The sequence below is a fragment of the Ensifer sp. Root558 genome (assembly GCF_001427045.1).
GTDB lineage: Bacteria > Pseudomonadota > Alphaproteobacteria > Rhizobiales > Rhizobiaceae > Ensifer > Ensifer adhaerens.
The window spans coordinates 1-709,711 of the sequence record NZ_LMGC01000023.1 but is presented as its reverse complement, the minus strand read 5'-3'; the positions used below and the strand labels follow the sequence as shown (position 1 = coordinate 709,711).

Genomic DNA, 709,711 nt, shown 5'->3' with positions numbered 1-709,711 from the left:
AGCTTCGCGTTTCCGCCGGTTGCTCCCACCGCGCCACTTGGCGTATTCAGAACCGCGGGGACTTTAGTCGCAGCTGGATGAAAGTTCAGTGGCAGGTCAGCTGTCAGCACGCGTGTCGTGGGGAAGAAGTGCCGGACCAACACGCCGTGTAACCGCGCCCTTGCTTCTTCACTGGGCACTCCCGGATAGGCATCGATGCTCACCTCAAGTCCGACCACCCGCGCTGGCGACGCGAAACCATACCCCTCCTGCAAGTCGTCCAAGAGGTCTCTGACCACTGCGAAATCCGGCTCCTGGACCCGCAGTCTGTATCGGGTAGCAGTCTTCCCGGGGCCAAGGTCCAGGGCTTCCGGATACTCTTTGCGACCGGTCAGCCTCTCGATCCGGTCATTGAGCTTCCAATACTGCGTGCGACGCACCAGTTCGAATTCGATATCGATCCAATCGACCACAGCGCTCCACTGGTAGGCATTGAGGTCAATCAGCGGTGTCAGGACTCTCCGGCCGGCCAAGCGCGCCTGCGACCGCCTGAGAGTCTCCTCGGCGTAGTGGAGATCCACCGGCTCATTACGGAGCTTGCTCCGATACATGGTGACGGTGTGGAGGTGCGGCATGGGCATTCCGACTGAAGGATTGTGGGAAGGCACCCATAAGTCGCGCCGTCTGAGTCGATCTACCTTCAGTCTAAAGAAGACCATCCGGTGTTGCTGAAATGCCACGACCATTCATTGAGGATGAATTTACGTCGCGGCAGGCAGTTTTCGCTATAACGAAGGTATTGGAACCGGAGGGGCATTGTGACCGCATCAGAACATGACCGTGATCTCCGCTCGAAAATGGCCCGGCTGGCCGCCGGACCTCGAGCAAAAGGAGAACAGAATGCCCAGTATCGAAAACGTCGGCGGAAGCAGCAGCTGCTACAGCTTTGACTATCCTGCAGCCATTGAAGCCAAGACCGGTCTCAGCGGGCTCGTCCTGCCTCGGCGGGAACTCTATCTCATGATGGCGCGAGACCTGGAGAGCGAGGCGCCGGAGCGAGCAGCCTTCTACCGAGAGATTGCCTCCTATTACCCGGACTGCGACTCTTATGGCCTCGAGGTCGATCGTGACGGCAACCGGTCGATCCTGGTCGACTACGATGACTGGGACGAACTCAGCGACGATGAACGAATGCTCCGGGGCAATCGCAATGCAGCGATCGCGGTCCTGAATCGGCTCCGCTTCCACCTCGAGATGATGGATGATGATCCCGGGAACAAGGAAGAAGTAGACACCATCCGTCGCACCCTGAAGGAGCTCATCGAGCCGCTGTCGTTCTGCTGATTTGAGTGAAGTGCGGTGGTTACATCACCGCACTTCTCGTATTCTTCGATATTCCTGCCGCATGGAAGGATGCCGGCAATTTCGCTGGCAACAACATCCATCGGGCGCCTGCCCGACCTTCCTTTGTGGCATCTATGGCGCCTTCCATTGTCACGCGGCGTAGCCGCCTTTCACGCTCTAAGGTCGCTTGGACCCAGCTAGGGGAGCTTAATGTTTACGACAGGCAGCCCCTATGTTCGCTCGATCAGAGAATGTGTTTTCGCCACTGCCAAGCCAGGATTTCGATCGAGATCTGGCTTCGTGGGAACACTCCACGAGGTTGTACATCCTGCCGATATCTCCGGACTCCATTCCCGGCCACGCGCTTGCCGGCCGGCGGCATGACGTCTCTAATCCGACCGTGTTGACAGTTTTCGAAAAAGCGGGAAATCCGGCAAAAGTGCCAACATAGGGGAAACTTCTGTCAACATAGCGCTCAGTAATTCGTCGTTTTGGGCGTGATAAGTTGACGATGTCACCTTGGAATGTTGGCATTTTGCGCCTGCTGAAGGGCGCGAAGTTGACGTTGTCAACTTGCATGTAAACATCTCGTTTCCCTCTTTGATTGTAATTGTCGTTATGGGAGGATCCGTTGCCGGCTGTCGGTGGCGCCAAAACGCATCCCCATCGACGCTCCACCGAATTCCTAGGACTTCGCAATCCCCGCGCATCGAGTTGCTGCGCGGATGCGACGGTTAACCCGTCGCCTGTGTGCGAGATTATCCACAAGATTCTGGTCGATAAGTATTTGCTTACACTGGGGGTCGTCTGATTATTCATGTGCTCTCTCATTCAGAGGAGCAAATCATGACGAAATACCCAATCGAGAAAGTAACTGCCCATATCAGGCGGAACCATCCCGGTTGCCCTGACTTCGCCATCAACTATTTCGCCGCCGAGATCGCCGGCAAGAACTGGAATGGCGCAAGCATCGGTAAGGCTGTCGGCATCACGATGCAAAATTACCTGCGCCACTTCCTGACAGACTACGACACCCTGCTACTGCAAGGGATGGATCGAAAAGCAGCACGCGACCGCGTCCAGCCTCGGATAAATGCAATGCTGCGGAGCTGGAGAAAAACAAAATCGGCAACCACGACTACCCATGACTGCAGTCGTCATGAGCACGGAGATAGGGATGACGGCTAATCATCGTAATTGGCAGCAGCTCGGCGACTTGTTGACGCAGCGGACGCAAGAGCTGGGGGTTACCAGCGAACAGCTGTATCACGCTGGGCTTCCTAGCCGAACCTATGTCACCAGCCTCCTAAGTGGACGTGCACGCCTGAAGTTCATGTACGTCAAAACACTAGCAGAGATGCTCGAAATCGACGAGGCTGAACTGTTTTGGACCGCGCTCGAGGGCGCTGTCGAAGCGGAAGACATCCCCTATCTCCGCCCATTCCTGCAAAGGCTGCAGATATCTCAGAGAGGGTTTCTTTAAACGGGGAAGCTGGCGCACCGATAGGATCGTCTGGCGCCAGCTTTGCTATCTTGCCAGCCCCCCGCGCGGGTGAAGGGTCCCTGGAAGTGCAGCCATTCCTCCTCATCCAGGAAGGTGGATCAATTTCTGAAATTTGAATCCGGCGTTCGAAGCGCGGACGACCCGCTAGATGAGGTAACCAAAGGCTTCAGGGATAACTGTCCCTAGTACATTGCCCGCAACTTCTCCACGCGACGCAGCGCTATAAAATAATCAGAGACATCAACTTGCGAGCACATCACATGCATAATGTAGCGATCCGCGACCACATTTCAGAATATGCCGCTGCCGCGGCCCTCGATCCCGATATGATCAATGGCGAGCCAGGGTCTATCAATCGCTTGCTGAGGCTAGTGTTGGACGGAACTGCAAAGCTGCCACTTGATCGCGTCGCCGAAACGGCGGGCATAATTTCGTGTGACCGACATGAACTCTTTCGCCTGGCCCTCGGCCAATTCTACAGCGATGGGGCAATCGCGATGTTCGAGAGCCTTGCAACGCCTCGGCTGTGCGCGGTGGAACAGGCTTGGCTCACAGCCATCCGGGACGCCGCAGGCGATGATCTGAAGCCGCCGAGCCGCATCGCGCGCCGTGTGATCAAGTCGCTTTTCTGCAGGGAAGAGTAGAACAGTCGGCCTCGGCTTTCTGGACCCTGTAAATCTTGGTCCGGCGATCGATCCCAAGGATTGCTGCCATTCCCCCCGCCCGGATCCAGTCAAGTTTCTCTGGCGCAAGGGCAAATCCTTCCGGGCGTTCCTTGTTTCGGAGCCGAAATTGGCAGGGTTATTTCGCGCATCTGATCGGCCGCGACCTTCGAATGCTACAAGCCGTTCGGCGAGACGATGGGGTTGCCGCTGAACTTGGACCACGGTGGTATTTAATTCTGCAGGCACGTTGAGCTGAATCGAAGGTGGGCATTCGCGCGTCTAGCGCCACTGCTTATGATTTCGGCCCAGTCGACCGTCCACTCGCATGTCCTGGGCGAGACCATCCAGTGAGGCGCGCCTTCATGAAGTTCATGGCAGCGGCGATTGAAATGCATGTGCGCCGCAAGCATCTAGGTTGCCCAGACTTCGTAGTTGCGTGATTTATCGGCGGAGGTCGAGAAGAAGGATTGGACGGTGCGGCGAAGCATGCAGCTTAAGGTCAATGCAATGACCGCGGCGTGGAAACAGCGGTCGAGCCGTAGCGCAATCCAACGAGCATATGGAATTTTCGCTTGCGAATGCCCAATTAATCTGGAATAGCTTCGGTCGAAGCGGCGCACGCCAATTGTGGAACCTTTGTTAACCACGCTGGTTTAGCAATGAAAGTAACCCAAATGGACACGTTGACTCGTGCGTCAAAAGCCAGTTAAGTGGCTTTATAAGAGACATGCTCGTATCTAAGTAAGCTCTTTGCATGCATCCAGGTGGAACTTACAGCCGTAAGCATTTGGAGGCCAACTGCAGGAATGACGGGTGTCGGAGAGATCGACGTAGTCGTGATCTGACATTACCGAGCCGGTGTGGGGTAGTGAGGCTTAGATATTTGAGTCAAAAATGGGCGCGAAAAGCGCCCATTTTCATTTCAGTTGATAAAGTTATTGGGAAAGATGTTGATATGATCACAGCTTTCCGCCGTTTGGTCGCCATCGTGGCAGTTTACAAAGGCTCTTCCCTTTAGGTTGCTGTTATTTTCCAACGAGAGGTTGAAGTGGCGCTCGCGGTCGTAGGGCAGCCCTAGCCTCAATTGGGAACTAATCGCGCATTTTGCGGTGTGCCCACCACCTTCCGTCACCGGCTTTGAATGAACTTCATGTCCATACTGGAAATGGTGCCCTTTCTCATCGACGAAATATTTGTCCTTGTAGTCGCCCCCACGTCGCTTCGGGAATTCTCGCGACCTCAGGTGCGTGACTAAGCGCGTCAATTCGCCAGTCAGGCCAAAAGCCCTCTCGCTTAAATTTAGGGCTATCGAGGACCAGATAGCGCCGGCCGTCTCGTCCTTGAAATTTTTGAAAGGAAGCAGCAGCGCCTTTTTGTTGCCCATGGGCTTGAGTATCTGCTCCACCGCATTCAAGCGCTTGATCCAAAACGTAAGAACGCGAGAGAACTCTATCCCTATTGCCCGCTCATCCGTTTGCAGGACACTTAATGGCAAGCCAAGTCCGTCAAGCGAATAACTTAAACGTTGTTCCGCAAGCAGCACGATTGCGAAATCCGGATTTTCGGCACTGGTCTTTACGCAAAACTCATCCGCCGTGAGATGGGGAGGGTTGGTAAAAAACTTAAAATCAGAGCCGTGCTTTTCCCTGATTTCCTTTGGGACCATAGCTACGTCGGAAACGCTGAAATGCTTCCGAAGAACCTGGTCATTTGCGAACAGGATGAAAGCAATTTTCATTGCCGCGCAAGCTTCATCACAATGTCAAAGGGGATCTCAATCCGTCGCAAATCGCTGTCACTTAGCCCCTTGAATACGTCAAAGAAGCTGTTCTTGGGCGCGGGGTTACCCACGTCTCTGTTATACAGCCGCTCTTCCGCCAAGCCATTTGCAGCCGCCCACTTCTTGATCCGCGCAGCGACTTCTTGTGCATTGTAGTCGGCACTCTGGCCATCAATAATTTGGTCGCGTGCCACCCCTCGCGCATTCGCGAACGGTGCGGCCGAACCATTTGGAACATCTTGGAAGCGAAGAGCTTTACCGTCGATATCGACGTAACGGCTTACGTTCGGAGCGAGGGGCTTAACGAACGCCGCCCAGATCGATGTTTTAATCTTTTCGCCCGCGTCCGGCGCGGTTAAGTCAGGCTTTTCGAATTCGGATGGGATAAAAGAAAAATTCTCACCAACCGGGATAAGCGCGATCTTCTGAGCCTGACGCGGATGTGTAACAACAACGACCTTGTTTGAAAGCTGGGTCGCGATGAACTGCCTAAGTTTTAGTGGCGCTATCGCAGGACGATAATCCCCTCGCTTCGTAGTCAGATCCATCCCAAGTTCGCTGAGGAGCAGCGGGTGGTGATTTTTGGACCAATGATCGGTTGTGGCCGTCTCGATCGCGGTCTCGAGTTCTTCTTTAGTCCAACTTCCCTCAGTCATATTCCCCACCGTCGCTAAATTGTGCCGTTTATCAATCTTATTTGCTGGCCAGTCAACTTGTGGGGTTTGATGGTGCGGCTACGCCAGTAGCAATTGTCAATCGCGATTCCACGATACATGATCCGTTTATCCGGCCGGTAAAGTGTTCCGGTTCCGATCGGTGGGTCTTCCGCAAGTAATTGATTTTTTTGATGAAAATGTGTTTGGCTGGGGAACCTGGATTCGAACCAGGACTAACGGAGTCAGAGTCCGTGGGTCTACCGTTAACCTATTCCCCAAAGCCGCCGTCGGAGCGAAGCCCGTCGGTGTGGTTGGCGGGCTTATAAACAAATCGACGGCTGATGCAAATACCTTTTGCAAAAAAAATCGCGGCTGAAGTGAGATCGCAGCCATCGAGGGGGACCGGAACAGGGGCCCAGGTGCTCAACCCGGTGTGTTTGCTGGGTTCGGGCGCCCGACGCCTTTGTTGTGCACAAGCCGGTTCTCAAAAAAAGTTTGGCGAATGGGGGTTGCGCTGGTACAGTCGCGCCAACGAAAAATCGAGAGAGCGCCTTGAGCGGCCCTAAGGCCTTGCGCGGCGCCATGGTTGAAACAAGTGAAAGACCCCGATCACGGCGATAAGCCGTCCGAATCCGGGGCGTCGGCAGCAGGCCGCAGTGATGGATCGAAGCTCGGTCCGCGCAACGGCAAGGGCAAGCGTAAACGACGCAAGTCGTCTGCTTCGCCGTCTGCAATTGCCAGCCAGTCCGGCGCAGCCGGTTTGGCAGGGCGTCCCGCAGGAGAGAACGAAACGGAGCCGGCGCGCAAGCGCAAGCGGCGGCGTCGTTCGAAATCAGCAAAACAGCAGGCGCAGGCCGGATCCGCGTCGCAAAGCAGCGGCGTTCAGGTCGTCGATGCGTCGCTTGGCGAACGCAAGGGCCACAAGCGCAGCAAGAAGGCCAAGCACCGCCGCGGGCTCCAGGGGCGCCCGCTGACGAGCGGCGAGCGCCAGCCGGCGCAGCAGCGTGGCGCCGATGGCGGCGGCAATGCGCGGCAGACTTCTGCCGCCGGCAGCGGTCAGGCGGGCGCACAGCCGCGTTCGGGCAATCGCGGCGAACAACCGCGTGCACCCTATATCGCTGCTAGCGAACCGCCCGCGCCGCTCTATGCCGCACTTGATCTCGGCACCAACAATTGCCGTCTGTTGATCGCTCAGCCGACCCGTCCCGGCCAGTTCCGGGTGGTCGACGCCTTCTCGCGCATCGTCCGTCTCGGCGAAGGGCTCGGTGCCAGCGGCCGGCTGTCGGACGAGGCGATGGAGCGTGCCGTCGAGGCGCTGAAGATCTGCGCGTCGAAGCTCGGCGCCCGTACCATCCGCCGAAGCCGCCTGATTGCGACAGAGGCTGCCCGCGCGGCTGAAAACGGTGAAAGCTTCCTTGAGCGGGTTGCGAGCGAAACCGGTCTCGATCTCGAGATCATCAACCGCGAAACCGAGGCACGGCTTGCCGTTTCCGGCTGCTCGTCGCTGGTGGATCGCGAGACGCGCTCGGTCGTGCTCTTCGATATCGGCGGCGGCTCGTCCGAGATCGCCGTCATCCGCATCGGTGATTCGCGCTCGAACCGGCTCGCCAACCACATCACCCACTGGACTTCGCTGCCGGTCGGCGTCGTGACGCTTTCGGAGCGCCATGGCGGCCAGCATGTGACGCCGGCAAGCTTCGAGGCGATGGTGCAGGAAGTGGAAGGCATGCTTTCCCGCTTCGACAGCCCGCCTGTCGAAGCTCTGGCGAACGGCACGTCGGGCAGCGGTTTCCACCTGATCGGCACGTCAGGCACGGTGACGACGCTTGCCGGCGTGCATCTCGACTTGCCGCGCTATGATCGCCGCCGCGTCGATGGCCTGTGGCTGACGGACGACGAAGTCTCGGCCATGCAGGCGCGGCTTCTCTCCTGGGATTTCGACGCGCGCGCCGCCAATCCCTGCATCGGCCCTGATCGCGCCGATCTGGTGCTTGCCGGCTGCGCCATCCTCGAAGCGATCCGCCGGCGCTGGCCGTCGACCCGCATGCGGGTTGCCGATCGTGGCCTGCGCGAAGGCCTGCTCACCGATATGATGGCGGACGACGGCGCCTGGCGCCGCTCGCGGCCGCGCCGCCACCAGCGCGGTTCCAATGCCTCCGGCAGCCACGAAGGAAACAAACCATGACGAAACCCCCCGTCGGCGCCAACCGTAGCGGCCGCAAGCTTGGCCAGAAGGTCAAGAAGGGCAAGCTCAAGGCATCCTCCCGCCGCTGGATCGAGCGCCACATCAACGACCCCTATGTGCAGCGGGCGCAGCTCGAGGGCTACCGCGCTCGCGCGGCGTTCAAGCTCCTGGAGATCGACGAGAAGCACAAGATCCTGAGCGGCGCGCGCCGCATCATCGACTTGGGCGCTGCCCCCGGCAGCTGGTCGCAGATTGCCGCCAAGGTCACCAACTCCACCGATACCGATCCGCGCGTTGCGGCGATCGACTTCCTCGAGGTCGACCCCCTTCCGGGCGTGCGCATTCTTCAGATGGACTTTCTCGATCCGGAAGCGCCGGGCAAGCTGATGGAAGCGATCGGCGGAACGCCTGATCTGGTGATCTCCGACATGGCGGCGCCGACGACCGGCCACCGCCAGACCGACCACCTGCGCACCATGCATCTGTGCGAGGTCGCGGCCTATTTCGCCGTCGACGTGCTGGCCAAGGGCGGGCACTTCCTGGCGAAGACCTTCCAGGGCGGCACCGAGCGCGAGCTGCTCAACATGCTCAAGCAGAATTTCCGTCAGGTCATCCATGTGAAGCCGGCCTCCTCGCGCGCCGAATCGGTCGAGATGTTCCTGCTTGCCAAGGATTTCAAGGGGCGCCAGCAGGCCGGCAGCGAAACGGAAACCGAAGACGAAGCGGCCAAATAACATGCTGCTTTACGTCACCGTCGGCAGCAACGATCTGACACGCGCCGGCGCGTTCTACGATGCGGTAATGCCGACCCTTGGCTACCGCCGGCAGCGCCAGGACGAGACCGAGATCGGCTATGGCGCTGAGGGCGATCGCATCCGCTTTTGGGTGGTGACGCCCTTCAACCGCGCGCCCGCCACCTATGGCAATGGCGTGAGCATCGCGCTTGCAGCTGAGACCCGCGCCGCCGTCGACGCTTTTCATGCCGCAGCCCTTGCCAATGGCGGCACGGACGAGGGTGCGCCGGGCCTACGCCCGTTTCACGCAAATTTTTATGGTGCCTGGGTTCGCGATCACGACGGCAACAAGATCGCCGCCGTCTGCGAGCAGCCGGAGTAACCTGTCGCACGGCGCCGAGCTTCCAACGATGTCCTGATGGCGCACGCAGGCGCCACGGGGCCAGGCCGGCTTGTGCCGATCGGCCGCACTCCTGATCGCCCTCCAAAACCCGGCCCCCCCCAAAGACGGCGCATCGTGGTTAATCGGCCATTAACCAGTTGAGTGCAACTCTGGTGTTACTATCTGGTCCATTAGGACCTCCTAAGGTTTTAAATTTCACCGAGCGCTGGCTGCCGATCGACGATTGGCGACGGGTCGAGCACGTGCCCGGTTGGCTGCATGTGGAAGTACCTGGATGTCGATGATTTCGCTTGCCGTTCGGCTCAGAAGCCGCGCGCATTTTTCCGTCAAGAGGAATGGTGCCGGCAAGCCGGGGGTGATCATCGGCACCAGCGCCGGCCGCAGGAACCAGGCGCGGCAGCGCGTGGGGATCCTGATCGCCGGCTTTGCCGTCGTCTTTCTCGTCGTCGGCGGGCGGCTGGTTCAATATGGCCTGTCGGCGCCGGCCGAAACCGCGTCGATCGGCGGCAGCGGCCATGTCATCGCCTCTCGCCCGGATATCGTCGACCGCAACGGCCATCTCTTGGCGACCGATCTCAACACGATGTCGCTCTATGCGGAGCCGCGCAAGATCGTCGACGCCGACGAGGTCGTCGAGAAGCTCGCGACCGTGATTCCCAATCTCGATTGGCGCGATACGCACCGCAAGCTCCAGTCCGGATCAGCATTCCAGTGGCTGCGACGCCAGCTCACGCCGAAGCAGCAGTCGGACATTCTGGCGCTCGGCATTCCCGGCATCGGCTTCCGCCCGGAAAAGCGCCGTTTCTATCCCGGCGGCGTCACCGCTTCGCACATCCTCGGTCACGTCAATGTCGACAACCAGGGGCTGGCCGGCATCGAGCGCTATCTCGACCAGCAGGGCTTTGCCGATCTGCGGGCCGCTGGCCTTACCAGCAACGCCTCGCTCGAGCCTGTGCGGCTGTCGATCGATCTGCGCGTCCAGAACATCGTGCGCGAAGTGGTCGCCAACGCGATGACCGACTATGAGGCCGAGGCGGCCGGCGCTGTGGTTCTCGATGCAGAGACCGGTGAGGTGCTCGCCATGGCCTCGGTACCCGACTACGATCCGAACGAACCCTCGCGAACCTTGCCTGGCGGCGGCGTCGACAAGGAGTACGAAAAGGGCTGGTTCAACCGGATGAGCAACGCCACGTTCGAGATGGGCTCGACCTTCAAGAGCTTCACGCTGGCGATGGGCCTCGACGCGGGCAAGGTCAACCTGAACTCGGTCGTCGACGCGTCGCGGCCGATCCGCATGGGCGGCTTCACCATCAAGGACTTCAAGGGCAAGAACCGTCCGCTATCGATCCCGGAGGTCTTCCAGTACTCCTCCAACATCGGCACCGCGGCAGTTGCCGACATGGTCGGGATCGAAGGTCACCAGCAGTTCCTGACGAAGATGGGCCTCCTGTCCCGCATGCAAACCGAAATGCCGGGGGTCGCCATCCCGACCCAGCCGCGCACGTGGAAGAAGATCAATTCGGTGACGATCTCCTTCGGTCACGGCGTGGCGACCACGCCGTTGCAGACGGCCGTCGCCGCCGCGGCGCTGATGAATGGCGGACACCTGATCCCGCCGACCTTCCTGCCGCGCTCACCGGAGGAAACGAAGTTCGTCTCGCAAAGGGTGATCAAGGAAACGACCAGCGCCGACATGCGCTTCCTCTACAACTGGAACGGCGTGAAGGGCTCCGGCAGGCGGGCGCAGGTGGAAGGCTTCCATGTCGGCGGCAAGACCGGCACGGCCGACAAGGTCATCAACGGCCGCTATGCCAAGGACATCAACTTCAACGCCTTCCTTGCGGCCTTCCCGATGGATAAGCCCAAATACATCGTGCTGTCGATCATCGACGCGCCGAAAACCGGAGAAAACGGCGGGCGGACGGCCGCGGCCAACGCCGCTCCGATGGTCAAGTCGATCATCGGTCGGTCAGCGCCGCTCCTCGGGGTGAAGCCCCGGTTTGGAGACCTGGGCGCCGAACAGTGGCTGGCCAACTACTAAGGCCGGCACCGTTGCTGGGAAGGCACCGTCGATCAGTCGGTGCCCAAGGGATCATTTCCCCGCAGCCGTCTCGACTTCGCGCGCCGGCAGCCGGTGTCCCGACACGGAGGAGCCGGCGTTCTTCGCCATAGTGAGGAACGGGATCGCCGCGATCAGGTTGGCGGCGGCGATGATCATGAAAGCGGTGTGGAAATCGTCGAGCTGCAGCGGGCCGCCGCTGAGCTTCGTCTCGATTTCGAGGATCGCGCCGGCGACCGCAACGCCGAGCGCCAGGCTGATCTGTTGCAGCACCGCGCTCATCGAGGTCGCCTTGCTGGCATCCGCATCGTCGATATCGGCAAAAGACAGCGCGTTGACGCTGGTGAAGAAGAACGAGCGCGCAAAGCCGGCGATCAGGAGGATGGTGATCAGCACCAGATAGGGCGTCTCCGGCGTGAAGAAGCCGTTGGCGAAGGTGGTGATCGCCGCAATGATCGCAGCGATGATCAGCGTGGTACGGAAGCCGGCAAAGGCCAGAACGCGCCGCGCGTAGAACTTGGTGGTAATCGCGCCGACCGCGCCGATGAAGGTGATGAGGCCGGACTGGAACGGGTTGAGGCCGAACCCCACCTGCAGCATCAGCGGCATCAGGAAGGGAACGGCGCCGACCGAGATGCGGAAGATCGTGCCGCCGATCGAAGCGGCGCGAAAGGCGTTGTCGCGGAAGAGCTTCAGGTCGAGGACCGGGGCCGGATGACGCCGCGCATGGCGGATGTAGAGCAGGGCCGAAACAAGGCCGATCGCTACCGAGGCGATGCCGACAACGGGGGGCAGGGCAGGCAGGCTGATCACCGACAGGCCGAAGACGATGCCGGAGGCAGCAATGCCGCCGAGCAGGAAGCCCAGCACGTCGACCGGCGGCGGATCGAGCGGCTCCATCTTCGGCAGGTAGATGCCCGACAGGATGTAGCCGGCGATGCCCACGGGCACGTTGATCAGGAAGATCCAGTGCCAGGAGAAGTAGGTGGTGATGAAGCCACCGAGGGGCGGTCCGGCAAGCGGACCCACGAGCGCGGGGATCGTCAACAGCGCCATGGCCGACACCAGTTCGCTGCGCGGCGTCCCGCGAACCAGCACGAGGCGAGCGACCGGCGTCATCATCGCGCCGCCCATTCCCTGCAGGAACCGGGAGAAGACGAAGGCGGGCAGGCTGTTCGAAATGGCGCAGAAGATCGATCCGGCAATGAAGACCAGGATCGCCGCGCGAAAGATCCTCTTGGCGCCGAAGCGGTCGGCCATCCAGCCGCTCAAGGGGATGAAGATCGCCAGCGCCACCATGTAAGCGGTCAGCGCCAACTTCAGCGTGATCGGCCCGACGCCGATGTCGCGGGCGATTGCCGGCAGCGACGTGGAAATCACGGTCGAGTCCATCTGCTCCATGAAAAGAGCGACGGCAAGGATCATCGGGACGATACGGTTCATGAAACGATGCTTCGGACGGTCAGCGATAAGCAGAAGCTAATAATACCGGCCATGGCTTTTGTCGGGGCAAAACCGGTGATTGCGGATCAAAAGCCTGTGATCCCGACTGGCCTTTGCTGTCAAGACGCTAGTTCTGGCCGAGTTGTCGCCGATGGATCCAACAGAAAGCGGAAACGAACCATGAGTGAAATGTCGATGAAGCGCAGGACCTTGATGGGAGCGGGAACGCTCGGCGTGCTCGCAGCGCCCTCGCTGATGACGGGCATTGCAGTCGCTCAGGAAAAATCGGAAAACACCGGCATGAAAGCCAGCCCTCCGACAAGAATGCTCAAGCTTGGCGCGTTCAAGATCGTTGTCGTCAATGACGGCACTCGCGTCAGCGACAAGCCGCACGAGACCTACGGCACCAACCAGCCGCAACAGGCGGTGGCCGAACTGCTGCAGCAGAACTTCCTGCCGACCGATGCGCTGCTCAACAGCTATTCGCCGGTTCTTGTCGATACCGGATCGGACCTCGTGCTCTTCGATACCGGCATGGGCGAGGGCGGTCGGGAGACCGGCGCTGGCCGCCTGCTCGACGGGATCCGCGCTGCCGGCTATTCGCCGGAGCAGGTCTCGGTTGTCGTGGTAACCCATATGCATGGCGATCACATCGGCGGCCTCATGGAGGCCGAAAAACCGGCCTTCGCCAATGCCCGCTATGTGATGGGCGAAGTCGAATACGCCTTCTGGAAAGATCCGGCGCGCGCCGGCACGCCAGCAGAAAACGGTCACAAGGCCGTGCTGGAAAAGGTCGTGCCGCTTGCGGAAAAGACCACCTTCATCGGCGACGGTGCCGCGGTCGTTCCGGGCATTTCGGCCATTGCCGCTTTCGGCCATTCGCCGGGGCACATGGTGTTCCGTCTCGATTCCGACGGCAAGGCGCTGATGCTGACGGCCGATGCCGCCAACCACTATGTGTTGTCGCTGCAGCGGCCGGACTGGGAAGTGCGCTTCGACATGGACAAGGCGAAGGCAGCAGAGACGCGCCGTCGCGTGTTCGACATGATCGCCAACGAACGGCTGCCCTTTATCGGCTACCACATGCCGTTTCCTGCGGTCGGTTTCGTCGAGAGGCAGGGCGAGGGTTACCGTTTCGTGCCCGCAAGCTATCAGCCCGATATCTGATTGGTTGCCGCGCCTCTTCGCGCGAAATTGCTGCTCTGCAACAAATATCGGCCGACGGCGGGACATTTCCCGGCTTTGGCTATTTTCATCCTGACATATCCGTGTTACGAGCCCTCGCCAACTTCCAAGACACGCTTTGAAGTCGCCCGGTGGACAAAACGCAGCCCGTCCCCGGGGATTTTCGCTATTTGAAGGGAATTGGCCATGGCGCGCATCATCGAAACGGCAACTGGTCTGGAGGCTCTGACCTTCGACGACGTCCTGCTCCTGCCCGGGCATTCCGAAGTCATGCCGGGTCAGACCAACATCGCGACCACCATTGCCCAGGACATCGACCTGAACCTGCCGATCCTGTCGTCTGCCATGGACACGGTGACTGAAGGGCGTCTCGCAATCGCCATGGCGCAGGCCGGCGGCATCGGCGTCATCCACCGCAACCTGACGCCGGCCGAGCAGGCCGAAGAGGTTCGCCAGGTCAAAAAGTTCGAAAGCGGCATGGTCGTCAATCCGGTGACCATCGGTCCCGACGCCAAGCTCGCCGATGCGCTCGGCCTGATGAAGCAGCATGGCATTTCCGGCATCCCGGTCGTTGAAAACGGCGGTGCCGGTGGCCAGAAGCAGGGCCGCCTCGTCGGTATCCTCACCAACCGCGACGTTCGTTTCGCCTCGGATCCGAACCAGAAGATCCACGAACTCATGACCCATGAGAACCTGGTCACGGTCAAGGAAAGCGTCGACCAGCAGGAAGCCAAGCGCCTGCTGCACGCCCATCGCATCGAAAAGCTGCTCGTGGTCGACGGCGACGGCCGTTGCGTCGGTCTCATCACCGTCAAGGATATCGAGAAGGCACAGGTGAACCCGAACGCCTCCAAGGATGCGCAGGGCCGCCTTCGTGCCGCCGCCGCCATCTCGGTCGGCGATGACGGCTTTGAGCGCGCCGAGCGACTGATCGATGCCGGCGTCGACCTGATCGTCGTCGACACCGCCCATGGTCACTCGCAGCGCGTTCTCGACGCGGTCGCCCGCGTCAAGAAGCTCTCGAACTCGGTTCGCATCATGGCCGGCAACGTCGCGACCGCCTCCGGCACCAAGGCGCTGATCGATGCCGGTGCGGATGCGGTCAAGGTCGGTATCGGCCCGGGCTCGATCTGCACCACGCGCATCGTCGCCGGTGTCGGCGTGCCGCAGCTCGCTGCGATCATGGGCGCCGTCGAAGCCGCCCAGGCGGCCGGCATTCCTGTCATCGCCGATGGCGGCATCAAGTTCTCTGGCGACCTTGCCAAGGCGATCGCCGCCGGTGCTTCGGCCGTCATGATCGGCTCGCTGCTTGCCGGCACCGATGAAAGCCCGGGCGAAGTGTTCCTCTACCAGGGCCGCTCCTTCAAGGCCTATCGCGGCATGGGCTCCGTTGGCGCCATGGCGCGCGGCTCGGCGGACCGCTACTTCCAGGCGGAAGTGCGCGACACGCTGAAGCTGGTTCCCGAGGGCATCGAAGGCCAGGTCCCCTACAAGGGTCCGGTCGCAGGCGTCCTGCACCAGCTCGCGGGCGGCCTCAAGGCCTCCATGGGTTATGTCGGCGGCCCGACGATCAAGGAATACCAGGAGCGCGCCCAGTTCGTGCGCATCTCCGGCGCGGGCCTGCGCGAAAGCCACGCCCATGACGTGACGATCACTCGCGAAAGCCCGAACTACCCGGGCGCGCACTGATTGCGATTGCATTCGAAGGGCGCCGCGCCATCGCGCGGCGCCCTTCGCTATTTCAGAGTAAGCGTGTTTGAGGGAGTAGCGTAATGACGGGTTTCGAGATTTTCTGGCCGATCGTGGCGCATGTCTTCCTCGTCTTCTGCCTCTATGCTCTTCTCTCCTTCCGCCGGATGGGCCTGGTGCGCGCCGGTAAGGCGAATGCCGGCCAGTTTCGCGAAAACCGTGACGAGCCGGGCGAAAGCCTGGTGGTGAAAAACAGCATCGCCAACCAGTTCGAGCTGCCGGTTCTCTTCTACGTCTGCTGCGTGCTGCTCTACATCACCGAGGCCGACAACATCGTCTCCCTCGCTCTTGCCTGGCTCTTCGTTGCCCTGCGCTATGTGCACGCCTTCGTGCATGTGACCAGCAATCGCCTGCGCTATCGCCGCCCGCTGTTCATGGGCGGTGTTGCAACGCTGTTTGCGATGTGGGTGTGGCTTGCCGTCTGGATGGCGATGAGCTGATCCGGATAGGCGCACCGCCATTCTGACGCAGATCTGAGACAGTCTGCGCCTTCATCTTCCCGTCTTGATGCGTATCAATTACCCGATGCCGCTTTTGCGCGTAGTCTCTCCGGCGTTGGGCAACAACGCATCGGAGGACGAGATGACCGCAACGATGAAAGCCGCCGTGGTGCGCGAATTCGGCAAGCCGCTGGTAATCGAGAATGTGCCGATACCGGAGCCGGGTCCCGGCCAGGTGCTGATCAAATACGAGGCGACGGGCGTCTGCCACACGGACCTGCACGCCGCCAACGGCGACTGGCCAGTCAAGCCGAAGCCGCCCTTCATCCCCGGACATGAAGGCGTCGGCTATGTCGCCAAGCTCGGCAGCGGCGTCGCGCGGCTGAAGGAAGGCGACCGCGTCGGCGTTCCGTGGCTGCACACCGCCTGCGGCGGCTGCACGCCTTGCCGCACCGGATGGGAAACGCTCTGCGGCAGCCAGCAGAACACCGGTTATTCCGTCAACGGCACGTTTGCGCAATACGGCCTCGCCGATCCTGACTTCGTCGGCCGCCTGCCGGCAAAGCTCGAATTCGGGCCCGCGGCCCCCATCCTTTGCGCCGGCGTCACCGTCTACAAGGGCTTGAAGGAAACCGAAGTGCGTCCGGGCGAATGGGCGCTGATCTCGGGCATCGGCGGACTCGGGCACATGGCGGTGCAATATGCCAAGGCCATGGGCATGCATGTCGCCGCCGTCGATATCTTCCCGGACAAGCTGGAGCTTGCCCGAAAACTTGGTGCCGACCTCGTCGTCGATGCGCGCGACAAGGATGCGGTCGAGCAGGTGCGAGATGCGACCGGGGGCGTGCATGGTGCCCTGGTGACGGCCGTCGCGCCCAAGGCGATGGAGCAGGCCTTCAACATGCTCCGCTCCAAGGGAACCATGGCGCTGGTCGGCCTGCCGCCCGGCCAGATGTGCCTGCCAATCTTCGATACGGTTCTGAAGCGCATCACCATCCGCGGCTCGATCGTCGGGACGCGGCAGGATCTGGAGGAATCGCTCGAGTTCGCCGGTGAAGGCAAGGTCGCCTCGCACTTCACCTGGGACAAGATCGAGAACATCAACGCCATCTTCAAGCGCATGGAGGAAGGCAAGATCGACGGTCGCATCGTGCTCGACCTCAACGGCTGATCGGCGTGCGTGGGAGCTTCGACCTGTGAGGGCGAAAGGAAACACGCGGCAGTAACGCAAGTTTGTATGTTCCAGACCGCCCGCCGACCTATTCTGTCGCGGGCGGTTCTGTCTGCCGCCGCGGGAGATAAGAACCGAAGGAGGCTGGCATGCAGGAACCGAAAATCACGCAGGCGATGATCGACGCCTATGACGAGTACACGCATCTGACCCTCGATCGCCGTCGCTTCATGGAAAAGCTCACCGGTCTCGCCGGTTCCGCGGCTGCGGCCGCGGCGATCGCGCCGCTGCTGGCGGCCAATGGTGCCAAGGCGGAGATCGTGGCTGCAAACGACACCCGCGTGACCGGCGAGGACATCACCTATCCCGGCGCTGCCGGCGATATGAAAGGCTATCTCGTTCGTCCGGCAGAGGTGAGCGGCAAGCTGCCGGCGGTCATCGTCATCCATGAGAACCGCGGGCTGAACCCGCATATCCGCGACGTCGCGCGGCGCATGGCGCTCGAAGGCTTCCTGGCGCTGGCGCCGGATTTCCTGTCGCCTGCGGGCGGCACGCCGACGGACGAGGACAAGGCGCGCGAGATGATCGGCGCGCTCGATGCGGCGGCAACGACCGCGAATGCGGCGGCGACCGTGGCGTTTCTGGAAGGACACGCGCAATCGACCGGCAAGGTCGGCGCCATCGGCTTCTGCTGGGGCGGCGGTCTCGTCAACCGGCTCGCGGTCGGATCCCCGGATTTGAAGGCCGGCGTCGCCTATTATGGCGCGCAGCCCAAGGCCGAAGACGTGCCGAAGATCAAGGCGGCGCTGCTGCTGCACTATGCAGGCCTCGACGAACGCATCAATGCCGGCATCGACGCCTATCAGAAGGCGCTGAAAGACAACGGCAAGGACGCGACGATCTATGTCTATGACGGCGTCAACCACGCCTTCAACAACGACACCTCGGCCGCGCGGTATGACAAGGCCGCGGCCGATCTCGCCTGGAGCCGGACGGTCGAGTTCCTGAAGGCCAAGCTCGCCTGAGCGCTGCTACGCTCAGGCCGCTGCCGCCTGGAGAATATCGTCGGCGCAGCCGCTGATCGCCGCTGCGAGCGCTTCCATGTCGCGCTCGCGCGGGCTGCTGCGCCGCCAGATAAGCCCGATCTCGCGCGCCGGTTCAGGCGCGGCGAAGGGTACGATGCGGATGGAGTTGCGCGCCGCCTCGGTCGCGATCGCGATCTCGGGGATGAGCGTCATGCCCATGCCGTTGGCGACCATCTGCAGGAGCGTCGTCATCGAGGTCGCGCCGAACGAGACGAGACGGCGCTTGCCGGCCGTGCTGCAGACGGCGAGCGCCTGATCGCGCAGGCAATGGCCCTCTTCGAGCAGGAGCAACTGTTCGACATCCACCTGGTCTTCAGTCAGCGGCGACATCAGGATGTTTCGCTCGTCGTCCGCCATTGCCATGTAGAAGCGGTCGGAAAAGAGCGGCTTCGTCGAAAGTCCGTCGGCCTCGATCGGCAAGGCGGCGACGACGGCGTCGAGCAGACCCTCGCCGAGATCGGCGACCAGTCTTGATGTCACCGATTCCTTCAGTTCGATCTCGATTGCCGGGTAGACCTGGCGCAGGTGCGGCACCAGCCGCGGCACGAGGTAGGGGGCAAGCGTCGGGATGACGCCGATGCGGATCCGCCCTTCGAGCGTGCCGGAACTGGCGCGCGCGCTCAACTCCAGCTGATCCACCTCAGAGAGGATGGCGCGGGTACGGGCCAAAACCTCTTCGCCCTTGCGGGTCAAGAAGACGCCGCTGCGGCTGCGCTCCACCAGCTTCACGCCCAAGTGGTTCTCCATTTCCATGATCTGGGCGGAGAGCGCCGGCTGGCTGACATGGACGAGTTCGGCCGCCTTGCCGAAGTGGCGAGCGGAGGCGAGCGCATCGAAATAGCGCATCTGTCTGAGTGTAAGCATGATAGGAAAATCTTATCGATCTTTAATTTTTATGCAATTGGAGATTATCGAGGCGCCGTGGGAAAAACCTCTTGCCAGAGCGTTCGGGCTTTGATCGCCGCGCAGATTGCGGCCGGCTGCCGTCGGTCCTGTGCGACCACCCGGACGCGAAACCCTTTGACAGGAGGACGCGATGTCTGATCGACCCATATTGACGACGAGTGCCGGAGCCCCGGTGCCGGACAACCAGAATTCGCTGACGGCCGGCCCGCGCGGCGGCGTCATGATGCAGGACTATCAGCTTATCGAGAAGCTGTCGCATCAAAACCGCGAGCGCATTCCCGAGCGCGCCGTTCACGCCAAGGGTTGGGGCGCCTATGGCACGCTGAAGATCACCGGCGACATCTCGAAATACACCAAGGCCAAGGTTTTGCAGCCCGGCGCCGAGACGCCGATGCTGGCGCGGTTCTCGACTGTTGCCGGTGAACTGGGTGCTGCCGACGCCGAACGCGACGTGCGCGGCTTCGCGCTGAAATTCTATACGCCCGAGGGCAATTGGGACCTCGTCGGCAACAACACGCCAATCTTCTTCGTTCGCGACGCCTACAAGTTCCCGGACTTCATCCACACCCAGAAGCGCCACCCGAAGACCAACCTGCGTTCGGCGACCGCGATGTGGGATTTCTGGTCGCTGTCGCCGGAAAGCCTGCATCAGGTCACGATCCTGATGTCCGATCGCGGATGTCCGGTGTCGCCGCTGCACATGAACGGCTACGGCTCGCACACCTTCTCGTTCTGGAACGACGCCGGCGAGCGCTATTGGGTCAAGTTCCACTTCAAGACCCAGCACGGCCACAAGCACTACACCAACGCCGAGGCGGCAGACGTGATCGGCCGGACGCGCGAAAGCTACCAGGAAGCGCTCTATGGGGCGATCGAAGAGGGCAACTATCCGCGTTGGACGCTGCAGGTGCAGATCATGCCCGAGCTCGAAGCCGAGAAGACGGCCTATGATCCCTTCGACGTCACCAAGGTCTGGCCGCATGCAGATTATCCGCCGATCGAGGTCGGCGTGCTGGAGCTCAATCGCAACCCGGAGAACTATTTCGCCGAGGTCGAGAATGCCGCCTTCTCGCCGTCCAACATCGTGCCCGGCATCGGCTTTTCGCCGGACAAGATGCTGCAGGCCCGGCTGTTCTCCTATGCCGACGCCCACCGCTACCGGCTCGGAACGCATTACGAGCACATTCCGGTCAACCGGCCGAAATGCCCGGTGCATCACTATCACCGCGATGGCCAGATGAACACGTTCGGCGGCATTCAGACCGGCAATCCGAGTGCCTATTACGAGCCGAATTCGTTCAACGGCCCGGTCGAGCAGCCCTCCGCGATGGAACCGCCGCTACGCATCAGCGGCGACATGGCCCGCTACGACCACCGCGAAGGCAACGACGACTACGTCCAGCCGCGTGCGCTCTTCAACCTCTTCGATGCCGGCCAGAAGGCGCGCCTGTTCTCCAACATCGCCGCGGCGATGGGCGGCGTGCCGGGGCCGATCGTCGAGCGCCAGCTTGCGCACTTCAAGCGCGTCCACCCGGACTATGAGGCCGGTGTGCGCGCCGCCCTTCACGCGGCCCACGGCTACGAAGCCGACGCCGTCGGCGCGGCAGCCGAATAGACTGGTATCGAGTTCGGCCGCGTGCTGATCTCTGGACAAAAAAAGGCCACGCACCGGCTTGGTGCGTGGCCTTTTCCGCTTTCTGCAGCTCTTACCAGCCCGGCAGCATATGGCTCTGCCGGAGGCGCGGATAACGCGGGAAGCCCTTGATGTCGGCCTCGAGGTCGTCGTTGGCGCTGATCGGCGTGATGTTGTCGAGGCAGGCGGTGATGTGGTTGCTGATCGCGTTCGAAAGCGAGGGCGAAAGGCCCGGACGCTTCATGATGCCGATCTGCACCGGCGCCAAGGCCGGGAAGCCGTCCGCAAGCGTCAGCACCTTCATGCCGGGACGAAGCGCCGATTCCGGCAGGACAGAGACGGCCATGCCGGCCAGCACAGCGGCGGCGACGACCGTCGACGACCAGCTGGTGAACAGGATCTGGTACTCCCGACCCGTCGCATCGAGTGCGGCACAGGCCGCCTGGCGCCACAGACAGTCGCGCCGGCCGACAGCAAGCGGGATCGGTGCGTTCTCGGGCAGCGGGTGGTTGATCGAGCTCACCCAGCAGAGCGGTTCGGTCCGCACCACGTCCGACGCGCGGGCACGCGGATTGTGCGTGACGAGCGCGATGTCGAGGTCGCCCTTGGCCATCTTCTCGGCGAGGTCCACGGAGGGCTCGCAGATGATGTAAAGCTCGACATTCGGATGCGTCTTGGCAAAACGCATGATGATCTCGGGCATGTAGCGGTCGGCGTAATCGTCTGGCGTGCCGATCCGGAGCGTGCCTTCGAGGCGATTGTCGTCGAAGGAAGCGATCGCCTCGTTGTTGAGGCGGATCATCCGGCGCGCGAAATTGAGCAGCCGGTCGCCTTCGACCGTGAGCCGGTTGCCGCGGCCGTCCTTCATGAACAGCGCCTTGCCGATGCGCTCTTCCAGGCGGCGCATCTGCATGGAAACGGCGGATTGGGTCTTGAAGACCCGGTCGGCCGCCTTGGTGAAGCTGCCCGTATCGGCGATCGCGACAAAGGTCTGGAGCTGATCGATATCAAGGGGTGCGGACATGGCCGTAATGCATCCATAAGATTGTTTGATGAATATCATTAAAAACATTCGTTGGACTGATCAATAAGGATTTGCGATCTATCGGAGGCAAATTCATCGATCCCCGGCCGGCAATTTCGCCAGCGAATCCCAAACTCTTTGGCCCGCCCCTGCGTTTGATCTCCCGCAGGGGATGGGCCTCTTCGTGCCTGAAAGGAGAAATTGTCATGCGCACGACACAGCACGCCCTCGATCTCGACCTCGTTGCCGGAACGCAGTCCTATGCCTCCCGCGCCGTCGGCGTGACAGGCATGCTAACGTCCGTATGGCAGCTCCTCCGAAATCGCTATGCGATCGGCCGTCTGAACGACCTGGATGACCGCCAGCTCCTCGACATGGGGCTGAAACGCGAAGATGTGCGCGAGGCGATTACCTCGCCCTTCTTCGACAATCCGGCGAGTTACCTGACACGCGCGTCGCGAAACCGGGCGAGCCTCTTCTACAAAGGGGCCCGCCACGACTGATCGTCCCCAATGGCGCATCCCGCCGCTTGAGATGTGCCAGTCGAGCATGATCCGCGAAAGCCTGCCGCCGCCGCGGGTCATGCTGCGAAATTCGGTGCCGCTGACCTCAACGGTCGCGCGCCCAAACGTTCCCCGCAGGGTAGAGCCAATAGACCCTGCCGCTTGGCCCGGTGCATGACCAAGACATGCACCGGGCCTTTTTCTTTCCGAAGCTGTTCGAAACAACGCGCTGACGCCCGCACTTGCAGGCGATTGCCGTCCGATGGAGGCGCGGGATGTGACGGGGAGGCTTGGCCTCAGCTCTTCGTGCCGGGGCCGGTCTTGTAAAGGTCGAACAGCGCCTCGACGTTCTTCTGGTATTCTTTCTGCATCTCCAGCCCGGTGTCGAACATGCTGTTCATGACCTGGGAGAATTGGGCCAGCGCCGGATTGTCGGCTGCCGGCTTCTGCGCGCCGGCGGCACCCGCCTGCATCATGTCCTGAAACGCCTTGACGAAGGGGTTGTCGGCAAAGACGTCGGCTGTCTTCGGCTTCTCTTCCTTCTTCGGGGCCATGCCGAAGAAGCCCTGCATCGCCTGGGTGAAGGGGTTGTCGAACGGGCTCGGCTGCGGTTCCGGCTTCTTGGCGAAACCGGCCGCTTCCATCCATTGCCGCATCGCGGTCGCCATCGGGTTGTTGGCAAAGGCATCGCTTGCGGCGGCAAATTGCCCGGTTGTCTGCTTGAACAGCCCGCCCATCAGCGTATCGGCCATCACAGGCAGCATCTGCTTGTAGATCTCCTGGCTGACGCCGGTGACCTGGGCCGCCTGCGCGGCGATCGCGCGCGACATTTCCTTCGAGCCGAACAGTTGCCCGAGAACGCCGTTGCCGTCGGCCATGCCCTGCGGCGTGAAGGCCTGGCTCATGTCTTCGAAGTATTTGGCGTAGTTGCCGCTGCCGAGCGCCGTCAGCAAGGCGCCGAAGTCGTAGGGGTTGGCGGTGTTGCGCTTGAAAGCCGCCGAGAAGGCCGGCAGCAGCGCCGCTGTCGCCTTCGTCATTTGCTCCTGGGCGATGCCGAACTGTTGCGCCATCAGCTCGATGGCCTTGCCGTTCTGCGCCTGCGCGAACATGTCGAAAAGCGGTGCCATCCCAGTTCCCCTTTATGGACGCGCGGCGCTCTAAGCGACGCATATCCTTGCACTATAACGGGAAATCAGGGACTGGGAACCGCTTTTTGAGAGGGCCGCGACGAGCACCGCGCCCCTGTCCGAGCCTTAATACTGGTACTCGGCAAAGACCGGGTCTACGGAGCCGTTCCAGCGGCCATTGTAGAGCGCCAAAAGGTCTTCCGCGAGCGTTGCCTTCTTGGCCAGCACCTCGTCGAGCGGCGCCAGGAACTGGCTTTCGTCGATACCATCGCCGTTCAGCCTGTTGCGGCGCTTCAGACCGCCGCGCGAAATGGAGATGACCTCGCGGGCAACGTCGTAAAGCGTGCCGGTGCGGAACTTGGCGGCAAGCGCCTGAGCCGGCACGGCGTTGCGCATGGCACTCACCTCTTCGAAGGTCCAGTCGCGCGTCAGTGCCTCGGCGGCGTCGAGTGCCTCGCGGTCGTAGAGCAGGCCGACCCAGAAGGCCGGCAGCGCGCAGATCCGCCGCCACGGGCCGCCATCGGCGCCGCGCATTTCGAGGAAGCGCTTCAGGCGCACGTCGGGGAACAGCGTCGAGAGATGGTTGGTCCAGTCGCCCATGTTCGGCTGCCAGTCGGCGACCTCGCCCTTGAGTGCGCCGCCCATGAACTGGCGGAAGGTGATGTGGGTGCAATCGTGGTAGTGGCCGTCGCGCACGACGAAGTACATCGGCACGTCGAGCGCCCACTCCACGTAGTCGGCAAAACCGAAATCGGGACGGAAGGCGGACGGCAGCAGGCCGGCGCGCTGGTTGTCGGTGTCGCGCCAGATGTCGCCGCGCCAGGAGAGAAGCCCGTTCGGCTTGCCGTCGGTAAAGGGCGAGCTTGCAAACAGCGCGGTCGAGAGCGGCTGCAGCTTCAAGGACACCTGCATCTTGCGGCGCATGTCCTCTTCCGAGGAGAAGTCCAGGTTCACCTGGATCGTGCAGGTGCGATACATCATGTCGAGGCCCTGGGTGCCGACCTTCGGCATGTAGCGGCTCATGATGCCGTAGCGCGATTTCGGCATGCGCGGGGTCTCATCAAAGGTCCACTTGGGGCTGCCGCCGATGCCGAGGAAGCGGATGCCGAGCGGCTCGGCGACTTCGCGCAGCACCGCCAGATGCTGGTTCGATTCCTTGCAGGTCTGGTGCAGGTTTTCGAGCGGCGCGCCGGAAAGTTCGAACTGTCCACCCGGTTCCAGCGAGATCGCGCCATTGCCCGACTGTTCGGCAAGGCCGATGATGTTGCCTTCGTCGATGATCGGTTCCCAGCCGCTTTTCGCCGCCATGCCGTTCAGAAGCGCCTGGATGCTGGCCTCGCCGAAATAGGGGACGGGGCTGTTGTCCGCCTTAAAGAAGGCGAACTTTTCGTGCTCCGTGCCGATCCGGAACCGCTCCTCCGGTTTCGAACCTTCTGCCAGGTAGGCGGTCAGGTCAGCGACAGAGGTTACCGGCGTCTGGTCGGTGGTATCTCGGGCCATGAGCGTCTTCTTTTGTTTGGGCGGCTCCCGCAGGTTAGCGGGAGTTGATGGAGGCTGCTTGAACCGTAATCAGGTGCGGTGCAAGTCAATTTCTTTCAAGATCTCATCAAAAAAAGTAGGACATTTGCTTGCTCTGGAGCAAGCACCGCGGAAATGGGTACTGGTGACCCAATCCTGCCTTGCCGGAGAGATCGTCCCCTTCTAGGGGAGCGAGCGGTGTCCGATTTGCCCGGGAACGACCGGCTATCGCCAGTCGCCGACAGTTGCCTGGATGACCGCCATGGCGGCGACGGCTGCCGTGTCGGCCCTGAGGATGCGGGGCCCGAGCGGAATGGCGGTGACGAAATCGAGGCTGTGCAGCAGCGTGCGCTCGGCTTCCGAGAAGCCGCCTTCCGGGCCGATCAACAGCGCGAGCTTCTTTTCCTTGATGCCGGCGAGGATCGGCGACGGATTCTGGCTGTCGCTGCCTTCGTCGCAGAAAATAATGCGCCGGTCGCTCTGCCAGGTGGCAAGCAGGTCTTCGAGCCGGCGCGGTTCCTCGACATGGGGAATGCCGAGTACGCCGCATTGTTCGGCCGCCTCGATGACGTTGGCGCGAACCCGCTCGATATTGCCAAGCTTGCCCTGCACATGTTGCGTCATGACCGGCTGCAAAGTGCCGGCGCCCATTTCGACGGCCTTCTGCGCGAGATAGTCGAGCCGCCCGACCTTGAGCGGGGCAAAGAGATAGACGAGATCGCAAGGCGCCGGCTGGGGGCGCGTCTGCTCGACGGGCGTCAGCACCAAGCGCTTCTTGCTGGCGAAGGAAAGCTCGGCCCGCCACTCGCCGTCGCGCCCGTTGAAGACGAGGATCGAGGCGCCTTCTTCGTAACGCAGCACGTTCACCAGGTAGTTGAACTGTTCCTTGGACGCTTCGTGCGCCGAGCCGGCACTCAAGGGGTGTTCGACGAACAGTCGCTGCATGCGAAAATTGGCGCGCATTGAGGAGGCCTTCAGGTGAAAATGCCGGAGAGGATGAAATAAAGTACGGCCGACAGGGCGGCAGAGGCCGGGACGGTGATAACCCAGGCGCCGATAATGGTGAGGAAATGCGAGCGACGGACGAGATGCCGGCGCCGCACCTCGGCAAAGTTGGTTTCCGCCGATTCCATGAAATCCGCCTGTCCCGTTTTTTGCCGGACATATTCGAGCCGCCGCTTGGAATTGCGGATGTACCATTCGCGGAAGAAGCCGACGCCGAAGACGGCGCCGACGGCCGTGTGCGTCGAGCTGATGGGCAGGCCGAGCGCCGATGCCAGCAGCACGGTGACCGCGGTGGCCAGTGCCACACAGAAAGCGCGCATCGGATTGAGCTTGGTGATCTCCTGGCCGACGACTCGGATGAGCTTCGGGCCGTAGAGCAGCAGACCGATCGAGATGCCGAGCGCGCCGATCGCAAGTTCCCACAGGGGCGCCGGTGATTTGTCCGTCGTGATGACGCCGTCGAGCGCCGAGACGATCGCAGCCAAGGGACCGATGGCGTTGGAGACGTCGTTGGCGCCGTGAGCGAAGGAAAGCAGTGCCGCCGCTACGATCAAAGGCAGGCGGAAGAGCCGGCGCAGCGACTGGTTGCGGTTTTCGAGCCCTTCCGATTGGCTGGCGATCCAGGGCTTTGCCTGCAGATAGACCGCAAAACCGGCGACGCCGCCGGCAGCAAGACCCACGGGCATGGTGATCGCGGCCACCTGAACCAGTGCGATCACCGCGAGATAGGCCATGAAGCAGCCGGCGGTGACGCCAAGGATGACCGGCATCCATCGCCTGGCCGCGGCGATCTTGTCCTCGCGGTAGATGATGAATTCCTTGAGGAAAGCGAGGAGGGCTGCGGCGATGGCGCCGCCGAGTAGCGGCGAGACCGACCAACTGAGCGTGATGCCGGCGAGCGACCACCATTGCACGCTCGAGAAGCCGGCCGCCGCGATGCCGGCGCCGACGATGCCGCCGATGATCGAGTGCGTGGTCGAGACCGGTGCCCCGGAATAGGTGGCGATGTTGATCCAGGCCGCCGCGGAAGCGAGTGCCGACATCATGATCCAGACGATTGCCTGTGGTCCAAGCACGTCTTCGCCATAGACGATGCCCGCCTCTATCGTCAGCGCGACCTGCCGGCCGGCAAGCAGCGCCCCGGCGATCTCGAATATCGCGGCGATGGCGAGCGCCGTCGCCATCGACATCGCCTTGGCGCCGACTGCGGCGCCAACGTTGTTGGTCACGTCGTTCGCGCCGATGTTCATGGCCATGTAGCCGGCAATGGCAGCCGCCGCGATGATGATCGGCGCGCTGGCGGAGCTCGTCACGAAGCTCGCGGCGAAGGCCATGCTCAAGAGCAGGAACAGCCCGGCGAGCGCAGGTGCCGCGAGGCTGCGCTTGACATGTTGCGACGCCTCTTCGGCAAGGCTGAGCTTGTCGAGGTCTTTGTCGATCGTTTGTTTTGCGAGGCGTATGCGCGGCTGTGCCACTACCTGGAACTCCATTGTCACGACGGCCACTAAGGCCACAGCGACACGCATTCAAGTGGATTTGATGGACATCCGTATGGCGCAGGCCGGGAACCCGCGTCTGGCGGCGTCGAATGCTCTTGGAATGCTTGAAAGGCTAGCCGTTCACAGCCTTCGGCATCGGGCTCGCTGCGCTCTCCATGCGTTCACCGAAGGCAAGGATGAGATCTTTCAGCGACGGTTCGGCAACCCGCGAGGCCGCTTCCTTGTAGTCGACCCATTCGAGCTGTCGGCGCCCTTCCTCGGGGAAGTGCTTGCAGAGATCGTCGACTTCCAACGCGTGCACCTGCACCTTGACCGAAATCTTCAGCCCGTGATCCATGCGCTTCTGGTAGAGATAGTAGCCGGCGGTCGCCTTCTGCACATGCCCCTTGACGCCGGCTTCCTCGTAGGCTTCGCGCTCGGCCACTTCATGGGCGCGCTTGCCCTGCATCGGCCATCCCTTGGGAATGACCCAGCGGCCGGTATCGCGGCTGGTGATCAGGAGGATTTCGAGGGCCTTGGTCTTCTTGCGGATCCGATAGCAGAGCGCGGCATACTGCATGCGCGCCGGTCGACGCAGCATCAATTGGACATCGGATGCGAGCCTGTTCAAGAAGTTCAAGGTCGTCTGTGCTCCTCTCGGCGAATCAGTGGCTTTAATTGCTTTGCCGGCCAGTATGGCAGCGTCCTGCAGCGTGTAAATGTCGCGGGTATTCGGCAGCCGGATATGCGGTTTGCTTTCCGCAGAACTGTGGTCCGGATACGACAGGATATGGTGTTTTCGCGGCATATTTGCAAACCGACCGACAGCCATACGTTGTCGTCGGATCACGATTGGTTTCGGGGTGGAACGGTTCGAGATCGCAAGGGCGATTGATTCCGACCGGAGAGGCGGCTGCAGGGTAGAGCCGGGGGTCGGGCGCGGGCCCGATCTGTCAGTTCGCGCGGTCGCGCTGCTGCATGCGCAGGCGGGCGATGCGGTTCCATTCTCCGGTGCGTTCCGCCTCGCGGGTGGCGGCGGCGACGAAGTCGATATGGCTCTGCGAGGCGGCTTTCGCCTTCGCCGGATCCCTTGCCATGATCGCCTCGTAGATCGCTTCGTGCTGCACAAGAAGCCGGTCGCGCGCCCCCGGCGCATCGAAGACCGAATTGCGATGGAAGAATATGCCCTGCTGGAGCAGCCGGTAGCAGGCGCGCAGCGTGTGCAGGAGAATGATGTTGTGGGCGCTCTCACCGATCGCCTGATGCAGCTCGATATCGGCTTCGAGTTCGGCGTCAAAATCGCCGGCGGCGTGCGCTCTGCGCATGCGCTCGATGATCCGTGTCAGGATGTCCCGGTCGTAATCCGTCGCGCGGGTGGCGGCGAGTTCCGCTGTCAGCCCCTCAAGCTCGCGCCGGTATTCGAGGTAATCCTGGGTTGCCTTGTGATGGCGCGCAATGAGGTCGATCAGCGGCCTGGAGAAGATCTGCCCGACGACGTCGGCGACGAAGGTGCCACCGCCGTGGCGGCTTTCGACCAGGCCACGCCCTTCGAGTTCCTTCAGCGCCTCGCGCAGGATCGGCCGCGACACGTCGAAGCGCTTGGAGAGTTCCCGCTCGCCGGGCAGACGGTCGCCGTCGCGCAATACGCCTTCGAGGATCAAAAGCTCGATCTGCTGCACGACCTCGTCCGCCGTGCGGCTATGGCTGATACGGGCGAAAAGGTCGATCTGGTCTTCGGTCACGTCTGGTCTCCAGATCACGCGGATTTCGGCCGGGTTTGCCCGAAATCGCGAATGTGGTCGGTTTGCATGCGGCAAGGGCGAAAGGAGCGTCGATGCTCAGCGCCGCAATCTAGGCAGGTCGCGCAAAGTGGTCAATTTGATTGTCCACTTGGGTGCGTCCGATTGGATGCGACTGACAAAAGTCAAACTGCGGCAATGCGTCCTTTGTTCTTTTGCTCTTTCCGTTGATAAGAAAGTTGTGATGAACGCGTGAGGGGGACAAGGCGCTTCATGGCAAAGGGTAGTTTTGCATTTCCGGTGGCGCCGATGCGCGCTTTGGCCTTGGGCGAGGTTCATTCGCGCCCCTATGCGCTGGTGACCACGCCGCGGGTGATCTTTCAGCTCGCCTTCCTGACAGATGGTGGCTCGATCGTCGATCACGCCGTGCTGTCGGAGCTTTCGCGGGCCCGCGGCATCGCGCCGCCCGGCCGTGACGCCAACCATCACGCGATGCCTTGGGGGCAGGGCACGCTGCGCTGGGAGCGTCATACCGAATTCTCCACCTATTTCTGGGACGCGCCGCCGCCGGAGAAATTCGGCGGCGATGTGCCGATCCATCCGTTCGGCGACGGCTTTTCGCCGCCCGGCTCTCTGATCTCCGGCATCCGCCTCGAGATCCGGCCGGATACGCCCGAGACCCGCGAGGCCATCGGCCTCTTCGATCCGACGAGCCTCTGTTACAGCGAGACCAAGAACGGCCAGGCGGTGATCGTCACCGACTTCCGCCAGAACGGTGACGGCCTGACGCAGATCCTGGTGATCGATCGCGGCATGACGGAAGCCGGTACCGGCGCACTCGTCCAGCGCTTGCTCGATATCGAAACCTACCGGACGCTGGCGATGATGGGCCTGCCGCTTGCGCAGTCGCTGTCGCCGGAAATCCGCCGGACGGAGGACGGGTTGACGGCGGTGACCCAGCGCATGAAGGAAAACGTGCGCGAGGAGGCCGACGACATGTTGGCCGAGATCACTCGGCTCGCGGCCGATCTCGAGGCCGGTGCCGCGCTCAGCCTCTATCGCTTCGGCGCCAGCCGCGCCTATTACGGCATCGTCCAGGAGCGCATCCGCACGCTCGCCGAAACGCCGGTGCCAGGCTACGAGACCATCGGCACCTTCCTCGAACGACGTTTGGCGCCGGCCATGCGCACCTGCCAGTCGGTCGAGGAGCGCCAGGCGAACCTGTCGCGCAAGCTCGCCCGCGCCACGGCGCTGCTTCGAAGCTGGGTCGACGTCGAGCTTGAACGGCAGAACAGCGCGCTTTTGAACTCGATGGACCGGCGCGCCAGGTTGCAGTTGCGCCTGCAGCAGACCGTCGAAGGCCTGTCGGTCGCCGCCATCTCCTATTACGTGGTCGGGCTGTTCGGCTATCTCGCCAAGGCGGTCAGCCACGAGCTGCCGATCGATCCCGGTCTCTTGACCGGGCTTGCCGTGCCCTTCGCCGTTGCCGGGGTCTGGCTGATCGTGCGCCGCATTCGCCGCCACCACGAGGACAGCGAGCATAAGTAAGCAATTCCAGCAAAAGTGTGCAGCGGTTTTGCGTCCGGAATTGCGGAAAACAAAGATGCCAGGCCGGTTCGCCTACTGCTCCCAATAGGGGATCGGTCCGTAGAGTTCGGCGAGATAGTCGATGAAGAGGCGCACCTTGGCCGGGAGGAACTGGCGGCTTGGGTAGACGGCCGAAAGCGTCAGCTGCTTCGAACCTTCCCATTGCGGTAGCACCTGCACCAGCTGGCCGCTGCGCAATTCCGGGCCGATATCCCAGGTGGAGCGCAGTGCAACGCCGGCGCCGGCGATGACGGCAGCGCGCACAATCTCCGAGGAGTTGGTGACGAGCGGCCCTTCCGGGTGCCAGACCAGCGCGCCCTCCGGCCCTTCGAGCTTCCAATTGTCGTTGTTATGCGCCGGCAGGCAGAGGTGGTTGGCGAGGTCGCCGATCTCTTTCGGTGCGCCGTTGCGGGCGATGTAGTCCGGCGAGGCGCAGAGCAGCCGGCGGACGGGGGCAAGCTTACGGGCGACGAGCGACGAATCCACCAGTTCGCCGATCCGAACCGCCATGTCGAAGCCTTCCGCGACGATGTCGGTGAATTCGTCCGTCAGCACGATGTGCAGTTTCAGATCCGGATGGTCCTTCATGAACTTGGTCAGATGCGGCGCGATGTGCATGCGGCCGAAGGAGGTGGGTGCCGATATCCGCAGCACCCCGAGCGCATGCGACGAGCGGCCCGACGCATAGGCTTCCGCCTCCTCGATGCCGGTCAGAATGCCGAGCACCCGGTCGTAGAAGCCCTGGCCGGCTTCCGTCAGCGAAATCTGGCGCGTCGTGCGTTGAAGGAGGCGCGTGCCGAGCCGGTCTTCGAGTCTCTTGATGCGCTTGGAGATCACAGCTGGGGAAAACCCCAGCGCCCGCCCCGCTGCCGACATACTGCCGGTGGAAACGACCCGTGCAAAAATCTCAAGATCGCCTAAATTCGTCATCAATCGTTGCCATTATTTCCAAAACGGAAAAGCTCAATAGCATTTGCGAGGCCTCTGTCCTAGTGGTAAAGAAAATGAACCAATCGATATGCGGCGGGAGGAGCTGATGGCGGAGACAATCGGTTTTCTGCAGCCGAAACCAGAGGTTATCGCCCGGCGCCGCGAGATTATCGCCGACCTCTCGGACCTGCTGCCCGAGGGCTGTCTGATCAGCGACGAGCGCGGACTGAAGCCGTTCGAGACCGATGCCTTCATCGCCTATCGCCGCATGCCCCTGGCGGTCGCCTTGCCGGAAACCACCGAACAGGTGGCCGCGCTCCTGAAATACTGCAGCCGCTACGGCGTTCCCGTCGTGCCGCGCGGGGCCGGTACCTCGCTTTCGGGCGGTGCCATCCCACAAGAGGATGCGGTCGTCATCGGCCTCTCGAAGATGTCGCGCATCCTCGATGTCGACCTTTTCAATCGCACCGCCACCGTTCAGGCGGGCGTTACCAACCTCAACATCTCCGAGGCGGTTTCCGCCGATGGCTTCTTTTATGCACCCGACCCGAGCTCGCAGCTCGCCTGCACGATCGGCGGCAACATCGGCATGAATTCCGGCGGTGCTCATTGCCTGAAATACGGCGTCACCACCAACAATCTGTTCGGCGTGAAGATGGTGCTGTTCGATGGCACCGTCGTCGATCTCGGCGGCAAGGCGCTGGATGCGGCGGGCTATGATCTGCTCGGCCTCGTCTGCGGCTCGGAAGGCCAGCTCGGTATCGTCACCGAGGCGACGGTGCGGTTGATCGCCAAACCGGAGGGAGCCCGCCCGGTGCTCTTCGGCTTTGCCTCCTCGGAGGCGGCCGGCGCCTGCGTCGCTGATGTCATCGGTTCCGGCATCATTCCCGTCGCGATCGAGTTCATGGACAAGCCGGCGATCGAGATCTGCGAAGCCTTCGCCCACGCCGGCTACCCGCTCGATGTCGAAGCGCTACTGATCGTCGAGGTCGAAGGCTCCGAGCCGGAGATGGATGCGATGCTCGCGAGCATCGTTGCGGTCGCGCGCCGTCACGGGGTCGCGACCATCAAGGAATGCCAGTCGGCCATGGAAGCGGCCGCGATCTGGAAAGGCCGGAAATCCGCCTTCGGCGCCACCGGCCGCATCGCCGACTATATCTGCATGGACGGCACCGTGCCGCTCAGCCAACTCTCCCATGTGCTTGCCCGCACCGGTGAGATCGTCGCGAGCTACGGCCTGCGCGTCGCCAATGTCTTCCACGCCGGCGACGGCAACATGCATCCGCTGATCCTCTACAACATCAACGACCCGGAGGATGCTGCGCGCGCCGAGGCTGCCGGGAACGATATCCTGAAGCTCTGCGTCGACGCGGGTGGCTGCCTCACCGGCGAGCATGGCGTCGGCATCGAAAAACGGGATCTCATGCTGCATCAGTACAACCAGATCGACCTCGACCAGCAGATGGCGGCGCGAGCTGCCTTCGATCCGCAATGGATCCTGAACCCGTCCAAGGTCTTCCCTCTTAAAGGGCGTCCCGCCGCATGATCGTGCATTTCGAACCGGCCAGCGAAGAGGGGATTGCGACCGTCGTTCGCGCCATGGCGGCGGACAAGGCGTCGCTCGCAGTGATCGGCGGCAACACGCGCTCCGGCCTCGGCAATCCTGTGCGCGCCGATCGGGTGCTGTCGACCCGCCGCCTTTCCGGCATCGTCAGCTACAATCCGGCCGAAATGACGATCACTGCGCTTGCGGGAACGCCACTGCGCGAGATCGGCGAGGCATTGGCCGAAAACCGGCAAATGCTCGCCTTCGAGCCGATGGATCACCGGCCGATCTTCGCCTCCTCGGGTGAGCCGACGATCGGCGGGGTCTTTGCCGCCAACGTATCCGGCCCCAGGCGCTATGTCGCCGGTGCCGCCCGCGACAGCCTGCTCGGTGTGCGTTTCGTCAACGGCGAGGGCGAGGCGATCAAGGCCGGCGGGCGTGTGATGAAGAACGTCACCGGTCTCGATCTGGTCAAGCTTTTGGCTGGCTCGCATGGCACGCTCGGCATCCTCACCGAAGTCACCTTCCGCGTCCTGCCGCTGCCGCCGGCGTCGGAGACCATCGTCGTCTCCGGGCTCAACGATGCCGAGGCGGCGGCGGTCATGGCCGAGGCAATGGCGCAGACAACTGAGGTTTCCGGCGCGGCGCATCTGCCCGAGAGCGTGCGCGGACGGTTCCTGGATGGCAACCTTCCGGATGGTGCAGTCACCGTGCTCAGGCTCGAAGGGCTGGAGGCATCCGTTGCGATCAGGGCTGAAAAGCTGACAAAGGCAGTCGGCCGCTTCGGCGCGGTGACGCGGCTTGATGCATCGCAAACAGCAAGGCTTTGGACGGAGATCCGCGACGTCAAACCCTATGCCGACGGTACCAGGAAGCCGCTCTGGCGCGCGTCCGTCGCCCCGTCGCTTGGCCATCAACTGGTAGCAGCACTGCGGCTGCAGACCGGCGTCGACGCTTTCTACGACTGGCAGGGCGGTCTCGTATGGTTGCGCATGGAGGCCGATCCCGAGGCGGAACTGGTGCGCCGTTACATCAAGGTTCTCGGCGGCGGCCACGCGACCCTCGTCAGGGCCGATGACAGCTACCGTCAGGCCGTTTCATCGTTTGAACCGCAACCCTTGCCCGTGGCACAGTTGAGCGAGCGCGTGCGCGCGAAGTTCGACCCGCACCGGATCTTCAATCCCGGCCGCATGGCCGCGATTTCCTGAGCGCATTCGCAAGGGAACAGGAGAGACAAGCATGAGCGATAAGGGTCCGCAGACACCGTTCTCCCGGGAGACCGATCGCTGGCTGGAGCCGGGCAAGATCAACGTGCAGGTGATCTATGTCCTTTATCTCGTCGGGTTTGCGGTGGGCATCACGCCGATCATCGGCGTCGTCATGGCCTATCTCAATCGTGGCAAGGGCGCGCCGTGGGTCCAGACGCACTATGTCTGGGCGATCCGGACCTTCTGGATATCGCTGCTGTTCCTGTTGATCTCGCTGTTGCTGACGGTGGTGCTTGTCGGCATCCTCGGCTTCATCGCCACCGCTGTCTGGATCGTCGTGCGCTGCGTCGTCGGCCTGCAAAGGGCCGCGCGCGAAGAGCCGATCACCAATCCCGAGGGCTGGATGGTTTAGGCCGGTATGCAACCGGAGACCGGCAAGGTCGAAGGAAGCTGAAAACAGAATGTTGCAATCGACCGCGGCGCGAAGCGCCCGGTTCCGCAGGACGAAGAGTGGAGTTCGCACTTGCAGACCAATTTTACCGCCGCGCAGCTCGCCGATCCGCACGTGGCCGAATCCGAGGCCATTCTGCGCAAGTGCGTGCATTGCGGCTTCTGCACCGCGACCTGTCCGACCTATGTTACGCTCGGCGACGAGCTCGATAGCCCGCGTGGGCGTATCTATCTCATCAAGGACATGCTGGAGAACGGCCGGGCGGCCGACAAGGAAACGGTCACCCATATCGACCGCTGTCTGTCGTGCCTCGCCTGCACCACTACCTGTCCCTCCGGCGTCGACTACATGCATCTCGTCGACCATGCCCGCGTGCATATCGAAAACACCTATCGCCGCCCGTTCAAGGACCGGCTGGCGCGTTCCGTGCTCGCAGCGGTGCTGCCCTATCCGCAGCGCTTCCGCCTGTCGCTGAAGGCAGCCGGCCTTGCCCGGCCGCTCGCCGGATTGATGAAGCGCGTCGCCTTCCTGAAAACTCTTGGCGTGATGCTCGATCTGGCGCCCGCCGTCGTGGCGGAGCCCTCGGCTTCGGCCACACCCGGCGTTCATGCGCCCAAGGACAAGCGTGTCGGCCGCGTTGCGCTGCTCAGCGGCTGCGCCCAGCCCGTGCTGAAGCCGGAGATCAACGAGGCGACGATCCGGCTTCTGACGCGATTTGGTGTGGAGGTGGTCGTTTCGGCCGGCGAGGGCTGCTGTGGCGCGCTGGTGCATCACATGGGCCGCGAGAACCAGGCGCTCGAAGCCGCGCGCCGCAACGTCGATGCGTGGCTCAAGGTTGCCGACGAAGGTGGACTCGACGCCATCGTCATCACCGCTTCGGGTTGCGGAACGACGATCAAGGACTACGGCCACATGCTCAGGCTCGATCCCGCCTATGCGGAAAAGGCCGCACGGGTCTCGGCGCTGGCCAAGGACATCACCGAGTATCTGGCGACCCTCGACCTGCCGGAACAGGAGGCGCGCGGCATGACGCTCGCTTACCATTCCGCCTGTTCGATGCAGCACGGCCAAAAGATCACGCTTGCGCCGAAGCAGCTTCTGAAGCGCGCCGGCTTCGTCGTGCGCGATCCGGCCGAGGGCCATCTCTGCTGCGGTTCGGCCGGTACCTACAACATCCTGCAGCCGGAAATCTCGGCCAAGCTGAAGGCGCGCAAGGTGAAGAACATCGAGGCGACGAAGCCGGATGCGATCGCGACCGGCAACATCGGCTGCATCACCCAGATCGCCAGCGGCACCAAAATCCCCATCCTGCATACGGTCGAATTGCTCGACTGGGCCTATGGCGGGGCAAAGCCTGAGGGGCTCTGAGGCAAAGCAAAAGGCCGGCCACCTTTCGGGAGCCGGCCTTTTTGGTGGGTGGAAGTTTCGGCGTCCTCAGCCGCCAAAGATCTGGCGGAAGATGTCGACGCCGCGATCGTCGAAATAGGTGTCGCCGGCCTTGCTGCCGGGGCCGATGACGATGACCTTCGTGCCGACGTCGGCGCGGTCGTAGAGATGCTCCACGTCCTCGTTCATCATGCGGATGCAGCCGGAAGACATGTTCTGGCCGATGGTCCAGGGCTGGTTGGTGCCGTGGATACGGAAGATCGTGTCGCGGCCGCCCTTGTAGAGATACATGGCGCGGGCGCCGAGCGGGTTGTCGATGCCGCCTTCCTGGGTGATCGGCAGGATGCGGCCCTTGGCGGCCTCGCGGCGGCGCATTTCGGCCGGCGGCGTCCAGGTCGGCCATTCGGCCTTGCGGCCAACCTTCACGACACCCGACCAGCCGAAGCCGTCCCGGCCGACGCCGATGCCGTAGCGCGTCGCGCGGTTCGGGCCGTCGATGTAGTAGAGAAACTTGTTGTTGGTATCGACGATGATCGTGCCGGGGGCTTCGTCGGTGCGGAAGCGAACCTTGGTGCGCCAGTATTGTTTTGCCGGCTTCTTCGGAGTGGCCACGAGTACAATGTCTGACGACTGGATCTTGGGGCCTGCTACGGGCGCCGGCGTGAAAGCCGAGGCGCTGGCGGCCACAAGAATAGTGCTGGTCGCAATCGCGATTGCGACCACTTTGCTGGCATGACGCTTCATTTACGATTCCCTCTAAACCCTCGTTGCAGGCAGGCTATGCAAAACGCATCGAAGTTCAAGCCCGCGATACATCCGGTAGATCAAACGTGATCACAAAACTTGCCTGTCCTTACGCTGCTGTTGCCTGAAAATCACGCATAGGCAACAGCAACACGGGTGAGGAGAGGGGAATATTCTATGCAGTGCTGCAATTAGATGACGATAACCTTCGTGCCCACTTTCACGCGCTCGTAAAGATCGACAACGTCTTCGTTGCGCATGCGGATGCAGCCGGAGGAAACGGCATAGCCGATCGTCCAGGGCGCGTTGGTGCCGTGGATGCGGTAGAGCGTCGAGCCGAGATACATGGCGCGTGCGCCGAGCGGATTTTCCGGGCCGCCGTCCATGCGCGCCGGCAGGTAATGGCCCTTGGCCGCCTCGCGGGTGATCATCTCCTGCGGCGGCGTCCAGCTCGGCCATTCCGCCTTGCGGGTGACCTTGTGGGCGCCGGCCCATTCGAAGCCCGGCTTGCCGACACCGACGCCATAGCGCCGTGCCTCACCGTTGCCGGTCACCAGATAGAGGAAGCGGTTGTTGGTATCGATGACGATCGTGCCCGGCTTTTCCTTGCTCTCATAGGCGACCGTCTGCGGCAGGTACTGCGGGTCGAATTTCGATTTCACCGGCCGCTGGGCGCGCATGGCATTGGCCGGCTGGATCAGCGGATTGACGGCGCGGCGCTTGACCTGAGGTTTCGCGACCTGTCCCTGCTGATAGAACTGTTTTCGGGTGGCCTGCGGAATCTGCTGCCGGTAGATAACCTGCCGCGTGCGCGCCTGCTGTCCGCCGAGCTGCATCACCCAGGGGGCGGTGAGGTCGGGACTGACGACGACGGGCGGCCTGTTCTGATACCGGTCCTGTGCTCCGGCCGGGCCAGCCACGAGGGTCAGAAGAGAGGCGGCTATAAGAAGAGACTTTTTCAACATCGGACGGACTCGCTACCTTTCGCCGAAAATCACTGAAGGGGGCGCAGTCTGCCGGTGAGCGGAATGCTCGAACGGACGGGTTGCGCCTTGGCAATGGGGGCAATCGTGTCATTTGGAGGGCGACCGAATGGTAAACGGTGCCTCGTTAAAAGCCGATGGCGCCGATAAAGCTTTGGGTAGGGTTATCCGCTGCTTTAGGAATCTGGTTTGCAAATGGTAAAGGCAGGAAAATGAGCAGGATGGAGCAAAGAGGGCGATGACGGCCAAGGGCATTGTGATCGGTGAGGACGGATTTTTGCGTTGCGCCTGGCAGGGCAATCTCGACGATTATCGTCGCTACCATGACGAGGAATGGGGGCGCCCGGTCACCGACGACCGCCGGCTTTTCGAGAAGATCTGCCTGGAAGGTTTCCAGTCCGGCCTGTCCTGGCTGACGATCCTGCGCAAGCGCGAGGCGTTTCGCGCCGCCTTCGCCGGTTTCGATTTCGACGCGGTCGCAAAGTTCGGCGACGCGGAAATCGGGCGTTGCCTTGCCGATACAGGCATCGTGCGTCATCGCGGCAAGATCGTCTCGACGATCAACAACGCGCGCCGCGCCCAGGAACTGAGGCAAGAGTTCGGTTCGCTGGCGGCCTATTTCTGGTCCTATGAGCCGCAGGCAGCCGAGCGTCCGCAGGTGGTGACCTATGAAGCGATCGTCGCCAATCCGACGACCCCGACCTCGACCCGCATTTCCAAGGATTTGAAGAAGCGCGGCTGGACCTTCGTCGGCCCGACGACGATCTACGCCTTCATGCAGGCCATGGGCCTCGTCAACGATCACATCGAAGGCTGCCACTGCCGCACGGTCGTCGAGGAGTTGCGTGGCAAGCTTGCAAGGCCCCAGGCCCGCGTCGCCTGATGAGTGCGCCCGTCGTCTGCCTGACGACGGGTGTTTGCCGGTGGCGTTGGGACTGCGGGTTCAGCCGCCGTTCTTGGCGAGCCACGCCTTCATCGTCCTGATCTCGCCTTCCTGCGCCTTGATGACCTCTTCGGCCAGCTTGCGCAGCGTTTCGTCCTTACCGTATTCGAGCTCCACCTTCGCCATGTCGATCGCGCCCTGATGGTGGGCGATCATGCCGCGCACGAAGTCGATGTCCGCCTTGCCGGTGTAGGTGATGTCCATGTCCTTGTGCATGCGGGCATTGGCTTCGGCGAAGGCTTTGCTCGAAGGCGAATTGTCGCCCTTCGGCATCGCGGTTTCGGTCGCTCCATGGTGCATGCTGCCGTGTCCGGACTCCTCTGCCAACGCAGGAAAGCCGAGGCAGGCGGAAAGCGCGAGGGCGGCGATCAGCGGTTTCAGCGACATGGTGTTTCCTTCCTTATCTGATGTCTCGTGCCAAGAGGCCGGCCGTGGCCGGCTCCTTGGCACTCCATCAATCTAGGGAAGGGCTGGCTGCGGATTCAACCCGTCCGTTCAGGCGTCAAGCGCAGGACGCTCGCGCGGAAAGGCGAAAATGCCCTGCAGCATGTTTTCGCCGGTGGACGCGTCGAGCGACGACCGGCCGACGCAGAAAAGCTGTGCCGCCTTCAAACTTGGCAAGCGCACGAGCGCCGTGAAGCAGAACGAAGACGGCGACGCGGTTGCCTGCTCGAGGATGTTGAGCACTGTCACGCGATCCCGGCTGTCATAGGCACGCACCAGATCGACGATGCCGCAGGAGCGGTTGGAAGCGCCAAGCAGGGCGGCGGTTCGCTCGCCCAGATGAAAGACGCCGCTGGCCAGATCGCAGCGCCATGTCTCCACGAAATAGTCGCTTTCATCGAGGTGGTCCATCCAGGCCGAATGCGCCTCGAGGTGCCCGGGTTGGATGGCTCCCGAGCCAGGTGTCATGAACCTCAACATGATGCCCTTCTTCTCGCCGCGCGGACGTGATGTCTCGTTACCGGAGACCGCCACTGCCGCAAGGCGCTTCGATGCGTTGTTTGCCATTGAAGTGTTTTCCCGATGCAGTCATTGCATCGAAAACTCGTTTGTAGGTACTCGGCCCTTGGCCGCGAAGATAGACGATCATCGGTGCAGCCGGAACGTCGTCGATCGGTCAGGCGATAAACTTTTAGTGATTGCATATCGTCTAATGCGCCTTGTGGTTGAGGTCAAGTCCTCCCCGACGCGTCGCGATGGTGCGTGTCGATCCCGATGACGCGAAGCTCACCCGTGCTAGGCTTTGACGCAAAGCGCCGGCGCATGGCCCGGGCGAACGCTTTGCGCGGTGCAAACCCTTGCCGCCCCCCACTTGATCCGATAGGGAAAGCAGCCAACAAGAGACAGTCCGGAATGCTCCCATGACCGAGAAACAGAAGAAACCGCAGAAGCTCAAGGCGCGTCTTCCGCGCGGCTTCGTCGATCGCTCCGCTGCCGATATCCGCGCGACGGACGAAATGATCGGCAAGATCCGGGCGGTCTACGAGCATTATGGTTTCGACCCGGTCGAAACACCGCTGTTCGAATACACCGATGCGCTCGGTAAGTTCCTGCCCGACAGCGACCGGCCGAACGAAGGCGTCTTCTCGCTGACCGATGACGACGACCAGTGGATGTCGCTGCGCTACGACCTGACGGCGCCGCTCGCCCGTCACGTCGCCGAGAACTTCAACGAGATCCAGCTGCCGTTCCGCACCTATCGCGCCGGCTACGTCTTCCGCAACGAGAAGCCTGGCCCGGGCCGCTTCCGCCAGTTCATGCAGTTCGATGCCGACACCGTCGGTGCCGCCGGCGTCCAGGCGGACGCCGAAATGTGCATGATGATGGCCGACACCATGGAAGCCCTTGGCATAGCGCGCGGCGACTACGTGATCCGCGTCAACAACCGCAAGGTGCTCGACGGCGTCATGGAGGCGATCGGTCTTGGCGGCGACGACAAGGTCAATGCCCGCCTGACGGTGCTGCGCGCCATCGACAAGCTCGACAAGTTCGGCCCCGAAGGCGTCAGGCTCCTGCTCGGCGAAGGCCGCAAGGACGAAAGCGGCGACTTCACCAAGGGTGCGGGCCTCAATGGCGAGCAGATCGACAAGGTCCTGTTCTTCGTCGGCATCCAGAATTATGCCGAAAGTGCCGACGAACTGGCAGTGCTCGTTTCAGGCACCGCCAAGGGCGGCGAAGGTGTCGAGGAACTCAACACCATCCGCAGCCTGGTCCTGAGCGCCGGCTACGAGGCTGACCGCATCAAGATCGACCCCTCGGTCGTGCGTGGTCTCGAATATTATACCGGCCCCGTCTTCGAGGCCGAGCTGCAGTTTGCCGTCACCAACGAGAAGGGCGAAAAGGTCGTCTTCGGTTCGGTCGGCGGTGGTGGTCGCTACGACGGTCTCGTGTCGCGTTTCATGGGGCAGCCGGTCCCGGCGACCGGTTTCTCGATCGGCGTTTCCCGCCTTATGACGGCGCTGAAGAACCTCGGCAAGCTCGGTGCATCTGACGTGCTCGCGCCTGTTGTCGTCTGCGTCATGGACCGCGACATCGAGGCGATGGGCCATTACCAGCGTTTCGTGCAGCAGCTCCGCCATGCCGGCATCCGCGCCGAAATGTACCAGGGCAACAAGAAGAACTTTGGCGATCAGCTGAAATATGCCGACCGCCGTGGCTCGCCGCTCGCCATCATCCAGGGTGGCGACGAGCGCGCCGCCGGTGTCGTGCAGATCAAGGATCTGATCGAGGGCAAGCGCCTGTCGGGTGAGATCGAGGACAACGCGGCCTGGCGCGAGGCGCGCGTGGCCCAGGTTTCCGTGCCGACGGCCGAACTGGTCGAAAAGGTGCGCGAGATGCTGGCGGCACAGGCCGAGGATCGGGCAAGGGGCTGACGACTATGGCCCTCATCAATCTGCCTGCCTTTGCCGATGCGCTGCTTGCCGACTTCGAAAGCCTCGGCGCGCTGCGTGTCGACACTCCGGTGATCCAGCCGGCCGAGCCTTTCCTCGCCATGGCCGGTGAGGATCTGCGCCGCCGCATCTTCATGACCGAGAGCGAGACCGGCGAGAGCCTGTGCCTGCGGCCGGAATTCACCATTCCCGTCTGTCTCCGCCATATCGAGGCGGTGACCGGAACGCCGAAGCGCTATGCCTATCTCGGCGAGGTCTTCCGCCAGCGCCGCGAAGGCGGCAACGAATTCTACCAGGCCGGCATCGAGGATCTTGGCGACACCGATACGGCGGCAGCCGATGCGCGCGCCGTCTCTGACGCGATGCGCATCGTCGCCAACCGGGTGCCGGGCCGGTCTCTCAGCGTGACGCTTGGCGACCAGGCCGTGTTTGAAGCCGTCGTCGGTGCCTGTGGCCTGCCGGCTGGCTGGCAGAAGCGGCTGATCCACGCCTTCGGCGACCAGAAGCACCTGCAGAAGCTTCTGACCGAGCTCGCCCATCCGCGCACGGTCGGCGTCTTCGGTCCTGAAGTCGTGCGGCTGTCGATGGACGGCCTGCTCGAAGACGAGGACCGTCTCGTCGCGCATGTCGCCGCAACGATGGAAGCGACCGGCTATTCGACCAACGCTAGCCGTTCGCCGCAGGATATTGCGCGCCGGCTGAAGGAGAAGATGGAACTGGCGAACACGCGGCTTGACCGCAGAACGCTGGATCAGGTCGCCGCGTTCCTGGCGCTCGACGTGCCGCTTGCCGATGCGCCGGCCGCACTCTTCGCTTTCGCGCAGAAATCCGGCCTCAAAATCGATGATGCGCTCGCCCGTTTCGATGCCCGCGTTGCCGCCCTTAGCAAGGCCGGTTCCGACATCGGCGCCATTCGTTATCGAGCGGCCTTTGGTCGTCCTCTCGACTATTATACCGGCCTGGTTTTCGAGGTTGAGCTTGCCGGAACGCATGCCGTCCTTGCCGGCGGCGGCCGCTTCGATCGGCTGCTGACTCTGCTCGGCGCCCGCGAGCATATCCCGGCCGTCGGCTTCTCGCTCTGGCTCGACCGCATCGAAAAGGCGATTGCCTCTGAAGGAGGCGCCCAATGACCATCACTATCGCCTTGCCGTCCAAGGGGCGGATGAAGGATGACGCTTCGGCGATCTTCGAACGCGCCGGCCTGAAGATCGTTGCCGTCGGCAACGACCGCTCCTATCGCGGCCGCGTCGAAGGTGCTGATGATGTGGAGATTGCGTTCCTTTCGGCGTCGGAAATCTCGCGAGAGCTCGGCAACGGCTCAATCGATTTCGGCGTAACCGGCGAAGACCTGGTGCGCGAGGGGCTTGCCAACGCCGATGCGCGCGTCGAGTTCTGCGCCCGTCTCGGCTTCGGTCATGCCGACGTCGTCGTCGCGGTGCCTGAGGTCTGGTACGACGTCGACACCATGGCCGACCTTGGCGACGTTGCCGCCGATTTCCGTGCCCGCCATGGTCGCCGTCTGGCGATCGCCACCAAGTACTGGCGGCTGACGCAGAACCATTTCTCGGGCAGCCACGGCATCCAGCTTTACCGCATCGTCGAAAGCCTCGGGGCGACCGAAGGCGCGCCGGCCTCTGGTTCCGCCGACATTATCGTCGACATCACCTCGACCGGTTCGACGTTGAAGGCAAACCACCTGAAGATACTCACCGATGGCGTGATCCTGCGTTCCGAAGCTTGCCTGGTTCGGGCGCGCAAGGCGGCTCACGAGGGCGATCCTGTGGTGGCACGGATTATCGCGGCCGTGCGTAGCGTCCTTTGACGCTGCGAACGGGGCATGCGCGGTCTTGACGATCCCGCCGGTTACAAAAATAAAGTAGGGCCCTCAAAAGGCGCGCCCTCCGCTCCTATGTAAGTCTGCGTGCGGCGTTTCTGCCGCCTCCCGCTGTTCCGTTCCAGGAGACCTTCATGGCCGATCTGTCCGCCTTTCCGATCACCAAGCGCTGGCCGGCGAAAAACCCTGATATCATCCAGCTCTATTCGCTGCCGACGCCGAACGGCGTGAAGGTTTCGATCGCGCTCGAAGAGCTGGGCCTGCCCTACGAACCGCACCGCATCGCCTTCGATACCAATGACCAGAAGTCGCCGGAGTTCGTCTCGCTCAACCCCAACGGCCGCATCCCGGCGATCATCGATCCCAACGGCCCGGATGGAAAGCCAATCGGGCTGTTCGAGTCCGGCGCGATCCTTATCTATCTCGCTAAAAAGACCGGCAAGCTGCTGCCTGCCGACGCGGCCGGCCGCTACGAAACGATCGCCTGGGTTATGTTCCAGATGGGCGGCGTCGGTCCGATGTTCGGCCAGTTCGGTCACTTCTTCAAGTTCGCCGCCGACAAGGTCGCCAACAATTCCTACCCCGTCGAGCGCTACCGTGACGAAGCCAAGCGGCTGCTCGGCGTGCTCGAAACCCGCCTTGACGGGCGGCAATGGCTGATGGGCGACGATTACACGATCGCTGACATCGCCACCTATCCCTGGGTCGAAGGTGCGCGCAGATTCTATGGCGGTGCCGAGGTCCTGGATTACAAGAGCTTCCCCAAGGTGATGGCCTGGGTCGAGCGCGGCCTGTCGCGCCCGGCGGCTCAAAAGGGCATGGACGTGCCGCGCAAGGAATAGCAAACGGCGTGGCCTGTGCCAGAGTTGACGAAGCTCGGGCGGAAGGCTAGGCCTTGTTGTACAGATGAATAAAGGCAGGTGGGAAGCGTGTCCGGAAGGCTTGTTGTTGTCGGTGGCGGTCAGGCCGCCTTTGCTCTAGTTGCGAAGCTCCGTGCGCTCAAGGACGAGCGGCCGATCACCATCGTCGCCTCCGAAGCAAGCCTGCCCTATCAGCGCCCGCCGCTCTCCAAAAAGTATCTCCTGCGCGAGATGAGCCTCGACCGCCTGCTCTACCGGCCGGAAGCCTGGTACGGCGAGCACGCTGTCGACGTGCGCCTCGAAACGACCGTGATCGGGCTTGACCGGGCCGGCAAACACGTGACGCTCAGCGATGGCACATCGCTCGACTATGAAGTGCTGGCCTTTGCGACCGGCGCCACGCCGCGCCGGCTGCCGGCCTCGGTCGGCGGCGATCTCGAGGGTGTCTTCGTCGTTCGCGACTTCAGGGATGCCGACAGCCTTGCCGAGGAGATGAAGCCCGGCCGTCGCGCGCTCGTCATCGGCGGTGGTTACATCGGTCTTGAAGCGGCAGCCGTCGCGCGCACCTGCGGCCTGGACGTCACGGTCATCGAAATGGCCGACCGCATCCTGCAGCGTGTTGCCTCCTCGGCGACGTCGGGGCTCGTGCGCGACATTCATCGTGGTCGCGGCGTCGATATTCGCGAGGGTACCGGTCTCAACCGCCTCGTCGGCGACAATGGCCGTGTCACCGCGGCGGAACTCTCCGATGGTTCCACCTTGCCGGTCGATGTCGTCATCGTCGGCATCGGCGTGACCGCCAATGATCGCCTGGCCCACGACGCCGGGCTCGAAACCGCAAACGGCATCGTCGTCGACGCGCATGGCCGCACCTCCGATCCGGCGGTCTTCGCGATGGGTGATTGCGCCGTTCTTCCCTTCGAGGATCTGCGCATCCGGCTGGAGTCGGTGCAGAATGCCGTCGATCAGGCCGAAGCGGTCGCGGCTATCCTTGCCGGCAGTGATGCCCCTTACGATCCCAAGCCCTGGTTCTGGTCGGACCAGTACGACGTCAAGCTGCAGATCGCCGGCTTCGGGCTCGGCCACGACGAAACCATCGTCAGGCCCGGCCAGCGCGAAGGCAGCGTGTCGGTCTGGTATTTCCGGCAGGGGCGCCTGGTGGCCGTCGATGCGATCAACGACGCCAAGGCCTATGTGACCGGCAAGAAGCTGCTGGAGAGCGGCATCAATCCTGACCGAGCCGTCATCGCCGATCCCCAATCCGACCTCAAGGCGCTGCTGTCGCAAGCATAGGCGGCGAACCACGCCAGGCGGCGCTTTTTGGCAGGCTGCAACTTGAAGGCGGCGTGGTTTCAAAATTCGTTAACGACGAAACTATTGTCTTGCTGGGCAATTGCCCGGCAGAGCCTCGATTTATCACTTCCTTAAATCACCTGACGCCAACACAGGCAGCTTAAGTGGAGGCGAGAGGTCTCGTTTCCCGACAGAATTTGATTTAGGCGATTGGCGATGTTCAAGGTTCTTACATGCCTGGTGGTAGAGCATAATCCCAGACTGGTCGTTTTGGCCGCACTTGTGTGCTTTCTCGCGAGTTACGGAGCAGTAACGCTGCTGCAGCGCGCCCGCGGCTCCTCGGGCAAGGCGAAAGCGATCTGGGCGACGGCCGCCGGCATCGCCAGCGGCTTCGGCATCTGGGCGACCCACTTCATCGCCATGCTCGCCTATGATCCCGGCGTCGTCCTCGGCTACCAGATGGATCTCACCGGCCTGTCGCTGGCCGTTGCCATCATCCTCACCACGACGGCCCTATTGATCGCGACCCATGTTCAGGACCGCCTCGGCTGGATTGCTGGCGGCTTCGTTCTCGGCGGCGGCGTCGCCTGCATGCATTTTCTTGGCATGGCGGCGCTCGACGTGCCGGGCAGCATCCGCTGGAATGCGGCACTGGTCGTCGCCTCCGTGGTCGTCGGCTCGCTGTTTGACATCGCCGCTCTGCGCACGATCGCCAGTGTCGGCAAGCCGCTGAAGGCGAAGATCCTTGCCACCCTGCTGATGACGCTCGGGATCGTCGCGTTGCATTTCACCGCCATGGGTGCGGTCACGATCGAGGCCGATCTGCTGACGCCGACCCATGCGGGCATGATCCAGCCGCATCTGCTTGCCTTCGTCATCGCCGGCACCGCCTTCTTCCTGCTGTCGATGGTGCTGATCGCCGCCGGCTTCGCCCATCATGCCGAGCTTTCCGCCGCTGCTGCCGAACGGGAATTCGCCCGCTTCGTGCGCAGCGTGAAGGACTACGCGATCTATATGCTCGACACCGACGGCCGCGTCGCCAGCTGGAACGCCGGCGCCGAGGCCAACAAGGGCTATAAGGGCGAGGAAATCGTCGGCAAGAATTTCGCCTGCTTCTACTCGCAGGAGGATCAGCGCGACGGCGTACCGCAGCGGGCGCTCGAGGTCGCACTGGCCGATGGTAAGTACGAGAACGAAGGCTGGCGCTATCGCAAGGACGGATCCCGGTTCTGGGCTCACGTGGTGCTCGACCCCTTCATGGACGACGACGGCAAGCACGCCGGCTTCATCAAGATCGTCAAGGACATCACCAAGGCGAAGCTTGACGCCGACCGTATCGCCGAAGTCAGCAACAATCTCGATGTCGCGCTCGAAAACATGTCGCAGGGCATCTGCCTGTTCGACAGCAGCGACCGGCTGTTGCTCTCCAACCGTCGCTGCCGAGAGATCTTCGGCTTCTCCGAGACACTCGCCGGCAAGGGGCTGACCTTCCGCGAAATCCTCGATATCGTCTTTGCCCGCATCTACACAGATCCGGAGATGGCCCGGACCAAGGCCGAGGAGCTCTACCAGAAGCACCGGATCGAAATGGTCGGCAATGGCGGCGGCGATATCGTCGAAAAGCTCGTCAACGGCCGCTCGATCCTGACCAAGCATCGCACGCTGCCCGATGGCGGCTGGGTGAGCACCTATGAGGACATCACCGAGCGGCTCGACACCGAGGAGCAGATTACCTTCCTTGCCCGCCACGACAGCCTCACGGGGCTGCCGAACCGGCTGCAGTTCAGCAGCTATCTCGAAGAGGAGCTGGACGCGGCCGCCTGGTTCAACCGCAAGGTCGCCGTCATCGGCATCGACCTCAACAAGTTCAAGGAAGTCAACGATCTGCACGGCCACGCCGCCGGAGACTTCGTGCTGGTGACGATCGCCCAGCGCATGAAGGGCCTTCTGCAGGAAGGCGAGTTCGTGGCACGCTTCGGCGGCGACGAGTTCGCGGCGGTCAAGCGCTTCGAGGAACTCTCCGAGCTTAACGACTTCCTGCGCCGGATCGAAAAGAGCCTGCATGAGGAAATGCGCTTTGGCGATTTCGAGCTCAAGTCCGGCGGCAGCATGGGTGTCGCGATCTATCCGCAGGATGCCGAGACGGCCGACACGCTGATCAACAATGCCGACCTTGCGATGTACCGGGCGAAGGCCGCCCTCAACCAGACCGTCTGCTTCTACGAGGTGTCGATGGATGAAGCTGCCCGCCAGCGGCGCGCGCTTGCCAACGATCTCTGGGACGCGGTCGAGAAGAAGCAGCTTGCCTTGCACTACCAGGTGCAGAAGTCTGTGATGAGCGGCGCCGTCATCGGCTACGAGGTGCTCCTGCGCTGGAGCCATCCGGAACGCGGCATGGTGCCTCCGAGCGAGTTCATCCCGCTTGCCGAGGAATGCGGCGCGATCCTGCCGATCGGCGAATGGGTGCTGCGCGAGGCCTGCCGCGAGGCGGCGGGCTGGGAGAGCAGTCACAAGATTGCCGTCAACCTTTCGCCGGTCCAGCTTGCCAACGGCGACATCGTCAGTCTGGTTCAGGACGTGCTTGCCGACACGGGTCTCGACCCGAACCGGCTGGAGCTCGAAATCACGGAATCGACGATCATCGACGACAAGGAGCGGGCGCTGCTGACGCTGCGCCAGATCAAGGAACTGGGCGTCACCATCGCGATCGACGACTTCGGGACCGGCTATTCGTCGCTCGAGACGCTGCGGTCCTTCCCCTTCGACAAGATCAAGCTCGACCGGAGCTTCATGTGGGAAGTGGAAGGCAGCCCGCAGGCCAAGGCGATCGTGCGCGCCATTCTTGCGCTCGGCCAGAGCCTGTCCGTGCCTGTCCTTGCCGAAGGCGTCGAAACGCAGAAGCAGCTCGATATCCTGCAAGCCGAGGGCTGCGACGAGGCGCAGGGCTATCTGCTTGGTCGCCCGGCGCCGATCACGGTGCTCTTCACGGGCAAGGACGACGCGGCGGCAGCCTGAGCCGTACGTCCGCGTCTCTGCCGCACACCTTCACCGCAATCGCCCATGGGGCGGTTGCGGCGGCCATATGTGATCGAGGGTTCTCTACACTCGGGCCCGTGCGCGGGCAGGGGCGGGCTTACTGGCGCAGCAGTGCGCGACCCGCGACTTCCACGAGAAAGCGTGGAAAGAAAAAGATGCCGGTGATCATGCCGGAATAGCGCTGTTCGAGGCCGGAGGATTCTCCGATGCAGAATAGCGGCTGCTTCTGGCCGGACTCCTCGAGCGCGATCGTCGTCGAAAAGCAGAAAGACGAGCAGCTCGTTGCCGCCTGTTCGAACAGTTCGAGCACGTGATTGCGATCGGCCGGATCGTAGCAGCGAACGAAGTTCAGAAGGCCGCACTCGCCGTCACGCAGGCCATGGATCGCGGCCGCCTTCTCGCCGAGCCGGAACAGGCCCGTCGACAGGTCGCCGGACCACCCCTCCGAGACGCAAAACTGCTCCATGAATTCATGATGCGGTAGGCCCGGATGCAGATGTCCCGAAGAGCCGAGGGGAGCGGAATTTGCTCTGGTGATCTTAAACACGGTCTACCCCAGCAGAGTTCCCGGAGCTGCCTTCGGCGCCCCAGGGAAACGCGTCCCAATGTGCAAACTGCGCCCGACATGACCAATACGAGAGCGCACGCCACGTGATGTGGGTGTTTTCTCAAGTAGAAAGGTCTATAGATAGTAGTGGATCTCGCCGGCGAACTTATTTCGAAGGAGAGTGTCGGCTTAATTTGCGATTAAATACTTTTATTCTTTAGGTATAGTCTCGAAGAATTTCCGGATGGGCAGCGAATACGAAAAAGCCCCGGCGATTGCCTGTCTGCCTTAAGTGTGCCGCCCAGTCTCCCCTCAATCTTCGCTCACTTGGGGCGCTGTTATAGTTCGTTTTTTTTCGACTTCAACGGTTTTTTGAAGCCTGACTACAACCGATGGGTTTTTTCCTGCCGACTGTTCGGCAGATGCTCTCCGGCGATGAGTGGCATTGATAAAAAACAAGAAAGGCGACCCGAAGGCCGCCTTTCCGATCCGGATGGATCCTTGCAATAAGGCTKTCGCCATTATCACATCATGTCCATGCCGCCCGTTCAGYGCGCTTGACGCGCTGAACCACTTTAAGTGCATGGGCGAAGCTTTATGGACGATGCTGCGATAAGGCTGTCGCCATTATCACATCATGTCCATGCCGCCCATGCCGCCCATGCCGCCAGGCATGCCAGCCGGGGCGTCCTTCTTCGGCAGTTCGGCGATCATGGCTTCCGTCGTGACGAGGAGGCCGGCAACCGAAGCAGCGTCCTGAAGGGCGGTGCGAACGACCTTGACCGGGTCGATGATGCCCATCGAGATCATGTCGCCGTATTCGCCGGTCTGGGCGTTGTAGCCGAAGTTGTCCTGGTCCTTGTCGAGGATCTTGCCGACAACGATGGAGGCTTCGTCACCAGCGTTCTCAGCGATCTGGCGGGCCGGAGCCTGCAGAGCGCGACGAACGATGTTGATGCCGGCTTCCTGGTCGTCGTTTGCACCCTTGACGGTGATCTTGACGGAAGAACGCAGCAGGGCAACGCCGCCGCCCGGTACGATGCCTTCCTGAACAGCAGCGCGCGTCGCGTTGAGAGCGTCGTCGATGCGGTCCTTCTTTTCCTTCACTTCGACTTCCGTCGAGCCGCCAACGCGGATCACGGCAACGCCGCCAGCGAGCTTGGCAAGACGTTCCTGCAGCTTCTCGCGGTCGTAGTCGGAGGTGGTGTCTTCGATCTGGGCCTTGATCTGGGCAACGCGGCCTTCGATGTCGGCCTTCTGGCCGGCGCCGTCGACGATCGTCGTGTTTTCCTTGGAGATCGAAACCTTCTTCGCACGGCCGAGCATGTCGAGCGTGACGTTTTCGAGCTTGATGCCGAGGTCTTCGGAGATCACGGTGCCGCCCGTCAGGATGGCGATGTCTTCGAGCATGGCCTTGCGGCGATCGCCGAAGCCCGGAGCCTTGACGGCAGCGATCTTCAGGCCGCCACGCAGCTTGTTGACGACGAGCGTTGCAAGAGCTTCGCCTTCGACGTCTTCAGCGATGATGAGGAGCGGCTTGCCGGTCTGAACGACAGCTTCGAGAACCGGGAGCATGGCCTGGAGGTTCGAGAGCTTCTTCTCGTGAAGGAGAACGAAGACGTCGTCGAGGTCAGCGACCATCTTTTCCGGGTTGGTGACGAAGTAGGGCGACAGGTAGCCGCGGTCGAACTGCATGCCTTCGACGACTTCGAGTTCCGTTTCGGCGGTCTTGGCTTCTTCAACCGTGATGACGCCTTCGTTGCCGACCTTCTGCATCGCTTCAGCGATGTCGAGGCCGATCTGACGCTCGCCGTTGGCCGAGATCGTGCCGACCTGTGCAACTTCTTCCGAAGTGTTGATCTTCTTGGCCTTGGCCTGGAGATCCTTGACGACTTCGGTGACAGCGAGGTCGATACCACGCTTCAGGTCCATCGGGTTCATGCCGGCAGCAACAGCCTTTGCGCCTTCGCGAACGATCGCCTGGGCAAGAACGGTTGCAGTCGTGGTGCCGTCGCCGGCGATGTCGTTGGTCTTCGAAGCAACTTCGCGGACCATCTGGGCGCCCATGTTTTCGAACTTGTCTTCGAGTTCGATTTCCTTGGCGACCGATACGCCGTCCTTGGTGATGCGCGGAGCGCCGAAGGACTTGTCGATGATGACGTTACGACCCTTCGGGCCGAGCGTGACCTTTACCGCGTCAGCGAGGATGTCGACGCCACGCAGCATCTTTTCGCGCGCGGTGCGGCCGAACTTGATTTCTTTTGCAGCCATTAGAGAAAACTCCCGGGCTCATTGCCCATTGGTTGTCATAAAAAGGGGTGGACGCCGGCTGATCAGCCGATGATGCCCATGATGTCGGCTTCCTTCATGATCAGAAGGTCTTCGCCGTTGATCTTGACTTCGGTGCCCGACCACTTGCCGAACAGAACGCGGTCGCCAGCCTTGACGTCGAGGGCAACGACCTTGCCGCTTTCGTCACGGGCGCCCGAACCGACGGCGACGATTTCGCCTTCCTGCGGCTTTTCCTTGGCGGTGTCCGGAATGATGATGCCGCCCTTGGTCTTCTCTTCAGACTCAACGCGGCGAACGACGACGCGGTCGTGCAGCGGGCGGAAGTTGGTGCTTGCCATTAGTCTAATCCCTCGATCAAATGACATTACGGATCGCTGATCGACCCGATGGATGGGTGTTAGCACTCTCATTTATCGAGTGCTAGCGATGCCGAGATAAGCTTGGGTATGGGGTGAGTCAAGGATCGGCGCCTAGATTTTTTGCTGACGGCAGTTGCCCTGGACGGGCGCAGCAGGCGCGGGCACAGGCAGCCTAGCCCCATTCTTGGCGAAATGTGGGCGATCGCGTCGATGAGTGGCATGGGCGGGATTTTGACGGTTGATAACCACGACAATGTGCTTCTACGCGGCGGGCCGCATCTGCAGTGCATTTTTCCTGGTTCTCGACACCGCCGGAATCCTTGGGAGGGTGCGCCTTTTTCGGGAGACGAGACTTGTAATCTCCTGTCTTCCTTGCCATGCAAGCCGGAAACCGTGTTTGCAGGAAGCCAGGATGGCCGCAAGGATCAACAGTTTTCGCGAAATCGCCAAGCGCTACGATGTCGTTTTATGTGACGTCTGGGGCGTGCTTCACAACGGCGTGCAGGCTTTCGCGTCCGCCTGTGAAGCATTGGCCGAGGCGCGCGCCGCCGGACTGACCGTCGTGCTCATCACCAATTCACCGCGCCCGAGCCCGATGGTGAAGGTGCAGATCCGCAGTCTCGGCGTGCCCGACGAAGCCTATGATCGGATCGTCACTTCGGGCGACGTGACCCGGGCGCTGATCGCTGCCGCCGACAAGAAGATCTTCTTCATCGGCGCCGAGCGCGACCTGCCCCTGCTCGAGGGGCTGGGGACGCAGATCGTTTCCTCGGAAGATGCCGAGACGGTCGTCTGCGCCGGCTTCTATGACGACGAGACCGAAACGCCCGAGCATTACCGCGCGACCCTGACGGGCCTTGCCAAGCGCAAGATCCCGTTCATCTGCGCCAACCCGGACCTCGTCGTCGAGCGTGGTCACCGGCTGATCCCCTGCGCCGGTGCGATTGCCAAGCTTTACGAAGAGCTGGGTGGCGAGGCGCGCATCGCCGGCAAACCCTATATCGCGATCTATCGCGCCGCCCTGGGCGAGGCGAAGGCCGCGCGCGGGGCGATTGACCTGACCCGTGTCATCGCCGTCGGCGACGGCATGCCGACGGACGTCAAGGGCGCGCAGGACGCGGGCCTGGATCTGCTCTATATCAGCGCCGGTATCCACGCCCAGGAATACATGAACGAAAGCCGGACCGACGAGGCGAAGCTTGCCGCCTTCCTCAAGAAGGAGGGCGCCTCGCCGAAATACTGGATGCCACGGCTCGCCTGACGGGAAGACGGAGATGACGGTTTTTCATCGCAACGAGACCCGTGATCCGCTTCCGGAGCACTTGCGCGGCGGTGTCGTCGCCATCGGCAATTTCGATGGCGTTCACCGCGGCCACCAGTCGGTCCTTAACCGGGCGCTGGAGGAGGCCAAGTCGCGCGGCGTGCCCGCGCTGGTCCTGACTTTCGAGCCGCATCCGCGAACCGTTTTTCGCCCGGACACTCCAGTCTTCCGGCTGACGCCGGCGCCGCTGAAGGCGCGCATCCTCGAAGGCATGGGCTTCGGCGCCGTCATCGAATATCCCTTCGACCGTACCTTCTCTCAGCTTTCCGCCTCGGATTTCATCCACCGCATCCTGCTTGAATGGCTGCATGCCTCGCATGTGGTGACCGGTTTCGACTTTCATTTCGGCAAGGGCCGCGAAGGCGGGCCCGCCTTTCTGATGGCGGCAGGCGGCGACAACGGGTTTGGTGTGACGCTGGTCGATGCCTTCCGTGATGAAAATGCATCCGTCATCTCGTCGAGCTATGTCCGCGCGCTGCTCGGCGAAGGCGATGTCGCCCAGGCCGCGGGCATGCTCGGCTACCGTTATCTCGTCGAAGCCGAGGTGATCGGCGGCAAGAAGCTCGGTCGCGAACTCGGTTTTCCCACCGCCAACATGCGGCTTGCACCCGAGGTGGAACTCCGACCCGGCATCTACGCCGTGCGCTTCCGTCGTCCCGACGGCTCGCTTTACGACGGGGTCGCCAGTTTCGGGCGCCGGCCGACGGTCGACAGCGACGGCGAACCGCTGCTCGAGACCTTCGTCTTCGACTTCTCCGGCGATCTCTATGGCGAAGTCTGCGCCGTGACTTTCTTCGGTCACCTGCGCGACGAATTGAAATTCGATGGCCTCGATCCGCTGGTGGCGCAGATCCGGCAGGACGAGGCCGAGGCCCGCGCGCTGCTTTCCGGCGTCACGCCACTCGGTGACATCGACCGCAAGCTCAACTTCGCCCGATAAAAGATTTCGGTCTTCGCGCGGCGGCGGACCTTTTCAAAAGGCCGAAAACGCCTTAAACAACCGGCCACCATGACCCGGCACCGTCGATTGATCATCGATCAGCGAATTATTGGCCCGGCCTTCCGCGTGCTGTGATCAGCCGGAAGGTCCGGGATTTCGGCGTTTCCGACGCCCCAGTCATCTCTCGATACCGAGCCCATTTCGTATGCGCGGCCGTTCGCGCGAAGAAGCGATTGCAAAAACCATGACCGACACCGCTGAAAAGATCGACTACTCCTCGACCCTCTATCTGCCGCAGACGGAATTTCCGATGCGCGCGGGCCTGCCGCAGAAGGAGCCGGAAACGGTGGCCCGCTGGCAGAAGATGGGCCTCTACAAGAAGCTGCGCGCATCGGCTGCCGGCCGCGACAAGTTCGTGCTGCACGACGGCCCGCCCTATGCCAACGGCAACATCCACATCGGCCACGCGCTGAACAAGATCCTCAAGGACGTCATCAACCGCTCGTTCCAGATGCGCGGTTTCGACGCCAACTACGTACCCGGCTGGGACTGCCACGGTCTGCCGATCGAGTGGAAGATCGAGGAGAAGTACCGCGAGAAGGGCCAGAACAAGGACGAGGTTCCGGTCAACGAGTTCCGTCGGGAATGCCGCGATTTCGCCGCCGGCTGGATCCAGGTCCAGGCCGAGGAGTTCAAGCGTCTCGGCATCGAGGGCGACTTCGACAATCCCTACACGACGATGAACTTCCACGCCGAAGCGCGCATCGCCGGCGAACTGATGAAGATCGCCAAGCTCGGCCAACTCTATCGCGGCTCGAAGCCTGTCATGTGGTCGGTCGTCGAGCGCACGGCGCTTGCCGAAGCCGAAGTCGAATACGCCGATGTCGAAAGCGACATGATCTGGGTGAAGTTCCCGGTCACCGAAGGTCCCGACAGCCTTGCCGGCACCTTCGTTGTGATCTGGACGACCACGCCCTGGACCATCCCCGGCAACCGCGCCATCGCCTACTCGTCGCGTTATGCCTATGGCCTCTACGAAGTGGCGACCGCCGAGAACGATTTCGGCCCCCAGCCGGGCGAGAAGCTGATCTTTGCCAAGCGCCTGGCCGATGAGTCTGCCGCCAAGGCGAAGCTCACCTTCAACTTCGTTCGCGACCTCGAGGCCGATGAACTGTCGTCCGTGACCTGCGCCCATCCGCTGCACGGTCTGGGCGGCGGCTACGCCTTCAAGGTGCCGTTGCTCGACGGCGACCACGTGACAGACGATGCCGGCACCGGCTTCGTGCACACGGCCCCGAGCCACGGCCGCGAGGACTTTGATGCCTGGATGGACAATGCCCGCGCGCTCGAAGCCCGCGGCATCTCCTCGGCGATCCCGTTCACGGTCGATGATGCCGGCTACTTCACCGCTGACGCCCATGGTTTCGGCCCGGACGCCGAAGGTGGCGCGGGCCGCGTCATCGACGACAAGGGCAAGAAGGGTGACGCCAACGATCGCGTCATCAAGGCGCTGATCGCCCGTCACGCGCTCTTCGCTCGCGGTCGCCTCAAGCATTCCTATCCGCATTCCTGGCGCTCGAAGAAGCCGGTGATCTTCCGCAACACGCCGCAATGGTTCGTCTACATGGACAAGGCCTTTGGTGATGGCACGACCCTGCGTTCGCGCGCGCTGTCCGCCATCGACGACACCCGCTTCGTTCCGGGCGCCGGCCAGAACCGCCTGCGTGCGATGATCGAAGGCCGTCCGGACTGGGTGCTCTCGCGCCAGCGCGCCTGGGGCGTGCCGATCGCGATCTTTGCCGACGATCAGGGCGAGATCCTGATCGACGAGGCCGTCAACGCTCGCATCCTCGACGCTTTCGAACAGGAAGGTGCCGATGCCTGGTTCACCGAAGGCGCCAAGGATCGCTTCCTCGGCAACGACCACGATCATGCCAAGTGGCATCAGGTCATGGACATCCTCGACGTGTGGTTCGACAGCGGTTCGACCCATACCTTCACGCTCGAAGACCGTCCGGACCTGAAGTGGCCGGCCGACGTCTATCTCGAAGGTTCGGACCAGCATCGCGGCTGGTTCCATTCCTCGCTGCTCGAAGCCTGCGCCACGCGCGGCCGCGCACCCTACAACGCCGTTGTCACCCATGGTTTCACCATGGATGAGAAGGGCGAGAAGATGTCGAAGTCCAAGGGCAACACCGTCACCCCGCAAGAGGTGATGAAGGATGCCGGCGCCGACATCCTGCGCCTGTGGGTGATGACGACGGATTATTGGGAAGATCAGCGCCTCGGCAAGACGATCATCCAGACAAACATCGACGCCTATCGCAAGCTGCGCAACACGATCCGCTGGATGCTCGGCACGCTCGCCCACGACAAGGGCGAGGAAATTGCCTATGCCGAGATGCCGGAACTCGAAAAGCTGATGCTGCATCGCCTGGCCGAACTCGACCAGGTCGTGCGCGAAGGCTACGACGCCTTCGACTTCAAGAAGATCGCCCGTTCGCTGATCGATTTCTCGAACGTCGAACTCTCGGCCTTCTATTTCGACGTTCGCAAGGATGCGCTCTACTGCGACGCGCCGTCGAGCCTGCGCCGCCGTGCGGCACTCGCCGTCATCCGCAAGCTCTTCGATTGCCTCGTGCTGTGGCTGGCGCCGATGCTGCCGTTTACGACCGAAGAGGCCTGGCTGTCGCGCAAGCCCGATGCGGTCTCGGTGCATCTCGAACAGTTCCCGGCGATCCCGGCGGAATGGAAGAACGATGCGCTCGAAGCCAAGTGGGAGAAGATCCGTGCGGTCCGCACCGTCGTCACCGGCGCGCTCGAGATCGAACGCAAGGACAAGCGCATCGGCTCGTCGCTGGAAGCCGCACCGGTCGTCCACGTGGCCGATCCGGAGCTGTTGAAGGCGCTGGAAGGCCAGGATTTCGCCGAGATCTGCATCACCTCGGGGATCACTGTCGAGACCACCGAAGGTCCGGCCGACGCGTTCCGGCTGGCTGACGTGGCCAAGGTCAGCGTCGTGCCGAAGCTTGCCGAGGGCCAGAAATGTGCTCGCTCCTGGCGGATCACGACCGATGTCGGTTCTGACGCACTCTACCCGGACGTGTCCGCCCGGGATGCCGCTGCCTTGCGCGAGCTTGGTTTCAAGGCTTAACGCATTGTTACCGGATGAATTGCACTCCTTGCGTTCATCCGGTAAAACCTGCCCGAAATTTGGCGGATTTCTCCGCCATGGGCGCTTGAGTGGCCGCGCTGACTGGTGGCCGGCTGGAAGGAATCTCATGGAAATGACGCGAGAGTTGCGAGTGTTTGCCAGCGTGGCCGCCATTTTGACGAGCGGCCTGGTGCTTACGGGCTGCATCGGCGGGCCGACCTACGGCACGGACAAGACGGCCGGCGAGCAGCTCATGGACGACCTCGGCAGCGTCGCCAGCTTCGGTCCGCCGAAGCGGGATCCGGTCAAGTACCAGCCGCGTCCTGGTCTCGTGCTGCCGCCGTCCACCCAGCAGGCGTCACTCGTCGAGCCGCAGAAGTCGCTCGCCAGCCGTGAGGGGAACCCGGAATGGGTCGAGTCTCCGGAAGAGGTGCGCAACCGCCTGCGTGAAGAGGCCGACGCCAACAAGAACAACCCGAACTACGTCTCCCCCCTTGCCAAGGCCAGCGCCAACGGCCGCCGCCTTTCGGCAAAGGAGCAGCAGGAGGCCTACCGCGAGGCCCGCAAGGTCGAGCAGGGCGCCTATTCCGACAAGCGCCGCTTCTTGAGCGATCCGCCGCTCGACTACCGCCGCCTGCCCGAGGGCACGGAGACCGACCTCGGCGAGCCGGAGAAGGACAAGGAGCGCCGCCGCAAGAAGGAAGCGCAGGTCAAGAATTCCGGCACCAAGTGGTATTGGCCCTTCTAAGACCAGTTCGCCGTTTCATTTGAAACGGCGAATGCCTCACCCTTTTGCATCCATGCAGCTCCGGACGAAAGCACTTCGCGCGTTTTCTGGAATTGCCTAAGCAGCGCCAGAGCCATGACCATCAGCATTCGCGACGCCCGCCCGGAAGATGCAGAGACGATCCTGCGCTTCATCACGGAACTTGCCATCTACGAAAAAGAGCCCGACGCCGTCGAGGCGACGGTCGGGATGCTCCAGGATTCGCTTTTCGGCCCGGGCGCCATCACCCGCGCCGTGATCTGCGAGAAGGACGGCAAGCCGGCCGGCTTTGCCATGTGGTTCTACAACTATTCCACCTGGCAGGCGCGCAAGGGGCTTTATCTCGAGGATCTATACGTCACGCCGGATTGCCGCGGTTCGGGCGCCGGCAAGATGCTCCTGAAGCACCTGGCAAGGATTGCCGTCGAGGAAGGCTGCGGCCGCTTCGAGTGGAGCGTTCTCGACTGGAACGAGCCGGCGATCCGGGTCTACGAGGCCGTGGGTGCCGAGCCGATGTCGGAATGGACGCGCTACCGTCTCTCGGGCGCAGCACTGACGAGCTTCGCAGCCGACTGAAGCAAGAATACGGACGTGCCTTCTCAGCGCTTGCTGGCGAAGAAATCCCTCAGGATCTCGGCAGATTCCCGCTCGGCGAGGCCGGAATAGACGTCGGGGGCGTGATGGCAGGTGGGCGAGCCGAAGAACCGTACGCCGCTGTCGACCGCACCGCCTTTCGGATCGTCCGCGCCGTAGTAAAGGCGGCGGATGCGCGCAAAGGAGATCGCCGCGGCGCACATCGTGCACGGCTCGAGCGTCACGTAGAGGTCGGCGCCAGCAAGCCGTTCGTCGTTGAGGACTGCGGAGGCTTCGCGGATCGCGACAATTTCGGCATGGGCCGTCACGTCGTTGAGCTCGCGGGTCCGATTGCCGGCGCTGGCGATGATCCGGCCGTCGAAAACCACCACGGCGCCGATCGGCACTTCGCCGCGTTCGGCAGCCTTGCGGGCCTCTTCAAGGGCCGCATCCATGAAGCGTGTCGTCTCAGCCATCGCTCAAACAATAATTTCTCTTAACCCACGGGCCGCGACCTGATAGGACAGCCGCAAAAGGCAGGCAACACAAATGACATCCAAAGACAAGCCCACGCGGCCTGGCGGCAAGTCCGCTGGCCGGGACAAGAAACCGCATTTCGCCGACAAGAAGGGCGCTGCGCCGAAAAAGGCTGCAGGAGCCAAGGCTTCCGGCCCGAAGTCTTTCGGTGCCAAGGGCCCCGGCAGGAGCTTCGACGCAAAGACGTCTGATCCCAAGGCCGGCGCTTCGCGTCCGGCCCGGGAGCGCCCGGCAGCGGCTGCAGCGGCCGCCGACGAGCCGCAGCGCATCTCGAAGATCCTGGCGCGCGCCGGCGTTGCCTCGCGTCGCGACGTCGAGCGCATGATCATGGAAGGCCGCATCAGGCTCAACGGTGTCATCCTCGACACGCCCGTGGTCAACGCGACGCTCGCCGATGCGATCGAGGTCGATGGCCAGCCGATCCGCGGTATCGAGCGCACGCGCCTCTGGCTCTATCACAAGCCGGCCGGTCTGGTGACCACCAATGCCGACCCGGAGGGCCGTCCGACCGTATTCGAGAACCTGCCGGACGAGCTGCCGCGGGTTCTGTCGATCGGCCGCCTCGACATCAACACCGAGGGCCTGCTGCTCCTCACCAATGATGGCGGCCTTGCCCGCGTGCTCGAACTGCCGTCGACCGGCTGGCTGCGCCGTTACCGCGTGCGCGCCCATGGCGAGATCGATCAGGAAGCGCTCGACAAGCTGAAGGACGGCATCGCCGTCGATGGCGTGCTGTACGGCGCCATCGAAGCGACGCTCGACCGCGTCCAGGGCTCGAACGTCTGGATCACGATGGGGCTTCGCGAAGGCAAGAACCGCGAAATCAAGAACGTGCTCGGCGCGCTCGGCCTCGACGTCAACCGCCTGATCCGCATCTCCTACGGCCCGTTCCAGCTCGGCGAACTGCCGGAAGGACACGTCCAGGAAATTCGCGGACGCACGCTGCGCGACCAATTGGGACCGCGCCTGATCGAGGACGCCAAGGCGAACTTCGACGCGCCGCTTTACAATGATCAGGCGGCGACCGTTGCCGGTGAGGCTGAAGACGACGCCGCCGACACGCGCAGGCCGGAGCGCAACAACCGCTGGGAAAAGCCGGAGGACAAGCGCGAGCGTGCCCTTTCTCGTCTGGACACCCGTCGTGACGACCGCCGCGACGGTGGTGGTCGTGGCAAGGATGGTGCCCGCGGCAAGGGTGGCCCGCGCGAAGACCGCGACGCCAAGTTCGAGGATCGGCCGAAGCGCGCGCCGGCTCAGCGCGCCCGCACGGCCAATGTCTGGATGGCGCCGGGCGCCCGCCCGCTCGCCGAAAAGAAGCCGAAGTCCGTTGATGGCGATGCCACCGAGAAGTCCGCCCGTCGCGAGCGTCCGGAAAGCGCGCCTAAGTCCAAGCGCTACGGCCGCAACAAGGATGGTCTGGCGACGAAGACGACCGGCAAGTTCGACCCGGACCGCAAGGGTGGCCCGCACAGAGACTTCGACCGCGCCGATCGTCCGGCCTCTGCCGCGCCGGTCAAGCGTCGCGACGACGAGGGCGAATGGATCAGTGCCAGCGAACCTGCCCGTCGCGGCAAGGACGAGGGCCGCGATGGCGGTTTCGGCCGGCGCAAGTCGGGCGACGCGGGTGACCGCAGGTCGCGCGATCACGGTGACCGTCCTGCGCGCCGTGACGGCGGCGACCGTCCCCGTTCTGAAGGCGGACCGCGCAGCTATTCCGACAAGCCGAGGGCGCCACGCGCCGACGGTGATCGTCCGCAGCGTCGCGAAGGCGGTGAGCGTTCGTTCAGTGACCGTCCGGCTCGCAGCGACGGCGGTGATCGCCGGTTCGACAAGCCGCGGGCTCCACGCGCTGACGGTGACCGTCCGCCGCGTCGCGAAGGTGGCGACCGTCCGTTTGGCGACAAGCCTCGCGGCAAGTCGTTCGGCGGCAAGCCCTCGGGCGGAAAATCCTTCGGTGAACGCTCCGGCGGTCCGCGCGGCGGTAAGCCTGGTGGCGGCAAGCCCGGCGGTGGACGCCCCGGCGGTCCTGGTCGCTCCGGCGGCGGGCGCCCGGCTGGCGGCGGCAAGCCGCGCGGCAGAGGAAACTAAGCGGTCGTGCGGATCGTCGGCGGAGAGTTTCGGGGTCGCAGCCTGGCGACCCCAAAGTCCAACGATATCCGGCCGACCACGGACCGGACGCGCGAAAGCCTGTTCAACATTCTGAGCCATTCCTATCCGGACGCGCTCGACGGCACGCGTGTGCTCGACCTTTTCGCGGGCACCGGCGCCGTCGGCTTCGAGGCGCTGTCGCGCGGATGCCGGCATGCGCTCTTTGTCGAGCAGGGCGTCGAGGGCAGGGGCCTGATCCAGACCAACGTCGAGACGCTCGGCCTGCAGGGCCGGGCCAAGGTCTTCCGGCGCGACGCCACGAGCCTTGGCGGCGTCGGTACGATGGAGCCGTTTCATCTCGTCTTCGCCGATCCGCCCTACGCCAAGGGGCTGGGCGAAAAGGCATTGGAGTCGGCTGCCATCGGCAACTGGCTGGTGCCCGGCGCCCTGGTGATCCTCGAAGAGCGGGCAGATGTCCAGCCGGCGCCGGTCGCAGTCTTCGAAAACCTTGACGTCAGGGTGTTCGGCGACACGCGCATGCATTTCTATCGGTTTCGCGGAGCCTGATGCCGTAATTTCGGTTGAGTTGCCGGGATAGGCTCAGCCGGACGACGCCATTTTCTCAACCCGCCCAGCGCGGAGGCATGCCGATGAAGCAGGATCTTTCGATGACGCATGGATCGGCTGGGGCCCCGGCGCGGCCCACCGTCGCGCTGGCGCTTGGCGGTGGCGGCGCCCGCGGTCTTGCGCATATCCATGTCATCGAGGCACTGGATGAACTCGGCATTCGGCCGGTCGCGATCGCGGGCTCGTCGATCGGCGCGATCATGGGCGCCGGCATGGCGGCGGGTTTGCGCGGCGAAGAGATCCGGGCCCATACGCTTTCCACCGTCGGCCACCGGCGCGAAGTGGTCAACCGCCTGTGGCAATTGCGGCCGTCGAGCCTTTCCGAAGCGATGGCGAGCGGCTTCCGTTTCGGCCAGTTCAATGTCGAGCGGGTGCTCAAGGCCTTCCTGCCCGAGGCCATCCCGCAGAAATTCTCCGACCTCGAAATCCCGCTGAAGGTAGTCGCCACCGACTATTACGGTCAGACGGAGAAGATCTGCGAGAAGGGCGACCTCCGCAAGGCCCTGGCTGCGTCTGCGGCGCTGCCGGCGATCTTCACGCCGGTCCGGATCGACGGGCGGGTCATGATCGACGGCGGCATCTACAATCCCATTCCCTTCGATCACCTGCGCGGCCTTGCCGATATCGTCATTGCGGTCGATGTCGTCGGCGGGCCGGATGGCGACGGCAAGGCGATCCCGAGCCGGATCGACAGCCTGTTCGGCGCGAGCCAGCTGATGATGCAGTCGATCATCGCCATGAAGCTGAAGGAGGGGGCGCCGGACATCCTGTTGCGTCCCGATGTCGGCCGCTACCGCGTGATGGATTTCCTGCGCGCCCAGGACGTGCTGAACGCAACGGCTGCGATCAAGGACGAACTGAAGCGCGCCCTCGAAGAGCGGATGACAGCGCCAAGGCTCACCTGAACCTTGGTGTTTGAAGCTTGGGGCCTGAACAACCTTGGCAATGACGGCGCGTGCCGTCGCAGCGTGAGCGGTTAGGCGCTTTCGCGCTCGTCCGCGGGAAGGCCCGGGAGGATCCGTTCGCCAGTCTCTTGCGAATGGTCGACCTCGCGCTTCGGCTTGACCAGCGGCTCCGGACGCACAGGCCGCGAGTGCAGCATGTCGCGGCCGGCGGTGATGCCCTCGGCCTCCTGTAGCACGAGGCGCGCCTCGTCGCGCTTGCGGATGTCGTCCATGATCGCGATCGCCTCGTCGTCGCCGACCCCCAGTGCCTCCAGTGTCTTGCGGCCGAAGAGCAGGCCGGACTCGAAGGTCTCGCGCAGTTCGTAGTCGACACCCTTGGCGCGCAGTTCCAGCGTGTGCAGACGATCGTAGGAGCGGGCGTAGATGCGGGCATTCGGATATTCGGATTGCACGAGATCGATGATGTGGTCGGTCGTTTCCTTCTTCTGGGTGCAGACGGCGACGATCTTGGCCCGTTCGATGCCCGCGGCGCGCAGCACGTCGAGACGGTTGCCGTCGCCGAAGTAAATCCGGAAGCCGAAGGTCGCGGCCTGGCGCACGCGCGCGGCGGAATGATCGATGATCGTCACATCGCGACCGCCGGCAAGCAGGATCTGGGCGGCGATCTGGCCGAAGCGGGAGAAGCCGATCATCAGCACATCGGCATTGGCGCCGTCGAAGTCTTCTTCGATCTCTTCGTCCATCTCGTCCTGCTCGCGCATCAATTTCGGCGCGAGCATTGAGGCAAGGGGCGTCAGCGCCATCGACAGGGTCACGATCGCGACCAGCAGCGAGGCGTTGCCGTCCGAGAAGACGCCGGCGCTTGCCGCCGCCGTGAACAGCACGAAGCCGAACTCGCCGCCCTGCGGCAAGAGCAGGCTGATGCGCACGGCGTCATTGTGATGTGATCCGGTGAAGCGGCAGAGCCAATAGAGAACCAGGCTCTTCAGTGCCATCAGCAGCGGCACGGCGATGATGATCAGCTGGTAGCGCTCGACGATGACGCCGAGCTCTAGCGACAGGCCGACCGCCATGAAGAACAGCGCCTGCAGGATACCGCGAAACGGCTCGATATCCGCCTCGAGTTCATGGCGGTAGGAGGACTCGGCCAGCAACACGCCTGCAAGGAAGGCACCCATGGCCATCGACAATCCGGCGAGCTGCATCATGGTCGCCGCCCCCATGACCACAAGCAGTGCGGCGGCGATCATGACATCGCGTGCGCCGGTGCGAGCGATGAGCTGGAACAGCGGGTTCACAAGGTAGCGCCCGGCAGCGAAGAGCACGACGATCGCAGTGGTGGCGATGGCGAAATCCTCGAGCGGCGGCGTGGTGTCCTCGGGCGCCTGTGCCGCCAGCAGCGGGATCAGCGCCAGAAGCGGCACGATCGCGAGATCCTGCAGCAGCAGGATCGAGAAGGCGCGTTGCCCGTAGCGCGTGTTGCGGTCGTTGCCCTCGTCGAGGATCTGCATGGCGAATGCCGTCGACGAGAGGGACAGTCCGAAGCCGGCGATGATGCTGCCGCCATGATCGAGGAGGCCGAGGGCATAGATGGCGTAGGAAAGCAGGATGCCTGTCAGCAGCACCTGCGCCGTGCCGAGGCCGAAGATGTCGCGCCGCATCTGCCAGAGGCGCGAAGGCTTGAGTTCGAGCCCGATGATGAAGAGCAGGAAGACGACGCCGAGTTCCGAGACGTGCAGGATCTGCTCGCCTTCGGTGATGCTTTGGGCGACAGGTCCGATCAGCACGCCGGCCGAAAGGTAGCCGAGGATCGTGCCGAGCCCGAGCCGCTTGAAGATGGGAGCGGCGATCACTGCGCCACCGAGCAGCATCAGGGCCTGGGAATAGATGATCGGTGTCGTTGCCATGCCTCAGGCTTTCACTGTTGCTGAACCCGGCCCCCAAGCGGAGCATTCGAGAGCGCTTCATTTGCGGTGTTTGAGCGGGAATCGGGTCGATGCCCTTGATGCCTGCTTCGCCGCACAATAAATGGGGCAGGAATGAAAGGCCACACCATGTCAGACACGATCGATTCTGCCGACCTCGAAAAACGCGCATCCGAACTCGTGGACCTCGCCCGCAAGGCCGGCGCCGATGCGGCGGACGCGGTGGTGGTGCGCGGGCGCTCCCGCTCCGTCTCCGTCCGCCTCGGCAAGGTCGAAGCGACGGAAGCCTCCGAAAGTGACGACTTTTCGCTCCGTGTTTTTGTCGGACGGCGTGTCGCCAGCGTTTCGGCCAATCCGGGTTTTGACCTGAAGCTGCTCGCGGAGCGCGCGGTTGCCATGGCCAAGGCTTCGCCGGAGGATCCCTTCGCCGCGCTGGCGGACGCCGACCGGCTGGCGAAGTCCTATCCGGACCTCGACCTTTTCGACGCCACGGCGGTTTCCACTGAAACCCTGACCGAGGCAGCGCTTGCCGCCGAAGAGGCGGCACTCGCGGTCTCGGGCGTTACCAATTCCAGCGGCGCTGGGGCATCGGCCGGCATGGGCGGGCTGGTACTTGTCACCTCGCATGGCTTTTCCGGCTCCTACATGGCCACCCGCTTTGGCCGCTCCGTCAGCGCGATTGCCGGCGAGGGCACCAAGATGGAGCGCGACTACGATTATGATAGCCGCCTCTTCTTTGCCGACCTGCGCGACGCCGACGAAATCGGCCGCCTGGCCGGCGAGCGCGCGGTCGCCCGCATCAATCCGCGCCAGGTGCCGACCGCCAAGAATGTCACCGTCGTCTTCGATCCACGCATAGCCCGCGGCTTCGTCGGCCATCTGGCCGGCGCAATCAATGGCGCGGCTGTCGCCCGCAAGACGAGTTTCCTGCGCGACATGATGGGCAAGCAGATCCTGAAGTCGGGTCTTTCCGTGACCGACGACCCGCTGATCGTGCGTGGCTCCTCTTCGCGTCCCTTTGACGGCGAAGGGGTCAGCGGCGAGAAACTGGCGATGGTCGAAGATGGTGTGCTGAACCACTGGTTCCTGTCCACATCGGCAGCGCTCGAACTCGGGCTTCAGACCAACGGCCGCGGCGTGCGCGGCGGTCCGACGGTCAATCCGTCCTCGACCAATCTGGCGCTCGAGCCGGGATCGATCTCGCGGGACGATCTCATCCGCGGGGTTGGCACCGGCTTCTACGTCACCGAACTGATCGGCCAGGGCGTCAATATGGTGACCGGCGAATACAGCCGCGGCGCCTCCGGCTTCTGGATCGAGAACGGCGAGCTGACCTTTGCCGTCTCTGAAGTCACGATCGCGTCCAATCTCAAAGACATGTTCATGGCGCTGACGCCGGCAGACGACATCGACCGCAAGTTCGGCGTCGCGGCGCCGACGCTCGCCATCGAGGGCATGACGCTCGCCGGCCTCTGACAAGGCCGCTGGAAAAGCAGGCGCGGGAAGCCCGCGCCGATCCCGCCTTCCGGACAAGGGAGAGGCGGGCTGACGGGGTTTTGAATGTCTGACACAGCACCACCGGGCGCGGACTGGAAGCCGGATCTCGACGTGATCCGTGCCGCGGCGGTTGTCGCCGGCGAAACCGCGCTCGGCTATTTCCGCAAGGCGCCCGACGTCCGCTGGAAGAACGAAGGCCGCTCGCCGGTAAGCGAGGCGGATCTTGCCGCAAACGATGTGCTGAAGACGCGCTTGCTTGCGGCCCGGCCCGATTACGGCTGGCTGTCGGAGGAGACGGACGACGATCTGAGCCGGCTGTCGCGCGAAACGGTCTTCGTCGTCGATCCGATCGACGGCACGCGGGCTTTCATCGCCGGCAAGGAACTCTGGTGCGTCAGCGTCGCCGTCGTGCATCGCGGCCAGCCCGTTGCCGGCGTGCTCTATGCCCCGGCGCTCGATGAACTCTTCGAGGCGGTCGCAGGCGGCAGTGCGCTGAAAAACGGTGCCCAAATCTCGGTGCGCGAGGCAAAACCCGGGGAAACACTGCATCTGGCGGCTGCCGAGGACACGATCGGCAAGCTTCCGGCGCCCTATCGCAGCGCCGTTACCCGTATCCCGCATGTGCCGTCGCTTGCCTATCGGCTGGCCATGGTTGCCGACGGGCGGATCGACGGCACGCTGGTGAAGAAGAACTCCCACGACTGGGACCTGGCTGCAGCAGATCTCATTCTAGCGAGCGCCGGCGGCGCGCTGGCCGATCTCGATGCGCAGCCGCTCTCATACAATCGATCCACTGTCGTTCACGGGGTTCTCTGCGCGGCGGCAAAGCCGCTCTTGCCGGGCCTGATCGCCGCATCGCGGTCCATGGAGCCCCATTGACCTTTGAGGCTGAATGCCTCAAATCAACGCCCACACCCAACAAGAATAAATGGAAGTCCGATGGCTCACGACACCGAGAAAAAACAACGTCTGCACCTCGTCTTCGGCGGCGAACTCACCACGCTGACTGACGTACATTTCCGCGACCTGGACAAGCTCGATATCGTCGGCATCTACCCGGACTACGAAAGCGCCCTGACTGCTTGGAAATCCAAGGCGCAGATGACCGTCGACAACGCTCACATGCGTTACTTCATCGTCCACATGCACCGTCTGCTCGACCCGGAAAACGGCTGATGCCGATGAGGTCGGGATGCGCGGTGTTTACCCGCATGCCAGTCGCCCTTAAGTCTCTCCGGGCCGGAACGGCCGGGGAAGGTGGCCTGTCATGAGCAGCTTTCGCGCGCGCCTGGCGCTGTCCAGCTACCGCTGGATCGGCTCGGCCATCTATCCTCTCGTCTGGTCCTACCTTGCCATTCGCGCGGCGAAGGGCAAGGAGGATCCGGCGCGCCGCCGTGAGCGCTACGGCCATGCCAGCGAGCCGCGGCCGCAGGGCCCCCTCGTCTGGTTCCACGCGGCAAGCGTCGGCGAAACCAACGCCGTCATCCCGATGATCAAGGAAATTAGGCGGCGCGGCATCCACGTCGTGCTGACGACCGGGACGATGACCTCGGCGCGTGTCGTGGCCGAGCGCCTGGGGTCGACGGTGATCCACCAGTATGTCCCGCTCGATTTCAAGCCGGCCGTCAGCCGTTTTCTCAACTACTGGGAGCCGGATCTGGCGATCATCGCCGAATCCGAGATCTGGCCGATGACCATCCTGGAACTCGGCCGCCGCCATATCCCGCAGGTTCTGGTCAATGGGCGTATGTCCGACCGGACCTTCGCGCGCTGGAAGCGTCGGCCGGCGCTCGCCGATGCGCTGTTCGAGAATCTCGCGCTCGTCATTGCCCAGTCCGATGTCGATGCGGAGCGCTTCCGCACGCTCGGTGCGCTGCCGGTCATGGTGTCGGGCAATCTCAAGGTCGACACCGACGCGCCGCCACACGATCCGCAGGCGCTGAAGGAGTATCGCCAGCAGATCGGCACGCGCAAGACCTGGGCGGCGATCTCGACCTTCGACGGCGAGGAGGCGGCCGCCGGTGTCGTGCACCGTGCGCTCAAGGAGCGAACCGGCCTTCTAACGATCATCGTTCCGCGCCATCCCGATCGCAGCGACGCCATCGAGGCGGCGCTGACGGCCAAGGGGCTGAAGGTCGCCCGGCGCACGCGCCGCGACGCGCTGACGCCGGACGTCGATATCTTCCTTGGCGACACGATCGGCGAAATGGGTCTCTATCTCCGCCTGACGGAGGTTGCCTTCGTCGGCCGTTCGCTGTTTGCCGAAGGCGGTCAGAACCCGCTGGAGCCGGCCATGCTCGGCTGTGCCATCCTGTCAGGCGGCAACGTCCAGAATTTTCGCGAGACCTACCAGACGCTGGCCAAGAACGGCAGCGCCAAGATCGTGCGCGATGTCGAGATGCTGGCCAAGGGCGTCAACTATCTGCTCGCCAACGACGACATGCGTCGCTCGATGATCGATGCCGGCCTCGAAACCGTGCAAGAGATGCGCGGCGCCCTGTCGGCGACGATGAAGGGACTTGAGCCCTATATCAATCCGCTCATCGTCAAGGCGCGTCTCAACCCGCCGACCGACAACTGATCCAGCAGGAGACGAAGCCTCGTCATGACCGCAGCCAAAGCCATAGCCGGCATCCTGTTCGACAAGGATGGAACCCTGCTCGACTACGCAAAGAGCTGGGTACCGGTGAACTACGAACTGGCGCGGATCGCGGCAAAGGGTGATGAGGCTCTGGCCCGCACGCTGCTTGCAGCCGGCGGCATGGACGCCGACACCGGCCACGTGCTGCCCGACAGCCTGCTTGCCGCAGGCAACACGGTCGAGATCGCGACCGGCTTCGTCGGCGCGGGCGCGCCCTTCACGGTTGCCGAACTGACGACCCTGCTTGACGGCCTGTTTGCGCGCTCGGCTGAATATGCCGTGCCGGTGACCGATCTCGGCGCTTTCTTCGCCGGGCTGCACGCCAAGGGCTACCGCCTCGGTGTCGCCTCGAGCGACAACGAGCGTTCGATCCGCGAAACGGCAAAGCGCTTCGGCTTCGAGGATTACCTGCACTATGTGGCGGGCTACGACAGCGGCTACGGCGTCAAGCCGGAGCCGGGCATGGTGCTTGGCTTTTGTGCTGCGACCGGCCTTGAGCCGCAGCAGGTCGTCGTCGTCGGTGACAACAATCACGACATGCACATGGGCCGCAGCGCCGGCGTCGGCATGACGGTCGCCGTCCTGACGGGTACCGGCTCGCGCCAGTCGCTTGCGGCGGCTTCCGACCATTGCCTCTCGGATATCACCGAACTCGAAGCTGTCCTCTAGATCGAGTTGCGGCAGCACTTGCCGCGATTGCCTTCAGTTTTGCATCGTGATCGGCCCGGTTCAGCGCCCCTGCCGTGGCCGTATTGGTCTCCATAGCTTGCGTTTTTTCCCGTTCTGACGTTTTTTGTCGCAATCCGCCGGTTTCGACCGGCGAACAAACCGTCCCTCCCGGAAACGGAAGGACCTGAGCGGCCGGGAGGCCACGGAACGAAGATGGTATCGGAAGCGCCGCCATTCTGGTGGACCAAGGCGGATTGGCGTGCGCGCGCGTTGTGGCCGTTCTCATGGGTTTACGGACGGATTGCCGGCATGCGCATGGATCGCGCGCAGCGCGCCTCCGTGCCGGTCCCGGTCATCTGCATCGGCAATTTCACCGTCGGCGGCGCCGGCAAGACGCCGACCTCCATCGCGCTTGCGCGCGTCATCCGCGAAAAGGGGCTGAAGCCCGGCTTCCTCAGCCGCGGTTATGGCGGCTCGCTCGACGTGACGACCGTCGTCGATCTGGAACATCACCGCGCCCGCGACGTCGGCGACGAACCATTGCTGTTGGCGAAGGAGGCCTTGACCGTCGTCTGCCGCCGCCGCGTCGATGGGGCTCGCCGGCTGGTGAAGGAAGGCGTCGACATCATCATCATGGACGACGGTTTCCAGAGCGCGCGGCTGGCCTTCGACTTCGCGCTTTTGGTGATCGATTCCCGCCGCGGCATCGGCAACGGCTATCTGGTGCCGGCGGGCCCGGTGCGGGCGCCACTGTCGAACCAGCTCCGCCACGCCACGGCCCTGCTCAAGATCGGTGACGGCATCGAGGCCGACGCCCTGATCCGTCGCGCCGCCCGCGCCGGCAAGCAGATCTACGAAGCCGACGTCATAAGGCGCGACGACGGATCGCTAAATGGCGTCAAGGTGCTTGCCTGGGCGGGCATTGCCGATCCGGAGAAGTTCTACCGCACCGTTCGGGAGACGGGCGCCGTCATCGAGGAAACCCGCAGTTTTCCCGACCACCACCATTTCTCCGAGGACGAAATCGCCGATCTGCTCGACCAGGCTGCAGCGCTCGGCTGCCAGCTCGTTACCACGGCCAAGGATCTGGTGCGCCTGGAGCCCGGCCACGGCCGCGCCGCCGAACTCGCCGCAGCGAGCAGGGTGATCGAGATCGATGTGCGCTTCGACGACCCGATGGCGCCGAAAAAGATCATCGAGACGGCGCTTGCCGCGGCGCGTGCCCGCAAGCTGCGCGAAGGCGCGGCTAAGTAACGGCGCCCTGTGGGTCGTGGCGCCGGAGTGCCGTCGTTGGTGTCCGGGCTTGATTAGCGGCGCTGGTTGGGCAGCGCGCCTGCGCGCTTTTCCGCCTCGAGCGAGGCTTCCGCGTCGACATAGGGCTCCTGCCGGGCGACGCTCCAGTAACGCAGTTCGTCGACGGGGATGATCTTGCCGGTCATCGCGCAGACCACGTGCGAACCCGCAAGCACGATCTGAAAGTCGCCGTCGAGATAACGGATCTTCGCTTCGCGCGAAGCGCTTCCTTCAAACCGGTTCATCATGCTCGGCGCCTGTTTCCGTCTTCGTTATTGGTTCTCTGGTCTAGCTCGCCGTCCGGAAAAATGCCAGTCGCATTTCGCCAGGCGTGAAGATCAGCTCCGGCCGAACAGCCGTTCGATATCGGAGAGCTTGAGTTCGATATAGGTCGGCCGGCCGTGATTGCACTGGCCCGAGCCGGGCGTCGCCTCCATTTGCCTCAAAAGCGCGTTCATCTCCTCGGTGCGCATGCGCCGTCCCGAGCGCACCGATCCGTGGCAGGCCATGGTCGCGGCGAGATATTCGAGCCGGCTCGTCAGCCCGCTTGCCGTATCCCATTCGGCAAGCTCGTCGGCGAGCTGGCGCACGAGACCGACGGCATCCATTTCGCCGAGCATGGCCGGCGTTTCGCGCACCGCAATCGCGCCCGGTCCGAAGCGCTCGATCGCGAGACCCAGGCGGGAGAACTCCTCCGCATGGGCCATCAACCGGTCGCAATCGTCTTCGGGCAGGTCGACGATCTCCGGGATCAGCAGCGCCTGGGCGGCGACCGGTCGCGAATGCAGCGCCGTACGCATCGCCTCGAACACCAGCCGCTCGTGCGCGGCATGCTGGTCGACGATGACGAGGCCGTCATCGGTCTGGGCGACGATGTAGTTTTCGTGCAGTTGGGCGCGCACGGCGCCGAGCGGGAACGATTGCGGCGGCGGCGGTTGCGGGGCCTCCGGCGCCGGCACGGGCATTTCTCGCTCGAACGGGGTGGCGACACGCGCGGAAGGGGCGGAAAATGCCGCAAAGCTTGCCTGCGGCTGCTCGCCGAGGTGGCGCAGCATCGCGTCGAATTGTGTCGGCCGGGAAGGCGACGTCTCGGCGCTCCAGGGCTGCGGGCGGTAATCGCCGGAGCGGAACGCCTGCATCATGCCGCGGGCGCCCGTCGTTGCGGCGCGGTCGCCGTCGCGCGTCAGCGCCTGACGGATCGCGCCGATGATCAGCCCGCGGATCAGGCCGGGGTCGCGGAAGCGCACGTCGGACTTTGCGGGATGCACGTTGACGTCGACGAGCGCCGGGTCGAGCGTGATCGACAGCACGGCGACCGGATAGCGGCCGCTCGGGATCGTCTCGGAATAGGCGGCACGGATCGCTGACAGCAGCAACTTGTCCTGCACCGGGCGGCCATTGACGAAGACATATTGCTGCAGCGAGTTGCCGCGATTGTAAGTCGGCACGCCGGCAAAGCCGGTCAGTTCGACGTCTTCCCGCGCCGCATCGATCTCGATCGCATTGTCGCGAAAATCCTTGCCGAGCACTTGCGCCATGCGCGCCAGCCGGTCGTCGCCGGTTGCCGGGAATTCGAGTGTCGAGCGGTCGCTGCCGGAGAGCACGAAACGGACCGCCGGAAACGCGATCGCCATGCGGCGCACCACTTCCGAAATGGCCGCCGCTTCCGCCTTCTCGGTCTTCATGAACTTCAGTCGGGCCGGGGTGGCGAAGAACAGATCGCGCACTTCGATGACGGTGCCGGTATTGGCGGGCGACGGGCGGACCGCCTCGGTTTTGCCGCCGGTAACCGCAATGACCGCGCCTTCGCTGGCGCCGGCCGTGCGCGTCGTGATCGACAGCCGGGCGACCGAGCCGATCGAAGGCAGGGCCTCGCCGCGAAAGCCGAGGGTGCGGATGTCGAAGAGGCTGTCGTCGAGCTTCGACGTGCAGTGCCTTCGGACCGCAAGTTCGAGGTCGCCAGGTGCCATGCCCGAGCCGTTGTCGGTGACCCGCAGCAGCGTCTTGCCGCCGCCGGCGGTCGCGATCTCGATGCGGGTCGCGCCGGCGTCGAGCGCATTCTCGATCAGCTCCTTGGCGGCGCTGGCCGGACGTTCGATCACTTCGCCGGCGGCGATTTGGTTGATGAGGGTTTCTGAAAGCTGCTTGATGGCCATGGCCCATTTTCCGGGATTCGCCGCGGAAACGGAAGAGGGGACGGTATCTCGTCCCCGGTCGCGAGCGCTTGGTGCCGACACCCTTGAAAAATGATCGAGGGTTTAATCGGCCCTTAACACTCTGCTGCGATTTTCCACAACAACCTGAATGATCACGGGTTTTGTCTTTTGAGCCTTGCGGCGTAGCTGGACGCCGCACTCCCGCCGCTCGAAGAGACGCCTGCCAAGGCCACCCCAGCATGTCCCGAAATGAAACCGCCGTTGCAGCGCCGCGCGTCATTATGAAGACGCGGCAGGCCGTTGTGGCACTTTGGATGGCCGCCTGTTCCCCCTGATCTGACGATCCAGGGACACATGCGGTAGGCGAGTGAGGACAGTGCGATGAGCGATGGGGCGCCGAACGGCGCGGACATCAACAGGGTCATTCTTGAGTCGAGTTGCGACGCACTCGGCATCGCTGTGCTTGTCTGCAGCCGGGACGATACCATTCTCTTTGCCAGCCGCACGATGCTGCAATTTTTCCCGGTCCCGGCGGAAGCCCTGATGCCGGGCGCGCGGCTCAGGGATTTCCTCGGTGCCGTCTATGACACCGGTGTCCGTCCGGGCACCGTCCCGGAAAACAGCCGCCGACGCACCAACCGCGAGGAATGGATTGCCGAGCACATGGCGCTGCATTGGCGCGAGCGCTACGAGAGCGTAGAGCGCGCCGGCCGCACCCGCTGGGTTTCGATGCGCAAGCGCCGCCTGTCGAGCGGCATGGGCATCCTGTCGATCAGCGACGTCTCTGACCAGAAGAAGCGCGACGAACAGCTTCAGACCGACCTGGAGCGGGTGGAGCTGACCGAGCAGATCCTCGACGCGCAGCCCAATCCCATCTGCGTCAAGGATCGCAATCTCAATTACATCGCAGTCAACAAGGCCTTCTGCCTGATCCATGACCTGGCGCAGGACGCCATCCTCGGCCGCTCAGCCTGGGACCTGGTCGAGAGCGACCTGGCGGAGCGCTTCGAACAGTCCGATCGCATGGTGCTTGAAACCGGCAAGCCGTTTTCGCAGGCCGAGCACATCGTGCGTGCCGACGGCAGCGACCTCTGGGTGCTGACCCGCAAGTACCGCGTCGGCATGCCCGGCCGCCATTTCGTCGTCACCTGCATGAACGACGTGACCGATATTGCCGTCTGGTATCCGGGCGGCGAGGAGCCCTCGGGCGAGGTCACCCTGCAGATCCGCGACTACAGCATTTTTGCCGCGGCGCAGAATTTCTACGATCCTTTCCGGGCGCTGAATGTCCAGCAGCTCGTCGAGGCGGGGTCGATGATCGAGACCTTGCCGGCGCGCGGCCTGCGGGTGCTTCTGGCGACCGACGACCGAGCGCTGGAGGAGCGGCTTGTCGCCCGGCTGCGCGGCTCCGGGCTCGACGCCTGCGCCGTTCGCGATGTCGACGAATTGCACGCCTTCTGCGCTGCTGTCGACGAGGCGGGGCTGAAACTCGACATCCTGCTGCTCGACGCGGCTTTCCCCGAGCGGCAGAAGATAGCTGCCGGCTGGCGCGACAGCCCGATCCTCCCGGTGTCCGCCGATCAGGACGGGGCGGCGGTGCTTGCGGAAGTCTTCCGTGTTTGTTCCGAGCGCGCGGGTGCCGCGCTGCAACCGGAATGGTCGCTGTCGTTCGAGGCCGAAGAGATCGCGCCGCCGCCGCCGGCTCCGCAGGTCGACGTGCTCGTTGCCGAGGACAATCAGATCAACCAGTTCGTCTTCACCCAGATCCTCGAGGGGCTCGGCGTTTCGCATCGGATCGCCGCCAACGGTCGCGAGGCCGTCGAACTCTGGCACGAACTGCAACCGGCCCTTGTGTTGATGGATGTGTCGATGCCGGTCATGAACGGCTTCGACGCAACCGTCGCAATCCGGTCGGCTGAAAAGGGACGCGCACAGAAAACTCCGATCATCGGGGTTACCGCCCAGGCCTTGGATATCGACCTGCAGCAATGCAAGGCATGCGGCATGGACGACCACATCATGAAGCCGGTGAGCCCCGATATGATCGAGGCGGTGTTGAGAAAATTCATGCCGGTGAAGGCAGTACGAACGGCAGGTTGAGTAAAAGGCGTGTCAACTCGCTAGAATTGGGGAGGCCAATGGCAAATCTTGGAGCGGCACGATATCGGATTGTTAACCGCCGATTGCGATCGTCTGCCCCGAATTGCCGCTAAAGTGTAGAGCCCCATCCGTATGCCTCGCATCCACCTCGTTGCCCAAGCCCCGGTCGTGTCGGAAAGACACAGCCGGTCTTCGTCGTGGCGCACGCTGGCGGCGGGCTCGATCGCACGCCATCCCTGCCAGATGAGTGGGGGACGGCGATGATGACAGCGGAAACTCCTTACCACCGTGTTGGCCGCGAGGCGCCTGCGGCCCGGGGTGATGTCGATCAACTGACGGGGCTCGGCAACGCCCGTTGCCTGCGCCAGTGTGTCCTTGATCTCGCCGAGGAGCGTGCCAGCGACCCGGCCCCGTTCACCATCGGCCTTGCCAATATCGATGGTTTCAAGCCGATCAATGACCTGTTCGGACCGGAAGCGGGCGACGAAATCCTCTGCCAGGTGGCCTATCGCCTGAAGGCCTGCGCGCCCGAGGGCGCCACGATCATCCGTTTCGACAGCGATGAATTTGCCTTCGTGTTGCCGCTGATCTTCGAGCGCAAGGGCGCCGAGAAGATCGGACAGATGCTGAAGGAGGTGCTGTCGGCCCCCTTTGATCTCGGCGACCGTCACGTTCGTCTGTCCGCCTCCTTCGGTTTCGCCGTTTATCCCTTTGCCGGAGAGGTATTCGAGGACCTCCTGAAAAGCGCCGATACCGCGCTTTATCGCTCGAAGCGCCGCGGCCGCGGGCAGATCACCGTCTACTCGCAGGAGATCGCCCAGGAGATGAAGCGCGCGACGCAGCTTGAGCAAGCGCTGCGCAACGCCATCATCGCCAACGAGGTTGACGTGCACTTCCAGCCGATCGTCGATCTGCGCAACGACGCGGTTGTCGGCTTCGAGGCCTTGGCGCGCTGGTGCGATGCCGATCTCGGCTATGTCTCGCCGGCGGTGTTCGTGCCGCTCGCCGAAGAGCGTGGTTTCATCGATTCGCTCGCCGAGGTCCTGCTGCGCAAGGCAGCCCATGCCGCGCTTTCCTGGCCGAAGGAGCTCTTCCTCTCCTTCAATCTCTCCTCGGCGCAGCTCACGGATCCGACCACCAGCCGGCGCCTGCTGTCGATCATCAGCCAGATCGGCCTCGACCCGCGGCGCCTGGAGCTGGAAATCACCGAAACGGCCGTCATGGCCGATGCGGATATCGCCCAGAAGATCGTTGCGGAACTGCGCGCCGCCGGCGTCCGCGTCTCGCTCGACGACTTCGGCACGGGCCAGTCGAGCCTTGGCCGGCTGCGCGACTTCTCCTTCGACAAGGTCAAGATCGACCGGGCCTTCGTCTCGCGCATTTCTGCCGATCGTGCCTCGGAGCATATCATCAAGGCGATCGTGTCGATGTGCGAGGGGCTTGAGCTCGAAGTCGTCGCCGAAGGCATCGAGGATTTTTCCGAAGCCCTGAAACTGAAGGCGCTCGGCTGCGGACTGGGGCAGGGCTACTTCTATGGAAAGCCCGCCGATGCGGTGGCGACGATGCGCTATCTTGCCGATCGCTACCGCGATCTTCCCGCCCAGGCCTGATCCGGGTTAGTCCTCGGCGCCGGACATCGCTGCGCGGTCGCGCCGCCCCTCATCCAGCAGCCAGTCACGCACCCTTTTGGCCTGCGCATTCAGTTCGCGCGATCGCGGCCAGACGACGTAGAAGGCAAGGCCCGTCTTCAGCACGTGTCCGGCGACCGGGACCAGCGCGCCCGAGCGGATCTGCGGATAGATCAAGTGTTCCCAGCCGAGCGCCACGCCTTCGCCGGATAGCACCGCCTGGATCACCAGGACATAGTCGTTGATCGAAAGCCGGCGCGCCTGTTTGGGATAGGCAAGACCGGCGCTCGCAAACCACTCGGTCCAGTCGCAGGCGCGTCGGACCGGCTCTTCCAGGTGGATGAGATTGTGGCGTGGCAGGTCGGCGGCCGTTTTCGGCAAGCCGTGCCGCTCGATATAGGCGGGTGTGGCGACCGCGTTGACCACCTCGTCGGCGAGCAGGGCGGCATGGTAACGCGGCCAATGGCTTGGGTCGCCGCCGCGGATGCCGAGCGGGATCGGCTCTTCCTCCAGATCGAGGTCGCGCACGCTGGTCTGGATCCGGAGATCGATTTCCGGCAGGTCCTCGCGCATGCGGTTGAGGCGCGGCAGCATCCACATCGAGGCAAAAGCGGTGGAGGCCGCGAGCGTCACGTTGGTCTCGCGGCCTTTGGCGCGAATGTCTTCGGCCGACTTCTGGATGCGCGACAGGCCGACGGAGACGTCGGCATGAAACTTCTCGCCCGCTTCCGTCAGCTCGACCGCGCGGTGCACGCGATGAAACAGCGGCACGCCCAGCTGTTCCTCAAGACCGCGCACGGCGTAGGAGACTGCAGCCTGGGTCATGCCGAGCTCGTTGGCAGCACGGGTGAAGTTCTGGTGGCGGCCGGCTGCCTCGAACACGATGAGGCTTGTGGCGGACGGGAGCAGGCGGCGCAGGTTTTCCATAAATGACGCTTATAGCATGGATCGAATTTTTCCAGCGTTACAGTGGAGTTTTTCGCCCATAGCATCATCTGAGATGATGGGAGGATATGGGCATGGATACGGCACTGGCAACGGACGCGGCGGTACCGAGACGGACACGCGGCACACGGCCGAACCGGCGCGAGGGCGCAGGACGCAGCCTCGGTGTTCCCTACATCACCAGAAACATTCCGACCTACGATATCCTCGGCGAGGAAAGCCTGCTTCGGATCGAAGCGATTGCCGATCGAATCCTTGCCGAAGTCGGCATCGAGTTTCGCGACGACCCGGTTTCTCTCGATCACTGGCGAAGGGCCGGCGCGAAGGTCGACGGCGTCCGGGTGACCTTCGAACCGGGCATGCTGAAGGAAATCGTCGCCTCGGCGCCGCACCAGTTTACCCAGCATGCCCGCAATCCGGCGCGCAATGTCGAGATCGGCGGCAACAACGTCGTCTTCTCGCCGGCCTATGGCTCGCCCTTCGTCATGGACCTCGACAAGGGCCGGCGCTACGGCACGATCGAGGACTTCCGCAACCTGATCAAGCTGGCGCAGTCGAGCCCCTGGCTGCACCATTCCGGCGGCACGATCTGCGAGCCGGTCGACGTGCCGGTCAACAAGCGCCACCTCGACATGGTCTACAGCCATATCAAATATTCCGACCGCGCCTTCATGGGTTCGATCACGGCGGAAGACCGTGCCGAAGATTCGATCGAGATGGCGCGCATTCTCTTTGGTCGCGATTTCGTCGATCGCAACTGCGTCATCCTCGGCAACGTCAACGTCAATTCGCCGCTCGTCTGGGACGGGACGATGACGAAGTCGCTACGCGCCTATGCGCGGGCAAACCAGGCCGCGGTCATTGTGCCCTTCATCCTTGGCGGCGCCATGGGGCCGGTCACCAATGCCGGCGCCATCGCCCAGTCCTATGCCGAGACGCTTGCCGGCTGTGCACTGACCCAGCTGGAGCGCAAGGGCGCCCCGGTCATTTTCGGCAATTTCCTGTCGTCCATGTCGCTGCGCTCGGGCTCGCCCACCTTCGGCACGCCGGAACCGGCGATCGGCAGCATGGTCGTCGGCCAGCTTGCGCGCCGGCTCGGCCTGCCGCTGCGCTGTGCCGGCAATTTCTCCAATTCGAAGCTGCCGGATGCACAGGCGATGCAGGAAGGCGCGATGTCGATGCTCTCGGCGGTGCATTGCGGCGCGAATTTCATCCTGCATTCCGCCGGCTTCGTCGATGGGCTGCTCGCCATGTCCTACGAGAAGTTCGTTATGGACACCGACTTCTGCGGCGCGCTGCATGCCTATCTTGCCGGCGTGGTCGTCGACGACAACACGCTGGCCATGGACGCCTTCCTGCAGGTCGGTCCCGGCAGCCATTTCCTCGGCTGCGACCACACCATGCGCAACTACCAGACCGCCTTCTGGGATTCGGCCCTTTCGGACAACGAGCCCTTCGAGAAATGGGTTGAGGAGGGCGAGACCGACATGGCGACGCGTGCCAACCGCGCCTGGAAGAAGACGCTTGCCGAATATGAAGCGCCGCCGCTGGATGTGGCGCGCGACGAGGCGCTGATCGATTATGTCACGCGCCGCAAGGAGAGCATGGCGGATGCTTGGTACTGACGAAGCCGGCATTCTCGGTCGCCTTTCAAGGAACAGGAAACGACATCGTCGAAAGATCCGCTGCTGCAGCCTTCCCGCCTGAGCCGACGACCTCGTCGTGTCGAGCTGGGATATCATCGCCGGGACGGTGAAGCCGGAGGGGCCGGTGCCGCTCTATGACGACAACGGCGCCTATAGCGGCATGATGGCGGCCGAGCTGATCGCGCGAGGCGGCGGCGAGCAGATCGTCTCGCCCGAGCGCATGTTCGCGCCCGAGGTCGGGGGCATGAACCATGTGCCCTATGCGACCGCCTTTGCCGAACACAATGTCCGGGTGACGATCAACACGCGGCTGAAATCCGTTCGGCGGGAGTGCAATGGCCTTGTTGCGACGCTCGGTTCCGATTTTTCGGACAAGGCAACGATCAAGGGGCGTGTCGCGCCACTGGTGGTCGAGGTGCCGATGGACGACCTCTGTCGTGAACTCGAGCTGCTTTCTCGGAAGCTGGGGGGCGTCGATTACAAGGCGCTGCTTCGCGGTGAGAACCCCACCCCGCAGAAAAACCTCGATGCCCGCTTCGACATGTTCCGGATCGGCGATGACGTCGCCAGCCGCAACATCCACGCGGGCATTTACGATGCCTACGCGACGGAGTGCTCGTCTGACGCAAAGCCAAGGCGGCGGTGCCTGGCACCGCCGCCCGTTGGAAGGCGTACTGAACAGCTTGGAATGCTACGACGTTACTGCTGCGGCTGTTCGGTACCCTGCTGCATCGGCTGCGCCGGTGCAGTAGTCGTGGTCGAAGAGGTCGTCGACGTGTCAACCGGCTGGTTGGCGTTCTGTTCGGCAACCTGCTGCGCCTTCGTCTTGAACTCCGGAGCCGACTTCAGCGTATCGGCGGTTTCGGTGGTCGTCAGCTTCAGCTTGTCCGTGTTGGGCTGCTCGGCGATCGTGATGCGATCAAACGGAACCGCTACGTCCTTTTCGCCGAGACCCAGGAAGCCGCCGACACCGATTACGGCCGCTTCCACGCCGCCATCCTTCTTCATGATCAGGTCGTTGATCTCGCCGATGCTTTCGTCACCGGCATTGTAGACGCTCTGGCCGATATAGGTGCTGGTTGCGATCTGGTCGCTTGCCTGCTCGGTCAGATAGGTGGCGTCCGATTGCGCCATATCAGCGGTCTTGGTTTCCGTGATCGGCGGCTTCGTTTCAGCCTGATCGGCCGGAGCCATGGCGTCCGGGGCGGGCTGCGCCGGCTGCATTGTCTGCGGCTGTTCCATCGGCTTGGTTGCGTCCTGCGCGAAAGCCACCGGGGCGACAGTAAGACCCGCGAAGAGCGCGCCGGCTGCGACGGTTGTTACGAGTTTCTTGATCATCTCAAACTGCCTTTCCTTGACGTTTCGATCAGGGCGCGGCCTGGCTTCTGCCGCCAGGTCGACCGCGCCGGTGATATGGTGTCAACGCCCGGGAGCCCGAACGGTTCCGGAAAAAATAGTCAAAGTTTCAGGTCGAAAGGTCCGTTGCCGGTGAACGTGACCCTCGTCCGCGATTTTCCAAGGATTGTCGGCAATCTCGCGCGGACATGTATTTTGGATTTCGAATATATGTATTTTAGTGATCAATTATGTACTTTGGGTCATTCATGAATTCTTGAGCGTTCTTGTCGATACTTGGCAGATGGCAGGAAATAGCGCGCAGCGTCGTCACCCTGTTATCCCGGGATGGTTTTCGATGTTTTTGCCGCGCCGCTTTCTTTCTGTTTCCTTGCTCTCCGTTCTGGCGATGGCCGGCCTCGTTCTGATCGAGCGCAATCTTTTTGGGCTGCGCTATTTTTCGGAACGGGTTCCTGGCGTCGAGCCCTACAATCTCTGGCATGCCTGGGTGGCGCTGAGCCTGTCACTCGCGGCGGTTCAGGGCTTTACCCGCGATGCCGCCTGGCTGGGCGCGCCGGAGCTGCGGCTGGCGTCCGGCCGCGAGCTTGGGCTTTGTGTCGCCGGCTGGATGCTCGCCGTGCTGATGGCGCTGGTGTTCGTTGCCGATCCCCTCGGTTTCAGCCTTCTGGCGCGTGAAGACGGCCTGGTCGAATGGGCCTCTGCCCTGCTGATCTTCATCGCCAGCGGTTTCTTTGCGTTTGCTGCCGTCGGGCAACTGCGCGTGGCCCGTTCAGGAATGGGACGTCGCGCCTGGATGGCCGCGGCTTTTGCAGCGCTTCTGGCGCTTTGCTTCTTCGTGGTCGGCATGGAGGAGATATCCTGGATGCAGCGCGTCTTCGGTATCGCCACGCCGGAGGGCCTGCTCGCGCTCAACAAGCAGCAGGAATTGAACCTGCACAACATCTCCACCGGCTTCTCGGAACTGCTCTACTACACCGGCAGCTTCTTCCTTTTGACGCTGGCGCCCTTCGTCTGGCTCTATCTGCGCAAGAGCATCAGCCTTGGTCGGCTCGATGCTTTTGCGCCGAGCGTGCTGGTGCTGGCGGCAAGCGCCCCGATGGCCGCCTTCAACAGCGACAACTGGAGCATGTTGCCGACGCAGATGATGGTGATGATGACCGTGATCATACTGCTGATGGTTGCCGATATCGCGCTGAGGGCAGGGCACTGGCGCGAGTTCATCGTGCTGACGGCAGGCGCCATTCTGATCGTCGCGATCCAGGAGCTGTTCATTCTCCAGGCTTCCACGCTCGTGCGCCTTTGGGACCCGACCGAGTACAAGGAGTTTTTCATTGCGCTCGGGCTCGCCATCTACGGCTTTGAAACCTGGTCGCGACTGCGTTCGCCGGCCGCAAGGCTTTCGCCGTTGGGCTCCCGTCCCCTGGCCGGATAAAAATACCCCGCCTGACGGGCGGGGTATTTGAAACGCGTCTGCCTCGAACTGCGTCCGAAGCCGTCAGTGGCTTTCGCGCAGCACTTCGCTGCCGCTGCCGCCGACGAGGAAGTCGAGGTCCGCACCCTTGTCTGCCTGCAGCACCGTGTCCTGGTAGAGCTTGTAGTAGCCGCGGGTCCATTTCTGCGGCGGCGCCTGCCAGGCGGCCATGCGCGTGGCAAACTCTTCCTCGCTGATCATCAGGTTGAGCTCGCCCTTCATCGCGTCGAGGCGGATGCGGTCGCCGGTCTTGACGATGGCGAGCGGCCCGCCGGCATTCGATTCCGGGCTGACATGCAGGACCACGGTGCCGAAGGCGGTACCGGACATGCGGGCGTCGGACACGCGCACCATGTCGCGCACGCCCTTTTCGACGAGGCGCCGCGGGATCGGCATGTTGCCGACCTCGGCCATTCCCGGATAGCCCTTGGGTCCGCAGCCCTTGAGCACGAGGATCGTGTCTTCGGTCACCGGCAGGTCCGGATCGTCAATCTTCGCCTTCAGCTCCTCGATCGTCTCGAAGACATAGGCCGGACCTTCATGGACGAGGAGATGCTCGCTTGCGGCCGACGGCTTGATGACGGCGCCGTTTGGGGCAAGGTTGCCCTTGAGCACGCGAATGCCGGCGGCAGCCCGCAGCGGATTGTCGAGGGGGCGGATGACGTCGTCGTTGTAGACTTCGGCATCCTCCCAGTATTTGCTGATCGGCACGCCGAAGACTGTCGGCGCGTCGGCATGCAGCAGATGCTGTATGCGGTTCATCACCGCCGGCAGGCCGCCGGCATAGGCGAGGTCTTCGATCAGATACTTGCCGGACGGCATGCAGTTGACGATGCACGGCACCTGGCTGCCGACGCGGTCGAAATCTTCAAGACAGAGATCAACGCCGGCGCGGCCGGCGATCGCCAGCATGTGCACGACGGCATTGGTCGAGCCGCCGACGGCGGCGTTGGCAATGATGCCGTTCTCGAAATTCTTCTTGGTCAGCACCTTCGACAGGCGCAGGTCTTCATGCACCATCTCGACGATGCGTTTGCCGGTCATGTGCGACAGCGCCATGCGGCGGGCGTCGACGGCCGGCAGCGCCGCATTGGTCGGCAGCGACAGGCCCATCGCCTCGACGATCGACGCCATGGTGGTGGCCGTGCCCATCGTCATGCACACACCCGGTGAGCGCGACATGCCGCTTTCTGCCGCCATGAATTCCTGCATGCTCATATCACCGGCGCGTACGGCCTCGGAGAACTTCCAGACATCCGTGCCGGAGCCGATGTCCTTGCCCTTCCACTTGCCGTTCAGCATCGGGCCGGAGGAGACGACGATCGTCGGCAGGTCGACCGACGCCGCACCCATCAACTGGCCGGGGGTTGTCTTGTCGCAGCCGCCGAGCAGCACCACGCCGTCGATGCCATAGGCGCGGATCGCCTCTTCGACATCCATGGCAAGCAGATTGCGAAAGAGCATCGCGGTCGGGCGCATCTGCGTCTCGCCGAGCGAAGACACCGGGAACTCGACCGGGAAACCGCCGGCCTCCCACACGCCACGCTTCACGCCCTCTGCCAGAATGCGCAGATGGCTGTTGCAGGGCGTGAGTTCCGACCAGGTGTTGCAAATGCCGATAATCGGGCGGCCGTCGAAAACGTGGTCCGGAAATCCCTGGTTCTTCATCCAGGAGCGATGGATAAACCCATCCTTGTCGGTGCCGCCGTACCAGTGACGGCTGCGCAGTTCTTTCTTCTTGTCGCTCATGCGAGCTTCCTCCTCACCATGCGATCAAACGCGTGGCTGAATTGTATGACTTTTTATTGGCGCTTCGCCAAGAGTTACTCGGCCAAGAATTTCCGGTCAGAGACGGAAAGACGGTTCGAACCGGCCCTTGACACTGACGCCGAGATCGAAGGCCTTGCCGGCATGCGGGTCCGCCGCACGCGTTGCCTCGTCCATGTCCTGCCAGGCGGATGTCACCAGCATGCGGTCGGCCTTCGCTCCGATGAAGGCGGTACAGCTCGGCTGGCTCGTCGGCACGGCGTAGCGCGCGATGCGCGCGCCGTCGGGGCGGTAGACATCGACCGTGCCGCTGCCCCAGCGGGCGTTCCAGATCAGGCCGTCGGCATCGCACACGGAGCCGTCGATACCGCCAGCTTCGCCACTGCCGTCGACGAGCAGGCTCGGTTCGCCTTTCGGCAGCCCGGTCGCGGCGTCGATATCGACGCGCATCAGGTGATTGATGTCGGTATCGACGAAATAGGCGACGGTTCCATCCGGCGAGAAGCAGATGCTGTTGGGAATGGTGATGGCGGCATAGAGCTTCGTCACCTTGCTGCCGGCGACGTGATAGATCGCGCCGGAGCCCTTTTCGGCGCTGCGGCCCATGGTGCCGATCCAGAGCGAACCGGACGCATGAACCCGGCCGTCGTTCGAGCGATTGATGGGTTCGTCCTCAAGCGTGGTCAGCAGGCTGAAGGCACCGGTCCGCGTATCCCGGATGAAGAGGCCCTGGTCGGAGGCGATCAGCTGCCGGGTCGGATCGATGACGGCGAGCACGCTGCCGAGGAAGGGTAGGGCGTGCACGGACTTGCGCCCGCTTTCGAGGTGCAGTTCATGCAGTTCCTGGCCCTTAATGTTGAACCACCAGGCAGTGCCGGTGGCCGGGTCATAGGTCGGACCTTCGCCGAGGATCGACGTCGCTTCGCAGAGAATGCTGCCGGAAAAGGGGATGGTGTCGCTCATCAGCGCGCTCCGTAGACGGCGTCGTAGGCCTTGATGGTGGCAACGGCGCGCTCGCGCACTTCAGCCGCGCTCATGCCGGGCTTGTAGAGGCTGGAACCAAGACCGAAGCTGCGGATGCCGGCCTTGGCATAGTCGCCGAAATTCGCGTCCGAAACGCCACCGACGGCAGCGATTTCCAGCTCTGGCGGCAGGATCGCGCGGATCGCGGTGATGCCGGACGGGCCGAGCACGCTTGCCGGGAAGAACTTGAGGCCGGTGGCGCCCGCCGCCGCGGCCGAAAGCGCCTCGGTCGGGGTGAGCACGCCTGGCATGGTCACCATGCCCTTTTTGGCGGCGAGAGAAATCACCGCCGGCTCGACATTGGGGCTCACCATCAGGCGGCCGCCGACATCGGCGAGTTGTTCCACCTGTGTCGTCGTCAGCACCGTGCCGGCGCCGATCAGGCATCCCTCGGGCGCCATCTTCACTGCCGTCTCGATCGAGCGGAACGGATCGGGCGAATTCAGCGGGATCTCGATCGCGGAGAAGCCGGTCTCGATCAGGGCACCAACGACGCCTGCGGTTTCCTCGGGCTTGAGGCCGCGCAGGATCGCGATCAGCGGGTACTTCATCGACGGAAAGGGAATGCGGGTCATGAGCGTGTCTTTCGTTCAGAGGGGCCAGATCGCCTGGGCGGCGGTCGAAAGGCCGGAGCGGACGGCCGTGTCGGCATCGACCACCTGAAGAGGGCAGTCGAGGCTTTCGAGCGCAGCCTGATAAAGCGTACCAAGGGATCCGGAGGCGACGAGGCAGATGCTGTCGATCGTCTTGGCTGAAGCCAACGCGCCGGCGATCTCCAGGCCGATCAGCGTGCCCGACAGCAATGCCTTGGCGTCGGTCGCGCTTGCGCCGTGCAGCAATTGGCCTGAGCGCGCGCCGAAGATCAGGCTGGTGGCGAGCGCCGGATTTGTGCGTGCCTCGGCCACCGCCGCCGCAAAGGCGGGATGATCGCCGGTAAACGCATGCGCGTCGGCGATCGAGTGGCTGAGGATCGAGTGCTTGGAGATCACGTCGAACAATTCGCCGGTCATGAAGGTGGAAAAGCCGCTGACGGCGCCGTCTTCGAGCCGCACCCATTTGCTGTGTGTGCCCGGCATGCAGACGAGATGTAGACCGCGACCGAGGTCGCTTGCCGCGCCGAGCAATTGCGTCTCCTCGCCGCGCATCACATCCGGGTGCCGCCGATCACGCTGCGCCAGACCCGGCAGGATACGGATGTCGCGATCGAGATCCGGCACTGCCACGGCATGGGAGGCGATATCGGCGAGCGCGGCCGGCGTATCGAGGTAGCCGGCCTCCACCCAACCCTGCTTGGCCCCGGCCATGCCGCAGATGATCGCCGGCAGGTGGCCTGGCGCATCGACGGCGGCCAGGTGCTTTTCGAGGATCGCATGGAACCCGGCCTTGTTGGCCGTGGTCATGCCTTCGCCGCTTCGGCGCTCGGCGAGCACCGAGCCGTCCTCGCCGATGATCCACAGCCGGAAACTCGTGGTTCCCCAGTCGACCGCGGCATAATAGGCTGCCGTCATCAAAGTGCGCCTCCATCGATGATCATTGTTTGCGCGGTCATGCCCGACGAGCACGCCGACGCGAGAAAAAGGCAAGGGCCGACGAGATCGTCGGCGGTGAGGCTGCGCTTCAGGCACTGCCGTTCCTGCATGCCGGCGATTGCCGCGTCGCTCAGCCACAGCCGTTTCTGGCGCTCGGTGACGATCATGCCGGGCAGGATCGCGTTGACGCGGATGTTGTCCTGGCCGAGCTTTCCGGCGAGCGATTTGGTCAGGCCGACGATCGCGGCTTTCGCCGTCGCATAGGCCGGGATTTCGGCCATGTTGAGCAGATAGGCGATCGACGAGAAATTGACAATCGACCCGCCGCCGGCTTCGCGCATATGCGGCGCAACCGCCTGGCTCATGAAGAAGAGGTGCCTGAGGTTGACCGCCTGGCTCTCGTCCCAGCTCTCTTCGGTCACGCTTTCCAGTGGCTCGCGATCGTCGCGCGCCGCATTGTTGACGAGCACGTGGAGCGCGCCGAGAGCGGCCGCCGCAGTCTGCGCGGCCTTTTTTACCGCTTCGATGTCGCGCAAATCGGCGGGAATATAGACCGGTGCCGTGCTTGCCTTGATGGCGAGCCTTTCGACGAGGTCGAGGCTTGCCCTCTCGTCGATATCGACGAAGGCCACCCGTGCACCCTGGTCGACGAAACCCTCGACAAGCGCTGCGCCAATGCCGGAACCGCCACCGGTGACCAGCACCGCGCGGTCTTTGAGATCATGAAATTGTGCCTTCGGCACCGGCATATTCCTGTATCCCCGATCAGTCCTATGGTGAAGATTTGTTCCATTATTTGGAACTTGATTTTATTATATGGAATTATCACGTCGAAGCGTCTACCTTGTCAAGGTCGCGCGCCCGATCGCGCGACTGCAATCGGAAACAAACAAGCGAGCGACGATGACGGATGAAGCGGCAGGCGGAGGGGACGAAGTGCGTGCGGAGGCTGGCACGGGCACGCTCGGCAAGGCAATCACCGTCCTGGAAGCGGTGGTCACCGCCGATGGCCCGCAGCGTTTTACCGATATTCTCGCCCGGTCCGGCCAGCCGCGCGGCACGTTGTACCGGCTGCTCAGCCATCTGGTCGAGGAAGGACTGCTGATCCAGCGCCGCGACCTCTCCTATGAGCCTGGCCTTCGGCTGCTGACGCTGGCCTATCGTTCCTGGTCCGCCAATCGCTTTCGCGACGTTGCCGAGCCTCACCTGCAGCGATTGCACGAACTGACCGGTGAGACCGTGCATCTCGGCATTCTGCGCGAGACCGAGATCGTCTATGTCGACAAGGTAGAAAGCCGCCAGACGGTGCGCATGAGTTCGCAGATCGGCAAGGCGTCGCCGGCCTATTGCACTGGCATCGGCAAGGCGGCCCTGTCCTTGCTTGGACAGCCGGAGTTGGAAGGTATTTTGGCCCGAACCGAGTTTCAGGCCTTCACGCCGCACACCCATCGCTCGGCCGCCACCTTGCTGGCGGAGATCGAGGAAATCCGGCGCGACGGCCACGCCTTCGACCGCGAGGAACATGAAACGGAGATCCGCTGCGTTGCAGCACCTATCCTCATTCCCGGCAGCGAACTTGCGGCCGGCCTGTCGGTGACCGGGCCCGCCTATCGGGTGACCATGGAACAATTGTCGGCCTGGGCGGCAGCGGTTCGGGCAGCGGCGCAAGCGGTTGGCGAGGACGCGGCGATCCGTCTTGGGCCCGGCCGTGGTGGACCTTGAATTCACTTTACGGTAAATTAGAAACATCGACTGGACGTGGCGCGTCTCGCTCGATAGCTTTAATATATCAGACTCAGGTTCGTGGATGGTCTTAGTCTGGTTCGTTTTTGGTATTGGTATAAATTTTTGACGTGATCTTCATGCGGCGTCAGCGGCCGGTTCCCGCATGGAACCGGATGTGGAAAAGGGCGGAAGATGATTGATTTCAGCGCGAATTTGTCGGCGTTGGCGCTTCCTGATGGGCGAACCATCCGTGGGCCGATTTGTTGCGAAGAGGATATCAGGCGCGTGATCGCCCAGGTTGCGGATTCCTACGGTTTCCGTGGTTTCCTGGTGCTTGCCATTCCGGAAACGGAGAGCAACAGCCTGTCCGTCAACGCCTTGATGACGAACTACCCGGCCGCCTTTCTCAAAGGCTATGACAGTGCCGGCTTGATCAATGGCAGCCCGGTGATCCAGCGGCTTCGGCGCAGCACCATCCCCTTTACCTACGACGCGCACCAGCTTGCGCGCCGCCGAGCCGACGGCAAGGGCGATGCGGCGGTCTGCGTCTTCGAGCAGGCGAACATGCCGCGCGGCCTCTATCTGCCGGTGCACGATGCGAGCGGCCACCGCGCCGCGATCGCCTTTGGCGGCGACCGTCCCGTGGTTTCCAATGACGAGCTTCAGGAGCTCAACCTTTGGGCCGGCGTGCTCTACAGCAAATACATGGAGGTGCGCGATCGCGACAAGCGCGGTGCGGGAAGCCTTTCACGCCGCGAGGTCGAGTGCCTGCGCTGGGCGGCCGCCGGCAAGACCACCAGTGAAATGGCGAAAATTCTGGCGCTGTCCGAATATACCGTCAACCACTACCTCAACCGGGCAACGCGCAAGCTGGATTCGGTCAATCGCGTTCAGACCGTCGCAAAGGCCGTGCGCGCCGGGTTGATCAACTGATCGCCGGCACGCGTCGCGCGCGAGCTGATGGCAATATCGGCCTTCACGAGGGGAAATACACAGACTTTTGGGTCGAAGCGGCAGGGATTTTCGATCATCTGTTGGCATTGGCAGGCGGCTCGGTCTATTTGATACGTGATGAATGCCATGGAACGCGCGAATGCAGGATACGATGACGACCGGGATGACTGACGCAGATCTGCCCCGGGGCGGCGATTTCGCGTCCGAGATCGCAAAGCTTGAGACCCAGTTCGATATCATCCGCTATATGCGGCGGATCACGCAGGTTTTTGGCTTCAAGACGTTTCTGATCTGCTCGATCCCCTCGATCGACGTGGAGCGCCTCGCCGCGAGCACCGTCATCTCCAACATGCCGGCCGAGCTGCTGAACAAGTATGACAGCCTGTCGATGCTGCGCTTCAGCACCGGCGTGCGCCGCCTGCGCGAGACGACGACGCCGTTCCAGGTGACGCTTGCAGCCTGGGAGGGAGAGGGCGGCAAACCGGAATCGGCGGCCGAATACATCGAGATGCTGCGCGAGAACGGTATCTTCCAGGCAAGCTACTTCCCGGTTCATGACGCCGAGGGCGGCCGCGGCGCTGTCATCCTGATGGGCCCGCTGGTCGAACTGCCGATGACCGTCACCATGGAACTGCAGATGATTGCAATCCATGTCTATAACCGCCTCGCCGAAATCGGCTCCGTGTGGAAGAGTAGCGGCGCAGCACTTTCGGAGCGCGAGATCCAGTGTTTGAGCTGGACGGCTGCCGGAAAGACCAGCGCCGAGATCGCCGGCATCCTCGGGCTCTCCGAGCATACGGTCAACCACTACCTCAACCACGTGACCAAGAAGCTCGACGCCGTCAACCGCACTCAGGCGGTCGTGAAGGCGATGAAGAAGGGCTACATCAGCTAGCCCCAAGTCGGCCCTGCGCCGCAAGCCTCTTCCTGAATGTCCTCGACCTGATGCGATCGAAAGAAGCTTGGGGAAGCCCGGCATGCTGTCGCCAAGGTTCCGTCATCTGGGCGATCTGCTCCATCCTTGGACGATTTGCAGACGGTTGCTCAGAAACTGGGCATATGCCATCGCCGGCCGATGAATGGCGGTCGAGATTATCTTTTTGAAATTGCTGCCTATTTCCGCCAGATCTGAAACTGGCACGCATCCTGCATTTCTATTGGCATGTCCAGAGGGGACTAAAAAGAAGACAGCGCCCAAGAAGGTCGCGACCGAAAGGGCCACTGCCCGCCTTGAAGGTGATCCCGGATGTACGGACACCGAGGCGGGTGGTGGCCCTTCCTTTTTCCGATATGTCGCATTGGCGAAGCGCCCCGCCTCGACTATCTAAGAGATAACAAAAGAATGAGAGGGCGCGATGCCGGAAGTCACGAAAGAAGTGGTGCTTGAAAAGTTGCGCACGGTGCGTGGCCCGGGCATGGAAGGCAATATCGTCGACCTCGGGCTCGTGTCTGATGTCTTCATCTCCGACGGCAAGGCCTATTTCTCGATCACCGTGCCGGCCGAACGCGCCAAGGAACTGGAGCCGATGCGGGCTGCAGCCGAGCGCGTGGTGCGTGACATTCCCGGGATCACCGCGGCAATGGTCGCTCTGACGGCCGATCGCAAGGCAGCCGCAGGCAGCGCGCCGGTGCAGCGCCCGCAGCCGCAGGCACCGTCCCATGCAGGCCACTCCCACGCCCCGCGTCCGGCTGGCGGACCGCCCGCCAAGGCGGGGATCCCCGGCGTCGGCGCGATTATCGCCGTCGCTTCGGGCAAGGGCGGTGTCGGCAAGTCGACCACGTCGGTCAATCTGGCGCTGGCACTCCAGGCAAACGGCCTGAAAGTCGGTCTGCTCGATGCCGATATCTACGGCCCCTCGATGCCGCGGCTGCTGAAGATTTCCGGCCGGCCGCAGCAGATCGAGGGCCGGCTCATCCGCCCGATGGAAAATTACGGCCTCAAGGTCATGTCCATGGGTTTCCTCGTCGATGAGGAAGTGGCGATGATCTGGCGCGGACCGATGATCCAGTCGGCGCTTCTGCAGATGTTGCGCGAGGTCGCCTGGGGCGATCTTGACGTGCTCGTCGTCGACATGCCGCCGGGCACGGGCGACGCCCAGCTCACCATGGCCCAGCAGGTGCCGCTTGCCGGTGCCGTCATCGTCTCGACGCCGCAGGACCTGGCGCTGATCGATGCGCGCAAGGGCCTTGCCATGTTCCGCAAGGTGGAAGTCCCGGTGCTCGGCATCGTCGAGAACATGAGCTACTTCGTCGCGCCCGACACCGGAAACCGCTACGACATCTTCGGGCACGGCGGCGCCCGCAAGGAGGCAGAACGCATCGGCGTACCCTTCCTCGGCGAGGTGCCGCTAACGATGGGAATTCGCGAGACGTCGGATGCAGGAACGCCGCTGGTCGCCTCCGACCCGGCAGGCGAGGTCGCGCGCGTCTACCGCGATATCGCGACAAAGGTCTGGGAACAGGTATCGGCCACGCAGCAGGACAAGAGCCGCGCCGCGCCGAACATCGTGTTCGAGTAGTTTGTCTCGAAGCGGTTCTGCCCGGCTGCCGGGCACGAATCGTTTTGCCCTTGATTCGGTTTTGATTTAAGCAAACATGCTATAGGGTGGCGCCGAACTGGCGGCGCATGCCCGCGTGCCGGATTGCAAGAGGGCATTGATTTTGCGTTTGCGTTGCGCCATATGCCTTGCCGCACTTGCGAAGGTGCCCAACTTGACGCCCTCTCGCCCGAGATCTTGGCCTCTCGCGATGACTGAGTTGAAGACTTTGTCCTGACTGGCGGAACGTCCCATCCGATGGATCTCTATTGTGGGTATTTTGTGGCGCACGACCTTTCGCCTCTTCCATTCGACCCTAAGGTTGGCATGACGAGGACGCTCGCATGATCACCGGCTATTGCGCCGATGGCACGGCCGTCGTCCTGACGCCCGCCGACCCGCCCGAGAGCTTGCGTTCGGACCTCATCTGGCTGGATCTGGTCGAGCCGAACAAGGCGGAAGATCTGATGATGGAAAAGCTGCTCGGCATTTCCATCCCGACGCGCGACGACCTCAAGGACATCGAGCCTTCGAGCCGTCTCTATATCGAGGAGAACGCCGTGTTCATGACGGCGTCACTGGTGTTTCGTTCGGACACGGAGATACCCGGCCTGACCGACATCGGCTTCATCCTGGCGGGTAGCCGGCTCGTCACCATCCGCTATGCCGAGCCCCGATCCTTCGCCCTCTTCAAGGCGTCGATGCACCGCTTCCCCGGAAATTGCCGAGACGGCGCGGTGGTTTTGACCCGGCTCCTGGAAACGATCGCCGACCGGACCGCCGAAATTCTCGAAGAGGCCGTGACCAAGATCGACGATCTGTCGATCGCCGTCTTCGGCGACAAGGCCGCCGGCAAGCGCCGCCCGCCGCATTTTCTCGAGGCGCGCCTGCGCGACGTTGCCGGGCATCATCGTCTGGTCGCCAAGACCCGCGACAGCCTCGCCTCGCTCTCGCGCCTGCTGACATTCGTCTACACCGTTCCGCAGGTGCAGGACGACAAGGAAACGCGCGAACTCTGCCGCTCGATTTCGCGCGACATCCAATCGCTGTCCGAACATGCCGGGTTCATTTCCGGCAACATTACCTTCCTGCTCGATGCATCGCTCGGCCTGATCAACGTCGAGCAGAACGCCATCATCAAGATCTTCTCGATCGCGTCGGTCGTGCTTCTGCCGCCGACGCTGGTCGCCTCTGTCTACGGCATGAACTTCCGCGTCATGCCCGAGCTGGAATGGCAATTCGGTTATCCCTGGGCGATCGCGGCGATGGTGATATCGGCCGTGATCCCCTTTTTCTTTTTCCGCTGGAAAGGCTGGCTTTGAACGCCAGTAGGTTTGCATGACCCAATCGCATGCCCCTTCCACTCATGAGCCGAAGGACCTGCGCCGTCTGCTGGTTCTCGGGCTTGGTTCGATCGGTGTCGTCTATGGCGATATCGGCACCAGCCCGCTCTATGCCTTTCGCGAAGCGTTGCGCCCGGTTTCCCATGACGGTGTGACCGATGCGGAGATCATCGGCCTGATCTCGCTGATGATCTGGACGCTGACGATCATCGTCACGATCAAATACGTGCTGTTTCTTCTGCGCGCTGACAACCAGGGGGAGGGCGGTACGCTGTCGCTGCTTGCCCTGTTGATGAAGTCCGCCAACGGCCACGCCGCCATCCTCTTCTTCATGGGCATTGCCGGCGCCGCGCTCTTTATCGGCGACGCGATGATCACGCCGGCGCTGTCGGTTCTTTCGGCGGTCGAAGGTCTGAAGCTGGTGACGCCGGCGCTGTCGGAATATGTCGTGCCGATCGCGGTGGTCATCCTGTTGATGCTCTTTGCGGTGCAGTCGAAGGGAACCGCGGCGGTCTCGAATTTCTTCGGTCCGATCACGCTCCTCTGGTTTCTGGTGATGGGCGGCATCGGTTTCGTGCACATCTCCGACGACTTATCGATCTTCAAGGCCTTCAATCCCTACTACGCCGTGAGCTTCATGCTCAGCGAAGGCTATGTCGGCATCATCGTGCTCGGCGCCGTCTTCCTGACGGTGACCGGTGCAGAGGCGCTCTACGCCGACCTTGGCCATTTCGGCCGCCGGCCGATCCAGTGGGCCTGGTTCCTGATCGTCTTTCCGGCATTGACCCTTAACTATCTCGGCCAGGGCGCCTTCGTCCTGAAGAACCCGGAAGCGATGTCCGACCCGTTCTTCCTGATGTTCCCGAAATGGGCACTGCTGCCAGTGGTCATTCTGGCGACGGCGGCAACCATCATCGCCAGCCAGGCGGTGATAACCGGTGCCTTCTCGCTGACGCGCCAGGCGATCCATCTCGGCTTCCTGCCGCGCATGGCGATCTTCCATACGTCCGAGACCCATACTGGCCAGATCTACCTGCCGAACGTCAACACGCTCCTGATGTTCGGCGTCATGGCGCTGGTCTTCGTCTTCGGTTCGTCCGAATCGCTGGCGACCGCCTACGGCATCTCGGTGACCGGCGCGATGGTGGTGACGACGGTGCTTTCCTTCGAGTTCCTGCGCATGCGCTGGAACTGGTCGGCGCTTGCGGCCGCCGCTGTGCTGTTGCCGCTCTTCGCGCTGGAGTTCATCTTCCTCGGCGCCAACATGCTGAAGATCCACGACGGCGGCTACGTTCCGGTGCTGATCGCCGCCACCTTCATCATCATCATGTGGACCTGGCGGCGCGGCACCGAAATCCTGCACGCCAAGACCCGCCACATCGACATTCCGCTGGCGAGCTTCATCAAGTCGATCGAGCGCAAGAGCGAACATGCGCCGGTGGCCGTGCCCGGAACCGCCGTGTTCCTGACGAGCGATCCGGAATCGACGCCGGCCGCACTGCTCCACAACATCAAGCACAACCACGTGCTGCACAATCAGAACTTCATCCTGACGATCCGCACGGCCAATACGCCGAAGGTGCCGAAGTCGGAACGGGTGAGCATGCAGCCGTTGTCGGACCGGTTCACATTGCTCGAAATGCGCTTCGGCTTCATGGAAACGCAGAACGTCTCGCAGGCGCTCGGTCTCTTCCGCAAGTCGGGCCTGAAGTTCGACATCATGTCGACGTCCTTCTATCTCGGCCGCCGCAAGCTCGTGCCCGATGCCGAGAGCGGCATGCCGCACTGGCAGGACCGGTTGTTCATCGCGCTTGCGAATGCGGCAATCGATCCGTCGGACTACTTCCGCCTGCCAACCAACCGCGTGGTCGAACTCGGCTCGCACGTGATCATCTGACGTTTGCCCGGTCCTTGGCCGGGCCGCGGGATGGGCCGGATATACAACGCAACGAAGCCGCCTTCCGATGGGGAGGCGGCTTCGTTGCGTTGTGGGGGCATCCACCTTTCAGCGATCGCGCATTAACCAAACATCAAGGTTAATGCTTCATTTTCAAAGCACGAACGGAGCGGTCCCGGCGAAGTGTCCGGCTGCTTGATTGTCTAATCTTCCCGCGCGGAATTCTCGACGCTGGCGCATAGCCGGCGCGGGCGAAGCCGTGCCGCCTGATAGCGTTGCGTGGAGTCGGTTGGTGCGTAAGAGTCGGAACCTGCGTCTAAAGTCTCGCCTGAACCCGTCCGCCTGGATGGCGCCCGCGATCATCGGCCTTGCGCTTTATCTCGGCTTTCCCTCGTCTGTGGCCTATGCCGACCTCGCGACCTTCCTGTCCGGCATCAACCGGGGCGGCGAGCGCTGGCGCATGTATATGACGCCGTCGCCGGCCGGCTCGATCCACGAAGCCGAAATGGTGTTTGCCGATCCGGTCACCACGGGCGCGCTTGACGGCGGCGCCGGCATCACCATGCCGGACGGCAGCCGCGTCGCGCTGACCGCGGAAACCAAACATTCGGGCACGCCCGACGAAGACCGCGTCAACCGTCAGGCCAAGAAGGGTCGCGTCGTTGCCGTGACCCCGGTAACGCCGCCCAAGGATTTCTCCGCCGGCTCCATCCTGCAGCGCACCAGCTCCCTGATGGAGCCAAGCCTGGGGGAGGGGGAGAAGATGGTCTTCGCCAAGTCCCGCATCGAAGGCAAGGAGATCGAGATCGCCACCGCCTTCTACCGGAAGACGCCGCCAAAGGCGGAGCCCGGCGTTTCGCCGATGCTGGCCAAGCTCGTTACCAACGATCGCCCCGACATTCTTGCGACTGCTTACGTCCGGCCCGAGCCGGACTACGCGCGTGAATCGCCCTTCGATTCGATCCTGCGCGAAGACAGGAACGCCGGTCGCTTCATTCCCGAGATTGCGCCGGACGACCACGCCTGGGCCGCCACCGCATTGCCGGGGTCGGTCTTCAGCAAGGAAGAGCAGACCTGCCTGGCTGAAGGCATCTACTTCGAAGCCCGTAGCGAGCCGCTCAAGGGTCAGGCCGCGGTCGCGCAAGTGATTCTCAATCGCGTGCGCAATCCCACCTATCCGAAGACCATCTGCGGCGTTGTTTATCAGAACAAGGCCTGGCGCAACCGTTGCCAGTTTTCCTTCGCCTGCGACATGATCCGCGACCTTATTTATTCCCGCTCGCACTGGAAGACCGCCAAGGAAGTTGCGATGGCCGTCACCGCCGGCAAGATCTGGCTGCCGGAAGTGGGCTCTGCCACCCATTACCACGCAACCTACGTCAATCCGCCGTGGGCGAAGACGATGAAGCGGGTCGGCAAGATCGGCATGCATATATTCTATCGCACCTATGGCGGCGGCTGGAGCTGATCCGCGCCCGACGCGATTCCGCCGCCTTTCCTGCGCACACGCGGAAGGGGGGATTCCCGCCGGTCTCCGGCCGGAATCCTGCCGCGACCTTGTCGAAGATCGATGAACGTGTGCTTAACCCATTGAATTTCATGGAAAACATTGTCCACGATCAAGCGACCTGCACGCCTTGACTATGCGGGTGCCTAAAACTATGTTGCGCGCGACTTCAAATGGGGCCGAAACGTGGCTTGTGCGAAGGCCTATTGTATGACCGAAATCGCGGTCTGAGACCCGATAAGGACGACAAGGGAGTAGCCACGTGGCGGAGAAACCTGAAGAAAGTCTGGAAGCGCGGCTGAAGCAGCTCGGCGACAAGATTGAGGCCAAGAGGCCCAATACGCCTGATGTAGCGGAAGCCAGGGCCGCCGAAAGCCGTAAAGGTTATGCGGCGGCGATGAAGCTCTCGAGCGAGTTCATCGCCGGCATCGTTGTCGGGGCGTTTCTGGGCTATCTTTTGGACCACTTTGCGGGTACAGGGCCGTGGGGATTGATTATCTTCCTGCTTCTCGGCTTCTGCGCTGGCGTGCTGAATGTGCTGCGCTCGGCCGGTATGGTGGCGACACCGGAAGCCGGAAGAGGCGGTTCTGGGAATGACAAGAAGGACGGCGACGCCCGCTGAGGCGTTGCCCCGAAGAAAACGGTTTCCGCTCTCGGGCGGGTAGAACGAAAGAGAAGCGCGGTGTCAAACGATCCGACCCACCAGTTCCTGGTCAATAAGATTGTCCCGATCGAAATTGGCGGAATGGACTTTTCCTTCACCAATGCGTCGCTGTTCATGGCTGCGACCGTGGGTGTTGCCGCAGGCTTTCTTTATCTGACGACGTCGCAGCGCGGTCTTATCCCGACCCGCATGCAGTCGGTCTCGGAAATGTCCTACGAATTCATCGCCTCGATGCTGCGCGAAGGTGCCGGCAGCGGCGGCATGAAGTTCTTCCCGATGGTGTTCTCGCTGTTCATGTTCATCCTGACGGCGAACCTGCTCGGCATGATGCCCTACTTCTTCACGGTCACCAGCCAGATCATCGTCACTTTCGCTCTGGCGCTGTTCGTCATCGGTACCGTCATTCTCTACGGTTTCTACAAGCACGGTCTCGGCTTCCTGAAGCTCTTCGTGCCGCATGGCGTTCCTGGCGTCCTTCTGCCGCTCGTCGTCGCGATCGAAGTCATCTCGTTCCTTTCCCGCCCCATCAGCCTCTCGGTCCGTCTTTTCGCCAACATGCTGGCCGGGCACATCACGCTGAAGGTCTTCGCAGGCTTCGTCACCTCGCTCAGCGCCCTCGGCGCGGTCGGCATCGGTGGCGCCATCCTGCCGCTCATCATGACCGTCGCCATTACCGGTCTTGAGTTCCTCGTCTGCTTCCTCCAGGCCTATGTCTTCGCGGTACTGACTTGCATGTACCTCAACGACGCTGTCCATCCCGGAAGCCACTAAGGAATAACAGTCGCTTGCTTCCGGCCGGATCTCCGCCGGAAGCGCAATCCTAAGCCGCAACACCATTCGAAGGAGTTCAAACATGGAAGCGGAAGCAGCAAAGTACATCGGCGCAGGTCTCGCTTGCCTCGGCATGGCCGGCACGGCTCTCGGCCTCGGCAACATCTTCGGCAGCTACCTCTCTGGCGCGCTGCGTAACCCGTCGGCTGCTGACGGCCAGTTCGGCCGCCTCGTATTCGGCTTCGCCGTTACGGAAGCTCTGGGCATCTTCTCGCTGCTCGTAGCCCTGCTCCTCCTCTTCGCCGTCTAATATCGGCTGGAGTTTCGGCCGCGACCCGTCAAAAGGTCGCGGCCGCGCATATTCTTGAGTGCACCTGGAGGTGAGCATGTTTGTGACCGCGGCTTATGCCCAGCAGTCAACCACCACTGAAGGCGCCGAAGCACACGATGCCGCTGCGGCCGGTGAGGTGCACACCGAAACGGGTGTGGCTCACGAAGGCGAGGCTGGCTCCGGCGTGTTCCCGCCCTTCGATACGACCCATTTCGCATCGCAGCTGCTTTGGCTCGCGATCACGTTCGGCCTCTTCTATCTCCTGATGTCGAAGGTCATCATTCCGCGCATCGGCGGAATTCTGGAAACCCGTCACGATCGGATCGCTCAGGATCTCGATGAAGCGTCCCGCCTCAAGGGCGAAGCCGACGCTGCCATCGCTTCCTACGAGCAGGACCTGGCAGCCGCCAAGTCCAAGGGTCACAAGATCGCCGACGACGCCCGCGAATCCGCAAAAGCCAAGGCCAATGCTGACCGCACCGCCGTCGAAGCCGACCTTGCCAAGAAGATCTCGGCTGCAGAAGACCGCATCGCCGACATCAAGGCAAAAGCACTGGCCGACGTCGGCGCCATCGCCGAGGAAACCGCAACGGCTGTCGTCAAGCAGCTGATCGGCGGAACCGTCACCAAGGCCGAGATCACCGCTGCCGTCAAGGCATCGGCTGGCAACTGAGGAGCACTGAACTATGCATCTTGATGCAACTTTCTATGCCTTCGTTGGCCTGATCCTGTTCTTCGTCCTGATTGCCTATCTCAAGGTTCCGGGCATGGTCGGCAAGGCGCTCGACGCCCGCGCCGAAAAGATCGGCAACGAGCTGACCGAAGCCAAGCGCCTGCGCGAAGAAGCACAGGGCCTCGTCGCTGAGTACCAGCGCAAGCGCAAGGATGCCGAAGCGGAAGCTGCCGGCATCGTCGCTGCCGCCCAGCGCGAAGCCGAAATGCTGACCGCGGAAGCCAAGCAGAAGACCGAGGAATACGTCGTTCGTCGCACGGCTCTTTCGGAACAGAAGATCAAGCAGGCCGAAAGCGACGCGATCAACGCGGTTCGTTCCGCTGCCGTCGATCTCGCGATCGCCGCTGCCGAGAAGGTCATTGCCGCCAAGGCGGACGCCGGCGCCCAGAGCGATCTGTTCAAGAAGGCACTTGGCGACGTCAAGGCACGCTTGAACTAAGCGCTCGGACATTCGATTGAAGAAAGCCCCGCTTCGTGCGGGGCTTTTTTTATGCCTGTCTGCAGAGAACGCGCTGGCCCGAACAATGGGTGGCGCCAGCCTCCGTCAGAGATTTGCGTAGGCGTTTCGCCACATCAGGTTCGGCCGCCGAAGTAGGACCAGTGTTCAAGGGCTAGCGTAGCGCACGTCAGCACGCGCGCCGCCGGTATGGCTTTTGACGCGAGAAAAGCTGTTGACGAGATATGTCGGAAGCGGAACCGAAAACGCCTGCGTAGCGCTGGTCAGGGATTGCGCAAAGGTTAGTCGTCCCGGCGCAGCGGCCGGAAGCTCATGCGGTGCAGCGGGCAGGGGCCGTGGGTCTCGATGGCGCGACGGTGGGTCACCGTCGCATAGCCGGCATGGAGCGCGAAGCCGTAGCCGGGATGTGCGAGATCGGCACGGGCCATCATGCGGTCGCGGGTGACCTTGGCGACGATCGAAGCGGCGGCGATCGACAGCGACCGCGCATCGCCCTTGACGACCGCCTTGGCGTGGCAGGTGAGGCCGGGCGGCACGTCACGGCCGTCGACGAGCACGAAGCGTGCGTTCGAGGGCAGGCCGGCCACGGCGCGCCGCATGGCTTCAAGGCTTGCCTTGCGGATGTCGGTGGCGTCGATCGTGCCGGCCGAAGCCGAGGCGATCGACACTTCGGACGTGGCGAGGATTTCTTCGAACAGTTTTTCGCGCGCCTGCGCCGTCAGCTTCTTGCTGTCGTCGAGGCCCGCGGGAATGGCGTCCGGATCGAGGATGACGGCGGCGGCGACCACCGGTCCCGCGAGCGGCCCACGCCCGGCCTCATCCGCTCCGGCGACCGGCCAGAAGCCATCGCCCTTGGCCGAAAGCTCGAAACTGAAACCGGGCGCTTCGATGATATCGGGAAAAAGGGGAGAATCGGACGATCTGCGAGACATAAGTCTAATTCGCATGATCGACCGATTCTCTTCAAGCCCCCAAGTCCGAGTGCGGCGGCGGACGGGGGATTACCGGGGCCCACGGCGGGTAAGGGGCACCGGAACTGCTATGCGATCTGAGGCGCCCGCTATCGGGTTCGCCTGGCGGTGCGGGGCGATCATCTCTCGCTGCGCGCCGATTACGAATTGCGGATGCTACCAGGCGATCGGAAAGCCTTCAAAGAAGCGAGAGCTGCACCCCCGTTCCGAGCGGCGGCACGAAGAGATCGTCGCGCAGCTGCCGGCGCGTCGGGTTGAAGCCGAGGCGCTTGACCGCCAAGTCGAAGCGGCGGCCAATCTGCCACGCATAGGGGCCGGCGCCCTTCATGCGTTTGCCGAATTCGGCGTCATAGTCCTTGCCGCCACGCATGGAGCGGATGAGCGACATGACGTGCCGGTAGCGGTCCGGATAATTGCGCAGCAGCCAGTCGCGAAAGAGCGGGCTGACCTCGAGCGGCAGCCGCAGCAGGACATAGCTTGCTTCCGTTGCTCCGGCTGTCCTTGCTCCTTCGAGCACGCGCTCGATCTCGTGGTCGTTCAGCGCCGGAATGATAGGGGAAACGAGAACACCGGCCGGGATGCCCGCTTCGGCAAGCATGCGTATCGCCTCCAGCCGCTTGCTCGGCGTAGAGGCCCGCGGCTCCATCGTGCGGGCGAGCTTCCGGTCGAGTGTCGTGACGGAGATGCCGACGCGAACCAGTCCCTTTTCCGCCATCGGCGCCAGGATATCGATATCGCGGGTGACCATCGCTGATTTGGTGACGATCATGACCGGATGGTTGGCGTCCCGCAGCACCTCGAGGATCTGGCGCATGATGCGCCACTCCTTCTCGATCGGCTGATAGGGGTCGGTGTTGGTGCCGATGGCGATCGGCCTCACCTTGTAGTCCTGCCGCGCCAGTTCGCGCTCCAGAAGTCGCGGTGCATCCGGCTTGGCAAACAGCTTCGCTTCGAAGTCGAGGCCGGCCGATAGGCCCATATACGCGTGCGTGGGGCGGGCGAAGCAATAGATGCAACCATGCTCGCAGCCGCGATAGGGATTGATCGAGCGGTCGAAGGAGATGTCGGGAGACTCGTTCCTCGTGATCACCGTGCGCGGCTTCTCGACCTGAACCTCGGTCTTGAACGGCGGCAGATCCTCCAGGCTTTCCCAACCGTCGTCGAACGTCTCGCGGCTGCGCGGTTCGAACCTGCCGGACATGTTGATCCCGGCGCCGCGCCCCCGGCGGCGATCGATGTCGATCCGGAGGCCCGTTGCGCTCATCATCGCTTCGGCCACATCTGCCGTGTTGGCGGGCGCAAGGGCACCCTGCCTGATCTGAGACAGCTCGGTCATTGGAATCTCCCCGGAATCAGATATTTGATCCCGTTTTGTTCTGATTATTTTCCTATCGCGAATGAGAGAACGATTCAAGAACAAAAAATTGGAATTTCGGTTTTGTCGATCAAGGCACCGCTTCGGTCGATGTCCTGGATGTAGCAATTGCCGTGCCGATGCGTTACGAGAAACCATGCTCACGATCATCATGGAAACCCGCGACAACGAAGCCGAACTGGCGCAGACGCTTGCTGTGTTGGTTGCCGGCGCCGTGGAGGGGCTGGTCAGCGATGTGATCATCCTCGATCATGGTTCGAAGGATGGTTCGTCCGATGTGGCCGATGCCGCTGGATGCCGTTTCTGCCGGGATTGGGATCTCGCCGATGTGGTGGGTTCGGCGCGTGGCGAATGGCTGATGTTGCTGGAGCCGGGCGCCCGCCCGATCGGCCGCTGGATCGATGAACTGGCCGAGTACGTGTCGATGAACAAGGCACCGGCCCGCTTCTCCGGTTCGAGACTGCATCGCAGGCCTTTCTTCCGCCGGCTGACCCGGCGGGGAAAGCCGCTGGAGACAGGCTTTCTCCTGCGCAAGAACGATGCTCTTGCGGCCGCCCGCGGCAATACGGGCCTGGATGCCATGACGAATGTCCGCTCTGTCCGCAAGCTCTCGACCGAACTTGTTCCGGCCTGGGTCGCCGTCGAAGCCAGGCGGTAACGCCGGTTCGTAGCGCGCAAAATTAAAGGTGCCAGTCCCGGGGGGACGGCACCTCCAAGCGGCTCTCAAATGACCTTGTTTGGTAGATTTCTATCCGGGCAGCATTCTGGCTACCCGTCGTATCCAACATTGCATTCCGCCTGGGGGACAGAGGCGGAAGGGTCTTGCGGCGCGAGGAATAGAACGTGCGGCGGTCGTTCCTCGCTGTGTCAACGCTTGGAGACTAACGAGAGGAGAAGCGACCGTCAGTTACTAAGGTAACAGGTCGGCCAAGCCGGAACGGTCCAAGCTCTTCAGCCACGTTTCAGATGCTCGTCGAGCCGCGGCATGATCTCCACGAAATTGCAGGGCATGTGCCGATAGTCGAGCTGTTGCTTGAGGATGCCGTCCCACGCATCACGGCAGGCACCGGGCGAACCCGGAAGGACGAAGATGAAGGTGGCGTTGGCAACGCCGCCAGTTGCCCGCGACTGGATCGTCGAGGTGCCGATCTTCTCGAAGGAGATACGGTGGAAGACTTCGGAGAACCCGTCCATGCGCTTCTCGAACAACGGTTCCAGCGCCTCAGGCGTCACGTCCCGCCCGGTGAAGCCCGTTCCACCTGTCGTGATCACCACGTCGATGTTGGGATCGAGCGTCCAGGCCTTTACCTGGTCGTAGATCTTCGTCTTGTCGTCGGAAACGATGGCGCGCGCCTCAAGCCGATGGCCGGCGTCACGCACCCGCGCTTCCAATGTGTCGCCCGACTTGTCGTCGGCGCGCGTGCGCGTGTCGGAGACCGTGAGGATGGCGATCCCGACAGGAATGAACGGACGCTTTTCGTCGATACCGGCCATGCTATTTCCCTTTGCCCACTGTCCTGCAGGCGAGAACGTACCACCCGGGGTAGGCCTCCGAAAGAGCGCGCGCTGTCGCAGCCGCGCGCACGTCGCTGTCGAAAAGGCCGAAGCATGTGGCGCCTGAGCCCGACATGCGCGTGAGCGCCGATCCGGCTTCGGTCAATGCCTTGCAGACCGTGCCGATCACGGGCTCAAGGCCCTCTGCCGGCAGCTGCAAATCGTTGCGCATCGTTGCGATCGCAGAAATCCACTCGGCCGCCGTGCCGGCTCTGTGAGGCGCAACGAGCGGCGGGTTCGTCTTGTTGGCGAGGGCCCGGAAGACAACCGGCGTCGAGACGGCGACGAGCGGATTGACCAGCACGACCGGCAGCGCGGGGAAATCCGCAAGCGGCGTAATGTCCTCGCCGATCCCCTTCGCGAGCAGTGGCGTGCCGGCAAGACACATCGGCACGTCCGCTCCGAGCTGCAGCGCGATGGCGCCGAGGCGGGAGGGTTCGATCGTCGCGCCCCAAAGATCGAGAAGCCCAAGAAGCGTCGCCGCCGCATCCGCGGATCCGCCGCCAATGCCCGAGGCGAGCGGCAGGTTCTTCTCGAGATGCAGGTGGACCGGCCCGGCCGTGTCGGGGTCAAGTGCCTGCAGTTCGGCGCGCAGCAGGTCCCGTGCCTTTAGAACCAGGTTGCCGCCCGCGCCGGCATCCATCGGCAGCGCGGCGGCAAACGCGCCCGAAACCGTGAAGCGATCCGCATCCGCCGGCGAGAGACCGATGCGATCGCCGCAATCGGCAAAAGTGACGAGACTTTCGAGAAGATGGTGGCCGTCGGCGCGCTGGCCGACGACGTGAAGGGCCAGATTGATCTTGGCGGGGGCTGCACGCGTCAGCGCGAAGCCCGCGATGTCACCTTCCGACATGGAACGGTCAGGACTTCTTGTCCGGCGCCGGTGCTTCCGGGGTCACCTTCTTCGGCGCGGTTTCCTTGGCATCGGCCGAGGCGGGGACCGCTTCCTTGAGCGGCGGCAAGCCGTTCTCGATCTTTGCCTTGATCTTCGGGATCTCTGCTTCCTCGGGCTTCAGTTCGAGCGTCTGCGTCCACTGGAACACGGCTTCGAGCTTGCGGCCGACGCGCCAGTAGGCGTCGCCAAGGTGATCGTTGATCGTCGGGTCGCCGGCCATCAGTTCGGCCGCCTTCTCCAGTTCCACGACTGCGTCGTCGAAGCGGTTCATGCGGAAATAGGCCCAGCCGAGGGAATCGACGATATAGCCGTCATCCGGCTTCAACTCGACGGCCTTGCGGATCATCTCCAGGCCTTCTTCGAGGTTGATGTTCATGTCGACCCAGGAATAGCCGAGATAGTTCAACACCTGCGGCTGGTCCGGATTGAGCTCCAGCGCCTTGCGGAAGTTCGGCTCGGCCTTGTCCCAGAGCTTCTGGCGCTCATAGGCGATGCCGCGTTGGAAGAACACCGTCCAGTCGCTGCGCTTCGGGACGGAGCCGATCTGTTCGACGGCGCGATCGTAGAGTTCGCCCATCTCCTTGTAGTCCTTGGCGTCGGAAAGCACGCTGCCATAGGCGAGATAGTTGCGGATGTTCTTCGGATCGACGTCGATGAGCGCCTTCAGGTGCTTCTTCGCCTCGTCGACCTTGCCGATGCTGGCGAGGCTGAGCCCGAGCTGTAGTTCCGAAACGCGCCGCATCGGCGAGGTCTCGGGAATGGCCTTGTAGAGTTCGATCGCCTCGTTCGGTTTCTTCAGGTTTTCGGCGATGCCGCCGAGCATGACCAGGATGTCGGCGCTGTCAGGGTCGAGCCGGCGCGCGGTCTGCAGGTAGAGCGAGACGATGTCCTCGGCGCCGTCGCGGTTGAGTGCCGCACCGATCGAGAAGAGCACGGCCGCAGCGCCCTGGGTGGCGTTCTTGACCTGCTGTTCCTGCGGAACACCATTCTCGATATCGGTCCTCAGCGCCTGCAGCGGCGTGTAGTTGTTGACCATGTTTTCGCCGACGGCGACGGTATCGAGCGCCTTCTGCTTGTTGCCTTCGCGCGCCTCGAAACGGGCAAGCGCTTCGACCGCGCGCATGAAGGTGTCGGGAGCGGCACTTCCGCCCTCGCGGTCGAGAATGGCATCGTTGAGCCTGGTGCGCGCCGTCTGCTTGTCACCCGCAGCAACCGCGATCGCGCCCGCATGATAGTTCTTGAACACGCGGAACCATTCAGGACCGTCAAGGCCGTTGATCTCGGCGAGTGCTTCCTTCGGCTTGCCCTGGCCGAATTTCGCCCAGGCCGAAAGCAGGCCGTTCATCAGCCGGTCGAGATCGTTCGGACCCTGGTAGTTCAGAAGCTTCTGTGCGTTGCGATACTCGCGCTTGCGGATCGCCTCGATCGCGCGAATGACCGTCGTGATGCGCTCGACGGCCGGGTCGGACTTCAACTGCTCGGCAATCTTCGCGCCTTCGTCGAACTGGCCCGCCATCAGAAGCGTGATCATCAGCCGCTGCTTGACGTCGTTGTTGTTCGGCTCGAACTGCAGCGCGATGCGGTAGAGTTCTGTGGCGGAAGCGAAGTCGCGGTCCGTATCGGCGGTGCGGGCAGCGAGAAACGCGCCGGAAAAGGTATTGACCGACTTGATGTCGAACGGCTCAGTTTCCTCGACGGCTGCGGTCTTCTCCTCGGCAAATGCCTGGTAGCCGCCGCTGACAGCAGCGAGAGCCAGCAGTGCTGCGCCGCTGAGGAGGCGGAGAATCGTCTTTTGCCGCATGTCAAACCTTTCGCGCCGATTGCTCGGCTTTCGCACCACTAAGGGTTGTTTTCGGAGTCAGCCACATATAGCCCAACGCAACTCTTGAGGAACAGAATGGCTTTTTTGGCGCAACGCGGCAAGAAAATCCTGTCGCTCGTTCTGACCTGCCCGGAGCCCGTCAGCTGACGCGATCGATGCAGAAGTCGATGACTTCGGTGAGCGCCGATTTCCAGGGAGACGCCGGCAGCGGCGCCAGCGCATCGCGGGCAATCGTGCCGTAATGCTGGGCGCGCGCGATGGTGTCGCTCAAGCCCCCATAGCGCTTGATCAGGCCGAGTGCCTTGTCGAGGTTCGCGTCGCTGCTGTCGCCGCCTTCGATCGCCTCGCGCCAGAAGGCACGGTCTTCCGCCGTTCCGCGGCGATAGGAGAGGATTACCGGAAGGGTGATCTTGCCCTCGCGGAAGTCGTCGCCGACATTCTTGCCGAGGTCGCTCGACGAGCCGCCATAGTCGAGCACGTCGTCGACGAGCTGGAAGGCGAGGCCGAGGTTCATCCCGTAGGATTTCAGCGCGTTGCGGTCCGATTTGCTGGTCTGGGCAACGATCGGCCCAACTTCGGCCGCGGCGGCAAAAAGGGCTGCGGTCTTGGCACGGATGACCTGGAGATAGTCGTCCTCGGTCGTTTCCATGTTCTTGGCGACGGAGAGCTGCAGCACTTCGCCTTCGGCAATGACCGAAGCTGCGGTCGACAGCACGTCGAGCGCGTCAAGCGAGCCGACATCGACCATCATGCGGAAGGCCTGGCCGAGCAGGAAGTCGCCGACCAGCACGCTTGCCTGGTTGCCCCAGATCGTGCGTGCGGTGGATTTGCCGCGGCGAAGGTCGCTTTCGTCAACGACGTCGTCATGGAGAAGCGTCGCGGTGTGCATGAATTCGACGCTGGTTGCGAGCTTGACGTGGGCGTCGCCCTCGTAGCCGAACATCGCAGCGGAGGCGAGCGTCAGCATCGGGCGCAGGCGCTTGCCGCCCGAAGAAATCAGGTGGTTGGCGACCTCGGGAATCATCTGAACGTCGGAGCCGGCCTTCGACAGGATAAGCTGGTTGACGCGCTCCATGTCCGCAGCGGTCAGATCAACGAGCGGCTTTACGGACGCCTGTTTGTTTTTGCTGTCTTCCAGCGGTATCACTACGCCCACACCGGGACTCCTGTTTTCATTGTCGCTTTCGACAATAGGAAGGGGTGTCCCGTGCGGCAAGAGGCGAATTGTCCCGCTTGCTGAAATAGGACAGGAAAAACCGCCGGATGAAGGAATTGATCCGTACCAACGATGCCGTCGTGCTCTCCTTTGCCGAGAGCCTGATGAAGGATGCCGGCATCGCAAGTCTCATCGCCGACCAGGGGATGAGCATTCTTGAGGGCTCGCTCGGACTCTTGCCCCGTCGCTTTCTGGTCGCCGAGGAAGACGCGGACGCGGCGCGCCGGATCCTGATCGATGCCGGGCTCGAGGCGGAGTTGCGCCCTTGAGCACGGAGCCGATGCCGGCTGCGACCGAAACCGTCGATGCATTTCACCGCGGCAAGTTCCATGTCGTCCAGCCACTCGGCCAGGGGCATCGCTCCGGCATGGACGCCATGCTGCTTGCGTCGCTCGTTGCATCGGATCGTCCCTGCCGGGTCGCCGATCTCGGTGCGGGCGCGGGTGCAGCCGGCATGGCCGTCGCCTCGCGGATCGACGATGCGGAAGTGGTGCTGGTGGAGCGCTCGCCCGTTATGGCGGAGTTTGCCCGCCGCAGCCTGGCGCTTGCCGAAAACGCCCGTTTTTCCTCGCGCGTCTCGGTCGTTGAGGCCGACGTTTCACTGACCGGCAAGGCGCGTGTCGCGACGGGTCTGGCGGATGACAGCTTCGATCATGTGATCATGAACCCACCCTTCAACGATGCCTCGGACCGCAAGACTCCGGATGCGCTCAAGGCCGAGGCCCATGCGATGAGCGACGGGCTGTTCGAGATCTGGGTGAAGACGGCGGGCGCGATCATGAAGCCCGGCGGGCAACTGTCGTTGATCGCTCGGCCGGAATCGATCGCCGAGATCATCGCCGCTTGCGGCCGCCGCTTTGGCGGCATCGAGATCACGGCGCTGCATCCGCGGGTCGGTGAAAACGCCGTGCGCATCCTGGTGACGGCGATCAAGCAGAGCCGCAAGCGGCTAGTCTTCCGCGCCCCGCTCGTCATGCACGAGGAGGGGCATCGCTTCGCAGACCATGTCGACGACCTCAACAATGGCCGCGCCGCCTATCGCCGCCGCTGATTTACCGTATGCGGCATTGCGTTCGCCGCATCAGTGCATACATGGCATGGAAGAGCCCCTGGCGGGCGATCCGGCGAAGCATTCCGCTTTTCGCCGATGAGACGCGGTCATGTCTATGATTTCCGGTCGTTCCGGCTCAAAATCATGGCATGTCCCAGCAGGCAGGAGTTGAAATGAAGGCGTTCCTGAGACGGTTGTTGCCCAAGCGTTTTCGCAAGGAAGGCGTGACGATCCCCGTCGTCCGGCTCCACGGCGCGATCATGGCCGGCGGCGGTCAGTTCCGGCCGGCGCTCAACCTGGCGACAGCGGCCCCGCTTCTCGAAAAGGCCTTCGCAATCAAGGAGGCGCCTGCTGTCGCGATCTCCGTCAATTCGCCTGGCGGCTCCCCTGTGCAGTCGCGATTGATCTACCAACGCATCCGCGATCTCGCCCAGGAGAAGAAAAAGCGTGTGCTGATCTTCGTCGAGGACGTCGCCGCATCCGGCGGCTATATGATCGCGCTTGCCGGCGACGAGATCATTGCCGACCCGACGTCGATCGTCGGCTCGATCGGCGTTGTCTCCGGCGGGTTCGGTTTTCCGGAACTCCTGAAGAAGATCGGCGTCGAGCGGCGTGTCTATACCGCTGGCGAAAACAAGGTGATGCTCGATCCGTTCCAGCCGGAAAAGGAAAACGACATCGCGTTCCTGAAGAACCTGCAGCTCGATATCCACGATACCTTCATCCAGATGGTCAAGGCCCGTCGCGGCCAGCTGCTCGCCGACGATCCGGATATCTTCTCCGGCCTTTTCTGGACCGGCCGGCGCGGGCTGGAGCTCGGCATCATCGATAGTCTCGGCGATCTGCGCGGCGAGGTGAAGAAGCGCTATGGCGACAAGGCGCGGCTCGAGCTCATCCAGCCGGTGCGCAGCCTTTTTGGCCGCCGGCAGAGCGGCGCGGCCATTGCCGGTGCTCTGGTCGAGCCAATGGCCGCTTCCGCAGCGGCGGGACTTGCCGAAGCCATCGAGGAAAGGGCATTGTGGGCGCGGTTCGGGCTTTGATGCCTGCCCGGCCTGAAATGTCCTTGGAGGGAAAATGCCGCAACTCATCCTGCTCCTGATCGCAGGTTTCGTCTTCTGGCTCGGCTATCGCAAGTTCGTGGCGGATGCCCAGAAGCTGACGCGCCAGCGCGAACAGGCTCGCCGCGAGGAGCAGACCGGGGCGCAGGGAACGTTGGTGCAGGACCCGGAAACCGGCGAATACAGGCTGAAGCGCGACGGCGAGTGAGGGCGGTCGGAACGCGTCGGTGTGGCTGCGGTCTATTTGCCCGCCCGCTGCCGTAGCGCTTGACCCCTGTCATCAGGCGTGGCACCTGTCCGGCACATTTTCTAGAAGAAATCCGGACGCGATCCATGACCACTCTGCCTGATCATATGAACCCGAAGCGCTCGTTTCAGGCTCTGATCCTGACACTCCACAATTACTGGGCCGATAAGGGTTGCGCCGTGCTGCAGCCCTACGACATGGAAGTGGGCGCCGGTACCTTCCATCCGGCAACGACCCTGCGCGCGCTGGGCCCGCGTCCCTGGCGTGCGGCTTACGTCCAGCCGTCGCGTCGCCCGACCGATGGCCGCTACGGCGAAAACCCGAACCGCCTGCAGCACTACTATCAGTATCAGGTAATCCTGAAGCCGAACCCGTCCAACCTGCAGGAACTCTATCTCGGCTCGCTCGAGGCGATCGGCCTCGACCCGCTGCTGCACGATATCCGCTTTGTCGAGGATGACTGGGAAAGCCCGACGCTCGGCGCTTGGGGTCTCGGCTGGGAGTGCTGGTGCGACGGCATGGAAGTGTCGCAGTTCACCTATTTCCAGCAGGTCTGCGGCATCGAGTGCTCGCCGGTTTCGGGGGAACTGACCTACGGTCTCGAACGCCTCGCCATGTATGTGCAGGGCGTCGACAACGTCTACGACCTGAACTTCAACGGTCGCGAGGGTGCCGAGAAGATCAGCTATGGCGATGTCTTCCTGCAGGCCGAACAGGAATATTCGCGCTACAATTTCGAATACGCCAACACGGCGATGCTGCATCAGCACTTCATCGATGCGGAAGCCGAGTGCCAGGCGTTGCTGGCTGCCGGAGCACCGGGCGACCACAGCAACAACCACCTGCACAAATGCGTCTTCCCAGCCTACGACCAGTGCATCAAGGCAAGCCATGTGTTCAACCTGCTCGATGCCCGCGGCGTGATCTCGGTCACCGAGCGCCAGAGCTACATCCTTAGGGTGCGCACGCTCGCCAAGGCCTGCGGCGAAGCCTTCCTGTTGACCGACGCCGGTGGCGCGAACCTCAACCGGGACGCCGCTTGAGCGTAGAACCGTCCGGCCTTGTCGTTCACATCAACGGCTGGCCGGGTACCGGTAAGCTGACGATCGCGCGCCATCTTGCTGAAAGGCTGGGCGCGCGGCTCGCCGACAATCACACGCTGATCAATCCGGCCGAGGCACTGTTTGCGCGCAGTGACCCGCTTTATCGCTCGCTTCGATCGGCGGTCCGCCAAAGCGTGTTCGAGCACCTGGAAAGGGCGGCAGCCGAACGGTCGTTCATCTTCACCGATGCGCTCTCGGACGATGCCACCGACACGCGTGCCTTCGAGGACTGCGCCGCACTCGCGCAAAAACGCGGCGCTCGCTTCGTTGCGGTCGTGATCGATTGCGACGTCGAGGAAAATCTCAAGCGCCTGACACGCGCCGGCCGGAGCAAGCTGCACAAGCTGACCGATCCGGAAGTTCTTCTGGGATTGCGGCGCGCGCACCGGCTGCTGCGCGGCAGAAGCGACCGATTGATTGAAATCGATGTGACGACGCTCGGCGCTGATGAGGCGGCAGCGGCGATCGCGGCGCGGATCGCTGAACCTTCGACTGTCAGATGACGAAGGTCGTGCCGGCGTCGTTCTTGCAGTACGGCTTCATTGTGGGATAGGCGCCGGTATAGACCTGACCGGAGTAGGTCTGAAGAGCGCGGCGAACACCGCTCGGCCGTTCCGGAGAATGCGCGCTCGCATAGGCAACGAAGAGCGCCGTAAAGGCGATCACGTTGATGAGAGTTGCGAGCGTTTTCATGGTCTTCACTTCGTTTCCGGGGTTGTTCGATGAACCGACTATCGCCCATCGCCGGTCCGGTCGCCGTTCCCGATGGAACAGGAAAGCCGGTCTTTTGACGTGAAAAGGCGTGGCATCGGGAAACACAGTGTTCACGGTGCAGCGGGAATTGGGGAGGAGCAGGTTTCTCTGGCCAAATGCTGCAGAAAGCGCTTTGAAGCTGAGAAGCGAATGCTAATCTCTGCGCGAGTTTTTGGAGGGTGCCCTATGATCGGTCTGGCAATCGCCGTCGTCGTGATTCTGTATCTGGTTTTCGTCTATAACGGTCTCGTCAAGGCGCGGCAGATCGCCGAGGAGGCGTGGTCCGGTATCGATGTGCAGTTGAAGCGCCGCGCCGATCTGATCCCGAACCTGATCGAAACCGTGAAGGGCTACGCCGCACACGAGAAGTCGACGTTCGAAGAGGTGATCGCCATGCGCAACCGCGCACAGGCGGTGCCAGCCGGCGACGTCGAGGGGCGGGCCCAGGCGGAAGGCGCGCTCTCCCAGGCGCTCGGCAAGCTCTTTGCGCTGGCGGAAGCTTATCCGGACCTCAAGGCCAACGAGAATTTCGCCGAGCTGCAGCGCTCGCTGGAAACGATCGAAGGCGAAATCCAGATGTCGCGCCGCTATTACAACGGTGCGGCCCGTGACTTGAACGTCAAGGTCGAGAGCTTCCCGTCCAACCTGATCGCCAACGCCTTCCGCTTCGTCAAAGCCGGCTATTTCGAGATCACCAACGAAGCCGACCGCGCGGTGCCGCAGGTCAAGTTCTGACAGCCACGCCTCCCGAACATTCCTCGCCGCGGGATCCCGCCGCGGCGCCATTCGCATCAAGAGACCTATTCGATGACCTCCGATAGCATGAAAAAACTGACCATCCTGCCGACCGACCACCCGCTCCGCGGTCATGTGCGCCCGCCGGGCTCGAAGTCGATCACCAACCGGGCGCTGCTTCTGGCCGGCCTTGCCAAGGGCACGAGCCGGCTGACGGGTGCCTTGAAGAGCGACGACACCCGCTACATGGCGGAAGCCTTGCGCGCGATGGGCGTCGAAGTCAGCGAGCCGGATGAAACGACCTTCGTCGTCACCAGCACGGGCAAGTTGCTCCCGCCGGCAGCTCCCTTGTTCCTCGGCAATGCCGGAACGGCGACACGCTTCCTGACGGCTGCTGCCGCGCTCGTCGATGGCACGGTCGTGGTCGATGGCGACCAGCACATGCGCAAGCGGCCGATCAAGCCCTTGGTCGAAGCACTCGGAACGCTCGGCGTCGAAGTCACCTCCGAAACCGGCTGCCCGCCGGTCACCGTCAAAGGCACCGGCGGCTTCCCGGCCGGTCGCGTCGTCATCGATGCCGGCCTGTCGAGCCAGTATGTCTCGGCCCTGCTGATGGCGGCCCCCGGCGCCAAGGGTCCTGTCAACATCGAGCTTGCCGGCGACGAGATCGGCGCGCGCGGTTACATCGACCTAACGGTTGCCGCCATGCGTGCCTTCGGCGCCGAAGTCGAGCAGCTGAGCCCCTCCGTCTGGCAGGTCGCGCCGACCGGCTACAAGGCAGCCGACTATGTCATCGAGCCGGATGCTTCGGCGGCGACCTATCTCTGGGCTGCGGAAGTCCTGACCGGCGGCGCCATCGATATCGGCGTTCCGGCGGACGCCTTCTCGCAGCCGGATGCCCGCGCCCATGCGGTGATCGCGAGCTTCCCGAACCTGCCCGCCGTCATCGACGGCTCGCAGATGCAGGACGCGATCCCGACGATCGCCGTGCTTGCCGCCTTCAACAACACGCCGGTGCGCTTCGTCGGTCTCGCCAACCTGCGCGTCAAGGAATGCGACCGCGTGCGCGCGCTGTCGCTCGGTCTGACCGCGATCCGGCCGGATCTGGCGCACGAGGAAGGCGACGACCTGATCGTCTCTTCCGATCCCACGCTTGCCGGCCAGACCTTGCCCGCCTCGATCGACACCTTCGCCGACCATCGCATCGCCATGAGCTTTGCGCTTGCCGGCCTGAAGATCCACGGCATCGCCATCGAAGATCCCGGCTGCGTTGCCAAAACGTACCCGGCCTATTGGGATGCACTCGCTTCGCTCGGCGTCGAATTCACCGGCGACCGGCCTTGATACCGTGCGGGATGTGCGGCCGTGTCTGCGGTTTCCGCGCGCATCCCGTTCTCACCCATAAGAACCGATCTCGTGTCTTGAACCTCAACCGGAAGAAAGCTTGATCCGCATGGTCCGTTTCGCTGCCGCATTTGCCGTTCTGGTGTTTTTGCTGGCAACGGCAGGCGTCGGTCGGGCGGAGGAGGTCTTCTCCGCCTATCGCTCCGTCATCGATGTCGCCAAGGACGGCACGATGACGGTGACCGAGACGATCACGGCGACGGTCGAGGGCAACAAGATCCGCCGAGGTATCTATCGCGATATGCCTTTGACCTTCACCGACGCGAAGGGCAAGCGCAGCAAGGTCGATTTCAAGCTGCTCTCGGTCGAGCGTGACGGTGAGGAGGAGCCCTATCGCACCGAGACGATCAACGGCGGCATCCGCATCTACACCGGTTCGGCCGAGGTCTTTCTGGAGCGGGGGGAGCATACCTTCCAGTTCACCTACGAGACTGGCCGGCAGATCCGCTTCTTTGACGATCACGACGAACTCTACTGGAACGTCACCGGTACGGAGTGGGATTTCCCGATCGACGAGGCGAGTGCGACCGTGACGCTGCCGGAAGGCGTAAGGGCCGAAGCGCTCGATTACTTCACTGGCGGCTATGGCGCGACCGGCAAGGATGCGCGCGCATCCAGGGACGGCAGCGAAATCTTCTTTGCCACCACCCGACGTCTCGATCCGCGCGAAGGGCTGACGATCGCCATCAAGATGCCGAAGGGCAGCATCGACAGGCCCACCTCCAGCCAGGAAAATGCCTGGTGGCTGCACGACCATCTGGCGCTCGTCATCGCCGGTGCCGGCCTTGCCGTCGTCCTGCTTTACTATAGCCAGGCCTGGCTCAGGGCCGGGCGTGACCCGGACCGCGGCGTCATGGTGCCGCGCTGGGATCCGCCGGAGGGCATCTCACCGGCGCTGGTCAATTACATCGACAACAGGGGCTTTTCCGGCGAGGGCTGGACCGCGTTGTCGGCGGCAGCACTCAATCTCGCGGTCAAGGGCCACGTGGTTCTCGAAGACCTGAAGAACGCCATCGTCATTGCCGCCACCGGCAAGAAACCCGACGAAAAGCTGCCGACCGGCGAGGCGGCCGTGATGAAGGCGGTCGATGCCGCTGGCGGCAAGCTCACCATCGACCCCGCCCATGGCACACGGGTGCAGGCGACCGGCGCCGATTTCCGCAACGCCATGGAGCGCGAGCATCGCGGCAAGTACTACCACGCCAACAGCGGTTACATCGTCGCCGGTGTCATCCTTTCGGTGTTGGCGGTTGCGGCCGTGTTCCTGTTCGGGGATCTCAGCGAGGACAGCCTGCCGCTGGTGATCGTTCCTGTTTTCATCGCCTTCTTCGTCTCGATCCTCGCCGTCTCCTTCGGCAAGTCGCTTCGCCGCGAAAGGAGCCTGATGAGTCGGATCATGTCGATCGTCGTGGTCGCCTTCATCGGCTTCGTCGCCTTCACCATCTTCTCGACCATCCTTGCGGCCGTCTTCTATTCGGCAGCCGAAACCGACGAACTGCCGCTGCTCTTCGTGATCGGCGCGATCGTGCTCGTCAACGTGCTGTTCTTCTTCCTGATGGGTGCGCCGACGCCGCTCGGAACGCGGATGATGGATGGCATCGACGGGCTCAGGCAATACATGACGCTCGCCGAGAAAGACCGGATGAACATGCAAGGCGCGCCCGAAATGTCGCCCCGGCATTTCGAGACGCTGCTCCCTTACGCCGTGGCGCTTGGCGTCGAGAAGCCCTGGACCGAGACCTTCGATCGTTGGCTGCTTGCCGCGGCGGCTGGGGCGGCTGCGGCCGCTGCATATCAGCCGGGCTGGTATCACGGTGACGGCTTCGGCTCGAGCACCTTCGGCGATCGCATCGGCGGTTTTGCCGGATCCATGGCCGACACGATGACGTCCTCCCTGCCGCCCCCACCCAAATCGTCATCGTCGGGCTTTTCTTCCGGCGGCGGCTTCTCCGGCGGCGGCGGTGGTGGCGGTGGTGGCGGCGGCTGGTAAATCCGCCTCGCACTTGCCCTTGGAAAACCAAATTCATCGCGGCGCTTGGTGACAATCTTGCCAGAGATTGCTAAGTCCGCCGCAACCGTCAGGAACAGAAAAAGTCACTCCCATGCCCGATCTTCTTATCGAACTCCGCTCCGAGGAAATTCCTGCCCGCCTGCAGCGCAAGGCGGCCGGTGACCTCAAGAAGCTGCTGACCGATGCCCTGGTCGAAGCGGGCCTGACCTATGAGGGGGCGCGCGAGTACTGGACACCGCGCCGGCTGACGCTTGACATCCGCGGCCTCAACGCCCGCTCCGCCGATGTTCGCGAAGAGCGCAAGGGTCCGCGCACCGACGCCAACGAGAAGGCGATCGAAGGCTTCCTGCGCGGCGCCGGCCTTTCCTCGATCAGCGAGGCGCACGTCCATAGTGACCCGAAGAAGGGCGACTTCTACGTCGCCCATATCGTCAAGCCGGGCCGTCCCGCCGAAGAGATGATCGCCGAGGCGATGCCGGATATCATCCGCAATTTCCCCTGGCCGAAGCCGATGCGCTCCGGCGTGGCCTCGGCCAAGCCTGGTTCGCTCCGCTGGGTCCGCCCGCTGCAGTCGATCGTCTGCACCTTCGGTTCGGAAACCGAGGAAACCCATGTGATCCCGTTTGAAGTCGACGGCATCGTCGCCTCGAACGTCACCTATGGTCACCGCTTCCACGCGCCGGAAGCGATCACGGTTCGCCGCTTTGCCGACTATGCCGAGAAGCTGGAAAAGGCGAAGGTCGTTCTCGATGGCGAGCGCCGCAAGGAAATGATCCTGGCCGACGCCCGCAATGTCGCCTTCGCCAACGGCCTTGAGCTCGTCGAAGACGAAGGCCTGCTCGAAGAAGTCTCCGGCCTCGTCGAATGGCCGCAGGTGCTCATGGGCAGCTTTGAGGAAGCCTATCTCGAGATCCCCTCGGAAATCATCCGGCTGACGATCAAGACCAACCAGAAGTGCTTCGTCACCCGCGCGCCGGGCGCCGACACGCTCTCCAACAAGTTCATCCTCGTCTCGAACATCGAGGCGAAGGACGGCGGCAAGGAGATCGTGCACGGCAACGGCAAGGTCGTGCGCGCCCGTCTTTCGGACGCAGCGCATTTCTGGCACCGCGACCAGGGTAACTTGCCGGATCTCGAAACGCTGGAAGCATCCGCCAAGAAGTTCGATCTCGATCTGAAGAAGCCGCTCGATCAGCGCATGGCCAAGCTCGACGCATTGAAGGTCACCTTCCATGCCAAACTCGGCACGGAAGGTGAACGCGTTGCGCGCATTCGGGCGCTCGCGGCCGAACTTGCCAAGGTGACCGGTGCGGATACGAAGCTCGTCGATCGCGCCGTCGTGCTGGCCAAGGCCGACCTGCGCACCGAAGCTGTCGGCGAGTTCCCCGAGCTTCAGGGCATCATGGGACACAAATACGCGCTGCTTCAGGGCGAACAGCCTGCGGTCGCCGACGCGATCGAAGACCATTACAAGCCGAATGGCCCCTCGGACCGCGCTCCGACCGATCCGGTGGCGGTCACCGTCGCGCTTGCCGACAAGCTCGACAAGTTGGTCGGCTTCTGGGCAATCGACGAAAAACCGACCGGTTCGAAGGATCCTTACGCGCTGCGCCGTGCCGCACTCGGCGTCATCCGCCTGATCCTGGAAGGCAAGGCGCGCCTGGCGCTGCTACCCGCTTTCGAAACGGCGCTCGTGGCCCTTCGCGCGCAGAAGCCGGAACTTTCGGCTGACATTTCCGCCGACCTGCTCTCCTTCTTCCATGACCGCCTCAAGGTCTACCTGCGCGATCTCGGCGCCCGCCACGATCTGATCGACGCGGTGCTGACGCCGGATTCGGATGATCTTCTGATGATCGCCCGCCGCGTCGAGGCGCTGACCGCCTTCATCACTGACGAGGAAGGCCGCAACCTCCTCGCCGGCACCAAGCGCGCGACGCAGATCCTGGCAGCCGAAGAGAAGAAGGGAACGACCGTCGCCGACGCCGTCGATGCCGGCCTCTTCCGTCTCGATGCCGAAAAGGCGCTGCACCAGGCCGTCGAAGCCGGTTCGGGCGAGGCGCGCGAGGCGATCGCCAAGGAGGACTTCCGTTCGGCCATGGAAGCACTGGCAAAGCTGCGCCAGCCGGTCGACCAGTTCTTCAACGACGTGCTGGTCAATGACGACGATGCTGCGATCCGGGCCAACCGCCTGGCGCTGCTGGGTCTCATCCGCTCGGCCACCGGCACGGTCGCCGACTTCTCGAAGATCGCCGGCTAAGGCACGGCTGCCTGCCGCCGGCTCGCTGGCGGCCTCGGCGGTCCCTCGCGCACAAACGTTCAAGCTGGTTGGGAGCCGGCGCCCTATATCCTGTCTCCATCATCATCATGGAGACAGCCGATGAATGTCGCGACGAAGACCTACAAGCCGATCAATTTCGCTGAGAAGCTCTCGCTCTTCAGCGATCAGTGGCAGCCGCGCGTCCTTGCTGAACTCAACGACTACCAGTTCAAGATCGTGCGCATCGAGGGCGACTTCATCTGGCACGATCACAAGGATACCGACGAGGCCTTCATCGTCATCGAGGGCACGCTGCGGATCGATTTTCGCGACGGGTCCGTGACGCTCGGTCCCGGCGAAATGTACGTCGTGCCGAAGGGCGTCGAACACAAGCCCTATGCGGAGCACGAGGTGAAGATGCTCTTGATCGAGCCGCGCGGCACGCTCAACACCGGGCATGAGGGTGGCGAACGCACCGCGCAAAACGACCGCTGGATCTGATCCCTTGTCCGGGCACTGCGATCGCGCTTGCTGACCGGCAGGGCGCCGGAGTAGAGAAAGGCATGCCCGCAAAAATTCTCGTCAGCGCCTGCCTCATGGGCCATGCCGTCCGCTACGACGGCCAGTCGAAGCCGCTCCTGCACCCGGCGATAGACCGCTGGCGCGCGGAAGGCCGTCTCGTGACCATCTGTCCGGAAATGTCGGCCGGCATGCCGGTGCCGCGTCCGCCGGCCGAGATCGCCGCCGGCGCTGTCGGCAAGGACGTGCTCGCCGGCAAGGCGAGGGTGGTGGAGATAGACGGCGGCGACGTCACCGAGGGGTTCATACAGGCTGCCGAAAACGCTCTTTCGCTTGCCAGGCAAGCCGACTGTCGCTTCGCGCTCCTGATCGATGGCAGCCCGTCCTGCGGGTCGGGTTTCGTCTATGACGGGAGCTTTTCCGGCGCGCGCCATCCGGGTGAAGGCGTAACGGCCGCCTTGCTCCTCGCCAACGGCGTCGAAGTCTATTCTGACAGACAGATAGAGGCGCTGGTCGCGCGGATCGATGAATTGGAAGGCTCGCAATAAAAAGATTGCGCCCCCGCTTCTCTCAGGGGCGCAATCTCTCGCTCTTACAGCGATACGCCCGTCAGCCTTTGAATGCAGGGGACGGCTGAGCGGGGCAGGGAACTTTCCCGATAGGCGATCAGTCTAGCCGAAGTTCGAGGGTGGACGGATCAAAATCCTGTGAGCTCTCGTCGGCCACGGGCGCAGCCACCATGGACGCGCCGATCGGGGTCACCGCGGCGGTCTTTGCGGTCTGATCGATGGAAAGAAACTCCGGCCTGGACGCCTGCGGGTTCTGGTCGTTTGCGATGTTCGAGACGGTCACCGTTGCAGCATCGTCGGTTTCGGCCGCGGCCGTCCTGATCATCTCGTGGGACGGCTTGCTGACGAACACCACCGGCGACCCGCCGAGCCAGGCCTCCGTGCGCACCATCTTCATCTCGCCGTTGATTTTCTTGAGCTCGATCGTCTCGTCGCCCGCCGCGATCGTCGGGACGACGTAGGTGACCTTCTTCCGCGACTGCAACGGCGGGCAATCGGCGCAGGAAACCGTGGAGACGCTGGCATTGTCGGTCGTGCCGGAGGCGATCGCTTCGATCGACGACGCCGCGGCGTTGCCAGCAGCAAGCCCAAGGACGGTGGTGATCAGCAACAGGCGCATCGTTTTTCTCCCGGATCGTTACCGGCGAGAATATGCGCGCTCCCTTACTTTCCCGTCAGGAGAATTGGTAAAAATAGAATGATCCGCGAATTGACCGGTTTCCGGTCAGGCCTTCTCGCGCGCGACCGCGCGCCAGCCGATATCGTGCCGGTAGAAGCCGTTGTCCCAGGAAACGGCCGACAGCGCCGCATAGGCCCTGTCCTTGGCCTCGCCGGCACTTGCCCCTGTCGCCGTAATGTTGAGCACACGGCCACCGGTTGCGACCAGGCCTCCGTCCTTCATCGCTGTGCCGGCGTGGAACACCTTGGTGGTGTCGGATGCTGCGGGGAGGGCGTCAATCGGGGTGTTCTTCGCGTAGCTGCCCGGATAGCCCTTGGAGGCCATCACGACGGTCAGCGCCGTCTCGTCGCGCCATTCCACAGTCATGCCGGCGAGCGTGCCGGTCGCCGCGGCATAGAGAAGCGGCAGAAGATCGCTCTTCATGCGCATCATCAGCACCTGGCATTCCGGGTCGCCGAAGCGGACGTTGTATTCGATGAGTTCCGGTCCTTTGGCGGTGATCATCAGCCCGGCAAAGAACACGCCGGAGAAGGGATGGCCGCTTTCCGCCATGCCGCGCATCGTCGGCTCGATGATTTCCTTCATCGTGCGCTCGATCATCTCTGACGTCATGACCGGGGCCGGCGAGTAGGCGCCCATGCCGCCGGTGTTCGGTCCGGTATCGCCGTCGCCGACGCGCTTGTGGTCCTGGGCCGACGCGAGCGCCAGCGCCGTCTTGCCGTCTGAGAGGCAGAAGAAGCTTGCCTCCTCGCCGTCGAGATAGGCTTCTACGACCACTTCGGCGCCGGCGGCGCCAAAGGCGCCGGCGAAACAGTCGTCGACGGCGGCGAGCGCCTCGTCGAGCGTCATGGCGACGGTGACACCCTTGCCGGCGGCGAGACCATCGGCCTTGATGACGATCGGTGCGCCCTGTTCACGCACATAGATCTTGGCGCTCTCCGCATCGGTGAAGCGGCCATAGGCGCCGGTCGGAATATCGTAGCGGGCGCAGAGATCCTTGGTGAAGCCCTTGGAGCCTTCAAGCTGGGCGGCCGCGGCAGAGGGGCCAAAGACGGCGATGCCGGCTGCGCGCAGCACGTCGGCGATGCCGGCGACCAGTGGACCCTCAGGTCCTACCACGACGAAATCGATCGCTTCCTTGCGGCAGAAGTCGGCGACCGCTGCATGGTCGTCCGTGTCGAGCGCGATGATTTCCGCTTCTTCGGCGATGCCGGGATTGCCCGGTGCGGCATAAAGCTTCGTCAGTTTCGGCGACTGCGCGATCTTCCATGCAAGGGCGTGTTCGCGCCCACCCGATCCGATCAGAAGAACCTTCATTGCAGCCCCCGATATCCCGAAAAATGTTGCGCTGCGGTTAGGACGGCAGGGCGGCAAGGTCAAGGGAAAACGGGAGTTCGGGTGGCGATTCTCGCAATCGCCACCATCTCAGGCGATGGCCTGGCGGCTCTGTTGCTCGTCCAGCGCTTCGTCGTGCGCATAACGCGCGGTGCGTGTCAGCGCCCAGATCGCCAGATCCTCGATCGGCAGCGGCTTGCTGATGAGGTAACCCTGGAACAGGTCGCAGCCGGCAGCCGTCAGCATGGAGAGTTTCTCCGGCGTGTCGATGCCTTCGCCGACGACCGCGACGTCCTTGGCGTGGCAGAGCGCGATCAGCGCCTTCAATACCGGCAGGGAATGCGACGCGGTGAGGTTCGACACCAGCGCCCGGTCGAGCTTGATGGTATCGGCGGTGTATTCGATGATCTGCTGCACGGACGTGTAGCCGGCGCCGAAATCGTCGATCGAAAGCCGGAAGCCGTTCTGGCGGAGCGCATCGATGTTGCGGCGAAGCTGGTCGCTGAACTTGACGGCGAAGGTTTCGGTAAGCTCGATCTCGATCGAGCGTGCCTCCAGCCCATGCCGTTCCAGGCAGTCGGCGAAGTGGTCGGCGATCGCCTTGGAATGTAGTTCGGCCGAGGAAATGTTGATGGCGAGCACTGTTTCGGGGCCGAACAGGGCCTTCAACTGGCCGCAGTCGGACATCGCCTTGTTGATCACCCACCAGTCGATCTTGGTGAAGAGCCCCGAGCTTTCGGCGATCGGCACGAATTCATCCGGCGTGACGTTGCCGAGCACCGGCGAGTACCAGCGCAGCAGCGCCTCGCAGCCGGTGACCCGGCCCTCGGTATCGACCATTGGCATGTAGACGAGGTGGAACTGTTCGTCCGGATCGAGCGAGCGCAGCTCGTCCTGGATCTGGCGCAGCCGCGTGCGCTTGTCGTGAAGCGCGCGCGAGTAGCGGGCGGAGCGGTTCTTGCCGCTGGTCTTGGCCTGATACATTGCCGCATCGGCATTCGCGATCAGTTCGGTGAGGTTGGTGGCGTCATCCGGGCAGATCGCAGCGCCGATGCTTGCGGTCACCGGATAACGCTTGTCGGAGACTTCGAAGCCGTCCTCGAACAGCGAGAGGATGGCGCCCGAAATTTCCCGGACCGTTCCGTCGCCCGGGCGCGAGCGCACCAGCACGGCGAATTCGTCGCCCGAAAGGCGCGCGAGGATCGCCGGCTTTTGGCCGCGGCGCTCGGTGATCACGTCGACCCGCTCGGCGATGCGGGCCGCCAAGGTTTTCAGGAGTTCGTCGCCGATCTCGTGACCATGCTTGTCGTTGACGAACTTGAAGTTGTCGATGTCGATGAAAAGCAGGCTGCACTTCTCGCCGGCCGCGATCGCCTCGCGAACGACGCCTGCGGCGAGTGCGTTGAAGTGGCCACGGTTGCTGATCCCGGTCAGCGTATCGGTCCAGGAGCTGCGTTGCACGAGCTTCAGCGATTGCACCGACTGGCGGTGCAGTTCGCGGATGTTTTCGGTGAGACGCCCGATCTCGCCCTTTTCTTCCATATCGCGGATTTCGTCGCGCGCACCCACCATCACGGCCATCACATTGGCGTCGAGAGTGGCGATCGGATCGGTGATGAAGCGGCGGATCAACATGATGATCAGCCAGATCGAGAACAGGCTCATGGCGACGGCGCCGAGCGCCAGCAGGATTTTCTGCCGCGCCATCAGCGCGTCGAAATGCTCGCTCGAAACGGTGAGCGTCGCATAGAGCGAAGGTCCGAGATGCACGCTTGCCGAAAGGTCGTCGGTGATGGCCTGCGGCCAGGGCTGCAGAACGATGTCGGATCCGTATTCCTTTTTCAGCGCCTGCTGCATGTCGAGGAAGCGGTCGGGCTGGATCGCGACCTGGACGAGCAGGGCGTTCGATTTCTTGCTCGGCAACGGCCGGGTAAAGGCAATGGGGTCGAGGAAGAAGGAATAGACGATGCGCGGTCTCTGGCCCGCTTCGTAGAGATAGGTCCAGTCAGCGAGCTTGTCTTCGCGGATCAGCCGGCGGGCGAGGTTGAGCTGTGCCTCGTCGATCTCGGCGAACGGATCCCAGCTGTTTTCAAAATAGTATTCGGACTTGAGTTCCGAACTCAGAAGCGCGAGCGAAACATAGCCCGTCGGATCGTCGAGCAGCGATTTGACGCTCTCCTGCAGCCGGACGCCGAGCGCATTGGCCCTGTAGCTCGCATCGGTTTCGGAAACGTACTGGCGCAGCGAATTGCCGTTCAGCAGCGCATTGAGAAAGCCCTTGCTGCGGCCGATCTCGTTCTGGAAGACGGCGGCCGCATGTTCAAGGCGCTGCGACAGCTTGGCATGCTCGAGCGCGCGAATGGAGCGGCTCTGCGTGACGTGGACCGAGACCGCCGCCAGCAGATAGCCGGCAAGCACCACGGGAAAGATCAGGATGAGCGCGCGTTTGCCGAGGTTCACTGGAAATTCGCCAATGTGCTGATGATACGCCGGCGCAGTTGCACCGACTCTGTGGACAGTTCCTGTTGATACTGGCTCTTGGCCAGAATGTCGGGCGAGGGGTAGATCGCCGGGTCGGAGCGAACCTCTTCCGGCAGGAGTGCGTGGGCCGCCCGGCTTGCCGTCGGCATGTTGAGCGCCAGCGCGTTGGCGGCGGCACTTCCCGGCGAACCGAGATAGTCGAGCAGCGCCAGCGCCCGATCCTTGTTTTGCGAATTGGCAACGACGGACATGCAGTCGAGCCAGGAGAGTGTGCCTTCCTTCGGAACCGCATAACGCCACACGCCAGGGGTGCCGGCCTTGGCGTTCAGCACGTGCTGGTCGCCGCTGTAGCCGAGCGCCATGTAGATGTCCTTGCTGACTGCAGGGTTCTGGATCGCGCTGATGATGTATTCGTAGGTGAGCACCGAAGGGGCCTGTTCCTTCATCAGCGTAAAGGCGGCCTTCAGCGTGCTGCTGTCGTTGGTATTGATCGATTGGCCGAGCAGCATCAACGGGGCGACGAAGGCCTCGTTGTGGTCGTCGTACATGGCCACATGCTTGGCAAGCGCAGCGGCAGGGCGCATCAGGTCCTGCCAGGAGGTCGGCGCTTCGGCTAAGACGTCGGAACGGTAGAGAATGCCCATCGTGCCCCAGAGATAGGGCAGGCCCCGGCCGGAGCAGCGCTTGCGCCAGCTCTCGTCATAGTCCCTGAGCGAGGCGACGTTGGTCTCGTCGATTTTTTCGAGAACGCCCTTGCGACCGAAGAGAGCGGCGCTGTTTTCGCCGGTTACCACCAGATCGACGCGGCTGTTCGGATCGGCCAGCACCTCGTCGCGGGTATCGCCGCTGTCGTAATAGACCTGGTGCACTGACACGCCTGTAATCGACGACCAGCGGTCGAGGATCTTCTGGTCGATATAGGATTCCCAGATGAGCAGGTTCAGGGTCTCGGCCGGTGCCGCCGTTGCAAAGAGCAACGTCGCCAGTAAGGCCGGAATCGCCGTTCGCCCCTGCATTGTGTACCCCTGCCCAAGCCCGTCAGACGACCGTAGCGCGCAAAAATTGATGAATGATTACGTAGGGCTGCGACGAGTGGCCGGGGTGCCGCGTGCCGTTTGCCGCGCAGACGAAAACCGGGCGCCGCATGGCGGCGCCCGGTCCGATTTTCTGTTTTTTCTGCCGGAGCGGCTACCGCGTCGGGAGCTTCGGCAGGAGGATCGTCAGGATGCCGAGCAGCGGCAGATAGGAGCAGATCGTGTAGACGAACTCGATGCCCTGCCGGTCGGCGAAGATGCCGAGTACGGCAGCGCCCATACCGCCGAAACCGAAGGCGAACCCGAAGAAGACGCCGGCAATCAGTCCGACGCGACCGGGAACCAGCTCCTGGGCGAAGACGACGATCGCCGAGAAGGCCGAGGAGAAGATCAGGCCGATGATGACGGAGAGCACGCCGGTCCAGAAGAGGTTCGCATAGGGCAGCATCAGCGCGAAGGGGATGACGCCGAGGATCGAGAACCAGATGACGAAGCGGGCGCCGTAGCGGTCGCCGATCGGGCCGCCGAGGAAGGTCCCGGCTGCGGCAGCGCCCAGGAACAGGAACAGCATCAACTGCGCCTGCTGTACGTCGATACCGAATTTCTCGATGACGAAGAAGGTGAAGTAGCTGGAGATGCTCGCCATGTAGACGTTCTTGGTGGCCGTCAAAAGCACGAGCACGGCAACAGCCCACATCACCCGGCCCTTCGGCAGAGGCAGCGCCCGGCTCGGCGCAGCGCGGCTCATGGTCGTGCGGCGATGGCGGACATACCAGGTGCTGACCCAGGAGAGCACGAAGAAGCCGATGATCGCGACGATCGAGAACCAGCTGAGGCTGCCCTGGCCGAAGGGGATGACGATGAAGGCGGCGAGCAGCGGACCCATGGCGCTGCCGGCATTGCCGCCCACCTGGAACAGCGACTGCGCCAGGCCATGGCGGCCGCCGGAGGCGAGGCGCGCGATGCGGGAGGACTCCGGATGGAAGATCGCCGAGCCGACGCCGATCAGGCTGGCAGCAACCAGAAGAACCCAGAAGTCATGGGCGTTGGCGAGCAGGATCAGGCCGCTGCAGGTCGACAGCATGGCGAGCGGCAGGGAATAGGGCAGGGCCCAGCGGTCGGTGATGATGCCGACGGCCGGCTGCAGCATCGATGCCGTCAGCTGGAAGGTAAAGGTCAGGAGGCCGATCTGCACGAAGTCGAGCGAGTAGTTCGCCTTCAGCAGGGGATAGAGTGCCGTCAGCAGCGACTGCATGATGTCGTTCAGCATATGGCAGAAGCTGACTGCCAGGATGACGGAGAAAGCCGTCTTCTCCGGGGAGATCCCGGAAGTTGAAGTCACGGTAGACATGGGTGATTCCTTGCCGTCTCGAAGGTTGTGTGCGGCGTGGCCTATCTCTACTGAGGTTGCCGTTGGCCTGCTTTTGTGATCTGGTCGATTTCTTTCGTGAGTGGGCCAAATGCCGATCCGCCGATATCCGCTGCCGCAGCTTCCCGATGACGATCACTTCCGGAACCTCGACTGGGTCGAGACGGGAAACGCCCCGGTGCTCGCGCTCGGACGGGATTACAATGCCGGCCTCCTCGTGCCTTTTCACAAACACACCCGGACCCAGCTGTGGTGGGCGCGCGGCGGCGTCGTGCTGATGCGCACCGAGCGCGGGCGGTGGATGGTGCCGCCCGGCCACGCTTTGTTGATCCCGGCGGGCGTGGAGCATTCGGCCGAGATGATCAGCGACGTGCGCATGCACTCGATCTATTTCGCGCCGGACCTTTTGCGAGCCGAGCGGCCGATGGTCATGGAAATCAACCCGCTGGCCGGCAGCCTCGTCGATGCGCTCGTCAGCGTAGAGAACGAGGCGATGTCGGAGCGGCGCGAACAACTGGTGACTGATCTGCTTTTGGAGGAAATCGGCCGGCTGCAGGAGCGCCCACTCGGCCTGCCGTTCCCGCGCGACGAAAAGCTTGCGGCGCTCTGCCGGCAATTCCTGCAGGCGCCGTCGGCGGCCGCAAGCATCGACCAGTGGGCCGACAGGCTGGGTCTCAGCCGCCGCTCGTTCACGCGGCTGTTTCGCAACGAGACGGGCGTCAGCTTCGTCACCTGGCGCCAGCAGGCCTGCATCTTCGCCTCGCTGCCGCTTCTGGCCGACGGCGAGCCGATCATCAATGTGGCGCTCGATGCCGGTTATGAGAACGTCGCGGCCTTTACGACGATGTTCCGCCGCATGCTCGGCAGCCCGCCGAGCGTCTATCTGAAGACCTATCTCGGCCAGTGACCGCGGGCAGCTACGGCGCTCATGGGAAACGAAAGCTGAATTGACCTGGTTAACGGAATCGTAGGAACAAGGGCCAATAACTCGCCCTGTGCCGTTCCTGCCCACTCCCTCCTTCGGCCCGACGGCACGGCCAATTTCGCCCCGGCGAATGAATCTTCCGGAGTTGTTTCTTGCGTATCCGTTCTCTTGTTTTCCTTTCTGGAACCCTTTTGCTGTCGGCAAATGCCGCCTCCGCCGGTGACGGCCAACATTTCTGGTCCGGTGACTGGTACCTGAAGGTCGGCGCCACCGGCTTTTACGGCCCGAAATACGAAGGCGCTTCCAAGCGCATGTTCCAGGCGGCCCCGCTGATCTCGCTCGGCAAGGCCGGCAGCACGGTCCGCTTCTCCTCGCGCAACGACAACATGTCCTATGCGCTGGTCGACCAGGGCAGCTTCCGCGCCGGTCTCGTCGGAAAGCTGATTTTCGAACGCGATGCCGGCACGTCCAGCGACCTCAAGGGACTTGATCCGGTCAAGTTCGGCGGTGAAGCCGGCGGCTTTGCCGAGGTCTACCCGACCGACTGGCTGCGTGTGCGCGCCGAAGTCCGCCAGGGTATCCGCAGTCACCACGGCGTCGTTGCCGATGTCGCGGCGGACGCCTTTGCCGATGTTAGCAGCAATGTCCGCATTTCCGGCGGCCCGCGCCTGTCGGCAGCCAGCAGCGGCTACTACACGGCCTATTACGGCGTGAATGATCGCGAGGCGACGGCCTCCGGTCTCAGCAACTATACCCCGCATGGCGGCGTCGGCTCGGCCGGTGTCGGTGCTGCGATCACTTGGCAGGCAACCGAAAAGCTCGAGACGAGCGCCTATGCCGAATACAAGCGCCTGCTTGGCCCGGCGGCCGATTCCAGCCTCGTTCGCGAACGCGGCAGCCGCAACCAGGTTCTCGTCGGTCTGTCGGCAACCTACCGCTTCGACTTCACGCTTCCCTGATCAGGCGTTTTCCTCCCGTGGTCGGCGGCGATCTCGCCGCTTGACCGGCCGGGCCTGCGGCGTCAAACAGGGATATGAACACAATCTCTGCCGATTCCGGCCGCGTTCAGGACGCGCCGTCCAACAACTGGGTCTATCGAGTGCTGCCGCGTGCGCTCTGGCCCTATGCGCAGCTTGCCCGCTGGGACCGTCCGATCGGCTGGCAATTGCTGCTGCTGCCTTGCCTCTGGTCCGTGGCCCTGGCGTCGGGTGTGTCGGCGAGTGCCGGTCAATTCTCCTTCGGCCGCTTCCTGTTCCATTGCTTCCTGTTCACTGTCGGCGCCATCGCCATGCGTGGTGCTGGCTGCACCTACAACGATATCGTCGATCACGACATCGACATGGAGGTTGCCCGTACCCGCTCGCGGCCGCTGCCGTCGGGGCGCGTCTCGCGCCTTCAGGCCAAGGTGTTCACGGTGCTGCAGGCACTTGTCGGCCTTGTCGTGCTGCTGCAGTTCAACACCTTCTCGATCGTGCTCGGCATCCTGTCCCTGGCGATCGTCGCGATCTATCCCTTCGCCAAGCGGTTTACCGACTGGCCGCAGTTCTTTCTGGGATTGGCGTTTTCCTGGGGCGCGCTGATGGGCTGGGCGACCGAATTCGGCACGTTGTCGGTTGCCGCCGTTCTGCTTTACGGCGCTGCCATCGCCTGGACGATCGGTTACGACACGATCTACGCTTACCAGGACAAGGAGGACGATGAACTGATCGGCGTGCGCTCGACGGCGCGGCGTTTCGGTGAAAACCCGCGCCCCTGGCTGATCGGCCTTTATGGCATCGCGACGCTGCTCGTCCTTCTGTCGTTCGTTGCAGCCGGCGCCGGTGCCGTCGCCTATGTCGGCCTCCTGATCGCAGCAGCGATGCTGACCTATCAGATCCTCGTCCTGAACATCCATGATCCTGCACAGTGCCTGGCGCTGTTCAAGTTCAACAGCATCGTCGGTCTGATCATCTTCGCCGGGCTGGTGCTGGCGCTTCTCCTGCGCCTGATATGAAAAATCCTCCGTTGCGGCGGAGGATCGTCTTCATTGCCCCATGGTCGGCCTGCCTGTTGCGGGCCGCAAAAATCTCAGGCCCAGCTGATGTCGCGGGCGGCCTTGCGCTTCCTCGCCTCGTGACGCGCACGGAAGCTGGACAGGACGGCGGCAACGACTGAGGCGATGTGCTTGCGCATCGGGTTTCTCCTTCTTTCGTGGTCTTGGCTATGCAGCCCATATGGCACGAAGAAGGCGACGCAACTGTTTCCGGGGGAACATTCGGTAAATCGTCGGGGGAGGCGGCGACGACCCAGTGCATGCGTGCACGAAGAAAATGTCCCGACAGATCTGACCTCGCCAAACGCGACAGCCGGCCGCAGGGAACGGCCGGCTGTCGCGCTGGAGGTAGGCTCTTCAATCAGCTGCGGGCGATGATCTCGCGCCCGTCGATCTTCATGTGTACGCCAAGCGTGCCGGTGGAGCGGCGCACGAGGAAGCGCGGGCGGCGCTCTGCGAAGAAGGAGTGGCGGCGGCGCGGCTTGACGGGCGCGGTGCGCACGTCGCCAAGGTGCTCTTCGAGCGGCCTTGCCACGCCATCCGCTTCGACCATGAGCATCGGAATGCGATAAGCTTCTGCCCAGGCGCGCCAGTCGGCTGCGATGTCGGACAGGTCGTGTGCGACGAGCAGCGGGACACAGAGGTCCGGGTCGTCGTGATGAAGTTCCAGCGTCACTGTAACGTCTCCGTCGCCGTGATCGATCGCGCGAGCCGCGACCCCCTTGAATGCGCGCGCCGGCAGTGCGATCGAAAGCGGCAGGCCGCTCGATGGTAGCACCTTGCGCAGAACTGCGCCACGCTCGTCCAGGCTGATCGTGACATTACCGGTGTGACCGCGCAAGGCGTAGCTCGCCTGCTGTGGAAAGCGCTGCGGATCAAGACGGAGCGTGTTTTCGACCCATGCGGGTTGAGAGAGTGTGTTGCGCATTTCAATCGCCCTTGTTTTTCCTTGAGAGCCGGTTTCCGGTCTTCTCGTCGGGACTTTTCGTCCTCTATGAGCGGGAGAATAGGCGGCGCCCTTTCCGAACGACTTAAAATTCGCGGTTAAGAAAACTTTGCGTTTCTCGATGGTTAGCAAAAGCCGACCGGTCAGGGTTTCCGTTTCGTCAACAGCGCGGCCGCATTCGTTCCGATCAGGCGCACCTTTGCCGTCGTTCGAACTGCCGGGAAAAGCCACACGCAAGCCAGTCCTGCAATCATGACGCGTCAGAATTCTGTTTCGGGGCTCGGGTCCAGCCTGTCCCCATGGGTAACCGACAAGGCGCCAGGGCATGGTATCGACCTATCTCGACTACAGTCGCATCACGCGGGACATGAGGAGCAGCCTCAACCGCATTGCCCAGCAGCCGCAGATCGCGCGCGAAGCGGAGTATTATAAAGAGAACATCGGCAGCGTGAAAACTGTCGAGGAGTTTCTGAACGACTATCGACTCTACTCATACGCGATGAAAGCGCATGGCCTGGAGGACATGACCTATGCCAAGGCCTTCATGCGCAAGGTGCTGGAAAGCGATCTTTCGGACGAAAGCAGCTTTGCCAACCGTCTCACCGATGAACGCTACCGCAACTTCGCGCAGGCCTTCAGCTTCAGCTCGTCGAAGCCGGTGGCTCAAACCAACGCACAGCAGGATGCGCTGATCGGTCTCTACAACGAGCGGATCGCCAGCCTCGACACGGCCATGCGCGGAGAGATGGCCTATTTTGGCGCGGCCATGGATCTCGTCACCGATGTCGACAAGTTCCTCGGCAACGAACGACTGCGTTCGTTTGCCTTCACCGTCTTCGATATTGACCCGAAGACGTTCAACTACACCGAGGTCCGCGACGCGCTGACCAGCGACCCTGCCGCTCTGACCGCAAGCCGCACGGCCGCTGTGACGAGGCGGGAAGAAGCGCTCAAGCTGCAGACTGACCTTCAGACGCGGCTCAAGTCCCTCGGGGAGATTAACAGGCTGACGTCCGAACTTGCGGAGGCGCCCGCTGCCGACAAGCCGGCGATTCAGGCCAAGATCGACGAGCACAACGCGATCGTCGCCGATCTCGATGCCAAGCTTCCGCCACGCGATCAGGCGCCCGCGCTGCTCGCATCGCTCGGCGAGGAATTGAACACGCTGAACGGGCGCATCCGCAATCTCGAAACCTACATCAAGTTGGCGGAAACCTTTAACTTCAACGCTGATGGCAGCGTGCCGGCCGGCGAAAAGGCGATAAGCGACGCAAAGAAGACGGAACTCAACAACATCTACGTCTTCAAGAAACCGGGCGAAACGCCGCTCGGCGGCGCGCGCCTGACCGGCGCCGGGGCACTGCTCAACAAGGAATATTACGAAGGCAAGATCGCCGGCGTCACCAGCATCTCCGAGCTGACCAGCGACAGCCGGCTGTTCAACTACCTCGTCACGGCCTTCGGCCTCAAAGCGTCGACGACCGTGCCGTCGACGATCGAAAACATCCTCACCAGCGACATCAACGACCCGAACAGCTACGTCAACACGCAGGGCGGCGAGTACAATGCCGCCTTTAAGGAAATGCACAAAGCCTTCAACTTCCGGCCCGACGGCACGCTGCAGCCCGGCAAGACGGCGCAGGACGCCGATCAGTTGAAGAAGACGTCCGACGGCTACATGGTCCGCTACAATGACAAGGGCGATGCCGAAGACGAAGCCTTGGTCAAGCGCTTCAAGCTGCTGGTCAATTCGATGGAGTCGGTCGACAAGCTGCTGGCCGACAATGGCGTACTGAAGTTCACGCTCAGCGCCTTCGGTCTCGAAGACGAGGGCCTGAGCAAGCGTGATCTGAAGCGCATTCTGACGAGCGATCTCAACGATCCCAGAAGCTACGTCAACACGCTGCGCGACGAACGCTACGTCAAGCTCGTGAAAGCGTTCAACTTCAATCCGGACGGGACTCTCGGCGCACCAAAACTCGCCCAGAGCGACGGCGACATCATGAATACGGCGCGGGCCTATATCGTCGCCAAGTCCCGCTTCGGCACGGACGACGAGAAGAAGATCGCGAAGGAAAAGGCCCAGGAAGAAGCCAAATATTACACCTCCGAGATCGCGAAGATCGAAACGCTGGATGCCTTCCTCAAGAACCGCCGGCTGGTCGACATGGTTCTCGTCGGCGCAGGCATCGATCCGGAGACGGTCAAGTCCGACTATCTCAGGAGTATGTTCACGTCGGATCTCGAAGATCCGAAGAGCTTCATCAACACCGACCCGAATGGGCTGAAGTATCGCGAGATCGTCTCGTCCTTCAACTTCGACAAGGACGGCAAGATCGTCAGGGGCGAGGCAGGGCAGATCCAGACCCGCCGCGGTCTCGTCACCACCGTTGATCTCTTCCTCAATCAGTCGCTCGAAGAGAAGGAGGGCGCCGATAACGGCGGCATTCGCCTGGCGCTCTATTTCAAGCGCAAGGCCTCGGACATCAACACGGCCTACGACATCCTGGCCGATCGCGCCCTGTTCGAGGTCATCAAGACCGCCTACAGCATGCCGGAGGGCTTGCAGAACGCCAAGATCGAGGCCCAGGCGGCCTTTATCGAGCGCACCGTCAACATCAAGGAACTGCAGCAGCCGGGTCAGCTTGAGAAGCTTCTGCAACGCTTCACGGCGCTCTACGACGTCGAGAACAACCAGGATGTATCGCCCGGTCTCGCGATTCTGACTGGCGGCGGCAGCGCTGGCGTCAGTGCCGAGACCTTGCTGTCGCTCTCGCAATTGCGCGCAGGCGGCCGCTGACGCACGCCGTCTGACGGTCAGCCCAAGCCTGTTGCTGCATCGCCGCGCGCCGCGCGAAACGGCGCGTCGTCAACCGTCGGCGCGCAGCACTTTATCGGGGTTCATGATGCCTGCGGGATCGAACGCGTGCTTGATGCGTTGCATCAGCTCGATTTCGATCGGCGCCCGGACCTCGGCGAGCTCGTCGCGCTTCAACTGGCCGATGCCGTGCTCGGCGGAGATCGAGCCGTTATACCCAAGCACGATGCCGTGGACGATGGCGTTGATTTCGCGCCAGCGGTCGAGGAAGGCCTGCTTGTCGGCGCCGACTGGCTGCGAAATGTTGTAGTGGATGTTGCCGTCGCCCATGTGGCCGAAGGAGCAGATGCGGGCGCCGGGGATCGCTTTCACGACGGCGGCATCCGCCTCCTTCATGAAGGCCGGAATGCTGGAGACGGGCACGGAGACATCGTGCTTGATCGAGCCGCCCTCGGGCTTTTGTGCCGGCGACATGCTCTCGCGCATGTGCCACAGCGCCTTCGCCTGTGTCTCGTTGGCGGCAATCACTGCATTCTCGACGAGGCCGGCCGCATATCCCTGCTCCAGCAGATCCTGTACCATCCGTTCCGCGCTTTCGGCGCTATCGGACGTCGAGATATCGATCAGCGCGTACCAGGGATGGACCGTTTCCATCGGATCACGAACGCCGGGGATGTGCTTGGTGGTGAATTCGACGCCGAGCCGCGGCATCAGCTCGAAGCCGGTCAACGCCGGCCCGCAAAGGCTGGACGCCTTTTCAAACAGAGCGAGCGCATGCTCGACGCTGCCGACTCCGGCAAAGGCGACCTGATGCCCGAGCGGCTTCGGGAAAAGCTTGAGCACGGCGCCGGTGATCACGCCGAGCGTGCCCTCGGCACCGATGAAGAGATCGCGCAGGTCGTAACCGGTATTGTCCTTCTTCAACCGGCGCAGCCCGTCCCAGATTTCGCCGGTCGGCAGCACCACTTCGAGGCCGAGGCAAAGCTGGCGCATACTGCCATAGGCAAGCACGGCGGTGCCGCCTGCATTGGTGGAGAGATTGCCGCCGATGCGGGCTGAACCTTCCGAGCCGAGCGACAGTGGGAACAGGCGATTGTGCTCGTCCGCCGCCTTCTGGATATCGGCGAGGATACAGCCGGCATCGGCGACGATGACATTGCCGACCGGATCGATGTCGCGAATGCGGTTCAGCCGTTCCAGCGAAAGAACGATGTCTGCCTTGCCCTCCCGCGGGATCTGCCCGGCGACATGGCCGGTGTTGCCGCCCTGCGGCACGATCGCCGTGCGGGTGGCGCTCGCGAGCTTCATGATGCGCGAGACCTCGTCGACGTTGGCCGGACGCAGGACCATCGGCGTCGTGCCGCGGTAAAGTCCGCGCGATTCGACGAGATAGCGCGCCTTGTCGGCTTCGTCCGTCAGCACGTTGGTGTTGCCGACGATCTCGGCGAAGGAAGCGATGAGTTCGGGAGAGGGAAGGGTGGTCATGGGCCTCACTTCGCATTGCGCCTGCGCGCGCTATCGGATCGGTCGATCTGAGGATCTGGTCCTCGGTTCCTGGTCGGCGGCGATCATAACCGCAATTGGTGCCGTTCGATGAGGGTGGGTGCGGAGAAGATGCCGCACACTATCTTACCCTCGTGGTGCCGCCGCCCGTTGTAACCGGTCGATGATGGCTTCCCCCAACCCGTCCGAAGGGATCGGCCCGAAGGCGATGGTCTCTGCGCCGCTGGCATCCGCCCGCTTCATATAGTCGAAGAGATTGGCGGCGGCTTCGCGCAGATTGCCAGTCGGGCTGAGATCGAGAACGACGGCCGCCTGCTCTTCGCCGGCGATCCGATTGCCGCCGAAACGGATCAAGGCTTCGCCGGCATGCACCTCGGCGGCATCGAGCCGGACGGCAGCGCCGGGCGCGTAGTGCGAGGCGAGCATGCCCGGCGCCTCGATCGTCGCTCCCGCCGTCTCCGGCCGGGTCACCGGACGACCAAGCAGGCGTTCGATCTCGGCGGCATCGAGGCCACCCGGCCGAAGCAACCGGATCTCGTCGCCGTCGACCTTGATGATCGTCGACTCAAGGCCGATTTGGGCCTGGCCGGCGTCGAGGATCAGCTTCAGTTTGTCGCCGAGATCGGCTTCCACATGGACCGCACTGGTCGGGCTGATTTTGCCCGACGTATTGGCACTGGGCGCGGCCAGTGGTCGCCCGAAGTGAGCGATTACCCGGCGCGAGAAACCGTCGGGCATGCGGATGCCGAGCGTGTCGAGGCCGGCGGACGCCAGCGCATGAACCGTGCTGTCGGCGCGCTGCCGAAGGATCAGCGTCAGCGGGCCGGGCCAGAAGGCTTCGGCCAGCTGCCTCGAAATCGGATCGAAATGCACATGGGCTTCGGCCATCGCCATGTCGGAAACATGCGAGATCAGCGGATTGAAGCGCGGGCGCCCCTTCATCTCGTAGATGCGACTGATCGCATCGGGATTGGTAGCGTCGGCGGCAAGGCCGTAGACGGTCTCGGTCGGAATGGCGACCGGCTCSCCTTCGCCAAGAACGGCGCAGGCGCGCGCGATCGCGCGGTCCGGTTCTCTATCCGTGTCGATGATCTCAGCCATGCCGTTTCCTTTCCGACGCTTCCTTAACGGACGCACCGGAAAAACAGAACGATTTTCTTTGAAGGAACCGGTTCGGCTCAGAGGCTGCGAATGATGCGACGCAACGCGTCATCCTTGGCGCCAAGCATCAGTACGTTTTTCAGCGCGACCTTGGGATCATCCGTGCGAAACAGCAGCCCGTTGTCACGAAAGTTGCGGTTGATGACCATTTGCCCGGCTTGGGCGCCCGGTTCGATGGCGACGGCGAAGTACATGCGTGAATAGCCGGGCTGGATACTCTCGAAAAAATGCGTCTCGTCGCCCAGGTTGCAGAAGAAGTTGGCGAAGTAGAAGGACCAGGTGATGTCCTTGGAGGGAGTAACCGGCGTACGCGCCGCCGTCACGTGACAGTAGCCGAGATGCGGCCGGCCGACGAGCGTGCGGTGGAAGATCATCTTCGGGAACTGGATCGAGTTGTGGAACCCGTTGATCCGCTTATGGGTCGTGTCGCCGGCGGTGCTGAGCTTCTTGCCCGTCCTGTCTGCGACTTCCTCATAGCTCAAATACCGGCGTTCGCTCGGCAACCATTGCCTGCGGTTGATCCGGCCCGTACGCAGGAATTCGGTATGAACCGCCACCTTCGGCGGGATTGTCGGCAGCTTCTCGGCTGTCGCGTCGTAGTATCTCAACTTTGCCATGATCGTCAGCGCGCCATCTGCCTGCCTGCAGGACCTCTCTCGTCCGCCGGCTAGGCTAGCGGCTCATGGTTAATGAATGATTTCGTCCTGGCTGCATCATTAGCGTTCTCTATCTGACGCGATGTCGCAAACGGGCGAAGCCCTCCCGCATCTGCGCCGACCGCGCCGCAAAAGTCGGCAATTGCCCAAGATGTGATCTATCTATATGTTTGCAATGTAAAAATTCTAAGACGGTGGCCTTTTGTGGCGGTTTTTTCCGTGTCGTCATTCTGGAATTGGATGTCGCTATCGGGCAGCTGCCAAGGTGACTTCCGCGATTACATATCCTTACTCAAGGTGCCGTCTTCGAAGGGAAGATGGAGAATTGGGAAGCCGGTCAAATCCCGGCGCTGCCCCCGCAACGGTGGTGGAGCGAAAGCCTCGGCAAAGGCCACTGGACGGTTCGTCCGGGAAGGCGCCGGGCAGGTCCGAAAGGACGGCTCCTGAGCCCGGAAACCAGCCTTGACGGACATAACCGTAACGGGTTGCGGCGGGCAGCCGGATCGGAGCCTCAAACGCATGGGCGTGCGCCCGTGCGGGTTCCTGTCCTGCCTCTCCGAAACATGGCGCATGAGGACAGGACATGGACACCAGAAACGATATGCTTCGAAAGCTGAAGGGCAGGCAGGACGGCTACAGCCTCGACCGGGCCTTTTACATCGATCCCGACTACTACAGGCAGGATCTGGAAAACATCTGGTACAAGGATTGGCTGTTTATCGGCCATGACTGCGAGATCCCGCGGGCCGGCAATTACTTCACCGTCCAGGTCGGCGACTACCCCGTTGTCATCACCCGCGACCGCCAGGGCGCCATCCGGGCTCTGCACAATTCCTGCCGCCACCGCGGCTCGCGCGTCTGCACGCAGGCGAAAGGCTCGTCGGCAAAGCTTGTCTGTCCCTATCACCAGTGGACCTACGAACTCGACGGCTCGCTGCTCTTTGCCCGGCAGATGGGAGAGGATTTCGACAAGGCCGCCCACAGTCTGAAGCCGATCCATTGCGAAACGGTCGGCGGCTACATCTTCATCAACCTGTCGGAAAAGCCGATGGATTTCACGGCGTTCCGCGACATGGCCTTGCCGTATCTCGCGCCGCATCGGCTCGGCGAAACCAAGGTCGCGTTCGAAAGCACCATCATCGAGAAGGGCAACTGGAAGCTCGTCTGGGAAAACAACCGCGAATGCTACCATTGCGCCGCCAATCATCCGGAACTCTGCCGCACCTATCCTGAGGCGCCGACGGCGACCGGGGTGCAGGGCGCCAAGGATGATCCTGTGATCGCCGAACATTGGGCGAAGTGCGAGGCCGAGGGCCTGCCGAGCGAATTTAAGATGTCGCCGACCGGTCAGTTCCGCGCCGCCCGCATGCCGCTTGTCGACAATGCCGAAAGCTACACCATGTCGGGCGCCCGCGCCGTCAGGCGGGCCCTGTCCGCCGACGTCTCCCAGAGCCAGATCGGCACGCTCTTGATGTTCCACTATCCCACCACCTGGAACCATGTGCTCGCCGACCACGCCATCACCTTCCGGGTGCTGCCGCTCGGGCCCGAACTGACGCAGGTGACGACGAAGTGGCTCGTCAACAAGGATGCGGTCGAAGGCGTCGACTACAATCTAGATGAACTGACGCATGTCTGGACCGAGACCAACGACCAGGACCGTCAGATCGTCGAGGAAAATGCCTTCGGCATCCGCTCACCGGCCTATGAGCCCGGTCCCTATTCGCCCGAGCACGAGGGTGGCGTGATGCAGTTCGTCGAGTGGTACTGCAAGTTCATGGAGCAGCGCCTTGCCGGCGACGCGGCTCCGCTTTCAAGGGTCGCCTGACATGCAGATGGCCTCTTCGTTTCACCATTTCGACGCGCTCCACGTCTGGATCGACCGGCAGCAGATGCTCGAATGCACATCGGCGGTTGTCGAGACCGCCGATGTCATGACCTTCACCTTCCGGGCCGAAAAGCCCGCCTGGTTTCGCTATCTGCCCGGGCAATTCGTGACCCTCGAACTGCCCGTCGCCGACGAGCCAGTGATGCGCACCTACACCCTGTCGTCGACGCCCTCGCGGCCGCTGTCGATCGCCGTGACCGTCAAGGCGCAGTCAGACAGCATCGGCACCCGCTGGATGTTCGAGCACCTGAAGCCCGGAATGAAACTCCGCGCCTTTGGCCCGCTCGGCGATTTCAGCTTCGTCCGCCATCCCGGCGACAAGTACCTGTTTATCTCGGCCGGCTCCGGCATCACGCCGATGATGTCGATGACGCGCTGGATGGCGGACTGCGTGCCGGAGACGGATGTGACCTTCATCTCCTGCGCGCGTCGGCCGGAGGACCTGCTGTTCCGTTCGGAGCTGGAGGTTCTGGCGACGCAGATGTCCGGGCTGAACCTCGGCTTCATCGTCGAGGGACATGAGGCACGCCACGGCTGGCACGGGCTTCGCGGCCGCATTGATGGCGCCAAGCTGCCGCTGCTTGCGCCCGATTTCATGGACCGCACCGTTTTCTGCTGCGGCCCCGAACCGTTCATGCGCGGCGTGCGCGAGATGCTGAAATCGGCCGGTTTCGACATGGGCCGCTACCACGAGGAGAGCTTCCAGCCGGCCGCCGCACCTGCGGCGGAAGAGATTGCCGTGCGCGCCGGCGCCGGTGACGAGGGCGAGGTCCAGGCCGCCAAGATCGCCTTCACCATGAGCGGCAAGGAGATCGAGGCCAAGCCCGGCCAGACGATCCTGCAGGCGGCGCGCGCCAACGGCGTGCGCATCGGCGCTGCCTGCGAAGGCGGCATCTGCGGCACCTGCCGGGTGATGAAGGTCTCAGGCGAGGTGGATATGAGCCACAATGGCGGCATTCTCGACGACGAGATCGATGAGGGCTACATCCTCGCCTGCTGCTCGCGACCGCTCGGAGACGTCCAGATCGAAGCTTGAAGGCTTTAATGATGTCGCGCAAAAGTGTGCAGCGGTTTTGCGACAAAGACATGCATAACAACAAGCGCTTAAAGCCTGTCGCGTGAATGCTTTTCACGCGACAGGCTTTAGGGCGCGTTGCAGGGGATCGGATTGGCGGAAATGCTTGCCGGGGCGTCGGTGCCGGCCCCCGTCTTGGAGCAGGCGCCCTGGGCGGCATCATTGCCGGCGATCGCCACCTGCAGGGCACGTTCCTGGCGGGCGAAATCGATCGAGCCGGTCACCAGCATGTCGACACCGCTGCCGGCGCCGCTCGTAGCGTCAGCGCGGCTCACGAGCAGCGGCTCGCTAAACATCGCAGTCGCCCTTGCGATCGCCTGCATGCCCGTTCCCCGCTCGGCTTGGGCGACGAGCATCAGCGGCAGTGGCTTTTCCGGCAGCAAGGCGCCCTGTGCCCAGATCGCTTTCAGCGCCGGCGGCGACATTGCCGCCACATTCACGTCGATGTCGTCAAGCGTTCCCGGCACGCGGTAGGGGCAGCGGCGCTTGCCGCAGTTGATGCCCGAGGAGAACTGCCACAGCGCGTAACTGTCCCAGTTGCCCATCGGGAAAACCTGGCGGATATCCGGTTTGTAACGGGCGTACCAGAGCGGCAGGCGCGACAGCAGCCGGTGTTTGGCCCGGTGCGCGGCGATGTATTTGGCGGTGATGTGGTTGGTATAGAGGATCGGGTAGCGCCCGGTCCGGGTCTTGATGTGCCCGGCGAAGATGGCGGCGTCCTCCAGCGACATGTACTTGTCCGGATCGATGCCCTCGAGATCGAGCACCATCAGCTCGTCGTCGCGCGGATCGGCGTAATCGAGGAAATGGTTCGCCTGGTCGACGGGATTGCCCGGGCGGGCAAGATGGTAGGCACCCCACAGCAGCCCGTGCGAACGGGCAATCATCCGGCGGGTCTGGTAGAGCTCGCGGCTGACGGCGTATTTGCGCCACATGGTCTTGCAGTGGTTGAAGGTGTCGCCGTTGTGGTCGCCGGTGCAGGAGAAGCTTTCGGGCAGGCCGTCGGAGGCCTTGGCGATGAAACCGGAAACGCGCTTGTCGCCAAGCATCGTTTCCCAGTCGATGCTGTTCATCTCATAGGCGTCGACGATGATGGCATTCGACTTGGTCTTCCAGGGCTCCATTTCACCGGCGCGTGCGATCGCCGCCGCGAAAGCCAGACCGATGAAGGTCGCGAGGCGCAGAATCATCCCTGTCGTGGAGATACACCGCTTTGCCATTCTCTGAGATTGCCGACAGTATCGTTAACGCATCGTAAATCCCAGCCCCCGAGCGGACTGTGCGGGAGCGACGCGCGAATGTATACCGACCTGTGGCTGTATATAAGAAATTGCTTTCATGTTCGCGATCTGACGATCAGCCGGGAAGGCGTTGGTCGACGATGCGGCAATGCCTTGCTGCAGCAACGGGTGCTGGCCGCGCCACCTGATCCCGCAGGAGGCGGAAGATGGAACAAAACCGGTGACTTATGCGTTATCGGTCGATTTCGGATTTCCCGGCTGAGGGACATCCCCGTATCGGCCTCGGTCCGGGTGAAATCATGGAAAGGTTGAAATGCCGCGGCAACCCGAAACCGGGCCGCGCAAAATGCGTTCGGTGATGGAGGGATTTTATGAAGAACGTGCTGAAGTCCGGGATGAGCCGGTGGTTTTCCGTGGCCGTTGCGGTGGCTGTGCTGGCGACGTCGGCCGCCCCGTCGCAGGCCTTCACGCCGACACCGCCGCGCCTTGAGCGGCAGAGCGATGCACAGAACGTCCAGTATCGCCGACCGGGCATGGAGCGTCGTGGCGGCTATTACTACTACAACGGCTACCGCGGTTATAACTACCGCCGCCCTGGCTATCGCTACTACAATGGCTGGTGGTATCCGATGGCAGCCTTCGGCACCGGAGTGATTATCGGTGGAGCGATCGCCCAGCCGCCGCGCTACACGCGTCCTGCCCCCGTCTATGGCAGCCGCCATGTGCAGTGGTGCTATGACCGCTACCGCTCATACCGGGCCTACGACAATACCTATCAGCCCTATGGCGGCCCGCGCCGCCAGTGCTATTCGCCCTATGGTTAAAGGGTAGGCAGGGCCGGGCGCTTCCGCTCCTGGCCCTTTTTCGCCTGGGATCACATGAGGCCGCCATAGCTGCGAGCGATGGGCCTGGCCGATGATCGCGCCGTGCCTGGTGAGAACTTGTCCTGCAGTGGCTAAAGTTCTTGGGCGAGCCCGATGAGCAGCCCCTCGGGACCGCGGATATAGCAAAGCCGATAGGCGTCCTTATACTGGACCACTTCGCCGACCAACTGCGCGCCGCGTTTGCGGAGCCGCTCAACCGTATCGTCGACGTCGTCGACCGCGAGCATGACGCGGAGGTAGCCAAGCGCATTGACCGGGGCAGTCCGGTGATCGGCGACGACCGGTGCTGCGAGGAAGCGGGAAAGCTCGAGCCTGCTGTGGCCATCCGGCGTACGCATCATGGCAATTTCGACATGCTGATCGCCGAGCCCGGTGACACGCCCGGCCCATTCCCCGTCGATCGTCGCCCGCCCTTCGAGCTCAAGGCCAAGTTCGCGAAAGAAATCGATCGTCTCTTCGAGGTCTTCGACGACGATGCCTATGTTGTCCATTCGCTTGAGCGCCATGTTTCCAATCTCCACGGTGTCGTTCCGGTCTACGGGGACGTCGCTCCAAACAACACCGAACGCCTGGGGAGAGTTCCGACCGGTGTCTCAGAGAATGCCGATCCGCCGGAGAATCCACCAGGCAAAGCCCATGGAGAGTGCGATGAACAACGCCGCATAGAGCGTGCCGGTGCCGTCGGCGAAGGGCAGCGCCCCGGTATTCATGCCGAAGAAGCCGGTGACGAGCGTCGGCGGCAGGAGGAAGGCGGTCATCAGCGACAGGATGTAAAGATGCCGATTGGTCTCCGAAGAGATCTTGCTGTCGATCTCTTCATGCAGCAGACGCGCGCGTTCCTGCAGGGCGAAGACGTCGCGGTCGACCGCTTCGAGCCGGTCGGAAAGCCGCTCGGCGGCGTCGATGAACCCGGGCGGTACCTCGTCCTCATCCGATGCGCCCGCCCGCCTGAGCAAGGCGAGGATCGTGCGAAGGTGCCGATGCAGCCGCACCACCGTGCGCCGCAGCGGCGCAAGCCCCGGCTGCTGCCGATGCCCAGCCTCGCCATACACATGGTCCTCGATGACGTTCAGATCCTCGGTCAGTTCCAGAACCAGCGAGATCAGCGTGCGCTGGAATTCGACGACGATCATCTCGAAGAGGTCGATCGGCCGTGCGCATTTCGTGCTCTTTTCCACCGCTGCCTTGACGCGGTCGATGCTGCGCAAAGGATGCAGGCGGGTGGTGATGATGATGCGGTCGCTGACGGCGAAATGCAGCCAGCCGATCGTCTTCGTCACCGCGTCGAAGGTGCGCTCGAAATCGACGAGCGTGCCGTGCACGATATCGTCCGAAACGGTGATGGCCGCCTGGGTATCGTGGCTCGTCAGCGTGGCGACTGCGAGCGGCGGCAGGTTGCCGATCCGCTCGATGAGCGCAGGCGTTCGCGCGTCCGAGAGCGCGAGGTGAACCCACACCCATCCTTCCCCGGATAGCAGGCTGTCGATCGAGGCGTCGGTGGCGATCCGCTGGCAGCGGCTTTCGCCCGGCAGGAAACGATAGGCCCAGACGATGCCGGGTATTTCAGGGGAAATCAGGTTCATCTGAACGCCTTGTCCAGGGTCCGCCGCCTGTTCCGATCCATCGTTGGCAACGGGAGGGAGGAACACGCAGCCATTCAAAGTGCTAAAGTGACAGTCGCGCGTCCAGCGACGACGCGCGGCACCATCTGTCTTGGCTTCTATGCGCCGTTGATGACAGTTTTGTTACGGGCGGCCGCAGCCCGATGTTCGGGAAGCCGACGGCAATTGACGTTGACGTTTACGTAAAAATCAATAGTGTTCGGCGCACGAGGCCGCGCCCGGCGCGACCTGGCTATCTGGGAGGATCATCATGTACAAGGCACCCGTCGACGAGATCGCATTCACGCTGAAGCACGTGGCAGGCATGGGCGATGCACTGCAATCGGGCGCGCTGGGTGATCTCGGTGAAGACCTGGTCGATGCCATCCTTTCGGAGGCCGGTCGGTTCGCGACGGAAGAGGTGGCGCCGCTTGGCGACATCGGCGACAAGCAGGGGTCGCGCCTCGTCGAAGGCAAGGTCGAGACCCCAAACGGTTGGCGCGATCTCTACCACAACTGGATCGCCGGCGGCTGGAACGGGCTGACGGCCCCGGAAGATTTCGGCGGCCAGAACCTGCCGCATATGCTGCACGTCGCCGCCATGGAAATGTGGAACGCCGGCTCCATGGCCTTCGCGCTTGGCCCGACGCTCACCATGGGCGCCGTCGAGGCGCTGGAAAAGCACGGTTCCGATGAGCTCAAGGCCACCTATCTGCCGAAGATGGTCTCCGGCGAATGGACCGGCACCATGAACTTGACCGAGCCGCATGCCGGCTCCGACCTCGGTGTGCTGAAGGCCCGCGCTGAGCGCCGCGACGACGGCACCTACCGCATCTTCGGCCAGAAGATCTTCATCACCTGGGGCGAACACGACTTCACCGACAACATCGTCCATCTGGTGCTGGCGCGCCTTCCGGACGCGCCGGCCGGCACCCGCGGCATCTCGCTGTTCCTCGTGCCGAAATTCCTGGTCAACGCGGACGGTTCGCTCGGCGAGCGCAACGATCTCTTCTGCCATTCGCTCGAACACAAGCTCGGTATCCATGGATCGCCGACCTGCACGATGATCTATGGCGACGGCAAGTTCGGCGCTGAAAAGGGCGCGATCGGCTATCTGATCGGCGAGGAGAACCGCGGCCTCGCCTGCATGTTCACGATGATGAACAACGCCCGTCTGGCCGTCGGCATGCAGGGCGTGGCCATTGCCGACGCCGCGACGCAGAAGGCGATCGCCTTTGCCAAGGAGCGCACCCAGGGTAAGGCGCCTGGCTGGACGGGGCAGGGCATGAGCCCGATCATCGAGCACCCGGATGTTGCCCGCATGCTCCTGACGATGAAGGCGCTGACGCAGGGCTCGCGCGCGATTTCCTACGCCTGCGCCCACGCCGTCGACATGGGGCATGCAGCCGAAGGCGAAAAGGCGAAGTTCTGGCAGGAACGCTCCAGCCTGCTGACGCCGATCGCCAAGTCCTTCTCGACCGACGCCGGCGTCGATGTCGCCTCGATGGGTATCCAGGTGCATGGTGGCATGGGCTTCATCGAGGAAACGGGTGCTGCCCGCTATCTGCGCGACGCCCGCATCGCGCCGATCTACGAGGGTACCAACGGCATCCAGGCGATCGACCTCGTCACCCGCAAGCTGCCGCTTTCCGATGGCGGCCACGTGCGTGGCTTCATTGCCGAGTTGCGCGAGATCGCCGCGGCAGTTCGCGCCTCGAACCGCGACGGTTTTGGCGAGACGGCTGCACGCCTCGATGCGGCGCTGGACGATCTTTCGGCCGCGACCGAGTGGCTGATTGCGGCTGTTGCCGGCGGCAAGCTCGCAGAAGCACTCGCCGGCGCCACCGCCTACCAGCGGCTCTTCGGCCTGGCGCTGACCGGCGCCTATCTCGCCAAGGGTGGTCTGGCGGACGTCAGCGATGGCAAGGACGATCAGCGCATTGCGCTCTGCCGCTTCACCGCCGAAAACCTGCTGGCCGAGACTGCCGCACTGAAAGACCGTGTCGTCAACGGTGCCGACAGCCTCGCCGTCGCTCGCGCTGTTCTGGCCTGAAAGGACCCATCATGACCGACCACGTGCTCATCGAACGGCCGGAAGCCCACCCCGGCGTCCAGGTGATCCGCTTCAACCGGCCGGAAAAGAAAAACGCCATCACGCGCGACATGTACGCGAAGATGACCAATGCGCTGACGGTCGCTTCTAGCGATCCGGCCGTGCGCGCCACCGCCTTTCTCGGCACCGATGGTTGCTTCTCCGCCGGCAACGACATGGCCGACTTCCTCGCCTTCGCCATGGGCGGTTCCATGGGCATAGAGGTGATCGAGTTCCTGAAGGCACTCGCGACCGCAACGAAGCCTGTCGTTTCGGGCGTCGACGGTCTCGCGATTGGCATCGGCACGACGATCCATCTGCATTGCGACCTGACGATTGCGTCCGAGCGCTCGGTCTTCAAGACGCCCTTCGTCGACCTGGCGCTGGTGCCGGAAGCGGCCTCCAGCCTGATCGCGCCGCGCATCATGGGTCACCAGCGGGCCTTCGCGCTGCTTGCCGCCGGCGAACCGCTCACCGCAGGCGAGGCCGTGGACGCGGGACTGATCTGGAAGATTGTCGGCGCGGACGCGGTCGAGCGCGAAACCCTGGCGCTTGCTGGCCGGCTCGCCAAGAAGCCGCCGGAGGCGCTTCGCATCGCCCGCGATCTCGTCCGTGGCGACCGCAGCGACGTGCTGGCGCGTATCGACGAAGAGGCGAAGCACTTCGCCGCGCAATTGAAGAGTGCCGAGGCGCGGGCCGCCTTCGAGGCCTTCATGCGCCGCTAAACCAGTTTGGATTTGTGATGGGTGAGACGGGTGCCTCTGTGCACCCGTTTTGCATTCGGGGGCAAGCTCTTACCCGGCCGGCGGTAAAGATCCCGTTGCCGCCGCCATCGCGAACTTGAATAGATCAATTTTAATTTGTTCTTAAATACCGGTCGCTAGCGTCCTGCGCGATAGGCCCATCCCTATTTTGGGATGGCCCCAGCCGCATGAAGCAGGGCTGGCCTCGCCTTCGGGCATGTTCAACGTTTTCCCGTCAGCCTCTGCGCGCCGTCTTCACGGACGGACGACGGATGCTGCGCGAAAATCATCAAGAGCTCATGTCCGGCGGCCGCCGCCGGCACCCATTGGGAGCCCACCTTGTCCAAGCGATCGAACCTCATGACGCGCATTCTCGTTGCCGCGTCCTGTGTCGTCGTCGGCGCTTTCGCCGGCTTTTCCGTTTACATCGACAGCCTGCAGCGCGACACGACCACCAAGGCCGTCGAGGAGAACATTGCCTCCTCCGGCACCCAGGCCGCGCAGAGCGTCGCCAAGTGGCTGAACGGCCGCGTCACGCTGACGGCGATGGTGGCTGATGCCACCGGCAACGTCGCGGATGACGGTGGGGTCCAGCCGATCCTGAAGAACGACGTTCTCACCAGCGAATTCATGTCGACCTATGTTGGCAACGAAAGCGGCAAGTTCATCACCTGGCCCGACAATCCGATGCCGGCAGGCTATGACCCGCGTCAGCGCCCCTGGTACCAGCAGGCCGTCAAGGCTGACGCTCGCGTGCTGACCGAACCCTATGTCGACGCGTCCAGCGGCGCGCTGATCATCAGCGCCGCCGTTCCGGTCAAGCGCGACGGCAAGCTCTATGGCGTTGCCGCCAGCGACTTCTCGCTCGATACCCTGGTGACGATGATCAAGGGCGTCGATGTCGGCGGTGAAGGCTTTGCCTTCCTCGCCAGCAAGGACGGCCAGATCCTGGTTCATCCCGATGCCAAGCTGGTCACCAAGTCGCTCGCCGATGCCTTCCCGATCGACACACCGGCAATCGGCTCCGGTATCATGAACACCGAGCTCGACGGCAAGCCGATGCTGGTGAGCTTCGTTCCGGTCCAGGGCCTGCCCTCGGTCGAATGGTATGTCGGCTTCGTCATCGACGCCGACGCCGCCTATTCGGCGATCGATCAGTTCCGCATTGCCGCGACCATCGCCACGATCCTTGCGGTCGGCGTGATGCTCGTCTTCCTCGCGACCTTCCTCAACCGCCTCGTCATCCGTCCTGTCACGGATATGACCAGCGCGATGGAGAAGCTCGCGTCGGGTAACCACAACGTTGCAATCCCCGGCGAAGAGCGGACCGACCAGATCGGCTCGATGGCCGCCGCCGTCGCCGTCTTCAAGGCCAATGCCGTCGAGCGCGCCCGCCTCGAAAGCGAGGCGGATGCGAACCGTTCGCTGTCGGAACGCGAGCGCCTGGAACGCGAGGCGCAGAAGGCGCGCGACGCTGCCGAAGTGCAGCAGGCTGTCGATGGTCTGGCAACCGGCCTCGGCCGTCTTGCTGACGGCGATCTGGCCTATCGCATCGACAATCCCCTGCACGACACGCTCTGCGCCGTCGGTGCCAATGCCCGCGGCATTGATGCCGGCGCGACGGAAATCCGCTCGGCCGCCGACGATCTCGCCCGCCGCACCGAGCAGCAGGCAGCCTCGGTCGAAGAGACCGCCGCAGCGCTTGAAGAGATCACCACGACGGTCAAGGACTCCGCCCGTCGGGCTGAAGAGGTCGGCGCGCTGGTCGCCCGCACGCGTGCCGGCGCTGAGAAGTCCGGCGAAGTCGTTGCCAACGCCGTAGATGCGATGCATGCGATCGAGAAGTCCTCGGGCGAGATCTCCAACATCATCGGCGTCATCGATGATATCGCCTTCCAGACCAACCTCCTTGCACTGAACGCCGGCGTCGAGGCGGCCCGTGCCGGTGAAGCCGGCAAGGGCTTTGCCGTCGTCGCGCAGGAAGTGCGTGAACTCGCCCAGCGCTCGGCCAATGCGGCCAAGGAGATCAAGGCACTGATCACCACCTCCGGCAACCAGGTCCGCAACGGCGTGACCTTGGTCGGCGACACCGGCAAGGCACTGGAGACGATCGTCGCCGAAGTCCAGGAGATCAACAAGCACGTGAGCGCGATCGTGACCGCGACGCGCGAGCAGTCGACGGGCCTCCAGGAGATCAACACGGCGGTCAACACCATGGATCAGGGCACGCAACAGAACGCGGCCATGGTCGAGGAACAGACGGCGGCAAGCCATGGTTTGGCGTCGGAAGCAGCCTCGCTCAACGCACTGCTGGCCCAGTTTAACCTCGGCGATACGCAGAGCGTATACGCGGCAGCGACCAGCCACCGCCGCCGGGCAGCCTAGTCCTCGCCGACATTTGAGAAGCAAAAGGCCCGGGAGACCGGGCCTTTTCTTTGCGCAGTGCATCAGGATTCTCGCTTTTCACTGCAGGATCGCGAGTCATCCCCTTGTTTCTTAAGCTTTGATAAAGCGCTCGCGCATACCGTTTCTTCGCCGCGAAATGACTTCGCCCGCACGTCGCCTCCAGCATTCATCATCGCGATGTGCCCCAGACACCTGTCCCAATGCTCAGCGTGCCCGTCACGCAATCGATGATTTGGCCGCGCACGACCGCAACGGCGGAGGCGCGAGGGGAGACATACGGTGATCCTAAAGACTGCAACGGCAAGAAACATGTTCGCCATCGTGATGACCGGCCTGTTGACCTCCATGGTCACCGCCGCCGTCGTCTTCTGGCTCTCCTATCAGCAATTGCGCGAGCGCAGCATCGCCGAAATGACCAATGCCGCATCCGCAAGCGCGCGCAGCGTCGAGACGAAGTTTGCCGAGGCAAAGACGCTCGCAAACAACATCCGCTCCGCGCTCTATGCGGTAAAGGGCACCGGCGAGCCGTCGCGCGCCGAAATCGAAACCCTGATGAAACGCTGGATCGTCGACAATCCGCTTGCCGTCGGCATGAGCACCGGCTGGGAGCCGAACGCCTTCGACGGCAAGGACGCCGAATTCGTCGGCAAGCCCGGCCATGACGCGACCGGCCGCTTCGTTCCCTATATCGCCCGCTCCGGCGACAAGGTGATCCACGAGGCGCTCGCCGATTATGACAAGCCGGGTCCCGGCGACTACTACCAGATCCCGAAGAAGACCGGCCTCGACATGGTCACCGAGCCTTATGTCTACCCGATCAACGGCAAGGACGTGCTGATGACCTCGATCATGGTGCCGCTGAAGAAGGACGGCGCCTTCATCGGTGTGGTCGGCGTCGACATGGCGCTCGGCGAACTCTCGACCGAACTCGCCAAACTGAAGCCCTTCGGCACCGGTTTCGTCTCATTGCTCAGCAAAGATGGCAGCATCATCAGCCATCCGGATGCCAAGGTCCTCGGCAAGGTGCTGAAAGACACGCCGCTCGCGGGTGAGGGGTGGGGTGACCTCCTGAGCCACACCGGCCAGGCCTTCGCGCTGAAGCACACGGATGGCAGCGGGCATCTGGCCGTCGCCGTACCGGTCAACCTGCTGCCCGACACCGAATGGTACGTCGTGGTCTCGGTGCCCGAAGCCACGGTCTTTGCCGGCCTTTCGCATCTCGCGATGATTTCGATCGCCGTCATTGCCGTTGCCGCCGCGATCATGATCATCGTCGGTTGGACACTGGCGAGCCGCTTCCGCAAGCGCGTCGCCAATGTCATCGGCGTCACCGGCCAGATCGCCGCTGGCGAGACCGACGTCGACCTGTCCGAGGCCGAGCGCAAGGATGAGATCGGGGATCTCGCCCGGTCGCTGCGTGTCCTGCGTGATGCGACGATCGCCAAGATGCAGCTCGAAAGCGAGGCGGATGCGAACCGCTCGCTATCGGAACGCGAACGTCTGGAACGCGAAGCGCAGAAGGCGCGCGATGCTGCCGAAGTGCAGCAGGCCGTCGATGGTCTGGCAACCGGTCTCGGCCGTCTTGCTGACGGCGATCTGGCCTATCGCATCGACAATCCCTTTGCCGATCGTCTCGATCGCCTGCGCGCCGACTTCAACAACTCGGTCGCCAAGCTGCACGACACGCTCTGCGCCGTCGGTGCCAATGCCCGCGGCATTGATGCCGGCGCGACGGAAATCCGCTCGGCCGCCGACGATCTCNTCGGTCGCCAAGCTGCACGACACGCTCTGCGCCGTCGGTGCCAATGCCCGCGGCATTGATGCCGGCGCGACGGAAATCCGCTCGGCCGCCGACGATCTCGCCCGCCGCACGGAGCAGCAGGCAGCCTCGGTCGAAGAGACCGCCGCGGCACTCGAGGAGATCACCACGACGGTCAAGGACTCGGCTCGCCGCGCCGAAGAGGTTGGTGCGCTGGTCGCCCGCACCCGTGCCGGCGCTGAGAAGTCCGGCGAAGTCGTTGCCAACGCCGTAGACGCGATGCATGCGATCGAGAAGTCCTCGGGCGAGATCTCCAATATCATCGGCGTCATCGACGATATCGCCTTCCAGACCAACTTGCTCGCGCTGAATGCCGGCGTCGAGGCGGCCCGTGCCGGTGAAGCCGGCAAGGGTTTTGCCGTTGTTGCTCAAGAAGTGCGTGAACTCGCCCAGCGCTCGGCACAGGCCGCCAAGGAGATCAAGGCGCTGATCACCACCTCGGGAAACCAGGTCCGCAACGGCGTGACCTTGGTCGGCGATACCGGCAAGGCACTGGAGACGATCGTTGCCGAAGTTCATGAGATCAACAAGCATGTGAGCGCGATCGTGACCGCGACGCGCGAACAGTCCACCGGTCTCCAGGAGATCAACACGGCCGTAAACACCATGGACCAGGGCACGCAACAGAACGCGGCCATGGTCGAGGAACAGACGGCGGCAAGCCATGGCCTGGCGTCGGAAGCAGCCTCGCTCAATGCGCTGCTCGCCCAGTTCAACCTCGGAGAAGGGCAGGGCTCTTACGCAGGTGGGGGTGGATACCGCCGCCGCGCGGCGTGACGACGGATCGGCGTCCGCGGGTCATGCTAAGACGAGTGCAAAAACAAGAGGATAGCACGCAAGCGTGAATCAGTCTGGCAGACGCTTCAAGTCGAACGATAACGAAGGCCCGGGAAACCGGGCCTTTCTCATTTCTCCAGCGTGACCACCGCCTCGACATGGGCCGACCAGAGGAACTGGTCGATCGGCGTCACCGAGGTGATGCGGTACCCGGCGGCAACGAGGATCGAGAGGTCGCGCGCAAGCGTCACTGGATTGCAGGAGACGGCGACGACCTTCTTGACGCCGGAGCGGGCGATCTCGTGACACTGCACGTCCGCGCCGGCGCGTGGCGGATCGAAGACGACCGCGTCGAAGACCTTCAGTTCCTGCGCCATGAGCGGGCGGCGGAAGAGATCACGCTTCTCGATGGTGACGGGCTTGAGCCCCTGCGTGTTGCGAGCCGCCAGATCAAGCGCCTTCAGCGCCTTGTCTTCGCCTTCGACCGCATGCACCCGCGCCTTGCGGGCGATGCGCAGCGCAAAGGTGCCGCAGCCGGCAAAGAGGTCGGCGACGCGCTTGGACTTGCCGAGATGGTCGAGCACCAGCTTCGCCATTGCCTCTTCGGCCTGCGCCGTCGCCTGGGTGAAGCTGCCGGGCGGCGGCGAGACGGAAACACCGCCGAAATCGATGACAGGCTTCACCGGCTCGACAATGATCTCGCCATTGAGGCTGACGCGGGCGATGCCGCGCTCACCGAGCACGGCTTCGACCGTGCGGCGGCGCTCGCGGTCGTCGAGCTTCTTGATGCCATCGACCGAGAGGTCGAGGCCGGAGAGCGTTTCGAGCACGGTGATGCGGAACGGCTCGGCATTGACGGCCATGGCCGCGCCGACTTTGGCAATGGTGGCGAGCTTCGAGACGATACCCGGGCTCGCGATCGGACATTCCGAGATCGCGACGATATGGTGGCTTTCCGCCTGGTTGAAGCCGAGAAGCAGATCCTTCTCGGTCTTGCGGGCGGTGAAGACCGCGCGGCGGCGCTGGCCGGGCTCGGCGGTGATGAGCGGCGCCACCTCGGGAGTAAGCCCTTTCGACTTCAGGGCGGCGATCACCAGATCGCGCTTGAAGCCGTGGTAGAGCGTGTCGGAGGCATGTTGCATCGTGCAGCCGCCGCAGGTGCCGTTGATGCCGTCCGGCCCGAAGTGCCGACAGTGCGGTTCGACGCGCTCGGGTGAGGCTTCTCTCACCGACATCAGCGTGCCGTGCGATTTGTTGACGGCGAGCGCGACGCTTTCGCCGGGCAGGGTGAAGGGTGCATAGATCGGCCCGTCAGGACCTTCGGCAATGCCGTCGCCCTGAGCGCCCAGCCGCTTGATGGTGACGGCTTCAGTGGTCATGGCTTCTTGCCTGCCAGCAGGTATTCGACATTGCCGTCGCCGCCGGCAATGGGGGAGGGGATAAGGCCGAGGCTTTGCCAGCCCATGTCCTCGACAAGCCAGCGCTCGAGTTCGGCGGCGACATCAGGTGCGCTGTCGGGATCCTTGAGCAGGCCCGCCTTGCTGATGGCGTCGCGGCCCGCCTCGAACTGAGGCTTCACCAGCAGGATGCAGTACGAACCGGGAAGCGCCATATCGAGTGCCGGCGGCAGCGCGAGCTTGAGCGAGATGAACGAGACGTCCGAGACGACGAAGGTGACTTCGCGGTCGTCGATGTCCTCCTCGGTCATCGCGCGTGCATTGAGGCCCTCAATGCTGGTGACGCGTTCGTCACCTTCGATGCGCGGATGGATCTGGCCATGGCCGACATCGATCGCGACCACATGCTCGGCTCCACGCTTCAACAGCACTTCGGTGAAGCCACCGGTCGAGGCGCCGATATCGAGACAGCTTTCGCCTGCAGGGTCGAGCCCGAAATGATCGAGTGCCGCGACCAGCTTCAGCGCGGCGCGCGAGACATAGTCCTGCGCCGGGTCATCGATGGTGATCGTCACGCTCTCGGCAAACATCGACGCTGCCTTGGTGACCGTGCGGCCGTCGACCTTGACGGTCCCGCGCTGGATTGCGTCACGGGCACGCGCGCGGCTTGCGACCAGCCCCGAGTTCAGCAGCAGCTGATCGAGGCGGACCCGGTTCTTGTGTTCTTCGTTCTGGCGATCTTCTGACATGTGTTTCTCATGGCGACTTGCCGCCGCAATGGCAAGCCCCCTGTGCTCGCAGCCATCGAGCCCTTCCTGCAATTCCGTCCGGAAAAGCAAAAACCCCGGGGACGAGCCGGGGTTTTTGCTTGAAGTCGCACGGAAGCCTCAGCCGGCAGCGCCGATGCCGATATCCTGCTTTTGGCCGAGTGCCTTGAAGACGGTCGAGACGATGCCGGCGCGGTCGAGGCCCGCGGCGGCATACATGGCCTCGGGCTTGGCCTGTTCCATCCAGACGTCGGGCATGACCATCGGACGAACCTTGAGGCCGCCGTCGAGCAGGCCGTCCTCGGCGAGGAACTGCAGCACGTGGCTGGCAAAGCCGCCGACGGCACCTTCCTCGATGGTGATCAGCACCTCGTGGTTGCGGGCAAGCTCGCGGATGAGGTCATGGTCCAGCGGCTTGGCAAAGCGCGCATCCGCGACCGTGGTCGAAAGCCCGGCGGCGTCGAGGTCTTCTGCGGCCAGCAGACAGTCGGCAAGGCGCGTTCCGAAGGAAAGCAGCGCCACCTTGGAGCCCTCCTTGACGATACGGCCCTTGCCGATCTCGAGGATCTGGCCCCGCTCCGGCATCTCGACGCCAACGCCTTCGCCGCGCGGATAACGGAACGAGATCGGGCCGGCGTCATAGGCAGCAGCCGTGCGCACCATGTGCTTCAGTTCCGCCTCGTCGGCAGCCGCCATCACCACGAAGCCGGGAAGGGTGGCGAGATAGGTCGTGTCGAACGAGCCCGCATGCGTCGGACCGTCGGCGCCGACGAAACCGGCACGGTCGATCGGGAAGCGCACCGGTAGGCCTTGGATCGCCACGTCGTGGACCACCTGGTCGTAGCCGCGCTGCAGGAAGGTCGAATAAAGCGCTGCGAACGGCTTGTAGCCTTCGGCGGCAAGGCCGGCGGCAAAGGTTACGGCGTGCTGCTCGGCAATGCCGACATCGAAGCAGCGCGACGGATGGACCTTGGCGAACTTGTCGAGCCCGGTGCCGGACGGCATGGCGGCGGTGACGGCGACGATCTTGTCGTCGAAGCCGGCTTCCTGCGTCAGCGCATCGGCGAAAACAGAGGTATAGGCGGGCGCGTTCGGCTTCGCCTTCGCCTGGGCGCCGGTGATGACGTCGAACTTGTTGACGCCGTGGTACTTGTCGGCGGCAGCTTCCGCCGGCGGATAGCCCTTGCCCTTCTGCGTCACCACATGGATCAGCACCGGACCTTTGGCGTTGTCGCGCACGTTGCGCAGCACCGGCAGCAGATGGTCGAAGGAATGCCCGTCGATCGGGCCGATATGGTAGAAGCCCATCTCTTCGAAGAGCGTGCCGCCGGTGACGTAGCCGCGGGCATGCTCGACCGCGCGGGTGATCGCCCGGTCGACGGTCTTGCCGAGATAGGCCGTCAGCTTCTTGCCGACTTCGCGGATGCCCATATAGGTGCGGCCGGAGGCAAGGCGCGCGAGATAGGCGCTCATCGCGCCGGTCGGCGGCGCGATCGACATGTCGTTGTCATTGAGGATGACGATCAGCCGCGCGTCGAGCGCACCGGCATTGTTCAGCGCCTCATAGGCCATGCCGGCCGAAAGCGCGCCATCACCGATGACGGCGATGACATTGCGGTTCTTGCCGTCGAGGTCGGCGGCGACCGCCATGCCGAGGCCGGCGGAAATCGAGGTCGAGGAGTGCGCGGCACCGAAGGGGTCGTATTCGCTCTCGGCGCGGCGGGTAAAGCCCGAGAGGCCGCCTTCCTGACGCAGCGTGCGGATGCGATCGCGGCGGCCGGTGAGGATCTTGTGCGGATAGCACTGGTGGCCGACATCGAAGATCAGCCGGTCATGCGGCGTGTTGAAGACCTTGTGGATGGCGATCGTCAGTTCGACGACGCCAAGGCCCGCGCCAAGGTGCCCGCCGGTACGCGACACCGCGTCGATCATTTCTGCCCGGACTTCTCCGGCAAGCTGCGGCAGATCCTTGTCGTCGACCTTCTTCAGATCGTCGGGATAGGTCACCTTGTCGAGCAAGGGAGTAGCCGGCATCGGATTGGTTGGCAGTTGTGTCACGCTGCATGCCTCATGCGCGCCCCAAAGGTCGGGCGCGCGATAGTTGGTGGGTACCGTCGAAGCGGCTCTTTAGACGCAATCGTTGCTGAATGCAAAATTAGGCGTTCCTGCGTCGTCAACCAAGAGACTAGCGCATGATTCTGTGAATCGAAATCGATTCAAGCGCCATGAGGCAATGTTGCGCGGTTTTCCGCATCCATCCTGTGCCACTTTAGGTCGCGGTCAGCCCTCGGGCAGCGGAACGAATTCCTCTTCGTCTCCGGGCACGATGTCGAAGCGTCCGCTGCGCCACTCTTCCTTGGCTTTCTCGATGCGCTCCTTCGAAGACGAAACGAAATTCCACCAGATGTGGCGGGACGACCCGAGCGCAGCACCCCCGAAGAGCATCACGTGACAACCCTGCGGTCCGGCCGTGACCGTGATCTCGTCGCCGGCACGGAAGACGAGCAGCTGGTTGTCTGCAAAATGATCGCCGGCAATGATCGCCTCGCCGGAGAGGATATAGAGCGCGCGCTCTTCCCATTGCGCCGCGAAGGGGGCGCTCTTGCCGGGTGCAATGTTGAGATCGACATAGATCGTGTCGGTGAAGACCGAGACCGGCGACTTCGAGCCCTCGAAGTTGCCGATCACCACCCGCGCCTTGATGCCGTCGTCGCTCATATGCGGCAGCATGCGTTCTTCGGTATGGCTGAAGATCGGGTCGATTTCTTCCTTGTGATCGGGCAGCGCCAGCCAGGTCTGCAGGCCCGAGATCGAACGGTCGTGGCCGCGCTGGTTCTCGGGCGAGCGCTCTGAATGCACGATGCCGCGGCCGGCCGTCATCAGGTTCACGTCGCCGGGACGGATGACCATCTCGGTGCCGAGGCTGTCGCGGTGCTTGATCTCGCCGTCGAAGAGATAGGTGACGGTCGAAAGACCGATATGCGGGTGCGGACGCACGTCGATCGCCTCGCCGGCGCGCAGCAGCGCCGGACCCATGCGATCGAAGAAGATGAAGGGGCCGACCAGGCGGCGCTTGGCTGTCGGCAAAGCGCGACGAACCTGCAGCCCGCCGATGTCGCTGGTGCGCGGAACGATCAGATGTTCGATGGCGTCGCAGGCGGGCTTGTCGCCGGCGAGCGGGTCGGGGCCTGGAAAGAAAGACATGGCGCGTGCTCCCGTTTTTGCTGTCGCTTCAAGTCCTAACGCCTATGACATCAGGCGGGTAGGGGCGAAGCAAGGACGCAGTGTTTCCGCGCGACGATCAATCCGATCTTGGCAATTCCGGGAAAAGCGTGAAGCGATTTTCCGCCCGGAATTGCGATGAAACGATCAGTCGGCGTCGAGCGGCTCCACGCCCTGCGGTCTGCCGGCGCGGTCGAGGCGGATCTTTTCGATGCGGTCCTCGGCGGCCTTCAACAGCGCCTCGCAATGCTTCTTCAGCGCTTCGCCGCGCTCGTAGATCTCGATCGACTTGTCGAGGGCGACATCGCCGCGCTCCAGCGCCGAAACGATCCGCTCCAGTTCCTCGACGGCCTGCTCGAAGGAGAGGGCGGAAACGTCCGGTTGCGTAGTGGTGTTCATGTCTACCCTCTCATCAGTCTCAAGATGTGCAGGCCGGCCGATTCGGCCAGGCCCTGAAGGTCATAGCCGCCTTCGAGCAGGCTGACCATGCGGTTGCCAGCGCTGCGATCGGCGATCTCGTGCAGACGCCCGGTCGCCCAGTCGAAATCCTCGGCGACGAGATTGATCTGCGCCAGCGGATCGCGGTGATGCGCGTCGAAGCCGGCGGAGATCAGGATGAAGTCCGGCCGGAAATTGGTGAGTGCTGAAAGCACGCGGCTGCGGAACGCCTCGCGGAAATGTTCACTGCCCATGTTCGGCGACAGCGGCGCGTTGACGACATTGCCCTTGATACCCGTCTCGTCCTTGGCGCCGGTGCCGGGATAGAGCGGCATCTGGTGCGTCGAGCAGAAGAGCACCGAGGGGTCGTCCCAGAAGATGTCCTGCGTGCCGTTGCCGTGGTGCACGTCCCAGTCGACGATCGCGACCCGCTCGGCGCCGTGGACCTTCTGGGCATAGCGGGCGGCGATCGCCACCGTGTTGAAAAGACAGAACCCCATCGCCTTGTTCTTCTCGGCGTGGTGTCCTGGCGGCCGCGCCGCGACGAAGGCGTTGTCGGTCTCGCCGGTAAAGACGGCGTCCACCGCTGCGGTCGCTCCGCCGATCCCGGTTAGCGCCGCGTCGAGGCTCAAGGGGCTGGCACAGGTGTCGGCCTCGAAATGGTTGAGGCCTTCCTCCGGAATGGCGCGCCTGACGGCAGCGAGATGCTCTTCCGGATGTGCGAGCAGGACGAGATCCTCACTCGCCTTCTTCGCCTCGATCCGCTTGAGATCGGAGAAGTTCGGATGTTCGAGCGCAAGGTTCAGCGCCTTCAGCCGGTCCGGCCGCTCGGGATGCCCTTCCGGAACCTCGTGTTCCAGAAAGACCGGGTTTTCATAGAGGAACGTGGTCATGCCCGGAACCTAGTGCGCCCACCCTGCAAGGTCCATGGCGAGCCGGTCGAAAGGCGCAATTTTCAACAGCGCGGATCGATGAGCAGCTTGCCGTCGCGGCTCGGATCCGCCTGATGCGCGAGCGCCGCGTCGAGCTTGCTTAGCGGATAGATTTCGGCGATGCGGCTGGAAAAGAGACCCGATCGCAAACCTTCGAAACTCTTGGCAAAGGCCGCTTCGATCACGGGTCGCCCGGCCGAATGCACCCAGGTCCGCAGCCACAGGAAGGAGAAGCGGATGTCCGGCCGCGCCTGGATCGCCGCCTGCGGCACCGGAACGCCGCTGAGCGCCCCATACTGGATGAAGGCGCCGCCCGGTTCGAGCGTGCGCAGAATAAGATCGCCGGCAAACGGACCGCCAACAGCGTCGATGATTGCGTCGAGGCGAAGCTGCGGCACGCGGCCCTCGTCGCCAAACACGATGTGGCCGGGGACCCCGGTTGCCAGCCGCTCGGCGCTGCGCGCGCTGCGGACGATCCCGGTGGCATCCGCGTCTTCGCCGGCCAGCAGCTTCATCAGCATGCCGCCGATCGCCGACCCTGCCGCGGTGACGCCGATACGGCGGCCACCGAGCGGGCCGAAATGTTGGCGCAGCGCCTCGACCAGTTGCAGCGCCGTCAGCGGATTGACGTAGCAGGTGGCCGCATCGGTCTCGCCGATGTCGTCGGGCAGGGCGAAACACCATTCGGCCGGCCGGATCAGATATTCCTGCCAGAGACCGCTGGCACCGATGGGCACCACGCGATCACCGGGTTTCAGCGACGTCACGCCAGGGCCGACGCGCGTCACCGTGCCGAAGCCTTCGAAGCCCGGCACGAAGGGCAGCGTGGTGCGGGCGCTATAGGCGCCAGTCACCGGGATGAGATCGGACGGGTTGATGGCGGCAAGCGACAGCGCAACCTCGACTTCGCCCGCCGCAGGCGCCACGCGCCCGGCGTCGACCATCGCAATCACTTGCCGGGGATCACCGAACTGGCTAACGAGGGTGGAGCGCATCGTCAGGGAGCCTCGCATGGACGGCAGGGAGCTGGAGAACGTCACGGAAATCCGGATTCCGTTTCGCGATATAGACATGCACGGCCACATGCACAATGCCGCCTATTATGCCCACGCCGAGGCCGCGCTTTCCAGCCTCTGGCGTCACCGTCCGCATGTGGTGAACGAGCCGAGCTATCTCGTGCGCCGCTCGGCCTGCGTCTATCACCGTGGTCTGCGCTACGACGAGCCGGCCCGTCTTACCGTCAACGTGGCGAAGGTCGGCGGCAGCTCGATCAGTTTTGTCGTCAAGGTCGAAGCACGCGGCCAACTCGCTGCCGAAGTCGAGGTCGTCTGGGTCGCGGTTGATCCGCAGCGACACACGCCGCTGCCGCTGCCGACGGCGACGCGCGAATGGCTGGCGGCCTATTCGGTCTAGCCAAAGCGATTCCGGGAAAAGCGCGCAGCCGTCACAATAGACGACGCTCCAGCTTTCATGGTGTTTTTGGCCCGTCCAGGCAAAAGGCGCCCCCCCCTCTGTCCGGCAGAGCAGAGGGGGCATCTATCTCGTTACCAGACCAGTGTCGCGTACTATGCGAAGCGGTTTTCCGTCCGGAATTGCGCCGCCTAAACCGCGCGAAACAGGGTGACGATGCCCATGCCGCCGCCGACGCCCATCATCGCCAGTCCTTCCGTGCCTTTCGGCGATGCCAGCATCTGCGAGAAAAGCCGGACGGTGAGGATCGCCCCCGAGGCGCCATACGGATGGCCGAGTGCGATGGCGCCGCCGTCGAGATTGACCCTTTCCGCGGCGATATCGAGTTGGTCGAGGCTGCCGAGCACCTGCGAAGCGAAGGCCTCGTTGAATTCGATGAAATCGACCTTTGCCGGATCGAGCGCGGATTGCCGTGCCTTCAGCTTCTGCATTGCCGGGACCGGGCCAAGCCCGAGCAGATTGGGATCGACGCCCGCGGTCGCCGCGTCGACGAATTCGAGTGCGAAGGAAACGCCAAGTCGTTGGGCCTCGGCAAGGTTCGTCACCAGCACCACCGCCGCGCCGTCGTTGATCGGGCAGGCATTGCCGGCCGTTACCGTCCCGCCCTCGACGAAGACCGGCTTCAGCCGTTGCAGCGTCTCCAGCGAAGCATTGGCACGAGGGCACTCATCGCGCGACATAAGGTCCATCGCTGTTTCGACCGGCACAATCTCGCGGGCGAAGCGGCCGGCAACGGCGGCCTCGACCGCGCGACGGTGGCTTTGAAGCGCAAAGGCGTCCTGGCGCTCACGGGAGATCTTGCAGGCGGTCGCGACGTTTTCGGCGGCGACGCCCATATCCGGATCACCGATCTCGTCTGGTGCCATGCGGGCGCGCTTGACCGGCGCGAGTTCGCCGCCGCGCTCCAGCGGCGGTCTCAGGCGGATATGCGCACGGCTGGCGCTCTCGGCGCCGCCGGCCAGGTAGAAACGGCCGGCGCCCGCCTGGATCATCCGTGCGGCAAGGGTGATCGCCTCCAGCCCGGAACCGCATTGGCGGTCGACGGTGACACCCGGCGTCGAGACCGGCAGGCCGGCTTCGAGGGCGGCGAGCCGGGCGAGATTGCCGGCGCTGTTGGCGGCGTTTCCGAGAAGAACGTCGTCGATCTCGCTCGCCTTTACACCGGTATCGCGGAGAATACGGGCGATCAGCGGTGCCGCCAGCTGCGACGGTTCGATATCGCGAAGCGTGCCGTTGACGCGGCCGATCGGTGTGCGGAGAGCGGCGATAATGACAGGTATGCGTGCCGGGTCAGTCGATGAGTTCGAGAGCATCGTTTCCATCCGCGATCCATTGTCTGAGCGTGCCCGCCGCCACCTTGCCCGACTGCGTCATCGGCATATTCAGGCAGAGCCAGATGCGGCGCGGATGCTTATAGCGCGGCAGGTGGGCGGCGAGATGACGCTCAAGCGCTTCTCGATCAAACATGCCGCCTTCCGGCTCGATGACGGCGACGAGTTCGCTGCCGAGATCCGGGTGGTCGAGCCCGAGGACGAGAGCGGCGTGCACGCCGGGATCTGCGGTCAGCGCGGCTTCCACTTCCTGCGGGTAGATGTTGTTGCCGCCCGAAAGCACCATGCCGCCGGACCGGCCGAGGAGGTGCAGGGTGCCGCACTCATCGAGGAAGCCGAGATCGCCGACCGTCGCCAGCGACCCGAGACGACGGAAGCCGGCACCATCGGTGGTGCCGACATACCCGTCGGATATGAGGGCGCTGTCGACGAAGATCGTGCCCGTCTCACGGGTTGGCATTTCGCCCCCCCTGTCGTCGCGAATGCTGAGCGTAACACCCGGGAAGGCACGGCCGACGGCGGTGGCCGAAGCGGTGTCGCCGTTGGTAGCAACACTGATGAAGCCCAGTTCCGAGGCGCCGTAATATTCGATGATATCGGCTTGAGGAAACGCGAGTGCCGCGCTGTCGCGATCGTTTTCGGTCAGCTTGGCGCCGGCGACGGTGATCTGGGTGACGGATGTTTGCGGCCGGTCGGCGGCTGCAGCGCAGAGCCGCCGCAGCATCGTCGGCACCAGCGCCAGTCGCTTGACCTCTTTCGCCTCGACGATGGACATCGCCCGGGAGGCCTCGAAATGCGCGGCCCCGATGAATTCGGCGCCGACGACAAGGGTTTCGGCAAGCGCATAAAGTGTCAGCCCGTGCGCGAGCGGACCGGGCGCAAAGGTGCGGGTGGCGCGGTCGATGCCGAAGAAGGGTTCGCCCGTGGCCAAGCTTCTGCGCCACGAACCGCGATCGCGGATGATCGCTTTCGGCGTTCCTGTCGTGCCCGAGGTGAAGACGATCAGGAATGGCTCGGTGTCGTCGCCGATTGCGAGCGGCTTTCGCTCGTTGCCTTCGGCCTCGCGAAAGGTTCGCGTCTCGCCGCTTGCGGGCGCATGGAGCGAGAGGTTGGCGCCATCGGCCGTGACAATGAGATCGGGCGAAAGGCGATCGTGCATCGTCTGGCGCGTCGCCTCCGGCAGATGCGGATCGATCAGCGCGACGCAGTTGCCGCCGCTGGTGGCGGCCAGGAAGGCAGCGGCGAAGAGCGGGTGATTGCCCGTCTCCAGTGCGATCAGGCGAGAGCGGTCGCCGAGCACGCTGCGGCGTTCGGCAATCCTAACCAAGTCTCCGAAACGTTCGGCAAGTGCGCCGGCGATGCGTGCGAGGTCACCAAAAGTGAAAACCCGGCCCTCGATTTGGAAGGCCGGGGCATGCGGATGGTCTTGCGCGTGGCGATGGATCGCGGCGGCAAACGGCATCGGCTCAGGCGCGGGCCGGCAACAGCGGATAGCCGGCGTAGACCGCGCGTGCGGCAAGCGTCGCGATCGCAGCCTTCAGCAGGTCGCCCGGAATGAAGGCGAGCGAGCCGGCTGCAACGGTCATGAGCGGGGTGCCGGTGACGGCGGAAACCCAGGGCATGCCGATCGCATAGAGCACGACGATGCCGCCGAGGACGGAGGCGAGGAAGAAGCCGATGAACTGGCGCGTTTCGGCCTGGCCTTCGCGCACGGTGCGCTCGGCGATCAGGCCGGTGACGAAGGTGGCAACGACCCAGCCGATGATGAAGCCGCCCGACGGGCCGGCAAAGACCGCAAGGCCGCCGCGGCCGCCCGAAAGCGCCGGCAGGCCGATGGCGACCAGCAGCAGGAACAGCAGGAAGGCGAGCGCGCCGCGCCTGGCGCCGAGAATGCAGCCGGCGAGCATGACGCCCATGGATTGCGCAGTGATCGGGACCGGAATGAAGCCGAGCGTGATCGGCGGAATGAAGCCGAGCACGACGACGATCGCGGCGAAGAGGGCGATGAGCACGAGATCTCTGGTATTCATGTAGTTCCGCTTCCCTGTTTTTTAGAATTCGCGAATTTATTGACGGCGAAATCCGCGCGCGTCAATCGCGGCAGCAATCGTGTCGGCATCTTTCAGCGTCAGGATGATCAGCGGCCCTATGATCGTCAACGGCCGGACGGGCAGTCCGCGGGCGTGATGGGCTTCGCGGATTGCCTGATAGCGCGCAAAGATATCCGGGACGAAGCGCAGTACGAGCCCGAGCGCCAGGCTGACATCGGCCCCCTTCAGCCAGCCCAGCCGTTCCAGCGGGCTCAAGAGGATGGTGATCTCGTCCATGAAGGCGCTGATCGTCGTCGTCGCCGTGACGGCGGCTGCAAACAGAACCAGCGCCATCAGCCGCAAGGTTAACGTGGCGACCTCGGCAACGGACAGGTAAAAGAGATTGACGGCCGCCAGAAAGAAGATCGTCAGGAAGACGAAGCCGACGCGCTTCAGCGCCTCCTTGGGCGTGAGGCCGGCGGAGAGATAAAGTGCGGCGGCCACGATGAAGGCGATCGCCTGAACCGCGAGCGAAGCGCTCAAAAAAAGGCCGATGCTCGACGCCACGAGTGCCATCAGCTTGACCCTGACCGGCAGCCGGTGGAGCAAGCTGCTGCCCTCGATGTGCAGGCTCGTCAGCATCCGGCGATCTCGTGATAGCGGCGGATCGCGTCTTGCGGGTTGCCGTCGAAGGCAAGACGGCCCTCATGGAAGAGCAATAGCCGTTCGACATTCTCGACGAGACCGAGATCATGGGTGATCACCACCGTATCCTCCGGCAGGTCGTCGATCGCCACGGCGACACGGCGGCGGTTCTTCAGGTCAAGCTGGTTCGTCGGCTCGTCGAGGATCAGGATCTTCGGATCGGTAACGACGACGCTCGCCATGGCGACGAGCTGCGTTTCTCCGCCCGAAAGCTCATGCACGCGCCGCCTTGCCAGGTGTTCGATGCCGAAGCGCGAAAGTGCTGCCTGCATGCGGCGGTCGACTTCTTCGCGCGAAAGCCCGCGGTTTTTCAGCCCGAAGGCGATGTCCTCGGCGACGATCGGCATGATCAGCTGGTTGTGCGGGTTCTGGAAGATGAAGCCGGCCTCGGAAAGCACGGCGCGGTCGTCTTTGATCGTATCGAGCCCGTTGACCGTAACGCCGCCGGAGGAAGGCTTCACCAGACCGTTGATCAGCCGGGCGAAGGTTGTCTTGCCGGAACCGTTGAGGCCGATGATGCCGATCCGTTTTTCGTTGAGCGTGAGCGTCAAGGGGTGCAAAGCCACCCGCTCGCCGAAGCGGACCGCGCAATCGGTAAAGCGGATGTCCATTCCGTTCCTCGCTGTCTCCGGCCCGCGCCGTTTTCGGGTTGCTCTATAGGCCAAGTGCGACAACAAGGGCAATGCAGTCCGCGGACCGATGCGGCATTTGAATTATGGGAATAAAAGCCTATTGTTATCGTCATGACGATTCGCCTTTCCAACAGCGACGCCCGTCGCATCTTCCTCGCCAAGCAGGGCCTTTCAGGCGCGCCCAACCGCGCGCTCGGCAAGGAAGGCCTCTTGAAGCTCATCCACGACATCGGCTTCGTGCAGGTAGACAGCATCGCCACGGTGGAGCGCGCCCATCACCAGATCCTGTTTTCCCGCAACCAGACCTATCGTCGAGAGCATCTGACGGCGCTGCTGGAGGACGATCGCGACCTCTTCGAGCATTGGACCCACGATGCCTCGATCATTCCAAGCAGCTTCTTCCGCTATTGGAAGCATCGCTTCAAATGGGAAGGTGAGACGATCGTCGAGCGGTGGAAGGCGTGGCGTGGCGAAGGCTTTGAAAAAGGCTGCGACGACACTTATCAACGTATTGCCGAAGGCGGCCCGGTGCTCGCCCGAGACTTGAAGGAAGCCGAACACCAGTCTGGCGGCTGGTGGAACTGGCATCCGTCGAAGACGGCGCTGGAAGTGCTGTGGCGCACGGGCAAGCTGGCGATCGCGCGGCGCGAGAATTTCCAGAAGGTCTACGATCTCACGGAAAGAGTGATCCCGCCGCACCACAACGAGGATGACGTCAGCCATCCGGAGTTCATCGACTGGGCTTGCCGCAGTGCGCTGGAGCGTCTCGGCTTTGCCACCCATGGCGAGATTGCCGCCTTCTGGGATCTGGTGTCGCCCGAGGAGGCCAAGACCTGGGTGGCGGAGCATCGCGACGAACTCGTGGAAGTGCAGATCGAAGCGATCGATGGTGGACGCCCGCGTGTCGCCTACGCCTTCGCTGGATTCCCGGACGCACTTGGCGATATCCCTGAGCCGCCGGGCCGGGTGCGGGTGCTGAGCCCCTTCGATCCGCTGCTGCGCGACCGCAATCGTACCGAGCGCCTGTTCGGGTTCTATTATCGCATCGAGATCTTCGTGCCCGAGGCCAAGCGCGAATATGGCTATTACGTCTTCCCGCTGATCGAGGGCGACCGGTTGATCGGCCGCATCGACATGAAGGCGGACCGCAAGCGCGGCAGCCTCGATGTCCGCAAGCTCTGGCTCGAAAAGGGCGTCCGCGCCTCGGCAGGGCGCCTGGAACGCATCGATGCCGAGCTCGATCGGGTTGCCCGCTTCGCCGGCGTCGAGCGGGTGGAACGGCTCGACGGCTGGAATACGTCGCTGTAGCGACTTGAGCTGCTGCATGCTTGCGTCGATCAGTGCGGATCGAGGAAACATGCGGCCTGTGATATTTTCCTTGGCTTGAACCCGCCGCCTTCCTAAATGGAGGCGATAGAAATTCCTGACGCGGGAGCGTGCCACTATGAACACCGATCTGATGAGCCTCTTCGATGCCGACGAGGCAACGGTCCGCAAGGTTCTCTCGGAAACGCTCGCCGGTGCCGACGACGGCGAACTGTTCCTCGAACATGCGCAGGCCGAGGTGCTTTCCTTCGACAACGGCCGGCTAAAGGGCGGCAGCTTCAATACCGACCAGGGTTTTGGCTTGCGCGCCGTTGCCGGCGAAGCGGTCGGCTACGCGCATTCCGGCGAACTTTCGCTTTCGGCGCTCCGCCGTGCTTCCGATGCGGTGGCGCAGGTGACGCGCGGTTATGCCGGTTCCTATGCCGCAGCCCCTCAGCGCACCAACAAGAAACTCTACGGCGACGAAAACCCGATCGGCGAACCGAGCTTCGAGGCGAAGGTCGCGCTGCTCCAGGAAATCGACGCCTATCTGCGCGCCAAGGATCCGAAGGTCCGTCAGGTGACGGCGACCATCGCCGCTAGCTGGCAGGTCGTCGACATCCTTCGCGCCGATGGCCACCGCGTCCATGACGTCCGGCCGATGACCCGCATCAACATCTCCGTCGTCACCGGCGAAGGCGATCGCCAGGAAAGCGGCTCCTTCGGCACCGGCGGGCGTCGCGGCTTCGGCGATTTCGTCACCGCGGAAAACTGGAAGCAGGGCGCCGACGAGGCGCTGCGCCAGGCACTCGTCAATCTCGAAGCGATCGATGCGCCCGCCGGCACCATGGACGTGGTGCTTGCCTCCGGCTGGCCGGGCGTCATGCTGCACGAAGCCGTCGGCCATGGCCTGGAAGGGGACTTCAACCGCAAGAAGACCTCGGCTTTTGCCGGCCTGCTGGGCCAGCAGGTGGCCGCCAAGGGCGTGACGGTCGTCGACGACGGCACCATCGAGGCCCGCCGCGGCTCGATTTCGATCGACGACGAGGGCACGCCGTCCGGCTACAACGTGCTGATCGAGGACGGCAAGCTCGTCGGCTACATGCAGGACCGGCAGAACGCCCGGCTGATGGGCATGCAGCCGACCGGCAACGGCCGTCGCCAGGGCTATGCCCATGTGCCGATGCCGCGCATGACCAATACCTACATGCTCTCCGGCGACAAAACGCCGGAGGAAATCATCGCCTCGGTCAAGAAGGGCATCTATGCCGTCTCCTTCGGCGGCGGCCAGGTGGACATCACCTCCGGCAAGTTCGTCTTCGGCTGCACCGAGGCCTACCTGATCGAAAACGGCAAGATCGGCGCGCCGGTGAAGGGCGCCATGTTGATCGGCAACGGTCCGGACGCGATGAAGCGTGTCACCATGGTCGGCAACGACACCAAGCTCGACACGGGCATCGGCAATTGCGGCAAGGCCGGCCAATGGGTACCGGTCGGCGTCGGCCAGCCGCATCTGCGCATGGATCAGATCACCGTCGGCGGCACGCAGGCGTAAGGTCCGATGGCGGTCTTCAAGCTGTCCTTTCTGTCGCCGAAGACCGCCACACCGACGCACGAACTGAGGTTTGATCGCGATGCCGCCGAGATCGCGCGGGCGTTGGGCCTGCGCAACGGCGTCTTCCTGGATCATGCCTGCTACCGTCTGGATCAAGACGACCTGACGCTGCTGGCGTCGGCCGTCGGGCTTGCCTTGCCAGAAACAGGCGAGGAAGCTGAGCTTCGGCGGCCGCATGCGTTCGATACCGTGCCCTATCTGGTGCACACCGGCTATGAGCTTCCGCTGATGCTGGAAGGGCGCAAGCCCTTCGCCTTCTTCAGCGACGATGCCGCGTCGCCCTGGCTTGCCGAAACCAAAGAGTTGTTCGCGCCGCACGTTGCCGACGGAACTTTGCTTGCGGACATGTTCGAGTTCTCGCGGATGTGCCCGACAACGACCGGTGGCGAGAAGGAGCAGAGGGTTCTCTACCTCACCTATGCGTTGCCGGGGGATGAGTGGCGTTTCGAGCGCTTCAGGCAACGCTGCCACCAGCTCTTTTGCAATTGGCGCCCATGGACGGCAGAAGACGAGCGCGAGGAGGGGCTGCTGCTTGGCTATAGCCAGGAGCAGTGCGACTGGTGGCTCGCCAACCGCTTCCGTAGAGCCGTCGTGCAAGAGTGACGAAGGCTCTGAGGCCGGCGGCCAATCAGCCGCGCGACGGCAGCATCATGCAGTCATAGGAGCGCTCTTTGAGGGCATCGCAGGCTGCCGCTGCCGCGTCGCGGCTCGAAAAGCCGACGAAGCGGGCACGATAGATCGCTTTGGCACCCTTACCGACGGCTTCCGTGTAGGGCGTGGCGCCCGCGAGCGGCGCACCGGCTTCCGAGCGCGCCTGCGCCAGCAGCATGCGCGCAGCCTCGGCTGATGGTGCCGCCGAAATCTGGATCTGCCAGCCGCCTGACGCAGCTGGAACTGCAGCCGTCGTTTCGATCTCGGCAAGCTCCGTCGGTCGTTCCGCGGGGATGGCGGACGTCGATGTCGCTGTAATCAGGGCAGCAACCGAATCCCGCTTGGCCCGCTGCGGTGCGGTGTAGGGCATCGGAACCTCGGATGTCGCGACCGCGGCTACTTCGACGGGGGCTTCAATCGTCTTGCCGCCGCGCTTGGATGCCACCAGCTGCCGTCCGCCCTTGGCTGCCTTGCCGACATGGCGATCGAGAAGGGCCGCCATCTTGGCGTCGCGGCTGCGCGCCGTCTTGCCGCCGAGAACGACGCCGACCACCCGGCGATTGCCGTCCTTGACGGCGCTGACGAGGTTGAAGCCGGAGGCATTGGTGTAGCCGGTCTTGATGCCGTCCATGCCGTCGTAGCGGTACATCAGGTTGTTGTGCCCCCGCACCTTGCGGCCGCGGAAATTGAAGCTTTCGGTCGCAAACAGCCGGTACTCCCTGGGGAAGTCGCGCATCAGCGCCACGGCGAGCGTCGACATTTCACGCGCCGTCGTCACCTGCTTGCTGGCAGGCAGGCCGGAGGCATTGATGAAGATGGTCTTGCTCATGCCGAGCTGACGCGCCTTGGCGGTCATCATGCGGGCGAAATTCGCCTCGGAGCCGCCGAGCTTCTCGGCCATCGCTGCCGCGGCATCGTTGCCCGAGCGCACGATCATGCCGAGGACCGCCTCGCGCACCGTGATCGTCATGCCGGACTTGAGGCCGAGCCGCATCGGCGGCTTGGCGGCCGCCGCCTTCGAAACCTTGATCTTGCTGTCCCAGGAAAGCTTGCCGCTCTTCAGCGCCTCGAAGGCCATATAGACCGTCATCATCTTGGTCAGGGAGGCAGGATGATTGAGGACATCGGCGTTTTCAGACGAGAGGACCTTGCCGGTGCGCGCATCGAGCACCAGCGAGGCGCTTCCGGCGACGGCTGTCGCCGTCCCGAGCGCCAGTGCGAAGGTCGCCAGCAGGAGGCAGCGCAAAGTTTTCATATCGATCCCCGTCGAGTAGCGCCCTCGGCAAGGCGCAAAGCTGTTTCGTTTTGTGACAAGATCCGTGTCTTTGCTGCAACTTTAGGGCGGAATGTGGCGAGCCGACCTTGTTTTCGAGGTTGTGGTAAATGGCCGATGAACGCTCTCCCCGTTCAACAAGGTTTAACGCCCTCGCCGTTAACTTTCCAGGCTGTTAGTCCGCGCCGGAACCTCGCGGGCCAGATTTGGGGGCGACCATCAAGGGCATGATCAGGACAATTGTTCGCCGCGCCGCAATTGCCGGTGGGCTGGAAGTCGCGGGGGGGCTGAGCCGCGCCGGGCTGATTGCCAGCGCGCGCGGGCAGGGGGCGATCTTTACCCTGCATCATGTCCGGCCGAAATCTGCCCGTGCCTTCGATCCCAATGCGCACCTGGAAATCACGCCGGAATTCCTCGATGTCGCGTTGAGGACGCTGAAGCGCGACGGCTATCGCTTCACCCCGCTCGAACACTTGCCGGAGGCGCTGGCCGCCAAAGGTGGGCCGGTCGCCTGCTTTACCCTTGATGACGGCTACCGGAACAATCTCGAGCGCGCGTTGCCGGTCTTCCAGCGCCATCAGGCGCCATTCACGGTGTTCGTTACCGGCGGGTTCGTCGATCGCACCCATACGCTTTGGTGGGAGACGCTTGCCGATATGCTCGCAACGAGCGAGAAGCTGCGCTTTGACTTCGGCCGTGGCGTAGAAACATTGCAGGCGTCGACCGCGGCCGAAAGGCATGCCGTCTTCAATCGCATTGCGGCGTTCATTCACGGCCATGATGAGGCAAAGGCGATCGCTTCCTTGAACGCTGCAGCCCTCGATGGCGGCATCGATCCGCAGGCGATTACCGAACGCCTCACACTGGACGAGGCCGGTTTGCGGCGCCTGATCGAAAGTCCTATCGCGAGCCTCGGCGCCCACACGATCAGCCACCGCGCGGTCGCGCGCCTGACGGATGCTGAGGCGCGGCGGGAGATCGAGGGATCGCTGCGGCGCGTCGAGGCGATCACCGGTCGGCCGCCCCAGACTTTCGCCTATCCCTATGGCGACGCGCCGGCGGTATCCGAGCGCGACCACCGCATCGTCGCCGATTTGGGTTTCACCCTGGCCGTCACCACCCAGCCCGGCACGCTCATCGCTCGCGCGCAAGCCAGCCTTTATGCGCTACCGCGCATTTCTCTGAACGGCCATTTCCAGCGCGCCCGCTACGTTTCGGCTCTGGCCTCCGGCATACCGTTCCGCCGGGCGGCCGGCTAGAAAAGGCGACTTGGGCAGCCGAGTGCTTCGACGTCAATTGAAGGCGAAAGCCATGAGAATGCTGTCCTGGTAGACACCGTCGTGTTTCCAGTCGCGAACACGACGGCCTTCGATCTGGAAGTCAAACTGCGCGTAGAGCGCCCGGGCAGCGGCGTTCTCATGAAGGACGGAAAGCTCGATGCGTTCCAATCCGCGTTCGCGAGCGCGTTGCATCGCCAGTTGCAGGCGGCGGCGTCCAATTCCCTTCCCACGTTACCGAGGAGCCCCATGCCCACGGTCCCGACATGCGCCGAACGGGTGAGGCATCCAGCCGGATATCGCACCAGCCGACCACGCGATCGTCGACTGCAACGATCTGGGCGCCCGGGCGCGATGCAGGACTGTCATGTATGCGGCATCCGTCGAAGGGTGGTGCGCTTAGCCGTGAAAGCCAGCGGCCTTCCTGGGCGACGTCATCGAGGCAGCGGTGACAACCGGCTATATCGTCGAGCGTCGCGTCACGAACATCGATCGTCATCAATAGGCACTCAACGAAAATGCCCGGCTCGGGCCGGGCAAAAGAAAAGATCCGCTCGGCCACCTGCATGGCCGAGCGTCGTGATTGCATCTGGCGCCTCTCTTGCGACGGACGCGCGGCTTATGGGTACATACGCACCTTTTCCCAGCCGCCTTCGGGTGCCTCGCGGCGAAACTCCATCCGGTCATGAAGCCGGAAGGGGCGGTCGTGCCAGAATTCGATCGACGTCGGGCAGATGCGGAAGCCTGACCAATAGCTTGGGCGCGGGATTTCGCCGAGCGCGTGGCGGGCCGTGTATTCGGCAACGGCCTTTTCCAGCGCGAAGCGGCCTTCGAGTGGCCGCGACTGCTTCGAGGCCCAGGCGCCGATGCGGCTGCCGCGCGGCCGGCTCTTGAAATACTCGTCGGCCTCCTCGTCGGTGACGATCTCGACCGGGCCGCGCACGCGCACCTGCCGACGCAGCGATTTCCAGTGAAAGCACATCGCCGCCTTGCGGGCGCCAAGGATCTCCTCACCCTTCTGGCTTTCGAAATTCGTGTAGAAAACGAAGCCGCGCTCGTCGAAACCCTTAAGCAGCACCATGCGGACATTCGGCAGTCCGTCGGCATCGACGGTTGCGAGCGCCACCGCATTCGGGTCGTTGATCTCGCTACCTTCCGCGTCCTTCAGCCATGTGCCAAACAGGGAAAAGGGTTCATTTGATTCGGTGAAGTCACCGCTTGTTAACTCATTCGCCGCCATATTGCGTTCCAATGCCGTGATGTCTGGCGCGGAAATACTTCGGGATGAGCCCGACCGGTGTTTCCGCATCGAAAATGTCGGAGCCTGTATGTTGACCTTGTCGAGAAACGTGCGGCTCCAGCGAGTCTGACAGGATTGCCGTGCAAGACATAGCAAAGTGGATCGACGCCAAGAAGGGGTATTCCTTCGCCTTGCTGCGTAGCGCGGCAATTTGCCTGCCGGTCCTGGCGCTGTCCGGCTGCATGGGGGCTGGCCTCGACCTTTTCGGCAGCGGAGTCGACCGCACGGTTTCGACGGGCACAGTTCCCGTTGCCAAGACCTCCGATGGCCTTTCCGATGCGGTGATGGTTCGCAACGCCGTGACATCGGCCGAGCTCAACAGCGGCGCCATCAATCCTATTCCCTGGGCCAATGCGACCTCCGGCAGTGCCGGTGTCATCAGCAGCATCCAGGAAGACCGCGCCAGCGGCATGCTCTGCCGCCGCTTCACCACGACGCGTCATTCCTACGAAGGCATCGCCAAGTTCGACGGCAGCACTTGCCAGGGCGGCGACGGCGCCTGGTATCTGACGAGCTTCGGCCCGCGCGCCTGAGGGAGCGTTCGACGCAAGCCGTTGAAATCGGTGATTAACCACGTTTTGGCAAATGCGCGCATGACGGCCGACGTTGCCGTCTCAACGGCCACATGAGGCCGCGTGGCTAACCACTATTTAGCAACTTCTCCGGATCATCGGTGTTCAGTGGACGGGCGACAATGGCGCCTGCAATCGGGGCAAAGGCGGGCATCAGGGAGAGGCCGCCGATCAGAGAAGATGGTAGAAACCATGCGTGATCCCTATGTGATCCTCGGGGTGCGGCGCAATGCCGGGCAGGATGAAATCAAGGCCGCCTGGCGTTCGCTGGCAAAGGCCGTGCATCCGGACCATAACCAGGACGATCCCAACGCCGCGGAGCGTTTTGCCGAAGCCGGCAAGGCCTATGAGCTGCTGCGCGACCCGAAGCTCAGAAGCCGCTACGACTATGCGCGCCGCGAAGCCGAGCTTCGTCGCATGGAGGCGATGAAGGCAAAGATGCGGCCTCAGGAAGAGGCGCCGGTCGACGCCGAGACCGCCGAGGACGCCATTTCACAGATTTTCGGCGCGGAGACCCGCAGCAAGTCGGCCCGCCCATCGCCGAAGCCGACGCCGAAACCATCGCCCAAGCCGGCTGCGGCAGCAAAGGAGCCGGAGCGCCCGGCCCAGGCTTCCGAAAGCAAGCCGGAACCAGCCCTCGAACCGCAGCAGGAAAACGCTCTCAAGACAGAGACTCCGCTGATGCAGCGTGCAGCAGCACCGGCCGCCGAGCTTGTGGCGGCGATCGTCCGGCGCATCCGGGGTCGCGCGGCAAAGACGGCCGAGAAGGTCCCGGATCTTCCCGTCGATCTCGCCGTCAGTATTGAGGACCTGATCAGCCGCCAGCGCCTCAGCGTCGAGCTTCCCGACGGCGAAAGCCTGAAGGTGCAGATCCCTCCGGGCGCCGTCGACGGTCAGAGCATTCGTCTGGCGGAGCAGGGCTATCGGGTGACCGGCATGACCCGTGGCGACGTCGTCGTCACGCTCAGGGTCGACCAGGGCGGGACGTTCCGCGCCCGCGGCCTCGATCTCATGACCACCTTGCCGATCGATCTGCAGGGCGCCGTGCTCGGCTGCGAACAGGTGCTCGAAACCCCGGTCGGGCAGGTTACGGTGGTCGTGCCGGCCTGGTCCGGCTCCGACAAGGTCCTCCGCCTTGCGGGCAGCGGGATGCCCGGTGCTTATGGTACGCATGGCGATCTGCTGGTCGAATTGCGGCTGGTCCTGCCCGAGGCGCCCGACGACAAGATCACCGATCTGATGAAGTCGCAGCGCGACGGCCTCTATCTGTGACAGGCCATTTGTGACAGTTCGCTGACACACTGAACCAATATTACGGGGACTAACAGTTCCTGATCTCAGCCGTGCTTGAACCACCCTTGCGGCTATGCCATAGGCAATTCTCGACATTTTGCCGCACCCGTTCTCGTGGGGCGTCTGTGACATTTTTGATCTTTGGCACCGGCGACGGCCGATGCTGGAATAGTATTGGGGACTTACCATGGCTCAGGCATCCGGTCTGATGAAGGGCAAGCGCGGCGTCATCATGGGCGTTGCAAACAACCGTTCCATCGCATGGGGCATTGCCAAGGCCATCCACGCGCAGGGTGGTGAAGTTGCGTTGACCTATCAGGGCGACGCTCTGAAAAAGCGCGTCGAGCCGCTGCTCGCGGAAATCGACGGCTTCATGGCCGGCCATTGCGACGTCAGCGACGAAGCCACCATCGACGCGGTCTTCGACGCGCTTGAGAAGAAGTGGGGCAAGATCGATTTCGTGGTGCATGCGATCGGCTTCTCCGACAAGGACGAACTGACCGGCCGCTACGTCGATACCTCGGCCGACAACTTCGCCAAGACGATGCAGATCTCGGTCTATTCCTTCACTTCGGTTGCCCGTCGCGCTGAAAAGCTGATGACGGACGGCGGATCGATGCTGACGCTGACCTATTACGGCGCCGAAAAGGTCATGCCGAACTACAACGTCATGGGTGTCGCCAAGGCTGCCCTGGAAGCAAGCGTCAAGTACCTCGCCGTTGACCTCGGCCCCAAGAACATCCGCGTCAACGCGATTTCTGCAGGCCCGATCAAGACGCTGGCCGCTTCGGGCATCGGCGACTTCCGCTATATCCTCAAGTGGAACGAGTACAACGCGCCGCTGCGCCGCACCGTCACCATCGAGGAAGTCGGCGACGTCGGCCTCTACATGCTTTCGGACCTGTCGCGCTCGGTTACCGGTGAAGTGCACCACGCCGACAGCGGCTACCATGTCGTCGGCATGAAGGCTGTGGACGCGCCCGATATCTCCGTGATCAAGGACTGACCGAACCGCCAAGGCGGATTCGGCAGCCTGCTGCCCGGAGACATGTTGTGCTGATCTATGTGATCCGTCACGGACAGACCGACTGGAACGCCGAAAGCCGGCTCCAGGGGCAAAAGGATATCCCTCTCAATGATTTCGGTCGCCAGCAGGCGACCGGCAACGGCGTGGCGCTTGGAGGCATCCTCGGCGCCGATGCCCGGCATTTCGACTTCGTCGCCAGTCCGCTCGGCCGCACGCGCGAGACCATGGAGCGTGTCCGGCGGGCCATGGGGCTCGATCCGGACGCCTACCGCACCGACGAGCGGCTCAAGGAAGTTTCCTTCGGCGATTGGGAAGGGCACACGCTGCCAGAACTCAAGCGCTCTGCGCCACAGAGGATCGCCGAGCGGCGCGCGGTGAAATGGGACTTCATTCCGCCCGGTGAGGATGCCGAGAGTTACGAAATTCTGTCCTGGCGCATAGCCGCCTGGCTCAGGGACGTGACGAAGCCGACGGTCTGCGTCAGCCACGGCGGCGTCATTCGCGTGCTCTTCAAGCTTTTCGGGGAAATGGAAGCCGAGGAGGCCGCGACCGCGGCGATCCCGCAGGACCGCCTTCTGCGCATCTCCGGCAATGCCATCGGCTGGGTCTGATAGCCTGAAGCGTAGGGCGTAGATTGGCGCAGCGACGCGCAAAGCGCTTCACATGGATGCCCGCGCGAGGGGCATCCGATAAAAGGTCATTTTCCAGAAATGTGAAAATCCGGTTCGGGCGAACCGCGCAGCGGCCTGTAGGAAAGGCCGCGCTTTCTATTGAACGATTTCGAGATCGTTGATGACCCGCTTGCCGTCCACTTCCGTGTAGAAGACGAGAACCTTTACGCCGGCCTTCAGGCCCTCGAAATTGAATTCCTCGGGCGCCTGATAGTTCTTGCCGTCGTCAAGCGACAGGCTCAGCCTTTCGGTATCAACACCCGTAATGGTAGCTTCAACGTCGGCGCTTTCGGCAAGGGCGGACAAGGGGGAGAGCAGCCCTGCGGTGGCCATGAGTGCGGCAATAACAAAACGCATTCTTCTTGCCCTCTTCAACGTTTCTGCGAACATCCTTGTCACTCCCCTTTGATCCCCGATTGTGGCAAAAATTGCCTTGCGGCGTGGCTTTTGGCCGGACGCCCCCGCTTTTTTGATGGTCTATCCGAACTCTGGAGACTGGACGGCGGTACCGTATTTTTCAAGCGGGCAGGGGCCGAACTCCGGGTATCGGCGGGGTGGTTTCCCCATGAATTATAGGGTTTGCCAAGGAATTGTGACGAAAGCCAATCTTAAGACTCGCTCGCTACCTTTGGTTGGGGATCGAGGGGAAGAGATTGAAGATCATTGATGTTCTGCGCCAGCGCATTCGGGCCGCCGCCAGATTTGCGAAACCCTCGCTCATTCCGGCGGCGATCGCGGGCCTCGTCGTGTTTACGGGCGGGCATGTCTATGAGCGGCAAAACCGTGAAAACTTCCAGAACGACCTCAGGATCGACGTCGAGAACGAACTGAACCTCATTGCCAACCGCCTGCAATCGGAGGTTAACACCAGCATTGCCGCGCTGAACGGTTTTGCCAACAGCATCGGCGTGCATCCGGCCATGACAACAGACGATTTCACCGTCATGGCGACGAAGCTCCTCCTGCAGAATCCGCAAATGGTGCGCGCCTCGGCAGCGCCCGGTGGCGTCGTGCGGATCGCCTTTCCGCGCGAGAGCCAGCAATGGTTCGTCGGCAGCGACTTCAACCGATTCGGCGCGACAAGACATGCCATCGAGCGCGCGTCCTCGACGGTTAGGCCGGTGATGATCGGCCCGATCCGGTTGCCAAGCGGTCGCAATGGTTTCGAGCTGTTCCTGCCAGTCTTTTCCAAGATCCAGGGACGCATGGAGCGTTGGGGCTACGTCGAGGCCATACTCGACGAGAAGGCGCTGTACCGCGCCGCGCGCCTGCGCGAGTCGGGCGGCGAGGCGCCGGAACTGGCGCGGGACCACCGCCATGTCGACGTTCACCTGGCGATCCGCGATATTTCCGAGCCGGACCGCATACAGGATGCGTTCTATGGCGACGACGCTCTTTTTCGCGCTGCGCCGGTCAACCGCCGGTTGGAGCTAGCAGGCGGCGTGTGGGAGCTGGCGGCCATGCCCGTCGGCGGATGGCAGCAGCTTCCCGAAAACAGCATCTTCATCCAATTGGCGATCGCCGTCGCCGTCACGGTGGTGGTTATCCCGATCCTCCTGGCTGGCGGCCTCGTCAACGAGCGACAGCGCAACATCGCCAAGCTGAAGGCGCGGGAAGGGGAGGTGATGACGCTGTCTCACCGCCTGAACCTCGCGCTCGACGCGTCGAAGATCGGTATCTGGGAAATCGACGTAGAGAGCCAGCAGCGTTCCTGGGACGACCGGATGTTCCACCTGCATGGACTGGAGGTGCATCTGGACGAGCCCACGTACGACGAGTGGCGCGCGACCGTGCATCCCGACGACATAGGTATTGCCGCCAATGCGCTGTTCCGTAGTCTCGATGACGGCCTCGAGTACCGATCGCAGTATCGTGTCATTCTGCACGACGGTACGGTGCGCCACATCCGCAATGTCGGATCCAGCCACCGCGGCGCCGATGGCCGCGCCAAGGTCACCGGTATCAGCTGGGATGTCAGCGACGATGTGCTGAAGAACGAGCGGCTGAGTGCGGCCAAGGCACAGGTCGACCAGCAGAACCTTGAGCTCGAGCAGGCGCTGAAGGGTCTCTACGAGCGTGAACAGGATCTAGAACTCCTGTCACGACGTCTCGACCTCGCTCTTGATTCCTATCGCTGCGGCATGTGGGAGGCCGATCTCGACAACAACGTCGCCTATTGGGACGAGCGCATGCATCAGCTCTACGGGCTGGTCTATACCGACGGCGCCACCAACGAGCAGACATGGCTTCAAGCGCTGCACCCCGATGACCGGCAGCCGGCGCTCAACGCGGTCAATCGCGCCATCGAAGCGGACGAAACCTATGTGCATCAGGTGCGGGTGATATTGTCGGCCGGAACGGTTCGCCACATCCGCTCGGTCGGCAAGCTGCACGTCGCCCCGGACGGTGCACGGAAATTCGTCGGCATGGCGCTCGATGTTACCGACGACGTGCTGATGACGGAACAGTTGCGCGCGGCCAAGGCCATGGCGGACGCAAAGAACGCCGAGCTGGAGCAGGCCCGGGTTCGCATCGAGCACAACGCACTGCATGACCCGCTGACAGGGCTCGGCAACCGCCGCATGCTCGACAAGGCGCTGGAGCGACTGACCCTGGACGCCGGCAGCGACCGTGAGGACATCGCCATCCTTCATATCGATCTCGACCGGTTCAAGCAGATCAACGACACCCTGGGTCACGCAGCCGGCGACGCCATGCTGATCCATGCCTCGGAGATCCTGCGGGCGAACACATCGTCGGGCGACATCATTGCCCGCATCGGTGGCGACGAGTTCGTTGTCGCCGTTACCGGCGAACAGGGCGAGGCGACGCTTGCTGCCCGTTGCGACCGGATCATTGCCGCGATGCGGCAGCCGGTCGACTACAACGGATTTCCCTGCCGTTTTGGTGTCAGCATCGGCGTGGCAGTCGGGCATGGCGCCGACATCGACGCGCGCAAGCTGCTTGTTAACGCCGATATCGCGCTCTATCGCGCCAAGGAGGCGGGCCGGAACCGCTACCAGTTCTTCACCGAGGTGCTGCAGGCGGAAGTGGTGACCGCCAAGCGCATTGCCGACGAGATTTTGGAAGGCATCGAGCGCGACGAATTCGAACCCTGGTATCAACCGCAGTTCGATGCGACGACGCTCGCGCTTTGCGGCGTCGAGGCACTGGTGCGCTGGAGGCATCCGCGCGAGGGCATATTGACGCCGGATCGTTTTCTCGGCATCGCCGACGAACTCAACGTGACGGCGATGCTCGACCGTCTCGTTCTGGAGAAATCTCTCACCGATCAGATGCGATGGGCAGCGGCCGGCATTCGGGTTCCCAAGATCTCGGTCAATGTTTCGGCCAAGCGGCTGCAGGACGACGACCTGCTGTCCTCGCTTGAAGGCATGAGCATCACGCCCGGACAGATCTGTTTCGAACTGGTGGAGTCGATCTTCCTCGACGAAAGCGACGATATCGTCGCCGCCAACATCGAGGGCATCAAGAAGCTCGGGATCGATATCGAACTCGACGATTTCGGCACCGGCCATACCTCGATCGTCAGCCTTTTGAAGATCAAGCCGAAGCGGTTGAAGATCGACCGCCAGCTCGTCGTTCCGGTTTTGAGCGCCCGCAGGGAGCAGGCGTTGGTGCGCTCGATTATCGAGATTGCCCGCTCGCTCAATATCGAGACCGTGGCCGAGGGCGTGGAAACCATGGCGCATGCCGAAATGCTCGGCATTCTGGGCTGTGATGTGCTGCAGGGCTACGCATTTGCCCGGCCGTTGAGCGCGGAGAAGTTTCTCGCCTTTGCAACCGAACGCGGCTTGCGCCTGGCGTCGTGATGAAGGAGGTCGCGTCGGGTCGCAAAAGCCTTTCCCCATCTCCGGCTTTCCACTAAGAGAAGGCATCCGCGTACAAAACGTACGGCCGTTGCTTGCTTAGGGTCGGTTGCCTTCATGTCGCATAACACTTTCGGTCATCTCTTCCGCGTTACCACCTGGGGCGAAAGCCACGGGCCGGCGCTCGGCTGCGTCATCGACGGCTGCCCGCCCGGCATCCGTTTCACGCTCGCCGAACTCCAGGTCTGGCTCGACAAGCGCAAACCCGGCCAGTCGCGCTTCGTGACACAGCGCCGCGAGGACGATCTGGTCAAGGTTCTCTCCGGCGTCATGTTCGACGAGGACGGCGAGACGATGATCTCGACCGGAACGCCGATCTCGATGCTGATCGAAAACACCGACCAGCGCTCGAAGGACTATTCCGAGATCGCCAAGCGCTATCGCCCGGGCCACGCCGATTACACCTACGATCTGAAATACGGCATCCGCGATTATCGCGGTGGCGGCCGTTCCTCGGCGCGCGAGACCGCGGCGCGCGTCGCTGCCGGTGGTGTCGCCCGCAAGGTCGTGCCGGGTCTCGTCGTGCGCGGCGCGCTCGTGCAGATCGGCAAACACAAGATCAACCGCGCCAACTGGGATTGGACCGAGGTCGACAACAACCCCTTCTTCGCACCGGATCCGGAGATCGTGCCGGTCTGGGAAGAATATCTCGATAGCATCCGCAAGTCCGGATCCTCGATCGGCGCCGTCGTCGAAGTGGTTGCCGAGGGCGTGCCCGCCGGCATCGGTGCGCCGATCTATGCCAAGCTTGACCAGGACATCGCCTCGAACCTGATGTCGATCAACGCCGTCAAGGGTGTCGAGATCGGCAACGGTTTCGGTGCGGCCGAAATCACCGGCGAGGAAAACGCCGACGAAATGCGCATCGGCGCTGACGGCAAGCCGGTCTTCCTGTCGAACCATGCTGGCGGTATTCTTGGTGGCATCGCCACCGGCGAGCCGGTGATCGCGCGTTTCGCCATCAAGCCGACCTCGTCGATCCTCACCGAGCGACGCTCGGTCGACAGCGACGGCAACGAGGTCGATGTGCGTACCAAGGGTCGCCACGATCCGTGCGTCGGCATCCGCGCCGTGCCGATCGGCGAGGCGATGCTTGCCTGCACGATCGCCGATCACTACCTGCGTGACCGCGGCCAGACCGGCCGCCTCAAGTAATTCGGCTTCAACCGGCCCAGACAATTCGGGAAGAACACCATGTCCTATGATCAGAAGCGTGTCGTCGATGCCATTCGCGCCTTCGAGGCCGGCGAAATCGTCGTCGTCACCGATGACGACGGCCGCGAGAACGAGGGCGACCTGATCGTCGCGGCGGTGCATTGCACGCCGGAAAAGATGGCCTTCATCGTGCGCCACACCTCGGGCATCGTCTGCACGCCGATGCCGCGCGAGGAGGCCAAGCGCCTGAACCTCAACGCCATGGTGGCGGAAAACGATTCCGCGCACACCACCGCCTTCACAGTCTCGGTCGACTTCAAGCACGGCACGACGACGGGCATTTCCGCCGACGACCGCACGCTGACGGTACGCAACCTCGCCAATCCCAATGTCGGGCCGACGGACTTCGTTCGCCCCGGCCACATTTTCCCGCTGGTCGCGCGCGAAGGCGGCGTTCTCATGCGCTCCGGCCATACGGAAGCTGCCGTCGACCTCTGCAGGCTCGCCAGCCTGCCGCCGATCGGCGTCATCTGCGAACTCGTCAATGACGACGGCACCGTCATGCGTGGGCCGCAGGTGGCGAGCTTCGCCGACACCCATGGCCTGAAGCAGGTTTCGGTCGCCGATCTCATCGCCTATCGTCAGCGCAAGGAAACGCTGATCGAGCATGGCGGCTCCTTCGATATCGAGACGCCCTATGGTCCGGCCAAGGGACATTCCTATTCTCTGCCCTGGGATCCGATGCAGCATCTCGCCGTCGTCTTTGGCGACATCCGTGACGGCGTCGATATCCCGGTTCGCCTGCATCTCGAAAATGTCGGCGCCGACGTCTTCGGCAGGGACTGCCAGATCGACCGCATCATGAAGCGCATTGCCGATGAGGGCAGGGGGGTCATCGTCTATCTGCGCGAAGGCTCGGTCGGCGTCGGCGTGTCGCAGACGGCGCGCAAGGGCAAGCACGAGCGCGAAGCGCACGACGAGGCGCAGGCGCGCGAAAACGAGTGGCTGGAAATCGGCCTCGGCGCGCAGATCCTGAAGGATCTCGGCATCAGCTCCATCAGGCTGCTCGCTTCGCGTGAACGCCACTATGTCGGCCTCGAAGGCTTCGGCATCAAGATCGTCGGGACCGACATCATCTAAAGACGCGTCGCTCTCGCATGCATCAGGCCCGGATCATCGATCCGGGCCTTGTCTTTTATGCTCGGCGGCAGCCAACAAAAAAGCCGCGCTCGAAGCGCGGCTCTTTGTTTGTCTTTGAATTTGTCGCCGTTCAGGGCAACGCGTCGTAGCCTTCGCCGAAGCCCTTGAGGTCGACAGGGATGCCGATGCCTTCTTCGGGCGACTGGAAGACGATGAAGGTCGCGGTCGCACCGGAACGGAAGGTCTTCAATAGTTCGTCCTCGAGCACCACTTCTGCGTAGCAGCCGTCGGAGAAGCAACGCACGAAATAGGCGCGGCCGATATCCTTGCCGTCGACGTTCAGGCCGAGGCCGTTCGGCAGAAGCACGCCGAGCGGAGCGAGTACGCGCAGGATCTTGGCCTTGCGATCCGCAGTCTTCAAAACGACCACCGACAGGCCAACTTCGGGCCGGTCTTCGGCGATGACGTTTTGCATCAGCGCGCACTGGTCAGCGGAGGCGCCCGGCGGCTGATCGCAGACGATCGACCATGCGCCATGGTTGGACTTGACCGTGCCGGGTGTTCCGGCGGGCTGCTGGGCCAGGCTTTGAGCCGGGAGAGCGAGAACGGCAAGGCCGAAGGCGGCGAAGGCCGACAGTCGGGAAAAGAGGGGCAGGCCCATGTAAACCTCAAAACGTCGAATCATCAGGGCTATTCTTGAAGCGCGCAGGAATAAATGAAAAGCCCTGCGGGGCACATTCCAGCGCCATATGGCGGAAATTGGGCGGGTTGGGCGCCCTATCCGGCGCGCCGCCGTCAAAGCGCTGTGCAATCGGATCGCCAAGCGCGCAGAAGAGCCCCTATAGGTGGTTTCGCCACGGGTTTCGAGGGGTGCCTGTGTGAAAAGCTGCGTTTGTGCAAAAATGCCGCATGGGGTTGATTGGTCAGATGTTGCGGCATCGGACAAACTGTGGTTTGAAGCGCAGCAGTATCGCAGGGATTCTGCGTTCCGGTTTGATCCTGATCAAGCGCATTGGGGAGACACATTGTGAAAAACAAGGCTTATGCAGTTCTGGCAGCGCTTGCCTGTCTGCTTTTTGCTTCGAGCGCCTTTGCTGACAAGCCTGTCGAATGGCAGACGAATTTTCAGACGGCCGCTACGGGCATCATGGAAGAAATCACGTGGTTTGAACATTATACCCTGTGGTTCATCATTCCGATTACTCTCTTCGTTCTCCTCCTTTTGATCATCGTTGTGATCAAGTTCCGCGAAAGCGCGAACCCGGTTCCGTCCAAGACCAGCCACAACACCGCGATCGAAGTCGTCTGGACCGTCGGTCCGGTCGTCATCCTTCTCTTCCTCGCCATTCCGTCCTTCCAGCTCCTGACCGCGCAGCTGACGCCGCCGGCCAATCCGGACCTGACGCTCAAGGCGACCGGCAACCAGTGGTACTGGTCCTACGAGTATGAAGTCGGCGAAAGCCCGCTCACCTTCGACAGCATCATGATGAAGGAAGAAGATCGCGCGACGCTCGGCAAGGAAGACAAGAAAGAATATCCGCGCCTGCTCGCCGTCGACAACGAAGTCGTCGTGCCGGTCGGCAAGACGGTTCGTGTTCTCGTCACCGCTGCTGACGTGATCCACGCTTTTGCAATGCCTGCCTTTGGCGTGAAGATCGACGCCGTTCCCGGTCGCCTGAACGAAACCTGGTTCAAGGCCGAGCGCGAAGGTCTCTACTACGGCCAGTGTTCCGAGCTCTGCGGTAAGGACCACGCTTACATGCCGATCGCCATCCGCGTGGTTTCGCAGGAAAAATACGACACCTGGCTCGCAGCCGCCGCAACGAATGTTGGCGATGCGAACAAGGCGCTCATGGCGTCCATCGACTCGGCCAAGACCGTCGACGTCGCCGCTAACGCCGCACAGTAATCGGAAGGGGAGCTCGACCCATGGCTGGAACAGCCGTTCATCACGACCAACGCCATGATCACTCCGATCATGGCCACGCAGACCATGCGCATAAGCCTTTGAGCTTCTTCCAGCGCTGGTTCCTGTCGACCAACCACAAGGACATCGGCACGCTCTACCTGATCTTCGCGATTTTCGCGGGCATCATCGGCGGCACGCTGTCCATCTTCATGCGCGCCGAGCTCCAGGAGCCAGGCATCCAGATCTTCCACGGCCTGGCGCAGATGGTTTACGGCTTCGAGGGCGATGCTGCCATCGATGGCGGCAAGCACATGTTCAACGTGTTCACGACCGCGCACGCGCTCATCATGATCTTCTTCATGGTCATGCCGGCGCTGATCGGTGGCTTCGCCAACTGGATGGTTCCGATCATGATCGGTGCGCCGGACATGGCGTTCCCGCGCATGAACAACATCTCCTTCTGGCTGATCATTCCTGCCTTCCTGCTCGTGCTGCTTTCGATGTTCGTCGAAGGCCCGGCTGGTGCCTACGGCGCAGGGGGAGGGTGGACGATCTATCCGCCATTCTCGACATCGGGCATGCCAGGACCGGCGATGGACTTCGTCATCCTCGGCCTGCACATTGCCGGCGCGTCCTCGATCCTCGGTGCGATCAACTTCATCACCACGATCCTGAACATGCGCGCTCCGGGCATGACGCTGCACAAGATGCCGCTCTTTGCCTGGTCGGTTCTGATCACCGCCTTCCTGCTTCTGCTCTCGCTGCCGGTTCTGGCAGGCGGCATCACCATGCTGCTCACCGACCGCAACTTCGGCACGGCCTTCTTCGCGCCTGAAGGCGGCGGCGACCCGATCCTGTTCCAGCACCTGTTCTGGTTCTTCGGTCACCCGGAAGTCTACATCCTGATCCTGCCGGGCTTCGGCATCGTCAGCCACATCGTTTCCACTTTCTCGCGCAAGCCGATCTTCGGCTACCTCGGCATGGCCTACGCCATGGTCGCGATCGGCGCCGTCGGCTTCATCGTGTGGGCACACCACATGTACACCGTCGGCATGTCGCTCGACACGCAGCGCTACTTCGTCTTCGCGACGATGGTCATCGCTGTTCCGACGGGCGTTAAGATCTTCTCGTGGATCGCGACGATGTGGGGTGGTTCGATCCGCTTCACGACCCCGATGGTCTGGGCGATCGGCTTCATCTTCCTGTTCACCGTCGGTGGCGTCACGGGCGTTCAGCTCGCCAACGCCGGCCTCGACCGCTCGCTGCACGACACCTACTACGTGGTTGCTCACTTCCACTACGTTCTGTCGCTCGGCGCCGTCTTCGCAATCTTTGCTGCCTGGTACTACTGGTTCCCGAAGATGACCGGCTACATGTACTCCGAGTTCGTCGGCAAGCTGCACTTCTGGGTCATGTTCATCGGCGTGAACCTGATCTTCTTCCCGCAGCACTTCCTCGGCCTCGCAGGCATGCCGCGCCGTTACATCGACTATCCGGATGCCTATGCCGGCTGGAACATGGTTTCGTCCTACGGCTCCTACATCGCAGCCGTCGGCGTCCTGATCTTCCTCTTCGGCGTCTTCGAAGCCTTCGCCAAGAAGCGCGTCGCTGGCGACAACCCGTGGGGCGAGGGCGCGAACACTCTGGAATGGCAGCTGTCTTCGCCGCCGCCGTTCCACCAGTGGGAACAGCTCCCGCGCATCAAGTGACGGGCAAAGAACAGAAGCCGCCGGTTCCGGCGGCTTCACCCCGCCGGGCAACCGGCGACACACGGCCCTTGCGGCCGGGACTTTTGCAGGGACAGGACATGACGGTCATCGACAATCACGAAGCAGTCGGCATGGAAGGCGTACCGCGCCTGTCCGAAGCCTCTGCGCGCGATTACTTCGAGCTTTTGAAGCCGCGTGTCATGTCCCTGGTCGTCTTCACGGCATTCGCCGGGCTGGTGCTGGCACCAGGACACATCAATCCTTTCATCGGTTTCATCGCCATCCTCTGCATCGCCGTCGGCGCTGGCGCCTCGGGCGCGCTGAACATGTGGTATGACGCCGACATCGACGCGGTCATGACCCGTACCGCCAAGCGCCCGATCCCGGCAGGCAAGATCCTGCCGCAGGAAGCGCTGGCATTCGGCCTGACGCTGTCTGCTTTTTCCGTGATCATCCTCGGGCTCGCCGTCAATTGGCTCGCAGCCGGGTTGCTCGCATTCACCATCTTCTTCTACGTGGTCATCTACACGATGTGGCTGAAGCGCTCGACGCCGCAGAACATCGTCATCGGCGGTGCTGCCGGCGCTTTCCCGCCGATGATCGGCTGGGCCTGCGTGACCGGCGCCGTGTCGGTGGAGAGCATCGTGCTTTTCCTGATCACCTTCCTATGGACCCCGGCGCATTTCTGGGCGCTCGCCCTCTTCAAGATGGGCGACTACGGCGCTGTCGGCGTACCGATGATGCCAAATGTCTGCGGCCAGGCGACCACCAAGAAGCAGATCGTCATCTACGCCGTTCTGACCGCACTTATCGGCATCTGTCCCACCTTGCTCGGTTTTGCGAGCATTGGTTACGGCGCAGTCGCAGCGGCCCTCGGCCTTGGCTTCGTATGGTACTCGATCGGCGTGCTGCGCATGCCGGAATCAGATGAGCGCATGCTGCCGGCCAAGAAGCTCTTTGCCTTCTCGATCATGTATCTGTTCGTGATCTTCTCCGCCCTGATGGCGGATCACCTGATCGTCAATATCTGGCTGAATGCCGGGAGTATTGCCTGATGGAAACCGTCAAGCTCACTGATGCCCAGAAGAAATCGCGCCGCGGCCGCAACATCGCGCTCGGCTTCGTGCTCTTCGGCCTCGTCGTCCTCTTCTACATCGTCACGCTGATCAAGTTCGGCAACGGCATGGTCAACTGAGGCGAAATGGCATGACGAAATCACCGCAGACCACAAGCTCGCAGCGCTCCAACCGCGTCGTCGTCGGCACTTGCCTCGCCTTCGTTGGCGGCATGGTGGGCATGGCCTATGCGGCTGTACCGCTTTACGACATGTTCTGCCGCGTCACCGGCTATAACGGCACGACGCAGCGCGTCGAGCAGGCGTCGGACGTCATCCTCGACGAGAAGGTCAAGGTCACCTTTGACGCGAACACTTCGGGCGGCCTGCCCTGGGAGTTCAAGCCGGTCCAGCGCGACATCGACATCCGCATCGGTGAAACGGTGCAGGTGATGTATAAGGCAAAGAACCTGTCGTCGAAGCCGACGACGGGCCAGGCGACCTTCAACGTCACGCCGATGCAGGCGGGCGCCTATTTCAACAAGGTCCAGTGCTTCTGCTTCACCGAGACGACCCTGCAGCCGGGAGAGGAGATGGAGATGCCGGTGGTATTCTTCGTCGATCCGGACATGGTCAAGGCGGTGGAGACCAAGGACATCAAGACGCTGACCCTTTCCTACACCTTCTATCCGCGCGAACCGTCGAAACCGGTCGCACAGGTGAAGACGGAACAGAACAAACTTTGACTGGAGGTCCTTTTCGGCTATGCCGGAAGGGCGACAAGAGAGAGACATATCGGGGATTACTGACATGGCCGGTGCGCATCAGAAGAATCACGACTACCACATCATCGACCCGAGCCCCTGGCCGCTGCTTGCTTCCATCGGCGCCTTTGTCATGGCGTTCGGCGGCATCTGCTACATGCGTTACCTGTCGGGTAGCTCGCTGAAGATCTTCGGCCTCGAGCTTGCCAACGTCTGGATCCTGCTCGCAGGCCTCATCATCGTGCTCTACACCATGTACGGCTGGTGGTCGGACACGGTGAAGGAAGCGCACGAGGGCCACCACACCCGCGTCGTTTCGCTGCATCTGCGCTACGGCATGCTCATGTTCATCGCTTCTGAAGTGATGTTCTTCGCGGCCTGGTTCTGGGCCTTCTTCGATGCGAGCCTGTTCCCGGGTGAAGCCATCCAGGCAACCCGCGCTACCTTCACCGGTGGCGTCTGGCCGCCGAAGGGCATCGAAGTGCTCGATCCGTGGCACTTGCCGCTCTACAACACCGTCATCCTGCTTTTGTCGGGCACGACGGTGACCTGGGCGCATCACGCGCTGCTGCACAATGACCGCAAGGGCCTGATCAACGGCCTGACGCTGACGGTCGTGCTCGGCGTGCTGTTCTCCTTCGTCCAGGCGTACGAATACGCCCACGCTCCCTTCGCCTTCAAGGACTCGATCTACGGCGCGACCTTCTTCATGGCGACCGGTTTCCACGGCTTCCACGTTCTGGTCGGCACGATCTTCCTGCTCGTCTGCCTGTTCCGCGCACTGCGTGGTGACTTCACACCGAAGCAGCACTTCGGCTTCGAAGCGGCCGCCTGGTACTGGCACTTCGTTGACGTCGTCTGGCTGTTCCTGTTCTTCTCCATCTACATCTGGGGAAGCTGGGGCGCGCCGATCGCGCACGGCTGATAGCGCGAGCATCTAAGTCAAGGAACAAGGCGGTTGCAGTCATGCAGCCGCCTTGTTCTTTTGGTGGTGTGCCCGCAGATCGGCTTGAGGGGAGACGGAAATGAGGTTGGCCTTGGTGGCTGCGACGCTAGTGGTATCCGGCGGTTTTCCCGCTGCGGCGGCCGATAGCGCGGACAGGGTTGTCGTGCACAAGGAGCGGCGGCTGTTGCAGCTCTTGCAAGGTGACCAGGTGATCCGTGAATACACGGTTGCCCTCGGCGGCAACCCCATCGGTCACAAGCGTCAGGAGGGAGACCAGCGGACGCCGGAAGGGCTCTATTCTCTCGACTGGCGCAATCCCGGCAGCGGTTACTACAAGTCCATCCACGTCTCTTATCCGGCGCTGGCCGATGTCTCTGCCGCTGCCGCGAACGGTGTCGATCCGGGCGGCATGATCATGATCCATGGCCAGCCCAATTATTTCGGCTGGCTGGCCTTTTTGACGCAGCGCTTCGATTGGACGAATGGCTGCATTGCCGTTACCAATGCCGAAATGGAAGAAATCTGGGCCATGGTTCCCAACAACACGCCAATCGAGATCAAGCCGTGAGTGAAGACAAGGCACATTTCCCGCCGGTTGACCCGGTGATGACCGGGATCAAGGGGCTTTGCCCGCGCTGCGGCCAGGGCAAGCTTTTCGACGGGTTTCTGAAGGTCAAGCCCGCCTGCGCAAGCTGTGATCTCGACTACAAGTTCGCCGATGCCGGCGACGGTCCCGTGGTCTTCGTGATCCTGATCGTCGGCTTCATTGTCGTCGGCGCGGCGCTCTGGGCGGAGGTCAACTTCAACCCGCCGCTCTGGCTGCATTTCATCTTGTGGATCCCGCTTGCGGTGATTTTCAGCCTCGGCCTGACGCGGATGCTGAAGGGTATCCTGATCAACCTGCAATATCGCAACAATGCGCGTCCCGGCGAGATCGACCGTGGCTGAGATCGCGACCAGCAAAAAGCGTGGCCTGATCGGCCGCATCGGCACGTTGCTGCTGCTCGTCGCGACATTTGCCATTCTTGTCTCTCTCGGTACCTGGCAGATGCAGCGGCTACACTGGAAGGAAAGCTTGCTTTCAGCCATGGCCGAGCGCAGGTCTGCGCCGCCGGCGACGCTTGCCGAGATCGAGAAGATCCTCGCTGATGGTGGCGACATCGACTACCGCACGGTTTCGGTGACCGGTGGGTTCGACCACACCAAGGAGCGGCATTTCTTCGCGACGTTCAATGGCCGCACCGGCTATTACGTCTTCACGCCGCTACGGCTGGACGACGACCGTTTTCTCTTCGTCAATCGCGGTTTCGTGCCTTTCGAGCAGAAGGATGCATCGACCCGGCTTGCCGGCGAGCTTCCCGCCTTCGTAGGCGTTCATGGTCTTGCAAGGCCGAAGCTTGACGGAAAGCCGTCGTCGCTCGTTCCCGACAACGACCTCGCCAAGAACATCTTCTACTGGAAGGATCTCGACACGATGGCGTCTTCGGTCGGCCTTCCCGCCGACAAGGTCGTGCCGCTGTTCGTCGATGCCGATGCGACGCCCAATCCGGGCGGTCTGCCGATTGGCGGTGTCACCCAGTTCGACCTGCCCAACAACCACCTGCAATATGCGCTGACCTGGTATGGGCTGGCAGCGGCTCTGGTGTTGGTCAGCGGCATCTATGCTATGCGGCGCGGGCGATAGTCTCGCGTTTGCCGTCATGCTAACCGTGTGGGACGAACGGCGGTGGGAGCAATTATGACGATCATTGCAAACACATTGATTGCTTTGACCGGCTTGCTGCATATCGGTTTTCTGGTGCTGGAAATGTTCCTGTGGACCGGGCCGAAGGGAAGGGCCGTGTTCCGCATGACGGCCGAGCAGGCCGAGGCGACACGGGTGCTCGCGGCCAACCAGGGGCTCTACAACGGCTTTCTTGCCGCCGGTCTGTTCTGGTCGTTGATCCAGGCGGAAGCCGCCTTTGCCTTTCAGCTGAAGGTGTTCTTCCTTGTGTGCGTGGTCGTTGCCGCTATATATGGCGCGTGGTCGGTCAAGCCGCGCATCCTCCTCATCCAGGGCGGCCCGGCGATCGCAGCGCTCGTTTTCCTACTAATGGCATCCTGATCCATGGCATCATCAGCGGCAGAAAAATCCCCGATCACCATCCGCCTTTGCGGCCCGCGCGGCTTTTGCGCCGGCGTCGACCGCGCGATCCAGATCGTCGTCCTGGCGCTGAAGGAATTCGGCGCACCGGTCTATGTCCGCCATGAGATCGTCCACAATCGCTACGTCGTCGAAGGCCTCGAAGCCAAGGGCGCAATCTTCGTTGAAGAGCTCGACGAGATCCCGCCGGAGCACCGCAAGCAACCGGTCGTCTTTTCGGCGCACGGCGTGCCGAAATCGGTGCCCGCCGACGCGGATGCCCGCAACCTTTTCTATCTCGACGCCACCTGTCCGCTGGTCTCGAAAGTCCACAAGCAGGCGATGCGCCACAACCGCCTCGGCCGCCATGTGGTCCTGATCGGCCATGCCGGCCATCCGGAAGTGATCGGCACTATGGGCCAATTGCCTGAAGGCACGGTATCGCTGGTCGAGACCGTCGAGGACGCCGACGTCTATCAGCCGCCGGACCCGGACAATCTTGGTTTCGTCACCCAGACGACACTGTCGGTCGACGACACCGCCGGCGTCATCAAGCGGCTGCACGAGCGCTTCCCGAACCTGACGGCGCCCGCCGCCGATTCGATTTGCTACGCCACCACCAATCGCCAGGAGGCGGTGAAGCAGGCAGCACCCGGCTGCGACCTGTTCCTGGTCGTCGGCGCGCCCAACTCGTCCAATTCCAAGCGGCTTGTCGAGGTGGCCCTTCGGGCCGGCGCGAAAAAATCAGTGCTGGTCCAGCGGGCGTCGGAAATCGACTGGGACGAAATCGGCGATATCTCTACGGTCGGCCTGTCGGCCGGCGCGTCTGCGCCGGAAGTAATCGTCAACGAGATCATCGAGGCGTTTCGCGAACGCTACGACGCTTCGGTGGAACTTGCCGATACGGTCGAGGAGAACGAGAACTTCCTCGTAAACCGCGAGATCCGCCACGTGCCGCTGACGGCTGCCGACATGGCCTTCGTCAACGGCGAATAAGCCGCATTCCCTGCCCGCATTTTCTTGAGAGTGGACACCCTTGGCCGTTTACACCGATATTACGGAAGATGATCTCGCCCGTTTTCTCACCGCTTATGACGTCGGCCAGCTGACCTCCTACAAGGGGATCGCCGAGGGTGTCGAGAACTCCAATTTCCTGCTGCACACGACCAAAGGCTCCTACATCCTCACGCTCTACGAAAAGCGCGTGAATGCCGGCGACCTGCCGTTCTTCCTGGGCCTCATGCATCATCTGGCCGAACGTGGGTTGTCCTGCCCGCTGCCGCTGCCGCGCGCCGATGGCGAGCTACTCGGTGAGCTCTCCGGCCGCCCTGCCGCCGTCATCTCCTTCCTCGAGGGCATGTGGCTGAGAAAGCCTGAAGCCAAGCACTGCCACGAAGTGGGCAAGGCGCTGGCGGCCATGCACGTCGCCGGCGAAGGCTTTGCGCTGAAGCGCACCAATGCGCTCTCCGTCGGCGGCTGGCGGCCGCTCTGGGTCAATTCCGAAGCGCGCGCCGATGAGGTTCAGGCAGGTCTCAAGGACGAGATATCGGCGGAGCTCGAACATCTGGAGCGCCATTGGCCGAAATCGCTGCCGGAAGGCGTCATCCACGCCGATCTCTTTCCGGACAACGTCTTCTTCCTCGGCGACCAGCTCTCCGGGCTGATCGACTTCTACTTCGCCTGCAACGACTATCTCGCCTATGACGTCGCCGTCTGCCTCAATTCCTGGTGCTTCGAGAAGAACGGCTCCTACAACATCACCAAGGGCATGGCGATGCTTTCGGGCTACGAGAGCGTGCGCAAGCTGACGCCCGCCGAGGTCGACGCCCTGCCGCTGCTTTGCCGCGGCTCGGCGCTGCGCTTCTTCCTGACGCGCCTCTACGACTGGCTGATGACGCCCGCGGGCGCGTTGGTGGTCAAGAAAGATCCGCTCGAATATCTGACGAAGATCCGGTTCCACCGGGCGATTACGTCCAGCGCCGAATATGGCCTGCGCCGGGACGGGGGTCAGGCATGAAACATGTCGATATCTTTACCGACGGTGCCTGCTCGGGCAATCCGGGGCCGGGCGGCTGGGGCGCTGTGCTGCGCTATGGCGAGGTGGAAAAGGAGCTGTCCGGCGGCGAGGCCGAGACCACCAACAACCGCATGGAGCTGCTGGCGGCAATCTCGGCGCTCGACGCCCTGAAGAGCGCCTGCGAGGTCGATCTCTACACCGACAGCAAATATGTGATGGACGGCATCTCCAAGTGGATCCACGGCTGGAAGAAGAACGGCTGGAAGACTGCGGACAAGAAGCCGGTGAAAAACGGCGAGCTCTGGCAGCGGCTCGACGAAGCCAATCGCCGCCACAAGGTGACATGGCACTGGGTCAAGGGCCATGCCGGTCATCCGGAAAACGAACGCGCCGACGAGCTCGCCCGCAAGGGCATGGAACCCTACAAGAAGGGGCGTCGTTCGGACTCACTTCTCGTGAAATGAAAAAAACGGGCCGTAGAGGCCCGTTTTTCATTTGCACTCGCTTCTGCGCTCAGAGCTGCTCGAGCATGGCGGCGGCGCCCGAAACGGTCGCCTGGCCAGGGCTTTCTTCGAGATTGAGCGACTTCACCACGCCGTCCTCGACGAGCATCGAATAGCGCTTGGAGCGCACACCGAGCGTGCCGGCCGACAGGTCGATGTCCATACCGAGCGCCTTGGTGAAGGCGGCGTTCCAGTCCGAGAGGAAGTGAATCTTGCCCATGCCGCCCGACGTGGTCGCCCAGGCACCCATCACATGCAGGTCGTTGACCGAGACCACGGCGATGTCGTCGACACCGCGGGCAAGGATCGCGTCGCGGTTTTCGAGATAGCCGGGCAGGTGGTTGAGCGAGCAGGTGGGCGTGAACGCGCCGGGAACGGCAAAGAGCACGACGCGCTTGCCGGCAAAGAGCTGATCGGTGGTGACCTCGACGGGACCGTCGGCGGTCTTTTCCTTGAAGGTTGCGGCTGGCAGCTTGTCTCCGACGGCAATGGTCACGGCGCTCTCCTTGCGTTGCTTGCGTCTCGGTTCTCCGCACTCGTCGGAGAACTCGGCGGACTATAGATGCGCCCTAATCAAAGGCAAGGGTCGTCTCCATGCTGCGGCCCTGGGCGCGCACAGTCAAAACGATCGGCTTGCCTTTGAGTTCCCTGTCCTTGCCCGTGAGCCTCACCGGAACGGCTGCGTTTAACGCCCTGTCGCCTGCAGGCAGGATCTCAGGCTTGCCGAACGAAATGCCTGAAGGTCCGGCGAGAAAGAGTTCCGGATCCTTGTCGTCGGCGGGCAGGCGAACCGACAGATGCATCAGCGCCTTGTCGGCATCGTAGCGGCTCGCCGTCACCGAGAAATCAGCCGACGGCGCCTCCGGCAACGCGGCAACGGCATCGTCGATCCGCGCGCCGTCGAGCGGATTGTCGAAGCCGCCTTGCTTGATGGCGAGCGTTAGCTCGCCCTGAATGGGGATGCAGATGTCCTCGCAGATGCCGAGGAACACGGAGGCGCGAATGGTAACGTCGCCGCTGCCGTGGACGCGCTTCAAGGTCAGCGGAAAGGCGACCGGCCTGTCATAGCCGATGTAGCGCACGACGCCGTCGTCGAACGTCTTGGGCACCGGGAAGCCGATCTTTTCCAGCTCCACGTCGCCTGCCGGGTCGAGCGTCACCTGCGGGGGAATGCCGCTTGCACCCGGCTCGCGCCAATAGGTCTTCCAGCCAGGGTTGAGCTTGACCTCCAGCGTCGCCGGGATCGTGCCATCCTCTTTGGGCTGGGCGGCGACCAGACGGATCATGCCGCCGGGGGAGGTGACCCACTCGCTGGTGGCCGCGTTGGCGCCGAAGGGGAGAAAAAAACAGCCGGCAAGGCTTGCCGCGCCGATGAACTGGGCCATTTTCTGGTGGGTGAAGCACTGGATCATACGGCAAGCAATATCGCTTTTGCCAAAACCGCTCCAGACGCTGCGACGGACGCAACGATCATAATTGCTTGATCGGACACGGCGAAGTGAACGCCGTGCGTGCAATAATTATGGGCCGCGACGCTGAGGCGCTTTTCATTTCGCGGCGAATTGATAGGCTGTTCGCATGATGGCTACTCCGATGGCGCAAAAGAGACGCGAGCGAGGCTTTCTTGACGGTCAGTTCCTGATCGCCATGCCCGGGATGTTTGACGCCAATTTCGCTCGCACGGTCATCTTCATCTGCGCCCATTCGGACGATGGCGCCATGGGCTTCATTCTCAACCGGCCTCAGCAACTGACCTTCCCCGACGTGCTGCTTCACCTCGATCTTCTCGATGAGGACGAGGCGATCCGACTCCCGCAGGTAACACGGGATTTCCAGATTCAGGCGGGCGGTCCGGTCGAGACCGGGCGCGGCTTCGTGCTGCATTCCGACGATTATCTGAGCGATTCCAGCATTCCCGTCAGCGACGATATCTGCCTGACGGCGACGCTCGACATCGTCCGCGCCATTTCGCGCGGGGAGGGGCCTGTGCGCGCGACAATGATGCTCGGCTACGCCGGGTGGGGACCGGGCCAGCTCGAATCGGAAATCACCCAGAATGGCTGGCTCACATGCCCGGCGCGCGATGAACTGATCTTCGACAAGGCGCTCGACGACAAATACGATCGGGCGCTGGCGCTGATGGGTGTTTCGGCCGCGATGCTCTCCATGGATGCCGGCCACGCCTGATTGGCGGCTGACCGACCTTTCCCAGATCCTTGATGCAGAAATGAAAAGCCCGTCGGATTGTAACCGACGGGCCTGGAGACGTTGGTCTGCGCGCTGAGCGGCGTCGCCTTGGCGATTACGCCCGCTTCATCAGTGGAAAGCGTTCCTTCAGCAGGCGCTGGATCGATTCCGAACCGATCGGCGGACCGAAGAGGAAGCTCTGCCCATAGTCGCAGCCCATCTGCGACAGCTGGATTGCGTCGTCCTCGGATTCGATGCCCTCGGCCACCACCTGCATGTCGAGCTCGCGCGCCATCGTGATGACGGAGCGCAAGAGGATGCCGCGCTTGTCGCTTGGGTCGCGCACCAGCGCCTTGTCGATCTTGATCGTGTCGAAGGGGAAGCGGGTGAGGTAGGAGAGCGACGAGTGGCCTGTGCCGAAGTCGTCGAGTGCCAGCTTGAGACCGGCTTCCTTCAGCTTTTCGAGTACGAGACGGGCCTGCTCCGGATTTTCCATTACCAGCGATTCAGTCAGCTCCATCTTCACCTTGCCCGGGTCGCAGCGGTTCTTGGTGAGAATGGCACGGACGTCGTCATAAAGCTCATTGTTGAGAAGCTGCGCGCTCGAAAGGTTGATCGAGACGAAGATCGGCAGATCGCCGGTCTGCAGCTGCCATTCCGTCAGGTCGCTGGTCGCCCGGTCGAAGGCGAACATGCCGAGCTGGTTGATGAGGTCGGAATTCTCGGCGATCGGGATGAACTCGGTCGGCGAGATGTTGCCACGCTTGGGGTGATCCCAGCGCATCAGGGCCTCGAAGCCGGCGATCTCGGCATCGTTCAATCGCACGATCGGCTGGTAGACGAGAGAAAGTTCCTTGCGCTCGATTGCCTTCTTGAGATCGGCTTCAAGCTGCATGCGGTCCGAGCCGGAGGTGCGGAAGGCCGGGCGGAAAGGCTCGACGCGGTTGCCGCCTTCCTTCTTGGCCCGGAACATCGCGAGCTCTGCGTCGTCGAGAAGGCCGGTCGCACTCTGTTCCTGGTCGAGCCAGGAGACGAGCCCGATCGATGCGGTCAGGTTGATTTCGCGGTTGCCGTAGTTGAGGGGCACCATGATCGCCTTGCTCACCGCATCGGCGAAATCGGCGACTTTGGCCGGATCGCGCTCGGACATCAGGATCAGGCCGAACTGGTCGCCACCGAGGCGAGCCAGCGTGTCCTGCGGGCGCAGCAGCCGGCGCAGGCGTCGCGTCAGCGCGATGAGGATGTTATCGCCGGCGGCAATGCCCAAGAGATCGTTGACCTGCTTGTAGCGGTCGATGTCGATCGCAAGCACCGTCGGGCGGACCGAGTTGCTGCCGTCGGCCATCAAGAGCATGGCCTGCAGCCGGTCGAGGAAGACCTGACGGTTCGGAAGCCCGGTCAGATTGTCGAGCAGGGCGTTGTGCAGCAGCCGTTCGACCGAGTTGCGCTGTTCGGTAATGTCGATGATCGTGCCGACGCAGCGGATGATTTCGCCGTTGGCACCAAGCACCGGCCGGGCACGGATCGAGAGCCAGTGATAGTGGCCGTCCTCGGCGCGTACGCGGAATTCATGGTTCAGCTTGCCGCGGCGGCGTTCCAGCAACACGTCGAGCGTGGCGCGGAAGCGGTCGCGATCGTCAGGGTGAAGCCGCGGAAGCCAGTTGCGCAAGGGGCCGTGCATGCTGCCGAGCGACAGGCCGAGCTGCGTCGAGATATCGGGCATCGTCACCACCCGGTCGCGGGCGACGTCCCAGTCCCAGACGGTGTCGCCGGAGCCGGTGAGCGCCAGCGACTGGCGCTCGAGATCGGAGAACAGGCCCTGCTGGTAGCCGCTGCCGGCGACCGCGTGCTGCATGACGGTAAAGCCGATCAACAGTACGATCAGCACGAGACCACCGCCGAGCGCCGGCTGCACGATGTCGTTGGCGAGCTGGCCGGTGACCGTCAGCCAGGCGCCGAAGAGCCAGACGAGGATCAGCAGCCAGGCGGGAACGAGAAGGATCGCGCGGTCGTAGCGGTTGAAGCCGAGATAGGCGATCAGGACGATGCCGACCGTGCCGGTCAGCGCGAAGGAGAGGCGGGCGATGCCGGATGCGATCGCTGGGTCGTAGACGGCGACGCCGAAGAGCAGGCCGAGGCCGAGGATCCAGGCGAGCGTCGCATAGCCGAGATGCTGGTGCCAGCGGTTGAGATTGAGGTAGGTGAACAGGAAGATCACGAGGCCGGCCGCAAGGAAGACCTCTGTGCCCGCGCGCCATATTCGCTCGTCCCCCGCCGTCACGCTGATGAGCTTCGACAAGAAGCCGAAGTCGACGCAGATATAGGCGAGAACGGCCCAGGCAAGGGCTGCCGTTGCCGGCAGCATCGAGGTTCCCTTGACGACGAAAAGGATGGTCAGGAACACCGCAAGCAGGCCGGCAATGCCGAGCACGATGCCGCGATAGAGCGTGAAGGCGTTGACCGTGTCCTTGTAGGAGTCCGGCTCCCAGAGATAGATCTGCGGCAGTTCCGGTGTTGCCAGTTCGGCGACGAAGGTGATGATGACGCCCGGCGCCAGCGTGATGCGGAAAACGTCCGCCTCGTCGCTCGGTTCGCGGCTGAGCGCGGAGCCTTCGCTTGGCGTGATCGAAAGAATGCGCTTGGAGCCGAGGTCCGGCCAGAAGAGCTTGGAATTCACCAGTCGGAAATGCGGTGCGACGATCACGCGGTCGAGCGGTTCGGCCGAAACGTTGGCGAGCGCGAACACAGCCCAGTCGCCCTGATGGTCCGCACTGTTGGAGCGCACTTCGATGCGGCGCACGATGCCGTCGGTTCCGGGTGCTGTCGAAACCTGAAAGGCTTCGTTGCGGCCGCTGTAGATTTCGGTCGTTGCCGTCAGGTCGAGCGCCGTGTCTTCGCGCGAAATCTTGACCGGCTCCAAAGCCTGGGCCGCGCCGCCGAGCGCACAGAAAATCGTCGTGAGCGTTATCAGAAACGCTGCCAGCTTGGAGGCTGACCAGGCGAAGGGCGAGCGGGCTAGAGGCATCAAAGGGGCATATTCCTGTTCGGTAGGGCATCGTCGGACAGGAGAGAAAAGAGCAGATGGTCTCGCCACTGGCCGTTGATTCTCAAGTACTGTCTTAAATAGCCTTCACGCTCAAAACCGGCCTTTTCAAGGAGCCGGATGCTTCTTGAGTTGTCCGGAATACAGGCTGCTTCAATACGGTGCAACTCAAGGGTCGAAAAGATGTAGGGGATCGCGAGCCTGAGGGCCGCAAACATGTGGCCTTTGCCCGCGTGGCGCGCGCCCATCCAGTAGCCGATCATGCAGTTTTGCCCGGCGCCGCGGCGAATGTGGCCGATCGTCAGTCCGCCGAGCAGGACCTCGCCTGGCTTGTGGAAAAGGAAGAGCGGTACCGCCTGGCCGGAGGCATATTCCTGCTCGTTGCGGACGACCCGGCCGCGGAAGGCGCTTTCGGTCATTTCGTCGGTGCGCCAGGTCGGCTCCCACGGCTCCAGGAAGGCGCGGCTGTCGCTTCTGAGCTGATACCACTGGCGATAATCGGAATAGCGGGGGAGGCGGAGCAGGTAATTCTGGTCGGCGATTTCGACCGTCTCCGGCTGCCGCGACAGGAACCGAAAAACCGATCGTGTCATAGCTGCCTCCGAGGCCGTTCCGTTTACGCGCGAGGACCTTGTACCATCCGCCCGACGGCACGTCTTTGCGCCGTCACAAATCGAAACGTTGCACAACTTTGCGCGCAAATCGAATCCGATTTTGCGAAAAGTCGCAAAGACTTCACCATTCGGACATGCGGTCATCATCCGTGGCGCGCCGGCTGGCCGAACGCAGTTTCCAGGCGACGCTTGAAAGCGCCTTCCGCGCGAAATTGCGCAATGTTTGGGAGGCCGGGATCGCTTCATCGTTTTGATGAAATGGAGCCCGGCCGTTCAGCCTTCGGCTTAGCTTGCGACGGCGTGCGGGACGGCGGCCTTGCCGGTCAGTGACGACAGGATGTCGCCCATCGGGGCAAGTTGTTCCAGCGGGCCGATCGCCGAAAGCGTCGGCGTGGTGTCGAAGAACAGCCGACCGGCAAGGTCGGTCAGGCGTTCGATGGTGATGCCGGAGAGGCGCTCCATCAGTTCTTCATTCGGGATCGGGCGACCGTAGAGCATCATCTGACGGGCGATCTGGCCGGCACGGGCCGCCGGGCTTTCCTGACCCATCAAAAGCTGTGCGCGGATCTGGGCACGGGCGCGCTCGATTTCCTGCTGCTCGATGTTCATCGAGGATTTGCGCAGTTCATCGACGATGACCGGCATCAGCTCCGGCAGGTTCTCGCCGCCGGTCGCAGCATGCACGCCGAAGATGCCGGTGTCGGAGAAACCCCAGTGGAAGGCATAGACCGAATAACAGAGGCCACGATGCTCGCGCACTTCCTGGAAGAGGCGCGAGGACATGCCGCCGCCGAGAATGTTGGCGAGGATCTGCGAGCAATAGAAGTCGCGCGCGTGGTAGGCCTTGCCTTCAAAGCCGAGCAGCACCTGCGCGTCCATCAGGTCGCGGGTTTCGCGGCTCTCGCCGCCGGTGTAGAGGGCAGTCTCGAGCACGGGCGTTGCGATCGGTGTGCGCGGCAATGACGAGAAGCGTTCTTCGACCTGGCGAACAAAGGATTCGTGTTCGACGGCGCCGGCGGCGACCACGAACATGCGGTCGGTCGTGTAGTTGCGGCCGAGATAGTGCCGGATCTGGTCGGCGGAGAACGACATGACCGTGTCCGGCGTGCCGAGGATCGGCCGGCCGACGGTCTGATTGCGATAGGCGGTCTCGGCGAAGCGGTCGAAGACGACATCGTCGGGTGTGTCGTCGGCAGCGCCGATCTCCTGCAGGATCACGTGCTTCTCGCGGCGCAGTTCTTCCTCGTCGAAGCTGGACTCGGTCAGAATGTCGGCGAGAATATCGACAGCAAGCGGCACGTGGTCCTTGAGAACCCTGGCATAATAGGAGGTCGTTTCGGTGGAGGTCGCAGCATTGACCTCTCCACCGACGTTTTCGATCTCTTCGGCAATCTGGCGGGCGGTGCGCCGCGCGGTGCCCTTGAAAGCCATGTGCTCCAGCAGATGGGCAATGCCATGTTCGCCGAGAGTTTCATTGCGCGAACCGGACTTGATCCACACGCCGAGCGCCACACTTTCGAGATGCGGCATGTGCTCGGTTACCACCGTCAACCCGGAAGGGAGCCGGGTGCACTCAACTTTCATCATACGTTTCTTCTCGTTCTTACCCCCGGAGACGGGTACGCTCGCCGATAAAGGCTTCGACGGTTTTCAGGTCCGGATCCAGGATATCGAAACGCTCCTCCCTGTTCATCAGGTCAGCAAGCCACGTCGGAAGCGCCGGGTCAATACCACTTGCCGATTTTACCGCGTCCGGGAATTTCGCCGGATGGGCGGTGGCAAGCGTCACCATGGGAGCGGATGCCTTCTCGTGTTTGGCGGCGACGAAGACGCCGACGGCGCTATGCGGATCGAGCAGATAGCCCGTGTCTGCAAGCGTCTTTGCGATCGTCTTGGCGACTTCTTTCTCCGAGGCGCGACCGGCGCGGAACTCCTTGCGGATCGCCTTCAGCGCCTTTTCGCGGATGGTGAAGGAACCGGACTGCTTCAGCCCGTCCATCGCCGAGCGGATTTCGCCCGGGTCGCGATCGTTCGCCTCGAACAGAAGCCGTTCGAAGTTCGACGAGATCTGGATGTCCATCGACGGTGCGGTGGTCGCCTTGACGTCGCGCATCTCGTAGCGGCCGGTCTTCAGCGTGCGGGCGAGAATGTCGTTTTCGTTGGTGGCGATGATCAGCTTATCGATCGGCAGGCCCATGCGCTTGGCGACGTAGCCGGCGAAGATATCGCCGAAGTTGCCGGTGGGGACCGTGAAAGAAATCTTGCGGTCTGGGCCGCCGAGCGCGACCGCCGTCGTGAAGTAATAGACGATCTGGGCCATGATGCGCGCCCAGTTGATCGAGTTGACACCCGAAAGCTTGACGCGGTCGCGGAAGGCGACGTCGTTGAACATCGCTTTGACGAGGTTCTGGCAGTCGTCGAAGTTGCCGTTGACTGCAATCGCATGGACGTTCGATGCGCTCGAGGTCGTCATCTGCCGCTGCTGCACCGGTGAGACTTTGCCGTGCGGGAAAAGAATGAAGATGTCGGTGCGCTCACGACCGGCAAAGGCGTCGATGGCGGCGCCCCCGGTGTCGCCCGAAGTCGCGCCGACGATGGTGGCGCGCTCGCCGCGTTCGGAAAGCACATAGTCCATCAGCCGGGCGAGCAGTTGCATCGCCACGTCCTTGAAGGCGAGCGTCGAGCCGTGGAAGAGCTCCATGACGAAGGCGTTAGGTCCGGTCTGCACCAGCGGCGCCACCGCCGGGTGGCGGAAGGTGGCATAGGCCTCGTCGATCATTTCGCGGAACTTGGCCGCCGGGATCTCGCCATTGATGAAGGGTTCGAGCACGGTAAAGGCAATGTCCTGGTAGGATTTGCCGCGCAGGCCGCGAATTTCCTTCTTGGAAAACTTCGGCCATTCCTTGGGGAGATAGAGACCGCCATCGCGCGCAAGACCGGCAAGCAGCGCGTCGCAGAAGCCGAGAGGAGCGGCTTCGCCGCGCGTCGAGATATACTTCACCATCGTTGTCCTTCGTCCCACCTCAAGGATTGCGGCGACCTTGGGAAACGTCGTCGCGACACGCTCGTCTTATTGCGTCAGTCCTTGACAAAGTCTGCATCTATTCTTGTCACCGACCCAATTTCCGGTCGCAAAACTAGCTTCGGAAAATTCGGAAGGGACGAACTGACCCAATCGATTTTTCAGTTTGTCGCTGCTATAGACGATGCCCGAAGGCCATGAAAGGTCTTCCGGCCGAGATTTCGGTCAAGGAGTTTCAACCGGTCCAGCAGAGGTTGTTCAACGTGTTTGGCAAAGTTTCCCGGCCTGTTCTCGCAATATCTTTTCTCGCAGTCCTAGCCGGCTGCAATAAGACGCAATCCGGTGGGGCGATCGACGCAGGCGGCAGTGCCGCTGCTCCGACGCCGGCCGTCGTTCAGGCCGCATGCCCGCAGGTCGTCATTCGTGACGGCACAAATGTGCATGCCAGCTACGCAAAGGGGGCCAAGAACGACCCGACGAAGCTCGTCTATCAGGCCTCCCTGGCAGACACCACGCGGCAATGCGTGCAGAGCGAGAGCGCGTTGACGATAACCGTCGTGGTCCAGGGCCGCGTCGTCAGCGGTCCTGCCGGTGGTCCCGGCAAGGTCACCATGCCGATCCGCGTGGCTGCAACCGACGAAGACAAGACGCTCTATTCGGAACTGACGCAGCATGCGGTGGAAATCCCCGCAACCGGTTCGGCCCAGTTCGTCTTCACCAAGGCCGACGTGACGCTGCCGGCCGGCGCCGGATCCAATGTCACCGTCTATGTGGGCTTCGACGAAGGCCCGCCGGCCAAGGGCAAGAAGAAGTAAGCAGCGGCCTATGCCGCAAAAAAAACGCCGGGGCTTGCCCCGGCGTTTTCATTTCCGTCGTGTGCGGCTTATTCAGCCGGAACGCTCTTGCCGCCTTCCCACTTGTAGAGCGAGAAAGCCTGCGAGGTCAGGTCGCCGGCTTCGCTGTAGGTCAGCTTGCCGAGAACCGTGTCGATGGCTTCGCCAGACTTGATCGCAGTTGCAACCGCGGTCGCGTCTTCGGCGGAGCCTGCCTTCTCGATGCCGGCCTTCAGCACCTGGACGGCAGCATAGGCGTTGAGCGTGAAGGCTTCGGCCGGGATGTTCTTCGCCTTCAGCGCTTCGACAGCCGGAGCCGAGGCGGGGTTGCTGGTCGCGTCGCTGGCATTGGTGTAGACCGTGCCGGTCGCAGCTTCGCCGCCGATTGCCCAGAACTCGGTGTTGGACAGGCCGTCGCCGCCGAAGATCTGCGCCTTCACGCCCTGGTCGTGCATCTGGCGTGCCAGCAGGCCACCTTCCGGATGGTAGCCGCCGAAGTAGACGACATCGACGTTTTCCGACTTCAGGCGGGTAACGATCGCGCTGAAGTCCTTGTCGCCCGGGTTCAGGCCTTCATAAACGACTTCGGTGATGCCGCCGGCATTGATCGCCTTCTTGAAGCCGTCAGCAAGGCCCTTGCCGTAAGGCGCCTTGTCGTGGAGGACGGCGATCTTCTTGTCCTTGAGGTTCTTGACCACATAGGCAGCGGCGACTTCGGCCTGCTGGTCATCGCGGCCGCAGGTGCGCAGCACGTTCCAGAGACCGCGGGTGGTGAGGTCAGGCGTGGTTGCCGTCGGCGTCACCATCAGGATGCCGTTTTCGGCAAGGATGTCCGAAGCCGCCATCGAGGTGCCCGACAGAACCGGGCCGACGACGTAGCGGATGCCTTCACCAGCAGCCTGGTTGGCAACCGAAACGGCCTGCTTCGGATCGCCGGCGTCGTCGAGCATCTTCAGCACGATCTTCTCGCCATTGATGCCGCCAGCCTTGTTGATCTCGTCTGCAGCCGTTTCCGCGCCGTTCTTCACCTGCTCGCCATAGGCCGCGACCGGGCCGGTGAGCGGCGTGATCACGCCAATGGTGATGTCGGCGAAGGCGAGCGGGCCAAAGGCGACGCTGGCCGCCAGGGTCAGGCCGGTCAACATTGAAAGACGCATTGTGTTTCCTCCTAAAAATACCCCGATGGGGCTTGCTTGGTACGGCCCTCGTGCGCGGCTCCTCGAAAACCGGGAAGATTTTCTAGGGGACGTGACGCCACTGCAATGTGTCATCATGTCCCTCGGCGTCTAATTGGACGTCTGCCGTGTTGGCCGAAGGCTTCTTTCCCGCTCCGGCCGAAAAGCCGGAGCGAAAGGGGCATGGCGGTGTGCGACCGCCTGCGGCCAATCAGGCCGTCATCGACTCCGACCATGCGGAAAGGGCCGCGATCACGCCCGGCAACGCCGTCATGCGCGAAATCACCGTTTCCGCACCCGCTTCGGTCAGCTGGTCGGCATGCGAGGGATGGGTGTGCGAACCGCCGGTGAAGCCGACGACGCGCATGCCTGCGGCACGTGCACCGTGAATGCCGTGCACGGAGTCCTCGATCACCAGCACCCGCGACGGGTCGACGCCCATCTGCTTGGCGCCGTGCAGGAAGATATCCGGCTTCGGCTTGACGCGGTCGGCGCCGAGGTCGCGCGCGGAATAGATGTGTCGGCCGAAATGGTCCTTGATGCCGACCTTGCCGAGCATCATGGCAAGCCGCGCCGAGGTCGAGTTGGAGCAGATGCAGTGCGGCAGCGTCAGTTGCGCCAGCATCGGCTTGACGCCGTCGATGATGTTGAGGTCGCGGGCAAGGCGCTCGTCGAGGATGACGTCGACCTTGCTGATGAGCTGGGCCGAAAGCGGGATGCTTGCTTCCTTCTCGATTTGCAGCAGCGTGTTGTGCCAGGTCATGCCGGCAAAACGCTCCGCCATTTCCTCGACGCTGATCGGGTAACCCGCTTCTGTCAACAGTGCTGCTTCGACTTCCGACGCGATGATTTCGGAATCGACGAGAACGCCGTCGCAATCAAAAATGATGAGATCGATACCGGTCATATGGAACAGTTCCCTGGGAGGAGAGGCGCCGCAGGCGGGGGGAGGAATGTTCGCGCGGCGCGGGGCTTTCGTACGGCAGAGCTTTTATACGATGGTAGGCCAAAGCTCAACCATTGGAAATTATCGAAACCGCCCGTGCGCTTGCTCGACAGCATTGTTTCGCGGCTCTATCAGTAGGCGATGGAAAAGCAGCAGGACGACACGCTCGCAAGTCGCATCAGCAAGGCCCTGGCCGAGCGGATCATCTCCGGCATGCTCATGCCCGGGGAGCGCTTGCGGCAGGATCATATCGCCGAGGAGTTCGGTGCGAGCCACGTTCCCGTTCGCGAAGCCTTTCGACGGCTGGAGGCCCAGGGCCTTGCCGTCAGCGAACCGCGCCGCGGCGTTCGCGTTGCCTCCTTCGACCTGAAGGAGGTGAGGGAGGTCGCCGAAATGCGCGCTGTTCTTGAGGTTCTGGCGCTTCGCCATGCCATCCCGCATCTGACGCCGGCGATCCTCGATCGGGCCGAGATGGCCACGGCCGCCGCCGATACTTCGCGCGACGTGCGCTCCTGGGAGGCGGCAAACCGCGCCTTCCATCGGCTGATCCTCGAACCCTGCGGCATGCCGCGGCTGCTGGCGGCGATCGATGATCTGCATGCAGCGAGCGCCCGCTTCCTGTTTTCCGCCTGGCGCACGAGCTGGGAGGCGCGCACCGATCACGATCACCGCGCGATCCTCGCCGCCTTGCGCGAAGGCCGAGGCGACGAGGCGGCAAAGATCCTCGAACGCCATGTGGGCTGGATCGGCAAGACGCCGGTCAGGACCGCCGCGGGCGAAACCCGCGAGGCCTTTTCCATCGTCGGCTAGAGTGGTTTTGCTGGCAGCCGCTACTGCGGAAACAGCTCGGAGAAAGCCTTCTCGCCATTGGCGGTGAAGCGGATGGCGCGGCTGTTCGCCTCGCGCTTGGCCCAGCCCTTGTCGATGAATAGCGTCAGCAACGCTTCGCCAAGCGAACCGGCCAGATGCGAGCGGCGCTCGCTCCAGTCGAGGCAAGTGCGGCAGATCGGGCGGCGGGATTTCTTGAGTGCTGAATAGTCGATGCCGAGCGCCTCGATCCGGTTCTGCCCGTCGGGCGTCAGCGCCAGGTCGTCGCCGGTGACTTCGATCTGCTTTTCGGCAATCAGGCTGTCATACATGCGCACGCCATAGTCGCCGGCCAGATGATTGTAGCAGACGCGCGCTTTTCTCAGCGCCGGATCCTTCGGCCCGCGGCGGTGCCGGTTCATGCCGCGGCTGGCGGCAAAGCCCATCAGGTTCTCGAGCATCAGCCCGACTTCGTCTTCTGCCAGCTGAAAATAACGGTGACGGCCTTGCTTGCGCTGGCTGAGCAGACCGCCGGCCTCGAGCTTGGACAGGTGGGAACTGGCGGTCTGCAGCGTGATGCCGGCATGTGTCGCAAGTTCGGTTGCGGTCAGCGCACGTCCGCCCATCAGCGCCGTCAACATGTTGGCGCGGGCGGGATCGCCGATCAGCGATCCGATGAGAGCGATATCTGGACCTTCCTTCATACTTCGATCGTAGTCGAAGCATCCGCGTCGAACAAGGAGGCATAGTCACTCCATCGAAGGCTTGGCGCCTTGCCCGACCACAAGGAGACGACGATGATCACCTGCTTCATCCGCTATGAAATCGATCCCTTCAAAAAGGAGGAGTTCGCCACCTATTCGCGCAACTGGGGCGAGGCGATCCCGCGCTGCGGCGCCGATCTTATCGGCTACTTCGGCCCGCATGAGGGGTCGGCGACAACGGCTTACGGCGCCTACAACATCGAGAGCCTCGCGGCCTACGAGGCCTATCGCGCCCGGCTTGCCGCCGATCCGCTCGGCCGGGAAAATTATGCCTTCTCCCGCCGCGAGCGGTTTATCCTGAAGGAGGATCGTATTTTCCTGAAGAACGTCTCGACGCCCATCGGAGCAAAGTGAAACATGATTGCCGTCATCTTCGAAGTCCTGCCGGCCGAGGGCCGGCGTGACGCCTATCTCGGCATTGCCGCCGACCTGCGCCCGCTGCTCGACGACATCGATGGCTTCATCTCGATCGAGCGGTTCCAGAGTCTGGCCAATCCCGACAAGGTGTTGTCCCTGTCTTTCTGGCGCGACGAGGAGGCGGTGAAGGCCTGGCGGAACGGCGCCGAACATCGTGCCGCCCAGGATGCGGGGCGTCACGGCGTCTTTGCCGATTACCGCCTGCGCATCGCCTCCGTGATCCGCGACTACGGGCTGAACGAGCGCCATGAGGCCCCCTCAGACAGCCGCGCCTTTCACGATGCCCGGTGAAACGGCGTCCGCGACGCTTGAACGGGGCGGCGGGAGGCGGGTGAACGCCCGTTCCCGCCTTTCCTGTCCACTCCAGAAGACCTCTCTAACATAGCGCGACTACGCACTTTTTCGAAACGGCCTTCAGGCTTTGGTAACCATCTTCGGTAACCATACGCTCCATGATCCGTTCCGAGTAAGCGTATTTGCGAGTTGTCCATGTCTTCAGTTGTTTCGCTTGCCGAAGTCTCCCGTTCCACCCGTCCGTTGGGCTGGCTCGACAGCATCATCAAGGGTGACTGCGTTGCCGCGCTCAATGCGCTTCCCGACAATTCGGTCGACGTCGTTTTCGCCGACCCGCCCTACAACCTTCAGCTCGGCGGCATGCTGACCCGTCCCGATCAGTCGGTGGTCGACGCCGTCGACGACGAATGGGACCAGTTCGCATCGTTCGAAGCTTACGACGCCTTCACCCGCGCCTGGTTGCTCGCCTGCCGCCGCGTGCTGAAGCCGACCGGCACCCTTTGGGTGATCGGCTCGTACCACAACATCTTCCGCGTCGGCGCCATCCTGCAGGATCTGCACTTCTGGATCCTCAACGACATCATCTGGCGCAAGACCAACCCGATGCCGAATTTCAAGGGCCGCCGGTTCCAGAACGCTCATGAGACGCTGATCTGGGCGACGCCGAACGCCAATGCCAAGGGCTACACCTTCAACTACGATGCGATGAAGGCGGCCAATGACGACGTGCAGATGCGCTCCGATTGGCTGTTCCCGATCTGCTCCGGTCACGAGCGCCTGAAAGGTGACGACGGCAAGAAGGTGCATCCGACCCAGAAGCCGGAAGCGCTGCTCGCCCGTATCATGATGGCTTCGACCAAGCCGGGCGACGTCATTCTCGATCCCTTCTTCGGTTCCGGCACGACCGGTGCCGTCGCCAAACGCCTCGGCCGCCACTTCGTCGGCATCGAGCGCGAGCAGGATTACATCGACGCGGCATCGGCACGCATCGACGCGGTCGAACCGCTCGGCAAGGCGATGCTCTCTGTCATGACCGGCAAGAAGGCTGAGCCGCGCGTCGCCTTCAACACGCTGATCGAAAGCGGGCTGATCAAGCCCGGCACGGTTCTGACGGACGCCAAGCGCCGCTACAGCGCGATCGTTCGTGCAGACGGCACGGTCGCCTCCGGCGGCGAGGCCGGTTCAATTCATCGCCTGGGCGCCAAGGTCCAGGGGCTTGATGCCTGCAACGGATGGACATTCTGGCACTTCGAAGAGGGGAACACCCTGAAGCCCATCGACGAACTCAGAAGCGTCATTCGAAATGATCTGGCAAAACTGAACTGATCAACCAGTTCCGCCGGATCCTTCGAAAAGCGCTCTAACCGGTTTTTGTACCTTCAGTCCCGGAAAGAGAGCTTTAAATGCCCGGAATCCTCAATGTGAGGATTCCGGGCATTTGTATGTTTGGGCCATCCGATGGAGCGTTTGAAGCGAGCTCTAGGGCCCTGAGGTCGATTGCCAATCTTCGCATCCGCTCATAGGGTTCGGACAGAGCAACCTTCATCCGAACAAGAGTGTTATCCGCATGGCCGTGCCCGATCGTCTCCAGCGCGCGAAGCAATGGGCGCGGCAAATCAAACGCGACGTCGTTGCGCTCTGGTTCGCCGCGCGAGATCGTCGAACGCCGTTTTCGGCGAAATTCGTTGCCGGCACTGTGGCGGCCTACGCACTTTCGCCGGTCGACCTGATCCCCGATTTCATTCCGATACTCGGCTACCTCGATGATCTTATTCTCGTTCCGCTCGGCATCCTCTTGGCCGTACGTCTGGTGCCGCCAGCGCTGATGGAAGAATTCCGAGAGCGGGCGGCGGCATTGGAAGGACGCCCGTCCAGCCGCAGCGGCCTCCTCGCGATCCTGAGTGTCTGGTTCGTGGCCGCAGTCATTGCGGCCTGGCTGGCATGGGGCTTCACCGCGGCCAGGCCCTGACAATGGGCGGCGGCGACCCGTGCCGCCGCCGCGCGTTGAATGGAGGATACGCCGCCTTTAGAGAGCCGGCGTTCCCTGTGGGCGCAAGTGGTAGAGGGTTCGGGCGCCCTTATCCTCGAAGCCGCAACTGGCGAGCACAGGCTCGAAGCGTGCTCTTTCGTCTTCCTGTAACTCGACGGTGGCGACCCTGATATCGGGATAGGCCGCGGGTATGCGCTGAAGCAGGGCGGCAACCAGGGCAATCAGCCCGCAAGACGGGGCATGGTGTTCGGTGATGTGGATCATCATTTCATCGCTCCAGACAAAGGCGTAGGCCTCGGCGACCACGAGGTCGTGATGTTCCAGCCACTGCATCAGCAGCCCGCCCTCATCCCAGTCAGCGATACGTTGGGCGACGGAGTCCGCGTCCCAGGTCGTGGAGCAGGTTTCTCCACTGCAGTCCGATATCCCCGCGCGTGTGAGGAAGTCCACGAACTTTGCGAGGAGATTTTCTGGGAGAGTCGCCTGGACGGCGTAAACGACGGCACCGTCCTTGGGTTTTGCGATTGCGGCCGGCCAGCGCTTGGGTGACGCCTGCCAGGTCCTGAACAGATCCCGAAGCGCGGTCGCGCCGGTCATTTCGACGACCTGCTGGTTGAGGGCGGTTTTTCGGGAGTGCCAGATGATGCCTTCTGAACCGGCCTCTACGGCTGCAAGCCGAAAGAGCCGCGCGAGAATTTCGGCGTCGTGCAGGTCGTGCGACGGCATGGCGTGCCAGCCTCGATCGGCCGCTCTCTTGTTGTCGCCTTCAGTCGGCGGCCGAAGGCTGAGCCAGCCCGCCAGTTTGGCATCGCGTCTGGCGACGACGAAACGGGTATCTGAAAACCGTTCTCCAAACTCTTCCGGAGGCACCTCGTCGCGAAAGCTGGCCTCGGTCGTCGCGTAGAGCTCGTCGATGAAGGCGTCCTTGGCGGCGCCGTCTCGAATTACTGAAAATTCTAAACTATTCATATATTGCCTCTGCGATTACGCAATCGCAGGTAGTAAATATGATTCGTGGCGGAATCGTGCCGCCACGAGCAGGAGCCATCGTCGATCGGCAGTTCAGCCTACGGATGAATGCCGTAGCCGGCGAGATCGGCCTTCAGCTTTTCCGGATCGACGAAATGCACCGCATGCCAGCCGGCAAGCCGCGCAGCTTCGACGTTGGGAATGCTGTCGTCGATGAAGAGGGTGGCCGATGGGTCGAGATCGAAGGTCCGCGTGTGCGTCTCATAGATGGCGATATCGGGCTTGATCAGCTTGACGTCGCCCGAAACGGTGACGCCGCGTGGCAGCGTCAGGAAGGGATAAAGGACCTGCGCCTCGCGGAACGTGTCGGAGGCGAAGTTGGTCAGCATCGTCACGTCGCGCCCTTCGGCGATCAGTCGCTCCAGGAGCGACACCGTCTCCACATAGGCGTGCGGCACCATCTCCTGCCAATATTTGCGGAAGGCGCGGATCTGTTCTTCACGCTCGGGAAAGTCCTTGATCAGCAGCGCTTCCGCCTCTTCCCAGGAACGGCCGCGGTCCTGCTCGATATTCCAGTCGTGGGTGCAGACATTGGCAAAGAACCACTCGCGCTCGGCCTCGTCGGGGATGATGCGGCTGTAGGGCAGGTTGGGGTCGTAGTGGATAAGCACCTTGCCGATGTCGAAGACGATGTGGCGGATATCGATGCTGCTCATGAACGTATTCCCTGCTTGAACTTTCGGAGTTGGAGCGGGACGGGTGGCCCCGTACCGTGCTAGCGTTCCGCCTTGAAGGCATGCGGGATCGCCTGGGCGATCGCCTTCTTCATCACCGTCGGCAGCGCCTGGGCACTCAGCGAGTGAACCGGCTCCCACCAGCCGTTGCCCTGCGTCCCGGCGCGCGCGACATTGGCGCGGTAGACCGAGAGACGCAACTCGAAATGCGTGAACACGTGGCTGATGGTGCCGCAATCTTCCCAGGCCGCTGCAAAGGGTTGGGAGGCAAGCGAGGTGTCGCCGTCCTGCCGCGATGTCCAGTCAGTGCCGGGCACTTCGGTCATGCCGCCAAGCAGGCCTGTCTCGGCCCGCTTGCGCAGATAGACCGCGTTGTCGGCGTCGATCGCGACGAAGGCGGCGCCGCGCCGAAGCGGTTTGTCCTTCTTCTGCGCCTTGCGCGGAAAGGTTTCCGGGTCTGCGACGGCAAGCGCGCGACAGTGGGCGCGGAAGGGACAGAGCGAGCAGGCGGGCCGTTTCGGCGTGCAGATCGTCGCGCCGAGATCCATCATCGCCTGGGCGAAATCACCCGGCCTGCTCTCAGGGGTGAGCGCGGCGACGCGGGCCCGCATCTCGGGCTTTGCCGCCGGCAGCGGCGTTTCGATTGCATAGAGGCGGGAAATCACCCGCTCGACATTGCCGTCGAGCACGGCGCTTCTGCGATTGAAGGCGATCGCCGCGATCGCGGCGGCGGTATAGTCGCCGATGCCGGGAAGGGACTTCAGCCCATCCTCCGTGTCGGGAAAGCGGCCGCCATGATCGTTCGCGACGGCCTCGGCGCATTTCTTCAGGTTGCGGGCGCGCGCATAATAGCCGAGCCCGGCCCATGCCTTCATCACGTCCTCATTCTCGGCGCGCGCAAGGTCCTCGACGGTCGGCCACAGTGACAGGAACTTTTCGAAATAGGCTTTTACCGCCTGCACCGTCGTCTGCTGCAGCATCACTTCGGAAAGCCAGACATGGTAGGGATCGGCGACGATGCCTCGGCGCGCCATCGGCGGCGAAACCCGCCAGGGCAGGTCGCGATGGTGCCTGTCGTACCATTCCAAAAGCAGGGGTGCGGCGTCCGCCGCCGGTATCGTATCGTGCATGATTTGCCGGGAGTTCCGTTTCCGGCCTATACTTGGCGAAGCGGAGCCGCGGCATCAAGGCTCAATCGACATTGCCTACAGAAAGTCCATACGTGAGCGAGCAGAAGACCCGGAAGGGCGTCGTCCAGATCAGCGAAGTCGCGAACGGCCTGATCGACCCGGTGCTCGCCAAGCGGGCAGGCATCAACACCATGCTGCTCGGCTCCTGGGACGAAATCGCCGGCGAGGACTTTGCCGATTGCACGCGGCCCGAAAAGATCGCCTGGCCGCGCCGGGCCTCCGAGATCATGGGCGAGGGCGGCCATCAGCCGGGCGTCCTGACGGTTGCCTGCGAGGGCGCGCGCGCCCTGTTTTTGACCCACGCTCAGGGCGAATTGATCCAGCGCATCAACGGCTTCTTCGGCTTCTATGCGATCGGGCAGCTGCGCATCGTTCAAAAGCCCGTCTCCCAGCAGCCGAAACACCGTGGCAAGCCCAAGCCGCTTTCGGGCGAACCCGCCCGGCGGCTCGAGGCCATGGTCGAAGGCATCGAAAGCGAGGAGCTGAAGGCCGCCTTGCGTCGGCTGGGGACCGCCGTGCTCAATCCCCGGCGCCGCTAAGGCACGGCGCGCAAAACTATGCAGCGGTTTTCGCGACTACGAGACGCGAAAACCAGAGGCTTAAAGCGCAAGCAGCGAATCGGAAAGATCGCGACGCGCTTTTGGGCGGCCATCGCTCGGTCACAATTCTTTGAATTCTGTTGACGCCGCGCCACTTGCCGCCCTGCGCGGGGCAAGATATCGAATCCGCACTGCAATTCCCTCCGAACACGGGTCAAATCATGTCCGCTTCCGCAATGAACCTTACCAAGCGCCTGCTCAGCGGTGCCGCCATCGCAACTGTCGCCCTGGTGCTTGCTGCCTGCAGCGACGAAAAGAAGGAAACGGCCTCCACCACACCGGCCGCGACCACCGAAGCCGCCAAGGCTGAAACCAAGCCGGCAACGGACGCGACCACGACTGCATCGACGACCGCGACCCCGGCCACCACCGAAGCCAAGCCCTCTGCCGGCACCGAAGTCGCCCAGACGACGGCTGCTCCCGTCAAGGTCGAGCTCCCCTCGTCGGAAGGGTCCGTCGACGTCGCCAAGCTGATGGAACCGGGCGCCCTGCCGGAAATGGCGATCGGCGACGCCAACGCGCCGGTGACGATCGTCGAATACATGTCGATGACCTGCCCGCACTGCGCCGCCTTCCACAACAACACCTTCGAGGCGATCAAGACCAAGTATGTCGACAGCGGCAAGGTCCGCTTCGTGCTGCGCGAATTCCCGTTCGATCCGCGCGCGGCGGCTGCCTTCATGCTGGCGCGCTGCGCTCCGGAAGGCCAGTACTTCCCGATGATCTCGATGCTGTTCAAGCAGCAGCAGCAGTGGGCCGCAGCCCAGAATGGTCGCGACGCTCTGCTGCAGATGTCCAAACTCGCTGGTTTTACACAGGAGAGCTTCGAGGCCTGCTTGACGAACCAAAAACTTCTGGATGATGTGAACACTGTTATGCAACGGGGCGCCAAGGAATTCGGGGTTCAGTCGACGCCGACCTTCTTTGTCAATGGCGAGCACTATTCGGGGGACATGTCGGTTGACGTTATGTCGGCCCTCATCGACAGCAAGCTCTGATCCTTCGCTTTTCCTGAAAACGGGCGACGGCAGCAGCTGTGCGCCCGTTTTTCTTGTCTGGGCTGATGGTAGAGGGGGGGACCTCGTAGCCCCAGCGTCCGCTCCATGAAGTTCAACAAGCTTCGCCTGCTCGGTTTCAAGTCCTTCGTCGAACCGACCGAATTCATCATCGAGCGCGGATTGACCGGTGTCGTCGGACCGAACGGTTGCGGCAAGTCGAACCTCGTCGAAGCCTTGCGCTGGGTGATGGGGGAGAACTCCTACAAGAACATGCGCGCTTCCGGCATGGACGACGTGATCTTTTCCGGATCCGGCAATCGTCCCGCGCGTAACACGGCCGAGGTCGGCCTCTATCTCGATAACAGCGACCGCACGGCACCCGCTGCCTTCAACGACAGCGACGAGATCCAGGTCAGCCGCCGCATCGAGCGCGAGCAGGGCTCGGTCTACCGCATCAACGGCAAGGAAGCGCGCGCCAAGGATGTACAGCTTCTCTTCGCCGACGCGTCGACTGGTGCACGCTCGCCGTCGATGGTCGGGCAGGGGCGCATCGGCGAACTGATCGCCGCCAAGCCGCAGGCCCGTCGCCAGCTCCTGGAAGAGGCGGCCGGCATCTCCGGCCTGCACTCTCGCCGCCACGAAGCGGAGCTGCGTCTGCGTGCCGCCGAGACCAATCTCGAGCGTCTCGACGACGTCACCTCGCAGCTCGAAAGCCAGATCGAGAGCCTCAAGCGCCAAGCGCGCCAGGCCAACCGCTTCAAAATGCTCTCGGCCGATATCCGCAAGCACGAGGCGATCCTGTTCCATATTCGCTGGGTACAGGCCAAGGAGGCGGAGGGCGAGGCGACGAGCCAGCTCAACCAGGTGACTGCGCTGGTCGCGGAAAAGGCGCAGCAGCAGATGCAGGCGGCCAAGGACCAGGCGATCGCCAGCCTGAAGCTGCCGGAGCTGCGCGAAAACGAAGCGAAGTTCGCCGCCGCCCTCCAGCGTCTGCAGATTGCCCGCTCACAGCTCGAAGAGGATGCCGGCCGCATCCTCAGGCGCCGCGACGAGTTGCAGCGCCGGCTGGCGCAGCTTGCCGAGGATATCGCCCGCGAGGAGCGCCTTGTCGCCGACAATGCCGGCATTCTTTCGCGTCTCGACGAAGAGGAAGCCGAACTCAGCGACATGCTCGCCGAGGCCGACGACCGTGCGACGGAAGCGCGTGAGCGCCTCGAAGACGCAAACGAAAAGCTCGCCGGCAGCGAGGCGCTATTGGCGCGTCTAACGGCGGAACGCGCCGAGGCACAGGCCGGCCGCAACCAGCTGGAGCGCACGCTGCGCGACCTGTCGGAGCGCCAGGCACGTCTTGCCCGCCAACTTGGCGACCAGTCGCGCGATCTCGACGAACTCGACCGCCAGATGGCGGCCCTTCCCGATCCGCACGAAAAGCAGGGTCAGGTCGAGGTCGCAGAAGCTGCGCTGGAAGAAGCCGAAAGCAATGTGCTCGCGATCGAGGAAAGCCTCGCTGACGCGCGGCGCATGGAGGTCGAGGCGCGTCAGCCCGTCGATCGGACGCGCGCGACGCTGAACGGCATCGAGACCGAGGCACGCACCATCCGGCGCATGCTGGAGGCGGTGGCCGGTGGCGCCTATCCCGCCGTCGTCGAGGAGATGAAGGTCGACCGGGGCTTCGAGACCGCATTGGGCGCGGCCCTTGGCGACGATCTCGACTCGCCGCTCGAAACCGACGCGCCGGCCCATTGGCGCGCGCCGGGGGATCATGTCGGGGACGACGGATTGCCGGAAGGCGTGAGCCCGCTGATTGCCCATGTGAAGGCGCCCGACGCGCTGACCCGCGCCCTGAAGCAGATCGGCATCGTCGCAAGCGAGGCGGAAGCCGAGCGGCTGCTGCCCCTGTTGAAACCCGGCCAGAGCCTTGTCACCAAGCAGGGCTCCGTCTGGCGCTGGGACGGCCACGTGACCGGCTCCGAGGCGCCAAGTGCTGCCGCATTGCGGCTGGCGCAGAAGAACCGGTTGGCCGAACTCGATACCGAGGCCGACGGCGCCGCTGAGGCGCTGCGCCTCGCGGAGGCCGAACTTGCCTCTGCGGGCAGTCGCATCCGCGCCGAGGACGAGCGGCTGCGGCTTGCCCGCGACGCGCAGCGCATGATCACCCGACAGCTCGGCGAAGCCCGCGACGCGCTCGCCGCAGCTGAACGCGCCTCGGGCGACCTTGCCCGCCGCCGCGCGGTGCTTGCCGAATCGCGCAGCCAGATCGAGGCGCAGGTCGAAGAGGTGGCCGAGCAGATCGAGACGGCCAACGACGCGCTCGCCGATGCGCCCGATCTCTCCGAACTGGAACTGACGCTGCGCACCCAGGCGGCCGATGTCGCAGCCGATCGTGCCGCCGTCGCCGAGGCCCGTGCTGCGCATGATGGCCTGGCGCGCGAGAACGAGGCGCGTCAGCGGCGCATCGCGGCGATTGCCAATGAACGACAGACCTGGAAGGCGCGCGCGGCGAGCGCCGATGAGCACATCGCGACCCTGCGCGACCGCGAGGCAGAAGCCCGCGACGAGGTCGAAGAGCTGATCGATGCGCCCGACGAGTTCGAGGACAAGCGCCGGGCGCTGATGAACGAGTTGCAGAAGGCGGAAGCGGCCCGACGCGAAGCGGCCGATCTGCTTGCCGAGGCTGAAAACCGTCAGCGCGAGGCGGACCGGTTGGCGGCAACCGCGCTCTCCGAACTGGCGGAATCGCGCGAAAAGCGCGGCCGCGCCGAAGAGCGGCTGGTCTCCGCCCGCGAACGCCGCGTCGAGATCGAGGCCCGCATTCAGGAAGCGCTCTCCTGCGCGCCGCACGAGGTCATGCGATTGACGGGGCTTGCCGTCGACGAGGCACTGCCGGACATGCGCAACATCGAGCGCGAACTCGAACGGCTGAAGATCGAGCGCGAGCGGCTTGGCGCCGTCAACCTGCGTGCCGAAGAAGAACAGAAGGAGCTTTCGGAAAAGCTCGCCCTGCTGCTCAGAGAGCGCGACGACGTCATCGAGGCGATCCGCAAGCTCAGGAGCGCCATCCAGAACCTGAACCGCGAGGGCCGCGAGCGCCTGATCGCCGCATTCGACGTCGTCAACGTACAGTTCCAACGGCTGTTCACCCACCTCTTCGGGGGTGGCACGGCCGAGCTGCAACTGATCGAGAGCGACGATCCACTGGAGGCCGGCCTTGAAATTCTCGCCCGCCCGCCGGGCAAGAAGCCACAGACCATGACGTTGCTTTCCGGCGGCGAGCAGGCGCTGACGGCGATGGCATTGATCTTCGCCGTGTTCCTGACCAATCCCGCGCCAATCTGCGTGCTGGACGAAGTGGATGCACCGCTCGACGACCACAATGTCGAGCGCTACTGCAACCTGATGGACGAAATGGCGGCGTCGACCGAGACACGCTTCATCATCATCACCCACAACCCGATCACCATGGCCCGCATGAACCGCCTGTTCGGCGTGACCATGGCCGAGCAGGGCGTATCCCAGCTCGTCTCCGTTGACCTGCAGACGGCGGAACGCCTGCGCGAAGTCGTCTGATTCACTCAAATTCGGCGATGAAACCGGATACCGGCCGCGATGGGTCGCGCGCTTCCCAGGTGTCGACGTAGGCGGCGAGGGGGACCTTGTTTGCTCGATAGGCTGCGTAAAGCGTTGCCGCCCCAGCCTTTTCCGGCGGCCGCCTGAACCACCTGCCGAAGGTGACGGCAGCGCCCGTCGTCCATCTCCACCCTTCGGCACTGCCGTTCTCGTTGGAGAGCCCGAGCCATGGCCCGACCCGCCGGTGCTCGCCGCCTTCGAACGAACTGCTGAAGAACCGGTCATCCGTATTCACGAGTGAGGCGACGAACGTATTTTCATCGCTGGAATCGATCGTGGCAAGGTGACCGCCGCAGCGCTCGACGATCGCCTTCGCTTCCTGCCAGCCGACTTGCTGCCCGTCATAGACCGCTGCATAGAGGTGTCTGGCAAAGGTGCCATAGGTCAGTGGTAGAGGCGAAAGACACCGCACCATGGCGATCACCGGTTCGTCCTCCAGTCCCTCGAGATCGGTGGCGTCATAGCGACGTGCGCTGGTAGCCGAGAGAATGTCCTGATCGATGCGGGCAAAGGTGAGACCCAGGCTCGCTCCGGTCTCCTGATCGAGAAATCCGGATTGCTTTAGCCCGCGGGCCGCCTGAAATGCCGTGACCGCCCTGCGTGTCTGGCCACCGAAGGCGCCGTCCGTCGCGCCCGTGTCAAAACCCTTACTCTGCAGGGCCTGTTGCGCGGCTGCGCGCTTGTCCTTGCTATCGAGCATCTTCTGTTCCTGTGCCATCGCAGCCAGGGATGATCTGAAGTCGTCGCTTTTGCCGAGCCGCTGAATGGATTGACGCGCCGCGTCGGCGTAGCTGCTCTCGCCATGTTTGGCGATGAAGCGCTTCCAGGTCCTGGCCGTGTCCACGCGCATCGCCTTGTTGAAGTCGAGCGCGGCGATATCGACGTTGTCAACTTTCAAGGGTCGAGGCGCTTCAAGCGTGGCGCTGCCGTCGAGGTAGAATTCCAGATCGAGAGAGGAGAGGATCTGCGGCGACTGTTTGCCGCCCGTTGCCGAGCGCACCTCACGGATCACGCGCTTGAAGGCGGTGCCGATTTCGATCCCTGGGCCGGAGAGGTTGGCTATCAGCGCCCGGGTGAAGGGCGAATGCCCGTCGGTTCCGTCAGCCGCCACCTGTCCGGGCGCCGCAGCAAAGGCAACGAGCGTGCCGGCGCCCTGTGTCTCGATCGGTGCCAGACCTCTGGTGGCGCCGCCGCGGCTTGTGCCCGCCACGTCACGATTGAGTCTGTCTGCGAGCGGATTGTTGCGGCAGGCGTCGAGGAAGATCAGGGAGATTTTCGCGCGTTGTTCCAGCGCGTTCATGATCTCCGACAGCGGCATGGTTTCTGCCGGAACGTCAAACTCGCTTTCGAGCCGTGCGTCGGTGCCGACGAGGAAGTTCTCGCCGCGCAACTGCATGCCGTGACCGGCGTAGTAGAACAAGGCGGTATCGTCAGGCCCGATCTTGCGCGAGAAGTTTGAAAGTGCGCCGGCAAGACCACGGCGATCGGCGTTGAGCACGAGGTTCGTTTCGAAGCCCTGGTCCTTGAGAAAGGTGTTGAAGGCTTCTGCATCGCGTGAAGCATTGGGCAGCGTTCCAGCAAGCACATAGTTGCTCATGCCGATGACAAGCGCCAGTCGTTTGCCATTGCCTTCGGCGGGGGCATTCCCTGTGGTGAAGGGCACGATCAGAGCGCAAAGAACCAGCCATAGCAGCTTCACACGCCAGTTCATGACCTTGCCTCCTGCTTATGATTGACTCAGCCGTGCAGGTGTTGAATTGCCCCAAGCGGTCACTCGAATTCGAGGATCAGACCGCCCGTTCCATCGGTTGGCCCCATATCGTCCCAGCTATCGACGTAGACGGATTTCGTGTCGGCTCTGCCGTTGCGATGGGCGTAGTACATGCCGATATCGTCGCCCTTCTTGCCTTCGTTCGGCATGTCCTGGAACCATTTCGTGTAGGTCAGGGGCGCGCCGGTGTCCCAGCGCCAGCCGCCTCTGGGCTCCTTGCCCTGTGGGTCCTGCGTCAGGCCGATCCAGGGGCCCATCTTGTAGCTGACATTGCCTGAGGGGTCGTAGCCGGTGTTGAAAAAGGTCTGATCGGCGTTGAAAAGCGATGCGACGAAGGCGTTCTCCTCTTGAGACGAAATCGACGCGAGGTGCGCGCCGCAACCGCCGGCGATCCCCCGCGCATAAACGGCCAAAATTATTCCCGTCCGCACTGCGACATAGAGGTGCCCTTCGAACACGCCATATACGGTTTCGAAGTGGCGCAGGCAGGTCAGCGCCCGCAGGACGGTTTGATCGGTTTCCAGACCCTCGAGGTTGGCAACATCATAGCGTCGGGCCTTCGGAGAGCTGTATATGCCCTCGGCTCTGTCGTTGACTTTGATGCCGAGGGCTTCTGCCGTGCGCTCTGTGATGAAGCCGCTTGCTGGCTGCTGGTTGGTGCTCTGGAACCGCTTGATCGCTTCGCGCGTCTGTCCACCAAAAACACCATCGGCCGTGCCCGCCGCAAATCCGCGCGAGGCGAGTGCCACCTGGACGTTTCGTCGCTTGTCCTTGTCCGGCAATAGCCGCGCTTCGACGGACTGAGGCAGATGCGACTGGTTGCGCACGGCGGCGGGTTCGATCTGCGCCAGCGCCTGGCGTCCGAGGTCGGCATATTCGCCGGTGCGGTGTTTTTCGACGAAGAAGTGCCAGATGCGCGCCGTTCCGATCTTCAGCGCCTTTTTGAAGTCCTTCTCTGCCTCAAGCGCTTCGGGATCCATGGCCGGCACAGTGAGTGCCGGCTGCACCGGCTGAACCGCCGCAGTCTGCGGCATGGCCGTCTGTACCGCCGGGGTTTGCACCGCCGGGGTCGTCTGGGGCGCTGCGGTTTCCGGCCCGAAGTAGAACTCTAGCGACAGGGATGACAGGATCTGCGGCTGCTGCTTGCCCTGCGTCTCCTTGCGCACGTCACGCACGACCCGCTTGAAGGCGGTGCCGACCTCGAGGCCGGCGCCCGAGAGATTGGCGATCAGCGCCCGCGTAAAGGGCGAATGCCCGTCGGTGCCGTCGGCGGCGACCTGTCCGGGGGCTGCGGCAAAGGCGACGAGCGTGCCGCCGCCCTGCGTTTCGATCGGCGCCAGCCCGCGGGTCGCCGCACCGCGGGTCGCACCTTCGACTTCGCGTGTCAGCCGCTCGGCGAGCGGATTGTTGCGGCAGGCATCGAGGAAGACCATCGAGATGCGGGCACGTTTTTCCATCGCGCCGATGATCTCGGACAGTGCCACGGTCTCGGCCGGCACGTCGAACTCGCTTTCGAGCTTGGCATCGGTGCCAACAAGGAAATTCTCGCCGTGCAACTGCATGCCGTGGCCGGCGTAGTAAAACAGGGCGGTATCGTCAGGCCCGATCTTGCGCGAGAAGTTTGAAAGTGCACCGGCAAGGCCGCGGCGATCGGCGTTGAGCACGAGGTTCGTTTCGAAGCCCTGGTCCTTGAGAAAAGTGTTGAAGGCTTCTGCATCGCGTGAAGCATTGGGCAGCGTTCCAGCGAGCACGTAGTTGCTCATGCCGACGACGAGCGCCAGCCGCTTGCCGTTTCCTTCGGCAAAGGCGTTTCCCATGGTGAAAAGGACCATGAGCGCCGCCGAAAGGAGCCAGGTTGTCAGATTTGCACGCCACCTCATGACCGACCCTCCGAGCCATCGAGACGGAAACGGATTGCCATGACGGGATATTCCTGGATGCACCCCCATCGCACATCTGTATATTAGATAATTGTTATGTTTCGGGCAATGTCGGATCGGGCCGCCTGGCGCAGCCTTTTCAGGAATTTCGGCTGCAATTTAAAGCCACCGACACGATTTGTGGGAGGTCAAGCGCGATGTGTAGCAATGTTACAGAAAATGATGCGCTGCAGCATAAATCTTCGCCGGGTGCATTTTCAGCCTGAAGCATATACTGTAAATCGTCATTAAAGACTGTTTCTGGGTGGAGAGCAGGCATGACGAAATGGGTTTACACCTTCGGTGGGGGCAAGGCCGAGGGACGTGCGGGTGATCGTGAGCGCTTGGGTGGCAAGGGCGCCAACCTTGCCGAGATGTGCAACCTCGGCCTGCCGGTTCCGCCGGGCCTGACGATCATCACCGATGCCTGCAACAGCTTCTTCGACAATGACAGGCAGATGCCGGATGGTCTGCGCGACCAGGTGCGCGAGGGGATCAGCCGGATGGAAGAGGTGACCGGCCGCGTCTTCGGCGACACCTCCCGTCCGCTGCTGCTTTCGGTTCGCTCAGGCGCGCGCGCGTCCATGCCCGGCATGATGGACACGGTTCTCAACCTCGGTCTCAACGATCAGTCGGTACATGCGCTTGGCCATGACGCCGGTGATGCCCGCTTTGCCTGGGACAGCTATCGTCGCTTCATCCAGATGTATGGCGACGTCGTCATGGGCGTCGACCACGACGTATTCGAGGAAATCCTCGAGGACGAAAAGGCGCGCCTCGGCCATGAGCAGGATACCGAGCTTTCGGCGGTGGAGTGGCAGAGCGTCATTGCCCGTTACAAGGAAGCGATCGAGGAAGCGCTGGGCGAACCCTTTCCGCAGGATCCGGAAGTGCAGCTCTGGGGCGCGATCGGCGCCGTGTTTTCGAGCTGGATGAACCCGCGGGCGATCACCTATCGCCACCTGCACGCCATCCCCGCCGCCTGGGGCACCGCCGTTAACGTCCAGGCGATGGTCTTCGGCAATCTCGGCAATTCGTCGGCGACTGGCGTTGCCTTCACCCGCAACCCCTCGACCGGCGAGAACGAGCTTTACGGCGAGTTTCTGGTCAATGCACAGGGCGAGGACGTCGTTGCCGGCATCCGCACGCCGCAGAACATTACCGAAGCGGCGCGCCTTGGCTCCGGCTCCGACAAGCCCTCGCTCGAAAAGCTGATGCCGGAAGCCTTCGCCGAGTTTCGCTCGATCTGCGATACGCTGGAACGCCACTATCGCGATATGCAGGATCTGGAATTCACCATCGAGCGCGGCACGCTCTGGATGCTGCAGACGCGCTCCGGCAAGCGCACCGCCAAGGCGGCGCTGAAGGTCGCGGTCGATATGGCGGAGGAGGGGCTGATCTCCGAACAGGAGGCCGTTGCCCGCATCGATCCCGCCTCGCTCGACCAGCTGCTGCACCCGACGATCGATCCGCATGCGCGCCGCGACATCATCGGCTCGGGCCTTCCGGCCTCGCCGGGGGCTGCGACGGGCGAGATCGTCTTTACCTCGGAGGAAGCGGTGCAGGCCGACAAGGAAGGCCGCAAGGTCATCCTCGTCCGCGTCGAGACCAGCCCTGAAGATATCCACGGCATGCATGCCGCCGAAGGCATTCTGACGACCCGCGGCGGCATGACCAGCCACGCCGCCGTGGTTGCCCGCGGCATGGGTACCCCTTGCGTTTCCGGCGCCGGCAGCATTCGTGTCGACCTTCGCAACGAAACGCTGACCGCCGGAGGCGTGACGCTCAGGAAGGGCGACGTCATCACCATCGACGGCTCGTCCGGCCAGGTGCTGAAGGGCGCGATCGCCATGCTGCAACCGGAACTTTCCGGGGACTTCGGCAAGATCATGGCCTGGGCGGACGCCACCCGCCGGATGACCGTCAGGACCAATGCCGAAACGCCGGCGGACGCGCGCGCCGCTCGCTCCTTCGGCGCCGAAGGCATCGGCCTCTGCCGCACGGAACACATGTTCTTCGAGGACGACCGCATCAATGTCATGCGCGAAATGATCCTCGCCAACGACGAAGAAGGTCGCCGTTCAGCGCTCGCCAAGCTTCTGCCGATGCAGCGCTCGGATTTCGCCGAGCTGTTCTCGATCATGCACGGCCTTCCGGTAACGATCCGCCTGCTCGACCCGCCTCTGCACGAGTTCCTGCCGAAGACCGACGAGGAGATCGCCGACGTTGCCGGCGCGCTCTCGCTCGATCCGTCGGAACTGCGCCAGCGCGTCGATGAACTGCACGAATTCAATCCGATGCTCGGCCACCGTGGTTGCCGGCTGGCCATCTCCTATCCGGAGATCGCCGAGATGCAGGCGCGTGCCATCTTCGAAGCCGCCGTTGAAGCGGCGCACGAGACCGGAGCGGCCGTCGTTCCCGAAATCATGGTGCCGCTTGTCGGCCTCAAGGCAGAGCTCGATTACGTCAAGGCGCGCATCGATGCGGTCGCCAAGGAGGTGATCGGTGAGGCGGGTATCGACATCGACTATCTCGTCGGTACCATGATCGAATTGCCGCGTGCAGCCCTGCGCGCCGGCGTCATCGCCGAAGCGGCCGACTTCTTCTCCTTCGGCACCAACGACCTGACGCAGACGACCTTCGGCATCTCGCGCGACGACGCCTCGCAGTTCCTGGCGACCTACCAGCAGAAGGGCATCATCGAGCAGGACCCCTTTGTCTCGCTCGATTTCGACGGCGTCGGCGAACTGATCCAGATCGCAGCCGAGCGTGGTCGTCGCACCAAGAACGGTCTGAAACTCGGTATCTGCGGCGAACACGGCGGCGACCCGGCCTCGATCCGCTTCTGCGAGGACGCCGGCCTCGACTACGTCTCCTGTTCACCCTTCCGCGTGCCGATCGCCCGGCTCGCCGCGGCCCAGGCCGCGATCAACGGCAAGGGGTAACGTCTATCGCCAACGCCGCCCAAGCGGCGTTGGCTCGGCATGATCCGCTTCACCTGGCCTGGACGATTACCGGTCGTGAGACGATGACCGGCCGGTCCCAGCCCCACATCATCATGTCGTTCTGGTAGCGGAAGGCGCGCGATTCGGCGCGGCGGTCGAGCTCGATCCGCTGCAGGCAGGTGGCAAACGCATCGGTGCCGCGGCGGAAGCCGTAGGACGCGCAGGTGTTGCCGTCGGCGATGCGCCGTTCCTCCGGCGTCATCGTCTGGCATGCCGTCAAGAGAAGCGCGGCTGCGATAAGGATGGACAGTCGTTTCATCATGGTTCTCGCGCCTCCTGGGCGCAACCGGGTCGTGTGAGGCCGTACCGGTCTGCGTCTCGCCGTGAGCAATCGAGCGGCACACCACTCAACGCCTCGAATCACAATCAATATAGGGACTTGTATCGAGAATCGAAACGAACGATGCCAATTCTGTGCCATGTCGCGGTTGTAGGCGAGGGCACCTCACACCCGTCGTTGACGTGTGTGTGTGTGAGCCTGTTCCGGAGGGGTGTCGGGGTGTGATCCCTGCGCGATGGTCCGATTGCGCGTAATCCGCTGCCAAAACGCATTCACCGTCGCTTGCTGCCTCGCCCAGGGATGTGGTTGGAGTTGTCCCTGTGAGAGGCCTGCAGTGCTACATGCGTTCGAGCACGCCGACAAAGGATTCGGCGAAGCGCTCGAGGTCGCGCGTGGTGTCGCTCGGATGTTCGATACGGACGGCTCGGCCTTGTTCGTCGAGGCAGGCAAACAGGATCGAAGCGTCGCCTCCGGCATCAGCCAGACGGAGCACGGCAATGCTGCGGCAGTCTTCGATCAGATCAGAAGCGGGCAGGGCAAACAGAAACTCACCGCCGACGTTGTCAGCAACCGTGCGGACGAAGCTGGTGAAATCGGCATTGTTGCCGGAGAAACCATCGAGGGAGAGTTCGAGCTCAAGGAGCCCCATGGGGATGCCGCCGTCTCCGGCCGGTAGGGCAGAGGGGGTGGCGATGGCCACGGCTGCTTGCGATGCGCCCATGTCGGTTCTCCGTCGATTGCCGAGCGCCCTCGATTGATGTTGCGCGCTGGCCGTTGCCTCCGATTGAAACTCCGCGTGCCCTTTGAATCCCGGGCGCGCGGGCACATTCCCATGTGTTGATAGGTGGTTAACGAGAATGGCGATTTTGCGGCGAACTGTAAGGTAGGCCCGGAGCGCGGTGGCGGACTGCCGCATTGCCTGTTCCCTCGGCACGGGGCATGGTCTAAGAATGCGGTCTGTTTCGCGGCAGGGAATTGATTCAACTATATGATGGTCCGGTACGAGCGCCCCTATTCCTTTGCCGCCCACTGGGCGCGCCGCTTCGCCCGTGTCTCGTTCCTGCTTTTTGCGCTCTCGCTGCTGGCGCACCGCTTCGGTCCGCTGACGACACCGCATTTCCTCGCCCTTGTCGGCCTCGCCGGCGCCTTTGCGCTGTTGGGCGTGCTGTTTGCCGTCGTCGGGTTGGCGCGCTTGTGGCAGGTTGCGGCGATTGGTGGCCTGGCGTCTGCTGCGGCGCTTGTCTACGCCGCGCCGACGCTCGGTTTTATCGGCTATGGCGTCGTCCAGTATCTCACCCGCCCGGAAATCTACGACGTCAGCACGGATACGGTGACGCCGCCGCCGTGGCTCAAGGTGCCGCAGGCGGAAGAGAGCTGGCTGAAGCGCAAGGCGGCGGTAACGCCTCAGGACCGTGAAGCGCAGATCCTCGCCTATCCGGCTCTGACCGGCCGGCGCTACGATGGCGCACTCGACCGCGTCTATCAGGGGGTGCGCAACGTCATCGAACAGAGCCGCGTCGGCATCACCGAAGAACTTGGTGTCGAGAACGCCCGCGCCGATCTGGAGGATCTGGCAGTACGGCCGAATGCGGGCGCGGATACGAACGCCGAACCGGAAAATGTACCCGTTCCGGCGGCGCGCCCGGAGATGGCTCTCGAAGGCGCGATTGCAGGGCGCCGCGCCAGCGATGTCGTGCTGCAGGGCGAGTGGCGCACGCTGATCGCGGGTTTTCGTTTCGATGTATTGATCCGGCTGCGCGAAGAGGCGGAGACCACCTTCGTCGACCTGCGCGTCGCCTCGCGTTACGGGCCTCATGATCTCGGCATGGGCGCCGCCTTCGCCGATCAATTCCTGCGGGCGCTCGATGCCGAGCTGTTGGGCATTGCCGGCGACTGATCGGCGGAGTGCCCGCCAGAAAACGTCATTCGTCTACGAGGGCTTTGCGACCACCCAAGTCGGCTGTCGGCTCGCCCGCTGGCCGTAGCCAGCCGCGATAACGCACGATCAGGCTGGTCGACGGGCTTGCGACCTCCACGTGGAAATGAAACAGGCCGTCACGATCCTCCTCGAACGTCCGGCCACCCGGCGCAAGCAGTAAAGGAAGCGGAAGGCCAAGAAAGGACCAGGCGCGAACCGAGAGATGCAGGCGGTTTTCGGCGGGCTCAAGCGCGCACAGGACACGGAACGGTCCGAAATCTTCCGCGAGCAGTGGTTCGTTCCGCCTCTCGGCCTTCCGTTGCGAGCTGCGCAGGACTTTCCCACCGAAGCGTCGGGTCCAGACTTCCCGACCATTGCTGCATGCGAAGTGGATTTCAACAGGGACGTCAGCGCCTGCACCGGGAAAGCCGAGCATGGAGGCGACGAGCCGAGCCCCTATCGAGCTGCCGCGCTCGATGACCGCACGTCCGCGAAAGGTGGCATGCCCCTCTGACAGGTGGTGCAGGGCGCGGATCGACGCGGGCAGGTGGTTCCATTGCCGGCCGAGGATCTGGCGGTAAAGGCTCTGTTTTTGGACCATGTCTTCCATCGTCATGCGATGAAGCGCCCACGCTCCTCAGGCGTCGGCACCATGCAGCTCTGGCGGCGGCCGGCGATGCGGTAGCGGTTTCTCGCCACGAGATCATAGAGCGGATCGCGAAGGGCAGCGGGCAGGATCCGGCAGATGTTGGCGAGCGACCACGGCAGACCCAGCCGCGCAAGCGTGCGGATCGATCCGTCGGATTTGATGCGGGCGATGCCGTCCTCGATCAGCATGTTGCTCTCAAAATGGAAGGTATCGAGCCCGTAGTGCCGGTAGAGCGCCTGGCCAAGCGGCGACTGTGCTGTCAAATAGCGATATTGCGCCCGTCGGTCGTGGCGAAGCAGAAAGCGCACCCAGCCGGAACAAAAGATGCATTCGCCGTCGAAGACGATCACCGGCTTGTCGTCGGCAAAGGCGGGCACCGAAGCATCATTGCGATAGCTGTAGGCCTCGCGCCGCATGATCAGCCCGCTCCGCCGGGCGCCAGCCGGTAGGCGCCGAGAAGCGAGGGCGGGCCATCGGTTTCGATCCGTCCCTGTTCGATCAGGTCTTCGAGATGGGCGAGCACCGAAAGTGCCGCCGCCCCATGCAGCCGCACGTCGGTGGACGCATAGATGACCTTGACCATGTCAGGGATATGGCTGTCGCCGGCGCGGATGCGTTCGAGCACGGCACGCTCGCGCATCTTGCGGTGGGCGCGCAGGCCGCGAAGGAAGGAGGCAGGCTCGATCACAGGTCCGCCATGGCCGGGCAGGTAGAGATGCTCGTCGCGGGAAAGCAGCTTTTCGAGCGAGGCCATGTAATCGGCCATGGCGCCATCGGGCGGCGCGACGATCGTCGTCGCCCAGGCCATGACGTGGTCGGCGGAAAAGAGAATGCCGGTGCCATCGAGCGCGAAGGCCATGTGGTTGGCCGTATGGCCGGGCGTGGCAAGCCCCGTCAGGCTCCAGCCGTCGCCCTCGATGCGCCCGCCGTCGGCAAGCCCGAGATCGGGGACGAACTCCATGTCGGAACTCTCGGCGAAAGGATTGCTCTCGCCCGCATGCAAGGGACGGGCGGAGCGATGCGGGCCTTCGCCGACGATCACCGCACCTGTGGCAGCCTTCAGCCGGCGCGCCAGCGGCGAGTGGTCGCGATGCGTGTGGCTGACGGCGATATGGGTGACCTCACGGCCGGCGAGCGCCGCCATCAGCGCCTGGAAATGCGCCTCGTCATCGGGGCCGGGATCGATGACGGCAACGGAACGTCTTCCGACGATATAGCTGTTGGTTCCGTGAAAGGTGAAAGGGCCGGGATTGTTGACCGTGATGCGCTGCACATCGTCCGCAACCATCACGGCCTCGCCATGGGCCGGCTTGAAATCGAGATCGAAGTCCGGGCCCTGCATGCGTCTCTTCCTGGATTTCACTTGTATTCGATCTCGATGAACGACATCGGCTCTTTGCCGGCATTGACGACGTTGTGCGCCATGCCCGCCTCACGGCGGTAGGCGGCACCCTTGGCGATATCGACCCGCCGGCTGCCCGCCTCTTCCTCGAGCAGGAACTGGCAGTCGGTCATCGGCACCACCACATAGCCGAGCCCGTGCACATGGTGACCGGTGTCGGCGCCGGGCTCGAAATCCCAACGGGTGATCCTGACGACCGTGTCGTCGACGAGTACGGTTGGAACGGCAGGGGGGCGGGCGCGAAACTGGCTCATGAAATTCTCCATCTGCCGGGACAATAGGAGGTGCGGTCAGCGAAGGGAAGGGTACATCCGGTACCCACGGCGAGCGCCCTTCGGCGTCGTCGCCAACAAATCCGCCGAAAATTCAACTTAGTGCCAACTTAGTGATTGTGACGGGCGGCGAGCTTTGATAATCAGGCGCTCGATTTGGCGGACGTATTGTCCCGTCAATCCGTTGGGGCGTCGCCAAGCGGTAAGGCACCGGTTTTTGGTACCGGCATTCCCAGGTTCGAATCCTGGCGCCCCAGCCACATTTTTCCAGGCAGTTGATCCATTGGGCGGGCGATCGCGCGCGCCGGATTTGCATGCACTCTTGTCAAGTCATCTTGCAACTGACACGCTAGTTTCGTTGATTCCAACATGTGTGAGGGAGAAGATGGCTCACAAATTCGAAATCTACAAAGACAAGGCTGGCGAGTTCCGTGTTCGCTTCAAGTACAACAGCGAAGTGATGTTCTCGACCGAGGGCTACAAGACCAAGGCCAGCGCGCAGAACGCCATCGACTCGATCAAGAAGAACGGTCCCGACGCGCCCGTCGAGGACAACAGCGCCGGCTGAGTTCGACGCAATCCCCTAGAAAAAACCCGCCGATTTTCACCGGCGGGTTTTTTGTTTGTTGGTTTAGCCTGCGGTTGCCGCCGGCTTGGTCTGGGCCGGGGCGCCGAGGAACTCTTCGCACCAGCTCGGGCCTTCGGCACGCTTGCGGTCGCCGGCAATGTGGATCGAGCGGATGACGTAGTCGGACGAGACGGTCAGTTGCACCGCGCAGCTCAGATACTCGGTGCGCGCCGAGGAAATGCGCTTGCCGCGCTTGCCGTCCTTGGTGGTTTCGTACTGCGCCGGGATCTTGCGGGTCTTGTAGCCGCCCTTCCAGCTATAGACCGTGGAGCTGCCGCTTTCGACGTCGGAGATCGGCGGACCGTACTGGGCGAAGAAGCCGCCGGCCGGCTGGCCGAGCCAACGGGCTTCGACTGCGTTCCTGGAAATCCCCGTCCCGGTCGTCGTGCAGCCGGCGAGCACGAGCGCGAGGCCCGCCACCGTCATCATGCGGAAGTTCATGTTTCTGCCCCTTTGGCTCTCGTTCTGAAATCGGCATGGCACGGAAGCCCGTATCCCCTGGCTTTCCGCGCTTTCCGTTGAGCCTCTAGCGCCAAAAGAGACGAAAGGAAATGCACGCAGCGGTTCCGGTTCCAGGAAATTATGAAGCGTTGCAGAAAGTCCCTATCACGCGCATCTCCGGGGCGCCGTTGGTGCTGACCAGGGCCATTTTGCGCCTACGTTTTCCACCGTCACGATTTTTTTGGAAAAGGCGCAATGTTTTTCGAGATAGGCGCTTGTGAAATCAAAATGCCTGTTCTATAGAGGCGCCGCTGGTCACGGAGTGTAGCGCAGTCTGGTAGCGCACCACGTTCGGGACGTGGGGGTCGCAAGTTCGAATCTTGCCACTCCGACCAGCCAAATCAACCGCTTAGCCGATCTTTCCCGAAATATGCGCCAAAGCGCGGATCGACTGCGGACTGCTTCAATCATCACTTCTATAATGCATTTGTATCTTGCGCCGCGTGACGCTGTGGTCTTTTCGGATGAGCGGGCGGATTACGTTCTTTTCTCACCGGCAAACGCCGCCTGGCTCAATCGAAACGGCTTTGCACTGTTCGCGTGGTTCAGTCGAAAAGGCTTGAAACGCTTTGCTCTCGCGCGGTTCGGGCAAGGGCTTCTCCGAGCAGCGGCGCGACGGTGACGCGGCGGATGTTGGCGGTCTGGCGTTGCGCTTCGGTGTCTTGAATGGAATCGGTCAGCACCAGTTCCCTGAGGTTGCTGGCGCCAATACGCTCGCAAGCCCCCTCGGAAAGCACGCCGTGGGTGATGTATGCCGAGACCTCTCTGGCGCCCGCTTCCAGCAAGGCGTCAGCCGCATTGATCAAGGTCCCGCCGCTATCGATGATGTCGTCGATCAAGAGGCAGGTCTTCCCGAAGACGTCACCAATGATGTTCATGACCTCCGACACGCCGGCGCGGGGGCGCCTCTTGTCGACGATCGCAAGATCGGTGCCAATGCGCTTGGCGATGCCGCGAGCCCGCGCCACGCCGCCGACGTCAGGCGAAACGATCATGAGATTCCCGACGTCGTAGCGCTCTTTGATGTCGCGGGTCGTCACCGGCGCCGAATAAAGGTTGTCGGTCGGGATATCGAAAAAGCCCTGAATCTGGTCTGTATGCAGATCGAGCGTCATAACGCGATTAACACCCGCGCCGGCGATCATGTTGGCGACCAGCTTCGCCGAAATCGGTGTGCGGCCGGTGGCGCGGCGGTCCTGACGGGCATAGCCGAAATAGGGGATGACGGCGGTGATCCGGCGCGCAGACGAACGGCGCAGCGCATCGGTCAGGATCAACAGTTCCATGAGGTTGCCGTCGGCAGGAGCACTGGTCGACTGGAGGATATAGACATCCTCGCCGCGCACGTTCTCGTGAAGTTGAACGTTGACTTCCTGGTCGGCGAAGCGCCCGACCGTACAGTCCGTGAGGGGAAGATTGAGATATCTGGCAATGGCTTCGGCAAGGGCGCGGTTGGAGTTACCGGTCACCAGCTTCATGAGCGCAATCCTGTTACAGGGAGCCTTTGAGGCAGCTTTAGAGCCTCGCTGGTGGATTCACAACCAGTGCTGCACACTTTTGTGACGCAACCGGTTTGGGGTTGTTTGAGATGGCTATTCGCGACGCTGCACTCCGGTGCCTTAATGTCTGCGCAAATGCCGTTCGTCGCCGCTTAAAAGCCGTTGGTCGAATAGAGGTGTATTCGCAACGGGGTTGCTCTGTCGGCATGCGGGCGAAGCCTCTAGGTTCCCGCCATTCAATCACGGACGACGGGGAACGGGAATGTCGATCAAGCATCTATCCATTGCGACGGTTCTGCTGGTGGCCGGCCATTCGGTGGCGGCGGCGCAGAGCTGCGAGAAGAATTTCAAGGCGAGCGGCGTTCCGCTGGTGACGCCTGTTTTCTATAAGACCTGGCAGGAGTTCCCGAAGCTGAAGCCCGAGACCGCTCTGCAGCGGATGGCGCGGGGCGTCGCGGCGGAAGGCTTTTCCGGGATCGAGATCAACAAGGCACTCGGAACCATCGAAGCTTACCAGGATACGGCAGGCTCCGGGCGGCTGCAGACATTGCGAGTCGTCGCCCGCAAGCGCGGTTCAGGCACGCGGGTTGATGCGATGTTTGATATTCAGGTGGGGCAGGTGGCCACCAAGCAGGTGGTGCAGGAAGGCCTTTGCAACATCATCCGGTCCGCGACCGAATAGGTGCCGCGCGCAGGTCTTTTACACGATCTGCGCGAGATTCTGCGGACAAACAACTATTATCTGCTCTGCCCACTTGACGCGGAAGCATGGTGTGCGAAGTCATTCGCCATGAAGAGAAGCACACCAGTGCATCCGCGTGTTTTCGGGTAAGAGATGACCTATTAATTTCATTGATACTTCCGTCGCATATTGCGCGACACCATGAGCGTGGCCCTCGCTTGGCGAGGGTCACGCCATTTCAAATGAAAGCAATCAAAGCGTCTACCGGTATGTGCGGTCGAGCGAGATCTTGCTTTTGGCCTGGACACTGCATGCGGCCCTGTGGCTGCGCGTTGCATTGCTGAAATTGACTTTAAATGATTGTTGCATGCTCGATCGACAGGCGCTTCGCGGAACTCGCGGGTGTCATGCTTTACTCGCTCGAAAAGAACGGTGGCATTCCAGATGCGCAGGTCTTTATCCTAGGTGACGGGCTGCGGGCGTCCGACAAGGAGATGCTGCAAGCCTGTGCCAAACGGAAGCTGTGCTTCATCGATGTCGAAGGCGACATTCTCTCAAAAATCTCAGGCCTGAAGACGACGAGCTACTGGAGCCGCGCTACCTACGCTCGACTGTATCTGCCGGAATTGCTAGCCGACCGGCACGACCGTCTGCTCTACCTGGACGCTGACACGCTGATCAAAAAGAGCCTGGCACCACTGGCCGATCTGTCGTTTGAAGGCAGGGCCGTTGCAGCCGTTCCCTATGATGACCCGACGCGTTTCAATCCGTCGCTCGGCCGAGAGGCGAACACACCCTACTTCAACGCGGGAGTCCTGCTGGTCGATATCGATGCCTGGAACGCGCAGGACTACACGGCTCGCATTGCCAGGCTGCTTCAGGCGCGTTCGTTCGATTTCTTGGATCAGGACGTACTGAACCTTACGACCGAAGGGAATTTCGTTCATCTCCCCGGCCACTGGAATGCGCAGAAGGGGTGGGAAGACTATTCTCAAGCTTCCATCGTGCACTTCACTCACGCCAAGCCGAACACGAAAGAATGCGAGCACCCGGAGAAGGCGACGTTTCTGGAGTACCGGAAACAAACGCCCTGGCGTTCGGCGCGACTAATCACAAATCGCGACCGGCGCATTCGCACGCTGCTGCTATCGATCAGAAAGAAGTGGCAGTGGCTCTCGGCGTTTGCTCGGTAGCTGCGCTTGACTTGTGTAGGGGCGGTGCGGTGCGGGCCGCATAGCACCGCCGCCCGCCATGCGCTCGGTCAGCCCCGCTTTTCCAGGCCGTTCAGCACGGATTGCGCGGCGGCCTGTGCCTCCAGCATCGACGTGAAGTTGCCTTGGGCGGGGTAGGTGACGCCGCGGAACTTGATGACGAAGCACCATTTGCCGTTGATGCGTTTCTCGACCTTTACGGTGGTTTCCGGTTGCTTGTCGGTGCTCACCCTGTCGTCTCCCTGATTCGGCATTCTTGCGCCAAGGCCGCCCAGATACGCCGAGGAGAGCGGTTCTGTCCACCGCAGGGTGCGCGACCGTCGATGCAAATGTTCCGGGCGAGGGGGTGAAGGCGAACGTCGCGTCCGCTTTCATTAGTCCATAGTCAGGCGGACTGTCCCACGGCGTTCGGAAACGGTGAAACAGCCCTATCGATCCTCATGATCGACGCGCCAAGTTACGAATGCGGCGTTGGATTGATAGTCGTGATCGCGCGAGGCTTGCGTCATGGTGAAGCGATTACCAGCGTTGTTTCATTTTGAAACAGCGCCTCTCCGGCTTGATAACGCCGCAACGGAACCTTGACCTCGGCGATCGCGGCGCCGACGCAGGCCGTTTATTGTTCACATGGAAACGACGTGTTCGCAGATTGGTGTCTTATCAGCGTGAACAATCGGGGCGATATTTCCATCAACACTTGTTTTTGCCCGAGAGGCTCAGATGTTGAAGGAACCAATTTTTAACTTTCGCGAGATCGCCATTTGGTCCGCTATTCTTGGCAGCGTCGTCGGCTACCAGCTTTGGCAGCACGCCGATCCTGCGCCGCTGACGATCACTCTTCCTGCGATCGAGCAGCAGCTTTGATGGATGCCTGCGGAGTTGCGCCTCCGGCAAGCTGTCGAAATGCGTCCACGGCGATCACCACTGGTTCTCAGCCGTCCATGCAAAATAAAAAGGGGCCGCTCCGGCCCCTTTTTGCTGCGTGCGATGTCGCTCACCCGTCGATGTCGTCGATGATCTCCACGGCCCTGCCGGCGGAGACGCGGCGAACTTCGGCTTCCTCGCGGCGACCGGCGAAAAGTTCGGTCGCCATCAGCTGGTCGGCAAGGTCGGCCGGCAGCGAGAGGATGACGCGGGCGTCTTCCGTGTGGATGCCGCCGAGCGCCGAGCGCTTGGCGGTGATCATGCCGCCCGCCACCGTGTTGTTGGTGTCCGGATCGATCAGGATGAACGCGCCGGTGGTGCGGTTCTGCTCGTAAGTGTCGAAGATCGCCTGCTCGTCGAAGGCAAGATGCACCTTGCCGATGGCGTTCATCGGCAGCTGATCGGCCTGGTTCCACTTACCGGTCTGGAGGTCAAGCTGGCTTGCCGGCTGCACCTGGACGCGCTGGCGTCGGCTGCCACTCTTCAGCCAGTAGCGCTTGCCGGGCTGGATGCCTTCGGCCTGCAGCGCGACGAGCTGGGCGTCGAAGGAAAGACCGGTCAGCGGCTGGCTGTCGATCGCGACGATCATGTCGCCGCGCGAGACGTCCACTTGGCGGTCGAGCACGAGCGTGATCGCGTCGCCGGCGACCGCTGCGTTGCGCACGAGATCGAAGGTGACGATCTTGGTGACGTTGGCAACCATGCCCGAGGGCAGGATGACAACACTGTCGCCGGGCTTCACCGAGCCGCCGGCAACCGTGCCCTGATAGCCGCGGAAGCTTTCGCCGGGCCGCGAGACGCGCTGCACCGGCAGGCGGAAACCAACGGTCTGGGCCGAACGGGTGGTTGCCAGCTCCAGTACCTCGATCAGCGTCGGGCCGTCATACCAGGGCATCGAGGCGCGGCCGTCGTAGACGACGTTCTCGCCCTTTAGCGCCGAGACCGGGATGGCGATGACCTGGCGCACGCCAAGCGACAGCGCCAGCTCGCGGAACTCGTGGCTGATCTCTTCGAAACGGGCGCGGTCGTAGTCGGTGAGATCGATCTTGTTGACCGCCAGCACGAACTGCTTGATGCCCATCAGTGTCGCGATCGTCGCATGCCGGCGGGTCTGTTCGAGCAGTCCGACGCGGGCGTCGACGAGCAGCACGGCGAGGTCGGCGGTCGAGGCGCCGGTCGCCATGTTGCGGGTATATTGCTCATGACCGGGCGTGTCGGCGACGATGAACGAGCGCTTGTCGGTCGAGAAGTAGCGATAGGCGACATCAATGGTGATGCCCTGTTCGCGCTCGGCCTGCAGCCCGTCGAGCAGCAGCGCGAAATCGGGAAGGCCAAGATCGTTCTGCTTGCCTTTGGAATCGCGCTGAAGCGTCGCTGCCTGGTCTTCCTTGACCGCCTTGGTGTCCCAGAGCAAGCGGCCGATCAGTGTCGACTTGCCGTCGTCGACCGAGCCGCAGGTGATGAGCCGAAGGGGACGGCTGTCACGGGTGGCGCGCGCCGGCTCCTGCGCCGGGAAAGCGAGAACTTCGCCAGCTGCAACGTGCTCGACGGCATTCGCGGTTGCGGGTGCGGTCATCAGAAATATCCTTCGCGCTTCTTCTTTTCCATCGAGCCGGATTGGTCACGGTCGATGGCGCGGCCCTGGCGTTCGGAAACGGTCGCGGTTTCGAGTTCGGAGATGATGTCGTCGAGCGTCGTCGCGGTCGAACGGATGGCGCCGGTCAGCGGGAAGCAGCCGAGCGTGCGGAAGCGGATGACTTCTTCGCGCTTGGTCTCGCCAGGCAAAAGTTCGAGGCGCGGGTCTTCGGCGAGGATCATCATGCCGTCGCGTTCGACGATCGGGCGCTTTTCAGAAAAGTAGAGCGGCACGATCGGAATGTCTTCGGCCTGGATGTAGCGCCAGATATCGACCTCGGTCCAGTTGGACAGCGGGAAGGCGCGCACGCTCTCGCCCTTGCGGATCATGCCGTTGTAGACGTTCCAGAGTTCCGGACGCTGGTTGCGCGGGTCCCAGCGGTGGTCGGGCGTGCGGAAGGAGTAGATGCGCTCCTTGGCGCGGCTCGCCTCTTCGTCGCGACGCGCGCCGCCGAAGGCAGCATCGAACTGGCCGGCGTCGAGCGCCTGGCGCAGCGCCTCGGTCTTCATGATGTCCGTATAGAGCGCCGAACCGTGGGTGAACGGCGTGACGTTCTCGGCGGCACCGCGCGGATTGACGTGCTCGATCAGGTCAAGGTCGTAGCGCTCGACGATCTCGTTGCGGAACGCGATCATCTCGGCGAATTTCCAGCCGGTGTTGACGTGCAGCAGCGGGAAGGGAACGCGGCCGGGATAGAAGGCCTTGCGTGCCAGATGCAAGAGAACCGAGGAATCCTTGCCGATCGAATAAAGCATGACCGGGCGCTCGAACTCGGCGGCCACTTCGCGGAAGATGTGGATCGCTTCGTTTTCCAGCGCCTTCAGATGCGGATCGAGCGGCGGCTTGGCACTCTGCGGATTATGCAGTTCCGTTTCCGGATGGATGTGGGGCATTTCAGTCTCCGGGAGGATTTGTCTTCGGACGAGCGCGCCAGCCTCAGGCGGCGCTGCTCGAATTGGGGATGATGGAGCTTGCGGCGGCCTCGGGAACATGCAGACCACATTCGCGCTTCTCGTCGTTCTCCCACCACCAGCGGCCGGCGCGCTCGGGCTCGCCGGGCTTGATGGCGCGGGTGCAGGGCTCACAGCCGATCGACGGATAGCCGCGGGCGTGCAGCGGGTTGACCGGAACGGCGTGCGTGGCGACGTAGCTGTTGATGGTCTCGATGTCCCAGTCGGCCAGCGGATTGATCTTGATCAGGCCGCGTTCGGCATCTGCCTCGGCAAAGGGCGTGGAGGCACGGTTGCCCGACTGGCCGCGGCGCAGCCCGGTAACCCAGAAGCTTGCTCCTTCGAGTGCGCGCGCAAGCGGCTTCAGCTTGCGCACGTCGCAACAGGCATGTCGCGCTTCGACGCTTTCATAGAAACCGTTGAGACCGTAGCGCGCCGCATAGGCATCGATGTCGGCCTTTTCCGGATGGTAGCGCTTGATCAGGATGTCGTAGGCTTCTTCCGTCTTGTCGATCAGCGCCGCGGTCTCATCGAAGAGACGACCGGTCTGAAGCGTGACGACATCGACGGCAAGCTTGTTCTTGCCGATCGCGGCGGTAATCACCTGATCCTCGATGCCGAGCGAGGTCGTGAAGACTGCCCGCCCTTCAAGGCTTGCAACGAGCGCCAGCCGCCCGGCGAGATCCAGGCTTTCGAGCCTCTCGTTCAGTGCCTTGGCGGTGGTTTCGAGGGATGACGTGGTCATGGCTGCGTCCTGTTCCAACTTGGGCGGAATATCGCAGCCGAACAGGACAATGGACAGAAATAGCGGTTTCTAATGCTGTTTGTTTGGAGCAAATCTGCCTCTCAGATCGAAAAGCAGCGAAAAACCGAATATAGACTATTAATTTACTAGATTTAATACTGTATGTGGCAAAAGCTAGAGACGCGAACCCTGCGGCTCGCGTCTCCTTGTTTTGCGGCCGAAGCCTGATCGTCAGAACTCCGCCCAGCCGTCCTCCTGTGGTCGCGCGCCGCCGCGATAGGCGCCGGCGAGCTTGCGGGTCAACGCACGTGCGGGCGAGGGGGCTGCACTTTCCGTGGCACCACTTGCCACGAGGCGTGGTCCTGCCGAAGAGCCGTTGCCGGTCCTGAAGCGCATCAGGAGGTCGTTGAGCGCGCCGGCCTCGCGGGCAAGGCTGTGGCTGGCGGCGGTCGATTGCTCCACCATCGCCGCATTCTGCTGCGTGCCCTGGTCGATGGCATTCACCGCCGTATTGATCTGCTGGATGCCGGCTGCCTGTTCGCGGGCGCTTTCGACGATCGCCGTCACGTGGTTGCTGATCTCCTTGACCTCGACGATGATGCTTTCGAGTGCCGCGCCGGTCTCTCGCACCAGGGTGACGCCGGATTTGACCTGCTGGCCGGATGTGGCGATCAGCACCTTGATCTCCTTGGCAGCCTGAGCCGAGCGCTGGGCAAGCTCGCGCACTTCCTGGGCGACGACGGCAAAACCCTTGCCCGCCTCACCGGCGCGAGCCGCCTCGACGCCGGCGTTGAGCGCCAAGAGGTTCGTCTGGAAGGCGATGTCGTCGATCACGCCGATGATGCTGGAGATCTCCCGCGACGAGGCTTCGATGCCGCTCATGGCGGTGACGGCATTGCCGACGATTTCGCCGGATTTCTCCGCAGCACCTCGGGTGCGGGTGACGAGCGTGCCCGCCTCTTCCGCGCGCCGGCTGGCATCGGCGACGGTGGTGGCGATCTGGTCGAGCGCGGCTGCGGTTTCCTCGACCGAGGCGGCCTGTTGTTCCGTGCGCTTGGAGAGGTCGCCGGCGGCGGAGCGGATTTCGCTGGCGCCGGCATTGATGCTGCGGGCATTCTCCCCGACCGAGCGCAGTGCCTCTTCGAGGTTGGTGACCGAGCTGTTGAAGTTGGTTCGCAGCGCGTCGAGCCGTTCGGCAAGCGGCGTGTCGATGCGGAAGGTCAGATCACCTTCGGCAAGGCGATCGAGACCAAAGCCGAGCGCGCTGACTGCCGCCTGGACCTCGGCCGCCTCTTTCGCCTTCTGTGCCTCGCGCTGTTCACGCTCGCGTTCAGACAGCGAACGACCGGCTTCGGCCTCTTGCTCCAGCCGCTCGCGTTCCAGCGCATTGTCTCGGAAGACGGCGACAGCGCCGGCCATCTGGCCGATTTCGTCGCGGCGACCTTCGCCGAAGATCAGTGCCTTGAGATTGCCGGCGGCAAGCTGGCGCATGGCTTCGCGCAGGCTCGTCAGCGGGCGCAGCAGGCCGGCAATGACGAACCAGACGGTCGCGCCAAGCATGAGCAGGGCGAAGCCGGCAATCACACTTTGCCAGAGTGTCAGGTTGTCCTTCTCGGCATTCGCCGCTTCGAGTTCGCCGTTAGCCTCGGAAAGCTGCAGCTTGATCAAGTCGCTGATTGGCGCGGCGAGGGGATCGACTGATGAGTAGAGCTTGGTATCGACAAAGCGTTCGAGTTCGGCCTTGTCCTGACGCTGCATGATCTGCACGAGATCGCGGATCGACGCATCACTTGCGATGCGCGCCCTGTCGAAAATCTCGGTCAGCGTCTTTTCCTCCGGCGTGAGTCGTGTGGCTTCGTAGGTGCGCCAGCGCGTATCGATGGTCGCAAGCGCCGTGTCGATCGCTTTTGCGCCGGCCGCCCAGTCTAGGGCGCCGCTGCGGACCTTATGGCTCGTGTCGACGATTTCGACCGCATACATGTCGGACACCGTCTTCAAGTGGTCGACCGGCAGCAACCGGTCGGCGACAATCGATTCAGTGCGTTTGGAGATGGAAGTCAGCGCACTGAAGGCCGTAACGATCATGACCAGCATGGCGACGGCGAGCAGGGACAGACAGACGAGCAGGCGTGCTTTGATTGTCATGAATAACGCTCCGCGGTTGCCCGCAAGGCAAATCATCCTCGGCCGATGGCCGCGGGCATGGCCGCAAAGGCATCGGTAAGCGAGCTCGCCTTGGCAGGGGAGTGATGTCGATGATGGGATGGAGCACGCGATATTGCGCGGCGAAACTGCCGTCATGGCATGTTCGCCCAGCGTTCACTCCGTCTCATATAGACATAACAACCGGAGATTAAGAATGGCTAAATTTTAAGCTGTTGATTAAAGTTCGCGCAACCCAAGATTATCGCAACCATAGGCGGTGGCTGTCTGCGATGCTCAAGAAGTGTTGAAGACCGCGTCCTTTCGCAAACCGCTCTTCGGGTTCAAGCTGCCACCTCTCCGAAACAGGCGAAGGAGCAGGGACATGTTGAATGCCATTTCACGCCGTGGCGTTGTCGCAATCATCCTGACGGGGCTTCTGGTTACCGGCGCCTATGCCCATCACGGATGGTCCTGGGCCGAGGCCGACCAGATCGAGCTCAAGGGCACCATCCGCGAGATCTCGATGGCGCCGCCGCATCCGACCTTACAGGTGGAGTCGTCCACGGATGGCATGTGGCACGTCGAACTCGGCAATCCCCGCCAGACGGAGCGCTCAGGCTTTGTCGAGGGATCGGCCAAGGCCGGTGACGAGATCATCGTTCTCGGCAACCGTTCGCTCGACCCGAACGAAAAGCGCATGAAGGCGGTGCGCATCACGGTCGCCGGCAAGACCTATGACATCTATCCGGAACGCATCCGGGCCGGTGGATGAGCGGCGCGGAACTCGTCGAGTGGATCGCCGGCTGGCCGGTGGGCGCGGCGCTCAGACGCTCGGCGATCCTCTATCTCGTGGTCAACGCGGCTCATATTCTCGCGATCGGCCTGCTCATCGGCGCGATCGTACCGCTTGATCTGAGGCTGCTCGGGCTTGTCGGTGATGCGCCCGTCGCGGTGCTTGGACCCTTTCTGGCGCAAGCGGCTGCGATCGGCCTGGCGATGGCGATCGTCACCGGCTTTTGCCTCTTCAGCGTCAGGCCTTCGGCCTATCTCGCCAATCCGGCGTTTCTGACCAAGCTCGCGCTGCTGGCAATCGGAACGCTCAATGCACTGTCGGTCCGCGTGGGTACGGCCTGGTCGGTCGCGCGCGCAGGGGGAGCCGTTGCGTTGCGCCTGCGTGCGCAGGCGCTTGCCTCCTTGGTCACATGGCTGGGTGCTCTGCTCGCCGGCCGCTGGATCGGCTTTCTCTGACGCTGATCCTATCGCTCGCCTGCCGTTCTCCACGCGGGAAGGGCAGGCTCCTGTTCGACCGTTCTTCCTCGCACGAATTGCAGCGTTGTCTCGGCCACGCGTTGGCCGAGATGACTTGCCGTCTCAAGATCGGATGGTGGCGGCGCCAGATCGGCGCCCTGGTCGACATAGGACTGGGCGCCGGCGCCCAGCCAGAAGCCAAGCCGGTTGAGATCGTCAGGTGATCCTTTGGTCGAGTGGTTGGCCGGTGGTAGGTCGAGGTTGATCCAGTGCATGCCATGCTGGGCAGCAAAGAGAGCAAGTTGCATCAGCGTCGCGAGTTTATCGCCCGAGGCGGTTCCCGAGTTGGTGAAACCGGCAGCAAACTTGTTTTTCCAAAGGTAGCCCTTGGCCATCACGGCACTGGAACTCGCTTCCTGAAATGACTTGAACGCGGCTGACTGGCCTCCGACATAGGTCGGCGTGCCGAAAATGATCGCCTCGGCCGAGCGGAGATCGTTCCACCGTGCCGGTACATCCTCAACCGCTAGGAGCAGACCTTGTGCGCCGTCGACGCGCTCGATACCGGCTTTAACAGCCTTGGCCTGGCGTGCCGTGTGCCCGTATCCGCTGTGGTAGATGACGGCAATGCATATGTTGCTCATGGTTTGGTCTCCTATGGTTTGGTGTTGGGCCTGCCGAGCGAGTAGAGGCACGCGCCTTCGGCGCGTGGCAGGTTAAGTTTGTTTGGAGCAGGGGCGATCAGCAGAGCTGTCGGCTCTGGTGCCTGTGCGCGGGGGCGCGATCGTTAGGGCGCGGTCACCCGTCACTCAATGAACGGCCGGAGCATCGAGATATGTCAGCGCTTCTGGGAGGTGTTTTAGCTTGTCCGGATTGCGCGTGACATAGATGACGGTGATTCTATCCCGCTCGATCTCGATCGCGGTGGTCTGCAGGACCCCGTCTTCGATGGTGATAAAACCGGGCAGCCCATTGATGAATTCGTAACGCACGAGCCGCGACATCGCCCGGGCAAAGATCAGCCTCAGCGAGGCGTGCAGCATTATCACTTCGTCTATTCCGACGATCGGCCGTCTTGGCGCCACTGTCTTGCCGCCGCCGTCGGCATAGACGATCGCGCCGGTCGCAAGCAGCGAACGGAGCTTGTGCAAATCGCCGCCACGGGAAGCGGCAAAGAAGGCGGCGGCGATTTCCATGCCCTGTTCCCGTGGCATCGCAAATCGGCGGCGGGTCTCGCGGACATTGACACGGGCACGACTGGCCAGTTGACGGCAGGTTGCTGCCTTGCGGCCGAGCGTCTCGCCGATTTCATCGAAGCTGACACCGAAGACGTCGTGCAGCAGGAAGGCCGCTCGTTCCAGCGGCGACAGGCGTTCCAGTGCCATCATCAGAGGCAGGGTAATGTCGTCGAGTTCGTCGCACTGCTCGACGACCGGTTCCGGCAGCCATGGCCCGAGGTAGGTTTCGCGCCGCCGCCGTGCCGACTTCAACTGGTTGAGGCAAAGGCGTGTCACGATCCGGCCCAGAAATGCCGATGGTTCTTTGACGGCCGCACGGTCGGCGTTCAGCCAGCGCAGGAATGCTTCCTGTACGACATCTTCGGCTTCGCTGACGGAGCCCAGCATGCGATAGGCGATGCGGATCAGTCGCGGGCGTACCGCGCCGAAGGTCGTTCTGACGTCTTCGTCGATCATCCCGGCCATCACGCGCCCCGCTGCGATATGGCGCGGCCGGCCCCGAAATGGCTAGCGCGCACACGAGGCCATGATGGCATCACCGCTGCGGCGGTCCCATGCGGATCGGGCTTCGCTGTCATCTTCGTCTCCTTCATCTCAAGCACTCGAGAAGACAAGACAAGATAACACCGGCGAATGTGACATGCGGCCGTCGATCGCCGGCAAAAAAGTTCGCCTTGCCGCGAACTATCTGTCGCTGACCTGCCAGCGCGGATTGATCCACGGTTCCTGGTTCGATCTGGCGAGGGGCTGCTTGCCGAGAATGTGGTCGGCCGCCTTCTCGCCGGTCATGATCGACGGGCTGTTCAAGTTGCCGTAGGTCACGTGCGGGAAGATCGAGCTGTCGGCGACACGAAGCCCTTCGACACCGATGACGCGGGTCTCCGGATCGACCACCGCCATCGGGTCGTCCTTGGCACCCATCCGGCAGGTGCCGCAGGGGTGGTAGGCGCTTTCCAGATGCTCGCGCAGGAACGCGTCGATCTGTTCGTCCGACTGGACTTTCTCGCCCGGCTGGATCTCCGGACCGCGATAGTGGTCGAAGGCTTTCTGGCCGAAGATCTCGCGGGTGAGGCGCACGCAGTGGCGGAACTTCTCCCAGTCCTCCGGGTGGCTCATATAGTTGAAGCGGATGACGGGGTCGGCCATCGGATCGGAGGAGCGCAGCGTGACGTTGCCGCGCGACTTCGAGAGGTTGTAGCCGACATGCACCTGGAAGCCGTGGGTGTTGGCGGCCGCCTTGCCGTCGTAGCTGATCGCCACCGGCAGGAAGTGGTACTGGATATCTGGCTGCTTGACGCCGGGGGCCGAGCGCAGGAAGGCGCAGGCCTCGAACTGGTTAGAGATGCCGAGGCCCTTCTTGAAGAACAGCCACTGCGCGCCGGCAACGCCCTGCCAGAACCAGGGCAGCCAGGAATAGAGCGACACGGGCTTGGTCGAAATCTGCTGGAAATAGAACTCCATATGGTCCTGCAGGTTTGCGCCGACGCCTGGTCGGTCAACCTTCACCTCGATGCCCATGTCCTTCAGGTGCTCGGCCGGGCCGATGCCCGAGAGCATCAAGAGCTTCGGCGAATTGAACGAGGAGGCCGAGACGACGACCTCACGGTTGGCCTTGACGACCTCGATCTTGCCGCCGCGCTCGATCTCGACCCCGCTCGCTCGGCCGTTCTCGATGATGATCCGACGGGCGAAGCAACGCACGAGCGACACGTTCTGCCGCTTCATCGCCGGCTTCAGATAGGCGTTTGCCGCCGACCAGCGCCGGCCCTGCCAGACGGTCTGCTCCATCAGCCCGAAGCCTTCCTGCTTCGAGCCGTTATAGTCATCGGTGAGTTCGAAACCGGCCTGCTGGCCGGCCTCGATAAAGGCATGGAACAGCGGATTGTGGACCGGGCCGCGTTTAACGTGCAGCGGTCCGTCGGTTCCGCGCCAGCCGGCTTCGCCGCCGTGGCTGTTTTCCATGCGCTTGAAATAGGGCAGCACATCCGCATAGGCCCAGCCGCGCGCGCCGAGTTCTTCCCAACGGTTGAAGTCTTCCGCATGGCCGCGCACATAGACGAGGCCGTTGATCGAGGAGGAGCCGCCGATCACCTTGCCGCGTGGCGCGGTGATGCGGCGGTTGTTGAGGTTCGGCTCAGGCTCAGACAGATAGCCCCAGTTGTAGCGCTTCATGCTCATCGGCCAGGCAAGCGCTGCTGGCATCTGGATGAACGGCCCCGCATCCGTTCCGCCATATTCCAGTACCAGGACGGTATTCTTGCCGTCTTCTGAGAGGCGATAGGCGAGCGCCGAGCCGGCGGAGCCGGAGCCGATGATGATGTAATCTGCCTGCATAAGCGTGGTCTTTCTTTTAATCGTTGCCCCTCGGCATGCCTCTCATCCGCAGTGACGGGATGCGCCGCTCATACGCACGGTGAGGGATCCGCCCCTCATCCGGCTGCCGCCACCTTCTCCCCGCAGGCGGGGAGAAGGAAAACGCGGATATGTCTTGCTCCCTCTCTGACGTCCCTATGCGTTGCCGCGTGTGGTCTGGCGAGCAGGCCTCGTCCCCTCTCCCCGCGAGCGGGGAGAGGGCTAGGGGGAGGGCCAAATCAACAATCTCAATACGGCGCCTGCACCGGTCCCATGCCGACATAGACGGTCTTCAGCTCGCTATAATGGTTGAGCGCCGCGACCGAATTCTCGCGGCCGAAGCCGGATTGCTTGGAGCCGCCGAAGGGGATTTCCACCGGGCAGAGATTGTAGGTGTTGATCCACAGCGTACCGGCCTCCAGCTGGTCGACGACGCGGTGGGCGCGCGTAATGTCGGCGGTGAAGACGCCGGCCGAAAGGCCGAATTCGGTGGCATTGGCGCGGGCGATCACCTCGGCCTCGTCGTCGAAGTCGAGCACGCACATGACAGGCCCGAAGATCTCCTCGCGGGCGATCGTCATCCCGTCGGTGACGTCGGCAAAGACGGTCGGCTGGATATAGGTGCCTTCGGCATTGACCGCATTCGGAATGCCGCCACCGGTCACCAGTCGCGCACCTTCGGCCTTGCCCTTCTCGATATAGGAGAAGACCTTGTCGCGCTGCGGCGCCGAGACCATCGGCCCGAGCTGCGTTGCCTCGTCCATCGGGTCGCCGATGACGATCGCCTCGGTGCGGGCTTTGAGCCGCGTCAGGAACTGTTCCTTGATGCCCTTGTGCACGAAGACGCGGGTGCCGTTCGAGCAGACCTGGCCGGTCGAATAGAAGTTGCCGAGCATGGCGCCGCCGATGGCGCTTTCGAGGTCGGCGTCGTCGAAGACGATCAGCGGCGACTTGCCGCCAAGCTCCATGGTGACGTGCTTGAGTTCGGCCGCTGCTGCACCCGCCACCTTCTTGCCGGTCGGGACCGAGCCTGTCAGCGATACCTTGGCGACGTCGGGATGGTTGACGAGCAGGGGCCCGGTGGTGCGATCGCCCTGGATGACATTGTAGAGGCCCTTCGGCAGGCCGGCTTCGACGAGAATTTCGGCGATCTTCAGGGCGCCGAGCGGCGTGTTTTCCGAGGGCTTGAAGACCATGGCGTTGCCGGCGGCGAGCGCCGGCGCGCCCTTCCAGCAGGCGATCTGCTGCGGATAGTTCCAGGCGCCGATCCCGACGCATACGCCAAGCGGCACGCGCTTGGTATAGGCAAAGTCGCCGCCAAGCGGGATGTAGTCGCCATTGAGCGCCGTGGCGATGACACCGCCGAAGAACTCGAAACTGTCGGCGCCGGAGGTCGGATCGGCGACGATCGTCTCCTGGATCGGCTTGCCGGTGTCGAGCGTTTCGAGCTGGGAGAGCTCGCGGTTGCGCTCGCGCATGATCTCGGCGGCGCGCTTAAGGACCCGGCCACGCGCCGTCGGGCTCATAGCCGCCCATTCCGGCTGGGCGCGCTTGGCAGCGGCAATCGCCTTTTCGACGATCGCCGGCGTTGCCGCATGCAGCCGGGCGATCACTTCGCCGGTCGCCGGGTAGATGCTCTCGATGACAGTGCCTTCGATGTCCTCGACATATTCGCCGTCGATGAAGTGCGAGGCTTGCGGTTGGGCTTTCATGTCATTCTCCCCGCGGATAGCGTTTGGATTCCTCGAGATTGTCGAGGTTCATATGGTTGCGCATGTAGCGCTCGGATGCCTTCTGCAGCGGCTGGTGATCCCAAGGGTAATAGGCGCCGTTCCGGAGCGCCTCGTAGACCACCCAGCGCCGGGCCTGGCTTTCACGCACGGCCGCATCGAAGGCCGCCATGTCCCAATGGGCGGCGCACATGTCCTGGAACGCCTGCAGGGTTGCCGCCTGTACCGGCGTTTCGGGCTTGGCAGCGAGGTTTGTCAGTTCCAGCGGATCCGCTTCGAGATCGTAGAGCTGGTCGGGATCGAGCGCACAGTGGATGTATTTCCATTTGCCTTCGCGGATGGCGACCAGCGGCGCGTAGGAGGCTTCCGCCGCATATTCCATCAGCACCGGCTCTGAGCGCTCCTCGCCGTTGATCATGGGCACCAGGCTGATGCCATCGGTCCAGGGCTTGACCTCGTCCAGGGAGATGCCGGCGAGATCGGCGAGCGTCGGCGTCACGTCGAGATTGGAGGTCGGCGCCAGATGCAGGCCGGGCGTCACACCCGGTCCGGCGACCATCAGCGGCACGCGGGCCGACCCCTCGAAGAAGTTCATCTTGAACCACAGGCCGCGCTCGCCAAGCATATCGCCGTGATCCGAGCAGAAGAGGATCAGCGTGTCGTCGAGCATGCGGGTGCGCGTCAACGTATCCAGAAGTTCGCCGACCTTTTCGTCAAGATAGGAAATGTTGGCGAAATAGGCGCGGCGCGAGCGGCGGATGTTGTCTTCCGTCAGGTCAAAATTGACGTAGTCGCAGGAATGCATGATGCGCTTGGAATGCGGATCCTGCCGGTCGTCCGGCAGCATGCCGACCTCGGGCAACAGATGCTCGCAATCCTCGTAGAGGTCCCAGAACTTCTTTCGCGCCACGTAAGGGTCGTGCGGGTGGGTGAACGAGACCGTCAGGCACCAGGGGCGGCGCTCCGCGTCATCGTTTTCGCGCGACAGCTGGTAGAGCTTCTGGTTGGCAAGGAAGGCGACCTCGTCGTCATATTCCATCTGGTTGGTGATCTCGGCGACGCCGGCGCCGGTGACCGAGCCGAGATTGTGGTACCACCAGTCGATGCGCTCGCCGGGTTTGCGATAGTCCGGCGTCCAGCCGAAATCGGCCGGGTAGATGTCGGTCGTCAGCCGTTCCTCGAAGCCGTGCAGTTGGTCCGGGCCGACGAAATGCATCTTGCCCGACAGCGCCGTGTAGTAGCCGGCGCGGCGCAGGTGGTGTGCATAGGTCGGGATCGACGACTGGTACTCGGCGGCGTTGTCGTAGACGCGGGTGCGGCTCGGCAGTTGCCCGGCCATGAACGAGGCGCGGGCAGGGGCGCAGAGCGGCGACGAGGTGTAATTGTTGCGGAACCGGGCCGAGCGGGCGGCGAGTGCCTTCAGGTGCGGCGCATGCAGGAACGCGGCCGGTCCGTCGGGAAAGAACTTTCCGTTCAGCTGGTCGACCATGATGATCAGGATGTTCGGTCTTGCGGTCATGCGGCCGTTCCCTGGTATGTGAGCCGATCGATGTGCGAGGTGACATAGTCTTCGGTAAGTGCGATCGAAGCTTCGATGCTGATCGGCGCGGAGCGCAGACTCTGGCGGATATAGAGCCCGTCGATCATCGCAGCTGCGCCTTCGGCAATGCGTTCCGCGTCATCATCGGCACAAAGCGTCTTGAGGCTTGCCAGCAGATTGGATCGCAGGCGCCGGGCATAGACGACGAGCAGCCGCCGCACCTCTTCCGAGCGCTGCGCTTCCGAGTAAAAGGCAAGCCAGGCGGCGATCGTATCGGGGGCGAACTGGCTTGCCTGGAAGGAGACGCGGATGAGCGCGCTCAGCCTTTCGCGCGGGCCTGCCACGGTGCGGAGCGCCGTCACCGTGTCGTCGCGCAATTGCCTTAGAAGGCTGCGGATGGTCTCGATCAGCAATTGTTCCTTGCTGCCGAAATAGTGGTGGGCAAGGGCAGGGGAAACGCCGGCGTGGCGGGCGATCTCGGACATGGTGACGGCAAGCGTGCCCTGGTCGCCGATCACGCGCAGCGCTGCGTCGACCAGCGCCTTGCGGCGCACCGGTTCCATCCCGACCTTCGGCATCCGTCTCTCCCTTGACGATGATCAGTCTATTTTTGATTGACTCATCAATCAATAAAAATCGACTGTGTTTTCACTTTCCTTTTGTGCAGAAATCCGGCTCAATCCCCGCGTTAGCGATCTCGCGTTGCAAAGGACTGGAGGTTGAGATGACCCACGCATTCGATCGAGCCGACAAGTCAGCGGTTGCCGGTAAATGGGGGTGGTTCGTCGCCCTCGGCGTGCTGTTGATCATGTGCGGCGGCCTTGCCTTCGGCAATCTGCTGATGGCGACGGTCGCGTCCGTCTATTATGTCGGGATCATCATGCTGGTCGGCGGGCTGTTCAACCTCGCCCACGCCTTTCAGGTAAAGGGCTGGGACAGCGTGCTCTACTGGGGCCTGAGCGGCGCCTGCTATACGATCGCCGGCCTTTTTGCCTTCATCAATCCCGTGCTCGCCTCGTCCTTCCTCACCTTTATCATGGCGATCGCCTTGATCGTCGCGGGTTGCTTCCGCATCTGGGTTGGCCTGAAGCTCAGGCCGCTGCAGGGCTGGGGCTGGGTTGCACTCGGCGGTCTGGTCACGCTTGTGGCCGGCCTGATCATCGCTGCCGGCTGGCCGGTCAACAGCCTCTGGATCCTCGGCCTGTTTCTCGCCGTCGACCTCGTCATGCAGGGCTTGTCGCTGATCGCCTTCGGCGTTCTGGCCAAGGGCTGAGTTTAGCGCGAGGTTCTGCTGCCGAGCAGCGCCTCGAGCAGCCGGAGCAGATCGCCGCGAAGATCAGCAAGACCGTTTGCAGCGAGCGCCTCAAGTCCGATCAGCGCGCCGTAGAGCGCGCTGGCGCCGCTGCGACTCTCACTTGACGAAAATCCGCAATGACCGAGCAGGTCGGCAATGTAGCCAAGGCGGCGTTCGTCGACGGACTTAAGGGTCATGGCGGCCATGGTGTCGAAGCGCGCCCATTCGCGGACCGCGCCGTCCGTCAGCAAGCCGCCATAGGGAAGGCTGCGTTCGTCGGTCGCGGCATGCACCAACAACCGCAATCGCTCCTGCGCCGTTACTTCCACGGCTTCGATTTCCGCGATGATCGCGTCTGTCGCTTCGCGCGCCCAATGGGCTAGCATCTTTGCCTTCAGATCCGGCACATCCTTGAAATGCCAGTAGAAGGAGCCCTTGCTCACCTTCAGGTCGCGGGCGATCGCCTCGGCCCGGATCGCCTGCACGCCGCCGGTCGTCAGTGCGCGGAAGGCGGCCTTGATCCAATCATCGCTCGTGAGGGTACTTTTTGTCGTCATAGCCTTCCATACGTCACCGTATTGACTGATGCAACCAGGTCGCGTACATACGCTGCCGTATGGTGAAGATTGGAGGCGAAGGCATGAGCAAATGGCTTCTGGCAGCGGGCATCCTGTCCCTGGCGACAACGGGCATTCATCTCTTTGCCGGCGGGCCGGAGGTGCATGTGCCTTTGCTTGCAAGCAGCCCCTCGGCGCTGCTTAAAACCTATGTCTCGCTTCTCTGGCACGCGACGAGCGCCATCCTCCTGATCAACAGTATCACCCTGCTGTTTGCCGCCGTGAACGGGCGTTACCGTGCGCCGCTGGCCGCTGCGGTGATCGTGCAATATCTCGCCTATGCGGTGCTCTTCATCGGCTACGGGCTTGCCCATCTCGGTTCTCTCTCGACCACGCCGCAATGGGCGGCCTTTCTCCTCATGGCCGCGCTCGCGGCGATCGGCGTGCGGTCGGGCAAAGGGTCTCCGTCAACCGTGACCGCTTGAGGCGGTCCGCCCACAGGCAAGCAAGGAACCCATCATGTTGGCGGCAATCGCGATCCTGCTTTTCCTCGTTCTTTCCGGTATCGCCGGGCTGCATGCCTACTGGGCGTTCGGCGGACTTTGGCCCTGTGACGACGAAGAAACGCTTGTCCGCACGGTGGTCGGCACGAAGCACCGGTCGGCGATGCCGCCGGTCTGGCTGACGCTGGTCGTCGTCGTACTCCTCTTTGCGGCGGCGCTCCTGCCATTGTCCGTGACGCCCGTCTTTGCAGGGCTTTTGCCGCCGATCCTCGGCCATGGCGGCCTTGCCGGGCTTGCCGCCATCTTCGTCGCCCGTGGCCTCCTGGCCTTCACCACCGCGTTCCACCAACGCCACGGCACGGAGCCCTTCGTGACGCTCGACCGTCGCATCTACGGTCCGCTCTGCCTGGTCATCGGTGCCGGATACCTGACATTGCTCGTTCTCGTCTGAACCATCCTGGCGCGACGGTCAGGATGGGGCAGACGCCGACCGATCGCAGGACTTGCTCATGAAACTACTGATTTCATTAGAGTGTTTGCATCTGATTGGCGCAGTTGCGGCTGTCACATAGCTTTCATCAAAGCTTCATAATGGGGAAAGACTTCGTTGACGCTTGCTGGCCATGCTGCCGGCGTTCGACCGTCCGTCCCATATTTCTGGAGCCCGGCATGTCCGCCGCCCCCGCCGAAATTCTCTCGTTGCGCCGGTTCGGCGACGACCAGATCGTAACGCTCGCCAAGTTGGTGATCGAAACCGCCTTCCAGCCGATCGCAGAAGCGGCGACCGGCACCGTCTTCGGCTACGAATCCCTGATGCGCGGCTTTCAGAAACTCGGCTTTGCCTCGCCGCTGGAGCTGCTCGACAAGGCGGAAGAAGAAGGGCAGCTGCTGGCGCTCGAACACATGATCAACAGTCGCGCCGTCGCCGGCTTTGCGACGCTGCCCGATCATTCCGCACGCACGCTGTTCCTCAACTTCGACTCACGCCTCGTTGGCGGTGAAGGCGACATCGTCGAACGCCTCGTCAACCACTTGAAGCGCGCCAATATCGCCCCGTCGTCACTCTGTTTCGAGCTTTCCGAGCGCTTCGATGGCGGCAAGATGCCGGATTTCTCGGCCCTCGTGCGTGATCTCCGGCTTGCCGGTTTCAAGCTGGCGATTGACGATTTCGGCGCCGGCTTCAACGGGCTGAAGCTGCTCTGCGACCAGCCGGTCGACTATGTGAAGATCGACAGACACTTCGTCTCGGGCATCGAGGCCGATGCCCGCAAGCGCCATCTCGTCCGCCACACGGTCAACACCGCCCATGTGCTCGGCACGCGGGTGATTGCCGAAGGTGTGGAGACGGAGGCGGAGTTTCTGACCTGTCGCGACCTCGGCTGCGATCTGGTGCAGGGTTATTACGTCGCCCGGCCGACGACGCATCTGAGCGAACTTCTGCCTGCCTATCCGCATCTCGACCAGAGCGTCGCCAGCCGGCGGTCCTCGTCGACGCTGGACGGCATCCTGATCCGCAAGCAGATCGAGCAACTGCCGACCGTTCGCGAAAGTGACGAACTCGATTCCGTCTTCGATCTCTTCCGGCGCAATCCGCGCCAGGGATTCTTCCCGGTCCTGAACGCCAATGGCGAGCCGCGCGGCATCCTGCACGAGTATCACGTCAAGGAGCTGATCTATCACCCTTTCGGCCGCGATCTCCTGAAGAACCGGATCTACCAGCGGCGGATTTCGCACTTCGCCAGCCCGGCGCCGATTGCCGATCTCGACACGCCGGCGGATGAAATGCTGAAAATCTTCGCCGGCATGGACGGCAGCGATTGCCTGATCCTGACGGAGAACATGCGCTACGCCGGCACGCTCTCGGCCTCGTCGCTCTTGAAGATTATCAACGAAAAACAATTGAAGATGGCGCAGGAGCAGAATCCGCTGACGGGTCTGCCCGGCAACCGCGCCATCCGCGACTATGTCCAGGACGCGATCCTCGACGGCGATCATGCGCGTTACTTCTGCTATTGCGATTTCGACGACTTCAAGCCCTTCAACGATACCTACGGTTTCCAGAAGGGCGATCTCGCGATCACGCTCTTTGCCGCCCTGCTGCGCCGCCATTTCATCGGCGAGGAGAAATTCCTCGGCCATGTCGGCGGCGACGACTTCTTCGTCGGTGTCAGCGGCTGTTCGGTCGAGGAGCTGGAAGCGGTGCTGAACCGCCTGCTCGACGATTTTCGCTCCGACGTAGGCCAGCTCTATTCGCCAGAGCATCAGGCGGAGGGCCGCATCAGCGGCTACGGCCGTGACGGCTCGGCGAAGGATTTTCCGCTGATGCGCTGCTCGATCGCCGTCCTTGGGCTGCCCGAAGGCTTTGTTTTCTCCGACGCCCAGGCCGTCAGCGCCCGCATCGCCGAGATCAAGTCGCGCGCCAAGGCGAGCGATACCGGTCTTGTCATGGATGCACTCGGCGGCTGAGCTGCGCTTTCGACGGCCGGTCGTTCGACAATCAGCCTTTTCGCCTCGCGTTTCCGGCGCTACCTATGCGCCTTGAGAATTCGCGAGGTAGTGCCATGTCTCTTCCATTGGAAATGCAATTCGTTGACCTTCCAGCCCCGGGCGGGCCTGAAAACATGGTGCTCGCGAAGGGGCCGTTGCCAGAGCTCAAGCCGGGCGACATCCTCGTTCGGGTGGAGGCGGCGGGCATCAACCGTCCCGACGTTTTGCAGCGCAAGGGCGACTATCCGCCGCCGCCGGGCGCAAGCCCGATCCTCGGCCTGGAAGTGGCGGGCGAAGTCGTGGCGCTCGGCGAGGGGGCTCAAGGGTTCCGGATCGGCGACAAGGTCTGTGCGCTCGCCAATGGCGGCGGCTATGCGGAATATACGGCGGTGCCCGCGACCCAGGTGCTCGCCTGGCCTAGGGGCTATGACGCCGTGAAGGCGGCCGCCCTGCCGGAAACTTTCTTCACCGTCTGGGCCAATGTCTTCGATATGGCCGGGCTGAAAGCGGGCGAAACCATCCTCATCCACGGCGGCTCCAGCGGCATCGGCACGACGGCGATCCAGCTCGCCAAGGCCTTCGGCGCCGAGGTCTTCGTCACTGCCGGCAGCACCGAGAAATGCCGCGCCTGCGAAGCGCTCGGCGCCAAGCGGGCGATCAACTATCGCGACGAGGATTTCAAGACGGTCGTTCTCGAAGAGACCGGCGGGCGTGGCGTCGATGTCATTCTCGACATGGTCGGCGCCCGCTATTTCGACCGCAACATCGGTTCGCTCGCCAAGGACGGCCGTCTGTCGATCATCGCCTTCCTCGGCGGCGCCAAGGTTGAAGGGGCGAACATCGCGCCGATCCTGACCAAGCGGCTGCATGTCATGGGCTCGGCCTTACGTCCGCGCACGGCGGCGGAAAAGCAGGCGATCCGCGACGGTCTGGTTGAGAAGGTCTGGCCGCTGCTGGAAGCGGGCAAGGTCGCGCCGGTCATCCATTCCGTCCTGCCCTTCAGCGCGGTCGCCGACGGCCATCGCCAGATGGAGCAGGGCGACCATGTCGGCAAGATCATCATGTCCCTGTGATCGGAACGATCGTCAGGCCTGTGATCGGCGGCGAAGAGGAAAACGATCTTCGACCATCGTCGCCCTTGTAATCGCTGATGGATCGCTTACCTTCAAATCATCAGCAACGAACAGAAAGGAAGGTGGTCCAATGTCTAATGAGATTTCGGTCTTGGTGAAGGGCATGGAAGAGGTGAAGGTGTCGAGGCAGCCCTCGGCATAATCCCCGCCTTCCTTCGGGTCTGAAAGCCCGGGCCAGTCATACGGCCAAAACTCATGGAAGGGTCGCCTCGCGCGGCCCTTTTCCATTTTTAGCACTTGGCTCAGCATCAAGCCTCGCCTAACCGGCCGATCCGACCGGCGCCGTTTCCTGGATCAGCAGCCAAGGGTTCGGTTCGTTGTCGACGAACTCGTCCCGGATATGCTTCAGCACTTTCCTTTGCCCGGCAAAGGGCACCATGCGGAGCGCTTCGTCAAAGCTCACCCAGCGAAACGCGCTGTGTTCGGCATTGAGCCGGACCGTGGCGCCCTTGGCTGCAAAGCCGACGAAGACGGGCAGCAGGCTGATGGCATTGCGGTCGGCCTCGTAAAACTGCTCGCAGATGTCGGCGGAATAGAAGCGGTCGGGCCGCAGGCCCGTTTCCTCCTCGACTTCGCGCAGGCCCGCCTGCCAGGCCGTTTCATTCGCTTCGATCGCGCCGGCGACTTGGCACCAGGTTCCCGCAAGTGTTCCGGTGCGCTTGAGAAGGAGAACCTCGAAGGTGCTCCCAGCCGGGCGGAGAACGACAACCGAAACAGCAAAGCTCCTGATCGGTATTTCATGCATGCGGGCGCGTCCTCCTGATTCGACCGGCGCACCATGCAATGCAAATCACCGGCGCTCAACCTAAGCGATGGCCCGTCAAGCCTGGACCATCATATGCCGATGCGTCCGATCGCCGGAACCTTGATGCCGGGATTGGCGAAGTCGAAACCGGCGACAAGGCCGAAGAAATGCAGCTCGAGGCCGCTGCGAACACCCGCCGAGATACCGGCCAGGCCATAGAGCGTCGCGTGCAGGTCGCGCCCGTCGGCATCGATCTGGAACAGCTTTCCCTCCGGCAGATAGTCGCGGCCGACTGCGTCCGGCGGCAGCACGGCGCCGAGTTCCGGTACGGTTCGCAGCACGTGGGCGACGAAGGTGTTGGAGTTCGGGCCGGGCCAGATCCGGTAGCCGCCAGGCGAAGCGTAAGGGTAGCTGGCGATCGCCGTCTCGATCTTCGGGATCAGCCGCGTGGCGTCAGCGCCGGTCACCGAGACGACCAGCCGCGGCTCATTCGAGTACCAGCGTGCATCCGCCGGATAGCCGTTCTTGCGGATCGGTTTGCCCCAGCCGACCTTGTCGTAGCGATCGTAGGTGGCAGCGCCCTCATTCTTGGTCACGATCCAGGCGTGGCTCGCGACAGCACCCTTCATGCCGCCCGTGGTCGCCGAGAACACGTAGATCGCCGCGTCCGCGCTTTCCGTTGCCTTCGGCAGGATCCCGGCCGAGGACCAATCGGCGTCGCGCCAGCTTTGCGGCCGGTCCTGCATGTACCACCAGCCGGCCGAGGCCAACGCCGGCAGCAGGTAAATGACGAGAAAAGCAGCGGCCAGCCTGCGGGCGAATTTCATGAAAACTCCGTTCCTTGCCGGTAAAATCCTGCTAAATGCACGGAGCAATTTCGGATATTTGAGGGCAAGGCATGTCAAATCCCGTTCTCGTCGAAGTTACCCGCGGAAACCTCGTCGAAAGCCGCCACCGCGGCGTGGTCATTGCCGTCGACGGCGACGGCCGGACCGTCTTCTCTCTGGGCGAAACCGACAGCGCCGTCTTCCCGCGCTCGGCCTGCAAGGCGATGCAGGCGCTGCCGCTGATGGAAAGCGGCGCGGCCGACGCCTACGGCTTCGGCAACCGGGAACTGGCGCTTGCTTGTTCGTCCCATTCCGGTGAGCCGGAACATGTGGAACTGGCCGCCAAGATGCTGGCCGCCGCAGGCCGCGATGTCTCGGCGCTCGAATGCGGCGCCCATTGGTCGTCCGACCAGAAGACCTTGATCGGCCAGGCCCGCAGCCTGGAAGCGCCGACGGCGCTGCACAACAATTGCTCCGGCAAACATTCCGGCTTCATCTGTGCCTGCTGCCATTCGGGCACGGAGGTGAAGGGTTATGTCGGCTACGACCATCCGCTGCAGCGCGAAATCCGCGGCGCTATGGAAAGCCTGACGGGTGCGATCCTTGCCAAGGACAATTGCGGCGTCGACGGCTGCTCGATCCCGACCTATGCGGTGCCGCTGAAGGGGCTCGCACACGGTTTCGCGAAGATGGCGACCGGCGTCGGCCTTGAAGCCGAGCGCGCCCGCGTCTCGCGGCGGCTGATCGAGGCCTGCATGGCCGAGCCCTTTTTCGTTGCTGGCACCAAGCGCGCCTGCACGCGGCTGATGAAGACGGCGCCCGGCCGCATCTTTGCCAAGACCGGGGCGGAAGGTGTGTTCTGCGCCGCCATTCCGGAAAAAGGCATCGCGATCGCTTTGAAGTGCGAAGATGGTACGACCCGGGCTGCCGAAGCCATGGTCGCGGCAACGCTTGCCCGCTTCTTCAGGGACGAGCCCGAGCTGCACGCGGCGCTGATGGCGCAGGCCAACCATTCCATGCACAACTGGAACGGCATCCATGTCGGCGACGTCAGAGTGACCGACGCTTTCGCCGCCTGAACTGTGGCGGGCCATCTCGGCCCGCTCACTTTCCCGACGTTCCGCTGTCGGCGCAGTGCGCCATCAAGCGCCGATGATCGCAATGTCCGTGCCGTCATAAGGGGCGAGCATGTCGTCGCTGATCTCGTTGGGAACGATGAAGCCCGAGAGCTCAGGGATCGCGGCCACGTGGTGCGGCGAGACCGCATCGAATTTTTCCACCGTTGCGAGCACGTAGGTTTCCGCGGCCTGGCCGAGGATCGCCCGCTTGACGGCCGCCTCCTCGAAGTCGCCGGTTGAAACACCGTGGGCCGGGTGAATGGCGGTGACGCCGAGGAAGAACAGGTCGGCTCGGATGCCGGCAATCGCTGCAAGCGCTGCTGCTCCCGTCGCGACCATCGAATGCTTGTAGAGCCGCCCGCCGATCAGGATAACCTCCGCTTCGTGGCGCTCGAGTTCGGCGGCGATCGTCGGGCTGTGGGTGACGACGGTCAGCCGCATGTCGCGCGGCATCGCCCGGGCAATCTCTGCATTGCTGGTGCCGCCATCGAGAAAGATTGTCTGACCGGCTTCGATCATCGCAGCCGCCTTTTGTCCGAGCCGGCGTTTGACGTCGCCGGCGATCTCCTGACGCGCCGCAAAGTTGGGCAGCGGCGGCACCAGAGGCAGCGCGCCGCCGTGCACGCGCTTCAGCAGTCCCTCCGCCGCCATTTCGCGCAGGTCGCGCCGGATCGTGTCCTCGGACAGGTTCAACTCGTCAGCCATGCGCTTGGCAACGACCTCGCCGTCTCGCGCCAGTCGCGCCGAAATCAAAGCCCGCCTCTGTATCGTCAGCATGAAATGTCTCCTTGACTCTTCACGATATTGCACGAAATATCACGATTATTCCAGAATAATCTGGATCGTTCATAGCATCTCGGGAGAGAAAAATGCTGATCTTGATCGCAGGCCCCTATCGTTCGGGAACCGGGGACGACCCGGCGAAAATGGCCGCCAACCTGAAGCGGCTGGAAGAGCCGTCCTATGCGCTGTTCAAGGCAGGCCACGTGCCGATGATCGGCGAGTGGATGGCGCTGCCGGTCTGGCATGCGGCTGGCGGCGCACGGATCGGCGACGATCTCTATGAGGAGATTTTTCATCCTGTGGCGGGCCGGTTGCTGGCGCTTTGCGAGGCGGTTCTGCGCCTGCCGGGCGACAGCAAGGGGGCCGATAACGACGTGCGCATTGCCCGCGAGCGCGGCATTCCCGTCTATTATCGCCTGGAGGACGTACCCGGCTGCAGCGAGCCGCTGGTCGCGTGAACGCGCAGGCCCGGCAGTTGTAGCCTGCCGGGCCCCCCTAAACGCGGACGGCAGCGATCTGCGGCGCCTTGCCACTTCTGCTTGTCAATCGGGGTGACTTCCTTTCTTCTGCAGCCGGTCTTTGCTTTGGAGCGACACGGCAGGAAGCGCGCGGTTCTCCGCTCGCATGCCGCTTCTATCCATGGAATTGACAGAGCCGGTTCGGTCCATCGACATCACGTCAACCGGTCCGCATGATCGCAGAGGAGAGCTCAAAGTGTTGAAACTGTTCTACGCCCCCGCAACCTGTTCACTGGCTTCGCATATCGCGCTGGAAGAAGCGGGCGCCGAATACGAGGCGCGCCGTGTCGATTTTTCGACAGCCGAGCAGACCAAACCCGACTATCTCGCGGTGAACCCGAAGGCGCGGGTCCCAGCGCTCGTGACCGACAGGGGCGTCATCACCGAAACGCCGGCGATCCTGACCTACATCGCGCAGGCCTTTCCAGCTGCGAAGCTCGCTCCGGCGAACGACGCCTTCGCCTTCGCGCAGTTGCAGTCGTTTCTGAATTACCTCTGCTCGACGGTGCATATTGCCCACGCCCACGGCCGCCGTGGCGCACGCTGGGCCGACGATCCGGCCGCGCATGAGGCGATGAAGGCCAAGGTCGCCTCCAACATGACCGCCTGCTACGAACTGATCGAAAGCAAGATGTTCGAAGGGCCGTTCGTTTTTGGCGACAGCTATTCGATCGCCGATCCCTATCTCTTCACCGTCGCCGGCTGGATCGAGCCGGACGGTGTGGATCCCGCGCGCTTCCCAAAAATCGTCGATCACCGCAACCGCATGACGGCACGTCCGGCCGTCGCCCGGGTGCTGGCGATGCTGAAGGTCTGACGCCTCGGCAGTTGCGGCTACATCAGGATGTAGTTCTTCGGCTGCGGCAGAGGCGGAAGGTTGGTCTCGCCCAGCGCCTCGCGCAGGTTGATTTCGATGGTCTCGGCAAGCGCAACGATCGGCAAGTCGTTCGGCAACACGCCGAACGGCTCCTCCAGTTCGTCGCCGAGCGCGTCGAGGCCGAAGAAGGTGTATGCGACAAGCGCGGTGACGAAGGGCGTCGCCCAGCCGAGCGCATCGGCAAAGCCGAAGGGCAGCAGAAAGCAGAAGAGATAGGCGGTGCGGTGCAGGAGCAGCGTATAGCCGAACGGCACGGGGGTGTTGCGGATCCGCTCGCAGGCCGCAAGCATGGCCGACATCTTGCCGAGCGTGCCATCCAGCTGCGCCCACTGAAAGTCGCTGATCGTGCCGGTTCCGTGCAGTCCGGCGAGAATGCCGCCCATTTCGCGCAGCAGAAAGTCCGGTCCGTTGCGGCTTGCCTTGTAGCCGGCAACGAGATCTGTCGGCAGCCGCGCTAGCGGTCTGCCGACATCGCTTCCCGGCCGCAGATGGCAGACCAGCGCGTGGCCAAAGGCGATCGTGATGTCGAGCAGGCGCTGCCGCTCGGTTCCGGCAAGGATCAGCGTCTGGCGGGCGAGGTCGCGTGCGGTGAAGATCAACTGTCCCCAGGCCTTCCGCGCCTCCCACCAGCGGTCGTAGCAGGCATTGTTGCGGAAGCCGAGAAACACGGAGAGCGCGATGCCGAGCAACGCGAAGGGGCCGCTGCTGACGCTCGGCACCAGGCCGGGATCGACGCGGTGCGCCCAGACGACGAAGGCGGAGAGCGCAAAGACGAACAGCACTTGCGGAAAGATCCGCTGGATGACCGAACCCCGGAGGATGAAGAAGAGTTTCAAAAGGGTGGGGCGGTTGCGAACGATCATGGAAATACCTGTCCGGCTGTTCGCTTAACCGGTATAGGCGCCGGCTTGGAAATGGAAGAGCCGTCCGTTCGGCGACGTCCCTCGCGTAACCAGGATTATTTTGCCTGGGATGTCGGGCTTCCTGTCTGCCGCGCGTCCTTGGCGTGTAACGCCGACAGGGAGACAATGATGATGCGCAAGGTGGTTGCAGGCATGCAGATGTCCATCGACGGTCTGATCGACGGGCCGGATGGCTATACGGACTGGGTCGATTCCTGGTCGGATACGTTCGACCTCCTGCCCGAGATCGACGCCTGCGTCCTCGGGAACGGCATGTATTCGGGCTACGAGCAGTATTGGAGCGCGATCAAGCGCGACCCGCATGCGCCGCTGGAGTTCACCGGCCAGTTGCCGACGCCCGAAGAAATCGAATATGCGGACTTTGCGCTTGGCACGCCGCATTATGTCCTCTCGAAAACCCGTTCCGACGTCGAATGGGAAAACGCCAGGATCGTGCGCGACGTCTCCGAAATCGAGACGCTCAGGCAGGCGCCGGGCCGCACTATCTATGTCGTCGGCGGCGCGCGCACGGTGTCGAGCCTGATGGACCACGGCCTGATCGACGAACTGCGTCTCACCATCCACCCGCTCGTGGTCGGCAAGGGCAAGGCGCTGTTCGACACAGTGGCGGAGCGCCATCATGTGCAGCTCGATAACGTGAAGCGACTGGATGGTGGCAAGGTCTGCCTGGTCTACAAGGTCGGCGGCGGAGCCTGACCTGGCTCGAGGAAGCTCGCGGCGAGCCGCCTTGGCGCCTTCTCGCGCCAGGCGGCAACCAGCCGCCCGGTTAGGCTTTGGTCGTCGATTTCCGAAAGCCGCACCAGCATAGCGGGCCAGCCCTTGTAGTGATCCGTTTGAAAGTAGAGCCCCGGGTCGAGCTCCAGCAGCATTTCCTTTTCTTCGAGCGCGCACATGACGACCAGCGTCTCGCCATCCTTCATGCGCACAAAACTCTTGTCTTTCACCAGCAGCGCCGGCGTACCGTAGGACGTGCCGATCGTCACTTCGGGCAGGCCTGCGGCCTCCGCCAGCCTGACGACACGGATGAAGTTGCGCTCGAGATCGTCGCTCATCCGGCCAGCATATCATAGTGCAGCTTCAAAGCCGCAGGTCCTAGAGGCGGCTGCCGGTGCACTCCGCCGTGCGTGGCCACGGCCAACCCGGGAAGGGCAGGTCACCGAGTTCGCGCCCATCCATCCGTTCGAGATCCGGATGCTGCAGCGGATCGCGCGCCCAGGCGAGCGGCGCATCGTCCTTTCGGTCGTCGGATGTTTTGAGCGGCGTCAGTTTCGAGAGAAGCCTAAACATGGCGGACCATCCTTTCGATGCTTGGATGATCCGCCTGTCCTGTCATCTTTTCAATTGAGAATGGCAGAGATCGTGTTTAGAAAAACTATATGAGAGATCTGAACACGGTACATTTGAACGGGCTGCGCGCCGTCGAGGCTGCCGGCAGGCTGGGATCGCTGGCCGCCGCGGCGGACGAATTGGGCGTGACCCCTGGCGCCGTCAGCCAGCAGATTGCCAAGGCGGAGGCCCAGCTCGGCCGCGTGTTGTTCGAGCGCACCCCGCGCGGCCTCCTGCCCACCGATTTCGGCGAGCGCTTCCTCGCGCGCATCAGCAACGCCTTTCACGAGCTGGCAGAGGCCGTGGCTTCAGCGCGCCGCCGCGACGAGTCGGTGCTGACCATCTCGGTCGCGCCGGTCTTTGCCGCCCGCTGGCTGGTCTATCGGCTCAACCGTTTTGCCGAACGCCATCCCGACATTCGCCTGCGCATCGACGCGACGACAAAGCTCGTCAATCTCGACACGTCGGATGTGGATGTCGGCATTCGCGTTGGTACGGGCGAGTGGCCGGGCGTGAAATCCGAGCCGCTGTTGCAGCAGGAGGTTTTTCCGGTCTGTTCGCCGGCCATGGCCGAAGGGCTTCGGAAGCCTGCAGATATTCTAAAACTGCCCGCTGTTATCGACGGCCATTCGATGTTCAGCTGGGAGGTGTGGCTCCGCGAAGTCGGGCTCTCGGGCGCGGAAGTGAACGTGCGCCACACATTCAACGAGGCGTCGCTGGTGCTCGACGCCGCGATCTCCGGGCAGGGGGTGATGCTCGCCTGGCAGACACTCGCCGGCTTTGCGATCGCGCAGGGCAGCCTTGTGGTACCGTTCGGCATCCGGGTGCCGACGGGCTTCGGCCACTACTTCGTCAGCGCGCCGTCACGGCGCGAAAGCAAGGCCGCCAAGGCGTTCAAGCGCTGGGTTCGTGATGAGGTGGAGGAGGGCATGCGCCTGCTCGACATCAAGGCGCCGCGCGTTCGCTTCGACGCGGCGACCATGGGCTGATCGCAGGGAGGCCCCCCTTATTGACCGCTCAGTCCGCCAGTTCTTTCAGGCGTTCTTCCATCATCGCCTTGAAGGCCGGGCGGGCATGGCAACGGGCAAGCCAGGCCGAAACCCGCGGATGCTTGTCGAACAGCTGCGTCTGGCTCATGGCGTAGCGGAAGACCTCCGCAAGATTGAGGTCGGCGACGGTGAAGCGATCGCCGACGAGATAGTCGCGTCCGTCGAGGTGGCTTTCCATGCGGGCAAAGACCTTGTCGAGCGACGTCACGCATCTGGCGATCATCGCCTTGCCTTCATCCGTGTTCTCGGCGCCGTAGTCGTAGGTCAGGATGATCTCTACGGTGTGCGGCTCAACCTCGGTCGCCGCCCACATCGTCCAGTTGCCGATCAAGCCTTCCTCGGCGATATCGGCAGGCGCCAGTGGGCCGCCATACTTGCGCGCGAGATAGAGATTGTTGGCAAGCGATTCCGTCAGCACCACGCCATCATCCTCGATCGCCGGGATCAGCCCCATCGGATTGACGGCGAGGAAGGCGAGCGACTTGGTGTTGATCGGCGCATCAGCAGCCAACGGATCGGCGACGCGGCGTGCCTGGATGACCGGTACCGATTGGAAATGGATGCCGAGTTCCCGCGCCATCCAGTAATTGCGCGATGCGCGCGAGCGATAAACCCCATAGATCGTCAGCATGCCGTGTTCCTCCCGTCCTGCGTTGTCGCCTGTCTTAGGCAAGCATCGGGAGTGACGGAAGCGGGCGGCGCTGATAGCACACATGAAATCTTTTGATGGTCCGTGCGGCGCTTTGCCGACTTGCGTTTGCGGTCGCAGATCTTTAGCTGTCGCCCGTCGATTTGGGGATGCATTTGGCAGGGCTTTTAGGGGATCGGTTGACGAACTTGGCGGCGCGCATGCTTTGCGCGCTGGTTCTCGTCGTTTCGGCCTTGATCCAGCAACCGGCCGCCGCCATGCCGCGGTCGCCGGATGCTATCGCCTACGTCCTCCCGGATGGCAGCCTTGCCGATCTTTGCCTCTCTGGCCACGACGATCCCGATGGAAAAGGTGGCACGAAGGGCCACGGCTGCCAGTCCTGCTGCTTGGTTGCGCCCGCCGACCTGCCGGCGCCTTACCCGATCGTCTTGCCGTCGCAAGCCCGCGCGCGCCCGCTTTCCGTTCCAGCCGGCGATTTCGGTTTCGTTCGCTCGGTGCTCTTAACCGGAGCGGGGCCAAGGGCGCCACCAACGGTTTTCTCCACCTGATACGCGCTTGAACGACAGCTGATTGGCCTTGCGGCGTCCATCTTCGACGCGCATTGCCGTGATCGGCGGTCGTCCCGATCACCAAGAGGCGAAGCCGTGCAAACGGTCCTTCCCGGAGAAAACCATGACAACCGCATCCTTCACCAATGCCGTGGACAGCTCCGCGGCCACAGAGCGCGGCATCTCGCTCTACCGTGCCATCTGGCGCTGGCACTTCTTTGCCGGCCTGCTCGTCATCCCCTTCATGATCAGCCTGGCGCTGACCGGGGGGCTTTATCTGTTCAACGACGAGATCGACGATACCGTCTTTGCCTACCGCAACGTCGTGGCAGCGGGCGCCGAACGGATGTCGCCCTCGGCGATCGTCGCGACGGCGGTGGAGTCCGTGCCGGGCAGCGTTGCCGTCTCCTATCGCACGCCGGCCGGCGTGGATCGCTCCGCACGCGTCACTGTCGGCATCGGCAAAGCGCGCATGCTGGTCTTCGTCGATCCCTACACCGGCTCGATCCTCGACCGGGTCGCGCCATCGGAGGAGTTCAACCAGGTGGTTGAGGACCTGCACAGCCTCGACTATTTCGGCAAGTCGGTCGAAACAATCATCGAGATCGTTGCGGGCTTTGCCATCCTGTTGGTCTTCACCGGCATCTATCTCTGGTGGCCGCGCCAGCAGACCGGCGGTGTGTTGACCGTGCGCGGCACGCCGGCACGCCGGGTGTTCTGGCGCGATCTCCATGCGGTGACCGGTATCGGCGCCGGCCTGCTGATCGTCTTTCTCGCCTTCTCCGGGCTTCTGTGGTCCGGCTATTGGGGTGCAACGGTCAACGGCAAGCTGACGGCGATGGGGCTCGGCTATCCGGCAGCGCTTTGGGATGAGGTCCCGACCTCCAGCAAGGTGTCGACCGACGTGTTGCCCAGGGCCAATTGGCTGATGGAAAACGCGCCGGTTCCGGCGTCCAGCGGTGGCGCCGACGAGCCGGTCGGGATCGATCGCGCCGTCGCGATCGCGGATGCTGAGGGCATGCTGCCCGGCTACGAGCTCGCGATCCCGCTCGACGAGACTGCCGTCTATACGGCCGCCATCTTTCCCGCCGACCTTGCGCGCGAGCGCACGATCCATATCGATCAATATTCCGGGAAGCCTCTCGTCGACATTTCCTTTGGCGATTACCCGGCGTTCGGAAAGGCCATCGAATGGAGCATCAACGTGCACAAGGGGCAGGAATGGGGGCGCGTCAACCAGCTCCTGATGCTGGCCGCCTGCATTTCCATCGTGCTCGTTTCCCTTTCCGCCGTCATCATGTGGTGGAAGCGGCGCCCGGCGGGACGCATCGGCGTGCCCCCGATGCCGCCGCGGCGCAGCGTCTATGTGGGCTTGTGGCTCATGGCCATTGTCTTCGGGCTGGCGTTTCCGTTGACGGGCATCTCGATCGTCGTCATGGTGATCGTCGATCAATTGCTGATGCGCGTTGCACCGGTGCGCCGACGGTTGTCCTGAACGGACATTAAGGGGTGGCGTCATCCACCCCTTCTATCGCCTCTTGCAACTTGACCGTTGCAACCTCTACACGATTTTTCTACAGTTATTTAGGAAGAGCTAACTCTTGCTCGTCTAACGTGAAGTGGGGAAAGATCGACCAGCGACGCGGCGAAGAGCGTCGGGAGGCCTTGCTTGGCGAAGAACACGTCCCGCAATCCGCGATATGCCGCTCTCAATGCCGGCGGCAACGCGGAAACGCGCCGCCTGATCGACGCCAGCAATCGGCTGGCCGAGGAGGTCGCGCGCATCTTTCCGAGCGAACCCGATATCGCCGATCGCCACTACTGGTTGGAGACCATTATCAACCACGTGCCGGACTACATCTACGCCAAGGATGTGGAGGGGCGGTTCCTGATCGCCAATCAGGTGACGGTTGCCGACAACGGGCTCGAAGCCATGAAGGATATCGTCGGCAAGACCGATTTCGATCTCCATCCGCCGCAGATGGCCAAGGCGATTGCCGACATCGAGCGTCGCGTCATCGAAACCGGCGAGCCGATCTTCGGCATCGAGGAACGGGCCATCGTCAGCAAGGGCCGCGATCGCTGGCTGATGACCTCCAAGGTGCCGCTGCGCAACAAGAGCGGCAAGATCGTCGGCATCGTCGGCGTTTCGCGTGACATTTCCGACCGCAAGGCGGCCGAGCGGCTGCTCGAAGGGCAGGCGCGCCTGCTTGAGATGATCGCCAACGGCCGGCCGCTCGACGCCTTCTTCCGCGACATGATCCTGTTGATCGAAGCCTTGATGCCGGGCATCAAGGGCTCGGTGCTGCTGCTGTCGCCCGATGGCCGCTATCTCTTCCACGGCGCAGCGCCAAGCCTCGACGAGGCCTATTGCGCGACCATCCACGGCGTCGAGATCGGCCCGCGCATGGGCTCCTGCGGCACGGCCGCCTGGCGCGGCGAGCAGGTGATCGTCTCGGATATTCAGGTCGATCCGCTCTGGGACGATTATCGCGAGCTGGTGCTTCCCTACGGCTTCCGCTCCTGTTGGTCGACCCCGATCCATTCGCGCGAGCGCAAGGTGCTCGGCACCTTCGCGCTCTATTCCGATGTCGTCGGCGTGCCCGACGACGGACAAAAGGAACTGATCGCCATGGCGGCGCATCTCGCCGGCATCGCGATCGAGCGCAAGCAGGCGGAAGATCGCATCAGCTTCATGGCGCACCACGACGCGCTGACCGGTCTGCCCAACCGCGCACAGTTCGAGGAACAGGTCGCCGAGGCGCTGGAAGCCCTGCGCGGCAGCGGCCAGTGGGCGGTGCTCGCCTTCCTCGATCTCGACAATTTCAAGCTGGTCAACGATACGCTCGGCCACGCCGCCGGCGACGAACTCTTGAAGGTCACGGCCTCGCGCATGCGCGCTTCGGTGCGCAAGTCCGACATGGTCGTGCGGGTCGGCGGCGATGAATTCATCCTGCTTTTGAACGGGCTTCCCTGCGAGCGCGATATCGTGCTGGCTCGGCTCGAGGATATCCGGCGAGCGATCGCCGCGCCGATGCAGATCGAGGGCCGCAGCCTGCAGGTCACCTGCAGCATGGGGGTCGCCTGTTTTCCCAATCAGGGCAAGACGGTCGGCGAACTGCTCGCCAATGCCGACATGGCGATGTACCGGGCCAAGGAGCTCGGCCGCAACAACCTGCAGGTCTTCACCGAAGAGATGGCCGCCAAGGCGCATGAGAAGCTCAAGCAGCAGGAGGAGCTGCGCCAGGCGCTCGCGCGGCAAGAGTTCTTCCTGCAGTTCCAGCCGCAGATGAATCTGGCGACTGGCCGCGTTTTCGCGGCCGAAGCGTTGCTGCGCTGGCGCCACCCCGAACGCGGCACGGTCTCGCCGGCGGCGTTCATTCCGCTCGCCGAGGAAACCGGGCTGATCGTGCCGATCGGCGACTGGGTGCTGCGCGCGGCCTGCCGCCAGGCCAGGGCCTGGCAGGATGAGGGCCTGCCGCCGCTGATCATCAGCGTCAACGTTTCGGCGCGCCAGTTCCGTGAGCGCAACTGGGCCGCCCATGTCGCGGCAATTCTCACAGAGACCGGGCTTGACCCGTTCCGCCTCGAACTGGAACTGACCGAGAGCCTGATCATGCAGGATGTCCCTGGCGCGATCGCCACCATGCACGAGCTGCAGGCGATCGGGGTGCACCTGGCGATCGATGATTTCGGCACCGGCTATTCGAGCTTGAGCGCGCTCAAACGCTTCCCGGTGCGCCGACTGAAGATCGACCGGTCCTTCGTCGCCGACATTCCGACGGATCTCGACGACAACGCGATCACCGCCGCGATCATTTCGCTTGCGCGGAACCTCGGCCTTCGTGTCATTGCCGAGGGTGTGGAAAACCAGGCCCAGGTGGAATTCCTGCGCCAGAGCGGTTGCGACGAAATCCAGGGCTACTTCTTCAGCCGGCCGCTCTCGGCTCCGGATTTCGAGGCGCTGATGCTGCAGCCGCGGTTCAGTATCCACAGCGTTTGAGCCCTGCCACCCTCGCGACGCAAGCTTCGTTCCAGCCGTAAATGCAAGCATCGCCCCAATCCGTGGGGGCTGTGCGTAGCACTTCGTTAAGCAAATTCATGCAGCACTCCTCATGCCGCACTCAAGCCCCCAGAGTTCGATGTCCTCTTCAGTCCTTTTCTCCCGTCGCCAGTTTCTTCGCTCGTCCGGCGTGGCGCTCGCCTCCGCCGGTCTTGCGAGCTGCACTTCGTCGATGAACACGGATGTCTTTCGCTATGAGACGGCGCCGGTGTTCCGCAATCCAGCGGTCGAGGGACGGTTTACCGATCCGCGCGCCGAAGGCATCTATGAAAGGCAGGATGGCCCAGGGCCAGTTCCAACCGGTCTTCCGCCGCAGGGCCTCTATGTCTCGGACATCTATGCCTCTGTGAGCGACAGTGGCTATCAGGTGCCGGAAATTCCCTATCGCCAGATCGACGCGCGCTTCTACCGCCAGGAGGTCAGCGATCCCTTCGGCGAGCAGCCGGGCACGATCGTCGTCGATACCGGTGACCGCTACCTCTATCTGATCCAGCCGGGTGGCCGGGCGCTGCGTTACGGCGTCGGCCTCGGTCGCGAGGGTTTTGCCTGGTCGGGTCGCGGCGTCATCCAGTGGAAACAGAAGTGGCCGCGCTGGACCCCGCCGGACAGCATGGTCGCCCGCCAGCCACAGCTAAAGCCCTATTCGGCCCAGAACGGCGGCATGGCCCCAGGCCTCAACAATCCGCTTGGTTCGCGCGCGCTCTACATCTTCCAGAACGGCCAGGACACGCTTTACCGTGTTCACGGCACGCCGGAATGGAAGTCGATCGGCAAGGCGGTCTCGTCGGGCTGCGTGCGCATGCTCAACCAGGATGTCATGGATCTCTACGATCGCGTCCGCGGCAAGGCGCCGATCCTCGTTATCTGATGACGGGCAGGGACGGATATCCGCCCCTCACGTTTCCGCACAGCACCCACCGCGTCGAGCGGAAGGCGGGTCGGTCAATCCTCGCCGGGGCCGGCATTGAGCTGCCGCGTCAACTGATGCAGCGTTTCGCGAATGTCTTCTGCTTGCTTCAGGCTGCATCCCGAGGCCTTGCTGATGCCGATCAGGATGCCGAAGGCCTCGTTTTTCAGGTGCTGGCCCTCGTCCGTCAGCCGCACGATCACCTGACGTTCGTCGCTCGGGTCGCGCTGGCGACCGACATAACCGGCTGCCTCCAGGCGCTTGAGAAGCGGCGACAACGTGCCTGAATCCAGACCGATCTCCTCGCCGATCCGCTTGACCGTCATCTCGTCCTGTTGCCAGAGCGCCAGGAGCACGAGATATTGGGGATAGGTGAGGCCGAAACGATCGAGCAGCGGCTTGTAGGCGCGGTTGAATGCATGGGCCGCAGAATAGACCGCAAAACACAGCTGCTTGCCGAGCGCGAGTGCTTCCTCGGGAATGTTGTCGCTATGTGCCGCCTTGTTCGCCATGCGCCATTGTCGCAAAAAGACGCTCGAAATGCAATTTGCAAAATTAATTTGCGTACAATTGAATTTTGCGCTATCTAAATCGCATTCACTCAGGAAACGCAAAGGAGACCCCGCCAATGCCCATTCTTTACCGCACCACTGCATCCGCAACCGGTGGCCGCGCCGGCCAGGCCAAAAGCGCCGACGGCGTGCTCGACGTCACGCTCACCGTTCCGAAGGAACTTGGCGGCGACGGCGCCCGCGGCACCAATCCCGAGCAGCTCTTTGCAGCCGGCTACTCGGCCTGCTTCCTCGGCGCGCTGAAATTCGTTGCCGGCAAGGAGAAGGTAAAGCTTCCGGAAGACACCACGGTGACGGGAACCGTCGGCATCGGTCCGCGCGAGGATGGTACCGGCTTCGGCATCGACGCTGCGCTCGAAATCTCTTCGCCGGGCGTCGACAAGGCCGTGCTCGAAGATCTCGTCCAGAAGGCGCATATCGTTTGCCCCTACAGCTATGCAACCAAGGGCAACATCGACGTCAAGCTGACCGTCGCCTGAGTTTCTCAGATTGAGTTCTCTCAGATCCCCTGTTGAAAGAAGCCCGGCGGTCTCCGTCGGGCTTCTTTTTTCAGGCATGCTGTGCCGGTCTACTGCAGAACCTCGATGACCCGCCTGCTCTGCGGATCAACCAGCACCCTTTGCTGGTTGACGACGACATAGCCGTAGGTCGGTTGCTGCGGGATCGGGTAGACCTCGACCGTGTCGGGCAAAGGGTCGCCCACGACGACAGTGCCGTCATAGGTCACGGATGGGCTGGTTTGCTGAAGGACGTAGGTTTTGACCTCGCCGGGAACGTCGTGGTCTGAGCCAGGGCGACGCCGGAAAAGGCAAGGCTTGCCACAAAACCGGCTAGGATGATTTTCTTCATGACAGTACCTCCTGTCCCTAGCCAACGGTCCGGCGACCGATTGGTTCCCCTGCCGCGGCGCGGGAACCTATGCTTCGACTGGGAGCTGCTGGAACCTATGCTCGGGCTGAGGAGTTGATGAGCAGGAGGTAAAATAGGATGATCGCCAGGCCGAAAACCAGAACCTACGCGCTTGCGCAGCGAGAGCTCGAATGCGCGACCGCATTGCGCGAGGAGTTCCAACTGCTGACGGATCTCGCCGAGCGGGTAGGGTGGCATTGGGACGAGATCGCCTTGGCTCTGCTGGAGTTGACGGACGAATACGCCGCCACGCAGCGGGCCGCCGTTGCGGTGAGGGGGCGCCGCTTGAGCGCTTCACCCTCCCCAACACACGGCATTGACAAGACACGGCATTGATCGGCACGGCGGGCCGTCGAGTCATTTCGCCGTGCCGTTCCGGCATCCCGCGCGGGCCTTAAGCCTTCTTCAGAAATTCGGTGCGCATCACCCGACCCTTGGTCTTTTCGACGCGGCACTCGACTTCATCGGGGGAGGATGCGCTTGACCATCGTCCCGCGCTTCAGCGTCGTCGAGGTTCCCTTGCCTTTCAGGTCTCTGATCAGGGTGACGTTGTCGCCGTCCTTGAGGATGGCGCCGATTGAATCCTTCACATCCATGCGGATGTTCCAGAAATGACGAAGCGCCCTGATTTGGTCAGGGCGCGTGGGAATGGATGGGCCGCGTCGGCCGGTCTTGGTTAGCGTCGGCTAAGGCTGCCGAGGATGCCGCGCACCAGGGCGCGGCCGACCTGGGTCGCGACTGTGCGGGCGACCGATTTCATCGCCGCTTCGACGACCGTCTCGCGCTGGTAGCCGGAGCTGCGCGGGCGCGCCTGCTTGCCGGCCGGTGCCGCCGGATCGTCGTCGCCAAAGCCCGGCAGCGTCCAGCGGCTGCCGCCGGTGCTCGCCTCGCTCGTCTGCTGCTCGGCCTGAGACTGTGCCTCGGCCTGTGCGTCGGCAGCCTTTTTGGCGCGCGCCGCCAGGATTTCGTAGGCCGATTCACGGTCGAAATCCTCATCGTAAAGCTCACGGACCGGGCTGACATCCATGACCTTCTTCCGTTCGGCCTCCGTCAGGGGACCGACGCGGGACTGCGGCGGTCGCACCAGCGTACGCTCGACCATCGAGGGCGCGCCCTTGCCTTCGAGTGTGGAGACCAGAGCCTCGCCGGTGCCGAGATTGGTGATCACCGTGGCGCAGTCGAAATCCGGGTTCGGGCGGAAGGTGTCGGCGGCAGTCTTCACCGCCTTCTGGTCGCGCGGCGTATAGGCGCGCAGCGCGTGCTGAACGCGGTTTCCGAGCTGACCGAGAACCGTGTCGGGCACGTCGAGCGGGTTCTGGGTGACGAAATAGACGCCAACGCCCTTGGAGCGGATGAGGCGCACGACCTGTTCAACGCGCTCGATCAGTGCCTTCGGCGCGTCGTTGAAGAGCAGATGCGCCTCGTCGAAGAAGAAGACCAGCTTCGGCTTGTCCGGGTCGCCCACTTCCGGCAGCTCCTCGAACAGTTCCGACAGCAGCCAGAGCAGGAAGGTGGCGTAGAGCCGCGGGTTCATCATCAGCTTGTCGGCGGCCAGCACCGAGATCGCGCCGCGGCCGTCATTGGTGGTGCGCATGATGTCGGAAATCTTCAGCGCCGGCTCGCCGAAGAAATGTTCGGCGCCCTGCTGTTCGAGGATCAGCAGCTCGCGCTGAAGCGAGCCGACCGAGGACTTGGAAATGAAACCGAACTGATTGGAAAGCGTGCTGGCATTGTCGCCCATGTAGTTGAGCAGCGCCTGCAGATCCTTGAGGTCGAGCAGCGGCAGTCCGCCCTCATCGGCGATCTTGAAGGCGATGTTGAGCACGCCTTCCTGCGCGTCGGTCGCGTTCATAAGCCGCGACAGGAGCAGCGGGCCCATCTCCGACATGGTGGTGCGAACGCGATGGCCCTTCTCGCCGTAGATATCCCAGAAGATGACCGGGAATTCCTGAAACTCGTAAGGATTGGTCGGCAGGCCGATCTGTTCGGCACGCTTCAGGATGAAATCCTTGGCCTCGCCGATCGCGCCGATGCCGGAGAGGTCGCCCTTGACGTCGGCGCAGAAGACCGGGACGCCAGCGTTGGAAAAGCCTTCGGCAAGCACCTGCAGGGTGATCGTCTTGCCGGTGCCGGTGGCGCCGGTGACCAGGCCGTGTCGATTGCCGAACTTGAGCTCCAGATACTCGCCCTTGTTGATCGAATCATCAGGCTTGCGGCTGGTGCCGATAAAGAGCTTGCCTTCTTCCAACATGTGGGCTTCATCTCCGTTTCATCAATGAAAGCGGGCGGTTCGCAGTGTCGCAGGGGCGCGCCGTCATCGAAATGTGCCTGGATTTCTGTTATAGGTGGTGCGGTTGCGCCCGGCAACAAGGCTGTGCCTATCCGCGACCGGAATGCGGCGATATCGATAGGTCGATAGTCACGGCTCACGGCTTGTTATTTGGTGGGCGATCATTTACCTTGACGTCAACGTCAAAAATCCAAAATGAGGGAGTTTCTCCATGAATGAACTGGTCACGCGCGTTGCTGAAAATGTCGGCATCGAGCCGGCAACCGCCGAAAAGGCTGTCGGCATGATCCTCGGCTTCCTGCAGCGCGAAGCCGCCGACGGTCCGGTTGCCCAGATGATTGAAGCGATCCCGGGCGCGTCCGAACTGATCGCTCAGTACAACGGCGAAGGCACGGGCGGCGGCGGCCTGCTCGGCGGTCTGATGTCGGCAATCGGTGGTGGCGGCGTCATGGCGCTCGGCCAGCAGCTGATGAGCCAGGGCCTCGGCATGGGTGAAATCACCGGACTTGCAAAGGAAACCATCGCGTTCGCCAAGGAGAAGGCCGGCGCAGACGTGGTCGACGAAGTCGTCGCTTCGGTTCCGGGTCTCAGCCAGTTCGTCTGATACCGGCGACCCGAACGTAAAAAAGCGAAGCCCACCGGCGTCTGCCGGTGGGTTTTTTGTTGCCTGCGGCCCCTGTCAGCGTTCCGGCCTGCTTTCCCGTAGCGTCCGTTCGAGTGTGGGCGTCAGCGCGATGCAAAGAACGGCACTGGCGCCGATAAAAGCCGCACCCGATGTCCATCCGTAGAACTCGATCGCGGTTCCGACCGCGACGGGGCCGACGAGTTGCCCGAGATTGCTGCCCTGCATCAGCAGGCCCATCGCCATCGGCGCAAGCGCCGGACGTGGCGACAGGAGCGGCACCGATGAGATCAGCGTCGCCGGAATGAGCCCGCCGATCGCGGAAAACAGGAGGCAGAGCGCCAGGATCAGATGTCCGCCTGAAGGGCTCAGGAAGATCCAAAGGCCGGACACGCCGGTCAGCAACGCGGCGCTTGCGACCAGCCTGCCGCGGGCGAAGCCGCGGGACAGAAGATGGCCGGCGGCCAGATTGCCGAAGACGTTCACCAGCGTGATGACGGCGCTCAACAGGCCAACGGTTCCAAGCGAGACCTGCAGGCGCTCGATCAGCAGGATCGGCAGAAAGCTGGAAAGCGTGAAGCTCATCAGGCTGTAGAGCGAAAACAGCGCGAAGAGCAGCACGGGCCCGCGGCTCGTCAGCGTTTCCGCGGCATCATCCCGGAAGCGGGTGGCGACACGGGGCGTTTGCCGGGATGGCGACACGGCCAGGAAAATGGAGGCGAGGCTCGCAAGCGTGAGCAGCCCGTTGCTCCACCAGATCGCCTGCCAACCGGTAAAGGCGGGCCCCGTCAGCATGGCGATCGCCATGCCCGCGGGCATGAAACAGCTCCAGAGGGCAAAGACGAGGTCGCGGCGCTCCTGCGTCACCAGACGCATGAGGATGGCGGGACCGGCGACGACGACAAGCAGAAAGCCGAAGCCCTCGATGATGCGCGACAGCAGAAGCAGCGTGAATGCTGGGCTCGCCGCGCCGGCAAAGGAACCGAACGCCAGCAGCGCCATGCCGATGCCAAGCAGGCGCCGGTCGCCGACAGCTGTGACGAACGCGCCGGCTGCCATGCCCCCGACGACGCCAACGACTGCGAAGACGGAGGTGATCCAGCCGAGGGCAGAAAGGTTGAGCCCAAGATCGGATTGAAGCAGCGGGCCTGCAATCAGCCCCTTGCCCACCTGCATCGCCGCGACCACGCCGGCCGCAACAACGGTCATCACGCCCGACCAATCGGTTCTTTCGCGAACAAAGGCTGCGGCCGTGGCCATCAGGCGATCTCCCCAACGCGGGTGCGTCCGGCAACCAGCGCTGCCGCCAGTTCCGCCACGTGGCGCCCCTGGAAGCGTGCGCCTTCCAGTTCGTTGGCGCTCGGCTGCCGGTCGCCGCCGTTGCCGTCATCGGCCAGCGTCGAGGCGCCGTAGGGTGATCCGCCGGTGATTTCGTCCATGCGCATCTGGCCTTTGAAGCTGTAGGGAAGGCCGGTGATCACCATTCCGAGATGCAGCAGTACGGTATGCGTGGCGAGTATCGTCGATTCCTGGCCGCCATGCTGGCTTCCGGTCGAGGTAAAAACGCTGCCGATACGCCCGACCAGGGCATCGCGTGCCCAGATCCCACCCGCCTGGTCGAGAAAGTTCTTCATCTGGGCGGCCATGTTGCCGAAGCGTGTCGGCGTGCCGATGATGATCGCGTCATAGTCGGGCAGTTCGGCGACGGTTGCCACCGGTGCATCGTGGTTGCGCTTGTAGCCGGCCTTGACGGCCACGGCTTCCGGGACGATTTCCGGCACGCGCTTGAGCGCGACGGTGGCGCCGGCGGTGCGCGCACCCTCGGCGACGGCGTTCGCCATAGTCTCGATGTGGCCGTAGGAGGAATAGTAGAGCACGAGCACCTTGGTCATTTCGGTTTCCTTTTTGTGGGCGGCATTGCCGTTCACAGAAAAGATGGGTGCTTTTCTCGATCTCTTGGAGTGATATAATTTTCATCAAGATGATCTATGGAATCGATCATGCTCGATGCCCTTACTCTCGATCAGATGCGGACCTTCGTGACCGTCGCCGAAAGCGGAAGCTTCCGCGCCGGCGCCGTCAGGCTCTCACGGGTGCAATCGGCCGTCAGCCACGCCATCGCCAACATGGAGGCCGAACTGGGGGTCGGCCTTTTCGACCGGTCCGGCCACCGGCCGGTCCTGACGGCGGAAGGGCATGCGCTGCTCGCCAATGCGCGCGACATCCTGTTGCGGGTGGACGCGATGCGCGCCCGGGCACGCGGGCTCGGCGAAGGCATCGAGCTTGAGCTTTCTCTGGTCGTCGATACGCTGTTTCCGATCGAGACCGTCGGCCTGGCGCTGAAGGAGATGCGCGGCGCCTATCCGGATGTGTCGATCCGGCTTGCGGTCCTGCCGCTCGGTGGGCCGCTCGACGGCCTGGTCGATCGCCGCTTCACGCTCGGCATCACTGTCGGCGAAGATTTCCGCGACCCGGCGATCGCCCGTCGGGCGCTTGCGACGGTCGAACTCGTCGCGGTCGTTGCCGCAAATCATCCCTTGGGGCTGCGCGCAGGGGGAGACGTGCTCGACAATGCCGAGCTTGCGGACCATCTGCAGATCGTCCTGTCGGATCAGTCGCAGCGCACGGTCGGGCGCGACTACGGCGTGCTCTCGCCGCAAACCTGCCGTGTCAGCAGCCAGGACACAAAGCATGCGATGATCCGCTCGGGCCTCGGCTGGGGTCGATTGCCGTTCTGGCAGGTGGAGCGCGACCTTGCGGAAGGCCGGCTCGTGCGCATGCCGACGGCCGCCCTTGGCCGCAACAGCCAGGTGGGGGCCGAAGCCTATCTCGTTCATCGGATCGACGAGCCGCTCGGGCCGGCCGCCCGCATCTTCAGCGAGGCTCTCGCCCGGATCTGCGCGGAGGGCTAGCGTCGGCCGTTGAGCGCGAAGGCAAGCGTGAAGACCACCAGCACGACGCCCACGCCGATCGGGCCAGCGATCGGGTTGATAAAGTTCATCAGCGCGCCGGTCGCGCCGGATCCAGCCGCGCTGCCGGCGGCATAGGCGAGCGAAAAGGCGGCACTGCCGGCAACCAGCATGCTGCCGCGATACTCTTCCCCGAGCATGGTGAGCGCCGCCGTATAGAGCGCGAAGCTCGCCGCGCCGATGAAGGCGAAGGTCAGAAGCAGAGCGATATCGGACGACAGCAACGGCACGAGCAGATAGCCGCTGGCAGCGATCGCGGCCGCCGAGATCGCCACCCGGCGGCGCGGCAGGCGGTCGAGAAGCACGCCGATGAAAGGCTGTGCCACAGCTGTCGGTATCGCCAGCGCCGTTACGCTCAGCGCGGCAAAGGCCTGGCTGTGGCCGGTCTTGACGAAATAGACCGGCATCGCCGAGATCGCGGCGATATCGGCAAATCCGAACATCAGCACCATGAGGATCAGCATCGGCGCCTTCCCGAAAAAGGCGAAGAGGTCCCGCGTCGAGGACGGCTCGGGCCGGGTGCGGGCGCCCATGGTCAGCAGCCCCGTGAGGAAGGCGACGAGTGCGATATAGATCGCCAAGAGGGCAAAGCCGAGACCGCCGCTGGTGCCGAGCAACGGGATCGCCAGCGGACCGGCCGCAAAGCCGCCGCACATGCCGGCGCCATAGAGGCCGGAGACGCGGCCGCGCAGCCGGTCCGGGCAGGCGGTGTTCAGCCACGCTTCACCAAGCATGAAGACCATGCTGACGAAGAAACCCAGGGCAAAGCGGGCGATAAACCAGATGACGAGTTCCGACGTCGAGGCAAGTGTCGCGAGACAGATGGAACAGCCGATGAGGCTGGCGATGATCAGCTTGTCGGCCGAGGCGAGCCGCGTCAGCCGCCCGAGAATAAGCGTCGCAACACCGAGACCGGCGGCAAAGCCCATGGCATTGAGGCCGATCATGCCGGCCGAAACGCCGCGGCTCTCAAGCGAAAGCGAGATCAGCGGATAGGTGAGACCCTGCGCCACCGAGAAGGCGGTGACACCGAGAACGACGGCGATAATCGCCGGCCAGTCGGGAGCAAAATCGCTCGCCTTTGCCTCGTGCAACGACATCGCCCCCTCCCTACGATCCGTGTCCTTGAGGCGATGTCCATATCGTATCCGCCGCCGGCAGGGAATTGGCCGGCGGCGAAATGATTGCGTTCGTTAAGCAGCCTTGTCCCAGACGGGGGCAAGGCCTTCCGGGTTGACGATGCGGCCGTCGGCACGCGCAAGGGCGTGGATTTCGGCCATTTCGCCGTCGCCGAGCGCAAAGTCGAAGATCGCGAAGTTTTCCTTCAGGCGATCGATCGTCGCGGTCTTTGAAAGGGTGATCACGTCCTTCTGCTGCACGAGCCAGCGCAGCGCTACTTGCGCGGCCGTCTTGCCGTGGCGGGCACCGATCTCCTTCAAGAGTGGATCGCTCGGCACCTTGCCGTTCGCCATCGCATAGTAGGCGGTGATCGACATGCCGTGCTTGCGGGCGGTCTGAAGCACTCTGGTCTGATCGAGATAGGGGTGGTACTCGACCTGGTTGGTGGCGATCGGCGCGTCGCTCAGCTTCACGGCCTCTTCCATCTGCGCCGTGTTGAAGTTGCTGACCCCGATGTGGCGAACCTTGCCGGCCTTGTGCACTTCGTTGAGAGCGCCGATGCGCTCGGCCATCGGCACGTCGCTGCCGCCCGGCCAGTGCAGGAGAAGCAGGTCGACCTGGTCGGTCCGCAGCTTCTTCAGGCTTTCGTCGACCGAGGCGAGGAAGTCGCGATGGGCATATTTGTCGACCCAGACCTTGGTGGTGAGGAAGATATCGGCGCGTGACACGCCGGAATTATGGATGGCCTCGCCGACTTCGGCCTCGTTGCCGTAGATCTGCGCCGTATCGACGTGATGGAATCCGAGCTTCAGGGCTTCCGGCAGAACGCGCAGCACATCGGCGCCGGGCATGCGGAAAGTGCCGAAGCCGAGCGCCGGAATGTTGGCGCCGTTGGAATTGACGGAATGCATCGTGGGTAACTCCTTGTACTGGGCATGTTATGCTTGATAAGCCCCCGGCCACCTGGCCGGGCGAAAAAGGAATGAGGCTATAGGTGGTCCTCGCAGACGGCGGTTCAAGCCGTTTGGTAGGCCGCCCCGGTGCGACGATCAAGGGCGCCGCTCAGGAGCGTGAGCAGCAGGGCTGCGGCGACGAGCAGGGCACCGATCACGGGCGTCATGCCAAGGCCGAGCGGCGAGGCGACGATGACGCCACCGAGCCAGGCGCCGACGGCGATGCCGAGGTTGAAGGCCGCGATGTTGAGCGCCGAGGCGACATCAACGGCGCCCGGACGATGTTGCTTGGCAAGCTGCACGACATAGAGCTGCAAGCCCGGCACATTGGCGAAGGACAGGAAGCCGAGGGCCGCAAGCGTGACCAGCGTCAGCACCGGCGAGGGGGCCGCGAAGGTGAAGAGCACGAGCACCGCCGCCTGCGCCAGGAACAGGCCGATCAGCGCCTTGACCGGGTCGCGGTTGGCGATCTTGCCGCCGGCAATGTTGCCGATGGCAATCGCGATGCCGTAGAGCACCAGGATCAGGCTGACGGCGCTTTCCGAAAAGCCGGTGATGTCCTGCAGGATCGGCGCCAGGAAGGTGAAGGCGACGAAGGTGCCGCCGTAGCCGAGCGCGGTCATGGCAAAGACGATCAGCAGGCGGCCGGAGCCGAGCACGCGCACCTGGTCGATGAGCTTTGCCGGCGGCGCCTTGGACAGCGTGTTCGGCAACAGGGCTGCGATCGCGACAAGAGCGACGACGCCGAGACCGGTGACGGCCCAGAAGGTGGCGCGCCAGCCGAAGGTCTGGCCGATCCAGGTGCCGAGCGGCACACCGGTGACGATCGCGACGGTCAGGCCCATGAACATCATGGCAATGGCCGAGGCGCGGCGGTCTTCCGGTACGAGGTCGGCGGCAATGGTCGAGCCGACCGAGAAGAACACGCCATGGGCAAAGGCAGAAATGACGCGGGCGACGAGCAGCGGTTCATAGCTCGGCGACAATGCTGCGGCGGCATTGCCGACGATGAACAGCGCCATCAGGCCGATCAGCAGCGGTTTGCGCTCGATCCGGCCGGTGAGCGCGGTGAGAACAGGCGCGCCGAAGGTGACGCCGAGCGCGTAGACGCTGACGATCAGGCCGGCGAGCGGCAGGGTGACATTGAGGTCGGTGGCAACCGTCGGCAGGAGGCCGACGATCACGAATTCCGTTGTTCCGATCGCATAGGCCGCGATCGTCAGCGCAAGTATGGCAATAGGCACGACGAGACCTTTCCCACCCGGCTGGGAGCACCGGGCGTGTGGTTGTTGTTGAAGTCGGGTGGAATATGAGCCTTTGCACTCATCACGATAATACGCATAATCAGACAAACGTTTGTGAATTGAGTTCAAAGGGAAGCGCATGGACAACCGAGCCGGTGAGATGGAGGTTTTTGTCGCCGTGTCAGAGACCCGCAGCTTCTCCGCTGCGGCGCGGCGCCTGAAACTGTCGCCGTCGGCCGTCAGCAAGCTGGTGACCCGCATCGAGGACCGGCTTGGCACGCGCCTGCTCGTGCGCTCGACCCGGACCTTGCAGCTGACCCCAGAAGGCGAAGTCTATTTCCAGCGGGCGCAACGGATCCTCGGAGATATCGCCGAGACCGAGCATGTCGTTGCCGCCGGCGGACGCATGGCGCCGCGTGGGCTCTTGCGTGTGAACGCCGCCGTCGGCTTCGGCGAGCGCTACATCATGCCGCTCGCGCCGGAGTTCCTGGCGCGATACCCGGAGGTCCAGCTCGACCTGACGCTGACCGACAGCATGATCGATGTCGTCGGCGAACGCACGGACGTGGCGATCCGCACCGGACCGCTGCGTGATTCATCCCTGAAGGCGCGCAAGCTGATGGAAACCCGGCCGGTGGTGATCGCCACGCCCGCCTATCTTGAAAAGTATGGGATCCCGCAAACCCCTGACGATCTCGACGGCCACAACTGCGTTCGCTTCAACTTCCGCCGCAGCGTCGACGAGTGGGCGTTTCGCGCGCCGGGCCAGTCTCAGATCGCGCACCGAACCGTCTCCGGCAATATGCAGGTATCGAGCGGTTCGATCGTCCGCCAGCTTTGCCTTGCCAGCGTCGGCATCGGGCGCATCGGTCGTTTCCATGTCGAGCCGGATTTCGAGGCTGGAACGCTGGTGCCGCTGCTCGAGGACTATCAGTCGGGCGAGATCGAGACGGTCTACGCCGTCTATGCCGGCCACGAGCATCTCGCTGCCCGTATCCGCGCCTTTATCGATTTTCTGGCGGAGCGCATGTAAGCGCCCGGCGGGCAGACGAACTCAGCCCGCCTTGACCGCCACGATGAAGAACCTCGGAAAACGCAACAGTACTTTGCCGTCGCTCGTTGCCGGATAGGCCGCGCGTATCCGGTCGGTGTAATCGGCGAGAAAGGCGCTCCGCCGGTCCTCGGGCAAGGTATCGAGATAAGGTCTGAGGCCGGTCCCCTTTACCCACTCGACGATCGCTTCGGCATTGGCGAGGCGATGATAGTAGATCGTATGCCAGACCTCGATGCGCGCTGCCCACGGAACCAGGCATTCGACATAGGTTGCCGGCGGCGGCATCGGGTTGCGGCGGATGGTCTTGCCGGCAAAGGCTTCAGCGAAAGCCGGGCTGCGCGCGGTCTCTTCCATCAGGAGGTGGCTCGGCTCTCCGAGGTTGTCCGGCATCTGCACCGCGAGCGTACCGCCGGAGGCAAGCGCCTTCATCAGCCTTTCGAAGATAGTGAGATGGTTCGGAAGCCACTGGAAGACGGCGTTGCCGTAAAACAGCGAGGCGCCGGCGGGAGGAACCCAGGCCGCAAGATCCGCCTTTTCGAAGGATACCCCGGGCAGCCGCTTGGCGGCGGCAAGGAGCATGTTCTCGTCGCTGTCGAGGCCGGAAAGCGTGGTCCAGGGAAACCGGTCGCGGATGAGCTCGGTCGAGTTCCCCGGGCCGCAGCCGAGGTCGAAGGCGAGGCCTTCTGGCAGGTCAGGCACTTGGGCGAGAAGGTCTCTGGCTGGTCGGGTGCGTTCGTCTTCGAACTTGAGATACTGCGCGGGCGACCAGACCATCAAAGAACTCCTTCAGATACCGAATTGCAGGCTTTCGAGAGAGGGCAGGATCAAGGCAGGCCCATGATCGCGGTATTCGTCCGGCATGTCTGCCCGATTGATCCACACGGTGCGGAAGCCGAATTTCGTCGCCCCGGCAATGTCCCAGCGGTTCGACGACTGGAACGAGACTGCGTGCGGGTAGAGCCGGTAGCTGGTGGTAACGAGATCGTAGACGGCGGGCGCCGTCTTGAACGCCTTCACCGCGTCGACCGAAAAGACGTCGTCGATGACGATATCGAGTGCGGCGTTGCGCACGGCCGACGCGAGCATGGCCGGCGAACCGTTGGAGAGGATGGCGATCCGCGCCCCGCGCTCCTTGAGACCTTTCAGAACGGCCGGCACTTCCGGATAGCAGTCGAGCGTCCAGTAGGCGTCCAGCAACCGCTTGCGCAGCTTCGGGTCGGCGGAGGGAAAGCGCGCGAAGGCAAAGTCGAGCGCCTGTTCGGTCAGCTTCCAGAAATCCTGGTAGCTGCCCATCAGCGAGCGCACCCAGGAATATTCGAGCTGCTTGGCGCGCCAGAGTTCGGAAAAAGCCTGTCCGTCCGGACCGATCTCCTCAGCGTGGCGCCTGACCGCCGCATGCACGTCGAAGAGCGTGCCGTAGGCGTCAAACACATAGGCCGCGTGGGACATCGTTTCCTCCCGTCAGTTGTCTTCGGTGCTGGCTGACATGGCGAACATGCCACATCAAAGCCTATCCGAAAACAAAGGCTTACAGCATCACGCCCGATCGGACAGCCCGCCGTCACCGTTCTTTACGCGGATCATGTCAAATATTTGTGCGTCGCACAACGGCTGGCCGCTCAAAGGCAGGTTTCCTGCCTTAGCCCTTGGCCGGTTTCCAGACTTTTGCCGGGAAGCGTAGCGCCTGCTTGGCGAGCTTGCCCTTGAACCCGAGCGCCGTGTCGCACAGGTTGACCACATGCCGGTTCGGCTTGGCTTCCGGGCGAAGCGCATGCAGGGCCGCGGCTGCCTCTTCCGGCGGCATGTAGCGTGCCAGAATGCCCAGCGTCAGCGCCGTCGCGCGGCCAATGCCCCGCAGGCAATGGACGAGCAGATGCGCGTCCTCGGGCAAGCGGTCGATGAAAGCGAATGCGGCGTCGATCGCCTGCGGACGCGCCGCATCCGGTTCGTCCGGATCGGTGGTGTCGCCGAAAAAGAGTTCCAGGTGATTTTCCGGCGGCAACTCGATCATCGACAAAAGCCGGCTGCCGGGTGCGCGCACGGAGATGAGATGCGTCGGCGCCCAAAGCGCACGATTGTGCCGCGCCTCGGTCTGCGAGCTGACGATGACACGGATCGGCCAGCCGGCCGGATGCGCCGGATTGGCGTTGAGGATGGGATGGTAAAGTTCATCCGCAGTAACGGCTGCCGCAAGCGCCATGGCAGGACCTCGCTCGTGATTCTTCAGCGCGGATTTTGCCCTGAAACCCGTCCGGGCTTAAGGGCAAAATCTTGGGGGAGGCGAAAAGCTGTGGCCGGAGCGGGATCAGCCCGGATGGATGTAGCGCTTCGACCAGCGCGACGGCACCAGAATGGTGGCCAGCGTGAGCCCGGCGCTAAGCGCGAAGGAAGCCCAAAGAGACGCCGGGCCGAAATGGCGCTGCAGGACGGCGCCGGCGACAGCGCCAGAGAACATGCCAAGCCAGGGCACGATCTGCATGAGCCATTGGCGGTTGGTGTTGCCGAGCAGCCAGCGGCCGAGACCGCGCCCGAAACGGGAAAGGGCACCAGTCACGTAGGTGAGCCCGATCGGCAGGCCCTCGATGTGCTCGACGGCGGCATTGACCAGGCCCATGGCAAGCACGATGCCGTAGAAATAAAAGGGCTTTGGCATCGAGGTTCCGAAGCCAGCGCAGAGCATCAGCACCAAACTGACCATCGAGAGGACGCCGACGACGCCGAGGCGTGCGGCCGCAATCACGCCGAGCGCGTTGCCGATGATGAACGCTCCAAGCGCGCCGACGAGCAGCAGGGCGCCGGTGAAGTCGCCGTCGCCGAGCGCGATCGCCGCCCGCGTCGTGTTGCCGCTCATGAAGGAGACGAAGTCACCGATGCTCAAGAGCCCGATCGCGTCGGTCATCCCGGCGAGAAACGAGATCGTCGCGGCGACGGCCAGCGCCGTGCCGGTGCGCTGCCGCTTGATCAGTCTTCGTCGTCTCGCAATGGTCATCTGCCTTGCCCCCGATTGGGGACAAGGCTAGCGCATGCGGATGGTGAGTCGGAATGGGCGGTCATCATATTGCCTACCGGCTGCGGCGTTCACGGCTTGCCGTGGCCGTCAGAAGCGGGTGATGACGCTGATTCCGAGATCGGTGGCGCGGTCCATGGCGACGAGGGCAGGGATCGCCTCTTCAAGAGAAATTTCCCGGCCGATCAGTTGCTGCGGCTTCAGCTTGCCGTCGGCGATCATCGCCAGCATGGCGTCGTAGCGCCAGGCCTGCATGCCGTGGCTGCCATAGATTTCGAGTTCGTGGCCGATCACCTGCGCCATCGGGATCTGTGGCGTCGCCTGGTCGCCGAGCATCAGGCCAACCTGGACGTGGCGGCCGCGCCGGCGCAAGTTCTTGATCGAGTTGAAGCAGGTCACGGGATTGCCGAGCGCGTCGATCGAGACATGGGCGCCACCGCCGGTGATATCCTTCACCGCCGCTGCCACGTCCTGCACGTCACGGCCATTGATGACAGCGACCGCGCCGAGTTTTTTGGCGAAGGCGAGCTTGTCTTCGGCGATGTCGATCGCGATCGGCTGGGCGCCGAGGGCCGCCGCGATCATGATTGCCGAGAGGCCGACGCCGCCGCAGCCATGCACCGCCACCCACTCGCCGCCCTTGACCTTGGCCTGGTCGGCGATGGCGCGGAACGACGTTGCGAAGCGGCAGCCGAGGCTCGCAGCCGTGGTGAAGTCCATGCTTTCAGGCAGATGCACGAGGTTCTGGTCGGCAAAGTCGAGCGCGACATATTCGGCAAACGAGCCCCAGTGGGTAAAGCCCGGCTGGAACTGCGCCTCGCAGACCTGCTGGTTTCCGGAGCGGCACTCGCCGCAACGGCCGCATCCGGAAACGAAGGGCACGGTCACCCGATCGCCGACCTTGTAGCGCATGACGCCGCGGCCGGTGGCGGTCACCACGCCCGCCAGCTCGTGGCCGGGCACATGCGGCAGGCGGATATCGGCGTCATGGCCCATCCAGCCGTGCCAGTCGGACCGGCAAAGCCCTGTTGCCTCGACCTTGATGACCACGCCGTTCTCCGTCGGTGTCGGATCGGGAAGGGTACGGATTTCCGGCATCTTCTCGAAGGCGTCGTAATACATGGCTTTCATCGGGTCGCTCCTTGCAATGTCTCAATGGGTGGGGCGCGGCCGTCGATGTGGCGTGCCATCAGAAATTCGTCGACCTCCCGGTCGCCGTCGAGCATGCCGCCGGGAACGTGCCCGATCTTGTAGAAACCCGCACGTTCATAAAAGCGGATCGCCGTCGGATTGTCGGCACGCACCACGAGTTCGAGCAGTCGGATGCCGGCCGAGCGCGCATGATCGGTCAGTTGCGCAAGCAGCTGTCGCGCCACGCCGGACCCGCGGGCCTCGTCGCACACATAGACCATGATGATCGTGCCCCGATGCGCCAGCCGGCTCGCACGCTCGCGCATCAGGCCCATGATGCCGACCGGCTCATCGCTGTCGAAGGCCACGAATACGGCGTTGGCGATCAGCCGCGCGCGCCATTCCTCAGCCGAAAGGCGCTCCCAGTCGGCCGCTGTCGAGGCGAAGGCCTGCGGCTCGCGGTTGAGCGCTTCCAGCCTGATGCGGCGGAAGATGTCCACGTCGTCTGCGTCGAGATGCTTGATGCGCACGGCTTTCCCTTTTCTTTGGCGCAGAGACTAAGCGAGAGGCCTTCGCGGTACCAGAACGGCCGCCATGACATTTTTTGATAGACCCATTCACCCCGATGCTGTTTTTTCGGGGTATGCGGAAAGACTAGAATAAAAACCTCAAGGAGACGCAGATGGCCGTCGATACATCCCCCCGCTCAGTGACCTGGACCTATGTCGATGGTGAATGGCTCTCGGGCAATCCGCCGCTGATCGGCCCGACCTCGCATGCGATGTGGCTGGGCTCGACGGTGTTCGACGGCGCCCGCGTTTTCGACGGCGTCGCTCCCGACCTCGACCTGCATTGCCAGCGCGTCAACCGCTCGGCCGCCGCACTTGGCCTGAAGCCGACGATGGCGGCGGAAGAGATCGAGGCGCTGACCTGGGAAGGCGCCAAGAAGTTCGACGGCAAGACGGCGCTTTATGTGAAGCCGATGTACTGGGCCGAGCACGGCGCGGCCGGTGTCGTCGCCATCGACCCGGAATCGACTCGTTTTGCGCTCTGCCTGTTCGAGGCGCCGATGGGCAACGGCCACGGCGGCTCGTCGCTGACGCTGTCGCCCTTCCGCCGTCCGACACTGGAATCGATGCCGACCGACGCCAAGGCCGGCTGCCTCTATCCCAACAACGCGCGCATCCTGACCGAGGCCCGTTCGCGCGGCTTCGATAATGCGCTGGTGCGCGACATGCTCGGCAACATCGCCGAGACCGGTTCTTCCAACGTCTTCCTGGTCAAGGACGGTGTCGTCTTTACGCCGGCCGCCAACCGCACCTTCCTTGCCGGCATCACCCGCTTCCGCGTCATGACGCTGCTGCGCGAAGCCGGTTTCGAAGTGGTCGAGGCGACGCTGACGATGGCGGACTTCGAAGCGGCTGACGAGATCTTCACGTCCGGCAACTACTCCAAGGTGCTGCCTGTGACGCGTCTCGAAAGCCGCGACCTGCAGGCCGGCCCGGTCGCCGCCAAGGCGCGCGATCTTTACATGGACTGGGCGCACGCGGCCCGCGACGTCTGACACCGCGCGTATGCAAAACCCCGGCGCACGGTCGTACCCGCTGCGCCGGGGCAAGATGGCCTTCGGTTCAGGCACTCAGCGCGAGCGGGGCGCGCGCGCACCGACCACGGCGCGCCTGTGGATCAGGTAGGCCTGGACGGAGAGGCCTGCGAGGAAGATCACCAGCCAGGCAAGCAGCGTCGTCTGCACGATCGGCGATTCCGGGCCGCTGGCAAGTGGCTGCGAGGCGGGCAGGCGCTTCAACGTCTCGGCGATCGCCGGCACGATCAGCAGGAAATAGCTGAACGAAAGGCCAAGCGTTGCCAGGTAGGGGCGCAGGCGGCCGAAAAATTCGAGCCTTTGTGCTGCAAGGCTTCCACCGATGACGAGCAGCGTGACGATCCCGAGCGCATGGCCCGCGTTGAAGCCGCCGGTGCTCGAAAGCCCCGCGGACGTCAGCACCGCCAGGATGATCGCGGCGAGGTAAAGCTTGCCGGAGCGCGTGCCGGGAACAATCGCACCATACCGGGCAAAGCCATAGAGGCCCGCCACGACGGGGGCGAGGCTGATGACGGTATGGATGATGCCGAGTGTGGAAAGCGGATTTGCCATGATCTTCCTCCTTCGTTGGACCGACTAGTTGGTCGGGAGAGATTTGAAAAAGAAACGCGATGATTTCACCTGCCATCGCGTCCGTTCGGTTTGATTTCTAGCGCTCGCAAATGTGGCCCGCCGTTCCCACGGGAACAACTGTCTTTTTCGACCGGTGTCGCTTCGAAGGGTCGGAGCTTCGGGGTCAGACATCGCTTGGCGCCTGAAGCTGTGCCAAGGCGGGCCGTGCGATCGCCGAAAACGTGGCTTGATCCGAGCCGGCGACGCGGGCCGCGAGCATTGCGCCGTGGACCGTCGCCATCAGCGCCTCGGCGGCCGCCTTGGGGCCGTGAGCGGTCCTCAGGGATCCCTTCGCTACGCCATCCTCGATCACGGCTCCGAGCCAGCCGGAAAGGTCGGCAAAATGACCGCGCACTTGCGCGACGACAATATCGGGAAGCGAAGGTATTTCCGAGGCCAGAAGGGCGCCGATACAGAAGGGCATGTCCCGTTTGGCGATACATTCTTCCCAGAAGCCGACATAGGCCTCGAGCCGGGCCGCCGGATCGCCGACAGCTGCTAGCAGTCCTTCAACGCTGCGGCGATTGTTCTTGCGGTAGCGGGCAAGCACGGCTGCGGCCAGGTCCGCCTTGGTCGGGAAGTGATGGTGGATGGTCGCCTTGCCGATGCCGACCACGGCCGAGATGTCCGCGTAGCTGAACGCGCTGTAGCCCCGCGACACCATCAGGCGTTCGGTTGCGTCCAGGATTCGTTCGGAAGTATCGCTCACCATTAGCAAAATCTATCAACCGGTCGGTCGAAGCTCAAGTGAGGAGCAGTCCACATATGCAGTGACCGGGGCCGACGTGGGCGGCAACTGGACGGCTTGCGCCGGGCCGCGCGCGCTATTTCTTCTTTGCCGGCACGCCCACCTTGACCGCGTCGGGTGCAAGCTCACCACCGAGCTCGACCGTCTTCTTCTGCTTGTCGAAGACGCAGATCTGTGTGATGGCGGCCTTGGAGCCCTTGGGCGTGCCGATCACCAGCGCCAGCCCGAAACTCTGCGAGCCGAAGGGGTCTACGACGACGCTGGGTTTTTGCAGCGAGGTGGCGGCGGCGAGGCACTTCTTCGAAACCTCTGCCCGGAATGTCTCCCACGCGTCGCCGGAAGAGGCTGCTGCACTGGACGCAGCAAAAGCGGCGATGGCGGAAAGGGCGAGGGCAGGGATGAGACGCTGCGGCATGGACTGTCCTTTATGCATGGTTGCAACGGTCGCGAAGCTGCAGCCAAACCGTGGCATGAATGTGCTTGAAAGTGTCATGCTTTCAAAATGATGTTGAAAGTATATTCCGTGGGTTGAGGAAAAATTGGCATTGCATCGGTTGCCTCCATGAGGGTCGGTGCCTATGTTCCCGCTCACGGATTTCCCGACGAAATTCCATGCCAAGAGGAGATGCCCACATGGCTTTCGAATTGCCGAACCTTCCCTATGACTACGATGCGCTGGCGCCCTACATGTCGCGCGAGACGATCGAGTACCACCACGACAAGCACCATCTGGCTTACGTGACCAACGGCAACAAGCTTGCTGAAGAGGCCGGCCTCTCCGACCTGTCGCTGGAGGAAGTCGTCAAGAAGTCCTACGGCACCAACCAGCCGCTGTTCAACAATGCCGGCCAGCACTACAACCACATCCACTTCTGGAAGTGGATGAAGAAGGGCGGCGGCGGCACCAGCCTGCCGGCCAAGCTCGACGCGGCCATCAAGTCCGACCTCGGCGGCTACGACAAGTTCCGCGCCGATTTCATCGCCGCCGGCACCGGCCAGTTCGGCTCGGGCTGGGCCTGGCTCTCGGTCAAGAACGGCAAGCTCGAAATCTCCAAGACCCCGAACGGCGAAAACCCGCTCGTTCACGGCGCCTCGCCGATCCTCGGCGTCGATGTCTGGGAACACTCCTACTATATCGACTACCGCAACGCCCGTCCGAAGTACCTCGAAGCCTTCGTCGACAGCCTGATCAACTGGGATTACGTGCTCGAAATGTACGAAGCGGCTTCCAAGTAAGCTGCCCGTCTTCGATGCATGACGTTTGGACCCGGCGCTTGCGCCGGGTCTTTTCGTTTGTGCTGGGTACCGATGAGGCCAGGCTCAGGTGGTCTTCCAGCCGCTGATCCAGAGTTCCCTGAGGCGGTTTCCCTCGCCTGGAAAATAGGCGCCGACCGCCTCGCAGTGCTCGACACGGTCGGCGCGAAAGTTGCGGATCGCCTGGCGCAACTCGCACCAGCCGACGATGTTGGCAGTTTCCGAATAGTAGATCAGCGCCACCGGCCGGATCGTGCGTTCTGTGGCGCGGCCGAGTTCGTCGCGATAGTCGAGTTCGAGCTTCTGCTCGTCGCGGATCGCCCGGCGTACCAGAGCGAGATCGATGCCGGCGGGCGAGGGGGCGATCGTTCCCCAGGCGTGCAGCGCCCGCGAACGAAAGGCCAGTCTCAGCGGCTCGGGCACGGCTGCAGTGATTTTCTGGTTGACGCGGCCGGCGGCTGCCTTCAGTTCCTCGTCGCCGGTTCGTGCCAGCAGCGCCAGAGCCAAGGCGATCGCTTCCGTTTCCTCGATCGAAAACATCAGCGGCGGCAGGTCGAAGCCGGGCCTAAGAATATAGCCGATGCCGCGGCCGCCTTCGATCGGCACGCGCATCGCCTGGAGTGCCGCGATATCGCGGTAGATCGAGCGCACCGTCACCTCCAGCGTCTCGGCCATTTGCGCGCCGGTCACGGGCTTTTTCGCAAGCCGGAGGATCTGGATGATCTCGAAAAGCCGTGCCGCCTTGCGCATCGAAAACCTCCCCCGTCGTCAACGCTCCTGACACTACCTTGTCAGTTGACCGGATTTATACCATCAGCCAACGGATTGAAAAAACAGCAATTCGTTTGAGAAGTGAAAACCCGGACGACGGACAACTGACATGACCTACACGGAAAACCTCTGGCTCTTCTTCACCCTTCTGTTCGGCATCATCATCGTGCCGGGTATGGACATGGTCTTCGTCCTGGCGAACTCGCTAACGGGAGGGCGGGCCTCCGGTCTGTCGGCGACGGCCGGCATCATGGCGGGCGGCGTGCTGCACACGCTCTATGCGGCACTCGGCGTCAGCGTCATCCTGCATCTGGTGCCCGGCCTCTTCAACGTGCTGCTCGTCGCGGGTGCAGCCTATATCGCCTGGATCGGCTTTTCCCTGGTCAAAAGCTCGATCACCATCGGCGGCATCGACGGCGCGGACGGGCTGTCGCGCTGGGCGAGTTTTCGCCAGGGCGCGCTGACGAGCCTGATGAACCCGAAGGCCTATCTCTTCATGCTGGCGGTCTATCCGCAGTTCCTCAAGCCGCAGTTCGGGCCGATCTGGTCGCAGGCCTTGGTCATGGCCGCGATGATTGCGGCGACGCAGCTCGCTGTCTATGGCGGCCTTGCCCTTGCTGCCGGCCGCGGCCGGGATTTTCTGGTCGGCAGCCCTGAGACGACCATGTGGATCGGCCGGGCCGCCGGGGCGGTGCTCGTTCTGGTCGCGGCTTTCACTGTGTGGCAGGGCTGGTCGGCACAGTGAAGCTGTCCCGGTTTCTGCAAAGTATAAACATGAATATTAAAGTCATGTTATTGGCGGGCCTGTTGAAATCCCGAAATTACGCCGGCCGACGGAAATTCCTTTGTCCTAACAAGCACATCAAAAAAATGTTACTTCCGTCGAATACTCAAGATGACATCATGCGGCCGCATTGGGCATGAAGGCCAGGCAGGCAGATTCGCCGAATAGATTTCATTGACCGGGAGATCCTGATGAAAATACGCGCACTCATGTTGGCTGCCGCTCTTGCGGGCCTGGGTGTTACTGCCGTGACTGCAGCCGACGAGCCGCAGGTGGTTCGCCAGCAGGCGATGAAGAAGGTGGGCGCTGCGACTGGCGCGCTTGCCGGCATCGCCAAGGGCGAGAAGCCCTATGACGCGGAGGTCGTGAAGGCATCGCTGACGACGATCAGCGAGAAGATGAAGACCTTCCCGGACCATTTCCCGGCCGGCTCGGAAGCGGGCCACGAGACCGAGGCGAGCCCGAAGATCTGGGAAAACCTGGATGACTTCAAGGCCAAGGCCGCCAAGCTCGGCACCGATGCCGAGGCGGTTCTGGCGCAGCTGCCCGCTGACCAGGCGGCCGTCGGCGCGGCCCTCGGGGGCATCGGCAAGGACTGCGGCAGCTGTCATGAGAGCTACCGCCTGAAGAAGAATTGACCGGCGGCAACGTCCTATCCGGCTGAAAGAGGAGGCACGCGACGTCCCGCCGCGTGCCTTCACTCGTATTGAGCACACTGTTTGCGGCAGGGCATGAGGGGAGACTATGGGTCGTCGGGCGAGAAAGCTGATATCGGGTCTTGTGGTGCTGGGCGTCGTCGGCGGTGCCGCGTTCTGGTGGCTGACGAAGCCGGCACCCTGGAGCGCCTCCCATTGGGAGGGCCTCGGAGAACCGGATCTTGCCAATGGCGAACAGGTCTTCTGGGCCGGCGGCTGCGTCAGCTGTCATGCCAACAAGGGCGCCGAAGGTGACGCGCGTCTGGTGCTTTCGGGTGGCGCGCCGCTGAAGAGCCCCTTCGGCACCTTCCACGCGCCGAACATCTCTCCGGACGAAACGGCCGGAATCGGCGCCTGGACGCTCGCCGAGTTCGGCAACGCCATGACCCGCGGCGTCGGGCGCAACGGCGAGCATCTCTATCCGTCGTTCCCCTACGGCTCCTATGCGCGCATGGCGGCCAAGGACGTCAACGACCTCTGGGGCTTCATGAAGACGCTGCCGAAGAGCACCGAGGTGGCGCCGCCGCACGAATTGCCATTCCCTTACAACATGCGGATAGCCTTGGGTGGCTGGAAGCTGCTGTTCCTGACCGACAAGCCACGCGCCGCGGTGGACGCCAACGACCCGAAGCTCGCCCGCGGGCAATATCTCGTCGAGGGGCTTGGCCACTGCGGCGAATGCCACACGCCGAGAAACGCGCTCGGAGGCTTCGAGCCGGATCAGTGGCTCGCAGGCGCGCCGAACCCGGAAGGCGAGGGCCGTATTCCTGATATCACGCCCGGCTCCAAGAGCATCGGCAGCTGGAGCGCCTCTGATATCGCCTCCTATCTGGAAACCGGCTTCACGCCGGAGTTCGATTCCGTCGGCGGTTCCATGGTGGAAGTGCAGAAGAACATGGCAAAACTGACGCCGGCCGACCGCGAGGCGATCGCCGCCTACCTGAAGGCGGTACCGGCGCTCTAACGCTTGATCTTCGTAGCAAGGCGCGCTCAACTCGGCTTCATAACGAGGAGGAGACTGAATGCGCCCACACGAAACCGCGCCCTACGACCAGTGGATCGAACGCAGCCCCGAGGAGATGGTGGCCCGCGCTGCGGACTTCTACGAAGAGGTCAACCGCCGCCGCACCACGCGTTACTTCAGCGATCGTCCGGTGCCGCGTGAGGTCATCGAAACCTGTCTGAAGGCGGCGGGCACGGCGCCGAGCGGCGCCAACCATCAGCCCTGGCATTTCACCGTGATCGAGAGCCCCCGGATCAAGGCCGAGGTGCGCCACGCGGCGGAAGAGGAGGAGCGTATCTTCTATCGGGACAAGGCGCCGCAGGAGTGGCTCGACGCGCTGGCGCCGCTCGGCACCGACGAAGACAAGCCCTTCCTTGAGACCGCTCCCTACCTGATCGTCGTCTTCTCGCAGAAGCGCGGTGGTCCCAATCCGGGCGATCTGAAAAAGAACTACTACATCAACGAAAGCGTCGGCATTGCCACCGGCATCCTGATCACGGCGCTGCATCATGCGGGCGTTGCGACACTGACCCATACGCCGGCGCCGATGAACTTCCTCAACGAGATTTGCGGTCGGCCGGACAGTGAAAAGCCGTTCCTGATTCTGGTGGCCGGCTATCCAGCCCCGGATGCGACCGTGCCGGTGGCCGGCAAGGTGAAGAAGCCGCTCGATCAGATCTCGAACTGGCTCTAGGCCTGTTGCCAAAAGTGGAGAGGCCGCTTTCTGCACCGAAATGGAAGGCGGCTTACCCGATGCTGCCGCTGTCGTCGGGCCGATGCTCCCGCCCGTAGAGTGCAAGAAATCCGTCGAGCTCCGGTGAGCCGAGACCGAGGCCATGCAGGATCTCGCCGGAAAAGCTGATCGGCGCGGTGCCGGCGGCGGTGACGACGTGGCCGCTGCGCATCGCCTGCGGCTGATCGCGATAGTGCGAAGCACCATGATAGCCGGTCAGCGCCGCAAGGCTTTCGGCGCTGTTGCCGGTGTGGTCGACGCGGTCGAGAAGGCCGCATGTTGCAAGGGCATGGACGCCGCCGCAAATGGCTGCGACCACCCGCTTGTTGCGATCGAAGGCACGGATCGTCGAGGAGAGATCGGGCGCCTCGTTCGTGTCCCAGATTGCGCCGCCGCAGATCACCAGCCCGTCGAAGCCGGCCGGGTCGAGGGCATCGACGGAGAGATGCGCCGAGACGTCGAGGCCGCCCATCGAGGTGACACGCGCGCCGTCGACGGTGGCAACCTCGATATCGACGCCGAGATGGGTGCGCGCCGCCGCCATCAACAGCGCACATTCCCAATCGGCGAAGCCTTCGCACAGGACGATTGCAAGACGCATCGGCAGCTCCTCAGCCCAGCTTCTGCATATAGCGCATGCCGGTCACCGGGCGAGGGACGAAGCGTTCGGATTCGTAGAAATGGTGTGCCTGGAAGTTGCCCGTGGCGGCGCTGACCGAAAGGAAGTCGCAGCCGGCCATCTTCGCCTGCTCACGCGCCTTGGCGACCAGGTGGCGGCCAATGCCTGTGCCGCGGCTTTCCGGGCGAACGAAGAGGTGATGCAGCTCCATGCCGCGTGCGCCTTCGGCGGCCCGGTAGATCGGCACGAGGATCGCGTAGCCGATCAGCCGGTTGCCGGCCTCGGCGACGAGCGCCGTAATCCACGGCGTACGGCCGAAAAGGTCACGCTCCAGCTGTTCGGGCGTGATCGGGGCGGCGTCGCCGTGATGGGCCGAAAGTTCGGCGATCATGTCGCGCAGTTCCGGCAGGTCGCGCTGCTTGGCGCAACGGATCGTCACCATCGGCGGGCGCGTCGCCGGTGTCGCATGAAGGGTGGGGATGGCGGTCTGTAGCATGTCTGGGCTCCTCGGGTTTTCTCGCCATCAGGAGCCGGAAAAACAAAAGCCGCCTGATGGCGGCCTTGTTGAATATGATCAGCAGGCCGCTCCTATCGGAACAGCCAAAAATACACGCGGCAAATGGGTGCGTTCTTGATCATGGGCGCTAGATTGTTTGTTTTCGTGATTTTGTCAACGGGGATTTTTCAAGGCGACTAATTAAGCTGCCGCCTCAGTGCTCGCTCTCGCACATAGAGTGGTCGGCGAGCGCCCGGATCACGTAGCAGTCGCCGACGGTGTGATTGCCGTCGCAGGCGACGATGCGTTCCAGTTCCTGCTCCAGCTTCCTCAATCGCGCGATCTTCTCGCGCACCGTTGCCAGGTGCTCGCTGGCGATGCGGTCGGCTTCGCCGCAAGGTCGCTCCGGATGCTGGCTGAGGGCGAGCAGGTCCTTGATCGAATCGATCGACAAGCCGAGGTCGCGCGCATGGCGGATAAAGGCCAGTCGCTCAAGTTCGCCTTTCTCGTACCGCCGCTGATTGCCTTCGGAGCGCTCGGGCGCTGCGATCAGTCCCATCTGCTCGTAGTAGCGGATCGTCGGGATTTTGACGCCGGTGCGCCGGGAGAGATCGCCGATGGAATACATGCTCGCCTCAAACCTATAGCTTCTGGAGCAATAGATAGTTGGGCGCGACCAAGTGTCAATGGTTGGGAAGGGGAGGGGCCGGTCTCGGCCCCTCCGAATGCTGGACGCTGCGAGGGCGGCTTGTCCTAGCCGCGGTCGTTTTCGAGGAACGAGAGCAGGGCTTCGTCGAAGAGATCGCTTTCTTCCAGCTGCGGCGTATGCCCGCTCTGTTCGAAGAGCCGCACCGTCAGGTTCGTGAAGTCCGCCCGGTACTCGTCCCAGCTGAAGGCCGGGGCGACGAGATAGTCCGAGCGGCCGAGCGCAAGCAGCACCGGCGCTGCCAGCCTGTTCAAACCCTTGCGGATATTGATATCGCGAAACACCTCGCCCCAGAGATGGTCGAATACCGCGTTGTTGGCAGTGACATCTCGCCAAAGAGTCGTTGCGTCGAAGTCCGGCTGATGCCAGCTCTTCGCGCCGAGCCGGATCAGCAGGGCTTTGAAACGTTCCTCAGGCCGCGCCGTGATATCGTCGCCAAGCTTGGCCATCTCCCGTGCGAAGATCGCTTTACGGGTCGGCGACACCGTTTCTTCCCAGATCCGGTCGGCGAGCGCCATATGACGAGCCGAATGGCTCGGACCGGTGCCGACCATGATCACGTGGCTGACGCGCTCCGGGTGTCGCTTGGCATATTCGAGGGCCATATAGCCATGGCCGGAGTGTCCGAGAATGGCGAAGCGTTCGAGCCCCAGATGCGCCCGCATTCGCTCGATATCATCGAGCACCGTCTCGAAGCCGATGTCGCCAGCGGCATAGTTGGTCCGCGCCGGTGCGAAGCCGCGGTGGTCGATGAAGATCAGCCGCAACTTCTCGCGAAGCGCTTGGGAGAAGGTGCGGGGGTAGTAGGCGGCGCTGCCGATGACGAGCAGCGGCGTGCCACTGCCTTCGATCCTATAGCCGAGGTCGAAGGGGCCGGCGCCAAGGCTGCCGGCTTCGGAAACAAATCCGTCTTTGGTGGTCATGAGGATGATCCTAGCGATGGCCGGTGAACGGTCATGTCCGTGTCAGGACGTTCAGGCGGCCGAAAAAAAAGCCATGCCAAAAACCGCCGAAGGGCGGCTGTGGCGTCGGTCGTTTTCTGCCGGCGAAAGTCGCTAACGGATCAGGCGCATGGATCTTGGTCCTCTTTGGAGGATCGCTGGATATCATCGATTGTCCGACCGAGACAAGCCGATCGGCGCAAACCGCCCTCTCAGGGGATGTCGTCGCCGCCGTTGGCGAGATCGGCGGTCGCCACGTCGCGCTGCTGCTCGACACCCATCGCGCGCTCGACAGCCTTGCGGATCTCTTCCTCGGCGGCCTGCCGCTGCTCGGGGGGCATCTCCTTGAGATCCGATTCGGTCAGGCCCATCGCCTTGAGGACCTGTTCGCGGATTTTCTCAACCAGGCTCTTCTTCGCTTCCTTCAGAAACTCGTCGCTGACCGAACCGTCCGAGGCCGCAGGGCCTTCTTTGGCGGAAATCGAAGCCGTGCTCTCGCCGTCGCGCGCCGCCGTCATCCACAGCGCGTTGGAAAGGGCGTTCGAGGTCGAAGGCGGCGCGATCGTCGGGGCCTGGCGCGGGCGCGCATCACCGCCGCTCTCCTCGATCGGCGCGATAGTGCCCGCCTGCTGGCGGCGCTGGGAGAAGTAGTAGTTCGAAATGCTGTTGTCGATCTTCATGGGAATCCCCCGGAATCTGTCGTCCGGGGGAAGCTGCTGTCGCGGGCTTGCGCGGAGCTTACTTTTGCAACCTTCTAGCGAGAATTAGGGATGCTTCGCGCGCGTCAAGGCAGAGTGTAGGCGATGATGTAGTCACCGGGCCTGGTGCCGACCGAGCCGTGGCCGCCGGCAACGATCAGCACATATTGCTTGTCGCCGACCGCATAGCTCATCGGCGTCGACTGGCCGCCGGCGGGAAGGCGCGCCTCCCAGAGCTGGCGTCCGGTCGTGAGGTCATAGGCGCGCAGATAATCGTCGACAGCGGCACCCAGGAAGGCGACGCCCCCCTTGGTGATCATCGGCCCGCCGATGCCCGGTACGCCGACCTTGAACGGCAGCGGCAACGGCGTCATGTCCTCGACGGTGCCGTTCTTGTGCTTGTAGGCGATCTTGCCGGTCCTGAGATCGGCTCCAGCGACGTAACCCCACGGCGGCGCCTGGCAGGGAATGCCGAGCGGTCCAAGGAAGGGGCCCATGAAGACGCCATAGGGCGCTCCATCGTTGCGATTGAGCCCTTGCTCCGATCCCTTCTCGTCCTGGCCCTTCGGCGGCACCTGGTCGCGGGGCACGAGCCGCGAGGTGAAGGCGAGATAGGTCGGCATGCCGAACATCACCTGCCGCTCCGGATCGATCGCGACGGAACCCCAGTTGAAGGTGCCGAAGTTGCCGGGATAGACGAGCGTGCCCTCGATCGACGGCGGCGTGTAGCGTCCCTCATATTTCAGCGAGCGGAACGCGATGCGGCAGGCAAGCTGGTCGAACAGCGTGACGCCCCACATGTCCTTTTCCTGTAGCGGTGCAGGCATGAAGGTGAGGCCGGAGACCGGCTGGGTCGGGGCGGTGAAGTCCTCGGGGATCGCGCCACCCGGCGCCTGCACCTCCTCGACCGGGATGATCGGTTCGCCGCTCCTGCGGTCGAGCACGTAGATGTCGCCCTGTTTCGTCGGTCCGACCAAAGCTGGCACGACGGTGCCGTCCTCCTTGGTGATGTCAAGCAGCGCCGGCTGCGCCGGCACGTCCATGTCCCAGAGGTCGTGATGTACGGTCTGGCGAACCCAGCGCACCGCGCCCGAATTGATGTCGAGCGCGACGATCGAGGAGGAATATTTCTCGACGTGTTCGCTGCGGCCCATGCCGAGCTGGTCGGGCACCTGGTTGCCCATGGGGATGTAGACGAGGCCGAGACCCTCGTCATAGCTGAAGACCGACCAGCTGTTCGGCGAGTTGGTGGTGTAGGTCTGGCCTTCGGGGAGCGGTGCCGTCACATCAGGGTTGCCGCTGTCCCAGTTCCAGATCAGAGCACCGGTGTTGATGTCGAACGCGCGGATGACGCCGGACTGTTCCTGGGTGGAATAGTTGTCGTTGACCGCACCGCCGATGATCAGCTTGCCGGCGACGGCAACCGGCGGCGACGTCGAATAATAGTAACCGGCCGGGTTGTATTTCATGCCCGTTTCGAGATGCAGGACGCCATTGTCGGCAAAGCTGGTGCAGACGGACCCCGTCGCCGCATCGAGCGCGATCAACCGCGCGTCGGAGGTCGGAAGGTACACCCGTTCGGCGCAGGGGCTGCCCGGGGCTGCAGCCGGGTCGGCCCAATAGGTAACGCCGCGGCAGGTCTGGTGCTGGCGGTCCGGGTTCATGCCCGAGTTGCTGTCATATTTCCATTTCTCTTCGCCGGTTGCCGCATCGAGCGCGATCGCCCAGTTGTGCGGTGTGCAGGCATAGAGCGTGTCTTTGATCTTGAGCGGCGTCACCTGATAGGTCGTCTCGCCCACGTCGTCGGGTCTCTTGATGTCGCCGGTCTGGTATTGCCAGGCAACCCTCAGCCCCCCGACATTCTCAGGCGTGATCTGATCGAGCGGCGAGTAGCGCTGGCCGAAGGCGGTGCGCCCGTACTGGTGCCATTCGTCCGGCGGTACCGAGCCGCCGAGCGGTGGATTTTCAGCGACGACATCGCTCGGCAGATCGCCGCGTATGTCGTGCGGGTCCTGCATGATTGCGTAGCCCGCGACACCAACCGATACCAGCACCGCAAATGCCAGCGGCCAGCCACTCACGGCATAACGCTCGCCCGTCGGGCTTTCGAAGCCGAGCGGCCGGCGCACGGCCGGCAACAGCAGCCAGAGCCCCAGAAGGACGATGACGCCGCCACGCGGGCCAAGCTGCCACCAGTCGAAACCGACCTCAGACACCGCCCAGCCGAGCGAGCCCAGGATCATGAACGCATAGAGCCAGATCGCCGCCGATTTCCGCATGAACAGCAGCACCGCCGTCAGCAGGAAGCCGATGCCGATTGCGAGGTAATAGGGGCTGCCGCCAAGCATCAGCAGCTTGGCGCCGCCGCCGCCAAGCGCGAGGCCGATGATTGCAAAGACGATGGCCGTCAGAACGAGCATGATGGGAACTCCCGCATCGAAGAACGGTGCAGTGGCACGGTTCTTTCCATTGCGGCGGTCCGTCGCCGGGACCGCGTGAGACAGGTGGCTTCGAAGCGGCGGTCGCAAGCCTGTCGCGGCCGCCCGGTCAGGGAAGGCGCAGAGCGCCTGTCCTGTTAGCACCTAACGCGCCGTCTCTGCCTTTCAATAGCCACATTCCGCAACGCGGAAATATTCGCAGGCCCGCAATAAAGTTGCGGTCAAGGCGACCGAACGTGGACGACCGGTGCGTTTAAGCGCCGCTGGCGGCGCGTTGGCTGAGGGCAGCCAGGTGCCCGTCCCCGCGTAAAAACAGCGGCATAGAACGATTTGATGAATCGGCCTGGCAGCAGAAGCGCAAGGCCGCGGAAATACGGCGCACCGGAATGCCGCATTCCCGAGACGGCTATGTGCCGCAGAAGGTGCGCTGGACTTCCTCTCCCGGGCTCGGCGGAGCCTGGTAGCGGGCAAACTGCGGCTGGTCGGTATAGGGGTTGGCGGTAACTTCGACCAGGGCCTCAAAGAGCGAGAAGTCCGCATCCTCGGTCGCGGCCGCGATCGCCTCTTCGATCCGGTGGTTACGCGGAATAAAGGCCGGGTTGACCGCCATCATGGCGGTCGCGCGTTCATCCGGCGTCGCCTTCTCGCGGCTGAGACGCTGACGCCACTCTTGCAGCCACGGCCCGATTGCCCCGGTAGAGGCAAAGGTCGAGGCGAGTGCGGCATCGGCGGCCGGGTCGCGGGCGCTGTCGCACAGCCGCCGGAAGGTGAGGGTGAAATCCGCTTCCCCCTGATGCATGGCCGTCAGCAGCGCCTGCAACAGGTCGAGATCTCCCTTTTCGCTCATGGCCAATCCGATCTTGCGCCGCATGCCATCCAGCCAGTGGCGCTGGAAGATCGCGCCGTACTCGCCGAGCGCATCATTGGCCAGTTCCACCGCAGTATCCTGGTTGTCGTCGAAGAGCGGCACCAGGGTTTCTGCCAGGCGCGCCAGGTTCCATTGCCCGATCGCCGGCTGGCTCGCATAGGCATAGCGACCGATCTGATCGATCGAGGAAAACACCTTCTTGGGATCATAGGCATCGAGGAAGGCGCAAGGGCCGAAGTCGATTGTCTCGCCCGAGATCGTCATGTTGTCGGTGTTCATCACGCCATGAATGAAGCCGACGTGCAGCCAGCGCGCGATCAGCTCCGCCTGGCGCGCGGTCACCGCCTTGTAGAAGGCAAGATAGGGCCGTTCAGCGTCCCTGACCTCAGGGTAGTGGCGATCGATCGCGTAGTCGGCAAGCACCTTCACCGACTCCATATCGCCGCGCGCCGCGAAAAATTGGAACGTGCCGACGCGCATATGGCTTGCCGCGACCCGCGTGACGATGGCGCCCGGCAGGATCTGTTCGCGATAGACCGGTTGCCCGGTGACGACGGCGGCAAGCGCCCGTGTCGTCGGAATGCCGAGCGCGTACATCGCCTCGCTGACGATGTACTCGCGCAAGACTGGACCGAGTGCCGCGCGCCCGTCGCCGCGCCGTGAGAAGGGGGTCTGGCCCGGTCCTTTGAGCTGGATGTCGCGCCGCTTCCCGTTGCGGTCGATCACCTCGCCAAGGAGGATCGCCCGGCCATCACCGAGTTGCGGCACGAAGGTGCCGAACTGGTGGCCGGCATAAGCCATGGCAAGCGGATCGGCACCGGCGGGAAGGCGGTTGCCCGAAAAGATCTCGGCGCCCTCGCGTTCGAGCGTCGCCACGTCGAGACCGAGCTCCTCGGCCAATGGCTTGTTGAGCTTGATCAGCCAGGGCTCCGCCACCGGAGTGGGCGCGACGCGCGCGAAGAACTGCTGCGGCAGGCGCGCGTAGCTGTTGTCGAAGGCAAAGGCTTCGGCATTTCCGGTCGGCGAGGCGGGAGCGTAATTCATGACAGGGCGGTCAACGGCCTTTGCCGGGATGTCCGGCTGCCGTCCTTTCCGTTCAAGTCTACACAAACACTGTGGCTTTCGCGAGGGTGGCGACGAGAAGGCGCCCTCCCGCAATTGCTTGCGAGAGGGCCGGGAGGGCGAGGCCCCGCGCCTCAGGCGCTAAGCGCCGTCGGTGGAAGGCAGGCCTCGCAGATTGCCGCGATGTGGCGATGGTCGGTGCCGCAGCAACCGCCAAGGATGCGCAATCGTGGCAAATGCGTCGTCAGTGTTCGATAACGCTGGCCGAGGTCGAGGGGATCCCCGGCATCCAGGATTTCGCTGTTGTCGAGCTCGGCATGGCTCATCCTGGAAGCGTTGGCTCGGATACCGGCGATGCGCTGCGCCCAGGCGCTCCCCGTATCGAGGCTGGTCTCGAAATGATCGGGGTGGGCACAGTTGATCATGTAGTAGTGCGGATAGCCGCCGGTCGCCGCATCAACGGTCTCGATCGCGGCCCGAAGGGTTCGGCCGTCTGGGAGCCGGCCGTCGGTTTCCACCGTGAAGGCAATCGAGCAGGGCATGCCATGGCTCTGGGCCGCCCGGGCAATGCCGGTCGCCTCGTCGATGCTGGTCAGCGTATAGGCGCCGACGATATCGGCGTCACTGGCGGCAAAGGCGGAGATCTGTGGTCCGTGATAATCCTCGGCCTCATCCGCGCTCATGCGGCCCAGGCGATAGCCGTCGCCGCGCGGCCCGATGGCGCCGCTAAGCACGATCGGCGCTTGCGGACGTTCGTACTCGGCGCGCAGTTCCGCCAGCATGTAGATGGCGTTCTGGTTGACCTCGGCCAGGGCCGCGGCGTCATAGCCGAGCTTCACGCCCCAATCGGCGCTGGCGCGCCAGGTGGGTGTGTCGAGCACGAAGCCGGTGCCGTGCTGCTGTGCAATTGCGAGATATCGCTTGTAGTAGTCGAGCAAGCGCCGGCGCCCGTCCGCCGTCGAAATGAGCACGAAGGCGGCAAAATGCGGGAGGGAGATGCCCTCATGAAAGATCAGCGTCGTTTCGATGCCACCGTCACTCAGGAACAGTCCACCCTTCAAGAGCGGCAGGCTGCGTCTGTATTTGGCCATATCGGTCTCCACCGGTTCAGTCTTGGCTGAAGGGCCCGCGGATGCCTCCAACACCGCAGAACCAAGTAAATTTCTGCCTTATGATCATCTTCTAAACTAGACGACTTGCGGTATACTATTGCTAATATACTAAATTAGTGTCGAAAAATCAGTGACTTACTGGCTTGCAGCCGCCGCTGCGCTAGGAGCTGGCCGCCGAGTAATTGCTGGAAACCGTACCAATGGTAGGGAGCAGCTAATGCGAAAGGGTGAGGAAACGCGCGCCAGAATCCTCGACGTCGCCGAGGCGGCGGTGCTTGCCAAGGGTTTCGGCGCGACTTCGATCGACGAGCTGATCGCCGAGACCGGCATCACCAAGAGCGGATTCTTCTACCATTTCCGCGACAAGAACGAACTCGCGCGGGCTCTGCTCGAGCGCTACATCGAGAACGACGAGCGCATCTACGACGAGATCTTCGGCCGCGCCCATCAATTGTCAGACGACCCGCTGCAGGCTTTTCTTCTGGGACTGAAGATGCTGTCGGAAATTCTCGCTGACCTGCCGAACGGTCATCCCGGCTGCCTGGTCGCGGTCATGTGCACGCAGGAGCGTGCTTTCGATCGCGAGATCCAGGAGATCAACCGGCAGGCGGCGCTGATGTGGCGTCGGCGTTTCGGCACGATGTTCGAGGCGATCATGCAAGTCTACCGGCCACGCGAGCCGCTCGACGTCGACCAGCTGGCCGATATGGTTTCGACCGTGCTTGAAGGCGGCATCATCCTGTCGAAGGCGCTGAAGCAGCCTGAAAGCCTGCCGCAGCAGCTGCTCGTACTCCGATCCTTCGTCCGGCTGCTGTTCCAGCCGGCAGCGTGAGCAATTCCAGGAAAAGCGCGGTTTTCCGTCCGGAATGGCGCCTTGCGGTGCGTCAGCCTTCCATCTCAAGCGCCAAGGCAGCAAGCTTGCGCACCGTGTTGAGGTTGCGCGCGGTGCCTGGTTTGGCGGCCGGCAGCTTGAACTTCGAACGGCCGGAGCCGTTCGGGAAGTGGATATAGATCTCAGCTCCGGCAACCTGGGCTTCTTCGCCATCGGGTGCCACGAGTTTGTCGAGCGCGTCTGATGGTGCCGGCTCGCGCAGGAAAACGACAAGCAGCAGATTGGGCTTGGCGTCCGGGAAGGGGGCCTGATCGGCGATCGCCTGCAATTGCGCGCCGGTCCTGATCATCACGCCTGGCGCCTTACCGAGCTTTTCCTGAAGTGCGCTGTCCAGCATTGCCGCCGCCTCTGCCGCCGGCAGATCGGAGCGGAACAGCACGTTGCCGCTCTGGATGTAGGTCTTGACGTCGGCAAAGCCGAGCCCCTCGCAGATCGCCTTGAGGTCGGCCATTGGAAGCGATCCCGTACCACCGACATTGACGGCTCGCAGCAGGGCGACGTGGACGGGCATGGTGGGACCTTTCACATCAGGTGGCAACGGGATGAGAAAAACCGCAAACAGGTTTCCTCATCCCGATCCGTTTACATCTTGCCGGCGACCTTGATGGCAAAGGCGTATTCGAAGGCGATCTCCTCGAGCCGCTGGAAGCGGCCCGAAGCGCCGCCATGGCCGGCGTCCATATTCGTCTTCAACAGGATCGGCGCGCTGCCCGTCGTCTTCTCGCGCAGCCGCGCGACCCACTTCGCCGGCTCCCAATAGGTGACGCGCGGATCGGTGAGACCGCCGAGTGCCAGGATCGCGGGATAGGACTTCGCCTCGACATTGTCGTAGGGCGAGTAGCCGGCGATGATGTCGTAGAACTCGCGGCTCTCGATCGGGTTGCCCCATTCCGGCCATTCCGGCGGGGTCAGGGGCAGGGTGTCGTCGAGCATGGTGTTGAGCACGTCGACGAAGGGTACGGCCGCGATAACGCCGGTGAACTTCTCCGGCGCCATATTGGCGATCGCGCCCATGAGCATGCCGCCGGCGGAGCCGCCTTCTGCGACGATCTTCGCGTAGGACGTGAACTTCCGTTGATTCAGATAGTCAGCGGCCGCTATGAAATCCTTGAAGGTATTGGTCTTCTTGGCCATCTTGCCGTCTTCGTACCAGGCAAAGCCGCGATCCTTGCCGCCGCGGATATGGGCGATGGCATAGACGAAGCCGCGATCGGCCAGCGACAGGCAATTGGTGTTGAAGCCGGCTGGAATGGTGATGCCATAGGCGCCATAGCCATAGAGCAGGCAGGGCGCCGAACCGTCGAGCGGCGTGTCCTTGCGGTAAAGCAGCGTCACCGGCACTTCGGTGCCATCCCAGGACGGCGCGAAGACGCGGCGGGTGACATAGTCGTCCGGGTTGTGGCCCGAAGGCACTTCCTGGGTTTTCAAGAGCGTGCGCGCGCGCGTCGCCATGTCGTAGTCGAAGAGCTGCGACGGCGTGGTCATCGACGAGTAGGAGAAGCGGATGACGTCGGTGTCGTATTCGGCAGCACCGGAAAGGCCGAGCGAATAGGCCTCTTCGGCAAAGGCGATCGCGTGCTCTTCGCCGGTCTTGCGGTCGCGGATGACGATCTCCGGCAGGCCTTCGCGGCGCTGCAGCCAGACGAGGTGGCGGGCATAGGCCATGTGGCTGAGGATCAGTGTGCCGGGCTTATGCGGCACCACCTCGCGCCAATTCTCCTTGCCCGGTGCCGTGACCGGCGCTTCGACGATCTTGAAGTCCTTGGCGCCGTCGGCATTGGTGAGGATGTAGAAGACGTCGCCGCCTTCGGTCATCGCGTATTCGAGCCCGGTGACGCGCTCGGCGACGAGCTTCGGCTCAGCCGTCAGATCCTTTGTCGAGAGCAGTCGGTATTCGCTCGTCTCGTGATCGTGGATGTCGATGTAGATGAAATCGTCGAGCAGCGAGCCGCCGACCGACATGAAGAAGCCGGGATCCGTCTCCTCGAAGACCAGCCGGTCGTCGGTCTGGGCGGTGCCGAGGATATGGTGGAAGATCTTCGACGGGCGGTGGTTGTCGTCGAGCACTGTGTAGAAGAAGCTCTTGCCATCGGGCGCCCAGGCGCCGCCGCCGCCGGTGTTCTCGATCACGTCTGCCAGGTCTTCGCCCGTTGCGAGGTCGCGCACCCGAAGCGTGAAATACTCCGAACCCTTGTCGTCATAGCCCCAGATGCCGAGGCTATGGTCGGTCGAATGGTCGAGCCCGCCAAGGCGGAAATAGGCCTTGCCTTCGGCTTCCTTGTCGCCGTCGAGCAGCAATTGCCGGATCGCCTCGTCCTTGTGGTCGCCGTCACGGGGAATGCGGAAGTAACGCGGCTGCTCGCCGCCGGTGACATAGGCATGGCCGTAGGCGAAGGGACCGTCCTTGACCGGGATCGAGCTGTCGTCCTCCTTGATCCGGCCGCGCATCTCGGCAAACAGCGTCTTCTGAAGAGCCTTAGTGTCATCCATCGCCGCGTTCATGTAGGCGTTTTCGGCCTCCAGATGCTTGCGGATATCAGGATCGAGGATCGAGGGATCCTTGAACATCGCCTGCCAATTGTCCGCGCGCAGCCAGGCATAGTCGTCGGTGCGGGTAATGCCGTGGCGCGTGTCGCTGACCGGCTTCTTTGCGGCGACGGGAGCTTTGGGGAGGTTGCTGAATACGGACAAGATACGTCTCCGGGATCAATGCGGCGGGAGACAATGAGATAGAGACCCTGTCGAAAGCGATCAAGCGCAATCGAGCTACGCGCGGATCACCGCGGCATCGGGTGGGCTGCTGCCCCTTCCATCGTGGTGGGTAGGGGCAGCGTGTTGCTACGATTTTTCGCCGACCTTTCGCCGGTACGCATCAACCGGCAATCCACCGACGCCCCAGTCTTCGAGCGCCACTTCGTCGATGACAACGAAGGTGGTGGCCGGATCCTTGTTGAGCACGGTGTAAAGCAGATCGGTGACGCCCTTGATCAGGGTTGCTTTCTGCTCGGGGGTTGCACCCTCGCGGGTTATCTTGATGTTTACGTAGGGCACAAGCTTCTCCTATTGCGCGGATGCGATGTCGTAATGGAAGACCTTGGCGATGATCTGCCAGCGGCCGTCAAGAAAGACCAGGGACAAAAAGTCGGTGAAGGCCTTCTCGCCGATGGCGCATTGCACCTTGGCAAATGCGGTTACGGGGCCTGCGAACTCAATGGAAAGAATACGGTCGATGCGCGCTTCGTCTCGGCTTTCGGGCGAGGGACGTTTTTCGACGATCGGAAAGTACCTGTTCATGTCGAGTTCGAGCAGGGTTCCGTCCGTTGCGGTGGCATAGAGCGCCTTCGGGTGGAAGACTTGCCTGAGAATGTCGGTGTCGCTGCGATAGAGCCCGTCGAAGTAGCGTTGCAGGACGTGGACGATGGCTGCGAACTGCGGATCCTTCGGTGACGCGCTCATGCCGCGACCAGGCCTTCCGCCCGCATTGCGCTGCGCACGGCAGGACGTGTGCCGATCCGTTGCATGTAGGCTGCGAGATGCGGCCATTGCGTGAGCGCGATCCCGGTGCCGCTGCTCCAGTTGACGACCGTGAAGAGATAGGCGTCGGCGACGGAGAAGACCTCCCCGAGCAGGTAAGGGCGCGCGTCCGCGAGCAGGCTTTCGACATGGGTCAAGCGTTTCGCCACCTGCAGCGTGGCTGCCTCCTTTGCATCGGGGGATGCGGTCGGGTCGAACAGCGGCGAGAAGGCCTTGTGCAGTTCCGATGAGATGAAGTTCAACTGTTCCTGAAGGCGGGTGCGCGCCAGCGTGCCGTTTTCAGGCGCAAGTTTCGCCGCCGGAAAGCGATCGGCGATGTACTGCACCACAGCAGCACCTTCGGTAACGACCTCGCCGCTTTCCAGCACCAGCGCCGGTACGTAGCCCTTGGGGTTGACCGCCTTGTAATCCGCACCGGTCTCGGTGCGATGAGTCTTGGTATCGACCCGGACGATCTCGAAATCGGCACCGGCCTCGTGCAGGCTGATATGGGGGGAAAGCGAACAGGCGCCGGGGGCGTAATAGAGCTTCATCATCTGGTTCCTTCTGAAATGATTGTCCGTTTGTCGAGGACGGCGGAACCTAAGCGGAAGCGGTAACCTTTGTATATCAGATAACCTTATGTTACCTCCCTTTCCGGTTTCCCCGCGGTAACTGGAAAGTTTTGCCCATGAGCTTGAAAATTCGGAAAAATCGGGCCGCGGCCTTGCCGCCGAACTGCCCGGTCGGCGAGTGCATGGTGCTACTCGGCGGCGCATGGACGCCGAACATCCTCTGGTCCTTGAGCGCCGGGCCGCGCCGCTTCAGTGAACTGAGGATCGACGTGCCCGGTATTTCGGCAAAGGTGCTGAGCACTCGGTTGAAGGAACTTGAGGAGAAGGGTGCTGTCGAGCGGCGGATCATGCCGACGTCGCCGCCTTCCGTGGAATACAGCCTCAGTGAGCTCGGCGCGGAGTTCATCCCGGCCATCCATGCCATCGTCGAGGTCGGCTATCGGCTGAAGCAGCGGCGAGGCGTCGAGGTCGTGCGCAAGGAAACGGCTGCCGCTCCGGTCCCGGTCACTACCAGCGCCCCTTCAGGCTCTGCACCGCATGCTCGATGAACGCGCGCACCTTCGGCGTTTGCGCCTGGCGGTCGGCAAAGCAGGCATAGAAATCGAAGGGCTCGTGGTCGGTGCTGGCCAATCCCTCCTGCGGCAGTTCGCCGAACAGCGGCACCACCAGCCCGCGTTCGATCAGCGGCGCTGCGATGAAGGCGCCGAGCCGGGTGATGCCGGCGCCGGCGATCGCCATCTCGGCGAGCGTGTCGATATCGTTGCTGACGATCGTCGCCTTCAGTTCCGGCTCGAAGCGCAGGCCGTCGCGGGTAAACGCCCAGCGAAAGATCCGGCCATGCCCCGCATAGCGGTAGACCAGGCAATCGTGGTGCACGAGATCTTCCGGTTGCTGCGGGCGGCCGCGTCGCTCCAGATAGGAGGGGGCTGCACAGATGATCATCGGCACGGAGGCAAGCTTGCGGGCAATCAGCCCCTGTTCGAGCTGCAGACCGAAGCGCACGCTGATGTCGATGCCTTCGCCGATATGATCGATCTCGCGGTCGGTGACGACGAGCTCGATCGAGACATCCGGATACCGGGCGGCGAAGGAGGGGACGAGCGGCGCCACCACATGACGACCGAAGGCGACGGATGAGGCGATCTTGAGCGGCCCACGCGGCTCGGTGCTGAGTGCCGAAACGGCTGCTGCTGCAAGCTCCAGCTCGTGTACGACGCCGCGCACCCTCTCGTAGTAAATCCGCCCGCTCTCGGTCAGGCCCAACTGGCGCGTGGTGCGGCTGAGCAGCCGGCTGCCGAGCGTTCGCTCCAGGCGGGCGATGTTCTGGCTCGCGGAAGCGGGTGTAATCCCGAGCTTTCGTGCCGCCGCGGCGATGCTGCCTTCCTCGACGCTCCTGACGAAACTCTCGACGCCGCGCAAAGTGTCCATAACCCAAACCATCGAATAGAAACATCTATTCGATGGTTTTGCCTGTTTCTGAACAAGGCTGCAATGGCCTACTTGGCTGCGACGCGATCCGTATAGTGCGGCCAGAAACGAGGGGGTGGTCCCCTCGATCAAACCAGGAGACTTCTGATGGGAGACACCCTATCGGCGCCGCGGCTCGCGCGCAGCCGCAAGCTGCCGCCGCGTGCGGCCCCCGTTGCCTTCGCCTTCTTCATGTCGGCGATCATGGCGTTTCTGATGTGCTGCGTCATCGTCGGCGTCAACACCGGCATCGACGCCGGCTACCCGGCCCGCGTGCTCGGTTCCTACGCGCTCGCCATGCCCGTCGCCTTCGTCTGCGTGCTCATGGTCCGCCCCGTGGTCGCGCGGCTGGTCGGCGTCGTCTGCCGCCTGCCGGGCTGACAAGACCCCGTCCCGGAAAACCGGGACGGGCGGCGTGCCCACGTCGTCATGGGATAAGGGGCGCTCTCGTCGTGAAATCCATTCAGTTGCAATTCAGCCGAGGGGTCGCATTCTGTTTTCTGCCGCAACGACTGGCGGTCTGATCAAGGGGCAAGGAGATGGGCATGTTGAACAAGCTGGTGCAGGCGGCCATTCTGGCCGGGGCGCTCTCCGCCGCACTTCCCGCTACCGCAAGCACATTTGTCGCCTGGGAAGTGTCCGGGGTCGACTGGAACGACGTGCTCAACGCGCGCGCCTGGCCATCCTCCTCCTCGGCGATCCGCGCCGGCTATCCCAACGGCACGAAACTGCAGATGACCGGCCGCTGCATGAACGGTGTCGATCTCAAGCGCATCGCCCGCTGGTCGGCTTCCGCCCAGCGCCAGGCCGTGCGGGCCACCTGGTGCCAGATCTGGCACGATCCGCAGCGCAGCGGAAACTGGCAGGAGGGCTGGGTTTACGGCAAGTTCATCCGGCCGGCGCGCTTCTGACACGTTTGGACGATGACGATAAAGCGTCGGCGTGGCTGGCAAACAACAGCCCTGGTCGCATACTCCCGTATAAAGCACAGCGTTGCTTTGTTTTATCGGGAGCAGAGGTATCGTGAACAATACCTATGGCAGACTTGCCTCTCATGTTTATAATTTAGACAAATATATTGGAAAGTCCTTCGGCGACATCGAGTATTATCGGCAGAGGCTCGACGGCTATCGTGGGCCGATCCTCGAACCAGCCGTCGGCAACGGCCGAGCGCTGATCCCGTTGCTGGAGGCCGGTTTCGATGTCTGCGGGTTTGATGCCTCGCAGGACATGCTCGACTATTGCCTCGCCCAATGCGCCGGCCGCGACTTGGCGCCGGCCCTGTCTCGCCAGACCTTCGAAACCTTCACCTATGCAAAGCGCTTCGATGCGATTGTCGTACCCGCCGGTTCGTTGCAGCTGATCGCCGATCATGCAGCGGCATCAGCCGTGCTGAAGCGCTTTTACGATCACCTGGCGCCGGATGGTCGGTTGATCTTCGATCTTTACCCGGGCGACATGGTTGCCGACCTGCAGCCGAATATCCGGAGCTGGCAAACGGAGACGGGCGACCTTTTGACCCTGACCAGCCAGCGTGTGAAGACCGACATCATCGGCCAGACGACCGTTTCCCACCTGCGCTACGACCTCTGGCAAGAAGGACGACTGGCGTCGAGCGAGCTTGAATTCTTCACCATGCGCTGGTGGGGCATTCAGGAAATGCTGCTGACGCTGCAGGCAGCCGGTTTCGAAGATCTCGTCGTTTCCGGCGACTATACCTTCGGCCGTGCTCCAAGGGACGGTGACCATGTCGTCACCTTCGAATGCCGACGCCCGGTATAGGTCGCGCGTCGAAGCAAACCGGACAAAAGAGCCACGCCCGGTCGCCCGGGCGTGGCTTCGGTTATCAGCGGCAACGGGCCGCGGCGTTGCCCTGATCGAGCTTGACGCCGTTGACGGTCAGCACCGAACCCGGCGACTGGGTGATCGTCCCGGCCGACCAGCCGTTGTCGAGCAGGCAATCCTTCGGCGTGTTGCTCACGCTGACATTGCCGGTGATGTCTTCGGTCGGGCCCGAGAAGTAGAGGCCCGCCTTGCCGGCTTTGTCGACGGTCATGTTCTTCAGCACGACGTCGCGCACCGGTCCTCCAAGGAACTCGAACTCGTTGCCGTAGATGAAGGCGCCATAGGTGCCGGCATTCGTTACCTTGACGTCCTCGAGCGAAATCCCGGAGACGGGATTGAAGAAGATGCCGGCGTTGCGGGTACCGTCGACGGTCAGTCCTTTGACGTTGACGTTGGTGGTCGTCGCATCGAGGTTCGGGCTCGAGACCAGCATCAGACCGTTGATGCCGCCAAAGAGCCGCATGTCGTTGATCGCGACGTTGGAGGTGCCCTGCAGCACAACGAGATCCATGTCCCGGTCCTGCTTGGCATTGTCGACCGTTACACGGTTGAGCCTGACATCCTTGCCGGCGACGAGCAGCACGCCTTCGCGGCGGGAGTTGCTGATCGTCACCTTGTCGAGCGTGACGTTCTGCGTGCCGGTGACCAGTTCGTAGTCTGTCCGTCCGACCTTCCTGAACTCGCCGCCGGCAAAGACCCCATAGGTGACCTTGTCGATGACAGTGTCGCGCACCGTCACGTTTCGGCTGCCGACGGAGCTGACGGCGGCATAGGGCGCCTTGTTGGGGTTGTAGATCGAGAATTCGCAGGTCGTGTTGTTCTCGCAAATGTAGAGGTCGTGGATGCGGCTGTCCTGAACCAGCGCGCCATTAACGCGCGTGAAGCGAATGCCGTCGTGGTTGGTGGCGCCAATGTCGACCTTGTCGACGGTGACATCTGCGGTATTCGTGGCCGAAATGCCGGCTAGGCCGCCGCGGACCGAAAGCGACGAGATGGTGCTGCCCGACGCCATGGCAATCACGTCCTGGGCCGGGTTGTAGCCGGTGATCGTGGTGGCCGCACCCTGATTGACGAAGGTTGCGGTCGCGCCGCTGCGCGCGCCGCTAACGGCAATTGCGCCGCCGCCGCCAAGGAGTGTCTGGCCGTTGCCGAGTGCGAGTGTGCGGTCGAGACCGAGGTTGCCGTCCGCGAGGATCAGCGCGTCGGCGCCGGCAGCCCCGATCAGGGCGTTGATGTCGGAGGCATTGCCGGAAGCCGAGGAAAGGGTTACCACCCGGCCGGCATTACGGCCGGTGCCGGCAAGCTGCGCGGCCTCGACATCGCCGGTGGCGCCCGCATGGGTGCGGATGCGGGTGGCGCGCTCGACACGCTGGGTCATCGGATCGAAAGCGTCGGCGGTCGAGCCGGTCGCGCCGAACGGGATGCGCAGCCGTGCCATGACGGCGCCCTTCAGCTTGTCCTCGTTGTCATAGGTGCCGGTCACGCCGAGCGAGACGGTCGATCCCTCGGAAAGGCCCGGCAGGTCGGCAAAGGTCAGTTCCGCACGCAGCTTGGCGCCGAACATGTCGCCGAGGTTGCGGCCGCCATACCAGTAGCTGCCGCCGAAAACCTTCAGCTGAACGTTGGAGTCTTCCGCAAAGACAGGCAGGCGCCCGCCGATTTCGGCGTCGATGCCGCGCCGCGCCCGTTCCTTGCCTTCCTGGAAGACGAGCACGTGGTCGCGCACATAGGCGGCATTGAAGGCGCTCAGCGTCTTGGCGCCGGTCAAAGGCAGATAGAAGTTGCTGCGCATTTCGAGGTCACCGCTGAGCGCCTCGAGGCCGAAGGACAGCTGGCTGAAGGCGTTGCCGTGGTCGCTCTTCAGATAGTCGTAGTAGCCGTAGCCGCCGATGACCCATTGGTCGTTGGCGCGGAAACGATAGCCCACGCCGACGGAGCCCTGGCGGACGGAATCGTTGGCAATGGCCCCGCGTGTATCGATGAAAATCGCATTGCCCGAATCGAGCACGAAGGGGAGGAAAAAGCCGCCGCCGGCAGCTGACCCGCCGCTGAAGAAGCCGCCTTCGATTTCCGCCTGCGGACGAAAATCCACCGCCAGCGCGGGGCTCGAAAGAAGGGTGCTGCTCGCCAGGGCAGCCGCAAGAAAACTCTTATTTTTCATATTATTAACTCCGCATGAATGCGACCTTGGGCGAGGCCGATTGGGCATGCGGTTAAAATATGTGAGTATAATACTCAAGTTTATTGATCGGTTGTCTGGGAACTATCCAGCGGCGTGTTGACGCAGGCCGCCCGCGCGGGAACGAGCGGCCATCGTCCGGGTTCGGTCAGGCCCTGAGAGCCTCGGCATTGTCCTTGGCGTAGGTTTCCAGGCTACGCGGCTCGTGGCCTGTCAATATCTTTACGTCGCCGGTAGGGTTTGCCACCCAGCCTTCGCGCACGGGATGGAAGATCGACGCGAGGAAGTGGGCGTAGTCCTCGGGCACCCCGGCGCCGACCAGCACGCCGACGAAGGTCTCGTCATCGACAGGCGTGTAGGCGATGGGCTTAACGGTCACGCGTGACAGGATCGCTGCCGCCTCGCCGTAGCTCAGCGCTTCCGGCCCGGTGAGGTTGAAGGCGCGGCCGTTGAAGGCTTCGCTGGTCAACGCTGCCACGATGCTTTCGGCAATGTCGCGTGTATCGATGAAGCTCGTCCTGCCTTCGGCCGCCGGAACCGCGATCGCGCCGTGGCGGATACCCTCGATCCAGTAGCTCTGGAAATTGTCGGAGAACCAGTTTGGCCGGAGGATGACGAAGGGTGTTCCGGTTTTCTCGAGCTGCAGCTCAAGTTGGCGATAGGGGATGTTATCGTCCGCATCGACGCCGATGACGGTCATCAGCACGACCTTGATGCCGCGCGCGGCAGCGGCGGCCATGATCGGTCCGACCAGCCCGACCGGGTCGAGATATCCCGCCGGTGTCAGAACGAACAGGCGGTCGACGCCGTCGAGCGCCGGGCCAAAGGTCGTGGCATCCTCGTAGTCGAAGGCGACGGCTTCCGCGCCATCAACGGCTGTCGCCTTTCGGGACGCAGCCCTGACCGTTTCGCCACGTGCGGCCAGCGCCCGTACCACCTTGCTGCCGATCGTCCCGTTCGATCCAAGAACCAGAATCTTGCCTGCCATCACCGTTCTCCTGAGTATCCAAATGAAACCATGTTGCGGATGGATACTGGATATTGGTCCGGGAAAATGCTGTAAAGGAGGCAGTTTTTGGTGACATGGTTTCCGCCCGGAAACCGCGATGGGGTGCCCGATGGAGTACGACGTCTATATCCAGACCTGTCCGACCCGCCTGGTGCTGGACAGGCTTGCCGACAAATGGGCCGTGCTGGTGCTTGGAAAGCTCGATGAACAGCCGGTGCGCTTCAACCAGTTGAAGCGCGAGATCGACGGCATCTCGCAGAAGGTGCTGTCGCAGACCCTGAAGAAGCTGGAGCGGGACGGGCTCGTCAGCCGCAGCGTCTTTGCGACGGTGCCGGTGACCGTGGAATATGCGATCACTCCGCTCGGTCGCACGCTGACATCGACGGTCGCGGCGCTGACGCGCTGGGCGGAGGAGAACATCGAGGCTGTGCTGCAAGCCCAGCAAAAATACGACCGCAGCGCCTGAGGCGGCTGCGGCCGGCAAGTTTGCCACTGGCGCAAAGGCGCCTGTGGCCTGGGAGAGAGGATCAGGCGACGAGCTTGAGGCCGATGCCCCAGGGGTCGACGAGGCTGTGGCCATTGCCGTTGCGGCTGACAGCGATTTCCAGCGTATCGAGCTTCGCGAGCGCCGCTGTGAGCTCGCCCGGCTCCTTGTACTGGATCGTATAATCCGAAAGTCCGGTCATGTGGCCTTCGCGCTTCGGCGCACCCCGCGAGTTCCAGATATTGGCGGCGACGTGATGGTGGTACTTGCCCGCGCCGAAGAAGCTCGCGCCGGGATAGCGTGCCATCAGCCCCAGGCCCAGCACGTCGCGGAAGAAAGCATCGGCCTGAGGAATATCGGACACCTGCAGATGGATATGGCCGATGGCCGTCCCGTCCGCCATGCCGCCCCAATTGTCCTTGGGTGCTTCGTCGTAGAGCGCCTGCAGATCGAGCGGCAGCGTATCCATGCCGACGGTCCCATCCGGCTTAAACGTCCATTCGCTCCGCGGTCGGTCGCGATAGACTTCGATGCCGTTGCCTTCCGGATCGGCGAGGTAAATCGCCTCGCTGACCAGGTGGTCGGACGCGCCCTGCAGCCTGATATTGTTGTGCGCGATATGGGCGAGCCAGCGGCCGAGTTCTTCGCGGCTCGGAACAAGAAAGGCGTTGTGGAAGAGGCCAGGCGCGTTGCGTGGCGCCCGCGCGGCGTTGCCTTCGGTCGTCAGCGTCAGCAGCGGGTGGCCATTGACGCCCAGCGTCTCGCCGCTCTTGCTCGCTTCGATCGGGCTCAGGCCCATGATCTTCTGATACCAGGCGGACACGGCCGGCAGATCCTGGACGACCAGATGCGCATGCTCGACATGCGCGGGCATGGCAAGCGCATGGTCGGTTGGCATGTCGAAAGTCTCCTGCGAGGTCATGTCTGTCTCCTTGGCATCGAAGCTACGGCCGGTTCGCCGTTTCAGTTTCATCGAAACTGTTGGGAATATGGGCCGCCTCGTTCGTTCACGGAAGCCTGTCAGTCACTTGATGTTGTGTTCGACGCGCGTTGACAGTGGTTGTCGTCGCCCTACCTCATTTCGAGTGGGGCCATGCGCGCGCAGCGCTTTCGATTTGATTTCAATCAAAGCCGAAGATGCCGTCGAGGCGCAATCTTGAGACGAGGGATTGGCCTGTGGCAACAGCCTGGCGATCCGCGTGGGCAACAGAAGGAGTACAGCATGTACAAGAAGATCATCGTCCCGATTGCCATGGATCAGCTCGAACACGGCGAGTCCGTGCTCGGCATTGCCGAAAAGCTGATCGATGAGGGGGGCGAGATTATCCTGCTGAACGTCGTCGAGGATCTGAACGCCTATGCGCAAGGCTACATGATCGTGGATTTCCCGCTGGAAATGGTCGAGGAATCCCGAAAGCAGGCGTTAAAGACGCTCGAGGCGCTCAAAACCAAGCATGGGATCAAGGGCCGCATCGAAATCCGCACCGGCGGGGCCGCCGGCACCATTAACGCCCTTGCCAGCGAAGAAAACGCCGATCTCGTCATCATCGCGTCCCATCGGCCGGGTCTCATCGACTACTTCATCGGATCGACGGCAAGCCGGGTCGTCAGCCATTGCCCCTGCGCCGTTCTCGTCGACCGGTAAGCCACGAACAACAAGAGCGCATGCGGCGCGAGACCTTCGCGCCGCCACCGCCAAGGAGTCTTCAGATGGACAAACATGGGCTTGACGACTTTCACGACCGCCTGACACGCCGCAAGGCGGAGCTGCAGGGGCGTCTGGTCAGGATCGAGCACGATCTCGATGAGCCGATGAACGCTGATGTCCCGGACCGGGTGACCGAGCGGGAAGGGGACGAGGTTCTCGAAGGCCTTGGCCTTGCGGGCCAGGAGGAGATCCGCGCGATCGATGCCGCGCTCGATCGGATCGCCGCCGGCACCTTCGGAACCTGCGTGCGCTGCGGCCTGCCGATTTCGGCGGCGCGCCTGCAGGCTGTGCCTCATGCGCCACTCTGTCAGGAGTGCGCGGCCGAGGTCGCCCGCGGCGGGCGTTGACGTCAGGCGGTCGGACCGCTCCCCAAATCCACTTTCAGTCGGGGAAGGAACCGCCCGGGGATCACGCTCGACGCGACGACCCCGTCATCGACCGCGCCCATGCGGCGATAAAAGTCGGCAGCGCCGGGATCCGCATCGATCGTCATGACTATTGCGCCGCGCTTGCGGGCGGCTGCGACGCACCAGTCGAAAAGCTGCCGGCCAATGCCTGCCGCCCGTGCTTCCGGCTCGATGAACAGCTTGTCCAGTTCGACCACCTGTCCGCTCCCGCGGACCTGCGCCAGGCCGAGGATGCGCTCGCCCTCCATGGCGACCTGAAGCTCCGAATCCATCCAGTCGTCGGCTGTGAGCGTCAAAGCCGCCCGGCATGCCTCAAGGAAGGCGGCGTCATAACCCCAAACGGCCTTTGATCGCACGCAGAGGTCGCTGAGCGCGGCCGCCTGATCCGGCTGAGGGCTACGCAAGACTGACATGATGATCCTCCCGATCGCATCCTTCGGCCGTTCATGTGGTCATCGCCGTGGCCTTCGGCAAGTCTCCCGTCAAACTTCTCAGACCGGTCATGCGATTGTTGTAATGCGTTGCAAAAGTTGATGCTTTTGCCACGTCCCTGCTTCTTTGCCGCGGCGCGGCCTTGTGGCAGGATGGTGGAAACGTTGCGGTGCGACGGGGCATGCGCGCCGCCGGAGAAGAAAAGGCTCGGGGAGAGGGAAGACGTGGAATTCGCAGGCGTCAAATGGAACTATGACCGTTCGGAACTGATTGCCGACGGCATCGTTCACGGCATCGGCCTGGCGGCTGCCTTGGTTGGCGTGACCGCGCTGATCTTCTACGCAACGGTGTGGAGCACGACCGGTCAACTCGCGGCCGCCGCCGTCTATGGCGCGGGGCTGCTCGCGACCCTCTCGATCTCGTTTCTTTACAACCTCTATCCGGTTTCACGCACCAAGTGGTTCCTGCGCCGCTTCGACCATTCCTCGATCTTCGTCTTGATCGCCGCGACCTATACGCCCTTCCTGCAGCGCGGCCTCGATGATCCCTTCCTGTTCGTGATGCTGATCGGCATCTGGGCGATCGCCGGCCTGGGCGTCGCCATCAAGTGCTTCTTCCCGGGCCGCTTCGACCGGCTGGCGATCCTGCTCTATCTCGCCATGGGATGGAGCGGCGTGCTCGCGGTCGGCCCGCTGCTGTCGGCGCTGACGGCAACGACGCTTGTGCTGATCCTGATCGGCGGCATCATCTATTCTGCCGGCGTGATCTTCCATGTGTGGGAAAAGCTGCGCTTCCAGAACGCCATCTGGCATGGCTTCGTCGTAACCGGAGCGGCGGTACACTATTCGGCCGTGCTGACCTGTTTCAGCGCCGCGTCCTGAGCGGCGATCAGTTTGGCGCTTCGCCGGCGGCCGCGGCGACCGGTGGATGCTGGCAACCTTCTGAAGGTCTCAACGCCTCTGCCATGCGCGAAATCACGCCATCGAAGCTGGTGAGCCGGGTCTTGCGGTACTGCAGGCGGAAATAGGCGGCGCTGCCGTCACAGAGCGCGATCGCGCGGGTGTAGAATACTTCGTCACCGCGCGCGCCCGAGAAACTCGCCCAGGCGGCCGTCACACGCGAATAGGAAATCCGCCAGTCACCCTCCCGCTCGTAGCCCATGCGGTCGTTGACGTCGGTCTCGAAGTCACCGTCCATGAGCGTGCTGCCAAAGACCGAAAGGGTCGCGCCGTTGTCGTTGGCGTGAAAACTCGCGCCATCGCCATTGTCGCCCCGGCTCTGCAGCTCGAAACCGGGAGGAATGTCGAGCACGTAGCCAAAGCGGGCGTTGGCGTAGGGAACCCAGTCTTCGGCCGCCGCCGCTGTGAGGGCGGAGGGAAGCAGCAATGCGAGTGCTGTCAGGATGCGTAGCATGCGGACCTCCTCTCGCTTGCTCGATCTATTGCTTCTAGCGCGGCTGGCGCCATGGGACCGTTCCCGGCGGAACAGCATCCCATGCCACTCCTTCCGCGCCCCGGTGTCAATCCTCGGTAAACGTCATCGCATGGCCGTTCAGGCAGTAGCGCAGCCCCGTCGGCGGCGGGCCGTCGGGAAAGACGTGGCCGAGATGCGCATCGCAATCGGCGCAGCGGATTTCCGTGCGCACCATGAAGTGGGAGCGGTCCTCGATCTCGCGGATCGCCTGATCGTCGACCGCAGCGAAGTAGCTCGGCCAACCGCAACCGGAATCGAACTTGGTGTCGGAGCGGAACAACGCCCGGCCGCAACAGACGCATTCGTAGGTGCCCGTCTGTTTGTTGTTGAGGAACGGACCAGTGAACGGACGCTCGGTGCCCTGCTGTCGCGTGATGCGATACTGCTCCGGCGAGAGCTGTGCCCGCCATTCCGCATCGGTTTTCACCACTTTCGGCGTCTTTACGGTCGTCATGAACGTCTCCTGTCGTTGCCGCGACTATATAGGAATGCAGGACCGCGCGCGCAAACATCACCAGGCCGCGTCCGCGTGAAGGGGCCTCAAGCGATTTCGCGGCGGATCACCGCCGGCCCGGCCCCGAGTCTGCGTTTGCTGTCATTGTAGAAGGCGATGAACTCGGCCGCCGGCAGCGCCTTGGAGAACAGCCAGCCCTGGCCGTACTGCACGCCGCGCTCGATGAGATAGTCGGCCTGTTCCTGCCGCTCGATCCCCTCGGCGACGATGTAGAGATCGAGCGATTTGGCGATGTCGATGATATGCGGCGTGATCGAGCTGGTGGCCGAATCGGTGCCGACAGTATCGATGAACGACTTGTCGATCTTCAGCGCATCGAGCGGTAGCTCCTGCAGGTATTGCAGGCTCGAATAGCCGGTGCCGAAGTCGTCGATGGCCACGGAGTGGCCACGCCGGCGCGCCTCCTCGATCGTCGCCCGGGCGGATTTGACGTCCATGAAGCCGCGTTCGGTTGCCTCCAGCCAGATCTGTTCTGTAAGCACGCCGGTGTTTCGAAGCGCCGTCTCGATCACCGGCAGGATGCGCCCGGATTTCAGGTCGTCGGCGGCGAGGTTGATCGCGATGTGCAGCGAGCGGTCGGCGACGAGCACGCTCTTCAATTCGGCGACCGTCGCATAGAGGACCTGATCGGTGATTTCCTCGATCAGTCCGTTTTCTTCCGCAAGAGGGATGAAGAGATCTGGCCGGACCATCTGCCCATCCGGTCGCCGCCATCGCACCAGGGCCTCCGCACCGACGCAGATGCCGGTCTTGAGCTCGATCAGCGGCTGGTAGTGGACGATGAACTCGCGCCGCTGCACGGCAATCGAAAGCTCGCCAAGCGGCGACAGACGACGCCGGGATAGCCAGACGACAAGCCCGACCATCAGCGCCGCGACCAGCGCTCCGCCTGGTAAGAGCAGCAGGCGTTCCCGATCCATGTCGCTTAGAATGGCGATGCTGGGCGCAGTGGCAACGGCGATCCAGTTTGCGTCCCGTGATGTTGCAAAAAGGTCGTCGGCGTTGCTGCCGGTCTTCGGAAGATCGGCGAGCCGTTCCGTCAGCGACGGGTCAGGATCGTTGAGGGTGCTGACCAGCACGCCGTTTTTGGTGGCGACTGCAAGCCGGGTGCCGGGCTCGGCGATCACGTCGACGAACCGGACCGGGTTGGTCAGCACCGTGTAGGAGCGATACCGGAACGCCGTCATGGGCGCGCCGGTGCTGATCGTCGGATACATCCGCGGGATGACTTCGACGCCGTTGCTCGCAAAGAAATCGGCAGGCGGCGAGCGGGTGAGCCGACGCGGCGGGTAACCCCACGAGGTGCATCTGAGCAACCCGTTCTCGAAGTAGCCGATATCCTCGATGGCGGTCGTGTTGACGACGAGGGAGCGCAAGGCTGCGATATGCGTGGCCATGCATGGCGGCATATCGAACCGGTCGGCCGTCTTCAGCGCCCGGGACGCTTCTCCGAGCGCGGCGTCTGCGCGCATGATGGCATAGTCGGCCAGGCGGGCGAGCCGGGCCTGTTCGCCGCGCACGGCGATCGACCAGGAAAGATAGTAGGCCGCAAGCATCGGCAGGATCGCGCCGAGGGCGGCCAGGATACTGGCGATGACGACTATGCGAGATCGTTCCAAGCGGGTCCCGCCCTATTCGAGATAGTGATGTTCTGTTCCGTGCCTGTCGTTATCGATACTGAAGCGGGCAACCGCTTCTGAGCCGTTGCAAGGTCTGCCGGCGGAGGCTTCTGGTCGGTTCGCTCTGAATTGAGAAAGTCTGCAAATACAACTATCACGTCTTGCAGTTCCGTTTCCAGAATGTTCGATCTATCCCCCGCCGCCCGATGAATATTTTGCTAACAGCATTTTAATTGTTGTTGGCGGACACCGCGTAAATCGCGCGAATCTGGTAATGCAAGGCTTCCGCTTCGGTTCGTCCGGCCGAGCTGACGGATATATAACGCCGATTTTATCCGGATAAGGCTTGAGACCCCAACACCCTTCTTTTATGTCGGGAGTCCGATCGATCATACGATGAAATAAAAGGAGCAGGCCAGGACGATGGATGTTGCGGCCCTGACATTTCTGGCCCTCGCACTGCCTTTCGTCGCGGCATTGCTCGCGCCGCTTCTGACACGTCTTCTCGGGCACAACGCCGCCTGGGTGCTTGCGCTGTTTCCCTTGGCGATCGTGCTGCACTTTATCCGTTTCTGGCCGGAAGTCGCCAAGGGCGAGGTGGTTACGGGCGGCTATGCCTGGATACCCTCGTTCAACGTCAGCTTTTCCTGGCTGATCGACGGCCTGTCGCTCACATTTGTCCTGCTGATTGCCGGCATCGGCGCGCTGATCGTGCTCTATTCCGGCGGCTATCTGAAAGGCCACCCGCAGCAGGGGCGGTTCTTTTCCTTCATCCTGATGTTCATGGGCTCGATGCTCGGGGTCGTCGTCTCCGACAGCTTCCTGATGCTCTTTGTATTCTGGGAACTGACCTCGATCACCTCGTTCCTGCTGATCGGCTTCGATCATTCGCGCGAGGCGGCAAGGCGCGCAGCCCTGCAGGCGCTGGTCGTAACCGGAGGCGGGGGCCTGTTCCTGCTTGCCGGACTGCTGATCATCTGGAATGTCAGCGGCGTCACCCAACTCTCGCTGCTGTCTGCCTTCGGGCCGGAGATGCGCGAAAGCCCGTTCTATCTGGCGGCGCTGCTCCTGGTACTTGGCGGCGCCTTTACCAAGTCGGCCCAGTTCCCCTTCCATTTCTGGCTGCCGAACGCGATGGAAGCCCCGACGCCCGTCTCGGCCTATCTGCATTCGGCGACCATGGTGAAGGCCGGTGTCTATCTCCTGATGCGGCTGAACCCGGTGCTCGGCGGCACACCTGAATGGCAGATCCTTTTGCCGCTCTTCGGCGGCGCCACACTCGTCATCGGCGCGGCGCTCGCCTGCCGCCAGACTGACCTGAAGTTGATGCTCGCCTACACGACGATGGCGTCCCTCGGCCTGCTGGTCATGCTGACAGGGCTTGGCGCACCCCACGCGATCGAAGCGGCGGTGCTCTATCTTGTCGCCCATTCGCTGTTCAAAGGCGCCCTGTTCATGGTCGCCGGCATCATCGACCACGAGACCGGCACGCGCGACGCGACGAGGCTCGGGGGACTTCGCTCCGCCATGCCGCTCACCTTCGTCATAGCGCTTGCCGCGGCATTCTCGATGGGCGGACTGTTTCCCTTCTTCGGCTTCATCGCCAAGGAGGAGATCTACTACGCACTCTCAGGCTTCGATCGCCGTTCCCTGGTCTTTGCCGCGATTGCGATCCTCGGCAATGCACTGATGTTCGCGGTGGCCTTTGCCGTCGCGCTCAAGCCGTTCGTCGGTGCAAAGATCGAGACGCCGAAGGCGGCCCACGAGGCTCCGATCTTGCTCTGGCTCGGGCCGGCGCTGCTTGCCGCCAAGGGGCTCTCCGCGGCGCTGCTTTCCGGACTGACGCATGAACTGGTATCGACGCCGATGGCGTCGGCGATCGCGGGCGAACCCCGTGCGGTCACGATTTCGGTCGTTCCTCACGTCGGCTTGCCCTTGATCATGTCGATCGTGACCGCAGTCATCGGCATCGGCTTTTATCTGAAGCTAGACCGTGTGCGTGCCTTCATGGCGACGATCCTTGCCGATATCGGCTGGGGTCCGGATCGTGGCTTCGACCAGTTCATCCGCGGGCTCGTTCGTTTCTCCGTCGCACTGACCCGCCGGCTGCAATCCGGGCGCCTCGAAGTCTACATGACCGCGACCTTCATCCTCATTGCCTTCGTGCTTTTGGTCGTGCCGATCGCCTATGGCGAGTTCCCGCGCCCGCCGCTCTTTGCCGCCGACGTGCCGCTGCATGAATTGGCGATCATGGCGATCGCGGTCATCGGCCTCATCGCGGTGGTGCTTGCTGCCGACCGGTTGACCGCCATCGTTTCGCTCGGCATCCAGGGCTTTGCCGTCGCGGTCATCTTCCTGCTCTATGGCGCGCCGGATCTGGCCTTCACCCAGTTCATGATCGAGACGCTTTCGGTCGTCGTCCTTGCGCTTGTGATGACGCGGCTCCGGTTGTCACCATCGGACCATCGTCCGCTTGCGCAAAAAATCCCGGATGTCGCGATCGCCCTTGCCTGCGGTCTCGGCTTCGGGCTGATGCTGTTGAAGGTGACGGGTGTACCCTTCGATGCGACGCTCACCGACTTCTTCAATCTCTACTCGAAGTCGATCGCCCACGGCGCCAATGTGGTGAACGTCATCATCGTCGATTTCCGCGGCACGGACACGCTGGGCGAGATCGCAGTGGTGATGGTCACGGGTCTTGCGATCCTGTCCTTGGTTCGCTTGAGGGCGGGTTCGCTTCGACGCGTCGCCGATAACGATCCGGATGCGGAGGAAGGCGCATGAAGTCGGTGATTTTCCGCGCCGTCGCGCCGTTCCTGACGAGCCTCATGGTGCTGTTTTCGATCTTCGTCCTGTTGCGCGGCCACAACGAGCCGGGCGGCGGTTTCATCGGCGGCTTGATCGCGGTGTCTGCGCTGGCGATCTACGGCATCGCCTGCGGTGTCGAGACGGTGCGCCGCGCGATCTATTTCCACCCGATGGCGATTGCCGGGGCAGGCCTCCTGGCCGCGACGGTCGCCGGCCTGATCTCGATCGCCGCCCGCGTTCCCTTCATGACCGGCCTGTGGGTCTATCCCTCGGTGCTCGGCCTGGAAGTACCGCTCTCGACGGTGATGCTGTTTGATTGCGGCGTTTATCTCGTGGTCGTCGGCGCGATCAGTTCGATTGCGCTTTCGCTCGAAGAGCGGGGAGGCGAATGATGGAAGCCTGGTTCGCTCTGCTCGTCGGCATCTTCTTCACGGTCGCCGTCTATCTGCTCCTGTCGAAGTATGTCATCCGGGTGCTGCTTGGCGTTGCCATCCTCGGAAATGCCGTCAACCTCCTGATCTTTACCGGTGGCAGGCTCACGCGTGGCATCCCGCCGGTCGTTCCCAGCCAAAAGGATGCGCTCGTCGGCCCCGCCGCCAACGCCCTGCCGCAGGCGCTGATCCTGACGGCGATCGTCATCTCCTTCTCCTTTTTCGCGTTCCTGCTGGTTCTTGCGTGGCGGGCATACGAGCAGCTGCAAACCGACAATACCGACGAGATGCGCGTTGCCGAGCCGAAGGACGAGCCGGCCGCGCCGCTTGGATACTGACCGACCCATGGCCGCTACAACCTCTCCCCCCGCAGATCTCTCCGCCGCGCTCGTGCTCGAGCCCGTCGCGTCTGCCGACTGGCTGGTCATCCTGCCAGTTGCCTGGTGCCTCGCAATCGGCGCGCTGCTCGTGATGCTGCGCCGGAAAATTGATTGGCATCCCTACATCGCGGTTGCCGGCCTGGCCGGGCTCGTCATCATCGACGCGCTCCTACTTCGCCATGTCCTTGCAAGCGGACCGGTAACGATGGTCATGGGGCGCTGGCTGCCGCCTTTCGGCATCGCCTTCACCGTCGACCTGACCGGCGCGCTCTTTGCTTTGACGGCCTCCGTCGTGGCGCTTGCCGGCGGCATCTATTCGCTCGCCGACATCAACGACAGCGGCCGGCGCTACGGCTTCTATCCGTTCCTGATGCTGCTGATGGCCGGCGTCTCCGGCGCCTTTCTGACCGGCGATATCTTCAATCTCTATGTCTGGTTCGAGGTGTTGCTGATCTCGTCCTTCGGCCTGATCGTGCTCGGCTCCGAACGCGAACAGATCGACGGAGCGGTGAAATACGGCTTCCTCAACCTGGTCGCGACGACCCTGTTCCTGATCACGACCGGCTATCTCTATGCGAGCTTCGGCACGCTCAACATGGCCGACATTGCCCGCAAGGCCGAGGGGCTCGCGGGTACGGCGCCGCTGATGACGCTGACGGCGCTGTTCGTGCTTGCCTTCGGCATGAAGGCTGCTGCCTTTCCGGTGAACTTCTGGCTGCCGGCGTCCTATCATACGCCGCGCGTGGTCGTGTCGGCGCTCTTTGCCGGTCTGCTTACCAAGGTCGGGATCTACGCCTTGATCCGCGTTACCGTCATGCTGCTGCCGGTCGAGCGCGAAGAACTGAGCTTCGTCATCGCCATTGCCGGCGCGCTGACGATGCTCGTCGGCGTTCTGGGCGCGTTGGCGCAGACGGATTTCCGCCGCATGCTCGGCTATCTCGTCGTCTCCGGCATCGGCTCGATCCTTGCGGGTGTCGCTGTCGGCGGCCCGGGCGGCATCGGCGGCGCGATCTTCTACGCGCTGCATTCGATGCTCGTCATGACCGCGCTTTATCTCGCGTCCGGTGTCGCGGCGAGGCTCGGCGGCAGCTTCTCGCTTGTCTCTCTGGCGGGCCTCTATCGCCGCCATGCCGGTTTCGCGGCGCTGACGCTCATGCTTGCCTTCGCCGTCTCCGGCCTGCCGCCGTTCTCCGGCTTCTGGCCCAAGGTGATGCTGGTCAAGGCGGCGCTCGATATCGGCGCCTGGTGGCTGGCGGCGGTCCTGCTTCTGACCGGCTTCCTGACGACCATCGTCACCGGCCGCTTCTTCCTGCTCGCCTATTGGCGTGATGCGGCCTCTGGTGAGGGCGGCGCTGCGTCTGCGACGATCGCGCCGACGGCACTTCTGCCGCTTGCAGCCTTGACTGTGCTGGCGCTCGCGATCGGTCTTTATCCGGAGCCGTTGCTTGCCATGGTTCAGAGTGCAGCGGCGGGCCTTTCCGAGCCGTCGGCCTACCTGGACTCGGTCTTCCCGGGAGGTGCCCCGTGACCAAGTTCCTGACCATCAATCTCGTGTTCACGGCGATCTGGGGCGCCATCAGCGCCAGCTTCTCGCCGGCCAACCTGATCCTCGGTTTTGCCGTCGGAGCACTGTCGCTCTTTCTCATCCGGCGCGAGCTTCAGCCGGTTGCCTACCCTGTGCGCCCGATCAAGCTTTTCCTGCTGACGGCGCTGTTCTTCAAGGAACTGGCAATTTCGGCGACCAAGGTCGCCTTGCTGGTCATTCAGCCGAAGATGGTGTTGAAGCCCGGCATCTTCGCCTATCCGCTGACGGTCAAGAGCGACTTCGAAATCGCGCTGCTGGCCAATCTCATCACGCTGACGCCGGGAACGCTGTCGGTCGACGTCTCCGACGACCGCCGCACGCTCTATGTTCATGCGCTCGACTGCGCCGATCCGGGTGGCCTCAGGCGCGATATCGCCAATGGCTTCGAGCGCCGGATCAAGGAGGCTTTCGAATGACCCTGTCGGCGCAGATTCTCGCCCTTGCCACCGGCTTTGCGTTTGTCGTCCTGTCCGCAGCGCTTCTGATAACGGTCTGGCGCATCATCCGCGGCCCGACATTGCCGGATCGGGTGCTCGGCCTCGATATGCTGGTGGCGATCGCCATCGGCCTCATCGCTGTCGTTGCCATCCGCACCGGCTTCAACCTTTACATCGACATAGCCATCGCGCTCGGCCTTGTCGGTTTCCTGGCAACGGTCGCCTTTGCCCGCTTCGTCCTCGCGCGCGGCCTGTCGCCGGAGAGGGCGGCTGTCGAAGGGGGCGGAGTGCAGGTCAAACGCGCGTCGGCGACGAGAGGCAAATCGACGCAGCGCAAGCGCAAGGGGGCGCGCCGATGAGCCCGGTCCTCGAGATTGCCGTCACCCTGCTGGTCGCCGTTCTGTTGGTTGTCGGCGCGATCTTTTCGCTGCTGGCGGCGATCGGCATCATCCGTTTCCCCGATCTCTATACGCGCATGCATGCGGCCTCCAAGGCCGGCACGATCGGATCGGGCCTGTTGCTTCTGGCCGCAGGCGTGCATTCTCTCGATCCAGCCATCTTGATTCGCGCGCTCGCAGGCTTCTTTTTCTTCGTTCTGACTGCGCCGATCTCGGCTCATCTCCTGGCAAAAGCCGCACATCAGGTAGGTTACAGGCTGACAAAGCTGTCTGTCATAGATCAGCTTCCGCAAAAGGAAGAGCCGCGTCGCGACTGATCGACGACAGTTCTGAAACTGTATTTCAGAACATTACGATCGAGTGTGGCCATTTTAGCAATTTGGAGATAAACTTGCTAAGTGTCGCTAAATTTATGTTTGGATTTTTCGCGCATCGATGTTAATCGAGTAAATGTAAAGTGTCGTCGTGGAAAATACTTTGATCTGAAATTCCAGCTTGAGTTGTGAATGCTGATTGTTGCTTTGAGAGTTCGGTCGTCACCGGTGACTCGGCAGCAGGTTTTGTAATCAAATTCCAGCTCTTGATATCGCGGCCGGTGTTTCTCCTTGCCGCGTTGATGGTCCATCCCAAGGCAGCCAAGGCTTCCTGACGGCTCTTGCAAGCGTTCCTCCCCCGAAACGCCGTTTCGGGTTGTGCTTAAGTCCGATAGGAGAAAGAAATGACTGAAACAGCGCTTGGCGCGAGCCATGAACTTCTGGTTGAGCTGACGGCGGAAATCGTTGCCGCTTACGTCAGCAATCATGTGGTTCCGGTCGCCGAGCTTTCCACGCTGATCGCAGATGTGCATTCGGCGCTGAACAACACGGCGGCTCCCGCGCCGGTCGTCATCCCCGTCGAAAAGCCGAAGCCGGCCGTATCGGTCCGCAAGTCCGTTCAGGACGACCAGATCACCTGCCTCGAATGCGGCGGCACCTTCAAGTCGCTGAAGCGCCACCTGATGACCCACCACAATCTGTCGCCGGAAGAATACCGCGAGAAGTGGGACCTGCCGACCGATTACCCGATGGTCGCGCCCGCCTATGCGGAAGCACGTTCGCGCCTCGCCAAGGAAATGGGTCTCGGCCAGCGCCGCAAGCGTCGCGGCAAGTAAGACTGGTCGTCCCGCGGGCCCAATTGCCCCGCGCATGACGGATATGGGCATGTTCACAAAGGCCGGACCAGAGTGTCCGGCCTTTGTGTTTCGATGGCAATGGAGAAGGTCGTGCGTCCGGCCCCGCGCTGTTCAAGCCGCCAGGCGAAGCTCCGCCTCGTTCTTGATGCGGCGGATCATCGAGCGCAGACCGTTGGCGCGCTGGGTCGACAGATGCTCGATCAGGCCGATCTTGCCGAAGGTGTCGATCGCATCGATCCGGGCGATGTCGGAGGCATGTTTGCCGGAGTAGATGGCAAGCACGATGGCGACGAGCCCGCGCACGATATGGGCGTCGGACTCGCCCTCGAAATTAAGGACGGGATCCTCGGGATTGCCGGCCGCATTGGTGACGAGCCAGACTTGGCTGGCACAACCCTGAACCTTGTTTTCCTGCGTGCGCTTGGCCTCGGGCATTTCCGGCAGCGCTTTGCCGAGCTCGATCACATAGCGATAGCGATCCTCCCATTCTTCAAGAAAGGCGAAATCGTCGATGATCTGGTCGAGCGTCGTCATGGTCCGGTCCATTCGTCGGGAGATTATAGGCTCGCGGGTCCTTGCCGCGAACACTTTCATTCCTGTTCTTGCCCGCCGCTTTCACGCGCTCGGGCTTTCAGCCTTCATATAGGCGATGGCAGAGCCATTGAGAACCGGCAAATATACGACGGATGCGGAGCACCTATCTCTTGGTCAGACCGAGATGCTTGTCGGGATACTGATTGAAAAGGTCACGTTGCCGCCAGCGCCCTCGATATTGCCGGTGGCGGCCGAAAGCGACTGGCCGGCGGTCCGGGCCTCATCCGCATCGCGGCCGGATCCCTTGGCGCGTAATTCCTGCTCCGCCTTGCGCAGCAGTTGCTTCACTTGTTCGGCAACGGATTTGAGTTCGGCTGCCACCTTCGCCAGGGGATCGGAGCCGCCGTCATCCCCGCCGAATTCGCGATAGGCACGCTCGGCAAAGCTTGTCCGTTCCGAAGAGGGCTCAGCCTCACCGCCGGCCACGGGGGCATCGGTTTGCGCGCTGGACGCATCTGCCTGCACGGTGCCGGCATCGGCAAGCACGGCTGCGGCCGAGGCGGATGCGACGCCGCTTGCCGCTCCCCCGCCGCCGGCGTCGGCCAGCTGCTGGGCGGCCGTGCCGAGCTGTTGTGCAAGCTGCTTGGCGAGCCTTGCAAGCGTTTCCGGGTCCGATGCGAAGAACCGGAGCATGCGGAGCTGCTCCTTGACTTCGTCGAGCTTCTTTTTAGCGGCAGCGGCGCGGTTCGCAGCACTTTCGTCATCGCGGCCAAGAAGCAGGGCGGTCGAGGCAGGGCTCTTGCTTTCGCCAACTGCGCCGGGGGCGGCGCCGGACGCCGCCGGGCGTGTCACGCTGGCGTTCGAGAAAAGCCCATAAATCTGCATTGTCTGCCTCCAGCCGTCGGTGCGGCGGACCTAAGCAGGCAGGGCTTGCGTGTGGCTGTGCGGCGAGAAAATCAGCGGTTGCGGGTGCAAAAAAGAAAACGCCGCGAGGGGATGGGATCCTCGCGGCGGCCGCAACGGGACGGCAAGTCAGGCAGTAAGTCAGGAATGTGCAGGATGCGGCGCGGTCACTGGATAACGGCAGCCTTGGGGTCGAGGCGCTTTTCCGGAACCGGGGTGCGCTTGAAGACGGGTTCGGCGTCGAGGGTGCTGACCTCGCTCGCCGGAGCTGCCACGTCGGCAGCCGGCGTGACCGTACCGGTCGTCACCTTGGCATCCGGCGTCGTGGCATCGGTTTCGGCAAACTGTGTGTCGAGGAATTCGTAGGCGATGCGGGCGCCTTCGCGGGCTCGGTGGCCGAGGGCAACGAAGGTTTCGGCACCCTTCTGGCAGACATCCGGCTTCTGGATGCAGATGGCGCTGATGTATTGGAACGCCTCATTGGCAGCAGAGAAGGTGTCGCCGAGTTCTACTTTCGGGGCGTGTTCGAGTTTCTGCGCGCTCGAAGGGTCGAGGAACGGCAGCAACACCAGTACCAGCGAAAACCAGAATGTCGCCTTGATGAGAAACCACATGTTCTGCCCATCCTTCGTTCGGCTGCCGCGGCCCGCCAGTCTTGTAGCCGGCTTTTGCACCTTCGACATCCCGCAGCGCCGTGGTATCCCCTGATACCCGTTCACGCCACCTTCTAATCCTTGGAGCCTGCCGGCGTTCTCTTGGTGCCCGGCCCCTTGTTGAGATCGACATTACGGCGGGAATCACAAGACGGCTTTTCGAAATCGAGCGGCATTTGCTTCAAATTTTAATGAAATGCCGGTGTCCGGCGATTTGCAGGGCATTTGTGTCGCATTTTAGCGTTCGCCGTTAAGGTTCGTGGCAGAGCCGGGCGCGGCAACCCCGAACGCAGCGGCAATCGCACGCCAAAAGCCGCGCCACAATCGTTAACACAGTGCAGAAAATGCACAGAAATCCGTTGCTTACGCCCCATTAACCACAAGAAATGAAGGTCGCCCGATTTGGCTCAAAACGGGATTTTTCGACCGTTTCGCACGGTTCCGGCACGGCCGCGTTTATTCTTTCATTAAGCCGGGGATGCGAGATTCCGACATGTCACGAGGCGGCTTGAGTCTCGATCCAAAGGGTCGTGAAAACAGAGAGCGTCGGCCTCGCAAGAACAACAAATGTAGCAGGGTAAAGCGTGAGCGTATTGCGTAACATGGCTGGCAGATGGACGTCCCGTGTGGACGAGGTCGCGGCCCTGTGGCTTCCCCGTCGTGAGGCGTCTTCGCCGGCCGATCTCCGCCATGCGAAGCGTTTGCGCACGCTGGCAGCGGTTTCCCTGACGGCCCTGCCGGTGGTGCCGCTTGCCCTGTCGCTCGCCATGCCCGTGTCTTCGGCTCTTCCTTTGGGCACCGCTCTTTGGGCCTCGGCCTCGCTGCTTGCGGCTGCCGGCGCGATTGTTCGCGGCCGCGCGCCGGAAGATGTGGCACCGCCATTGGAGCCGGTCGTTCCGGATCTGTCTGCCGCCTATGACCTCTTTGCGGGTCTGGTGACTGTGCATGATCTGCGCGGCAACGTGCTTTCCGTGCACGGCCGCGACGCGGCCGAGCATCTGACCCTGATGCGCGATCCAGCGGGCCGGGGTTTCATCGAGCAGATCCACATATCCGATCGCATCACCTTCCTGAGCGCGATCGACATTCTTCGCCAGGGCGGCGACCGGGCGACGGTCGACATCCGCATCGAGCGGCGCACGCTGCCGATCGAAGGCGAACAGTTTGTCTATATGTCCTGTGAGCTGGCGCCGCTGCGCGACGACAATGGCCGGCTGGTCGCGATCCTCGCTCAGTCGCGTGATGTCTCGCAAGAAGCGGGCCTGCGCGCCGAAGCTGCGGCCAGAACAGCCGAGGCGGTATCGGCAAACGATGCCAAGACGCGCTTCCTTGCCGCCGTCAGCCATGAACTGCGCACGCCGCTCAATGCCATTCTCGGCTTTTCCGACGTGCTTGCCGGCGAGTATTTCGGCAAGCTCGAGAACGATCGCCAGCGCGAATATGTGGGCCTGATCCATAAGTCCGGCGAGCACCTGCTTTCCGTCGTCAACACCATGCTCGACATGAGCAAGATCGAAGCCGGTCGCTACGAGCTGATGCCCGAGCCCTTCGGTGTGGCCGAAGCCGTTTCCGCCTGCGAGGCGATGTTGTCGCACCAGGCCACGGAAAAGGGCGTGAAGCTTGCAAGCCGCATCACCCGCGGCATCGGCGAGATCAACGCAGACCAGCGCGCCTTCCAGCAGATCCTCATCAATCTGGTCGGCAATGCCATCAAGTTCACCGATCAGGGCGGCGTCGTCACGATCGATGCGGAGGCCGACGGCGCGATGCTGAAGCTTTCCGTCAGCGATACCGGCATCGGGATTGCGGCCGACAAGCTGGCGCTGCTTGGTCAACCTTTTGTCCAGATCCAGAACGATTATACTCGCCGCTACGAAGGCACCGGCCTTGGCCTCTCGCTGGTCAAGGGTCTGGTTGCGTTGCACGGCGGAGAGCTTTCCATCCGTAGCCGCGAAGGCGAGGGTACCGTCATCGTCGTCACGCTGCCGCGTGATGGCTCCGGTATCGCCTGCGCGGAGCAGGAAGAAGCGCGTACGCCGGTGACGGTGGAATTTCCACCGCGCCTGAAGGATTGTGATGTCGCCCCGGCCGCCGAAGGGGGGCGGTTCGAGGGGAAAAGCTTGAACGAGGAACGGGGATATGGCACCGCGCAAGCGAAAACAGCCTGACCGGAAAAAGGTTGCGCGGCAAACGCCCGGCCTGGCCGTGCGCGGGCTGGTCCTTGCCGGACGGGGTGCTGGGCTTGCCGGTCGTCTGATGGCGCGCCATCCGTTGGTGTCTGGTGGCTCGGCCGCCTTCCTCGTCGTGTTCTCCTTCGTTGCGGCCAATGCCATGTGGTATCAGCACGGCACGCACCCGTCGCCGCTGTTGCGCACCCGCGTCCCGCTCGTCAGCGCCGAAACGGCGCAGCGAATCGCCATCGCCAAGGGCGAGGAGATCGAGCCGCGAAAGGTGACCACCTTCGTTATCGAGCGCGAGGGTGAGGCAAAGGCTGAAAACGTCGAGGATGTGATCGCGTCTGCCTCCGCGGACGTCGCGTCGGAAAAGCCGTCGCCCGAACGGGTCGCGAGCGTGCCGGATCCGGCGCAGTCGAAGCTTGTCTCCGAGATCCAGAAGGAATTGGGCCGGATCGGCCTTTATGACGGCGCGCCGGATGGACGGAGCGGTCCGCGCACGGCAGCCGCGATCCTGAGGTTCGAGGAGCGGGCGGGTCGCACGGGAACCGGCGCGGCGAGCGTCGAGCTGCTGCAGGCCTTGAAGTCTGCACCGGCTGAAAAGGCCGCCGCGGTTCCGGCTGGACGGCCGCTTTCCGAAACGAAGGGCGGGGGCGTGGAAATCGATCCGGTCGCTGCGGCCATCCGCTCGGCCGAGAAGGAAAGCACCTTCGTTCCGCGCGCGGAAATTCCGGTATCGAGCGAACTGGTGCTGAACATCCAGAAGGGTCTCAGCAACCTCGCCTATGCGGACGTGGCGGTCGACGGTGTTGCCGGAGAACAGACGCGGGCAGCCATTCGCCACTTCGAAAAGCACTACCGCCTGCCACAGACCGGCGAACCCAATCCCCAGGTGCTGAAGAAGCTCAAGGAAATCGGCGCGCTCTGACGCATTTAATGCACGCCACGCGCCTGTCGTCGCTCAGCTGTGGTTTGCCTCCTTCGCTCCGCGCGTGTATCAGCCTCCCATGCGCCTGAAGTCCCACATCTTCGTCTCGTCCCTGCTGCGTCGTGCGTTTTCGCTTGGCGGCTATGCCGCGGTGCTGCGCAAGGGAGCAGAGGACGCCGGCGCGATCTTCATTCGCCAGCGGACGCGTTTGGGCACCGAGACGCTCTTTGCCCCGGCGCCGCAGAATTTCTTCGCCGACGAGATTGATCTCGGCCGCAAGTTCGAAGTGCGGCTCAGCGACAGCGACGCCGAGCAGGTCGACGCGGCGCTTGCAAGCGAGATCCGCTTCGATCCGGATTGCTGGATCGTGGAGATCGAGCTGGACGACCGCGGCGATCTGTTCGAGGTCGTTGCCGAAGATGGAAAAGGCCGGCCCTGACGCCGTCTTGCCGAATGCGCCGACCTGCTTGACTCTCCACTTGGTGGAGGCCGTAGGACGCGTTTATGGACGATCAAATCTTTTCGATAGGCGAAGTTTCGAAGCTGAGCGGCGTACCGGTCAGGCGGCTTCGGTTTTACTCGGACAAGGGGTTGCTGCCACCGTCCACACGGACGGAGAGCGGTTACCGCATGTATTCCGGGGCCGACCTGGCGCGGCTGGACCTCGTTCTTGCCCTGCGTGAAGCGGGCGTGAGCCTCGCGGACATCCGCAAGATCCTGGCCAACCGAACCTCGTTTACCGACGTTCTGGCTTTGCGGCTTCGAACGCTCGAAACGGAAATCCGGTCAAAGCGCCGGATCGCCACGGCCTTGAGAATGGCTTTGAGGATCCATGAACCCTCCCCAACGGATCTCAGGAGATTGTGGACCGTGACCAGGATTTCAAAGACGGAATTTCGTGCCGCGCTCGAGCGTTTCTATGATGACGTCGCCGGCGGCGCGCCGATGGATGCGGCGTGGAAGACGAAAATGATGGATGCCGGTACGCCGGACCTGCCGGACGACCCGACAGCCGAACAGGTCGACGCCTGGGCGGAACTGATGGAGATGCTGTCGGACAAGGCCTATGCCGCCGAGATGCGCGCCCACATGTCGGACCTGTGGACGCAGGAGTTCGATCCCGCCGCCTACGCTCAAGCCGCCGATGCCACCTTTGCGCGGGTGAGAGCGGCGATCGACCATGGCCTGGGGCCCCAGTCGGCCCTCGGCAGAGAGATCGCTGCCGACTGGCTGGCGCAGTCGGCAAGGGCGATGAAGCGGGCTCCGGATCAGGTTTTCCTGGATTGGCAGCTCGAACAGTACCGCAAGCACCACGCCCGTTCGGCGCGTTACCAGGAATTGATGGCGGTGTTGCAGGGGCAGGCGCCGCAGGCTCCGACCGGTCGCGAGTGGAGCTGGATCATCGACGCGATGAAGCAGCTTTTCTAGGGCGGGGAGGTCGGCTCCATCGCTGAAGTTGCGAGACATGCCCGCGTGAACGGCAGCATGTGTCAGCTGCGGCGGCGGCCAAATAGTCGCTGCGGCTGGCCGTTGACGGACGTTGCTGCAACTTTGCGCGGGCCGACGTGGCGCGTGTCGTTTGCAGTATTTTCGGCAAAATAGGCTTCGTGCCTTGCCGCGGGCGCCGCGTCTTCGGCTTCCGCCTCGAGCCAGGCATCGAGCTGCGCGCGACAGGCGGTGCGGTCCATGGCGCCAATCAAGGCGCCGGCATGGCTGGTTTCGCCAAAGGGCTCGCGAAGATGTGGATAGAGGGCCTGAAGCACGAAGCCGGCATCGGCCACATCGACGTCGAGTGCGACCAGGCTCGTTGCCAGCAGCTGTCCGGAAATATCGAGCAGGATGCGCTCGACCTGCGCATCCCTGGTGCCGAGCGCCTGACCGAGGACACGCGAGAACAGGATGATTTCGCCGCTCCTCGCAAAACGCACGAGCAGAGCGGCATGTACGTCTGTCATCGTCGCGGACGACGGCGTCTGTGGAATATTTTGCGGACGGGCGCCAGCGAGCGCCTTGATCTCGCGGCGAAGCGCCTCTTCGCGCGCTGTACGCAATGAAGCGGCTTCGTCTTCCTGGCTCGCTTGCTCTGCTGCTGCCGCTTTCACGGCGCTGCTGCGCGCTGCCAGTCCCGGCGGGTTGTGATGTTCGACGAGCGCATCGACGACGAGCGGAGAGAGGTTCGGGCGGCGGCCAATGGCGGCGGCATGTTCCGGCCCGCGCTCACGGATGATCGTTATCAGCGTCCGGTCCGCGATCGCCTTCGAACGGGTCAGGAAAATTGCCGCGATGGCGATCGGCATACCGCCGATCAGCGCTGCGACTGTCTCTGGAACTTGCTGGCATTGCGAAAGGGCGGCTGCAGCCTGCCGGCGGGCTTCGTTGCTGGAACCAAGGAAGAGCGGCTCGAACAGTTCGGCAAATTGCTTCATGTCGGACTTGCGGGGAAAACGCAGGTTTTCGAAACCGGTGACGGTCGCCATCAGGACGACGTCCTTCAAGCGGCCAGTCTGTGGCCTTTCCAACTCACGAAAGCGATCCGTCACGATAATTCCCTGCACGCAAAACATGATCGCCATTGCCGGCGATCCGGAACGGCACACGTCGCAAAAATTAGAAGAAAAGCGTTAGCGTACTGTTAACTATGGATGTTGGAGCTTTATTCAGGCTTGCGGCACACCCAGGGCGGGCGGAGCGCCTACGGATCGCCGCGCCGGCACGGCAAATCTCGGGGACATCCGCGGCCGTAGCCATAAAAAATCCACATGCTGTCATGAGTTATCGCGGCGACGGTGAAGGGCCCGGACGCCCGCCGACGTTGGGGGCCGTGTGAAGAGGGGCCTCTCCATGGGAGATATGGAACTGTGAAGAAATTTATTCTGCGCGCAGCGGCGGTCTGCGCGCTCCTTGTGGCTCCGGCGATTGCGCAGGCTGCCGAGGGCTTTGCTACCGCCAACGTCAACATGCGCTCCGGTCCGAGCACGCGCTACCCGGCGGTGTCGATGATCCCGGTGGGCGAATCAGTCGAAATCCATGGCTGCCTTGCGGATCTGCCGTGGTGCGACGTGTCGTTCTACGGCGGCCGTGGCTGGGTTGCCGGCCGTTATGTCCAGGCCGACTATCGCCGCAACCGCGTCTATGTCGAACCGCGTTATTATCGCCCGCTCGGCATTCCGACGGTTGTCTTCCAGTTCGACAACTATTGGGACCGCAACTACCGCGGCCGCGATTTCTATCGTGAACGCGATCGCTGGCGCCGCGGACCGGATTGGGTCGATGACCGGCGTGATAGCCGCGATTGGGAGCGGCAGCGCGAGCGCGAGCGCCGTGACTGGGAGCGTGAGCGGCGCAGCAATCAGCGCGACTGGGAGCGCCGGCAGCGCGACGAGGACAAGTGGCGCGACGACGAATGGCGCCGTCAGCGGACAGAACGCGAGGATCGGCGTGATTGGGAACGCCGCGACGACGGCGTGCGCGTGCGGCAGGACGACGGCACCGTCTATGAGCGCGCCCGTCCGGCTCCGATGGTTCGCTGCCAGATCGACGATCCCTACTGCGAGAACTGATCCGCACACGGGGCGTCGGCGCGCCTTGTCTGATGGAAAAAAACGGGCGGCCCTGGTCGCCCGTTTTGCGTTTCGCGAACCTGCTTTCAACGGTTTTTGGCGGAACCAAACGCCAGCCGGCGCGTTGAGCCCGCGCAGACAAGGGAGCGTTGTAATGGTCGAAAAGAAACTGCAAGCGGTGGAAAAAGTTGCCGTGAGTGAAGCCGAATCGGACGCCCGCGCCGAGGTCGACGCACAGATCGCCGAGCTGCGCGCGGAAATCGCCCGCCTGACGGAAGCGGTCACGGCGATCGGAACGAGCACGAAAGCGGTTGTGCAGGGCGAGGCGGATCTTCTGGCTGAGCGCGTGCGCGAGCGTGTGCGCGACGAGCCTCTGTCGACCCTGGTTGCCGTTGCGGGCGTGTCGTTCCTGTTCGGTTTGATGTCCCGGCGCTAGCGGCGAGGCGGGTCTTCGCCCGGATTGCCGTTGTTACCTTGGATACATCGCCGGGGCCGTTTGACAGACATACTGAACGCAGGTTGGGGTTGCAGATCGTTTATTAGTAATCTGTTAACCAACCTGTGGCTCAATCGAAGTGGACCCGGTATCATCGGGTCGCGTCGTGAACCAGGACAGCAACATCCGGGCGACCGGAAGAAGGAGCAAACGAGAAAGGCGCGCCTGTCCAGGAAAGATCTGGGAAAATGCGCTGGCCCGAGAAGGGCAGGGTGAAATCTGTACGGTAGTTCATCCGTCTCAAGACTTTGTGGAGACGAGCATGGCAGACGTTATCAGAATTCAGGACCGCAAGGTTCGTATACCTCCGCACCGGCCTCCGGCCATTTCGGGTGGAGCGAAAGTGCTGCTGTTCACCGGCATCCGCTACGAGCGCCTCGATCGCGACCCGCAGCCGACAGCGCCAGACGGACGCCGCATCAAGAAGCAATGAGCCGCGGCACTCCTGCGTATTAGGCGACCGAAACGGTCGCGTTCAAGACACTGTCCTTGCCCGGTTCTGCGGGCTCATCCCCCATGCACTGCTGCGCCCGACGCGGCATCGAATCATCGCCGCGCATCTCGGCGTGGATTTTCTTAGCTTGCCCCTGTTGCTCGACGACCATAGCGGATGGTCTAGCGACGGAACGGTTCGCAGGTCGATTCCGCAAGGAAGTTCCGGACCTGCTCTTCAAAGCTGTCGACCGGCGCCATCGCTCTCAGCACGGCAAAGCCATCCTGTTCCTTCATCTCGACCATGATCGATTGTGCAAGCGCCTGTGGCGGAGATTTTCGCAACTCGACCAACTGGATTGGCGTTGCGACGACAAGGTCCAGTTTGCCGTTGACCGCCGTGTGGTCGTTCATGCTGAAGACCTCGTTCGAATTGCCGTCGAAGACGGCGAGCGACCAGAACGGCACGTTGCCGCTGGCGAGGAAACGCGCCGGTCCATCCGAGATCGAGAAGCTGCAGACCGCGGTTCTCAGATAAGGATCGTCATTGGCAAGGCCAGTCGGCCCTGGTGTGCTGGTCAGCGCAAAGAAACTGTCCATCTCCAAAAGCCCGAGGATGCGGGTATAGGCATCACGGCCGGTGAACTGCGGCAGCGCCAGCACGATGATGATGTGCAGCAGGGCGGCGCCGACCAGACCGAGAATTGTGGCGAAGAGCACGCTACGCATCGCCGCAACCCGTCTTGGTGATAACCGGCATGGCGAGATCGATCAGGCCGGACGAGCCGGCCGTCGGCGTATCGAGCAGCGTCAGCACCAGCCGGAACGTGCCCGAGTGGCGCACGGCCAGCCAGTTGTCGGGCTTCGCATTCGGCGACACATGGATGCTGAAGTTGCTGTTTTCGCCACGCAGAACGCTCCAGGAATTGAGCGCCGAGGGGAGGTCGGAGCCGGGCCTCAGTGGCAGGCCTTCGGCATTTGCGGCGTAAAGCGTCCAGAAGCGGGCCTGCGGTGTCAGCCCCGCAACATCATAGGAGCAGGCCGCCTGAAGCTTCTCGCCCTTGCTATCGACCTGGGCACTGAACATCAGCCCTTCGGCGCCGCCATAGAGCAATTCGCCGGCGCGCGCCCGATGTGCCTTGGCATAGGGGTCGGCATTGGCCGTCTGCGCCTCGGGAAAGGCGACCCAGGGGCCGATCGCGATCGAGCCGAAGCCGACGGTCGCTTTCAACGCCCATACCGCCGAGGCGATGCCGCCGCCGAAGGCGATGGCAAGGGTAAGCGCGACGAGGAAGGGGATTCGAAACAAGGGCGACTCTACCGGATATGGTCCTGCAGCGTAGCACCGCCGCGTTGACACCCTATGTCGCCGAAATCCGCGCCCGGCGCAACGGCGACCGCATCGCCGGTCCCGAACCCGACACCGCACTCGCGAAGCGGAAGAAGAGTGGACATGCCCGAAACGTCAGTTGCTGGCGGCATCGGGTGTCGCCTGTGCGGACCGTGATTCTTCATCCGCGCCGAGAGAGGCAAGCTTGCCGCCGGCCTTCTCGGGCGCCTTCAGTGCGGGGGCCTTTTCGAAGGTCTCGCCGATGCTGCGCAGCAGCCGGGTGACATCGGTCGAAAGCGAGCGCGGCCGCACCAGCGGCGGCAACGCGTTTTCGTCCGGCTTCGCGGTTGCCACCTGCGGCGGCTGCTTCGCCGGCGCCGTCGGCGCGGTGATCCCCGGGATCGTCCGGTGTTCGATGCCCTGTTCGGCGTAGTCCATCAGCCGCTTGAAGGTCATCGCCGGCAACGAGCCGCCGGTCATGTTGTTGGTCGAGGTGTAGTCGTCGTTGCCGAACCAGACCGCGGTCGTATAGTCGCCGGTGAAGCCCACGAACCAGGCGTCGCGATAGGCCTGTGTTGTGCCGGTTTTGCCGCCGACGACGATGCCGTTATCGAGCGCAGCCTTGCGCGCCGTACCGATGACCGGGATCTGCGTCAGCATGGAGTTCATCGACGTATTGGCGGTTTCGGAGAGGATGCGCCGCGCCGGCGGCTCGTCGCGTCCGAAATCGTAGAGAATGTCGCCGTCATAGTTGAGGACCTGGCTGATCCCGTGCCGGCGTGACTGCATGCCACCGGCCGGGAAGACCGCGTACGCCGTCGCCTGGTCGAGCACGGTTACTTCCGAGGTGCCGAGCGGCATGGTCTTGTCGGTGCGGATCGGCGTCTCGATGCCCATGTCCTTGGCCGTCTGGGCGATCAAGTCAGTGCCGAGCTTGTCCTTGGCGAGGCGCACGGGAATGGTGTTGATCGACTTGGCGATGGCCGTCAGGATGGTGATGCGGCCGGCATAGCTGCGGCCATAATTCTGTGGCGACCATCCGCGCCAGGTGATCGGCGCGTCGACGACAACCGTTTCCGGCGTCATGCCCTTTTCCATCGCTGCCGCGTAGGTATAGACCTTGAAGGAAGAGCCCGGTTGACGCAGAGCTCGTGTCGCACGGTTGAACTGGCTCTCGCCATAATCGCGGCCGCCGACCATGGCCCGCACGGCGCCGCCGTTTTCGACCATCACCAGCGCACCCTGCTTCACGCGGAAGCTCTCGCCATATTGGCGCAGGCTCGATTCCACTGAATCTTCAGCGGCATTCTGCAGGCCCATATCGATCGTGGTGCGCACGATCAGCGAGTGCTGCGCGAAGGGGCGGGCGATGCGCTGGACTTCGTCGAAAGCCCAGTCGAGGAAGAAGTCGGGCGCCTTCACCTGGGCGCGGTCGATGACCGTCGCCGGGTTGAGGCGTGCGGCGATCACCTGGCCTTCGGTCATCAGGCCGCCCTGGACGAGGTTGGTCAGAACCTCGTTGGCGCGTCCGCGTGCGGCCGGCAGGTTGACGTGCGGGGCGTAGCGGGCTGGCGCCTTGAAGAGGCCGGCAAGCATCGCCGACTCGGCAAGGCTCACGTCGGTGATCGACTTGCCGAAATAGAACTGCGCCGCGGCTGCCGCACCGAAGGTGCCGCCGCCCATATAGGCGCGGTCGAGATAGAGCCGGAGGATTTCCTTCTTCGACAGGTTGCATTCGAGCCAGACGGCGAGGAAAGCTTCCTTGATCTTGCGCTCGATCGTCCGCTCGTTCGACAGAAAGAGGTTCTTGGCGAGCTGCTGCGTCAGTGTCGAACCGCCCTGGACGACTCCACCGGCGCGTGCATTTTCGGTCATGGCGCGGGCAAGGCCGAGGAAGTCGATGCCCCAATGGTCGAAGAAGCGCCGGTCTTCGGTCGCCAGCACCGCCTTGATCAGATGATCGGGCAGCTCGTCGATCGGTACGGAATCTTCGTGGATGATGCCACGATGGCCGATCTCGTTGCCGTAACGATCGAGGAAGGTGACGGCGAAATCGCTCTGGGCACGCCAGTTGCCCTTGGTTTCCTCGAAGGCCGGAAGGGCGAGCGCCAGCATCAGCACCGAACCGACAGTGCCCCAGTTCATGCCTTCGCCGAGCACCTCGAAGACGGCTTTTTTCCAGCCCGTCGCGCGGAAGCGGCGGAAGAAGATGGTAGTGTCTTCCCACCATTGCCCCAGCTTGAAACCGGCATTCCAGACTGAGGAATCGATCCAGGAGTCGATCCTGAGAAAGATGTGCCGTTTCTTCGGCCGATTATCGTCTTTCCTCGGTTCCCGCACGGTCTCAACCACCTGAAGGCTCTACGGCATCATGCCGGCGCCATGTAATATTTGCACGGCGTCAAATTCCAATCTACTTGCATATCGCGCCGCCGGCCTTAAAAAACCGGCAATTTTCTGCGAAATTTCTGTATCGCGAGCGATTTGACGAAAGTGTGATGACGATGGGCGAAATGCCTTTCTGGAAGGCGAAAAGCCTTGAAGACATGACCGATACCGAGTGGGAAAGCCTCTGTGACGGCTGCGGCCTCTGTTGTCTCAACAAGCTCGAGGATTGGGACACCGGCGAGATCGCCTGGACCTCGATCCGCTGCACGCTTCTCGACGGCGAAAGCTGTCGCTGCAAGGACTATCCCAACCGCCAGGCGACCGTGCCCGACTGCATCCAGCTGACGCCGAAGGCCGTGCGCGAGATCACCTGGCTGCCGCCGACCTGCGGCTACCGGCTGGTGGCTGAAGGGCGCGATCTCTACTGGTGGCATCCGTTGATTTCGGCCGATCCGGAAACGGTTCACGCCGCGGGCATTTCCGTCCGCGGCCGCACCGTTGCGGAAGACGGCATCGACGTCGACGACTATGAGGATTATCTCGTCACCTGGCCGCTGGAAGTGGGGCAGGAAAACGTGGAGTGACAAGGGGTTAGTCGAGGCGGCGGAATCGTTTTGGCAGTGTGTCGCCCGCGACGCCTCTAATGGCTGCCGCCGTTCTTCTTGACGAGGCTCTTCGGCGCAACGTTGCGCCACGCCGTCTCCATCGACTGCCGCACGAGATCCTCGTCGGCCTGGACGAAATAGAGCGAGGTCCAGCCACGGTCGCCCCAGCCGCCGGGCACCGCGGCGCAGACGCCGGGTTCCATCTCCAGAAGCATGCGCTGCTGATCCGGTGTGAACTTGAAAACGGCGCGCCCGGCTTCCGGCAGGCTCATGAAAATACGCTTCCCAACGCGGAAATCTCGCGTTCCGAAATGCGCATTTTCCTCCGTTCCAGGCAGGCTCAGCGCGAGTCTTTCGATCTCTTCCGTCAGCATGAAGAAAGATTAACATGCTTTTGCCGAATGGCAAAAAGGCTGAAAATCACTACAAAAATTGCAAGGGGTGTCCTTGAAGCGCGGGCTCGAGAAGGGCGCTGGCGGAGCCTGATCGGGCTGCCTTTATGGCTTTTGCGGTCAGTGGTCGATCACCTGCGGCATAGGGCCGGAAACGCCGCGACCGGCGGTGGTAGGCTCACCGCCGGTTCGCTACGGAATGTCGAAAAACGCCTTAAACAGGCGCTGTCCGACGACAGTCTATGGATATGAAGGGCCGGTGACGCCTAGGCGCGCCACTCTGGCGGGCCTCATTCGGCCGGTGCGACCGGCTTCGGCGTTGCCTCGCTCGCGGCGCGCATCTCACGCCATTCGCTCTCGAAACGGTCGAGCAACGATTGCGGTACTTTGGACTGCTGAGATGCGGGCTGGTTGTTTGCGAGCGTCTGCATGCGATCCTCCCGGGTTCTGTGACGGTTTCATGATGTAAGGTGTGGCGGACAATTTCACATCGCAAAGGCTTTGTAAATCAGTGGCTTAAATCATTTAAACGATTGAAAAATCTTTAAATCGATTAATTTTTCGTTTATACACAGCACGCATCGCGTCCGGACGTCAACAGGTTTAAGTTGCAGCTACTTTTGAAGTAATTTGCGCGCATAGATTGCGGCAAAGGGCCAGCCGTTTCGCGGCTCTCTATTAAGAGAGAACGGTGCTGCGGCGTGATCGGTGCCGCCATGACGGATTGCGTCGACTGGTTCGAAGGACACGATGGCTGAGCCTTGTTCGGGAGCGGCGCCGACGGACCTGAATCAGTTTCTGAGATGTTTGATTCACGCTGCGAGCGACAGCCGCCAAAGGATTCAAAAGAATCGAGAAAATGCGTGCGCAGCCATGCCGCGCTTGATCGGGAACGGGCTCTTTCGCGTTAGCGCATGCCGGCGAAGAGATGCTAACGAAACATGCTTAACGAAAGCTGACCGTTGTCCGGCGTCGTCGGGCCGCCTTGGGTTTCGGGCCGTGTTCCTCGCGTGATTGCGTCGCTAAAACTGTCGCAGGAAGCGGCTATGGCTTGGCAAGAGAATGAGCAATGCGGGTTTCCACCAGGGAAGAATCGCCGCAATCTAAGGTCGGAATTCGGGGAAGGTAATGCGTTTCCCGGTAGTGCCTGCCGGTCCAAATGGCCGACATTCATTTGCCATTCAGCCTCGTTCGGTTATTGCTTCTGCCATGATGCTTCCCAAGTCGAAAGTGCGTTCATGTCTTCACCAGTGATCATAGCCGCGCTTGCTGCAGGCCTCGCCGGCTTCAGCCCGCCTGCGATCAGCGTGCCGTCGGATATTGTCGTTCGTGTGTCCGGCGATTGCAGCGCGGCTGCAGCGCAGGTCGTTGCCGACACTGGTGGCGAGTTGCTGTCGGCACAGCCGACGTCCGATGGCCAGTGCGTGATCACCGTGCTTGTTCCTGGCAATGGCGGTAGGCCGAAGAAGGTCACCGTCAAGGTGCCGATGTAGGCTATCCCTGCAGCGCCGCGTGCCGTATCTGGCGTACGAAGGTCGCTGTAGCACTTTGAATGGCTGCATGTTCTTATCCTTAAATCAGCCAGATTTGGCGAAGCATGCAGCAGGATGGCCGCGAGAGGAAGTAAAGACGGATGCGCATTCTGATTGTCGAGGACGACGCCAACCTGAACCGGCAGCTCGCCGAGGTGCTGAAGGAGGCCGGCTACGTCGTTGACCAGGCCTATGATGGCGAGGAGGGGCACTATCTCGGCGACGCCGAGCCCTATGATGCCGTGATCCTCGATATCGGCCTGCCGGAAATGGACGGCATCACCGTGCTTGAGAAATGGCGCGGCGACGGCAAGACCATGCCGGTCCTGATCCTGACGGCGCGTGATCGCTGGAGCGACAAGGTGGCTGGCATCGATGCCGGCGCCGACGACTATGTTGCCAAGCCCTTCCACGTCGAAGAAGTTCTTGCCCGCATCCGCGCCCTGATCCGGCGCGCCGCCGGCCATGCGAGCTCGGAGATCGTCTGCGGCCCGGTCCGCCTCGACACCAAGGGTTCCAAGGCAACGGTCGATGGCGTCGCATTGAAGCTGACGTCGCACGAGTTCCGGCTGCTCTCCTATCTCATGCACCACATGGGCCAGGTCGTTTCGCGCACAGAATTGGTCGAGCATATGTACGATCAGGATTTCGATCGCGATTCCAATACGATCGAAGTGTTCATCGGCCGGCTGCGCAAGAAGATCGGCAACGATCTGATCGAAACGGTGCGCGGTCTCGGATACCGAATGCAAGCGCCGGGCAATGGCAATTAGATCGCTCACCGCACGCGTTCTGGTGGTCTCCACCGTCTGGGCGGTGGTGGCTCTCGTCGTGATCGGCGTGGTGATTTCCGAGCTTTATCGCCAGGGCTCCGAGCGCGGTTTCAAAGACCTGCTGCGCGCCCAGCTCTTCAACGTCGTCAACTCGATCTCCGTCAACGAGAGGACGGTGCTGTCGGGCAGTCCGCAGCTTGGCGACCTCCGGTTTTCGCAGCCGCAGACCGGTTGGTACTGGATCGTCGATCCGATCGGCGAGTTCGATACGCCGCCCCTGATCTCGACCTCGCTCGGCAACGGCAAGCTACCGATCGCCAGCGTCGACGAGGTGCCGTTCGATACCGGCTATGTTCGCTTCTACACCACCAAGGATCCCTTCGGGAACGAGGTCGAGGTCTCCGAGACCGAGGTCGTTCTCGACATCCAGGGCCATACGGCGCGCTTTCGCGTGGCGGGCAACCGCGACGTGCTCGAGGCCGATATCAACCGCTTCACCCGCAACCTGACGATCGCGCTCTCCATCTTCGGTCTGGGAGGGCTCGGGGTCAACGCGCTCACCATTCTCTTCGGCCTGAGGCCGCTCGATGAGGTCCGGCGCTCGATGGAGAAGATCCGCGCCGGCGAAAGCGAACGGTTGGACGGCGCTTTCCCGCGTGAGATCCAGCCGCTCGCCAACGAGGTCAATGCCCTGATCGACAGCAACCGCCGCATCGTCGAGCGCGCCCGCATGCAGGTCGGCAATCTTGCCCATTCGCTGAAGACACCGATCGCGGTCCTGCTCAACGAGGCCCGGGTGCTCGAGGCATCGCATGGCGAGTTGGTGCGCACTCAGGTCGATGCAATGCAGACCCAGGTTCAATCCTATCTGAGCCGCGCCCGGATTGCGGCGCAGCGCGAGTCCGTGCTGGCGCGGACCGAAGCGCAGCCGGCGCTCGAACGCCTCGTGCGCGTCATGCGCAAGCTCAATCCGGAAAAGCAGGTCCATCTGTCGATCAACCCGCCGGGACTGGTTCTTGCCATGGAGCTGCAGGACGTCGAGGAGACCGTTGGCAACCTGCTCGAAAATGCCGCCCGCCACGCCCGTGGCGAGGTGTGGCTGAATGTCAGGCCGGCACCGAGCGAGGTTCATGCCAAGGAGCCCGGCCGGCAGTGGATCGTTCTCGACATCGACGACGACGGGCCGGGGCTCAATCCCGACCAGATCGCAGTGGCGATGAAGCGCGGCAAGCGGCTCGACGAAAGCAAGCCCGGAACCGGGCTCGGTCTTTCGATCGTCAGCGAGATCGTCCGGGAGTATCAGGGCACCATCACCCTGTCACGACGGGACGAGGGAGGGTTGCGTGCGGAACTGGTTTTGCCGGCGGCCGTTTAGAGGGTGATGAGGAAATGCGTGGTTCCGGCGTCGCTCGCTTGCGAATCCATCGTGATTTAGGGGTCACACCCGTGCTTGAAAATGTCACACCCGCAGGGCTCGCCGTTGCCTCGGCACGCGGGGAATGCCAAAAGAAAATCAAGGACTAGTCGTCATCGTGCTCGAATGGAACGAGCTTAAGAATGCGGCTTCGGATAGGATGATTGAGTGTCGCGGATCATGAGGAACCAGGCAGAAATGACACGGGCTATTGTCGTCGGCGGCAGGATCGTTGTGATCGCCTCGGCCGTCGCGCTTGCCGGATGCGGCACGACGGGCAGCAAGGGCGCGGCCGCCGGCCTCGGCTCGACGGCAACGCGTGGTGCCACCTCGACCAATTACATCGCGGCACTCCAGGGTGGGGTGATCGCGCGTCTCACCGATCTCGACATCGGGACATCCGACCGTCAGCGCGCTCTGGAAGCGGAATACCGCGCACTTGAAGCGGCCCCCGGTGGGCAGCCGGTGACCTGGGACGGGCGCGGCGTCAACGGTTCGGTCGTTGCAGCCGCTCCCTATCAGGTCGGGTCGCAGAACTGCCGCCAGTATAGCCACACGGTTACCGTCAAGGGACAGCCGAAGACGGCGCGGGGTGCTGCCTGCCGCAACCCGGACGGCAGCTGGACACCGCTGACCTAAGGCGTAGCCGGCCGGGCTCTCCCGGATGTGCTCAGGCGGATCGAGCCGCCGTTGCGGCGAAACGCCTCAAATCTCCGTCATAAGGGGTTTTCGAGTTGGAATGGCATGGGGGCCATAGTATTGAGCTTCCATGTTGTTCTGGATCCTCGTCGCCACTCTGACGGCGGCTGTCGCTGTCGTGCTCATCCTTCCGCTGCTGCGGGCGGGGGAAGCCCCGTCGTCTCCCCACAGCCATGATGTCGAGGTCTATCGCGACCAGCTCGAAGAGTTGAAGCGGGACCAGGATAGCGGCCTGATCGGCGGCGACGACGCCGAGCTTGCGCGCGCCGAAGTTGCGCGCCGGCTGCTGGCTGCTGGCGAGAGCGACAGTGAGGCGATTGCGGCTGCCGCGCCGCGCCGCGGTGTCAGCCGCCTGGCCCAGGCCTTCGTGCTTCTCTGTCTTCCGGCCGTCGGCCTCTGTCTTTACTTGCTGACGGGCAGCCCGGGCATGCCGGCGCAGCCGCTGGCCGCACGCCTGGCCGATCCCAATGGCGACATCAACATCCTGATTGCCAAGGCTGAGAATCATCTGGCGGTAAACCCGAATGATGGCGCCGGCTGGGACCTGCTTGCGCCGATCTACATGCGCAACGGCCGTGTCGAAGATGCGGTCGATGCCTATGACCGGGCGATCCGCCTGCTTGGCCCGACGCCGGCACGTCTCGGCGGCTATGCCGAGGCGATGGTCGTGCAGTCCGACGGCGTCGTGACGAGCAAGGCGCAGGACGCGCTGAAGCAGGCGCTGACGCTCGATCCCAATGACCCGCGCTCGGAATTCTATCTTGCCCTCGGCCTCAAGCAGGAAGGCAAGAAAGCGGAAGCGCTGACTGCCTTCAACCGACTGGTCGCGACATCACCCGCCGACGCGCCCTGGCTGCCGCTCGTCAAACAGCACGTGGCAGAACTGGGCGGCGCCGGCGCCACCAGCGCTGCAGCGCCCGGCAATCCGAGTGCCGATGACGTGGCCGCCGCCGAAAGCATGAGCGCCGGCGATCGCCAGGAAATGATCCGGGGCATGGTCGGCAGCCTCGAAAGCCGGCTGAAGGAAAATCCGGATAATCTTGAAGGCTGGGCGCGTCTGATCCGCTCCCATGTTGTCCTTGATCAACGAGACAAGGCACTGGCCGCGCTAAGGGAGGGCCTGAAAACCTTCCCGGCCGATGGCGACGGCGGCAAGCAGCTGCTGGCGCTGGCGCGTGAGCTCGGGATTGCCACCGACGGAGTAACGCAATGACGCGCAAACAAAAAAGACTGGCGATCATCGGCGGCGGTGTCGGCTTCCTGGTGCTTGCAGCCTTCCTCGTGATGTTCGCCTTCAGCCAGGCGATCGCCTATTTCTATGTGCCGAGCGACCTCGAAAAGGCCAACGTACCGCCGGGAACCCGCATCCGCCTCGGCGGTGTCGTCGAAACCGGCTCCGTCAAGCGCGGTGACGGTAAGACGGTGACCTTCACCGTCACCGATACGCTGAGCGGTGTGCCGGTCACCTATACCGGCATCCTGCCTGACCTGTTCCGCGAAGGGCAGGGTGTGGTGACGGAGGGAACCTTCGTTGCCGGAAGCTCGGTCTTCGTGGCCGATTCCGTTCTCGCCAAGCATGACGAGACCTATATGCCCAAGGATGTCGCCGACCGTTTGAAGGCGCAGGGCGTCGAGCTCAGCGGGAAGGAAACCATCAAATGATCATCGAGCTCGGACACTACGCTCTGGTTCTGGCGTTGGCGACGGCGGTCATTCAGGCCGCCTTACCGATCCTTGGCGCACGATTGAACGATCGCGGCCTGATGGAACTCGCATCCAGCGCCGCCGTCGCCTGCTTTCTGCTCGTCGCTTTCGCTTTTGCCGTCCTCACCTTCGCCTATGTGACCTCGGATTTCTCGGTCCGCAACGTCTGGGAAAACTCCCATTCGCTGAAGCCGCTGATCTACAAGATCTCGGGCGTCTGGGGGAACCATGAAGGCTCGATGCTGCTGTGGCTGTTGATCCTGACGTTCTTTTCGGCGCTGGTTGCCGCCTTTGGGCGCAACCTGCCGGAGACGTTGAAGGCAAACGTGCTTGCCGTCCAGGCCTGGATCGCGATGGCCTTCGCGCTCTTCATCCTGCTGACGTCCAATCCGTTCGCTCGGCTGATGCCCGCGCCGGGCGAGGGCAAGGACCTGAACCCGATCCTTCAGGACGTCGGCCTCGCCATTCATCCGCCACTGCTCTACCTCGGCTATGTCGGTTTTTCGGTCTGCTTCTCCTTTGCCATCGCGGCCTTGATCGAGGGCCGCATCGACGCCGCCTGGGCTCGCTGGGTCCGTCCCTGGACGCTTGCCGCCTGGACCTTTCTCACCGCCGGGATCTCCATGGGTTCGTACTGGGCCTATTACGAGCTCGGCTGGGGTGGCTGGTGGTTCTGGGATCCGGTCGAAAACGCCTCCTTCATGCCGTGGCTCGCGGGTACGGCGCTTTTGCATTCGGCGCTGGTCATGGAAAAGCGCGAGGCGCTGAAGATCTGGACCGTGCTACTTGCGATCATGACCTTCTCGCTGTCGCTGCTCGGCACCTTCCTCGTGCGTTCGGGTGTCCTGACTTCGGTCCACGCCTTCGCCACCGACCCGACGCGCGGCATCTTCATCCTCGCCATTCTCGTCTTCTTCATCGGCGGTGCGTTCACGCTCTTCGCCCTGCGCGCCTCGCACCTGAAAGCCGGCGGCATCTTCGCGCCGATCTCGCGTGAGGGTGCGCTGGTCTTCAACAACCTCATCCTGACGACGGCGACCGCGACGGTCCTGACCGGCACGCTCTATCCGCTGGTGCTCGAAGCGCTGACCGGCGACAAGATCTCCGTCGGGCCGCCCTTCTTCAACATGACCTTCGGCCTGTTGATGCTGCCACTGCTCTTTGCGGTGCCTTTCGGCCCGCTGCTTGCCTGGAAGCGCGGCGACCTTGCTGGCGTTTCGCAGCGGCTCTTCGCAGCGGTTGCCATCGGCCTGCTCTTCGGCGTCACCTATTATTACTTCATGAATGGCGGCCCGGTTCTGGCGCTCTTCGGCATTGCCCTTGGCGTCTACGTGATTGTCGGTTCGTTGACGGACCTGGCGCTGCGCTCCGGCCTCGGCAAGGTCGCAGGCAACGTCGTCTGGCGACGCTTCTCCGGCCTGCCGCGTTCGGCTTTCGGCACGGCGCTTGCGCATATCGGCCTCGGCGTCACCCTGATCGGCATCGTCGCCGTCACGGCCTTCGAGACCGAAACCGTGGTCGAGATGAAGCCCGGCATGACGGTGGATGCCGGTGGCTACACCCTGCGCTTCGACGGCATGCGCAATGGCAGCGGCCCGAACTATTCCGAGGAGTCCGGCCACTTCACCATCAGCCGCGGTGGCGCTGCGATTGACGACGTCTGGTCTTCGAAGCGTCTCTACCAGGCGCGCCGCATGCCGACGACCGAGGCGGGCATTCGCACCTTCGGCTTGAGCCAACTCTACGTCTCGCTCGGCGATCAGATCAGCGAAGGCGGCATCGTCGTGCGCATCTGGTGGAAGCCGATGATCCTGTGCATCTGGGGCGGTACCCTGTTCATGATGGCGGGTGGTTTCGTCTCCTTGAGCGACCGCCGCCTGCGCGTCGGCGCGCCGGCCAAGGCCAAGCGACCGAAGGCGGTGCCTGTGGGGGCTGCGGAATGAACCGTCTGCTCCTGGCACTCCTGCTGTTGCTCGCGCCTGTCGGCTCGGCCTTTGCCGTCAACCCGGATGAAGTGCTTGCCGATCCCGCGCTCGAAGCGCGGGCGCGGGCGATCTCGGCGGAGCTGCGCTGCATGGTCTGCCAGAACCAGTCGATCGACGATTCCAACGCCGAGCTTGCCAAGGACCTGCGCGTGCTTGTGCGCGAGCGGCTGGCGAACGGCGACAGCGACAAGGCCGTCATCGATTACGTCGTGTCCCGCTATGGCGAATTCGTACTGCTGAAGCCGCGCTTCGAGACGAAGACCCTGATCCTCTGGGGCATGCCGGCGACCCTGCTTCTCGTCGGGGCGATTACCCTCGTCATCGCCTCTCGCCGTCGCGGCGCCCAGCCAAAGGGGACGCCGCTTTCCGAGGACGAGAAGGAAAAGCTGAAGAAGCTGCTTCAGCCTTAATGCAGCGCTCGCCGAACGCGCATTCGTTGGATCGGCTTCAGCACTAATCTCTTGATATCGCTTGAGATCCCTGCCGGTGGCGGGCAATTCCGTTCGCGCCAACGCGCAGTCCCCGGCAGGCCTTTGGCCGAGCCCGGGCCAGCTCTTCACAACATTACCAAAAATTCATTTTCCGGACAGAACTCAGTAAGGTCCCATCCGTTACATCTTTCGTCATCGGCTGTTCCTCCAGTCAGCCAAAACGAATTCCGCCTTCCCTGAGGCGGCTTCGCAACCAGGTTTCGGTGCCGTCTCCGATGGCATCTAGGAAGAGAAAAGGCAAAACGGATGTTTACGACCAAATCCCTGCGTCCCTCCCTCAAGACCGTTCTGAAGACCTCGACCATCGCCGGCCTTGCCGCCGTCATGCTGACCTCGGGTCTGCCGGCAAGCATCTCGCAATCCTTTGCCGATCCGGTGAAGGTGGAAGCGCCGTCGGTGCCGAGCTTTGCCAATGTCGTTGATGCCGTTTCGCCGGCCGTCGTTTCGGTGCGCGTCCAGTCGCGCGTCAACCCGGTGGCCGAAGATGGCGGCGACTTCAGCTTCGATTTCAACGGTCGCGGTTTCGACGATCTGCCCGACGATCACCCCCTGAAGCGCTTCTTCAAGGAATTCGGTCCGCGCGGCGATGACCGTGCCGACCGCGGCCCCAACCGCCGTGGCCCGCATGGCGAAGGCCGCCTGCGTCCGACCGCTCAGGGCTCCGGCTTCTTCATCTCCGAAGACGGCTACCTCGTCACCAACAACCACGTCGTTTCCGACGGTTCGGCCTTCACGGTCATCCTCAACGACGGCACCGAACTCGATGCCAAGCTGGTCGGCAAGGATAGCCGCACGGATCTCGCCGTGCTCAAGGTCGATGACAAGCGCAAGTTCACCTATGTCGGCTGGGCCGATGACAGCAAGGTCCGCGTCGGTGACTGGGTCGTTGCCGTCGGCAACCCGTTCGGTCTCGGCGGCACGGTGACCTCCGGCATCGTTTCGGCGCGTGGCCGCGATATCGGCTCCGGCCCCTATGACGATTACCTGCAGGTTGATGCGGCGGTGAACCGCGGCAACTCGGGCGGTCCGACCTTCAACCTCTCCGGTGAAGTCGTCGGCATCAATACCGCGATCTTCTCGCCGAGGGGCGGCGGCAACGTCGGTATCGCCTTTGCCATCCCGTCGACCGTTGCCAAGGATGTCGTCACCGACCTGATCAAGGACGGCTCGGTTTCCCGCGGCTGGCTCGGCGTGCAGATCCAGCCCGTTACCAAGGACATCGCCGAATCGCTCGGCCTTTCGGAAGCAAGCGGCGCGCTCGTCGTCGAACCGCAGACCGGCTCGCCGGGTGAAAAGGCAGGCATCAAGAAGGGTGACGTCGTAACCGCGCTGAACGGCGACACGGTCAAGGATCCGCGTGACCTTGCCCGCAAGGTTGCGGCAATCCGCCCGGGCACCACGGTCGATCTGGCCCTGTGGCGCGACGGCAAGGCGGAAACCGTCAAACTCGAAATCGGCACGCTGCCCAAGGACGACAAGGACGCTGCCAAGAGCCAGGACGACCAGTCCGAAGAAGCCCAGCCGTCGAGCGAGCAGGCACTGGCCGACCTTGGCGTCTCTGTCGTGCCGTCTGATGATGGCAAGGGCGTCACCATCGCCTCGGTCGACGAAGACTCTGATGCCAGCGATCGCGGCCTGAAGCAGGGCGAAAAGATCGTCTCGGTGAACAATCAGGAGGTGAAGTCCGCCGACGACATCCTGAAGGTCATCAACACTGCCAAGAAGGACGGCCGTAGCAAGGCGCTCTTCCAGATCGAGGCCGACAACGGCAGCCGCTTCGTGGCCCTTCCGATCGACAAGGGCTGATCGCGGCAGTCAAATGATTGACCGGAGCGCCGCGATTTCCAAGTGATGTCGCGGCGCTCGCCGTTTGGAGCGGGATTTGAAAAGGTGTGTGCGGTTCTCCGCCCATCCCGCTTTCCCTCACGAGAGCACTCGCCAACCCGGTTGTCGAAAGTCGAAACCGGTTGAGACAGACAGGGGTCCGGGACTATGGTCGCGCGTATGAAGATTCTCATCATTGAAGACGATCTCGAGGCGGCAGCCTATCTGGCGAAAGCCTTCCGTGAGGCGGGCATCGTGTCCGATCACGCCAGCGATGGCGAGAGCGGCCTGTTCATGGCCAGCGAGAACAATTACGACGTTCTCGTGGTGGACCGCATGCTGCCGCGTCGAGACGGTCTCTCTGTCATCACCGAGCTTCGTCGCAAGGACATCCACACGCCGGTGCTGATCCTGTCGGCGCTCGGCCAGGTGGATGACCGGGTCACGGGTTTACGCGCCGGCGGCGACGATTATCTGCCGAAACCCTACGCCTTCAATGAATTGCTCGCCCGTGTCGAGGTGCTTGGGCGCCGCAAGGGCACGCCCGATCAGGACATGGTTTACCGCGTTGGCGATCTGGAACTCGACCGCCTTTCGCATTCCGTGCGCCGGCAGGGAAAGGAAATTCCCCTGCAGCCGCGCGAATTCCGCCTGCTCGAATATCTCATGAAGAACGCCGGCCAGGTCGTCACCCGCACCATGCTGCTGGAAAACGTCTGGGACTACCACTTCGACCCGCAGACCAACGTCATCGACGTGCATGTCTCGCGGTTGCGCTCGAAGATCGAGAAGGATTTCGATGTGCCGCTGCTGCGCACGGTGCGCGGTGCCGGCTACATGATCAAGGATGACCGGGCGTCCGCATGAGCAAGCTTCGCGTTCTCTTCAGAACGACCGCAGTCCGGCTTTCCGCCCTCTACCTCATTCTTTTTTCTCTCTGTGCTGCCTTTCTCGTCTTCTACGTCACCGGCATGTCGGAGCGGCTGCTGCAGCAGCAGACCCGTGACGCGGTCACCGCCGAGGTGGCGCAGATCGAGCAGGTCTATAGCCGCGCCGGCATGAACGGCCTGTTGCGCTCGCTCGAGCGGCGGGCACGCCAGCCGGGAGCCAATCTCTACGTGATTGCGGGACCGAGCGGCGAAATCCTCGCCGGCAACGTTGCCAGCCTGGAGCCGGGCCTGCTCGACAGCGAAGGCTGGACCGAACGTCCCTTCGCCTATCAGCGCTATACGGACGAGAGCAAGAAGGACACCCACGTAGCGCTTGCCCATGTGCTGGTGCTCGACAATGGTCTGCGCATTCTTGTTGGCCGCGACCTGCAGGAGCCGCAGAAGTTCCGCGCCCTTGTGCGCCAGGCTCTGATGGTGGCGCTCGGCGTCATGGGGCTTGGCGCCCTCGTCATCTGGTTCGGCATCGGCCGCAACGCCTTGAAGCGCATCGACCGCATGTCGGAGGCGAGCACCAAGATCATGGCCGGCGATCTGTCGCAGCGTCTGCCGATGAGCGGCTCCGGCGACGAGTTCGACCGGCTGTCGGAATCACTGAACGCAATGCTCAGCCGCATCGAGAAGCTGAACGAAGGGCTGCGGCAGGTCTCCGACAACATCGCTCACGATCTGAAGACGCCACTGACGCGGCTGCGCAACAAGGCGGAAGCCGCACTTTCCCGCAAGGGCACGAGCCAGCGCGGTGCGCTCGAGGAGATCATCGGCGAATCCGATCAGTTGATCCGCACCTTCAACGCGCTTCTGATGATTTCGCGCGTCGAGGCCGGCTCGTCCGTCGCCGAGATGAGCGACATCGACCTTTCGCAGATCGTCGCCGATTGCGTCGAGCTCTACGAACCGGTGGCCGAAGATGGCGGTCTGAAACTTGAAGCCGAAATCGCCCAGGATCTCGTGATTTCAGGCAACCGCGAACTGGTCGGCCAGGCCCTCGGCAACCTCATCGACAACGCGGTCAAGTATGCCGATGGCGCCGGGAACCCTCTGATCAAAGTCTCGCTCGAAAAGCGCGAGGGGAATGTGTTGCTGTCGGTTGCCGATCATGGATCGGGCATCCCCGCAGCGATGCGCGACGAGGTGATCAAGCGTTTCGTTCGCCTGGATGAGAGCCGGTCCAAGCCTGGCACCGGCCTTGGCCTGTCGCTGGTCGAGGCCGTCATGGAGATGCATCACGGCGCGCTGCATCTCGCCGACACGGTTCCTTCCGCCGAAGATGGCGCCAAGGGGCTGACGGTTCAGATGGTTTTCCCGATGACTGCAACCTGATAGACCGGTTTTGGGAGAACGAAGTGGAGTGAAGCAGCGCGCAGTTGTTCCGCGCCGTCCGCTCCGGCCAGAGGGAGACGGCATGCAGGAACAGGTGCAGCAGTGCTGGGCGATCGAGACGACGCCGATCCGTCCGGCGACACAAGCCGATGCCAAGACAGCGCTTTCGGTCTTGAAGGATATGGCCAAGGGTCATGAAAAGGTCGCAAGCCTGCTTGCGTCCGAAACGCAGTTCAAGACCTTCATCGTCTCGGCCTTTGCCCTTTCGCCTTTTCTTCGCGACACCGGCGACAGTCGCCCCGCCATTCTCGAAGAGCTTCTCTCGACCGATCTCACGGCTTTCCTGAGCGAGCGCGTGCGCGGAGCCCGCGATGCCTGGAAGCCGAATGAAGGCGGCGCGGCATTGCCGGATACCGAGATCATGGCGCGGCTCAGAAGGGCCAAGCGCGAACTTGCCTTCGCCGTCGCTCTCGCCGATCTCTCCCGCCATTTCGACGGGCGCGAGACCACCCGTTGGCTCAGCGAATTCGCCGGTGCGGCCGTGTCGGCGACGATCGATCACCTGCTCCTGAGCGCGCATGAGAGCGGCAAGTTGAAGGTCAAGGATGCCGCAAACCCGAGCGTCGGTTCCGGCGTCGTCGTGCTCGGCATGGGCAAGCTCGGCGCCTTCGAGCTCAACTATTCCTCCGATATCGACCTCGTTGTCTTCTACGATCCGCAATCCGGCATCATCGTCGATCGCGACGATGCCTCGGAAACTTTCGGCCGGCTGTTGCGCCGCCTGATCCGCATCCTGCAGGAGCGCAGCGGCGACGGATACGTCTTCCGGACCGACCTGCGCCTGCGCCCGGATCCGGGCTCGACGCCGCTGGCGATCCCGGTCGAAGCGGCGATGCTCTATTACGAGGGCAGGGGGCAGAACTGGGAGCGCGCCGCCTTCATCAAGGCGCGGCCGGTCGCCGGCGACATCGAGGCTGGCGAGCACTTCCTCAAGGATCTGGTCCCCTTCGTCTTCCGCAAGTATCTCGACTATGCGGCGATCGCCGACATTCATTCGATCAAGCGCCAGATCCATGCCCACAAGGGGCACGGCGAGATCGCGGTCAAGGGCCACAACATCAAGCTCGGCCGCGGCGGAATCCGCGAGATCGAGTTCTTCGTTCAGACCCAGCAGCTGATTGCCGGTGGCCGCATGCCGGACCTGCGCCAGCGAGCGACGGAGCCGATGCTGCGGGCGCTCGTCAAGGCCGGCTGGATCGACGAGGAGACGGCTGACGAACTCGTCGAAGCCTATTGGTTCCTGCGCGATGTCGAGCACCGGATCCAGATGGTGCGCGACGAGCAGACGCACGTCCTGCCCGAGACCGAAGCGGAACTGAAGCGCATCGCCTATATGCTCGGCTTCGAGGATACAGCCGCCTTTTCCAAGGCCCTCTCGCGCGTGCTGAAGACCGTCGAGCGTCGCTACGCTCAGCTTTTCGAACAGGAAGCCAAGCTCTCGACCGAGACCGGCAACCTCGTCTTCACTGGCCAGCGCGACGACCCGGACACGCTGGAGACGCTGAAGAAACTCGGCTTCCAGCGGCCGTCGGACATCTCCCACACGATCCGCACCTGGCACTATGGTCGCTACCGCGCGACACAGTCGGTGGAGGCGCGCGAGCGGCTGACAGAGCTGACGCCGGAGCTGCTGCGGGTTTTTGGCGAAAGCCGCCGCGCCGACGAAGCGCTGCTGCGTTTCGACAATTTCATCTCCGGCCTGCCTGCCGGCATTCAGCTGTTTTCTCTGCTCGGCAACAATCCGGGCCTCCTGTCGCTGATCGTCAATGTCATGTCGTCGGCCCCAAGGCTTGCCGAAATCATTGCCGCGCGCCCGCATGTCTTCGACGGCATGCTCGATCCCGGCCTGCTCGCCGAATTGCCGACGCGGGAGTATCTGGCGCCACGCATCGCCAACTTCGTCGGCGGTGCTCGCCATTATGAGGAGGTGCTCGATCGCCTGAGGATCATAGCCGCCGAGCAGCGTTTCCTGATCGGCATTCGGCTCCTGACCGGCGCGATCTCGGGCGCGCAAGCCGGCCGCGCCTTTACCGATCTTGCCGACCTCATCATCGCCGCGGCGGTAAAGGCGGTTGAGGATGAAGTTCGCTCCGTTCACGGCGATTTCCCTGGAGGCCGTATCGCCGTTGTCGGCATGGGCAAGCTCGGCAGCCACGAGCTGACTGCGGGATCCGACGTCGATCTGATCCTGCTCTACGATTACGACGAGACGGCAACCGAGTCCGACGGCGCCAAGCCGCTTGATCCGACGCGATACTTTACGCGGGTGACGCAGCGCCTGATCGCCGCACTTTCCGCGCCGACGGCGGAAGGCATCCTCTACGAGGTCGACATGCGGCTTCGTCCCTCCGGCAACAAGGGGCCGGTCGCAACCAGGATCAACGCCTTTGCTAAGTATCAGCGCGAAGAGGCCTGGACGTGGGAGCATCTGGCTCTGACCCGGGCGCGCTGCATCTGCGGCGATGACCGGCTGATGGCCGAGGCCAACGGGATCTTCGCCGAGATCCTCGAGCGCAAGCGCGATGTTTCCAAAGTCAGCGCCGACGTGATCTCCATGCGCGAGATGATCGATAGCGAGAAACCGCCGAGCGACATCTGGGACTTCAAGCTGATCCCGGGCGGTCTCGTCGATATCGAGTTCATCACCCAGTATCTGGCGCTCGTAGCGCCGGCCAAGGGCGTTCAGCCGCTGACATCAGGCACCAACACCGCCGACGCGTTGAAGCTGCTTGGTGATGCGCTGATGAACCCCAACGATCTCGATGTTGCGCTGGAAGCGCTGCATCTTTTCACCGAATTGTCCCAGATCGTGAGGCTCTGCATCGAGGGCGAGTTCGAGCCGAAGGAAGCGCCAGCGGGCCTGATCGATCTCGTCTGCCGGGCAGGGGACTACCCGGACCTGAAAACCTTGGAGGGGGACGTTCGCAGGCTCTCCAAAGCCGTGCGCCGTGTCTTCCAATCGGTCGTTTCAGTGTGAGGGAGGGCAGCGGGTAAACGGAAGGCGCGTGGAAGACCGCGCGCTGCTCCAGACCCGCTTTAACCGCGGTCCGGAATCCTGACCGAGATGATGGTCCCGACATTCTCGGTCGAGTGTATTCTCATGCTGCCGCCGTGCAGGCGGGTGAGTGAGCGCGAGATCGCGAGCCCGAGGCCGGATCCGCCCTTGCTCTTGGCGTACTGGCTCTGCACCTGTTCGAAGGGCTGACCGATCTTCTGCAATGCGTCGCGCGGAATGCCGATGCCGGAATCGGCGATCGTGAGCGTCACCGCGCCCGTCACCTTGCGTGCCCGAAGCGAAATCCGCCCGCCCTCATTGGTGAATTTGACCGCATTGGACAGAAGGTTGAGCAGCACCTGCTTCATTGCCCGCCGATCGGCGACCATGGTGAGGCCCGAGGAGATCTGCTGCACGACGTGAATGTTCTTCTGCTCCGCCGGTATGGTGGTGAAGCGCAGCGTCTCTTCGATCAACGGCGCAAGGTCGATCGTCTCGCGGCTGATGCGCATGTGCCCGGCCTCGATCTTCGACATGTCCAGGATGTCGTTGATGACGTTGAGCAGATGTTTGCCGCTTTCGTGGATGTCGCGTGAATACTCGTTGTACTTCTCCGAGCCGAGCGGCCCGAACATCTGGTTCTGCAGGATTTCCGAGAAGCCGAGGATGGCGTTGAGCGGCGTGCGCAGCTCATGTGACATGTTCGCGAGGAACTCGGACTTGGCGCGGTTGGCCGCCTCCGCACGGTCCTTCTCCGCCTGGTAGTTCGAATTGGCGACCGAGAGCTCGGTCTTCTGCCGCTCCAGCGTCATGCGCGAGGCCGAGAGGTCGCCGATCGTCGCCATCAGCCGCCGTTCGGATTCGCGCAGGCGCACCTGGTGCCGCTTCAGAAGCGTGATGTCGGTACCGACGGAGACAAGGCCGCCGTCGCGTGTGCGCCGCTCGTTGATCTGCAGCCAGCGCTCGTCGGCCAGCTGCACCTCGCTCGTCTGTGACTGGTTGCTGTGATCCGGGTCGGCGATCCGCCGCTCGACCACCGGCCGTGCTGCCGCCGTATGCACGGCTATGCGTTCGGTGCCGGGCACCAGGACGTGATCCGGAAGCTTGTAGGCCTCCTGGAAGTGGGTGTTGCACATGACGAGGCGGTCGTGCTTGTCCCAGAGCACGAAGGCCTCGGAGGTACATTCGATGGCGTCGGCGAGCCGCTGGTCGGCCTCCGCATAGCGCTGCGCAAGACGATGCTGTTCCGTCACGTCCATGGCGATGCCGATCAGATGCGCCCGGCCCGAGGCCGTGCGGATGATCTCGGCGCGGGCCCGTAGCCACACGTAGTGACCGTCCGCATGCCGCATGCGGAACACCTGGTCGATCTGGCGCGCGTCGCCACGCGCGATCGTGCGCGCCACGCTGTAGATGCCGTGATCATCCGGATGCATCAGCCTTGCGGCGTCACCGAAGGAGAGCACGCTGCTTTCGCCCGGCATGCCGAGCATTTCGTACATCGAGCGCGACCAGAACAGCCGACGGTTGGCAAGATCGAAATCCCAGAGGCCGCAACGGCCGCGCGAGAGCGCCGTCTCGACCCGCAGGTTCGATTCGGCAAAGACCGAATCGGCGTCGCGGGCACGCTTGGCCTGTATGTAATAGGCGTAGAGCACCATCAACAGGATCGCCGAGATACCTGCAAACAGGGTGACGTTCAGCGAAACCTCGTCTCGCCAGGTCGTTTCGAGCTGGGTGACCGGCGTTGCGGCCAGCACGACGCCAGCCGCATCGGGCAGCTGCGCCAGCGCCACGATGTGGTCGGCGCCTGCGATCGCCGTCTTCATGACGCTCGAATGTTCGCCGAAATATTGCAGCGTCGCGATGTCGGGCGCGGCCGCAGCGAGCGTGCGGCCGATGAGCGGTCCACCGCCTTCCGTGCTTGCAAAGATCCGCCCGTCCTTGCGCACCGCGAGGATGAACGTTCCGGGATCGAGCATGCCGGTCGGCAGAAACTGGCTGAAGCGTTGCTCCGCCTCGGCACGACGGCCCTCATCGAACAGCGCGACTCCGTCCGTCTGGAAGGCGGCGCCGGCGATCGCCGCCGCAAGACCGACGGTCTGGCGCGAACTTTCCTCCATGCGGGCGTGCTCGTCCATGATGCTGGACATGCGCGAAACCGCAACGATGATCAGGAATGCAATGATCAGGATCGGGATGGAGCGCTTGAGAACAGGCTCCGCGTTTGCCAGGCGGCGTGAAGCCGGCCCGGCAAAGATCTTCGCCTGCGAGATAAACTCCTGCTCCAGGCCGGTAACGCCTGGAAGCTTGAGTCGCAACCGCCCGTCGGCTGCGCTCGCTGGTCGCGCGTCCGCCATCTTTCCCAATTGTCTAAACCCTCTGATGATTCGGCGCGCCGCTCGCCCGAATCTGACTCAATGAATCACAGGGCGATTCGCCTTGTCCAGAGGCACTGGTAAAGATTTGTTAACCATTTCTTATCGTTGGAAAATAATAGGCCGGGCCACCTTGGTGGCCCGGCCCCAGGAAAATCAGGCGTTGGCGATGCTCAGGCCTTGAGCATGCGCTCGACGATGTCGCCGACATCGGCCGAAAGTTTCGACGCGCCGGCGATCTCTTTCAGCGCCTTGCGGGCATGCCCGGCACGTTTGTCCTCCAGCGAACGCCAGGAGCGCATGGAGGTCAGGATGCGGGCCGCAAGCTGCGGATTGCGCGGGTCGATGTCGAGGATCTGGCGCGCGAGGAACCGGTAGCCTTCGCCGTCGGCGCGGTTGAACCCGGTCGGGTTGGCGAAGGCATAGGTGCCTACCAGCGAGCGTACGCGGTTCGGATTGTTGCCGTTGAACAGTGGCTCGTTCATCAGCGCCTTGATGCGATCGAGCGTTCCAGCGCCCGGGATCGTCGCCTGCACGGCGAACCACTTGTCGATGACGAGCGCGTTGTCGGCGAAACGCTTGCGGAATGTTGCAAGCGCGTCTGTCGCCTCGGCCGAATCCGGGAAGCGGTGCGCCAGCAGCGCCAACGCATGGCTGAGATCGGTCATGTTGTTGGCGGCCGCAAAGGCCTTCGCGGCACGCTCGGGCCCTTCATCGGCCTGAACGAGGTAGGTGAGCGCGCTGTTGCGCAGTGCCCGCCTGCCGGCGCTTGCCGCATCCGGGCTGAACCCTCCGCTGGAGACGAGTTCGTCGGAGAGTTTGAGGAAGGTGTCGCGCCCGGCGGCCGCAACCGCTGTCAGGATCTGCTGGCGGGCCGCGTGGATCGCGTCCGGATCGTTGTTGGTGCCGATCTCGCGGGCGATATCGGATTCGCTCGGCAAGGCCAGCGCCTGCGAACGGAAGGCCGGCTCCAGGCTGTTGTCGGCGGCGGCCCGGATCAGGCCGTCGATCAGGGCCTTGTCCGAGGTGACCGGCTTGCCGGCGCGGACATTCGCCGTCGCCTCGACCAGATTGCCAAGCGCAATGGCATTGAGCGCCTGCCAGCGGGCGAAGAGGTCGCTTTCGTGATGCGCGATCAGCGCCAGATCGTCGGCATTCTGCTCGATATGCAGGTTGATCGGCGCGGAGAAGCTGCGGTTGAACGACGGAACCGGGCGCGAGGGGATGCCCGAGAAGACCACCGTCTGATTGCGCTCTGTCAGATGCAGGACATCGTCGGTCATGTCGGCGCCGGAAACGGCGGCAAGCGCGGCTTCGCTGCCGTCTTCGAGCAGCAGACCCATCTTCAGCGGAATGTGCATCGCTTCCTTGGCGCTCTGTCCGGGCGTCGGCGGCACGGTCTGTTCGAGCGACAGGGTGAAGGTCTGCTTGGTCGCGTCATAGGCGCCCGAAGCGGTGACCAGCGGCGTTCCGGCCTGGTGATACCAGAGCGCGAACTGGCGCAGATCCCGACCGCTTGCCGCCTCGAAGCAGGCGACGAAATCCTCGATCGTCACCGCCTGGCCGTCGTGCCGGTCGAAATAGAGATCCATACCCTTCTTGAACAGATCGCGGCCGAGGATGGTCGCGATCATGCGGGTGACTTCCGATCCCTTTTCGTAGACGGTCGTCGTGTAGAAGTTGTTGATTTCGCGGTATTTCGTCGGGCGCACCGGATGGGCGAGGGGACCTGCATCCTCCGGGAACTGTTCCGACTTCAGATGCCGCACTTCGGCGATGCGCTTGACCGCGCGCGAGCGCATGTCGGCGGAGAACTCGTGGTCGCGGTAGACCGTCAGGCCTTCCTTCAGGCAGAGCTGGAACCAGTCGCGGCAGGTGATGCGGTTGCCGGTCCAGTTGTGGAAGTATTCGTGCGCGATGATCGCCTCGATGTTGGCGTAGTCCGCATCGGTCGCCGTTTCCGGGTCCGCAAGCACGTATTTGTCGTTGAAGATGTTGAGGCCCTTGTTCTCCATGGCGCCCATGTTGAAGTCGGAGACGGCGACGATCATGAAGATGTCGAGGTCGTATTCGCGACCAAAGGCCTCTTCGTCCCACTTCATCGAGCGCTTGAGCGCATCCATGGCATAGGAGGCGCGAGGCTCCTTGCCGTGTTCGACATAGATCTTCAAGGCAACGTCGCGGCCGGACATCGTTGTGAACGTATCCTCGACCACGCCGAGGTCGCCGGCGACCAGCGCAAAGAGATAGCTCGGCTTCGGATGCGGATCGAACCAGGCGGCGAAGTGACGGCCGTCGCCCATGTCGGCGCCGCCGAGATAGTTGCCGTTCGAAAGCAGGAGGGGAGAGGACGCCTTGTCGGCGATGATGTTGACCGTGTAGACGGCAAGTACATCGGGACGATCGGGGAAATAGGTGATGCGGCGGAAGCCTTCGGCCTCGCACTGGGTGCTGTAGACGCCGTTGGTGCGGTAGAGCCCCATCAGCTGCGTATTGGTCTCGGGCGAAAGCAGGGTGGTGATGGTGATTTCGAACGGGGCGGTTTCGGGCAGGCCGCGGATCGTCAGCGTATCCTCGGCGACATCGTAGAGCGTCGTCGCAAGCTCTTCCTGGTCGAGCAGCAGGCCGGTCATGGTCAACTCGTCGCCATCAAGCACGAGCGGCGCGGCACTGTCGACACCTTCGCGGCGATGGAAGATCAGCCTGGCCTCGACCTTGGTCTCCTTCGGGTCGAGCTCGAAGGTCAGATCCACTCTCTCCAGAACGAAGTCGGTCGGCCGGTAGTCTTCCAGATGAATGATCTGGCCAGTATTTGTCCGCATGGTCAGTCCCGCTTGCACCGTTCTACTGGAGAATTTGTAGAGGGTGCCTGTGATGGTGAAAAGGCCAAGGGGCGAAAAGCTGGGCTGTGCCACACGATTGTGATGCCGGCGACCGCACTTCCGACAGAAAAGACATGGCGCCCGTTATTCTTCCCGCTCCCTTATCGGACCGATGTGTATCGAAGTGGGACTAACAAGACATGAATTGGAAAGGTTTTTTTCGGGGCAGCTAAAGAAAAGCCGGCCGCCCTACTGTCGAAGGTTAATCGATCAAGAAAAAACGTCATTCATCACGAAGTTTGATCCGACTTTCGAGAAAAGCGTCGCTAAGGTGGCCCGGTCCTGCAGCGGTGCTCTCCGCTGAAAAATCTCCAAACCAGCCCGCGTGCCAGCTGATCGCCGGTCAAGGCTGTTCGAAAAGTGCCCTCAATGGATGCGGAAGTCGAAAGCCCGATGAAGGGGATCCTGCTCAAGGTCCTTTCAGTCGTCATTTTCGTTTGCATGTCGACGCTGATCAAGGCGGCCGGAAACGAGATCGCCACCGGCCAGATCACCTTCTACCGCTCGGCCTTCGCCATGGTGCCGATCCTCGGCTATCTCGCCTTCCGCGGACAGCTGCGCGACGCCTTCAAGACCGAAGATTTTACCGGCCATATCGCTCGCGGCTTCGTCGGCATTCTCGCAATGAGCTTCGGTTTTTACGGCCTCGTACACCTGCCGCTGCCTGAAGCCATCGCCATCGGCTATGCCATGCCGCTGATCGCCGTCGCCTTCGCCGCGATTTTTCTAGGCGAGTCGGTGCGGCTCTACCGTTGGTCGGCCGTTGTCATCGGGCTGGTCGGCGTGATGATCATCACCTGGCCACGGCTGACCCTTTTTCGCGAAGGCGGCTTCGGTTCGCTGGAGGCACTGGGCGCTGCTGCCGTGCTGGTTTCGGCGGCCCTGGGCGCAGTTGCCATGGTGCTGGTGCGAAAACTCGTCAAGAATGAACGCACCCACACGATCGTGCTCTATTTCTCGCTGTCGGCCTCGGTCTTCTCTCTCGCGACCTTGCCCTTCGGCTGGCCGTCGATCTCGCGCGAGGCCTTCCTGTTGCTGATGGTCGCCGGTTTCTGTGGCGGTGTCGCCCAGATCCTTTTGACCGAAAGCTATCGCCATGCCGACATGTCGACCATCGCACCGTTCGAATACACTTCGATCGTGCTCGGCCTGATCATCGGCTACTTCCTGTTCGACGATATCCCGACGGCCGCCATGCTCGTCGGCACGGCTATCGTCGTCGGTGCAGGCATCTTCATCATTTTCCGTGAGCATCGGCTTGGCCTCGAGCGCCGGGGCGCTCGCAAGCATGTGACGCCGCAGGGCTGAGCCACGGCCTACGGCCGCGGGTTTTCCCAGGCAGGAACCGTATCGTCGTCGATCAGCGGTTCCTGTGCCGCCTGCTGGGCAGCCGGGCTCGTCACATCAGGGCCGGGCGTCGGCATGACGCTCGTTGCCTGGAAGTCGGTCTTGACGACGAGCCCCTTGTGCTGCTCGCGCCGCAGAATGCGCCAGGCTGCATAGCCGCCATAGAGCGCGAAGTAGACGGCAAGGACGAGAAACAGCGCCGCCGGGCCGAAACGATCCATGACCGGACCGACCATCAGCGGGCCGGAAATCGTGCCGAGCCCGTAGGTGATCATCAGGCCCGAGGATGTTTCGACATACTCGTTGGGTTTGGCGAGATCATTGGCATGGGCGACGTTCAGTGCGTAGATCGGGAACAGCACCGATCCGACGAAAGCGGCGATGATGTAGAGAACGGCGGGCTGGCTGCCGATCGATGCCGACATCACCAGGCACGAGATGACGCCGACGATGCCGCAGCCAACCATGACGATGCGCCGGTCGATCTTGTCGGAGAGACGTCCGATCGGGATTTGCGAGAGGGCGCTGCCGGTCAATAGCGAGGCGAGCAGTGTCGCGCCTTCCGCCGTCGAAAGTCCGATCTTCTGGGTGAAGACACCGCCGAGGTTCAGCCAGGCGCCGGAGAGCGCACCGGCGAGAAAACCGCCGACGACGGCGACCGGCGAGCGGCGGAAGAGGGCGGGGATATCGAACTTCGCCTGTGCCGGTGGCGCGGGCATGGGAGAGGAGGAGAGCGCCGTCGGCAATAGCGCCAGCGAGAACAGCACGCTGCAGAGCATGAACAGCGACGTGTTAGTCGGATCTCCGAGCGGCACCATGTACTGCCCGCCGATCGTGCCGACCATCGTCGTGATCAGGTAGAGCGAAAAGAGCAGGCCGCGGTTCTCGTTGGTGACGCGCTCATTGAGCCAGCTCTCGATGACGAGATAACTGCCGGAGATGGCAAAGCCGGCAATGGCACGGAAGACGATCCAGGCGCGCCAGTCGACGATGAGGCCGCAGAGCAGGATAGCTATGGAGAGCAGCGTGATCAGCGCGGTGAAGACGCGCACATGGCCGACACGCAGCACGAATTTCGGCGTGACGACGCAGGAAAGGGTGAAGCCGACCGTATAGCCGGTGGCGATCACCGAGACCGTCAGCGTCGACCAGTTCTCGGCGACGGAACGCACGGGGATCACATAGCTCTGCAGGCCGAAGCCGACCATCATGAGCAGGGTCGACACCATCAGGCTGAAGACGGAAGCGAGGCTGGCCAGCATCGGCGCTCCTGGAAACGTGGCGCTTCGTCATTTGTCCGATGACAAGCAAACGCAGATGGAGCGAGGAACGGTCTGGCAGGGCCGGATGAGCCTGACACTCCTTAGTCGGGACGAGTGTGGCTCTATCCAGTTTTTTACGCCCTGTCGATTGCGACAGGCGATGGCAAAAAGGCGGTGCTTATACCTGCGGGCAGCAGTCAGTTCGGCAGCAACGGGCTCACGGCCGTGCGATGGGCGCGGCGTGCATCCTTCTTGGTGCTGAGAACGGTATATTCGCGCGAGGCGCGCACGGCCGTACCGATGTCGGAGATCGAATCGAGCAGGACCTTGAGGCTGGCAATCGGCTTGGTCATGGGTTCGTTCCTTTCTTCGTGTCGGGTCAAACGATGCGTCACGCGATACGCAAAAGCCGCGTATCGCGTGGGGATCAGCGCTGGATGAAGTCGGCGAAAATCTGCGCCGGACGGGTGGTCCGGGCGAGGCCAATCGCGGTCATCTGCTCGTTGGCTGCCGTGCCAAAGCGGTTGAACGGCGTCCGGTAAGCAGCGCCAGTGTGGCGGAGCGTCTCAAAGCTGCTGTGGATCGGACGAAAGCGGGCAGTCATGGTTCAATTCCTTAAATTCCATTCCTCCCGTGCCGGTATATTGCGCTGCAACATAACGTTTTGCAATGCGTCAAAATGCGCCGCTGATATGCGCAAACCGCATGGCTTTCTTCATTCTTTGTTCATGAAACGGGCAAGCGGCCGGGAGCACGATCCGGGCAGGGCGCTTTCCTTAGGATCAGCCGTGAATGCGGGCCTTGAAGGCAAGCAGGTCCTGCCAGGCGAAGCGCTTGTTGATCGGCGCCGTCACCAGGTCTTGCGGATGCAGCGTGGCAAGGGTCGGCACGTTAATGCCGCCGATCGCAAGCTCGCGCCATTCGCCGCGAAGCTGGTGGATCGTGTCGTTGCCGCCGAAGAAGAAACGGGCGGTGAAATTGCCGAGCAGCAGCAGATGCTTAGGCTCTGCCAGCGCGATCTGGCGTTCGATGAAGGGTCGGCAGATATCGGCCTCGCGCGCCGTCGGCACGCGGTTACCCGGCGGGCGCCAGGGCACGACATTGCTCAAGAGCACGCTCTCGCGCGTAAGACCGATGCCCGCCATCATCCGGGTCAGCATCTCGCCGAGGCGGCCCGCAAAAGGCTGGCCGTCGCGATCGTCGTCGGCATAGGGCATCGGGCCGACGATCATGATGCCGCTTGCCGGATCACCCTCGGCAAAGACCAGATTGCGGGCGCTGTTCCTGAGATTACAGCCGGCAAAACCTTCCATCGCAACGCGGAGCTCGGCGAGCGACCGGGCCGATTCGGCGGCAAAGCGCGCCTCTTCGATCGCCTGCGCATCGGGGATGGCGACCGCAGGGGCGTTCGCGACTGGGGCAGGTGCGCGGGAAGGGGTGGGAGCAGCGGCCGCCGCTGTCTGGCGCGCCGTCGGTTGCGAAGCGGGTGCCTCCGTCCGGTTGCTGGTTGCCGCCACGCGGGCGTTGCCGCGTGCTGCCTTCATCGCCTCGAACTCGGCGAAACGGTCGACCGGTTCCTCTTCCAGCAGCCATTCGACGCCCGCATCGCCGTGGAAGGCGAGAAGGGCGGCAAGCTGCGCCGGAGAAAGGTCGTTGGCGGAAATCATGGCCGCCAACCTAGCCCATAAGCGGCCGGACCGGAACCGCTTTTCCGGCGCTCGACCCTCCTATCCAAGGTCATGCACATCCGGTTCGCGCGTCGGCTCAGGCCGCATTCGCGGTCCAGTGGGCGATGTCCTCGTGCTCGCCGATCAGCGCCAGGCCATGGGCGATCGACAGCAGTTCGCCGCCGCTCTCGATCCGGTCGGCATCGAAACGCCGCTCGAAGATGCCGCGTACGGCCGGAACGAAGGAGGTGCCGCCGGTCAAGAACACCTTGTCGATCGTCTCGGGTGCCGTTGCCGTCGACTGCAGCACATCATCCAGCGCGCCCTCGATGCGGGCGAGCTCCGGCGCGATCCAGCCTTCGAAATCGCTGCGGCGAACGGTGCGGCGCGACATTTCGCCGAGCGGGGCGAAATAGAACTCGGTCTCGTCCTCCTTCGACAGTTGCATCTTCGTGGCCGAGATCGCGTTGTAGAGCGGATAGCCCTCGTCATGCTCGATCAGGTCAACGAAGGCCTCGAGCTTTTCCGGCTCCAGGCTCTGGCGCACGAGCTTCTTCAGATCGGTGAAATCTTTCAGTGTCTTGAAGATCGAAAGCTGATTCCAGCGGCCGAAATTCGCGTAGTAGTTCGACGGCACTTCAAGCAGCTTGTCGAAGCTCTTGAACAGACTCCCCTTTCCGATCAGTGGCGAGACGACGTTGTCGATGATGCGGAAGTCGAAATGGTCGCCGGCGATGCCCACGCCCGAATGGCCGATCGGGGTTGCCGTCAGGCGCCCGGCCTTGGTCTCGAAGCGGATCAGCGAATAGTCGGTGGTGCCGCCGCCGAAGTCGGCGACGAGCACAGTTGCGTCCTGCTTCAGGTTCTGGGCGAAGTAGAAGGCCGCTGCCACCGGTTCGTAGACGTAGTGCACCTCCGGAAAGCCGAATTCGGAGAGGGCTGCGCCATAGCGCTCGAGCGCCAGCGCAGGGTCGGGGCTGGAGCCGGCAAAGTGCACCGGACGGCCGACGACGATGCGGCTGTACTGGTCCGCCCAGCCGTCACCGGCATAGTCGCGCAGCTTGGTCAGGAACACGCGCATCAGGTCTTCGAAGCTGTGGCGCTTGGCAAAGACCTGCGTGCCCTGGAAGAGGGGGCTTGCGGCAAAGGTCTTGATCGACTGCAGGAAACGACAGTCACCGGGATTGTCGATGAAGGCGCGGATTGCGGCCTGGCCCGCCTCGACCTTCAGCGCCTGGGCGCCAAGCTTGGCATCCTTCATGAAGGAGAGGGCAGTACGCATGGCATCGGTCGAGCCGGCGAGGCTGTCGAAGCGCATCGAGTGGGTCGTTTCGCCCGCGGCAACCGCCAGAACGGAATTGGTGGTGCCGAAATCAAAGCCGAGTGCCTTGACCATGAGTGTCTCCTTGCATCTGGCGTCGCTTCGCCGCCCGGAGTGGGGCCGGTGGCGCGCGACGCAACATGAATTCCGTGGGCCGCTTTCGGGGATCGATGGGCGGCCGGCTTCAAAGCCGAAAGACACGCCGTCCGGACGCCGAGAGGCGCCTTGCCGCGTGCCGATTGCGAATGGGGTGTGCCAGCGCGTACCGCTGGAAGGGTGCGGCGGCCTCGTCGCACGGCTCTTCGGCAAAAGCAAGGCCGCATGGGTCATAGCTTCGCTGCGCGACAAATTGATTTATTTACGTTTACGTACACGTCATATAGATATTTGCCTATACTCATGACCTCATGCGCAAAAGCGGGCATCGTCTGTCGCATCCCGGCTCGACAAGCCAAACTGCATTTGCCATGACGGAATGATATGCCCTGGGAACGGAGCCGGCAGAAGACCGGTGAGACTGGAGAGACGGTATGACCGAACAAGACCTGCCCGAACGCGAGAGCATGGAGTTCGACGTTGTGATCGTGGGTGCGGGGCCGGCGGGTCTTGCGGCGGCGATCCGGCTGAAGCAGGTCAATCCGGAGCTTTCGGTCGTCGTATTGGAAAAGGGCGCYGAAGTCGGTGCGCATATCCTGTCGGGCGCCGTCGTCGATCCCATCGGCATCGACCGCTTGCTGCCGGACTGGCGCGCCGACGCCGACCATCCGTTCAAGACCGAGGTGACGGACGATCATTTCCTGTTCTTGGGACCCGCCGGCTCGATCCGCCTGCCGAACTTCCTGATGCCGCCGCTGATGAACAATCACGGCAACTACATCGTATCGCTTGGGCTCGTCTGTCGCTGGCTGGCGACCAAGGCGGAGGAACTCGGCGTCGAGATCTATCCGGGTTTTGCCGCCACCGAAGTGCTCTACAACGACGAGGGTGCGGTCATCGGGGTTGCCACCGGCGACATGGGCATCGAGCGGAACGGCGAACCGGGCCCGAACTTCGCCCGCGGCATGGCGCTNACCGAAGTGCTCTACAACGACGAGGGTGCGGTCATCGGGGTTGCCACCGGCGACATGGGCATCGAGCGGAACGGCGAACCGGGCCCGAACTTCGCCCGCGGCATGGCGCTCTTGGGCAAATACACGCTGATCGGCGAGGGCGTGCGCGGTTCGCTTGCCAAGCAGCTGATCGCCAAGTTCGATCTCTCCAGGGACAGCGACGTCCAGAAGTTCGGCATCGGTCTGAAAGAGCTCTGGCAGGTCAAGCCCGAGAACCATCGCCCGGGTCTGGTGCAGCACTCCTTCGGCTGGCCGCTCGGCATGAAGACCGGCGGCGGCTCGTTCCTCTACCACCTCGAAGACAACATGGTCGCCGTCGGCTTCGTCGTGCACCTCAACTACAAGAACCCCTATCTCTTCCCCTTCGAGGAGTTCCAGCGCTTCAAGACGCATCCGGCGATCCGCGGCACGTTCGAGGGCGGCAAGCGGCTTTCCTATGGGNTACAAGAACCCCTATCTCTTCCCCTTCGAGGAGTTCCAGCGCTTCAAGACGCATCCGGCGATCCGCGGCACGTTCGAGGGCGGCAAGCGGCTTTCCTATGGCGCACGTGCGATCACCGAGGGCGGTTACCAGTCGGTACCGAAGTTGTCCTTCCCCGGTGGTGCGCTGATCGGCTGTTCGGCCGGTCTCGTCAACGTGCCGCGCATCAAGGGCAGCCACAATGCGGTACTTTCAGGCATTCTAGCGGCCGAGAAGCTGGCGGCGGCGATCGCCTCTGGCCGCGCCAATGACGAGCCGATCGAGATCGAACGCGGCTGGCGCGACAGCGCCATCGGCCAGGACCTGAAGCGGGTGAGGAACGTCAAGCCGCTGTGGTCGAAGTTCGGCACGGCGATCGGCGTTGGGCTCGGCGGTCTCGACATGTGGACCAACCAGCTGTTCGGCTTCTCCTTCTTCGGCACGCTGAAGCACGGAAAGACCGACGCGCAGTCGCTCGAACCCGCAGCGCAGCACCAGAAGATCGACTATCCGAAGCCGGATGGGGTCCTGACCTTCGACCGGCTGTCGTCGGTGTTCCTGTCGAACACCAACCACGAGGAAGACCAGCCGGTTCACTTGCAGGTGAAGGATATGGAGCTGCAGAAGCGCTCCGAGCATGACGTCTATGCCGGTCCGTCGACGCGCTACTGTCCGGCCGGCGTCTACGAATGGGTGGAGAAGGACGGGAAGGACGTCTTCGTCATCAACGCCCAGAACTGCGTGCACTGCAAGACCTGCGACATCAAGGACCCGAACCAGAACATCAACTGGGTGCCGCCGCAGGGTGGCGAAGGCCCGGTCTATCCGAACNCAGAACTGCGTGCACTGCAAGACCTGCGACATCAAGGACCCGAACCAGAACATCAACTGGGTGCCGCCGCAGGGTGGCGAAGGCCCGGTCTATCCGAACATGTGAGTTCGGGAGGCGGTCTTAGATCCGCGGCCATTGAGGTTTACAAAGGCGCCGGCGGCCATTGGCCACGGCGCCTTTGTCGTTTCATGCCTTCGCCCAGATGCGATCAACGAAATCGGCAATCAGCGGTGCGATCTCCGGCAGGTTTTCTTCCAGCGCGAAGTGGCCGGTATCGAACAGGTGGAGCTCGGCCTCAGGAAGGTCGGTGAGGAAGGCGCGAGCGCCCTTCTCTGTGAAGAAGGGATCGTTACGGCCCCAGGTGATCAGGGTCGGCGGCCGTTCGCGGCGCAGCCACTCTTGCCATTCGCCGTAGCGGGCAAGGTTGCTCTTGTAGTCGAAGGCAAGATCGATCTGCGGCTGGCGGCGATCCGGGCGATCGAGGAAGTGCTGATCCATGGTCCAGCCGTCAGGTGCGACCAGGTCCGGATCCTTCGTCCCGCCGACATATTGCGCACGGGTCATCTCCAAGGTCAGCAACTGTCGCACCTGCTCTTCAGCGCCTTCGTCCTCGGATTTGAGCGCAATGAAGTCGCGGGCAATGTCGGAAAGCCCCTCCAGATAGGCATTGCCGTTCTGGACGATCAGCCCGGCAATGCGCTCGGGCTTTCTGCTTGCAAGACGAAACCCGACGGGCGCGCCGAAATCGAAGGCGTAGAGGACGAAGCATTTCAGCGCGAGCGCATCCACGAACGCTTCCATGACATCCGCCAGCTTGTCGAAACTGTAGACGAAACTGCCGCCTTCGTTCGTCGAGGTCGGCGCGTCGCTATGCCCGAAGCCCGGATAGTCAGGCGCGATCAGACGGTAGTCGCTGCCAAGCGCGTCCATTAGCCGCCGGTACTGGTGGGAAGACGAGGGGAAGCCGTGCAGAAGCAGGATTGTCGGGAAATCGGCCGGCGCTCCGGTCGGCACGCTCTCGCGGTAGAAGACGCGGACGCCTCCGGCCTCGATGAACCGGTGGCGGATCGATGGAATGCTATGCCTGCTCATTTAACACTCCTATTGGTAATATTTATGCATTAGAATTGCGCCAGAAAGCCTAATGCGTCAATATCGAAATTATGCATTATGTGAGGCCTGCATGGATCTGGTTCCTTTCGTCGGAGAGCCCCTTGCTCTCGATCTCGTCAACACTCGCCCTTTGACCGCGAGCGGCCGTGTCGATCTCTTCGCGGCCGATGGCGGGCTCGCGCATTGGCTGGCGTTGGAGGGGCCTCGCATGTCGGATGTCGCGTTTGCCAGCATCGGTGCGGCCGACGCCGACGATCTCGCGCCAGTCCTTGCCGTCCGCTCGCATGCGGCGTCGGCCATCGCACATGTGATGGACAGGCAACCTGTTCCGGCCGCGGATATCGAGGGCCTTAACGCGGCAATGGAGGCAGCACCGGTCGTCCGCCGTCTCGATTGGACCGATCCGCCGCGGCTCGTCAGCGAAAGAACGGCGGAGCCCATGGTCCAGCTAGCCGGTTTCCTCGCCGAGGACGCTGCGGCGTTGCTTGCCGGCGGCGACGCCAGGCTGATCCGCAAATGCGAGGCGCAGGATTGTGTGATGCTGTTCGTCGGCAGCAATGCCCGGCGGCGTTGGTGCTCGGCGGCGCGCTGCGGAAACCGGGTGCGCGTGTCGCGCTATTACCAGCGCAGCAAAACGTCCTGACGACCACTTCAACGATGCGCAAATATTAGGAAAGGCACCCGTTGACGCAAATGGGAAAGTCCTTGCCGGAAAAGCCCGTTAGCTTTCATGATGTCATCGGCTTGAAGCCGACGGATCTGCAGGCCGTTCGGTCCCTGTTGTCTTGAGTTGGACCGAGCCCTGTGACGCTGTCGATCCCCGCGGTGAGATCGGCAGTGCGACGGGATGCACCGCCAAAACAAGGGAACGGAAATGAAGAAGCTTCTTGCAACGACTTGCCTGGCCGCGGGCCTCTTTGGCCTCGCCGGCGCAGCTTCGGCCGCCGAATGCGGCGACGTGACGATCGCCAACATGAACTGGCAGAGCGCCGAGGTGCTGGCGAGTGTCGACAAGATCATCCTGACGGAAGGCTACGGCTGCAATGCCGAATTGGTGGTCGGAGACACCGTGCCGACGATCACCTCGATGATCGAAAAGGGCCAGCCGGATGTCGCACCCGAAGGCTGGGTCGACCTGCTTCCGGATGTCGTCAATCGCGGCCTCGAGGAGGGCAAGCTCGTCGGCGCCGCCGTGGCGCTCTCCGATGGCGCCGTCCAGGGCTGGTGGGTGCCGAAATACATCGTCGATGCCAATCCCGACATCAAGACGATCGATGACGCCTTGAAGCATAAGGAACTATTCCCGGATCCGGAAGACGCAAGCAAGGGCGCCGTCTTCAACGGCCCGCAGGGCTGGGGCGGCACGGTCGTGACGACGCAGCTTTATAAAGCCTATGGCGGCGAAACGGCTGGCTTCACGCTGGTCGATACCGGTTCGGCCGCCGGCCTCGATGGCTCGATCGCCAAGGCCTATGAGCGCAAGCAGGGCTGGGTCGGCTACTACTGGGCGCCGACGGCCCTTCTCGGCAAGTACGAGATGGTGAAGCTTGAGCATGGTGTGGCCGCCGATCCGGCCGAATGGAAGCGCTGCAACACGGTTGCCGATTGCCCGGATCCCAAGAAGAACGACTGGCCGAAGGACAAGGTCCAGACGCTGGTGACCAAGGCCTTCGCCGATCGCGCCGGCCCGGCTATGGATTACCTCAACAAGCGCGCCTGGACCAACGACACGGTCAACAAGCTGATGGCCTGGATGACCGACAATCAGGCGAGCGGGGAGGAGGGCGCCAAGCACTTCCTGCAGGAAAACCCCGATATCTGGACCCCGTGGGTTTCGCCCGAGGTCGCCGAAAAGGTGAAGGCCGCGCTCTGATCGCGATGGTCATAACCAGCGGGCGGCGCAGTCATGTGCGCCGCCTCTTCGTTCGAGGTCCGGCAAAGGCAAAACAACAATCGCGGCCGGCGAAATCTGAAGGGGAAATGGAATGGACTGGTTGACCCAGTTTCCACACATGGATGACGAGAGCCTGAGAGCCTTGAAAAAGGCGATCGACGAGGGATTTCGCGGCTTCACGCGCGCCTATGGCGACGCGATCGAAGGCTTCTTCGAGCCCTTGCAATTCTTTCTCATCCAGTCGGAGCGCTTCATGACGAAGACGCCCTGGCCAATCATCCTGATCTTGATCGCTTTCATCGCCTGGGTGGCAAGCCGCAACTGGAAGATCGTCGCCGGCTGCATCGGCACGCTGCTTCTGATCGGCTACTTCGACATGTGGGACGACACGATGAAGACGGTCTCGATGATCTTCGTCTGCACCGTGCTGTCGATCGCCGTCGGCATTCCGATCGGCATCGTCATGTCCCGTTCGGATCGGTTTCAGAACATCGTCAATCCGATCCTCGACGTGATGCAGACCATGCCGAGCTTCGTCTATTTGATCCCGGTCGTGATGCTGCTCGGCATCGGCAAGGTGCCGGGGCTGATCGCCGTTGTCATCTACGCGATCCCGCCGATGATTCGCCTGACGAACCTTGGCATTCGCCTCGTCGACAAGGACGTGCTGGAGGCGGCCGATGCCTTCGGTTCGTCGGCGTGGCAGAAGCTCAAGAACGTCCAGATGCCGCTCGCCTTGCCGACGATCATGGCCGGCATCAACCAGACGATCATGATGGCGCTCGCCATGGTGGTCATCGCCTCGATGATCGGTGTTCAGGGCCTCGGCCAGCCGGTGCTGAAGGCGATTGCCAACCAGTACTTCACGCTCGGCATCTTCAACGGCCTTGCGATCGTCGGCATTGCCATCATCTTCGATCGCGTCAGCCAGGCCTACGGTCACCGGCTGCAGAAACACCGTGAAATCATTCACGGCTGAGCTTGTCGTCGAGACAGAAAAAGGCCCCGGAGCGAACACCTCCGGGGCCTTCCCATTTTAACGAGTTTTGCGTTCAGGCCTTGGACGAAAGAATGCCGGTCGAAAGCGCGACGCCGGTAGCGGTGACGACCGCGGCGAGGATCTCGAAGGGGCCGATCTGCTCGCCGAGCAGGACGGCGCCGCCGACCATCGCGAGAACCGGTGTCAGTGCCGTGAAGGCGGCCGCCTGGGTGCCGCCAAGGCTCTTTACGGCAAAGCCGTAGGCTACCATGGCGACGAGGCCGGACAGGATGCCCTGGCTGGTGACCTGCAAGGCGATCTCCTGGACCGGAACGCTGGCAAGGGTGGTTCCAAAGCAGGTGGCAAGTCCGAGATGGATGAGGAACGACCAGATGGCGATCAGGGCGCTTCCCTGCAGCGGGCTGAGGCCGGAGCGGCGGAAGGCATGGGTATAGATCGCCCAGAGGGTCGCCGCAGTCGGCAGCAGCGCATAGCCGCTCCAGCCGGTCGAGGCCGCACTTCCGAGGCTTCGCGTCAGGAGGATGGCGACGCCGGCAAGGATTGCGGCAAAGCCGAGCACGCGCATCCGGTCCGGCCGCTCGCCGAAGACCGTGATGCCGATGAGCGCGGTGGCAAGCGGCATCGAGCCACCGAGGAGAACGCCGACCGAAGAGGCCGGAACGGAGTGGATCGCAAAGGCGGAGACCTGGAAGAACAGGGCGCCCGAACCGGCGACCATCAGGACGAGCAACAGCAGCGGCAGCTTGCGCGGCAGAAGTCCGGTCTTCAGCCAGACCGGGGCAAGAAGGATCGCCGGCACGCCGTAGCGGATCAGCCCGAGGTCGATCGTGCCAAGCGCGGTGCCGGCCGAGTGGCGGGTCGCCAGTATCCAGCCCGCCCAGATGAGGACGGTTACGAAGGCGCCGGCATAGCCGGCGGCGACAGGCGTCGTATTGCCGCGATCGAGAGCGAGCGCAACCATTTGAATTTCCTTCCCGAATTGGATACCTGAGAGGCTTTTGGGTCTGGAAGGAGATTACGCCCTGATAGCGGGGCATGTCCTTGCGATTTGTGCCTGAAATAGACTATCGTCAGCAACAATGTGCCAATAACAACAACTGAAGTTCATAAAAATGCCAAGCCTCGATAAATTCGACCTCGCCATCCTTAGAATCCTTCAGCAGGACGCGCGCGCAACGAACGTCGAGATTGCCGAAAAGGTCAATCTTTCGCCGTCGCCCTGCCTGCGGCGCATCCGCAACCTGGAAAAATCCGGCATCCTGCGCGGCTACAGGGCCGACATCGATCGTAAGGAAGCCGGTCTCGGGCTGACGGTCTTCGTCGAAATCAAGGTTGGGCGCCATAGCCGCGAGAACGCACAGCAGCAGCAGGAGGCGCTGCTCGCCATCCCCGAGGTGGTCTCCTGCTTCCTGATCTCCGGCAATGCCGATTTCCTCGCCGAGGTCGTCGTCGAGGATCTGCCTGCCTATGAGAAACTCTTGACCGAGACGCTGTTGGCCTTGCCCGGCGTCACCGACATCCGGTCCAATTTCGCCATCCGCTCGATCAAGACAGGCGGGCCGCTGAAGTTGCCCGAACCGCGCTGATCGCTGCATTGCTGTGACACTCGGCTTCTGTTGTGCTGGTCGTGATGGAGCGGACGAACGACCGGCGCTCCCGTTAAGTTTCGGTAAGGTTCTGGAATTGGCCGCAATCGCGCTTATTTGATCGCGGTGAGCCGCATTGCCGCGGCAATGGAGCCGACGAGCCGTTCATGAAAATCAAGGCAATCTTCAATCGCGACGGCGGAACGTTCCGCACGACGGACATGGCCGCCTATGGCCAGAAGGTCGAAGACGTCTTCCAGGCCGCAGGCCACCAGATCGAGATTGCAGCGGTTTCCGGAAACGAGATGCAAGAGGCGTTGGAGCGGACCTGCCGTCGCGACGACCTCGACGCCATTCTTGCCGGCGGAGGTGACGGCACGATTTCGGCCGCCGCCGGCGTCGCCTGGAAGAACCGCATGCCGCTCGGCGTCGTTCCCGCCGGAACGATGAATCTTTTTGCCCGCACGCTGAAGCTGCCGCTCGATATCTGGAAAGTGCCGGAAGTGCTGGCGAATGGCGTGATTATCGACGGTGACATCGGCAGCGCCGATGGCCGTGCGTTCGTGCATCAATTCTCCATGGGGCTGCATGCGCGCATGGTGCGCTACCGCGAATCCTACAGCTTTCGCTCAAGAGCGGGAAAGATCGCCGCCAGCACCCGCGCCGCAATCGGAGTGATTCTCAATCCTCCGGATTTCGAGATCGAGTTCGATGTCGATGGTCACAAGGAGAGCCGTCATGTCTCGGCGGTCTCGGTTTCCAACAATCCGTTCGGCCGCGACACGCTGATGTATGCGGACGACGTGACCGCCGGCCATCTCGGCTTTTACACGGCGCCGCCGCTGAGTCCGCCGGGTGTCGCCAAGCTCGCGCTCGATGTAATGCGCGGCAAGTTTCGCGACAGTCCGCTGATTACCGCCATGAGCGGTCATGCCCTCGATCTGCATTTTCCGAAGGTCGAACGAAAGATCAACTGCGTCATCGACGGCGAACTTCTGCCCATGGGCCGCGACGTCGCGCTTCGCATTCACCCTGGCGAGCTCAAGCTGCTCGTCGGCGCGGATCGCGACGGATCGTCGATCCAGAAGTAGCCGAAACTGTAGCGATCCTCGAGCGTGCCGTGGAGATAGGGCAGGGCGAGTTGCTGCGGCTGCAAGTGCGTTTCCGGCACGCCGAAGGATTTGAGGACATCGACGAGTGGCGCCGGTGGCGCTGCATCGGCCTTGCCGTCGTTGGTCCAGACAACGAGAAGCGGCCCGGCCAGCTGACCGATCGCCGGGCTGCTGTTGTTGCCGGGCACGTAGACCTTGGCCCCGTGCAGGCGCGTTCGCAGATTGCCGGCCACCTGCTTGTTGGTGGCCAGAACCATCGCCGGTTCGTGTCCGTGCTGCTGAACGACGGTGTCGACGAGGGTGCTGTAGGGAATGCTCAGTCTCGAAACCTTGCCGAACCAAGGGCGCACGACTGCGCGGGTAGACACCACGACCAGCGTGGTCACGATGACGAAGCCGATAAAGAGGGCGACGGGCCGGACGCTACGTGTGGTGTCAACGCCGGACGCCTCGACCTTGAGGGCCAGATAGAGCGGCAGCAGGACGAGGAAGAGAACCAGCCACTTTTCCCGCATATGGGTGGCGCCGGTGACCAGCATGATGACGAGAACGGCGCCGAGACAGAGGACCAGCATGCGCCCGACGACCCGAGCCCAGAGGCTGTCGGCGCGCCAGATCGCCGGCAGGTCCTTGCGAAACACGAGGGCGAAGACGGCGAGGATGATCGCTGAGCCGCGAAGCGTCGAGGCAAAGAGCGCGACGATCGCCTTCAACGCCTTCGACACGAAACCGGCTTCCTGCCCCGTTCCCATTTCCTTGAAGGTATTGCTCGACGCGGCGCCGATATTTTGCAGGACCCAGGTGCCGTGCGGCAGGGCAATCAGCGCGCAGACTGCGATTGCGACAAGGATGCGCCAGTCGAAGAGCCGGGCGCGAAGTTTCGGTTCGGGCAGGATCGCGACGATCGCCGCGACCGGAACGATCACGAAGTTGTACTTTGAGATGACGCCGATCCCGACGGCGACGCCTGTAAGAGCGTAGGCAAAGAAGGTCGGTCGGCTCATCGTCCGCAGGAATGCGTACAGGAAGAGCGAAACGGCAAATAGCGCGGCGACCGTGTGCGAGAGGTCGCGCTGGGCAAGCAGGAAGATCGGCGGCAGAGCGAGGACGCCCATTGTCGTGATGGCTGCAAGGCGCCGGTCGCCGAGAACCTCGCGGGATGCAAGGCCGAAGAAGAGACAACAGAGGAACAATAGGCCGTTCTTGAGTACGGTCATCGTCGCCACTGACGGGCCGAACAGCGAGGTCAGCCCGTATTGCAGCCAATTGTAGAAAGGCGGTTGCGAGCCGTAGCCGAGCATCAGGAACTGCGAGACATAGGCCTGCTCGGATTCGTCGATCTCCAGCGAAGTCGAAGCGGAAAGCCTCAGTGCGATGCAAAGCAGGAAGTAGCCCGCAATCAGCGCAAGGATCAGGTTTGGCCGGCGGTTGACGGCCTCAAGCATCTGTCTGGTCCCGCACGAAGACCTGCCGGACGATATAGTTCGTCGTGCCGTCGTCGCTGAAATAGGTGCGCGCCATCATTTCCGCGAGAATGCCCGTGGTGATGAGCTGAACCGACGACAGGAACAACATCACGCCGACGATCAGCATCGGGCGGGTTCCGATATCGTTGCCGAGCACGAACTTGTCGAAGCCGAGATAGAGGAGGATCAGGGCGCTGAGCGCCCCCGTCGCAAGGCCGATCGAACCGAAGAAGTGTCCCGGGCGCGCCTTGTAACGCATGAAGAACAGCACCGACAAAAGATCGAGAATCACCCGGAAGGTTCTGGAGATCCCGTACTTGGATTGGCCATGCTGCCGTGCGTGGTGGGTGACCGGCATTTCGCCGATGCGGCTGCTCGGCACGACGCCTGCGACCCAGGCGGGGATGAAGCGATGCATTTCGCCCATCAGCTTCACCTGCTTGATGACGGACGCGCGATAGACCTTCAGGCTGCAGCCATAGTCATGAAGCCGGACGCCGGTGATCTTGCCGATCAGGCGATTGGCGCACCAGGACGGGATTTTTCGAAGGAGCAGGCCATCCTGCCGGTTCTTTCGCCAGCCGACGAGCAGGTCGAGCTGACGCTCCTCGATCGCTGTGACCATCTCGGGAATATCGGCCGGGTCGTTCTGCAGGTCGCCGTCGAGCGTGGCGATCAGGCGGCCGGTGGCGGCATCGATGCCCGCCTGCATCGCGGCCGTCTGTCCGAAGTTCTTTTGCAGTTCAACGATCTTGAGGTCGATGCCGGGATCGGAAAGGGCCTTTCTTGCATTCACAAGCGTTCGATCGGTGCTGCCGTCGTCGACGAGGATCAGTTCCCAAGGGGACGGAAAATTCGCCAGCGCATCGCGGACCCGCGTAATCAGCGGCTGAATGCTGTCTTCTTCGTTGAATACGGGAATGACGACGGATAGCTCTATGGGATGCATGGGAACCGCTCATACATACGGCGCTCACGCTGCCGCAAGAATTGGACTGCTTACATAATCGTTTTCTTGCACAGTTATCGGTGATAACCAACGTTCAATCTTGCCCTTCAACACGGGAAATCGAGGCCTGATGACATCGGATTGCGAGCCTGACCGGCGATCCTGGCTCGTCCGCAACCGGATGACATTGCTGTCGGCGGGCGCCATTGCGGCCTACGCGGCCTTCGTTGAGTGGTTCTGGGGCTGGTCGGCGCTCTTGCGCCAGTGGTCCGAAATCGGCGTTGGTGCCGCATCTGCGGCCCTCTTGCTGCTCATCGCGACCTACTTCATTCGCTGCTATCGCATCTACGATTACTTCCCGAGCGAAACGTCGGGGCGTTTCCTGCCGCTCTTTCGGGTCACCCAGGTCCACAATCTCCTGAACATCATGCTGCCGTTTCGGGCCGGCGAGACCAGCTTTCCTCTCCTGATGCGTTCGGAGTTTTCTGTCCCGCTCGCCAGGGGGACGGCCGCTCTTCTGGTCATGCGCCTGCTCGACCTGCATGCGCTCCTCGTCGTGGCCGTCGTCGGATTGGTCTTCGGCAGAGGGTCGATCGGGCTCTGGCTCGTCTGGTTTGCGGCGCTTGCCTCGCCGCTTCTCTTCTTTCTCTTGAAGGACCACGCAATCGCGCTGGCGCGCAGGCTCCTGCCGGCAAAGTTCGAGCCGGTCGTCGAGGAATTGGAGGCGGGCCTGCCGGGCACCGTGGCTGCGTTCCTGCGCGCCTGGGGCATGACCATCCTCAACTGGGCCGTCAAGGTAATCGTGCTCGCCTGGGTGCTGGCGTTCATGGGAGTTGCGCCGCTTGCGGCCTGTTTTGGCGGCGCGCTCGGAGGCGAGCTTTCTTCGGTGCTGCCGATGCATGCGCCGGCTGGCGTCGGCACCTATCCGGCAGCGATTGCGGCCGGTGCCGTTTCCTTCGGCGCCCCCGCCGGCCGGGCGGGCCTCGAACTGCTGGCGACGGCCGGCGTCAACGCGCATCTCCTGATCATCGTGTCCGCAGTCGCGGGCACGCTGTTGTCGATGGTTTTGGGGAAACGTCGCTAGAGCGCCGTGCCGTGGGGCAATGTCCTAGCGACGTTTTGACCTCTACTGGAACGAGGTCTCGTAGAAGCTTCTGAGCTTGCGCGAATGCAGCTTTTCCGGCGGCATCGCCGCGAGCTTCTGCAGCGCCAGGATGCCGATCTTCAGATGCTGGCTGACCTGCGTCTTGTAGAAGGCCGTTGCCATGCCCGGCAGCTTCAGTTCGCCATGCAGCGGCTTGTCGGAGACGCACAACAGCGTTCCATAGGGCACGCGGAAACGGAAGCCGTTGGCGGCGATCGTTGCCGATTCCATGTCGAGCGCGATGGCGCGCGCCTGCGACAGGCGCTTGACCGGGCCGCGCTGGTCGCGAAGCTCCCAGTTGCGGTTGTCGATGGTGGCGACGGTCCCGGTGCGCATGATCTGCTTGAGATCGTAGTCCCGATAACCGGTCACTTCGGCCACGGCATCCTGCAGCGCCACCTGCACTTCGGCGAGCGCCGGCAGCGGGATCCAGACCGGCAGGTCGTCGTCGAGCACGTGATCCTCGCGCATATAGGCATGGGCAAGCACGTAGTCGCCGAGCCGCTGGCTGTTGCGCAAGCCGGCGCAGTGGCCGAGCATCAGCCAGACGTGCGGGCGCAACACGGCGATATGGTCGGTGATCGTCTTGGCGTTGGACGGGCCGACACCGATGTTGACCATGGTGATGCCGCCGTGGCCCTTCTTCTTCAGGTGATAGGCCGGCATCTGCGGCAACCGCGGAAGGGTAAAGTCCGTCTCCGGCTTGTCGGCCCCGGCGGGCGTAATGATGTTTCCGGGCTCGACGAAGGCTGTGTAGCCGTTGCCGCCTTCCGCCATCTGCTGGCGGGCCCAAGCGCAGAATTCGTCTATATAGAACTGGTAGTTGGTGAAGAGCACGAAGTTCTGGAAATGATTGGCGCTCGTCGCCGTGTAGTGGCTGAGGCGCGCCAGCGAATAGTCGATGCGCTGCGCCGTGAACGGGGCAAGCGGCGACGGTTCGCCCGGACCTGGTTCGTAGGAACCGTTGGCGATCTCATCGTCCGTGGTCGTCAGATCAGGCGCGTCGAACAGGTCGCGCAAGGGGATGTCGATGGCATTGGCGGCCGATGCCTCGACATAGGCGCTTTCGCCGAAGGCGAAATGCAAGGGGATCGGGGTGGCCGATTCCGAGACCGTGATGCCGAGACCGTGGTTGCGCGTCAACAACCCGAGCTGTTCCTTCAGATAGTGCCGGAAGAGTTTTGGCCGCGTGATCGTCGTCGTATAGACGCCGGGCGCGCTGACATAACCATAGGAAAGACGGGAATCGACATGGCCGAAGCTGCTCGTCTCGATGCTGACCTGCGGGTAGCAGGCGCGATAACGGGTCAACGGCTTGCCGCCCTTGCCCAGCCCCTCGAACGCCTCGCAGAGGAACCGGGTATTGCGCTCGTAAAGCGCCTCGAGGCAATCGACTGCGGCCGCAGGATCATCGAAATACTGCGGCTCGAAAGGCTCGGGCGTTGCTGTGGAAAGGACGGAGTGTGAAGAGATTCGCTTGTTCATGTCGCATTATAGGCTGCGGCTTCTGACAAGCAAACGACAAGATGGCGGCACGCACAACCGCGGGGCGATTTGAGGCCCGTTGCTCAACGCGGGCCGGCGAGGATGATCGCACTGCCGATCAGCGCAACCGTCATGCCGGCAAGATCCCAGCGGTCCGGTCTGACGCCTTCCGCCAGCCAGAGCCAGATGAGCGATGCGGCGATATACACGCCGCCATAGGCCGCATAGGCGCGGCCGGCCGCGGGGCTGTCGATCAAGGTCAGCAGCCAGGCAAAGAGCGCCAGCGAGACGATTCCGGGAACAAGCCAGAGCGCAGACTTGTCGAGCTTCAGCCAGGCCCAGAAGGCAAAGCAGCCGGCAATTTCTGCAAGGGCGGCGAGGGCATAGATGAGATAGGCGGGCATCGGTTCGGGTCTGGTGGCCTTGGCTGAGACGAATCCTCTGGAAAACCAAGGATAGGAAAGCGGCTCGCCGATGCGCAAGCCGGTTAAAACAAAAGGGCGCAATGTGCGCCCCTTTCAGCTCGTAGTTCCGATCCGCAACGATCCGTCAGGTCATGGCCTGGCGCTGCAGGGTGACGAAGAGGACAAGGCCCGCGCCCTGCTTGCCGATGCCCGTGCCGCTGGCCTTGGAGTAGGCGAGCGCCCCGACCGGCGCCATCAGCAGGCTGGCGAGCGCCAGGACGCGCAGCGACAGAAAGGCTGAAGTCGAAAGTGCTGCCAGCATGTTCGTCTCTCCATCAGACCACGAAGTGATCGGCTTCAGTTGAGGCTCTGGAACTTAGCCTGCCTGGCTGCGTTAGAGCTTGGCCTGGCAGTACTGTGCCGTGTGGGCGGTGCAATCGGTCAGCGAACCGAGATAGGTGTTGCTGCGGCGACGTTCGGTGTCAGCGCTGACTGCAGCTGCAAGAGTGACAGCGAAAACGACCATCAGAAGGCTGATGATGGTGAGGCGCCGAGCGAGGATATCCATGGTTCTGTCCGTTGTTTGGAGGCAGGTTCAAATCGATTGAGTGTGTTTTCGCATACCCAAACTGAATTGATGCTGAGATGTCCGTTCATCTGGCGTTCATCTTCGGTTGTACGCCCACGGAGCCGAGAGCCGGCCGACCCCGGTGGCACTGTCCGTCGAAACGGAAGGCGTATGCTCGGGCCATTTCAAAAGGCCGGTTGAGGGCGCCGGCGAAAGGCCGCTCGGCAGATCCTTCGCGCCCATAAAAAAGGGCAGCCATCGGCTGCCCTTTCATCGTCGTAATCGTAGCGGCGATTTCTGCCGCGCCGGCTCTGTTAGAGACGGGTCCATGTCTGCGACTTGCACAGCACCTTCAGCACGCAGCCCTTCATCTTCAGCGAATTGCCGTTGACAGCGCCCGAGCCGCTATAGGTCTTGTCGGTGTCCGGATCGGTAATCTCGCCCGAGTAGCTGCCATCGGTGCCCGAAAGGTTGCCGATGCGCTTGCCGGCATGCTTGCCGGTCTTCAGCGTGATGCAAAAGGCGCCGCCGCAGGGGGCGATTTCCGCCGTGGCGCCGCTCGCCGTCTTCCAGTTGCCTAGGATCGGTTCCGCCGCCGCGGCGGTTCCGGCAATGCCGAGAGCCAGCGTCGCGGTGATGAGCAATGTACGTAGCATTCGTGTCCTCCAGATTGAGGCTGCCGGCGTGGTCCGCTCCGCCGGCAGCTCAAGATGTCCTCGTATGAAAAGGCAGTCTCCTCACCGCCGCGGGCAAGATAGCTTACGCGCACGTAAAGGTAAACCAGCCGAATCGCGGCCTTTGCCGCTTTTTCCTGGGCGGTTTTGAGCGCTTCTTGCGCAAGGAATTGCGCGGACTTTGCTGGCGCCGATCTTTTCGTGGTTAGCGTTTGGTTGAAATCGTCGATTGAATTTTTCGTAAATTTTGAGGCGAATGCGCCGGATTTCAAGCCTTCCGATGTTTAACAAAAACTCAAGTTTACCAAGCGTTTGAACTTTGTTTGTCGCAAATTAAGCATGCATTTTAAGCGCCCATTGAAGCCCGTCAGGCATAGTGAAGCCATAAGACGAGCGGAACGAAACGCTCCGAAAAACCACCGAGGACGACACCGCAAAAAAGACGGCGCGCTTCGGAAAGGCCCGCAAAGAGGCAAGGTCGAACAGGGACCAAAACAAGTGCTGATCTGGAGCATGGTCCGCCCCAAACGGGCGGGCTGCTTCGGAAAAACCAACCAGGCAAGACAGGGACACGACAATGGCACGCTTTGATATGCAGATTGCTTCGGATGCCGCGATGGGTGGTGACAACCAGGCGGAAGTCTTTTGCGACATGGGTCTGGCCTACGCGACCGGCCACGGTCGCCCGGTCGATCTCGTCGCCGCCCACAAGTGGCTGAACATCGCGGCGATCAAGGGTTGCGACCGCGCCGTCGATCTGCGCGCCGACCTGGCGATGACGATGAGTAAGCCGGACCTCGCAGCGGCGCTGCGCGCAGCTCGCGAATGGATGACGGTTCACTGATCGGACGGGCGGCGCCCGACGGCGCCGCAAGCTGGGCCTTGAGAAAAGGGGTCAGGCGAGTTTCTTCAGGACCGCGGGCATAGCCGCTTCGAGCAGGGCCATCTCCGTCTCCGGTCCGGTGCTGATCCGGATGCAGCGATTGAGCGGCGCCACCCCCGGCATTCTTATGAAGATGCCGTGGTCGCTCATCAAGGTATCGACGATCGCGCGGGCATAGACCGCGTCCCGGCCACAATCGACGGCCACGAAGTTGGTGGCTGAGACGAGCGGGGCAAGGCCATTTTGCGTGGCGATAGCAGCAATTCGCTGCCGCGACGCCGCAATCTTGGCCGTCACTTCCTTCAGATACACCTCGTCCGCAAGCGCTGCGATTGCCGCGGCGACGCCGATCCGGTTCATGCCGAAATGGTTGCGGATCTTGTCGAAAGCCTGGGCCGTGCCCGGCGTGGTGACCACATAGCCGACACGCGAACCCGCAAGCCCGTAGGCCTTCGAGAACGTGCGCGTGCGCACCACGTTCGGCATGTCGATCAGGGCGTCGATCGGTGGTAGCGCTTCGGCCGGTGCGGTTTCACAGTAGGCTTCATCCAGAATGAACAGCGTCGTTTCGGGCAGGCCCCTCGCGAACTCGACAATGCGTTCGGCCGACCACCAGCTTCCCATCGGATTGTCGGGATTGGCGAAATAGACGAGCGGCGCATTTTCCTGCTTCACGGCTGCCAGTAACCCATCGAGGTCTTCCCGGTCCCCCGCATAGGGCACTGTGACGAGCCGGCCGCCATGGCCGACGACGTGGTAATTGAAGGTGGGGTAAGCCCCGAGCGAGGTGACGACCGGCATGCCCGGCTCGATCACCATGCGGACGATCTGGCCGAGCAAGCCGTCGATGCCTTCGCCGATCGCGAGATTGGCCGGGTTGGTTCCGAGATGGGCTGCAAGCGCTTGTTTCAGATCGTGATTTTCCGGGTCAGCATATTTCCAGGTTCCGCTGGCTGCCTCTCTCATCGCTGAAAGCACGCTCTCCGCCGGACCGAAGCCGCTTTCATTGGCGCCGATGCGCGCCGCGATCGCGCGCCCGCGCTGGCGTTCGATCGCCTCCGGCCCGACAAAGGGGATGGTGGACGGTAGGGATTGGATGAGCGGCGTGAAGCGAGAGAATGCGGACATGCTGAAGATAAGGCCCCGTTCGGATGACGTACGGGGGAACTTATCGCATGCTTTGGCAATTCGGAATCGTTCCCGAAAGAAAAGCTGCGGGAATCTGCCGCCTTTCGTTTTGTGGCTGGCCTATCGCCGCGGCTTTGCGTTTTTGACTTGCCCGGTGAAGAACTCCTGCCGGATGATTTCGCGCAGCAAGGTCTGCTCGATAGGCTTGATGAACTGGACGCCGATGCGCTCGCCGTTGCGATAGACCTCTGCACAGCCGATCCGAAGCGAAGTGCCGACGATGTGCAGATAATAATGTTGCGGCAGACCGATATTGGTGTCGACGGCAAAGCTCGCGCCGCCGCGCGATATGTCGATCATCCGGCAGGACCGGACCGAGACGCTTCCGAGCCCCGGCTGCACGGCGGTCAGCGTGCCCGCATGGCCGATGTTGAAACGCTCGTAGCGCCGCTCGTAAAATGGCGAGGGGACGCAGGAATACATGGTCTGGTTCTGCATGCGTCTTTCTCCGCCAGTGCCGGGTCGCACGGCACGATCAACCTTTGACCGCATTCGTGGACCCCGGACAATTCATTTGTCCCACATCATATCGGTGGACGATTTCTACCGATGCTAGAATCAGTCTTGCAGAAGAAACTTGCAATCCCCTGAAATCGATCACTAAAAATCTAATGTCGGGGCTCGAAATCTAATGTCGGGGCTCGCTTGATTTGAGGAGATCAAAGTCCGCCGCTGGAAAACTGCATGCGGATCAGGCGTCTCAGGAAATCTGCCGAAAGCAGCATGTTGAAACGCACCCCGAGTTCCGCGCTCTCACGGTAAACCTCAGAGCAACCGATTTCTTCCTTGAAGCCCTCGATCTCGAGGAAGAAGTGCTTCGGCAGCGGGATCGTCGCATTGAAGTCGAGCATCGCGCCGGCAATAGAGATATGGCGCAGCAGGCACCGATACTTTGTCTTGGCTTTCAGGTGCTGCCCAATGACGAGGATCCTGCACGGCCGCTCGATGAAATAATGCTGGTGGGTCGTGGCGAGCTGGCCTGGCTTTACCTCGGCGACATGCATTTTCATCGACATGGCAAGCTCCGTATCAGCGCAGCCCTCGGCGGATCTGTGGTGTTCTTGGCGGACTCGCCGCGCCCCCCGTGATTGAGCTAAGCACGCCGCCTTGCTTAAACCTTGTGCCATCGGCAGGCGTCGTCGCTAAATTTGGCATGCGCGCACATTGAAAGCCCCAACCTCATACGTAATACTTTCATTAGACATGACCGGGGCGCCGACGGCCGCCTCCGAGGGTAATCGGGCGAGGCATCGTCTGTCGTTCACGCTGGGCAAGGCGGAAGACGATGATGGGTGCTGGAGGGAATAACATGGCCTTGGGGCTTGCGCGGCGGTGGCTGCCGCTTTCGATCGTCTGTGTGGCGCTGCTTGTGTCGATGCCATCAGGGGCATGGGCGGCAAAACGCGTCGCGCTGCTGATCGGCAATGAGAAATATGAAGCGACGTCGCCGCTCAACAACCCCGCCAACGACGTCGAACTGATGAAGGCTTCGTTCGAGGATGCCGGGTTCGATTCGGTGACGACGGTGCACGACGTCGGTCGCCAGGAGATGGTCAAGGCGCTGCGCGACTTCGAGGATCTCGCGACCGGTGCCGAAGTTGCGATCGTCTATTACTCAGGCCATGGCATGGAGATGAATGGCGAGAACTTCCTGCTTCCCGTCGACGCGCAACTGAAGACTGACAAGGATATCGAGGACGAGGCGATCGGCCTCGATCGAGTTCAGCGTTCGCTCGAAGGCGCGACCAAGCTCAAGCTGGTGATTCTCGACGCCTGTCGCAACAATCCTTTCGAGCAGAGCATGACGCGTTCGATCTCGACCAGGGCCGTTTCGCGCGGACTGGCGCGCGTCGAGCCCGAATCGGCCGATCTGCTCGTCGCCTTCGCCTCGAAGGCCGGCACGGTCGCGCTCGACGGGGAGGGCAAGAACAGCCCCTTCGCCACGGCACTCGCCAAGTATCTGACGGAACCGGGCGTCGATGTCCGCATCGCGCTTGGAAAGGTTCGCGACGAGGTGGTGTCGGTAACCAATCGCGGCCAGGAGCCTTTCGTCTACGGCTCGCTCGGCGGCGCCCAGATCTTTCTCAACATCAAAGAGGTGAACATCACCGTCACCAATAATGGCGGACAGTTGTCGCCCAACAGCCAATCCGAGGCGGCTGCCGACTGGCAGAACATCCGCGATCTCGCGGACAAGGACCTGTTGACCGCCTTCCTGGCCAAGCATGGTTCGGACCCGGTCTATAAGATGCTCGCGGAAAAGAAGCTGAAGCTCTTGAGCGAAGCCGAGCAGACATCGAGCGTGACGCCGGACGAGATTGCCTGGGACGCCTTGAAGCAGTCGACCGATGCGGCGGCGCTGACGCGCTTCATCGAGCGCTACCCTGACAGCAAGCACAAGGCGGAGGCCGAGCAGCAGATTGCAGCCCTCGAGCCGCAGAAGGGCCTCAACGTCTCGCCGACCGGCAAGGACACCCAGGCTTCGCGCGATTGCTATCTGCTTGCCGGCGAGCCGCAGTCGATGCCCGGTTTCCTCGGGGTCAATTTCCTGAAGCTCGACGCCGAAAGGGCGCTCACCGCCTGTGCCCAGGCCGTCAACGAAAACCCTGACGATATGATGCTCGTCAATATGTTGGGGCGCGCGCAGGACGCCGGGCGGAATTATGTCGAAGCGCGGCGCAACTACCGAAAGGCGGCCGACGGCGGTAACATGTATGCGTTGACCAATCTCGCCTGGTTCTCGGTCTACGGGACCGATGGGCCGGTGGACGTCGACGAGGGCAAGCGCATGTTCGACCAGGCGGCCCGCGCCGGCAATGCCTATGGGCAGGCCTCGCTCGGCTGGCTCTATCGCGAGGGCTATGACGGCATCGCGCAGGACTATGCGGAAGCCGCCCGGTGGTATGAACTGGCGGCCAATCAGGGCTATGCCAATGCCATGGCGACGATGGGCTGGTTCTATCGCGAAGGCCTTGGCCTGCCGAAAGACCTCCAACAATCGCTCGCCTGGTATAAGAAGGCCGCCGAAAGCGGCGACGCCAACGCGATGTCGTCGCTCGGTTGGGCCTATCAGAACGGACTGGGGACTGAGCAGAGCTACCCGGAAGCCAAGATCTGGTACGAGAAGGCGGCCAACGTGGGTGATTCCTATTCCATGGCGCTGCTCGGCTGGTTCTACGATATCGGCAATGGTGTCGCGCAGGACTATGTGCAGGCGCGCACCTGGTATGAGATGGCGGCCAACGCCGGCAGCGCCTATGCGATGGGCAACCTCAGTCGCCTCTATGATTACGGCCTCGGCACCAAGGCGGACGCGAAGGAGGCGGTTCGCTGGGCTGCAGCCAGCGTCGAGGGCGGCGATCCGGCGAAACTCGATGAACTGAAGAGCCAGCCCAACAATTTCACGCCCGCATTCCGCAAGGAAATGCAGAACCTGCTGAAGGACCGCGGGTATTATGGTGGTCCGGTCGACGGCGAGTTCGGCGCGGCGACCCAACAGGCGATCGAGCGCCTCGCGCGCAAATCGTAAGCAGCAGGCGATGCGCCGATGTGGAATCACATGGCTGCGTACGCTGATCTTGCCTGCGGAGATGAGGGCGAACACGACGCGGCACGACGGGGGTTGCCGATCGGCCCACATGAAAATGCGAGGATTTCCCGGAAACCGACAAAAAAATCTTGCATTGGCCGCTGAGTGACACTAGTCAGGCGCTAACGGAGAGGTGGCCGAGTGGTCGAAGGCGCTCCCCTGCTAAGGGAGTATACCGGAAACGGTATCGAGGGTTCGAATCCCTTCTTCTCCGCCATTGTCCCAAATAGCCCCATGTCCTTTGCGCCCCGCCCTTCGAGCGAGCATTTGGTTTCGGCTATCTCTCGACTGAATTTCATTTATTGTGGTTCGTGAGCCGTTGCGGCAGTCGTCGCCAGGGGCGCCCGTGCATTCTTGGTGCTGCGCGGTGCTGATCTTTGCATCGTTCAGAATCACCTGGTCGGGGCGTTTGCCGAATCTCTGCGTTGATTCTGCTGATTCCTCAGGCCGCCATCCTTTCTCCACCAAGCGCTTTCTTGGAGCGAATGCTGTTTTAGGCATTCACTGGACATCTGAAACGGGGTTCGCGTCCAGCTTTTCCCCTGTTTTGGGCGGGTTTCTGCCTCTTTCTGAAACAGGCGACCCCCACCTTCCTTATGCTAACCCCCCGTCGCTAAAGGGTTTTCTTAATGCTTTGTTAATTTTCTGCGGGGGTCTGCGGCGATTTTGTGTCGTTTCAGCAACAGGCCTCGGCGAAGGGCGATGCAAAGGACGTGAACTCGCTAGTTGGACGTTGCGCCGGTGATCCGGTCTTGTATTTTCAACTCCGGAAGCAAGGGCGGTTGATCGTCCGACTTCTTGAACGTTGGGGATGGGGCAGGGAAAGCTGTCCTTCAGCAAAATACCCAGACCCGTTTGAAACTTTTGACTGGAGGTCAGAAATGAACATCAAGAGCCTTCTTCTCGGCTCCGCTGCAGCTCTCGCAGCAGTTTCCGGCGCTCAGGCAGCCGACGCTATCGTCGCAGCAGAGCCGGAGCCCATGGAATACGTTCGCGTTTGCGACGCTTTCGGCACTGGCTACTTCTACATCCCGGGCACCGAAACCTGCCTCAAGATCGGCGGCTTCATCCGTGTTCAGGGTTCGTTCGGTGAAGACGCTGCTGACAGCCGTTACAACCAGGGCAACCTGGGCGGTCAGTCCACGTCGGACTGGGACGTTTTCTCCCGCGCTTACATCTCGTTTGACGCCAAGAGCGACACCGAGTACGGCACGCTCACCGGCTTCTTCGCTGCTGAGTTCAACGCTGACAACGACACCGACATCGGCGACAGCTTCATCGACGTTGACGAAGCCTACATCCAGCTCGGTGGCCTCAAGGCCGGCTTCTTCTACAACTGGTGGGATAAGGGCCTGAACGGCGAAACCGACTCGCTCGGCAACTTCACCGAATTCAACTCGATCGCCTACCTCTACGACGGCGGTTCGTTCCAGGCCGGTCTCTCGGTTGACGAACTCGAAGGCACCTCGACCAAGTCGAACGGTGTTGGCGTTTCCGGTATCGTTTCGGCTTCGCTCGGCGGCGTTTCCTTCGACCTGCTCGGCGGTTACGACTCTGAACTCGAAGAAGGCGCAATCCGCGCTCTGCTCTCGGCTGACCTCGGCCCGGGCGTCTTCCAGGTTGCTGGTATCTGGGCTTCGAACCCGAACGCTTACTGGGAAAAGTCTGAGTGGACCGTTGCTGCGTCGTACCGCTTCAACGCGACCGACAAGCTGGCCATCACCCCCGGCGTTCAGTACTTCGACAACCTGAGCCACGGCTCGCTCACCGACTTCAGCGGTGACGACGCATGGCGCGCTGGCGTCACGCTCGACTACAAGATCACCGAAGGTCTCGCGACCCGCGTGTCGGTTCAGTACGAAGATGCTGACGGCGAACAGGATCAGGTATTCGGCTTCGTCCGCCTGCAGCGCGACTTCTAAGATCGTCTGACCTCGGTCAGAAGAGAGAAACCCGGCTTTCGAGCCGGGTTTTTTCGTTTTGGTATGGCACCATGAATTTTGGTCCTGCACTTGCATCATCGTGCTTGAGGAGATCAGGGAGTAAAGACCGCGTCGGCGCGGCTTCCTTGGGTCAGCGCGAGCGCGCGAGGTCGTTTAGAAATGCGGTGATGGCGTCGCGTGGACCGTCCAGATGAAGCAGCGGCGCATGGCCCTGGCCAGGCGCGATGAAGGCGGTCATCGCATTATGTCGTCGGCGCATTTCGCGCACTGTCGTCTCTGAAAGAAGCCGCGAATGCTCGCCCCTGACGATCATCAGGGAGACTTGGCTCATGGCGTCAAAGGGTGTCCACAGATCGGGCAATGGTGTTTCGCGTGTCAATCCGCGCAGGGACTGCGCGATTGCTGGATCGAAATCGGGAACCGGGATGCCGTCCTCGTCGCGAAAAATCGCTTTGGCCATGTCCGACCAGTCGCCGTCGCTTAAGACTGGAAAGTCGCCGCCGTGCAGTGTCCTCAGGTAGCCGGGTGCCTTCGCCCAGCTTGGCGAAGCGGCGCTGGAGTTGAGGTAATCCCGGATCGCAAGCAGACCTTCAATTTCGATCACAGGCCCGATATCGTTGAGCACTGCGGCTGCAATCAACGAAGGGGCGCGATCGACGAGGTTGTGGAGGATCAGGCCACCTCGCGATGTGCCGATAAAGATTGCTTTTTCGACCGCAAAGTGAGCGCAGGCCGTTATCACATCGGTCGTTTCGACGGCCACCGTGTAGTGGCTCTTATCGGCGTCGCGTTCCGAGTTGCCGCGCCCCCGATAATCCAGTGCGATGACGGGAATGCCCCGTGACGTCGAAAGAAAGCTTGCGAGTTCGTGAAAGTCCCGGCTGTTGCGGGTGAGGCCTGGCAGGCAAATGATCGGTGTTGCCGCGGATGGCGAAGGGGGAGGGCCGTAGCTTCTTGCGTAGAGCAGCAGCCCATCGGAACTACGGAAGTTATGCTCGTGGAATATGCCTTGGCCCATGCTGCTCCCTCTCGGACAGCTAAAATCTATCCGTTTGAAGGTGAGGGGCAAGTTGTTCGGGCCGACATAGCTGTTCGGCGGCCCGAGCGTGGCTGGCGATATCCAACAGATGTGACTTTTCCCCTTGCGTTGGCAGCGTTCTGCTCAACAACTTTTTAGCTCAATAGGGCGAGCTACATTGGCGTCGCGGGCCGCCATAGGGCTGATAGCTGTTGTCCCAGGCCCTATAGGAACGATAGCGCGCATAGCACCAACGCTGGTGTGCATTGCCGCTGACGGCTCTTGGTCCGTTGTAGTATCTCGGGTTGTTGTAATATCGCGGTTGGCTCAACAGACCGCCGATGATCGCGCCTGCGGCCAGTCCGCCGATCACCGCCCCGACGTCGTTGTCGTCGTGGTCATAGTGGCGGCGATATCGATCCCGATAGTACCTGTCGCGGTAATACCCGCTGCGATTATAGTCGCGGTAGTCGCGATCCCGATAATAGCCATGTCGCCCGCGAAGTTCGCAATAGGGAACGGCGCAACTGGATCGGCTCTTGCGTTCTTCGCCGCGCTCGTAGGAGAATTGAACCTGTTGGACATTGGTCGTCGCGGAGACGATTGGCGGAGCGCTCGGGAACGCGCCGGCGGGCGGCACGCTGCTCAAGGCGCTCGCCAGCGAAAGGGCGACGATTGTCAAGGTCTTCATAACGTTCACCATTTCCTTCGGAAAAGTCTGGCTTTAGAAAGGAAATGGTTGAAGGCGCGGTTTGTGCCGTTGACGCTGATCACAATTATTTGATCGCGGCTGAGGCCGGCTATTGCCGTCCCATTCTCAGGTCTTCGACGATATCGGCTTTTTGCCCGAGCCTCGATTTGTAGACCTGATAGTTCTCCATCACCCGTTGGACATAGTTGCGCGTTTCCTGAAACGGAATGCGTTCGATCCAATCGACGACTTCGTCGATCGGCTTGCCGCGCGGGTCGCCGTAGCGGTCGAGCCATTCCGGAACGCGGCGCGGGCCGGCATTGTAGGCGATAAAGGTGAGGATGTAGGAGCCGCCGAAACTGCTGATCTGTTCGCCGAGATAGTGGGCGCCGAGCGTGGCGTTGTAGCCGGCGTCGCTCGTCAGCCGGTCCTGCGAGTAGGCAAGGCCGTAGCGGCTAGCGACGCCCTTGGCCGTTCCCGGCATCAACTGCAACAGACCGCGGGCGTTGGCGGTGGAGATGGCGCCCGGGTTGAAGGCGCTTTCCTGGCGCGCGATCGCATAGGCGAGTGCCTTGCCGGACCCGTCGATATTGGCGCTTGACGGGATCACGCCCACGGGAAACGCAAGCGCTGCAACATCGATTCCGCGGCCAAAGGCAATCTTGCCGACCTGGAGCGAGAGCTGGTGATTGCCGGTTTTTTCCGCTCGGGCGGAAAGCAGCGCCAGTTCGCCGGGGCTCGTCAGTTCGTCGGCAAGCGCCCGGTAGATGCTGTCGGCGCGCCAGGTGTGGCCTGTGCCTTCAAGCCGAGTGATGGCGCGCACCGCTTCGCGGTTTTCGAACCGTGATCGGTCCTCTGCCGTCGGGGCGGGGTAGGCGACGTTCAGCGTCTTGCGACCCAGCCGGGCGGCTGCGAGTTGCCCGTAGAATGTTCCGGGGTAGCGGGCTGCGTTTGCGAAATATTCGTTGGCGTCACCCGGTCCGCCGGCCTCGGCCGAGCGCCCAAGCCAGTACCAAGCGCGCGAAGCGGAGAGGGGACGGCTCGACACTTCCAGAATGCGGCGGAAGTGACGCGCTGCGGTCGCCGGGTCCTCCATGCCGCGCAGGGCATACCACCCGGCATGAAACTCGGCGTCGATAATATCGGTCGCCTCGGTCGCGAGATGGCCGGCGGCGATCCGATAGGCGCCTCGAAAATCGCCGCTGTCGAGCAGCCCGCGGCTGACGACGCGTTGCTCGACCCACCATTCGCCAGGGTTGACCAGGGCGCCCTTGTCCTTGGGCATGCGCGCAAGGAGCTTCGCTGCTTCCTCGTATTTCTTCTGTTTGCGCAGGTACTCGATCTGAATGAAGAGATAGGCTGCGTCCTTGCGCCAGGCGGGATCGACCGCTGCGATGAGGGCCGGCGCCTTGTCGCTGCCACGGCTGACCGCCGCCCAGGCGCGATAAAGCGATTGAGCTTTTCCAAGGTCGCCGAACCGTTCGGCCTGCTCGGCGCGGTTGCGATAGAGAAGCAGCACCATGCGGCGCTGATGATTGTCTGTGGTCAAGAGGCCGGAAAACTCGTCAAGGATCTTGGTCTCGATGTCCTTGTCGAGCGTGTCGCGTTGCCAGATCGCACGCAGGTTCTTGGCGGCTATGTCGGCTTTTCCGGTGGCGACGAGAGCACGCGCAAGAATGAGGGAGCCTTCCGTCGTTTCCGGCTGCGTGTTGCCGAAGGCGGCGAGTACATCGGCTGCCGGCGGGTTCTCTCGATAGAGCGCTCGCTCGGAGTTGGCGCGCAGCGATTTCAGCCCCGGCCATCCCTGCAATTCCCGTTGGGCATCGGCGATTTCAAAGGAAGGTACGCCCCGCTGGCCGGAAACGGCGATCGCCCAGGTCAATATGTGCCGGTCGAGCGTGCCTTCGGTCATCGCGTCGCGTACGGCAATCGCTGCGGCCGGCTGCTTGTTGGACAGAGCATCGAGCCCCGTCTTGAGATCGCTGCTGACGGGTCCGGCAGCCGTCGCTATGGCATTCGTGGTTTCGCTCGCGGCAATGGGGGCCGCCTTGTCCAAGAGCGCGGGCTTGCGTGTCGGAACCGGTATGCGGTCAAGGGTTTCTGCGTTGCCCGTTGGCGCTGCCAGAAGCACCGCGCCGATGATGGCGGCGACAGGCAGATATATTGACCCGCGCATCAAGAACCCCGTGTTCCCCGTGTCCAACATTCATCCGCCGCCAGATTGCCCGATGACAAGACGGGCGGCCAGTATCGATCGTAACAATTGCGCCAAACCCGCTCTCGCCCTGGTTGGGCGGTCGTGATTATGCAGGCCAAACATCAAGCTTTTGCATGAAAACCGGCGTGAAATGCCGTGTTACAACGCTTGCCGCAGCCACCTCACATGATTATGGTGCGGCAGTTTTTTAACCGTCGATTACGGCCAAAGCATGAGTGCAGACTTCGCTTTTACGCCGTCAGGAGTTGTGCATGTTCAAGGGTTCCATTCCCGCTCTCGTAACACCGTTCACCGCCACCGGCGCGGTGGATGCGGATGGTTTCGTCGCGCATGTGGAATGGCAGATAAAAGAAGGCAGCCATGGCTTGGTGCCCGTTGGCACCACCGGCGAGTCTCCGACCCTTTCACATGATGAGCACAAGAAGGTGGTCGAGCTCTGCATCGAAGCGGCTGCCAAGCGCGTGCCTGTTATCGCCGGCGCCGGCTCCAACAACACGACGGAAGCGATCGAGCTTGCACAGCACGCCGAAAAGGCTGGCGCGGATGCGATCCTCGTGGTTACGCCCTACTACAACAAGCCGACGCAGAAGGGCCTCTTCGCGCACTATGCCGCGATCGCCGAGAGCGTGAAGCTGCCGATCGTCATCTACAACATCCCCGGCCGCTCGGTCGTGGATATGAGTGTCGAGACCATGGCGGCGCTCAGCAAGGCTTACGCCAACATCATCGGCGTCAAGGATGCCACCGGCAAGATCGAGCGCGTCTCCGAGCAGCGCATGGCCTGTGGTCCGGAGTTCGTCCAGCTTTCGGGCGAAGACGCAACCGCGCTCGGCTTCAACGCCCATGGCGGCGTTGGTTGCATTTCGGTCACGGCAAACGTTGCGCCACGCCTTTGCGCCGAGTTCCAGCAAGCGACGCTTGCCGGCGATTATGCCAAGGCGCTTGCCTATCAGGACAAGTTGATGCCGTTGCACAAGGCGATCTTCATGGAGCCGGGTCTCTGCGGCGCCAAGTATGCGTTGAACCGCCTCGGCCGTATGAGCCGCACCGTGCGCTCGCCGCTGTTGCCGACGCTCGAGCCGGCAACCGAGTCTGCGATCGATGCAGCACTCAGACATGCAGGATTGACGAACTGATGGCACCCAAAGGAAGCCAGCGCACGGTCAACAAGGTTGTGGCGGAAAACCGTAAGGCCCGCTTCAACTACGAGATCGTCGACACCTACGAGGCCGGTCTGGTTTTGACCGGCACCGAGGTCAAGTCGTTGCGCGAAGGCAAGGCCAACATTGCCGAATCCTATGCGACGGACGAGGGCGGCGAGATCTGGCTGATCAACTCCTATCTGCCGGAATATCTGCAGGCGAACCGTTTCAATCATGAAACGCGGCGGCGGCGGAAACTGCTCCTGTCGAAGCGCGAGGTCAACCGGTTGCAGGGCGCCGTCAACCGCGAAGGCATGTCGCTGATCCCGCTGAAGATCTACTTCAACGATCGCGGCCGCGCCAAGTTGGAGCTGGCGCTCGGCAAGGGCAAGAAGCTGCACGACAAGCGGGAGAGCTCGAAAGAACGCGACTGGAACCGGCAGAAAAGCCGCCTGCTGAAGGACCGCGGCTAAGAAAAATCGCTTTGCGTTGCATCCGACAAAGACGGCCGATGCAACGCAGCTGTCGGCCACGGCGCGCTGAAAGCCCTGCCTGCAATTCTTGATATTTATTGAGAGAACTCAACGATCGACGCCGTTGACGCGGAGTGGTTCAAGCGGCGCTCGCGCAATCGCGATCACGCGCCTTGCGTTCGAATGAACGCCTCAGATCTCGACCGGATCGGCCACCGGCTCGGTGTTGTGTCGCGGGGTACGTTCGGACGGTTCGCGGCCGATTTCGGCACGCAGCGTCGCAAGATCGATAAAGTGGTCGGCCTGGCGGCGCAGGTCGTCGGCAATCATGGGCGGCTGCGTCGACATGGTCGAAACGACAGAAACCTTGCGCCCCCTGCGCTGCAGGGCTTCAACCAGCGTGGTGAAATCGCCATCGCCGGAGAAGATGACGAGGTGATCGACGGTTTCGGACTGTTCCATGGCATCGATCGCCAGTTCGATATCCATATTGCCCTTGATCTTGCGGCGGCCGAGCGAGTCGGTGAATTCCTTGGCCGGCTTCGTCACGACCTTGTAACCGTTATAGTCTAGCCAATCGATGAGCGGGCGGATTGAAGAGTATTCCTGATCCTCGATGAGGGCCGTGTAGTAGTAGGCGCGCAGCAGATAGCCGCGCTTCTGGAATGCTTTCAGGAGCTTACGATAGTCGATGTCGAAGCCGAGGCTTTTCGATGCCGCATAAAGATTCGCGCCGTCGATAAAGAGTGCGATTTTTTCGCGGGGGTCGAACATCGTCTTTCCTTTTTCAATCGCGGCGCATCAAAGGCCGCCTGCCGGCGGGTGCGCAAAAGTAAGTCGATTACATTAATAATTGCTGATATGGCAAATAATGTAGCTTATGTATTGCATTATTCCAGCCGCGCGCTCGCGAATATAGCTAGTTTTAGCAGTTGCTATAGATCGTCCACATCTCTGGGTCGCTTTTTCCATCAGGGGCTTTATTTATGGCCAGAAAATACAACCGTAATGTGTGAGCGACGTCTCCAACTCATTCGCATCTCATTTTATCACGAAGTGTGACGTTACGTGAGCGTCCCTTGAAGGAAAAACTTGAACTTGCCTTGTTTTGATTGTATCCGGGCGCTTAATTCCAGAAATCGGACCCGATGAGGCGCCGTCAGGCGACTGCTCCGGTTTCGTGTTGTCAATCCGTGCAGCGGCGATGCCGCCGCGCTTCGAGCCCAAAAGGACAGGCAATGGCCCGCGTCACCGTCGAAGATTGCATCGACAAGGTCGATAACCGTTTCGAACTCGTTCTGCTTGCCAGCCACCGCGCGCGCCTGATTTCTCAGGGCGCCGCCATCACCATCGATCGCGACAACGACAAAAACCCCGTCGTCGCGCTCCGCGAGATTGCAGACGAGACCCTGTCTCCCGGCGACCTCAAGGAAGACCTGATCCACTCGCTGCAGAAGCATGTCGAAGTGGACGAGCCCGAGCCCGATCCGGCTTCGCTGCTTCAGACCGATGCCGAGACGACGTTTACCGAAGTCGCCGAAGACGAAGATCAGCCGGAAGCCATCACCTTCGACCGCATGTCGGAAGAAGAGCTGCTTGCCGGTATCGAAGGTCTGGTGCCGCCGGAAAAGAGCGACGACTACTGAGATCCGTCGCGGAACGCCCGTTCCCACGTGTTTTCAAAGCAGTGCGCCACTCGTATGATTGGCGCACTTTTTTATTGATTTCTTCTAGAGCGAGAAAAGGAAACTGTTTGCGGTTTTCCGCCCGCATCCCGCTCTAAATTAGGAGAACGATCACGTTTATGATTTTAGGTCGATGGGACCTGAAATCATCATGATCTAGAGGATCGCCAGCGAATGATGCGCCAATACGAGCTCGTTGAGCGCGTGCAGAAGTACAAGCCCGACGTCAATGAAGCCTTGCTCAACAAGGCTTACGTCTATGCGATGCAGAAGCATGGCCAGCAGAAGCGGGCAAGCGGCGATCCCTACATATCCCATCCTCTGGAGGTGGCGGCGATCCTGACCGAGATGCGTCTCGACGAGTCGACCATCGCCGTTGCTCTTCTGCACGACACGATCGAGGACACGACGGCCACACGGCAGGAAATCGACGATCTCTTCGGCGAGGATATCGGCGCGCTCGTCGAAGGACTGACGAAGATCAAGAAGCTCGATCTCGTCACCAAGAAGGCCAAGCAGGCGGAGAACCTGCGCAAGCTGCTGCTCGCCATTTCGGACGATGTGCGGGTTTTGCTTGTGAAGCTCGCCGACCGGCTGCACAACATGCGCACGCTCGACCACATGTCGGCGGAAAAGCGCGCCCGCATCTCCGAAGAGACCATGGATATCTACGCGCCGCTCGCCGGCCGCATGGGTATGCAAGACATGCGTGAGGAGCTCGAAAACCTCTCGTTCCGCCATATCAATCCCGAGGCCTTCGAAACGGTCACCCGGCGACTGGAGGAATTGTCCGAGCGCAACGAGGGCCTGATCAAGAAGATCGAGGACGAGCTTCGCGAGCTGCTTCAGGCCGAGGGCCTGAAGGCAGCGCAGGTGAAGGGTCGGCAGAAGAAGCCCTATTCGGTCTTCCGCAAGATGCAGTCGAAGTCGCTGTCCTTCGAGCAGCTGTCCGACGTCTGGGGCTTCCGCATCATCGTCGACGATATCCCGTCCTGCTACCGGGCGCTCGGCATCGTCCATACGCGCTGGCGCGTCGTCCCGGGCCGCTTCAAGGATTACATCTCGACACCGAAGCAGAACGACTACCAGTCGATCCACACCACCATCGTCGGCCCTTCCCGCCAGCGCATCGAGCTACAGATCCGCACCCGACGCATGAACGACATCGCCGAATACGGTATCGCGGCGCACTCGCTCTACAAGGACAGGGAGGGCAAGGAGGGTGCGTCGGCAGATGCGGCCCTGTCGCCGACGTCGAACGCCTATTCCTGGCTCCGGCGCACGATCGAATCGCTCGCGGAAGGCGACAACCCGGAAGAGTTCCTGGAGCACACCAAGCTCGAACTTTTCCAGGATCAGGTATTCTGCTTCACGCCCAAGGGCCAGTTGATCGCACTGCCGCGCGGCGCGACGCCAATCGACTTTGCCTATGCCGTTCACACAAATATTGGCGACACCTGCGTCGGCGCCAAGATCAACGGCCGTATCATGCCGCTGGTCACCCGCCTCAATAATGGCGACGAAGTGGAGATCATCCGCTCGGGCATCCAGGTGCCGCCGCCGGCCTGGGAAGAAATCGTCGTTACCGGCAAGGCGCGCTCGGCGATCCGCCGCGCGACGCGTGCGGCCATCCGCAAGCAATATGCCGGCCTCGGCTATCGCATTCTTGAGCGCACCTTCGAGCGCGCCGGCAAGAGCTTTTCGCGCGAGGCGCTGAAGCCGGCGCTGCATCGGCTCGGTCAGAAGGAAGTCGAGGACGCCATCGCCTCCGTTGGCCGTGGCGAGCTTTCCTCGCTCGACGTGCTGCGTGCGGTCTTCCCGGATCATCAGGACGAGCGGGTCACGGTGAAGCCCAGTGCCGACGACGGCTGGTTCAATATGCGCAGTGCCGCCGGCATGGTGTTCAAGTTGCCGGGCCGCGGCAAGGATGCCAACGGTGTCGCCCAGGTCGAGGGGCCGGAGGCCCTGCCGATCCGCGGTCTCTCGGGCAATGCCGAGGTTCATTTCAGCCCGGCCGGGGCCATCCCGGGCGACCGCATCGTCGGCATCATGGAGAAGGACAAGGGGATCACCATCTACCCGATCCAGTCGCCGATCCTGCAGAAGTTCGATGACGAGCCGGAGCGCTGGATCGACGTGCGCTGGGATCTGGACGAGGCCAACAGCAGCCGCTTCATCGCCCGCATCGCGATCAGCGCCCTGAACGAGCCGGGGACGCTGGCCGAGGTGGCTCAGGCGATCGCCACCAGCGACGTCAACATCCGGACTTTGTCGATGGGGCGCGTGGCTGCGGACTTCAGCGAACTGCAGTTCGACCTCGAAGTCTGGGACCTGCGCCAGCTCAACCACCTGATCACGCAGCTCAAGGAATTGCCGAGCGTGTCCATGGTGAAGCGCCTGTTCGAATGAGCCGACTGGCCGCGCCTTGCGCAAATGCCTGCAAAACAGGCAGCCTGCGCGGGGCGAAATGGCAAGCCATGCCATCAGCGCATGGCTGCCGCTATTTCCTGTGTCTGGTGGAACAGGGACCTCTAAACTATCTTCTCGGTCGGGAGGTAAACAAAGAGGTTTGCCATGTTTAGTCAGTTGAAGAAGATCACCCGCGCTCTGCGCGTCCCCACTCAGGAAGAGCGCGAGCTCGCCTATCTCAATAACTCGGTCGACCGTATCGACCTCGAGTACCGCCAGCGCCAGATCGATCGCGGCCTGTTCCGTAACTACTAAGCCCGCTGCGTCCCGTCTTCTGGCGGGATGCCGAGCCATGCGTTCGGTGGATGGCTCGCCTGCGACATGCGCGCGGCGCCTGTGCGGGTTGCAAGCGACAGGCAGGACGCCTATCTTGCGGCCAGAAAACAGGCGGACGCGCGGTCTTGTGCCGGCTGACGGCTTCAAGACGCGGTCATGACGGCATATGTTATTCAGGCGCAGAAAACCGGTTACGATTTCCGAAAGGCTGCGGTCCCTCGTTTGGCCGCGCAAGGGTTTTGCACGCGGCCTGCGTTATGTGACGCTGCGTGTGTTGCGCCTTTCATCGACACCGCATTCGATTGCCGTCGGCGTGGCGGCGGGTGCCGCTTCGTCCTTCACGCCGTTTTTCGGTCTTCACATCCTTATAGCGGTTGCGCTCGCTTTCCTGTTCTCGGGCAATCTCGTGGCGGCGGCGATCACGACCGCGCTCGCCAATCCCGTCACGATCCCGATGATCCTGACGGCGTCCTACGAACTCGGGACGGCAATCCTCGGCGTCGAGAGCGCACACGCTGCGAGCTCGGCCGACGTCATGCGCATGGTCGAGCACCTCGACCTTCCGGCCCTTTGGGGTCCGGTGTTCAAGCCGATGCTGGTCGGCTCATTGCCGCTCGCGGCAGGCGGCGCCGTCCTTTCCTATATTGCGGCCTACCAGGCGGCCCGGCTCTTCCAAAAGCGCCGCCGGGCACGCACCAAAGAGCTCGGATCCTCTTCATGATCATAGGCATAGGCAGCGATCTGATCGATATCAGGCGGATCGAAAACTCGCTTTCCCGCTTCGGCGAGCGCTTCGTTCAGCGCTGTTTCACCGAAATCGAGATCGCCAAGTCCGAAGGGCGGAAGAACCGCGCGGCATCCTACGCCAAGCGCTTCGCCGCCAAGGAAGCCTGTTCCAAGGCGCTCGGCACAGGCCTCGCGCAGGGCGTCTTCTGGAAGGACATGGGGGTCATCAATTTGCCGGGCGGCAAGCCGACAATGAACCTGACCGGCGGTGCCGCCGCGCGTCTGGAGCAGATGTTGCCGCCGCATCATCGCGCCGCCATTCATCTGACGATTACCGATGATTTTCCACTGGCCCAGGCCTTCGTGATTATCGAGGCGCTGCCCGTTGCCCCGATTGAGGGAACGGTTTAGAGCATTCCGCTGGAAAAACCGGCCCTGACCGATTGAAGGGGCGGCGGTTTGCAGCATATGAGACCGGGATTGCGCGCAGTCCAAAGCCGGACCGAGAGTACGGACAAAAGTTGAGAGCAGGCCCGCGCGGGCGTTGCGATGATAAAGGAACACAGTAGCGTGGCAGAAAAGACAGAAGCGAAGCAGAGCGGCCTCTGGGAGAACGTGAAGGTCGTCATCCAGGCATTGCTCCTGGCCTTGGTCATCCGTACGGTTCTCTTTCAGCCCTTCACCATTCCGTCCGGCTCGATGATGCCGACGCTGCTGGTTGGCGACTACATCTTCGTCAACAAGTTCGCCTACGGCTTCTCCAAGTACTCGCTGCCGCTTTCGCCCGATCTGTTCTCCGGCCGCATCTTCGCAAGTGAGCCGAAGCGCGGCGATATCGTCGTCTTTCGCTTCCCGCCGAACCCGGATATCGACTACATCAAGCGCCTCGTCGGCCTGCCGGGCGACCGCATCCAGGTGCGCAACAGCACCCTCTACATCAACGACAAGCCGGTCGAGCGCACGCCGGATGGCGGCTTCCGCGCCGACGACCAGTACGACACCGGCGGCGACGTTCCGGTTTTCCGCGAAACGATGGACAATGGCGTCTCCTATGACACGCTTGACCAGTTCCCGGATGCGCGCGGCGACAATACCCGCGAATTCATCGTGCCCGCCGGCCATTACTTCATGATGGGCGACAACCGCGACAACTCGGCTGACAGCCGCTTCGACGTCGGCTTCGTGCCTGCCGAAAACCTCGTCGGCCGCGCCAGCATGATCTTCTTCTCGCTCGGTCACGACACCTCGTTCCGCGAAGTGTGGAAGTGGCCGACGAACCTGCGCTACGACCGTCTGTTCAAGGCGGTCGAATGATGAAGTCGCGGTCGCTGGGCGCGGAGGATCGGGTAAAGCTTGAGGCCGTGATCGGTTATCAGTTCACGGAGAAGGAGCGCCTTGATCGGGCGCTCACCCATTCCAGCGCGCGAAGCGCCAAGGGTTCCAACTATCAGCGCCTCGAATTCCTGGGTGACCGGGTGCTCGGGCTTTGCGTGGCGGAGCTTCTGTTCCAGACCTTTCGCGATGCCAATGAGGGCGAGCTTTCGGTCCGACTAAACCAGCTCGTCAGCGCCGAAAGCTGCGCCAAGGTCGCCGACGACCTGGAGTTGCACCAATTCATCCGCACAGGCTCGGACGTCAAGAAGATAACCGGCAAGGCGATGATGAATGTGCGGGCGGATGTGGTAGAGTCGCTGATCGCCGCCATCTATCTCGACGGCGGTCTCGAAGCTGCCCGCGGCTTCGTGCTGCGCCATTGGAAAGATCGCGCGGTGCGTGCCGATGGGGCGCGCCGCGATGCAAAGACCGAATTGCAGGAATGGGCGCATGCCAAGTTCGGCATCGCGCCGGCCTACCGGACGGATGAGCGCTCCGGCCCCGACCACGACCCCCGCTTCACGGTAACCGTCGAAGTTACGGGTGTCGCGCCGGAGACCGGAACGGACAGATCCAAGCGCGGAGCCGAGCAGGTGGCCGCGACGAAATTGTTGGAACGCGAAGGCGTGTGGCGGAAGAGTTCCGCCGGAAATTGACGGAAAACATGACGGACATGGAAAAAGATACGGCCGCCGAAGGCGCGCCGACCCACTCGGGCTTCGTGGCGATGATCGGAGCGACCAACGCAGGCAAGTCGACCCTGGTCAACCGCCTCGTCGGTGCCAAGGTTTCGATCGTCAGCCACAAGGTGCAGACGACGCGCGCGATCGTGCGTGGCATTGCCATTCATGACAACGCCCAGATCGTTTTCATGGACACGCCCGGCATCTTCAAGCCGCGCCGCCGGCTCGACCGCGCCATGGTCACGACCGCCTGGGGCGGCGCCAAGGATGCGGACGTGATCATGTTCCTGATCGACAGCGAACGCGGCCTGAAGGGTGATGCGGAAGCGATCCTCGAGGGGCTGAAGGAAGTGCACCAGCCGAAGATCCTGGTGCTGAACAAGATCGACCAGGTGCGTCCCGAAGACCTCTTGAAGCTGGCGGCTGCCGCCAACGAGACGATCAAGTTCGAGCGCACCTTCATGATCTCGGCGCTGAACGGCTCGGGCTGCACGGATCTGATGGATTACCTGGCTGAGACGCTGCCGGAAGGCCCCTGGTACTATCCGGAAGACCAGATCTCCGATCTGCCGATGCGCCAGCTTGCCGCTGAAATCACCCGCGAAAAGCTCTTCTTGCGGCTGCACCAGGAACTTCCCTATGCCTCGCATGTCGAAACCGAGAAGTGGGAAGAGCGCAAGGACGGCTCGGTGCGCATCGAGCAGGTGATCTATGTCGAGCGCGAGAGCCAGAAGAAGATCGCGCTTGGCAAGGGCGGCGATGCGATCAAGGCGATCTCGACCGCATCGCGCAAGGAGATCTCCGAGATCCTTGAGCAGCCGGTGCACCTGTTCCTGTTCGTCAAGGTACGCGAAAACTGGGGCGACGACCCCGAGCGCTTCCGCGAAATGGGTCTGGAATTTCCGCGATAAGGCCGCACGCACACCGTTTGGTGTGATGTTTTACGGCACCCGTTGAAACGGGTGCCGTATCAAACGCAGGCGGCCTCAGGCGCCCGCTATCAGCTTTCCTTTTGCATCGAGAACCGGTTCGCCGTCCTCCTTCGAGAACGGGCCCTTGTGCGTGTCCGGCAGGATGTCGAGCACCCGTTCGGATGGACGGCAGAGCCGCGTTCCGATCGGCGTCACCACGAAGGGGCGGTTGATGAGGATCGGGTGGGCCATCATTGCGTCGATCAGCCGTTCGTCGCTGACCGTGGGCTCGCCAAGCCCGAGTTCCGCATAGGGCGTGCCTTTCTCGCGGAGTGCGTCCCGCACCGTCAGGCCGGCATCGGCAATCATCTTTTCCAGCGCCTGCCGCGACGGCGGGGCCTGCAGATACTCGATCACCGTCGGCTCGATACCGGCGTTGCGGATCATCGCCAGCGTGTTGCGCGAGGTGCCGCAGGCGGGGTTGTGGTAGATCGTGACGTTCATACGCTTGCCTTCCGCGGTGTTGAGACCGCCGTTGCGGCCAGCTTCGACGGTTGCTCAAAGCCATAGGGTCGAAGCTTGCCGCAGGCAAGTCGGCCGCCTGTGTCAGTTCGTACCGGCGTCAGCGACCTGCCGCTTTGCGAGCGCCGGGCCGATCATCTCGATCCGGTTGGTCCAGATGTAGCCGGAGAACCCTGGCGGCACCATTTCCAGATCCTGCATCGTGTCGATGCCGGTGGTGAAATCGCCGCCGCCATAGGGACCGAGCAGGATGATCTCGCTCCCGGCCGCCTTCATCCGTGCAGCGAAACGGTCGGGCCAGCCCCAGAGAAGCGGCGCATAATTGCCGGGCACGATCACAAACGTGTTCTTGCACGCGTCCGGCATCAGGCCGCTCCAGCCGTAGCCGAGATAACGGGTCAGGCACGCCATCGTCGACGTCCGGTCGTAGCCTCGCATCCCTTGCAGGCGTTTCAGCGTCTCGCGGGTCGGCTCCTCGCCGCCATAGACGCCGAACACGGCCTCCCGCCATTGCGGTTGCGCGTCGACACGCGTTGCGAGTTCAGCGCCTTCCTCGGCGCGCCGGCTCTTGAAGTTGATCAGGAACTTGCGGTCGGGCAGGGCGGCCAGCACCTCCTCGAGCGTCGGCATCTGGCCGACGCCCTTGCCGCGGAACGGGAAGGTCTTGCCTCCGTCCGCCGTGTAGCCATAGCCGATGTCGAGAGACTTCAGCGCCGTCATCGGCGTTTCCTCGGTGACGCCCTTGGCCTCGGTCCGGCAATCGAGCGTCCAGTCGTGGAAGACGGCGAACTGTCTGTCGGGCGTCAGATGCACGTCGAGTTCGACGACATCTGCGCCGGCGTCGAAGGCGGCCTGCATCGAGGCGATCGTGTTTTCGAGATAGGGATGCTCCGGCGTCCTGATGATCGTTGCCGTACACGTGTCCCTGCCGACGTTGTCCTTCGGATAGGTTTGATGCATGCCCCGGTGGGCAAGCAGTTTTGCGGTGCCCGCCGGCGGCGCGACGAACAACGATGTGTTCAGCAACCACACGACCGCGACAAACAGCACGAAAATGGCAAGCGCTTTCTTCATCCTGATTCTCCTCTGGGAATCGGGATTGCCCGACATTGTGGCGCGACGATGTTGTTTTGCACGTATCGCGTGCGTGCGTGTCGCGGATTGCGAACAATGTGTCACCCGCGCGCGCGGTTGACCGTGGTCCGGGCCCCGTGAGAGGTAGCCGTCCAGACTTGCGATCCAGGAGAAAGAGATGCCGCAGCTCGTCGAGGGAAAATGGGTCAAGGGCGACGTTGCGGCGAGCGAGATGAAGGGCGGCGCGTTCCATCGCGAGCCGACGCGGTTTCATCGCTGGATCACGCCCGATGGCAGGCCGGGCCCGGAAGGGCAGGAGGCCTTGCCAGCCGAGGCCGGGCGCTTCCGCCTGTTCGTTTCCTATCTCTGCCCTTGGGCCTCGCGTACGATCGCCTTCCGCAATCTCAAGGGCTTGCAGGACATTGTCGGCTTGACCGTTTCCAATCCGGAACTGGGCGAAGATGGCTGGGTCTATGACGAGCCTGTCGATGCCGGCGCGCGCGTCGGCAAGATCCGCTTCCATCACGAGCTCTATGTGGCGAGCGATCCGACCTACACCGGTAAGGTCTCTGTTCCCGTGCTCTGGGACATGCGCGAAGGGCGGATCGTCAACAACGAGTCCGCCGATATCATCCGCATCTTGAACTCGGCCTTCGATGGGCTCACCGGCAACCGGCTCGACTTCTACCCCGAGGCGTTGCGTGCCGAGATCGACCGTTGGAACGGCCCGATTTACGAGCGTGTCAACAACGGCGTCTATCGATCCGGCTTCGCCAAGACCCAGGGCGCCTATGACGAGGCGGTGGCAAGCCTCTTTGGCATGCTCGACGAACTGGAGGCCCACCTTGCGGACAATCGTTACCTCGCCGGCGAGCACCTGACCGAGGCCGACATCCGCCTCTTCGTCACCCTCGTTCGCTTCGACGCGGCCTATCACGGGGCGTTCAAATGCAACATCCGCCGGATCGAGGATTATCCGGCGCTGTCGAATTACCTCCGCGAGATCTACCAGTGGCCAGGTATCCGCGAGAGCGTACGCATCGACCATATCAAGCGCGGCTACTATGGCATCGTCCACATCAACCCGACGCGCATCGTTCCGGCAGGCCCGCTGCTCGATTTTGACCGGCCCCATGACCGCGCGCGTCTACCCGGTCTAGGCGTCGCTGAAATCTAGGTTTGTTTCTCAGCATTTGCTAAGGAAACAAATTTATGAGGGGCCATAAAGAACCCATTGTCAATCGATCGAAGCTTCCTACCTTATTTTGAGTTCTGATGGATAGGAGCCCGATGGCGGCTGCCTGACGAATTCGCGGCGATGTGCCCGCCGGATACCCGTGAGGCTACGCCCGTGCCGGTTCTCGCCGCTTCCGGACGCGCTGGCGCCTGTTCCCGATGCGCCCCGCGCAACCACTCCTGAAGCCCCGAAAGAGCCGACCCTTCGCATCTCTCATGCACCAGGACACGTTCGGTAGCTCTGGTAGGGGTGGGATATGAATGCAGCATTGTTGACATTGCTTCGCCGTCTGGTGCGCAACGGTAACCTGACGGTTGTATTTTCTTCCGGTGAAAAAGTGATCCTGGGTGACGGCAGCGGAAAGCCGGCATCAATCCGCATCATCGATGCGGAGGCGGAGGCGGCGATCGTTCGTGATCCCGGTCTTCGTTTCGGTGAAATGTATATGGACGGGCGTGTCGTCATCGAGAAGGGCGACATCTTTGATGTGCTCTCGATCGTCAAGGAAAACGGCATCGAGAACGCGGCCAATGCCACCAACACGATGACCGGCCTGTGGCATGTGTTGCGTCAGCAATTGCTGAGCCGAATCCCGGTCAATCGTAACCGGCACAACGTCGCCCATCACTACGACCTTGATCGCAAGCTTTTCGACCTGTTCCTCGACGAGGACTGGCAATATTCCTGCGCCTATTTTCAACCGCAGGGCATATCGCTCGATGCCGCGCAGCTCGCCAAAAAACGGCATATCGCGGCAAAGCTCCTGCTGGAGCCGGGCCAGAAGGTGCTGGAGGTCGGCTCCGGCTGGGGCGGCATGGCCATGTATCTGGCCGAATCCTCGGGCGTTGAGGTCACCGGCATCACGCTCAGCGAAGAGCAGCTGAAGGTCTCGCGGGATCGTGCCGCCAGGCGTGGGCTCTCCGATCGGGTCCGCTTCGAACTGCAGGACTACCGCACTTTGCAGGGCCGGCAGTTCGACCGCATCGTCTCGGTCGGCATGTTCGAGCATGTCGGCATCGGCAACTACGGCAACTTTTTCGACAAGATGAACGCGCTGTTGAAGCCCGACGGCGTCATGCTGCTACATTCGATCGGCCAGATCTACAAGCCCTGGGCCACCAACCCGTGGATCGAGAAGTACATCTTCCCCGGCGGCTATATCCCGGCGATTTCGGAGGTCCTGCCTTCCGTCGAGCGCACGCGGCTGCTGGTGAAGGATGTCGAAATCCTGCCGATGCACTATGCCTGGACGTTGAAAGCCTGGCGCGAGCGTTTCGTCGCCCGGCGCGAAGAGGCGATCAAGCTCTATGACGAGCGGTTCTTCCGCATGTGGGAGTTCTATCTGGCTGCGTCTGAGACGGCCTTCCTCTACGACAAGCACTTCATCTTCCAGCTGCAGATCTCACCGTCTCTCGGTGCCGTCCCGGCCTCGCGCGGCTATATCGAGGAGAGGGAGCGGCAATTGATCGAGTTCGAAAAGCGCCGGCCGCCGCTCGAGCCAGTCAACACCTGGGACGTCGTGCCCGAGCAGGAGCATGTCGAGCCTGCCGCCATGGCGTGCTGAACCATCGGCCGTCCCGCCTGAAAGCGGGGCGGTCGATCCATCTTCTGTGGAGTTCCGGTTTTCCGCTGAAGGCCTTCACTTGGCCTTCAAGGTCTGCGCCTTTATGGTCGCCGATCAACAGCAAAGACGGAATTCCCATATGGCCAGCCCTGCAAAACCCATCGCCGCCATCATCGCCAGCGAAATCAAGGCGACACCTTCGCAGGTCGTTGCGGCGGTCGAGTTGCTCGACGAGGGCGCCACGGTGCCGTTCATCGCGCGTTACCGCAAGGAAGTGACGGGCGGGCTCGACGATACGCAGCTGCGTATGCTTTCGGAACGGCTGACCTATCTGCGCGAACTCGAGGCGCGCCGTGCATCGATCCTCGAATCGATCCGCGGCCAGGACAAGCTGACCGCCGAACTCGAAGCCAAGATCGCCGCCGTCGAAACCAAGGCCGAACTCGAGGACATCTATCTGCCCTATAAGCCAAAGCGCCGCACCAAGGCGGAAATCGCCCGCGAGCGTGGCCTCGGGCCTCTGGCAGAAGCGATCCTTGCTGATCGCTCCATAGCACCTGCCGACCGCGCCGCGGCCTTCCTGACTGCAGAGGTGGCCGATGTGAAGACGGCGCTCGATGGTGCGCGCGATATCATCGCCGAAGGCATGACGGAGAATGCCGATCTGCTCGGCCGCCTGCGCAACCACATGAAGGGGGCCGCCTTCCTGCGCGCCAAGGTCGTCGACGGCAAGCAGGAGGCCGGTGCCAAGTTCTCCGACTACTTCGATCATTCCGAGCGCTGGGCGACGACGCCAGGCCATCGCGCGCTGGCCATGCTGCGCGGCTGGAACGAAGAGGTGCTGTCCGTCGATATCGTCGTCGACCAGGACGATACCTCGCCGGTCAAGCCGGTCGAGCGCATGATCGCCGCCGCCTACAATGTCGGTGGCCACCTGCCGGGCGACAAGTGGCTTGCCGAGATAATCGGCTGGACCTGGCGCGTGAAGCTCTCCATGTCGCTGTCGCTCGATCTCATGCGCGAACTGCGTGAGCGCGCCGAGGAAGAGGCGATCCACGTCTTTGCCCGCAACCTCAAGGATCTGCTGCTGGCCGCACCTGCGGGATCGCGGGCGACCATGGGGCTTGATCCGGGCATCCGCACCGGCGTCAAGGTCGCCATCGTCGACGGCACCGGCAAGTTGCTCGAAACCACAACCGTCTACCCGTTTCCGCCGAAGAACGATGTCCGTGGCACCCAGGCGGAACTCGCTTCGCTCATTCGCAAGCACAAGGTGGAGCTGATCGCCATCGGCAACGGCACCGGCAGCCGCGAAACCGAAAAGCTCGTGACCGACATGCTCTCGCAGCTCCCGGCGCCGAAGCCGACCAAGGTCATCGTTTCCGAGGCCGGCGCCTCGGTTTACTCGGCTTCCGAAACCGCCGCCCTGGAATTCCCGGGTCTTGACGTTTCGCTGCGCGGTGCGGTCTCGATCGCCCGCCGCCTGCAGGATCCGTTGGCCGAACTCGTGAAGATCGAGCCGAAGTCGATCGGCGTCGGCCAGTACCAGCACGATGTCGACCAGTCGAAGCTCAGCCGTTCGCTGGATGCGGTGGTGGAAGACGCGGTGAATGCCGTCGGCGTCGACGTCAACACGGCTTCTGCGCCGCTGCTGGCGCGCGTTTCAGGCCTCGGCAAATCCTCCGCCGAGGCGATCGTCGCTCATCGCGATGCGACCGGCCCGTTTGCGAGCCGCAAGGAACTGTTGAACGTGCCACGGCTCGGCGCGCGCACCTTCGAGCAGTGCGCGGGCTTCCTGCGCATTCCCAACGGCAAAGAGCCGCTCGACGCCTCGTCGGTCCACCCGGAGGCCTATGGTGTCGCCAAGAAGATCGTTGCTGCCTGTGGTCGCGACGTACGTGCGCTGATGGGCGACAGCGTCGCGCTGAAGAGCCTCGATCCGAAGGTTTTCGTCGACGAGCGCTTCGGCTTGCCAACGGTCAAGGACATCCTTGCGGAACTGGAAAAGCCCGGTCGCGACCCGCGCCCGAGCTTCAAGACCGCGACCTTCGCCGACGGTATCGACGACATCAAGGACCTGAAGGTCGGCATGCAGCTCGAGGGCACCGTGACCAATGTCGCCGCCTTCGGCGCCTTCGTCGACATCGGCGTGCACCAGGACGGCCTCGTGCACGTGTCCCAGCTCGCGGACCGCTTCGTCAAGGATCCGCATGAGGTGGTAAAGGCCGGCGATGTGGTGACCGTTCGTGTCACGGAGGTCGATGTTCCGCGCAAGCGGATCGGCCTCACCATGCGCAAGGATGGTGGCGCCGAGACGGGCCGCGAGCCGCGGTCGGGCGCGCCGGGCGGCAACAACAATCGTGGTCCCGCCCCGCGCCAGCAGAAGCCGAAGCAACCGGCTCAGGGCGCCTTCGGTGCGGCGCTGATGGAAGCGATGAAGCGCAAATAGGGCAGGCCTTCGCCGCGGGCGCATCCGGCGCCTGCGGCCGCATGCTCTATAAATTAGCTAATTGTAATAATCCGGCCTTTCCACCATACTGACCGCAGGGCGGCGCGGACATATTGTGCCCATGCCGCAGCCGGCCGGCGACGGAAAGGTCAACGCAAACTCCTTCGCCGGGCGTCCGGTGAAAGGAGTTCGGTGATGGTGGGCAGTGCGATCCGCGGCCTGGCATTGGTCGCCCTCTTGGCGGCGGGCGTGGCGGCGCGTCCCGTTCCCGCGATCTCCCAGGCTCCGGTCAATTGTGCCGACCGGTCCGAAGTGATCGCGTTTCTGACGCGGCAATATCAAGAGAAGCAGGCGGCAACCGCGCTGATCAACCAGCAGGCGATCATGGAGATCTACGCTGCCGACAACGGCAGCTGGACGCTGATCGTCACCGACGTCAATGGGCGAAGCTGCGTCATCCTCGCCGGCAAGAGCTGGGAAACCCTGCCACCCTTGCCGATACCGAAAGCCTAGCTTCTTGGGGCTGAGCGGGCGCAGCCGCTCCTGTCAGAGCGACCGGCCGACGCTCGAATAGCTGAAGCCGTGCTTCACCACCTCGTCCTCGCGGTAAATGTTCCTGAGGTCGACGAGAATGGGTGTCTTCATCACGGTCTTGAGCCGGCGGAAATCAAGCGCCCGGAACTCGTTCCATTCGGTAACGATGACCAGCGCATCGGCTTCGTTGGCGGCCTCGTAGGGGTCGCCGGCGTAGTCGATCCCGTCGATCACCTTCTTCGCGTTTTCCATGCCCTCCGGATCATAGCCGATGACATGGGCGCCAGCGTCCTGCAGCGTCTGGACGACCACGATCGCCGGGCTGTCGCGCATGTCGTCGGTGTTGGGCTTGAAAGTGAGGCCGAGGATCGCGATCTTGCGGCCGCGCACGTCCCCGCCGGCCGCTGCGATGACCTTGCGGCCCATGGCCCGCTTGCGGTTGTCGTTGACGGCCACCGTCGTCTCGACCAGTCGCACCGGGCTGTCATAATCCTGCGCGGTCTTCACCAGCGCCAGGGTGTCCTTCGGGAAGCACGATCCGCCGTAACCTGGACCGGCATGCAGGAATTTCGAGCCAATTCGGCCATCGAGGCCGATGCCGCGGGCGACATCCTGGACATTGGCACCGACCCGCTCGCAGAGATCCGCCATCTCGTTGATGAAGGTGATCTTCATCGCGAGGAACGCATTGCCGGCATATTTGATCAGCTCGGACGTGCGGCGCGAGGTGAAGACCAGCGGCGACTGGTTGAGATAGAGCGGACGATAGACCTCGGTCATCACGTCCCGTGCCCGCGCGTCGTCGCCCGAAAGGCCGATGACGATGCGGTCGGGCCGCTTGAAGTCCTCGATCGCGGCACCCTCGCGCAGGAATTCCGGGTTGGAAACGACGGCGAAATCGGCGTCCGGATTGGTTTCGCGGATGATGCGCTCGACCTCGTCGCCGGTGCCGACCGGAACGGTCGATTTCGTCACGATCACGGTGAACCCCTTGAGGTTCTCGGCAATCTCGCGCGCAGCCGCATGCACATACGAAAGGTCGGCATGGCCGTCACCGCGCCGTGACGGCGTGCCGACCGCAATGAAGATGACATCGCTGTCGGCGACGGCGGCAACGAGATCAGTCGTGAAGGTAAGGCGGCCCGAAGCGACGTTGCTGGCCACCAACTGGTCGAGACCGGGTTCGAAGATCGGAATGCGCCCCTGCATCAAGGCGTCGATCTTGCTCTCATCCTTGTCGAGACAAACGACGTCGTGACCGAAGTCCGCAAAACACACGCCGGAAACAAGGCCAACATAGCCGGCGCCGATCATCGTGATTTTCATAGGCTCTTTCCCTTGTTGTGTTCCACAGCGAGCTCAGTTCATAGAACGTGCAATTGCGTATTTTTGCAATTGCTTATGCGCTCAGGTTCGCACCCATTTATGCTCGATTGCGCTTAAAGCAAGCCGTCCCGCCAGCAGAATAATCCGTGGGGAGTAGCTGGTGAGCGGCTCACCGGTTCGCGTTGTAGTAATCCTTGTACCAGGCAGCGAAGCGCGCCACGCCCTCTTCGACAGAAAGCGAGGGCTTGAAATTGGTCAGCGCTTCGAGAAGGTGGGGGGAGGCGTAGGTGCGGGGCACATCGCCCTGCTGCATCGGCAGCATGTTGCGCACCGCCGGCTTGCCGACCGCCTTCTCGACCGTTTCGACGAAGGTCATCAGTTCGACCGGCTGCCCGCCGCCGATGTTGACTACGCGGAAAGGCCCCTGGCGCGAGAGCGTGTCCTCGGCCTTTTCCTCCGCCACGCGGTTTTCTTCCGCCGGCGCCACATGGGAAAGCCGGAGAATGCCCTCGACCAGGTCGTCGATATAGGTGAAGTCGCGGCTCATGCGGCCTTCGCCATAGATATCGATCGGCTGTCCCTTGTGGATGGCATCGACGAACTTGAACAACGCCATGTCGGGCCGCCCCCAGGGGCCGTAGACCGTGAAGAAGCGGAAGGCAGTGGTCGGCACCTTGTAGAGATGGGCATAGCTGTGCGCCATCAGCTCCATCGACTTCTTGGTGGCGGCATAGAGCGTCATCGGCTCGTCGGCACGGTCGGTTTCGGCAAACGGGATTTTTTCGTTGGCGCCGTAGATCGAGGAGGTCGAGGCCAGCATCAGGTGCTTAGGGTTAAGCTCCCGCGCCAGTTCCAGCATGTTCCAGGAGCCGACCAGGTTGGAATCCACATAGGCCTTCGGGTTCTCGAGGCTGTAGCGCACACCCGCCTGGGCGGCGAGGTGGATGATGACTTCGGGTTCGGCGAGCTCGGCCGCCCGGCGCAGCGCGTCTCTGTCCTCAAGCATGCCGACGACGGGCTTGAAGCCGTTCGAGCGAGCGAGGATCGCGTGCCGATTCTCTTTCAGCGTAACGTCGTAATAGGGGGTCATCCCGTCGAAGCCGACAACGAAATGCCCTTCGTCGATCAGCCGCTTGGCGAGGTGAAAGCCGATGAAGCCTGCGGTGCCGGTGATGAGGTAGCGCACGACGATGTCCCCAATTTACGTATCGGCCGTTCATACGAAGAAAGCCGATCGATTGAAAGCCGAAACCATCGGTCTGGTTACCGGTCGAGGTCCTGTTGCAGGGCGGACAGCACCGACATCGCATGGCCGGCATACTGGCTGATCCAGCGATCATGGATCGCCTGGATCGGCAATGCGTTCAGATGGTTCCAGCGTTCACGCCCCTCGCGGCGGACGAGTACGAGCTCGGCCTGCTCAAGGACTTTCAGGTGCTGCATGACCGTACAGCGGTCGAGATTGCTGAAGCGCTCGCAGAGCATGCCGGTGGTCTGCGGCTCCTGGCGCATGGCGTCGAGCATCTGCCGGCGCAGCCCGTTGGCGAGCGCCTTGAATACCAGGTCGTCTTTCGAATCGGTTGACATGTTATGTTTCTATAACATACTCTTGTTGGCCCCGACAGGAGGAATACGCCATGCCCTTTGAATTTCGTGTGAACGGACGGATCGGCCGCCCTGTCGCCCAGGTATTTGATGCGGTCGTCAATCCGGACCAGCTCAGCCGCTACTTCGTGACGCTCGGCGGCATCAGCGGGCCGCTGGTGGCCGGCGCAACCGTGACCTGGTGGGGCGAGGTGCCGATCCAGGTGGAGGTGGTCGAGCCCAACGAGCGTATCGTCTTTTGCTGGGGCGCCATGGTCGCCGAGGGCGAAGATGCCTACCAGACCCGTGTGGAGATGCGCTTCCAGCCGCTGGAGGATGGCGCCACGATGGTGACGATCGCCGAAACCGGCTGGCGCGAGAACGCGCAGGGGCAGAAGAGCTCCTACGTCAACTGCGAGGGCTGGTCGCAGATGCTCGCCTGTATGAAGGCCTGGCTCGAATACGGCATCAACCTGCGCGACGGCTATTACCTCAGCGAACTCTCAGGCAAGCCGGCGCTCGAGCCGCAGGCCTAGCCGGCCGGTCGTCTGCAGTGCGGCGCCGACTTGAGCGACGGGCGTTAATGTGCCTGAATGCGCCGGGCGTCACTGAGGTGCGCTCGGCTGAGCATTCGGCGTCTCAATACATCGGAGGAAGGCCGCCATTGGCGGCGCTCGCCATAGGAATGCCGCCGGCCGGCTCTGTCATCGGCGGTTCGGCCTGCAGCACGACGACGCGCGAATCGACCGGTACGCGGCTGTAGAGGTCGATGATATCGGGATTGAAGAGACGGATGCAGCCGCTGGACACGGCCTTGCCGATCGACCAGGCCTCGGTCGTGCCGTGGATGCGAAACAGCGTGTCGCGGTTGCCCTGGAATAGATAGAGCGCGCGGGGGCCAAGCGGGTTGCGCACGCCCGGCTCCATGCCGCCGGCAAGCGGGCCGTAACGTTCCGGCTCGCGCGCCACCATCTCTTGCGTAGGCGTCCAGCGCGGCCATTCGGCCTTGCGCGCGATCCGCGCTTCACCTTCGAACTCAAGGCCGGCCTTGCCGACGCCGATGCCGTAGCGCATCGCCATGCCGCCATCCTGCACGAGGTAGAGGAAGCGGTTCTGGGTATCGATCACGATCGTGCCCGGCGGCTCATGCGTCTGGTAGGCGACCTGCTGGCGCAGATAGCGCTTGTCGACCTTGCTGATGTCGATGGCATCCAGTGGGAATTTCTCGTTCGGCAGCGGGCCGTACATCGCCACGTAGTATGGATCCGGTCCCTTCGGCTTGGCTGGCCCCGACGTGGTGACGCAGCTTGCGAGCGTCGAGGTGGCGAGAAGAAGGGCGAAGAGCTGCGCCAGGCGGCCGGCGCTGTTCCGGGACACACACATAATAAAGTTTTGATCCTGCTGATTGTCATTTTCGGGCGGGAGACACGGCTTTTGCCGCCCTTCCGTTCTAATGTCAAAGACGGCGTCGGGGCGGCGACAGCATGTCGCAAATGAGGCAACCATTAGGTGTGGCCGAAAGGCTACAGTCGGCAATGGTGTTTTGCTTCCGCAAGACAGCTTGATCCGCTTTCGACCACGGGTGTATGCCATAGCCATGCAATGGAGCGATCAGGCCATCATTCTCGGGATCCGGCGGCACGGCGAAAGCTCGGCCATCGTCGAGGTCATGAGCGAAACCCACGGCCGGCATCTCGGCATGGTGCGCTCGGGGCGTTCGCGCACGATGCAGCCGGTGCTGCAGCCGGGCAACTCGGTGGAGGTCACCTGGCGCGCCCGGCTCGACGAGCACATGGGCGAATTCCGGATCGAACCGGTGGAGCTGCGGGCCGCCCGGCTGATGGAAACGGCAACCTCGGTCTATGGTATCCAGGCGCTCGGCGCTCTCCTTAGGCTGCTTCCCGAGCGCGACCCGCATCCGCATCTCTATGAGGCGCTGGCCGTCATCGTCGACCATCTGGCCGATCCCGCCGACGCCGGCGAATTGTTCGTCCGTTTCGAACTCGCAGTCCTCAACGACCTCGGCTTCGGGCTCGATCTCACGGAATGCGTGGCGACGGGCGCCCGCACCGAGCTCGTTTACGTCTCGCCGAAATCGGGCAGGGCGGTCTGCCGGGAGGCCGGAGAGCGTTATGCCGACCGCATGTTGGCGTTGCCGGACTTCCTTTCGGCCGAAGCGCGAAGGGCTGCGGATCACGACAGCCTCGCCGCCGCCTTCCGCCTGACCGCCTTCTTCCTCCACCGCCATGTCTATGAGCCGCGCGGCCTCGACGTTTCTTCCGCCCGCGACGGTTTCGTCCATGCGGCGCTGAAGGCGCTGAAAGCGCAATCCTCAGCCGCCTGATTCCCAGGAGTTATCGATGTACCAAGAGCTTTATCCCGGCATGTCCGTATCCGGCGTCGGCGTGCTGTCGCTCGACCGCGTCGCCCGCGATGGCGGTCTCAAGGCAATGCAGGATCTTTTGAGCGGCGAGCTGCCGGCGCCGCCGATGTCGAAGACGCTGAAGTTCGGGTTGAGCGAAGTCGAGGAGGGTCGGGTGGTCTTCAAGGGGCTGCCGACCGAGGAACACCTCAATCCGCTTGGCACAGTGCATGGCGGATGGACGGCAACGATCATGGATTCGGCCCTCGGCTGCGCTGTCTTCACCACCGTCAAACCTGGGGAGGCCTATACGACGGTCGAGTTCAAGGTGAACCTCGTGCGGCCGCTGCTGCCCGATATGGGCGAGGTCTTCTGCGAGGGGCGCATCGTGCATCGTGGCCGCACCATCGCGACCTCCGAAGCCTGGCTGCGCGACCGCAACGGCAAGCTGCTCGCCCACGGCACCGAAACCTGCGCCATCTTCCCGATCGACAATCTCAGGCGTTAAAGCAATTCCAGGAAAAGTGCGAAGCGGTTTTCCGTCCGGAATTGCGTCACTTCAAGCTGAGCAATTCCAGGAAAAGTGCGAAGCGGTTTTCCGCCCGGAATTGCGTCGGTCAAGCAATGTCGGAAGCAAGAAACGCCGCGCAGAATGGCGCGGCGTTCCTTTTTGTAATCGCAGTCCTGATCAGCCGATGCGGCCGCCGCCCTGCTTCGTTACGGCGACGACAGCCGGGCGTACCGGCATGTCGTCCTGGAAGTCCGGCCAGCGGGTGGCCGGCGTCTCGTAAGTTGCAAGGCCGGCGTCGCCGGGGTGCTGGACGGCGAGGAAAAATGTGTCCGAGGTCGGGTTGAAGCAGGGGCCGCACATTTCGGCGCCGACCGGCACGCGGAAGAAGAGCTTCGACGTGCCGCGGGCGGCGCCGTCCGTGTCGATCGCCCAGATACCGTCGGTGCGGCCGGTGTCCTTCTCGTTGTTGCCGTCGGTCGATACCCAGAGGCGGCCATCGGTGTCGATGGCGCAATTGTCGGGCATGCCGAACCAGCCGTTCTTGGTGGTGGCGGTCGAGAACGAAGCGCCGACCTCGGCAACGCTCGGATCGCCGCACTTCAAGAGAACGTCCCAGCGGCTCTTCAGCGACGCGAAGTCGCCGTCGGTCTCGGTGATCTCGACGATGTGGCCGAAGGCGTTCTTGGCGCGCGGGTTGGCCGCGTCGACTTCTTCGGCCTTGCGCTTGGTGTTGTTGGTCAGCATCACGTAGACCTTGCCCGTCTTCGGGTTCGGCTGAACGTCTTCCGGACGGTCCATCTTGGTGGCACCGAGCGCGTCGGAGGCAAGACGGGTGTTGATCAGCACGTCCGCCTGCGAGGCAAAGCCGTTGGCTTCGGTCAGCGGGCCTTCGCCGTGCGTCAGCGGCATCCAGGTGACGGAGCCGTCTTCGTCGAACTTGGCGACATAGAGCGTGCCCTCGTCGAAGAGGTCCATGTTGGCGGCGCGATCGTCAGGGTTGAAAGTGCCCTTGGTCACGAACTTGTAGACATAGTCGTAGCGCTCGTCGTCGCCGGAATAGAGCACGACGCGGCCGTCCTTGTTGACGATCGATTCGCAGCCTTCGTGCTTGAAACGGCCGAGGGCTGTGCGCTTCTTCGGCACCGACGTCGGATCAAGCGCGTCGACCTCGACGATCCAGCCGAAGCGATTGGCTTCGTTCGGCTCTTTGGAGACGTCGAAACGGTCGTAGAAGGACGCCCATTCATACTGGCCGCCCGGTGCGCCCAGCCGCTTCAGCTGCTTGTATTCCGGATGGTTCTCGGCAATCTCGCCGCCGAAATAGCCGTTGAAGTTTTCTTCGGCCATCATGTAGGTGCCCCAGGCGGTGACGCCGCCGGCGCAGTTGTTGAGCGTGCCGAACACCTTTTTGCCGGTCGGGTCGGACGGCGTCTTCAGGCGGTCGTGACCGGCGGCCGGGCCGGTGATCTGCATCTCGGTGTTGACGGTGATGCGACGGTTGTTCTTGCCGTCGAGAACCGGCTGCCACTTGCCGTCGACCTTGCGGATCTCGATGATCGTGCCGCCATGTGCGGCCATCTCGATGTCGACCAGCTCCTTGCTGTATTCGCCGAGAACGACCTTCTCTTCCTCGACTTCCTTGCCGTCCTTCGTCACCTTTTCCTTCACGACGCTGGCGAAGGCCGGGAACATCAGTTCGGCATTGGTGTATTCGTGGTTGACGACGAGCAGGCCGTGGTCGGCGCTGCCGTCGAGCGGGATGAAGCCAACATAGTCGTTGTTGTAGCCGAACAGCTTTTCCTGGGCAGCGGCCGTCTGGTTCTTCGGGTCGAACTCCGGGCTGTCGGCGAAGATCTTGTCGCCCCAGCGAAGCAGGACGTCGGCATCGTAACCTTCGGCGACCTGGTGCTTTTCGTCGACGCCGGCTTCGATCTCGGTAAAGTCGAAGCGCGAACCGTCCTCGGCGCGTGCCTCTTCGGCGGTCAGGAGAGCGAGCGGGCTGACGGTGGTCGAGATCGCGGCAACTGCCAGCGAGCCGCCGATGAACGACCGGCGCGAGAAGCGGCGGTGGATGATGTCGCCCATTGTCGGATTGGCGGAACAGTTGTGGCCGACGTCTTCCAGCTCTTCCCTGCGTTCCGTCAGCGTCTTGAATTCGGTCTCTTCCGTCTGGCCGAGATGCTTGTCCATGATCGGGTCTCCTGGTTGAACGATGGAAACCACCGCGCAAGGCAGCGGTGTTCATCCGCCTGTACCAGCTGCCCCATGACAGTTCTGCGACATTTCCGTGAAGAGATTACAGCGCTCGGCCGTCTATAGATTTGGCGCTTGCATAAAAGTCTGTATGGTTGCGCGCGCCGGCGATTGCGACTGCCAGGGGAAAGTATGTTCGAACTTATTGCTTTAGCTGCCTTTATTCTGGCCCTGTCCGCCTATCTCGGCAACCGAAGGACGACCGAGCGTCTTGGTGCCGAACTCGCCGCCCTCAAGGCGGAGGTCGTGGCGCTGAGGGCCGCTCCGGGCGGAGGCGCCCCGGCTGAAACGGCGACCGAGGCGTTTGCGGCTGCGGACGAGTTGCCGGCCATGTCGGAGACGCCGGAGCCAGAGACGCTGGACGATGCCGCTGCCGCCTTCTCGGCCAGTGCGCGCGAGGGCGCGCGGATTTTCGGCGATGCGGAAGGAGCCGCGGCCAAAATCGAGGGCGAGGAGACGATCGCTGCCAGCACGGAAGCACCGCAGCCGGTCGCAACCGTACCCCGTCAGACCGAAAGCCTGGAAAGTCGCCTCGGCGCCCGTTGGGCCGTCTGGGTTGGCGGCATCGCGTTGGCGCTCGGCGGCGTCTTCATGGTCAAGTATTCAATCGATGCCGGGCTGTTGAGCCCGGCGGTTCGCCTGACGCTTGCTGCCTTGTTCGGCCTCCTGCTGATGGCGGCGGGCGAGGTCATCCGTCGGCGCGCGGTGCCCGTGATCGCCAACGAATTCCAGAACGCCATGATCCCCGGCATCCTGACGGCGGCCGGTGCCGTCACCCTCTTCGGGGTCGCCTATGCCGCCTATGGCATCTACGACTATATCGGCACGGGCACGGCCTTCGTTCTCCTGGCGGCGATTTCGCTCGCCACTGTTGGTCTGTCGCTGCTGCATGGGCAGGCGCTCGCTGGCCTCGGCCTGCTTGCCTCGCTGATCACGCCGGCGCTGGTTTCGAGCAACGAACCGCGCCCCTGGGTTCTTTTCGGCTTCCTCGCGATCGTTTGGCTCGCGACCCTGCTTGCATCGCGGCTGCGCCGATGGACCGTAGTGCCGACGCTTGCCAATGTTGGCATAGGGCTCTGGGGCCTTGCCTATGTCGCTGCGGCATCGCCCTTCGAAGCACGGCCGGTCGCTTTCGTCCTACTTGTGATGATCGCCGGCATCGGACTTATCTGGCCTGCCGCCATCGAACGGGAGCCAGTGGCAGAAGCGCGCGAAGTGCGTGATGCGACTGAAGGGTCCGAAATGCTGGAGCCGACCGAAGCGACAACCCGACCCCGGGCCGTCGTCGGGCCATGGGAACGCCTGTTCGTTCCACCGCACGCGGCAATCTCCATTTCGGCCGCGATCGTCGTCACCATGCTTGCGCTCCTCCTCATCAGCCCGGCAGTCTATGCGGTCCGCTTTCCGGTGGCGGAGTTTGCAGTTGTCGTTGCGGCGCTGGCGGCGTTGGGCGCCTGGCGGACAACGGCAGTCTATCCCGCCGTGCTTTCAGCGGTCGGCGCTGTTGCTGGCGTCTGGAGCCTGACGGCGCTGAGCGGCGTGCTCGCCTATCTCGATCCCTCGCTGGCCGACGCTCTTCCGGCAGTCGTCCTGCCCGGGCGCACCGCGATGATCACCGCAATGCTGCTTGCGACGCTGTTCGTCGCACTCGGCGGTTTCGTGCTGTCGCGCCGGCTCGTCGCCCATCCGCAATATTCGACACTCTGGGCGGGCATCGCCGCGGTCGTTCCGGTCGCGCTCGTCGCGATGTCGTTCCTGATGACCGGCAACTATTCCTTCGACCTGCCGCACGGCCTGTTCTCACTCGTCGCCGGGGCGGCGCTGTTGGCGCTTGCGGACTGGCTCTACCGCCGCGAAAGCGAGGCGATGGCGCGCGATACGGCGGCCGGCTTGCTGGTGGCCGGCTCCTTCACCTTTCTCGTGTTTGCCCTCCACGCCTGGACGGACGGGCTGGTCACGACGCTTGCGATCGCCGTGCTTGGAACGGCCTATGCGCTCGCCACGCGGATCCGCACCTGGCCGATCCTGCCGTGGATGACTGGTGCAGCTGCCGTCGTCGTACTCGGGCGCATCGCCTGGGAGCCGACGATCGTCGGTGCCGGCAATCTCGGCACCACGCCCGTCTTCAATGCGCTGCTGCCGGGCTACGGCATTCCCGCCGTGCTGCTTGCGGGCTCCGCCTATTTCCTGAGATCCTGGCCAGGCACGCGGGTGCGCAACCTGCTGCAGGCGCTTGCCAGCCTTTTCGTGCTGTTGACGCTCGCGATCCTGGTGCGCCATGCGATGAACGGCGGCGTGCTCGACAGCGCGGTGCCGACCCTCGGCGAGCAGTCGATCTACACGCTGCTGGCAATCGGCGCCTCGGCGATCTTCATGAGCCTCGACATGAAATCACCGAGCCCGGTCTTCCGCTACGGCGGCATGGGCCTCGGCGTGCTCTCGATGCTGTCGGTGCTTTCGGCGCATCTCCTCGGCCTCAACCCCTATTTCAGCGGCGAACTGCTGGGGCGTATCCCGTTCTTCGACCTGCTGTTGATCGGTTATCTGTTACCGGGGCTCGGCTATGCGGGGCTCGCCTGGTATGCACGCGACAAGCGGCCCTTGCCCTATGTCATGGCACTTGCGGTCAGCGGCGCGGTGCTTGCTTTCGCCTGGGCAAGCCTCACGGTGCGCCGTGTCTGGCAGGGGGAAAACATTGCGGACTGGAAGGGCTTTCTGCAGGGCGAGACCTACACCTATTCGGTCGTCTGGCTGCTGCTCGGCGTGCTGCTGCTGGTGCTCGGCTCGCGCTTCCATGCCAAGAGCATCCGCATCGCGTCGGCCGTTCTGGTCTTCGTTGCCGTGCTGAAGGTGTTCCTGATCGACATGTCCAACCTCGAAGGTTTCCTGCGGGCTCTGTCCTTCATCGGCCTTGGCGGGGTATTGATCGGGATAGGGCTCTTCTACCAGAAGATCTTGTCCGGCGTTGGCGCTGCACCGACGGCGCCGGCAAAGCCTGCCGAACAGCAATAGGACATCATGACAGAGATTTCGAAACTCGCGGCCGCCTTCGCGCCGCATGAGGAACTTGCGGCGGCGTTGCTGCCGCATGCCTTCGCCGCCGATGACGGCTCGCACGATGCCGCACATCTGATCCGTGTCTGGAAGAATGCCGCCCGCATCCAGGCGGAGGAGGGCAGTGAGGCGCGTTTGCTCGCCGCCGCGGTGCTGCTGCATGACTGCGTCTCGGTCGAGAAGAACTCGCCCCTGCGCACGCAGGCATCACGACTGGCGGCCGAAAAGGCGACGGGCATTCTGAAAGATCTCGGTTGGGGCACGGATGAGATTGCCGCGGTGGCGCACGCCATCCTGACGCACAGCTTCTCGGCGAACATCCCGCCGGAAACCCTGGAGGCGAAGATCCTTCAGGATGCCGATCGGCTGGATGCGATCGGCATGGTCGGCGCTGCCCGCTGCTTCTACATCGCCGGGCGCATGGGCAGCGGCCTTTACGACCCGCTCGATCCGTTGGCTGAGGCGCGGGCGCTCGATGACAAGGCCTTCGCCATCGATCATTTCGAGACCAAGCTCTTCCGGCTCGCTGACGGGTTCAAGACCGAGGCCGGCCGCCGTCTGGCTCACGAGCGTGAGCAGCGGCTACGCGACGTACTCGCCATGATGCTGGATGAAATCTAGTTGCCGGGAAGGGCGTGGGGCGCTTTTCTGCGAGCGATTGTGCCGCGCCGATTGCACCGGAACATTTCTCCGTTTCCATCAAGCCGAGAAATGATCTAGGCCTTTCAACGGATTGCAGCCGCCCGGTGAATCGGATCGTCAGGCGCTTGAATCAGTTTTTGAAGATGGAAGGAACTGTCCATGAAGGTGACCGGCCTCAACATTCATCCGCTGAAGAGCGGTCGCGCGATTGCCCGCGAGACGGTCTCGGTCAATCTCGACGGCGTCGAGGGTGACCGGCGTTTCATGCTGATCCAGCCGGATGGGCGCTTTATCACCCAGCGCGAACTGCAGACATTGGCGCAGGTTGAGGCGAGCCACATCGATGGCGGCGTGCACCTGAGGATGGGTGAGCGGGAGATCTCCGTCCGCTTCGATCCGGACCGTCGTCTGAACGTCGTCGTTTGGGGCAGCGAGGTCGATGCCGCCGTGTCGGATGAAACGACGGACGAGGTTCTCTCTTCATGGTTCGGCCGCCCGGTCAGGCTCGCCCATATGGACGCCTCGGCCGAACGGCTCGTCGGCGCCGAATGGGCAGGAGCGGCCGCACCCGTCGGCTTTGCCGATGGCTTTCCGATCCTGATCACGACCACGGGTTCGCTTGCCGATCTCAACCGGACGCTCGCCGAAAAGGGCCAGGAACCGGTCGGCATGGAACGGTTCCGCACCAACATCCTCGTCGACTGCGATGAAGCCTGGGAGGAGGATTTCTGGGAGAGCGTCGAGATCGGCGGCATCCGCTTCGATCTCGTCAAACCCTGCTCGCGCTGCATCATGACGACCCAGGACCAGATCACCGGCGAGCGCATCGGCGGCAATCCGATCCAGGGGTTGGCGGAGAAGCGCATGTCGGCCGACCGCCGCGTGACCGGCGTGCTCTTCGGCTGGAATGCGGTGCCGCGCAGCGAAGGCACCGTGAAGCTCGGCGATGAGGTCAAGATCATCGGCCGACGCGGCGAGCGCTGGCCGATGAAGGTGCGTGCTTCGGCTTAGTTCAGAAGCAATTCCGGACGGAAACGATCTCACGCGTTTCTCGGTATCAAGCCCAGGGCGTGATACCGAGAAGCTTGGCGCCCAGATCCGAAAGGCTGGCGGGGGAGGCGTTGTGCTTTTCCCATTCGCGCGGGTCGCCGGGAAAGGCGTCGCGCTTCGGATGGTCGAGCTCGCGCCACAGGTGCACCCGTTCCTCGCGCTCGGCGACATTGCCCCATTCTGCCGGATGCATCGAAATGTACTGCGCCATGCGCACGCGGCCATCGGAATGATTGGGCCGCACGCCGTGGGCCAGCAGGCTGTTGAAGATCATCAGGTCGCCGGCCTCCATCTCGATGTTGACGGTCGAAAGACCGGTCATGTCGGGGTGCATCGGGTCGCGGTCGGCGCTTTGAGTCTTCTCCCAGCTTTCGAAGTTTTCGAACAGTTCCGGCACGCATTGGAAGCCGCCGACGTCGCCGTCCTGCTTCTTGAGGCTGAGCACGCCCTGAACGCCGATCGGCAGCGGCCGGATTGAGGTGTCGACGTCCCAATGTATGAAGCCGTTGGGATTGCCCTTGACCTTCTTCGGTGGGTTGAGGTTGGCGCGGTCGATCGTCACCCACAGGTCTTCGCGGTCCCAGATGTCGACGAAGGCGCCGTAGATGCGCGGCTCCTGGCGGTTGTCCCAGAGATACTGGTGATTGTAGATCTCCAGCATGCCGGTGTTGTTGAGTTCCTTCATCTTGTGCTCGCGTCGCTGCGGCGCATACCAGGTCGAAGGGTCGGCCGGATCCTTTTCGTCGAAGCGCCAGAGCAACTCGACGAGCCGCTCGACATTGGTCGCCGGTACCGCCTGACGGACGATGACGTAGCCCTTGGTGATCCAGTGCTGCCAGTCCGCTTCCGAAAGCACGCGCAGAGGCAGCCGCTTCCGGATGTCCTTCAGTTGAATATCGAGATGGGCCGCCGTCGGGTGACTGTCTCTGAGTGGCTGCATGTGGATCTCCTCGCCTGGCAGGTTTGATTGGTGATGGAGAAAACCTAGCCCTTTCAACGGTGCCGCTGTTGCACGCAGCCTGCTTACATTGATACTATTCTGGCTTCTGAGGAGAGAATGGTGCAACATGAAGGCTGTTTTGCAGAAGATCTCGAGGCCGACCAATGCCTCATCAATCTTGCTAGACCGCCGGCTCGACGATGCCATCCCGTTCCAATGGCACCATCATCCCGAGTTCGAACTGACGCTGACGCTCAACTCGCGCGGCCAGCGCTTCATCGGAGACCATATCGGTGCCTATGAGGACGGCGATCTCGTGCTGGTCGGCTCCAACCTGCCGCACACCTGGCACTCCGCCGGCAAGGTCGACGAGGCCGAACCGCACGTGGCGCTGGTGCTCTGGTTCCATCCGGAATGGGTGGAGCGCCTGGAGGAGGGCTTCGTCGAACTCGCCGGCGTCAAGGCGATGTTCGAGCGTTCGGCTCCAGGGTTGCAGTTCACGCCGGAAGTGGCCACCCGCGTGCGGCCGCTGTTCGAAGGGTTGCGCCGGTTGGCGCCGGAGGAGCGCCTGCCGGACGTCCTGTCGATGCTGACGATCCTGGCGCGCGAGCAGGCGGTAACACCACTGTCGAGCCGGGTCGTCACGCCATCAGGCCGATCGGTCGACCGCGGCCGCCTCGACCGGGTGCTCGACCATATCCACCTGCATTACGCCGAAAACCCGTCGATGGACGAACTCGCGGATCTGGCCGCGCTCAGCCTTTCCGGCCTGCATCGCCTGTTCCTGCGCCACCTCAACATGCCGGTCTCGGAATATCTGATGCGCCTGCGGATCGGCGAGGCCTGCGCGCTGCTCAGTGGTTCGGCGCGTTCGATCGCTCATGTCGCCGATGCCGTCGGCTATCGTTCGCTTGCCAACTTCAATCGCCAGTTCAAGGCGGCCAAGGGCATGACGCCGAGAGCGTTTCGCGACCGGTTCCGCAGCGCCGCTTGATCAAGGCATCAATTCCGGTGATTGCGGCGTCAATTTAATTGGCTTTTATCTGTTTTAGCAGCCGCCTAGGATCGCGCTCCATCAATCGGAGAGATTCCATGTCCGCTGTTTCCGGAGCATCCGCGCCGTCCAGTGCCCGTCAGGAGATGCCCTGGCTGATCATTGCGGCCGGCTCGGTCGTCGCGATGCTCACCTTCGGCCCGCGCTCGGCGATGGGCTTCTTCCAGCTGCCGATGCTCGCCGATACGGGCTGGGACAGGACGACCTTCGGCCTTGCCATGGCATTGCAGAACCTCTGTTGGGGCCTGAGCCAGCCCTTCTTCGGCGCGATTGCGGACAAGTTCGGAACGTGGCGCGTGCTCGCCATGTCGGGCCTTCTCTACGCTGCTGGTCTCTTCATCATGGCCTTCGCCAACGCGCCGATCTGGCTGCACATCGGCGGCGGCGTGCTCGTCGGCATGGCGGTGGGCTCCGGCTCCTTCGGCATCCTGCTCTCCGCCTTTGCCCGCAACGTCACGCCGCATCAGCGGTCGCTCGCCTTCGGCATCTGCACGGCGGCGGGCTCGGCCGGCATGTTCCTGTTCGCGCCCCTGAGCCAGGGGCTGATCTCGGCCTATGGCTGGTCGGACAGCCTGGTCTATCTCGGCGTCCTCATGCTGGTCGTGCCGTTCTTCGCGATCCCGCTGCGCGGCAACGCGTCCTCCGGCCGCCAGAGCGAGGCGCAATTCAAGCAGTCGATCGGCGAGGCGCTGAAGGAGGCACTTGGCCACAAGAGCTACCTGCTCCTGGTTTCCGGCTTCTTCGTTTGCGGCTACCAGGTTGCCTTCATCACCGCGCACTTCCCGGCTTACATCGGCGATATCGGCATCGACGCGCGCTATGCGGTGATCGCGCTGGCACTCATCGGCTTCTTCAACATTATCGGCTCTCTGTCGGCGGGCTTCATCGCCCAGCGCTACTCGAAACCCTATTTCCTGGCGCTGATCTATATCGCGCGCTCGGTGGCGGTGACGGCCTTCCTGCTGCTGCCGCAGACGCCGACCTCGGTCATCGTCTTTGCCATCGTTATGGGCCTGCTCTGGCTTTCGACCGTGCCGCCGACCAATGCGCTGGTCGCGATCATGTTCGGTACGCGCCACCTCGGCCTGCTCGGCGGCATCGTCTTCCTGTCGCACCAGGTCGGCTCATTCCTGGGTGTGTGGATGGGCGGCTACCTCTACGACCACTTCGGTTCCTACGATCCGGTGTGGTGGCTCGGTGTAGCCCTCGGCGTCTTCGCCGCAATCGTCCACTGGCCGATCGAGGAGAAGGGCGTGGCACGGCCGGCGATGGCCTGATCGCGAACCAAAATCAGAAGCGCCGCGAAAAGCGGCGCTTCTATTCTTGAATTCTGTCACAAAACTTTCTAAATCAACCCATGCGGCTTTGCCGCTTTTGTTTTGGTTCAATTATGCTCAGATTGAGCATAATTGAAAACCCGCCCAGGAAGAGGGGCGGAGAGGAGATGTCGATGACGCGCCTTGCACCCCGCACCGCGGCCGTGGCGAAACCGGTTTTTGTCAGCGCCGCTGAGCGCTTCGGCATCATCGAAAGGCCCGAGCTTGCCTTTACGCCGGCGATCGCGCGCGAAACCGAGCATCTCTACGAGAAGGTCAAGGATTTCATCCCGGCGATCGAGTGGCCGGTCTACGCGCCCTATGTGCACGCCATCAACCGGCTGAAGAAGGAGCGTAACGCGGTCATCCTCGCGCATAACTATCAGACGCCGGACATCTTCCACTGTGTCGCCGACATCGTCGGCGACTCGCTGCAGCTCGCGCGCGATGCTGCCAAAGTCGATGCGGAAATCATCATCCAGTGCGGCGTGCACTTCATGGCCGAAACGTCGAAGTTGCTGAGTCCGGAAAAGACCGTACTGATCCCCGACGCCAAGGCAGGCTGCTCGCTGTCGGAATCGATCACCGGCGCCGATGTCCGCCTGCTGAAGCAGCGCTACCCCGGCGTTCCCGTCGTCACCTACGTCAACACGTCTGCCGACGTGAAAGCCGAGACCGACATCTGCTGCACCTCGTCGAACGTGCTCGATGTCGTCGAGAGCCTGGAATCCGACACGGTTCTCTGCATTCCCGACGAATACCTGGCGATGAACGTCGCGCGCCAGACCAACAAGAAGATCCTGACCTGGAAGGGCCACTGCGAGGTGCACGAGCGCTTCACGGCCGCCGAGTTGCTCGCCTACAAGGAAGCCAATCCGGGCATCGAGATCATCGGTCATCCGGAATGCCACCCGGACGTGATCGCCGTCTGCGACTTCGCCGGATCGACCTCCGGCATGATCAACTACGTCAAGGACAACCGCCCGTCGAAGGTGCTGCTCGTCACCGAGTGCTCGATGGCGTCGAACATCCAGGCCGAGATCGAAGGCGTCGAGTTCGTCAAGCCGTGCAACCTCTGTCCGCACATGAAGCGCATCACGCTGCCGAAGATCCTCGACAGCCTGCTGACCATGACGGAGGAGGTTCTCGTCGATCCTGATATCGCCGATCGCGCCCGCCTTGCGGTCGAGCGCATGGTAAACCTCAAGCAGTAACAATTTCCGCCGGGTCATACCGGATGCAGGCATGCGCATTGGAGGAGAATGAATCATGCTGACCGACCATTTCCGCCCGCAATCCTTCAACGGGATTGACGATATCGTCATCGTCGGTGGTGGCTTGGCCGGCCTCTTCTGCGCGCTGAAGCTGAGCCCGAGACCGGTGACGATCCTTGCCGCAGCCCCGATCGGCCACGGCGCCTCGTCGGCCTGGGCTCAAGGCGGCATCGCCGCTGCGATGAGCCCCGGCGACACCTTCGAGAAACATGTCGCCGACACGTTGGCCGCCGGTGCCGGCATCGTCGACGAGAAGATGACGCGCATGATGGTGGCCGAAGGCCCGGCGCGCATTCACGATCTGCTCGAATATGGCGTGCCCTTCGACCGCGATCTCGAAGGCAAGCTGCTGCTCTCGCGTGAGGCGGCCCATTCCGAGCGACGCATCGTCCGCGTCAAGGGCGACATGGCCGGCAAGGCGATCATGGAAGCGCTGATAGCCGCCGTCCGCCGGACGCCGTCGATCCGCGTGATCGAAGGCTATGTAGTCGAGGAACTCGTGCGCGAAGGCCGATTCATCTCCGGCGTCATCGCCCGGCCCGATGCCGGCCAGTCGAAGAAGCGTGTGGCCTTCCCGGCCCGTGCCGTCGTGCTCTGCTCCGGTGGAATCGGTCATCTCTATGCTGTCACGACCAACCCGTGGGAAGCGTGCGGGCAGGGGCTCGGCATGGCCGCCCGCGCCGGCGCGATCATCGCCGATCCGGAATTCGTGCAGTTCCACCCGACGGCGATCAACATCGGCAAGGATCCGGCGCCGCTCGCGACCGAGGCGCTGCGCGGTGATGGCGCCCAGCTTCTGAACGCCGCCGGCCATCGCTTCATGCTCGATATCCACCCGGACGGCGAGCTTGCGCCGCGCGACATCGTTTCGCGTGGTGTCTTTGCCGAGGTCCAGGCCGGCCGCGGCGCGTTCCTCGATTGCACCAAGGCTGTGGGCAAGCATTTCCCCGAGATGTTCCCGACGGTCTATGCCTCTTGCATGGCGGCCGGCATCGATCCGGTGACGCAAGCCATCCCGGTCGTGCCGGCGGTTCACTATCACATGGGTGGCGTGCTCACCGATGCCGAAGGTCGCACCTCGATCGATGGTCTCTGGGCTGCTGGAGAAGTGACCTCCACCGGCGTGCACGGCGCCAACCGGCTCGCCTCCAACTCGCTGCTCGAAGCCGTCGTCTTTGCCGCCCGCATCGCCGAAAACATCAAGGGCACGCTGCCGACGCCGCAGCTTACCGAATGGGGCGACAATGCCGGCGAGAACGACGATCCGGTGACGGTCGAGGACAGCCCGCAACTGAAGATCCTGCGCCAGGTGATGAGCGATTGCGTCGGCGTGATCCGAACCCGCGAGAGCCTGGTAAAGGCGATCCGCGAGATCGCACAGCTCGAGCGCGACAACACCCGCATGCGCTTCACCAACATTATTACCACGGCCAAGTTGATCGCCGTCGGCGCGCTGCGGCGCACGGAAAGCCGCGGCGGTCACTTCCGCGCCGATTGCCCACAGGAACAGCCGGAATGGCGCCGCCGCACCTATCTGACGCTCGCCGACGCCAACCGCCTGGCGAGCGAACTGGCGGAGACGGAAGCGGCGTGATTTCACGCGCGCCGCTTGCATGGACCGACACTCAAGGACGAAAAAGCAGATGACCGCAGCCCTCCGCCCCGAACTTCCCGCACTGATGATCGAGGACCAGGTGCGTGCCGCACTTAACGAGGATCTCGGCCGCGCCGGCGACATTACCACGCTCTCGACCATCGGGCCGGAGCTGACCGCAAAGGCCGGCATGAACGTGCGCGATGCGGGTGTTGTTGCCGGGCTGGAGCTTGCGCGTGCCGCCTTCCGTCTGGTCGATCCGTCGATCCACTTCGAGGCATTGGTGGCGGATGGTGACCGGGTCGCGCCGGGCACGGCGATCGCCCGGATCTCCGGTCGCGCCCGCGGGCTGCTGTCGGCCGAACGTGTCGGCCTGAACTTCCTGATGCACCTTTCGGGCATCGCAAGCTATACGGCGAAATTCGCCGACGAGATCGCCCACACGCGTGCGAAGGTCTGCTGCACCCGCAAGACCATTCCTGGGCTGCGGGCGCTGGAAAAATACGCGGTGCGTCTGGGCGGTGGCTCCAATCATCGCTACGGCCTGGACGATGCCGTGCTGATCAAGGACAACCACATTGCCGTATCCGGCGGCGTCGCCAGCGCCGTCCATGCGGCGCGTGCCTATTGCGGCCATCTCGTCAAGATCGAGATCGAGGTCGATGGCCTCGATCAGATGCGCGAGGCGCTGACGGCCCAACCCGACGTCATCCTGCTCGACAACATGGGGCCGGACTTGCTCCGCGAGGCCGTTGCGGTCAACCGCGCGTTTTGGCAGCTCTCCGCCGACGCCTATGCGGTCGATGCCCGTCGGACGCGGTTGGAGGCTTCAGGCAACGTCAAGATCGATACGGTGCGGGCAATCGCCGAGAGCGGCGTCGATTACATCTCGACCTCGAAGATCACCATGGCCGCCCCGACGCTCGACATCGGCCTTGATGTGGTGATCGAAAGGTAAGCAACTCCAGGAAAAGTGCGAAGCGGTTTTCCGTCCGGAGTTGCGCCCAAAAGAGGCCAACGCCAGGAAAAGTGCGAAGCGGTTTTCCGTCCGGAGTTGCGTCTTTTCAGAAGCTAACCGAGGTTTTGAACGTCAACGCTGCATGATGAACGGGCAGGAGAAACGTTCGCCGACGGTGATCTGCGTGCCGCAGTCGTAGCGGCAGGTCCGGAACTGCCCGTTCAGGTCCTGGCTGTTGAGATTGCAAATGGTTGTCTGCGGCTGCATGCCGCCGCCCTGTTGGTTCTTGAAGTAGTCGGGCATCTTCGGCTTTTCGTCGGTTCCCGATTGGGGCGAGGTGCCGAGCAGCGACGTAAGCAGGGTCAGGACGAGCAGCATGGTTGTCACCTCGGTCGTAAACGCCGCATGGTTTGCGGGCAGCGAAAGTTCGGTCGCGTCCCACTGCACCGATTATAGCATCATCCCCGCACATGTAGGGCGTTCTGTCGGATGTTTTTAGGTGCCGATCCACCGTTTGGTGGGCGGTACTGCCCTCATCGCCCACCGACCTTGAGCCCCGGGGCAGGGCGCTCGTCGAGGATCTGGCGGCGGAAGCGGAAGAGGGCGGCCGGCCGCCCACCGGTGGAAGACAGCGTCATCCCCGTCGGCTCCACCAGTTCGGCCCCTTCGACCAGGCGGCGGAAGTTCTGCTTGTGCAGGTGGCGCCCGGAGATCGCTTCGACGGTTGCCTGCAGATCGGTCAGCGTGAACTCGGGCGGCATCAGTTCGAAGACGACCGGCCGGTACTTGATCTTGCCGCGCAGCCTCGCCATTGCCGTGGCGACGATGCGGCGATGGTCATGGCGCATCGCCAGCCCGGCGGTCAGAACGTCGTTGCCATTACCGTGGCCGTCGATGGCCGCCTCGGGCACGAGCCCTGCCTCGTAAAGGAGCTCATAGCGCTCCAGCACGCGTTCCTCGTCCCAGGGAAAATCGCCGAGGCCGAAGGCCAGGCGAATGCGCGCCCGGCGCCCGGCAATCCGGGCGGCTCGGTCGTCACCGGACACACCTGTTTCCCAGCGGGCAAGTGCCGGCAGGAGCGCCTGGTCCAGCACCGCCGGGCGACCCTGCCGCCAGTCCTCCCAGGGCAGGTAGCCGTACCAGTCGCGCCAATGCGCGCCGGCTTCGGCCAGCCGCTCGGTGTTTTCGGCATCGGTTCTCGTCAGGGCCAGATAGCCGACCGAGACCATGTGCTTGCCTTCTTCGCCCGGCAGCCGCTGACGGCCGCGATCGCCGAAGGTGTAAAGCTGTTCGATATAGCCGAGCTTCAGCGCCGTACGCTTTTCGACGCGATCGCGCAGGCTCGTCTCAAAGGTCCGGTGGAGCGCCGGATCGAAGGGGCCGAAGGGCAGGCTGTCACGCGCATCGCCGTCACTTTCGCTGACGGCGAGGATGCGCGGGCTGCGGTTGACGACGGCGACGATCGCCGCATTGAGGCCGATCTCGACCGTTGTCGGCTGCGTCTCAATCGGCAACGGCTGCTCCTTCGGAAGCAAGCGGCAGAAGGAACGGCGCATTGCCGTCGGCATCCGCGCCGCGACCGATCGCGCGAACGGCGGCGATCAGCCTTCCATTGCGCGCAAGCACGCCGTCGCCAATCTCGACGAGCCGGCTGTTGGGGGTCGCATAGGGCGAGGCGCGGCGCAGCCGCTGCACCAGCTCCGCGTCGTCCTGGTCCGGCTCGGCCGCGAGCGCGGCGATGAGGGCGGCTGCCGGCGAACGGGAGACGCCCATCCAGCAATGAACGAGGAGCGGCCGTGCACGGTCCCATTCGCGCGCAAAGGCGACGATCTGCCGGACATGGTCTTCCTGCGGCGCAATGAGGTCGCCGGTGCCGGCAAAGGTGATGTCGTTCATGCCGAGCGTCAGATGTCGCGCCTTGGCGATGACGCCGGGGCGATGGAAATCCTGGCCCTTGGCGACGAGGCTGATCATCTCGGTGCAGCCATGGCGGACGGCCATTTCGGCAATGCGGGAAAGCGGAGAAACGATGATGCCGGGCATGTCAGATTTCCGCGCGCGCGGGCACGCGCTGCGCTTCCAGCGTGAGGAACCGTTCGGTGAACAGGCGCTGCGCCTCGACCGCCGGCAAGGGATCGATCAGCAGCGTCTCGCGGGTGATGCCGCGCGGCTGGCCGAAGAACTTGCGCGCCTCTTCGACGGAGAAGCCGGCAAGCACCGTTGCTTCGAAATAGGCCGCGACATGATCGGCCTTCTTGATGCGGTCCTTCAATTCCTTGGAGCAATGCGGCGGCAGGCCGAAACGAAGGTGGATGGCGCTTTCCAGCCGCTTCTCGACCGATTTGTAGCCGCCGCCGACCACCGCCTTGAACGGCGAGATCATGTCGCCGATCACATATTCCGGCGCGTCGTGCAAAAGCGCCAGCAGGCAATCGTCGGTGCTGCACTTGTTGCTGCGGCGAAAAATATCTTCGACCATCAGGCTGTGCTGGGCGACAGAGAAGGCATGATCGCCGGCGGTCTGGCCGTTCCACCGGGCAACACGGGCGAGGCCATGGGCGATGTCGCCGATCTCGACATCGAGCGGCGAGGGATCGAGCAGGTCCAGCCTTCGGCCGGAAAGCATGCGCTGCCAGGCGCGGGCCGCCGTCACGCGCTTGCCTCGTCCGTGCTGGTCGGGAAGGTGAGGCCGGTCCATTCGGGCAGAACCATTGTCACCGGCACGTCGCCGGCGAGCAGCGGGATCCCATTCGCCATGGCTTCACCGGCCTTGTCGATGCGCACGATCGCGAGCGCCGACTTGCCCTGCACCGTGCCCAGCGCGCCGATCGCCTTGTCGTTCGCCGTAATCGTCGTTCCCGTGGGAGGAAGGGCGGCGTCCGCCGAAACGATCACGACCCGGCGGCGCGGCGTGCTGCGGTGCTGCATGCGCGACACCACTTCCTGACCGACGTAGCAGCCCTTCTTGAAGGAGAGGCCGCCGTTTTTGTCCAGGAGCACGTCATGGGGGAATGCGTCCTGCACCGCATAATCGGCACCGGCATTCGCAATGCCCGCCGCGATCCGCAGCCGTTCGAGGTCTTCTGCGCCGGCCGTGTCGCCGGTGGCTTCCCCATAGGCGCGAAAGAGCGCAACGCCCGCCTTCTCGAAACGGTGGTCCCGATAGGCACCCGTCGGTTCTGCTTCGTCGAATATCACGGTGACGGCGTCGGAAGTCCTGATCGAAAGCTCGACTGCCGAGCGAAGCTTGTACATCGTCATGCGCTTCAGCAGCGCTTCGGCCTGGTCGCTTGCCGTTTCCAGCCGCAGGCCATCGCCGTCGCGGGAGATCAGGAACTCGAACAGGATCTTGCCCTGTGGCGTCAGAAGCGCGCCAGGACGCGCCTCGTCGGGTGCAAGCGCGTCGAGGTCGGTGGTGATCAGTCCCTGAAGAAGATCTTCGGCGTCCTTGCCGGAAATGGAGACGATCGCACGATCGTCGAGGCGAACTCTGGGCATCGTTCGAATCCTGTTCGACGGGAGGGGAGGCTCCCGCGCTAACCTAGCAAACGATCACCTGGTAGCCGTGGCCGACTCAGGCCCCGGTCTCACCGGCGATCTCTTGGCGAAGAGGTAGGATGTTCGGCTGTCATCGGCAAGCAGGTCGCCGGCGCTCAGTCGCCGGCGATGAAGAATTTCCACTTGCCGTCCGGCATGATGCCGACGCGATAGAAGTTGTAACTGCCGAATTCTTCCATGTCGGCAAAATCGCCGGCGGTGACCAGGCGGAACAGGTCGACCTTTTCCGGTGCCGTCAGCGTCGAAAGCTTCTTTTCCGCAAAATAAGGCCAGACATAGGCCTCCTGCGGCGTGCCCTTGTCTACCAGCACGAAGCCGGTCGACAGCACGTCGAGCAGGATCGCGAGAATTTCGACGCCTTCCTGGTCGCCCGAAAGGCTCTTCAGGATCGACACCGGGTCTTCGTCGCCGGTGACGCCGGTGACCTGGGTCTGGTTCGGGCCCTTGCCGAGCAATGGGCGCAACCGCTCGATGTCGCCGGAAGCCGCCGCCTCGACGATCAGCTCGCGCATGCGGGCGACCGGCGCCGGAATCTTGGAAACGTCGGTCAGGACTTCGACAGGCCCGGTCGGCTCCGGCTCTTCAGCTTCGGGAGCATCTTCCTTGGTGGCTGTCGCCGACTTGTTGATCAGCGGGTCGGGCATCGGGATTTCGAGCGGAAGCGTCTCTTCCTCATCCGGCTCTTCGGCAACGGGTTCGGCGGCAGGCGGCGTCGCCTTCTGGTCGCCGGCGGCAGGCTGTTGCTCGGCCGGAACGGGTTGCGGCGCGCCCTGCAATTCGCTGAGAGCGAAGGCGGGGGAAACCGCTGCCGGGGTGGTCAAGGCGACACCGGCCAACAGCAGTGTGGCGAGGCGAACCGGAAGGGTCCGGTTTGCAAGATTCCGATGCATCGGGCAGTCCTGATATTACTGAATCGTGCGCTGGGGCGAGAATTCGCCGGCGAGCACGCGCTCGCGAAGCGAATTGAGCATTGCCTCGGCGCCGTCTTCGCCATGAAGCCGAACGGTTTCCCGCATGGCAAGAGCAATGGCCGCATCGGCGATGATTTCCGGCTCGATACCGTCGGCCATTCCGTCCGCCCAGGCCTCGCTCTGGTGTTCCAGCGCAGCCTGCATCTTCTCGTGGACGATCATGTCATCGATGTCGGTCAGGCTTGGTTCCATCATTCGTTCCATGCGACTTCCATTGTGCAAGCGGTTCATATTATGGCCGTTCGGCTGAACTCCGACTGAACGACCGTGACGGACTCGCCACTTCTTACCACTCTCTTAACGAACTTAGCAGCCTTTTCCCGAAACGACACGGGGTCGTGAGAAAAGAGGTTAATTTATTGCTAATTTCCAAAGCGGGCGACGATTTCTGACGCAAGTGTTGCCCCTTCGGCACGATATCGCTGTTCGGCGACGATCGCAGGGCCTGTGCAGTTCGTATAGACCGATGCGAAGGTGCGGTACCCGCGGTTGAAGGCGGCAGTCATCCGCTCGCGTCGTTTGACTTCAGTGGCGGTTTCCTTTTCGATCAGATCCTGCATCGAGCGGCGCCAGACGTCTTCCGGTTCCTTGACGCAGAGATTCCTGAGGTAGTGCACGGAGCCGAGGATCTCGGAGAGCCGAATCAGCCGCTGGTCATAGGGCGTCGGCTTTTCTTCCACGGCGGCCGGGGCAGGGGCTGCGGTCTCGGTCTTGGCCGCCTCTTTCGTCGGTGTTTTTTGCGCCGCCGCGCCAGTGGCGACCGTCAAGGCGATGCCGGCGAGCGTAAGCCTTGCGAGGATCGGGACAGGGATCATGATTTCATCAAGCCCGAATTGGCGGCGGTTTCAAGGCCGTCGCCGGATGTCGCGGCGTTCGCGCCGGTGCCGGAGAGTCTTTCCACACATTCGCGCACGCTGTCGGGGATCGGCAGGGTGAAGATCTCTTCAGGCGTGAACCAGCCGAGCCCTGCCGCGTCGTCGCTGGCGATGGCAACCGCGTCGGCATCCGCCTCGGCCCGGAACACCGAAAGCAGGAAGTGCCGCCCTTCGGACTCCTTGCCTGGCAGATCGTAGATTTCAAACAGCACCGGATCGCGCGCCTTGATGCCGGTTTCTTCGAACAATTCGCGAAGCGCTGTCTCCGCCGGCGTCTCGCCGGGCTCGGCACGGCCGCCCGGAAAGGCGTACATGTCGGCCGACGGTGGGTTGGCCCGGCGAACGAGCAGATAGCGGCCGTCGCGTTCTAGAATGACGGAGGAAGCAAGTTCGGGCTTGGTCGGCATCAGGGAATCAAATCGTCTCGGTAGCGTTGACCCATCCTACGTGAAGTGCCACATCGATGTCATGTGCGGACGTTTTGCGCTGACGGCGACCCCCGACGAAATGATGGAATTGTTCAGCCTGCTGGAAAGCGACGACTTTCCGGCGCGCTTCAATATCGCGCCAACCCAGCCGATCATGGTTGTCGTGGCCGGCGAGTGCGCGGCACCCGGCAGCAACCTGCCGGAGCGCAAGGCGGTGCTCGTGCGTTGGGGCTTTATGCCGGGCTGGGTGAAAGACCCGCGTGACTTTCCGCTGCTGATCAATGCGCGGGCCGAATCGGCAATCGACAAGGCCTCGTTTCGCGCCGCCATGCGCCACCGGCGTGTTCTCGTGCCGGCCTCCGGTTTTTACGAATGGCGCCGGCCGCCGAAAGGCAGCCGCGAGCCGTCGCAGGCCTATTGGGTGCGCCCGCGGAAGGGCGGCATCGTCGCTTTCGCCGGGCTGATGGAAACCTGGTCCTCGGCCGACGGCTCCGAGGTCGACACAGCGGCCATCCTGACGACGGCCGCCAACGCCTCGATCCGGCAGATCCATGACCGTATGCCGGTCGTTATCCAGCCCGAGGATTTTGCCCGCTGGCTGGATTGCAAGACGCAGGAGCCGCGCGAGGTTGCCGATCTCTTCGGCCCCGTCGCGGAGGACTACTTCGAGGCGATCCCTGTCTCGGACAAGGTCAACAAGGTCGTCAACACCGGTCCCGAAATCCAGGATGCCGTCACGCCCAGGTCGGTTGCGAATGCCCAGCTAAAGGGCAAGGACGAGCCGACCGAGCCCGATGGCGGGCAGATGTCTCTCTTTTAAGGAAAAGAGCGTCGGAACCGTCAGGCTGGCCGCTTGGTCAGCTTGCCAGCCGGCTTCGCCTTCACCTGCAACGCTGCGGCAAGTACGGCCTTCAGGCCGAGCGGGCGATACTGTTCGACGAGGTTGGCGGATTTGGTGATGTCTTTGGTCTTTGCGGCTTTCACTTGCACTCACTCCTTGATGCTTTCCCGAACCGGATACACTGCCGCTTTCGCACGTCTTCACGAAAGCGACGCTCCTCCTCGCTCTCCGGAGACAGGATTTCGTGGTGTGCTACCAACTACACCGCGAATCTGTTTTCCGCATGGCGATCTCAGATAAGCCTAATCATGACAAATCCATGACCGCGGAATCCTTTCGATAGTCGGCTGTGCTTGCACGCGGCTGACCTCTTGACCGAAATCGGGTGACGCGCGATAAGTGAGGCCATGAAAACGGTTATCTGCATTATCTGCCGGAACATTATTCGCTAGCGCTCCGCTGGCCTGGCCGTTTTCGTCTCCTAAAATCCAAGATGACAAACGCGCGGGCCTCCCGGGCGCGGTATTTTACGGTCGTATGCATCTTGGAGAATGGCAATGGGCGGAACGCCGACACTGAAGCTGTACAACACGCTGACGCGGGAGAAGATCGAGTTCAAGCCGATCGATCCCGACAACGTTCGCATGTATGTCTGCGGCCCGACGGTCTATGACTATGCCCATATCGGCAATGCCCGGCCGGTCATCGTCTTCGATGTCCTGTTCCGGCTGCTGCGCCATGTCTATGGCGCGGATCACGTCACCTATGCGCGCAACATCACCGACGTCGACGACAAGATCAACGCGCGGGCGCTGCGGGACTATCCGACCCTGCCGCTCAACGACGCGATCCGCCGGGTGACGGAGAAGACCGAAACGCAGTTTCTCGACGATGCCAGGGCGCTCGGCTGCCTCGATCCTGATGTCCAGCCGCGGGCGACCGACAACATCGCCCAGATGATCGACATCATCGAAAAGCTCATCGCCAAGGGCCACGCCTACCAGGCGGGCGGCGAGGTGCTGTTCGATACCAAGTCGATGGCCGATTACGGTCAGCTCTCGAAGCGCAACCTCGACGAACAGCAGGCCGGCGCCCGCGTCGCCGTCGAGGCGCATAAGAAAAGCCCCGGCGATTTCGTGCTGTGGAAGCTCTCCGGCGACAACGAACCGGGCTGGGAAAGCCCGTGGGGCAGGGGCCGTCCCGGCTGGCACATCGAGTGCTCGGCCATGAGCAGCCGCTATCTCGGCGAGGTCTTCGACATCCACGGCGGCGGGCTGGATCTCATCTTCCCGCACCACGAAAACGAGATTGCCCAATCCCGTTGCGCCCATGGCACCGAGGTGATGGCGAATGTCTGGATGCACAACGGCTTCCTGCAGGTCGAAGGCCGCAAGATGTCGAAGTCCGAAGGCAACTTCGTCACCATCTACGAACTGCTGCACACGGAAAAGTTCGCCGGCCGCCAGTGGCCGGGCGACGTGCTGAGGCTCGCGATGCTGATGACGCACTATCGCGAGCCGATCGATTTTTCGGTGAAGCGGCTGGAAGAGGCAGAGCATCTGCTCTCCAAGTGGCCGGTGCCGGGTGACGCCACGGGTGAGGCCGACCCGGCCGTGGTCGCCGCACTTGCCGACGACCTCAACACGGTCGCAGCCGTCCAGGCGGTCCATGCGCTTGCCCAGAAGGCGGCGACCGATTCGAAACTGCTCGGCACCTTCGCCGCAAGTGCTGCGCTGATCGGCGTGGTGCCGCAGGCGGTCGAACTCGACGAGGGGCTGGTCCGCGACATCGACAGCCGCGTGCGGGCCCGTCTGGAACTGCTGAAGGCGAAGAACTTCGCGGAAGCCGACAAGATCCGCGATGATCTGCTGGCGCGCGGTGTTCAGCTGAAGGACGGCAAGGATCCGGCAACCGGCGAGCGGGTGACGACCTGGGATATCAAACGGTGACGGTGGGCCGCCCCCAGAGCCCTGTCCGATCAGAGCGATCGGACAGGGCATCTGAAAGGGCAGCGAAAAGCGAAGCGCATGCATGAAAGAGGAGTTCGTGCGATGATCGACCATACGGGCATTCCCGTCGCGGATTTCGACCGGGCGCAGTCGTTCTATGACAAGGCCTTTGCTCCGCTTGGCGCCTCCTTGCTGATGATGGTGCCGTTGGAGCACACCGGCGGCGTGAAGGTTGGCGGTTATGGCCGCGAGCGGCCGGTTTTCTGGCTGCATGAAACGGCCGAGGCAGGCCCGGGCCGCCACTACGCCTTTTCGGCGCGCAGCCGCGCCGAGGTCGATGCCTTCTATGAAGCGGCGATTGCCGCCGGCGGACGTGACAACGGCAAGCCGGGGCTGAGACCGCACTACCACCCGGACTATTACGGGGCCTTCGTATTCGATCCCGACGGCAACAATATCGAAGCCGTCTGCCACGCGCCGGGCTAAGGAGGAGTTGCGATGAGTCTCGACAACAGGCCCCATTATGCCGGCGGCTGCCAATGCGGCGCGGTCCGTTTCCGCGTCGAGGGCAAGCTCGGTGACGCATCCGTCTGTCATTGCCGCATGTGCCAGAAGGCGAGCGGCAATTTCTACATGCCCTTGGTTTCGGTTCGCGGCGCGCATGTGACCTGGACCCGCGGAGAGCCCAAGCGCTTCCAGTCGTCAAACGCCGCGCGACGCGGCTTCTGCGCCGATTGCGGCACGCCGCTGACCTACGAGGCACCGGATGGCATGGCGCTGGCGATCGCTGCCTTCGACGAGCCGCAAGGCATCGTGCCGACCATCCAATGGGGAGTCGAGGGTAAGCTGCCCTATGTCGATCACGTTGCCGATCTGCCTGGCGTTCATACGCTGGAAGATCCGGACGCAATCGAGTTCCTGACCAATCTCGTTTCCTATCAGCATCCCGACCACGACACCGAGACCTGGCCCCCGGAGGAGAAGCGATGACCGAAAACGTTCGAACAGGTGGATGCCAATGCGGCGCGGTCCGCTTCCGGATCAAGGGTGAACTCGGACGCGCGTCGATCTGTCATTGCCGCATGTGCCAGAAACAGTTCGGCTCGTTCTTCTCGGCGCTGGTGACGGCGCCGAAGGATGGCGTCGAATGGGTGCGGGACGAACCGAGCTATTTCCAGTCCTCGGTCAACATCGACCGTGGCTTTTGCCCGAAATGCGGAACGCCGATGACCTATCGGCATCCGGGTGGCCTTGAGATCGCCATCGGCACCTTTGACGATCGCACCGATCTGGCGCCGAAAATCCAGGTCAATCACGCCTCGCGGCTGCCCTGGGTCGATACGATCTTCGAGCAGCCGGTGCTTGAGGATCAGGATTTTTACGCCAGGCAGGAAAGCATCATCTCGTTCCAGCATCCCGACCACGAGACCGATCAATGGCATCCCTCGGGAGCATTCCGGTGACCATCGCGCGCATCTATACGGGCGGATGCCAATGCGGCGCCGTGCGCTACCGCGCCGAGGGCGTGCTTGCGGACCCGCATATCTGTCATTGCCGCATGTGCCAGAAGGCGACCGGGAACTATTTCATGCCACTCGCCAATGCGTCCCGAGACACGTTCGATATTACCCGGGGCCAGCCGTCCTGGTTCCGCTCGTCGCATCTGGTGCGCCGCGGTTTTTGCAGCGATTGCGGCACGCCGCTGTTCTACGATATGCCCGACGAGAACTTCATCAACATCGCGCTCGGCTCGCTCGACGACCCCGATGACGTACAGCCCGTTTACCAGTCCGGCGTCGAATCCCGCGTCATATGGTTCTCACGGCTCGCGGGCTTGCCACCAAGGGAGACGGATGACGGTAGCGAGGTCTCGGCGACCCGCCATCTGATCGTTCTCGAAACCAACCGCCAGCATCCCGACTACGACACCGTGCACTGGCCGCTCACGAAAGACTGAAAATGACGACTGTTCTGCGTACGCTTTATCCGGAAATCGAACCCTATGCGTCGGGCCACCTCGAGGTCGGCGACGGTCACACCATCTATTGGGAAAAGGCCGGCACGCCGGGCGCTAAGCCTGCCGTCTTCCTGCATGGCGGGCCAGGCGGCACGATCTCGCCGAACCACCGCCGCCTGTTCGATCCGACGCTCTACGACGTAACGCTGTTCGACCAGCGCGGCTGCGGTAAGTCGACGCCGAATGCCAGGATCGAAGCCAACACCACCTGGCATCTCGTCGCCGATATCGAGCGGCTGCGCGAGATGGCCGGCGCCGACAAGTGGCTGGTCTTCGGCGGTTCCTGGGGATCGACGCTGGGGCTTGCCTATGCCGAGAAGCACCCGGAACGGGTTTCCGAACTGGTGCTGCGTGGCATCTACACGCTGACCAAGGCCGAGCTCGACTGGTACTACCAGTTCGGCGTCTCGGAGATGTTCCCGGACAAGTGGGAGCGTTTCATCGCGCCCATTCCCGAGAACGAGCGCCACGAGATGATGCACGCCTATCATCGCCGCCTGATGAGCGAGGACAAGGCGACACGCCTTGCGGCCGCCAAGGCCTGGAGCATCTGGGAAGGTGAGACGATCACGCTGTTGCCGGAGCTCGCAACCAGCGAGCCCTTCGCCGACGACGATTATGCTGACGCCTTCGCGCGGATCGAGAACCACTTCTTCGTCAATGCCGGCTGGATGGAAGAGGGCCAATTGCTGCGCGACGCCCACCGGCTGCACGGCATTCCCGGCGTCATCATCCACGGGCGGTACGACATGCCGTGCCCGGCGAAGTACGCCTGGCAGCTGCACAAGGCCTGGCCGGGATCAGAGCTGCATCTGGTCGAGGGAGCAGGCCATGCCTATTCCGAGCCGGGCATCCTCGACCGGCTGATCCGCGCCACGGACCAGTTCGCAGGCAAGACCGAGCAAAAGTAAACCGAGCATATTTGGACGAGAGCCATGACCAGGGAACGCATCTACCTCTTCGACACGACGCTGAGAGACGGGCAACAGACGCCCGGCATCGACTTTTCCGTCGAGGACAAGATTGCGATTGCCGGCCTGCTCGATCAGTTCGGCATGGACTATATCGAAGGCGGCTATCCCGGCGCGAACCCGACCGACACGGAATTCTTCGGGCGCAAGCGTACCCAGAAGGCCACCTTCGTCGCCTTCGGCATGACCAAGCGCGCCGGGGTTTCCGCGTCGAACGATCCGGGCCTCGCGGCGCTGCTCGCGGCCAAGAGCGACGCCATCTGTCTTGTCGCCAAGAGCTGGGACTATCACGTCGAAGTGGCGCTCGGCTGCACCAACGAGGAAAACCTCGACAACATCCGGGCCTCGGTCGAGGCGGTGGTCGCCTCCGGTCGCGAGGCGATGGTCGATTGCGAGCATTTCTTCGATGGCTACAAGGCCAACCCCGCCTATGCGCTCGCCTGCGCGAAGACGGCCTTTGACGCCGGCGCGCGCTGGGTGGTCCTCTGCGACACCAATGGCGGCACGCAGCCTCCGGAGGTGCGCGAGATCGTTGCGGCCGTGATCGCTGCCGGCGTGCCCGGCGCCAATCTCGGCATCCACGCCCATAACGATACCGGCCAGGCGGTCGCCAATTCGCTTGCGGCGGTCGAGGCCGGCGTACGCCAGATCCAGGGCACGCTGAACGGCATTGGCGAACGCTGCGGAAACGCCAATCTCGTCACGCTGATCCCGACGCTTGCTTTGAAAGAGGCCTATTCCAGCCGCTTCGAAACGGCGATCGATGCCGACCGCTTGCTGGAGCTGACGAAGCTCGCCCATTCCTTCGACGAGCTGTTGAACCGCTCGCCAGACCAGCAGGCGCCTTACGTGGGCGCGTCGGCCTTTGCAACCAAGGCCGGCATCCACGCTTCGGCATTGCTCAAGGATCCGCGCACCTATGAGCACGTGGCGCCGGAAAGCATCGGCAACCTGCGCAAGGTCATGGTGTCCGACCAGGGCGGCAAGGCCAATTTCATCAACGCGCTGAAGCGCCGCGGCATCGTCGTCAGCAAGGACGACCCGAAGCTCGACAAGCTGATCGCCATCGTCAAGGAACGCGAAGCGACCGGCTATGCCTATGAAGGGGCGGATGCGAGCTTCGCGCTGCTCGCCAGCCGCATTCTCGGCACGGTGCCGGATTTCTTCCACGTGGAAAGCTTCCGGGTGATGGTCGAGCGCCGCTTCGACGCCAACGGCCATCTGAAGACGGTGTCGGAAGCGGTGGTGAAGGTGGTCGTCGACGGCGAGACGATGATGTCGGTCGCCGAAGGCCACGGCCCGGTCAACGCGCTCGACCTGGCGCTGCGCAAGGATCTCGGCAAGTACCAGTCGGAAATCGAAGACCTGGAGCTCGCGGACTACAAGGTCCGTATCCTCAATGGCGGGACCGAGGCGATCACCCGCGTTCTGATCGAATCGACCGATGGCACGGGCGCACGCTGGTGGACCGTGGGGGTCTCCGACAACATCATCGATGCGTCTTTCCAGGCGCTGATGGACAGCATCGTCTTCAAGCTGCTCAAGAACCGCGACCACGTCGGGCTGATCGCCGCCGAGTAATTTCGGCGATCGGCCCGGTAACGCTGATGAACTGGCCGGGGGAGGGTGAGCAAAACTCATTCTCCCTTCACGGAAATGAATTGGTGCATCACCGGCCATTGGGGTAGGACGCACCAATGGGAGATCGTGCCGGCCGACTGGCTGTGCCCTCCCTTCTGACCGGTGAGCGGCCGTTGCCGCCAGGGCTCTCCGGCAAAACACCAGGAAAAGATGATATGGCCGAGCCGAAAGCACCCGCCGAAAATACCGATTCCGCACAAGGCTTTGCCTTCGCGCTGACCGCCTATCTGCTTTGGGGCTTCCTGCCGTTCTTCATGAAGGCTGTCGCCCATATCCCGGCGCCGGAAGTGGTGGCGCACCGGATCGTGTGGTCGGTGCCGCTCGCAGGTCTCGTGCTGCTCTGGCTCGGGCGCACCGACGATATCAAGACGGCACTGCGCTCGCCGCGCATGCTGTGCATGGCCGCACTGACTGCCGTGCTCATCACCATCAACTGGGGCATCTATGTCTGGGCAATCGGGGCGGGCCGCGCCATCGAAACCGCGCTCGGCTACTACATCAATCCGCTCTTCTCGATCTTCCTCGGCGCCGTGCTTTTGAAGGAGAGGCCGAACCCGGCGCAGATGGTCGCAATCGCGCTCGCTGCTTCCGCCGTCGCCGTGCTCGCCTTTGATGCCGGCGGTCTGCCGTGGGTGTCGATCGGCCTCTGCCTGTCCTGGGGTTTCTACGCCTTCTTCCGCAAGACCCTGCCGGTTGGCCCCAACCAGGGCTTCTTCCTGGAAGTCCTGCTGCTGAGCGTTCCGGCCATCGGCTACATCATCTGGCTGGAGACGACGGGGCAGGGCCATTTCGGTGACACCGGCATGGCCGACGTCCTGTGGCTGTTGTCCTGCGGCATCGTCACGGCCGTGCCGCTGATGATCTATGCCAATGGCGCCAAGCTCCTGCGCCTCTCGACCATCGGCATCATGCAGTACATCGCGCCGACGATGATTTTCGTGATCGCCGTCTTCGTCTTCCATGAGCCCTTCGGTACGGCAAAGCTCATCGCCTTCGGCCTGATCTGGGCGGCGCTGGTGATCTATACCGGCGCGATGCTGGCTGAAAGCAGGGCGCGCCGCGCCCTGCAGGCAAGCCCGGCCGAATAAGGTCGGTTGCGATAGAAACAAAAAAGGCGCGCCGGGGGCGCGCCTTTTTTGTTGGCTGAACAGGTTTCTCAAAGCTTGGAGATGATCTCGGCTTCGCCGTCGCGGCCGTTGCCGCCGTTGGCGGCCGCCAGGATGGTCGGCACGATGTCGGCGGCATCGTTGACGACGAGCGGCTGCACCAGATGCGCCGTGTGGACGAAGCCCTCTTCGCGCATGTGCTGCAGGAGGTCCATCATCGGCCTCCAGAAATTGTTGATGTTGCCGAAGACCATCGGCTTGCGGTGACGGCCGAGCTGCGCCCAGGTCATGATCTCGACGATCTCTTCAAGCGTGCCGATGCCGCCCGGCAGAGCCACGAAGGCGTCGGCGCGTTCGAACATCGTGTGCTTGCGCTCGTGCATGTCGGCCGTGACGATCAGTTCGTTCAGTTGGCCGAGCGAATGGCGGGTCGCTTCCTTGTCCATCAGGAATTCAGGGATGATCCCGGTGACTTCGCCGCCGTTGGAAAGCACGCCGCTGGCGACCGCTCCCATGATGCCGCGTGTGCCGCCGCCATAGACCAGGCGAAGCCCGTGATCGGCGATGGAGCGGCCGAGCGCGCGGCCGGCCTCCATGTAGGCATTGTCGCGTCCCGGCTGTGACCCGCAATAGACGCAGATGGATCGAATCGTGCTGTTCTCGGTGCTCATGCCCCCCAAAAAACATTGCAGCGCAGCATGGGTCAAGAAAAATGAGGGGAAACCCGGCTTTCTGTGGGTTGCCGTGCCTTCGGCTGCTTGTATGCCGAATCGCGAATCGCTAGCAATTTCAGTGATTGATTGAAGAAATCGGACGAGTTGCTTGCTGTTGCGCTATAATGACGGCGCAAGCCCGCACCGCAGGCCGATGAGAGGGCATGCGCGGAGCGTTGCTCCGCTCCGTGTGGAGAGTGGCATGATCAAAAATAAGGCCGGCTGGGTGGCCATTTCTGTCCTCGTGGCAGCAACAGCGTTGATGGTATTCGTAATTCAACCGAACTTGCGCGACGACGGCCAGAAGCCAACGGCGGAGCAGGCGGCAGGCACCGCGACACAGTCGACCGAGGCGACGCCTGCGACCAGTGGCCCGCAGGCGGCTGGCGCCTCTGCCGAGACAGCAAAGACGGATGCTGCGCCGCAGCAGGAACAGTCGAAGGCCGACGCGGCGACTGCCGCCAATGCGCCTGCAACCGATCCCGCCATTCCCGGTTTCGATGTGTTGCGCGTGGAGCCCGATGGCTCGACGGTGATCGCCGGCCATGCCCAGCCGAATTCGAAGCTTGAGATCCTGAGCGGCGATACGGTGGTCGGCACCGCTGATGTCGGCGCGACCGGCGACTTTGCCGCGGTCTTCGACGATCCGCTTCCGGCGGGTGACCATCAGCTCACGCTGCGCAGCACCGGCGAAAACGGTGCGGTGAAGAGCTCCGAGGAGGTCGCGACCGTTTCTGTTCCCAAGGATCCGTCCGGTCAACTGCTTGCCATGGTCTCGAAGCCCGGCATGGCGAGCCGGCTGATCACGACGCCGGATACGGTGGAGGGGACAGCGGCTGTGGACGCCAAGCCGGCCGAGGTTGCTTCCGCAACGCCGCAGGCGGTCGATACCGCTACTGCGCCGGCCAAGCTTTCTGGCGTGCCGGGCCTGCAGGTGAGCGCCGTCGAGATCGAAGGCAGCAAGATGTTCGTTGCCGGCAGCGCCAAGGCAGGCGCCTTGGTTCGCGTCTATGCCGACGACAGGCTCGTCGGCGAAATGAAAGCCGACGACAAGGGCCACTTCGTCGTCGACGGCCAGATCGAGTTGACGGTGGGCAGCCACATCATTCGGGCCGACATGCTGAACGAGGATGGCACCAAGGTCGTGATGCGCGCTTCGGTTCCCTTCGACCGGCCCGCCGGATCGCAGGTCGCGGCCGTGGCACCTTCGGGCACGCCGTCCGCAACCGCGGGTCTCGATGGCCTGCGTGCGGAAGCTGGAAAGGCGCTCGCGCTGCTGAAGGGTCTCTATGCCAATGGCAAGGTGCCGAACGGCGAGCAACTGGCCGCCGCCCGTTCGGCGACCGAGATCGCGTTGAAGTCGCTTGCCGATTTCCGCCTCGCCGACAGTTCCGACCAGACGCTCGTCGCTTCCGCGACGCGGGCCGCAAAGGCCTCCGCAAGTGCGCTCGCGGCGCTGAAGGCTGCACCTCAGGACGCATCGAGCGTGGCGACGGCACTTGCCAAGGTTGATGAAACGGTTGGTGCGGTCCTTGCCGAGCAGGGCAGCGCCACGCCGGCGTCGCCCGAGAAGGCCCAGCCGAAGGACAATGCCCCGGCTCCGGGCGAACTGGCAAAGGCAATGGGTGCTGGAAGCGCAGTTGTAAACGACGCTGCACCGGCGCAGTCGGCGACCGAAACCGCGGCCGTTGCAGCCTCGCCCGACCAGCCCCAGACGCTCGAGCAGGCTCCGCTCAAGGAGAGCAAGAGTTCGGTGATCATCCGCCGCGGCGATACGCTGTGGCAGATCTCGCGTCGCGTCTACGGCGCCGGCCTGCGCTACACCACGATCTATCTCGCCAACCAGGACCAGATCGAGGATCCGGACCGCATTCGCCCGGGTCAGGTCTTCGGCGTGCCGGACAAGGCGCTGCCGGACGACGAATCGCGGGAAATTCACAAGAAGCACATGAAACAAGAGCAATAAGCAGCCGATCGGCGGCCGCCGACATTGCGGCGGCTGCGACGGATGCTTATCTCCAGACCAAGGGCGGCGCCTTCGACAGGGCGCCGCTTTTCATTGAACGGTGATGACGGCGCCGCAGGTCTTCGTTTACAGGGAAGGCTCGGCGCAGAGCTTGGATGCGCAACAATCTGCCTCCAAGCGCGCAAACGTAAGAGCGGATCAGAACGTGGCACCCCAGAAGAAAACCGTTTCGGCCGATACCAGCAATCCCTTGCATACGATCGCCAATCTCTGGCCCTACATGTGGCCATCGGACAGGGCCGATCTCAAGCTTCGGGTGATCTGGGCGACGGTCATTCTGATCATCGCCAAGGTCGTCCTGATCCTCGTTCCCTATTCCTTCAAATGGGCAACCGATGCGCTGAACGGCAAGCCGGATGTCCTGGGCTTTCTGCCCGTGTTCATGACCGGCGCGGTCATGCTGGTGCTTGCCTACAACCTCGCGCGTCTTTTGCAGGCCGGCTTGAACCAGCTGCGCGATGCGCTGTTTGCAAGCGTCGGTCAGCACGCGGTCCGGCAACTGGCCTACAAGACCTTTGTGCACATGCACCAGCTGTCGCTGCGCTTCCATCTGGAGCGGCGCACCGGTGGGCTTTCTCGCGTCATCGAGCGCGGCACCAAGGGCATCGAAACGATCGTCCGATTCACCATCCTCAACAGCGTTCCGACCCTGATCGAATTCCTGCTGACGGCAGTGATCTTCTGGTGGGGCTACGGCTTCAGCTATCTCCTCGTCACCGCCGTCACCGTCTGGCTCTACATCTGGTTCACCGTGCGCGCGAGCGACTGGCGCATCGCCATCCGCCGTTCGATGAACGACAGCGACACCGACGCCAACACCAAGGCGATCGACTCGCTGCTGAACTTCGAGACGGTCAAGTATTTCGGCAACGAGGAGATGGAAGCCCGTCGCTTCGACAAGTCGATGGAACGCTACGAGGCGGCGGCGACCCAGGTCTGGACGTCGCTCGGCTGGCTCAACTTCGGCCAGGCGTTGATCTTCGGCGCCGGTACGGCCGTGATGATGATCATGTCGGCGCTTGCCGTGCAGCGTGGCGAGCAGACGTTGGGTGACTTCGTCTTCATCAACGCCATGCTGATCCAGCTTGCGATCCCGCTCAACTTCATCGGCTTCGTCTACCGCGAAATCCGTCAGGGGCTCACCGACATCGAGCATATGTTCGACCTGCTCGACGTGCGCGCCGAAGTGGTGGATCGCCCGAATGCGAGCGAACTTGTCATCGGCAAGGGCGCCATCGCCTTCAAGGATGTGCATTTCGCCTATGACGCGGCGCGTCCGATCCTGAAGGGCATCACTTTCGAAGTGCCCGCCGGCAAGACGGTCGCCGTCGTTGGCCCCTCCGGTGCCGGCAAGTCTACGCTCTCGCGGCTGCTCTATCGCTTCTACGACGTGCAGGAAGGGGCGATCACCATCGATGGCCAGGACGTGCGCACAGTGACGCAGAAGAGCCTGCGCTCGGTGATAGGCATGGTGCCGCAGGACACGGTGCTCTTCAACGACACCATCGCCTACAACATCCGCTATGGCCGCGTTTCGGCGAGCGAAGCCGAAGTCGAGGCGGCGGCCGAAGCCGCGCAGATCGCCGAGTTCATCCGCACGCTGCCGGAGGGCTTCCAGGCCATGGTCGGCGAACGGGGCCTGAAGCTTTCGGGCGGCGAGAAGCAGCGCGTTGCGATCGCCCGCACCATTCTCAAGGCGCCGCCGATCCTGATCCTCGACGAGGCGACCTCGGCACTAGATACGCGCACGGAGCAGGAGATTCAGTCGGCACTCGACGTCGTTTCGCGCAACCGCACGACGCTTGTCATCGCGCACCGGCTCTCGACCGTCATCAACGCCGACGAGATCATCGTGCTGAAGGACGGCGTCATCGCCGAGCGCGGCACCCATGGCGAGCTGATCGATCGCGACGGCCTCTATGCCTCGATGTGGAGCCGCCAGCGCGAAGCGACGCAGGCCGAAGAGCAACTGAAGCGCGTGCGCGAGAGCGACGATCTCGGCATCGTCACCCGCGGCGAGCCGGCGGTTTGATGGCGTCTTTTTCTTTGCTGAGCGCGACGCGTTTTGTCGCTACCGGGCGGGCAACGTTGCCCGCCGGGACATTTCGCGCTAGAGCGGGGGGCAGGAAAAGCGTTTGCGGTTTTCCGTCCGCATCCCGCGCTAACTTATAGAAAACGATCACGTTCCACGGAAAATCTGGAGTAGAGTTCATGAGCCTGGTCAATACGATCCGCAACACGCTTGTCCCGGTGCACAAGGAAGGCTACCGCTTTGTTGCGATCTTCTTCGTCGTGTCGCTGGTGCTTGGCTTCCTGTGGGAGCCGTTGATGTGGATCGGCTTCGTGCTGACCGCGTGGTGCGCTTACTTCTTCCGCGACCCCGAGCGCATGACGCCGCTCGACGACGATCTGGTGATCAGCCCGGCCGACGGCCGCGTCTCGTCGATCGCGACGGTCCTGCCACCGGAAGAACTGAACCTTGGTTCGGAACCGATGCTGCGCATCTCCGTTTTCATGAATGTGTTCAACTGCCACGTGAACCGCGCGCCGATGGCCGGCACCATCACCCGCGTCGCCTATCGCGCCGGCAAGTTCGTCAATGCCGAGCTCGACAAGGCGAGCCAGGAGAACGAGCGCAACGGTCTGGTGATCGATACAAAACACGGCGCCATCGGCGTCGTTCAGATCGCCGGTCTCGTTGCCCGCCGCATCCTGTGCTGGAAGTACGAGAACGGCTCGCTGGAGGCCGGTGAACGCTTCGGCCTGATCCGCTTCGGCTCGCGTCTCGACGTGTTCCTGCCGGCCGGCTCCGAGCCGCGCGTCAGCGTCGGGCAGACTGCCGTTGCGGGCGAAACCGTGCTCGCCGAGTTTGGCTCGGCCAAGGGCCCGGTCAACAGCCGCCGCGCATAAGGAGTGTCTATGGAAGGCTCTGAACAGGAAAAACCGATCGACACGCGGCAGGCGTCCGAGGACGCCAGCGGCTCGAGCGATACCGCACGCGGCCCACGGCTGCGCGAAATCCCGCTACGGTTGATGATCCCCAATCTGATCACCGTGCTCGCGATCTGCGCCGGCCTCTCGGGTATCCGGCTCGCCTTTGAAAACCGCATCGAGCTTGCCGTTGCCATGGTGTTGCTCGCCGCCTTTCTCGACGGCATCGACGGCCGTGTCGCGCGCGCCCTGAAGGCGACGTCGAACTTTGGCGGCCAGATGGATTCGCTCGCCGATATCATCAACTTCGGTGTCGCGCCGGCCCTCGTGCTCTATGTCTTCATCCTCGACCAGGCGCGTTCGATCGGCTGGATCGCGGCACTGATCTACGCGATCGCGATGGGCCTGAGGCTCGCCCGCTTCAACGTGATGGCGGAGCGCCAGGTCAAGGCGTCCTGGCAGTCGGAATATTTCGTCGGCGTGCCGGCGCCCGCGGGCGCCATGCTGGTGCTGTTGCCGGTCTATCTCGGCCTCCTGGGCCTGGCGCCAGAACGCACCTTCGCGCTCATCGCATCCGCCTACACGGTGCTGATCGCCTTCCTGCTCGTCAGCCGTCTGCCGGTCTGGTCCGGCAAGTCGGAAAACAGCCGCGTGCGCCGCGACCTCGTTCTGCCGGCCATCCTCGGCGTCGTCTTTTACGTCGCGACGCTGATGACCTACACATGGGAAACGATGGCGGTGACGGCGCTTGGCTACCTGATCACGCTGCCCTTCGGCGCGCGATCCTGGCAGCGCAAATATGGCGGCGATTGGCCTGCCCATCCTTCGACCGGCGGCGACGGCCTGCCGGGCGACAAGGACTAACGCAAGTCCGCGAGAGGCGTGAATGGCTTTCCGACCGGCAATGCCCAAAATGAAAAGGCCACCGTGACGACACGGTGGCCTTTCTCATTTGAGCGGTGTGACGAAGCTTATTCCGGCAGCCGGTAGTCGACAATCTTGTCTTCGCGCACGATGTAGAGCTTGCCGGTCTCGGTCTGGTTGGGGCCAACCAGCGGCAGCAGCTTGGCTGCGACTTCCGAAGGATGCGGCACGGTTTCCGGATCCTCGCCCGGCATCGCCTGAGCGCGCATCGCCGTACGGGTGGCGCCGGGGTCGACCGAGAGGATGCGCAGCGGCAGGCGCTGCGTCTCGCCGGCCCAGGTACGGGCCAGAGCCTCGACGGCAGCCTTCGAAGCGGAGTAGGGCCCCCAGAAGGGCTTGCACTTGTGTGCAGCGCTCGACGACAGGATCAGCGCACGGCCGGCATCCGACTTGATCAGCAGCGGCTCGAGCGAACGGATCAGCCGCCAGGTGGCGTTGACGTTGATGTTCATCACCTTGTCGAACACCTTCGCCTCGACATGCCCGATCGGCGAGATCGTGCCAAGCACGCCGGCATTGGCAACGAGGATGTCGAGCTTACCCCAGCGTTCGTTGATCGCGCCACCGAGCTTGTCGATCGCCGGCATGTCGGCAAGGTCGAAGGGCACCAGCGTCGCCGAGCCGCCCGCAGCCTTGATCGCGTCGTCGAGTTCTTCGAGACCGCCGACGGTGCGGGCGCAGGCAACCACATGGGCACCGGCCTTGGCCAGTTCGAGAGCGGTGAAATAGCCGATACCGCGCGATGCGCCGGTGACCACGGCCACCCGGCCTTTGAGATCGATCGTCATTTTTCTGTCTGATTATCCGTTGCTGGCGAGAACCGAGAGTTTGCGGACATTGCTGGCGCCTTCCTGGTCGAGAAGGCGGGTCGGATAGTCCCCGGTGAAATAGTGGTCGGTGAACTGCGGCGACTTCGGATCGCGCTTTTCGCCGCCGACCGCCTCATAAAGACCGTCGATCGACAGGAACTCGAGCGAGTCCGCGCCGATGTAGCGGCACATAGAGGCGAGGTCCGCATGCTGGTTGGCGAGCAGCTTGTCGCGGTCCGGCGTGTCGATGCCGTAGAAGTCCGGATGGAAGATCATCGGGCTCGCGACGCGCACATGCACCTCGCGCGCACCGGCCTCGCGCATCATCTGAACGATCTTTACCGACGTCGTGCCGCGCACGATCGAATCGTCGACGAGGATGATGCGTTTGCCCTCGATCATCGCGCGATTGGCGGAATGCTTGAGCTTGACGCCGAAGGCGCGGATCTGCTGCGTCGGCTCGATGAAGGTGCGGCCGACATAATGGTTGCGGATGATACCGTATTCGAAGGGGATGCCACTCTGCTGGGCATAGCCGAGGGCGGCCGGCGTGCCGCCGTCCGGCACCGGAACCACGACGTCGGCCTCGACCGGCGCTTCCTTGGCGAGGTTGATGCCCATGTTCTTGCGCGACACATAGATGCTGCGGCCGCCGACGACCGAGTCCGGCCGGGCGAAGTAGACATATTCGAACAGGCAAAGACGCTCGGGCTGCGAAACCTCCGGCTTGCGCGCGTCGATGGTGATCGAACCGTCGGGCTGGATCTCGCAGATGATGACTTCGCCGTTCTCGACGTCGCGGACATAGGTCGCGCCGATGATGTCGAGTGCGCAGGTCTCGGAGCAGAAGATCGGCTTGCCGTCGAGTTCGCCCATCACGAGCGGACGGATGCCGATCGGATCACGTGCGGCGATCAGCTTCGTGCGCGTCATCGCCAGCATCGAATAGCCGCCTTCCATCTGGCGGATGGCATCGATGAAGCGGTCGGAAGAGGACGCCTGCTTGGAACGGGCGATCAGGTGCAGCACGACTTCGGTGTCGGACGTCGACTGACAGATGGCGCCGTCGGCGATCAGCTGCCGGCGAAGCGTGAGGCCGTTGGTGAAATTGCCGTTATGGGCGACCGCAATGCCGCCGACTTCGAGTTCGGCAAAGAGCGGCTGCACGTTGCGCAGCGCCACTTCGCCCGTCGTCGAGTAGCGGGTGTGGCCGATCGACATGAAGCCCGGCAGTTTCGCCAGCGTCGCCGGATCCGTGTAGTGGTCGCCGACGAGGCCCATGCGCTTCTCAGTGCAGAACTGCTTGCCGTCGAAGGTGACGATGCCGGCTGCTTCCTGGCCGCGATGCTGGAGCGCATGCAGGCCCAGCGCCGTCAGCGCCGCGGCGTCCGAGTGCCCCAGTATGCCGAAGACGCCGCACTCTTCGTGCAGCTCGTCGCCTTCGAGTTCATCGTGGATTTCGATGGATCTATCGGTCATCACAGTCGCCTTTGCTCCGTACCGGTGCGCATATCGTGATCAGGCCCGCCGTCTTCAAGCAATCTTAGCTGAAAACGGCTGCAAGCGTTATTCCCCAAAAGGACAAAGCCCGCGGGGCGGGCTTTGTCGGCAAATCGTTCCTGTCTCAGCCGTTGGTGGCCGGGGCGTCGTCGGCGGGCGCCTGGTCCGGCGTCGTCGCAGGTGCCTGGCCGGGCGTCGTTGCCGGCGCTTCGCCTTCGCCTTCGCCGGTCGTGTCCTTGCCGCGCAGGCGATCGAGAATGGTGGCGTCAGCTTCTTCGGGCAAAAGCGCGATCAGCTTGTTGCCGAGATTGTCGAGCAGCGGCTTCGACTTGGCCTGGGTGACCCAGGTCGGCTGCTGCTGCGGAGCGACGAGCCAGTTGAAGAACAGCATGGCGACGACGACCAAAAGGATGCCGCGGGCAGCGCCGAACAGGAAGCCGAGCGTGCGGTCGAGCGCGCCGATGCGGCTGTCGATGATGAAATCGGCGATCCGCATGGTGATGAAGGAGATGATGATCAGCGCGATCAGGAAGATCACCGCCGCCGATCCGATCATCGCGACCGTGTCGCTGTTGGTATACTGCTTCGCATAGGGCAGGAGATGCGGGTAGAGGAAGTAGGCGGCAGCCGCCGCACCCACCCAGCTCGCGACCGAAAGCACCTCGCGCGAGAAGCCTCGAACCATGGCCAGGATTGCGGAAAACAGGGCGACGCCGAGAACGATACCGTCGAGAATTGTAATGGGCATTTTGTCCTTACTCCGGACCCGGTTCGTCCGGGTCTCCTCAAGCCTATCCGCCATCGGCCCTGAGTTCAGGGCATTTGCAGCCTGTTTGCGGCCCTTAAAGGGCGGCCTGCGGCATCCGCATCTTTCAGTCTTCGTCCTCCACCGGTCTCAGCGCGTTTCGCGACCCCGCGATGCGCGCCACCAGATCGGGCAGGCTTTCCATCTCGCTCCAGCGGCCATTGCCGTTTTTCGGCAGTTCGGTCGAAGCGGACGGCAGGACCGCCTGGGAGAACCCGAGCTTCTCGGCTTCCTTAAGGCGTTGTGCGGTATGCGCAACCGGCCGGATGGCACCCGACAAGCTGACTTCGCCGAAATAGACGCAATCCGCCGGAAGGGCAAGCCCGGCAAGCGATGAAACCAGTGCGGAAGCCACAGCTAGATCGGCCGCCGGCTCGGAAATGCGGTAGCCACCGGCGATGTTGAGATAGACGTCGTGCTGGCCGAGCCGCACGCCGCAATGGGCTTCCAGCACGGCAAGGATCATCGAGAGCCGTGCGGAATCCCAGCCGACGATGGCGCGTCTCGGCGTGCCGAGCGAGGTCGGGGCGACCAGCGCCTGCACTTCGACGAGAACCGGGCGGGTGCCTTCCATGCCGGCAAAGACGGCGGCGCCCGGCGATTTCTCGTTGCGTTCGCCGAGAAACAGTTCCGACGGGTTGGCGACCTCGCGCAGGCCCTTGTCCGACATTTCGAACACGCCGATCTCGTCGGTCGGGCCGAAGCGGTTCTTGACGGTGCGCAGGATACGATAGTGATGGCCGCGGTCGCCTTCGAAATAGAGCACGGCGTCGACCATATGCTCGACGACGCGCGGACCGGCGATCTGGCCCTCCTTGGTCACATGGCCGACGAGCACGACGGCGGTTCCCGTCTGCTTGGCAAAGCGGATCATCGCCTGCACGCCGGTGCGAACCTGGGTCACTGTGCCCGGCGCGGAATCGACGATGTCGCTCCAGAGCGTCTGGATCGAATCGATGATCACGAGATCCGGGCGCTTGCCTTCCGACAGCGTCGCCAGAATGTCCTCGACGTTGGTCTCAGCAGCGAGCAGCACATCGCTGTCGGCAGCCCCCAGCCGCTGGGCGCGAAGACGCACCTGCGCCACAGCCTCTTCGCCCGAGACATAGATGACGCGATGCTTGCGGCGCGAGAGCGCTGCCGCTGCCTGCATCAGCACCGTCGACTTGCCGATACCGGGATCGCCGCCGACGAGCAGCGCCGATCCGCGCACGAAGCCGCCTCCGGTCACCCGGTCGAGTTCCGAGATGCCTGTCTGGATGCGTGGCGCGTCTTCGATCTCGCCCGAGAGGGTGGTGAGCGCCACCGGGCGTCCCTTCTTCGGCGCGCGCGACGGACCGCCGCCGATGCCCGCCGTCGGGTCGTCCTCGATGATCGTGTTCCACTCGCCGCAGCCTTCGCATTTTCCCACCCAGCGAGTGTGGATCGTGCCGCAGTTCTGGCAGATGAATTGGGTACGCGCTTTCGCCATCGGCATCGACTTTCGGAATGTGAGACCGCCGACGTCGCGAGGGGACGTCGGCGGCAAAGAATCATCTGTATCGTCACATAATGCCGCAAAGTGCGGAACAAAAGGTGAATTTCTGCAAGAATAACCGAAAAATGAGCTGAAGGAGCGCGTCAGACGCTGTCGATATAGTGCCTGATATAGCGGCGGCCGAGACTGGTCAGCATCTCGTAGCCGATCGTCCCTCCGGCGCGCGCGACATCGTCGATGGCGATGTGCCGGCCGAAGAGCTCGATGTAATCACCCGGTCGTACCGCGCTTTCAGGAAGGTCCGTGACGTCGAAGAGACTGAGGTCCATGGTGACGCGCCCGACATGCGGGACCTTCTGGCCGTGCAGGAAACCGAAGGCCCCTGATGGCGTTGCCTGCCTGAGCGTGACGCCGCCGCCGGACACGGAACGGTGATAGCCATCGGCATATCCCACAGCCACCGTGGCGATGCGACTGTCGCGGTCGAAGCGGGCAGAGGCGCCATAGCTCGCGGTGCCGCCGGCGGCCACGTCGCGCACCTGGATGATCCGTGCTTCGGCGGTCACCACCGGCTTCATCGGGTTGGGGATGTCGTTCACCGCCTCGCCGCCATAGACGGCGATGCCCGGCCGGGTCAGGTCGAAATGATAGTCGGGCCCGAGGAAGACGCCGCCGGAGTTGGCAAGGCTCGCATCGACCCCTTCATAGGCAGTCGACACCTCATGGAAGCGACGGAGTTGAAGGCCATTCAGCCGATGGTCCGGATCGTCGGCGCTGACGAGATGGCTCATGATCAGCACCGGCGAAAAGCTTGCCGGCCGCGCCGGGTCTGTCGCAAGCGCAACGGCCTGCTCGACCGTAAGGCCGAGCCGGTTCATGCCGGTATCCACATGCAGCACGCAAGGGTGGTCGCCACGCTCGGAAAGGGCGGCCATGAACACGGCCAGCTGCTCGTCCGAGTTGATGACCGGCACCAGATCGTTGTCGAAGAACAGCGCCTCGTTGCCCGGCCACATCCCGGCGAGAATGTAGATCCGGCCGTCCGGTGCAAGCGGACGGAGTGCTGCGCCTTCCTCGGCATTGGCGACAAAGAAATCGCGGGCGCCGGCCGCATAGAGGGCAGGGGCCGCCTGCGCGATGCCGATGCCATAGGCATCCGCCTTGAGCACGGCTGCGGCACGCGCCTTGCCGGAGCGCTTGTTCATGGCCCGCCAGTTGTCGACAAGCGCGCCAAGATCGATCGTGAGCCGGTTGGAAGCGGAAAGGAAGTCTGGAGGAAGCATGCCGGGCACTCTGCGTGGATGATCCAGGATCAATACAGCCAAGCGCAGAGCGTCGCAAATATTCCCCTGTCGCGGCGCCCTCGCGGATGGACCAGGCAAACGAGCACTTTTGTGCAAGACGCAGCCGCGCAGGCGCACTATGGTTTTGCCATGCAGACAATTTCGCAGGAAGAAGCCATCGATGTCATGCCGATAGAGGGCGCCGAGCGCACGCGCTTCTGGCGGGATTCCCGCTTCATGGGCATGGAATGTCTGACGGCGACCTTCATCACCCATGAATTTGCGCCGCACGCGCACGAAACCTTCAGCATCGGCGCCATCGAGGCCGGCTCGCAGATCAGCAAGATCAAGGGCGAGCGTTCGGAGGCCGGCCCCGGATACTTTTATCTGATCAATCCCGACGAAATTCACGACGGTCATCCGGGCGGCAGCGGCTATCGCTATCGCATGGTCTATCCGAGCGCCGAACTGCTGGTGAGCATCATCGAGGATGTCACCGGACGCGCTTTCAAGGGCACGCCATCCTTCTCCAAGCGTGTTTTGCAGGCGCCGGACCTGGCTCTTTCCTTCCATCAGGCCCACCGCACGCTCGAAGTGTCGGGGGCGACGCTCGAGGCGGAGGAAAAAATGTTCGCGGTGCTTGCCGCGATGTTCGAGCGCCACGGCAGCACGATCATCACGCCGATCGAAACGCGCGAGCAATCGGCCGTGCACCGGGCGCGCGACTTCCTGGCGGAAAACTATGCCGAGGACATCGGGCTCGAGGAACTGGCGAAGGTCGCCGGCCTCAGCCGCGCCCACCTCATCCGCGCGTTCCGCAAGGAGTTCCACATCACCCCGCATGCGTTCCTGACCGACAAGCGCGTGCGGGCGGCAAAGACGTTGCTGCGGCACGGCTGGTCGGCGGTGGACGCAGCCTATCAATGCGGTTTTGCCGACCAGGCGCATTTCAGCCGTCATTTCAAGGCGCGCACCGGCGTCACCCCTGGGGCCTTCCGCGCCGGCTGATCACTTTCGTTCAAGACGATCCGCAGCCCGAGTCCTAGAACACTCGGGCAATTGCGATCGCGCGCCTGTGTGGAAGGGCGGCGCATCGCGCGAATGGAGACGTGGACGTTGCAGGAAAGAAGTGCGTTCCAGGAATTTCGGGCCGCGGCGGTCGCCATGACGCCGCTGATCGTCGCGGTCATGCCGGTCGGCCTCGTGTTCGGTGCGGTGGCGGCGAGCAAGGGACTTGCGCCGGCCGAGGTGACGCTGATGAGCGCGCTGGTCTTTGCCGGCGGGTCCCAGTTCGTCGCGATGGATATCTGGACGCATCCGGCGTCCTGGGCGGCGCTTGGCTTTTCGGCGCTGCTCGTCAACATCCGCCATGTGCTGATGAGCGCTTCGATCGGCGGCAAGCTCGATAGTTTCTCCGGCCCGGCGCGCTATGCCTCGATGCTGCTTCTGGCCGACGAGATCTGGGCCATGGCCGAGATGCGGGCGAGCAACGGCAAGCTGACGCCTGCCTGGTATGCGGGCCTTGCGGTGCCTTTCTACTGCCTTTGGGTGCTGACGAGTCTTGCGGGCGCGTTGCTTGGGGCCTTCCTGGGCGATCCGAAGGTTACCGGCCTCGACTTTGCGTTCCCCGCCGTCTTCATCGTGCTGGTCATGGGGTTCTGGAAAGGACGGGAGACGGGTGCCGTTCTGGCGGCTAGCGCTTGTGCTGCCGTGCTCACGCATCAGTTGCTGCCAGGTGTCTGGTACATCGCTGCCGGGGCTGCGGCCGGGGTCGTGGTCGCGCTTCTCTCCGGTGCACGCAAGGAGGCCCATGCATGACCGTCGATCCAAATACACTGCTTGCCATCGTCGCCATGGCGGTTGCGACGATCGCGACCCGCATCGGCGGTCTCGTGCTGATCCGGTATGTGACGATCGGGGAAAGCCAGAAGCGCGCACTGGAGGCGATACCGCCGGCCGTGCTGATGGCGGTTATCGCGCCGACGGCCTTCGTGACCGGCCCGGCGGAAACGATCGCCGCTGCCGCGACGGCCGTGGCCGCCATGCGGCTGCCGCTCCTGGTATCGGTCGCCGTCGGTGTCGTCTCGGTAGCGCTGCTGCGCCTCGTGTTCTGAGAGGTTTGTGCTGGCGCGGCGCGCTTCAGCCAAAAGGCACGTGCCATTTGAGATTGAGAGCGGGCTGGGAAACCGCAAACATTTTTCCCAGCCCGCTCCGGCCGCCCCCACGGAACCCTAGTGTTCTTCGTACTGGGTGAAGGATGGATCGGCGAGATCGGTGAAGCGCGTGAATTCCGACTGGAAGGCGAGTTTCACGGTACCGGTCGGTCCGTGACGCTGCTTGGCGATGATCACGTCGGCCGTGCCCTTCACCTGCTCCATCTTCATCTTCCATTCTTCGTACTTCGGGTCGAACTCGTCGCGCGGCTCCAGGTTCTTCACGTAGTATTCCTCACGGAACACGAAGAGCACGACGTCGGCGTCCTGCTCGATCGAGCCCGATTCACGAAGGTCGGACAGCTGCGGCCGCTTGTCTTCGCGGCTTTCGACGCCACGGGAGAGCTGCGAGAGCGCGATGATCGGAACGTTCAGTTCCTTGCCGAGCGCCTTGAGGCCGGTGGTGATCTGGGTGATTTCCTGCACGCGGTTGTCGCTGGATTTGCCCGAGCCGGTCATGAGCTGGATGTAGTCCACCACGAGGCAGTCGAGGCCGCGCTGGCGCTTCAGGCGCCGCGCGCGGGCGGAAAGCTGGGCGATCGAGATACCACCGGTCTGGTCGATATAGAGCGGCACCTTCTGCATCATCTGCGAGCAGGCGACGAGCTTTTCGAAGTCGGCCTCGGAGATGTCACCGCGGCGGATCTTCGAGGAGGAGACTTCGGTCTGCTCGGAGATGATACGGGTGGCGAGCTGTTCGGACGACATTTCGAGCGAGTAGAAGCCGACGACGCCGCCGTTCTTGGCCTTGAACGAGCCGTCAGCCTGGACTTCCGGCTCGTAGGCCGCAGCAATGTTGTAGGCGATGTTGGTGGCAAGCGAGGTCTTGCCCATGCCGGGGCGTCCGGCAAGCACGATCAAGTCGGAACGCTGCAGGCCGCCCATCCGGCCATCAAGCGACAGGATGCCGGTTGAAATGCCCGAAAGGCTGCCGTCGCGCTCGAAGGCCTGGCCGGCCATGTCGATGGCGAGCGCCACGGCGTCGTTAAACGACTGGAAACCGCCGTCGTATCGACCGGTCTCGGCAAGTTCGAACAGACGGCGCTCGGCGTCTTCGATCTGGCCCTGCGGAGGCATGTCGAGCGGCGCGTCATAGGCGATGTTGACCATGTCCTCGCCGATGGTGATCAGCGAACGGCGCAGCGCCAGGTCATAGATCGCCCGGCCATAGTCTTCGGCGTTGATGATCGAGACGGCAGCGCCGGCAAGGCGCGCAAGATAGGTCGCGACGGTCACGTCGCCGACCTTCTCGTCGGCCTTGAGGAAGGTCTTGATGGTGACCGGGTTCGCCATCTTGCCCATGCGGATGATGTCGCCGGCGACTTCGTAGATCTTGCGGTGCAGCGGCTCGTGCAGATGCACCGGCTTCAGGAAGTCCGACACGCGGTAGTACGCGTCGTTGTTGACGAGGATCGCGCCAAGCAGCGCCTGCTCGGCCTCGAGGTTGTTCGGGGCCTCGCGGTAGTGCTGGTCCGCCTGATCCTTGCCGATAGGGGATAGCTTTCGCGACGCTTCGTTCATTCGTTTATCTCTGCCTCTGTCTGGTGTGGCACCGGTTTGCGTTTTAGCGCGGGCCGGGTCAAGTGCACGAGGGACACAGTCGCGAAGCGACGTCACCGCGCCCGGCGCTGTTCCCGTTGTTCGACTGATCCACAGGCGGGGGCTCGCAAATGTGCGGATTATGCCGTCGTCACAAATTTGGTCGTTGACGCCGCGAATCACCCGAACCTTCCCGACGAAACGAAGTGTAGCGCCGTCCTCCTCTGCCTCAAATCCGCATCTTGAAAATCCACCGCATTTGGATTAGATAGAGGCAGAATAATTAGCATGCTAGTAATATGGAAAAGATACCAATGTATCAACCCACCGTGAACCGCGAACTGTTCGATGCCCTGTCGCTGCTCAATCGCAAGCTGCGCGCCGTGTTCGATGCGCGGGTGAAGGAGAAGGGGCTGACGCTGTCGCGTGCCCGCGCGCTCTTCGCCTTGACGAAGAAGGATGGCCTGAACCAGCGGGAGCTCGCCGACGAACTCGACATCGAGACCCCGACACTGGTGCGCCTGCTCGACGGCATGGAGAAGCAGGGCTTCATCGAGCGGCGGGTCGAGGTCTCCGACCGACGCGCCAAGCAGATCCATATGACCGAACTCGGCCGCACCGTTGCCGACGAGATCCTCAGGCTTGCCGACGAAATCCGGGCCGAAGTGCTGCAAGGCATCGACGCAGCCGAGCTTGCCGTGACAAAGCGGGTGGTTCGTGCGATCGCCGACAATGTTCAGTCGCTGGCGCGGGAGTGACGGCGATGGGCGCAGTCGCGACGGCCGCCGCAAACGACAATCGCCTTGCCTCCGAGCTTGAGGCCGCGGAGGCCGTCGACGAGGACCAACACGGAGAAACCGTTATTGCGCCGGAACCGGCGCCAACCCCCGTGCCGGCCCCCGTCGAGAAAGGTCTGTTGCTTTCGGCGGTCTATGTCCTGGGCTCCGTGCTCCTGTTCCTGACGCAGGGGCTCGGCATGAACCTGGCGCTCGCCAACCTTACGCAGGTCCAGGGCTCGCTTTCGGCGACCTCCATCGAAGCCGGCTGGCTCTCGGCGGCCTACATGGCGCCGAATGTCAGCCTGTCGATCGCGCTGGTGAAGATCCGCGCCCAATACGGGCTGCGCCGTTTTGCCGAAATCAGCATCGCCGGTTTCGTCGTCGTCTCGTTGATGAACGTCTTCGTTTCCGATCTGCATTCGGCGATCGTCGTGCGCTTCATCAGCGGCATTGCCGCCGCACCGATGTCGACGCTCGGCTTCCTCTACATGCTCGAAGCCTTTCCGCCGGCGCGCAAACTGACCGTCGGGCTGGCGCTGGCGCTCACCTGCACGACGATTTCCGCGCCGGTCACCCGCCTGATCTCGCCGACCTTGATCGAATATGGCCAGTGGCATGCGCTCTACACGCTGGAAATGGCGCTGGCGCTGATCGCGCTGCCGATCATCTACCTGCTGCCGCTGACGCCGGTCCCGCATGCCAAGGTTATCCAGCGCATGGATATCCTGAGTTACCTCCTCGTCGCCGTCGCCTTCGGCTGCCTCGCCGTGGTCCTGACCATGGGGCGCCTCTACTGGTGGTTCGAGGCTCCTTGGCTCGGCGTCCTGCTGGTCGTCTCGATAGCGACGCTGACGACCGCGGTGCTGATCGAGCTTTATCGCCCGGTGCCGTTGATCGACGTGCGCTGGATCGCTTCAAAGGAGATCGTGCACTTTGCCGCCGTTCTCTTGATTTTCCGGCTGGTCGCCTCCGAACAATCGACTGTTGCTGCGAACTTCTACCAGCAGCTCGGTCTCCAGTTCGAGCAGGTCGCAACCCTCTATTGGATCATCCTTGCTGCGGCCATCGGCGGCGGTCTGCTTTGCGCCGCGCTGATGAATCCTGGACATGCGGAGCGCGTGCATATTCTGGCACTCGGCCTCCTGGCGGCCGGCGCCTACATGGACAGCCAGGCGACCAGCCTGACACGGCCGGAGCAGATGTATCTGAGCCAGGCGATGATCGCGTCCGGAACGGCGCTCTTCCTGCCGCCGGCCATGGCGCGCGGCTTCAAGGCGGCGCTCGCCAAGGGGCCGAGCTATATCCTCAGCTTCATCGTGATCTTCCTCTTTACCCAGAGCATCGGCAGCCTGATCGGCTCCGCCGCCTTCGGTACCTTCGTCACGATCCGTGAAAAGTTTCATTCCAACCTTCTCGCGGAACAGATCGTGCTCTCGAACCCTCTGGTTGCCCAGCGCGTCAACCAGCTTTCCGCCGCCTACGCCAAGGTGATGGGCGACAAGACCCTGCTCGGCGGCGAGGGCACCGTGTTGTTGTCACAACAGGTGACCCGCGAAGCTTACATCCTCGCCTACAACGACGCCTTCCTGCTTGCCTCGGCGGTCGCGCTTTTCGCGCTCGCCGGGCTGCTGCTGCACATCTCCCACAACTGGCTCAGGCAGAGATTGTCCGCTCCTGCGCCGATGCCGGCCACCTGATTGACAGAGTTGACGACCATGTTGAAATCCCTGCGCTCTCCCACGAGCATCATCGTTCTTCTCGCCGGCATCGCCGGTATCGCCCTTGTGCTCTACGCCTGGCGGCTGCCGCCGTTCCACAGTTCGGTGGAATCGACGGAGAATGCCTATGTGCGCGGCTTTGTAACGATCATGAGCCCGCAGCTTGCGGGCTATGTCGCCGACGTTCCGGTGCACGACTACGAGACGGTCAAGGCCGGGCAACTGCTGGTCAAGATCGACGACCGCATCTATGCGCAGAAGGTGGCGCAGGCGGAAGCCACGCTTGCCGGGCAGAAAGCCGCACTTGCCAATTCCTTTCAGCAGGAGCTTTCCGCCAAGGCGGGCATCGCCGCCAGCCAGGCGCAGCTCGATGGTGCCAAGGCTGCCTTCAATCGGGCCCGGGCGACCTGGGACCGCATCCGCCCGCTCGCGGAAAAGGGTGTTTCGACCCGCAGTGATGCCGACCAGGCGCGTGCAGGCTTTGAGCAGGCCGACGCTGCCGTGAGCCAGGCAGAGGCCGGGCTGGAAGTGTCGAAGCAGGCGCTGGCGACGACGCTTGGCGCGCGTGCCGGATTGCAAGCCGCGGTGAGCGGGGCGGAAGCGGCCGTCGAACTCGCGCGAATCGATCTCGACAACACCCGCATCGTCGCGCCGCGGGACGGCCGTCTCGGTGAGATCGGCGCGCGGATCGGTCAATATGTGACGGCCGGCTCGCAACTCCTGGCGCTGGTGCCGAACGACGTCTGGGTCGTCGCCAATTTCAAGGAAACGCAGCTCGACGGCATGAAGGCGGGCCAACCCGTCGCCATCGCGGTCGACGCGCTGCAGCGGAACGAGCTGACGGGGCATATCGAGCGGTTCTCGCCCGCCGCCGGTTCGGAGTTCAGCATCATCCGTCCGGACAACGCCACCGGCAACTTCACCAAGGTGGCCCAGCGCGTCGGCGTGCGCATCGTCGTCGATCCCGGCCAGCCGCTGGCGGAAATGCTGTCGCCCGGCCTTTCGGTCGTCGTGCGCGTCGACAAGGACGCGCCGGTGCGCGTTGCACCGGACCAGGCGAACATCGGTGTCGCGCCTGTTGCTGCCCACGGATAAGACGGCCGAGGCCCACAGAGCCATTGCCAGAAACGGCCGCGCAACCAAGAAAAAAGCCCGGATCGATGATCCGGGCTTTCGCGTGTTGAATGGCCTTTAAGGCTTATTCTTCTTCGCCTTCGAATTCGGCTTCCGGGTTGAAGAAGTCTTCCGGCTTCAGGGCGTCTTCGTCAACGCCGTAGATGGCGTCGGCCGAGGTCAGGCTTTCGCCCTTTGCCTGGCGACCGGCTTCTTCGGCCGAACGGGCAACGTTGACTTCAACCGAGATCTCGACTTCCGAGTGCAGGTGCAGCGTGACCTTGTGCAGGCCGATCGACTTGATCGGCTGGTTGAGGTCGACCTGGTTGCGGCCGACGTTGAAGCCTTCGGCAGCGAGCACTTCGATGATGTCGCGGGCAGCAACCGAACCGTAGAGCTGGCCGGTTTCGCCAGCCGAGCGGACGATGATGAACGACTTGCCGTCGAGCTTCTCGGCAACAGCCTGGGCTTCCGACTTGCGCTCGAGGTTGCGGGCTTCGAGCGTCGAACGCTCAGCTTCGAAACGGGCCTTGTTGGCAGCGTTGGCGCGCAGCGCCTTGCCGAGCGGCAGGAGGTAGTTACGGGCAAAGCCGTCGCGAACCTTTACGGTTTCGCCCATCTGGCCGAGCTTGGCGATACGTTCGAGAAGAATGACTTCCATGTTGGTTTCCTTTCAGAGTTCCAGTTCGTTGGTCAGTTTTTTCCAACCGGCGTGACCGCGATGGTGCGTCGCGTATCGATCAGGCCGGACAGGAGGAAGAAGAATGCCGGGATCGTGAACACGAGCACCGACAGGTATGCAATCCACAGCACGGGAAGCCGCCAGGACTTGCCGCGTGTGCGGAAATGGAAGGAGGCGAAACCGGCAAGCAGGAAGCCCGCGCCGAAGGTTCCGCAGATCAGCGCGCCGATCGTTGCGGGTGCGCCGCCGAGGAAGGTGAGGACCAGGCCGCCGAGAAAGATGAAGATCGCGTTGCGGTGCATGCGCAGCGTCGACGGAATGTCCTCGCGCGGGCGCAACGACCGGCCGGACATCTGCACGATGCGGGTGGCGAGGTAGTAGGCGGTAAACAGCATCAGCACCCAGATCGCGCCCTGGACGAGCGGCAAAGCGAGGGTGAAAAGCGACTTGATCTGGGCGATGGCAGCCGCATCCGGGTTGTAGGCGCTGTCCTGCGCCTTCACGGCCTGAATGACGATATCGACCATGCGATCGGAGATATCGGCTCCATAACCGACGATCACGCCGACGATGATCATGCCGACGGTCACCAGACCGGCGAGATGGCTGAGGATATCGGAGAGCGGATACCAGGCAAGCGCCTCATCCGGGCCGCCGAGTTCGGACGCCGGGCGGGCGAGATTGGCGAGATGGCTCAGCCAACCGGCCGGGATCAGCGTGACAACGAGGATCAGCAGCGCGAAGTAGGGCGAAACGAGAACGGCACCGGTGGCGCCGGCCGTGACGATCGCGGTGATCGCTGCGGCATTGCCCCAGCCGAGGCCGGCAATCAGGATTGGAAGTGCCGAAGCGGCATAAAGGACGATCGCAAGAGACGACTGCGTATTCGCGCCCATCGACAAGAGGGCGGCGGTAAAGCCGGCGAGAACGCCGGTCAGCAGCGATGTCCTGTTCACATTCGTCACGTTCGCTGTCCTGCTTCGTGCAGTTAGGGGATGGCCAAAGCGCAGCCCCAGCATGGGATTTTGGCGCATCGCGCCGGTTCCGATCCGCGCCCATCGCGGAAGGGAGAGAAAGAGGCGCTCACGTTAGGGGAGCGCCTCTCCCAACAAGTCGGGTTCCGTCGAGTCAGAAGACTGACGGAGAGTCAGCCGTTCTTAGGAAACGACGTAGGGCAGCAGGCCGAGGAAGCGTGCACGCTTGATCGCCTGGGCGAGTTCGCGCTGCTTCTTCTGGGAAACGGCCGTGATGCGGGAAGGAACGATCTTGCCGCGCTCGGAAATGTAGCGCTGCAGAAGACGGATGTCCTTGTAGTCGATCCGCGGAGCGTTTGCGCCCGAGAAGGGGCAGGTCTTGCGGCGGCGGTGGAACGGGCGACGAACCGGAGCGGAAGAAACTTCAGCCATTGTCTTAATCTCCTAAAGCTTCTTGATTACGCGCGGTCTTCGCGCGGACGGCGCGGGCGGTCTTCGCGGTCGCCACGGTCCGGACGCGGACCACGGTCGCCGAAGCCACGCTCCGGACGGTCGCCATCGCGGCGCGGACGGTCGTCGCGGTCGCGCTTCTGCATCATGGCAGACGCGCCTTCCTCGTGCTTCTCGACGGCGATCGTCATGTAGCGCAGGATGTCTTCGTTGATGCGCATCTGGCGCTCGATTTCGTGAACAGCCGCTGCCGGAGCATCGATGTCCATGAGAACGTAGTGAGCCTTGCGGTTCTTCTTGATGCGGTAGGTGAGGGACTTCAGGCCCCAGTTCTCGACGCGACCGACCTTACCGCCGTTTGCTTCGAGCACGCCCTTGTACTGCTCGACGAGACCGTCGACCTGCTGCGGCGTGATGTCCTGGCGGGCCAGGAATACGTGTTCATAAAGAGCCATTGTGGCTTGCCTTTCTTGCGTTAATCAGCCCGGACCTCGGCGGCTAAGCCTCAACGACTGTTCTTAGTGGCTGCAGGCAGCCGGCAAGAAAGTGTTGTATCGAGACGGTCGAGAGCGGAGACACGGGAGGCCGGAAAGACGTGCAATCCTAACGGCTCCCCTCGAGGAAGCCGGCCCTCCGTTCAGCCACCAGCCAGAAGACCGGGCATTTCGAACAGCGCGCTTATACGCATTTTTCCGCGGAAGGCAAGGCTTGCCGCGTCTTTTCCGCTTTCTACGCCAGCCCGTTCACCTTTTTCCATTTGCGCAGGCGGCCGTGGGCGTTGGCATAGGGAGAGGAAGTATTGAACTGGATCATGCGTCCGAGCGTGAATTTTCCGTACCATGGCCGCCCGTAAAGCGTCCGCTCGTCGCGATCCCTGATGAGTACCTCGAGCGTCTCCTTGCTGCGCTTCAGTCTGGCGACAAGCTCGCCCGGCGAAAGAGCGTGGAAGTCCGCATAGAATTTCTGCGCAAGCCGTCCGAGTTCGTTCCATTGATAGCCCGTCTCGGGGAAGTCGACCAGCTCGCCGCGCTGATCGCGATCGATCCATTTGATCACCAGTTCGCCCCAGCCGATGAGGTAGGCGACGAGGTCGCCGACGCTCATCATCGTGCCCTTGGCGTGGCCTTCGAGCGACGGTTCGCGGTAGCGCTCGTCAGGAACCCGTTCCAGCTCGCGCATCAGCCTGGCGAACTGGACGTCGATCGCCGCAAGCAGTTCCGCTTTCGTCTGGGGTACCGGCATCGGCGATCTGGTCTCACGCTCAGATCGGCATCGGGTAGATCCGGTGCAGCCGCCGGATCCCGTTCACGATGTCCTGCGACAGCGTCAGGTCGATGGCGCCGAGGTTGGTCTTCAACTGCTCCATCGAGGTCGCGCCGATGATGACGGAAGCCATGAACGGCCGCGCCAGGCAGAAGGCGATGGCCATCTGCGCCGGATCGAGGCCGTGCTCGCGTGCCAGTTTGACATAGCCTTCGACGGCCGGTTCCTGGTGCGGCGTGAAGCGGCCGCCGAGATCGCCGTTGATCGAAAGTCGCGAGCCCTTCGGCTTCGCGCCATCGAGGTACTTGCCGCTTAAGAGGCCGGCGGCGAGCGGCGAATAGGCGAGCAGGCCCACGTCTTCGTGGTGCGACAGCTCCGACAGGTCGAGGTCGTAGGCGCGGTAAAGCAGGTTGTATTCGTTCTGGATCGAGGCGACGCGCGGCAGGCTATGACGCTCCGCCATGTCGATGAACTTCATCGTGCCCCAGGCCGTTTCGTTGGAGAGGCCGATGGCGCGGACCTTGCCGGCTTTCACGAGGTCGCCGAGCTTGTCGAGGATTGCCCGGAGGTCACTCGCGACATGATCCTTGTCCTGCCTGGACGGGTCATAGGACCAGGCGTTGCGGAAATGGTAGTGGCCGCGGTTCGGCCAATGAAGCTGATAAAGGTCCACATAATCGGTCTTCAGCCGCCTGAGGCTGGCGTCGATCGCCTGGTCGATGCCCTCGGGCGTCGTCGGGTTGCCGTTGCGGATATAGGGGCGGCCGGGGCCGGCGACCTTGGTCGCAACGACGACCTCATCGCGCCGGCCGCGCCTGACCAGCCATTCGCCGATGAAGCGTTCCGTGTCGCCATAGGTCTCTGGCGAAAGCGGGGTCGTGGGGTAGAGTTCGGCCGTATCGATGAAGTTGACGCCCTTGTCGAAGGCGTAATCCAGTTGCTCGTGCGCCTCGGCGATGGAGTTCTGTGAACCCCAGGTCATGGTGCCCAGGCAGATTTCCGAGACCTTGATGCCGGTGCGGCCAAGCGTGTTGTAGCGCATCTAGATAAGTATCCTTGTGAAGGGCGGCGCCGACCTGGGAGGGAAGGGGCGCTGGCACCGGGAATGGAGCGGTCGCCTCGACCCTGGTGATCGGGTAGGGCAGAGCGACATCGGGCGGCAAACTTACGCCTTGATTGTTGAAGATCAAGGGCAAAAGGCCCCGTCGGCCGTGTCCGTGCCGGCCTCCAAGCTTGACTCGTCGGTAAGGAATGTGAATGGAGAGGAAGCCGGAGATGTATGGTTTCTGCCTGCATCCCGCTCTAACTCATAAGAACCGATCACTAGGATTTCGTGTCGCGCCGACCCGAAATCCTAGTGATCTAGGGAAGGGACGATCCCATGAGCATTGCATTCACGTTTCCAGGCCAGGGCAGCCAGGCTGTCGGCATGGGCAAGGATCTGGCCGACGCTTTTCCGGAAGCGGCAGCCGTCTTTGCCGAAGTCGATGAAGCACTCGGCCAGAAGCTGTCCGAGATCATGTGGAACGGCCCCGAGGAAACGCTGACGCTGACGGCGAACGCCCAGCCGGCGCTGATGGCCGTATCGATGGCCGTCATTCGCGTGCTCGAAGCCAAGGGCCTCGACCTCAAGTCCAAGGTTTCCTTCGTCGCCGGCCATTCGCTCGGCGAATACTCGGCGCTCTGTGCTGCCGGTACCTTCTCCATTGCCGACACGGCGCGTCTCCTGCGCATCCGCGGCAACGCCATGCAGGCGGCGGTTCCCGTCGGCAAGGGCGCAATGGCGGCGATCATCGGCCTCGAACATGCGGATGTCGAAGCCGTCTGCCGCGAAGCCTCCGCGCTCGGTTCCTGCCAGATCGCCAACGACAATGGTGGCGGCCAGCTGGTGATCTCCGGCGAGAAGGCTGCCGTCGAGAAGGCCGCAGCACTCGCTTCCGAAAAGGGCGCCAAGCGCGCTCTGATGCTGCCGGTCTCTGCCCCCTTCCATTCCGCGCTGATGGCGCCGGCTGCCGACGCGATGCGCGAGGCGCTGGCCAAGGTCGAGAAGCGTAATCCGGTGGTGCCTGTCATCGCCAACGTGCTCGCCGCCCCGGTCAGCGATGCCGACGAGATCGCCCGGCTGCTGGTCGAGCAGGTCACCGGCCAGGTCCGCTGGCGCGAGACGGTCGAATGGTTTGCCGCCAACAATGTCACGACGCTTTATGAACTCGGCTCCGGCAAGGTCCTGACCGGGCTTGCCCGCCGCATCGACAAGACCGTCAACGGTATCGCCGTCAATACGCCCGCCGATATCGACGCAGCACTCGCCGCCTTGCTCGCCTGAGCGAACGCCTAGGCGCTCCAGTTATAAGGAATCAAAGAGATGTTTGATCTTTCCGGCCGCAAGGCTCTCGTTACCGGTGCATCCGGTGGTATCGGCGAAGAAATCGCCCGCATGCTGCACGCCCAGGGAGCGACCGTCGGTCTGCACGGCACCCGCGTCGAAAAGCTGGAAGCGCTTGCCAACGAACTTGGCGATCGCGTGCAGCTCTTCCCGGCAAACCTTTCCGACCGCGCCGAAGTCAAGGCGCTCGGCGAGAAGGCCGAAGCCGAGCTTGGCGGCGTCGACATCCTCGTCAACAATGCCGGCATCACCAAGGACGGTCTCTTCGTGCGCATGAGCGACGAGGACTGGGATGCCGTTCTCGAAGTGAACCTGACGGCCGTGTTCCGCCTGACGCGCGAACTCACCCATCCGATGATGCGTCGCCGTTTCGGCCGCATCGTCAACATCACCTCCATCGTCGGCGTCACCGGCAACCCCGGCCAGGCGAACTACTGCGCCTCCAAGGCCGGCATGATCGGCTTCTCCAAGTCACTGGCCCAGGAAATCGCGACGCGCAACGTCACGGTCAACTGCGTGGCTCCGGGCTTCATCGAAAGCGCGATGACCGGCAAGCTCAACGACAAGCAGAAGGACGCGATCATGGGCGCGATCCCGATGAAGCGGATGGGCACCGGCGCTGAAATCGCTTCGGCGGTCGTTTACCTCGCTTCCAACGAAGCGGGCTACGTCACCGGCCAGACGATTCACGTCAATGGCGGCATGGCCATGATCTGATCCGCTTTCCGGGATGGGCCGCCCGCCGAGATTGTGCGGTGGGCGATCTTCAACGTCCCGGGACGCCGCCTGCCAAATGCCTGAAATTCAATGTTGAGCAAGCGAATGACAGGCATTTTCGGACTTTGCGACAGCGTTAAACCGTGTTAATCGGGCCATGACTGTTAGCAGTCGACCGGTCCCGCCAGGTGCCCGGCAGCCTTGGCTGCCTTGGGTTTGCCGCAGTTCCGGTTGGATGGATTGCCGGGTGGGCCGTCTTGGTCTATCAGGCTTACAGAAGAGTACCGGTGCCGGAATAGGCGCCTACAGAAACGAAGGTCGAGGAACTCCGACATGAGCGATATCGCAGAACGCGTAAAGAAAATTGTTATTGATCATCTTGGCGTCGACGCCGAAAAGGTCAGCGAAGGCGCAAGCTTCATCGACGACCTCGGCGCGGACTCGCTCGACACCGTCGAACTGGTCATGGCTTTCGAAGAAGAATTCGGCGTTGAAATCCCGGACGACGCTGCTGACTCGATCCTGACTGTCGGCGACGCCGTCAAGTTCATCGAAAAGGCTCAGGCCTAATACCTTAAAGCGGCTTCGGCCGTGGACGGGCCGCCTAAAGCGGCCCGTTTCAGCCCAGGGAAGTGGGCTATCCCGCGCTGAGCGGGGATTTCGATCAGCAAGCGTTTCCCGCATATCCCTCTGATCGTGAATAAGAACCTTAAAATGGATGCCCGGATCGGGTTCGTTACACGTGGTCCGATCCGGCTCTGAAATGGAAAAGTCAGGGTGGGTCGCGGACTATGAGACGTGTCGTTATCACCGGTACCGGCATGGTATCTCCCTTGGGTTGCGGAACTGAGGCGACGTGGGCGCGCCTGCTTGCCGGGCACAATGCCGCGCGCAAGGTGACCGAATTCGAGGTCGAGGACCTTCCTGCCAAGATTGCCTGCCGCATTCCCTTCGGCGACGGCACCGATGCTACCTTCAATGCCGACGACTGGATGGAGCCGAAGGAGCAGCGCAAGGTCGATCCGTTCATCGTCTACGCGATGGCTGCGGCCGACATGGCGCTGGCCGATGCCGGCTGGAAGCCGGAGAACGATGAAGACCAGATCGCGACCGGCGTGCTGATCGGTTCGGGCATCGGCGGTCTCGAAGGCATCGTCGAAGGCGGCTACACGCTGCGCGACAAGGGTCCCCGCCGCATCTCGCCGTTCTTCATTCCCGGCCGGCTCATCAATCTTGCCTCGGGCCAGGTGTCGATCCGCCACAAGCTGCGCGGTCCGAACCACTCTGTCGTCACCGCCTGTTCGACCGGCGCGCATGCGATCGGCGACGCGAGCCGCCTGATCGCGCTCGGCGATGCCGACGTCATGGTGGCCGGTGGTGCGGAATCGCCGATCTGCCGGATCTCGCTCGCCGGCTTTGCCGCCTGCAAGGCGCTATCGACCCAGCACAATGACGATCCGCAGAAGGCCTCGCGCCCCTACGATATCGACCGTGACGGTTTCGTCATGGGCGAGGGCGCCGGCGTCGTCATCCTCGAAGAGCTCGAGCATGCCAAGGCCCGTGGCGCCAAGATCTATGCGGAAGTCGTCGGCTACGGCCTTTCGGGCGATGCGTTTCACATCACCGCTCCGTCGGAAGATGGCGACGGTGCCTATCGCTGCATGCAGATGGCGCTGAAGCGAGCCGGCCTGACGGCTGCCGATATCGACTACATCAACGCCCACGGCACCTCCACCATGGCCGACACGATCGAGCTTGGCGCCGTCGAGCGCCTGGTCGGCGAACACGCGTCGAAGATCTCGATGTCCTCGACCAAGTCGGCCATCGGCCACCTGCTCGGCGCTGCCGGCGCGGTGGAAGCGATCTTCTCGGCGCTGGCGATCCGCGACAACATTGCGCCGCCGACGCTGAACCTCGACAATCCGTCGATCGAGACGAAGATCGACCTCGTGCCGCATGTCGCGCGCAAGCGCGAAATCAACGTGGCGCTCTCGAATTCCTTCGGCTTCGGCGGCACCAACGCCTCGTTGGTCCTGCGCCGCTACACCGGCGCCTGATCGCGCGCCCGGAGCGTCGCTTGAGCCAATTGTCGCGCCGACCGTCAAAGGCGGCGCGATGATCCAGCTTTTGCCGTATTGCTCGCTACAAGCATGTGGTGGGAGGAGGCGTCGTCACGGAAGACGGCGCTCGCCGACCGCGATGTTCGCGCAAGGCATATCTGTCAGATTGCCCTTCAGTCATTGCCTGGAATTGCGGTTTGCCGGGTTTTTGCCGCGGGCCGTGGTTCCGGATTAAAGTGTCGGTCGTCCGCCGCGTTCTCTTGAACGGACGGTGATTCGACACATTTCTGTGGTTCTTCGGTGAGATTGCACCGACTGCGGATTTTTGAGTAACTGCGGACGTCGGCCTTCTGGGCGGCACCGTTTTATAAATTTGACCTATGCCTGCCACGGTCCAGTCCGAAATTCGCACCGGAAGCAGGAAGAGAATGAGGCCGCGAATTTCGGGTTCGGGATAATCGTGAGCGACTCAAACGATAACGGCGCGGCGCAATTTGGCCGCAGTGAAAACGCGAGCAACGGACCGATCATTCCGAAATCGGCAAACGAGGCCCTGCGTCCGGAAAAAGTGCCGCAACCGCCGAAACGATCGCGCAAGGCCCGCAGCCAGGTCGTGATCTTCCTGAACTTTGTCATGACCGTCATTGTCTTTGCAGCGCTCGCCGCTGCCGGCACGGTCTATTATGCGATGCACCAGTACGAAAAGCCGGGTCCGCTGCAGGCGAACCAGAACTTCATCGTCCGGGGCGGCGCCGGCATGAGCGAGATCGCCAGCGGGCTCGAGCGCGGCAACATCATCACCGATGCGCGCGTTTTCCGTTTCGTTTCCGAAGCCTACCTCGACAATGAGACGCTGAAGGCCGGCGAATATGAGATCAAGGCCGGCTCGTCGATGCAGGAGGTCATGCAGCTCCTGAAGTCGGGCAAGTCGATCCTCTACTCCGTCTCCCTGCCGGAAGGCCTGACCGTCAAGCAGATGTTCCACAGGCTGGCCGACGATCCGGTGCTCGTCGGCGACCTGCCGACGGAGCTGCCGCCGGAAGGCACCCTGATGCCGGACACCTACAAGTTCACGCGCGGCACCAAGCGCGGCGAGATCGTCCAGCAGATGGCCGCAGCCCAGAAGGTGCTGGTCGGCCAGATCTGGGAAAAGCGCGATCCCAACCTGCCGGTGTCGACGGTTGAGGAGCTCGTGACGCTTGCCTCGATCGTGGAGAAGGAAACCGGTCGCGCCGACGAGCGTCCGCGCGTCGCCTCCGTCTTCATCAACCGGCTCGACAAGGGCATGCGGCTGCAATCCGACCCGACGATCATCTATGGCATCTTCGGCGGTGACGGTAAGCCGGCCGACCGGCCGATCCTGAAGTCGGACATCGACAAGCAGACGCCTTACAACACCTATATCATCAAGGGGCTGCCGCCGACGCCGATCGCCAATCCTGGTCGTGCAGCGCTGGAAGCGGTCGCCAATCCGTCGCGCACGCCTGAGCTTTACTTCGTTGCCGATGGCACGGGCGGCCACGTCTTTGCCGAGACGCTCGACGAGCACAATGCGAATGTCCGCCGCTGGCGCAAGGTCGAGGCAGAGCGGGCGGCAGAAGCGGCGAAGGCTGCGGCTGACGCGGGCACCGCCGAGCCGGCAGCCACGCAGCCGCAATAACGCCGGCTGCTGGCGGCGCATAGCCGCGCAGCGGTGCTTGCATTGTGGACGGACGAATCACGGCGCGGATATCCCTTGCGGGATGCCGCGCCGTCGCCTTATTGCTTCTGCTGAAACCGCAACGGAGGTGATGATGCCGCTCCAATCGATGACCGGCTTTGCCCGGAGAGAAGGCAGCAGCGGCCGCCGTCGTTGGGCCTGGGAGCTGCGCTCCGTCAACGGCAAGGGCCTGGACCTCAGGCTGCGCCTGCCGCAGGGGCTCGAGCGCTTCGAGCCCGAGGTGCGCAAGCTCGCAGCGGAGTATTTTTCCCGCGGCAATCTTCAGGTCGGCCTCTCCGTCAGCGGCGGCGAGGCGGCCGTCGAGGCCGTGGTCAACCAGGCAGCTTTGACGGCGGTGCTGAACCTGCGCGGCCAACTCGGTGATCTCGTCGATCCCGCGCCACTCCGGTTCGACACGCTTCTCACTATCCGCGGCATCGTCGACTTCCGCGAGCCGGAAGAAAGCGAAGAAGAGCGTGCGGCGCTCGATGCCGGTATCCTGGCAGGTCTGGCGGGTGCGCTCGCCGATTTGCGCGCGATGCGAGAAGATGAGGGCGCGGCACTCTGTCAGATCCTGCTGGGACAGGTCGAGACGATCGAGCGGCTGACGGCGACGGTTGAGTCCGACCCGTCACGTAGCGCCGCTGCGATTGCCGATCGGCTGGCGCAGCAGGTAGCTCTGGTGATGGACAACGGCTCGTCGCTCGACCGGGACCGGCTCCATGCCGAAGTCGCTTTGCTCGCCACCAAGGCGGATCTTCGCGAGGAGATCGACCGGCTTGGTTCCCACATCGTTGCCGCCCGGGAGCTTCTGTCGAAGGGCGGTCCCGTCGGGCGCAAGCTCGATTTCCTCGCACAGGAATTTAACCGAGAATCGAATACGATCTGTTCCAAGTCCAACGCGGCCGCTGTGTCTGCCGCCGGCATCGAGCTGAAGGTCGTCATCGACCAGTTCCGCGAACAGGTCCAGAATCTGGAGTAAGGTATGAACCCGGCGACCCCTTCGCCCATCAAGATCGCCCGTCGTGGGCTGATGCTCGTCATTTCCTCGCCGTCGGGCGCAGGCAAGTCGACCATAGCGCGCAATCTCCTGGAAGCCGATCCGGAGATGAGCATTTCGGTCAGCGTGACGACACGTCAGCGGCGCCCAAGCGAGATCGATGGACGGCACTATCACTTCAAGTCGATCCGCGAGTTCGAGGCGCTGAGGTCCACCGACTCGCTGCTCGAATGGGCGGAAGTGCACGGCAATTTCTACGGTACACCGCGCGACGCGGTCGAGGCGGCCATGGCCGCGGGCCGCGACATGCTGTTCGATATCGACTGGCAGGGCGCGCAGCAGCTCCAGGAGAAGATGGCGGGCGACGTCGTCTCGATCTTCATCCTGCCGCCGTCAATGGCTGAACTGCAGTCGCGCCTGCATCGTCGCGCCGAAGACAGCGAAGAGGTGATCGCCACGCGCCTTGCCAATTCGCGCGCCGAGATCGAGCACTGGCGGGAGTATGATTACATCGTGCTCAACGACGACCTCGACCGCGCCTTTGCGTCCGTGCGTGCGATCGTCGAGGCCGAACGCCTGCGCCGCGACCGGCGCCCCGGCCTGTTCGATTTCGTCAACGGGCTGCTGACCGAAAACCCGTTCTAAGGCTTCAAAAGAAATGGCTCCGTGAGGAGCCATTTTTGACTCACGTTATTTGTAGCGCGCGCCTTGCGATCCATATGCCCGCTCAGAGGCAGTTGGCCAGGCGACAGAACTCTTCCACTGAAAGTGTTTCGGCGCGTCGCTGCGGGTCGATATCGGCCTTGGCAAGCAGCGCCTCGCCACCGAGTGGCTTCACGCTCTGCCGCAGCATCTTGCGGCGCTGGCCGAAGGCTGCATGCGTCACTTTCTCGAGCGCCGAGACCGAGCAGGGGATCGGGTTTTCCACCGGCTCCAGATGGACCACGGACGACGTCACCTTCGGTGGTGGCGTAAAGGCCTGCGGCGGCACGTCGAATGCCATCCGCGCCTTTGTGCGCCAACCACAGAGCACGCCGAGGCGGCCATAGTGGTCGTCATCCGCGTCGGCGACGATCCTCAGGCCCACTTCGCGCTGGAACATCAGCGTCAGCGACTGCCAGAAGGGCGGCCAGCGCTCGGGCAGCAGCCAGTTAACGAGCAACTGAGTGCCGACATTGTAGGGCAGGTTGGCGATGATCTTGACCGGCCCATCGTCGGCAAGCGTCTCGAACGACGTCTTCAAAGCATCGCCTTCGATGACCTGTAGCCGATCGGGATAATGCGCGCCGATTTCGGCAAGTGCCGGCAGGCAGCGCGCGTCCCGCTCAATCGCAATGACCTTCTTGGCACCGAGCGCGAGGATGGCGCGGGTGAGGCCTCCCGGTCCGGGGCCGACCTCGATGACCGTTACCCCTTCGAGCGAACCGGCGGTCCGCGCGATCTTCTGCGTCAGGTTGAGATCGAGCAGAAAGTTCTGGCCGAGCGCCTTCTTGGCATCGAGGCCGTGACGCTGGATGACGTCGCGTAGCGGAGGAAGACCGTCAAGGGCGGCCATCAGCGGGTATCTCCTGGCATATTGGCCGCAAGCGATGCGGCAAGGTCGAGCGCGGCCCGAAGGCTGTCGTCGCGGGCGACGCCCTTGCCGGCAAGGCTGAAGGCCGTGCCGTGGTCGGGCGACGTGCGGATGAAGGGAAGACCGAGCGTGACGTTGACGCTATCGTCGAAGCCGAGCGCCTTGGCCGGGATCAGCGCCTGGTCGTGATACATGCAGATGGCCACGTCGTAGGTGGCGCGTGCGCGATCATGGAACATCGTATCTGCCGGCAGCGGGCCGACGGCATCGATGCCCTCGGCACGCAGCCTGTCGATGACGGGCCGGATGACGGCGTCGTCCTCGAGACCGAGCGCACCGTTTTCGCCCGCATGCGGGTTCAGCCCGGCGATCGCGAGCCGTGGCTGTCGAAGTCCGAAACGATTGCGAAGGTCGGCCGCAGTAATCGCGCAGGTGCGGTAGATGAGGTCCGGCGTCAGTTGCTCCGGCACGTCCTTCAAGGGGATATGGATGGTGACGGGAACGGCGCGCAGCTTCGGTCCGGCCAGCATCATCACCGGCAGCACCGGCTGTCCCGTCGCCTTTTCGGCAAGATCGGCGAGATATTCGGTATGGCCCGGGAAGCGGAAGCCGGCGTCATAGAGAACCGCCTTGGCGATCGGGTTCGTGACCACGGCCGAGGCCTGTCCGGCGGTCACCAGTCGCACGGCCGTGTCGATCGCCCCGATCACGGCGCTGGCATTGACGGTGTCCGGCTCGCCCTCCTTGACCGGGGCAGGGCAGGCAAGCGGCAGCACCGGCAGCGCCGTGTCGAAGAGGGAGAGGGCGCCGGCGCAATCCGTCTCGCGGATGGACACCGTGTAGCCGAGCATCGAGGCGCGCGCGGCAAGGACCGCGGGATCGCCGATGAAAAGGAAGGGGGCCGTCGCATGGTCGCGGCGGCCGAGCCAGGTCGAGAGGCTGATGTCCGGCCCGATACCGGCCGGGTCGCCCATGGTCAGGGCGAGGGGCCCGCCGGTAGTTTCGCGCATGTTTCCGTCGTGATTACTTGTTGACGATTTGCGCCTTCTTGCGCAGCTCCTCGAGGTACTTCTCGCTGTTCGGGTCTTCGCCACCGGCCTTCTTCTTGCCGATATCCTCGGCGCGGAAGACGATTTCGGCGGCGGTGTCGTCGTTGACCTCACGCTTCTTGCAGATCGCCAGGTACTCCACGCCCTTTTCTGTCACGCGGGTTCCGGTGGTGCCGTTCTCGCCGGCCTTCTCGATCAGCGGCTTCCATTCGTCAGGCAGCTGCTGGGCAAGCATGCGGCCGAGGCTGCGGATCGACACGTCGCGATAGTTGGCGGCAAACACCTTCGAGGTTTCGCAGCCCGGGAACTGAGCGCGCGAGGCGTTGGCTTCCGCCTGCCGCTTCGCGGTGATCGCGCCGCGCTTCTTCTCGGGAATGACGAAGATCACCTGCTGCAGGAAATACTCGGTGGTCACCGGTTTCTGTCCGCCGCCTTCCATCATGCGCTTGACGAGGTCGGCGCCCTGGAGGCGGTTAGAGCTGCCGTAACGGAAGTTGACCGCACGCGGCCAGCTCATCTGCACGGCGATGAATTGCTTGAAATGTTCGGAGCCGACGCCGGCCTGATCGAGAATCTTGCCGAGCTGCTCGGTCGAAAGCTTGTTGCCCGAGGCGAAGCGCGCATAGGCGGCATCGACTTCCTGCGTGCTGACGGACTGGCCGATGCGTGCGATCTCGGCACGCTTGAGAACTTCGTCGACGAGTTGCTTCTTGGCTTCGTCGTTGCCGCCCTTCTGGCGCTGCAGGCGAAGGAAGGCCACGCGCTTGGCGATGTCGCCGGAGGTAATCACCGTGTTGTTGACCGTTACCTTGACCGTGCTCGCTGCTGCCTGAGCTCCGGAGCATATTGCAACGCTCAAGGTGCCGGCCAAAGCCAGTACCGACAGTGTCCTCAAGATCGACATTTTCCCGCCCATTCTCTTTTCCTATATCCCGGACTATCACCGTCGACAGGCTTTGTCCGCCTGCCGGCCTTGCGCCGTTGCCTTATCTTGTCGGAGGGAATGCATAATACATGCGGCCAAACGATGACAAGACCGTTTGACGGTGCCGATATCGACGAATGGGCGAACTTTTGGCTCGCCCACTCGCTTGACGATATCAATAATAGTCGAGCTCTTCGAACTTGGTGTCGCCGACGTTCACGTCGCCGAGTGTACGGAAGCTGATTCTCGCGCCGATCGACCAGTCGTTCGCGACATTGGCATCGGTATCGCGTTCCTGCTTGTAGACGATCGAGAACAGCGTGTCCTGATCGTCATAGGTTATGCCGAAACCGTTGCGTGAGATGACATCCTTGTTGATGTCATAGGTGATCGCGCCGAACACCGACCAATAGTCGTGGAACCGGTAGGCGGCGGCGGTCTGGATTTCGTCCTGGTTGGACAGAGATCCGTAGAGCGGCTGCGCTTCGATGCGCGTATAGGTCATCGCGGCCTGCCAGGTCGTGCCGAGATAGCCGACGGTGGTATCGGCGCGGCGCAGCGACAGGTCCTTTTCGTCGAGGCGGCCGGAAACGCTCGCCATCAGGCCGGACGGTGCGTCGATGCCGAACATGGCAACGTAGTCAGAGCTCTTGGTCTCAAGACCGGAATTCGCCCCGGCCTTGACCAGGTCGTCCGTCGCAAACGAGTTCAGGCCACCCAGATGGAAGGATTGGCCGACGATGCCACGCAGGCCGTAGCCGCTATCGAAGGTCCCCGTGTAGCGGAAGCCGACATTGGCGCGGGTGCCGCCCTCGATCCGGTCGAAACCGGAGAACTTGTCGCGGTCAAAGAGGTTCGTTGCGTCGAACACGAAGCTCTGCGCGTCTTCGTTCGGCAGGCCGCCGGCGTACTGCTCGTTCGGGCGCGCGTAGAGCTGTGCGATCGGCTCGACGACGTGACTGCTGTCCTCGCCGACGAACAGGATCGGGTAGCGGGCTTCGAGGCCTGCGGTCAACATGCGCCGCGTTGCCGCATCGCTCGTGTTGAAGTCGCCGGTGTAGGCCGGACCCGGATTGTCCATGTTCAGCCCGATGGCATCGCCGCGCGCTGCCATCAGCGGCGTGAGGACCAGGCCGCCCGGGGCGATGAAGGTGCGCTTCCACTCGAGTTCGCCGGTCAGGCGGTGCGAGGTGCCTTCTAGGCCGCGGAAGCGGACCACGCCCGGTTGGGTAAACGCGTCGAGCCGGTTGCGCTTCACGTTCGTGAAGTTGAACGTCGCGGAAAGCTCGCCGCCCAGCACGGGATCAGGCGCCTTGTAGGAATAGTCGAGGACCTGCGCCGCCGGCTGCTGGTTTTCCTCGATGCTGTTGGCGTCGGCGTCCTGAATGTCGAAGTAGAAGGCGCGCAGATCGAAGTAGTTCCGCTTGCCGAGCCCCGTCAGGTAGGCCTGGTTGGTATAGGTGGTGCCGTCGAACGTCGACAGCTCGTAGGTCTTGGCGAAGTTGGCGTCGGACTGGACGAGTACGTTCCAGCCGAAGGTCCAGCGCGGATTGATCTCGAACTCAGCCTTCGACGCGATCATGCCGCGATTGGTATGCATCGCGTCGACGGTGCCGGGCGTGAACTTGCCCTTATCGAGCTGGCTGATGCCGGCGAAGTTCAGCGTATGGAAGCCGTTGTGGAACCGCTGGCGGAATTCTCCCTCCAGCAGGAAGCCCTGTCGCGTCAGGCCGGTAAGCGTGGCCGTCGCGTCCATATAGGGCGAGATCGCCCAGTAGTAGGGGACGCCGACGCCAACTCCGAGTTTCTGGGCCGAGCGGAACGTCGGAAACAGGAAGCCGCTCTTGCGCTTGACCGTATGGTCCGGCAGCTCCATGACCGGAATATAGGCGATCGGCTTGCCGAACAGCTCAAAGCGCGCGTTCTCCAGACGGATGGTCCGCGTGCGGCCGTTCTGGATGACGCGCTGGGCCTTGATGTGCCACAGCGAGCGATGTTCCGGCTTGGTCGAGCACGGCGTGCAAGCCGTATAGACGGCCTCGTTCAGGATGAATTCTTCGCCGTTCCGGCGCTCGCCGCTCGTGGCAGCAAGCCGCGTCAGATCGGTGGTTTCGATGCGCATCTGCTCGAGGAAACCGTCCCCGAAATCGTCGGTGACATCCATCTTGTCGGCATAGACGACATTGCCGCCGGGCTCGATGAACTGGATTTCCCCGGATGCATAGATGCGGCCATTCTTCTGGTCGTACTCGACCTGACGGGCCACCATCTTGTAGCCGCCGTAATCGATCTGCACGTTGCCGCGCACGATCACTTTTTCGGCGTCCTTGTTGTAGACGAGCTCATTGGCGGACAGAAGCAGCTTGGCGTCTTCCGGCATGTTCGGGCGCAACGAATCGAGGCGGTCCGAAGCCTGCTGCGCCATTGCAGGCGCACTCATTCCCATGGCAAGTGTCTGCAGCGCCACGCCTGCAAGCAGGGCAGCGTTGATCAGCCTTATACGTTTGCGGTTCACTACCGCCACTAGCCATCCTCCTGATTTAAAAGAATCGTCGAGCCCAGCGCCATCGCTACAACAACTGGCAACCAGGCTGCAACGAAAGGAGGCACAATGCCGCTGCTCCCGAATGCTTTGACAAGCACGGTGACGACATAAAGCACGAAGCCTGAAAGGATGCCACCGAGAATTACGGAGCGCGATTGGTTAAACCGGCTAAATTTCAGCGACACGCAAGCGGCGATCAGCGTCATGGCGACGAGCAGCAGCGGCAACGACAACATTGAGTGGAATTGAGTTTCCATGCCGTTGGTCGAAAAACCGAAGGAGCGGGCCACTTCGATCTTGCGCGGCAGGTCGAAAAACTGAATGGAATCAGCCTTTGCAAGACGTTCCTGAACAAACTCCGGCTTAAGATTGGTGGCCAGCTGTGCTGTTTTCAAACGTTGCGGAAGCTGCCCATTGCGCGTTTCCGTGACGTCGTTAAGAAGCCAGTAACCATCTTCGAGTTTCGCCGACGCCGCATCCTGTCTCAGAATGATCGTGCCCTGTGGATCAAAGTGGATGACGGTGACGTTGAGAAGCGTGGTGCCGTTGTCCTGAACCGAGCGCGCGCCGATGATCGTGTCCGTGCCGTTATAGATCTGCCGCAGCCACGGGATCGAGCCAGCATCGGCGTTCCGCGTGGAGCCCCATTCGGCCAAAAGCGCCTCGCCGCGCTTCGTTCCCCAGGCAGCAAGCGGGTTGAGCGCCACGACCGCCAGCACGCCGAAGAGGAAGGAGCCGAGGATGAAGGGCCGCAGGAACTGCCAGACGGAGATGCCGGCTGCGCGGGTCACGACCAGCTCGTAGCGGCGGTTGAGCGAAATCAGCGCCGCCATGGCCGAAAACAGCGCGACGAAGGGTATCGTCTGCTGCAGGATCAGCGGGATCCGGAGCGCGGTCATCAACAGGGCGCCGGAGATGCTGTAGCGCGGCAGGTTTGCCAGCCGGCTTGCCTGCTCGCTGAAGTCGATGATGAAGACCAGCGAGAAGATCCCGACGAGGAACCAGAACGTCGTGATCACGTAGCGCATGAAGAAGTAGCGGCCGAGCGTGCCCATCATGACGGCTGCCCTTTCTCGGCGTCAGGCCGCATCAGGCGCAGGCGAACCAGGAGTTCCTGCAGCTTTTCCTGCCCGGTCATCGGAATGTCCAGTCGCCTGTTGCTGACGAGCTGGTGAATGCAGAGGGCGCCCGCCATCAGCGGCACGGCATACATCAACGGCACGAACCACACGGAGTCCTCGGCGCTGTTGCCGGCATAGAACGTCATCCAGCGGATGAGCAGGGCCGTGCCGAGCGCGCTGACCATCGGATGAAGCCGAGCTTCGCGGTGGGAGCGTGCGTCACTGCTGAAGACCAGCGCAATCAGGCCGAAGAGAAGGGGGAAGGTCCATTCCGTGAAGCGACGGTTGAGCTCGGCGGTAAAGGCGAGCGGATTGTTCTTGTAGACGTGATCTTCCGGGTCCGGATTGATCAGGCCGGGAAGGTCGCGGTCCTTCGCTCGAATGGTCGCCTCGCGCGTCGTCTTGGTCATGTCGGCGAGATCGAAGGCATAGGAGTCGAACTTGATGATCGACACGCTGCCGTCGGGGAGCTTGCGCTGCACTTCCCCGTCTTTCATCACCAGCGCCGAGCTCTTGTCGTCGATGGCGCCTTCGCGGGCATAGTAGACGAGCTCGAAGCTCGGATTGCGCGAATCGGCGACGAAGATGCCCTGCAGCACGCCGCCGCCCCGCCGCGCGCCAACCTGGACATAAAGATTGTCTGCGACCTTGCGGAAGGTGTTCTCCTGCACGACGGACGACAGCAGATCGGCGTTGGCGGTTGCCAGCATCTTGCGCAAGGCCATACGCGAATAGGGCTCGACGAAATTGTCGACCACGAAGGAAAGCACGCTGAGGCCCAATGCCAGGTAGACCACCGGCCGGATGATCGCCATGCGCGAGCTGCCGGCGGCGTTGAGCACCGTCAGCTCCGAATCGGTGTTCATCGTCGTCAGCGTTTGTGTGACGCCGATCACCAGCGCAAACGGCAGGATGATCGTGATGACGGAAGGCAGGATGAGGGTCGCCACTTTGGCGAAGGCGAGCACGGATTGGCCGTTGTCGGTGACGAGGTTGACGTTGGTCAGCGCCTGAGTCGTCCAGGTGATGCCAAGCAACGGCAGGAGCGTCGCGAGGAACATGATCACGGCACGCCGGAATATGTAGCGTTCGATCAGCTTCATGCCCGTGTCCGGTCCAAAATCCTGCTCATGTTTCTGTTCCGGCGGCGGTTATCGAACCGGATTTCGCCCATGTCCGTAAACCGAAGCCCGGTTCTTTGCCAGCCACCCGTGCTGCTCGAATTGTGCAGCAACAGGGATAATTTAAGGCGAAGAACCTCGGTTAACCGCATGTAAACATCTGCGGGCATCTTGCCAAGCGGTTGAAAAGCGAGAAGGGTGCCGGCAACAGCTTTGACGGTGGCGAATGATGCGAATATTTGCCACTGTAACCGCCCGGTAACAGGCCGGCTTGCCATAAGCCTTGCCGTGTCGTCCGGTTGCGTTGTGCGGCCTAGATCCCCTTGGGCTGGCGCTCGATCTCCCGGAAAGATCCATTCGATCCAAAGGGTTGCGTCCAGACAGGAAATACCCGGAGTTTTCAATGTCGATGAAGTTTGAGTTCACCTTTGCCAAGTCCCATAAGCCGAGCGGTGGCGTCGCCGTTCTGCTGAAGAGCGCGGGCGCGTCGGCGGCTGCCGGCGCCGATGTCGCCGACCCCGAGAACGTCATCGCAAGGGCGGCGAAGATCAAGAAGTTTACCGGCAAGGCATTCTCCTCCCTCGACATCGTCGCGCCGCACGGCTCGCCCGCCGATCGAATCGTCGTGCTCGGTCTTGGAGACGCGGATGCGCTGACGGACCATGACTGGCTGAAGGCCGGTGGAGCCGTCGCTGCGAAGCTTGGTTCGGTCGACAAGGTGACGGTCTTCATCGACGCGCCCGACGCCAACGTGACCGGAAAGGCGGCAGCGGACTTCGCACTCGGCATGGAGATGAATGCCTACGCCTTCGACAGCTACAAGACCAAGAAGGCCGACGACGACGCGAAGCCATCCGGCAAGCCGACCAAGGTGACGATCGTCACCGGCACGGTCATCGCGGCGAAAAAGGCGTTCACGGCGGCGCAGGCCGTTGCCGAAGGCGTGTTTCTCGCCCGCGATCTGGTGAACGAACCGGCCAACGTGCTGGGCCCGGTCGAGTTTGCCGCCAAGGCGAAGGAGCTGGAAAAGCTCGGCGTCGAGGTAGAGATCCTCACCGAAAAGGAAATGAAGAAGCTCGGCATGGGCGCGCTGCTCGGCGTCGCGCAAGGGTCGAGCCGCCCACCGCGCCTCGTCATCATGCAGTGGAAGGGCGGCAAGTCCAAGGACCGTCCGCTTGCCTTCGTCGGCAAGGGCGTCGTCTTCGACAGCGGCGGCATCTCGATCAAGCCGGCTGCCGGCATGGAGGAAATGAAGGGCGACATGGGTGGTGCGGCCGCCGTCACCGGCCTCATGCACGTGCTCGCCGCCCGCGAAGCCAAGGTCAACGCCATCGGAATCATCGGCCTTGTGGAAAACATGCCCGACGGCAGTGCGCAGCGCCCGGGTGATATCGTGACCTCCATGTCCGGCCAGACGATCGAGGTGATCAACACCGACGCCGAAGGCCGTCTCGTGCTGTGTGATGCGCTCTGGTACTGCAACGATCGCTTCAAGCCGCAGGCGATCATCGATCTCGCGACCCTGACCGGCGCGATCATGGTTGCACTTGCAACGCATCATGCCGGCCTGTTCTCCAACGACGACCGTCTGGCGGGGCAGCTTCTTGCCGCCGGCATCGCGACGCACGAGCCCCTGTGGCGCATGCCGCTCGGCCGGGAATACGACAAGATGATCGACAGCAAGTTCGCCGACATGAAGAACACCGGCGGCCGCCACGGTGGCGCGGTTACCGCGGCGCAGTTCCTCAAGCGCTTCGTCAAGGATACCCCCTGGGCGCATCTCGACATCGCTGGCACCGCGATGGGTGCGCCGACCGACGAGGTCAACCAGTCCTGGGGTTCGGGCTTCGGCGTGCGGCTGCTCGATGAGCTGGTGCGGGCGAGCTACGAGGCCTGATCGGCAATGCCGGACGTGATGAAAGGCGGGAGGCAATCGGCATGACCGAGATCCTGTTCTACCACCTGACGGAATCGAAGCTGGAAGACGCGCTGCCGCCGCTGCTCGACAAGAGTGTCGAGCGCGGCTGGCGCGTGGTCGTACAGACGGTCGATGCAGACCGCCGCGATGCGCTCGATACGCATCTCTGGGTCTATCGCGACGAGAGTTTCCTGCCGCATGGCACTGACGCCGGCGACTTTGCTGCGGACCAACCGGTGTTGCTCGTCGCCGACGATGGCAATGCCAATGCGGCGACGGTGCGTTTCGTCATCGATGGCGCGAGCCCACCTGACGTTTCGGCCTATGAGCGCATCGTCTTCATGTTCGACGGCTACGACCAGGAACAGCTCGAAGGCGCGCGCGGCCATTGGAAGCGGCTGAAGGGCGAGGGGCACACCTTGACCTACTGGCAGCAGAACCGCGACGGCCGTTGGGAAAAGAAGGCCTGAGTTTACAAGCGTTACGACAAAAAAAGCCCGCGGCCGAGACCGCGGGCTCTTTGTTTCCGGCATGTCCGGAAGATCAGTCGTGGAAGGCCTCGACGAACTTGCGCTTGCCGAGCATGAAGGCATCTGCGACGTGGCGCAACGGCGCCAGATCGACGTCCGACTTCCCGGCTTTGACGATTTCGGCGAAGCGCCGGTAGAGCATCGGATATTCCTGCTCGGGCTCCTCGTGCACGAGCTTGCCGTCGATGGAGAGCTTGGCGCCGCCTTCCGACAGCACCATCTCGCCCGCCGCCGTGCGGGCAACGATGTCCCAGCTCTGCTTGCCGGTCTGGCGCCAGTCGAATTCCGCCGCGACCGGCAATTTTTGGCCGTCGGTGAAGGTGATGTTGGCGGCGATCGGCGCGTCACGATTTTCGGGGAATTCGAGCACGGCCGACGTTACGAACAGCGGGCGTGGCAGGATGTGGGTGACGATCGACAACGCGTTGATGCCCGGATCGAAGATCCCGAGGCCCCCGGCCGCCCAGATCCATTCCTGGTTCGGGTGCCAGTGGCGCACGTCTTCCTTCCAGATGACCTGGACATCCTTGATCGTCGTCGTTGCCAGGAAGGACTTTGCAGCTTCCACGGCCGGCGCGTAGCGGGAGTGCCAGCTTGCAAACAGCGACAGCCCCTTCGATGCTGCCAGCGCCTCGAGGTCCGCGACCTCGCTGAGCGTCGCGCCCGGCGGCTTTTCCAGAAACACGTGCTTACCGGCGTCGAGCGCGACGCGAGCTGCCTCGTAGCGATACTGCGGCGGCATGCAGAGCGACACGGCTTCAATCGCAGGAACCGCGTCGAGCATCGCCTCGATCGATTTGAAATTGTCGATGCCGTCGACCGTCCCATGTCGGCTCGCGGCGGCAATCAGCTGATAGTCGCTGTTCTTGGCGATCGCCGGAAGGTGCTGGTCGCGAACGATCTTGCCGATGCCGACAAGCGCAATTTTGATGGGGGCCATGGTGTTCCGCTCGATTTGTATGACTTATTGTCGGCTCTTGTAGCAGATTGCACACCGGGAGCAAGCCGCCGCTCCGCCCACGGCTATGACATCGATGTCGATGGAATCGACAGATTGTCATTCCCTCTCAACGTCGCCGCACTAACTCTACCGATGGACGTGCGATGCCGTGCCGTCAACTGGACTGACATGGGTGGTCTGACCACCCGAACGAGGAGTGAACGATGCAGCAGCAGATCCGTCGGGCAAGCCGAGCCGACCTCGACATCATGATCGAGTGGGCCGCGGAAGAGGGGTGGAACCCCGGCCTCGGCGACGCGGGGCCTTTCTGGGCAGCCGACCCCGAGGGCTATTGGGTGGCGGATGGAGAGGGGGCGCCGGTCGCCGCGATCTCACTGGCGCGGTACAACGAAAGCTTCGGCTTTCTCGGCTTCTTCATCACCCGGCCGGATCATCGTGGCAGGGGCATCGGCCGACAGCTGTGGCAACAGGCGATGTCGGTTGCCGATCGGCGCATCGTCGGTCTGGACGGTGTGGTCGCGCAGCAGGAGAACTATAGCCGGTCCGGCTTCGTCTACGCCCACGCGAACATCCGCTACGGCGGCATCATCGACGTGGTCGAGCCGCCGGGCGCGGATCTGCTGGAGGTCGCGCCGGTGCACATGCCGCTCCTCATCGACTATGATCGCCGCTTCGTCCCGGCGCGTCGCGAGGTGTTTCTGCGCGAGTGGCTGAAGGCGAGCGACGGGCGGCGCAGCGTCTTGCTGCTGCGCGATGGCGCGGTGGCGGCCTATGGGACGATCCGGGCCTGCCGCAACGGCTTCAAAATCGGGCCGCTCTTTTCCGACACCGAGACCGGCGCCGATCTGGTCTTTCGCAAGCTTGCCGCCGGCGTCAACGGCAGCGAAGTATACCTCGATATCCCTGAACCGAACGCCTCGGCCAAGGCACTTTGCGATCGCTACAATCTCAAGCCCGTGTTTGAGACCGCGCGCATGTATCGTGGGCCGGATCCGGGGCTGCCGCTGGCGCGAATCTACGGAATTACCACTTTCGAGCTGGGCTGACGGAGGGGAGGCGACGGCGGGGCCGGCTTCTGTCAGCCGGCCATCGCGTCTTCATATTCGGCGGAAAGTTCGAGCCATTGCTCTTCGGCATGCGTGAGTTTCGCTGCCGCGTCGGAGCGTTCCTTGGCCTTTTGTGCAGCCTTGGCCGGCGACTTTTCGTAGAGCGCCGGATCGGCAAGTTCCACATCAAGTGCCTGAATCAGTTTCTCCAGCTTTCCGGTCAAGGATTCGATTTCGTTGATCTTCTTGCGGAGCGGCGCCAGCGAGGCGCGCTTGTCGGCATTGACCTTGCGCTGGTCCGCCTTCGAAAGGCTGTCGTCGACACCGGTCGGCCTCGGCTTCTCGTCCTTCGCCTTGGGGCCACCGACAATCAGGCTGCGGTAATCTTCGAGGTCGCCGTCATAGCTCGTCACGGTACCGTCGCGCACCAGCCACAGCCGGTCGGCCGTCGCTTCGATCAGGTGCCGGTCGTGTGAAATCAGGATCACGGCGCCGGAATAGTCGTTGAGTGCGGTGATCAGCGCGTTGCGGCTGTCGATGTCGAGGTGGTTGGTCGGCTCGTCGAGGATCAGAAGGTTCGGCGCGTCGAAGGCGGCAAGGCCCATCAGCAACCGCGCCTTTTCGCCGCCGGAAAGATCCTTGGCGGGCGTTTCCATCTTTTCCGTCGCAAGCCCCATCTGCGCCACGCGTGAGCGCACCTTGGCTTCAGGCGCTTCCGGCATGCGCCGGCGCACATGCTCGACCGCACTTTGCGTCGGGATCAGGTCGTCGAGCTGATGCTGGGCAAAGAAGCCGACCTTGAGATTGGGAGCGATCTTCAGTTCGCCCGCCTCAGGCGCGAGGCGACCCGAGATGAACTTGGCGAAAGTGGACTTGCCGTTGCCGTTCGAGCCGAGCAGCGCGATCCGGTCGTCCGTGTCGATCCGCAGGTTCAAGCGCTTGAGGATAGGCTTGCCGGGCTCGTAGCCGACGGTACCGCCGGTGACGGCGATGATCGGCGAAGCCGCTTCCTTCTCCGGATCCGGGAAGGAGAAGCCCTGGACATGATCTTCGATCACGGCCGCAATCGTTCCCATGCGCTCCAGCGCCTTGACGCGGCTTTGCGCCTGGCGCGCCTTGGTGGCCTTGGCCTTGAAGCGGTCGATGAAGCTTTGCAGGTGCTTACGCGCCGCATCGTTCTTGGCCTTCGCCTTCATCTGCAACTCGTCGGCTTCCGCCTTCTGCCGCTCGAACTGGTCGTAGGGCCCGCGATAGAAGGTGAGCTTCTTCTGGTCGAGATGCACAATGGCGTTGACCGCCGTGTTCAAGAGGTCGCGGTCGTGGCTGATGATGATGACCGTGTGCGGATAACGGCGGATGTAGTCCTCGAGCCACAGCGTGCCTTCAAGGTCGAGATAGTTGGTCGGCTCGTCGAGCAGCAGCAAATCCGGCTCGGAAAAGAGTACGCCCGCAAGCGCCACCCGCATCCGCCAGCCACCGGAAAACGACGAGGCGGGACGCAGCTGTGCTTCATGGTCGAAGCCGAGGCCGGCGAGAATGCTTGCAGCACGCGCTTCGGCCGAATGGGCGCCGATGTCGGCAAGCCGCGTCTGGATCTCGGCAATCCGGTGCGGATCGGTCGCGGTTTCGGCTTCGGCGACCAGCGCCGTGCGCTCCTTGTCCGCCTTGAGCACGATCTCGATCAGCGGTTCTTCTGTGCCGGGCGCTTCCTGCGCGACCTGGCCGATGCGCGCGTTTTTGGGTAGCGCGATCGTGCCGGCTTCCGACGCGAATTCGCCGGTTATGATGCGAAACAGCGTGGACTTGCCAGCGCCGTTTCGGCCCACGAGCCCCGCCTTCGTGCCCGCCGGAAGCGTCACGGATGCGTTTTCGATGAGGAGACGTCCCGCGATGCGGGCGGAAAGGCCGGAAATCTGGATCATTGCGGCCTTTTGCCCGGACTTGGCCGGGAAGGCAAGAGGCGTCGGCGTGCTGTTGCCACCGCTGTGGCGGGTCGGGAATTCAAGAGGTCATTGTTATCGATTTTTGAACAAGGCGTTCCGACAATCGATACTACACATCCTCATCGTGAGGGACCATCTCAACAACGGAAGGGCGGGGAACGCTCTTCTGACCGCCTCGATCGACCGAACGCCAGTGGCAGAGGCCCCGCGTTCCGAGGGACGACCGATCCGGCCAAGGACATTTTTGATGAAACCTCGTTCAGCCGAACGAGCCTCCCAGGAGCAAAGACCATGAAAACCGCAATCCAGACCGCTCTTTCCGCCGCTCTCGTTGCAACCGCTATCCTCGGTGGCGCTTCTGCTGCCTTTGCCGGCGGCAGCTACTATGAAGGCGTCAGCCCGACGCCGCTCTATACCGAGCGCACGCCGGCCGTCACCGGCAAGTCGTCCTTCACCATCGGCAGCTCCGAAGCCGGCTATGTCGATCGCACCAACACCGGCTCGGTCGCAAACTTCAGCGTCGCGCCGAAGAGCGTGATCGGCGGCGAAGGCGAATACTACCAGGGCATTTCGCGCTAACGGCGATGAATGAGGGGGCGCGGGTTTTGGCCCGCACCCCATTTCAAGGGATTTGATGGATCACCGTGATGATCCTATGAGGCGACCCCAAGCGCCTATGCGGGCCTAGTCCCCGACCTTCTACCTCCACCAAGGAACAGATTGATGAAGAAGTCCTTTGCCGCAATCCTCGTTGCGGCGGCCATGCTCGGCGGCGCGTCCGCCGCTGTCGCAGGCGGAAGCTACTACGAGGGCGTTAGCTCCACGCCGCTCTTTACCGGCCGCGCCGAAGCCTCCGCCGGCACCGGCGTGTCCGCGACCGCAAGCCGCGGCGACTACTATGCGGGCATCGAAGACAGATCCGTCGACAAGACGGCAACCGGCGCGATCGCCAATGGCGGCGCCAGGGCTTTCGGCGAGGCCGACCAAAACAAGCAGTAAGTCACGCCAGACGGTTGACCGAACAACCCGGTCCCGCCCACGCGGGGCCGGGTTGTTTCGTTTTGGCGTTGCCAAATGAGGTACATTGCCATGACAGAAAAAGTCGAAGTCGCCGAGCGGCTCTTCGAGCTCTACCACTGCGTTCATCGCCTGGTGAACGCATCGATGTCGGAGGAAGGCGTTTCGCTCGCGCGCAGCAAATTCCTGTTTTATCTGAACACGCTCGGCCCCTGTCGCTGCGCGGATATCGCCTCGGCGCTCGGCTTTGCGGCCAGAACCGTCACCGAAGCGATCGATGGCCTGGAGCGGGGCGGCATGGTCCTGCGCGAACCGGATCCGGAAGACCGCCGCGCGAAGATCATCTCGATCACCGACCGCGGTCGGCTGGCGCTGGAGGCGGCACTGCAGCCGCGCCATCGCACGATCGATGAGCTGTTCTCAGCGCTCGACGATTGTGAACGCACCGAATTCTTCCGGCTGCTCGGCTGTCTGCGTGAAAGGGCGTCGGAAATCGACGAAAGCCGTCACCCGGACGCCGCCTGATTTGCAAGCGTCAAGCGGCGCTCTGGCCGTAGCCCCTGCCGCGGCCGAGGGCCGCCGAATAGCACAGGATGCCGGCGCCATCGCGTGCGCCGGCGAGGGCCTGCTCCGCCTGGGTCAGCAGATCGGCGCTCGTCGATGCCGGTTGCGCAAGGGTGATGCCGGCCGCAAGCGAAAGCGTCTCGGCCGTGTGCGCCCGTCCGGGGAGGGTGACCGTCAGTTCCTTCACCGACTGCCGCAGACGCCGGGCAATGGCCTCGGCATTTTCGGTGCTGACATCCCGGCACACGAAGGCAAACTCCTGCTGGCCCACGCGGGCGACGAAATCGTCCTTCTTGATCGACTTGCGAAACAGCGTCGAGAGCTTGGAAAGCGCCTTCGCGGCGACCGTGCCGCCGTGGTGCTCCGCCATTTCACGCAGCCCTTCCACCGAGGCAAGAAGCAGGGCAACCGGCTGGTCTGCCCGTTCCGCTTCGAGGATCGAGTCGAGTTTTGCCGTCAGCGCCAGGCGGTTCGGCAGGCCCGTGGCCGGGTCGCGGGTCAGGGATCGCCGGCTTTCGGCAAGCTCGCCTTCGAGTTCGGCGAGACGTGTCATGCTGGTTTCCAGCGCCTGCTGGAGAGCGCCTTCTTCATTCGTCAAACGGCCAGCCGCTTCCCGCAGTCGCGCGGCGTCGTCGGCGAATTCGGACATGCCTGCAACGGGGTCCGTGGCCAGGCGGCCGGCGAAATGGTCCAGTTCATCCTTGAAGCTCTGTTTCTGCAGCAAGGCGAGCCTGAGCTTTCCGGCAATCTCGGCAAGCGCTTCCTGGCCCGCGGCTCTCGCGCGGTCCGCGGCAAGTGCTGCATGGGAGATGAGGTGATGCCTGAGACCCAGGGCATCCAGCGCATCCTGCTGCGGGTTGTGCCCGAGTGCGGCGAGTTCGCGGGAAAGCTCCGGCAGGCGACCGGATAGCGCCTCGTAGACAAGCTCGTAATTGCGGGGCAGGGCCGCGATCCCGTGCGCCGACATCGCATGCGCCACCTTCAGAATGATCGCCGCCTGCCTTGCCTGCGATCGGCTGGCATCCGCTGGAACTTGCCTGTTCATTCTGTCGTGGCCCCCGGTCGCTTCTCGATCTCTGGCTTGATAAGCCGCCACTATGAGAGGGCTGCATTTAAGGGAGTCTGAAGATTTCGGGCTCTGGGCGATTCCCGCCCGGTATGGTTGCTAAATTCCATCGGTCCTCCGTCCACTGCAACCGCATGTCGCGGGGAATGGACGGTCGTCAACTGTCGCCATCTTTATACTTGACGCCTTTAGTCACCAATTATATTCGGCGCTGCTAAATCGGGCATCGAGCCCGGGCAAACAGCGACGGTCAAGCATGTCCCTCTCGTTCATTGCGGATCTGGCGAAATGGGGCGACCGGCCGGCGCTGGTCTTTTCCGGGCAACGGATCGTCACCTATCGCGAACTCCATGAGCGGGTCACCCGCCAGGCACTTGCCTTTCGCGGTCCGCGCGGGCTGGTAACGATCGAGGCCGAGCTTTGCGAGCATGCGATTGTCGCCTATCTGGCAGCGCTCGCCGCCGGGCATGCCGTCGCCATGCAAGCCCCGAAGAACGGCGCTGCCGGCTCCTGGGTCGATGCCTTCGAGCCAGACTTCGGCTTCCGTCGCATCGATGGCCGCTGGCGCACGGAGCATCTGCGACAAGGCGATCGGACGCCCCATGACGAACTGGCCGTCATGCTCTCGACATCGGGCAGCACCGGTTGCGGCAAGGCCGTGCGTCTCTCGCGGGAAAACATTTCCGCCAACGCTGTGGCGATCGCGGACTATCTCGGCCTGACGGCGGAAGATCGCGGCTGCCTGATCCTGCCGCTCCATTATTCCTACGGCCTGTCGGTGCTGAATTCTCACCTGGCCGTCGGCGCCAGCCTCTATATTCCCGGCGGCTCCATCCTCGATGCCGGTTTTCTCGATGGTCTCGCGGAAAGCGGAAGCACGAACCTCTCGGGCGTGCCCTACTCCTACGAGCTGCTGGAAAAAGTGGGCTTCCGCGACCGTCGCTTCGCCAAGCTGCGTTTCATGACTGTCGCCGGTGGCCGCTTGAGCGCTGATGTTATCCGACTCTACAACGACCATCTCGGCACCCAGGGTGTGGCTTTCTTCGCCATGTACGGCCAGACCGAGGCCACCGCCCGCATCGCCTATGTGCCGCCGGCTCAGCTTTCCGGCAACGAGGACAGGATCGGCGTCGCCATTCCAGGTGGACGCCTTCTGATCGTGAGCGAGAGCGGCGTGCCGATCGAAAGCGACGGCGTGGCTGGCGAACTCGTCTATCGCGGCCCGAACGTCATGATGGGCTATGCCATTTCACGGCATGACCTCTGCCGCGGCGCCGACCTTGCCGAATTGCGGACCGGCGACCTCGCCATGCGCCATGCCGACGGCCTGTTCCAGATCGTCGGCCGCATGAAGCGGATCTCCAAGATCGCCGGGTTCAGGATCGCGCACGATGTGCTGGAAGCGGGGCTCGAGGCGCGCGGCATCACCGCTGCCGTCGTCGGCGACGATGCCGGCCTTCACGCCTTTTACGCCGGCAGCCGCGATGCCGAAGAGATCAGGCGGCTCTTGGCGCAGGCAAGCGGGCTGACATTGGCCCACCTGAAGGCGACGCCCCTTGCCGAGATGCCGCGGCTTGCCAGCGGCAAGATCGATTACAACGGGCTGAACATGGCGGCCCGCCAGGCGGCGGCCAGTGGCGGTGATGATAACGGCGGTATCGAAGGGCTCTTTGCCCAGGTCTTCTATCCGAAGCGGGTGAAGCGGTCCGACAGCTTTGTCTCGCTCGGTGGCGATTCCTTGCGCTTCGTTCAGCTGTCGATCGGGCTGGAAAAGGCGCTGGGGCAAGTTCCGGATACCTGGGAGACCTTGCCGATCGCCGAGCTATCGCTCCAGGAACGGCGCGAGACTGCCACGCGACGGATCGGCACGGACCTCTTGATCCGTGCGCTTGCCATTCTTCTGGTCGTCCTGCACCACGAGGTCCTGTGGCCGATCCCCGGCGGGTCGGCGGCAATGGTCGTTCTCGCCGGCTTCAGCCTTGCGCGCTTTCAGATGGGAGCGCTGCTTGCAGGCGACGGCTGGGCGATCCTGCGGCCGCTCGCGCAGGTGCTGATCCCCTATTATCTGATCGTTGCGGCCTATGCGGTCGCCTGGGGTGAGGTGCCCTGGGCCTCGGTCTTTCTCGTCGGCAACTTCGGCGTGGCCCTGCCGGAAACGCACGGCATGGTGCCCTATCTCTACTGGTTCATCGAGGCCTATTGCCAGATGATGGTGGTCTTCGTCGGGCTCTTTGCCGTCCCGCAGTTTCGCCGTTTCGTGTCGGCAAAACCCTTCGCCGCCGGGATGGCCTTGCTTCTGGCCGCGCTTGTTACCCGTCTGGCGCTGCCACTCGTCTGGCCGATCGGCAATCGCCAGATCTTTACGCTGCCATGGATCTTCTATCTCGCCGTCATTGGCTGGTGCGCCGCCGTTGCGGAAACGGCCAGGCAGCGGCTGCTGTTGATGCTGGCCGGCACGGGGGCCCTCCTGTTCTTCGGCCTCTACGAAGGAGTCTGGATCGGCACGAAGATCAAATATCTGCTGCAGATCGCCGTCCTGGCAGCGCTGCTTTACCTTCCACGCGTCAGTCTGCCGCGCTGGTCGGCTCAGCTCATCCTGCCCCTGTCGGCGGCGGGTTTCCACATCTACATCCTGCACCGCTTCGTGCCGGAATTGCTGATGGTGCCGATGCAGCCGGCCTTGCCGCCGGCGGCTTTTTCGCTGCTGTCGATCGTCGGCGGCGTGGCGCTCGGCCTCGTCGCATGGCTCGGCCAGCGTCAGCTCTTGAAGAAGCTTACCGCATGGCGCGGGCGTGAGATCCGGCCACTGCGGCTGTTCGGCTTCGAGGCGTTACGCTCGCCGTTACGCCCACTGTGATCCTTGGGTCCTCAGAAACTGGGCCAGGTCCAGTATCAGGGACGGGCGCCCGTCGCGTGCGCCTGACCGCGATGGTGGGTCTGGTGGTTGAAGAAGTGGCCGAGCGTCGGCGCCAGCCTCTGCGCGACGGCCGCCGGATTGGTGAGCGTTCTGTAGCTAAGCAAAGCGCCAAGGCGCTCGTCGCTGAGGTTGTCGATCCAGGCGATGATGCGTTCGTCCTCGGCCGCCCGCGCGGCGGTAAGCCCGGCGAGGTCCTCGTGCAGGGTCGTGTCGAGTGAAGCAGGGGTATTGCCCTCGCCTGTGAAGCGCTTCATCCAGATGCGGTCGGCAACGAGGATATGATTGAGGGTTGAAAGCAGTGAGCCGAAAAAGGCGCCGCGGTTTTCCCGCAATTCGGCATCGGTCAGCTCCGCAGCAGCAGCATAGACGAGGCGGTTCGCCCAGCGGTTATAATCGGCGAACATGCGAAAATGATCGAGCATCGGCTACCTTCCTGATGGCTGCGGTTGCGGATGGCGACGCTAACCCGGAACCGCATTCCTGTGTCTGATATCATTCATGAAATTTACTGATTTGATGACGCGGCGGATATGTCGTTCAAGAGGACGCCAATCGTCCCGGAGAGTTTGCATGACTAGAAAGCTCTATTCGCTGTGTGGATCCGACAGGGCGCGTCCCTTCTCGCCGCATGTGTGGAAGACCGCGATGTCGCTGGCCCACAAGGGGCTCGACTTTGACACCGTGCCGATCGGTTTCACCGAAATCCGAGCGATCGAGGACGGGGCGACGAACCTGGTGCCGTTGCTGCGGGATGGAGAAAAGCTCGTGAAGGACAGCTTCGAGATCGCCCTTTATCTCGAACGGACCTATCCGGACCGTCCGGCGCTCTTTGCCGGCGAGGGGGCGATGGCGATCTCCCGCTTCGTCGAGGGTTGGTCGCAGACGACGCTGCACCCGGCCGTCACCCGCATCATTATCCGGGACATTCACGACCGGCTGGACCCCGTCGATCAGGCCTATTTCCGCGAGAGCCGGGAAAAGCGCTTCGGCACGTCGCTCGAGGCCGTGGCCGAAAGTGGCGGATCCTCTCTCGCAACCTTCTCGGAAAAGCTCGAGCCTTTGCGCCATCTGCTGAAGATTCAGGATTTTCTGGGTGGTGCAACGCCGCTTTTCGCCGACTACATCGTCTTCGGCGCGTTTCAATGGGCGCGCATCGTCTCGCCGCAGCGCCTGCTTCAGCCGGGTGATCCCGTCACCGCCTGGTTTGAGCGCTGCCTCGATCTGCATGGCGGGCTCGGGCGCAGTGTGACGGCTGCGTGAAACCCGCCTGGCCTAAGCCGAATCATCGGTGAACCCCCTTGTTTTGCGCGGAATTGGCGGCTAATGAACCGCCACTTCTCAAGAAACAAGGGATTTGAGCCAATGGCTATTGAACGTACCTTCTCGATGATCAAGCCGGACGCGACCAAGCGCAACCTGACCGGCGCCATCACCAAGATGCTCGAAGATGCCGGCCTGCGCGTCGTCGCTTCCAAGCGCGTCTGGATGAGCCGTCGCGAAGCCGAAGGCTTCTACGCCGTTCACAAGGAGCGTCCGTTCTTCGGCGAACTGGTCGAGTTCATGTCCTCCGGCCCGACCATCGTTCAGGTTCTCGAAGGCGAAAACGCAATCGCCAAGAACCGCGAAGTCATGGGCGCCACCAACCCGGCAAACGCTGACGAAGGCACGATCCGCAAGGTTCACGCTCTCTCGATCGGCGAAAACTCGGTTCACGGTTCGGATGCTCCGGAAACCGCTGCTGAAGAAATCGCCTACTGGTTCTCGGGCACCGAGATCGTTGGCTGATTCAAAATCTTCGGTTCGAGCCATAGCGGCTTGAATTGACTCAGGATTTGAGCCGGAGCGGAAACGCTCCGGTTTTTTGTTGCCCGGTCTCTCAGACGGGGCACTTCGCGGTCTCGAAATGGGCTGGTGCCTTGCCGCCGCTGAAGACCGCCGGGTTCTTGTCGTAGGCCGGGCCCTCGACCAGCGGTTTGGCCGGCATGATGTCCTGATCGACATCGGAGACGACGGTGGTCTCAAGCTTCTGCAGTGACTGGCCTTCGGGGCCTTTGACCTCGATCGACACCGTATAGGGGCGATCCTTCTTCACGCAGGTGACATCGGGGCTTTCCAGCACCACCTTCTCCAACTTCGGAAAGAGCTTGCGCTCCAGTGTCAGCGCGTCGCCGCCGGCCGGATTTTCGAAGCGCGCCACCACGATGCTGCCGTCGGGCACCGCCTCGGCCTTGGTCAGCGTGACCATGTAGGTCGCATAGGCGAGGCGGTAGTTGAAGACGAACATCTTGCCCGTCAGCTTCAGCGGATCCGGGCCGCTCTCGCGCTGACATGCCGCAGCGGCAAGTGCGATGGCAAGTGTGGCCAAGATCCCGAATGTCCTTGTCATGGGCCTGCTTCTTCCCTGTTGCGGTGATAGTGGCGCTTGGCTTTGGTGCGGTTGCCGCAGACGGCCATGTCGCACCAGGTGCGGCTGCGGTTGCGGCTGCGGTCGAGAAACAGCCAGCCGCAATTCGGGCAGATCTTCAGCCGATCGGGCTCGGGGTTGGCGGCAAGCGTGAGCGCCGATTGCGCCGTTGCGGTGTCGAGCGAAAGCAGGCCGCCCTGGTGCGTCGAGCCGCGCAAGACGCCGGCGATGGCTTCCAGCAGATCCGCCAACAGTTCCGGCCGGCCTGTGTCCGAGATCTCTGCGCGAAAATGCCGGTCGGTCGCTTCGCGCAACTGCAAGAGCCGGTCACGGTTCTCCGCGGCGACAGGCGCAAGCGCGCCGAAGCGTACACTCTCCGCGCTGTAGCGGTTGGCGGCTTCTGCAAAGGAATGGAGTGCGACGACATCGGCGAAGCGGTCGATCCGGCGTTCGGGATCGAAACGCAGGACGATGGAATTGGCGACATCCAGTGCCAGGGCGCCGCCGGCAAATCGATGGGCTGTCCAGGTGAAGGTCATGCAAAAATCCTAACTGGCAAAATGGATTTTACCAGTTATATTGATCTTGTCACGCTCCGGATGCGCCATGCTCTATTTTCTGCAGCAGCTCGCCAATGCCGTTCCCGTCGCAGCGCTCTACGCGGCGCTGGCCTTTGGCTACGCGATCGCCTTTGCCGTGACCCGCCGGGCCGATCTCACCTATGGTGCGCTCTTTGCCTTCTCGGGCCAGATCTTTGTGCTGTTTGCTGCTTTCGGCTGGGACCGGCTGTGGCTGGTGCTTCCGGCCGCCCTTGGTCTCGGTACGGCGGCTGCCCTGACTTTCAGTGTTGGTGCCGGGCTCGTCGCCGGGCGGTATGTCATGCGGCCGTTGGCCTTCTCGTCGGCCAACACCGTCGTCGTCGCCTCGCTCGGCTGCCTGCTGGTGCTGATGGAGACGGCACGGCTTGCCTCGGAGACCCGCAGCCTGTGGCTGCCGCCGTTCCTCAATGCCAACATCGTCTTCTGGGATGATCCGCGTTTCCCGGTCACGTTGACCGTCATCCAACTCGGCGATACCGCGCTGATGGCGGCGTTGGTGGCGGCCGGGCACTGGTTCCTGACCCATTCGCGGGCAGGGCGGTTCTGGCGGGCCGTCTCCGAAGACCGGGGGGCTGCAGCGCTTTGCGGGGTTGACGCGGCCACTGTCTACATCGCCGCCTATGGCGCGGCGTCCCTGATTGCTGCCCTTTGCGGCATCCTCGCCGCGTCCTACTACGGCAACATGGATTTCGGCACGGGGCTTACTTTCGGCGTCAAGGTACTGTTCATCGCCGCCATCGGCGGCCAGGCCTCGCCGCTCTATGCAGCCCTCGGCGCTGCCGCGGTCGGCCTGCTCGAAACGCTATGGAGCGCCTATGGGCCGATCCTCTGGCGCGACTTTGCGATCTTCGGATTTCTGGTGATCGTGCTGGCGGTGACGCGCAAGGAGAAGGTCATTCCCTGACCTCAAGGAACGGCGGCTACTTCGACCAGCGGTCCCGTGCGGTGTCGTCGGCATCCTTGGCGCTGACCCAGCCGCCGGTCGTGCCGTCGCCCAAATGTTCCTTCTTCCAGAAGGGAGCCGATGTCTTCAGGAAATCCATGATGAAGTTGGCGCCGTCGAAGGCGGCCTGCCGGTGCCGCGAGGCGGCAACGACAAGCACGATGTTCTCGCCGGGAAGGATCTTGCCGTAGCGGTGGATGGCGGTGGCCGCCTGGAGCGAGAAGCGCTCGACCGCCTCCTGGCATATGCGTTCGATCTCCGCCTCGGCCATGCCGGGGTAGTGTTCCAGTTCGAGGGCGGCAAGCGTGCCTGCCTCGTCGCGGCAAAGCCCGGAAAAGGTGGTGATGGCGCCGATGTCGGCACGCCCGGCCGAAAGCTTGGCGACCTCGCTATTGAGGTCGAAATCCTCGCGCTGGACGCGCACGGTCACCGGCGCGCGCATGGCCTCAGCCACCCGTCATCGGCGGAAACAGGGCGATCTCCCGGGCGCCGGCGATCGGCTCCTTGTGGTCGACATGTTCCTGGTTGATGGCCGCGCGGATGACGTTTTCATGTTCGAGCGCCGCCTCGTATTCCTCGCCGAGCGTCTTCAGGTGCTGAAGCAGATCGGCAATGGTGACGACACCGGCGGGAAGGTCGAGGGTTTCCTCGCCCTTGCCGATACGCTCGCGCACCCATGAGAAATAGACCAGGTTGACGGTGCTCATTCGTTGACCACGTGCTTGAGGCCGGCGCGGAAGTAATCGTAGCCCGAATAGAGCGTGATCGCGGCGGCAATCCACAGGAGCACGATACCGGCTTCCGTCGTATAGGGCAAAATCTTGTCGCCGGCCGGGCCGGCAAGCAGGAAGGCGATGGCGACCATCTGGATCGTCGTCTTCCACTTGGCGATGCGGGTAACGGGAACGCTGACCTTCAGCGCCGCCAGATATTCGCGCAGGCCCGAGACCAGGATTTCACGGCACAGAATGATGATCGCAGCCCAGATCGACCAGCCGGCGATCGTGCCGTCGGCGGCGACGAGCAGCAGGATGGAGGCGACCAGCAGCTTGTCGGCGATCGGATCGAGCATCTTGCCGATGTTCGATGTCTGCTTCCAGATGCGCGCTAGATAGCCGTCGAAGAAATCGGTGATCGAGGCAACGGCAAAAAGCGCCACTGCCGTCCAGCGCGCGAAGTCCGAACTGTGCAGCCGTCCTTCGACGAAGAAGCAAAGGACGATCAGCGGCACGATCAGGATGCGGAAGTAGGTGAGCAGGTTCGGGATGCTGTAGGCGACGGGCGTGGGCATGGATTCGTGTTCTCTGGTTCGTCAGGTACAGAAATGACTTTGCTGGCCGGAGGTCAACAGGTCATCGTCGTCAACTGTCATATTTGCCCTATCGCATGTGAACGCCGGGTGAATTGTGACATCAGGTTTTCATTTCCCGGCATCGTCGTGGAAATGTTCGTAGACCAGCCGCGCCACCGTTTCGGAAATCCCGGCGACGGCCATCAGGTCGTTGATGCCGGCGCGCGAGACGGCTTTGGCGGTGCCGAAATGCGTGAGCAGCGCGCGCTTGCGCGTCGGCCCGATGCCGGCGATCTCGTCGAGCGGGTTCTTGACCATCTCCTTTTTGCGGCGAGCCCGATGCGAGCCGATCGCGAAACGGTGCGCCTCGTCGCGCAGCCGCTGGATGAAATAGAGCACCGGATCGCGCGGCGGCAGCGTGAAGCTGTCGCGACCGAGCGCGAAGAAGCGTTCGCGGCCGGCGTCGCGATCGACGCCCTTGGCGACGCCGATCGCCGTCACGCAGTCCTCGACATCGAGCTCCTTGAGGATGGCGCGCACCGCGGTCATCTGTCCCTGACCGCCGTCGATGAGAATGACGTCGGGCCAGGCGGGGAAAGCGGCATCGTCACCGACCTCCGCGCTCCGGTCCGGTTTGCCCTCTTCCTTCAGCAGCCGCGAGAACCGCCGCGTCATCACTTCGCGCATCATACCGAAGTCGTCGCCCGGGGTGATGTCGGTCGATTTGATGTTGAACTTGCGGTACTGGCCTTTGACGAAGCCTTCCGGCCCCGCCACCACCATGCCGCCGACGGCATTGGTGCCCATGATGTGCGAGTTGTCGTAGATCTCGATGCGGCGCGGCGTGCGCTCCAGCTTGAAGGTTTCCGAGAAGCCTTCGAGCAGGCGCGACTGCGAGGCCGTTTCTGCCAACTTGCGGCCGTGCGCCTCGCGCGCATTGGCGAGCGCGTGATCGACGAGATCCTTCTTTTCGCCGCGCTGCGGCACCTGGATCGCGACCTTGTATCCGGATTTTTCGCTCAGCGCCTGGCCGAGCAGTTCCTGCTCTTCCACCGCTTCGCAAAGCAGGATCTGCCGCGGACAGGGCTTGTCGTCGTAGAACTGTGCGAGGAATTGCGAGAGCACCTCGGCCGTCGGCAGCGACGGGTCGGCCTTCGGGAAATAGGCGCGGTTGCCCCAGTTCTGCCCGGTGCGGAAGAAGAACACCTGGATGCAGGAGATGCCACCCTCGTGGTGGATCGCAAAGACGTCGGCTTCCTCGACACCAGAGGGGTTGATGCCCTGGTGGCTCTGGACGTGGCTGAGTGCGGCGAGGCGGTCGCGGTAAAGCGCTGCCCTTTCGAAGTCGAGGTTCTCGGCTGCCTCGCCCATGGCGGCGGCGATCGTCGCCTTCACCGCTTGGCTCTTGCCCGAGAGGAAGTCCTTAGCCTCCTGAACGAGTTCCGCATAGCCTTGATCGCTGATTTCGCCGGTGCAGGGCGCCGAACAGCGCTTGATCTGGTAGAGCAGGCAGGGGCGCGTGCGCGTCTCGAAGACGCTGTCGGTGCAGGTCCGAAGCAAAAAGGCGCGCTGCAACGAATTGATCGTGCGGCCGACCGCGCCGGCGGACGCGAAGGGACCGAAGAAGTCGCCCTTGCGGCTGCGTGCGCCGCGATGCTTGTAGAGTGCCGGTGCACGGCTGTCGCCGGTCACCAGGATATAGGGAAACGACTTGTCGTCGCGCAAAAGCACGTTGAAGCGGGGCCTCAGGCGCTTGATCAGGTTGGCTTCGAGCAGCAGCGCCTCGATCTCGGTGCGCGTCGTCACGAACTCCATGTTCGCGGTCTCGCGCACCATGCGGGCGATGCGGTTGGAATGGCCGCGCCCCTGGGCATAGTTGCTGACGCGCTTCTTCAGGCTGCGCGCCTTGCCGACATAGAGAACGTCGCCGGCCTCGTTGAACATGCGATAGACGCCGGGGCCATTCGGCAGCAGCTTGACGAAGGCCTGGATCAACTCTGCGCCCTTCAGTCCCTCGGTCTCCGAGTGATTCTCGTGCCACTCGACGACGGCCGCAATGCCGCTCCCGTCAGACACTTCGATCAGGTCGTCGTCGTCTTCCGCTTCGCTGCCATCATAAAGGATGCCGCCGTCGGCCGGCACGCGTCCATTCATTCCACTATCTCCCTGATGTCGGGCGTTTCCCAGGCGAGGTGCTGGCCCCCGTCCAGCGCAATCATCTGTCCGGTAATCGACGGCGTGTCGAACAGGAAGCGGATCGTCCGTCCGAATTCGTCGAGCGTCGGCCCGCGCTTCAAGATCAGCGCATCGACCTGCGCCTCAAAATCCTTCGGGTCCTGCCGTTCGTTCGGCAGCGTCGGTCCGGGGCCGATGCCGTTGACGCGGATGCGCGGGGCGAGTGCCTGCGCCATCGTCCGGGTGGCCGTCCAAAGCGCCGACTTGGACAACATATAGGAATAAAAGCGCGGATTGGGAGCCCAGACGCGCTGGTCGATCACATTGATGATGAGCCCGCTGGCCTTGGCCGGCAGTTGCGCGGCGAAATCGCGCGCCAACAGGGAAGGGGCTTTCACATGCAGCGCGAAATGCTGGTCCCAGACCTCTTCGTCGAAGGCATCGAGGCTATCCTTCTTGAACAGCGACGCATTGTTGACGAGCAGATCGATCGGCCCGAGCGCTGCTGTCGCGCGCTCGATCAGTGTCGATGTCGCGCCCGTATCCGTAAGGTCGGCTCGAATCGCGACGGCATTCGTTCCCGTCTTCTTCAGGGTTTCGGCCAGGGCCCGCGCTTCGTCAAACGAGGCATCGGCATGAATGGCGACCGCAAAGCCGTGGGCGGCCAGGTCCTCCACTATAGCTTTACCGATCCTCTTGGCGCCCCCGGTTACGAGAGCCGCCTTCAGTGCTTTCTTCAACGTTTCATCCCGCTTTTTCGAATCTTCGCGTCAGCGGACGAAGATATAGGGAAGAAACGCGGGGCTGAAACACTCCCTGACGATTCCTTGCCCAAAAATTAATGGAATTGGCGTAAATTGTATTATTTTGCGTACTTATAGTATAGCTTTCGTTAATCTTGATTTATGGTTAACAAATATCCTGTGGCGCCAAAGCAACATCAAACTTCGGGCGCGTTTGTGCCACCAAAATTTCACATTTTGGCTCTTGTGAATCCGCATTTGCTGGCCAATTTCAGCTCAACCGGGCGGGTTACATTAAGAGTTGCCTGATGTTTCACTGTGGGACCCCAAGCCCTCGGCGCATCGGGACGAAAAGGAGAATGTTTATGCGTACGCTCACCACCACCCTCATGGCTTCGGCTATGTCCCTCATCGCCTTCCAGGCCGCCCAGGCTGCAGACGCGATCGACGAAGTTCCGGCAGCTCCGCAGGCCGAATACAGCGAGCCGGCAGTCAAGAACTGGTCCGGCGCCTATGTCGGTGGCACCGCCGATTGGAAGCATGGCCAGCACGATGCGACCGGCAGCAACACCGCAGCCGGCTTCGGCGGCGGCCTCTATGGTGGCTACAACGTTCAGGACGGCCAGATGGTATACGGCGGCGAAGCCGATATCGGTTACTCCGGCCAGGATTCGACTAAGGGCAACCTGCGCATGAAGCAGGGCGTCAACGGCTCGCTCCGCGGCCGCGTCGGTGTCGATCTGAACCCGGTCCTCGTCTACGGTACCGCAGGTCTTGCCGTCGGCCAGACCAAGGGCACCGTCGGCGGCGCTTCCGACAAGAACACCATGGTCGGCTGGACCGCAGGCGTCGGTGCTGAAACCTTCGTCACCGACAACATCACCGCACGCGTCGAGTACCGTTACACGGACTACGGTTCGAAGGACTTCCGCATGGGCAGCACCAAGGTCTCGTCCGGCTACGACGAGCACGCTGTTAAAGTCGGTATGGGCGTGAAGTTCTGATCGGCTTCTGCCGGATCAAAGAAAAGGCCGGGGAGACCCGGCCTTTTTTGTGTCTGCACGTTAGGCCTTGAACTTGGGGTAATCCGGGAAGTGTTTTTCGAACTTCGCCGGCCAGTTCTTCAGCTTGGCGCGCCCCTTCTGCCATTCGCCGGCAAACCGCAGCTCGATGTAGCGCAGCATCGCCGCGAGTGCGAAATGGCCTGCATTGAGCTTGGCCCCGGTCTTCGGCAGGTTGGCATTCAGATGGTCGAGGCTGCGCTCGACCTTTTCCCATTGCCGGTCGATCCAGGGCTGGTGCACCTTTTCCGGCGGATGGGAGCGTTTCTCGTAGACGATCGACAGCAGGCTGTCACAGACGCCGTCGCATAGCGCTTCCAGCAACTCGACGTCGGTGCGCTTTTCGGCGTTCCTGGGATAGAGCTTGCCCTTGGTCTCCCGGTCGATGAAATGCATGATGGTACGGCTGTCGTAGAGCGCCCGTCCGTCGTCGAGAATCAGCGTCGGGATCTTGCCGAGCGGATTGTTGTCGATCAGCTCCGGCGGGTTGGCATTGGTGTCGGTCAAGACACTTTCGGCCGCATAGCCCGCATAATGCGCCGCCATGCGCACCTTGTTCGAATAGGGCGAGGCGGGCGAGTACAAGATCTTCATCGGGCGTCTTTCCTTCCAGGGATTGCGAGATGGGTTTCTGACAGGTGCCTTCTGCGGCTGGTCAAAGCGCCGGGGGCAGCGACACGCTTTCCTTTCGGCAGGCCTGGCGATCGACCGCCGGGCAGGCGCGGAAATTGAGCGACTTGTCGAAGCAGATCCGGATTTCCTCGAGCCGACTACCCTCGCAGGTCACGGCGACCGCGTCCTTCGTCATGCCGGGATTCTTGGCAACGAGCGCATCTTCGATGGCGGCGACGCGCAGGCCCTTTTCTTGCGGGGGAGGTGCGAGCTCCAATGGCAGCGTCAGCCGGTCCCAGGCCGCGCGCGTGACGGCGAAGTATTCCTCCTGACTGAGGCCGGAGCAGGTCCCGTGCTTGCGCCATTGGTGGCCGATCAGGCCCATCGATGGAATGAGGTCGAGATATTGCTTGCCGAGCGACGACGGCACGCGATCGGACTGTCGTGTCGGGCAGAAGTCCGGATAACCCCGTTCGTTCTGCGGCCACAGGCCATGCACGATCAGGCCGCGATTGCCGCCGACTTCGCACTGGCTGGATTTTCCCTTGGGGTCATTGTCGCCGCACCAGGTCGGCGACCAGGAAAGCGAGAGCACATAGAAATCGAAGCCGCTGCCGACCGGCACCGTAACGGCCGCCTTCGTGGCTTGCGTTCCCGTCGCCGTCGGCGCCTTTTCAGTGTTCTGATCGCTGCAGCCAACGAGGGCTGCTGCAACGAAAAGCGCCGGCAGAAGCCGGCGCGTTTTCCGGAATGATCTCATGATTAACGGAGCGAGGCGCAATAGGCGCCGTAGACATACCAGGGATCGAGGCCGCCGACGCAGAACTCGATGCTTCTGCCGACGCCGGCAAAGCCCCACGGGCGTTCGATGAGGTAATAGAGCGCACGCTGTTCGCCGTTGGTCATCACAGCGGTCCCGTAGCAATATTCACGCTCGACGAGATGCGTCTCGTCGCGGAACTCCTGCCGATTCTGCCCCATGTCGCGGATCTCGGCGATCGAGAGATTGGCGTGCAGGTAGTTTGCATCCCGATACTCGAAACGGGATGTGATGAAGCCGAGAACCGAGGATTCACTGCAGACCCCGGCGTTGTAGGATTGCGCCTGGCTGCTGCCGATGTAGTCGGCGGCAATGGCGCCCGGCGCCGTAGCGCCGGCGAGGGAAAGCGAAATGAGAAGCGTGGCGGCGAGCGTGCGAGTCATGGGCGTCTCCCTATGTCGTCGCATGAGATTGCGGTGCGTCGCGCCCGTCCGTCAAGCCCCTCGGGTTGTCTGTTCTTCCCCGCGCAGCCAGAAGCAGCGACTGGACGCGAAACGATCCTGCCCCAACCGGCTTTTCAGGAACGGCAGCAGCAGGTCGAGCTCGCTCTTCAGCGTGAAGGGCGGGTTTACGATGATGAGGCCGGAACCGGAAAGCCCTGTGGTTTCCCGGTCGCTTCTGACGGACAGTTCGGCGCAGAGCATCTTCGGGATGTCCAGCGCCTTCAGCGCCTCATGAAACGCTTTGATCGGCGCGCCCTGCTTCAGGGGATACCACAGGCAATAGACGCCGCCGGTAAAGCGGCGGTAGCCGCGCGCAAGGCCATCCACCAGCCGTTCGTATTCGCCCTCCTTTTCGAAGGGTGGGTCGACGAGAATCAATCCGCGCTTTTCCTTCGGCGGCAGGTGCGCGCCCAGCGCCAGCCAGCCGTCGAGCTCGGTGACGCGGCTCTGGAAATCGGCGTCGAACAGCCGGTGCAGCGTTTCGTAGTCGTCCGGATGCAGCTCCATCGCCGAAAGCCGGTCCTGGGGTCGGAAGAGCATGCGCGCGAGCTTCGGCGAGCCAGGGTAGAGCGTCAGCTCGGAGCCGGGGTTCAGCGCGCGGATGGAGGACAGGTACGGGGCGAGGATCACCGCGATCTCCGGCGGCAGTTCGCCCTCGAGCAGCCGGCCGACGCCGTCGCGCCATTCGCCGGTCTTCTGCGCTTCCTCGCTGGAGAGGTCGTAGAGCCCGATGCCCGCATGGGTATCGAGAACACGGAACGCCTTCTCCTTCTGCTGGAGGTAGGTGACGAGCCGTGCCAGCACTGCGTGCTTCAGGACGTCGGCAAAATTGCCTGCGTGATAGATGTGCCGATAGTTCATGAGCGCCGCCGATGGCTGTGATCAATAGTTGCGATGGGTGGGCGATTGGCTCTTTGAGCCGAAATGCCGATGCCATATAGAAAAGCCATGAACGTTGCGACCCCCATCAAAGCAGAAAAAACCATCGGCCACTCGGTCTGTCCGCACGACTGTCCCTCGGCCTGCGCCCTGGAAGTCGACCTGACCGCCGAAGGGCGGATCGGCCGTGTGCGCGGTGCAGCCGCCAATACCTACACCGCCGGCGTGATCTGCGCCAAGGTGGCGCGGTATTCCGAGCGCATCTATCATCCCGACCGTCTGATGGTGCCGAAGCGCCGCAAGGGCGCCAAGGGCGAGGGCGGCTGGCAGGAGGTGAGCTGGGAGGCCGCGCTCGACGAGATCGCCGATCTGTTCATTCGCGCCGAGCAGAAATATGGCGCCGAGACCGTGTGGCCATACTTCTACGCGGGCACCATGGGCCAGGTGCAGCGCGACTCGATCGACCGGCTGCGTCACGCCAAGCGCTATTCCGGCTTCTTCGGCTCGATCTGCACGAACATGGCCTGGACCGGCTTGAGCATGGCGACCGGCGCCTTGCGCGGCCCCGACCCGCGCGAAATGGCCAAGGCCGATTGCGTGGTGATCTGGGGCACGAATGCGGTTGCGACCCAGGTCAACGTGATGACCCATGCGGTGAAAGCCCGCAAGGATCGCGGCGCGAAGATCGTCGTCATCGACATCTACGACAACCCGACGGTCAAGCAAGCGGACATGGGCCTGGTGCTGAAGCCGGGCACCGACGCAGCACTTGCCTGCGCCGTGATGCACATCGCGTTTCGCGACGGCTACGCCGACCGGGCCTACATGGCGAAGTTCTCCGACGATCCGGCCGGCCTTGAAGCGCATCTGAAGTCGCGCGGGCCGGAGTGGGCGTCGGCGATCACCGGCCTTTCGGCCGAGGAAATCGAGGCCTTTGCAAAATTGGTCGGCACGACGCCGCGGACCTATTTCCGGCTCGGCTACGGTTTCACGCGCCAGCGCAACGGTGCCGTCGCCATCCACGCGGCGGCATCCGTGGCGACCGTGCTCGGTTCCTGGAAACACGAAGGCGGCGGTGCCTTCCACTCCAACAACGATATCTTCAAGCTCGACAAGCGCGAGTTGATCGGCTCGGCCTTTCACGATCCGGATGTGCGCATGCTCGACCAGTCGCAGATCGGCCGGGTGCTGACCGGCGACGCCGAGGCGCTGCGCCACCGCGGGCCGGTGACGGCGATGCTGATCCAGAACACCAATCCCGTGAACGTCGCGCCGGAGCAGCGGCTGGTGAAGCGCGGCTTCCTGCGCGACGACCTCTTTGTTGCCGTGCACGAGCAGTTCATGACCGATACGGCTGCTGTTGCCGATATCGTGCTTCCGGCCACCATGTTCCTGGAGCATGACGATCTCTATCGCGGCGGCGGCCATCAGCACATCCTGATAGGCCCTAAGGTGGTAGAACCACCCTCGACCGTGCGCACCAATCTGTTCGTCATCGAGGAACTGGCCAAGCGCCTTGGCGTTGCCGATCATGCCGGCTTCGGCCTGACCGAGCGTGAGCACATTGATCGGCTGCTCGCCAACTACGGAATCGGCTACGAAGAGATGAAACGGGAGAAGTGGCTCGACTGTCAGCCCGCCTTCGAGGAGGCGCACTATCTCAACGGCTTTGGCCACCCGGACGGCAAGTTCCGCTTCAAGGCGGATTGGACGGGGACGCCGGCGCCGAACCGGCCGCCGAAGTCGATGGGCATTCAGGGGCCGCACCAGGCGCTGCCGGAGTTTCCTGATCATGTCGACCTCATCGAGGTTGCCGACGCCGAGCACCCGTTCCGGCTGGCGACCTCTCCGGCTCGATCCTTCCTGAATTCGACCTTTGCTGAGACACCGTCCTCGACCCAGAAGGAAGTGCGCCCGGAAGTGATGGTTCATGCGGAAGATGCCGCAGAACTCGGCATTGCCGATGGCGATGTCGTCCAACTCGGCAACGTCCGCGGCGAGGTGCGTCTGCATGCGAAGATCGGTGGCGGCGCCCGTCGCGGCGTCGTCATCGCCGAGGGCCTGTGGCCGAATGGCGCGCATCTCGACGGGGAGGGCATCAATGTGCTCACCGGCGCCGATGCGGTGGCGCCGTATGGTGGTGCCGCCTTTCACGACAACAGGGTCTGGGTAAGGTTGGCGCGCTAAGTCAGGTTGTAGAACGGCAGACGGAACCTCCCATGAGCGGCGACCACCACCATGCAGATGTCACGAGCACGCCGGTTTCAAGGCTCTGGGCCTCGCTTGGCCTGACCGGCGGCTTCATGCTGGCCGAAGTCGTCGGCGGCATCCTGACCGGCAGCCTGGCGCTGATATCCGACGCCATGCACATGCTGACCGACACAGCGGCCCTTGCGATCGCGCTCGTCGCGATCCATGTCGGCCGTCGCCCGTCAGACCTCTTGCGCACCTATGGCTACGCCCGCTTCGAGATCCTGGCTGCCGCCTTCAACGCGCTGCTCCTGCTCGGTGTCGCCTTCTACATCCTCTATGAGGCCTGGAAGCGGCTGTCCGAGCCGCAGGAGATCCAGTCCGGCAGCATGCTGGTGATTGCCGTCGTCGGCCTTCTCGTCAATCTCGCCTCGATGCGGCTGCTCACCAGCCACAAGGACGAAAGCCTCAACGTCAAGGGCGCCTATCTCGAAGTCTGGTCGGACATGCTGGGCTCGCTCGCCGTCATCGTCGGCGCGGTGGTCATCTGGCTGACCGGCTGGCAGTGGGTGGATTCGCTGCTCGCTGTCGGCATCGGCTTCATGGTCTTTCCGCGCACCTGGGTGCTGCTGAAGGAGTGCGTCAACATCCTGCTCGAAGGCGTGCCGCCGGGCATGCGCCTCGCCGATGTCCACGCGACGATTGCCGCCGTTCCCGGTGTTGCCTCCGTGCATGACCTGCACCTCTGGGCGATCACCCAGAGCCAGCCGTCGCTGACCGCCCATGCGGTACTTGCCGACGGTGCCGATGCCGAGACCGTGCGCCGCGCAATCGAGGAGCAGTTGCGCGCGACGTTCGACCTGCACCACACGACGCTGCAGATGGAGCGGGAAGATCGCGCGGCAGCGGAACATATCCACTGATGGCTGAAAGGGCGGGATTGCACTCGCCGGAGAAGGAAGTTGCATGAGCACCCAGCATGACCCACGCGTCAGGATCGTCGGCCGCCGCACGCTGTGGAAGGGCTTTGCGCACCTGGAAGAGGTGACGTTCGAACAGCAGATGTCCGATGGCGCGACCGTGACGCTGAAGCGGGAGATCCACGACCATGGCAATGCGGCGACCATCCTGCTCGTCGATGCCAGGCGCCAGAGCGTCATCCTGGTGCGGCAGCTTCGCGTTCCCGTTCTGCTCCAGGGCGACCCGGCTTATCTGATCGAGGCGGCCGCCGGGCTCCTCGACGGCGACACTCCGGAAGAGGCGATCTGCCGCGAGGCGCTGGAGGAGACCGGCTACCACGTCCAGGACGTTATCCACCTCTTCGATGTCTATATGAGCCCGGGGGCGCTGACCGAGCGCACGAGCTTCTTTGTCGGCCACATCGACGCCACCGAAAAACGCGGCGACGGCGGCGGGCTTGCGCATGAGGGCGAGGACATCGAAGTGCTGGAAATCCCCTTCGACGAAGCCGTCGCAATGATCGCGACCGGAGAGATCTGCGATGCCAAGACGATCATGCTGCTGCAGTGGGCCCAACTCAACCGGCAGCAACTGTTTGCCTAAGGGATTGTTTTATAAGAGTATAATTTATTACCGATATTTCACTTTTTGATCCGTATCGGGTAAGCTAAAGCGCTGATGTCCTCATTATCGACATGGGCGCTTCATGACATCCTCCCTACCGGAACGTGCAACCGACGACGAGCAGCAGGCGGAGGGAGGCTGGTTCTCCTTCCTGCGTCGCAATCGCCGTTATCTATCGGCTGCCGGTACGCTCTTCGTAATCGCACTTTTCGGCTTTGCGATCTTTCACCTGACGTCCGAAGTCCAGTACGACGAGGTCGTCCAGGCATTGGCGGATACCAGTTGGATCTCCGTCGCGGCGGCGGTGTTCTTCACCGCATTGAGTTTCCTCGCGCTCACCTTCTATGACGTCAGCGCTCTTGATTACGTCAAGCGAAAGCTGCCCTATGCCGACGTGGCGCTGACGGCGGCCTCGGCCTACGCGGTCGGCAATACTGCGGGGTTCGGGGCGCTCAGTGGCGGCGCCATCCGCTACCGCTCCTATTCGCGCCTCGGCATCGAGCCTGAGAACATCGCCCGCATCATCGCCTTCGTGACGCTCGCCTTCGGGCTCGGGCTGCTGGCGGTGACTTGCCTCAGCCTGCTTGCCGTCGGCGAGTATGTGGCGCCGATGACCGGGATGGATCCTCTGGTATTGCGCGTAATCGCGGCCGTGATCCTCGGCGGTCTGTTCACAGTGTTCTTTCTTGCCCGTGACGGGCGCGAGGTCAGCATCGGGCGTCTGACGCTTCGGCTCCCGGATTCGCGCACCGTTTCGCGCCAGTTCCTGGTGACGGCGCTCGATCTCGCCGCCTCGGCGACCGTTCTCTATGTTCTTCTACCCGCCGGCACGATCGGCTGGCCGGCCTTCCTTGCGGTCTATTCGCTGGCCGTCGGCGTTGGCGTCTTGAGCCATGTGCCGGCCGGTCTTGGCGTCTTCGAGACGATCATCATCGCGACGCTCGGCCACAATGCCGATGTCGACACCATTCTTGGCGCGCTGGTGCTCTACCGCGTGATCTATCACGTTCTGCCGCTCGTGATCGCGATCGCCGTCGTCATCGGCATCGAACTCCGCCAGCTGTCCGGTCATCCGGTTGCCTCCAGCGTGCGGCGCATCGGCGGCCGCATGACGCCGCTGCTTTTGGCAACGCTCGGCATCGTGCTGGCGATCATGCTGGTTCTTTCCAGCGTGACCCCGACGCCCGACGAGAACCTGGCATTCCTCGAAGGACTGCTGCCCTTGCCGATCGTTGAGGGCGCACACTTCCTCGCCAGCCTGCTCGGCCTTGCCCTCGTGGTCGTCTCGCGCGGACTGGCGCTGAGGCTTGACGGCGCCTGGTGGGCCTCGATCGTGATCGGGATCGCCGCGCTGCTGCTGTCGCTGATCAAGGCGATCGCCGTGGTGGAAGCGGGCATGCTGGCCTTCTTCCTGGTGGGGCTCATCGTCAGCCGCCGCCTGTTCGTGCGGCCGGCCTCGCTGTTCGGGCAGGCGCTGACGGTGCCGTGGCTGACGGCGCTCGGGGTCATCTGCCTGGGCGCGCTGGTCGTGCTGCTCTTCGTCTATCGCGATGTCGAATACAGCCATGAGCTCTGGTGGCAGTTCGAATTCTCCGCCGAAGCCCCCCGCGGCCTGCGCGCGCTTCTCGGCGTAACGATCGGCGCGAGCATGCTTGCGATCTGGAGCCTGATGCGCCCGGCAACCGGAGCCGCCGAGCCTGCCTCCGACGACGCGATGGAGCGGGCGCTCTCGATCGTCGAGGCGCAGGACATGTCCGATGCCAATCTGGTGCGCATGGGCGACAAGAGCCTGTTGTTTTCCGCCGACGGCCGAGCCTTCATCATGTATGGCCAGCGTGCTCGTTCCTGGATCGCGCTTTTCGATCCCGTCGGCCCGATCGATGCCTGGCCGGAGCTGATCTGGCACTTCATCGAAAAGGCGCGCGCGGCCGGCTGCCGGGCGGTTTTCTACCAGGTCTCGCCCCTGGGGCTTGCATACTATGCCGATGCCGGGCTGCGCGCCTTCCGGCTCGGCGAACTCGCGCGCGTCGACCTCGCCCGCTTCGAGCTGAAGGGGGGCAAATGGGCGAACCTGCGCCAGCAGGTGAGCCGCGCCCAGCGCGACGGGCTCGAGTTCCGTGTCGTAGCGCCCGAAAACGTTCCGGACGTCATGCCTGACCTGACCGCGGTCTCCGATGCCTGGCTCGCGCATCACAATGCCAAGGAGAAAGGCTTCTCGCTCGGTGCCTTCGATCCCGAGTATCTTCGCGAGCAGCCGGTGGCGATCCTCACCTGTGGTGGGCGTACGGTCGCATTTGCCAATATTCTGGTGACGGCGACCAAGGAGGAGGGGACCGTTGACCTCATGCGCTTTTCGCCGGATGCGCCGAAGGGCGCGATGGATTTTCTCTTCGCCCAGGTGATGGAGTATCTGAAGGCCGAGGGGTACCGTACCTTCAACCTTGGCATGGCGCCCCTGTCGGGCATGTCCACGCGCCAGATCGCGCCGGTCTGGGACCGGGCCGGGCGCACCTTCTTCGAACACGGCGAACGTTTCTACAACTTCAAGGGCTTGCGCGCCTTCAAGTCGAAGTTTCATCCGCAGTGGCAACCGCGCTATCTTGTCGCCAGTGGCGGCATCAATCCGATCCTCGCCCTGATGGATGCGACATTCCTGATCGGCGGCGGTCTCAAGGGAGTGGTGAAGAAATGATCCCTGTCGCGAACGCCTGGAAATGCCTGACTTCGGCGGCGCTGCTGCTCTCCGCATCGATGTTCCCCGCTCTCGCGGAAGACGCGCCGAAGAGCTACGATACCGGGATGATCCCGTCGCCGCGCATCATGCTGCCGAAGGAAAAGGCGGCCGCACTTGTTGTGCTGCTGTCGGACGCCGCCGGCTGGACGGACAAGGAGCAGGCGATCGCCGACACGCTCACCGATGACAAGACAGTCGTTGTCGGCATCGACCTCAAGGCCTATCTCGCTTCGCTCGCCAAGGATGATGGCGACTGCATCTACATGGTCTCCGACATCGAATCGCTGAGCCAGCAGGTGCAGCGTGCCGTCGGCACCGACGCTTACCAATTGCCCGTCGTCGCAGGCGTCGGTGCCGGTGGTGCGCTGGCACTCGCCATCGCTGCCCAGACACCGCCTGCCACCATCGGCCAAACACTTGCGATTGATCCGGAAGAGGGGATCGCGCTTGAAAAGCAACTCTGCACCCCGGCCGAAAAGGTGAAGAAGGGCGACCGCATGGTCTATGGCCTGACCGACGGGGCATTGCCGGATCCGGTTTCCGTCGTCTTTTCACCCGCGGCATCGGCCGACGGGCGCTCCCATGTGGCGGCATTGATCGCCAAGCATCCGGACGTCGAGCAAGAGGACAGTGACGACGACGCCTATACGACGCTGTCCGATCACCTCACCGATATCATCGACAGCGAGCGCGACGCCGGCAATCCGTTCGGCTTGCCCCTGACCATCCTTGACGCAAAGCCGACCCGTGACACGATGGCGGTGATCTATTCAGGCGACGGTGGCTGGCGCGACATCGACAAGGAAGTCGGCGACGTGCTGCAGCAGCAGGGCGTACCGGTCGTCGGCTTCGATTCCCTGCACTACTTCTGGTCCGAGCGCGATCCGCAGGTGACGGCGGACGACCTTGCCAAGGTGATGAGCTACTACCGCAAGCACTGGAACGTGCGAAATGTGCTCCTCATCGGCTATTCCTTCGGTGCAGACGTCCTGCCGCGAACCTTCAACCTGCTGCCGGCCGGCGAAAAGGCCCATGTTCGCCAGGTGACCTTGATGGCCCTCTCGCACATGGTCGATTACAAGGTCTCTGTGCTGGGTTGGCTAGGGGCTTCTGGCGACGGCAAGGGTGGTGATCCGCTCGACGATATCAAGCGCATCGACCCGGCGTTGGTGCAATGCATCTACGGCACCGACGAAGAGGATGATGCCTGCCCGCAACTGAAGGGCACCGGCGTCGACGTCATCGGCATCGACGGCGGCCACCACTTCGACGAGGATTATCCGGCGCTGACACGGCGCGTGCTCGACGCCCTCGATCGCCGGCTGGCTTCGGCGAAGTGAACGGTCGGTGTGTGGGGGCGTGAGGCTTACCCCCCTCTGCCCCGCCGGGGATCTCCCCCCACAAAGGGGAGATCGGCTAGACGCGCCCACCCGCTACAACTGAACGAGATTGCCCGCCGGCTCGATGTTGACGATGGGGGTATCCTTCTGCGCCAGATAGAGTTGCCACCGGCGAACGGGCAATGACCGCCGAGCGGTCGCCATCTGCTGATCTCCCCCCTTGCGGGGGAGATGCCGGGCAGGGCAGAGGGGGTATTCTGGCGTTAACCGCGTGTGATGCGCTGTGGTCGGGACAAAGCAACCCGGCGTGATTACGCAGCCGGCGAAATCAGCGTACCCGTCGCCTCGCCAAGGCTCTTGCTCACAGCGCGACCGCCTTCCATGCGTATCTTGCCCTCGGCCATCAGCCGAAGCGCCATCGGATAGGTGCGGTGCTCGACGGTCAGCACTCGGGCAGCAAGGCTGTCGGACGTGTCGCCGGGCACGACTGGAACCACCGCCTGCGCCAGGATCGGGCCTTCGTCCATGCCTTCGGTGACGAAGTGCACGGTGCAACCGGCGACCTTCATGCCGGCGTCGATAGCCCGCTGATGGGTGTGCAGGCCGGGGAAAAGCGGCAGCAAGGACGGATGGATGTTGAGGATACGTCCCTCGTGGCGCTGGATGAACGTCGCCGACAGCAGACGCATATAGCCGGCGAGGCAGATGATGTCCGGCGACAGCCGGTCGAGCTCGGCAAGGATTGCCGCTTCGTGGGCGTCCTTGCTGTCGTAGTCCTTGCGCAGGAAAGCGCGCGTGGGGATGCCAAGCGCCTCGGCTTTGGCGAGGCCGCCGGCATCCGCCTTGTCGGCGATGACGGCGACGATCTCGGCCGGGAAATCCGGCTCGGCCGTTGCCTTTGCGAGCGCCAGCATGTTGGAGCCGCCACCAGAGATGAAGACGACGACCCGCTTCTTGCCCGTCGAGACTTCCGTCGTCATAGGGCCAGGTTGCCCTTGTAGATCGTGCCGGCTGCACCTTCGTCGCGGGCGACCATGCGGCCCAGCGTAAAGACGGTTTCGCCTTCGCCGGTGAGCACGGCGGAAACCTCTGCGGCCTTGTCGGCCGGAACGACGGCGATCATGCCGACGCCGCAGTTGAAGGTGCGCAACATTTCATTGGCGGCAACGCCGCCGGTCTGGGCGAGCCACGAGAACACCTTCGGCGCCTTGATCGCGTCGAGGTCGATCTCGGCAGCGAGGTGCTTTGGCAGCACGCGCGGAATGTTCTCAGGGAAACCGCCGCCGGTGATGTGGGCGAGCGCCTTGATCGAACCGGTCTCGCGGATCGCCTTCAGGAGCGGCTTCACATAGATGCGCGTCGGCGTCATCAGGAGATCGGCAAGCGTACCTTCGCCGAACGGAGCAGGAGCATCCCAGGCAAGGCCCGAGAGCGTGACGATCTTGCGCACCAGCGAATAGCCGTTGGAATGCACGCCGGAGGAGGCGAGGCCGAGGATGACGTCGCCTTCGGAGATGTCACCGGCCGGCAGCAACTGACCGCGTTCGGCAGCGCCGACGGCAAAGCCCGCGAGATCGTAGTCGCCGCCCGAATACATGCCGGGCATTTCGGCGGTCTCGCCGCCGATCAGCGCGCAACCGGATTCGCGGCAGCCTGCAGCGATGCCGGCGACGATCGCGGCACCCTGGTCCGGGTCAAGCTTTCCGGTCGCGAAATAGTCGAGGAAGAAGAGCGGTTCGGCGCCCTGGACGACGAGGTCGTTGACGCACATGGCGACGAGGTCGATGCCGACGGTGTCGTGCTTGTTGGCGTCGATGGCGATCTTCAGCTTGGTGCCGACGCCGTCGTTGGCGGCCACCAGAACCGGGTCGGTGAAGCCCGCGGCCTTGAGATCGAAGAGACCGCCGAAGCCGCCGATTTCGCCGTCGGCGCCGGGCCGCCGGGTCGAGCGCACATGCGGCTTGATCTTCTCGACCATCAGGTTCCCGGCGTCGATATCAACGCCCGCGTCGCTATAGGTGAGACCGTTCTTTCCCGACTGGCTCATGCTCGTTCTCCAAGGCTCGTCGTGCGACAGGTATTTTGCGGATGCGATTGGCACGGCAGGCAAGGGAGTGCAAGCCGAGAGCACGCCTTGGCGGCGTTTTTTCACCATTTTGCCCATATCCCACGGCGCAAGCCAGTCAGCTTGGCTATAAACTGGATGACTGCACCGGTCGGACTTGACCGTTACGCGCACCGCCCCCTATCTCCTTGACAGGGTTGTGATACGCAACAGTGGCGAGCGGCGCCTCACGAGGAGTGTCATGGATATCAAGGTCAGCGGTTCCGGATTGCAGCGCCAGGTCATTTTCTGGCTACTGGTGCTTGCCGCCTTCATTGCCTTCCTCATGGTTTTCAGCTCGATCCTGCTGCCGTTCCTGGCCGGCATGGCGCTTGCCTATTTCCTCGACCCGGTCGCCGACCGCCTGGAGCGGTTCGGCTTGAGCCGGTTGATGGCGACGGTCGTGATCCTGATCGGCTTCGTCGTCGTCTTCGTGCTGGCCCTCATGGTCATCATTCCTGTCGTCGTCAGCCAGGCGGCCGATTTCATTGCGAACATCCCCGGCTATGCCGCCAAGCTGCAGGTGCTCGTCAACGAAGCGCAGACGCGGCTGATTCCCGATTGGCTCGCGAGCCAGATGCCGTCGCTGAAGCAAAGCTCCGGCAAACTGCTCGAACAGGGTGCTGCCTTCCTCGGCACGCTCTTCCAGCAGATCTGGAACTCCGGCGTGGCGTTGCTCGACGTCATCTCGCTGCTGGTCGTCACCCCTGTCGTCGCCTTCTATATCCTGCTCGACTGGGACCGGATGGTCGAGAAGGTCGATAGCTGGGTTCCGCGCGACTACGTCTCGGATGTGCGCCAGATCGCCCGCGACATGAACGCGACGATCGCCGGATTTGTGCGCGGGCAGGGCTCGCTCTGCCTCATTCTTGGTCTTTATTACGGGATCGGCCTGTCGCTGGTCGGTCTCAATTTCGGTCTGCTGATCGGTCTCTTCGCCGGCATGATCAGTTTCATTCCCTATGTCGGATCCATGGTCGGCCTGGTGCTCGCCGTTGGCGTCGCGCTGGTCCAGTTCTGGCCGGACTATCTGTGGATCGGCCTCGTGCTTGCCGTCTTCTTCAGCGGGCAGTTCATGGAGGGCAATATCCTCCAGCCGAAGCTGGTGGGCAAAAGCGTCGGCCTGCATCCGGTCTGGCTGATGTTTGCGCTGCTTGCCTTCGGTGCACTGTTCGGTTTCGTCGGTCTTCTGGTCGCGGTGCCCGCAGCAGCCGCCATCGGCGTGCTTGTCCGCTTCGGCATCCAGCGCTACCTTGATAGCGACCTCTATCACGGGCACGGCAAGGCCGTGGAAAAGAAGGCGAAGAGCGACAAGGCCGCCTGATTTCCGACGATTGTCCCGAGTACAGCATGACAAAACGCCCATTCGAACAAATCCCCCTGGCTTTCGGCCACGACCCGGCGACGGGTCGTGAGGACCTGCTCGTCTCCGACAGGCTGAGCGCGGCCATCGCCATCGTCGACCACTGGCCGGACTGGCCGGCGCCCGTGGTCATCATCGCCGGCCCGGTCGGCTCGGGAAAATCGCATCTCGCCAGCATCTGGAAGGAGCGGGCAGGAGCGGAAGTGATCCACCCGCTCGCCGGCTCCGATGCCGCGTTGATCGCGGCCGAAAGACCTGTTCTCTTCGAGGATGCCGACCGCAGCGGCTTCGACGACACGACGCTTTTCCACGTCATCAACAATGTGCGCCAGCACGGCACCAGCCTGCTGATGACGACGCGGCTCTGGCCGATGTCCTGGCCGGTGACGCTGCCGGATCTGCGCTCGCGCCTGAAGGCGGCGACCGTGGTCGAGATCGGTGAGCCGGACGACGAATTGCTGACGCAGGTGCTGATCAAGCTCTTTGCCGATCGCCAGCTTTTCGTCGACGAGCGGCTGGTGGGCTACATCGTCCAGCGCATGGAGCGCTCGCTGGAGGCAGCGCAGACGATCGTCGAGCGCATCGACCATCTGGCGCTGGCCCGCGGCACGAAGCTTTCACGCGCGCTCGCTTCCGAAGTTCTCGAAGAACTGGGAAATCAGCGTCGGTCCGATTGACTGTCACAGAACCGTCGTCAAACTGAGATAGCCGGTGCAGCCGGAGCAATGGGATCTGAAAAGCATGGATAACGCGCTATCTGCGGTGAACGAAAACCAGGCATCGGCGGAGGACGTCGACCTGCTGACGAGCCCGCAGCGCTTCATCAACCGCGAATTTTCCTGGCTGCAGTTCAATCGCCGCGTGCTCGAGGAAACGCTGAACACGGCGCATCCTCTGCTGGAGCGTGTTCGCTTTCTGTCGATCTCGGCCGCCAACCTCGACGAGTTCTTCATGGTGCGCGTCGCCGGCCTCGAAGGCCAGGTGCGCCAGGGCCTCTCGATGCGTTCGCCCGACGGCAAGACCCCGGTCGAGCAGCTCGAAGACATCCTGAAGGAAATCGACAATCTGCAGATGGAGCAGCAGGCCTCGCTCGCCGTGCTTCAGCAGTATCTCGCCAAGGAAGACATCCTGATCGTTCGCCCGGCCTCGCTTTCGGTGCAGGACAGGAGCTGGCTTGCCAACGAGTTCGATCAGTCGATCTTCCCAGTGCTGACACCGCTCTCCATCGACCCGGCGCATCCGTTCCCCTTCATTCCGAACCTCGGCTTTTCGATGGGCCTGCAGCTCGTCAGCAAGACCGGCCGCGAGCCAATGACGGCGCTCCTGCGTCTGCCGGTGGCACTCGACCGCTTCATCCGGCTGCCCGACGTCAAGAACGTCATCCGCTACATCACCCTCGAAGACATGGTCAGCCAGTTCATCGACCGACTGTTTCCGGGCTATGAGGTCAAAGGCTCCGGTACCTTCCGCATCATTCGCGACAGCGATATCGAGGTGGAAGAAGAGGCGGAAGACCTCGTTCGCTTTTTCGAGACCGCGCTGAAGCGCCGTCGCCGCGGTTCGGTGATCCGCATCGAGACCGATTCGGAAATGCCGGCGTCGCTGCGCCAGTTCGTCGTGCAGGAACTGGGCGTCCCGGAAAACCGGATCGCCGTCCTGCCGGGACTGCTGGCACTCAACACTTTGTCCGAAATCACCAAGGCTCCACGCGACGATCTGCGCTTCGAGCCGTACAATCCGCGTTTCCCCGAGCGCGTGCGCGAGCATGCCGGCGACTGCCTGGCGGCGATCCGCGAGAAGGACATGGTGGTGCATCACCCCTACGAGTCCTTTGACGTGGTCGTGCAGTTCCTGTTGCAGGCAGCGCGCGATCCTGAAGTCGTCGCCATCAAGCAGACGCTTTACCGCACGTCGAACGACAGCCCGATCGTGCGCGCCCTGATCGACGCCGCCGAGGCCGGCAAGTCGGTGACGGCGCTGGTCGAGCTCAAGGCCCGCTTCGACGAGGAGGCCAATATCCGCTGGGCGCGCGACCTCGAACGCGCCGGCGTCCAGGTCGTCTTCGGCTTCATCGAACTGAAGACCCACGCCAAAATGTCGATGGTGGTGCGGCGCGAAGAGGGCAAGCTTCGGACCTATTGCCATCTCGGCACCGGCAACTATCACCCGGTCACCGCGAAGATCTACACCGACCTGTCGTTCTTCACCTGCAACCCGGTCATCGCCCACGACATGGCGAACATCTTCAACTTCATTACCGGCTACGGCGAGCCGGAGGCGGGCATGAAGCTGGCCGTCTCGCCGCACACGCTGCGCCCGCGCATTCTCAGGCACGTCGACGAAGAAATCGAGCATGCCAAGGCCGGGCGCCCGGCGGCGATCTGGATGAAGATGAACTCGCTCGTCGATCCGGAGATCATCGACGCGCTCTATAAGGCGAGCCGTGCCGGCGTCGAAATCGACCTGGTGGTGCGCGGCATCTGCTGCCTGCGCCCGCAGGTCCCGGGGCTCTCGGACAATATCCGTGTCAAGTCCATCGTCGGCCGATTCCTCGAACATTCCCGCATATTCTGCTTCGGCAACGGTCACGGGCTTCCATCGGAGAATGCCCTTGTCTATATCGGCTCGGCGGATATGATGCCGCGCAATCTGGATCGGCGGGTCGAGACGCTCGTGCCTCTCATCAACCGGACTGTGCACGAACAGGTTCTGTCGCAGATCATGCTGGGTAATCTCATCGACAACCAGCAGAGCTACGAAATTCTTCCCGATGGCACCTCTCGCCGGATGGAAGTCGGCAAGGATGCCGAGCCTTTCAACGCACAGCACTATTTCATGACCAATCCCAGCCTCTCCGGCCGGGGCGAGGCCCTGAAGTCCAGCGCACCGAAGCTCATAGCCGGCTGGAAGAGCGGCTGGCACAAATAAACTGGAATTGCATGGTCGAATCTGAAGCGCAGGGGCGTCTGCCCGGCATCCGCCCGGTTTCCGTTATCGATATCGGTTCGAACTCCATCCGCCTTGTCGTCTATGAAGGCCTGAGCCGCTCACCGGCCATGCTGTTCAACGAAAAGGTGATGTGCGGTCTCGGCAAGGGCATCGATGCGACCGGACGCATGGATGAAGACAGCGTCGAGCGCGCGCTGAAAGCGCTGCACCGCTTTCACGCGCTCTCCAAGCAGGCGCGTGCGACCTCGATGTATGTGCTGGCGACGGCCGCCGCACGCGAAGCGAGCAACGGCCCCGCCTTCATCGAGAAGGCGGAGGCGATCCTCGGTCACAAGGTCCGCATCCTTACTGGCGAGGAAGAGGCCTATTATTCCGCGATGGGCATCGTCAGCGGCTATCACGATCCCGACGGTGTCGTCGGCGACCTTGGCGGTGGCTCGCTGGAACTCGTCGAGGTCTCCGGCACGAAGATCGGCAAGGGCATCACCCTCCCGCTCGGCGGTATTCGTTTGTTCGAGCACAGCAACGGCTCACTCACCAAGGCGCGCACCTGGGTGCGCAAGTTCATGAAGAACTCGGCGGTGCTGAAGACCGGCACGGGACGGACGTTCTATGCGGTCGGCGGCACTTGGCGTTCGATCGCCAAGCTGCACATGGAGATCCGCGACTATCCGCTGCACATGATGCAGGGCTACGAGATTTCCTTTGACGAGGCGATGGCGCTTTTGCCGGAAGTGATCGAGCCGAAGAACATCAAGCCGTCCGCCTATTCGACGATCTCGAAGAGCCGCCGCAGCCTTCTGCCCTTCGGCGCGATCGCCATGCAGGAAGCGCTGGAGATCATGAAGCCGGAGCGGATTTCCTTCTCGGCGCTCGGCGTTCGCGAAGGTTATCTTTTCTCGCTCTTGAGGGACGAGGAACGTGCTCAGGATCCGCTGCTGACGGCGGCCAACGAGATCGCCATCCTGCGTGCCCGCTCGCCCGAGCACGCCCGCGAACTGGCTGACTGGACCGGTCGCATGGTGCCGTTCTTCGGGATCGAGGAGACGGAAGAGGAAGGCCGGTATCGCCAGGCGGCCTGCCTGCTTGCGGATATCAGCTGGCGGGCGCACCCCGACTATCGCGGTCTCCAGGCGCTCAACATCATCGCCCACTCGACCTTCTCCGGCATTACCCATGCCGGCCGCGCCTATATTGCGCTTTCCAATTATTACCGCTTCGAGGGGCTCAACGACGACGGCGCCACGAACGCACTTGCCGGCATCACCACGCCGCGCCTGCTGGAACTGGCAAAGCTGCTCGGCGGCCTCTTGCGTGTCGCCTATCTTTTCTCCGCATCGATGCCGGGGATTGCCCGTAACCTGACGTTCCGCAAGTCGTCTCTGCCGGACGTGGACCTCGAAATCGTCGTGCCTGCGGACTATTCGGAATTCCAGGGCGAGCGCCTGGACGGACGCCTGCAGCAGCTTGGAAAGCTCACTGGCAAGCGTCTCGCTTTCCACTTCGAAAGCTGACGCCGAAAAGTCACCGGTCAAACGGGAAGGGCGCGCGAACCGATGTTCGCGCGCCCTTTTGATTAATCGGCCTTGAGGAAGTCGCCGACTTCGAGCAGCACGAACTCGTTGTCGTCGGCCTTGTCGAGTGCGCGGCCGGCCGAGAACGGCAGGTTGTTGTCGTTGCCGACGATGATGTGGGTCTCATCGACGCGGTCGACGTTCTCGATGGTGACGAAGGGCATATCGTAGAAGCCTTCGCCGCCGCCCTGACGCTTCTTGTTGTCCGGATCGGCGATCTTCAAGAGGTCGATGTAGCCGATCTTGCGCACGGCCTTGCCGGCATTGCTGTCGTCAAAGGCGATCTTGTAGATGCGCTTGACCTTGGAGCCCGTTGCGAAGCAGTCCGGCTTCGGGTCCTTCGGATCGGCGCAGGCCTTGTCCACCGTGCCGGCGCCATTGTCGCGCTCGATCACCAGCGCGGTCTTGTCGTCGAGCATGTTGAAGTCGCCGATCGCCTCGCCGCCTTCAGCCAGCGGATAGAGCCAGCTGCGGCCGGTCCAGGCTTTGCTCGCAACATCGAGTTCGATGATGCGCAGCGCCGGGCGGCCATCGGCCTGCTCAACCGTTTCGCTGTCGGTCCAGAGCGGGCCTTCGAGCAGGCCGTAAAGCTTGCTGCCGTCCTTGGAAAGCGCCATGCCTTCATAGCCGCCGGAGCGCTTCAGGTTGAAGGCGGGCGTCTTCTTCGAGGGATCGCCCTGCAGCGTCAGCGTCGGATTGTCGGGCGAAAGCACCGGCTTGCCGTCGACCGTGGTCGCGATCACGTCGGTCAGCTTGCCGTCGAGATCGAACTTGAGGATGTAGGGGCCGAACTCTTCACCGACCCAGAAGCCGTCCGCAACCGGCTGGATCGATTCGACGTCGAAGTCGGCGCCGGTGAGATAACGCTTGTCCGAGCCTTCCATGACGATCGGGAAGGGGGCCTTCTTGTCCGGGTCGGTCAGGAACAACGTCTTCAGTGCTTCGACCTTGCCGGCGTCCCAGTCCATCTTCACGTGGTGCAGCATCAGCATGGCGTCGTTGGAGTTCATCTTGCTGCCGAAACCGTTGTCGGAGAGGCTCCAGAAGGTGCCGTCTTCCATCGCCTTGATGCCGGAAAAGCCCTGCATCGGCTGGCCGTCGAAGGGCAGCGACAGGCCGGTCAGGCGAACGCCGTCCTTGCCCGGAACGGTGCCGAGCGCTTCGGCACGCTTGCGGTCCGCGGTGGTGAACTTGCCGGAGGTCTTGAGGTATTCCGGTGCGTCCGAGGGGGCGGCGATGATCGTGTTGGCCGGCAGGATCGCGTGGCCCTTCAGCGTCGCGGTAAAGGACTTTTCCTCGGCCGAGGCGGCCATCGTCATCAAAAGAGAAAGAGCCGCGGTGGCGAGAAGCGTTTTCGTCATGAGGTTCACCTTGGGTTGGAGCCTTCTGCATGTCTCCTTGGATCGCCCTAGATCCAAGGAGGCAGACGTGCAGCAAATTCGACGTGCTGCAGCGACCCTTGCGCGTCCCAGGACGCGCGGCGCTGCAGTCCGCAACCCGATAGGCGGCTATGATGACGGTTGGGTGATGCTTGCTTTACAACCCGATGAAGCTTTGGTGACAGGATTAGCCGGCGACGGCGAGGCTTGCCCAGCGGCCGGGCGTCAGGCCGTAGGCGCGCTTGAAATGACGGGTGAAATGCGCCTGGTCGGCAAAGCCGGTTTCGAGCGCAGCACCGGCAAGGCTTTCGCCCCGGGCGATCATCTGCCGTGCCCGCTCCAGCCGGCGCATCAGCAGGTAGCGATGGGGGCTGGTGCCGAGAACCCGGCGGAATTGCCGGGCGAGCGTGAAGCGATCGAGCCCGCTCACCGCCTCAAGTTCCTGCGAGCCGACGGGCCGTTCGAGATTGGCGCGAAGGAATTCGCTCGCCTGTAGAACGGCACGCTTGTCGGCCTTTGCGGGCTTGGCGTCCTTGGTGCCGGCGTGACGGTAGAGCCCCTCGGCGATCCGCACGAGAATGTCGTCGAGCGCCAGTTCGTCGATGCCATTGTCGAGATCCATCACGGCTTCGCCGACCGCCTGCCGCAGCGCCTCGTCGCCCACGACAGGGGCTGCGACGAAGGGCAGGGAGCGGTCGGTTTCATCAAGGGCTGCGAGTAGCCGTTCCGGCTGCAGATACATCATCCGGTAGCGCAGCCCGATCTCCGTTCCCGCGCCGCCATCATGGATCTCGTCCGGGTGGAGGATGATGATGCTTCCAGGATTGCTGAAGCGGCTTTCGCCGCGATACTGAAACGTCTGGACGCCGCCGAGCGTTACGCCGATGGCATAGGTGTCGTGGCGGTGCGGCTCGAAAAATTTTCCATGCAGGCGCGCCTCGATGCGCTCGATGCCATCGACGGCAGGCGCAACCCGAATGCCGTCGCCAGGCGCGCCGCACAATCGTTCAAGATCGATCGCAGCGCCGTCCGATAATGCGTCTTCCGGCACGCCCTGTCGGGCTGAAATGGAGATGGCCGTCATGTTCGATACCAAATTTGCAATCGTCTTGCGCGAGGACCTGGCAACCTGGCAGAAGCTCAACGTCACCGCCTTCCTCGCCACCGGGATCGCCGGACAGAAGCCCGGGATCATCGGCGAAGATTATCGCGATGGCGCCGGCAACGTCTACAACGCCTTGAGCATCCAGCCGATCATCGTCCTTGCCGCAGATGGGAAGACGCTCGGCAACATTCAACGGCGCGCGATCGAAAGAGAGGTCAAAGCTTCGATCTATGTCGACGGCATGTTTGCCACCGGTCACGACCACGCCAACCGTGCGGTTTTCGCCGAGACCAGGCCGGACGACGCGGCAGTCGCCGGCATTGCCATTCATGCGGACAGGAAGCTGGTCGACAAGATCACCAAGGGTGCCAAGCTGCACGGCTGACGGCGATCGCGATCCGGCCGATCGATGCCCTGCGCGCCGGCCGGGATCACTCGGCCGCGGTCGATGCCAGCTGAGGAGCCGCGCTGCCTGCGCGCAACGACAGAACGCCAAGCTTCTGCCCGCGTCCTCTGACGGCGTGCTCGCCGAGATCCTCGACCCGCACATAATGCGGCAGACGCATCTTGCGGGCGAGATCGGTGGAGATCAGTACCTGGTGGCCGAGCGTCTTGCAGAAACCTTCGAGCCGGGCGGTGGTGTTCACCGTATCGCCGAAATAGGTGATCTTGTGCCGGTCGAGCCCGATTTCCGCCGCAACGATGGTGCCGCCATGAAGCGCCGCGCGCAGCCGCGGAACCTCGCCGAACTCCTTTTGCCAACGGCGCGCATCCGCATCGATCATTTCCAGAATGTCGAAGACGCAATGAATGCAGGCCGCATTGTTGGTTGCGCGATCGAAAGGCCAGGTAATGACGGCGGCGTCACCGATATAGTCGTCGATCGAGCCGCGGTAGCGCATGACCGGGTCGGCGATCGTCGCAAACAGCCTGCCGAGATACTCCTGCATCCGCAGGTCGCCGTGTTTCTCGGCATAGGCGGTCGAGCCGGCCAGGTCGATGAAGAGGAAGACGCGTTCTTCCTCGACCGGTCTGCGATAGCGGCCGGTGAGCAGGCTCAAAAAGACGTCGCGCCCGAGGAGTTCGCGAACCCTGAGGATGAAGACGAGCGAACCTGATACGCCGAGCGCGAAGATTAGGACCGTCTTGGACGGCATCATCGCGTCCATCCAATGGTCCTCCATGACGCCGCCCGACTGCATGAGCAGGCCAGCGGCGGCATATCCGATGTCGAGAAGCACGAAGTAGATCACCAGCGACGCGACGAAAAAGACCGGCGTGGAAAAGGCGTGGATCCGTCGATGCAGGCGCCGGAAAATGATGCGTCGCTCGAAGGCGATGATCGGCAGGCACATGAAGAGCGCATAGGTCGCGCCGATCAGGGCGCCCTTGCCGTAGAAAACCCATGCGTAGACCGCGCCGGCGCCTGCAACGACCAGCAGCAAGAGAAGTCCTTCGAAAGTCGAAAAGCGCCAACGCATGCAGAAAGCTCCGGTACCGGAAGAGGCGGCATCCGTGTCGGTCGGCGTTGTCCAAGGCGCCGGCTCACGTCACATCGTTTGATACGATGGTGATTCTGTTCCGCCCGGCCCTTCGCTAGAGCTGGATTCAGGCGGAAACTTGTCTCCGCCCAATCCCTTTTTCAAGCTGACGCGGACGTGATCTCGGCGCTGATTTCCACTGCTTCGATCTTCTTGTCGACGAAGCGCAGGGCAACGTCGCCGTTGATCAGCTTCAGTGCCGTTTCGCCGAAGAGTTCGCGCCGCCAGCCCTTGAGCGCGGCGACATCCGCCTTCTCGCCCTCGGCAGCTATTTTGTCGAGATCTTCGCTGTTGGCGATGATCTTCGCGGCGACACCCTGCTTCTCGGCGATCAGCTTCAAAAGCACCTTCAGCATCTCGCCAGCGGCCGCAGCACCTTCCGGCGCATGGCTTTGGCGCGGAAGCTTCGGCAGATCGGCCTTCGGGATCGCCAGCGCCTCGTTGACGGCCTCGACGACCGCCGTTCCGGCGGTGGAGCGTTCCCAGCCCTTGGGAATGGTCCGGAGCCGTGCCAGTGCTTCCGCATCCTTCGGCTGCTGCTGGGCGATCTCGTAAATGGCGTCATCCTTGAGGATGCGGCCGCGCGGCACGTTGCGGGCGCGTGCCTCGCGCTCGCGCCAAGCGGCGACCGTCTTCAGCGCGGCGAGTTCGATCGGCTTCTTTACCCGCATCTTCAGCCGCTGCCAGGCGTCGTCAGGGTGCAGGTCGTAGGTGTCGCGGGCTTCGAGAATGGCCATCTCTTCGGTCAGCCAGAGCGAACGGCCTTCGCGCTCGAGTTCTGCCGCCAGGTATTTGTAGATGTCGCGCAGATGCGTCACGTCGGCCAGCGCATAGTCGAGCTGCTTTTCGGTCAGCGGACGGCGGCTCCAGTCGGTAAAGCGCGAGGACTTGTCGATCTGCGTGCCGGTGACGCGGTTGACCAGCTGGTCATAGGAAACGCTGTCGCCAAAGCCGCAAACCATCGCTGCGACCTGCGTATCGAAGATCGGATGCGGAATAAGGTTTCCGAGATGGAAGATGATCTCGATGTCCTGACGCGCGGCATGGAACACCTTGATGACCTCCGGGTTGGCCATCAGCGCGAAGAAGGGCGCAAGATCGATGCCCTTCGCCATCGGGTCGACGATGACGGCAAGGTCCGGGCTCGCCATCTGGATCAGGCAAAGCTCCGGCCAGAAAGTCGTCTCGCGAAGAAATTCGGTATCGATCGTAATATAATTTGATAGGGCCAGCTGCTGGCAGGCGGCCTCAAGGTCTGCTGTTGTTTCAATCATCAGATTTAAATCACTGTGGCGAAAATGCGGCTTGGAATTTCGTGTAACTCTTCGCGGCATCTGTCACAATCGAAATCTCAGACGACTTTGAAATAACCCGTCATGCCGGTCTTCTGGTGCTCGATGATATGGCAATGCACGACCCAATCGCCCGGATTGTCCGCCACAAGCGCCACTTCCGCCTGTTCATCGGGCAAAAGCAGGATCGTATCGGTCGGCGGCGGCAGGAAAGTCCGCTTGTTGGAATTGAGAATGCGGAAGCTCAGGCCGTGCAGATGGATCGGGTGCGCATGCGGCGTCCGGTTGGCGACCTCCAACACATAGCTCTTGCCGAGCTTCATCTCCTCGATCGGCGCGATCGGATCGGGCGTGTCGCCCGGCCACGGAACCTTGTTGATCGCCCAGAAGGTGTAGCCAAGCGAACCGCAGATCGAAGGCGTCGCCTTGTGCTCGGCCGTCGCCGTCAGTTCGAGCGGCACGCGGGTGGCGGTGGAGAGGTCGGCTTCCGCGATCGGGTTGGCGGGCAGAGGACCGACATCCCGAAGGTCGCGCTTGAGCGACGCTCCGGCTGACCGGAAGCGCGCGATCGTCCAGGGATGCGATCCACGCAGGTTGCCGAGCGCAACCGTCTGACCCTCGCCGTCGGGCATGCGCACGACAAGATCGACGCGCTGGCCGGGCCCAAAATCGTAGCGATCAAGTGCAAAGGGCTTGTCGACCGGATTGCCGTCGAGCGCGATGACCTTCGCCTCAGCGCCCTCAAGGCCGATCGTATAGATGCGGGTGACGTCGGTTGCGGCGATGCGCACGCGCACCAGGCCGCCGGCCGGTGCGTCGTAAGTTGGCTCCTGCTGCCAGTTGGCGGTGCGCACCGTGCCGTAAGTGCCGCCGCGGGCCGCATCCCGCGGCTTGAATGCGTCGATGAACGCGCCGCCGGTGCCGAGCCGCCAATCGCGCAGGTTGAGCACGATCTCGGCATCGAACGTCGGATCGTCCGGGTTTTCGACGACGATCATGCCGGTCAGGCCGGCACCCATCTGGGTCAGCGTGTTGCAATGTGGATGATACCAGAAGGTGCCGGCATCCGGCGGGGTGAACACATAGTCGAAACGGTCGCCCGGATAGACATAGGGCTGCGTCAGTTCCGGCACGCCATCCATGGCGTTGGCAATGCGCAGTCCGTGCCAATGTACCGTCGTCGGCTCGTCCAGCCGGTTGAAGAGGCGGGCCGCATAGGGCTCGCCCTTGCGCATGCGCAGGACGGGCGGCATGCCGGTACTTGGAGCCTCACCCAAGCCGTAGGTCATGACCTTGGGCGTAAGCCCATCCTTGGCGATCTGGGCTTCGGCAAGCTGTGCCATCAGGATCTGCGGATCGGGTGCGGTGCCGGCGCGCGCCGCCATGCCGGCGCCGAGCGCGAAGGCGCCTCCGAGAGCAGCGGAGCCTTGGAGGAAGGTGCGACGGCTGATGACGGGCATTTCGGCAATCTCGGCTGCTGTTTGAGGTGCCCCGGTTCTAAACCTGATTATTGCGTTCAGCAATTATCCGGATCGCGCGCATCTTGCCGCAGGTCAGCGATCCTTGCGCTTGTGGTTGTTGCCGGCGGCGAGCTTGTTGAAAAAGGACGAGGTGCGCAGGAGATTGCGGAACGGCAAGGCGCGCTCCCCGGCGGGCACCGGCCCGCGCGCCGTCATGCGCTGCAGGGTGTAGAGCATGAACAGGAAGAGGATCGCTGCCGTGTAGATGAACAGCGCCTGCGGCCCGAAGACCTCGAGCAGGAAGGAGGCAAACAGCGGCCCGATGATCGCGCCGAGCGACCAGAAGAACAGCATGCCGGCGGAGACGAGCGCATGCTGCCCCTCGGCCGCGTGGTCGTTCGCATGGGCTGAACAGAGCGAATAGAGCGGCATGGCAAAGGCGCCGAACAGGAAGATGCCGGCAAAGTTCAGCCATTCGTCGTTGCCGGCGCCGAAGGCGAGAAACAAGCCTGCGAGCAGCGACCCGAAGGTGGCGATCAGGATGATCAGGCGGCGGTCGAACCGATCGGAATAGTGGCCGAGCGGATACTGCAGCACGACGCCGCCGATGATGCCGGCGCTCATGAAGGTGGCGATTGCCGTCACCGACAGGCCGATGCCCTGCGCATAGATCGGCCCGAGCGAGCGGAAGGCGGCGTTGGTCAGACCGACGACGATGCAGCCGACGGTCGCAAGCGGCGAGATGTTCCAGAGCGCTTTGACGTCGAAGCGGATCGCCTCCGGGGCCACAGGGCTCGAGCGGTCGGCAAAGGAGATCGGCACCAGCGACAGCGTCAGCGCCATGGAGATGATGGCAAAAAGCTCGAAGCCGCCAAGCCCGATGCCAGGAATGACATATTGTGCGGCCGTGACCGAGCCGAGGTCGACGAGGCGATAGACCGAAAGCGTGCGGGCCCGGTTTTTATTGGTGACGCTGGCATTGAGCCAGCTCTCGACTGTCGCAAACAGGCAGGCGAAACAGATGCCGGCAAGAAGCCGCATCAGGAACCACATCAGCGGATTGATGACGAGCACCATCGAGATGGCTGCGGCCGAAGCGATCGCCGCCATCGCCGAGAAGGTGCGGATGTGACCGATCGAGCGCAGGATGCGGGTGACGTAGACGCAGCCAAGCGCGAAGCCGATATTGTAGCCGGCGCCGATAACGCCGATCAGCGATGTCGAGAAACCTTCTTCGAGTGCACGCAGCGAGATGAAAGTGCCCTGCAGGCCGTTGCCGCCGATGAGGATGCCTGCGGTGACGAGGAGGGGGATAAGCGGGCGAATCTGGGACATGGGGCAGGCGACATCCGGGCAGGCGGCCACGACTCGGGTGGGATCACTATCGGGCCTTGCTCATGTGTAGCCCCGCATTCTGCCGCCGGACAGTCCCGAATTGTGACGATTGCCGTTCTTTTCGCGCCATTTCGGCCGCCTTCTGTCACAAGCGGTCTTGGACTGGCTCTTGCCTTCGTTTACAACGCACCTCCATCGGGGGCGGCAGCGGGCGCTGCAGCTTGACAAAGGCTGCGCATCATGCGCTTTTCCGCCCGATTTTGACCATGTTGCCGCGCGCTGTGTCCCACGAGCTTGCGCGGCTCTTTGCAATTCCGGGATAAGACGATGCACCGTTACCGCAGCCACACCTGTGCCGCCCTCCGCAAGTCGGACGTCGGTTCCACCGTTCGCCTTTCGGGCTGGGTCCACCGCGTCCGCGACCATGGCGGCCTGCTCTTCATCGACCTGCGCGACCACTACGGCATCACCCAGGTCGTTGCCGATCCCGACAGCCCCGCCTTCAAGGCGGCCGAGACCGTTCGCGGCGAATGGGTCGTGCGCATTGACGGCCTCGTCAAGGCGCGCATGGACGACACCGTCAACAAGGGCATGCCAACCGGCGAAATCGAACTCTATGCGCAGGAGATCGAGGTTCTCTCGGCCGCCAAGGAACTGCCGTTGCCGGTCTTCGGCGAGCCGGACTATCCGGAAGACGTGCGCCTGAAGTACCGCTTCCTCGACCTGCGTCGCGACACGCTGCACAAGAACATCGTCAAGCGCACCCAGATCATCTCGTCGATGCGCCGCCACATGGGCGACGTCGGTTTCACCGAATACACGACCCCGATCCTGACGGCCTCGTCGCCGGAAGGCGCGCGCGACTTCCTCGTGCCTTCGCGCATTCATCCCGGCAGCTTCTATGCCCTGCCGCAGGCGCCGCAGCAGTACAAGCAGTTGCTGATGGTCGCTGGCTTCGACCGCTACTTCCAGATCGCCCCGTGCTTCCGCGACGAAGACCCGCGCGCCGACCGTCTGCCGGGCGAGTTCTACCAGCTCGACCTGGAAATGAGCTTCGTCGAGCAGGAAGACGTCTGGTCGACGATGGAACCGGTGATCCGCGACATCTTCGTGGAGTTTGCCGACGGCAAGCCGGTGACGGAAAAGTTCCCGCGCATTCCTTACGAAACGGCGATCCGCAAATACGGCTCCGACAAGCCGGACCTGCGCAACCCGATCGAGATGCAGGCGGTTACCGAACACTTCGCCGGTTCCGGCTTCAAGGTCTTCGCGAACATGATCGCGTCTAACCCGAAGGTCGAAGTCTGGGCCATCCCGGCCAAGACCGGTGGCTCGCGCGCCTTCTGCGACCGCATGAACGCCTGGGCGCAGAGCCAGGGTCAGCCCGGCCTCGGCTACATCTTCTGGCGCAAGGAGGGCGAAAAGCTCGAAGGCGCCGGCCCGCTCGCCAAGAACATCGGCGAAGAGCGCACGGATGCGATCCGCACCCAGCTCGGCCTCGACGACGGCGACGCCTGCTTCTTCGTCGCCGGTGACCCCGCCAAGTTCTACAAGTTTGCTGGCGAAGCCCGCACCCGCGCCGGCGAGGAACTGAACCTCGTCGACCGCGACCGCTACGAATTCTGCTGGATCGTCGACTTCCCGTTCTACGAATGGCTGGAAGACGAAAAGAAGATCGACTTCGCCCACAACCCCTTCTCGATGCCGCAGGGTGGTCTGGAAGCGCTGAACGGCGAAGATCCGCTGTCGATCAAGGCCTACCAGTACGACATGGTCTGCAACGGCTTCGAAATCGCCTCGGGCTCGATCCGTAACCAGCTTCCGGAAGTCATGGTCAAGGCGTTCGAGCTGACCGGCAAGTCGCAGCAGGAGGTCGAAGATCAGTTCGGCGGCCTCTACCGCGCCTTCCAGTACGGCGCACCGCCGCATGGCGGCATGGCATTCGGCATCGACCGTATCGTCATGCTGCTCGTCGGCGCCAAGAACCTGCGCGAGATCTCGATCTTCCCGATGAACCAGCAAGCCGTCGACCTCCTGATGGGCGCACCGTCCGAAGCGACGCCGGCCCAGTTGCGCGAACTGGCGATCCGCCCGATTCCGCAGAAGAAGGACTGAGGTCGAACGGACCTGACCCCAAAAGGAAAGCCCGGCGATCGTCTCGCCGGGCTTTTTCTTTGTCTGCGCCAGATGTCTGTTCAGTGCCTGCCGTAGACGGCGTCGCGAACCTCGCGGGTGAACGGACCCCACATGCCCTCGAAGGTCGTGTTCGTCATGGCGACGACGGTGATCTTCTCGACGGGATCGACGAACCAGTTGTGACCGTAGGCGCCGCCCCATTGGATCGTGCCCTTCGATTGCGGCGTGGCGCCAGCCTTGGGATCGACGAGCACGGCCCAGCCATAGCCGAAGTCCCAGCCCGGACCCTGCGTCTGAGCTTCGGGCCCGGTCTGGTCCTGCATCATCGTTTTCACCGTCTCTGCTGACAGGATGGGGCTGCCGCCCTTGCGGAGGGCTTCGAGGAAGGTCAGCACATCCTTGGCCGTCCCGGCCATGCCGGCCCCACCTGAGGGGAATTTCTGGGCGTCGAGGATGCGGTCCGGCGAGAACGTCAGTTTGCCTTCGCCGATTGGTGCCGCCGGCGAAACCTTCTGGCGGCTCGGCTACGAGGGGGCGTCGATCGCCGATCTCACCGCCGCCATGGGGATCACGCCGCAAAGCCTCTATGCGGCCTTCACCTCAAAGGCAGATCTCGATCGCGAGGCGCTCGAACAAAATCGGCGCGAGGAGGGGGCGGCGGCCGGCCGCAATCTTGCTGGTGGAGGGCACGTGATCGAGGTAATCGGCCAGTTGCTGCGCGCCTCGGCCCATGAATTTACCCGCCCCGGCCGACCGAAGGGCTGCATGATCTCAACCGCGGTGCTGACCTGCGCCGTCGAAAATCAGGCAATCGCAAGTCACGTCTCGGCACTGCGCAGTGAGACGCTGGCCTTGCTGGAGTCGCGCTTTCGGCAGGGCATAGCGGATGGAGAGCTACGTGCGTATACCGATGCCGGCGGCCTCGCGCGCTTCGTCGGCGCCATTCTCCAGTGCATGACCGTCCAGGCGCAGGACGGTGCCAGCGAAGCGGACCTCTTGCCGATCGCTGAACTTGCGATCGACGAGGTCGGGCGCCACCGGCAGCCGTCCGGTTAGGCGACCGACCGCCTGGCGCGGGTCAGAAATCCATGCCCGGGCCGGGCGGTGGCGTGGGTACGTTCTTCTTCGGTTTTTCGGCGACCATCGCTTCGGTGGTCACAAGCAGGCCGGCGACCGACGCCGCATCCTGCAGCGCCGCCCGCACGACTTTCGCCGGATCGATGACGCCCATGCGGTAGAGATCGCCATATTCACCGGTCTGCGCGTTCCAACCCTGGGCGAAGTCGCTCATCTCCCGAAGTTTGCCGACGATGACCGAGCCTTCGGCGCCGGCGTTTTCGGCGATCTGGCGCACCGGCGCCTCCAGCGCCCGCCGGACGATCTCGACGCCGACGCGTTGGTCTTCATTTTCGGGCTTGAGCCCATCGAGCGCGTGGACGACGCGGAGCAGCGCGACGCCGCCGCCAGGCAGAATGCCTTCCTCCACCGCGGCCCGCGTCGCATGCAGCGCATCGTCGACCCGGTCCTTCTTCTCCTTCACTTCCACTTCCGTCGAGCCGCCCACCCGGATCACCGCGACGCCGCCGGCAAGCTTGGCCAGCCGTTCCTGCAGCTTCTCGCGATCGTAGTCGGAGGTCGTTTCCTCGATCTGCGCCTTGATCTGGCCGACGCGCCCGTCGATGTCCGCCTTGGTGCCGGCGCCATCGACGATGGTGGTGTCCTCCTTCTCGACCATCACCCGCTTGGCCCGCCCGAGATTGGCGAGCGTCACGTTTTCAAGCTTGATGCCGAGATCTTCGGAGATGACGGTCCCGCCCGTCAGGATGGCGATGTCCTCGAGCATCGCCTTGCGCCGGTCGCCGAAGCCCGGCGCCTTGACGGCGGCGATCTTCAGCCCGCCGCGCAGCTTGTTGACGACCAGCGTCGCCAGCGCTTCGCCTTCCACATCCTCGGCGATGATCAACAGCGGCCGGCTTGCCTGGATCACTGCTTCGAGAATCGGGATCATCGCCTGCAGGTTGGAAAGCTTCTTTTCGTGAATGAGGATGTAGGGGTCTTCGAATTCAACCCGCATCTTCTCCTGGTCGGTGACGAAATAGGGGGAGAGATAGCCGCGGTCGAATTGCATGCCTTCGACGATCTCCAGCTCGATTTCGGCCGTCTTCGCCTCCTCGACCGTAATCACGCCTTCGTTGCCGACACGCTCCATGGCCCTTGCCAGATAGCTTCCGATTTCGGCGTCGCCGTTGGCCGAGATCGTGCCCACCTGCGCGATCTCCTCATTGTTTGAAATCTTGCGCGCATGGGTCTTCAGTTTCGCGACGATCGCGTCGACGGCGAGATCGATGCCGCGTTTCAGATCCATCGGGTTCATGCCGGACGCGATCGCCTTGACGCCCTCCTTGACGATGGCCTGTGCGAGCACGGTGGCCGTCGTTGTGCCGTCGCCGGCCACGTCGCTGGTGCGCGACGCGACCTCCCGCAGCATCTGCGCGCCCATGTTCTCGAACTTGTCGTCGAGCTCGATTTCCTTGGCGACCGACACGCCGTCCTTGGTGATGCGCGGCGCGCCGAAGGCGCGTTCGATGACGACGTTGCGTCCCTTCGGGCCGAGCGTGACCTTGACCGCATCGGCGAGAATGTCGACGCCGCGCAACATCCGATCGCGGGCATCGCTACTGAACCTGACTTCCTTGGCAGCCATTGTGGACCTCCCTCAACACGAACATATGGCCTCACGCACCCAGCCGCCCGGAAGGCGGCTTGCAATCGGACGTACCCGGCAACCGGCTTTCGCGACTACAGTCCCAAATTCCGCTCTTCTTCGTTGTCCGGGGTCAAGATATCGATCAGCGCCGCAACGCGGCCGGCCGGCAGATGGCGGCCTTCCCCGATCAGCGCTTCATCGTTGTTGACCCAGGCGATCGCCTCCGCAAGCTCGCCGGCCGTCGCGCCGGTCGCAAGCAGTTCGGCCATCAGCGTCTCGTCAACCGGGCCAAGGATGGCTGTAATGTCCGCCTGCTTCAGTCCCATGGGTTTCTCCTTCCGTTTTATCGGTCAGGAACAGGGATTTCGGTCCTTGGTGGAATAAATAGGCCAGACCCGGCCGGCATCAAGCGCCGATCGCAAAGCCGCGACGTGCAGGCGTTAAAAAGGCGTGAGTAAGCTCACTGCGGCCGTAGCGCGTTATCGAGGAAATACCATTGGTCGAGATGGGCGCGGACGACCGGCTCGATCGTGTCGTTCAGCAACTGCATGTCATCCAGCAGCCGGGCATTGGGGCGCTCCTCCGCCGGCAAACGTATCGGCGGCAAGGCCGTGCATTCGAAGCGGAAGTCGTCGGTGCGAAGGCCGTACCAGGGGCAGATCGTAGCGCCCGTCATGCGCGCCAGCCGTATGGCGATGGCGATGTTGCCTTCCTGATGCGGCCGGCGGCCGAAGAACGGCCCGCGGATCATGCCGCCGAACCCCTCGTCGCAGAAGATGCTGACAACGCCGCCGCCTTTCAGAACCTTCAGTGCCGGCCGGATCCCGTCCATTCCCGGAGGCAGAAACTGCAAGCCAGCCTTGCTGCGCACCCGACCGGCGATCCACGCCTTGGCCCGGCCCTTGGGCGGCACATAGAAGGCATGCGGCTGGAGGCCGAGCTTGCGGAATGCGATCGTGCCCACTTCCCAGTTGCCGAGATGCAGGCCGACGAGAATGACTGGGCCGCGGTTTGCCGCCTCACGGATGGGTGCAAGGCCCTCGGTCTTCAGCCGCTCCGGCCGCTGCTGCAATCGGTTGACGACGGAGAACTCCGTCATCAACCGTCCCTGAGCGCGACAGTTTTCGAGAAACAGTGCCTCGCGTTGCGGGGCGTCAAGGTCCGGCCGCAACTGTTCGATGGTTTCACGGGCGCGGCGGGTTGCCACCTTGTGGAAGCGCGGAACCATGAAGAGACCGAGCGCCGCCCCGAGCCTGGAGCAGGCGTCCATCGGCAGAAGCTTCATGCCGAAATGGGCGGCGATGTTGGCGACGTTCCAAATGTTGTCGGTGATCCAATAGCGCCGGAAGGCCCGCGCCCTGTCGCCACCCGCCAGTGCATCGGCGAGCCGCGGGGCGCTTTCCTCGGCGAAGATCCAGGCCCTGCGCTTGCCGATCGGCTGCGCCGCGTGCGGATCATCCGGCGCCATGCGACGGGGCCTCTCGCTTGTGCAAGGTGACCGGCAGGCCATTCTTCGGCCTGAGGGTCAGGCGGCAGATCGGTTCGACCGCGTGGCGCTGGCTCACACGAACCCGGTAGCGCTGCGCGATGATCGCCAGGCACAGGATCGCTTCGGTCAGCCCGAAATGCAGGCCGGGGCAGACGCGCGGTCCGCTGGCAAAGGGGATGAAGCTGTAGGGCGTCGGGCGCCGGCCTTCGGTGAACCGTTCCGGATGGAAGTGGTGTGGATCCTGGAAGAGGCTTTCAGTCCGGTGAAGGAGCCACGGCACGATCAGCACGAGCGAGCCCGGCTCTGCGGCAACGTCGCCGATCATATCCGCCTCGCGGGTCTGCCGCGCCAGGATCGGAACCGGTGGATAGAGGCGAAGCGTCTCCTCGATAACTGCCCGGCACCATTCGAGCTGAGGCACGTCGTCGATCGTCGGTGTCCGGTCGCCGCAGACCCTGGCGATTTCGTCGTGAACGGCCTTCTCGACCCAGCCTGCCTTCGAAAGCAGATACCAGGTCCAGGTCAGCGTCGCCGCCGTCGTCTCGTGCCCGGCCATGAAGATGGTCGCGGCCTCGTTGCGCAAGGCGACGAGGTCGAGTTTCAGTTCCGGGTTTCGTTGCTGGCGCCGGATCAGCAGCTCGACCATCGAATTGTGGTCGCCGCGTCCGGCAAGGTGATCCTCAACCACCTTGTCGATGGTTGCGTGGATGCGCTTGACCGAACGACGCAGGCTCGGCGTGCGCAGCACCGGCAGGCCGTCGTCAAAGCCGAGGAAGTAACCGATGTTGATGGAATCGACCAGCGACTGGTAGCTGGTGAAGCCCTCGGTCACCGCCGCCGCGCTACCGTCGCCGAGCTGGTTGCCGAAGACGCTGCGCGCGATGATTTCGGCGGTCAGCCCCGCCATTTCGTGCAACGCGTTGACCTCGGCGCCATCGGGCATGCGGTTCCAGCGCTCGACCAGTTCGCTGGTCGTATTTTCCATGACGGGCCCGAAAGAGGGGACCCGCTTGGCGTGGACGATGTCCGCCACCAGCGGCCGGCGTTGCTTCCAGGTGTCCCCGTCCGAAATAAACAGCCCGTCGCCCAGCAGGAATTCGAGTGCCCGGCGCATCTGCGGGCTCTTGCGCTCGAAGTTTTCGTGACGCTTGACGACGACCTGCCGGATCAGGTCGGGCGAGTTGACGACGATGATCTGCCGCCCAAGGATCCGGGTCTGCGAGATCGTTTCGGTATAGTCGCTCGCCCGCCAGATCGACAGGAAATCCGTTCGCGCCTGGAGCAGCAGCCGCAATGGCTTACCGGGCGGGCCCGTATAGTAGTCAGCTCGGACAGGGGCGAATTTCCCCTCCAACAATTCTTCAGTGAAATTTACAGACTGCTGGAGCCAGGCGAGCATTTACGTCCGATCTGCCGTAACGTGGAGACGATATTCGGGCATGTATTTGTATATTTGCACAAAGTCCGAGACGTCCCCTTCGAGGCTTAAATGCTCTCAAGTTCGTTGGAAATCGGATTCTGAATTGCCTGAGGGTGGCATGCACGATTTCGATGAAGAACGCCATCGCCTTACGGTGAAATTTTCTTGGCGCAAGCAATAGCTCACCGGGAAGAAAAGAGTCCCGCAACCGATGCGCGCTCCACAAGGGCGTGCAACGTGATCCGACTATGCGGTTCGCAAGTAAAGGGCGGTGCTTGTTCTTTCAGGGGAGGGCGGCGGCGCAGCTTTCGGCCGGCGAAGTCCGCCGAGTGAATGCCGTGGGCCACATGGGAAGCCGGTGCGGCGCCATCAAGCCTTGCGTGCCTGTCTCGGCGCGCAAGGCTGGTCGTCATGTCGGTTTCTCCCGGGCTCGGCTGAGGCCGGGAGAAACCTGAACGATTAGTCGTTCGCCGTTACCTTGACGCCGAGCACCGACGGGATGGTGTTCGGCGCGCCCATGGCGGCACCCATGATCATCGGGAACGGAACCGGCTTTTCCGGTGCCGCGCTGATCGTCAGGCTCTTCGGGCCATCGAGATAGGCGTTGACGGCAGCCGACACCTGGTTCTGCAGTTCCGGCACGTTGAGCTGCGCCATCATGATCGGCACCAGGCCCTTCAGCGACTGTGCCATCTGCTCACCGGTCACGCCCTGCTGCGAGCCGGCATAGTCGAGCGCCTTCTTGGTGATCGAGGCGTCGTCGAAGCGGATTTCGGCGCTGTTGAAGGTCAGCTGCTGCATGAGGCCCATCATGGCGAGACCCATCGCCTGGTTGGCCTCTTCCTTGTTCGGATTGGCTTCGGCAGCCTTCATCGCTTCCTGCATCGATTTGACGAAGGCAAGCGTGTAGCCGGAGATGTCGAGAGCGAAGTTCAACCGGCCGACATTCTTGAAGTCGAGTGCATATTCTTCGAGCGCGACATTGCCGCTTTCGACTTCCCAGCTGCCCTTCATCGTCAGGGCGCCGTCGATGGTGGTGAGGCCGAGCTTTTCGATCGCCTCTTTGGTCTTGGCGTCCTCGACCGACGACAGGTCGGCCTTGATGCCGGAAGCGGTCGCGTCGAAGTCGAAGCCGGCGTCATTTTCCTGGCGCGCGAGGTTGGCTTCGGTGCTTTCGAGCGAGAAGACTTCCTTGCCCTTGGAGCTGACGGCGATCGGGCCGGTGCTGGCGCTTTCATAGAGAATGATGTCGTTGATCGTTCCGCCGGTCGCATTGGCCGGGATCGTCAGGCCGGAGAGCAGGATGTCCTTGACGGAAATGGCACCCTCGTCCTGGCTGACATTGACGTCGGGGAACGAAACAGTTTCGGCGTAATAGCCGCCGCCTTCGGTCTCCTCGACGCCCTCAAAGGTCAGGTCCCCGATATTCAGGTCCACAGCGTCGCCCGGCTGGCTCGCGACCTTCAGCTTCACGCCGGTCACCGTCACCTTGTCGCCGTCGACTTCGGCCTTGTCATAGGTGATCGAGGTGCCGTTCGCGTTCGTCGCTGCGTCGAGTTTCTTCATCAAATCGGCGCCATCGAGCGCGAAGGCCGGGCCGGTCAGCGTGAGAAGCGCGGCGCTCGCCATCATCAGGCGGATCTTGCGCGTGTGCATCATTTCGAGTTCCTTCGTGAAAATCTTTGATTGTGTAGCTGTTTAAGAAGATAAGGCGTCGCTGATCTGGTTCCCTTGGAGAGGGCGTCAACTGTAGGCGCATGGCAGCATTCGTCTTTGTCGGCGGCGCGCGGCCGCCAGTTCCGTCTGCCAATGCGCGTCCTGCGATCCCCCTTGCAAATCGTCCAAATCAACTCCAGCCGAAGCTATTACGAAACAGGGCGAAATTATATTCGCTTGGGCGAACCGCACATCTTCCTGCTCGGGCATGCTTTCCGGGACGTTACCTGTCGGCAGCCTCCGACGCATAGCGGCGCGACCGTTGCACGAACATTGCGCCGGGGCAAGCGGATCGGTGCGCGAGCCGGTTATTTGGGGCGAGGGGGTTCTCCACAAGCGCAAGCCCTGAAAACCTTGCCGTTCCGGGTTTGTTGCGCTAGCAAGAACCTATGGGACAAAGCCTCAATCCCCCGTCAGGCGGGGACGATCACATTCAGCCGGTTGACCTCAAGGCGGCGCTGGAAGAGCGTTACCTCGCCTATGCCTTGTCGACCATCATGCACCGCGCACTTCCGGACGTCCGAGACGGGCTGAAGCCCGTGCATCGTCGTATCGTGCATGCGATGAGCGAGATGGGGCTGCGCCCCAACTCCTCGTTCAAGAAATGCGCGCGTATCGTCGGCGACGTGATGGGTAAGTTCCACCCGCACGGCGACGCCTCGATCTACGACGCGCTGGTGCGCCTGTCGCAGGAATTCGCGATCCGCTATCCGCTGGTCGACGGCCAGGGCAACTTCGGCAACATCGACGGCGATAACGCCGCGGCGATGCGCTACACCGAAGCGAAGATGACGGACGTCTGCTCGCTGCTCCTGGAAGGCATCGACCAGGACGCGGTGGATTTCCGCCCGACCTACAACGAGGAAGACCAGGAGCCGACCGTGCTCCCCGGCGCTTTCCCGAACCTGCTCGCAAACGGCGCGACCGGCATCGCCGTCGGCATGGCCACCTCGATCCCGCCGCACAACGCGCATGAACTTTGCGACGCGGCGCTGCATCTCATCCGCCATCCCGACGCGACCGTCGAGGATCTGCTTTACGATCCGGCCAACCCGCAAAAGGGCGGCATCGAAGGGCCCGACTTCCCGACTGGCGGCGTGATCGTCGAAGGCCGGGAAAGCATGGCCGAATCCTACCGCACCGGCCGCGGCGGTTTCCGTGTTCGTGCCCGCTGGGCGCAGGAAGACCTTGGGCGCGGCGGCTACCAGATCGTCGTCACCGAAATCCCCTATCAGGTGCAGAAGTCCCGCCTGATCGAAAAGATTGCCGAGCTCCTGGTCGCCCGCAAACTGCCGCTGCTCGAAGACATCCGCGACGAATCGGCCGAAGACATCCGCATCGTCCTCGTGCCGAAGACCCGTTCGGTCGATGCCGGCATCCTGATGGAATCGCTGTTCAAGCTGACCGAGCTCGAAAGTCGCATTCCGCTTAACATGAATGTGCTGTCGCTCGGACGCGTGCCGCGGGTCATGGCGCTGAACGAAGTGCTGTCGGAATGGCTGGCGCATCGCCGCGAAGTGCTGCAGCGCCGATCGCGCCACCGGCTGGCCGCAATCGACCGCCGGCTCGAAATCCTCGGCGGCTACCTCGTCGCCTATCTGAACATCGACGAAGTCATTCGCATCATCCGCGAAGAGGATGAGCCGAAGACGGTGATGATGGAGCGGTTCTCGCTCACCGATCTCCAGGCCGAGTCGATCCTCAACATGCGCCTGCGCTCCTTGCGCAAGCTCGAGGAATTCGAGATCCGCACCGAGTTCGATGCGCTCTCGAAGGAGAAGGCCGAGATCGAGGCGTTGCTCGCCTCCGACGAAAAGCAATGGCAGACCGTCGCCTGGGAAATCGGCGAAGTCAAAAAGAAGTTTGCCAAGGCGACCGAGATCGGCAAGCGCCGCAGCACCTTTGCCGATGCGCCGGAAGCCGACGTAGAGGCGATCCAGCAGGCGATGATCGAGAAGGAACCGATCACCGTCGTCATCTCTGAGAAGGGCTGGATCCGCGCGCTGAAGGGCCACATCTCCGACACGTCTTCGCTCCAGTTTAAGGAGGGTGACGCGCTGAAGGTGGCGTTCCCGGCGCAGACGACCGACAAGATCCTCGTCTTCACGACAGGCGGCAAGGTCTATACGCTCGGCGGCGACAAGCTGCCCGGCGGTCGCGGCCATGGCGAGCCGCTGCGCATCATCGTCGACATGGAGACCGATCAGGACGTCCTGACGGCCTTCGTTCACGACCCGGCGCGCAAGCTCATCGTCGCCTCGGTCGCCGGCAACGGCTTCGTCGTCACCGAAAGTGATATCGTCGCCAATACCCGCAAGGGCAAGCAGGTGATGAACGTCTCGGCCAGCGACGAAGCGAAGCTGGTCGTTCCGGTCAAGGGCGATCACGTGGCCGTCGTCGGCGAAAACCGCAAGCTGGTCGTCTTCCCGCTCGTTCAGATCCCCGAGATGGCACGCGGCAAGGGCGTGCGGCTGCAGCGTTACAAGGATGGCGGCATCTCCGACATTCGCTGCTTCACGATCGCCGACGGTCTCGTCTGGGAAGACAGCGCCGGCCGGGTCTTTACCAAGACCAAGGACGAACTGATCGAATGGCAGGGCGACCGCGCTTCTGCCGGCCGCGTCGTTCCGAAGGGCTTCCCGCGGAGCGGCAAGTTCAGCGGCTGACCGGGATAAGGAGAGCCATGCGGTCGAGAGGCCGCGTGGCTCCTGTTTCGTTTTGGCGCAGTTTGGCGCAATCTCTTAAATCATTGGAAATCCAAATGAAACGCAGGCGCAACTGGCGCTTGTAAGCCGGAAGGCTATAATGGATCACTGCGCGTCCAACAGGGATGACAGCGATGCCGAATGCCACAGCCCTTGATGACGTCCTGCTGGCCCTTGCCCACCCGGTCCGCCGCCGGATGTTCGAGATCCTTTTTGCCGGTGAGGCGCGCGTCGCCGATATTGCCGTAGCCGTCGCGGTAACCCGCGAAGAGCTGGAGACGCACATCGCGCTCCTGGAGGCTGCAGGCCTCGTCACCCGCCTCAAACGGCGCGACGGCGACGCCTTGATCGGCAATCCGGCGCCGTTGAGCGTCGCGGCCACCTGGATCAACACCAACCGCGAACTGTGGGTCATGCGCGTAGAGATGCCCGGCGTCCGCCCGGCTTCGCTGGGACAGCCGCAGGAGCCGCTGCCGGTGCGCGATCGGGGCGTCGACCACAAGCAGCGTCGTCCGCGGCCCAGCGGTCAGCGCGACGACAAGTCTTGAACAGCGTTACTCGGCGCAGGCAACGGCCGCTCTCAGCGAGCGGCTGCGCAACTGCCAAAGCGAATGGCCGATCAGCGCGAAGACGAGAATCGAGCCGCCGATCAGCGTCTGCGTTGTCGGCGTTTCAGCGAAGACCATCCAGACCCAGATCGGCGCGAGAATAGTCTCTAGCAGATAGAACATGCCCACTTCCGGGGCTGAGAGATAACGCGGCCCGGTCGCAAGGCAGAAGAAGGCGAGCGGGATCATCACCAGGCCGTTGAAGAGGATGTAGCCGGGGGCGGCGATCGTGAAGCCGCCTGCCGGCAGCATCAGGAGAGCGACGGCCGCCGGGAAGATCGCCGTCACCAGCGGCACCAGCGCCATGTCGCGCTTGCTCGCACGGCTGATCGTAATCGCGCTTGCCAGCAGAAAGGCGGAGGATGCCGCCATGGCGTCGCCGAAGAGGTGACCGCTTTCCAGTCCGTCCTGGACGATCAGCCCGACGCCGAGCACCATGACCAGCATGGTCACGAGCGTCGCGTTCGATGGTCTCTCCTTCAGAAAGATCCAGGAGAGGATGGCGGCAAACATCGAGGTGAAGGCGAGGATGAAGACCACATTCGCCGTCGAGGTGTTGAAGACGGCGAGCAGGAACGTGCAGGAATTGATTCCGTAGAAGACGCCGACCAAAAGGCCGGTCTTGCCCGGCAGCAGCGAAATCTCCCGGCCGAGCACCCGGTTGAGTACGAACCAGGCGCCGAGCGCGATCACGAAAGTCGACAGGCTGCGCACGGCGAGCAGCGACCAGACGTGGCCGCCGGCGGATCGGATGAGCGGAATGTCGAAGGAGAGGGCAAGGCCGCCGAGGCCGGTGATGGCAAGGCCGCGCCGGTGCATCGCGGCATCGGAAGATGAACTCAATTTCTAACCCGTTTTCGTAGGAGCGGCTTCCAGGGTGGTGTCTCCGCCTTCATAGCGCTCCCAGCCACGGGCCATGAGGTGCTCTTGCGGCAAAAACTTTGTTTTATACCCCATCTTGCGCGAGCCTTTCACCCAGTAGCCGAGATAGACGTGGGGAAGGCCGCGCTCCCGGGCGCGGCGAATGTGATCGAGAATCATGAAGGTGCCGAGCGACCGCTCTTCCTGCGTCGGGTCGAAGAAGGAGTAGACCATCGACAGTCCGTCGCCCATGCGGTCGGTGAGCGCCGCAGCGATCAGCGGCCCGCGTGCCTTCTCGCTGACGCCGTCGCCTTCGACCCTCAGGCGATATTCGATGATCTTGGTGTGCACATGGGTGTCCTCGACCATCATCGCATAGTCGAGCACCGACATGTCCGACATGCCGCCCTTCTGGTGGCGTCGGTCGAGGTATCGGCGGAAGAGGTTGTACTGCTCGCTCGACGGCTCGGCCGGATATTCCGCCGAGATCACGTCGTGATTGGCGGCAAGCACCCGGCGCATGGAACGGGTGGGCTTGAACTCGTTGGCGAGGATGCGCACCGAAATACAGGCGCGGCAGGTCTCGCAAGCCGGGCGATAGGCGATGTTCTGCGAGCGTCGGAAGCCGCCTTGCGTCAGGAGATCATTGAGCTCGGGCGCGCGCTCGCCCACCATGTGGGTGAAAACCTTCCGCTCCATCTCGTTCGGCAGATAAGGGCAGGCTGCCGGCGCAGTCAGATAAAATTGCGGAGACGGTGCGGTCTGTGTGTTCATCGAGTGCGGAGGTCACTCTTCGCGCTGTGGTTCATGACAGTAGCATGGCGCAAGAATGGAAAACGTCAACTCACTCGTTTGCCGCTTCCGCCTGCGCCGGCCGATATTTTAGTGGTGACCACAATAGGTGGCGGCGGTGAGGCGGAAAACACCGCCTTACGCTTTCAGCTCTATGCCTGCGCCGGTTTCAATACATGTCGCGGCGCACCGTGACGGTACCGATCAGCAGGTCGTGCAGCAGGCGGCTGCGGTCGGTGAAAAGGCCGATCAGCAGGATCAGCGGCGTCAGCAGCGCGTTGGCGATCCAGAAGATGACGAGGTGGACGATCGCCGTCAGGAAGTCCATCGGGCGTCCATCAGTTCGAGCAATCGCCAGGCCCATCAAGCGCATACCGGGAGAGGCCTGTTCGCGGCCACCGACCGTCAGGCCGAAATAGAGCATGGCGACGATCGCAAAGAGCGCCGGATAAAGCATGAAGCCGAGGCCGAGCGTCAAGATGCCGAGGAAGAAGACGACGACCGCCGCGGGGATCCAGAGGAGCGCGATGATCGCGTAATCGAGCAGAAAGGCAAAGACGCGTCGCGACAGCACGCCCTGATAGGCGCGCCAGTCATTGCTCGGCAGCCTCAGTTCTTCGTTGTGCATGGTCATCGGTCAAAAGCCTCGTTTGGTTGCAGCAAGGATATGGGATGGCATTCCCTGCAAAACAAGGATCGGAGCCGGGATCAAGCGGTGCGTTTCAGCGGCCTTTGGCGAGAATGCGGGCCACTTCGACCGCGAAGTAGCTGAGGATGCCGTCGCAGCCGGCGCGCTTGAAGGCGAGCAGCGTTTCGAGCATCACCTTCTCGCCATCGATCCAGCCGTTGGCAGCCGCCGCCTTCACCTGCGAATACTCGCCGGACACCTGGTAGGCAAAGACCGGCAGGCCGAAGGCTTCCTTCATCCGCCAGCAGATGTCGAGATAGGGAAGGCCTGGCTTCACCATCAGCATGTCGGCGCCTTCCTCGACGTCGAGGGCTGCGTCGCGGATCGCTTCGGTGCCGTTGGCCGGGTCGATGTAATAGGTCTTCTTGTCGCCCTTCAAAAGGCCGCCGGTGCCGATCGCCTCGCGATAGGGACCGTAGAAGCCGGAGGCGAACTTCGTCGCATAGGACATGATGCCGACATTCTGGTGGCAGTGAGCGTCGAGCGCCTGGCGGATGGCGCCGATGCGTCCGTCCATCATGTCGGAGGGGGCGATGATATCGGAGCCGGCGTCCGCCTGGGCGACGGCCGCCCTTGCGATCGTCTCGACCGTCTCGTCGTTGACGATCTCGCCATTGCGCAGGATGCCGTCATGGCCGTGGCTGGTGAAGGGGTCGAGCGCGACGTCGGTGATGATGCCGATCTCAGGCACGGCTTTCTTGAAGGCGCGCGTCGCCTGGTTGATCAGGTTGTCGGCCGCAAGACTGTTGGAGCCGGTATCGTCGCGCAGCGACAGGTCGATGTTGGGGAAGGTGGCGATCGCCGGGATGCCGAGACCGGCCGCTTCCTTTACCGCTTCCACGGCCTTGTCGATGCTCATGCGGTTGACGCCCGGCATCGCGTCGATCGGCTGGATGATGTTCTCGCCCGGCACGATGAAGATCGGCCAGATCAGGTCGTCGACGGTCAGGCGGTTTTCCTGCACCAGCCGGCGCGTCCAGTCGGCCTTGCGGTTGCGGCGCATGCGGCGATGGCCGGTGACCCTGTCCACAAGATTTGTCCTGTCGTTCATCGCGCCGCGCCTTTCCCGTGAAAATCGTCGATAGCCAAGCGCTTTATCATGGGCTGGCCGCCATTGGGAACCGCGCGGCCGGCGAACCGGCTGCGGCATTTCTTCTCTTTAAGAGGAGCCGTGGGGGAGGGGACGGCGCGATGCCGCTGGCGGATGGCAAAGACCCGCCCTATCTTGCCGGCCATGCTTCATGATTCTGCCCATGTGCCGAAACCGTCGCTGACCGAGATCCTCTTCGGTCTCTTTCTGCGTCTGGTCTCCGCCTCATGCATCTGGTTCGCGCTGAACTACTGGGCCATGCTGATCGGCTTTTCCCATGGCGGCGCCGGACGCTTCGATCTCCTGACGCCGGAGTGGCGGGCGGCCGCAACCGCACTTGCCGTCATCTATCCGGTCGCCGCCCTCGGCCTGTGGCTGCTGGTCTCCTGGGGGCCGGTCGTCTGGGTGGTTGCGGCAGCCATCGAGATCGTGATGTACGAGTTCTATCCGGCCAGTTTCGGCGGCCGTCCGCTGCTGGTCGTGCTGCATGCGGCGGTTGCCGTTACCTTCGTTCTTTTCCGCGCGGCGATCTTCTACCAGCGCTGGCGGCTCGCCAGGCAGGTAAGGGTTGATTCACCCTGAGACAGGGTCGCCAAATGGCAAGCTCTTGTTAAGGCTGCGGTTTAAGTAGAATTTTAGACGTATTCGATAGGGTCTCACTCAAGGCGGGAAGACAAACAGACACCGCCAAACAAAACAGTGAGGCAGTCAAATGAACACCAAGATGAAGCCGCAGGCAGTTCAGCCCCGAGACCCCCAGGAAGAAACCATCCGCGGTCTCTATATGGAATCCCTTCACCTCGTCGAGCGTCTGCACCGCCGCCTGCTCGACGTCATCAAGGACGAGTTCGACCGCGAAGGTCGCAGCGACGTCAACGCCGTTCAGGCCCTGTTGCTCTTCAACATCGGCAACTCGGAACTGACCGCCGGCGAACTTCGCTCCCGCGGCTACTACCTCGGCTCGAACGTCTCCTACAACGTCAAGAAGCTCGTCGATCTCGGCCTGATCAACCACCAGCGCTCCCGCGTCGACCGCCGCTCGGTCCGCATCAGCCTGACGGAAGACGGCCAGGAAATCGCCGAAACCGTTGCCAAGCTCTACGAGCGCCACGTCGGCTCGATCCAGAAGGTCGGCGGTATCGGCTCGGACGAGTTCACCCAGATGAATAAGCTCCTGCAGCGCCTCGATCGCTTCTGGAACGACTCGATCATGTATCGCCTGTAATCAGGCCAAAACCTCCAGTTCAAGGGTCGGGCGCAATCCCTGCGTGTCCGACCTTTGCCATTTGCGGCACCCCGTTCTGTTGCCAAAAAGCTGCACCGCTGCGGCACGCTTTCCTCGCGTTCGCGTGATTTTTCAAACCAAAAACATTAGTAAATCAAAATGTTGCCGTTTCCGGTTCGGCTGCAACCCAGTCGCGTCCGGCGAAAAGCAAAAGGCATGCCATGTCGCCGTTCGCTCGCGCCCAGACACGAATTGGCCATATTGCTATGACAGCGACGACGACATGCGGTAGGTGCGCCCACGTGTTTTCTTGCGTGTGGATTCGTTTCGCGTTTCGCCTGCCGGATGAGGGTCCTCACTCGCGGCATCGTGAAGACATGTGAGGGCAGGGTGGCTCGTTGGTTGACCTTTGTTAACCACGATCGTGTTAGGGCTCCGGCAACGTGCGTGTCAGCGCATAGGGCGCGTGCCGACGCATTGGGATGGTAGGATTATGTCGAAAAAGAATGGAATTGATGCATTCTCGCGCCGCGCCTTCTTGCGCTCGGCAGCGACCTTCGGCGCCGTGGCAGTCGCCGGCGCGGCAAGCGCACAGGACGCTCTGAACGAGATCATCAATTCGCCTCGCCGTGGCTCCTGGGACGACCAGTTTGACGCGAAAGGGGCATCGCGCACCGCGACGACGGTCGTTTCGAACACGCCGGTTTTCGGCCCGGAAACGATCGCCCATGTGCAGCAGGCGATCTTCGACTATCAGAACATCGTGTCGCAGGGCGGCTGGCCGTCGGTCCAGACCAGCGTCAAGCTTGAACTCGGCGTCACCGATCCGTCCGTGCAGCAGCTCCGCCAGCGCCTGATGGTTTCCGGCGACCTGCCGCGTTCGGCCGGCATCTCCTCGTCCTTCGACAGCTACGTCGAAGGCGCGGTCAAGCGCTTCCAGGCCCGCCACGGCCTGCCGGCGGACGGCGTCATCGGCGAATACACGCTGAAGGCGATCAACGTCGACGCCAACACCCGCCTCGGCCAGCTCCAGACCAACCTCGTGCGCCTGCAGTCGATGTCCGGCGACCTCGGCCGCCGCTACGTGATGGTCAACATCCCTGCGGCCTACATCGAAGCGGTCGAGAACGGCCGCGTGGCGCTGCGCCACACGGCGATCGTCGGCAAGATCGACCGCCAGTCGCCGATCCTCAACTCGAAGATTTATGAGGTCATCCTCAACCCTTACTGGACCGCGCCGCGCTCGATCATCCAGAAGGATATCATGCCGCTGATGCGTAAGGATCCGACCTATCTGGCGCGCAACTCGATCCGCCTGTTTGATGGCAGCGGCGGCGAAGTGTCGCCGGAGACGGTCGACTGGAACGCCGAAAAAGCGCCGAACCTGATGTTCCGCCAGGACCCGGGCAAGATCAACGCGATGTCGTCGACGAAGATCAACTTCCACAACGAGCATCAGGTCTACATGCACGACACGCCGCAGCAGGGCCTGTTCAACAAGCTGATGCGCTTCGAATCGTCGGGCTGCGTGCGCGTACAGAACGTGCGCGACCTTTCGACCTGGCTTCTGAAGGAAACGCCCGGCTGGTCGCGCCAGCAGATCGAGGCGACCATCAAGACCGGCGTCAACACGCCGATCACGCTCGCCGAGGAAGTCCCTGTTTTCTTCACCTACATCACCGCCTGGTCTGCCAAGGACGGCGTCGTGCAGTTCCGCGACGATATCTATCAGCGCGACGGTGCCACCGAACTGGCGCTGCAGACCCCCTATGGCGTCGAGCAGTCGCCCGGCTCGGTCGACCAGGACGCCTTGCCGCAATAAGCGAATTTGCGACACGGAATTCTTCGAGCCGCGCTTCCCTTGGGAGCGCGGCTTTTTCATGGGTTGAGCGCCGCGATATTTCGGCGCGGCAGATGGGGGAAATGACGCAAACCGCACAGCGGATATTGCTCTCGCCGTGCGAGGAAGCTAAAGAACTGCCACCCTTGAGAGGAGCCTCGCGCCGATGACTGCACAGACGAATGACGCCTTCTTCACCCGCTCTCTGGCCGACAGCGATCCGGACATCTTCGGTGCGATCGAAAAGGAGCTGGGTCGCCAGCGCCACGAGATCGAGCTGATCGCCTCCGAGAACATCGTTTCCCGCGCCGTGCTCGAAGCCCAGGGCTCGATCATGACCAACAAATATGCCGAGGGCTACCCGGGCAAGCGCTACTACGGCGGCTGCCAGTTCGTCGACATCGCCGAGGAATTGGCGATCGAGCGCGCCAAGAAGCTCTTCGGCGTCAACTTCGCCAACGTTCAGCCGAACTCCGGTTCGCAGATGAACCAGGCCGTGTTCCTGGCGCTCCTGCAGCCGGGTGACACCTTCATGGGCCTCGACCTCAACTCGGGCGGCCACCTGACGCACGGTTCGCCGGTCAACATGTCCGGCAAGTGGTTCAACGTCGTCTCTTACGGCGTGCGTGAAGACGATCACCTGCTCGACATGGACAACGTCGCCGAGCAGGCGCGCAAGCACAAGCCGAAGCTGATCATCGCCGGCGGCACCGCTTACTCGCGCATCTGGGACTGGAAGCGCTTCCGCGAGATCGCAGACGAAGTCGGCGCCTGGCTGATGGTCGACATGGCGCACATCGCCGGTCTCGTTGCCGGTGGCCAGCATCCGTCGCCGTTCCCGCATTGCCACGTTGCAACGACGACGACGCACAAGTCGCTCCGCGGCCCGCGCGGCGGCATGATTCTGACCAACGACGAAGATATCGCCAAGAAGATCAACTCGGCCGTCTTCCCGGGTCTCCAGGGCGGTCCGCTGATGCACGTCATCGCCGCCAAGGCCGTGGCACTCGGCGAAGCGCTGCAGCCGTCGTTCAAGGACTATGCGGCTCAAGTCGTCAAGAACGCCCGCACGCTCGCCGAAACGCTAAAGGCCAACGGCCTCGACATCGTATCGGGCGGCACGGACAACCACCTGATGCTCGTCGACCTGCGCAAGAAGAACGCAACCGGCAAGCGCGCGGAAGCCGCCCTTGGCCGTGCCTTCATCACCTGCAACAAGAACGGCATTCCTTTCGATCCTGAAAAGCCCTTCGTCACCTCGGGTGTCCGTCTCGGCACGCCGGCCGGCACGACCCGTGGCTTCAAGGAAGCCGAGTTCAAGGAAATCGGCGAGCGGATCGTCGAGGTTCTTGACGGCCTGAAGGTCGCCAACTCCGACGAGGGCAATGCCGCCGTCGAAGCCGGCGTTCGCGACAAGGTCATCAAGCTGACCGATCGCTTCCCGATGTACGGCTACATGTGATCGGTCGCCCATGCGCTGCCCCTATTGCGGTTCTGAAGACAGTCAGGTGAAGGATTCCCGTCCGGCAGAGGACGGGAATGCCATTCGCCGCCGCCGGATTTGTCCGGATTGCGGAGGTCGTTTCACGACCTTCGAACGGGTGCAGTTGCGTGAACTGATGATCATCAAGAAAACCGGTCGGAAGGTTCCTTTCGACCGGGACAAGCTTCTGCGGTCCTTCGAGATTGCGCTGCGCAAGCGTCCGGTCGATCGCGACCGCATCGAGCGGGCGGTTTCCGGTATCGTCCGTCGCCTTGAAAGCTCCGGCGAGACCGAGATCCCTTCGGAAGAAATCGGCCTGCAGGTGCTCGAAGCGCTGAAGAGCCTCGATGACGTGGCCTTCGTGCGCTACGCTTCGGTCTATCGCGATTTCTCCCATGCGGAGGATTTTGAGAAGGTCATCACCGAGATCAGCGCCAAGATCGCGCGCGATCCCGGCGAGTAGATTACGCTGGATAGAGCCATGACAGCGCCCAACCGTGAAGACGAGAGGTTCATGGCCGCGGCGCTGAGGCTGGCTCGCCACCATCTCGGACAGACATCCACCAATCCCTCCGTCGCCTGCCTGATCGTCAAGGACGGCGTTATCGTCGGCCGGGCCGTAACCGCGCGGAGCGGCCGCCCGCATGCCGAAACCCAGGCACTGACGGAGGCCGGTGCGAAGGCAAGGGGTGCTACGGCCTATGTGACGCTGGAGCCTTGCTCCCATCACGGCAAGACGCCGCCTTGCGCCGATGCGCTTGTCGCCTCCGGCATATCCCGCGTGGTGATTTCGATCCTCGATCCGGACGTGCGGGTTGCCGGGCGTGGCGTCGTGCGCCTGCGCGATGCTGGCATCACCGTCGATATCGGTGTTCTCCCCGAGGAAGGGCATCACGCGCTTGAAGCCTACCTCATGCGCCAGGTCAGCAAGAGACCCTATGTGATTCTCAAGCTTGCGGTTTCGGCCGATGGCATGATCGGCCGCAAGGGTGAGGGGCAAGTGCGCATCACCGGTCCGATTTCGCGCGGGCAGGTACAGATGCTGCGCGCGGAGACCGACGCGATTCTGGTCGGGATCGGCACGGCTGCGGCTGACGATCCGGAACTGACCGTGCGCTTGCCGGGGCTCGAACATTGTTCGCCGTTGCGCATCGTTCTCGACCGCCGGCTCGACCTGCCGCTTTCCTCCAAACTGGTGTTAACGGCGCGGGAGGTCCCCGTCATCGTGGTCTCCAGCGACGGATCCGGCGATGCGGATGCGGACGTTGATGGCGGCCGAGCAGCACGCAAGGCGGCCCTGGAGGCCGCCGGTGTCGAGGTGCTCGAAGCCGGCTCGATCGCCGACCTTCTTGCGGCACTCGCTTCCCGCGGTATCTCCTCGCTGATGGTCGAAGGCGGTGCTGTGGCTGCACGCGCCTTTCTCGATGCTGATCTGGTCGACCGTATCCAGCTCTACACCGGACCGGGGACCATTGGCGAAAACGGCATTGCATCCCCATTTGACCGTAAGTCCGTGCCGGCAGGCTTCCGGCGCGTCGCCGAGGCACGGTATGGCGGCGATCTGTTCGAGGAATACGAAAGAGAAAACTGATGTTCACAGGCATTGTTACCGATATCGGCACCGTCGACGCCGTCACCCCGCTGAAAGAAGGCATCAAGCTGCGTGTCGCCACGAGCTACGACCCGAAGACCATCGACATGGGTGCCTCGATCGCCCATTCCGGCGTCTGCCTGACGGTGACGGCTTTGCCTGAAGCCGGCAGCAACGAGGGCTGGTTCGAGGTCGAGGCCTGGGAAGAGGCGCTCCGCCTGACGACGATCGCCGGCTGGACCAAGGGAACGCGCATCAATCTCGAGCGCTCGCTGAAGATCGGCGACGAGCTCGGCGGCCACCTGGTTTCCGGCCATGTCGACGACAAGGCGGAAATTCTGTCGGTGGAAGCGGAAGGCGACGCTGTGCGCTTTCGTCTGCGCGCGCCTGAGCATCTGGCGAAATTCGTCGCGCCGAAGGGATCGGTCGCGCTCGACGGCACGTCGCTGACGGTCAACAAGGTCGCCGGCGCCGAGTTCGACGTGCTCCTGATCCGCCATTCGCTGGAGGTCACGACCTGGGGTGAGCGCAAGGCCGGCGATTTCGTCAACTTCGAGGTGGACACCATGGCGCGTTATGCGGCGCGCCTCGCCGAATTCCCGGCACCAAAGCCGGAGTAAGCCGACTTCCTCTTTTGCCGAATGCAAACCGCCCCCAATCGGGGGCGGTTCTGGTTTCGGGAGGTGTTGACACTCAACGCACGTAGAGGGTCAGGCTGCCATCGGCTGCCTGTTCGGCGCCGGCAATGTTGTTCATCTCGACATTCTGCGCCTTGAGCTTGGCTGCAAGCGGCTTGTTGCCTTCGACGGCCGCGTGCAGGGACGAAATCTGTTGCGGCGTCGCTTCGTTGATCCACATGCGCGTCTGGCTCGATTCCTTCAGCGTATCCACGTCGACGACGTTGAAATGATCGCCCTTGAAATCGCGAACGGTGTGGTCGATTTCGGCCGGCCAGTTCATGGCTGCGCTCGCAGCATAGGAGACGCCGCCGAAGGAAAGGGCGGAGAGAGCAGCGATGACGGAAAGCTTGGCTATGCGGTTCATGGTCATGCTCCTTTGTTTACCGGCAACAAGGCGCAAGCCGACCCGTTACGGGAACGCGGAACCTTGCGGGTTTCCGGGCCGGTGAGGATCGCCCATTGCGGCGGCCAGCAGGGTTCGTTTGCGGGCGTTGTCACCCGCAAGCAAAGGCGCTGGACTGTTTCGACTGATTGGTCGGCGTTTGCTCCCTTCTTGGGGAGGGCGCGTCGTGCCAACGACTAGGAAACTGGGCCGGAATGTGGCCCTTTCCATGGCGCTGGCATCAGGAAAACAATTAAAAATTGTTCATGTTTCGGCGTGCGCGCGAGCCCTTCGGTCGCCTGTCGCAGCTGCTGCCTTCTGGTGGCGCTCGAACATGATCACGTGGTTGCCGTGATAGGTCGTCCGCCAGAATTCCTTGAAGCCGTGCTTCTCCGCGACCCGGATCGAGGCGCGGTTTCCGACGTCGATGATGCAGGTCTTGCGCAGCTTCGGAAACTGGTGGTCGGCCCACTTGAGCGCCGCACTGACGGCTTCCGTCGCCAGCCCCTTGCCGTGCGCCTTCGGTGACAATGCCCATCCGGTTTCCATCGTCCCTTCGAGCGAAGGCGTGATGGCGCGGTGCACGTCGTGGAAGCCGGCCTCGCCGAGAAAACCCCCGGTCTCCCGGTCCTGGATGGCAAAGAAGCCGAAGCCGAAATAGTGCCACATGCCGACTTGGCGCAGGAACCGCGTCCAGGACTGTTCGCGCGTAAACGGCACCCCGCCGACATAGCGGATCACCTCGGCATCGCCGAACAGCGCGGAATAGGCGGGGAAATCGTCACGGCGGTAGGGGCGCAGGATGAGGCGGTCGGTCTCGATAATGGGAACGCTATGCATATTCGATCCTAAGCTGTGATGAAATCAGGCGCCGGGCTCGCCGTCCCAGTAGTCGACATCGCTTTCCGGACGGCCGGTGAAAAGGAAGCGTCTTTGGCCATCGGAACCACGCGTCCTGGCAAGGAATTTGCCGGAGTCCGGATACTCGCAGATTTCCGTGGCCGCCTTGGTCGAGATGGAAAGGTACTTGAGCGGCACCGAGCCGGTGTTGATCAGGTGGTGGGCCGTTTCCGGTCCACCCGCAGGGGCGCCCAGAATGTCGCCGGGGCCGACCGGATATCGCTCGCTGCCGAAGCGATACGTGCCTTCGCCTTCGATGATGATGAAAAGTTCTTCTTCGACGTGATGATTGTGGAACGGGCAGCCGGACTTGCCCGGCGGTACTTCACCGTAGCCGATGCCCAGATCCTTGAGGCCGAGTAGCGCGCCGAAGGCGGCGTCGCGGGATTCGAAAAAGGTGCCTTGCGTCCAGTGGTCGAGTTCTAGGTTTTTGGGATTAACGATCGGCTTTTTCGTATCGGTCACATGTTCCTCCCTCGCGTACCGTTGTCGCGGCAACGCTAATACGTTCTATCCGTGTCGCGCGTTCGTCCCGTCGTCAACCTGCGATCGCTAAAATTAGCGACGATGGTTACAGGAATACATCCTAGTGTTGCAATCCATTGGCGAAAGCATCTGGGCGCTATCGCGCGTTGGTTTAACGCCGAGCTGCGCGCTCACGTTCGTCTGCCGTTCAGCGCCGTGGTGACCTCGTGAAGACACCTAGCGATCCCAACGCAAAGGGTTTTCATTTCTTCGGTCGGTGGCAGGAGATCGGGCACCATGACCGTCATCATGCCGGCAGACGAAGCCGAACGCACGCCGTTGTGGCTGTCTTCGAGAGCGAGGCAATACTGCGGCGCGATACCGAGCCGACTTGCAGCCGTCAGGAACGGGGCCGGGTGCGGCTTGCCATGATCGTAGTCGCCAAAGGCAACGACCGTCGGGAAGCGGTCGCGCAATCCGTGCCGGTCGAGATTGCGCTGGACGTCGTGATGTTGTGACGAGGTGGCAATCGCAGACGGCAGGCCCATGCCGTCAAGCAGGTCGAGGAGATTGACGACGCCAGGCTTCAGCCGCAGCTCGGTCGTCGCCATTGTCGCAAATTGCGCCGAGGCACGCTCCCAGAACTGAGCGAGGTCGAAGGCATCGCCGAAGCGACCGCGAAGCAACATGCGCGTCGCCTCGGCCGAAAGCCCGATCGTATCGAGATAAAGGGAGACAGGCATGTTGTGACCGAGCGCTGCCGCTGTCTGGATCATCGCGTCGCGGTAGAGCGCTTCGGTGTCGAAGAGCAATCCGTCCATGTCGAAGACGACGCCAAGAGGTTTCATGGGCAGGACGATGTTGGTCGAACCGATTTCGGGCATACGAAAAATCCAGCTTGATATCGACGGCTTCGAACTTGGAACCAGCAACGCGGCCGCGCAAGACCCACGGCATTGGCATTTTGCAGCGGCAACGGCCGCATGTTGCGGCCCTGTAAACGCGGCAAAAGGCCGTCTGCGGCGGAATTTGCTTGCCATTCGGCGCCGGGCGTGGTTTTACCGCCGCCTCAGCCGGTCGCATCCGGCGCGGAACTCTCAAAGACAGGTGATCCATGGCAGAGACCACGGCAGCCCACATCCTGATTGTGGAAGCGCGTTTCTATGACGATATGGCCGATGCATTGCTCGACGGCGCCAAGCATGCGCTGGACGCAGCCGGGGCCACCTATGATATCGTGACGGTTCCGGGTGCGCTCGAAATCCCGCCGGCGATTGCCATGGCACTCGACGGCGCCGACGAGGGCGGCACCGAATATGATGGTTTCGTGGCCCTTGGCATGGTCATTCGCGGCGAAACCTACCATTTTGACATCGTCGCGAACGAGTCTTCGCGCGCGATCATGGACCTCGCCGTCAGCGAGAGCCTTGCGATCGGCAATGGTATCTTGACGGTGGAGAACGACGATCAGGCCTGGGCGCGCGCCCGCCGGTCGGAAGGCGACAAGGGTGGCTTTGCTGCGCGTGCGGCACTGACCATGATTGAACTTAAGAAGAAATTGGGCACGGAAAAGTGACGAAAACCCCCTCGGATCAACCGCTGAAGCAGGTCAACCAGCGCGGTGCAGCACGCCTCGCTGCGGTGCAGGCGCTCTATCAGATGGACATCGGCGGCACCGGTGTCCTGGAAGTGGTTGCTGAATACGAAGCGCATCGCCTCGGACAGGATGTCGACGGCGACACCTACCTGAAGGCGGACGCCTCCTGGTTCCGGTCGATTGTCGCCGGTGTCGTGCGCGACCAGCGCAAGCTTGATCCGCTGATCGGCTCGGCCCTCCAGGACGACTGGGCTCTGTCGCGCCTCGATTCCACCGTGCGTGCCATCTTGCGCGCGGGTACATTCGAGATGCTCGAGCGCAAGGACGTGCCGGTTCCGGTGATCGTCACGGAGTATGTCGAGATCGCCAAGGCTTTCTTCTCGGATGATGAGCCCAAGCTGGTCAATGCCGTTCTCGACCGCATTGCCAAGCAGGTCCGCGGCGAACCGAGGAAGTAAGGTCGATGGTTGCGGCTGCTGCTGAGGACATGGGGAACACCCTTCGCGAAACACGCCGCAACGTTTACCTCCTGACAGCCGCACAGGCCGTTCTTGGCGTCGTCGGGCCCATCTGCTTTTCGGTCGGCGGTGTCGCCGGCTACCAGATGCTGGCGGAGGACAAGTCGCTGGCCACCGCGCCGCTCACCGCCTTTAACGTCGGCATGGCGCTCGGCGTCGTGCTGGTAGCGGTGTTGTCGCGCCTGATCGGCCGCCGCTTCGCCTTCATGAGCGGGACCGCAATAGCGGCCGCCGGGGCAGCACTCGCCGCCGTCGCGCTCTTCCGCGAGAATTTCTGGCTTTTCGCCTTCGCCCTTGCGATGCTCGGCTCGTCGAACGGCTTTACGCAGAAGCTGCGGTTCGCCGCCGCCGACGCCTCGCCGTCGTTCTACAAGCCCAAGGCAATCTCGCTGATCCTTGGCGGCGGCATCGTTTCGGCCGTTCTCGGTCCGCAGATCGTCATTTTTGCTGGCGACCTGTTCGCGCCGGTTTCCTTTGCCGGGGCTTTCGTCGTCCTGATGCCGATTTGCCTGGTTGCAGCCCTGTTTTTCGCGCCGCTGCGGCTGCCCGAGCCGGGCGCAATGGTGAGTGCCCACCACGATCAGTCTGTCCGTCCCCTCGGCGAGATTGTCCGCAGCCAACGCTTCGCCACCGGCATGATCTGCGGCATTTCCAGCTACGCGCTGATGACCTTCATGATGACCGGGGCGCCGGTCGCCATGGTGATCGGCTGCGGCTTCTCGACCGAACTCGCCACGCTCGGCATCCAGTGGCACGTGCTGGCGATGTTCGCGCCAAGCTTCGTCACCGGCATGCTCATCAGCCGCTTTGGCGCCGAGCGCATCGTCGGCTGCGGCCTCCTTCTGCTGATGGCCTGCGCCGCGGTCGCGCATATGGGTATCGAGCTCTGGAACTTCTGGGGCGCGCTCGTATTGCTCGGCCTTGGCTGGAATTTCGGCTTCATCGGCTCGACGGCGATCGTTGCCAGCAGCTATCGCCCACAGGAGGCCGACAAGGTTCAGGCCTTCCACGACATCATCCTGTTCACCACGGTGGCACTGTCGTCGTTTGCCTCGGGCAAGGTGCTCACGGCCTATGGCTGGGACATGCTGAACGCGGTCGTATGGCCGGTAACGATCGTCTGCCTTATCCTCCTGCTGCTTCTGAAGCGGGCGCCGCGCAAGGCCGCCGCCTAACGCTCCATTCCCCTGAAATCTAAAGCGAACGAGGCGCCGCCAGTGGCGTTTCTCGGGGCTTGACGATCTCCTGTTGCAACCGCACTCTGGCCGCGCCGTGAGGGGTGCTGCTTGAGGAGGTGGTGCGTGATTCGCGGTTTTGAGGGGCCTGCGGCCGGGAGTGAGTCCGCGGGTTGTAACGGAGGGTAATGCGAAATGACCATTTTATTGGGCGTTATCGCATGCGGGTTGCTCGCGGTGGCTTATGCCATCTGGGCAACACAGTCGGTGCTTGCCGCCGACCAGGGGAACGCCCGCATGCAAGAAATCGCAGGCTACATTCGTGAAGGGGCGCAGGCCTATCTCACGCGTCAATACAAGACCATTGCCATTGTCGGCGTCGTCGTATTCATCGCCGCTTGGGTTCTTCTTTCTCCCGCCGCCGCTTTCGGCTTTCTGATCGGTGCGATCCTTTCGGGTGCCGCGGGTTTCATCGGCATGCATGTTTCGGTCCGGGCAAACGTCCGCACTGCCCAGGCGGCGTCCGTGAGCCTCGCCTCCGGCCTCGATATCGCATTCAAATCCGGCGCGATCACCGGCCTTCTTGTGGCCGGCCTCGCGCTCCTTGGCGTCTCGGTCTACTACGTCGTCCTCACGGCCGGCCTGGGTCATGAGCCCGCCTCGCGCGAAGTCATCGACGCACTGGTGTCGCTCGGCTTCGGCGCATCGCTGATTTCGATCTTCGCCCGTCTCGGCGGTGGCATCTTTACCAAGGGTGCCGACGTCGGCGGCGACCTCGTCGGCAAGGTCGAAGCCGGCATTCCCGAGGATGATCCGCGCAACCCGGCAACCATCGCCGACAACGTCGGCGACAATGTCGGCGATTGCGCCGGCATGGCAGCCGACCTGTTCGAGACCTATGCGGTCTCGGTCGTGGCGACCATGGTTCTGGCGGCGATCTTCTTTGCCGGCACGCCTGTGCTTGCGACCGTCATGGTCTATCCGCTCGCCATCTGCGCGGCTTGCATCATCACCTCGATCATCGGCACCTTCTTCGTGAAGCTCGGGTCCAACAACTCGATCATGGGTGCGCTCTACAGGGGCCTGATCGTGACCGGTGTCCTGTCGATCCTCGGTCTCGGCGCCGCCACGTCCTTCACCATCGGCTGGGGCACGATCGGCACCGTCGCCGGCAAGGAGATCACCGGCTGGAATCTGTTCCTCTGCGGTATTCTCGGCCTGATCGTAACGGCCCTGATCGTGGTGATCACGGAATACTATACCGGCACCAACAAGCGGCCGGTCAACTCGATCGCCCAGGCGTCGGTGACCGGTCACGGCACCAACGTGATCCAGGGCCTGGCCGTCTCGCTGGAATCGACGGCTTTGCCGGCGATCGTCATCGTCGGCGGCATCATCGCGACCTACCAGCTTGCCGGCCTCTTCGGCACTGGCATCGCCGTCACCGCCATGCTTGGCCTTGCCGGCATGATCGTGGCGCTCGACGCCTTCGGTCCGGTCACCGACAATGCCGGCGGCATCGCGGAAATGTCGCATCTGCCGCCGGAAGTGCGTAAATCCACCGACGCGCTCGACGCTGTCGGCAACACCACCAAGGCCGTCACCAAGGGCTACGCGATCGGCTCGGCCGGTCTCGGTGCGCTGGTGCTCTTCGCCGCCTACTCGAACGACCTCAGCTACTTTGCCGCCAACGGCGACAAGTATCCGTACTTCGCCGATGTCGGGCAGATCTCCTTCGATCTCTCCAACCCTTACGTGGTCGCGGGGCTGATCTTCGGCGGTCTCATTCCCTACCTCTTCGGCGGTATCGCGATGACTGCGGTCGGCCGTGCGGCCGGGTCGATCGTCGAGGAGGTTCGCCGCCAGTTCCGCGAGAAGCCCGGCATCATGCAGGGGACCGAACGGCCGGACTATGGCCGCGCCGTCGACCTTCTGACAAAAGCGGCGATCCGCGAAATGGTCATTCCTTCGCTGCTCCCGGTGCTGGCGCCGATTGTCGTCTATTTCGGCGTGCTGCTGCTCTCGGGCTCGAAGGCTTCGGCTTTCGCGGCTCTCGGTGCCTCTCTGCTCGGTGTCATCGTCAACGGCCTCTTCGTGGCGATCTCGATGACCTCGGGCGGCGGTGCCTGGGACAACGCCAAGAAGAGCTTCGAGGACGGGTTTGTCGACAAGAACGGCGAACGCCATCTGAAGGGCTCCGACGCCCACAAGGCGTCGGTAACCGGCGACACCGTCGGCGACCCCTATAAGGACACGGCCGGGCCGGCTGTGAACCCGGCGATCAAGATCACCAACATCGTGGCGCTCTTGCTTCTGGCCGTCCTCGCCTGATCGCATCGATGCGCAAACAAAAGGCCCGCGGAACATCGTTCCGCGGGCCTTTTGTTTGGAATGGGGAGGCTTAGTTGCCGAAGTCCTTGAACAGGCTGCGCGCCGCGGCCTGACCGGCGCCGGGGCCCGTCAGCAGCTGGCCGAGGAAGCTCGTTTCCTTGCCACCTGTCGGCGTCGTGCGTGTCAGCATGTCGAAGACCTTGCCGTCCTTCAGCGTATAGTGAGCCAGCTGGCTGACGGTGCCTTCCTTGTCGAAATAGACGGCCAGGATCGACTGGTCGATCAGCTTGGGCTTCATGAAGGCAACAGGGCGCTTGCGCGTCTGCGAGATGTAGTAGAACACTTCGTTGTCGAAGGTCGCGGTCGTCGACGGCGTGCCGAGCGAGAGCAGCACCTGCTCGCGGCTGGAACCGACCGGAACGAGGTTTAGCGTTTCCTGATCAACCACATAGCCCTGATGGAGAACTTCACCGACATTGGCGGACTGGCAGGCGGAAAGGGTAAAACCGGCGATGGTGGCTACGACCGCCACGCGGCCGAGGGTCTTAAAATTTTTTCTCAAATACCGCTTCGTCAACGACAGCTCCCCTTGGAGAAACGATGGCAGATCCGCCATTGCAATTCGTGCCTGCTTCGGTAAACCAGCTTCGGCTGTCATGCAACAACGTCATGGGCGCTTGCGCGCATTTCGAGAAAGCCAAGCCCGAGCTTTGTGATGATTTTTGGACTGTTTAAAAGAAAAAGTGGCAACACCGCGATTGTCGAGCGGCAATATGCATTGCTGACGGCGGCGGCACGCCAGCCCTACCTTTACACCGACCTCGATGTTCCGGACACGGTCATGGGCCGGTTCGAGATGCTGTCGGCGACGCTGATCCTCTATTTCCGCCGCACACGTGCGTCGGCAAGGCCTGGCCAGGAAATCGCCCAGGAGATCATCGATGCCTTCTTCGAGGATGTGGATCACTCGATCCGCGAGCTCGGCGTCGGCGATGCCGGCGTGCCGAAGAAGATGAAGAAGTTGGCCGGCATGTATTACGGTCGACTCGAATCCTATGCGGCGGCGCTGGAAGCAAGGGACGTCGAGGCCCTGGCGGCAGCGCTCAGGCGCAACTTCCATCCTGATGGCGGCGACGCGGCGCCTTCGATGGTTGCGCTTGCTGGCTATCTGCTGGCGGTTGAGGCCCAGCTCGTCGATGTCGCGGAAGACGCCGTCGAAATCGGCCAGTTGCACATTCCGCCGGCTGGGGCGTAATAGAAAACAAGAGCGTCGCCACCGGCAGCCGGTTGGCGGCTGCGTTCGCGATGGGTGCCAGGTAGCCCGCGCGAGGAAGGATCCAATCATGAAAGACGAAAGTCAGGCGGCCTTTTCTTATCCGGTGAAAGTCGGGCACATTTCGGCGAACGCGGTCAGCGTGCATCTCTCCGCCAACGAGCGCGAGCGCAAGGCGCTTGCCGCGCTTTGGAACATCAACGAGGTTCTGTCGCTCGAAGCCGACCTGCAGATCGCGCGCTGGAAGAAGGATGGCGTGAAGATCAAGGGCGACGTCAGGGCCCGCGTCGTGCAGAGCTGTGTCGTCACTCTTGAGCCGGTCGAAGCCGATATCGACGAACCGGTCGAAGCGATCTTCGTGCCCGAGGGCTCGCGGCTTGCCCGCCAGGCGAGCAATGACGGTGGCGAGATGATTCTCGACCCTGACGGCCCCGATATTCCCGATACCTTTATCGGCGACACCATCGACGCCGGCGTCGTCGTCAGCGAGCAGGTTGCACTCGCGATCGAGCCTTATCCCCGTAAGCCCGGCGTGACGTTCGGCGAGCGCATCGAGAGCACATCTGCCGATGACAAGAAGCCGAACCCCTTTGCGGTCCTGAAGGACTGGAAAAAGGACTGAGGTCGCGAAAGCGTCATCTACAATTCGGTTGTCACGCAAAGGAAAAGCAGTATTTTGGCCCCAAACCGGCCAGAAGAGCCGCTAAAGCGATCTGCCGCGTGCTTGGCTCAAGCGTCAGAAGCAATATGTTTCGTCAATGCGTTTCCGTTGAGTACGCCGCGGCGGCACGTGTTGTGTGGCAGAAATGAAGGATAAGACACGCGTGGTCAGAATTTCACTTGACGTGATGGGGGGCGACTATGGTCCTGAAGTCGTCATCCCCGGCGCCGCAAGGGCGCTTGAACGTCATCCGGACATCAAGTTCGTTTTGTTCGGCATCGAAGCGCAGTGCGCGGGCCTCCTTGAAAAACATCCGAAGCTGAAGGCCAACAGCACCTTTTACGACTGCGAGATTGCAGTCGCCATGGACGAGAAGCCGAGCCAGGCGCTTCGCCGCGGCCGCGGCAAGTCAAGCATGTGGAAAGCGATCGACGCGATCAATGCCGGCGAGGCAGATGTCGTCGTTTCCGCCGGCAATACCGGCGCGCTGATGGCCATGTCGGTCTTCTGTCTGCGCACCATGCAGGGAATTCAACGGCCGGCGATCGCCGCCATCTGGCCGACGCTGAAAGGCGAGAGCATCGTGCTCGATGTCGGCGCGACGATCGGCGCGGACGCGCAGCAATTGATGGATTTCGCGCTGATGGGCGGCGCCATGGCACGGGCGCTGTTCGAGATCGAGCGGCCGATGGTCGGGCTGCTGAATGTCGGCGTCGAGGAAATCAAGGGACAGGAAGAGGTCAAGGAAGCCGGCCGCCTGATCCGTGAGGCCAACATCGACGGCTTCGACTATTACGGCTTCGTCGAGGGTGACGACATCGGTCGCGGGACCGTCGACGTCGTCGTCACGGAAGGTTTTTCCGGCAACATCGCACTCAAGGCCGCCGAAGGCACCGCGCGCCAGATCGCCGAATATCTGCGCGCGGCGATGTCGCGCACGCTTCTTGCCAAGATCGGCTACATCCTGGCCAAGGGCGCATTCGACCGCCTGCGGGAGAAGATGGACCCGAGGAAGGTCAATGGCGGCGTGTTCCTCGGCCTCAATGGCGTCGTGATCAAGAGCCATGGTGGTGCAGATGCCGAGGGTTTTGCAGCCGCGATCGATGTCGGCTACGACATGGTGAAGAATGGCCTGAAGTCGAAGATCGAGCTCGATCTGGCGAAGTACCATGGCGGCGAACCGCCCAAGGCCCTTTCCGCCGGCATGAATGATGAGGTTTGAATAGATGATCCGTTCCGTCGTTCGCGGTTTCGGCGCAGCTTTGCCGAAGCGCGTGGTCACCAATCAGGAGCTGGAATCCAAGGTCGATACGTCCGATGAGTGGATCGTGCAGCGCACCGGCATCCGGCAGCGCTACATCGCCGGCGAGGGCGAAACCACAGCTTCGCTCGGCGAAGGTGCCGCGCGTGCTGCGCTCGCCAATGCTGGGCTTACCCCTGATGATATCGACCTGATCATCCTGGCGACCTCCACTCCCGACAACACGTTTCCGGCAACAGCTGTCAACATCCAGGACCGCCTCGGTATGCGCCATGGCGCGGCCTTCGACATGCAGGCGGTCTGCTCGGGCTTCGTCTACGCGGTTACCACGGCGGATGCCTATATCCGCGGTGGGCTTGCTAAGCGCGTGCTGGTGATCGGCTCGGAGACCTTCTCGCGTATCCTCGACTGGAACGACCGCACGACCTGCGTGCTCTTCGGTGACGGCGCCGGCGCCATCATCCTGGAAGCCCAGGAAGGCGAGGGCACCATTGCCGACCGGGGCGTGCTGACGGCGAAGCTTCGCTCCGACGGCGCACATCGCGACAAGCTCTATGTGGATGGCGGCCCTTCGACCACTGGGACGGTCGGCCATCTGAAGATGGAAGGCCGCGAAGTCTTCAAGCACGCGGTCGGCATGATCACCGATGTGATCGAGGCTGCCTTCGAGGCGACCGGGACGACGGCCGAAGATCTGGATTGGCTGGTGCCGCACCAGGCCAACCGGCGCATCATCGACGGCTCCGCCAAGAAGCTCGGCATCCCTCTCGATAAGGTTGTGGTCACGGTCGATCTCCATGGCAACACCTCCGCAGCCTCCATTCCGCTGGCGTTGAATGCGGCGGCGGGCGACGGCCGGATCAAGAAGGGCGACCTCGTCCTGCTCGAGGCCATGGGCGGCGGCTTCACCTGGGGCTCCGTGCTTCTCCGCTGGTAAAGAAATTGCTTAAGCAACAGACGCTTGACCGCAAAAGGCAAGGGCAATAGTCTTCGGACGCTGATCGGCGTACCAGACGTTGGTGGGGGAAGATGAGCGGAAAAACAGTAACACGGGCGGACTTGGCTGAGTCGGTTTTTCGCAAGGTGGGTCTGTCGAGGACAGAGTCTGCCGAATTGGTGGAAACCGTCATTGACGAAATATGCAACGCAATCGTGCGTGGCGAGAGTGTGAAGCTGTCCTCTTTCGCGACCTTCCAGGTCCGCGACAAGAACGAGCGCATCGGGCGAAACCCGAAAACCGGCGAGGAAGTGCCGATTTCGCCCCGGCGCGTGATGACCTTCAAGGCGTCGAATGTCTTGAAGCAGCGCGTCCTGAAGGCGCATCTGGGCCGCAGGGCCAAGCAGAAACCGGTATCTCCCGTTTCGTGAACGCCTGACGACAGCCACAAATGTGGTTGAAAACCCATCCATAAGCCGTTGAAATGGAGCCGATTCGTGCCATCATTGGCGCGGTATCGGCTTCACTACGGCTTTCGAGCCTGAGTCGCACGGCATGGATTGGGAACGATATGGAAAAGAGCCCGGACGCTTTTCGCACCATCAGCGAGGTCGCTGACGATCTCGATCTGCCGCAGCATGTCCTGCGTTTCTGGGAAACCCGCTTCCAGCAGATCAAGCCGATGAAGCGCGGCGGCGGCCGGCGGTACTACCGGCCGGAGGATGTCGACCTTCTGAAGGGTATCCGGCATCTGCTCTATGATCACGGCTATACGATCAAGGGCGTGCAGAAGCTCCTGAAGACCAACGGCAACAAGTTCGTCGCGGCGATTGCAAGCGGCGATCTCGCGACCGTCGAGGCGCTGGCAGCCTCCAGCAACGAGGAGCCGGCACCGCCGAAGGCTGGTCTTTCCGAGGAGGATCAGATCGTCGGCCGTGCCAAGGCGCCGGCGAGCCGCCGCTTCTTCTCCTTCGGCGGCAGCAGCGACGACGTGCCGGAGATCTCGCTCGGAAAATCCTCGTCAGTGGGCAAGGAAGATCGCGCTCTGCTTCAGGAGGCGCTCTACGACCTCCTGGAATGCAAGCGGCTTCTCGACCAGGTGCGCTGAGAAAGCCTTTCAGGCGATTATCAAGACCGGTTCCGCACGGCCGAACGTCTGCCGAATGCGGTTGCCTCCACAGACACCTTTTACACGATTGCCAAGATGGTGCCGTCGGCGGGGTGCCCGCCGACGGGGGGCATATGCGCGCCCGTCCGCAGGGCGCCCGCGCGATTATCCCAGCAAGGATTGAAAAGCGTCAGTAGGAGATTCGGAAGCCGCCGGGGCTCGCCGCGGAGACGTCAGGCTCCGGGTAGGGGCCGGTCCACTGCGCATAGGTCGTGTTGGTCGAACCGGAGGTTGCACAGCCGGAGAGCGTGAGAAGCGCAAGCGCGGTGAGGGCCATAAGGGACTTAAGAGGCATGGTTTTCTCCTAGAAGGGGAGACGCTCCAGGCCTCAAGGGCCAGTATCAAACTGTCCCTCAAATCATCCATGATGGCAAGCTAACGTTGCGTTAGGCAGCAAGTTTCGAGCGACGGGATCTCGTTTTGGTGAAGGTTCGGTAGACGGACGGGCGGTCGGTGATTTCCTCGTCAAGCAGCATCGGAAATTGCAGACACCCAGTGGCGCGCGAATGGCGGGAGCTTTCTATGTCCGCAGTCGCTTCACAGGTGCGACGCCATGCTGTGAGTTTGCGGAAGTCCCGTCGGACTTTCAGTTCCCAAGCATACTTTTCCACGCCGTTTGTTCCTTTTTCGATCCAGGCCGCATTTTCCCGCTTGCGCTCTAAGCGTTGGTTATATAGGGGTTTCCTCGGTTCGGAGCGTAGCGCAGCCCGGTAGCGCACTTGACTGGGGGTCAAGGGGTCGTGGGTTCGAATCCCGCCGCTCCGACCATTTTCCTCTTTGATTTCAGTCATACAGCAGCGCTACCGCAATTGGCGGCTGGCGGTAGCCAGCAGTTCCACGCGTAAAATCGCGCATTCGGGCACCCATTGCCCCGGCAAAAATCTCAAACGCCTGCTGATTTGTTTCGCTTTGGCCCACCGTGTCTGCTCCGAGATCGGATGCGGTTTTGTCGCTTGCGCCTGACAAAATTTATCGCCCATCGGAAATCGCTAAAATGCCTCGTTCCGGTGCGATGGTCCACGCGGCTGGGGTCGATCGCCGTCCTCGCGAAAGTGATGGAATGGCCTCATGGCGGGCGTCTGTCTGCCAAGGGAGGAAATGTAATGAAGACGTTTTCGAAGATTTTTGCCGCGTCGTTGCTCGGGCTTTCGGCCCTGACGGCAATGCCGCTCATCTCGGCGTCCGGCACTGCCCGTGCAGACGACGCCGTCATCCTCGTTCCGGGCCAGCCCACCGGCTCGCCGGGCGATACGGGTACAGCGAGTTCCAACCCGGACACCGGTGCTCCGAGCTCCAACCCTGATACCGGCACCGCAAACGCCAACGGTGATACCGGGGCGCCGAGTTCAAATCCCGATACCGGTGGCGGTTCGGGCGCAGAAGGGTCGACGCCTTAAGCGTTCCTGCGACCGCAGCAAAAGAGGTCCTTCAGCAGGGCCTCTTTTTCTGTTTCCCGAGAATACAGAGCGGCAATCACGCCGTTCTTTCTGCGCTACCTGGTTGACTGGAGCAGGTCGACCGTCTGCCGCTTTGAGGCCGCCTTCTGGTAGAGGGCCTCTGTGCGATCGAGCATGACGGCGAGCGTAAAGCGGTCCTTCAGGTTTTCGGCGCTAGCCGACAGGGCCTTGAAGGTTTCGGGCTCCGCCGCCTGGATCATGGTCTTGGTGAGCGCGGACGTGTCGTCGCTATTGGGCAGGATATAACCGTTCCGATCGTCCTCGATCACCGTGCGTGCGCCACCGATGTCGGTTGCGATGATCGCCTTGCCGGCGGCGGCCCCTTCGAGCATCACATAGGACATGGCCTCGTAGCGGCTTGGCATCACCAGGAGGTCGAAGGCGGGAACGGCTTGCGGGCCGGTGAAGGCGGAGGTCAAATGCATGCGGTTCTGCAGTCCGCTTGCGGCGATCGCCTTGCGAAGGTCACCTTCGAGCTCGCCACTGCCGACCATGACCAGGTGGCTGTTTCTGACGGAAGCGGCGACACTCTTGAACGCTGCGATCAGCCGTTCCGGCGCCTTCTGTGCGGAAAGTCGTCCAACGAAGCCGAAGACGAAGGCATCGGGCGCGATACCGAAGCTGGCGCGCAGCGTCTGCGCCATTTCGCATGAGGGCGGTGCCACGCCGTTGACGATCACCGACATGCGCTTCTCGGGCATATGCAGCGAGAGCGCATGGTGGAACTCGTCGTCGGAGACGCAGATCAGGTGATCGGTAAAGAAACGGGCCAGCGCCCATTCGATCGTGCCGTAGATGAGCCGTCCACCACGGCCGAGCGTCGGGTCCAGCGTGCGAAAAGCGTGGGGCGTGTAGATCCGCGGAACATGAGAGCCAGGCAGCCGCAGGCGTGTCAGCGCACCGGCCTTGGAACTGTGGCCATGGATGATGTCGAAACTGCTGGCCCGCATGATGCGCCGGAGTTCGAGAAAGCGGCCGAAGTCAGACGGTCCGGGTGCGCGCTTCATGTTGACGGCGTGTACGGCCGGCAGGCCGATTGCCTTCAGTTCACGAACGAAACCTTCCTCGGCGCGCACCGGCGAATAGACGGCCTCGACGTGATGCCCGCGCTTGTGCATGCCGCGGCACAGATCGAGAAAGTGCCGGCCCGAGCCGCCGCCACTCGGCTCCAGCACCTGCAGGAGCTTGAGGGGAGGGGCCGGCGACCGGCGCGGAACCACATGTTCCATGGTCAGGAGCTCCGGCCGGCGCGCGCCTGCCGGCGATGGCGATATTCAAGGGCGGCGCATCCCCAGATGATTCCGATGAGCAGATAGAAGTGGCGCCAATGGTCCGTGTCGATGACATTGCCGACCCCGACATGGCCGAGAACGGCGACCCAGGCGATCATCAGATAGGTCTGCCAAGGGCGGTTGAGCAGCAGAAAGCGAAAGCCGAGCGAGAGCGTCCAGACGATCAGCGTCACGTAACTGACAAAGCCGAGCCAGCCGTAGGACGTCAGCGACTTCAGCCAGACGTTGTGCTCATCCTCCGGGAAGATCGTGCTGAAGACCATCGGGCCGATGCCGAGCGGCTTTTCCATCGACATCAGGAAGCCGAGGCGATGGCGATCGAAGCGGCCGAGGTGGCCGCCGTCATAATCCTGCACCAGCTGCGAGCGGCTGGAAAAGAGTGTTGCGACCTGCTCGGACTGCAGCGCGACGAGGAGGGCGCCGACGATCATGATCCCGCCGACGAGAGCCAACACCAGAATCCGCAGGCGGAAGAGGCCGTTTCGCTCCTTGAGCAGCATGACGAAGACGAAGGCGACGACACAGAAGAGGTTGAGGGCCCAGGCTGCGCGGGAGAACGAAAGAAAGACGCCAAGCGCCAGCACCATCAGCGCGGCGATCTTCGGGGGGGCTTTCTGGATGGGCTGCGTGAGGATGCCGTGGATGAGGTACATGGCCGGCACCGAGAGGAACGGGCCAAAGACGTTCGGATCCTGGAACGCGCCCTTGGCGCGGCCATAGAGCGTGAAGCTTTCCGCGCCCGGCACGGCGCCGAAATAGCCGAGGATGCCGAGCAGGGCGGTGATGATGGCCGCCGCCGTCCAGGCATTGAAGATCAGCCGCAGGCGTTCGTGGCGGTCCTCGATGATGGCTGCGAAGAAGACCGAGGAGAGCGCGAGGAAGCCGGAGACCGCCATGTACATCGGCCCCTTCGTCAGGTCGGTCATGACCGTCAGGGACAGGATGCCGCCGACCATGAACAGGGTCAGAAGCGTCAGCAGCGGGGCGACGCTGCGCGAGATCTTGAGGCCCACGAGCGCCCAAAGGCCGATGAGTGCGACCAGGAACAGCTCATAGGGCGCCGGCTCGAAAATGACGAAACCGGAGAGAAACACGGCAAAGGCGACGAGCCCGGAGCCAAGCAGCGAGAGCGCCGCGAGCTGGGGGCGAACGATCGGGAGCCGACCTGAATCGACGGTGCTCAATAGGCGTTCTCGGTATTGAGAAGCCGGAACGGCGTCAGGAACAGGATCTTGAGATCGAAGAGCAACGACCAGTTTTCGATGTAGTGCAGGTCGAAGGCGGTGCGCAGGCGGATCTTGTCGTCATTGTCGATCTCGCCGCGCCAGCCGTTGATCTGCGCCCAGCCGGTGACGCCGGGCTTGACGCGGTGGCGGGCGAAATAGCCTTCGACGACGTCGGAGTAGGTCCGGTTCTGGGTCTGGGCGAGCACGGCGTGCGGCCGCGGCCCAACGAGCGACAGCTCGCCCTTCAGCACGTTGAAGATCTGCGGCAGTTCGTCGATCGAGGACTTGCGGATGAAACGGCCGACGGGGGTGACGCGCGGGTCGCGCTTGGTCACGGCGTTGCGGGCCGTCGGGTCGCTCATATGCGTATACATCGAGCGGAACTTGTAGACCTCGATGGTCTCGTTGTTGAAGCCGTGCCGCTTCTGCTTGAAGATGATCGGGCCCGGGGACGTCGCTTTGACGGCGATCGCCGCGCCGAGCATGATCGGCCACAGAAGTACGAGGGCGACCAGGCTGAAGAAGATGTCGAAGCCGCGCTTGGCGACCGAGTCCCAATCGGCGATCGGCTTGTCGAAGATGTCGAGCATGGGGACATCGCCGACATGGGAGTAGCTGCGCGGGCGGAACCGCAGGTTGTTGGCGTGGGCGGCGAGCCGGATGTCGACCGGCAGGATCCAGAGCTTCTTCAGAAGCTGGAGAATGCGCTTCTCCGCCGTCAGCGGCAGCGAGATGATCAGCATGTCGATGCGCGCCAGGCGGGCGAATTCCACCAGTTCGTCGACCGTCCCGAGCTTCGGGTAGCCAGCGATCACATTGGGCGAGCGGCGCTCGTCGCGGTCGTCGAAAATACCGCAGATGCGGATGTCGTTGTCGGGCTGGTCCTCGAGCGTGCGGATCAGGTCCTTGGCCGGCTGGCCGCCGCCGACGACGACCGCGCGGCGTTCCATCGTGCCGTTTCGGGCCCAATGGCGGATGGAATAGGCGATGAAGGCGCGCTCGGCGATCAGAAAGATTGCGCCGCCGATGAACCAGCCGCCGAACCAGACGCGCGAATACTGGTGGCCGGATTTCAGAAAGAACAGCGCGATGGCGATGCCGCCAAACGCGATGGCCCAGGAGGCGAGGATGCGCGGCATCACCCGCAGCCAGGCGCGCAGCGCCGGGATCTGATAGGTGTCGGCGATCTGCATGGCGGCGACCGCCAATGCGGAACCACCGACGAGAATTGCCAGGTACAGCGGCAGTTGTTCGAAGCCCGGCTGGACATAGAGCGCGTTGATGGCATAGCCGATCGTAAAGAGCGCGCTGAATTCGAACAGGCGCATCAGCCCCATGATCATCGCAGGCGAATAGGTATCGGCGCTGAACTGCTCGGCGATCTGCCGCGCCAGCGGATTGAGATCCGTGGTCGTTGTTTCGCCCGGCATTTCGCCGGGCGCGCGGGCGCGGATTTCCGAAATCTTCTTGCGAAGCGCTTCGGGATCGAACGAACCCGGGCGGTCAAACTTGTTCATGGCTGTCTTCCGGCGCTGAAGTCCCTCAGCCGGGATAGCAGAAAGCCACTAAGAAACGCTTACGTTGTGGGCAACACGCTATCGGCGGGCGGCTGGTAACGGCACAATTCCCGATAGAGGCTTAGCATATCCGCCGACATTACCGAAGCTGCAAATTGCGACTTGAACGTGCTCGGATCGGGCATCACACGTGCCGCCCAGTCCTTCTCGGTGATTGCGCGGGCCATGATGTCGGCGAGCGACCGGGCATTGGCGGGTTCGGCAAGTGCGGTGCTGTCGCGTCCGAGAATTTCCGGGATGCCGCCGACACGGCTGGCGATGACCGGCTTCCGCGCGGCAAGCGCCTCGAGCACGATATAGGGCATGGACTCGGCGCGCGAGGGAACGACGATGTTGCGCGTCAGCGCGAAGGCCTCGCGCGTCTTCATCGCCGGCTGCATGCGGATGCGGCGGGCGAGGCCCTGCTGCAGCACCAGATCGCTGTATTCCTGCTGCTGCGGGCCGTCACCGATCATAAGCGCCGACAGCGGCCTGCCGACAAGCCTTTCGGTCTGGGCGAAAGCTTCCACAAACAGATCGGGACCCTTCAGGTCCCGCATCATGCCGATATAGAGAAAGTCGACCGCATCCGGCCCAGGCGGGACGGTCTCGAACTCCCGGTCGTCGATGCCGTTGTAGATCAGTTCGTTGCGCTCACGCGGCGCGCCGACCTTTGCGAAATAGGTCTGCCGCTCGAAATCGCAGACGAAGACGAGGGCGTCGGTAATCCGCTGCTGGATCCGTTCCGCCGGGAAGACCAGCCGGCCTGTCATAGAGCCTGGACGGTAGTGCAGGCTGCCGCCATGCGGCGAATAGAGGCGGGCTACGCGATACCTGTTGACCCGCAAGGCTGAACCGATGAGCCGGGCAATGACGCCGCCTTTGGCGCCGTGCCCATGCAACACATCCGGTCGCAAACTTCTGATTTCCTTATAGCCGCGCCACAACGCGGCAAAATCCGACGGCCCGACCGAGCGATGGATCGGCATCCGTATCAGGCCGAGCGCCAGATAGGGGCGGATTTCGTCGAACAACCGATCCTCGTGCCTGCCACCTGTCGTGCTGTCGCAGAGGATCCCGACCTCATGGCCCGCCTTGGCATGCGCCTCGGCCAGGTCGCGCACGTGGCGGAATATCCCGCCGACAGGCGACCTGAAGCAGTGGATGATGCGCAAAGGCCGCTCTTGTTGCATCGAGATCAGAACAGGCGTTCGCGAACATAGATCGTGTCGCCGGCAAGAACCGCGTCGGTGATCGGAACCCGGCCGGTGATGATGCGGCCATTGATCTTGCGCGTGATGTCGGCGTTCGACTGATTGGCGCGCGGAGAGAAGCCTCCGGCGACAGCGATCGCGTTCTGCACGGTCATGCCGGGCACATAGGCGTATTGGCCAGCCTGGCCGACTTCGCCCATGATGAAGACGGAACGGTAGCGATCGACCTCGATCGTGACGTCTGGATCGCGCAGATAGCCCTGCTTCAGCTTGGCGGCGATCATGCCCTCCAGTTCGGGTAGCGTCCTGCCGCGCGAGGCGACGGTGCCGATCAGGGGGAAGGCGACGTAGCCGGCCTGATCGACCGTGTAAGTGCCGCTGAGACCGGCCTGTTCGAAGACGTTGATGCGCAGGCGGTCGCCGCTGTCGAGCCGATAGGGCTGGATCGTGGCTTCACTGAAGGCCTTGGGTGCGGGCTGGTAGCTCGTGCAGCCGCCGAGCAACATCGACAGCGCTGCCGCCGTGATCGCGAGACCCGTCTTGATAGCTGCGGTGGACATGCGGTTCATAGGCTCCGGAAACGACCAGCTTTTGTGACGTTATCGGTCCGTTAGGGTTAATAGCAGGTAAACTCGCGGTAGAATTTTCGCGGAGACCTGGCGATACCGCCCCGTCTTTATCATCCGCAGGTTGATCGCATTAACCCTTGCGTTACCATGTTCCTTTACGGTCCGGCGAGATTTGAAGGTTCGGAGCGACTAGCATGTCGGGAAGCGGCAGCGCACAACAGGATGTGGATATCGACCTCGGCGGCCTGTTTCGCGCCGTCTGGGATCGGCGCGTCAAGGTTTTGCTCGCCACCGTCGCTGTGGCGGCGCTTGCCTTCGGCGCAGCAAAGATGATCGCGCCGGATTACCAGAGCGAAACCCGTGTACTCATCGAATCGCGCGAGCCGGAGTTCAGCGGCCCCAACCAGGCTTCCCAGGCGGGCGCCGACCGCGTCTTCGATGAATCCGGCATCCTCAGCCAGGTACAGGTGCTCAAGTCGGCCGATCTCATCAAGCAGGTCGCCCGCAACATGAAGCTCTATGAGCTCAAGGAATTCGACCCGTCGTCGGCACCCTCGGCGCTTTCGGATCTTCTCGTCATGCTCGGGCTGAAGAAGAACCCGCTGGAGATGCCGCCCGAGGAGAGGGTGCTCAAGGAATTCTCCGACAAGCTCCAGGTCTACCAGGTGGAGAAGTCGCGGGTGATTGCGATTGGCTTCACCTCGAAGGACCGCCAGCTTGCGGCTGCCGTGCCCAATGAGATGGCGAAGGTCTTCCTGGCGCTCCAGAGCGGTGCGAAACTCGACACCAATTCCGAGGCGACACGCTGGCTCGAACCGGAGATCGCCAATCTGCGCGAGAAGGTGCGCGACGCCGAGGCGAAGGTGGCGGCCTATCGCGCCTCGTCGGACCTGCTGCCAACCGGCGAAACCACCAACTTCGCGACGCGGCAGCTCACGGACATCTCGACGGAGCTGACCCGGGTGCGCGGCGAGCGTGCCAATGCGGAGGCGCGTGCCGCCGGCGTGCGTTCGGCGCTTGCGAGCGGCCGCGCGCCGGACACCATCGCCGACGTCGTCGGTTCACAGATGATCCAGCGGCTGAAGGAAACCGAGGCCAATCTCCAGGCGCAGGTCGCCGATCTTTCGACGACCCTGCTCGACGGTCATCCGCGCCTGAAGGCGCTGAAGTCGCAGCTCGAAGGCATCCGCGGCCAGATCAGCTCCGAGACCCGCAAGATCCTGACGAGCCTTGAAAACGAGGCGAAGGTCGGTGAACTGCGCGAACAGCAGTTGACCCAGCAGCTGAATGCGCTGAAGGCGCAGTCGGCTCGGGCGGGCGAAGAAGAGGTGGGGCTGCGCGCGCTCGAGCGCGAGGCAACGGCGCAGCGGCAATTGCTGGAGACCTATCTCGCGCGCTACCGCGAAGCGACATCGCGCACGGTGGAGAATGCGACGCCGGCCGATGCACGGGTCATTTCGAGTGCCGTGGTTCCGACCGGCGCGAGTTTCCCGAAAGTGCTGCCGATCACGGTCGTCGCAGCGCTTGCCACGTTCCTCCTGACCTGCATTGGCATCATGCTCGGCGAGCTTTTCAGCGGACGAGCCTTGCGGCCGGTCGCGGCTACGGGCGAACGGGCACCGGTCCACCCGCGTCCGGCGCTGGCCGCAAGCGTCGCCGATTTGCCGCCGGTCGAGATGGCTCAGGCTTCGCCTGCAATTGCGCCCGCCGCAGATGACGCCGTCGACTTGCTGCCTGCTATGGACGTGTCGCTTGCACCGGACATGGAGGAAGAGGCAGCCGAGGCGGATTTCTCGATCGAGGCCGTCGCCGAGCATCTGCGCGCCACCAACGTGCGCGTTGCGATTTCGGTTTCGCCCGGCGGAGACGAGGGTTCTACCGCCACCGTGATGCTCGCCCGGTTGCTGGCCGAAGAGGAGCTGAAGGTCGTATTGATCGACCTGACGGGTTCTGCCTGCCCGACACGCCTGATGGCGCGCTCGCAACAGCTTCCTGGTATCACCAACCTGCTGGCGGGGGAGGTGCCCTTCACGGACACGATCCACGCCGACCGTTTTTCCGACGCGCACATCATTCCTCAGGGCGATGCCGATCCGCGTCAGGCGATGCGCGGCATCGACCGGCTGAAGATGATCATCGACGCCTTGACCAACGCCTATGATCTCGTCCTGCTCGAATGCGGCCCTGCCGATGAAATGGCTGTTGAGAAGATCGCTGGCCGCGATGGCGCGGAAATCATCCTGTCGGCGCCGTCGGTGAGCGATGAGCGGATCGTCGAGGTGCTGACCGGATTCGGCGCAGCGGGCTATCGCGACATCGTGCTGATGACCGGCCAGGTACAATCGGACCCCGAATACCCGGACCGCGACGCGGCATAATGGTGTCGCCGGCCACCGGCGACAACGCGCCGGGGCCCCGTCCTCTTATCTCGGTTATCAGTCGGCGCTGCTGTCGAAGGTCTTGTCTTGCCTGTGCCGTCGCGTGCGCTGGATGCGGGCATAAACGGCCCGGTTCGCCTTGATCGCCCTTTTTGCCCTCACGACGAGGTGATGCCGCAGGCCTGCGAGCCGGCCGGCGAACGTCACCGGCAACACGATGTCGCGCAGCGGTGTCTCGATCGTGCACCAGGAGCGTTTGTAGGGCTGGTCGCCGACGCCGAAATCGAACAGGCGCACGCCTTCCCCCGATAGGCGCTCGATCATGCGGTAAAACAGCAATTCACCCGGGCTGGCATCGCCGGCCAAAGCTTCGTCGATCGACCCGAACTGGCAGATCACGTGATCTGCCTTGCGGGAAAGTCCGGCGACGGCGACGATGCGGCCGTCGTTTTCGCCCCGCAGGCGGATGGCATTGAGTTCCATGAGTTGAACGTCGTCGCCCATACGGGCGGCGAGCGCATGGAAAAACGCCTGCGTTTCCTTGTCCTGGAAGACATCGGGAAGGCCGAGCGCAGCAAAACGCGTCGCCTTCTGCCGAAAGAAGGTATCAAGCAGCGCGTGGGCCTCGTCACCCGTACGCGCGACCACATAGTCGTAGCCGCCCATTTCAGCCAGCCGTCGCTCGGAAATGCGCATCTTCTTGCGCCGCCGCTTGGCGTTGAGCTGGGCCAGTGTCGGCTGAATGCCGCCGAGAAGGGGAAGCTGAAACGACGGGTTGGGATTGGCAACGTTCGAAAGCAGGGAGAAGGGGCTGGGGGCACCGCGCCAGTCGCTCGGTAGACGATCGAGCATGACGATGTCGGCAAGGCCGCGCAGCGCGCCACAGATGGCGCGGGCAAGCGCGTCGGCAAGCGCGGGCGTGCTGATGATCGCCGCGGCGTTGGGGGCAAAGAGCCCGGTGTTGAGGTTGCTATGCTCGGTTCCGATCAGCTTTGCCGTTCGAAACAAGCGTCCGCGCGCCACTTCCAGCGGCAGGACGAGCAGGAGTTCGCCATCGAAGGTAACGCGCAGAAGGGCCAGGTCGCTGACATGGGTCGCAGCCCAGGCGCTGCACCATTGATAGGCATGATGCAGCGAGTTCTCAGGAAGACCGTCGAGCACGCGCCACTCGGTTTCGAGCGCCTCCATATTGCGGTGAAGCGAGATTTCGAAGCGGCCGGCGGCATCGGTCGGATCTGCACGCAAGGACGCGTGCGCGCGGCGGTCGCCGGAGCCGTCCATGGTGAGTTCCGAGTTCGTCATCGCAGGTGCCGTCCGGTCCTTGTTGCGGAGAGATTGAACCTCAAGCCCGCTACGATCGCTTTAATTCGGGAATACTTATGAAGCCGATTGGGAATAACCGGCGAACGCGGTTAGCAAAGCGTGAAGCGAGGAATGTGAAGCGCGCGCAAATTTCAATCGAGAAAGCCGGTGGCCAACGCCTTTGCCCATTCCATGCGGTTGCGGCTGGCCGCAAGCTGGGACATTGCCATCCAGTCATAGGGGACATTGCGGAAGGTGACGTGCCACCCCGAGGCCGATTTCTCGATGATCGCGTAGCGGGCGTCCGGGGAGCCCGCTTCGACCTTGTGCGGCACCGGTTGGTCGTCGTCATACCCGGGGCAGCCGACGCTGCCGGGATTGACGACGAGGCGGCCGTCGGAAAGCCGCACGGCGCGCTGGATATGGGTGTGGCCGCACAGGATAACCGGATAGTCGACGCCGGCTGCTTTCGCTTCTATGGCCGAATGCTGCGCCATGTGGACGGTGCCGACGGCCGTCAAGGCCTCCAGCCAGTAGGTCTCGTCATCCGTCGGCGTCGCATGGCACAGAAAGAACGTTTCCTTGTGGACGTGCGCGACGGGTAGGGTGGCCAGCCATTCGCGGTGCTGCGGCTGCAATTGATCATAGGCTGCGCGATCGGACAGCCCCATTTCATGCGGATCGATCGTCAGGAGATAGCGATCGTGATTGCCGCGGATCGAAAGGATCGCCCGTTTGATGAGGATGTCGGCCGTGCGTGCGGCATTGAGGGGGCCGCTCAGATGGTCGCCAAGATTGACGATATCGGTGATCCCTTGCGCATCGATGTCGGCGAGTACCGCTTCGAGCGCAAGATCGTTGCCGTGGATGTCAGCGATAACTGCAAGTCGCATGGGCGTCCCCCCGAATGGCTACCGGATTGAGGATCAACGATCCTTGGCGGGCTTTTCCATCCATTTGATGATCAGCATGGCCGGCAATATCCAGAGCAGGCCGGTGAAGAAGAAGTAGGCCAGATGCACGTACCAGGGGGCAGCGCCGAGCAGCAGCGAGGCGAAGGTGACGGCGGCCAGCGCATAGACGACGACGAGGATGATGATCAGGATCGTGCCGATCAGCTTTCTGAGGCGTACGGGCATTTCATATCTTTCACATGGGCAAATGCGCGCGGAGCGGCCGCGACCGCATGCCGCAAAGGTTTCGGCCTTGTTTTGCATGCCGCTCTGGTGCAAATCAACGGCTTTCCTGAGGTGCGACCGTTGATCCGTCCGGTTGCACCGCCGACAACCCTACGACACCAGAGGGAACATGATGGCCGGCGTCGAAATGGCGACTGAACAAATGCTTCGAAACGAGATCGGCAGGACCGACCGCAACCGCCGGCAGATCCGCGGCTGGCTGGCAGTCGTGCTGTTCACCCTCTTTGCCCTGGTGCTCGTCGGCGGCGCGACGCGGCTTACCGAATCGGGCCTCTCCATCACCGAGTGGAAGCCGATCCATGGCGTGATCCCGCCGCTGACGGTCGCCGAGTGGGAAGAGGAATTCCAGCTCTACCAGCGCATTCCGCAGTATCAGCAGATGAACAGCAGCATGACGGTCGACGAGTTCAAGACGATTTTCTGGTGGGAATGGGCGCACCGTCTGCTTGCCCGCACCATCGGCCTGATCTTCGCGTTGCCGCTTGCCTATTTCTGGTTCACCGGAAAGGTCGAGCGCAAGCTGCGCATGCCGCTGCTCGGTATCCTTGCGCTTGGCGGTTTCCAGGGGTTCATCGGGTGGTGGATGGTTTCATCGGGCCTCGTGGAGCGCACCGAGGTCAGCCAGTACCGGCTTGCGACGCATCTCGTCATCGCCTGTCTGATCTTTGCCGCCTGTATGTGGATCTTCCGCGGGCTGAGCGCGCATTCGAATGACACGGCGCCCACCGACCGTTCGCGCAAGATGGCGGCGATCATCGCCATCTTCAGTCTGTTCCAGATCTATCTCGGCGCGCTCGTCGCCGGTCTCGATGCCGGCTTCAGCTACAACACCTGGCCGCTGATGGATGGCGCGATCATCCCGCAGGACCTGTTCCTGCAGCAGCCCTGGTGGATCAACCTGTTCGAGAACCCGAAGACGGTCCAGTTCGTCCACCGCATTGGCGCCTATGTGCTCTTTGCCTTCGCACTGATGCACATGATTGCCTCGCTGCGGGCCGCACCCGAAACCACCCATGCGCGCCGCGCCGTGCTCCTGTTCCTGCTCGTCTCGGTGCAGGCGGTGATCGGGATTACCACGCTGGTGCTGCAGGTGCCGGTCGGCTGGGGCGTGGCGCACCAGGGTGGCGCGCTTGTGGTGCTTGGCTTTGCCATCGCCCACTGGCGCGGTTTCTACGGCGAGTACCCGCGGCCGACGGCGATCGAACTGCGCGACTGACGCCGGACGAGCTCCGGAAAAAGAAAGACCCCGGCGAGCGGCTCGCCGGGGTCTTTTGTTTTGAGCTCAGTGCCGATCAGGCCGACAGCATCAGGTCCATGTTCTGGACCGCCGCGCCCGAAGCGCCCTTGCCGAGATTGTCGAGCAGGGCGACGAGGTTCACATGGTTGCCGCCAGGGGTGCCGAAGACGAAAAGCTTCATCGTGTCCTTGCCGGCAAGCTCGGTGGCGTCGATGCGGCCGAGCTTTTCACTCTCCTGGAGCGGCACGACCTCGACGATCGACTGGCCGGCATAATGCGCGACGATTGCAGCATGGATCGTCTCCAGCGTCGTGCCGGTGGCGAGGTCTTCGAGATAGAGCGGCACCTGGACGATCATGCCCTGTGCGAACTTGCCGACCGAGGGCGCAAAGACCGGTGCGCGGTCGAGCAGCCCGTGCATCTTCATCTCGGGCACATGCTTGTGCTTGAGCGTCAGGCCGTAGAGGAAGTGCGGTGCGCTGATGTGATCCGCATTGGTCGCGTCTTCCATCTGCGCGATCATCTGCTTGCCGCCGCCCGTGTAGCCGGAGACCGCGTTGACCGTCACCGGATAGCCGTCCGGCAGGATGCCGGCCTGGCGCAGCGGCCGGATCACGCCGATCGCGCCGGTCGGATAGCAACCGGGATTGGCGACGCAACGGGCGCTGCGGATCTTCTCCGGCTGCGCCTTGTCCATTTCGGCAAAGCCATAGGCCCAGTCGGGCGCAATGCGATGCGCGGTCGAGGTGTCGATGATGCGGACCTTGTTGTTGCCCGAGACCATCGAAACCGCCTCGCGCGAGGCGTCGTCCGGCAGGCAGAGGATGGCGATGTCTGCTTCGTTCAGAAGATCTTCTCGCATCGCGGCATTGCGTCGTTCCGCTTCCGGAATGGAAAGCAGTTCGAGATCGCTACGGCCGGCCATGCGCGTGCGGATCTGCAGGCCCGTGGTGCCGTGTTCGCCATCGATGAAGATCTTCGGTTTCATGATTTTCCCGTTCTGCCAGACAGTTAGAAGCCGTTCCGGAATCATTCTGGCATAGAATTGAATCAATTTCTCAACGGGCCGGCGGAACGCCGCCAAACCCACCTGTTCCTATATAAGCAGCGGCCATTCATCGCAACGGCAGCGCTCAGCGAAGCGGCGCACGCTCGGCAAGCTTCTCCGCATGCAGGCCCAACATATACATCGCGACCGTCGCACCGGCGATTGCGGTGACGTCGGCATGGTCGTAGGCTGGCGCCACTTCGACGACGTCGCTGCCGACCACCGTCAGCGCCCCGAGCTTGCGCAGCACCGAAAGGATCTTGGCGCTCGACGGGCCGCCGGCGACCGGGGTGCCGGTGCCGGGCGCATAGGCCGGGTCGAGGCAGTCAATATCAAAGGTCAGATAGGCCTTGCGTTCGCCAACCTGCCTTATGATCGTCTCGGCGATCTCGGCAGCGCTCATCTCTTCGACGTCGTAGCCATAGAGAATGCGGATGCCGCAATCCTCGGGCGCGTGCGTGCGGATGCCGATCTGGATCGAGGCATCTGTATCGATCAGGCCCTCGCGCGCCGCACGGCCGACAAAGGAGCCGTGGTCGATGCGACCGCGTTCATCCGGCCAGGTATCCTGGTGGGCGTCGAACTGGACGAGGGCGAGGGGGCCGTGCAGAGCCGCCTGCGCCTTCAGGATCGGGTAGGTGACGAAGTGGTCGCCGCCGAGCGTCTGCAGATAGGCGCCGCTCCTGATGATCTTAGTCGCTTCGCGTTCGATCGTTGCCGGCGTCTTCGAATGATTGCCGTAGTCGAGCAGGCAGTCGCCATAGTCGACCGTCGCCATCTCCGCGAAGAGATCGCGGTCGAACGGGTACTGCGGATCGTTGTCGAAGATTGCCGAGGCGCGGCGGATCGCCTGCGGCCCGAAGCGCGCGCCGGGGCGGTTCGAAGTGGCGGCGTCGAAGGGAATGCCCCAGACGACGGCATCGACACCCTTCAACTGCTTCGAATATTTGCGGCGCATGAAGGAGAGAATCCCGGCATGGGTCGGATCGGACGCCGCCGATGTGAGTGAGCGCGCCGTCAGCGCATGATCGATCGTCCTGTTCGCCATATCCCGCCTCTGCCTCGGAGCCGGAAAGCGCGCATCCTCTGCGCGCATCCCGCTCAAACCTGTGGTGGCGGAAGGTTGGACAATCGTTGCCGGCAAGGCAAGGCCCTGCCGGCCGTTTCTTCGGCGATTACGAGGCCTTGGCTTCGTAGGTCGGGGCGAAGTCGCCAAGCGCCTTGGCTTCGGTGATGCGCGCGGCGATATCCTCTTCGATGATCGTTTCCAGCTGGGCGAAACTGTCGATCACGTAATAGATCGGCTGGACGATATCGATGCGATAGGGTGTACGCAGCACAGTCATCAGGTCGAACGGGCGGAACTCGACGCCTGGAGTTCCCATCGCATTCCGTGTCTCGTTAGGCGAAGACACGATGCCGGCGCCATAGCAGCGGCGGCCCTTCGACGTGTTGATCAGCCCGAACTCGACGGTGAACCAGAAGATCCGGAACATGTGCCAGGAATAGCCCTTGCCTAGCGAAACCGCCTTTTCGCCGAAGCGACGGACGAAGTTGGCGTAGCTCTGGTTGGTCAGTAGCGGGCAGTGACCGAAGACCTCGTGGAAGATGTCGGGTTCTTCGATGTAATCGATATGCTCGCGGCGGCGAATGAAGGTCGCCAGCGGAAACTTGCCTTGGGACAGCAGTTCGTAGAAGCGGGACGGCGGAATGAGGGCGGGAACACCTTCGACACCGAAGCCGGTGGTTTCGGCAAGGCGGCGGTTCACGTCCTTCAACTGCGGCACGTGGTCAGGGCCGAGATCGAGCGTCTTGGCGCCCTCGAGGTATTCGTCGCACGCCTTGTCGGCCAGAAGTTTCATCTGCCGCTGGTACAGCTCGCCCCAGATCGCATCTTCTTCCGGGGTATAGTGATAGGTGCCGTCCGGTTCCGGCAGTTTGGCCGTGTAGCTGCTTTCCTTCGTCATGACGTCTCCTCATTCGTCAGATGAACTCTCCTGTTGCAATTGTATCGCGGATGGAGCGAGTATTTGTTCCACAGTTGCCACGTTGACGCCTGATCGCGGGAGGAAAATTCGAAATGCCGTCCGATGTGAAAGAAAGTCTTCAGCCTGTGCGAAAGCTGCTGCGGCTCATTCAGGCCGATAGCGGCCAGTCGCTCTCCGATCTCGCGGAGAAAGCCGGCATGTCGCAAAGCTCGGCCTGGCGGCGGCTGCAGGAACTGGAGAGGGATGGCGTCATTCGCAAGCGCGTGGCGCTGCTCGATCCGGCAAAGCTCGACTTGAAACTCTGTATCATCGCCCATGTGACGCTCGAAGATCATCACGACGAGGCGATTGCCGCCTTTTCCGCCGTCGTGCGCGACCGGCCGGAGATCATGGAGTGCTACGCTCTATCCGGCACATTCGACTACATGCTGAAGATCCGCGCCAATGACGTCGAAAGCTACGATACCTTCATGACGCGCTATCTGATGCGCAATCCCCATGTGCGCACCGTGGTGTCGAGCTTCGTCCTGCGCGAACTCAAGTCGACGACGGAGTTGCCGATTTAGCCCGCTTGTGGCGGCGACCGTGCGCAGCCGCAGAACTAGGGGCGTTCGAAACCGTATTGGCGCTCGATCTTGCCCACACGAACCTGATAATCCTCGTACCAGCGCTCGCGGCCGAGGCGCTGGGCCGTCAGGTGGCGGACATTGTTTTTCCAGGCCGCGATGCTCTCCTCATCCGCCCAGTAGGAATTGGTTAGGCCGAAGCCGTCGGCGCCGCGCACGCTTTCGAGACCGAGAAAACCCGGCTGCTCGCGCGCAAGTCGCTCCATTTCGTCTCCCATGTTGTCGTAGCCGTGGTCGCCTGCCGTGCGCCGCGAGGCGAACGTGACGATGTAATAGGGCGGCGCTGGGGTCTTGGCGACGGGGGAGCTTGTCATGCTGTGCCTCGAGGGGTCGACGTTGCGGCGGATGATAACAAAAAAAGGCGGAGCAAAGCCCCGCCTTTCCAAGTGTCGCAGTTGAAGCGATTAACGCTTCGAGAACTGGAACGAACGACGTGCCTTCGCACGGCCGTACTTCTTACGCTCGACCACGCGGCTGTCGCGGGTGAGGAAGCCACCGCGCTTCAGGACCGAGCGCAGGCCCGGTTCGAAGTAGGTGAGTGCCTTGGAGATGCCGTGACGAACGGCACCGGCCTGGCCGGAAAGACCACCGCCAGCAACGGTCGCGTCGATGTCGAATTGGCCGTCACGGGCAGCAGCGACGATCGGCTGCTGCAGGATCATCTGCAGAACCGGACGGGCGAAGTAAGCCGCGTAGGGCTTGCCGTTGATGGTGATCTTGCCGGTGCCCGGCTTGACCCATACGCGGGCGACAGCGTCCTTACGCTTGCCGGTCGCGTAGGAGCGACCCTGGGCGTCGACCTTCTTGACGTGAACCGGAGCAGCCGGTTCCGCGGTCGTGGCGATTTCCTTGAGAGCGGAAAGGTCAGCCATTATCAGGCGCTCCTTGTGTTCTTGCTGTTCAGCTTGGCGACGTCGAGGACGGCCGGCTGCTGTGCTTCATGCGGGTGGTTGGCGCCTGCGTATACGCGCAGGTTCTTCATCTGGCGACGGCCAAGCGGACCGCGCGGAACCATGCGCTCGACGGCCTTCTCGATGACGCGCTCCGGAAAGCGGCCTTCGATGATCTGGCGCGCGGTGCGCTCCTTGATGCCGCCGGGGTAGCCGGTGTGCCAGTAGTACTTCTTGTCGGTGTACTTCTTGCCCGTCAGAACTGCCTTCTCGGCGTTGATGACGATGACGTTGTCGCCGTCGTCAACATGCGGGGTGAAGGTAGCTTTGTGCTTGCCGCGCAGGCGGTTTGCGATGAGGGAAGCGAGGCGACCAACAACGAGGCCTTCGGCGTCGATGATGATCCACTTCTTCTCCACCTCTGCAGGCTTCTGAATGAAGGTTGCCATATCAAAATCTTTCTTTGGACCCGAGCGGCGAACCGCTGGGCGTTTCTTGTTGCTTGGTTTTGTCCAGTTTCCCGGGCAAAAGAGAAAGCGGCCCTCAGAGGACCGCGATCTGCGGCAGCTTATACGCAAGTGCGAAACAAGCGTCAAGAACGCGAAATCTGCGACATGGAAATAAAGATAAGCAAAAACAATATGTTATATGTATGGTATTTTGATACCACAAATTATCGCGGCGGAATCGAATAGGTCGCTGTGGCATGCGCAACGAGGTCGTCGTCGCCAACCTTGACGATCGACGCGTCGAGAACGGCGAGCCGCTTGCCGAGTTTGAGGATGCGGCAGGTGCATTCGAGCGGTTCCGGCTCGGGCTTGCGCAGGAAGTTGATGTTGAGATTGGTGGTGACGGCAAGCGCAACCGGTCCGATATGGGCGATCAATGCGACATAGGCCGAGACGTCCGCGAGCGCGAAAAGCGTAGGGCCGGAAACCGTGCCGCCTGGCCGGATATGCCGTTCGTTCGGATCGAGCCGCATGGTGGCAAAGCCGGGTCCAACAGCCGTGACATGGAAGACCTTGCCGTCGGTATGGACCTGCGGGAAATCCGTGTCGAGAAATCGGTTGAGGTCGTCGACGGTCATGATCGGCTCGATGGTCATGCATTCTATCCTTCAACATGTCTGTCCGTCACCTGAAACCGGCTGGTGGCCGGACGCAAGGCGGAAAATGGTCGTAGGCGGAATGCGTCACCGGGGTGTGCTGTCGGCTTGCACGGCACGCGTGGCCGGCGTACCACCAACCAAATTCAAGTTTCAGGAGAAGAAGATGGCCGACGTCGTGTCGTTCAAGAAGGAAGAGCCGAACGGCCTGCTGCTGCGTGAACAGTCAGGGCCCGTCTTGCGGCTGACGCTCAACAACCCGCCGGCCAACGTGCTGTCGATCGCCATGATGGAGGCGCTGCACGCCGAGTTCGATGCGGTCGCCACCGCCAAGGACATCAGGGTCGTCGTGCTCGCCGCCACGGGCAAGCTGTTTTCCGCCGGTCACGATCTGAAAGAAATGACTGCGCACCGCGAAGACGACGACCGGGGCAGGGCCTTCTTCGAACGGACGATCCGCCTCTGCGGCGATCTCATGCTGAAAATCACCCGGCTGCCGCAGGCCGTCATCGCCGAGATCGATGGTTTGGCTACGGCAGCTGGCTGCCAGCTCGTCGCAAGCTGTGACCTCGCGATCTGCACTGACAGCTCCACCTTCTGCACGCCCGGTGTCAATATCGGCCTCTTCTGCTCGACGCCGATGGTCGCGCTCACGCGTGCGGCACATCGCAAGCAGGCGATGGAAATGCTGCTCACCGGCGAGACCATCGACGCTTCGACCGCCAAGGATTTCGGTCTCGTCAACCGCATCGTACCGCAGCAGTACCTGCGCCAGGTGGTCGACAAATACGCAGCAGTCATTGCCTCGAAGTCGCCGCAGGCGCTGAAGATCGGCAAGGAGGCCTTCTATCGCCAGGCGGAGATGGACCTGCCAGAGGCCTACGACTATGCCGTCGGCGTCATGGTCGAGAACATGCTCGCGCGCGATGCCGAGGACGGTATCGGCGCATTCCTCGGCAAGCGCATGCCGGAATGGAAGGAAGACTGACGCTCAGGCGAGCTTCAGGAGCAGGGCGCCGAGCGCGATGACGCAGGCCGCTGCGATGCGCCAGACGCTGACCGGTTCCTTGAGGAACACGACCGAGATCACCACGGCAAAGAGGATCGAGGTCTCGCGGAGTGCCGCGACGGTTGCAACCGGCGCCTTGGTCATCGCCCAGAGCGCCAAGCCATAGGCGCCGATCGAGCCGGCGCCGCCGATGAGGCCCCGCCACCAGTTCTTGTAGACGTGGCGGGCGACCGGCTTGATGCCGCGCCGGGCAAAGGCCCAGGTGAAAAGCAGAACCGGCGGCAGCAGCGCCATCCACAGCGTGTAGGAGATCGCATTGCCCGAGACGCGCGCGCCGATGCCGTCGACAAAGGTGTAACTTGCGATGACGCAGGCATTGAGCAGCGCAAGCACGATCGCGTTCTTGCCGCCCTTGCGCGACTCGAAGGCGAGCGTCAGCACCCCGGCAGAGATCGTTAGGATACCGATCATCGTTCCGAAGGTGAGCTTTTCGCCGATCAACGCCCCACTGGTCATCGCGACGATCAACGGCGCCGCTCCGCGCATCAGCGGATAGACAAGGCCGATGTCGCCGGCGCGATAGGATGCGGCGACGAGCTGGAAATAGGCGAACTGGAACAGTGCCGAAACCAGGATGTATGGCCACGCTTCCGGTTTGGGCAATGGCATGAATGGCAGGAAGGGGATGGCGACGGCTGCGGCCCCGAGCGCGATCATCGCAGCGTCGAGCGACTTTTCCGTTCCCGCCTTGACCAACGCATTCCAGGTCGCGTGCAACAACGCCCCGAACAGGACGAGCGCAATGACATCAAGCGGCAAGATTGAAACCTCGGAAACGGTGTAGCGGGCGTTGAGACGCTTGTCGCGCCGCACGGGCGCAAAAGCAACCGGAAAGTCTTGCGGAAGCGGCAATCTTTGGCGGGGGACGAGCGGGCCGCACGGTTGACTTGGCCGGCCTCGCCATCATTATACGACCGTTTAACACGAACGGATCCGAAGCTGCAGATGAACCACGACGCTTACCCGGACTATTATCTCGCAGACATCCTGCGCGAGACCAAGACGATCGCCCTTGTCGGCGCTTCGCCGAATCCTGAGCGTCCGAGCCATCGGGTCATGGCGTTTCTGCTGCGCAAGGGCTACCGGGTAATCCCGATCAATCCCGGGCATGTCGGCAAGAGCATCCAAGGCCAGGCCGTGGTCGGCCGGCTCGCCGATATCAAGGAGCCGATCGATATGGTCGACGTCTTCCGCGCTGCCGACGCCCTGCCGGCGCTCGTCGACGAGATTCTCGCGTTGGAGACGCTGCCGAAGGCGATCTGGGGCCAGCTCTCCGTGCGCCATGACGGCGCTGCGGCGAAAGCGGAAGCCGCCGGCATCAAGGTGGTCATGGACCGCTGTCCGGCGATCGAGTACCCACGCCTGATCGGCTGATCTCGGGCGGCACATCGCCGGCGGACCATACAACCGTCAGTTCTTGAAAAATCCTCTTTGACCGCATGCGAAGGCTCTGGAATAGTGCCGCGGCTTGCGCGTGCAACTGCGCAGGTTCGATAGCGGTTCACGCGTAGATTCAAGGTGATAGAGCATCTCCGGCGCGCCGGTTGGCGGCCGCGCTCTGGTCACGGGAGGGACGAAATGACGAAAGACAATCCTGGTTTCAACACGCTCGCAATCCATGCGGGGGCGCAACCTGACCCAACCACGGGTGCACGGGCGACGCCGATCTACCAGACGACGAGCTTCGTCTTCAACGACACCGACCATGCGGCGGCACTCTTCGGTCTCCAGCAGTTCGGCAACATCTATACCCGCATCATGAACCCGACGCAGGCAGTGCTCGAAGAGCGTATTGCCGCGCTCGAAGGCGGCACGGCGGCGCTCGCCGTCGCCTCCGGCCACGCCGCACAGCTCCTCGTCTTCCACACGATCATGAGCCCGGGCGACAATTTCATTGCCGCCAACCGGCTTTATGGCGGCTCGGTCAACCAGTTCGGCCACGCCTTCAAGTCCTTCGACTGGCAGGTCCGCTGGGCCGACCCTGCCGATCCGGCTTCCATTGAGGCGAAGATCGATCGGCGCACCAAGGCGATCTTCATCGAGAGCCTCGCCAATCCCGGCGGCACCTTCGTCGATATTGCCGCCATCGCCGAGGTTGCCCGCAAGCACGACCTGCCGCTGATCGTCGACAACACCATGGCCACACCTTACCTGTTGCGGCCGCTGGAGCATGGCGCCGATATCGTCGTGCATTCGCTGACGAAGTTCATCGGCGGCCACGGCAACTCCATGGGCGGCGTCATCGTCGATGGCGGCACCTTCGACTGGTCGAAGTCCGGCAAGTATCCGATGCTGTCCGAACCGCGTCCGGAGTATGCCGGCGTCGTGCTGCATCAGACCTTCGGTAACATCGCCTTCGCCATTGCCGCGCGTGTCCTCGGCCTGCGCGACTTCGGTCCGGCGATCTCGCCGTTCAATGCCTTCATGCTGGTAACGGGCTCCGAAACGCTGCCGCTGCGCATGCAGCGCCATTGCGACAACGCACTTGCGGTCGCCAAGTGGCTGAAGACGCACGACAAGATTTCCTGGGTCAACTATGCCGGGCTGGAGGACGACCCGAACCACGCCCTGCAGCAGCGCTATTCGCCGAAGGGCGCCGGTGCCGTCTTCACCTTCGGGCTCAAGGGTGGCTACGAGGCGGGCAAGCGTTTCGTCGAGGGGCTGGAAATGTTCTCTCACCTCGCCAATATCGGCGACACGCGCTCGCTCGTCATTCACCCAGCCTCGACCACGCATCGCCAGCTCACGCCCGAGCAGCAGGTGGCGGCCGGTGCCGGCCCTGACGTCGTGCGCCTGTCGGTCGGCATTGAGGATGTTTCGGACATCATCGCCGATCTCGAACAGTCGTTGGCAAAGCTTTGAAACACTAGCTGCGAAGGGCGCGCCAGCGCGCCCTTCGCAAGGGTGCCAAGATGACGAATATGCAGAAGTTTGACCTGTCCACCGCCGAGGCGGAAATCGGTACGCCTGCGGCCGACCGGCTCATCTCAGGTGCGCCGCAGTTCAAGACCTGGAACCTTGAGGAGGCCGAAGGTGGTCTCTATGCCGGGGTCTGGGAATCGACGCCCGGCAAATGGCGGATCGTCTACGAGGAGTGGGAATACTTCCACATCCTCTCAGGCTATTCGATCGTCACGCAGGATGGCGGCGAAGCGGCGCATCTGCGCGCCGGCGACAGCATGATCCTGCGTCCCGGCTTTGAGGGCACCTGGGAGGTCGTGGAGACGACCCGCAAGGACTATGTCATCCGTCTGTGATCGCTGGGGCACCGGAGATCAGTCTTCGGTGCTCGTCACCAGACGAGGTCGAGGCGTTCCAGGCCGTGAAAATGGAACGCGTCCTTGACCTCGGGCTCGTTCTTCAGCCGCATGTTCGGCAGGCGCTGAAACAGAATAGGCAGCGCCAGATTGAGCTCCAGCCGGGCAAGCGGCGCGCCGATACAGAAATGCAGGCCCGCTCCGAAAGAGACATTGGCGCCTTCGTCGCGCGTCGGCCGGAACGCGTTCGGTCCGGTGAACTTCTTCGGGTCCACGTTCGCCGCTCCGAGCAGCAGGCCGATCTTGTCGCCCTTTCGCAGAGTGACGCCTTCATCGAGTTCGATATCCGAGAGCGCATAACGCTGGAAAATATGCAGCGGTGCCGCAAAGCGCAGACACTCCTCCACCGTCAGCGCGGTTGCCGTCTCCGTGGCAAACAGGTCTTTCGCCGGAAGCCCGGATTGCAGGATTGTCTTCACCGCGTTGCCGATCTGGTGCACGGTCGCCTCGTGACCTGCGTTGAGGAGGAGGGCGGTGGTCGAGACCAGCTCCGCCTCCGACAGCCGCTCGCCATCCTTTTCCGAGGTAATCATGTGCGTCAGCAGGTCGTCTGCGGGGGTGCGGCACTTCTCGGCGATGATGCCGCGCAGATAGTCGGCAAAATCTGCGGAGGCTTGGTTAGCGTCGAGTTCGGTCTCGTAGCTCGGGTTGAAGACATACATCCGAACCATGCGATGCGACCAGTCGAGCAGATCGGGCGCCGCTTCGACGGGAATGCCGAGCATGCGGGCGATGATGGTCACGGGAAGCGTTTCGGCAAAGCTTTTCAGCAGTTCGACCTCGCCGTCATCGGCAAAGCTGTCGATGAGGGCATGCGACAGTTGCTCGATGTCCGGCCGCAGCTGTTCGATCTGCCGCGAGACGAAGGCCCGGTTGACGAGCGTGCGCAGCCGCGTGTGCGCCGGTGGTTCGAGTTCCAGCAGCGAATGCGCTTCGAGCGCGTCGAAATCCTTCAGATGCGGCTTCGGCAGCGGCAGGCCGAGTTCGTCGCGTGTCGCCACATGCAGTATCTGCCGGCCGAAGCGTCGGTCGCGCAAAAGCGCGTTCACCAGGTCGTAGCCGGCGAAATACCATTGCTGACGTTCCTCCCAGAAGAAGGCCGGGCACTGCGCATGGATCTCGGCATAGGCTGCGAGCGGATCACGGTAGAAGGCTGGATCCCGCGCGTCGATGGAAACGCGCCTCAGCGTGCGGTCGATGGAAATGGCAGGCATGGCAGCGGCTCTTCGCGGACTTCAATGGTCCCTATGTCTAAGGGAACCGCGGTTCGGCCGGCAAGGGCGGATATCGGCACCCGCCGCCATCGGGGCGTTGACAGCACGTGCCATGGCGGCCAATCTCTGCTGGCTGCGTAGGGCGCATCGGCAGAGGGCTGAAAGGGCAACGCCCGCCTACGGAACACAGACCGTAGTTGCGCCCATGCCAAACCTTGAAAACCTGAAGAAGCAAGCGAAGCAATACCTCAGATGGCATCGCGACCAATACTATCCGGTCGCAGCCGAGATCAGGGCTGCCTTGCCGCGCTTCCGCGATCTTGACGACGAGACTATTCTCAAGTCGGAGTTCAAGCTCGCCGACGCGCAGGAACTGATCGCGCGTCAATCGGGGTTCGACAGTTGGCAGGCGCTCAAATCAGGAGCCCTGACAATGACCATGCAATCCAAACCCGCCACACCGCAGCCGGTGCTGCAATCGACAGCCGCGCAGTTGTTCGTTGCCGATATCAGCGCCGCGTGCGACTTCTTCACCGAGAAGCTCGGCTTTGCGGTCGATTTCGTCTACGGCGATCCGCCCTTCTACGGGCAGGTGATCCGGGACAATGCTCGGCTCGCTCTGCGTCTCGTCTGCGAACCCGTCTTCGTCGGCGACATCCGGCAGCGCGAGCACCTGCTTTCCGCCTCCATCGCCCTCGATACCGCCAATGACATCAAGCAATTGTTCCTGAGCTACCAGTCGGCCGGGGTCTTTTTTCACCAAACGTTGCGCACGGAACCCTGGGGCGCACGGACGTTTATCGTGCTCGATCCCGACGGAAATCTGATCCTGTTTGCAGGGCCGGCCGATTGAACGAAAGCGCGGGAAGGGGCGCCGGTAGCGCGCGTTTGCTGCCGGCGTCCGTATCTCCAGGCGTGCTATCCGCGGGGAACAAACTTCCGCTTTCCTCCCTTTTTCTGTGGCACCAGGCGACCTATTTGCGCATGATGCGGCCAGCAAGCAGGGAGCGGCATGGGAAAAAACCAGTCCAGTCTATCGGCGGGGATCGTCGCTGCGATCCGCAAGAGACGCCCCACCGTCGTTCATCGCGAAGCCGCGGTCAGCCGTGGCGATATCGTAATCGCCTCCTACAACATTCACAAATGCGTCGGCACCGACGGGCGCTTCGACCCCGGTCGTACCGCCAATGTCATCGGTGAGTTGGGCGCAGATATCGTCGCGCTTCAGGAGGCCGACCAGCGGTTCGGTGAGCGTGCCGGTCTGCTCGATCTCGAGCATTTGCGCCGCGAGGCACACCTTGTTTCGGTGCCGATTTCCGGATTTTCGACCAAGGGGCATGGCTGGCACGGCAATGTCCTGCTGCTGCGTGAGGGCGCCGTTTCCGACGTGCGGCAGCTCAAGCTGCCCGGCGTGGAACCGCGCGGTGCGCTGGTCGTCGATCTCGATCTGAAAGTGGGGCCGCTGCGCATCATCGCCGCCCATCTAGGACTTCTGCGGCATTCGCGTGCCCAGCAGGCCGAGGCGATCCTCGAGGCAGCGTCCGACGCGAACGGGCGGCCGACGCTGCTCATCGGCGACCTTAATGAATGGCGGATGGGGCGGCGTTCGTCGCTGTCCTTCCTCAGCCCGGTATTCGATCCGTCCCACGCGACGGTCGCCAGTTTTCCCTCACGCTTTCCCCTGTTGCCGCTCGACCGTGTGCTCGGAAACCCGCATAGCCTGGTGACGTCGGTCGCCGTGCACGATTCGCCGTTGGCGCGGATTGCCTCGGATCATCTGCCGGTAAAGGCCTCGATCGACCTGAAGGCGGCGCAGCCGGAACAAAGAGACGGCCGACGGGTCGAAGCCGGGCGTACGGGGGCGGCCTAAAGGCACGGGCGAGTTTTCGATGGGATCCTCTATCCTGTTCACCGTTGCCGCCATCCTCGGACTGGTTGTGGCGACGGTTCTCTATGTCTACGGCCGGTTCGGCCGCCGCCCGCACGGGCCGCCGTCAAGCGCACTCCCGCTGGCCGATGCCGGCACGGAGCTCGACCGATATGTGGCGCCGCTCGTTGCGGGGCAGGCGGGTGCCAATGGGGTGGCGCTTGTTTCCGATAATATTGAGGCCCTGGTGGTCCGAGCGCACGCAGCACGGCGCGCCGGACGCAGCCTCGACCTGCAGTACTACTACTGGAAGGGCGACCTGACCGGTCTTCTTCTCGCCCGCGAGATCCTGGCCGCCGCGGACCGTGGCGTGCGCGTCCGGCTGCTGCTCGACGACATCAATGCGGGCATCCATGACCGAATGTGCATCGCGCTCGACGCCCATCCCCATATCGACGTACGGCTCTTCAATCCGAGCCGGGCGCGCACCGACCGCTTTCGCCGCGGCTTCGAAATGGCGATCCGCGCCTTCAGCGCCACGCGCCGCATGCACAACAAGCTCTGGGTAGCCGACGGCCGCGTTGCGATAGCCGGCGGCCGCAACATCGGAGACGCCTATTTCGATGCCGCCGAGCTCTCCAATTTCCGTGACCTCGATGTCTGGATGGTCGGACCCGTGCTGGAGCAGGCATCCGCCATGTTCGACCGCTACTGGAACAGCACATCCGTGCTCCCGATCGCGGCGCTGCGCACGCCGCGCAAGCAGTATCTGCCGGCACTGCGCGATTCCGTCGAAGGATTGGCGCGCACGCCGGCAGGCCGGTTCTATCTCGAGCGCGTCGACAAGGCGGTTGACGAGGCGGAGATCTACCAAGGCACACGGCGGCTTCACTGGAGTTCCGAGATCCGTCTGGCATCCGATCCGCCGGAAAAGGCGCTGATGCAGCGGCGCCAGAACTGGCTGTTGCGCGAACTCTTTCCGCTGATCGAGGCAGCCACGCGGGACTTGCGGATAATCTCGCCCTATTTCATTCCCGGCGTTGCCGGCACGCGGGAACTCGCCGCCATTGTTTCGCGCGGCGCTCGCGTGGCGGTCCTGACCAATTCGCTTGCAGCGACCGACGTTGCCGCCGTTCACGGCGGTTATGTCAAATATCGCCGGAAGCTCATCCGGGCCGGCGTCGCGCTCTTCGAGTTGAAGGAGCAGGGCGATGTCGCCGAGGGACACCGCATGACATTGTTCGGACGCCGCAACGCGAGCCTGCACAGCAAGGCGTTCGTGGTCGATGGCCTGAACGGTTTTGTCGGCTCGATGAACTTCGATCCGCGCTCCGCTTCACTCAACACGGAAATGGGCGTCGTCTTTCAGGATGCGGCACTCGCCGGCGAACTGGCTTCCATGTTCGAGGAGGAAACTTCGCCGTCGATCAGCTACCGGGTCGACATCGAAGGATCGCGTCTTGTCTGGCGTGATCGCGCCAATGGCTCCGAGCGGCTGGTGCGCCACGAGCCGGACGCGAGCCTGGCAAGGCGCATGATCGCCGGGGTAATCCGTGTGTTGCCGATCGAGTCGCAGCTGTGAACAGCGCCCAGGTTCGCGGATTTCCCCTTCGTTTACCGATATCACCGAAGCCTGTGTGCAGAGTTTGCGTCCATGGCCTCAACCGAGGATATCGATGGAAAAATGTTCTATCGCCAACCATGTGTGGAGGACGGCCGAACTTCGAAGCAAAGCGGACCTTCGATTAAGCTTATCGAAGCTTCGCGACTTGAAGTGAAGGGTGTTGACACTCTATGTAGGAGCAGAAGGTAAATCCCGTGATTCCCGGTTCGCAAAGGTTTTGCGAACCCGATTGATGAAGGTTCGATATGAGAAATCCCGTTGATACCGCCCTGGCACTGGTGCCGATGGTTGTTGAACAGACCAACCGCGGTGAACGTTCCTACGATATCTTTTCGCGCCTTCTGAAGGAGCGCATCATCTTCGTGACCGGCCCGGTCGAAGACCAGATGGCAACGCTCGTCTGCGCCCAGCTTCTTTTCCTTGAAGCAGAAAACCCTAAGAAGGAAATCGCGCTCTACATCAATTCGCCGGGCGGCGTCGTCACGTCGGGCATGGCGATCTACGACACGATGCAGTTCATCAAGCCGGCCGTTTCGACGCTCTGCGTCGGTCAGGCCGCCTCGATGGGTTCGCTGCTCCTGGCCGCCGGCCACAAGGACATGCGTTTCGCGACGCCGAACGCGCGCATCATGGTTCACCAGCCCTCGGGCGGTTTCCAGGGCCAGGCCTCGGATATCGAGCGCCACGCCAAGGACATCCTGAAGATGAAGCGCCGCCTCAACGAGGTCTACGTCAAGCACTGCGGACGGACCTATGAAGAGGTTGAGCAGACGCTCGATCGCGATCATTTCATGAATGCGGACGAAGCTCTGAGCTGGGGCCTTGTCGACAAGGTTCTGACCTCGCGCGAAGAGATCGAGGGCGGCGAGCAGGCCTGATAACGCGCATTTGTGTCGGGATAGATGTAATTGTGACACAATTGTAATGGCTCAAGGGCTTTATCGACAGGGTAAAGCCGGTAATATGAACCATTAATGCTATGTTGGAATCTGTCAGCGTAGTGTTCGTTCGGAGTTGGGAGAGTCGTTGCGACTGCGTCGGGCGTTTACGCCTGGGGCGGTGAGTACTCCCGGAAGCCCTGTTTGAGGTTGAGGCTCAGGGCAAATTGAGTGGTCCGCGATACTTATCTTGAAAGTGTCCGGCGTGCTGGAAGGAAGTGGAAATGAGCAAGGTCAGCGGAAGCAACGGCGGTGACTCGAAGAATACACTTTATTGTTCGTTCTGCGGCAAGAGCCAGCACGAAGTCCGAAAACTGATTGCCGGACCGACCGTGTTCATCTGCGATGAATGCGTCGAACTGTGCATGGATATCATTCGCGAAGAGAACAAGACCTCGATGGTCAAGTCCCGCGACGGTGTTCCGACGCCTCAGGAAATCATCAAGGTTCTGGACGAATACGTCATCGGCCAGCAGCAGGCGAAGCGCATCCTTTCGGTCGCCGTTCACAACCATTACAAGCGCCTGGCGCACGCCGCCAAGGGCAGCGACGTCGAGCTTGCGAAGTCGAACATCATGCTGGTCGGCCCGACCGGCTGCGGCAAGACCTATCTCGCCCAGACGCTCGCCCGCATCATCGACGTGCCGTTCACCATGGCCGACGCAACGACGCTGACCGAAGCCGGTTATGTCGGTGAAGACGTCGAGAACATTATCCTGAAGCTGCTTCAGGCTGCCGACTACAACGTCGAGCGCGCCCAGCGCGGCATCGTCTACATCGACGAAGTCGACAAGATTTCGCGCAAGTCCGACAACCCGTCGATAACCCGCGACGTATCGGGCGAGGGCGTGCAGCAGGCGCTTCTGAAGATCATGGAAGGCACGGTTGCCTCGGTACCACCGCAGGGCGGCCGCAAGCATCCGCAGCAGGAATTCCTGCAGGTGGATACGACCAACATCCTGTTCATCTGCGGCGGTGCCTTTGCCGGCCTCGACAAGATCATCTCCGCCCGTGGCGAGAAGACCTCGATCGGTTTCGGCGCAACGGTCCGCTCGCCGGAAGATCGCCGTGTCGGCGAAGTTCTGCGCGAACTGGAGCCGGAAGATCTCGTCAAGTTCGGCCTGATCCCGGAATTCATCGGTCGTCTGCCGGTTCTGGCGACGCTGGAAGATCTCGATGAAGATGCGCTGATCCAGATCCTATCCGAGCCGAAGAACGCTCTGATCAAGCAGTACCAGCGCCTGTTCGAGATGGAAGACGTCGAACTGACCTTCCACGAGGACGCGCTTCGCGAGATCGCGCGTCGGGCGATCGTGCGCAAGACCGGTGCCCGTGGCCTTCGCTCCATCATGGAGAAGATCCTGCTCGACACCATGTTCGAGCTGCCGACGCTCGAAGGCGTGCGCGAAGTGGTCATCTCGGACGAGGTGGTCAAGGGCGCTGCCCGGCCGCTCTACATCTACTCGGAACGGTCGGACGAAAAGACCAACGTTTCGGCCTGAGCGTCCTGAATTACCCTTTGAGAAGCCCGCCTCGTGCGGGCTTTTTCATGTCTGCTTCATGTGTTCACACTTAGCTGTTGAGACACCTGCGCCGGGGCGCAGATTTCACAATTCGATTGTTGCTAAAGTGCCGCAAACAACGCAATGATGTGACGATTCAATGAAGGACCTTAATGGTTGCGGTCCATGAGCTTGTAGTCCGTCGCAAGGTCCGCAACAGCATTGATGCGTAGTCAGAAGGACCCGGCCACTGTTTGTGGATGTCTGCGTCGAGCCTTGAAATGGACGCGGTCGCACTCCACTTTCATGTGGAAAATATGACAGCCGGGAGTGCCTGTAGGGCTCCCGGATACGGGCCCGAAATCGGGACGGAAAGGAAATGACATGACGAACAAAACGTCACCGGCGACTGAAAGCGCGACCTACCCGGTCCTGCCGCTCCGCGACATCGTAGTCTTCCCGCATATGATCGTGCCGCTTTTCGTCGGCCGCGAAAAATCGATCCGTGCGCTTGAGGAAGTCATGGGCACCGACAAGCAGATCATGCTTGCCACCCAGATCAACGCCACAGACGACGATCCGGAACCGTCCGCGATCTACGAAGTCGGCACCATCGCCAACGTTCTTCAACTGCTGAAGCTGCCCGACGGCACCGTCAAGGTACTGGTCGAGGGCCGCGCGCGCGCCAAAATCGACGGCTACACGCCGCGCGAGGAATTCTATGAGGCTTCGGCGCATAGCCTGAGCGAGCCGGAGGAAGATCCGGTCGAGATCGAGGCGCTCAGCCGCTCGGTCGTGTCCGAATTCGAAAGCTACGTAAAGCTCAACAAGAAGATCTCTCCCGAGGTCGTCGGCGTTGCCAGCCAGATCGAGGACTATTCGAAGCTGGCCGACACGGTCGCTTCGCACCTGTCGATCAAGATCGTCGAAAAGCAGGAAATGCTGGAGACCACCAGCGTGAAGATGCGCCTGGAAAAGGCGCTCGGCTTCATGGAAGGCGAGATCTCCGTCCTGCAGGTGGAAAAGCGCATCCGCTCGCGCGTCAAGCGCCAGATGGAGAAGACCCAGCGCGAGTACTACCTCAACGAACAGATGAAGGCGATCCAGAAGGAACTCGGCGACGGCGAAGACGGCCGCGACGAGATGGCCGAGCTCGAAGAGCGTATCGCCAAGACCAAGCTTTCCAAGGAAGCGCGCGAAAAGGCTGATGCAGAGCTGAAGAAGCTGCGCCAGATGAGCCCGATGTCGGCGGAAGCCACCGTCGTTCGCAACTACCTGGATTGGCTGCTCGGCCTGCCCTGGGGCAAGAAGTCGAAGATCAAGACCGACCTGAACCATGCCGAGGAAGTGCTCAACGTCGATCATTTCGGCCTCGACAAGGTCAAGGAGCGCATCGTCGAGTATCTCGCCGTGCAGGCGCGTTCGACCAAGATCAAGGGCCCCATCCTGTGCCTCGTCGGCCCTCCGGGCGTCGGCAAGACCTCGCTCGCCAAGTCGATCGCCAAGGCGACCGGCCGCGAATATGTGCGCATGGCGCTGGGCGGCGTTCGTGACGAAGCCGAGATCCGTGGCCACCGCCGCACCTATATCGGCTCGATGCCGGGCAAGGTCGTTCAGTCGATGAAGAAGGCGAAGCGGTCCAATCCGCTGTTCCTGCTCGACGAAATCGACAAGATGGGCCAGGACTTCCGCGGCGATCCGTCGTCGGCGCTGCTCGAGGTGCTGGATCCGGAACAGAACTCGACCTTCATGGACCACTACCTGGAGGTCGAATACGACCTGTCCAACGTGATGTTCATCACCACCGCCAACACGCTGAATATCCCGGCGCCGTTGATGGACCGCATGGAAGTGATCCGCATCGCCGGCTACACGGAAGAGGAAAAGCTGGAAATCGCCAAGCGGCATCTGCTGCCGAAGGCGATCCGCGACCACGCGCTGCAGCCGAAGGAATTCTCGGTCACAGACGGCGCGCTGATGGCGGTCATCCAGACCTACACCCGCGAAGCCGGTGTGCGTAACTTCGAACGCGAGTTGATGAAGCTCGCCCGCAAGGCCGTGACCGAGATCATCAAGGGCAAGGCCAAGAAGGTCGAAGTGAACGCTGCCAACATTAACGACTATCTGGGCGTTCCGCGCTTCCGCCACGGCGAAGCCGAACGTGACGATCAGATCGGTGTTGTCACCGGTCTCGCATGGACTGAGGTCGGCGGCGAGCTTCTGACGATCGAAGGCGTCATGATGCCCGGCAAGGGCCGCATGACCGTCACCGGCAACCTGCGCGACGTGATGAAGGAATCGATTTCCGCGGCGGCTTCTTATGTCCGCTCGCGCGCAATCGACTTCGGCATCGAACCGCCGCTGTTCGACAAGCGTGACATCCACGTGCACGTACCGGAAGGTGCGACGCCGAAGGATGGCCCGTCGGCCGGCGTCGCCATGGCAACCACGATCGTGTCGATCATGACCGGCATCCCGATCTCCAAGGATGTCGCAATGACCGGCGAGATCACGCTGCGCGGCCGCGTGCTGCCGATCGGCGGTCTGAAGGAGAAGCTCCTGGCAGCGCTGCGGGGCGGCATCAAGAAGGTGCTGATCCCGGAAGAGAACGCCAAGGATCTCGCCGAGATCCCGGACAACGTGAAGAACGCGCTCGAAATCATCCCGGTTTCGCGGGTGGGCGAAGTGCTCGAACACGCTCTGGTGCGCATGCCGGAACCGATCGATTGGGACCCGGCAAACGAGCCGGCAACCGTAGCACCGGTTGATTCGCAGGACGAAGCAGGCTCCTCCGTCGCCCACTGACGGGGGCTTGAAAATGGGTGCAGCCGGCTCGCGCGGCGCTCATTTTGCAGAAAAATTGGGAAGACCGGCCATTGGCCGGTCTTTTTTGTTGTAAAAGCGCCCTGCAAGCCTTGCATTCCAAGGGATTAGGCGCAATTGGGAAAGGCAAGACGCGGGCGAAGCGCAAGCCGCCGCGCCTTAAAACACAGTCGTTTCGAACCAATCTGAAAGGGGTGGAAACATGAACAAAAATGAGCTCGTGTCTGCCGTTGCTGAGAAGGCCGGACTTTCCAAGACCGACGCATCTTCTGCAGTTGATGCAGTTTTCGAGACCATCCAGGCTGAGCTGAAGAACGGCGGCGACATTCGCCTGGTCGGCTTCGGCAACTTCTCGGTTTCGCGCCGCGAAGCCTCGAAGGGCCGTAACCCGTCCACGGGTGCGGAAGTTGACATCCCGGCACGCAACGTGCCGAAGTTCACGGCCGGCAAGGGCCTGAAGGATGCCGTCAACGGCTGATGAGATTTGCTTGGCGGCCGGACACGAGGCCGGCAGTCCAGGTATTCGAGGGTTCGGCGCAAGCCGGACCCTTTCGCATTTTTGGGGCAGCCCTTGCGAGTGTCCGTCATTTGCTCTAGGGCTTGCCCATTCTCAGGGCGGGGTGAAAGTCCCCACCGGCGGTAAGGGCATGACAGCGCGGCGTCTTGGAGACGCGCGAAGGTGGCCCAAGCCCGCGAGCGCCTTTCCTCGATTTTTGGGGAGAGGGTCAGCAGATCCGGTGCAACTCCGGAGCCGACGGTCATAGTCCGGATGAAAGAGAATGGTCGCTGGCACGAAGGGTAGGGATGCCCGGCGTCGTGCCGTGCGCTCATGCGTCCTGATTTGTGTTTGGTCCGCTTTCAGGGTGCATGACATGAATCAGACTTCCCTCGGCTTTTTCTCCTCGCGCGCCATGGCCGGAGCCGGCTTCATGGTGTTGGCTGGGATCGCTTTCGCCGGCCTCAATGTCGTCACCCAATGGCTGACGATGAAGCTCGGTTTTCCAGCCACCGCCATGGCGTTCTGGCAATATGCCTTCGCCTTCCTCTTCTCACTGCCGTTTCTGCGACGCGTCGGGCTGTCGGCCATGCGCACCGACTATCCCTGGCGTCACGTCGTGCGCGTGGTGCTGGCCGCCTTCGGTGTGGGGGCCTGGGTCTCCGGTCTGGCGCACGTGCCGATCTGGCAGGCGATCGCGCTGGTCATGACCTCACCGTTCTTCATCATCCTCGGCGCCCGCCTGTTTCTCGGCGAACGCGTCGGCGCGGCGCGCTGGGCCGCAACCGCGGTCGGTTTCGCCGGGGCGATGATCATTCTCGAACCGTGGTCGGACAGCTTCAGCTGGGCCGCCCTTTTGCCGATCCTGTCGGCGCTGTTGTGGGGCGCTTCGTCGCTCATCACCAAGAGCCTCACAAGTCTCGAGCGCCCCGAAACGATCACCGTATGGCTGCTTGTGCTTCTGACCCCGATCAACGGCGCCATCGCGCTTTCGGCCGGCTTCACCATGCCGGATGGGACAGCACTCGGCTTCCTGCTGCTCGCCGGGATACTGACCGTAGTCGCGCAATATCTGCTGACGCTCGCCTATACTGTTGCCGACGCTGCCTATGTGCAGCCCTTCGACGATCTGAAGCTGCCGCTTAACGTCTTTGCGGGCTGGCTGGTCTTCGGTTACGCGCCGACAGGATATCTTTGGGTCGGCGCAGTGCTGATCCTTGGCGCCTCGCTGTTCATCATGCGCAACGAGATGCGGCGCGAGCGCGCCGCGCCTGCAACCGGAACGGTGTAAAACCCAAGCGTTGTCATTCGGCTGTCATCGGCATCGCGCAGAACCCCCATGTTTTCAGTGTTCGCACATGGGGGATTTCATGACCATCACTTCGCGCGTGACCGCGCTTGCGGCCGTTCTTCTTGCATCCGCAGCATTTCCTGCGGCGGCCGAGCCCGTCTTCAACCGCATTGCATCCTTTGCTGTTGCCGATAACCTGCCGGAAGGCGATGCGCGCAAGGCGCCGACATCTGCCGAAATCATCACGGCCAGCGAAGACGGCAACACGCTTGTCTATTCCGACAGCCCCGGCAAGCGCGTCGGCCTGATCGACATCACCGATGCCAAGGCGCCGAAGGCAGCCGGCACGGTCTCTTTTGCCGGCGAGCCGACCTCGGTCACCATCGCCGGTGCAAAGGCACTCGTCGCGGTCAACACGCGCGAAAGCTTCGTCAAGCCTTCGGGGCTTCTTGCGATCGTCGATCTGGCCTCGAAGAAAGTCGATGCGACCTGCGATCTCGGCGGCCAGCCGGATTCGATCGCCGTCAACAAGGACCGCACGCTGGCGGCCATCGCCATCGAGAACGAGCGCGATGAAGAGCTGAACGACGGCAAGATCCCGCAGATGCCGGCCGGCGACCTCGTCATCTTGTCGTTGAAGGATGGTGTTGCCGATTGCGGTTCGCTGAAGCGCGTGACGCTGACCGGTCTTGCCGAAATCGCCGGTGAAGACCCGGAGCCGGAATTCGTTTCCTTCAACGGCAAGGACGAGATCGCGCTGACGCTGCAGGAGAACAACCACATCGTCATCATCGACGGCAAGACGGGAACGGTGAAGACGCATTTCTCTGCCGGCACGGTCGACCTCAAGAACATCGACACCAAGCGCAACGGCGCGATTGCCTTCAAGGACGAGCAGCCGGGCCGCAAACGCGAGCCCGACGCGGTGAAGTGGCTCGGCGACAACCGCATCGTCGTTGCCAACGAAGGCGACTATGAAGGCGGTTCGCGCGGTTTCACGATCTTCGACACCACCGGCAAGGTGCTCTTCGAATCGGGCGCGAGCTTCGAGCATGCGATTGCCGCCATCGGACACTATCCCGAGAAGCGCTCTTCGGCCAAGGGCGTTGAGCCCGAGGGCCTGGAAGCGGCGAAGTTCGGTGACGACAACCTGTTCTTCGTTCTGTCCGAACGTGCCTCGATCGTCGGCGTCTACAAGGATACGGGCGCCGAGCCTGAGCTGCTGCAGCTCCTGCCGTCGGGCATCTCGCCGGAAGGCGCCGTCGCGATCCCCGCGCGCAATCTCTTTGCGACCGCAAACGAAGTCGATCTCGTCGAGGACGGCGGCGCGCGCTCGCACGTGATGATCTATGAGCGTGCCGAGGGCGAAGCGGTCTATCCGCAGATCCGCTCCGCCGAGAAGGATGGCCTGCCGATCGGCTTCGGCGCACTCTCCGGTCTCGCTGCCGTTGCCGACAAGCCCGGTTTCCTGCGCGCCGTCAACGATTCGGTCTACTCGTCGCAGCCCACGATCTTCACCATCGACGCCACCCAGAAGCCGGCGCTGATCACCGAAGCGCTCGCCATCACCCGCGATGGCGCACCGGCGCAGAAGCTCGACATCGAAGGCATCGCCAATGACGGGGAAGGGGGCTTCTGGCTCGCGTCGGAAGGCAACTCCGACAAGCTCTACAGCCACGCGATCTTCCACGTGAACAAGAAGGGCGAGATCAAGAAGGAAATCGCCCTGCCGGAAGCGCTGCGTGCCGGCGAAACCCGCTTTGGCTTCGAAGGCATCACCGTTGTCGGCGAAGGCGACGAGCAGACGCTGTGGATGGCGGTTCAGCGCGAATGGAAGGATGACGAGAAGGGCTTCGTCAAGCTCGTCTCCTACAACCTGAAGAGCGAAGAATGGGGCGCCGTGCGCTACCCGCTCGAAAAGGCCGGTGACGGCTGGGTTGGTCTGTCGGAAATTTCCGTCCACGGCGACTATGCCTATGTCATCGAGCGCGACAACCTGATCGGTCAGGCTGCCAAGCTGAAGAAGATCTATCGCGTTGCGCTCTCGGAACTGAAGCCAGCTGCCCTTGGCGGTGAACTGCCCGTCGTCAAGAAGGAAGAGGTTCGTGATCTCATTCCGGAACTGAAGGCGCTGAATGGCTACGTCGTCGACAAGGTCGAAGGCTTCACCGTCGATGCCGCCGGCAACGGCTATGTCGTCACCGACAATGACGGCGTCGACGACTCCTCTGGCGAAACCCTGTTCTTCTCCATTGGCGCAATCAACGCGATGTAAGCGTTACCGCCCGGAGAAAACGGGAGAGGCCGGGACATGACGTCCCGGCCTCTTTCTGTTTCGGCACTTGTGATTTGCGACGAGCGAGAACGCTCCTAGCGGGCGATCGCGATCTGCGCTGCCTCTTCGGCCTCATCCTTGCGCTTGCGGATCTCGTCCGTCCGGTCGACCAGCTTGCCGACGATATCAAAGAGCGCGTCGAGTTCCTCGTCGTCGAGGGCCGAGAAGATCTCCTCGAGCAGCTGCTTGCGCGGGTGCTCTGCGGCTTCCAGTACGACGCGGCCCGTTTCGGTGATCGAGACGATCTTGGCGCGCCGGTCTTCAGGATCGGGCTTGCGCATGACCAGGCGGTCACGCTCCAGGCCGTCGATCGCTTCGGTGACGGTGCGCGGCGCGAAGTTCAGCGCGCAGGCGATGTCGGTCGAACGACAGGGGCCGAGCTTGCTGAGGAAGAAGAGGAACTTGCTGCGCGCCAGCGACACGCCTTCCTCGGTCATCGATTCGTTCACCAGCCGGTGAACCCGGTGGTAAAGCTCGAACAGTCTATCGGAAACTTCAAATGTCTTCTTCATGATCGTCGCTGGAATTTCATGAGGTGCCATGTGAAATGGCAGTAACATTAGTGATAGTTATAATTGCCGCATTTGTCGACACAAACCTCCGGCGTTTCACGGTAACTCCATTGCCGACAAAGAAACGGCCGCCATTTCTGGCGGCCGTTTCACTCGATGTGGCAAGAAATTCTCGCGACAGGCGACCGTTTGCGCGTCACACGACTTGCGCGTCGCCTCCGATCGCGATCAGGCGGCCCAGCGCGCGCCGTTGGTCGACTGGGCGTAGCCGTGACCGCCAGCCTCGGCGAGCGTGAAGCGCGCGATCAGTTCGCGCAGACGGCCGGCTTCCTGGGCAAGCGTCGCGCTTGCCGCATTGGCTTCCTCGACCATCGCCGCGTTCTGCTGGGTGACCTGGTCCATCTGGTTGACGGCCGTATTGACCTCGGAGAGCCCGGCGGACTGTTCCTGTGCCGAGACGGCGATCGCGTCCATATGCTGGTTGATCGTGACGATGAAGCCTTCGATCGTGCGAAGAGCCTCGCCGGTTTCGCGCACGAGACGGACGCCGCTTTCGACTTCAACGGCGGAGTTGCGGATCAGATCCTTGATCTCCTTGGCCGCGTTGGCCGAGCGCTGGGCAAGCTCGCGCACTTCCTGAGCGACGACGGCGAAACCCTTGCCGGCATCACCGGCACGTGCTGCTTCGACGCCGGCGTTGAGCGCCAGCAGGTTGGTCTGGAAAGCGATCTCGTCGATGACGCCGATGATGTTGGAGATCTGGCTCGACGAATGCTCGATGCGGCCCATGGCGTCGACCGCGCCGGAGACGATCGCGCCGGACTTGCGGGCGCTTTCGTTGGCCTGGCCGGCAACGCTGCGGGCCTCGTGAGTGCGCTTTGACGAATTGCCGACATTGACCGTGATCTGGTCGAGTGCTGCCGCCGTTTCTTCCAGAGACGCTGCCTGCTGCTCGGTCCGGCGCGACAGGTCGTCGGCGCTCTGGCTGACTTCACGGGCACCGCTGTCGATGCTGCCCGATGCTGACGAGACGGCGGCAAGCGTGTCGGCGAGCTGGGCGACAGCCTGGTTCAGGTCGTGACGCAGCTGCTCGAAATCGGGCGAGAAGGGTTCGTTGAGCTGGAAGGCGAGATCGCCCGAAGCAAGGCGGCGCAGGCCGCTCGCAAGACCGGCGGTGGCTTCCTGAAGGCGGCGCTGGGCTGCTGCTTCCGCTTCTTCCGTCACGCGCAGACGCTCGGCTTCCGCCTTGGCGCGCTGTGTCTGGGCGTCGGCTTCGAGATGCTGATTGGCGATCGCCGCCTGGCGGAAGACCTCGACCGCACGGGCCATCTCGCCGATTTCGTCCTTGCGGGCACCATAGGGGATGCTGCTGTCGGTGTCACCTTCGGCAAGGCGTGCCATCGAGCGGGTGATGATCTGGATCGGGCGAGCGATGCCGCGCACGGCATAGAGGATGGCGCCGAGCACGATGACGGCGGCAAGGGCGATGACGCCGATCTCGATCATGCGGATCTGGTCATGCGTGGCCGAGCTTGCGGCAACGGCGGCATCCGCGCCGGTGAGGTTCAGCGCCCGCATTTCCTTGATCGCCTCGTCGACCTTGCCTTCGGTCTCGCGCATCTCGACCTTGAAGACGCTCTGCGCCTTCATGTTCTCGAGGTTGTTGGAGAGCTTGACCATGCCTTCGGCGACGGAGAGATAGGCCTGATAGGCAGTCCGGACATTGTCGAGCGCCGCCTTGTCGGCATCGGTGACCATCAGGCTCGAATATTCGTCGGCGAGCTTGTTGAAGCCTCCGACGGTCTCACCGATGACCTTTTCCGCTGCCTTCTTTTCAAACGGCGTCAGGGAAATCAGATGGCGGGCAAACGCCATGCGGGTATCGGAAAGCTGCGTTTCGAGCGCGCGGGAAAGCGAGACGCGCGGTAGCCAGGTGGTGGCGATCTCGTTGTTGCGCTCGTTCATCATCTTGATGCCGCCGAGAGATGAAACGGCAAGCGCCGAAACGATAACGGCGACCACGAGGAAAAGGGCAATAAGCGTGTGGGAAATCTTGAGCCGTGACATGGTACCCCCGGAAGGACGGCCGTCCGTAAAATTGTACTTGAATTAAGTCATTCCGGCTCTTGATCGTCATGACGGAGCGGATAGCCGAAGCAGGAATCATTCCGGTGCCTGGACGCGCTTGAAACGCAGCCGGGGCAAACCTATCGAACAAGATCTTACAAAAGCCCTAATCAATTAAAGTGAGTATAATCTGATATTTGCAGGTAGCGCCGCGATGTCTTGAACAGACGATGTTAACAATCGCCGCCAACCGCATTTGTATTAGCGCCGCCTTTACTTCAGCAGGCTGAAATATGCTTGCCGGGAGCCTGCGCATTTCGCAAGTGGATGACGTGTGACGGCTGATTGACGGGCGGTGGCGGGACGGCCATGGTCGGCCATGCCCTTCCGTTTCGTCCATACCGCAGACCTGCATCTCGATTCGCCTCTCCGCAGCCTCGCCCTTAGAAATGCCGACCTCGCAGAGATCGTGCGCGGGGCGTCGCGGCAGGCTCTGGTCAAGATCGTCGATCTCTGCATCGCCGAAGAGGCCGATGCCCTGCTGATTGCCGGCGATCTCTATGACGGCAGCCAGACGTCGATGAACACGGCCCTGTTTCTCGGACGGGAACTGCGCCGGCTGGATGAACACGGCATCCGCGTCTTCATCATCCGCGGCAACCACGACGCCCAGTCGCAGGTCACCAATGAACTGACCCTGCCGCCATCCGCCCACGTCTTCAAGGGCAGGGCAAAGGCGGTGGTCGCCAAGACGCTGGCAAGCGGTCGCGACGTCTATGTGCACGGCGTAAGCTTCGCCAGCCCGCATGCGCCCGAAAGCCTGCTTCCGGCCTTCCAGCCGCCGGTGCCCGGCGCGGTGAACATCGGCATGCTGCACACGAGCCTCGCAGGTGCCGCGGGTCACGATCTCTATGCCCCCTGCAGCGTCGCCGATCTCGTTGCCCATGGCTTCGATTACTGGGCACTTGGCCACATCCACCAGCGGCAGGTCCATGCGGCGGAGCCCTTCATCGTCATGCCGGGTATGCCGCAGGGTCGCGACATCAACGAAGTCGGCGTGAAGAGCGTGTCGTTCGTCACGGTCGACGACGACGGCCATGTCAGTCTTGCCGAGCGGGCGATCGGCATCGCCAGCTTCGAACGCCTTCGTGTCGATCTGACGGGCATCTCGGAATGGCGCGACATGCTCGATGCCGTCAGGCAGGCGCTTTCGCACACCTGTGGTGAAGCAGCGGCAGAGAACGTCATCCTGCGTCTGACGCTCGCCGGCGCGACGCCCTTGGCCTGGCGCCTTCGCCGTGACGCGGACCTGTTGCGGGCGGAGATCGACAACATCGCCGCCGGCATCGCCGGCTGCTGGATCGAGAAGGTCGAACTCACCTGCGGCAACGCCCGGACCGAAAAACCGGGCGCCATGCTCGATCCCGTCGAAGAGCTGGCGGCGCTCGTCGAAGCGGACGTCTTGCCGGCGCACGGGTTTCGCCAGGACGTGCTGGCGGCCGTGGAAGACGTCCTGCAACAGCTTCCGCCCGAGCTTCGCCAATCGCTGGCACCGGACGAAGAGGCGGTCGCGCGGCTGGCGTTTGAAGCCGGTCTGTCGGGAACCGCCGAGGTGCTCGCCCATCTTCATGGCGGCGGCGCCGGCGAGGGTGGCCACTGATGCGGATCAGCGCGCTCGATCTCGTCCGCTACGGCAAGTTTACCGATCGTCGCCTTGACTTCGGCGATGGCGTGCCCGGCACTCCCGACCTCCACATCGTCTACGGCCCCAACGAGGCTGGAAAGTCGACTCTGTTTTCCGGTTTTCTCGACCTGCTCTTCGGCATCGAGCATTCGAGCCCCTACGGCTTCCTGCACCCTTACCAGACGATGCGCGTGGGCGGCACGATCGAAGCGGCCGGCCGCAGCGATCGCGTCTTCCGGATCAAGCGAAAGACGAACTCGCTGGTCGGCCTCGACGACCAGCCCTTGCCCGACAACCTGTTTTCCGGAGCGCTCGGCGCGATCGATCGCGACACCTACCAAATGATGTTCTCGCTGGACGACGAGAGCATCGAGAAGGGCGGCGAGGCGATCCTGAAAAGCGAAGGCGAACTCGGGTCGCTGCTGTTTTCGGCAAGCTCGGGCCTTCCGGACAGCACGGCGATCCTTGCAGCCCTGCGCGGGCAGGCCGACGGCTTCTACCGGCCACAGGCGCGCAAGCATCAGCTTGCGGAACTGAAAGGCGAGCTTGAGGCCCTGAGGGTCGAACGCAATGCGCTCGATATCAATGCACGCGAATATGCGGCGCTGCGCAAAACGCTGACGCAGGCGCGTGAACGCCACGATGAAGCGATCACGCGTCGAGCCGAGTTGCGGCTGGCGCGGGCCCGCCTGAAAGCCGAGGTCGAAGCGTTGCCCCATTTCGGCAGGCTGCGCGCCCTCCGCGCGGAACTGGCGGGCGCTCCGCCGCTGCCGGTACCGCCAGCGGAGTGGGCGAGTGAACTGCCGGCGCTTCGGCGCCAGGAGGCGGAGACCGAGATCAGGCTACGACAGATCGACAGCGAGATGCAGCATCGCCGCGATGCGCTCGAGGAAATGCCGCTCGACAAGGAAGGTCTCTGCCTGATCGAGCGCCTGACCGCGCTTCAGGAAACCGCGCTTGATGCACGTTATGTCACCGCGGCGCGCGACATGCCGTCTCGATTGGAGGATCTGGCGCGGACCGGGGCAGAAATTCTTGGCTGCCTGTTGCGGCTCGGCGAACCGGCCGACCGCGATCCCGCGTCGCTTTTACTTGCGGCCGGGACCGGCGCGCAGCTTCAGGATTTGGCGCGCCGGCACTCGGCCCTCGTCGAGCGTGTCGCTTCGGCTCGCCTGGAGCTGCAGAGCGCCGTCGAATCAGATCGGGACGCTGAAGGCGATTTGCTACGGCTCGAAGAGCAGGGGGCAGCGGACGTCTCCGGACTTGCCGAAAAGCTGTCGCTGTTGCGACGCAGTGACTGCGTCCTGCGCAAGCAGGCGGCGCAACAGGCCATCGACCGGTTGGATGCGGAACTCGCCGACAAGCTTGTGCAGCTGAGGCCCTTTGCCGGAACGGCCGATGACCTGCTCGCGCTCGACGCCCCGTCGCCGGCAACGCTGGAGACCTGGCGCAGGGCAGCTGCCAGTCAGGAGGAGCGGCATTTGCGAGTTGTCGACCGCATCGCCGCCGAGCAGGAGTTGCTGGCGGGGGACGAGGCGCGGCTGGCCGGGCTGTCCGCCGTTGGCGGCACGATGGACGATTTCTCGGCCTCAGCACTGCGTCAGCGCCGCAATGAAGCGTGGCGCCAGCACAAGGCGGAGCTTGCTCTGGAAACGGCCACTGCCTTCGAGCAGGCGATGAGCGAAGACGATGAGGTTTCCGCGCGACGCCTTGCGGACACGGCGCAGCTTGCCGACATGCGCGGCTTGTCGCTGTCGATCGCCGAGCGGCGTGCCCGCATCGCGACGCTGCGTCAGCAGGAGAAGCAATCTCTGGCCGACGCGGCGACGCAAGCGCAGGTTTTGGCAACAGCCGTCTTGGCCTGCGGCTTACCTAGCGTGATGCGTCTGACGCAGCTGGAGGCTTGGCTGACCACACGGCTTGCGGCGCTGGACCTGCGCGCGCATTTGCGCGCGGCGCGCCAGGATTTCGATCGCGCCCATTCCGAGGAGGCCGAAGCGATTGCCGGCTTGCGCGAGGAGCTTGCGGCCATAGATATCGACGGACGCCTGCCGGAGCGGCTCGACAACCTTCTCCTTGCCGCCGAGCAGGCGGTGTCGCAGGCGCGTGCGCTGGACGGCGCCCGCAACGCAGCCCGTGAGGCGGCAAAGCGGGCGCGAACGCTTCTGGAAAGCCGGCAGTCGGCGCTCGATCTGGCTGAAGACGCGATGGACGCGTGGCAAGAACAATGGTCGGAACTTCTTGCCAAAAGCTGGTTGGCCGCGCGGAGCGAACCGCTGACGCCAGAGCAGACCGGTCCGATGCTGACGATCCTGCAGGAGCTCGATAAGCTGACGCAGCGCAAGGCCGACCTCGAATATCGCATCGCCGGCATGCGCAAGGACCAGGTTGAATTCGACCGTGCCATTGCCAAGCTTGCCCGCGGGACGGCCGCTGATGACACACTGACGACCTACATGACGTTGAAGACGCGCGCCGCCGAGGCGCAGCGGCTTTCGGATCGCCGCGCAACCTTCCTCGCCGAAATCGCCCGCCTGGAGGAAGAGCGGCGTGTCGCCTGTGCGGAGCGGGAACTCCATGTGGCGCGCAGGCGGCAGGTGCTTGAATTCTTCGACTGCGAAACGCTCGATGAGGCCGCGCAGCTATTCGAGGCCGGTCGGGAACAGCAGCGCCTGCGTGAACGCATCGCCGAATCGGAGGCGGATCTTGCCTCCCGCCTTGATGTCGCCGAGAGCACGCAGGCGGAGGCTTTGCTCGCGGAACTCGATGACACGGCGGTGCGGCTGGAGCTGGCACGGATGGATGCCGCACTCGAACAAAGCGACCGCGACGTCAGTGAACTGCATACGGAGATGCGGGAAAGAGAAAAGGCGCTCGCGGCTGTCGAAGGCGGCGACACGGTCGCAGAACTCGAACAGAAGCGGCGGACGTTGCTGCTCGACATCGAAAACAAGGCGCTTGCCTATCTGCGGCTTCGCGCCGGCGTAATCGCCGCCGAGACCGCGCTCCGGCTTTTCCGCGAGCGGCATCGCAGCGCAATGATGCGGCGCGCGTCGGAGACCTTCAGCCGGATCAGCGGCGGAGAATATTCCGGCCTGTCGGCGCAGTCCGACCGGGGACAGGAGTTCCTGATCGCCAATGCGGCGGCCGGTGGGTCGAAGCTTGCCAAGGATCTCTCCAAGGGCACGCGCTTTCAGCTCTATCTGGCGCTCAGAATCGCCGGCTATCACGAAATCGCAGCCGCGCGCGAATCGCTGCCCTTCATCGCCGACGACATCATGGAGACCTTCGACGACGGACGCGCCGGCCGCGCCTTCGAGCAGATGGCCGAAATGGCCCGCGTCGGCCAGGTGATCTATCTGACGCACCACGAGCATCTTTGCGAGATCGCCCGTGAGGCCTGTCCGACTGTGACAATCCACAGGTTATGATAGGCTCGCGGGCGAGGTCGGGCCTGTTGGCCGTAGCGCACTTTCGCTGACGACGAGCGCCACACACGAAAATGGGAGGAACGAGATATGGACATCATACCCGGTGGATCGAGACCTTCGATGCGCGCCCCGGCGGAATACTTCACCGGCACGGTACGCCAGGACCCGGTGATCGAGGCCGCAGACCCGGCGCGCGTCCGCGCTGTCAGCGTCACCTTCGAGCCCGGCGCTCGGACGGCCTGGCATACGCACCCGCTCGGCCAGACCCTGGTTGTCACCGCCGGCCGTGGTCTCGTGCAAAGCTGGGGTGGCCCTGTGCAAGAGATTCGTATGGGCGATGTCGTCTGGTTCCCGCCGGGCGAAAAGCACTGGCACGGTGCAGCACCCGATACGGCCATGGTGCATCTTGCGATTCAGGAAGCGCTCGACGGCAAGGCTGTGGATTGGCTGGAGCATGTCAGCGACGAGCAGTATCGCGGCGGGTAGCGCCGGTGGGCCTATCGATACGTTGGGATTTGGCGGGTTTGCTGCTCCGGCGAGGCTGACGGTGGCGGGTATCGCGATCGAGGCCGTCGAATCCCTGATTCCCGACCGTTGACGGCTGAGCTCTAAAGCCAAAGCAATTCGAAGCGGCAGGCCTATCGCAAACGGCACGCGATAACGCGAACAGCAATTTGAGCAGATTTGGTGATGATTTTCTGTGGGAGAAAATGGTGGGCGATGAGAGACTCGAACTCCCGACATCCTCGGTGTAAACGAGGCGCTCTACCAACTGAGCTAATCGCCCTTCCGCGTTTGGACCGGATCAGTCCGCCGCGTCGGTGGCCGTGATCTAGGCGTAACCGAAAAAAACCGCAAGAGCATTTGTATCGTTTTTATGATTTTTTTTGTTGGCGGTTGCGCGACACCCTGAAACTGCGGGCTTCGTGCTTGTGGACAAAATGCGCGGACGGTGCCTCGGTAACGGCGAACGGGGGAGGGAGGGGAGGCAATCCGGAATCAGCCTCCGTGTACGCGCATCGACGAGTGCGTGTTGGGATAGGTGACGACGGGCCGGTGGCGGCAGGCGCCATTGGTCCATTCCGATTTCGATCCTTTTATCGCCCTGTGGATCAATTTTCACTCCGTCACGGATTTGTCTTCAAACACGCTTGACACCCCAATCCGAACCGCTTAGTTAGCCGCTCATCGAACGGCGCTGCTGCTCGATGCGGGGCGGAAACGCCTCAACCAAGTCAAGATGATGCGGGTGTAGCTCAGTCGGTTAGAGTGCCGGCCTGTCACGCCGGAGGTCGCGGGTTCGAGCCCCGTCACTCGCGCCACTCTTGATCTGGATTTGCCTAGGCGTTCTCAACGAGGGCCGATGGTGATACTAATGATCGTTCGCGGTCATCATGCGCGGGTGTAGCTCAGTCGGTTAGAGTGCCGGCCTGTCACGCCGGAGGTCGCGGGTTCGAGCCCCGTCACTCGCGCCATTTCTTCTCTCCGTCCTTCCTGTGAATTGCGCCGGCCCTAGGGCCGGATTGTGCGCTGCGGCAATCTGTCTCGTCTCGCTTTGTTTTACCGTAAAGTTCGCGTCGGCCCGCGAATCCGCGCTTTGTCGGTATCACCCGTCCGATCCTGTGTTGCGAAGCGGTTTAAATGGCCCCTCAAGGCTTGCGCGACGGCGCGGGCTGCGCTAACCACTCCGGCGTTGCAACATATTTTTCGGCCTGCGAGATTTGTTGTTCTGGCGCTCTCCCATGCGCCCTCCCGCAGGCAGGGACGGATAACAATGACTGAACTTCTCGGTTCCTACGTTCCGATCGCGATTTTCATTGGAATCGCATTGGTGATCGGTGTGGCGCTTCTGATTGCTCCCTTCGCCGTCGCCTTCAAGGCTCCTGATTCGGAAAAGCTGTCGGCCTACGAGTGCGGCTTCAATGCGTTCGACGACGCCCGCATGAAGTTCGACATCCGCTTCTATCTCGTGTCGATCCTCTTCATCATCTTCGACCTCGAAGTTGCCTTCCTCTTTCCTTGGGCGGTTTCGTTCCACGAGCTGGGCTGGTTCGGCTTCTGGTCAATGATGGTCTTCCTCGGAGTGCTGACGATCGGCTTTATCTATGAATGGAAGAAGGGAGCGCTGGAATGGAACTGACCTCCGGCACCACGCTCGTTGCGCCCAAGCCGAAAGGGATCATCGATCCCTCCACCGGCAAGCCGATTGGCAGCAATGATGCATTCTTCGGCGAGATCAACAATGAGCTCGCCGACAAGGGTTTTCTAGTCACCTCGACCGACGAGCTCATCAATTGGGCCCGTACCGGTTCGTTGATGTGGATGACCTTCGGTCTCGCCTGCTGCGCGGTCGAAATGATGCAGATGTCGATGCCGCGCTACGACGCCGAACGCTTCGGTTTTGCGCCGCGCGCCTCGCCGCGCCAGTCCGACGTCATGATCGTCGCCGGCACGCTGACCAACAAGATGGCGCCTGCGCTCCGCAAGGTCTATGACCAGATGCCGGAGCCGCGTTACGTCATCTCGATGGGTTCGTGCGCCAATGGCGGCGGCTACTACCACTATTCCTATTCGGTTGTTCGCGGTTGCGACCGCGTCGTTCCCGTCGACATCTACGTGCCAGGCTGTCCTCCCACGGCAGAAGCGCTGCTTTACGGCGTGCTCCTGCTGCAGAAGAAGATCCGCCGGACCGGCACGATCGAGCGCTAAGGGCAGGGGGTCTTTGATATGAGTGAAGCCCTGAATGAGCTTGCGTCCTACTTGCGCGAAACGCGCGGTGCGCTGATCTCCGACGCATCGCTGGCCTATGGCGAGCTGACGCTGACGACGACGTCGGCGAACCTGATCGCGCTGCTTACGTTCCTTCGTGACGATGTGCAGTGCGCCTTCGTCAATTTCGTCGATGTCTGCGGCGTCGACTGGCCACAGCGGCCGGACCGTTTCGACGTTGTCTATCATCTCTTGTCGCCGCGCCAGAACCTGCGCGTGCGCGTCAAGGTCGCAACCGGCGAGAACGAGCCGGTTCCGTCGGCAACGCCGGTCTATCCCGGTGCCGACTGGTTCGAGCGCGAAGCCTACGATATGTACGGCATCCTGTTTACCGGCCATCCTGACCTGCGTCGCATCCTGACGGACTACGGTTTCGAAGGACATCCGCTGCGCAAGGACTTCCCGGTCACCGGTTTTGTCGAGGTGCGTTACGACGACGAAGCAAAGCGCGTCGTCTACGAACCCGTCGAACTGAAGCAGGAATTCCGCAACTTCGACTTCCTCTCTCCCTGGGAAGGCACGGACTACGTGCTGCCCGGCGACGAGAAGGCGAAAGCACGGTGAGACTAAGTGGTCCGCGGTAGCCGGTGAACGGCTGTCGTCCGACCTGGAGCAATCGGTATGACCGAACATAACGTCCGCAACTTCAACATCAACTTTGGTCCGCAGCATCCGGCGGCGCACGGCGTTCTTCGTCTGGTGCTCGAGCTTGATGGCGAAATCGTCGAGCGCGTCGATCCGCATATCGGCCTGCTGCATCGCGGTACCGAAAAGCTGATCGAGACCAAGACCTACCTGCAGGCCGTGCCCTATTTCGACCGCCTCGACTACGTGGCGCCGATGAACCAGGAGCATGCCTACGCGCTGGCGATCGAGAAGCTGACGGCGACCAAAGTTCCGATCCGCGGCCAGCTCATCCGCGTCCTCTATTCGGAAATCGGCCGCATCCTCTCGCATCTTCTGAACGTCACGACGCAGGCCATGGACGTCGGCGCGCTGACGCCGCCGCTCTGGGGCTTTGAAGAGCGCGAAAAGCTGATGGTGTTCTACGAGCGTGCCTGCGGCGCGCGCATGCACTCGGCCTACTTCCGTCCGGGCGGCGTCCATCAGGACCTGCCGCACGAACTCGTCGAAGACATCGGCAAGTGGATCGATCCGTTCCTGAAGACCGTCGACGACATCGACGAACTCTTGACCGGCAACCGCATCTTCAAGCAGCGCAACGTCGACATCGGCGTCGTCAAGCTTGACGATGCCTGGGCCTGGGGCTTCTCGGGCGTGATGGTGCGTGGCTCGGGCGCTGCCTGGGACCTGCGTCGTTCGCAGCCCTATGAGTGCTATTCGGATCTCGAGTTCGATATCCCGATCGGCAAGAACGGCGACTGCTTCGACCGTTATCTGATCCGTATGATCGAAATGCGCCAGTCGGCCCGCATCATGCGCCAGTGCGTCGATCGCCTGCTCGGCGATGCCAAGGTCGGCCCGGTTTCGTCGCTCGACGGCAAGATCGTTCCGCCGAAGCGCGGCGAGATGAAGCGTTCGATGGAAGCGCTCATCCACCACTTCAAGCTCTATACCGAAGGCTACCACGTGCCGGCCGGCGAAGTTTACGCCGCCGTCGAAGCGCCGAAGGGCGAATTCGGCGTCTATCTCGTCTCCGACGGCACCAACAAGCCCTATCGCTGCAAGATCCGTGCCCCAGGTTATGCGCATCTGCAGGCGATGGATTTCCTCTGTCGGGGACACCAGCTTGCCGACGTTTCGGCCGTGCTGGGCTCCCTCGATATCGTGTTCGGTGAGGTGGACCGCTGATGCGTCTCGCGCCCCTGGCCACGCTCGCTCTTCTCGCGCTTGCATCGACCGTTTCTGCGCAGGAGCAGGTCGAAAGCGGCGCGACGTCGGGCGGCATGCGCGGGGGCTCGATGGCCGATCTCGTTGCCAAGGGCTACGAGATCAAGGCCGCGGTCGCCAATGGCACGCGCTACATCGTATTTTTGCAGAAAGACCAGTCAGCCTATGCCTGCGAATTCGTCTCGGTGACGAAATCGCGGTGCGGTTCGATTAACTGATAAGGTGTCCACTAGAATGTCCGTTCGTCGACTAGCCGAAGACACCGTCCAGCCAGCGAGCTTTGCCTTCAGCAAGGAGAACGCCGCCTGGGCGAAGGAAACGATCAATAAGTACCCCAAGGGTCGAGAGCAGTCTGCCGTCATCCCGTTGTTGATGCGCGCTCAGGACCAGGACGGCTGGGTCACGAAGGCCGCCATCGAGTCGATCGCGGACATGCTCGGCATGCCGTACATCCGCGCGCTCGAAGTTGCGACCTTCTACACCCAGTTCCAGTTGAAGCCGGTCGGCACGCGCGCCCACATTCAGGTTTGCGGTACGACGCCCTGCATGCTGCGTGGCGCCGAAGACCTGATCAAGGTCTGCAAGAGCAAGATTGCCCATGATCCCTTCACCCTGAACGAGAGTGGCACGCTTTCTTGGGAAGAAGTCGAATGTCAGGGCGCCTGCGTCAACGCGCCGATGGTTATGATCTTCAAGGACACCTTCGAAGACCTGACGCCCGAGCAACTCGAGCAGATCATCGACCGTTTCGAAGCAGGCAAGGGTGCTGAAATCACCCCCGGTCCGCAGATCGATCGCATCTATTCGGCTCCGGAAGGCGGCCCGACGACCCTCATGCTTGCGGATGCGGCTCCGGCCAAGGCTGCGTCCAGCGCCGCCAAGAAGGTGAGCGATGCTCCGGCCGTCTCCGTACCGCCGTCGAATGCCGGCCGCGCCAAGACCGCGTCGGCCGTGACCGACGCATCGCTGAAGACCCCGGCGACGGCAAAGGCGGAAGCCGCTGCCAACGCCAAGGTGGAAGGCGACACTGTCGACAAGTCGAAGCCGGCCAAGGCTGCTGCCGTCTCCGGCAAGCCGTCGCTGGAGGACAAGAACCGTCCGGCCGGCATCGAGAAGCCGGCAGCGACCGACGATCTCAAGATGATCTCGGGCGTCGGTCCGAAGATCGAGGGTACGCTCAACGAACTGGGCATCTACACCTACGCGCAAGTTGCTTCGTGGAAGAAGGCGGAGCGCGAGTGGGTCGACGGATACCTGAATTTCAAGGGCCGCATCGAACGCGACGACTGGGTCAAGCAGGCCAAGGCGCTCGCCAATGGCGGCGAAGCCGAATACATCAAGGTCTTCGGCAAGAAGCCGCGGTAAAGAGGTGAATTATGCTCAGAGATGAAGACCGCATCTTTACCAATATCTACGGCCTCAAGGACAAGTCCCTGAAGGGCGCCATGGCGCGCGGCCACTGGGACGGCACCAAGCAGCTGCTCGAAAAGGGCCGTGACTGGATCGTCAACGAAGTGAAGGCTTCCGGCCTTCGCGGTCGTGGCGGCGCCGGCTTCCCGACGGGCCTCAAGTGGTCCTTCATGCCGAAGGAAAGCGACGGCCGTCCGCATTACCTCGTCGTCAATGCCGACGAGTCCGAGCCCGGCACCTGCAAGGACCGTGACATCATGCGTCACGATCCGCATACGCTGATCGAAGGCTGCGTCGTCGCCAGCTTCGCCATGGGTGCCCATGTCGCCTACATCTACGTCCGCGGCGAATTCGTCCGCGAGCGCGAGGCGCTGCAGGCGGCGATCGACGAGTGCTACGCCTATGGCCTGCTCGGCAAGAACAACAAGCTCGGCTACGACATCGACATCTACGTGCACCATGGTGCCGGCGCCTACATCTGTGGCGAAGAGACGGCGCTGCTCGAAAGCCTTGAAGGCAAGAAAGGCCAGCCGCGCCTGAAGCCGCCGTTCCCGGCCAACATGGGCCTCTACGGCTGCCCGACGACCGTCAACAACGTCGAGTCGATCGCGGTCACCCCGACCATCCTGCGCCGCGGCGCCGGCTGGTACACGAGCTTCGGCCGGCCGAACAACCACGGCACCAAGCTCTATTCGGTCTCCGGTCACGTCAACCGCCCGTGCACGGTCGAAGACGCGATGTCGATCCCGTTCCATGAGCTGATCGAAAAGCACTGTGGCGGCATCCGCGGCGGCTGGGACAACCTGCTTGCCGTCATTCCCGGCGGTTCGTCCGTTCCTTGCGTGCCCGGCGCGCAGATGAAGGACGCGATCATGGATTTCGACGGTCTGCGCGAGGTCGGTTCCAGTCTTGGAACCGCCGCCGTCATCGTGATGGACAGGTCGACCGACATCATCAAGGCGATCTGGCGTCTCTCGGCCTTCTACAAGCACGAGAGCTGCGGTCAGTGCACGCCGTGCCGCGAAGGCACCGGCTGGATGATGCGCGTCATGGAACGCATGGTTCAGGGCCGCGCCCAGAAGCGCGAAATCGACATGCTGTTCGACGTCACCAAGCAGGTGGAAGGCCACACGATCTGCGCGCTCGGCGACGCAGCTGCCTGGCCGATCCAGGGTCTGATCAAGCATTTCCGTCCGGAAATGGAAAAGCGCATCGACGAATATACGCGCAATGCGTCGTCGCATGGCGCGGTTCTGGAAGCGGCGGAGTAACCCGACGATGGCCGGCGCACGCGAAGAGGGACAGATGAAGGGACAGGCCGAAGCAGGCATTCCGTTCGCACGTCCGCTTGGCGGCGATCCGGCCGACCCGTTCGGCATGGGCGAATGGATGAAGGGCCTTTCACAGGTGCCGCTGCATCCGCTGATGGTTCACCCGGCAGCCGCAGTTGCAGCAGCGACCGCGATCGGCTTCGGTCTCACGACCCAGATTGCGGGCGCCATGATCGGCGCGATGCAAGGGGCCGTCGAGGCGGCGCAGAAGCGGGCAGAGCCCGCATCGTCTGACACGACGACTGCCGTTGTCGCAAAGACGGTGCAGGCCGACGCAAAGCCGGAACCGGTCGCCAAGCCGTCCGCGCCTGCCAAGCGCGCAGCCGCAAAGCCGGTGGTCGAGAAGGTTGCCGCTCAAAAGGTGGTCAAGGTTCGCGCGACGCGCGCCAAGGCGAAAGCCACCGACGACCTGAAGCGGATCTCCGGCATCGGCCCGAAGCTCGAGCAGGTGCTGAACGCGAAGGGCATCAGCGGCTTTGCCGACATCGCCGGTTGGAGCGAGGCGGATGTCGCCCGCTTCGACGACGAACTCGGTTTCGGCGGGCGGATCAAGCGGGACGATTGGGTTGGACAGGCCAAGGCGCTGAAAGGCGCTTGAGACAACAGGGCGGGGACCGGGGACGGCCATCGCCCGCAAGCAGCAAGGCTGTGTTGGAATTGTGCGTCGCCGATGGGCCGACGGACGGAAGACAGGATTGAGTACGAAGATGGCAAAGCTGAAAGTCGACGGAAAAGAGATCGAGGTACCGGATCATTTCACGCTGCTTCAGGCGTGCGAAGAGGCCGGGGCTGAAGTTCCGCGCTTCTGTTTTCACGAGCGGCTTTCGGTCGCCGGCAACTGCCGCATGTGTCTGATCGAGGTGAAGGGAGGGCCGCCCAAGCCCGCCGCTTCCTGCGCCATGGGCGTGCGCGACCTCCGTCCGGGCCCGAACGGCGAAGCGCCGGAAGTCTTCACGACCACGCCGATGGTCAAGAAGGCGCGCGAAGGCGTGATGGAATTCCTGCTGATCAACCATCCGCTCGACTGCCCGATCTGTGACCAGGGCGGCGAATGCGACCTGCAGGACCAGGCCATGGCCTTCGGTATCGACAGCTCGCGCTACCAGGAAAACAAGCGCGCCGTCGAAGACAAGTATATCGGCCCGCTCGTCAAGACCGTGATGAACCGCTGCATTCACTGCACGCGCTGCGTTCGCTTCACGACCGAAGTTGCCGGCATTGCCGAACTTGGCCTGATCGGCCGCGGCGAAGACGCCGAGATCACCACCTATCTCGAGCAGGCGATGACCTCCGAACTGCAGGGCAACGTCGTTGACCTCTGCCCGGTCGGTGCGCTGACCTCGAAGCCGTTTGCCTTCACCGCCCGTCCGTGGGAGCTGAACAAGACCGAATCCATCGACGTGATGGACGCGCTCGGTTCGGCGATCCGCGTCGATACCCGCGGCCGCGAAGTCATGCGCATCATGCCGCGCGTCAATGAGGACATCAACGAAGAGTGGATCTCCGACAAGAGCCGCTTCATCTGGGATGGCCTGAAGACGCAGCGCCTCGATCGTCCATACGTCAAAAAGGACGGCCGTCTGCAGCCGGCAACGTGGGGCGAAGCCTTCCAGGCGGTCAAGGCTGCCGTCGCCCAGACTTCCGGCGACAAGATCGGCGCCATTGCCGGCGACCTCGCTTCGGTCGAAGAAATGTACGCGCTGAAGCAGCTGATCGCAGCGCTCGGCTCCGAGAGTGTCGACTGCCGCCAGGATGGCGCCGCACTCGACCCGTCGCTCGGTCGCGCCAGCTACCTTTTCAACCCGACGATCGCTGGCATCGAAAGCGCTGACGCGCTGCTGATCATCGGCTCCAATCCGCGCTTTGAGGCTTCGGTTCTCAACGCCCGCATCCGCAAGCGCTACCGCATGGGCAACTTCCCGATCGCCGTGATCGGCGAGCCGGGCGAACTGCGTTACGAATACGAGTATCTCGGCGCCGGCACCGAAACGCTCGCCGAGCTCGTCTCGGGCAAGGGCAAGTTTGCAGCGACCTTAAAGAAGGCGCAGCGCCCGATGATCCTCATCGGCCAGGGTGCTGTTGCAGGGGAGGGCGGCGATGCCGTTCTTTCTGCCGCCGCCAAGCTCGCAGGCGCCGTCGGTGCGATTACCGCCGAGTGGAACGGTTTTGCCGTTCTTCACACGGCCGCTTCCCGCGTCGGTGGTCTCGACCTCGGCTTCGTTCCGGGCGCGAACGGCAAGACGGCGGCCGAGATGGTCACCGCCTCCGACGTTCTCTTCCTGCTCGGCGCTGACGAGATCGACCTTGCGGAACGCAAGTCCGGCTTCACGGTTTATATCGGCTCGCACGGCGACAACGGCGCACATGCCGCCGACGTCATCCTGCCGGGCGCGACCTACACCGAAAAGTCCGGCACCTGGGTCAACACCGAAGGCCGCGTTCAGGTCGGCAACCGCGCCGGCTTCGCACCGGGCGACGCACGCGAGGACTGGGCGATCATCCGCGCGCTCTCCGACGTGCTCGGCAAGAAGCTGCCCTTTGATTCGCTTGGCGAATTGCGCTCGAAGCTCTATGCGGCCCACCCGCATTTCGCCGATATCGACGCGATCGCGAGCGGCAACGGCGACGAAATTGCCGCACTTGGTCAAAAAGCAGGTGAGATGGGCAAATCCGTGTTTGCGTCTCCGGTCAAAGACTTCTATTTGACGAACCCGATAGCGCGCGCATCCGCCGTCATGGCCGAATGCTCGGCTTTGGCACGCAACAATTTCAAAGCTGCGGCGGAATGAGCGCGAGGGAATAGAGTATCATGGACGCTTTCGTTTCGACCTATGTCTGGCCCGCGATCATCATGGTCGCCCAGTCGCTGCTGCTCCTGGTCGCGCTGCTGCTTTTCATCGCCTACATCCTGCTCGCAGACCGTAAGATCTGGGCTGCAGTTCAGCTCCGCCGTGGTCCGAATGTGGTGGGCCCCTGGGGACTTTTCCAGTCCTTCGCCGACCTTTTGAAGTTCGTCTTCAAGGAGCCGGTTATCCCGGCCGGCGCCAACAAGGCGATCTTCCTGCTCGCCCCGCTCGTCTCCGTGACGCTGGCGCTCGCCGCTTGGGCCGTGATCCCGCTCAACGCCGGCTGGGTGATCGCGAACATCAACGTCGGCATCCTCTTCGTGTTCGCCATATCTTCTCTTGAAGTTTATGGCATCATCATGGGCGGCTGGGCGTCGAACTCCAAATATCCCTTCCTCGGCGCGCTTCGCTCCGCGGCACAGATGGTCTCCTACGAAGTCTCGATCGGCTTCGTTATCGTCACCGTCCTGCTCTGCGTCGGCTCGCTGAACCTGACGGACATCGTCAACGCGCAGTCGAGCGGCATCGGCACCAACCTCGGCCTGCCGGCGTCGTTCCTCGACTGGCATTGGCTGGCGCTGTTCCCGATGTTCATCGTGTTCTTCATTTCGGCGCTGGCCGAAACGAACCGCCCGCCTTTCGACCTTCCCGAAGCGGAATCCGAACTCGTCGCCGGCTTCATGGTCGAGTACGGCTCCACGCCTTACATGATGTTCATGCTCGGCGAATATGCCGCCATCTGCCTGATGTGCGCGCTGACGACGATCCTGTTCCTCGGTGGCTGGCTGCCTCCGGTGGACGTCTGGTTCCTCAACTGGGTACCCGGCATCATCTGGTTTGTGCTGAAGGCATCCTTCGTGTTCTTCATGTTCGCGATGGTGAAGGCTTTCGTGCCGCGTTACCGCTACGACCAGCTGATGCGTCTTGGCTGGAAGGTCTTCCTGCCGATCTCTCTCGCAATGGTCGTGATCACTGCGTTCGTTCTCAAGCTGACGGGAGCCGCATGACGATGGCTCACGTTTGGCAGCATACCGCCGGTCGCTCCCAGGCCGGCAACTCTGGAGGTAAATGATGGCCGGTCTTTCGCAAGCCGTCAGCTCGCTGTTCCTGAAGGAATTCGTCGGCGCGTTCTTTCTGTCGATGCGCTATTTCTTCAAGCCGAAGGCGACGTTGAACTACCCCTTCGAAAAGGGACCGGTCAGCCCGCGCTTCCGCGGCGAGCATGCGCTGCGCCGTTATCCGAACGGTGAAGAGCGTTGCATCGCCTGCAAGCTGTGCGAGGCGATCTGTCCTGCACAGGCCATCACCATCGAAGCCGGCCCGCGCCGCAACGACGGCACACGCCGTACGGTTCGCTACGACATCGACATGGTGAAGTGCATCTATTGCGGTTTCTGCCAGGAAGCCTGTCCGGTCGATGCCATCGTCGAGGGCCCGAACTTCGAGTTCGCCACCGAGACGCGCGAAGAGCTTTACTACGACAAGGACAAGCTCCTCGCCAACGGCGACCGTTGGGAACGGGAAATCGCACGCAACATCGCAATGGACTCGCCCTATCGCTGAGGCCAGAGCGTAGCGCCGCCCCGGGGAGGGCGGTGCATGTGACATAGGTTTGGGCAACGGCCGGACGCGTGTCCGGCTTTGCCTGTGGAGTGGGGCCAGAAGCGCCTCACGCCGTGCAAGACGAAGAAGGCACCGATCATGGGTCTGCAGGTTCTTTTTTTCTATCTCTTTGCCTTCATCGCGGTGGCGTCGGCATTCATGGTCATTGCGGCCAGGAACCCGGTTTATTCGGTTCTGTTCCTGATCCTGACCTTCTTTAACGCGGCAGGTCTGTTCCTGCTGACTGGCGCCGAATTCCTCGCGATGATCCTGCTGGTCGTTTATGTCGGCGCGGTCGCGGTGCTGTTCCTGTTCGTGGTCATGATGCTCGACATCGACTTCGCGGAACTGCGGGCCGGCGTGCTTGAATATGCGCCGGTGGGCGCGCTGATCGGTCTGATCCTTGCAGCCGAGCTCATCATCGTGGTTGGCGGTGCGACATTCTCGCCTGAGATCGCCAAGTCGATTTCGATGCCGATCCCGGCGGTCGCCGACCGCACGAACACGGCAGCGCTCGGCGACGTGCTCTACACGCACTACGTCTACTTCTTCCAGATCGCCGGCCTGGTCCTGCTCGTAGCCATGATCGGCGCGATCGTGCTGACCCTGCGCCACCGCGAAAACATCAAGCGCCAGAACATCCCGCAGCAGGTTGCCCGCACGCCCGAGACCGCCGTCGAAGTGGTCACGGTCAAGCCCGGCCAGGGCATTTAAGTCGGACGCGAGATCGAGGAACAAAAAAATGGAAATCGGAATTTCCCACTATCTCACCGTCAGCGCCATCCTGTTCACGCTGGGCGTCTTCGGCATCTTCCTGAACCGGAAGAACGTCATCGTCATCCTGATGTCGGTCGAACTCATTCTTCTTGCGGTCAACATCAACATGGTCGCCTTCTCGGCGTTCCTGAATGACATCACTGGCCAGGTCTTTGCCCTGTTCATCCTGACCGTCGCGGCTGCGGAAGCGGCCATCGGACTTGCAATTCTCGTCGTCTTCTACCGCAACCGCGGCTCGATCGCTGTTGAAGACGTCAACATGATGAAGGGCTGATTGGGCTATGGATACCATCATCAAGGCTATCGTCTTCCTGCCTTTGATCGGCTTTCTGATCGCCGGCCTCTTCGGTAGTTCGATCGGCGCCAAGGCATCGGAATATGTCACCAGCGGTCTGATGATCATTGCCGCTGCGCTCTCCTGGTACGTCTTCTTCGACGTCGCCATGGGCCACCAGGAAATGATCAAGGTGTCGGTGCTGCGCTGGATCCAGTCCGGCACCTTCGATGTCGAATGGGCGTTCCGCGTCGATACGCTGACCTCGGTCATGTTCGTGGTCGTCAACACGGTGTCGACCCTCGTGCATGTCTATTCGATCGGCTACATGCACCACGATCCGCATCGTCCGCGCTTCTTTGCCTATCTGTCGCTCTTCACCTTCGCGATGTTGATGCTCATCACGTCGGACAACCTGGTGCAGATGTTCTTCGGCTGGGAAGGCGTGGGTCTTGCGTCCTACCTGCTCATCGGCTTCTGGTACAAGAAGCCGTCGGCCAACGCTGCTGCGATGAAGGCCTTCATCGTCAACCGCGTCGGTGACTTCGGGTTCGCGCTCGGTATCTTCCTGGTCTTCGTGCTGTTCGGCTCGGTCAACCTGGAAACGATCTTCGCTGCCGCCAAGACCTATCTGCCGGCAGAAGGTGCGGGAGCAGGGGAGGCCGTCGTCACCCTGTTCGGCATGCACCTCGACAAGGCTGACGCCATCACCGCCGCATCCCTGCTGCTCTTCATGGGCGCGATGGGCAAGTCGGCGCAGTTCCTGCTGCACACCTGGCTTCCGGACGCCATGGAAGGCCCGACCCCGGTTTCGGCTCTTATCCATGCCGCAACCATGGTTACCGCCGGCGTCTTCCTCGTCGCCCGCATGTCGCCGGTGTTCGAGCTGTCGCCGGATGCGCTGACCGTCGTCACCATCATCGGCGCGATCACCGCCTTCTTCGCGGCGACCGTCGGCCTCGTCCAGAACGACATCAAGCGCGTCATCGCCTATTCGACCTGCTCGCAGCTCGGCTACATGTTCGTGGCCCTCGGCGTCGGTGCCTATGGCGCGGCGATCTTCCACCTGTTCACGCACGCCTTCTTCAAGGCTCTGCTGTTCTTGGGTGCCGGTTCGGTCATCCACGCCGTCGATGGCGAGCAGGACATGCGTTACATGGGCGGTCTCAGGAAGCACATTCCGGTTACCTACTGGATGATGTTCATCGGCACGATCGCACTGACCGGCGTCGGCATCCCTGGCACGATCATCGGTACCGCAGGCTTCTTCTCGAAGGACGCGATCATCGAGTCCGCCTATGCCGCCCACAGCTCGGTTTCCGGTTTCGCCTATGCGCTGCTCGTTGTCGCGGCACTCTTCACCAGCTTCTATTCGTGGCGCCTGACCTTCATGACCTTCCATGGCAAGCCGCGCGCTTCCTCGGATGTCATGCATCACGTGCATGAATCGCCGCAGGTCATGCTGGTGCCGCTCTATATCCTTGGCGTCGGTGCGCTGGTCGCCGGCTTCATCTTCCACGATCACTTCTTCGGCGAAGGCTATGCCGAATTCTGGAAGGGTGCGCTGTTCACCTCGGCGGAAAACGAAATCCTGCATGAGTACCACCACGTGCCGAAGTGGGTTAAGTGGAGCCCGTTTGTCGCCATGGCGCTTGGCCTCTTCACGGCCTGGTACATGTATATCCGCCGGCCGGAACTGCCGAAGTATCTGGCAGAGCAGCACCGTGGCCTCTACCAGTTCCTGCTCAATAAGTGGTACTTCGACGAGCTCTATGACTTCCTGTTCGTACGCTCGGCCAAGTGGCTCGGCACCTTCCTGTGGAAGGAAGGCGACGGTCGCGTGATCGACGGCTACGGCCCGAACGGCATTGCCGCACGTGTGCTCAACGTCACTGACCGCGTTGTCCGCCTGCAGACTGGTTACCTCTATCACTACGCGTTTGCGATGCTGATCGGCATTGCCGCGCTTGTTACTTGGATGATGTTCAGGAGTTCCTTCTGATGACCGATTGGCCCGTACTTTCCGCGGTCACCTTCATGCCGCTCGTCGGCGTCCTGCTTCTCTTGCTCACAAGGGAAGACAGCGCCTACGGCCGCCGGAATATCCTGAACGTTTCGCTGCTGACGACGATCTTCACCTTCGCCGTGTCGGTCTACATCTGGTACCAGTTCGATTCCTCGAACCCGGGCTTCCAGATGATCGAGAAGCACGAGTGGCTCGGCACCGGCATTTCCTACCATCTCGGTGTCGATGGTATCTCGATGCTGTTCGTGGTGCTCTCGGCCTTCCTCATGCCGTTCTGCGTACTGGCGAGCTGGCTGTCGATCGAGAAGCGGCTGAAGGCCTACATGATCGCGTTCCTGGTCCTGGAAACGTTCATGATCGGCGTCTTCGTGTCGCTCGATATCGTGCTCTTCTACGTGTTCTTCGAAGCCGGTCTCATCCCGATGTTCCTCATCATCGGTGTCTGGGGCGGCAAGGACCGCGTTTACGCCAGCTACAAGTTCTTCCTCTATACGCTGCTCGGCTCAGTGCTGATGCTGCTCGCGATCATGGCGATGTACTGGCAGGCCGGTACGACCGACATCACGCAGCTACTGGCCTATAACTTCCCGCGCCAGATGCAGACTTGGCTGTGGCTCGCCTTCTTCGCCTCCTTTGCGGTGAAGATGCCGATGTGGCCGGTCCACACCTGGCTTCCCGACGCACACGTTCAGGCGCCGACGGCGGGCTCGGTCATTCTGGCCGGCGTCTTGCTAAAGCTCGGCGGTTACGGCTTCCTGCGCTTCTCGCTGCCGATGTTCCCGCTGGCCTCAGATTACTTCGCGCCGTTCGTCTTCACGCTTTCGGTCGTCGCCATCATCTACACCTCGCTGGTGGCGCTGATGCAGACCGATATCAAGAAGTTGATCGCCTATTCGTCCGTTGCGCACATGGGCTACGTGACGATGGGTATCTTTGCCGCCAACGTTCAGGGCGTGCAGGGTGCGATCTTCCAGATGCTGTCGCACGGCATTGTCTCCGGCGCGCTCTTCCTTTGCGTCGGCGTTGTCTACGACCGCCTGCACACCCGCGAAATCGCCGCCTATGGCGGCCTCGTAAACAACATGCCGAAGTACGCCGTCGCCTTCATGGTGTTCACCATGGCGAACGTCGGCCTGCCGGGCACGTCCAGCTTCGTCGGCGAAGTCCTGACCCTCGTCGGTGCCTTCCGTGCCAACACCTGGGTTGCGCTCTTTGCGACCTCGGGCGTGATCCTCTCGGCAGCGTACGCCCTCTGGCTTTATCGCCGGGTCGTCTTCGGTGCCCTGGAGAAGGAAAGCCTGAAGTCGTTGCTCGATCTTTCCGGTCGCGAAAAGGCCATCCTTTATCCGCTGGTGATCCTGACGATCTTCTTCGGCGTCTACCCGGCACCGATCTTCGATGCGACCGCGGCCTCCGTGGATCTGCTCGTCAACAACTACTCCGCAGCCCTGCAGGCAGCGCAAAACGTTGCGCTTTCGGTGCAATGACCACAGGACGTGATTGGACATGACTGCTGAAACCCTCCTTGCAAGCCTGCAACTCTCGATCCCCGAGCTGATCCTCGCGGTCGGCGCGATGGCGTTGCTGATGATTGGCGTGTTTTCCGGCGAGAAGTCGGCGTCGACGGTCACCGGTCTTGCGGTTGCCCTCCTGATCATCGCTGGCCTCTGGCTCGTGCTTAAGACCGGTGAAGGCGAAGCCTATGGCGGCGCCTTCCTGTCGGACCCCTTCGCCAAGTTCATGAAGGTTCTGGCCCTGATCGGCTCCATCACCGCCCTGGTGATGACGGTCGGCCATGCGCGCTCCGCCCAGATTGACCGTTTCGAGTTCCCGGTGCTTCTGGTGCTGGCAACGCTCGGCATGCTCTTGATGATCTCGGCCAACGACCTGATCTCGCTCTACCTGTCGCTGGAACTGCAGTCGCTGGCCCTTTATGTCGTCGCTGCCATCAACCGAGACAGCATCCGCTCGACGGAAGCCGGCCTGAAGTACTTCGTCCTCGGTGCGCTTTCTTCGGGCATGCTGCTTTACGGCATGTCGCTGATCTACGGCTTCACCGGCCACACCGGCTTTACCCAGATCGCGGCTGCGCTGACGGCTGAAGGCCGCTCGCTCGGCCTGATCTTCGGGCTGGTTTTCGTACTCGCCGGCCTAGCCTTCAAGATCTCGGCCGTGCCGTTCCACATGTGGACGCCTGACGTTTATGAAGGCGCGCCGACGCCGGTCACCGCCTTCTTCGCGGCGGCACCGAAGGTCGCCGCCATGGCGATCCTCGTTCGCATCGTCATCAACGCCTTCGAGCCTGTCGTTGCAGACTGGCAGCAGATCATCGTCTTCATCTCGATCGCATCGATGCTGCTCGGTGCCTTCGCGGCGATCGGCCAGAAGAACATCAAGCGCCTGATGGCCTATTCCTCGATCGGCCACATGGGCTACGCGCTGGTCGGCCTTGCTGCCGGCTCCATGGCTGGTGTTCGCGGCGTGCTGCTCTACATGCTCATCTACATGGTCATGACGCTTGGCACCTTCGCCTGCATCCTGGCGATGCGCCGCAAGGAAGGCGAAAACGTCGAGAACGTCGACGATCTCGCCGGTCTCTCGCAGACCAACCCCTTCATGGCGACGGTGCTGACCGTCCTGATGTTCTCGCTCGCCGGCATCCCGCCGATGGCAGGCTTCTTCGGGAAGTACTTCGTCTTCATGGCGGCCATTGAAGCCCAGCTCTATGCGCTCGCCATCATCGGCGTTCTCGCATCCGTCGTCGGCGCCTACTACTACCTGCGCGTCATCAAGGTGATGTGGTTCGACGATGCCAAGGGCGAGTTCGCCCGCACCGCCGGCGAACTGCGGCTGGTGTTCGGTCTCTCGGGCCTGTTCGTTCTCGGATACGTGCTCATCGGCGGCCCGCTCGGAAACGCCGCTGAAGTCGCGGCGCGGACCTTCTTTTGATCGCCTTTGAAAGTGGCGGCCGGATCTCGCTCGACGATTTCCGGCACGTCGCTCTCGATGCGGTCGGGTCGACCAACAGTGAATGCCTGGCGCGTGCGCGCCAGGGTGACCCGGGCAATCTCTGGGTCACGGCCATCAGGCAGACCGGCGGGCGCGGACGTCGCGGCCGGGCATGGTTCTCCGAACCGGGCAATCTCTACGCTTCGCTTCTCCTCATCGAGCCGGCACCGGTCGAGTACCTGCACTCTTTGCCGCTCGCTGTCGCCGTCGCCGTTCACAGGGCGATCCGACAGGTGATGCCGCCGGGTTCGGCGCCGGTGGAGATCAAGTGGCCGAACGACATCCTGATCGACGGCAAGAAGACCTGCGGTATCCTGCTTGAAGGCGAAAGCCTCCCGGACGGGCGCCGGGCGCTGGTCATCGGTTGCGGCATCAACATCGCGGTCCAGCCGGATGAAGGGCTCTATCCCGTGACGTCGCTGGCCAACGAAGGTGCGTCGGTTTCGCCCGACGAACTGTTTGCTCGCCTGTTCCTGACGATGGCGGAGACCCTGCAGGTTTGGGATCGGGGCGCCGGTATCGCTACGACGATCGAACAATGGCGGGCGGCAGCCCGCGGCATCGGTGAAACGATAACCGTGAACCTGCCGGACCGGTCGCTTTCAGGGCGCTTTGCCGGTATTGATGAGGCCGGACGGCTGGTGCTCGACACCGGCAACGGCATGACGCAGGCGATTGCCGCCGGCGACGTATTTTTCGGATAAATTTGGAACAGGGGCGCAACACGACATGGCGCAAGAAGAAGAATTGGTGTTCTTGCCGCTCGGCGGCGTCGGCGAAATCGGCATGAATCTTGGCCTGTACGGCTACGGACGGCCGGGCAGCCGCCAGTGGATCATGGTCGATTGCGGTGTGACTTTCCCGGGGCCAGAGCTCCCGGGGGTCGACCTCGTGCTCCCCGATATCGGCTTTCTCGCCGAAGAGCGCCGCAATCTCAAGGCGATCATCATCACCCATGCGCACGAGGACCACTATGGCGGTCTGAACGACCTGTGGCCCGGTCTCAATGTGCCGGTCTATGCCTCGCCGTTCACGGCAGGCATGCTCGAAGCCAAGCGGGACTTCGAGAAGAGCCGGGGCGAGATCCCCATCACGATCTTCAAGCAGGGCGACCGTATCAATGTCGGCCCCTTCGAGATTGAGGCCGTCGGCGTCAACCACTCGATCCCCGAGCCAATGTCGCTGATCATTCGCACGCCGGTCGGCACCGTGGTTCATACCGGCGACTGGAAGATCGACCTTCACCCGTCGCTCGGACCGTTGACCGACGAGACACGCTTCCGCCAGATCGGCGATGAAGGTGTGCTTGCGCTCGTCTGCGATTCCACCAATGCGATGCGCGACGGCGTTTCGCCGTCGGAGCAGGAGGTTTCCGAAAGCCTGACGAAGATCATCGCCAACGCTGAGGGTCGGGTGGCGATCACGACGTTCTCCTCGAATGTCGGGCGCATCCGCTCGATCGCCGAAGCGGCGGAAGAGGCCGGCAGGGATGTGCTTCTGCTCGGCAGTTCGATGAAGCGGGTCGTCGCCGTCGCTACGGATCTTGGGCTGATGGAAGGCATCAAACCTTTCCTCGCCGAAGACGAGTTCGGCTACGTGCCGCGCGACAAGGTCGTGGTCATCCTGACTGGCAGCCAGGGCGAGCCGCGGGCAGCCCTTGCCAAGATCGCCCGTGACGAGATGCGAAATGTCGCCTTCTCGGCTGGCGACACGGTCGTGTTTTCCTCACGCACGATCCCGGGCAACGAAAAGGCGATCAACGACATCAAGAACGGCCTGGTGGAACAGGGCATCCACATCATCACCGACAGCGAGGCGCTGGTGCACGTATCCGGCCACCCGCGTCGCACCGAGCTGCAGCAGATGTACCAGTGGCTACGGCCGCAGATCCTCGTACCTGTTCATGGCGAGGCGGCGCATCTGACGGCGCATGGCGAACTGGGCCGGCAGTCCGGCATCGCCAGCGTTCCGCGTCTCAGGAACGGCGAAATGCTGCGTCTTGCGCCAGGTCCCGCCGAAGTGATCGACGAAGCGCCCCATGGCCGCATCTACAAGGACGGCAGCCTCATCGGCGATTTCGAGGAGATGGGCATCGGCGAACGCCGCAAGCTCTCCTTCGCCGGCCATGTCGCCGTCAACGTGGTTCTCGACAGCCGCTACGATTTCATGGGCGACCCGGATATCGTCGCGATCGGCTTGCCGGAGTTCGACGACGAGGGCGAGGACATGGAGGACACGCTCTATGACGCCATTCTTGGCGCCGTCGAGAGCATTCCGCGGGCAAAGCGCAAGGATCTGGCAATGCTGCAGGAGGCGGTCCGCCGCGCCGTGCGCAGCACCGCCAACCAGATCTGGGGCAAGAAGCCGATCGTCACGGTGTTTGTCACCAAAGTCTGATTGGCCGGTCGCCCGTGACCATGTAAGCGGAACCGGACGTCAAAGCGGGAGATCGCAATGCTTGGAAGAGTGAACCACATCGCCATCGCAGTGCCGGATCTTCACTCCGCCGCCGAAAGCTATCGCTCGACGCTCGGCGCCTCCGTCACCGAGCCACAGGCTTTGCCCGAACACGGCGTCACCGTCGTGTTCGTCACGCTTGCAAACACCAAGGTCGAGCTGCTGGAGCCGCTCGGCGAGGGCTCACCGATTGCCGCTTTCCTGGCGAAGAACCCTTCGGGCGGGATGCATCACATCTGCTACGAGGTAGAGAACATCCTGTCGGCGCGCGACGCGTTGCGCGCCGCCGGAGCGCGAGTGTTGGGCGATGGTGAGCCGAAGATCGGCGCCCATGGCAAGCCGGTGCTCTTCCTGCATCCCAAGGATTTTCAGGGTACGCTGATCGAACTCGAAGAGGTGTGACAGTAGATCGCGCGATGCCGGTTTGTGCGATCGGGCGGTCAGCGCTATAAGGCGGACGGAATGTCGCGGAAGTCGCGGCGAAACGCGGGTTGCTCGCTGTCTTGCCGATCGCCTTCACCGGGAGCTTGAAATGCCGCTTTTTTCGACCTTTGCCATCTACTTCATCATCTGGTGGATCACGCTCTTTGCCGTGCTGCCCCTCGGCGTGCGCACTCAGGCTGAAGAAAACAGCGTCGTTCCGGGGAGTGTCGAGAGCGCCCCGGCGAAGTTCAACGCCAAGCGTGTTGTGCTTTTGACGACGGTGATTGCGGCCGTCATTCAACTTGCCTGGTATATCCTGTCCGTCAGGCTCGGCTACGGCATAGATTCCATTCCGCGTTTCTACCCAAAATTTGATTGATAAGTTCATCGCGGCCGCCGCGTGAGCCGGTCGCTCTCAATGCGACATGTTCTGTGCAATTTGATGGGCACATCTGTGCCTTGACGGAGCCTGCGCGCATGCCCGCGGGCAAAACCCGGGCAATTGCAGGATTGACCGCCGTGAAATTGACATAGTTCAATTTTGCAAGGTGCTTCGCGCGTCTGTCTCTTGCTGAAAAGCAAAAAAAAACAAGGCTAAAAGCCTTGTTTTTCAAGTTTCGCGTGATCTTTAATCCGTTTCCGGCGGCAGCGACGAAGCGCGCCTAAGATCTTATCCTCCCAAGACTTGACCGCGAAAGTCGGCAAGAATTTAGTCTTCATGCCTGTTTTGTGAGCCGAAACTAGCCCAAACATTGGGCTCTGTCATCCTGTTTTTTTGCATTTTTGCTACAGTTGGGTAAAATATTCCCGTTGACAATTACTGTCGTAATCTTGTTACTAGCGTGCTCTTTTGACGCAGGAGCGGCGTCGAGTTCCCCCTGAAAATCCGTGGATGCTTTCTCTGCCCGTGACAACGGAGAGCAGGGTTTTCTTCCGCCGGCGAAGCAGCTATGAACGCAAGGCTCCTAAAGGTTCCTGCCGGCTTTGCCGGTGATGGAAAATGGAGAGCCCGACCCGAAAAGCAGCGGTCGCCTTTACCAATCAAAAGGTGAAGCCGGCATCTCGCTCAACGTCATTTCGCCCGAATCCGCCGATAGTGCGACGTTCATCAAGTTCTGGAACCCGTCATGCGCCTGTCCCGCTTTTTTATGCCCATCCTGAAGGAAAATCCCAAGGAAGCGGAAATCGTTTCCCACCGCCTCATGCTGCGCACGGGCATGGTCCGGCAGCAGTCTTCGGGCATCTATACCTGGCTGCCATTGGGCAAGCGGGTTCTCGACAAGGTCAACGCGGTCATCCGCGAGGAGCAGAACCGCTCCGGCGCGATCGAGCTTCTGATGCCGACCCTCCAGTCTGCCGAGCTGTGGCAGGAAAGCGGTCGCTACGACGCCTACGGCAAGGAAATGCTGCGTATCAAGGACCGGCAGGACCGGCCGATGCTCTACGGCCCGACGAACGAGGAAATGATCACGGACGTCTTCCGTTCCTACGTGAAGTCCTACCGCGACCTGCCGCTCAATCTCTACCACATCCAGCTGAAGTTCCGTGACGAGATCCGTCCGCGCTTCGGCACCATGCGCTCGCGCGAATTCCTGATGAAGGACGCCTATTCCTTCGATCTCGATCGGGAAGGGGCCGAACACGCCTATAACCGGATGTTTGCCGCTTACTTGCGCACCTTCGCGCGCATGGGCCTTCGCGCCATTCCGATGCGCGCCGATACCGGCCCGATCGGCGGCAATCTCAGCCACGAATTCATCATTCTTGCCGATACCGGCGAGTCCGAAGTCTTCTGCCATAAGGATTTCCTCGGCTTCGATATTCCGGGCGAAGACACGAATTTCGATGACGTTGCCGGCCTGAAGACGATCTTCGACAAGTGGACCTCGCGTTATGCGGCGACGTCGGAAATGCACGACGAGGCAGCCTTCAACGCGGTTGCCGAGGGCGACCGACTGTCGGCCCGCGGCATCGAAGTCGGCCACATCTTCTATTTCGGCACCAAGTACTCCGAAGCCATGGGCGCCAAGGTTCTCGGCCCCGACGGCAAGGAGCATGCAGTGCACATGGGCTCCTATGGCATCGGCCCGACCCGTCTGGTGCCGGCGATCATCGAAGCCTCGCATGACGACAACGGCATCATCTGGCCGAAGTCGATCGCGCCGTTCGATGGCGTCATCATAAACATGAAAGCGGGCGATGCCGCTTGTGACGGCGCCTGCGAGACGCTCTATTCTGAACTCGGCAAGGCTGGATTCGAGGCGCTGCTCGACGACAGGGACGACCGCGCTGGTGCGAAGTTCGCGACGGCTGATCTGATCGGCGTTCCGGTCCAGATCATCGTCGGACCGCGTTCGATCGCCAATGGCGAAGTCGAGGTCAAGGACCGCAAGACCGGCGAGCGCGAGACGATGACCGTCGAAGCGGCGATCAACAAGCTGATCGCAACGAAGTGACGAGGCGAGGGAAGGCAGGATGACCGCCGTGACTGAAAATCAGGTGCAGGCCGCAGAGCGGCCTGAAAAGTCCTCCAGCCGACCCTTTTCCGCCTTCGAGNCGAGGGAAGGCAGGATGACCGCCGTGACTGAAAATCAGGTGCAGGCCGCAGAGCGGCCTGAAAAGTCCTCCAGCCGACCCTTTTCCGCCTTCGAGCGTATGGTGGCGTGGCGCTACCTGCGCTCCAGACGCAAGGAAGCCTTCATCTCTGTCATCGCCGGCTTCTCCTTCATCGGCATCATGCTCGGCGTGGCGACGCTGATCATCGTCATGGCGGTGATGAACGGCTTCCGCACCGAGCTCATCTCCCGCATCCTCGGCATCAACGGCCACATGATCGTCCAGCCGATCGACGGTCCGCTCAACAATTATCCGGAACTGGCGACCAAATTTTCGGGCGTCAAGGGCGTCACCATGGCGATCCCGATGGTCGAAGGCCAGGTCCTGGCGCAAGGGGTCGGTGACAGCTCGACCGGTGCGCTGGTGCGCGGTATCCGCGCCGACGACTTGAGCAAGATGAAGTCGGTTTCTGACCACATCCAGTCCGGCGATCTCGTCGGCTTTGCCTCCGGCTCTGGCGTGGCTATCGGTTCGCGCATGGCCGAGCAGCTTGGCATAACGGTCGGCGGAACGATTAACAATCATCTTCATGCCGCTTGAAGAGGCACAGCTGTTCTTCAACGCCGAGGGACTGGTTCAGTCGATCGAGATCTTCGTCGAACATCCAGATGTCGTTGAGGAGTTGCGCCAGCCGATCGAGGACGCGGCCGGACGGCAGATCTTCATCACCGACTGGCGCGACCGCAACAAGACCTTCTTCTCCGCGCTCCAGGTGGAGCGCAACGTGATGTTCATGATCCTGACGCTAATCGTGCTGGTCGCGGCGCTCAACATCATCTCCGGCCTGATCATGTTGGTGAAGGACAAGGGCAGCGACATCGCGATCTTAAGGACCATGGGCGCGACCTCCGGCTCGGTGATGCGCATCTTCTTCATGACGGGGGCTGCAATCGGCGTCGCCGGAACGGTCGCGGGCGTGGCGCTCGGCGTCGTCGTCTGCCTCAACATCGAATCCATCCGACAGTTCTTCTCCTGGATCTCCGGAACGACGCTGTTTAGCCCAGAGCTTTATTTCCTCAGCCAGCTTCCGGCCGACATGAACGCAGACGAGACTGCACTCGTCATCGTCATGGCGCTGACCCTTTCCTTCCTCGCCACGATCTTTCCGGCCTGGCGCGCCTCGCGCCTCGATCCGGTGCAGGCCCTGCGTTACGAATGACAAGGACATCACCTCAATGAATGCGCGCGTGGCACTGCAGCTTTCCGGCGTCGAACGACACTATGGGGAAGGCGAGACGTTCCTTTCCATCCTCAAGGGTGCGGACTTCACGCTGAGAAGCGGCGAGACTGTGGCGCTGGTCGCGCCGTCAGGGACCGGAAAATCGACGCTGCTGCATGTGGCGGGTCTGCTGGAACGCCCCGATAGCGGCGAGGTGCTGGTCAACGGGGTGTCCTGCGGCGGGCTCAATGACGATCGGCGCACGGCGATCCGTCGCAACGAGATCGGTTTCGTCTACCAGTTCCACCACCTGTTGCCTGAGTTCTCGGCGCTCGAAAACATCATGATGCCGCAGTTGATCGCCGGTCTGCCCAAGGCGGAAGCCGCGGAGCGGGCTGGGGCGTTGCTCGACTATATGCGCATCGGCCACCGCGCCGATCACCGCCCGGCGGAACTTTCCGGCGGCGAGCAGCAGCGCGTTGCGATTGCGCGTGCCGTTGCCAACGCGCCGCTCGTTCTCCTTGCCGACGAACCGACAGGCAATCTCGATCCGGAGACCGCCGGTTATGTCTTCGAGGCGCTGGAAGCGCTGGCACGGCAGTCGGGCCTCGCGGCATTGATCGCGACGCACAATCACGAGCTCGCCGGACTGATGGATCGGCGGGTGACGATCGAAGACGGCAAGGTCGTCGAGATGAAGTGAGTGTGCCGGAGGGCGGACGCGACGACCACTCGGACGCCGCCACGTCAGCCTGCCTTTCGCTGGCGCACGTACAAGTCTCTCGACGTAAATCTAGACCGCCGTCGATGATCGTCGAAGCGGTGATCGACAAGCTGGTCGCAACGAAGTGACGAGGCGAGGGAAGGCAGGATGACCGCCGTGACTGAAAATCAGGTGCAGGCCGCAGAGCGGCCTGAAAAGTCCTCCAGCCGACCNGTGCGGATCGAGCCGGTGAAGCCGCTTTCGTTGGATCGACAAGCTGGTCGCAACGAAGTGACGAGGCGAGGGAAGGCAGGATGACCGCCGTGACTGAAAATCAGGTGCAGGCCGCAGAGCGGCCTGAAAAGTCCTCCAGCCGACCCTTTTCCGCCTTCGAGCGTTTGGTGGCGTGGCGCTACCTGCGCTCCAGGCGCAAGGAAGCCTTCATCTCTGTCATCGCCGGCTTCTCCTTCATCGGCATCATGCTCGGCGTGGCGACGCTGATCATCGTCATGGCCGTCATGAACGGCTTCCGCACCGAACTCATCTCCCGCATCCTCGGCATCAACGGCCACATGATCGTCCAGCCGATCGACGGTCCGCTCAACAATTATGCCGAGCTTGCGACTAAATTCTCGGGCGTCAAAGGCGTCACCATGGCGATCCCGATGGTCGAAGGCCAGGTTCTGGCGCAAGGGGTCGGTGACAGTTCGACCGGCGCGCTGGTGCGCGGCATCCGCGCCGACGACTTGAGCAAGATGAAGTCGGTTTCTGACCACATCCAGTCCGGCGATCTCGTCGGCTTTGCCTCCGGCTCTGGCGTGGCTATCGGTTCGCGCATGGCCGAGCAGCTTGGCATAACGGTCGGCGGAACGATNTCTGTGCGTCTTCGATCTGAACATGGTGCGCGGTATCCGCGCCGACGACTTGAGCAAGATGAAGTCGGTTTCTGACCACATCCAGTCCGGCGATCTCGTCGGCTTTGCCTCCGGCTCTGGCGTGGCTATCGGTTCGCGCATGGCCGARCAGCTTGGCATAACGGTCGGCGGAACGATTACGCTGACCTCGCCCAACGGCGACGTGACRCCGCTCGGCATGAACCCSCGTGTGAAGGCCTATACCGTCTCGGCGATCTACGAGATCGGCATGTCGGAATATGATTCAACAATCATCTTCATGCCGCTTGAAGAGGCACAGCTGTTCTTCAACGCCGAGGGACTGGTTCAGTCGATCGAGATCTTCGTCGAACATCCAGATGTCGTNCTCGGCATGAACCCCCGTGTGAAGGCCTATACCGTCTCGGCGATCTACGAGATCGGCATGTCGGAATATGATTCAACAATCATCTTCATGCCGCTTGAAGAGGCACAGCTGTTCTTCAACGCCGAGGGACTGGTTCAGTCGATCGAGATCTTCGTCGAACATCCAGATGTCGTCGAAGAGTTGCGCCAGCCGATCGAGGATGCGGCCGGACGGCAGATCTTCATCACCGACTGGCGCGACCGCAACAAGACTTTCTTCTCGACGCTCGAGGTCCAGAGCAACGTGATGTTCATGATCCTGTCGCTGATCGTGCTGGTCGCGGCACTCAACATCATCTCCGGCCTGATCATGCTGGTGAAGGACAAGGGCAGCGACATCGCGATCCTGCGGACCATGGGCGCGACCTCCGGCTCGGTGATGCGCATCTTCTTCATGACGGGGGCTGCAATCGGCGTTGCCGGAACGGTCGCGGGCGTGGCGCTCGGCGTCGTCGTCTGCCTCAACATCGAATCCATCCGACAGTTCTTCTCCTGGATCTCGGGAACGACGATATTCAGCCCTGAGCTCTATTTCCTCAACCAGCTCCCGGCCGATATGAACGCAGACGAGACCGCACTCGTCGTCGTCATGGCGCTGACCCTTTCCTTCCTCGCCACGATCTTTCCGGCCTGGCGCGCCTCGCGCCTCGATCCGGTGCAGGCCCTGCGTTACGATTGACCCCACGCTGTGACTTGCAACGTCGTTTCTTGAATGAATGCGTGCGTCTGACACAGCGATTACCAGCTTCGCCGGCCATCCGCGGCGTTTGGCGTCCAAAGCGCGCCGCGATCCTTCAGATTCGCGAACCGCTGCGCGCTCTTGCGTCACTTGCTGCGGGCCTTGCCCTCAACGCCTGATCAGACCGCCGCGATAGTCGAGCTCGTAGGCTTCCTCGCCGTCGACGAAGATGACCTCATGCCCGGAAAAATGTGAGGTGTCGCCGCGGCTGTTGTCGATGTAGTAGCCATGGGCGTGCCGGAACTCCGTGCCGCCGAGGAAATGCCGCTTGTCGCGGTACATCGCCTGAAGCGCCGCCCTGATGACGACGCCTGCCTTTTCGCCGTTTATGAGGTCAGGTCGGATGATCCGGCCGAAGTAGTTCATCGCCCAGTGCGGCTCGTCATTCTGCCACACGGTCTCCTGGCCTGCGAAATCGGTCCCGCCGAAATAGCTGTCGAGGTAGCGCCAGCTATCCCGCTCGTAGCCGATGTCGTGGGAACCCGGGCGTGACGACGGTCGCTGCCCGCCGCCGCCGACATAGGTTTTTGATTTGGCTTCAACGATGAATTCTCTGAGTGCTTCGAGCGCGGCCATGATTGTTCCTCATACGTTCGCGCCGGAGGATGTCGTGATCCGCTGAAGTTGTAAAGAACAAATAGAGAACAATCACCCGGTTATTACAGGCCGCACGCCTTCTGCCCGCGATCGTCGCTCCAGTCCTTGAGAAGGATGAGCTCGCCTTTCGCGGTGATTGGCGTGTCGTTCGATTTGCCCTTGCCCGTCAGCACGTTGAGGTCGCATTGCGCGGTGTTGTCCGGATCGAGCGTATCGTAGGACGAGTAGGTGTAGCCCGCCACCACGAAGTCGAAGTTGCGATAGGCGACCGTCAGCTTCTGTTCCCAGCGGTCGCGCCCGATGGCATCGTTCTGACTGGTGATGAGCAACGAGCCGCTCGGCAGCGCCTCGATCGACGGCGCTTGGCCGACGAGTTCGAACTGACCCCAGACCTTGTTCGGAATGGCCGACTTTAATGCCAGCGCGCCGTTGTCGCCGGTGAGATAGAGATAGATGCCGTTGTCCTCGTCGCTGCCTTGGGCGGGTCGTACGATGAGCGCGAGATCCTGGCTCCCGTCCTTGTTCCAGTCGCCGGTCGCCGCCGAGACGATGCGGGCGGGGTCTATCGTCTCTGCTGCGGAGACGGTGGTCGGAAGCAGGATCAGCAAGGGGAGAATCAGGCGTGCAAGCATGTCGGAGCGCTCCGCGTGGTCGTTCCTCTTGATATGCGGGCACCGCGCTTTCCTCAAGCGGCTTCGTCGTCAGTTAACCTGCATTCGGGCGCGATGTTAACCATCGTGAACAGAATGCCTGTGCACTGCTTGACGCGTGAACAAAAATGGAACAAAGTAAAAACATAACGGAAAAGGAGCCATGTTATGACTGATTTTGTTCGTGACCTCGCCGCCTTCGCGTCGATGAGCCTGTTCATCGCAAGCATCTCTTTCATTGCGCTCGGCCTCTGAAGGCGGGCGTCAACATCTTCTCTCAAGCACCTCCGCAAAGCGTCTCATCCCCGTTGAATAAGGGGGACGACATGCCAGGGGAATCTGGACATGACGGGCGATAAACGGGATATCCTTCCGACTGGACAGGAATCAGGGTGCGACAATGGCAGACGACAGCAAGGCAGCATCGAGTGAGGCGCTCGGCACGGATCCGCAGTTCGTGCATCTGCGCGTCCACTCTGCCTTCTCCTTGCTCGAAGGCGCTCTGCCGCTGAAGAAGGTCATCGGCAAGGCGGTCGCCGATAACCAGCCGGCGATCGGGATCGCCGACACCAACAATCTCTTCGCAGCCCTCGAATTCTCGCAGAAGGCAGCCGGTGACGGGCTGCAGCCGATCACCGGCTGCCAGCTGTCGATCGACATGGAGGACGAGACCGAGGGGGATCGGCGCGGCCATGGGCATCAGCTCGCCAAGCTGCCGTCGATCGTGCTCATCGCCGCCACCGATGACGGCTATACGCGCCTCGTCGATCTCGTCAGCCGTGCCTATCTCAGCGGCGAGGGCAGCCAGGCGACGCGCATTACGCGCTCCTGGCTTGGCGAATGCGGCACCGAGGGCTTGATTGCGCTGACCGGCGCGTCCGGTGGCCCGGTGGATATCGCCATGAAGGCGGGCTCCACGGCGCTCGCCGAAGCGCGTCTCGAAGCCTTGCATGATCTCTTTGGCGATCGGCTCTATATCGAGCTGCAGCGCCACGGTGGCCACGACCGGCGGCACGAGAGCCGGATGATCGAGCTTGCCTACAAGTTCGACATTCCGCTTGTCGCCACCAACGAAGCCTTCTTCCCGTCGCCCTCCGACTATGAGGCGCATGACGCCCTGATGGCGGTAGCGCACAACGCCATGGTGTCGGACGACAGCCGGTTCCGCCTGACACCGGACCACTATCTGAAGAGCCGCAAAGAAATGGCGGCGCTGTTTGCGGATCTGCCCGAGGCACTGGAAAACACGATCGAGATCGCCCGGCGCTGCTCCTTCATGCTGAAGACCCGTGGGCCGATCCTGCCGCGCTTTACCGGCGCGACGGCGGATCCGGAGGAGGCCGAGCGCGCCGAGTCGGACGAACTGCGTCGCCAGGCGGAGGAGGGCCTCGAAGACCGTCTCGCGAGACTGGGTATGGCGCCCGGCTACACCCAAGAGGAATACCGCGAGCGCCTGGCCTTCGAATTGAGCGTCATCGAGCGCATGAAGTTCCCCGGCTACTTCCTGATCGTTGCCGACTTCATCAAATGGGCCAAGCAGCACGACATCCCCGTCGGGCCGGGTCGCGGCTCGGGCGCCGGCTCGCTCGTCGCCTATGCGCTGACGATCACCGACGTCGATCCGATGCGCTTCTCGCTGCTGTTCGAACGCTTCCTCAATCCCGAGCGCGTCTCGATGCCCGACTTCGACATCGACTTCTGCCAGGACCGGCGCGAAGAGGTGATCCGCTACGTGCAGCGCAAGTACGGTCGCGAACAGGTGGCGCAGATCATCACCTTCGGTTCGCTGCAGGCCCGTGCCGCCTTGCGAGACGTCGGTCGCGTGCTCGAAATGCCCTATGGTCAGGTCGACAAGATCTGCAAGCTGGTGCCCAACAACCCCGCCAACCCGACGCCGCTTTCCAAGGCGATCGAGGAGGAGCCGCGCCTGCAGGAAGAGGCCGAGAAGGAGCCGGTGGTCGCCCGCCTTCTCGATATCGCCCAGAAGATCGAAGGCCTTTACCGCCACGCCTCGACCCACGCCGCCGGTATCGTGATCGGCGACCGGCCGTTGTCGCAGCTGGTGCCGATGTATCGCGATCCGCGCTCCGACATGCCGGTCACCCAGTTCAACATGAAGTGGGTCGAGCAGGCCGGTCTCGTCAAGTTCGACTTCCTCGGCCTGAAGACGCTGACGGTGTTGAAGGTCGCGGTCGATTTCGTCAAGCAGCGCGGCATCGAGGTCGATCTCGCGAGCATCCCGCTCGATGATCTGAAGACCTACGAGATGCTGTCGCGCGGCGAAACGGTCGGCGTGTTCCAGGTGGAAAGTGCCGGCATGCGCAAGGCGCTGATCGGCATGCGGCCCGACTGCATCGAGGACATCATCGCACTCGTGGCGCTCTATCGCCCAGGCCCGATGGAGAACATCCCGGTCTATAACGCCCGTAAGCATGGCGAGGAAGAGGTCGAGTCGATCCATCCGAAGATCGACCACCTGCTCAAGGAAACGCAGGGCGTTATCGTTTACCAGGAGCAGGTGATGCAGATCGCCCAGGTGCTCTCTGGCTATTCGCTCGGCGAGGCCGACCTTCTGCGCCGCGCCATGGGTAAGAAGATCAAGGAGGAGATGGACAAGCAGCGCGCCCGTTTCGTCGACGGCGCCGTCAAGAACGAGGTGTCGAAGCCGCAGGCCGACCTCATTTTCGACCTGCTCGCCAAGTTCGCCAACTACGGCTTCAACAAGTCGCACGCGGCAGCCTACGCGATCGTGTCCTATCAGACCGCCTACATGAAGGCGCATTATCCGGTGGAGTTCCTGGCGGCGTCGATGACGCTCGACATGTCCAACACCGAAAAGGTCAACGACTTCCGCCAGGATGCCAAGCGTCTGGGCATCGAGGTGATCGCCCCGTCGGTACAGACCTCGTTCCGGCACTTCCAGACGGGCGAAAGCCGCATCTATTACTCGCTTGCAGCGATCAAGGGCGTGGGCGAGTCAGCGGTCGAGCACATCGTCGAGGTTCGAGGCGACAAGGCCTTCGCAAGCCTCGAAGACTTCTGCCTCCGGATCGACCCCAAGCTGCTCAACCGTCGCGTTTTTGAAAGCCTGATTGCCGCCGGCGCCTTCGATTGCTTCGGCTACGACCGGGCGGAGCTGGTCGGCGGGCTCGATCGTATTCTCGGGTTTGCCCAGCGGGCTCAGGAAAACAAGACGAGCGGGCAGAGCGACATGTTCGGCGCAGGGGCGGCCACCGGGCCGGAGCGCATTGCGCTTCCGACCTACACGCCGTGGCTTGCCTCGGAAAAGCTGCACCGTGAGTTCCAGGTTCTGGGCTTCTATCTGTCTGCCCATCCGCTCGACACCTACAATGCGCTGCTCGCCAAGATGCGCGTGCAGACCTTCGGCGATTTCGCAGGCGCTGTGAAGAAGGGGGCGACGGCCGGAAGGCTCGCCGGAACAGTAACCTCGAAGCAGGAGCGCAAGACGCGCACCGGCAACAAGATGGGAATCATCGCCTTCTCGGATTCCTCCGGCCAGTTCGAGGCGGTACTGTTCTCCGAGATGCTGCACCAGTATCGAGACCTGCTCGAGCCCGGCAAGTCGCTGGTCATGACCGTGGCGGCGGAAGAGCGGCCGGAAGGCATCGGCCTGCGCATCCAGACGCTGCGGTCGCTCGAAGAAGAATCGCTGCAACTGCAGAAGGCGCTGCGCGTCTATGTGCGCGATTCCGGGCCGCTGAAGTCGATCGCCTCGCACCTCAACACGAAGGGCGACGGGCTCGTCTCCTTCGTCGTCATCAAGGACAATGGCCAGCGCGAGATCGAGGTTGAACTGAACGAGAAGTTCCGGATTTCGCCGGAGATCGCTGCAGCATTGCGCTCGGCGCCGGGCGTCATCGACGTCGAACTGGTGTAATCCGAGGCGGGGCTCCGCTGAATTGCAGTGGAGCGGCGATTGAGCCGGCTTGGAACCTATCGACCCGCGGCGGGACGCTCGCCGGGTGCTTGTCTGCCGGTCTCGCAGATCAGTCGCCGGGACGTGTCCGAGTAATGGTGATGAAGTCGGTGCCCTGACCGGTCTCCAACCCGCTTTCCACATCGGCAATCGAGAGCGACGAGCCCTCGGCGAGCAACGCTTCCACGCGCCTGCGCACAACGTCGGAGATCGTCATGCGCGCCAGCGTGCGCTGGATGCCGTTATAGGCGAAGGGATCGGCCTCCGTGGAGATGCCGAGCCGCTTCTTCGTCGAGGCGGGCAGGTGGTCCTCGAGCGAGACGCCGAACCATTTGCCTTCGGCACCTTCTTCTTCATTGTGCCGGAACTGGAGGAAATGCGTTCCGAGCGCCTCTTCCGGCTTGTCGATCGTAAGCCCGGCTTCAAAGAGCGGCTTGAACCCTTGCCGCACGAGGATCTTGCCGTTTTGCGGTGGCGTACGTCCGGCCTTGCGCAGGAGCCGGTCGGTCAGGTCCGGTGTCAGCTTGCCGTCGCCGTCGATGCCTTCGCTTGCCTGGAAGGCACGCAGGGCCGCAATCGTCGCCGGCCCGGCATGGCCGTCGATCGCGCCCGGCGCGTAGCCGAGGAAATCCAGGGACGTCTGAACCTCGCGCATGGTGTCGCGGGTATCGCTGCGGGTGATCAGGATACGGATCGGCTCCTCGGTGGATCGCGCCGAATTGGCGCCGCCGGGCGGCTCCCGCATCGCCACTTCCACCGGCGCATCGCCGGCCTGGCTGATCGCCGGTCTGAGCGGCACGTCGGAAAGCGGCGGCTGGAGATCGATCGGGGCCGGGCGGAAGAGTAGGGCGCTCTTGACCTCCAAGGGCGTTATCTGCCGGTCGGAGATCAGCACGTGCACGCCGCGCTCGGTCAACTTGTAGAGCGAGGCAGCAAATTCGCTCGGCAACCGCACGCAGCCATGGGACGCCGGATAGTCCGGCACATGGTTGGAGCCATGCAGAGCAATGCCCGACCAGGTGAGCCGCTGCATGAACGGCATCGGAGCGTTCGAATAGATGTTCGATTTGTGATGACGCCGCTTTTCCAGGATAGAAAAGATGCCCGATGGCGTCGTGTGGCCCGCCTTGCCGGTCGAGACCGGTGATGTCGCAATGACAGCGTCGCCGTCATAGACGACGAGCGATTGCTGATCTTTCGAGACGATGATCTGCAGCGGCCCGCGACTGCCTGCAAAGCCGGTAGCCGGCGACAAAAGCAGTGCGACGACGCTGGCGGTGAGAGCGAAACGCGATACCATACACTCAACCCAACACGTGACTTGGCGAACAAGCCTAGCCTTCAATCTTTAAGGAATTCATCCTGCTGTGTGGGCTGTCGATCAAGGTTGCGTGATCGCTTTGCGAAGCGTGCCTGCTCGGGCAAGCACGCTTGTGGTCTCATGGATCGCGTTTTCTGGTGCCGAAAGTGTAGCCGGTTTCGACGCTCGCCTTGCCGAATTTGTCGCGCAGCTTGTTGATCGCGTCCTCGGCCGCAGCGCGCCTGGTGGCCGCGGGATCGACGAGATCGGGCGGATCGGCGAGATCCGGGGCGGAGAGATCGCTGACGCCGATGCCGATCAGCCGATACTTCGTTCCGTCCGCCTCTTTTTCGAGAAGCTGCAGGCCGATGCGGAAAATGCGGTCGGCAAGGCGGGTAGGGCTATCCAGGCGCCGATTGCGGGTGCGGATCTTGAAGTCGGCGGTTTTGAGCTTGAGAACGACCGTCTGGCCGGCGAGTTCCGACTTTCGCAGCCGGTGGGCCACTTGCTCGCTGAGGCGCCGCAGATGCGTGACCAGGTCGTCATAGCGCGCGATATCGTCGTTGAACGTCGTCTCTGCGGAAACGCTCTTGGCTTCGCCGTCGATTTCGACCGCTCTCTCGTCGAGCCCGCGCGATAGGCGAAAGAGCCGCTGCCCCATGGTGCCATAGCGCCGCATCAGGTCGCCTTCTTCCATGGTCTGCAATTGCCCGATCGTGCGCACGCCGTCACGCTCCAGCGTGGCGGCAAAGGCCTTGCCGACGCCCCAGATCAGGGTCACCGGCTTCTCGCGCAGGAACTCCAGCGCCTCGGCTTGGCCGATGACGGAAAAGCCGCGCGGCTTTTGCAGGTCGGACGCCACCTTGGCGAGAAACTTGCAATAGGAGAGGCCGACCGAGACGGTGATGCCGACTTCCTGCTCGATCCGGCGGGCGAGCCGCGCAAGCGTGCGTGCCGGTGGATCGTGATGCAGTCGCTCCGTGCCGCTGAGTTCGAGGAAGGCTTCGTCGATCGACAGCGGCTGCACCAGCGGGGTCAGTTCCTGCATCAGCGTGCGCACCTCGCGGCTGACGCGGGCGTATTTCTCCATATTGGGCTTGATGACAATGGCCTGGGGGCAGGCTTCCAGCGCCTTGAACATCGGCATGGCCGAGCGCACGCCGTGAATGCGGGCGACGTAGCAGGCGGTGGAGACCACACCGCGCTTGCCGCCGCCGATGATCACCGGCTTGTCGGCAAGCTCCGGGTTGTCGCGCTTCTCGATCGAGGCATAGAAGGCGTCGCAGTCGATGTGCGCCAGCGTCAGGTCATAGAGCTCCGCATGCCGCAGAATGCGCGGGCTGCCGCAGGCAAGGCAGCGCCGCACCGACGCCGCCTGTTCCTTGAGGCAGTCGCGGCAGAAGCCTGGAGAGTGAGCAGCGCTGTCGGGCATATCGGGAACAAATATTGAACATTGCGACCTTAAGCTCTACTCTAGCGAGTCTCAAGGAGGCGCGATTGGAAATCACAATGCAATTGTCGCCGTTGAAAAGGATCACCGGGCGCGTCTTTCGCAGCGCCGGCGCGGCTGAATTTGCGCCGACGGGCAGCCGATCCGGGCTAGCCGCGGAAGTGCGCGCGAATGGCTGCGGCTGCCTCCGGCCAGTCTGCGACGGCGCGGATGTCGGCGTCGAGCTTCGGCGCGAGCGCCTTGAACTCCGAGTCGGCCATGAGGTTTATCGGCAGGCAGGTCGGCGCGTGATCCTTCACCGATCGCAGGTTGCGAAGCATGTCGTCGATGAAGACGAGGGGGACGGTGCGGCTGCCGTGAAGTTTTTGGACGATCGGCCCCTTCGGCTCTTCGGACGCAAGCAGCGGATAGGGCAGGCCGAGCCGGTCAAGAAGAGCGCGACGAACCGCAGCGTGCTGCGGCGGCATCGCAGTCAGAAAGACGATATCGGCTTCCTCCGACAATGCGGCCAGGGTCTCGACGACCTTGGCGGCGGGCGTTTGCCAACGATCCTGCGAGCCGTAGAAGGTGTCGAGCAGGATCTTGACCTCTGGCTCCGTCACCGGCTGCTCGTCCGCGTGGGTGATGATGTTGCCGGTCAGGCGAAACGATCGGGGCAGGAGGACATGGCCGCAGCTCCCAAGGAACGCTTTGAACGGATTGATGAATTCAAGCACGACATCGTCGATGTCGCTGACGATCAGCGGGCGGTTTCCAAGCGTGATGCGGTGAGCTGTCGGCGCGTTTGCCACCCTCAATCCTCGAAGCCTGCGTGGCCGGAAAGTGCCATATGGGCGCGCACGACGTCTTCAGGCGCCGTACCGGTCGCCGTGCAGAATGCCATCAGGGTCGGCTCATGGTCCATCAGAAAGGCGACGAGCCCGCCCATGAAGCCGGGTTCGGCAATCGCGTTGCGCAACGCCGTTGGGTCCGTGCCGGTCAGCGCCAGAAAGCGGGACAGAAGCTCAGGCTCGCCGGCAAGCCAGGAGAGAATGTCGATGGCGATTTCGTCGGCGCTCTTCAATGGTTTGTCCCCGTATGGTTTTTACGTGCGGAGTTACCTATTTTTCAACCAAATAGGCCTATCTCTGACGTTGAGGAAATGGGTCGAGTCGTCGGCTCCGCACGTTAATTGTCCTGAGGAGACTTGCAAGGTGACGATGGACAGCAAGGGATCGACATGCCCAAACAGGTGATGATTGTTGAGGACAACGAGCTGAACATGAAGCTCTTCCGCGACCTGATTGAGGCCTCCGGCTATGCGACGATCCAGACTCGCAACGGCATGGAGGCGCTCGAGCTCGCGCGCAAGCATCGGCCCGATCTCATTCTCATGGACATCCAGCTGCCGGAGGTTTCCGGTCTGGAAGTGACGAAGTGGCTGAAGGAAGACGACGAGCTACACGTCATCCCGGTCATCGCCGTGACCGCTTTTGCTATGAAGGGGGACGAGGAGCGGATCCGCCAGGGCGGGTGCGAAGCCTATGTCTCCAAGCCGATCTCCGTACCGAAGTTCATTGAGACGATCAAAACCTACCTGGGCGATGCCTGAGCGGCGGGAAAATTGATATGACTGCGCGTATTCTTGTTGTCGATGACGTTCCGGCCAATGTGAAGCTGCTCGAAGCCCGGTTGCTTGCCGAGTACTTCGACGTGCTGACGGCCAGTGACGGTTATGCCGCCCTGGCGCTCTGCGAAAAGACGCCCATCGACCTGGTGCTGCTCGATATCATGATGCCCGGTCTCGATGGTTTCGAAGTCTGCGAACGGCTGAAGGCGAACCCGAAGACGGCACATATCCCGGTTGTCATGGTCACCGCGCTCGACCAGCCTTCTGATCGCGTGCGTGGCCTGAAGGCCGGCGCCGACGATTTCCTGACGAAGCCCGTCAACGATCTGCAGCTGATGTCGCGGGTGAAGAGCTTGGTGCGCCTGAAGAACGTCAGCGATGAGCTGCGCCTGCGGGCCCAGACGGCGCAGACGATCGGGCTTGAAGATGTTGGCCGGGCGGACCGGCCTGACGAGCCCGGCAACGTCCTGCTCGTCGATGGCCGCGGCTCGTCGCAGGAGCGGCTGCAGCGCGCCCTCAAGCCGATTGCCGAGGTCTCGGTCATCTCCGATCCGCAGGCGGCATTGTTCGAGGCGGCGGAGAACAATTTCGACCTCGTCATCGTCAATGCGAATTTCGACGACTACGATCCGCTGCGCCTCTGCTCGCAGTTGCGCTCCCTGGAGCGCACCCGGTTCATCCCTATCCTGCTGATCGCCGAGCAGGGCAGCGACGAGTTGGTCGTCCGCGCGCTCGATCTGGGCGTGACGGACTATCTGATGCGGCCGGTCGATCCGAATGAACTGATTGCCCGGTCGATGACCCAGATCCGGCGCAAGCACTGCAATGACAGGCTGCGGTCGAGCGTGCAGCAAACCATCGAGCTTGCCGTCACCGACGGCCTCACCGGGCTGCATAACCGGCGCTATTTCGACACGCACCTGAAACTGCTGATGGATCGGGCTGCTGCGCGCGGTCGGCCGCTGTCCATCTGCATGACCGATATCGACCGCTTCAAGCAGGTTAACGACACCTACGGCCATGACGTTGGCGACGAAGTCTTGCGGGAATTCGCCAATCGCATCCGCACGACGGTGCGGGGTGCCGACCTTGCCTGCCGGTTCGGCGGTGAAGAGTTCATCGTGGTGATGCCGGATACGTCAGCCGAAATGGCGGCCGGTGTCGCCGAGCGTCTGCGCACGATCATCGAAAGCCTGCCATTTGCGATCCCGCAGGCGGACGGCCCCCTGAAGGTCACCGCGTCCATGGGGATTGCCACGCTCAGGCCCGGCAGCGACACGGCCGAAGCGCTGCTGAAGCGCGCCGATATGGCGCTCTATCAGGCCAAGCACGAAGGCCGAAATCGGGTGGTGGCAGCCGCCGCCTGAGCTGCGCCTCCTGCGTTTCTGGCCTCAAAGCACCCCAGGGAATTTCTTTGCCCGCCTCTTGCGGCCTGCATTCAAAGTTGTATTCTCGCGTCACCTGTTGCTACCGGGGAGTTTGGGTGGCAGCAGAGATCATGCAGTGTGCCTGTCCAGGTCTGATACAGAATTAACCATGCGCCGAGCGGCACCGCTCCGCGCATTAAGAATTCGTTGATTTTTTTTTATTTTCAGGTGATGCTCATGAAAGAGGGGGCATCCAGCCTTCTGCGATATTCGTTACCCCATGATGCTCAGGTCCGCCGCATCTCCTGGGTCGTGGGGTCGGTCGGTTGGCTTTTGGCGTCCGCGGAATCCTCGTGCCGCAGTCAGAGGCCAGCCGACCCCCTTTCCGACACGCCGTCCCGCCTTCGGGGCGGCGTTTTGATTCTGGGGGAATAGCAGGGGCGGGCGAGCCGTTTCCTCCCCCTGGCGTGGAACCCGTTTCACTCAGCGCCTACGCTAGATGCTCAAGGCATTGGCCTAAAAAGGAAAGGGCGCCTGACCTTGCGGTCGGCGCCCTTCAATTCCCGAAAACCGGCGATCTTACTTGATCTTGGTTTCCTTGAATTCGACGTGCTTCTTGACGACCGGGTCGTACTTGGTCTTCGTCATCTTTTCCGTCATCGTACGGCTGTTCTTGGTCGTGACGTAGAAGAAACCCGTGTCGGCTGTCGAAAGCAGCTTGATCTTGATGGTGGTGGCTTTTGCCATGGTCGTCCTGCCTTTGTAACAATGAAAGCCGTGGACAACCGGTTGCGGGCCACGGGCAAGGTTGGCGCGAAACTACAAATCGCGGCCGAAAAGTCAAGACCGTTTTGGTTTCAAAACGATCCTGACCACCGAAAGCGCGACATAGAGACCGAAAAAGCCGGCGATCGCCCAGGCAAAACCGTTGTTGCCGGTGGCGTCCATTGCCGCGCCGATCGCCTGCGGTCCAGCGACGGTACCGACGGCGTAGGAAAACACGAAGGCCGCGTTGGCGGCGGCGAGATCCGCGCCCTGAAGCCGTGAGCCCAGGTGGCTGAGGCCGACCGTGTAGAGGCCGGAGACACAGCCGCCCCAGAACAACAGCACAATTGCCATCAGGAACCAGCTCTCGACCAACAGCGGCAGGAACAGCGCGCCGATAAGACCGATCAGCGTCATCGCAGAGAGCAGTGTGCGCCGGTCTTTGACCCTGTCGGAGAGCATGCCGACCGGGATCTGGAAGATGAAATTGCCGACCCCCATGACCGTTAGCAGAAGCGCTGCCTGCGATTCGCTGAAACCGGACCGCGTCCCGAAGATGAGGAACAGCGAGAGACCGCCTGATTCGACCGCGCCGAATATGAAGACGGCAGCCGTTGCCGTGGGCACGAGGAAGACGTAGCGCAGGAAATGCCGCTCGGGCTTCTCGTCGATGACGGGGCTTTCGTCGCGTGCGAGGAAAATCGGCACGGATGCCAGGAGGATGACGCCGGCGCCGACGAGGAAGGGCAGGAGGCCTTCGCTGCCGAGGATCGAAAACAGCAGCGGGCCGGTCAGGAACCCAAGCGACAGGAATGTGCCGTAGATCCCCAGCACGAAACCGCGCTTGCTCGGCGGGGCCGTCGCGTTGATCCAGAACTCGGAAAGAATGAAGAGGACGGTGATCGCTCCGTGGAAAACGATTCGGAGCGGGAACCAGAGCCAGAAATTGGTGATGTAATAGAAGCCGAGCGCGCTGGTGGCCGCGATTAGCACGGCCCATAGCATCGTTGGCGCTACGCCATGCCGGTGGGCGAACTTCGTCGTGAAGGGGGCAGCCACCATCGATGCCAGGCCCGCCATGGCGGAATTCAAGCCGATGAGGGTCGAGGAAATTCCGCGCTTCTCCATGATGATGGATAGCAGCGGCAGGCCGAGGCCGATGGCGATGCCGACCGCGCTGATGGCAGCAACGGCCGCGATCAGCGACCGCCAGTGAATTTCCTCAACCGGTGCAGCCGTACCGGGCGATGGCTGTGACATCTGACGCGGATCCTTAGAGCAATGTGCGCACGAAGCGCCCATGGCGCGAGGTATAGAGTGGAACCGGTCGTTCGCAGGGCAGCGAAGGATCGGCGTCCAGTCCGTTCCTGAGGTCCGCGAGGATGACCGCGGTGATGTCAGGTATCCGTAGCGACGGAGTAACGTTCACATCGATCCACTGCAAATCCTGAAGCTCCCGACTGTCCAGGAACCGCGTGGGATCGATTTCGGCCTCGTCGGCGAACACGGCGAAGAAGCGCGTATCGAACCGCCTCGTGTTGCCTGGAGGGGTGATGGCCCGAGCCATATAGCGCAACTTTGCAAGATCGGGAAGAAAGGGAACGGGAGCTTCGGCCGAAGGAAGCGGCGCGCCTATGGCGATGCCGGCTTCCTCGTAAAGTTCACGCAGGGCGGCAAGCGCGAGCGCGCGCGCCCGGGTATCCGACAGTCCGCGCGCGCCGGCCACCTTCAGCGTTCGCAGGACGGAGGGATGGAGATCGGAGCCGAAGCCAATTCGATGATCGCCGGTATCGCGGCGTCCGCCGGGGAACACATAGAGATCCGGCATGAAGGCGTGCGCACTGTGGCGCCGCCCCATAAGCACACGCACGCGGCCGCCAACGCGATCGAGCAGCATGATCGAAGCGGCATCCCGGGGCCGCATGGTCGCGGGACGCGGAGGCTTGGGTTCGTTGCCCGTCTCCCGCGCCGGCCTCATGCCCGTTCGTCTCTCGGGGGCAACACGTCCTCAGGCGCATCTTCGTGTCCGCCGAAGCCATGCATCTTCAGCGCCCATTGCAGGCCGATGACGGCGCCTTTTACAGGCTGCAGCAGCGCCAGCGAACTGATGACGGTGATCGGTGCCCAGATGGCGAGATGCTGCCAGCTGTTGAGCGGAAGGATGAGGTCGGTCGCCATGTAGCCGGCAAGCACGAGGTGGCCGACGATCGTGACGACGATATAGGGCGGGAAGTCGTCGGCGCGGTGGTGGTCCATGCGCTCGCCGCAGGCCGCGCACGTCTCAACCGACTTGAGGTAGCTGCGAAACAGCTTGCCGCTGCCGCACGCTGGACAGCGGCCGAGAAAGCCGCGTTTCATCGAAAGACCAACGGAGCGCTCGTCGCTTTTGGACCCGCCCAGATGAAGTGTTTCGCCTGACGCCGCTTTCATGTGCATTCCTCTGTCCTATCGGGACCCTATCGCCGGCCGCGCGGCGGCCGTGTCCCCGGCTTCTTCCGGGCGCCGGTGCGATCCCTGCGACCGGACTTGTGGAAGGAGCGCGTTGCCGTCGGCATCTTGCGTCCTTCGCTGATCATCTCGAAGCGGAGCGCACCGGCAAGCGGCACGGCCTCGACGAGCTTGACGCGTACCGGATCGCCCAGGCGATAGCCGAGCCCGGTCTTCTCGCCGGAAAGCGCCTGATGCGCCTCATCGTAGATGAAGTAGTCGCGTCCAAGTGTTGATATCGGAACGAAGCCGTCGGCGCCATAGGCCGGCAGGGTGACAAAGAGTCCCGCCTTGGTGACACCGGAAACGCGGCCGTCGAATTCCTCCCCGACGCGACCGTTGAGATGATGCGCGATCAGTCGGTCCACCGTGTCGCGCTCGGCCGCCATGGCACGGCGCTCGAAAGTCGAGATCTCGGCGGCGATGTCGTCGAGTACGGCCTCTTCCTGCGGTGTCAGCCCGCCTTCGCCAAGGCCGAGCGAGGCAACCAGCGCCCGGTGCACGATCAGGTCGGCATAGCGCCGGATCGGAGAGGTGAAATGCGCGTACTTCAAGAGGTTGAGGCCGAAGTGCCCGATGTTCTCGGGGCTGTAGATCGCCTGGCTCTGCGAGCGCAGCACCATCTCGTTGACCATGGTTTCGAAGGGCTTGCCTTCGGCCTTGGCGAGGATGCCGTTGAAGTGGTTCGAGCGCATGTTCCCGCCCTTGACGAGCGAGATGTCGAGCGTCGCCAGGAATTCACGCAGGCTTTCCTGCTTGGCAAGCGAGGGCTGGTCGTGGACGCGGTAGATCAGCACCTGGCGCTTCTGCTCCAGCGTCTCGGCGGCGGCAACGTTCGCCTGGATCATCATTTCCTCGATCAGCTTGTGCGCGTCGAGGCGTTCGGGAACGAAGACACGGTCGACCGTACCGTCGGGTTTCAGGATGATTTTGCGCTCGGGCATGTTGAGCTCGAGCGGCTGGCGCCGGTCGCGGCCGCGCGTGAGGATGCGATAGCCTTCCCAGAGTGGCTTCAGGATCGTCTCGAGGATCGGCCCGGTCTTGTCGTCCGGATTGCCGTCGATCGCTGCCTGCGCCTGCTGGTAGGAGAGCTTTGCCGCACTCTTCATCATGATGCGATGGAAGGTATGGCCGGCCTTCCGGCCTTCCTTGGAGAAGCGCATGCGCACGGCAAGCGCCGGGCGATCGACGCCTTCCTTGAGCGAGCAGAGGTCGTTGGAGATGCGCTCGGGCAGCATCGGCACGACCCGATCGGGAAAGTAGACCGAGTTGCCGCGCTTCAGCGCTTCAAGGTCCAGAGCGGACTTCGGACGCACGTAGTAGGAGACGTCGGCAATCGCCACCGTGACGATGACGCCGCCGGGATTGTCCTCGGACGGATCCGGCTCCGCATAAACGGCGTCGTCATGGTCCTTGGCGTCGGCCGGATCGATGGTGATCAGCGGCAGCGTGCGCCAGTCCTCGCGGTGCGCCATGGTGGCGGGGCCCGCGGCGTTCGCCTCCTCGATCACCCGTTCCGGGAAAACGTGGGGAATGCCGTGGGCATGGATGGCGATCATCGAGATCGCCTTCTCCGAGGCGACCGAACCGATGACGGTCTGCACCTGCGCGCGCGGCAGACCGTAGCGGCCGAGACGCGACAGCTGCACCTCGACCAGATCGCCGTCCTCAGCGTTGCCGGTGAACTCCGGATCAACAAGTATTTCCTCGCCGCGCTTTTCGATCGGCATCAGGCGGCCACCGCCGCCGGGCGTCGAGCGGAAGACGCCGAGCACGGCATCCTTGCGCTTGTCCAGCACCTTGATGATGCGCGCCGTATAGGCCGGGCCGCCCCGTTCCTTGGCCGGGAAGATCTTGGCGAGAACGCGGTCGCCGAGACCGCCGACCGGAGCCTTGCCCTTACCCTTGGCGACGACGGATTGCTTGATCAGCACCGCCGGCGCGACGCCGTCGTCGTCGAGCCATTCGGCCGGGCGGCCGATCAGCTCGCCATCGACATCGCGGATGGTGATGTCGAGCACGGTCACCGGGGGCAGGGAGCCCGGACGCACCAGCGACTTGCGCTTCTTTTCGACCAGGCCGTCGACTTCCAGCGACTTCAGCAGGGCCTTGAGTTCGACACGGGTCTCGCCCTTCAGGCCGAAAGCCTTGGCGATTTCGCGCTTGGAGGCGCGGTCCGGGTTTTCAGCGATGAAGCGCATCAGCACGTCACGCGGCGGGACCGCGCCGTGGATGATCGGCTCGCTTGGCTGGGCCGATCCGGCCTTTGCCGCGCGAGCAGGCTTCTTGCCCTGGCTTCTCTTGCCGGACTGTTCGGTCGGGTCGCGCGGTATTCTGGTCAAGATCAGTCCTTCTTGGCCTTGGCGGCCGTCTTTGTTTTGCTCTTGGCGGGCGCCTTGGCCTTAGCCTTGGTCGCCTTGGCGCCGTCCTCGGACTTCGCCGCTACCTTGGTCGTCTTGGCCTTGGTTGCCTTCCCCTTGGCCGTTCCGCCCTTGGCAGCACGCTCCGAGATCAGCACAAGTGCCTCCTCGACCGTCACCGACTGCGGATCCTTGCCCTTCGGCAGGGTGGCGTTGACCTTGCCCCAGTTGACGTAGGGGCCGTAGCGACCGTCACGAACGGTGATCGGGCCACCGTCGGGATGGTCACCGAGTTCCTTGAGCGACGCGGCAGCGGTGCGGCCCCGGCCGGCACCGGCCTTCGACTGTTTGTCGGCGAGAACCGAGACGGCGCGATTGAGGCCGATCGAGAAGACGTCCTCGATCGATTCGAGGTTGGCATAAGTGCCGTCGTGCAGCACGAACGGTCCGTAGCGGCCAAGCCCGGTTGAGATCATCTTGCCGGATTCCGGATGGGCACCGATATCGCGCGGCAGCGACAGCAGCGCTACCGCCTTCTCATGGTCGATCGTCGACGGCGTCCAGCCCTTCGGCAGGCTCGAGCGCTTGGCTTCCTTGCCGTCGCCACGCTGGACATAGGGGCCGAAGCGGCCGCTCCTGAGCGTGATTTCCTCGCCGGTATGCGGATCCTTGCCGAGCGCCTGCGGTTCGTTCGAGACCGCCGCCTCCTCGCCGTTGCTGTCGGAGGAAAGCTGGCGGGTGAAGTTGCACTCCGGATAGTTCGAGCAACCGACGAAGGCGCCGTACTTGCCGAGCTTCAGCGACAGCTTGCCGGTGCCGCAGACCTGGCAGATGCGCGGATCGCCGCCGTCCTCGCGCTTGGGGAAGACCAGCGGCGCCAGTTCCTCGTTCAGCGCGTCGAGCACGTTCGTGACGCGCAGTTCCTTGGTTTCCTCGATCTGGGCGAAGAAATCCTTCCAGAAGTCGCGAAGCACGTCTTTCCAGTTGACCTCGCCGGCGGAGACCTGGTCGAGCTTTTCTTCGAGCGACGCGGTGAAGTCGTAACCGACATAGCGTGTGAAGAAGCTTTCCAGGAACGCCGTCACCAGCCGTCCCTTGGCCTGGGGGATGAGCTTGCGCTTGTCGTTGGTGATGTAGTCGCGATCGAGCAGGGTCGTGACGGTGGCGGCATAGGTGGAGGGACGGCCGATGCCGAGCTCTTCCATCTTCTTGATCAGGCTTGCTTCGGAATAGCGCGGCGGCGGCTCAGTGAAATGCTGCGAGGCATTGATCTTCTGCTTGGCGAGGTTTTCGCGCGCATTGATCTCCGGCAGGCGGCCATCCTCGTCGCCGTCATCAGTCTGTTCGCCGTCTTCCTTGGCATCCGTATAGGCAGCGATGAAGCCGTCGAAGCGGATAACCGAGCCGGTGGCGCGCAGACCGGCCTTCTGGCCGCCATTGTCCGCAGTGATTTCCGCGGTCGTACGCTCGATCTCGGCCGATGCCATCTGGCTGGCGATGCCGCGCTTCCAGACGAGGTCGTATAGCCTGAGCATGTCGCCATCGAGGAAACGGCGAACCTGGTCCGGCGTCCGGTTGAAATCGGTCGGGCGGATGGCCTCGTGCGCTTCCTGGGCATTCTTCGCCTTGGTCGAATAGAAGCGCGGCTTTTCCGGTAGATAGCGGTCGCCGAACTGGCTGGCGATCGCAAGGCGCGAGGCTTCGATCGCTTCCGGCGCCATCTGCACGCCGTCGGTACGCATATAGGTGATCAAACCGACCGTCTCGCCGCCGATGTCGACGCCTTCATAGAGCTTCTGCGCGACCTGCATGGTGCGCGAAGCGGAGAAGCCGAGCTTGGAGGAGGCGGCCTGCTGCAGTGTCGAGGTGGTGAAGGGCGGCGACGGGTTGCGCTTGACCGGCTTTGCTTCGATGCTATCGACCACATAGGCGGCGCCATCGAGCAGGGTCTTGAGACGATTTGCTTCTTCGCCGTTGCCGACAGCCTTCGGCGCAAGACGCTTGCCATCGGCCGAAACGAGACGCGCCTCGAACTCGTCGCCGCGCGGCGTCTTCAAGAGCGCCGAGATGTTCCAGTACTCCTCGGAGATGAAGCGCTCGATCTCGTTTTCACGATCGCAGACGAGGCGCAGCGTCACCGACTGCACGCGGCCAGCCGAGCGGGCGCCCGGCAGCTTGCGCCAGAGCACCGGCGAGAGGTTGAAACCGACGAGATAGTCGAGTGCGCGGCGCGCCAGGTAAGCGTCGACCAGCGAGGTGTCGATGTCGCGCGGATGAGCGATCGCTTCGAGAACGGCCTTTTTCGTGATGGCGTTGAAGGCCACGCGCTTGACCGGCTTGTCGCCGAGCACCTTCTTCTTCTTCAGAAGGTCAAGTACGTGCCAGGAAATCGCTTCACCTTCGCGATCCGGGTCGGTTGCGAGAATGAGGCCGTCAGCGGATTTGACCGCGTCGGCGATGTCCTTCATGCGTTTCGCCGAGGCACTGTCGACTTCCCAGGACATCTCGAAGTCTTCGTCCGGACGGACCGAACCGTCCTTCGCCGGCAGGTCGCGCACGTGACCAAACGAAGCCAGTACCTTGTAGCCGGGGCCCAGGTACTTGTTGATCGTCTTTGCCTTGGAAGGCGATTCCACCACTACAACATTCATCGTCATTTTCTGAGACAACCGGTCCTGGTTCGGCGTCAGCGCCGTTTGCGCCGTACTTCGCCTGATATCGACGCCCCGAAATGGACAGGGATTCGAACGGGGTCAAGGGGGTTCGCCCAAAATAACGAAGAGAGGCCAGTGGGCGAACCATGCGGAAACACGCTGAATCTGCGATCTGAAACGCGTGATTGGTCCCGCTGGCGTGCCCGCCTGTGGCTGTGGCTTGTCATCATTCGGGCGTCGCGAGCGACACGAGGCCGCCAGCATGGCGATCAAGCCGACCGGCCAGATCAAGTTCCAGCAGAAGCAGATAGACCTGAGCCGGCGAAAGCCCGGCGTGGCGGACGATATCGTCGATCTCGACCGGCGTCGGGCCGAGCGCGGTGCTAACCGCGACGCGGTCTCTGTCGCTCGCGCTCACCGGAACACCAGCCCGCGCCTGACCATCCGGTTCCCGCACGCCCGGCAGCGGCAGCTCCAGCTGGCTGAGTGGCGCCAGCGCCTCGATCACGTCATCCGGGCCGGTCGTGACGATCGCGCCCTGTTTCAGGAGATCGTTGGTGCCATGGCAGCGCGGATCGAGCGGCGAGCCGGGAACCGCAAAAACGAGCCGGCCGAAATCGGCGGCGTAGCGCGCGGTGATGAGCGAGCCGGAGCGGTGCGCGGCCTCGACGATCGCAACGCCGAGGCTGATGCCGGCGATCAGCCGGTTGCGGCGCGGAAAGTCGCGCGCCCGTGGCTCCCAGCCGAAAGGCATTTCGCTGATCGCGAGGCCCCGACCGGCCGTGATTTCTTCGAGCAGGCCGACGTTCTCGGGCGGATAGGGGCGGTCGAGACCGCCGGCAAGGGCGGCGATCGTGCCGGTCTCGAGACTGGCACGATGGGCGGCCGTATCGATGCCACGCGCGAGGCCCGAGGTCACGACATAACCGGCGCGGCCGGCGTCGAGCGCAATCATCGCCGCAAACTTTGCGCCGCTGACCGACGCATTGCGCGAGCCGACAATGCCGAGCGACGGGCGGCCAGCCGCGCTGAGATCGCCTTTCATCGCGAGCAGAGGGGGAGCACCGTCGATCTGCCGCAGCGCCGAGGGATAAGCCGCTTCGCCGATGCCGACGAAAACGGCGCCGTGGCGTCGGGCAGCTTCGAGTTCCCGTTCGACCTCGCTTACGGAAGCCACACGATAGGTCTGCCTGGTTCCACCGCGCCGCGACAGTTCAGGCAAGGCGTCGAGCGCGTTGTCAGCGGTGCCGAAATGGTTGATCAGGTCGCGGAAGGCGATGGGGCCGACATTGTCGCTGCGAATGAGCCGGAGCCAGGATATCTTCTGTCGTTCGGTCAGCGCCACTCCGTTTCGTCCTGCGCTGGCGTCAGACATTATCCCTTGTCTCCGATCTTGCTTTCCGTGCCGGCGAGCAGCCGCCGAATGTTGGCGCGGTGCTTCACCCAGGTGATGACCGTCATGGCGGTAAAGAGGAGGGCGACCTTCTCGTTGCCTGCCGCGTAAAGTAGAACCGGAATGATAGCCGTTGCAACCAGGGCGGACAATGAGGAGTAGCGGCTGATTTTCGCCATGCCGAGCCAGATGACCGCGAAGGCAAGCACCATGAGGGGAGCAAGGCCGAGCAGGACGCCGATATAGGTGGCGACACCCTTGCCGCCCTTGAAGCCAAGCCAGACCGGGTAGAGATGGCCAATGAAGGCGGCAAAGCCCGCGGCGATTCCCGCCTCGACGCCCCAGTAGGATGCGATGAACGCTGCGGCGGAGCCTTTCAGGGCATCGAGCAACAGCGTTGCGGCAGCAAGCTTCTTGTTGCCGGTTCGCAGCACATTGGTCGCGCCGATATTGCCCGAGCCGATCTTGCGTACGTCGCCGAGCCCGGCCATGCGCGTCAGGATCAGTCCGAACGGGATCGAGCCAAGCAGATAGCCGAAGGCAAGGCTTAAGAGCGTAAAGGGCAGCCCAAGCTGCCAGGACAATAGATCCACCGGTTCCCCTCCCGCGCGACCGCTTTCGGCTTAGGCCGAATGCACCAGCTTGCCGGCAACATAGGTTTGCACGACCCGCCCGGTAAAGCGCGCATTTTCAAACGGCGTATTCTTGGAGCGAGAAACGATCGCCTCTTCGTAAAGCACCCAAGGCTCGTCGAGATCGAGGACGGTGATATCGGCCTTGGCGCCGGGTTTCAGCGTACCGGCGTCGAGACCGAAGATCGCCGCCGGCCGCGTCGACATCGCATCGATCAGGCGCATCAGCGGAACCTGGCCGCTGTGATGCAGGCGAAGCGCGGCCGCGGCCAGCGTTTCCAGGCCGATCGCCCCATCGGCAGCATCGGCAAAGGGCAGCCGCTTGGTGTCGACGTCCTGCGGGTCGTGCGAGGAGACGATGATATCGATCGTGCCGTCGGCCAGTGCCTCGGCCATGCCGATCCGGTCGTCCTCGCTGCGCAGCGGCGGCGAAAGCTTGAAGAATGTCCGGTATTCGCCGATGTCGTTCTCATTGAGCGCGAGATTATTGATCGACACGCCGCAGGTGACGTTGGCGCCACGCTCGCGTGCGGTACGGATCGCGGCGGCCGATTCGGGAACCGAGATCTGGGCGGCGTGATAGGCGGCACGCGTCAGTCCGGCGATGCGCAGGTCGCGCTCGAGCGGAATGATCTCCGCTTCGCGCGGGATCCCGGAAAGGCCGAGCCAGCTTGCAAGCAGGCCCTCGTGCATGACGCCGTTGGCACCGAGATACTTGTCGCGGGTCTCAAGAGAGATGACGGCGCCGAATTCGCGCGCATAGGTCATGGCGCGGCGCAGGACCAGCGTGTCGTGAATCGAGCGACGACCATTGGTGAAGCAGACAGCACCCGCTTCGCGAAGCAGGCCGAACTCGGTCATCTCTTCGCCGGCAAGACCCTTGGTCAGCGCTGCGGCCGGGTGTACGTTGACGAGCGCCTTGTCGCGCGCCGTCTTCTTCACATACTCGACGAGCGCGATGTCGTCGATGACAGGGTCGGTCTCCGGCATGGCGATGAAGGTGGTGACGCCGCCGGCAGCGGCGGCCCGCGATGCGGACTCGAAGGTCTCGCGGTGTTCGCTTCCCGGTTCGCCGACGAAGACGCGGGCATCGACGAGGCCCGGAACGGCGGTGAGGCCGGCGCAGTCCTTGACGAAGGCGCCATCCGGCGCGCCCTGGTTCTGGGCATCGGCACCGGCAGCAAGGATAAGGCCGTCGTCGCCGACGATAACAGTGCCGACTTCATCGAGATTGCGCGAGGGATCGACGATGCGAAGGTTCTTCAGAACGAGTGGTCTGGTCATGTGCGCGGCCCCTGGTTCTGCGAGAGAAGCAGCGTTTCCATAACCGCCATGCGCACGGCAACGCCCATCTCGACCTGCTGTTCGATCACGCTCTGCGGCCCGTCGGCGATTTCCGAGGCGATCTCGACGCCGCGGTTCATCGGCCCGGGATGCATGACAAGCGCATCCGCCTTGGCTGCCTTCAGCTTTTCCGCATCGAGCCCGTAGTAGTGGAAGTATTCGCGTACAGACGGCACGAAGGACCCGGCCATGCGCTCGCGCTGCAGGCGCAGCATCATGACGACATCGGCATCCTTCAGGCCCTCGGCCATCGAGTGGTAGACTTCGACGCCCATGTCGGCGATCCCGGAGGGAAGCAGCGTCGCCGGTGCGACGACCCGAACCCGTGCGCCCATCTGGTTCAGGAGCAGGATGTTGGAGCGCGCAACGCGCGAGTGAAGCACGTCGCCGCAGATCGCCACGATGATGCGCGAGAGCTTGCCCTTGGCGCGGCGGATCGTCAGCGCGTCGAGCAGCGCCTGCGTTGGGTGCTCGTGCTGGCCGTCGCCCGCGTTGACGACGGAGCAGGAGACCTTTTGTGCGAGAAGGGCTGCGGCTCCGGCCGAGGAGTGGCGCACGACCAGCACGTCCGGGTGCATGGCGTTCAGCGTCATTGCCGTGTCGATCAACGTTTCGCCCTTCTTCACCGAGGAATTGCCGACCGACATGTTCATCACGTCGGCGCCAAGGCGTTTGCCGGCAAGTTCGAAGGAAGATTGCGTGCGGGTCGAGGCCTCGAAGAAGAGGTTGATCTGCGTCAGACCCCGAAGCGTCGACGTCTTCTTTTCTCTTTGACGGGAGATTTGGACGGCTTCATCGGCGCGATCGAGCAGATAGGTGATATCCTGCTCCGTGAGCCCCTTGATGCCGAGCAGGTGGCGATGCGGGAAAGTGATCATGGGCCGCCCTTGCGCTCTGGAAATGTGGTCGCTCTATAAGACCTGGTCCCCGGCACGGCAAGGCTTGCGCGGTTCAGTCCGCAGAAAACTTGCAACGGCGATCCTATCTTTTCTTCGCCCCGTTCCGTGGTCGAGAAACTTGCGCTAGAACCGGCCCATGAATCAGATGAACCGGACTGAACAGAAACTCGCCGAGCTCAACCAGCCCAAGCCCTGGTCCGGTGTCAACGCCTATCGCTCCGATCCGCTGGTGGTCGACATCACATCGGGCATGAGCAAGACGCTGCGCGATGAGTTCGACGTGCTCGGCCGCTACGTCACCTCGCCGGAGGCCCAGGAACTGGCGCGCATGGCGAACGAAGGTCCGCCGAAGCTGAAGACCCACGGGCCGCGCGGCGAGCGTCTCGATGTCGTCGAGTTCCACCCGGCCTGGCATGCGCTGATGCGCCGCTCGATGTCCTCGGGCCTGCACGCGTCCGCCTGGGAAAATCTGCCGGACGAGCGCAGCCAGTCGCACAAGACGCGGGCGATCCGCTTCTATCTGACGGCGCAGCTCGAATGCGGTCATCTCTGCCCGCTGACGATGACCAGTGCATCGCTGGCAGCGATCACTGCGTCGCCGGCGGTGCAGAAGGAGTGGGCGCCGAAGATCCTGTCGCGAAAGTACGATTCCACCAACCGTCCGTGGATGCAGAAGTCGGCCGTCACCGTCGGCATGGGCATGACCGAGAAGCAGGGCGGCACCGACGTGCGCGCCAACACTTCGACGGCCGAACGGGTGGGCGAGGGCATCTATCGGCTGAATGGCCACAAGTGGTTCATGTCGGCGCCGATGAGCGACGCTTTCGTCATGCTGGCGCAGACCCGCGAAGGGCTTGCCTGCTTCCTGGTGCCGAGGCTCCTGGAAGATGGCAGCGCCAACGGCCTGCGGTTCCAGCGGCTGAAGGACAAGCTCGGCAACCGCTCCAATGCGTCTTCCGAGGTCGAGTTCTCAGACACGTTCGGTTTCATTCTCGGCGCGCCGGATGCCGGCCTCCGCACGATCCTCGACATGGTGACGCTGACGCGGCTCGACTGCGCGCTCGCTTCCGCCGGCATGATGCGCGCCTCGCTTGCCGAAGCCGTACATCATACGCGCGGCCGCAAGGTTTTCGGCAAGCCGCTCGTCAGCCAGCCGATGATGACGCGGGTGCTCGCCGACATGGCGCTCGACGTTGCCGCGGCAAGCGCACTTTCGTTCCGCCTGGCCGAAGCCTTCGACAAGGCGCGCAGCAGCGTGGAAGACGCGGCCTACGCGCGGATCATGACGCCGGTTGCGAAATACTGGGCCTGCAAGATCGCGCCGGCTCTGATCTATGAGGCGATGGAGTGCCTCGGCGGCAACGGCTATGTGGAAGAGCGGGCACTGGCGCGCCACTACCGCGAAGCGCCTGTGAATGCCATCTGGGAAGGCTCCGGTAACGTCATGGCGCTGGATGTGCTGCGGGTTCTCGCCAAGGGCAAGGATCTGTTCGAGCAGCTCTTCGTCGTGCTGGCCCGTGATCTCGGCCCGTCCGGTCGCAAGACGATCGACGTGCTGCGCGCGGCTATGTCGCTGTGCGAGCGTGATGAGGGTGCGGCCCGCATGCTGGTCGAGCAACTGGCGCTCGCCGCCGCTGCCGCCGAGCTCTACCGTCTCGGTGCCGGTCGCATTGCCGATGCCTTCCTCGAATCGCGCCTGGCTGCCGGGTGGCGCTCGACCTACGGCATGCTCGATTCGCGCTTCGATTCCGCCTACATCCTCGACCTTCTCTATCCCCCTGCGGCCTGAGCCGCAGGACGTCCGGCGTAAGCCGTCAGGCCGCTGCGGGATAGGCCGTCAGCCCCCTGCGGCGTAAGCCGTCAGGTAGAGGACCAGCGGTATCGTGAAGAACGAAACGACCGTCTGGACGGTCGCGACCGCCGCATAGAGTTCGGCGTCGCCATCCATCTGCTTGGCCAGTAGATAGCCGTTCATCGCGGTCGGCACGGCCGCGCCGAGCGCGATGACCAGCAGAGCATCGCCGCGAATGCCGAGCAGGTAGCTCGCGCTCACCATGAAGACCGGCATCACGATCAGCTTGAGGAAGACCGCGAGCAACGCCGTCCTGCTGGGCTTGAGCGCATCGGATGCCCGCAGGCCCGCACCGACCATCACCAGGCCGAGGCTGAGCGAGGCGCTTGCCAGCATATCGATCGTGGCCATCACTGGGCCGTAGATCTTCAATCCGATCATGTTGACGAGAATACCGAGCACCGAGGCGACGATCAGCGGATTGGTGACGATCTTGGCGAAGAAGCGGCGGAAGTCGCGATTGCCACCGCCGAACCAGACGAGAACACCGATATTGTAGAGATTGATCGGGATGATCACGAGCGTCATCACCAGGGCGGTCAGTGTCAGGCCGATCGGGCCATAGAGTTTCTGCGCGATCGCCAGCGCCATGAACCCATTCCAGCGTGTCGCCGTCTGGAAGACCGAGGTGAAGGACGCACCTGATACCTGGCGGTTCCGCAGCATCGGCCACAACAGCAGCACGACGACCGACATCAAACTGACGCTTCCGATCGTTGCGATCGCCGTCGCATCGGCCTTCAATCCGGCAAAATCGGCCTGGGCGAGCGTCGAAAACAACAGCGACGGGAAAAGGATGAAGTAGCCGAATTGCTCGAGCCCGAGCCAAAGACCCTGATCGATCAAGGTCGAACGCTTGAGCCAGGCGCCAAGCAGAACCAGGAGGAAGACGGGAAGAATGCTTTCAAAGACGACGGTCATGGGGGAGGGCCTGCGTGCGGGACGTCTATCGCTACCTCAAATCATCGCCGACCGGAATGCGCTGGTGGCACGAGGCGGCGATCAAACGGGAGTGTCCCGCCTTCAAGGATCCGCGACCGGACTGCCCTGTGAAAATTAACCTTAACAAATGGTTTACGTTGCGCGGGTCGCCGCAAGGGCGGAGATTGATCCGGCATTTTAATGGATTCCGGAATGGAGCGGTTCGGTGAGAACTGGTCTTATGATCATCATGATGATGTTTTTTGCCGGACTGGCGCTAGATATCGCAGTTCCCGCGATGGTTCTTGTGGCCGTCGTGCTGGCTGACCGCGCGATTTACCCAGTTGTCTTTCGGCAGATCTCGGAAAGGGGAGCCGCATGAAGTGGTTTCTGATCCTTTGGGGCGGGCCGATCCTGCTGCTGGGCTCCTGGTATGGCCTGTCGTACTACGACATGAGCTTCGGCTTCTTCATGCTGACGCGGCAAACCCATGATCTGGTGTTCCAGATCTACGGCAATGTCCTCGGCATCCCGCCGGAAACCATTCCGCCGCTCGTAGCCCGCGCGATCGTCGTCGACAGCCTGATCGTTTTCGCCATTATCGGCTTTCGCAAGCGCCGCCAGATCGCCGCCTGGTATCGTCGCCACTTCGGTGCCGCGGCCCCTCAGTCCGAGAGGCCGTCTCTTGCCAGCGACGCCAGCCTGTCGAGCGCGCCCTGAAGAATGAACGAGGCCGCGGCCGAATCGATGCGTTCGGCCCGCTTGCGTCGTGACACGTCCATCTCGATCAGCACCCGCTCGGCCGCGACGGTCGAAAGCCGTTCATCCCAGAAGGCAAAGGGCAGGGGCGTTTTCTGTTCCATGTTGCGCACGAAGGCGCGGGTCGCCTGACAGCGCGGCCCCTCGCTGCCGTCCATATTGACGGGCAGGCCGATGACGAAGGCCGCGATCTTTTCTTTCGTCGCTGCCGACAGCAGCGCCTCCGCGTCCACGCCGAACTTGACCCGACGGATCACCTCGCGCGGGGTCGCAAAGCGGCGACCGAGATCGGAGACCGAGAGGCCGATCGTTTTCGTGCCGAGGTCGAGGCCTGCAATCGCCTGGTTCGGCTGTAGCTGGGCTGCGAGTTCTTCGATGGTGAGAATTGCCATGGGATTGTCGATTCGATCTTTGCGCGGAGAGTTGTCTGATCCATATGCTGTTGCGACAGACAAATCATCAGGGAGATCGTCATGAAGATCAAATGGCTCGGCCATGCCGCCTTTCACATCGAAACGGCAAAGTCCAAAATCCTGATCGACCCCTTCTTTACCGGCAATCCGGCGTTCCGCGACGAGGAGCGCCGGGACGCGACCGCCGGGCTCACCCACATTCTCCTGACCCATGGTCACGGCGACCATGTCGGCGATACCATTGCGATCGCCAAGGAGACGGGCGCGACGGTCGTTGCCAATGCCGACCTTGCCGCCTGGCTCGGCCGGCATGGCGTCAAGGCGCTGGAAATGGGGAACACCGGCGGCACGATCAATCTCGGTAGTTTCTCGACGACCTTCGTCAACGCGCTGCATTCGTCGGCGCAGTTGACCGAGGACGGCGTCTCGCACTCGCTCGGCAATGCCAACGGCCTGGTGCTGCATTTCGAGGACGAGCCGACGCTCTATCACATGGGTGATACGGACATCTTCTCCGACATGGCGCTGATCAACGAGCTGCATCAGCCGGAGATCGGCATCGTGCCGATCGGCGATCGTTTCACCATGGGCGGGGCGGTTGCGGCGCTGGCCTGCCAGCGCTTCTTCAAGTTCTCGACAGCCATCCCCTGCCATTACGGCTCGTTCCCGATCATCGACCAGACCCCGGAAACCTTCGTTGCCGGCATGGAAAGCGCGTCGACCAAGGTGGCGACGCCGCACGTCGGCGGCGTCGTCGAGATCTGATGTTGCGCCGGGCCTTTTGACGAGAGGCCCGGTCCTCCGGTAATTCCCCCGTTGCGTGGCTCGCCCTGCGCCATTATAGCGGGGGAAGTTCCAGTTACCGGAGACGATCATGTCCGTAGACCTTGCCACCGTGAAGCGCGTCGCGCGCCTTGCCCGTATCGCCGTCAGCGAAGAAGAAGCCGAACGGATGATGGGTGAGCTCAATGGCATCCTCGGTTTCGTCGAGCAGCTCTCCGAAGTGAATGTCGATGGCGTCGAGCCGATGACCTCGGTCACGCCGATGGATATGAAGAAGCGGACGGACACGGTATCGGACGGCAACAAGGCCGACGACATCGTTGCCAATGCGCCGAATTCCGATCGCAATTTCTTCCTCGTTCCGAAGGTGGTCGAGTAATCTCCCGCCAGCCGCCCCGACGTTTCTGATTGCGAAAGCCAGATTTTACCATGACCGACCTTACCAGCCTGACGATTGCCGAAGCCCGCAGCAAGCTCGCCGCGAAGGACATCACCGCCGTCGAACTGACCGACGCCTATCTCGGCGCGATCGATGCCGCCAATGAGGCGATCAACGCCTACATCGCCGTCACACCCGAAAAGGCACGAGAGATGGCCAAGGTCTCGGATGCGCGTATCGCCGCCGGCAAGGCCGGTGCGCTCGAAGGCATCCCGCTCGGCATCAAGGACCTCTTCGCCACCGAAGGCGTGCACACCCAGGCCTGCAGCCACATCCTCGACGGTTTCGCGCCGCGCTACGAATCGACCGTGACCCAGAACCTCTGGAACGACGGCGCCGTCATGCTCGGCAAGCTGAACATGGACGAGTTCGCCATGGGCTCGTCGAACGAGACCTCCTACTACGGCGCGGTCAAGAACCCGTGGCGCGCCAAGGGCTCCAATCTGGATCTCGTGCCGGGTGGCTCCTCCGGTGGTTCCGCCGCAGCCGTTGCCGCGCATCTCTGCGCCGGCGCGACCGCCACCGATACCGGCGGCTCCATCCGCCAGCCGGCAGCCTTCACCGGCACCGTCGGCATCAAGCCGACCTATGGTCGCTGCTCGCGCTGGGGCACCGTCGCTTTCGCCTCGTCGCTCGACCAGGCAGGCCCGATCGCCCGTGACGTGCGCGATGCCGCGATCCTCCTGAAGTCGATGGCAAGCGTCGACACCAAGGACACGACCTCGGTCGATCTGCCGGTGCCGGATTACGAAGCCGCGATCGGCAAGTCGATCAAGGGCATGAAGATCGGCATTCCGCGTGAATACCGCGTCGATGGCATGCCGGAAGAGATCGAAGCGCTCTGGCAGCAGGGAATTGCCTGGCTGAAGGAAGCCGGTGCCGAGATCGTCGACATCACCCTGCCGCACACGAAATACGCGCTGCCGGCCTACTACATCGTCGCTCCCGCCGAGGCCTCCTCGAACCTTGCCCGCTATGACGGCGTTCGCTACGGCCTGCGCGTCGACGGCAAGGACATCGTCGACATGTACGAAAAGACGCGCGCCGCCGGCTTCGGTCACGAAGTCAAGCGCCGCATCATGATCGGCACCTACGTGCTTTCGGCTGGCTACTACGATGCCTACTATCTGCAGGCGCAGAAGGTGCGCACCCTGATCAAGCGCGACTTCGAACTGGCGTTCCATGCCGGCGTTGACGCCATCCTGACGCCGGCGACGCCGTCGTCTGCCTTCGGCATCGCCGACGAGGATCTGGCATCCGATCCGGTCAAGATGTACCTCAACGACATCTTCACGGTAACGGTGAACATGGCCGGCCTTCCCGGTATTGCCGTTCCCGGCGGTCTCGACCACAAGGGCCTGCCGCTTGGCCTGCAGCTGATCGGCAAGCCGTTCGAGGAAGAGACGCTGTTCAAGACGGCGCATGTGATCGAACAGGCGGCCGGCCGCTTCACACCCACCAAATGGTGGTAATCTCTTGAGGGGCGGTACCGACGAGGTACCGCCCTTTCTTCTTCGGTTGCATTGAAAGCCACTCTTGTCGCGGAAGGAGACCGCGTCATGCCCGTCATCCGCCATGCCCGCGCCGGCGACGTCGACCGGCTGGCCGAAATCGGCCTTAGATCCTGGCAGTCGGCAATTGCGGGCCTCGCCGATGGCGAAAAGATGCGGCGCGTGGCCGAGGCCGCATTTCTCCGTTTTCTGTTCGATCACTGGCTTTCCGTTTTGCTCGTCGAAGGCGAAGGCGCCATCTGCGGTTGGGTGGCGTGCGAGAACTTCGACAATGCGATCTCCGATCTATGGATCGAGCCGCAGCTCCAGGGCAGGGGCTTCGGCGGGCTGCTGTTTGCTGAGATCGAGCGTCGTATTGCTGCGGACGGATTCGACGCGGCCACCACCAAGACGCACGCGCGCAACGACCGCGCCGTGCGCTTCTTCCGCAATCACGGCTATGGCGTGAGTTGGCTGTCGACCGCCTATGCGCCGCAACTCGACAGCGACGTTGCCTTCATCGGTCTGAGCAAATCTCTGGAGCAAAGCCCGGATCATTGACACCCCGCCACCTCATGCATGGCAGCCACGCGCAAAGCCGGCTGGCCTATTCACACCGCATTCATTAGGCCCATGAAATATTATGGGGTATGACGTTGTGGTGGGGCACCGCAAGGGGGGCGCTTGTTGCAGATGCTGGATAAAACGGTTCCGCGACCGTTGGTTCTGAGACCTTTCCACCATTCGTTTTGGCTTGCCGGCCTGGGCGTGATCGTCTTCACCGCCTGCGTGCTCGGCATCTTGAGTCGCCCGGTCGGCATGCTGGCTTCGATCTGGCCGGCAAATGCGATTCTGCTCGGCCTGCTGATCAGAAGACCGTCGCTCGCCAGCCCGGCTGGATGGCTGACGGCGGCATTGGCCTACGTTCTTGCGGACCTGGTGACCGGCGCGGATCTCTATGAAGCCGCGGCGTTGAATGCGGCCAACATGGTCGGCGTCGTCATCGGATTCCTGCTCTATCGCCGCTTTTCGCCGGAGCATCGGCACCTGCGCCGGGCGCGCTCGGTCCTTTACATGTTCGCTGCCTCCTCCTTGGCGGCGATGGGCGCCTCGCTCGTCGGAGCGGTCGCGGTTCACCTGTCCTTCGGCAAACCCGTCGCGGACGCATTCGTCGCCTGGCTCACCACCGAGCTGGTCAATTATGTGGTTCTGCTCCCGGTGTTCCTGGCAGCGCCGCTTCCTGAAGACGGTTTGCGATCCCGTGCCACGAGAATGACGGTTTCAACGGCCTCTGCTTCTGCAACCGTCTGGCCGTTCGTCTCCCTGGTCTTGTCCTGCGCTGCGGCGCTCGTCATCGGCGGCCCAGGCGCTTTCGCTTTCCCGGTGCCGGCACTCTTGTGGTGCGCGCTCAGCTATGGCTTGTTCCCGGTGACGATCCTGACGGCGATCGTCTGTGTGTTGACGCAGATTGCCGTTGCCTCCGGCGCCCTGCATCTCGGCGTCAGCGGCGTTGCCGAGGAGACGCTCACCTCCACCCGGCTGGGGACGACCCTTCTTGCGCTCTGCCCGCTGGCGGTCGCCAGCGTCGATGCCGCACGACGGGCGCTGATTGGGCGCCTGTCCCATGCGGTCGATTATGATTTTCTGACCCAGTGCCTGGCGCGCGCGACCTTCATGGCGCGCGCGGCCGCGCTGATCGCAGCGCCGGTCGCCCGAAAAGGCGGGACGGTGGTAATGATGCTCGACATCGACCGCTTCAAGGCGATCAATGACACCTATGGTCACGCCGTCGGCGATCAGGTGCTGGTCTCGGTCGCAGGCGCCGTTCGCGGGACGCTGCGTTTTGAGGATCTCGTCGGTCGGCTTGGCGGCGAAGAGTTTGCCGTTGTGCTGGTTCGGCAATCCCCGACTGATGCGCTCAAGGTCGCCGAGCGACTGCTCGAGGCCGTGCGCGCGCTCCATATCGATCTGGAGCAGGGCGGAAGGATCGCCGTCACCATCAGCATCGGCGCTGCCGAAGTCATGACCCGCGACACCGGTCTCGACGGCCTGCTGCTTGCGGCCGACCGCGCGCTCTACCAGGCGAAGGCTGCGGGCCGTGACCGCGTGCAATGCGCTGCCCCGTCGAGCGCTCACGCAACGTAAGTCACTTTCCGTAAAGTAAAGTGCGCATCTGACGATACCGGGCATGCTGGCATGCCCGGTATCGTTCGTATTCGCCGCTAGCGGTTGTTAAGTTCGGAGCGCACGAGCTGCAGCCCGCGTTCCGTGATGCGGTAGGGTTTTCCGCCGGACGATGAAATCGCCTTCTTCCGCTTCAATTTGCGGAAAAGTTCGAGGTCGAAGCCGGGATAGACCCAGCCGTCACGGGTGAAGCACCGGATTTCGGTGATCGCCTTGTCGTCGCGGGTGATTTCGATGCGGCCGCCCTGGGCCAAATGATGAAGAATGCGCTGTTCTGCGCGCGAGATGTCCATTGTCTGAATGTTCCGGAATCGCGTTCGTTTGAACGCAGGAAAACGTTCCGCAAATTACTGAAGATGCGGGGTGACGTTTCCGGCCCGTGCGCGCAATCAAAGCGGATTACGCGGACGGGCTTTACCGGGACTCAGGCGAAGAACGGAACATAAAAACTCCAATAGAACGGTGCCTTCCTAAAAGGCCGTCGTTCGCGCGTCAAGGTGTCATTGCAACGCCAGGGTGCCAATGGCCGCCAGCGCCACTTGCAAGACGATGATCAACGCGAGGCGCGTGCGAAAGGGTTCCTTACGCGTCTTGTGTCGGAAGATATGGCGCGCCGTCATCGCTCCCGGGCTGCCGCCGAAAAAGGCGAGAGTGAGCAGGGTCCGCTCGCTGATCCGCCGTCGGCCGGAGCGCGCCGCTTGCTTGTCGTACCAGAACAGCCCGAAGGCCGCCAAGTTGATGAGAATTGCGAACGAGAGCAGGGCAGGGCCGATGGACATGAGCGAAGTCTTGCCGATAGGCGCTAAACGGTGGTTAAGAGAGGCTCGCCGTCCGCATGAGATTGCATATGGCGCTTCTGATCCAGCCGAACAACTTGCACCGGCGGACCAATTGTTCTACCGAGAAACCAAGAATTCAGGCTTCAAAGAAGAGCATGATATGAGCATTGTCGACGTCCGCACCCCCGATCCGAAACGCTTCATCCCCGGCGCCACTGGCGACTGGGAAGTCATCATCGGCATGGAAGTCCATGCCCAGGTGCTTTCCAATTCGAAGCTGTTCTCGGGCGCATCGACGGAGTTCGGCAATGCGCCGAATGCGAACGTCTCGCTGGTCGATGCCGCTATGCCCGGCATGCTGCCCGTGATCAACGAGGAATGCGTGAAGCAGGCGGTACGCACCGGTCTCGGCCTCAAGGCCGCGATCAACAATCGCTCGATCTTCGACCGCAAGAACTATTTCTATCCGGACCTGCCGCAGGGCTATCAGATCTCGCAGTTCAAGGATCCGATCGTCGGCGAGGGCAAGATCATCATTTCGGTCGGCCCGGATCGTCAGGGCCAGTTCGAGGATGTCGAGATCGGCATCGAGCGCCTGCATCTGGAACAGGATGCCGGAAAGTCGATGCACGACCAGCATCCGTCGATGTCTTATGTCGACCTCAACCGCTCGGGCGTGGCGCTGATGGAGATTGTCTCCAAGCCGGACATGCGCTCGTCGGATGAGGCCAAGGCCTACATGACGAAGCTGCGCTCGATCGTGCGCTATCTCGGCACGTGCGACGGCAACATGGACGAAGGCTCGATGCGCGCCGACGTCAACGTTTCCGTGCGTCGTCCGGGCGAGGGCTTCGGCACGCGCTGCGAAATCAAGAACGTCAACTCGATCCGCTTCATCGGCCAGGCGATCGAATACGAGGCACGCCGCCAGATCGGCATTCTTGAGGACGGTGGCAGCATCGACCAGGAGACCCGCCTGTTCGACCCGAACAAGGGCGAGACCCGCTCGATGCGCTCCAAGGAAGACGCGCACGACTACCGCTACTTCCCGGATCCGGACCTGCTGCCACTGGAGTTCGACGACGCCTTCGTCGAGGCGCTGAAGGCCGACCTGCCGGAACTGCCCGACGACAAGAAGGAGCGCTTCGTGCGCGACCTCGGCCTCTCGGTCTATGACGCCTCGGTGCTCGTCTCCGAAAAGTCGATCGCCGATTATTTCGAGGCGGTTGCCGAAGGGCGTGACGGCAAGATTGCCGCCAACTGGGTCATCAACGACCTGCTCGGTGCCTTGAACAAAGCCGGCAAAGCCATTGAAGAGACTCCGGTTTCCCCGGCACAGCTCGGCGGCATCATCGATCTCATCAAGGCCGAGACCATCTCCGGCAAGATCGCCAAGGACCTCTTCGAGATCGTCTGGAACGAGGGCGGCGACCCGGCCGAGATCGTTGAAGCGCGCGGCATGAAGCAGGTGACCGACACCGGCGCCATCGAGAAGGCCGTCGACGAGATCATCGCCGCCAACCCGGATCAGGTCGCCAAGGTGCAGGCCAAACCTTCGCTCGCCGGCTGGTTCGTCGGCCAAGTGATGAAGGCGACCGGCGGCAAGGCCAATCCGCAGGCCGTACAGGCGCTCGTCAAGGCCAAGCTCGGCATCGAGGAATAACGATGTTCTTCGTGCGCACGGCAAGCGAGCGCGACCTGGAGAAGGTTCGCGCTCTGCTGATCGAAACGTGGCACGCGACCTATGACACTTTCTACGGTGTCGAGAAGGTCAACGAACTCACGGAGCGCTGGCATTCGCTGCCGGCGCTCAAAGCCCGGCTCGCGCGCAAGAACGCCGAGTTTCTTGTTGCCGACGATGGAAGGCAGCTGGGCGGCATGGGCTATGCGGCGATGTCCGACACGCAAGCCAAGACGGTGGTGCTGCACCAGCTCTATGTCCTTCCGAAGTTCCAGCGCCAGGGCGTCGGTCGCGATATCTTCGCCGAACTCGAAACCTGCTTCCCGGACGCCGAGCGCATGCGCGTCGAGGTCGAGCCGCAGAACCTGCACGCGCTCACCTTCTATCGCGCGCACGGCTTTGCCGAAGTGGGCGAGACCCCGGTTGACGACCCGTCCGGTCTGCCGGCCATCGCTCTGGAAAAGCCGCTTCTCGGCTAGGCGATCCGTCCGATTGCCTGAAGTTTCGCATGCCTGTGGATAAGCTTGAGAGGCACGGCTCTGTCATCGCGCCGTTACCTCCGGGTGTTTGATCCGCGGGCGATGAACGATGTGAGCGGGGAAACCATGGACGCGACCGAACTCTTGATCCGCAAGGCCGAGCGTAAGGACCTCGAAGCGATCGTCGCGCTCTTCGCCAATGATCCGCTCGGCGGCCACGGCGACACGACCGACCCCGAGGCCTTCGCGGACTACGCCGCTGCCTTCGACCGGATTGAAGCCTCGACGCTGCAGACGCTCTTTGTCGCGGTTCTTGAAGGGCAGGTCGTCGGTACTTTTCAAACCGCGCTGCACACGTCTCTGTCGGGGCGTGGAAGCTCCAGCCTGATCGTCGAAGCGGTCCAGACGCGTGCGGACATGCGCGGCCGTGGGATCGGTGAGCGCATGATGCGCCATGCGATCGGCGAGGCGCGGGAGAAGCGCGCAAAGAAGGTAAGGCTCACGTCCAACGCCGTGCGCACCGATGCGCATCGGTTCTACGAGCGTCTCGGCTTTGCGCGCAGCCACTTCGGCTTTCAGCTGCCGTTGAAATGACCGCCTCCGCCTCGGAATCACTGGACAAGCCCTGAGCGGCGGGGCATAAGCGGGAACATTGTTTTGGTATCTGGCCGCCTTCCCAACGGCCGGTCAAGGACGGCATCCATGAAGCTCCTGCTGCAGATTTTCACCTGGTGGAACGAACAGACGATCGGAACGCGCTTTCACACCTGGCGCCACGGTCAACGGGTCGGTCAAGACGAGCTCGGTAATGTCTACTACCAGGGCGGCAAGGACTCCGAAGGCCGCACCCGCCGCTGGGTGATCTACAACGGCTACGCCGAAGCCTCCGCCATTCCGGCCGGCTGGCACGGCTGGATGCATCACCGGACCGACGTTTCTCCGGCTGATGAAAAGTACACGCCGCGCGAATGGCAGAAGGCGCACCGCGTCAATCCGACCGGAACGGCCAACGCCTACCGCCCGCAAGGCTCGATTGCCGCCACCGGCAAGCGTCCCCGCGTGACCGGCGACTACGACGCCTGGACGCCCGGCTCCTGAACAATCTGTTCTCAGTGACGACGACGGACCGCGGAATGGGTTCCTCGATCATGGCGCGGCCACAATTGATGGTTAGCGCCTGAAATCCATCGATGACGAACAGGATACGCGGGAGACAGGCGACTATGGCAGGTTCTGATCTGCGCAAGGCAATCGGCCAAGGAACGCGGCGTTTGGGCTTGTCCCTGCTTGCCGCCTTGCCGCTGGTCGCATCTGCGGAAGCGGTTGACGCAGCCCGCCTTTCCAACGCCGTCGCCGTGTTCTCCGGCATCGACAAGATCACCGGCCGCATCACTACTTTCGACGTCTACATCGGCGAGACCGTGCAGTTCGGCGCCCTTCAGGTCACGCCGCGCGTCTGCTACAGCCGTGACGACACGGAAGCGCAGAAGATCACGACCTTCGTCGAGGTCGAGGAAATCACACTCGACCGCAAGATCCGCCGCATCTTCACCGGCTGGATGTTTGCCGATAGCCCCGGTCTGAACGCCGTCGAGCATCCGGTCTATGACGTCTGGCTGCAGTCCTGCAAGGCGACCTCGGACCTGCCGCCGCCGGACACCGCGCAGAAGCGCTGAGCGGCGGCGTATTCCCATTCTTTGAGATTTGGCTTGGTTAGAAGGCGAGGTCGGGCGACGACATCGCGTTCGCCAGAAGCACTTCGTATTCCGCCTTTGGCACGTCGATGGCACCAAACGACTTCAGGTGCTCGGTGGTGAACTGTGTATCGAGCAGTTCGAAGCCACGCGCCTTCAGTCGCTCGACCAGATGGACGAGGCAGATCTTCGAGGCGTCGGTGCGTCTGGAAAACATGCTTTCGCCGAAGAAGGCCGAGCCGAGCGAAACGCCGTAAAGTCCGCCAACCAGTTGGTCGCCTTCCCACGCCTCGACGCTGTGGGCATAGCCCATCGTATGCAGCGTCGCGTAGAGCGTGCGGATCTTGTTGTTGATCCAGGTGGTTGGCCGGTCGGGAGCAGGGGCAGCGCAGCCGTCCATGACCGCTTCGAACGCGGTGTTGAAGCGGATGTCGAAGGGCTTTCGGCGGATGGTTTTGGCGAGGCTGCGAGAGGTGTGGAAGCCTGCGAGCGGGATCACCCCGCGAATTTCCGGCTCGACCCAGAAGATTTCCGGGTCGTCAGCCGAATCGGCCATCGGGAAGAGGCCGATCGAATAGGCGCGCAGCAGCATGTCCGGCGTAATATCGGGCTGCTTGCTGCGCGTCCCCTTCAATGTCAGGTCCTTACTCGGACGTGGCGGCCAGATGCTTCTCCAGCCAGTGGATATCGTAGTCGCCGTTGGCAATGTCCTGATTATTGATCAGGTCCTGGAACAGCGGAAGCGTCGTCTTGATGCCGTCGATGACAAATTCGTCAAGCACGCGGCGCAGACGCATCATGCATTCGACGCGGGTACGGCCGTGCACGATCAGCTTGCCGATCAGGCTGTCGTAGTAAGGCGGGATCCGGTAGCCCTGATAGGCACCCGAGTCGACGCGCACGCCAAGACCGCCCGGCGCATGGAAATGCGTGATCGTGCCCGGGGATGGGACGAAGGTGCGCGGGTCTTCGGCATTGATGCGGCACTCGATCGCGTGGCCGGAGAACACGATGTCTTCCTGCCGGACCGAGAGGCCACCGCCGGAGGCGACGCGGATCTGCTCGTGCACCAGGTCGATGCCGGTGATCGCCTCGGTGATCGGATGCTCGACCTGAAGACGGGTGTTCATTTCGATGAAATAGAACTCGCCGTTTTCGTAGAGGAATTCGATCGTGCCGGCGCCGCGATACTTCAGCTTCTTCATGGCGTCGGCGCAGACCTGACCGATCTTCATGCGCTGGTCGACGTTGAGCGCCGGGGAGTTTGCCTCTTCCCAGACCTTCTGGTGACGACGCTGCAGCGAGCAATCGCGTTCACCGAGATGCACCGCATTGCCGGCGCCGTCGCCGACGATCTGGATTTCGATGTGGCGCGGCTTGGAGAGGTACTTCTCCATGTAGACGGCGTCGTTGCCGAAAGCGGCAAGCGCTTCGGTGCGGGCCGTCGCAACGGCTTCCTCGAGGTCAGCCTCGCTGCGGGCGACCTTCATGCCGCGGCCGCCGCCGCCGGCGGTCGCCTTGATCAGGACCGGGAAACCGATCTTGCGGGCGACTTCGAGGGCGTTTTCCGGCTTTACTTCGCCGTCGGAGCCCGGAACGACCGGGATGCCAAGTTCCTGCGCCGTTTGCTTGGCGGTGATCTTGTCACCCATGATGCGGATGTGTTCCGCCGTCGGGCCGATGAAGGTGATGTCGTGCGCTTCAAGGATTTCGGCGAACTTGGCGTTTTCCGACAGGAAGCCGTAGCCTGGATGCACAGCGTCGGCACCGGTGATTTCGCAGGCGGCGACGATCTGGTGAATGTTCAGATAGCTATCGCGCGAGGGCGGCGGGCCGATGCAAACGCTCTCGTCGGCGAGGCGCACATGCATGGCGTCGGCGTCGGCCGTGGAATGAACGGCGACCGTGGCGATGCCGAGTTCCTTGCAGGCACGAAGCACGCGAAGGGCGATTTCGCCGCGATTGGCAATGAGAATTTTCGAGATCATCGCCGCGCCGCCTTATTCGATTACGATCAGCGGTTCGCCATATTCGACGGGGGCTGCGTCCTGGACGAAGATTTCGGTGACCTTGCCCGAGCGCGGAGCCGGGATCTGGTTCATTGTCTTCATCGCTTCGATGATGAGGATCGTCTGGCCTTCCTTGACCGTGGCGCCGACTTCAACGAAGGGGCGGGCTCCCGGTGCGGGAGACAGATAGGCAGTGCCGACCATCGGTGCGGTCACGGCATTCTTCGATGCACGGGCGCTCTCGGCGGCAGGAGCAGCAACGGCGTTTGCAGGAGCGGCCACTGCGGCGGGCATCTGGTAAGCCGGCATCTGCGGCATGGCCATCGGCATGGCAACCGGCGTGCCGTTGCGCGAAACGCGAATGCGCAGGTCGTCCTGCTCGACTTCGATCTCGGTCAGATCGGTATCCTTGAGAATGTTGGCGAGATCGCGGATCAGCGCCTGGTCGATACCTGGTTTCTTGTCAGCCATGGAATATGAGCCTCTTGTGTTCTTTTTATTTCGACGGATTTGTCAGGTTCTTTAGCGCATGCAGCGCAAGAATGTAACTCTGGGCGCCGAAGCCGCAGATGACGCCCTTGACGGCGGGTGCGATCATCGACTTGTGGCGGAACTCCTCACGCGCATGGATGTTCGAGAGGTGCAGTTCGACGACCGGAATGCCGATGGCGCGGATGGCATCGTGAAGCGCGATCGACGTGTGGCCATAGGCGGCCGGGTTGATTGCCACGCCCGCGGCGACGTTGCCGGCCTCGTGCAGCCAATCGACCAGCATTCCCTCATGGTTCGACTGGCGGAAATCGACGTCGAATCCGAGCGCCTTGCCTTCTGCCTTGCACATGGCCTCGATGTCGGCCAGCGTCTGGCCGCCATAAATACCCGGCTCGCGCTTGCCCAGCGCATTCAGGTTGGGGCCGTTCAGCACGAAAATGGTCGATGGCATAAGGGATTCCGGTCCGGTCATGGAGGGTTACCTATAGACTGATGGTCCCGCGAGGAAAAGCCCTTTGGGCCCTAGCGGGATTTGTCCACAGTCATGGGAAGGTTTGTCAGCAGGCGGTCTTGCCGCATTCGCGCATATTGGCGACCTTGCCCTCGATCTCCTCGGCGCCGACGGCCCCGAAGACCGCTTCGTTGCCGATGACGTAGGAGGGCGTTCCGGTGATGCCGAGGTCGTTGGCAAGGCTGTAGGCCTCGCGCACGGCCGCATCATGCGGCTCCTTTTCCATTTTCGCGCGCAGGTCCTTTTCGGAGACGCCGAGCTTGGCGGCAACTGCAAGCGCTGTCTCCTCCGTGGCGCGGTCTTCCCCGCCGAGCAGCGCCCGGTGGAAGTCGCCGTATTTTTCCGGAGCGACCAGGCGGAAGGCGGCGCTCACCTTGTGGGCGGCCAGCGAATCCGGTCCGAGGATCGGCAGTTCCTTCAGCACGAAGCGCACGTTCTTGTCCTTGGCGAGGATGTCGTCCATGTCGGAAAGCGCGCGTTTGCAGTAGCCGCAGTTGTAGTCGTAGAACTCGACAACGGTGACGTCGCCCTTGGGATTGCCGAGCACCATGTCGTAGTCGGAATTGAAGATCGCCTTGTTGTTCTCGGTGATCGCGCTTTCCGCCGCTTCCTGCTGCTTGGCGCGCTGTTTCGTCGTCAGCGCCTCCTGGACCTCGAGCATGATCTCCGGATTGGCGATCAGGTATTCCTTGATGAAGGCGCCGATCTCTTCCTTCTGCTTCGCGTCGAGCGCGAATGCGTTCTGGGGCAGGCTGACCCCGGCTACGAGCGCTGCGAGCGTCCCGGCGGCAATCATCTTGGTGCTGAAGTTCATTTCTACCTCGTTGTCCTTGCGTATCCCGTGTGTCGTCCATCGCGTGTCGCCGGGTCAACCGGCTGTTCTGAATGACAACAGGATTCCTCGTATTCGCAATATGCCGGCAGCATAGGGTGGGTGCCGCGGAAACGAAACGGCAAAATCGGCGGAAATACGGCACTCGCGGACTTGTGAAGGTCATTTTCATCGGGCAAAGGGCTGGAGAACAGCCGCATATCGAGGATTTTCCGTTGGTAGATTTGTCAAAACGCAGTGCCGTCGAACCTTTCCATGCGATGGACGTACTGGCGGAGGCGACCCGTCGCCGGGATGCCGGCCACCCGGTGATTTCGATGGCCGTCGGGCAGCCCGCCCACCCGGCGCCGAAGGCAGCTCTTGAAGCGGCGCGCAAAGCGCTTGAACATGGCCGGCTCGGCTATACCGATGCGCTCGGCACCTTGTCGCTGCGCACAGCAATCGCCCGGCACTATGAAAAGCGCCACGGCATCGCGCTCGATCCGCAGCGGGTCGCGGTCACCACCGGCTCATCCGCAGGCTTCAATCTCGCTTTCCTGGCCCTCTTCGATCCTGGCGATTGCGTCGCGATCGCGAGGCCCGGCTATCCGGCCTATCGCAACATCCTCGCAGCGCTTGGCCTGACGGTCGTCGAGGTCGAGGCCAATGCCGAGACCGGCTTCACTCTGACGCCTGAAAGTCTTTCGCGTGCCGCTGCGAAAATAGGCCGTCCATTGAAGGGCGTGCTTTTGGCGAGCCCAGCCAACCCGACCGGAACGGTGACGGGTAGGGCGGGCATCAAGGTGCTGGCTGACTATTGCCGGGCCGAATCGATCGCCTTCATTTCCGACGAGATCTATCACGGACTGACCTTTGCCGGCGAAGAGGCAAGCGCGCTGGAGGTGACCGACGAGGTAATCGTCATCAACTCCTTCTCGAAATACTATTGCATGACCGGCTGGCGGATCGGCTGGATGGTGCTGCCGGCTGACAAGGTGCGCGGCTTCGAGCGCATCGCCCAGAGCCTCTACATCTCGCCGCCCGAGCTCTCGCAGATCGCGGCAGAAGCAGCGCTCAACGCGCATGAGGAGCTCGACCGTTACAAGGCCGCCTATGCCGCCAACCGGGACATGCTCATGAAGCGGTTGCCGGAGATCGGCTTCTCGATCGCCTCGCCGATGGACGGTGCCTTCTACGCCTATGCGGATGTCACCCGCTTTACCAATGACAGCATGGCCTTTGCCAAGCGGATGCTCGCCGAGATCAACGTCGCGGCAACCCCGGGATTCGACTTCGATCCGCTGGAAGGGCACCGCACGATGCGCTTCTCCTATGCCGGCGCCGAGGCCGACATGGTCGAGGCCATGGACAGGATCGCGCGTTGGCTGGCGTGACGCTCTGAACAGGCAGGCAGGGGCAAGTCCCTTCTGCCATCCGCCCAAAGGAAAAGGCCCGGATCGCTCCGGGCCTTTCGTGTTTTCAGAGTTTGGCGCTGGCCGCGCGGCCTCTTAGAAGAAGCCGCGGCGCTGCCACCAGCCGCCCTTTTTGGGCTTGCCCGGCTCTTCCTCTTCGGGCTTCGTCGCGCTCGACGTCACCACCGGTTCGGAAGCGATTTTCGAGAGGTCGCGGTTCGCACGCACAGGCTTGGTTTCGGCAAGGTCGGCCGCAGCCTCTTCCACCGCTTCGACGGCCGGGTCGGCAACCGCAGGCTGGTCTTCGATGGCTGCCTGGGCAACTTCGTCGACGCTTACTGCCGGTTCTTCAGCCTTGACGGCCTTCTTGCGGGTGCGCTTCGGCTTGGCAGGCTTTACGTCCGCCACCTCGGCTTCTTCGGCAACCACAGCCGTTTCCTCAACAGCGACAGCCACTTCGACCTCGGCCGCAGCGGCAGGTGCCTCTACGGTTTCGGCTTCTTCTGCGCCGTCGTCGCCGGCTTCCGCATCGGCACCGGCTTCAAGCTGGCCTTCGCCTTCACCTTCGCCTTCCGGACGGTTGCGGCGGCCGCCACGCTTGCCGCGGCGGCGGCGCTTGCGCTTCTGATCGCCATCGGCGGTCGCGGCGTCTGCATCGACGCCCTCGTCATCGCCTTCGTCCTCATCGGAACCGTCGTCGGCATCGCCTGCCGATTCGGAGACCTGGAGAGCGCTGCCTTCGGCCTGCTGGCCGCCCTTGCCGCGCCGGCGGCGACGGCGCTTGCGCTTGCGTCCGTTCTGATCGTCGGACTGAGCAGCAGCCTTCGGCTGTTCCTGCCGCTGTTCGCCGGCAATTTCTTCTGCTTCTTCCTCGTCGAGATCCTCTTCGATCACGACGTCGTCTTCTTCCTCTTCCGGCTCGAAGTGCAGCAGTTGTTCGATCTTGACCGGGTTTTCGACCGGCTCGCCACGATCGATCGCGAAGTGCTGTGCGCCGACATGGGCATCAGCCTCGATGATGATCGAAACGCCGAAGCGGGCTTCGTAGTCCATGATCGTGCCGCGCTTCTGATTGAGCAGGTAGAGCGCGATATCCGGGATGGTGCGCACGGTGATGTCGTGCGTCGTGTTCTTCAGCAGGTGTTCCTCGATGCCGCGCAAGACGTGCAGTGCAACCGAAGACTGCGAGCGGACGTGACCCGTTCCGTTGCAGTGCGGGCAGGTCTGCATCGTCGATTCGAGCACCGAGGCGCGAATGCGTTGGCGCGACATTTCGAGCAGGCCGAAATGCGAGATGCGGCCGACCTGGATGCGGGCGCGATCGTTCTTCAGGCAATCCTTCAGACGCTTCTCGACCGAGCGGTTGTTCCGCTTTTCTTCCATGTCGATGAAGTCGATGACGACGAGGCCGGCAAGGTCGCGCAGGCGGAGCTGGCGTGCCACTTCTTCCGCCGCTTCCAGGTTCGTCTGGAGAGCGGTGTCTTCGATCGAGTGCTCGCGCGTCGAACGGCCGGAGTTGACGTCGATCGAAACCAGGGCTTCGGTCTGGTTGATGATGATGTAGCCACCGGACTTCAGCGTTACCTGCGGCTGCAGCATGCGGTCGAGCTGCGCTTCGATGCCGGAGCGCGAGAAGATCGGATGCACGTCACGGTAAGGCTGAACCACCTTGGCGTGGCTGGGCATCAGCATCTTCATGAAGCCCTTGGCTTCCTTGTAGCCTTCCTCACCGGAAACGATGATCTCGCTGATGTCCTTGTTGTAGAGGTCGCGGATCGAGCGCTTGATCAGGCTGCCTTCTTCATAGACGAGGCAGGGGGCCGTGGAATTCAGCGTCAGCGTGCGGACGTTTTCCCACAGGCGCATCAGATACTCGAAGTCGCGCTTGATCTCGACCTTGGTGCGGTTGGCACCGGCGGTGCGCAGGATCACGCCCATGCCCTGCGGCACTTCGAGGCCGCGGGCGATTTCCTTCAGGCGCTTGCGGTCCTGCAGATTGGTGATCTTGCGGGAGATGCCGCCGCCACGTGCGGTGTTCGGCATAAGCACCGAGTAGCGACCGGCGAGCGACAGGTAGGTCGTCAGTGCCGCGCCCTTGTTGCCGCGCTCTTCCTTGGCGACCTGAACCAGCAGGATCTGGCGGCGCTTGATGACTTCCTGGATGCGGTACTGCTTGCGCGGCTTGCGAACCTGGCGATCCGGAACTTCTTCCATGGCGTCTTCGGCGCCGACGGATTCGATGATTTCCTTTTCGCCGTCGTGACTGTCGTCGTCATCATCGTCATCGTCATGGCGACGGCGGCTGTCGACATCCTCGGAAATGGCGTCGGTATCGACCATGGCAGCCATTTCGCCGCCATTGCTCTCGTCGCCGTCGGTCGATGCAGCAGCCGCTTCTTCAGCGGCCTTGGCCTTGGTCTTGCGGGTGCGCTTCGGCTTCGCCTTCGGCTTTTCGGCCGGCGCTTCCTCTTCGACGACCGGTGCGGCGTCAGCGACGGCTGCGACCGGCTCGGCTTCAGTTTCCGCGACGACTTCGAGGTCTACGGGAACGGAAAGTTCGCTTGCCGGGGCAGGGGCGGTCTCGACATGCTCGATGTCGTCGTCACGCCGCGCTTCTTCGGCTTCGGCCTTCAAGAGCGCCTGACGATCGGCGAGCGGGATCTGGTAGTAGTCGGGATGGATTTCGGCGAAAGCCAGGAATCCGTGGCGGTTGCCGCCGTAGTCGACGAAGGCGGCCTGGAGCGAGGGCTCCACCCGGGTGACCTTCGCCAGATAGATATTGCCGCGGATCTGCTTCTTATGTTCCGACTCGAAGTCGAACTCTTCTATGCGGTTCCCGCGAACGACAACGACGCGCGTCTCTTCTGAATGAGACGCATCGATAAGCATTTTCTCTGCCATCTAAGCTGTGCTCCTCGGCGCGCCAGCGGAACGGGAGACAGACCTGCTTCCTTAGGAAGACTGCCAAACACGTCGGAAGGTGCGCCGGATATGAAAGTTCCTGTTTGGCGCAGGCGATGGTGCAGCAGCCAGACGACAGCCGGAACATGTGTGTCCCGGGGCCGCGCTACTTCTGACCGATACTGCTGAGTCAACATCAATGACCAAACAAGAATGCCAATGTCCAAGGTCTCATGAAGACCCGATGAATGCGCCCGCTTGCGGGCGTCGGTGAAAAATCACCATCAAGAACTCCGGCCACCGCCGGAAATTTGCGATCCAGTGTACGGGGAGGAAATGCAGCGACGGCGGATGAACACTTGCGACCGCGGAATTGCGATAAGTTAACCGGTCAATCCGGTTCGACCGCACCCTGGCGCCAAGCTTTGGAGAAGCTCCGGCTGCCCGGTCGACTGTTCTATCCCGTCAACACTTTCTCCTTGTGACGCTTTTATGTTTTCTATGTCACATTGGCAAGGGAAAAGCCCGTGCCGCCACAATAATGATCGATTCGCTTGTCCACGTGGAGTAGGTCGATAAACGGTAAATCGATTGTCCCGGCGGGCCGGGGAAGATGATCATTGTCAAGCATTGGTTAACCATAAGGGTTCATTGATCAACCTGTGCGTCCAGCAGCCGTGCGTCGGCTGCTGTTTGGTTTTCTGAGAAAGTGGTGGAGAGCCCGAGGTGAGGCCTTTGGCGGTTTGTATGCGTGGTTCGCTGTTGTCGTTGATGTCGCGCACGGGCAGGCTTCTGCTCGGAGCATCGCTGCTTGCCGGCGGTCTTCTTTTGAACGTGCCGGCGGCTGTTGCCGCCGAGCCGGGGCCTTTGCTCGCCTTTGCTGCGCGGATCGCCGGCGACGATGCACGCACGCGCGTCGTCGTCGAGTTCGATCGCAAACCGGAATTCTCCCTGCACTACGTAGCCGATCCTGTTCGCGTCGTGGTCGACCTGCCGGAAACGGCCTTTGGCCTCAAGGCGGACAGCCTTGAACCGCGCGGCCTCTTCGATGCGATCCGCTACGGCGGCATGGGGGCGGGCAACTCCCGCATCGTTCTTTCGGCGAAAGGCCCCGTGGCGGTAACCCATGCGGAAGTCGTCGCGGAAGAGGGGGGCAAGGGCTACCGGCTCGTGCTCGATGCCGAGCGCGTCGACCAGGCGCGCTTCGATGCGCTTCTCGGTGAACAGCAGTGGACCGGATCGGTCGCCGCCGCCAAGACCGACAGGCCGGTTGCCGTCGCTCCCACGAGGGAAGGCGGGCCGTTCATCATCGCGATCGATGCGGGCCATGGAGGCATCGATACCGGTGCGCTCGCCGGCGAAACGAAGACGGAGGAGAAGCATGTAACGCTCGCCTTCGCGAAAGATCTCGTCGAGGCCCTGAACAAGGGCGCCGGGATCGAGGCTTTCCTCACCCGCGACAAGGACGTCTTCCTCTCGCTTCCCCAGCGCGTACAGATCGCCCGCAACAAGGGCGCCCATCTCTTCATTTCGCTTCATGCGGACGCGCTGCGCCAGAAGGACATCCGCGGCGCGACGGTCTATACCATCTCCGACAAGGCCTCCGACCATCTGGCCGCAAGTCTTGCCGCCCGCGAAAATTTGTCCGACGAAATCGCCGGCGTGCCGCTTCAGAGCGAGCCGGCGGAAGTGGCCGACATCCTGATCGATCTGACGCGCCGCGAGACGCAGGCCTTCTCGGTCAACATGGCGCGCGCCGTCGTTACGTCCTTCGAGGGCCAGATCAATCTCATCAACAATCCGCACCGTTTTGCCGGCTTCCGCGTGCTGCAGGCGCCGGACGTGCCCTCGATCCTGCTTGAACTGGGCTTCCTGTCGAACAAGGAGGACGAAAAACTGCTGCTGGATCCGGAGTGGCGCAAGAAGGTTTCAGAGCGTCTTGCGGTCGCTGTTCAGCGATACCGCGAGCAGGCCATCGCCAGCGGCGGCTGACGCTTGAAGGCAGGCCCGGGAACGAAGTGATTTGTGTCGCCCCGGTAACAGCGCTATGCTTTTCAACGGGATGCGCACGGGATTATCGCATAACAGCCCTATTTTACGCACAATCCGGGACCTAACCGGAATTGCGCCCGGATTTGTTGAGAAACGAGTTGAAGCCCGGAGTTCCCCGCCATATGAGGAGCCGGGCTAGGTGGGGCGTTGCGACGCCAGACGATTTCTCGTGAAAGAGTTTGGTCGGCCCGCTGTATAGAAGCCGGCAGGACAGAGCATGGACTGTCAGTCGGGCGGTTCGGCAATTGGACGATAATTAAGGTACCGGTATCTGACTGATGATCAGGCTGATTGGATATTTCTTCGGGATTGGCGCGTTTCTGCTGCTGGGTGTGGCCGGGGCCGTGGCGCTCTATCTTGGTGTCGTCACCAAGGACCTGCCGGATTACGAGGTTCTGGCGAAGTATTCGCCGCCGGTGACCACGCGCTTCCACGCCGGCAACGGCGCGCTGATGGCGGAGTATGCCCGTGAGCGGCGTCTCTATCTGCCGATCCAGGCCATCCCGGATCGCGTCAAGGCGGCCTTCATCTCGGCTGAAGACAAGAATTTCTATCAGCACCCGGGCGTTGACATCACCGGTCTTGCGCGCGCCATCGCGGTGAACCTGCAGAACTTCGGCTCCGGCCGTCGTCCGGTCGGCGCCTCGACGATCACGCAGCAGGTGGCCAAGAACTTCCTGCTCTCGTCAGACCAGACGATCGACCGCAAGGTCAAGGAAGCAATCCTCTCCTTCCGCATCGAGCAGGCCTACACCAAGGACCGCATTCTCGAACTCTATCTCAACGAGATCTTCTTCGGCCTGAATTCCTACGGCATAGCCGGTGCGGCGCTGACCTATTTCGATAAGTCTGTGACTGAGCTTACCATTGCCGAGACCGCCTATCTCGCAGCCCTTCCGAAGGGCCCGGCCAACTATCATCCGTTCCGCAAGACCGAAGCGGCGCTTGAGCGCCGCAACTGGGTAATCGACCGCATGGTCGAGAACGGCTACGTCACCAAGGCCGATGGCGAAGAAGCCAAGAAGCAGCCGCTCGGCGTCAACCCGCGTCGCGGCGGGGCGCATCTCTTCGCCTCCGACTTCTTCGCCGAGGAAGTCCGCCGGCAGATCATCCAGAAATACGGCGATAACGCCCTCTATGAAGGCGGCCTGTCGGTTCGCACCTCGCTCGATCCGCGGCTGCAGATCGCCGCGCGCAAGGCGCTGCAGGCGGGTCTGCTCAGCTACGACGAGCGTCGCGGCTTCCACGGCCCGGTCAAGTCGATCGAAATCGGCGGCGATTGGGGCGAGCCGCTGGGCGCTGTCGTTGCCTTCAACGACGTGCCGGAGTGGAAGCTTGCCGTCGTTCTCTCCGTCGATGGACAGGGCGCCGAGATCGGCATTCAGCCGGAGAAGGAAGCCTCGGGCAAGATCGTCGCCGAGCGTGTCACCGGGCATATCTCCGCCAAGAACATGCAGTGGGCCTACCGTTCCGCCAGCGGCGACCGCAAGTCGGCGAAATCGCCTGAAGGCGTCTTCGGCGCCGGCGACGTCATCTATGTCGAGCCGCTGCCGGAGAAGGGCGAGTATCGCCTGCGCCAGCCGCCGAAGGTGCAGGGTGGCCTCGTCGCCATGGACCCGCAGACCGGCCGCGTTCTGGCGATGGTCGGCGGCTTCTCCTATGGCCAGTCGGAATTCAACCGCGCGACGCAAGCGATGCGCCAGCCGGGTTCGTCGTTCAAGCCCTTCGTCTACGCGGCCGCCCTCGACAACGGTTATACGCCTGCATCGGTCATTCTCGACGCGCCGATCGAGATCGTCGCTGGTGGCCAGGTCTGGCGCCCGGAAAACTACGGCGGCGGCTCGGCCGGTCCGTCGACGCTGCGTCTCGGCATCGAGAAGTCGCGTAACCTGATGACCGTTCGCCTCGCCAACGACATGGGCATGAACCTCGTTGCCGAATATGCCGAGCGCTTCGGTATCTACGACAAGATGCCGCCGCTGCTCGCAATGTCGCTAGGCTCGGGCGAAACCACCGTCCTGCGCATGGTTTCGGCCTATTCCGTGCTCGCCAACGGCGGCAAGCAGATCAAGCCGTCGCTGATCGACCGAATTCAGGACCGCTACGGCAAGACGATCTTCCGTCACGAAGACCGCACCTGCGACAACTGCAACGCCGGCGATTGGCAGAGCCAGGAAGAACCGGTTCTCACCGACAACCGCGAGCAGGTTCTCGATCCGATGACCTCCTACCAGATCACGTCGATGATGGAGGGCGTGGTGCTGCGCGGCACGGCTGCCGGCAAGATCAAGCTCGATCGTCCGGTTGCCGGCAAGACCGGTACCACCAATGACGAAAAGGACGCCTGGTTCGTCGGCTACACGCCGGACATGGTTGCAGGCCTCTATCTCGGCTTCGACAACCCGGCCCCGCTTGGCCGCGGCGCGACCGGCGGCAGCCTCGCCGTGCCGATCTTCAACGACTTCATGACAGAAGCGGTGAAGGGCACGCGCCCGAGCAAGTTCGTCGTGCCCGAAGGCATGAGCATGGTCGCCGTCAACCGCAAGACCGGCATGGCCGCCCAAGAGGGTGAGCCGGACACGATCATCGAGGCCTTCAAGCCCGGCACCGGCCCGGCCGACACCTTCTCGGTCATCGGCGGTCTTGACCAGTACGTGCCGCCAGAAGAGATCCTCAAGAACTCGCCGCAGGCGAACCAGGCAGTGACCTCCGGTTCCAACGGCCTGTTCTAGTCCTTATCCCCTTCACGCGATGCCCGCCGCCTTTACATCAGCGGTGGGCATCGCTATTTGACGCTCACTTTCCTATCGGTTCACAAGAAGCAGGATCATGCGCAGCGAAATCGAGAACATTGTCGACGAAATCAAGCAGGCCATAAGCCTGCTGAGGAGGCATCTTTGACTGGGATCAGGCGGTAAGACGACTGGACTGGTTGAACAACAAAGCGGAAGATCCGGCGCTTTGGAACGACGCTTCGGAAGCGCAGAAGCTGATGCGCGAGCGCCAGCAACTCGATGACGGCATCAATGGCCTGCGCCGTTTCGAGCAGCAGCTCAATGACAACATCGAACTCATCGAACTCGGCGAGGAAGAGGGCGACGCCGCCATCATCGCCGACGCCGAACAGGCGTTGCGGGATCTCAGAAACGAAGCGGCGAAGAAGCAGGTCGAAGCCATGCTCTCGGGCGAGGCGGATCAGAACGATACCTATCTCGAAGTGCATTCGGGTGCCGGCGGTACCGAAAGCCAGGACTGGGCCAACATGCTTTTGCGCATGTACACCCGCTGGTCCGAGCGCCAGGGGTACAAGGTCGAGCTTCTGGAAATCCAGGACGGCGAAGAGGCCGGCATCAAGTCCGCGACGCTCCTCGTCAAGGGCCACAATGCCTATGGCTGGCTGAAGACCGAATCGGGCGTGCACCGCCTGGTTCGCATCTCGCCCTACGACAGCAACGCGCGCCGCCACACCTCGTTCTCCTCGATCTGGGTCTACCCGGTCGTTGATGATTCGATCCAGATCGACATCAACGAGAGCGATTGCCGTATCGACACCTACCGCTCGTCGGGCGCCGGCGGTCAGCACGTCAACACGACCGACTCGGCCGTGCGCATCACGCACATCCCGTCGGGCATCGTCGTGCAGTGCCAGCAGGAACGTTCGCAGCACAAGAACCGGGCGAAGGCCTGGGACATGTTGCGTGCGCGCCTCTACGAGGCCGAACTGAAGAAGCGGGAAGAGGCCGCCAACGCCGAAGCCGCGTCGAAGACCGACATCGGCTGGGGCCACCAGATCCGCTCCTACGTTCTGCAGCCCTATCAGCTGGTCAAGGACATGCGCACCGGCGTTGAAAGCACGGCACCGGGCGACGTTCTCGACGGTGAACTCAACGAGTTCATGGAGGCCGCCCTTGCGCACCGCGTCAGCGGCGGCGCGGATGCCGTCGTGGATGATCTGAACTAAGGCAGACAGCGGTCTGCACCAGTGCAATTGAAGAGGGCCGGGTGTTCGCATCCGGCCCTTTCTTTTGCTCAGTTGGAGGCACGCTCGATCTTGATGTCGCCGAGATCGTCGATGAGCACGGTCCAGCTCTCAGGCTCTCTCACCGACGGGTCCGTCTTCAGATAGACGGTCGCAAACATGCCGGGCTGCGCGGTGACACCGGTCGAGGTCTCCGGGCGGATGTCGGTGACGTAGGCCTTGAGCGCGGAGAATTCTTCGAGTTCCGCCGACGAAATCACCAGAGGGCCGGCCGAGGTCGCTGCCACCTGCTGCAGATGGATCTGGGCGGTTCCATCCGCCTGGCGAAGCGCGATCAGCTTGTAGTAACCACGCCGGGCGTCGCCCGGCTTTTCGGCGGCCGCGTTCGGATCGAGGGATGAAAGCGGCTCTCCGCTTTCCTCCCAGTAGCCGGTGCTGGTCACGAAGGTCGCCTCAGGCGGAACGATGTTGGCATCCTGAGCCTTGGCGCCGGCACTGCTGAGAAACAGGAACAGCGCGAGGAGGGCGGATCTGTGCATTGGGTCGTCGTCCTTAAGGCGGCGGCTCGGTTGCCGTTTACTGCGGGCCGGCGGAAACCTAGCCGGCAGAATGATACCATAGGTCGCGCGGAGAACGTGCGCTCAGTTCGAAAACTGCTCGGCGAGGATGCGATCCGACCAGGAATGATCGGGATCCGAGAGGATGCGCGCCGTCATGTTTTCCGATTCGGCGATCTTCACCTTGACCACGGACTTCACTTCCTGATGGTCGGCCACCGCGTTTACCGGCCGCTTGTCGGCCTCAAGGATTTCGATCTCGACTGTGACATGGTTCGGCAGAAGCGCGCCACGCCAGCGGCGCGGGCGGAAGGCACTGACCGGGGTCATCGCCAGAAGCGGGGCCTCGAGCGGCAGGATCGGCCCGTGGGCGGAGAGATTGTAGGCGGTGGAGCCGGCAGGGGTGGCGACCAGCAGGCCGTCGCAGGTCAACTCCTCCAGCCTTGTCTTGCCATCGATCAGGACGCGGAGCTTCGCCGCCTGGTAGGACTGGCGGAAAAGGTAGACCTCGTTGATCGCAAGTGCCGTGAAGCTCTCGCCATAGACGTCGGTCGTCTGCATCTCCAGCGGATGAAACGCGTTCTCGACTGCCTGGCAGATTCGGTCCGTCAGGTTCTCCGTGCTGTAGCGGTTCATCAGGAACCCGACCGAGCCACGGTTCATGCCGTAGACCAGCTTGCCGCTGTTCATGGTCTGATGCAGCGTCTGCAGCATGAAGCCGTCGCCGCCAAGCGCGACGATCACATCGGCCTTCGACGGATCATGGTCGCCATAGATCGCCTTGAGATCAGCCGCAGCCTTTTGTGCCTCTTCCGCGGACGAGGCGAGAAAGGCTAGGGAAGTGAACGTTCGGGCCATGAAACTCTAGTCCGCTCGATATGTTATGCGCCGCCAGCGGCAATCTCTCTCTATCGTTTCTGGCATGGCCCGGAACCGAACGCATCTGAAAAATTGGGAGAATTCGCAATTTTGCTTTACACCACATCAGATTATGGTAACTCCCACCAAAGCAAGTGCCCTTATAGCTCAGTTGGTAGAGCGGCTGATTTGTAATCAGTAGGTCGGGAGTTCGAGTCTCTCTGGGGGCACCATTTTTTCTCAATGAATTCAATCAAATACAGAAATCGCTAATCTGCGACGTTTCCGCGATTCGGAAATTTCCGCGCATTCTTCCGCGCAAGATGGCATATTGGGACCGCCTCTCTGGGGCCGGGGCGTTTGCGGAAGCTCTACAAGAGCGCCAAATCTGCAAGCGCCTTTTGCGATTCACCGTGGACCTCATCATGCGAAAAGAGCCGCCCGACCCCGCCCAAGCGTTTGCCAGCATGCTCGAAGCATTGAGGGTCGAGCATGGGATGGGGCCAAGCGAGATCGCGCGGGAAGCCGGGATAAGTCGCGCGACGGTCTGGCGCATTGCTCAAGGCGATAGCCGGCGCTTGTCCTATGACGTCGGCCAACGCATCGAGCGCGTTTATCGGGAACGCCGCCGATGAGCCCGGTCCTCGTGGTTCAACGCCTCGTGAGGGCTGGCCTGACGGCTCGGGCGATTGAGCGGCAATGCGGCTTTAGCCGTTCGAAGGTCTCCCGCGTCATCGAGGGCACCGCCTCGCTTTCGGCCGACGAGCGGCAACGGCTCGAAGAGTTCGCCGCCGGGTTCTTGCCCAAAGGATCGATGACAACGCCGCACCACGAGCGCGTGAGCCCGAGGTATGGGCGCTAAGCCCGCAACAGCCCGCCGGGGCGCTTTTCCTTCACCATCTCAGCCTGAATGATCTTTTGCACCCGCAAGCCCCATTCCTTCGCCTGATCGTTGCCGGCGGCCACCGTGCCGCCCATGACAATCTCGACGTCGCCCAAATAGGTCTTGCTGTTGTCGATGGTGCCGCCCTTGCTCAAGGCCTTGGCGCTCGGTAGGACGATTTCACCGCGCTTTAGGATGGTCGGGACCTCATTCGGCATCAAACCGGCAACGCCGCCCGAGTGCATCCGGGGAGCGCCGGCAAACACGAGCGGGTTAACGTTGCGCCGTGCACCGCCGAGACCGACCGGGCCGCCGCTATGGCGCATGGGAATCCCGAGCGCGTCACCGATGGCCGAGCCGACCGACCGGATCGCCAATTGAATGACGACGCTCAAGACGTCATCGAGCGCGGCTTTCAACGCGTCGGCGGCCGAGGCGCCGGCCCGAAGCTGGCCGATGAATGACGTAAGCCCGACCTCGACCATCTGTACGGCGGCGCGCTTGGCGTCGTCGGTGGCCTGCAAACGCTGTTTCTCGGCGTCGGTGTATTCCTTGGTCTGGGTCGTGGCGTCGGCGGTGGCCGCCGTCCTGTCGCGGGTGACCTGCGCCGCTTGGCTCTCGGCGGCGGCCGTTTGCTTCACGCTTTCCTGTCGCGCAAGCTCAACGTGCCAATCTTCATTTTTCAGCCGGAACACGAGCCCGAAAGCCTCGGCGTTGGCGTGCGCCCATTGCTTCACCGCCTCGCTTTCGTAACCGAGGTCGGCCGCGCCGCCCTTCTCGTGCATCGAGTGCCCCGGCGGTGCCACCCATTTCCGCGCCTCGGCGACCGAACCGTACTTTGCGAGCGCTTCCTTCCATAGCTCGGCCTGCCGCTCGGTCGAGCGCCTGCCGCTGTTGACGCTGATTTTGCCCGGGGCCGCGTTCATGAACGCTTCGAGGTTCGCGGCAAACTCGGGCTCAAGCTCTTTCAGCTTCTCGCTTGCCCCTTGGACGAATGCCCCGGCCGCATCCTTGCCGGCAAGCTCGGCCGGGACCGTCGATAGATCGGCGTTGAACGGCTGAAGGTTCATGCGACCTTGCAGGAGTTGGTTTTCCTGCCGTTTGGCAAGGTTCGCCGCCTCGTTGCGCAACCGCTCCATCGTGCCGATGGCCTCGCGAAGGGCCGGAATGACATTCGAGCGGACTTCCTCGGCAAGTTTGCGGGCCGATTGCACCGGAAGCTTGGCAAGGGTCCCGTTGAATTGCGCTTGCAGCGCTTCCACCTCGGCCAGCGTGGCCGAGCCGTCCTCGAAGTTCTTTTGCAGTTGCTCCCATGCCGTGCGCAATTCGCCGACTTGGCCGGCGAGTCTCGGGAACCTTTCAAACAACGGCAGGATTTTGCCAAGAGCCTCGCTCGTCTTCTCAATCGCGGTCGTGGCATCGGCTTGCGTCTTGGCAGTTGCCGCCTGGTTGCCGGCGATTTGCTTGGCGATGGCCTCTTGCGCTTCCAGCGCCTTGTTATAGGCGGCGAGCGCCGGAAGGGCGTTGCCCCACTCTTGCGCTACCTGCCGAATGAGGTTGCGTTGCTCTTCGAGCGCCTTGGCGGCGTCCTTTCCGCCTTTCTCGCTCTCATCGAAAAACTTGATCAGCGCCGGGGCGGCGAGCGAGATGGCGGCCGGGATGAGGTAAAGCGGGTTCAACAGCCCGACGAGGGCCGAGCTTACGGCCTTGATGCCGCCGGATGAGATGGCTTGCCCGAGTTGGCCGCTCTGTTGGGCGAATGCCTGCAAGGCGCTCGTGCCCGAACCGATTTGGGTCGCGATGTCGGAAATCTGGAATTTGATGTTCTGCGCATCGGCGGCAATCGAGCGGCTTGAGCGATTGAAATTGCTGGCGACCCGGCCCATCGGGTCGATGCTCTGAAACGAGCGATTGATGCTGTCGGCGGTGCCCTTGGCGTCTTGTTGCGTGCGCTGCAAGGCCCGCCGCAACTGGCTCGTGTCGGCCGAAATGCTGAGAACAAGTGACTCAAGGTCGGTTGCCATCGTGGGTCCTCATGAAGTTGCCGGGACGGCCCGCCTCGTCTGAAAGGGCCGCCCCGGCGCCATCGCGTCACTCGCCCGAGGCCGCGATTAGTGAATCCGCTTCAACGCCTCGACTCCGTATACCGCCATGACGTCGGCGAGCATTTCGGCCGAGCTTAGCCGTTCGGATGAGACCGTTTCGCCGTCATCATTCGGCACGGCCCGGAAGCCCGATCCATCGGGCAGGATGATGAGGACGGCCAAGGCGCCACCGCCGAACGATTGCCGCGCCCGGTCGTAAGCGTCTGGCAGTGTTTCGCCGTCGGCGTGAATGACTGCTTTGGCCTCGCTCATCGGCTCTCCCTCAATTCCCTGATTTCGCGGCGCAAGTGTTCAATCTCGGTGCTGAGTGCCGTGATTTTTGGGTTCACGGTTGTTTCCCGAAAGTTGACGAACCCTTGGGCCATCGCTTTCAACGCCGCCGCTTGTAACTGGTCGGCGTCCAACTGTTTGTATTTGCGTAGCTCGCGGAGTTCCGAATTCATCTCGTCGGCGATATGGGCGAGAAGCTCGGCCTTGAGGTCGTCGTAAGCCTTGGCCTGATGCTCGTTGACGGCGGCCTTCATGCCGGCGATTTCGCCGACGACCTTATCGGCGACCGCCTTCATGACCGCGCCCTTGAAGGCGTCAAAGGCCTTCCAAAGCCCGTCGAAACGCGCCCTTTTCCAGCTTTCGAGGTTGGCCCATAGCCGCGCCTCGATGCCGCCGGCCTTGGCCGCTTGCTTGTATGCCCTGCGTTGCTCGGTAAGCGTCGGCTCATCCTCGGCCGGGGTGTCGACCTCGGGCTCGACCATCATCAATTCGCGGTCGGCATCTCGGGCCGCCAATCGGGCGAGCGTTTCGCGGGCTCTCTTGCGGGCTTCCTCGCTCATCGCCGGCCCCTACCAAGTAATGCCGCTGACGACCGCGACGGTCGCGCCCTTGGTGGCCCAACTAACCGGAAGCGTGGCCTTGAGGCTCCCCGAATTCGTTTGCCACAAGCTGCGAACTGGCGTCCCCGTCATCATGTCGTTGGGCGGCGCGGTATCCTCGACCAAGGTTGCCTCGGTCGACGTCTTGAAACCGGGGGCGCCGCCAAAGCCGACCATGAGCTTGTTGGCGTCGATGGCAATCAACGTGTCATCATCCACCGCCGACGAGGCAAGCACGGGATAATCGAACCCGACGAGGCCGCCGGCCGCCGCAATCGCCGCACGGCGCGCGGGGCTCGTGACGAACAACGGGTCGGTCGCCGGGGCAATCGCCGCGACAAGACCCTTCACGTCCTCGGCAAAGTCGGCACCCGGGGCAACCGTGGTTGCGCCGAGCAAGATGCCGGCGGGGTTGGCGCTGCTGGCCGCGTCGTCGCTGAAAAAGGCGCCCTCGACCGCAATCGCCACCGCCTCATTGAGGATTTGGCGAAGGATGCTTTCAACGGTCGGCTGGCTATGGTCGGCCAGTTCCTCGGAGAACGTCACAAGGCATTTAACCGAATGCGGCACGACGGAAGCGCTCGAAAGCGTGGCTTGCGAAACGCCGATGGCGTTCCCCTCGGCGACGAATGTCGCGACCGCCATGGCATCGACCGAGATGGCGCGGGTGAGCGCCGAAAGCTGGATGGCGTTGGCCCTCGCAAAGACGGCCGGCGCGGCCTTCGATCCGCTCGAAAGCGACAAGATGAAACTGGCCGTTACCGAGTTCGCCAGTTCGCTCGCCCATCCCGGGACCGTCGTCATGGCCGGATTGGTGACGGCCTTCCGCAACCATGCCTCGGCGAGGTCGCCCCGTTTGAGGTGGTGCATGATCGAGGCGGCGGCTTGCGCAATGAAGGGGCCGCCCAAATCCGGGGCCTCGTCGCGATCCTCGCGCCGGCTGCGCCTCATCGAGCGTTCCAGGGCGATAAAACCGCCGCGAAGGTCCGAAACCTCTTTCGCTAGATCGCGCATCAAAAAACCTCCCCGGATGGTTCCGGCGAGGCTCAAACCTCGGGGCCGGACTCCCGTTACAACAGCATGCGCCAGCATAGCACAAAGTTTCGGAGGCGAAATGAATATAGGCGAGAAATCGCCACAGATGCCCGAGGACGCGCGTTTGCGTGCCGGATGATGGATGAGCCGGATTTGATGAAGGATCGCGCTACGGGGCACGGTCGGCGGCGACCTTGTGCCAAACCCCCCGCCAAGTTGGCATAGGTTTCTTTGTGTGCCCGAATTGGGCACACAAACGGCACCGGGGAAACACTCGTGCCAAGTTGGCACCACTGTTACCGGCGGCGGCGCTTCCGGCCCTCGGCGGCCAGCTTCTTGAGCCTCGGCATGTCCTCGGCGGCCGGCTCGGTCCCGGCCAGCAATAGGCGCGCGAGGAAAGCGTTATCCGTTTCGACCGCGTCATCGCTCGGCCGCACGACCTTGCCCGTGATCCTCTTGCGGGCGTTCAGATCGACCCCGGTCGAGGCTTCCAGCCGCGCCACCTGTTGGCGAACCCGGGACAACTGCGGCAACAGCGGGTTCTTGACGATGCCCCGGGCGCCCCGAACCGTGAGACCTTCCCGGTCGATCCGGGCCGATAGGCTCGTTTCCTCGGCCCGCGCCTTCACCAACCGCCCGAGCATCACCGGGTCCACCATCGAGGCGAGTGGTCCAAGCTGAAGCACGAGACGATGAAATTCCGGGTGCAAGGTTTGATCGAGATCGAGCGGCGGTGTGATGCGGGCCACGGCGGGTTTACCTCCGGTTGGGGCCGGTGATTATGCGACCAAAAACGCGAAAAACGAACCGGAGTCCGCGTTCGATGCCCGCGCTCGGTCCCCGGGCGACCTTTCTGGCGATTCAGATATCCCCCCCGCCGGCTCCCCCGAGCTTGGCGCGGACAAATCACCACGGGATAAAGGCGCTTAAGCCTTTTCCCTCGCTTGCATATTAGGGCGCGAATCATAGAGGTTGTAAGCGGGCGACGGTCGCCACAACCGCCGCCCTAAACCGAAACCAAGCCATAGGACGGCTCGATATTGGTAGCGCTTACGACTTTGAAACTCTCATTCGAGTCACGTCAAGCCGTCCTTGGCTTTCATCACAGAAAGAAAGCCGATGACACTTTACACCTACTGCATTTCCTTCCGCATCGCCGACCGCACCGTGAACGGCAGAACCTACGATGAGCGGCGACAGTCCCTCATTGCGGCCGTGCGCGGTAACAATGGGTTCTGGGACGGCACGACCTCGCTTCTGTTGGTAGAGTCGACGCTCGACACGAACGCATTGACCAAGCGCGCATCCGCCGGCTTGAGCGCCGAGTACGACCAACTTGTCGTGTTCGACCCCGGCGATATGTCCATGGGCCACTTTGGCAAGGTGCCAAACCTCGACGTTCTCAAGTCGTTCTTTCGCCACGCCTACGCCGTCGTTGCCTAAGTAGACGCGGCCCCACTCGGCACGCGTCGAGTGGGGCTTGTCTCGCCAATGATTCACTTGGTCGTTGACTTGCCTTCCGCTTTGCATCGCTCGTGCCAAGCCAGCATGAGCTTGTGATACTCGGCATCGCGACTGGGGGTGACGGCATCGGCAATGCGGTGCGCGCCGCTGCTATCCACCATCATCATGAGGTCAAGCGCCTTCTCTAGCTTCTCATCCATGTTCGGGCCTCCCTTCATTGCCGGCGGCCGGCCGGTGCGGTTCTCGATTGGGACAAGGGGACAAAAGCGGGACAATTGTCCCTCTGTCCCGTTCGGCCCGAATAGCTGTTGGTGAGCGGGACAATGGGACAATATCCCTTTAGGGATTGTCCCGTTGTCCCGCCCCACCGCTACGGGTGGTCTTTTCGGGCCGTCCACACGAGGTTGTCCCAAATTCCTATCCAGTGACATTCAAGCAATGTCCCCTTTGCGCGGTTGAATGCCTTCCTGATTGTGTCCGGTTCGTCGCTGTCGCTGATGCCCCGTTTCTTGGCGTGTTCCCGCCACTCGGCAAGCGTCACGGCTTTAACGTTGGCCGGAATATCGGGCGATGAGGGGGGCACCTTCCCGTGAGACAGGATGAGGTCAATAAGCGCCTCATAGGCGAGTTTGGTGGCTGGCGACGGTTCCGGCTTGGTAACGGTCCCGGTGCCCTTTGCCGGCTCGCTCAACGGCACAACGACGCACGACGTGCGGCTTCCGACATGGCGTTGCTCAAGCCGGAAGGTCCATTCAAGCGCGTCCTCATCGTCGCGCATCTTGTGGAGCTTTGCCGTATGGACGCCATCGGCCTTTGAAAGCTCCCATTCGCAATCGGTGCCGCCGTTGGCGACGTTGGACCCACGCATCCCGCGCGTGGCATCCTTGCCGGTGTGATGGACGCCCAAGACGCACGAGGCGAAGTGTTTGGCGATTGCGTCGGCGTTGGTGACGAAAGCCCCAAACTCATGACTGGCGTTCTCGTTGGTGCCGGGGATGGTGCGCGATACGGTATCGATTACCACGAGCGCGGGTCGCACCTTGGCGGCGTCGATGCTCTTGATTAGCTCGGCGCAATCGTTCGGCGTCTTGAAACCGAGATTGGGGGCGGCGGTGATGAGGTAGAACGGAAGGTCGCCGTCGTCGGGGATTTCGAATTCCCGGCGGGCCGCGACAATCCGCTTGATGATGCCCCGGCCGGCCTCGGCGGCGATGTAGACGACCGGGCCATGCGAAACGGTACGGCCAAAGAACGGAAGATTGGCGACGATTGAAAGAGCGGCATGCAGCCCGAGGAAGGTCTTCCCGGTGGAAGGCGGCCCATAGAGCATGCCGAATCCCGTCTTGGGCATGAGGCCATCAATCAGCCATTCCGGCTCGGTTTCGTCCAACTGGATTTGATGTGACGGGATGAGGGCGAAGCGTGGGGGCTTGGGTCCGGGCTGGCGGCGCGTTTGCGCCTTGTCGAACCGGTCGCGGATTCCGTCTTCACCTTGGGCGCATAGCGCTTCATTGAGGTCCATCATTGCGCCCCCTCGATTAGGTCCGTCGCCTCTCGGCTCGTGCTGTAAATCCCGAGACCGCAAAGGCGAAGGCGCACGCCATCGACGTCGCCGAGGCGTACCAGGCGCATAAGTTTTCGGTCGTGGCGGGCGGCCAGCCGAGCGTTTGCGGCGCGGCAATCGTCGCGCTCATTTTCGATCCGGCCGAGATGATCGCGGCGCAAGAAATTCTGCCACGGCTGCCCATAGGTCTCGATGGTGTGAATATTCATCGGCCGCGCTCCCATGGCATGGGTTGGCGCTGATACGGCGCGGTCCCGGCCTCGGTCGCCTTCCATTCGTGCGACTGGCCGCCGCCCTGCCATGGAAACGGATTTCCGGGCGGAAGGCCTACCGGTTGCTGATCGCGCCACCCTTCCTCACGCCGAGGGTTGCGCGGCGGATACCGGCGGCGGGCGCGATCCGCGATCCAAGCGACATGGCGCAAGTAGCGCTTGGCGAGATCGTCGGCCCGGGCATCCCATGCGGCTTGAAACTCATCGCGTGAGCATTCGATTTCGGCAAGCAACGCGCGACGGCGGCGCCGGGCTTCCAATAGTTTTTGATTTGCGTCGTCCATACGGCGGCACCTTCAAAACATAGGTTTAAGGTTCCCGCCCCGGACGTGCCGGGGCGGGGCTTGCGGTGCCTCATTGGTTCAATTGGTTTTCGTGCCGCCCTTTGCGGGTCTGGCTCACGGGGGTATCTTGGGACCGGGCGCTCCCCGCGCCTCTTTGCTTGCCTCCCAAGCAAACGCCGGCCGTTTCCCCCGAGGCGGCCGGCCTTCTTTTATTCGGCGGCGGTGAGCTTTTCGCGCTCCATCGCCTTTTGAACGTCGGCCGCCCACCACCAAATGCGCGCTTGGACGCTTGAGCCATCCTTGTTCGGCTTAGGAAGGCGGCCGGATTGAATCTTGGTGCGGAGATCGAAGCGACTTCCAACAATCCCCATAGCCTTGAGGTCGTTATAGTCGAGCTTCACCTTTTGGACGGTCGCAAACGTCGTCATTGCGGGCTCCCTTTGCTTGTTGTGCAAAGTAAACCGCAACCGTTTCATTGTTTTCAACAGATTTATTTCAATGAAAAAGGCCGCGCAATCTTGACACGGCCACTTTCTATTTCTCGTTGAGCTTAAACGTGTTATCTTATGTTTTTATATGTTTCTATACGCCGCTCGACGACACTTCGCGACACCTTAATATTTTTCCAAGTTGTACCGCCCATCCTTCGATCGCTTCCCCCTTGGGTCCATTCATCGCGCTATGCATGTAATGCTTGCCCGCGCCCTGAATGGCGTGATTAAGGACCGCATCGATGATGTAGGGCGCCACGCCGCTTTTCTGCATTCGCGTGCTGGCCGTGCGTCTGAGATCGTGATGGCGCCAGCCGGTGACGCCTGAAAGCTTATCAAGCTGCGCTTTGAATTTGGAGAAGCCGCCGAGCGGGCGCCCCTTGCGTTGGCCGGGGAAAACGAATTCGTCGGCGGCGCCCTCTCCAAGTTGCGCAAGGGCGAGCTTCGGAAGCTTCAACAGATGCTCCCGGCTCGATTTGTTGGCGTCCTCTCCCTGTTTCCAATGACCGTCAAGAAAATCGCCGTGCTTGAGCCGTGAGCCCTCATTGAGCCGTTGTGCCGTCACCATGAGGAAGCGCACGAGCCGGCCGTAATTTTGGCCCTCGGGGGAGTTGAAGTGGCTGGTCGCCGTCCATATCCGCACGAGTTCGTGGTCGGTCAAAGTGCGGTCGCGAACCGTGAGGCCGGGGCCGACCCTCAAGATATCCTCGACAAGGTTTGAGGCGACCTTGCCCTCTTTCCGGCCGTATTCGAGAACCGGCGAAAGGTAGGAAAGAAACCGGTCGGACATTTGCGGCGCCCGCTTGGCGATGACGTCGCGGGCCATCATTAGCTCTTCTTTGGTGAAGCCCTTGGCCGGCAAATCAAGGTGGTCGGCGAGGTTGCGGCGAATGGTTCGCATTGCCTCGGGCAACGTCTTCATGCCGCGCTTCCATTTTTTCTCGTTGCCCTTGGCCTTGTCCTCGCGGAATTTTTCGTAAGCGTCGAATAGCTGGCCGAGCGTCATTGCTTCCTTGGGGTGCTCGACCTTCACCTCGGCCGGGATGGCCGCGACCCCGGCCTCGATCCGCTTGAATATCTCGCTCGCCCTCTCACGGGCGGCGGCAAGGCCCATCGTCTCGACACCCTCGGCCGCGTTCGGAATGTAATAGCCGACGACTTCGGTCCTTTGCTTTCCGCCCTGTCGAAAGCGGACCTGCCACGCGCGGCGCTTGGCGCCAACGTAGAGCGCTAGCCCGGGCGTATGAGTGTCGGGGTAGGGGAGTTTTCGTGCGGGAAGGGTGGCGATGTTGATGCTTGTGAGCTTCATGGCGGTCACCGCTCGCCCGAGTGCAACAGGGCGGCGCTCATGCAAATATATTCGACCGTCACGGCCATCCCCTTATCGCGGAATTTCTTCATCTGCCGCTGGCATGCCGCTTCCGGGCTCTTCCAATAATTTTTGTCGGCGAAAGCCGCCTTGCACGCGCGGATGATCTGGTCGCGATCCCTGTTCGGGACGGTCGGTTGCAGGTTCTCCGATGCCGCTTCACGACAAGCGTAATTGGCATTGTCTTTAGCCGGCGCCGAGGCGGCGGCGGTAGGGATGAGCGCGAAGAGCGCAACGGCGAGTAAGGCTTTCATGGGTGGTCCTAGGGTTGAAAATTTCCGCGCATTTCCGCGCAAAACCTCTATATCACCCCCTACAATGCAATTCAATAACCTACCATCGCATGTAACAATATCAACGGCTTAGGTTGCGCGGAAGCCCTGAAAGTAAGGATTAGCGACTGATTTGTAATCAGTAGGTCGGGAGTTCGAGTCTCTCTGGGGGCACCACTTCATTTCTTCCCCATTGTTTTTTCCGAATTTTTGGCGGCTATTCGAGCCGGAATTTCAGGTTCGGCGTGTTGCCGCGGGTACACCGTCGGCGCAAAGCGAGCAGTTAGTCACGCATCGCAAAGATGGCCATGAACACTGGTGTGCCGATCAGAACGCCGGCAATCGAAAATAGCGGCCCATAGATCAGCGCGCTCAGCGGTATGCCGGCGATGCATACCGCAATGCCATCCTTCAGGCAGTTGTACGGCCCGCCCTCGAATATGCCGTAGACGGGTAGGAACAGCCCCGCGACGATAAGGCTGACAAGGAACGCCAGGACGGCGGAGATGATCAGTCTTCCAAGAGTTCTCATCCTCCTGAAATATAGGGAATCAGTGGTTTCGGCCACCGCCGATTGTTTCTCCAGCGCCGATGAACGGAGGACGAGCATTCGTCAGCTGGCTCTCTTGGAAAGGTCTTGGTCATCGAACACGTTCTTTCGGCTGCCGCCAAAAGCAGCCTTACCAACCCCGCGGCACTGGCGCCGGTCAGATGGGCGGTCGTTCTGCTTTGTGGGTTTGTCGTCTGGAGCCCTGCCAACGCGCAGGAGGGATCCGATTGGACTGAGATGAGTTCGAGCGCGACCCAAGTTTCCGGTTTGGGGGCGGTCCGCTATTCCGTGGGATACAGCAACATCGGTTATGACCACTTTCGTTCGGAGATCGTGGTTGAGTGGCGTGATGGCGGTAAGCGGACGCAGACGATCTACGAAGGCATCTATGACAATCCCCCTGCGAAGGTCTGGGGTGCTAAAGGCCTTCTCTGCGTTTCGATGGAGGCTTGCGCGCGATCGACGAACGCCTGCACAGTGGAGGTGATCGCCTATCGATATGACGTCGGCGCCAAGTCTTTTGCCGAGCTTGCAGACGGCGGCGAGCTTTGCCGCCGATGAGATGCGGAGCCTTGGTCGGAGTAAGCGGTCAACGCTCGATCGATCACCGGCTCCCGCATCGCTTAGTCCGGCGCTCTCCGTGCGTCTCGAGATCGTGACGCCGGTGCAGTCCGAGCAATGGTTCACGATTCGCGATCCCGATGGCAACGTGCTGATGATCTGCCGCTGCTGATCGGAAAAGCCGCGCCGTGCGGCATCAGATGTCGAAGGACGGCCCCATGCGCACAGGAACCTCGCGGCATTTCTGCAGGGCGTTGAGCAGGTTCTCGGCGAGATAGTCGATCAGCGCCCGCGTCGCCGGCAACATGCCCTGGCGGGACGGGAAGACGAGGTGCACGACGACGTCGTTCGACGTCCATTCCGGCAGCACCGGCGCAAGGACGCCGGCGCGGAAAGCGCGCTCGCAGATATGGTCAGGCAAGAGGGCGACCCCCATGCCTTCGATCGCGGCGCGTTCGAGAATCAGGAAATCGCTGCAGCCGACGATCGGACGATGGGTGATTTCCGTCGTGTTGCCATCGATCGAAACCAGCCGCCAGACATCGGTCGGGTGCTGTTCGTTCATCGACAGCGTCGCCTGCTGGCTGAGGTTCTCGATCGTGATCTCGCCGGCGCGGGCGAGGAAGGTGGGGCTGGCTGCAAGCCGCTCGCGAACCTCGCCGAACTTGCGGATGATGAGTTGGTTGTCCGTATCGAGCTGCCCGCGGGCACGCAGCGCCACGTCGACCCGCTCCTCGATCAGATCGATGCGACGGTTGGTGGCGGTGATCAGCAGCCGGACGCCGGGGTAGCGGCGGTGAAACGCCGGCAGGATGTCGGCAAGCATAGGGGTGAAACCGAGCGGGCAGGCGAGCCGCACCGTGCCCGAGGGCTCCGCGCGCACGGCGGCGATCTCGGCTTCGGCGGCAGCCACCCCGTCGAGAAGGCTCTGGCAATGCTCATAGAAGACCCGGCCGATATCGGTGACACGCAGCTTGCGGGTCGAGCGCTCCAGCAACCGCACACCGAGCTGCTCCTCGAGGCGGGCCACATGTTTGCTGAGCTTGGATTTGGGTATATTGAGGTCCCGTGCCGCAGCACTGAAGCCGTTGTTTCGCACGACGGCGGCAAAAAGCCCGAGGTCGTTCAGATCCTGCATTGTCCTGTCTCCGAGGTGCGGATGATGGGTATGATTGTTTCCGTCTGGAAACAGTATGTCAAATATCCGCTGGCTTATCGGGCCATTGTTTTCCCCTCATATGTGGATCACCGCAACGTAAACACAAAGGTGTTCCCATGAACGTTCTTCATATCGACTCCGGTATCCTCGGCGACCACTCGGTTTCCCGCCGTCTGACGGCCGCCCTTGCCGCCCAGGTCAAGGCTGACCGCCCGGATGCGCAGGTGACCTATCGCGACCTCGCTGCCAGCTCGCTGCCCCATCTGACCGGCGCCCAGATCATGGCCCCGGCCGACCTCGAAGGCGTCGACGCGGGTCTCGCTGCCGACGTCAAGCTTGGCCGCGACATGCTGGAAGAATTCCTCGCCGCCGACACCGTCATCATCGGCGCTCCGATGTACAACTTCGGCATTCCGAGCCAGCTGAAGGCCTGGATCGATCGCATCGCCGTCTCCGGCAAGACTTTCCGCTACACCGAGAATGGTCCGGAAGGCCTCGCCAAGGGCAAGAAGATTATCGTCGCCTCCACCCGCGGCGGCCACTACTCCGCCGGCCCGGCGGCCGTCATGGATCACCAGGAATCTTACCTGAAGACGGTCTTCGGTTTCCTTGGCATCACCGATGTCGAATTCGTGCGCGCCGAAGGCCTGAACCTCAGCGCCGACAGCAAGCAGTTTGCGATCGCCGAGGCCGAAAAGACCATCTCGGAAGGCAGCGTGCTTCGCCTGGCGAGCTAAGACCAAATTCAGCGGATCACCGAGGTGATCCGGTGGGAGGGGCGTATGCCCCACGTGCGGACGGTGCCGGTTGCGCAAGCAGCCGGCATTGTCCGTTTTCGAACATCGATATCTGCTTTATAATGCCCTCATGATGGACGGGCGGACGATCCTTTGGGGCATGACCGCTGCGGTGGCCTTTTTGCTCGCCGCCGAAGCGACCCTTGCTGCGCCGCCGGATCATGGCTGCACCTGCCGCAATCGAGACGGTTCCAAATACGAACTTGGGCAGGTCGCTTGCCTGCGTGTCGACGGCAACGCCTACCTCGCGCGCTGCGAGATGAACCTCAACGTCACGACCTGGAAGAAACTGCGTGAAGGCTGCCCTACGGCCGGCATGAGCACACCGGGTAGCCTTGCGGGGCAATCGATCCGTTTCTGACGCGGAAGAGCGGCTTGCCGTCCTCATTCCGATCTTTTTCGAAACTGCACGGCGCAGCGCTCCGCGATCCCACCGGAGCGGAAATTTCCACAGGCGCTATTTCGCGTTACCGCCTCGGCTTTGGCGCCGTTGTCTGTGAGCTGCGGAGGACCGCCGCGCTTTGCGGTGAGGCGGCCCGGAACGCCTGGCGATGTCAGCGCTTCAGATGCTGGCGCGCCGCATACATCGCGATCGCCGCTGCGTTCGATACGTTCAGCGACTTTATCGCGCCGGGCATGTCGAGCCGGGCAAGATCGTTGACGATCGAGCGGGTCTTCTGCCTAAGCCCCTTGCCCTCGGAGCCGAGAACGAGGGCGATCTTTTCGCCGCTGAATGTCCCTTCCAGCGGCTGCGGCCCTTCCGAATCAAGTCCGATCGTCTGGAAGCCCAGCCGATGCAGTTCCTCGATGGCATCGCCAAGGTTGGTGATCTGGATATAGGGGATCATCTCAAGCGCGCCGGAGGCCGATTTGGCGAGCACGCCCGATTCGGTCGGGCTGTGGCGCATGGTGGTGATCAGCGCGCCGGCATCGAAGGCGACGGCCGAGCGCATGATGGCGCCGACATTGTGCGGATCGGTCACCTGGTCGAGCACCAGAATCAGCGGGCAGTCGCGCAGAGCCTCGAGCCGGCGATGCGGCAGCGGGCGGGTCTCGAGCATCACGCCCTGGTGGATCGCGTCGGGACCGAGAATCTTGTCGAGATCCTGCGGCGTCACCGTTTCGACCGGGAAGGGCAGGGCCGAAAGCTCGCCGAGTTCCAGACGGGCGGCCGCGTTCGGCGTAACGCTGAGACGGATGACCTCGCGAGCCGGATTGTCCAGCGCCGCGCGAACCGTGTGCAGGCCATAGAGTAGAACTTGCTCGGGCGAGAGCGGCTGCGGCCTCCAGTCGGCCGGCGCCTTGCGGCGCTTGTCCTCTCTTGGCGTGGGGATTTCGCCACGTTCCCGCTTGGCGTCGCGATGCGCGCGCCGAAGGTTGGCGTAATGGGTGTCCTTGGCGCTCTTGTCGCCGGTGCGATCTTTGCTCATTGGCGTCTTATAGAGAGGTTGCACGCGGGGCGAAACGGTTTTCAGCGTCGGGTCCTTTTTTACGGCTGTGGAGAAAATCGGAAATTTTCCGCTGACCCGTGTTGACAGGACGAAACGGGGCAGTCATATACCCGGCCACAGATCGAGAGCGGCACGGCCAAGTCGCTGGTTGTCTCACGATCTCAAATGCTTGGTCGAAAGATCCCGACAGAATAATGGAGGGATGCCCGAGTGGTTAAAGGGGACGGACTGTAAATCCGTTGGCTCAGCCTACGTTGGTTCAAATCCAACTCCCTCCACCATTCTGCTTCTGGATCGAAGGCCCGCGGGTATAGCTCAATGGTAGAGCAGCAGCCTTCCAAGCTGAATACGCGGGTTCGATTCCCGCTACCCGCTCCAATAGCGGCTTCCTCCTTCTTTTCGAATTAATGTATCAAGTCAACGTTCATCGCTAAGCGTTTGAATGTTTTACTGCGGCTGCGATTCGTAGCTCGATAGCACTGAATCTTGTAGCGGCGTCGCGCGCTTCTTATATATCGGCAGGAAAAGGCCAGCGGCGGCCGGCCCGGGCGCGCGCAATTAAGTCTTGCGCAAATCCCCTGAAACCCTTAAACGGCTCCACAAACCGGCCCTGCCGGCTGATCATTATTCATACTTGACCACAGGAAACGTACCCATGGCAAAGAGCAAATTTGAGCGCAACAAGCCGCACGTTAACATTGGCACGATTGGCCACGTTGACCATGGCAAGACGTCGCTGACCGCAGCGATCACGNATGGCAAAGAGCAAATTTGAGCGCAACAAGCCGCACGTTAACATTGGCACGATTGGCCACGTTGACCATGGCAAGACGTCGCTGACCGCAGCGATCACGAAGTACTTCGGCGAGTTCAAGGCGTACGACCAGATCGACGCTGCTCCGGAAGAAAAGGCCCGTGGTATCACGATTTCGACGGCGCACGTTGAGTATGAGACGCCGAACCGTCACTACGCTCACGTTGACTGCCCCGGCCACGCCGACTACGTCAAGAACATGATCACCGGTGCAGCGCAGATGGACGGCGCGATCCTGGTTTGCTCGGCTGCTGACGGCCCGATGCCGCAGACCCGCGAGCACATCCTGCTCGCTCGTCAGGTTGGCGTTCCGGCAATCGTCGTGTTCCTCAACAAGGTCGACCAGGTTGACGACGCCGAGCTTCTCGAGCTCGTCGAGCTGGAAGTTCGCGAACTTCTGTCGTCCTACGAATTCCCGGGCGACGACATTCCGATCATCAAGGGCTCGGCTCTTGCTGCTCTGGAAGATTCGGACAAGAAGATCGGCGAAGACGCGATCCGCGAGCTGATGGCAGCTGTTGACGCCTACATCCCGACGCCTGAGCGTCCGATCGACCAGCCGTTCCTGATGCCGATCGAAGACGTGTTCTCGATCTCGGGCCGTGGTACGGTTGTGACCGGTCGCGTTGAGCGCGGCATCGTCAAGGTCGGCGAAGAAGTCGAAATCGTCGGCATCCGCGACACGTCGAAGACGACGGTTACGGGCGTTGAAATGTTCCGCAAGCTGCTCGACCAGGGCCAGGCTGGCGACAACATCGGCGCGCTGATCCGTGGTGTTAACCGTGACGGCGTCGAGCGTGGCCAGATCCTGTGCAAGCCGGGTTCGGTCAAGCCGCACAAGAAGTTCATGGCTGAAGCCTACATCCTGACGAAGGAAGAAGGCGGCCGTCATACGCCGTTCTTCACCAACTACCGTCCGCAGTTCTACTTCCGCACGACGGACGTGACGGGCATCGTGACGCTGCCGGAAGGCACGGAAATGGTTATGCCGGGCGACAACGTCACCGTTGCCGTTGAGCTGATCGTTCCGATCGCGATGGAAGAAAAGCTGCGCTTCGCAATCCGCGAAGGCGGCCGTACCGTCGGCGCAGGCATCGTTGCCTCGATCGTCGAGTAATCGAC

At 62.8% G+C, this 709,711-nt stretch carries 673 protein-coding genes, 11 tRNA genes, 13 pseudogenes and 2 riboswitches; of the genes and pseudogenes, 374 read left to right on the top strand and 323 right to left on the bottom strand.

Translation table 11 applies throughout. The features are described from left to right. Window positions 1-614 (bottom strand): annotated as a pseudogene (locus ASD63_RS23230) (hypothetical protein); the annotation flags it as partial. A 265-nt stretch (window positions 615-879) separates the two neighbouring features. Between ASD63_RS23230 and ASD63_RS23225 the strand changes: the two are divergent. The 4 genes from ASD63_RS23225 (at window position 880) to ASD63_RS23210 (ending at window position 3,471) form a co-directional block, all read left to right on the top strand. Beyond that, window positions 880-1,323, top strand: coding sequence for a hypothetical protein (locus ASD63_RS23225; RefSeq protein WP_156624168.1), 444 nt, complete (start codon window positions 880-882; stop codon window positions 1,321-1,323). Window positions 1,324-2,169: 846 nt separating this feature from the next. Beyond that, window positions 2,170-2,511, top strand: coding sequence for a DUF2293 domain-containing protein (locus ASD63_RS23220; protein ID WP_082572964.1), 342 nt, complete (start codon window positions 2,170-2,172; stop codon window positions 2,509-2,511). Beyond that, window positions 2,501-2,806, top strand: coding sequence for a hypothetical protein (locus tag ASD63_RS23215; protein ID WP_060529847.1), 306 nt, complete (start codon window positions 2,501-2,503; stop codon window positions 2,804-2,806). The genes ASD63_RS23220 and ASD63_RS23215 overlap by 11 nt, the downstream gene beginning before the upstream one ends. 281 nt (window positions 2,807-3,087) lie before the next feature. Next, complete coding sequence (locus tag ASD63_RS23210; protein ID WP_060529846.1) at window positions 3,088-3,471, top strand: hypothetical protein; 384 nt, start codon at window positions 3,088-3,090, stop codon at window positions 3,469-3,471. A gap of 943 nt (window positions 3,472-4,414) precedes the next feature. Here the strand turns inward: ASD63_RS23210 and ASD63_RS23205 are convergent. The 3 genes from ASD63_RS23205 to ASD63_RS23195 all read right to left on the bottom strand — a co-directional run bounded on the left by ASD63_RS23205 (window position 4,415) and on the right by ASD63_RS23195 (window position 6,206). Then, window positions 4,415-5,230, bottom strand: a complete 816-nt coding sequence (locus tag ASD63_RS23205; RefSeq protein ID WP_060529845.1) for a hypothetical protein — start codon at window positions 5,228-5,230, stop codon at window positions 4,415-4,417. Then, on the bottom strand, window positions 5,227-5,928 hold the full coding sequence (locus tag ASD63_RS23200) for a hypothetical protein (protein ID WP_060529844.1): 702 nt from the start codon (window positions 5,926-5,928) through the stop codon (window positions 5,227-5,229). Before ASD63_RS23200 ends, ASD63_RS23205 begins: the two co-directional genes overlap by 4 nt. Before the next feature lie 204 nt (window positions 5,929-6,132). Beyond that, window positions 6,133-6,206 (bottom strand) — tRNA-Gln (locus tag ASD63_RS23195). A gap of 317 nt (window positions 6,207-6,523) precedes the next feature. Between ASD63_RS23195 and ASD63_RS23190 the strand changes: the two genes are divergently transcribed. The 4 genes from ASD63_RS23190 to ASD63_RS23175 all read left to right on the top strand — a co-directional run bounded on the left by ASD63_RS23190 (window position 6,524) and on the right by ASD63_RS23175 (window position 11,291). Further along, window positions 6,524-8,113, top strand: coding sequence for a Ppx/GppA phosphatase family protein (locus ASD63_RS23190; protein ID WP_034800890.1), 1,590 nt, complete (start codon window positions 6,524-6,526; stop codon window positions 8,111-8,113). Next, window positions 8,110-8,847: an RlmE family RNA methyltransferase gene (locus ASD63_RS23185; protein ID WP_034800892.1), complete on the top strand. Its 738-nt coding sequence runs from the start codon at window positions 8,110-8,112 to the stop codon at window positions 8,845-8,847. Before ASD63_RS23190 ends, ASD63_RS23185 begins: the two co-directional genes overlap by 4 nt. A 1-nt stretch (window position 8,848) precedes the next feature. After that, window positions 8,849-9,229, top strand: a complete 381-nt coding sequence (locus ASD63_RS23180; RefSeq protein WP_034800894.1) for a VOC family protein — start codon at window positions 8,849-8,851, stop codon at window positions 9,227-9,229. Between the two features lie 295 nt (window positions 9,230-9,524). Beyond that, the gene (locus tag ASD63_RS23175) at window positions 9,525-11,291 is read left to right on the top strand and encodes a penicillin-binding protein 2 (RefSeq protein WP_034800896.1); all 1,767 of its coding nucleotides are present in this window, start codon (window positions 9,525-9,527) and stop codon (window positions 11,289-11,291) included. Between the two features lie 51 nt (window positions 11,292-11,342). Here ASD63_RS23175 and ASD63_RS23170 read toward each other — a convergent pair whose 3' ends face one another. Further along, window positions 11,343-12,752, bottom strand: a complete 1,410-nt coding sequence (locus ASD63_RS23170; RefSeq protein ID WP_034800899.1) for a DHA2 family efflux MFS transporter permease subunit — start codon at window positions 12,750-12,752, stop codon at window positions 11,343-11,345. Window positions 12,753-12,932: 180 nt separating this feature from the next. Here ASD63_RS23170 and ASD63_RS23165 point away from each other — a divergent pair, with 180 nt between their 5' ends. From ASD63_RS23165 to ASD63_RS23145, 5 genes are all read left to right on the top strand, one after another. Next, entirely contained in the window at window positions 12,933-13,919 is a 987-nt protein-coding gene (locus ASD63_RS23165) for an MBL fold metallo-hydrolase (RefSeq protein ID WP_234798731.1), read from the top strand. Window positions 13,920-14,123: 204 nt separating this feature from the next. Continuing rightward, complete coding sequence (gene guaB, locus ASD63_RS23160; protein WP_060529843.1) at window positions 14,124-15,626, top strand: IMP dehydrogenase; 1,503 nt, start codon at window positions 14,124-14,126, stop codon at window positions 15,624-15,626. 83 nt (window positions 15,627-15,709) lie between these two features. After that, entirely contained in the window at window positions 15,710-16,126 is a 417-nt protein-coding gene (locus ASD63_RS23155) for an MAPEG family protein (protein WP_034800904.1), read from the top strand. 142 nt (window positions 16,127-16,268) lie between these two features. Continuing rightward, window positions 16,269-17,297 (top strand): alcohol dehydrogenase AdhP, encoded by a 1,029-nt coding sequence (gene adhP / locus ASD63_RS23150; protein WP_034800906.1) that lies wholly within the window; start codon window positions 16,269-16,271, stop codon window positions 17,295-17,297. Window positions 17,298-17,446: 149 nt separating this feature from the next. Next, a complete protein-coding gene (locus ASD63_RS23145) occupies window positions 17,447-18,322 on the top strand; it encodes a dienelactone hydrolase family protein (RefSeq protein WP_034800909.1) in 876 nt (291 codons plus the stop codon). 12 nt (window positions 18,323-18,334) lie between these two features. Here ASD63_RS23145 and ASD63_RS23140 read toward each other — a convergent pair whose 3' ends face one another. Further along, on the bottom strand, window positions 18,335-19,246 hold the full coding sequence (locus ASD63_RS23140; protein ID WP_034800912.1) for a hydrogen peroxide-inducible genes activator: 912 nt from the start codon (window positions 19,244-19,246) through the stop codon (window positions 18,335-18,337). A gap of 172 nt (window positions 19,247-19,418) precedes the next feature. Between ASD63_RS23140 and katA the strand changes: the two genes are divergently transcribed. Then, entirely contained in the window at window positions 19,419-20,903 is a 1,485-nt protein-coding gene (gene katA / locus ASD63_RS23135) for a catalase KatA (RefSeq protein WP_034800915.1), read from the top strand. A 91-nt stretch (window positions 20,904-20,994) separates the two neighbouring features. On the opposite strand, the gene ASD63_RS23130 is transcribed toward katA, so the two are convergent. After that, window positions 20,995-21,945 (bottom strand): LysR substrate-binding domain-containing protein, encoded by a 951-nt coding sequence (locus ASD63_RS23130; protein WP_034800917.1) that lies wholly within the window; start codon window positions 21,943-21,945, stop codon window positions 20,995-20,997. 206 nt (window positions 21,946-22,151) lie between these two features. Between ASD63_RS23130 and ASD63_RS23125 the strand changes: the two genes are divergently transcribed. After that, window positions 22,152-22,448 carry a DUF1127 domain-containing protein gene (locus ASD63_RS23125; protein WP_034800920.1) on the top strand — a complete coding sequence of 99 codons (297 nt, stop codon included), beginning with the start codon at window positions 22,152-22,154 and terminating at the stop codon, window positions 22,446-22,448. Window positions 22,449-22,744: 296 nt separating this feature from the next. Here ASD63_RS23125 and ASD63_RS23120 read toward each other — a convergent pair whose 3' ends face one another. From ASD63_RS23120 to ASD63_RS23095, 6 genes are all read right to left on the bottom strand, one after another. After that, window positions 22,745-23,575 carry a DUF937 domain-containing protein gene (locus ASD63_RS23120; protein WP_034800922.1) on the bottom strand — a complete coding sequence of 277 codons (831 nt, stop codon included), beginning with the start codon at window positions 23,573-23,575 and terminating at the stop codon, window positions 22,745-22,747. A gap of 126 nt (window positions 23,576-23,701) precedes the next feature. Then, window positions 23,702-25,075, bottom strand: coding sequence for a glutamate--cysteine ligase (locus ASD63_RS23115; RefSeq protein ID WP_034800925.1), 1,374 nt, complete (start codon window positions 25,073-25,075; stop codon window positions 23,702-23,704). 243 nt (window positions 25,076-25,318) lie between these two features. Next, on the bottom strand, window positions 25,319-26,056 hold the full coding sequence (locus tag ASD63_RS23110) for a 16S rRNA (uracil(1498)-N(3))-methyltransferase (RefSeq protein WP_034800927.1): 738 nt from the start codon (window positions 26,054-26,056) through the stop codon (window positions 25,319-25,321). Between the two features lie 11 nt (window positions 26,057-26,067). Further along, window positions 26,068-27,573, bottom strand: coding sequence for an inorganic phosphate transporter (locus ASD63_RS23105; RefSeq protein WP_034801417.1), 1,506 nt, complete (start codon window positions 27,571-27,573; stop codon window positions 26,068-26,070). 136 nt (window positions 27,574-27,709) lie between these two features. Continuing rightward, a complete protein-coding gene (locus ASD63_RS23100) occupies window positions 27,710-28,216 on the bottom strand; it encodes an NUDIX hydrolase (RefSeq protein WP_034801419.1) in 507 nt (168 codons plus the stop codon). Between the two features lie 313 nt (window positions 28,217-28,529). Beyond that, window positions 28,530-29,318 carry a FadR/GntR family transcriptional regulator gene (locus tag ASD63_RS23095; protein ID WP_082572963.1) on the bottom strand — a complete coding sequence of 263 codons (789 nt, stop codon included), beginning with the start codon at window positions 29,316-29,318 and terminating at the stop codon, window positions 28,530-28,532. A 270-nt stretch (window positions 29,319-29,588) separates the two neighbouring features. Between ASD63_RS23095 and ASD63_RS23090 the strand changes: the two genes are divergently transcribed. Beyond that, window positions 29,589-30,863, top strand: a complete 1,275-nt coding sequence (locus ASD63_RS23090; protein ID WP_034800929.1) for a DUF3422 family protein — start codon at window positions 29,589-29,591, stop codon at window positions 30,861-30,863. Between the two features lie 72 nt (window positions 30,864-30,935). Here the strand turns inward: ASD63_RS23090 and ASD63_RS23085 are convergent, their stop codons facing one another. Continuing rightward, on the bottom strand, window positions 30,936-31,832 hold the full coding sequence (locus tag ASD63_RS23085; protein ID WP_034800931.1) for a LysR family transcriptional regulator: 897 nt from the start codon (window positions 31,830-31,832) through the stop codon (window positions 30,936-30,938). 106 nt (window positions 31,833-31,938) lie between these two features. On the opposite strand from ASD63_RS23085, the gene ASD63_RS23080 reads away from it, so the two are divergent. From ASD63_RS23080 to glcF, 4 genes are all read left to right on the top strand, one after another. Then, entirely contained in the window at window positions 31,939-33,378 is a 1,440-nt protein-coding gene (locus ASD63_RS23080) for an FAD-linked oxidase C-terminal domain-containing protein (protein ID WP_034800933.1), read from the top strand. Next, a complete protein-coding gene (gene glcE / locus ASD63_RS23075; RefSeq protein WP_034800935.1) occupies window positions 33,375-34,586 on the top strand; it encodes a glycolate oxidase subunit GlcE in 1,212 nt (403 codons plus the stop codon). Before ASD63_RS23080 ends, glcE begins: the two co-directional genes overlap by 4 nt. A 31-nt stretch (window positions 34,587-34,617) precedes the next feature. Further along, window positions 34,618-34,998 carry a membrane protein gene (locus ASD63_RS23070; protein ID WP_034800937.1) on the top strand — a complete coding sequence of 127 codons (381 nt, stop codon included), beginning with the start codon at window positions 34,618-34,620 and terminating at the stop codon, window positions 34,996-34,998. A 111-nt stretch (window positions 34,999-35,109) separates the two neighbouring features. After that, entirely contained in the window at window positions 35,110-36,405 is a 1,296-nt protein-coding gene (gene glcF, locus ASD63_RS23065; RefSeq protein ID WP_082572962.1) for a glycolate oxidase subunit GlcF, read from the top strand. Window positions 36,406-36,471: 66 nt separating this feature from the next. Here glcF and ASD63_RS23060 read toward each other — a convergent pair whose 3' ends face one another. Together ASD63_RS23060 and ASD63_RS23055 are read right to left on the bottom strand one after the other, a co-directional pair. Then, the gene (locus ASD63_RS23060; RefSeq protein ID WP_034800943.1) at window positions 36,472-37,167 is read right to left on the bottom strand and encodes a L,D-transpeptidase; all 696 of its coding nucleotides are present in this window, start codon (window positions 37,165-37,167) and stop codon (window positions 36,472-36,474) included. A 191-nt stretch (window positions 37,168-37,358) separates the two neighbouring features. Next, on the bottom strand, window positions 37,359-38,132 hold the full coding sequence (locus tag ASD63_RS23055; protein ID WP_034800946.1) for a L,D-transpeptidase: 774 nt from the start codon (window positions 38,130-38,132) through the stop codon (window positions 37,359-37,361). Between the two features lie 256 nt (window positions 38,133-38,388). On the opposite strand from ASD63_RS23055, the gene ASD63_RS23050 reads away from it, so the two are divergent. Continuing rightward, window positions 38,389-39,033: a DNA-3-methyladenine glycosylase I gene (locus ASD63_RS23050; protein ID WP_034800948.1), complete on the top strand. Its 645-nt coding sequence runs from the start codon at window positions 38,389-38,391 to the stop codon at window positions 39,031-39,033. A gap of 60 nt (window positions 39,034-39,093) precedes the next feature. Here ASD63_RS23050 and ASD63_RS23045 read toward each other — a convergent pair whose 3' ends face one another. Further along, a complete protein-coding gene (locus tag ASD63_RS23045) occupies window positions 39,094-39,480 on the bottom strand; it encodes a DUF305 domain-containing protein (protein WP_034800951.1) in 387 nt (128 codons plus the stop codon). Between the two features lie 108 nt (window positions 39,481-39,588). Further along, window positions 39,589-40,017, bottom strand: coding sequence for a hypothetical protein (locus ASD63_RS23040; protein ID WP_060529850.1), 429 nt, complete (start codon window positions 40,015-40,017; stop codon window positions 39,589-39,591). A gap of 440 nt (window positions 40,018-40,457) precedes the next feature. Here ASD63_RS23040 and hisS point away from each other — a divergent pair, with 440 nt between their 5' ends. The 6 genes from hisS to ASD63_RS23010 all read left to right on the top strand — a co-directional run bounded on the left by hisS (window position 40,458) and on the right by ASD63_RS23010 (window position 48,989). Continuing rightward, the gene (gene hisS / locus ASD63_RS23035) at window positions 40,458-41,969 is read left to right on the top strand and encodes a histidine--tRNA ligase (protein ID WP_034800953.1); all 1,512 of its coding nucleotides are present in this window, start codon (window positions 40,458-40,460) and stop codon (window positions 41,967-41,969) included. 5 nt (window positions 41,970-41,974) lie between these two features. Further along, on the top strand, window positions 41,975-43,117 hold the full coding sequence (locus tag ASD63_RS23030) for an ATP phosphoribosyltransferase regulatory subunit (RefSeq protein ID WP_034800955.1): 1,143 nt from the start codon (window positions 41,975-41,977) through the stop codon (window positions 43,115-43,117). Next, on the top strand, window positions 43,114-43,809 hold the full coding sequence (gene hisG / locus ASD63_RS23025; protein WP_034800957.1) for an ATP phosphoribosyltransferase: 696 nt from the start codon (window positions 43,114-43,116) through the stop codon (window positions 43,807-43,809). Before ASD63_RS23030 ends, hisG begins: the two co-directional genes overlap by 4 nt. A 146-nt stretch (window positions 43,810-43,955) precedes the next feature. Then, entirely contained in the window at window positions 43,956-44,663 is a 708-nt protein-coding gene (locus ASD63_RS23020) for a glutathione binding-like protein (protein WP_034800959.1), read from the top strand. 87 nt (window positions 44,664-44,750) lie between these two features. Further along, window positions 44,751-45,974 carry an FAD-dependent oxidoreductase gene (locus ASD63_RS23015; protein ID WP_034801428.1) on the top strand — a complete coding sequence of 408 codons (1,224 nt, stop codon included), beginning with the start codon at window positions 44,751-44,753 and terminating at the stop codon, window positions 45,972-45,974. 216 nt (window positions 45,975-46,190) lie between these two features. Next, complete coding sequence (locus tag ASD63_RS23010) at window positions 46,191-48,989, top strand: EAL domain-containing protein (RefSeq protein WP_034800961.1); 2,799 nt, start codon at window positions 46,191-46,193, stop codon at window positions 48,987-48,989. Window positions 48,990-49,107: 118 nt separating this feature from the next. On the opposite strand, the gene ASD63_RS23005 is transcribed toward ASD63_RS23010, so the two are convergent. From ASD63_RS23005 to groES, 3 genes are all read right to left on the bottom strand, one after another. Beyond that, window positions 49,108-49,557, bottom strand: coding sequence for a hypothetical protein (locus ASD63_RS23005; RefSeq protein WP_034800963.1), 450 nt, complete (start codon window positions 49,555-49,557; stop codon window positions 49,108-49,110). Window positions 49,558-50,187: 630 nt separating this feature from the next. Beyond that, a complete protein-coding gene (gene groL / locus ASD63_RS23000; protein WP_034800965.1) occupies window positions 50,188-51,828 on the bottom strand; it encodes a chaperonin GroEL in 1,641 nt (546 codons plus the stop codon). Between the two features lie 62 nt (window positions 51,829-51,890). Beyond that, entirely contained in the window at window positions 51,891-52,187 is a 297-nt protein-coding gene (groES, locus tag ASD63_RS22995) for a co-chaperone GroES (RefSeq protein WP_004675403.1), read from the bottom strand. Between the two features lie 433 nt (window positions 52,188-52,620). Between groES and ASD63_RS22990 the strand changes: the two genes are divergently transcribed. From ASD63_RS22990 to ASD63_RS22970, 5 genes are all read left to right on the top strand, one after another. Further along, complete coding sequence (locus ASD63_RS22990) at window positions 52,621-53,469, top strand: TIGR01459 family HAD-type hydrolase (RefSeq protein WP_034800971.1); 849 nt, start codon at window positions 52,621-52,623, stop codon at window positions 53,467-53,469. A gap of 13 nt (window positions 53,470-53,482) precedes the next feature. Next, window positions 53,483-54,469 carry a bifunctional riboflavin kinase/FAD synthetase gene (locus ASD63_RS22985; protein WP_034800973.1) on the top strand — a complete coding sequence of 329 codons (987 nt, stop codon included), beginning with the start codon at window positions 53,483-53,485 and terminating at the stop codon, window positions 54,467-54,469. Between the two features lie 244 nt (window positions 54,470-54,713). Further along, a complete protein-coding gene (gene ileS / locus ASD63_RS22980) occupies window positions 54,714-57,623 on the top strand; it encodes an isoleucine--tRNA ligase (RefSeq protein WP_034801431.1) in 2,910 nt (969 codons plus the stop codon). Window positions 57,624-57,750: 127 nt separating this feature from the next. Beyond that, window positions 57,751-58,371, top strand: coding sequence for a hypothetical protein (locus ASD63_RS22975; protein ID WP_034800975.1), 621 nt, complete (start codon window positions 57,751-57,753; stop codon window positions 58,369-58,371). Window positions 58,372-58,485: 114 nt separating this feature from the next. Further along, entirely contained in the window at window positions 58,486-58,965 is a 480-nt protein-coding gene (locus tag ASD63_RS22970) for a GNAT family N-acetyltransferase (RefSeq protein WP_034800977.1), read from the top strand. A gap of 23 nt (window positions 58,966-58,988) precedes the next feature. Here ASD63_RS22970 and ASD63_RS22965 read toward each other — a convergent pair whose 3' ends face one another. After that, window positions 58,989-59,438, bottom strand: coding sequence for a nucleoside deaminase (locus tag ASD63_RS22965; RefSeq protein WP_034800979.1), 450 nt, complete (start codon window positions 59,436-59,438; stop codon window positions 58,989-58,991). 73 nt (window positions 59,439-59,511) lie between these two features. Here ASD63_RS22965 and ASD63_RS22960 point away from each other — a divergent pair, with 73 nt between their 5' ends. From ASD63_RS22960 to ASD63_RS22950, 3 genes are all read left to right on the top strand, one after another. After that, window positions 59,512-61,587: a pseudouridine synthase gene (locus ASD63_RS22960; RefSeq protein ID WP_034800981.1), complete on the top strand. Its 2,076-nt coding sequence runs from the start codon at window positions 59,512-59,514 to the stop codon at window positions 61,585-61,587. Window positions 61,588-61,593: 6 nt separating this feature from the next. Further along, a complete protein-coding gene (gene rsmD, locus ASD63_RS22955; RefSeq protein WP_034800983.1) occupies window positions 61,594-62,154 on the top strand; it encodes a 16S rRNA (guanine(966)-N(2))-methyltransferase RsmD in 561 nt (186 codons plus the stop codon). Between the two features lie 83 nt (window positions 62,155-62,237). Beyond that, the gene (locus ASD63_RS22950) at window positions 62,238-63,119 is read left to right on the top strand and encodes a patatin-like phospholipase family protein (protein ID WP_060529841.1); all 882 of its coding nucleotides are present in this window, start codon (window positions 62,238-62,240) and stop codon (window positions 63,117-63,119) included. Window positions 63,120-63,190: 71 nt separating this feature from the next. Here ASD63_RS22950 and ASD63_RS22945 read toward each other — a convergent pair whose 3' ends face one another. Further along, a complete protein-coding gene (locus tag ASD63_RS22945; RefSeq protein ID WP_034800989.1) occupies window positions 63,191-65,026 on the bottom strand; it encodes a monovalent cation:proton antiporter-2 (CPA2) family protein in 1,836 nt (611 codons plus the stop codon). 147 nt (window positions 65,027-65,173) lie between these two features. On the opposite strand from ASD63_RS22945, the gene ASD63_RS22940 reads away from it, so the two are divergent. From ASD63_RS22940 to lpxK, 6 genes are all read left to right on the top strand, one after another. Next, the gene (locus ASD63_RS22940; RefSeq protein WP_034800992.1) at window positions 65,174-66,520 is read left to right on the top strand and encodes a TldD/PmbA family protein; all 1,347 of its coding nucleotides are present in this window, start codon (window positions 65,174-65,176) and stop codon (window positions 66,518-66,520) included. Window positions 66,521-66,604: 84 nt separating this feature from the next. Further along, window positions 66,605-67,420, top strand: a complete 816-nt coding sequence (locus tag ASD63_RS22935) for a 3'(2'),5'-bisphosphate nucleotidase CysQ (protein WP_034800994.1) — start codon at window positions 66,605-66,607, stop codon at window positions 67,418-67,420. A gap of 60 nt (window positions 67,421-67,480) precedes the next feature. Next, on the top strand, window positions 67,481-67,717 hold the full coding sequence (locus tag ASD63_RS22930) for a DUF4170 domain-containing protein (RefSeq protein WP_034800996.1): 237 nt from the start codon (window positions 67,481-67,483) through the stop codon (window positions 67,715-67,717). Between the two features lie 91 nt (window positions 67,718-67,808). Beyond that, complete coding sequence (gene waaA, locus ASD63_RS22925) at window positions 67,809-69,122, top strand: lipid IV(A) 3-deoxy-D-manno-octulosonic acid transferase (protein ID WP_034800999.1); 1,314 nt, start codon at window positions 67,809-67,811, stop codon at window positions 69,120-69,122. Between the two features lie 24 nt (window positions 69,123-69,146). Next, window positions 69,147-69,851, top strand: coding sequence for an HAD family hydrolase (locus tag ASD63_RS22920; protein ID WP_034801001.1), 705 nt, complete (start codon window positions 69,147-69,149; stop codon window positions 69,849-69,851). Window positions 69,852-70,064: 213 nt separating this feature from the next. Continuing rightward, window positions 70,065-71,105: a tetraacyldisaccharide 4'-kinase gene (gene lpxK, locus ASD63_RS22915; RefSeq protein WP_034801004.1), complete on the top strand. Its 1,041-nt coding sequence runs from the start codon at window positions 70,065-70,067 to the stop codon at window positions 71,103-71,105. A gap of 53 nt (window positions 71,106-71,158) precedes the next feature. On the opposite strand, the gene ASD63_RS22910 is transcribed toward lpxK, so the two are convergent. Together ASD63_RS22910 and mutL are read right to left on the bottom strand one after the other, a co-directional pair. Further along, a complete protein-coding gene (locus ASD63_RS22910; RefSeq protein ID WP_034801006.1) occupies window positions 71,159-71,392 on the bottom strand; it encodes a DUF2093 domain-containing protein in 234 nt (77 codons plus the stop codon). Between the two features lie 90 nt (window positions 71,393-71,482). Continuing rightward, the gene (gene mutL, locus ASD63_RS22905; RefSeq protein WP_060529840.1) at window positions 71,483-73,300 is read right to left on the bottom strand and encodes a DNA mismatch repair endonuclease MutL; all 1,818 of its coding nucleotides are present in this window, start codon (window positions 73,298-73,300) and stop codon (window positions 71,483-71,485) included. A 381-nt stretch (window positions 73,301-73,681) separates the two neighbouring features. Here mutL and ASD63_RS22900 point away from each other — a divergent pair, with 381 nt between their 5' ends. Together ASD63_RS22900 and ASD63_RS22895 are read left to right on the top strand one after the other, a co-directional pair. Further along, window positions 73,682-75,400 (top strand): response regulator, encoded by a 1,719-nt coding sequence (locus ASD63_RS22900; protein WP_034801011.1) that lies wholly within the window; start codon window positions 73,682-73,684, stop codon window positions 75,398-75,400. 263 nt (window positions 75,401-75,663) lie between these two features. Then, window positions 75,664-77,010, top strand: a complete 1,347-nt coding sequence (locus tag ASD63_RS22895; RefSeq protein WP_051659581.1) for an EAL domain-containing protein — start codon at window positions 75,664-75,666, stop codon at window positions 77,008-77,010. Between the two features lie 6 nt (window positions 77,011-77,016). On the opposite strand, the gene ASD63_RS22890 is transcribed toward ASD63_RS22895, so the two are convergent. Then, on the bottom strand, window positions 77,017-77,955 hold the full coding sequence (locus tag ASD63_RS22890; protein ID WP_034801015.1) for a LysR substrate-binding domain-containing protein: 939 nt from the start codon (window positions 77,953-77,955) through the stop codon (window positions 77,017-77,019). A gap of 92 nt (window positions 77,956-78,047) precedes the next feature. Between ASD63_RS22890 and ASD63_RS22885 the strand changes: the two genes are divergently transcribed. Next, window positions 78,048-79,598: a trimethylamine methyltransferase family protein gene (locus ASD63_RS22885; protein WP_034801018.1), complete on the top strand. Its 1,551-nt coding sequence runs from the start codon at window positions 78,048-78,050 to the stop codon at window positions 79,596-79,598. A 25-nt stretch (window positions 79,599-79,623) separates the two neighbouring features. Here the strand turns inward: ASD63_RS22885 and ASD63_RS35225 are convergent, their stop codons facing one another. After that, entirely contained in the window at window positions 79,624-80,202 is a 579-nt protein-coding gene (locus tag ASD63_RS35225) for a hypothetical protein (protein ID WP_034801020.1), read from the bottom strand. Window positions 80,203-80,318: 116 nt separating this feature from the next. After that, entirely contained in the window at window positions 80,319-80,957 is a 639-nt protein-coding gene (locus tag ASD63_RS22875; protein WP_034801021.1) for a PRC-barrel domain-containing protein, read from the bottom strand. Window positions 80,958-81,312: 355 nt separating this feature from the next. On the opposite strand from ASD63_RS22875, the gene ASD63_RS22870 reads away from it, so the two are divergent. Then, a complete protein-coding gene (locus ASD63_RS22870) occupies window positions 81,313-82,407 on the top strand; it encodes a hypothetical protein (protein WP_051659570.1) in 1,095 nt (364 codons plus the stop codon). Window positions 82,408-82,470: 63 nt separating this feature from the next. On the opposite strand, the gene ASD63_RS22865 is transcribed toward ASD63_RS22870, so the two are convergent. The 5 genes from ASD63_RS22865 to ASD63_RS22845 form a co-directional block, all read right to left on the bottom strand. After that, the gene (locus ASD63_RS22865; RefSeq protein ID WP_034801023.1) at window positions 82,471-84,195 is read right to left on the bottom strand and encodes an IlvD/Edd family dehydratase; all 1,725 of its coding nucleotides are present in this window, start codon (window positions 84,193-84,195) and stop codon (window positions 82,471-82,473) included. Between the two features lie 96 nt (window positions 84,196-84,291). Further along, on the bottom strand, window positions 84,292-85,176 hold the full coding sequence (locus ASD63_RS22860; RefSeq protein WP_034801025.1) for an SMP-30/gluconolactonase/LRE family protein: 885 nt from the start codon (window positions 85,174-85,176) through the stop codon (window positions 84,292-84,294). After that, on the bottom strand, window positions 85,176-85,811 hold the full coding sequence (locus ASD63_RS22855; RefSeq protein ID WP_034801028.1) for a 2-dehydro-3-deoxy-6-phosphogalactonate aldolase: 636 nt from the start codon (window positions 85,809-85,811) through the stop codon (window positions 85,176-85,178). Before ASD63_RS22855 ends, ASD63_RS22860 begins: the two co-directional genes overlap by 1 nt. Window positions 85,812-85,826: 15 nt before the next feature. Then, on the bottom strand, window positions 85,827-86,747 hold the full coding sequence (locus ASD63_RS22850) for a 2-dehydro-3-deoxygalactonokinase (protein ID WP_177235696.1): 921 nt from the start codon (window positions 86,745-86,747) through the stop codon (window positions 85,827-85,829). Continuing rightward, window positions 86,744-87,514, bottom strand: coding sequence for an SDR family oxidoreductase (locus tag ASD63_RS22845; RefSeq protein WP_060529839.1), 771 nt, complete (start codon window positions 87,512-87,514; stop codon window positions 86,744-86,746). The genes ASD63_RS22850 and ASD63_RS22845 overlap by 4 nt, the downstream gene beginning before the upstream one ends. A gap of 154 nt (window positions 87,515-87,668) precedes the next feature. Here ASD63_RS22845 and ASD63_RS22840 point away from each other — a divergent pair, with 154 nt between their 5' ends. The 12 genes from ASD63_RS22840 to ASD63_RS22785 all read left to right on the top strand — a co-directional run bounded on the left by ASD63_RS22840 (window position 87,669) and on the right by ASD63_RS22785 (window position 99,666). Further along, window positions 87,669-88,487, top strand: a complete 819-nt coding sequence (locus ASD63_RS22840) for an IclR family transcriptional regulator (RefSeq protein WP_051659582.1) — start codon at window positions 87,669-87,671, stop codon at window positions 88,485-88,487. Between the two features lie 195 nt (window positions 88,488-88,682). Next, on the top strand, window positions 88,683-89,423 hold the full coding sequence (locus ASD63_RS22835) for an autoinducer binding domain-containing protein (protein WP_034801035.1): 741 nt from the start codon (window positions 88,683-88,685) through the stop codon (window positions 89,421-89,423). A gap of 142 nt (window positions 89,424-89,565) precedes the next feature. Continuing rightward, window positions 89,566-90,339: a LuxR family transcriptional regulator gene (locus ASD63_RS22830; protein ID WP_051659571.1), complete on the top strand. Its 774-nt coding sequence runs from the start codon at window positions 89,566-89,568 to the stop codon at window positions 90,337-90,339. Between the two features lie 460 nt (window positions 90,340-90,799). Continuing rightward, on the top strand, window positions 90,800-91,963 hold the full coding sequence (locus tag ASD63_RS22825; protein ID WP_034801037.1) for an Mrp/NBP35 family ATP-binding protein: 1,164 nt from the start codon (window positions 90,800-90,802) through the stop codon (window positions 91,961-91,963). A gap of 362 nt (window positions 91,964-92,325) precedes the next feature. Beyond that, the gene (locus tag ASD63_RS22820) at window positions 92,326-93,303 is read left to right on the top strand and encodes a magnesium transporter CorA family protein (RefSeq protein ID WP_034801039.1); all 978 of its coding nucleotides are present in this window, start codon (window positions 92,326-92,328) and stop codon (window positions 93,301-93,303) included. Window positions 93,304-93,319: 16 nt separating this feature from the next. Further along, a complete protein-coding gene (locus ASD63_RS22815) occupies window positions 93,320-95,221 on the top strand; it encodes a potassium transporter Kup (protein WP_060529838.1) in 1,902 nt (633 codons plus the stop codon). A 346-nt stretch (window positions 95,222-95,567) separates the two neighbouring features. Then, entirely contained in the window at window positions 95,568-96,689 is a 1,122-nt protein-coding gene (locus ASD63_RS22810; RefSeq protein ID WP_051659572.1) for a cell wall hydrolase, read from the top strand. A gap of 301 nt (window positions 96,690-96,990) precedes the next feature. Then, window positions 96,991-97,350, top strand: coding sequence for an AtpZ/AtpI family protein (locus tag ASD63_RS22805; RefSeq protein WP_034801042.1), 360 nt, complete (start codon window positions 96,991-96,993; stop codon window positions 97,348-97,350). Between the two features lie 60 nt (window positions 97,351-97,410). Further along, a complete protein-coding gene (locus ASD63_RS22800; RefSeq protein WP_034801044.1) occupies window positions 97,411-98,163 on the top strand; it encodes a F0F1 ATP synthase subunit A in 753 nt (250 codons plus the stop codon). Between the two features lie 82 nt (window positions 98,164-98,245). Continuing rightward, entirely contained in the window at window positions 98,246-98,473 is a 228-nt protein-coding gene (locus ASD63_RS22795) for a F0F1 ATP synthase subunit C (RefSeq protein WP_025426100.1), read from the top strand. A 76-nt stretch (window positions 98,474-98,549) separates the two neighbouring features. After that, window positions 98,550-99,167 (top strand): F0F1 ATP synthase subunit B, encoded by a 618-nt coding sequence (locus ASD63_RS22790; protein WP_034801046.1) that lies wholly within the window; start codon window positions 98,550-98,552, stop codon window positions 99,165-99,167. A gap of 13 nt (window positions 99,168-99,180) precedes the next feature. Next, a complete protein-coding gene (locus tag ASD63_RS22785; RefSeq protein WP_034801048.1) occupies window positions 99,181-99,666 on the top strand; it encodes a F0F1 ATP synthase subunit B in 486 nt (161 codons plus the stop codon). 299 nt (window positions 99,667-99,965) lie between these two features. Here the strand turns inward: ASD63_RS22785 and ASD63_RS22780 are convergent, their stop codons facing one another. Then, window positions 99,966-100,616: a ribonuclease HII gene (locus ASD63_RS22780; protein WP_060529837.1), complete on the bottom strand. Its 651-nt coding sequence runs from the start codon at window positions 100,614-100,616 to the stop codon at window positions 99,966-99,968. Window positions 100,617-100,833: 217 nt separating this feature from the next. After that, entirely contained in the window at window positions 100,834-101,991 is a 1,158-nt protein-coding gene (locus tag ASD63_RS22775; protein ID WP_034801053.1) for a PA0069 family radical SAM protein, read from the bottom strand. A 175-nt stretch (window positions 101,992-102,166) separates the two neighbouring features. Between ASD63_RS22775 and ASD63_RS22770 the strand changes: the two genes are divergently transcribed. After that, the gene (locus tag ASD63_RS22770; RefSeq protein ID WP_034801056.1) at window positions 102,167-102,688 is read left to right on the top strand and encodes a glycosyl transferase; all 522 of its coding nucleotides are present in this window, start codon (window positions 102,167-102,169) and stop codon (window positions 102,686-102,688) included. A 293-nt stretch (window positions 102,689-102,981) separates the two neighbouring features. Here the strand turns inward: ASD63_RS22770 and moaB are convergent, their stop codons facing one another. From moaB to ASD63_RS22750, 4 genes are all read right to left on the bottom strand, one after another. Then, window positions 102,982-103,524, bottom strand: a complete 543-nt coding sequence (gene moaB / locus ASD63_RS22765) for a molybdenum cofactor biosynthesis protein B (RefSeq protein ID WP_034801059.1) — start codon at window positions 103,522-103,524, stop codon at window positions 102,982-102,984. Between the two features lies 1 nt (window position 103,525). Then, complete coding sequence (locus tag ASD63_RS22760) at window positions 103,526-104,437, bottom strand: 4-(cytidine 5'-diphospho)-2-C-methyl-D-erythritol kinase (RefSeq protein ID WP_034801062.1); 912 nt, start codon at window positions 104,435-104,437, stop codon at window positions 103,526-103,528. Window positions 104,438-104,444: 7 nt separating this feature from the next. Beyond that, window positions 104,445-106,280, bottom strand: a complete 1,836-nt coding sequence (locus tag ASD63_RS22755; protein ID WP_034801065.1) for a tetratricopeptide repeat protein — start codon at window positions 106,278-106,280, stop codon at window positions 104,445-104,447. Window positions 106,281-106,440: 160 nt separating this feature from the next. Next, the gene (locus ASD63_RS22750) at window positions 106,441-107,457 is read right to left on the bottom strand and encodes a polyprenyl synthetase family protein (RefSeq protein ID WP_034801067.1); all 1,017 of its coding nucleotides are present in this window, start codon (window positions 107,455-107,457) and stop codon (window positions 106,441-106,443) included. Window positions 107,458-107,564: 107 nt separating this feature from the next. On the opposite strand from ASD63_RS22750, the gene ASD63_RS22745 reads away from it, so the two are divergent. The 6 genes from ASD63_RS22745 to ASD63_RS22720 all read left to right on the top strand — a co-directional run bounded on the left by ASD63_RS22745 (window position 107,565) and on the right by ASD63_RS22720 (window position 111,479). Further along, window positions 107,565-107,786: a DUF2007 domain-containing protein gene (locus tag ASD63_RS22745; RefSeq protein ID WP_034801069.1), complete on the top strand. Its 222-nt coding sequence runs from the start codon at window positions 107,565-107,567 to the stop codon at window positions 107,784-107,786. A gap of 11 nt (window positions 107,787-107,797) precedes the next feature. Next, window positions 107,798-108,568, top strand: coding sequence for a tRNA1(Val) (adenine(37)-N6)-methyltransferase (locus ASD63_RS22740; RefSeq protein WP_034801071.1), 771 nt, complete (start codon window positions 107,798-107,800; stop codon window positions 108,566-108,568). Window positions 108,569-108,741: 173 nt separating this feature from the next. After that, window positions 108,742-109,608: a S49 family peptidase gene (locus tag ASD63_RS22735; RefSeq protein WP_034801074.1), complete on the top strand. Its 867-nt coding sequence runs from the start codon at window positions 108,742-108,744 to the stop codon at window positions 109,606-109,608. 34 nt (window positions 109,609-109,642) lie between these two features. After that, entirely contained in the window at window positions 109,643-109,834 is a 192-nt protein-coding gene (locus ASD63_RS22730; protein WP_034801076.1) for a membrane protein, read from the top strand. 125 nt (window positions 109,835-109,959) lie between these two features. Further along, window positions 109,960-110,916, top strand: a complete 957-nt coding sequence (locus ASD63_RS22725) for a glycine--tRNA ligase subunit alpha (RefSeq protein WP_060516372.1) — start codon at window positions 109,960-109,962, stop codon at window positions 110,914-110,916. Then, window positions 110,913-111,479 (top strand): AAA family ATPase, encoded by a 567-nt coding sequence (locus tag ASD63_RS22720; protein ID WP_034801080.1) that lies wholly within the window; start codon window positions 110,913-110,915, stop codon window positions 111,477-111,479. The genes ASD63_RS22725 and ASD63_RS22720 overlap by 4 nt, the downstream gene beginning before the upstream one ends. On the opposite strand, the gene ASD63_RS22715 is transcribed toward ASD63_RS22720, so the two are convergent. Continuing rightward, entirely contained in the window at window positions 111,472-111,669 is a 198-nt protein-coding gene (locus tag ASD63_RS22715) for a hypothetical protein (RefSeq protein WP_034801082.1), read from the bottom strand. The two genes, ASD63_RS22720 and ASD63_RS22715, sit on opposite strands and share 8 nt — an antisense overlap. Before the next feature lie 246 nt (window positions 111,670-111,915). Between ASD63_RS22715 and ASD63_RS22710 the strand changes: the two genes are divergently transcribed. From ASD63_RS22710 to ASD63_RS22685, 6 genes are all read left to right on the top strand, one after another. Further along, entirely contained in the window at window positions 111,916-112,464 is a 549-nt protein-coding gene (locus ASD63_RS22710) for a LemA family protein (protein WP_034801085.1), read from the top strand. 72 nt (window positions 112,465-112,536) lie between these two features. Then, window positions 112,537-113,808 (top strand): 3-phosphoshikimate 1-carboxyvinyltransferase, encoded by a 1,272-nt coding sequence (locus ASD63_RS22705; protein ID WP_060529836.1) that lies wholly within the window; start codon window positions 112,537-112,539, stop codon window positions 113,806-113,808. Between the two features lie 109 nt (window positions 113,809-113,917). Further along, window positions 113,918-115,858, top strand: a complete 1,941-nt coding sequence (locus ASD63_RS22700; RefSeq protein ID WP_034801090.1) for a DUF2207 domain-containing protein — start codon at window positions 113,918-113,920, stop codon at window positions 115,856-115,858. 112 nt (window positions 115,859-115,970) lie between these two features. Then, window positions 115,971-118,136 carry a glycine--tRNA ligase subunit beta gene (gene glyS, locus ASD63_RS22695; protein WP_034801093.1) on the top strand — a complete coding sequence of 722 codons (2,166 nt, stop codon included), beginning with the start codon at window positions 115,971-115,973 and terminating at the stop codon, window positions 118,134-118,136. A gap of 120 nt (window positions 118,137-118,256) precedes the next feature. Then, window positions 118,257-118,637 (top strand): cupin domain-containing protein, encoded by a 381-nt coding sequence (locus tag ASD63_RS22690; RefSeq protein ID WP_034801096.1) that lies wholly within the window; start codon window positions 118,257-118,259, stop codon window positions 118,635-118,637. A gap of 62 nt (window positions 118,638-118,699) precedes the next feature. Continuing rightward, window positions 118,700-119,203, top strand: coding sequence for a DUF523 domain-containing protein (locus tag ASD63_RS22685; RefSeq protein WP_034801098.1), 504 nt, complete (start codon window positions 118,700-118,702; stop codon window positions 119,201-119,203). Window positions 119,204-119,321: 118 nt separating this feature from the next. Here the strand turns inward: ASD63_RS22685 and ASD63_RS22680 are convergent, their stop codons facing one another. From ASD63_RS22680 to ASD63_RS22660, 5 genes are all read right to left on the bottom strand, one after another. Further along, window positions 119,322-119,843 (bottom strand): plant virulence effector HPE1-like domain-containing protein, encoded by a 522-nt coding sequence (locus ASD63_RS22680; protein WP_034801101.1) that lies wholly within the window; start codon window positions 119,841-119,843, stop codon window positions 119,322-119,324. A gap of 105 nt (window positions 119,844-119,948) precedes the next feature. Further along, the gene (purD, locus tag ASD63_RS22675; RefSeq protein WP_034801104.1) at window positions 119,949-121,220 is read right to left on the bottom strand and encodes a phosphoribosylamine--glycine ligase; all 1,272 of its coding nucleotides are present in this window, start codon (window positions 121,218-121,220) and stop codon (window positions 119,949-119,951) included. Window positions 121,221-121,328: 108 nt separating this feature from the next. Beyond that, entirely contained in the window at window positions 121,329-123,698 is a 2,370-nt protein-coding gene (locus ASD63_RS22670) for a GGDEF domain-containing phosphodiesterase (RefSeq protein WP_034801106.1), read from the bottom strand. Beyond that, window positions 123,695-124,735 (bottom strand): spermidine/putrescine ABC transporter substrate-binding protein, encoded by a 1,041-nt coding sequence (locus ASD63_RS22665; protein ID WP_034801108.1) that lies wholly within the window; start codon window positions 124,733-124,735, stop codon window positions 123,695-123,697. Before ASD63_RS22665 ends, ASD63_RS22670 begins: the two co-directional genes overlap by 4 nt. 172 nt (window positions 124,736-124,907) lie before the next feature. Beyond that, window positions 124,908-126,104 (bottom strand): MFS transporter, encoded by a 1,197-nt coding sequence (locus tag ASD63_RS22660; RefSeq protein ID WP_060529835.1) that lies wholly within the window; start codon window positions 126,102-126,104, stop codon window positions 124,908-124,910. Window positions 126,105-126,213: 109 nt separating this feature from the next. Here ASD63_RS22660 and ASD63_RS22655 point away from each other — a divergent pair, with 109 nt between their 5' ends. From ASD63_RS22655 to ubiA, 3 genes are all read left to right on the top strand, one after another. Continuing rightward, window positions 126,214-127,029 (top strand): helix-turn-helix transcriptional regulator, encoded by an 816-nt coding sequence (locus tag ASD63_RS22655; protein ID WP_034801113.1) that lies wholly within the window; start codon window positions 126,214-126,216, stop codon window positions 127,027-127,029. A 170-nt stretch (window positions 127,030-127,199) separates the two neighbouring features. Continuing rightward, window positions 127,200-128,006 (top strand): MipA/OmpV family protein, encoded by an 807-nt coding sequence (locus ASD63_RS22650; protein ID WP_051659573.1) that lies wholly within the window; start codon window positions 127,200-127,202, stop codon window positions 128,004-128,006. A gap of 74 nt (window positions 128,007-128,080) precedes the next feature. After that, window positions 128,081-129,040 (top strand): 4-hydroxybenzoate octaprenyltransferase, encoded by a 960-nt coding sequence (ubiA, locus tag ASD63_RS22645; protein WP_034801116.1) that lies wholly within the window; start codon window positions 128,081-128,083, stop codon window positions 129,038-129,040. A gap of 400 nt (window positions 129,041-129,440) precedes the next feature. Here the strand turns inward: ubiA and ASD63_RS22640 are convergent, their stop codons facing one another. Then, window positions 129,441-130,007 carry a DUF6101 family protein gene (locus ASD63_RS22640; RefSeq protein ID WP_034801118.1) on the bottom strand — a complete coding sequence of 189 codons (567 nt, stop codon included), beginning with the start codon at window positions 130,005-130,007 and terminating at the stop codon, window positions 129,441-129,443. A 343-nt stretch (window positions 130,008-130,350) separates the two neighbouring features. On the opposite strand from ASD63_RS22640, the gene ASD63_RS22635 reads away from it, so the two are divergent. Then, entirely contained in the window at window positions 130,351-132,825 is a 2,475-nt protein-coding gene (locus ASD63_RS22635) for a DUF1217 domain-containing protein (protein ID WP_034801120.1), read from the top strand. Between the two features lie 69 nt (window positions 132,826-132,894). Here the strand turns inward: ASD63_RS22635 and ASD63_RS22630 are convergent, their stop codons facing one another. The 3 genes from ASD63_RS22630 to ASD63_RS22620 all read right to left on the bottom strand — a co-directional run bounded on the left by ASD63_RS22630 (window position 132,895) and on the right by ASD63_RS22620 (window position 136,124). Next, a complete protein-coding gene (locus ASD63_RS22630) occupies window positions 132,895-134,328 on the bottom strand; it encodes an FAD-binding oxidoreductase (protein WP_034801122.1) in 1,434 nt (477 codons plus the stop codon). 144 nt (window positions 134,329-134,472) lie between these two features. Next, a complete protein-coding gene (locus ASD63_RS22625; RefSeq protein ID WP_034801125.1) occupies window positions 134,473-135,447 on the bottom strand; it encodes an L-threonylcarbamoyladenylate synthase in 975 nt (324 codons plus the stop codon). A 77-nt stretch (window positions 135,448-135,524) separates the two neighbouring features. Further along, window positions 135,525-136,124: a DUF6656 family protein gene (locus ASD63_RS22620; protein ID WP_034801127.1), complete on the bottom strand. Its 600-nt coding sequence runs from the start codon at window positions 136,122-136,124 to the stop codon at window positions 135,525-135,527. Window positions 136,125-136,441: 317 nt separating this feature from the next. Further along, window positions 136,442-136,643, top strand: a riboswitch (cobalamin riboswitch). Window positions 136,644-136,746: 103 nt separating this feature from the next. Here ASD63_RS22620 and ASD63_RS22615 point away from each other — a divergent pair. Beyond that, window positions 136,747-137,991 (top strand): aromatic ring-hydroxylating dioxygenase subunit alpha, encoded by a 1,245-nt coding sequence (locus ASD63_RS22615; protein ID WP_034801129.1) that lies wholly within the window; start codon window positions 136,747-136,749, stop codon window positions 137,989-137,991. A gap of 1 nt (window position 137,992) precedes the next feature. Next, window positions 137,993-139,087 carry a hybrid-cluster NAD(P)-dependent oxidoreductase gene (locus ASD63_RS22610; protein ID WP_034801131.1) on the top strand — a complete coding sequence of 365 codons (1,095 nt, stop codon included), beginning with the start codon at window positions 137,993-137,995 and terminating at the stop codon, window positions 139,085-139,087. A 248-nt stretch (window positions 139,088-139,335) separates the two neighbouring features. Here ASD63_RS22610 and ASD63_RS22605 read toward each other — a convergent pair. Next, window positions 139,336-140,346: pseudogene (locus ASD63_RS22605) on the bottom strand (GH25 family lysozyme); the annotation flags it as partial. Between the two features lie 416 nt (window positions 140,347-140,762). Here ASD63_RS22605 and ASD63_RS22600 point away from each other — a divergent pair. Next, window positions 140,763-141,191: a BA14K family protein gene (locus ASD63_RS22600; RefSeq protein WP_034801454.1), complete on the top strand. Its 429-nt coding sequence runs from the start codon at window positions 140,763-140,765 to the stop codon at window positions 141,189-141,191. Window positions 141,192-141,322: 131 nt separating this feature from the next. Here the strand turns inward: ASD63_RS22600 and ASD63_RS22595 are convergent, their stop codons facing one another. Further along, a complete protein-coding gene (locus ASD63_RS22595; protein ID WP_034801133.1) occupies window positions 141,323-141,757 on the bottom strand; it encodes a VOC family protein in 435 nt (144 codons plus the stop codon). Window positions 141,758-141,844: 87 nt separating this feature from the next. Next, window positions 141,845-142,834: a transporter gene (locus ASD63_RS22590; RefSeq protein WP_034801135.1), complete on the bottom strand. Its 990-nt coding sequence runs from the start codon at window positions 142,832-142,834 to the stop codon at window positions 141,845-141,847. Between the two features lie 289 nt (window positions 142,835-143,123). On the opposite strand from ASD63_RS22590, the gene ASD63_RS22585 reads away from it, so the two are divergent. From ASD63_RS22585 to mcpU (ASD63_RS36260), 5 genes and pseudogenes are all read left to right on the top strand, one after another. After that, window positions 143,124-144,905 carry an acyl-CoA dehydrogenase gene (locus ASD63_RS22585; protein ID WP_034801137.1) on the top strand — a complete coding sequence of 594 codons (1,782 nt, stop codon included), beginning with the start codon at window positions 143,124-143,126 and terminating at the stop codon, window positions 144,903-144,905. Window positions 144,906-144,916: 11 nt separating this feature from the next. Then, window positions 144,917-145,669 carry a crotonase/enoyl-CoA hydratase family protein gene (locus tag ASD63_RS22580; protein ID WP_034801139.1) on the top strand — a complete coding sequence of 251 codons (753 nt, stop codon included), beginning with the start codon at window positions 144,917-144,919 and terminating at the stop codon, window positions 145,667-145,669. Between the two features lie 378 nt (window positions 145,670-146,047). Further along, a complete protein-coding gene (gene mcpU, locus ASD63_RS22575) occupies window positions 146,048-148,072 on the top strand; it encodes a methyl-accepting chemotaxis protein McpU (RefSeq protein WP_244497267.1) in 2,025 nt (674 codons plus the stop codon). Between the two features lie 300 nt (window positions 148,073-148,372). Continuing rightward, a pseudogene (locus tag ASD63_RS36265) lies at window positions 148,373-149,854 on the top strand (methyl-accepting chemotaxis protein); the annotation flags it as partial. Window position 149,855: 1 nt separating this feature from the next. Further along, window positions 149,856-150,689 (top strand): annotated as a pseudogene (gene mcpU / locus ASD63_RS36260) (methyl-accepting chemotaxis protein McpU); the annotation flags it as partial. Between the two features lie 128 nt (window positions 150,690-150,817). Here the strand turns inward: mcpU (ASD63_RS36260) and ASD63_RS22565 are convergent. The 7 genes from ASD63_RS22565 to ASD63_RS22535 all read right to left on the bottom strand — a co-directional run bounded on the left by ASD63_RS22565 (window position 150,818) and on the right by ASD63_RS22535 (window position 158,440). Further along, on the bottom strand, window positions 150,818-152,068 hold the full coding sequence (locus ASD63_RS22565) for a class I SAM-dependent RNA methyltransferase (protein ID WP_034801145.1): 1,251 nt from the start codon (window positions 152,066-152,068) through the stop codon (window positions 150,818-150,820). Next, a complete protein-coding gene (locus ASD63_RS22560) occupies window positions 152,065-152,835 on the bottom strand; it encodes a TlyA family RNA methyltransferase (protein ID WP_034801147.1) in 771 nt (256 codons plus the stop codon). The genes ASD63_RS22565 and ASD63_RS22560 overlap by 4 nt, the downstream gene beginning before the upstream one ends. A 138-nt stretch (window positions 152,836-152,973) precedes the next feature. Further along, the gene (gene dxs / locus ASD63_RS22555; RefSeq protein ID WP_034801149.1) at window positions 152,974-154,887 is read right to left on the bottom strand and encodes a 1-deoxy-D-xylulose-5-phosphate synthase; all 1,914 of its coding nucleotides are present in this window, start codon (window positions 154,885-154,887) and stop codon (window positions 152,974-152,976) included. Between the two features lie 246 nt (window positions 154,888-155,133). Beyond that, window positions 155,134-156,057, bottom strand: coding sequence for a pirin family protein (locus tag ASD63_RS22550; protein WP_034801152.1), 924 nt, complete (start codon window positions 156,055-156,057; stop codon window positions 155,134-155,136). Window positions 156,058-156,222: 165 nt separating this feature from the next. After that, window positions 156,223-156,474 (bottom strand): exodeoxyribonuclease VII small subunit, encoded by a 252-nt coding sequence (locus ASD63_RS22545; RefSeq protein ID WP_034801154.1) that lies wholly within the window; start codon window positions 156,472-156,474, stop codon window positions 156,223-156,225. 2 nt (window positions 156,475-156,476) lie between these two features. Next, window positions 156,477-157,406, bottom strand: coding sequence for a histone deacetylase family protein (locus ASD63_RS22540; RefSeq protein WP_034801156.1), 930 nt, complete (start codon window positions 157,404-157,406; stop codon window positions 156,477-156,479). Window positions 157,407-157,468: 62 nt separating this feature from the next. Then, window positions 157,469-158,440: a zinc-dependent alcohol dehydrogenase family protein gene (locus tag ASD63_RS22535; protein ID WP_034801158.1), complete on the bottom strand. Its 972-nt coding sequence runs from the start codon at window positions 158,438-158,440 to the stop codon at window positions 157,469-157,471. A gap of 16 nt (window positions 158,441-158,456) precedes the next feature. Here ASD63_RS22535 and ASD63_RS22530 point away from each other — a divergent pair, with 16 nt between their 5' ends. Then, the gene (locus ASD63_RS22530) at window positions 158,457-158,858 is read left to right on the top strand and encodes a thioesterase family protein (protein ID WP_034801160.1); all 402 of its coding nucleotides are present in this window, start codon (window positions 158,457-158,459) and stop codon (window positions 158,856-158,858) included. 188 nt (window positions 158,859-159,046) lie between these two features. Here ASD63_RS22530 and ASD63_RS22525 read toward each other — a convergent pair whose 3' ends face one another. The 5 genes from ASD63_RS22525 to ASD63_RS22505 are packed head-to-tail and all read right to left on the bottom strand — an operon-like array spanning window position 159,047 to window position 163,592. After that, window positions 159,047-160,228, bottom strand: a complete 1,182-nt coding sequence (locus tag ASD63_RS22525) for a thiolase family protein (protein ID WP_060529849.1) — start codon at window positions 160,226-160,228, stop codon at window positions 159,047-159,049. Then, the gene (locus tag ASD63_RS22520) at window positions 160,206-161,708 is read right to left on the bottom strand and encodes an AMP-binding protein (RefSeq protein ID WP_060529833.1); all 1,503 of its coding nucleotides are present in this window, start codon (window positions 161,706-161,708) and stop codon (window positions 160,206-160,208) included. The genes ASD63_RS22525 and ASD63_RS22520 overlap by 23 nt, the downstream gene beginning before the upstream one ends. A 4-nt stretch (window positions 161,709-161,712) precedes the next feature. Beyond that, a complete protein-coding gene (locus tag ASD63_RS22515; protein WP_034801167.1) occupies window positions 161,713-162,276 on the bottom strand; it encodes a biotin transporter BioY in 564 nt (187 codons plus the stop codon). A 36-nt stretch (window positions 162,277-162,312) separates the two neighbouring features. Continuing rightward, the gene (locus ASD63_RS22510) at window positions 162,313-162,918 is read right to left on the bottom strand and encodes an energy-coupling factor transporter transmembrane protein EcfT (RefSeq protein ID WP_082572959.1); all 606 of its coding nucleotides are present in this window, start codon (window positions 162,916-162,918) and stop codon (window positions 162,313-162,315) included. Further along, the gene (locus ASD63_RS22505) at window positions 162,912-163,592 is read right to left on the bottom strand and encodes an ABC transporter ATP-binding protein (RefSeq protein ID WP_034801169.1); all 681 of its coding nucleotides are present in this window, start codon (window positions 163,590-163,592) and stop codon (window positions 162,912-162,914) included. Before ASD63_RS22505 ends, ASD63_RS22510 begins: the two co-directional genes overlap by 7 nt. A 132-nt stretch (window positions 163,593-163,724) precedes the next feature. On the opposite strand from ASD63_RS22505, the gene ASD63_RS22500 reads away from it, so the two are divergent. The 3 genes from ASD63_RS22500 to ASD63_RS22490 all read left to right on the top strand — a co-directional run bounded on the left by ASD63_RS22500 (window position 163,725) and on the right by ASD63_RS22490 (window position 167,136). Next, the gene (locus ASD63_RS22500; protein WP_034801172.1) at window positions 163,725-164,921 is read left to right on the top strand and encodes a winged helix-turn-helix domain-containing protein; all 1,197 of its coding nucleotides are present in this window, start codon (window positions 163,725-163,727) and stop codon (window positions 164,919-164,921) included. Window positions 164,922-165,057: 136 nt separating this feature from the next. After that, window positions 165,058-166,473, top strand: coding sequence for a metalloprotease TldD (gene tldD / locus ASD63_RS22495; protein ID WP_034801178.1), 1,416 nt, complete (start codon window positions 165,058-165,060; stop codon window positions 166,471-166,473). A 6-nt stretch (window positions 166,474-166,479) separates the two neighbouring features. Beyond that, entirely contained in the window at window positions 166,480-167,136 is a 657-nt protein-coding gene (locus ASD63_RS22490) for a hypothetical protein (RefSeq protein WP_051659574.1), read from the top strand. A gap of 25 nt (window positions 167,137-167,161) precedes the next feature. Here ASD63_RS22490 and ASD63_RS22485 read toward each other — a convergent pair whose 3' ends face one another. Continuing rightward, window positions 167,162-168,439: a D-alanyl-D-alanine carboxypeptidase family protein gene (locus ASD63_RS22485; protein ID WP_082572958.1), complete on the bottom strand. Its 1,278-nt coding sequence runs from the start codon at window positions 168,437-168,439 to the stop codon at window positions 167,162-167,164. A 245-nt stretch (window positions 168,440-168,684) separates the two neighbouring features. On the opposite strand from ASD63_RS22485, the gene ASD63_RS22480 reads away from it, so the two are divergent. Next, window positions 168,685-169,716, top strand: a complete 1,032-nt coding sequence (locus ASD63_RS22480) for a polysaccharide deacetylase family protein (protein WP_034801463.1) — start codon at window positions 168,685-168,687, stop codon at window positions 169,714-169,716. Between the two features lie 33 nt (window positions 169,717-169,749). Here ASD63_RS22480 and ASD63_RS22475 read toward each other — a convergent pair whose 3' ends face one another. Further along, complete coding sequence (locus ASD63_RS22475) at window positions 169,750-169,956, bottom strand: GNAT family protein (protein ID WP_256385271.1); 207 nt, start codon at window positions 169,954-169,956, stop codon at window positions 169,750-169,752. A 397-nt stretch (window positions 169,957-170,353) separates the two neighbouring features. Further along, on the bottom strand, window positions 170,354-171,043 hold the full coding sequence (pdxH, locus tag ASD63_RS22470; RefSeq protein WP_082566261.1) for a pyridoxamine 5'-phosphate oxidase: 690 nt from the start codon (window positions 171,041-171,043) through the stop codon (window positions 170,354-170,356). A gap of 71 nt (window positions 171,044-171,114) precedes the next feature. Here pdxH and ASD63_RS22465 point away from each other — a divergent pair, with 71 nt between their 5' ends. From ASD63_RS22465 to ASD63_RS22450, 4 genes are all read left to right on the top strand, one after another. Next, on the top strand, window positions 171,115-171,567 hold the full coding sequence (locus tag ASD63_RS22465) for an RT0821/Lpp0805 family surface protein (RefSeq protein ID WP_034801195.1): 453 nt from the start codon (window positions 171,115-171,117) through the stop codon (window positions 171,565-171,567). A 219-nt stretch (window positions 171,568-171,786) separates the two neighbouring features. Next, window positions 171,787-172,878 (top strand): DnaJ C-terminal domain-containing protein, encoded by a 1,092-nt coding sequence (locus tag ASD63_RS22460; RefSeq protein WP_034801202.1) that lies wholly within the window; start codon window positions 171,787-171,789, stop codon window positions 172,876-172,878. Between the two features lie 208 nt (window positions 172,879-173,086). Beyond that, window positions 173,087-173,905, top strand: a complete 819-nt coding sequence (gene fabI, locus ASD63_RS22455) for an enoyl-ACP reductase FabI (RefSeq protein ID WP_034801205.1) — start codon at window positions 173,087-173,089, stop codon at window positions 173,903-173,905. A 47-nt stretch (window positions 173,906-173,952) separates the two neighbouring features. Next, on the top strand, window positions 173,953-174,537 hold the full coding sequence (locus ASD63_RS22450; RefSeq protein WP_034801207.1) for a histidine phosphatase family protein: 585 nt from the start codon (window positions 173,953-173,955) through the stop codon (window positions 174,535-174,537). 156 nt (window positions 174,538-174,693) lie between these two features. Here ASD63_RS22450 and ASD63_RS22445 read toward each other — a convergent pair whose 3' ends face one another. Beyond that, window positions 174,694-174,954 carry a DUF1344 domain-containing protein gene (locus ASD63_RS22445; RefSeq protein ID WP_034801209.1) on the bottom strand — a complete coding sequence of 87 codons (261 nt, stop codon included), beginning with the start codon at window positions 174,952-174,954 and terminating at the stop codon, window positions 174,694-174,696. A gap of 296 nt (window positions 174,955-175,250) precedes the next feature. Here ASD63_RS22445 and ASD63_RS22440 point away from each other — a divergent pair, with 296 nt between their 5' ends. The 3 genes from ASD63_RS22440 (at window position 175,251) to ribB (ending at window position 180,782) form a co-directional block, all read left to right on the top strand. Continuing rightward, window positions 175,251-178,430, top strand: a complete 3,180-nt coding sequence (locus tag ASD63_RS22440; protein ID WP_060529832.1) for an EAL domain-containing protein — start codon at window positions 175,251-175,253, stop codon at window positions 178,428-178,430. Between the two features lie 114 nt (window positions 178,431-178,544). Beyond that, window positions 178,545-179,642 (top strand): chorismate synthase, encoded by a 1,098-nt coding sequence (aroC, locus tag ASD63_RS22435; RefSeq protein WP_034801213.1) that lies wholly within the window; start codon window positions 178,545-178,547, stop codon window positions 179,640-179,642. 39 nt (window positions 179,643-179,681) lie between these two features. Next, window positions 179,682-180,782, top strand: coding sequence for a 3,4-dihydroxy-2-butanone-4-phosphate synthase (gene ribB, locus ASD63_RS22430; RefSeq protein ID WP_034801216.1), 1,101 nt, complete (start codon window positions 179,682-179,684; stop codon window positions 180,780-180,782). Between the two features lie 130 nt (window positions 180,783-180,912). On the opposite strand, the gene ASD63_RS22425 is transcribed toward ribB, so the two are convergent. Beyond that, entirely contained in the window at window positions 180,913-181,443 is a 531-nt protein-coding gene (locus tag ASD63_RS22425) for an invasion associated locus B family protein (protein ID WP_034801218.1), read from the bottom strand. 366 nt (window positions 181,444-181,809) lie between these two features. Here ASD63_RS22425 and coxB point away from each other — a divergent pair, with 366 nt between their 5' ends. The 13 genes from coxB (at window position 181,810) to rnhA (ending at window position 191,767) form a co-directional block, all read left to right on the top strand. Continuing rightward, the gene (gene coxB, locus ASD63_RS22420) at window positions 181,810-182,691 is read left to right on the top strand and encodes a cytochrome c oxidase subunit II (protein ID WP_034801222.1); all 882 of its coding nucleotides are present in this window, start codon (window positions 181,810-181,812) and stop codon (window positions 182,689-182,691) included. Between the two features lie 20 nt (window positions 182,692-182,711). Further along, window positions 182,712-184,400 (top strand): cytochrome c oxidase subunit I, encoded by a 1,689-nt coding sequence (gene ctaD, locus ASD63_RS22415; RefSeq protein ID WP_034801224.1) that lies wholly within the window; start codon window positions 182,712-182,714, stop codon window positions 184,398-184,400. 98 nt (window positions 184,401-184,498) lie between these two features. Then, window positions 184,499-185,455 carry a heme o synthase gene (locus ASD63_RS22410; RefSeq protein WP_034801469.1) on the top strand — a complete coding sequence of 319 codons (957 nt, stop codon included), beginning with the start codon at window positions 184,499-184,501 and terminating at the stop codon, window positions 185,453-185,455. After that, window positions 185,455-185,595 carry a hypothetical protein gene (locus ASD63_RS35210; RefSeq protein ID WP_043619862.1) on the top strand — a complete coding sequence of 47 codons (141 nt, stop codon included), beginning with the start codon at window positions 185,455-185,457 and terminating at the stop codon, window positions 185,593-185,595. The genes ASD63_RS22410 and ASD63_RS35210 overlap by 1 nt, the downstream gene beginning before the upstream one ends. Window positions 185,596-185,606: 11 nt before the next feature. Beyond that, the gene (locus ASD63_RS22400; protein ID WP_034801235.1) at window positions 185,607-186,200 is read left to right on the top strand and encodes a cytochrome c oxidase assembly protein; all 594 of its coding nucleotides are present in this window, start codon (window positions 185,607-185,609) and stop codon (window positions 186,198-186,200) included. Between the two features lie 64 nt (window positions 186,201-186,264). Next, on the top strand, window positions 186,265-187,143 hold the full coding sequence (locus ASD63_RS22395) for a cytochrome c oxidase subunit 3 (RefSeq protein WP_034801236.1): 879 nt from the start codon (window positions 186,265-186,267) through the stop codon (window positions 187,141-187,143). Window positions 187,144-187,243: 100 nt separating this feature from the next. After that, the gene (locus ASD63_RS22390) at window positions 187,244-187,732 is read left to right on the top strand and encodes a L,D-transpeptidase family protein (RefSeq protein WP_034801239.1); all 489 of its coding nucleotides are present in this window, start codon (window positions 187,244-187,246) and stop codon (window positions 187,730-187,732) included. After that, a complete protein-coding gene (locus ASD63_RS22385) occupies window positions 187,729-188,112 on the top strand; it encodes a DUF983 domain-containing protein (protein WP_034801241.1) in 384 nt (127 codons plus the stop codon). The genes ASD63_RS22390 and ASD63_RS22385 overlap by 4 nt, the downstream gene beginning before the upstream one ends. Next, window positions 188,081-188,848: an SURF1 family protein gene (locus tag ASD63_RS22380; protein ID WP_034801243.1), complete on the top strand. Its 768-nt coding sequence runs from the start codon at window positions 188,081-188,083 to the stop codon at window positions 188,846-188,848. Before ASD63_RS22385 ends, ASD63_RS22380 begins: the two co-directional genes overlap by 32 nt. Before the next feature lie 54 nt (window positions 188,849-188,902). Then, window positions 188,903-189,268, top strand: a complete 366-nt coding sequence (locus tag ASD63_RS22375; protein WP_034801245.1) for a DUF1304 domain-containing protein — start codon at window positions 188,903-188,905, stop codon at window positions 189,266-189,268. Between the two features lie 3 nt (window positions 189,269-189,271). Continuing rightward, window positions 189,272-190,282 carry a 4-hydroxy-3-methylbut-2-enyl diphosphate reductase gene (gene ispH / locus ASD63_RS22370; protein WP_034801247.1) on the top strand — a complete coding sequence of 337 codons (1,011 nt, stop codon included), beginning with the start codon at window positions 189,272-189,274 and terminating at the stop codon, window positions 190,280-190,282. 40 nt (window positions 190,283-190,322) lie between these two features. Then, on the top strand, window positions 190,323-191,303 hold the full coding sequence (locus ASD63_RS22365) for a homoserine kinase (RefSeq protein ID WP_034801252.1): 981 nt from the start codon (window positions 190,323-190,325) through the stop codon (window positions 191,301-191,303). Beyond that, on the top strand, window positions 191,300-191,767 hold the full coding sequence (rnhA, locus tag ASD63_RS22360; protein ID WP_034801253.1) for a ribonuclease HI: 468 nt from the start codon (window positions 191,300-191,302) through the stop codon (window positions 191,765-191,767). The genes ASD63_RS22365 and rnhA overlap by 4 nt, the downstream gene beginning before the upstream one ends. A 49-nt stretch (window positions 191,768-191,816) precedes the next feature. Here rnhA and ASD63_RS22355 read toward each other — a convergent pair whose 3' ends face one another. Continuing rightward, window positions 191,817-192,302 carry a peroxiredoxin gene (locus ASD63_RS22355; protein WP_034801256.1) on the bottom strand — a complete coding sequence of 162 codons (486 nt, stop codon included), beginning with the start codon at window positions 192,300-192,302 and terminating at the stop codon, window positions 191,817-191,819. Window positions 192,303-192,375: 73 nt separating this feature from the next. Beyond that, complete coding sequence (locus ASD63_RS22350; protein ID WP_034801258.1) at window positions 192,376-193,218, bottom strand: protein-disulfide reductase DsbD domain-containing protein; 843 nt, start codon at window positions 193,216-193,218, stop codon at window positions 192,376-192,378. A gap of 169 nt (window positions 193,219-193,387) precedes the next feature. Here ASD63_RS22350 and ASD63_RS22345 point away from each other — a divergent pair, with 169 nt between their 5' ends. After that, complete coding sequence (locus tag ASD63_RS22345; RefSeq protein WP_034801471.1) at window positions 193,388-193,993, top strand: YqgE/AlgH family protein; 606 nt, start codon at window positions 193,388-193,390, stop codon at window positions 193,991-193,993. A 115-nt stretch (window positions 193,994-194,108) separates the two neighbouring features. Here ASD63_RS22345 and ASD63_RS22340 read toward each other — a convergent pair whose 3' ends face one another. The 4 genes from ASD63_RS22340 to thrC all read right to left on the bottom strand — a co-directional run bounded on the left by ASD63_RS22340 (window position 194,109) and on the right by thrC (window position 200,654). Next, the gene (locus ASD63_RS22340; RefSeq protein WP_034801269.1) at window positions 194,109-197,018 is read right to left on the bottom strand and encodes an EAL domain-containing protein; all 2,910 of its coding nucleotides are present in this window, start codon (window positions 197,016-197,018) and stop codon (window positions 194,109-194,111) included. Then, a complete protein-coding gene (locus tag ASD63_RS22335; RefSeq protein ID WP_034801272.1) occupies window positions 197,018-197,629 on the bottom strand; it encodes a GNAT family protein in 612 nt (203 codons plus the stop codon). Before ASD63_RS22335 ends, ASD63_RS22340 begins: the two co-directional genes overlap by 1 nt. A 306-nt stretch (window positions 197,630-197,935) precedes the next feature. After that, entirely contained in the window at window positions 197,936-199,237 is a 1,302-nt protein-coding gene (locus tag ASD63_RS22330) for a pitrilysin family protein (protein WP_034801274.1), read from the bottom strand. A gap of 16 nt (window positions 199,238-199,253) precedes the next feature. After that, complete coding sequence (gene thrC / locus ASD63_RS22325) at window positions 199,254-200,654, bottom strand: threonine synthase (RefSeq protein WP_034801276.1); 1,401 nt, start codon at window positions 200,652-200,654, stop codon at window positions 199,254-199,256. 281 nt (window positions 200,655-200,935) lie between these two features. Between thrC and ASD63_RS22320 the strand changes: the two genes are divergently transcribed. Continuing rightward, window positions 200,936-201,487 carry a hypothetical protein gene (locus ASD63_RS22320; RefSeq protein ID WP_034801474.1) on the top strand — a complete coding sequence of 184 codons (552 nt, stop codon included), beginning with the start codon at window positions 200,936-200,938 and terminating at the stop codon, window positions 201,485-201,487. A 68-nt stretch (window positions 201,488-201,555) separates the two neighbouring features. On the opposite strand, the gene ASD63_RS22315 is transcribed toward ASD63_RS22320, so the two are convergent. After that, window positions 201,556-202,662, bottom strand: coding sequence for an ABC transporter substrate-binding protein (locus tag ASD63_RS22315; protein ID WP_034801278.1), 1,107 nt, complete (start codon window positions 202,660-202,662; stop codon window positions 201,556-201,558). Window positions 202,663-202,891: 229 nt separating this feature from the next. Next, complete coding sequence (locus tag ASD63_RS22310; protein WP_034801280.1) at window positions 202,892-203,587, bottom strand: HAD family hydrolase; 696 nt, start codon at window positions 203,585-203,587, stop codon at window positions 202,892-202,894. 180 nt (window positions 203,588-203,767) lie between these two features. On the opposite strand from ASD63_RS22310, the gene ASD63_RS22305 reads away from it, so the two are divergent. Beyond that, on the top strand, window positions 203,768-204,436 hold the full coding sequence (locus tag ASD63_RS22305) for a GntR family transcriptional regulator (RefSeq protein ID WP_034801282.1): 669 nt from the start codon (window positions 203,768-203,770) through the stop codon (window positions 204,434-204,436). Between the two features lie 20 nt (window positions 204,437-204,456). On the opposite strand, the gene ASD63_RS22300 is transcribed toward ASD63_RS22305, so the two are convergent. Next, the gene (locus ASD63_RS22300) at window positions 204,457-205,137 is read right to left on the bottom strand and encodes a winged helix-turn-helix domain-containing protein (RefSeq protein ID WP_034801284.1); all 681 of its coding nucleotides are present in this window, start codon (window positions 205,135-205,137) and stop codon (window positions 204,457-204,459) included. Between the two features lie 93 nt (window positions 205,138-205,230). On the opposite strand from ASD63_RS22300, the gene ASD63_RS22295 reads away from it, so the two are divergent. The 4 genes from ASD63_RS22295 to ASD63_RS22280 all read left to right on the top strand — a co-directional run bounded on the left by ASD63_RS22295 (window position 205,231) and on the right by ASD63_RS22280 (window position 207,877). Beyond that, window positions 205,231-205,551: an NIPSNAP family protein gene (locus tag ASD63_RS22295; RefSeq protein WP_034801286.1), complete on the top strand. Its 321-nt coding sequence runs from the start codon at window positions 205,231-205,233 to the stop codon at window positions 205,549-205,551. A 3-nt stretch (window positions 205,552-205,554) separates the two neighbouring features. Further along, a complete protein-coding gene (locus ASD63_RS22290; protein ID WP_034801289.1) occupies window positions 205,555-205,905 on the top strand; it encodes an antibiotic biosynthesis monooxygenase in 351 nt (116 codons plus the stop codon). A 198-nt stretch (window positions 205,906-206,103) separates the two neighbouring features. Continuing rightward, a complete protein-coding gene (locus tag ASD63_RS22285) occupies window positions 206,104-207,234 on the top strand; it encodes a site-specific DNA-methyltransferase (RefSeq protein ID WP_034801293.1) in 1,131 nt (376 codons plus the stop codon). Between the two features lie 241 nt (window positions 207,235-207,475). After that, window positions 207,476-207,877, top strand: a complete 402-nt coding sequence (locus ASD63_RS22280) for a YkvA family protein (protein ID WP_034801295.1) — start codon at window positions 207,476-207,478, stop codon at window positions 207,875-207,877. Window positions 207,878-207,934: 57 nt separating this feature from the next. Here the strand turns inward: ASD63_RS22280 and ASD63_RS22275 are convergent, their stop codons facing one another. The 3 genes from ASD63_RS22275 to mutY all read right to left on the bottom strand — a co-directional run bounded on the left by ASD63_RS22275 (window position 207,935) and on the right by mutY (window position 210,734). Next, a complete protein-coding gene (locus ASD63_RS22275; protein ID WP_034801297.1) occupies window positions 207,935-208,867 on the bottom strand; it encodes a hypothetical protein in 933 nt (310 codons plus the stop codon). Between the two features lie 98 nt (window positions 208,868-208,965). After that, window positions 208,966-209,583, bottom strand: a complete 618-nt coding sequence (locus ASD63_RS22270; RefSeq protein ID WP_034801299.1) for an HAD family phosphatase — start codon at window positions 209,581-209,583, stop codon at window positions 208,966-208,968. Window positions 209,584-209,642: 59 nt separating this feature from the next. Beyond that, complete coding sequence (mutY, locus tag ASD63_RS22265; protein ID WP_090425594.1) at window positions 209,643-210,734, bottom strand: A/G-specific adenine glycosylase; 1,092 nt, start codon at window positions 210,732-210,734, stop codon at window positions 209,643-209,645. Between the two features lie 89 nt (window positions 210,735-210,823). Between mutY and ASD63_RS22260 the strand changes: the two genes are divergently transcribed. The 3 genes from ASD63_RS22260 to ASD63_RS22250 all read left to right on the top strand — a co-directional run bounded on the left by ASD63_RS22260 (window position 210,824) and on the right by ASD63_RS22250 (window position 215,955). Continuing rightward, window positions 210,824-211,330, top strand: a complete 507-nt coding sequence (locus tag ASD63_RS22260; protein WP_034801304.1) for a DUF721 domain-containing protein — start codon at window positions 210,824-210,826, stop codon at window positions 211,328-211,330. Between the two features lie 221 nt (window positions 211,331-211,551). Continuing rightward, a complete protein-coding gene (locus tag ASD63_RS22255) occupies window positions 211,552-212,388 on the top strand; it encodes a DsbA family protein (RefSeq protein ID WP_034801306.1) in 837 nt (278 codons plus the stop codon). 105 nt (window positions 212,389-212,493) lie between these two features. Further along, window positions 212,494-215,955 (top strand): chromosome segregation SMC family protein, encoded by a 3,462-nt coding sequence (locus ASD63_RS22250; protein WP_034801308.1) that lies wholly within the window; start codon window positions 212,494-212,496, stop codon window positions 215,953-215,955. A 1-nt stretch (window position 215,956) separates the two neighbouring features. Here ASD63_RS22250 and ASD63_RS22245 read toward each other — a convergent pair whose 3' ends face one another. Next, window positions 215,957-217,726 (bottom strand): caspase family protein, encoded by a 1,770-nt coding sequence (locus tag ASD63_RS22245; protein WP_051659577.1) that lies wholly within the window; start codon window positions 217,724-217,726, stop codon window positions 215,957-215,959. Between the two features lie 59 nt (window positions 217,727-217,785). After that, entirely contained in the window at window positions 217,786-219,666 is a 1,881-nt protein-coding gene (locus ASD63_RS22240) for a caspase family protein (RefSeq protein WP_034801311.1), read from the bottom strand. Between the two features lie 317 nt (window positions 219,667-219,983). Here ASD63_RS22240 and ppdK point away from each other — a divergent pair, with 317 nt between their 5' ends. Further along, window positions 219,984-222,650: a pyruvate, phosphate dikinase gene (gene ppdK / locus ASD63_RS22235; protein ID WP_060529830.1), complete on the top strand. Its 2,667-nt coding sequence runs from the start codon at window positions 219,984-219,986 to the stop codon at window positions 222,648-222,650. Window positions 222,651-222,699: 49 nt separating this feature from the next. Here ppdK and ASD63_RS22230 read toward each other — a convergent pair whose 3' ends face one another. Further along, entirely contained in the window at window positions 222,700-222,972 is a 273-nt protein-coding gene (locus tag ASD63_RS22230; protein WP_034801317.1) for a hypothetical protein, read from the bottom strand. Window positions 222,973-223,327: 355 nt separating this feature from the next. Beyond that, the gene (locus ASD63_RS22225) at window positions 223,328-223,711 is read right to left on the bottom strand and encodes a hypothetical protein (protein ID WP_034801319.1); all 384 of its coding nucleotides are present in this window, start codon (window positions 223,709-223,711) and stop codon (window positions 223,328-223,330) included. A gap of 267 nt (window positions 223,712-223,978) precedes the next feature. On the opposite strand from ASD63_RS22225, the gene ASD63_RS22220 reads away from it, so the two are divergent. Next, the gene (locus ASD63_RS22220; RefSeq protein WP_034801322.1) at window positions 223,979-224,887 is read left to right on the top strand and encodes a DUF1499 domain-containing protein; all 909 of its coding nucleotides are present in this window, start codon (window positions 223,979-223,981) and stop codon (window positions 224,885-224,887) included. Window positions 224,888-224,912: 25 nt separating this feature from the next. Here the strand turns inward: ASD63_RS22220 and ASD63_RS22215 are convergent, their stop codons facing one another. The 4 genes from ASD63_RS22215 to ASD63_RS22200 are packed head-to-tail and all read right to left on the bottom strand — an operon-like array spanning window position 224,913 to window position 227,213. Further along, complete coding sequence (locus ASD63_RS22215; RefSeq protein ID WP_162253359.1) at window positions 224,913-225,509, bottom strand: DUF4166 domain-containing protein; 597 nt, start codon at window positions 225,507-225,509, stop codon at window positions 224,913-224,915. An 11-nt stretch (window positions 225,510-225,520) separates the two neighbouring features. After that, window positions 225,521-225,973, bottom strand: coding sequence for a thiol-disulfide oxidoreductase DCC family protein (locus ASD63_RS22210; protein ID WP_034801324.1), 453 nt, complete (start codon window positions 225,971-225,973; stop codon window positions 225,521-225,523). A 2-nt stretch (window positions 225,974-225,975) separates the two neighbouring features. Continuing rightward, a complete protein-coding gene (locus ASD63_RS22205) occupies window positions 225,976-226,899 on the bottom strand; it encodes an MBL fold metallo-hydrolase (protein WP_034801327.1) in 924 nt (307 codons plus the stop codon). A 17-nt stretch (window positions 226,900-226,916) separates the two neighbouring features. Continuing rightward, window positions 226,917-227,213 carry a cupin domain-containing protein gene (locus ASD63_RS22200; protein WP_034801330.1) on the bottom strand — a complete coding sequence of 99 codons (297 nt, stop codon included), beginning with the start codon at window positions 227,211-227,213 and terminating at the stop codon, window positions 226,917-226,919. Window positions 227,214-227,416: 203 nt separating this feature from the next. On the opposite strand from ASD63_RS22200, the gene ASD63_RS22195 reads away from it, so the two are divergent. Further along, window positions 227,417-227,491: transfer RNA gene (locus tag ASD63_RS22195), tRNA-Gln, on the top strand. A 125-nt stretch (window positions 227,492-227,616) separates the two neighbouring features. Continuing rightward, a complete protein-coding gene (locus ASD63_RS22190) occupies window positions 227,617-227,799 on the top strand; it encodes a YegP family protein (protein ID WP_034801332.1) in 183 nt (60 codons plus the stop codon). A 63-nt stretch (window positions 227,800-227,862) separates the two neighbouring features. Here ASD63_RS22190 and ASD63_RS22185 read toward each other — a convergent pair whose 3' ends face one another. Beyond that, window positions 227,863-228,300, bottom strand: coding sequence for a hypothetical protein (locus ASD63_RS22185; RefSeq protein WP_034801335.1), 438 nt, complete (start codon window positions 228,298-228,300; stop codon window positions 227,863-227,865). A 318-nt stretch (window positions 228,301-228,618) separates the two neighbouring features. On the opposite strand from ASD63_RS22185, the gene ASD63_RS22180 reads away from it, so the two are divergent. Further along, window positions 228,619-228,695: transfer RNA gene (locus ASD63_RS22180), tRNA-Pro, on the top strand. A gap of 210 nt (window positions 228,696-228,905) precedes the next feature. Here the strand turns inward: ASD63_RS22180 and ASD63_RS22175 are convergent. After that, entirely contained in the window at window positions 228,906-229,838 is a 933-nt protein-coding gene (locus ASD63_RS22175; protein ID WP_034789183.1) for a ribose-phosphate pyrophosphokinase, read from the bottom strand. A 289-nt stretch (window positions 229,839-230,127) separates the two neighbouring features. On the opposite strand from ASD63_RS22175, the gene ASD63_RS22170 reads away from it, so the two are divergent. Both ASD63_RS22170 and ASD63_RS22165 read left to right on the top strand, forming a co-directional pair. Beyond that, window positions 230,128-230,541, top strand: coding sequence for a hypothetical protein (locus tag ASD63_RS22170; protein WP_034789415.1), 414 nt, complete (start codon window positions 230,128-230,130; stop codon window positions 230,539-230,541). A 356-nt stretch (window positions 230,542-230,897) separates the two neighbouring features. Further along, window positions 230,898-231,734 carry a glycosyltransferase family 8 protein gene (locus ASD63_RS22165; RefSeq protein WP_051659149.1) on the top strand — a complete coding sequence of 279 codons (837 nt, stop codon included), beginning with the start codon at window positions 230,898-230,900 and terminating at the stop codon, window positions 231,732-231,734. A gap of 68 nt (window positions 231,735-231,802) precedes the next feature. Here the strand turns inward: ASD63_RS22165 and ASD63_RS22160 are convergent, their stop codons facing one another. Continuing rightward, window positions 231,803-231,982 (bottom strand): hypothetical protein, encoded by a 180-nt coding sequence (locus ASD63_RS22160; RefSeq protein WP_034789185.1) that lies wholly within the window; start codon window positions 231,980-231,982, stop codon window positions 231,803-231,805. A 490-nt stretch (window positions 231,983-232,472) separates the two neighbouring features. Here ASD63_RS22160 and ASD63_RS35760 point away from each other — a divergent pair, with 490 nt between their 5' ends. After that, window positions 232,473-232,616 carry a hypothetical protein gene (locus ASD63_RS35760; RefSeq protein WP_090294740.1) on the top strand — a complete coding sequence of 48 codons (144 nt, stop codon included), beginning with the start codon at window positions 232,473-232,475 and terminating at the stop codon, window positions 232,614-232,616. Window positions 232,617-232,746: 130 nt separating this feature from the next. On the opposite strand, the gene cysN is transcribed toward ASD63_RS35760, so the two are convergent. The 4 genes from cysN to ASD63_RS22140 form a co-directional block, all read right to left on the bottom strand. Next, window positions 232,747-234,252 carry a sulfate adenylyltransferase subunit CysN gene (cysN, locus tag ASD63_RS22155; RefSeq protein WP_034789186.1) on the bottom strand — a complete coding sequence of 502 codons (1,506 nt, stop codon included), beginning with the start codon at window positions 234,250-234,252 and terminating at the stop codon, window positions 232,747-232,749. After that, window positions 234,252-235,205, bottom strand: a complete 954-nt coding sequence (cysD, locus tag ASD63_RS22150) for a sulfate adenylyltransferase subunit CysD (RefSeq protein WP_034789188.1) — start codon at window positions 235,203-235,205, stop codon at window positions 234,252-234,254. The genes cysN and cysD overlap by 1 nt, the downstream gene beginning before the upstream one ends. 43 nt (window positions 235,206-235,248) lie before the next feature. Then, a complete protein-coding gene (locus ASD63_RS22145) occupies window positions 235,249-236,007 on the bottom strand; it encodes a phosphoadenylyl-sulfate reductase (RefSeq protein WP_034789190.1) in 759 nt (252 codons plus the stop codon). A gap of 231 nt (window positions 236,008-236,238) precedes the next feature. Next, a complete protein-coding gene (locus tag ASD63_RS22140; protein ID WP_034789192.1) occupies window positions 236,239-238,152 on the bottom strand; it encodes a HAMP domain-containing methyl-accepting chemotaxis protein in 1,914 nt (637 codons plus the stop codon). A gap of 382 nt (window positions 238,153-238,534) precedes the next feature. Here ASD63_RS22140 and ASD63_RS22135 point away from each other — a divergent pair, with 382 nt between their 5' ends. Both ASD63_RS22135 and ASD63_RS22130 read left to right on the top strand, forming a co-directional pair. Beyond that, window positions 238,535-238,924, top strand: a complete 390-nt coding sequence (locus tag ASD63_RS22135) for a DUF6152 family protein (RefSeq protein WP_034789195.1) — start codon at window positions 238,535-238,537, stop codon at window positions 238,922-238,924. Beyond that, window positions 238,921-239,400, top strand: a complete 480-nt coding sequence (locus ASD63_RS22130) for a DUF6644 family protein (RefSeq protein ID WP_060529829.1) — start codon at window positions 238,921-238,923, stop codon at window positions 239,398-239,400. The genes ASD63_RS22135 and ASD63_RS22130 overlap by 4 nt, the downstream gene beginning before the upstream one ends. A gap of 8 nt (window positions 239,401-239,408) precedes the next feature. On the opposite strand, the gene ASD63_RS22125 is transcribed toward ASD63_RS22130, so the two are convergent. The 6 genes from ASD63_RS22125 to betI form a co-directional block, all read right to left on the bottom strand. Next, on the bottom strand, window positions 239,409-240,044 hold the full coding sequence (locus ASD63_RS22125; RefSeq protein WP_034789198.1) for a flavodoxin family protein: 636 nt from the start codon (window positions 240,042-240,044) through the stop codon (window positions 239,409-239,411). A 165-nt stretch (window positions 240,045-240,209) separates the two neighbouring features. Next, the gene (locus tag ASD63_RS22120; protein WP_051659150.1) at window positions 240,210-241,103 is read right to left on the bottom strand and encodes a sigma-70 family RNA polymerase sigma factor; all 894 of its coding nucleotides are present in this window, start codon (window positions 241,101-241,103) and stop codon (window positions 240,210-240,212) included. A gap of 219 nt (window positions 241,104-241,322) precedes the next feature. After that, window positions 241,323-242,972 (bottom strand): choline dehydrogenase, encoded by a 1,650-nt coding sequence (gene betA, locus ASD63_RS22115; protein WP_060529828.1) that lies wholly within the window; start codon window positions 242,970-242,972, stop codon window positions 241,323-241,325. 266 nt (window positions 242,973-243,238) lie between these two features. After that, window positions 243,239-244,702: a betaine-aldehyde dehydrogenase gene (betB, locus tag ASD63_RS22110; protein ID WP_060529827.1), complete on the bottom strand. Its 1,464-nt coding sequence runs from the start codon at window positions 244,700-244,702 to the stop codon at window positions 243,239-243,241. Between the two features lies 1 nt (window position 244,703). After that, window positions 244,704-246,239: a choline-sulfatase gene (gene betC / locus ASD63_RS22105; RefSeq protein WP_034789207.1), complete on the bottom strand. Its 1,536-nt coding sequence runs from the start codon at window positions 246,237-246,239 to the stop codon at window positions 244,704-244,706. Beyond that, window positions 246,236-246,838 (bottom strand): transcriptional regulator BetI, encoded by a 603-nt coding sequence (betI, locus tag ASD63_RS22100; protein ID WP_034789209.1) that lies wholly within the window; start codon window positions 246,836-246,838, stop codon window positions 246,236-246,238. Before betI ends, betC begins: the two co-directional genes overlap by 4 nt. A gap of 146 nt (window positions 246,839-246,984) precedes the next feature. On the opposite strand from betI, the gene ASD63_RS22095 reads away from it, so the two are divergent. Continuing rightward, window positions 246,985-247,533, top strand: coding sequence for an HdeD family acid-resistance protein (locus ASD63_RS22095; protein WP_034789210.1), 549 nt, complete (start codon window positions 246,985-246,987; stop codon window positions 247,531-247,533). Window positions 247,534-247,535: 2 nt separating this feature from the next. On the opposite strand, the gene ASD63_RS22090 is transcribed toward ASD63_RS22095, so the two are convergent. After that, window positions 247,536-248,111, bottom strand: a complete 576-nt coding sequence (locus ASD63_RS22090; protein WP_034789212.1) for a TetR/AcrR family transcriptional regulator — start codon at window positions 248,109-248,111, stop codon at window positions 247,536-247,538. Between the two features lie 83 nt (window positions 248,112-248,194). Between ASD63_RS22090 and ASD63_RS22085 the strand changes: the two genes are divergently transcribed. The 4 genes from ASD63_RS22085 (at window position 248,195) to ASD63_RS22070 (ending at window position 252,174) form a co-directional block, all read left to right on the top strand. After that, complete coding sequence (locus tag ASD63_RS22085; RefSeq protein ID WP_034789430.1) at window positions 248,195-248,596, top strand: hypothetical protein; 402 nt, start codon at window positions 248,195-248,197, stop codon at window positions 248,594-248,596. A gap of 34 nt (window positions 248,597-248,630) precedes the next feature. Further along, entirely contained in the window at window positions 248,631-249,065 is a 435-nt protein-coding gene (locus ASD63_RS22080; RefSeq protein WP_051659152.1) for a DUF3995 domain-containing protein, read from the top strand. 218 nt (window positions 249,066-249,283) lie between these two features. Then, window positions 249,284-251,080: a GGDEF domain-containing protein gene (locus ASD63_RS22075; protein WP_034789215.1), complete on the top strand. Its 1,797-nt coding sequence runs from the start codon at window positions 249,284-249,286 to the stop codon at window positions 251,078-251,080. A gap of 95 nt (window positions 251,081-251,175) precedes the next feature. After that, window positions 251,176-252,174: an NAD(P)H-quinone oxidoreductase gene (locus tag ASD63_RS22070; RefSeq protein ID WP_034789217.1), complete on the top strand. Its 999-nt coding sequence runs from the start codon at window positions 251,176-251,178 to the stop codon at window positions 252,172-252,174. A gap of 12 nt (window positions 252,175-252,186) precedes the next feature. Here ASD63_RS22070 and ASD63_RS22065 read toward each other — a convergent pair whose 3' ends face one another. The 3 genes from ASD63_RS22065 to ASD63_RS22055 form a co-directional block, all read right to left on the bottom strand. Continuing rightward, window positions 252,187-252,483, bottom strand: coding sequence for a hypothetical protein (locus ASD63_RS22065; protein WP_034789220.1), 297 nt, complete (start codon window positions 252,481-252,483; stop codon window positions 252,187-252,189). A 10-nt stretch (window positions 252,484-252,493) separates the two neighbouring features. Further along, window positions 252,494-252,979, bottom strand: coding sequence for an NUDIX domain-containing protein (locus tag ASD63_RS22060; protein WP_034789222.1), 486 nt, complete (start codon window positions 252,977-252,979; stop codon window positions 252,494-252,496). 89 nt (window positions 252,980-253,068) lie between these two features. Continuing rightward, window positions 253,069-253,806: a DUF3750 domain-containing protein gene (locus tag ASD63_RS22055; protein ID WP_060529826.1), complete on the bottom strand. Its 738-nt coding sequence runs from the start codon at window positions 253,804-253,806 to the stop codon at window positions 253,069-253,071. Between the two features lie 71 nt (window positions 253,807-253,877). Here ASD63_RS22055 and ASD63_RS22050 point away from each other — a divergent pair, with 71 nt between their 5' ends. Continuing rightward, a complete protein-coding gene (locus ASD63_RS22050) occupies window positions 253,878-254,885 on the top strand; it encodes an asparaginase (protein ID WP_034789224.1) in 1,008 nt (335 codons plus the stop codon). Between the two features lie 63 nt (window positions 254,886-254,948). Here the strand turns inward: ASD63_RS22050 and ASD63_RS22045 are convergent, their stop codons facing one another. Then, window positions 254,949-255,701 (bottom strand): DeoR/GlpR family DNA-binding transcription regulator, encoded by a 753-nt coding sequence (locus ASD63_RS22045; protein WP_034789225.1) that lies wholly within the window; start codon window positions 255,699-255,701, stop codon window positions 254,949-254,951. 92 nt (window positions 255,702-255,793) lie between these two features. Between ASD63_RS22045 and ASD63_RS22040 the strand changes: the two genes are divergently transcribed. Both ASD63_RS22040 and ASD63_RS22035 read left to right on the top strand, forming a co-directional pair. Then, window positions 255,794-256,165, top strand: a complete 372-nt coding sequence (locus ASD63_RS22040; protein ID WP_034789226.1) for an NUDIX hydrolase — start codon at window positions 255,794-255,796, stop codon at window positions 256,163-256,165. A gap of 256 nt (window positions 256,166-256,421) precedes the next feature. Then, window positions 256,422-257,042, top strand: coding sequence for a glutathione S-transferase family protein (locus ASD63_RS22035; protein ID WP_034789436.1), 621 nt, complete (start codon window positions 256,422-256,424; stop codon window positions 257,040-257,042). A gap of 17 nt (window positions 257,043-257,059) precedes the next feature. Here the strand turns inward: ASD63_RS22035 and ASD63_RS22030 are convergent, their stop codons facing one another. Next, window positions 257,060-257,965: a bestrophin family protein gene (locus tag ASD63_RS22030; protein ID WP_034789227.1), complete on the bottom strand. Its 906-nt coding sequence runs from the start codon at window positions 257,963-257,965 to the stop codon at window positions 257,060-257,062. 168 nt (window positions 257,966-258,133) lie between these two features. Here ASD63_RS22030 and ASD63_RS22025 point away from each other — a divergent pair, with 168 nt between their 5' ends. Continuing rightward, complete coding sequence (locus tag ASD63_RS22025; protein WP_234852462.1) at window positions 258,134-258,721, top strand: dihydrofolate reductase family protein; 588 nt, start codon at window positions 258,134-258,136, stop codon at window positions 258,719-258,721. Here ASD63_RS22025 and ASD63_RS22020 read toward each other — a convergent pair. After that, on the bottom strand, window positions 258,697-259,077 hold the full coding sequence (locus ASD63_RS22020) for an MmcQ/YjbR family DNA-binding protein (RefSeq protein ID WP_034789228.1): 381 nt from the start codon (window positions 259,075-259,077) through the stop codon (window positions 258,697-258,699). The genes ASD63_RS22025 and ASD63_RS22020 overlap by 25 nt on opposite strands. 40 nt (window positions 259,078-259,117) lie before the next feature. Continuing rightward, window positions 259,118-259,312, bottom strand: coding sequence for a hypothetical protein (locus ASD63_RS22015; RefSeq protein ID WP_034789229.1), 195 nt, complete (start codon window positions 259,310-259,312; stop codon window positions 259,118-259,120). 89 nt (window positions 259,313-259,401) lie between these two features. Between ASD63_RS22015 and ASD63_RS22010 the strand changes: the two genes are divergently transcribed. Further along, on the top strand, window positions 259,402-260,340 hold the full coding sequence (locus ASD63_RS22010) for a LysR substrate-binding domain-containing protein (protein ID WP_034789230.1): 939 nt from the start codon (window positions 259,402-259,404) through the stop codon (window positions 260,338-260,340). Window positions 260,341-260,368: 28 nt separating this feature from the next. Here ASD63_RS22010 and ASD63_RS22005 read toward each other — a convergent pair whose 3' ends face one another. Then, window positions 260,369-261,031, bottom strand: a complete 663-nt coding sequence (locus tag ASD63_RS22005; RefSeq protein WP_034789232.1) for a glutathione S-transferase family protein — start codon at window positions 261,029-261,031, stop codon at window positions 260,369-260,371. A gap of 197 nt (window positions 261,032-261,228) precedes the next feature. Between ASD63_RS22005 and ASD63_RS22000 the strand changes: the two genes are divergently transcribed. The 4 genes from ASD63_RS22000 (at window position 261,229) to ASD63_RS21985 (ending at window position 266,528) form a co-directional block, all read left to right on the top strand. Continuing rightward, window positions 261,229-261,597 carry a hypothetical protein gene (locus ASD63_RS22000; RefSeq protein WP_060644840.1) on the top strand — a complete coding sequence of 123 codons (369 nt, stop codon included), beginning with the start codon at window positions 261,229-261,231 and terminating at the stop codon, window positions 261,595-261,597. Window positions 261,598-261,721: 124 nt separating this feature from the next. Then, entirely contained in the window at window positions 261,722-263,092 is a 1,371-nt protein-coding gene (locus tag ASD63_RS21995) for a PepSY domain-containing protein (RefSeq protein WP_051659154.1), read from the top strand. Between the two features lie 174 nt (window positions 263,093-263,266). Then, window positions 263,267-265,600: an EAL domain-containing protein gene (locus ASD63_RS21990; protein ID WP_034789234.1), complete on the top strand. Its 2,334-nt coding sequence runs from the start codon at window positions 263,267-263,269 to the stop codon at window positions 265,598-265,600. A gap of 139 nt (window positions 265,601-265,739) precedes the next feature. Continuing rightward, the gene (locus tag ASD63_RS21985; RefSeq protein WP_034789236.1) at window positions 265,740-266,528 is read left to right on the top strand and encodes a L,D-transpeptidase family protein; all 789 of its coding nucleotides are present in this window, start codon (window positions 265,740-265,742) and stop codon (window positions 266,526-266,528) included. A 74-nt stretch (window positions 266,529-266,602) separates the two neighbouring features. Here ASD63_RS21985 and ASD63_RS21980 read toward each other — a convergent pair whose 3' ends face one another. Further along, complete coding sequence (locus ASD63_RS21980) at window positions 266,603-267,079, bottom strand: MarR family transcriptional regulator (protein ID WP_034789238.1); 477 nt, start codon at window positions 267,077-267,079, stop codon at window positions 266,603-266,605. A gap of 116 nt (window positions 267,080-267,195) precedes the next feature. Here ASD63_RS21980 and ASD63_RS21975 point away from each other — a divergent pair, with 116 nt between their 5' ends. Beyond that, window positions 267,196-267,618 (top strand): organic hydroperoxide resistance protein, encoded by a 423-nt coding sequence (locus ASD63_RS21975; protein ID WP_034789240.1) that lies wholly within the window; start codon window positions 267,196-267,198, stop codon window positions 267,616-267,618. 89 nt (window positions 267,619-267,707) lie between these two features. On the opposite strand, the pseudogene ASD63_RS21970 reads toward ASD63_RS21975, so the two are convergent. After that, window positions 267,708-267,988 (bottom strand): annotated as a pseudogene (locus ASD63_RS21970) (DUF1236 domain-containing protein). Between the two features lie 138 nt (window positions 267,989-268,126). Here ASD63_RS21970 and ASD63_RS21965 point away from each other — a divergent pair. Then, window positions 268,127-268,384, top strand: a complete 258-nt coding sequence (locus ASD63_RS21965) for a hypothetical protein (RefSeq protein ID WP_060529825.1) — start codon at window positions 268,127-268,129, stop codon at window positions 268,382-268,384. Window positions 268,385-268,442: 58 nt separating this feature from the next. Here ASD63_RS21965 and ASD63_RS21960 read toward each other — a convergent pair. Then, window positions 268,443-268,644 (bottom strand): annotated as a pseudogene (locus tag ASD63_RS21960) (alkylphosphonate utilization protein). An 80-nt stretch (window positions 268,645-268,724) separates the two neighbouring features. Beyond that, window positions 268,725-270,299, bottom strand: a complete 1,575-nt coding sequence (locus ASD63_RS21955; RefSeq protein ID WP_034789241.1) for a helicase HerA-like C-terminal domain-containing protein — start codon at window positions 270,297-270,299, stop codon at window positions 268,725-268,727. Between the two features lie 250 nt (window positions 270,300-270,549). Here ASD63_RS21955 and ASD63_RS21950 point away from each other — a divergent pair, with 250 nt between their 5' ends. Continuing rightward, window positions 270,550-270,942, top strand: coding sequence for a hypothetical protein (locus ASD63_RS21950; RefSeq protein ID WP_034789243.1), 393 nt, complete (start codon window positions 270,550-270,552; stop codon window positions 270,940-270,942). Window positions 270,943-271,017: 75 nt separating this feature from the next. Here the strand turns inward: ASD63_RS21950 and ASD63_RS21945 are convergent, their stop codons facing one another. Both ASD63_RS21945 and wrbA read right to left on the bottom strand, forming a co-directional pair. Further along, window positions 271,018-272,220 carry an MFS transporter gene (locus ASD63_RS21945; protein WP_060516249.1) on the bottom strand — a complete coding sequence of 401 codons (1,203 nt, stop codon included), beginning with the start codon at window positions 272,218-272,220 and terminating at the stop codon, window positions 271,018-271,020. Further along, a complete protein-coding gene (wrbA, locus tag ASD63_RS21940) occupies window positions 272,220-272,852 on the bottom strand; it encodes an NAD(P)H:quinone oxidoreductase (protein WP_034789451.1) in 633 nt (210 codons plus the stop codon). Before wrbA ends, ASD63_RS21945 begins: the two co-directional genes overlap by 1 nt. 108 nt (window positions 272,853-272,960) lie before the next feature. On the opposite strand from wrbA, the gene ASD63_RS21935 reads away from it, so the two are divergent. Continuing rightward, entirely contained in the window at window positions 272,961-273,872 is a 912-nt protein-coding gene (locus ASD63_RS21935) for a LysR family transcriptional regulator (RefSeq protein ID WP_034789456.1), read from the top strand. Here the strand turns inward: ASD63_RS21935 and ASD63_RS21930 are convergent. The 3 genes from ASD63_RS21930 to ASD63_RS21920 form a co-directional block, all read right to left on the bottom strand. Further along, a complete protein-coding gene (locus ASD63_RS21930; protein ID WP_034789246.1) occupies window positions 273,869-275,029 on the bottom strand; it encodes an MFS transporter in 1,161 nt (386 codons plus the stop codon). The genes ASD63_RS21935 and ASD63_RS21930 overlap by 4 nt on opposite strands. Window positions 275,030-275,122: 93 nt before the next feature. Then, window positions 275,123-275,959, bottom strand: coding sequence for an aldo/keto reductase (locus tag ASD63_RS21925; RefSeq protein WP_034789248.1), 837 nt, complete (start codon window positions 275,957-275,959; stop codon window positions 275,123-275,125). Window positions 275,960-276,063: 104 nt separating this feature from the next. Continuing rightward, the gene (locus ASD63_RS21920) at window positions 276,064-277,245 is read right to left on the bottom strand and encodes an MFS transporter (RefSeq protein ID WP_034789250.1); all 1,182 of its coding nucleotides are present in this window, start codon (window positions 277,243-277,245) and stop codon (window positions 276,064-276,066) included. A 139-nt stretch (window positions 277,246-277,384) separates the two neighbouring features. On the opposite strand from ASD63_RS21920, the gene ASD63_RS21915 reads away from it, so the two are divergent. Next, window positions 277,385-278,278: a LysR family transcriptional regulator gene (locus ASD63_RS21915; protein WP_034789251.1), complete on the top strand. Its 894-nt coding sequence runs from the start codon at window positions 277,385-277,387 to the stop codon at window positions 278,276-278,278. Between the two features lie 21 nt (window positions 278,279-278,299). On the opposite strand, the gene tam is transcribed toward ASD63_RS21915, so the two are convergent. The 6 genes from tam to ASD63_RS21885 all read right to left on the bottom strand — a co-directional run bounded on the left by tam (window position 278,300) and on the right by ASD63_RS21885 (window position 282,967). After that, window positions 278,300-279,073, bottom strand: coding sequence for a trans-aconitate 2-methyltransferase (tam, locus tag ASD63_RS21910; protein WP_034789252.1), 774 nt, complete (start codon window positions 279,071-279,073; stop codon window positions 278,300-278,302). 12 nt (window positions 279,074-279,085) lie between these two features. After that, complete coding sequence (locus tag ASD63_RS21905; protein WP_034789254.1) at window positions 279,086-279,748, bottom strand: haloacid dehalogenase type II; 663 nt, start codon at window positions 279,746-279,748, stop codon at window positions 279,086-279,088. Window positions 279,749-279,938: 190 nt separating this feature from the next. Further along, the gene (locus ASD63_RS21900; RefSeq protein WP_034789256.1) at window positions 279,939-280,499 is read right to left on the bottom strand and encodes a phosphatase; all 561 of its coding nucleotides are present in this window, start codon (window positions 280,497-280,499) and stop codon (window positions 279,939-279,941) included. A 105-nt stretch (window positions 280,500-280,604) separates the two neighbouring features. Next, a complete protein-coding gene (locus tag ASD63_RS21895; RefSeq protein WP_034789257.1) occupies window positions 280,605-281,288 on the bottom strand; it encodes a YoaK family protein in 684 nt (227 codons plus the stop codon). 108 nt (window positions 281,289-281,396) lie between these two features. Next, window positions 281,397-282,437 carry a zinc-dependent alcohol dehydrogenase family protein gene (locus tag ASD63_RS21890; protein WP_034789258.1) on the bottom strand — a complete coding sequence of 347 codons (1,041 nt, stop codon included), beginning with the start codon at window positions 282,435-282,437 and terminating at the stop codon, window positions 281,397-281,399. Further along, the gene (locus ASD63_RS21885) at window positions 282,434-282,967 is read right to left on the bottom strand and encodes a GNAT family N-acetyltransferase (RefSeq protein ID WP_051659155.1); all 534 of its coding nucleotides are present in this window, start codon (window positions 282,965-282,967) and stop codon (window positions 282,434-282,436) included. The genes ASD63_RS21890 and ASD63_RS21885 overlap by 4 nt, the downstream gene beginning before the upstream one ends. A 152-nt stretch (window positions 282,968-283,119) precedes the next feature. Here ASD63_RS21885 and ASD63_RS21880 point away from each other — a divergent pair, with 152 nt between their 5' ends. Beyond that, window positions 283,120-284,001, top strand: coding sequence for a branched-chain amino acid aminotransferase (locus ASD63_RS21880; RefSeq protein WP_034789259.1), 882 nt, complete (start codon window positions 283,120-283,122; stop codon window positions 283,999-284,001). A 75-nt stretch (window positions 284,002-284,076) separates the two neighbouring features. Here ASD63_RS21880 and ASD63_RS21875 read toward each other — a convergent pair whose 3' ends face one another. From ASD63_RS21875 to ASD63_RS21865, 3 genes are all read right to left on the bottom strand, one after another. Then, window positions 284,077-284,592, bottom strand: coding sequence for a hypothetical protein (locus ASD63_RS21875; RefSeq protein WP_034789260.1), 516 nt, complete (start codon window positions 284,590-284,592; stop codon window positions 284,077-284,079). Between the two features lie 184 nt (window positions 284,593-284,776). Continuing rightward, window positions 284,777-285,364 (bottom strand): TetR/AcrR family transcriptional regulator, encoded by a 588-nt coding sequence (locus ASD63_RS21870; RefSeq protein ID WP_034789261.1) that lies wholly within the window; start codon window positions 285,362-285,364, stop codon window positions 284,777-284,779. A 112-nt stretch (window positions 285,365-285,476) separates the two neighbouring features. After that, the gene (locus tag ASD63_RS21865; protein WP_034789460.1) at window positions 285,477-285,815 is read right to left on the bottom strand and encodes a hypothetical protein; all 339 of its coding nucleotides are present in this window, start codon (window positions 285,813-285,815) and stop codon (window positions 285,477-285,479) included. A 218-nt stretch (window positions 285,816-286,033) separates the two neighbouring features. Between ASD63_RS21865 and ASD63_RS21860 the strand changes: the two genes are divergently transcribed. After that, the gene (locus ASD63_RS21860) at window positions 286,034-286,636 is read left to right on the top strand and encodes a superoxide dismutase (protein WP_034789262.1); all 603 of its coding nucleotides are present in this window, start codon (window positions 286,034-286,036) and stop codon (window positions 286,634-286,636) included. Between the two features lie 84 nt (window positions 286,637-286,720). Here the strand turns inward: ASD63_RS21860 and ASD63_RS21855 are convergent, their stop codons facing one another. Beyond that, window positions 286,721-287,404, bottom strand: coding sequence for a YafY family protein (locus tag ASD63_RS21855; RefSeq protein ID WP_034789264.1), 684 nt, complete (start codon window positions 287,402-287,404; stop codon window positions 286,721-286,723). Window positions 287,405-287,534: 130 nt separating this feature from the next. Here ASD63_RS21855 and ASD63_RS21850 point away from each other — a divergent pair, with 130 nt between their 5' ends. The 4 genes from ASD63_RS21850 (at window position 287,535) to ASD63_RS21835 (ending at window position 290,601) form a co-directional block, all read left to right on the top strand. Beyond that, a complete protein-coding gene (locus ASD63_RS21850) occupies window positions 287,535-288,170 on the top strand; it encodes a LysE family translocator (RefSeq protein WP_034789271.1) in 636 nt (211 codons plus the stop codon). Between the two features lie 230 nt (window positions 288,171-288,400). Continuing rightward, window positions 288,401-288,847 carry a cytochrome c gene (locus tag ASD63_RS21845; RefSeq protein WP_060529824.1) on the top strand — a complete coding sequence of 149 codons (447 nt, stop codon included), beginning with the start codon at window positions 288,401-288,403 and terminating at the stop codon, window positions 288,845-288,847. 106 nt (window positions 288,848-288,953) lie between these two features. Beyond that, the gene (locus ASD63_RS21840; protein WP_034789275.1) at window positions 288,954-289,868 is read left to right on the top strand and encodes a cytochrome c; all 915 of its coding nucleotides are present in this window, start codon (window positions 288,954-288,956) and stop codon (window positions 289,866-289,868) included. Window positions 289,869-289,926: 58 nt separating this feature from the next. Then, the gene (locus ASD63_RS21835) at window positions 289,927-290,601 is read left to right on the top strand and encodes a nitroreductase family protein (RefSeq protein WP_034789276.1); all 675 of its coding nucleotides are present in this window, start codon (window positions 289,927-289,929) and stop codon (window positions 290,599-290,601) included. A gap of 52 nt (window positions 290,602-290,653) precedes the next feature. Here the strand turns inward: ASD63_RS21835 and ASD63_RS21830 are convergent, their stop codons facing one another. The 8 genes from ASD63_RS21830 to ASD63_RS21795 form a co-directional block, all read right to left on the bottom strand. Beyond that, on the bottom strand, window positions 290,654-291,241 hold the full coding sequence (locus ASD63_RS21830) for a DJ-1/PfpI family protein (RefSeq protein ID WP_034789277.1): 588 nt from the start codon (window positions 291,239-291,241) through the stop codon (window positions 290,654-290,656). 10 nt (window positions 291,242-291,251) lie between these two features. Further along, complete coding sequence (locus tag ASD63_RS21825; RefSeq protein ID WP_034789278.1) at window positions 291,252-291,755, bottom strand: GNAT family N-acetyltransferase; 504 nt, start codon at window positions 291,753-291,755, stop codon at window positions 291,252-291,254. 214 nt (window positions 291,756-291,969) lie between these two features. Then, entirely contained in the window at window positions 291,970-292,383 is a 414-nt protein-coding gene (locus ASD63_RS21820; RefSeq protein ID WP_034789279.1) for a helix-turn-helix domain-containing protein, read from the bottom strand. A 125-nt stretch (window positions 292,384-292,508) separates the two neighbouring features. Next, window positions 292,509-293,384 (bottom strand): alpha/beta hydrolase, encoded by an 876-nt coding sequence (locus tag ASD63_RS21815; RefSeq protein WP_034789280.1) that lies wholly within the window; start codon window positions 293,382-293,384, stop codon window positions 292,509-292,511. A gap of 230 nt (window positions 293,385-293,614) precedes the next feature. Beyond that, a complete protein-coding gene (locus ASD63_RS21810) occupies window positions 293,615-294,082 on the bottom strand; it encodes a hypothetical protein (protein WP_034789284.1) in 468 nt (155 codons plus the stop codon). A 104-nt stretch (window positions 294,083-294,186) separates the two neighbouring features. After that, a complete protein-coding gene (locus ASD63_RS21805) occupies window positions 294,187-296,523 on the bottom strand; it encodes a glucose/quinate/shikimate family membrane-bound PQQ-dependent dehydrogenase (RefSeq protein WP_034789462.1) in 2,337 nt (778 codons plus the stop codon). A gap of 421 nt (window positions 296,524-296,944) precedes the next feature. Continuing rightward, on the bottom strand, window positions 296,945-298,450 hold the full coding sequence (locus ASD63_RS21800) for a protein adenylyltransferase SelO (RefSeq protein ID WP_034789286.1): 1,506 nt from the start codon (window positions 298,448-298,450) through the stop codon (window positions 296,945-296,947). A gap of 152 nt (window positions 298,451-298,602) precedes the next feature. Continuing rightward, on the bottom strand, window positions 298,603-299,559 hold the full coding sequence (locus ASD63_RS21795) for a homocysteine S-methyltransferase family protein (protein WP_034789288.1): 957 nt from the start codon (window positions 299,557-299,559) through the stop codon (window positions 298,603-298,605). 238 nt (window positions 299,560-299,797) lie between these two features. On the opposite strand from ASD63_RS21795, the gene ASD63_RS21790 reads away from it, so the two are divergent. Beyond that, window positions 299,798-300,412 carry a TetR/AcrR family transcriptional regulator gene (locus ASD63_RS21790; protein WP_034789290.1) on the top strand — a complete coding sequence of 205 codons (615 nt, stop codon included), beginning with the start codon at window positions 299,798-299,800 and terminating at the stop codon, window positions 300,410-300,412. A 52-nt stretch (window positions 300,413-300,464) separates the two neighbouring features. Here ASD63_RS21790 and ASD63_RS21785 read toward each other — a convergent pair whose 3' ends face one another. The 5 genes from ASD63_RS21785 to gstA form a co-directional block, all read right to left on the bottom strand. Further along, complete coding sequence (locus tag ASD63_RS21785) at window positions 300,465-300,983, bottom strand: DUF1697 domain-containing protein (RefSeq protein WP_034789292.1); 519 nt, start codon at window positions 300,981-300,983, stop codon at window positions 300,465-300,467. A gap of 71 nt (window positions 300,984-301,054) precedes the next feature. Further along, complete coding sequence (locus ASD63_RS21780) at window positions 301,055-303,163, bottom strand: S9 family peptidase (RefSeq protein WP_060529823.1); 2,109 nt, start codon at window positions 303,161-303,163, stop codon at window positions 301,055-301,057. Window positions 303,164-303,310: 147 nt separating this feature from the next. After that, a complete protein-coding gene (locus ASD63_RS21775) occupies window positions 303,311-303,523 on the bottom strand; it encodes a 4-oxalocrotonate tautomerase family protein (protein WP_034789296.1) in 213 nt (70 codons plus the stop codon). 9 nt (window positions 303,524-303,532) lie between these two features. Continuing rightward, window positions 303,533-303,928 (bottom strand): nuclear transport factor 2 family protein, encoded by a 396-nt coding sequence (locus tag ASD63_RS21770; RefSeq protein ID WP_034789298.1) that lies wholly within the window; start codon window positions 303,926-303,928, stop codon window positions 303,533-303,535. Further along, complete coding sequence (gstA, locus tag ASD63_RS21765; RefSeq protein ID WP_327437309.1) at window positions 303,925-304,542, bottom strand: glutathione transferase GstA; 618 nt, start codon at window positions 304,540-304,542, stop codon at window positions 303,925-303,927. Before gstA ends, ASD63_RS21770 begins: the two co-directional genes overlap by 4 nt. Before the next feature lie 134 nt (window positions 304,543-304,676). On the opposite strand from gstA, the gene ASD63_RS21760 reads away from it, so the two are divergent. After that, window positions 304,677-305,108, top strand: coding sequence for a helix-turn-helix domain-containing protein (locus tag ASD63_RS21760; RefSeq protein ID WP_051659156.1), 432 nt, complete (start codon window positions 304,677-304,679; stop codon window positions 305,106-305,108). Here ASD63_RS21760 and ASD63_RS21755 read toward each other — a convergent pair. Next, window positions 305,068-305,988, bottom strand: a complete 921-nt coding sequence (locus tag ASD63_RS21755; protein WP_034789469.1) for a LysR family transcriptional regulator — start codon at window positions 305,986-305,988, stop codon at window positions 305,068-305,070. The genes ASD63_RS21760 and ASD63_RS21755 overlap by 41 nt on opposite strands. 147 nt (window positions 305,989-306,135) lie before the next feature. On the opposite strand from ASD63_RS21755, the gene ASD63_RS21750 reads away from it, so the two are divergent. From ASD63_RS21750 to ASD63_RS21740, 3 genes are all read left to right on the top strand, one after another. Further along, entirely contained in the window at window positions 306,136-306,408 is a 273-nt protein-coding gene (locus ASD63_RS21750) for a DUF2798 domain-containing protein (protein ID WP_034789305.1), read from the top strand. A gap of 164 nt (window positions 306,409-306,572) precedes the next feature. Beyond that, the gene (locus tag ASD63_RS21745; RefSeq protein ID WP_051659157.1) at window positions 306,573-306,938 is read left to right on the top strand and encodes a hypothetical protein; all 366 of its coding nucleotides are present in this window, start codon (window positions 306,573-306,575) and stop codon (window positions 306,936-306,938) included. Window positions 306,939-307,050: 112 nt separating this feature from the next. After that, window positions 307,051-307,809: a class I SAM-dependent methyltransferase gene (locus ASD63_RS21740; protein ID WP_034789309.1), complete on the top strand. Its 759-nt coding sequence runs from the start codon at window positions 307,051-307,053 to the stop codon at window positions 307,807-307,809. A 64-nt stretch (window positions 307,810-307,873) separates the two neighbouring features. Here ASD63_RS21740 and ASD63_RS21735 read toward each other — a convergent pair whose 3' ends face one another. Beyond that, complete coding sequence (locus ASD63_RS21735) at window positions 307,874-310,033, bottom strand: inverse autotransporter beta-barrel domain-containing protein (RefSeq protein WP_034789310.1); 2,160 nt, start codon at window positions 310,031-310,033, stop codon at window positions 307,874-307,876. A 166-nt stretch (window positions 310,034-310,199) separates the two neighbouring features. Continuing rightward, window positions 310,200-311,039: an SDR family oxidoreductase gene (locus ASD63_RS21730; RefSeq protein ID WP_034789312.1), complete on the bottom strand. Its 840-nt coding sequence runs from the start codon at window positions 311,037-311,039 to the stop codon at window positions 310,200-310,202. A gap of 130 nt (window positions 311,040-311,169) precedes the next feature. Between ASD63_RS21730 and ASD63_RS21725 the strand changes: the two genes are divergently transcribed. Next, entirely contained in the window at window positions 311,170-311,526 is a 357-nt protein-coding gene (locus ASD63_RS21725) for a helix-turn-helix domain-containing protein (RefSeq protein WP_034789314.1), read from the top strand. Window positions 311,527-311,587: 61 nt separating this feature from the next. Here the strand turns inward: ASD63_RS21725 and ASD63_RS21720 are convergent, their stop codons facing one another. Beyond that, complete coding sequence (locus tag ASD63_RS21720) at window positions 311,588-312,466, bottom strand: VOC family protein (RefSeq protein ID WP_034789472.1); 879 nt, start codon at window positions 312,464-312,466, stop codon at window positions 311,588-311,590. Between the two features lie 300 nt (window positions 312,467-312,766). Between ASD63_RS21720 and ASD63_RS21715 the strand changes: the two genes are divergently transcribed. Both ASD63_RS21715 and ASD63_RS21710 read left to right on the top strand, forming a co-directional pair. After that, window positions 312,767-313,189: a universal stress protein gene (locus tag ASD63_RS21715; protein ID WP_029742913.1), complete on the top strand. Its 423-nt coding sequence runs from the start codon at window positions 312,767-312,769 to the stop codon at window positions 313,187-313,189. Window positions 313,190-313,254: 65 nt separating this feature from the next. After that, on the top strand, window positions 313,255-313,599 hold the full coding sequence (locus tag ASD63_RS21710) for a TraR/DksA C4-type zinc finger protein (protein ID WP_029742914.1): 345 nt from the start codon (window positions 313,255-313,257) through the stop codon (window positions 313,597-313,599). 2 nt (window positions 313,600-313,601) lie between these two features. Here the strand turns inward: ASD63_RS21710 and ASD63_RS21705 are convergent, their stop codons facing one another. Next, window positions 313,602-314,072: a GNAT family N-acetyltransferase gene (locus tag ASD63_RS21705; protein WP_034789317.1), complete on the bottom strand. Its 471-nt coding sequence runs from the start codon at window positions 314,070-314,072 to the stop codon at window positions 313,602-313,604. Window positions 314,073-314,315: 243 nt separating this feature from the next. On the opposite strand from ASD63_RS21705, the gene ASD63_RS21700 reads away from it, so the two are divergent. Further along, on the top strand, window positions 314,316-314,972 hold the full coding sequence (locus ASD63_RS21700) for a hemolysin III family protein (protein WP_034789319.1): 657 nt from the start codon (window positions 314,316-314,318) through the stop codon (window positions 314,970-314,972). Between the two features lie 7 nt (window positions 314,973-314,979). On the opposite strand, the gene ASD63_RS21695 is transcribed toward ASD63_RS21700, so the two are convergent. The 3 genes from ASD63_RS21695 to ASD63_RS21685 form a co-directional block, all read right to left on the bottom strand. Next, window positions 314,980-315,504 (bottom strand): hypothetical protein, encoded by a 525-nt coding sequence (locus tag ASD63_RS21695; protein ID WP_051659158.1) that lies wholly within the window; start codon window positions 315,502-315,504, stop codon window positions 314,980-314,982. A gap of 106 nt (window positions 315,505-315,610) precedes the next feature. Continuing rightward, a complete protein-coding gene (gene msrB / locus ASD63_RS21690; RefSeq protein WP_034789321.1) occupies window positions 315,611-316,018 on the bottom strand; it encodes a peptide-methionine (R)-S-oxide reductase MsrB in 408 nt (135 codons plus the stop codon). An 86-nt stretch (window positions 316,019-316,104) separates the two neighbouring features. After that, entirely contained in the window at window positions 316,105-317,697 is a 1,593-nt protein-coding gene (locus ASD63_RS21685; RefSeq protein ID WP_051659159.1) for an EAL domain-containing protein, read from the bottom strand. A 423-nt stretch (window positions 317,698-318,120) separates the two neighbouring features. Here ASD63_RS21685 and ASD63_RS21680 point away from each other — a divergent pair, with 423 nt between their 5' ends. The 8 genes from ASD63_RS21680 (at window position 318,121) to mucR (ending at window position 324,886) form a co-directional block, all read left to right on the top strand. After that, the gene (locus ASD63_RS21680; RefSeq protein WP_034789323.1) at window positions 318,121-320,481 is read left to right on the top strand and encodes a putative monovalent cation/H+ antiporter subunit A; all 2,361 of its coding nucleotides are present in this window, start codon (window positions 318,121-318,123) and stop codon (window positions 320,479-320,481) included. Then, window positions 320,478-320,897: a Na(+)/H(+) antiporter subunit B gene (locus ASD63_RS21675; protein ID WP_034789325.1), complete on the top strand. Its 420-nt coding sequence runs from the start codon at window positions 320,478-320,480 to the stop codon at window positions 320,895-320,897. The genes ASD63_RS21680 and ASD63_RS21675 overlap by 4 nt, the downstream gene beginning before the upstream one ends. Further along, window positions 320,897-321,274: a Na+/H+ antiporter subunit C gene (locus ASD63_RS21670; RefSeq protein WP_034789327.1), complete on the top strand. Its 378-nt coding sequence runs from the start codon at window positions 320,897-320,899 to the stop codon at window positions 321,272-321,274. Before ASD63_RS21675 ends, ASD63_RS21670 begins: the two co-directional genes overlap by 1 nt. Window positions 321,275-321,281: 7 nt before the next feature. Then, window positions 321,282-322,844: a Na+/H+ antiporter subunit D gene (locus ASD63_RS21665; RefSeq protein ID WP_034789329.1), complete on the top strand. Its 1,563-nt coding sequence runs from the start codon at window positions 321,282-321,284 to the stop codon at window positions 322,842-322,844. Next, window positions 322,841-323,317: a Na+/H+ antiporter subunit E gene (locus ASD63_RS21660; protein WP_034789330.1), complete on the top strand. Its 477-nt coding sequence runs from the start codon at window positions 322,841-322,843 to the stop codon at window positions 323,315-323,317. Before ASD63_RS21665 ends, ASD63_RS21660 begins: the two co-directional genes overlap by 4 nt. After that, window positions 323,314-323,697, top strand: a complete 384-nt coding sequence (locus ASD63_RS21655) for a cation:proton antiporter (protein WP_034789332.1) — start codon at window positions 323,314-323,316, stop codon at window positions 323,695-323,697. The genes ASD63_RS21660 and ASD63_RS21655 overlap by 4 nt, the downstream gene beginning before the upstream one ends. Next, window positions 323,694-324,053, top strand: coding sequence for a monovalent cation/H(+) antiporter subunit G (gene mnhG, locus ASD63_RS21650; RefSeq protein ID WP_034789334.1), 360 nt, complete (start codon window positions 323,694-323,696; stop codon window positions 324,051-324,053). Before ASD63_RS21655 ends, mnhG begins: the two co-directional genes overlap by 4 nt. A gap of 401 nt (window positions 324,054-324,454) precedes the next feature. Then, window positions 324,455-324,886: an exopolysaccharide biosynthesis transcriptional regulator MucR gene (gene mucR / locus ASD63_RS21645; protein WP_034789336.1), complete on the top strand. Its 432-nt coding sequence runs from the start codon at window positions 324,455-324,457 to the stop codon at window positions 324,884-324,886. A 132-nt stretch (window positions 324,887-325,018) separates the two neighbouring features. On the opposite strand, the gene ASD63_RS21640 is transcribed toward mucR, so the two are convergent. The 3 genes from ASD63_RS21640 to ASD63_RS21630 form a co-directional block, all read right to left on the bottom strand. After that, window positions 325,019-325,441 carry a SufE family protein gene (locus ASD63_RS21640; RefSeq protein WP_034789482.1) on the bottom strand — a complete coding sequence of 141 codons (423 nt, stop codon included), beginning with the start codon at window positions 325,439-325,441 and terminating at the stop codon, window positions 325,019-325,021. A gap of 174 nt (window positions 325,442-325,615) precedes the next feature. After that, entirely contained in the window at window positions 325,616-326,326 is a 711-nt protein-coding gene (locus tag ASD63_RS21635) for a hypothetical protein (RefSeq protein WP_034789338.1), read from the bottom strand. A 185-nt stretch (window positions 326,327-326,511) separates the two neighbouring features. After that, window positions 326,512-326,958, bottom strand: a complete 447-nt coding sequence (locus tag ASD63_RS21630; RefSeq protein WP_034789484.1) for a DUF5330 domain-containing protein — start codon at window positions 326,956-326,958, stop codon at window positions 326,512-326,514. A 641-nt stretch (window positions 326,959-327,599) separates the two neighbouring features. Between ASD63_RS21630 and ASD63_RS21625 the strand changes: the two genes are divergently transcribed. The 4 genes from ASD63_RS21625 to ASD63_RS21610 all read left to right on the top strand — a co-directional run bounded on the left by ASD63_RS21625 (window position 327,600) and on the right by ASD63_RS21610 (window position 331,527). Beyond that, window positions 327,600-329,165 (top strand): HAMP domain-containing sensor histidine kinase, encoded by a 1,566-nt coding sequence (locus ASD63_RS21625; protein ID WP_082572955.1) that lies wholly within the window; start codon window positions 327,600-327,602, stop codon window positions 329,163-329,165. Continuing rightward, window positions 329,137-330,099: a peptidoglycan-binding domain-containing protein gene (locus tag ASD63_RS21620; protein WP_034789342.1), complete on the top strand. Its 963-nt coding sequence runs from the start codon at window positions 329,137-329,139 to the stop codon at window positions 330,097-330,099. The genes ASD63_RS21625 and ASD63_RS21620 overlap by 29 nt, the downstream gene beginning before the upstream one ends. A gap of 79 nt (window positions 330,100-330,178) precedes the next feature. Further along, entirely contained in the window at window positions 330,179-330,538 is a 360-nt protein-coding gene (locus ASD63_RS21615; RefSeq protein ID WP_034789344.1) for a DUF1491 family protein, read from the top strand. 65 nt (window positions 330,539-330,603) lie between these two features. Beyond that, entirely contained in the window at window positions 330,604-331,527 is a 924-nt protein-coding gene (locus tag ASD63_RS21610) for a MerR family transcriptional regulator (protein WP_034789346.1), read from the top strand. A 62-nt stretch (window positions 331,528-331,589) separates the two neighbouring features. Here ASD63_RS21610 and ASD63_RS21605 read toward each other — a convergent pair whose 3' ends face one another. After that, a complete protein-coding gene (locus ASD63_RS21605; protein ID WP_034789485.1) occupies window positions 331,590-332,663 on the bottom strand; it encodes a DUF2336 domain-containing protein in 1,074 nt (357 codons plus the stop codon). A gap of 294 nt (window positions 332,664-332,957) precedes the next feature. Here ASD63_RS21605 and ASD63_RS21600 point away from each other — a divergent pair, with 294 nt between their 5' ends. From ASD63_RS21600 to ASD63_RS35755, 3 genes are all read left to right on the top strand, one after another. Next, the gene (locus tag ASD63_RS21600; protein ID WP_051659161.1) at window positions 332,958-333,659 is read left to right on the top strand and encodes an SH3 domain-containing protein; all 702 of its coding nucleotides are present in this window, start codon (window positions 332,958-332,960) and stop codon (window positions 333,657-333,659) included. A gap of 154 nt (window positions 333,660-333,813) precedes the next feature. Continuing rightward, window positions 333,814-334,095 carry a hypothetical protein gene (locus ASD63_RS21595; RefSeq protein WP_034789348.1) on the top strand — a complete coding sequence of 94 codons (282 nt, stop codon included), beginning with the start codon at window positions 333,814-333,816 and terminating at the stop codon, window positions 334,093-334,095. A gap of 322 nt (window positions 334,096-334,417) precedes the next feature. Next, entirely contained in the window at window positions 334,418-334,588 is a 171-nt protein-coding gene (locus ASD63_RS35755; protein ID WP_164475067.1) for a hypothetical protein, read from the top strand. A gap of 182 nt (window positions 334,589-334,770) precedes the next feature. Here ASD63_RS35755 and ASD63_RS21590 read toward each other — a convergent pair whose 3' ends face one another. The 3 genes from ASD63_RS21590 to ASD63_RS21580 form a co-directional block, all read right to left on the bottom strand. Then, window positions 334,771-335,316: a membrane protein gene (locus tag ASD63_RS21590; protein WP_034789350.1), complete on the bottom strand. Its 546-nt coding sequence runs from the start codon at window positions 335,314-335,316 to the stop codon at window positions 334,771-334,773. After that, entirely contained in the window at window positions 335,309-335,896 is a 588-nt protein-coding gene (locus tag ASD63_RS21585) for a DUF1214 domain-containing protein (protein WP_034789353.1), read from the bottom strand. The genes ASD63_RS21590 and ASD63_RS21585 overlap by 8 nt, the downstream gene beginning before the upstream one ends. 156 nt (window positions 335,897-336,052) lie before the next feature. Further along, on the bottom strand, window positions 336,053-338,269 hold the full coding sequence (locus ASD63_RS21580; RefSeq protein ID WP_060644838.1) for a transglycosylase domain-containing protein: 2,217 nt from the start codon (window positions 338,267-338,269) through the stop codon (window positions 336,053-336,055). A gap of 152 nt (window positions 338,270-338,421) precedes the next feature. Between ASD63_RS21580 and ASD63_RS21575 the strand changes: the two genes are divergently transcribed. Continuing rightward, window positions 338,422-338,889: a YcgN family cysteine cluster protein gene (locus ASD63_RS21575; RefSeq protein ID WP_034789489.1), complete on the top strand. Its 468-nt coding sequence runs from the start codon at window positions 338,422-338,424 to the stop codon at window positions 338,887-338,889. A gap of 56 nt (window positions 338,890-338,945) precedes the next feature. Here ASD63_RS21575 and ASD63_RS21570 read toward each other — a convergent pair whose 3' ends face one another. Together ASD63_RS21570 and ASD63_RS35750 are read right to left on the bottom strand one after the other, a co-directional pair. Further along, window positions 338,946-339,284, bottom strand: a complete 339-nt coding sequence (locus ASD63_RS21570) for an MmcQ/YjbR family DNA-binding protein (protein WP_034789357.1) — start codon at window positions 339,282-339,284, stop codon at window positions 338,946-338,948. A gap of 308 nt (window positions 339,285-339,592) precedes the next feature. Then, complete coding sequence (locus tag ASD63_RS35750) at window positions 339,593-339,733, bottom strand: hypothetical protein (protein ID WP_164475066.1); 141 nt, start codon at window positions 339,731-339,733, stop codon at window positions 339,593-339,595. Window positions 339,734-340,540: 807 nt separating this feature from the next. Between ASD63_RS35750 and ASD63_RS21565 the strand changes: the two genes are divergently transcribed. The 12 genes from ASD63_RS21565 to ASD63_RS21510 all read left to right on the top strand — a co-directional run bounded on the left by ASD63_RS21565 (window position 340,541) and on the right by ASD63_RS21510 (window position 355,031). Beyond that, on the top strand, window positions 340,541-340,795 hold the full coding sequence (locus ASD63_RS21565) for a hypothetical protein (protein ID WP_034789359.1): 255 nt from the start codon (window positions 340,541-340,543) through the stop codon (window positions 340,793-340,795). 140 nt (window positions 340,796-340,935) lie between these two features. Continuing rightward, the gene (gene feuP, locus ASD63_RS21560; protein WP_034789361.1) at window positions 340,936-341,607 is read left to right on the top strand and encodes a two-component system response regulator FeuP; all 672 of its coding nucleotides are present in this window, start codon (window positions 340,936-340,938) and stop codon (window positions 341,605-341,607) included. Further along, window positions 341,597-342,982 carry a HAMP domain-containing sensor histidine kinase gene (locus ASD63_RS21555; protein WP_034789363.1) on the top strand — a complete coding sequence of 462 codons (1,386 nt, stop codon included), beginning with the start codon at window positions 341,597-341,599 and terminating at the stop codon, window positions 342,980-342,982. Before feuP ends, ASD63_RS21555 begins: the two co-directional genes overlap by 11 nt. A 237-nt stretch (window positions 342,983-343,219) precedes the next feature. After that, complete coding sequence (locus ASD63_RS21550; protein ID WP_034789364.1) at window positions 343,220-343,660, top strand: membrane protein; 441 nt, start codon at window positions 343,220-343,222, stop codon at window positions 343,658-343,660. Window positions 343,661-343,790: 130 nt separating this feature from the next. Further along, on the top strand, window positions 343,791-344,933 hold the full coding sequence (ccmI, locus tag ASD63_RS21545; protein ID WP_034789365.1) for a c-type cytochrome biogenesis protein CcmI: 1,143 nt from the start codon (window positions 343,791-343,793) through the stop codon (window positions 344,931-344,933). Beyond that, window positions 344,930-345,382 carry a cytochrome c maturation protein CcmE gene (ccmE, locus tag ASD63_RS21540; RefSeq protein WP_034789366.1) on the top strand — a complete coding sequence of 151 codons (453 nt, stop codon included), beginning with the start codon at window positions 344,930-344,932 and terminating at the stop codon, window positions 345,380-345,382. Before ccmI ends, ccmE begins: the two co-directional genes overlap by 4 nt. Beyond that, window positions 345,379-347,367, top strand: coding sequence for a heme lyase CcmF/NrfE family subunit (locus tag ASD63_RS21535; protein ID WP_034789367.1), 1,989 nt, complete (start codon window positions 345,379-345,381; stop codon window positions 347,365-347,367). Before ccmE ends, ASD63_RS21535 begins: the two co-directional genes overlap by 4 nt. Then, window positions 347,364-347,819: a cytochrome c-type biogenesis protein gene (locus ASD63_RS21530; protein WP_034789377.1), complete on the top strand. Its 456-nt coding sequence runs from the start codon at window positions 347,364-347,366 to the stop codon at window positions 347,817-347,819. Before ASD63_RS21535 ends, ASD63_RS21530 begins: the two co-directional genes overlap by 4 nt. Window positions 347,820-348,146: 327 nt before the next feature. After that, entirely contained in the window at window positions 348,147-349,706 is a 1,560-nt protein-coding gene (locus ASD63_RS21525; RefSeq protein WP_034789379.1) for a Do family serine endopeptidase, read from the top strand. A 186-nt stretch (window positions 349,707-349,892) separates the two neighbouring features. Continuing rightward, on the top strand, window positions 349,893-350,591 hold the full coding sequence (locus ASD63_RS21520; protein ID WP_034789385.1) for a response regulator transcription factor: 699 nt from the start codon (window positions 349,893-349,895) through the stop codon (window positions 350,589-350,591). Further along, window positions 350,588-351,994, top strand: coding sequence for an ATP-binding protein (locus ASD63_RS21515; protein ID WP_034789387.1), 1,407 nt, complete (start codon window positions 350,588-350,590; stop codon window positions 351,992-351,994). The genes ASD63_RS21520 and ASD63_RS21515 overlap by 4 nt, the downstream gene beginning before the upstream one ends. Before the next feature lie 82 nt (window positions 351,995-352,076). Beyond that, the gene (locus tag ASD63_RS21510; protein ID WP_051659162.1) at window positions 352,077-355,031 is read left to right on the top strand and encodes a bifunctional [glutamine synthetase] adenylyltransferase/[glutamine synthetase]-adenylyl-L-tyrosine phosphorylase; all 2,955 of its coding nucleotides are present in this window, start codon (window positions 352,077-352,079) and stop codon (window positions 355,029-355,031) included. Between the two features lie 59 nt (window positions 355,032-355,090). Here ASD63_RS21510 and ASD63_RS21505 read toward each other — a convergent pair whose 3' ends face one another. Together ASD63_RS21505 and pepN are read right to left on the bottom strand one after the other, a co-directional pair. Then, window positions 355,091-357,418: an ATP-binding protein gene (locus ASD63_RS21505; RefSeq protein WP_034789389.1), complete on the bottom strand. Its 2,328-nt coding sequence runs from the start codon at window positions 357,416-357,418 to the stop codon at window positions 355,091-355,093. A gap of 182 nt (window positions 357,419-357,600) precedes the next feature. Next, window positions 357,601-360,249, bottom strand: coding sequence for an aminopeptidase N (gene pepN / locus ASD63_RS21500; RefSeq protein WP_034789400.1), 2,649 nt, complete (start codon window positions 360,247-360,249; stop codon window positions 357,601-357,603). A gap of 429 nt (window positions 360,250-360,678) precedes the next feature. Here pepN and ASD63_RS21495 point away from each other — a divergent pair, with 429 nt between their 5' ends. Continuing rightward, the gene (locus ASD63_RS21495; protein WP_034789404.1) at window positions 360,679-361,617 is read left to right on the top strand and encodes a DMT family transporter; all 939 of its coding nucleotides are present in this window, start codon (window positions 360,679-360,681) and stop codon (window positions 361,615-361,617) included. An 8-nt stretch (window positions 361,618-361,625) separates the two neighbouring features. Here ASD63_RS21495 and ASD63_RS21490 read toward each other — a convergent pair whose 3' ends face one another. The 5 genes from ASD63_RS21490 to ASD63_RS21480 all read right to left on the bottom strand — a co-directional run bounded on the left by ASD63_RS21490 (window position 361,626) and on the right by ASD63_RS21480 (window position 365,981). Beyond that, a complete protein-coding gene (locus ASD63_RS21490) occupies window positions 361,626-362,918 on the bottom strand; it encodes an MFS transporter (RefSeq protein WP_034789411.1) in 1,293 nt (430 codons plus the stop codon). Between the two features lie 197 nt (window positions 362,919-363,115). Next, complete coding sequence (locus tag ASD63_RS35745) at window positions 363,116-363,271, bottom strand: hypothetical protein (RefSeq protein WP_089043881.1); 156 nt, start codon at window positions 363,269-363,271, stop codon at window positions 363,116-363,118. Window positions 363,272-363,345: 74 nt separating this feature from the next. After that, on the bottom strand, window positions 363,346-363,522 hold the full coding sequence (locus tag ASD63_RS35740; RefSeq protein ID WP_089043882.1) for a hypothetical protein: 177 nt from the start codon (window positions 363,520-363,522) through the stop codon (window positions 363,346-363,348). Window positions 363,523-363,700: 178 nt separating this feature from the next. Further along, window positions 363,701-364,585, bottom strand: coding sequence for a uracil-DNA glycosylase (locus tag ASD63_RS21485; protein ID WP_034789494.1), 885 nt, complete (start codon window positions 364,583-364,585; stop codon window positions 363,701-363,703). Between the two features lie 97 nt (window positions 364,586-364,682). Then, window positions 364,683-365,981 (bottom strand): Hsp70 family protein, encoded by a 1,299-nt coding sequence (locus ASD63_RS21480; protein WP_034789413.1) that lies wholly within the window; start codon window positions 365,979-365,981, stop codon window positions 364,683-364,685. A gap of 455 nt (window positions 365,982-366,436) precedes the next feature. On the opposite strand from ASD63_RS21480, the pseudogene ASD63_RS35195 reads away from it, so the two are divergent. Together ASD63_RS35195 and ASD63_RS21475 are read left to right on the top strand one after the other, a co-directional pair. Next, window positions 366,437-366,975 (top strand): annotated as a pseudogene (locus tag ASD63_RS35195) (NAD(P)/FAD-dependent oxidoreductase); the annotation flags it as partial. A 482-nt stretch (window positions 366,976-367,457) separates the two neighbouring features. Beyond that, window positions 367,458-368,306 (top strand): annotated as a pseudogene (locus ASD63_RS21475) (electron transfer flavoprotein-ubiquinone oxidoreductase); the annotation flags it as partial. 187 nt (window positions 368,307-368,493) lie between these two features. On the opposite strand, the gene ASD63_RS21470 reads toward ASD63_RS21475, so the two are convergent. Then, window positions 368,494-369,399: an alpha/beta hydrolase gene (locus ASD63_RS21470; protein ID WP_034804224.1), complete on the bottom strand. Its 906-nt coding sequence runs from the start codon at window positions 369,397-369,399 to the stop codon at window positions 368,494-368,496. Between the two features lie 91 nt (window positions 369,400-369,490). Between ASD63_RS21470 and ASD63_RS21465 the strand changes: the two genes are divergently transcribed. From ASD63_RS21465 to ASD63_RS21455, 3 genes are all read left to right on the top strand, one after another. After that, window positions 369,491-370,063, top strand: coding sequence for a CGNR zinc finger domain-containing protein (locus ASD63_RS21465; protein WP_034804222.1), 573 nt, complete (start codon window positions 369,491-369,493; stop codon window positions 370,061-370,063). 231 nt (window positions 370,064-370,294) lie between these two features. Next, the gene (locus ASD63_RS21460) at window positions 370,295-371,293 is read left to right on the top strand and encodes an ABC transporter substrate-binding protein (protein WP_034804335.1); all 999 of its coding nucleotides are present in this window, start codon (window positions 370,295-370,297) and stop codon (window positions 371,291-371,293) included. Between the two features lie 112 nt (window positions 371,294-371,405). Continuing rightward, entirely contained in the window at window positions 371,406-372,293 is an 888-nt protein-coding gene (locus tag ASD63_RS21455) for a proline/glycine betaine ABC transporter permease (protein ID WP_060529822.1), read from the top strand. A gap of 73 nt (window positions 372,294-372,366) precedes the next feature. Here the strand turns inward: ASD63_RS21455 and ASD63_RS21450 are convergent, their stop codons facing one another. Then, the gene (locus ASD63_RS21450) at window positions 372,367-373,275 is read right to left on the bottom strand and encodes a DMT family transporter (RefSeq protein ID WP_034804216.1); all 909 of its coding nucleotides are present in this window, start codon (window positions 373,273-373,275) and stop codon (window positions 372,367-372,369) included. 151 nt (window positions 373,276-373,426) lie between these two features. Here ASD63_RS21450 and ASD63_RS21445 point away from each other — a divergent pair, with 151 nt between their 5' ends. Next, window positions 373,427-373,900, top strand: a complete 474-nt coding sequence (locus tag ASD63_RS21445) for an Lrp/AsnC family transcriptional regulator (RefSeq protein WP_034804213.1) — start codon at window positions 373,427-373,429, stop codon at window positions 373,898-373,900. A gap of 167 nt (window positions 373,901-374,067) precedes the next feature. Further along, a complete protein-coding gene (locus tag ASD63_RS21440) occupies window positions 374,068-374,991 on the top strand; it encodes a diacylglycerol kinase family protein (protein WP_034804210.1) in 924 nt (307 codons plus the stop codon). On the opposite strand, the gene ASD63_RS21435 is transcribed toward ASD63_RS21440, so the two are convergent. Then, window positions 374,928-376,457, bottom strand: coding sequence for a glycosyltransferase family 39 protein (locus tag ASD63_RS21435; protein ID WP_051659670.1), 1,530 nt, complete (start codon window positions 376,455-376,457; stop codon window positions 374,928-374,930). The genes ASD63_RS21440 and ASD63_RS21435 overlap by 64 nt on opposite strands. Next, on the bottom strand, window positions 376,450-377,427 hold the full coding sequence (locus ASD63_RS21430) for a glycosyltransferase family 2 protein (RefSeq protein WP_034804195.1): 978 nt from the start codon (window positions 377,425-377,427) through the stop codon (window positions 376,450-376,452). Before ASD63_RS21430 ends, ASD63_RS21435 begins: the two co-directional genes overlap by 8 nt. Before the next feature lie 130 nt (window positions 377,428-377,557). Here ASD63_RS21430 and ASD63_RS21425 point away from each other — a divergent pair, with 130 nt between their 5' ends. Next, window positions 377,558-378,511 (top strand): lysylphosphatidylglycerol synthase domain-containing protein, encoded by a 954-nt coding sequence (locus ASD63_RS21425; RefSeq protein ID WP_034804192.1) that lies wholly within the window; start codon window positions 377,558-377,560, stop codon window positions 378,509-378,511. A 42-nt stretch (window positions 378,512-378,553) separates the two neighbouring features. Here ASD63_RS21425 and ASD63_RS21420 read toward each other — a convergent pair whose 3' ends face one another. The 5 genes from ASD63_RS21420 to ASD63_RS21410 form a co-directional block, all read right to left on the bottom strand. After that, window positions 378,554-380,056 (bottom strand): AMP nucleosidase, encoded by a 1,503-nt coding sequence (locus ASD63_RS21420; protein ID WP_034804189.1) that lies wholly within the window; start codon window positions 380,054-380,056, stop codon window positions 378,554-378,556. 83 nt (window positions 380,057-380,139) lie between these two features. Next, window positions 380,140-380,460 carry a YnfA family protein gene (locus ASD63_RS21415; RefSeq protein ID WP_034804329.1) on the bottom strand — a complete coding sequence of 107 codons (321 nt, stop codon included), beginning with the start codon at window positions 380,458-380,460 and terminating at the stop codon, window positions 380,140-380,142. A gap of 145 nt (window positions 380,461-380,605) precedes the next feature. After that, window positions 380,606-380,782: a hypothetical protein gene (locus ASD63_RS35190; protein ID WP_162251053.1), complete on the bottom strand. Its 177-nt coding sequence runs from the start codon at window positions 380,780-380,782 to the stop codon at window positions 380,606-380,608. A 72-nt stretch (window positions 380,783-380,854) separates the two neighbouring features. Continuing rightward, window positions 380,855-381,028: a hypothetical protein gene (locus ASD63_RS35735; RefSeq protein WP_034804185.1), complete on the bottom strand. Its 174-nt coding sequence runs from the start codon at window positions 381,026-381,028 to the stop codon at window positions 380,855-380,857. A 314-nt stretch (window positions 381,029-381,342) separates the two neighbouring features. Further along, window positions 381,343-381,684, bottom strand: coding sequence for a DUF2147 domain-containing protein (locus ASD63_RS21410; protein ID WP_034804181.1), 342 nt, complete (start codon window positions 381,682-381,684; stop codon window positions 381,343-381,345). Window positions 381,685-382,279: 595 nt separating this feature from the next. Here ASD63_RS21410 and ASD63_RS21405 point away from each other — a divergent pair. Further along, window positions 382,280-382,546, top strand: coding sequence for a sel1 repeat family protein (locus ASD63_RS21405; protein WP_034804178.1), 267 nt, complete (start codon window positions 382,280-382,282; stop codon window positions 382,544-382,546). A gap of 51 nt (window positions 382,547-382,597) precedes the next feature. Here the strand turns inward: ASD63_RS21405 and ASD63_RS21400 are convergent, their stop codons facing one another. From ASD63_RS21400 to ASD63_RS21390, 3 genes are all read right to left on the bottom strand, one after another. Then, window positions 382,598-383,713 carry a pyridoxal phosphate-dependent aminotransferase gene (locus ASD63_RS21400; RefSeq protein WP_034804174.1) on the bottom strand — a complete coding sequence of 372 codons (1,116 nt, stop codon included), beginning with the start codon at window positions 383,711-383,713 and terminating at the stop codon, window positions 382,598-382,600. A gap of 120 nt (window positions 383,714-383,833) precedes the next feature. Continuing rightward, window positions 383,834-384,211: a PilZ domain-containing protein gene (locus tag ASD63_RS21395; RefSeq protein WP_034804171.1), complete on the bottom strand. Its 378-nt coding sequence runs from the start codon at window positions 384,209-384,211 to the stop codon at window positions 383,834-383,836. A gap of 221 nt (window positions 384,212-384,432) precedes the next feature. Continuing rightward, window positions 384,433-384,789 carry a hypothetical protein gene (locus ASD63_RS21390; RefSeq protein ID WP_034804168.1) on the bottom strand — a complete coding sequence of 119 codons (357 nt, stop codon included), beginning with the start codon at window positions 384,787-384,789 and terminating at the stop codon, window positions 384,433-384,435. Window positions 384,790-385,082: 293 nt separating this feature from the next. Here ASD63_RS21390 and ASD63_RS21385 point away from each other — a divergent pair, with 293 nt between their 5' ends. The 3 genes from ASD63_RS21385 to ASD63_RS21375 all read left to right on the top strand — a co-directional run bounded on the left by ASD63_RS21385 (window position 385,083) and on the right by ASD63_RS21375 (window position 389,284). Beyond that, the gene (locus ASD63_RS21385) at window positions 385,083-387,302 is read left to right on the top strand and encodes a caspase family protein (RefSeq protein WP_051659669.1); all 2,220 of its coding nucleotides are present in this window, start codon (window positions 385,083-385,085) and stop codon (window positions 387,300-387,302) included. Between the two features lie 187 nt (window positions 387,303-387,489). Then, a tRNA-Ser gene (locus ASD63_RS21380) sits at window positions 387,490-387,579 on the top strand. A 664-nt stretch (window positions 387,580-388,243) separates the two neighbouring features. Then, on the top strand, window positions 388,244-389,284 hold the full coding sequence (locus tag ASD63_RS21375; RefSeq protein WP_034804167.1) for a porin: 1,041 nt from the start codon (window positions 388,244-388,246) through the stop codon (window positions 389,282-389,284). Between the two features lie 151 nt (window positions 389,285-389,435). On the opposite strand, the gene ASD63_RS21370 is transcribed toward ASD63_RS21375, so the two are convergent. The 3 genes from ASD63_RS21370 to ASD63_RS21360 all read right to left on the bottom strand — a co-directional run bounded on the left by ASD63_RS21370 (window position 389,436) and on the right by ASD63_RS21360 (window position 393,190). Then, window positions 389,436-390,323, bottom strand: a complete 888-nt coding sequence (locus tag ASD63_RS21370; RefSeq protein WP_034804166.1) for an alpha/beta hydrolase — start codon at window positions 390,321-390,323, stop codon at window positions 389,436-389,438. A gap of 160 nt (window positions 390,324-390,483) precedes the next feature. Next, on the bottom strand, window positions 390,484-391,014 hold the full coding sequence (locus ASD63_RS34430; RefSeq protein WP_060644858.1) for a BA14K family protein: 531 nt from the start codon (window positions 391,012-391,014) through the stop codon (window positions 390,484-390,486). Between the two features lie 109 nt (window positions 391,015-391,123). Further along, window positions 391,124-393,190 (bottom strand): lytic transglycosylase domain-containing protein, encoded by a 2,067-nt coding sequence (locus tag ASD63_RS21360; RefSeq protein WP_034804164.1) that lies wholly within the window; start codon window positions 393,188-393,190, stop codon window positions 391,124-391,126. A gap of 293 nt (window positions 393,191-393,483) precedes the next feature. Between ASD63_RS21360 and dapA the strand changes: the two genes are divergently transcribed. Then, entirely contained in the window at window positions 393,484-394,368 is an 885-nt protein-coding gene (gene dapA, locus ASD63_RS21355; protein WP_034804162.1) for a 4-hydroxy-tetrahydrodipicolinate synthase, read from the top strand. Next, complete coding sequence (gene smpB / locus ASD63_RS21350) at window positions 394,368-394,847, top strand: SsrA-binding protein SmpB (protein ID WP_034804150.1); 480 nt, start codon at window positions 394,368-394,370, stop codon at window positions 394,845-394,847. Before dapA ends, smpB begins: the two co-directional genes overlap by 1 nt. 192 nt (window positions 394,848-395,039) lie before the next feature. On the opposite strand, the gene ASD63_RS21345 is transcribed toward smpB, so the two are convergent. Beyond that, window positions 395,040-395,621 (bottom strand): NYN domain-containing protein, encoded by a 582-nt coding sequence (locus tag ASD63_RS21345; RefSeq protein ID WP_034804147.1) that lies wholly within the window; start codon window positions 395,619-395,621, stop codon window positions 395,040-395,042. Between the two features lie 464 nt (window positions 395,622-396,085). On the opposite strand from ASD63_RS21345, the gene rpoZ reads away from it, so the two are divergent. From rpoZ to era, 8 genes are all read left to right on the top strand, one after another. Further along, complete coding sequence (rpoZ, locus tag ASD63_RS21340) at window positions 396,086-396,493, top strand: DNA-directed RNA polymerase subunit omega (protein WP_034804144.1); 408 nt, start codon at window positions 396,086-396,088, stop codon at window positions 396,491-396,493. A 213-nt stretch (window positions 396,494-396,706) separates the two neighbouring features. Then, a complete protein-coding gene (locus ASD63_RS21335) occupies window positions 396,707-398,941 on the top strand; it encodes a bifunctional (p)ppGpp synthetase/guanosine-3',5'-bis(diphosphate) 3'-pyrophosphohydrolase (RefSeq protein WP_034804141.1) in 2,235 nt (744 codons plus the stop codon). A 165-nt stretch (window positions 398,942-399,106) separates the two neighbouring features. After that, window positions 399,107-399,256 carry a DUF3563 family protein gene (locus ASD63_RS34425; protein ID WP_064816984.1) on the top strand — a complete coding sequence of 50 codons (150 nt, stop codon included), beginning with the start codon at window positions 399,107-399,109 and terminating at the stop codon, window positions 399,254-399,256. 187 nt (window positions 399,257-399,443) lie between these two features. Further along, window positions 399,444-399,998 (top strand): DUF2062 domain-containing protein, encoded by a 555-nt coding sequence (locus tag ASD63_RS21330; RefSeq protein ID WP_034804125.1) that lies wholly within the window; start codon window positions 399,444-399,446, stop codon window positions 399,996-399,998. Beyond that, window positions 399,995-400,414 (top strand): holo-ACP synthase, encoded by a 420-nt coding sequence (acpS, locus tag ASD63_RS21325; RefSeq protein ID WP_034804122.1) that lies wholly within the window; start codon window positions 399,995-399,997, stop codon window positions 400,412-400,414. The genes ASD63_RS21330 and acpS overlap by 4 nt, the downstream gene beginning before the upstream one ends. Window positions 400,415-400,573: 159 nt before the next feature. Next, the gene (gene lepB, locus ASD63_RS21320; RefSeq protein ID WP_034804110.1) at window positions 400,574-401,317 is read left to right on the top strand and encodes a signal peptidase I; all 744 of its coding nucleotides are present in this window, start codon (window positions 400,574-400,576) and stop codon (window positions 401,315-401,317) included. Continuing rightward, window positions 401,314-402,033, top strand: a complete 720-nt coding sequence (gene rnc, locus ASD63_RS21315; protein ID WP_034804107.1) for a ribonuclease III — start codon at window positions 401,314-401,316, stop codon at window positions 402,031-402,033. The genes lepB and rnc overlap by 4 nt, the downstream gene beginning before the upstream one ends. 8 nt (window positions 402,034-402,041) lie before the next feature. After that, complete coding sequence (gene era / locus ASD63_RS21310; protein ID WP_034804323.1) at window positions 402,042-402,971, top strand: GTPase Era; 930 nt, start codon at window positions 402,042-402,044, stop codon at window positions 402,969-402,971. A 75-nt stretch (window positions 402,972-403,046) separates the two neighbouring features. On the opposite strand, the gene arsC is transcribed toward era, so the two are convergent. Beyond that, entirely contained in the window at window positions 403,047-403,475 is a 429-nt protein-coding gene (arsC, locus tag ASD63_RS21305) for an arsenate reductase (glutaredoxin) (protein WP_034804105.1), read from the bottom strand. Between the two features lie 102 nt (window positions 403,476-403,577). Continuing rightward, window positions 403,578-404,567: a glycerophosphodiester phosphodiesterase family protein gene (locus ASD63_RS21300; RefSeq protein WP_034804103.1), complete on the bottom strand. Its 990-nt coding sequence runs from the start codon at window positions 404,565-404,567 to the stop codon at window positions 403,578-403,580. Window positions 404,568-404,745: 178 nt separating this feature from the next. Here ASD63_RS21300 and ASD63_RS21295 point away from each other — a divergent pair, with 178 nt between their 5' ends. From ASD63_RS21295 to ASD63_RS21280, 4 genes are all read left to right on the top strand, one after another. Beyond that, window positions 404,746-405,744, top strand: coding sequence for a glutathione S-transferase family protein (locus tag ASD63_RS21295; protein WP_034804100.1), 999 nt, complete (start codon window positions 404,746-404,748; stop codon window positions 405,742-405,744). Window positions 405,745-406,060: 316 nt separating this feature from the next. Then, window positions 406,061-407,368: a cyclopropane-fatty-acyl-phospholipid synthase family protein gene (locus tag ASD63_RS21290; protein WP_051659668.1), complete on the top strand. Its 1,308-nt coding sequence runs from the start codon at window positions 406,061-406,063 to the stop codon at window positions 407,366-407,368. A 139-nt stretch (window positions 407,369-407,507) separates the two neighbouring features. Further along, a complete protein-coding gene (locus ASD63_RS21285) occupies window positions 407,508-409,817 on the top strand; it encodes a Tex family protein (RefSeq protein ID WP_034804319.1) in 2,310 nt (769 codons plus the stop codon). Window positions 409,818-410,012: 195 nt separating this feature from the next. Further along, window positions 410,013-410,330, top strand: coding sequence for a hypothetical protein (locus tag ASD63_RS21280; RefSeq protein WP_034804097.1), 318 nt, complete (start codon window positions 410,013-410,015; stop codon window positions 410,328-410,330). A gap of 33 nt (window positions 410,331-410,363) precedes the next feature. Here ASD63_RS21280 and rkpK read toward each other — a convergent pair whose 3' ends face one another. From rkpK to ASD63_RS21265, 3 genes are all read right to left on the bottom strand, one after another. Beyond that, entirely contained in the window at window positions 410,364-411,677 is a 1,314-nt protein-coding gene (rkpK, locus tag ASD63_RS21275; RefSeq protein WP_034804094.1) for a UDP-glucose 6-dehydrogenase, read from the bottom strand. Window positions 411,678-411,846: 169 nt separating this feature from the next. Continuing rightward, complete coding sequence (locus ASD63_RS21270) at window positions 411,847-412,863, bottom strand: NAD-dependent epimerase (RefSeq protein WP_034804092.1); 1,017 nt, start codon at window positions 412,861-412,863, stop codon at window positions 411,847-411,849. Window positions 412,864-412,940: 77 nt separating this feature from the next. Beyond that, entirely contained in the window at window positions 412,941-413,264 is a 324-nt protein-coding gene (locus tag ASD63_RS21265) for a metalloregulator ArsR/SmtB family transcription factor (protein ID WP_034804089.1), read from the bottom strand. A 50-nt stretch (window positions 413,265-413,314) separates the two neighbouring features. Between ASD63_RS21265 and ASD63_RS21260 the strand changes: the two genes are divergently transcribed. Further along, window positions 413,315-413,797, top strand: a complete 483-nt coding sequence (locus ASD63_RS21260; RefSeq protein WP_034804086.1) for an SRPBCC domain-containing protein — start codon at window positions 413,315-413,317, stop codon at window positions 413,795-413,797. A gap of 103 nt (window positions 413,798-413,900) precedes the next feature. Here the strand turns inward: ASD63_RS21260 and ASD63_RS21255 are convergent, their stop codons facing one another. Further along, window positions 413,901-414,644, bottom strand: coding sequence for a L,D-transpeptidase (locus ASD63_RS21255; protein ID WP_034804083.1), 744 nt, complete (start codon window positions 414,642-414,644; stop codon window positions 413,901-413,903). Between the two features lie 214 nt (window positions 414,645-414,858). Between ASD63_RS21255 and recO the strand changes: the two genes are divergently transcribed. Next, window positions 414,859-415,605: a DNA repair protein RecO gene (gene recO / locus ASD63_RS21250; RefSeq protein WP_034804316.1), complete on the top strand. Its 747-nt coding sequence runs from the start codon at window positions 414,859-414,861 to the stop codon at window positions 415,603-415,605. Window positions 415,606-415,621: 16 nt separating this feature from the next. Then, complete coding sequence (locus ASD63_RS21245) at window positions 415,622-416,131, top strand: PaaI family thioesterase (protein WP_034804064.1); 510 nt, start codon at window positions 415,622-415,624, stop codon at window positions 416,129-416,131. Window positions 416,132-416,311: 180 nt separating this feature from the next. Here ASD63_RS21245 and ASD63_RS21240 read toward each other — a convergent pair whose 3' ends face one another. Beyond that, window positions 416,312-418,324, bottom strand: coding sequence for a PhoX family phosphatase (locus ASD63_RS21240; RefSeq protein ID WP_034804061.1), 2,013 nt, complete (start codon window positions 418,322-418,324; stop codon window positions 416,312-416,314). 195 nt (window positions 418,325-418,519) lie between these two features. On the opposite strand from ASD63_RS21240, the gene ASD63_RS21235 reads away from it, so the two are divergent. The 3 genes from ASD63_RS21235 to ASD63_RS21225 all read left to right on the top strand — a co-directional run bounded on the left by ASD63_RS21235 (window position 418,520) and on the right by ASD63_RS21225 (window position 423,094). After that, window positions 418,520-421,399, top strand: a complete 2,880-nt coding sequence (locus ASD63_RS21235) for a DUF2339 domain-containing protein (RefSeq protein ID WP_051659667.1) — start codon at window positions 418,520-418,522, stop codon at window positions 421,397-421,399. 6 nt (window positions 421,400-421,405) lie between these two features. Continuing rightward, window positions 421,406-422,062 carry an HD domain-containing protein gene (locus tag ASD63_RS21230; RefSeq protein WP_034804057.1) on the top strand — a complete coding sequence of 219 codons (657 nt, stop codon included), beginning with the start codon at window positions 421,406-421,408 and terminating at the stop codon, window positions 422,060-422,062. A 180-nt stretch (window positions 422,063-422,242) separates the two neighbouring features. Then, the gene (locus ASD63_RS21225) at window positions 422,243-423,094 is read left to right on the top strand and encodes an MOSC domain-containing protein (RefSeq protein ID WP_034804054.1); all 852 of its coding nucleotides are present in this window, start codon (window positions 422,243-422,245) and stop codon (window positions 423,092-423,094) included. 46 nt (window positions 423,095-423,140) lie between these two features. On the opposite strand, the gene ASD63_RS21220 is transcribed toward ASD63_RS21225, so the two are convergent. Beyond that, window positions 423,141-424,073: a phytanoyl-CoA dioxygenase family protein gene (locus tag ASD63_RS21220; protein ID WP_034804051.1), complete on the bottom strand. Its 933-nt coding sequence runs from the start codon at window positions 424,071-424,073 to the stop codon at window positions 423,141-423,143. A 127-nt stretch (window positions 424,074-424,200) separates the two neighbouring features. On the opposite strand from ASD63_RS21220, the gene ASD63_RS21215 reads away from it, so the two are divergent. From ASD63_RS21215 to nadC, 5 genes are all read left to right on the top strand, one after another. Beyond that, window positions 424,201-425,067: an AraC family transcriptional regulator gene (locus ASD63_RS21215; protein ID WP_034804048.1), complete on the top strand. Its 867-nt coding sequence runs from the start codon at window positions 424,201-424,203 to the stop codon at window positions 425,065-425,067. 98 nt (window positions 425,068-425,165) lie between these two features. Further along, complete coding sequence (locus tag ASD63_RS21210; protein ID WP_034804045.1) at window positions 425,166-426,404, top strand: MFS transporter; 1,239 nt, start codon at window positions 425,166-425,168, stop codon at window positions 426,402-426,404. A gap of 173 nt (window positions 426,405-426,577) precedes the next feature. Then, window positions 426,578-427,657, top strand: a complete 1,080-nt coding sequence (nadA, locus tag ASD63_RS21205) for a quinolinate synthase NadA (protein ID WP_034804309.1) — start codon at window positions 426,578-426,580, stop codon at window positions 427,655-427,657. A gap of 55 nt (window positions 427,658-427,712) precedes the next feature. After that, entirely contained in the window at window positions 427,713-429,311 is a 1,599-nt protein-coding gene (locus ASD63_RS21200) for an L-aspartate oxidase (RefSeq protein ID WP_034804041.1), read from the top strand. A gap of 49 nt (window positions 429,312-429,360) precedes the next feature. Further along, window positions 429,361-430,269, top strand: a complete 909-nt coding sequence (nadC, locus tag ASD63_RS21195) for a carboxylating nicotinate-nucleotide diphosphorylase (RefSeq protein WP_034804039.1) — start codon at window positions 429,361-429,363, stop codon at window positions 430,267-430,269. Between the two features lie 132 nt (window positions 430,270-430,401). Here the strand turns inward: nadC and ASD63_RS21190 are convergent, their stop codons facing one another. The 9 genes from ASD63_RS21190 to ASD63_RS21150 form a co-directional block, all read right to left on the bottom strand. Continuing rightward, window positions 430,402-430,647, bottom strand: a complete 246-nt coding sequence (locus ASD63_RS21190) for a hypothetical protein (RefSeq protein WP_077961811.1) — start codon at window positions 430,645-430,647, stop codon at window positions 430,402-430,404. 155 nt (window positions 430,648-430,802) lie between these two features. Beyond that, the gene (locus ASD63_RS21185; RefSeq protein WP_034804035.1) at window positions 430,803-431,825 is read right to left on the bottom strand and encodes an NAD regulator; all 1,023 of its coding nucleotides are present in this window, start codon (window positions 431,823-431,825) and stop codon (window positions 430,803-430,805) included. After that, complete coding sequence (locus ASD63_RS21180; RefSeq protein WP_034804033.1) at window positions 431,773-432,312, bottom strand: tyrosine phosphatase family protein; 540 nt, start codon at window positions 432,310-432,312, stop codon at window positions 431,773-431,775. Before ASD63_RS21180 ends, ASD63_RS21185 begins: the two co-directional genes overlap by 53 nt. A 1-nt stretch (window position 432,313) precedes the next feature. After that, window positions 432,314-432,922: an HD family hydrolase gene (locus ASD63_RS21175; RefSeq protein WP_034804032.1), complete on the bottom strand. Its 609-nt coding sequence runs from the start codon at window positions 432,920-432,922 to the stop codon at window positions 432,314-432,316. Beyond that, entirely contained in the window at window positions 432,919-433,767 is an 849-nt protein-coding gene (locus ASD63_RS21170; protein WP_034804031.1) for a folate-binding protein YgfZ, read from the bottom strand. Before ASD63_RS21170 ends, ASD63_RS21175 begins: the two co-directional genes overlap by 4 nt. A gap of 155 nt (window positions 433,768-433,922) precedes the next feature. Then, entirely contained in the window at window positions 433,923-434,717 is a 795-nt protein-coding gene (locus ASD63_RS21165; protein WP_034804030.1) for a hypothetical protein, read from the bottom strand. A 15-nt stretch (window positions 434,718-434,732) separates the two neighbouring features. Beyond that, window positions 434,733-435,002 (bottom strand): hypothetical protein, encoded by a 270-nt coding sequence (locus tag ASD63_RS21160; protein WP_089043914.1) that lies wholly within the window; start codon window positions 435,000-435,002, stop codon window positions 434,733-434,735. Window positions 435,003-435,160: 158 nt separating this feature from the next. Then, a complete protein-coding gene (locus ASD63_RS21155) occupies window positions 435,161-435,613 on the bottom strand; it encodes a TIGR02301 family protein (protein ID WP_060529821.1) in 453 nt (150 codons plus the stop codon). Further along, window positions 435,610-436,083 carry an NUDIX hydrolase gene (locus ASD63_RS21150; protein ID WP_051659666.1) on the bottom strand — a complete coding sequence of 158 codons (474 nt, stop codon included), beginning with the start codon at window positions 436,081-436,083 and terminating at the stop codon, window positions 435,610-435,612. Before ASD63_RS21150 ends, ASD63_RS21155 begins: the two co-directional genes overlap by 4 nt. A 58-nt stretch (window positions 436,084-436,141) precedes the next feature. Between ASD63_RS21150 and ASD63_RS21145 the strand changes: the two genes are divergently transcribed. After that, window positions 436,142-436,921 carry an SOS response-associated peptidase gene (locus ASD63_RS21145; protein WP_034804304.1) on the top strand — a complete coding sequence of 260 codons (780 nt, stop codon included), beginning with the start codon at window positions 436,142-436,144 and terminating at the stop codon, window positions 436,919-436,921. 20 nt (window positions 436,922-436,941) lie between these two features. Here the strand turns inward: ASD63_RS21145 and ASD63_RS35730 are convergent, their stop codons facing one another. Beyond that, entirely contained in the window at window positions 436,942-437,085 is a 144-nt protein-coding gene (locus tag ASD63_RS35730; RefSeq protein ID WP_164475065.1) for a hypothetical protein, read from the bottom strand. 414 nt (window positions 437,086-437,499) lie between these two features. Between ASD63_RS35730 and cysS the strand changes: the two genes are divergently transcribed. The 8 genes from cysS (at window position 437,500) to rarD (ending at window position 444,608) form a co-directional block, all read left to right on the top strand. Beyond that, the gene (gene cysS, locus ASD63_RS21140) at window positions 437,500-438,891 is read left to right on the top strand and encodes a cysteine--tRNA ligase (protein WP_034804027.1); all 1,392 of its coding nucleotides are present in this window, start codon (window positions 437,500-437,502) and stop codon (window positions 438,889-438,891) included. Between the two features lie 102 nt (window positions 438,892-438,993). Further along, entirely contained in the window at window positions 438,994-439,377 is a 384-nt protein-coding gene (locus tag ASD63_RS21135; protein WP_034804024.1) for a VOC family protein, read from the top strand. A 12-nt stretch (window positions 439,378-439,389) separates the two neighbouring features. After that, window positions 439,390-439,881, top strand: coding sequence for a GFA family protein (locus ASD63_RS21130; RefSeq protein ID WP_034804016.1), 492 nt, complete (start codon window positions 439,390-439,392; stop codon window positions 439,879-439,881). After that, on the top strand, window positions 439,878-440,354 hold the full coding sequence (locus ASD63_RS21125) for a GFA family protein (RefSeq protein ID WP_034804014.1): 477 nt from the start codon (window positions 439,878-439,880) through the stop codon (window positions 440,352-440,354). Before ASD63_RS21130 ends, ASD63_RS21125 begins: the two co-directional genes overlap by 4 nt. Further along, window positions 440,327-440,848, top strand: a complete 522-nt coding sequence (locus ASD63_RS21120; protein WP_034804013.1) for a GFA family protein — start codon at window positions 440,327-440,329, stop codon at window positions 440,846-440,848. The genes ASD63_RS21125 and ASD63_RS21120 overlap by 28 nt, the downstream gene beginning before the upstream one ends. Window positions 440,849-440,850: 2 nt before the next feature. Further along, window positions 440,851-441,819 (top strand): prolyl aminopeptidase, encoded by a 969-nt coding sequence (pip, locus tag ASD63_RS21115; protein WP_034804012.1) that lies wholly within the window; start codon window positions 440,851-440,853, stop codon window positions 441,817-441,819. A gap of 24 nt (window positions 441,820-441,843) precedes the next feature. Next, entirely contained in the window at window positions 441,844-443,460 is a 1,617-nt protein-coding gene (gene cimA / locus ASD63_RS21110) for a citramalate synthase (RefSeq protein WP_034804010.1), read from the top strand. A 215-nt stretch (window positions 443,461-443,675) separates the two neighbouring features. Then, on the top strand, window positions 443,676-444,608 hold the full coding sequence (gene rarD, locus ASD63_RS21105) for an EamA family transporter RarD (RefSeq protein WP_034804008.1): 933 nt from the start codon (window positions 443,676-443,678) through the stop codon (window positions 444,606-444,608). A 68-nt stretch (window positions 444,609-444,676) separates the two neighbouring features. Here the strand turns inward: rarD and ASD63_RS21100 are convergent, their stop codons facing one another. After that, window positions 444,677-445,297, bottom strand: coding sequence for a TIGR00730 family Rossman fold protein (locus ASD63_RS21100; protein ID WP_034804006.1), 621 nt, complete (start codon window positions 445,295-445,297; stop codon window positions 444,677-444,679). Window positions 445,298-445,541: 244 nt separating this feature from the next. On the opposite strand from ASD63_RS21100, the gene ASD63_RS21095 reads away from it, so the two are divergent. From ASD63_RS21095 to pssA, 4 genes are all read left to right on the top strand, one after another. Next, window positions 445,542-447,305 carry a LysM peptidoglycan-binding domain-containing protein gene (locus ASD63_RS21095; protein ID WP_034804004.1) on the top strand — a complete coding sequence of 588 codons (1,764 nt, stop codon included), beginning with the start codon at window positions 445,542-445,544 and terminating at the stop codon, window positions 447,303-447,305. Window positions 447,306-447,510: 205 nt separating this feature from the next. Continuing rightward, window positions 447,511-449,397 (top strand): ABC transporter ATP-binding protein/permease, encoded by a 1,887-nt coding sequence (locus tag ASD63_RS21090; RefSeq protein ID WP_034804301.1) that lies wholly within the window; start codon window positions 447,511-447,513, stop codon window positions 449,395-449,397. Between the two features lie 179 nt (window positions 449,398-449,576). Then, window positions 449,577-450,275 carry a phosphatidylserine decarboxylase gene (locus tag ASD63_RS21085; RefSeq protein WP_060529820.1) on the top strand — a complete coding sequence of 233 codons (699 nt, stop codon included), beginning with the start codon at window positions 449,577-449,579 and terminating at the stop codon, window positions 450,273-450,275. A 9-nt stretch (window positions 450,276-450,284) separates the two neighbouring features. Beyond that, window positions 450,285-451,160 (top strand): CDP-diacylglycerol--serine O-phosphatidyltransferase, encoded by an 876-nt coding sequence (gene pssA / locus ASD63_RS21080; RefSeq protein ID WP_051659665.1) that lies wholly within the window; start codon window positions 450,285-450,287, stop codon window positions 451,158-451,160. 107 nt (window positions 451,161-451,267) lie between these two features. Here the strand turns inward: pssA and ASD63_RS21075 are convergent, their stop codons facing one another. The 5 genes from ASD63_RS21075 to alr all read right to left on the bottom strand — a co-directional run bounded on the left by ASD63_RS21075 (window position 451,268) and on the right by alr (window position 457,094). Continuing rightward, window positions 451,268-452,008, bottom strand: coding sequence for an SDR family NAD(P)-dependent oxidoreductase (locus ASD63_RS21075; RefSeq protein ID WP_034803992.1), 741 nt, complete (start codon window positions 452,006-452,008; stop codon window positions 451,268-451,270). Between the two features lie 12 nt (window positions 452,009-452,020). Next, window positions 452,021-453,508, bottom strand: a complete 1,488-nt coding sequence (gene purF / locus ASD63_RS21070) for an amidophosphoribosyltransferase (protein WP_034803990.1) — start codon at window positions 453,506-453,508, stop codon at window positions 452,021-452,023. A gap of 145 nt (window positions 453,509-453,653) precedes the next feature. Then, entirely contained in the window at window positions 453,654-454,277 is a 624-nt protein-coding gene (locus tag ASD63_RS21065) for a CvpA family protein (RefSeq protein WP_034803987.1), read from the bottom strand. 124 nt (window positions 454,278-454,401) lie between these two features. Then, window positions 454,402-455,805, bottom strand: a complete 1,404-nt coding sequence (radA, locus tag ASD63_RS21060; RefSeq protein WP_034804296.1) for a DNA repair protein RadA — start codon at window positions 455,803-455,805, stop codon at window positions 454,402-454,404. A gap of 149 nt (window positions 455,806-455,954) precedes the next feature. Beyond that, entirely contained in the window at window positions 455,955-457,094 is a 1,140-nt protein-coding gene (gene alr, locus ASD63_RS21055) for an alanine racemase (protein WP_034803986.1), read from the bottom strand. Between the two features lie 150 nt (window positions 457,095-457,244). Here alr and ASD63_RS21050 point away from each other — a divergent pair, with 150 nt between their 5' ends. From ASD63_RS21050 to ASD63_RS21040, 3 genes are all read left to right on the top strand, one after another. After that, window positions 457,245-458,102, top strand: coding sequence for an AraC family transcriptional regulator (locus ASD63_RS21050; RefSeq protein ID WP_034804294.1), 858 nt, complete (start codon window positions 457,245-457,247; stop codon window positions 458,100-458,102). 156 nt (window positions 458,103-458,258) lie between these two features. Then, a complete protein-coding gene (locus ASD63_RS21045) occupies window positions 458,259-458,912 on the top strand; it encodes an AzlC family ABC transporter permease (RefSeq protein ID WP_051659671.1) in 654 nt (217 codons plus the stop codon). Then, a complete protein-coding gene (locus tag ASD63_RS21040; protein WP_034803985.1) occupies window positions 458,909-459,208 on the top strand; it encodes an AzlD domain-containing protein in 300 nt (99 codons plus the stop codon). Before ASD63_RS21045 ends, ASD63_RS21040 begins: the two co-directional genes overlap by 4 nt. Before the next feature lie 117 nt (window positions 459,209-459,325). Here the strand turns inward: ASD63_RS21040 and ASD63_RS21035 are convergent, their stop codons facing one another. Beyond that, window positions 459,326-460,828 carry a replicative DNA helicase gene (locus tag ASD63_RS21035; protein ID WP_043611355.1) on the bottom strand — a complete coding sequence of 501 codons (1,503 nt, stop codon included), beginning with the start codon at window positions 460,826-460,828 and terminating at the stop codon, window positions 459,326-459,328. A 332-nt stretch (window positions 460,829-461,160) separates the two neighbouring features. On the opposite strand from ASD63_RS21035, the gene ASD63_RS21030 reads away from it, so the two are divergent. The 3 genes from ASD63_RS21030 to ASD63_RS21020 are packed head-to-tail and all read left to right on the top strand — an operon-like array spanning window position 461,161 to window position 464,438. Next, window positions 461,161-461,604 (top strand): MarR family transcriptional regulator, encoded by a 444-nt coding sequence (locus ASD63_RS21030; RefSeq protein ID WP_034803983.1) that lies wholly within the window; start codon window positions 461,161-461,163, stop codon window positions 461,602-461,604. A 5-nt stretch (window positions 461,605-461,609) separates the two neighbouring features. After that, complete coding sequence (locus tag ASD63_RS21025; RefSeq protein WP_082572951.1) at window positions 461,610-463,322, top strand: MFS transporter; 1,713 nt, start codon at window positions 461,610-461,612, stop codon at window positions 463,320-463,322. Window positions 463,323-463,340: 18 nt separating this feature from the next. Continuing rightward, window positions 463,341-464,438, top strand: a complete 1,098-nt coding sequence (locus ASD63_RS21020) for an HlyD family secretion protein (RefSeq protein ID WP_051659664.1) — start codon at window positions 463,341-463,343, stop codon at window positions 464,436-464,438. A 103-nt stretch (window positions 464,439-464,541) separates the two neighbouring features. Here the strand turns inward: ASD63_RS21020 and rplI are convergent, their stop codons facing one another. From rplI to ASD63_RS20990, 6 genes are all read right to left on the bottom strand, one after another. Continuing rightward, window positions 464,542-465,117, bottom strand: a complete 576-nt coding sequence (gene rplI, locus ASD63_RS21015; RefSeq protein WP_034803982.1) for a 50S ribosomal protein L9 — start codon at window positions 465,115-465,117, stop codon at window positions 464,542-464,544. A 32-nt stretch (window positions 465,118-465,149) separates the two neighbouring features. Then, window positions 465,150-466,103 carry a membrane protein gene (locus ASD63_RS21010; protein ID WP_034803975.1) on the bottom strand — a complete coding sequence of 318 codons (954 nt, stop codon included), beginning with the start codon at window positions 466,101-466,103 and terminating at the stop codon, window positions 465,150-465,152. Window positions 466,104-466,295: 192 nt separating this feature from the next. Continuing rightward, window positions 466,296-466,544 carry a 30S ribosomal protein S18 gene (gene rpsR, locus ASD63_RS21005; protein ID WP_025426448.1) on the bottom strand — a complete coding sequence of 83 codons (249 nt, stop codon included), beginning with the start codon at window positions 466,542-466,544 and terminating at the stop codon, window positions 466,296-466,298. A 26-nt stretch (window positions 466,545-466,570) separates the two neighbouring features. After that, on the bottom strand, window positions 466,571-467,017 hold the full coding sequence (rpsF, locus tag ASD63_RS21000) for a 30S ribosomal protein S6 (RefSeq protein ID WP_034803973.1): 447 nt from the start codon (window positions 467,015-467,017) through the stop codon (window positions 466,571-466,573). Between the two features lie 274 nt (window positions 467,018-467,291). Beyond that, window positions 467,292-467,804: a ClbS/DfsB family four-helix bundle protein gene (locus ASD63_RS20995; protein ID WP_034803970.1), complete on the bottom strand. Its 513-nt coding sequence runs from the start codon at window positions 467,802-467,804 to the stop codon at window positions 467,292-467,294. Window positions 467,805-467,823: 19 nt separating this feature from the next. Continuing rightward, entirely contained in the window at window positions 467,824-468,867 is a 1,044-nt protein-coding gene (locus tag ASD63_RS20990; protein WP_034803965.1) for an aldo/keto reductase, read from the bottom strand. Between the two features lie 339 nt (window positions 468,868-469,206). Here ASD63_RS20990 and fabD point away from each other — a divergent pair, with 339 nt between their 5' ends. From fabD to gmk, 7 genes are all read left to right on the top strand, one after another. Then, a complete protein-coding gene (fabD, locus tag ASD63_RS20985; RefSeq protein WP_034803962.1) occupies window positions 469,207-470,151 on the top strand; it encodes an ACP S-malonyltransferase in 945 nt (314 codons plus the stop codon). 39 nt (window positions 470,152-470,190) lie between these two features. Continuing rightward, window positions 470,191-470,928 carry a 3-oxoacyl-[acyl-carrier-protein] reductase gene (gene fabG / locus ASD63_RS20980; RefSeq protein WP_034803959.1) on the top strand — a complete coding sequence of 246 codons (738 nt, stop codon included), beginning with the start codon at window positions 470,191-470,193 and terminating at the stop codon, window positions 470,926-470,928. Between the two features lie 333 nt (window positions 470,929-471,261). Then, window positions 471,262-471,498: an acyl carrier protein gene (locus tag ASD63_RS20975; protein WP_003531676.1), complete on the top strand. Its 237-nt coding sequence runs from the start codon at window positions 471,262-471,264 to the stop codon at window positions 471,496-471,498. Window positions 471,499-471,719: 221 nt separating this feature from the next. Beyond that, window positions 471,720-472,985, top strand: coding sequence for a beta-ketoacyl-ACP synthase II (fabF, locus tag ASD63_RS20970; RefSeq protein WP_034803942.1), 1,266 nt, complete (start codon window positions 471,720-471,722; stop codon window positions 472,983-472,985). Between the two features lie 463 nt (window positions 472,986-473,448). Further along, complete coding sequence (gene mltG / locus ASD63_RS20965; RefSeq protein WP_034803938.1) at window positions 473,449-474,648, top strand: endolytic transglycosylase MltG; 1,200 nt, start codon at window positions 473,449-473,451, stop codon at window positions 474,646-474,648. Between the two features lie 133 nt (window positions 474,649-474,781). Next, window positions 474,782-475,669 carry a YicC/YloC family endoribonuclease gene (locus ASD63_RS20960; protein WP_034804285.1) on the top strand — a complete coding sequence of 296 codons (888 nt, stop codon included), beginning with the start codon at window positions 474,782-474,784 and terminating at the stop codon, window positions 475,667-475,669. Window positions 475,670-475,672: 3 nt separating this feature from the next. Next, window positions 475,673-476,332, top strand: coding sequence for a guanylate kinase (gene gmk / locus ASD63_RS20955; RefSeq protein ID WP_034803935.1), 660 nt, complete (start codon window positions 475,673-475,675; stop codon window positions 476,330-476,332). Window positions 476,333-476,414: 82 nt separating this feature from the next. Here the strand turns inward: gmk and rsmA are convergent, their stop codons facing one another. The 6 genes from rsmA to lptF all read right to left on the bottom strand — a co-directional run bounded on the left by rsmA (window position 476,415) and on the right by lptF (window position 484,003). After that, complete coding sequence (gene rsmA / locus ASD63_RS20950) at window positions 476,415-477,242, bottom strand: 16S rRNA (adenine(1518)-N(6)/adenine(1519)-N(6))-dimethyltransferase RsmA (protein ID WP_060529819.1); 828 nt, start codon at window positions 477,240-477,242, stop codon at window positions 476,415-476,417. After that, entirely contained in the window at window positions 477,242-478,270 is a 1,029-nt protein-coding gene (gene pdxA, locus ASD63_RS20945; RefSeq protein WP_034803929.1) for a 4-hydroxythreonine-4-phosphate dehydrogenase PdxA, read from the bottom strand. The genes rsmA and pdxA overlap by 1 nt, the downstream gene beginning before the upstream one ends. A 13-nt stretch (window positions 478,271-478,283) precedes the next feature. Beyond that, the gene (locus tag ASD63_RS20940) at window positions 478,284-479,225 is read right to left on the bottom strand and encodes a peptidylprolyl isomerase (protein ID WP_034803927.1); all 942 of its coding nucleotides are present in this window, start codon (window positions 479,223-479,225) and stop codon (window positions 478,284-478,286) included. A gap of 184 nt (window positions 479,226-479,409) precedes the next feature. Further along, the gene (locus tag ASD63_RS20935; RefSeq protein WP_034803926.1) at window positions 479,410-481,758 is read right to left on the bottom strand and encodes an LPS-assembly protein LptD; all 2,349 of its coding nucleotides are present in this window, start codon (window positions 481,756-481,758) and stop codon (window positions 479,410-479,412) included. Then, a complete protein-coding gene (lptG, locus tag ASD63_RS20930; RefSeq protein ID WP_034803924.1) occupies window positions 481,758-482,837 on the bottom strand; it encodes an LPS export ABC transporter permease LptG in 1,080 nt (359 codons plus the stop codon). Before lptG ends, ASD63_RS20935 begins: the two co-directional genes overlap by 1 nt. Beyond that, window positions 482,834-484,003 carry an LPS export ABC transporter permease LptF gene (lptF, locus tag ASD63_RS20925; RefSeq protein ID WP_034803922.1) on the bottom strand — a complete coding sequence of 390 codons (1,170 nt, stop codon included), beginning with the start codon at window positions 484,001-484,003 and terminating at the stop codon, window positions 482,834-482,836. Before lptF ends, lptG begins: the two co-directional genes overlap by 4 nt. Window positions 484,004-484,424: 421 nt before the next feature. Here lptF and ASD63_RS20915 point away from each other — a divergent pair, with 421 nt between their 5' ends. Both ASD63_RS20915 and ASD63_RS20910 read left to right on the top strand, forming a co-directional pair. After that, entirely contained in the window at window positions 484,425-485,918 is a 1,494-nt protein-coding gene (locus tag ASD63_RS20915; RefSeq protein ID WP_034803917.1) for a leucyl aminopeptidase, read from the top strand. Window positions 485,919-485,959: 41 nt separating this feature from the next. Next, window positions 485,960-486,409 carry a DNA polymerase III subunit chi gene (locus tag ASD63_RS20910; protein ID WP_034803915.1) on the top strand — a complete coding sequence of 150 codons (450 nt, stop codon included), beginning with the start codon at window positions 485,960-485,962 and terminating at the stop codon, window positions 486,407-486,409. A 73-nt stretch (window positions 486,410-486,482) separates the two neighbouring features. Here the strand turns inward: ASD63_RS20910 and ASD63_RS20905 are convergent, their stop codons facing one another. Beyond that, a complete protein-coding gene (locus ASD63_RS20905; RefSeq protein ID WP_034803912.1) occupies window positions 486,483-487,409 on the bottom strand; it encodes a Gfo/Idh/MocA family oxidoreductase in 927 nt (308 codons plus the stop codon). 224 nt (window positions 487,410-487,633) lie between these two features. On the opposite strand from ASD63_RS20905, the gene ASD63_RS20900 reads away from it, so the two are divergent. After that, on the top strand, window positions 487,634-488,476 hold the full coding sequence (locus ASD63_RS20900) for a GNAT family N-acetyltransferase (RefSeq protein WP_060529818.1): 843 nt from the start codon (window positions 487,634-487,636) through the stop codon (window positions 488,474-488,476). A gap of 32 nt (window positions 488,477-488,508) precedes the next feature. Here ASD63_RS20900 and ASD63_RS20895 read toward each other — a convergent pair whose 3' ends face one another. Continuing rightward, window positions 488,509-490,398, bottom strand: a complete 1,890-nt coding sequence (locus tag ASD63_RS20895; RefSeq protein WP_034803907.1) for an ABC-F family ATP-binding cassette domain-containing protein — start codon at window positions 490,396-490,398, stop codon at window positions 488,509-488,511. A gap of 312 nt (window positions 490,399-490,710) precedes the next feature. On the opposite strand from ASD63_RS20895, the gene ASD63_RS20890 reads away from it, so the two are divergent. From ASD63_RS20890 to ASD63_RS20880, 3 genes are all read left to right on the top strand, one after another. Further along, window positions 490,711-490,998, top strand: coding sequence for a hypothetical protein (locus ASD63_RS20890; RefSeq protein ID WP_034803904.1), 288 nt, complete (start codon window positions 490,711-490,713; stop codon window positions 490,996-490,998). A 144-nt stretch (window positions 490,999-491,142) separates the two neighbouring features. Then, on the top strand, window positions 491,143-491,418 hold the full coding sequence (locus ASD63_RS20885; RefSeq protein WP_060522129.1) for a hypothetical protein: 276 nt from the start codon (window positions 491,143-491,145) through the stop codon (window positions 491,416-491,418). 90 nt (window positions 491,419-491,508) lie between these two features. Next, complete coding sequence (locus tag ASD63_RS20880) at window positions 491,509-491,961, top strand: MarR family transcriptional regulator (protein ID WP_034803889.1); 453 nt, start codon at window positions 491,509-491,511, stop codon at window positions 491,959-491,961. A 10-nt stretch (window positions 491,962-491,971) separates the two neighbouring features. Here ASD63_RS20880 and ASD63_RS20875 read toward each other — a convergent pair whose 3' ends face one another. Further along, entirely contained in the window at window positions 491,972-493,045 is a 1,074-nt protein-coding gene (locus tag ASD63_RS20875; RefSeq protein ID WP_034803886.1) for a GGDEF domain-containing protein, read from the bottom strand. Between the two features lie 277 nt (window positions 493,046-493,322). On the opposite strand from ASD63_RS20875, the gene ASD63_RS20870 reads away from it, so the two are divergent. Next, window positions 493,323-495,923 (top strand): AMP-binding protein, encoded by a 2,601-nt coding sequence (locus ASD63_RS20870; protein ID WP_034803882.1) that lies wholly within the window; start codon window positions 493,323-493,325, stop codon window positions 495,921-495,923. Here the strand turns inward: ASD63_RS20870 and ASD63_RS20865 are convergent. Then, window positions 495,909-496,405, bottom strand: a pseudogene (locus ASD63_RS20865) (DinB family protein). The gene ASD63_RS20870 and the pseudogene ASD63_RS20865 overlap by 15 nt on opposite strands. 148 nt (window positions 496,406-496,553) lie before the next feature. Here ASD63_RS20865 and ASD63_RS20860 point away from each other — a divergent pair. Then, window positions 496,554-497,243, top strand: coding sequence for a glutathione S-transferase family protein (locus tag ASD63_RS20860; protein ID WP_060529817.1), 690 nt, complete (start codon window positions 496,554-496,556; stop codon window positions 497,241-497,243). A gap of 102 nt (window positions 497,244-497,345) precedes the next feature. Then, window positions 497,346-497,768, top strand: a complete 423-nt coding sequence (gene ndk / locus ASD63_RS20855) for a nucleoside-diphosphate kinase (RefSeq protein WP_034803877.1) — start codon at window positions 497,346-497,348, stop codon at window positions 497,766-497,768. A gap of 91 nt (window positions 497,769-497,859) precedes the next feature. Here ndk and ASD63_RS20850 read toward each other — a convergent pair whose 3' ends face one another. Further along, window positions 497,860-498,369, bottom strand: a complete 510-nt coding sequence (locus ASD63_RS20850; protein ID WP_034803874.1) for a hypothetical protein — start codon at window positions 498,367-498,369, stop codon at window positions 497,860-497,862. Continuing rightward, window positions 498,366-498,926 carry a CGNR zinc finger domain-containing protein gene (locus ASD63_RS20845; RefSeq protein WP_034803871.1) on the bottom strand — a complete coding sequence of 187 codons (561 nt, stop codon included), beginning with the start codon at window positions 498,924-498,926 and terminating at the stop codon, window positions 498,366-498,368. The genes ASD63_RS20850 and ASD63_RS20845 overlap by 4 nt, the downstream gene beginning before the upstream one ends. A gap of 67 nt (window positions 498,927-498,993) precedes the next feature. Here ASD63_RS20845 and ASD63_RS20840 point away from each other — a divergent pair, with 67 nt between their 5' ends. Continuing rightward, a complete protein-coding gene (locus ASD63_RS20840; RefSeq protein ID WP_034803868.1) occupies window positions 498,994-499,890 on the top strand; it encodes a branched-chain amino acid ABC transporter permease in 897 nt (298 codons plus the stop codon). A 16-nt stretch (window positions 499,891-499,906) separates the two neighbouring features. Here the strand turns inward: ASD63_RS20840 and ASD63_RS20835 are convergent, their stop codons facing one another. The 5 genes from ASD63_RS20835 to ASD63_RS20815 form a co-directional block, all read right to left on the bottom strand. Continuing rightward, entirely contained in the window at window positions 499,907-500,371 is a 465-nt protein-coding gene (locus ASD63_RS20835) for a molybdenum cofactor biosynthesis protein MoaE (protein ID WP_034804281.1), read from the bottom strand. A 4-nt stretch (window positions 500,372-500,375) separates the two neighbouring features. After that, entirely contained in the window at window positions 500,376-500,636 is a 261-nt protein-coding gene (gene moaD, locus ASD63_RS20830) for a molybdopterin converting factor subunit 1 (protein WP_034803865.1), read from the bottom strand. Next, a complete protein-coding gene (pgsA, locus tag ASD63_RS20825) occupies window positions 500,633-501,220 on the bottom strand; it encodes a CDP-diacylglycerol--glycerol-3-phosphate 3-phosphatidyltransferase (protein WP_034803862.1) in 588 nt (195 codons plus the stop codon). The genes moaD and pgsA overlap by 4 nt, the downstream gene beginning before the upstream one ends. A 129-nt stretch (window positions 501,221-501,349) precedes the next feature. Continuing rightward, window positions 501,350-503,374: an excinuclease ABC subunit UvrC gene (gene uvrC / locus ASD63_RS20820; RefSeq protein ID WP_034803860.1), complete on the bottom strand. Its 2,025-nt coding sequence runs from the start codon at window positions 503,372-503,374 to the stop codon at window positions 501,350-501,352. Next, complete coding sequence (locus ASD63_RS20815; RefSeq protein WP_034803857.1) at window positions 503,371-504,135, bottom strand: SDR family oxidoreductase; 765 nt, start codon at window positions 504,133-504,135, stop codon at window positions 503,371-503,373. Before ASD63_RS20815 ends, uvrC begins: the two co-directional genes overlap by 4 nt. Before the next feature lie 368 nt (window positions 504,136-504,503). On the opposite strand from ASD63_RS20815, the gene ASD63_RS20810 reads away from it, so the two are divergent. Then, the gene (locus ASD63_RS20810; protein ID WP_034803854.1) at window positions 504,504-505,142 is read left to right on the top strand and encodes an outer membrane protein; all 639 of its coding nucleotides are present in this window, start codon (window positions 504,504-504,506) and stop codon (window positions 505,140-505,142) included. A 60-nt stretch (window positions 505,143-505,202) separates the two neighbouring features. Here ASD63_RS20810 and ASD63_RS20805 read toward each other — a convergent pair whose 3' ends face one another. The 4 genes from ASD63_RS20805 to ASD63_RS20790 form a co-directional block, all read right to left on the bottom strand. Next, window positions 505,203-505,793, bottom strand: a complete 591-nt coding sequence (locus ASD63_RS20805) for a glutathione S-transferase (RefSeq protein WP_034803852.1) — start codon at window positions 505,791-505,793, stop codon at window positions 505,203-505,205. A gap of 61 nt (window positions 505,794-505,854) precedes the next feature. Further along, a complete protein-coding gene (locus ASD63_RS20800; protein WP_082572950.1) occupies window positions 505,855-506,571 on the bottom strand; it encodes a ribonuclease T(2) in 717 nt (238 codons plus the stop codon). A 2-nt stretch (window positions 506,572-506,573) separates the two neighbouring features. Next, the gene (locus ASD63_RS20795; protein WP_034803848.1) at window positions 506,574-507,014 is read right to left on the bottom strand and encodes a hypothetical protein; all 441 of its coding nucleotides are present in this window, start codon (window positions 507,012-507,014) and stop codon (window positions 506,574-506,576) included. Between the two features lie 51 nt (window positions 507,015-507,065). Next, window positions 507,066-507,935, bottom strand: a complete 870-nt coding sequence (locus ASD63_RS20790) for a 23S rRNA (adenine(2030)-N(6))-methyltransferase RlmJ (protein ID WP_034803845.1) — start codon at window positions 507,933-507,935, stop codon at window positions 507,066-507,068. 69 nt (window positions 507,936-508,004) lie between these two features. Here ASD63_RS20790 and ASD63_RS20785 point away from each other — a divergent pair, with 69 nt between their 5' ends. From ASD63_RS20785 to ASD63_RS20765, 5 genes are all read left to right on the top strand, one after another. Beyond that, window positions 508,005-510,140 (top strand): molybdopterin oxidoreductase family protein, encoded by a 2,136-nt coding sequence (locus ASD63_RS20785; RefSeq protein ID WP_034803842.1) that lies wholly within the window; start codon window positions 508,005-508,007, stop codon window positions 510,138-510,140. 32 nt (window positions 510,141-510,172) lie between these two features. Beyond that, window positions 510,173-511,066: a cation diffusion facilitator family transporter gene (locus tag ASD63_RS20780; RefSeq protein WP_034803839.1), complete on the top strand. Its 894-nt coding sequence runs from the start codon at window positions 510,173-510,175 to the stop codon at window positions 511,064-511,066. Between the two features lie 43 nt (window positions 511,067-511,109). After that, complete coding sequence (locus ASD63_RS20775; protein WP_034803837.1) at window positions 511,110-511,706, top strand: NUDIX domain-containing protein; 597 nt, start codon at window positions 511,110-511,112, stop codon at window positions 511,704-511,706. 103 nt (window positions 511,707-511,809) lie between these two features. After that, window positions 511,810-514,419, top strand: coding sequence for a bifunctional lysylphosphatidylglycerol flippase/synthetase MprF (mprF, locus tag ASD63_RS20770; RefSeq protein ID WP_034803834.1), 2,610 nt, complete (start codon window positions 511,810-511,812; stop codon window positions 514,417-514,419). A gap of 59 nt (window positions 514,420-514,478) precedes the next feature. After that, window positions 514,479-515,801, top strand: coding sequence for an AcvB/VirJ family lysyl-phosphatidylglycerol hydrolase (locus ASD63_RS20765; protein ID WP_234798751.1), 1,323 nt, complete (start codon window positions 514,479-514,481; stop codon window positions 515,799-515,801). A 311-nt stretch (window positions 515,802-516,112) separates the two neighbouring features. Here the strand turns inward: ASD63_RS20765 and purN are convergent, their stop codons facing one another. Then, entirely contained in the window at window positions 516,113-516,781 is a 669-nt protein-coding gene (gene purN / locus ASD63_RS20760) for a phosphoribosylglycinamide formyltransferase (protein WP_034803831.1), read from the bottom strand. Beyond that, entirely contained in the window at window positions 516,778-517,848 is a 1,071-nt protein-coding gene (gene purM, locus ASD63_RS20755) for a phosphoribosylformylglycinamidine cyclo-ligase (RefSeq protein ID WP_034803829.1), read from the bottom strand. The genes purN and purM overlap by 4 nt, the downstream gene beginning before the upstream one ends. A gap of 259 nt (window positions 517,849-518,107) precedes the next feature. Here purM and ASD63_RS20750 point away from each other — a divergent pair, with 259 nt between their 5' ends. The 4 genes from ASD63_RS20750 to ppx all read left to right on the top strand — a co-directional run bounded on the left by ASD63_RS20750 (window position 518,108) and on the right by ppx (window position 523,731). Further along, on the top strand, window positions 518,108-519,229 hold the full coding sequence (locus ASD63_RS20750; RefSeq protein WP_034803826.1) for an AI-2E family transporter: 1,122 nt from the start codon (window positions 518,108-518,110) through the stop codon (window positions 519,227-519,229). Between the two features lie 26 nt (window positions 519,230-519,255). Beyond that, the gene (hdaA, locus tag ASD63_RS20745) at window positions 519,256-519,945 is read left to right on the top strand and encodes a DnaA regulatory inactivator HdaA (RefSeq protein ID WP_034803824.1); all 690 of its coding nucleotides are present in this window, start codon (window positions 519,256-519,258) and stop codon (window positions 519,943-519,945) included. Between the two features lie 64 nt (window positions 519,946-520,009). Further along, complete coding sequence (locus tag ASD63_RS20740) at window positions 520,010-522,196, top strand: RNA degradosome polyphosphate kinase (protein WP_034803821.1); 2,187 nt, start codon at window positions 520,010-520,012, stop codon at window positions 522,194-522,196. Window positions 522,197-522,207: 11 nt separating this feature from the next. Continuing rightward, window positions 522,208-523,731: an exopolyphosphatase gene (ppx, locus tag ASD63_RS20735; protein ID WP_034803818.1), complete on the top strand. Its 1,524-nt coding sequence runs from the start codon at window positions 522,208-522,210 to the stop codon at window positions 523,729-523,731. 62 nt (window positions 523,732-523,793) lie between these two features. Here the strand turns inward: ppx and ASD63_RS20730 are convergent, their stop codons facing one another. Together ASD63_RS20730 and ASD63_RS20725 are read right to left on the bottom strand one after the other, a co-directional pair. Next, on the bottom strand, window positions 523,794-525,152 hold the full coding sequence (locus tag ASD63_RS20730) for an esterase-like activity of phytase family protein (protein ID WP_034803816.1): 1,359 nt from the start codon (window positions 525,150-525,152) through the stop codon (window positions 523,794-523,796). A 205-nt stretch (window positions 525,153-525,357) separates the two neighbouring features. After that, window positions 525,358-526,254 carry an AraC family transcriptional regulator gene (locus ASD63_RS20725; RefSeq protein ID WP_082572949.1) on the bottom strand — a complete coding sequence of 299 codons (897 nt, stop codon included), beginning with the start codon at window positions 526,252-526,254 and terminating at the stop codon, window positions 525,358-525,360. Here ASD63_RS20725 and ASD63_RS20720 point away from each other — a divergent pair. Further along, window positions 526,253-526,660 (top strand): DUF2000 family protein, encoded by a 408-nt coding sequence (locus tag ASD63_RS20720; protein ID WP_034803813.1) that lies wholly within the window; start codon window positions 526,253-526,255, stop codon window positions 526,658-526,660. The genes ASD63_RS20725 and ASD63_RS20720 overlap by 2 nt on opposite strands. Window positions 526,661-526,706: 46 nt before the next feature. On the opposite strand, the gene ASD63_RS20715 is transcribed toward ASD63_RS20720, so the two are convergent. The 4 genes from ASD63_RS20715 to ASD63_RS20700 all read right to left on the bottom strand — a co-directional run bounded on the left by ASD63_RS20715 (window position 526,707) and on the right by ASD63_RS20700 (window position 531,903). Continuing rightward, entirely contained in the window at window positions 526,707-527,756 is a 1,050-nt protein-coding gene (locus ASD63_RS20715) for an adenylate/guanylate cyclase domain-containing protein (protein WP_034803810.1), read from the bottom strand. A gap of 161 nt (window positions 527,757-527,917) precedes the next feature. After that, on the bottom strand, window positions 527,918-529,090 hold the full coding sequence (gene rnd, locus ASD63_RS20710; RefSeq protein ID WP_034803806.1) for a ribonuclease D: 1,173 nt from the start codon (window positions 529,088-529,090) through the stop codon (window positions 527,918-527,920). A 77-nt stretch (window positions 529,091-529,167) separates the two neighbouring features. Beyond that, the gene (locus ASD63_RS20705) at window positions 529,168-530,568 is read right to left on the bottom strand and encodes a multicopper oxidase family protein (RefSeq protein ID WP_034803803.1); all 1,401 of its coding nucleotides are present in this window, start codon (window positions 530,566-530,568) and stop codon (window positions 529,168-529,170) included. A gap of 93 nt (window positions 530,569-530,661) precedes the next feature. Beyond that, a complete protein-coding gene (locus ASD63_RS20700) occupies window positions 530,662-531,903 on the bottom strand; it encodes an MFS transporter (protein WP_034803801.1) in 1,242 nt (413 codons plus the stop codon). Between the two features lie 327 nt (window positions 531,904-532,230). On the opposite strand from ASD63_RS20700, the gene aspS reads away from it, so the two are divergent. Next, a complete protein-coding gene (gene aspS / locus ASD63_RS20695) occupies window positions 532,231-534,018 on the top strand; it encodes an aspartate--tRNA ligase (RefSeq protein WP_034803798.1) in 1,788 nt (595 codons plus the stop codon). Between the two features lie 80 nt (window positions 534,019-534,098). Here the strand turns inward: aspS and ASD63_RS20690 are convergent, their stop codons facing one another. Beyond that, complete coding sequence (locus ASD63_RS20690; RefSeq protein WP_256385300.1) at window positions 534,099-534,494, bottom strand: serine hydrolase domain-containing protein; 396 nt, start codon at window positions 534,492-534,494, stop codon at window positions 534,099-534,101. A gap of 22 nt (window positions 534,495-534,516) precedes the next feature. On the opposite strand from ASD63_RS20690, the gene ASD63_RS20685 reads away from it, so the two are divergent. Continuing rightward, window positions 534,517-535,095, top strand: a complete 579-nt coding sequence (locus tag ASD63_RS20685; protein ID WP_234798735.1) for a TetR/AcrR family transcriptional regulator — start codon at window positions 534,517-534,519, stop codon at window positions 535,093-535,095. A 22-nt stretch (window positions 535,096-535,117) separates the two neighbouring features. Here ASD63_RS20685 and groL (ASD63_RS20680) read toward each other — a convergent pair whose 3' ends face one another. From groL (ASD63_RS20680) to ASD63_RS20660, 5 genes are all read right to left on the bottom strand, one after another. Continuing rightward, the gene (gene groL, locus ASD63_RS20680; RefSeq protein WP_034803792.1) at window positions 535,118-536,743 is read right to left on the bottom strand and encodes a chaperonin GroEL; all 1,626 of its coding nucleotides are present in this window, start codon (window positions 536,741-536,743) and stop codon (window positions 535,118-535,120) included. A 95-nt stretch (window positions 536,744-536,838) separates the two neighbouring features. Further along, window positions 536,839-537,072 (bottom strand): hypothetical protein, encoded by a 234-nt coding sequence (locus ASD63_RS20675; protein WP_034803790.1) that lies wholly within the window; start codon window positions 537,070-537,072, stop codon window positions 536,839-536,841. Between the two features lie 134 nt (window positions 537,073-537,206). After that, window positions 537,207-538,214, bottom strand: a complete 1,008-nt coding sequence (locus tag ASD63_RS20670; protein ID WP_051659661.1) for a hypothetical protein — start codon at window positions 538,212-538,214, stop codon at window positions 537,207-537,209. Further along, complete coding sequence (locus ASD63_RS20665; protein ID WP_226020675.1) at window positions 538,201-539,529, bottom strand: cytochrome P450; 1,329 nt, start codon at window positions 539,527-539,529, stop codon at window positions 538,201-538,203. Before ASD63_RS20665 ends, ASD63_RS20670 begins: the two co-directional genes overlap by 14 nt. Window positions 539,530-540,114: 585 nt before the next feature. Next, window positions 540,115-541,314, bottom strand: coding sequence for a hypothetical protein (locus tag ASD63_RS20660; RefSeq protein WP_034803785.1), 1,200 nt, complete (start codon window positions 541,312-541,314; stop codon window positions 540,115-540,117). 446 nt (window positions 541,315-541,760) lie between these two features. Here ASD63_RS20660 and parC point away from each other — a divergent pair, with 446 nt between their 5' ends. Together parC and ASD63_RS20650 are read left to right on the top strand one after the other, a co-directional pair. Beyond that, window positions 541,761-544,037 carry a DNA topoisomerase IV subunit A gene (gene parC / locus ASD63_RS20655; protein ID WP_034803783.1) on the top strand — a complete coding sequence of 759 codons (2,277 nt, stop codon included), beginning with the start codon at window positions 541,761-541,763 and terminating at the stop codon, window positions 544,035-544,037. Between the two features lie 164 nt (window positions 544,038-544,201). Then, window positions 544,202-544,504 (top strand): annotated as a pseudogene (locus tag ASD63_RS20650) (helix-turn-helix domain-containing protein); the annotation flags it as partial. A gap of 126 nt (window positions 544,505-544,630) precedes the next feature. On the opposite strand, the gene ASD63_RS20645 reads toward ASD63_RS20650, so the two are convergent. The 5 genes from ASD63_RS20645 to ASD63_RS35890 all read right to left on the bottom strand — a co-directional run bounded on the left by ASD63_RS20645 (window position 544,631) and on the right by ASD63_RS35890 (window position 548,261). Further along, a complete protein-coding gene (locus tag ASD63_RS20645; protein WP_060529816.1) occupies window positions 544,631-545,527 on the bottom strand; it encodes a DMT family transporter in 897 nt (298 codons plus the stop codon). 3 nt (window positions 545,528-545,530) lie between these two features. Continuing rightward, entirely contained in the window at window positions 545,531-546,319 is a 789-nt protein-coding gene (locus tag ASD63_RS20640) for an arginyltransferase (protein WP_034803779.1), read from the bottom strand. Window positions 546,320-546,506: 187 nt separating this feature from the next. Next, complete coding sequence (locus ASD63_RS20635; RefSeq protein ID WP_034803777.1) at window positions 546,507-546,971, bottom strand: RDD family protein; 465 nt, start codon at window positions 546,969-546,971, stop codon at window positions 546,507-546,509. A gap of 88 nt (window positions 546,972-547,059) precedes the next feature. Next, window positions 547,060-548,076, bottom strand: coding sequence for a porphobilinogen synthase (gene hemB / locus ASD63_RS20630; protein WP_060529815.1), 1,017 nt, complete (start codon window positions 548,074-548,076; stop codon window positions 547,060-547,062). Further along, window positions 548,073-548,261, bottom strand: a complete 189-nt coding sequence (locus ASD63_RS35890; RefSeq protein WP_034803770.1) for a hypothetical protein — start codon at window positions 548,259-548,261, stop codon at window positions 548,073-548,075. Before ASD63_RS35890 ends, hemB begins: the two co-directional genes overlap by 4 nt. Here ASD63_RS35890 and ASD63_RS20620 point away from each other — a divergent pair. From ASD63_RS20620 to ASD63_RS20590, 7 genes are all read left to right on the top strand, one after another. Further along, window positions 548,260-548,697, top strand: coding sequence for a DUF6163 family protein (locus ASD63_RS20620; protein WP_034803767.1), 438 nt, complete (start codon window positions 548,260-548,262; stop codon window positions 548,695-548,697). The two genes, ASD63_RS35890 and ASD63_RS20620, sit on opposite strands and share 2 nt — an antisense overlap. A gap of 130 nt (window positions 548,698-548,827) precedes the next feature. Further along, entirely contained in the window at window positions 548,828-549,340 is a 513-nt protein-coding gene (locus tag ASD63_RS20615; RefSeq protein ID WP_034803764.1) for a MarR family winged helix-turn-helix transcriptional regulator, read from the top strand. Window positions 549,341-549,833: 493 nt separating this feature from the next. After that, window positions 549,834-551,162, top strand: coding sequence for a murein L,D-transpeptidase (locus tag ASD63_RS20610; protein WP_034803761.1), 1,329 nt, complete (start codon window positions 549,834-549,836; stop codon window positions 551,160-551,162). Window positions 551,163-551,346: 184 nt separating this feature from the next. Then, complete coding sequence (gene glyA, locus ASD63_RS20605; RefSeq protein ID WP_034803759.1) at window positions 551,347-552,642, top strand: serine hydroxymethyltransferase; 1,296 nt, start codon at window positions 551,347-551,349, stop codon at window positions 552,640-552,642. A 10-nt stretch (window positions 552,643-552,652) separates the two neighbouring features. Further along, window positions 552,653-553,126 carry a transcriptional regulator NrdR gene (gene nrdR / locus ASD63_RS20600; protein WP_034803756.1) on the top strand — a complete coding sequence of 158 codons (474 nt, stop codon included), beginning with the start codon at window positions 552,653-552,655 and terminating at the stop codon, window positions 553,124-553,126. 18 nt (window positions 553,127-553,144) lie between these two features. After that, window positions 553,145-554,254, top strand: a complete 1,110-nt coding sequence (ribD, locus tag ASD63_RS20595; RefSeq protein ID WP_034803754.1) for a bifunctional diaminohydroxyphosphoribosylaminopyrimidine deaminase/5-amino-6-(5-phosphoribosylamino)uracil reductase RibD — start codon at window positions 553,145-553,147, stop codon at window positions 554,252-554,254. Then, window positions 554,254-554,874, top strand: coding sequence for a riboflavin synthase (locus ASD63_RS20590; protein ID WP_034803751.1), 621 nt, complete (start codon window positions 554,254-554,256; stop codon window positions 554,872-554,874). Before ribD ends, ASD63_RS20590 begins: the two co-directional genes overlap by 1 nt. 73 nt (window positions 554,875-554,947) lie before the next feature. Here the strand turns inward: ASD63_RS20590 and ASD63_RS20585 are convergent, their stop codons facing one another. The 4 genes from ASD63_RS20585 to ASD63_RS20570 all read right to left on the bottom strand — a co-directional run bounded on the left by ASD63_RS20585 (window position 554,948) and on the right by ASD63_RS20570 (window position 557,565). Next, a complete protein-coding gene (locus tag ASD63_RS20585; RefSeq protein WP_034803749.1) occupies window positions 554,948-555,298 on the bottom strand; it encodes a hypothetical protein in 351 nt (116 codons plus the stop codon). 282 nt (window positions 555,299-555,580) lie between these two features. Continuing rightward, window positions 555,581-556,156, bottom strand: coding sequence for a GNAT family N-acetyltransferase (locus ASD63_RS20580; protein WP_051659660.1), 576 nt, complete (start codon window positions 556,154-556,156; stop codon window positions 555,581-555,583). Window positions 556,157-556,180: 24 nt separating this feature from the next. Further along, the gene (locus tag ASD63_RS20575; protein ID WP_034803747.1) at window positions 556,181-556,681 is read right to left on the bottom strand and encodes a cupin domain-containing protein; all 501 of its coding nucleotides are present in this window, start codon (window positions 556,679-556,681) and stop codon (window positions 556,181-556,183) included. 191 nt (window positions 556,682-556,872) lie between these two features. Next, a complete protein-coding gene (locus tag ASD63_RS20570; RefSeq protein ID WP_034803745.1) occupies window positions 556,873-557,565 on the bottom strand; it encodes an HAD family phosphatase in 693 nt (230 codons plus the stop codon). Window positions 557,566-557,795: 230 nt separating this feature from the next. Here ASD63_RS20570 and ribH point away from each other — a divergent pair, with 230 nt between their 5' ends. The 4 genes from ribH to ASD63_RS20550 all read left to right on the top strand — a co-directional run bounded on the left by ribH (window position 557,796) and on the right by ASD63_RS20550 (window position 562,302). Further along, window positions 557,796-558,257 (top strand): 6,7-dimethyl-8-ribityllumazine synthase, encoded by a 462-nt coding sequence (gene ribH / locus ASD63_RS20565; RefSeq protein WP_034803742.1) that lies wholly within the window; start codon window positions 557,796-557,798, stop codon window positions 558,255-558,257. Continuing rightward, the gene (nusB, locus tag ASD63_RS20560) at window positions 558,254-558,736 is read left to right on the top strand and encodes a transcription antitermination factor NusB (protein WP_034803740.1); all 483 of its coding nucleotides are present in this window, start codon (window positions 558,254-558,256) and stop codon (window positions 558,734-558,736) included. Before ribH ends, nusB begins: the two co-directional genes overlap by 4 nt. 29 nt (window positions 558,737-558,765) lie before the next feature. Next, window positions 558,766-559,971 carry an MFS transporter gene (locus ASD63_RS20555; RefSeq protein ID WP_089044053.1) on the top strand — a complete coding sequence of 402 codons (1,206 nt, stop codon included), beginning with the start codon at window positions 558,766-558,768 and terminating at the stop codon, window positions 559,969-559,971. 195 nt (window positions 559,972-560,166) lie between these two features. After that, the gene (locus tag ASD63_RS20550) at window positions 560,167-562,302 is read left to right on the top strand and encodes a sodium-translocating pyrophosphatase (RefSeq protein ID WP_034803733.1); all 2,136 of its coding nucleotides are present in this window, start codon (window positions 560,167-560,169) and stop codon (window positions 562,300-562,302) included. Between the two features lie 70 nt (window positions 562,303-562,372). Here the strand turns inward: ASD63_RS20550 and ASD63_RS20545 are convergent, their stop codons facing one another. Further along, a complete protein-coding gene (locus ASD63_RS20545) occupies window positions 562,373-562,879 on the bottom strand; it encodes an outer membrane protein assembly factor BamE (RefSeq protein WP_034804258.1) in 507 nt (168 codons plus the stop codon). Window positions 562,880-563,017: 138 nt separating this feature from the next. Here ASD63_RS20545 and ASD63_RS20540 point away from each other — a divergent pair, with 138 nt between their 5' ends. The 6 genes from ASD63_RS20540 to ASD63_RS20515 all read left to right on the top strand — a co-directional run bounded on the left by ASD63_RS20540 (window position 563,018) and on the right by ASD63_RS20515 (window position 567,542). Next, window positions 563,018-563,557 (top strand): ubiquinol-cytochrome C chaperone family protein, encoded by a 540-nt coding sequence (locus ASD63_RS20540; protein ID WP_034803730.1) that lies wholly within the window; start codon window positions 563,018-563,020, stop codon window positions 563,555-563,557. 88 nt (window positions 563,558-563,645) lie between these two features. Next, a complete protein-coding gene (locus tag ASD63_RS20535; RefSeq protein WP_034803727.1) occupies window positions 563,646-564,197 on the top strand; it encodes a DUF177 domain-containing protein in 552 nt (183 codons plus the stop codon). A 202-nt stretch (window positions 564,198-564,399) separates the two neighbouring features. Further along, complete coding sequence (gene plsX, locus ASD63_RS20530) at window positions 564,400-565,458, top strand: phosphate acyltransferase PlsX (RefSeq protein WP_034804255.1); 1,059 nt, start codon at window positions 564,400-564,402, stop codon at window positions 565,456-565,458. 4 nt (window positions 565,459-565,462) lie between these two features. Next, a complete protein-coding gene (locus tag ASD63_RS20525; RefSeq protein WP_034803724.1) occupies window positions 565,463-566,434 on the top strand; it encodes a beta-ketoacyl-ACP synthase III in 972 nt (323 codons plus the stop codon). Between the two features lie 92 nt (window positions 566,435-566,526). After that, a complete protein-coding gene (locus ASD63_RS20520; RefSeq protein WP_034803721.1) occupies window positions 566,527-566,865 on the top strand; it encodes an integration host factor subunit alpha in 339 nt (112 codons plus the stop codon). 140 nt (window positions 566,866-567,005) lie between these two features. Further along, on the top strand, window positions 567,006-567,542 hold the full coding sequence (locus tag ASD63_RS20515) for a MerR family transcriptional regulator (RefSeq protein ID WP_034803717.1): 537 nt from the start codon (window positions 567,006-567,008) through the stop codon (window positions 567,540-567,542). 190 nt (window positions 567,543-567,732) lie between these two features. Here ASD63_RS20515 and ASD63_RS35725 read toward each other — a convergent pair whose 3' ends face one another. After that, window positions 567,733-567,897: a hypothetical protein gene (locus ASD63_RS35725; protein ID WP_089043959.1), complete on the bottom strand. Its 165-nt coding sequence runs from the start codon at window positions 567,895-567,897 to the stop codon at window positions 567,733-567,735. 396 nt (window positions 567,898-568,293) lie between these two features. Here ASD63_RS35725 and ASD63_RS20510 point away from each other — a divergent pair. Together ASD63_RS20510 and ASD63_RS20505 are read left to right on the top strand one after the other, a co-directional pair. Further along, window positions 568,294-568,370 (top strand) — tRNA-Pro (locus ASD63_RS20510). Between the two features lie 335 nt (window positions 568,371-568,705). Continuing rightward, window positions 568,706-568,999 carry a hypothetical protein gene (locus ASD63_RS20505; RefSeq protein WP_034803714.1) on the top strand — a complete coding sequence of 98 codons (294 nt, stop codon included), beginning with the start codon at window positions 568,706-568,708 and terminating at the stop codon, window positions 568,997-568,999. Between the two features lie 95 nt (window positions 569,000-569,094). On the opposite strand, the gene ASD63_RS20500 is transcribed toward ASD63_RS20505, so the two are convergent. The 5 genes from ASD63_RS20500 to ASD63_RS20480 are packed head-to-tail and all read right to left on the bottom strand — an operon-like array spanning window position 569,095 to window position 574,907. Continuing rightward, a complete protein-coding gene (locus tag ASD63_RS20500; RefSeq protein ID WP_051659659.1) occupies window positions 569,095-570,288 on the bottom strand; it encodes a glycosyltransferase in 1,194 nt (397 codons plus the stop codon). Between the two features lie 2 nt (window positions 570,289-570,290). Further along, on the bottom strand, window positions 570,291-571,535 hold the full coding sequence (locus tag ASD63_RS20495; protein WP_034803711.1) for an O-antigen ligase family protein: 1,245 nt from the start codon (window positions 571,533-571,535) through the stop codon (window positions 570,291-570,293). Then, complete coding sequence (locus ASD63_RS20490; RefSeq protein ID WP_034803694.1) at window positions 571,532-573,094, bottom strand: undecaprenyl-phosphate glucose phosphotransferase; 1,563 nt, start codon at window positions 573,092-573,094, stop codon at window positions 571,532-571,534. The genes ASD63_RS20495 and ASD63_RS20490 overlap by 4 nt, the downstream gene beginning before the upstream one ends. Window positions 573,095-573,153: 59 nt before the next feature. Then, window positions 573,154-574,326 (bottom strand): glycosyltransferase family 4 protein, encoded by a 1,173-nt coding sequence (locus ASD63_RS20485; RefSeq protein WP_034803691.1) that lies wholly within the window; start codon window positions 574,324-574,326, stop codon window positions 573,154-573,156. Between the two features lie 5 nt (window positions 574,327-574,331). After that, window positions 574,332-574,907: a polysaccharide biosynthesis/export family protein gene (locus ASD63_RS20480; RefSeq protein ID WP_034804249.1), complete on the bottom strand. Its 576-nt coding sequence runs from the start codon at window positions 574,905-574,907 to the stop codon at window positions 574,332-574,334. A 203-nt stretch (window positions 574,908-575,110) separates the two neighbouring features. Here ASD63_RS20480 and ASD63_RS20475 point away from each other — a divergent pair, with 203 nt between their 5' ends. Then, entirely contained in the window at window positions 575,111-577,294 is a 2,184-nt protein-coding gene (locus tag ASD63_RS20475) for an exopolysaccharide transport family protein (protein WP_034803689.1), read from the top strand. Between the two features lie 57 nt (window positions 577,295-577,351). Here the strand turns inward: ASD63_RS20475 and ASD63_RS20470 are convergent, their stop codons facing one another. The 3 genes from ASD63_RS20470 to ASD63_RS20460 all read right to left on the bottom strand — a co-directional run bounded on the left by ASD63_RS20470 (window position 577,352) and on the right by ASD63_RS20460 (window position 579,735). After that, a complete protein-coding gene (locus tag ASD63_RS20470; protein WP_234798752.1) occupies window positions 577,352-578,575 on the bottom strand; it encodes a GNAT family N-acetyltransferase in 1,224 nt (407 codons plus the stop codon). A gap of 173 nt (window positions 578,576-578,748) precedes the next feature. Then, a complete protein-coding gene (locus ASD63_RS20465) occupies window positions 578,749-579,489 on the bottom strand; it encodes a metallophosphoesterase family protein (RefSeq protein ID WP_034803683.1) in 741 nt (246 codons plus the stop codon). 33 nt (window positions 579,490-579,522) lie between these two features. Continuing rightward, on the bottom strand, window positions 579,523-579,735 hold the full coding sequence (locus ASD63_RS20460; protein ID WP_034804246.1) for a DUF2842 domain-containing protein: 213 nt from the start codon (window positions 579,733-579,735) through the stop codon (window positions 579,523-579,525). 172 nt (window positions 579,736-579,907) lie between these two features. Between ASD63_RS20460 and ASD63_RS20455 the strand changes: the two genes are divergently transcribed. Beyond that, window positions 579,908-581,011, top strand: coding sequence for a COX15/CtaA family protein (locus tag ASD63_RS20455; RefSeq protein WP_034803680.1), 1,104 nt, complete (start codon window positions 579,908-579,910; stop codon window positions 581,009-581,011). Window positions 581,012-581,087: 76 nt separating this feature from the next. Here the strand turns inward: ASD63_RS20455 and argC are convergent, their stop codons facing one another. The 3 genes from argC to ASD63_RS20440 all read right to left on the bottom strand — a co-directional run bounded on the left by argC (window position 581,088) and on the right by ASD63_RS20440 (window position 584,047). After that, entirely contained in the window at window positions 581,088-582,020 is a 933-nt protein-coding gene (gene argC, locus ASD63_RS20450; protein ID WP_060529813.1) for an N-acetyl-gamma-glutamyl-phosphate reductase, read from the bottom strand. Window positions 582,021-582,165: 145 nt separating this feature from the next. Continuing rightward, window positions 582,166-583,128 carry an agmatinase gene (gene speB, locus ASD63_RS20445; protein WP_034803674.1) on the bottom strand — a complete coding sequence of 321 codons (963 nt, stop codon included), beginning with the start codon at window positions 583,126-583,128 and terminating at the stop codon, window positions 582,166-582,168. A 127-nt stretch (window positions 583,129-583,255) separates the two neighbouring features. Further along, window positions 583,256-584,047, bottom strand: a complete 792-nt coding sequence (locus ASD63_RS20440) for a phenylalanine 4-monooxygenase (RefSeq protein ID WP_034803671.1) — start codon at window positions 584,045-584,047, stop codon at window positions 583,256-583,258. A gap of 113 nt (window positions 584,048-584,160) precedes the next feature. Here ASD63_RS20440 and ASD63_RS20435 point away from each other — a divergent pair, with 113 nt between their 5' ends. After that, the gene (locus ASD63_RS20435; RefSeq protein WP_060529812.1) at window positions 584,161-584,634 is read left to right on the top strand and encodes an Lrp/AsnC family transcriptional regulator; all 474 of its coding nucleotides are present in this window, start codon (window positions 584,161-584,163) and stop codon (window positions 584,632-584,634) included. A gap of 35 nt (window positions 584,635-584,669) precedes the next feature. Here ASD63_RS20435 and ASD63_RS20430 read toward each other — a convergent pair whose 3' ends face one another. From ASD63_RS20430 to ASD63_RS20415, 4 genes are all read right to left on the bottom strand, one after another. After that, on the bottom strand, window positions 584,670-585,008 hold the full coding sequence (locus ASD63_RS20430; RefSeq protein ID WP_034803669.1) for an antibiotic biosynthesis monooxygenase: 339 nt from the start codon (window positions 585,006-585,008) through the stop codon (window positions 584,670-584,672). A 90-nt stretch (window positions 585,009-585,098) separates the two neighbouring features. After that, window positions 585,099-585,566: a 30S ribosomal protein S9 gene (gene rpsI, locus ASD63_RS20425; protein WP_034803667.1), complete on the bottom strand. Its 468-nt coding sequence runs from the start codon at window positions 585,564-585,566 to the stop codon at window positions 585,099-585,101. A 2-nt stretch (window positions 585,567-585,568) separates the two neighbouring features. Next, window positions 585,569-586,033, bottom strand: coding sequence for a 50S ribosomal protein L13 (gene rplM, locus ASD63_RS20420; protein WP_034803665.1), 465 nt, complete (start codon window positions 586,031-586,033; stop codon window positions 585,569-585,571). 224 nt (window positions 586,034-586,257) lie between these two features. Further along, window positions 586,258-586,689, bottom strand: a complete 432-nt coding sequence (locus ASD63_RS20415) for a PaaI family thioesterase (RefSeq protein WP_034803663.1) — start codon at window positions 586,687-586,689, stop codon at window positions 586,258-586,260. 166 nt (window positions 586,690-586,855) lie between these two features. Here ASD63_RS20415 and ASD63_RS20410 point away from each other — a divergent pair, with 166 nt between their 5' ends. After that, window positions 586,856-587,677: an enoyl-CoA hydratase gene (locus tag ASD63_RS20410; RefSeq protein ID WP_034803661.1), complete on the top strand. Its 822-nt coding sequence runs from the start codon at window positions 586,856-586,858 to the stop codon at window positions 587,675-587,677. A gap of 3 nt (window positions 587,678-587,680) precedes the next feature. Here ASD63_RS20410 and ASD63_RS20405 read toward each other — a convergent pair whose 3' ends face one another. Beyond that, window positions 587,681-588,517, bottom strand: coding sequence for a DMT family transporter (locus ASD63_RS20405; protein ID WP_034804240.1), 837 nt, complete (start codon window positions 588,515-588,517; stop codon window positions 587,681-587,683). 186 nt (window positions 588,518-588,703) lie between these two features. Between ASD63_RS20405 and ASD63_RS20400 the strand changes: the two genes are divergently transcribed. The 3 genes from ASD63_RS20400 (at window position 588,704) to ASD63_RS20390 (ending at window position 591,015) form a co-directional block, all read left to right on the top strand. After that, window positions 588,704-589,132, top strand: coding sequence for a CoA-binding protein (locus ASD63_RS20400; RefSeq protein WP_034803659.1), 429 nt, complete (start codon window positions 588,704-588,706; stop codon window positions 589,130-589,132). Between the two features lie 204 nt (window positions 589,133-589,336). Then, window positions 589,337-590,620: an O-acetylhomoserine aminocarboxypropyltransferase gene (locus tag ASD63_RS20395; RefSeq protein ID WP_034803656.1), complete on the top strand. Its 1,284-nt coding sequence runs from the start codon at window positions 589,337-589,339 to the stop codon at window positions 590,618-590,620. Between the two features lie 50 nt (window positions 590,621-590,670). Then, entirely contained in the window at window positions 590,671-591,015 is a 345-nt protein-coding gene (locus ASD63_RS20390; RefSeq protein ID WP_034803653.1) for a cupin domain-containing protein, read from the top strand. A 35-nt stretch (window positions 591,016-591,050) separates the two neighbouring features. Here ASD63_RS20390 and ASD63_RS20385 read toward each other — a convergent pair whose 3' ends face one another. After that, window positions 591,051-592,289: a cytochrome P450 gene (locus ASD63_RS20385; protein ID WP_034803650.1), complete on the bottom strand. Its 1,239-nt coding sequence runs from the start codon at window positions 592,287-592,289 to the stop codon at window positions 591,051-591,053. Window positions 592,290-592,494: 205 nt separating this feature from the next. Between ASD63_RS20385 and ASD63_RS20380 the strand changes: the two genes are divergently transcribed. From ASD63_RS20380 to ASD63_RS20340, 9 genes are all read left to right on the top strand, one after another. Further along, window positions 592,495-593,142 carry a VOC family protein gene (locus ASD63_RS20380; RefSeq protein WP_034803637.1) on the top strand — a complete coding sequence of 216 codons (648 nt, stop codon included), beginning with the start codon at window positions 592,495-592,497 and terminating at the stop codon, window positions 593,140-593,142. Between the two features lie 159 nt (window positions 593,143-593,301). Beyond that, window positions 593,302-594,159, top strand: a complete 858-nt coding sequence (locus tag ASD63_RS20375; RefSeq protein ID WP_034803635.1) for an endonuclease/exonuclease/phosphatase family protein — start codon at window positions 593,302-593,304, stop codon at window positions 594,157-594,159. A gap of 19 nt (window positions 594,160-594,178) precedes the next feature. Beyond that, window positions 594,179-595,738, top strand: a complete 1,560-nt coding sequence (locus ASD63_RS20370; protein ID WP_034803632.1) for a phospholipase D family protein — start codon at window positions 594,179-594,181, stop codon at window positions 595,736-595,738. Between the two features lie 287 nt (window positions 595,739-596,025). Further along, window positions 596,026-596,658 carry an ATP-dependent Clp protease proteolytic subunit gene (locus ASD63_RS20365; RefSeq protein ID WP_034803630.1) on the top strand — a complete coding sequence of 211 codons (633 nt, stop codon included), beginning with the start codon at window positions 596,026-596,028 and terminating at the stop codon, window positions 596,656-596,658. Between the two features lie 284 nt (window positions 596,659-596,942). Continuing rightward, on the top strand, window positions 596,943-598,220 hold the full coding sequence (gene clpX / locus ASD63_RS20360) for an ATP-dependent Clp protease ATP-binding subunit ClpX (protein ID WP_034803621.1): 1,278 nt from the start codon (window positions 596,943-596,945) through the stop codon (window positions 598,218-598,220). 384 nt (window positions 598,221-598,604) lie between these two features. Beyond that, complete coding sequence (lon, locus tag ASD63_RS20355; protein ID WP_034803619.1) at window positions 598,605-601,025, top strand: endopeptidase La; 2,421 nt, start codon at window positions 598,605-598,607, stop codon at window positions 601,023-601,025. 220 nt (window positions 601,026-601,245) lie between these two features. Then, a complete protein-coding gene (gene hupB, locus ASD63_RS20350) occupies window positions 601,246-601,521 on the top strand; it encodes a DNA-binding protein HupB (RefSeq protein ID WP_034803616.1) in 276 nt (91 codons plus the stop codon). 124 nt (window positions 601,522-601,645) lie between these two features. Further along, a riboswitch (FMN riboswitch) is annotated at window positions 601,646-601,828 on the top strand. A gap of 87 nt (window positions 601,829-601,915) precedes the next feature. Continuing rightward, entirely contained in the window at window positions 601,916-602,830 is a 915-nt protein-coding gene (locus ASD63_RS20345; protein ID WP_034803614.1) for a DMT family transporter, read from the top strand. Between the two features lie 67 nt (window positions 602,831-602,897). Then, window positions 602,898-605,105, top strand: a complete 2,208-nt coding sequence (locus ASD63_RS20340) for an esterase-like activity of phytase family protein (protein ID WP_162253358.1) — start codon at window positions 602,898-602,900, stop codon at window positions 605,103-605,105. Window positions 605,106-605,200: 95 nt separating this feature from the next. On the opposite strand, the gene ASD63_RS20335 is transcribed toward ASD63_RS20340, so the two are convergent. Together ASD63_RS20335 and ASD63_RS20330 are read right to left on the bottom strand one after the other, a co-directional pair. Beyond that, window positions 605,201-605,677, bottom strand: coding sequence for a MarR family transcriptional regulator (locus ASD63_RS20335; protein WP_034803611.1), 477 nt, complete (start codon window positions 605,675-605,677; stop codon window positions 605,201-605,203). Between the two features lie 228 nt (window positions 605,678-605,905). After that, the gene (locus tag ASD63_RS20330; protein ID WP_034803609.1) at window positions 605,906-607,744 is read right to left on the bottom strand and encodes a methyl-accepting chemotaxis protein; all 1,839 of its coding nucleotides are present in this window, start codon (window positions 607,742-607,744) and stop codon (window positions 605,906-605,908) included. A 379-nt stretch (window positions 607,745-608,123) separates the two neighbouring features. Here ASD63_RS20330 and ASD63_RS20325 point away from each other — a divergent pair, with 379 nt between their 5' ends. The 3 genes from ASD63_RS20325 to ASD63_RS20315 all read left to right on the top strand — a co-directional run bounded on the left by ASD63_RS20325 (window position 608,124) and on the right by ASD63_RS20315 (window position 613,345). Next, a complete protein-coding gene (locus ASD63_RS20325; RefSeq protein WP_034803605.1) occupies window positions 608,124-609,404 on the top strand; it encodes an exonuclease SbcCD subunit D in 1,281 nt (426 codons plus the stop codon). After that, window positions 609,404-612,859: an AAA family ATPase gene (locus ASD63_RS20320; protein WP_034803602.1), complete on the top strand. Its 3,456-nt coding sequence runs from the start codon at window positions 609,404-609,406 to the stop codon at window positions 612,857-612,859. Before ASD63_RS20325 ends, ASD63_RS20320 begins: the two co-directional genes overlap by 1 nt. Before the next feature lie 87 nt (window positions 612,860-612,946). After that, entirely contained in the window at window positions 612,947-613,345 is a 399-nt protein-coding gene (locus ASD63_RS20315; protein ID WP_034803594.1) for a cupin domain-containing protein, read from the top strand. A 225-nt stretch (window positions 613,346-613,570) separates the two neighbouring features. On the opposite strand, the gene ASD63_RS20310 is transcribed toward ASD63_RS20315, so the two are convergent. After that, window positions 613,571-613,646: transfer RNA gene (locus ASD63_RS20310), tRNA-Val, on the bottom strand. 458 nt (window positions 613,647-614,104) lie between these two features. Between ASD63_RS20310 and ASD63_RS20305 the strand changes: the two genes are divergently transcribed. The 27 genes and pseudogenes from ASD63_RS20305 to ASD63_RS20175 form a co-directional block, all read left to right on the top strand. Further along, window positions 614,105-614,181 (top strand) — tRNA-Asp (locus ASD63_RS20305). Window positions 614,182-614,257: 76 nt separating this feature from the next. Next, a tRNA-Asp gene (locus ASD63_RS20300) sits at window positions 614,258-614,334 on the top strand. 299 nt (window positions 614,335-614,633) lie between these two features. Next, a complete protein-coding gene (locus ASD63_RS20295) occupies window positions 614,634-614,999 on the top strand; it encodes an NADH-quinone oxidoreductase subunit A (protein ID WP_034803593.1) in 366 nt (121 codons plus the stop codon). Further along, complete coding sequence (locus ASD63_RS20290; protein ID WP_034803591.1) at window positions 614,990-615,568, top strand: NADH-quinone oxidoreductase subunit B; 579 nt, start codon at window positions 614,990-614,992, stop codon at window positions 615,566-615,568. Before ASD63_RS20295 ends, ASD63_RS20290 begins: the two co-directional genes overlap by 10 nt. Before the next feature lie 18 nt (window positions 615,569-615,586). Continuing rightward, window positions 615,587-616,192, top strand: a complete 606-nt coding sequence (locus tag ASD63_RS20285) for an NADH-quinone oxidoreductase subunit C (RefSeq protein WP_034803588.1) — start codon at window positions 615,587-615,589, stop codon at window positions 616,190-616,192. A gap of 57 nt (window positions 616,193-616,249) precedes the next feature. Next, window positions 616,250-617,440, top strand: coding sequence for an NADH-quinone oxidoreductase subunit D (locus tag ASD63_RS20280; RefSeq protein ID WP_034803585.1), 1,191 nt, complete (start codon window positions 616,250-616,252; stop codon window positions 617,438-617,440). Next, window positions 617,440-617,697: a hypothetical protein gene (locus ASD63_RS20275; RefSeq protein WP_034803583.1), complete on the top strand. Its 258-nt coding sequence runs from the start codon at window positions 617,440-617,442 to the stop codon at window positions 617,695-617,697. The genes ASD63_RS20280 and ASD63_RS20275 overlap by 1 nt, the downstream gene beginning before the upstream one ends. 16 nt (window positions 617,698-617,713) lie before the next feature. Then, window positions 617,714-618,844 (top strand): NADH-quinone oxidoreductase subunit E, encoded by a 1,131-nt coding sequence (locus ASD63_RS20270; protein ID WP_034803582.1) that lies wholly within the window; start codon window positions 617,714-617,716, stop codon window positions 618,842-618,844. An 11-nt stretch (window positions 618,845-618,855) separates the two neighbouring features. Continuing rightward, a complete protein-coding gene (gene nuoF, locus ASD63_RS20265; protein WP_034803581.1) occupies window positions 618,856-620,160 on the top strand; it encodes an NADH-quinone oxidoreductase subunit NuoF in 1,305 nt (434 codons plus the stop codon). Between the two features lie 7 nt (window positions 620,161-620,167). Beyond that, window positions 620,168-620,818, top strand: coding sequence for an NADH:ubiquinone oxidoreductase (locus ASD63_RS20260; protein ID WP_034803576.1), 651 nt, complete (start codon window positions 620,168-620,170; stop codon window positions 620,816-620,818). A 109-nt stretch (window positions 620,819-620,927) separates the two neighbouring features. Next, window positions 620,928-623,009, top strand: coding sequence for an NADH-quinone oxidoreductase subunit NuoG (gene nuoG / locus ASD63_RS20255; RefSeq protein ID WP_034803574.1), 2,082 nt, complete (start codon window positions 620,928-620,930; stop codon window positions 623,007-623,009). A gap of 20 nt (window positions 623,010-623,029) precedes the next feature. Further along, window positions 623,030-624,073, top strand: a complete 1,044-nt coding sequence (gene nuoH, locus ASD63_RS20250; protein ID WP_034803570.1) for an NADH-quinone oxidoreductase subunit NuoH — start codon at window positions 623,030-623,032, stop codon at window positions 624,071-624,073. 64 nt (window positions 624,074-624,137) lie between these two features. Beyond that, window positions 624,138-624,629 (top strand): NADH-quinone oxidoreductase subunit NuoI, encoded by a 492-nt coding sequence (gene nuoI / locus ASD63_RS20245; RefSeq protein ID WP_025426590.1) that lies wholly within the window; start codon window positions 624,138-624,140, stop codon window positions 624,627-624,629. A gap of 138 nt (window positions 624,630-624,767) precedes the next feature. Next, on the top strand, window positions 624,768-625,382 hold the full coding sequence (locus ASD63_RS20240; protein WP_034804235.1) for an NADH-quinone oxidoreductase subunit J: 615 nt from the start codon (window positions 624,768-624,770) through the stop codon (window positions 625,380-625,382). Between the two features lie 28 nt (window positions 625,383-625,410). Beyond that, window positions 625,411-625,719, top strand: a complete 309-nt coding sequence (gene nuoK / locus ASD63_RS20235; protein ID WP_034803568.1) for an NADH-quinone oxidoreductase subunit NuoK — start codon at window positions 625,411-625,413, stop codon at window positions 625,717-625,719. A gap of 7 nt (window positions 625,720-625,726) precedes the next feature. Continuing rightward, window positions 625,727-627,721, top strand: coding sequence for an NADH-quinone oxidoreductase subunit L (gene nuoL, locus ASD63_RS20230; protein ID WP_034803566.1), 1,995 nt, complete (start codon window positions 625,727-625,729; stop codon window positions 627,719-627,721). Beyond that, the gene (locus ASD63_RS20225) at window positions 627,721-629,232 is read left to right on the top strand and encodes an NADH-quinone oxidoreductase subunit M (RefSeq protein ID WP_034803564.1); all 1,512 of its coding nucleotides are present in this window, start codon (window positions 627,721-627,723) and stop codon (window positions 629,230-629,232) included. The genes nuoL and ASD63_RS20225 overlap by 1 nt, the downstream gene beginning before the upstream one ends. 19 nt (window positions 629,233-629,251) lie before the next feature. Beyond that, window positions 629,252-630,694, top strand: coding sequence for an NADH-quinone oxidoreductase subunit NuoN (nuoN, locus tag ASD63_RS20220; protein WP_034803562.1), 1,443 nt, complete (start codon window positions 629,252-629,254; stop codon window positions 630,692-630,694). After that, window positions 630,694-631,458, top strand: a complete 765-nt coding sequence (locus ASD63_RS20215) for a biotin--[acetyl-CoA-carboxylase] ligase (protein ID WP_034804231.1) — start codon at window positions 630,694-630,696, stop codon at window positions 631,456-631,458. The genes nuoN and ASD63_RS20215 overlap by 1 nt, the downstream gene beginning before the upstream one ends. A 25-nt stretch (window positions 631,459-631,483) precedes the next feature. Beyond that, a complete protein-coding gene (locus ASD63_RS20210) occupies window positions 631,484-633,151 on the top strand; it encodes a ribonuclease J (protein WP_034803561.1) in 1,668 nt (555 codons plus the stop codon). Between the two features lie 57 nt (window positions 633,152-633,208). Beyond that, window positions 633,209-633,613: a methylmalonyl-CoA epimerase gene (gene mce / locus ASD63_RS20205; RefSeq protein ID WP_034803559.1), complete on the top strand. Its 405-nt coding sequence runs from the start codon at window positions 633,209-633,211 to the stop codon at window positions 633,611-633,613. A 130-nt stretch (window positions 633,614-633,743) separates the two neighbouring features. Continuing rightward, window positions 633,744-634,013, top strand: coding sequence for a DUF1467 family protein (locus ASD63_RS20200; protein WP_034803557.1), 270 nt, complete (start codon window positions 633,744-633,746; stop codon window positions 634,011-634,013). 748 nt (window positions 634,014-634,761) lie between these two features. Beyond that, window positions 634,762-636,090 carry a proline--tRNA ligase gene (proS, locus tag ASD63_RS20195; RefSeq protein ID WP_034803555.1) on the top strand — a complete coding sequence of 443 codons (1,329 nt, stop codon included), beginning with the start codon at window positions 634,762-634,764 and terminating at the stop codon, window positions 636,088-636,090. 115 nt (window positions 636,091-636,205) lie between these two features. Continuing rightward, window positions 636,206-637,409 (top strand): annotated as a pseudogene (locus ASD63_RS20190) (ABC transporter permease). A gap of 16 nt (window positions 637,410-637,425) precedes the next feature. Beyond that, window positions 637,426-638,112, top strand: coding sequence for an ABC transporter ATP-binding protein (locus tag ASD63_RS20185; RefSeq protein WP_034786709.1), 687 nt, complete (start codon window positions 637,426-637,428; stop codon window positions 638,110-638,112). Between the two features lie 314 nt (window positions 638,113-638,426). Beyond that, window positions 638,427-638,986 (top strand): annotated as a pseudogene (locus ASD63_RS20180) (ABC transporter permease); the annotation flags it as partial. 386 nt (window positions 638,987-639,372) lie between these two features. Next, window positions 639,373-640,089 (top strand): FtsX-like permease family protein (locus ASD63_RS20175; protein ID WP_156624169.1); only part of this gene is annotated, 717 nt, incomplete at its 5' end. A 168-nt stretch (window positions 640,090-640,257) separates the two neighbouring features. Here the strand turns inward: ASD63_RS20175 and ASD63_RS20170 are convergent. After that, complete coding sequence (locus tag ASD63_RS20170; protein ID WP_034795326.1) at window positions 640,258-640,725, bottom strand: DUF5680 domain-containing protein; 468 nt, start codon at window positions 640,723-640,725, stop codon at window positions 640,258-640,260. 83 nt (window positions 640,726-640,808) lie between these two features. Beyond that, window positions 640,809-641,378, bottom strand: a complete 570-nt coding sequence (locus ASD63_RS20165) for a hypothetical protein (RefSeq protein WP_034795336.1) — start codon at window positions 641,376-641,378, stop codon at window positions 640,809-640,811. 418 nt (window positions 641,379-641,796) lie between these two features. Between ASD63_RS20165 and dnaE the strand changes: the two genes are divergently transcribed. Beyond that, window positions 641,797-645,294 (top strand): DNA polymerase III subunit alpha, encoded by a 3,498-nt coding sequence (gene dnaE / locus ASD63_RS20160; RefSeq protein WP_034795337.1) that lies wholly within the window; start codon window positions 641,797-641,799, stop codon window positions 645,292-645,294. Window positions 645,295-645,403: 109 nt separating this feature from the next. Here the strand turns inward: dnaE and ASD63_RS20155 are convergent, their stop codons facing one another. The 4 genes from ASD63_RS20155 to ASD63_RS20140 all read right to left on the bottom strand — a co-directional run bounded on the left by ASD63_RS20155 (window position 645,404) and on the right by ASD63_RS20140 (window position 649,146). Continuing rightward, complete coding sequence (locus tag ASD63_RS20155) at window positions 645,404-646,633, bottom strand: L,D-transpeptidase family protein (RefSeq protein WP_034795339.1); 1,230 nt, start codon at window positions 646,631-646,633, stop codon at window positions 645,404-645,406. A gap of 139 nt (window positions 646,634-646,772) precedes the next feature. Next, on the bottom strand, window positions 646,773-648,065 hold the full coding sequence (locus ASD63_RS20150; protein WP_034795342.1) for a DNA polymerase IV: 1,293 nt from the start codon (window positions 648,063-648,065) through the stop codon (window positions 646,773-646,775). Between the two features lie 167 nt (window positions 648,066-648,232). Beyond that, window positions 648,233-648,874 carry a hypothetical protein gene (locus ASD63_RS20145; protein WP_034795346.1) on the bottom strand — a complete coding sequence of 214 codons (642 nt, stop codon included), beginning with the start codon at window positions 648,872-648,874 and terminating at the stop codon, window positions 648,233-648,235. Window positions 648,875-648,876: 2 nt separating this feature from the next. Beyond that, window positions 648,877-649,146, bottom strand: a complete 270-nt coding sequence (locus tag ASD63_RS20140) for a DUF3572 domain-containing protein (RefSeq protein ID WP_034795349.1) — start codon at window positions 649,144-649,146, stop codon at window positions 648,877-648,879. Between the two features lie 156 nt (window positions 649,147-649,302). Between ASD63_RS20140 and ASD63_RS20135 the strand changes: the two genes are divergently transcribed. Both ASD63_RS20135 and ASD63_RS20130 read left to right on the top strand, forming a co-directional pair. Then, the gene (locus ASD63_RS20135) at window positions 649,303-649,674 is read left to right on the top strand and encodes a response regulator (RefSeq protein ID WP_003537642.1); all 372 of its coding nucleotides are present in this window, start codon (window positions 649,303-649,305) and stop codon (window positions 649,672-649,674) included. A 17-nt stretch (window positions 649,675-649,691) separates the two neighbouring features. After that, entirely contained in the window at window positions 649,692-651,059 is a 1,368-nt protein-coding gene (locus ASD63_RS20130; RefSeq protein ID WP_034795354.1) for a PleD family two-component system response regulator, read from the top strand. A gap of 579 nt (window positions 651,060-651,638) precedes the next feature. Here ASD63_RS20130 and rpmG read toward each other — a convergent pair. From rpmG to ASD63_RS20080, 10 genes are all read right to left on the bottom strand, one after another. Then, window positions 651,639-651,806, bottom strand: a complete 168-nt coding sequence (rpmG, locus tag ASD63_RS20125) for a 50S ribosomal protein L33 (RefSeq protein ID WP_034795357.1) — start codon at window positions 651,804-651,806, stop codon at window positions 651,639-651,641. Between the two features lie 93 nt (window positions 651,807-651,899). After that, window positions 651,900-653,084 carry an MFS transporter gene (locus ASD63_RS20120; RefSeq protein WP_034795359.1) on the bottom strand — a complete coding sequence of 395 codons (1,185 nt, stop codon included), beginning with the start codon at window positions 653,082-653,084 and terminating at the stop codon, window positions 651,900-651,902. 13 nt (window positions 653,085-653,097) lie between these two features. Then, window positions 653,098-653,802, bottom strand: coding sequence for an NUDIX hydrolase (locus tag ASD63_RS20115; RefSeq protein ID WP_034795362.1), 705 nt, complete (start codon window positions 653,800-653,802; stop codon window positions 653,098-653,100). Then, window positions 653,799-654,254: a DUF983 domain-containing protein gene (locus tag ASD63_RS20110; RefSeq protein WP_034795645.1), complete on the bottom strand. Its 456-nt coding sequence runs from the start codon at window positions 654,252-654,254 to the stop codon at window positions 653,799-653,801. Before ASD63_RS20110 ends, ASD63_RS20115 begins: the two co-directional genes overlap by 4 nt. A 26-nt stretch (window positions 654,255-654,280) precedes the next feature. Continuing rightward, the gene (gene rnr, locus ASD63_RS20105; RefSeq protein ID WP_034795365.1) at window positions 654,281-656,653 is read right to left on the bottom strand and encodes a ribonuclease R; all 2,373 of its coding nucleotides are present in this window, start codon (window positions 656,651-656,653) and stop codon (window positions 654,281-654,283) included. A 2-nt stretch (window positions 656,654-656,655) separates the two neighbouring features. Then, window positions 656,656-659,322: a type I DNA topoisomerase gene (gene topA, locus ASD63_RS20100; RefSeq protein WP_034795369.1), complete on the bottom strand. Its 2,667-nt coding sequence runs from the start codon at window positions 659,320-659,322 to the stop codon at window positions 656,656-656,658. A 229-nt stretch (window positions 659,323-659,551) separates the two neighbouring features. Continuing rightward, window positions 659,552-660,700 carry a DNA-processing protein DprA gene (gene dprA / locus ASD63_RS20095; RefSeq protein WP_034795371.1) on the bottom strand — a complete coding sequence of 383 codons (1,149 nt, stop codon included), beginning with the start codon at window positions 660,698-660,700 and terminating at the stop codon, window positions 659,552-659,554. After that, complete coding sequence (gene plsY / locus ASD63_RS20090; protein WP_034795374.1) at window positions 660,700-661,311, bottom strand: glycerol-3-phosphate 1-O-acyltransferase PlsY; 612 nt, start codon at window positions 661,309-661,311, stop codon at window positions 660,700-660,702. Before plsY ends, dprA begins: the two co-directional genes overlap by 1 nt. Window positions 661,312-661,341: 30 nt before the next feature. Then, window positions 661,342-662,634 carry a dihydroorotase gene (locus ASD63_RS20085; protein ID WP_034795376.1) on the bottom strand — a complete coding sequence of 431 codons (1,293 nt, stop codon included), beginning with the start codon at window positions 662,632-662,634 and terminating at the stop codon, window positions 661,342-661,344. Beyond that, a complete protein-coding gene (locus ASD63_RS20080) occupies window positions 662,631-663,572 on the bottom strand; it encodes an aspartate carbamoyltransferase catalytic subunit (RefSeq protein ID WP_034795379.1) in 942 nt (313 codons plus the stop codon). The genes ASD63_RS20085 and ASD63_RS20080 overlap by 4 nt, the downstream gene beginning before the upstream one ends. Before the next feature lie 157 nt (window positions 663,573-663,729). Between ASD63_RS20080 and ASD63_RS20075 the strand changes: the two genes are divergently transcribed. Further along, window positions 663,730-665,382, top strand: coding sequence for an acyl-CoA dehydrogenase family protein (locus tag ASD63_RS20075; protein WP_034795383.1), 1,653 nt, complete (start codon window positions 663,730-663,732; stop codon window positions 665,380-665,382). A 48-nt stretch (window positions 665,383-665,430) separates the two neighbouring features. Here ASD63_RS20075 and ASD63_RS20070 read toward each other — a convergent pair whose 3' ends face one another. Next, entirely contained in the window at window positions 665,431-666,366 is a 936-nt protein-coding gene (locus ASD63_RS20070) for an AEC family transporter (RefSeq protein WP_034795385.1), read from the bottom strand. A gap of 241 nt (window positions 666,367-666,607) precedes the next feature. Here ASD63_RS20070 and ASD63_RS35720 point away from each other — a divergent pair, with 241 nt between their 5' ends. After that, complete coding sequence (locus tag ASD63_RS35720) at window positions 666,608-666,748, top strand: hypothetical protein (RefSeq protein ID WP_089045732.1); 141 nt, start codon at window positions 666,608-666,610, stop codon at window positions 666,746-666,748. Beyond that, complete coding sequence (locus tag ASD63_RS20065) at window positions 666,745-667,086, top strand: DUF6105 family protein (RefSeq protein ID WP_034795388.1); 342 nt, start codon at window positions 666,745-666,747, stop codon at window positions 667,084-667,086. The genes ASD63_RS35720 and ASD63_RS20065 overlap by 4 nt, the downstream gene beginning before the upstream one ends. Here ASD63_RS20065 and ruvX read toward each other — a convergent pair. Beyond that, window positions 667,032-667,517, bottom strand: coding sequence for a Holliday junction resolvase RuvX (ruvX, locus tag ASD63_RS20060; protein WP_034795390.1), 486 nt, complete (start codon window positions 667,515-667,517; stop codon window positions 667,032-667,034). The genes ASD63_RS20065 and ruvX overlap by 55 nt on opposite strands. 81 nt (window positions 667,518-667,598) lie before the next feature. Between ruvX and ASD63_RS20055 the strand changes: the two genes are divergently transcribed. The 5 genes from ASD63_RS20055 to ASD63_RS20035 all read left to right on the top strand — a co-directional run bounded on the left by ASD63_RS20055 (window position 667,599) and on the right by ASD63_RS20035 (window position 672,395). Further along, window positions 667,599-668,303: a metal-dependent hydrolase gene (locus tag ASD63_RS20055; protein ID WP_034795392.1), complete on the top strand. Its 705-nt coding sequence runs from the start codon at window positions 667,599-667,601 to the stop codon at window positions 668,301-668,303. Between the two features lie 109 nt (window positions 668,304-668,412). Next, the gene (gatC, locus tag ASD63_RS20050) at window positions 668,413-668,700 is read left to right on the top strand and encodes an Asp-tRNA(Asn)/Glu-tRNA(Gln) amidotransferase subunit GatC (RefSeq protein ID WP_034795408.1); all 288 of its coding nucleotides are present in this window, start codon (window positions 668,413-668,415) and stop codon (window positions 668,698-668,700) included. Between the two features lie 50 nt (window positions 668,701-668,750). Further along, a complete protein-coding gene (gene gatA, locus ASD63_RS20045; protein WP_034795412.1) occupies window positions 668,751-670,232 on the top strand; it encodes an Asp-tRNA(Asn)/Glu-tRNA(Gln) amidotransferase subunit GatA in 1,482 nt (493 codons plus the stop codon). A gap of 87 nt (window positions 670,233-670,319) precedes the next feature. After that, a complete protein-coding gene (locus ASD63_RS20040) occupies window positions 670,320-670,811 on the top strand; it encodes a GNAT family N-acetyltransferase (RefSeq protein WP_034795414.1) in 492 nt (163 codons plus the stop codon). Between the two features lie 132 nt (window positions 670,812-670,943). Continuing rightward, entirely contained in the window at window positions 670,944-672,395 is a 1,452-nt protein-coding gene (locus ASD63_RS20035; RefSeq protein ID WP_082572948.1) for a GGDEF domain-containing protein, read from the top strand. Between the two features lie 77 nt (window positions 672,396-672,472). Here ASD63_RS20035 and ASD63_RS20030 read toward each other — a convergent pair whose 3' ends face one another. Together ASD63_RS20030 and ASD63_RS20025 are read right to left on the bottom strand one after the other, a co-directional pair. After that, window positions 672,473-672,727: a YjhX family toxin gene (locus ASD63_RS20030; RefSeq protein WP_034795416.1), complete on the bottom strand. Its 255-nt coding sequence runs from the start codon at window positions 672,725-672,727 to the stop codon at window positions 672,473-672,475. A gap of 207 nt (window positions 672,728-672,934) precedes the next feature. Then, window positions 672,935-673,213 (bottom strand): DUF1294 domain-containing protein, encoded by a 279-nt coding sequence (locus tag ASD63_RS20025; RefSeq protein ID WP_034795432.1) that lies wholly within the window; start codon window positions 673,211-673,213, stop codon window positions 672,935-672,937. 160 nt (window positions 673,214-673,373) lie between these two features. Between ASD63_RS20025 and gatB the strand changes: the two genes are divergently transcribed. The 5 genes from gatB to ASD63_RS20000 all read left to right on the top strand — a co-directional run bounded on the left by gatB (window position 673,374) and on the right by ASD63_RS20000 (window position 677,049). Further along, window positions 673,374-674,876 (top strand): Asp-tRNA(Asn)/Glu-tRNA(Gln) amidotransferase subunit GatB, encoded by a 1,503-nt coding sequence (gatB, locus tag ASD63_RS20020; protein WP_034795650.1) that lies wholly within the window; start codon window positions 673,374-673,376, stop codon window positions 674,874-674,876. A 2-nt stretch (window positions 674,877-674,878) separates the two neighbouring features. Continuing rightward, window positions 674,879-675,373: a GNAT family N-acetyltransferase gene (locus tag ASD63_RS20015; protein WP_034795435.1), complete on the top strand. Its 495-nt coding sequence runs from the start codon at window positions 674,879-674,881 to the stop codon at window positions 675,371-675,373. A gap of 126 nt (window positions 675,374-675,499) precedes the next feature. After that, window positions 675,500-675,967: a GNAT family N-acetyltransferase gene (locus ASD63_RS20010; RefSeq protein ID WP_034795653.1), complete on the top strand. Its 468-nt coding sequence runs from the start codon at window positions 675,500-675,502 to the stop codon at window positions 675,965-675,967. 108 nt (window positions 675,968-676,075) lie between these two features. Then, the gene (locus ASD63_RS20005) at window positions 676,076-676,471 is read left to right on the top strand and encodes an NADH:ubiquinone oxidoreductase subunit NDUFA12 (RefSeq protein ID WP_034795438.1); all 396 of its coding nucleotides are present in this window, start codon (window positions 676,076-676,078) and stop codon (window positions 676,469-676,471) included. A gap of 125 nt (window positions 676,472-676,596) precedes the next feature. Then, entirely contained in the window at window positions 676,597-677,049 is a 453-nt protein-coding gene (locus ASD63_RS20000; RefSeq protein WP_034795441.1) for a DUF2155 domain-containing protein, read from the top strand. A 37-nt stretch (window positions 677,050-677,086) separates the two neighbouring features. Here the strand turns inward: ASD63_RS20000 and aat are convergent, their stop codons facing one another. The 5 genes from aat to ASD63_RS19975 form a co-directional block, all read right to left on the bottom strand. After that, window positions 677,087-677,701, bottom strand: a complete 615-nt coding sequence (gene aat, locus ASD63_RS19995; protein WP_034795444.1) for a leucyl/phenylalanyl-tRNA--protein transferase — start codon at window positions 677,699-677,701, stop codon at window positions 677,087-677,089. A 10-nt stretch (window positions 677,702-677,711) separates the two neighbouring features. Further along, a complete protein-coding gene (gene accC, locus ASD63_RS19990) occupies window positions 677,712-679,055 on the bottom strand; it encodes an acetyl-CoA carboxylase biotin carboxylase subunit (RefSeq protein WP_034795446.1) in 1,344 nt (447 codons plus the stop codon). Window positions 679,056-679,067: 12 nt separating this feature from the next. Then, window positions 679,068-679,547, bottom strand: a complete 480-nt coding sequence (gene accB / locus ASD63_RS19985) for an acetyl-CoA carboxylase biotin carboxyl carrier protein (protein ID WP_034795447.1) — start codon at window positions 679,545-679,547, stop codon at window positions 679,068-679,070. Window positions 679,548-679,572: 25 nt separating this feature from the next. Next, a complete protein-coding gene (gene aroQ, locus ASD63_RS19980) occupies window positions 679,573-680,019 on the bottom strand; it encodes a type II 3-dehydroquinate dehydratase (protein WP_034795448.1) in 447 nt (148 codons plus the stop codon). Between the two features lie 106 nt (window positions 680,020-680,125). Beyond that, a complete protein-coding gene (locus tag ASD63_RS19975; protein WP_034795449.1) occupies window positions 680,126-680,893 on the bottom strand; it encodes a DsbA family protein in 768 nt (255 codons plus the stop codon). 233 nt (window positions 680,894-681,126) lie between these two features. Between ASD63_RS19975 and ASD63_RS19970 the strand changes: the two genes are divergently transcribed. Then, window positions 681,127-682,284, top strand: coding sequence for an aminotransferase class I/II-fold pyridoxal phosphate-dependent enzyme (locus tag ASD63_RS19970; RefSeq protein WP_034795655.1), 1,158 nt, complete (start codon window positions 681,127-681,129; stop codon window positions 682,282-682,284). Window positions 682,285-682,398: 114 nt separating this feature from the next. Here ASD63_RS19970 and ASD63_RS19965 read toward each other — a convergent pair whose 3' ends face one another. Continuing rightward, the gene (locus tag ASD63_RS19965) at window positions 682,399-685,203 is read right to left on the bottom strand and encodes a ribonuclease E/G (RefSeq protein WP_034795450.1); all 2,805 of its coding nucleotides are present in this window, start codon (window positions 685,201-685,203) and stop codon (window positions 682,399-682,401) included. Window positions 685,204-685,974: 771 nt separating this feature from the next. Here ASD63_RS19965 and ASD63_RS19960 point away from each other — a divergent pair. From ASD63_RS19960 to prfB, 3 genes are all read left to right on the top strand, one after another. After that, window positions 685,975-687,195 carry an N-acetylmuramoyl-L-alanine amidase gene (locus tag ASD63_RS19960; RefSeq protein ID WP_051659335.1) on the top strand — a complete coding sequence of 407 codons (1,221 nt, stop codon included), beginning with the start codon at window positions 685,975-685,977 and terminating at the stop codon, window positions 687,193-687,195. Window positions 687,196-687,533: 338 nt separating this feature from the next. Continuing rightward, on the top strand, window positions 687,534-689,987 hold the full coding sequence (locus ASD63_RS19955; RefSeq protein ID WP_034795452.1) for a penicillin-binding protein 1A: 2,454 nt from the start codon (window positions 687,534-687,536) through the stop codon (window positions 689,985-689,987). A 97-nt stretch (window positions 689,988-690,084) separates the two neighbouring features. After that, a protein-coding gene (gene prfB / locus ASD63_RS19950; RefSeq protein WP_110818441.1) for a peptide chain release factor 2 occupies window positions 690,085-691,216 on the top strand; the annotation gives its coding sequence in 2 pieces (ribosomal slippage) (window positions 690,085-690,153 and window positions 690,155-691,216; 1,131 coding nt in all). A gap of 68 nt (window positions 691,217-691,284) precedes the next feature. Here the strand turns inward: prfB and ASD63_RS19945 are convergent. Continuing rightward, window positions 691,285-691,773 carry a hypothetical protein gene (locus tag ASD63_RS19945; protein WP_034795456.1) on the bottom strand — a complete coding sequence of 163 codons (489 nt, stop codon included), beginning with the start codon at window positions 691,771-691,773 and terminating at the stop codon, window positions 691,285-691,287. 102 nt (window positions 691,774-691,875) lie between these two features. Next, the gene (locus ASD63_RS19940; protein WP_034795458.1) at window positions 691,876-692,649 is read right to left on the bottom strand and encodes an NAD kinase; all 774 of its coding nucleotides are present in this window, start codon (window positions 692,647-692,649) and stop codon (window positions 691,876-691,878) included. 157 nt (window positions 692,650-692,806) lie between these two features. Here ASD63_RS19940 and ASD63_RS19935 point away from each other — a divergent pair. From ASD63_RS19935 to ASD63_RS19925, 3 genes are all read left to right on the top strand, one after another. Beyond that, window positions 692,807-692,882: transfer RNA gene (locus ASD63_RS19935), tRNA-Thr, on the top strand. Window positions 692,883-693,074: 192 nt separating this feature from the next. Continuing rightward, a complete protein-coding gene (locus ASD63_RS19930) occupies window positions 693,075-693,284 on the top strand; it encodes a helix-turn-helix transcriptional regulator (RefSeq protein ID WP_162253357.1) in 210 nt (69 codons plus the stop codon). After that, window positions 693,281-693,511: a hypothetical protein gene (locus ASD63_RS19925; RefSeq protein WP_060529810.1), complete on the top strand. Its 231-nt coding sequence runs from the start codon at window positions 693,281-693,283 to the stop codon at window positions 693,509-693,511. Before ASD63_RS19930 ends, ASD63_RS19925 begins: the two co-directional genes overlap by 4 nt. On the opposite strand, the gene ASD63_RS19920 is transcribed toward ASD63_RS19925, so the two are convergent. From ASD63_RS19920 to ASD63_RS19900, 5 genes are all read right to left on the bottom strand, one after another. Then, window positions 693,508-695,556: a D-alanyl-D-alanine carboxypeptidase family protein gene (locus ASD63_RS19920; protein ID WP_060529809.1), complete on the bottom strand. Its 2,049-nt coding sequence runs from the start codon at window positions 695,554-695,556 to the stop codon at window positions 693,508-693,510. The genes ASD63_RS19925 and ASD63_RS19920 overlap by 4 nt on opposite strands. Before the next feature lie 87 nt (window positions 695,557-695,643). Further along, window positions 695,644-695,889: a hypothetical protein gene (locus ASD63_RS19915; protein ID WP_060529808.1), complete on the bottom strand. Its 246-nt coding sequence runs from the start codon at window positions 695,887-695,889 to the stop codon at window positions 695,644-695,646. Next, window positions 695,886-696,467 (bottom strand): hypothetical protein, encoded by a 582-nt coding sequence (locus ASD63_RS19910; protein WP_060529807.1) that lies wholly within the window; start codon window positions 696,465-696,467, stop codon window positions 695,886-695,888. The genes ASD63_RS19915 and ASD63_RS19910 overlap by 4 nt, the downstream gene beginning before the upstream one ends. Before the next feature lie 9 nt (window positions 696,468-696,476). Next, window positions 696,477-697,793, bottom strand: a complete 1,317-nt coding sequence (locus tag ASD63_RS19905) for a phage major capsid protein (protein ID WP_156624166.1) — start codon at window positions 697,791-697,793, stop codon at window positions 696,477-696,479. 44 nt (window positions 697,794-697,837) lie between these two features. Next, window positions 697,838-698,290 carry a P27 family phage terminase small subunit gene (locus ASD63_RS19900; RefSeq protein WP_060529805.1) on the bottom strand — a complete coding sequence of 151 codons (453 nt, stop codon included), beginning with the start codon at window positions 698,288-698,290 and terminating at the stop codon, window positions 697,838-697,840. Window positions 698,291-698,660: 370 nt separating this feature from the next. Between ASD63_RS19900 and ASD63_RS19895 the strand changes: the two genes are divergently transcribed. Further along, window positions 698,661-698,984 carry a hypothetical protein gene (locus ASD63_RS19895; protein ID WP_060529804.1) on the top strand — a complete coding sequence of 108 codons (324 nt, stop codon included), beginning with the start codon at window positions 698,661-698,663 and terminating at the stop codon, window positions 698,982-698,984. 53 nt (window positions 698,985-699,037) lie between these two features. Here the strand turns inward: ASD63_RS19895 and ASD63_RS19890 are convergent, their stop codons facing one another. The 8 genes from ASD63_RS19890 to ASD63_RS19850 form a co-directional block, all read right to left on the bottom strand. Next, window positions 699,038-699,205: a hypothetical protein gene (locus ASD63_RS19890; protein ID WP_156624165.1), complete on the bottom strand. Its 168-nt coding sequence runs from the start codon at window positions 699,203-699,205 to the stop codon at window positions 699,038-699,040. A gap of 170 nt (window positions 699,206-699,375) precedes the next feature. Beyond that, on the bottom strand, window positions 699,376-700,530 hold the full coding sequence (locus ASD63_RS19885; protein WP_060529802.1) for an AAA family ATPase: 1,155 nt from the start codon (window positions 700,528-700,530) through the stop codon (window positions 699,376-699,378). Continuing rightward, window positions 700,527-700,778 (bottom strand): hypothetical protein, encoded by a 252-nt coding sequence (locus ASD63_RS19880; RefSeq protein ID WP_060529801.1) that lies wholly within the window; start codon window positions 700,776-700,778, stop codon window positions 700,527-700,529. The genes ASD63_RS19885 and ASD63_RS19880 overlap by 4 nt, the downstream gene beginning before the upstream one ends. Beyond that, window positions 700,775-701,125: a hypothetical protein gene (locus tag ASD63_RS19875; RefSeq protein WP_060529800.1), complete on the bottom strand. Its 351-nt coding sequence runs from the start codon at window positions 701,123-701,125 to the stop codon at window positions 700,775-700,777. Before ASD63_RS19875 ends, ASD63_RS19880 begins: the two co-directional genes overlap by 4 nt. 209 nt (window positions 701,126-701,334) lie before the next feature. Then, complete coding sequence (locus ASD63_RS19870) at window positions 701,335-701,553, bottom strand: hypothetical protein (protein ID WP_156624164.1); 219 nt, start codon at window positions 701,551-701,553, stop codon at window positions 701,335-701,337. Window positions 701,554-701,707: 154 nt separating this feature from the next. Then, window positions 701,708-702,925, bottom strand: coding sequence for an integrase family protein (locus ASD63_RS19865; protein WP_060529798.1), 1,218 nt, complete (start codon window positions 702,923-702,925; stop codon window positions 701,708-701,710). A gap of 5 nt (window positions 702,926-702,930) precedes the next feature. Further along, window positions 702,931-703,239: a hypothetical protein gene (locus ASD63_RS19860; protein WP_060529797.1), complete on the bottom strand. Its 309-nt coding sequence runs from the start codon at window positions 703,237-703,239 to the stop codon at window positions 702,931-702,933. 301 nt (window positions 703,240-703,540) lie between these two features. Continuing rightward, window positions 703,541-703,867, bottom strand: a complete 327-nt coding sequence (locus ASD63_RS19850; protein WP_200949988.1) for a hypothetical protein — start codon at window positions 703,865-703,867, stop codon at window positions 703,541-703,543. Between the two features lie 27 nt (window positions 703,868-703,894). On the opposite strand from ASD63_RS19850, the gene ASD63_RS19845 reads away from it, so the two are divergent. After that, a complete protein-coding gene (locus ASD63_RS19845) occupies window positions 703,895-704,368 on the top strand; it encodes a hypothetical protein (protein WP_200949989.1) in 474 nt (157 codons plus the stop codon). Window positions 704,369-704,564: 196 nt separating this feature from the next. Here the strand turns inward: ASD63_RS19845 and ASD63_RS19840 are convergent, their stop codons facing one another. Continuing rightward, the gene (locus ASD63_RS19840; protein ID WP_034795460.1) at window positions 704,565-705,506 is read right to left on the bottom strand and encodes a LysR family transcriptional regulator; all 942 of its coding nucleotides are present in this window, start codon (window positions 705,504-705,506) and stop codon (window positions 704,565-704,567) included. Window positions 705,507-705,643: 137 nt separating this feature from the next. Here ASD63_RS19840 and ASD63_RS19835 point away from each other — a divergent pair, with 137 nt between their 5' ends. Next, entirely contained in the window at window positions 705,644-706,264 is a 621-nt protein-coding gene (locus ASD63_RS19835; protein WP_034795463.1) for an FMN-dependent NADH-azoreductase, read from the top strand. Window positions 706,265-706,424: 160 nt separating this feature from the next. Next, a complete protein-coding gene (locus ASD63_RS19830; protein ID WP_234824438.1) occupies window positions 706,425-706,685 on the top strand; it encodes a hypothetical protein in 261 nt (86 codons plus the stop codon). Between the two features lie 193 nt (window positions 706,686-706,878). On the opposite strand, the gene ASD63_RS19825 is transcribed toward ASD63_RS19830, so the two are convergent. After that, entirely contained in the window at window positions 706,879-707,754 is an 876-nt protein-coding gene (locus ASD63_RS19825) for an RNA methyltransferase (protein WP_034795465.1), read from the bottom strand. A gap of 217 nt (window positions 707,755-707,971) precedes the next feature. Between ASD63_RS19825 and ASD63_RS19820 the strand changes: the two genes are divergently transcribed. The 4 genes and pseudogenes from ASD63_RS19820 to tuf all read left to right on the top strand — a co-directional run. After that, a tRNA-Tyr gene (locus ASD63_RS19820) sits at window positions 707,972-708,056 on the top strand. A gap of 23 nt (window positions 708,057-708,079) precedes the next feature. Then, window positions 708,080-708,153: transfer RNA gene (locus tag ASD63_RS19815), tRNA-Gly, on the top strand. 277 nt (window positions 708,154-708,430) lie between these two features. Beyond that, window positions 708,431-708,529, top strand: a pseudogene (locus ASD63_RS34415) (GTP-binding protein); the annotation flags it as partial. Between the two features lies 1 nt (window position 708,530). Next, the coding region (gene tuf / locus ASD63_RS19810; protein ID WP_034795467.1) for an elongation factor Tu at window positions 708,531-709,706 on the top strand (1,176 nt) is incomplete at its 5' end. Window positions 709,707-709,711 lie beyond the last annotated feature (5 nt).

What these genes read in the sequence shown, in the direction of transcription:
- ASD63_RS22010 (WP_034789230.1), top strand. Translation starts at nt 259,402, where the DNA reads ATGAGAGATCTGAACACGGTACATTTGAACGGGCTGCGCGCCGTCGAG.
- aspS (WP_034803798.1), top strand. Translation starts at nt 532,231, where the DNA reads ATGCACCGTTACCGCAGCCACACCTGTGCCGCCCTCCGCAAGTCGGAC.
- alr (WP_034803986.1), bottom strand. Translation starts at nt 457,094, where the DNA reads ATGCTTCCTCCAGACTTCCTTTCCGCTTCCAACCGGCTCACGATCGAT.
- ASD63_RS35725 (WP_089043959.1), bottom strand. Translation starts at nt 567,897, where the DNA reads ATGCCTCTTAAGTCCCTTATGGCCCTCACCGCGCTTGCGCTTCTCACG.
- ASD63_RS20430 (WP_034803669.1), bottom strand. Translation starts at nt 585,008, where the DNA reads ATGACAAGCTCCCCCGTCGCCAAGACCCCAGCGCCGCCCTATTACATC.
- ASD63_RS23145 (WP_034800909.1), top strand. Translation starts at nt 17,447, where the DNA reads ATGCAGGAACCGAAAATCACGCAGGCGATGATCGACGCCTATGACGAG.
- ASD63_RS23110 (WP_034800927.1), bottom strand. Translation starts at nt 26,056, where the DNA reads ATGCGCGCCAATTTTCGCATGCAGCGACTGTTCGTCGAACACCCCTTG.
- ASD63_RS22785 (WP_034801048.1), top strand. Translation starts at nt 99,181, where the DNA reads ATGCATCTTGATGCAACTTTCTATGCCTTCGTTGGCCTGATCCTGTTC.
- ASD63_RS22230 (WP_034801317.1), bottom strand. Translation starts at nt 222,972, where the DNA reads ATGATGAAACGACTGTCCATCCTTATCGCAGCCGCGCTTCTCTTGACG.
- rpmG (WP_034795357.1), bottom strand. Translation starts at nt 651,806, where the DNA reads ATGGCAAAAGCCACCACCATCAAGATCAAGCTGCTTTCGACAGCCGAC.
- ASD63_RS20535 (WP_034803727.1), top strand. Translation starts at nt 563,646, where the DNA reads ATGAAAGACGAAAGTCAGGCGGCCTTTTCTTATCCGGTGAAAGTCGGG.
- ASD63_RS21625 (WP_082572955.1), top strand. Translation starts at nt 327,600, where the DNA reads ATGGCTGGCAGATGGACGTCCCGTGTGGACGAGGTCGCGGCCCTGTGG.
- ASD63_RS22710 (WP_034801085.1), top strand. Translation starts at nt 111,916, where the DNA reads ATGATCGGTCTGGCAATCGCCGTCGTCGTGATTCTGTATCTGGTTTTC.
- ASD63_RS21735 (WP_034789310.1), bottom strand. Translation starts at nt 310,033, where the DNA reads ATGAAAAATAAGAGTTTTCTTGCGGCTGCCCTGGCGAGCAGCACCCTT.
- ASD63_RS21415 (WP_034804329.1), bottom strand. Translation starts at nt 380,460, where the DNA reads ATGCCCGCCTATCTCATCTATGCCCTCGCCGCCCTTGCAGAAATTGCC.
- ASD63_RS23165 (WP_234798731.1), top strand. Translation starts at nt 12,933, where the DNA reads ATGAGTGAAATGTCGATGAAGCGCAGGACCTTGATGGGAGCGGGAACG.
- ASD63_RS21860 (WP_034789262.1), top strand. Translation starts at nt 286,034, where the DNA reads ATGGCTTTCGAATTGCCGAACCTTCCCTATGACTACGATGCGCTGGCG.
- ASD63_RS23170 (WP_034800899.1), bottom strand. Translation starts at nt 12,752, where the DNA reads ATGAACCGTATCGTCCCGATGATCCTTGCCGTCGCTCTTTTCATGGAG.
- ASD63_RS21770 (WP_034789298.1), bottom strand. Translation starts at nt 303,928, where the DNA reads ATGAGCGCGTCACCGAAGGATCCGCAGTTCGCAGCCATCGTCCACGTC.
- ASD63_RS20725 (WP_082572949.1), bottom strand. Translation starts at nt 526,254, where the DNA reads ATGACGGCCATCTCCATTTCAGCCCGACAGGGCGTGCCGGAAGACGCA.
- ASD63_RS22860 (WP_034801025.1), bottom strand. Translation starts at nt 85,176, where the DNA reads ATGAGCGACACCATCCCCTTTTCCGGCAGCATTCTCTGCGAAGCGACG.
- nrdR (WP_034803756.1), top strand. Translation starts at nt 552,653, where the DNA reads ATGCGCTGCCCCTATTGCGGTTCTGAAGACAGTCAGGTGAAGGATTCC.
- ASD63_RS20370 (WP_034803632.1), top strand. Translation starts at nt 594,179, where the DNA reads ATGGGATCCTCTATCCTGTTCACCGTTGCCGCCATCCTCGGACTGGTT.
- ASD63_RS20440 (WP_034803671.1), bottom strand. Translation starts at nt 584,047, where the DNA reads ATGACGAAGGAAAGCAGCTACACGGCCAAACTGCCGGAACCGGACGGC.
- ASD63_RS22340 (WP_034801269.1), bottom strand. Translation starts at nt 197,018, where the DNA reads ATGCCTCTAGCCCGCTCGCCCTTCGCCTGGTCAGCCTCCAAGCTGGCA.
- ASD63_RS22635 (WP_034801120.1), top strand. Translation starts at nt 130,351, where the DNA reads ATGGTATCGACCTATCTCGACTACAGTCGCATCACGCGGGACATGAGG.
- ASD63_RS22755 (WP_034801065.1), bottom strand. Translation starts at nt 106,280, where the DNA reads ATGCGGCAAAAGACGATTCTCCGCCTCCTCAGCGGCGCAGCACTGCTG.
- ASD63_RS35210 (WP_043619862.1), top strand. Translation starts at nt 185,455, where the DNA reads ATGGAAACCGTCAAGCTCACTGATGCCCAGAAGAAATCGCGCCGCGGC.
- ASD63_RS21930 (WP_034789246.1), bottom strand. Translation starts at nt 275,029, where the DNA reads ATGTCGTTGCACGAGGCAAAGGCGAGCGATTTTGCTCCCGACTGGCCG.
- nuoL (WP_034803566.1), top strand. Translation starts at nt 625,727, where the DNA reads ATGGATACCATCATCAAGGCTATCGTCTTCCTGCCTTTGATCGGCTTT.
- clpX (WP_034803621.1), top strand. Translation starts at nt 596,943, where the DNA reads ATGAGCAAGGTCAGCGGAAGCAACGGCGGTGACTCGAAGAATACACTT.
- ASD63_RS21925 (WP_034789248.1), bottom strand. Translation starts at nt 275,959, where the DNA reads ATGCATTCCGTCAATTCCAACGGCGCCAACATTCCGGCGCTCGGCTTC.
- ASD63_RS22030 (WP_034789227.1), bottom strand. Translation starts at nt 257,965, where the DNA reads ATGATCGTTCGCAACCGCCCCACCCTTTTGAAACTCTTCTTCATCCTC.
- ASD63_RS20835 (WP_034804281.1), bottom strand. Translation starts at nt 500,371, where the DNA reads ATGCGCGCGCCGGTGACCGTGCGCGTCCAGCGCGAGGATTTCGACCTC.
- ASD63_RS20345 (WP_034803614.1), top strand. Translation starts at nt 601,916, where the DNA reads ATGAATCAGACTTCCCTCGGCTTTTTCTCCTCGCGCGCCATGGCCGGA.
- ASD63_RS22515 (WP_034801167.1), bottom strand. Translation starts at nt 162,276, where the DNA reads ATGAATACCAGAGATCTCGTGCTCATCGCCCTCTTCGCCGCGATCGTC.
- era (WP_034804323.1), top strand. Translation starts at nt 402,042, where the DNA reads ATGACGGACATGGAAAAAGATACGGCCGCCGAAGGCGCGCCGACCCAC.
- aroQ (WP_034795448.1), bottom strand. Translation starts at nt 680,019, where the DNA reads ATGCCATCGACCATTTTCGTGCTGAACGGCCCCAACCTGAATGCGCTG.
- ASD63_RS21570 (WP_034789357.1), bottom strand. Translation starts at nt 339,284, where the DNA reads ATGCTGACGGAAGAGATCGAAAGACTCGCGCTGAGCCTGCCTGGAACG.
- mucR (WP_034789336.1), top strand. Translation starts at nt 324,455, where the DNA reads ATGACTGAAACAGCGCTTGGCGCGAGCCATGAACTTCTGGTTGAGCTG.
- betB (WP_060529827.1), bottom strand. Translation starts at nt 244,702, where the DNA reads ATGAAAGCCCAACCGCAAGCCTCGCACTTCATCGACGGCGAATATGTC.
- ASD63_RS21085 (WP_060529820.1), top strand. Translation starts at nt 449,577, where the DNA reads ATGAGCCTGGTCAATACGATCCGCAACACGCTTGTCCCGGTGCACAAG.
- ASD63_RS21240 (WP_034804061.1), bottom strand. Translation starts at nt 418,324, where the DNA reads ATGGACAAGCATCTCGGCCAGACGGAAGAGACCGAATTCAAGACGCTG.
- ASD63_RS21425 (WP_034804192.1), top strand. Translation starts at nt 377,558, where the DNA reads ATGACATCGGATTGCGAGCCTGACCGGCGATCCTGGCTCGTCCGCAAC.
- ileS (WP_034801431.1), top strand. Translation starts at nt 54,714, where the DNA reads ATGACCGACACCGCTGAAAAGATCGACTACTCCTCGACCCTCTATCTG.
- nuoI (WP_025426590.1), top strand. Translation starts at nt 624,138, where the DNA reads ATGGCCGGTCTTTCGCAAGCCGTCAGCTCGCTGTTCCTGAAGGAATTC.
- hemB (WP_060529815.1), bottom strand. Translation starts at nt 548,076, where the DNA reads ATGAACGACAGGACAAATCTTGTGGACAGGGTCACCGGCCATCGCCGC.
- ASD63_RS22085 (WP_034789430.1), top strand. Translation starts at nt 248,195, where the DNA reads ATGAGCAAATGGCTTCTGGCAGCGGGCATCCTGTCCCTGGCGACAACG.
- thrC (WP_034801276.1), bottom strand. Translation starts at nt 200,654, where the DNA reads ATGGTGAAGTATATCTCGACGCGCGGCGAAGCCGCTCCTCTCGGCTTC.
- nuoN (WP_034803562.1), top strand. Translation starts at nt 629,252, where the DNA reads ATGACTGCTGAAACCCTCCTTGCAAGCCTGCAACTCTCGATCCCCGAG.
- ASD63_RS20455 (WP_034803680.1), top strand. Translation starts at nt 579,908, where the DNA reads ATGGCCGGCGTCGAAATGGCGACTGAACAAATGCTTCGAAACGAGATC.
- ASD63_RS20240 (WP_034804235.1), top strand. Translation starts at nt 624,768, where the DNA reads ATGGGTCTGCAGGTTCTTTTTTTCTATCTCTTTGCCTTCATCGCGGTG.
- rpsF (WP_034803973.1), bottom strand. Translation starts at nt 467,017, where the DNA reads ATGGCTCTTTATGAACACGTATTCCTGGCCCGCCAGGACATCACGCCG.
- ASD63_RS22040 (WP_034789226.1), top strand. Translation starts at nt 255,794, where the DNA reads ATGCTGATCTTGATCGCAGGCCCCTATCGTTCGGGAACCGGGGACGAC.
- ASD63_RS21800 (WP_034789286.1), bottom strand. Translation starts at nt 298,450, where the DNA reads ATGAATTACGCTCCCGCCTCGCCGACCGGAAATGCCGAAGCCTTTGCC.
- ndk (WP_034803877.1), top strand. Translation starts at nt 497,346, where the DNA reads ATGGCTATTGAACGTACCTTCTCGATGATCAAGCCGGACGCGACCAAG.
- ASD63_RS22595 (WP_034801133.1), bottom strand. Translation starts at nt 141,757, where the DNA reads ATGGCGCTCAAGCGAATGGACAACATAGGCATCGTCGTCGAAGACCTC.
- ASD63_RS21845 (WP_060529824.1), top strand. Translation starts at nt 288,401, where the DNA reads ATGAAAATACGCGCACTCATGTTGGCTGCCGCTCTTGCGGGCCTGGGT.
- ASD63_RS22350 (WP_034801258.1), bottom strand. Translation starts at nt 193,218, where the DNA reads ATGATCCAGTGCTTCACCCACCAGAAAATGGCCCAGTTCATCGGCGCG.
- ASD63_RS20885 (WP_060522129.1), top strand. Translation starts at nt 491,143, where the DNA reads ATGAAGAAGTCCTTTGCCGCAATCCTCGTTGCGGCGGCCATGCTCGGC.
- ASD63_RS22310 (WP_034801280.1), bottom strand. Translation starts at nt 203,587, where the DNA reads ATGACCGGTATCGATCTCATCATTTTTGATTGCGACGGCGTTCTCGTC.
- ASD63_RS19850 (WP_200949988.1), bottom strand. Translation starts at nt 703,867, where the DNA reads ATGCTCGTCCTCCGTTCATCGGCGCTGGAGAAACAATCGGCGGTGGCC.
- ASD63_RS22830 (WP_051659571.1), top strand. Translation starts at nt 89,566, where the DNA reads ATGCCATGGAACGCGCGAATGCAGGATACGATGACGACCGGGATGACT.
- pssA (WP_051659665.1), top strand. Translation starts at nt 450,285, where the DNA reads ATGGAAGGCTCTGAACAGGAAAAACCGATCGACACGCGGCAGGCGTCC.
- ccmI (WP_034789365.1), top strand. Translation starts at nt 343,791, where the DNA reads ATGTTGTTCTGGATCCTCGTCGCCACTCTGACGGCGGCTGTCGCTGTC.
- ASD63_RS21635 (WP_034789338.1), bottom strand. Translation starts at nt 326,326, where the DNA reads ATGCAGATTTATGGGCTTTTCTCGAACGCCAGCGTGACACGCCCGGCG.
- ASD63_RS20330 (WP_034803609.1), bottom strand. Translation starts at nt 607,744, where the DNA reads ATGTCACGGCTCAAGATTTCCCACACGCTTATTGCCCTTTTCCTCGTG.
- ASD63_RS23180 (WP_034800894.1), top strand. Translation starts at nt 8,849, where the DNA reads ATGCTGCTTTACGTCACCGTCGGCAGCAACGATCTGACACGCGCCGGC.
- ASD63_RS23010 (WP_034800961.1), top strand. Translation starts at nt 46,191, where the DNA reads ATGTTCAAGGTTCTTACATGCCTGGTGGTAGAGCATAATCCCAGACTG.
- rpsI (WP_034803667.1), bottom strand. Translation starts at nt 585,566, where the DNA reads ATGGCTGACCTTTCCGCTCTCAAGGAAATCGCCACGACCGCGGAACCG.
- ASD63_RS21280 (WP_034804097.1), top strand. Translation starts at nt 410,013, where the DNA reads ATGGTGGGCAGTGCGATCCGCGGCCTGGCATTGGTCGCCCTCTTGGCG.
- ASD63_RS23115 (WP_034800925.1), bottom strand. Translation starts at nt 25,075, where the DNA reads ATGGCCCGAGATACCACCGACCAGACGCCGGTAACCTCTGTCGCTGAC.
- ASD63_RS22270 (WP_034801299.1), bottom strand. Translation starts at nt 209,583, where the DNA reads ATGAGCAGCATCGATATCCGCCACATCGTCTTCGACATCGGCAAGGTG.
- fabF (WP_034803942.1), top strand. Translation starts at nt 471,720, where the DNA reads ATGAGACGTGTCGTTATCACCGGTACCGGCATGGTATCTCCCTTGGGT.
- accC (WP_034795446.1), bottom strand. Translation starts at nt 679,055, where the DNA reads ATGATCTCGAAAATTCTCATTGCCAATCGCGGCGAAATCGCCCTTCGC.
- rkpK (WP_034804094.1), bottom strand. Translation starts at nt 411,677, where the DNA reads ATGAAAATCACGATGATCGGCGCCGGCTATGTTGGCCTTGTTTCCGGC.
- ASD63_RS35720 (WP_089045732.1), top strand. Translation starts at nt 666,608, where the DNA reads ATGATCATCATGATGATGTTTTTTGCCGGACTGGCGCTAGATATCGCA.
- ASD63_RS22565 (WP_034801145.1), bottom strand. Translation starts at nt 152,068, where the DNA reads ATGACCACTGAAGCCGTCACCATCAAGCGGCTGGGCGCTCAGGGCGAC.
- ASD63_RS22045 (WP_034789225.1), bottom strand. Translation starts at nt 255,701, where the DNA reads ATGCTGACGATACAGAGGCGGGCTTTGATTTCGGCGCGACTGGCGCGA.
- ASD63_RS20860 (WP_060529817.1), top strand. Translation starts at nt 496,554, where the DNA reads ATGACTAGAAAGCTCTATTCGCTGTGTGGATCCGACAGGGCGCGTCCC.
- ASD63_RS35760 (WP_090294740.1), top strand. Translation starts at nt 232,473, where the DNA reads ATGTTGAAGGAACCAATTTTTAACTTTCGCGAGATCGCCATTTGGTCC.
- ASD63_RS20500 (WP_051659659.1), bottom strand. Translation starts at nt 570,288, where the DNA reads ATGGAACATGTGGTTCCGCGCCGGTCGCCGGCCCCTCCCCTCAAGCTC.
- ASD63_RS20365 (WP_034803630.1), top strand. Translation starts at nt 596,026, where the DNA reads ATGAGAAATCCCGTTGATACCGCCCTGGCACTGGTGCCGATGGTTGTT.
- ASD63_RS22945 (WP_034800989.1), bottom strand. Translation starts at nt 65,026, where the DNA reads ATGGCAACGACACCGATCATCTATTCCCAGGCCCTGATGCTGCTCGGT.
- ASD63_RS22660 (WP_060529835.1), bottom strand. Translation starts at nt 126,104, where the DNA reads ATGTCTACCGTGACTTCAACTTCCGGGATCTCCCCGGAGAAGACGGCT.
- ASD63_RS22130 (WP_060529829.1), top strand. Translation starts at nt 238,921, where the DNA reads ATGAGCGGCGCGGAACTCGTCGAGTGGATCGCCGGCTGGCCGGTGGGC.
- ASD63_RS22200 (WP_034801330.1), bottom strand. Translation starts at nt 227,213, where the DNA reads ATGAGCCAGTTTCGCGCCCGCCCCCCTGCCGTTCCAACCGTACTCGTC.
- ASD63_RS22065 (WP_034789220.1), bottom strand. Translation starts at nt 252,483, where the DNA reads ATGCTGAGCCAAGTGCTAAAAATGGAAAAGGGCCGCGCGAGGCGACCC.
- ASD63_RS20550 (WP_034803733.1), top strand. Translation starts at nt 560,167, where the DNA reads ATGACCATTTTATTGGGCGTTATCGCATGCGGGTTGCTCGCGGTGGCT.
- ASD63_RS20110 (WP_034795645.1), bottom strand. Translation starts at nt 654,254, where the DNA reads ATGAAAGCGGCGTCAGGCGAAACACTTCATCTGGGCGGGTCCAAAAGC.
- ASD63_RS22680 (WP_034801101.1), bottom strand. Translation starts at nt 119,843, where the DNA reads ATGCGCCTGTTGCTGATCACCACCGTCCTTGGGCTTGCTGCTGGCAAC.
- ASD63_RS20915 (WP_034803917.1), top strand. Translation starts at nt 484,425, where the DNA reads ATGTCGATGAAGTTTGAGTTCACCTTTGCCAAGTCCCATAAGCCGAGC.
- ASD63_RS20470 (WP_234798752.1), bottom strand. Translation starts at nt 578,575, where the DNA reads ATGGACGGCTCCGGCGACCGCCGCGCGCACGCGTCCTTGCGTGCAGAT.
- ASD63_RS21595 (WP_034789348.1), top strand. Translation starts at nt 333,814, where the DNA reads ATGGTCGAAAAGAAACTGCAAGCGGTGGAAAAAGTTGCCGTGAGTGAA.
- pdxH (WP_082566261.1), bottom strand. Translation starts at nt 171,043, where the DNA reads ATGCGGAAACACCGGTCGGGCTCATCCCGAAGTATTTCCGCGCCAGAC.
- guaB (WP_060529843.1), top strand. Translation starts at nt 14,124, where the DNA reads ATGGCGCGCATCATCGAAACGGCAACTGGTCTGGAGGCTCTGACCTTC.
- ASD63_RS22070 (WP_034789217.1), top strand. Translation starts at nt 251,176, where the DNA reads ATGTCTCTTCCATTGGAAATGCAATTCGTTGACCTTCCAGCCCCGGGC.
- mnhG (WP_034789334.1), top strand. Translation starts at nt 323,694, where the DNA reads ATGAGCCCGGTCCTCGAGATTGCCGTCACCCTGCTGGTCGCCGTTCTG.
- ASD63_RS21665 (WP_034789329.1), top strand. Translation starts at nt 321,282, where the DNA reads ATGGCCGCTACAACCTCTCCCCCCGCAGATCTCTCCGCCGCGCTCGTG.
- ruvX (WP_034795390.1), bottom strand. Translation starts at nt 667,517, where the DNA reads ATGGCAATTCTCACCATCGAAGAACTCGCAGCCCAGCTACAGCCGAAC.
- ASD63_RS22530 (WP_034801160.1), top strand. Translation starts at nt 158,457, where the DNA reads ATGGACGGCAGGGAGCTGGAGAACGTCACGGAAATCCGGATTCCGTTT.
- ASD63_RS23040 (WP_060529850.1), bottom strand. Translation starts at nt 40,017, where the DNA reads ATGTTGAGGTTCATGACACCTGGCTCGGGAGCCATCCAACCCGGGCAC.
- ASD63_RS22390 (WP_034801239.1), top strand. Translation starts at nt 187,244, where the DNA reads ATGAGGTTGGCCTTGGTGGCTGCGACGCTAGTGGTATCCGGCGGTTTT.
- ASD63_RS21040 (WP_034803985.1), top strand. Translation starts at nt 458,909, where the DNA reads ATGACCGTCGATCCAAATACACTGCTTGCCATCGTCGCCATGGCGGTT.
- ASD63_RS21995 (WP_051659154.1), top strand. Translation starts at nt 261,722, where the DNA reads ATGACAACCGCATCCTTCACCAATGCCGTGGACAGCTCCGCGGCCACA.
- ASD63_RS21065 (WP_034803987.1), bottom strand. Translation starts at nt 454,277, where the DNA reads ATGCCCATTACAATTCTCGACGGTATCGTTCTCGGCGTCGCCCTGTTT.
- ASD63_RS20085 (WP_034795376.1), bottom strand. Translation starts at nt 662,634, where the DNA reads ATGACCAGACCACTCGTTCTGAAGAACCTTCGCATCGTCGATCCCTCG.
- fabG (WP_034803959.1), top strand. Translation starts at nt 470,191, where the DNA reads ATGTTTGATCTTTCCGGCCGCAAGGCTCTCGTTACCGGTGCATCCGGT.
- ASD63_RS20660 (WP_034803785.1), bottom strand. Translation starts at nt 541,314, where the DNA reads ATGATGCACACGCGCAAGATCCGCCTGATGATGGCGAGCGCCGCGCTT.
- ASD63_RS21790 (WP_034789290.1), top strand. Translation starts at nt 299,798, where the DNA reads ATGCGAAAGGGTGAGGAAACGCGCGCCAGAATCCTCGACGTCGCCGAG.
- ASD63_RS21945 (WP_060516249.1), bottom strand. Translation starts at nt 272,220, where the DNA reads ATGGCCACGGCCGCAGCCTTTGTTCGCGAAAGAACCGATTGGTCGGGC.
- recO (WP_034804316.1), top strand. Translation starts at nt 414,859, where the DNA reads ATGCAATGGAGCGATCAGGCCATCATTCTCGGGATCCGGCGGCACGGC.
- ASD63_RS23050 (WP_034800948.1), top strand. Translation starts at nt 38,389, where the DNA reads ATGACGGCCAAGGGCATTGTGATCGGTGAGGACGGATTTTTGCGTTGC.
- ASD63_RS20055 (WP_034795392.1), top strand. Translation starts at nt 667,599, where the DNA reads ATGAAGATCAAATGGCTCGGCCATGCCGCCTTTCACATCGAAACGGCA.
- ASD63_RS19925 (WP_060529810.1), top strand. Translation starts at nt 693,281, where the DNA reads ATGAGCCCGGTCCTCGTGGTTCAACGCCTCGTGAGGGCTGGCCTGACG.
- ASD63_RS22965 (WP_034800979.1), bottom strand. Translation starts at nt 59,438, where the DNA reads ATGGCTGAGACGACACGCTTCATGGATGCGGCCCTTGAAGAGGCCCGC.
- ASD63_RS22885 (WP_034801018.1), top strand. Translation starts at nt 78,048, where the DNA reads ATGGATACGGCACTGGCAACGGACGCGGCGGTACCGAGACGGACACGC.
- ASD63_RS20905 (WP_034803912.1), bottom strand. Translation starts at nt 487,409, where the DNA reads ATGGCCCCCATCAAAATTGCGCTTGTCGGCATCGGCAAGATCGTTCGC.
- ASD63_RS21295 (WP_034804100.1), top strand. Translation starts at nt 404,746, where the DNA reads ATGCCGCAGCTCGTCGAGGGAAAATGGGTCAAGGGCGACGTTGCGGCG.
- ASD63_RS22615 (WP_034801129.1), top strand. Translation starts at nt 136,747, where the DNA reads ATGGACACCAGAAACGATATGCTTCGAAAGCTGAAGGGCAGGCAGGAC.
- ASD63_RS22620 (WP_034801127.1), bottom strand. Translation starts at nt 136,124, where the DNA reads ATGGCAAAGTTGAGATACTACGACGCGACAGCCGAGAAGCTGCCGACA.
- tldD (WP_034801178.1), top strand. Translation starts at nt 165,058, where the DNA reads ATGAACACCGATCTGATGAGCCTCTTCGATGCCGACGAGGCAACGGTC.
- ASD63_RS22560 (WP_034801147.1), bottom strand. Translation starts at nt 152,835, where the DNA reads ATGTCAGAAGATCGCCAGAACGAAGAACACAAGAACCGGGTCCGCCTC.
- ASD63_RS21575 (WP_034789489.1), top strand. Translation starts at nt 338,422, where the DNA reads ATGGGCGAAATGCCTTTCTGGAAGGCGAAAAGCCTTGAAGACATGACC.
- fabI (WP_034801205.1), top strand. Translation starts at nt 173,087, where the DNA reads ATGGCTCAGGCATCCGGTCTGATGAAGGGCAAGCGCGGCGTCATCATG.
- ASD63_RS20775 (WP_034803837.1), top strand. Translation starts at nt 511,110, where the DNA reads ATGAGCACCCAGCATGACCCACGCGTCAGGATCGTCGGCCGCCGCACG.
- ASD63_RS20170 (WP_034795326.1), bottom strand. Translation starts at nt 640,725, where the DNA reads ATGGCCGCGCTCGAAGCACTCAGAGAATTCATCGTTGAAGCCAAATCA.
- ASD63_RS21695 (WP_051659158.1), bottom strand. Translation starts at nt 315,504, where the DNA reads ATGCTACGCATCCTGACAGCACTCGCATTGCTGCTTCCCTCCGCCCTC.
- ASD63_RS21985 (WP_034789236.1), top strand. Translation starts at nt 265,740, where the DNA reads ATGTCCTCTTCAGTCCTTTTCTCCCGTCGCCAGTTTCTTCGCTCGTCC.
- ASD63_RS22705 (WP_060529836.1), top strand. Translation starts at nt 112,537, where the DNA reads ATGACCTCCGATAGCATGAAAAAACTGACCATCCTGCCGACCGACCAC.
- ASD63_RS21370 (WP_034804166.1), bottom strand. Translation starts at nt 390,323, where the DNA reads ATGGGCCAAGGCATATTCCACGAGCATAACTTCCGTAGTTCCGATGGG.
- ASD63_RS21285 (WP_034804319.1), top strand. Translation starts at nt 407,508, where the DNA reads ATGGCCAGCCCTGCAAAACCCATCGCCGCCATCATCGCCAGCGAAATC.
- ASD63_RS19865 (WP_060529798.1), bottom strand. Translation starts at nt 702,925, where the DNA reads ATGAAGCTCACAAGCATCAACATCGCCACCCTTCCCGCACGAAAACTC.
- ASD63_RS20335 (WP_034803611.1), bottom strand. Translation starts at nt 605,677, where the DNA reads ATGAAGAAGACATTTGAAGTTTCCGATAGACTGTTCGAGCTTTACCAC.
- ASD63_RS21440 (WP_034804210.1), top strand. Translation starts at nt 374,068, where the DNA reads ATGAAAATCAAGGCAATCTTCAATCGCGACGGCGGAACGTTCCGCACG.
- betA (WP_060529828.1), bottom strand. Translation starts at nt 242,972, where the DNA reads ATGCAGGCAGATTACATCATCATCGGCTCCGGCTCCGCCGGCTCGGCG.
- ASD63_RS21835 (WP_034789276.1), top strand. Translation starts at nt 289,927, where the DNA reads ATGCGCCCACACGAAACCGCGCCCTACGACCAGTGGATCGAACGCAGC.
- ASD63_RS23175 (WP_034800896.1), top strand. Translation starts at nt 9,525, where the DNA reads ATGTCGATGATTTCGCTTGCCGTTCGGCTCAGAAGCCGCGCGCATTTT.
- glcE (WP_034800935.1), top strand. Translation starts at nt 33,375, where the DNA reads ATGATCGTGCATTTCGAACCGGCCAGCGAAGAGGGGATTGCGACCGTC.
- ASD63_RS22285 (WP_034801293.1), top strand. Translation starts at nt 206,104, where the DNA reads ATGTCTTCAGTTGTTTCGCTTGCCGAAGTCTCCCGTTCCACCCGTCCG.
- ASD63_RS20480 (WP_034804249.1), bottom strand. Translation starts at nt 574,907, where the DNA reads ATGTCCACCGCAGCTATCAAGACGGGTCTCGCGATCACGGCGGCAGCG.
- nadC (WP_034804039.1), top strand. Translation starts at nt 429,361, where the DNA reads ATGACCGCAGCCCTCCGCCCCGAACTTCCCGCACTGATGATCGAGGAC.
- ASD63_RS20000 (WP_034795441.1), top strand. Translation starts at nt 676,597, where the DNA reads ATGGCAGGTTCTGATCTGCGCAAGGCAATCGGCCAAGGAACGCGGCGT.
- ASD63_RS21480 (WP_034789413.1), bottom strand. Translation starts at nt 365,981, where the DNA reads ATGGTCAAGGCACTCGGCTTTGATTTCGGCACCACCAATTCCGTTCTG.
- ASD63_RS23080 (WP_034800933.1), top strand. Translation starts at nt 31,939, where the DNA reads ATGGCGGAGACAATCGGTTTTCTGCAGCCGAAACCAGAGGTTATCGCC.
- ASD63_RS21615 (WP_034789344.1), top strand. Translation starts at nt 330,179, where the DNA reads ATGCGCCTGAAGTCCCACATCTTCGTCTCGTCCCTGCTGCGTCGTGCG.
- ASD63_RS22120 (WP_051659150.1), bottom strand. Translation starts at nt 241,103, where the DNA reads ATGGCCGGGATGATCGACGAAGACGTCAGAACGACCTTCGGCGCGGTA.
- ASD63_RS20380 (WP_034803637.1), top strand. Translation starts at nt 592,495, where the DNA reads ATGCCAAACCTTGAAAACCTGAAGAAGCAAGCGAAGCAATACCTCAGA.
- ASD63_RS19915 (WP_060529808.1), bottom strand. Translation starts at nt 695,889, where the DNA reads ATGAGCGAGGCCAAAGCAGTCATTCACGCCGACGGCGAAACACTGCCA.
- ASD63_RS21785 (WP_034789292.1), bottom strand. Translation starts at nt 300,983, where the DNA reads ATGCCCGTCCACGTCGCCCTGCTGCGAGCCGTCAATGTCGGTGGTACG.
- ASD63_RS20740 (WP_034803821.1), top strand. Translation starts at nt 520,010, where the DNA reads ATGGATAACGCGCTATCTGCGGTGAACGAAAACCAGGCATCGGCGGAG.
- ASD63_RS22930 (WP_034800996.1), top strand. Translation starts at nt 67,481, where the DNA reads ATGGCTCACGACACCGAGAAAAAACAACGTCTGCACCTCGTCTTCGGC.
- ASD63_RS22590 (WP_034801135.1), bottom strand. Translation starts at nt 142,834, where the DNA reads ATGAACCTGATTTCCCCTGAAATACCCGGCATCGTCTGGGCCTATCGT.
- ASD63_RS21520 (WP_034789385.1), top strand. Translation starts at nt 349,893, where the DNA reads ATGGTCGCGCGTATGAAGATTCTCATCATTGAAGACGATCTCGAGGCG.
- ASD63_RS21975 (WP_034789240.1), top strand. Translation starts at nt 267,196, where the DNA reads ATGCCCATTCTTTACCGCACCACTGCATCCGCAACCGGTGGCCGCGCC.
- ASD63_RS22275 (WP_034801297.1), bottom strand. Translation starts at nt 208,867, where the DNA reads ATGAATAGTTTAGAATTTTCAGTAATTCGAGACGGCGCCGCCAAGGAC.
- adhP (WP_034800906.1), top strand. Translation starts at nt 16,269, where the DNA reads ATGACCGCAACGATGAAAGCCGCCGTGGTGCGCGAATTCGGCAAGCCG.
- ASD63_RS19910 (WP_060529807.1), bottom strand. Translation starts at nt 696,467, where the DNA reads ATGAGCGAGGAAGCCCGCAAGAGAGCCCGCGAAACGCTCGCCCGATTG.
- ASD63_RS22445 (WP_034801209.1), bottom strand. Translation starts at nt 174,954, where the DNA reads ATGCGTTTTGTTATTGCCGCACTCATGGCCACCGCAGGGCTGCTCTCC.
- ASD63_RS23090 (WP_034800929.1), top strand. Translation starts at nt 29,589, where the DNA reads ATGGCAAAGGGTAGTTTTGCATTTCCGGTGGCGCCGATGCGCGCTTTG.
- ASD63_RS22425 (WP_034801218.1), bottom strand. Translation starts at nt 181,443, where the DNA reads ATGGGCCTGCCCCTCTTTTCCCGACTGTCGGCCTTCGCCGCCTTCGGC.
- ASD63_RS21890 (WP_034789258.1), bottom strand. Translation starts at nt 282,437, where the DNA reads ATGAAAGCCATGTATTACGACGCCTTCGAGAAGATGCCGGAAATCCGT.
- parC (WP_034803783.1), top strand. Translation starts at nt 541,761, where the DNA reads ATGGGACAAAGCCTCAATCCCCCGTCAGGCGGGGACGATCACATTCAG.
- ASD63_RS22540 (WP_034801156.1), bottom strand. Translation starts at nt 157,406, where the DNA reads ATGACCACGTTCCTCTATGAAAACCCGGTCTTTCTGGAACACGAGGTT.
- ASD63_RS21265 (WP_034804089.1), bottom strand. Translation starts at nt 413,264, where the DNA reads ATGTCAACCGATTCGAAAGACGACCTGGTATTCAAGGCGCTCGCCAAC.
- ASD63_RS22220 (WP_034801322.1), top strand. Translation starts at nt 223,979, where the DNA reads ATGATGGTCCGGTACGAGCGCCCCTATTCCTTTGCCGCCCACTGGGCG.
- ASD63_RS20065 (WP_034795388.1), top strand. Translation starts at nt 666,745, where the DNA reads ATGAAGTGGTTTCTGATCCTTTGGGGCGGGCCGATCCTGCTGCTGGGC.
- betC (WP_034789207.1), bottom strand. Translation starts at nt 246,239, where the DNA reads ATGACCGCAAGACCGAACATCCTGATCATCATGGTCGACCAGCTGAAC.
- ASD63_RS22545 (WP_034801154.1), bottom strand. Translation starts at nt 156,474, where the DNA reads ATGAACACCACTACGCAACCGGACGTTTCCGCCCTCTCCTTCGAGCAG.
- ASD63_RS22865 (WP_034801023.1), bottom strand. Translation starts at nt 84,195, where the DNA reads ATGAGCGACAAGAAGAAAGAACTGCGCAGCCGTCACTGGTACGGCGGC.
- ASD63_RS21245 (WP_034804064.1), top strand. Translation starts at nt 415,622, where the DNA reads ATGTACCAAGAGCTTTATCCCGGCATGTCCGTATCCGGCGTCGGCGTG.
- ASD63_RS22825 (WP_034801037.1), top strand. Translation starts at nt 90,800, where the DNA reads ATGCCGGAAGTCACGAAAGAAGTGGTGCTTGAAAAGTTGCGCACGGTG.
- ASD63_RS21905 (WP_034789254.1), bottom strand. Translation starts at nt 279,748, where the DNA reads ATGTCCCACGCGGCCTATGTGTTTGACGCCTACGGCACGCTCTTCGAC.
- ASD63_RS20340 (WP_162253358.1), top strand. Translation starts at nt 602,898, where the DNA reads ATGGGGGATTTCATGACCATCACTTCGCGCGTGACCGCGCTTGCGGCC.
- ASD63_RS21335 (WP_034804141.1), top strand. Translation starts at nt 396,707, where the DNA reads ATGATGCGCCAATACGAGCTCGTTGAGCGCGTGCAGAAGTACAAGCCC.
- ASD63_RS22665 (WP_034801108.1), bottom strand. Translation starts at nt 124,735, where the DNA reads ATGCAGGGGCGAACGGCGATTCCGGCCTTACTGGCGACGTTGCTCTTT.
- ASD63_RS20395 (WP_034803656.1), top strand. Translation starts at nt 589,337, where the DNA reads ATGACGAAAGACAATCCTGGTTTCAACACGCTCGCAATCCATGCGGGG.
- ASD63_RS19890 (WP_156624165.1), bottom strand. Translation starts at nt 699,205, where the DNA reads ATGGATGAGAAGCTAGAGAAGGCGCTTGACCTCATGATGATGGTGGAT.
- ASD63_RS22795 (WP_025426100.1), top strand. Translation starts at nt 98,246, where the DNA reads ATGGAAGCGGAAGCAGCAAAGTACATCGGCGCAGGTCTCGCTTGCCTC.
- ASD63_RS22550 (WP_034801152.1), bottom strand. Translation starts at nt 156,057, where the DNA reads ATGTCTTTCTTTCCAGGCCCCGACCCGCTCGCCGGCGACAAGCCCGCC.
- rplM (WP_034803665.1), bottom strand. Translation starts at nt 586,033, where the DNA reads ATGGCAACCTTCATTCAGAAGCCTGCAGAGGTGGAGAAGAAGTGGATC.
- ASD63_RS21535 (WP_034789367.1), top strand. Translation starts at nt 345,379, where the DNA reads ATGATCATCGAGCTCGGACACTACGCTCTGGTTCTGGCGTTGGCGACG.
- purN (WP_034803831.1), bottom strand. Translation starts at nt 516,781, where the DNA reads ATGACGACGGAAGTCTCGACGGGCAAGAAGCGGGTCGTCGTCTTCATC.
- ASD63_RS19965 (WP_034795450.1), bottom strand. Translation starts at nt 685,203, where the DNA reads ATGGCAGAGAAAATGCTTATCGATGCGTCTCATTCAGAAGAGACGCGC.
- msrB (WP_034789321.1), bottom strand. Translation starts at nt 316,018, where the DNA reads ATGACGACCGTAAAGACGCCGAAAGTGGTGAAAACCGATGCGGAATGG.
- arsC (WP_034804105.1), bottom strand. Translation starts at nt 403,475, where the DNA reads ATGAACGTCACGATCTACCACAACCCCGCCTGCGGCACCTCGCGCAAC.
- ASD63_RS20390 (WP_034803653.1), top strand. Translation starts at nt 590,671, where the DNA reads ATGACGAATATGCAGAAGTTTGACCTGTCCACCGCCGAGGCGGAAATC.
- ASD63_RS20040 (WP_034795414.1), top strand. Translation starts at nt 670,320, where the DNA reads ATGCCCGTCATCCGCCATGCCCGCGCCGGCGACGTCGACCGGCTGGCC.
- ASD63_RS19870 (WP_156624164.1), bottom strand. Translation starts at nt 701,553, where the DNA reads ATGACGACGTTTGCGACCGTCCAAAAGGTGAAGCTCGACTATAACGAC.
- ASD63_RS20225 (WP_034803564.1), top strand. Translation starts at nt 627,721, where the DNA reads ATGACCGATTGGCCCGTACTTTCCGCGGTCACCTTCATGCCGCTCGTC.
- purM (WP_034803829.1), bottom strand. Translation starts at nt 517,848, where the DNA reads ATGAGCCAGTCGGGAAAGAACGGTCTCACCTATAGCGACGCGGGCGTT.
- ASD63_RS21100 (WP_034804006.1), bottom strand. Translation starts at nt 445,297, where the DNA reads ATGAGCACCGAGAACAGCACGATTCGATCCATCTGCGTCTATTGCGGG.
- ASD63_RS20720 (WP_034803813.1), top strand. Translation starts at nt 526,253, where the DNA reads ATGTTCGATACCAAATTTGCAATCGTCTTGCGCGAGGACCTGGCAACC.
- glyA (WP_034803759.1), top strand. Translation starts at nt 551,347, where the DNA reads ATGACTGCACAGACGAATGACGCCTTCTTCACCCGCTCTCTGGCCGAC.
- ASD63_RS20610 (WP_034803761.1), top strand. Translation starts at nt 549,834, where the DNA reads ATGTCGAAAAAGAATGGAATTGATGCATTCTCGCGCCGCGCCTTCTTG.
- ASD63_RS20475 (WP_034803689.1), top strand. Translation starts at nt 575,111, where the DNA reads ATGTCGGGAAGCGGCAGCGCACAACAGGATGTGGATATCGACCTCGGC.
- hupB (WP_034803616.1), top strand. Translation starts at nt 601,246, where the DNA reads ATGAACAAAAATGAGCTCGTGTCTGCCGTTGCTGAGAAGGCCGGACTT.
- ribD (WP_034803754.1), top strand. Translation starts at nt 553,145, where the DNA reads ATGACAGCGCCCAACCGTGAAGACGAGAGGTTCATGGCCGCGGCGCTG.
- ribB (WP_034801216.1), top strand. Translation starts at nt 179,682, where the DNA reads ATGTCCTATGATCAGAAGCGTGTCGTCGATGCCATTCGCGCCTTCGAG.
- ASD63_RS20485 (WP_034803691.1), bottom strand. Translation starts at nt 574,326, where the DNA reads ATGCAACAAGAGCGGCCTTTGCGCATCATCCACTGCTTCAGGTCGCCT.
- ASD63_RS22735 (WP_034801074.1), top strand. Translation starts at nt 108,742, where the DNA reads ATGAAGGCGTTCCTGAGACGGTTGTTGCCCAAGCGTTTTCGCAAGGAA.
- ASD63_RS22225 (WP_034801319.1), bottom strand. Translation starts at nt 223,711, where the DNA reads ATGGGCGCATCGCAAGCAGCCGTGGCCATCGCCACCCCCTCTGCCCTA.
- dxs (WP_034801149.1), bottom strand. Translation starts at nt 154,887, where the DNA reads ATGCCGGCTACTCCCTTGCTCGACAAGGTGACCTATCCCGACGATCTG.
- ASD63_RS22410 (WP_034801469.1), top strand. Translation starts at nt 184,499, where the DNA reads ATGACGGTCATCGACAATCACGAAGCAGTCGGCATGGAAGGCGTACCG.
- ASD63_RS20585 (WP_034803749.1), bottom strand. Translation starts at nt 555,298, where the DNA reads ATGAACCGCATAGCCAAGCTTTCCGTCATCGCTGCTCTCTCCGCCCTT.
- ASD63_RS22770 (WP_034801056.1), top strand. Translation starts at nt 102,167, where the DNA reads ATGCTCACGATCATCATGGAAACCCGCGACAACGAAGCCGAACTGGCG.
- ASD63_RS23130 (WP_034800917.1), bottom strand. Translation starts at nt 21,945, where the DNA reads ATGTCCGCACCCCTTGATATCGATCAGCTCCAGACCTTTGTCGCGATC.
- ASD63_RS22050 (WP_034789224.1), top strand. Translation starts at nt 253,878, where the DNA reads ATGTCAAATCCCGTTCTCGTCGAAGTTACCCGCGGAAACCTCGTCGAA.
- ASD63_RS21390 (WP_034804168.1), bottom strand. Translation starts at nt 384,789, where the DNA reads ATGTCGATGAAAATGCATGTCGCCGAGGTAAAGCCAGGCCAGCTCGCC.
- ASD63_RS21870 (WP_034789261.1), bottom strand. Translation starts at nt 285,364, where the DNA reads ATGGTGAGCGATACTTCCGAACGAATCCTGGACGCAACCGAACGCCTG.
- ASD63_RS20270 (WP_034803582.1), top strand. Translation starts at nt 617,714, where the DNA reads ATGTCCGTTCGTCGACTAGCCGAAGACACCGTCCAGCCAGCGAGCTTT.
- ASD63_RS21020 (WP_051659664.1), top strand. Translation starts at nt 463,341, where the DNA reads ATGTTGAAATCCCTGCGCTCTCCCACGAGCATCATCGTTCTTCTCGCC.
- nuoK (WP_034803568.1), top strand. Translation starts at nt 625,411, where the DNA reads ATGGAAATCGGAATTTCCCACTATCTCACCGTCAGCGCCATCCTGTTC.
- ASD63_RS19945 (WP_034795456.1), bottom strand. Translation starts at nt 691,773, where the DNA reads ATGCACAGATCCGCCCTCCTCGCGCTGTTCCTGTTTCTCAGCAGTGCC.
- ASD63_RS20400 (WP_034803659.1), top strand. Translation starts at nt 588,704, where the DNA reads ATGAACCACGACGCTTACCCGGACTATTATCTCGCAGACATCCTGCGC.
- ASD63_RS21395 (WP_034804171.1), bottom strand. Translation starts at nt 384,211, where the DNA reads ATGCAGAACCAGACCATGTATTCCTGCGTCCCCTCGCCATTTTACGAG.
- ASD63_RS20165 (WP_034795336.1), bottom strand. Translation starts at nt 641,378, where the DNA reads ATGCTTGCACGCCTGATTCTCCCCTTGCTGATCCTGCTTCCGACCACC.
- ASD63_RS23220 (WP_082572964.1), top strand. Translation starts at nt 2,170, where the DNA reads ATGACGAAATACCCAATCGAGAAAGTAACTGCCCATATCAGGCGGAAC.
- ASD63_RS22315 (WP_034801278.1), bottom strand. Translation starts at nt 202,662, where the DNA reads ATGCGTCTTTCAATGTTGACCGGCCTGACCCTGGCGGCCAGCGTCGCC.
- ASD63_RS23060 (WP_034800943.1), bottom strand. Translation starts at nt 37,167, where the DNA reads ATGAAGCGTCATGCCAGCAAAGTGGTCGCAATCGCGATTGCGACCAGC.
- ASD63_RS20785 (WP_034803842.1), top strand. Translation starts at nt 508,005, where the DNA reads ATGCCATATAGAAAAGCCATGAACGTTGCGACCCCCATCAAAGCAGAA.
- ASD63_RS34425 (WP_064816984.1), top strand. Translation starts at nt 399,107, where the DNA reads ATGTTTAGTCAGTTGAAGAAGATCACCCGCGCTCTGCGCGTCCCCACT.
- ASD63_RS21730 (WP_034789312.1), bottom strand. Translation starts at nt 311,039, where the DNA reads ATGGCAGGCAAGATTCTGGTTCTTGGATCGAACGGGACGATCGGCAGC.
- ASD63_RS22715 (WP_034801082.1), bottom strand. Translation starts at nt 111,669, where the DNA reads ATGAAAACGCTCGCAACTCTCATCAACGTGATCGCCTTTACGGCGCTC.
- ASD63_RS20155 (WP_034795339.1), bottom strand. Translation starts at nt 646,633, where the DNA reads ATGGTATCGCGTTTCGCTCTCACCGCCAGCGTCGTCGCACTGCTTTTG.
- ASD63_RS22205 (WP_034801327.1), bottom strand. Translation starts at nt 226,899, where the DNA reads ATGCAGGGCCCGGACTTCGATCTCGATTTCAAGCCGGCCCATGGCGAG.
- ASD63_RS21760 (WP_051659156.1), top strand. Translation starts at nt 304,677, where the DNA reads ATGAGCTTGAAAATTCGGAAAAATCGGGCCGCGGCCTTGCCGCCGAAC.
- ASD63_RS21935 (WP_034789456.1), top strand. Translation starts at nt 272,961, where the DNA reads ATGCTCGATGCCCTTACTCTCGATCAGATGCGGACCTTCGTGACCGTC.
- ASD63_RS20520 (WP_034803721.1), top strand. Translation starts at nt 566,527, where the DNA reads ATGAGCGGAAAAACAGTAACACGGGCGGACTTGGCTGAGTCGGTTTTT.
- katA (WP_034800915.1), top strand. Translation starts at nt 19,419, where the DNA reads ATGTCTGATCGACCCATATTGACGACGAGTGCCGGAGCCCCGGTGCCG.
- hisS (WP_034800953.1), top strand. Translation starts at nt 40,458, where the DNA reads ATGACCGAGAAACAGAAGAAACCGCAGAAGCTCAAGGCGCGTCTTCCG.
- cysN (WP_034789186.1), bottom strand. Translation starts at nt 234,252, where the DNA reads ATGACCGCACCCGCAACCGCGAATGCCGTCGAGCACGTTGCAGCTGGC.
- ASD63_RS21035 (WP_043611355.1), bottom strand. Translation starts at nt 460,828, where the DNA reads ATGAACGAAGCGTCGCGAAAGCTATCCCCTATCGGCAAGGATCAGGCG.
- ASD63_RS21490 (WP_034789411.1), bottom strand. Translation starts at nt 362,918, where the DNA reads ATGCTGGCCAGCCTCGCTTCCGTCTTCAGCCTGATGGTGTCGACCCTG.
- ASD63_RS20675 (WP_034803790.1), bottom strand. Translation starts at nt 537,072, where the DNA reads ATGGGACTGAAGCAGGCGGACATTACAGCCATCCTTGGCCCGGTTGAC.
- ASD63_RS20375 (WP_034803635.1), top strand. Translation starts at nt 593,302, where the DNA reads ATGGGAAAAAACCAGTCCAGTCTATCGGCGGGGATCGTCGCTGCGATC.
- rnd (WP_034803806.1), bottom strand. Translation starts at nt 529,090, where the DNA reads ATGATTGAAACAACAGCAGACCTTGAGGCCGCCTGCCAGCAGCTGGCC.
- ASD63_RS20135 (WP_003537642.1), top strand. Translation starts at nt 649,303, where the DNA reads ATGCCCAAACAGGTGATGATTGTTGAGGACAACGAGCTGAACATGAAG.
- ASD63_RS21030 (WP_034803983.1), top strand. Translation starts at nt 461,161, where the DNA reads ATGTATCAACCCACCGTGAACCGCGAACTGTTCGATGCCCTGTCGCTG.
- ASD63_RS21255 (WP_034804083.1), bottom strand. Translation starts at nt 414,644, where the DNA reads ATGTGTGTGTCCCGGAACAGCGCCGGCCGCCTGGCGCAGCTCTTCGCC.
- cysS (WP_034804027.1), top strand. Translation starts at nt 437,500, where the DNA reads ATGGGCGGAACGCCGACACTGAAGCTGTACAACACGCTGACGCGGGAG.
- ASD63_RS22145 (WP_034789190.1), bottom strand. Translation starts at nt 236,007, where the DNA reads ATGACCACGTCATCCCTCGAAACCACCGCCAAGGCACTGAACGAGAGG.
- ASD63_RS21215 (WP_034804048.1), top strand. Translation starts at nt 424,201, where the DNA reads ATGAAGGCTGTTTTGCAGAAGATCTCGAGGCCGACCAATGCCTCATCA.
- ASD63_RS21405 (WP_034804178.1), top strand. Translation starts at nt 382,280, where the DNA reads ATGGCACGCTTTGATATGCAGATTGCTTCGGATGCCGCGATGGGTGGT.
- ASD63_RS21180 (WP_034804033.1), bottom strand. Translation starts at nt 432,312, where the DNA reads ATGCCCGGCATCATCGTTTCTCCGCTTTCCCGCATTGCCGAAATGGCC.
- ASD63_RS23210 (WP_060529846.1), top strand. Translation starts at nt 3,088, where the DNA reads ATGCATAATGTAGCGATCCGCGACCACATTTCAGAATATGCCGCTGCC.
- lpxK (WP_034801004.1), top strand. Translation starts at nt 70,065, where the DNA reads ATGGTATCGGAAGCGCCGCCATTCTGGTGGACCAAGGCGGATTGGCGT.
- rarD (WP_034804008.1), top strand. Translation starts at nt 443,676, where the DNA reads ATGGCCGAGCCGAAAGCACCCGCCGAAAATACCGATTCCGCACAAGGC.
- ASD63_RS20015 (WP_034795435.1), top strand. Translation starts at nt 674,879, where the DNA reads ATGTTCTTCGTGCGCACGGCAAGCGAGCGCGACCTGGAGAAGGTTCGC.
- ASD63_RS23200 (WP_060529844.1), bottom strand. Translation starts at nt 5,928, where the DNA reads ATGACTGAGGGAAGTTGGACTAAAGAAGAACTCGAGACCGCGATCGAG.
- pepN (WP_034789400.1), bottom strand. Translation starts at nt 360,249, where the DNA reads ATGCGGACAAATACTGGCCAGATCATTCATCTGGAAGACTACCGGCCG.
- ASD63_RS20615 (WP_034803764.1), top strand. Translation starts at nt 548,828, where the DNA reads ATGAACACCAAGATGAAGCCGCAGGCAGTTCAGCCCCGAGACCCCCAG.
- ASD63_RS20705 (WP_034803803.1), bottom strand. Translation starts at nt 530,568, where the DNA reads ATGCCCGTCATCAGCCGTCGCACCTTCCTCCAAGGCTCCGCTGCTCTC.
- ASD63_RS19840 (WP_034795460.1), bottom strand. Translation starts at nt 705,506, where the DNA reads ATGCAGGATCTGAACGACCTCGGGCTTTTTGCCGCCGTCGTGCGAAAC.
- ASD63_RS20200 (WP_034803557.1), top strand. Translation starts at nt 633,744, where the DNA reads ATGCCGCTTTTTTCGACCTTTGCCATCTACTTCATCATCTGGTGGATC.
- ASD63_RS21235 (WP_051659667.1), top strand. Translation starts at nt 418,520, where the DNA reads ATGTTCGAACTTATTGCTTTAGCTGCCTTTATTCTGGCCCTGTCCGCC.
- ASD63_RS21855 (WP_034789264.1), bottom strand. Translation starts at nt 287,404, where the DNA reads ATGCGCAAGGCGGCACGGCTTTTCGAGATCATCCAGATCCTCCGGCTT.
- ASD63_RS21565 (WP_034789359.1), top strand. Translation starts at nt 340,541, where the DNA reads ATGTCTTCACCAGTGATCATAGCCGCGCTTGCTGCAGGCCTCGCCGGC.
- ASD63_RS21530 (WP_034789377.1), top strand. Translation starts at nt 347,364, where the DNA reads ATGAACCGTCTGCTCCTGGCACTCCTGCTGTTGCTCGCGCCTGTCGGC.
- ASD63_RS22060 (WP_034789222.1), bottom strand. Translation starts at nt 252,979, where the DNA reads ATGCATGAAATACCGATCAGGAGCTTTGCTGTTTCGGTTGTCGTTCTC.
- nuoG (WP_034803574.1), top strand. Translation starts at nt 620,928, where the DNA reads ATGGCAAAGCTGAAAGTCGACGGAAAAGAGATCGAGGTACCGGATCAT.
- ASD63_RS20320 (WP_034803602.1), top strand. Translation starts at nt 609,404, where the DNA reads ATGCGGATCAGCGCGCTCGATCTCGTCCGCTACGGCAAGTTTACCGAT.
- ASD63_RS21420 (WP_034804189.1), bottom strand. Translation starts at nt 380,056, where the DNA reads ATGAACAAGCGAATCTCTTCACACTCCGTCCTTTCCACAGCAACGCCC.
- ASD63_RS20505 (WP_034803714.1), top strand. Translation starts at nt 568,706, where the DNA reads ATGAAGACGTTTTCGAAGATTTTTGCCGCGTCGTTGCTCGGGCTTTCG.
- ASD63_RS22245 (WP_051659577.1), bottom strand. Translation starts at nt 217,726, where the DNA reads ATGAACTGGCGTGTGAAGCTGCTATGGCTGGTTCTTTGCGCTCTGATC.
- ASD63_RS21815 (WP_034789280.1), bottom strand. Translation starts at nt 293,384, where the DNA reads ATGACCACCAAAGACGGATTTGTTTCCGAAGCCGGCAGCCTTGGCGCC.
- ASD63_RS22640 (WP_034801118.1), bottom strand. Translation starts at nt 130,007, where the DNA reads ATGCGCAACACACTCTCTCAACCCGCATGGGTCGAAAACACGCTCCGT.
- ASD63_RS20580 (WP_051659660.1), bottom strand. Translation starts at nt 556,156, where the DNA reads ATGCATAGCGTTCCCATTATCGAGACCGACCGCCTCATCCTGCGCCCC.
- ASD63_RS20460 (WP_034804246.1), bottom strand. Translation starts at nt 579,735, where the DNA reads ATGCCCGTACGCCTCAGAAAGCTGATCGGCACGATCCTGATCATCATC.
- ASD63_RS20810 (WP_034803854.1), top strand. Translation starts at nt 504,504, where the DNA reads ATGCGTACGCTCACCACCACCCTCATGGCTTCGGCTATGTCCCTCATC.
- ASD63_RS20845 (WP_034803871.1), bottom strand. Translation starts at nt 498,926, where the DNA reads ATGACCTTCACCTGGACAGCCCATCGATTTGCCGGCGGCGCCCTGGCA.
- ASD63_RS22090 (WP_034789212.1), bottom strand. Translation starts at nt 248,111, where the DNA reads ATGACGACAAAAAGTACCCTCACGAGCGATGATTGGATCAAGGCCGCC.
- ASD63_RS21165 (WP_034804030.1), bottom strand. Translation starts at nt 434,717, where the DNA reads ATGCATCGGAATCTTGCAAACCGGACCCTTCCGGTTCGCCTCGCCACA.
- ASD63_RS21220 (WP_034804051.1), bottom strand. Translation starts at nt 424,073, where the DNA reads ATGCAGCCACTCAGAGACAGTCACCCGACGGCGGCCCATCTCGATATT.
- ribH (WP_034803742.1), top strand. Translation starts at nt 557,796, where the DNA reads ATGGCAGAGACCACGGCAGCCCACATCCTGATTGTGGAAGCGCGTTTC.
- ASD63_RS22295 (WP_034801286.1), top strand. Translation starts at nt 205,231, where the DNA reads ATGATCACCTGCTTCATCCGCTATGAAATCGATCCCTTCAAAAAGGAG.
- ASD63_RS22975 (WP_034800975.1), top strand. Translation starts at nt 57,751, where the DNA reads ATGGAAATGACGCGAGAGTTGCGAGTGTTTGCCAGCGTGGCCGCCATT.
- groL (WP_034800965.1), bottom strand. Translation starts at nt 51,828, where the DNA reads ATGGCTGCAAAAGAAATCAAGTTCGGCCGCACCGCGCGCGAAAAGATG.
- ASD63_RS21125 (WP_034804014.1), top strand. Translation starts at nt 439,878, where the DNA reads ATGACCGAAAACGTTCGAACAGGTGGATGCCAATGCGGCGCGGTCCGC.
- purD (WP_034801104.1), bottom strand. Translation starts at nt 121,220, where the DNA reads ATGAAGGTTCTTCTGATCGGATCGGGTGGGCGCGAACACGCCCTTGCA.
- ASD63_RS21185 (WP_034804035.1), bottom strand. Translation starts at nt 431,825, where the DNA reads ATGCGCCGTTCCTTCTGCCGCTTGCTTCCGAAGGAGCAGCCGTTGCCG.
- ASD63_RS21875 (WP_034789260.1), bottom strand. Translation starts at nt 284,592, where the DNA reads ATGGCAAATCCGCTTTCCACACTCGGCATCATCCATACCGTCATCAGC.
- betI (WP_034789209.1), bottom strand. Translation starts at nt 246,838, where the DNA reads ATGCCGAAGGTCGGGATGGAACCGGTGCGCCGCAAGGCGCTGGTCGAC.
- ASD63_RS20075 (WP_034795383.1), top strand. Translation starts at nt 663,730, where the DNA reads ATGAATCAGATGAACCGGACTGAACAGAAACTCGCCGAGCTCAACCAG.
- gstA (WP_327437309.1), bottom strand. Translation starts at nt 304,542, where the DNA reads ATGATGAAGCTCTATTACGCCCCCGGCGCCTGTTCGCTTTCCCCCCAT.
- moaD (WP_034803865.1), bottom strand. Translation starts at nt 500,636, where the DNA reads ATGAGCACCGTCAACCTGGTCTATTTCTCATGGGTGCGCGAGCGTATC.
- ASD63_RS20080 (WP_034795379.1), bottom strand. Translation starts at nt 663,572, where the DNA reads ATGATCACTTTCCCGCATCGCCACCTGCTCGGCATCAAGGGGCTCACG.
- ASD63_RS22690 (WP_034801096.1), top strand. Translation starts at nt 118,257, where the DNA reads ATGAATGTCGCGACGAAGACCTACAAGCCGATCAATTTCGCTGAGAAG.
- groL (WP_034803792.1), bottom strand. Translation starts at nt 536,743, where the DNA reads ATGGCTGCCAAGGAAGTCAGGTTCAGTAGCGATGCCCGCGATCGGATG.
- ASD63_RS19975 (WP_034795449.1), bottom strand. Translation starts at nt 680,893, where the DNA reads ATGAACTTCAGCACCAAGATGATTGCCGCCGGGACGCTCGCAGCGCTC.
- ASD63_RS20150 (WP_034795342.1), bottom strand. Translation starts at nt 648,065, where the DNA reads ATGCCCGACAGCGCTGCTCACTCTCCAGGCTTCTGCCGCGACTGCCTC.
- ASD63_RS20995 (WP_034803970.1), bottom strand. Translation starts at nt 467,804, where the DNA reads ATGCCGGTACCCCAGACGAAAGCGGAACTGCTTGCGGCGATCGACGTC.
- ASD63_RS22910 (WP_034801006.1), bottom strand. Translation starts at nt 71,392, where the DNA reads ATGATGAACCGGTTTGAAGGAAGCGCTTCGCGCGAAGCGAAGATCCGT.
- ASD63_RS21330 (WP_034804125.1), top strand. Translation starts at nt 399,444, where the DNA reads ATGTTATTCAGGCGCAGAAAACCGGTTACGATTTCCGAAAGGCTGCGG.
- ASD63_RS20850 (WP_034803874.1), bottom strand. Translation starts at nt 498,369, where the DNA reads ATGACAAGGACATTCGGGATCTTGGCCACACTTGCCATCGCACTTGCC.
- ASD63_RS22300 (WP_034801284.1), bottom strand. Translation starts at nt 205,137, where the DNA reads ATGAAGGAAGGTCCAGATATCGCTCTCATCGGATCGCTGATCGGCGAT.
- nuoH (WP_034803570.1), top strand. Translation starts at nt 623,030, where the DNA reads ATGGACGCTTTCGTTTCGACCTATGTCTGGCCCGCGATCATCATGGTC.
- ASD63_RS20765 (WP_234798751.1), top strand. Translation starts at nt 514,479, where the DNA reads ATGTTCCCCGCTCTCGCGGAAGACGCGCCGAAGAGCTACGATACCGGG.
- ASD63_RS23045 (WP_034800951.1), bottom strand. Translation starts at nt 39,480, where the DNA reads ATGTCGCTGAAACCGCTGATCGCCGCCCTCGCGCTTTCCGCCTGCCTC.
- ASD63_RS20325 (WP_034803605.1), top strand. Translation starts at nt 608,124, where the DNA reads ATGCCCTTCCGTTTCGTCCATACCGCAGACCTGCATCTCGATTCGCCT.
- ASD63_RS21230 (WP_034804057.1), top strand. Translation starts at nt 421,406, where the DNA reads ATGACAGAGATTTCGAAACTCGCGGCCGCCTTCGCGCCGCATGAGGAA.
- ASD63_RS19860 (WP_060529797.1), bottom strand. Translation starts at nt 703,239, where the DNA reads ATGAAAGCCTTACTCGCCGTTGCGCTCTTCGCGCTCATCCCTACCGCC.
- gatC (WP_034795408.1), top strand. Translation starts at nt 668,413, where the DNA reads ATGTCCGTAGACCTTGCCACCGTGAAGCGCGTCGCGCGCCTTGCCCGT.
- accB (WP_034795447.1), bottom strand. Translation starts at nt 679,547, where the DNA reads ATGGCTGACAAGAAACCAGGTATCGACCAGGCGCTGATCCGCGATCTC.
- mprF (WP_034803834.1), top strand. Translation starts at nt 511,810, where the DNA reads ATGACATCCTCCCTACCGGAACGTGCAACCGACGACGAGCAGCAGGCG.
- cysD (WP_034789188.1), bottom strand. Translation starts at nt 235,205, where the DNA reads ATGCCCCACATCCATCCGGAAACGGAACTGCATAATCCGCAGAGTGCC.
- rnhA (WP_034801253.1), top strand. Translation starts at nt 191,300, where the DNA reads ATGAAACATGTCGATATCTTTACCGACGGTGCCTGCTCGGGCAATCCG.
- ASD63_RS21715 (WP_029742913.1), top strand. Translation starts at nt 312,767, where the DNA reads ATGTACAAGAAGATCATCGTCCCGATTGCCATGGATCAGCTCGAACAC.
- ASD63_RS22990 (WP_034800971.1), top strand. Translation starts at nt 52,621, where the DNA reads ATGGCCGCAAGGATCAACAGTTTTCGCGAAATCGCCAAGCGCTACGAT.
- ASD63_RS22240 (WP_034801311.1), bottom strand. Translation starts at nt 219,666, where the DNA reads ATGAGGTGGCGTGCAAATCTGACAACCTGGCTCCTTTCGGCGGCGCTC.
- uvrC (WP_034803860.1), bottom strand. Translation starts at nt 503,374, where the DNA reads ATGAATGGACGCGTGCCGGCCGACGGCGGCATCCTTTATGATGGCAGC.
- mce (WP_034803559.1), top strand. Translation starts at nt 633,209, where the DNA reads ATGCTTGGAAGAGTGAACCACATCGCCATCGCAGTGCCGGATCTTCAC.
- ASD63_RS20840 (WP_034803868.1), top strand. Translation starts at nt 498,994, where the DNA reads ATGCTCTATTTTCTGCAGCAGCTCGCCAATGCCGTTCCCGTCGCAGCG.
- ASD63_RS20035 (WP_082572948.1), top strand. Translation starts at nt 670,944, where the DNA reads ATGCTGGATAAAACGGTTCCGCGACCGTTGGTTCTGAGACCTTTCCAC.
- ASD63_RS23140 (WP_034800912.1), bottom strand. Translation starts at nt 19,246, where the DNA reads ATGCTTACACTCAGACAGATGCGCTATTTCGATGCGCTCGCCTCCGCT.
- rpsR (WP_025426448.1), bottom strand. Translation starts at nt 466,544, where the DNA reads ATGGCTGAAGTTTCTTCCGCTCCGGTTCGTCGCCCGTTCCACCGCCGC.
- dnaE (WP_034795337.1), top strand. Translation starts at nt 641,797, where the DNA reads ATGGCAGACGACAGCAAGGCAGCATCGAGTGAGGCGCTCGGCACGGAT.
- ASD63_RS20010 (WP_034795653.1), top strand. Translation starts at nt 675,500, where the DNA reads ATGGACGCGACCGAACTCTTGATCCGCAAGGCCGAGCGTAAGGACCTC.
- ASD63_RS22500 (WP_034801172.1), top strand. Translation starts at nt 163,725, where the DNA reads ATGACGATTCGCCTTTCCAACAGCGACGCCCGTCGCATCTTCCTCGCC.
- ASD63_RS21135 (WP_034804024.1), top strand. Translation starts at nt 438,994, where the DNA reads ATGATCGACCATACGGGCATTCCCGTCGCGGATTTCGACCGGGCGCAG.
- ASD63_RS20640 (WP_034803779.1), bottom strand. Translation starts at nt 546,319, where the DNA reads ATGAACACACAGACCGCACCGTCTCCGCAATTTTATCTGACTGCGCCG.
- ASD63_RS21680 (WP_034789323.1), top strand. Translation starts at nt 318,121, where the DNA reads ATGGATGTTGCGGCCCTGACATTTCTGGCCCTCGCACTGCCTTTCGTC.
- ASD63_RS20730 (WP_034803816.1), bottom strand. Translation starts at nt 525,152, where the DNA reads ATGACGAAAACGCTTCTCGCCACCGCGGCTCTTTCTCTTTTGATGACG.
- ASD63_RS20025 (WP_034795432.1), bottom strand. Translation starts at nt 673,213, where the DNA reads ATGTCCATCGGCCCTGCCCTGCTCTCGTTCGCAATTCTCATCAACTTG.
- fabD (WP_034803962.1), top strand. Translation starts at nt 469,207, where the DNA reads ATGAGCATTGCATTCACGTTTCCAGGCCAGGGCAGCCAGGCTGTCGGC.
- ASD63_RS22890 (WP_034801015.1), bottom strand. Translation starts at nt 77,955, where the DNA reads ATGGAAAACCTGCGCCGCCTGCTCCCGTCCGCCACAAGCCTCATCGTG.
- ASD63_RS21840 (WP_034789275.1), top strand. Translation starts at nt 288,954, where the DNA reads ATGGGTCGTCGGGCGAGAAAGCTGATATCGGGTCTTGTGGTGCTGGGC.
- ASD63_RS22810 (WP_051659572.1), top strand. Translation starts at nt 95,568, where the DNA reads ATGGCGCCCGCGATCATCGGCCTTGCGCTTTATCTCGGCTTTCCCTCG.
- ASD63_RS23055 (WP_034800946.1), bottom strand. Translation starts at nt 38,132, where the DNA reads ATGTTGAAAAAGTCTCTTCTTATAGCCGCCTCTCTTCTGACCCTCGTG.
- ASD63_RS21525 (WP_034789379.1), top strand. Translation starts at nt 348,147, where the DNA reads ATGTTTACGACCAAATCCCTGCGTCCCTCCCTCAAGACCGTTCTGAAG.
- ASD63_RS21495 (WP_034789404.1), top strand. Translation starts at nt 360,679, where the DNA reads ATGGATGCGGAAGTCGAAAGCCCGATGAAGGGGATCCTGCTCAAGGTC.
- topA (WP_034795369.1), bottom strand. Translation starts at nt 659,322, where the DNA reads ATGAATGTTGTAGTGGTGGAATCGCCTTCCAAGGCAAAGACGATCAAC.
- ASD63_RS22950 (WP_060529841.1), top strand. Translation starts at nt 62,238, where the DNA reads ATGAAGCAGGATCTTTCGATGACGCATGGATCGGCTGGGGCCCCGGCG.
- ASD63_RS21095 (WP_034804004.1), top strand. Translation starts at nt 445,542, where the DNA reads ATGATCAAAAATAAGGCCGGCTGGGTGGCCATTTCTGTCCTCGTGGCA.
- dprA (WP_034795371.1), bottom strand. Translation starts at nt 660,700, where the DNA reads ATGTCTGACGCCAGCGCAGGACGAAACGGAGTGGCGCTGACCGAACGA.
- ASD63_RS22125 (WP_034789198.1), bottom strand. Translation starts at nt 240,044, where the DNA reads ATGAGCAACATATGCATTGCCGTCATCTACCACAGCGGATACGGGCAC.
- ASD63_RS23020 (WP_034800959.1), top strand. Translation starts at nt 43,956, where the DNA reads ATGGCCGATCTGTCCGCCTTTCCGATCACCAAGCGCTGGCCGGCGAAA.
- ASD63_RS22870 (WP_051659570.1), top strand. Translation starts at nt 81,313, where the DNA reads ATGTTTTTGCCGCGCCGCTTTCTTTCTGTTTCCTTGCTCTCCGTTCTG.
- hdaA (WP_034803824.1), top strand. Translation starts at nt 519,256, where the DNA reads ATGACAAAACGCCCATTCGAACAAATCCCCCTGGCTTTCGGCCACGAC.
- ASD63_RS20800 (WP_082572950.1), bottom strand. Translation starts at nt 506,571, where the DNA reads ATGAGATCATTCCGGAAAACGCGCCGGCTTCTGCCGGCGCTTTTCGTT.
- ASD63_RS22480 (WP_034801463.1), top strand. Translation starts at nt 168,685, where the DNA reads ATGATCAGGACAATTGTTCGCCGCGCCGCAATTGCCGGTGGGCTGGAA.
- ASD63_RS21410 (WP_034804181.1), bottom strand. Translation starts at nt 381,684, where the DNA reads ATGCTACGTACATTGCTCATCACCGCGACGCTGGCTCTCGGCATTGCC.
- ASD63_RS21300 (WP_034804103.1), bottom strand. Translation starts at nt 404,567, where the DNA reads ATGAAGAAAGCGCTTGCCATTTTCGTGCTGTTTGTCGCGGTCGTGTGG.
- ASD63_RS21455 (WP_060529822.1), top strand. Translation starts at nt 371,406, where the DNA reads ATGGACTGGTTGACCCAGTTTCCACACATGGATGACGAGAGCCTGAGA.
- ASD63_RS21795 (WP_034789288.1), bottom strand. Translation starts at nt 299,559, where the DNA reads ATGGCCAAATACAGACGCAGCCTGCCGCTCTTGAAGGGTGGACTGTTC.
- ASD63_RS19825 (WP_034795465.1), bottom strand. Translation starts at nt 707,754, where the DNA reads ATGAGCAAAGATCGCACCGGCGACAAGAGCGCCAAGGACACCCATTAC.
- ASD63_RS22970 (WP_034800977.1), top strand. Translation starts at nt 58,486, where the DNA reads ATGACCATCAGCATTCGCGACGCCCGCCCGGAAGATGCAGAGACGATC.
- lptG (WP_034803924.1), bottom strand. Translation starts at nt 482,837, where the DNA reads ATGATGGGCACGCTCGGCCGCTACTTCTTCATGCGCTACGTGATCACG.
- ASD63_RS20385 (WP_034803650.1), bottom strand. Translation starts at nt 592,289, where the DNA reads ATGCCTGCCATTTCCATCGACCGCACGCTGAGGCGCGTTTCCATCGAC.
- ASD63_RS20285 (WP_034803588.1), top strand. Translation starts at nt 615,587, where the DNA reads ATGAGTGAAGCCCTGAATGAGCTTGCGTCCTACTTGCGCGAAACGCGC.
- ASD63_RS19875 (WP_060529800.1), bottom strand. Translation starts at nt 701,125, where the DNA reads ATGGACGACGCAAATCAAAAACTATTGGAAGCCCGGCGCCGCCGTCGC.
- ASD63_RS22935 (WP_034800994.1), top strand. Translation starts at nt 66,605, where the DNA reads ATGTCTGACACAGCACCACCGGGCGCGGACTGGAAGCCGGATCTCGAC.
- ASD63_RS22305 (WP_034801282.1), top strand. Translation starts at nt 203,768, where the DNA reads ATGGAAAAGCAGCAGGACGACACGCTCGCAAGTCGCATCAGCAAGGCC.
- ASD63_RS19830 (WP_234824438.1), top strand. Translation starts at nt 706,425, where the DNA reads ATGACCGCTGCGGTGGCCTTTTTGCTCGCCGCCGAAGCGACCCTTGCT.
- ASD63_RS20700 (WP_034803801.1), bottom strand. Translation starts at nt 531,903, where the DNA reads ATGTCCCAGATTCGCCCGCTTATCCCCCTCCTCGTCACCGCAGGCATC.
- ASD63_RS21260 (WP_034804086.1), top strand. Translation starts at nt 413,315, where the DNA reads ATGCCCTTTGAATTTCGTGTGAACGGACGGATCGGCCGCCCTGTCGCC.
- ASD63_RS22135 (WP_034789195.1), top strand. Translation starts at nt 238,535, where the DNA reads ATGTTGAATGCCATTTCACGCCGTGGCGTTGTCGCAATCATCCTGACG.
- ASD63_RS21375 (WP_034804167.1), top strand. Translation starts at nt 388,244, where the DNA reads ATGAACATCAAGAGCCTTCTTCTCGGCTCCGCTGCAGCTCTCGCAGCA.
- ASD63_RS20515 (WP_034803717.1), top strand. Translation starts at nt 567,006, where the DNA reads ATGGAAAAGAGCCCGGACGCTTTTCGCACCATCAGCGAGGTCGCTGAC.
- ASD63_RS22175 (WP_034789183.1), bottom strand. Translation starts at nt 229,838, where the DNA reads ATGAAGCTGGTGACCGGTAACTCCAACCGCGCCCTTGCCGAAGCCATT.
- ASD63_RS22580 (WP_034801139.1), top strand. Translation starts at nt 144,917, where the DNA reads ATGACCGACCACGTGCTCATCGAACGGCCGGAAGCCCACCCCGGCGTC.
- ASD63_RS19960 (WP_051659335.1), top strand. Translation starts at nt 685,975, where the DNA reads ATGTCGCGCACGGGCAGGCTTCTGCTCGGAGCATCGCTGCTTGCCGGC.
- ASD63_RS21655 (WP_034789332.1), top strand. Translation starts at nt 323,314, where the DNA reads ATGACCCTGTCGGCGCAGATTCTCGCCCTTGCCACCGGCTTTGCGTTT.
- ASD63_RS20070 (WP_034795385.1), bottom strand. Translation starts at nt 666,366, where the DNA reads ATGACCGTCGTCTTTGAAAGCATTCTTCCCGTCTTCCTCCTGGTTCTG.
- ASD63_RS21610 (WP_034789346.1), top strand. Translation starts at nt 330,604, where the DNA reads ATGGACGATCAAATCTTTTCGATAGGCGAAGTTTCGAAGCTGAGCGGC.
- ASD63_RS22055 (WP_060529826.1), bottom strand. Translation starts at nt 253,806, where the DNA reads ATGAAATTCGCCCGCAGGCTGGCCGCTGCTTTTCTCGTCATTTACCTG.
- gmk (WP_034803935.1), top strand. Translation starts at nt 475,673, where the DNA reads ATGAACCCGGCGACCCCTTCGCCCATCAAGATCGCCCGTCGTGGGCTG.
- mcpU (WP_244497267.1), top strand. Translation starts at nt 146,048, where the DNA reads ATGACGCGCATTCTCGTTGCCGCGTCCTGTGTCGTCGTCGGCGCTTTC.
- ASD63_RS20315 (WP_034803594.1), top strand. Translation starts at nt 612,947, where the DNA reads ATGGACATCATACCCGGTGGATCGAGACCTTCGATGCGCGCCCCGGCG.
- ASD63_RS20435 (WP_060529812.1), top strand. Translation starts at nt 584,161, where the DNA reads ATGCCGTCCGATGTGAAAGAAAGTCTTCAGCCTGTGCGAAAGCTGCTG.
- ASD63_RS20280 (WP_034803585.1), top strand. Translation starts at nt 616,250, where the DNA reads ATGACCGAACATAACGTCCGCAACTTCAACATCAACTTTGGTCCGCAG.
- ASD63_RS22940 (WP_034800992.1), top strand. Translation starts at nt 65,174, where the DNA reads ATGTCAGACACGATCGATTCTGCCGACCTCGAAAAACGCGCATCCGAA.
- nuoF (WP_034803581.1), top strand. Translation starts at nt 618,856, where the DNA reads ATGCTCAGAGATGAAGACCGCATCTTTACCAATATCTACGGCCTCAAG.
- ASD63_RS22025 (WP_234852462.1), top strand. Translation starts at nt 258,134, where the DNA reads ATGATGCGCAAGGTGGTTGCAGGCATGCAGATGTCCATCGACGGTCTG.
- ASD63_RS22075 (WP_034789215.1), top strand. Translation starts at nt 249,284, where the DNA reads ATGTCCGCCGCCCCCGCCGAAATTCTCTCGTTGCGCCGGTTCGGCGAC.
- ASD63_RS21465 (WP_034804222.1), top strand. Translation starts at nt 369,491, where the DNA reads ATGGATCTGGTTCCTTTCGTCGGAGAGCCCCTTGCTCTCGATCTCGTC.
- ASD63_RS22005 (WP_034789232.1), bottom strand. Translation starts at nt 261,031, where the DNA reads ATGCTGACGATCTATGGGGTTTATCGCTCGCGCGCATCGCGCAATTAC.
- ASD63_RS21400 (WP_034804174.1), bottom strand. Translation starts at nt 383,713, where the DNA reads ATGTCCGCATTCTCTCGCTTCACGCCGCTCATCCAATCCCTACCGTCC.
- ASD63_RS21145 (WP_034804304.1), top strand. Translation starts at nt 436,142, where the DNA reads ATGTGCGGACGTTTTGCGCTGACGGCGACCCCCGACGAAATGATGGAA.
- ASD63_RS21470 (WP_034804224.1), bottom strand. Translation starts at nt 369,399, where the DNA reads ATGAGCAGGCATAGCATTCCATCGATCCGCCACCGGTTCATCGAGGCC.
- ASD63_RS21050 (WP_034804294.1), top strand. Translation starts at nt 457,245, where the DNA reads ATGCAGACAATTTCGCAGGAAGAAGCCATCGATGTCATGCCGATAGAG.
- ASD63_RS20590 (WP_034803751.1), top strand. Translation starts at nt 554,254, where the DNA reads ATGTTCACAGGCATTGTTACCGATATCGGCACCGTCGACGCCGTCACC.
- ASD63_RS19930 (WP_162253357.1), top strand. Translation starts at nt 693,075, where the DNA reads ATGCGAAAAGAGCCGCCCGACCCCGCCCAAGCGTTTGCCAGCATGCTC.
- ASD63_RS22960 (WP_034800981.1), top strand. Translation starts at nt 59,512, where the DNA reads ATGACATCCAAAGACAAGCCCACGCGGCCTGGCGGCAAGTCCGCTGGC.
- ASD63_RS21075 (WP_034803992.1), bottom strand. Translation starts at nt 452,008, where the DNA reads ATGACGATCGATCTCAAAGGCCGGGTGGCCGTGGTCACCGGCGCATCG.
- ASD63_RS22330 (WP_034801274.1), bottom strand. Translation starts at nt 199,237, where the DNA reads ATGATGAAAGTTGAGTGCACCCGGCTCCCTTCCGGGTTGACGGTGGTA.
- lon (WP_034803619.1), top strand. Translation starts at nt 598,605, where the DNA reads ATGACGAACAAAACGTCACCGGCGACTGAAAGCGCGACCTACCCGGTC.
- cimA (WP_034804010.1), top strand. Translation starts at nt 441,844, where the DNA reads ATGACCAGGGAACGCATCTACCTCTTCGACACGACGCTGAGAGACGGG.
- ASD63_RS22790 (WP_034801046.1), top strand. Translation starts at nt 98,550, where the DNA reads ATGTTTGTGACCGCGGCTTATGCCCAGCAGTCAACCACCACTGAAGGC.
- ASD63_RS22140 (WP_034789192.1), bottom strand. Translation starts at nt 238,152, where the DNA reads ATGACAATCAAAGCACGCCTGCTCGTCTGTCTGTCCCTGCTCGCCGTC.
- ASD63_RS22655 (WP_034801113.1), top strand. Translation starts at nt 126,214, where the DNA reads ATGCCGATCCGCCGATATCCGCTGCCGCAGCTTCCCGATGACGATCAC.
- ASD63_RS22460 (WP_034801202.1), top strand. Translation starts at nt 171,787, where the DNA reads ATGGTAGAAACCATGCGTGATCCCTATGTGATCCTCGGGGTGCGGCGC.
- ASD63_RS22210 (WP_034801324.1), bottom strand. Translation starts at nt 225,973, where the DNA reads ATGCGGCGCGAGGCCTACAGCTATCGCAATGATGCTTCGGTGCCCGCC.
- ASD63_RS20975 (WP_003531676.1), top strand. Translation starts at nt 471,262, where the DNA reads ATGAGCGATATCGCAGAACGCGTAAAGAAAATTGTTATTGATCATCTT.
- ASD63_RS23030 (WP_034800955.1), top strand. Translation starts at nt 41,975, where the DNA reads ATGGCCCTCATCAATCTGCCTGCCTTTGCCGATGCGCTGCTTGCCGAC.
- speB (WP_034803674.1), bottom strand. Translation starts at nt 583,128, where the DNA reads ATGGCGAACAGGACGATCGATCATGCGCTGACGGCGCGCTCACTCACA.
- waaA (WP_034800999.1), top strand. Translation starts at nt 67,809, where the DNA reads ATGAGCAGCTTTCGCGCGCGCCTGGCGCTGTCCAGCTACCGCTGGATC.
- ASD63_RS20990 (WP_034803965.1), bottom strand. Translation starts at nt 468,867, where the DNA reads ATGCGCTACAACACGCTTGGCCGCACCGGCATCAAGGTCTCGGAAATC.
- ASD63_RS23205 (WP_060529845.1), bottom strand. Translation starts at nt 5,230, where the DNA reads ATGAAAATTGCTTTCATCCTGTTCGCAAATGACCAGGTTCTTCGGAAG.
- ASD63_RS20805 (WP_034803852.1), bottom strand. Translation starts at nt 505,793, where the DNA reads ATGAAGATCTTGTACTCGCCCGCCTCGCCCTATTCGAACAAGGTGCGC.
- ASD63_RS22835 (WP_034801035.1), top strand. Translation starts at nt 88,683, where the DNA reads ATGATTGATTTCAGCGCGAATTTGTCGGCGTTGGCGCTTCCTGATGGG.
- ASD63_RS21880 (WP_034789259.1), top strand. Translation starts at nt 283,120, where the DNA reads ATGGCCGTCGATACATCCCCCCGCTCAGTGACCTGGACCTATGTCGAT.
- ASD63_RS21850 (WP_034789271.1), top strand. Translation starts at nt 287,535, where the DNA reads ATGACCTACACGGAAAACCTCTGGCTCTTCTTCACCCTTCTGTTCGGC.
- ASD63_RS22845 (WP_060529839.1), bottom strand. Translation starts at nt 87,514, where the DNA reads ATGCCGGTGCCGAAGGCACAATTTCATGATCTCAAAGACCGCGCGGTG.
- ASD63_RS21830 (WP_034789277.1), bottom strand. Translation starts at nt 291,241, where the DNA reads ATGCGTCTTGCAATCGTCCTGTGCGAAGGCTTCGCCGATTGGGAATGT.
- ASD63_RS22020 (WP_034789228.1), bottom strand. Translation starts at nt 259,077, where the DNA reads ATGAGCGACGATCTCGAGCGCAACTTCATCCGTGTCGTCAGGCTGGCG.
- ASD63_RS22095 (WP_034789210.1), top strand. Translation starts at nt 246,985, where the DNA reads ATGACCCACGCATTCGATCGAGCCGACAAGTCAGCGGTTGCCGGTAAA.
- ASD63_RS22255 (WP_034801306.1), top strand. Translation starts at nt 211,552, where the DNA reads ATGTCCGCTTCCGCAATGAACCTTACCAAGCGCCTGCTCAGCGGTGCC.
- mutL (WP_060529840.1), bottom strand. Translation starts at nt 73,300, where the DNA reads ATGGCCATCAAGCAGCTTTCAGAAACCCTCATCAACCAAATCGCCGCC.
- ppdK (WP_060529830.1), top strand. Translation starts at nt 219,984, where the DNA reads ATGACGAAATGGGTTTACACCTTCGGTGGGGGCAAGGCCGAGGGACGT.
- ASD63_RS21980 (WP_034789238.1), bottom strand. Translation starts at nt 267,079, where the DNA reads ATGGCGAACAAGGCGGCACATAGCGACAACATTCCCGAGGAAGCACTC.
- ASD63_RS21485 (WP_034789494.1), bottom strand. Translation starts at nt 364,585, where the DNA reads ATGATTTCCGCCAACGACCTTTCTCCGGCGCAGCTTGCCGCCCTTCTC.
- ASD63_RS22875 (WP_034801021.1), bottom strand. Translation starts at nt 80,957, where the DNA reads ATGATCAAGAAACTCGTAACAACCGTCGCAGCCGGCGCGCTCTTCGCG.
- hisG (WP_034800957.1), top strand. Translation starts at nt 43,114, where the DNA reads ATGACCATCACTATCGCCTTGCCGTCCAAGGGGCGGATGAAGGATGAC.
- ASD63_RS21745 (WP_051659157.1), top strand. Translation starts at nt 306,573, where the DNA reads ATGTTGAACAAGCTGGTGCAGGCGGCCATTCTGGCCGGGGCGCTCTCC.
- ASD63_RS22740 (WP_034801071.1), top strand. Translation starts at nt 107,798, where the DNA reads ATGCCGGCTGCGACCGAAACCGTCGATGCATTTCACCGCGGCAAGTTC.
- ASD63_RS20410 (WP_034803661.1), top strand. Translation starts at nt 586,856, where the DNA reads ATGGCCGACGTCGTGTCGTTCAAGAAGGAAGAGCCGAACGGCCTGCTG.
- ASD63_RS20780 (WP_034803839.1), top strand. Translation starts at nt 510,173, where the DNA reads ATGAGCGGCGACCACCACCATGCAGATGTCACGAGCACGCCGGTTTCA.
- ASD63_RS21825 (WP_034789278.1), bottom strand. Translation starts at nt 291,755, where the DNA reads ATGCTACAGACCGCCATCCCCACCCTTCATGCGACACCGGCGACGCGC.
- ASD63_RS20890 (WP_034803904.1), top strand. Translation starts at nt 490,711, where the DNA reads ATGAAAACCGCAATCCAGACCGCTCTTTCCGCCGCTCTCGTTGCAACC.
- ASD63_RS21435 (WP_051659670.1), bottom strand. Translation starts at nt 376,457, where the DNA reads ATGCTTGAGGCCGTCAACCGCCGGCCAAACCTGATCCTTGCGCTGATT.
- ASD63_RS21810 (WP_034789284.1), bottom strand. Translation starts at nt 294,082, where the DNA reads ATGAAGATCGACAACAGCATTTCGAACTACTACTTCTCCCAGCGCCGC.
- ASD63_RS21510 (WP_051659162.1), top strand. Translation starts at nt 352,077, where the DNA reads ATGCAGGAACAGGTGCAGCAGTGCTGGGCGATCGAGACGACGCCGATC.
- ASD63_RS20210 (WP_034803561.1), top strand. Translation starts at nt 631,484, where the DNA reads ATGGCGCAAGAAGAAGAATTGGTGTTCTTGCCGCTCGGCGGCGTCGGC.
- ASD63_RS20185 (WP_034786709.1), top strand. Translation starts at nt 637,426, where the DNA reads ATGAATGCGCGCGTGGCACTGCAGCTTTCCGGCGTCGAACGACACTAT.
- ispH (WP_034801247.1), top strand. Translation starts at nt 189,272, where the DNA reads ATGGCATCATCAGCGGCAGAAAAATCCCCGATCACCATCCGCCTTTGC.
- ASD63_RS22080 (WP_051659152.1), top strand. Translation starts at nt 248,631, where the DNA reads ATGTTGGCGGCAATCGCGATCCTGCTTTTCCTCGTTCTTTCCGGTATC.
- ASD63_RS20570 (WP_034803745.1), bottom strand. Translation starts at nt 557,565, where the DNA reads ATGCCCGAAATCGGTTCGACCAACATCGTCCTGCCCATGAAACCTCTT.
- ASD63_RS20465 (WP_034803683.1), bottom strand. Translation starts at nt 579,489, where the DNA reads ATGCGACTTGCAGTTATCGCTGACATCCACGGCAACGATCTTGCGCTC.
- ASD63_RS35755 (WP_164475067.1), top strand. Translation starts at nt 334,418, where the DNA reads ATGGCAGACGTTATCAGAATTCAGGACCGCAAGGTTCGTATACCTCCG.
- ASD63_RS22250 (WP_034801308.1), top strand. Translation starts at nt 212,494, where the DNA reads ATGAAGTTCAACAAGCTTCGCCTGCTCGGTTTCAAGTCCTTCGTCGAA.
- ASD63_RS20525 (WP_034803724.1), top strand. Translation starts at nt 565,463, where the DNA reads ATGATCCGTTCCGTCGTTCGCGGTTTCGGCGCAGCTTTGCCGAAGCGC.
- nadA (WP_034804309.1), top strand. Translation starts at nt 426,578, where the DNA reads ATGACGCGCCTTGCACCCCGCACCGCGGCCGTGGCGAAACCGGTTTTT.
- ASD63_RS20635 (WP_034803777.1), bottom strand. Translation starts at nt 546,971, where the DNA reads ATGACCATGCACAACGAAGAACTGAGGCTGCCGAGCAATGACTGGCGC.
- ASD63_RS20750 (WP_034803826.1), top strand. Translation starts at nt 518,108, where the DNA reads ATGGATATCAAGGTCAGCGGTTCCGGATTGCAGCGCCAGGTCATTTTC.
- ASD63_RS22185 (WP_034801335.1), bottom strand. Translation starts at nt 228,300, where the DNA reads ATGAACTTCCGCATGATGACGGTGGCGGGCCTCGCGCTCGTGCTCGCC.
- ASD63_RS21630 (WP_034789484.1), bottom strand. Translation starts at nt 326,958, where the DNA reads ATGTGGTTTCTCATCAAGGCGACATTCTGGTTTTCGCTGGTACTGGTG.
- ASD63_RS22400 (WP_034801235.1), top strand. Translation starts at nt 185,607, where the DNA reads ATGACGAAATCACCGCAGACCACAAGCTCGCAGCGCTCCAACCGCGTC.
- ASD63_RS21605 (WP_034789485.1), bottom strand. Translation starts at nt 332,663, where the DNA reads ATGTTTTGCGTGCAGGGAATTATCGTGACGGATCGCTTTCGTGAGTTG.
- ASD63_RS21710 (WP_029742914.1), top strand. Translation starts at nt 313,255, where the DNA reads ATGGACAAACATGGGCTTGACGACTTTCACGACCGCCTGACACGCCGC.
- ASD63_RS21170 (WP_034804031.1), bottom strand. Translation starts at nt 433,767, where the DNA reads ATGCCCAGAGTTCGCCTCGACGATCGTGCGATCGTCTCCATTTCCGGC.
- ASD63_RS22395 (WP_034801236.1), top strand. Translation starts at nt 186,265, where the DNA reads ATGGCCGGTGCGCATCAGAAGAATCACGACTACCACATCATCGACCCG.
- ASD63_RS21210 (WP_034804045.1), top strand. Translation starts at nt 425,166, where the DNA reads ATGTCCGCTGTTTCCGGAGCATCCGCGCCGTCCAGTGCCCGTCAGGAG.
- ASD63_RS21755 (WP_034789469.1), bottom strand. Translation starts at nt 305,988, where the DNA reads ATGGACACTTTGCGCGGCGTCGAGAGTTTCGTCAGGAGCGTCGAGGAA.
- gatA (WP_034795412.1), top strand. Translation starts at nt 668,751, where the DNA reads ATGACCGACCTTACCAGCCTGACGATTGCCGAAGCCCGCAGCAAGCTC.
- ASD63_RS35745 (WP_089043881.1), bottom strand. Translation starts at nt 363,271, where the DNA reads ATGACCAAGCCGATTGCCAGCCTCAAGGTCCTGCTCGATTCGATCTCC.
- ubiA (WP_034801116.1), top strand. Translation starts at nt 128,081, where the DNA reads ATGAACACAATCTCTGCCGATTCCGGCCGCGTTCAGGACGCGCCGTCC.
- radA (WP_034804296.1), bottom strand. Translation starts at nt 455,805, where the DNA reads ATGGCGAAAGCGCGTACCCAATTCATCTGCCAGAACTGCGGCACGATC.
- ASD63_RS22335 (WP_034801272.1), bottom strand. Translation starts at nt 197,629, where the DNA reads ATGACACGATCGGTTTTTCGGTTCCTGTCGCGGCAGCCGGAGACGGTC.
- aroC (WP_034801213.1), top strand. Translation starts at nt 178,545, where the DNA reads ATGTCGCATAACACTTTCGGTCATCTCTTCCGCGTTACCACCTGGGGC.
- ASD63_RS23125 (WP_034800920.1), top strand. Translation starts at nt 22,152, where the DNA reads ATGCGCACGACACAGCACGCCCTCGATCTCGACCTCGTTGCCGGAACG.
- lptF (WP_034803922.1), bottom strand. Translation starts at nt 484,003, where the DNA reads ATGAAGCTGATCGAACGCTACATATTCCGGCGTGCCGTGATCATGTTC.
- ASD63_RS22815 (WP_060529838.1), top strand. Translation starts at nt 93,320, where the DNA reads ATGACCCAATCGCATGCCCCTTCCACTCATGAGCCGAAGGACCTGCGC.
- ASD63_RS21225 (WP_034804054.1), top strand. Translation starts at nt 422,243, where the DNA reads ATGAAGGTGACCGGCCTCAACATTCATCCGCTGAAGAGCGGTCGCGCG.
- ASD63_RS21385 (WP_051659669.1), top strand. Translation starts at nt 385,083, where the DNA reads ATGGCCTTGGGGCTTGCGCGGCGGTGGCTGCCGCTTTCGATCGTCTGT.
- pdxA (WP_034803929.1), bottom strand. Translation starts at nt 478,270, where the DNA reads ATGCGCGAAACTACCGGCGGGCCCCTCGCCCTGACCATGGGCGACCCG.
- ASD63_RS22685 (WP_034801098.1), top strand. Translation starts at nt 118,700, where the DNA reads ATGCCCGCAAAAATTCTCGTCAGCGCCTGCCTCATGGGCCATGCCGTC.
- ASD63_RS19940 (WP_034795458.1), bottom strand. Translation starts at nt 692,649, where the DNA reads ATGGCCCGAACGTTCACTTCCCTAGCCTTTCTCGCCTCGTCCGCGGAA.
- ASD63_RS20130 (WP_034795354.1), top strand. Translation starts at nt 649,692, where the DNA reads ATGACTGCGCGTATTCTTGTTGTCGATGACGTTCCGGCCAATGTGAAG.
- ctaD (WP_034801224.1), top strand. Translation starts at nt 182,712, where the DNA reads ATGGCTGGAACAGCCGTTCATCACGACCAACGCCATGATCACTCCGAT.
- ASD63_RS21640 (WP_034789482.1), bottom strand. Translation starts at nt 325,441, where the DNA reads ATGACGACGCTCGACCAGATCATCGACGATTTCGCCTTTCTTGAAGAA.
- ASD63_RS21555 (WP_034789363.1), top strand. Translation starts at nt 341,597, where the DNA reads ATGGCAATTAGATCGCTCACCGCACGCGTTCTGGTGGTCTCCACCGTC.
- dapA (WP_034804162.1), top strand. Translation starts at nt 393,484, where the DNA reads ATGTTCAAGGGTTCCATTCCCGCTCTCGTAACACCGTTCACCGCCACC.
- ASD63_RS21430 (WP_034804195.1), bottom strand. Translation starts at nt 377,427, where the DNA reads ATGCATCCCATAGAGCTATCCGTCGTCATTCCCGTATTCAACGAAGAA.
- ASD63_RS22610 (WP_034801131.1), top strand. Translation starts at nt 137,993, where the DNA reads ATGCAGATGGCCTCTTCGTTTCACCATTTCGACGCGCTCCACGTCTGG.
- ASD63_RS21865 (WP_034789460.1), bottom strand. Translation starts at nt 285,815, where the DNA reads ATGCCGCAGCGTCTCATCCCTGCCCTCGCCCTTTCCGCCATCGCCGCT.
- tam (WP_034789252.1), bottom strand. Translation starts at nt 279,073, where the DNA reads ATGGTCTGGTCGCCCGCGCAGTATCTCAAGTTCGAAGACGAACGCACC.
- ASD63_RS22485 (WP_082572958.1), bottom strand. Translation starts at nt 168,439, where the DNA reads ATGAAAACTTTGCGCTGCCTCCTGCTGGCGACCTTCGCACTGGCGCTC.
- ASD63_RS22015 (WP_034789229.1), bottom strand. Translation starts at nt 259,312, where the DNA reads ATGTTTAGGCTTCTCTCGAAACTGACGCCGCTCAAAACATCCGACGAC.
- ASD63_RS23070 (WP_034800937.1), top strand. Translation starts at nt 34,618, where the DNA reads ATGAGCGATAAGGGTCCGCAGACACCGTTCTCCCGGGAGACCGATCGC.
- ASD63_RS23215 (WP_060529847.1), top strand. Translation starts at nt 2,501, where the DNA reads ATGACGGCTAATCATCGTAATTGGCAGCAGCTCGGCGACTTGTTGACG.
- ASD63_RS20940 (WP_034803927.1), bottom strand. Translation starts at nt 479,225, where the DNA reads ATGGGCGGGAAAATGTCGATCTTGAGGACACTGTCGGTACTGGCTTTG.
- ASD63_RS21045 (WP_051659671.1), top strand. Translation starts at nt 458,259, where the DNA reads ATGACGCCGCTGATCGTCGCGGTCATGCCGGTCGGCCTCGTGTTCGGT.
- ASD63_RS20880 (WP_034803889.1), top strand. Translation starts at nt 491,509, where the DNA reads ATGACAGAAAAAGTCGAAGTCGCCGAGCGGCTCTTCGAGCTCTACCAC.
- ASD63_RS22190 (WP_034801332.1), top strand. Translation starts at nt 227,617, where the DNA reads ATGGCTCACAAATTCGAAATCTACAAAGACAAGGCTGGCGAGTTCCGT.
- pip (WP_034804012.1), top strand. Translation starts at nt 440,851, where the DNA reads ATGACGACTGTTCTGCGTACGCTTTATCCGGAAATCGAACCCTATGCG.
- ASD63_RS22165 (WP_051659149.1), top strand. Translation starts at nt 230,898, where the DNA reads ATGATTGTTGCATGCTCGATCGACAGGCGCTTCGCGGAACTCGCGGGT.
- ASD63_RS19885 (WP_060529802.1), bottom strand. Translation starts at nt 700,530, where the DNA reads ATGATGGACCTCAATGAAGCGCTATGCGCCCAAGGTGAAGACGGAATC.
- feuP (WP_034789361.1), top strand. Translation starts at nt 340,936, where the DNA reads ATGCGCATTCTGATTGTCGAGGACGACGCCAACCTGAACCGGCAGCTC.
- ppx (WP_034803818.1), top strand. Translation starts at nt 522,208, where the DNA reads ATGGTCGAATCTGAAGCGCAGGGGCGTCTGCCCGGCATCCGCCCGGTT.
- ASD63_RS21590 (WP_034789350.1), bottom strand. Translation starts at nt 335,316, where the DNA reads ATGCGTAGCGTGCTCTTCGCCACAATTCTCGGTCTGGTCGGCGCCGCC.
- ASD63_RS22985 (WP_034800973.1), top strand. Translation starts at nt 53,483, where the DNA reads ATGACGGTTTTTCATCGCAACGAGACCCGTGATCCGCTTCCGGAGCAC.
- ASD63_RS22520 (WP_060529833.1), bottom strand. Translation starts at nt 161,708, where the DNA reads ATGCCGTTTGCCGCCGCGATCCATCGCCACGCGCAAGACCATCCGCAT.
- ASD63_RS22775 (WP_034801053.1), bottom strand. Translation starts at nt 101,991, where the DNA reads ATGACCGAGCTGTCTCAGATCAGGCAGGGTGCCCTTGCGCCCGCCAAC.
- ASD63_RS20715 (WP_034803810.1), bottom strand. Translation starts at nt 527,756, where the DNA reads ATGCGTTGGCGCTTTTCGACTTTCGAAGGACTTCTCTTGCTGCTGGTC.
- ASD63_RS20900 (WP_060529818.1), top strand. Translation starts at nt 487,634, where the DNA reads ATGCAGCAGCAGATCCGTCGGGCAAGCCGAGCCGACCTCGACATCATG.
- ASD63_RS20895 (WP_034803907.1), bottom strand. Translation starts at nt 490,398, where the DNA reads ATGATCCAGATTTCCGGCCTTTCCGCCCGCATCGCGGGACGTCTCCTC.
- ASD63_RS20870 (WP_034803882.1), top strand. Translation starts at nt 493,323, where the DNA reads ATGTCCCTCTCGTTCATTGCGGATCTGGCGAAATGGGGCGACCGGCCG.
- ASD63_RS20030 (WP_034795416.1), bottom strand. Translation starts at nt 672,727, where the DNA reads ATGGACATCTCGCGCGCAGAACAGCGCATTCTTCATCATTTGGCCCAG.
- ASD63_RS22600 (WP_034801454.1), top strand. Translation starts at nt 140,763, where the DNA reads ATGAGCCGGTGGTTTTCCGTGGCCGTTGCGGTGGCTGTGCTGGCGACG.
- ASD63_RS22700 (WP_034801090.1), top strand. Translation starts at nt 113,918, where the DNA reads ATGGTCCGTTTCGCTGCCGCATTTGCCGTTCTGGTGTTTTTGCTGGCA.
- ASD63_RS21200 (WP_034804041.1), top strand. Translation starts at nt 427,713, where the DNA reads ATGCTGACCGACCATTTCCGCCCGCAATCCTTCAACGGGATTGACGAT.
- ASD63_RS22630 (WP_034801122.1), bottom strand. Translation starts at nt 134,328, where the DNA reads ATGACCACCCTTCCCTCTCCCGAACTCATCGCTTCCTTCGCCGAGATC.
- ASD63_RS22895 (WP_051659581.1), top strand. Translation starts at nt 75,664, where the DNA reads ATGACAGCGGAAACTCCTTACCACCGTGTTGGCCGCGAGGCGCCTGCG.
- ASD63_RS21025 (WP_082572951.1), top strand. Translation starts at nt 461,610, where the DNA reads ATGGGCGCAGTCGCGACGGCCGCCGCAAACGACAATCGCCTTGCCTCC.
- ASD63_RS21450 (WP_034804216.1), bottom strand. Translation starts at nt 373,275, where the DNA reads ATGGTTGCGCTCGCTCTCGATCGCGGCAATACGACGCCTGTCGCCGCC.
- ASD63_RS20260 (WP_034803576.1), top strand. Translation starts at nt 620,168, where the DNA reads ATGGCCGGCGCACGCGAAGAGGGACAGATGAAGGGACAGGCCGAAGCA.
- ASD63_RS22525 (WP_060529849.1), bottom strand. Translation starts at nt 160,228, where the DNA reads ATGCTCTCGAACTCATCGACTGACCCGGCACGCATACCTGTCATTATC.
- ASD63_RS22510 (WP_082572959.1), bottom strand. Translation starts at nt 162,918, where the DNA reads ATGCTGACGAGCCTGCACATCGAGGGCAGCAGCTTGCTCCACCGGCTG.
- ASD63_RS19895 (WP_060529804.1), top strand. Translation starts at nt 698,661, where the DNA reads ATGACACTTTACACCTACTGCATTTCCTTCCGCATCGCCGACCGCACC.
- ASD63_RS19880 (WP_060529801.1), bottom strand. Translation starts at nt 700,778, where the DNA reads ATGAATATTCACACCATCGAGACCTATGGGCAGCCGTGGCAGAATTTC.
- ccmE (WP_034789366.1), top strand. Translation starts at nt 344,930, where the DNA reads ATGACGCGCAAACAAAAAAGACTGGCGATCATCGGCGGCGGTGTCGGC.
- rnc (WP_034804107.1), top strand. Translation starts at nt 401,314, where the DNA reads ATGATGAAGTCGCGGTCGCTGGGCGCGGAGGATCGGGTAAAGCTTGAG.
- ASD63_RS23225 (WP_156624168.1), top strand. Translation starts at nt 880, where the DNA reads ATGCCCAGTATCGAAAACGTCGGCGGAAGCAGCAGCTGCTACAGCTTT.
- ASD63_RS22820 (WP_034801039.1), top strand. Translation starts at nt 92,326, where the DNA reads ATGATCACCGGCTATTGCGCCGATGGCACGGCCGTCGTCCTGACGCCC.
- ASD63_RS21360 (WP_034804164.1), bottom strand. Translation starts at nt 393,190, where the DNA reads ATGCGCGGGTCAATATATCTGCCTGTCGCCGCCATCATCGGCGCGGTG.
- ASD63_RS20490 (WP_034803694.1), bottom strand. Translation starts at nt 573,094, where the DNA reads ATGAACAAGTTTGACCGCCCGGGTTCGTTCGATCCCGAAGCGCTTCGC.
- ASD63_RS21895 (WP_034789257.1), bottom strand. Translation starts at nt 281,288, where the DNA reads ATGACCATTGCGAGACGACGAAGACTGATCAAGCGGCAGCGCACCGGC.
- ASD63_RS19835 (WP_034795463.1), top strand. Translation starts at nt 705,644, where the DNA reads ATGAACGTTCTTCATATCGACTCCGGTATCCTCGGCGACCACTCGGTT.
- ASD63_RS21720 (WP_034789472.1), bottom strand. Translation starts at nt 312,466, where the DNA reads ATGACCTCGCAGGAGACTTTCGACATGCCAACCGACCATGCGCTTGCC.
- ASD63_RS21460 (WP_034804335.1), top strand. Translation starts at nt 370,295, where the DNA reads ATGAAGAAGCTTCTTGCAACGACTTGCCTGGCCGCGGGCCTCTTTGGC.
- ASD63_RS20790 (WP_034803845.1), bottom strand. Translation starts at nt 507,935, where the DNA reads ATGAACTATCGGCACATCTATCACGCAGGCAATTTTGCCGACGTCCTG.
- ASD63_RS21965 (WP_060529825.1), top strand. Translation starts at nt 268,127, where the DNA reads ATGATCGCCAGGCCGAAAACCAGAACCTACGCGCTTGCGCAGCGAGAG.
- ASD63_RS21160 (WP_089043914.1), bottom strand. Translation starts at nt 435,002, where the DNA reads ATGGAACGAATGATGGAACCAAGCCTGACCGACATCGATGACATGATC.
- ASD63_RS35740 (WP_089043882.1), bottom strand. Translation starts at nt 363,522, where the DNA reads ATGACTGCCCGCTTTCGTCCGATCCACAGCAGCTTTGAGACGCTCCGC.
- ASD63_RS22535 (WP_034801158.1), bottom strand. Translation starts at nt 158,440, where the DNA reads ATGCGCTCCACCCTCGTTAGCCAGTTCGGTGATCCCCGGCAAGTGATT.
- ASD63_RS21155 (WP_060529821.1), bottom strand. Translation starts at nt 435,613, where the DNA reads ATGATCCCTGTCCCGATCCTCGCAAGGCTTACGCTCGCCGGCATCGCC.
- ASD63_RS21670 (WP_034789327.1), top strand. Translation starts at nt 320,897, where the DNA reads ATGGAAGCCTGGTTCGCTCTGCTCGTCGGCATCTTCTTCACGGTCGCC.
- ASD63_RS20120 (WP_034795359.1), bottom strand. Translation starts at nt 653,084, where the DNA reads ATGTCACAGCCATCGCCCGGTACGGCTGCACCGGTTGAGGAAATTCAC.
- ASD63_RS19920 (WP_060529809.1), bottom strand. Translation starts at nt 695,556, where the DNA reads ATGGCAACCGACCTTGAGTCACTTGTTCTCAGCATTTCGGCCGACACG.
- ASD63_RS22490 (WP_051659574.1), top strand. Translation starts at nt 166,480, where the DNA reads ATGGCGGTCTTCAAGCTGTCCTTTCTGTCGCCGAAGACCGCCACACCG.
- acpS (WP_034804122.1), top strand. Translation starts at nt 399,995, where the DNA reads ATGATCATAGGCATAGGCAGCGATCTGATCGATATCAGGCGGATCGAA.
- wrbA (WP_034789451.1), bottom strand. Translation starts at nt 272,852, where the DNA reads ATGACCAAGGTGCTCGTGCTCTACTATTCCTCCTACGGCCACATCGAG.
- ASD63_RS20910 (WP_034803915.1), top strand. Translation starts at nt 485,960, where the DNA reads ATGACCGAGATCCTGTTCTACCACCTGACGGAATCGAAGCTGGAAGAC.
- ASD63_RS22725 (WP_060516372.1), top strand. Translation starts at nt 109,960, where the DNA reads ATGACCACTCTGCCTGATCATATGAACCCGAAGCGCTCGTTTCAGGCT.
- ASD63_RS21290 (WP_051659668.1), top strand. Translation starts at nt 406,061, where the DNA reads ATGAATGCAGCATTGTTGACATTGCTTCGCCGTCTGGTGCGCAACGGT.
- ASD63_RS20415 (WP_034803663.1), bottom strand. Translation starts at nt 586,689, where the DNA reads ATGACCATCGAGCCGATCATGACCGTCGACGACCTCAACCGATTTCTC.
- ASD63_RS20670 (WP_051659661.1), bottom strand. Translation starts at nt 538,214, where the DNA reads ATGGCGCCGGATGATCCGCACGCGGCGCAGCCGATCGGCAAGCGCAGG.
- moaB (WP_034801059.1), bottom strand. Translation starts at nt 103,524, where the DNA reads ATGGCCGGTATCGACGAAAAGCGTCCGTTCATTCCTGTCGGGATCGCC.
- ASD63_RS23155 (WP_034800904.1), top strand. Translation starts at nt 15,710, where the DNA reads ATGACGGGTTTCGAGATTTTCTGGCCGATCGTGGCGCATGTCTTCCTC.
- ASD63_RS20795 (WP_034803848.1), bottom strand. Translation starts at nt 507,014, where the DNA reads ATGACTCGCACGCTCGCCGCCACGCTTCTCATTTCGCTTTCCCTCGCC.
- groES (WP_004675403.1), bottom strand. Translation starts at nt 52,187, where the DNA reads ATGGCAAGCACCAACTTCCGCCCGCTGCACGACCGCGTCGTCGTTCGC.
- ASD63_RS22920 (WP_034801001.1), top strand. Translation starts at nt 69,147, where the DNA reads ATGACCGCAGCCAAAGCCATAGCCGGCATCCTGTTCGACAAGGATGGA.
- ASD63_RS21445 (WP_034804213.1), top strand. Translation starts at nt 373,427, where the DNA reads ATGCCAAGCCTCGATAAATTCGACCTCGCCATCCTTAGAATCCTTCAG.
- ASD63_RS22505 (WP_034801169.1), bottom strand. Translation starts at nt 163,592, where the DNA reads ATGGACATCCGCTTTACCGATTGCGCGGTCCGCTTCGGCGAGCGGGTG.
- rsmA (WP_060529819.1), bottom strand. Translation starts at nt 477,242, where the DNA reads ATGGCCGCCCTTGACGGTCTTCCTCCGCTACGCGACGTCATCCAGCGT.
- ASD63_RS21515 (WP_034789387.1), top strand. Translation starts at nt 350,588, where the DNA reads ATGAGCAAGCTTCGCGTTCTCTTCAGAACGACCGCAGTCCGGCTTTCC.
- rpoZ (WP_034804144.1), top strand. Translation starts at nt 396,086, where the DNA reads ATGGCCCGCGTCACCGTCGAAGATTGCATCGACAAGGTCGATAACCGT.
- ASD63_RS20620 (WP_034803767.1), top strand. Translation starts at nt 548,260, where the DNA reads ATGCTTCATGATTCTGCCCATGTGCCGAAACCGTCGCTGACCGAGATC.
- ASD63_RS20960 (WP_034804285.1), top strand. Translation starts at nt 474,782, where the DNA reads ATGCCGCTCCAATCGATGACCGGCTTTGCCCGGAGAGAAGGCAGCAGC.
- ASD63_RS35750 (WP_164475066.1), bottom strand. Translation starts at nt 339,733, where the DNA reads ATGCAGACGCTCGCAAACAACCAGCCCGCATCTCAGCAGTCCAAAGTA.
- ASD63_RS22745 (WP_034801069.1), top strand. Translation starts at nt 107,565, where the DNA reads ATGAAGGAATTGATCCGTACCAACGATGCCGTCGTGCTCTCCTTTGCC.
- ASD63_RS20540 (WP_034803730.1), top strand. Translation starts at nt 563,018, where the DNA reads ATGATTTTTGGACTGTTTAAAAGAAAAAGTGGCAACACCGCGATTGTC.
- argC (WP_060529813.1), bottom strand. Translation starts at nt 582,020, where the DNA reads ATGAAACCGAAGATCTTCATCGATGGCGAACACGGCACCACGGGCCTG.
- gatB (WP_034795650.1), top strand. Translation starts at nt 673,374, where the DNA reads ATGAGCATTGTCGACGTCCGCACCCCCGATCCGAAACGCTTCATCCCC.
- ASD63_RS35890 (WP_034803770.1), bottom strand. Translation starts at nt 548,261, where the DNA reads ATGGCCGGCAAGATAGGGCGGGTCTTTGCCATCCGCCAGCGGCATCGC.
- ASD63_RS21550 (WP_034789364.1), top strand. Translation starts at nt 343,220, where the DNA reads ATGACACGGGCTATTGTCGTCGGCGGCAGGATCGTTGTGATCGCCTCG.
- ASD63_RS22215 (WP_162253359.1), bottom strand. Translation starts at nt 225,509, where the DNA reads ATGGTCCAAAAACAGAGCCTTTACCGCCAGATCCTCGGCCGGCAATGG.
- proS (WP_034803555.1), top strand. Translation starts at nt 634,762, where the DNA reads ATGCGCCTGTCCCGCTTTTTTATGCCCATCCTGAAGGAAAATCCCAAG.
- ASD63_RS20875 (WP_034803886.1), bottom strand. Translation starts at nt 493,045, where the DNA reads ATGAACAGGCAAGTTCCAGCGGATGCCAGCCGATCGCAGGCAAGGCAG.
- ASD63_RS20295 (WP_034803593.1), top strand. Translation starts at nt 614,634, where the DNA reads ATGACTGAACTTCTCGGTTCCTACGTTCCGATCGCGATTTTCATTGGA.
- ASD63_RS22280 (WP_034801295.1), top strand. Translation starts at nt 207,476, where the DNA reads ATGGCCGTGCCCGATCGTCTCCAGCGCGCGAAGCAATGGGCGCGGCAA.
- ASD63_RS21130 (WP_034804016.1), top strand. Translation starts at nt 439,390, where the DNA reads ATGAGTCTCGACAACAGGCCCCATTATGCCGGCGGCTGCCAATGCGGC.
- ASD63_RS35735 (WP_034804185.1), bottom strand. Translation starts at nt 381,028, where the DNA reads ATGGATATCCTCGCTCGGCGCCTCACCATCATCAGCCTTCTGATGGTC.
- ASD63_RS22730 (WP_034801076.1), top strand. Translation starts at nt 109,643, where the DNA reads ATGCCGCAACTCATCCTGCTCCTGATCGCAGGTTTCGTCTTCTGGCTC.
- ASD63_RS21725 (WP_034789314.1), top strand. Translation starts at nt 311,170, where the DNA reads ATGGAGTACGACGTCTATATCCAGACCTGTCCGACCCGCCTGGTGCTG.
- pgsA (WP_034803862.1), bottom strand. Translation starts at nt 501,220, where the DNA reads ATGCCCACGCCCGTCGCCTACAGCATCCCGAACCTGCTCACCTACTTC.
- glyS (WP_034801093.1), top strand. Translation starts at nt 115,971, where the DNA reads ATGCCCGATCTTCTTATCGAACTCCGCTCCGAGGAAATTCCTGCCCGC.
- ASD63_RS19955 (WP_034795452.1), top strand. Translation starts at nt 687,534, where the DNA reads ATGATCAGGCTGATTGGATATTTCTTCGGGATTGGCGCGTTTCTGCTG.
- ASD63_RS21915 (WP_034789251.1), top strand. Translation starts at nt 277,385, where the DNA reads ATGGACAACCGAGCCGGTGAGATGGAGGTTTTTGTCGCCGTGTCAGAG.
- ASD63_RS21345 (WP_034804147.1), bottom strand. Translation starts at nt 395,621, where the DNA reads ATGTTCGACCCCCGCGAAAAAATCGCACTCTTTATCGACGGCGCGAAT.
- ASD63_RS20555 (WP_089044053.1), top strand. Translation starts at nt 558,766, where the DNA reads ATGGGGAACACCCTTCGCGAAACACGCCGCAACGTTTACCTCCTGACA.
- ASD63_RS21900 (WP_034789256.1), bottom strand. Translation starts at nt 280,499, where the DNA reads ATGGCGCTTGCGGCAGCCGTTACTGCGGATGAACTTTACCATCCCATC.
- ASD63_RS20275 (WP_034803583.1), top strand. Translation starts at nt 617,440, where the DNA reads ATGCGTCTCGCGCCCCTGGCCACGCTCGCTCTTCTCGCGCTTGCATCG.
- ASD63_RS22780 (WP_060529837.1), bottom strand. Translation starts at nt 100,616, where the DNA reads ATGTCTCGCAGATCGTCCGATTCTCCCCTTTTTCCCGATATCATCGAA.
- ASD63_RS21950 (WP_034789243.1), top strand. Translation starts at nt 270,550, where the DNA reads ATGAATGAACTGGTCACGCGCGTTGCTGAAAATGTCGGCATCGAGCCG.
- ASD63_RS23085 (WP_034800931.1), bottom strand. Translation starts at nt 31,832, where the DNA reads ATGACGAATTTAGGCGATCTTGAGATTTTTGCACGGGTCGTTTCCACC.
- ASD63_RS21190 (WP_077961811.1), bottom strand. Translation starts at nt 430,647, where the DNA reads ATGCTGCTCGTCCTGACCCTGCTTACGTCGCTGCTCGGCACCTCGCCC.
- ASD63_RS23185 (WP_034800892.1), top strand. Translation starts at nt 8,110, where the DNA reads ATGACGAAACCCCCCGTCGGCGCCAACCGTAGCGGCCGCAAGCTTGGC.
- ASD63_RS20290 (WP_034803591.1), top strand. Translation starts at nt 614,990, where the DNA reads ATGGAACTGACCTCCGGCACCACGCTCGTTGCGCCCAAGCCGAAAGGG.
- ASD63_RS21705 (WP_034789317.1), bottom strand. Translation starts at nt 314,072, where the DNA reads ATGTCAGTCTTGCGTAGCCCTCAGCCGGATCAGGCGGCCGCGCTCAGC.
- ASD63_RS22855 (WP_034801028.1), bottom strand. Translation starts at nt 85,811, where the DNA reads ATGACCCGCATTCCCTTTCCGTCGATGAAGTACCCGCTGATCGCGATC.
- ASD63_RS21120 (WP_034804013.1), top strand. Translation starts at nt 440,327, where the DNA reads ATGGCATCCCTCGGGAGCATTCCGGTGACCATCGCGCGCATCTATACG.
- ASD63_RS23120 (WP_034800922.1), bottom strand. Translation starts at nt 23,575, where the DNA reads ATGGCACCGCTTTTCGACATGTTCGCGCAGGCGCAGAACGGCAAGGCC.
- ASD63_RS20115 (WP_034795362.1), bottom strand. Translation starts at nt 653,802, where the DNA reads ATGAGGCCGGCGCGGGAGACGGGCAACGAACCCAAGCCTCCGCGTCCC.
- ASD63_RS22290 (WP_034801289.1), top strand. Translation starts at nt 205,555, where the DNA reads ATGATTGCCGTCATCTTCGAAGTCCTGCCGGCCGAGGGCCGGCGTGAC.
- ASD63_RS22375 (WP_034801245.1), top strand. Translation starts at nt 188,903, where the DNA reads ATGACGATCATTGCAAACACATTGATTGCTTTGACCGGCTTGCTGCAT.
- ASD63_RS34430 (WP_060644858.1), bottom strand. Translation starts at nt 391,014, where the DNA reads ATGAAGACCTTGACAATCGTCGCCCTTTCGCTGGCGAGCGCCTTGAGC.
- ASD63_RS21820 (WP_034789279.1), bottom strand. Translation starts at nt 292,383, where the DNA reads ATGTATTCCATCGGCGATCTCTCCCGGCGCACCGGCGTCAAAATCCCG.
- ASD63_RS22900 (WP_034801011.1), top strand. Translation starts at nt 73,682, where the DNA reads ATGAGCGATGGGGCGCCGAACGGCGCGGACATCAACAGGGTCATTCTT.
- smpB (WP_034804150.1), top strand. Translation starts at nt 394,368, where the DNA reads ATGGCACCCAAAGGAAGCCAGCGCACGGTCAACAAGGTTGTGGCGGAA.
- ASD63_RS22380 (WP_034801243.1), top strand. Translation starts at nt 188,081, where the DNA reads ATGCGCGTCCCGGCGAGATCGACCGTGGCTGAGATCGCGACCAGCAAA.
- ASD63_RS21620 (WP_034789342.1), top strand. Translation starts at nt 329,137, where the DNA reads ATGGCACCGCGCAAGCGAAAACAGCCTGACCGGAAAAAGGTTGCGCGG.
- rplI (WP_034803982.1), bottom strand. Translation starts at nt 465,117, where the DNA reads ATGGAAGTCATTCTTCTCGAACGTATCGCCAAGCTCGGCCAGATGGGC.
- ASD63_RS22585 (WP_034801137.1), top strand. Translation starts at nt 143,124, where the DNA reads ATGTACAAGGCACCCGTCGACGAGATCGCATTCACGCTGAAGCACGTG.
- ASD63_RS21955 (WP_034789241.1), bottom strand. Translation starts at nt 270,299, where the DNA reads ATGTTGGAAGAAGGCAAGCTCTTTATCGGCACCAGCCGCAAGCCTGAT.
- ASD63_RS21750 (WP_034789305.1), top strand. Translation starts at nt 306,136, where the DNA reads ATGGGAGACACCCTATCGGCGCCGCGGCTCGCGCGCAGCCGCAAGCTG.
- ASD63_RS20005 (WP_034795438.1), top strand. Translation starts at nt 676,076, where the DNA reads ATGAAGCTCCTGCTGCAGATTTTCACCTGGTGGAACGAACAGACGATC.
- ASD63_RS22760 (WP_034801062.1), bottom strand. Translation starts at nt 104,437, where the DNA reads ATGTCGGAAGGTGACATCGCGGGCTTCGCGCTGACGCGTGCAGCCCCC.
- purF (WP_034803990.1), bottom strand. Translation starts at nt 453,508, where the DNA reads ATGACCGATAGATCCATCGAAATCCACGATGAACTCGAAGGCGACGAG.
- ASD63_RS22840 (WP_051659582.1), top strand. Translation starts at nt 87,669, where the DNA reads ATGACGGATGAAGCGGCAGGCGGAGGGGACGAAGTGCGTGCGGAGGCT.
- ASD63_RS22345 (WP_034801471.1), top strand. Translation starts at nt 193,388, where the DNA reads ATGGCTACTCCGATGGCGCAAAAGAGACGCGAGCGAGGCTTTCTTGAC.
- ASD63_RS21675 (WP_034789325.1), top strand. Translation starts at nt 320,478, where the DNA reads ATGAAGTCGGTGATTTTCCGCGCCGTCGCGCCGTTCCTGACGAGCCTC.
- ASD63_RS35190 (WP_162251053.1), bottom strand. Translation starts at nt 380,782, where the DNA reads ATGCTGGCAGCACTTTCGACTTCAGCCTTTCTGTCGCTGCGCGTCCTG.